Source organism: Serratia sp. FS14 (assembly GCF_000695995.1).
Taxonomy (GTDB): Bacteria; Pseudomonadota; Gammaproteobacteria; order Enterobacterales; family Enterobacteriaceae; genus Serratia; species Serratia nematodiphila.
In genome coordinates this window covers 513,949-1,436,694 of sequence record NZ_CP005927.1, presented here as the reverse complement: position 1 = coordinate 1,436,694, position 922,746 = coordinate 513,949, and the positions used below count along the sequence as shown (strand labels likewise).

Here is a 922,746-nt window from a genome sequence, read left to right as displayed (position 1 = left end):
CCGGCGCTCGGCAGTTGCCCTTCACGGTTAGAGAATCGATCGCCGCCAATCGCCTTGCCCGGCAATACTGCACAGAGGTTGCCTGAACGCGGGTCCCAGCCCTGCTCGCGCGCCTGCTTCTTGGTGACGTAATAGCCCGGAAGCCGCTGATGCTGCTGCAGGTAGCTCACCACCGTTTGCTGCTGCGTGAGCCGATCGATGCTCTGCTGTTGCCCCGCCGGCGCTTGCACCACCGTCGCATTGCCGCCGATCGCACGGTGCTCGTTGCCGCGCAGCGCGCTGAAGACGGCGATGACCACGGCGATGACAATCGCCAACAGAATCCGCTTGTTCATGACATTCCCTGAAATTATGCCGCCGAAGGCGCCGCAGCTCCCCCAGGCTAGTTAGGTATATAGCCGACCAGGATGAAACTAAGATGACCGGCACGTCACGTTTTCGCGGCGGTAAGCGTTTCATCCACTCATGACAATGATGCCACTTTCCAGCCGTTCTGGCACTCGGAGTCTCTCTGAAAACGGGCCGCCTCACATGAGACGGCTCGCCATGCCAGGCGCTGCTTTCAGTATAGTCAGGGAAGGCGCCGCACAACGCGGCGCAACAGGAGGGAACGCATCAATCGATCAAGGCGTGACGATAGCGATGCAGCATGTCGGCCAGGCGTTTCACCGGCCCGGTGACGCTGAGCGGCGCCTGATTGTCCACCAGCTTCTGCTGGTACTCGTTCATTTCACCCAGCAAGCGATCGTAGTAATAGGCGCGCTTGACGTCGTTCTTGGCGGAGACCACCCGATCGGCGGTGCTGCGGATCTGGCGGTGGAAGGCCGACAGCTCTTCGCTGACCGGAATCTCCGCCCGCTGCATGCGCTGGTGGGCAATGATCAGGTTCAACGCCAGACGATACTTGGCGATGTCGTTCGGGAACATCATCAGCAGCTGGTTAAGCTGCTGATACAGCGCAGGCAGGTGGTTTTGCCGACGACGCGCCGCCTTGGTGGTCAGCGCCGACACCGCGCTGCTGACGAACTGGTTGAGCAACGTGCGGCCGGTGCGTTCACGCGAATTGTCGCGGATCAACAGCAGCACCATCAGCCCAACGCAGCTGCCGAGGAACTGGCCCAGCGCCCCGTCGAGAAACTGGGTGACGTTGAACTCCATCGGGTTGCTCAGCACCAGAATGTTGATGGTCCCGGCCAGCAGCCCCAGCGAACCGAGCCGCCGCTTCTGCACCTCGATGCCGATGAAAAACGCCAGCAGGCCGAGGCTAAGACACAGCAGCAAAATGCTCTGCTGCGTCGCCGGCAGGATCACCATGAAGAACAGAGAGCCGACCGGGATCGCCGCCAGCATGCCCAGCACGAAATCCATCGCCACCATGCGCGGTGCCGGGGTGCGCATAGCCAGCGAGGTGATGACCGCGATGATCACCATAAAACCGCTGCCGGACGTCCAGCCGGTCCACAGCCACAGCAGGCTGCCGAAGGCCGTCGCCACAAAGGTGCGCAGGCCGTTGATCATCGCGTGATGCCCTTCCGCCGAAGTCGGCTTGACCACGGTTTCGTTGCTCAACACCCCCTCTTCCACCGCACTGATGCTGCAGTTGGCGTGCACGCCTTTCGACAGCAGCAGGTAGCGCGTCGCCGCGCCGACCCAGCCGGTGAGGGTCGGCAGCGTTTCCTCGGAACGATGCGTGGTCAGCACCTGGCGCAGCAGCTTCATGCGCTTGTGGATCTCCTGCGGGGTTTCCGCCGGGACCATCAGCTGCTCACGCAGGCTGTCTTTCAGCGCGTCCGGGTGATTCAACAAGATCAGATAGGTTTCGCAGGCCTGGGTGATCAGCGTCAGCGACAGCGTATGCAGCGCTTTTACCCGGCGGTTGACCTTCTGCCAGCGCGAGGACTCCATCATCAGGTTGTTGCGCATGCCGTCCAGCGCCGTGGTGCTCTTCACCAGATTGCTCCAGGCGCGGTCGATATCCTCTTTGTCGGCATTGCTGATGCACATCTGCATCAGGCGGTATTGCGCCACCAGCAGTTGATCCACCGCCCGATCGATGTCCTGTTTGATCGAACGCGGCGAGAACAGCAGATCCGCCAACACGGCGCTGACGATCCCCAGCACGATCTCGCTGCAACGCTCGATGGCGAACTGCGGCGCTTCCAGCAGATGAGACTCGCTGGTGGCGACCGTCACGATGATGATCAGCGCGGTATACCCGGCCAGCCCCCAGGCATAGGAGTTCTCCACCTTGATAAGCGAAGAGAGCCAGGTGCAGAAACCGGCCCAGATGCAGCACAGCAACAGCATCACCACCGGCGCACGGGCGGTGGTGATGATAATGATCAGGCCGACGAAGCAACCGATAAAGGTGCCGATAATGCGCAGCCAGCCGCGGTGGCGGATGGCGCCGGAGAAGGGTTCGCCGCCGGCGGCAAAGGCCGGGCCGGCGGCGACGATGGCGGCGGTCATCGCCGACCAGCGCGGGGTTTCCAGATTGAGATGGAAGCCGACGAACAGCGCAAACACAATCGCGAAGCTGAGTTTGAAGGCGAATCTCAGCCGGATAAAGGTTGGGCTGCTCATTAGCCGAACTCACGCAGCCGGTGCATCAGGCGCACAAAAGGCGAGCCGCTGTCGGCATTGCGATCGTTCTTGCCGACGATCACCACGGTGGCGGTGGTGCCGGCCGGGTACGGATGCTGTTGATCCTTGGCGTCCAGCAGGATCTTTACCGGCACGCGCTGCGCCAGGCGCACCCACTCCAGGTTGCTGTCGATCGACGCCAACCCTTTGTTGTTCACCGTGCTGCTGCTGTTGTTCACCGCCGCCGCCACGCTGTCGACGGTGCCGTGCATGATGCGGTTGCTGCCGAGCGGGGTGATCTCCGCACGGTCGCCCTTATTCAGGCCATTCAGCTTGGTTTCTTCCAGGTACGCCAGGATGTAGAAGGAATCTTTCTTCACCAGCGCCACCGCCACCGAGCCGCGGGTGATGTATTCGCCGGCATGGACGTTGAGGTTGGTGATCCAGCCATCGGCCGGCGCCCGCACCGTGGTGCGTTCCAGATCCAGCTGCGCCAGCTCGCGCGCCGCAATGGCCTTCGCCAGCTGGTGCTGCACGGTCTGCAGTGAGTTGTTCGACTGGTCAATCTCTTCCTGCGACATCGCCTGCACGCCCAGCTTCACGCGGCGGCCGGCCTCGCGCCGTTTTTCCGCCGCCAGCGTCTGATAGTAGGCGACGTCGGCGCCGGCTTCCGCCAGCGCCTGCTCATAACGCGGCCGATCGACCACGAACAGCACCTGGCCTTTCTTCACCAGTTGGTTATCCACCACCGGCACGTCGGTCAGCAGGCCGCTGACGTCCGGGGCGATCGCCACCACATCGGCGGTAAACTTGGCATCACGCGTCCACGGCGACTCGGTGTAGAACACCCAGGCCTTGAATATCGCGGCGATGCCCAACAGCACAAGAATCAAAGTGATCGCGATTCGGGTTATTTTTATCGAAAAATTTTTCACAGCGACCTCAAACAAAAAGACACGAAATCAGATAAAACAAGCAGCAATACAGCGCGGTGTTAAACAGCGCCGGATGCCAGACAAAATCGTAAATCCCCGTCGGCTGCAGCAGGCGGCGCAGGAGAAAAAACAGCGCCAGCGACACCAGCAGCTCGAAAAACACCGGCGGAAACGACAGCCCGAAGATGACCATAACCGGAAGCAAACTCATCACTTTTTCCTTATTGTTCACTACGCCGGGGAAAGACACATCTCGCCATTCACATTCTCTTTACATTTTAGCGTGCGCGCGCCACAAATCTTGACCGGACAGCTTGTCCAGGTCACGAACCCGAAAAAGGTTAAACTTGGGGGCAGACATCCACGACAGGGATTGCGAGGGTGCCGGAGGAGCGGCAGGATTGCGTTGCCGATCGCTCTCGCACGTTGGTAAGGTCTATTCACCCGACCACGTTATATTAGCCTGCTTACTATCAAGGCATCAACAATCTGTGATCTAAATCACTTTTAAGCCAGAGTGAATAATGGAAAGATTAAAACGGATGTCGGTATTCGCCAAAGTGGTTGAGTTCGGGTCGTTTACCGCGGCCGCACGCCAACTCGACATGAGCGTTTCATCGATCAGTCAAACCGTCTCGAAACTGGAAAATGAACTGCAGGTCAAGCTGTTGAACCGCAGCACGCGCAGCATCGGCCTGACCGAGGCCGGCAAAATCTACTATCAGGGCTGCCGACGCATGCTGCAGGAAGTCAGCGAGGTGCATGAGCAGCTGTACGCGTTTAACAATACGCCCGCCGGCACGCTGCGCATCGGCAGCTCATCCACCATGGCGCAAAACGTGCTGGCGAACATGACCGCCGAGATGATGAAAGAGTACCCAGGCCTGACGGTCAACCTGGTAACCGGCATTCCGGCGCCGGATCTGATCACCGACGGACTGGATCTGGTGATCCGCACCGGGGCGCTGCAGGACTCCAGCCTGTTCTCCCGCCGCCTGGGGCAGATGCCGATGGTGGTGTGCGCCGCCAAAAGCTACCTGATCCAGCACGGCACGCCGCAGAAGCCGAGCGACATGGTCAACTTTTCCTGGCTGGAGTACAGCGTGCGGCCCGACAGCGAATTCGAACTGATGTCGCCGGAAGGCATCACCACGCGTATTTCCCCGCAGGGGCGCTTCGTCACCAACGACTCCTCCACCATGATCCGTTGGCTGAAAAACGGCGCCGGCATCGCCTACGCCCCGCTGATGTGGGTGATCGAAGAGATCAAACGCGGCGAGATCGAGATCCTGTTCAAAAGCTACCACTCGGATCCGCGGCCGATCTACGCGCTCTATACCGAGAAGGACAAACTGCCGCTGAAGGTACAGGTGTGCATCAACTATTTAACCGACTATTTCGAACGCGTAGCGGCGGTCTATCAGGGCTATCGCTGAGCGGCGCTCAAATAGCGGCGCGCCAGCGCGGCCAGCAGCGTCAGCGCCACCATGCCGAAGCCCCACAGCAGCCAGACGGCGTAGCCCGCCCAGGCCAGCAGCACAGGAAAATAGCTCGCCAGCCCGCTGCCCAGCTGTTTCAGCCATGGCAGCCAGGCGTCCAGCGCCGCCTGCGGCACCAGGCTCAGCGCACCGTTCACCGGCAACGATGCCTTCCCGGCTGCCTCCGCCAACGCCGGGAGCCAGGCCAGCACCCCGGCTACGCCCCAGGCCAGCAGCGTCCATAGCGCCATGGCGCCCAGCAGCAGCGCGAGTGTCCAACCGCCCCGGTTCACGGCACACCGCCGCCGCACTGCGGACAAAAGCGGCTGCCCGGCGGCAACGGCGCGGCGCACTGGCCGCAGGTGGCGCTTAGCGCGGCAAACGGCTGACCGCAGCGGTGGCAATAACGGGCGCCCGATTTATTCACTGCCCGGCATTCCGGGCACTGCGGCCCCGGCTCGCCATGTTGATTATAGCGGTTGCCATGATGCCCGCCGCCGTGGCCCGCGCGCTGATGACCGCCGTGAATACCGCTTTGCCCCAACAACCGTTTCAGTAAGCTCATCCCGCCTCTCCTCTGTGCATTGACGCTGAACCTCACTGTAAACCCTGGAGTAAACTCCAGGGTAAAGCCCGGTGAGCAGGATTTACGTTTCATTACATCGTAAAAGTGGCAAGGCTTTGATGCCGTTAACAAAAGCACCATCGGCATTATCCCACGCCGCCGCGCTGCGTTATGCTGCGGAAACCTCTCCCTGCATCAGGAATAACCATGAAAAAAATCATACTGGACTGTGACCCGGGGCATGACGACGCCATCGCTCTGTTGCTGGCCTGGGGCAATCCGCAGATCGACCTGCTGGCGGTCACCACCGTGGTGGGTAACCAGACGCTGGACAAAGTGACGCGCAACGCCCTGGCGGTGGCCCGTATCGCCAATATCACCGGCGTCCCCTTCGCCGCCGGCTGCCCGCGTCCGCTGGTGCGCAATATCGAAGTGGCGCCCGACATTCACGGCGACTCAGGCCTCGATGGCCCGGTGCTGCCGGCACCCCACCTGCAGTTGGACTCACGCCACGCGGTAGACCTGATCATCGAGACCGTGATGGCCCACCCACCGGGCAGCGTGACGCTGGTGCCGACCGGCGGCCTGACCAATATCGCCATGGCGGTGCGTAAAGAGCCGCGCATTGCCGAACGGGTCAAGGAAGTGGTGCTGATGGGCGGCGGCTATCATGTGGGCAACTGGAGCGCGGTGGCGGAGTTCAATATCAAAATCGATCCCGAGGCGGCGCACATCGTGTTCAACGAAAAATGGCCGCTCACCATGGTCGGGCTGGATCTCACCCACCAGGCGCTGGCCACGCCGGCAGTCTGCGAACGCATCGCCGCCCTCGGCACCCGGCCGGCCGCCTTCGTCGGCGAGCTGCTGGCATTCTTTGGCCGTATGTACCAACAGGCGCAAGGCTTCAGCGCCCCGCCGGTGCACGATCCATGCGCGGTGGCCTATGTGATCGATCCGAGCGTCATGTCGGTGCGCAAAGCGCCGGTAAATATAGAGCTGACCGGCACCCTCACCTTAGGCATGACGGTCGCGGACTTCCGCGCGCCGCCGCCGCCGGATTGCCACACCCAGGTAGCGGTCAAACTGGATCAGGATAAATTCTGGGATCTGGTGGTGGATGCGCTGGAGCGGATCGGTGAGGGGGAGTAAGCGAATGAGAGACGAGATTAACGCGCTTTTACAGGCGCGTTAGTCCGTATTCTGCCGCGGCAACGGGAGGCTCAGGCCATAACCTCTTTTATTTCCAATACAGCAGAACAATCCTAACAATAAATCATTTTATAAAAATTAAAAAAACAGGTAAAGACAAGAAGAATCTTAATAAAAATAAAACCATAAAAACCACATTGAATTTAAAAACCAGCAATGGAAAACGATGAAGTAAATCTCCACCGTCACGCCGCCACTGACGGCATCAATTAAACAAGCAGATACCTCTTTTACTCTTCACATTGCCTGCCAATATAGGCCATCGCCGAGATGCTCCACGATATTCACACACGTCAAGACAACCCTCAATCAACTGATTTCAATGAATAAAAATAATATTCGATTAAAATTTGACTGAATCACAATAGATTTGAGAAAATAGCGCATCTGTTTTTGTAAACAACAAAAATGCCTTTTGCGGGTGAAAAATACGGCTTAACCTTTCTTTAGGCACACGGCCTCGCGCATTCTCAGGGTAAACATTATTTATCGCTTCACCATGAAGACGGATTAAATTTCCCATGAGACATTTTCGAATTGAACATTACACGCATTTCAACATCAGGATAAAGGATAGGGAATAATCAAAACATGCATTTCATAAACGCTATCAGGCCATGGCAGGTTAACCATGGCCGATAAATCTCCCGCTAACGCAGCGACCATCGCCGTGCTGCCCCTGCTGCTGATCTGGATGGCGGCGGTCCTGCCGGTTTATTACCCCAACATGGGCGGCGACGGTCTGGCGCTGCCGCAAAACATTCTGGCCTGGAGCGTCATGGCGCTCACTACGCTGATCGTGACGTTTACCGTTTGCCTGGGTCGCATCCGTTTTTCGCTGACCCCCACCGCCCGGCGGTTGCTGCTCGGCATCGCCGTACTGGCGTTGCCGCTGCTGTATACCCGCCTCGAGTGGCGCGAAGATGCCCTGTGGCGCTGCGCCGGTTTGCTCGGCGGCTGGCTGTTCTATGTCGCCTGCCTGCAGCTGCGCCTAACCGCCCGACAGCGCGAGCTGCTGCTGTACGGTCTGCTGTTCGCCATCGGCGTTCAGGCGTTGCTGGCGGCGCTGCAGCTGTTCGCCCCCACGCTGGCCTGGGTAGCCCCTAACGGCAGCCGGGTCTACGGCGTCTTTCAGCAACCGAACGTGCTGGGCAGCTTTATCGCCACCGGGCTGGCCTTGGCGCTCTGGCTGCTGCTTGCTCCCCTCTCAGCGCCAACGTGGCGGCGGCAAATCCCGCTGCTCGCGCTGCTGGCCGTTTTCTCCGCCCTGCTGGTACTGATCCAGTCGCGCGCCGCCTGGCTTGGCGGCGCCTTGGCGGCAGCTTTGCTGCTGTGCCGTTTTGCCCGCCGGCGCCCGGCCGCGAGCCGCTGGGCCGGCGGCGCGATGCTGCTGGGCGTGGCGATCGGCCTGGCGGTGCTATTCACCGGTTTCGGCCTGGATGGCCGCGCGGGTCTGATCGGTCGGGAGCTGTCCAATAGCGCTCGCCTCACCATGCTGCATGACGTCGGCGCCATGATCCTGGCCAAGCCGCTGCTGGGCTGGGGTTACGGCGGTTTTGAATACAGCTTCGCGCACTTTCGCCTGCAGGAAATGCCCTGGCGAGAAGTGTTGGAAGTCGCCGGGCATCCGCACAATGAAATCCTGCTGTGGTGGGTTGAGGGTGGCCTGCCGGCGCTGGCAGGTATCGCTATCGTCCTTGCCGCCGGCGCACGGCTGCTGAAAAGCGCCTGGCAACGGGATCGAGAACAGCCGAACGGTGCGCGCGTCGGCTTGTTCCTGGTGCTGCTGCCGATGCTGATACACACCCAGCTGGAATACCCTTTCTATCTGTCTGCGCCGCACTGGCTGGCGTTTCTGCTGCTGCTGGCGCTGCTGGACGGCCAAACCGGCGAGCCCCGCCCGCTGCCGTTCGCCAAAGCCCTGAGCCTGCCGGTGGCGTTTGCGGCGCTCGGCGTGCTGGTGATGGCGGTCTTCGCCTGGCAAGGGCGCATGGCGCTCACCCAGTCGGAGCGCACTATGCTGGCCAACATCGACAGCATCGAGCAGATGCCGTCGCCGGCCGCCTGGATCTACCGGGAGCGCAAAACCTTCGACGAGCAATCTCACGCGCTGCTGGTCTACAACCAGACGCGTGATGATGCCCTGTTGACCGGCTATCGGCAGTGGGCCAATGCCTATCTGCAGCACCGCATCGACGCCAACGTCTACGCCACGCTGATTATGATCTTGCGCTATCAGGGGGATCAGGCACAAGCCGACGCTCGCCTGCGGGAAGCCGCTTTCCTGTTTACGCGGGATGCGCGGTTTAGGTAGGGACAACAAGGTGAGAGCGATGCCTCGTCGCTCTCACCTCCGCCATTTATGTAGCAAAATCAACGTGGCAATATCGCGCACTCTTTATCCAGCAGCGACTCTACCGACGCGCGATTGCCGACGTCCCAGCCGCGCTTCGAGGCCAGCAAGATAAACCCTTGCCGGCCGGCAAACATCGTCGGAACGACGACCACGCCATATTCCGCCAGCTGCGGCGGCGACAGATGGAAATAATCTGCCAAATCCTTAATCGGGTAGATGCCCATCACGGCTGGCTGCATCACGCGGCGAGCATAATAGGTGTGGCGCAACAACTTATCCGGCAAAGGCCGCCATTGTTCCTGTATGTAGGGGCGTTCCGCCTGCAATTGGCGCCGCACGTCCTCGCGCAGACAGGTCAGGTGAATGTGCAACTGGTTTTGGCTGCGGCCGTAAGCGGAGTTGATCGCCATGCCCAACATATCATCCGGCACCGGCCCGCCATACTCGGCGGCCAGCCGGTAACGCATCAGCCAGGCATAGCCAAAATAGTCCGTCCGTTCTCCAACCAGCAGCTGCGGGCTTTCAATGCCGGAGAGCGGCGCCGTCGGCACCAGGATAAAGTGATAAGGGTAACGCGGGTTCTGCAGCACGCTAAAGCCCTGCGCTTTCCCCTGCGGCATATAAATCTGCTCGCACGGGGCCGGATTGCGTTTTTGCTGATAGTTGGCCATGCAGAGTTTATCGACCACGCCCCACAGCGCATCGGAACGGGCGCAGCCCGTCAGGGACAGAACGCCCAGCACCAGCAGCCAACGCCGAGCGGATAATGCCAGGCGCGTCATTCTTGTCGTGCTCTGTTTTTTCGCCACGTCAATTTCATTCCATTATGTCGTGCAGGCTACGGCGTCCTGCCGCGCTTAGCGTTACGAATGCGAGAAAGGCCGCGAAATGGAGCATGGTGAGGGGCCAACGCGTGGCCCCTTGAGGAAAGATTACGCCGTGCCGCCGACGGTGAGCGTATCCAGTTTCAGCGTCGGTTGGCCGACGCCTACCGGCACGCTCTGGCCTTCCTTGCCGCACACGCCCACGCCTTTATCGAGCGCCAGATCGTTGCCGACCATCGAGATCTGCTGCATCGCCTCGATGCCGGAGCCGATCAGCGTCGCCCCTTTCACCGGTTTGGTGATGCGTCCCTTCTCGATCAGGTAGGCTTCGGTGGTGGAGAATACAAACTTGCCGGAAGTGATGTCCACCTGGCCGCCGCCAAAGTTCGGCGCGTACAGGCCGTACTCGACGCTGGCGATGATCTCTTCCGGCGTCGATTGACCCGCCAGCATGTAGGTATTGGTCATGCGCGGCATCGGCAGATGCGCGTAGGACTCACGGCGGCCGTTGCCGGTCGGCGCGACGCCCATCAGCCGCGCGTTGAGCTTGTCCTGCATGTAGCCTTTCAGCACGCCGTTTTCGATCAGCACGTTGTACTGGCCCGGCACGCCTTCGTCGTCGATCGCCAGCGAACCGCGGCGCCCTTGCAGGGTGCCGTCGTCCACCACGCTACACAGCTCAGACGCCACCAGCTCGCCCATATGGCCGCTGAATACCGAGGTGCCACGCCGGTTGAAGTCGCCTTCCAGGCCGTGGCCCACCGCTTCGTGCAGCAGCACGCCCGGCCAGCCGGCGCCCAGCACGACCGGCATATTGCCAGCCGGCGCCGCTACCGCGCCGAGGTTGACCAGCGCCATGCGCACCGCTTCTTTGGCGTAGGCATCGGCGCGCACGTCGCCGTCGACGGTTTCCAGGAAGTAGTCATAGCCGAAACGGCCGCCGCCGCCGCTGGAGCCGCGCTCACGCTTGCCGTCCTGCTCCACCAGCACGCTGACGGAAAGACGCACCAGCGGGCGAACGTCCGCCGCCAGCGTGCCGTCGGTGGCGGCCACCAACACCTGCTCGTAAACGCCGGTGATGCTGGCGTTCACTTCCTGAACCCGCGCATCGGCGGCGCGCGCCACCTTGTCGACGCGGTGCAACAGGGCGATTTTCTCTTCGCGCGGCAGGCTTTGCAGCGGATCAAGCAGCGGATACAGCGCCCGGTAACCGATTTCGCCCAGGGTATGCGCCCGCCCGTCGCCCTGCTCGCGCACGATGCTGCGCGCCGCCTGGGCACTCTGCTGCAGCGCATTCAGGGTGATCTGATCGGCATAGGCGAAGCCGGTCTTCTCACCGCTGACGGCGCGCACGCCGACGCCCTGGTCGATATTGTAAGAGCCATCCTTGATGATGCCGTCCTCGATCACCCAGGCTTCGTGATAGCTGGACTGAAAATAGAGATCGGCGTAGTCGATACGGCGTTCTGCCAGTTGACCCAGTACCCTGTACAGGTCTTGATGACTCAGCTTGTTGGTAGCGAGTAACTGCTCACTGACAAACGTCAGGCTCATAATGGTTTCACTCTTGATTGGAGGATAGCTTGTCAGACGGCGCCGTCAGCGACGTCTGGAATCGGTTGTGCTGCAGCACCGGCATCTGCGCACGAATATTTTTCAGGCTTGCGGTGTCCACGCGCACCTTCAGCGCCGCCACGGCGTCCGCGTTCTCGGCCAGCACCTTGCCCCAGCCGTCAACAGCCAGCGTGTGGCCCCAGGTGCGACGAGTCGGTCCGTGGCGCCCCACCTGCGCCGGCGCCAGGATCATGCACTGGTTTTCGATCGCCCGGGCGCGCAGCAGGATTTCCCAATGCGCCTCACCGGTGACCCGGGTAAACGCCGCCGGCACCGAAATCAGTTCGGCGCCCTGTGCCCGCAGCGCCTGGAACAGCGCGGGGAAGCGCAGATCGTAGCATATGGTCATGCCCAAGCGCCCGACCGGCGTATCCACCACCGTCAGGTGCTGCCCGTGCTGGTAGGTATCCGACTCGCGGTAGTGGCCGTGCGCATCGTTGATATCCACATCGAACATGTGCAGTTTGTCATAGCGGGCGCGGATCTCGCCCTGCTCGTCGAACAACAGGCTGCTGGTGGTGATAAGTTCCGGGTTTTCGCGGCTGATCAAGGGCATCGAGCCCACCAGCAACCACACGCCATAGCGGCGCGCCAGCTCGCGCACCGCGTTCTGCAGCGGGCCATCGCCCTGTTTTTCCGCCTGTTGGCGGTAGGCCGCGGAGTTGGCGAACAGCAGCGCGTTCTCCGGCGTCATGACCAGTTTTACCCCGGCATTGAGCTGCTTGATCTGCTGTTCAATCTGGGCCAGGTTATCGCGCACCTGATCGCCACTGCACAACTGCAACAACGCAACGTTAGCATTCCTCATGACGCCTTATCCTCCTTTGCCTTACGAAGTACCTCATTGATCTTCGGCTGGTCGAGATCGCCGCCGATATGGTAGCGAATCAGCGAAATCTTGCTCCACAGCGGCCCCAGCACCTGCGAGGCGGCAAATACCGCCGCGCCGACGATCGGGTTGACGACAAACGCCGTGGCCACGCCGACGGTCGCCGAAATCGCCGGCGCCACCACCGCCTCCATATCGATACGGCGGCGCGCCAGATCGATCTGGCCGCTCATGGCGATGTCCGCCGCCAGGCCGTCGATTAATAGATTATCAGTATGCATTATGCCATCTTTCAGCCAGGCGGTGCTGCGGATGGAATCAAAGTAGAAACCTTTGCCGAAGGTATCGCTGAAATCGAACTGCAGCTTGCGCAGCAGGGCGTCGAAGCTGACCAGCCGCAGCAGCTGGCCGGCGCGGCCGCCGCCCATGCTGTCGATCTCGCCCTTGCCCATCTTGACCTGCAGCGCGCCGCTTAACGTATCGACCTGCGGCTGCCACGGCGCGCCGTGCCAGTACAGATCGAAGTCCACGTCGTAAGGCGCCCCCTTCAGCGGAATAGTGATGCCGAAGAAGGCGGCGGTTTCATCGATCTTGCCGCCGAGCAGTTTGCCTTTCAGCGAGCTGCGCTCTTCCTGCGCGTTTTGTTTCCACAGGCCGGTGGCGCTCATACGCCCTTTACCGGTATCGACCAGACCGTGATCCAGCGTCAGGGTATCCCCCCGATTAGTCAGATCCGCCTCGACCTTGCCGAGGTTCTGCCCCAGCACCCAGCACGACTTACAGCGCAGCATCAGCGAAGGCCAGTCGCGGAAGGAAACTTTCTCGGTCGACGGCGACGGTGCGCCCGCCGCGTTTTTCGTCTCGGCGAACTGTGGGTTGTAATACAGGTAGTTGATATCGGCGCGCCACGGCCCGCGATCGGCCACCCGCAGGCTACCGTCCACTTCGTCGCTCTTGGCGCTCACCAGGGTACCGCCAAGCTGTTTTTCGGCCGACAGCGTCAGCTTATGCCAGGCCTGGCCGCCCAACAGCAGCTGCGGCGTAGTCAGCGCCACGGTGGTAGGGAAGCTGAAACCGCCCACCTGACCGCTGCCGCCGCCCTGTTTCAGCGCCGGCGCCAGCAGCGCCAGCCACTGCTCGCCGTCCAGCGCCGGCAGGTTCAGCGTCATCGATTTGCCGGCCGGCAGCGGCGGGGTGCCGCCCCCGTTGGTTTGCCAGGCGGCACGCGCCAGATTCACCTGTTTTTTGTCGAAGTTCCATTCGCTGTTGAAGCGGTTCTGCTTGCCCGCGCTGCCGGTCAACATGAAACCGTTCAGACCGCCTTTGACCTTGACGTTCACCGGCAGTGCCTCGCCCGGTGCCTTGTCCAGCGGTGAAGGTAAGTGACTGCTCACTTTCTTCAAATCCGCGTCAATGCCGATATCATAGCTGGCCGAGCCCTGATGCGGCAGCGTGATGGCCACCTGGCTCTGCCAGGGCGCGCTGCCGCTGAGCGCATCAGCGGCCTCTTTTGGCAGGCCGGGGAACTTGCCCGGCTGCCAGTCGCCCTTCAGGCCGACATTGATCTTGTAATCGCGATCGCCTTCCTGCGTGGAAAAGTTGACCGCCACCGGCTGCCCGAACCAATTGGCCGACAGGGGGTCGCTCTGCAGGTTGCCGTTGTCGAAGCGGAACTTGCCGCTGAGTTTTTGCAGTTCGCTGTCCAGCGGCTTTATCAGCAACGAATTGTTGTTCAGCGCCACTTCGCCGGTGGCTCTGACCTGCTCGCCGTCCAGGGGAATATCAAGATGTAAGCGCCCACTGACATCACCGCCAATCTGCAGCTGCTCCAGCGCCGCCCCGAGCGAATCGTGCAACGGCGTCTGCATGAAGTAGTCATGCACGTCGCTGCCCGCACCCGCGACTTCGGCGTCGATCAGCAGCCGCTCTTTCAGGTAATCCGGGATCACCGCGCTGATATTTTTACCCGCCACCTTACCCAATCGGGTTTGCGGCGCATGCATCCACAATCCCTCGTTGGCGAAATCGAGATCGATCGCCAAATCGGTCAGCGCCGGCCAGCCCGGTTGGAACTGGAAGGTGGCGTGACGTAGCGGTACGAAAACTTCAAACTGCCCTTCGTTTTTACGATACGGGAAGTGCTGCGGATCGCCGGAATAAATCAGCGTGGCGTTATCCACCTGGCCGCCCTGAATGGCGCCGCTCAGGTAGTCCACCAGATGCTTGCCCATCAACGGTTCCGGGAAATAGCGCCAGGCGTCGGCGCCGTCATACAGGCGGATGCCCGCCAGGATGTTCAGCCACGGATCGCCCTTGGCCGGCTGCTGATAACGGAAATCACCGTTGACCCACAGCGACTTCGCCTTGACGTCCAGCCCCTGACTCGCCAGCTCCCAGCCCTGATCGTTGTAACGCCAGGTCAGCGCGCCGCGCGCGCTGCTGATTTCAAGCGGGGCGCGGAACATGTCGCCGTAAGGCAGGGTGCTGTCGGTGAGCCCCAGCGTCAGGCGGCCGTTCTCCACCCCGCCGCTCAACGCCCCGGAGAAGTGGTTAACGCCCGGCAGCAGTTCCCAACGCTGCCAGCTGACATCGCGCCACAGCGCCTGGAAACGGCTCTTTTCCTGCTGCTTGAGCGGAATGTCCAGCGCCAGCGCTTCCAATTGCCCCTGCGGCTGCAGATCGTTCCAGCGCTCGAGCACGTCCGGGCTGAGGAAGGAGAAGGTCGGCAACAGCGCCGACAGACGCTCCAGCTGAATATCAGTCGCGCGCACACGCAGTTCTTCATTCTGCGCCGGCCCCATGAATTCGGTGTTTTCCGGCAGCCACAGCGCGGAAAGCGCGCCCTGCGGCCAGGCCTGGCCGTCGGTGCTCAACCGCAGTTGCGGCACGTCGAGCTGCCAACCGGTGCCCTGGCGGCGCAGCGACAGCGCCAGATTATCCACGTCCAGCCGGTGCTGCGCGGCGCCGGTGTCCCAGTTGGCCGCCCCCTGCTTGAGCAACGCATGGCCGCCGGCGATCTGGCCGTTCTGCACCTGCAGCCAGGCAGCCAGGCTGAAGTCGGCGCTTTCCAGCCCGGTGTTGGCGCGCAGCCAGCGGGTAAACCAGGGTTTCATGTCGATGTTATCGGCCTGCAGGTAGACCGTGCCGGTATCCAGCAGGCCTTGATTGTCACGCAGGTCCATGCGCAGCTGCACCACGCCGTGCTGGCCATTCAGCGTCGACAGGCTGATCTGCCCCTCGGCGCGGTGGCGATCGCGGCCGTTGAGCCAGATCAGCTGGGGAATGTCGAATTCGGCGCGCGCGCCGGCGGGCGTCAGGAATGAAATACGACTGTCGCGCAGATCGAAATGGTCGAGCTGGCGCAGCATCAGATCGCTGATTTTACCGGGTTCAAGGCCATCGCCCTGCCGATCGCCGCCCAGCGTGGCGTTCAAATCAAGCCGGAATTGATAGAAGGTCAGATCGCGGAACTGCCAGCGCCAGTGCAACAGCGACTGCCACACATCCAGCGCCAGCGTCACGCGCTCGATATGCACATCGCTTTTGGGCAGCGTAACGCTCAGGTTACGCACTTCAAGCTGCGGGCCGAAGGTTTCCCAACTGCCCTGTAGGAAATCCATCTGCACGGGCACGCCGGACAGCTTCTCCACCTGCGCCAGCAGTTGGGGACGGTAGTCGTTCAGCTTCGGCAGCATCAGGCGCAGCCCGCTGATCAGCAGCGCCACAATCACGATTAGGGTGGCGCCTGTTGCTAACAGAATCCCAGGCAGTCGCCTCACGCAGTTCTCCTTGCTCCGCTGCCTGGCAACGGGAATATCTATGCACTGACGGGCCCGGCGTGCCGGGTCCCTACCGATGTCGGGCGGGCTACATCATGACGACGTCGAACTGCTCCTGGCTGTACAACGGTTCGATCTGCACCTTCACCTGTTTGCCGACGAAAATCTCCACTTCGGCCAGCGCATGCGACTCTTCGCTCTTCAGCGCTTCGCCGACCGCCGCAGAGGCGTACACCAGGAAGCGATCGGAATCGTAAGCGTGATGCACGCGCACAATCTCGCGCAGGATCTCGTAGCACACGGTTTCCACCGTTTTCACGGTGCCGCGCCCATTGCAAGTAGGACAATCGTGACAGAGCACATGTTCAATGCTTTCACGCGTTCGTTTACGCGTCATTTCAACTAAGCCTAGCTGAGAGAAGCCGTTGATCGTGGTTTTTACCCGATCTTTACTCAACGCCTGCTCCAGCGAGTGCAGCACCCGGCGGCGATGCTCTTCGTTGTTCATATCGATAAAGTCGATGATGATGATGCCGCCCAGGTTGCGCAGCCGCAGCTGGCGCGCAATGGCCTGTGTCGCCTCGATGTTGGTATTGAAGATGGTTTCGTCGAGGTTGCGGTGGCCGACGAAGGCGCCGGTGTTGATGTCGACCGTGGTCATCGCCTCGGTCTGATCGATGATCAGATAGCCGCCGGACTTCAGCTCCACCTTGCGCTCCAGCGCGCGCTGGATCTCGTTTTCCACATCGTACAGATCGAAAATCGGCTGGCTGCCGGTATAGAGCTCGAGCTTGTTGGTGATGTCCGGGATGTACTCACCGGTGAACTCCACCAGCAGATCGTGCGTCAGCCGCGAATCGACGCGGATGCGATCCAGCGCCGCGCCGGCGAAATCGCGCAAGATGCGCTGCGCCAACGCCAGCTCGCCGTACAGCTTGTATTTGGTCTGGTTGCGCTTCTTGCGCTCCATCACCTTGGTCCACAGCCGTTTGAGGAATGCGGCGTCCTGCGCCAGCTCTTCCTCGCCGATGCCCTCCGCCGCGGTGCGGATGATAAAGCCGCCCAGCTCGTCGCAGTGCGGCGCCACGATCGCCTTCAGGCGCTCGCGCTCGGCTTCGCTGTCGATGCGCTGCGACACGCCGACGTGCGCCGCACCCGGCATGAAGACCAGATAACGCGAAGGCAGCGTGATATCGGTGGTCAGACGCGCGCCCTTGGTGCCAAGCGGATCTTTCACCACCTGCACCATCAGGTCTTGCCCCTGGCGCACCAGCTCGGCGATGTCGCGCACGTGGAAGTTTTTCCGCTCATCGCCGGCGACGCATTCGGTATGCGGCATGATGTCAGAGGCGTGCAGGAAGGCGGCCTTATCGAGGCCGATGTCGACGAACGCCGCCTGCATGCCTGGCAGGACGCGGCTGACGCGCCCTTTATAGATATTGCCGACGATGCCGCGTTTGGATTCGCGTTCGATATGGATCTCTTGCAGAATGCCGCCATCGATATAGGCGACCCGCGTTTCAGACGGTGTGATATTAACCAGTAGCTCAGCTGTCATGCCTTCTCCTCAGAGCCGGTCGATAATGGCAGCGCCCATCAACCGGTTCTTACATCACGTAATGCGACAAAATTACTGAGCAGCTCATGTGTTTCGACCAGCGGCAGACCGACCACTGCGTGATAACTCCCGGTTATCGTTCTGACGAAACAACCACCCTTTCCTTGAATTCCATAGGCGCCCGCCTTATCCATCGGTTCGCCCGTAGCAATATAGTCGCGGATATCCTGTTGTGACAGGCTGCGGAACGTCACGTCGGTCACCACCAGCTGGCAACGCACGTCGTGGCGATCGGCGATCGCCACTGCCGTCATCACCTGATGCTGCTTGCCGGACAGGGCCGCCAGCATGTCCGCCGCATGGGCTTCGTCGCGCGGCTTCTCCAGCACCCGGCCGTTGAGCACCACGATGGTGTCGGCGCCCAGCACCGGCCGATCTTCCTGCGCCAGCGCCACGCCCGCCTTGGCCTTGTCCTGCGCCAGGCGGCGCACATAGGCTTCTGCGGCTTCGCCTTCCCGGCGCTGCTCTTCGGTATGCGTCAGCAGAATGTCGAACGACACGCCCAGCAGGATCAGCAGTTCACGTCGACGTGGGGAGCCGGAGGCCAGATAAAGCGAAGTCATTGATATACCCTTACTGTACGGCGAACTGACGGCGGATTTTACGCATCAACAGGAATAACCACGGCCACAAAATGCCGTTTACCACACTACTCCAGAACACCTCTGGGCGGAAAGAGACGTTGATCACTAAAAACTCAGCCCAGAACACCACCACATCCATCGACAGCGACAGCAACACGACAATAAGCGCCTGTTGCCACAGCGCCATATTGCGGAACAGTTGGAATTTGAACGCCACCAGATAGGCGATGATGCCCAGCGCCAGCGCGCGCACGCCCAGCGTGGAACCGAGGATCAGATCCATGATCAGCCCCAGCACGAAGCCGGTGCCGACGTTGACCCGATGTGGCAAAGCCATCACCCAGTAGATCAGGATCAGCACCAGCCAGGAAGGCCGGAACATGTAGATCTGCTCCGGCCACGGCATGATTTGCAGCACCAACGCCACCAGGAACGACAGCCAGATTATCCAGCGCCCGTGGCTGCGGTAGCTGTTCATTGCACCACCCCCGCCGCCGCGGGCTGAACCTGAGGCTGAGCAGAGGCCGGTGCCGTGGTTTGCGGCGCCACCCCGGTGGCCGGAGCCGGCAGCTGTGGCCCGACGGAACCGGCAGGCGGCAGCACCTGCGGCATCATCTGCATCAGGCGTTCATTGGCCACGCGGTGCACTTCGTCCGGCGGCAGCGGCATGTCGCCGTTGCGATCGGCGCCCCACAGCAACAACAGGTAACGCAAGCGCTGCAGACCGGCGGTCGGCCGCGCCTGAATCACAGTGTAAGCGCGTTGATTGTCGACCTTGACCGAAGAGACCACCGCCACCGGATACCCTTCCGGGAAGCGGCCGCCGAGGCCGGAGGTGACCAGCACGTCGCCAACGCGGATGTCGGTGTTGTTCGGCAGATGCTCCAGTTGCAGATCGTCGGCGCAGCCGCTGCCCGCAGCGATCACCCGAATATCGTTGCGCAGCACCTGGATCGGCAGCGCATGCGAGGCGTCGCAGATCAGCAGCACGCGGCTGGTGACTTTCGCCACCGCCACCACCTGACCGACCACGCCCTTGTCGCTGATCACCGGCTGGCCTTCATAGACGCCGTTGTCCGACCCTTTGTCGATCACCACCTGATCGCTATACGGATCGGAACCGGTGGAGATCACCTGGGTGACCATCTTGTGTTCGTCCTGACGCAGCGGAGAACCCAGCAGCTCGCGCAAGCGGGCGTTTTCCTGCTTGAATTGGCCAAGAAGAAGAATATCGCTGTTTTTCAGCAGCAGTTCCTGCCGCAGAGCGCGGTTTTCCAGCTCCAGCTGTTGGCGGGTGGCCAGCGTCTCTGACACGCTGTCCAAAACTTTACGCGGCCCGTTGGCCAGAAAATAGAAAGGGCTGACTGCGGTGTCCATGTAGTTGCGTATCTTCACGAACGTGCCGAGCCGGCTGTCGGCAACGATCAGGCCAATGGCCGCAATCACCGCCAAAAAAAGTCGCAGTTGCAGGGAAGGCCCCCTGCTAAAAATCGGCTTCATAAATTATGCGAGTTCCTCGACAACAGAAAGAGGAACCGTACCCGATTCTCGCTGTGCGCATTCATCCGATACGATTCCTCCTTCCAGGGGCTGACTATTCTTCGCTGAACAAATCGCCGCCGTGCATGTCGATCATTTCCAACGCCTTGCCGCCGCCGCGCGCCACGCAGGTCAGCGGATCTTCCGCCACTACGACCGGGATGCCGGTTTCTTCCATCAGCAGGCGATCGAGGTTGCGCAGCAGCGCGCCGCCGCCGGTCAATACCATGCCGCGTTCGGAAATGTCGGAGGCCAATTCTGGCGGGCACTGCTCCAGCGCCACCATCACCGCGCTGACGATGCCGGTCAGCGGCTCTTGCAGGGCTTCGAGGATTTCATTGGAGTTCAGGGTAAAGCCGCGCGGTACGCCTTCGGCCAGGTTACGGCCGCGGACTTCGATTTCACGCACTTCGTCACCCGGATAGGCAGAACCGATTTCGTGCTTGATGCGCTCGGCGGTGGCTTCGCCGATCAGCGAGCCGTAGTTGCGGCGCACATAATTGATGATGGCTTCATCGAAGCGGTCGCCGCCGATGCGCACGGAAGAGGAGTACACCACGCCGTTCAGCGAGATCACCGCCACTTCAGTGGTACCGCCACCGATATCCACCACCATGGAGCCTGTCGCTTCGGAGACCGGCAGACCTGCGCCAATCGCCGCCGCCATCGGCTCTTCAATCAGGAACACTTCGCGCGCGCCGGCCCCTTGGGCGGACTCGCGGATAGCGCGGCGTTCAACCTGGGTCGCGCCGACCGGCACACAGACCAGCACGCGCGGGCTTGGGCGCATGAAGCTGTTGCTGTGAACCTGTTTGATAAAGTGCTGCAGCATTTTTTCGGTCACGAAGAAGTCGGCGATCACGCCGTCTTTCATCGGGCGAATAGCCGCAATGTTGCCGGGGGTGCGGCCCAGCATCTGTTTGGCGTCATGACCGACGGCCGCAACGCTCTTTGGGGAGCCGGCACGATCCTGACGAATGGCAACCACCGAAGGTTCATTCAGTACGATGCCTTGCCCTTTAACATAAATCAGGGTATTGGCGGTACCCAAGTCGATGGACAAGTCGTTGGAAAACATGCCACGAAATTTCTTAAACATAACGAAAGGATAATCCTGCAAGCTGGGGGCGGAAAATAAAATCCGCCTACTTTACCAACCACACGAAGCAGCGACAAGGCGCAAAAACGTTCTACTTCGGTGAAAAATAGTCTGTATTGTTTCTGCTCGAATGCACGGAAATTGGATGAGGCCTGAATTCCCTGAACAAAGGCTCAGTTTACCACCCTGTCAACGCACGAAACGGCGTAACACAGCTCATAAAATCTAACATATTCCCTGATTGCCGCCGATGGTAAGTACCTACCAACGCCAACCAGATAAAAGCTGACAAGAGCCTATCTCAAATAGGCGTCGTTGTCGCAGGCAGATTGGAGAAAACTCCAAAATGACGGGTGACATGGCCCAGATGGATCCGGCGCTCATTCTACGTCAATTTTTGTCCGGCAATCAGCTTAAACGCGATAACGACGTGAATATTTTTTACGCCCCGCGTCGATCGGTTCCGGCGACGCGAAAAAGTCACCCTGCCCGCCGAGGATCCCACGCTCTTTCAGCGTCTGCCACTCGTTGCGCGTGCGTACGCTGGCGGCGAACACCTGCGCGCGCGTGCCCGCGCAGGCGCCGGTCAGGCTCTGCACGAACAGCTGGTTTTCGTCCCGCTTATCGATGCTCCGCACCAACCCCGGGTGGAGCTTGACGATCTCCACCTGCAGCGACTTGATATAAGACGTACTGACCACGGTTAAACCCGCTTTGGACACCGCAAGGCGGCAGCCCAGACCTGACAACAGCCTCAGCACCGGACGCAAACGGTCGATATGTTGACACACATCTGCCTCCGCAAGTTCAATCAGAATTCGCCGACGCTGACTTTTTTCGCACTGCAACAGCGTATCCCGCAGCCAGCGCTGGAAAGAGCGCTGCAAAATCGAGTCCACGCACAGTGGAAACGCCAGCGTTTCCTCGGGCCACTGCGCCAGCAAGGGAATGATGCGGCTCACCTGTTGGCGATCGTAGCTCTCCGCCAACCCCAGCTGCTGCACCAGCGGCATATATTCCGCCGGCAGCAATTCCTGGGTGCCGTCATAGATCCGGCTCATGATCTCGCGATGGTGCACCTCGCCTTCCACGGTCACCGCCGGTTTCTGATACAGCCGCGGGCCACCGCGCGCCAGCACCTGTTCCAGCAGCGTGCGCCACTTGACGCTGCCGCGCCCCTTTTCCGGCACCTGGCTGTCGTACACATACCACCCGTTTTCGCCCTGCAGCGTAGCGTGGCGCGTCGCCTGCTCCGCATAGTCGATCACCTGCTCGGTGGTTTGACCGCTGCGGTACGCCACGATGCCGATGTGCAGGAAGGCCTCGCGATCGATCAGCGCCGTGGAAGGCAAGGCATCGATGGCGTTGACCAGCTGTGAAGCGATGCCGTCGGCCTCCTTCAGGGTTCGATGCGGCAACAACACGGTAAAATCGCTGTGGAAGTAGCGCGCCAGCAGCGCCGACGGGTAGCGCATCACGAAGGTAGACAGCAGGTTGACCAGCGAATACATCAGCTCCTGCACCGCCACGCTGCCGTGCGTCTCGCGCAGGGTCTCGAAATCGGGCAGCCGCACCATCATCACGATGCCGTGCGAGCCTTCATCTTCCAGCTGAGTGGTCAATTGGTTATCGAAGAACAGGCGATTATTCAGCCCGGTTTTGGCGTCCTGCGCGGCGAAGGCGCGGATCAGCGTATCGACCCGGCTGCGCTCTTCCCGCGCTTCCGCCAGATCGGCCAGCAGGCGGTCGAGCGCGCCGCTGACGTTGGCCGGCCACTCACGCACGTCGCCCTGCATGACGTTTTCACGCTCGCCGTTCAGAATGCGCCGCGCGCGGCGTTCCAGACGATCTTCGCCGTCGGCCTGCTCACGCAGCCAGCGCAGGCTGAACAGCAAAATCACCACCATGACGACGATCGACAGCGTGACGGCGGCGGTGGATTGCAGCGTACGCACGTCGCTGGCGAAGGGATCGAGGTAGGTGATGTACAGCGTGCTGCCCGGGTGCTGCAACAGGGGGCGCGAGACCTGACGATAGCCGTTCAGCGCATCCCAGTGCTCTTTTTTGACCGTCGGCAATTTATAGTCGAGCAGTTGGCTGGTCCCGGCCTCTATGCGGATCGACACGATGCCGAGCGTGCGCATGACGATGGGCAACCATTTCTCCTGCTCCTGCGGCGGCTCGCTCAGCATGGCTTGATCGAGAGTGGTAACCAGCGAATCCAAGCGGCGCTCCTGGCGATCCTGGGTAACGTAAAAGAAGCTGTATGAGCATCCCATCAGCATCAAAAACATCGCCAGCGCGACCAACAGAGTGATCAATGCAGAGAGTTTGGTGGTAAATCGCATCCCTGTGCCTTGTCCGCTATGGTTAAGTGAGTGTTCACCCTTTAGCTAAAAGGGGCCGTCCAACCCTAACAAGCCTTGCTGAGGAATTAAACCTGCAAGCGCCGTTTTTGTCCTTTATCAGGACTTGGGCCGCTTATTATGCATATAGTCAAATAAATGTGATTCAGCCATTGATAGAAAAGTGTAAACGAGAGGAAGAGTGACATGCGTGCACTGTTATTGGAACAACAAGACGACCAAACTCTGGCCCATATCAAAGATATCGACAGCGATCGGTTGCCGGAAGGCGATGTTACCGTCGACATCAACTGGTCCAGCCTGAACTACAAGGATGCGCTGGCGATCACCGGCAAAGGCAAGATCGTGCGCAACTTCCCAATGGTGCCGGGCATCGATTTCGCCGGCACCGTGCGCCACAGCCGCGACGATCGCTTCAAAGAGGGGCAAAGCGTGGTGCTCACCGGCTGGGGCGTGGGCGAACACCACTGGGGCGGCCTGGCCGAGCAGGCGCGCGTCTCCGGTGAGTGGCTGGTGCCGCTGCCGAACGGGCTGGATGAGCGCAAGGCGATGATCATCGGCACCGCCGGCTTTACCGCCATGCTGTGCGTGATGGCGCTGGAGGAAGGCGGCGTGCACCCGGACGACGGCGATATCCTGGTCACCGGCGCCAGCGGCGGCGTGGGCAGCACCGCTATCGCCCTGCTGGCGGCGCTGGGTTACCGGGTGACCGCCATCAGCGGCCGCGACAGCAATACCGAGTACCTGAAAGCGCTCGGCGCCAAAGAGGTGATGTCGCGCGATGGCTATATCGACACGCCGCGTCCGCTGGAGAAACAGCTGTGGGCCGGCGCAGTGGACACCGTCGGCGACAAACTGCTGGCCCGGGTGCTGGCGCAGATGAACTATAACGGCACCGTCGCCGCCTGCGGCCTGGCGGGCGGTTATCAGTTGCCGACCACCGTGATGCCGTTCATTCTGCGCAACGTGCGCCTGCAGGGCGTGGATTCAGTGCATACGCCGCTGCATCGCCGCCAAACCGCCTGGGAACGGCTGTCCGGCATTCTGCCGGACAGCTTCTATCAGCAGGCCACACACGAAATCGCCCTCGAGCAGGCGCCGGCCACCGCCGCTGCGCTGCTGAACAACCAAATCACCGGCCGCACTCTGGTGAAAATCCGCTGACCTTCTCCCCTCGGCGACGGGGGGAGTTCCCGCTTCTGCGAAATTTCATATTTTCCCGCGCCCCCTCGCTTCCGGCCGGCTTTAGCGCCATGCTTATTTCATGGAGACCCGTTTGCCGCTTACAGGCGGCGGGAATCAGTCGCGGAGAACATAAGCATGAACAAACACCCGAAATTAACCGAGGCCGACGTCACGCCGGAGAGCGTGTTCCACCAGCGGCGCAAGGTGCTGCAGGCGCTCGGCATCAGCGCCGCTACGCTGGCGCTGCCTACCGGTGCGCGGGCGGACCTGCTGTCGTGGTTCAAGGGCAACGATCGCCCCAAGGCGCCGCCGGGCAAAGCGCTGGCATTCAGCAAACCGGCCGCCTGGCAGGCGCAGCTGGCGATGACGCCGGAAGACAAGGTGACCGGCTACAACAACTTCTATGAGTTCGGCCTCGACAAAGCCGATCCGGCCGCCAACGCCGGCGGGCTGAAAACCGAAGGCTGGAAAGTGCGCATCGACGGCGAAGTGGCGAAACCGATAACGCTGGATATCGACGATCTGATGAAGCGTTTCCCGCTGGAGCAGCGCATTTACCGCATGCGCTGCGTCGAGGCCTGGTCGATGGTGGTGCCGTGGATCGGTTTCGAGCTGGGCAAGCTTCTCAAGCTGGCCGAACCGAACAGCAACGCGCGCTACGTGGCCTTCCAGACGCTGTACGATCCGGAGCAGATGCCCGGCCAGAAAGATCGCTTTATCGGCGGTGGCCTGAAATATCCCTACGTCGAAGGGCTGCAGTTGGACGAGGCGATGCATCCGCTGGCGCTGTTGACCGTCGGCGTGTACGGCAAAACCCTGCCGCCGCAAAACGGCGCGCCGCTGCGACTGATCACGCCGTGGAAATACGGCTTCAAAGGCATCAAATCGATCGTGCATATCCGCTTGGTGCGCGATCAGCCGCCGACCACCTGGAACCAATCCGCGCCGAACGAGTACGGTTTTTACGCCAACGTGAATCCGCACGTCGATCATCCGCGCTGGTCGCAGGCCACCGAGCGCTTCATCGGCTCCGGCGGCATTCTCGACGTCAAACGCCAACCGACGCTGCTGTTTAACGGCTATGCCGATCAGGTGGCGTCGCTGTATCGCGGCATGGATCTGCGGGAGAATTTCTAAGTGCGCCTGACGCCTGTTCACATCAAATGGCTGAAAGCCGCCCTGCATCTGGCGGCGTTTTTGCCCTTTCTCTGGCTGGTACTGGCGGTGGATCAAGGCTGGTTCAGCGCCGATCCGTCCAAGGACATCCAGCATTTTACCGGCAGGATGACGCTGAAACTGCTGCTGGCCACGCTGATGATCGCCCCGCTGGCGCGCTACGCCCGCCAGCCGCTGCTGATCCGCTGCCGCCGCCTGGTCGGGCTGTGGTGTTTTGCCTGGGGCACGCTGCACCTGATAAGCTACTCCACGCTGGAGCTGGGGCTGAGCAATCTCGGCCTGCTGGGCAGCGAGCTGGTGAACCGCCCGTATCTGACGCTCGGTATCCTCACCTGGCTGATCCTGCTGGCGCTGGCGGCCACCTCGACGCTGTGGGCGATGCGCAAACTGGGCGCCAAATGGCAAACGTTGCACAACTTCGTCTATCTGGCGGCGATCCTCGCCCCCATCCACTATCTGTGGTCGGTCAAAACCTTTTCCCCCCAGCCGTTCATTTACGCGCTGCTGGCGGTGGCGCTGTTGGGCCTGCGCTACAAGAAATTCCGCGCCTGGTGGCGCTGAATCGCGCGGCGGCGCGCGTGATTGTCGTTGAAAAACGCACGCCGCCGGCGGGAACTTTTTCTGTGTTCCAGCGCTCATATTCCTGTCACGGAACCCCGAGTTGGTCGATTTGGGGTTGAATATCTTCGCTGATAAGACCAGTATTTAGCTGCGAATTGCTACGATATCGTTATAATGCCCGACCTTGTTTCTGTTCTCAGGGTGAATTTGCCCCTTAACAGGTGACAAATCGGTAACATCGGGTTATTTTCTACGATGATGGTTTTATTGCCGGAGATACCAGCACAATGGCGGATAAGTTTCACATTTTGCTTCTGAACGGCCCCAATCTCAATCTGCTGGGGACGCGTGAGCCGGAGAAGTACGGCAGCACGACGCTGACAGAGATTGTTAACGGATTGGAAAACCAGGCATCCGCATTGGATATTACCCTGAGCCATCTGCAGTCCAACGCCGAGCATCAGCTGATCGATCGCATCCATCAGGCGCGCGGCAACACCGATTTCATTCTGATAAACCCGGCGGCGTTCACGCACACCAGCGTGGCGTTGCGCGATGCGTTGCTGGCGGTGCAGATCCCGTTCATCGAGATCCACCTGTCCAACGTGCACGCCCGCGAACCTTTCCGCCATCACTCTTATCTCTCAGACGTAGCGGTAGGCGTGATTTGCGGCCTCGGCGCGGATGGCTACGCTTTCGCTTTACAGGCAGCGGTTAACCGTCTGTCGAAAACCCACTAATTGCTCCACAAAAAGAGTACGGAATCACACTCATGGATATTCGTAAAATCAAGAAACTGATCGAACTGGTTGAAGAATCAGGCATTTCTGAACTGGAAATCTCTGAAGGCGAAGAATCGGTTCGCATCAGCCGTGCCGCACCGGCGCAGGCTTATCCCGTCATGCAGCAGGCTTACGCGATGCCGGCACAGCAGCAGCCAGCCCTGGCTACCGCCGTTGCCACCGCGCCTGCGGCAGAAACCCCTGCAGCACCGGCGGCCGTGAGTGGCCACGTCGTTCGTTCCCCAATGGTAGGCACCTTCTACCGCACCCCAAGCCCGGACGCGAAAGCCTTCGTGGAAGTGGGTCAGAAAGTGAACGCCGGCGATACCCTGTGCATCGTTGAAGCCATGAAAATGATGAACCAGATCGAAGCGGACAAGTCCGGCGTCGTGAAAGCCATCCTGGTGGAAAACGGCCAGCCGGTCGAATATGACGAGCCGCTGGTCGTCATCGAATAACGAGGCGCCCCCATGCTTGATAAAATTGTTATCGCCAACCGCGGCGAGATCGCGCTTCGCATCCTGCGTGCCTGTAAAGAACTGGGCATCAAGACCGTTGCGGTTCACTCCGCGGCCGACCGCGATCTGAAACACGTGCTGCTGGCCGACGAGACCGTCTGCATCGGTCCTGCGCCATCGGTAAAAAGCTACCTGAACATCCCGGCCATCATCTCGGCGGCGGAAATCACCGGCGCGGTGGCGATCCACCCGGGCTACGGCTTCCTGTCCGAGAACGCCGACTTCGCCGAGCAGGTTGAACGCTCCGGTTTCATCTTCATCGGCCCGAAAGCCGAAACCATCCGCCTGATGGGCGACAAGGTTTCCGCGATCAACGCCATGAAAAAAGCCGGCGTGCCATGCGTGCCGGGCTCCGACGGCCCGCTGACCGACGACATGGATAAAAACCGTGCCTTCGCCAAGCGCATCGGTTATCCGGTGATCATCAAGGCCTCCGGCGGCGGCGGCGGTCGCGGCATGCGCGTGGTGCGCAGCGACAAAGACCTTGAGCAGTCCATCAACATGACGAAAGCGGAAGCCAAAGCGGCTTTCAACAACGACATGGTGTACATGGAAAAATACCTGGAGAATCCGCGTCACATCGAGATTCAGGTATTGGCCGACGGCCAGGGCAACGCCATCTATCTGGCCGAGCGCGACTGCTCCATGCAGCGCCGCCACCAGAAAGTGGTCGAAGAAGCGCCGGCGCCGGGCATCACCAGCGAAATGCGCCGCTACATCGGCGAGCGCTGCTCGAAAGCCTGCGTGGAAATCGGCTACCGCGGTGCGGGCACCTTCGAGTTCCTGTATGAAAACGGCGAGTTCTATTTCATCGAAATGAACACCCGTATTCAGGTAGAGCACCCGGTTACCGAAATGATCACCGGCGTGGATCTGATCAAAGAGCAGCTGCGCATCGCTGCCGGTCAGCCGCTGTCGATCAAACAGGAAGAAGTGAAGATCCACGGCCACGCGGTAGAATGCCGCATCAACGCCGAAGATCCGAACACCTTCCTGCCGAGCCCGGGCAAGATCACCCGCTTCCACGCGCCAGGCGGTTTCGGCGTGCGTTGGGAATCTCATATCTACGCCGGTTATACCGTACCGCCGTACTATGACTCCATGATCGGCAAACTGATCACCTTCGGCGAAAACCGTGACGTGGCGATCGCCCGCATGAAAAACGCCCTGGCTGAACTGATCATCGACGGCATCAAAACCAACGTTGAGCTGCAGCAGAAGATCATGAACGACGAAAACTTCCAGCACGGTGGCACCAACATCCACTATCTGGAGAAGAAGCTGGGTCTGCAGGAAACCTAAGGCAGCCACGCAGCATCGTCTGACGAAAGGCCGGTTAATCACCGGCCTTTTTCTTTTCTCGCGCCCGCCTGATTTTTTCGTTCAACCGCGCAAAATAGAATCAAATCTTCACAGATAACTTTCTCTTCACATTTATCCAGCTCTCCACCCACATCACCACTATAAATATAATAACCTGTTTTTAAACAAAAAATATTTAACTCATAGCTTACAAATAAATATTAGCAAGGGAAAAACTCAATCCATCGCATTTTCACACGCCATAAGCTTTAACAAAATTAACGTATTAATTACAAAGCTTGACCCCGATCACATCCGCTCGGTGATAGCCCGTGCTATTGTCGCCGTCGATCGAATGCAGCGCGCTCTTTTTCTCTTTTTATTTATCCTTTTTATTGACTTAGATGAGTAATGTCTTAATGAGCCATGTAACTGAATACGACCGTAAGCCCGTGTTTTCCCTGTACCACCGTGCTGACATGGAAACCATAAAAAGCATTAAGGAAAACGGGATTGAGAAGCTTTTGGGCGAAGTGAAGAATTTCCGCGCCAATGAGGAAATGAACCGCTTTATTCCCGAACAGGCACGCCTAGCAGTAAGCTGGGTGCGTCTGGCGAAAAACGAAAAGCTGGATGTGCATGTTCATCCAATATCTTCGCTGTATATCATTTGTGAAGGGGAAGCGATCCTGCTGGGAGACGGCGTTGACCGCCGGGCCGTTCCAGGCGATGTCATCTGCATTCCGCCAGGCGCGGATCACGGCTTCATCGGCGCGGGCGACAACGGCTACTGGGGGCTGTCAATCCAGTTTGAGGAGCGCGGGCTCTATGAAGATCCCAGCAAGCCGCTGGTGACTTTCGATCAAGATCCCTACGCTTACTACCATCAGCTTAAAGCGCATAACGCCCGCTACATCGAGCGCTACCAGGACAACCCGATCTTTACCGCATTCGCCAAGGATAAAACGTTCTCCGAGGCGAAAAAATCCTTGTTCCTGGACTACCTGCAGATCCTGTCCGATCAGTTCCAAAAAATGGTGCTGCTGCGTAGCGCACTGTGTGAAGACGTTCGCTTCTCGCGTTTCTTCAGTGAACATCTGAAAGAAGAATTCGGCCATGACGAGGTGCTGCGCAACAGCCGCGACAACCTCCAGGTTCGCGAAGACGCGATCTTTGAAGCACTGTGCATCTGGTTCAACCACCAGATGATCACGCTGGATAATCTGGAACAGGCTATCCTGGTGCACTTTGTCATCGAAGGTTCGGCTTTCGTGTTCTATAACAACATCAAACACGTGTTCGATCCGAGCAAACAGAACCATTTCGAGGATCACTCCGAATTCGATGGCGATCATCAGGAAGTGGATAAAGCGTTCTTCAAGGGGATGACCGAAGAACAATTCCAGCGTGTCAAAGCCGTACTCGATAAAGGGTGGAGTATGGTTGAGAAGCAGTATGCAAGACTGGCCGAACTGATCGAAGCATAAGCCGGGCAGGTCATCAGGAGCGGTCATGAAAATTGTTTTATTGGGATTCGGCGGCATTGGGCAAGAGACGCTAAACGCGCTGTTAAGTACGACCGAGCGACGTGGCAGCGTCAATGAAGTCGTGATCATCTGCCGAAATACCGAAAAGTATTCAGCCGTTTGCGAAGATATTCTTGATGGCCTGCTGGCGGAAGCGCTCTTCTCACGCCATAACCGAACGTCTTTACCCAAGATTGTTGTGACGGATGACTACCGCCACATCGACGGGGCTGACGTGATCCTCTGTTGCTATGGCGTGCCTTCAACCTTTCCGATGCATGACCGCCAGGCGTTGCTGGACGATCACGTACGGCTCAGCGAGGCCATTTTTAGCCGAGCCAAACCCTTCATTGCTCCCGGCTGTCACATCATCAATGCGGTCAATCCGGTGGATAGCATCAGCTATTACATCGATAAAATCCTGCTCGACTCTCGCTGCCGGGTGATAGGCATCGGCGCCGCGCACAACACCGCCAGGCTGCTGAAAAGCATCTGCCGCATTTCCGGGATCGACATGCAGCGCATCGACGCGCGTAGCCTGACAGTCTGCGGCGAGCACGGCGCCGGGTTAGTGCCCTTGCTCAGCCAGGTAACAACCGACGAGGGACCGCTGAACCAGCTACTTTCGGCGCAGGCGCTGGCGCAAATCGTCACCGATACCCGCAATCAAGGGTTGGACATATTTCACAAAATGCGGCGCCCTCCTAAATATGGCCCGGCCGCCTCCATTCTTATCTTGCTTGAGCGCATCATCCAACGGGACGAAACCCCCTGCTGCGGTTCGGTCTGGCTGCCGGAACTGGGCGTATTCATGTCCTGGCCGCTGGCTCTGCGCGACGGCGTCTTTACGCCGCTGTCGCTGATGCCCAATCAGGATGAGCAACAACAAATCCACCAGGCGGCGCTCAAGTTAAAAAACATCATCCAAGGTTTTAGCTGATGACGACCGATCAAACCAGACAGATTTTCCGCGATCTCTACATGCCGTTACGCCCTGAGTATCGTTTTCTTTCGCCACTGTACGGGGTGCTGTGGTGCAACAACGAACTCGCGGAAAAGTATTACCGTTTTCTTGGCGCCGAACACCCGATCGGCCAGGTGGCGCGCGCGTTGTTCTACCGTACTGACCTGGTCGAGTTTGACGTAAGCAAAGAGGTGAAGAATCCGTTCACCTGGTTTTCCCCCTCTACCCTTGCACGGCTGGTGGCTTTCATGAGCAGCCCGCGTTTCACCGACAATGATATCGCCTCGTTATATCAGCATGTACGAGATGAAACGGACTTTCACGCTGCCATTGAGCAGCAACATCGGCTTTCTGTGCAAATACGCCGGCTTTGCGACAGCGTACTGCAACAGTTCGAGGACACAAAAGCGCAGATCGCAGCCGCAGAACGCGAAGCGCTCTCCCTCGGCGCCCATTTGAAAGCGCAAGAAAAAGCGCTGAATCAGATCCTGCAACAGGCGGAAAACGCCGTTAAAGCGCAGCAGGTGCCGATCCAACAATGTCGAGCCGCGATCGCCGCGCTCAAAGCCGGCAAAAAAACGCTGGGCAAAAGCGCTGCTGAGAATAAAGAGGCGCAGCTGCTGGCGCTCAATGCCGAAATCACCGAGCTGGAAGCACGCCTGAATGCGGCGCAGCAAGAAGCCGTGCATCAAGCCGGCCTGTTCCCCGCCTGGCAAAACGCGCAGGCCGCCGTCGAACATGCCCGCCAGCAAAAAGATGAAGCCACCTTGCGCGCCAGCATGCTGGCGGAAAATTTTACCGAAAGCACCGTCGCACGGCTGCAAACCGAGGGATTCAGCGCTGACTTCATTGCATTGCATCTGCCTTTCAACAAGTATCACCGCTATCTGCCGCGACGTGTGCAGGATTACGTCGGTATCCACTGTGCCGATCGCGACAGCTTGCTGGCCGAGTTGCACAATTTATGTCGTTTACTGATCGCGGCCAGCCGCACCGCCGAGCACGACAGAGAGGTGTTTCATTTGCTCAACGCGGCGCTGTGGCTGAAATGCAAGGGTAACTTCGGCAAATTGACCGCCTACATGCAGCAACTGCGGGAACTGAGCGGGGAGCTGTTCGGCGAAACGGCGACGGGCGAGACGCACTTCCCCGATCGCTGCCATGACTATTACGATCGCGAAGTGTACGGCCGCTATTTTCCGCCGCTGTGCATCACCAAAACCTGCCGCCCCGCGCCGGATTCTGACGTCTCGTTCTCAGATTGCGGGGAGAGTTCGCTGCGCAACTTCATCAATGTCCTGGTGAAAAACCAAGCAAGCGCGCAACTTGACGCCGGAATACTCAAACGCAGCGGCCTGGCTGTCGATCCGCGCGTCATCGCGTTCTATGAAAAAAACCCTCGTTTGGAAACGATCAGAAGCCAGGAAGTACATAACCAGTGGGCTGAAATTGCCTCATCACTCAATGCGCGCGACAACCGAATCAAATACCTGACGCCAGGTAAAGACGCCTATTGCGAGTTGGCCGCCGGCGGCAACAACATGCAGCATATGCTGCAAGCGCTATTGGGCGAAGCTGATATCACCACCATTTGCCGCCGAATCGCCTCCTCTTCCGGCATCGATATTCGTTGCGATCTCAGCGACTTCCACCCGGAACGGCACGATCTGGAAGACTTCACCAACGTTGTTCGCCTTGAATTCGACGGCAAATATGTCTTTCACTGGTATTTCCTCAAACAGCATTTCCGCTGCGCTTCGGCAGATCTGTTCAACGAAGAGGAAAATTATGTACGCCAGGCACTCGCCATGCTGAATGACGAGATGAAACAGGGCCGTCTGAATCGCGACCAGTTCCGCGCACTGCTCAGTTTCCATCTGAAAGAGAAGCCCGTGGCGCAAGTCAAAATGATATTCGACAGCCTTGGCGCTACCCTCGTCGGAGATGAAATGACGTTCTTGATGCTGGGTAAATTGAACTCCGTCGATTCCATGTTCGAATACTGCATGAACGTTCTGGCGATTCCAACGCTGGCGCATAGCGCGCCAGTCGCGGCGACTGTCGCCGCGATTATTCAAGGCATCAGCCCGCATCCGGTTATCTTCGATCAGCGGAAAAATCTCATCGCGAGGATTAGAGAAACCGGAGTGACGCCGTTACTCACTCTGGCTAACCGATGGGAAAAGGAAAGTTTGGAAAAGGTGTAATACACTCGGTTCAACAGACGACGAGCAACATTTAAGGAGAAACCGCCTTGAGGTCAACATTCATCCCTTATTTCCCAAAAGAAATATGGGTTATCTTTATCGGGACGTTTTTGACGCGCGCCTGCTTTTTCATGATTTGGCCATTCATTACCATTCTCATGAGAAATAACTACGCGATGACTCCGGTGGAAATCGGCGTCATGATGAGCGTATCACTTATCGTGTCTATTTCTTTCGGCTATCTCTTCGGTGGCGCATCAGACAAATATGGCCGTCGCACGTTGATTATTCTTGGTGCAATTGCCGCTATCATTTCATTTAGCGTACTTGCGTTGGCCAACTCACCGGCGTGGTATTTTGTCGGTATTTTACTCAATGGCATTTCGCGCTCATTGATCGAACCCGCCAGCAAAGCGGTGATCGGCGATATTCTCCATGACAGGCAAGAGCGAGAACGCGCGTTGAACATCCGCTACTTCCTGATGAACGTGGGCGCAGCCGTAGGCCCATTAGTGGGTGTCGCTCTCGGGCTGACGGCGCAGAAGGCCACCTTCTTCGTTACCGCATTGTCGTTCCTTTGCTATTTGCTGCTGGTGCTCGCGGTATTCAAAGCGGGGCACGGTAAAGAAACGCGCAACGCCACCTTCTCATTCATTGGCTCTTTGCGGATTATCTGGAACGATCAGGCGTTCAAGGTGTTGGTAGTCGCCAACATTTTGGTGATGCTGGTCTACGGGCAGATCGACGTGACGCTGCCGCAATACCTCATGATCAGCCAGGTGTACAACCCCGAATACCTGCTCAGCGTGCTGATATTCATCAATGCAGCCACGGTGATAACGCTGCAGTATTTCACCGAGCGCTTTACCCGCCGCATGTCATTGGCACTGAAAACCAGCCTGGGCGTGTTCTTTCTCGCGCTTTCACAAATTGTCTTCCTGCTGGTTTCCAGTGAAAGCTGGCTGCTGTGGTTGGTCGCCATGTTCCTGCTCAGCCTCGGCGAAGTCATCCTGTTCCCTACGCTCAATATACAAATTGATCGTATGGCGCCGGCTAACCTAAAAGGGGCTTACTTCGGTGCCGCCACGTTTTACGAATTTGGCCTGGCGCTCGCCCCTTTTGTCGGCGGTTTGCTGTTAAAACAAGGTGGCGGTGGCGCCCTGTATGCCGTGATGTTCTTTTTATGCATCGGCGTCATCGTTCTTTATACTATTTCGGAAAGAATATCTGAGAAAAGAACGATAACCGCGTGACATTGTTAACCCGCTAATTAACGCCGCCCTTGTTTAAACGTATTAACGGGGCGGCTTTATCGTGATATTAATCACAGTAAATAAATAGCGAAGGATATGCAGGTCATTATTTAATCGAACGATTTATTTAATGCTAAAAAATAAAATAAATCTATTTACATGAATGATTAGGAGATGTTATAAATTTGTTTATTGCAGGCGTGTAGCTCAGTGGTAGAGCGCTGTGTCATACTTCACAGAGGTCACCTGGTTCGATTCCGGTTGCGCCAACCAATATAAAACCCATTCTTTTCCCATTCTCTTTAATTATTTTCCCATCGAAATAAACCGGTAAAATTTATATATTTACCCCCCTCTTTTCTTTCCATCGCCCCGTTGCGTTCACCGGAAAGGTGAATAATTTATTAGCCAAACGCCGCACATTCCGTACAATCCTGTTCCTTCATCTGTTCTTGTCACAAGCCATCATCGTAAACCTATGGGGGACACTGATGGACAAACGCTTTATTCAGGCGCACCGCGAAGCGCGCTGGGCGCTGGGGCTGACGCTGCTCTACCTGCTGGCCTGGGGGCTGGCGGCCTACCTGCCGGACAGCGCCATCGGCGTCACCGGCCTGCCGCACTGGTTCGAAATGGCCTGCCTGCTGGTGCCGCTGCTGTTCATCGGCCTGTGCTGGCTGATGGTGCGCACGGTGTTCCGCGACATTTCGCTGGAGGACCGCGATGCAAACTGAAGTGATCCTGCCGCTGGTCGCCTACCTGTTGCTGGTGTTCGGCCTGTCGGTGTACGCCTATCGACGCCGCCAGAACGGAAACTTCCTCAGCGAATATTTCCTCGGCAACCGCTCGATGGGCGGCTTTGTGCTGGCGATGACCCTGACCGCCACCTACATCAGCGCCAGTTCGTTTATCGGCGGGCCTGGAGCCGCCTACAAATACGGCCTGGGCTGGGTGCTGCTGGCGATGATCCAACTGCCGGCGGTGTGGCTGTCGCTCGGCGTGCTGGGCAAGAAATTCGCCATCCTGGCGCGGCGCTACAACGCCATTACTCTCAATGACATGCTGTATGGCCGCTACCAAAGCCGCCTGCTGGTGTGGCTGGCCAGCCTCAGCCTGCTGGTGGCGTTCCTCGGCGCCATGACGGTGCAGTTCATCGGCGGCGCACGCCTGCTGGAGACCGCCGCCGGCATTCCTTACGACACCGGCCTGTTGATCTTCGGCATCAGCATCGCGCTGTACACCGCCTTCGGCGGCTTCCGCGCCAGCGTGCTGAACGACGCCATGCAGGGGCTGGTGATGCTGCTCGGCACCGTGCTGCTGCTGGTGGCAGTGATCCATGCCGCCGGCGGACTGGACAGCGCAGTGAGCAAACTGCAGCAGATCGATCCGGCGCTGGTGTCGCCGCAGGGCGGCGATCAGATCCTCAGCCTGCCGTTTATGGCGTCATTCTGGATCCTGGTGTGCTTCGGGGTGATCGGCCTGCCGCACACCGCCGTGCGCTGCATCTCCTACAAGGACAGCAAGGCGGTGCATCGCGGCATTTTGCTCGGCACCGTGGTGGTGGCGGTGCTGATGTTCGGCATGCACCTGGCCGGCGCGCTCGGCCGCGCGGTGTTGCCGGATCTCAAGATCCCCGACCAGGTGATCCCGACGCTGATGATCACCGTGCTGCCGCCGTACGCCGCCGGGATCTTTTTGGCGGCGCCGATGGCGGCGATCATGTCGACCATCAACGCCCAGTTGCTGCAATCCTCCGCCACCATCATCAAGGATCTCTACCTTGGCGTGCGTCCGCAGCAGATCCACAACGAGCGGCTGATCAAGCGCTTCTCCAGCCTGACCACGCTGATCCTCGGCCTGCTGGTGCTGCTGGCGGCCTGGCGCCCGCCGGAGATGATCATCTGGCTCAACCTGCTGGCTTTCGGCGGGCTGGAGGCGGTCTTCCTGTGGCCGCTGGTGCTGGGCCTGTATTGGGAACGCGCCAATGCTCAGGGAGCGCTTAGCTCAATGGTGTCGGGTGCGGTATGCTATACGCTATTGGCCAGCTTCAACCTGCAACCGGCGGGGCTGCATCCTATCGTGCCTTCGCTGTTGCTCAGCCTGTTGGCGTTTTATCTCGGTAACGTCGTCGGCGAAAAGCGCCGGGCGGCGTCATCATTACCCTCTTGAAGAGAATTGCTATGCCTTGGATCCAACTCAAACTGAACGCCACCGGCAGCCAGGCGGAAGACCTGAGCGACGCGCTGGTGGAAAGCGGCGCCGTGTCGGTGACCTTCCAGGACACCCACGATAACCCGGTGTTCGAGCCGCTGCCGGGTGAAACCCTGCTGTGGGGCGATACCGATGTGATCGGCCTGTACGACGCGGAAACCGATATGACCGAGGTGGTGGCGATGCTGGAACAGCACCCGCTGCTGGGCGCCGGTTTCCGCCACAAGATAGAGCAGCTGGAAGACAAGGACTGGGAGCGCGAATGGATGGACAACTTCCACCCGATGCGCTTCGGCGAGCGCTTGTGGATCTGCCCGAGCTGGCGCGACGTGCCGGATCCCGACGCGGTCAACGTGATGCTCGATCCGGGCCTGGCGTTCGGCACCGGCACCCACCCGACCACCGCGCTGTGTCTGCAGTGGCTGGACGGCCTCGATCTGGCCGGCAAAACCGTCATCGATTTCGGCTGCGGTTCCGGCATCCTGGCGATCGCCGCGCTGAAGCTGGGTGCGGCGCGCGCTATCGGCATCGACATCGATCCCCAGGCCATTCAGGCCAGCCGCGACAACGCGCAGCGTAACGGCGTCTCAGAGCGTCTGGAGCTGTATCTGCCGAAAGACCAGCCGGCGGACCTGCTGGCGGACGTGGTGGTCGCCAACATCCTCGCCGGCCCGCTGCGCGAACTGGCGCCGCTGATCGGTTGCCTGCCGAAGGCCGGCGGTCATTTGGGGCTGTCCGGCGTGTTGGCCAGCCAGGCGAGCAGCGTTGCACAAGCCTACGAAGAGAAGTTCACGCTCGATCCGGTCGCCGAGCGTGAAGAGTGGTGCCGCATCACCGGCCGCCGTAAGTAAGCGTCACGGTATATTGCTCCCTCATCCACCGGCCCCGCGCCGGTGGATTTTTTTTGTCCGGCGATCGCCCCACGGGCAAGACAAAATTTTATGCAATTTTTTGCCTTTCAACGACGGATCGCCCTGACAATGCGCCTTCCAGGCAGGTTATCCCGGCAAAAATAGCGGGCGAATGCAGATAATATCCTGCGCAAAGGCGAATATTTTACCGCACACAAAATAAGCACTTTTCGTCAACTCATTGTAAAATATATACAATATTTTTATGAATCACTGCGCAGCGCATTTTTTGCCCTAATAGCGAGCCAATTGGTTAAAGTTTGGCCTTTCATCTCGGCGCAAAAATGCGTAATATACGCGCCCTTGCGGACACAGTATGGTCACTCTTTGTCTATGCGCATTGGACACCACCAGCTTACTAATTGCCTGATTGCGGCCCCGATGGCCGGTATTACAGATCGCCCGTTCAGAACCCTCTGTCATGCAATGGGTGCTGGGATGGCTGTATCCGAAATGCTCTCCTCCAACCCGGAGGTGTGGCGGACGGATAAGTCGCGTCTGCGTATGGTGCATAGCGATGAACCAGGGATCCGCTCCGTGCAGATTGCCGGATGCGATCCTGATGATATGGCCGCCGCCGCGCGTATCAACGTGGCCAGCGGCGCGCAGATCATCGACATCAATATGGGATGCCCGGCCAAAAAAGTGAACCGGAAGCTTGCCGGGTCCGCCTTGTTGCAGTACCCGGATCTGGTAAAACGGATCCTCCACGCGGTGGTTGACGCGGTGGATGTGCCGGTAACGCTGAAGATTCGCACCGGCTGGGCGCCAGAGCACCGTAACTGTGTAGAGATTGCCCAACTGGCCGAAGACTGTGGTATTCAGGCCCTGACGATTCACGGCCGAACCCGCGCCTGTCTGTTTAACGGCGACGCGGAATACGACAGCATTCGGGCAGTTAAGCAGAGTGTTTCCATTCCGATTATCGCGAATGGGGATATTACTGACCCGCATAAAGCCAGAGCAGTGCTCGACTACACCGGGGCCGATGCCCTGATGATAGGCCGCGCTGCTCAGGGGAGACCCTGGATCTTCCGGGAAATCCAGCATTATCTGGACACTGGGGAGTTGCTGCCGCCGCTGCCGCTTGGCGAGGTGAAGCGCTTGTTGATTGGGCACATTCGGGAATTGCACGGCTTCTATGGCCAAGGCAAGGGATTCCGGATTGCTCGTAAGCACGTGTCCTGGTATCTCCAGGAACACGCTCCGAATGACCAGTTTCGGCGCACATTCAACGCCATAGAGGATGCCAGCGAACAGCTGGAGGCGTTGGAGGCATATTTCGAAAATCTTAGCGTAAAAAAAGAGCTGACAGAACTATGTTCGAACAACGCGTAAATTCTGACGTACTGACCGTTTCTACCGTTAACTCACAAGATCAGGTGACTCAAAAGCCTCTGCGTGACTCGGTTAAACAAGCACTGAAGAACTATTTTGCTCAACTGAACGGTCAAGACGTAAATGACCTGTATGAGCTGGTACTGGCTGAAGTTGAACAGCCACTGTTGGACATGGTGATGCAATACACCCGTGGCAACCAGACCCGCGCAGCCCTGATGATGGGCATCAACCGCGGCACGCTGCGCAAGAAGCTGAAAAAATACGGCATGAACTGATACTAGTCAGTTAACGTGTTGATAAAAGGCGCTTTATCTCATTTGATAAGCGCCTTTTTCTTTGAAAAGACTACACCATCACGCGGATAAAAGTATTAACTCTTAACCAGCAACAAACAAAAAAGGCCGCATCAGCGACCTTATGATGTACCACAACAACGATTACTTCAGTGCTCGAAGCTCGGCCTTGATTTTATCTCCCAAGCTGCCTGGATATTTGATAACCCCTCAACCACCCACACCAATCCTATTGGCCAAATCTGCCCACTCCTTGGCATTACGCGGTTCCCATCCCTTAACTTTGCCCCACGCTAAAATTTCGCTATGCTCAAGCTCAACACCTTCTTGCAATCGAGCTATACCGGGTGATGAAACCGGTTGTATACGTTCGCTTTAAGTCGCTCATGAAAGGCTAAGTCCACATGCCTGGCTGGAGAGATTGGGTTGAGAGGATAAGTCGTTTCCGGCCTACATCGCGTCTTGAACCGCCTAAAGGAAGAGTGAAAAAGTTGCTGTAAAGCGATAGAGATTCACTTTATCCTCTGACGTGGAATGAACAGGTATTCACCGCAAGGGAAGCCGTTGTTCAGACGCTCGAATAGTCCAGGCAGCTCAGTCCAGCAAAAAGGCTATTGCAGGCTAAACAAGCTGGGGTTGTAACCTGATTACGCTGGCACGTGGCTCATCAGAATAATGGGCATATGAAACGCAGATTAAAGCAATTGATGAATTAATAAAAAGGCCACCTACAGGCAGCCTTATGGTATTACCTATGCGTGATTTTCACAGCCTGGCAGGCTTTTATCGATGATCAGGTTACCTTCAGCCCGGAGACCGATCTTACCAAATAAGAACGCGTGATTAAGCTGAGTAATAACCACATTGCTCAAACCGACAGCACATTTATCTTTCTCGATAGCTTTATCAATCGCCGTTTTCATGTTCGGAATACCTGTCGGGAAGATGATTACCGGGTAAGAATCTTCGGCGGTAACACGCTGTCCAGTGACGAACTTATTACCATTGATGTTGTAGTTCTTAGTGCTACCAACGGTCAAATCAGCAACACGAATGGAACATCCAGAGAGAAGAACGGCAGATGCCATTGCCAAGATAGTTATTTTTTTCATTTTAATTCCAATAATTTACTTTAGAAAGCATACCTAAAAATCAGGCAGTGGAATTTTAGCAAGCACCTTACGCAATTTATACATTCCAATACGTATTATTTTAGTGAATTTTCTACATAGGTTAGAGACAGCCAACTCAAACCTAGAGTAAACGGATACAAATCATTCAATCAGAAAAAAACTCGGGTTATGAACACGCGAGTAAACTCAATAAATTATCAGGATGCTCATCATCACCTTGATTTTTCTTTATTTATTCTCTTTCATGCGGAGGGTATATCACTTTAACTTTATGAACGCCTGTCTTTACAAAGAAACTCCATTTACCCGCTTCGGCTGCATCTCTCATTTCTTTCTTAGCGATTTTTCAACGTTTACTTGGTGAATAAAGCCGCCATTATGAGTAACTACCCGATGAAAGCTTTGCCTGTTAATTTTATTGATAGAAATAATATTGAATTAATAAACCCCAATTTATCCCACAAATAACAATCAAAAAAAATCATTACTAAACAATGTGTTATGACATAATAAATCTCACCACCCAATCTGGAGAAATTGCATTTCATCTCCATACGCGAGGAAATTGAGCGATAGTTAAACAAACCAGCGAACGTAAGCAAGCCATAAAAATGAATTTATGGAAAACATCATGAACGAGTCAGTGACGTGTTGAAAAGGCGCTTTATCTCATTTGATAAGCGCCTTTTTCTTTGGGGCACGCCCGATTTACAGGCAATAAAAAAGGCCGCAGCGCGGCCCTTGGGGTAAAGCGGAGACCTTACTCGGTCACTTTGTTCTTGAGGCTTTCCGCCCCTTGCTTGGTCTTGTCCCAAGCCTTCTCCGATCCCTGTTTGGTGGAGTGCCAGGCCTTTTGCGAACCTTCGCTCACTTTGCTGCCGACGCTGTCGCTCTTGCCTTCGGCGGCATGCTTGGCTTTCAGCTTCAGCTCTTCACCCTTGTCCTGAGACTGGTGCAGCTTTTCTTTGGCGGTATCCGCCCCTTTGTGCGCCTCGGCGACAACTTCGTTGCTGGAGTGAGCGGCGGTGTCGGTCGCGGTTTCAGCAGCGAACACCGGGGAAGCGAGCAGCAGTGCAGACAAGGCAATGATTGATTTTTTCATAAGTCCCTCTTTTCTCAGATACGTGCCATTCGTCATGAAACAAGATGGCATGAAACACCCCTTGAACGATTTAAGAATAGGACTAAAACCAAAAAATCGATATAAAATTTCATTACAAATCATTTTATTGATTTTTTATGCCAACAAGCAGCACGCGCAGGGAAAGCGCACGAAAAAGTTAAATTTTTCCTGTCATAAAACTATAATTTGTACGAATTTTTAACAAGCACCAACAGGGATGGATTCTATGGTTGCCGCGATCATTATCGGCATTTTTATCATCAGCTTCCTCTACGCACACTCCCGCGGCAAAGAGAAACAAAAGCTTACCCGTCAGCTGTTCGATCACTCCACGTTTATGGGGCCGATCAACATGTTTATGACCGGTTTCTCGCGTTTGCCCGCCAAACAGCCCTATTTCGACGAAAAAGGCTTCCCGGAGCTGCAAACGCTGACCGACAACTGGCAGGTGATCCGCGAGGAAGCCGTGCGTTTGCAGGATCACATCAAAAAGGCGCAGTCGCACAACGACGCCGGCTTCAACACCTTCTTCAAACGCGGCTGGAAACGTTTCTATCTGAAATGGTACAGCGACAGCCACCCTTCGGCGCAAACGCTGTGCCCGAAAACCGTCGAGCTGCTCAACCGCATCCCATCGGTCAAGGCGGCGATGTTCGCCGAGCTGCCGCCCGGCAGCCATTTGGGTAAACACCGCGATCCTTACGCCGGCTCGGTGCGCTACCACCTGGGGCTGATGACGCCTAACGACGATCGCTGCTTCATCGAAGTGGACGGCGAGCAGCACAGCTGGCGCGACGGCCAAGCGGTGATCTTCGACGAAACCTACGTGCACTGGGCGCAAAACGCCACCGACCAGACGCGCATCATTCTGTTTTGCGACGTCGAGCGGCCAATGAAATGGCGCTGGGCGCAGGCGGTCAACCACTGGGTCGGCGCTACGCTGATGTCGGCGGCCAGTTCGCCGAACGACGATCAGGACCGCACCGGCGGCATCAACCGCATCTTCAAATACGTCAACGCGGTGCGCGACGCCGGCCAGCGCCTGAAGGCGCGTAATCGCCGCGGTTACTACCTGCTGAAATGGCTGGTGATCGCCGCCATTTTCGCCGCCATCATCCTCCCCAGCCTGTAAACCGTCGCCAATCGTCAATCCAGAGGCAATGCGAATGAGAATATTCGCATGCCTCTCTTCCTCTGAACCCCGTATCCTGTGTTAACATACGCATTCCTAGAGCCGCCTCCGCTGGCCAACAGCTATCCCTCCGAAGCCTGATAGCAGCGCAAACCGCCCTTCGAATGTAAATGTTTAGTCAATTATGGAATTCTGACTAAACCCTGGCCGTCCCCGGGTGTCTGAGTCGTTGTATCGCTATCGAGTGGATCCTTTATGCGCTACAGGTTGCTACCCCCCTAACGCATAAACGAGCTGCTATGAAACGCCAAAAGAGATTTCAACTTTCCTTGCTGCACCCGCGCTACTGGCTGACCTGGTTCGGTCTGGCCCTGTTGTTCCTGCTGGTGCAACTCCCCTACCCGCTGCTTAACCGTCTTGGCGTATGGATGGGGCGCACCTCGATGCGCTTTCTTAAGCGTCGCGTCGCCATCACCCGTCGCAACCTAGAACTGTGCTTCCCCGAGATGGACGAAACACAGCGCGAGCGTAAAGTAGTGGGCAACTTTGAGTCCCTCGGCATGGGCCTGCTGGAAACCGGCATGGCCTGGTTCTGGTCGGATAAACGCGTTAAGCGCTGGTTTAACGTCTCCGGCATCAACCACCTCAAAATGGCGCAGCGTGACGACCGCGGCGTGCTGGTGATCGGCGTGCACTTTATGTCGCTTGAGCTGGGCGGCCGGGCAATGGGCCTGTGCCAACCGATGATGGCGATGTATCGCCCGCACAACAACAAGGCGATGGAGTGGGCGCAAACCAAGGGCCGCATGCGCTCCAACAAGGCGATGATCGATCGCAAGGATCTGCGCGGCATGGTGCACGCACTCAAGCGCGGTGAGGCGGTCTGGTTCGCGCCGGATCAAGATTACGGCCCGCGCGGCAGCGTATTCGCGCCGCTGTTCGCCGTCGATCAGGCCGCCACCACCAGCGGCACCTTCATGCTGGCGCGCATGGCCAACCCGGCGCTGGTGCCGGTGGTGCTGATCCGCCGTGAAGGCGGCCGCGGCTACGACCTGCTGATCCAGCCGGCCCTGGAAGACTACCCGCTCAGCGACGAACAGGCAGCGGCGGCTTATATGAACAAAGTGATCGAGAAAGAGATCATGCGGGCGCCGGAGCAATATCTGTGGCTGCATCGCCGCTTCAAAACCCGGCCGGTCGGCGCGCCGTCGCTGTACTGAGCCCCGTTTTCCAGCCCGGCCGACGCCGGGCTTTTTTGTGCGCCGCGTTTAAAAAATCTGCGGCTCAACATTTCGCTTTCCTGTAATCTCCTTCTTTACCCGCACAGGAAAGGAAATGATGAAAGCTCAAGTCCGCATTGCTCTGGTCGGTGATTACAACCCGCAAGCCGTGGCCCATCAGGCCATCCCCGTAGCGCTCCAGCTCACCGCCGCCCATCTCGACATCGACGTGCAGCCCCAGTGGCTACCGACCGAAACCCTGACCTCCCCCGATGTCCTGCAAGATTTCGATGCCATCTGGGTGGTGCCAGGCAGCCCATATTGTCACGACGACGGCGCCTTTATGGCGATCAGGCATGCGCGGGAAAACGACGTGCCGTTCCTCGGTTCCTGCGGCGGCTTTCAGTACGCCATCATCGAGTACGCCCGCAACGTGATGGGCTGGCACGATGCCGGCCATGCGGAAACCGACAGCGGTGGCCGGTTGGTGATCGCCCCGCTGAGCTGCTCGCTGGTGGAAAAAACCGGCGACATCGTTTTTCAGCCTGACACCCGCGTCGCGCAGGCCTACGGCAGCTTGAACACCCATGAAGGCTACCACTGCAACTTTGGCGTGGATCCGGACTTCGTCGCCGACCTTGAGCGCTTCCCGCTGATTATCAGCGGCCACGATGCCGAAGGCGACGTGCGCGCCATCGAACTGCCGGGGCGGCGTTTTTACGTCGCCACGCTGTTCCAATCAGAACGCGCTGCACTGCGCGGCGAGCTTTCGCCGCTGGTGGTGGAACTCATCAAAGCCGCCGTCTGCTAACCTGCTACCTCCCCGTAGGATCGAGCCGCAGCGAGACAGGGTTCTCGTTGCGTCTTTCATTTCGGGTATCACTCGGCATCAACGTTTCACATTTATTATCTCATTAAAGTTAATCCATTAATTGCCCAATAACGGATCATTCATCGCAGTTTAATTGAAACGTCATACTCCTATGAAAGTTAACAGCAGAATTACGAATAAAGAAATGCATGAAATCACAATAAGCTTTACTTCTTATTATTCATTATTATTTCTTTTATAATAATACAACATAAGAGATTCTTTATAATTTTTTATGATTCAGCCTGTTATCTCTTGCAGAGAAGCAACCGAACTTGCCCGCTGAGATACCACTCCGTTATCGCTTACGAAGCGCCTCAGCTCCGCCCTTTTTTGCCAAAAATAAAAATAACAAATAAAACAATAAATTACATTATTGCACTTACTAATATCACGCATAAAAGCCAGTCAATCGTGATTAACACGCCACAAAAGCAATGGCAAAAAAACCAGTTTAAAAATAAATAAAATACAAATCATTAACGCTAAAATCATTGCATTTATTATAATCAAATAAAACCATTAAAAATATTTAATGTGGAAACAGGCCAACTTAATAATCACCTTTTATAATGTTCGAGTGCTTGGCTGCGACTCACTTTATTTAATTCGATTCATTCCTTATTTGTGGAGGTGGTTCCGTGTCCGCTTATTCCCTGACGACCGTGCAACAAGCCGTGTGGCTAGACCAATCTTTAAACCCCGATATCCCCTTATATAACGTTGGGTGTTTATGGCGCGTAGAGCGCGAGATTTCGCTACCGCTTTTTCAAGAAGCCATACGGCAAATCCAGCAACAACATGATGCGTTGCAAACCACGCTGAAAGAAACGCCGCAAGGCATTACCCAGGAAACCTGCGACCGGGCCTATATCGACCTGCATTACCACGATTTTTCGCACAGACAAGATGCCATCAGCCTGGCGGAAACACACCTTCGTTCTCAATTCCTGCAGCCTTATTCACTGTATGACAGCCTGCTTTGGCGCTGCCACCTGGCCAAAGTCAGCGGCTCCAGCACGCTATGGCTGCTTGCTTCCCATCACCTGATTGCGGACGGCACCTCAATTTCCCTGCTGAGCAAAATGATCATGGAGCGCTATAAACAATTAAAAGCAGGGATAAAAAACGAAGCCCCCCGCTCGCGTTACCAAGACTTCGTCATCAGCGATCGCACCTACCAGCAGTCTCCACGCTACGAGCGCGATCGTGATTTCTGGTTGAAGCGTTTCATCGACGCGCCCCCCTCCATGCTGGAACGCCGCCAAAATCACTGTGAGCAACAAACCTACCCCAGCCATCAGATAATCAAGCGGTTGCCACGCGAGCGTTTCCTACAGTTGGAACAATACGCCACCGCGCAGGGCGGTTCTGCAATGCATTTTTTTAGCGCTTTGCTGGCCACCTGGTTCGCCCGGATTTGGCAAACCGATCAATTCACGCTGGGCGTGCCGGTACATAACCGCAGTACCGCTGAACATAAGCAGACATTGGGCATGTTTTCCTCGATGATCCCACTGCGCATCACGGTCGATTCACAGCAATCCTTCGGCCACTTACTGCGGCAAATCGGCAGCGAGCTGCGCCAGTGTTATCGTCACCAGCGTTTTCCTATTGCCGAACTCAACCGCCAGTTGAACCTGCATCAGCAGGAGCGGCGCCAGCTGTTCGACATCAGCTTTTCTCTGGAGGTTTTTCCGACCGACATCGAACTGGAAGGCAGCCAGTTCAAGGTGGAAAACCTGCACCACGGTCAGGAACAGCTGCCCCTCGGCGTCTACCTGCGCCATTACCATCCGGGCGACGACCCGCTGTTGGAGTTCAACTTCAATCAGGCCTGGTTCAGTCAGGAAGACGGTGAGCGCATCGCCGCCCGCATACTGCACCTGCTGAACACGCTACTGGACGGCGATCCGGCGCTGCCGCTGGGGCAGTTACCGCTGCTGTTGCCGCAGGAAAGACAGCAAATCTTCCATCAATGGAATGAAACCCGACAAACATGGGCAGACATGCCGCAAGGCGTACATCAATTCCTGGAACGGCAGGCCGCGCTGACGCCAGAAGCGCCGGCGCTGTGCTACGGGGACCACGAGATCAGTTATCAACAGCTGAATCAGCGGGCGAATCGATTGGCTGCCTTTCTCAGGCTGCAGGGATTACAGCCTGACGATCGCATCGCGGTATGCGTCAACCGCAGCCCGGATATGGTGATTGCCCTGTACGCCATCCTGAAGGCGGGCGCCGCCTATGTACCGCTCGATCCCGACTATCCACAAGACCGCCTGCGCCACATGCTGCAAGATTGCGGCGCCAGATTCGTTCTGATCGACGATGGCGGCGAACACGCGCTGCACCCGCTGCGCGATATCGCCGTGCCGCGATTGCATCTTCAGCGTGAGAGCCATCTATGGCGGCAAGCGCCGGATGGCAACCCGCCGCCGCTGGCCGCCGATCCACAACGCAGCCTGGCTTATGTGATTTACACCTCCGGCTCGACGGGGAAACCCAAAGGGGTGATGAACGAACACCGCGGGGTGATCAACCGACTCCTGTGGATGCAAAAGGCTTATACACTGACGTCGGATGATGTCGTGCTGCAGAAAACGCCGTTCAGCTTCGACGTCTCTGTCTGGGAGTTTTTCTGGCCGATGATGGTCGGCGCCCGGCTGGCCATCGCCAAACCGGGCGGTCACCAGGAACCGGATTATCTCAGTGCCTGCATCGCACAACATGGCGTCACCACACTGCATTTTGTCCCCTCTATGCTGCAACTGTTTCTGCGCCACGGCGATATGACGCAGTGCGCCTCCCTGAAACGCATCGTGTGCAGCGGCGAGGCGTTGCCGCTCGCTACGGTACAACGTTGCCTGCAGCAGTTACCGCAGGCGGAACTGCACAATCTCTACGGCCCGACGGAAGCCGCCGTAGACGTTTCCAGCTGGCAATGCCTGCCCGATGATCCTCGCCCACTGGTACCGATCGGTAAACCGATCGCCAATACCCAGCTCCATATTCTGGATGACCAACTGCAACCGTTACCGCCCGGCATCGCCGGCGAATTGCATATCGGTGGTATTCAGGTTGCCCGTGGTTATCTGAACCGCGCGGCGCTGAGCGCCGAGCGATTTATCGCCGATCCTTTCAGCGCCGAGCCGCAAGCTCGCCTGTATAAAACCGGCGATCTGGCCCGCTGGCTGCCGGATGGCAACATTGAGTATCTGGGCAGAAACGATTTCCAGGTCAAAATCCACGGCCTGCGCATTGAATTAGGCGAGATCGAGCAACAGCTCAGACAGTGTTCAGGGGTTGAAGACGCCGCCATTCTGGCACGGGAAGACGAAAGCGGCGGCAAGCGCCTGGTCGCCTATGTCATCGCCCCAGAGCAAACGGCCGACGCCGCCGAATGGCGTCGGAAATTGCAGCAACACCTGCCGGACTTTATGGTGCCGTCCTGTTTTATCCGGCTGGATGCTTTTCCGCTGTCGCCCAACGGCAAGCTGGATCGCAAAGCGTTACCAGCACCGGCCAACATGCAGGAAACCGCTGCTTATGAAGCCCCGCAAGGCGAGCAGGAACAGCAGTTGGCCGAACTGTGGAGCGAACTGCTGGGCACAACGCGCATTGGCCGCGACGATGATTTCTTCGCGCTGGGCGGCCATTCGCTGCACGCCATTCAACTGCTGGTTAAACTGAAGCGACACGGGCATTCGTTAGGCATTAAGACGCTGTTTGCTCACTCGACGCTGCGCGGCCAGGCCCGTATTCTCACCGACGGCGTGCCCGCAACGGCTCCAGCCACCTCCGCCCCCCTGCAGCAGCTGTTGACCCGTCTGAATCAAGCCAGTTTTACCTTTAAACAGGTAGAGCGCCTGAACCACGCCATCACCCCCGACAGCGTTTGGATGATCCATCCTGCCGTCACCGGTTGCGATGTTTATCGCGATCTGGCGAACTATTTAGAGAAAGATTTCAATGTGTTAGGCATCAACAATTACAACCTGTTCCAACAGCCGCACATCACTTCGCTACGCGAGCTGGCGGCGTATTATCTCGGCCATATGCGGCTGTCGCCGGCGCGCCCCGTCCGTCTGTTGGGTTGGTCGCTAGGGGGCCTGATCGCGCTGGAGATGGCCGCTCAACTGGAAAGCCAGGGCTATCGCGATATCCAACTGTTCCTGCTTGATACCTTCTACCGAACCCCATTCCAGATCCGCAGCGAGCCGGGCATGCTGGCGGCGATGCTGGCCATGTTGGGTATTGACGGCGAGGCCGCCGACCGGGCCTTAAAGGCAGAGCCGACGGAGCTGGCATTGGCGAAACAAACGCTCAGCGCACCGTTGCAACATGCACGCATCACGCTGTTCAAGGCGACCGAAGATGCAAATCTGAATATCACCGGCCTGGGCGATGAGCGTGAACTGCTGGCGATTGCCGACAATGGCCTGTCGGCAATCGGTCAACATCTGCAGGTGCATCCGTTGCCCTGCAATCATCACTCCATTATCTTCAGCCACGAGGAGATAGGACACGCCTTGCGGCAGTCATCGCGCACGCCGGCGATGCTCGGCAACCTTCCTTGACGCTCTACGGTCTGCGGCGCCGTTCGCCGCAGACCGCCTCCTCACCACATCAGCCGGCCGATCAGTGGCGCGGCCACCACCGTGATAATGCCGGCCAACATCATCACCAGGCTCGACACTACGCCCTCCTGCGGCCCCAGTTCATAGGCGCGGGCGGTGCCGGCGCCGTGCGACGATGCGCCAAATCCGGCCCCTTTCGCCAGGCGGCTGCGTACAGCCAGCCGCAAAAACAGAATGTCGCCCACCGCCATGCCGAACACCCCGGTGATCACCACGAACAGCGCCACCAGGTCCGGTTGGCCCCCCATCTGCTTGGCGGCCTCCAGCGCGAACGGCGTGGTGATCGACCGCACCGCCAGGCTGCGCTGCACCTCTTCCGGCAGCGTCAGCAGGCGCGCCAGCCACACCGAGCTGTACACCGCCACCAGCACTGCGGTCGTTACCCCGGCGGTCAGCGACAGCCAGTGGCGACGGATGATATGCAGGTTCTCGTACACCGGCACCGCGAAGGCGATGGTCGCCGGCCCCAGCAGCCACAGCAGCCAGTGGGTTTCACCGATGTAGTCCTGATAGGAGATGTGGGTGACCACCAGCAGCAACACCAGAATCATCGGCGTCAGCACCAGCGGCATCAGCAGCAACGTGCGGCGGCGGCGATAGAGTTTCTTGTTGGCGAAATAGAGCGCCAGCGTCGCCAGAAAACAGGCCAGGCTAAGGATGAAATCATTCATGGCGCTGCTTCCGCCGCTGCAGCCAAATCTCCAGCCGATACACCCTGTCCACCACCAGCCCGGTGGCGCCCAGCGTCAGCATGGTGCTGACCGCGATCACCAGAAAGATCTTCCAGCCTTCGACCATCAGCAGCTGGGCATAGTTGACCACCGCCACCACCGCCGGCACGAAAAACAGCAGCATTTCCGCCAGCAGCCAGCGGGAGCCGGCCTTGACCCAACTCAGCGGCAGAATGCGCAGCAGGATCAACGCCAGCAGCATCAGCATGCCGACGATATTGGCGGGGAGCGGCAGGTGGAATTGTTGCACCAGACGATCGGCGATCAGGAACAGCGCCGCATACAACGCCACCTGGATCGGCACCTGCAAACGGGTCAGCAGGGAGGGGGCAACGCGGCGTAACGCCAGAGACATGAAAGATGACCTCAAACAATAATTGACGGCCTACAGTATACGCAGCCGGGAAACCACGCCTGAAATGAATTAAAATTATCGACATCATGCCGTCCGGGAATAGTTTCCCGCCGGTAGCGTCCCCAAGGAGAACCCTAACGTGGATGTCCGCACCCTGCGCTACTTCGTTGAAGTGGTGCGCCAGCAAAGCTTCACCCGCGCGGCGGAAAAACTGTTCGTCACCCAGCCCACCATCAGCAAAATGCTGCGGCATCTGGAGGAAGAGCTGGAATGCACGCTGCTGATCCGCGAAGGCCGCAAGCTGCGCCTGACCGACAGCGGCCAGGCGGTGTACCAGCGCGGCCTGACGATCCTCGACGAGTTCCGCCAGTTGGAGGCGGAGCTGGAAGACATCAGCTCGGTGAAAAAGGGCGTGCTGCGGCTGGGCATTCCGCCGATGGTCGGCAGGCAGATCGCCGATCTGATCCGCCGCTTTCGCCAGACCTACCCCGGCATCGAATTGAAGATTTCCGAGCTGGGCGGGCTGTCGGTCGAACAGGCGGTGATGTCCGGCGAACTGGATCTGGCGATGACGGTGCTGCCCTTCGATTCAGCGCAGCCGCTGACCTTTCTGCCGCTGCTGGGCCATCCGATGTGCGTGGTGGCGCCGCGCACGCCGCAGTGGCTCAACCGCACCAGCATCAATATCGCCGAATTGGCCGACAGCCCGATCCTGATTTATAACGAAGACTTTGCGCTGTACAAGATGCTGATGAAGGCGTTTCGCCTGGCCGGCTTTGAACCGCAAATCGCGGTGCGCAGCGGCCAATGGGACTTTCTCGCCTCGATGGTGCAGGCCGGCGTGGGCATTGCCATGCTGCCGGAGCCGGTTTGTCGCTGGCTGGACAAGGAAAACCTGGTCTGGCTGCCGCTGGAGCCGCGCATGGAGTGGAAAATCGGCCTGATCTGGCGCCAGGGCAGCTACCTGTCGCACAGCGCGCAGGCCTGGATCGCCTGCTGCCGCGACTACTGGCCGCCGGTCAAGTAGCCAAAAAAAGGGCCGCACAGGCGGCCCTTCAGGATGGGGATAACGAGGAAAAACGTTTATTCCTCCCTCTGCATTTACCCCTCGCGCTCGATCAACAGCGCTTCGAGCAGGTCGAGATCGTGCAGCAGTTTTTGCAGCGTCTCGTTGCTGATTTTCTGCGTGGCGCGCAGGTGATACAGCTCGCCGCGCTCGGCGCGCAGCGCCGTCAGGCGGAAACGTCGCTCGAGGTTTTCCATCGCCAGCGCATTCTCGATATCGTCTTTCGACGCGATGCGCCGCCGCAGCATGCCCGTCACCCGCGAGCTGACCTCTTTCAACACCTGCGGATCGAGGTTTTCTTCGGTATCGGCAACCAGGCGCTCTTCCATTTTATTCACGCTCTCAATCGCCACTTCGGCCGCCATGGCGATCGCCATGCGCTCTTCCTGCTTGCTGGCGCTCTTGTCGGTGACCTGCACGCCGCGCAGCAGCAGCGGCAACGCCAGCACGCCGACGATCAACGACAGCAGGATCACCCCGGCGGCGATAAACACCAGCTGATAGCGCGCCGGGAAGGCGGTGCCGTCGCTCAGCAACAGCGGTATCGACAGCACACCGGCCAGGGTAATCGCCCCGCGCACCCCGGCGAACGACGCCACCCACAGCTCACGCGTGCTGTAATCGCCGAACTGCAGCGGACGCTTTTTCATAAAGCGGTTGCTGGCCTTCTTCATCACCCACAGCCAGGTGAAACGCAGCACCAACAGCGCGGCGTAGATGGTGGCCACGTCGGCGAACAGGTACCAGGTCTGGATGGTCGGATCCAGCTCCGCCTGCAGGATGGAGGTTTCAAGAATGCCCGGCAGCTGCAGGCCCAACATGATGAACACCATGCCGTTGAACACGAATTCCAGCATCGCCCACACGCTGTTGGCGCGCAGGCGCATCGCCAGCGGCGCGTTGCGGATCACGCCGGACTGGCTGATGGTCATCCCCGCCGCCACCGCCGCCAGGATGCCGGAAACGCCGATATGTTCGGCGATCAGGTAGGACGCGAACGGCAGCAGCAGCAGGAACACGATCTGGGTCGCCGGATCGTCGCCGCTCCAGCGGCTCATCACCCGCAGCGATTTACTGTAGGTCCAGGTGACCGCCACGCCGGCCAGCAGGCCGCCGATCGCCACTTTGAGGAATTCAAGGGTCGCGCCGCCCACGGTGAACACCATGGTGCCCATCGCCACCGCGATGGCGAACTTGAGCGACACCAGGCCGGAGGCATCGTTCATCAGCGCCTCGCCCTCGAGCACGCCCATGATCGGCTTGGGGATCCGCCCTTTGCCGACGATGCCGGACAGCGCCACGGCATCCGTCGGCGACAGCACCGCCGCCAGAGCGAAGGCCGCCACCAGCGGAATGCCCGGCACCATGGCGTAGATCAGATAACCGACGCCGACCACGGTGATCAGCACCAGCACCAGCGCCAGGCCGAGAATTTCACGCCCGTGATGCAGGAATTCGCGCGTCGGCGTTTTCCAGCCGTCGGCAAACAGCAGCGGCGGGATGAACAGCACCAGGAACAGTTCGGGATCAAAATCGACGTGCAGCCCGAAATGCGGCCAGGCCAGCAGGGCGCCGATGGCGATTTGCATCAGCGGCAGCGGCACCTGGAACGGCAACATGCGCGTCACCACCCCGGACAGGGAGACCACCAGGATCAAAATGAGGATTGTAAAAAAGATTTCCATGCTTTCCTTAGACTCTACGATTCAGACGACATCGGCTCAGGGCCTGCGTTGGTCACGATAGTAGATCACTTTTTTTACAGCCGTTAAAGCTTGTTGTGCCTTTCAAAACGCGGTGCAGAGCAGAAGAAGACTTATCTTAAGAAGGGAATTGCCGTAACAGGCTCCCCCGCCCGGCGGGCGAGGGAAACCCAAGCGGCTTAAATCGCCCAGCCGCCGGCGTAGAACGCCACCAGCGCCACGGCGATCAGCACGGTGCCAATGTTCAGCTTGCGCCATTCGCCGGAGAAGATGCGGCCGATGACCAGCGAGCTGAAGCCCAGCATGATGCCGGTGACGATGTTGCAGGTCAGCACGATGAACACGGCGCACAGCAGGCCGGCCATCGCGTCGACGAAGTCGTTGAAGTCCAGCTTGGTGACATTGCTCAGCATCAGCAGGCCGACGTACATCAGCGCCGGCGCGGTGGCGTAAACCGGCACCAGATAGGCCAGCGGCGACAGGAACAGGATCAGCAGGAACAGAATGCCGACCACGGTGGCGGTCAGGCCGGTCTTGCCGCCCGCGGCGGTGCCGGCGGCGGACTCGATGTAAACCGCAGCGGGCGCGGCGCCCACCAGGCCGGAGAAGATGCTGCTCAGGGAATCCGAGGTCAGCGCCTTGCCGCCGTTGATGATCTGCCCGTCTTTATCCAGCAGGTTGGCCTGCCCGGCCACCGCGCGGATGGTGCCGGTGGCATCGAACACCGCGGTCATCACCAGCGCCAGCACGCTCGGCAACACCACCGGCTGCAATGCGCCCATGATATCCAGGCTGAAGATCAACGATTTGCCGTCAGCGTCCGCCAGGCTCGGCATGGCGAACAGCCCCTGGTATTTCACCGCCGGGTCGAAGATCAGGCCGATGATGGAAATGGCGATGATCACCAGCAGAATGCCGCCGGGCACGCGCAGTTTCTCCAGGCCGAAGATCACCGCCAGGCCGACCAGCGTCATGACGACCGGGAAAGAGGTGAACGCGCCGAGCGCCACCGGCAAGCCATCCAGCGGGTTCTTCACCACCAGGCCGACGCCGTTGGCGGCGATCAGCAGCAGAAACAGCCCGATGCCGATGCCGGTGCCGTGCGCCACGCCCATCGGCAGGTTGCGCAGGATCCAGGCGCGGATGCCGGTGACCGAGATAATGGTAAACAGCACGCCCATCAGGAACACCGCGCCCAGCGCCACCGGAATGCTGATGTGCTGGCCCAGCACCAGGCTGAAGGCGGTAAAGGCGGTCAACGAGATCGCACAGCCGATGGCCATCGGCAGGTTAGCCCACAGCCCCATCAACAGCGACCCCAGACCGGCCACCAGGCAGGTGGAGACAAACACCGCCGCCGGCGGGAAACCCGCTTTGCCCAGCATGCTCGGCACCACGATCACCGAGTACACCATCGCCAGGAAGGTGGTCAGCCCCGCCACCACCTCCTGACGCACGCTGCTGCCGCGCGCGGAAATTTTAAAATAGCCATCAAGCCCGCCGGTTGGTTTTGCGGCGTGGTTCGCTTGAGAGTTCGACATAGGTTACTTCCCCTGTGTTTCATGAATCGGCCCGTCACAGTAGGCCTGTAATCTCGCCCGCGCCCGATCGCCACGTAATCGTTTACGTCACGTTCCGCATCCCTGCCCTTATGCCACACCGCCAACGGCGATGCGCACCCAGGCAAACGTTTAACTCGCAGCGCGCGGTACGGGTGATTTATGGTGGTTTATTCAAGGCAAACGATTATCCTGCCTTCCCTAGCGTCTAATCAACTAAAGATCGCGGCAATTTATGCAGAAAACGGCGGGAATAGCTTCTGCGCGAAAAGACGGGGCGATCCGGCGCCCCTGCCGACCTGCTTCACGGCGAGCTTATTGCGCCTGCACCGCCGCGGGATCCATATACATCAATTCCCAGATATGGCCGTCCAGGTCCTGAAATCCGTGGCCGTACATCACGCCATAGTCCCGCGGCGGATGATAGGTATTGCCGCCGCCGGCGATCGCCTTGCGCACCAGTTCATCCACCGCCGCCCGGCTGGGTTGCGACAGGCACACCAACACTTCGGTGGCCTGTTTGGCGTCGCCGATCGGGTTCGGGGTAAACATCCTGAATTTGTCGTGGGTCAGCAGCATCACGTAAATCGTGTCGCTGACCACCATGCAGGCGGCGGTATCGTCGGTAAATTGCGGGTTGAAGCTGAAGCCGAGCTGGGTGAAAAACGCCATTGAGGCGGGCAGATCGCGTACGGGCAGATTGACGAAGATTTGCGTAGCCATGGGCTACCTCCGATGAAGAATGACCCCATCGAGTATAGCCCATCCGCCTAACTCAGCAGGTCGTAAGGGCCGCCCTGCTCCAATGCCCGCTGGTAGGCGGGCCGGGCGTGAATGCGCTGCAGGAAGCCGCGCAGTTTCGGGCAATCATCCAACGCGCCGCGCGCCGCCATCGCCTCCAGCGGGAAGCTCATCTGAATATCCGCCGCGCTGAAGTCGTTGCCAACGAACCAACTGCCCTTATTCAGGTGCTGTTCGAGGAATTCGCAGTGCGGCGCGATCTGCTTGTCGAGGTATTCCCGCTGCACGCCTTTGCCGATCGCGCCGGCCACCGGCCGCAGCAGCCAGGGGATCGGCGGCTGGCCGAGACGGCTGAACACCAGCTTCATCACCAACAGCGGCATCAGCGATCCTTCGGCGTAGTGCAGCCAGTAGCGGTATTGCTGACGCGCGTGGAAGTCGGTTGGCATAAACATGCCCTGTGCGTCGTAGGCTTCCTGCAAGTATTCGATAATGGCGCCGGATTCCGCCAGCGTCAGATCGCCATCGACGATCACCGGCGATTTGCCCAACGGGTGGATCTTTTTCAGCGCCGGCGGCGCCAGCATGGTGTTGGGATCGCGCTCGTAGCGTTGCACCTGATAGGGCACGCCCAGCTCTTCCAGAAACCACAGAATGCGCTGCGACCGCGAGTGATTGAGATGATGAACGATGATCATGACGACGCTCCTGTCCGCTGCCACACCAGTTCGCCAACCTGCACGCCGTTGCCGAGCTGCAGCGGCACCGTGCGCAACGTCAGCCGATCGGCGTTAAAGGCGTAAAAACGCACCTGACGGCTGCCTATCCAATTGGGGAACGAGCAGCCTTCAACCTGATGCACCACCCGTTGCTCACTTTCTTCCACCTGATAACGGCCGAAGTAGCAAATCATATTGATGAAGGCGGCATGGATCTCCCGCTCGGATCCCTGCGTCAAATCGTCGGCGACAAAACGCGGCCGCACGGCGCTGTATAGCTGCGCCGCCATCGTGCCGTTGGCCTCATAGTGGATGCGCCCCAACACCTGCTCGCCCAGCGGGTAATTGAGCTCGCCGTTCTGGTTTTTGAACGCCGACGACACCAACGCCCAACTGCCGATAAACGCATTCATCGTCATGACGCTTCTCCGGTTAAGGATCGTCTGTAAAGGGTAGTGGCGATTGTTGCCCCGCGCCAGCGGATGAAAAATAATCAATTTATTTGACAGAGATACTCAAAACTCTCCGATTTTTTATTCACATCCGGTGCACTAGTATTTAACACATCGAGAGACAACGGGCTCTCACCAAACAAACACTCTGAGGAACGCATCATGAAAAACGTCAAAATTTTTGCTACCGCTGCGCTGCTGGCTACCGCTTCTTTCGCTACCTTCGCCGCTGACCTGCCTTCCAGCCAACCTGCTGCAGACGCGCAGAAGATCGGCGTCGTCACCGTGAGCGGCGCCGCTAACCTGAGCGCGCTGGAAAGCGAACTGGCCAGCAAAGCCGCCGCGTCGGGCGCCAGCGCCTACCACATCGTCGCCGCCGGTGGTCAGAACAAACTGTACGGCACCGCAGAAATCTTCAACTGATCGTCGGACAGCCAACCGACGGAAGAAAGAAGCCCCGCAAGGGGCTTTTCTCGTTTTAGCGGGCGTCAAAGCGCGCCGCCAACTTCTGCAGGCGGAACTGTTCGGTGATGAAATCGACGAACACCCGGGTTTTGGTCGGTAAGAATTTGGTGGTGGGAAAATAGAGATACACGCTGCCGCGATCGACATACCAGCCCGGCAGAACCCGCATCAGACGGCCGCTTTCCAGATAAGGCGCCGCATTCGGCATGCCGATCAGCGCGATGCCCAATCCCATTTCCGCCGCCCGCGCCGCCGCTTCCGGTTCATTGACCGTCATGCTGACCGTCATCCCCGGCGCACGCTGCTCATTCTGGGCATTTCGCAGCGGCTGGTGGCGAATGCGCCCGGTCTGCGGCGAACGGATGAAAATCCCGGCGTGTTGCGCCAGTTGCTCCGGCTCCGTCAACGGCGGCCGCTGTCGCAGATACTCCGGCGAGGCCACCAACACCCCATGAGCCGGCGCCAGCTCACGCGCGATGATGCCCTGCGCCAATTCGATGCCGCCGCCCAATGCAGCATCGAAGTGCTCACCGATCAGATCCACCTGGCGATTGTCGAAATGCCAGTCCGGCACGATTGCCGGATAACGCGCCAGAAAGTCCGGCAACATCGGCAATACGAAGTGCAGACCAAAGGCGGTACCCATACTGACCTTCAGCCCGCCGGCCGCCGCGCCGCCGCCGCTGCTCAGCCCTTTCAATGCGCACTGGATCGATTGCAATCCGCCGCTCACCTCGCCGAGAAAACGCTCCCCCGCCTCGGTGAGGATCAGCTTGCGGGTATTGCGCTGAAACAGCCGCACGCCAACCACCGCTTCCAGCCGGGTGACATTCTTGCTCACCGCCGCCGGGCTGATGCCCAGCTTGCGGCCGGCGGCGGAGAAACTGCCGTTTTCCGCGCTGCTGACGAAGCACTCCAGATGTCCCAGCATGCTTTTTCCTTATGGATTTTAAACTAATGGTTTTAACTGATTATAGCTCTTTGTGGCTAGTGGCCGTGCAAGCGATCTCCGATACTGAATGCCGACACTTTACCCTCATCCACTCTGGAGAAATAACATGACCACAGCACTCCCACTGCAAGGCAAAGTCGCATTCGTTCAGGGCGGTTCCCGCGGCATCGGCGCCGCCATCGTTAAACGCTTGGCGAGCGAGGGCGCCGCCGTCGCCTTTACCTACGCCGCCTCAGCCGATCGCGCCGAAGCGGTGGCGAGCGCCGTTACCGCCGCCGGCGGCAAAGCCCTCGCCATCAAGGCCGACAGCGCCGATGCTGCGGCGCTGCAGCAGGCGGTTCGCCAGGCGGTGAGTCACTTCGGCAACCTGGATATTCTGGTGAACAACGCCGGGGTATTTACGCTGGGCGGCACCGAGGAACTGGCGCTGGACGACCTGGATCGCATGCTGGCGGTCAACGTACGCAGCGTATTCGTCGCCAGCCAGGAGGCGGCGCGCCACATGAACGACGGCGGCCGTATCATCCACATCGGCAGCACCAACGCCGAGCGCGTGCCGTTCGGCGGCGCGGCGGTGTACGCGATGAGCAAATCGGCGCTGGTCGGGTTGACCAAGGGCATGGCGCGCGATCTCGGCCCACGCGGCATCACCGTCAATAACGTGCAGCCCGGCCCGGTGGACACCGAAATGAACCCGGACGCCGGCGAGTTCGCCGATCAGCTCAAGCAGCTGATGGCGATCGGCCGTTACGGCAAAGATGAAGAAATCGCCGGTTTCGTCGCCTACCTGGCGGGCCCGCAGGCGGGTTATATCACCGGCGCCAGTCTGAGCATCGACGGCGGCTTCTCGGCGTAGCGCTCAAAGCCCCGCAAGGGGCTTTTTTTTCATTCGCTCCCCGACGACCGCTTCTCACCTCGCACGGCATACTCGGCCTTGAAAGACAATAATAGAATTAGTTTATGCGCAAAAATGGAATAGTTTATTGACGATTCTGTTATTTATTCACCAGGCCGACGTCTTTATCCTTCGCTCCATCGTGTCATACCGGACACCCTTATTTTTCGAACCTTCGAACACAGGATAAAGATATGAAAATCATGACCACCGTTATTTCACTCGCTCTGTTTTCCATGCTGTCGTTTAACGCCGCGGCAGAAAGCGTGACCGCAACCGGCAGAACACTGGATTCCACCGAAGCCCTCATCGCTAAAAAAGCGCAAGAAGCCGGCGCAAGCGGCTACAAAATTACCAGCGCCTACATGGGCAATTTCGTCACCATGAGTGCAGAACTGAAAAAATAATGCGTTTAGCGATAACGCCGTGCATACGGCGTTATTCATTACCGCATGATTAAGGAAATCATCGCCGGGCGCCTTTTTTAAAATCACGCTGACGTACCCAGTACACAGAAAAAATGAGCCGTTCCCTCACCGGTTATTATTCGGCGGCCTCACGCCGCCAATTTCCGGAGGCTCACTTTCATTCGCCCTGCAATACTATGTTATAAGGATGAGTCACTGATGAAATCATTGTATCGCCTCTCCCTCTTGCTGCCCTTGCTGGCCGCAGTGCCCGCGCACGCTGCAGAATCCGCCGCGCAGTCGCCAGACTGGTATCCTTCCGTTTACGGCGCAAAAGACGAAATCGGCGCGGCCAACCTGCTCACGCCTGAGGTCGTATTACAGTCCGTGCAGTTGGTAAAACAAGGCAAGACATTGTCATTGGCGGTGCCCGTCGATAAAGATTTCCCGGCGTTCCGCCACCGCAGCTTCCGCTTATATAATATTCAGCCTGGTCAGCAGGACGGTAAAACGCTTGGCCCAAATAAATTCACCTTTAATGATGAATTGGTGAATGCCTGGACCGGCGTCGGCACTCAGTTGAATGGCATTGGCCATATCGGCATCGACAATGTTTATTATAACGGCAATAAGGCGGCGGATTTCGTCACCGTAGATGGCGTGAAAAAATTGGGCGTGGAAAAAGTGCCGCCCATGGTCACACGCGGCGTCGTACTCGATATGACGGCTTATTATAATAAAGCGATCGTTCCGGGCGGCACCGAATTTTCCGTTGCGGATATTCAAGCGGTGCTTAAAAAGCAGGGCATCAGTTTACGCAAAGGCGACGTTGTCTTGTTCAACACCGGCTGGCTGGAGCTGATTGGCAAAGACAATAAAAAGTTCCTGGAAGTTGAACCGGGCATCGGCATGGAAGCGGCGAAATGGTTGGCCGACCAAGGCATCGTGGCCTTCGGCGGTGATACCTGGGCCTCCGAAGTTTACCCTAACCCGAAAAATGACGAAGAGTTCCCGGTCAACCAGTACCTGCTGGCCAAACGCGGCGTCTATAACCTGGAGCTGATCGACAGCCGCCCGCTGGTACGCACGAAAACCTGGGAATTCCTGTTCGTACTGGGGCAACCGCTGTATGTCGGTTCAACCCAGGTCAATATCAACCCGGTAGCAATTTACTGACTGGCGACACCGCCGCAGAAAATCAGCGGCTAACGAACACAAAAAACCCCGCCTGAGCGGGGTTTTTTTAGCGCTGTCGCCAGGCTTAGAACGGAATATCGTCGTCGAAATCCATTGGTGGTTCGTTGCTGGTCGCCGGTGCGCTGTTCTGCGCCGGGCGAGACTGCTGCTGGCCGCCGCTGAACTGGTTGCCGCCCTGTGGCTGCTGAGGCTGGCCCCAACCGCCCTGGCCGCCGGCAGATTGACCGGCCGGTGCGCCGCCGCCCTGACGGCCGCCCAGCATCTGCATGGTGCCGCCGACGTTAACCACGATCTCGGTGGTGTAGCGATCCTGGCCGCTCTGATCCTGCCATTTACGGGTCTGCAGGGAGCCTTCGATGTAGACCTGAGAGCCTTTACGCAGGTATTCCCCCGCCACTTCGGCCAGTTTGCCGAACAGCACGACGCGGTGCCATTCGGTCTTCTCTTTCTGTTCGCCGGTCGCCTTGTCACGCCAGCTTTCGGAGGTCGCCAGGGTAATGTTGGCCACTGCGCCGCCGTTCGGCATGTAACGGACTTCTGGATCCTGACCCAGATTCCCGACCAGAATTACTTTGTTTACGCCTCTGCTGGCCATGAGCACTTCTCCCGATGATTGATTTCTACACAGTATAAACGCGTCAGTTTACCACGCTGAGTACGAAACCACACCCGTGTTGATAAGTGCGAATTGCATTCCAGAATTGTCTTTTCGATCGACCTTGTTGCATTCGCATACTGGATATTCATTCAGGTTTTTTTGTGTCATAATTATGCGTTTCGACCAGGCTGTGCCGGTTTTTTGCGAGATCCATCACAAAATCCCCCGCAAAAATCGCGACAGGCGCGGTGTATCATCAAGACGGGAAGTGTAAATGGACAATATCGAAGTTCGTGGTGCTCGAACCCATAATCTGAAAAACATTAACCTGATCATCCCGCGTGACAAACTGATCGTCGTCACCGGTCTGTCCGGTTCCGGCAAGTCTTCGCTGGCTTTCGATACGCTGTATGCCGAAGGGCAGCGGCGCTATGTCGAATCACTCTCTGCCTATGCGCGCCAGTTCCTGTCGCTGATGGAAAAACCGGACGTCGATCATATCGAAGGCCTGTCGCCGGCGATCTCCATCGAGCAGAAATCCACCTCGCACAACCCGCGCTCCACGGTCGGCACCATTACCGAGATCCACGACTACCTGCGCCTGCTGTTCGCCCGCGTCGGCGAGCCGCGCTGCCCGGATCACCATGTTCCGCTGGCGGCGCAGACCGTCAGCCAGATGGTCGACAACGTGCTGAGCCAGCCGGAAGGCAAGCGCCTGATGCTGCTGGCGCCGGTGGTGAAAGACCGCAAGGGCGAGCACACCAAAACGCTGGAAAACCTGGCCGCCCAGGGCTATATCCGCGCGCGCATCGACGGCGAAGTGTGCGATCTGTCCGATCCGCCGAAGCTGGAGCTGCAGAAGAAACACACTATCGAAGTGGTGGTCGACCGTTTCAAGGTGCGCGACGACATGGCGCAGCGCTTGGCCGAATCGTTCGAAACCGCGCTGGAACTGTCCGGCGGCACCGCGGTGGTGGCGGATATGGACGACGAAAAAGCGGACGAGCTGCTGTTTTCCGCCAACTTCGCCTGCCCGATCTGCGGCTACAGCATGCGCGAGCTGGAACCGCGCCTGTTTTCCTTCAACAACCCGGCCGGCGCCTGCCCGACCTGCGACGGCCTGGGCGTGCAGCAGTTCTTCGATCCGGATCGCGTGGTGCAAAACCCCGAGCTGTCGCTGGCCGGCGGCGCGATCCGCGGCTGGGATCGCCGCAACTTCTATTACTTCCAGATGCTGCGCTCGCTGGCGGAGCACTATGAGTTCGACGTCGAAGCGCCATTCAACACCCTGAGCGCCAACGTGCAGAAGGCGGTGCTGAGCGGCTCCGGCAAAGAGTCGATCGAGTTCAAATACATCAACGATCGCGGTGACACCACCGTGCGCCGCCATCCGTTTGAAGGCGTGCTGCACAACATGGAGCGCCGCTATAAAGAGACCGAGTCCAGCGCGGTGCGCGAAGAGCTGGCGAAGTTCATCAGCAACCGCCCTTGCGCCTCGTGCCACGGCACTCGCCTGCGTGAAGAAGCGCGCAACGTGTTTGTCGAAGACACCACGCTGCCGGAGATCTCCGATCTGAGCATCGGCCATGCGATGACGTTCTTCCAGAACATGAAGCTCAGCGGCCAGCGCGCCAAAATCGCCGAGAAAGTGCTGAAAGAGATCGGCGACCGCCTGAAATTCCTGGTGAACGTCGGCCTGAACTACCTGTCACTGTCTCGCTCGGCGGAAACGCTCTCCGGCGGCGAAGCGCAGCGTATCCGCCTCGCCAGCCAGATTGGCGCCGGCCTGGTGGGCGTGATGTACGTGCTGGATGAGCCGTCGATCGGCCTGCACCAGCGCGACAACGAGCGCCTGCTGGAAACGCTGATCCACCTGCGCAACCTCGGCAACACGGTGATCGTGGTGGAGCATGACGAAGACGCCATCCGCGCCGCCGATCACGTGATCGACATCGGCCCCGGCGCCGGCGTACACGGCGGCCAGGTGGTGGCGGAAGGCACCGTCGACGACATCATGGCGCAGCCGGAATCGCTGACCGGCCAGTTCCTCAGCGGCAAGCGCGAGATCGCCATCCCCGCGCAGCGCGTGCAGGCCGATCCGACCAAGGTGCTGAAGCTGAGCGGCGCGCGCGGCAACAACCTGAAAGACGTGACGCTGACGCTGCCGGTCGGTCTGTTTACCTGCATCACCGGCGTGTCCGGCTCCGGCAAATCGACGCTGATCAACGATACGCTGTTCCCGATCGCCCAGCGCCAGCTCAACGGCGCCACCATCGCCGAACCGGCGCCGTTCCGCGAAGTGACCGGCCTGGAACATTTCGACAAGGTGATCGACATCGATCAGAGCCCGATCGGCCGCACGCCGCGCTCCAACCCGGCCACCTACACCGGCATCTTCACCCCGGTGCGCGAGCTGTTCGCCGGCGTGCCGGAATCGCGCAGCCGCGGTTACACGCCGGGCCGCTTCAGCTTCAACGTCAAGGGCGGGCGCTGTGAAGCCTGCCAGGGCGACGGGGTGATCAAGGTCGAGATGCACTTCCTGCCGGACATCTACGTGCCGTGCGACCAGTGCAAGGGCAAGCGTTATAACCGCGAAACGCTGGAAGTGAAGTACAAGGGCAAGAGCATCCACGAAGTGCTGGAGATGACCATCGAAGAAGCGCGCGATTTCTTCGACGCGGTGCCGGCGCTGGCGCGCAAGCTGCAGACCCTGATGGATGTCGGCCTGTCCTACATCCGCCTCGGCCAGTCGGCCACCACGCTCTCCGGCGGTGAAGCGCAGCGCGTCAAGCTGGCGCGCGAACTGTCGAAGCGCGGCACCGGCCAAACGCTGTATATCCTCGACGAACCGACCACCGGTCTGCACTTCGCCGATATCCAACAGCTGTTGGCGGTGCTGCATCAGCTGCGCGATCAGGGCAACACCATCGTGGTCATCGAACATAACCTGGATGTGATCAAAACCGCCGACTGGATCGTCGATCTGGGGCCGGAAGGCGGCAGCGGCGGCGGCGAGATCCTGGTCGCCGGCACGCCGGAAACGGTCGCCGACTGCGAGAAATCGCACACCGCACGCTTCCTGAAACCGCTGTTGAACCAGTAATGTCGCCGGCGTGCAGGCCGTCGTTCAGGCGGTCCGCACGCTGCCCCGTTTCCCCGCAATCGAACAGAAACAGGCAAGATTTCGACATTTTCAGGCATTTCCCTCCACGCTCACCGCTTCTATCATCAATGTTCCCTCGGCGGCCGCCCTGTCTGATTCAGGCCGCGTCTCGCCGGCACTTCGCTGCCGGTCAAACGTTGTCCCCCCTACATTGATAACTGGAGCGACCATGAACATTACCCATGCCTATGCCGCGCATGACGCGAAGTCTGCGCTGGTGCCTTTCGATTACCAGCCGCGCGCCCTGCGCGACCACGATGTGCAAATTCAGGTGTTGTTCTGCGGCGTCTGCCACTCGGATCTGCACCAGGCGCGCAATGAATGGAGCAATACGATTTACCCGGTGGTGCCGGGCCACGAAATCGTCGGCCGCGTTAGCGCCGTCGGCGACCATGTCTCGCGTTACCGGATCGGCGATCTGGTCGGCGTCGGTTGCATGGTGGATTCCTGCCGCAGCTGCCCGAGCTGCGATGAGGGGCTGGAACAGTATTGCGAGAACGGTTTTACCGGCACCTATAACGGCCAGGATCGCCACACCGGCGCCGTGACCTACGGCGGCTACTCCACCAATCTGGTGGTGGATCAGGACTTCGTGCTGCGCGTGCCGGAAAACCTCGATCCGGCCGGCGTCGCGCCGCTGCTGTGCGCCGGCATCACCACCTATTCGCCGCTGCGCCAGTGGGGCGCGGGGCCAGGCAAAAAGGTCGGCATCGTCGGGCTCGGCGGGCTGGGGCACATGGGCGTCAAACTGGCGCGGGCGATGGGCGCGCATGTGGTGCTGTTCACCACCTCGCCGTCGAAAATCGAAGACGCCAAGCGCCTCGGCGCCCATGAAGTGGTGATTTCGCGCAACCCGGATGAGATGGCGCAGCACGTCAACAGCTTCGACTTCATCCTCAACACGGTAGCGGCTCAGCACGATCTGAACCCGTTCCTCAACTTGCTGCGCCGCGACGGCACCCTGACGCTGGTCGGCGCGCCGGAGCACGATCATCCGTCACCGCAGGTGTTCAACCTGATCATGAAGCGCCGCCGCATCGCCGGTTCGCTGATCGGCGGCATCGCGGAAACGCAAGAGATGCTGGACTTCTGCGGGCAGCACGGCATCACGTCGGATATCGAGCTGATCCCGATGCAGCAAATTAATGAGGCCTATGAACGCATGCTGAAAAGCGACGTGAAGTACCGCTTCGTGGTGGATATCGACTCGCTGCGCGCCTGATGACGGCGGGCGCCCGGCGGCGCCCATTTTTTTATAGCTGCTTGATGATCCTGGCCGGGTTGCCGCCCACCACGCAATTGGCCGGCACGTCTTTGGTCACCACCGCGCCGGAGGCCACGACCGCATTATCGCCGATGGTCACTCCCGGATTGATCACCGCGCGCCCGCCGATCCACACGTTGTCGCCAATCCTGACACTCTTACCGAACTCCGCCCCGCCGACGCGAGTCTCGGCGTCCAGCGGATGGGTGGCGGTATAGATATGCACGCCCGGCGCCAGCAGGCAGTTGTCGCCGATATGCACCTCGCATACGTCGAGGATCACGCAGTCGAAGTTGGCGTAGAAGTTCTTGCCGAGATAGATGTTATAGCCGTAGTCGCAGCGGAAGGTCGGCTCGATGGTGCCGCCCTGATAGCGGCCCAGCAACTCACCCAGCCATTGTTTGCGCAGCTCGCCCTCTTCCGGCGAAGAGTGGTTATAGCGATGCGTTAGCTGGCGTGCGCGCCGGCGTTCGCTGCGCAGCAGTTCATCGCCGGCGTCGTACAGTTCCCCGGCGATCATCTTGCGCTTTTCTTCGCTCATGGCCATGTCGGCCTCCTTCATCCGCGTGTCTTGAATGCCCAAGCGTAGCTGTTTTAGTGCCGCAATAAAAAGGGAACGTTCCCAAGCCCAGGTCGCGATCACACTTTAACATGAAAAAAACAGAAGAAAAACGGGCGGCGCCGCCGCCCGGCAATCAGGCGCGCAGTTCCTGGCGCACGTGTTCGGGCAGGCCGTCCACCACCAGCTGATAGGAGCTGTCGATCAGCGTGTAAAACTGCGAGTTCGGCAGGTTGCCGTCGAGAAACACCGTATTCCAGTGCGCCTTGTTCAGACCGTCGCAGGCGACGATCTCCGGATGGTGTTCACGCAGGCTTTCCGCCAGCTCCGGGCTGGACTTGACCGCCAGCGCCGGCCGCCCTTCGACCTCGCACACCATGGCGAACATCACGTCGCCCACCTTGATCTGGCTGGCCTGCCACTGGTTCTGGTCGCTCTGCTCCGCGCCCGGCTTCGCCATGCAGTACTCCAGCAATGCGCTGTTATTCATTGGGTTATTCCCCCTGTAACGTGGCCACAATACGGCGTGCTCCGCCGTGGATGCGGTGCTCTCCCAGCCAGATGCCCTGCCATGTGCCCAACATCAGCCGCCCGTGTCTGACGGGCAGCGTCAAGGAAGCGCCCAGCAGCGAGGATTTGATGTGCGCCGGCATGTCGTCCGGCCCTTCGTAGTCATGCTGATAGGGTGCGTTTTCCGGCACCTGACGCAGGAAATGCTGCTCCATATCGGCTCGCACCGTGGGATCGCAGTTCTCGTTGAGCGTCAGCGAGGCCGAGGTGTGCTGCAGCAACAGATGCAGCAGGCCGGTTTGCAGGCGGTGTAAGTGGGTTAACTGGTTGACTATCTCGTCGGTAACCAGATGAAAGCCACGCGCTTTTGCGCTGAGGATTAGCGTTTGCTGATGCCACATGAGTGAGCGCCCCTCAATCAGTATATTCTCTCTCCGGTTTGCGGCAACTTCGGCGGCGCGCCGGCAATAAAAAAGGAGCGATATCGCTATCGCTCCCGATCAACGTCCGTTCAGACTAACAGGCGTTACTGCACTGCGGCAAACGCCTCGGCCACCTGACGCACGTTGTTGTGGTTCAGGCCGGCCACGCACATGCGGCCGCTGTGGATCAGGTAGACACCGAACTCTTCACGCAAACGATCGACCTGCGCCGCGCTGAAGCCGGTGTAGCTGAACATGCCGCGCTGCGCCAACAGGTAATCAAAGTTGCGCTGCGGCAGCGCGCTCTTCAGGGTGTCCACCAGCGCGTGACGCATCTCGAGAATGCGGGTGCGCATGCTCTCCACCTCGTCCAGCCACTGGGTTTTGAGCTGGGCGTCGTTCAGCACCTTGGCCACCAGCTGCGCGCCGAAGTTCGGCGGGCTCGAGTAGTTGCGGCGCACGGTGGCCTTCAGCTGGCCCAGCACGCGTCCGGCCGCCTCTTCGCTTTCGCACACCACCGACAGGCCGCCGACGCGCTCGCCGTACAGCGAGAAGATCTTCGAGAACGAGTTGCTCACCAGGCACGGCAAACCGGCCGCCGCGATGGCGCGAATGGCGTAGGCGTCCTGCTCCATGCCGCCGCCGAAGCCCTGATAGGCGATGTCGAGGAACGGAATGATTTCACGTTCGGCGATCACCTTGACCACCTCATCCCACTGGGCGGGAGTCAGGTCGGAACCGGTCGGGTTGTGGCAGCACGGGTGCAGCAGCGCAATGCTGTGCTTCGGCAGCTGTTTCAGCGCAGCCAGCATGGCGTCGAACTTCACGCCCAGGCTTTCGCTGTCGAAATATGGATAGGTATTCACTTTGAAACCGGCGCCGCTGAAGATGGCGACGTGGTTTTCCCAGGTCGGATCGCTGACCCACACCTGCGAATCCGGGAAATAGCTTTTCAGGAAGTCGGCGCCCACTTTCAACGCGCCGGAACCGCCGACGGTCTGAATGGTGGCGATGCGCCCCTGCTGCAGCATCGGGTGCTGCGCGCCGAACAGCAACTGCTGGATGGCGGAACGGTAAGACTGCAGCCCTTCCATCGGCAGGTATACCGAGGCGCCATGCTCGACGCTGTTCAACTGCGCTTGCGCCGCGGCGACCGCCCGCATCTGCGGAATGATGCCCTGCGCATCGTAGTACAGGCCGATGCTCAGGTTCACCTTGTGCGCGCGCGGGTCTTGTTTGAATTTTTCCATCAGCGACAGAATGGGATCGCCGGCATAGGCGTCAACGTTCTGGAACACGGGGTTTTTCTCCTGGTTTATTGTGGTTTTGGGCACAGCGTTACGTTCCTAATATAGACGGAAAAGCGCATTCGGTTTTAGCTTTATCTCGCCACCGGCAATAAACCGTTTTCCTTGATGCGATTGAGCACCACCGCCGTTTTGATATGCGCCACGCTTTTGTGCGGCGACAGCGTCTGGCTGATGAATTCGCTCAGCGCCGGCAGGTCCGCCACCGCTACTTTGAGCAGGTAATCGGCGTCGCCGGTGGTCTTGTAAGCGTCCAGGATCGCGTCCACTTCCTCCAGCATCTGATGAAAGCTGTCGATCTGCTCCTGCGCGTGCGTGATCAGGCTGACTTCGATCAGCCCCACCAGCCCCAGGCCGACCGCCTCCGGCGCCAGCCGCGCGTGGTAACCGCGGATCAGCTGCGCCTGCTCCAGGCTGATGCGCCGCCGCGAACATTGGGAGGCGGAGAGCCCCACCAGCTCGCTCAGCTCCTGATTGGTCAGACGGCCGTTGGCCTGTAACAGCGTCAGGATTTTCATATCAAAATCGTCAATGTTGTACATAGCCACCTGTAAACTGTGTTAATAAATGTTGACGTTACAGCCTACCAGTTTTTTTACCGTTGCCGACGTCACACCCTGGCGCTTAAATCGCGTACAGCAGCAACGCCCGGCGTTTTCGCCGGTAAGCGGCATAAAAAACGGCTAACTCATGCAGGCAAACGACAATTAACGGCGAAGTAACGCATAAAACCACGAATGTATAAAAGGACGCCAGATGAAAAAGTTACTCCCTCTCGCGCTGCTGCTCGCCGCCGGCAGCGCCGGCGCGCAATCCCACCTGGACAAAGTGCTGCAGCAAAAGACCCTGGAGGTCTGCACCACCGGCGACTACAAGCCCTATACCTTCCTCAAGGAAGACGGCGGCTATGAAGGCATCGACATCGACATGGCGGAGTCGCTGGCGAAGAGCCTGGGCGCCAAAGTGAAGTGGGTGAAAACCAGCTGGAAAACCCTGACGCCGGACTTCGTCTCCGGCAAGTGCGACATCGCCATGGGCGGCATCTCCGTCACGCTGGAGCGGCAAAAACAGGTGTTCTTCGCCGACAAGCTGGATACCGACGGCAAAATCCCGCTGGTACGCTGCACCGACGTGAAGAAATACCGCACGATAGAACAGATCAACAAACCGTCGGTGCGTCTGCTGGAACCGGCGGGCGGCACCAATGAAGCCTTCGTGCACGCCTATTTGCCGAAGGCCAAACTGACGCTGACGCACGACAACATGAGCATTTTCCAGCAGTTGGTGGATCGCAAAGCGGACGTGATGATCACCGACGCCTCCGAGGCGCTGTATCAGCAGAAGCGTTATCCGAAGCTGTGCGCGGTGAATCCGACCAAGCCGATGCAGTACGGCGAGAAGGCTTACATGCTGCCGCGTGACGATCTGAGCTGGAAACTGTATGTGGATCAGTGGCTGCACCTGGCCAAGGCGACCGGCGAGTATCAGAAGATTATCGATAAGTGGTTGGCGGTAAAGAAGTAACGCGCTGAGAAACGGGGCCGACGCGCGTCGGCCCCTGCGGCGCATCAGTCGCCGATGTATTCCATCGCCACGCGCTGCGTGAGCTTGGTGATCAGTTCATAAGCGCTGATGCCGGTACAGGCGGCGATGCGCTCGACCGGCAACGCCGGCCCCCACAGCACCGCTTCATCCCCCACCTTATCGGCGGCGTCCGGCCCGAGATCGACCGAAATCATGTCCATCGACACCCGGCCGACGATCGGCACTTCGCGGCCGTTGATCAGGATCGGCGTGCCGGTCGGCGCGCTGCGCGGGTAGCCGTCGCCGTACCCCATCGCCACCACGCCAAGGCGAGTATCGCGCGGGCTGATCCAGGTGCCGCCGTAGCCCACCGCTTCACCAGCCTGGTGCTCGCGCACCGCGATCAGGCTGGATTTCAGCGTCATCGCCGGCTGCAGACCATGCTCGGCGCCGCTGCCGCTATCCAACGGCGACACGCCGTACAGAATGATGCCGGGGCGCACCCACTCGTTGTGGGCATCCGGCCACAGCAGCGTGCCGCCGGAAGCGGCGACCGAGCGCTGGCCCGGTTTACCGCGCGCGAACTGCTCAAAGCAGGCGATCTGTTTCAGCGTGGCGTCGGACTCCGGCTCATCGGCGCGGCTGAAGTGGCTCATGATATTGACCGGCTGCGCCACGTTGCGGCAGGCGCACAGACGCTGATAAAACGCCTCCGCCTGCTCGGGGCGCACCCCCAGCCGATGCATGCCGGTATCGAGCTTCATCCACACCGGCACCGGGCGCGCCAGTTCGGCCTGCTCAAGCGCTTCGAGCTGTTCGATGCAGTGCACTGCGGTTTCGATGTTGTTCGCCACCAGCACCGGCAGGTCTTCGGCACAGAAGAAGCCTTCCAGCAGCAGGATCGGCTTGACGATGCCGCCGGAGCGCAGCATCAGCGCCTCGCCGATGCGCGCTACGCCGTAGCAGTCGGCGTCTTGCAGGGTGTGTGCTGTTTCCAGCAGGCCATGTCCATAAGCGTTTGCTTTCACAACGGCAATCAGGCGGCTTTGCGGCGCCTGGCGGCGCACCTGTTGCAGATTATGTCGCAGAGCGCGGCGGTCGATTACAGCGGTTGCCGCTTTCATTTCAGTTCCTTAGCTGATTATTCGTCATCGTATTGTGGCCCCGCGTAGTTATCGAAACGCGACCACTGGCCGTTAAAGGTAAGGCGCACGGTGCCGATCGGGCCGTTACGCTGCTTACCGATAATAATTTCCGCGATCCCTTTCAGATCGCTGTTCTCGTGATACACCTCATCACGATAGATGAACATAATCAGGTCGGCATCCTGCTCGATAGAGCCGGATTCACGCAGGTCGGAGTTGACCGGGCGTTTGTCGGCGCGCTGCTCCAGGCTGCGGTTCAGCTGCGACAGCGCCACCACCGGCACCTGCAGCTCTTTCGCCAGCGCCTTCAGCGAGCGCGAAATCTCGGCGATCTCCAGCGTACGGTTGTCGGACAGGGCCGGCACGCGCATCAGCTGCAGGTAGTCGATCATGATCAGGCTAAGCCCGTCGTGCTCGCGGAAAATGCGCCGCGCGCGCGAGCGCACTTCGGTCGGCGTCAGGCCGGAGGAGTCGTCGATGTACATGTTGCGCTTCTCCAGCAGGATGCCCATGGTGCTGGAAATGCGCGCCCAATCCTCGTCGTCAAGCTGGCCGGTACGGATGCGCGTCTGATCCACGCGCGACAGCGACGCCAGCATACGCATCATGATCTGCTCGCCGGGCATCTCCAGGCTGAAGATCAGCACCGGTTTTTCCTGGGTCATCGCTGCGTTCTCGCACAGGTTCATGGCGAAGGTGGTTTTCCCCATCGAAGGACGGGCGGCGACGATGATCAGATCGGACTTTTGCATGCCCGCGGTTTTCTTGTTGAGGTCCTGATAGCCGGTATCGACCCCGGTCACGCCATCGTGCGGCTGCTGATACAGCTGTTCAATGCGCGAGACGGTGTCTTCCAGGATGCGTTCGATGCCCTTCGGGCCCTCGTCTTTGCTGGCGCGGTTCTCGGCGATTTGGAATACGCGGGATTCCGCCAGATCGAGCAGGTCTTCGCTGCTGCGCCCCTGCGGATCGTAGCCGGCGTCGGCGATCTCGTTAGCCACCGAGATCATCTCGCGCACCACCGCGCGCTCGCGCACGATGTCGGCGTAGGCGCCGATGTTGGCGGCGCTCGGGGTGTTTTTCGACAGCTCGGCCAGGTAGGCAAAGCCGCCGACCGAGTCCAGCTCGCCCTTCTGCTCCAGCGATTCGGACAGGGTGATGAGGTCGATAGGCTTGCTCATCTCCAGCAGACGCTGCATCTCGGTAAAGATCAGGCGATGCGGGCGGCTGAAGAAGTCGTTGGCGACCACGCGCTCCGCCACGTTGTCCCAACGCTCGTTATCCAGCATCAAACCGCCCAACACCGACTGCTCGGCCTCCAGCGAGTGCGGCGGCATCTTCAGCCCTTCCATCTGACGATCTCTGGAACGCTCTCTGGTTTCGTCCGCGTTTGTTTTGTTGGTTGGTTTTTTTCCTGCCATGAAACGTAGTCTTTATCCGGTTGCGAATGAAGGATCTTGACGCGAGAGTATACGTGATTTTTGCGTCATAACCGATGCAAAAAAGGTATTGAATCCCGCACGGGTGAACTGGATCTCCGATACTAAAAAGAATAGGGTGAAATCAGACACTCAAACGAGGTAACGATATGGCCAAGCGCATTCAGTTTTCCGCCACCGGCGGGCCGGAAGTCTTGCAATACGTTGATTTTACACCGCTCGACCCCGCCGCCGGCGAAGTGCAGATCGAGAACAAAGCGATCGGCATCAACTACATCGACACCTATGTGCGCAGTGGGCTGTACGCGCCGGCCAGCCTGCCGAGCGGCCTCGGCACCGAGGCAGCCGGCGTGGTGGTCAAGGTTGGCGCCGGGGTCAGCGCGATCAAACCGGGCGACCGGGTGGTGTATGCGCAGTCGTCGCTCGGCGCCTACAGCGAAGTCCACAATGTGCCGGAAGAAAAAGTGGCGCTGCTGCCGCACAACCTCAGCTTTGAGCAGGGCGCCGCTTCTTTCCTGAAAGGGCTGACGGTGCATTACCTGCTGCGCCAGACCCACGACGTGCAACCGGGTGAAGTGTTCCTGTTCCATGCCGCCGCCGGCGGCGTCGGGCTGATCGCCTGCCAATGGGCCAAAGCGCTGGGCGCGCGCCTGATCGGCAGCGTCGGCTCCGACGAGAAGGCCGCGCTGGCGAAACAGGCCGGCGCCTGGGCCACTATCAACTACCACAAAGAGGATATCGCCCAGCGGGTGGCCGAGCTGACGCACGGCGAGAAGGTTGGCGTGGTGTACGATTCGGTGGGGCAAAGCACCTGGCAGGCCTCGCTCAACAGCCTGAAGCGGCGCGGCCTGATGGTCAGCTTCGGCAACGCCTCCGGCCCGGTGACGGGAGTCGATCTGGCGCTGCTGAATCAGAAGGGCTCGCTGTACGTCACCCGCCCTTCCCTCAACGGTTACATCACCAACCGCGCCGAGCTGCAGTACGCCAGCAATGAGCTGTTCTCGCTGATCGGCAGCGGCGCCATTCGGGTGGAGGTGAGAGACGAGCAGAAATTCGCGCTGGCCGACGCCCAGCGTGCGCACCAGGTGCTGGAAAGCCGCAGCACCAGCGGTTCCAGCCTGCTGATCCCCTGATAGCAGCCAAAGAAAAGGGCTCCTTGCGGAGCCCTTTCTGTTACTGCGTTTTGTAGGGGTAGAGCAGAGTCCGCCAGAGACAGGGGTTGCTTTAGCAACACGAATTTTAGGTGTCTCTCACGGTGATGAAATGGGTCGCATCACTGCATCGACCAACATCCTAACAGCCCCGTCCGGCAAAAAACACGCTTTATGTGCCACATCACAGAGGAAAACTGCCAAGCTGTGATCGCTGCCGCATTAGCGTGGCAGGCAGTTATGCAAGTTTCATCGCGACTGACTGATTATTCAGCAAAAAATCAGTAACGCCTGACCTGGGGTTTCTGCATTGAACGGTAAATCCATACCCCAACCACCGCCAAAATCAGCCACGGCAGCAGCTTGATGACCACCGCGAATAACCCGCCCAACAACATGAACGCCGCCGCCGCCAACAGCGCAGCGAAGATCCCCAGCAGCGAGATGCCGGTCACCATCAGCATCACCACAAAGCCAATGAGAAAGAAGATTTCCAACATGATTGCTCCTTTGCAATGCAACGTATCTGCAGAGTGAATTACAAGAAGCGTGCCAGAATGGCGGAAGGGCTAACCTATTGAAAAAACGGGGAAGGCATCCGGCAGTGCGCCGAATGCCTGGTGAAAAAGACTAACTGTTGGTCAAATTTTTTCGGCTACGCCATTTCGACACGCGGCTGGCGCACCAACGCCAGCGCCTGCTCCACCACCCGCGCATCGGCGCCCGGCTTATGGGCGTTCTCGCTCAGATGGCGACGCCACTGGCGCGCGCCCGGCACGCCCTGGAACAGACCGAGGATGTGGCGGGTGATGTGGCCGAGATAGGTGCCGTTAGACAGCTCACGCTCAATATACGGATACAGCGCTTCGACGATCGCCACGCTGTCCGGCACTGCGGTCTGCACGCCGAACAGTTCGCTGTCGACCCGCGCCAGGATGCCCGGATTCTGGTACGCCTCGCGCCCCATCATCACGCCGTCCAGATGCTGCAAGTGCTGTTGCGCCTCTTCCAGCGTTTTCACCCCGCCGTTGATGGCGATGGTCAGCGCCGGGAAATCCCGCTTCAGCTGATAAACGCGCGGGTAGTCCAGCGGCGGCACTTCGCGGTTCTCTTTCGGGCTGAGGCCGGAGAGCCAGGCTTTGCGAGCGTGGATGGTGAACATGTCGCACTCGCCACGCCCGGCGACGGTCTGGATAAAGTCGCACAGGAAAGCGTAGCTGTCCTGATCGTCGATGCCGATGCGGGTCTTCACCGTCACCGGAATCGATACGACGTCGCGCATCGCCTTGATGCAGTCGGCGACCAGCGTCGCCTGCCCCATCAGGCAGGCGCCGAACATACCGTTTTGCACCCGATCGGACGGACAGCCGACGTTGAGGTTAATCTCGTCATAACCGCGCTGCTCCGCCAGTTTGGCGCAGTGCGCCAGCGCGGCCGGATCGCTGCCGCCCAGCTGCAGCGCCACCGGATGCTCTTCTTCGCTATAGGCCAGATAGTCGCCCTTGCCGTGGATGATCGCGCCGGTGGTCACCATTTCGGTGTACAACAGCGTTTCCTTGGTCAGCAGGCGGTGGAAGTAACGGCAATGACGATCGGTCCAGTCGAGCATTGGCGCGATGGAGAAGCGATTGGCGGCGTAGGTTGGGGCGTGGTTGTCTTTCGTCATGCTGAGTTACTGGCTACCTGAGTCTGTCTGGGTTCAACGAACGGCGCGCGGCCGCAAACGGCTATTATAACGACAATCGACGCCGTTGGGAAAACCGCCTTGCCGGTGGCGTAAATAAGCGGGAGTAAGGCGAATAAATTCACTCGTTCAGGTGTTATCTCATTACGGGCGCGCACGGCGCCTCTGCCTTGAGGACATAACCATGAACAGCTTCATTAAACGCCTGCTGGCATCGGCCATTGCCGGCTGCCTGCTGTTTTCCGGCGCGGCGCTGGCGATGGGCGGCGACGGCAGCGGCCAAACCCCGCCGATCTGTCCGAAAGGCCAGGTTTACGACAGTAAAACCCAGACCTGCACGGTGGATAAAGGCAGCAAAGTCGACGACGCCGACCGCACTAACTATGCCTATGCACTGGCGAAAAGCGGCCGCTATCAGGAAGCGATCGATATGCTCAACACGCTGCAAAATCCCAACACCGCCGTCGCACTGAATTATCGCGGCTACGCCACGCGCAAACTGGGCCGCACCGATGAGGGTATCGGCTATTATTTAAAATCAGTGGCCCTCGATCCGAAATACCCCAAAGTGCGCGAGTACCTTGGGGAAGCCTATATGCTGAAAGGGCGGCCCGACCTGGCGCGCCAACAGCTGCAGGTGATCCAGTCGCTGTGCGGCACCGGGTGCGAGGAGTACCGAGATTTGGCGGCAGCCATCGATCACCAACCGGAATCTTGATCCGACGCGCCTGCGGAGGTGACTATCAGCGGCGATGCGATACGCGATGAACTCGGCCACTATCTCTCCCGCCTGTGGCGCTATGCGCTGGTGCTTTCGCACCGGCGGGATGTCGCCGACGACCTGGTGCAGGCAACCTGCGTGCGTGCGCTGGAACGCGCCGCGCAATTCACCCCCGGTTCACACCTGGATCGCTGGTTGTTCTCCATCTTGCACTCTATTTGGCTCAATGAAGTTCGCGCCCAGCATCGTCGTCAGGGGCAAGGCTGCATGGCGGCGGAAGAGCTTGGCGATGCGGACAACGGTGAACAGCCGGTCTGGCTCAATGAAGTGATGCGGCGCGTAAGCCGGTTGCCGGCGGCCCAGCGCAACGCGCTGTTTCTGGTGTATGTCGAAGGGCTGTCCTACCGGGAAGCGGCGAAAGTGCTGGCGGTGCCAATCGGCACCGTCATGAGCCGCCTGGCGGCCGCACGCCTGGCCTTGGCCGATGACCGCCAGTTGCCAAACGACGATTCGCACCGTAAGAAGACCCCTCATCCGCCCTTGCCCCGCACTCGCCGATAAACCGCTGGCCGCCAATTCGTGTTAAGCGGCCTATTCCAACGCGCGAATAACCCGGTACGGCTGCCCCAGCGCCAGCACATTGGCCGGAATGTCGCCGGTGACGATGCTGCCCGCGCCGATGGTCGTGCCGTCGCCGATGGTCACTCCCGGCAGGATCACCACGTTGCCGCCGATCCACACGTTGCTGCCGATAGACACCGGCTGCGCCGAGGTGCGGAAAGGAAAAGCCGGGTCACCGGTAAAGCGTTCACCGGCCTTCAGCGGATGACTCGGCGTGTAGATTTGTACGTTGGGGCCGATCAGCGTGTTGTCGCCGATGGTGATGGTGTTGCAGTCGAGGAACACCGCATTGACGTTGATAAAACAGTTTTTACCGATGCGGACATGCTGCCCGTAGTCGCACCAGAATGGCGTTTCGATCCAGCTCGCCTCACCCCAGTTGCCGAACAGCTCGCCGAGCAGGCGATTTTTCTCGTCCGCCTGATGCGAGTCCAGCGCCCCCAGGCTTTTGGTCAACGCCCTCGCCCGATGGTACAGGGCGATCAGTTCTTCATCGCGGCTGTTGTATTCCAGGCCGCTTAACAGCTTCTCTCTTTCCGTCATCACACAGGGCTCCTGCTCATCACGCGGGTGAAAGGCGTTATACCGCTCTCGCCCGCTGCTCTCCAGCGCTAAAACCGGCAACGTTGATCTACCGCCCGGCGGAGGGGAAAAGTTGTGATGCATCTCTCTTTTAGCGCACTCAGCGCGCCTTTCTCTGCGCTATCCTCAGGGGAAAAGGGGGCAACTCTCGGCGATTCGCCGTAATCATGGTAAAATCGGCTTTTTTACGTACCGGGATATTTGCGATGAACTCAACCACCCAGGAAAAGCTGCTGGCGCAGGCGGAACGCCTCTGCCAGCAACGCAATGTGCGATTGACGCCGCAACGGCTGGAAGTGCTGCGTCTGATGACTCAGCAACCCGGTGCAATCAGCGCTTATGACCTGCTCGATCTGCTGCGCGTCGCCGAACCGCAGGCCAAGCCGCCGACGGTCTACCGCGCGCTGGATTTTCTGCTGGAGCAAGGGTTTATCCATAGGGTGGAGTCCGCCAACAGCTACGTGCTGTGCCACCACTTCGAACAGCCGATGCATACGTCCGCGCTGTTTATCTGCGATCGCTGCGGCCAGGTGACCGAACGCACCACCGAAGGCGTGGAGGAGACGCTGCAGAAGCTGGCGCAGGAAGCCGGATTTGCGCTGCGGCACAGCGTGGTGGAAGCGCACGGCCTGTGCGCCGGTTGCGTTGAAGTTGAAGCTTGTGACAGCAAGCATGACTGCGCCGAACACGATCACAGCATCGCCATCAAGAAGAAGTAAGACGAAGTCAGGTACTTCCCTGTACCTGCGGCCGGGGCGCCATAGGATGGAGCGACGCCGGCCTGCGCTGTTGCCGGCCGCCGTCAGTGGCGGCCCTGCGTGTTACCAGCGGTGTTTGGTGTGATCTTCCCAGGCCTTCACCTCTTTTTCGGCCGCCTCTTTCTGGTAACCGTAGCGCTCCTGAATTTTGCCGACCAGCTGTTCGCGTTTCCCTTCGATGACCGTCAGATCGTCATCGGTCAGCTTGCCCCATTTCTCTTTCACTTTGCCTTTCAGCTGCTTCCAGTTACCGTCGGCTTGATCTTTATTCATAGTCTCTCCGTTAACCTGTGGTGAATCAGTGATCCCTGTCGCCGGCCGGGGTTAACCAGAAGTTTTTCTGGCTGATGCTCCCTTCACCTTAAGAAGCACCGCTCCCCTTCATTTACCAGCCACATGATTCATTCTAGTTAAACATGGAAATAAAAAAGCCAAAACACAGGATAAAAAACCATTAACAAACAAGATAAAAACAAAAAACGCTAACAAACAACGAACTAACGCGAACAGACCAAGGCTGAAAACATGTAAGCAAACATGATCAAAACCATAAGAAAAACTAACCATTAACCCAACAAGACGTCCGGTTTAATGGGCAGTAAACCAGCTGCCGTGCACCTGGTGACGGTGCCAAATCCAGCCCAATGCCAGGCCGCGCAGCGCCAGAAACACCGCCAGCGCCAGCCAAAGCCCGTGGTTGCCAAGCAGCGGCACGCTGAACAGCGCAATACCATATCCCGCCGCGGCCACCGCCATGCTGTTGCGCATCTCGGCGCCGCGCGTGGCGCCGATAAACATGCCGTCCAGCAAATAGCACCACACCCCAACCAGCGGCAGAATGACCTGCCAGGGTAAATAATGGGCGGCCAACGCACGCAGTTCCGGCAAAGAGGTCAAGGCTGCCACGATCTGCTGGCCGGTAACGGCATACGCCAGGCCGAAGGCCAACGCGACCAGCCCTGCCTGCCTGCAGGCCGCGTGCCACACTTTGCGCAGTTGGCTGTCGTCCCGGGCGCCATAGGCGTGGCCCGAATGAGCCTCCACCGCATAAGCGAAACCGTCGAGCGCATAGGCGGTGAACGTCAGCAGATTCATCAATACCGCATTGACCGCCACCACCTCGCTTCCCAGGCGAGCGCCGAAAATGGTCAACGACGCAAAGCACAGTTGCAGCAACAGTGAACGCAGCATGATGTCGCGGTTGAGCGCCAGCAGGCGACGCAGATCGCCACGCCAGGCCTGGCGCAGCATCTGCAGGGTAATACCGCGCAGGCGCATCACCCGCCACGCCAACCACAGGCCGAGCAGCAGCGTAGCGTATTCGGCGATGGCGGTTGCCGCCGCCGCCCCCCGCACGTTCCAGCCCAGGCCCATCACCAGCCAGATATCCAGCACGATGTTCAGCAGGTTGCCGACGATCAGCAGGATCACCGGCGCCCGCACGTACTGTACGCCAAGCAGCCAGCCCAGCAGCACCAGGTTGGCCAGCGCCGCCGGGGCGCTTAACCAGCGGATCTCAAGAAAACGCCGCGCCTGTTCCAGCACGTCGGCATCGCCGCCGACGATCCGCAGCGCCAGTTCGATCAGCGGATAGCGCAGCAGGACGATCGCCACCCCGGCCAACAGCGCCAGCAGCAGCGGTTGCATAAAGGCGCGCGCCAGCGCCTGGGGGTTCTGCGCCCCCAGCGCTTGCGCCGCCAGGCCGGTAGTGCTCATGCGCAGGAACAGCAGCAGCATGAACAGGAAGCTGGTCGCCACCGCCCCGATCGCCACGCCCCCCAGATAAATGGGGCTGTCGAGGTGGCCGATCACCGCGGTGTCCACCAGCCCGAGCAGCGGCACGGTAATATTGGAGAAGATCATCGGCAGGGCGAGGCGCCACAGGGCTTTATCGGTGTCGCTGGTGAAAGCGGAAATCAGGCGCATGATGGGATGTTCCTGTGACTGAGTGACAAAGGGCGAAGTCAGAAACAAAAACGCCCCAAAACAGGGGCGATTGATACAGGGAGCGGCGGTGATGGCGCGGCGATTAAATCCAGTCGCCGTTGCGGATCACGCCGACCGCCAGCCCTTCGATAGTGAAATTCTGCTGACGCAGATCGACCACGATCGGTTGGAATTCGTTGTTCTCCGGCAGCAGTTCAACCACGTTGCCGTGCTTTTTCAAGCGCTTGACCGTCACTTCGTCTTCGATCCGCGCGACCACGACCTGGCCGTTGCGCACGTCTTGCGTTTTGTGCACCGCCAGCAGATCGCCGTCCAGAATGCCAATGTCGCGCATTGACATGCCGTTCACCCGCAGCAGGAAATCGGCGCTCGGTTTAAACAGGGAAGGATCCACCTGGTAGTGCCCTTCGATGTGCTGCTGCGCCAGCAGCGGCTCGCCGGCGGCGACGCGGCCGATCAGCGGCAGCCCTTCTTCTTCTTCCATCAGCAGACGGATACCGCGCGAGGCACCGGAGACGATTTCGATCACGCCTTTGCGTGCCAGCGCCTTCAGATGCTCTTCGGCGGCGTTAGGCGAACGGAACCCCAGACGCATCGCGATCTCGGCACGCGTTGGCGGCATGCCCGTTTGCGAAATGTGCTCGCGAATCAGATCGTAGACCTCTTGCTGTCTGGTAGTTAGTGCTTTCATTCCGCCCCCTGTTTGTTTATACAGTCTTGCTGTGAGTATATACAGGTAAGCGCGGATTGGGAACCGAAGAATAAATAAAAATCAGTCAGTAGGCGCTTTTCGTCAGCCGAAATGCTGCCATAAGACCGTGCCCCAAACGAACAGCGCCAGCACGATCGCCAGCGACACCGCCGCCGATCCCATGTCCTTGGCCCGCCCGGACAGCTCGTGATGTTCGCTGCCGATGCGATCCACCACCGCCTCGATCGCGCTGTTCAGGATCTCGACGATCATCACCAGCGCTACCGATCCGATCAATAAAATGCGCGCTATCGCACCCACATCCAGCCAGACAGCCAGTATGATAGCCAGAAGGGTGACCACCAGTTCCTGGCGGAAAGCCGCTTCGTGCTGCCAGGCGGCGGATAGCCCTTTATAAGAATAGCCGGCGGCCTTGATGATGCGGGTCAGTCCGGTTGCTTGGTTTGCCATGTTTTCGTGCCTTTCTCAGAGGTCGGTCATAATAAAAAGAGTCTAGAACAGTCCGCGCTGACGGCTCTCGGTTTTCGAACACCACAGATCTGCTACCCGGTTTCTGGTATGCTTGCGGCGCATTGCTAACAAGAGGCTTCACGTTGTTATGTCAGGTTGGCGTAAAATTTATTATAAAATATTGAATTTACCACTTAAATTGTTGGTAAGAAGTAAGGTCATCCCTTCAGATCCGGTTACCGAGCTAGGGTTGGATCCCTCACGGCCGATTTTGTATGTTTTACCTTACAATTCCAAGGCGGATTTGCTGACGCTGCGCACCCAGTGCCTGGCGCAGGATCTGCCCGATCCGCTCAACTCGCTGGAGATCGACGGCACCGTGCTGCCGAGCTACGTGTTCATTCACGACGGCCCGCGCGTATTCCGCTATTACACCCCAAAAGAAGAGTCGGTAAAGCTGTTCCACGACTATCTGGACCTGCATCGCAGCAACCCGGATCTCGACATTCAAATGCTGCCGGTTTCGGTGATGTTCGGCCGTTCGCCGGGCCGCGAAGGCCACGGCACGCCGCACCTGCGTCTGTTGAACGGCGTGCAGAAATTCTTCGCCGTGCTGTGGCTCGGCCGCGACAGCTTCGTGCGTTTCTCCAACACCGTGTCGCTGCGCCGCATGGCTACCGAACACGGCACGGATAAAACCATCGCGCAGAAACTGGCGCGCGTGGCGCGCATGCACTTCTCGCGTCAGCGCCTGGCCGCGGTGGGCCCGAGTCTGCCGGCCCGTCAGGATCTGTTCAACAAGCTGTTGGCGTCCAAAGCGATCGAAAAAGCGGTCGAGGACGAAGCGCGCAGCAAGAAGATCTCGCACGAGAAGGCCCAGCAGAACGCCATCGCGCTGATGGAAGAGATCGCCGCCGACTTCTCCTACGAAACCGTGCGCCTGTCCGACCGCGTGCTGAGCTGGACCTGGAACCGGCTGTATCAGGGCATCAACGTCACCAACGCCGAGCGCGTGCGCCAGCTGGCGCAGGACGGCCACGAGATCGTCTACGTGCCCTGCCACCGCAGCCACATGGACTATCTGCTGCTGTCGTACGTGCTGTATCACCAGGGCCTGGTGCCGCCGCACATCGCTGCGGGCATCAACCTCAACTTCTGGCCGGCGGGCCCGATCTTCCGTCGCCTGGGCGCGTTCTTCATCCGCCGCACCTTTAAAGGCAACAAGCTGTATTCGACGGTGTTCCGCGAATACCTCGGCGAGCTGTTCACCCGCGGTTACTCGGTGGAATATTTCGTGGAAGGCGGCCGTTCCCGCACCGGGCGCTTGCTGGAGCCGAAGACCGGCACCCTGTCGATGACCATCCAGGCGATGCTGCGCGGCGGCACCCGTCCGATCACGCTGGTGCCGATTTACATCGGTTACGAACACGTGATGGAAGTGGGTACCTACGCCAAAGAGCTGCGCGGCGCCACCAAGGAAAAAGAGAGCCTGCCGCAGATGCTGCGCGGCCTGCGCAAGCTGCGCAACCTGGGCCAGGGATACGTCAACTTCGGCGAACCGCTGCCATTGACGGCTTACCTCAACCAGAACGTGCCGCAGTGGCGCGAATCGATCGATCCGATCGAAGCTCAGCGTCCAAGCTGGCTGACGCCGACGGTCAACGATCTGGCCGGCCAGATCATGGTGCGCATCAACAATGCCGCCGCAGCCAACGCCATGAACCTGTGTTCCACCGCGCTGCTGGCCTCGCGTCAGCGTTCGCTGACCCGCGAGCAGCTGGTCGAGCAGCTTGAGTGCTACCTGCAGCTGATGCGCAACGCGCCTTACGCGCGTGACGTCACCGTGCCGACGCAAACGCCGGATGAGCTGCTGGATCACGCGCTGAACATGAACAAGTTCGAGGTGGAGAAGGACAGCATCGGCGACATCATCATCCTGCCGCGCGAGCAGGCGGTGCTGATGACCTATTACCGCAACAACATCCACCATCTGCTGGTGTTGCCGTCGCTGATCGCCAGCATCGTGATGCATCATCGCCGGGTGTCGCGCGCCGAGCTGCTGCGCCAGATCGGCATGATCTACCCGATGCTGAAAGCCGAGCTGTTCCTGCATAACGACAAGGAACAGCTGCCGGAGGTGCTGCGGCCGATGATCGACGAGCTGATCCGTCAACAGCTGATCTGCGACAAAGGCGACGATCTGGTGCTCAACCCGGCGCGCATTCGCCCGCTGCAGCTGCTGGCCGCCGGGGTGCGCGAAACCCTGCAACGCTACGCCATCACCATGTCGATCCTCAGCGCCAACCCGAGCATCAACCGCGGCGCGCTGGAGAAAGAGAGCCGCATCATGGCGCAGCGTCTGTCGGTGCTGCACGGCATCAATGCGCCGGAGTTCTTCGACAAGGCGGTGTTCTCCACCCTGGTGGCGACGCTGCGTGAAGAAGGCTACATCAACGACAGCGGCGATGCGATCCGCGAGCACACCCTCGAGGTGTACAGCATGCTGAGCGATCTGATCACGCCGGAAATCAAGCTGACCATCGAAAGCGTCAACATGCCGGAAGAGACCAACGCTCTGCCGCAAACCGATGCGGAAGAAGAGAAAGACGAGTGATTTCGCCCGGCGCGGAAACACAAAAGGCACCCCTTGGGGTGCCTTTTTTCTTGCTGCAGGAAACCGTTACGCCGGCAGATAGCTCAGCGCGATGCCGATAAACACCACCAGCCCGACATAGTTGTTCTGCAGAAAGGCCTTGAAGCAGGCGTCGCGCTCGCGCCCGGCGATCTGCTTCTGCTGGTGAATGAACAGCGCGCCCGCCAGCAGCAGCGACCAGTAAAACGCGCCGCCGAGCTGCGCCAGATAACCGACCCACACCAGCAGCAGCAACGTCGCGAACTGCAACAGCCCGACGATCAGCTTGTCATAACGCCCGAACAGGATAGCGGTGGACTTGATGCCGATTTTCAGATCATCGTCGCGATCGACCATCGCATACAGCGTGTCATAGGCCACCGTCCAGCAGATGTTCGCCAGCAGCAGCAGCCAGCAGCTGAGCGGCAGCGATTCGCTGACCGCCGCATACCCCATCGGAATGCCCCAGCCGAACGCGGCGCCCAGCACGAACTGCGGCAGGTTGGTCACCCGCTTCATAAACGGATACACCCAGGCCAGCGCCAGCGCCGCCAGCGACAGCCAGATGGTCATCGCATTCAGCGTCAACACCAGGCAGAACGAGATCAGCACCAGCACCACGAACAGCACCTTGGCCTCTTTCGCGCTCACCCGGCCGCTCGGCATCGGCCGCCCGGCGGTGCGTTTCACGTAGCCGTCCACCGCGCGATCGGCATAGTCATTCACCACGCAGCCGGCGGCGCGCATCAGGAACACGCCGAGCACGAACACCAGCAAAATCGACAGCGGCGGCACGCCTTTTCCGGCCAGCCACAGTGCCCACAGCGTCGGCCACAACAGCAACAGCGTGCCAATCGGTTTATCAATGCGCATCAAATGGCTGTAAGCCCGCCATTTACTTTGAGTCACGCTTCCCTCCAACGTCTTGCTCTCCTCTCTTATGCGGGGACCGCTGAATACAGCGGTGAAGCCGGTAAAAACAGTTCGGTCAGCAGCAGCGGCTTGCCCGCCAGCCGCAGCCGTGAACGACGCGCCCACAGCGCATCCTGTCGGCCGATATGGATATAGTCGCGGGTCAGATCGCCGCTGCTGAACAAATAGCGCCCCAGCGGCAGCGTCCCCAGATCCACCAGCGCCTGGTCGGGGCCGGTCAGCGTATGTTCCGGGATCACCGTGCGCCCCAGCAGCCAGGGCTGGCCGTCGCCCAGCAGCACCACTTCGCGCAGCCAGTAGCGCGGGCTGTCGGGTAGGTGGTTCGCCTCGTCGCCCAGCGCCTCGCGCGTGACGAAGCATTCGCGCTGCGGTTCAACACGCACCTGGCCGCAATGGCGTTCAAATCGGCGGGTCATGGAGCCTAACTCCATCAGCCAGTCGCTGACGGCGGCGGGCGCCGGAGGATCCTGTTCGGATAACCACTCCAGCGGCGGCAGGATGGAATCCCTGATGCCAGACATTGCTTTACTCCTCGCCTGAACCGCAGCCGGTACGGCGCGCCAGACGATACAAACTGTTAACAGGCCCCCATTGTAGCGCAGAAATGCGAAAGCGGCAGGCTGATTCGTGGCGAAAACGGCAGGTCTATCGGCCGGAAAAAGCGGGGTTCTGTCATCTTTTTGCCATCCGCATTCTCTATCTTCATTTCCCGGCGCGCTGACGATTCTGTGATCGCCCGCAAAGTTTCAGCTTCCTCGCGTTGTGTTATCTACGCGCGTAGATACCCTGATACGGCAGCGTTGAATCGCCATGCGTCCGACATGATTTGTCGGCACACCTTTGTTGCCGGCACCAGGGAAACCATCTTTAACCGCGCCCCTCCAGGCGCAGAACAAAAGAGGATAGCACTGCCATGAGCGAAACAACGCTTGCCCCTTCACAGACCGCCGACGCCGCGCTGGCGGCCGATGAACGCCTGGCAACCAAAGAGGGGCGCAGCCAATTTTGGCGCGCCACCTTCTCCTGCTGGCTCGGCACCGCCATGGAATACGTCGACTTCGCGCTGTACGGCCTGGCGGCCGGCATGGTGTTCGGCGACGTGTTCTTCCCCGAAGCCACGCCGCTGGTGGCGTTGCTGGCCAGCTTCGCCACCTACTCCGTCGGCTTCGTCGCGCGGCCGATCGGCGCGCTGGTGTTCGGCTGGATCGGCGATCGCAAAGGCCGCCGCGTGGTGCTGATCACCACCGTGGCGCTGATGGGCCTCTCCACCACATTGATCGGCCTGATCCCGCCCTATGCGCAAATCGGCGTCTGGGCGCCCGCCTGCCTGGTGATCCTGCGCTTCGCGCAGGGGTTCGGCGCCGGTGCGGAGCTGTCCGGCGGGGCGGTGATGCTGGCGGAATACGCGCCGGCCAAGCGGCGCGGGCTGGTGGCGTCTATCATCGCCATCGGCTCCAACAGTGGCACCCTGCTGGCGTCGCTGGTGTGGCTGCTGGTATTGCAGCTCGACAAGGAAGACCTGATGAGCTGGGGCTGGCGCATTCCGTTCCTCGCCAGCATCCTGATAGCCGGGGTGGCGCTGTATCTGCGCCGCCACGTGCGGGAAACGCCGGTGTTCGAACGCGAGCTGCAGCAAAACCACCAGCGCATGCTGGACGCCGCCCAGGCCGCGCCGGATACGCGCAGCTACCTGCAGCGCACCAAGGCGTTCTGGGTGATGCTCGGCCTGCGCATCGGCGAAAACGGCCCCTCCTACCTGTGCCAGGGCTTTATCGTCGGCTACGTCGCCAAGGTGCTGATGGTCGATAAATCGGTGCCGGCACTGGCGGTGCTGATCGCCTCACTGTGCGGTTTTCTGGTGATCCCGCTGGCCGGCTGGCTCTCCGATCGTTTCGGCCGCCGCATCACCTACCGGTGGTTCTGCCTGCTGCTGGTGCTGTACGCTTTCCCGGCGTTCTGGTTGCTCGACAGCCGTGAGCCGGCGATCGTCATCTCGGTGATCGTGGTCGGCATGTGCATCGCATCGCTGGGGATCTTCGGCGTGCAGGCGGCCTACGGCGTCGAACTGTTCGGCGTGAAGAACCGCTACTCCAAAATGGCGTTCGCCAAGGAGCTCGGGTCGATCCTCTCCGGCGGCACCGCGCCGCTGATCGCCACCGCGCTGCTGTCCGGTTTCGGTCACTGGTGGCCTGTCGCCTGCTATTTTGTTGTAATGGCGGCCATCGGCTTAATCACCACCTTCTTTGCTCCCGAAACCCGCGGCCGCGATCTCAACCTGCCGCAGGATGCCGCGTAGCGGGAAGGCGAACAGGACCTCAATTTGGATAATCACTCCGCGCGCCGCGTTACCCGCGCCGACGTGGCTCGCATAGCGGGCACCTCCGTCGCCGTGGTCAGCTATGTGATCAACAACGGTCCGCGCCCGGTGGCGGAAGCCACCCGGCTGCGCGTGCTGGCGGCAATCGAGCAGACCGGCTACCGGCCGAACGACATCGCGCGAGCGCTGGCCTCCGGCAGCACGCAAACCTACGGGCTGGTGGTGCCGGATATTTCCAACCCGTTCTTCGCCACGCTGGCGCGGGCGCTGCAGCAGGAGGCCTTCAGCCGCGGCCGCGTGCTGCTGCTGGGCGACGCCGGTGACGACCGGCAGCGCGAATATGAGCTGATCAACAACCTGCTGCGCCGCCAGGTCGACGGCCTGCTGTACACCAGCGTCGATCGCCATCCGTGGTTCGATCTGATCCGCGCCTCCGGCACGCCCTGCGTGATGATAGATACCATCGACAGCCAGGCCGGCGTCTGCGCCATTCGCGTCGACGAGCGGGACGCCGCCTGCCAGGCGACCCGCCATCTGCTGCAGCACGGCTATCGCGACATCGGCATTTTTATCGGCCCGCTGACCATGCTCAACGCGCAGGATCGCCTGAACGGCTGGCGCGATGCGCTGCTGGAAGCGGGCATCACGCCGCGCGACGAATGGATTTTCGAGGTGCCCTACACCCGCCAGGGCGGTTACCAGGCCACCCAGCGCCTGGTGCAAGGCCCGCGCCCGCGCGCCGTTTTCACCTCTAACGAGCAGCAGGCGCTCGGCTGCCTGTCGGCGCTGGCGGAACATGGGCTGCGCGCGCCGGGCGATCTGGCGCTGATCTGTTTTAACGGCACGCAGCAATCCGAATTCAGCGTGCCGCCGCTCAGCGCGGTCGAGCAGCCGATCGACGCCATGGCCAAGCGGGCCATCGCCATGCTGGCCGCCGGCGCCGCGCCCGCCGAGCTGCATGAATTCGCTTTTCAACTGCGCATCCGCCACTCGTGCGGCTGCTAGCGGTTTTTCAGGACACCTTACTATGCGTTTAATCATTGATTGCGATCCCGGCAACGGCGTTCCCGGCGCCAACGTCGATGACGGTCTGGCGCTGGCTCTGGCGCTGGCGGCCAAACCGCAGCTGCAACTGGAGCTGATCAGCATCGTGGCCGGCAATACCCCGCGTGAAGTGGGCTTCGCCGTCGCCTCCGATCTGCTGGCGCAGAGCGGCTACCGGGTACCGGTCGCCCTCGGCGCGGCGCGCGCCCTGAGCGAGCCGCCGGAGCCGTGGCGCGCCCATCTGGACCGCCCGATCGCCGATCCGCAGCTGGCGGCGCTGTGGCGCGACTTGCCCGCCCCCTCGCTGGCCAACGCGCCCGCACCGGACGCCGCCATCGCCATCGGCGAACTGATCTGCCGGCATCCCGGCGAGATCACGCTGGCGGCGATCGGCCCGCTGACCAACGTCGCGCACGCCATGCAGCTTTACCCGCAGATGGCGCAGGCGGTGAAAGAGATCGTGATCATGGGCGGCGTGTTCAACGTCGAAGGATACATCAAGGACACCAATTTTGGTTTGGATCCGGAAGCGGCGCGGCTGGTGTTGAACAGCGGTGCCAATATCACGCTGGCGCCGCTGGACGTCACCACCCAGACCATGCTGACCCAGGCGGATCTGGCCGCGCTGACCCAGCCGGATACCCCGCTGTGCCGTTATTTGCGCGCCACCACGCAGCCGTGGATCGACTATTCGCGCCATACGCGGCGCCTGCCGGGCTGCTGGATCCATGATGCGCTGGTGATCGCCTGGCTGCTGGAACCGCAGTTGGTCACGACCGAAATGTTCCATGTGGATGTGGCGCTGGAAGGGGCATTGACGCGCGGCAGCTCACGCCGTTGGCGGCCGGGCGGCCTGCGCCTGACGGTCGGTATGCCGCCGCCGCAGGGCAAGCCGGTGCGCATCATGCAGCAGGTGGACAACACCCGTCTGCTGGCGTTGATCGGCGCAACGCTGGCGCGCGGATGAAAAAAGGTGCGCCAAGGCGCACCAATCATCGAGCCAGCATCGGCAGCGCCGGGTGTTACCCCTTGCCTTTAACGCTGCTGATAAACGTTTTACGCGCAGTGGTAGAGCCCAACTTCTCGGCCTCATTCATCAGCTTCAGCGCCTTGTCGATATCGCCCGCCTTCACCGCCTGCTTGATGCCGTTATTGAAGTAGCTTTCGGTATCGTTGAGCATCGGCTCCGCCGGTTTCTCCGGCGTCGGCATCGGTGCCGCCGCCGCGGCCGGGGTGCTCGACCCCACCACCACCGGCGCCACGGTCGGCGCAGGCTGCAGCATGCCGATCATCACGTTGCCGGTGCCCTGTTCAGCGGTGACCTTAAGCTTCAGCGTGCCGGTCGTCGCGTGGCCGGCGATCGGATCCGGGATATCCGGCACCGCGTTGCCCACCCCCTGCGCATAGGCCTTGGCCGGGTTGGTCAGCTGCGTAGTTTTCACCAAATCCTGGCGAGTGGTGTACACCAGCAGGTAAATCTGTTTTTGACCGAGCGCCGGCGTCAGCTTCAGCGTGCCTTCGAGACGATCGGAGGACATCGCCCCCGGCGGCTGGTAAGGGAAATAGCTGCTCGGGTAATACGCCGCCGGGCGCAGATGCTCGTCCAGCACCAGCACGCTCGGCGCGTACAGCGAATTGTTTTTGGCGAGGCTGCTCAGCGTCACTTCCAGCGAACCGCGATCGGCCGGCAACGTATAGGCGGCGATCGCCCCCTGGATCTCGCCCTGATTGAGCTGCGGGCTGACGGCGTCGAGCTTCACCTCTTGCGACACCGGCGGCTGCAACGGCTGCCACGGCAGGCTTTGCAGCGTGGCGGCGCTGATGGCCGGCGCGACGGAAACGTTGGCCGGCGTATCGGCATTGGCCGCCAAAGGCGCGCCGACGGTCAGCGCCAGCGACAGGCAGAGTGACAGCAGATTCTTTTTCATCGTTATATCCTCTTTCAGCGCCGCGATGGATCAGGCAAGAGATCCGGCCGCGGCGAATGCGATTGGGGGAGAGCCTACGGCCCTCCCCGTCCTGTCGTTACCACCAAATTTCCATCTGGGCGCCGAAGGTGACTTCGTCATCCTTGCCGCGGCTGAAGGTATGCATGCTGGTGTCGTTGTAAGCGGTGCCGGCGTTATACCCGGTATCATCGCCGGTGGCGTAGCCCCACTTCTCATCCCACTTGGCGTAGGTGGCGAACAGGCGGATGGCCGGACGCGACCAGATGCTGTTGCCCGCCTGCCATTGCTGCGCCAGGGTCACTTTATACTGGCCGTTGCGATCGCCGGTGCGCTGGGATTTGACGTTGTCATAGCCGGCTTCCAGCAAGGTGCTCATGATCGGCGTCCATTTGTACATCGGGCGTACGCCCACGGTGTACCAGGTGGTGCCGTTGTTGTTGTCGCGGTCGATGTCCTGGAACATGGCGACGTACATCAGCGCCCATTGATCGTTGAAGTCGATGGCGCCGTGATCCAGCACGCGGATCATCTTGCCGTTGTTATCGATGGTGGCGCCTTCGTTGCGGCCGTTGTTCTGCGAGGTCATCGAGTCGGTGGCGTACTGCAGCACGAACTTGTTGTAACCGTTCAGGATGCTCTGCGTGTGTTCCGCGGTGAACATCCAGCCGTCTTTGCTGGCGCCGTCCGCCAGGCGGTAGTTATCCTGCGCATTGGCGCGGCCGTAGTCCACGCCCAGCTCCAGGGTGCCGCCCGGGTTCAGCTCCAGGCCGGCCAGACGCAGGTCGAAGGTATCGTTGACGGTCGGACGCTGTTTCCATTCGTTATCCAGATAGCCGTAAGAGCCGCCGGATTCGGAGTTGCGGGTCACGGCGGCGGACAGCTTGCCGAAGCCCAGATCGATGTTTTCCAGACCGGCGCCCGGGCCGGAGATATCCCAGTAGTAGAAGTCGATCATGTGAACGTCATGACGCTGATAGAAACGCTTACCGGCCCACAGCGTGGAGCCCGGCAGCCACTCGATCAGGTTTTTACCCTGCACGTTGACTTCGCGGAAGCCCGGGGTCACGTCTTCCCAGTCGGAACGCTGCGAGACCGAATAGGCCAGGTTGGTGTCGAAATAGAAGCTCTTGTCGCCTTCTTTCCACACTTCCTGCCCCAGTTTCAGTTCGGCGTAGGTTTCACATTCGTTGCCGAGACGGTATTTGCTCGCGGCGCCGGTGGCCTTGAAGCACTGTTGCTCACCGCCGCTGCCGGTCCAGCCGATGCCGGAACGGGCGTAACCGTGAAAATCCACGGCCAGCGCCTGAGTAGAGAGAACACCGGCGGCGACAGCCAGTGCCAGAGGAAGTTTGCGCAGAGTAGTCATCATTATTCTCCTGTTATACCGACTTTGATGCTTTAAACGCCCGGCTCCTGGTGCAGCCGTTTACATGCCGTACCGTCTTCACGGAACAGGTGGCAACGATGAGGCGGCAGGCCGATGGCGAATGTGGCACCTTCTTCTACCAGCACCACGTCGTTCTGGCGGTACACCAGGTTTTGACGGATGGCCGGGATTTGGATGTGGATTTGCGTCTCGTTGCCGAGCTGCTCCACCACCTGTACGTCGCCGGTAAGCCGCACTTCAGAGGCTTCGCCGGGCAGCAAATGTTCGGGGCGAATGCCCAGTGACAGATTGGCGCCGGGCTGAACGCCCGCGCCTTCCACCGGCAGCCAGACCAGTTGACGGTTGGGCAGTTCGACCTGCACCTGTTGCGGCTGCGCAGCGGTCACCTTGACCGGCAGGAAGTTCATCTTCGGCGAGCCGATAAACCCGGCGACGAAGCGGTTGGCCGGGTAGTGGTACAGTTCCAGCGGCTTGCCGACCTGCGCCACGCGACCGGCGTCGAGCACCACGATCTTGTCGGCCAGCGTCATCGCTTCAACCTGATCGTGAGTGACGTAAATCATGGTGCGCTGCAGGCGCTTGTGCAGACGGGAGATCTCGATGCGCATCTGCACCCGCAGCGCGGCATCGAGGTTGGACAGCGGTTCGTCGAGCAGAAACACGTCCGGCTCGGCCACCAGCGTGCGGCCGATCGCCACGCGCTGACGCTGACCGCCGGACAGCGCCTTCGGCCGCCGATCGAGCAGGTGCGCCAGCTGCAGCACCTCGGAGACCTGGTTCACCCGTTGATTGATTTCCGCTTTCCTGGCGCCGGCCAGCTTCAGGCCGAACGACATGTTGTCCGCCACCGACAGGTGCGGATACAGCGCGTAGGACTGGAACACCATGCCGATGCCGCGCTCGGAAGGCGGCACCTCATTCATCCGTTTCTCGCCGATCAGCAGGTCGCCGGAGGTGATGTCCTCCAGCCCGGCGATCATGCGCAGCAGCGTCGATTTGCCGCAGCCCGACGGCCCGACGAACACCACAAACTCGCCGTCTTCGATGGTCAGATTGACGTCTTTGGAAATCACGGCCTCACCGAAGGCCTTATAAACGCTGCGCAGTGTCACGCTAGCCATGCGTTACTCCCCTGCTTTCGCAGTTAACATGTCGTGTGAAAATGGCGGAGGCAAAGCCCGCCAAAACCCATTGATGACCCTCTTGCTGCGCGCCGTGCTGCCATGCCAACGGCAAGGTCGCCTCAGACGGCGCGGCCGCCTGAGTATAAGGCTGCAGGTTTATCAGCGCTTCAAGGCATTGATCCTGATGGGTAATAAGTAAGCGCACCACGCCGTCCCGCTGGCTGACCGCGTTCAGCTCGCCGCGCTGGATGAGCGGCGAACGGCGCAGAGCCAACAGCGCCTGGCAGTAACGTAAGGTGGAGTGGCTGTCGTGCTGTTGGCGGCTGATGGCCAATGCGCGGTGTTCGATCGCCACCTGCTGATACCAGCTGATCTCCCCGGCGGTGACCTGTTCGGGGGCTTCATGCCACGGCATCGGCGTTTGCGCGCCGCGCGGATCCTGCAGGCCGGCGGCATGCGGCAGCCCCAGCTCTTCGCCCTGATACAGGCAGATCGGCGCCGGCAACATCGCCAACAGCGTCAAAAAGGCGGCGGCGGAACGCAGATCGCCTTGCCCCCAGCGGCTGACCACTCTTGGCTGCTCGGCGTCCCCGGTGCTCCACAGGCTGTCCGCCAACGTGGCGCGGCGGGCGTGCAACACCGCCGCCAGCTTCTCCGCGCTGAACGGCATCACGTCCAGCGCCAGCGCGCCGTGGGCGAACCGCTGCGGCGCGACGGCATTGCGAACGCGGTTGGCTTCATCGCCGTACCACAGCGTCAGCCCTTCGCCCGTCACCGTCGCCTCGGCCTCCGGCGCCAGCGTCTGCGGCAGCAGCAGGCCGTCGATCGACAGCGCTTTCAGGTACGGCAGCGCCGCCAGCATGCCGTGCGCGTCGCCCACGCCGTCCCCGTTTCCGTCACGGAAACTGGCCGGATGGATCCGGTACAGGGTGGGCTGAGTGGCGATAGGCATTGACGACATAAATCCGGTATCCCTGCTGCGCGTGGCGTTAAAAATCGATGTGCCGATAGTGCGGGAGTCACCGGAAAGGGTAATCATCCGTAACAGGATTTTTCATGGGGGAGGAGGCGGGAGGATGAGAGAACGACCGCGGCGATGAGAAGTTCCGCGCTTAAGGCAAATCTGTGATCAAGCCGGCAAAAATCGCCCCCCTATTGTGTGCCTGACGCCACAGAATAGAGCACAACGTTAACTGGATCACACTCCTCATCTCAGGGGCGTAGAGGGGGGGAGGATGAGAATATGTCGCGTTGTGACCCACTATTACCGCGAAACGTCTCTCCTTGATTTATGTGCCCACAAAAAGAAGGACTGGATTATGACTCGCAGCATTACCCTCGCCCGAACGCTGGCGCTCTCGGCACTGGCCACCCTGGTGCTCTCTTCTTCCGCCTTCGCCAAGATTGAGGAAGGCAAACTGGTTATCTGGATCAACGGCGACAAGGGCTATAACGGCCTGGCCGAAGTCGGCAAGAAATTCGAAAAAGACACCGGCATCAAAGTCACCGTCGAGCACCCGGACAAACTGGAAGAAAAATACCCGCAGGTGGCCGCCACCGGCGACGGTCCTGACATCATTTTCTGGGCCCACGACCGCTTCGGCGGCTATGCGCAGTCCGGCCTGTTGGCCGAAATCCACCCGTCCAAAGCCTTCCAGGACAAGCTGTTCCCGTTCACCTGGGACGCCGTGCGCTATGACGGCAAGCTGATCGGCTATCCGATCGCCGTCGAAGCGCTGTCGCTGATTTACAACAAGGACTTGGTCAAACAGCCGCCGAAGACCTGGGAAGAGATCCCGGCGCTGGACAAACAGCTGCGCGCCGCCGGCAAGAGCGCCATCATGTGGAACCTGCAGGAACCCTACTTCACCTGGCCTATCATCGCCGCCGACGGCGGTTATGCCTTCAAGTATGAGAACGGCAAATACAACATCAAGGATGTCGGCGTCGCCAACGCCGGTTCGCAGGCCGGCCTGCAGTTCATCGTCGATCTGGTGAAAAACAAACACATCAACGCCGATACCGATTACTCGATCGCCGAGGCCGCGTTCAACAAAGGCCAGACCGCGATGACCATCAACGGCCCGTGGGCCTGGAACAACATCGAGCAGAGCAAAATCAACTACGGCGTGACGCTGCTGCCGACCTTCAAAGGCAAACCGTCCAAACCGTTCGTCGGCGTGCTGACCGCCGGTATCAACGCCGCCAGCCCGAATAAAGAACTGGCGACCGAGTTCCTCGAGAACTATCTGCTGACCAACGAAGGGCTGGCGGACGTCAACAAAGATAAACCGCTGGGCGCGGTGGCGCTGAAGTCCTACCAGGAAACGCTGGCCAAAGATCCGAAGATCGCCGCCACCATGCAGAACTCGCAAAACGGGGAGATTATGCCGAACATCCCGCAGATGAGCGCCTTCTGGTACGCCGAACGCAGTGCAGTGATCAACGCCGTCAGCGGCCGTCAGACGGTGAAAGCCGCGCTGGACGACGTGCAGACCCGCATCACCAAGTAACGACGTCGTGCGGGGTGCCGTGGCGCCCCGCCATTGCTTCACAGAAAGGAACGCCCTATGCAATTCGCTCACGCCGGGACGCCTGCGCGTAAAAAATCGAAGTGGTGGCAAAGCGACGCGCTGAAATGGCTGTTGGTCGGCCTGTTCAGCCTGGTGACCTGCTACCTGATTGTGTTGATGTATGCACAGGGTGAATACCTGTTCGCCATCCTGACGCTGATCCTGGTCAGCGCCGGACTTTACGTCTTCGCCAACCGCCGCGCCTACGCCTGGCGCTATGTGTATCCCGGCGTCGCCGGCATGGGACTGTTCGTCCTGTTCCCGCTGATCTGCACCATCGCCATCGCCTTTACCAACTACAGCAGCACCAACCAGCTGACCTTTGAGCGCGCGCAATCGGTGCTGATGCAACGCCAGTTCCAGAGCGGCAAAACCTTCACCTTCGGCCTCTACCCGGCGGAAAATCAGCAATGGCGCCTGCAATTAACCTCGCCGGACAGTGAACAGCCGTTGATTTCCGAGCCTTTCCACCTCGACGCCGCTGCGCCGCAAACCCTGACATTGACCACGCAGAGCGCCGCGCCGCAGGGCGAACGCGCCACGCTGCGGGTGATCACCCAGAACCGGCAAGCGCTGAGCCAGCTGGTGGCGCAACTGCCCGACGGCGGTGAATTGCGCATGAGCTCTCTTCGCCAATTCTCCGGCACCCGCCCGCTGTATGCGCTGGACAAAGACGGCAGCACGCTGACCAATAACCAGACCCAGGTGCGCTATCGGCCGAACGGCGACATAGGCTTCTATCAGGCGATCAACGCCGACGGCGGCTGGGCGCAGGAAACCCTGAGCCCCGGCTATACCGTCACCACCGGCTGGAAAAACTTCCTGCGGGTGCTGCAGGACGAGGGCATCAAGAAACCGTTCGTGTCGATCTTCATCTGGACCATCGTGTTCTCGGTAATGACGGTGATCCTCACCGTGGCGGTCGGCATGGTGTTGGCCTGCGTGGTGCAGTGGGAGGCGCTGAAAGGCAAGGCGATCTACCGCGTGCTGCTGATCCTGCCCTATGCGGTGCCGTCGTTCATCTCGATCCTGATCTTCAAAGGGTTGTTCAACCAGAGCTTCGGCGAAATCAACATGATGCTCAGCCATCTGTTCGGCATCAAACCCGCCTGGTTCAGCGATCCGCTCACCGCCAAGAGCATGATCCTGATCGTCAATACCTGGCTCGGCTATCCGTACATGATGATCCTGTGCATGGGGCTGCTGAAAGCGATCCCGGACGATCTGTACGAGGCCTCGGCGATGGATGGCGCCAACCCGTGGCAAAACTTCTTCCGCATCACCTTGCCGCTGCTGATCAAGCCGCTGACGCCGCTGATGATCGCCAGCTTCGCCTTCAACTTTAACAACTTCGTGCTGATCCAGCTGCTGACCAACGGCGGCCCGGACATGATCGGCACCACCACGCCGGCCGGCTATACCGATCTGCTGGTCAGCTACACCTACCGCATCGCCTTCGAAGGCGGCGGCGGGCAAGACTTCGGCCTGGCGGCCGCCATCGCCACGCTGATCTTCCTGCTGGTGGGCGCGCTGGCGATCCTGAATTTGAAAGCCAGCAAGATGAACTTCGATTAGGGAGAATAACGATGGCCATGGTTCAACCCAAATCCCAGCGCTTGCGCCTGTGGATCACCCATATCTTGATGCTGTGCTTTATCGCCCTGATCATGTTCCCGCTGCTGATGGTGGTGGCCATCTCGCTGCGCGCCGGCAACTTCGCCACCGGCAGCTTGATACCGGAAACCCTCTCTTGGGATCACTGGCGGCTGGCGCTCGGCTTCAGCGTCACCCACGCCGACGGCAGCGTGACGCCACCGCCGTTCCCGGTGCTGCTGTGGCTGTGGAACTCAGTCAAGATCGCGGCGATCACCGCCATCGGCATCGTGACGCTGTCCACCACCTGCGCCTACGCCTTCGCCCGCATGCGTTTTCGCGGCAAGAGCACGCTGTTGAAGAGCATGCTGATCTTCCAGATGTTCCCGGCGGTGCTGTCGCTGGTGGCGCTGTACGCCCTGTTCGACCGCCTGGGCCAGTACATTCCGTTTATCGGCCTGAACACCCACGGCGGCGTGATTTTCGCCTACATGGGCGGCATTGCGCTGCACGTCTGGACTATCAAAGGCTATTTCGAAACCATCGACAATTCGCTGGAAGAAGCGGCGGCGCTGGATGGCGCCACGCCGTGGCAGGCGTTCCGTCTGGTGCTGTTGCCGCTGTCGGTGCCAATTCTGGCGGTGGTGTTCATTCTGTCGTTTATTGCCGCCATCACCGAGGTGCCGGTGGCGTCGCTGCTGCTGCGCGATGTGAACAGCTACACGCTGGCGGTGGGGATGCAGCAATATCTCAACCCGCAGAACTACCTGTGGGGCGACTTCGCCGCTGCTGCGGTGCTGTCGGCGATACCGATTACCGCCGTGTTCCTGCTGGCGCAGCGCTGGCTGGTGGGCGGCCTGACGGCCGGCGGCGTGAAGGGGTAATTTGTGCCACTGCAGTGCGTTTGATGTTTTTCCGCGATAGCGGTAATCCTGTGTCTTTGGCGGCCTTTGGCCGCCATTTTTATCTCCGCTATTCCCGTTTCAGCCGGTCGGTGTTGGCCAGATAGAGCGTCACCACCAGCACCAATATCGCCGCCGCGTAGATCAGGGTGTCGATGGGATTTTTGTGATCCACGATAATCAAACGAATAATCGCGGTAATGCCGATATAAATAAAATAGCGCAGCGGGAAATGATAACCCGACTCAAAATACTTGACGATCAAGGCGATAAATTCAAAGTACAGAAAATAAATCACGATGCCTTCAATCAACAGGTAAGAGGACGACTCTTCGCTATTAATAAATAACACCTTCGCCAGATGGATGGTCTCCTTGACCAGAAACACCACCAGAATTGCCGCCAGCAGCAACAAGCCCACGTTCAGCACCCGCTGCAGCCCCTTCGCTATCATGATCGAACGCGACGTTTTTGCCATAAAACCTCTCCTGAATACCGCTTATATGATTCAACCGTGCCAATATAGGCATTGTCCTAAAAATTCCGCCCTTCGCGAAAGCACTTTAAACCCCATTTAATTCATCACGTTATAATAAGATGTTTCTGGCTTATAGATTTGTAGCAAATCGAAATGTCAACTATCATGGGTCACAGAGATCTTTACATAAAACCAATAACCTCGAATTAACAAGGGAATTCTTTATGCGCGCTAAACTTAACGGACTGGTCGCTGCAGGCCTGTTTACCTGTGCATTGTCCGGCCACGCCGCCGGCCTGGTAGCCCCTGACAACGATCTGCGTAACGATCTCGCCTGGTTGTCTGACCGCGGCGTCATCAATGTCAGCCTGTCCACCTGGCCGCTGAGTCAGGAAGAGATCAGTTCCGTTATCGCGCAGGCCAAACCGGTCACCAATACCGAGAAAAACGTCATCGACCGCGTGCAACGCCGCGTCGATGCCCTGAAAGCCAACATCCGCGTCAGCGGTTACGCGTCGACCGATAAACCCGGCACCCCGCAAGGCTTCGGCCAAAACGAGTACGCCGACGATCGCCTGACCATCGGCGCCGGCGCCAACGGCGAGTTCTGGGACGTGCGTCTGCAGGGCTCGGTGGAAGGCGATCAGCGCGTCAGCGACGGTTCCAAATTCAACATGAACGGCTCCTACGGCGCAGTGAAAATCTGGAACCAATGGCTCTCCTTCGGCGAGGTTTCCCAGTGGTGGGGCCCGGGTTACGACGGCAGCCTGATCCGCTCCGACGCCGCGCGCCCAGTGGCCGGCTTTATGCTGCAGCGCGCCGACCAATCGCCGTTTGAAACCCCGTGGCTGTCGTGGATCGGCCGCTGGCAATACCAGCTGTCAGCCGGCCAGCTGTCGCAGTACAGTTCTGTACCGCACACCAAACTGATCGGCGGCCGTTTCACCATGATGCCTACCGACTTCGTCGAGCTGGGCGCATCGCGCATCATGCAGTGGGGGGGGAAAGGCCGTCCGCAGTCATGGAGTTCATTCTGGGATGCCTTTAGCGGTAACGATAACGATGACTCAGGTCAGGGCAACGATCCGGGCAACCAGCTCGCCGGTTTCGACTTCAAGCTGAAAATGCAGCCGCTGATCGGCCTGCCGGTCAGCCTCTATGGCCAGTTGGTCGGCGAAGATGAAGCCGGCATGTTGCCGTCGAAAAACACCTATCTGCTCGGTCTGGAAGGTCACCCGGAATGGGGCCCGACCACCATCAACTGGTATATTGAAGGTTCCGATACCCGTTCGGATATGAGCCGTAAAAACTACGTGTACAACCACTACATCTACAAAGGCGGCTACTATCAGCAGGGCTACCCGCTGGGTCACGCGATGGGCGGCGACGGCCAGATGCTGTCCGGCCGCGTCGAGCTGGTGCTGGACGACAGCCAGCGCTGGAGCACCCGTCTGGTATACGCCAAGGTGAACCCGCTGAGCCAAAGCATCAACCAGGCGTTCCCGAAATCCGATACGCTGAAGGGCGTCCAGGTCGGTTGGGGTTACACCTTCCCGTCTCAGGTTAAGTTCGATACCAGCCTGTGGTACACCGACAACGATCACAGCACCGCCGATGACGTGGGCGCGGGCGTCAGCTTCGAAGTGCCGATCAATCTGTAATTTGTTACAGACGTAAAAAAACCCGCCGCGGCGGGTTTTTATTGGCTTCAGCTCAGGCGCTTAGCGCCATTCCTTGAAGCGGTTGATCAGCGCATTGGTCGAGCTGTCATGGCTGCTGATTTTCTCGCTGCCCGCCAGCTCCGGCAGGATGCGGTTAGCCAGCTGTTTGCCCAGCTCCACGCCCCACTGATCAAAGGTGAAGATGTTCAGGATCGCGCCCTGGGTGAAGATCTTGTGCTCGTACAGCGCGATCAGGCTACCCAGGCTGAACGGGGTGATTTCACGCAGCAGGATCGAGTTGGTCGGCCGGTTGCCTTCAAACACCTTGAACGGCGCCACGTGCTTGACCTGCTCAGGGGTTTTGCCCTGCTCCGCGAACTCGGCTTCCACCACTTCCAGCGACTTGCCAAACGCCAGCGCTTCGGTCTGAGCGAAGAAGTTGGACAGCAGTTTGGCGTGATGATCGCCCAGCGGGTTATGGCTGATGGCCGGCGCGATGAAATCGCACGGCACCAGCTTGGTGCCCTGGTGGATCAACTGATAGAAAGCATGCTGGCCGTTGGTGCCCGGCTCACCCCAAATGATGGGGCCAGTCTGGTAATCCACCGGGTTGCCATTGCGATCGACGTACTTGCCGTTGGATTCCATGTTGCCCTGCTGGAAGTAAGCGGCAAAACGGTGCATGTACTGATCGTACGGCAGAATGGCTTCGGTTTCGGCGCCGAAGAAGTTGTTGTACCAAATACCGATCAGCGCCAGCAGCACCGGCAGGTTTTTCTCCGCCGGCGTTTCGGCGAAGTGCTTGTCCATAGCGTGCGCGCCGCTCAGCAGCTGCTCGAAGTTGTCATAACCGATGGACAGCGCGATCGACAGGCCGATCGCCGACCACAGGGAGTAACGGCCACCGACCCAGTCCCAGAACTCGAACATGTTGTCAGTATCGATGCCGAACTCGGCTACCGCTTTGCCGTTGGTGGACAGCGCGGCGAAGTGCTTGGCCACGTGCTGTTGATCGGCGGCGCTGCTCAGGAACCAGTCACGCGCGCTGTGGGCGTTGGTCATGGTTTCCTGAGTGGTGAAGGTTTTGGAGGCCACCAGGAACAGCGTGGTTTCCGGATTCAGCGGCTGCAGCGTTTCGGCGATGTGGGTGCCGTCGACGTTGGAGACGAAGTGCATGTTCAGGTGGTTTTTATAAGGGCGCAGCGCTTCGGTCACCATGTAAGGGCCGAGATCCGAACCGCCGATGCCGATGTTCACCACGTCGGTGATCGGCTTGCCGGTGTAGCCTTTCCACTCGCCGCCGATGACGCGCGCGCAGAACTGTTTGATCTTGGCCAGCACCGCGTTCACTTCCGGCATCACGTCTTTGCCGTCGACCAGGATCGGGCTGTTGCTGCGGTTGCGCAGGGCAATGTGCAGCACCGCGCGATCTTCGGTGCGGTTGATCTTCTCACCGGCGAACATCGATTTGATGGCGCCTTGCAGATCGGTTTCTTTCGCCAACGCCTGCAGCTTCTCCAGGGTTTCCTGCGTGATGCGGTTCTTGGAATAGTCCACCAACATTTGATCGTTGAAGGTCGCGGAGAACCTGGAGAAACGATCGCTGTCCTGGGCGAACAGGTCGGCGATCCGTACGTCTTTCATCTGTGCATAATGTTGCTGCAGGGCTTGCCAAGCAGCGGTTTGACTAGGATTGATATTTTTCATAGCAACACTCTTAGGCTTGAGAATAAAAATGACGCGTTTGTCCGATTGTAGCCTGTTCGACTGTGATTATGATCGCTTTTCTTGCGATAGGCGCTAACTGTCAACGCATTGCCGCCTCGTTTCAGCTTTCACTCTATACTTTTGGCTAACGGCCTGTTATCGGGGTTGCCGAATTGTCATCAGGCTGTGTCATCGTCGTTTATTTCGTCATTTGAAAGGGATCTCGCTTATGGAATTATCCGCCCCGCTCATGTTGGTGCTTATCGGCCTGGCGTCGCTGCTGGCGCAGTGGCTGGCCTGGTTGCTGCGCCTGCCGGCCATCTTGCCGCTGCTGCTGTTCGGCATCGTGCTCGGCCCGACGGTGCATCTGGTACAGCCGGATCTGCTGTTCGGCGATCTGCTGTTTCCGCTGGTGTCGCTGTCGGTGGCGATCATCCTGTTCGAGGGGGCGCTGACGCTGCGTTTCGAGGAGATACGCGGCCTCGGCGGCGTGGTGCGCAACCTGGTCACCGTCGGCATGCTGGTCACCTTTCTGGTCATCAGCCTCGCCAGCTGGTGGCTGCTGGATTTCCCGCCGGAGCTGGCGGCGCTGATCGGCGCGGTGACGGTGGTGACCGGGCCGACGGTGATCGCCCCGCTGATGCGCGTGGTGCGGCCGAACGCCAACATTAACCAGGTGCTGCGCTGGGAAGGGATCGTCATCGATCCGGTCGGCGCCATCTTCACCCTGCTGGTGTTCGAGTTTATCGTGCTGAAGCAGAATGCGGAATCCTATACCCACCTGTTTTGGACGCTGGGCGTGACCGCCGCCGTCGGTCTTATCGCCGGCGCGCTGTTCGGTTACCTGCTCGGCCTGGCGCTGCGCCGCGTTTGGCTGCCGCGCTACCTGCAGAACCTGGCGGTGCTGGCTATTATGCTGACCGCCTTCGGCGTGTCCAACGCCATCGCCGACGAATCCGGCCTGCTGACCGTCACGGTGATGGGCATCTGGCTGGCCAACATGCGCGACGTGGACACCAGCGATATTCTGGCGTTCAAAGAGGAGCTGTCGGCGATCCTGATCTCGGCGCTGTTCATCATTCTGGCGGCGCGGCTCGACATCCAGGCGCTGTGGAACATGGGCTGGCCGCTGCTGCTGCTGCTGCTGGCGGTGCAGTTCATCGCCCGGCCGCTGTGCATCGCGGTGTCGACCTGGCGCTCTTCCCTGCACTGGCGCGATCGGCTGCTGCTGTGCTGGATCGCCCCGCGCGGCATCGTGGCCGCGGCGGTCAGCTCGCTGTTCGCGCTGACGCTGCAGCGCAGCGGCTATCAGGGCGCCGACCGGCTGGTGACCGTGGTGTTCGCCATCATCATCGGCACCGTGGTGTTGCAAAGCCTGACCAGCGGCATAATGGCGCGCTGGCTGCGGGTGCAGCAGCAGAAACCGCGCGGCGTGCTGATCGTCGGCGCCAACAGCGTGGCGCGCATGCTGGCGCAGGCGCTGATCAAGCTGAACGTGCCGGTGATCGTCACCGACAGCAGCTGGGAATACTACCGTCAGGCGCGCATGGACGGCATTCCGGCCTACTATGGCCACGCCTACTCCGAACACGCCGAGAACTACCTCGATCTGAGCAATATCGCCCAGGTGCTGGCGCTGTCGCCCAACCGCCACCAGAACGCGCTGGCGGTCTACCACTTCGGCCATCTCTTCGGCGAAGATCACGTGTTCGCCATCCGTTCGGGGGCGCCGTTGAAAGGACGCGGCGCCAGCGCGGAAAGTTCGCGTTTCCGCCGGCATGAAATTTTATTTAATCAGGAAGCCACCTACGGCCGCCTGAGCAGCCTGCTCGCCAGGGGGGCCACCATCAAAGCGACCAAATTGAACGAAAATTTCGGTTGGCTGGAGTATTTGGAGAAACATCAGGGCGTTATTCCGCTATTCAGCCAAAAGGAAGACGGTTCTCTGCAACCGATTGGCGCCGGTTCCACGCCCGCGATGCCCTGTACGCTTATCGCGCTGGTGCAAGATGAAAATCCCTCACCGTCTGTACGTTGACAGAATGGCGATAACCGGCTATTCCTAACAGCCTACTTGCGCACCCGGTGCGCAAGCCAGAAGAGGCGCGTCGCCCAGGTAGAGTGTCAGAGGAGCCGTTTCTCCGTTGACGGCACCCGAGGGGGAGCGACGCCGAGGTAGGGTAATGGCCGGCCATTATCGTATCGACTACAGGGGCTGAATCCCCTGGGTTGTCACCAGGGGATCGCCCGCAGGGCGATCGACAAGGTGGGGCGCTTCTGGGTGTATCGTAGCCTGACCTCTACGCCTGCCCCCTGTTTACCGCTCTCCCCTTGTGCCAAGGCTATGGAATTACAGTGCCCCAAACGGGCATCCCTGACACGAGGTTTCTAGATGAACCAAGCAGCACCCCAGAATTCCACCGTGGTAGCCAAGTTCGGCGGCACCAGCGTCGCCGACTTTGAAGCCATGAACCGCAGTGCCGACGTCGTGCTGGCCAACCCGCAGGTCCGCCTGGTGGTGTTGTCCGCTTCGGCGGGCGTCACCAACCTGTTGGTCGCCCTGGCCGAGGGTTGCGAGGCCGACAAGCGCAATTACCAGCTTGATGAAATCCGGCGTATCCAGTACGCCATCCTCGATCGCCTCGCGGCGCCGGCGGTGATCCGCGACGAAATAGACCGCCTGCTGGAAAACATCGCCATGCTGTCGGAAGCCGCGTCGCTGGCCACCTCGACGGCGTTGACCGACGAACTGGTCAGCCATGGGGAGCTGATGTCCACCCTGTTGTTCGTTGAAATCCTGCGCGCCCGCAACGTGCAGGCCGAATGGTTCGACGTGCGCAAAGTGATGCGCACCGACGATCACTTCGGCCGCGCCGTGCCGGACAGCGCCGCGCTCAGCGAACTGGCCCGGGCGCAGTTGCAGCCGCGCCTGCAGGAAGCGCTGGTGGTCACCCAGGGCTTTATCGGCAGCGAGCCGAAGGGCCGCACCACCACGCTCGGCCGCGGCGGCAGCGACTATACCGCCGCGCTGCTCGGCGAAGCGCTCGGCGTCGGCCGGGTGGATATCTGGACCGACGTGCCGGGCATCTACACCACCGATCCGCGCGTGGTGCCGGCGGCCAAGCGCATCGACAAAATCGGTTTCGAAGAGGCGGCGGAAATGGCCACCTTCGGCGCTAAAGTGCTGCATCCGGCCACCCTGTTGCCGGCGGTGCGCAGCGATATTCCGGTGTTCGTCGGCTCCAGCAAGGATCCGGCGGCCGGCGGCACGCTGGTGTGCAACACCACCGAGAACCCGCCGCTGTTCCGCGCGCTGGCGCTGCGCCGCAAGCAAACGCTGCTGACGCTGCACAGCCTGAACATGCTGCACGCGCGCGGTTTCCTGGCCGAGGTGTTCAACATCCTGGCGCGCCATAATGTCTCCGTCGATCTGATCACCACTTCGGAAGTCAGCATCGCGCTGACCATGGACACCACCGGCGCCACCTCCGTCGGCGGTAGCCTGCTGACCACCTCACTGCTGACCGAACTGTCGTCGCTGTGCCGGGTGGAAGTGGAAGAAAACCTGGCGCTGGTGGCGATCATCGGCAACCAGCTGTCGCGCGCCTGCGGCGTGGGCAAAGAGGTGTTCGGCGTGCTCGATCCGTTCAATATCCGCCTGATCTGCTACGGCGCCAGCAGCTATAACCTGTGCTTCCTGGTGCCGGGCGAAGAAGCCGAGCAGGTGGTGCGTACCCTGCATCACAACCTGTTCGAATAAGTCATTATCCCTGATTGCGGGCGCAGCATGCTGCGCCCCTGCGTCTAAAAAATCCGTTCAAAACCTGCAGGGGTTCAGCATGTTGAGCCCGCAATAAAAACACAACCACATCCACCGTTCTCAATCTGGCTAAGGAAAACCTGCATGCTGGCACTACTCACGCGCTTATTCCCCCTCTGGGCGATACTGCTGTCCGTCGCCGCGTATTACACGCCGACCACCTTTACCGGTATCGGCCCCTACGTCAGCCCGCTGCTGATGCTGATCATGTTCGCCATGGGCGTCACGCTGCGGCTCGACGACTTCAAACGCGTGCTGGCGCGCCCCGGCCCGGTGGCGGCAGGCATCTTCCTGCATTATCTGATCATGCCGCTGGCGGCCTGGATCCTGGCGATGCTGTTCCGCATGCCGCCGGATCTGTCCGCCGGCATGGTGCTGGTGGGCAGCGTGGCCAGCGGCACCGCCTCCAACGTGATGATCTATCTGGCCAAGGGTGACGTGGCGCTGTCGGTGACCATCTCGGCGGTCTCGACGCTGGTGGGGGTGTTCGCCACGCCGCTGCTGACCCGTCTGTACGTCGACGCCGAGATCAGCGTCGATATCATGGGCATGCTGTTGAGCATTCTGCAGATTGTGGTGATCCCGATCGGCCTGGGCCTGATCGTCCACCATACCCTGACCAAGGCAGTGAAACGCATCGAGCCACTGTTGCCGGCGTTGTCGATGGTGTGCATTCTGGCGATCATCAGCGCGGTGGTGGCGGGCAGCCAAAGCCATATCGCTTCGGTCGGCCTGGTCGTTATCATCGCGGTGATCCTGCACAACGGCATCGGTCTGCTGAGCGGCTACTGGGGCGGTAAACTGTTCGGTTTCGACGAGTCCACCTGCCGCACGCTGGCGATCGAAGTCGGTATGCAGAACTCCGGGTTGGCGGCCACACTGGGCAAAATCTACTTCTCGCCGCTGGCCGCGCTGCCAGGCGCGCTGTTCTCGGTCTGGCACAACCTCTCCGGTTCGCTGCTGGCGGGTTATTGGTCCGGCCGCCCTATCAAGAAGAAATAAACCGCCTGTAGGGACGCAAACAATTGCGTCCCTTTTCTTTCCTGCGAAATTTCGTATTTCCCACTGGTCGGATTGTCATAATTCCCCTCATCCCCTATCATCCGTGAAAAATAAAAATTCAGATTCTTCCTATCCATGCCGATAATGTTGGTAAGAGGAAGAGACGCTCCACTTTTTTTAATTAATTAAGTCACCAGGGTTGCCCGCCATAAAAGAAGCAGCCTAATTATTATTTAGATATATACCCACCGTCTTATTTGCTGCGGCAAATCAAGATACCTCGCAATGTGCATGTCGCTCATTATTTCGGGCCGGCCGTCGGCCGCCCGTGGTTAACCTCATGGATTGGGCTGGCTGCCCCGGCGGCCTCTCCGAATGGATTACAATGATAAAAAAACTCACCGCCTTGACACTGCTGGTCAGCACGGCCCTTTCCGCCGAAACCCTGCCGGACTCCCACATGATGATGGACATGTCGATGGGGGAATCACGGCGCGCGTTGCAAGACAGCACGCGTGAAGTCAACCAGTTGATTGAGCAACGCCGCTACCAGCAGCTGAAGCAACAGCGCCTGCTGGCGGAACCGGAACCGGCCGCGCCCGCACTGCCGCAGTCCGCGCAGTGCCTGCCGATCGCCGGCGTTTATCTGCAGGGAATCACCCTACTCTCACCGGGTGATTTATCTGCGCTGAGCGCGCTGCCGGAAAACTGCATCAGCAGCAACGATATCAATCGCTTGACCCGTGAATTAACGCGTCTTTATGTGCAAAAGGGCTATATCACCGCGCGCGTGCAAATTGTTCGCCCTAATTCACAAGGAGAATTGGGGTTAAGCGTGACGGAAGGATTTATCGAGAAAATAGAAGGCGGCGATAGCTGGGTCAACAGCCGTTTATTATTTCCGGGGCTGGAAGGCAAGCCGTTGAAATTAACCGAGCTCGATCAGGGATTGGATCAGGCCAACCGTTTGCAATCAAATACCACCAAGCTGGATATATTGCCCGGCCGCCAGGTTGGCGGTTCGGTTATTCGTTTGCGCAATCAGCATGCCAAGCCCTGGCTGATTACCGCCGGCACGGATAATTACGGCCAAAAAAGCACCGGCCGGTGGCTGGCGCGCGCCACTGCCACGTTGGACAGCCCGTTTGGCCTGTCGGACTTTGTCAGCCTGAACGCCAACAGCACGCTGGAAAACCCGGCTCACCGCTATAATCGCGCCTACACCCTGCTCTATTCGCTGCCGTACGGCGCGTTCACCTTCAGCGGGTTCGCCAGCTTCTCATCCTATGAAAACCACCAGCAGCTGCCGCACAACGTGGTCAAACTGCACGGCCAGACCCAACAGTACGGGCTGCGCAGCGACTACGTGTTTTATCGCGATCACGATCAGATAGACAGCCTGAGCGGCCAGCTGACCTACAAGCGCATCGACAACTACTTCGAAAGCGTGCGCCTTGAGGTCAGCAGCCCAACGCTGACCCTGGCCGAACTGAGCGCCAGCCACCTGCAAATTCTGCCCAATGGCGTGTTCAGCGCCAGCCTCAGCGTCGAGCAGGGGATGCCGTGGCTGGGGGCCGGCCGCCACCCGAGTTCGGTGCACCTCGACAGCCAGTTCACCAAAGGCAAGCTGTTCGCCAACCTCAGCCAGCGCCTCCAGCTGGGTGGCGCCACCTATCAGCTCAACAATCTGTTCTACGGCCAGTACAGCCGCGACCCGCTGCCCGGCGTGGAGTGGCTGAGCCTCACCGATCGCGGCGCCGTACGCGGCTTTAGCCGCAGCACCCAGTCCGGCGACAACGGCTGGTATCTGCAGAACACGCTGTCGCGCAGCTTCAATTTAGGCGCCGCCACGCTGACGCCGCGCCTTGGCGCCGACGTCGGCCGCATTCTGCCGCGTCAGGACAACTCGGGCTGGCGCAGCAGCGCCGGGGTGAGCAGCGGCGCCACGTTACGTTACCGCCAGGCGCTGGTCGATCTCGAGGTCAGCCGCGGCTGGATTTTGTCTAACCACGCTACGCCGGAAGATCCCGTTCAGGTGTTGGCCCGCTTTTCTTACACCTTTTAATCAACAGTTTTGCAGGACCCCACGGCAATATACGGAGATACATGGATGAAAAATAATAACTTCAGACTTTCGGCGGCAGGCAAACTGGCCGCCGCGCTGGCGATTATTCTCGCCGCTTCCGCCGGCGCCTACGCCGCAGAGATCGTTGCGGCCAACGGCGCCAACGGCCCCGGCGTCTCCACCGCCGCCACCGGCGCGCAGGTGGTCGATATCGTCGCGCCGAACGGCAACGGGCTGTCGCACAACCAATATCAGGACTTCAACGTCAACCAGCCCGGCGCGGTGCTGAACAACTCCCGCGAGGCGGGACTGTCGCAGCTGGCCGGCCAACTGGGCGCCAACCCCAATCTGGGCGGACGCGAAGCCAGCGTGATCCTCAATGAAGTGATCGGCCGCAATCCGTCGCTACTGCATGGCCAGCAAGAGATCTTCGGCATGGCGGCCGACTACGTGCTGGCCAACCCGAACGGCATCAGCTGTCAGGGCTGCGGGTTCATCAATACCAGCCATTCCTCACTGGTGGTCGGCAACCCGCTGGTGGAAAACGGCGTGCTGCAGGGTTACAGCACCTTCGGTAACCGCAACACCCTGAGCCTCAATGGCACCCTGAACGCCGGCGGCGTACTGGATCTGATCGCGCCGAAGATCGACAGCCGCGGCGAAGTGATCGTGCAAGATTTCAAACATTCGAATGGTAAAGTGACCTCGGCGACGATCAACGCCATCAGCGGCCTTAACCGGGTAGCGCGCGACGGCACGGTGCAGGCCAGCCAACAGACGCCGACCGCGCTGGACAGCTACTACCTCGGCAGCATGCAGGCCGGGCGCATCAACATCATCAACACCGCGCAGGGCAGCGGCGTGAAACTGGCCGGCTCGTTGAACGCCGGCGATGAACTCAAGGTGAAAGCCTATGATATCCGCAGCGAAAGCCGCGTCGACGACGCCAGCAGCAACAAAAACGGCGGTGATAACTATCAAAATTACCGTGGCGGCATCTACGTCAACGATCGCAGCAGCAGCCAGAAGCTGACCCGCACCGAGCTGAAAGGCAAGAACATCAGCCTGGTGGCGGATAATCATGCGCACCTCACCGCCACCGATATCCGCGGCGAAGACATTACGCTGCAGGGCGGTAAGCTGACGCTCGACGGCCAGCAGCTGAAGCAGACGCAAGGCCATACCGACGATCGCTGGTTCTACTCCTGGCAATATGACGTCACCCGCGAACGCGAGCAGCTGCAGCAGGCGGGCAGCACCGTCGCCGCCAACGGCAGCGCCAAACTCATCAGCACCCAGGAAGACGTGAAGCTGCTGGGCGCCAATGTCAGCGCCGACCGTGCGCTGAGCGTCAAAGCGGCGCGCGACGTACACCTTGCCGGGCTGGTGGAGAAGGATAAATCCAGCGAGCGCGGCTACCAGCGCAATCACACCTCCAGCCTGCGCACCGGCAGATGGAGCAGCAGCGACGAAAGCGAAAGCCTGAAGGCCAGCGAACTGCGCAGCCAGGGCGAACTGACGTTGAAAGCCGGTCGCAATGTCTCGACTCAGGGCGCCAAGATCCACGCCCAGCGCGATCTGACGATCGATGCAGATAGCCAGATCCAGGTCGGGGTGCAGAAAACCGCCAACGCCAAAGCGGTGCGCGATGACAAAACCTCCTGGGGCGGCATCGGCGGCGGCGACAACAAAAACAACAGCAATCGCCGCGAGATCAGCCACGCTTCCGAGCTGACCAGCGGCGGCACCCTGCGCCTGAACGGTCAGCAAGGCGTCACCATTACCGGCAGCAAGGCGCGCGGCCAGAAAGGCGGCGAAGTCACCGCCACCCACGGCGGCCTGCGCATCGACAACGCGCTGAGCACCACCGTGGACAAAATCGACGCGCGCACCGGCACCGCCTTCAACATCACCAGCAGTTCGCACAAGGCCGACAACAGCTACCAGAGCAGCACCGCCAGCGAGCTGAAGTCCGACACCAACCTGACGCTGGTCAGCCACAAGGATGCCGACGTGATCGGCAGCCAGGTCGCCAGCGGCGGTGAGCTGAGCGTCGAGTCGAAGACCGGCAACATCAACGTCAAGGCGGCCGAGCGGCAGCAGAACATCGACGAGCAAAAGACCGCGCTCACCGTTAACGGCTACGCCAAAGAAGCCGGTGACAAGCAGTACCGCGCCGGTTTGCGCATCGAGCACACCCGCGACAGCGAGAAAACCACCCGCACCGAGAATAGCGCCTCAAGCCTCAGCGGCGGCAGCGTGAAGCTCAAGGCGGAGAAGGACGTGACCTTCAGCGGTTCTCAATTGGTCGCCGACAAAGGCGACGCCAGCGTCAGCGGCAACAAGGTTTCGTTCCTGGCGGCCGACGACAAAACGGCCTCAAACACCGAGCAAACCAAGATCGGCGGCGGTTTCTATTACACCGGCGGCATCGACAAACTCGGCAGCGGCGTGGAAGCCGGCTACGAGAACAGCAAAACCCAGACGCAAAGCAGCAAGGCGATCACCTCCGGCAGCGACGTCAAAGGCAATCTGACGATCAACGCCCGCGACAAGCTGACCCAGCAAGGCGCGCAGCACAGCGTCGGCGGCGCCTATCAAGAAAACGCCGCCGGCGTCGATCACCTTGCCGCTGCCGACACCGCCAGCACCACCACCACCAAAACCGACGTCGGCGTGAACATCGGCGCCAACGTCGATTACAGCGCCGTGACCCGTCCGGTCGAGCGCGCGGTCGGCAAGGCAGCCAAGCTGGACGCTACCGGCGTTATCAACGACATCGGCGGCATCGGCGCGCCTAACGTCGGCCTGGATATCGGCGCACAGGGCGGCAGCAGCGAAAAACACAGCAGCAGCTCGCAGGCGGTGGTCAGCTCGGTGAAAGCCGGCAGCATCGACATCAATGCCAAAGGCGAAGTGCGCGATCAGGGCACGCAGTACCAGGCGAGCAAAGGCGCGGTCAACCTGACGGCGGACAGCCACCGCAGCGAAGCCGCGGCAAACCGTCAGGACGAGCAGAGCCGCGACACCCGCGGCAGTGCCGGCGTGCGCGTCTACACCACCACCGGCAGCGATCTGACCGTGGACGCCAAGGGCGAAGGCGGCACCCAGCGCAGCAACAGCAGCGCCAGCCAGGCGGTGGCCGGCTCGATCGACGCGGCCAATGGCATCAACGTCAACGTGAAAAAAGACGCGGTCTATCAGGGTACCGCGCTGAACGGCGGCAGCGGTAAAACCGCCGTCAACGCCGGCGGCGATATCCGCTTCGATCAGGCCAGCGACAAACAGAGCGAGAACCACAGCGGCTTTAACGTCAAAGCGTCCGCCAAAGGCGGTTTCACCGCCGACAGCAAAAACTTCGGCGCCGGTTTCGGCGGCGGCACCAACAACGGTGAAAGCAGCAGCAGCACCGCGCAAGTCGGCAACGTCAACGGCCAGGGTGTGGCGCTGAAGGCGGGCCGCGATCTGACGCTGCAGGGCACCAACGTCAAGAGCCAGGGCGACGTCAGCCTGAACGCGGGCAACAAGGTCGCGCTGCAGGCGGCGGAATCGACCCAAACGCGTAAGGAAAGCAAGCTGTCCGGCAATATCGATCTGGGCGCCGGCAGCAGCGACAGCAAGGAAAAAACCGGCGGCAGCCTCTCCGCCGGCGGCGCGTTCGACATCGCCAAGGCGAATGAGTCCGCGACAGAACGCCAGGGCGTCACTATCGCCTCAGACGGCAAGGTCACCCTGTCCGCCAACGGCAAAGGCGATGACGCGCTGCATCTGCAGGGGACAAAAGTCAGCGGCGGCAGCGCCGCGCTCGAAGCGAAAAACGGCGGCATCCTGCTGGAATCCGCCAAGAACGAGCAGCATAAGGACAACTGGAATCTGGGCATCAAAGCCAACGCCAGAGGCGGTCAAACCTTCAACAAGGACGCAGGCGGCAAGGTCGATCCGAACACCGGCAAAGACACCCACACGCTGGGCGCAGGTCTGAAAGTCGGCGTGGAGCAGCAGGATAAAACCACCCACGCCAACACCGGCATCACCGCGGGCGACGTGGCGCTCAACAGCGGCAAAGACACCCGCCTTGCCGGCGCGCGCGTCGACGCCAACAGCGTACAGGGCAAGGTGGGCGGCGATCTGCGCGTTGAAAGCCGCAAAGACGTCGAGACAGGCGTGAAGGTGGATGTGGATGCCGGTCTGAGCCACAGCAACGATCCGGGCAGCAGCATCACCTCCAAGCTGTCGAAGGTCGGCACGCCGCGCTACGCCGGTAAAGTGAAAGAGAAACTGGAAGCCGGGGTGAACAAAGTGGCCGACGCCACCACCGACAAGTACAACAGCGTGGCGCGTCGCCTCGATCCGCAGCAGGATACCACCGGTGCAGTCAGCTTCAGCAAGGCTGACGGCAAAGTCACGCTGCCGGAAACGCCGGCCGGCGAAAAACCGCAGGGCCCACTGTGGGATCGCGGCGCACGCACCGTCGGCGGCGCGGTGAAAGACAGCATCACCGGGCCGGCGGGTCGCCAGGGGCAGCTCAAGGTCAATGCCGACGTGGTGAACAACAATGCGGTCGGCGAGCAATCGGCGATTGCCGGTAAGCACGGCGTGGCGCTGCAGGTCGGCGGCCAAACCCAGCTGACCGGCGGCGAAATCCGCAGCCAGCAGGGCAAGGTGGAACTGGGCGGTAGCCAGGTCAGCCAGCAGGACGTCAGCGGCCAGCGCTATCAGGGCGGCGGCCGCGTCGATGCGGCCGCCACGGTAGGTGGACTGTTAGGCGGCGCGGCGAAGCAAAGCGTCAACGGCAACGTGCCGTTCGCCAGCGGCCATGCCTCAACTCAGCAGGCGGACGCCAAAGCCGGCGTGTTCAGCGGCAAATAACGCGCCTCCCCTACGCAACGCCCCCGGTTTTTCGGGGGCGTTTTTTTTACAGCGTGCTTGGGGTGTCTTCCCAGTCGCGATCGTCATCTTTCGCATCCTGATCCAACACGTTGTAGGCCACGGCGCAAAACAGCGAGTTCAGGCGCTTCATGTCCCCCAACAATCCCAAATGCAGCGAACTGGTCTCGATGCTCTGCACGTTTTGCTGATGCAAACGATCGACGTGCGCATGCGCATAGCGGCGATCCAGAATGCGGAAGCGGTGCTTGGAACGGCGCAGGCGTTTGGCGCTGGTGACGTCGCCGGACAGGAACACCGACAGCCCCAGACGCAGGTTGCCGATCAGCCGTTCGTGCAACCCGTCCAGTTCCGCCAATCCTTCCGCCGAGAAGGCGCGGCGCGCGGCGTGCGATTTGGCGCCCACGTCGCCGGCCATGCGCTCGATGATGTCGCCCGCCTGTTCCAGGTTGAGCGCCATTTCGATGATTTCCGCCCAGCGGCGCGAATCTTCCTCGCCCAGATCTTCCTTCTGGATCTGCGCCAGATACAGCTTGATGGCGGTGTACAGCACGTCGACGTCATCGTCGAGTCGCCGCACCTCTTTATCCACGCCTTGCTTACCGTGCAGCACTTCGCGCTGCAGGATCATCATGTGTTCCACCACGTCGCCCATGCGCAGCGTTTCGCGCGCCGCGTTGGCCAGCGCCAGCGTCGGCGTATCCAGCGCGCTGGCGTCCAGATGACGCGGCCGCATGCGCGGGTCGTCGGCCGCCACGTCGACGATCAGCCGTTCGCACAGCGTCGCCATCGGCCCGGCCAGCGGGATCATCACCAGACAACGGATCAGGTTGTAGAACACGTGGAAATAGATCACCAGCTCTTCGCTGCCGCCCGGCAGTTGAGCCATCACATCCGCCAGATAGGAGACGAACGGCAACACCAGGATGCAGCCCACCAATTTGAACAGCAGGCTGCCTAGCGCCACGCGCCGCCCGGCGGCGTTCTGGCCGCTGGCGTTGATCATCGCCAGCAGGCCGCTGCCGAGGTTGGCGCCGATCACCAGACAGAGCGCCACCTTCAGCGAAATCACGCCGGTGGCGGTCAGGGTGGCGGTCAGCAGCACCGCGGCCAGGCTGGAATAGCTGACGATGGCGAACAGCGCGCCGGTCAGGGCGTCCAGCATCACATCGCCGGTCAGCGACGAGAACAGCACTTTCACCCCTGCCGCCTGGGTGATCGGCGTGGCGGCGGCCACGATCAGTTCCAGCGCCAGCACGATCAGCCCCAGACCGATCAGAACGCGCCCGATCTGGCCGATCCGCATCTGTTTGCGGCTGAGGAACAGGAAGACGCCGACCAGGATCAGCAGCGGCGACAGCCAGGAAAGATCGAAGGTCAGCACGCGCGCCATCAGCGCGGTGCCGACGTCGGCGCCGAGCATGATCACCAGCGCAGGCGCCAGCCCCACCAGCCCCTGCGCGACGAAAGAGGTCACCAGCAGCGCGGTGGCGTTGCTGCTTTGCACCAGCGCGGTCACGCCGATGCCGGAAACGAACGCCAGCGGTTTTTTCTCAACGCTGTCGCTCAACACGCGCCGCAGATTGGCGCCGTAAACCCGCATGATCCCGGTGCGCACGATGTGGGTTCCCCACACCAACAGCGCCACGGACGAAAGCAGGTGAAGAAGGGTCAGCACGGAAGATACGCTCCATTAACGCCCGGCCAAAGGAGGCTGATACCCGATGCCTGTCACGCGAAGCAGAGAGGCGAGCCAAAGGATGACGGGTACAGCGCGCGGTCCCGCCTGCCGGGCGTGGGTCTGGCAGGACAGCGGGCGGGCGGCAGACCGCAGAAGAGAAGGGTTAAGGCGGCGGTGGGAGAGCCCCGGCGCCGCGCTGCGAAGTCATGCAACTTCCCGCAATACAACAGGTTCCAAGTGTAGCCCAATTTCCGCGCCGTCGGGCCGCAGATCGGCCACCGAACGGTTGAGCACGTCAACCAGCAACTCTACCTCGCGAACCTGAATCCGATAGCGTACCACATTCCCGAGCAAACTGTGGCCAAGGATCACCCCGCCGATCCCCTGTCCGGCCGGCAACAGCCCGATAGACTCGGGGCGGATCGCCACCTTGCCGGCATAGTTGCGCCCGGTCAGCCGGCCGGCCTGTTCGGCGCTCAGCAGGTTATAGTTGCCGATAAAACCGGCGGCGAAGGCGTCCGCCGGCTGGGTATACAGGGTTTCCGCATCACCGCTCTGCACGATCTGCCCCTTGTTCATCAGGACGATGCGATCCGACAGGGTCAGCGCCTCTTCCTGATCGTGGGTGACGAAGATCGCCGTCAGGTTCAGCTCGCGTTGAATGCGCCGGATCTGCTCGCGCAGATGTTTGCGGATGCGCGCGTCCAGCGCCGACAGCGGTTCGTCGAGCAGCAGCAGACGCGGGCGCGTGACCAGCGATCGCGCCAGCGCCACGCGCTGACACTGGCCGCCCGACAGCTGATGCGGATAGCGCTTCGCCAGATCGCTCAGCTCCACCAGCGCCAGCACCTCCTGCACCCGCTGGCCGATCTGCCCAGCCGCCAGCTTCTGCATTTTCAGGCCGAAGGCCACGTTGCCTTCCACCGTCATATTGGGAAACAGCGCATAGCTTTGGAACACCATGCCGATGCCGCGCTTTTGCGGCGCCAGCGGCACCAGATCCTGGCCCTGCAGCAAAATTTGCCCGCTGTCGACCGGGGTCAGGCCGGCCAGACAGCGCAACAGCGTCGACTTGCCGCAGCCGCTCGGCCCGAGCAGGGTGACAAACTCCCCCTCTTCGGCGGTGAAATCGATATCCTGAAACACCTGGGTCTGGCCATAGTGTTTGTTCAGGCGGGTGACGTTGAGATAAGCCATCGGGTTAACCCTTGTTTTTATTCAGCAGGTTCGCCAGCCAGGTGACGAGCAGCACCACGGCGAAATAGGAGATGACCAGCGCGCTGGTGAAATGCCCGCTGCCGTTGCGCATATTGAACAGATAGACCTGCAGCGTTTCATACTGGCTGCCCACCAGCAGGTTGGCGAACACGAACTCGCCGATCAGGAACGAAAACGACAGCAGCACGGCGATCGTTCCGCCCTTGCGCAGATTCGGCAGCACCACCCACAGCGCCGCCCGCCAGGTGCTGGCGCCGAGCAAGTGCGCGGCGTCCATCAGATCGCGCAGGTTGATCGCCTGCATGTTGTTGCTGATAGCCCGGTAGATAAACGGCAGCGCGATGGTGAAATAGCAGCCCACCAAAATCCAGGGGGTGCCGAGCAGCGGCAGCGGATCGGCGGCGAACAGTTGCATCAGCCCCACCGCCGACACCACCGGCGGCACGGCGAACGGCAGCAGGATCAGCACGTTCATCACCGCGTCAAGCCTAGGGAAGTAGTAAGCGATTACAAACATCGCCGGCAGGATCACCACCACCGACAGCAGCAACGTGCCAAAGCAGATCAGCAGCGAGTGCCACAGCGCCTGCAAAAAGCGCGGGTCGCTCCACAGCGCCGTCAGCCACTTCAGGGTAAAACCGTCCGGCAAAATGGTGGCGCCCCACTGGGTAGCCAGCGCGTAAATCAGCGTCGCCGCCAGCGGCAGCAGCAGGATCAACAGCAGCAGGCCGGTCACCGTGCGGTGGTACAAGCGTTCAACACGCGACATAAGCATTCTCCAGCCGGTTATGAGCGCGCATTGAGGTAGCTCCTGCGCAGCATCCATTGGTGGATCACCGTGATAAACGCCATCATCACCACCAGCAGCATCGCCAGCGCGCTGGCCAGGTTCGGATCGAGGGAGATGTCCCCCGCCACCAGTGCCGAGATGCGGATCGGGATCACGTTGAAGTTGCCGGTGGTCAGCGCATACACCGTGGCGTAGGCGCCCAGCGCGTTGGCCAGCAGGATGACGAAGGTGCCCATCAGCGCCGGCGCCAGCACCGGCAGGCCAATATGCCGCCAGTAGCGCCAGGGGCCGGCGCCGAGCAGCGCCGCCGATTCGCGCCAGTCGGCGCGCAGCGCGTCGAATGCCGGATACAGCAGCAGCACCCCGAGCGGGATCTGGAAGTAGGTATACAGCACGATCAGGCCGCTCTTCGAATAGAGGTTGAAGCTCTCCATCAGGCCGTATTTGCGCAGCAGCAACGTCAGGCAACCGTTCAGCCCCAGCAGAATGACGAAGGCGAACGCCAGCGGCACCCCGGCGAAGTTGCTGGTCATGTTGGTGAACGACATCACGAAGTCATGAAACCGGGTCTGGCCGAGCTGGCGCAGTGAGTAACTGCCAACTAATGCGATCAGCAAGCCGTAGACGCTCGACCATAACGAGATCTCCAGCGAGAACTGAAACGCCTGCAGGTAGAACGGCGAGGTGAGGATATCGACATAGTTGCCCCAGCCCCAGCCGCTGGTCTCGCTGAAAAAGCTGTGAATGGCGATCCACACCAGCGGGGCGATCTGAAACGCGCCGAACAGCACGATAAACGGCAGCAGGCACAGTGCGGCGATCCATTTGGTTTTGCTGTTCATCGCGCATCCTGCGCCAGCAACGCCCGGCAGCGCGGCTTGTCGTGCGGCGCCTGCAGCAGATCGCAGATCGTGCCGCACAGCTCGGTTTGCTGCGGATCGGCGTCGTCCAGGCTGAAGCCCGCGCCGAACACGAACAGCGGCACCTGGCGCTCTTCCGGCAACACCCCGCCGTGGCTGCGATCGTCGTTCATGCCGTGGTCGGCGGTGACCAGCACCTGATAACCGGCCGCCAGCCACTCGGGCAGATAGCGCGACAGCGAGCCGTCGGCGCGCCGCGCCGCGTTGCGGTACTGCGGCGAAGAGAGGCCGAAGCGGTGCCCGGCGTCGTCGATGTTCATCGGGTGGATCAGCAGAAAATCCGGCTGATGACGCTGGCGCAGGCTTTCGGCGTCGTCGAACAGATGGCTGTCGGGATAACCGTCGTCGTAATAGAAATGCCCGTGTTGAATCGGCAGCTCGGGGGCGTCGGTATGGCGGTCGCGCGCGGCGTCGAACGGCGTGCGGTTATACAATTCGCTGAACCAGTGGTAAGCGGCGGCGGCGGTGCTCAGCCCAGCGGCGCGCGCGTAATGAAACACACTTTGTTGATGAGAAAGGCGCGAGACGTGATTGTGCACCACGCCGCTCTCCACCGGCGTGACGCCGGTGAGAATGCATTCATACAGCGGCCGGGAGAGCGAGGGCAACTCGCTCTCCAGCAGGTACAACCGCCCGCGTCCCGCCGCGCATTCGGCCTGCAGATACCCCATAGCGTCGTGCGCCACCCGGTAGTTGAGGCCGTCCAGCAGCACGAGGATCGTTTTCATGGTGCGTTAACTCACTGCTGCATAAACATAATGACGTTTTCCTGCCACAGGCGCGGCAGCGCTTTGGCGCTCTGTTCCCAGGCCGCCGGATCGGCGATCGGATGCGCATTCTTGTACTGCTCGGCCGGCAGCAGCTTGGCCTTGACGTCGTCCGGCAGCGTCAGATGTTCGGCGCGGATCGGGCGGGCATAGCCGCGCGCCAGGTTGATCTGGCCGGCGTCGGAGAAGATGTATTCGCGCGCCAGCTTGGCGGCGTTCGGGTGCTTGGCGTATTTGTTGATGATGGTGGTGTAGCCGGAAGTGATCGAACCGTCCGACGGGATCAGCACTTCAAAACGGGTTTTGTCGATCTGATCGCGGTAGTTCAGGCCGTTGAAGTCCCACACCACGCCAACCTGCACTTCCCCTTTCTCCAGCGATGCGATCACCGGGTTACTCAGGCTCAGGCGGCCGGCCTTGGCCAGCTTGCCGAAGAATTCCAGGCCCGGCTTGAGGTTTTTCTCGTTGCCGCCCATGGCGTAGGTGGCCGCCAGCACGCCGCTGGCCGCCTGCGACGCGGTGCCGACGTCGCCGATGGTGACCTGATAGCTGCCCTTGAGCAGATCGGCCCAGCTGTGCGGGATGTCTTTCACCTGCTGCTTGTTGATGATGAAGGCGATGGTGCCGGTGTAAGCCAGCGCCCAGTGGCCGTCTTTGTCTTTCGCCCACTCCGGCACCTGATCCCAGGTAGACGGTTTGTACGGCTGCGTTACGCCCTTCTGCACCGCCACCGGGCCGAAGGCCGCGCCGACGTCACCGATGTCCGCCGTGGCGTTGTTCTTTTCCGCATCGAATTTGGCGATCTCTTGCGCAGAGCTCATGTCGGTATCGACATGCTTCAGGCCGTACTTGCTCAACAGATCTTGCCAGGTGCCTTTCCAGTTGGCCCAGCTGTCCGGCATGCCGACGCTGTTGACTTCGCCTTCTTTCTTCGCGGCCTGCTCCAGCGCCGCCAGATCGGTATCCGCGGCCCAGCTCATCTGGCTGGATAACACGATGGCACTGGTTAACACAGAAGCGCACAAACGTTTCATAACTGATGCTCCAGGTGGTAGTGTGGGGATAGCTGGACTAGTCCAGCAAGGACCAAACCAATCTAACGGACGAATGTGATAATTATATGTCAGCTTAAAAAAGCGACAGTTTTATCACCCATTGCAACGGCGAAAACGCGACGCTGGTCTACCTTAAGGAAGGCCAAACGCACTGAAACGGGACACCCGCTGTATGAGTGAAGCACCGACGACCGTCGCCACCATCTGCCAAACGCTGAGCGCCCGCATCACCGCCGGCGAGTTCGCCGCGGGCGGCAAGCTGCCCTCCGAGCGCGCCCTGAGCGAACAGTTCGCCACCACCCGCATTACCTTGCAGGAGGCGCTCGGCCAGCTGGAGGCGCAGGGCGTCATCTACCGCCAGGTGCGGCGCGGCTGGTTCATCTCGCCTCCACGTTTGATCTACAACCCGTTGCAGCGCAGCCATTTTCACGCCATGGCGCAGCAGCAGGGGCGCGCCGCCCATACCGAAGCGATCGACAGCGCGGTCGTCACGCTCGACGCGCCGCTGGCCGGCCGCCTGGCGCTGCCTCCCGGCGCGCAGGCCTATCGCATTCGCCGGCTGCGCTACATCGACGGGCGCGCGGTGCTGTACTGCGAGCACTACCTCAATCCGGCCTATTTCCCCGGTATTCTGGACGAAGATCTGACCCAGTCGCTGACCGCGCTGTACGCCGCACGCTACGGCATTCACTACGGCCGGGTACGTTTCGACATGCTGCCCACCCTGCTGCCGCAGCAGGCCGCCGCCATGCTGAAGGTGACCTACGGCAGCCCGGCGCTGTTCATTACGCGGGTGAATCGCGATCAACATGACCGGGTGATCGATTGCGACCTGGAGTATTGGCGGTACGACGCGCTGCACATCGATGTGGAAGCGCTGTAAATGACAAGGGCGCATCGCTGCGCCCTTAAAGAGGAAAGTCAGTCGGCGTCGTAGCCGAGGTTTGGCGCCAGCCAGCGTTCGACCTCGCTCACGCTCATCCCTTTACGCGCCGCATAGTCTTCCACCTGATCGCGCTGGATCTGCGCCACCGCGAAGTACTTGCTCTCAGGATGGCTGAAGTACCAGCCGGACACCGCCGCCCCCGGCCACATGGCGAAGGACTCCGTCAGTTCCATGCCGGTGTGGCGATTGACGTCCAGCAGCTGCCAAATGGTCGCTTTTTCGGTGTGCTCCGGGCAGGCCGGGTAGCCCGGCGCCGGCCGGATGCCCTGATAGTTTTCGCGGATCAGTTCTTCGTTGCTCAGATTCTCGTCGGCGGCATAACCCCAGTGCAACTTGCGCACCTGTTCGTGCAGGTATTCGGCGAAAGCCTCCGCCAGACGATCCGCCAGCGCCTTGACCATGATTTTGTTGTAATCGTCGTGCTGTGCGTCGTACGCCGCCGCCAGCGCGTCCTCCTCCAGCCCGCCGGTCACCGCGAAGGCACCGAAGTAGTCGGCCTTGCCGCTGCTTTTCGGCGCCACGAAGTCCGCCAGGCAGTAGTTCGGGAAGTCGGTTTTTTCCGTCTGCTGACGCAGATGGCAGCTCACCGCCAGCACCTCGCTGCGCTGTTCGTCGCGGTACACTTCCACGTCGTCGCCGACGCGGTTGGCCGGGAACAGGCCGTAAACGCCGCGCGGGTTGAGGCTGCGCTCGGCGGCCAGCCGATCCAGCATCTGATTGGCGTCGTGGAACAGGCGCTTGGCCTCTTCCCCCACCACCTCGTCTTCCAGGATGCGCGGGTATTTGCCCGCCAGCGACCAGGTCATGAAGAACGGCGTCCAGTCGATATAGTGGCGCAGCGTCTCGATGCCGGCCGACACCGGGAATACGCCAAGCTGCCGTGGCGCCGGCGGCTGATAGTCGGCCCAGTCCAGCGCCATGGCGTTGGCGCGCGCCTTGTGCAAATCGACCGGCGGCGTGCGCGGTTTTTTGCGCGCGTGCTGAATGCGCACCGTTTCATACTCTTTGCGGGTGCGCGCCACAAACTCATCGCGCTGGGTGGCGGACAGCAGCGCCGCCACCACGCCCACGGTGCGCGAGGCGTTTTGCACGTAGGTGGTCGGGCCGCTGTAGTTCTGCTCGATTTTCACCGCGGTGTGCGCCTTGGAGGTGGTGGCGCCGCCGATCAGCAGCGGCAGGGTAAAGCCCTGGCGCTCCATCTCTTTGGCCACGTTGACCATCTCGTCGAGCGACGGCGTGATCAGCCCCGACAGGCCGATGATATCGACGTTCTCCTCGCGCGCGGTGCGCAGGATTTTCTCCGTCGGCACCATCACGCCCAGATCGACGATTTCATAGTTGTTGCACTGCAGCACCACGCCGACGATGTTCTTGCCGATGTCGTGCACGTCGCCCTTCACCGTCGCCAGCAGGATTTTCCCCGCGGAGGTGCCCTGCTGCTTGCTGGCCTCGATGTACGGTTCCAGGTAGGCCACCGCCTGCTTCATCACGCGGGCGGATTTCACCACCTGCGGCAGGAACATCTTGCCCTCGCCGAACAGATCGCCGACCACGTTCATCCCCGCCATCAGCGGCCCTTCAATCACTTCGATCGGGCGTTCGGCCTGCTGCCGCGCCTCTTCGGTGTCCAACTCGATAAACTCGGTGATGCCCTTCACCAGCGAATACTCCAGCCGCTTTTCCACCGGCCAACCGCGCCACTCCGCCTGCTGCACCGCCGCTTCGCCGTCTTTGCTGCCGCGGTACTTTTCCGCCAGCTCCAGCAGGCGTTCGGTGCCGTCCTCACGACGGTTGAGGATCACGTCCTCTACCGCCTCGCGCAGCTCGCCAGGCAGATCGTCGTAAATCGCCAGCTGCCCGGCGTTGACGATGCCCATGTCCATGCCATTGCGAATGGCGTGATACAGGAACACCGCGTGGATCGCTTCACGCACCGGATCGTTGCCGCGGAACGAGAACGACACGTTGGACACGCCGCCGGAGATCATCGCGTGCGGCAGGTGGGTTTTGATGTCGGCGCAGGCTTCGATAAAGTCGACGGCGTAGTTGTTGTGCTCTTCGATGCCGGTGGCGACGGCGAAGATGTTCGGGTCGAAAATGATGTCTTCCGGCGGGAAGCCGACGCGTTCGGTCAAAATTTTATAGGCGCGGCGACAGATCTCGAACTTGCGCTCGCGGGTGTCCGCCTGGCCCACTTCGTCGAACGCCATCACCACCACCGCGGCGCCATAGCGGCGCACCAGCCGGGCGTGGTGGATAAAGGCCTCTTCGCCCTCCTTCATCGAGATCGAGTTGACGATGCCCTTGCCCTGAATGCATTTCAGGCCTTTCTCGATAACGGACCACTTGGAGGAGTCGATCATGATCGGCACCCGGGCGATATCCGGCTCGCCGGCGATCAGGTTGAGGAAACGCACCATCGCCGCTTCGGCATCGAGCATCCCCTCGTCCATGTTGATGTCGATGATCTGCGCGCCGCTTTCGACCTGCTGTCGCGCCACGTCGAGCGCCTCGTTGTATTTCTCTTCTTTGATCAGGCGCTTGAATCGCGCCGAACCGGTGACGTTGGTGCGCTCGCCGACGTTGACGAACAGGGTGTTGGCGTCGATGGTCAACGGTTCCAGACCGGCCAGGCGGCAGGCGACCGGTATATCCGGCAGCCGGCGCGGCGGCACGCCCTCGACCGCCTTGGCCATCGCGGCGATATGTTCCGGCGTGGTGCCGCAGCAACCGCCGATGATATTGAGGAAGCCGGCCTGCGCCCACTCCCCGACCTGGCGCGCCATCTCGGCCGCATCCAGATCGTATTCGCCGAAGGCGTTCGGCAAACCGGCGTTCGGGTGCGCGGTGACGTAGGTCTCCGAGATGCGCGCCAGCTCGGCGACGTACTGACGCAGCTCATCCGGCCCCAGAGCGCAGTTCAGGCCGAAGGTCAGCGGCTTGACGTGGCGCAGCGAATTGTAAAACGCTTCGGTGGTCTGGCCGGACAGGGTGCGGCCGGAGGCGTCGGTGATGGTGCCGGAAATCATGATCGGCAGTTCCACCCCCAGCGCTTCGAATTCGGTTTCCACCGCAAAAGCGGCGGCCTTGGCGTTGAGGGTGTCGAAGATGGTCTCGATCATGATCAGATCGACGCCGCCCTCCACCAGCGCGCGGGTCGATTCGCGGTAAGCCGCCACCAGTTCATCGAACGAGATGTTGCGGAACGCCGGATCGTTGACGTTCGGCGAGATGGACGCGGTGCGGTTGGTCGGCCCCAACACCCCGGCGACGTAGCGCGGTTTTTCCGGCGTGCGCGCCGTCCATTCGTCGGCGCAGGCGCGCGCCAGGCAGGCGGCCTGATAGTTAATCTCGGCGGACAGCGACTCCATATGGTAGTCGGCCATGGCGATGGAGGTGGCGTTGAAGGTATTGGTCTCAAGGATATCAGCGCCCGCCTCGAGATAGGCGTAATGAATGGCGGTGATCACTTCCGGCTTGGTCAGCACCAGCAGATCGTTATTGCCTTTCAGATCGCTGCGCCAGTCGGCGAAACGCTCACCGCGGAAATCGCGCTCATCCAGACGGTAGCTCTGGATCATGGTGCCCATGCCGCCGTCCAACACCAAAATGCGCTGCGCTAACTGGCGGCGCAGTTGTTCTACTCGATTCGTCACTGTAACCCCTTCCATTGCCATCCAGCCCATTGCTCAACTGCCGCAAACACCAACGAGTCATCCTAGCACAGCTTGTAAGGACAAAGGGCCAGGCAACAATTGAGAGTTTTTCAGGTTGTGCGCCAACACCTCCGATGAGCTGACGGCGGCTTGCAATTCATCGGCAAAAAACGAAAATGAATTCCATCATACGGAAAAAGGAATCTCACCCATGGCCACCCCTGCTCCCGCCAAGCGCGGCAAGAAGCCCCGCGCAGCAGCCCCCGCCGCCAGTGCGGCGACCGGTCAGGTACAATCGTTGACCCGTGGCCTGAAACTGTTGGAATATATTTCGGAAGCCCAGGGCAACGTGGCGCTGACCGATCTGGCCCAGCAGGCCGGCCTGCCGAACTCCACCACTCACCGCCTGCTCACCACCATGCAGCAGCAGGGATTCGTGCGCCAGGTCGGCGATCTCGGCCTGTGGACCATCGGCTCGCACGCCTTTGTGGTCGGCAGCAGCTTCCTGCAAAGCCGCAACCTGCTGGCGATGGTGCATCCGACGCTGCGCCGCCTGATGGAAGAGTCCGGCGAAACCGTCAACCTGGCGGTGCTGGATACCAGCGAGTACCAGGCGATCATCATCGATCAGGTGCAGTGCACGGCGCTGATGCGCATGTCGGCGCCGATCGGCGGCAAACTGCCGATGCACGCCTCCGGCGCCGGCAAAGCGTTCCTCGCCACCCTGCCGGACGATCAGGTGACCAAACTGCTGCATAAGAAAGGCATGCACACCTACACGCCGCATACCCTGACGCCGCACAACCTGAAAGAGGGGCTGGCGCAGATCCGCAAACAGGGCTTCTCCTTTGACGACGAAGAGCACGCGCTCGGCCTGCGCTGCGTGGCGGCCTGCATCTTCGACGAACACCGCGAAGCCTTCGCCGCCATTTCCATCTCCGGCCCGGTGTCGCGCATCACTGACGATCGCGTGATCGAGCTGGGCGCGCTGGTGATCCACGCGTCGAAAGAGATCAGCCTGGCCTACGGCGGCGTGCGCTAATCCTGTCCATCCGAGGGGCGCCGCAGCGCGCCCTTGTTCCCCCGCTCTGTTCTGTTGTCAGCATGTAACAGGCTGTCGGCATCCTGTTTAGCGCACAGGAAAAAAGCTTGAAGCCGATCACAGTTAACGATCCTCACGGCGAAAGCCCATTGCAACCGCTCAAACTTCCTTCGACAATGTTACCGATAACATGTTACCGGTAACAATCAAGCTGAACGAAGGTAACGTCACCCGGTGTTTTGGAGCCAAGCCATGACCAACAATCAAAATCGCATTTACGTCGTTATGGGCGTTTCCGGCAGCGGCAAGTCCGCCGTCGCCGCCGCCGCCGCCCGCCAACTCTCTGCCGGCTTCCTCGACGGCGACTTCCTGCACCCGCGCAGCAACATCCTGAAGATGGCCGCCGGCGAGGCGTTGAACGACGACGATCGCGCGCCGTGGCTGGCAGCGCTCAACGACGCCGCCTTCGCCATGCAGCGCACCAACAGCGTGTCGATCATCGTCTGTTCGGCGTTGAAAAAGCAGTATCGCGACCGCCTGCGCGCCGGCAACGGCAACCTGTCATTCATCTATCTGCACGGTGAGTTCCCGGTGATCGAATCCCGCCTGGCGGCGCGCAACGGCCACTTCTTCAAGCCGCAGATGCTGGTCACCCAGTTCGCCGCGCTGGAGCAACCGGGCGCCGACGAGAACGACGTGATGGCGATCGACATCAATCAGCCGCTGGACGCGGTGATCGCCGATACCGTGCGCCATATCCAGAGCTTCCTGCCGCAGGACGTGTGCGCGTGAGTACCGTAACGCTGGTCGGTACCGCAGTCGGCTCGGTTTTACTGCTGTTATTCCTGGTGATGAAGGCGCGCATGCACGCCTTCGTCGCGCTGATGCTGGTGTCCATCGCCGCCGGCATTTTCTCCGGCATGCCGCTGGAACACATCGCCGACACCATGCAAAAAGGCATGGGCGACACGCTGGGCTTCCTGGCGATCGTGGTGGCGCTCGGGGCGATGTTCGGCAAGATCCTGCATGAGGTCGGCGCGCTCGATCAAATTGCGGCGCAATTGCTGAAACGATTCGGACAAAGCAAGGCGCACTACGCGCTCGGCATCGCCGGGCTGATCTGCGCGCTGCCGCTGTTCTTCGACGTGGCGGTGGTGCTGCTGATCGGCATCGTGTTCGCCGTGGCGCGCCGCACCGACGGCAATATCGTCAAGCTGGCTATTCCGCTGTTCGCCGGCGTGGCCGCCGCCGCCTCCTTCCTGCTGCCGGGGCCGGTGCCGATGCTGCTGGCGTCGCAGATGAAGGCCGATTTCGGCTGGATGATCGCCATCGGCCTGGTAGCGGCGGTGATCGGCATGCTGATCGCCGGCCCGCTGTACGGCAGCTTTATCAGCCGTTTCGTCAACTGGCCGATGCCGCCGGAAGAGAATGAGCCGACGCTGACCAAGGGCAATCTGCCGTCGTTCGGCTTCAGCCTGGCGCTGGTGCTGTGCCCGCTGGTGCTGGTCGGCATGAAAACCATCGGCGCGCGGCTGGTCACCCCCGGCTCGCAGCTGCAGCAGTGGCTGGAGTTTATCGGCCACCCGTTCACCGCCATCCTGCTGGCCTGCCTGATCGTGATTTACGGTCTGGCGAAGCCGCGCGGCATGAGCAACGAACAGACGCTGGCCATCTGCTCCGCCGCGGTGCAGCCGGCCGGGATCATCCTGCTGATGACCGGCGCCGGCGGGGTGTTCAAGCAGATCCTGGTGGATTCCGGCGTCGGGCCGGCGCTGGGTGACGCCATGATCGGCGCCGGCCTGCCGATCGCCGTGGCCGCCTTTGCGCTCTCCGCCATGGTGCGGGTGATCCAGGGCTCGGCCACCGTCGCCTGCCTGACCACCGTCGGCCTGGTGCTGCCGGTCACCAGCCAGCTCGGGCTCAGCGGCGGGCAACTGGCCGCGCTGGCCATCTGCATCGCCGGCGGCTCCATCGTGCTGAGCCACGTCAACGACGCCGGCTTCTGGCTGTTCGGCAAATTCACCGGCGCCAACGAACTGCAAACGCTGAAAACCTGGACGGTGATGGAAACCATTCTGGGCAGCGTCGGCGGCGCCATCGGCATGATTGCATTCACGATGTTTTAAATCCTAAATCGCCCCCGGCCTTGCACACCAGGGCTGCAAATCACCCCCGGGGGCACCGCCACAGGCGGCGACTATAACAACAGCAATGTGAGGAAGGCATGATTAATCCAACCTTGTCCCGTGTCACACAGCGCATCATCGACCGTTCCCAGGCCAGCCGCGCCGCCTATCTGGCGCGTATCGAGGCGGCCCGCTCCCAAACCGTCCACCGCGCGCAGCTCGCCTGCGGCAACCTGGCCCACGGTTTCGCCGCCTGTCAGCCCGATGACAAGGCGTCGCTGAAAAACATGGTGCGCAGCGATATCGCCATCATCACCGCCTACAACGACATGCTGTCGGCCCACCAGCCGTACGAACATTACCCACAGCGGCTGAAACAGGCGCTGAAGGCGGTGGGCGCCGTGGGCCAGGTGGCCGGCGGCGTGCCGGCGATGTGCGACGGCGTGACGCAGGGGCAGGACGGCATGGAGCTGTCGCTGATGAGCCGTGACGTGATCGCCATGTCGGCCGCCGTCGGCCTGTCGCACAATATGTTCGACGGCGCGCTGTTCCTCGGCATCTGCGACAAGATCGTGCCGGGGCTGGTGATGGCCGCCCTCTCCTTCGGCCACCTGCCCGCGCTGTTCGTGCCGGCCGGCCCGATGAGCAGCGGCCTGCCGAACAAGGAAAAAGTGCGCGTGCGCCAGCTGTACGCCGAGGGCAAGGCCGACCGTTTGGCGCTGCTGGAGGCCGAGGCGGCCTCTTATCACGGCATCGGCACCTGCACCTTCTACGGCACCGCCAACACCAACCAGATGGTGATGGAAGTGATGGGTCTGCATCTGCCGGGCGCCTCCTTCGTCCATCCTGACACGCCGCTGCGCGACGCGCTGAACGACGCCGCCGCGCGCCAGGTGACCCGACTGACCGATACCGCCGGCAACTACCTGCCGATCGGCCGCCTGGTGGACGAGAAAGTGGTGGTGAACGGCATCGTCTCGCTGCTGGCGACCGGCGGCTCAACCAACCTGACCATGCATCTGGTGGCGATGGCGCGGGCGGCGGGCATCATCATTACCTGGGACGATTTCTCGGAGCTGTCGGAGGCGGTGCCGCTGCTGTGCCGTATCTATCCGAACGGCCCGGCCGACATCAACCAGTTCCAGGCCGCCGGCGGCGTGCCGCTGGTGGTGCGCGAGCTGCTGCAACACGGCCTGCTGCACGAAGACGTGCATACCGTGGCCGGTTTCGGCCTGCGCCGCTACACCCAGGAACCGTGGCTGGATAACGGCCAACTGGTGTGGCGCGAAGGCGTGGCCGGCTCGCTCGACGCCAGCGTGATCGCCAGCGTGGCCCAGCCGTTCGAACATCACGGCGGCACCAAAGTGATGGCCGGCAATCTGGGCCGCGCGGTGATGAAAACCTCGGCGGTGCCCGCTGATAACCAGATCATCGAAGCGCCGGCGGTGGTGTTCGACAGCCAGCACGATATCGTGCCGGCGTTCGAAGCCGGCAAGCTGGATCGCGATTGCGTGGTGGTGGTGCGCTTCCAGGGGCCGCAGGCCAACGGCATGCCGGAGCTGCACAAGCTGATGCCGCCGCTGGGCGTGCTGATGGATCGCGGCTTCAAAGTGGCGCTGGTGACCGACGGCCGCCTGTCCGGCGCCTCCGGCAAGGTGCCTTCCGCCATCCACATCACCCCGGAAGCCTATACCGGCGGCCTGCTGGCGAAAGTGCGCGACGGCGATCCGATCCGCGTCAACGGCCGCAGCGGCGAGCTGCAGGTGCTGGTCGACGCCGACGAACTGGCCCGGCGCACGCCATGCCAACCCGATCTGAGCGCGGAACACATCGGCTGCGGCCGCGAGCTGTTCGGCGCGCTGCGCAGCCAGCTGTCCGGCGCCGAGCAGGGCGCCTGCTGCATCAAATTTTAATCGATAGCCTGGCCGCATCGCCGCCTGGCGGCGGCCACAGAGGAGAACGTCAGCATGAACAAGTGGACAACAAGCGCCGAGCAGATCCTGACGGCGGGGCCGGTGGTGCCGGTCATCGTGATCAACAAGCTGGAACATGCGGTGCCGTTGGCGAAAGCGCTGGTCGCCGGCGGCGTGCGGGTGCTGGAGGTGACGCTGCGCACCGCCTGCGCCATGGACGCCATTCGCGCCATCGCCCAAGAGGTGCCGGAAGCGATCATCGGCGCCGGTACGGTGATCAATCCGCAGCAGCTGCGGGAAGTGACCGAAGCCGGTGCGCAGTTCGCCATCAGCCCAGGCCTGACCGACGAGCTGCTCAAAGCCGCCACCGCCGGTTCCATTCCCTTGATCCCGGGCATCAGCACCGTTTCCGAACTGATGCAGGGCATGGATTACGGCCTGCGCGAGTTTAAATTCTTCCCGGCGGAAGCCAACGGCGGCGTAAAAGCGCTGCAGGCGATCGGCGGCCCGTTCCCGCAGGTGCGCTTCTGCCCGACCGGCGGCATCTCACCGGACAACTACCGCAGCTATCTGGCGCTGAAAAGCGTGCTGTGCATCGGCGGCTCCTGGCTGGTGCCGGCGGACGCGCTCGAAAGCGGCGACTACGCGCGCATCACTGAACTGGCGCGCGCCGCCGTCGCGGGCGCCGAGGCCTGATTTACATCGCAGCGGTGGCGGCCGGCAGCGCCGCCCCGCTGCGCTGGCTGAACCGCTGCTTCTTGCGATAAGCAAATACGTCTTCCACATGCCCTTCGCGGATGCGCTGCTGCAACCCGCGCCAATACTCCGCGGTAAACAGATCGCTGTGCAGCTCTTCAAACACCTGCCGAATGCGCCGATCGCCGCACAGAAAGTGGCGGAACTCTTCCGGGAACACGTCGTTGGGCGCGATGCTGTACCACGGCTCGCTGGCCAACTCATCTTCCGGATAACGCGGCGGCGGGATATCGCGGAAGTTGACCTCAGTCATGTAGCAAATCTCGTCGTAGTCATAGAACACCACCCGCCCGTGGCGCGTCACGCCGAAGTTCTTGAACAGCATGTCGCCGGGGAAGATATTGGCGGCGGCTAACTGCTTGATCGCGTTGCCGTACTCTTCAATCGCATCGCGCATCTGCTGGTCGTTGGCCTGCTCCAGATACAGATTCAGCGGCGTCATGCGCCGTTCCATATACAGGTGCTTAATCACAATGCGATCGCCGAGATCTTCCAGTTTGCCCGGCACTTCGCGCCGCAGCTCCGCCAACAGTTCCGGGCTGAGGCGCGCCTTGTCGACGACGAAATTTTCGTACTCTTGGGTATCCGCCATACGCCCGACGCGATCGTGCTCTTTCACCAGCTGATAGCAGGCCATCACCTGCGCCTGCGTCACCTCTTTTTGCGGGGCGAATTCGTCCTTGATCACTTTAAACACCCGATCGAAGGACGGCAGGGTAAACACCAGCATCACCATGCCCTTCACCCCCGGCGCGATGATGAACTGCTCCTGCGACTGCGCCATAAAGGTCAGGTATTCGCGGTAGCATTCGGTTTTGCCGTGCTTCTGGCAGCCGATCGCCATGTACAGCTCGGCGGTGGTCTTGCCCGGCAGGATCTCGCGCAGCCACTCGACCATCGCCGCCGGCAGCGGCGCGTAGACCATGAAATAAGAACGGGCGAAGCCGAAGACGATGCTGGCCTCGGCCTTACCGGTCAGGCAGGCATCGATAAACAGCGCGCCCGACTCGCTGTGGTGGATCGGCAGCAAGAACGGATAAACGCCGTCAGCCAGGCGCAGCTTGCCGACCAGCCAGGCGGCCTTGTTGCGATAGAACAGTTCGTTGGCGATCTGAAAGGTGGCCCCCGCCAGTTGCTGCGGACTGAAGGCGCGCTGCAGCGCCTGAGTGATGTAGCGAATATCGCGCGTCAAATCTTCCCACGGCAACCGCAGCGGCAGATCGCTCAGCACGCTGCGCAGCATCGCCGGCAGATCGCCATTGGAGGTGAAATCGCGCGCCAGCGGACGCGGAATGTCGCGAAAGCGCCGTTCCGGCTGCGAACTGAACACGAACAGCTTGTCCGGCGTCAGATCGCGATGCTTGAACAGCCGGCAGTAGACCGAGTTAAAAAAGCTTTCGGCTATCTCGAAACGCGGGTAGTCCGGCAGCAGATCGATATAAACCGCTTTGACCCGGCTGGGGAAGTCGGCGTCGAAATATTTCTGCCCGGTGATGCATTTGAGCTGCTCCACCACCAGGCCGACGTGATGGTCATACAGATGGATGCGCTTTTTCATCGCCTGCTGCACCGCCGGCCAGTCCGCCTGCTCGAAGCGCTGCTGCGCGCCGGCGGTCACCTCCAAAAAGCGGCCGTACTGCGCATCGAAGCCCTGCAGGATCGTCTGTGCGATCAACAACTCCAGTTTTGCCGCCATCCTTACCCCCGCCAGAAAAAGAAGCCTGCGCATGCAGGCTCCGGGTGAAACGTCTTCAAGCTTGCCGCATCAGAACTGCTGTTCTTCCGTCGAACCGGTCAGCGCGGTGACCGAAGAGGCGCCGCCCTGAATGATGGTGGTGACCTTGTCGAAGTAGCCGGTGCCCACCTCCTGCTGGTGCGACGCAAAGGTGTAACCGCGATCCACCGCGGCGAACTCCGCCTGCTGCACCTTCTCGACGTAGTGTTTCATGCCCTCGCCCTGCGCATAGGCGTGCGCCAGGTCGAACATGTTGAACCACATGCTGTGGATGCCCGCCAGCGTGATGAACTGATACTTGTAGCCCATGTCCGACAGCGCCTGCTGGAAGCGAGCGATGGTCTGATCGTCGAGGTTCTTCTTCCAGTTGAACGACGGCGAGCAGTTGTAGGCCAGCAGCTTGCCCGGGTATTTGGCGTGAATGGCGTCGGCGAAGCGCTGAGCGGCATCCAGATCCGGCGTTGAGGTTTCGCACCACACCATATCGGCGTAAGGGGCATAGGCCAGGCCGCGGCTGATCGCCTGCTCGACGCCGGCATGGGTGCGGAAGAAGCCTTCCGCCGTACGCTCGCCGGTGACGAAGGCGCTGTCATACGGATCGCAGTCAGAGGTCAGCAGGTCGGCCGCATCGGCGTCGGTACGGGCGATCACCAGCGTCGGCACGCCGAGCACGTCGGCCGCCAGGCGCGCGGCGACCAGTTTCTGGATCGCTTCTTGCGTCGGCACCAGCACTTTGCCGCCCATATGGCCGCATTTCTTCACCGCCGCCAGCTGATCTTCGAAGTGCACCCCGGCGGCCCCGGCGGTAATCATCGCTTTCATCAGCTCGAAGGCGTTCAGCACGCCGCCGAAGCCGGCTTCCGCATCGGCGACAATCGGCAGGAAGTAATCGGTGTAGCCTTTGCTGCCCGGCTCAATCTGGTTCGCCCACTGGATCTGATCGGCGCGGCGGAAGGTGTTGTTGATGCGCTCGACCACCTTCGGCACCGAGTCCACCGGATACAACGACTGGTCAGGGTACATGGCCGCCGCGCTGTTGGCGTCGGCCGCCACCTGCCAGCCGGACAGGTAGATAGCCTCGACGCCGGCTTTAGCCTGCTGCAGCGCCTGGCCACCGGTCAGCGCGCCCAGGCAGTTCACGTAGCCTTTGCGCGCCTTGCCGTTCAGCAACGCCCACAGTTTGGCGGCGCCGTTTTGCGCCAGGGTACATTCCGGGTTGACCGAACCGCGCAGGTTGATCACGTCTTCGGCGCTGTAAGGGCGGGTGATGCCTTCCCAACGGGCCGATTTCCATTCCTGTTCCAGCTGCTGGATCTGTTGAGAGCGAGAGGTAGACATAATTTTTATCCTTTCAGTCATGTAGGGTTGATTGGGAAAGTTCAGGCCAGCAGCTCATAGCCGGGCAACGTCAGGAAATCGATTAATTCATCTTGCGTGGTGATGCGCTCCATCAGGCGCGCCGCCTCTTCGAACCGGCCGGCGTTAAAGCGCGCTTCCCCTACTTCTTCACGCACCACCAACATCTCTTCTTGCAACATCTGGCGGAACAGTGCCTTGGTGACCGGGCGCCCGTCGTTCAGGCTCTTCTCGTGGTGGATCCACTGCCAGATAGAGGTACGGGAGATCTCCGCCGTCGCGGCATCTTCCATCAACCCATAGATAGGCACGCAGCCATTGCCGGAGATCCAGGCTTCGATGTACTGCACCGCCACGCGGATATTGGCGCGCATCCCCGCTTCGGTGCGTTCGCCGTCGCATGGTTCCAACAGCTGCGCGGCGCTGATTGGCGAATCCTGCTCACGCATCACGTCCAGCTGATTCTGGCGATCGCCCAATGCCTTGCCGAACACCTCCATCACCGTGTCCGCCAGCCCCGGGTGCGCCACCCAGGTGCCATCGTGGCCATTGTTGGCCTCCAGCTCTTTATCCGCCCGCACCTTGTTCAGCACCCAGGCGTTTTTCTCAGCGTCTTTGCTCGGGATAAACGCCGCCATGCCGCCCATGGCGAAGGCGCCGCGCTTATGACAGGTTTTGATCAACAGACGTGAATAGGCGCTGAGGAAAGGTTTCTCCATGGTCACCGACTGACGATCAGGCAGCACACGATCGCCGTGGTTCTTCAGCGTTTTGATGTAGCTGAAGATGTAATCCCAGCGGCCGCAGTTCAGGCCGACGATGTGATCGCGCAGGTGATAGAGGATCTCGTCCATCTGGAACACCGCCGGCAGGGTTTCGATCAGCACGGTCGCCTTGATGGTGCCACGTGGCAGATCGAAACGATCCTCGGTAAAGCTGAAGACATCGCTCCACCAGGCCGCTTCCTCCCAGGACTGGGTTTTCGGCAGGTAGAAATACGGGCCGCTGCCCTTGGCCAACAGCTGACGATAGTTGTGGTAGAAGTACAGCGCGAAATCGAACAGGCCGCCGGGGATGGCTTCATCACGCCACAAGACGTGTTTCTCCGGCAGGTGCAAGCCGCGCACGCGAGCGATCAACACCGCCGGATTCGGTTTCAGCTGGTAGATCTTGCCGGCTTCATTGGTGTAGGAGATGGTGCCGTTAACCGCATCGTGCAGGTTGATTTGACCGTCGATGACTTTGTCCCAGCTTGGCGCCAGGGAGTCTTCGAAGTCCGCCATAAATACTTTTACGTTGGCGTTCAACGCATTGATCACCATCTTGCGTTCTACCGGCCCGGTGATCTCGACCCGGCGATCGCGCAGGTCTTGCGGGATGCCGCGGATCTGCCAGTCGTCTTCACGAATGGAATTAGTTTCCGAAATAAATCCAGGTAGCTCGCCGCGATCGATATTTTGCTGCCAGCGGGCACGCGCCGCCAGCAGCTCATTGCGCCGCGGCGTGAATTTCGCCACCAGTTCCGCCAGGAATTCAACCGCTTCATCCGTTAATACCTGGCGCTCCGCTGCGGCGAAACCCTGGGTAAACCTTAACTCCGTGCCTGCTATCTGTTGCGTCATGACCTTGCTCCTTCCCATCATTGCGCCCGAGCGACCGGCGCATTTTCATCAGAAATCACTGTGGATCAGGGCGGATGAAACGATCCTAAACTGGTCAGATCTCATCCCGATAGCTCTAAGAATACTCAACAAAAAACAAAAATCAAAAACCATTTCCATTTTATTGTTAAATATTTTATTAACACTTTATTATCAATTAGTTAGAACAAATAACATAACCAACAGGGAAGGAAACTGGTTCCAATAGAATCGCAAAGATAGGCTAACGCGTTGTTGGCCAATGGTTTTTTGGGGAAAGTGACCGGTAAAAAGGGGATCGTGCGGAGGATCAACAGCGCGGCGGCCTCGATTCAGCCGCCGGCAGGCAGAAAAGATCAGTCGAGAGTCGGATTCATATGGCGCAGATCGTAAGGCGTGATCTGGTAGACGTAATAGTTGAGCCAATTGGAAAACAGCAGGTGGCCATGGCTGCGCCAGGTGGCTTTCGGTGTCAGTGCGGGGTTGTCATCGGGGAAGTAGTTGAGCGGTACGGCAGGATCGAGGCCAGCTTCGTTGTCGCGACAATACTCCCCGGCCAGGGTCAGGGCATCATACTCAGGATGGCCGGTGACAAACGCCAGGCGCTTATCCCTGCTGGCGAACAGGTAGGCGCCGGCCTGCTCGGATTCGGCCAGAATATCCAGGTCGGTATATTGGCGAATCACCTCGGTCGGGAAATCGGCATAGCGTGAGTGCGGCGCCAGGAAGCTTTCGTCGAAGCCGCGCGTCAGCAACGCATGCTGCTGCAGCGTTTGGTGCGGATAAACGCCGGAGAGCTTCACTTCGCGCGTCATCTTGGGAATGCCGTACAGGATGTTCAACGCCGCTTGTACCGCCCAGCATACGAACAGCGTGGAGGTGACGTGGTTTTTGGCCCAGTCAATCACCCGTTCGATCTGCGGCCAATAGGCAACATCGCAGAAATCAACCAGCCCCAGCGGCGCGCCGGTGACGATCAAACCATCGAAGTTCTCATTCTGGATATCCTCGAAGTCACAATAGAAGTTATTCAGATGCTCGGCCGGCGTGTTCTTCGATTCGCGGCTGTCGATACGCAGCAGCTGGATATCAATCTGCAGCGGCGAGTTGGAAAGCAGGCGCAAAAACTGGTTTTCCGTTTCGATCTTCTTTGGCATCAGGTTGAGGATCAGCACTTTCAGCGGCCTGATTTCCTGTGTTTTTGCCCGCGAGGATGTCATCACGAAGACATTCTCACCGCGCAAGAAATTGACCGCAGGTAACTCATCAGGAACACGAATCGGCATTGCTTAACCCTCACACATCCATTTATACGTTTAGACTTCTAGATGCCCGAAGATAGCGTTTTTTTTCGTCGCTGTCGAGCATTCAGCGGAAAGGTGAAAATGTTTCATTGCGCAGCCTGCGCCGGGATATAAGCAGAGGGAGTAAAGCGGATGAAAAGCAAAAAGGCCATCCTTTCGGATGGCCTCTTGGCTTATTTGATGCTTGGCAGTGTCCTACAGTATTCGTCTCATCCTGAGACTCTCCCCTGCGGGGCCGCCGCAAGCGGCGTTAAGGCCCGTTCCCGACGGGCCTTTCGCATGCCCATGCTCGAGCAGAACACCAAATARCAKACAMWWCRWAWAGCCCCATRCWTTCGCATGAGGCTTGWWGTTTTATTTGATGCTTGGCAGTGTCCTACTCTCGCATGGGGAGACCCCACACTACCATCGGCGCTACGGCGTTTCACTTCTGAGTTCGGCATGGGGTCAGGTGGGACCACCGCGCTATTGCCGCCARGCAAATTCTKTTTYMTKCCGAACYKCTWMACYCWCKTGTCGMMATCAGAASYRRTCKCKGAACTWCSCWGAAARTCKMWCTRRRRACMYCWYCGSTGTWSYAAGGKTRMGCTCTCACSRATCATKAGTMCTGGWTAGCTCAATGCATCGCTKMACTTACACACCCAGCCTATCAACGTCTTAGTCTTAAACGTTCCTTCAGGGRCCTTAAAGGYCCAGGGAAGACTCATCTTGAGGCAAGTTTCGCGCTTAGATGCTTTCAGCGCTTATCTTTTCCGCACTTAGCTACCGGGCAATGCCATTGGCATGACAACCCGAACACCAGTGGTGCGTTCACTCCGGTCCTCTCGTACTAGGAGCAACCCCTCTCAATCTTCCAACGCCCACGGCAGATAGGGACCGAACTGTCTCACGACGTTCTAAACCCAGCTCGCGTACCACTTTAAATGGCGAACAGCCATACCCTTGGGACCTACTTCAGCCCCAGGATGTGATGAGCCGACATCGAGGTGCCAAACACCGCCGTCGATATGAACTCTTGGGCGGTATCAGCCTGTTATCCCCGGAGTACCTTTTATCCGTTGAGCGATGGCCCTTCCATTCAGAACCACCGGATCACTAAGACCTACTTTCGTACCTGCTCGAGCCGTCACTCTCGCAGTCAAGCTAGCTTATGCCTTTGCACTAACCTCACGATGTCCGACCGTGATTAGCTAACCTTCGTGCTCCTCCGTTACTCTTTGGGAGGAGACCGCCCCAGTCAAACTACCCACCAGACACTGTCCTCACCCCGGATCACGGGGCCGAGTTAGAACATCAAACATTAAAGGGTGGTATTTCAAGGATGGCTCCACGCAGACTGGCGTCCACGCTTCAAAGCCTCCCACCTATCCTACACATCAAGGCTCAATGTTCAGTGTCAAGCTATAGTAAAGGTTCACGGGGTCTTTCCGTCTTGCCGCGGGTACACTGCATCTTCACAGCGAGTTCAATTTCACTGAGTCTCGGGTGGAGACAGCCTGGCCATCATTACGCCATTCGTGCAGGTCGGAACTTACCCGACAAGGAATTTCGCTACCTTAGGACCGTTATAGTTACGGCCGCCGTTTACTGGGGCTTCGATCAAGAGCTTCGCCTTGCGGCTGACCCCATCAATTAACCTTCCAGCACCGGGCAGGCGTCACACCGTATACGTCCACTTTCGTGTTTGCACAGTGCTGTGTTTTTATTAAACAGTTGCAGCCAGCTGGTATCTTCGACTGGCTTCAGCTCCATCCGCAAGGGACTTCACCTACATGCCAGCGTGCCTTCTCCCGAAGTTACGGCACCATTTTGCCTAGTTCCTTCACCCGAGTTCTCTCAAGCGCCTTGGTATTCTCTACCTGACCACCTGTGTCGGTTTGGGGTACGATTTAATGTTACCTGGAGCTTAGAGGATTTTCCTGGAAGCAGGGCATCAACTACTTCTGCACCGTAGTGCATCGTCATCACGCCTCAGGGTTAGTATGCAACCGGATTTACCAGGTCACACCCCCTACACGCTTAAACCGGGACAACCGTCGCCCGGCCAGCCTAGCCTTCTCCGTCCCCCCTTCGCAGTAACACCAAGTACAGGAATATTAACCTGTTTCCCATCGACTACGCTTTTCAGCCTCGCCTTAGGGGTCGACTCACCCTGCCCCGATTAACGTTGGACAGGAACCCTTGGTCTTCCGGCGAGCGGGCTTTTCACCCGCTTTATCGTTACTTATGTCAGCATTCGCACTTCTGATACCTCCAGCAACCCTCACAGGCCACCTTCAACGGCTTACAGAACGCTCCCCTACCCAACAACGCTAAGCGTCGCTGCCGCAGCTTCGGTGCATGGTTTAGCCCCGTTACATCTTCCGCGCAGGCCGACTCGACCAGTGAGCTATTACGCTTTCTTTAAATGATGGCTGCTTCTAAGCCAACATCCTGGCTGTCTATGCCTTCCCACATCGTTTCCCACTTAACCATGACTTTGGGACCTTAGCTGGCGGTCTGGGTTGTTTCCCTCTTCACGACGGACGTTAGCACCCGCCGTGTGTCTCCCGTGATAACATTCTTCGGTATTCGGAGTTTGCATCGGTTTGGTAAGCCGGGATGGCCCCCTAGCCGAAACAGTGCTCTACCCCCGAAGATGAGTTCACGAGGCGCTACCTAAATAGCTTTCGGGGAGAACCAGCTATCTCCCGGTTTGATTGGCCTTTCACCCCCAGCCACAAGTCATCCGCTAATTTTTCAACATTAGTCGGTTCGGTCCTCCAGTTAGTGTTACCCAACCTTCAACCTGCCCATGGCTAGATCACCGGGTTTCGGGTCTATACCTTGCAACTAATCGCCCAGTTAAGACTCGGTTTCCCTACGGCTCCCCTATACGGTTAACCTTGCTACAAAATATAAGTCGCTGACCCATTATACAAAAGGTACGCAGTCACACCACGAAGGTGCTCCCACTGCTTGTACGTACACGGTTTCAGGTTCTATTTCACTCCCCTCGCCGGGGTTCTTTTCGCCTTTCCCTCACGGTACTGGTTCACTATCGGTCAGTCAGGAGTATTTAGCCTTGGAGGATGGTCCCCCCATATTCAGACAGGATGTCACGTGTCCCGCCCTACTCATCGAACTCACGACCTGTGCATTTTAGTGTACGGGGCTATCACCCTTTGCTGCGCGACTTTCCAGACGCTTCCACTAACACACAAGCCGATTCAGGTTCTGGGCTCTCCCCGTTCGCTCGCCGCTACTMGGGGGAATCTCGGTTGATTTCTTTTCCTCGGGGTACTTAGATGTTTCAGTTCCCCCGGTTCGCCTCATGCCACTATGTATTCATGACATGATAGTGTGTCGAAACACACTGGGTTTCCCCATTCGGGTATCGCCGGTTATAACGGTTCATATCACCTTACCGACGCTTTTCGCAGATTAGCACGCCCTTCATCGCCTCTGACTGCCTAGGCATCCACCGTGTACGCTTAGTCACTTAACCTCACAACCCGAAGATGTTTCCATCGTTCGYGCTGCAAACATTTGAGAGACTCTATGACAGGTTACTCTTTATCCCRRWACTTCTACGGAGGGATAAATTTCAGCCGTCATGTTTCAATTTTCAGCTTGTTCCAGATTGTTAAAGAGCAAAATACTTCGCAGCATACTGTCGCCAATATACTCTGAAGTATTGAAATACCGGACTATATGGTGGAGCTAAGCGGGATCGAACCGCTGACCTCCTGCGTGCAAGGCAGGCGCTCTCCCAGCTGAGCTATAGCCCCATACAGTCACGCGCAGTACCTTTTCCACTTCATGAGAAGTGGTAGGCCTGAGTGGACTTGAACCACCGACCTCACCCTTATCAGGGGTGCGCTCTAACCACCTGAGCTACAAGCCTATAAAGGTATTTCTGCTCGTTACTTTCTATCAGACAATCTGTGTGAGCACGCCACGCGAACTAATATCTTTAGGTAAGGAGGTGATCCAACCGCAGGTTCCCCTACGGTTACCTTGTTACGACTTCACCCCAGTCATGAATCACAAAGTGGTAAGCGCCCTCCCGAAGGTTAAGCTACCTACTTCTTTTGCAACCCACTCCCATGGTGTGACGGGCGGTGTGTACAAGGCCCGGGAACGTATTCACCGTAGCATTCTGATCTACGATTACTAGCGATTCCGACTTCATGGAGTCGAGTTGCAGACTCCAATCCGGACTACGACGTACTTTATGAGGTCCGCTTGCTCTCGCGAGGTCGCTTCTCTTTGTATACGCCATTGTAGCACGTGTGTAGCCCTACTCGTAAGGGCCATGATGACTTGACGTCATCCCCACCTTCCTCCAGTTTATCACTGGCAGTCTCCTTTGAGTTCCCGGCCGAACCGCTGGCAACAAAGGATAAGGGTTGCGCTCGTTGCGGGACTTAACCCAACATTTCACAACACGAGCTGACGACAGCCATGCAGCACCTGTCTCAGAGTTCCCGAAGGCACCAATCCATCTCTGGAAAGTTCTCTGGATGTCAAGAGTAGGTAAGGTTCTTCGCGTTGCATCGAATTAAACCACATGCTCCACCGCTTGTGCGGGCCCCCGTCAATTCATTTGAGTTTTAACCTTGCGGCCGTACTCCCCAGGCGGTCGATTTAACGCGTTAGCTCCGGAAGCCACGCCTCAAGGGCACAACCTCCAAATCGACATCGTTTACAGCGTGGACTACCAGGGTATCTAATCCTGTTTGCTCCCCACGCTTTCGCACCTGAGCGTCAGTCTTCGTCCAGGGGGCCGCCTTCGCCACCGGTATTCCTCCAGATCTCTACGCATTTCACCGCTACACCTGGAATTCTACCCCCCTCTACGAGACTCTAGCTTGCCAGTTTCAAATGCAGTTCCCAGGTTGAGCCCGGGGATTTCACATCTGACTTAACAAACCGCCTGCGTGCGCTTTACGCCCAGTAATTCCGATTAACGCTTGCACCCTCCGTATTACCGCGGCTGCTGGCACGGAGTTAGCCGGTGCTTCTTCTGCGAGTAACGTCAATTGATGAACGTATTAAGCTCACCACCTTCCTCCTCGCTGAAAGTGCTTTACAACCCGAAGGCCTTCTTCACACACGCGGCATGGCTGCATCAGGCTTGCGCCCATTGTGCAATATTCCCCACTGCTGCCTCCCGTAGGAGTCTGGACCGTGTCTCAGTTCCAGTGTGGCTGGTCATCCTCTCAGACCAGCTAGGGATCGTCGCCTAGGTGAGCCATTACCCCACCTACTAGCTAATCCCATCTGGGCACATCTGATGGCAAGAGGCCCGAAGGTCCCCCTCTTTGGTCTTGCGACGTTATGCGGTATTAGCTACCGTTTCCAGTAGTTATCCCCCTCCATCAGGCAGTTTCCCAGACATTACTCACCCGTCCGCCGCTCGTCACCCAGGGAGCAAGCTCCCCTGTGCTACCGCTCGACTTGCATGTGTTAAGCCTGCCGCCAGCGTTCAATCTGAGCCATGATCAAACTCTTCAATTAAAAGCTTGATTTGCTTCCACTCGAGAAGCGATGCTCAAAGATTTACTGCATGAATTTTACTTCAGTTAGTCACTCTTCAAGACTTGATATTTTTTTGCATCCGAAGATGCTGGATATCGTCTTGTGGAGTGCCCACACAGATTGTCTGATAAATTGTTAAAGAGCAGTGAGTTAGGCGCTTTCGCTTGCTAACTCGAGGTGGCGTATATTACGCTTTCCTCTTTCAGAGTCAACCCTAATTTTCAGGATTTTTTTCTCTGCGAACCCCCGGATACTCTGTGAAGTTGTTCACATGTTCCGTGTCGATGGAGGCGCATTATAGGGAGTTCCTCGCAGGCCGCAACAGGTATTTTCAGCAAAAACGATCGTTCGCTGCATTCCACAGCAAAACCCCGCCTTATACCCACTTGCGCACAGTGTTATCCACAGATGCGATTTGTACGGAAAATTTACGAGCGCCACGCAAACGTTTTCGCTACAATTCCCCGCGACGAAACGATCCCCCTTTTAATGGGGGCGTTACCTGAATATGTGCCTGACCCTCCCTTTATAAGGCAAAAAACCTTCCTTATAGAGAGAACGAGGTGGACATTCACGTAACGCTCTTTAATTGCGACTCAAAGCCAAGGGATAAAACCATGCAACAACCTCGTCCAATCCGCCGGGCCCTGCTCAGCGTGTCTGACAAAACCGGTATCGTTGAATTCGCCGAAGCGCTTTCCCAGCGCGGCGTTGAACTGCTGTCCACCGGCGGCACCGCCCGTCTGCTGGCAGACGCCGGTCTGCCCGTTACCGAAGTTTCCGACTACACCGGCTTCCCGGAAATGATGGACGGACGAGTTAAGACCCTGCACCCGAAAGTTCACGGCGGTATCCTCGGCCGCCGCGGCCGGGACGATACCGTCATGAATCAGCATGACATCCAGCCTATCGACATGGTGGTCGTCAATCTGTACCCATTCGCCCAAACCGTGGCGCGCCCGGATTGCTCGCTGGAAGACGCGGTCGAAAATATCGATATCGGCGGCCCTACCATGGTGCGCTCCGCCGCCAAGAACCATAAAGACGTCGCCATCGTGGTGAAGAGCAGCGACTACGCCGCCATCATTACCGAAATGGACAACAACGACGGTTCGCTGCGCTATGCCACCCGCTTCGATCTCGCCATCAAGGCCTTTGAACACACCGCCGCCTACGACAGCATGATCGCCAACTACTTCGGCGCGCTGGTGCCGGCGTACCACGGCGAGACCGAGCAGCCGTCCGGCCGCTTCCCGCGCACCCTGAACCTCAACTACATCAAGAAGCAGGATATGCGCTACGGTGAAAACAGCCACCAGCAGGCCGCCTTCTATATAGAGGAAGAAGTAAAGGAAGCTTCTGTCGCGACCGCCGAACAGCTGCAGGGCAAAGCGCTGTCCTATAACAACATCGCCGATACCGACGCCGCGCTGGAATGCGTGAAAGAGTTCGACGAACCGGCCTGCGTGATCGTCAAGCACGCCAACCCTTGCGGCGTGGCGATCGGCGACGACATTCTGGCCGCCTACGAGCGCGCTTACCAAACCGATCCGACCTCCGCCTTCGGCGGCATCATCGCCTTTAACCGCGAGCTGGACGCCGCCACCGCGCAGGCGATCATCAGCCGCCAGTTCGTGGAAGTGATCATCGCGCCAAACGTCACCCAGGAAGCGCGCTCCCTGCTGGCCGCCAAACAGAACGTGCGCGTGCTGGCCTGCGGCCAGTGGCAGCAACGCGTGGCGGGGCTGGACTTCAAACGCGTCAACGGCGGGCTGCTGGTGCAGGATCGCGATCTGGGCATGGTGACCGCCGGCGATCTGCGCGTGGTATCAGAGCGCCAGCCGACCGAACAGGAACTGCGTGACGCGCTGTTCTGCTGGAAAGTGGCCAAGTTCGTGAAATCCAACGCCATCGTTTATGCGCGTGACAACATGACCATCGGCATAGGTGCCGGCCAGATGAGCCGCGTTTACTCCGCCAAGATCGCCGGCATCAAAGCGGGCGACGAAGGGCTGGAAGTGAAAGGCTCCGCCATGGCCTCCGACGCCTTCTTCCCGTTCCGCGACGGCATCGACGCCGCAGCGGCGGTTGGCATCACCTGCGTGATCCAGCCGGGCGGTTCGATCCGCGACGACGAAGTGATCGCCGCCGCCAACGAACACGGCATTGCGATGATCTTCACCGACATGCGTCACTTCCGCCATTAATTCCTTTTGCCGCGTGCGCTCCGGCGCACGCCATTCGTGGAGCTTCTGATGAACATTTTGATTATCGGCAACGGCGGGCGCGAACACGCGCTGGCCTGGAAAGCCGCCCAGTCTCCGCTGGCGGATAAAATCTATGTTGCGCCGGGCAATGCCGGCACCGCGCTGGAAGCCAATCTGGAAAACGTGGCGATCGCCGCCACCGACATCCCCGCCCTGGTCGCTTTCGCCCAGAGCCATGACATCGGTCTGACCATCGTCGGGCCGGAAGCGCCGCTGGTGATTGGCGTGGTCGACGCCTTCCAGGCCGCCGGTCTGAAAATTTTCGGCCCGTCACAGGCCGCCGCACAGCTCGAAGGCTCCAAAGCCTTCACCAAGGATTTCCTGGCGCGCCACCGCATTCCGACCGCCGAATATGAAAACTTCACCGAGGTGGAGCCGGCGCTGGCCTACGTGCGCCGCAAAGGCGCGCCGATCGTCATCAAGGCCGATGGCCTGGCGGCCGGTAAAGGCGTGATCGTCGCGATGACGCTGCAGGAAGCGGAAGAGGCGGTGCGCGACATGTTGGCCGGCAACGCCTTCGGCGACGCCGGTCATCGCATCGTGGTGGAAGAGTTTCTCGACGGCGAAGAAGCCAGCTTCATCGTGATGGTCGACGGCGAGAACGTGGTGCCGATGGCTACCAGCCAGGACCACAAACGCGTCGGCGACGGTGACACCGGCCCGAACACCGGCGGCATGGGTGCCTATTCTCCGGCGCCGGTCGTGACCGACGAAATCCACCGGCGCGCCATGGATCAGGTGATCTGGCCGACGGTGCGCGGCATGGCGGCGGAAGGCAATACCTACGTCGGCTTCCTGTACGCCGGCCTGATGATCTCCGCCGACGGCCAGCCGAAGGTGATCGAATTCAACTGCCGTTTTGGCGATCCGGAAACTCAGCCGATCATGCTGCGCCTGCGCTCCGATCTGGTGGAGCTGTGTCTGGCGGGCGCCGAAGGCCGTCTGAACGAGAAGAGCTCTGATTGGGACGAACGCCCTGCCCTTGGCGTGGTGCTGGCAGCCGGCGGTTATCCGGGTGACTATCGCAACGGCGAGGTGATCCAGGGGCTACCGCAGCAGGAAAGCGCCGACGGTAAGGTCTTCCACGCCGGCACACGCTTGCAGGGCGATGACGTCGTCACCAGCGGCGGCCGCGTGCTGTGCGTGACGGCGCTGGGCGAAACCGTGGCGCAGGCGCAGCAACGCGCCTATCAGTTGGCGGAAGGCATTCAGTGGCCAGGCAGCTTCTGCCGCAAAGATATCGGTTATCGCGCGATTGCGCGCGGCAAATAATTTGACCTTTCATAATAATGACCAGAGGCTCCGCAGTGCGGGGCCTTTTTTATAGCTGGTCTTCTTTCGGTTCCCAGCTGCAGAAATCGTCGTTCGCCACCAGCAGCAGCTCGCTGCCTTCGGGCGCTTCCAGCCAGGCGACGCTCACCGGCCGGCTGCTGCTGCGGGCGCGTTTTTCGATCCAGGCGATGGCGGAGGCATCCAACCCGGGTTTTAAGCGCTGCCCGTCGCAGGTTTGCACCTCGCCCTGCATCCAACGCCCCTGCAGCAATTTGACCTTGCCGGCGCGCAGCGCATTGCTCACTTCGAGGATCCGTCGCGCCTGATATTGATACAGGGCGATTTCATCGCGGGTCAGCGGTTCGCGGCGTGTCGCCAGCTGGCGCTGCATAAAGCTCACCGTGCCATCGTCGGCAAAGCGCAGCTGAATGGAATCTCGATCGCCGTCGGCGTCGTTACGTTTGATTTGGCGCAGCACGTCGCCCTGATAGGTGTACAGCGTGGTAATGGTACCCGGGCCGCGGTAAGGGCTGTAAACGCTGACCAACACTTGCGGACGATGTTGCTCATCGTCTTTACGCCACAGACGTATCACGCCCTGATCGGCCACGAAGCCGCTGGCGGTAAAGCTGGGGATATCGGAATGGAAACTGCAGGCGCTCAGGCCGACGGCGATGCCAACGGCCATGAGCGCCCGACGAGTAAACAAAAGGGGCGCCATCGCCCCCCTGTTTAATCTTTTCACCGAGGCGCGGTCTTATTTAACGGCGTCTTTCAGTGCTTTGCCAGAAACGAACGCAGGCACGTTGGCTGCTGCGATTTTGATTTCTTTGCCAGTCTGTGGGTTGCGGCCAGTGCGCTCGCTACGATGGTTTACTTTGAAAGTACCGAAGCCAACCAATTGTACTGCATCACCTTCTTTCAGAGACTCAGTAATTGCAGCCAGGGTGGATTCCAGAGCCAGTTTAGCTTGTGCTTTGGAAAGGTCAGCCTTGTCCGCGATTACATCAATCAGTTGAGTCTTGTTCATAAGTTATCCTTACAGTGTGTTTATCGTTTGCAAAGCATCGAGTGCGACGGATATGCCGATTGACAGCACTCTCCTGCATACACGCACCGATAGCCACTTTTTTTACGCCCCCCAAATGTAGACCAGACAGGGTGCGGATGTGAAGCCTTAAGGCATGACAAATCAGGCGTTAAATCACGTTTTGTTGCCTTATTGCGCTAAATTTATCCCGATGTTGCTGACGCCCGCCTCTCGCAGGTCGGATCGCAGCCCCTTGATCAGGTCTATATCGCGCTCTTCACAGGCGTCCAACAGGCGGAAAATTTCCCATTGAATGTCCCATTCTTCCTCTACCGCAGGCAAACTTTCCAACTCTTCGTCGGTCATTTCCTTACCGGCTTGGGTCATTTCCAACATCGCCACGGTGCGAATCGATGTTTCACTGATGGCGATGGCGTGCTCCAGCGTCTCCCCGCCGAGCCGCGAATGGATCAGTTCCCCTAATGCGATACAGGCATCAATTGCCGGGTAAACGCCGTAAAGATCGTAATCTTCCGCCGACGGAATCGCCTCTTCCAACTTCTCGAGCTGGCTGTCGAAGTTGACCTTGGCGTCCTTCACCACCAGCGTTTCCCACACCAAATCCAGAATGCGGCGATAAACTGCCGGATCGCCGAACTCGGTCTGTTTGCAGAACATCTGGTAATTCGGGTACATACGCTCGCACAAACTGGCCATAAAGGTCAAATGTTGCCAGCCCTCGAGCCGTTCCAGACGTAAATGAATCGGGTTACGTAGCATGCTTTACTCTCTTACGCGTTATCTGCGGCGCAGTGTACCCGAAATCGCTCATGGCGACACCTCCGGATGCTGCTGCAACCACCGCTGAAACGCCGGACGGCGCGAAGCGATGGCGTCGGCCCAACGGGTCGGCTCCGGCAAACGGTAGCCCGCCATGCAGCGCTGCACCCACGCCAGCGCGCTGTCGGCGCCCACGCGGTGACCGGTAGAGATGAACAGCGGGTTGCAACGCGCCTTGCTACGCCATACCCAGCCCAGCTGTTCTCCCTTATCTTCCAACGGCGCCAGCGCGCCGACGGCGGCGTCCAGCGGCGCGAATTTGCCGCACAGGCGCTTCTTGGCCACGCCGATGGTCGGCACATCGACCAGCAGGCCGAAATGGCTGGCGACGCCGAGGCGCCGCGGATGTGAAACGCCGTGCCCATCGACGAAGATCAGCCCCGGTTTTTGCCGCAGCTGCCCCCAGGCGGCCAACAGCGCCGGGTATTCGCGAAACGACAGGAAACCCGGGATATAAGGCATGACGGTGGCGATGCGCGCCACCTGATACTCCACCAGCTCCAGCGACGGATAGCGCAGGATGGCGATGGCGGCGCGCGTCACCGCGCCCTCTTGCTCGAAGCCCACATCGGCGCCGGCGATGAACGCCGGCGGTTCGGCCGGCAGCTCGTCGTAGCGAATGACTTCAGCGGCGCGCCGCAGCTGTTCGGCGCGCAGAGCCGCCATATCGGTCACATCGGATCCTTAACGGTGGTATTTCGCCGACTGCGCGTGTACCGCCTCGACGAAGGCCCCGGCGTGCTCCGGCGGCACATCCTGATGGATGCCGTGGCCCAGGTTGAACACATGACCGTTGCCGTGGCCGAAACCGGCCAGAATGGTCTCCACTTCTTCCGCGATGCGCGCCGGAGAAGCATAAAGCATCGACGGATCCATATTGCCCTGCAGCGCCACTTTGTCGCCTACGCGACGGCGCGCATCGGCAATGTCGGTGGTCCAGTCCAGCCCCAGCGCATCGCAGCCGGTGGCGGCCATCGCCTCCAGCCACTGCCCGCCGCCTTTGGTGAACAGCGTTACCGGCACACGGCGGCCGTCGTTTTCACGCAGCAAGCCATCGACGATCTTGTGCATGTAGTGCAAAGAGAACTCACGGTAATCGCGCCCGGTCAGCACGCCGCCCCAGGTGTCGAACACCATCACCGACTGCGCGCCGGCCTTGATCTGGGCATTGAGATACAGGATCACGCTGTCCGCCAGCTTGTCCAGCAACAGGTGCAACGTGGCCGGTTCGGCATACATCATCTTCTTCAGCTTGGTGAAGGCCTTGCTGCTGCCGCCCTCAACCATATAGGTAGCCAGCGTCCACGGGCTGCCGGAAAAGCCGATCAACGGCACTTCGCCCTTCAGCTCGCGGCGGATGGTGCGCACCGCGTTCATCACATAACCCAGCTCCACTTCCGGATCGAACACCGGCAGTTTATCGACGTCGGCGCGGCAGGTGACGGGGGAGCTGAAACGCGGGCCTTCGCCGGCTTCAAAGTACAGGCCGAGCCCCATGGCGTCGGGAATGGTGAGAATGTCGGAGAACAGGATGGCGGCGTCCAGCGCGTAGCGGCGCAGCGGCTGCAGCGTAACCTCGCAGGCCAGCTCCGCGTTCTTGCACAGCGACATGAAATCACCGGCCTGGGCGCGGGTCGCCTTGTACTCCGGCAAATAACGACCGGCCTGGCGCATCATCCATACGGGGGTCACATCCACCGGCTGGCGCAACAGCGCGCGCAGGTAGCGATCGTTCTTCAACTCAGTCATTTATGGGGCTCCCTTAATAATCTGCCGGCCATTGTACATTATTCTGCCCGGCACAGCGCCACGGTGTCCTCAATCAACCGGCGCGCCACGGTGCCGGGCGGCGGCAACAGCGGCAGTTGGTCGTAACGATACCAGCCGGCATTGAGCAGCTCCTTGGGATCGTGACGAATCTCACCCTGGTGGTAATCGGCCATAAAGGCCATCATCAGCGAGTGCGGAAACGGCCAGGGTTGTGACGTGACGTAGCGCAGGTTCTTGATTTCAATATTGCTCTCTTCCATCACTTCGCGCGCCACCGCTTGCTCCAGCGTTTCGCCCACTTCAACGAAACCGGCCAGCACCGTGTGGATACCGCCGCGATGGCGCACGTGCTGCGCCAGCAGGATCTGATCCTCGCGCCGAATGGCGACGATCACGCAGGGCGCGATCTGCGGGTAGTAGCGCTCCTTGCAATGGCCGCACAGGCAGGCGCTTTCGGTGCGGCTGAGGTGCATCTCATGGCCGCAGTAGCCGCAATAGCGATGGGAGCGGTAGAAATCCGCCAGCTGCACGCCGCGCCCGGCAAGCTGGAACAGACCGCGATCCTGATCCAGCAGTTGGCGCACCGATCCCATCTCCCGCGGCATCGCCTGGCGCACCAGCCAGACCGGCGCGCCCTCCCACTCACCGATGGTGCGCGCCATATGGCCCTGCAGGCCGAAGGCGGCGGCGTTCCCCGACGGCAATTCACCGTTCGGTAACCAAAGTTTGCTTTCATGGCTGACGATCCACCAGCCGTTTTCATTGCCCGTTAATGCAAGTTCCATATCGTTGTTGCACAACCTCAGCTTCACTGGCACTCTACAAATCGGCTTTGTTACATTTTAATAACTTACCGGTTACTTTTGTTACTTACACGGAGTCAAACATGCTCAACCGTTTGGAAAGGCTGACTCAGCGCGTTGGCGGTAGTAATGAATTAGTTGATCAATGGCTTCAGGCCCGCAAGCAGTTGCTGGTCGCCTACTGCACGCTGGTAGGCCTCAAACCGAATAAAGAAAAGCATACGCCGCTGAATGAAAAAGCGCTGGAGAACTTTTGCCATAACCTGGTGGATTACCTCTCCGCAGGGCATTTTCATATCTATGACAGAATTATCAAACAAGTGGAAGGCGCAGCCAGTCCGAAAATGTCACTGGCGGTGAACATCTACCCCAAGCTGTGGGCCAATACAGAACAGATCATGGCGTTCCACGATCGCTATACCGAAGTGGATATCGATCAGGAGATTTGTCTGGAATTCCACCAGGCCTTGTCGGATATCGGCGAAACGCTGGCGGCGCGCTTTGCGCTGGAAGATAAGCTGATCCTGCTGGAAGCGGAAGCCACGCAGCAACCGCTGCCGGACCAGGCGCTGGATCCGGCGCGTTAAAATTTTATAGGTTTTTTTTCTTATCCCTCCTATACTGGGGGGCATCTTGTCGGAGTGCCTAGCGCCTGATTTGTTCATCGAATCAGCCAGGCTGAGACCGTTAATTCGGGATCCGCGGAACCTGATCGGGTTAATACCCGCGAAGGGAACAAGAGTAATCTATCGCCACAGACACGGCCTTCCCCTTGCGGGTGCCCTGCCTTATCGGCCACCATCATTACTCCCTCCGAGCTCCAGACAAGCAACTTTCCCAACCCAACACACTGGTAGGAACTTGCTATGTCTAACGTTAATCCACCGCGCGCCCGTAAGGCGCAACGCGAAGCCGCCCAGCAGTTTATCGACACCCTGCAAGGCATGGCTTTCCCAAACTCACGCCGCATCTACCTGCAGGGTTCGCGCCGCGATATCCAGGTGCCGATGCGCGAAATTCAGCTCAGCCCGACCCTGATCGGCGGCAGCAAAGATAGCCCGCAGTATGAACCCAACGAGGCGATCCCGGTGTATGACACCGCCGGCCCGTACGGCGATCCACAGGCCGAGCTCGACGTGCACGCGGGCCTGACCAAGCTGCGCGCAGGCTGGATCGACGCGCGCGGCGATACCGCCACCCTGAGCGGTGCCAGCTCCGGCTTCACCCAGCAGCGGCTGGCGGACGAAGGTCTCGATCACCTGCGTTTCGAACACCTGCCGCTGCCGCGCAAGGCGTTACCGGGCAAGTGCGTCACCCAGTTGCACTACGCCCGCGCCGGCATCGTCACCCCGGAGATGGAGTTCATCGCCATCCGCGAAAACATGGGGCGCGAGCGCATTCGCGGCGAGGTGCTGCGCCACCAGCATCCGGGCCAGGGCTGGGGCGCCAACCTGCCGGACAACATCACGCCGGAGTTCGTGCGCCAGGAAGTGGCTGCCGGCCGCGCTATCATTCCCGCCAACATCAATCACCCTGAGGCGGAGCCGATGATCATCGGCCGCAATTTCCTGGTGAAGGTGAACGCCAATATCGGCAACTCGGCGGTCACATCATCGATCGAAGAAGAGGTGGAGAAGCTGGTGTGGGCCACCCGCTGGGGCGCAGACACCGTGATGGATCTCTCCACCGGCCGCTACATTCACGAAACCCGCGAATGGATCCTGCGCAACAGCCCGGTGCCCATCGGCACCGTGCCGATCTACCAGGCGCTGGAGAAGGTCAACGGCGTGGCGGAAAACCTCACCTGGGAGATGTTCCGCGATACGCTGCTGGAACAGGCTGAACAAGGGGTCGACTACTTCACCATCCACGCCGGCGTGCTGCTGCGCTACGTGCCGATGACCGCCAAACGCCTGACCGGCATCGTGTCGCGCGGCGGCTCGATCATGGCCAAATGGTGTCTGTCGCACCATCAGGAAAACTTCCTCTATCAGCACTTCCGTGAAATCTGCGAGATCTGCGCCGCCTACGACGTTTCGCTGTCGCTCGGCGACGGCCTGCGCCCCGGCTCAATTCAGGACGCCAACGACGAAGCCCAGTTCGCCGAACTGCATACGCTGGGCGAACTGACCAAAATCGCCTGGGAATACGACGTGCAGGTGATGATCGAGGGCCCAGGCCACGTGCCGATGCAGATGATCCGCCGCAACATGACCGAAGAGCTGGAACACTGCCACGAAGCGCCGTTCTACACCCTCGGTCCGCTGACCACCGACATCGCCCCGGGCTATGACCATTTCACCTCCGGCATCGGCGCGGCGATGATCGGCTGGTTCGGCTGCGCCATGCTGTGTTACGTCACGCCGAAAGAGCACCTCGGCCTGCCGAACAAAGAGGACGTCAAACAGGGCCTGATCACCTACAAGATCGCCGCTCACGCCGCCGATCTGGCCAAAGGCCATCCGGGCGCGCAGATCCGCGATAACGCCATGTCCAAGGCGCGCTTCGAATTCCGTTGGGAAGATCAGTTCAATCTGGCGCTCGATCCGGCCACCGCGCGCGCCTATCACGACGAAACCCTGCCGCAGGAATCCGGCAAGATCGCCCACTTCTGCTCGATGTGCGGGCCGAAATTCTGCTCGATGAAGATTTCACAAGAGGTGCGCGACTACGCCGCCGCCCAAGAGGCCGCCAAACCGATCGAGGTGCAGCTGACCGGCATGGAGAAAATGTCCGCCGAGTTCCGCGCCCGCGGCAGCGAGCTGTATCACAGCGCCGGCAATTTGCAGGAGGAGACCAGCAATGACTGATATCACGACCCCCTTCCCGGCAACGCCTCACAAACTGGGGCTTTACCCGGTCGTCGACAGCGTGGAATGGATCGCTCGCCTGCTGGAGGCCGGCGTCACCACCATCCAGCTGCGCATCAAGGACCTGCCGGATGAGCAGGTCGAAGAGGATATCGCTGCCGCCATCGCGCTGGGCCGGCGTTATCAGGCGCGGCTGTTCATCAACGACTACTGGCGGCTGGCGATCAAGCACGGCGCCTACGGCGTACATCTGGGCCAGGAAGATCTCGATACCACCGATCTGGCGGCCATTCACCGCGCCGGGCTGCGGCTGGGCGTGTCCACCCATGACGACGCCGAACTGGCGCGCGCGCTGGCGGTGAAACCGTCCTACATTGCGTTGGGGCACATCTTCCCCACTCAGACCAAAGACATGCCTTCGGCGCCACAGGGGCTGGCGGAGTTGAAACGCCACATCGCCGGTTTGGCGGATTACCCGACGGTGGCGATCGGCGGGATCAGTATCGATCGCGTGCCGGCGGTGCTGGCGTGCGGCGTCGGCAGCGTGGCGGTGGTCAGCGCCATCACCCAGGCACCGGACTGGCGCGCGGCGACGACCGAGCTGCTGCGGCTGATCGAAGGCGAGGATCCGAACGATGCTTAACGATCAGGAATTCCTGCGCTACAGCCGCCAGCTGCTGCTGGAGGACGTCGGCCCGGAAGGCCAGGAGAGACTCAAGCGCGCCACGGTGCTGATCGTCGGTTTAGGTGGGCTCGGTTCCCCGGCTTCGCTGTATCTGGCCGCCGCCGGCGTCGGCACGCTGCTGCTGGCCGACGACGACCAGCTGCACGTCACCAACCTGCAGCGGCAAATCCTCTACCGCAGCGCCGATACCGCCACCGGCAAGGCGGCGCTGGCGCAACGCCACCTGCAGGCGCTGAACCCGTTGGTGGAATCCATCCCGCTGGCGCAGCGGCTGCAAGGGCAAGCGCTGCGCGACGCGGTCGCCCGCGCCGATCTGGTGCTGGACTGCTGCGACAATATGGCGACCCGCCATGAGGTCAATGCCGCCTGCATCGCCGCCGCCAAGCCGCTGATTAGCGGCAGCGCGGTCGGCTTCAGCGGCCAGCTGCTGGTGCTCGAGCCGCCCTATGCGCACGGCTGCTACGCCTGCCTGTACCCGGAGCAGGAAGAGCCGCAGCGCAACTGCCGCACCGCCGGGGTACTCGGCCCGGTGGTGGGCGTGATCGGCACTCTGCAAGCGCTGGAGGCCATCAAGATGCTGGCCGGCATGCCTTCTTCCCTCAGCGGTAAACTGCGGCTGTTCGACGGCAAGCAGCAGAGCTGGAGCACGCTGCAACTGAGCCAGGCCCGTGCCTGCCCGGTATGCGGAGGCGCGGCATGAAGATCCGTTTAAACGACCAACCGCTGGAGCTGGCGCAGCCGCTCAGCGTCGCCGCCCTGCTGGCTCAGCTGGAACGCCACCAGCCGGGTACCGCGCTGGCGATCAACCAAACCATCATCCCGCGCGCCGACTGGGCCGACCATCAGGTGCAGGACGGTGACGACATTTTGCTGTTTCAAGCGATCGCCGGAGGCTGACATGCTGAAAATCGCCGATACCACTTTTACCTCGCGCCTGTTCACCGGCACCGGCAAGTTCGCCACCCCTGCGCTGATGCTGGAGGCGCTGGCGGCCTCCGGTTCGCAGCTGGTGACCATGGCCATGAAGCGCGTCGATCTGCGCGGCGGCAACGACGCCATTTTGGCGCCGCTGCAGCAGCTGGGCGTCAGGCTGTTGCCCAATACCTCCGGCGCCAAAACGGCCGCCGAAGCGGTATTCGCCGCCCGTCTGGCGCGCGAAGCGCTCGGCACCCACTGGGTGAAGCTGGAGATCCACCCCGATGTGAAATACCTGCTGCCGGATCCGATAGAAACGCTGAAGGCGGCGGAAACGCTGGTGAAAGACGGTTTTGTGGTGCTGCCCTACTGCGGCGCCGATCCGGTGCTGTGCAAACGGCTGGAAGAGGCGGGCTGCGCGGCGGTGATGCCGCTCGGCGCCCCTATCGGTTCCAACCGCGGTCTGCGCACCCGCGACTTCCTCGAGATCATCATCGAACAGGCCAAGGTGCCGGTGGTAGTTGACGCCGGCATCGGCGCGCCGAGCCACGCGCTGGAAGCGATGGAGCTGGGCGCCGACGCGGTGCTGGTGAATACCGCCATCGCCGTGGCGCGCGACCCGGTGCAAATGGCGCGGGCGTTTCGCCTGGCGCTGGAGGCCGGCGAATTGGCGCGCAGCGCCGGATTGGGCGTCAGCCAGCGCGGCGCGGTCGCCTCGAGCCCGCTGACCGCCTTCCTCAGCCAGCCAGAGGAGGCACAGTGATGGCCGACGATTTCAGTAGCCGCTGGCAACAGCTGGATTGGGACGACATTACGCTGCGCATCAACGGCAAAACCGCGCGCGACGTGGAACGCGCGTTGAACGCCGACAAGCTGACGCGCGACGACTTTATGGCGCTGATCTCCCCCGCCGCCGCGCCGTATCTGGAACCGCTGGCGCAGCGCGCGCAGCAGCTGACCCGTCAGCGATTCGGCAACGTCGTCAGCTTCTATGTGCCGCTGTATCTGTCCAACCTGTGCGCCAACGACTGTACCTACTGCGGCTTTTCGATGAGCAACCGCATCAAGCGCAAAACGCTGGATGCGGCGGAGATCGCACGCGAGTGTGAAGCCATCCAGGCGCTGGGGTTCGAACATCTGTTGCTGGTCACCGGCGAGCATCAGACCAAGGTTGGCATGGACTATTTCCGCCGGCACATCCCGGCGATCCGCCGACACTTCAGTTCGCTGATGATGGAAGTGCAGCCGTTGGCGCAGGAGGAATACGCCGAACTGAAAACGCTGGGCCTGGACGGCGTGCTGGTGTACCAGGAAACCTACCATCCAGCCACCTACCTGCAGCATCACCTGCGCGGCCAGAAGCAGGATTTCCATTGGCGCCTGGCCACGCCGGATCGCCTGGGGCGCGCCGGGATCGACAAGATCGGTCTCGGTGCGTTGATCGGCCTGTCCAACAGTTGGCGCACCGACTGCTACCTGCTGGCGGAACATCTGTTTTACCTGCAGCAAACCTACTGGCAGAGCCGCTACTCGATCTCGTTCCCGCGCCTGCGCCCCTGCGCTGGCGGCATTGAACCGGCGTCGATCATGAGCGAGCCTCAGCTGGTGCAGCTGATCTGCGCCTTCCGGCTGTTCGCGCCGGACGTTGAGCTGTCGCTGTCTACGCGTGAGTCGCCGTACTTCCGCGATCATATGATCCCGGTGGCGATCAACAGCGTCAGCGCCGGATCCAAGACGCAGCCCGGCGGCTATGCCGATGACGTGCCGCCGGAGTTGGAACAGTTCGAACCGCACGACGGCCGCACGCCGCAGCAGGTCGCCGAGGCCATCAGCAACGCCGGGCTGCAGCCGGTGTGGAAAGACTGGGACGGTTATCTGGGACGCGGTGCGCAATAAGCGGCAACGTTTACCGCCGCGTGAAGAAAACGCTGGAGCGGCCGCGCAATGCCGAACGGTGGCGCTGGCGCCGGCAGGCCCGCCGATTATAGTGACCTTGCCGGCCGCCAAACCCGGCGCCGGCCGGGGCCGTCTCCCTCTCGATGGCCCCGCCTTATCCCATCCCGGATCGCGCCGGAGATTCTCTTGCGCGACTCCGGGCCCTCTCCGCAGCAACGCGCATATGGCGTATCGCGGCCTGTAAGGGGGTACGGGCAGGTGCCTTGTCGGCTAAAGGACTGTGGCACAACGGTGCTCGGCACTCACTCAGCGGTGAAACTCATAGGACGCTGTTGCGGCAGAAAAGTGGGGAAAGAGGAAAAAAGAAGGTACAGCGACGAAGAGAGGTTCGAGTAGCCATCCCCGGTGCTGCCAATGGCCCTGGTGTCGGCCGCGGATCTTTTTGCCGCCTGCTCCCTGCTTACGGACAAGAGCAGGCGGTTTATTTTGTGAGACTGGCACCCCCCCAGGACGCGAATCACACAGTATGTGCGCTAATTAACCACATAAACGGCTAAATGTGAATGTCTTTTGAGTGTTTTTTATTTGTCATCGAGTGTGTTTTGAGTTTGCCAAGGAAAATCAAACTGATATCACCGCAATAACCGAGGCTTCATCTATAATCCAGCACGGGTCCTCACGCAGGTTTTGCAACGCTCGCGGTTAACATCAAAAAAGCCAAGGTTGTCATGAAGAAAACGCCAAATTACATCGATGCAATCAGCGCGTTGCTCACTCTGAAAGGAGTTGGCGACAGAAAACATGCCTCCACGATGGCCAACATACTGAACCTTCAGTACAACAGCGCCAAACAAAAGCTGGATGGCAAAAGGGGCATCACCCTCGATGAAGTCAAAAAGGTTTTCCAGTATTTCAACGAGCCGTTTGCCGGCCAAAGGACACATAACGGCGTGTTTATCATGAACAGCATTCACAAGCGCTGTAACATTGAGGTCGACGAGCGCCCGGTCACTCAAGCGGACAACGACGAAACTTACGCCTACAAAAAGGACGATCTTTTCATCATCAACACCAATCGGGAATATGCAGCCGATGCCCCGCTGTATAAAGTCAACAAGATAGACTTTCTGCCGGCCCCGCGCATCGCGATCCTGGATAATGACGGCGATATTCTCGAACTGTTGAAGAAGATCGCCAGCCGCTACGGCATCGAGGCTGAGACCTTTCAGACGGCGGACGCCATGCTGGCCGCGCTGGAGCAGCAGTCCTTTGAGGCGTTTATTTTGGACTGGCTGTTGGACTTCGGCGAGACTTCCGAACGCGTGGTGAAGAAAATTAAAGACGCCCTCGATCCGCACGCCCGCATCATCATTCTGACCGGCCAGCTGAATCACTACGAGAAAAACATCGGCGATATGATCCTGCACTATGACGTGCACCTGGTGGAAAAACCGACCAAGCCGCTGATTATCTCTTCGCTATTGCTGTCGAACCTATTCTTTAATTAGTTTGACCGGAATGCGGATCAAAAACGATGAGCCACCCCCTTCGACGGATTTGACCTTGATGGTGCCTTTCATCGTCGTGACGTAATTTTTGATAATGGTCAGCCCCAGCCCTAATCCCTGCCGCGTCTCCCTTTCTACCCCCTGATTGAACGCCTTATATAACCGATCCAGATTATCGACGTTAAACCCGATGCCGGTGTCTTTTACCCGTAAATACAGATTGCCGTGACACACCTTCACATTGAGGGCGATCGCGCCGTGGTGGGTAAACTTATCCGCGTTGCTGAGCAGGTTGGCCAATATTCGGTAGAGCTTGTATTTATCAGAACCAATCAGGCCGGCATAAGACGAACGGTGGATCACGAGGCGATTGCCTCGCCCGGCGCCGATGCCGGTTACGGCATCGTCCACCACCTCATTCAGCCGGAAGGTGGAAATATTGATTTTAACTTCTCCCATCTCAAGCCGAGAATAATCCATCACCTCGCGCGTTTGTTCGGCGATCTTGTTACCGTGATAGGAGATCAGGCGGGCTTCTTTTTTCAACTCTTCCTGCGCCAGCTCATGTTCCATGATATCCGCGGCAATGACGATGGCCTGAGTCGAGCCGGCGATCTCGTGGTAGATGGAAGAGATAAAGATGTTCTTGTTCTTGATGATCTCTTTCAACGAGAAGGCGTTTCTCAGCACCAGGAACATCATCAGGAACACTAAAATCAGCGAAAAGAGGGCGAACATCTCGGCTTTACTCGAGTTGTCCTGGATGATGCCTTTCACTTCGGTAAAATTTTTAATCTGTATCCGATAAATAATTTCCTGGATATCGACCAGCGTACCCTCGATATCATCCATATAAGAGAGAATGTCCGCCTTGTTTTTCAGCCCCACCAGCAAGCCGGCAGAAAGATCGTCCAACGTGCGATACTGCTGCTTCAGCAGCGCAACATTTTTGATGAACTCGTCGTCGTAATAAAAAGAGTCGCTGAAGGTCGAACGGCTCTCCAGGATCTGAATCTTCGAGTAGAAGATTTTCTTTTTGATCTGGAAGGCGTCGTAGTCGTTGTTTTCACTGAGCAACAGCGCGATTTTGGTCCTTTCAAACGCCAGAAACAGGATCTCGGCCACCGAGTAGTTGTCCAGATTGGGCTCGATCTGCTTATAGCGCTCTTTTACGCCGCCGAAGTTAATGGCAATCAACAAAATCAATAAGGAGAAGATGGCAACCAACGCGATAAGAGTACCGATCAGTTTTTTGCTCATCTTATTTCAGCTCCAACCGTTTCACTTGCCAGACGGTTTTCGCATTCACATCCAGGTTATTCAGTTCGGCATAGCCATCGCGCGGATAAATAATGGCGAACGGCCCCAGCTCACCAACGTCGATCGGCTTGCCGCCGCGCTGGTAGGCGACGATCACACGGTATTTAATCATCTCGTCAATCGGCATCGAATAGGAGTAATCATCCCAGGCGAAAGCGCGCACCGACTGGCCTTTCAGGTGGTAGGCTTTCACTAACTCCGCAAACTCAACGCCGGTGAACGTATCTTCCGGGGTGAAATTGGTCGAGGTTTTAATCGTGTGCTGCGGCATCGCCTCCAGCATCTGCCGGGTTATCTTGATCTTCTCGCCGTCGAGCGGTTTCAGGTAAAAATAGTCAACGGCCGCATACAGCGGTGCACTGAACAGCGAAAGCAGCAGTAACGTCATCAATCCTTTGATTGTCATTATTCACCCTCTTTGCGTTTCACCAGTTCGGCCTGGCCGAACTCATCCTGCCCGACCACGGCCCAGCCGTGATGTTGATAAAAGCCTTCGGCTTTGGAGCCCGGATCGGTGGTTAAGTGGATCGCTTCGGCGCCGCGCTCAAACATCCAGGCGGTGACTCGCGCCAACAAGGCGGAGCCGATCCCCTTCGACTGGTATTCCGGCTTCACGAACAGGCCGCCGATCAGCGGTTCAGGGATGAATAACCCGAAGCCAACGCCGGCATAGTCGTCGCCATGCTTGCAGATCCAGCCGCCGCCCTGGTTGATGTCCTCCAGCGCCTGCCTGCGCTGCAGATACTGGATCTGATGCGGATGCAGCAAGTTTTCTTCAACGGAAAAGCGGATCTCATACAGGTAAGGCAGGTGTTGCGCCGTCAATTTTTCGAAGGTAATGAGGCTGTCCATGTTCGCACTGTCCTTGGTTGTCTGGTAAAAGCGCCGGTCAATTTCTGCTGTAACCATAGTAGCAAAGTTTGCTCTGCCCCGGCATGAGGCGAAAAAAAACCGCCCCCTAGGGAGCGGTTTATCTGGCAATGGGCCCGGCATGCCGGGCCCGCGGCGCGGATGACGATTACTCGTCGTCGCTGCCGCCCAGGCCTGCGTTGAGCAGCTCGGCCAGGTTCGCGGTCGCTTCTTCCGCGCTGACTTGCGGAACAACCGGCGCTTCACCCTGAGCACGGCGACGCATGCGATCCTGATGATAAGCGTAACCGGTACCGGCTGGGATCAGACGGCCCACGATGACGTTCTCTTTCAGGCCACGCAGTTCATCACGCTTGCCGGCTACGGCAGCTTCGGTCAGAACGCGCGTCGTTTCCTGGAACGATGCGGCGGAGATGAAGGACTCGGTCGCCAAGGATGCCTTGGTGATACCCAGCAGATCGCGCGAGAAGGTTGCCGCGATTTTACCTTCAGCTTCCAGCTGACGGTTGGCAATCTTGACGCGAGACACTTCAGCCTGCTCGCCTTCCAGGAACTCGGAGCCACCAGCGCTAACGATGGTGCCTTTACGCAGCATCTGACGAACGATAACTTCGATGTGCTTATCGTTAATCTTAACGCCTTGCAGACGGTAAACTTCCTGCACTTCGTTGGTGATGTAGCGGGTAACCGCATGCACGCCACGCAGACGCAGAATGTCGTGCGGAGACTCTGGGCCGTCGGAAACGACGTCGCCACGTTCCACCACTTCGCCTTCGAACACGTTGAGCTGACGCCATTTCGGAATCATCTCTTCGTAAGCGTCGCTGCCGTCCAGCGGAGAGATCACCAGGCGACGTTTGCCTTTGGTCTCTTTACCGAACGAGATAATCCCGCTGATTTCAGCCAGGATTGCCGGCTCTTTCGGACGACGCGCTTCGAACAGGTCGGCAACGCGCGGCAGACCACCGGTAATATCCTTGGTACCGCCGGATTCCTGAGGAATACGCGCCAGGGTATCACCCGCACCGATCTGAATGCCGTCTTCCAGCTGAACGATCGCTTTGCCCGGCAGGAAGTATTGGGCAGGCATATCAGTACCTGGGATCAATACGTCTTCGCCCTGTGCGTCAACGATTTTCAGTGCCGGACGCAGGTCTTTACCGCTACCGGTACGCTCTGCGCTGTCCAGAACAACCAGAGAAGACAAACCGGTCAGTTCGTCGGTCTGACGAGTAATCGTCTGGCCGTCGACCATGTCGGCGAAGCGAATGAAGCCGCTGACTTCACTGATGACCGGCATGGTGTGCGGATCCCAGTTAGCGACGGTTTCGCCGCCGTTAACTTCTTCACCGTCGCCTTTGCCCATCACGGCGCCGTAAGGCACCTTGTAGCTTTCTTTGGTACGGCCGAATTCGTCGATCAGTTTCAGTTCGGTGTTACGCGAGGTGATCACCAGCTTGCCTGCGGCGTTCATAACGAACTTCGCGTTGCTCAGCTTGATGCTACCCTTGTTTTTCACCTGAATGCTGGATTCAGCAGCCGCACGAGATGCCGCACCACCGATGTGGAACGTACGCATCGTCAGCTGTGTACCCGGCTCACCGATGGACTGTGCCGCGATAACGCCGATGGCTTCACCTTTGTTGATGATGTGGCCACGTGCCAGGTCGCGACCGTAGCAGTTTGCACACACACCGAAGTCGGTTTCACAGCTCACCACGGAACGGACTTTAACGCTGTCGACAGAGTTCTCTTCCAACAGGTCACACGCCTTCTCGTTCAGCAGGGTGTTGCGTGGCACCAGAATGTCCGCCGTACCCGGCTTGAGGACGTCTTCTGCCGTCACACGGCCCAGAACGCGTTCACGCAGCGGCTCTTTCACGTCGCCACCTTCGATAACCGGAGTCATCAGGATGCCGTCGTGGGTGCCACAGTCGTCTTCGGTCACCACCAGGTCCTGCGCCACGTCAACCAGACGACGAGTCAGATAACCGGAGTTCGCGGTTTTCAGTGCGGTATCCGCCAGACCCTTACGAGCACCGTGGGTGGAGATGAAGTACTGGAGTACGTTCAGACCTTCACGGAAGTTCGCGGTGATTGGCGTTTCGATGATGGAGCCGTCCGGCTTCGCCATCAGACCACGCATACCGGCCAGCTGACGAATCTGAGCGGCGGAACCACGCGCACCGGAGTCGGCCATCATAAAGATGCTGTTGAAGGAAACTTGCTGTTCCACTTCGCCGTCACGGTTAACCACGTCTTCTACCGACAGGTTTTCCATCATCGCTTTCGCAACGCGTTCGTTCGCTGCAGCCCAGATATCGATCACTTTGTTGTAGCGTTCGCCGGCGGTAACCAGACCAGACTGGAACTGCTCCTGGATCTCGGCAACTTCGGTTTCCGCTTCTTCGATGATCTCCGCCTTCTTGGCCGGGATAACCATGTCGTCGATACCTACGGAAGCGCCGGAACGGGCTGCGTAAGCAAAACCGGTGTACATGATCTGGTCAGCAAAGATTACGGTCGGCTTCAGGCCCAGGATGCGGTAACAGGTGTTCAGCATCTTGGAGATCGCTTTCTTGCCCAAAGGCTGGTTAACGATCGCGTACGGCAGACCTTTCGGTACGATCATCCACAGGATGGCGCGGCCGATGGTGGTGTCGATGATGCTGGTCTGAGAGGTCCACTCGCCTTCGGCGTTCTTGACGTCTTCGGTGATACGCACTTTAACGCGCGCATGCAGAGACGCCAGGCCGGCGCGGTATACGCGCTCAGCTTCTTTGGAACCGTTCAGCACCATGCCTTCGCCCTTGGCGTTAACACAGTCGCGGGTCATGTAGTACAGACCCAGTACAACGTCCTGAGAAGGAACGATGATTGGCTCGCCGTTCGCTGGGGACAGGATGTTGTTGGTGGACATCATCAGCGCACGCGCTTCCAGCTGGGCTTCCAGCGTCAGCGGTACGTGAACGGCCATCTGGTCACCATCGAAGTCGGCGTTATAGGCCGCACAAACCAGCGGGTGCAGCTGGATCGCTTTACCTTCGATCAGAACCGGTTCAAACGCCTGGATACCCAAACGGTGCAGGGTTGGTGCACGGTTCAGCAGTACCGGGTGTTCGCGGATCACTTCGTCCAGGATATCCCAAACAACGGCTTCTTCACGCTCAACCATTTTCTTGGCGGCTTTGATGGTGGTGGCCAGGCCACGCAGCTCCAACTTGCCGTAGATGAACGGTTTGAACAGCTCCAGCGCCATCTTTTTAGGCAGACCGCACTGATGCAGACGCAGGTATGGACCTACGGTGATTACGGAACGGCCGGAGTAGTCAACGCGTTTACCGAGCAGGTTCTGACGGAAACGACCCTGCTTACCTTTGATCATGTCGGCCAAAGATTTCAGAGGACGTTTGTTGGAACCGGTGATGGCACGACCGCGACGGCCGTTATCCAGCAGGGCGTCTACCGCTTCTTGCAGCATACGCTTCTCGTTGCGCACGATGATGTCAGGCGCAGCCAGATCCAGCAGGCGTTTCAGACGGTTGTTACGGTTGATCACGCGGCGATACAGATCGTTCAGATCCGACGTCGCGAAACGACCGCCATCCAGCGGAACCAGCGGGCGCAGATCCGGCGGCAGTACCGGCAGCACGGTCAGGATCATCCACTCCGGCTTGTTACCGGACTGTACGAACGCTTCCAGCAGCTTGATACGCTTGGTCAGCTTCTTGCGCTTGGTTTCGGAGTTGGTTTCGTTCAGCTCTTCACGCAGCTGCTCGCACTCGGCTTCCAGATCCATGTTTTTCAACAGGGCCTGAATGGCTTCCGCACCCATCTTGGCGTCGAATTCGTCACCGAACTCTTCCAGCGCGTCCAGATACTGCTCTTCAGTCAGGATCTGACGGCGCTCGAGGTTGGTCATACCGCCTTCGACCACCACATAGGATTCGAAGTACAGTACGCGTTCGATGTCACGCAGCGGCATATCCAGCAGCAAACCGATGCGGGATGGCAGCGATTTCAGGAACCAGATGTGCGCAGTCGGGGAAGCCAGCTCGATGTGGCCCATGCGCTCACGGCGCACTTTGGTCTGGGTCACTTCAACGCCGCACTTCTCACAGATCACGCCGCGGTGTTTCAAGCGCTTGTACTTACCGCACAGGCACTCGTAATCTTTTACCGGCCCGAAGATACGGGCGCAGAAAAGGCCGTCACGCTCAGGTTTGAACGTACGGTAGTTAATGGTTTCCGGCTTCTTAACTTCACCGAACGACCACGAACGGATCATGTCTGGCGAGGCCAGAGCAATCTTGATCGCATCAAACTCTTCGGTCTTAGTTTGCGCTTTCAGAAACTTCAATAAGTCTTTCACGGATTGGCTCCTGTCGGAGTTAAACCTGTTGGGTACCCACAACCGCAGTAGGTACCCGTGTGACCTGAACAACCACCCTCAGGCTCCCTTAGGCGGGGAGCCTGAGCCGGCATGACGATTACTCGTCTTCCAGTTCGATGTTGATGCCGAGCGAGCGGATTTCTTTCAACAGTACGTTGAAGGATTCCGGCATGCCTGGCTCCATCCGGTGGTCGCCATCCACGATGTTTTTGTACATCTTGGTACGGCCGTTAACGTCATCCGACTTAACGGTGAGCATTTCCTGCAGGGTATAAGCCGCGCCGTATGCTTCCAGTGCCCACACTTCCATCTCACCGAAGCGTTGACCACCGAACTGCGCTTTACCACCCAGAGGTTGCTGAGTAACCAAGCTGTAAGAACCGGTTGAACGGGCGTGCATTTTATCGTCAACCAAGTGGTTCAGTTTCAGCATGTACATATAGCCAACAGTAACCTGGCGCTCGAATTGCTCACCGGTACGGCCATCGAACAGCGTGATCTGACCGGAGGTCGGGATACCACCCATTTCCAGCAGCTTCTTGATTTCAGTCTCTTTCGCACCGTCAAACACCGGCGTTGCGATCGGCATACCTTTTTTCAGGTTCTCTGCCAGACGCAGTACTTCGTCGTCGCTGAAGGTGTTCAGGTCAACTTTCTGGCAAACGTCGTCGCCCAGATCGTAAGCCTTCTGGATGAACTCACGCAGCTTGGCCACTTCCTGCTGCTGCTTCAGCATCTGGTTGATCTTCTCACCGATGCCTTTCGCAGCCATACCCAGGTGGGTTTCCAGGATCTGACCGATGTTCATACGTGATGGTACGCCCAGCGGGTTCAGTACGATGTCTACCGGCGTGCCGTTTTCATCGTAAGGCATATCTTCGATCGGGTTGATCTTGGAGATAACACCCTTGTTACCGTGGCGGCCTGCCATCTTGTCACCCGGTTGGATCTGACGTTTAACGGCCAGATAAACCTTGACGATTTTCAGCACGCCCGGCGCCAGATCGTCGCCCTGAGTGATCTTACGACGCTTGGCTTCCAGCTTCTTCTCGAAGTCGGATTTCAGTTCGTCGTACTGCTCAGCCAGCTGCTCCAGCTGGTTTTGCTTCTCTTCGTCGGTCAGGCCCAGTTCCAGCCAGCGATCGCGCGGCAGCTTGCTCAGCTTGTCGGCTTCGATGCCACCGGCAACCAGCACCGCGTGGATACGTGCGAACAGACCAGCTTCCAGGATCTGCAGTTCTTCAGTCAGGTCTTTCTTCGCCTGCTTCAGCTGCATCTCTTCGATTTCCAACGCGCGCTTGTCTTTTTCCACGCCATCGCGGGTGAAGACCTGCACGTCGATAACCGTACCGGAAACGCCGTTCGGCACACGCAGAGAAGAGTCTTTAACGTCAGACGCCTTCTCACCGAAGATCGCACGCAGCAGTTTCTCTTCCGGCGTCAGCTGGGTTTCGCCTTTAGGCGTTACCTTACCGACCAGAATGTCGCCGCCGGTCACTTCAGCACCGATATACACGATACCGGATTCATCCAGTTTGGAGAGCGCAGCTTCACCCACGTTAGGGATGTCGGCGGTGATCTCTTCAGGCCCCAGTTTGGTGTCGCGAGATACGCACGCCAGTTCCTGAATGTGGATGGTGGTGAAGCGATCTTCCTGCACCACGCGCTCGGAGACCAAGATGGAGTCTTCGAAGTTGTAGCCGTTCCAAGGCATGAACGCTACGCGCATGTTCTGGCCCAGTGCCAGTTCGCCCAGGTCTGTCGATGGGCCATCCGCCAGCACGTCGCCGCGCTCGATTGGCTCACCCAGATTCACACACGGCATCTGGTTGATGCAGGTGTTCTGGTTAGAACGGGTGTACTTGGTCAGGTTGTAAATATCGATACCTGCTTCGCCCGGGTACATCTCGTCTTCGTTAACTTTGATAACGATACGGGAAGCATCCACGTACTGGATCACACCGCCGCGTTTGGCAACGGCGGTTACGCCGGAGTCAACCGCTACGGCGCGTTCCATACCGGTACCGACCAGCGGCTTGTCAGCGCGCAGGGTTGGTACGGCCTGACGTTGCATGTTCGCACCCATCAATGCACGGTTGGCGTCATCGTGTTCCAGGAATGGAATCAGTGAGGCACCAACGGAAACAACCTGTTGGGTGGATACGTCCATGTAGTCAACCTGGTCGCGGCTGAACAGGCTTGATTCGCCTTTGCTACGACAGGTGACCAGGTCTTCTACGAAGCGGCCTTCTTCATCCAGGTTGGAGTTCGCCTGGGCGATAACGAAGTTGCCTTCTTCAATAGCAGACAGGTAGTTGATTTCATCGGTCACCACGCCGTCGCGCACGCGGCGGTACGGGGTTTCCAGGAAGCCATACTCGTTAGTCTGTGCGTACACGGACAGGGAGTTGATCAGACCGATGTTTGGACCTTCCGGCGTTTCGATTGGACACACGCGGCCGTAGTGGGTCGGGTGTACGTCTCGAACTTCAAAGCCGGCGCGCTCACGGGTCAGACCGCCCGGGCCCAGTGCAGAGATACGACGCTTGTGCGTGATCTCGGACAGCGGGTTGTTCTGGTCCATGAACTGGGACAGCTGGCTGGAGCCGAAGAACTCTTTCACCGCCGCCGAAATCGGCTTGGCGTTGATCATGTCCTGAGGCATCAGGGTATCCAGATCGCCCAGAGACAGACGCTCTTTCACCGCACGCTCAACACGCACCAGACCTACGCGGAACTGGTTCTCGGCCATTTCGCCGACGGAGCGGATACGACGGTTGCCCAAGTGGTCGATATCGTCCACTTCGCCCTTGCCGTTACGGATATCGATGAGCTTCTTCATCACTTCGATGATGTCGTCTTTGCTCAGGATGCCCGAACCTTCGATCTCGTCGCGCAGCAGAGAACGGTTGAACTTCATACGGCCGACCGCGGACAGATCGTAGCGGTCTTCGGAGAAGAACAGGTTCTCGAACAGGCTTTCGGCAGCTTCGCGCGTTGGCGGCTCACCAGGACGCATCATGCGGTAGATTTCTACCAGCGAGCTCAGACGATCGTTGGTCGGATCGACACGCAGCGTTTCAGAGATATACGCGCCGTGGTCCAGATCGTTGGTGAACAGCGTTTCGATGCGCTTGTGGCCGGACTGGCTCAGCTTGGCCAGCAGATCCAGCGACAGCTCCATGTTGGCTGCGCAGATCAGTTCGCCGGTATTGGTATCGATATAGTCTTTCGCGACCACTTTGCCCGCGATGTACTCTACCGGTACTTCAATGCTCTGAATGTCGTCTTTTTCCAGCTGACGGATATGACGGGCGGTGATACGACGGCCTTTCTCTACGTAGATCTTGCCGTTGGCTTCGATATCGAACGAAGCGGTCTCACCACGCAGGCGCTCAGGCACCAGCTCCATCTGCAGCTTGTTGTCGCGGATTTCGAAGACGATCTTGTCAAAGAACAGGTCGAGGATCTGTTCAGTGGTGTAGTTCAGCGCGCGCAGAATGATGGTCGCAGGCAGTTTGCGGCGACGGTCAATACGCACGAACAGGTTGTCTTTCGGATCGAACTCGAAGTCCAACCATGAACCGCGGTAAGGGATGATGCGTGCGTTGTACAGCACTTTACCCGAGGAGTGGGTTTTACCCTTATCGCTGTCGAAGAATACGCCAGGACTACGGTGCAACTGAGATACGATAACCCTCTCAGTACCGTTGATCACAAAGGTGCCGTTTTCGGTCATGAGCGGAATTTCGCCCATGTAGACTTCTTGTTCCTTGATGTCTTTGACCGTACCTTCAGGCGCTTCGCGCTCATAGATAACCAGGCGCAGTTTTACGCGCAGCGGTGCAGAGAACGTCACACCACGGATCTGGCACTCTTTGACGTCGAAGACCGGCTCACCAAGACGGTAGCTAACGTATTGCAGCTCCGAATTGCCACTGTAGCTCTGGATAGGGAAAACAGAACGGAATGCGGCTTCAAGGCCGTACTGCCCTTCTGGATCTTGCTCGATAAACTTCTGGAACGAGTCAAGCTGGATAGAAAGGAGATATGGTATGTCCAGCACTTGTGGACGTTTACCAAAATCCTTACGAATACGTTTTTTCTCGGTATAGGAGTAAACCATAGGGTTCCTCAGCTCGCTGATCAGTGACCCAATCTGTCCGTCCGATTAGGGACAGTTCATGCAACACCGTTTTGTCGACCGGAAAGCGGGAACACTTTCCGCAATATCTCTTGCTATCACGCTTAAACCATTTCATCGCGCCTTCCCCCAGAACTCCTGGTAGTGCAAAGACCGCGGTATATTAAGTCGTCGATAGAAACAAACATTGGGAGGCGAAACCAGCAGCCAAACAGTGTGAAACGCTACTGGCGCCCTACAGCGCAAAAAGGCTGGTGACTAAAAAGTCACCAGCCATCAGCCTAAAAGACTAGGCTGCAACCGGAAGGGTTGGCTTATTTAACTTCAACTTCTGCGCCAGCTTCTTCCAGAGATTTTTTCAGAGCTTCTGCGTCATCTTTGCTCACGCCTTCTTTCAGAGCGGCTGGAGCAGATTCAACCAGGTCTTTAGCTTCTTTCAGACCCAGGCCGGTAGCGCCACGTACTGCTTTGATAACAGCAACTTTGTTAGCGCCTGCAGCTTTCAGGATAACGTCGAATTCAGTTTTCTCTTCAGCAGCTTCAGCTGGGCCAGCAGCTACAGCTACAGCAGCAGCAGCAGAAACGCCGAATTTTTCTTCCATAGCGGAAACCAGTTCAACAACGTCCATTACGGACATAGCGGCAACTGCTTCCAGGATTTGGTCTTTAGTGATAGACATAACAATTGTTCCTAAAATTCAGAAATAGTTTAAATACGTTAGCAAAGGCTAAGAAAGAGTGGCTTACGCCGCTTCTTTCTGATCGCGTACTGCAGCCAGAGTGCGAACCAGTTTGCCGGCAGCGGCTTCTTTCATGGTTGCCATCAGGCGTGCGATCGCTTCTTCGTAAGTTGGCAGCGTCGCCAGGCGGTCGATTTGCGCCGCTGGGATCAGCTCACCTTCAAAGGCCGCAGCTTTAACCTCGAATTTTGCATTCGCTTTCGCGAACTCTTTGAACAGACGAGCAGCAGCGCCCGGGTGTTCGTGAGAGAATGCAATCAAGGTTGGACCGACAAACGTGTCTTTCAGGCATTCGAATGGAGTGCCTTCAACTACGCGACGCATCAGAGTGTTGCGAACAACACGCATGTAAACGCCAGCTTCACGACCTGCTTTACGCAGTTCAGTCATTTTATCTACGGTAACGCCGCGGGAATCCGCAACAACCGCAGACAGCGCGCCTTTGGCTACTTCGCTGACTTCAGCAACAATCGCTTGTTTGTCTTGAAGATTTAATGCCATTAGCTTTTTGCTCCTGGATTAGCCGGGGAAAATCCCCCGGAACTCACTTCACTCGGCGCTTTGTAAAACGCCACGCCGAGCGGCTTAACACGGTGAGCAGAATCCAGCAAAGACATTCTTTTATAAAAAAGAAAAATTTTCTTAGGCTCTGTCACCGTCTACGCAGGAAGGATTAAGTATCTTGCGATACACCTGCGGTCTTGGACGGAGGCCTGGATAGGCCAGGCTCCAACCGAAAAATCTTTGTTTTGCCTACGGCATAGCCAATAGCAAAACCTTGGGGCATAAGATTCTAGACAAATCTCGGCCCCAAGTCAAAGCGATAATCGCAAGTGCGATTAGTTCGCTGCGGCAGACAGACCGCTTTGATCGATAGCAACGCCAGCACCCATGGTGGTGGAGAGGCTAACTTTCTTGATGTACATGCCTTTCGCCTGAGAAGGTTTTGCTTTTTTCAGCGCAACCAGCAGGGCTTCCAGGTTTTCTTTCAGTTTGTCTGCGTCGAAATCAACCTTACCGATAGTGGTATGGATGATGCCGTTTTTGTCGTTACGGTAGCGAACCTGACCTGCTTTAGCGTTTTTCACTGCTTCAGCAACGTTCGGAGTAACGGTACCCACTTTCGGGTTTGGCATCAGGCCGCGTGGACCCAGGATCTGGCCCAGTTGACCTACAACGCGCATTGCATCCGGGGAAGCAATAACAACGTCGAAGTTCATTTCGCCTTTCTTGATCTGCTCAGCCAGATCGTCCATACCTACCAGCTCTGCGCCGGCAGCTTTCGCTGCTTCAGCGTTAGCGCCTTGGGTAAATACGGCAACGCGAACGGAACGACCGGTGCCGTGTGGCAGAACGGTAGCGCCACGAACGTTTTGGTCAGATTTACGAGCGTCGATACCGAGGTTAACGGCAACGTCAACGCTTTCTACGAATTTAGCGGTGGCCAGCTCTTTCAACAGAGCAACAGCTTCAGTGATGTCATACTGTTTAGTAGCATCAACTTTGTCACGGATCACGCGCATGCGCTTGGTCAGCTTAGCCATCTCTTAATCCTCCACTACCAGGCCCATGGAACGAGCGGTACCTTCGATGGAGCGAGTCATCGCTTCAACGTCAGAACCAGTCATGTCCGCAGCTTTGGTTTCTGCGATTTCACGTACCTGAGCACGGGTCACTTTACCTACTTTGTCTTTGTTCGGCTTACCGGAACCAGACTTGATACCAGCCGCTTTTTTCAGCAGAACTGCTGCTGGCGGGGTTTTGGTAACGAAAGTGAAGGAGCGATCAGAATAAACGGTGATAACAACCGGAATCGGCAGACCTTTCTCAACGCTGTCAGTTTTAGCGTTGAATGCCTTACAGAATTCCATGATGTTAACGCCCTGCTGACCCAGAGCTGGACCCACTGGTGGGCTCGGGTTAGCCATACCAGCTGCAACTTGCAGCTTAACGTAGGCTTGTACTTTCTTAGCCATTTAAATTTCCTCGGTTTGGGTAGTATCGCCTCGTGAGAGGCTCCCCGTGTTTAACCTCGCCGGACAAACATCAGGCAAGGCATCTAAAAACAAAAGGCGCGAAATTGTAGTTCAATTTCGCGCCTTTGACAAGCGGCAACGGACCGCTTATTGCTGATTATTCGATCAGCCTTTTTCAACCTGGCTGAAGTCCAGTTCCACCGGCGTTGCACGGCCGAAGATGGAAACGGAAACTTTCAGGCGGCTCTTCTCGTAATCGACTTCTTCGACCACGCCGTTGAAATCGGCAAACGGGCCGTCGTTGACGCGCACCAGCTCGCCCGGCTCGAACAGCGTTTTCGGACGCGGCTTGTCACCGACCTGCTGCAGGCGGTTCATGATCGCATCAACTTCTTTATCGCTGATCGGCGCTGGACGGTCAGACGTACCGCCGATGAACCCCATGACGCGCGGTACGCTGCGCACCAGGTGCCAGCTGGCGTCATTCATCACCATCTGCACCAGCACATAGCCAGGGAAGAACTTACGCTCGCTCTTGCGACGCTGGCCGCCACGGATTTCAACCACTTCTTCCGTAGGCACCATCACTTCGCCGAACAGCTCTTCCATATCGTGCAGTTTGATGTGTTCACGCAGCGATTGCGCTACGCGACCTTCAAAACCGGAAAACGCCTGAACGACGTACCAACGTTTTTTTGGAGCTTCAGACATTTTAGAACCTCAGGCCAGTAATAAACGACACCAGACGGACCAGAATACCATCCAGTCCCCACAGAATCAGTGACATCACGGCGGTTACCGCGGCAACGATCAACGTGGTGTGTAGCGTTTCCTGACGAGTTGGCCAAATCACTTTACGTACTTCGGTACGCGCTTCACGGGCAAACGCAACGGTGGCTTTGCCTTTGGTGGTCATCAGAGCCACTGCACCTGCAACGGCGATGATCAGCACAACTGCCAGCGCGCGCAATGGCAGGCTTAAATCACGGTAGTAATAGTTACCGACAATAGCCACAACCAACAGAACGGCGACGATCAGCCACTTTGCCGCTTCCAGGCCGCGTCCGCTCCCTTGAGCCTCGGTATTCGCACTCATAAACCAACCTGTCACAATGATGATTCAGAACAAACAACTTTGCCTCGCATTGCGAGGCAAACCAAACCGATCGGATACCGCACTAGCGATATCCCGGTGTTTTACGCCATGACGTATTCAGTCAATACGGTTTAAGAGCCCATCTCACCAATGATTATGACTGCAAAATCGCTGATGAGATAGGTTCTAGTTCACAGCGTAGAAAAAGGGCATCAAATGATGCCCTTTTACCGCGTGTCGCGTCAAACTTTATCAGCGATTAAGCGATAACTTTAGCAACAACACCAGCGCCTACAGTACGGCCGCCTTCACGGATTGCGAAACGCAGACCGTCGTCCATCGCGATTGGGTGAATCAGGGTTACAACCATGTTCACGTTGTCGCCTGGCATTACCATCTCTACGCCTTCTGGCAGTTCGATGGTACCGGTCACGTCAGTAGTACGGAAGTAGAACTGTGGACGGTAGCCTTTGAAGAATGGCGTGTGACGACCACCTTCATCTTTGCTCAGGATGTACACTTCAGATTCGAACTGGGTGTGCGGCTTGATGGAGCCTGGCTTAGCCAGTACCTGACCACGTTCGATTTCTTCACGTTTGATACCACGCAGCAGAACACCTACGTTCTCACCAGCACGGCCTTCGTCCAGCAGTTTGCGGAACATTTCAACGCCAGTACAGGTAGACTTAACGGTGTCTTTGATACCAACGATTTCAACTTCTTCGCCAACTTTGATGATACCGCGCTCAACACGACCGGTAACAACGGTACCACGACCGGAGATGGAGAATACGTCTTCGATTGGCAGCAGGAACGGCTTGTCGATTGCACGCTCTGGCTCTGGGATGTAGCTGTCCAGGGCTTCGGCCAGTTCGATGATTTTCGCTTCCCACTCAGCTTCGCCTTCCAGCGCTTTCAGCGCGGAACCGCGGATTACTGGCAGGTCGTCGCCTGGGAAGTCGTAAGCGGACAGCAGTTCGCGAACTTCCATTTCTACCAGTTCCAGCAGCTCTTCATCATCAACCATGTCGCATTTGTTCATGAATACGATGATGAAAGGAACGCCAACCTGACGACCCAGCAGGATGTGCTCACGGGTCTGAGGCATTGGGCCGTCAGTCGCAGCTACTACCAGGATCGCGCCGTCCATCTGAGCAGCACCGGTGATCATGTTTTTCACGTAGTCGGCGTGCCCTGGGCAGTCAACGTGCGCGTAGTGACGAGTCGGGGTGTCATACTCAACGTGAGAGGTGTTGATGGTGATACCACGAGCTTTTTCTTCTGGCGCGTTATCGATCTGGTCGAAAGCACGTGCAGAACCGCCGTAGGTTTTAGCCAGAACGGTAGTGATCGCTGCAGTCAGGGTAGTTTTACCGTGGTCAACGTGGCCGATAGTACCGACGTTAACGTGCGGTTTTGTACGTTCAAACTTTTCTTTAGACATCGATTGTCCCTCTAAGACACGGATAAATCGGTGGTATCACCACATCAACCAAGCATTTGCTCGTTGAATCCAGAACAGAAAGAAAATCAGGGGGCGAGAAATTAAGAAGTGGTGCTGATAGGCAGATTCGAACTGCCGACCTCACCCTTACCAAGGGTGCGCTCTACCAACTGAGCTATATCAGCACATCTTGGAGCGGGCAGTGGGAATCGAACCCACATCATCAGCTTGGAAGGCTGAGGTAATAGCCATTATACGATGCCCGCATCCTGGAACTCGGCTACCTGATTTTTCTGTAGAATTTTGGGATGGAGCAGGATTGTTCATCACTCGGCTCGCATCCTTCGGGCCGGCTGCGCCTTGCGCTGCACAGCTCGAACCTTGCCGAAGGCTTTCGCCCTCTCCTCCCGCCATCAACCGTTGCGGTATTTATCGCATCTCAGTTAATCGCCGAAGGCAAGATTTGGTGGTGGGGGAAGGATTCGAACCTTCGAAGTCTGTGACGGCAGATTTACAGTCTGCTCCCTTTGGCCGCTCGGGAACCCCACCAGATTTTAACTACTTGTGACTTGAATGGTGCCGGCTACCGGAATCGAACTGGTGACCTACTGATTACAAGTCAGTTGCTCTACCTACTGAGCTAAGCCGGCATCAAGTGCAGCGCATTCTAGGTAGAGCGGGCGACCTATGCAACAAAAAAATTGCTTTACGCGCACTTTCGCTCATAAATCAGTCAATTTTGCATACTGTCATGCAATTTGCAGCCTGCGGCGTGCAAACATTCATCACTCGCGGCAATCATTCTCTACAATTTTATCCACTTTTTGCAAGCCTTGAGCGCCGCTTTCTCCGTGTCGGGCTTCTCAAAACACTTAACCCGCGCTGGTAAACTGTGAGCGGGATCGATGCACCAAAAAGGGGATACCTGCCCCGGACTGCGGCGTGGGCTACACTGATCCCTCGCCCTTTTGCCGTTGCTATGCCTTTCGCCGCTGTGGCTCAGTTATTGCTTCTCTTCATTACCCCCATCCCAGGAGGAATGACCGATGAAAATAGTGCCTATCAACGCCGCTACGCTCCCAATTTACCGCGATGAATTGGCCCGCCTGTTGACCGATGCCGTCACGCACGGCGCTTCTGTCGGTTACGACACCTTAATTCCTCACGAAGACGCCGAGAGCTACTTCCACAGTCTGCGACCGGCCCTGGCCAAAGGTGAGCTGCTGCTGTGGATTGCCCGTGACGATCGCGGCGTCGTTGGCACCGTGCAACTCGAACTTTGCCAGAAGCCGAACGGCCGTAATCGTGCGGAGGTGGTGAAGCTGTTGGTGCATAGCCGTGCTCGCCGCAACGGCGTAGGTCAGGCTCTGATGAAGACGCTGGAGTACGCGGCACTGCAGCAGCAACGCGGGCTATTGTATCTGGATACGCAGGCCGGTTCGGCGGCAGAAGCGCTTTATCGCAGCCTGGGTTATCGCTGTTTGGGTGAGCTGCCGGATTATGCAGCGGGTCCCGATGGGCATTACCATCCGACCGTCATTTATTACAAACGTCTGTTCACCGTAAATCAGCCTTCGCGCGCCATCGCCAGTTAGTCTTCAGGCGGTATCCGGCTCTGATGATACCGCCTTGCAACCCCGCTTTATCAACTGCGCGCCGCTTCGCACAATTGACATAAACTGCTGCCTATCGACAACTTTTGCGAAAAAAGTCTACGCCAAAAACGAAGCTGTCTATAATATGCAGCTTGTTTATTCTCTGGAGTTGGCGTCCGGCGCCTTTCCCAACCTGCGTTAACAGGCAGAATTTGGCTTATGATAAAAAGAGATCAATCTTTAGCAACGCCTTACCTACAGTTCGATCGTACCCAATGGGCTGCGTTGCGAGATTCGGTGCCGCTGACGTTGTCGGAAGAAGAGATCGTTAAACTGAAAGGGATTAACGAAGATCTCTCGTTGGAAGAAGTTGCGCAGATTTATCTGCCGCTGTCACGGCTGTTGAACTTCTATATCAGTTCCAACCTGCGTAGGCAGGCGGTGCTCGAGCAATTCCTCGGCACCGACGGGCAAAAGATTCCCTATGTCATCGGCATCGCCGGCAGCGTAGCCGTAGGTAAGAGCACAACCGCACGTCTGTTGCAGGCGTTGTTGAGCCGTTGGCCAGAACACCGCAGCGTTGAGTTGATCACGACCGACGGCTTCTTGCACCCTAATAAGGTGCTGAACGAACGCGGCCTGATGAAGAAAAAAGGCTTCCCGCAGTCTTACGATATGCATAGCCTGGTGAAATTCGTGTCGGAAGTGAAATCCGGCGCCAAACGCGTCACCGCCCCGGTTTATTCCCATTTGATCTATGACGTTGTACCCGAAGGTAATAAAGTCATCGAGCAACCGGATATTCTGATCCTGGAAGGGCTTAACGTGTTGCAAAGCGGTATGGATTATCCTCACGATCCGCATCGCGTATTCGTTTCCGACTTTGTCGACTTCTCTATATATGTCGATGCGCCGGAAACGCTATTACAAAGCTGGTATATCAATCGTTTTCTGAAATTCCGTCAGGGCGCATTTTCCAATCCCGATTCTTATTTCCATAATTATTCAAAATTGCCGGAACCGGAGGCGATTAATATCGCCACGCAATTATGGAATGAAATTAACGGATTGAATTTGCAGCAGAATATACTGCCCACCCGTGAACGCGCCAGCCTGATAATGACCAAAAGCGCTAACCACGCCGTTGAAAGCGTGCGTTTAAGAAAGTAAGCCTACCGATCGATTCAGGGGACGTTACTGTCCCCTTGTCTTTTCTCACTATTCCGCGCTGCGCAGCGATATCTCGCCACCGATGAAGGGCTTGATCTCCCCGTCCTGTTCCAGCAGCAGTGCGCCCTGTGAATCGATTCCTCGGGCGATACCCACAATCTGCCGCTCGCCAATCAGCAGCTTGACCGGCCTGTCGATAAAGTTATCCAGGGTACGCCAGCGACCGATAAAGGGCGCGAGTCCGTCTATCTCAAACTGTTTCAATGACTGACGCAGTTCATTAAGCAAGGTTGCAGCCAGTTCATTGCGATCGATCTGAATTCCCGCTTCCTGTAGGTTAATCCATCCCTGAGTAATGGCGCTGGCATTGGTATCACGCATCGCCAGGTTGATGCCGGCGCCGATGACCAGTTGAGCCGCATCGCCGGTTTTTCCCGTCAGTTCGACCAGGATCCCCGCTAATTTACGATCGTTCAGATAAAGATCGTTAGGCCACTTCACGCGCACATCAGCCGCACCGAGGCGCTGCAAGACCTCCGCCATCACCATCCCGATCACCAGGCTAAGCCCCATAGCCGCTGCCGGCCCCTGCTCCAGTCGCCAGAACATCGACAGATATAAATTAGCGCCGAATGGCGAGATCCACTGCCGCCCGCGGCGCCCTCGTCCAGCCTGTTGGTATTCAGCGACGCAGGCATCACCAGAGTGCAATTCGTCGATGCGGTCCAGCAAGTATTGGTTGGTGGAATCGACCACCGGCAACACGCTTACACGCTTGTCTTCCAGCAGGCTGAGGATTCGCTTGGCTTCCAACAGCTGGATGGCGCCAGGCAGGCTATAGCCTTTTCCGGGCACGGTAAAGACATCCAGTCCCCATTCGCGAATGGTCTGAATATGCTTATTGATCGCCGCGCGACTCATGCCCAGTGACTCACCGAGGTGTTCACCGGAATGGAATTCGCCGTCAGCCAGCAGCGCGATCAGTTTTAACGGAACCTTGGTATCTTTCATGACAGCACCGCCACGGCATTCAGTTCACCGGTCGCGCCAATAAAACGCACCTCAGGTTCCAGCCACACGCCGAATTTATCAGCCACCGTCTTGCGTACGTGGCGCGCCAACGCCACCACATCCTGACTGTGGGCGTTGGCGATGTTCACCAGCACCAGCGCTTGTTGGCGGTGTACCGCAGCGCCACCGATACGATATCCTTTCAGTTCGCATTGATCGATAAGCCATCCGGCGGCCAGCTTCACCTGGCCATCCTGCTGTGGATAATGCGGCATACCGGGATATTGAGCGATGAGTTCTGCGGCTTTCTCTGCGTTCACCAGCGGATTCTTGAAGAAGCTGCCGGCATTGCCGGTTTCACGCGGATCGGGCAGCTTGCTGCGGCGCATGGCGCATACGGATTCAAATACCTGAAGTGGCGTCACCGTGGCAGGATCCAGCTTGGCCAGATCGCCGTAGCTCAATTTGGGTTGCCACTGTTTGTTGAGACGCAGACCCAGCCCAACAATGACATGTCCGGTCTGGAAACGGTGTTTGAAAATACTTTCCCGGTAGCCAAAACCACACTCGGCAGCCGGAATACGATCGATAGCGCCGGTAGAGAAGTCCAGCAGATCGACATACTCGCAGACGTCTTTCAATTCGACGCCGTAGGCGCCGATGTTCTGGATAGGGGCGGAACCGGCCAATCCAGGAATCAACGCCAGGTTTTCCAGACCGCAGATCCCGGCCTGCAGCGTATATTGCACCAGGTCATGCCAATTTTCACCGGAGCTGACGTGGAGATACCAGGCATCGTTATCTTCCCGAACATCAATACCCTTCAACTGATTGACCATTACTGTGCCAGAAAAATCCTCCAGGAACAGCACGTTGCTACCTTCACCGAGAATCAGCAACGGCTCCTGACGCTTGCGCGTTTGTTGCCACACCTTGAGCATCAGCTCAATTCTATCGGCCATGATCAGGTGCGCTGCGTTGACCGGGAGCGCAAACGTATTGTGGTTTTTTAAAGACGCGCTTTCAGTAGACATAACGTTCAGTACCCATACGGAAATAATCTTCCGCCTAGTCTACTCGATTCGAGGCGTCTGGCTAATATTTGTTTTAATTAACGTGAAATTTATCGACTAATACACTGAAGAATTAAGACTTATCTTTGATATAACCGGATAATTCTCATCAGTCTGTTCATAGATAGATATTTTTATTATTTAAATAATAATCTGGAACTATCAATTATATATTTAGCTGGCTATTTCCCTAGCAAAGAAACATTATGCTTCCTTATAAGGATAAGCTACATATGCCCAAAAAGGCATTTTTCAAAGTAATAGATACTGTCAGGATATTWATTTTACGYATAGCAWAMAGCYSTAGWACGTCRKTATCMKGGCWTTCTSGCWTKRGGAGACCCCACACTACCATCGGCGCTACGGCGTTTCACTTCTGAGTTCGGCATGGGGTCAGGTGGGACCACCGCGCTATTGCCGCCAGGCAAATTCTGTTTCATTCCAACCGCTTCACTCTCGTGTCGCCATCAGAACCAATCTCGGAACTTCGCTGAAAATCTCTCTAAAAACACCTTCGGTGTTGTAAGGTTAAGCCTCACGGATCATTAGTACTGGTTAGCTCAATGCATCGCTGCACTTACACACCCAGCCTATCAACGTCTTAGTCTTAAACGTTCCTTCAGGGRCCTTAAAGGYCCAGGGAAGACTCATCTTGAGGCAAGTTTCGCGCTTAGATGCTTTCAGCGCTTATCTTTTCCGCACTTAGCTACCGGGCAATGCCATTGGCATGACAACCCGAACACCAGTGGTGCGTTCACTCCGGTCCTCTCGTACTAGGAGCAACCCCTCTCAATCTTCCAACGCCCACGGCAGATAGGGACCGAACTGTCTCACGACGTTCTAAACCCAGCTCGCGTACCACTTTAAATGGCGAACAGCCATACCCTTGGGACCTACTTCAGCCCCAGGATGTGATGAGCCGACATCGAGGTGCCAAACACCGCCGTCGATATGAACTCTTGGGCGGTATCAGCCTGTTATCCCCGGAGTACCTTTTATCCGTTGAGCGATGGCCCTTCCATTCAGAACCACCGGATCACTAAGACCTACTTTCGTACCTGCTCGAGCCGTCACTCTCGCAGTCAAGCTAGCTTATGCCTTTGCACTAACCTCACGATGTCCGACCGTGATTAGCTAACCTTCGTGCTCCTCCGTTACTCTTTGGGAGGAGACCGCCCCAGTCAAACTACCCACCAGACACTGTCCTCACCCCGGATCACGGGGCCGAGTTAGAACATCAAACATTAAAGGGTGGTATTTCAAGGATGGCTCCACGCAGACTGGCGTCCACGCTTCAAAGCCTCCCACCTATCCTACACATCAAGGCTCAATGTTCAGTGTCAAGCTATAGTAAAGGTTCACGGGGTCTTTCCGTCTTGCCGCGGGTACACTGCATCTTCACAGCGAGTTCAATTTCACTGAGTCTCGGGTGGAGACAGCCTGGCCATCATTACGCCATTCGTGCAGGTCGGAACTTACCCGACAAGGAATTTCGCTACCTTAGGACCGTTATAGTTACGGCCGCCGTTTACTGGGGCTTCGATCAAGAGCTTCGCCTTGCGGCTGACCCCATCAATTAACCTTCCAGCACCGGGCAGGCGTCACACCGTATACGTCCACTTTCGTGTTTGCACAGTGCTGTGTTTTTATTAAACAGTTGCAGCCAGCTGGTATCTTCGACTGGCTTCAGCTCCATCCGCAAGGGACTTCACCTACATGCCAGCGTGCCTTCTCCCGAAGTTACGGCACCATTTTGCCTAGTTCCTTCACCCGAGTTCTCTCAAGCGCCTTGGTATTCTCTACCTGACCACCTGTGTCGGTTTGGGGTACGATTTAATGTTACCTGGAGCTTAGAGGATTTTCCTGGAAGCAGGGCATCAACTACTTCTGCACCGTAGTGCATCGTCATCACGCCTCAGGGTTAGTATGCAACCGGATTTACCAGGTCACACCCCCTACACGCTTAAACCGGGACAACCGTCGCCCGGCCAGCCTAGCCTTCTCCGTCCCCCCTTCGCAGTAACACCAAGTACAGGAATATTAACCTGTTTCCCATCGACTACGCTTTTCAGCCTCGCCTTAGGGGTCGACTCACCCTGCCCCGATTAACGTTGGACAGGAACCCTTGGTCTTCCGGCGAGCGGGCTTTTCACCCGCTTTATCGTTACTTATGTCAGCATTCGCACTTCTGATACCTCCAGCAACCCTCACAGGCCACCTTCAACGGCTTACAGAACGCTCCCCTACCCAACAACGCTAAGCGTCGCTGCCGCAGCTTCGGTGCATGGTTTAGCCCCGTTACATCTTCCGCGCAGGCCGACTCGACCAGTGAGCTATTACGCTTTCTTTAAATGATGGCTGCTTCTAAGCCAACATCCTGGCTGTCTATGCCTTCCCACATCGTTTCCCACTTAACCATGACTTTGGGACCTTAGCTGGCGGTCTGGGTTGTTTCCCTCTTCACGACGGACGTTAGCACCCGCCGTGTGTCTCCCGTGATAACATTCTTCGGTATTCGGAGTTTGCATCGGTTTGGTAAGCCGGGATGGCCCCCTAGCCGAAACAGTGCTCTACCCCCGAAGATGAGTTCACGAGGCGCTACCTAAATAGCTTTCGGGGAGAACCAGCTATCTCCCGGTTTGATTGGCCTTTCACCCCCAGCCACAAGTCATCCGCTAATTTTTCAACATTAGTCGGTTCGGTCCTCCAGTTAGTGTTACCCAACCTTCAACCTGCCCATGGCTAGATCACCGGGTTTCGGGTCTATACCTTGCAACTAATCGCCCAGTTAAGACTCGGTTTCCCTACGGCTCCCCTATACGGTTAACCTTGCTACAAAATATAAGTCGCTGACCCATTATACAAAAGGTACGCAGTCACACCACGAAGGTGCTCCCACTGCTTGTACGTACACGGTTTCAGGTTCTATTTCACTCCCCTCGCCGGGGTTCTTTTCGCCTTTCCCTCACGGTACTGGTTCACTATCGGTCAGTCAGGAGTATTTAGCCTTGGAGGATGGTCCCCCCATATTCAGACAGGATGTCACGTGTCCCGCCCTACTCATCGAACTCACGACCTGTGCATTTTAGTGTACGGGGCTATCACCCTTTGCTGCGCGACTTTCCAGACGCTTCCACTAACACACAAGCCGATTCAGGTTCTGGGCTCCTCCCCGTTCGCTCGCCGCTACTGGGGGAATCTCGGTTGATTTCTTTTCCTCGGGGTACTTAGATGTTTCAGTTCCCCCGGTTCGCCTCATGCCACTATGTATTCATGACATGATAGTGTGTCGAAACACACTGGGTTTCCCCATTCGGGTATCGCCGGTTATAACGGTTCATATCACCTTACCGACGCTTTTCGCAGATTAGCACGCCCTTCATCGCCTCTGACTGCCTAGGCATCCACCGTGTACGCTTAGTCACTTAACCTCACAACCCGAAGATGTTTCCATCGTTCGYGCTGCAAACATTTGAGAGACTCTATGACAGGTTACTCTTTATCCCRRWACTTCTACGGAGGGATAAATTTCAGCCGTCATGTTTCAATTTTCAGCTTGTTCCAGATTGTTAAAGAGCAAAATACTTCGCAGCATACTGTCGCCAATATACTCTGAAGTATTGAAATACCGGACTATATGGTGGAGCTAAGCGGGATCGAACCGCTGACCTCCTGCGTGCAAGGCAGGCGCTCTCCCAGCTGAGCTATAGCCCCATACAGTCACGCGCAGTACCTTTTCCACTTCATGAGAAGTGGTAGGCCTGAGTGGACTTGAACCACCGACCTCACCCTTATCAGGGGTGCGCTCTAACCACCTGAGCTACAAGCCTATAAAGGTATTTCTGCTCGTTACTTTCTATCAGACAATCTGTGTGAGCACGCCACGCGAACTAATATCTTTAGGTAAGGAGGTGATCCAACCGCAGGTTCCCCTACGGTTACCTTGTTACGACTTCACCCCAGTCATGAATCACAAAGTGGTAAGCGCCCTCCCGAAGGTTAAGCTACCTACTTCTTTTGCAACCCACTCCCATGGTGTGACGGGCGGTGTGTACAAGGCCCGGGAACGTATTCACCGTAGCATTCTGATCTACGATTACTAGCGATTCCGACTTCATGGAGTCGAGTTGCAGACTCCAATCCGGACTACGACGTACTTTATGAGGTCCGCTTGCTCTCGCGAGGTCGCTTCTCTTTGTATACGCCATTGTAGCACGTGTGTAGCCCTACTCGTAAGGGCCATGATGACTTGACGTCATCCCCACCTTCCTCCAGTTTATCACTGGCAGTCTCCTTTGAGTTCCCGGCCGAACCGCTGGCAACAAAGGATAAGGGTTGCGCTCGTTGCGGGACTTAACCCAACATTTCACAACACGAGCTGACGACAGCCATGCAGCACCTGTCTCAGAGTTCCCGAAGGCACCAATCCATCTCTGGAAAGTTCTCTGGATGTCAAGAGTAGGTAAGGTTCTTCGCGTTGCATCGAATTAAACCACATGCTCCACCGCTTGTGCGGGCCCCCGTCAATTCATTTGAGTTTTAACCTTGCGGCCGTACTCCCCAGGCGGTCGATTTAACGCGTTAGCTCCGGAAGCCACGCCTCAAGGGCACAACCTCCAAATCGACATCGTTTACAGCGTGGACTACCAGGGTATCTAATCCTGTTTGCTCCCCACGCTTTCGCACCTGAGCGTCAGTCTTCGTCCAGGGGGCCGCCTTCGCCACCGGTATTCCTCCAGATCTCTACGCATTTCACCGCTACACCTGGAATTCTACCCCCCTCTACGAGACTCTAGCTTGCCAGTTTCAAATGCAGTTCCCAGGTTGAGCCCGGGGATTTCACATCTGACTTAACAAACCGCCTGCGTGCGCTTTACGCCCAGTAATTCCGATTAACGCTTGCACCCTCCGTATTACCGCGGCTGCTGGCACGGAGTTAGCCGGTGCTTCTTCTGCGAGTAACGTCAATTGATGAACGTATTAAGCTCACCACCTTCCTCCTCGCTGAAAGTGCTTTACAACCCGAAGGCCTTCTTCACACACGCGGCATGGCTGCATCAGGCTTGCGCCCATTGTGCAATATTCCCCACTGCTGCCTCCCGTAGGAGTCTGGACCGTGTCTCAGTTCCAGTGTGGCTGGTCATCCTCTCAGACCAGCTAGGGATCGTCGCCTAGGTGAGCCATTACCCCACCTACTAGCTAATCCCATCTGGGCACATCTGATGGCAAGAGGCCCGAAGGTCCCCCTCTTTGGTCTTGCGACGTTATGCGGTATTAGCTACCGTTTCCAGTAGTTATCCCCCTCCATCAGGCAGTTTCCCAGACATTACTCACCCGTCCGCCGCTCGTCACCCAGGGAGCAAGCTCCCCTGTGCTACCGCTCGACTTGYATARTGTTAWGCYWKMCGCMAGCGTTCAATCTGAGCCATGATCAAACTCTTCAATTAAAAGCTTGATTTGCTTCCACTCGAGAAGCGATGCTCAAAGATTTACTGCATGAATTTTACTTCAGTTAGTCACTCTTCAAGACTTGATATTTTTTTGCATCCGAAGATGCTGGATATCGTCTTGTGGAGTGCCCACACAGATTGTCTGATAAATTGTTAAAGAGCAGTGCCGAGAAACTCATCGGCGCGGGCTGCGTATACTACGCTTTTCGCCCGGAGAGTCAAGCGTTTATTTCGCTTTCTTCTCGCTGACCCGGCGGCTTGTCAGTCGTTGTTCCCGGTCAGTGGAGGCGCATTATAGGGAGTTCTCGGCAGGCCGCAACCCCTAATTGCAAAAAACTTTTCAAGCGCGGATTTTTTCGGCAAAACGCTGGCCAAACCCGCGTTTTTGTCACTTTTCGTACTGGATCTGGCTAAATTCCTGGGCGAAACGATCGACCTGCTGCCAATCTGTGTACTCCACTTCCTTACTGGTATCCGTTTCACCGCCCGTCATACGCATAATAAATTGAATCATGATGCGGTCGAACCAACGATAGCGCGGATACCGCAATGCGCCGGCAAACACCGCGCACTGTTTTGGCTGCCACGGCGAGGCCAGCAGGAACTTGCGGGTATAAGCGTTGGTTTGCGGTGAGCGCTTTTCCGGTTTACGCGCGGTCAGGTTCACGGCGAAGAAGGCGCTCGGCATCCTATTCAGCTGTTCGGCATGGCGCTTAACGAATTTATCCAGTACCGGATTAAAGTGCCCGTAACGGATAGAAGCACCGATCATCACCTGCTGGTACTGACTAAGGTCGACCTGTTCCGCCTGCAGCAGATCAATCACCTCACAACGCAGCGTGTCCTGCAACTTGCTTGCTATATAAGAAGCGATAGCACGTGTTTGCCCGTCACGGCTCGAATAAAGTATCAATGCCTTCATGGCGTACTCCTTATATCAGGCTCACTCACGCCAAAAAGTTGGCGTGAACAGCACCAGCAATGTAAACACTTCCAGGCGCCCGAACAGCATCGTCACCACCAGGATCCACTTGGCCGCCGCCGGCATCGTGGTGAAGTTATCTGCCACCACGCCCAGGCCGGGGCCAAGGTTATTGAGTGTTGCCGTCACTGCGGCGAACGCGGAAAAATCGTCAACGCCGGTGGCAATGATCGCCAACATGCTGACGATAAACACCAGCGCATAGGCGGAGAAGAATCCCCACACCGCTTCCAGAATACGTTCCGGCAGCGCGCGGTTGCCCAGTTTGATGGTATAGACCGCGTTGGGGTGCACCAGCCTCTTCAACTCGCGCGAGCCCTGCAGGTACAGAAGCAGAATACGGATCACCTTCAGGCCACCGCCGGTCGAGCCGGCGCAGCCGCCGATGAACGCTGAGCACAGCAACAACATCGGCAGGAACAGCGGCCACTTGGCGATGCTGTCGGTCGTAAAACCGGCAGTGGTCGCCATCGATACCACCTGGAAGAACGCCTGATTGAGCGTTTCCATACCGCTCTTATAGACGCCATGTCCCCAGAGCACCAACGTGCATACCACCACCAGCGTCAACTGAACGAAGATGAACATGCGGAATTCAGGATCGCGCCCGTACACCTTCAGACTACGGCCGCTTAGCAAAGCGAAGTGCAGGCCGTAGTTACAGCCGGAAATCAGCAGGAACACGGCGATGATGGTGTTGATAGTCGGACTGGCGTAATAACCGATACTGGCGTCGTGGGTAGAAAACCCGCCAATGGCGATGGTCGAGAAACTGTGGCCGATCGCGTCGAACACCGACATCCCGGCCCCCCAGAGCGCCAGCGCACAGGCGACGGTCAGCAACACATAGATTAGCCACAGGGTTTTGGCTGTTTCGGCGATGCGTGGACGCATCTTGTTATCTTTCAGCGGCCCGGGCATTTCCGCTCGATACAGCTGCATGCCGCCGACGCCAAGTATCGGCAGTATCGCCACCGCCAACACGATGATCCCCATGCCGCCCATCCATTGCAGCATTTGGCGATAGAACAGGATGGCCTTCGGCAGCGAGTCCAGCCCCACCAGCGTCGTTGCGCCGGTAGTCGTCAATCCCGAGAAGGATTCAAAGAAGGCGTCGGTCAGCGACAAATTAGGGCGCTCCGAAAACAGGAACGGCAATGCCCCCACGCTGCCCAGCACGGTCCAGAACAACACGACAATCAGGAAGCCTTCACGGGGCTTCAGCTCGTGTTTCTGTTTGCGGTTCGGCCACCACAGCATCAGCCCGATGGTCAACGCCACGAAGAAGGTTTGGCTGAACGCGCGCCCCGCCCCATCGCGGTAAATCAATGCCACCAGGCCGGGAATAAACATCGTCCCGGAGAACAGGATGACCAGCAGACCAACGATACGGGTTATGGCGCGAAAATGCATTTCAGCACGATCCTTAGCAATTCAATTGGGAGGAATTATTGCGAAATGGGGGTTAATTGCAAATTACCGCGACTGAGATCACGCAATTTATTCCCAAACAGTTCGACCTCGGTGGCCGGCAACGCCAGATGCAGCACGACGGCGGCACCGTATTCGCCCTGCAGGATCCGACCTGCGGTTTGCTGCAGCAAGTTCTCCACCAACGCCAACTGCGCATAGTCGCACTGCAAGATATATTCGGCTTCCGGCACCTTTTGTGCCAACGCCAACTGCTTCAACGCCTGTTGAACACCATTGCCATAGGCTTTCACCAGCCCGCCAGTGCCCAGCTTGACGCCGCCATAGTAACGAACGACCACGGCGGTCACTTCACCGATGCCGCTCCCCATCAGCTGCGCGAGGATCGGTTTGCCGGCGGTGCCCGACGGCTCTCCGTCGTCTGAGAACCCCAGTTGCTGCGAGTCATCGGGGCTGCCGGCGACGAAAGCCCAACAATGGTGTCGCGCCGCCGGATGCTCATCCCGCACCTGCTGAATAAACGCCTTTGCCGCTTCTACCCCGCTGGTCGGCGCCAGCAGGGTGATAAAACGGCTCTTCTTTATTTCTTCGGTAAAGCAGGTGGCTTCCGCCGGTATCGGGTAAGGCCGCATCAGGCCAGGTTCAGATCGCGCGTCATGTTCTCGATGCGCTTTTCGTGGATCACGATGTTGTCTTCGATACGGATGCCGCCATACGGCTTCAGCGCATCGATGCGATCCCAGGCGAAGTGCTGCTTGAATTCACCGCTGCGCCACGGCGCCAACAGAGATTCGATGAAGTACAGACCTGGCTCAATGGTCAACACCATGCCCGGTTGCAACACGCGGGTGCAACGCAGGAATGGATACTTGGACGGCGCCGGCAGATGGGTGCCTTGCTCGTCCTGCATAAAGCCGGCGGCGTCGTGCACCTGAAGGCCCAGCGGATGGCCCAGCCCGTGCGGCAGGAACGGCGTGGTAATACCCGTTTCAACCATCGCCTCTTCGCTGAGGCCGTTCACCAACTTGTGATTCTTGAGCAGCTTGGCGATGCGCTGATGCATTTGCACATGGTAGTCGGTATAGCGCACGCCGGGCTTGATGGTGTCGATCAGCGCCAGCTGTTCACCATTGAGATCTTTCACCAGGTGGGCGAACTCGCTGCCGCTTTGCGCCGCGTAGGTGCGGGTCAGATCGGCGGCATAGCCGTTATATTCCGCGCCGGCGTCGATAAGGAAACTCAGGGGTTCGGCCGGCGGCTGATGATCCAGCTTGGTGTAGTGCAGTACCGAAGCGTGTTCGTTCAGCGCTACGATGTTGTCGTAAGGCACGTCGGTATCGCGGTGGCCTGTCGCCGTCAGGTAGGCCAGATTGATGTCGAACTCGCTCATGCCGGAGAGGAACGCCTCATGCGCCGCACGATGGCCGGTTACCGCCGTCTTCTGCGCTTCGCGCATGCAGGCCAGCTCGTAGCCGGTTTTGATAGAACGGTGGAAATCCAGGTAGTTCAACACCGCTTTCGGGTTGATGTTTTCAGAAGAAATGCCGAGATCGCGTGCGCGCTGTTGCGCATAACCGATATAGCCCACGCGCTCACGCTGCGACGGCAGCTGCTGCGCGATCGCATCGGCGTTGGCCAGCGGCATCAATTCAAGGGACTTGGTCCAGAAACTGTCCGGCAGCGGCTCTACGCTGTGCCAGTAGTCGACCGGGGAGTAGAACCACAGCTTCGGCTTATTGACACCGTCGATCCACAACCAGCAGTTCGGCACCGACGTCACCGGCACCCAGGCTTTGAAATGCGCGTTCACTTTGAACGGATAGCTATGGTCGTCCAAAAATACCTTTTGCAGCTCACCGGAGTGAATCAGCAGCGCATCCAACTTGTTGCGCTCCAGCACTTCGCGCGCGCGTTTTTGCAGCTCTGCCAGGTGGTCGTTATACAAAGAAGCCAGCGTTTCCATCACAGTACCCTTATGCCTTAGCACGAAAGAAGTCATCTTAACACAGCGCTCCGGCGCACCAACCTTATCGCGTTGGGCATGCGGAGCAGCTCGCAATTCCCTGCAAATGCCGTTACATCCGCAGTTTAACCATTAGCCAGCCGGCCAGGCCGAGCAACGCTATCGCCAGCGCCCACAGGCCATGGTGCTCCAACAACACCGCGCCGGCCGCGGCAACGCCCGCCAGACACTGCTGTAGAAAGCCACACAGCGCCATCGCATAAGCGCCGTACTCTTTGGCATCGCTGACGGCCATCGCCATGCTGTTGGGAAACAGCACCGCCTGGCCAAAAATGGTCAGGCAATACAGCGCGATGAACAGCGCCATACCGGAAAGGCCGGCCAGGACGCCGCTCCACCACAACAGCAGGATCGCCGCCGCCGCCAGCGCCACGATGCCGCTGCCGGCCTGCATCAGTTTTTTCCCGCCGACACGCGCCACCGTGCGGTTCACCGTCAGCGCCCCGCTGAAGTAGGCGACGCCGATCACCAGCCCCAGCGCACCGAACGCCGTAACGTTGAGACCAAAACCCTGCTGCATGACGAACGGACTCACCTCCTGCAATGTCACCGTGGTGGCGAAGCCCAATCCGCCGACGCAGGCCGGCCAGAAGAACCCCGGCCGCCGCAGGATGGCGAAGTAGGTGGCCGCCATCGCCGGGCGTGGCCCACGTGCGCGCCCCGCCTCAAGCGGCAGCGTCGCCATCAGCGCCAGAATGGCCAAACCGGTGGCGCCCATCAGGACGAAGCCCATCTGCCAGTGCGAATATTGGCTGAGCAGGCCGCCGACAAACTGACCGCCGCCCAGCGCGGTGATGAAAGCGATGGAGAGCACCGACAGACGGCGCGCCAGCTCATCACCGCTCCAGTTATCCCGCACGATGATACGCGCAATGATCGCCGCACCACCGGCACCCACACCTTGCAGCGCACGCAGCGCCAGTAATTGGGTACCGTTGCTGCACAGCGCCAACAGTCCGCTGCAGCCAATGAAAAGCAGCAGGGAAAGCGTCAGCGGCGCTCGGCGGCCAAAGCGATCGGCAGCCGCGCCCCAGAACAGCACCGGTAAGGCAGCGCCGATGACGAAGATCGAAATGGACAGCTCGGTGGCACGCCGGCTCATCGCCAGCTCGCGCATCACCGTCGGCAGCGAAGGCAGATACACGGTCGTCGCCATCTGCGCCATAAACACCAACAGACACGCCAGCGTCATGGTTCTGGCGGGAATGCTCCATAAGCCGCTGCGTTTGACACAAGCCGCCTTAGTCATGCCTAACCTCGTCTGAATGATAAATCGCTGCAGGCAAGTGTATGAGGGCCGACAACCACCAGCAAATGCCGATAGCACATAAAATATAACTCCGTTTTAAATCAAAACACTAACTTGGTGAGATGTGATCAGACCAGCAAATATGCAATCTCTCATTTGCATATTTTTAACATAAAAACCACACTCCTCTTCATCTGGTCATACCAGATCATACGCTGATTCAGGAGATAGACATGCTCTACCAAGGCGAAACATTACAACTGCACTGGCTCGATAACGGCATTGCCGAGCTGGTGTTCAACGCATCAGGCTCGGTCAACAAGCTGGACACCCGCACCGTCGCCAGCCTGGGCGAAGCGCTCACCGTGCTGGAAAACCAGTCTGAGCTCAAGGGGCTGCTGCTGCGCTCCACCAAAGCCGCATTTATCGTCGGCGCCGATATCACCGAATTCCTTTCTCTGTTTGCCGCACCGGCTGAAAAGCTGCACGAGTGGCTGGTATTCGCCAACAACGTCTTTAACCGGCTGGAAGATTTGCCGGTACCGACCATTTCGGCCATTAACGGCTATGCGCTCGGCGGCGGTTGCGAATGCATTCTGGCGACCGATTTCCGCGTCGCCTCGCCGGACGCGCGCATCGGCCTGCCGGAAACCAAATTGGGCATCATGCCGGGCTTCGGCGGTTCCGTCCGTCTGCCACGCCTGCTGGGTAACGACAGCGCGCTGGAAATCATCGCCGCCGGCAAAGACGTCAGCGCCAAAGACGCGTTGAAAGTCGGCCTGGTCGATGCGTTAGTGGCGCCGGAAAAACTGGCCGAAGCGGCGCTCAACATGCTGCAACAGGCGATCGACGGCAAGCTGGACTGGCGCGCCGCGCGTCAACCTAAGCTGGAGCCGCTGAAACTCAGCCCGATTGAAGCGGCGATGAGCTTCACCACCGCCAAAGGCATGGTACTGCAGACCGCCGGTAAACATTACCCGGCGCCGATGACCGCGGTGAAGACCATTGAAGCCGCCGCCAAGCTGGGCCGCGATGAAGCGCTGAAACTGGAAACCGCCAGCTTCGTGCCGTTGGCCCGCTCCAACGAAGCGCGCGCGCTGGTCGGCATCTTCCTTAACGATCAGTTCGTGAAGGGCCAGGCGAAAAAGCTGGCCAAGAATGTGGATGCGCCAAAACAGGCGGCGGTGCTGGGCGCCGGCATCATGGGCGGCGGTATCGCTTACCAATCGGCGCTGAAAGGCGTACCGGTGATCATGAAGGACATCAGCGACAAGTCGCTGACGCTGGGCATGAGCGAAGCGGCCAAGCTGCTCAACAAGCAGCTGGAGCGCGGCAAGCTGGATGGCCTGAAAATGGCGCAGGTGCTGTCGACCATTCAGCCGACGCTGGACTATGCCGGCATCGAGCGCGCGCAGGTGATCGTTGAGGCGGTCGTCGAGAATCCGAAAGTCAAAGCCGCCGTGCTGTCGGAAGTGGAAGGCCTGATCGGTGAAGACACCGTTCTGGCGTCGAACACCTCGACCATTCCGATTAATCACCTGGCAAAATCGCTGAAGCGCCCGCAAAACTTCTGCGGCATGCACTTCTTTAACCCGGTGCACCGCATGCCGCTGGTTGAAATCATCCGCGGCGAACAGACCAGCGATGACACCATCGCCAAAGTGGTGGCCTACGCCAGCCGCATGGGCAAAACGCCGATCGTGGTGAACGATTGCCCGGGCTTCTTCGTCAACCGCGTGCTGTTCCCATACTTCGCCGGCTTCAGCCTGCTGCTGCGCGACGGCGCCGACTTCCGTCAAATCGATAAAGTGATGGAAAAACAGTTCGGCTGGCCGATGGGCCCGGCCTACCTGCTCGACGTCGTGGGCATCGACACCGCGCACCACGCGCAGGCCGTGATGGCCGCCGGTTTCCCGGATCGCATGAGCAAAGACTACCGCGACGCCATTGACGTGATGTTCGACAACCAGCGCTTCGGTCAGAAAAATCAACTGGGCTTCTACCGCTACAGCCAGGACAGCAAAGGCAAACCGCGCAAGGACAACGATGAGCAGACCGATGCGCTGCTGGCCGAAGTGAGCCAACCGCGCCAGACCATCAGCGACGAAGAAATCATCGCGCGCATGATGATCCCGATGATCAACGAAGTGGTGCGTTGCCTGGAAGAAAATATCGTCGCCAGCCCGGCCGAAGCCGATATGGCGTTGGTCTACGGCATCGGTTTCCCTCCGTTCCACGGCGGCGCGTTCCGCTACCTGGATACGCTCGGCACCGCCAACTACGTTGAGCTGGCCCAGCGTTACGCACACCTCGGCGCCCTGTATCAGGTGCCGGCCGGTCTGCGCGCCAAGGCCGAACGCAATGAAAGCTACTACCCGGTGGCGACACCGCTGTCCGACGTCGCAACCCGCCAACCGGCATGAGGTCATAAAGATGGAAAACGTAGTTATTGTTGATGCCGTACGCACGCCGATGGGCCGCTCCAAGGGCGGCGCCTTCCGCCAGGTGCGCGCCGAAGATCTCTCCGCTCATCTGATGCGTGAAGTGCTGAGCCGCAACCCGGCGCTGAACGCCGAGGAGATCGATGACATTTACTGGGGCTGCGTGCAGCAGACGCTGGAACAAGGCTTCAACATCGCCCGCAACGCCGCGCTGCTGGCCGAGATCCCGCACCGCGTGCCGGCGGTGACCGTCAACCGCCTGTGCGGCTCTTCGATGCAGGCGCTGCACGACGCGGCGCGCGCCATCATGGTTGGCGACGCGCACATCAGCCTGATCGGCGGCGTGGAACACATGGGCCATGTGCCGATGAACCACGGCGTGGATTTCCATCCGGGCCTGAGCCGCAGCGTGGCCAAGGCCGCCGGGATGATGGGGCTGACCGCTGAAATGCTGGCCAAGATGCACAACATCAGTCGCCAGATGCAGGATGAATTTGCCGCCCGCTCCCACCAGCGCGCGCATGCAGCAACGCTGGCCGGTTACTTTAAAAACGAGATCATACCGACCAACGGCCACGACGCCGACGGCGTGCTGACCCGTTACGATTTCGATGAAGTCATTCGCCCGGAGACCACCGTCGAAAGCCTGTCGGCCCTGCGCCCGGCGTTCGATCCGGTCAACGGCACCGTCACCGCCGGCAGCTCCTCCGCCCTGTCGGACGGTGCTTCCGCCATGCTGCTGATGAGCGAATCGCGCGCCAAAGCGCTCGGTTTGAAGGCCCGCGCCCGCATCCGCTCGATGGCGGTCGTCGGCTGCGATCCGTCCATCATGGGCTACGGCCCGGTGCCGGCCAGCAAGCTGGCGCTGAAACGCGCCGGTCTGAGCGTGCAGGACATCGATCTGTTCGAGCTGAACGAAGCGTTCGCCGCCCAGTCGCTGCCGTGCATCAAGGATCTGGGGCTGATGGACAGCATCGACGACAAGATTAACCTGAACGGCGGCGCCATCGCGCTCGGCCACCCGCTGGGGTGTTCCGGCTCCCGCATCTCGACCACCCTGTTGAACAACATGGAACGTCGCGACGCGCAGTTCGGCCTGGCGACCATGTGCATCGGCCTGGGCCAGGGTATCGCCACCGTGTTTGAACGCGTTTAGCTGTGTCTATCTTGGGATGACCGCGTCACCACTTCAAATCGCGGCATCCCGCCAAGTTTAGTTGCCGTTCTTCCCGCCTGTCAGGGGCGGGTTTTTTATGCCTGAAATTTGCCGACGCCCAAATAAAAACGGGGCGACCCTCGGCCACCCCGTTCACTGCGCATCGCCTCTGTCAGATAAACGAAAACGCGTCGCCAAACATATGCGCTTCCAGCGCGCCGCGCTCGGCGCAGAAACGCTCGCGGGCGATTTTCGCCATCTCGAAACGCCCGGCGATGTAAATGTCATGCTCCGCCAGCGTGCCGAAATCCTGCAGCACCGCGCTAAGCACGGTGCCGCTGCGGCCACGCCATTCAGCCTCCGGCTGCTCGACCACCGGGATCACCTTCAGATTCGGATGCTGCAACGACAGCGCTTCCAGCTCGCTCAAATCGTACAGGTGCTTCAGCTCACGCCCGCCCCAGTAGATTGAAATGTCGCGATCCGGCTGCTGCTCCAGCGCGGTCAACAGGATTGAACGCGCGTAAGAGAAACCGGTGCCGCCGGCGATCAGCACCAGCGGACGGCTGCCCTCTTCCCGTAGCCAGGCGTCGCCATGCGGCACGTCAACGGTGATCGCCTGCTCTTTCAGGATGCGATCCATCACCGCCATGGCGTACAGATTCAGCTCCGAAGCGCCGATATGCAGCTCGATGTAATCTTGCTGCGTCGGGGTTGATGCCAGTGAGAACGGGCGCTTGTCGCGCTCATCCATCACCACCATCAGATATTGCCCTGCCTTGAAAGAAAACGGCTGTTCGGGCACCAGACGTACCCGATAAACCGTATCGGTAATGGCCTCTACCGAGGTCACTTTACAGCTCAATATTGTCATGCGTTCCCTCTGTCGGGTCATCAATGCAAAGCTGAGAACAGGGCCTGACGCTATAACGTCGGTTCCCTGTCACTGAAGATTGCGAGCTCATCCCAGATTTCGTCGACGCGCGCACGTACCTTTTCATCCATCTGAATCGGACGGCCCCATTCGCGATCGGTTTCACCCGGCCATTTATTGGTGGCGTCCAGCCCCATCTTCGAACCCAGGCCGGAAACCGGCGAGGCGAAGTCCAGATAGTCGATCGGCGTATTCTCCACCAGAACAGTATCCCTTGCCGGATCCATTCGTGTGGTGATCGCCCAAATCACGTCGTTCCAGTCGCGCGCATTGACGTCATCGTCACAGACGATAACAAATTTGGTGTACATAAACTGCCGCAGGAACGACCAGACGCCCATCATCACGCGTTTCGCGTGGCCGGCGTACTGTTTTTTCATGGTCACTACCGCCAGGCGGTACGAGCACCCTTCCGGCGGCAGATAGAAATCGACGATTTCCGGGAACTGCTTTTGCAGGATCGGCACGAACACTTCATTCAGCGCCACGCCCAGGATCGCCGGCTCATCCGGCGGCCGGCCGGTGTAGGTCGAGTGGTAGATCGCGTTGCGGCGCTGGGTGATGTGGGTAACGGTGAACACCGGGAACTGGTCGATTTCATTGTAGTAACCGGTGTGGTCGCCGTAGGGGCCTTCCGGCGCCATTTCACCCGGCTCGATATAGCCTTCAAGCACGATTTCGGCGCTGGCGGGCACTTCCAGATCGTTGGAAAGGCACTTGACCACTTCGGTTTTATTGCCGCGCAGCAGCCCGGCAAAGGCATATTCAGACAGGGTATCCGGCACCGGCGTGACCGCACCGAGGATGGTAGCGGGATCGGCGCCCAGCGCCACCGCGACCGGGAAACGCTCGCCCGGGTGCGCCTGGCACCACTCCTGATAATCCAGCGCGCCACCGCGATGCGACAGCCAGCGCATGATCACTTTATTCTTGCCCAGCACCTGCTGGCGATAGATGCCGAGGTTTTGCCGTTCCTTATGCGGGCCGCGGGTCACCGTCAGCCCCCAGGTGATCAGCGGCGCAGCGTCTTCCGGCCAGCAGTGCATCACCGGAATACGGCTGAGATCGACATCGTCACCCTGCCATACCTGCTCCTGACAAGGCGCGGATCCCAGCACCTTGGTCGGCATGTTCAGCACCTGCTTGAACTTTGGCATTTTGTCGAACAGATCGCGGAAGCCTTTCGGCGGCTCCGGTTCTTTGAGGAACGCCAGCAGTTTGCCGACTTCGCGCAGCGCGCTGATGTCTTCCTGCCCCATGCCCATCGCCACGCGATTGGCGGTGCCGAACAGGTTACAGAGCACCGGCATGTCATACCCTTTCGGGTTTTCAAACAGCAGTGCCGGACCGCCCGCTCGCAGGGTGCGATCGGCAATCTCCGTCATTTCCAGGTAAGGATCGATCGGCTGGCTGATGCGTTTTAGTTCCCCTCTCTTCTCCAGCAACGAGAGGAAATCGCGTAAGTCACGGTATTTCATGCTGATCATTATAACGGCCAGTGGGGAGGGCATTATAAGCCCTCTTCACGGTTGTTGCTGCAATTTTGTTAACGCCGCCCGCCGCCGGGTGGCCCTCAGCCGCAGTTGAACGGCACCAGCGCAGCCAGCGCGCGCGTATCCTGATATTCACGCGTCTCCTCACCGTGGCGGAACACCTTGAAGCCCTGCCCGTTAGCGCTGAAGTAACGCAGCGCATTGCCTTCAACGTGCAGCAGGCTACCTTCACGCAGCGCCACCACCGATTCGCTTGGGTTGACCGCGCAGAACTCCGCCAGGCGCTCGTCACGGGTTTCGCCCATGTGGCCGCTGATATGCGCGTCGATGTAGTGCGGGTTGATCTGCACCGGGAACAGCCCCAGCGCCGGCAGCACCACGCTGCAGCGCACCGGCATGTCATTGGTGGTGCGAATGCTCGGTGTGGCCACGTTGCAACCGGCGCTCCAGCCGACGTAAGGCACTTCACGCTCGCGCACCGCGCGCTGGATGGGCACGATCAGGCCTTGTTCGTGCAGCATTTGGTTCAGCAACCAGGTATTGCCGCCGCTGACCAAAATGCACTCCGCCTGCGCGATCGCCGCCGCCGGCGAAGCGGCGTGGTGGATGCTGGTGACTTCGATGCCCAGCGTTTGCGCCAGTTCCTGCGCACGCTGGTCGTAGTCGTAACGGATCAGGGCGTAAGGGATAAAGACGGCGGATTTGATGCCGCGACGCGCAATCATCGCCAGCAGTTGGCTTTTGGCGTACCCCAGCAGCTCGGCTTCGCCAGACAGCTTGCCGTTGCTCAACAGAAACAGCTCCATTTCTTTCCCTCTCGGTCAAAACGATGAATAGCGTCACAGCCGGCGGCGCAGCGCCTGCCATACTGTGACGGTAACAAATTTTTAGCCCTCTGTTATACCAGCACCGTATCGATAAGTGTGTGACCCCTCGCTAATAGCCGCAGATTCATAGAGATAGGTGATGTTACACACTGAAACTTGCATCACTATGTATCCGGAATAGCTTTTGATATGCTTACCGGCTGGCAGAAAGGCATGTGAAATTATGGAATCCTGGTATCTACTTTATTGCAAACGCGGTCAGCTGTTGCGGGCGCAGGAACATCTGGAGCGGCAGCAGGTAAACTGCCTCAGCCCGATCATCACGCTGGAAAAGATCGTGCGTGGTAAGCGTATCGCGGTCAGCGAACCCCTGTTTCCCAACTATCTGTTTGTGGAGTTCGATCCGGAGCGCATTCACACCACCACCATCAGCGCCACCCGTGGCGTCAGCCACTTCGTGCGTTTCGGCGCGTTGCCGAGCGTCATCCCGAGCAAGGTGATCGATGAGCTGCGCACGCACGCCAGCGAAACCTATGTCGATCCGGAAACCCCACAGCCAGGGGATACCGTTCTGATCGTCGACGGCGTGTTCGAAGGGCTGCAGGCGATCTACACCGAACCGGACGGCGAGGCGCGTTCCATGTTGTTACTGAACCTGATCAACAAGCAGGTCAGTCAAAGCATCGACAACCGACAGTTCCAGAAGATGTAATGCAAAAGGCGCCCTCAGGCGCCTTTTTGTTGGCTCATTTTGCGCTTAGCGACGCATCGCATCGTCGTGCAGCCACTGCGCGACACGCTTGGCGAAGTAGGTCAGCACGCCGTCGGCGCCGGCGCGTTTGAAGCACATCAACGATTCCATCACCGCAGGTTGCTCCTGCAGCCAGCCGTTCTGAATCGCCGCCATATGCATGGCGTACTCGCCGGACACCTGATAAGCGAAGGTTGGCACACCGAAGGTATCCTTCACGCGGCGCACGACGTCGAGGTACGGCATGCCCGGTTTCACCATCACCATGTCCGCACCTTCCTGCAGATCCTGCGCAATCTCCTGCAGCGCTTCGTCGCTGTTGGCCGGATCCATCTGATAGGTCTTCTTGTTGCCGCCCTTCAGGTTGCCGCTGGAGCCCAACGCATCGCGGAACGGGCCGTAGTAGCAGGAAGCATACTTGGCGGAGTAGGCCATGATTTGGGTATTCACCAAGCCCTGCAATTCCAGACGATCGCGGATCGCCCCGATGCGGCCGTCCATCATGTCACTCGGCGCCACGATTTCCGCGCCCGCTTCGGCATGGGACAGCGCCTGACGCACCAGAATGTCTTTGGTCACGTCGTTAATCACATAACCCTGCTCATCGATCACCCCGTCCTGCCCATGCGTGGTGTAGGGATCGAGCGCCACGTCGGTCAGAATGCCCAGTTCAGGCACCGCGTCTTTCAGCGCGCGCACCGTGCGCTGTACCAACCCTTCCGGGTTATAGGCTTCTTCCGCATGCAGCGATTTCAGGCTCGGTTCGATCACCGGGAACAGGGAAATCACCGGCACGCCAAGTTTGGCGATGGTTTCCGCTTCCTTCACCAGCAGATCGATCGTCATGCGCGATACGCCCGGCATCGAGGCCACTTCTTCCTGGCGGTTGCTGCCTTCCATGACAAACACCGGATAAATCAGATCGTTGACCGTCAGTTGATTCTCGGCCACCAGGCGGCGGCTGAAGTCGTGACGGCGCACGCGGCGCATACGGCGACCAGGGAAGGTGCCCGGAAATGCATAGCTCATAGTTTTCTCCTAGCTCAAACCAGCCGGAATAGCCGGCGGGCGTTCTCATCGGTTTTTTGCCCCAGCCATTGCGGCTCTTCCTGTCGCCAGACGGCGACCTGCTGCACGATATGGGGCAGGAAACAGGGTTCGTTGCGGCGAGATGCGGGTTTAGGCTGTAAATCCCGGGGCAACAGATAAGGGGCGTCAGTTTCCAGCAGCAGACGCTCGGCCGGGATCTGCGGCAACAGGGTGCGCAATTCCAGGCCGCGCCGCTCGTCGCAGACCCAACCGGTAATCCCGATCGACAGACCCAGCGACAGGCAGCTTGTTAATTCTTCGGCGGTGCCGGTGAAGCAGTGCACCACGGCCGCGGGCAGTTTATCCAACCACGGCGTCAGTAGCTCGGCAAAACGTGCGTGTGCGTCGCGGCAATGAAGAAACACCGGCAGCGCCAACTCCGCCGCCAGCGCCAGCTGCGCGGTGAACGCCGCTTCCTGCTGTACGGGCGTCGAGAAGTTGCGATTAAAATCCAGGCCGCATTCGCCGATCGCCGCCACTTCAGGGCGTGCGGCTAACGCATAAATCTGCTCGGCAGTGTGTTCATCCCAACCGCTGGCGTAATGCGGATGCACACCGGCGGTAGACCAACCGTAGCCCGGATGTTGTTGCGCCAGTTCGGCGGCTTCGCGGCTCTCCGGCAGATCGGTGCCGGTAATCAACATCCCGGTCACCCCTGCGGTGCGGGCGCGCTCCACCACCGCCTGGCGGTCTTTGGCGAATTGGCTGCTGGTGAGATTAACGCCGATATCAAACATGATTTTTTCCAAAGCAAAAGCCGCCCAATGGGCGGCTTCGCAATTAAGATGGATCAGGGAGCTGGCGGTTCGTCACCCTCGTCTTCTTCTTCCGCCTGCGGACGACGTTTGCCGGTATAGAAGCGGGCGAAGAACACCCCCACTTCAAACAGCAGATACATCGGTATTGCCAACAGGGTTTGCGAGAACACGTCCGGCGGCGTCAACAGCATGCCGACCACAAACGCGCCAACCAACACATACGGCCGTTTCTTCTTCAGATCTTCCGGCGAGGTGACGCCACTCCAGCACAGCAGAATGATGGCGACCGGCACTTCGAAAGCGACGCCGAACGCCATAAACAGCGCCATGACGAAATCGAGGTAGTTTTTGATGTCGGTGGCAATGGTCACCCCCATCGGCGCGGTCTTGGCAAAGAAGCCGAAGGCCAGCGGGAACACGATGAAGTAGGCGAAAGCCATGCCGAGGTAGAACAGCAGGCTGCTGGACACCAGCAGCGGCATCATCAGGCGGCGTTCATGCTTGTACAGCGCCGGCGCGATGAATGCCCACACCTGATACAAAATCATCGGCGCGGAGACGAACACCGAGACGATCATGGTTAATTTGATCGGCGTAAAGAACGGTGACGCCACGTCGGTAGCGATCATGCTCGCCCCGGCCGGCAGCTGCTTGAGCAGCGGCGCAGAGACCAACTGGTAGATGTCGTTGGCGAAAAACACCAGCACCACGAACACCGCCAGCACGCAAATAATCGAGTTCAACAGCCGCTTGCGCAGCTCTATCAGATGACTGATAAGGGGTTGGGTATCTTCAACAGCCATGTATTAACGATCGCCACTAGGTTGGTGAGACGCTGGGGTTTTATCCGCAACAGGTTCGACAGGTGCCGGCGCGGTTTCCGCCGGCGCTTTAGCCGGTTGCGCCGCCACCGGCGGTGCTGGTGACACGGGCGCGACGGCTTCAGGTTCCGCTGCCGGTTTTGGCGCGGCGGCGGGCGCACTGGCGCGGGTTGCCGCTTCCGCCGGCGTCACGCCGTCGTGCAAGGCTTCCGGATCGGTGATCTGCGGGTTATGAATGGTGTTCGCCAGCTCTTCTTTCTCGCCCTGGTAGGTGCGTTTCAATGATTCCGCCGCGTCTTTCAGCTCATCCATCGACGCCTTCAGTTCCGGCGTCAGGTTCTGCAGGCCGGCCTGTTCCGCTTTTTTCAGGCTGTCCTGCAGCTCCTGCAGCTTCAGCTCCTGAGACAGTTCGTGCTGCACCGAGGCCGCCAGCGAGCGCAGCGCGCGGATCCAGCCCGATACCGTTCTGACCGCGACCGGCAAGCGTTCCGGCCCCAGAACAACCAGGCCGATCACCAGCACCAGCAGCAGCTCACTAAACCCAATGTCAAACACGGTTTATACCTGCTCTTTGTTCTTCGACTCTTCCGGTTTCACTTCCGGCTGCTTATCGGTAATAGGCTTGGCCGAGAAGTCAGCGTCATCCAGGCTGCTTTTCTCAGCCGTGTTGGGGGTCGACGGCGTATCGTCGCCGATCGCCTTCTTGAAGCCCTTGATCGAGGCGCCGAGATCGGAGCCCAGCGTGCGCAGTTTTTTGGTACCGAACAACAGCACCACGATCACTGCGATGATCAACAATTGCGTAATACTAATACCGCCCATTTTAATTACCTCTAATTTTAAAGGGTCTTTTAAAGCCAGCCCGCATTATAGAACCGACTTTACCAGAGTAACGAATTAAATCAGGTGGTTCGCTTCCAGCCAATCACCCAGCATACGATGCCGGCGGCCATCATCCAGGCGGGAAACACCTCGATTTGCCCCAGCAGCAACAGCGTGCCGCTTACCAACAGTGTAGCGCCAACGCCGAACAAATAACGTGACTGCCCCTGACGAACCCGCTGAGCCTGCATCTGGTTGGTCAGCTTATCAACGCTTTGTTGCAACAGTTTATGCTGCTGCAAGCTGTCGTAAAACAGCTCGGGCAGTTCCGGCAGCTTCTCCGCCCAGAACGGCGCTTTCTCTTTCAGCGCACGCACCACGGCGGGAATGCCGACCTGATCGCGCAGCCAGCTCTCGAGGAACGGCTTGGCGGTGGTCCACAGATCCAGCTGCGGATAGAGCTGACGCCCCAGTCCTTCAACATACAGCAAGGTCTTCTGCAATAACACCAGCTGGGGCTGCACTTCCATATTGAAGCGTCGCGCGGTGTTGAACAGGTTCAGCAGCACGTTGCCGAAGGAAATCTCCGCCAGCGGCTTCTCGAAAATCGGCTCGCACACGGTGCGGATGGCGAATTCGAAGTCTTCCACGTTGGTGTCGCGCGGCACCCACCCGGAGTCGACGTGCAGTTCCGCCACCTTGCGGTAATCGCGGTTGAAGAAGGCGATGAAGTTTTCCGCCAGGTAGCGTTTATCATCCTTGTTCAGCGAACCGACGATGCCGCAGTCGATGCCGATGTAGCAAGGATCTTCCGGATGTTCGTAGCTGACGAAAATATTACCGGGATGCATGTCCGCATGGAAGAAGCTGTCGCGGAAGACCTGGGTAAAGAACACCTGGACGCCGCGTTCCGCCAACAGTTTCATGTTGGTGCCCTGCTGTTCCAGCGTGGCGATGTCCGAGACCGGAATGCCGTAAATGCGCTCCATCACCAATACGCTTTCGCGGCAGTAGTCGGAATAAACTTCCGGTACGTACAGCATTGGGCTGCCGTCGAAATTGCGGCGCAGCTGAATGGCGTTAGCCGCTTCGCGCAGCAGGTTCAATTCGTCCAGTAGAGTTTTCTCATACTCGCGTACCACTTCGCGCGGGCGCAGACGGCGGCCGTCCGGCAACAGCTTCGGCACCCAGCCTGCCAACCGGTACATCAGACGCACGTCGGCCTTGATGATCGGCCCGATATCCGGCCGGATCACCTTCAGCACCACTTCCTGGCCGGTGGTTTTCAACCGCGCGGTATGCACCTGCGCGATCGAGGCAGAGGCCAGCGGCTGCTGATCGAAGTCATCGAACCAGGTCTCCAGCGGGCCGCCCATCGCCAGCTCGATATGCTTACGCGCCAACGCGCCATCGAAAGGCGCCACCCGATCCTGCAGCAGCGTCAGCTGATCGGCAATGTGCGGCGGAAACAGATCGCGACGGGTCGACATCATTTGGCCGAACTTGATCCAGACCGGCCCCAGTTCCTGCAGCGCCAGCCGCAGACGTTCACCCAGCGGTTTGTCCTTGTGCCGATTCGGCATCCAGAACAGCAGCCGGCGGCCAAAGCGCAGCGGCAGCGTCAACCGCATTTTAGGGATCAGCTCGTCCAGCCCGTAGCTGAGAAAAACGCGGACGATAAAATACAAACGGCGCAGTTCGCCTGGGGTCATCGCTTGCCCTCCAACTTGTCCATGCGGGCAATCAGCGCTTCCGCGCTGCGGGCGAGTGCGTCAACTTCTTCGTTGAACCACACCACTTCCAGCGGCCCCGGCGCCAGGCGCCACTCTTCTGTCAACGCCTCAGCCATGTCTTGCTGCCGGCGCATAAAGCCGGCTTTCAGCAGCGAGGCGCCTTTTCCCAGCGCCTGTGTAATGCCTTGGGCGGCGATATCGCCGATGTAGGGCGCCAGCCACTCCGCCGGATCCCACTCCGCCAGATCGAGCAGGCCAACCAGCTGTTGCACCACCTGAATATCGCCTTCCACCGTCAATTCGCCGCTGCGCATCAGCACCGGCAACTGCTGGCGATCGCGCAGCTTCAGCAAGGAGGGAATGCGGCTACGCACGGTGCAATCGGCGCTGTCTTCAGACTGCCCCAGCACATCCACGCGCAGTTCGCTGAACACCAGCACCAGCGGCGAAGCCAACTCTTCCAGTTCGATGCGCAGCACCTTGCCCGCCAGGCGTTGGCGGGCGGCTTTCATGCTGCGATCGCGAAACAGCAGGTTATTCAGCGAGGTTTCCAGCGCACCGGTCAGCAGAGGGGTAAACAGCATCGGCATCTCCCTCTCAGAACTTGAAGCCGCGATGCAGGGCGACAATACCACCGGTCAGGTTGAAATAGGTGACGTTTTCAAAACCGGCGTTGCCCATCATGCCCTTCAGGGTTTCCTGATCGGGGTGCATGCGGATCGATTCCGCCAGGTAGCGGTAGCTGTCCGGATCTTTCACCACCAGCTCGCCGATCTTCGGCAGCACGTGGAAAGAGTAGGCGTCATAGGCTTTGCTCAGCGGCGCCAGCAGCGGCTTGGAGAATTCCAGCACCAGCAGACGGCCGCCCGGCTTCAGCACGCGGAACATCGAGCGCAGCGCTTTGTCTTTGTCAGTGACGTTACGCAGGCCAAAGGAGATGGTGATGCAATCGAAGTAATTGTCCGGGAACGGCAGCGCTTCGGCGTTGGCCTGCACGTAATTGATGTTGCCGACGATGCCGCGATCGCGCAGCTTCTCGCGCCCCATCTTGAGCATCGAATCGTTGATGTCCGCCAGCACCACCTGCCCCTGCTCGCCCACCATGCGGGAGAACTTGGCGGCCAGGTCGCCGGTACCGCCGGCCAGATCCAGCACGCGCTGCCCGCGGCGCACGCCGCTGCAGTCAATGGTGAAACGCTTCCAGATACGGTGAATACCGAACGACATCAGGTCGTTCATCACGTCATACTTTGCCGCTACCGAATGGAAAACGTCCGCCACCATGGCCTGTTTTTCGTCTCTAGCGACGGTGCGAAAACCGAAATCGGTGGTTTCCTGCGATTGATCTGCCATTGTCCTGCCTGCTATTCAGTCAATTTTGTGTGGATGAGTGTACCAGAAGCCCGGTGAATACCCCACCTCGCCACGGCCTCAGCCGTGCGAAACGAAGCCCGGTTCCCCGGCGGTATCGTCATCGTCGTTCGTCTGCGGCAGCGCGGCGACATCATCGTCGTTCGCCTCTTCCGCTTCATCGTGTTGCGCGCCGGCTTGCTGCGCCAGCAGCGGGTTTATCGGCCGTTTGACCTCAACCCCCAACGCGCGGAAACCTTCAATTTGGCCGATAAGATTACCACGGCCTTCGCTCAGTTTGTTCATCGCCTGACGATAACTGCCCTGCGCCTTGTCCAGGCTCTGCCCCAGCGCGGACATATCGTCCACGAACAGCCGCATCTTGTCATACAGTTTCGCCGCGCGATCGGCGATGCGCTGGGCGTTCTGGCTCTGATGCTCATAGCGCCACAGGTTGGTGATGGTACGCAGCGCCACCAGCAACGTGGTCGGGCTGACCAGCATGATGTTGTGCTTAAGCGCTTCGCTGATCAGCTCCGGCTCGCGATCGATAGCCAGCAGGAAGGCGGGCTCGACCGGAATGAACATCAGCACATAATCCAGCGAACGCAGCCCCGGCAGCTGCTGATAGTCCTTGCGGCCCAGCATGCGGATATGGCCGCGCAGCGAGGCGATATGTTCGCTCAGCGCCGCTTCGCGCTCCGCCTCATCCTCGCCGTTGAAATAGCGCTCGTAGGCGATCAGCGACATCTTGGCGTCAATCACTACATCCTTACCCTGCGGCAGGCGCACGATCACATCGGGCTGCATGCGGCTCTGATGATCCACCCGCACGTTGACCTGCGTTTCATACTCATGTCCTTCGCGCAGGCCGGAAGCCTCCAGCACCCGGCTCAGCACCACCTCGCCCCAGTTGCCCTGCGTTTTGTTGTCGCCTTTCAGCGCCTTGGTGAGGTTGATCGCCTCGCGCGCCATCTGCGCGTTCAACTGCTGCAGATTGCGTATCTCGTGCGTCAGCGTATGGCGCTCACGCGCCTCCTGGCCAAAGCTGTCCTGCACCTGCCGGCGGAAACCGTCCAGCTGTTCGCGCAGCGGCAACAGTAAACGATCCAAACTTTGCTTATTTTGCTCGTCCACCTTGCGGCCGCTGTGTTCAAAAATGCGGTTGGCGAGATTTTCAAACTGGGTGGTGAGCCGCTGTTCGCTGTTGATAAGCAGGCGCTGCTTCTCCTCCGCTGCCATACGCGTCTCTTCCAGACGGATGGTGACTTCGCGCAGTTCGGCTTCCTGCGCGCTGTTAACCTCGCGCTGGGCGCGCAGCTCCTGATTGAGCAGTTCGCATTCGTTGCGCCAATGGTTGAGCTGTTGCAGCTTCTCATGTCCGGCCGCCAGTTGGCTGTGCAGATTGCGCAGCTCCAGCTCGCTCTGGCGCGACTGCTGCTCGTGGCGCTGCAGCGTTTCCTGCCGCGCCGCCGTTTCCTGCTGCGCCTGCTGCAACGCTTGCTCCAGCAACCGCAGCTCGGTTTCATGTTGCGCATGCGTCTGCTGCACCCGCAGACTGGCGATCAGCCACCCCAACAGCATGCCGATCGCTACGCCGCCAATCCCATAAATCAGACTGGTATCCACCCTGCCTCCTGTTGCACCTTGCCGTTGCGGCGTTTTGCACGCCCATTGCCCGTCACGTTAAGGGGAGGCTGTATGGATGTCCAGCCTGATTTTGCCGGCCGCGCACAATATTGCGCGGCGCTGCGCAATTTAGCGAGAAATCAACCCAGCCACTGGCTGAGCCACTTGATGCCGAACGCCCCCGGCGCCAGAATGCCGAACGCCCAGATCATCGCCGACGTGACGTTGGCCAGTTGGAAATAGCGCTGCGGCATGCCGCAAATGCCGCCCACCAACGGCACCACGGCGCGCAGCGGGCCGAAGAAGCGGCCGATGAAAATGCCCAGCACGCCCCAGCGTTCAAAGAAGGCGTGGCCGCGCGCCAGCAGCTGCGGATTGCGCGACAGCGGCCACATATGGGCCACGCGATCCTGATAGTGATAGCCGATCCAGTAAGAGAGCCAGTCGCCGAAAAACGCCCCGGCGGCGGCGGCGGCCCAAATCGGCCAAAAGGCGATGCCGCTTTCGCCGATCAGCGCGCCCAGCGCCAGCAGGATCACCGTGGCCGGCAGCAGCAGCGACAAAAACGCCAGCGACTCGCCGAACGCCAGGAAGAAGATGATGGGAATGGCCCAGCCTTCGTGCTGACGCACGACGTCGCTGACCCAGTTGATAACGTCATTGAGGCTCAATACGGGGCTCCTGATACGCGATGGTTCGCCGCCTAGGATAAGCCGGGGCGAGTTAAACCCCGGTTAAACACGCAGCGATTTACTCGAGGTAGAACGCCTGCAGCGCTTCGCGCTGGGCCGCGCCCAGACCGTATTCCGCTTCCAGCCAGCGGTCGGTGGAGCCGTATTGCTGACGGATGCAGCCCAGCGCCGTCATCAGGAACTCCTCGCGCGCGCTGAGCACGTAGGCGAATTGCTCCAGCGCCGCCACATTCAGCTTGATAGAGAGCTGATCCAGCATCTGCTCGCGGAAAGTGGCCAGCGTGGTTTCAGTCAGCAGATAGTCTTCCAGCACCGTCGCTTCGTCGGCCCCCAGCGCGAACAGCACCAGTGCCGAACCGACCCCGGTGCGATCCTTGCCGACTGCGCAGTGCTGCACGATCGCGCCGCCGCCGGGGTTGCTCAGCAGCTGCGCCAACCGCTGATAGGCCACATTGCCGAACGGCAGGCGGCGATACAGTTCCAGCATGAACGCGCGGGCGTCGAAAGCGGCCAGCGTTTCGTTGGTGAGCTTCTCCAGGTTGGCGTTGACTTCGCTGCTCAGCGGGTTGGCCGGCACGTGATGATAGTCGGCGCCATTCCACAGAATATCCGGTTTGGCCTGCACTTCGTCGGCATCGCGGTAGTCCAGCACCGAACGCACCGGCACGCCGGCGAGAAAGGCGCAGTCGTTTTCCGTCAGCCGCTCGAGGGAACCGGAACGAAACAGCAGGCCGCGCTTGATGCGGCGCCCGTCGGCCACGCCGTTGCCGCCGAAGTCACGGAAATTAATGCCGCCGTCGAGCGGCGCAAGCGAAGGATGAAGCAGGATCTGGGCGGTCATAAACGTCCTCGTTGTTTTTGTTATGACAACGCGCGGCGGCCATCGGCGCAGCGCTGAGGAGTATCACCGTAACAGATTAGTCGCGAATGGAAAAACGGGCCGCGGCGGCGGCCCGTTCAGGGGAGGCGATTACAGCAGACGGCGGGCGGCATCCACCACGATCTGCACCGCTTTGCTTTCGGTGTTTTTCATGGTCTCGGCGTTCGGGATCTCTTGCTGGGTGCGGTTAACGATCACCCCAGCCACCATGCCGGCACGCAGGCCCTGGCTGGCGCACATGGTCAGCAGCGTGGCGGACTCCATTTCATAGTTCATCACGCCCATCGCCTGCCACTCTTCCATCGAGCCTTTAAAACGGCTGACCACGCGGCCGGAGTAGGTGTCGTAACGTTCCTGGCCCGGGTAGAAGGTATCGGAAGAGGCGGTTACGCCAATGTGGGTGGTCGCGCCGCTGGCTTTGGCCGCTTCCACCAGCGCGGTGGTGCAGGCGAAGTCCGCAACCGCCGGGAACTCCATCGGCGCAAAGTGCAGGCTGGCGCCGTCGAGGCGTACCGCCGCCGTAGTCACCAGCACGTCACCGACGTTGATATTGGCCTGAATGGCGCCGGTGGTGCCGATGCGCAGGAAAGTGCGAATACCCAGCTGCGCCAGCTCTTCCACCGCGATAGAGGTAGAGGGGCCGCCAATACCGGTGGAGCAGACGATCACCGCCTTGCCGTCCAGCTCTGCGCGCCAGGTGGTGAATTCACGGTGGGAGGCCAGATGCACCGGATTTTCCATCAGCTTGGCAATCTTCTCTACGCGCTGCGGATCGCCCGGCACGATGGCAAGCTGGGCCCCTTGTAAATCGTTCTTGGTGAGGCCGAGATGAAAAACGTCAGACTGAGACATACGAGACTCCTCATGGATCATGTTTATTGGGAGGAACAAAAAAGCACTCTACTGAAAATCGCCGCTTAATTTCGTGACGACAGTCACTATGAAAAGAGAAACAAATTACATGCTACATATTTTTTGTGATTTTTATCACAAAAAATCACTATCACTATAAGGCATCCAGAATGCACCGCTAAACCTCAGTCTAGCCGACAAACCTTGCAGCTCCCTGCCCGTTGGTTGCCGACTGAAACTATTTAGCTCATCAATCCGAAATAACTCCATCTTATCGGTTGCTTAGGGGCAAAAAAGCCCTCTAACGCACCTTATGGCACTTACGCGGGCCAAAACGCGTAATAACATGATAAAAAGCGCTTAAAAATGCCGCAAAGCCAGATAATTAGCCGTTTTTTATCGACTTGTCCGAAAGTGCGCCACGCAGCGCCAATAATGGGTAATCTTTCCTATAGTTAATCTCAGCGCTTTTTTCTATTGCACGGAGACCGCAATGAAAACCGAACATGTGATGACATTAGAACAGGCTCAGGGGGGATTCGCCCCGGCCGCCGCGCCGTTGGCCGCCTCCGCGATTATCACCGACGAACAGGGCATTCATGCCGGGCAAACGACCATCCCTTCTCAGGGCGACGCGCTGCCGGCCTACGTCGCCAAACCCGCCGACCATAACGGCCCCTTTCCCATCGTGCTGGTGGTGCAGGAAATCTTCGGCGTCCATGAGCACATTCAGGATCTTTGCCGTCGCCTGGCCAAGCAGGGCTATCTGGCGATCGCGCCTGAGCTCTATTTCCGCCAGGGCGATGCCAACGACTACAGCGATATCGGCGAGCTGTTCCAGCAGTTGGTGACCAGGGTGCCGGATCGTCAGGTGCTGTCGGATCTGGATCACGCCGCGCACTGGGCTATCCGCCACGGCGGCGACGCCGGCAAGCTGGCGATCACCGGCTTCTGCTGGGGCGGCCGCATTACCTGGCTGTACGCGGCGCACAACCCGCAGTTGAAGGCCGCCGTCGCTTGGTACGGCAAACTGGTCGGTGAGAAAACGCTGAATTCACCGAAGCATCCGGTCGATGTCGCCACCCACCTGTCGGCGCCGGTACTGGGGCTGTATGGCGGGCAGGACAGCGGCATTCCGCTGGAGACGGTGGAAACCATGCGCCAGGCGATACGCGCCGCCAACGCCGAGGCCGAAATCGTGGTGTACCCCGAGGTCGGGCATGCGTTCAACGCCGATTATCGTCCCAGCTACAACGCCGAAGCGGCGCAAGACGGCTGGCAACGCATGCTGGCGTGGTTCGCCCAGCACGGCGTCAAGTAACCTCCCCCGCATAAAAAAGGGCGCCGAAGCGCCCAATCATCACACCAGTCAATCTGTAAGCGGCGGAGCTCATCCGCCGCACGCCATCACGCCTGCTCGCGCAGGCGCTGCGCCGCCAATACCATGTTGGCCAGCGACTGCCGGGTTTCCGGCCAGCCGCGGGTTTTCAGGCCGCAGTCCGGGTTAACCCACAGGCGTTCCGCCGGGATGTTCTGCGCCGCTTTACGCAGCAGCGCTTCGATCCATTCCACGCTCGGCACGTTCGGCGAGTGGATATCGTAGACGCCCGGCCCGATTTCGTTCGGGTATTCGAACTCTTTGAAGGCTTCCAGCAGATCCATATCGGAACGCGAGGTCTCGATGGTGATCACGTCGGCGTCCAGCGCGGCGATGGAGTCCATGATGTCGTTGAACTCGCAGTAACACATGTGGGTGTGGATCTGGGTGTCATCCTGCGCCACGGCGGCGTTCAGTTTGAAGGCGTCCACCGCCCAGTTCAGGTAGGCGGCCCAGTCGGATTGGCGCAGCGGCAGCCCCTCGCGCAGGGCGGGTTCGTCGATCTGAATGATGCCGATACCGGCTTTTTCCAGATCTTCCACCTCGTCGCGCAGCGCCAGCGCAATCTGCTTGGCAATCACTTCACGGGTCACGTCTTCACGCGGGAACGACCAGCACAGGATGGTCACCGGCCCGGTCAACATGCCTTTCACCGGCTTGTCGGTCAACGACTGGGCGAATTTGGCCCATTCGACGGTAATGGCTTCCGGGCGGCTGACGTCACCGATGATCACCGGCGGCTTCACGCAGCGGGAACCGTAGCTCTGCACCCAACCATTCTGGGTAAACACGAAGCCGTCGAGGTTCTCGCCGAAATATTCCACCATGTCGTTGCGCTCGGCTTCACCGTGCACCAATACGTCCAGCCCGAGGCGCTCCTGCTCGACGATCGCCTGTTTGATGTGCTCACCGATGCTGGTGCGGTAGTTGCTGCCGTCCAAACGGCCCTGTTTGAAGTCCAGACGCAGGCCGCGGATTTCGGTGGTCTGCGGGAACGAACCGATGGTCGTCGTCGGCCAGGCCGGCAGGTTGAAACGTTCGCGCTGCGCCCTGGCGCGCTCGGCGTACGCGCTGCGGCGTTCGCAGTCCTGCGCGGTGATCGCGGCCAGGCGGCGCTCAACCTGTGGGTTATGCACGCGGTTCGATTGGCGACGGGCGCGGATCGGCGCGCTGTAGGCGTCCAGTTCGGCTTGCTTCGCCGCGTCAGGCGCGTTCAGCGCCGAGCTCAACAGCGCCAGCTCGGCGCATTTTTGCAGGGCGAAGGCGAACCAGCTTTTCACTTCTTCGTCCAGACGGCTTTCCACGCTCAGATCGATCGGGCTGTGCAGCAGTGAACAGGAGGTGCCGATCCATAGCGGGCGCTGTCCCACCAGCGGCTGCAGACGTTCGAACCAGCGGCTCAGATCGGCGCGCCAAACGTTGCGGCCGTTGATCACGCCCAGCGACAGCAGCCAGTCTTGCGGCAATGCGGCGCTCAGCGCGGCGATATCGTCATGGCCGGCGACCAGATCGACGTGCAGCCCCTGCACCGGCAGCGTGCGAATGGTGTCGAGGTTGTGGCCGACGCTGTCGAAGTAGGTGGTCAACAGCAACTTAACCGGCCCCTGCAACGCGTCATACGCCGGTTTGAAGGCGTCCAGCCAGGCTTGCGGCAGCTCCAGCACCAGCGCAGGTTCGTCGATTTGCACCCACTCGACGCCGCGCTTCGCCAGCTCCGCCAGCACCTGCTGGTAAACCGGTAGAATGTCTTTCAGCAGCGACAGGCGGTCGAACGGCTCGCCCTTCACTTTACCCAGCCACAGATAGGTCACCGGGCCCAGCAGCACCGGCTTGATGTGATGCCCCAGCGCCAGCGCTTCGTCCACTTCGTCCAGCAGCTGGGTCCAGCCCAGCTTGAACTGCTGGCCTTGCTGGAATTCGGGCACCATGTAGTGATAGTTGGTGTTAAACCATTTGGTCATTTCCGCCGCGGCCGCCGGCTCGCCGGTCGGTGCGCGGCCACGGCCGATGCGGAACAGCGTGTCCAGATCAATAGAGCCATCCGCATTCTGATGGCGCGCCGGCACGTTGCCCAGCAGCAGGCTGGTGGTCAACACATGATCGTACCAGGCGAAATCGCCGACCGGCACCAAATCCACCCCGGCCTGCCGTTGCTGCTGCCAATGACGAGCGCGCAGCTCGCGGCCAACCGCCAACAGCTCTTCCTGCGTTGAGTTGCCGGCCCAGTAGCTTTCCTGAGCTTTTTTCAGCTCACGTCGTAGCCCAACGCGAGGAAAACCCAGTGTGTGATTCAAAATTGCCATCGTCATATTCCCCATTTAGCCGTCCAGATGTTTACACATCCATAATCAGCAGGTACTGTATTAACCACAAGCGCAATTTATTCACTGTCAATGTGAAGGACTCTCATGATCGAACTGAAACATTTACGGACGCTGCAGGCTCTGCGCAACAGCGGTTCGTTGGCGGGGGCGGCGGCCCAACTTCATCAGACGCAGTCTGCCCTGTCGCACCAGTTCAGCGATCTTGAGCAACGTCTGGGCTTCAAGCTGTTCGTGCGCAAGAGCCAGCCGCTGCGCTTCACCGCCCAGGGCGAAATCCTGCTGCAGCTGGCGGAACAGGTGCTGCCGCAGATCCAGCAGGCGCTGCAGGCCTGCCACGAGCCGCATCAAACCACGCTGCGCATCGCCATCGAATGCCACAGCTGCATTCAGTGGCTGACGCCGGCGCTGGACAACTTCCGCCAGCGTTTCCCGCAGGTGGTGATGGACTTCACCTCCGGCGTCACTTTCGACCCGCAGCCGGCCCTGCAACAGGGCGAGCTGGATCTGGTGATGACGTCGGATATCCTGCCGCGCAGCGGCCTGCACTATTCGCCGATGTTCGATTTTGAGGTGCGTCTGGTGCTGGCGCCGGATCATCCGCTCGCCGGCAAGCCGCACATCGAGCCGGCAGACTTGAGCGATGAAACGCTGTTGATTTACCCGGTGCAGCGCCAGCGGCTGGATATCTGGCGGCATTTCCTGCAGCCGGCGGGCGTCAACCCGGCGTTGAAGAACGTCGATAACACGCTGCTGCTGATCCAGATGGTCTCGGCGCGGATGGGGATTGCGGCGCTGCCGCATTGGGTGGTGGAAAGTTTCGAACGGCAGGGGCTGGTGGTGACCAAAACCCTGGGTGACGGCCTGTGGAGCCGCCTGTACGCCGCCGTGCGCGACGGCGAACAGCGCCAGGCGGTGACCGAAGCCTTTATCCGCTCGGCCCGCCAGCACGCCTGCGATCATCTGCCGTTCGTGCGCGACGCGGCACGCCCCGGCGCGACCGGCGCCAAAGCGTTGGCGGCCGGCGTATAAACTGTCGCCCTCCCGTTTAGCCGAGCTGTTTCGGCGCCACCCAGCGGCGGTGCACCCACAGCGAAGCGACGATCACCGCCCCGCCGATGATAAAGCTCGGCCAGTGCGGCTGTTGCTGCCAGATGGCAAGGTTGACCAACAAGCCGGCCGGCACATGCATGTTGTTCATGATGCCGAGCGTGCCGGCATCCACCTGCGTCGCGCCGTAGTTCCACATGAAATAGCCCAGCCCCGACGCCACCACGCCCAGCCAGATCAGCACGCCCCACTGCAGATTGGTCGTCGGCAGCTGCTGCGGATTGCCCCACAGGAACCAGGCCACCACCGCCACCACCGCCGCCCCCAGGTAGAACCAGGAAAAGGCGGTGTGCTGCGGCAAGGGGTGCACTTCCATCAGGCGCTTATAGCCGACCATGCCGATGGCGAAGCTGATGTTCGCCGCCTGCACCAACAGCAGCCCCCACCAGAAGTGTTCGCTCAGTTGGTGATAGCGAATGATCGCCGCGCCCAGCACCGCCAGCAGCGCGCTGAGCACATAGCCCCAGCGTAAACGTCGGCCGCTCAGTAAGTCGTAGATCAGCGTGATGTACAGCGGCGTCAACACGGTGAACAGCAGGAATTCGGGTACCGTCAGGTAGAGATAGGCGCGGAAGCTGAACAGATACATGATGCCCAGCTGGAAGGCGCCCACCAGCATATACAGCAGGATCACCCTAGGCTTGATATTGCGCCAACGCAGGAACGGCAGGAACACCAGCGCCGCCAGCCCGATGCGCACCAGCGCCGAAAACCCGCTGTCGACCTGGCCCGCCAAATATTCGCCGATCAGGCTGAAAGAAAACGCCCACAGAATGGTGGTTATAACCAAAAGCAGCACGATGGGTTCACCCTAAAAAGACCGAAAGGGCGATTGTAACGGAAGATGGACGCATAAGTGGATGAAAGGCGGTTTACATCTGAACAAAAGACAAACTACCAGCAAAATTTCACCGCTGGGTTAGGCTTAATAAAAAAGCGAGGTAACCATCATGAAAACGTCTCACATCCTGTTCGCTCTGCTGTTGCTGCCCGGCCTGGCTGCAGCGGCCAACGGCGTAACCGATCTGCGTTCACAGCAGCAGCTTCTCAACCAAAACAGCCAACAGGCGCAGCAACAGCGCTTGTTGAACAACCGGCAGATGGATCAACGCCGCCTGCAACAACAGCGCCAGTTCGACAATCAACGGCAACAGCTGTTGCAAACCGCGCCGAACGGCGGCCAGTTGCTGCCTAACGGCAACCAGCCGCGCGATCCGTTCAACCGTACCGCGCCGGCGGTGCCGCAGGCACCGCTGCCGGCTACGCCCGCACGCCCATAACGGTGAGGATCAGCGGCGTGGTGATCGCCGCCAGCACGGTGGACATCACCAGGCTGGTGGCGGCCGGGCCGGTGAGCGTATTGAACTGGCGCGACATCAGGTAGACATTCACACCCACCGCCATTGAGCCCAGCAGCACCACCACGCGGGTCTCCATCGGCGGCAGATCCATCATCCAGGCCAGCAGCCAAATCACCAACGGCTGCACCAGCAACTTCAGCACGCAGATGGCGCTGCTCAGTTGCCAGCCTTCGCTGATGCGGTACTCGGCGAGCCCCATGCCAAGCACCACCAGCGACAGCGGCGCCGCCACCTGGCCGAGCATGCTGACCGGCCGATCGACGAAGTCCGGCAGCGGCAGGCCGGTCAGGCTAAACAGCGTGCCGGACAAAATGCCGACGATCAGCGGGTTGGTCAGCACGCTGCGCGCGGTTTTAGCAAAGCCCCCCAGCGTCGGCGAGCCGTTGCGCGCCCATTCGATCGACACCGTGACCAGCGTCCACAGGATCAGGCCGTTGAACACCAGCACCAGCGCCACCGACGGGATCGCCGCCTCCCCCAGCATCACGCTGGCGATCGGTAAACCGAGCATCACGTTATTGGAGAAAATACCGCCCAGCGCAAACACCGACCCGGCGACGCCATCCAGCCGGAAAAGGTGCCGGGCAACCATGCGGCCGAGCACGAACACGATCAGGCAACTGCCGAAGAACGCGATCAACAGCCGGGCATCGACCGCCGGGCGCTGCGAGAAGTCGCACATCATGCGAAACAGCATGGCGGGCAAGGCGAGGGAAAACACAAAGCGCGTCAGGCCATCGGTGATGCTGGTGGGCCATTTCCCCCAGCGAATCAGCCCATAACCCAACGCGATCAGGACGAACAGCGGTAATGACAGCACCATCTGGTGCCACAGTGACAGGATAAAGCCAGGCATCGCATTCCTTCCGGTGGTGCGGCGGCAAGGCTTGTCGTCGCAGGATTCATCGGCGCCGGATTAGAACTCCGAGCCAATCAAATCTATCCGGTCGGTGCAAATGCAGTCAACGCCCCAGTCGAGCAGCAGGCGCGCGCGATCCGGCTGGTTAACGGTATACACCAGAATGCGCAGACCGGCGTCTTTCAACGCTTTCACCCGCTCGGCAGTCAACGCCTTGTGGTCGATATGCAGCGAGACGCAGTCCAGACGCTCCGTCAGCTCGCGCCAGTTGTCGTCCCAGTCCTCCAGCAGCAAACCGCGCGGCAAATCCGGCACGGTACGCTGCGCCGCCGCCAACGCTTCCACCGAGAAGGAGGAGAGCAGCGGGTCGGTCTGCCCTTGCCACAGCAACCGCGCGGCCAGCGCCACCACCCGCCCGGTTTCATCGTCGCTGCCAGTGGTCGGTTTGATCTCGATATTGGCCATCAGGCCGTGTTCCCGGCAGCGTTCCGCCACCTCCGACAGCAGCGGCAGCCGCTCGCCCTTGAAGGCCGAGCTGTACCAGTTGCCGGCGTCCAGCTGCACCAGTTTGTCCCACGGCAGCTCACCCGCCACGCCCCAACCGTTGCTGGTGCGATCCAGCGTGTCGTCGTGCAGCAGGAAAATTTGCCCGTCCTGCGCCAGCTTGGCGTCGAACTCGATCATCTTGTGGCCGTGGCGCGCGCCGACGTCGATCGCCGCCAGGGTGTTTTCCGGCGCCAGAGAACCGCCGCCGCGGTGGGCGACAATATGAGGGTAAGGCCAGGGTCTCGTCATCAATCCATCCGTAATCCGCTGTGGGTGTCAAAAAAGTGCAGCGCCTGAGCAGGCAGCTGCAAATATAGCGTACTGCCCGCCGTCGGCAAGGTTTCATGCGACAGCCGCGCTATCACTCCGTGGCCGCCCCACTGGCCGTGCGCCAGATTGTCGGCCCCCAGCAGTTCCAGCGTCTGCAGCTGCAGCGGCACGCCCTGGCCTTGCGCCACCAGTTGAATATGCTCCGGCCGAATGCCCAGCGTCAACGGCCGCCCCGCCCACTGCGGCTTGGCCGCAGGCAACGGCAGCGCCATGCCGTCCGCCAGCAGCAGCTGGCTACCGTCGGCGCTCAGGGTGCCGGGCAACAGGTTCATCGCCGGCGAGCCGATAAAGCCGGCGACGAACAGCGAAGCCGGCCGTTGGTACACTTCGCTCGGCGTGCCGATCTGCTCCGCCACGCCCTTATTCATCACGATCACCCGCTGCGCCAGCGTCATCGCCTCCACCTGGTCGTGAGTCACGTACAGGCTGGTGGTTTTCAGGCGTCGGTGCAGCTGTTGCAGCTCCAGGCGCATCTGCACCCGCAGCTTGGCATCCAGGTTGGACAGCGGCTCATCGAACAGGAACACCGCCGGTTCGCGCACGATGGCGCGCCCCATCGCCACCCGCTGGCGCTGGCCGCCGGAAAGTTCGCGCGGTTTGCGCTTGAGCAGCGGCTCCAGCTCCAGGATGCGCGCCGCTTCCTCCACCCGCTGGCGGATATGCTCCTTGCCGAAACCGCGGATCTTGAGGCCGTAAGCCATGTTGTCGTACACGCTCATGTGCGGATAGAGCGCGTAGTTCTGAAACACCATCGCGATGCCGCGATCCTTGGGCTCCAGATCGGTCACGCGCCGGGTATCGATATAAATATCGCCGCTGGTGGTGCGTTCCAGCCCGGCCACCATGCGCAGCAGCGTGGACTTGCCGCAGCCGGACGGGCCGACCATCACGATGAATTCGCCGTCCGCCACGTCGAGATCGATCTGTTTGATCACCGGCGTTTTACCGTCGTAAGACTTGGTGACCGCCTGTAGTTTTAATCCTGCCATCGTCGTTATTTCTCGCTATCAACCAGACCGCGCACAAACCAGCGCTGCATCAGAAGCACCACCGCCAACGGTGGCAATAAAGTCAGAATCATCGCCGCCATCACCTGGTTCCACTGGGTCGGCGCGCCGGAAGTGGAGATCATGCTCTTGATGCCCGCTACCGCGGTGCCCATCGAGGCGTCGCTGGTGATCAGGATCGGCCACAGGTATTGGTTCCAGCCGTAGATAAAGGTGATGACGAACAGCGCGGCCAGATTGGTTTTCGACAGCGGCAGCACGATGTCCCAGAAGAAACGCATCGGCCCGGCGCCGTCGATGCGCGCCGCCTCCAGCAGCTCATCCGGCAGCGTCATGAAGAACTGGCGCAGCAGGAAAGTGGCGGTGGCCGAGGCCATCAGCGGCAGCGTCAGGCCGGTATAGCTGTCCAGCAGGTTGAGGTTGGAGATCACCTCCACCGTCGGGAAAATACGCACTTCCACCGGCAGCATCAGGGTGAGGAAAATCAGCCAGAAGAACAGGCTGCGCAGCGGAAAGCGGAAGTACACGATGGCGTAAGCCGACAACACCGACACCGCGATCTTGCCGCAGGTGATCGCCAGCGCCATGATCACGCTGTTCAGCAGCAGCAACGAGAACGGCACTTTGAGATTGCCCACGCCGCCCTGCCAGATATTGCGGATGTTCTCCCACAGGTGGCCGCCGGGCACCAGCGTCATCGGCACCTGAAACACCTGTTTGTCGTCCAGCGTGGCGGCGACAAAGGCCACGTACAGCGGGAACAGCACCACCAGCACGCCGATAATCAGCATCACATGGCTGAAGATGTCCAGCCCGCGTCGATTCTCAATCATTGGTAGCGCACCTTACGTTCAACGAAGCGGAACTGGATCACCGTCAGGCCGATCACCAGCAGCATCAGGATCACCGACTGCGCGGCGGAACTGGAGAGATCCAATCCGGCGAAGCCTTCGCGGTAGATCTTGTAGATCAACGTGGTGGTGGACTGCACCGGCCCGCCGCCGGTGGCGGCGTCGATCACCGGGAAGGTATCGAAGAAGGCGTACACCAGATTGACCACCAGCAGGAAGAAGCTCACCGGCGCGATCAGCGGCAGCACCAGATGGAAGAAGCGGCGTACCGGGCCGGCGCCGTCGATGGCCGCCGCCTCCACCAGCGAACGCGGGATCGACTGCAGCGCCGCGAGGAAAAACAGGAAGTTATAGCTTATCTGCTGCCATACCGAGGCCAGCACCACCAGGCACATCGCCTGGCCGCTGTTTTGCGCATGGTTCCAGTTATAGCCCAGACCGTTGAGGAAATGGGTGATCAACCCGAGACCGGGGTTGAACAGAAAGATCCACAGCACCGCCGCCACCGCCGGCGCCACCGCGTAGGGCAGGATCATCAGCGTGCGGTAGAGGCGGCTGCCACGCAGCACGTAGTCCACCAGCGCAGCGAAGAACAGCGAAACCGCCAGCCCGATGCCCGCCACCAGGAAGCTGAAGATCAGCGTGGTGTAGAACGAGTCGAGGTAGTAAGGATCCTGAAACAGCTGTTTAAAGTTCTCCAGCCCGACAAACTGGCTGGACAGGCCGAACGGATCGAGGCTCTGCACCGAATACCACAGCGCCTCGCCGGCGGGCCATAAAAAGAAGACGGCGGTAATCAGCAGCTGCGGCAGCACCAGCGCATAGGGCAACCAGCTGCAGCCGAAACCGGGACGGGAAGATGACATAGCAGTTAAACCATTAATCGGGTACGGAAGGATCGGCGTGAAGACGCGAGCCCGATCAGACGGGCCCGCGACGCGGGGTTACTTAGTCGAAGCTTCGAAGCGGCGCAGCAGCACGTCACCGCGCTGCACGGCGGCGTCCAACGCCTGCTGCGGCGTTTTCTTGCCGGTCCACACGCCTTCCAGCTCCTCATCCACCACGCTGCGGATCTGCGGCATGTTGCCCAGGCGCAGGCCCTTGGTGAACGGCAACGGCGGCTTGTTCAGCATCTGGCGAGTGGCGACGTCGGCACCCGGGTTCTTGTCGTAGAAGCCCTGCTGCTTGGTCAGATCGTAAGCCGCGGTGGTGATCGGCAGATAGCCGGTCTTCTGGTGCCATTCGGCGGCGATTTCCGGCTGCGCCAGGTACTGCAGGAATTCGGCCACGCCCTTGTAGGTGGCGGCGTCTTTGCCGTTCATCACCCACAGGCTGGCCCCGCCGATGATGGCGTTTTGCGGCGCATTTTTCGCGTCAGCGTCGTACGGCATCATGCCGACGCCGTAGTTGAATTTGGCGTAGTGCTTGATGTCCGCCAGCGAACCGGAAGAGGCGGTGGTGATGGCGCAATCGCCGTTGTAGAACTTCTCGGTGGATTCGTCTTTGCGGCCGAAGTAGGTGAAGTCGCCCTTCTTGTTCATCGCTTCGAGCAGCGCAATATGTTTGACCTGCAGCGGTTGGTTGAACTCCAGCTTGGCACTGGTGCCGCCGAAGCCGTTGTTTTCACTGGCGAACGGCACGCCGTGCCAGGCGCTGAAGTTCTCCAGTTGGATCCAACCCTGCCAGCCGCTGGCGTAACCGCACTTCATGCCGGCTTCGCGCAGCTTGGCGGTATCCGCCGCCAGTTCCTGCCAGGTTTTCGGCGGCTGATCCGGGTTCAGGCCGGCCTTTTTGAAGGCGTCTTTGTTGTAGTACAGCACCGGCGTGGAGCTGTTGAACGGCTGCGACAGCAGATGGCCGCTCTTGTTGTCGGTGTAATAGCCGGCCACCGTCGGCACGAACACCGATTCGTCGAAGTTGATACCGGCCTCTTTAAACACTTCATAGACCGGCTTGATGGCTTTGCTGGCCATCATGGTGGCGGTGCCCACCTCGTAAACCTGCAGGATCGCCGGCGCCTTGCCGGAGCGGTAAGCGGCGATGCCCGCCGCCAGGCTCTGTTCGTAGTTGCCTTTATAAACCGGCACAATCTTGACGTCGCTGTGCGACTGGTTGAAGCGATCCGCCAGAGAGTCCACTTCTTTACCCAGTTCGCCTTCCATCGAATGCCAGAACGGGATTTCTGTCGCCGCCAGCGCCTGGGCGCTGACCGCCAGGGTCAATGCGACGCACAGCGTGGTTTTGCGAATAGCGTAGGTGAGCATGCCTAACTCCTGAAAAAGCTGGTGTAAAAGCGCGTGAGCGAAAAGAATCAGTTTTTTGTTCGGAAGCTAACATGCCATGCGCGGATGACAGAAAAATAACCGCTAGATGACAGCCACATGACGGCAAGGTGAAGTGAAGATGGCGGTTTGATGTCGGCGGCGGGCATCAGCTCCGCCGCCGCGAGGCTTACAGCGAACGGCGCAGGCGCGCCACCGCTTCTTGCATCTGCTGCTCGGTGGCGGTGGCGAACGACAGGCGGAAGGTCGAACGATCCGGGTTGTCGGAGAAGAAGTATTCCCCCGGCACGAACACCACGCCCTGCTGCAGCGTGGTGTTCAGCCATTCGGTGGCGTTGAACGGCTGGCGGAAACGCGCCCACAGGAACATGCCGCCCTTCGGTTTATCGAAGGTGATGTAGTCGCCCAGCTCCTGCTCCACCAAACCGGCCAGGATCTCGCCCTTCTGTTTGTAGGCCGCGCGGATCTTGTCGATCTGAGCCGGCAGGCGATCCAGGCCGAGATAGCATTCGACGATGCTCTGCGACAGGGCGCTGGCGTGCAGATCCGCCGCCTGTTTGATGATCGCCACTTTATGCAGCAGGAACGGCGGCAGGATCGCCCAGCCCAGGCGCAGGCCCGGCGCCAGGATCTTGGAAAAAGTCGAGGTATAGATGATGTGGTCGGTGTTGCCCAGCACCTGCTGCGACACCTGATGCAGCGTCGGGTGGCGCTCTTCGGTGAAACGCAGCTCGCCGTACGGATCGTCTTCGATGATCAGGAAGTTATGTTCGGCGGCCAGCTTCACCAGCAGTTCGCGGCGCGCGGCGCTGAGGGTGATGCCGCTGGGGTTGCCGAAGTTCGGCACCACGTACACGCCCTTGATGCGCTGGGTTTTCAGCAGCTCGGCCAGCTCTTCCACCACCATGCCGTCGCTGTCGGACGAGACCGACATGATGTTGGCCTCCGCCAGTTCCAGCGTTTGCAGCGCCGCCAGGTAGGTCGGGCGCTCCACCACGAACACGTCGCCCGGGTTGACGATGGCGCGCATCACCAAATCCAGGGCCTGCTGAGAGCCGGCGGTGACCATCACCTCTTCTGCGCGCGCGGTGACGCCGCGCTCGGCACACAGCGCGCAAATGCGCTCACGCAGCAGCGGGCTGCCCTCGGTCAGGCCATACTGGAATGCGCTTTTCGGCTGTTCGGTGATCGCCTGCCGGGTGGCGATGCTCAATCCTTCGAAATCGAACAGCGCATCAGAGGGGATGCCGCCCGCCAGCGAAATGACGTGTTCCATCTTGCTGTGCTTAAGCAATTCACGGATGGCCGAACTTTTTACGTTAACGATGCGCTGCGCGAGTAACCCTTCTGTCTTCATTTCTTCTTCTCGTACCTGATTATTTTAATTCGTAGGGGGGCGGATTAGCCGCCCAGATACGCCGACCTCACTGCTTCGTTGGCTAACAATGCAGCCCCCGTATCTTCCAACACCACGCGGCCGTTTTCCAGCACATAACCGCGGTCCGCCAATTTCAGCGCCTGATTGGCGTTTTGCTCCACCAGGAAGATGGTCATGCCCTCTTCCCGCAGCTGCTGAATGATGTCGAAAATCTGCTGGATGATGATGGGCGCCAGCCCAAGCGAAGGTTCGTCGAGCAGCAGCAGCTTCGGCTGGCTCATCAGCGCGCGGCCGATGGCCAACATCTGCTGCTCGCCGCCGGACATGGTGCCGGCGCGCTGGCTTCGGCGCTCCAGCAGGCGCGGGAACAGCGTGAACACCCGTTCGATGCGCTGCTGATATTGGTGACGATCGGCGAAGAAGCCGCCCATCGCCAGGTTTTCTTCCACCGTCATGCGCGAGAAAACGCGCCGCCCTTCCGGCACGATCGCCACCGCTTCGCGCATGATGCGCGAGGTTTGCCACTGGGTGATGTCCTGCCCCTGGAAGACGATGCTGCCTTCGCTGGCGCGCGGTTCGCCGCACAGGGTGCCGAGCAGCGTGGTTTTACCGGCGCCGTTGGCGCCGATTAACGTCACGATTTCGCCCTGACTAATCGTGAGACTGACCTGATGCAGCGCCTGAATTTTGCCGTAATGGGCGGATACCTGATTGAATGACAACATATTATTATTCGCCCAAATAAGCCCGGATCACGTCCGGATTGTTGCGGATCTCCGCCGGTGTGCCCTGCGCCAGCGGCGTGCCCTGATTCACCACGTAAATGCGATCGGAGATGCCCATCACCAGCTTCATGTCGTGCTCGATCAGCAACACCGAGACCTTATGCCGATCGCGCAGCTCGACGATCAGATGATCCAACTCGTCGGTCTCTTTCGGGTTCAGACCGGCGGCCGGTTCGTCCAGCATCAGCAGCTCCGGCCGGGTCACCATGCAGCGGGCGATCTCCAGCCGACGCTGCTGCCCGTAGGCCAGGTTGCCCGCCGAACGGTTGGCCATCGATAGCAGGCCGACGCGCTCCAGCCACTCCGCCGCGCGCGCCAGCGCCTCGGCTTCGGCGCGGCGGAAGGCCGGGGTTTTCAGCAACCCGGCGAACACGCCGCTTTTCAGGTGCTGATGCTGCGCCACCAGCAGGTTCTCAATCACCGTCATTTCACGGAACAGCCGCACATGCTGGAAGGTGCGTACCACGCCCATACGGGCAATGGCCTGCCCCGCCAGCCCTTCCAGATGGCGATCGCGCAATTTGATGGTGCCGCCGCTCGGGCGGTAAAAACCGGTCAGGCAGTTGAATACCGTGGTTTTACCGGCGCCGTTGGGGCCGATCAGCGACACGATTTCGCCTTCGTTCAGCGTCAACGCCACATTGTTGACCGCCAGCAGCCCGCCGAAACGCATCGACAGGCCTTCCACCTGAAGTAAAGGTTGAACGCTCATGCCTGTTCCCCCTTGCCCGCGTGAATGTCCGCCGCCTGCAGCTTCAGCTGCGGCCGTTTCATCGGCAACAGCCCCTGCGGCCGCCAAATCATCATCAGCACCATCAGCGCACCCAGCAGCAACATGCTGTATTCATTCAGATCGCGCATCAGCTCGCGCGACACCACCAGCAGGATCGCCGCCAGAATGACCGCGAACTGCGAGCCCATGCCCCCCAACACCACGATCGCCAATACGAAGGCCGACTCGACGAAGGTGAAGGATTCCGGGCTGACGAAACCCTGGCGCGCGGCGAACAGCGTGCCGGCAAAGCCGGCGAAGGCGGCGCTGATGGTAAAGGCGGTCAGCTTGATGCGCGTCGGGCTGAGGCCCAGCGAGCGGCAGGCGATCTCGTCTTCACGCAGCGCTTCCCAGGCGCGCCCGAGCGGCATGCGCAGCAGGCGGTTGATGACGAACAGCGTCAGCACCACCAGCAGCAGCGCCACCAGGTACAGGAACACGATGCGATCGCTCGGATCGTATTTCAGGCCGAAGAAGTTATGGAAGGTATCCCAACCGCCGTCGCGCACGCTGCGGTTAAATTCCAGGCCGAAAAAGGTCGGTTTCGGGATCTGGCTGATGCCGTTCGGCCCGCCGGTGATCTCGGTATTGTTCAGCAGCAGGATGCGCACGATCTCGCCGAAGCCGAGCGTCACGATCGCCAGGTAGTCGCCGCGCAGCCGCAGCACCGGGAAACCGAGCAGGAAGCCGAAGGCGGCGGTGACGATACCCGCCAGCGGCAGGCTCTCCCAAAATCCGAAACCGTAATAGTGATTCAGCAGCGCGTAGGTGTAGGCGCCGATGGCGTAGAAACCGCCGTAGCCCAGCACCAGCAGACCGGACAAACCCACCACCACGTTGAGGCCGAGGCCCAGCATCACGTAGATCAGCGTCAGGGTGGCGATATCCACCGTGCCGCGCGACACCAGGAACGGCCAGGCGACCGCCGCGACCAGCAGCAGAGCCGCCAGCAGCTTTTGCCGCGGCGTGGTGCCGTCGAAGCTCGGCAGCACGAACGCCGGGCCGGAGACCTTTTTCAGGCCCTGCTGCAGCAGCGGGCGCAACAGCTGGAAGAAAAAGACGATGACGCAGCCGATGCCGATCCACATCCAGCGCACTTCCGCCGCGCCGTGCACCACCAGTTTGGTGCCGTCCAGGCTGAGCTGCATGCCCATCAGGAACGAAGCCATCACGAACAGCACCGCCGTGGCGATCAGCGCATTAAGCAGATTGAGTTTCATACTTTCTCAACCTCCGGACGCCCAAGAATGCCGGTCGGCATGATCAGCAGCACCACGATCAGCAACGCGAACGACACCACGTCTTTGTATTCGGTGCTCAAATAAGCGGAGGTCAGCGCTTCCGCCACGCCCAGCACCAGGCCGCCGATCATCGCGCCGGGAATGCTGCCGATGCCGCCCAGGACCGCAGCGGTGAAGGCTTTCATACCGGCCATAAAGCCGATGTAAGGGTTGATGACGCCGTAGAACTGGCCGAGCAACACCCCGGCCACCGCCGCCATCACCGCACCGATGACGAAGGTCAGCGAGATCACCCGGTCGGTGTTGATGCCCAGCAGGCTGGCCATCTTCAGATCTTCCGCGCAGGCGCGGCAGGCGCGGCCCATGCGTGAATAGCGGATAAACAGCGTCAGCGCCAGCATCGCCAGGAAGGTCACGAGCCAGATGGTCAGCTGCATGGTGCTGATGGAGGCGGCGAAGCCGTTGCTTTCCCCCAGCACCCACTGGCCGGTGACCAGGCTGGGCAGCGCCAGATCGCGAGAGCCCTGCGTCAGGCTGACGTAGTTTTGCAGGAATATCGACATGCCGATGGCCGAGATCAGCGCAATCAGGCGCTTGGAGTTGCGCACCGGCTTGTAGGCCACCCGCTCGATGCTCCAGCCGTAGGCGCTGGCGATGACGATCGAGACCAGGAACGCGGCGCCGATCAGCAACCAGCCGACGTCGATGCCGAGCATCATCAGGGCGGCGATAACGATAAAGGAGACATAGCTGCCGATCATGTACACCTCGCCGTGGGCGAAGTTGATCATGCCGATGATGCCGTAAACCATGGTGTAACCGATGGCGATCAATGCATAGGTGCTGCCCAACGTTAAGCCGTTGAACATCTGCTGCAGAAAATAGAGGAGCTGCTCTGACATACTCTGAACCCTTGGCTGCGAAACCCGCCGGCGGAGAACCGGCGGGTAAAGGGAGACGGGGCCGGCAAGCCGACCCGCCGGGCGCAGCAAACTGCGCCCCACCCTAATCATTATGGCTTATTTGATCGGTGTGGACGTGCCGTTGGCATGCCACTCGAACACGCCGAACTCGAAGCCTTTCAGGTCGCCCTTGTCATCCCAGCTCAGCGGCCCCATCACGGTGTCCACCGGCTTGCCGGTTTTCAGATCCTTGACGATGTCCGCCGGCTCCTGGCTGCCGCTGCGCTCCATGCCGGTGGTCAGCGACTGCAGCGCGGCATAGGTAGTCCAGACGAACGGGCCGGTCGGATCCAGCTTCTTGGCTTTCAGCGCATCGACGATCGGCTGGTTGGCGGGCACCTGATCGTAGCGTTTAGGCAGCGTCACCAGCATGCCTTCCGAGGCGGCGCCGGCGATGTTGGACAGCGAGGAGTTACCCACGCCTTCCGGCCCCATGAAGCGGGTAGTCAACCCGGCCTGCTTGGCCTGACGCAGGATCTGGCCCATTTCCGGGTAGTAACCACCGAAGTACACGAAGTCGATATTCTCTTTCTTCAGGCGCGCCACCAGGGTGGAGAAGTCTTTGTCGCCGGCGGTGATGCCTTCGAACATCGCCACTTCGGTACCCTGTTTTTTCAGGCTGTCGCGCACCGAGCGCGCCAGGCCTTCGCCGTATTGCTGCTTATCGTGCACCACGGCGATGCGCTTCGGCTTGATGTCGCTGAGGATGTATTTGGCGGCGGTCGGGCCCTGATCCGAATCCAGACCGGTGGTGCGCAGGATCATCTTGTAGCCGCGAGTAGTCAGATCGGCGTTGGTGGCCGCCGGGGTAATCATGATCACGCCTTCGTCTTCATAGATATCGGACGCCGGCTGGGTGGAAGAGGAACACAGGTGGCCAATCACGTAGCGAATGCCGTCGTTGATCACCTTGTTGGCGACCGCAACCGCCTGTTTCGGATCGCAGGCGTCGTCGTATTCCACGCCGACCAGCTTGTCGCCCTTGATGCCGCCCTTGGCGTTGATGTCGGCAATCGCCTGGCGTGCGCCGGTAAACTCCATGTCGCCATACTGCGCGACCGGGCCGGACATCGCCCCGACGATCGCCACCTTGATGTCTTTCGCCATGGCCGCCTGGCTCATGGCCATCGCAATGCAACCCGCCAGCAGTGCCTTACCTGTTGTTAATTTCATCCGCAAATCCCCATCTGTCGTTGTGAACGTACCTGTTGTGTTTGCCTGCGCCCGATCGTTATTGACCGCTTTTGTTATAAGTAATAATGATTTAGGCGCTTTGTCGGCATTATTTTCTAATAAGACTTTATTTTTCATGCCATTAAACAGGAATTTTCTGCTGCAAATCAACTTCATCAGGCAGAAACAAGCGGTGTAAACAGGATAAAATTCGAATTAAATCTGCGCCGTTTACCTTGAGGCGTAGCGCGTTGTGCTGGTTAACAATCCATTTACTAACTATTTACTCGGAAAATGCCCCGTGCAAAAAACATATTGCACAGTAATCGTACAGAAAAACTTACACAACGCTCTGCACAAGATCTATTACACTGTCGGCATCATTTAGCTGCGCGGAAATTCTGCATGAAACTGACCATCGAGCGCCTGACCGCGCTGTCCCCGCAAGACCTTATCGATCTCGGTAAAATTTGGCCGCATCAGCAGCCGGAACAGTGGCAGAGCTGGTTGAGCGGCGGCAAGGCGCTGTTCGCCGCCCGCTTCAACGAGCGTCTGCTGGGCGCGGTGAAAATTGCGCTGCAGGATGACCGCGCCGAGCTGCAGGACTTGCTGGTGCGCGAAGTGACGCGCCGCCGCGGCGTCGGCCTTTACCTGGTGCAGGATGCGCAGCGTCAGCTGCCGCAGGTCGCTCACTGGCAGCTGTCGACCGCCGGCCTGGCACCGCGCGAACGCGGGGAAGTCGAGAACTTCATGCGCGCCTGCGGCTTCGCACCGCAGGGCGATCTCTGGCAAAAATGAAACGCCGGTTGGCGGCGCTGGTCTTGATTGCGCTGGGGCTGGCGGCCGCGTTCCTCGGGCGCCAGCAGGCGCTGCGCCTGGCCTCAGACTGGGATCAGCAGGTTTATGTCTGGCAGCGGGTCTGGACGCCGCAGCACGCCGATGCGCTGGCGCACAGCCGCGATCTGTTCGCCGGGCTGCGGGTGCTGGCGCTGCAGGTGCATCCACGCGAGGGCTGGCGGGAAATCCCGGCCGACCTGCGCTTATTGCAACAGGATGGCCGCCCGCTCTGGCTGGTGGCGCGCCTCGACGGCCAGCTGCCGCAGCTGGACCAGGAAGCCATTATCCAGCGGCTGCTGGCGCTCGCCCAACGCTGGCAGGCGGCCGGGCTGCCCGTCACCGGCGTCGAGATCGATCATGACGCCGCCACCGCCCGCCTGCCGGACTACCAACGCTTTCTGCAGCGGCTGCGCCAACGCCTGCCCGCCGCTTTGCAACTCGGCATCACCGCCCTGCCGGCCTGGATCGGTTCACCCGGCCTGCCCGGCGTACTGCAACAGGCCGACAGTTCCGTCCTGCAGGTGCATGCGGTGCTCTCGCCGCAGCAGGGGCTGTTTGACGGCTCCTTGGCGCTACGCTGGGTGCGGCAGTACGCCGCCGTCACACCGAAGCCGTTTCGCGTCGCGCTGCCGGCTTATGGCATGGCACTGCTGGGTTTTGATGCACAGGGCGCGCAGGTGGAGAGCGAATCCTCGCTGCGCGTGGCCGGCAACGGCCGCGAACTGACGGTCGCGCCGCAGCAGATCGCCGATTTTCTGCAAACGCTGGCGCAGCAAACGCCGCCCCGGCTGCGCGGCATTATCTGGTTCCGCTTGCCACTGGCGGACGATCGGCGCGCCTGGTCGCTCGCCACGCTGCGAGCGGTGATCGAACGGCGGCCGCTGAATGTCGACTGGCAGGTAAAATTTAGGCCTCAGCCACAGCAAAACGGGCTGTATGATCTGATAATTCATAACAACGGGCCGGTGGACGCCCCGCTGCCGCAAGAAGTCATCATCCGCGCCGACGACTGCCTGGCGGCGGACGCGGTCGGCAACTACCGGCTGGAATCCGCACCGCAACGGCAACGCTTTATTCGCATCAGCGGCGATCAGCTGCGCGCCGGGCAATCCCGGCCGCTGGGCTGGCTGCGCTGCCAACAACTGACGCCAGGAGGCACCCTTGTCACACCTTGATACGCGCGCGGCACGGAACACCCGCCGCCTTCTTCCGCTGGCCATGCTGATCGGCGCCGCGCTGGCGCTGCCGCTGAACGGCTATGCCTGCGGCCCGGATTTTCCTAACCGGCTGCTGATCGACCGCAACGGCACCCTGCTGTATATGCCGGAGGGCAATTTCGCCTTCGAAGCCGGCCGGCTGGTGCTGGCGGACAGTCAGTTGCCGCACTGGCAGGCCCCGCCGCCGCCGATGCCGCCGAAACCGATGCCGCAATCGCCGGAAACGATAGCGATCGGCAAAATGCGCGCCGCCAAAACGGTGGAAGAGGCTGACGCCGTCAATACGCAGGGGCTATCCAACGCCGCCCGCCTTTATCAACTGGGTGCCGTGGCTTTCGCCAGCCACGATCCGCGCGCCGCAGACTATTTCCAGCAGGTGCTGAAGCTACCGGCCGTCGAGCAGGGCGATTGGGGGCTGCGGGCGCAGTATTCGCTGGGGCGGGTACTGATGGCGGACCACGGGACGCCGGTGAACGAATCCGGTGAAGCGGCCCCCGCCGCCGAGCACCCGCCAAAAGCCGCGCTTGAACAGGCGCTGGCTGCATTCCAGCAGGTGATCGATCGGGTGAAAAACGGCGCCGCCGATCCCGATCAGCTGGCGCTGAGCAGCCTTGGGCAGCAGGCGCGCATCCACCTGTGGCTGGGTGAGGTCGCCCCCGCCGCCCACCTGTACGCACAGCAGGCGGCGCAGGGCGATCCGAGCGGCGGCCAGTCGCTGCAGTACGTCTCCAGCTTCCTGGTCAATCCCGACCATTTGGACACGCTGAAACAGATTATCGGCGATCCGTTGATCCAGCAGCTGGTGACCATTGAGCTGTTCGCTCGCAGCGGCAACCTGCAAATGGCGGATACCGACGGCAACAGCCGCTCCGCACAAATCATCAGCCAGATCCTGACGCTGCTGGACGGCTCAGTGAAAAGCGGCTTCGCCGGCAGCGATCGGCTGGCGGCGCTGGCTTACCGTTCGGGGCAGTACCCGATGGCGGCGAGCCTGCTGAAAAATGCCGGCGACAGCGGCCTGGCGTGGTGGCTGCGCGCCAAAATGGCGCTGCGCGACGGCGATGTGAAAGCCGCCACCGCTGCCTACGCCAAGGCGGCAAGCGCGTTCCCCGCCGACGAAAGCTGGGGCGAGCAACGCAACGCCGACTTTGTTGCGGAAACCATCGTGCCCGAATGCCGGGTGGCCGGCGAACAGGCCATCCTGGCGCTGAACCGCGGCGACTATCTGCAGGCGATGGACCTGCTGTATCGCGGCAAGGCGCTCTATTGGGCCGACGTGGCCGACGTGGCGGAGCGAGTGCTGACCGTCGATGAGTTGAAAGGCTTTGTCGATAAGCACGCCCCGGCGCCGACGACGCCGCTCAAGCCGGTTAACCCGGACGACTACGGCGGCCAGCAGATCACGCCGGAAGTGCAGCTGCGCGAACTGCTGGCGCGGCGGCTGATGCGCGTCGGAAGAGCCCCGGAGGCGCTGGCCTACTTCGATATCCCCAACTACCGGCAGGCGGCGCAGCAGTACGCCGACGAGCTGAAGGCCGCCAAGGACAAATCCGCCGCACCGCTGGCGCGTGCGCAGGCTTACTATCGCGCCGCCAACCTGCTGCGTGCCCAGGGGCTGGAATTTACCGGCTATGAGATGACGCCGGACTACGCCATCTATGGCGCCGGCTATTCCTATCTGGGGGATGCGTTCGATACCCGCGAGCTGAAGCACAAAAGTTGGATCGACAGCGCGGAAGCGGTACGCGCCAAGGCGGCGCTACCGGCGGAAGACAACCGTTTCCTGCACTATCGCTGGCAGGCGGTTGGGCTGGCGCAGCAGGCGGCCGATCTGCTGCCACCGAAGAGCCAGGCCTATGCCGCCGTGCTGTGTAACGCCGCCAGCTGGGTTATCAAGCGCGACGCCAAAACCGGCCGAGCGCTTTATCAGCGCTACATCAACACTGGCACCCGCTACCCGTGGGCGGCGAAATTCGGCTACGACTGCCCGGCGCCAGACTTTGCCGTCGTGGCGCCATAGCGCCGGATTTCAGGCACTAAAAAGCCCGGCTTGCCGGGCTTTTTTTATCGAATCTCGCATCGACTCAGGCTTCGATCGCCATTTTCAGTTTCTTCATGGCGTTCTTTTCCAGCTGGCGCACGCGTTCGGCGGAAACGCCGTACTGATCGGCCAGCTCCTGCAGCGTCGACTTGTTGTCGTCGTCCAGCCAACGGGCGCGGATGATATGCTGGCTGCGCTCGTCCAGACCTTCCAGCGCATAGGCCAGTTTGTCTGCGGCGTTGCTTTCCCAGTTATCTTCCTCGATGCCTTCGGCGAAGTCTGAGCTCTTGTCCTGCAGGTACAGCACCGGCGCCATCGACTGGCCGTCGCGGGCCTCGTCGTCCGGAGTCGGATCGAACGTCATGTCCTGCGCCGCCATGCGCGATTCCATCTCGCGCACGTCTTTGCTGGTTACGCCCAGCTCACGGGCCACCAGTTCCACTTCGTCCTGGTTGAACCAGCCCAAACGCTGTTTGGTTTTGCGCAGGTTAAAGAACAGCTTGCGCTGCGCTTTGGTGGTCGCCACTTTCACGATGCGCCAGTTGCGCAATACGTACTCGTGGATTTCCGCCTTAATCCAATGCACCGCAAAGGAAACCAGACGCACGCCGACTTCAGGGTTGAAGCGGCGAACGGCTTTCATCAGGCCGATATTGCCTTCCTGAATCAGATCCGCCTGCGGCAGACCATAGCCTGAATAGTTGCGGGCAATATGAGCGACAAAGCGCAGGTGAGACAGGATGAGCTGCTTAGCGGCATCCAGATCGCCCTGATAATGCAGCCGTTCAGCCAGCTCCCGCTCTTCCTCTGCCGTCAGCATCGGATAGGCGTTGGCTGCCCGGATATAGGCTTCCAAGCTACCTTGGGGTACTAAGGCTAAAGTTTGCATTTCTTTGGTCATTCAAACCCTCTCTATGAGAATACAAAATCATGCAGGTGATTATTACAGCGGGGAAATGATTGATTCTACGGCAGTTGCTGAAGCAAAAGCGGTTCCACACGCCGGACACCTTAACATTTGCTGCAATTTTTGACCGTACTCCGCCCCAGAAGTTCACCCTTTTTTGCAAGCATTGTTGCTGACAATACGTGACGAAGGTGCAGGCCGATAGGGAATTTGTGCGCTAAGAAGAGAGGGATGGTGCTGACTTCGCTTGAGGTCACTCTTCTCCCGCAACGCGATCAAAAGCAGCAGGAGAAGAGTATACCAAAAAAATCTTACTGTGGTGTAAATCGGCGTAAATGTTGCACCGTCGCCAGCCAGGCGGCGATCCAACCGATCATCGCGGAGATGATCAGCAGCAGCAGCGCCTCATCCCAGCCCAGCCCGTGCAGGGTGAAGGTGGTGCCGAATACCTTGGCCACGCCGGCGACCACCGACTCCAGCTGCCACACCAGCGCGCCGGACAACACCAGCGACAGCAGCGCGCCGGCAAAGCCCAGCATCGCCCCGCCGTTGAGGAACGGCCGCAGGATAAAACCGTCGGTGGCGCCGATCAGTTTCATCACGTTGATGGTGTCGCGGCGGCTGAAGATGCTCAGACGCACGCTGTTGCCGATCACCAGGAACACCGCCACAATCATCAGCACGCCGATGATCGCCGCAATCTGGCCCGCCAGCCCGGTCAGCGCCGCCAGGCGGGCAAACCAGCTGTCATCCATACGCACTTCTTCCACGCCCTGCACCGCCGCCACGCGATCGCGCAGGGTGTTGAGGGTATCCGAACTCTGGAAGCTCAGCTTCGGCGTGACGATCGCCACCGCCGGCAGCGGGTTCTCTTCCAGCATGTCCAGCGCGCCGCCAAAGCCCGACCAGTTGCGGAACTCGCCGCGCGCTTCTTCACGCGACAGATAGTTCACCTTCTCCACGCCGGCTTCCGCCTTGATGGCGTCGAGCACTTTCAGCGCGGCGTCGTCATCGAGCGATTTATCCAGATAGACGGTCAGCTGCGGCGTCGGATACCACTGGCTGGCCGCGGTGCTGACGTTTTTCCACACGATGTAGCATACGCTCGGCAGCGTCAGGGAAATGGCGATCACCATCACCGTCAGCAGCGTCGCCAACGGCTGACGCAGCATGTCTTTGATGGCGTTCATCCAGGCGTAACGCCACTGTTCGCGCCAGCCGCCGCGCAGCGCCTTGCTCTTGGCGGTTTTTGCGTTATTGGCCATGGTGAGCGCCTCCTTGCATGCGGCCCTGGCTCAGCGTCAGGATGCGGTAATTGCGGCGGGCGATAAGCCCGGTGTCGTGCGTCGCCATCAGAACGGTCACGCCGACGCGGTTGAATTCTTCAAACAGGCGCAAAATGCCTTCCGACAGCGCATCGTCCAGGTTACCGGTCGGTTCATCCGCCAGCAGCACCGCCGGCTTGTTCACCACCGCACGGGCGATGCCCACACGCTGCTGCTCACCGCCGGACAGCTGAATCGGGAAGTTCTTCGCTTTATCCAGCAAACCGACCTTGTCCAGCGCGGCGGAAACGCGGCGACGGATGTCTTCGGTGCTGGCGCCGGCGATGATCAGCGGCATCGCCACGTTGTCATACACCGTGCGATCCAGCAGCAGGTGGTGATCCTGGAAGATCATGCCGATCTGCCGACGCAGGAACGGCACCTCGCGGTTTTTCAAACGACTGATGTCGTGACCGCCAAACCAGATGTGGCCGGCGCTGGGCCGTTCGATACCGCAAATCAGTTTCAGCAGGGTACTTTTCCCCGCGCCGGAATGGCCGGTCAGAAACGCCATCTCCGCCGGGCGCAGATGGAAATCAACCCCCTGCAGCGCTTGCCGTCCGCCCAGATAAGCTTTACTGACCTGTTCAAAGCGAATCATCCGTATTAATCCTCTCGGGCAAAAAGTGCCTCAATAAAATCGTCAGCCTTAAACGGCCGCAAATCTTCGATGCCTTCCCCGACGCCGATATAGCGGATCGGGATACCGAACTGATCGGCGATGGCGAAGATCACCCCGCCCTTGGCGGTACCGTCCAGTTTAGTCAGCGTGATGCCGGTTAAGCCCACGGCCTCATTAAATAATTTCGCCTGACTGACCGCATTCTGGCCGGTGCTGGCATCGAGCGTCAGCATAACCTCATGGGGGGCCTGGTCGTCCAGTTTTTTCATGACGCGGACGATCTTCTTCAGCTCTTCCATCAGGTGCGATTTGTTCTGCAGACGGCCGGCGGTATCGGCGATCAACACATCGATGCCGCGCGCCTTGGCGGCCTGCACCGCATCGAAGATCACCGAAGCGGAATCCGCGCCGGTATGCTGCGCCACCACCGGAATGCGGTTGCGTTCACCCCACACCTGCAGCTGCTCCACCGCCGCGGCGCGGAAGGTGTCCCCCGCCGCCAGCATCACCGACTTGCCTTCCGCCTGGAACTGGCGCGCCAGCTTGCCGATGGTGGTGGTTTTACCCACGCCGTTCACGCCGACCATCAGGATGACATACGGGGTTTTCCCGCTGACATCCAGCGGCTGATCGACCTTGGCCAGAATTTCGGACATTTCCTCCTTCAGCTTGCCGTACAGCGCTTCGGCGTCTTTCAGCTGCTTGCGGCTGGCGTGCTGGGTCAGGGAGGTGATGATCTTGCGCGTGGTGTCCACGCCAACGTCGGCGATCAGCAGCTGTTCTTCCAGCTCGTCGAACAGGTCGTCGTCGATCTTTTTACCGCGGAACAGCCCCATAAAGCCGGAGCCGAGGTTCTGCTTGGTCTTCAGCAGGCTGCGCTTCAGGCGCGTGAAGAAGCCCTCTTTGGTCGGGCGCTCCTGCTCTTGCGCAGCGGCCGGCACGACGGGTTCCAGCGGCTCTTCTTCCGCTTCCGGCTCTGGCTCAACGGCCGGCTCAGATTCGACGACCAGCTCGGGCTCGATGACCGGCTCGGGTTCGACGACCGGCTCAGGCTCAACGACCGGCTCAGGCTCAACGACCGGCTCGGGTTCGACGACCGGCTCAGGCTCAACGACCGGCTCAGGCTCAATGACCGGCTCAGGCTCAACGACCGGCTCAGGCTCAACGACCGGCTCAGGTTCGATGACTGGCTCGGGTTCGACGACCGGCTCGGGTTCGGTAACAGGTTGCTGCTGCGCCGCCACCTGTTCGGTGACGCTGACGATCTCTTCGGCCAGCGCTTGCGCCGCCGGATGCTCGGCCGCTGCCGGCAGATTTTCCGCGATTTGCTCGCCGGCCTGACCGTTATCCCACTCTCCCGGGGTGTCGACGGAGGCGGCAGGTTCAGATTCCTGGGCGGGGAGCTTGTCGTCCAGCTTGGCGGTGACCGGTTCAGCCGGCGTCTCCGCGGCCTGAGGTTCCGCCTGCTCTACCGACGGCTCAGGTTGCTGTTGCTCTTCTTCCTTCTCCTTCTGGCCAAACCCCAGCCAGGAGAAAAACCCACGTTTCTTATCTTTTGCCATGTTATGACTCTACTCCGTACCGAAGGCTCGCTTACCCTCCATACCTGAAGGATATATGCTGACAATAATCCGCCGAGTCTATCACTTTCCCTCGCCCAGCAACACGCATCCGGCATGCTTTCCGGCGTGAAATCAGACAACAACGTTTTACCGTTCCCCCCGACGCCCGTCACCGGTAGAATAGGGACAACTTTTCGTTAACCTCGGCGGCCCCGCGCCGCGAAAGAAACCAAACAACGCTTATGACAAGACTCTCGCCACGGGCGGTGGCCAAAAAACCGCCCCAGGCCGCAGCCGGACAGATCCGCATCATCGGCGGCCAATGGCGCGGTCGCAAACTCCCGGTGCCGAACAGCCCGGGGCTGCGCCCCACCACCGATCGGGTACGCGAAACCCTGTTCAACTGGCTGGCGCCGGTGATTCAGGGCGCGCGCTGCCTCGACTGTTTCGCCGGCAGCGGCGCATTGGGGCTGGAAGCGCTGTCGCGCTATGCCGGCAGCGCCACGCTGCTCGAATTCGAACGGCCGGTGGCGCAGCAGCTGGAAAAAAATCTGGCGCTGCTGCAGGGCAAAGGGGTGGTTATCAACACCAACGCGCTGAGCTGGCTGGCGGGCGATGGCCAACCGTTCGACGTGGTGTTCCTCGATCCGCCGTTTCGCAAAGGCCTGCTGGCGGAGACCGCCCTGTTGCTGGAGCAACGCGGCTGGCTGGCCGACGAGGCCTGGATCTATGTAGAAGCCGAGGCGGAAAGCGCCGCGGCGGACGTGCCTGCCAGCTGGCAGCTGCACCGGGAGAAGGTCGCCGGCCAGGTGGCCTATCGCCTTTATATTCGTTCGCAAGAGAAAACCGACCATGTTGATTAATCTGGGCCGCCTGCTGATGCTGTGCGTGTGGGGCTTCCTGCTCTCTAACCTGTTCCATCCGTTTCCCAAGCCGCTGAAGTATTTCATCGACGTGGCGCTGTTCTTTATGGTGGTGATGCACGGCCTGCAGCTGGTGCTGTTGAAATCCACCCAGCCGAAGGATCAGCCGATCAGCTACTGGCAAGAGGCCAAGATCTTTATCTTTGGCGTGTTCGAGCTGCTGGCCTGGCAAAAGAAACAGCCGCCCATCAAGAAGAAGTGACCGCTACGGCTGAGCGGTGAACGAGACGAAGCGCGTGCCCTGCATGTTCAACGTGCCCTGCGCGCCCTTTTCTATCGGGTTGTACTGCCATTGCTTCAGCCGCAGCTGGATATCTTCACCTCCCTGTACCGGACTGAACACCACCTCGTAATTCATCGGTTCATTGACCAACGGCTCGCGCTGCGGCGCGCGGGTCTTGGTGACCGGCACCGCGCGTTTGTCGCTCACCGTCACCTGCAGACTGCGCATCGGCGCGCGATCGTTTTCCGCCTCCTGCTGCCGCTGCTTGAAGTAGCGTTGCGTGGCCAGCACGGCGATCAGCGCAATCACGGCGACAAAAAATAACGGTGGCTTACTCATCGGTTTCCCATTTCCTTCGCGGCTAAATCAGCGTAAACATAGCATTCTCAAGAAAGCATTGTCGATCGCCGGCAGGCTACCTACACTGAAATGAAGAAGTGACATTGGTGACAGTTTGGAGCCGGTTGTTGCGGCTCCCTCATACATAAGGAAGACATTAATGAGTTGGCCGTTCCTTGCCGTATTCTTTTCCGGTTGGCTGTTCGTCGACGCCTCTTACCGTGGGCCGCGCTGGCAGCGCTGGGTGTTCAAACCCGTCACGCTGCTGCTGCTGTTGCTGTTGGCCTGGCAGGCGCCGGTGCTCGGCGCTGCGGGTTATCTGATCGTACTCGGCCTGCTGGCGACGCTGATCGGCGACGCATTGCTCCTGTTGCCGCGCGAACGGGTGCTGTATGCCATCGGCGCCTTTTTCCTGTCCCACCTGCTGTACACCCTGAGTTTCGCCAGCCAGATGACGTTCAGCCTGTTCTGGCCGCTGCCGCTGGCGCTGCTGGCGATCGGCGCACTGCTGCTGGCCACCGTCTGGACCCGGCTGGAAGAGATGCGCTGGCCGATCGTTACCTACGTGGCGATGACGCTGCTGATGGTCTGGCTGGCGGGCGAACAATATTTCCTGCGCAGCACCGATTTCGGCTTCTCGCTGCTGACCGGCACCTCGCTGCTGCTGCTGGCCAACGTGGTTTGGCTGCTCAACCGCTACCGCTTCACCTTCCGCGCGGCGGACGCCATCGTGGCTTTCTGTTATTTCTCCGGCCACTTCCTGATCGTGCGTTCGCTCTACCTGTAGAGACCTACCGCGGGTTCGGCGCGCCGAACCCGTTTCTTCATCAAGCCAGCGCTTTCAACGTCAGAGCATCATCCGCACCCAGCTGATTGCGGTACAGATCGCCGTCGCGCGAGAAGAACGCCAGCGTGCTGCCATCCGCCCGCAGCAGGGCGATGCCGTCCGGAGCCGGGCGCCAGCCCACGACTTCCGCCGCAAACACGCTCTGCAAACACTGTTGCCGATCCACCAGCTGATAGCCGTTGGTCTCGCTTTGTTCATGCGCCAGAAACTCGATTTGGCATTGCCGTTCGCTGTCGGCCACCTGCCATTGCCCCGCCAGCGACTGCGCGGTCGGCAATGCCAAACTGCCGGCCATCACCGCACTCGTCACCATCATGCCACCCGCCGCCAAAGCGGTGCGCGCTAAAGTACCTTTCATACCGGGCTCCTGCATCACGCCCGGCCGAGACTGCGCCGGGCGTTCCGTTGCTGTGTTACACGATAAAGTCCGTGGCGACGTCTACCTGGCCGACGATTTTCACCAGGAAGTCCGGCGCCTGATGCCCGCCGATGTTCACCGACAAATCGGTCACGTTGCTGGACGCGTTGTAGCTCAGCAGCGCCTCACCGGCCGTGCCGCTGAAGTGATCGACGAAGTGGATGAAATCACTGCTATTCGCTTCTTTATTGAAGAACGACAGGTCGATCTTGTCGATCCCTTTCTGGAAGTCGCGGATCCAGTCGGAAGCACCCGGTGCGGAATCGCTGGCGGCAGAGAACACAAAGATGTCTTTGCCGGCACCGCCCCACAGTTCATCCGCCCCGCCGCCGCCGAACAGCACGTCGTTACCCGCGCCGCCTTTCAGCACGTTGTTGGCCGCGTTGCCGACGATCACGTCGTTGCCGGAACCGCCAATGGCGTTCTCAATGGTCACACCGGCGGCGATCGAGACGTTGCCCTTCAGGCCGCCCACGTCGGAGAACGATTTCTCATTCAGGTTGATGCGCTGGTTAGCGGTATAACCGGAGAAGTCGAAGGTATCGTTGCCACCCGCATCCCAGGCCGCAAAGATCACTTTCTGCGAATTGCTGGTGGTGCTGAGGAAGTCACGACCGGTATTGGAGTTAAAGCCGTACACGGTGTCGCCGGTGCGGGTCGACAGGTTGGCGCCATACAGATGCTGAATGGCGGCAATGTCATCCAGCAGCGGAGCCGCGGCATAGTGACCGCCGTTGTCGCCACCTGTGTTGGTTTCACTCCAGTAGCTCATCAGGCTGAACTGGCGGGTATCTTCCGCATAGGTGACGTCGTTATAGGTCGGGTTGCCCTCACCGGCGTTGTAGTCGCCCGGGTGGCTGAGGCCCAGCGCATGGCCAATCTCATGGGTGAATGTCTGGCGGCCGTAGTCTTCGGTCGCCGGATGCTTCACGTTGGATTGGTTGACGTTGTACCAGGTCTGGCCGCCCAAATCCTGGCCCTGCCAAATGGTGTTCGGCAGGAAGGCGTAGGCCTGGGTACCATAATCATAGTGGCCGGGACGATCCTGGCTGTAATTGCCGAAGGTGATATTGGCCTTTTGACCGGCCGCCACTTCGGTGAAGGTGATATTGGCGACGTCGGCCCAGGACTGCAGCGACAGCTTAGCCTGCTGCTGCTGTTCCGCGCTGAACTTGCTCAGCCCGGTATCGCCGGCGACGTTGGTGGAAGAGAACTTATAGTCCGGGAAGGAGAAGGTTAATTTGACCGGCTGGCCAAATACCTTGTAACCGTTCCAGGTTTGGTTCTCGCGGGTAATAAACAACCCAGCTTGCTCGTTAGAAAATGAATCCTTGCCATTAATCTGAATCCCGTTACCCCGCTCATGATAATGCAGCAGGTCATCTACAGCATCGTAGCCGGTTGCCGCGGCCGCAAGGCTGGATTCAGTAATTTCAATTGCCTTTTTAGTAGATTGCATTGGTTCGATTCCACTCATTACCTGATTGATATCATCAGACAGATAGACATAACCTCCCCGTAAGCCACGGTTAATAAACCTTAAGCTTGCTGGAAGGGGCTTATGCGCCGTTACCGGCAGTGTGTTAGGTAGAATTAATGCATATATATCAGCAAATAAGATCACCATTAAAAATGGTAATCGATTCCAATTATAGGCAGGGTCGCAAAACTGCACATAAAATAATCAACCATTTATTATCGCAACGAAAGTTTGTTATGCTGCTTTTTAGAGTTCTTTACAAAGCAAATGAAACTTGATGAGGATAAGTTGGCACCAAACTTCAATAGCAATGCGGCCTGCAGACTCAAGCGAATCATGCTGGCTTTACTCAGGGGAAAAGGTAAATTTCGCTAAAGCGTTATAGATTAATAACTCTTTATTATTAGGTCGGGCGATTTTTTAGTTTCTATAGGAATATTATTTTCTTATTTAAACTAACGGCAGCGAGCCTTTTCGCCCCAATAGGGGATAAGAAAAGCCGATATATTAAAATCCGCATTATTCATTATTGAATGAATACCCCCCTTTCTACGCTTGAACGCCGTTAGCAATAATTCTCATCCGGCTCTTGACTCTGGAGTGGACTCCAAGGTGTAGAGTCAGTTGAGCAAACCCGTTTAACAGCCCGCAGGGGGGCGTTATGCACAATCAGCAAAACCATAATCATCAGGAACATCACCACGCCGAAGGCGGATGCGGCTGCAACCACAGCCACAGCAAAACTCAGCACGGCTGCAGCAGCGAACCGAAAAACGCCACCGCACAGGCCGAACACGCCCACCATCATCACGATCATGGCGATAGCGGCTGCTGCACCGCCGCGCCCGACGATCCGGACGAGGAAAGCGACAGGCTGGCCGCCGCTCCCCCTTCCGGCAGCCAACGTTTCAGCTGGAAAGTCACCGGCATGGACTGCCCCAGCTGCGCCAAGAAAATCGAAAATGCCGTCACCGCACTCCCCGGCGTCGACAGCGCGCGCGTGTTGTTCGCCACCGAGAAACTGGTGGTCGACGCGCAGTCCGACATCAGCCTGCGGATCCAGGATGCGGTCGCCCAGGCCGGCTTTACCCTGCTCGGCGCTCAGACCGCCAAAGCCGCAGCGCCGAAAACCTCACGCTTCGGCGAATTCGCGCCGCTGCTGCTGTTAACCACCCTGATGGTGGTCAGTTGGGTGCTGGATCGGGTTAACCCGGAGCTGGGCCGCATCGCCTTTATCGCCACCACGCTGGTCGGGTTGGCGCCGGTCGCCGCCAAGGCGCTGCGTTTGATTCGTTCCGGCACGCCGTTTGCCATCGAAACGCTGATGAGCGTGGCGGCCATCGGCGCGCTGTTCATCGGCGCCACCGCCGAAGCGGCGATGGTGCTGCTGCTGTTTATGGTCGGCGAACTGCTGGAATCCTACGCCGCCAACCGCGCACGGCGCGGGGTGAAGGCGCTGATGGAGCTGGTGCCGGAAGATGCGCTGCTGCTGCAAGGCACGGAACGCAAACGCGTGCCGGTCGCCAGCCTGCGCCCCGGCGACGTGATTGAAATCGCGCCCGGTGGGCGCCTGCCGGCCGACGCCGAGCTGCTCAATCCGTTCGCCAGCTTCGATGAAAGCGCCCTGACCGGCGAATCGGTGCCGGTCGAGCGCCAACAGGGGGAGAAAGTGGCCGCCGGCAGCCTGTCCGTCGATCAGGCGGCGCAGATGAAAGTGATATCCGAGCCCGGCAAAAACGCCATCGACCGCATTCTGCAGCTGATTGAAGAGGCCGAGGAGCGCCGCGCGCCGATCGAACGCTTCCTCGATCGCTTCAGCCGCTATTACACCCCGGCCATTATGCTGCTGGCCGTCGCGGTGATCCTGGTGCCACCGCTGCTGTTCTCGCAGCCGTGGGATACCTGGATCTATCGCGGCCTGACGCTGCTGCTGATCGGCTGCCCATGTGCACTGGTGATCTCAACGCCGGCGGCCATCACATCCGGACTGGCGGCCGCCACGCGGCGCGGCGCGCTGATTAAAGGCGGCGCGGCGCTGGAGCAACTGGGCCAGATCCAAACCATCGCCTTCGATAAAACCGGCACCCTGACCGAAGGCAAGCCGACGGTGACCGACGTGCTGCCGATCGGCGCGCTCACCGAACAGCGGCTGCTGCAGCTTGCCGCCGCGGTGGAAGCCGGTTCACATCACCCGCTGGCGCAGGCGATCATCAACCGCGCCGCCGCAAGCGGGGCTGAGTTGCCGCTGGCGCAGGCGCGCCGCGCGCTGGCCGGCGTCGGCGTGGAAGGGATCGTGGACGGCAAGACCGTGCTGATCAGCGCGCCGGGCAAGCTGGCGCCGGGCCTGCTCGACGCCCAATGGCAGAGCCAGATAGACAAGCTGGAAAACGCCGGCAAAACGGCGGTGGTGGTGCTGGAAGACGGCGCGCCCATCGGCTTGCTGGCGCTGCGCGATACGCTGCGCGGCGACGCCAAGCAGGCGATAGCCGAACTGAACGCGCTGGGCATTCGCGGCGTGATGCTGACCGGCGACAACCCGCGCGCCGCCGCCGCGATCGCCGGCGAGCTGGGCCTCGACTATCGCGCCGGTCTGCTGCCGGAAGATAAGGTCAGCGCAGTCACCGAACTGAGCGAACTGCGCCCGACGGCGATGATCGGCGACGGCATCAACGACGCCCCGGCGATGAAAGCCTCCAGCATCGGCATCGCCATGGGCAGCGGCACCGACGTGGCGCTGGAAACCGCCGACGCCGCCCTGACCCACAATCGGCTGGTGGGCGTCGCGGAGATGATCCGCATCTCGCGCGCCACCCACGCCAATATCCGGCAAAACATCACCATCGCGCTGGGGTTGAAGGGGGTCTTCCTGATCACCAGCCTGCTGGGGCTGACCGGTTTGTGGCTGGCGGTGCTGGCTGACTCCGGCGCCACCGCGCTGGTCACCGCCAACGCGCTGCGGCTATTGAGAAAGCGCAGCTAAGCTCTGAAACAAACACGGGCGCGGCATACCGCGCCCGTTGTCATTTGGGGGAGGGAACTTTTAACTCGGCCGCGCCGCCGTTAGACGCCTTTACGTAACAGATAACGGTATGGCACCTGTTCGGTCTCCTGCGCCACCAGCGTGTGCTCCATAAAGCGGCAGAACCCCGGGATATCGCGGGTGGTGGCCGGATCGTCGGCGATAATCAGCAGCGTTTCGCCGTTGTCCATATGGCGCACGGTTTTGCGCACCATCATCACCGGTTCCGGGCAACGCAGCCCCAGCGCGTCGAGCGTCTGGTCTGCCTGGGCAAATAAGTCAGTCATGCAATTTTTCTCGTTCAAAAACGATCGGCGAACGCTCGCCGCATCTCATTAGCGCCTAGTTTACGCCGGTAGTTTTTCTGCGCAAGACGCGTTAACGTTTGCGTTAAATTTAACCATTGCATTGGTTGCGCAAACGCGTATCATGCCGCCGCGCAGCGTTTTTTTGCTGTTTTGACAAGACACACTGGGTTCCCTCACCCCACTGCTAAAAAGGCTACAACATGTATTCGTTTACCGCGCAGCAGCGCTTCACCGCGTTGGTCTGGCTTTCGCTGTTTCATATCGCCATCATTACCTCCAGCAACTACCTGGTGCAGCTGCCGATCAGCGTTTTCGGCTTCCATACCACCTGGGGCGCCTTTACCTTCCCGTTTATCTTCCTGGCGACCGATCTGACCGTGCGCATCTTCGGCGCGCCGCTGGCGCGGCGCATCATCCTGGCGGTGATGGTGCCGGCGCTGTTCATCTCTTATGTGATCTCCACCGTCACCTATCAGGGAGAATGGCAGGGCTTTGCGGCGCTGAACAGTTTTAACCTGTTCGTGGCGCGCATCGCCGTCGCCAGCTTTATGGCCTATGTGCTCGGCCAGATCCTCGACGTACACGTCTTCAACCGCCTGCGTCAACGCAGCGCCTGGTGGGTGGCGCCGGCGGCGGCGATGTTCCTCGGCAACATCAGCGATACGCTGGCGTTCTTCTTCATCGCCTTTTATAAGAGCAGCGATCCCTTCATGGCCAACAACTGGGTGGAGATCGCGCTGGTGGATTACAGCTTCAAGGTGATGATCTGCCTGCTGTTCTTCCTGCCGATGTACGGCGTATTGCTGAACATGCTGCTCAAACGCATCGCGGCGCGCAGCGGCGGCCTGCAACCGGGCTGAGTCGTGTTATTCTGGGCGGCCCTATCCTTTGGAGGCCGCTCATGACCCCAATCGTCCGCACCGCCACGCTTGAAGACATCCACCGCCTTTACCAACGCATCCCCGAATTCGGCGGCCTGCATAGCCTGGCCGATCTGCAGCGGCGCATCGGCGCCGCCCCCGCCAGCCTGTTGATCGCCGAGATAGCCGGGCAACCGGCCGGTTTCAAACTCGGTTATCAACGGCAGGAAACGGTGTTTTACAGCTGGCTGGGCGGCGTGTTGCCGGCATTTCGTCGCCACGGCGTGGCGCAGGCCTTGTTGGCCGAACAAGAGCGCTGGGCGCGGGCGCAGGGCTATCGCCAACTGACGGTCAAAACCCGTAACCGGTTCCGCGCCATGCTGACGATGCTGATCGCCCACCACTATCAGATTGTTCAGCTGGAAAAGAAAGGCGAAGTGGCTGATTATCGGCTATTACTGGAAAAAAACTTGTGACAACATCTGCCTTGCATTTCAACCTGGAATAGGTTGCGATACGACAGTGAATCCCTACCGGAAAGGAAGAAGGAAGCCCGATGCGTAAAGTAGCGAAATTGATGGGTATCAGCCTGCTGGCGCTTGGCCTCGCGGCCTGCGACGGCGAAACCAAAGACACCAAGGCGGCAACGGACGGCGCGGCGGCCAGCGCGCCGGCCGGGCAGCAGGTGAGCCTGCTGGACGGTAAACTGGCGTTCACCCTGCCTGTCGGCATGGCGGATCAGAGCGGCAAGCTGGGCAACCAGGCCAACAACATGCATGTTTACGCAGACAGCACCGGCCAGCGCGCGGTGATTGTGATCCTGGGTGACAAGACCGCCGACAGCCTGGAGACCCTGGCCAAGCGCCTGGAGAATACCCAACGCGCGCGTGACGCCAACCTGCAGGTGATCACCAACAAAGCGCTCGACGTCAACGGTGTGCCGCTGCGTCAGCTGGACAGCATCATCACCAGCGGCGGCGAGAAAGCCTATTCTTCCGTCCTGATCGGCTCGCTGAACAACAACATGCTGACCATTCAGGTAACGCTGCCGGCGGACAATCAGCAGCAGGCGCAGACCGAAGCCGAAGGCATCATCTCCACCCTGAAGCTGAAGCAGTAATCCCACAAAGGGCCGGCTTGCCGGCCCTTTCGCTTTATGCCAGCGCCTGCGCCAGCAGGGTGATCGGATGTTCGCAGCGTTTGCTGGTGGACATTTCTATCTGCCATTTGCAGGTCTCGCAGTCGGTCACCACCAGATCCACCCCGCTCTCTTCTATCTGCCGGAACAGCGGCGCGCCGATGCCCTGCGACGTGGCGTAGTTCTCCGATTTGAACCCGTAGGTGCCGGCGATGCCGCAGCACTGCGAATCCAGCACCACCAGCTCCAGCCCCGGTATCTGCCGCAGCAGCTCCAGGGTGTAGGCGGTCCAGCCCATCTTCTCCATATGGCAAGGCGTGTGATAAGCCACCCGCAGCGGCGTGCGCTTGAGCGGCAGGCTGCGCCCCTGATTGATCAGGCGATAGAGATAGCGCGTCGCCAGCTCCACCCGATCGCGCACCGCAGTGGTGTCTACGTCCAGCAGATGAGGGTATTCGTCACGCAGGGTGAAGGTGCAGCTCGATGAGGTCGCCACCACCGGAATGCCGCGATCCAGCACCGTTTCATGCAGCGATTCGGCATTGACCCTGGCCTGCTTTTTAGCCTGATCGATAAACCCGTTGGCGATCAGCGGCACGCCGCAGCATTTCTCACGTTTCAGCAGCTGCACGCCGATATCCAGCGCGTTGAACACCCGGACCAAATCCTTGCCCAGCTGCGGGTGGTTATAGTTGACGAAGCAACCGTGGAAGAACGCCACCTGCTCGGCGTAACGCTGCTGCGCCTGCGCCTGTTGCCGGTACCAGCGGCGGAAGGTGCCGAAGGAATATTTCGGCAGTTCGCGCCGGTGATCGATCTTCAGCGCCTTGTCCAGCAGCTTGCGCACCGGTTTCAGCCCGGTGGCGGCGTTGACGATCGGCGCGAACGGCGTCGACAGCGATCCCATGATATCGGTGTGGCTGAGGATGGCGTCACGCAGCGTCGGCTTGCTCTGGGCAAAGTCGGCGCGGGCGCGCTGAATGATGTCGCCGATTTTGACGTCGGACGGGCAGGCCACTTCACAACGCTTGCAGTTGGTGCAATATTTCAACGCCTCGTCGTACAGCGTCGGGTCTTTCAGCCGCAGCCGCTCGCCGTCCGGCCCCGCCTGTTTCGGCCCCGGGTAGAGCGGGTTCACTTTGGCGACCGGGCAGTAGGTGGTGCAGACGGTACATTTGATGCAGCTTTCAAAGCTGTGATCCTGATGCAGGCTCATGCGTTCTCCTCCGCGGCGATCTGCTGCGCAACGTGCAGCGCACCGATCAATGACACGCCGGCGCCGCAGCCCTGCTGCAGCGGATCGTAACCGCCGGCGACCGCACCGATGGCATACAGATTGTCGAACGGCATTCCCTGCTTCATCGCCCGCAGCCTGCCGTCGGTACGCACGCCAAACTGCAGATAAGGCTGTGGCGCGAACAGCTCGCGCCGGCTCCAGTCGGCGCGATCGGCGCGGCTGTGCACGTCCAGCCCGAAGATCGGCTCACGCACTTCATCGAAATCCGCCACCAGCCCGTTGCTGAAGAAGCTGCCGCTGGCCAGCACCACCTGCTGCGCCCGCAGCGGAATATCGCCGTGGTTGCGGGTATACAGGCCGGTGACGCGGCCGGCTTCACACTCGGCGCGCAGCACGCTGTCGCCCGGCATGAAAACGCCGCCCAGCTGTTGGAAACGCCGCCGCAACGCCTGGTGCAAGCGCATGCCGGGCACCGAAGGCGGCAACGTCGGCAGCAGTCGGATCGGCTTGCCGACCGCATCCTGCAACACCGCCAGCGACGCGTCGTCCTCCAGGCCCAGACAGGCCGGCAGGAAGAGCGCCTCGGCCTCGCCCGCCAGCCGCCGCAGCTCTTCAGCCAACGGCGGCAGGCTTTCCATCAAATCCAGTACCCGGGCGATGTTCACCGCGCGGAACTCGCTGGGGTTATTGCGCAATCTGTCCAGCGCCGGCATGTGCAGATAGGCCACGTACGTCTGCACGCCGAGCTCGCGGCTTAAGGCGTCGGCGGCCATCTGCGGTTGGAAGTCGAGGAACCCTTCGATGCCGATCACCGCAATGCGCCGCCAGGGCAGTTGGCCGGTCAGCGGCAGCGTCGGGATCGCCTGCGGGCTGAGCCAGGTGGCGCGGCGCGTGCCGAGCGGCGTGATGCGCAGATGGTTGTTCACCCCCTCGCCCTGCAGATTCAGCCCGCAGCGTTCCAGCAGCCGCTGCGCGGCGGCGGACAGCGCCGCCACCCGGCCGGGGCCAATCAGAGAATACGGATGCTGCGGCGCCTGTTGCGCCAGCTGCGGCAGCGCCGCCAGTGGCATCTCGACCGGCGTGCCGTCCGGCAATCTCGCCAGCAGATCGAGCGAGCCGGAGGAGAAGTAGAGCGCGCTCTGGCCGGAACTGACCACCGCACAGCGTTTGCCCTGTTCGGCCACGGCAATGGCGCAGCTCAGGCCCGCCAGGCCGCCGCCAATCACCACTACGTCAAATCGCATCATCCGCCTCCTGCTCTTTGTCTGCCTGGGCCTCAAGCCCGCATAATCCCTGGTAAACCCAACTGGTAAATTCACTCTCGCGCAGCGCATCGCCCCAGGCGATCGGCCGCACGCCTTTCCAGCGTTCGTTGAGGAACTGCGACAGCTGCGCGATGGATTGCTGCGGCGTGCTGACCTTGAAGCGCGTCAGCAGTCCGGCGGCGCGGCAGGCGCAGAGTTCGCCCTGGCAGGTGCCCATGCCGACGCGGGTGCGGCGGCGCAGATCCACCAGGTTATTGACGGTCAGCGAATTGACCGCATAGCGCACTTCCCCGGCGGTCACCGCCTCGCACTCGCACACCAGGCTGGTGTCGAGCCGATCGGCCGCCGGCACCTGGCTGGCGCGATCGCCGTGCCGGTAAATCGCCGAGCCGCGAATGCTGGCGGGCAGAGAAACCACGCTGCGCACCGTTTCCTCCGCCGACTGACGGGATCCGGGCAACGCGTCCTGCGCGGTGGTGCACGGGCGGTTTACCCCGAGCTTTTCGCACACCTTGTCGGTGGCCCACTCCGCCATCAGGCGGTAGGTCATCAGCTTGCCGCCGGTGATGGTGATAAACCCTTCCAGCCCGTCGCGGGCGGCGTGATCGAGCAGCACGATGCCGCGGCTGACATTGCGCCCGCTGGGATCGTCGTCGCTGGCCACCAGCGGCCGCACCCCGGCATAGGCGCGCAGAATGCGGGTCTGCGCCAGGGTGGGCGCCAGCAGCGCCCCCTCGCGGATCAGAATGTCCACCTCCTGCGGGGTCACCAGCATGTTGTCAATTTGGTCGTAGTCGATATGGGTCGAGGTGGTGCCGATCAGCGAGATGGTGTCGCCCGGCACCAGGATGTCGGCGTCCGCCGGTTTGCGGCAGCGGTTGATCACCATGTTGTTGATGCGGTGACCGAGGATCAGCAGCGCTCCCTTGGCCGGGAACATGCGGATACGCAAATCGGCGTATTCGGCGATCTGCTGGCCCCAGATGCCGGCAGCGTTGACCACCACCGGTGCGTGCAGCTCATAGCGCCGCTGATTCTGATGGTCGTAAACGCGCACGCCCGTCACCCGGTCGCCGCTGCGCAACAATCCGACCACCTGGTAGTAAGTCAGGATCTGCGCGCCGTGTTCGCGCGCATCCAGCATGTTGGCGGCGGTCAGCCGGAAAGGATCGACGGTGCCGTCCGGCACCCGCACCGCGCCAATCAGCGCCGGATTAGCCGCCGGCTCCAGCCGCAGCGCCAGCTGCGGGTCGATCGCTTCGGCGTCGATGTCGGCCTGGCGACAGGCGGCGATAAACTGTTGCTGATACTCCAGCGAGTCCTGCGGCAGGGTGATGAACAGCCCATCGGTGCGCTCGATACAGTGATGCGCGATGCGTTTCAGGATGCGGTTCTCTTCGATGCACTCGCGCGCCGACTCCCCGTCGGTCACCGCATAGCGCGCGCCGCTGTGCAGCAAGCCGTGGTTGCGGCCGGTGGCGCCGGTGGCGATGTCGTGACGCTCCAGCAAAATGCAGCGCAAGCCGCGCCGCGCACAATCGCGGGCAATGCCTGCGCCGGTGGCGCCGCCGCCGATGATGATCACATCCGTTTCGCCGCCGTCAAAATAGCTGCTCATGTCGCTCCCTCAGGATCGGTAGTTATGAGCCTATTGAGCCACGGTTATTAGGGTCTTTGTTTGATAAGGAACAAGAACGAACATAAAACGAAATAAAAATGTCCACAAAAAACCATCAATGTGATCATAATCACGATTTTTGGACGTTTTTCTATTTCATAACGTTAACGAATCGCTCAAAATCCGCCGTGGTTTCATGAAAGTGTAACAATTGCGCCATTCGTCACAGCGACACCAGGCGTATTTGTCGACAATGGCGCTCGTTATGGAACACAAAAACACCACATTCGATATCCGCTCAATCATCAAATGAACGTAAAAGGTCATATTGATGTGATAACAGATAAAGCCATCGGAGGCGCTCATGTTGAGTATTTTTAAGCCGGCCGCACACATCGCCCGTGTGCCGAGCGATAAGGTAGACCCGCTCTACCGTAAGCTGCGCTGGCAAATTTTCCTGGGGATCTTCTTCGGTTACGCCGCTTACTATCTGGTGCGTAAGAACTTCACCCTGGCCATGCCTTACCTGATCGAACAAGGCTTCAGCCGCGGCGACCTCGGCTTCGCGCTGTCGGGCATCTCCATCGCCTACGGCTTCTCCAAATTCATCATGGGTTCGGTCTCCGACCGTTCCAACCCGCGAGTGTTCCTGCCTGCCGGCCTGATCCTGGCGGCGGCGGTGATGTTGTTCATGGGCTTCGTGCCGTGGGCCACCTCCAGCATCGCGGTGATGTTCGTTCTGCTGTTCCTGTGCGGCTGGTTCCAGGGCATGGGTTGGCCGCCGTGCGGCCGTACCATGGTGCACTGGTGGTCGCAGAAAGAACGCGGCGGCATCGTTTCCATCTGGAACTGCGCCCACAACGTGGGTGGCGGCCTGCCGCCGCTGCTGTTCCTGCTGGGTATGGCCTGGTTCAACGACTGGCACGCGGCGCTGTACATGCCGGCCTTCGGCGCCATCCTGGTGGCCCTGATCGCCTTCGCCCTGATGCGCGACACCCCGCAATCCTGCGGCCTGCCGCCGATTGAAGAGTACAAAAACGACTATCCGGACGACTACAGCGAAAAAGACGAAGAAGAGCTGACCGCCAAGCAGATCTTCATGCAGTACATCCTGCCGAACAAGCTGCTGTGGTACATCGCGGTCGCCAACGTGTTCGTCTACCTGCTGCGTTACGGCATTCTGGACTGGTCGCCGACCTACCTGAAAGAAGTGAAGCACTTCGCGCTGGACAAGTCTTCCTGGGCCTACTTCCTGTATGAATACGCCGGTATCCCGGGCACTCTGCTGTGCGGCTGGATGTCGGACAAAGTGTTCAAAGGTAACCGCGGCGCCACCGGCGTGTTCTTCATGACGCTGGTGACCATCGCCACCGTGGTGTTCTGGATGAACCCGGCCGGCAACCCGACCGTGGACATGATCTGTATGCTGGTCATCGGCTTCCTGATCTACGGCCCGGTGATGCTGATCGGCCTGCACGCGCTGGAGCTGGCGCCGAAGAAAGCCGCCGGCACCGCCGCGGGCTTCACCGGCCTGTTCGGCTACCTGGGCGGCTCGGTCGCGGCCAGCGCCATCGTCGGTTACACCGTGGACTTCTTCGGTTGGGACGGCGGCTTCATGGTGATGATCGGCGGCAGCATCGCAGCGGTCATCCTGCTGCTGCTGACCATGCTGAACGAGAAGAAACACCACGCGGAAATCGCCGCCAAGCGCGGTTAAGCGTCACACGACTTTTGCATGATTTAAAGGCCGCCCTGCGGCCTTTTTACTACCCTGCCCCCAACAACACGGAGAAAACGGAATGCGGACTCAAGTCAAAGCCCTGCTGACAGGGATCATTCTCGCCACCTCGATGGTCAGCGCCGCGCAGGCGGCGGACAAAGTGGTCATCGCCCACCGCGGCGCCAGCGGCTACCTGCCGGAACACACCCTGCCGGCGAAGGCGATGGCCTACGCGCAGGGCGCCGATTATCTCGAACAAGATCTGGTGATGACCAAGGACAACGAGCTGGTGGTGCTGCACGACCATTACCTCGATCGCGTCACCGACGTCGCCGAACGCTTCCCGGACCGCGCGCGTAAAGACGGCCGTTATTACGCCATCGACTTTACGCTGGCGGAGATCAAATCGCTGAAGTTCACCGAAGGCTTTGAAATCGAAAACGGCAAGAAGGTGCAGGGCTACCCTGGCCGCTTCCCGATGGGCAAATCCGACTTCCGCGTGCACACCTTCCAGGAAGAGATCGAGTTCGTGCAGGGTCTGAACCATTCGACCGGCAAGAACATCGGCATCTACCCTGAAATCAAGGCGCCGTGGTTCCACAAACAGGAAGGCAAAGACATCTCCAGTAAAGTGCTGGCGGTGCTCAAGCAGTACGGCTACACCGGCAAAAACGACAACGTCTACCTGCAGTGCTTCGACGCCAACGAGCTCAAGCGCATCAAGAACGAGCTGGAGCCGAAGCTGGGCATGGATCTGAAGCTGGTGCAGCTGATCGCCTACAACGACTGGCAGGAAACCTACGAGCAGAAAGCCGATGGCAAGTGGGTGGAATACGACTACGACTGGATGTTCAAACCGGGCGCGATGAAGAAAATCGCTCAGTATGCCGACGGCATCGGGCCGGACTACCACATGCTGGTGGTGGCGGAAAAATCCAAGCCGGGCCACATCGTGCTGACCGACATGGTGAAAGAAGCGCACGCCAGCAAGCTGGCGGTGCATCCGTTCACCATCCGCGCCGATGCGCTGCCGAAGTACGTGACCGACGTGAACCAGCTGTATGACGTGATTTACAACCAGGCCGGCGTCGACGGCGTGTTCACCGACTTCCCGGACAAGGGCGTGCAGTTCCTGCAGAAGCAGGGCCAGCACAAGTAATGCCAAGGGCGCCGCGAGGCGCCCTTATTATTTAATGGTTATTTCAGAGGAACATCTTGCGCAGGTAGTGCGGCACCGCGTTATCGACGTTGGAGCCGATCACTTCCAGCTCCGGCAGCATGTCCTTCAGGCGCTGATGCGCGTCGCGCATGATGCAGCCCTTGCCGGCCATCGACAACATCTCCAGATCGTTCATGCCGTCGCCGAAGGCGATGCACTCTTGCAGCGTATAGCCGATGATCTTGGCCACTTCTTCCAGCGCATGCCCTTTCGACACGCCGCCCGCCATCACTTCCAGGCAGGTCGGGAACGAGAAGCTGACGTTGACCCGATCGCCCCAGCGCGCGTTGATGGCGTCTTCCACCTGCAGCAACCGCTCGTGATCTTCACAGGTGAAGTAAACCTTGCAGACGCCGTCGGTTTCCAGCAGGCCCGGCTCAAACAGCTGATATTTGAACACCGACTCCTGGAAGAACTCTTCCTGCTCCGGGCTTTCGCGGTTGGTAAACCAATCGTCGTTACGGTAGACGTTGGTGGTGATATCCGGATCGTCGTGCAGCATGCCGTACAGATCGCGGGCGATATCTCCGTCCAGGTTGTGGCTGAAAATCAATTCGCCGGCGGTGTTGTGCACCCGTGCGCCGTTGGAGGTGATCATAAAGGCGCTGATCTCCAGGCTGTCGCGGATCTGCGCCACGTCGATATGGTGGCGGCCGGTGGCGAACACGAAATGCACGCCGCGCTGAGTCAGCAACTTCAGCGTTTCTTTAGCGTACGGCGACAGGGTATGGTCGGGAGACAGCAGCGTGCCATCTAAATCGGAAGCGACGACGTGATACATAGCGTTATGTTCTAACCTCTGATGGAGTTGTCGGCGGCAGCGCGCCGCCTAAGTGTTGAGCAAAGAAGCGCAGAATTGCGTTCAGTGCTTCGGCGCGCAGCGCGTCCCGCTCGAACAGGATCTCATGGCGTGCGCCGTTGATAACCCACGGGAGCCCCCCTTCGCAAGGGCGCCCCGCGTCTGACAGAGCCTGACAAAAAGCCTGGTGCGAACGGTTGTCGACTACCCGTTCTTCACCGGCCTGCAAAAGCAACAGCGGCGTGGTGATCTTCCCGGCCTGCGCGATAATCTGCCGGCCGGCGCGGATGCTCTCCCGCACCCAATGGTAGGTCGGCCCGCCCACCTGCAGCTCGGGGTAATCGGCATAATAACGCAGGCTGCGCCGGTAACGCTCGCGGCTATGGGTCAACACGTTGACCACATAGGGCAACGGACGCCACTGGCCGGTGCCCACCGCGTAATAGTCGCGGATCGCCGGGCGGGTCTCCGCCCAGTCGAGAATGCGATCGGCCAGCCAACCCGGCATCGGCAACCGGATGCCGAACATCGGCGCGCAAAACGCCGCCGCGTCGAACGCCTGCGGCCGGCGCTGCAGGAACTGCGCCAGGATCGCGCCGCCCATCGAATGCGCCAGCGCGAAGCGCTGCCGATAACCGTGCGATTCGACCTCGCGCAGCCACAGCTGTTCGAAATCATCCACGTAGTCGGCGAAGTTTACCACATGACCGCGGTGCGTATCCGCCAGTAAACGCCCGGAGCGCCCCTGGCCGCGATGATCAACGATCACCACGTCGTAGCCGCAGTGGAACAGATCGTAGGCCACCTCGGGGTATTTCACGTAGCTTTCGATGCGGCCGGGGCTGACCACCACCACTCGCTGATGCCGCGCAGAACTGAAGCGCACAAAGCGGATCGGCACGCCGTCCACGCCGCTGAATTCGCCTTCTTCGCGCTGCCGCCAGAAATCCAACAGCGGCCCGGTGGCGAAGGCAGCGAACTGCGTTTCACGCGTTAACCAGTCATCGGAGCTGAGAGTGAACGAGGTCATCGAGAGCGTTTTCCCTTGGGGCCGGCGGAAAATGTGACCGCTGGCACAAGAAATCATACTAGCGTATTGTGATTCAATTCTGACAAAAACGGCGCCGCCTCGGCGCATTGTGGCACAAAACGACACTTTCAGGGAGCCGAAGCACCATGACCTTGGACTGGTGGTTAACCTATCTGCTGACCACGCTTATCCTGAGCCTTTCCCCCGGCTCAGGCGCCATCAATACCATGAGCACCGGCATCAGCCACGGCTATCGCGGCGCCGCCGCCTCGATAGCCGGGCTGCAGGTCGGGCTGAGCGCGCACATCGTGCTGGTGGGCATCGGTCTCGGCGCGCTGATATCGCAATCGCTGCTGGCGTTCGAACTGTTGAAATGGTTGGGCGCCGCCTACCTGGTGTGGCTCGGCATCCAGCAGTGGCGCGCCGCCGGCGCGCTGGATCTGCATGCGCTGGCGGGCAGCATGCCGCGCCGCCGTCTGTTCCGCCGCGCGGTGCTGGTCAACCTGACCAACCCGAAAAGCATCGTGTTTCTCGCCGCGCTGTTCCCGCAGTTCATCTTGCCCAATCAGCCGCAGGCCGAGCAGTATCTGGTGCTCGGCGTCACCACCGTGGTGGTGGATATTCTGGTGATGATCGGTTACGCCACTTTGGCGACGCGCATCGCCGGCTGGCTGAGAACGCCGCGCCAGATGCAGTTGCTCAACCGACTGTTCGGTTCGCTGTTCATTCTGGTGGCGGGGCTGCTGGCGACTGCCCGCAAAGCCTGACAAAAAAGGCCGGGCATCGCTGCTCGGCCTTGGGCATGTCACCGCCGATCAGCGGGTAAAGATCAGGTGTAACCCGAAGCCGGTGAACAGCACGCCCGCCACCCCGTCGGTCCACTTGGCCAACCGCTGATAACCGCGGCGCATCGCCGGCAGCGCGAACACCACCGCCACCAGGCTGAACCAGACAAAGGTCTCGGCGACGATCAGCAAGAACAGCCCCCAGCGCGCTCCGGCGCCGACGCTGTCGCCGACGAACAGCGAGAACACGCTGCCGAAATAGATCACCGCTTTCGGGTTGGACAGATTGGTCAGGAAGCCGCGAATAAAGCTGCGCCCGGCCTTGGGCAACGCCACCTGGGCCTCCGCTGCCGGCTGCGCCCGCGCGGAACGCAGCAGTTGCCACCCCATCCAGCACAGGTACATCCCGCCGCCGACCATGATGATCTGATGCAGCCAGGCCATCTTCTGCAGGATCAGGTGCAGCCCCATCAACGCCACGCCGGCCCACACCACGATGCCGAGCGAAATGCCGACCACGCCCATCATCGCCTCGCGGCGCGAACGGCTGGCGGCGGTTTGCGACACAAAAAAGAAGTCCGGCCCCGGGCTCATCAGCGCAATCAGATGCACCAGCGCCACGGTGAGAAACAGCATTAGCATGATTTATCGCCCTCAGTCTTCGTCATTGTCGAGATGGTCGCGGATCATCGCCATAAAGGGCGCGCCGAAACGCTCCAGTTTGCGCTGGCCGACGCCGTTGACGCTCAGCAGATCGCCGGCCTTGATCGGCATCTGTTCGGCCATTTCCAGCAGCGTGGCGTCGTTGAACACCACGTAGGGAGGAATGTTTTCTTCGTCGGCGATCGACTTGCGCAGTTTGCGCAGCTTGGCGAACAGCTTGCGATCGTAATTGCCGCCGTAGGATTTCTGGTTGGCGCTGCTGCGCGACTTCAGGCTCTGAATGCGCGGCACCGCCAGCTGCAGCGCCACCTCGCCGCGCAACACCGGGCGCGCCGCCTCGGTCAATTGCAGCGCCGAGTGCATGGCGATGTTCTGGGTGATAAAACCCAGGTGGATCAGCTGACGCAGCACGCTGGTCCAGTGTTCGGTGGTCTGATCGCGGCCGATGCCGTACACCGGCAGCTTGTCGTGGCCATATTCGCGGATACGCTGGTTGTTGGAGCCGCGCAGCACTTCCACGATGTACCCGAGGCCAAAGCGCTGGCCGACGCGATACACGCAGGACAGCGCCTTGCGCGCGTCCTCCAACCCGTCGTAACGCTTGGGCGGATCGAGGCAGATATCGCAGTTGCCGCAGTTCTCGTGCTTGCCTTCGCCAAAGTAGTTGAGCAGCACCAGGCGGCGGCAGGTTTGCGCCTCGGCGAACGCCCCCATGGCATTCAGCTTGTGGCGCTCGATGTCCAGCTGTTGCCCGGCGGTTTTCTCCTCCAGGCAGCGGCGCAGCCAGGCCATATCGGCCGGATCGTACAGCAGGATGGCTTCGGCCGGCAGGCCGTCGCGCCCGGCGCGGCCGGTCTCCTGATAATAGGATTCGATATTGCGCGGGATGTCGAAATGCACCACGAAACGCACGTTGGGTTTGTTGATGCCCATGCCGAAGGCGACGGTGGCCACCACCACCTGCAGATCGTCACGCTGGAACGCTTCCTGCACCTGGGCGCGGCGATCGTTGTCCAGCCCGGCGTGATAAGCGCCGACGCTCAGCCCGCGGCTTTGCAGGCGCGCGGCGGTGTCTTCCACCTTGGCGCGGCTGTTGCAATAGATAATGCCGCTCTTGCCGCGCTGATCCTGCACGAAGCGCCACAGCTGATCGAGCGGTTTGAATTTTTCCACCAGCGTGTAGCGGATGTTCGGCCGGTCGAAGCTGCTGACCTGCACCAGCGGGTCCTGCAGCGACAGCAGGCGCACGATATCGCCGCGGGTGGCCTCGTCGGCGGTGGCGGTCAGCGCGATCACCGGCATCGACGGGAAGCGCTGTTTCAGCTGACCCAGCGCGCGATATTCCGGCCGGAAGTCATGGCCCCACTGCGAAATACAGTGCGCCTCATCCACCGCCAGCATCGCCGGCGGACAGTGATCGAGCAGGCTGAGGAAGCTTTCCATCATCAGCCGCTCCGGCGCGATGTACAGCATCTTGATGGTACCGTTGCGGCAGCCGGCCATAACGTCCAGCTGCTCCTCGCGGGTTTGCGTCGAGTTGTAGCAGGCGGCGGAAACGCCGTAGGCCAACAGTTGGTCGACCTGGTCCTTCATCAGCGAGATCAACGGGGAAACGACCAGCGTCAGGCCGTCCATCACCAGCGCCGGGATTTGGTAACACAGCGACTTGCCGCCGCCGGTCGGCATCACCACCAGGCAATCCTGCCCGCCGATCGCGGCGTTGATAATCGTTTGTTGGCCCGGGCGGAATTGCTGGTAGCCAAAGGTATCGCGCAATACCTGCTCGGCCAGCAACTCTCTGTTAATCACTGCTGCGGTTGACACACACTTCCCCATTTTTTCATCGGTACACACCCATCGGGTATGATTACATAATATCGTTCAGCATGACACCAACGCCCACCCGTGTCTGCCGGAAGTTGTAGTCGATCAGCGATTCGCCGTAGCCGCTGAACACCTGGGTATAGAAACGCACGTTGCGGGTGATTGGGTAACTCCAGCCCAGTTCCGCGCCGCCGTAGCCGCTGTTCCAGTTGTAGTGGCTGTCGACGCTGAACACACTGTCGCCCCAGGCGTAACCGACCTTCAACCGGTAGTATCCCATGTATTTGGTGATGTCCGGGTTGTCGTCGTTGCTCGAGCTCTCCGAGAAGCGGAACCAGGGCTTGAGATCCACCTGCCAGTTGCCATTTTGCGCCATCAGCCGCGCATAGCCGCGATTCCAGCTGCGCGACGTCGGATCCGAGCGGCCGTTAGACTGATGGTTAACGCCGATTTCCACATCGCGCAGCGTCCAGCCGGCAAAGCGGTAATCGGTCGCCCACCCCACGAACAGCTGCGGCTCGTAGTTGGTCTCGCGGAACGGCGAAGACTCGCCGCGGTTGGACAATTGCCACCAGGAGCGCTGAGTATAAGACGCGCCGAGCACCGAGTTGTCACCGGCAATGCCCCGCCACAGCGGAAACGCCAGGCTAAGCTGGTATTTCACCTCGTCCTTGCGCGCCTTGTCGGCCCAGTTGTACGTCTTGATGGCTTCTTTGTTGATATCGCTGGTGTCGGTGTACAGCAGGTAATTGGGATCGTAAGGATACAGCGTGAATGGATTATCGTGCTCCTGCAGCAGGTTGGCGATAATGCTGCCGCGCACCGCCGGCTTATCGTGAATCTGCTGCTCTTTGGCTTCCTCAGCCAATGCCAGCGCCGGCATCAGCAGCGTGGCGGAAACGATCCCTGACAAAATGCGCATAACCTCTCCTTACTCCAACGAAAAAGGGCAAGCCCGGAAAAAATCAGGCCATTTTACACACAAAGGAGGATTTACCGCAGCGCGGTCCGGTTTTATTGGAATAGTCTGGAAAGCAACAAAGGTTAAGCATAAAATCAACATTCCATTAACCTGGACTGACCAGTTAGCTCCCTTAAAACGCAAAAGAAAAACGGAACCCCGCTATGTCGACCACTGCTCTGACCCTGGAAGCCGCCCGCCGCAAGATCGGCGAAATCTTTGTCTACCACATGCCGTTCAACCGCGAGCTTGGCCTGGAGCTGCGCCGCTTCGACGATGACTACGTCGAGCTGAGCTTCACCAACCAGCGCAAGCTGGTGGGCAACGCCGCGCAGGAAATTCTGCATGGCGGCGTGATCGCCGCGGTGCTCGACGTCGCCGCCGGGCTGGCCTGCGCCGGCGGCGTGCTGACGCGCATGGAACCGCTGATCGAAGAGGAGATCGCCGCCAAACTGTCGCGCATGGGCACCATCGATCTGCGCGTCGACTATCTGCGCCCCGGCCGCGGCGAACACTTCGTCGCCTCCGCCAGCGTGCTGCGCAGCGGCAACAAAGTCGCCGTCGCGCGCGTAGAACTGCATAACCACGACGGCCTGCATATCGCCACCGCTACCGCCACCTATCTGGTCGGCTGATGATTGTGTGCGGTGAGCGACTTCAGTACACTCACCGCATCTTACGTTCCCCACCAGAGTGACGTCATGGACGCAAAGCAAACGCGTCAGGGCATTTTCTTCGCCCTGGCCGCCTATTTTATGTGGGGCATCGCCCCGGCCTATTTCAAACTGATCCAGCAAGTATCCGCGGACGAGATCCTCACCCACCGGATCATCTGGTCGTTTTTCTTCATGCTGGCGCTGATCACGCTGGGCCGCAACTGGCCGAAAGTGCGCGCCGCCTGCCAAAACCGCAAACGGCTGCTGTTGCTGGCGGTCACCGCGCTGTTGATCGGCGGCAACTGGCTGCTGTTCATCTGGGCGGTGAACAATCACCATATGCTGGAAGCCAGCCTGGGCTACTTCATCAACCCGCTGGTTAACGTGCTGTTGGGGATGCTGTTTCTCGGCGAACGTTTCCGCCGCATGCAGTGGGTGGCGGTGGCGCTGGCGTTCACCGGGGTGCTGGTGCAGCTCTGGCAGTTCGGCTCATTGCCGATCATCGGTCTGGGCCTGGCGTTCAGCTTCGCCTTCTACGGCCTGCTGCGCAAGAAAATCGCCATCGACGCGCAGACCGGCATGCTGATTGAAACGCTGTGGCTGCTGCCGGTGGCGGCGGGCTACCTGTTCCTGTTCGCCGACAGCCCCACCAGCCACCTGAGCGCCAACCCGTGGTCGCTGAATCTGCTGCTGGTCGCCGCCGGTATCGTCACCACCGTGCCGCTGCTGTGCTTCACCGCGGCGGCTACCCGGCTGCGCCTGTCGACGCTCGGTTTCTTCCAGTATCTCGGCCCGACGCTGATGTTCCTGCTGGCGGTCACCTTCTACGGCGAGACCGTCGGCCAGGACAAGCTGGTGACCTTCGGCTTTATCTGGGCGGCGCTGATCCTGTTCACCCTCGACGCGCTCTATACCCAGCGCAAGCTGCGCTGAGCCCGGCGCCGCCGAGTTACAGCCAGTTCTTGCGCTTGAAGTACAGGTAAGGGGCCAGGCCCGCCAGGATCATCAAGGTGATGGCGCCCGGGTAGCCGAACGACCATTTCAGTTCCGGCATGAATTCAAAGTTCATGCCGTAGCTGGAGGCCACCAGCGTAGGCGGCAGGAACACCACCGACACCACCGAGAAGATCTTGATGATGCGGTTTTGTTCGATGTTGATGAAGCCCATCGCCGCCTGCATCAGGAAGTTCACCTTCTGGAACAGCGATTCGTTGTGCGGCAGCAGGGATTCGATATCGCGCAGCACTTCACGCGCCTGCTCCAGCTGGCCGGTCGGCAAACGCGCCTTGCGCACCAGGAAGTTGAGCGCGCGCTGGGTATCCATCAGACACAAACGCACCTTCCAGCCGATATCTTCCAGCTCCGCCAGCGTCGACAGCGCGGCGTCGTATTCGTCGCCCTGATGCCCTTCCATGATCACCCGGCTAAGCTGTTCCAGATCGCTGTAGATGTTCTCTATCTCATCCGCCAGCTGTTCAATCTTGGTTTCGAACAAATCCAGCAGCAGTTCGTAGGCGTTGCCTTCGAGCATGGTCTGGTTGCGGGCGCGCATGCGGTACAGGCGAAACGCCGGCAGTTCACGCTCACGCAGGGTATACAGGCGACCGTCGCGGATGGTGAAGGCCACCGTGGAGTTGCCGGCGTGATCTTCCGCATCTTCAAAGTAGAAGAAGGAGTGGATATGCAGACCGTCTTCGTCTTCGAAGAAACGGGCGGAGGCTTCGATGTCGTCCAGTTCGGGACGCGTCGCCAGGCTTTGTCCCAGCTCATTCTGCACGCGCTCACGCTCGCCCTCTTCCGGCTCGACCAGATCAACCCACAGCGATGACGTGAGATCATCCGAGTCGTCCAGTTCCAGACGGGACAAGCGGCGGTTATCTAATTTAAAAGCGCTCAGCATGTGCCAAAACTCCGTGAAGGTAACGGGTGCGGACAACGCGTTGAAGCACAGAAACAGAGGGGATGCGTATCACCGATTTGTTTCAGACCATGAAGAGATCTGACTCATAGCGACGCTTTGCGGGGTCGCCGACAACCACGAAGGCTATCAGCAAAAACGGAGAGCCTTAGAAGTTATACCTGCGGCGCAGGTCAGTGAGCCAGTATCTACTGGGTGTGTCCAAGGCGTCTGTCCTCAATGATAATAGTGCGCGCATGTTACGCCGAGAAGAAAAAGCCTGTCAACACGTTAGGCGGGATAATTGCGCAACAAATCATCACGATGATCAATGGCAGAAATGGCGCTTAAACCGTACTGAAAAAGTCGCGGCGATCGCTTACCACCTCCCAGAATGTTGCTAAGATGACATCACCCTAATGGTACGACAAGCATGCGGATTTAAACGATGAAACAGATTACCGCCCATGAACTGACCGCGATGAGCGAACAGGCCGCCAGCGTGGCCCGCCTGCGCGCGCACCGCACCTTACACGAAGAGCTGAGCGACCCGGTGCAACGCCTGGCGATCGCCATGGAACCCGGCACCTATATCCGCCCGCACCGCCACCCGCAAACCTGGGAGCTGCTGACGCCGCTGCGCGGCCGTTTCGTCGTGTTACAGTTCAACGATGACGGCGTCGTGACGCAGCGCACCCTGCTCGGCGAAGAAACCAAAGTGCTGGAGATGCCGGCCTTTACCTGGCATGCGGTGCTGTCGGTCGATGCCGGCGGCGTGGTGTTCGAAGTGAAGCAGGGACCGTATCAGGCGCTGACCGAAGAAGACTGCATGCCGTGGGCGCCGCAGGAAGGCGGCGAAGGTACCGAAGCAGTGATGCGCTGGTACGCCACCGCACAGGTCGGCGACCGCTACCCTCACTGATGATGAACGATTGCAGGGGCTTGCCCCTGCAACGCCTCTCTCGTTAGACCGTTTCCAAACGCGCGTAGGCCGCCACCAGCCATTTGATGCCTTCACCCGGGAAGGCGATCTGCAGCCGGCTGTGCTCGCCGCTGCCCTCCAGATTGACGATGGTGCCTTCGCCAAACTTGGGATGGCGCACGCGCTGGCCCAGCTTATAGCCGGTATCGTTCTCGCTGATCGGCGTGCCCATGCGGCGGTGATTGACCGGGCGCGATACACTGGCACGCAGGCGCACTTCTTCCACGCACTCCTCCGGCAGTTCGCCGATAAAGCGCGACGGCCGATGGTAAACCTCTTTGCCGTACAGACGGCGCGTTTCGGCATAGGTCAGCGTCAGCTTCTGCATGGCGCGCGTTACGCCCACATAGGCCAGACGGCGCTCCTCCTCCAGACGGCCGCCTTCATCCAGCGACATCTGGCTCGGGAACATGCCCTCTTCCATGCCGACGATAAACACCAGCGGGAACTCCAGCCCCTTGGCCGAGTGCAGAGTCATCAGCTGCACCGCGTCCTGATAGGCGTCGGCCTGGCCTTCGCCCGCTTCCAGCGCCGCATGCGACAGGAACGCCTGCAGCGGCATCAGATCCTGATCTTCGTCCTGATAGCTGAACTGGCGCGTCGCCGTCACCAGTTCCTCGAGGTTTTCGATACGCGCCTGCCCCTTCTCGCCCTTCTCCTGTTCATACATGATGAACAGCCCGGAGTCGCGGATCACCCGGTCGGTCTGCACATGCAGCGGCATGTCGGCGGTTTCATGCGCCAGCGATTCCACCAGTTCGATGAAACGCTGCAGCGCCGACGCGGCGCGGCCGGCCAACACCTTGTCCTGCATCAGCTCGCGCGTCGCCTGCCACAGCGTCAGCTGGCGATCGCGCGCCGCCTGGCGCACCACGTCGAGGGTGCGATCGCCGATGCCGCGCGTCGGGGTATTGACCACGCGCTCGAAGGCTGCGTCGTCGTTGCGGTTGGAAATGAGGCGCAGGTAAGCCAGCGCATCCTTGATTTCCTGGCGTTCGAAGAAGCGCTGGCCGCCGTAGATGCGGTACGGCATCGCCGTCTGCAACAGCGCCTCTTCCAGCACCCGCGACTGGGCGTTGCTGCGGTACAGGATGGCGCAGTCGTTCAGCGCGCCGCCGTTGTCTTGCCAGGTCTTGATGCGGTTGACCACGAAGCGCGCTTCGTCGAGTTCGTTGAAGGCGCAGTAGAGGGATATCGGCTCGCCTTCACCGCCTTCGGTCCACAGGTTTTTGCCCATGCGCCCGTCGTTGTTGGCGATCAGGGTGTTGGCCGCTTTCAGAATGTTGCTGGTGGAACGGTAGTTCTGCTCCAGACGGATGGTTTCCGCGCCGGGGAAATCCTTCAGGAAACGCTGGATGTTTTCCACCTGCGCGCCGCGCCAACCGTAGATTGACTGGTCATCGTCGCCGACGATCATCACGCTGCTGTTGCCGCCCGCCAGCAGGCGGATCCAGGCGTACTGGATGCTGTTGGTATCCTGGAATTCATCCACCAGCACGTTGGTGAAACGCTCGCGGTAGTGATTGAGGATATGCGGCTTGTTCAGCCACAGCTCGTGCGCGCGCAGCAGCAGCTCGGCGAAATCCACCAGCCCCGCGCGATCGCAGGCTTCCTGATAGGCCTGGTAAATGCGCAGCCAGGTGGCCTCCACCGGGTTGTTGTAGGTTTCGACGTGCTGCGGGCGCAGGCCCTCGTCTTTCTTGCCGTTGATGTACCACATCGCCTGACGCGGCGGCCACTGCTTCTCGTCGACGTTCAGCGCCTTGATGATGCGCTTGAGCAGCCGCAGCTGGTCGTCGCTGTCGAGGATCTGGAAATCCTGCGGCAGGTTGGCCTCCAGGTGATGGGCGCGCAACAGACGATGCGCCAGGCCGTGGAAGGTGCCGATCCACATGCCGCCCTGGCTGGTGCCGATCAGATGTTCGATTCGGTGACGCATTTCCGCCGCCGCCTTGTTGGTGAAGGTCACCGCCATGATCGAATACGGCGAGCAGTTCTCCACCGACAGCAGCCAGGCGATGCGATGCACCAGCACCCGCGTCTTGCCGCTGCCCGCTCCGGCCAGAACCAACAGGTTGCTGCGCGGCGCCGCCACGGCTTCACGTTGTTTTTCATTCAGGCTGTCGAGCAGATCGGAGACGTCCATAGGCACCACTAATGGTTAAGGGAAAACCCGCCGGTGACGGGTTTTTCACTGGAAATTTATACAGAGTTCTGGCAGGGATTATAACAATGCTGTCAGCGATGCCAACTGCGAAATCTCAATATGCGGCAGCAGGCGGCTGTCGGCGGCCTGCATCAGGCAGCGTTGCCGATCGTTGATCCAACAGGCCTGCAGCCCCGCGCGCAGCGCGCCGGCGACGTCGGTAGTCAGATCGTCGCCCACGTGCAGGATCTGCCCGGGCGCCACGCCCAGCCGTTCGACGGCCAGGTGATACATGTCCTGATACGGCTTGGCGCGCCCGTCCGGCCCGGATCGCAACACGAACTGGAAGTAACCGTCCAGGCCGCACTGCGCCGGATCGGCGTTGCCGTTGGTGATCGCCACCAGCGGGTAGCGCGCGGCCAGCGCCTTCAGCGTGGCGTGGGTCGCTTCCGGCACTTCGATGCGGCTGCGCCACAGCGCGAAGTTTTGCATCGCCGCATCGGCTCCGATCGCGGCTTCGGCGTCGCGCAGCCCCTGCCGGCTCAGCGCCAGATGAATGGCGCGCCAGCGCCACTGGGTGACGTCGTGGTAGATCTCCGGATCCTGCTCACGCAGCTCCTGGCGCAGACGGTGGAAATCCGCCGACTGGAAGCTGTTCAGGCCGGGATGGTAGCTCTGCAGGAAGGCCACCGACTGCTGCTCGGTTTGCCGGATCACCGGACGGTTGTCATACAGCGTGTCGTCCAGATCGAAAGTCAGCGCCGCCAGCGGGCGCAGCGGGCGATAAAAATGCATCAGGATTTCCCCCGTTTGGCGCGCGGATGCGCGGCATCGTACACGTTCGCCAGATGTTGAAAGTCGAGGTGGGTATAAATTTGCGTGGTGGTCAGGTTGGCGTGGCCGAGCAGTTCCTGCACCGCGCGCAGGTCGCCGCTGGACTCCAGCATGTGGGTAGCAAAGGAGTGACGCAGTTTGTGCGGGTGAATGTGGCTGTTGACGCCCTGTTTCACGCCCCATTCGGCGAAGCGCTTTTGCACGTTGCGCGTCGAGATGCGTCGCCCCTGATTGGACAGAAACATCGCATCATCCTGCGGCCCAAACAGATCGCGCATCGCCAGCCAGTGTTCCAGCCAGGTGACGGCGGTGCGTCCGATCGGCAGTTTACGCTCTTTGCTGCCTTTCCCCATCACCCACACCTCGCCGGCCGCCATATCGACATGGCGGCAATCCAGCCCCACCAGCTCGGAAAGACGCAGGCCGGCGCCGTACATCACCTCCAGCATGGCGCGATCGCGCACCGCCAGCGGATCGTTGAGATCGATCTCCAGCAGTTGGTTCATTTCATCGACGTCGATATTTTTCGGCAGATGGCGACCGCTGCGCGGCGTGCGGATGCCTTTGGCCGGGTTGGCGTGCAGCACGCCCTGGCTGACCAGCCAGTCGAGGAAACTGCGCAACGAAGAGAGCCGCAGCGCCAGGCTGGCGGACTGCAGGCCGGCGCGTTTGCTGCGCGCCGCCAGCATGCGCACCCGGGCGGCGTCCAGCGCCGCCCAGTCGGTGACGCCGATCTCCTGCGCCAGGCGCATCAGCGCCGCCAGCTGGCGCGAATAGCTGAGCTGCGTCAGCGGGCTGAGTTGCCGTTCTACCTTGAGATAACGCAGAAAAGCGTCCACCGGCTGCTGCAGGCTGGGCGCAATCGGCGTCATGCGCGTTCGATCCAGCGTTCCAGCAGTTCCGGCAGCATGCGCGCCAGTTGATTGAGCATTACCGTGCCCATGCCCTGCTGATAATGTTGCGTATCGCGGCTGCTGAAGATCACCATGCCCAGCTCGCCATCGTCGCCCAGCATCGACAGCGCTACCGAACCAATCTGGCCGATCTGTTTGGCCTGCGGCAACAGCAGCAGCAGTTCGGGGCCGTTCAGGCCGCCGAGGTAGTGTTGTTCGCTGCCCAGCCGCTGGATGCGGAACGGCTCGAACGCCGAACGCGTCAGCGCCAGATGGGTGAAATCGGAAGGCGCGCCGATATTCCAGCGCTCGGCGAACAGACGCACCGTGGCGCCGGCCAAACCGAAGCCGCGCGCCCAGCGCTGCAGCCGGTTGAGCATGTCCTGCAAGCTGTCGGCGGTGGCCAGATCGGCCTGCAGGTGCAGCAGCCTGGCGAACAACCCTTCGTTGGCGCTGGCCTGCTCCATCAGCAGCGTGATCTCTTCTTCCAGCCGTTCGATATGATTGCGCTGGCGGGCCAGATGCCATTCCACCAGCGAAACGGTGCCGCGCACCGGGTGAGGCACACGCATCTGCTCAACCTGGCGCGCGTTGCGAATAAAGAAATCCGGGTTCTGCAGCAGATACTGCATCACGGTGTCGTCATCCAGCGCCAGGCCGGCGACGCTCTGTTCTTCTACGCTTTTCATAGATGAATAAATCCGTCATAGACATGGGTTGCCGGACCGGTCATAAACAGCGGGTTGCCCGGCCCCTTCCAGCGAATATGCAGGCTGCCGCCCGGCAGCTCTACATGCACTTCTTCTGACAGCAATTCCTGTTGGATCCCCACCGCCACCGCCGCACAGGCGCCGCTGCCGCAGGCCTGCGTTTCACCGGCGCCGCGCTCATAAACGCGCAGCTTGATATGATCGCGGCTGACCACCTGCATAAAGCCGATGTTGGCCCGTTCCGGGAAGCGTTCATGCCCTTCCAGCACCGGCCCGAGCAGCTCCACCTTGGCGGTGTTTACGTCGTCCACCTGCAAAACACAATGCGGGTTGCCCATCGACACCACGCCGCACAACACGGTATGTTCCGCCGCGCGCATGATGTAGGTCTTTTCAGCCTTGGCGGCGCGGAACGGCACCGCCTGCGGGTCGAAATTCGGCTCACCCATGTTGACGCACACCAGATCGTCGTCGGTGACGCTGAGTACCATGCGCCCGGTTTGGGTGCTGACGCGGATGTCGCGTTTGTTGGTCAGCCCTTTCAGCCGTACGAAGCGCGCGAAGCAACGCGCGCCGTTGCCGCACTGCGCCACTTCGCTGCCGTCGGCGTTAAAAATTCGGTAGTGAAAATCCAGTTCGGGATCGTAAGGCGGTTCTACCACCAGCATCTGGTCAAAGCCGACGCCCAGGTGCCGATCGGCCAGCCGGCGGATCAGCTCAGGTGAAAAATAGACATTCTGTGTAACGGCATCGACCACCATAAAGTCGTTGCCCAGACCGTGCATTTTGGAGAACTGCATATCATACTCCGCTATCTGGACGCGCTATCCGTCTTGATTTTACGGCGGCGCTCGCCACCGCAAACAGGGTGTTACTGGTCAACCATCGACGGTTTTTGCTGAGAGCCAGACTGCTCCTGCTGGTTCTTTTGCACCTGATCGCCCGTTTGCACCGGCGGCTTGGCCGGTTTTTGGCTGGCGGGGTCGGCAGGCGGGAAGTAAAGCGGGCCTTTCAGACCACAGCCGGCGAGGCCGGTAACCAGAACTGCCATCAGCGCATAGCGTAGTTGTTTTTTCATTTGCATTAATGCCTGTAATTCATGCGTCCAAGGTCTCTATAATCGCAGGTGGATCATGAAAAGCAATAGGAATTGAATATGAACGACAGCGAGTTTCACCAGTTGGCCGACCAGCTGATGCTGAATATTGAAGAGACACTGGACGATTTTGACGGCGATGCGGACATCGATTACGAAACCAATGGCGGCGTGATGACGCTGAGCTTCGAAAACGGCACCAAAATTGTCATCAACCGCCAGGAGCCGCTGCACCAGGTGTGGCTCGCCACCAAGGCCGGCGGTTACCACTTCAACTACCGCGACGGCGTCTGGTTATGCGATCGCAGCGGGCAGCCGTTTTACCAACTGCTCAGCGAAGCGGCCAGCGCGCAGGCCGGTGAGGAACTGCGTTTTTCCTGAGGCAATGCGGGGCTCGGCCACCGAGCCCTTGCGGCGTCAATGCAGCTGGAACTGCTGCTTCAGCGGCTGAGCGGCGCCGTCGGCCACCGTCACGCACAGGCTGGACAGCACGTTGCTGCGGAACGGGATCACCTGCGTGCGCCCGTCGAGCTGCACGATTTGATAGAACTGCGGCAGGTTAAAGTTGATGAAGCTGGAGCCGTAGGTGAAACGATCGTGCGATGAAGAGTAGAAGCGGCTGACGTCGCGCACCAGCTCTTCTTTACTGCCCTCGCAGTGGTGATACACCTCCACCCGATTCGACTCGTCCAGAATATAGATGTTGAAACCCTTGTCATCCGAGGTGTCTTCGAAGAAGAACTGGATGATCCCTTCGCTGGCGAAGCCATCCACCACCGGCGGCAGATGCACCTGATCGGTTTCCACCTTGATAGACAGGCCGTGCAGCTTGTTGTTGGAGATGGCACCGTAAAACTCCACCGCATTCTCCAGTTTTTGCACCGACACGCTCAGGCGCTCGAAGAACAGCCCCCAGGTCTGCCCGGCGACGCGCACCGCCTTGAAGCGGCCGGGTTCCAGCCGGGTGCTGGACAGGCGCAGCTCGATGCATTCCGATACCAACTGCTGAATGCGGGTGCGGATCAGGCCGCGCAGGTGCTGGCTGTAGCAGAACACTTCCACCGACTCCGGCGGTGCGGCGTCCTGATGCATTTTGCCGAGAATGGTTTTCAGCGCTTCCAGCACCGACTGCTCGCCGCTGAAATGCAGAGTGCGCACCTCGTTCCAGGAGTTGCGGTACAGCAGATCGATGCTGCCCACCAGACACTGCTGCTGCTGGCCGAAGCTGAACACGTCCAGTTTGCGGAAATCGAAGTGCACCACCTGATTGCGGAACGCGGCGGTCGGATCGTTTTCCAGATTGACGATGATCGCCAGATGGCGAATCTCGCACGGGCTGTACAGCGCTTTCGGCGTCGGCGCCGGCAGGCGCAGCGGGAAGTGATGGGAAACGTCGGCCACCAGCTCCTGCAGCTTGGCGGTATCGCACAGGTTGCCGCTCTTGATGTGCAGGCGGGTCTGCGGCGTCAGCAGGCCGTTGAAATAGGCCCAGGCCACCAGCTTGTTCAGGTAGCGGTTATATTCCAGTGGCTGATGGCTGACGATCGAATCCATGGCCGGCGCCTGATTGTACAGGTACCAGCCGGTGCGGTTGGCGCGGCCAACCGGCACATGAATAAAGGTTAAATCGTTTTCCGACAGGTCCGGCGAAATCTGCGGGTTCACCAGCGTCACCTTGCCGGGCAGCGCTTCGAACGCCGCATACAGTTTGCGGGTCAGCACGCCGATATCCTGCGGGCTGGCGCTGACGCTGAGGTTATTGCGGCGGGCGAAACGGATCAGGTTGCGGTAGCTCTGCATCATCGCATCGAGCAACTCGTTATGCGCTTCGCGCACCCGCTCGATCTTCCAGTTGGCGCGGTTGTCCAGCATCGCCAGACGCTCGTCGCTCCAGCCCCACTCGCTGACCAGTTGGCTGAGGATCTCGCGCCGCCAGCCGACGCAGGCCTTGGCCAGCGACAGCTTTTCACACACTTTCAGGTAGAAACAGCGGCGGGCCAGATCGAGGCGGGTGGTGTCGTTGATGTCGGTCAGATAGCGGGTCACGCGCTCGAGCATCATGCAGTAGGCGTCGAGCCCGAAGCTGACGATCTCGCCCTGGTGCAGGCGATGTTTGATGTCCGTCGCCAGCAGCTGGGTATTGGGGTATTCCCAGGAATAGGCTTCCAGCAGCAGGGTCTTCAGCACCGCCTTGTAAGGCGAATCGATGCTCTTGTACAGCTGCCACAGGCTGGCGCCGAAGTACTCTTCCGCCGACAGCGAACTCAGGCCGCCGAGATCCAGCCACTCGTTCGGCGTCAGCGCGCCCTGCGCGTACAGCGACAGCACGTATTCATCGTAGTGCGCTTCTTCTTCGCCCGGCACCATGTTCCACAGGATGCGTTTGCCGGCCAGGCGCACCGCGGTGCGGTAGAACTCGTCCAGCAACAGGATGTGCTGCGTCGAGCCGCAGTCTTCGCCGCCCAGGCTGCCGCTTTCATTATGGCGGAAACGGTTTTCGTCGATCAGGAAGAAGCTGACTTCCACCCCCATCGAGGCGGCCCACTTCTCAAGCAGGCTGCATTTTTGCTGCAGGCGGGTGCGTTCTTCGTTGTCCAGCCAGGACTGGTGGCAGACCCAGATATCGAGATCCGAGCTGCAGCTTTGGCCGATAGACGAGGTGCTGCCCATCGAATAGACGCCGGTGATCGGCAGCTCGCCGCTGGCCGGTTTGTCAAACGGGCTGCCCCATTTGTCTTCTAAATCGTTCAGGTAATCTTGTTGAGTTTCATCAGGCGTGTAGAGGCAAATGCCGTGGGGAACGTTACCGTTCAGGTAACCCGGCATCAGCGGGTGGTGGTGGTGCAGTAAGGTGGGCAGCAGACTGTATACCCGTTGAAACGCGGGCTTCATAGCCGCCAGGGCGCGATCGACGCGTAGCTGATTGATCGCATCCAGTCTCTGCTTCAATGTCTCGATGTAGAGGTACAAGACGTCTCGCCTGATTATCCCGGTGTTTAGAAAAAAACCCGTATTCCATAAGCGCCGTTAGTGTAAGAAGAATATTTGGCGACTTATTGCTGGAAACGTGATCAATTTAACACCTTGCTGATTGACCGTAAAGGAGGTAACGCTTCACAATTATTGTAGCGCTTCCCTAAACGATTTACCCGCAGTGTTAACTGCCCCAAAGCACATCACACGTCCCTTTGATTCCGTTGTCCTTTTTCCGCCTCCGGCTTCTTGCACTGACAGTATTGGCTCTCAGTGGTAGGATGGATGGCGAAATATAAAAACGGTAACAAGCATGTTAGACAAAATTATTCGAATTGCCACCCGACAAAGCCCGCTTGCTCTTTGGCAAGCACATTATGTGCAGCAACGTCTGATGGCCTGCCATCCCGGCCTGCAGGTCGAGTTGGTGCCGATGGTCACCCGCGGCGACGTTATTCTGGATACGCCGTTGGCGAAAGTCGGCGGTAAAGGCCTGTTTGTTAAAGAACTCGAGCTGTCGCTGCTGGAAGGCCGCGCCGACATCGCCGTGCATTCGATGAAAGACGTGCCGGTCGATTTCCCTGCCGGGCTCGGTTTGACCACCATTTGCGAACGCGAAGATCCGCGCGACGCTTTTGTTTCCAATCGTTTCGCCTCGCTCGATCAGCTGCCGCAGGGCAGCGTGGTCGGCACCTCCAGCCTACGCCGCCAGTGCCAGCTGCGTGAACGCCGCCCGGATCTGATCGTGCGCGACCTGCGCGGCAACGTCGGCACTCGCCTGGCCAAGCTGGACAACGGCGACTACGACGCGATTATCCTGGCGGTGGCCGGCCTGAAGCGTTTAGGTCTGGAGCAACGCATCCGCAGCCCGCTGAGCGCCGAAGAGTGTCTGCCGGCGGTCGGCCAGGGTGCGGTCGGCATTGAATGCCGTCTCGACGACAGCGTCACCCGCGCGCTGCTGGCGCCGCTGAACCATGCGGCCACCGAAACCCGCGTGCGCGCCGAACGGGCGATGAACACCCGCCTGGAAGGCGGCTGCCAGGTACCGATCGGCAGCTATGCCGAACTGGATGGCGACAGCCTGTGGCTGCGCGCCCTGGTCGGCGCGCCGGACGGCAGCCAGATGGTGCGCGGCGAGCGCCGCGGCCCGGCCGCCGAGGCCGAACGGATGGGCGTTGAGCTGGCGGAAGAGCTGCTGGCGCGCGGCGCGCGCGAGATCCTGCGCGAAGTTTATCAGGGAAATCCGCCGGCATGACCATTCTGGTAACCCGCCCATCGCCTTCGGGGGAGCTGCTGGTGAGCCGGCTGCGCGCGCTCGGCCGGGTTGCCTATCATGCACCGCTGATCGACTTCGCCCCCGGCGGCGATCTGCCGAAGCTGCCGCAGGCGTTGCAGCAGCTTAGCGCCGGCGATCTGGTGTTCGTGCTGTCGCAGCATTCGGTGAGTTATGCCGATTCGGTTATCGGCCGCGCCGGGCTGAGCTGGCCCGCGCACCTGACTTATTACGCCATCGGCCGCACCACCGGCCTGGCGCTGCACCGCATCAGCAGTTTGCCGGTGGAGTACCCGCGCGAACGCGAGATCAGCGAAACGCTGCTGCTGCTGCCGGCGCTGCAAAAGCTGGCGGGCAAACGCGCGCTGATTTTGCGCGGCAACGGCGGCCGCGAACTGTTGGGGTCGACGCTGAGCGAGCGCGGCGCCGACGTCAGCTATTATGAATGCTATCAACGCAGCCCGGTGCACTATGACGGCAGCGAGCAAAGCGCCCACTGGCAGCGCGCCGGTGTGGATACGCTGGTGGTGACCAGCGGTGAAATGTTACAACAGCTCTATACTTTAGTTCCTGATTACTATCGTTCTTCATGGCTGCTGCGTTGCCGCCTGGTAGTAGTGAGCGAACGCCTGGCTACCCTCGCCCGGGACTTGGGCTGGCGTACGATTCGGGTAGCTGACAACGCCGATAATGACGCGCTGATCCGCGCGCTACAATAATCTGACTATGGGATGTGCCACTATGACGGAACAAAATACCCCATCCGCCCCGGTTGAAGAGCCAACCACCGCGGTTGAGAGCTCCCAGCAGCCAGCCGCTGCCAGCCGCAAAGGCAAGAACACCGGCCCGGTGCTCGGCGCGATCGCTATCGTGCTGGTCATCGCCCTCGGCGCGGGCGGCTATTACCACACGCACAAGCAGGCGCAACAGCTGATCGCCGCCAATCAGGCGCTGCAGCAGCAGCTTGAAGGCGTAAAGCAGAGCCAACAGCAGGAAAGAAATGCGCTGGAAGGCCTGCTGCAGCAGCAGGGTAAAACCCTGGACGCCGCCGATCGCGAGCAGGCGAATCTGGCGCGCCAACTGAGCGAGCTGCAGGAAAAAGTGGCGACCATCTCCGGCAGCGACGCCAAAACCTGGCTGCTGGCGCAGGCCGATTTCCTGGTGAAAATGGCCGGCCGCAAGCTGTGGAGCGATCAGGACGTGACCAGCGCCGCCGCGCTGCTGAAAAGCGCCGACGCCAGCCTGGCGGACATGAACGATCCGAGCCTGCTCGACGTGCGCCGCGCCATTACCGAAGACATCAGCACGCTTTCCACGCTGACCCAGGTCGATTACGACGGCATTATCCTCAAGGTCAATCAGCTGTCCAATCAGGTGGATAACCTGCGCCTGGCGGACAACGACACCGACGAAGCGCCGATGGATCAAAACAGCAGCGAGCTCTCCGGCTCGATCGGCGAATGGCGGCAGAACCTGGCCAAGAGCTGGCGCAATTTCATGGCCGACTTCATCACCATCCGCCGCCGCGACACCAGCGCCGAACCGCTGCTGGCGCCGAACCAGGACATCTACCTGCGCGAGAACATCCGTTCGCGCCTGCTGGTGGCCGCACAGGCCATCCCGCGCCATCAGAACGAGACCTACAAGCAGTCGCTGGAAACCGTCTCCACCTGGGTGCGCGCCTATTTCGACACCACCGACCCGGCGACCAAGGCCTTCCTGGAAGAACTGGACAACCTGAGCCAACAGTCGATCTCGATGGATGTGCCGGATCAGCTGAAGAGCCAGCCGCTGCTGGAAAAAGTGATGCAGACCCGGGTGCGCAACCTGATGACCCAGTCCCCTGCCGCTCACCAGGAGGGTTAAGCCATGTTACGCGTGCTATTTCTGTTCCTGGTGGTGATCGCCAGCGTGGTGCTCGGGCCGATGTTGGCCGGGCATCAGGGCTATGTGCTGATCCAGACCGATAACTACAATATTGAAACCAGTGTCACCGGCCTGGTGATCATGCTGGTGCTGCTGTTCGTGGTGCTGCTGGCGATCGAGTGGATCCTGCGCCGCATCTTCCGTACCGGCGCCCGCACGCGCGGCTGGTTTATCGGCCGCAAGCGCACCCGCGCGCGCCAGCAAACCAAAGCCGCGCTGATCAAACTGGCGGAAGGCGACTACAAGCAGGTTGAAAAGCTGATGACGCGCAACGCCGCCCACGCCGAACAGCCGGTGGTGAACTACCTGCTGGCCGCCGAGGCCGCACAACAACGCGGCGATGACTTCCGTACCAACCAATATCTGGAGCGCGCCGCTGAAGCCGCCGATACCGATCAGCTGCCGGTGGATATCACCCGGGTTCGCATCCAGCTGGCGCAGGGCGAGAACCATGCCGCGCGCCACGGCGTCGATCGCCTGCTGAACCAGGCGCCGCGCCATCCGGAAGTGTTGCGCCTGGCGGAACAAGCCTATCTGCGCACCGGCGCCTATGCGTCGCTGCTGGAAGTGCTGCCGTCGATGCGTAAAATCGAGCTGCACAGCGAAGAGCAGCTGCAGGCGTTGCAGCAACAGGCTTACATCGGGCTGATGAATCAGGCGATGGCGGACGAAGGCAGCGAAGGCCTGAAGCGCTGGTGGAAAGATCAGAGCCGCAAGACGCGTCACGAAGTGCCGCTGCAAATCGCGATGGTGGAGCACCTGATCGAATGCAACGACCACGAACTGGCGCAGGAGATTGTGCTCGATAGCCTGAAGCGCCAATATGACGAGCGCCTGGTGCTGTTGCTGCCGCGGCTGAAGTCCGGCAACCCCGAGCAGTTGGAAAAAGCGCTGCGTCAGCAGATGAAGCAACACGGCGCGACGCCGCTGCTGAACAGCACGCTGGGGCAACTGCTGATGAAGCACGGCGAGTGGCAGCAAGCGGCCGACGCCTTCCGCGAAGCGTTGAAACAGCGCCCGGATGCTTACGACTACGCCTGGTTGGCCGATACGCTGGAAAAACTGCATCGTTCGGATGAAGCGGCGCAGATGCGACGTGAGGGACTGATGTTGACGCTGAAACAGAACGGCGGCGAATAACGCCCTGCCCAAGTGAGAAAAGCGCGGCTCCGATGCCGCGCTTTTTTTTTGCCCAGGGTTTTCTGTGGCGCAAAAAAAAAACACTTGCCGTATGGCAAGTGTATAAAGAAGCAATCAGGTCTAGGACAACAGGGGCGGTGCCTCACTCAACGTTTTGCCCTGAGCGTGATGACGGGTTAGTCATCGTTCTCGTGGGCGATAGGCACCCTAAATCGGCTCTGCGTCATTCCCAGGGTTTATGAAGCCTAAGGCGAACATAAGAGGTGGAATGAGCATCTACGCTATAGGTATTGCATTTGACGTGCCAACTTTTAGATTGAGCCCATTTCCAATGGGAAATTTAATTCAATGCATTGAAATATAAATAATTTATACTTCCCCCCACCCTTCCTGCCTGATACCTCTCCCTGGCATTCCATGCCAGCGGCCGTTATAAGAATGTCGCTTCAAAACGACGGCTTAAGCCAAATCCGGTTTTATCTTTTAAAATCAATAAATTATTTGTCTCAACCTGACGACAGCGCTGGATGGTCATGTCGCTGAAAACCAACATGCTCACAGGCAGGCACAAGATGCCAGCCCTCATGGATGCAAAAAGCCCGCACATTGCTGCGCGGGCCTGCCTTCTCGTCTCGCTTCGCGAGGCTCCTCCTGCGGAGGTACTCATCCTCATAAACTGCAGACGAAAAAAAACCTGCTTTAAAAAGCAGGTTTTTCGAATGTGGTCGGCGAGAGAGGATTCGAACCTCCGACCCACTGGTCCCAAACCAGTTGCGCTACCAAGCTGCGCTACTCGCCGATTTGTGTTGCTCATACTACCCGATTTATCAGACCGTTGTCCATATAAATCTTATATTTATCAGATATTTTGCGTGGTGCGAAGAGAGGGACTTGAACCCTCACGTCCGTAAGAACACTAACACCTGAAGCTAGCGCGTCTACCAATTCCGCCACCTTCGCACTGTCACAAAATACTGCTAAATCTTCACTTCATCAGGAAGTGGGGTGGCTAATGGGACTCGAACCCACGACAACTGGAATCACAATCCAGGGCTCTACCAACTGAGCTATAGCCACCATTACTACTTCTTCTTACTCACGCGGTAATATTACCACCGCAGCTCCTGCGCACAAACTTAATGGCGCGCCCGACAGGATTCGAACCTGAGACCTCTGCCTCCGGAGGGCAGCGCTCTATCCAGCTGAGCTACGGGCGCGTAGCGCCGTTGCGGGAGGGGATACTACGGATTTACGCCAATCCTGTCTAGTGCTTTTTCGCAGAAATGTTGCGTTTGATTACGCTTTGCTCACTCCTGCGCGGGAAAGCGCACTCCGTAGCCCCTTTTCACCGTTTATTGCCGTGTTTCTACCCGATTTTCAGCCGGATGATGTTTCTTATGCATGCCGAAAGCGAAGTAGCACAGGCTGACGCCCGCTAAGAAAATCGCCCCGACCAGCAGGGAAATCCGCGTATCCGGGTTGATTCCCATGCCGACCAGCACGCAAACCAGAAAAGCGATGGTCAGATAGTTCACATACGGGAACATGATCGACTTAAAGCTGTGGTTTTTGATCGCTTCCTTATGGGCGCGGCGGAAATAGAGCTGGCTTATCAGCACCACGAACCACGGCACCATGCCCGGCAGCACGCTGGCGCTGTAGACATAGACGAACACCTGCTCCGGATTCGGGATAATGTAGTTCAGCGCAGATCCCACCAGCAGGCAGCCGATGGTGACGGCGATGCAATTCACCGGCACGCCGCTGGCGGAAAGCTTGGTCAACGCCGCCGGCAGTTGGCGATTCTTGGCCAGGGCGTACAGCATACGGCCGCCGCTGTACATGCCGCTGTTGCAGCCGGAGAGCGCGGCGGTCAACACCACGAAGTTGATGATGCCGGCGGCGGCAACGATGCCGATCTTGGCGAAGGTCAGCACGAACGGGCTGCCGGTAGTGCCGATGCCGTTCCAGGGGAAAATGGTGACGATGACGAAGATCGCGCCGACATAGAAGATCAGGATGCGCCACAGGATATTGTTGATCGCGCGTTTCAGCGTCACCTGCGGGTTCTTGGCTTCCCCGGCGGTGATGCCCACCAGCTCAACCCCCTGATAGGACGCTACCACGATGCACAGCGCAAACAGGAAGCCTTTCCAGCCGCCGGCAAAGAAACCGCCGTGCGCCGTCAAATTGGCGAAACCGATAGGTTCACCGCCGTTGCCGAAGCCGAAGAAGATCACCCCCAGCCCCACCAGAATCATCACGATGATAGTGGTGACCTTGATCATGGCGAACCAGAACTCCAGCTCCCCATACAGGCGCACCGCCGCCAGGTTGGCCAGCGCCACCATCGCCACGGCGATCAGCGCCGGCACCCACTGCGGTATTTCCGGGAACCAGAACTGCACATACACCCCGATGGCGGTGATCTCAGAAATGCCGACGGCAATCCACATAAACCAGTAGCCCCAGGCGGTCAGATAACCGAAGTAGGGATTCATGTATTTATGCGCGTAAACGGCGAACGACCCGGCGACCGGCTCAAGGAACAGCATCTCCCCCATCGAACGCATAATGAAGAACACGAACAGCCCGGCGATGATGTAAGCCAGCAGTACCGACGGCCCGGCCCACTTCAGCGTACTGGCCGATCCCATAAACAGGCCGACACCAATGGTGCCCCCGAGAGCGATAAGCTCGATGTGCCGGGCCTCAAGGCCTCGGTGTAGCCCTTGCGGTTTCTCTTTGTGTGCCATAAATCCTCAATAATTTTTCTCGGGTTGTGTTTGCCTGCCGGCCGCTGCCGGTCGTTATTGTCATTATTAAAAGAATAAATCATCCCCTGCCGTTCGGGTTGGCATCAACGGGTAGTCGGAGCGAAGTTACCGTGAGAAGAACATCGTTCAGCGCTGTCGCATCAGGCTTCAGCGGCCAGGGATAATTTCCGGGCGGTATCGTTTCGCATTTCGCCGCTATAAGCAAACCGCAATTTAAAACTTTATGGAATAAATGCGGCGACGTTTAGGGCTGGGGGTTATAGATATGCGGGAGAAATAGGCAAAAGCAGATTATTGGTACAGCAGTCCGGAGCGGAACAGCACTTTCCACCCCGGATGAGAGGTTACATCTTGCCGCTGTAGTAGTAGCCGACAAACTTCAACAGCTTCAACTGCCGGCCGATGCGGCTGGGTTGGCTGAGCAGGCGGTAGAGCCATTCCAGACCAAGGTTCTGCCACACCTTGGGCGCACGCTTCACATGGCCGGTAAACACGTCGTAGGTGCCGCCCACGCCCATATACAGCGCCTGCGGATGCACCTTGCGGCAGTCGCGCATCAGGATCTCCTGCTTCGGCGATCCCATCGCCACCGTCACGATGGCGGCGCCGCTGGCGCGAATACGCTCGAACAACGCCTCTCGCTGATCCGGTTTGAAATAGCCGTCCTGGCTGCCCACCAGGTTGACATTCCACTGGCTGCGCAGCTTCTGCTCGGTTTCCGCCAAGACTTCCGGCTTGCCGCCGACCAAGAAGACCGGCGTGCCTTCGCGGCCGGCGCGCTGCATCAACGCTTCCCACAGATCGGCGCCCGCGACGCGCGACACATCCGCCGCCGGGTATTTGCGGCGAATCGAGCGCACCATGCTGATGCCGTCGGCGTACTTGTACTCCGCTTCATCCAGCAACGCATGCAGCGCCGGGTCCTCTTCCGCCTTCAGGATCTTTTCCGCATTCATCGCCACCAGCGTGCCCTGTTTGACCCGGCCGCCGTCGAACAGAAAATCCATACAGTGCGCCATATCGCGAAAGCCCCACAGGCTGAAACCGCGCAGCTCATACTGCGGCACCGAAATCTTTGTTTCCATCGTCGTCATTACCCTTACAAAAGACCGTCCGCCCGTGGGGAAGAGGCCAGCGCGCGGGCGCGCGTCACTCTGGCCTTGATCAGCCCGGCGGTATCGAACAGCCAATACAGCAACTTCGCCAGCACCAGACAGGCGCCGAAAATAATGCAGAAGAACACCACGCGCGAAACGAATGAGTCCACCCCTTCGCGCGCCAATACAATCATGTTGAACACCGCGCCGAAGCAGAATCCTTGCAGGATAGCCGCCTTATAGCGGTTCGGCTCTGTTTTGCCCAGCTCATACAGCCAGTCGAACCACTTGATGATCATGCCCACCAGAATCGCGCCGAGCGGGATGAACAGCGCGCCGCCCATCACCACCAGCGAACCGATCAGCGTCGGGGATATCGCCAGCCCGGAGTGGTTGTTCAGCACTTCCCAGGTGAAATAGTTGGCCGAGTTCAGCACCACGTCCGGCCGGCCCGGCCATAGCCAGGTTGGGATAAAGACGTAGAAATCACGCAAGATCGGCGCCAGGCCCTGGAAATCGATCTTGTCGTAATTTTGCAGCAGCAGCGCCAGGTTTTCCCACGGCGAGAAGGTGTCTCGGGTCAGATAGAGGAAGGTATAAAACGCTTCCGCGCCGCTGACGTCCAGGCTATAGCGCTTCAACGCCAGCCAGAACATGCCGACCACGCCGAATATGCCCGCCGCCGCCAGCATCCACAGCGTGATCCAGCCGCGCACGATGCCGATAAACAGGAACAGCGCGAAAGCGATAATGATGTTGGCACGGGTGCCGCCGACGATCACGTAGGTCAGAATACCGAACGCCACCGTCGCCACCAGGAACAAAAACCAGGCGCGCAGATCCTGCCGCAGGAAATAGACCACCAGCATCGCCGGAATGAAGAAGTAGAAGAACCGCTTGAGCGCCACGCCGGACACGTCGCTGGAGAAAATCTGACTGTAGGAATTGAGCTTGAACAGCAGGAAGCCGTTCTGCATGAAGAAGATCCCAACGGTACCGATCGCCACCAGCGCCAGCAGCACCCAGGTCATATGAGTCTCTACCCGGTTCATGGTAAACAGCGCCGCGCGCGGCTGAGTGCGGCGCTTGCGCAGCCGGGTCTTGTAAGTGACGTAATAGATGGCGTAAAACGCCGTCGCCGACAGCAGGGCATACAGCAGAAACTCCACCGGCACCACCTCGACGTCAAACTGAAACACCAGCAGGCAGGTTAACGGGAAGCCGAAATAGAACGTCAGCAAATACAGCAGCGAGAAGAAGACGTTGAAGTTAAAGCGCACGCGCCGAAACTCCTGGTAGGTCAGCGTCAGGATAAACGTCAGGCTGACCAGATAGACGACAAACAGGCCGCCGAATTGCGCCAACGTCATGAGTGCTCTCCCGCCGCCAGCGCCAGGGCCTGCTGCCAGCCGTCAACATAGTTCGGATTGAAGAAGGCGATCGCCTGTTTATCCACCGCCGCCAGCTGACGCTGCGCTTCGCGCACCACCGCCTCGTCCAGCGAATCGCCGTAGAACAGCACCGGCAGGTGCTGTTCCGCCAAATCCTGCCAGAACGGGTTTTGCCGGCTGAGCACAAAAGGCACGCCGAACTGAATCAGCAGGCACAGGGTGCCAATCCCCTGCTGGCGATTGAAAATGAAATAGCCCAGATCGCAGGCGCGCAGAATATTGAGGTAGTCCTCGAATGCCACCTGCTGCGTGAGCAGCTGCAGGTTTTTCTCGCCGAACAGCGGCAACCCGGCGGCGCGCACCTGCTCGATGTAAGCATCGTTGTTGGCCGGATAACCCATCGGCAGGATCACGCGCATGTCGGCGCCGAACTGCTGATGAATCGCCTGCAGCGCTTCGATATGCCGATTGCTGCGATCGCCGGAGTTGCCCACCAGAATCGTCATCGGCCCGGCCAGGTTTTTCTCGACGTGAACGTCGGTCAGCGCCGGATCCATGCGGGTAGGGAAATACAGCAGCGAGGCCGGCACCCGCGCATGGCGCTGCTGGTAGTGAATCACGTCGCCGCGAGTGGCAAACACATTCCCTACCCGCCCCTGCGCAATGCGGCGCAGCAGATAGAACAACCGGAATTTCCAGCTGGTGGCGTCCTCATACAGATCGGCGCCCCAAATATGCCAACTGACCTGACGCGCCTTGATCTTGCCGCTCAGCAGCGCCAGCCACAGCCCCGGGTTGAACTGGCCGTGCAGGAAGAAACGCGTATCGCGATCGGCTTGGGCGCGCGCGATGACCGCCGCCGCCAGGCTTTTCTTGTCCGCGTAGGGCTCAATGTTCAGGGCGGGGAAATCTCCCAGTGCCGCCACATCCTTGGCCGCCACCATAAAATGCCGCGTCTGCTCAGCCGGCAGACGCGGCGCCAACACGTCGTTGAAGAAGCGCAGCACCGTCTGGTTATGATGCGGGATATCGGATCCCAGAACGTGAATCAGTATGGTCATACTCGTCTACGATAAATAAGAAACACGCAGCTACAGAGCGCGAAATACACGATGTAGGTTGCCATATAGGCCTGAGCCGCCCCCAGCGCGCCGCGCAGCGGGATCAGCCAGTGCGAGAACAGCGTCAGCAGCAGAAACTGGCTGACTTCCGTTAGGATATAAAAGCGCAGCGACGCTTTGGCGATCACCAAATAGCCGAACACATAGGCCCCGACTTTCAGCACGTCGCCCACCAGTTGCCAGGCAAACAGATCGCGCATGGCGACGAACTTGTCCGAGAACAACAGCCAGATGGCGAAATCACGCAGCAACCACACCGTAAAGCTCGCCGCCGCTACCGCCGGCAGCACGAATTTCAGCGAGCGCACGATCTCCCGCGAGATGGCGCCCTTGTCCGTCAACCGCGACAGCGTCGGCAGCAGATAGACGGTAAACGAGGCGGTGATAAACTGCAGATAGGCATCGGAAATGCTGCTGACGCCCTGCCAAATCCCCACCTCATCCCAACCGTAATGCGCGGCCAACAGGTTACGCATCATCACGTAAGCCACCGGCAGCGTCACCGAGGTGATCAACGCCATGAGGGTGAATTTGCCGAGGTTGCCGGCCACCCCTTTGTCCCAGCGCGGCGCCAGGTAGCGCAGCGGCAACGTTTTGCGCCGCCACAGCATCAGCCCGGCCGGCAGCACCACCAACGCCGGCACCAACGCCAGCCCTGCCAGCGCGCCTTCATAGCCGCCCAGCTTGAAGCACAGATAATAAGCCATCACGCCGATCAGGCTGCCGCCGATCACCGCCAGCGCGTTGCCCATCGCGTCGCGATAACCTTTCAGCACCGCCATGAACAGGTTGGCGTAGGCGATGCCCATCTGAATGAAGGCGACGGCGCGCACCACGCCGACGTAATCGGCATGCCCGAACAGCCCGATGCTGATCGGCTCGGCGGCGAACAAAAACACCAGCGCCAGCAAGGTCGAAAAGCCCAGCACGATGCTCGACGCGGTGCCGACCGCCAGACGCAGACGCTGCGAGTCCTGGTGGTACTCCGCCACGTATTTGGTGATGCCGTTAAAAATGCCCGCGCCGGACAGCACGCCCAGCACGGTGATCAACTGGCGAAAGTTACCCGCCTGCCCCACGCCGCTGGGGCCAAACGCCACCGCCAGCAGTTTCACCACCAACAGCCCCACGCCAATCTTGATCAGCGTGGAGCCGGCGGTCCATATCGACGCTTTTGCCAACGACATATCAGGCGAAGAAGCTCAGGATGGTATTGATTACCGTACGTTGATTAGCATCGGACATATTGTAGAACAGCGGCAAACGCACCAGGCGCGCGCTTTCCTGGCTGGTATAGCGATCTTCACCGGCAAAGCGGCCAAACTGTTCGCCGGCCGGGCACGCATGCAGCGGGATATAGTGAAACACCGTCATGATCTCAGCTTCCTTCAGGTAGTCGATAAAGGCGGTGCGATCGTCGATATCACGCAGCTTGATATAGAACATGTGCGCATTGTGCTCGCAGTCCGCCGGCACAGTCGGCAACTCGATACGGCCGGCCTGCGCCAACGGCAGGAAGCTGTCGTAGTAATTCTGCCACAGAGCCAAACGGCGCTGGTTGATGCGTTCCGCCACTTCCAGCTGGCCCCACAGGTAGGCGGCCTGCAGGTCAGACATCAGATAGCTGGAACCGATGTCGCGCCAGGTATATTTGTCGACCTGGCCACGGAAGAACTGACTGCGGTTGGTGCCCTTCTCGCGGATGACTTCAGCCCGATCGATCAGGGCAGGATCGTTCACCAGCGTCGCGCCGCCTTCGCCGCCGGCGGTGTAGTTTTTGGTTTCATGGAAGCTGAAGCAGCCGATATGGCCGATGGTGCCCAATGCCTTGCCTTTGTAGGTCGACATCACGCCCTGCGCGGCGTCTTCCACCACGAAGAGGTTATATTTCTTCGCCAGCGCCATGATGGTATCCATCTCACAGGCAACGCCGGCATAGTGCACCGGTACAATCGCGCGGGTTTTATCGGTGATCGCCGCTTCGATTTTGGTTTCGTCGATGTTCATGGTGTCCGGACGCAGGTCGACGAACACCACTTTGGCACCGCGCAGCACAAAGGCGTTGGCGGTGGAAACGAAGGTAAAGCTCGGCATGATCACTTCGTCACCCGGCTGGATATCCAGCAGGATGGCGGCCATTTCCAACGACGCGGTGCAGGAAGGCGTCAACAGCACTTTCGCGCTGCCGAAACGCTGTTCCATCCACTGCTGGCAGCGACGGGTAAAACCGCCGTCGCCGCACAACTTGCCGCTGCTCATCGCAGCCTGCATATATTCCAGTTCAGTGCCAACAACCGGTGGAGCGTTAAATGGAATCATGTCTACCTCTGTATAACCAGTACGCGGTGCTTTCAATCACGGCACCCTGTCGTTGATAGAGTCGTAATGCGGCGATATTGCCTACCTGGGTCGCAACCCGCAGGCGTTGCATCCCCTGCCGCCGACATTCGGCCAGCGCCGCCGCCATCAGTCTGGAACCAATGCCCCGGCCTGATGCGCCGGGGTAGGCCGCCAGCAAGCCGATACGCATTTCCTGGCCGCCAATGTCGCGCAGGCTGACAAAGCCTTCAGGTTGCCCCTGGTTACCCAATACCAGCAAGCATTGATGATCGAAGGTGCCCAGCACCGCTTTTTCGATCCAGGCCGCATAGAATCGCCCGCTATCGGTGCGCTCGTACCACGGTGCGCGAAATCGGCTGGCGGCGAACACGTCACCGGCGGCAGCCCGCAACGACGGGATGTCCTCGGGCACGGCCATGCGCACCCCGGCCGCAGCGGTATCGACCGTCTCGCGTCCAGTTGCAATGTTCACGGCCAGATCCACTTCGCCTTCGACCAGCCGGAAGCCCAGCGCCGACAGTGCATCGGCCCACTCCAATCGGTAAGCGGGGATTTTAGCCTGCACCAACGCATAAGCATCCAAATCAGCGTTGCTCACGGGGGCCGCAGAGTCGTCGAAATGCAACTTGGCGCTCTTCAATTGGAAGAAGTCGCTCTCCCAATTCAGCGGTTCAATACTGGCGTGGACGTGCATGCAATAAATCCAGTAAGTATTTGCCGTAACCTGTTTTGGCCAGCGTCTGAGCCGCGCGTTTCACGCCCTCATCATCCAGCCAGCCATTGCGCCAGGCGATCTCTTCAAGACAGGCGATTTTAAAGCCCTGACGTTTCTCTACCGTCTGCACGAAGCTACTGGCTTCCAGCAGGCTGTCGTGAGTCCCGGTGTCCAGCCAGGCAAAACCGCGCCCCAGCAGCTCGACGGTCAGCTCGCCACGCTCCAGATACATCTGGTTGATGCTGGTGATCTCCAATTCTCCCCGAGCTGACGGCTTGATCTGCTTGGCGAACTCCACCACCTGAGCATCATAAAAATATAATCCGGTCACCGCCCAATTGGACTTCGGTTTAACCGGCTTTTCTTCGATCGACAGCGCGCGGAAGTGGTCGTCAAACTCCACCACGCCGAAACGCTCGGGATCCATCACCTGATAGCCAAATACAGTGGCACCGGCGGTGCGCGCCGCAACGCTTCTCAGCTTGGGACTGAACCCCTGACCAAAGTAAATATTATCGCCCAACACCAGGCAGCTCGGCTCGCCGGCCAAGAATTCTTCGCCAATCAGAAATGCCTGAGCCAGGCCATCGGGGCTAGGCTGCTCGGCATAGCTGAGATTGATGCCAAACGCTTCGCCGCTGCCCAACAAACGCTTGAAAGAAGGCAGATCTTCCGGCGTGGAGATAATCAGAATGTCTTTGATCCCTGCCAACATCAGTACCGACAGCGGGTAATAGATCATCGGCTTGTCATAAATCGGCAGCAGTTGCTTGGACACGCCGCGCGTGATCGGATGCAGACGCGTACCGGAACCGCCAGCCAGCACAATACCTTTCATACTTACTCCAAAACCCGCCGCACCGCCGCAAAGCGACGCGGCGTTAAATTAATCTGACAACCCCAAACGCTCACCGGCATAAGAACCGTCTTGCACCCGGCGCCACCAGGTTTCGTTAGCCAAATACCAGGCGACCGTCTTGCGAATGCCGCTTTCAAACGTTTCCTGCGGCCGCCAGCCCAACTCGCGATCGATTTTGCCGGCGTCGATGGCGTAACGCATATCGTGGCCTGGGCGATCCTTCACGTAAGTGATCAGATCGCGGTAGTTCGTCACGCCCTGCGGTTTATTTGGCGCCAATTCTTCCAGCAGATCGCAAATGGTCTGCACCACTTCGATATTCTTGCGCTCGTTATGGCCACCAATATTGTAAGTTTCGCCTACCACGCCTTCGGTCACGACCTGATAGAGCGCGCGCGCGTGATCTTCAACATACAACCAGTCACGCACCTGCGCGCCGTTGCCGTATACCGGCAGCGGTTTGCCGGCTACCGCATTCAGGATCACCAACGGAATCAACTTCTCTGGGAAGTGATAAGGGCCGTAGTTGTTCGAACAGTTGGTCACGAGGGTCGGCAAACCGTAGGTGCGCAACCAGGCACGCACCAGATGATCGCTCGATGCCTTGGAGGCGGAATACGGACTGCTCGGCGCATACGGCGTGGTTTCGGTGAACAGATCGTCGGTGCCGTGCAGGTCGCCGTACACTTCGTCGGTGGAGATATGATGGAAGCGGAAAGACTGCTTCTTCTCCGCCGCCAACGGCTGCCAGTAATGGCGCGCCGCTTCCAGCATCGTGTAAGTGCCAACCACGTTGGTCTCGATAAACGCCGCCGGGCCGTCGATAGAACGATCGACGTGGCTTTCCGCCGCCAGGTGCATCACCACGTCCGGCTGATAGCGGGCAAATACCCGGTCCAGCTCGGCACGATCGCAGATGTCGACCTGCTCGAAAGCATAGCGCTCGTTGTCGGCCACCACCGCCAGCGACTCGAGGTTACCGGCATAGGTCAGCTTATCCACTACCACCACGCTGTCGCCGGTGGCTTCGATGATGTGCCGCACCACTGCGGAGCCAATGAAACCGGCACCGCCGGTGACTAAGATACGCTTCAACGCCAGACTCCCTTGGTATCCACCACCCAGCTTTGCTTGATCTCTTCCGGCCGGATGGCCTTGAACTGTTGGTGATCGACCAACATCACAATCACATCGGCCTGCTGCAACGCCTCAGCTATTGGCGTCAACGTCACATGGCCCGCCAGCGACTTCGGCAACTGTTCGACGTTCGGTTCCACCGCCAGCGTTTCGCCGACGTGCCATTCGGCGATCAGGTGCGCCACTTCCACCGCCGGACTTTCACGTAAATCGTCGATATTCGGTTTGAAGGCCAGGCCGAAGCAGGCGATTTTCACCTCGGACGCGCGCTTGTCGGTGGCGGCCAGGCAATCGGCCACCGCCGCTTTCACCCGGTCGACCACCCACAGCGGTTTGCCGTCGTTCACCAGGCGTGCGGTGTGAATCAAACGCGCCTGCTGCGGGTTTTGCGCCACGATAAACCACGGATCGACGGCGATGCAGTGACCGCCTACGCCCGGCCCCGGCTGCAGAATATTCACCCGCGGATGGCGGTTCGCCAGACGGATCAGTTCCCAGACGTTGATCCCCTGTTCGGCGCAAATCAACGACAGTTCGTTGGCAAAGGCGATATTCACGTCGCGGAAGCTGTTTTCCGTCAGCTTGCACATCTCGGCAGTGCGTGAGTTGGTGACTACGCATTCCCCCTCGAGGAAAATCTTGTACAGCGCGCTGGCTCGTTCCGAGCACTTCGGCGTCATGCCGCCGATCACTCGGTCGTTTTGAATCAGCTCTACCATCACCTGCCCCGGCAACACGCGCTCCGGACAGTAGGCGATATTCACGTCCGCCGCTTCGCCCGCTTGCTGCGGGAAGCTGAGATCGCTGCGCGCCTGCGCCAACCAGTCCGCCATTTGTTCAGTGGCGCCCACCGGCGAGGTGGACTCCAGGATCACCAGATCGCCTTTTTTCAGCACCGGCGCCAGCGATTTCGCCGCTGCTTCGACATAAGCCAGATCCGGCTCGTGATCGCCCTTGAACGGCGTAGGTACCGCGATCAGGAACGCATCGGCCGCCAGCGGTTTGGTCACCGCCCGCAGGAAACCGCCGTCGACGGCGTCCTTGACCACTTTGTCCAGATCCGGCTCGACGATATGGATCGCGCCGCGGTTAATGGTATCTACCGCATGTTGGTTAACATCTACGCCCACCACTTTTTTCTTGCGGGAAGCAAACGCCGCCGCCGTTGGCAAGCCGATATAACCCAGGCCGATAACCGAAATAGTGTCAAAACTCATAGTGTCACCTGATGATTCTTTAAAGCTTCGAGGATACGCTGACAGGCATGCCCGTCGCCGTATGGGTTATGCGCCCGGCTCATCGCGTGATATTCGCTTTCGTCCGTCAACAGCCGGGTCACCGCTTCAACAATTTTGGCCACATCGGTGCCGACCAGGCGCACCGTGCCCGCATCTACCGCTTCCGGGCGCTCGGTGGTGTCGCGCATCACCAGCACCGGCTTGCCTAACGAGGGCGCCTCTTCCTGAATGCCGCCGGAGTCGGTCAGGATCATGTAAGCGTGGGTCATCAAATAGACAAACGGCAAATAATCCTGCGGCTCGATCAGCATGACGTTGTCGATGCCTTTCAAAATGCGATTCACCGGCTCGCTGACATTCGGATTGAGATGCACCGGGTACACCACCTGCACTTCCGGGTGGCTGCGGGCGATCTCCGCCAGCGCACTGCAAATCCGCTCAAAACCGCCGCCAAAACTTTCCCGGCGATGGCCGGTGACCAGAATCAGTTTTTTGTCGGCATCGAGGAACGGGTAACGCTGCGCCAGGCTGGCGCGCAGCGCAGCATCGCTCATCACGCGATCGCGCACCCAGAACAGCGCGTCGATCACCGTATTGCCGGTCACAAAAATACGGTTGTCCGGCAGCAGCTCGCGCAGCAGGTTTTGGCGCGAGTTCTCGGTCGGCGCGAAGTGGTACATCGCCAGATGGCCGGTTAGTTTTCGGTTGGCCTCTTCCGGCCAGGGAGAATACAGATTGCCGGTACGCAGCCCGGCCTCGACATGCCCGACGGGGATGCGTTGATAGAACGCTGCCAGACTGGTCGCCAGCGTGGTGGTGGTATCGCCGTGCACCAGCACCACGTCCGGTTTGAAGTCTTCCAGCACCCCTTTCAGCCCTTCCAGGATGCGACAGGTGATTTCCGTTAGCCCCTGGCCGGGTTTCATGATGTTCAGGTCGTAATCCGGCGTGATCTCGAACAACCGCAATACCTGATCCAACATCTCACGATGCTGTGCCGTTACGCAGACTCTTGCTTCAAAGGCCTCATCCTGGGCCAGTGCATGTACCAGCGGTGCCATTTTAATGGCTTCAGGTCTGGTGCCGAAAACAGTCAACACTTTCACAGCGAATCTCTTTTGGTCGGTTAATCGCAGGCCCCGCCTGCGAATGGGGCGCTCACGCGCCCTGCATCAGATTATTATATTATTTTTTTAACTACGCGGCCGACGCGCCAAGGCAACACCCGCGCCAACCAAAGCGCCCATCGCGCCCCACAGAATCAGCCAGAATACCCGGCGCGGGCTGTCGCGTTTTACCGGCTCTTCCGGCGTGCGCAAATAACGATAGGTCTGGAACTTCTCATCCAACGTCGGGCCAACGTTCAGCGTCGCCAACATTGCGCGATTCTGATCGTAATCCAGATCGTAGGTCGGGCCGGAGGCCTGCAGGCCTTCCAGACGCGCCTGCAGCATTGGCCGGCCCAGCAGGAACAGATCCGAATCCGGCAACTGTTCTGCCGGGGTGTCGGTTTGCGTGCGGCTGATCCCCTGGCTTTCGGCGATTTTCAACGCCTGCTGCGTGGTGTTCAGCTCGCGCTTATAAACCGACTCCGCCACCGCTTCCTGGCGCTTGACCTGTGCCTTCATCGAAGTAGTGCGAGCGGCCCACGCCCCCTGAATCTCTTCGTTCAGATGCAGGGCAGCGCGGTGGCTGGCGAAGGCCACATATTGGCGCAGCAGGCGGTTGGCGTCTGCGGCGGTTTCCGCCGTCAGCTTCACGCCGTCGTTCGGGACTTTTTTGTCGTCGCGCGGCGTGAACAGGATGTTATTGATCAACTCGTCGAGCAATGCCGCATCGGCGCGGGCATCCCCTTCCTGACGCTGTTTGTAGTAATCGCTCTGCAGCCAGAAATCGCGACGCGTGTCGTAAGCCGCCAGCTGCATGATGAACTCATTGTACGCTTCATCCGCGATGCTCGGCTGATCGCCGGCCATCGCCGGCAGCGTGCGCACGTCCAGATTGCGCAGGAACTGCTGCTGGGAATAGTAACCACCCAGCGCATTCACCGTGGGTTTGTCGGTGATTGCGGTCGCGCTCCACTCTTGCTTAACCAGGTAAGAAACGATCAGCGCGACCGCCGCGAACAGCACCGCAATGCCGATAATCCACGGTTTGCCGCGCCACAGGGTGCAGCACAGGCCGCGGATATCGAGTTCGTTATCCACCGCCGGGGTATGCTTGTCAGACGTTGTTTCTGGATTCATCACAGCCAAAAAGCCTCTGGTTAAGATACTTGCTTGTTATCGCTCGAACGCCGCAGCCGGCGCTTGATACGCTTAATGTACCGCGCAACCCGCCAGGCGCGCTTGATGCAGTAACCGTACAGGAAGAAAGCAAGCAAAAATAATGCCAACATAACCCACTCAGGGATAAAAGTCAGGCGTTCGCCGATCACGCCCACCGCCGCCAGCAATGCGGCCGCCAGGGTGATCAACACGAAAGCCTGCCGCGGCGTAAAGCCGGCGCGCATGATCAGGTGGTGAATATGTTGACGATCGGGAGAGAAGGGGCTCATCCCCTTGCGTAAACGACGGTACATGATTGCTATCATGTCCATCAGCGGAATAGCGATGATCCACAGCGCGGTCACCGGGTTGATCGAGTGTGCCTTACCCTGCGAGCTTTGCAGCAGCAGCCAAATGGCGGTAAAGCCGATCAGGGTGCTGCCGGCGTCCCCCATAAACACCTTATAACGGCGGCCGAGGATGCCGAGGTTGAGCAAAATATAGGGAACGATGGTGGCGATCATCGCAAAGCACCAGAACGCCAGCTCATGATGGCCGCTCAGGTACAGCAGCAGGCCCAGCGCCCCGAAGGAAACGCACGACAGCCCACCCAGCAGGCCATCGATGCCGTCGACCATGTTGAAGGCGTTGATCGCCGCCCATACCGCGAACAGCGTCACCAGATAACCGAACGGCCCCAGCAGCATCTCCCAGTCACCCAGCACATGGCCGAAGCTGCGCAGATACAGACCGGCGAACACCATCATGGCGATGCCGACCAGCGCCTGCACCAGGGCGCGGATTTTAACGCTGATGTCGAAACGATCGTCGAGCGCGCCCACAAACACCAGAATGCCGGCGCAGGTGAGATAAAGCTTGGCGTGCGCGATAGGTTGTTCGGAAATCCAAAACGCGAAGCACAACCCGGCATAAACGGAAATACCGCCGACCAGCGGAATCAACCCCTGATGGCGTTTGCGATAATTGGGTTTATCTACCAGACCAATACGTTTTGCCGCCTTGCGGGCAACAAAGAGAAAAGCCAAAGAAAACAGGAAAACAAATAGAATTTCAGTACTCATAGTGAGTAAGTTCACAGTTAACAGATCTCTGTAGAAGATAAGGCAGCTTACCACGGGCAATAGCTTGTGCCATCGACCCCCGCCACCTTTCGGTCATTTCCTATGACAACGGTGATTCATGCCTATTTTCTTCGCATCGGCTGACAAAACGACAGCAGCAAAGCCGACCGGCACCGGGCCGACCGACAAACAAGATGAATTCTCAATAAGTCGAGGAAACAACTTACTTTTCCATTACTGCTACTTATCGTATCCGCCAAAAGCGAAAAACGCCACGACTAGGCGTGGCGTTCAGCGAATTTTTTAACGAATTATGAGCGTTTCATCATATCGAAGAATTCATCGTTGGTTTTGGTCATCGCCAACTTATTAATGAGGAACTCCATCGCGTCAATCTCACCCATCGGGTGAATGATTTTGCGCAGGATCCACATTTTCTGCAGCTCTTCGGAAGTGGTGAGCAGCTCTTCTTTACGGGTACCGGAGCGGTTGTAATCGATCGCAGGGAATACGCGTTTCTCGGCGATTTTACGCGCCAGATGCAATTCCATGTTGCCGGTACCTTTAAATTCTTCGTAGATCACTTCGTCCATCTTCGAACCGGTATCAACCAGCGCGGTCGCGATGATGGTCAGGCTGCCGCCCTCTTCCACGTTACGCGCCGCACCGAAGAAACGCTTCGGACGATGCAGGGCGTTGGCGTCCACACCACCGGTCAGCACCTTGCCAGAGGCCGGTACCACGGTGTTGTAGGCACGCGCCAGACGGGTGATGGAGTCGAGCAGAATGATCACGTCTTTCTTGTGCTCAACCAGGCGCTTGGCCTTCTCGATCACCATTTCGGCCACTTGCACGTGACGCGAAGCCGGCTCGTCGAAGGTCGAGGCGATCACTTCGCCTTTCACCAGGCGCTGCATCTCGGTCACTTCTTCCGGACGTTCGTCGATCAGCAGCACCATCAGCACGCAGTCTGGGTGGTTGTAGGCAATGCTCTGCGCAATATTCTGCAGCAGCATGGTTTTACCGGCTTTCGGCGGTGCCACGATCAGGCCACGCTGGCCGCGGCCAATAGGCGCCGCCAGATCCAGTACGCGCGCCGTCAGGTCTTCGGTCGAGCCGTTGCCGCGCTCCATCCGCAGACGGGAATTGGCGTGCAGCGGCGTCAAGTTCTCGAACAGGATCTTGCTGCGGGCGTTTTCCGGCTTGTCGTAGTTGACTTCGTTGACTTTCAACAGGGCAAAATAGCGCTCGCCTTCTTTTGGCGGACGAATCTTACCGGAAATGGTGTCACCAGTGCGGAGGTTGAAGCGGCGGATTTGGCTAGGGGATACGTAGATGTCGTCGGGACCGGCGAGGTAGGAACTGTCTCCAGAGCGGAGGAAACCGAATCCATCCTGCAATATCTCGAGCACGCCGTCGCCGAAGATATCTTCTCCGCTTTTCGCATGTTGCTTCAGAATGGAGAAGATAATGTCCTGCTTGCGCATACGGGCAAGGTTTTCCAGCCCCATATTTTCGCCGAGAGTAATCAGCTCAGAAACCGGCGTATTCTTTAATTCGGTAAGATTCATAGTGGTGGGTTCTTAAACTCGGGGTATGTCTCGAACTTGTATCGTGAATGGTATGGCAGCGAAATGCGTGCCTGTTTACTGGACGTTCGATCACCGGGCGCAGAGCCGTCGCGGTAAGAAATGGCTTACATCGGGCGCACGCATTGACGGTTGAAGATCGAAGGTACCTTAAAAATGATTTTTGCAAAACCGTTTGATTGCCAAAACACGGGCTGAGTTCAGTTTACTTTCAACGCCAGTGATTCGACACAGAGTATAGCTTTAGATTCAAACTCTTTAGATTTAAAACTTCGGGCAAGTTCTATATGCAGTGTGGTTAAACTTAACACGCTTCTTGGCAGGCGTCTAGCGGTGAATTGAACATCACCGCCAGGCGCCTGATACTGGGCTTCCCGCCCGATTACAGATTCGCGTTCAGGAAATCTTTGAGCTGACCTTTGGACAACGCGCCAACCTTGGTCGCGGCCACTTCGCCGTTCTTGAACAGCAACAGCGTAGGGATGCCACGGATACCGTACTTAGGCGCGGTAGCCGGGTTCTGATCGATATTCAGCTTGGTGATGGTCAGTTTGCCTTCGAACTCTTCGGCAATCTCATCCAGAATCGGAGCAATCATCTTGCACGGCCCACACCATTCAGCCCAGAAATCGACCAGGATCGGCCCTTCCGCTTTCAGCACGTCAGCTTCGAAGCTGCTGTCAGTCAGGTGAATAATTTTATCGCTCATGTTCTACTCCACAGGATTATGTCTACCTTGTTGGTGTAGCATTAACCAACTCAAGGTGATTTTATTGCACCGCGTTTATTTCAACGGATGTGCTTTCGTAAAGCAATAGTTAGCTGATATTCTACCACACTATGAGCAAAACACACTTGACCGAACAGAAGTTTTCCGACTTCGCCCTGCACCCGTTAGTCCTTGAAGCCCTTGAGAAAAAAGGGTTTCACAATTGCACGCCCATCCAGGCGTTAGCATTGCCGCTCACGCTCTCCGGGCGTGACGTTGCAGGTCAGGCGCAAACCGGTACCGGAAAGACGCTGGCGTTTTTGGCGTCTACTTTTCACTATTTGCTGACTCACCCGGCGAAACAGGATCGCCAGACCAATCAGCCGCGCGCCTTGATCATGGCGCCTACGCGTGAACTGGCGGTGCAAATCCACTCCGATGCGGAAGCGCTCTCCCAGAGCACCGGCCTGAAACTGGGCCTGGCCTACGGCGGCGACGGCTACGACAAACAGCTGAAAGTGCTGGAAAGCGGCGTGGACATTCTGATTGGCACCACCGGCCGTTTAATCGATTACACCAAACAGAACTATGTCGATCTCGGCGCGATGCAGGTCGTCGTGCTGGATGAAGCCGATCGCATGTACGATCTTGGCTTTATCAAAGACATCCGTTGGCTGTTCCGCCGCATGCCTGCGGCCGATCAACGCCTGAACATGCTGTTCTCCGCTACCCTGTCCTATCGCGTACGCGAACTGGCCTTCGAGCAGATGAACAACGCCGAATATGTTGAAGTGGAACCGGAACAGAAAACCGGCCACCGCATTAAAGAAGAGCTGTTCTACCCGTCCAACGAAGAAAAAATGCGTCTGCTGCAGACGCTGATCGAAGAAGAGTGGCCGGATCGCGCCATCATCTTTGCCAACACCAAGCACCGCTGCGAAGACATCTGGGGCCATCTGGCCGCCGACGGTCACCGCGTGGGCCTGCTGACCGGTGACGTGGCGCAGAAAAAACGCCTGCGCATCCTCGACGACTTCACCAAAGGCAATCTCGATATTCTGGTCGCCACCGACGTCGCCGCGCGCGGTCTGCACATCCCTTCCGTCACGCACGTCTTCAACTACGATCTGCCTGACGACTGCGAAGACTACGTGCACCGCATCGGCCGTACCGGCCGCGCAGGCGCCAGCGGCCACTCCATCAGCCTGGCGTGTGAAGAGTATGCGCTCAACCTGCCGGCGATCGAGACCTATATCGACCACAGCATTCCGGTGAGCAAGTACAACAGCGATGCGCTGCTGACCGATTTGCCGGCGCCGAAGCGCCTGTCGCGCCCGCGCGGCGGCAACGGCCCACGTCGCAACTCCGCGCCTCGTCGCGGCGGCGCGCCGCGCAACAACCGTAAACGTTCGAGCTGATCGCCATGCTCAGCTCCAGCACGCTTTATGCTGCCATCGATCTCGGCTCCAACAGCTTCCACATGTTGGTAGTGCGCGAGGTGGCCGGCAGCATTCAGACTCTGGCGCGGATCAAGCGCAAAGTGCGCCTGGCGGCCGGGCTGGATCAGAACAATCACCTGTCGCATGAGGCCATGCAACGCGGCTGGCAGTGCCTGCGGCTGTTCTCCGAACGCCTGCAGGACATCCCGCGCGAGCAGATCCGCGTCGTTGCCACCGCCACGCTGCGTCTGGCGTCCAACGCCGATGAGTTCCTGCAGGCAGCCGAGCAAATCCTCAGCTGCCCGGTACAGGTGATCAGCGGCGAAGAAGAGGCACGGCTGATCTATCACGGCGTCGCGCACACCACCGGCGGGCCGGATCGTCGGCTGGTCGTCGACATCGGCGGCGGCAGCACCGAACTGGTCACCGGCAGCGGCGCACAGGCAACGCAGCTGTATAGCCTGTCGATGGGCTGCGTCACCTGGCTGGAACGCTACTTCAGCGATCGCAACCTTGGGCAAGAAAACTTCGAGCGCGCCGAACAGGCCGCGCGCGAAATGGTGCGGCCGATCGCACCGCAATTGCGCCAGCAAGGTTGGCAGATCTGCGTCGGCGCTTCCGGCACCGTGCAAGCGCTGCAGGAGATCATGGTGGCGCAGGGCATGGATGAGCGCATCACCCTGCCCAAACTGCGCCAGCTGAAACAGCGCGCCATTCAGTGCGGCAAGCTGGAGGAGCTGGAGATCGAAGGGTTGACGCTGGAGCGTGCGCTGGTGTTCCCGAGCGGCCTGTCCATCCTGTTGGCCATCTTCCAGGAGCTGGGCATCGAGAGCATGATGCTGGCCGGCGGGGCGCTGCGTGAAGGTCTGGTTTACGGCATGCTGCATCTGCCGGTGGAGCAGGATATTCGCATCCGCACCATCCGCAACCTGCAGCGCCGCTACCTGATCGACACCGAGCAGGCCGAACGCGTCAGCCAGCTCGCCGCCAACTTCTCCCAGCAGGTCGCCAACGAGTGGCAGCTGGATGCGCGATGTCGCGAGCTGTTGCACAGCGCCAGCCTGATCCACGAACTCGGCCTCAGCGTCGATTTCAAGCAGGCGCCGCAACACGCCGCCTACCTGATCCGCCACCTGGACTTACCCGGCTTTACCCCGGCGCAGAAAAAACTGCTGGCCACCCTGCTGCAAAATCAGAGCAACACCCTCGACCTGTCGCTGTTGAACCAGCAAAACGCCCTGCCGCCGCGCACTGCGCAGCGCCTGTGCCGCATTTTGCGCCTGGCGATCATCTTCGCCAGCCGCCGCCGCGACGACACGCTGCCGGCGGTGCGGTTACGCGCCAATCAGGACGATGAACTGACGGTGATCTTGCCGCCGGGTTGGCTGGAACAGCATCCGCTGCGCGCCGAGGCGCTGGAGCAGGAAAGCCACTGGCAGAGCTACGTCCACTGGACGCTGCGGTTGGAAGAACAACGTTGACATGACCAGGGCGCGAACCGCGCCCTTTCTTTTTAATTCCCGCCTTTGGCCTTGGCCAGCTGGGCGCGGATATTGGCCAGATGGCTCTGCCCCTTCTGCATCCGTTCCTGCGGGCTCACCACTTTGCGTTCGGTTTCCCACGCCAAATCGTCCTGCGGCAGCTCCAGCAGGAACCGGCTCGGCTCCGGCCGCACCAGCTCGCCGTACTGACGGCGCTCGCGGCACAGGGTGAAGATCAGCTCTTTTTGCGCGCGGGTGATCCCTACATAGGCCAGACGCCGCTCTTCATCGACATTGTCTTCGTCGATGCTGCTCTGGTGCGGCAGCAGCCCCTCTTCCATGCCCACCAGGAACACGTAAGGGAACTCCAGTCCCTTTGAGGCGTGCAGCGTCATTAGCTGCACCTGATCCAGCTCCTCTTCACTTTCACCGCGTTCCATCATGTCACGCAGGGTGAAGCGCGTCACGACCTGGGTCAGCGTCATCGGCTCGTCCAGATCGTTGCCTTCCAGCATTTCCGTCATCCAACCGAACAGCGTGTTGACGTTTTTCATCCGCATTTCGGCGGCCTTCGGGCTGGTCGAGGTTTCAAACAGCCAGCTCTCATAATCCACGCCGCGGATCAGATCGCGCACCGCCGCCACCGGCTCACGTTCCGCCTGCTGGGCGATGCCGCCCAGCCAATGGGTGAAGCGCTGCAGCGATTCCAGCCCGCGTCCGGTCAAGTGCTGGCTCAGCCCCAGATCGAAGCTGGCATGGAACAAACTTTTGTTGCGCTGGTTGGCCCACTCGCCAAGCTTCTGCAGCGTTGCCGGGCCGATCTCGCGCTTGGGGGTATTGACGATGCGCAGAAAGGCGCTGTCGTCTTCCGGGTTGGTCAGCACGCGCAGGTAAGCCAGCAGATCCTTGATCTCGGGGCGCGAGAAGAACGAGGTGCCGCCGGAAATCTTGTACGGGATACGGTTCTGCATCAGCATCTTTTCAAACACCCGCGACTGGTGATTGCCGCGGTACAGGATCGCATAGTCGCCGTAATTGGTCTTTTTCACGAAGTGGTGGGCGATAAGCTCCCCTACCACCCGCTCGGCTTCGTGATCCTCATTGTTGGCGGTCACTACCTTCAGCTCTTCGCCATACCCCAGCTCAGAAAACAGCCGCTTTTCAAACACGTGTGGGTTATTGGCGATCAGAATGTTGGCCGCCTTCAAAATGCGCTCGCTGGAACGGTAGTTTTGCTCCAGCTTGATCACCTGCAGCGCCGGGAAATCTTCCTTCAGCAGCACCAGGTTCTGCGGCCGCGCGCCGCGCCAGGAGTAGATCGACTGGTCGTCGTCGCCCACCACGGTAAAGCGCGCGCGGTTGCCCACCAGCAGCTTCACCAGCTCGTATTGGCTGGTGTTGGTATCCTGATACTCATCCACCAGCAGATAGCGGATGCGCTGCTGCCAGCGTTCGCGCACCTCTTCGTTGCGTTGCAACAGCAGCGTCGGCAGCAGGATCAGGTCATCGAAGTCCAGCACATTGCACGCCCGCATATGGGCGTGGTAAAGACCGTAGCAGTGGGCGAACAGCTTGTCGCGTTCCGAGCGCGCCAACTCTGCCGCCCGCTGGGGATCGATCAGGTCGTTTTTCCAGTTGGAGATGGTCGAAATCAGCTGCGCCACCAGCGTTTTGTCGCTTTCCAGCCACTTTTCGGTCAGCTCTTTCAGTAGCGCCAGCTGATCCTGATCGTCGAACAGCGAGAAGTTGGACTTCATCCCCAACGCCACGTATTCCCGCTTGATGATCTCCAGCCCCAGGGTATGGAAGGTCGAAATCATCAGCCCGCGCGCCTCTTTGCGCCCCAGGGTTTGCGACACGCGCTCTTTCATCTCGCGTGCGGCCTTGTTGGTAAAGGTCACGGCGGCGATGTGCCGCGCCTGATAGCCGCAGTGGTGGATCAGGTGGGCTATCTTGTTGGTGATAACGCGCGTCTTGCCGGAACCGGCGCCGGCCAACACCAGGCAGGGCCCGGTAACGAATTCGACGGCTTGTTGTTGGCTGGGGTTTAATCGCATGGTGCTGGCTTGCTCAACTGTAAAACGTGGAAGGGAATTGTAGCAGAAAGCGCCGATGAGATTTAGCGGGTATAATCAGCGCAATTTTCGCATCGACAAAGGCAATACCATGGCAAAAACGGCGTGCGCCCTGCACATTCTGGTAGACAATGAAAAGCTGGCCAACGAGCTGCTGGCCAAGCTGAAGCGCGGCGTCAGCTTCGACACGCTGGCACGCAAATATTCGAGCTGCCCGTCAAAACGCAACGGCGGCTCGCTGGGCGAATTCAACAAGGGCGCGATGGTGCCGGCGTTCGATAAAGCGGTGTTCAGCATACCGCTGCTCAAACCTTACGGCCCGGTCAAAACCCAGTTCGGTTACCACATCATCAAGGTGCTGTACCGCAACTAGGGGGCCTGCGCCCCCTGCTGCGAATTACTGCGCGCCGGCGTCCGTCGCCGGCGCAGCCACCGCGGTGTCGGCCGGTTTGGCTTCTTCCGTCACCACCGCCGGCGCCGGCATCATGATGCCGTCATAGGTTTCCTGCAGCTGCTTCATGCTCATTTCCGGCTCGCCCTTCGGCTGCATCAGCACCAGGGTCGCCTCCTGAGACAGCTGCAGCTTCAGCGCCTGATTCAGCGTCTCCAGCGTCAGGCTGGCCAGGAATTCCTGGCGCAATTTCTGATACAGCTCCGGCGCGATATCCACCACCCCGCTCTGCTGCGAACGCAGGCGCTGGCTCATCAGCACATCGGTGTCGGTGCGGGCGTAGGTGGCGAACAGCTTGCTCAGCTGATCGTTTTTCTGCGCCAGCAGCGCATCGAATTCCTCTTTCGACAGACCGTTATCACGCACGTTGGCCAGCTCGCGGGCGATAAAGCCCAGGCTGCCGTTCAGATTGTTGTTCGGCGTATCCAGATGGATGGCGCACTGCCCACGCTGGTACTGCACGCGGCAGTCAAAGCCCAGATGCAGGCTCTTCTGGTCGCTTTTTTCCAGCGTCTGCTGAAGATGCCAGAACAGCGCCTCGCGGGCGAGATCGCCACGCCAGTAACGGAGCAGGCTCTGCGAATCGCGAATCGGGTGCCACGGCGAATCCCACATGATCGACAGCGTATCCTGCTTCACCTGCTCGCTGATCAGGCTCACCGGCTGCTGCGGCAGCGGCGTCAGGGTCGGCATCGGGGCCGGGGTTTCACGTTTGCCCTGCAGCGGCGAGAACGCCTTGTTGATCTGCTCGCCCAGGCTGCGGCTGTCGACCTTGCCGACCACGAACAGCGTCATGGCGTCCGGGGTATACCACTGTTGATAGAATTTCTTCAGTTGCTCGAGATTGACCGGCCGTTTCGCCGGCTGCGCCGGATCGTGCGCCAGCAGCGTCGAGCCTTTCAGGCGGTAACGCCACCAGGCATCTTGGGTATTGGGCGGGAAAGTGCCGACCGGATTGATGCTGGAATTCATCACCGCGTGCACCGTATGCTCGTCGATCGCCAGTTTGCCGGTGGTGTCCGCCAGCCAGGCCAGCGCTTCTTTCAGCAGGTCGGGCCGGTTGTTCGGCAGGCTGAGGTTATACATGGTGAAATCATACGAGATGATCGCCGGCGGCAGCGGCCGCTCGTTATCCACGCTCTGTTGCCACAGGGCGCGCAGCTGCGGCGCGGTAAAGCTTTCGCTGCGCGCCAACGCCAGCCGCGGCAGCAGATGGGCGAAACCGGTCTGCTGCGAAGACTCCACCAGAGAGCCGGTATTGACGATCAGCCGCAGTTCCACGCGGTCGCTTGGCCGCTGCGGCGTATCGAGAATCTGCCATGAAAACCCGTTGGCCAGCGCCCCCTGCTGCCAGGCAGGATCGGGTTGTAGTGCTTCAGCCTGCACGCTGCTACTGGCTGCCGCCAGTAGCAGCCCACCAACTATAAGATGAATTCTGGTGCCCTGCATGTGAACCCCTGCTTAATGACTATCCAATTTCTTATGCAAATGCGTGTATTCCATTCAATGGAATCATAAAAATACGCCCTGAGTTTCACAGTGGGGCGGAAAGCAGAAAGTGTACCATCGTGTTAGACCGCGCGCCTTTGCGGATGTCACTCATTAGAGTGAAAAATAATAGATTGCGGGGTTTTTAATGCAAAAAATCGTTACGAGGCAGGGGAAGATGCTCACCGGCCGCGGCTGCGGCCGGTGATTTACAGCCGAAATCAGGCGGAAGGCAGCGTTTTGTCCGCGCCGGTGTTTTTGTTGTTCAGGGTGTCTTTCAGCTGTTTCTCATCCAGCTGATTACACCATTTGGCCACGACCACGGTCGCCACGCCATTGCCCACCAGGTTGGTCAGCGCGCGGGCTTCCGACATAAAGCGGTCGATGCCGAGGATCAGCGCCAGGCCGGCCAGCGGCAGGTGGCCTACGGCGGAGATGGTGGCGGCCAACACGATAAAGCCGCTGCCGGTCACGCCCGCCGCCCCTTTGGAGGAGAGCAGCAACACCACCAGCAGGGTAATCTGATGCATGATATCCATGTGGGTGTTGGTCGCCTGAGCGATAAACACCGCAGCCATGGTCAGGTAGATAGAGGTGCCATCCAGGTTGAAGGAGTATCCGGTCGGGATCACCAGACCCACCACCGATTTCTTGCAGCCCAACTTCTCCATTTTATCCAGCATGCGCGGCAGCGCGGATTCGGACGACGAGGTTCCCAGCACGATCAGCAGCTCTTCTTTGATGTAGTTGACGAATTTGAAGATACTGAAGCCGTTGGCGCGGGCGATGCTGCCCAACACCACCACCACGAACAGGATGCAGGTGATATAGAAGCACACGATCAGCTGGCCGAGTTGCACCAGCGTGCCGACGCCGTATTTACCGATGGTAAACGCCATGGCGCCGAAGGCCCCCAGCGGCGCCAGGCGCATGATCATGTTGATGATGCCGAAAATCACCCGCGAGAAGCTGTCGATCACGTTGTAGATCAGCTGCCCTTTGTCGCCCAGACGATGCAGGGCGAAGCCGAACAGTACCGCGAACAGCAGCACCTGAAGAATGTTGCCGCTGGCGAACGCGCCGATCACGCTGCCGGGGATGATATCCAGCAGGAACGGAATGATGCCCTGCTGCTGCGCCTGCTCGGCGTAGATCGCCACCGCTTTGGCGTCCAGCGTGCCGGGATCGACGTTCATGCCGGCGCCCGGTTGCACCAGGTTGACGATCACCAGGCCGATAATCAGCGCAATGGTGCTGACGATTTCAAAATACAGCAGCGCGATGGCGCCGGTGCGCCCCACCGCCTTCATGCTTTCCATGCCGGCGATGCCGGTCACCACGGTGCAGAAGATCACCGGCGCGATGATCATCTTGATCAGTTTGACGAAGCCATCGCCCAGAGGTTTCATCTCGGCGCCAAGGTCAGGGTAGAAATGGCCAAGCAGGATACCCAGCGTGATCGCCGTCAGCACCTGAAAATAGAGGCTCTTAAAGATCGTTGTTTTCATATGAACATCCTATGGGGGGAAGACACGCACCAGGCAGCAGTCTAAAAATCCAGCCTGTTCATCGCTTGCGCGGAAAATAACACCCACTTAACAACATGGAAATAATTTGTTGCACCCACCGTGTGGGGTTGATGTGAATTTAAGAGCTGAAACGCGTCAGTCGGGGTGCAAAGCTGAAAATTGCGTAAGCCTTTGTTTGCACTAACGCAAAAGAGGTAGATAAAGAATGGCGATTTTCGGACGAGGAAAAGTACCGGAAAGGTATCGCGACGCTCACGGCGCCGCGCGGCAAAACTCGGCTTCGAACGCTTCGCGCGGCAGCGGCCGAGCGAACAGGAATCCTTGCCCACTGCGAATGCCGTGCTGCAGCAGCCAGTCGCGCTGTTCGGCGTTTTCCACGCCTTCGGCCATCACCGGCAACGCCAGCACTTCGGAGATCGAACTGACGATGCGCACCATCGCATCGTCGCCCGGCAGCCCCTGAATGAAACTGCGGTCGATCTTAATCAAATCGATCGGCAGGGATTTCAAGCGGTTGAGGTACTCCAGGCTGGAGTAGCCCATGCCGAAGTCGTCCAGCGCGATCGACAGCCCCAGGTCGTGCAACTCGCGCAGCAGCGCCAGGGCGCGATCGAGATCGTCGATGCGTACCGTCTCGGTGATCTCCAGCAGCAGCTTGCGCGGATCGATCCGATACTGCGCCAGCAGGTTTTTCAGATGCGGGACGAACGCTTCATCCTGCATCTGAATACCGGAAACGTTAACCGCCAGCGGCAGCGCAATGCCGCGTTGCTGCCAGTCCGCCAGGATACGGCAAGACTCTTCCAGCACCCAGTTGCCGAGAGGCACGATCACGCCCAGCTCTTCCGCGAGCGGGATAACGTCGGCCGGCAGGGTATAGCTGCCGTCATACTGCTGCCAACGCAGCAGCGCTTCGGCGCCGATCACCTCGTTGGACTGCATGTCGATCTGCGGCTGCAGGAACAGCGTGAAATGCCGCTGCTCGATGCCGTGCAGGATCTCGCTCTCCTGCGTCAGCCGCTTCTGCGTGCGTTCCGTCAGGCTGGGTTCGAAGAACAGGATCTGATTTTTTCCTTCGCGGTGCGCGGACATCATTGCCGAAGTGGCGCTGCGCAGCAGCTGTTCCGCGCTCTCCCCCTGATTGAGGTAGTGCGCGATGCCGATGCTGGCGTTGGGCCGCAGCGCCAGACCTTCCAGCGTCAACGGCGCATTGATCTCCGCCATGATGCGCCGCGCCAGCTGCATGGCGTGGAACGGCCGCTCAATGCCCTTGGCCAGAATGGCGAATTCGGTATTGCTCAGCTGTGCCAGCACGCCGTTTTCGTCGATGCAGCCGCGCAGCTTCTTCGCCAGCGCCAGCAGCAGCGCTTCACGCATCGCCGGGCTCATCACGCCAGACGCTTCATGCAGCGTCTCGATGCCGATCACCAGCAGGTTAAAACGCTCAGGGCGCAGACTGGAGGCGATATGTTGTTCCAGCAACGCGTTCAGCAATGCAGGATTCGGCAGTTCGGTCACCGGGTGGCGGGTGCTCAGGCGGCTCATATCGGCATGCGCCTTGGCCAGCGTCTGTTGATTGCGGTTGTAATTGCGCACCAGCAGGCCGAGCTCGTCGTCCTGGTGCAGCGCCGGCAGCATCAGCTGGTGATAGGGCGCTTCGTCCTGCGAGATGTTCTCCAGCTCTTTGGCCATCGCGCGCAGCGGATGCACCATCAGCCGGTTCATGCACCAGGTGATGGCCACCGACAGGATCAGCGCCAGCAGCAGGTAGGTCGACAGCATGGTCGACAAAATGCTGAGGATAAACTGGTACATGCGGAACGAATCGGCCTGCAGCACCAGATAGGCCAGCGGCTGCTGGTTGGCGGGCACCCGCTCCAGCGAATAGAGCGGCACGGAAATTTGGATAGGCAGTTCAAACAGCCGGGCGATCAGCGTCGGCACCGGCCGCTCCGGCGGGAAATTGGCGTGCAGCGCCTGAAACTCGTTCGGCAACACGATATCCGCCCGGCTGAGAATGCCGACCGGCAACAGCGTGTTCAGCACCTTTTTGGCTTCCGGCACGTCCATGCGCAGCACCGCTTCCGCCAGCGGCTGGCGCACGGAATGAGCGATATTCTCCAGTTGCTGGGCGTAGTCATCCCTGCGCTGCTGCACAAAGTGGAATAACTGGATCACGATAAAAATGCAGATCGTGACCAGCGCCACGCCGGACACTGTCGCCATCTGCTTAATCGTTAACGAACGCCTGACCCGCAAACCTGCTCTCCGTGAAATCGGGCTGAAACAAAAAGGGGGCTGACTCTCACCCGCCCCCTCGAACCGGGCTGAGTATACTCGATCATCGGCTGTTTTTATCTGGCTATGCCGCAGGCAAAACCAAGAAAATCGCGGGTTTCAGTCTTTTCCTAAAGCGGACAAACGCGACCCGGACACAGGGTAACAAAACTCCCCGGTGTCCGACACTCCGAATCTTCCCCTCCCGGCTACTTGAAGTCGGCGTATGGCGTCAGCGGCTGCGGCGGCAAATCGAGATCCCCTTGCCAGCCGGCCAGGGAATAACGCAGATAAATCAACGCGTGGCTCGGCGTATAGTCCTTCGCCTGTTGAATATCGATGCCGGCGCCGAGCGTCCAGTGCGAACTGAGACGGCGTTCGACGATCGCCCGCAGGGTATAACCGACGCCGCTCGAAGAGCTGCCGTCCTCGACGGCGAACTTATCGGGCAACGAATCCGGGATCAGCCCCTGCAGCGGATAGCGGCGCTGGCTGTCGGTCTTCGAATGGGACAGCGAAACCGAACCGCCCAGCTCCCACGACCAGTTCTCGGTGCGCTGGCGGTAGTTGACCGGTAGCGACAGCGACAGATATTGCTGCGGGCTGTAATAGCCGCCCTGCCCCAGCGAATAGCCGCTCAAATCCTTCTGGTAGTGCCACAGCATGGTATTGAGCCCGACGCTCAGGCGGCGATTGTCTTCGTTGATCAGCTTGTAGTAGTAACCGGCCATCAACCGCTGCCGCTGGTTGTCCGCCACGTTCTTGCCGGTAATCTGGTGCGCGCTGAGATCGGCCCAGACGCCGTTCGCCTCGCCGCGATCGTAGCTGGCGCTCAGGCTGACGCCGGTAGCGCGCACGCCGCCCCAGGTGATGCCGGTATTCGGGTCTTTGGCGCCGCCGAACGCCAGCAGCGAGCTGGAGATCGGCCGTCGCGAGGCCGCCAGCGTCCAACCAATGTGGTTCCAGTCGCCGCTGTAGGCCAGGCCGCCGGTCCAGTCGACCACCTCAAAGCCCATCGGCGTCGTGCCGATGTCGGCGGCCCAGCGATCGTTTTTCCAGCCGGCCGCCACGCTGGTGCCGGTGGTTTTCTGGTGTTCATCGCCGCGGCACCCTTGTGTGTGGCAGGTGCCGAAGGTTTCGTAGTATTTGCCGCTGCCGTCGGTCGAGAAACGGCCGGCATCCAGCTGCACGGTGTCGGTGCGCAAGAAGGCGCGCCCGTCATACAGCGGCATGTCCACCTGCAGCATGGTATCGTGCGCGTTGAAGTCGGAGATGCCGCCGGTGCCGCTCGAGCGCCAGTAATCGTGATCGAGCGTGACGTTCACGTCTTGCTGTCGATACAGATCCGCGGCGTCGGAGCGGATGCCGCGTTTCAGCCAGTCGTCGCTCGGATTATTGCGCGTCAAATAGGTGTAGCTGTCATTATCCTGCGGCAGCGTCGGCGTGATGCCGCTGGCCACCATCGCCTGGCGGTAATCCTGCTGCGCCCGTTCAGGCTGTTGCTGAGCCCGCTCCAGCCGGGCGGCATCACGGTAAACCAGCGCCTTGGTCTGTCCGACGGGCTCCGAAGCCGCCGCCGTTTTCAGTCGGTCGAAGATAGCTTCGGCCTGCTGCGTATCGCCGACCGCCCCCCAGGCGTTGGCGACTCGCCGCTGGCTGTTGAGCGAAGCGTCTTGTGGCTGCGGTTCGGTTTTAAGCCGTTGACGCGCCGCGTCCAGATCCCCCTGCGCCACATAGGCTTCGATCTCGCCCAGCTGCGCATCCGGGTTGTTCGGCTCACGCCGTTTCACCCGCTGATAGTCGTCCAGCGCCGCCGCATACTCCCCGCGCGCCAGTGCCCAGTCGGCCAGCAGCAAATCGATGCGCGTGTCCGCCGGCTGCCGGCGCAGATAGGCTTCCGCCGCCGGTTCGTCACCGGCCGCCCGCAGCCGTTCGGCATGCTCGATTACCGCCTGCATTTTCAGCCGCTGCGCCAGCTCGCGCATGTTGTCGTTCCACTGTGCCGCAGGCAGCGTATTGAGTTGTGCCAGCGCCTGCCTGTCGCGATCGCTGCCGGAAAGATAGAGCGCATAGGCGTAGGTCAGCTGCGGATTGGCATGTTGGCGCTGCGCCAGCTGCCGGAACAGAGCGTCTGCCTGCTGCGGCTGCCCGGCCTGACGCAGCGCCTGTGCATAGCGATAGGTCAGCCAGACGTCGTCGGGATCCATCGGCTGAGCGCGGCGATAGATTTCAGCCGCCTGCTGCCACTGCTGCTGTGCCGCCAGCGTCTCCGCCTGCTGCTTCAACATATCGAGCCGCAGTCCGTCGAGGGTGCTGCGCAGCTTGGCCTGTTGGCTGCGCGGCAGGCCGTTGAGGTAGGCCAGCGCTTTTTCCGGCGACTGGCGCTGATAGATATTCACCAGGCCGCGCAGCGCGCTGCCGTTGCCGGGATCGCGTCGCAACGCCTGCTGATAAAACCCTTCCGCCGCGGCGTCATCCTTGCTCGCCACCGCCACATCGCCCAGGCCGATGAACGCGTCGCCGTCGCCGTCGTCGAGCTGGCGCGCCTGCTGATATTTCTGCCGGGCCAGCGCGAGATTGCCGGCCTTCAGCGCTTTGTCGCCCTCGTCGATCGCCAGCCAGTAGCTGGTGCTTTTGATCAGGCTCTGCCACTTGCCGCTGTCGTAGCCGTTCTTGTCGGCCGCCAGCGCCTGGCGAAACAGCTTCAGCGCCTGCGGGCGGTTGCCGGCGCGCGAGTAGGCCTGGCCGAGCGCCCCCAGCACCTCGGCGTCGTTCGGCGCCGCCGCCAGCGCCTTTTGCAACTCAGGAATGGCTGCCCGGCTGCCGCCTTTATCCACCTGCGCCAGGCCGCGCACCCGCGCCTGATAGGTCGGATCGGCCAACAATTTCTGCTGTCTGGCCAGCTCTTCGCGGGCGCTGGTCGCCTGATCGCCAGTGTCGAACACGCCGAGGAAGCGGTTGAGCGCCGCCACGCTCTGCGCGCTGACCGGCATCGCTTTGACCTTGTCCAGCCACAGATCGGCGGCATCGCCGCGCCCGGCCGGATCGGCGGCGATCTTCTGCAGCAGTTCATAGGCCTGCGCGTCCTGGTTCTGACTGAACAGCATACGCGCCAGCGACATACGCAGCGCCACATTGCCTGAATATTGCTGATCCAGCGCCTGCAGCTGCTTTAACGCCTTCGCCTCCTGCCCCGGCAAACGCGCCACCAGCCGCCAGTATTCCACCGCCAGATCGAGCGTCGGCGGCTCGCCGTGAAACAGCGCATCGTACTGCGCCTTGGCTTCCGGCAACCGGCCGGCGGTCGCCATCAGGCGCGCCTGCTGCAGCTTTTGCCGGGTTTCCGGCTGGGTCAGCAGCATGTTCATTTGCGCCTGGCGATAGGCGCTGGACTGCGGCGCGAGGGTTTTCAGTTTGTCCAGCTGCTGCTGCGCCAGCGCCATGTTGCCCTGCCGCAGCGCCAAACGCATGCGCGCGGCGATCACGTCCGGGTTGTTCGGATCCATCAGCTCGAGCCGGTACAGCGACTGGCGCACCAGATCGTCCTTGTTGCCGGCCTCGCCAATGCGCACCTGTTCCAGCAGCCACTGTTCCGGGGCCACGGCCTCCGCAGCGCGCGCCTGCGGCAGCATCGCCAGGCTCAGCGGAATCAAATTCAGCCAGTTTATTTTGAAGTTGTGCATTGGCCGTCCCACGAGGGTTGCAATTCACCCTGACGATTAAAGCGATAACGTTGTTGATCCCACCCCTGACCGAACAGCGTCAGCGAAGCGCTGAAATAGGCGTCGTCACCCGGCGGGTGCTCGCTGATGCGCTGCCGCTGCACCGCCAGCGCTTCAGCCTGCGTCGCCAGCATCGGCAGCACAGAAGCGGAGAAACCGACCGGGCCGTCGCCGGTGGTTTTGCCGCTGGCGGTATCGGTTTTCTCCGGCGGAACGCCCTGTTTGGCAGTGAACTGCGCCATCGGCTGGAAGCGTTCAAGCAGTGCCGCCTTGTGTTCATCGTCGTCCGCCAGCATGCCGGCCCACAGATAAACCCGAATGGCGTCGTAGCTGCCGACGTTCGGCTTGACGGTGTCCGGCTGCCAACCGGCACCGACCCGCCACACCACCCAATCCGGTGAGAAACCGTGCGGCGCGGTGTCCAGCCACAGCCGTTGATTGACCTCGCGCATCGCGCGCCATGGGCCGTTCAGCGCCGCAAAACGCGCCAACAGCTGCGGCGGCAGGTAGCTGGGATTCAGCCGCCAGCGATCTTCCGCCACGAACCCGACTTTGCCCGGTAGCAGCATCAGGCCCAGGCCGGGAATGTCGGCCACTTCCTCGCGGCCGATGCGTTGCAGCAGCAGCGTCCCCAGGGTTTGATAACGCCGGCTTTTCCACAGGCGGCCGGCTTCGAGCAGGTTGTAGGCGATCCACAGATCGGCGTCCGACGCCGAGTTGGCGTCCAGCACCTTCCACTGCTTATCGTCGCTCTCGCCCCACAGCCAGGCGGGCAAACGGGCGCTGAGATCGCCCGCCGCCAGATTGTTCTCCGTCCAGGTCAACAGCTGGTCGAAGGTCGGCCGGTCATTGGCCACCAGGGCGAAGAACAGGCCGTAACTCTGGCCCTCAGAGGTGGTGATTTTGTTCGGGCTGCTCGGGTCGATCACCCGCCCCTGCGGGCTGATGTAGAACTGCTTGTACTGTTGCCAGCCCGGCCACTCGCAGGCCGCCGCCGCGCTGAAAGCGCACAGCAGCAGCATGCCGAGCGACAGGCGTTGCAGCATCGCGTTCACCGCCGTCAATCCCGATCTTCAGGCGCCAGACGCCGCCGGCTGAAGGCCTTCAGGCCGCGCCACAGCATCAGCCCCAGGATCACCACCAGCACCACCGCGAGCACCGCCAGCAGGACCGGATGGGTGGAGAGGGCATACCACAGCCGCTCCCACCAAGGCAGGTGGCCGACATAGTAAACATCGCCGACGCGCAGGCTGTTGACCCCCGATTCGCGGATCACCGCCACCGAGCCGAACACCACGGCGCGCTTGCCGCTGTCCAGCAGGGCATTGTTCAGCAACTCATAGCCGCGCGGGCTGTCCGCCAGCAGCGCCACGATGCTGCGCTGATCGTTGAACGGCGATTGCACGCCGATGATCGCCGACATTGCGCCCTCGGAGCTGACGGTGGTTTTGCTGTCCGGCTTGGCGTCCTCCGCCAGCAATTCCGCGCTCGGCAACGGCGGTTGGCGCGTCGGCTGCTTCACCCAGCTTTGAGTGGCGTCCACCAGCAGGCTGATTTTCTTGTCGTCGCGCAGCGCCGGCGGAATGGTGCCGATCATCAGGATATCGTCGTCACGATCCTTGGCCTGCGACCAGTCGTCGCTCAGCGTAAAGGCCAGCGCCGGGTAGCCGGTTTGCGCGCCGATCACGCCGAGCGCGTTCAGCAGCGCGCTGACCTGCGCCGGCTGCGGTTTCTGGTTCACCAACACCAGCGTTTGCGACAGATCCGCCAGGCGGCTGAACGGGAAGCCGGCGTTGGCGAAGGCGCGCAAATCCGGCATCGCCATAAAGTGGCGATAGCCGGAGAAATCGATGGTGGACGCGCCGTCGATCACCGCGTGGTTTTGCGTGAAGGAGTAGGTTTCGCAGCGCCCTTCCGCGCCGCTGGCCAGCAGCGTGGTGTAGTCAAAGTCAAAGCGCAGCTGGTTGGTGGCCCCCAGCCGCAACGCCGGGATGCTGACGTTCCTGTCGGAGTCGAGCAGCCCCTGCGTCAGCGGCAGTCGCAGCAGCTGCGCGCCCTGCTCGTGTTCCGGCACCAGCGAGTAAGCCTGCACGAACTGGTTGTTCAGGCTGACGCTCAGCCGCGAACCGTCCTGAATGCGCGGCGCGGTATAACGGTATTTCAGGTGCATGTCGATGCCGGTGCTGCGGATCAGGAACAGATCCGGCGGCAGGTTCATGGTCAGCGAAATCGGGCCGGGTTCGATGCCGCTGGTTTGCAGCTGTTCGGCATATTGCTGCAGCTCGGCGAAGGTCATCGGCCGATCGGTGCGCACCCAGTTCGGCGCGTCGTAAGGCTGGCGCGCCGCGAGCTGTTCCACCTTGTCCACCGTCACGTTCTGGCCGCGGAACAAGATGTTACCCTGCGCGATACCCTTCACCGCGGTGATCAAATCGTTGTCGTCACGCCCCTGAATCAACAGCAGTTTGACGTACGGATTGTCGGGGTGGCTGATCATCTCCACCGTCGGGCCGTTGACCGCCGGATAATCGCGCAGGAAATCCGGGCGCTGCGAGTTGGTGGCGAACACCACCGCGTGCTGCGCCGGCAGCGCATTGTACAGCGTCGGGAAGGATTGCCCGCGCCACTGCGCCTTGCTGCCGAACCAGGATGCCAGAATGCCCGCCGCGCGCTGCTGGGCGAGATCAGGCTGGCCGGCGAATACCATCGGCAGCGTCAGCGGCCGATTGTCGCGGCTGTCGAAGAACGGCTCAGGGAAGTGCGACAGCTCGTTTTTCACCGGCAGCGTCTGGAAGCGCAGCTTCAGCGCGCTGGATTGGCTGACGTCGAGCCACAGCGAGGTGCTGGCCGGGTTTTCGCAGATGTTCTGATAATGGCCGACAAACACCAGCCGGACGCGGTTAAAATCGGTGATATAGCGCGGATCGATCGCCATCTGGATGCGATTGGGCTTGCCCAGCTGCTCTTTGGCGAGGGTGGTCACGCCCATCAGTTCGTCGTTCAGATAGACTTTGACGTGCGACTCCACCGGGATCAGCGCCGGCGACGGCGTAAATTCCAGGTCGAGCATCGCCTGCGAGACCACCTCATCGCTGCGCACGCCGAATTCGATCTGCCCGTCCGGCCGGGTGCCGCGCAGAACAAAGGTGCCCGGCGGCGGCGCTATCTGCGCGAACGGCAGCGACACGTCGCGCACCGGCGCATTCGGATCCTGCGGCGCGGTCGCCGTATCGGCCGCCGCGGCGATCGGCGGCTGGGCCGCCACGGTCGGCGCGGTGGCGGTTTCGGCCTGCGACAGGGTACTGATGCCTAAGGCCAGAGCAGTTAACCAGGTTATTTTTCTCGTCATCGTATCATCATCAATGTTGGAGCCTGTTCACCGGGCGAGTGAGCGGGCGGTTGAACTCGCAGCTAACCCACGGTTTCTTGTTGACCCAAGGTCGGATCCCTGCCGACGCCGCGCGGAATAAACGACACTACCCAGGCGGTCAGCGAAGTGACCCCGACCAGCAGGCCGCGCACCAGCGGCGGCGCGTAGTCCGCCATGCGCACATAGCCGCGGAAGCCCAACGCCAGCACGTCGCGCAGGCTTTCGATCGGCCGGTCTTCAGGGAACCCGTCCTGCCACAGCGCCCAGGTATCGGCGCGGGCGAAGGTGCACTGAATGAAATCGATGTGTTCACGGGTGGAGAGACTGACCAGACGCACCCCCACCTTGTTGCCGAAGGCGCGCGTCACCACACAGGGGAAGCTGTATTCCTGCTGGCCACGTTTGAGCAACAGCGAAACCTTGTCGCCGTCTTTCAACGCATTCTCCACCCGCATCTCAATGCCCACGCCGCCATCGGAGTAATCGCGCAGCGTGCAGGGGTAGAGGTGGCCATCAGCACGCGCGATCGCCGCCGGCATGGCGATCTCCACGCGGTGCGCCTGGCGCACCTGCTTGGCCTCCACCGCCACCGCCACCGCGCCGCCGAGAATGGTCATGTTGTACAGCACCCACACCAGGCTGATGATCACCGTCATCACCTCGTCCGTCGGGCCATAGGCCAGCCGCCAGGCGCCGAACGCCAGCCCAGCCAGATTCAGCACGACCAGGAACATGTAAGGCCGGGTGATCACCCAGTCTACGTGCTCCTCTTCCACCAGGCCGCCTTTGGCGGTGACGTTGAATTTGCCCTTGTGCGGATTGAACAGCGCTACCGTCGTCGGCCGCGCGATATACCAGGCCAGCACCGTTTCATAGATCTCGCTCCAGAACGAATGGCGGTATTTCCCCTGGATGCGCGAGTTGGTCAGGCTGGCGTGGATCATGTGAGGCAGCACATACAGCGCGATCGCCAGCGCCGGCGCGAAGATGATGTAGGCATGCAGCAGTAAAAACGCCAACGGCGCGGTGAGGAAGATCAGCCGCGGAATGCCCGACAGGAAGTGCAGCATGGCGTTGGCGTAGCACAGACGCTGCGCCAGTTTCAGCCCTTTGCCCAGCAGCGGGTTGTCGAGCCGGAAGATCTGCACCATGCCGCGCGCCCAGCGAATGCGCTGGCCGATGTGCGCCGACAGGCTTTCGGTCGCCAGCCCGGCGGCCTGCGGAATGCGGATATAGGCCGAGGTGTGCCCGCGCCGGTGCAAACGCAGCGAGGTATGGGCATCTTCGGTGACGGTTTCCACCGCGATGCCGCCGATCTCGTCCAGCGCGCTGCGGCGCAGAATGGCGCAAGAGCCGCAGAAGAAGGTGGCGTCCCACATGTCGTTGCCGTCCTGCACCAGCCCGTAGAACAAAGTGCCTTCGTTGGGCGTCTGGCGGAAGCGGCCGAGGTTGCGCTCGAACGGATCCGGCGAGAAGAAGTGGTGCGGGGTCTGCAGCATCGCCAGCTTTTTGTCTTTGAAGAACCAGCCCATGGTCAGCTGCAGGAAGGAGCGCGTCGGCACGTGATCGCAGTCGAAAATCGCCACGAACTCGCCGGTGGCCTGCTTCAGCGCATTGTTGATGTTGCCGGCCTTGGCGTGTTCGTGGGTCGGCCTGGCGATGTATTTCACCCCCACTTCGGCGGCGAACGCCCGGAATTCGGGGCGATTGCCGTCGTCGAGGATATAGATGTTCACTTTCTCTTTCGGCCAGTCGATGCCCAACGCCGCATAGAGGGTGGGCTTCACCACCCCGAGGTCCTCGTTGTAGGTCGGCACCATCAGATCGATGGTCGGCCAGGTGGCGCTGTCTTCGGGCAACGGCACCGGCTGGCGGTTAAGCGGCCAGATGGTCTGGAAATAGCCCAGCACCAGCACCACCCAGGCGTAGGTTTCCGCCACCAGCAGCAACAGGCCGCACACCAGGCTGAGCGGATCGTCCCAGTTCAGCGTGGCGGTATAACGCCACCACAGGTAACGACAGGACACGGTCAGCGACAGCACGATCAGCATCAGCGCAGGCAAACGCCCCGGCACCCGGCGCACCACCATCGCGATCCCCCACAGCAGCACGACGAACACGAACTGCGCCGACAGATCGAACGGCTGCGAAATGCACAGTATGGCGAGGATCGCCGCCAGCACGCCGACCAGAATAAACAGCGCGCGTCGCATGCCGCGGTTCATGCGGCCGAGGCGCTCTACCGAACGCTGTTCCACGCCGGCGTTTTTCAGCCGTTGCGGCAGGCTCTGCAGCCAATCGGCGTAGCGCTGCTGCAGCCGCCGCCACCCGGCGAAATAGTCGCGCGGCACCGGCGCGCGACCGCTGCGAAACAGCAGCAGCCACAGGCCCTGCAGCAGATAGCGCAGCGCATCCGCCGGGCGCGGGCGTTCGGCGGACAGATGCGGGAACCAGTAAGCGCGGCCGACGCGCACGCGCTGCCAGGCCGGTGACTCGAAGCGCAGCAGCATCCACCCCAGCGCCACCAGCAGCGTGGCGAAAAAGGCGGTCAGCGCCGACGCGCCGTTGCGGCGATAGCCGCGGTAGCGCGCCTGCACCGCCTGACGCACCGGCGGTACCAGCAGCAGGCTCAGCACCCGGCTCATGGGGCAACGCCCCGTTTGAGGTTGATCAGGCACCAGTTGGCCAGCGTCAGCACTTCATCCGCCGCCAGGCTCTCGGGGCGATACTCGCCCAACGGCTGTTTGACCGCCAGCGCTTCCGCCAACGCTTCGTCGCGGTGGATCACCACCGGCAGCAGGCCGCTCAGGGTTTGCAGCCACAGCTGATGCAGATCCTGCTGCAGCTGGCTGGCGGAGGAGTAGTGATTGACCAGGAAACGGCAGTCATTCGGCAGCGTCTGTTGATGGAGCCGCACCTGACAGTTGGCGTCGGGGTTCAACAGCACGAACACGCTGTCGGCAAGCTGCAGCGCCTGCTGCGCCAGCACGCCGTCCCCGACCGGGACATCCAGCAGGATCCAGCGCTGCGGATCGCCGGCGATCAGTTGGCGCAGATTGTCGCGCCAACGCTCGGGCTGCTGCTGACATTGACGTTGTACTTCCAGCCGTTCCGCCCCATTCAGGCGGCCAAAAGGCAGAAAGTCGAGGTTTTCACAATAACGCAGCGCGCCTTCCTGCCAAACGCCGCCATCCCGCTCCGCGCGGGCCCAGCCGCGCGCCAGCTCGAACGGGGTGTTGAAATGCAAGCGCAGCAGATTATCCGGCGTGAAGTCGATCGCCAGCACCGGCTCGCCCAGCTGCTGCAACGCCCAGGCGAGCGCCGCCGTGACCGAGGTCGTCCCCATTCCACCCCGCAACCCTTGCAGCGCGAGCACCGGCATAGATCAGTGGCTCCCCGTGGTCTGCGCCAATTCGGCCAACAGTGGCCAGCGCGTCATCATTTGCGTTAACCGCTCCTGCCGCGAAATATCGACATAGCGTAATTTCGGCAATGAAAAAGCCTGGCTGAGCGCCTGCAGGTCATCCTGGCTCTCCCCAGGCGCCGCTGCACGAAAATGGGTGGGTGCGTTATTCATTCTTCCGCCTTGGCGAAAATAGGCTATGTTAATTAACTATAGCAACGATACAAAAAGAGAGAGGCAATAAGATGATTCTCAACAAATATTGTTGAAGAGCGTCGGAGATTTGTTATTGCCAGCGTAAAAATGGCTATCTTTAAATATAAACGCCTTTAGTCGGCTTTCAACGAAAGTAGAACACATCCTATGGCGCACTCTTTTTCTCTAGGCATTCGGCAGATTTGGGAAGAGCTGTCGGTGATGCAGGCCCCCGGGCTTTATTGGATCAATATCGACAGGCAAAGCGACGCCGCGCTGCTGTGTCGCCAGGTCATCGCCGCTCAACCGGCCACTCACAAAGTCGCCCTGATCTGCAGCGGCGACAAACCCGAGCGCCTGCTGGCCGAACTGGCTGCGCCCGCGTTGCAGAAGCTGCCGCTGTATCAATTACCGGAGAAAAAAGCCGCGCTGACACAGTTGAACGACGATCTGATGCGCGCCCTGCGGCCGCAAAATCGCTTACTTATCCTACTGGCCCACGCCAGCCTGTGGCAAACCTTCACCACCGAAGAGCTGCGCGAGTGGACGCGCACCCTCGCCGCCTGGCTGCGGCGGCAGGGCTGTACGCTGTTGATCCTTAGCCACGGCGGCGGCATCAATAAGCTCAAAGGGCAGCTCAGCGCACAGCACCGCATCCTGAACGGCCTGTCCAGCCTGCAATGGCAGCAGGACAGCGCGCAATACCTGGTGAACTGGTGGAGCACCGAAAACGGCATCAACGCCAACCAGCTGCTGACCTTGTATGCGGCGGAAGGCGGCTGGCAGGGCGAGGATGAAAATAGCCAACCCTCCCCCACCGCCTTACGCAGCGACGAAAGCCTGTATCTGGCCGAGCGCAGCATCCTGGAAGGCGCGCCGCCGCTGTCCGCCAACTGGCAACTGCTGGAGAGCAACGACGAACTGGCGCAGCACGGCATGCTGAGACTCTCGGCGACGTTGATTTTCGCGTTGTATCAAAGCGACCAAATCGATCATCTGGCGCACCAGATCCACACCCTGCGCCGCAGCCGCGGCAACGGCCTGAAAATTGCGGTGCGCGAGATGAGCGCCAGCCTGCGCTACAGCGACGAACGGCTGCTGCTGGCCTGCGGCGCCAACCTGATCGTGCCGCACGTCGCGCCGCTGTCGCGTTTTCTGACCATGCTCGAGGGCATCCAGGGGCAGCGCTTCTCACGGCATGTGCCCGCCGACATCGATGCGCTGTTGGCCGGGCTGCGTCCGCTGCAGCTCAAAGGCTACATGCGGCCGGAAGCGTTCAGCCAGGCGGTGCTTTCGCTGATGGCCAACACCTTGCTGCCCGAGGACGGCAAAGGCGTGATGGTGGCGTTGCGCCCGGCCACCGGCCTGCGCGCCGAACAGGCGATGACCCTGTGCCACCTGCGGCGGTTCGGCGACGTGATGACCGTGGTGCAGGGGCGGCTGGTGCTGTTCCTTTCCACCTGCCGCATCAACGATCTGGATACCGCGCTGAAGTTCATCTTCCGCCTGCCGGTGGATGAAGCCTTCAGCAACCGGGTGGTGTGGCACCAGGATGTCGATATCATTTCGGAAATAAAACGCATGGCCCAGGGGCGCTGGCAGATTTCGGCCACCGGCGCCGCCGGTGCCGCGCCGCGCCCCCGCGTGGCGGCAGCCGAGGTGCCCGCGGAACGGCGGCAGCCGGTCGCCTTCACGCTGCCGCTTGGCCCGCAGGAGGAACCGCATGCTGAACCTTAACGACATCGTGCAACTGATCCTGCTGTGCGCGCTGATCTTCATTCCGCTGGGCTACGCCTTTCACCGGCGTTTTCCGCATTTGCGTCAATACTGGCAAAACCTGTTGTTATCGCCGCGCTATTTGAAATCCGCCGGTTTATGGGTGCGCACAGGCTCCTCATCTCAGATTAAACGTAAGAAGCAGCCATGAATCCAAACTCGAAGACGCAATCCGATAACGCTCTGTGGCGCTACTGGCGCGGGCTGGGCGGCTGGAACCTCTACTTTCTGGCCAAATTCGCCCTGCTGTGGTTCGGCTACCTGAATTTCCACGCGCTACCGAACCTGGTGTTCATGGCGTTTCTGCTGATGCCGATCCCTTCGCAACGCCTGCATCGCTGGCGCCATTACCTCGCTATCCCGATCGGCATCGCGCTGTTCTACCACGACACCTGGCTGCCGGGCATCAACAGCATCCTCAGCCAGGGCTCGCAGCTGGCCGGTTTCAGCGCCCAGTATCTGCTGGAGCTGATCAACCGCTTTATCAACTGGCAGATGATCGGCGCGGCCTTCGTGCTGTTTATCGCCTACCTGTTCGTCGCACAGTGGGTGCGCGTCACGGTGTTCACCGTGGCGGCGCTGGCGTGGCTCAATATCGTCAACATCGCCGGGCCGGCGGTTTCACTGCTGCCCGCCACTTCCACGGCTGCCGCCGGCGGCGCCAATACCCCGGCCACATCAGCGCCGGCGGCGGGGGACGCTGCGCCGGCAGACAGCCTGCCGCCGACCAGCGCCAACCTGACGGCCTACCTGAACCAGTTCTACGAGCGGGAAAAAGGCCGCGCCACCGCGTTCCCGGCCACCTTGCCCGCCGACGCCCAACCGTTCGATCTGCTGGTGATCAACATCTGTTCGCTGGCCTGGGCCGATATGGAGGCGGTCAACCTGCAGAACCATCCGCTGTGGTCGAAGATGGACATCATGTTCGACAGCTTCAACTCGGCCACCGCCTACAGCGGCCCGGCCTCGATACGGTTGCTGCGCGCCAGCTGCGGCCAGCTTTCGCATCATGATTTGTACCAGCCGGTGAACCAGCAGTGTTACCTGTTCGACAACCTGGCGAAGCTCGGCTTCAAGCAACAGCTGATGCTCGATCACTCCGGTGTGTTCGGCAACTACCTGAAAGAGCTGCGTGAACAGGGCGACATGCAGGCGCCGTTAATGTCGCAGGCCGGCATCGGCAACGAGCTGACGTCGTTCGACGGTGAGCCGATTTATAACGATCTGGAATTGCTGACCCGCTGGCTCGATCAGCAGCAAAAAGCCGGAGACGCCCGCACCGCCACCTTCTTCAACGTCATCCCGCTGCACGACGGCAACCGCTTCGTCGGCTCCAACAAGAGCGCCGACTATCAGCCGCGCGCGCAGAAGCTGTTCGATCAGCTGAACACCTTCCTCGATCAGCTGGAAAAATCCGGCCGCAAAGTGGTGGTGGTGATCGTGCCGGAGCACGGCGCGGCGTTGGTGGGCGACAAGATGCAGATGTCCGGCCTGCGCGATATTCCCAGCCCGAACATCACCCATACGCCGGTCGGCATCAAACTGGTGGGCATGAAGGCGCCGCATCAGGGCAGCCCGCTGCAGATCAAAACGCCGAGCAGCTATCTGGCGCTGTCGGAGCTGGTCTCACGTCTGGTGGACGGCAAGGTCTTCAGCGAATCCAGCGTCGACTGGCAGGCGCTGACCCAGGGGCTGCCGCAGACCCCGGTCATCTCCGAAAACGACAACGCCATCGTGATGCAATATCAGGGGAAACCTTACATTCGCCTGAACGGCGGCGACTGGGTGCCTTATCCGCAATAAGCGCGGCCTCATCAACCTAAAGCGCGCCGCCGGCGCGTTTTTTTTGGCTTTTATAATAAAAATGGTGAAGCCGATAGGCCGATATAATGTTATTAACAACAACCCGTTGAATTCCATAATTAGATTATTATTCTCATGCGAAGATTCTTAGAAAAATAACTCTTATCAGAATTTAATTAGGGAGGTAATTAAAATGGCGGACTGTGGTAGTTTTCTACTTATTAACCCTTTGATTGAGTAATAAAAAACGCCGGCGTGATGCCGGCGTGAATTTAAGCGATGACGTTCGACGCTTTACGCCCCCGGATGTTCGTCCTGATCGACCGCAAAGCAGGCCACCATCTGCTCACCGTACTGTTTTAGCTGCGGCTGCAGCTGCACGCAGGTGCCGAAAGCGCGGCGGCAGCGGGCATTGAACGCACAGCCCGGCGGCGGATTCATCGGGCTGGGCAGTTCGCCGGTCAGCTTGATGCGCTCGCGGCGCATATCCGGGTTCAACCGTGGCGTCGCCGACAGCAGCGCCTGGGTGTACGGATGGCGCGGGTTGTTGAAGATCGCCTCTTTGCTGCCCTTTTCCACGCAGCGGCCGAGGTACATCACCATCACCTCGTCGGCGATGTGTTCCACCACCGACAGATCGTGCGAGATGAACACATAGGACAGCCCCAGCTCCTGCTGCAGATCCATCATCAGATTCAGCACCTGCGCGCGCACCGACACGTCCAATGCCGACACCGGTTCATCGGCGATCACCACGTCCGGATTCAACATCAACCCGCGGGCGATAGCGATACGCTGGCGCTGGCCGCCGGAGAACATGTGCGGGTAGCGGTCATAATGCTCGGTCTTCAGGCCGACCTTCGCCATCATCTCCAGCGCTTTTTCCCGCCGTTCGGCGGCGCTGAGCGACGTGTTGATCAACAGCGGCTCCTCGAGGATCTGCCCGACCTTCTTGCGCGGGTTGAGCGATCCGTAAGGATTCTGGAACACGATTTGGATCTTCTGGCGCCGCAGTTTCTCGGCCGAGACGTCCGGCTTCAGCAGATCCTGCCCCTGGTAATACAGCTCGCCGCCGGTCGGCACTTCAATCATCGTCAGCAGGCGGCCGAGCGTTGATTTGCCGCAGCCCGACTCACCGACCACCGCCAGCGTTTTGCCGCGCTCCAGGGTGAAGGACACGCCGTCGAGCGCCTTGACCAGCCGCTCCGGCGCGAACAGGCCCTTTTTCACCGGGTAATGCTTTTTCAGGTCAATCGCCTGCAGTAAAGGTTGATTCTGGCTCATACGGTCGGCCTCCCCGCATCATCCAGCGGTGTGTGACATTTAACCTGACGGCCGGGAATGCTGCGCAGTTCCGGCTCCTCGTTACGGCAGCGCTCGTTGGCGTACGGACAACGCGGGTTGAGCAGGCAACCGGTCGGGCGATCGTATTTGCCCGGCACCACACCCGGCAGCGAAGCCAGCCGCGCCTTGTCGGCGGCGAACTCCGGCAGCGCGCGCAGCAGCGCCTGGGTGTACGGGTGGCGCGGCGCGCGGAAAATCTCCGCCGCCTTGCCGGATTCCACCACCTGGCCGGCGTACATCACGATGATGTGATGCGCCGCTTCCGCCACCAGCGCCAGATCGTGAGTGATCAGCAGCAGCGCCATGTTTTCGCGCTGTTGCAGATCCAGCAGCAGTTCGATGATCTGCGCCTGGATAGTCACATCGAGCGCGGTCGTCGGCTCGTCGGCGATCAGCAGCTTCGGCCGACAGGCGATGGCCATGGCGATCATCACGCGCTGGCTCATGCCGCCGGAAAGCTGGTGCGGGTATACGTCCAGCCGCGAAGCCGGATCGGGAATGCCCACCTGCGTCAGCAGGTCGATAGCGCGCTGACGGCGGGTGCGGCGGTTGCCGCCCTGATGCACCTTCAGCGCCTCCATGATCTGGTAACCGACGGTATAGCACGGGTTCAGGCTGGTCATCGGATCCTGGAAGATCATCGCCACTTCGGAGCCCACCAGCTGGCGGCGCTCTTTTTCGGAGATCTTGCGCAGATCCTGGCCGTTGAACTCCAGCTTGTCGGCCATCACCTTGCCGGGGAAATCGATCAGGCCCATGATCGCCAGCGAGCTGACGGATTTGCCGGAGCCGGATTCACCGACGATGCCGACCACCTGACCTTGCTCCACGCTGTAACTGATGCGGTCTACCGCGCGGAACGGGGTGCCTTCGTCACCGAAGTGCACCGAAAGCTTGTCTACATTCAATAACGCCATCTCTCTCGTCCTCTGTTACTGCTTGAGTTTGGGGTCGAGAGCGTCACGCAAACCGTCCCCCATCAGGTTAAATGCCAGCACCGTCAGCAGGATCGCCAGGCCGGGGAAGGTCACCACCCACCAGGCGCTTTGCGCGAACTGCAGCACGTCGGAGAGCATGGTGCCCCACTCCGGCGTCGGCGGCTGCGCACCCATGCCCAGAAAGCCGAGAGCGGCCATGTCCAGAATGGCGTTCGAGAAACCGAGAGAAGCCTGCACGATCAAAGGCGCCAGGCAGTTAGGCAGAATATTGACGAACATCTGGCGCAGCGCGCCGGCGCCCGCCACCCGCGAAGCGGTGACGTAGTCGCGGTTGACCTCCACCAGCACCGCCGCGCGCGTCAGACGCACATAGTGCGGCAGGGCGACGAAGGTCAGCGCCAGCGAGGCGTTGACGATCGACGGCCCGAATACCGCCACCAGCACCAGCGCCAGCAACAGGCTCGGCAGAGCCAGCATGATGTCGACGATGCGCATGATAATCGCGTCCACCACGCCGCCGAAGTAACCGGCCAGCAGGCCGAATATCACGCCCATGATCAGCGACAGCACCACCACCAGACAGCCGACCAACAGCGACAGCCGTGCACCGTACATCAGGCGCGACAGCACGTCGCGGCCCACGTCGTCGGTGCCGAGGATATATTGCCAGCTGCCGCCTTCTTGCCACACCGGCGGCTTGAGCAGCGCGTCGCGGAACTGGTCCGCAGGCGCATGCGGCGCCAGCACGCCGGCGCCGAGCGCGATCACCAGCATCAGAACGATGTACACCAGGCCGACCACGGCCCCTTTATTGCGCTTGAAATAGTGCCAAAACTCCTGAAACGGGGTCATCGGCTTCGGCGCACCTTTAACTGCAGACTCAGTGATTTGAGACATGAGAGCGCCCCTTATTTCTTGTGGCGAATACGCGGGTTGACCACGCCGTAGAGCACGTCTACCAGCAGGTTAACCAGAATGATCATACAGGCGACCAGCAATACCCCGCCCTGCACCACCGGGTAATCGCGGCGCTGCAGCGCGTCGATCAGCCAGCGGCCCAGCCCCGGCCAGGAGAAGATGGTTTCCGTCAGAATAGCGCCGGCCAGCATGGTGCCAACCTGCAGCCCGATCACCGTCACCACCGGCAGCAGCGCGTTGCGCAGCGCGTGGACGACGATCACTCGCATGCGGCTCACGCCCTTGGCGCGCGCGGTGCGGATATAGTCTTCGCCCAACACTTCCAGCATCGAGGAACGGGTCATGCGCACGATCACCGCCAGCGGGATGGTGCCCAGTACGATGGCCGGCAGGATCATGTGCATCACCGCGTCGACGAAGTCGCCAGGCTCGCCCCAGATCAGGGTGTCTATCAGCATGAAGCCGGTCAGCGGGTGGCTGTCGTCGAGGAATACCGTGTCGCTGATGCGCCCCGACACCGGCGTCAGGTTAAGCTGCACCGACACCAGCATGATCAGCATCATGCCCCACCAGAAAATCGGCATCGAATAGCCGGTCAGCGAGATGCCCACCGCGGTGTGATCGAAGACCGAACCGCGTTTGACCGCCGCCAGCACCCCGACCGGGATGCCCACCAGCACCGCGAACAGCATCGCGCAGAAACCCAGCTCCAGCGTGGCCTGGAAGCGCGGAACGAACTCGCTCCAGACGGAGATGCGGCTTTTGAGTGAGGTGCCCAGATCGCCGTGCAGCACGTTGGACACGTAGGAGAAATATTGTTGATAGAGCGGCTTGTCCAGCCCCATTTCCGCCATCAGCTGCGCGTGGCGCTCGGCGGAGATACCGCGTTCCCCGGCCATGATGGTCACCGGGTCGCCGGGGATCATATGGACGAATGCAAAAGTCAGCAACGTAATGCCGATAAACGTTGGGATAACTAACCCCAAACGTCGGAGTATGAACTGCAACATATCCCGAACTCTCTGTATCAATGCCCGGCAGCTCATCGTCCGCCAGGCTTATTAACGCTCACATGCCTTTGAACGATTCGACGGCCATACGCCGGAGACTGGTCAGCAGAGGCGCAAACCTGTTGCGCCCCTGCAAGTCCATTCGTGCGTCTCCGGTAAAGCGGTCGAAATCAGTCTACAGAGACATTCTCGAAGTGATGCTTACCGAGCGGATCCACGACGTAGCCTTTCACTTCCTTACGCACAGGCTCATACACGGTGGAGTGTGCGACAATCAGCGCCGGAGCCTGATCGTGCATCACCACCTGCGCCTGTTTGTACAGTTCGATACGCTTGTCGTGGTTGGATTCGGCGCGCGCCGGTTGAATCAGATCTTCAAACGGCTTGTAGCACCAGCGGGAGTAGTTGGAGCCGTCTTTCGCCGCCGCGCAGCTGAACAGCGTGGCGAAGAAGTTGTCCGGATCCCCGTTGTCGCCGGTCCAGCCCATCATCACCGTCTGGTGCTCGCCCGCTTTGGCGCGCTTGAGGTATTCACCCCACTCGTAGGTCACGATTTTGGCTTTCACGCCGATCTTGGCCCAGTCGGCCTGGATCATTTCCGCCATGCGGCGCGCGTTCGGGTTGTAAGGACGCTGTACCGGCATCGCCCACAGATCGATGCTGAAACCGTCGGCCATGCCCGCTTCTTTCAGCAGCTCTTTCGCCTTGGCCGGATCGTAAGCGTAATCCTGCACCGCGTCGTTATAGCCCCACATGGTCGGCGGGATCAGGTTCTTGGCCGCCTGGCCCGCGCCCTGATAAACCGCGTCGATGATCGCCTGCTTGTTGACCGCCATGGTCAACGCCTGACGCACCTTCAGGTTATCCAGCGGCTTTTTCTCGACGTTGAACGACAGATAGCCCACGTTCAGGCCCGGCTGTTCCATCAGGTTGATGGACTTGTCCTGCTTCATGCGGGCGATATCGGCCGGGTTCGGATACGGCATCACCTGGCATTCGTTTTTCTGCAGTTTGGCGTAGCGCACGGAGGCGTCAGGCGTGATGGAAAACACCAGGCGATCGATCTTCGGCTTGGTGCCCCAGAAACCGTCGAACGCCTTGTACAGGATCTTGGAGTCTTTCTGGTATTGCAGCAGCTGGAATGGGCCGGTGCCGATCGGGTTCAGATCGACTTTCTCCGGCGTGCCGGCTTTCATCATCACGTCAGCGTATTCGGCGGACAGAATGGACGCGAAGTCCATGCCCAGGTCAGCCAGGAACGGCGCCTCCGGGCGGTTCAGCACGAAGCGCACGGTGTTGTCGTCCACTTTTTCGATCTTGGCGATCAGCTTCGGCATGTCCATGCCTTCAAAGTATTCGTAACTGCCGCCGGACACTTTGTGATAGGCGTTGTTCGCATCCAACTGGCGTTCAAAGGAGAACACCACGTCGTCGGCGTTGAAATCGCGCGTCGGTTTGAAGTCTTTGCTGCTCTGCCACTTCACGCCTTTGCGCAGGTGGAAGGTGTAGGTTTTGCCGTCTTCGCTGACGTCCCACTTCTCAGCCAGGCCCGGCTGCAGCTCGGTGGTGCCGGTCTTGAATTCGACCAGCCGGTTGTAGATTGGTACCGAGCTGGCGTCATAGGTGGTGCCGGAGGTAAACAGCTGCGGGTTGAACCCTTCCGGGGAACCTTCAGAACAGTAAACCAACGTCTTGGCCTGTACGCTGGCCGCCACGGTCAGCGCGATCAGCCCAATACCGAATTTCAGAATCCCCGATTTACCCAAGGAACGTGTCATCGTTAGTGCTCCATTGTGTGATGTGATGTGTGTAATTGCCGCCAGACCTGTATTTTTTATTGCGTGGCCTGTGCGATCGGCGCCCGAAGGCAGAAGGCGTACGAGGAGAGAATGCCGGATGGAACGCATCGCGGCGGGGACGTCTGAGCGCGTGGAATTCACTCAAACAACTCTCGCTCTTACCCCTGAGGCTATCAAGTTGCCAACTGTTTGGGGTGTCGTCAATATAACCAGTGGGGATTTACGCAGACTGTGAGAAACAGCAAACAAACATAAAAAAACCTTTTGTTAACAGTTCCAGCATGAAAATTTATGCTAAGCGGCCATTTTTAGCGCATTGGTCTGACCCTCACAAACTTACTGGTTTTTAACTCCGTTAAAAAACGCCAAAACTTTGTTGCTGAATGATGAATATCTGAACGGTTATTTTTGTGATCGCCGTTAAAGACAGGAGGAAATGCTGAAGGATTACCCAAAAGGGTGAGTCCGATGAGCGCGTTTTGCTCGGGGCAGAGCCACAATCTGTGCGGCGTAAAAAAACTTTCGGCGGCGAAAAAGCCGGGGGCGAAAGGATATCCCCCGGCAACGCACTGCAACCGATTATTGAACGCCGGCGCTGTTGCCCAGGCTGGCGTTCATGCTGTTGAGAATATCGCCGTTATCCGCATCGATCTCCCAGGAGAACAGGCCGCCCAGCTGCTTATCCAGCACGTACTTGCCTTTGGCCTGCACCGAGCGGGCATCGTCGAAGGTGATCAGATCGCCGGTGGAAGGTTTGAACACGTAAGGCGCTTCCGCCGTGGCGTCGTAGGTATACTGCCACTCGCCGCTCATGAACTGGCCGGCGATTTGGCGGTAGTCCACGATGCCGTTCTCCCAGGTGCCTTTAACCGGCCCGGTGGCGGTACCGGTGAACGGAATGTTGTTCTGGTAGCCGTTCACCCCGGTCCAGCCGCGGCCATACATGGCGGTGCCGACCACGATCTTGCCCGGCTTGACGCCCTGCGCCAGCAGCGCATTGACGCCGTTCACCGAGGTGTAAGCGGTGTCCGGCTTCCAGGCCGGCGCATTCAGCGCGGTCTGATGCCCAAGGTTCTTCAGATCGAAGGCGCCATAGAAGTCGTAGCTCATCAGGAAGATGTGATCCATCGAGTTCTGCGCAACGTTGTAAGCCACCTTATCGATCTTGTCCTTGCCGGCGCTGATGGCGGAGGTCAGTTCATATTTGCGGCCGGTTTCCGCCGACAGCTGATCCAGCATCGCCCGCAGCTCCTTCATCAGCAGCACATAGGTTTCCCCGTCCTGCGGGCTGCCCAGGTTCGGGTTGGCGCCTTTGCCGCCCGGGAACTCCCAGTCGATATCCACGCCGTCGAAGAACTTCCAGGTCTGCAGGAACTCTTTCACCGAACCGACGAAGCGATCGCGCTTCACCTTATCGCCCATGAAGAAGAACGGGTCGGACAGCGTCCAGCCGCCGATCGACGGCAGAATTTTCAGGTCAGGATGCGCCTGTTTCAGCGCCATCAGCTGGCCGAAGTTGCCCTTGTAGGGGTCATCCCAGGCGGTAACGCCCTTCTGCGCTTTTTGCAGCGCGGCGAACGGATCGTGGATCGAGACTTTGAAGTCCTCGCGGCCCTGGCAGGAGCGCTGCAGCGCCTGGAAGCTGCCTTCAATCTCTTTCAGGCTGTCGTTGATGCCGTTGCCGCCGCAGATCGGGATAAAGCCGTACAGCAGGTGGGTCAGATTCTGCGCCGGGATCTTGTCGACAGTGAAATTGCGCCCGTAAACGCCCCACTCGACGAAATAAGAACCGACCACTTTGCCGGAGTTCTGTTTATACGGTTTATTCTTTTCCAGCAGCGGCTCTTTCAACGGCGCCAAATGGCTGCCGTCGGTGTCGGCCACCACAATTTCGGTGGCATCGCTGGCGCTGCAGCCGTCGGCATTGCACAATGCCACCTGCATTTGATAACGGCCGCCTTTATTGACTTTAAAATTCGCCGTACCGGAAGAACCGGTTGACGGGCCGCTCCACGCCTCTTTGCCATTTAATAAAACTTTTGCCGTCGTACCGGTGTCGCCATTCCATAAATTCCAGGAGACCGAAACATCGGCGGCATTTTTTACCTTCACCAAATTATTATAAGCGGTAGCCGCCTGGTCAACTTCAACGATGGCGAACTTGGTGTTGCCCCAGGCGATGGTCGGCTTGCCCGGCGCGGCGGCCTGCGCCGCGGAACACAGCGTGCTGCCGATCAACAGCGCCAACAGCGGTTTATTAAATTTGCGCATAACTGATTCCTTTATTCCGAGAGGATAAACATAAAAGAGTTAATCGTCGCGATGCATTGCCGATGCGAAAAAATTCCGCAATAATCCACGAAGATTAACGTTAATAAATAATCACGATATTTTCCACGCAGCGGGAATAACATATCCCGCGTTGTCCATTCAGACTATAGGTAAAAAAAATGTGAAAACAAGAGCGCTATAAACCGGGTTTTATTCGGCAAGCATGAATTTATTTAAATATGAGAAAAAGAGCCCAATGGGAATAAGGAGTGTGAATAAATTAAGCGTAAAGGATAAATATATTTCACGAGGACGGTGGATTGACGCACGCCATAAAGCGAAGCCGACCGTATCGGAGGAGGTACTCATCCTCATAAACTGCAGGCGAAAAAAAACCTGCTTTAAAAGCAGGTTTTTCGAATGGTGGTCGGCGAGAGAGGATTACGCGCATCGTTGATGCGCGCCCTTGCGGGCCGTTGCTAAAGCAACGTTGTCTCGCTTCGCGAGGCTCGAACCTCCTGCGGAGGTACTCATCCTCATAAACCGCAGACGAAAAAAAACCTGCTTTAAAAGCAGGTTTTTCGAATGGTGGTCGGCGAGAGAGGATTTCGAACCTCCGACCCACTGGTCCCAAACCAGTTGCGCTACCAAGCTGCGCTACTCGCCGATGCGGGGCGCATCTTACTGCTGGCGGTTATAGGCGTCAATCACTTTTTTGTCCCTGCATTTCAAGTGGTGATAAAAGCGCCATAATACGCTGCGCCGGGGGTTGCGCAGCGTATTTTACTCAGGCGTTGGCCGGTTTCAGCGCCGGCGTCTGCGCGCGCAGGAATGGCAGCAGGAACAGCGCCGACAGGCAGGCGGCGATGGAAATCACCACGAAGAAGCCGTTCCGAGTGCCAGATCTCCATCACCCGCGCGATCGGGTAGCCGGACAGCGCCGCGCCCAGGTAGGCGAACAGGCCGACGAAACCGGTCGCGGCGCCCGCCGCATACCTTTGTGACGAGCACTCCGCCGCCGACCTATGCCGATCAGCATCTGCGGGCCGAAGATGAAGAAGCCGATGGCGAAGAAGCAGCAGGCCTGCAGCAGGTAGGTGACGCCCGGCATTAGCCACAGTGCCGCCACCGACAGGAAGATGCCGATGGCGAAGATCAGGTTCATCGGGCCGCGGTTGCCGCGGAACAGCTTGTCGGAACCCCAACCGGCCACCAGCGAACCGATAAAGCCGCCCACTTCAAACAGCGAAATGGCCGAGTTGGCGGTCATCAGCGAATAGCCCTTTTCCTGCGTCAGGTAGAGGTTGCCCCAGTCGTTGATCGCGGTGCGCACGATGTACACCAGCACATAAGAGACCGCCAGCAGCCAGATGTACTTGTTGGTCAGCACGTAGCGCTTGATGATCTCGCGGTTGCTCAGCCCCTGGCCTTCCGATTCCTGCACCAGCTCCATGGCGTCGTTGCGCCATTTGCCGACGCTCGGCAGCCCCAGGGTGGATGGCTTGTCACGCAAGCGCCAGCACATCAGCAGGCCGAGCACCACGCCGATGATGCCGGGAATGATCATGCCGTAACGCCAGCTGAAGTGCAGCGAGATAAAGCCGACCAGCAGCGGGATCAGCGCGCCGCCGACGTTGTGCGAGGTGTTCCAGATCGCCCACCAGCTGCCGCGCTCGGAGCGCGAATACCAGCTGGTGAGGATTTTGGAACACGGCGGCCAACCCCAGCCCTGGAAGAAGGCGTTGAGGATCCACAGCGTGCCCAGCATCAGCAGCGACGAGCTGAGACCGAAGAAGATATTCAGCACCCCGGTCATGATCAGGCCCAGCCCCATAAAGTAACGCGGGTTGGAGCGATCGCTGATCATGCCGGAAATGAATTTCGAGCAGCCGTAGGTGATGTAGAACAGCGTGCCGAGGATGCCGACGTCGGACATCGTCAGACCCAGATCGCTCAGCATCGCCGGCATGATGAAGTTGAAGCTTTTGCGCGTGAAGTAAAACGCGGCATAACCGATGTACATGGTGCACATCAGCTGAATGCGCCAGTATTTGTAGCTGGCGTCGATCTGCCGTTGATCGGTGACCTGCGGCGCATCCGGGCGGCTTTTAAGGAAAGACCACATGTGGAACCTCAGAGGATTGAATTAAAGTGCCGCTATGATGCTCCTCGCGCGCGCAGGGGGCTTACGCCGGATTCTCGAGGCGGTTAGGAGTTTTTCCTAGTTTTGCGTTTGCGCCGGTGAAACTGTGGGCAAGATCACACTCAAACAGGCGCCCCGCTCAGCGGTGAACCGCAGGCTGCCGCCGAGGGCGCTGATGCGCTCTTGCATGCCGCGCAGGCCGTACCCCGGCTGATGGTTTTCCGCATCGAAGCCCACGCCGTTGTCGCGGATGGTCAGGGCGATCTGCGGCGCGGCGCCTTTGCGCGGCTGCAGGCGCGCATCCAGCTCCAGGCGACTGGCGCCGGCGTGGCGGCACACATTGGTCACCCCTTCCTGACACACCCGATACAGCGTGATTTTCAGCGTTTCATCCAGCAGCTCGTCGGGCACCTGCCATTGCATGCGGCTCACCAGCGACGCGTCCTGCGGCAGCGACTCCCGCAGCATCGCCGCCACCGCCGCCGACAGCGGCAGGTTGTTCAGCGCCGCCGGCCACAGCTGGGTCAGCACATCGTGCACCCCGTCGTAGACCCGCAGCGCCAGCGCATCGATGGTGTCGGCGCAGCCGATCACCGCCGGTTCCGGCGCCAGACGCTTGACGATGCTGGCCTGAGTGCGGATCACGGTGATGGTCTGCCCCACTTCATCGTGCAGCTCGCGCGCCACCTCGCGCCGGGTTTGCTCCTCCGCCGTCACCAGCGCCCGCGCCAGCTGCCGATTCTCCGCCAGCCGCAGCCGCAGTTGCTGATTCAGTTCGCGCTGGCGCTGAATGCCGGCGCCCAGCAGCAGCCCGGTCAGGCTTTGGGCCAGCAGCGACAGCAACAGATCGCGGTGCGACTCCGGCTGCGGCGGCTCGTTGACCATCAGCGCCACGCCGTTGAGCAGCGTCGCCAACAGCGCGCCCTGCCAGCCATAGCGATAAGACATGAACACGATGGGGATCGCCAGGCAGAACGGCGCGAAACGGCGCAGCTCGGCGGCGTTAACCTGCTGCTGCAGCCAGATGCTGAACGCAAACAGCAACAGATAGCTGGCCAGGTGGCCCAGACGCAGCTCCACCGGCTTGTGGATCAGCCCCGGCTCCAGCGGCACCCAGATTTGGCGCGCCAGATAGTGCCACAACAGCAGGCAGGTTGGCGCGATGGTGAAACCACCGGTCAGGCCGAGCAGCAGCGCGCGGGCGCCTTCGCCGCTCACCAGCTGCCAGACCAACGCCTGCAGCAAGGCGGCGATGGCGACCACCGCGCCCTGCAACAGCGGCCAGCGCCATTCGCTGTCGCTCTGCTGATGGCGCAACAGCCACGGCGAGGCCAGCAGGCTGAGCAGCACCGTCAACACCAGCACCGCCACCGACGCCCACAGCGCCGGGCCGTAGCCGAACTGATCCGCCAGCAACGCCATCAGCAGCAGATCAGCCAGCAGGATCCCCGGCCAGAAACGGTACGGGCTCTGCAGCAAAATGCCCATGCGCAGGCCGAACGGAAACAGCAGCAGCGCCTGCCAGGGGGGGTCGATCAGCGCGGTGCCGATGCCCCACAGGCAAAACGCGCTGGCGGCGTAGATGAAAAACAGCGCCAGCTGGGTGATCAGGCGCTGCGTCACAGGTTCAGCATCCGTCTGGCCAGTTCGACGTTGTTGTTGATGCCCAGCTTGGCGAACAGGTTGGCGCGGTGCACATGCACCGTTTTCGGCGACAGCCCCAAGGCGGCGGCGATCTCACGCACCTCCTGGCCCTGCGCCAGCAATAGCGCGATCTCGCGCTCGCGGCGGGTCAACGGATCGACCCTCACCCGCGCCAGCTGCTGCGCGATTTCCGGCATCAGGTAGACGCCGCCGCCGGCGACGGTGCGCACCGCGGTGATCAGATCTTCCGGCTTGCAGCGCTTGGAGAGAAAGCCGCTGGCGCCGCGTTCCAGAGCCATTTCCACCAGCGCCGGGTTATCGTGCATCGACAGCATCACCACGCGGATGCCGGAAGGAATGTCCGCCAGCAGATCCAGCCCGCTGCCGTCCGGCATCGAAATGTCGCAAATGCAGATTTCCGCCTCCAGCCCCGGCAGGCCGGCGCGCGCCTGTGCCGCGCTGCTGAACTCGCCCACCACCTGAATATCGGCCTCCAGTGACAGCAGTTGCACAAAGCCCGAACGCACAATGTCATGATCGTCGATAAACGCCACGCGCAGGGTCATGGAAATCTCCGGTTAGCAGGGGAAGTGCGCAAGTATACCGTATGCGCACACCGGAATAATTGATGAAGAGAATGTATTGGGTGAAATTACCGGGTGCGCAAGGCAGGCACCCGGCGGGAGGGATCACAGGCGGGCAGGCGCCGTTTTATCCTGCGGCAGATGGCACCAGTTGTTTTTATCCACGATGCCGCCATCAGGAGAGGTGTAGCCGAGGCAGCCGAGGATGGTGTCAAACAGCTCGACGTGGCGATGCGTTTTGCCGATGCGCTGCTGCGCCTGCAGCTGCTCAAAAGCGCTGAGGTGCTGCGGGTTTTCGAGGAACTTGTCCGACGCCCACACGATCATCGGCACGCGGAACTGCTCCGGCGGCGCCATTTCGCGCGGCGTGCCATGCAGGTGCGTATTCTCGCCGATCGATTCGCCGTGATCGGCGGCATAGAACACGATGGCCTTCTTGTCCCGCACCTGGTCGATCACATTACTGATAAAGCTGTCGGTATACAGCACCGTATTGTCGAACGCATTGATCAGTTGCGCCTTGGTGCAGGAATCGTCCACCCCCATGCACTCCGGCTGATAACGCGCATAGCTGCGCGGATAACGCTGCGAGTACAGGTAGTGCGAGCCTTTGGTATGCAGGATCACCAGGTGCTTGCCCTTCGGATAGCGCGCCAGCGACTCCTTCATTTCGTCCACCAGCAGCATATCGTCGACCGCCTTGCCGTCGTTGCGCTTCTCGGACGCGATCATCTCGCGGAACGAATAGTTGTTCACCTCGGTGTTGTTGTAGAACCACACCTCGCTCTGCATGGCGAACAGCTCGGAAGAGAAGCCCAGATCCTTCAGCACCGCGAACACGTTCTGCTCTTTCAGCGTGCGCTGCGGATTGTCTTCGGTGCCGCCTTCACGCACGAACATGCAGCGCAGCGACAGCTTGGTGGCGGTATCGCACGACTCGCCGCGGAACGCCACCAGATTCTTCTCTTTAGACAGCCGCGGCGTGGTATCGCGCTCGTAGCCCAGCATGCCCATGTGATCCCAGCGCGTGGTCTCGCCGATGATGAACACCACGTAGGTGTCGTCGATGTCCGCCGGCGGTACGTAGGTGAAGTGTTTGCCCGGATCGAACATCGTGCTCTGATCCTGGCTTTCGTCATAGCGGGTGTAGGCAAACAGCCCCAGCGCCGACAGCCAGTTGGACGGCAGATACGAGTGCGCCACCACGCCGCCGTAGCTCGGCAAATCGACGTTGGAAAGCTTCTCTTGCACACTCTGCTCGTCATCCAGCATGCGCAGCGGCAGCCAGACCAGCGCCACCACCGCCAGCAATACCAGCAGCGGCTTGATGCGATGACCAGGGGTTTTCAGCTGTTCTATCAGGGTATAGCGCAGGTTGTTTTTCCAGATCAACAGCAGCGGTAAGGCGCTGAGCGCCACCATCCACAGCACGAAGTGCAGGCCAACCACCTCTTTCGACAGATCGATATCGGTGGTCATCACCGACACTACGATGCCGTAGCCGATCACCACATTGAAAAACGTCATGTAGTAGCTGGCGGCAACCGAAATCAACACCAGCAGCGAGGCGACGATGCGATAAAACAGCCGGCCGCCGAGCGATACCAGCCGCATAATGAAGAACGTAAACAGGACGATAGCGATGACTTCCGTCACCGCCGAAATAAGCTTAATTCCCTGAATGCCGTGCGCCAGCGAATCAAAACGGCGATAGAAAACGGACAGGTTTAGAAAGATGCCGATATAGATCGCTAACAATAACGATAAATTCTGCTGTGATAGCGATTTAACTTTGTTCATGTAACGCGGTGGCTCCGGGGACGGTGTAGCGGTTCTGACTCAGTCAGACACTGATTGCGGCTTCTGGTTCAGCCAACCGGCAATAAGCGTTATTTTGCGGGTAATAATCAAGAGAATTCTCACAAAACGGACAAAATTTACCGTTTTTTTGAGCGGTTTTCAGACAGGGCACGCAAGAAAATGGAGGGATAAACCCTCCATTTTTTCCAGATATCGGCAAAAATCTTACTTAACCTTCAGAGTTACATCGATATTTCCACGGGTGGCGTTGGAGTATGGGCACACCACATGCGCCTTTTTCACCAGATCTTCCGCCACGCTGCGCTCGATGCCCGGCAGCGAGATATCCAGCTGCACTTCGATGCCGAAGCCATTCGGGATTTCACCGATGCCGACGGTGCCGTCGATCTTGGCTTCGGCCGGAATTTTGACCTTTTCTTTCGCCGCGACAAACTTCAACGCGCCGAGGAAGCAGGCCGAGTAACCGGCGGCGAACAGCTGTTCGGGGTTGGTGACTTCGCCGCCGGCGCCGCCCATCTCTTTCGGCACGCCCAGTTTCACGTCCAACACGCCGTCGGAGGAGGTCGCACGGCCGTCGCGGCCGCCGGTTGCGGTGGCGTGAGCGCGGTAAACCACTTTCTCAATAGACATCGTTCATTCCTTCTTGCTGGTTGGCGAGATGACTACGGCTTCCACGAGGTAAAGCCGGTCACATATTTATCTTTTGCGATTAAATCGCGCACTACTTATTTTTGACGCTTATTAACCAGTGTAGACCACCCCTGCCGTTCTTGCGTCCGGCGCTGGAGGATCAAATCTGATCGATCAGGCTGCCGCGCAGCTTTTCCAACTGCTGTTTGAGCGAGACGATCTCGTCCAGGCTGCAGTCGGTGGCGCACATCACCGCCTCGGGCACCGATTGCGCCCGCTCACGCAGCGCGCGGCCGGCTTCGGTGAGGGCAATGATCACCTGCCGCTCGTCGGTGGTGGCGCGATAGCGCACCAGCAAACCGGCGGTTTCCAGCCGCTTCAGCAGCGGCGTCAGCGTGGCGGAATCGAGGAACAGCCGCTCGCCGATATCCGATACCGTCACCCGATCGCGCTCCCACAGCACCATCATCACCAGGTATTGCGGGTAGGTGAGTTCGAGCTGATTCAACAGCTTGCGGTAGACTTTGTGCAGCGCCAGGTTGGCGGAGTACAGCGCGAAACAGAGCTGCTGATCGAGCTGCAGCAGGTTCTTCGCGTTGGGTTGTGCGGTATCGGTGCTTTTCATGTTTGTGAATATAGATAGTGCACGATGTAATCGCAAGCTATTTCTTGTGAGGTATGCTACCTTTTTTTCATGCAGAGGATGCTCGGAGGGAAAGGAAATGACGAATACGCTTGCAGAACGCGCGCGCCGCTACGCCACCAAGGCGCATGCGGCCATCGATCAGCGCCGCAAATACACCGACGATCCGTACATCGTCCACCCACAGGCGGTGATGGAGCTGGTGCGCAGCGTGCCGCACACCGAAGAGATGCTGGCGGCCGCCTGGCTGCATGACACGGTGGAAGATACGCCCACCACCCTCGGCGATATCGAAAGCCACTTTGGGCCAAAAGTGGCGGAACTGGTGCGAATGTTGACCAACGTCAGCCGCGCCGAGGACGGCAACCGCTTCGAGCGTAAAAACCGCGATCGGCGCCACAGCGCCGGCGCGTCGCCGCAGGCCAAAACCATCAAGCTGGCGGATCTGATCGACAACACCCGCTCGCTGCTGGACTACGACAGCCACTTCGCCCAAACCTATCTGATCGAGAAACAGCGCCTGCTGGAAGTGCTGACCGAAGGCGACCCGACGCTGTGGCGCCAGGCCAGCCATATCGTCGAACAGGGGCTGCTCAGATTGCAGCAGCCGCCGCACAACGTGCCGGCCAGCTGGTTTGAGCACGCCCGCCGGCGCTACCGCGAGAGCGACGCGGCCTGATCAGAAGGTCACCACCGTTTTCAACGCCGTCACCCAGGCGTCCTGCGTCTCGCTGACGCCCGCCGGGTGATGCCAGTATTGCAGGCCCGGCTGCAGCTGCAGCCACGGCGTGACGTTAACGCGATAATAGAGTTCCGCCGTCACCGAGTGGCCCGGCACCGGCCGATAGTTCGGATCGTGATAATCGTTGATGCCGCTCATCTGGTTGAGATAACGCTGATTGTCTTTGTAGCGGTCGCTCAGCTTCACCACCGAGACGCCGAGCCCCAGCCAGTCGTCCGGCCGCGCATCGAACAGCCCGCGATAGCGGATGCCGGTCGAGGTGGACCAATGCAGGTAGTTGCTGCGCTGATCTCCCAGCCCCAGGCTGTAGAACACGCTCAGACCGCGGTTGACGTCGTCCGCATGGCGCGTCACCTGCTGGTTGAAACCGGTATACAGGAACCAGGTGCGATCGTGGCTGCGATAGCCCTGCGGATCGCTGGCGCCCGGCCCGCCGGACACCCCTTCATAAAGATCGCTCTGGCGCGCGTTGGTGAACAGCACGCCCAGGTTATACACCCCCGGCAGCTGGTTGACGGCGTGGGTTTTCAGCTCCAGCTCCATCGGCAGCAGAAAGCCTTTGCTGCCCTTGGTGGACCAGCTCCAGGCGTGGCTGCGGCTGGGGGCGCTCGGGTTCTGTTCCATCACGCCGCCCTTGAGCGTCAGGCCGTCGGTCAGTTTGTATTGCAGCGTGGTGCCCCAGTAATGCACGTTCCAGTTGTACCAGGTCAACGAGTTGGCGGACTTGCCGCCGCACAGCGTCAGCGTCTGAAAATCGCAGGGGATGATCTGATCGAAATCCTGCACCTTGTTCATCATGCCGATGCGCCACTGCAGCCGGCGATCGAGGAAGGAGCGGCTAAAGGTCAACCAACCCAGCCGGGTAATCGACTGCCCGCCAAAGCTCTCCTGCGACAGATCGGTCAGGCCGACGCGCGGATCCTGCAGGCGATCGCGGGTCAGGTTGTTGTCATGGTTGCGGTTGACGATATTGCCTTCGATCGCCGCGTCCGAAATGCCGGTCAGCGCCTGCAAATCCTGGCTGAAGGTCAGCGAAAACTGGTCGATATACGACGCCTGTTTATCGTGGTTGTAACCGCCACCGGCGTTATACGACAGCTGGCTGAGGTAGCCGAGATTATAGTGGAAGCCGTGATCCTCCAGGATCGGCCTGATCCCCAGCATATCCCCCAACAGCCCGGGCTGCGGCGGCTCAAAGCCGAGCGCCACCCCTTCCCATTTGGCGGTGGGGGCTTCGACGTCCTTGCCGGTTTGCAGCGTTTCCGCCTGCGCCTGGCTACAGAGCAGCGCCAGCGCCGCCAGAGTCATGGAACGAGGTAATAAGCTTTTCATCATTATTATATTTCTCCGCATAACGGCTGACTGCGGGCAACAGCATTCCCTGGGAGAGAATTTCCCATCATGAACAGCAGCGAATAACGTTAGGTTAACGCCCGGCGCTTGCCGCCGGGCTGAAGGGTTAGCGTCGGTCTTTCAGGCTGGCGCCGTTGCTGTGGATCACATCGCGGTACCAGTAGAAACTCTTCTTGCGGCGGCGCTCGAGGCTGCCGTTGCCGGCATCGTCCCTGTCGACGTGAATGAAGCCGTAGCGCTTCGACATTTCGGCCTTCGAAGCGCTGACCAGATCGATCGGCCCCCAGCTGGTGTAGCCCATCACCTCGACGCCGTCGTCGATCGCTTCCGCCACCTGCACCAGATGATCATTGAGGTAGTTGATGCGGTAATCGTCGTTGATGCTGCCGTCGGCCTCGACGCGGTCTTTGGCGCCCAGCCCATTTTCGACGATGAACAGCGGTTTCTGATAGCGGTCGTACAGCACGTTGAGCAGGTAGCGCAGCCCGATCGGGTCGATTTGCCATCCCCACTCCGAGCTGGCCAGATGCGGGTTCGGCACCATATCGAGAATGTTGCCGCGCGCCGTCTCATACTGCTCCGGGTCAGCGGTGACGCAGCCGCTCATGTAGTAGCTGAACGAGATGAAATCGATGGTTTCACGCAGCGTTCGCCGATCTTCCTCGGTGATCGCCACCTGAATGCCGTTTTCACGGAAGAAGCGCTGCATATAGGCCGGGTAATAGCCGCGCGCCTGCACGTCGCCGAAGAACAGCCAGTCGCGGTTTTGCCGCTGGGTTTCCAGCAGATCTTCCGGCTTGCAGCTCAGCGGATACAGAATGCCGCCCAACAGCATGTTGCCGATTTTGCCCTCCGGCACGATCTCGTGACAGGCCTTCACCGCTTTGGCGCTGGCCACCAGCTGATGGTGGATCGCCTGATAGATGGCGCTCTTGTCGCTCTCCGGCGGCAGACCGACGCCGGTGAAAGGCGCGTGCAGCGACATGTTGATCTCGTTGAAGGTCAGCCAGTATTTGACCTTGTGCTTGTAACGTTCGAACACCGTGCGCGCGTAGCGCTCGAAGAAGTCGATGGTGCGGCGATCGCCCCAGCCGCCGTAGTGCTTCACCAGGCCGTAAGGCATTTCATAGTGCGACAGCGTGATCAGCGGCTGAATGCCGTATTTCGCCATCTCATCGAACAGCCGATCGTAAAACGCCAGCCCGGCTTCGTTCGGGGTCTCTTCATCGCCCTGCGGGAAAATGCGCGTCCAGGCGATCGAGGTGCGCAGGCACTTGAAACCCATTTCGGCGAACAGCGCGATATCCTCTGGATAACGATGATAGAAATCGATCGCCACGTCCTTGATGCCGCTGTCGCCCGCCGTGCGCGGCGTGATGGCGCCGAAGATGCCCTGCGGCTGCAGATCGGAGGTCGACAGCCCCTTGCCGTCGGCCTGATACGCGCCTTCTACCTGGTTCGCCGCTACCGCGCCGCCCCACAGAAAATGTTGCGGAAACTTGCCGTTCATCGCTTGCTCCTCAATTAACGTAATAAAGTCAGCAGCGGCACCTGTTCCTGCACCGGAGACAGGCCGCTGGTCAATACGTCCACGTAATCATCGCTGTTGCTGATGATGATCGGCGTGGTGGTGTCATAGCCGGCGGCATGGATCGCCGCCTGGTCGAACTCGATCAGCAGATCGCCCGGGGCGACCCGCTCGCCTTCCCGCACGTGGGCGGTGAAATGCGCCCCGTCCAGCTTCACGGTATCGATGCCGACGTGAATAAGAATCTCCGCGCCGTCGTCCGATTCGATGCCGATGGCGTGTTTGGTTTTGAACAGCGACGCCACGCTGCCGCTCACCGGCGCCACCACGCGCCCCTGCTGCGGCGCAATCGCCACCCCTTTCCCCAGCAGGCCGCTGGCGAAAGTCGCGTCGTTCACCTGATCCAGCGGCACGATGTCGCCGGCGATCGGGCTGAGGATCGCCTGTTTGCGGTTGAGCGGCGCGGCGGCTTCAGGCTGCGCCGCGTCTTCCGCCGGCGCAACGCCGAACAGATAGCTGGCCAGCGCGGCGAACACGAACGACAGCAGGGTGCCGCCGATCGCGCCCCATACCGTGGCGTCGATGCCGCCGCCGGGGATGATCTGCGCGAAGGTGAACACGCTCACCAGGCCGAACGAGTAAACCGAAGTATGGAAGTAGCCGATCACCGCGCCGCCCAGCGCGCCGCCGATGCAGCCGAAGATGAATGGGCGTTTGTTCGGCAGCGTGACGCCATACACCGCCGGCTCGGTGATGCCGAAAATGCCGGCGCCGATGGCCGAAGCGGACAGCGCCCGCAGTTTGGCGTCGCGAGTGCGCAGCATCACGCCCAGCGTGGCGCCGACCTGCCCCATCACCGCCGGCAACAGCAGCGGCACCATGGTGTCGCGCCCCAGCACGCTCAGGTTGTTGATCATCAACGGCACCAATCCCCAATGCAGGCCGAAGATCACGCACACCTGCCACATCGCCCCCATAAAGGCGCCGGCGATGATCGGGTTAAAGGCGTAAATGCTCTGATAGCCGTTGGCCAGCAGGTGGCTGAGCCAGGTTGCCGCCGGGCCGATCAGCAGGAAGGTCAACGGCACAGTGATCGCCAGGCACAGCAGCGGCGTGATGAAATTGCGCAGCGCACTGTGGATCACCCGGTTAAACAGCGGCTCCAGGCGGCAGGACACCCAGGCCGCGAAGATGATCGGGATCACCGACGAGCTGTAGTTGATGAAGGTCAGCGGAATGCCGAAGAAATACTCGCGCACCGCGCCCGGCTGCTGCGCCGCCTCGAACGCCGCTATCATCAGCGGGTGCGTCAGCGCGCCGCCGATCGCCATGGTGACGAACGGGTTGCCGCCGAATTTTTTCCCGGCGGTGTAGCCGAGCATGATCGGGAAGAAGTAGAACAGCGCGTCGCTGGCGGCGAACAGCATTTTGAAGGTGCCGCCGCTCTCCAGCAGCCAGCCGCAGGCCAGGCTCAGCGCCAGGAAGCCTTTCAGGATCCCCGAAGCGGCCATCACCCCGAGCAGCGGGGTGAAAATGCCGGACACCAGATCGATAAAGCGGCTGAGCAGGTTGTCTTTTTTGCCGCCCGCGTCGTCGCTCGGCGCACCTTCGGCCAACCCGCCGACCCGATTGACCGCGTCGAACACCTCCGCCACGTGGTTGCCCACCACCACCTGGAACTGGCCGCCGCTTTCCACCACCATGATAACGCCCGGATTTTTCTTCAGCGCTGCCGCGTTGGCGCGATTGTCGTCGCGCAGCTTGAAACGCAGGCGGGTAGCGCAATGCACCAGGCTTTTCACATTGTCGCGGCCACCGACGCCGGCCAAAATCTCACTGGCTAATGTGTCATATTTCATACTGTTATCCTTAGACTTCGCGTTCTGCCGCTCCCCGCCCCGCGCTGGCCTGGCGCTGAGGCTAAATTCGGCGCAAAAAAAAACCTAAACCTCGCGGCCTCTGCCCCATCGGGGAACAGAAACGCGAGGTTTAGGTTTTGCCTGCCGTAGCAGTAACAACCCTAAATCGGTTGAGTTATGACGTTAACACCGCGGATTTTGCCGGGGCAAGCCTTTGCGTCGGCAAATTGCCGAACTGTGATCGGGCGGGCAAAACCGACCTGAGGTATCAAATAAGGCCTGTCGCCCTCTATCGGCTTCAGCACAGCAGTGATATATCGCGCAGGCGGAATAGAGAGGGGGCGGAATATCGCCCGCCTCAGGCAAAAACATAAGATTAACTAACCTAATAATTCACAGTCAGGCGAAAGCAAAGCGCTCGTCCATCCACTGTCAATCCCCGCTTTTTTGGTCGAAATCGGCAATCCATAAGGCAAATAGATCGCCAAACTTGATTGCGCATCGTTAACATTCCACGATATTCACCTGTGCAAAAATCACCATGCGCAATTGATAATGGTGAAAGAAACATCAGAATGACTAATTAAAACGACTGGACAAAAGTCACGCGGGCGATTATTACTGGTCAACGCGTAATCGATTGTAAGGATGACAGCGACCATGACGTTGCGGACTGAGTTGGGACGGATTCTGATCACCGGCGCCGGCGGCCGGGTGGCCACGGCGTTTCGCCAGGCGATGGGCGATCGCTACGCGCTGCGGCTGGCGGAAAGGGATGTCAGCCTGCTGCACGATCTGCAGCCCGGCGACGAAGTCATCAGCTTCAACATCGCCGATCTCGACGCCTGCCGCGCGGCCTGCGCCAATATCGACACCGTGTTGCATCTGGCCGCCGATCCCTCCCCCGATGCCGACTTTTGCGGTTCGTTGATGGACAACAACATTCTCGGCACCTTCAATATTTTCCGCGCGGCGAAAGACGCCGGCTGCCGCCGGGTGGTGTTCGCCAGCAGCGCACAGGCGGTGGAAGGCTATCCGCTCGATTACCAAATCCGCCCGGATGACGCGCCGAAACCGAAAAACCTGTACGGTGCCAGCAAGGCGTTCGGCGAAGGCATCGCCGCCTACTTCGCCCATCAGGAAGGGCTTTCCGCCCTGTCGGTGCGCATCGCCAACTTCACCACCCTCAGCCCGGGCGATCGGCTCAGCGCCCGCGACATGAGCGCGTTTCTCAGCCATCGCGACGCCGCCGATCTGCTGGAGCGCTGCATTCGTGTCGACGGGGTGCAATATGCGGTGGTGCACGGGGTTTCCAATAACCGCTACACGCGTTTATCGCTGGAAGAGACCCGTCGCCTGCTCGGCTACGCCCCGCAGGACGATGCGTTCAGCCTGCTCGGCTTTGAGTGAGCGCGGCGGGGAACCCCGCCGCACGCTGTCGTTTTAACCGTTGGCGTAGGCCACTTTTTCGGCCTGACGGTGGGTGAACAGCACCAGCAGCAGCGCCAATCCGGCAATAATCGCCCCCATCACCGGCACGAAGCTGTATCCCAGCCCGGCGGAGACTACCGCGCCACCGGCGGCGGCGCCCAGCGCATTGCCCAGGTTAAAGGCACCGATATTGACCGAAGACGACAGCCCCGGCGCTTCACTGGCGACACGCATCACGCGCATCTGCAGCGGCGGCACCACGGCAAAGGTCGCCGCGCCCCAAATCACCATGCTGACTGCGGCGCCGATTTCACTGCGCGCCAGGAACGGGATCACCAGCATAATGACCACCAGCAGCAACAGGAAGCCTTTCAGCGTCGCGCTTTCGGAGCGGTCGGCGAACTTGCCGCCGAGGTAGTTGCCGATGGAGAAACCGACGCCGATCAACACCAGCATAGACGTCACGAACAGCGGTGTCGCATCGGTGATGTGCTGCAACACCGGCGAGATATAGGTATAGAGCGTGAACATCGCGCCCGCGCCCAGCACGGTCGTCAGCAAGGCGGACAGCACCTGAGGGCGCACCAATACCGACAACTCGCGTTTTACATCCGGACGCGCGCCGGCGCTGCCTTGCGGCAACGAGAACCACAGCCCCAGCATGGCGATCACGCCCAGCCCGGCCGTCGCCAGGAACGACATGCGCCAGCCGATGGTTTCACCCAGCCAGGTCGCGGCGGGCACCCCGCCGATATTGGCGATGGTCAGGCCCATAAACATGGTCGCCACTGCGCTGGCCTGTTTCTCCTTCGGCACCACGCTGGCGGCCACCACCGATCCGAGGCCAAAGAACGCGCCGTGGTTCAGGCTGGTGATGATGCGCGACAGCATCAGGGTGGTGTAGTCAGGCGCAACGGCCGACAGCACGTTACCCAGAGTAAAGATCGCCATCAGGAAGATCAGCGCGCTTCTGCGTGCCCGGTGAGAAAGCAGCAACGTCATCAGCGGTGCGCCGACCATCACGCCGACGGCGTAGGCGCTGATCAACATGCCGGCCATCGGGATGGAGACGTCCACCCCTTTGGCGATGGTCGGCAGCAACCCCATCGGGGAAAACTCGGTCGTGCCGATGCCGAACGCCCCCACCGCCAGGGCTAATAAGGGAAAGTTAATTTTCATTCAACAACTCCGGTTAACCGCTGCCGAAGCGCGGGAAAGTTAAGATGCCAAAAGTATGACATTGATCACACCAAAGATAAGCAGGCGGGAGGCTAAAAGACTTTTGCGATTTTGTTAAAAATCGTGGGGAAAAACAGCAGCCGACTCTATCCCAACCACGCGCCGACAGGCAATAGCCGCCGTCGCCCGAGCGCACATCGGGTTCATTCCCGCCACCTGCGGCAAGCCGGCGGCCACCGCAACTATTGAACACAGAGCAAAAGTGTTTTGTTATTGTGCGCGTTTTTAGAATTAAACGACGAAATATAATGGCCTCAGTAAAACATCAATGCCCTACGGCCCCATTCACACAGAGGGAAGCGCCATGCTTTTTGACTCGTATTCTTTAAACGGTTTATCGCTGAACAATCGCATCGTCATGCCGCCCATGACCCGCTCTCGGGCCGGCGCCGGCGACGTCGCCACCGACATGATGGCTGAATATTATGCCCAGCGCGCCAGCGCCGGGCTGATCGTCAGCGAAGGCACGCAGATTAGCCAGCAAGGCCAGGGTTATGCCTGGACGCCCGGCATTTACACCCCGGAACACATCGCCGGTTGGAAAAAAGTCACCGACGCCGTACATCAGGCCGGCGGCAAGATCTTCGCGCAGCTTTGGCACGTCGGCCGCGTGTCGCATACCATTCTACAGCCTGGCCACGCCGCGCCGGTCTCCTCCTCCGCTATCCAGGCCGATGGGGTCAAGGTATTTGTGGATGTCGAAGGCCGCGGGCCGGAACATGGCGTGGGTGAAATGGTGCAACACTCCGCACCGCGCGCCTTAACGCGGGAAGAAATTCCGGCGATCGTCAATGACTACGCTCAGGCGGCCCGCAACGCCATCGCCGCCGGTTTCGATGGCGTAGAGCTGCACGGCGCGAATGGCTATCTGATCAATCAGTTTATCGACTCGCGGGAAAACCAGCGCGACGACGAATACGGCGGTTCACTGCAAAATCGCCTGCGTTTCCTGCGGGAAGTGGCGCAGGCGGTAGCGGACGCCATCGGCAAAGAGAAACTGGGCGTGCGCCTGGCGCCGCTGACCACCCTGATGGGCTCGCAGGACGACACCCCGGAAGCCACCTATCTGGCGGCGGCCAGCGTGCTGAACGATATCGGCGCCGCTTACATTCACATCGCCGAAGCGGACTGGGATGACGCCCCGGTGATGCCGGCGGCGTTCAAAGAATCACTGCGCCTGATTTTCCGCGGCACGCTGATTTACTCGGGCAAATACACGCGTGAACGCGCTGAAGAAGCGCTGGCCAAAGGCTGGGCGGATCTGATCGGCTTCGGCCGCCCGTTCATCGCCAACCCGGATCTGCCCCACCGCCTGCAACACGGGCTGGCGCTGAATGCGCCCATTAAAGAGAAATTTTTCGGCGGCAGCCGTGAAGGCTACACCGATTACCCGGCGATCGGGTAACGATCGCCGACAACGCCGGCTCAAGCCGGCGTTATTTTTTTCTGTGCTTCGATCCAGTCAAGAAATTGCATCATTCTGTCGCTAAAATCCGCGTCATTCGCCTCCCCTGCCGCGTGCGCTAACCAATAGTCCATTTCATCGCGCTGCTCTGCATAAAGCGCCAACAGCTGATCGGCATAGTCGGTTAGCGTTATCGGCCAGAACGGGCTCCCCTCGGCGCGCAACATATTGGTGGCGCGGATCAGCTTTCTGGCCGCTTCGCGCTTTAAGCGCCTCTCATCCGATACCGTCCTTGCCTGCAGCAGTTGCTCCCGATAACGCGCCAACGCGGGCCGTAAATCAGCATTGACCGCCAGCGCGATGCTCCGGCGCCAACGCTTCATCAACGCCACCTCATCCCCTCCCGCTGCGCACTTTGCCCGCGCGCAGTTCGATGTTCCGCTGCAGTTCGCGCAGCCCGCCGGCCAGGAAGCAGGCTTCCGCCAGCACGAACAGCGGGCCGATGATAAGGCCCGTCACGTCGTCCATAAACGCCGGTTTTCGCCCCTCCCAAAAGTGCCCGGCAAACTGAAACAGCCAGCCGATGACGAAGCCGCCGATGCCGACGCTCAACCACGCCGCCGTCGACAGCGACGCCACCCAGGCACCGAACCCGAGGCACAGCAGCAGCAACGCCAGCATCATGATGCCAAGGCGCAGGTTCAGCCGCAGGTAATAGAGCGCCGAGACGATAACCGCCGCGCAGGCCGGCGAAAACGGCAGCCCTCCCGCGCCCCACGCCGGCCGGGAGAGCAGCGCCAGCAGGCTGATGACGATCAGGGGGATACCGATAAAATGCGTGGCGATATTGCGCGTATCGCGGTGATAGGCGGCATAAGCGGCAAGGTGATCTTCCAGACTTCGCATGTTGACCTCCGGTATGTGCGGCCTTCGTCGCCGAACGCGCGCAGCCGCATGCGGCTGCCCTTACCCATAGCTTAGCGCGGGATCACCAATACCGGTTGACCGATCTCATCCAGCAGGCCACGCGTGACGGAAGCGTTCAGCCAGCGCCCCAACGAAGACAGGTGGCGGTGCGAGATGATCAACAGATCGCAGTTGAACAGCGCCATCTGTTCCGGGATCACCTCAATGGGCGAGCCCGCGGCCAGCAAGCCCTGGGCATTGAAGCCCTGTGTTTCAGCGCCCGCGTCACCTGCCCGACCTGCTTTTCCGCCAGCGCTTCTTCCCGTTGGGCGGCGGGATACTCCTCGCGCTCATCGCTGTCGAAACGCAGGCCGCTGCGGCTGAGCGTGAAGGCATTGTCCACCACCGTCAGCACAATCACGCCGCCGATGCTGCCTTGCAGGCGCGCCATAAATTCCAGGGCGTTGCCGCTGTGTTCAAAGCAGTCCACCGCCAATAACACTCTCTCAATCATAACCATCCTCACTCGCCCGAGTTAAATCGCGCCCTTGAAATTGGCTTCGCCCTTTTTCCAATAACCTTTGGCAAACAAGGCGGCGCGGGAAATGCCCATTTCGTTGATAAAACGCGCCTTCAGATAGGCGGCGACCTGGTGCTCGCAGGCCAACCACACCTGCCCTTCGCCGGCCGGCAGCTCGCAATGGCTGACGGCCTGCACCAGCGGGCTGTTCATCACGCTGTCGAAATGTCGGGTGCGGATTTGCCAGCTGTTCACCTGCAAAAAGGAGCAATCGACGTCCTGGATCTCCTGCGCATCGCCCACCTCGGCGAACCACAGCACCGGCAACGGTGCGGAGAGCGAGGCGATAATGGTGCGCATGGCGGGCAGCGCGGTCTCATCACCCAGCAACAGCAGCCAGCGAGTTTGCGGCAACAGCCGAAAGCCGCCGGAGCAAGGGCCGGCGAACCCCAGCTTGTCGCCCGGCATCGCGTCGCGCGCCCAGTTCGACGCCGGGCCTTCGCCGTGCAGCACCATGTCGATATCGAAGGTGCGGGCGAGTTTGTCGATGCCGCTCAGGGTGTAGGCCCGCCCGGCCAGCGTGTCGCGCCACGGGAAGAACACCTTGACCCAGCTGGCCGGCTCCTGCGCGCGCGGATCGGCGATAAACTTATCCACATCGTCGCCGCTCAACGTGATGCGCCTGATCCGAGCGGTGACTTGCCGCACGGCGCTCACCCGTGCCTCCCGTTTGCGGCGGGTGTCCCTTTCCAGCATCTCGTCAACAATCTTATTCAGCGTGTTGTGCATCAGCCTTCTCCTGTGGCGCCGCAGACGGGTAGGTGAGTTCCCAGCCGCCGCCCAGCGCTCGATAGATATTCACCACGGCGATCGCCGTCTCCTCCTCTGAAACAATTTGCGCGGACTGCAGATCCAGCAGCGCGCGCTGCGTGCTCAGGACGTGGATAAAATCGCTGGCGCCGTTCAGATAGCTGTCGCGCGCCAGCGCAAACGCGTGTCGGTTGGCGGCCAGCGCTTCGGCCAGGTGCGTCTGGCGGCGCTGTTGGGCGCGATAGCCGGAAAGCGCGTCGTCGATCTCATGCCAGGCGCGCAGCACCGTTTGCTGGTAGGCGATGGCCATTTCCTGCTGGCGATATTCGCTCAGGCGTACCCGCTGGGTGATTTTTCCCCCGTCGAACAACGGCAGATACAAAACGGGGCCGATGGCGAAGGTATGCGTGGACCAGCTGCCCATATCCGACAAGGCCAATGCCTGGTAGCCCGCGTTGCCGGTCAGCGTGATGCGCGGGTAGTAGTCGGCGGTGGCGACGCCGATCTCGGCGGTCGCCTGATGCAAACGCTCCGCCGCTTCGCGAATATCCGGCCTGCGCAGCGCCAGATCCGACGGCACCCCCATCGGCACCGCGCGCGCCAGCGTCGGCAGCGGCCCCGGCGGCGACAGCATCGCGTTCAGCGCGCCCGGCCGCTCGCCCAGCAACAGGCCGATGGCGTTAATCAGCCGTTCTTGCCGGTCGGCCAACGTCGGCAGCAGAGCATCCACCTGCGCCAATTGCACCTGCGCCTGATCGATATCCAGTTCGTTGCCCGCGCCGCTTTGATAGCGGCTTTGCGTCAACTGCAGCGTGCGCAGCGCCGTGGCGCGGTTTTCCTGCGCCACCGCCAGCTGCTGCTGCGTGGCGCGCAGGCGCAGATAGTTGCTCGCCACCTCCGCCGTCACCGACGTCAACAGCGCGCGTCGATTCTCCTGCGAAGCGGCAAAGCCGGCGCGCGCGCTTTCCGACGCGCGGCGCAGCTTGCCCCACATGTCCAGCTCCCAGGCGGCGCTGAAGCCGCCGCGCCAGAGGTTGTAATCCGCCTCTCCGCCGTTGCCGGACGGATCCATGCTGCCCACCGAGGTAGCTCGCTGGCGCTGATAGGCGCCATCCAGGCTCAGATCCGGCATCAGCGCCGCCTCCGTCACCCCCAGCAGGGCGCGGCTCTGTTGCAGGCGCGCCGTGGCGAGCTGCAGATCCAGGTTACCGGCCGCCACGCGCTGCACCAGCTGCGACAGCGGTACATCGTTGAATATCGACCACCAGGCCACCGGCAATGCCCCGCCGCCGGCCTGCTCACCCCAGCTCTCGGGCAGCGCGCTCTGCGGCCGAGCGTAGTCCGGCCCTACCGCCCGGCAGCCGCTCAGCGCCATCAACAGCAGCGGGATCACGGCTCTGTTCATTGCAGGCCTCCGTCCAGCGTATTGATGCTGACGTCCGCAGACATGCCGACGCGCAGGGCGCTCAACAAGGCGGCATGCTCTTTGTTGATATCAAATACAATTTTCACCGGGATGCGCTGCACGATCTTGGTGAAGTTGCCGGTGGCGTTCTCCGGCGCCACGGCCGCGAAGCTGACGCCGGAAGCCGGCGCGATGCTGTCCACCTGCCCTTTCAGCGTTTGGCCGGGAAAGGTATCGATATGGATGTCTACCGACTGCCCGTGCGCAATGTTTTCCAACTGGGTTTCCTGGTAGTTGGCGATGATGTACAGCTTGTCCTGCGGCACGATGGCCAGCAGCGCATCGCCCGGTTTGACGAACTCCCCGACCCGCAGACTTTTCTTGCCGATCACGCCGCCGATCGGCGCGGTGATGCGGGTGTAAGACAGGTTCAGTTCGGCCATCGCTTTCTTGGCCTGCGCCAGCATCAGCTCGGCATCGCTGTCCGCCAGCTTGGCCTGCAGCACCAGCTCCATGTTTCGCGCCGCTTTGAGCGTCGCCTCCGCCTGCGCCACATTGGCGGAAAGCGTGTGCACCCGCGTTGTCGCCTGCTGCGCCGCCTGCTGCGACCCCGCGCCGCTGCTGGCCATTCTCTGGTAGCGGTTCTGCTCCTGACGCGCAAACGCCAGCTCCGCCTGCGCCGCCTGCCGCTCCGCCTGCGCGGCGGCGATCAGCGCGCTCTGCCGGGTGAGGTTGGCCCTGGCGTCGTCCTGCCGGGCGCGGGCGGATTGCTCCTGCGCCGTCGCCTGCGCAAGGGCAACGTTGAATTCACGCGGATCGATCACCGCCAGCAACTCCCCCTGTTTAACCCACTGGTTGTCCCTGACCAACACCTGCGCAATTTCACCGGCAATCTGCGGAGAAATACGCGAGATATCGGCGCGAATATAGGCGTCGTTGGTATTCTGCTGTGTCTCTTTAATAAAAAACTTATTCATTAATAACCCCAGCGTAATGACGGTAACCGCCAATACGGCGACGGCGACTTTTTTGTTAGCCATAAAAGTGACTCCACTTAATATTTATTTCTGATGATAAAATGTCAGGCGGCGACCGAACGCGGCGGATAAATACGGGTCGGCATAACTAAAATCAGCGCGGTCAGTAATAACGCCAGGCCGGCAACCAACAGATAAAGATCGGCGCTGGCCAGCACGTGGCCCTGCCGGGCGGCAAGCTGCGCCAGCTGCTCCGCCGACCCCGATGCGCTGCTGTAGGCCGAGCCAAAACCGTCGGCGATCGTGCCGGCGTGATAGTCCCCGCGCTGTCGGCTGAGCAGCGCGATGGCGCCGCCGGCCGCGGTGGCGGCGAAGCCCTTCACCGCGTTAAACCAGGCCGCCGCAAACGGCCCGTCGGTCGGCAACAGCCCACCGGTCGCCTGCATCAGCAGGGGGATGATCGCCATCGGTTGCGCGACCGCCTGCAACAGCGCGATAACGCGAAACGTGTCGCCGTTCCATTCCGGCGTCAGCTGGGCGGCCAGTACGCAGGCGGTGGCCATCAACAGCAGGCTGATCGCCAGCACCCAGCGGCAATCCACCCGCGGCGTATTGCAAATTATGGCGACGATCGGCAGCGTAATTAATTGCGGCAACGCCACCCACAGCATTAAGTCGGAGGTTTGTTCCTGACGGTAACCCTGAATCGCGGATAAATATCCCGACGTGATATTGACCAGCGACACCATAATTAACAGCACGCCACCCAGCGTAATTAAGGAGAAGGACAAGTTCCTTTTGCTTAATAGCTGCAAATTGAAAAAAGGCAGCGGGTGATACCATTCGTTAATCAGAAATAATGCCAATAGCCCAATGCCGCCCAACAATAAAACGTAGATCAGCGGCGAGTTCAGCCAGTCGAGGCGCTCCCCCTGTGAGATGCCCATCGTCAGCATGCCGAGCGCCATGCCGCCGAGCAGCAGGCCGCGCCAGTTGAACTGCCGCAGGCGCTCCAGCCGCAACGGATCCTGCGGCAGGCCGTAACCGATGCACACGGCCGCGATCGCCATCAGCGGCAGGTTCCAGTAGAAATATCCGCTCCAGCCCCAGTGAAAGGCAAAGGCGGCGGCGGTGGCGCCCAGCGTAGCGCTCCAGGCCGAGACCCAGCCGTAGGCGCCCAGCCCCAGCACCTTGATCAGCGGCGGCATAAAACGCAGCACCACCGTCATCAGCATCGGCGGCAACGCGCCGCCGGCGAAGCCCTGCAGGCTGCGCACCGCCAGCAGCACGCCATATTGTTCTCTCAGCCAGGGCGTCAGCAGCCCGCTGGCCAGGTAAATGCCGCACATCGTCAGCGCCACCCGGCGCAGCGAAAAGGTCGGCCAAAAACAGGGCGTGAACCCGGAACCGATCACAAAACCGGTGACGTAGCACGTGGTCAGCCAGCTGCCGGCATCGAAACTCAGCAGCATGCCGCCCTGTATATCCGCCAGCGCGAACTTGCTGGCGTTTTCCCCCACGCCGCTGGCCATCACCGCCAAAAACACGCCGAACAACCCCAGCCAGGTACGGCCGTTGATTTCGCCGGCGCTGGCGAGCCATCTATTCTTGTGATGCGGCGTAACAGACACCTCAACCATTCCCCACTCCTGCTGTTTCAGCCTCAATCTTTGTTGTCGTGGGCAGTATCCGGGCTTATTTCGATTGTTTAAAATGAAATGATGTAATTAACTAGTTGCACAAAACGCAATCCATTGAGTGCACCACCACCGGAGAGGCCATGCCGCAAAAAATTGATTTCAACCTGATCTATGCGCTGAATCTGCTGCTGGAAGAAGGGAGCGTGAGCGGCGCCGCCGAGAAGATGAATCTGAGCGCGCCGGCAATGAGCCGCATTCTTGGGCGCATCCGCCGGCAGTTCGACGACCCGATCATGGTCAGAGCCGGTAAGCATCTGGTGCCGACGCCGCGTGCGCTGGAGTTGAAACGCCAGCTCGGCGACATCATCGAACAGGCTGCCGCGCTGATCGCACCGAATGATGCATTCGAACCCGGCAAGCTGACCCGAACCTTCACCATTCGCGCCAACGACATTTTTATCGGCGCGCTGGCGGGCGGCCTGCTGGAAACGCTGCGGGACATGGCGCCGTTAAGCGGCCTGAAGTTTACCGCAGAAAGCGACGGCGAGGATGATGCGCTGCGCAGCGGCAAGGTGGATCTGGTGATCGGCTCCTCGCGCGACTGGCATCCGGAAATCAAAACGCAGAGCCTGTTCACCAGCACCTTTCAGGCGCTGGTGCGCCCTGGGCACCCGATCATCGGCCGGGTAACGCCCGAAACCCTGACCCATTACCCGCATATCAGCGTTTCTCGCCGCGGGCGAACGCAGGGGCCGATCGACGACGCGCTGCGCGATCTCGGCCTGCAGCGCAACGTCGCCCTGACCCTGCCGGGCTTTCATTCGGCGATGATGCTGACCATGAAGTCGGACTTTATCCTGCCGCTGCCGCGCCACGTGCTGCAGGGGGTGAGCAATATCCACCTGCCGTTGGCGGAGATCGAGCTGCCGCTTGAGCTGGAATCGGTGTTTATCGTCCAGGCCTGGCACCCGCACCTGGATCGCGATCCGGCGCACCGCTGGCTGCGGCAGACCATCAAGCAGTTCTTTTTGCAGCGGGAGTGAGGGGGCTATGTGTTGGGGAGAGGGACGCTCGCTGCAGAACCCAAATACGCCTGCCAGATAAGCCGGTAATATGGCATTTTGCCGAAGCCCTGCGCATACTCAGACGTCTTGGGTAAACCGCGCAACGCGGGCAATGGCATCGATATTCCATTTCGCCAAGCACGAAAACAGAAAGGAACTCATGCCCAGGGAGGCGCAAATGACCAAAGCGTATTATTGGAAAAGTCAGGTGTGGGGCGTGACTTACTTTTTTATCGCGCTTTATTACATCTATTCTTTCCAGGACATGGTGAATATCGCACTTTCGTTGATCCTCTCCATCCTGAGCTTTTTACTGTATCCCTGTGCTAAAAAAGGCACTGAAACGGCCGCCCTGCAGTTCACGAGTGAAGAATTTTGGCACCGCGGACTGTTCGCCGATACCATAGGCAAAAATGGCGTGCTGATCCTGTATTATGCATTCTGTTATGTCATGGCCCTGCCGCTGGGCGCCCTGTATCTGCTTGCCCTGTTTCTCAGAAATAAAAAGGCCGCGTAAGCGGTTTTTACGTCAACGGCTTACTGCCTCATAGTCCTTCTTCATGAACGTTTCTTCTACCCACGCAAGCTGCACTAACACAAAGCGAAAGAAGCAAACTCACTCTACCGGAGCCGACAATCACAGAGGAGGTTGGGAGATATTGATTGGCGATCACAGGAGTCGCATAAGAACGTCAATATCATGATACTAAAAGGATTATTTAGTATGGATAATTAAGTAACCCCCATAAGCACCCCCAAATGCTTTTGCTTGCTCCTTTTTGTATAAAAAGCAGGCAACGAATGACTCGTGGATCTTGCGGATTTTACTCCATTTTTGATGCGGTAAACAGGCTCACTTATCGCTTCAAAATGAATAGAGAGCACGCTCTTCTCGAGCTAACATCCCTGGATAGTGCTTCGCCACGATATCATTCATTTTCTCCACCAGATCCAAGCGTTTGAAAATTACATGCGCGGTACCTTTTTGAAAATAGCGGATACCAAACAGATCATCCTCGTAGCTCTGTTGACGAGGGTTATCCCGGATATACTCCATTAACCGCACAGAGATATCCCCACGATTGTCAGGAACGGGCTTACCATCCAACAGATACAACATTCGCTCCAAATCAACTAACTGGTCCCGCCGCCAGCCCCAACTTAAGCTGAATCCCCAACGGTTATGCGTGACCAGATTGTTAACAATGATTTTTTTGCCGAACATACAGGGACTGTTTGTTTTATATTCCCATGATAGTCCCCTGAAAACATTGATAACACCGCGCTCAAATACATCCTGTTTATTCAGATGTAGCTGTTCAAAAGTGCTGAGGATATTGTCTTCATTGATAGCTGGTAGGTCGCCCCCGTCCAAATTTTTATACCACTGCTCGCGAGCTTCAGCATCCATGAGAGCCAGCATGCCAGATTTCATCATCAGATCACGCCAAATACTGCGATCGATATTTTGGGTGATCAACTTTATAGCTTTGTCTGGCATTTCCATTAACCAGCAGTCATAGCGACTTCCTTGACTCATCGCCCACTCGCCAGCAGTCCCCCCACCAATTGAAGAAGTGAGTGAAGAAATTTCACTAAGCTGATAGATCAGCTGTTCTATCTGTTTCAGAGCGCTATCACGGCCAGCAACGATTCGCGCTACGCTGGTCGAGCAAATCACCTCGCTATGTTCAACTATTACTTCGGTTTCAGTTTGCATCATCGTAATCCTTACATAAAAGTAAACACGCCTACCAAATCAGTTAGGCGTATTATGCAACAGATAAAAAGGGGATAAAGCTCAGGAAAGATAGTGTGGAAAGCGTTTCGCAAAACCTAGATGGCTAATAGCTTTATTGCCTATCGAATGCGAACTTGCCCTCAAAAAAACAAAATCTGCCAATCTGGGTGGACAGGTAATCAGCATGCCAGCGGTAATCCGGACAGGCTCATGTCTGCTTTTCGCCCCGGATAACTGAGGTGATGGTCTGGTAACCCAGACGGGTCATCAGGCCGGTGGCTCGACGGGCACGGAGAATATCGATAGCCGTGATGAAGGGAGATTGTTCCTGGCAGGAGAACCCCCGGCGATCGATGCGAACCAGGTCGAACTTTTCCACCGTGAAATTCAACGCATCAGCCAGAGAGATACCGGCATCAATATGTTCGTGGATCACCGCGTCATCACTGAACTCGGTATCGTTAAGCGCCAATCCGTAATGCTGTTCCAGCAGATACGTGAGCATGGATTGCCAGACAATAACGGGTGATGGGCAAGCGTAAGCCGCCTGTTTCGGAGTGACAGGTAAGATTTGCATGTGGGTTATCTCGTTGTTAGTCAGATGAAAAAAGGGAAAGTGATAGAGATAAAAAACGAAGATTTATGCCGTTGATGAAGGCGTAGGATAAATGGAGAGATACACATAGCCGTGTGATCCCAGGCTATCGGCTTCACAGGTTAGTCCATTGCGGTAAAGCGTGACGCAGTGCTGATAGCGGGGATTGAGTTCACCAGAAAGCAGCATCAGTTCCAGGTGGTTGATGAACTGCGGGAAAGTGTTATCTACATCTCGTAGCTGCGCGTCGCTGAAGGTCCCGCTGATATCGGCACGGTCGATCAGAAAATGCAGCCGGTCACCTTCCTGTACCAGGCGGGCACCCAACTGCGGAGTGACGTTGCGTTTGAGTCCCCAGGCCGGGGCAATGATTGGTGGCATCGTATCGCCCTATAACAAGCCGTGTTCAGCAAACGAATACACCGACATGCCGCCGACAATACAATGATCCAGTACTCTGACCTCAACCAGTGCCAGCGCATCTTTAATCCTGCCGGTGATTTGACGATCGGCAACACTGGGCTCAGCGTGGCCGGAAGGATGGCAATGCGCCAGAAGCACCGCAGCAGCATTGTGCTTCAGTGCCGCCTTCACGATTTCGCGGGGGTGGACCTCGGTACTATTGATACTGCCGGTGAACAACGTTTCGTGGGCCAACAGCCGGTGTTGATTGTCCAGCCAGAGCACCATAAACACTTCACGCTCCAGCTTAGCCATGCGCAATCGAAGCCAATCGCTGACGGTACCAGGTGAAGTGAATGAGGCTCCCGGCTCACGCAAATGGGCCTCCAGCAAGAACAGGGCGCGTTTGATAGTACGTTGTGTACTTAATGGCAGTTCAGTGACTGCCGGGGATAAGGTTAAGTTCATGAGGTTATTCCCGTTGTTTTCAGTCGTTCATAAGCATGATGTCACTGCATTCAGGGTTCATTGAGCGGTAGCGCAGGAGACGGCTTGAAATAGGTCATCTCAGCGCCTAAAAACCAAAAACCCCGTCGCGATCGGCGACAGGGCTCTAAGTCAGTAGCAAACTGATAGCGGTAATCAATCAGCTAGAGATGATCAACAAGACGCTTGAGTGGAGATAGTTGACTATTGCCTGATTTGATGTCGCATGATGTGGTCTTGGCATTAACCAATGCCTTGCCCAGAGCGGGTGTCAACAATTTCGCCGGGTATTGGAAGCTGTACGCCAGAGGGACATGATCGAAGCTGCTGTCGTTGTGGTAGAAGTGAAAAACAAAGGTCCCTTCCTTACGCTTCTGCATGGCAGAAACCGCCTGTGCCAAATTAGCCGTCAGAAGGCTGTCCATCAACGTATCGGGATGATCGATACTGATGTTCATTTGATGGGCCCCGGCCGGGTAATACTGCAGAGTCATTCCCGTTGCCCCCTCGGCCTTATCGCCATAGATATCTTTCAGGTAATACATGATGCCCAGACGTGCTTCATCGGCGTTGCAGGTGAGCCTGAATTTCTCAGTAACCTTTCCCTTCTTCCCCGTGATGATAAATTCATCAACGCCATCCATAATACGGTCATGCTCAACCTGTACGCTGTCAGCCACCACATTCCGGTATTCTATCGGCTTGAGATCATAAGCCGCTGCGCATGCGGCCTGGCTCAACAGAGCGCTGACCAGCAGGGTAAACATCATTATCATTTTTTTCATGTTCATCATCTCCTTGATAAAAATCACTTATTCCGAATCCGTTAGCGTGACGTAAATATTACCGCCTGAACGCACTTCTATCGTCAGCGGCTCTTTTGAGCCGGTATTCAACAAAGCCTGAGCCTGATAAAAACGCCCTGCCACCTCCTCTTTAATATCTGTGATACGGATACAGTGCTCCTCTATGCCCTGACGCTGCAGGATTTTAGTGACCACCGGGCAAGCACTTTGCGCCAGCCGTTCGGTACCTGATTGCGTTTTAAAATGATTACCGGCCACGGCTGACAATACGGTACAAATCAGCCATACCTGTAACAAGCGCCAGGGCTTCCCCTGACGCTCGTCACGTTGACGGAGATAAACCATCGGAAGCAAGAACCATCCCATTGAAGGGGGCGTGATCTCCTGCTTCATCAGGTTAAGTCGGTCGAGCAGCACCCAAATAAGCGAGAGCACCATATACAAGCCAAGAGCAATCTCTTTAGGAAAGAAAATGGCGAAGGGTATCCAGATAACCGGAAGGCCAATGGATAAACACCAGGCATAGGTGTCTTGCTTAAGAAACGGATAAGGTTTCAACATAGAGAAATATTCCTTTATTAATAATTAATTAGAAAACAGTGGGATTAAACGACCTCCCCAGCGAGGGGATCGTATCGGGATGTAAAGAGGAGGGATAATCGTTAGTGAAGATCAATAAACCGAAACCGATCGTTGAAATCTATCGATATAAACGATCGTTAATTGCCATTTAATAGTCAGAAGCTATAATAAATCTATATTCGATCGGCGAAACAGATCGAACACAAGGCAGGTTTCTCGGCATACGTTAAAAGAAGCGATGCCAGAGCAATTTGGCCAAAGAGAGCAATCGAGAGCGCACCTGTTTTAACCACGTTCTTAATGTATGTGACTCCAGTAGGGATTCCACGCTTGCGTCAAAGATGTCACCTACAACGCGGCCAAAGCCCTCCTGCGCCGTGGTGGTCACCTTCTCTGTCCGATACTCAGGCTCAAGCTGACGGGCAACCGCACTGCTGGCTTTGTCGGGTAAAACGGTGATGAGGATTTCGACCCACCCAGGAATATTGAAACCTTCAGAGGCGGAAACCGCCAAGACAGGATGTACGGGAGAAAATACGGTATTCACCTGGGTCACTTTCTCCTGAAGGTTCTGCTGTTGCCGCAGAGAAGGTTGGCGAGTTGCAATATCCCATTCCCGGCAAGGCTCAATTTTATCGGCCTGGTTGAGGACGAACAGACACCGGGCGGGATCTGCCCCCTGAGAAACCAACTGTCTGTAACACCGGATATCATCATTCCAGGCGCGGTCGTCGGCTTTGAGTACCCAGACAATCAGGTCCAGTTTATTCAGCCAGTGTTGGTACAAATGGGCATACATCTTATCAAGCGTGGGTGTTTCACCGATCCCTGGGAAATCAATAATGTTGAGAGCATTCAGACCACCAGAGGTTTTGTACTGTTGAGCAAAACGGGTACACCCCTTCACCGCATCCACGTTGGCAGGAGGAGACGTAAAAAGCGTATTGCACAGGCTGGATTTCCCTACGCCAGTTTTGCCCATCAGTCCGATTGTCGGTTCATAGGCGATCACTTCATCGAGTCGATGAAACACTCTTTGAGATATTTCTCGGGGAAGAGTCTGTAACAAAGAAGACAGAGGCTCATAACTTTTCTGTTTTTTATTCATTGCGTTACCTAAGATAATTAAGTTAAATACCACTTCAATGATATTTAACTAAGAAATTATCCAAATAAAAAACAAGAAAAATCTAGATATTTAACAGCCCCCGCCCTTTTAAATTAAATCTTTCTTTGTTGTTAATGTTTTTAACTCCAGAGAAAAAACCATTATCTCCAATGAAAGTGTTTTTTACCTCGCTCACTCTATCTGAAAAAAACTTAGGCTCCTTAAAAACCGGAATAAAGAAACCACTATTATCCCTGTGTTCCCTTCTCCTCTCAAAAACAGGTACAACTCCGGAGTACTTACTTGAGAAATTCCTGCGCCACCCTTTATTAATAAGATCTGACTGCCTCAAATATCTAATATTGAAGAAATCATAATGCCCACTATATTTATTCCACTCTGTAGAAGTAATTATCATAGGCTGATACATAACGCGATATTTAAGCTCCACACTTGAAACATTTGAGTTCTTCTTTAGACTCCCGGAAAACTGTAGTCTGAGAAACACAAAAATCGCACTGTCATCATCCACCTTATGAACATTTTCCCCATACACCTCCTTATAAAAATCAGCAAGAATCCCTGTATTGGCCGCTTGGGTTATCTGTTCAGAATAAAACAACTTCCTCTCACTAGGCGTAGAAGCCAATGCCTCTTCAAGAACGAGTGCCCCATGAGAAGGGAAAATATCCTGTCTGGGATAGTAGTGATCATAAATCTCTAACTCAGGCCTGACTTTCCGCACATCGTTAGCATGCGGCCTTTCTTGCATGAGAAGCGACTCGACGTATTTTGACTGCGTCATCCCTGCTTTCTTGGCTGAGTTAATGACCCGTTCATAGAGCGCCTTATCGGAAAGATAGGTCGTTATCTTGTACTTGCTTGCCATCTCTTGCTTTCCCCCACAGCCTTGACTTTAAAAAGTAACTTACTTTACAACAAAATCATATATATCATGAGATTATTTTAAATAGAAACAAAAGATCAAGATTTTCAAAGGATCTCTTTGGGAGCAAGTAAAGCGCATTGGGTACGCCAATACATAGGGGTATGTAAAAAAATACTGCGCATCCCATTGATTGATCCATGAACACCCTCCCTACAAAACAGCGGTGGCGTTGCCGGTACTGGTTCAGTCTCTCCCATGCCACTCGAGGGAAGAGATAGCAAATGTGCCAACCAGAACAGGTTGCCCTGCGCAACAGCCCTTCCCTGCAAACAAGCATGTAAATATAGCGTTTTAAAAAAGCATAACTCCAGAGTAAATTATCCAAAAAGTAATCAATAGAATCGTAGGCTGACACCTCGCCCAGTCTGAAAATCGCCATGAAATTTGCTTATTGCAAACTAAAATAAAATCTCGGATTGTTTAATATATATATACAAAGAACACAATGGATTAATTATATACAAATAAAATTGAAGATATGAAAGATGATTTTAATAATTAAATACAGGGTATGGGATGAGATGAAGACAATTAAACCCTGAGGGCATACATTATGAAAGCAAGCACAACATCACATAACAATCACTACCTAAATAGGTTTGAGCAAGTCATAAGTCTCGCTTTGGCTAAACACCCCAGAACCTTAGCTGCACGTATTGACCTGCACTTGCCTAATGAAGTATCTCGTAATGACAAAAATGTCATATCACGTTTTACAGATGCCGTTAAAGCGAAAGTAAAAGCAGATAGGAAAAGAAGTAAAAAACCAATCCCAAGGCACATGACTCTGAAGTCCATTACATATGGGTGAAGGAAAGTAACCAAACAGGAAACAAAGTCCACTACCACGTTCTCCTAATGTTCAATAAGGATGCTTACTGGACACTGGGCAGCTATTCGGCGAGAGATAATCTTTCGGACATAATTATCCAGGCATGGTGTAGCGCACTTAGTGTCGATAAAGAAAAGGACCGTTCTCTTGTCTATTTCCCCAGGAACCCTTGCTATCACATCAATAAGAATGCCCTGACGAAAACAAATGACTACCAAGCTCTTTTAGACCGTATCAACTACATGGCAAAACACCGGACAAAGCAATATAGCAATCAAGCACGCTCCTTTGGATGCTCAGTGAACTCTGGCGTTCTGATGGGGAAACGAACAAACAAGTACATGCCTACATAGCTACCAAGGGTGGCGTCAAGGTTCTCCCATCATCTGATGGGGAGCCTGCGCTCTGCCCCAACTGCGAATTATTTATTTCTTACTCGGTAACCCATCCCTTGAGGGAGGCCAAGTAGAAAACCCAAACGGCATTCCTCCTTTAACCATTTGACTTAAAGGAGATTTTAACCATGAATACCAACACACCATCTCTGCTAAACGATCAGCTTGTCGACATGGCGTTTATCACTCAGTTCACTGCATTAAGCGACAAATGGTTTTACAAACTGATCCAGCAGGGTGAGTTCCCAAAACCTATCAAACTGGGGCGCAGCTCCCGTTGGCTACAGAGCGAAGTTGAAGCCTGGGTGCAGCATCGAATAGACCTTTCTCGTCAATAACACCCTGTTTTTCATACACGTTAGACCCCTTCATCTTTTTCCTAAAGAAGGTAAACCACCGGAAACAACGATTCGCCTGCCACCAATGTATTGGTCCATGATGTCCCCAGAACGAGCACGCCCTGTTTTTTTACGCTTAGCAGGTACTTTCTTGTTTTTACTCGCCTTGTTTTTTGCTTCAATTCTTTTCTTAGCATGCGAAAGTATAATCAGTCGACCTGACATCAAACTCTGCCGCGACAAATCTGCTGCATCATAGCCATTCACTATAAGCGTTATTTCCTTTTCAATTTCTAACAACGTTTTTTCGGCTACAAATTTATCTACCACACTGGTATATTTTTTATCCAATTTCTTAGTGAGCGCCCAATGGTAAGAAATCGTGGATACACTTTGTTTTTTAGCGGTGTGGCGGAGGGATTGAGAAGAAATGCCTGCTTTGGCATGAGCCTTGTCGAGATGTTTTTTTAATCGTCTGGCGTCTTTAAGAGAAACATTACATATTGGACATTTGCAGGCTTCTGGGGTAACTGATGGCGCTTCCACTGTAGGCTTAGATACCATCTTCCAACCATGCTTACTAAGCAGATGGTTAGATAACATATTTAACCCGACCTCCGCATTGCACAGTCCACATACAATTTTTTCCATTTTCTTCACCTTAATGTAAGCGAGATAGCCCTCAAAAAAGCAGTATCACATCCATATTTTTAACCTACCATAATCATCCCTGCCATCCCATCCAGCCGTTCTTTTGTCATTTCCCACTTCGGCATAACCTGCCCCATAAGCCGATAGAAGCGTTCACTATGGTTGTGCTCGGCCAGATGACAGAGCTCATGCAAGATAACGTAGTCGATGCATTCCCGGGGAGCTTTGACCAGGTTTGGGTTTAGGGTGAGCCGGCCGTTAGGGGAACAACTCCCCCACTGCGTTTGCATGGTGAGAATGTGCAATGGGGGCGGAGCATTGACCCACAGAGCCTGCTCGAGCATGGCTTCGAGCCGTTTGGCGAAAACATCCTTGGCACGAGTCTTATACCAATCGATAAGAAGCTGCCGGACCTTTTCAGGGCTCTTCTGACGCAAGGTAACCTCCAGCTTTCCACGCAACATTTTTACGCGTTGTAACCCTGCAGGTTCTTCAATCACCTTCAGCAAGTATTGTTTGCCAAGATAATAATGGCTCTCACCGCTGATATACTTACGTGGCGTAATGTACTCAAGCTGTTTACGGAAATCACGGAGCTGCCGGTAAATCCAGCGTCCTCGTTTTTTTACTGCCATCAAAACGGCCAGGTCATCAGCCTCTTCAGGTGCAGAGACAACCACCCGGCAATCAGGATGCACCTTAATCAACACACGGCTTGTTGCATGAGGACGAGACTCACGGTCAAAGTTGATCCACTCATCTCCGTAGATAAAGCTCATAGCCTGTACTTGCGTGTGAATGGGCACAGCTTATACTCCACTCAATCCGACACGGGTAATTTGTACAATCATCTCGACGATCTTCTTCGCCTGGTCCATTCCGCCGCCAATGGCTTTGCACTCTTTGAACATCAATGGCAGCAGCTTTTTCCTGATATCTGCTTCAATGTTCTGCGGGTTTATTGAGTTTTCAGCCACCGAGGTTTCGACTGAACGGTCCACATCAAACGCCAGTTTTATCCATTTATCCTGAACTTGCGAATCGGTAATCGAGAAAACCTCAGGCAGAATTTTTTTGAATACGCCAAAGTAAGCCTGAGCATGGTGGTTGCCGGCGAATGCATCTGGAATATCATTCAAGCGGCGTTCCTGCACCTGTTCTTCAAACTCACGGAAGAGCATGTATTGCTTGAGCGGATGTTCGAATAACTTCTCGGCTTCTTCAATAGCTTGCCGTAATAGCTTAGAGAACGCCTCCTGCGCATAGGGATCATCACGCAGTTCTTGCTCGATCATACGAGTAACACGCGTTTTTATGATGTCGGTTTCGTTGCGGGTTTTATCTTCGCTCCACTCTTCTGGCTGCGCTTGCCCCATCTTGTTTACTTCGTAAACACCATCAGGTTCCCGAACCTCCACGCCAACAACATGCTTATCGAGTAACTTTTTGACCTGCTCGGCATACTCATCATAGTCGATACGCTCACCGGCATCTTGCTGCACTAACTGGCGCAAACTGGAGAATTGCTTCACCGTCTCTTTGTAATGACGGCGGTCATCTTCACTGAAGCTCTTGTCTTCAAAGAAAGTGGCTGATTGCAATGCAACTTTCAAACAGCTGGCAAACTCAGTCAGTGCCTCGTAGAAGTCTTCACGCACTTTCAGGTGCACATCAACCAGTTCGCCATTTTTTTCTTCAATGCGTGGTACCAGTACCTGGCGCAGTTGCTCGGTATCTTGTCTGTTCCTTACACCGTCAAAAATTGCCCACAGATTTTTATAGAGCTGCGGTAGACGTTTGTATTCGGTGCTCATCTGATTATAAAGCCCGGCGAGATCGTCAATCTCATAGCCACCCTGGGTGCGGGATGCGAGTTTCTGGTACTTCTCTATGGTAGTATCCAACTCTTTAAGAATGCCACGATAGTCTATGAGCAGACCGAATTTCTTCTTAGGGTGCAAACGGTTAACTCGTGCTATCGCCTGGATAAGGTTGTGCCCTTTAAGCTGCTTATCTATGTAAAGCACGGCGTTCTTGGGCTCATCAAAGCCGGTTAGCAGCTTATCTACCACGATCAGCAATTTCAGCGAGTCGTCTTTATCAAAGCGGTCTATCACATTTCTGGTGTAGGATTGTTCATCCTGCTGTCCAACATTCTCTTTCCACCATTTAACCACTTCAGGTGCGGTAGATTCATCAACGTCGGTGTTGCCTTCACGTGTGTCAGGGGCGCTGATCACCACCGCGGATTCAAACAGCCCGGCCTCATCCAGGTATTTCTTGTACTTGATGGCAGCAGCTTTGCTGTCGCAAGCAAGCTGACCTTTTAAACCATCGTCGATATTTTTCACAAAGTGGTTCGCAACATCTAATGCAATCAGGCGAATACGATCGTCTGCAGTGTAGATCTGGCCCTTACTGGCATACTTGCGCTTAAGATCGGTTTTTTGCTTGTCACTCAACCCTTCAGTGATCCTCTCAAACCAGCTATCAAGTGCACGTTCGTTCACTTCCAAATCAGGAATGCGCTCTTCGTAGAGCAATGGGGTAACAGCTTTATCATCCGTTGCCCGCTGCATCGTATAAGCATGGATAATAGAACCAAATTTTTTGGTCGTTTTATCTTCTTTCAATAATGGAGTACCCGTAAAGGCTACGAATGCGGCTCTCGGTAACGCCTGCGTCATCCGGATATGGTTTTCACCACCTTGGCTACGATGACCTTCATCAATCAACACGATAATATCTGCGCTGGTGTTGATGCATTCAGGCTGCCTGATCGCGGTATTAAATTTCTGTATCAACGAGAAAATAATGCGCTCAGTGCCCTTACCTATTTGCTCTGCCAAACGCCTGCCAGATGTCGCGATCGCCGCTGACTTGTCTCTCTTCCCGGAGAGCTCTCCACTGGAGATAAAGGTGCGGCTAAGCTGGTTTTCCAAATCGACGCGGTCGGTAACCACCACAATGCGGCATTGCTTTAAGCTTTCATGCAAGATTAGCGCTTTGCTCAGAAATACCATCGTCAATGACTTACCCGAACCGGTGGTATGCCAAATAACGCCACCTTCACGGCTACCATCAGGTCTTTTGGTATTGATACGCTCAATCAAGCGTTTGATGCCAAACACTTGCTGATAGCGAGCAACAACCTTGCCGACTTTTTTATCAAACAGCGTATAAAAGCGAACCATATCCAGCAGACGTTCAGGCAACAATAGGCTGATTAACAGCTTATCTTGCCCGGTAACGGCCAACTCACCCGCAGCTACCAAACCTTGGTACCAGTCTCTGGCCGCTACTGGCCGATGATCAAATAACTTATCTAGCTGTTCAGGCAGAAGTTTTTGGTTCTTGATGACATACATTTCAGCATCAGAGAGGTCCTCTTCACGCCAGGCGGCCCAGAATTTAGCCGATGTTCCACAGGTACCATACCGACCATCATGGCCATTAATCGACAACAGCAACTGGCTGTAGACAAAAAGGCGTGGAATTTCATCGTGCCGCTGATTGCGGAGAGTTTGTGATATCCCTTCACCAATGGTTGGCACCTTTTTAGCTTTACCATCCGGACGTTTGGCCTCAATGACCACCAGTGGAATACCGTTCACAAAGCAGACGATATCTGGTCTACGTGATTCAACACCGTTAGCCCGCGTTACCGTGAACTCCTCGGTAAAGACAAAGCTGTTATTCGTTGGATGATGCCAATCGATTAAGGAAATGGTTGGGTTCGCCTTTTTACCATCAATAAACTCGGTAACGGAAATCCCATACATCAAGTGGTTATAAAGACGCTCATTGGCAGTGAGTAAGCCCTGATTCAGGGCCGGGCTGTTGACTTCAGCAATCAGATTATCAATAGCCTTGTCAGAAAGGGAATATTCCTGCCCACCAAACGTAAAAGTACGCTTTGCCAGTTGCTCCCTGAGCAGGTGCGTCAACACAACCTGATCGGGTTTACCTGCTCGGGTAGCCAGAGCCTCTTCAGGAGAAAGATAAGACCAGCCAAGGTTATTCAGCAGCGCCAAAGCCGGAAGCTTAGCACTGTATTCTTCCTGAAATTTTGGGGCATGTTGAGTGCTCATTATACTCCCTTGTAGTGCTCTATCTCTTTGGAAAAATGACGTTTTCCTTCCTGACGAACTATACGGATTATTCGCATGATTGAATTTTGAACAAGTTCACCTTCTGCAAAGATATTGATTAGATGTTCATTGATAGCACTAACATTTTTGTCGTCTAGCTCGGCCATGGATGCCTGACTGAACCAGAGCGTGTCTGACTGGAAGGGGCATTCAATGCGGGCACGGCCATCATCGCACTGAAACAACGGGAACACACTCACCAGGACTTGAGGTAGATGTTTATCCGTCATGCGGCCTCCGCTTTTACCCGTCGCTTACCGGTGAGCAGTTGCTGCATGAGGGCTTTTTTTTCTTGTTTAAGGTAAAAGAGTTTTTGTTGTAAGGTTTCATTTTGTTGATCAAAAACAGAGAGTACAGATGCTATTTTAATTTGCTCAGAAATTGATGGCATATTGAGCTTTATTTTCTTTATCGCCTTTCCGACAATTTGAGGTTGAGCAGAACCAGAAATCACATCTTTAAACCCTCTAAACTTCAAGAGTTGATATAAAAAAAGATATGAATTTTCATTCTCATCAATACTATCTAAACACATTGAATTCCCCGTAATATAACTTCTCCCTGGAATTAATGAAACTTCACCACATGTTGACCCCCGGCAGGTAACCGCTACAGTTTCGCACTCATGGTTATATGTTGAATAATAACCTATGAAACCGTTAGCACCATATACAGGATATCCAGAATCAACTAAATCAGATGATGATATCGTTACCCATTGCTGCGGTTGGCATATATCACCAAGATATACTTCTTTCCATTCCCCACTAAATTCCGGAAAACGCTTCTTACCGGTTAAAAGCTGTTGCATCAGTTTTTTTTTCTGCTGCTGGATATTGGTAAGCAGTTGTTCAGTAGTAGTGATAGCCTTATCCCAGGTGCAAAGGATTTGGGCGATTTTTTTTTGCTCAAAAATAGGGGGGACTGGAACCTGAATTGATTTTACTATTCCAGCACTTAGATTTTCTTGACCGCCACTATTAGACATTTCTCGGATATTTTCATACTGGTGTATCAGAAATTGATAGTAATAATCGATGTCATATCCTTCCTTCAGAAGGATTGCTGCACACGCTTGATTAGTTGTTGCCTCTATCCCTAACTTTGCAACTTGTCCTCGGGTTTTCCCTTGTCCATACATTGCCATGAGAATAGTGTCTTTGGGAAATAGCTTTGCTGATGAATTAGTTAATCCATCTACCGTTATCTTCTCAGCAGTATCAATAATTGTTTTAAATTGAACTTCAGCTGTTGTAACCCAAGGGATATTACCATTCCAATAGGACGCATTTTTACGACTTGGCGTTCCCCCTGAGGAGACTGTAGCAATTTTTTCTATTGTACTTAATTGCCATCCTTCAGGCATCATAACCCAACTCCTCTAGGTACTGCGCCATTTTTACTTCCAGCTCAGCCATCCGTGTTAACAATTGCTGACGCTCGGCACGGACTATCATCAGATCAATTTCCTTTTCCTCTTCAAAAGTATCGACATAACGTGGAATGTTCAGATTGTAATCGTTGTCACAGATCTCCTGCAGACTAGCAAGATGAGCATATTTCTCGACGTTATCACCATCACGGTAAGTTTTAACGATTTTGGCAATATTTTCCTGACTTAATCGATTCTGATTCTTACCCGGTTCAAACTCACGGCTAGCATCGATAAACAACACATTATTGTCTACCTTTTGCTTTGTAAAGATCAGAATTGCAGCTGGAATACCCGTGCCATAAAACAGTTTTTCGGGTAACCCAATCACCGCATCCAGCAGGTTTTCTTCAATCAGCTTCTGACGGATTTTGCCTTCACTAGAACCTCGGAACAGCACGCCATGGGGAACGACCACCCCCATACGTCCAGTTTTCGGCTTCATGGTTTCGATCATATGCAAAATAAAGGCGTAATCACCCTTAGTTTTTGGCGGCAAACCACGGCGGAAACGACCAAATTTATCGTTTTCCACGTCATCATGCCCCCACTTATCCAGCGAGAACGGAGGGTTAGCGGTAACCACATCAAACAGCATCAAATCGCCGTTTTTATCCAGCAATTTGGGGTTACGGATGGTGTCGCCCCATTCGATTTTGTGGTTATCCTCACCATGCAGAAACATATTCATTTTCGCCAGCGACCAGGTTGAACCTATCGCTTCCTGACCATAGAGCTCATACTGTTTAGAGCTATGATGCTGTACTACCTTGCGACCACATTTCATCAACAAAGACGCGGAACCACAGGCTGGATCGCAAATAGTGTCGCCAGGTTGAGGATCTAACAGTTCCGCAATCAGTTCTGACACTTCCGGCGGGGTATAGTACTCACCCGCCTTCTGACCACTGTTTGCAGCAAACTTTCCTATCAGGTATTCATACGCATTACCGATTATGTCCAGCCCGCCCACGCGGCTAGGCTTAAGGTTCAGCTCTGGATTAGCGAACTCCACTAACAGGTCTTTGAGGATCCCGTTCTTTTGCTTCTCTTCACCTAGTTTATCGGTGTTGAAAGTAATGTCCTGGAAAACACTTTTCCCTGCATCTTTCAGCTTAGTACCGTTAGCTTCTTCAATCGCGTGAAGGGCTTCATCAATACGCTCGCCGTTACCAGGTTCATTACGACGTTCGTAAAGCGCATAAAAACTGGCCTCTTTTGGCAGAACGAATCGTTCGTTCCTCATCATTTCTTCGATCAGTTCCGGCTCGTCACCATACTCTTTTTTGTATCCATCATAGTGATCCTGCCACACATCAGAAATGTACTTCAGGAACAACATGGTAAGGATAAAGTCTTTATAGGTATCCGGACTGATAGTGCCGCGGAAGATATCGCATACGCCCCATAGCACCCTGTTAATACGGTCTTGATCGATTTTGTTGCTCATAACCTATTTATCCTTAAGTAATTTTTGCAAAATACCAAGCTCAAGCTGGCGGCGGTTTTTTTGTAACTTACTGATAAGTTTATCTTCTTCCTGCCAGACTCGTTGGAGCTCAATAAGTTGTCGTTGCGTATGCGCAGGTGGAACAGGAATCTCCACATCCAACAATGCCGCTTTAGTAATAAGCTGGATGTTTGTACCACTACGATTAAACATCTGTTGTGTCATCGGGTGGTTAAGTACCCAACACAGGTATTCAGGAGCTATCTCGCGCGCTTCCCTTCGAAGGGTAACGATCAGAAACTGGCTGGTAGCTACCACTGGGATTTCACTGCTATAGACAACCGCGACGTTCCGGTTACCTCTAGCGGCAACGACGATTTCGCCTTGCCTGAGAAAAGGTGGTTCAACACGCTGCTCCCAGCTTATCGCAGGTAAAGCCTCATAATCTTCCTGCCAACCCAGCTCGAGGTCCTTAATTTGTAATATGCGTACATCTCCGTCAGGCACTGGCTCTATTGCCCCTCGAAAGGTATAGCCAGACCGGACAGTAGCAATATCACCTAGCTTTCTTAATGTTGTTGGCATAAAGGCCTCGGTTAGGTGCACCATTCCAGGTGCACTTGTCGTCAAGTGGGGATTCAAGGGCCGGAGTTTTGAACCCATTAATGGCCCTTCTCTTGATATTCCATGCCCACTTCTACCGCTTTGCTCTCATTACGAAGGTATCATCACCATAACCAGAACACCCTCACGAACTTTCGCATCAATTTAGTTAGCGACAATGATCCATGCAAAGTCATAGCGTTAACATTGGGCTCTGCTGGGTTTGACGCGGTTGTCACGCGAAATGTAATAATCATATTTTGCACATCAAGAGAAATTTGATAATCTGTCATGGATTCGATCTCCTATCCGAGTTTAGACGCTTTGGGTTTGAGTCAACGCGACAGGTTGCCCCCTGTCGCACCACTCACATCACTGTCTGTACGACTGATACTGCAGTAAAAATGAGTTGGTAGAAGCATCATGAAATAAAAAAAGTGTATCGTCAACATCATTTTATCTACAGTACCATCTCTACAGACGGATGGCGTTTCACACTAAGCTACCAAAAAGAGCAATAAAGCAAGAAAGAAGTATCCATAAGAGACTGTTTTATCAAAAAAATTATTTTCCTCATTGAACTTCACAAATAAAAGAATCTCCTTTCCCAGCACCTAGCTGAAGTCAAAAAAAATTTTATGCCGTTTTGCTAAACGAACCAGCAAGTACGTTTCCAGCACTCGCAAGCCCATCAATATAGTCCCCATACCACTGCATCATCTCCCGTCTTCCCTCCAGGTAATGCGCATGGTTGTACGTGCCGCGAATCGCATTCTTATCCACATGAGCAAGCTGCGTCTCTATCCACGCCGAGTTGAACCCCTGCTCGTGCAAGATCGTGCTCATCGTGTGGCGGAAGCCGTGTCCTGTCAGCCTCCCTTTATAACCCAGTAACTCAATAACCTGATTAACGCTTTCCTTTGAGATCGGCTTTGTCCGGTCATTTCTTCCAACAAATACCAACGGATACATGCCGGTAATCGGCTTCAGCGACTGAAACAGCTCCACAACCTGCTCTGACAGCGGAACGATATGGGGCCGTTTCATCTTCATCACTTCAGGGGGGATCTCCCAGAGACGCTTCTCAAAGTCGATATCCTGCCAACGCGCAAAGCGTAGTTCCTGGGTACGAACCCCCGTCAGCATGATGATTTGCGTCGCCGTTTTAGTAATCACACTGCCAGTATACCCGGCCAGATCCTTGATGAAATAAGGAAGTTCTTCTGCGGTAAGGAAGGGAAAATGAGTTTTCTTTGGCGTTGCCAAGGCTGTCGCCAGATCGGGGGCCGGATTGTATTCCGCGCGCCCGGTCACAATGGCATAGCGAAACACTTCGCCGCAGCGCTGGCGTACTTTGCGCATCTTCTCCAATGCACCACGCTTCTCCAAACGCCGGAGCGTTTCAAGCAGCTCCATTGGCTTGACCTCAGCTATCGGGCGTCGGCCAAGGTAAGGGAATATGTCTTTCTCAAAGGTATCAATTATTTCATCACGATAGCGTAACGACCAGCGATCGGCCTTTTGCTTGTGCCACTCACGGGCAATAGCTTCAAACGTGTTCTCAGTAGAGAGCTTTTGTGCCAGCTTATCCGCCTTCTTTACCTCACCAGGATCACCTCCTGCAGCCAGAATTTTGCGCGCATCATCTCTCTTTTGGCGTGCGTCGGCTAAAGAGACATCCGGATAAACGCCGATCGACAGCATCTTTTCCTTGCCGACAAAACGGTACTTCAGCCGCCAGTATTTTGAGCCATTCGGTTTGACCAGCAGATACATACCGCCACCGTCAGTAAGCTTGTAAGCCTTTTCCGTCGGCTTGGCCGATTTCACCTTGATATCCGTAAGAGGCATAGCATCTCCATTGAAAATATAAATAGCGACTTGATGTATTGGCACTGCCAAATCAGAGGGAAAGGGGGGTACAGCATGTTCTGGGGGTGCCAAAAAAGAGCATACAATTTTACACCCCCTAAAGCACCCCCAAATATTTATTGATGTAGATAGAACCCGGTTGAGCTCCAGAGATAGTAATGAGCATTTAATCCAGTGATTACAGGGGGTTTGTTGAGTTCAGGAGAGTGTGGGAGATATTGATTGGCGGAAGATCACAGGAGTCGAACCTGCCCAGGACCGCTGGCGGCCCCAACCGGATTTGAAGTCCGGCCGCCCCACCGGGGACGAGGATCTTCCTTGGAGAAGAGAAGAAGCAAGGCGCTGATTATAGCGCAGTTTGTTCGCTGCGCTAAGCGGGAAATGGCGGCCGCCGGCGATTCGGCGGCCGGGGAGAGCTACTTCAGGAAATCCTTCACGTCCAACAGGATGAACTCGTTGTCATCCGCCATATTGGGCTGGCGGCTGGAGGAGAAAGGGAAGTTGTTGTCGTTGCCGACGATGATGTGGTTGGCGTCCACCACGTCCACGTTCTCGATGGTGAAGAACGGGAAGGTCAGCACGCCGTCGTTCAGCGGCTTGCGCGCCAGCTTGTTCGGATCCTGAATGTTCATCAGGTCGATATAACCCAGTTTCTCGACCGGTTTGCCGACGTTGGCGTCCGAGAAAGCGATTTTATACACTCGCTTGAACTTGGCTACCTGGCTGAAGCAGTTGTCGGTTGGCGCACCGGCGGCGCAGGCTTTGTCCGGCGTGCCTTCGCCGTTGTCGCGCTCGATCACCAGCCCGTGGGTGGCGTCGATCATGTTGAAATCGCCGATGGCGTTTTGGTTTTCTTCTAGCACGTACTGCCAGCTGCGGCCGGTCCAGGCCTGCCGTTTGACGTCGAACTCCAGCACCCGCAGGTAGCGTTTGCCGCCGACGTTCTCGAACTGCTCGCCGTCCCACAACGCCCCTTCCAGCAGCGGGTACAGCTTGCTGCCGTCCGGCGAGGCGGCCATGCCTTCAAAGCCCTTGGAACGCGCCACCTGGAAGTTTTGCTTGCCGTCCGGCGCGCCCGGCAGGGTCAGCGTCGGGTTGTCCGGCGATTTCACTACTTTGCCATCCACCTGGGTGTCGAACACCGCCAGCACTTTGCCGTTCAGGTCGGCCTTGATCAGGTAAGGCCCAAATTCTTCTCCGATCCATAAGGCATCGTCGGCAAACTGGAAGCTTTCCGGATCGAAATCGCTGCCGGTCAGATAGCGCTGCTCGGTGCTCTCGTTGATGATGTGGAACGGCACCTTTTTATCCGGATCGTGCAGGAACACTGTCTTCAGCGGCGCAACCGTGCCGTCTTTGAAATCGATCTTGTAGTGGTTGAGGTACAGCATAGCGTCCGGGGAGTTGGCCTTGCTGCCGAAACCGTTGTCGGTCAGCACCCAGTAGGTGCCGTCGGGCATGTGTTTGATGCCGGAGTGGCCCTGCAGCGGCTGGCCGTTGATCGGCAGGCCGATCCCGGTCAGGCGGTCGGCCGATTTGCCCGCCACGCTGCCCAGCTCGGTGACGCGTTTGCCGCTGGTGTATTTGCCGCTCTGTTGCAGATCGCTCGGTGCATCTTTCGGCGTGGAAACGGCGGATTTTACCGGCAGCAGCGCATGCCCGGCCAGCGTCGCCTGCACCGGCTGCGCCTCGGCCCACAGGTTGGCGCTCAGCGCCATGCAGCCGACCAGCAGCGCCAGCCGGGTTTTGGTGTTGTGCATGTCATTGTCCCTTTTCGTTGTTATCGCCCAGAAGTAAAAGCAACGTCACTATAGGGAGCGGCAATGACAGAAATATTATTCGGCGAACGCCCGCCGGTAGCTGTGCGGGTGGAAGCGCCAGGTAATGGCGATCAGCACTACCACCAGCAGCGCGTGGATCTGCCAGTCCAGCACGAAGCCGCCGCTGTAGTCGCGCAGCAGGCCGGAGAGGTAGGGCGTCACGCCCGCCAGCAGGAAGCCGACGCCCTGCATAAAGGCCACCAGCCGCCCTGCCGCCGCCGGCTGGTGCAGGTGATCGAGCGCCAGCACCAGGCACAGCGGGAACGCGCCGCCCAGCCCCAGCCCGGAAACCAACACCCACAGCCACGGCAGCGTTTGCGGCAGGTAAATCAGGCCGATAAAGCCGATCAGTTGCATCATCAAGGCCAGCAGCAGCAGCGGCCGCCGGTCATGATTGCGCGCCAGCGCCGGCAGCAGCAGCGCGCCCATCACCTGGCCGAAGGTCATCAGCGCCAGCAGCGAACCGCTGGCCTGCGGCTGCCAGCCGAGCTGCATGTAATACGGCGGCAGCCAGGCGATCAGGCTGGTATAGCCGCCGTTGATCAGGCCGAAATAGGCGCCGAGCAGCCAGGCGCGCCGGTTGCGCAGCAGGCTTGGGCCGCGGTGTTCTCCCGCCGCGCCCAGGCGAGACAGCCCGCGGCTGACCGGCCACCAGGCCAGCAGCGCCACCAGGGCCGGCAACGCCCACCAGGCCAGCGCGCTGTGCCAGTCATGCCCCGCGCTCATCAGCCATGGGGTGATCGCCGCACCCAGCCCGCCGCCGCCCATCAGCGCCGCCGACCACAGCCCGGCCACCAGCGCCATGCTTTTAAGGAAGTGATGCTTGATGATGCCGGGCATCACCGCCTGGATCACCCCGATGCCGAGCCCGCCCAGCACCGCGCTCATCAGCAGTTGCACGCTGCCGGGGGCCAGTTCGCGCCAAAGCGCGCCCAGCCCGATCGCCAGCAGGCTCAACACCACGGCGCTGCGTTCGCTGAACAGTCGGTTGATGGCGCCGCCCGCCAGCGCCATCAGCCCCATCATCAGCACCGGCAGCGTGGTCAGCAGCGCCGCGCCGCCAAAACTCAGCCCGGTGGCCTGGCGCAACGTCGGCAGTAACGGGCCGATCGAAGTCAACAGCGGCCTCATGTTCAGGCCGATCAACACCAGCGCCAGCAACAGAGGATTGAGCCAGCGACGTGGAGAAGGTGAATTAACAGAATGATTTAACACGGTATATTCCTGGTACTGCGAAATGAAGAGTGCGGCGTCACAGTGCGATCGCCGCAGCGTTGCGTTACTGTAGGTAACGCCGCTAGTATTGGGAAATTAAATAATAAAATAGCCAACAGTGGGAAAATGAATCGTTACCCGATGTTCAATCCGCAGCTGCTGCTCAGCTTCGTCGCCGTGTGCGACAGCAACAGCTTCACCCGCGCCGCAGAGCGGGTGTTTTTGTCGCAGTCCACCGTCAGCCAGCAGGTGCGCCGGCTGGAAGAGATGCTGGGCAAGCCGCTGTTTGAACGCTCCTCGCATCAGGTGCTGCTGACCGAAGAAGGCGTCAAGTTGTTGAGCTACGCGCGCCGCATCATCGCGCTGAATGAAGAAGCCCATGACGCGCTGACCGGCATCTGGCGCGACGGCGTGCTGCGGATCGGCATGCCGGAAGATTTCGCCGTGCCCACCACCGAGCTGCTGGCGGAATTCAGCCGCGAGCACCCGCACCTGCGGCTGGACGTCGCCAGTGGCCTGAGTGCCGATCTGCACAGCGCCTACGCGCGTGAAGAGCTGGATCTGATCCTGGTGAAGCAGCGCCGCCGGCAACCGCCGCGCGCCGCGCGGCCGGAACCGTTGCTGTGGCTGGACAGCCTGGCCTTCCCGGCCATCGAGCAATCGCCGGTGCCGCTGGCGGTGTTTCCACTGAACGGCCTGTACCGCGACGAGCTGTGCCAGGCGCTCGACAACCTCGGCAAACGCTGGCGCATCGGCTACAGCAGCGCCAGCCTGGCGGCGTTAACCGCCGCCTCCGCCGCCGGGCTGGGCGTCACCCTGCTGCCGGCCGGCTGCCGTCTGCCCGCGCATCGGGTGCTGGGCGAAGCCGAAGGATTGCCGCCGATAGACAGCTTCGAACTGGCGCTCTACTACCGCGACGGCGCCCCCGCCGCCACGCTGGCGCTGGCCCAGCGGCTGACGGTGTTTTGCGGGTTGAAGTGAGATCGCTTACGCCACTATCTGCGGGTATTCACGCTGCAGCCAGTCGATAATCCGTACCCACAGCGCTTCGGTCTGCTCAAGGCAAGCCTGTACCGCCGCGTCCGTCACCAAATCGCCGGAGTAATCCGCCACATGGCGCTGCTTTCGCAATGCATCCAGGCAGATCATTGCCCCGCGCGGCAACCCTACGGTGAGCGGCAACGTTTGGATCATGGTCTGGTGATGACCGGGTTTGCTGGTCAGCGTACGGTACCCCTTGGCTTGTAAAGCGGCATTAGCCATTTGCATGATCGCCTTATATGCCGTGTCGAAACGGCTCTCATTGCTGAGCTGAGTGATACCCGCATCGCATCGGTTGCGCGGCGGCGGCCAGCAATTTTTTAATCGCCCCTGCGTCAGGCGTTATCACCTCCAGTCCCAGCCCGACCAGATTGTCCAGCGTCATCCTTGTCTCCCGCAATCCAAAGTTGGGGTTTCTGCATAATGTCCTGTATAAACGCGGAGTTCTCGGCCAAAGCCGCCCGCCACTCTTCCGGCGAGTACAGTTTGGGGTTAATTTCCCGACCCAGCGTTTCCTGCAGCGGGTAAACCGCCTGAACCACATCCGCAAAAGACAGTTTACCGACGATCAACACATCGATATCACTGGCCGCCGTCGCTTTGCCACTGGCGACGGAACCAAAAATAAAGGCCCGTTCAATAGCTGCGCCAAACTCTGCCAATGCCTGCCTTAAGCGCTCCGCAGGCCCGCAAGCCTTGCGGAAAATAGCCGCCAGCTCTGGGAAAATCAGGCAATCAGCGTTGGCCTGATAGCAAATTTGGTTGCCCTGCCGCTGCCTGAGCAAAATGCCCCCTCAGCCAGCCTGCTCAACTCTTTATGTAAAGTACCGGCCTGAGTTGCGGTACGCCGCGCAATTTCCCGCACGTGAAACGCTCGCCCGGGCTCAATAAACAGCAGGCTTAGCACTTTTCTACGGTATTCGCTGAACAGCAGTTCGAGCATCGGATCGTGCATCACGCTAACCTCAATGTAGCTTTAATGACTACGAATGTAGCTATTAAAGCTACGAAAGGGCAAGCCAGGAAAGCCATTCAACCGGCGCACGCCGGTCATTACCAAATCGAATAGTCACCAGTGGCAAATGTCGCTGCCAACCGGCAGCTTCCTCTCCTAAATTGGGGGATGTTTTCACTCCCTCACCTCTGGATTAAGGAACCGAACGTGGAAAACCCTCAACAACCGGGCCGCAGAGCCTTCCTCAGCCAAACCGGCAAACTCACCACCGCCTGCGCGGTGATCGGCCTGACCGGTGGCGTGGCACAGGCCGCGTCTCCTGGCGGCGAGCAGTGTGCGCCAACGCCGATGACCCTGACCGATCGCCACTACTGCCTGAGCGAGGTGCGGCTGGAAGACGGCTTTGAATACGACGGCGACACGGTGATCGGCACCCGCACCGCGCTATACACGCTTGAGATCAAAGACGGCAAGATCGCCGCCATTCACGCCGCCAACGCCGCGTTGCCCGCCGGCGTGCCCCGCTATCAGGCGCAGGGCCGGCTGCTGCTGCCGGCGTTTCGCGATATGCACATCCACCTGGACAAAACCTTCTACAGCGGCCCGTGGCAAGCGCCGCGCCCGCGCCAGGGCAAAACCATCATGGACATGATCGCGCTGGAGCAGACGCTGATCCCGAAACTGCTGCCCACCTCGCAGCAGCGGGCGGAAAATCTGATCGCCTTGCTGCAGTCCAAAGGCAGCACCGTGGCGCGCAGCCACTGCAATATCGATCCGGTCAGCGGCCTGAAAAGCCTGGAGCACCTGCAGCGCGCGCTGGAAAACCACCGGGCGGACTTCAGCTGTGAAATCGTCGCCTTCCCGCAGCACGGCCTGCTGCACTCCAGGGTCGATGCGCTGATGCGCGAAGCGATGCAGATGGGCGTGCAGTACGTCGGCGGGCTCGATCCGACCAACGTCGACGGCGCGATGGAGAAATCGCTGGACGCCATGTTCCAGATCGCCCTCGATACCGGCAAAGGCGTGGATATCCACCTGCATGAAACCAGCCCGGCCGGGGTCGCCGCCATCAACTACATGATCGCCACCGTGGAGAAAAACCCGGCGCTGCGCGGCAAGGTCACCATCAGCCACGCTTTCGCCCTGACCACGCTGACGCCGGGCGAACTGGCGGAAACCGCCACCCGACTGGCGGCGCAGCAGATCACCATCGCCTCCACGGTGCCGATCGGCGGCCTGATGATGCCTCTGCCGCAGCTCAGCGAGAAAGGGGTGTTCGTGATGACCGGCACCGACAGCGTGATCGACCACTGGTCGCCGTTCGGCACCGGCGACATCCTGGAAAAGGCCAACCTGTACGCCCAGCTGTACCGCGGATCCGACGAGTATCACCTGTCGCGCGCCATGGCCATCGCCACCGGCGGCGTGCTGCCGCTGGACGAGAAGGGCCAGCGCGCCTGGCCGAAAGCCGGCGATGCCGCCGAGTTCGTGCTGGTCAACGCCAGCTGTTCCGCCGAGGCGGTCGCCCGCCTGCCGGCGCGCAGCGCCACCTTCCATCAGGGGCGCCTGGTGGCTGGCCAGGTGAGCAAAGCCTAAGGTCGGTCCGCTGTTGTCATCATGATGGCCGTTTTTGGCCTTCTGCCAGAGTAATGAGCGGCGCAATATGGTCGCTACACACACTGGCGGAGGGCCGAAAATGTCACAGAGCGCGTTATTGATCATCGATGTCCAGCAATCATTCCAGCACCGTCCATTCTGGCAGGAGGACGATCTGCCGGCGTTTCAACAGGCGCTGACCCGTCTGATCGCGGGCTGTCAGCAACGCGGCGCGGCGCTGGTCGACGTGCTGCACGTCTCGCCGCAGGGGCCGTTCTCGCTGGCTTCAGGCCACGTGCAGCGCCTGCCGTTCCTCACCCACCAGGCGGATATCACCGTGCATAAGCATGTACACAATGCGCTGACCGAATCCGGCCTCGACGCCTGGCTGCGCGAGCGGGATATCAACCACCTGATCATCTCCGGCATCCGCACCGAACAGTGCTGTGAAACCACCACCCGGGTGGCGTCCGATCTCGGTTATCGGGTGACCTTCGTCACCGAGGCGACGCTGACCTTCCCGATGCGCCATCCCGACGGTGAAGTCTTTACCCCCGCGCAGCTGAAGCGGCATACTGAAACCGTACTGGTCGATCGTTTCGCCCGCATCGCCAGCGTGGATGAGGCGCTGGCGCAACTCGCACAGGAGTAACCATGCCGCAGGCCGTCTATTTTCTGCTGTTGCCCAACGTACTGTCGCTCGACTTCAGCGGCCCGGCGGAAACCCTGCGCCTCGCCGGGTCGTTCAGCCTGCGTTACCTCAGCCCGGCGCCGCAGGTCGTCTGCTCCATCGGCATGACGCTGAGCGGCCTGCAGCCGTTGCCCGAACGCCTGGAAGACGGCGCCATTCTGGTGCTGCCGGGCGTCGGCGATTCGCAGCGCTATTTCGCCGGTGAAGAGGCCGAGCAGGCCCGCCGCTGGCTGGCGACGCTGCGGCCCGATCTGCAGCAGCAGCGCATCACCCTGGTGTGCATCTGTTCCGGCGCGCTGCTGGCGGCGCAGGCCGGGCTGCTCGACGGCTATCAGTGCACCACCCACCACGACGTCATCGAACGCATCCGCCTGCAGGCGCCAGCGGCGCAGGTGAAAGAGAACCGCATCTTCGTCGAAGACCGCGGCGTCTACACCAGCGCGGGCATCACCACCGGCATCGATTTGGCGCTGCATCTGGTTCACCGTCACTGCGGCTCCGGCCGGGCGCGCGACGTCGCACGCGACATGGTGGTTTATTTCCGCCGCGCCGGCGACGATCCGCAACTGTCGCCCTGGCTGCGTTACCGCAACCACCTGCACCCGGCGGTGCACCGCGCGCAGGACGTGATGGCCGCCGAGCCGGAAGCCGACTGGTCGGTGCCGCAGGTGGCGGAGAAGGCGCACGTCAGCAGCCGCCATCTGGCGCGGCTGTTTCGCAGCCACGTCGGCATCAGCGTACGGGAATATCATGAGCAGCTGCGGTTGGCGGTGGCGCAACAGCGCCTGCAGCAAGGGTATAGGTTGGAGAAGGCCGCGCTGGCGGCCGGTTTTTCTTCCGGGCGGCAGCTGCGCCGCGCCCAGCAGCGCCAGCGCTCGCCGCTATGACACCAGCCGGCGGGTATCCAGCCGCTGCAGGCCGACAGACAGCAGCAGGCTGAGCCCCAGCGCCACGCCGAACACCCAGAAGATATCCAGCAGCGGGTGGCCGGTGAAATCCAGGTGCCGATTGCGCATCACGTTAACGATAAGGGCGTGAAAACCGTAAATCGCCAGCGAATGGCGGGAAAACGCGCTCAGCCAGCCGATCGGCTGCGGCAGACAGTGTTTCACCCACACCAGCAGCGCCACCGCCGCCATAAACACCAGCGGGCCGCTGTAGATGTAGTAGGTATCGGCGAAGTTGCCGTTGATGAACAGCTGATGTTTGGTGCCGCGCGCGATCAGCGCCACGCACAGCGCAAATCCCAACGCCGCCAGCCAACCCACGGCGCGCCCGCGCGTCTCCATCATGCCAATCGCCCGCCCGGCCAACGCATACAGTAGGTAGTAGAAGGTATCGCCGTAGATATACAGGTTAACCGGCAGCAGGTGCGCGTTGCCGAAGGCCAGCTTGTCGGTATTCGGGTTGGCGATCGCCGCTAACACCACCAGCGCGGCGGCCAGGTAGCGACGCGACACCGGTTTAACGCTGATCAGCGGCGACAGCAAGTAAATCACCGCGATGGCGTAGAAAAACCACAGGTGGTAAAACACCGGCTTTTGCAGGATGCCGCGCAGCGACGGCCAGAAACCGATCTTGGTGAAGGCCGCGATATAGATCAGCGCGATGGCGCTGTAGAACAGAATGCAGCAGATGATGCGGGTGAAATGCCGCCGGCCGGCGCTCTTTTCGCCGAAGAACAGGTAGCCGGAAATCATAAAGAACAGCGGCACCGACACGCGCGACAGCGAGTTCAGTACGTTGGCGATGTCCCAGTTGTGCAACCCTATCGCCGCGCCGTTGGTGACGTAATAGGTGGTGGCGTGGATCATCACCACCATCATGCACGCCATCGCCCGCAGGTTGTCTATCCAGCCGATTTTCTCGCTCAAACGCTCGCCCGATCTTATGTCATATTGATATGTTAAGAAGAGGTTATCGGGCACGGCGTTCGGCGACAACCCAAAAGCGAAATATCAGAATGCACTTAAACAACACCTTATGATTGCGAAGGTGAACAATTGGCGGCAAAATAGCCGCCACAACTCGCTCAGTTTGCGCTTCCCGCCCTGGCAGTTCCTTTTTCTCTTTTACTATCAGTACAATAATATGAAAACGACATTACCACCTGCGGCACGTTTGGGCCGGCAGGCGCTTTTATTCCCTCTTTGTCTGGTGCTGTTCGAGTTCGCCACCTATATCGGCAACGATATGATTCAGCCGGGCATGCTGGCCGTCGTGGCGGATTTCAACGCCGGCGAAGAGTGGGTGCCCACCTCAATGACCGCCTATCTGGCCGGCGGCATTTTCCTGCAGTGGCTGCTCGGGCCGCTGTCGGATCGTCGCGGCCGTCGCCCGGTGATGCTGGCCGGGGTGGCGTTCTTCATCGTCTCCTGCCTGGCTATCCTGCTGGTCACCACCATCGAGCAGTTTATCGCCATGCGTTTCCTGCAGGGCATCGGCCTGTGCTTTATCGGCGCGGTCGGCTACGCCACCATCCAGGAGTCGTTCGAGGAGGCGGTGTGCATCAAAATCACCGCCCTGATGGCTAACGTGGCGCTGATCGCCCCGCTGCTCGGGCCGCTGGCCGGTGCGGCGTTGATCCACGTCGCGCCGTGGCAGAGCATGTTTGTGCTGTTTGCGGCGCTGGCGGCCATCGCCTTCTACGGCCTGTGGAAAGCGATGCCGGAAACCGCCACGCTGCAGGGCGAGGCGTTTTCCGCCGCCAACCTGTGGCGCGACTACCGCCAGGTGCTGGGCAACCGCCGCTTCCTGTGCGGCGCCCTGGCGATCGGTTTCGCCAGCCTGCCGCTGCTGGCCTGGATCGCCCAGTCGCCGGTGATCCTGATCAGCGGCGAGTCGCTGTCGACGTTGGACTACGGCCTGCTGCAGATCCCGGTGTTCGGCGCGCTGATCCTCGGCAACCTGACGCTGGCGCGCCTGACCGGCAAGAACAGCGTGGAGCGCCTGATCAAGCTGGGCGCGGGCCCGATGCTGCTGGGGCTGCTGATCGCCGCGCTGGCGACCCAGTTCTCCAGCCACGCCTACCTGTGGATGACCGCCGGCCTGAGTCTGTACGCCTTCGGCATTGGCCTGGCCAACGCCGGGCTGTACCGCCTGACGCTGTTCTCCAGCAACGTCAGCAAGGGCACAGTGTCGGCCACTATGGGCATGCTGAGCATGATGGTGTTCACCGTCGGCATCGAGCTGGCCAAGGTCGCCTACGTCTGGGGCGGCAGCGGGCTGTTCAACCTGTTCAACCTCATCAGCGGCCTGTGCTGGCTGACGCTGGTGGCGCTGTTCCTCGGCAAACGCCGCAACGGCGACCCCACGCCGCAGCCGAACGGCGCGGCGTAAACGCGACGATAAAACGCCGGTCCGGTTTCCCGACCGGCGTTTTTTATGCGGCTTCAGCCGAGCAACCCCCACAGTGCATACCCCGTTCCCACCACCGCCACCGCCAACAACAGCAACGCCGACAGGACAGAGATCGCCCGCCGCGTGCGCTGCAGCGCCGTTCCCGACAGCAGGGTGATATAGGTCAGCAAAATGGCGAAGTCCGCCAGCACCCACAGCGCGGTCAGCAGCGTCAGGCTGGCGCCGATCGAGGGGGTGACGGCGATGAACTGCGGGAAAAAGGCGACGAAGAAGATAATGTCTTTGGGGCTGGCGATGCCCACCAGAAAACCGTTCAGGATCGCCGAGCGTTTTTGCGGCGGCGCAACGGGCTGCACATCGGGGGCTCGCGCGGATAAATCCTCATACAGCGAGACGATCGCCATACGGCCGATAAACAGGCAACCCAGCAGGCCTATCCACTGCAGCAAGCGCATATCCACGGTGAACAGCCCGGTGATAATCAGCGCGGCGACGCCGATCAGCAACAAGGAGGCTCCGTTGCTGCCCAGCGCGGTCAACAGCGCGCGCCGGGCGCCAAAGCGCGCCGCGGTGTTGGCCACCATCGCCACCACCGGCCCCGGCGTGGCGATCAGCAACAAAATGGCGGCGAAATACGCCGCCAGCAACGACAGGTTCATCTTTATTTCACTCACATTCAGTCAGTTGGCGTCGCGCCATTATCATGCCGCCGCCCCCGCCTTGAAAAAGGAGTAATCCTGTCGTTTACTGTGAATCAGACTCATTATTAGAGACGCCGCGATGGCCAGTTCCCTTCCGCCGCTTTACGCCCTGCGCGCCTTCGAAAGCGCCGCCCGCACCGGCTCGTTCACGCTGGCCGCCGAGGAGCTGCATCTCACCCCGAGCGCGGTCAGCAAGCACATCAAAACGCTGGAGCAGCACTTTGGCTGCCGGCTGTTCCAGCGCAACGGCCCGCGTATCGAGGTCACGCCGCAGGGGAAAATCTTCGCCGCCGAGCTGCAGCAAGGGTTTGGCCGCATCGAGCAAGCCTGCGAGCTGTTCAGAAGCCACCGCGATCTGCTGCGGCTGAAGGCGCCCTCCACCCTGACCCTGCACTGGCTGCTGGACTGCCTGAGCCGGTTCCGGCAAACGGCGCAGGCGTTCGAGGTGCAGGCAGCCAGCGTCTGGATGGACATCGACAGCGTGGATTTTTTCAGCGAACCCTACGACTGCGCCATCCTGCTCGGCAACGGCCATTTTGGCGCCAATACCGCCGCCGCCAAGCTGTTCGACGAATGGCTGATCCCGATTTGCGCCCCCGCGCTGCTCGCCGACGGGCAGCGGGATCTCGCCGCCTGCCCGCTGATCCACCCGTCGCCCGATCGGCGCGACTGGCGGCGCTGGCTGCAGAAAAGCGGCATCGCGGCCCCGATCGATCTCACGCGCGGCCAGGTATTTGATTCGCTGGAACAGGGCAACGCGGCGGCCATCGCCGGGCACGGCGTCTCGATCGGCGATCTGGCGCTGAGCCTGCGGACGATTGAGGAGGGATTATTGGTGTTGCCTTGTGACGTCGCCGTGCGCACCGGCGACGGTTACTATCTGGTTTGGCCGGAAGAATCGGCAAAACGGCCGCTGATCGAACGCTTACAGGCATTTCTCGCCGCCCAAACGCCCGACGTCAGCCGGGCCGCCGTCAGATTTATCGGGTAGGGGACTCGCTACCGAACAGCCCGCCGTCGCGCAGCAGATGCTCGTTGCCCTTGCGGCGGGTAAAGCCGCTACGATCGAAGAACTCCAGCACCTGGATCGCCAGCTTGCGCCCGACGCCGAGCCGATCGCGGAAATCGGCGGCGTTGGCGCCCCCGCGCTCCGCATCCAGCTCGCGGATCAGCGCCGCGAACTGATCGATGCGTCGGCTGAGGTAATAGCGATCCACCACCACCGCCGTCACATGGCCCAACTGAGCCGCCTTGCGCAGCAGCGCGCGCACCCGGCTCTCTTCCTCGCCCAATTCGCTCGCCAGATCGCGCACCCACCACGGTTCGTCGCCGAACAGCGGTTCGATGCGCGCCCACAGCGGCGCCTCTTCGGCGCTGAACGCCAGGCCGTGTTCCGGCAGGTGCAGCCAGCCGCGCGTATTGCGCAGCGCGCCGGCCCGCAGCAGCCGATCGATCATCATAAACACCAATGCTTCAGGCTGCTGCGGCAGCGCCATGCGCCGCAGGCGGGCGCGCCCTAAGCCCAGCTGATCGGCGTGCTGTTGGTGATACTCCGCCAGCACCTGCAGCAGGCGGCTTTCCGCCTGTTGCACCTGATCCTGCGCCAGCGCTCGGTCACCGACGATCAGCAGATCGCGGTTCGCCAGCAGCTCGTCCAAGCCATCGTCCGTCAATTGACGCGCCCAGGCGAACGCCGCCAGTGACAGCGCGCCGTGCGGCAATTCAAGCGCCAGCGCCTGCGCATCGTCCTGCGCCAGCGCCAGGGCCTGCAGCCATGCCAGATAGTCCGGCTGACGCTTGCCGCGCTTGGGCGCATTCAGCCTGAGCACCCGAGCCGCGCCCAGCGTTTGCCGCGCGCCGATATCGCGCAGCACCAGCCGATCGTTCTGCGCCAACCACAGCGGACGATCGAGGATCAGTTCCGCCAGCCCGTCGTTCAGCAACGAAATGCGCCCGGTGATGTGGCTGGCGGCATGGTGCAGATGCAGCGGCTGCCAATGGCGGATCGGCCGATCCGTCTCCAGCGCCACCAGAATGCGTTCCGCCGCTTCGTGCGGACGCTGCGCCAGCAGCCAATCGCCGCGCGCGACCCGCTCTTTATCGACATCGCCGCTGATGTTAAGCGCAATGCGCTGCCCGGCCTGCGCCTGCTCCACGGTCTGGTTCTGGGCATGCAGGCCGCGCACCCGCACCGGCGCGTCGGCGCCGGTCAGCCACAGCGTATCCCCCACCTTCACCCGGCCGCCGAGCGCGGTGCCGGTCACCACCAGCCCCGCCCCTTTGACGCTGAACGCGCGGTCTACCGCCAGGCGAAAACGGCGCGTCAGCGCATGTTCAGCGGGCGACAACGCCAGCAAATGCGCGCGCAGCGCCTCGATGCCCTCGCCCGTCACCGCCGCGGTCACGAACAACGGCGCATCGGGCCAGCCCTGGCCCGCCAGCTCGTCGCGCACCTGACCGCGCACCTCATCGATACGCGCCGCGTCCACCCGGTCGGCCTTGGTCAGCGCCACCGTCAGCGCCGGGCGCCCGCTCAGGCGCAGGATCGCCAGATGCTCGCGGGTTTGCGCCATCACGCCGTCGTCGCAGGCCACCACCAGCAGCGCATGGTCAATGCCGCCGACGCCCGCCAGCATATTGGCGAGGAATTTCTCGTGGCCGGGCACGTCGATAAAGCCCAGCACCCGGCCGTCCGGCTGCGGCCAGTAGGCGTAACCCAGATCGATGGTCATGCCGCGGCGCTTTTCTTCCGGCAGGCGATCCGCGTTGATCCCGGAGATCGCCTGCAGCAGGGTGGTTTTGCCATGATCGACATGGCCGGCGGTGGCGATGATCATGATGCGCTCAGCGCTGCGATCAGCGCCCCTTCCTGTTCCAGGCAGCGCAGATCCAGCCACAGCCGGCCGTCGCCGAGGCGGCCGATCACCGGCTGCGGCAGACAGCGCCAGCGTTCGGCCAGCGCTTCCAGCGTGGCGCCGCGGCCGTCGCGCGGCGTGAAGGTCAGGGCATAGCTGGGCAGGCGATCCACCGGCAGCGAACCGCTGCCGATCTGCGACCAGCACGGTTCGGCGCGCAGGTCGAAATCGGTGGTGAACCGTGGCGTCAGCGCCGCCAGCAGCCGCTCGGCCGCCTGTTGCATCTCCTGCTGCGGGCGGGTCAGCAGCCGCAGCGTCGGCAGCTGCTCAGCCAGTTTTTCCGGCTGCAGATAGAGCCGCAGCGTGGCCTCCAGAGCCGCCAGCGTCAGCTTGCCGACGCGCAGCGCGCGCTTGAGCGGATGCTGCTGCAGGCGCGCGATCAGCGCCTTTTTGCCGACGATGATGCCGGCCTGCGGGCCGCCCAGCAGCTTATCGCCGGAGAACGTCACCAGATCGACGCCGGCGGCCAGCAGCCGCTGCGGCATCGGTTCGGCGGGCAGGCCGTACTGCGCCATATCGATCAGCGAGCCGCTGCCCAGATCGGTGGCGGTCGGCACGCCCTGTTCGGCCCCGAGCTGCGCCAGTTCGGCCTCGTCGACCGCCGCGGTAAAGCCCTGAATGCTGTAGTTGCTGGTGTGCACTTTCATTAACAAGCCAGTCTGCTCGTTGATGGCCTGGCGGTAATCCTTCAGATGGGTGCGGTTGGTGGTGCCGACCTCGACCAATTGACAGCCGGCCTGGCGCATCACGTCGGGAATGCGGAACGCGCCGCCGATTTCCACCAGCTCGCCGCGCGACACCACCACCTCTTTGCCGGGGGCGATCGCCGCCAGCATCAGCAGCACCGCCGCCGCGTTGTTATTGACGATGCAGGCGTCTTCCGCGCCGGTCAGCCGGCACAGCAGATCCGCCACCGCCCGATCGCGATGGCCACGCCCGGCGCCGTCCAGATCGTACTCCAGCGTCACCGCCTCCCCCATCACCGCGTTCACCGCATCCTTCACCGGCTGCGCCAGCAGGGCGCGCCCGAGGTTGGTGTGCAGCACGGTGCCGCTGAGGTTGAACACCGGCAATAACGCCGGGCGTTGCTGCCGGGCCAGCTCGGCCCGCAGCGCCTGCGGCCAGTCGCCGCACCAGGCCGGCAAGCGTTGCCGTTGTTTGATCGCGTCGCGCGCCTGGGCCTGCAGCCGGCGCAGCAGTTCGCCGATCAGCGTCTGGCCATGCTGCGCCACCAGCGGTTCAATCGCGGGTTCACGCAGCAGGCGGTCGATGGCGGGCAGTTGGCTGTAAAGAAGGTGGGATTCAGTGCTCATGGTCGCTCGGTTTTCAGTTTAGACGTATCGGCATAGCAAAACCCCGCCGCGGCGGGGAGAAAAAACTCAGGGCGGCGCCGTGCGGGCGAAGCTTTCGCGGGCGAACAGGCGTTCGGCCAGTTTGACCAGCGCCGGGCGCTCGACGCACCAGTTGGGCAGGATGCGGCGAAAATTGAGGTAGCCCAGCGCGCAGCCGGTGGCGATATCCGCCAGCGTCAGCCGCTCGGCATTGAGCCACGTTTTTTCCCGCGCCAGCGCCTCCAGGGCGTCCAGGCCCTGCGTCAGCTTGTCACGCTGGCGCAGCATCCAGTTTTCGTCCTGTTTTTCCGGCGCGCGCCGGCTTTCACGGAACAGCGTCGCCGCCGCTTCGGTCACGCCGTCCGCCAACGCCGCCACCTGCCGGACGCGCAACGCGGCGGCGCGTTCGGCCGGCAAAAACGCCGGCTCCACCGCCAGCAGCTCGAGGTATTCGGCCACCACCGGCGAGTCGTAAAACACCTCGCCGTCATCGGCGATCAGCACCGGCACCTTGGCGAGCGGGTTCAACTCCTTCACCCGGCTGCCGGGCTCATACGGCGGATCGTTGACGAACTCGAACGCAATCCCCTTCTCCAGCAGCATCACGGAAATCTTGCGCACAAAGGGGCTGGTGTAACTGCCGATAAGCTTCATCCGGTCTCCTCCGCTTCGCCCTGGCTGCGGCGTCCTTACTTCACCGCCAGGGTATCGATAATCCGCTGCACCAGCGCCTGATGCACTTCCGGCGTTTTGGCCGGCGACAGCATTTGCAACGTCACCACCCGCTTGTTGAACACCGTCAATACCAGGGTGGAGACCACCTTTTGCCCGTTGACGGTCTGTTCGGTATCCACCCGGCGAAACTTCTGTTTGCCGACGCTGAAGTTCTCTTCTTTGGTGGTCTGGATATTCTGATAGCGTTCGGCCAGCACCGTGATGGCGCTCTGCGTCAGCTCTTTCAGCATTTTGTCGCTGGTGTTGAGCTTCATGCCGTCCGGCGGGATCACTTCGGACGAGACCGCGCTCTGGCGCGACTTGCCGTCAAGGAAGCGCTGAATGGTGGAGGTGCTGTCGTTGATGATGCCGCTGTTCAGCGTTTGATCGCTAAAGCCCGGCGGCAGCTCGAAGGTGATCTTGCCCTTCTGCAGCGACACGTTCAGCCCCGGCGGCGCGGGCGGGGTTTCTACCGGCGCAGGCGGCAGCGGTGGCGCGGGCTGCGTCACGGTCGGCTTGGTGTCCGGCGGCGGCACCGCCGGTTTGGTGTCGTCTTTGTTGTCGCAGGCCGCCAGTCCAACCGCCAACACGGCGACCGCGGTCAGTTTTGCCAGGGTGTTTAACATCGTGGTTCCTTTCGCTTGGCGCGTTATGGCCTAAACGTAGCAACTCGCCCGGGCGATTGCCAGAAGCCCGTTCTGAAATTGCTCATCCGGCCCCGCGCGAACGGGGCCGGGCGGTTACTCCGCCGGGAACAGGAACGGATTGATGCTGCTGCGGCCGAAGCCTTCTTCTTCCATACGGGCATCCAGCACCAGCGAAGCCAGATCGTCGGCCACCGCTTCGACCTGCGGGTCTTTTTCCTGATAGAGGATCTTCAGGTAAGTGCCGCAGTCGCCGCAGCTCTCCGCCTTCACCGCCGCCTGCTCGCTGTCCAGCGACCAGTAGTTGAGATCGCGAGTCTGCTCGCAGTTGCTGCACTTCACCCGCACCACGTGCCATTCGCTTTCGCACAGGTTGCAGTGCAGGTAGCGCAGGCCGTTGACGGTGCCGATGTGCACCATGCTGGAGACCGGGATGCTGCCGCACACCGGGCAGAACTGGCGCTGCTCGCCGTATTCGGCGCGCGCCTTGCCGGGGATCAGGCTGGCCATCTGCGCCCAATAGAGCGACAGCGCGGCCCAGAGGAACGGCGCCTTCTCGCTGCCCACCTTGCCAAACTCGCGGTTGAGCAAGGCGTCGGCCATCAGCTCCAGCTCGTGCGCCGAGGCCTTCTCCAGGTTGTCCAGCACCGCCAGAATGTGTTCCGGCGCCTGCGGGCGCAGCTCGGCGATCAGCGACGTCAACAGCTTGCGCCAGTGCTCGCTGCGCGGGAACACGCTCAGATCGAGCGGCGGTTTGCCGCTGGCGGCGCCCTGCGCCAACGCTTCGCTAAGATCGAGCGCCAGCGGGTTATCGTGCAGCGCATGCTGCTGCGCCTGCGCCAGCTCGGCGGCAAAGTTCAGGTAGTCACCCAGCGGGTTGTCGACAGCCAGCTGACGCAGACGTTCGGCGCGGCGGCTGTACAGGCTTTTCAGGTTGGCGAAAAGTAACGGCGGGATGTTCTCCGCCGTTGTGGACTTCTCACGCTGTGCCCCTAACTGCTCTTTAGGAACGATGCGGATACTCATCAGGGTTTATCTTCCTGTCGTTTCTCGCGGACCTCACGGTACCAGCGCGGATGATGTTTCTTGGCCCAGGCCGCCGGCACCCAGCCTTCCACCATCGCGGTAATGGTGCCTTTTACCCACAATGCGGCGTAAATGTGCACCATAATCACGATGATAAGGCCGACCGCGGCCAGCGAATGCACCAGCAGCGCGATGCGGATCAGCGGGATGGAGAACGACGGCGCAAAATACGGCCGCCAGATCACCACGCCGCTGGCCAGCAGCAGCACCAGGCTGATAATCGCCGCCCAGAACACGCACTTCTGGCCGAAATTATAGCGCCCGGTGTCACCCACTTCCTCGTTCATGGCGATTTTGTGGATGTTCTTGGCCCAGACGATATCTTCCCGGTTGATCAGGTTATGCTTCCAGTAGCGCAGGAACATCAGCAGAAACGCGGCGAACATGATGACCCCGACAAACGGGTGCAGAATGCGCGCCAGCTGCGGCGTCCCGAAGATGTTCATCAGCCAGTTGAAGGAGGGGAAGAAGAACCCCAGCCCGCTGATGGCGGCGAACACGAAGCAGAACGCCACGATCCAGTGGTTGATGCGCTCCGGCGCGCTGTAACGCTGAATGGGCTTTTCCTTTCTCATTTGCGCGTCTCCTCGTCGTGCGACTCGTCGTGCTCGTCCTCATCCTCGACGCGGTTAGGCCCGACGCCGACATAGTGGAACACGCTGGCCGCGAAGGTGGCGGCAAAGCCGATGGCCGCCAGGGGTTTCCACACGCCCTTCCAGAAGGTCACCGCCGGGCTGATGCTCGGGTTGTCCGGCAAACCGTGGTACAGCTGCGGTTTGTCGGCGTGGTGCAACACGTACATCACGTGCGTGCCGCCCACCCCCGCCGGATCGTACAGACCGGCGTTCTGGTAGCCGCGGGTATTCAGCTCGCTGACGCGATCCGCCGCCACCTGCTTCATCGCTTCCTTGGTGCCGAAGTGAATCGCGCCGGTCGGGCAGGTTTTCACGCAGGCCGGTTCCTGGCCGACGTCCACGCGGTCGACGCACAGGGTGCACTTGTACACCCGGTTGTCGTCCTTGTTCATGCGCGGCACGTCGAACGGGCAGCCGGCGATGCAGTAGCCGCAGCCGATGCAGTGCTCGGACTGGAAGTCGACGATGCCGTTGGCGTACTGAATGATCGCGCCTTCCGACGGGCAGGCCTTCAGGCAGCCCGGATCGGCGCAGTGCATGCAGCCATCCTTGCGGATCAGCCATTCCAGCTTGCCGTTTTCCTCCACCTCGGAGAAGCGCATCACCGTCCACGACTTGGCGGTCAGATCGGCGGGGTTATCGTACACCCCGACGTTGTGCCCCACTTCGTCGCGGATGTCGTTCCATTCGGAACAGGCCACCTGACAGGCTTTACAGCCGATACAGGTGGTGACATCGATCAGTTTGGCCACTTCTTCCTGGTGGTCACGGGCGCGCGGCGCCGGCGTGAAGCCATTGGTGGCGGATTTACGAATGATGTCTTGAGATTGCATGGCCATAATTCGTCTCCGTTACACCTTTTCCACGTTGACCAGGAACGCCTTGAACTCCGGCGTTTGCGTATTGGCATCGCCGACGAACGGCGTCAGCGTGTTGGCGATAAAGCCTTTCTTCGCCACCCCTTCGTAACCCCAGTGAATCGGGATGCCGATGGTGTCGACTTCCTGGCCGTGCACCTGCAGCGTGCGAATACGCTTGGTCACCACCGCCTTGGCCTTGATGTAGCCGCGGTTGGAACTGACCTTCACGGTATCGCCCTGCTTGATGCCCTTCTTCTCCGCCAGCTTTTCGCCGATTTCCACAAACTGCTCCGGCTGCGCGATGGCGTTCAACCGCGCGTGCTTGGTCCAGTAGTGGAAGTGCTCGGTCAGACGATAGGTGGTGCCGACGTACGGGAACTTGTCGGATTTGCCCATCGCCGCCAGATCGTCCTTGAACACGCGCGCCGCCGGGTTGGACACCACGTTCGGGTGCAGCGGGTTGGTGCCGAGCGGCGTTTCGAACGGCTCGTAGTGTTCAGGGAACGGCCCTTCCGCCATTTTGTCGGTGGCGAACAGGCGGCCCATGCCTTCCGGCTGCATGATGAACGGCCCGACGTCGCTGCCCGGCGCGGCGGTGCTGTAGTCCGGGATATCGGCCCCGACCCACTTGGCGCCGTCCCACTCCAGCAGCTGGCGTTTCGGATCCCACGGTTTACCCTGCGGATCCGCCGAGGCGCGGTTGTACAGAATGCGACGGTTGAGCGGCCATGCCCAGGCCCAGCCCAGCGTGTTGCCGAGGCCGGACGGATCGGCGTTGTCGCGCCGCGCCATCTGGTTGCCGGCCGGCGTCCAGCTGCCGGCGAAGATCCAGCAACCGCTGGCGGTGGTGCCGTCGTCGCGCAGCTGCGCGAACGAGCTGAGCAGCTCGCCTTTTTTCACCACCACTTTGCCGTCGGCATCCAGCAGATCCGCCAGCGCCTTGCCGTTGTTCTCCTGCGCCACCTCTTCCGGGGCCGGGTTGTCCGGCGTCAGGTAGTCCCAGCGCATGTTCAGCACCTGTTCCGGCACCGCGCCGCCGTCGCGCGCATACATCTCGCGCAGGCGGCTGAAGATGCCCGCCAGGATCTCGCCGTCGTTCAGCGCTTCACCCGGGGCGTCCGCGCCTTTCCAGTGCCACTGCAGCCAGCGGCCTGAGTTGACGATCGAGCCGTTCTCTTCGGCGAAGCAAGTGGACGGCAGGCGGAACACTTCGGTCTGGATCTGCGACGGATCCACTTCGTTGAACTCGCCGTGGTTCTGCCAGAAGTTGGAGGTCTCGGTGTTCAACGGATCGATGGTCACCAGGAACTTCAGCTTGGACAGTGAAGCCACCACCTTGTTTTTGTTCGGGAACGACGCTACCGGGTTAAAGCCCTGGCAGAAGTAGCCGTTGACCTTGCCCTGCGCCATCATCTCGAAGTACTGCAGCACGTCGTAGCCTTTGTCCCACTTCGGCAACCAGTCAAAGCCCCAGCTGTTGTCCTTCTGCGCCTTGTCGCCGTAGAAGGTCTTCATCATGCTGACGAAGAATTTCGGGTAGTTGCCCCAGTAGTTCACCTGGCCCGGCAGCAGCGCCTTCGGCGTGTTAGCCTTCAGGTAGGTCTCGAGATCGGTCTGTTTCTCCGACGGCAGCGTCAGGTAGCCCGGCAGGCTCTGCGACAGCAGGCCGAGATCGGTCAGACCCTGGATGTTGGAGTGGCCACGCAGCGCGTTGACGCCGCCGCCCGCCATGCCCATGTTGCCGAGCAGCAGCTGGATCATCGCCATGGTGCGGATGTTCTGTGCGCCGACCGAGTGCTGAGTCCAGCCCAGGGCGTACAGGAACGAAGCGGTCTTATCCGCCACGCAGGTTTCGGCGATGTATTCGCACACCTTGAGGAAATCGTCCTTCGGCGTGCCGCAGATGTTGCTCACCACGTCAGGGGTGTAGCGGCTCACGTGCTGCTTCAGCAGGTTCCACACGCAGCGCGGATCCTGCAGCGTGACGTCGCGCTTGGCGAAGCCGTTCTCGTCGAACTGGTAGTTCCAGGTGGTTTTGTCGTACTTACGGTTTTCCGCGTCGTAGCCGCTGAACAAGCCGTCTTCGAAGGCAAAGTCTTCCCGCACCAGCAGGCTGGCGTTGGTGTAGGCCTCGACGTATTCGCGGTTGAACTTGTTGTTGGTCATCAGATACAGCAACACGCCCGACAGGAAAGCGATGTCGGTCCCGGAGCGGATCGGCGTGTAGAAGTCCGCCACCGATGCGGTTCGGGTAAAGCGCGGATCGATCACGATCAGCTTGGCATTGTTGTGTATTTTGGCTTCCATCGCCCAGCGGAACCCCACCGGATGCGCTTCCGCCGCATTACCGCCCATGACGATAATCAAATTCGCGTTCTTGATATCAACCCAGTGGTTGGTCATCGCACCGCGACCAAATGTTGGAGCAAGACTTGCTACCGTTGGTCCGTGTCAGACACGCGCCTGGTTGTCTACGGCAAGCATGCCGAGAGCGCGACTAAATTTTTGCGACAGAAAACCGGTTTCGTTGCTGGCGGCCGAGGCGCACAGCATGCCGGTGGTCAGCCAGCGGTTGACGGTAACGCCCTGGTCGTTGGTTTTGATGAAGTTGGCGTCACGGTCTTCCTTCACCAGCTTGGCGATGCGGGTAAAGGCGTCGTCCCAGCTGATGCGCTGCCATTTGTCCGACCCCGGCGCCCGGTATTCCGGATACTTGAGGCGGCTTTCGCTGTGGATGAAGTCAACCAGGCCGGCGCCTTTCGGGCAAAGCGCGCCGCGGTTTACCGGGTGATCCGGATCCCCTTCGATATGGAAAATGCTTTCTTTGGCGTTTTTGGCGCCATCACCAAGGCTGTACATCAACAGCCCACAGCCGACGGAACAATACGTACAGGTATTACGGGTCTCGCGGGCGCGCAGCAGTTTGTACTGCCGGGTTTCCGCCAACGCCACTTCGGGGGCAAAGCCCAGCGCGGCCACCGTCGTTCCTGCCATACCGCCAGCGCAGATCTTAAAGAACTGCCTTCTGCTGACCTGCATGGGGGTCTCCTTTACTCTCGATTGTCACATTGTTCAAATGCGCCTGCCCGCTAGCGCGGCAAACGCGAATGTCACTGTTGTTATGCTTGCTACGAACGCCGGCCATATTACCACAGCGTGCTTGTGGTTGTTACACACTCGTGCTCATTCAGTGAACGCATTGGCACATTTCGATACATTTCGGCGTTGGCGCTCCCTACAGTATAGAGAGTAACCAAGGCGCCGGGGCGGCGGTTCGACGCGGCTCCCCAGCGCCCTCTTCTATCAGCATGTTAACGCAACGATTTGTTCATTAACCACACAGTTCACAGGGCATTGATAATCATTTTCAATATCATTTAATTAACTATAATGATCCGACTGCTTACGCGGTGCTCGCCCTTTGCGCCGCCCATACACCACTGGAGATGATGATTATGAGTTATTCACTGCCATCCCTGCCGTACGCTTACGACGCACTGGAACCGCATTTCGACAAGCAGACGATGGAAATCCATCACACCAAACACCACCAGACCTACGTCAACAACGCCAACACCGTGCTGGAAGCCTACCCTGAGCTGGCCAAATACAGCGTTGAAGAGCTGATCCAGGATCTGGATAAAGTGCCTGCCGACAAACGCACCTTCATGCGCAACAACGCCGGCGGCCACGCCAACCACAGCTTCTTCTGGAAAAACCTGAAAACCGGCACCACGCTGGGCGGCGATCTGAAAGCGGCCATCGAGCGCGATTTCGGCAGCGTTGAGAAATTCCAGGAAGAGTTCGAGAAAGCCGCAGCCACCCGCTTCGGTTCCGGTTGGGCCTGGCTGGTGCTGAAAGACGGCAAACTGGCCGTGGTGTCTACCGCTAACCAGGACAGCCCGCTGATGGGCGAAGCCGTCGCCGGCGCTTCCGGTTTCCCAATCATCGGTCTGGACGTGTGGGAACACGCTTACTACCTGAAATATCAGAACAAACGCCCTGACTACATCAAGGCGTTCTGGAACGTGGTCAACTGGGACGAAGCGGCCGCACGCTTCGCTGCGAAGAAGTAATTCGCCCCCGTTGATGAAGATGCCCGCCACCGGCGGGTATTTTTTTGCCTGAAATACGCTAAAGTTTGACCACCTCTTGCCGATGGTTTGTTCAATTGACGTTCGCCCGGAGAAGGAAAAACGCTATGGCGGCATTGCAAGCATTGGCAGGAAAGTTCACCCATCTCACCGTAGGTAAAAAGCTCGGCCTCGGCTTCGCGCTGTTGCTGCTGTTGGCGGTCGTCATCGCCGGCACCGGGGCGCAATATCTGCATATCATCGAATCCCGCGCCGATCGCATCGACTTCAGCAACCGGCTGAACGAGGAGATCAACCAGGCCAAATACAACCGCGCCATGTACGGCCAGACCTACCAGCCGGAGTATCTGCAGAACAACCGCGCCAATATCGATAACGCCGTCAAACTGATAGACCAGGGCCAGGCGTTGGATTGGGACGCCCAAAGCCGCAAGGATCTGCAGCGTCTGGTGACGCTGATTGGGGAATATCAGCAACAGCAAAAGGTCTTTGAGCAAGCGGTCTCGGCGAAAGACGCCGTGCGCCAGAGCTGGAACATGTCGGAAGTGCAGGCCAGCCTGAGCCAGGTGGAGCGCCAGCTGACCAACGGCGATCTGCAACTGGCCTTCATCCAACTGAACCAGAAGCTGACCCAGGTGCGCTACGGCGCGCGCGGTCTGCTGCTGAGCCTGAACAAGGAAACCGAAGCGCCGCTGATGGCGGCCATCGATGACGCGCGCGACGCGGCCAACGCCCTGAGCCGCCGGGTCAGCGACGCGCAGCGCCCGCAGCTGCAGCCGCTGCTGGCCGCTTTGGACGATTACAAAAACCGCATTGCGGCCTACCTGCCGGCCTATGAGCACGAGCAGCAAATCAGCCGGCAGCTCGGCGAACGCGCGCAGGCGATCGGCACGCTGGTGAACGCCTTTATGCAGGACGAGCTGGTGCAGACGCGCAACAACATCAACCTGGCGCAGCTGCAGATGGGCGTCACCACCCTGATCGCCATCATCGCCGGGGTGCTTATCGCCTGGCGCATCACGCTGCAGATCACCCGTCCGCTGCACAGCACGCTGGCGATGGCGGAACGCATCGCCGGCGGCGACCTGCGTCAGGCGCAGACCAGCACCCGCCGCGACGAGCTGGGGCAGCTGCTGAACGCGGTGGCGGCCATGAGCCAAAACCTGCGCACCATGATTGAGAAGATCCAGATGGGGGTCAGCCAGGTCTCCACCGCCTCGGCGGAAATCGCCGCCGGCAACACCGATCTCTCTTCCCGCACCGAGCAGCAGGCGGCGGCGGTCGAGGAAACCGCCGCCAGCATGGAGCAGCTGACCGCCACGGTGAAACAGAACGCCGACAACGCCCATCACGCCAATCAGCTGGCCACCGACGCCTCGCAGACCGCGCAGCAGGGCGGCAAGCTGGTGGAAAACGTGGTCAGCACCATGCGCGATATTTCCAGCAGTTCGCAGCGTATCGCCGAAATTACCACCCTGATCAACGGCATTGCCTTCCAGACCAACATCCTGGCGCTCAACGCCGCGGTGGAAGCGGCGCGCGCCGGCGAACAGGGCCGCGGCTTCTCGGTGGTCGCCAGCGAAGTGCGCAGCCTGGCGAGCCGCAGCGCCCAGGCGGCGAAGGAGATCGAAGGGCTGATCGCCGAATCGGTCAGCCGGGTGAAAACCGGCACCGAACTGGTGGAAAGCACCGGCAATACCATGGAGCAGATCGTCCGCTCGGTCACCCACGTGCGCGACATCATGGCCGAGATCGCCGCCGCCTCCGATGAACAGACGCGCGGCATCGCCCAGATTGGCCAGGCGATCGTCGAGATGGACCACACCACCCAGCAGAACGCCGCGCTGGTGGAAGAGTCCGCCGCCGCCGCCGATTCGCTGGAAGAGCAGGCGGAGATGCTGCTGCAGAGCGTTTCGGTGTTCCGTTTGGCGGAGCAGACCGAACCCGCCGCCGTGAAAGCCGCCGCGCCGAAAGCGCCGGCCGTCAAACCCGCGGCCGCCAACGCCGCAGCGGAAGAGAACTGGACCACCTTCTGACGCCATCAGGCGAGGAATATCCGTTCCTCGCCCTATCTTTGTGGCAACAGGTGGGTCGCAACTCCCCAATTCAACAAATTAAAACCAGAGGCGGTCGCATCAAGCATTGCGTAGCCGCAATTGCGATGACCGTATCTGCGGAGGTCCTCCTGCGGGTCAGCCCCTTTAAGCCACCAAATCAGTGCCTGCAGAGCATGGCCGTGCGTAACCACACCAAGCGTTTGATTTTGTCCATCGACAGCCAGATCGGACAGACAAGCCATCAGGCGCCAGGCAACCTCATAAGCATTCTCCCCTCCCGGAGCCGACGCCTCTGCCTTACCGGCAAAGAGGCACTGCGTCGCTTCAGGATAATCGCGCATGGCCTGCGCATAAGATAATCCTTCCAGTCGGCCAAAATCTTGCTCCTGCAAACGCTTATCCATTTGCACAGTGCAGCCACATCTCTCAGCCAACGTCTCCGCTGTCGTAAAAGCCCGGCCAGCCGGTGAACTGATCAACAAAGTGACCGATAACATTTGCAAGCGAGCGCCAAGCCCAGCGATTTGACGTCGCCCCTCTTCTGTCAGCGGACTGTCACTTCGCCCCTGAATAATCCCCGAGCGGTTCCATTCTGACTCCGCATGCCTCAATACAATGAAACGCATGGTTTTTTCTCGACGATAAAAGCCTAAATATAGACAGGAAAAACACATCCTTCCGTACAGGTAAACGCCGGGTAGTGTACGGGAACAACTCAGGCTATGCTGAGCCCTCGACGCGAGACACGGAGGCGCACATGCATCACCCAGACGTTTACATCGGCAGCATCCAACCCTATGAAGGCGGGCGCCCCAGCGCCATCGCCAAACGCCAAGTGGATGGCGCCATCCGGCTCACGCAGCTCGGGCTGGAAGGCGACGAACAGGCCGAAAAAAGCTACCACGGCGGGCCGGACCGCGCGCTGTGCCACTACCCGCGCGAGCATTATGCCCACTGGCGCGAGCAGTTTCCGGCGCAGGCCGAGCAGTTTTGCGCCCCGGCCTTCGGCGAGAACATCTCCACCGAAGGGCTGACCGAGCACAACGTATTTATGGGCGACATCTTCCGCTGGGGCGAGGCGCTGATCCAGGTCACCCAACCGCGCTCGCCGTGCTTCAAGCTCAATTATCACTTCGCCATCGAGGACATTTCGGTGCTGATGCAGCAAAGCGGCCGCTGCGGCTGGCTGTATCGGGTGGTGTCGCCGGGCGCGGTCAGCGGCGATCGTCCGCTGGCGCTGGCGGCGCGCAACAGCGATGTGTCGGTGGCCGAAGCCATCGCCATCGCCTGGCATATGCCGTTCGACGCGGAACAGTATCGCCGCCTGTTGGCGGTGGCCGGCCTCTCCGCCAGTTGGAGCAAGACCATGCTCACGCGGCTCGCCGAAGGGCGCCTTGAGGATTTCAACCGCCGCCTGCTCGGCCATTGAAAGCGCGGGCGGAAAAATGAAAAACGTGCGCCGAATGCCGCGTTAACTCTTTTCTTCCGCCTATACTGTAGCCGCACGTTTTTTCAGCCAGGAGCCAGGTTATGACCACCCCGACCCATTCGATTCATCACGCCGCCGCCGAAGGCTATCAGGCCAATGCCGATCGCTATGTGAAAGGCCGGCCGGATTACCCGCCGGAAATCGCCGTCTGGCTGCGTGACGTCATCGGCCTGCACGCCGGCATGACGGTCATCGATCTCGGCGCCGGCACCGGCAAGTTCACCCCGCGCCTGCTGGAAACCGGCGCGCAGGTGATCGCCGTCGAACCGGTGCCGCAAATGCTGGAAAAACTGTCGGCGGCGCTGCCGCAGGTGAAAACGCTGGCGGGCACCGCCGACGCGATCCCGCTACCGGACGAGTCGGTGGATGCGGTGGTGTGCGCCCAGTCCTTCCACTGGTTCGCCACGCCGCAGGCGCTGGCGGAAATCCAGCGCATTCTCAAGCCCGGCGGCAAACTCGGCCTGGTGTGGAACATGCGCGATGCGCGCGTCGGCTGGGTGCGTAAACTGAATCAGATCGTCGATAGCCACGAAGGCGATGCGCCGCGTTTCTATACCGGCGAATGGCGCAAGTTCTTCCCGTTCAAAGGCTTTGAACCGCTGCAGGAGCAGGTGTTTATGCTGGGCCACCGGGGCGCAGTGGAGGACGTGATCTACAACCGCGTGCGTTCAACCAGCTTTATCGCCGCGCTGCCGCAGCCGCAACAGGAGCAGGTTATCGATCAATTGCGCCAACTGGTGGCGGAAGAAGAGGAGCTGCAGGGCCAGGACACGGTCACCGTGCCCTATCAGACCAAGGCGTATTTCACCACCAAGGTCTGACGCCCGGGGTTCAGAACGCTTTCTTGGCGTAGCCGGTGACCGCTTTCAGGCCCATCTCGCGGCCCAGCGCGGTCATCGGGTGCACCACGATCAGCCCGCGCGCGCTTTTCTTCAGCGCGCCCATATCGGCCTGCTCTTTCTTGGTGATCTCGCGGCTGAACGGCAGCTTGCTCAGCTTCTGCGCTTCGGCGCTCAGCTTCTCGCCGCGCACGTTTTTCAGGCGCTCGATCTCCGTCGCCAGCTTCTCTTTCTCTTTGGTGTGCTGCGCGATCAACTCAGGGTTGCCCTGTTGGATCACGGTGGCGTCTTTGTGGTTCAAGGCGTCCAGCAGGTCGCTCAGGCGCTTGATCTCTGCCTTTTCTTTCTCTTTCATGGTCTCTGGCCCGTTGTGCCCAAAATGGCACGCTAATCAATGATACCGGCATTGTAGCAAAAGGCGCGCGCCGTTACCCGTCCTGCGCAATGCCGGGCGGCAGGCCGCTCATCTCGCAGGCTTTGGCGCCCAGCCGGGCCAGCGCCTGGGTGTAGCGCGCGTTGAACGGGTAGCAGCAGGAGAGCCGCAGCGCGTTGCGGTAACGCCCGCTGGGCGAATACAGGGTGCCCGGCGTCAAACAGATCTGCTCCTCCAGCAGCTGATGGAACAGCGCCACGCTGTCCACGCCGGGAGGGAATTCGACCCAGAACACGAAGCCGCCCGCCGGCTGGGTGGCCAGCGTGCCGCGCGGGAAATGCCGGGCGATCAGCGCCCGTGCCTCGTCCACCTGAGCGGCATAGCGCTTACGCAGGTTGCGCAAATGGTGATCGTAGCCGCCGCTCTCCAGGAAGGTCGCCAGCGTTTCCGACAGCAGCTGCGACTCGGACATCGACGACACCGCCTTCAGCTTGCGCAACGCCTCGTGAAAACGGCCGCCGCAGATCCAGCCGACGCGAAAATCCGGAGCCAGCGTTTTGGTGAAGCTGGAGCAAAACAGCACCCAGCCGTCGCGATCGAACGCCTTCACCGCCGGTGACAGCGCGCCGCCGAACTGGATCTCGGCATACAGCCCGTCTTCAATCAACGGCACCTGATGATCGTTCATCAGCCGCGCCAGCCGCTTTTTCGCCGCCAGCGGCATGGTGCAACCCAGCGGGTTTTGCACCGTCGGCATGGCGATCACCGCATTCAGCCGCTTCTCGTTCAATAGCAGCTCCAGCGCGTCCAACGACAGCCCCAGCTGCGGATCGGTAGGGATTTCCAGCGCTTTCAGCCCCAGGCTGGCCAGCAGCGGCAGCAGGTAAAAGTAGGTCGGCGACTCCAGCCCGACGCAGTCGCCCGGTTGGGTGGTGACGCGCAGCGCCAGCTGCAGCGCTTCCATGCAGCCGTGGGTCAGCACCACGTCGCCCGGCTCCAACAGCATGCCCAGCGTCATCGAGCGGCGGGCGATCTGCTGACGCAGCCGCAGGCTGCCGGGCGGCAACGGATACTGCCCGATCAGATCCGGCTGGCGGCGCAGCTGAGAGGACAACATGCGCCCCAACTTGCCGCCGGGATAAAAGTCGCTGGTCTGCGGGCAAGCCAACGCAATGTTGGTGAAGGCCGGGTTTTGCTGGGCGGCGAACACGGTGTCGATCAGCGCCAGCACGTCGTCCGCCGGCGGTTCGATGCGCCCGCTGGGCGCCGAGGCCATCTTCAGCGCCGGCAGCGTGCTGCGGACATAAAACCCCGACTGCGGCCGCGCTTCAATCAGCCCGCGATCCTCCAGCGTGCGGTAAGCCGACACTACGGTATTGATGCTGACGCGATGGGTTTGCGCACAGCGCCGCACCGAAGGCAAGCGGTCGCCGGGCCGCAGCGTGCCGCGGCGAATGGCCTCGGCCAGCGTATCCGCCAGCTGCAGGTAACGGGTATCCGGGGTTTCATCGAGCAGGGTCACAGTTTCTCTCCAGGGAATGGGTACAGTTTACATTTTGCACAACTGTAACCATGACAATAGCCGATTTGTGGTTCTGTCACCATCCCATTGCAGCGATTATGCTGATCCTCTCGTTATCACCGTCATTTTCAAGGAACCTGCCATGCTGGACTCCGCCTTTGTCAGCTACGTCACCGTCATGTCGATCACTCCCGGCCCCAACAACCTGCTGCTGGCCTCGTCGGGCGTTAACTTCGGCCTGCGCCGCACCCTGCCGATGCTGTTCGGCATCTGCGTCGGTTGTGCAGTACAGCTGGCGATCATTATCCCGCTGCTGGCGCTGGCGCTGAGCTGGGCCGGCGTCATCCGCTTCCCGCTGGCGGTGATCGGCTGCGCCTACCTGCTGTGGCTGTCGTGGAAACTGTTTCAGGCGGCCTCGCCGGACGCCAAAGAGCAGGCGCAGCCGATGAGCCTGCTCAACGGCGCGCTGTTTCAGGCGGTCAACCCCAAGGCCTGGCTGATGGTGATCAACGTGGCGATCCTGTTCACCCCGCGCGAAGGCGCCACCTTTGTCCATACGCTGTCGGTCATCGCCGGTTTCGCGCTGCTGAACTTGCCTTGCGTGCTGCTGTGGGCGGTGCTGGGCGATCGGTTGCGCAACGCGCTGCGGGTCACCTGGAAGCTGCGGGTGTTCAACGGCGCGATGGCCGGGCTGATGGCCGCCACCGCGCTGTGGTTGTTGTTCGACGAGTGGCGCGCGGCCTTTGCCTAGCCGCGGCCGAGAGGAGAAAGCCGAGAGGGTTGCTTGGCGCCGATGCCGGCGATCAGATCGGTAATGGACAACACCATGGTGGAGCGCACCATCTGCTGATAGCGCTGGCGCTGCATGGCGATCAGCGCTTCATCCGCCTCGCCCGGCTGCAGGAAAGTCGGCACCGGCGGCAGCGCGGCCACGCAGTGCAGCTCGCCGAACGGCCCGAGTATTTCGTCGTCGACGAAGCGGTATTCCGATCCGTCGTGGTTCAGCTCTTCGCGCATCGCCATCAGCAGTTCGGCGTCTTCATATTCGTGGCGGGAGATCACCCCCAGCCCGTACATCAGCTTCAGGCGCACCGACAGCTCCCCCAGCGGGCCGCTGCCGGACAATAGCGGTTCGACGGCATATTTCACCGCATAGTCGTCCTTGCGGAATACCTGCACCACCAGCACGTTGAGCGCTTCCGCCAGCAGCTCTACCGCCGCGATCAGGAAGCTGCGCACCGTTTTGCCCGCGTTCAGCTTTTCCAGAACCTGGTTTTCAAATGCCTGTGCTTCTTCCATCGTCGCTTTTCGAAAGGCGTGGGGAGGGCCGTCGATGCCGAACTCGGGTTCCAGGAGCGCAGCAAGCTGCGCTCGGGTGTTCATCATCACGATTCTACTTGTGCATGGCGTTATACACAGCAACGGCCTCTTCTACAACCTCGCTTTCCGCCGGCAGGCCGGAAATTTGCGCCAGCGCGGCTTTCGGCCCGAGCGTGTTCAGCAATTCCGCCAACTCCAGCGCCTGCGGATCCTGTTCGCTGCGGTAACTCATGGCGGCGGCGATGCCCTGGATCAGGTTGGCATGCGGCAGGCCGTATTCCAGCGTGCCCAGCAGCGGTTTGATCAGGCGATCGCCGGCGCTCAGTTTGCGCAGCGGCTGGCGCCCCACGCGCTCGACGTCATCGTGCAGATACGGGTTTTCGAAGCGGCCGAGAATTTTGTTGATGTAGGCGGCGTGCTTGTCGGCGTCGAAGCCGTAACGCTTGATCAGCACCGCGCCGCTCTCTTCCATCGCCCCTTTCACCACGCGGCGGATCGCCGGGTCGAGAATGGCGTCGCGAATGGTTTGCAGCCCGGCCCGTTGGCCGAGGTAGGCGGTGATGGCATGGCCGGTGTTGAGGGTGAACAGCTTGCGCTCGACGAAGGCCATCAGGTTATCGGTCAGCTCCATGCCGGCGATCGCCGGAGGCTGGCCTTTAAACTGCGTCTGATCGACGATCCATTCGCTGAAGGTTTCCACCGTCACTTCCAGCGGATCGTTGCTGTCCGCCGGCGGCACAATGCGGTCGACCGCCGAATCGACGAAGCCGACGTGCTGCTCAACCCATGCCTGCTCGTCCTGCGGCAGCGCGGCAAACACGTGCTGCTTCAGCTGGCTGGTGCCGCGCACCATGTTCTCGCAGGCGATGATGTTCAGCGGCTGCACATTGCCCTGCTGATGGCGCAGCACCAGCCCTTTGGCGATCGTGCCGGCGATTTTGGCGAGAATTTGCGGGCCAACGGCGGTGGTCACCAGATCCGCCTCGGCGATCAGCGCCACCGCGGCTTCGCTGCCGCTGTTGACGGCGCTGACGTTGTTGACGCTCTCTACGCGCTCTTGCTCGCCCACCACGTGCACCTGGTAGCTTTTACGGCTGTTCAGCAGATCCAGCACCGTTTGATTGACGTCGGCGAAGGTCAGCTCAACCCCGGCGTCCGCCAGCAGCTTGCCGATAAAACCGCGGCCGATGTTCCCTGCGCCAAAATGTAATGCTTTCATAACTCTACCTTCTTAATGTCGAAGGGTGCAGCACGCTGCACCCTTGAAAATGATTCTGTTATCCGGCTTTTTTGCCGCCGAGCAGGTCCAGCACTTCCTGAACGCTGGTGGTATTCGCCAGCCGCTCGATCACGCTCTCGTCATCCAGCGCGTTGGTCAGGCTGGTGATCACCTGGATATGCTCGTTGTTGCGCGCGGCGATGCCGATCACCAGACGGGCCACTTCATCCTCTTCATCGCCGAAGCGCACGCCCTGCGGGTATTGGCAGAACACCACGCCGGTACGCAGCACCCGGTCTTTGGCCTCGATGGTGCCGTGCGGCACGGCGATCGATTCGCCCAGGTAGGTGGAGGTGAGCTTTTCGCGCTCCAGCATCGCCGGCACGTATTCCGGCTCAACGTAGCCGCCCTTCACCAGTTGCTCGCCGGCGAAGCGGATCGCCTGCTCTTTGTCGCTGGCCTGCAGGTTGAGGAACACGTTGCTCTCGCTTAGCTTGAACAGCCCCGGTTCGCCGGCCTCTGCAGCCGCGTGCGCGCCGCTCTGCGGGGCCGCTGCGGCAGCGGTGTTCACCGCCAGCAAACGCTCGACCAGATCGCCATACAGCTTGCTGTCGAGGAAGTTAGTCAGCGAAATGTGCTGGGCCTGCGGCGCATGGCGCATCGCGCGCTCGGTCAGATCGCGGTGGGTGATCACCAGATCCACATCGTCCGGCAGGCTGTTGATGGCGCTGTTGGTCACCGAGATGTTCTTCAGCCCGGCGTCGGCCACTTTCTTGCGCAGTACCCCGGCGCCCATGGCGCTGGAGCCCATGCCCGCATCGCAGGCGACGATAATTTTGCGCACGGTGCTCAGATCGCCATCGACCGCCGCCGGCGCGGCCGCGCCGCCCTTGGACTGCGATTTCATCTCTTGCACGCGGCGGGTCGCGGCTTCCAGATCGTCATCCTCTTTCACCTTGGAGGTTTTCAACAGGAAAGCGGACACCACGAAGGAGACGGCAAAGGCTGCGCACACCGCCGCAATGTTGGCGAAGTAGGCGCCTTTCGGAGTCATCGCCAGCACCGCCAAAATCGACCCCGGGGAAGCCGGAGACACCAGGCCGCCGTTCAGCATCGTCAGGGTGAATACGCCGGTCATGCCGCCCAGGATCACCGCCAGCAGCAGACGCGGGTTCATCAGCACGTACGGGAAGTAGATTTCGTGGATGCCGCCCAGGAAGTGAATGATCGCCGCACCGCCGGCGGATTGCTTGGCGCTGCCGCGGCCGAAGAACATGTAGGCCATCAGCACGCCCATGCCCGGGCCTGGGTTGGCTTCGATCAGGAAGAACACCGATTTGCCGGCTTCCGTCGCCTGCTGGATGCCCAGCGGCGAGAAGATGCCGTGGTTGATGGCGTTGTTCAGGAACAGGATTTTCGCCGGTTCAACGAAGATGGACGCCAATGGCAGCAGGTTGTTCGTCACCATCACGTGCACGCCCGCCGCCAGCAGCTTGGAAAGCACCTCCACCAGCGGCCCGATGCCCAGGAAGGCCAGGATCGCCAACAGCATGCCGATGATGCCGGCGGAGAAGTTGTTCACCAGCATTTCAAAGCCGCTTTTGATCTTGCCGTCCACCCAGCGGTCGAAGTGCTTGATGGCCCAGCCGCCCAGCGGACCGGCGATCATCGCGCCGAGGAACATCGGCATGTCGGCGCCGACGATGACGCCCATGGTGGTGATGGCGCCGACCACGCCGCCGCGATCGCCGCCCACCAGCCGCCCGCCGGTATAACCGATCAGCAGCGGCAGCAGGTAGGTGATCATCGGGCCGACCAGCTTGGCTAAGGTCTCATTCGGCAGCCAGCCGGTTGGAATGAATAGCGCGGTGATAATCCCCCAGGCGATAAAGGCGCCGATGTTGGGCATCACCATGTTGCTCAGGAAGCGGCCAAAGTTTTGCACTTTAACCTTGATGTCTGGTGAAAACATAAAACACACCCCTATTGTTACGCGCTGACAATAGAGCGCGTGATTATTGTTGTGACGATCCAGCCGTGTTGCCGCTGTATGCGAAACGGACTCTATCACGCTGTTTTTGTCACGCGAACTTCACGAATTTTTTGTGACACAAGTCACACGCAACGCCCCAACAACCCCTCATTTATGGTGATAAAGATCACATTTATGGCGTGTAAAAAAAGCACAGTGAGAAAAAAACCGCCCAAAAACCGACAATAAAGTGATTAATGTCACATTTTTAACTTGGTTGTTTGTTTTTAAATTGTGATAAACATCACAATTTATTTTTAGCTGCAGCGCCCGAACGCGACGCTCTGTTTGATCTTCCCTGTGAGCACTCATCCCGCCGGGAACTAGCGAAGTGATGAATGAAAGAAAACTACAATGCCGAATGAATGGATTAATTGAAGTGTAGTACAGAAGCCTGCGTAATAAACCAGCAAGCTATTGGAAACGCTGAGGGGAAATAAAACAGGCCGGCCAATGCCGGCCTGTAGATCGTCGTAGGCGCGTTATTGCGTCACGCTTTGAATGGCTTTCTGCGCATTCACCAGGTTCTGCTGTTTGGCCACCAGATTCGACATCATGGTGTTGTACTGCGCCACCTGCTGCGCGGTGCGGAACTGCACGCCGTTGTTGTTGAAGCTGACCTGATTGCCCTGGCTCTGCAGGAAATCGCCAACCTGCACCAGATCCTGCACAAAGCTGGCGGTGGTCGGGATTGCCGGCATCAGGGCGTTGGCCGGCGCAGTGACGATTTTGTCATAGGCCTGGTTATACACCGCCTTCAGATCGTCGGGCTGTTTCAGCGCCGCGCGGGCGGTATCCGCCTGCGACTTGGCGGACTGGATCTGCTGGCCCAGCAGGTTCAACGCCCCGACCGATTGCTGCAGCGCATCGCGTTTGTTCAGATAGTCCTGTGCGGTGCGGATCTGGTTAATCTGATCCAGCGCTGGCGTCAGGCTGGCGCCGACCGACTTGGACAGCTGCTGTGAAAAGCCGACCAAAATCGCGTAATCGCCGGCATAGTTGCCGAACTTCTGCTTCTGGTCTTCGCTCAGCGTGGGGATGTTCGCCCCGCTGCGCATCACGGTATTCTGTAAGTAATCAATGAATGCTTTGCGCTGTTCCGGCTCTTTATCGCCGCAGGCGGTCAATTGCATGACCACCAACAATGCCAATACCGGTGCCAACCAACGCGCGAAACCTCTGCTCTGGATCCCTACCGCCATGTGACATAACTCCTGTTATAAACCTGCTTTTTCATTGGACTCCGCCCCTTTTTCCGCACTCCGTGCGCCTATAAGAATAGATCAACTGGCGGCGTTCCGATACGCGATTCCGTTTGCGGTGAACATTGTCTCGGCCGGAGGCGGTTGAACATCGTGCGCAAAACGCACTGAGGTTCATTGCCGTCGGCGACCGGATGCTTCAATTTCCCCAAGTCTCCCCCAAGTCTCCCCCAAGTCTCCCCCAAGTCGCCCCCAAGTCGCCCCCCAAGTCGCCCCCCAAGTCGCCAGGCGACCTTGCCTTCGCACCCAGGAAACGGAAATAAAAAAGGCGCCCGCAGGCGCCTTTTCACAGCACAGAGCCGTTTACTGCAGTACGGAGATATCCGCCACCTGCAGGAACAGTTCACGCAGTTTGCTCAGCAGCGTCAGACGATTCACGCGCACTTCCGCATCGTCCGCCATTACCATCACGTTGTCGAAGAACGCATCCACCGGTTCACGCAGCGCAGCCAGTTCCACCAGCGCTTCCTGGTAATTGCCCGCCGCGAAGTACGGCTGCAGCTTGTCGCGCAGCACCACCAGGTGGGTCGCCAACTGGATCTCCGCCGCGTCCTTCAGCACCGAGGCGCGCACGCTGTCGTTCAGCGTTTCGGTAGATTTGGCCAGGATATTGGAGACGCGTTTGTTGGCCGCAGCCAACGCCGCCGCTTCGTCCAGCGTGCGGAAGTGGGATACCGCCTTGACGCGTGCGTCAAAGTCGGCCGGCTTGGTCGGACGGCGCGCCAGCACCGCCTGAATGGTATCGACCGCGTGGCCTTCTTCCTGATACCAGGCGCGGAAGCGGCCCAGCATGAATTCCACCACCTCATCGACCACTTTGGCATTGGTCAGCTTGCTGCCGTACAGGCGCACGGCCTCTTCGGTCAGGGTCTGCAGATCCAGCGGCAGGTTTTTCTCGACGATGATGCGCAGCACGCCCAGCGCGGCGCGGCGCAGCGCGAACGGGTCTTTATCGCCTTTCGGATGCTGCCCGATGCCGAAAATGCCGGCCAGGGTGTCCATCTTGTCGGCGATCGCCAGGGAACAGGCCACCAGCGACTGCGGCAGCGCATCGCCGGCGTAGCGCGGCTGATACTGCTCGTTCAGCGCAACGGCGACGTCTTCCGCCTCACCGTCGTGGCGCGCATAGTGCATGCCCATCACGCCCTGGGTGTCGGTGAATTCGAACACCATGTTGGTCATCAGGTCGCACTTCGACAGCAGGCCCGCGCGGGTGGCGTGGTTGACGTCGGCGCCGATCTGGCCGGCAACCCAGCCCGCCAGCGCCTGAATGCGATCGGTTTTGTCGCGCAGGGTACCCAGCTGCTGTTGGAACAGCACGGTTTCCAGGCGCGGCAGGTTGTCTTCCAGACGTTTCTTGCGATCGGTGTTGAAGAAGAACTCGGCATCGGCCAGGCGCGGACGCACCACCTTCTCGTTACCGGAAATGATCTGCTGCGGGTCTTTCGACTCGATATTGGCCACAAAGATAAAGTTCGGCAGCAGTTTGCCCGCGGCGTCATACACCGGGAAATACTTCTGGTCGCCCTTCATGGTGTACACCAGCGCTTCCGCCGGCACCGCCAGGAATTTCTCTTCGAATTTGGCGGTCAGCACCACCGGCCATTCCACCAGCGAGGCCACTTCTTCCAGCAGGCTGTCGCTCAGATCGGCCTTGCCGCCAATCTTCTGCGCCGCCAGTTCGGCGTCGCGTTTGATGAGGGCTTTACGCGCTTCGTAGTCGGCGACCACTTTGCCGCGCTCCAGCAGGATCTGCGGGTATTGGTCGGCGTTATCGAGGGTGAACTCGGCTTCGCCCATGAAGCGGTGGCCACGCACGGTGCGCGCGGATTCGATGCCCAGCACGGTGCCCGGGATCAGATCGGCGCCCAGCAGCATCGTAACGGTGTGCACCGGACGCACGAACTGCACGTCGGAGTCGCCCCAACGCATCAGTTTCGGGATCGGCAGTTTAGCCAGCGCGGTGCTGACCATGCCGGCCAGCAGTTGCTGCGCCGACTGGCCTTTGACGTGGGCGCGGTACATCAACCACTCGCCCTTGTCAGTCACCAGGCGTTCAGCCTGATCGACGGTGATGCCGCAGCCGCGCGCCCAGCCTTCGGCCGCTTTGCTCGGTTTGCCTTCGGCGTCGAACGCCTGGGCGATCGCCGGGCCGCGTTTTTCAATTTCGCGATCGGCCTGCGCCGCGCTCAGGTTAGCCACTTTCAGCGCCAGGCGGCGCGGTGCGGCGAACCAGCTCACTTCACCGTGTTCGAGGCCGGCGTTGTCCAGCTCGGCGGTGAAGTTGGCGGCGAAAGATTCCGCCAGGGAACGAAGAGCCTTCGGCGGCAGCTCTTCCGTGCCGATTTCCACCAGGAAAGTCTGTTGAGTCATGGCTGCCTCTTAGTTCTCGTTCTTCTTGTTGCACATCGGGAAGCCCAGCGCTTCGCGGGAAGCGTAGTAGGCTTCGGCAACGGCTTTGGTCAGCGTGCGGATACGCAGAATGTAGCGTTGGCGCTCGGTCACCGAAATCGCCTTGCGTGCGTCCAGCAGGTTGAAGGTATGGCCCGCCTTCAGGATGCGTTCGTAGGCCGGCAGCGGCAGCGGTTTTTCCAGCGCCAGCAGCGATTGGGCTTCTTTCTCGTACTGCTCGAAGCAGGAGAACAGGAAGTCGACGTCGGCGTATTCGAAGTTGTAGGTGGACTGCTCCACTTCATTCTGATGGAACACGTCGCCGTAGGTGGTGACGCCCAGCGGGCCGTTGCTCCACACCAGATCGTACACGCTGTCCACGCCCTGGATGTACATCGCCAGACGCTCCAGACCGTAGGTGATCTCGCCGGTCACCGGCTTGCACTCCAGGCCGCCGACCTGCTGGAAGTAAGTGAACTGCGTCACTTCCATGCCGTTCAGCCACACTTCCCAACCCAGGCCCCAGGCGCCGAGCGTCGGGTTTTCCCAGTTGTCTTCCACGAAGCGAATGTCGTGGATGGTCGGATCCAGACCCAGCTCTTTCAACGAGCCCAGGTAGAGTTCCTGAATGTTGTCCGGCGATGGCTTAATCACCACCTGGAACTGGTAGTAGTGCTGCAGACGGTTCGGGTTTTCGCCGTAGCGGCCGTCGGTCGGGCGGCGAGATGGCTGCACATAGGCGGCGGCCATCGGCTCCGGCCCCAGTGCGCGCAGGCACGTCATCGGGTGTGAGGTTCCCGCGCCGACTTCCATGTCCAATGGTTGAACGATGGTGCAGCCCTGGCGCGCCCAATAATCCTGCAGTGTCAGGATCAGGCCCTGGAAGGTCTTGGTATCAAACTTTTGCATGTTGAATTCGCACGCGATACAAGTGGATTTAGATGGAATGAGCCAGTATACCCGTTGACCGTAAGATATACAGCCAGAATCCGGCAACAAGTGCGAATCGGGGCGAGAAACGCTGGATTTTCGCGCGCGGCGCGCGCAGGACAGGGCGCCGGTTAGCCGGCTAATTTCACCGGCGACGAACGGGGCGAAAATACGACCCGCCAAAAACATTAGAATAACTTAACAAAAAACGAGACTAATCGTTGCTTAAATCGTCACTTATTCGCCCGCAGCTCCTGTTCTCACCAACCCTATTTACGCAGATTGAAATGCACACATGCTTATATTTGCCACAGGGCAAAGTTACGTCAATGTTATTTTTGTTAATTTTATCAACTAAAAAACTCGCCTCACCGGCAGATAATGTGACTAACCGCCAAATTATTTCTTATATCGTGAAAAATAAGGAGAGATCACGCGATGGGCCGCTGCAGCGACTCGAGGAGAAACAAGCGGATATGTAATACGCCAACAATGAGCCACATAAACCCATTGACAGTTAATCTTTGGTTATACAATAATAATTAAAATTTTCCCTGGTGTTGGCCAAGTGGCTACCTGATCCTTTCATAGGATCAGTTTTTTTTGTATTTCCGTCAGCATCATGACGGCCCGCATAATTAATTCCCGTCCGCTTCCTCTTAATTAGCTTCCCTTATAAGAACGTATCGCTTACGCAATGCCATTTAGCGCGCCTTTGGCAAACGCGCTCTGCAGGCACCCCATTCAAAAACGCGCGCTGACGCCGACGTTATACATAAACTGCTCGCCGCTGCTCAGGCCGCCGGTTTGCGAGACGGTGGCGAAGGCCGACACCCTGTCCGTCAACGGCATGTTGGCCCCGAGCGTGACATCCACCCAGTTTTTGTCCTGGCCCGCACTGTCGCGAGTAAATGAGGTTTGCGTCGATTTCAGGCCGCCGCCGGCGCGGTAGACGTCATCGCCGAACTGATGCTGATAACTCACTTCCGCATAAGGGTTAAACACGCCGAATTGCGTATCCAGCCGCCAACCCAACGCACCGATCTGCGAGTGGTAGGTTTGATCGTTGAAGCGCATGGCGGTGCTGTCATCGCCGTCTTCGCTGTAACCGGAAACGCGGCTGTAATCCCAGGCGAACTGCGCCACCGGCCCGGTGGTCAGGTAAGAAGCGATCGGGAAGTCATAGCCGGCGGTCACGCGCGCCCCCCACTGCCTGCCGGAGGTCGAACCGGTTTCGGTGCGCGTCAGCGGCCCCAGCCGCATGCTGCGGCGGATGTCGTCATAATCCATCGTCGCATAGTGCAGATCGGCGTTGACCCAACCGTGCTCGAATATCGCCAGTGAACTGAAAGCCGAGAGCAGCAGCCCGCGCGCCTTGTAATCAAAGCGGCTGGAAGGATGCTGATCGTCGTTGGAACCGGCGATCAACGCGCCGATCAACCAGCTGTCGGTCAGCTGATAGTCCACGCCGACGGTCAGGTTGTGGGTGGTAGCGTTGCCGTCCCCCGCGGCCCGGTTATCGGCATAGTCGTAGTGCTGGCCGGCGTAACCGCCGAACACGCCCAGCGAACCCTGCGGGTTGTCGCCGTTGCGCAGCTGCTGGAAGCGGCTGTCGAGCGTGGCGCGGCTGTCGCGCGCCATCGCCGCCGTCGCCTGATTCAGCGCCACCACCTGCGCCGGGCCATCCAATACCGCCTGGATATAATCCGCAATCAGCAGGTGCGCCTGTGGGCTGGGGTGGAAATGGTCGGAGAACAGATAGGACTGGCCGGCGTCGAAGCCGGGCATGTCGGAACGGCAAACCGCCGAGGAAACGCCCGGCGGGCAAGCCATGCCGGCGGTGTTGGCGAAGCCGAACTGCGCCGGATTGGCGATCGCTTCGGCGAACAGCTTGTTGACGTCCACCCGCACGATATTGCCGCTTCCCTGCGCCAGCAAACGGTCTTCGCTTTGATTATAGAAATCGGTCAGCTGAGCGGCCTGCGCGCTCAGGCCGTCATACGCCGCGATAAGCTGCGCGGCGATCGCCTGCTGCACCTGAGGAATGGCGCTGCCCTGCTTCGCCGCAGCGGCCAACGCTGCGTGGATCGCCTGCGTGCGTGAAGCGTTGTCCGGCGTCGCCACCGAATTAAGCGTGGCGTAGGCCGCCTGGATCGCCGCCCCCTGCACCGGAGACAGCGCCTGTTGAATGATCAATTCCATCAGCTGCGGCGTGGAGCCGATGTTCGGCACCGTCGGCACGATCACCGTGCCGGCGCCGGCGTTCAGCAGCGAATGCACCTGCGCGGCCGCCGCGGCGGCGCTGTTATAGGCCACGCCGGGCGCGGTAGCGGCATTCAGCGCCGCCGCCGCCAGATCGTTGCCGCCGATCCAATGAATATACAAACCGTCGCCGTCGGCCTGGCCATTGACCCGGTTCAGATAGCGCTGCACCTGCTCCTGGGTGTTGTCGGCCGGGTTCAGGCCCGGCACCGCCACGGCGCCGCCGGCGGCGTAGTTCTCACCGCCGTTGTCCGAAGCCACCAGCGCCGCCCCGATGCGTTGCGCCAATGCTTCGTCGTACAGCAGGTGCTGGCTGCCGTCATAGGTGAACCGGCCGTTGTTGCCGGTATCGCTCAGGCTGTCGCCAAAGACGTAGAGTTGATCGTACGCCTGAGCCGGAAGGGTCACACTGCAAAGTAACGCCACTGCAAGCGCCGCCGGGCGGGGCATGCACGTTATTTTTAGAGGCATGAATCGACTCCTGAGAGCCTGCAAATGAAGGCCATGTCGTTTTTATCGTTGGTCAGTTTTCCACCGGCCATGTAGTAACTATTGTCGGCTTTTTCGTCACGTCAAGCGGGCTGATGACAAAACAATCAGAGACTTGCCAAGTTCGGCGCTTCGAGCGATGATTACTGTTCATAAACACAGCATAAGGACATTCAGGATGGCAGACGAACGTTGCGGTTGGGTGACGGCCGATCCGTTGTATCTCGAATATCACGACAAGGAATGGGGCGCGCCCACCACCGACGCGCGCGAGCTGTTTGAAATGTTGTGCCTCGAGGGGCAGCAAGCCGGCCTTTCCTGGATCACCGTCCTGAAAAAGCGCGAGAACTACCGCCGCGCTTTCCACGGTTTCGATCCGCAGCGGGTCGCCGCCATGACCGAACAAGACGTGGAAAACCTGCTGCAGGACAGCGGCATCATCCGCCATCGCGGCAAGATAGAAGCCATCATCACCAACGCCAAGGCCTATCTGGCGATGGAGGCGGCCGGAGAGAATTTCGTTACCTTCATTTGGGACTTCGTCGGCGGCCGGCCGCAGCTCAACCGCTGGCAAGCGCTGAACCAGGTGCCGGCCAAAACCGAGCAGTCCGACGCCATGTCCAAGGCGCTGAAAAAACGCGGCTTCAAGTTTATCGGCTCCACCATCTGTTACGCCTTCATGCAGGCCAGCGGGCTGGTGAACGATCATCTCACGGGGTGCATGTGTTACCCAAAGCCACGGTGATCCGCCCCTGTGGCCCGGAGGATATCGAACGGCTGATGGCGCTGTGGCTGCCCAGCACCATCGCCGCCCATCCGTTCGTGGCGGAAAAATACTGGCGTGAGAGCGCCGCGCTGGTGCGGGAAAACTACCTGCCGCGCGCGCAAAGCTGGGCCTGCTGGCACGAAGGCGAGATCGTCGGCTTTATCAGCGTGCTGGACGAGCAGTTCATCGGCGCGCTGTTTGTCGATCGGGCGTTTCACGGCCGCGGCGTCGCCCAGGCGCTGATGACGCACGTGCAGCAGCGCTACCGCCGACTCAGTCTGGAGGTGTACCAACAGAACCTGCGCGCCTGCGCGTTCTACCACAAGCACGGCTTTCAGATAACGCAGCGCCTGTTCAATGATGAAACCCAGGCCTATACGCTGATCATGAACTGGCCGGCAGTCGAAAACTCAACCGGTTACGCTTAAAAAAGGCGCATCCGCACCCCGGATGCGCACAATTAGGAATCCGCTGCATGGCGCCGCCCGGCGTTTTGCCGCATAACTCCCCCAGCACTTACCCGCGCTCATCATTTGTCACGTTTTTCTCCGGAACTGCCGGCGAAAGCGCGCGTCATAGGTAGCGCGGCGATGCGGGCTCCCTGCGTCACCCACTTTTTTGCGTCCCCGTTTTGGGCCGGCGCGTACAGATTCTGATGCCATTAAGGACAAGAACATGAAAAAACGCATTGCAATTATTGCCGGCGCCGTGAGCCTTACGCTCGCGCTGTCGGCCTGTACCACCAACCCTTACACCGGTGAATCCGAAGCCGGCAAATCCGGCATCGGCGCAGGCCTCGGCGCCGCACTGGGCGCCGGCGTCGGCGTGCTGTCCTCTTCCAAGAAAGATCGCGGCAAGGGTGCGCTGATCGGCGCAGCGGCCGGTGCAGCCCTCGGCGGCGGCGTAGGCTATTACATGGACGTGCAGGAAGCCAAACTGCGCGACAAGATGAAAGGCACCGGCGTCAGCGTCACCCGTCAGGGCGACAACATCGTGCTGAACATGCCGAACAACGTGACCTTCGACAGCAGCAGCGCCACGCTGAAACCGGCGGGCGCCAACACCCTGACCGGCGTCGCCATGGTGCTAAAAGAGTATCCGAAAACCGCGGTCAACGTGGTCGGCTACACCGACAGCACCGGTTCCCGCTCGCTCAACATGAACCTGTCGCAGCAGCGCGCCGACGGCGTAGCCAGCGCGCTGATCACCCAGGGAGTGGCGGCGAACCGTATCCGCACCACCGGCGCCGGCCCGGACAACCCGATCGCCTCCAACAGCACCGCGGAAGGCAAGGCGCAAAACCGCCGCGTCGAGATCACGCTCAGCCCGCTGCAGTAATCCCGTGCGGGGCGCCACCTGCGCCCCGCCGCCTCCCTGCGATTTTCTCCTTACCCTTCAACATTCCCGCCCGCACATCGGGTATGGTAGTCTCCTTGGCAATTAACCGCAGGAGGGATCGGCTGTGAGCACTGTCAAGGCAACGCGCGCATCGGGACGCGCCACCATCAGCGATGTGGCCAGCATCGCCAAAACCGGCAAGACCAGCGTGTCGCGCTATCTGAATGGTGAACAACACCTGCTTTCCGACGATCTCAAACAGCGCATCGAACAGGCGATCCAGCAGCTCGACTACCGGCCAAGCCAGATGGCGCGCAGCCTGAAGGGCGGCCAGACCCGCCTGATCGGCCTGATCCTCGCCGATATCACCAACCCCTACTCGGTGGACGTGATGCGCGGCATCGAGGCCGCCTGCCGCCAGCACGGCTTTACCCTGCTGGTGTGTAATACCAACAACGAAGTCAATCAGGAACAGCACTACCTGCAGTTGCTCAGCAGTTACCGGGTGGAAGGTATCGTGGTCAACGCGGTCGGCATGCGCGAGGAAGCGTTATCCACGCTGCAACAGTCGATGCTGCCGATGGTGCTGATCGACCGCAAAATCCCCGATTTCGCCTGCGACGTGGTGGGCCTGAACAACCGCGAAGCCGCTACCGTCGCCACCGAACACCTGCTGCAACAAGGTTTCGAAGCGATCCTGTTCCTCAGCGAGCCGCTCGGTACGGTCAATACCCGCCTGGAACGCCTGCACGCCTTCAGGCATACCATGGCGCAGCACCCCGCGCTGTTGGCGGAGCAGGCCGAAACGCCGCTCAACGATCGGCAGAAGCTGGAGCAGGTGCTGAGCGATTTCAGCGGCCGCCACCGCGGCATGCGCAAGGCGGTGATCTCCGCCAACGGCGCCCTGACGCTGCAGGTGGCGCGCGCCATGCGTCGGCTCGGCATCCAGTGGGGCAACGACATCGGCCTGCTGGGCTTTGACGAACTGGAGTGGGCGGAACTGGCGGGCGTCGGCATCACCACGCTGAAACAGCCCACCTACCAAATGGGGCACGCGGCGCTGGAGCGGCTGGTGCAGCGCATTCAGGGCCTGGCCGCCCCCAGCGGCGAGCAGATGTTCTCCGGCGAGCTGATCGTCCGCGGCTCCACCACCCGCTAACCCGCCTTTTCCGGGGCGTTAACCGTCCCGCCCTCACCGGCTGTTTTTTGCTCAGCTTCGTGATTGCGATCATATTTTTACACTCTGCCGCTTCTCGCTGGAACCGGTTCCATTTAACGTACCGGTAACAGCAGCGGCGGCGACAATGCCGCCTCAGGAGTCAAAATGAAAACAGAAATCATCGTGGTCACCGGCGCCTACGGCACCGATACCGTCAAACAACACGGCGGCCAGCGCGCGCTGTTGCCCCTCATCGCCGGCGCTGGCGCCGACGGGGTGGAGATCCGCCGCGAACTGTTCGCCGCCGGCGAGCTGGACAGCCTGCCGGCGCTGGCGCAAGAGATCGATCGCCAGCAGCTGTTCGCCGTCTACTCCGCCCCTGAGGCGCTGTTCACCCCGCAACATACGCTGAACCCCAACCTACCGGCGCTGCTGGCGGAAGCGCAGGCGCTGAACGCGCGCCAGCTGAAGCTGTCCCTCGGTCATTTCCGCCCCGGCTTCGATTTTACCGAGCTGAAAGTGGCGCTGGAGCAACACCCGGTCAAGCTGGTGGTCGAGAACGACCAAACGCCGGACTGCGGCATTTTGTCGATGCTGAACGCCTTTTTCCACGCCGCGGAAGATAGCCACCTGCCGGTCAGCATGACCTTCGATATGGCCAACTGGCTGTGGGTGGGGCAAGACGCCTTCGCCGCCGCCGAGCGCCTGGCCCGCCACGTCGGTTACGTGCACGTCAAAGCCGCCACCCAAGGCCCGCGCGGCTGGCGCGCCGTCGCGCTGGACGATACCGACGGCAGCTGGCGCGATCTGCTGGCCCGCCTGCCGCACGATGCGCCGCGCGGTATCGAATTCCCGTTGCAGGGCGATGACCTGGAGGCCGTCACCCGTCATTACGTCAATATTTTGCGTGCGGAGTAACCCCATGATGACAACGTTAACGGCAACGACGGCGCAGCAGACGCCCCTGGATGTGGTCACGCTGGGCGAAGCCATGGCGATGTTCGTGGCGGCGCAAACCGGCGACCTGGCGGAGGTGGAAACCTTCACCAAACGCATCGCCGGCGCCGAACTGAACGTGGCGATCGGCCTGGCGCGTCTGGGCATGAACGTCGGCTGGGTCAGCCGCGTCGGCAATGACTCGTTCGGCCGCTTCGCCCTGCAGCAGCTGAAAAAAGAAGGCATCAACTACCGGCAGGTGACGGTCGATGGCCACTATCCGACCGGTTTTCAGGTGAAATCCAAAACCACCGATGGTACCGATCCCAGCGTGGAATACTTCCGCAAGGGCTCGGCGGCCAGCCACCTGTCGATTGCCGATTTTAACCGCGAGTATTTCGGTTCCGCGCGCCACCTGCACCTGAGCGGCGTGGCGGCGGCGCTGTCCGGCGAATCGCTGGCGCTGTGCCACCATGCGGCGCGCGAGATGCGCGCCATGGGCAAAACCATTTCGTTCGACCCCAATCTGCGCCCGGTGCTGTGGCCCAGCCGCGAGGTGATGATCGAGCAGCTGAACCAGCTGGCGTTCGCCGCCGACTGGGTGCTGCCGGGGCTGAAAGAGGGGCAGATCCTCACCGGCCAATCGACGCCGGAAGGCATCGCCGATTTCTATCTGGAACGCGGCGTGCAGGCGGTGATCATCAAAACCGGCCCGGACGGCGCCTGGTTTAAAACCGCCGCCGGCGATAAGGCGGCGGTGGCCGCAGTCAAGGTCGACAACGTGGTGGATACCGTGGGGGCGGGTGATGGCTTTGCCGTCGGCACCCTCAGTGCCCTGCTGGAAGGCAAAACGCTGGTACAGGCGGTGCAGCGCGGCAACAAAATCGGTTCTCTGGCGATCCAGGCCATCGGCGACAGCGAAGGCCTGCCGACCCGCGCGGCGCTGGCCGAATAACAATAAAAAAACGACTTCTCCGCATGACGTCAGCCTCTGGCCCTACAACCGGGACGCGTCGGGAGAGCATCTGCCCCTTCTTCTGGCATGCCGGGCGAAGGGGATGCAACACCACTGAAGGATACTGAACATGAACAAAGCGACTGTCGCGGCCAAACGCTGGTGGTACATCATGCCCATCGTGTTTATCACCTACAGCCTGGCCTATCTCGATCGCGCCAACTTCAGCTTCGCCTCCGCCGCCGGCATCAATGAGGATCTCGGCATCACCAAGGGCATGGCCTCGCTGCTGGGCGCGCTGTTTTTCCTCGGTTATTTCTTCTTCCAAATTCCCGGCGCCATCTACGCCGAACGCCGCAGCGTCAAAAAATTGATCTTCTGGTGCCTGATCCTGTGGGGCGGTTGCGCCTCGCTGACCGGCGTGGTGAGCAATATCCCGATGTTGGCCGCCATCCGCTTTATCCTCGGCGTGGTGGAAGCGGCGGTGATGCCGGCGATGCTGATCTACATCAGCAACTGGTTCACCAAATCGGAGCGGTCACGCGCCAATACCTTCCTGATCCTCGGCAACCCGGTGACGGTGCTGTGGATGTCTGTGGTGTCCGGTTACCTGATCCACGCCTTCGGCTGGCGCGAAATGTTCATCATCGAGGGCATTCCGGCGGTTATCTGGGCGTTCTGCTGGTGGGTGCTGGCGAAAGACAAACCGGCGCAGGCCGGCTGGTTGAGCGCCGATGAGAAACAGGCGCTGCAACAGCAGCTGGACGAAGAACAGAAAGGCATCAAGGCCGTGCGCAACTACGGCGAAGCCTTCCGCTCACGCAACGTGATCCTGTTGTGCGTGCAGTACTTCGCCTGGAGCATCGGCGTGTACGGCTTCGTGCTGTGGCTGCCTTCCATCCTGCGCAGCGGCATGCAGATGGGCATGGTGGAAGCCGGCTGGCTGTCGGCGGTGCCTTACCTGGCGGCAACCATCGCCATGATCGTCGTCTCCTGGGCGTCGGACAAAATGCAAAACCGCAAGCTGTTCGTCTGGCCGCTGCTGCTGATCGGCGCGCTGGCGTTCTTCGGCTCTTACGCCGTCGGCGCCAACCATTTCTGGATCTCCTACGGCCTGCTGGTGGTCGCCGGCGCCGCGATGTACGCCCCTTATGGGCCGTTCTTCGCCATCATTCCGGAAATGCTGCCGAAAAACGTCGCCGGGGGCGCCATGGCGCTGATCAACAGCATGGGCGCGCTGGGTTCGTTCTTCGGTTCGTGGTTCGTCGGCTATCTGAATGGCGCCACCGGCAGCCCGGCGGCCTCTTACATGTTTATGGCCATCGCACTGGTGGTGGCGGTGGTGCTGACGCTGATCGTCAAGCCCGCCCGCAACGAGATCCAGCCACAATTGGCTTGATCCGGTTATACTTTTTCTCTGTTAACCCAACCGGGGGGGCGCCATGCCCCCTTTGGCCCAGCTGGAGTTCGTGATGAAGCCTTCTATCGTATTGTACAAAAGCCTGCCCGCCGATCTGCGTGAACGTCTGGAACAGCACTTCACCGTGCACGCCTTCAACGGCCTGCAGCCGGAGAACCGCGACGAACTGCGCCAGGCGCTGCAGCAGGCCGAAGGGATCATCGGTTCCGGCGGTAAAATTGACGAAGCTTTCCTGCAGCAGGCGCCCAAACTGCGCGCGGCCTCGACCGTTTCCGTCGGCTACGACAACTTCGACGTCGAGGCGCTCAACGCCCATAACGTGCTGCTGATGCATACCCCGACGGTGCTGACCGAAACCGTCGCCGACACCATCATGAGCCTGGTGCTGGCGACCGCGCGCCGGGTGGTGGAAGTGGCGGAGCGGGTGAAGGCCGGCGAATGGCGCGGCAGCATCGGGCCGGACTGGTTCGGCGTCGACGTGCACCACAAAACCATCGGCATCCTCGGCATGGGGCGCATCGGCCTGGCGCTGGCGCAGCGCGCGCACTTCGGCTTCGGCATGCCGGTGCTGTACAACGCCCGCCGCACGCACGAAGAGGCGGAGCAACGCTTCAACGCCCGTCGCTGCGATCTGGATACCCTGCTGGCCGAATCGGATTTCGTTTGCATCACGTTGCCGCTGACCGAACAAACTTTCCATCTGATCGGCCGCGATCAGCTGGCGAAAATGAAGAAAAGCGGCATTCTGATCAACGCCGGCCGCGGGCCGGTGGTGGATGAGCAGGCGTTGATCGAAGCGCTGCAAAACGGCGTGATCCACGCCGCCGGGTTGGACGTGTTCGAGAAAGAGCCGCTGCCGGCCAATTCGCCGCTGCTCAGCATGCCGAACGTGGTGGCGTTGCCGCACATCGGCTCCGCCACCCATGAAACGCGCTACGGCATGGCCGCCTGCGCGGTGGATAACTTGATCGCCGCGTTGACCGGCACGGTGAAAGAAAACTGCGTCAATCCGCAGCTGTTGCGGAAATAACTCAGCGCGGCCGGTGGTCTGCGGATAACCGGCCGTGTTGCTCTTCCTGCTGCGGCGCGAACAGCGCCTGCAGCTGATGTTCTTCGGCGAAGTGCTGCAATTCGGCATCCTGAATTGCCCGAACGATCTCTTCTCGCCAGTTTTTGTCCGTCATCGCTAACCTCCTTTGATGTTCATCGTTTAATCTGCCGCAGCGCGCGCGCAAAGCCAAGCCGAATCAATCCGAAAACGCTCCGCCCTTCTCCTCCTCCCCGAAAAACCCTCGCAGGGAGGAGGCCATTTTTCCGCCGTTTGCCACACTGGCGCTACCCAGCGGAAAAAACGCTTCCTGCCACGCGTAAGGAGAGCCATGAAACTGTTACCCCTGCCCTTGTTGATACTGCTGTCGCCTTCGGCACTGGCCGGCTGGACGTTGGCGGGTTTCCCGGCCTTCGACGAAACTGCCGCCGGGCTGTTCGCCAGCCAGGCCGCGCTGCCCAAAGGCCAACTGCCGCTGCGGCTGTATCAGGATAACCACTGCTGGCAGCCCGCCGAGGCGGTGAAGCTTAACCAAACGCTGTCGCTGCAGCCCTGCGGCGCCCATCCGCCGGCCAGCTGGCGGCAGTTCCGCGCCGGCGATTATCAGGTGCGCATCGACACCCGCAGCGGCACGCCGACGCTGCAGCTCAGCCTGAGCAGCGCGCCGGAAAGCGCCGCCGTTGCCGTGCGCAGCTGCCCACGCTGGGACGGCAAGCCGGTCACGGTCGACGTCGCCTCCACCTTCACCGAAGGCGAAACGCTGCGCGATTTCTATTCCGGCCAAACGGCGCAGGTGAGCCAGGGGAAAATCACACTGCAGCCCGCCGCCGCCAGCGGCGGCCTGTTGCTGCTGGAATCCGCCGCCACGGCGAAACCGACGGCGTTCAGTTGGCATAACGCCACGGTCTACTTCGTGCTGACCGATCGCTTTGAGAACGGTAATCCGGCCAATGACCACAGCTACGGGCGCCGCAGCGACGGCCTGCAGGAAATAGGCACCTTTCACGGCGGCGATCTGGCCGGCCTGACGCAGAAGCTGGATTATCTGCAGCAGCTCGGCGTCAACGCCTTGTGGATCAGCTCACCGCTGGAGCAGATCCACGGCTGGGTCGGCGGCGGCACCCAAGGCGATTTCCCGCATTACGCCTATCACGGCTATTACGCGCTGGACTGGACGCGCCTCGACGCCAACATGGGCACCGAACAGGAGCTGCGCACGCTGGTCGAGCAGGCCCATCAGCGCGGCATTCGCATTCTGTTCGACGTGGTGGTGAACCATGTCGGCTACGCCACGCTGGCGGATATGCAAACGTTCCACTTCGGCTCGCTGTATCTGCAGGGTGCAGAGGTGGAGAAAACCCTGGGGAAAAACTGGAGCGACTGGCGCCCCGGGCCAGGGCAAAACTGGCACAGCTTCAACGACTACATCAATTTCAGCGACAAGGCGGGCTGGCGCCCATGGTGGGGGAAAAACTGGATCCGCACCGACATCGGCGACTATGACGCGCCGGGCTATGACGACCTGACGATGTCGCTGGCCTTCCTGCCGGACATCAAAACCGAAGCGCCCGGCGCCAGCGGCCTGCCGCTGTTCTATCGCCACAAACCCGACACCGCCGCTCGCGACATGCCCGGCGCCACCACCCGCGATTACCTGACCGTCTGGCTCAGCCAGTGGGTGCGCGATTACGGCATCGACGGTTTTCGCGTCGACACCGCCAAGCACGTGGAAAAACCGACGCTGGCGCTGTTGAAGCGGCGCGCCACGGCGGCATTGGCGGCGTGGAAAGCGGAGCATCCGCAGCAGGCGCTGGATGACGCGCCGTTTTGGATGACCGGCGAGGCCTGGGGCCACGGGGTGATGAAAAGCGACTATTACCAAAACGGCTTCGACGCGATGATCAACTTCGATTTCCAGGACCAGGCGTCGCAGGCGCTGGGCTGCTTTGCCGACATCGATGCCACCTACCGGCAGATGGCCGAGCGGCTGCAGGATTTCAACGTGTTGAGCTACCTCTCTTCACATGACACCCGGCTGTTCTTCGCCAGCGACGCCAAAGGCTCGCAGGTGCGCCAACAGCGGGCGGCGAACCTGCTGTTGCTGGCGCCGGGGGCGGTGCAGATTTACTACGGCGATGAAAGCGGCCGCCCGCTCGGCCCAACCGGTTCCGATCCGCTGCAGGGCACCCGCTCCGACATGAACTGGCCTGAGTTGCAGGGGGAAAAAGCCTCGCTGCTGGCCCACTGGCAACGGTTGGGGCAGTTCCGCGCTCGCCACCCGGCGATCGGTGGCGGCGTGCAAACCCCGCAGCCGCGCGCCGCCTACTATGCCTTCAGCCGTCGACTCGGCGACGATAAGGTGATGGTGGTATGGGCCGGCGAACGGTCACAATAATCCAGCGTAATATGCTGACAATCGGCTAATGAGCGAAGCTTTTGCCCATTGGTCGATTTGTCGGCCGCATTGCAGAGGAATTTGTCTGGCGGTATGGTGGGGGATTACCTGCTAAAAAACAGTACTGCTGCACCTATGACTTTCTCACTTTTCGGCGAAAAATTTACCCGTTATGCGGGCATTACCCGTTTGATGGACGACCTGAACGAAGGCCTGCGCACCCCCGGTGCCATCATGCTCGGCGGCGGCAACCCGGCGCAGATCCCAGAGATGGAAGCCTACTTCAAACAGCTGTGCCAGGAGATGCTCGACCAGGGCAAACTGACCGAAGCGTTGTGCAACTACGACGGCCCGCAAGGCAAGGACGCGCTGCTGAAAGCGCTGGCCAATCTGCTGCGCGACGAGCTCGGCTGGGAGATTTCACCACAGAATATTGCACTGACGAACGGCAGCCAAAGCGCGTTTTTCTACTTGTTCAACCTGTTCGCCGGCCGCTACGCTGACGGTTCGCGCCGCCGCGTGCTGTTCCCATTGGCGCCGGAATATATCGGCTATGCCGATGCCGGGCTGGACGAAGGGCTGTTCGTCTCCGCCAAACCGAACATCGAGCTGCTGCCGGACGGCCAGTTCAAATATCACGTTGATTTCGAACACCTTACCATCGGCGACGACATCGGCATGATCTGCGTTTCACGGCCGACCAACCCGACCGGCAACGTGATCACCGACGAAGAGCTGATGAAGCTCGACCTGCTGGCGCAGCAGCGCGATATTCCGCTGGTGATCGACAACGCCTACGGCGTGCCGTTCCCCGGCATTATCTTCAGCGACGCCACGCCGCTGTGGAACCCGAACACCATCCTGTGCATGAGCCTGTCCAAACTCGGCCTGCCGGGCTCGCGCTGCGGCATCGTGATCGCCGACGAGAAGGTGATCACCGCGCTGACCAACATGAACGGCATCATCAGCCTGTCGCCGGGCAGCATGGGGCCGGCGATGGCGACGGAAATGATCGCGCGCGGCGATCTGCTGCGCCTGTCGAACGAGGTGATTCGCCCGTTTTACAAACAGCGCGTCGAACACACCATCGAGATTATCCGCCGCTACTTGTCGCCGGAGCGCTGCCTGATCCACAAACCGGAAGGGGCCATCTTCCTCTGGCTGTGGTTCAAGGATCTGCCGATCACTACCGAGGTGCTGTATCAGCGCCTGAAAAAGCGCGGCGTGCTGATGGTGCCGGGCCACTACTTCTTCCCGGGGCTGGAGCACGACTGGCCGCACACCCACCAGTGCATGCGCATGAACTACGTGCCCGACCCGGAGAAAATCGAGCGCGGCGTGGCGATCCTGGCAGAAGAGATCGAACGCGCGCATCAGGAAGCGAACTAAGCTCAATCCATTGGGGCGCCACCACGGCGCCCTGATGGATTACAGCGTCCAGAACAGCACCGCCAGCAGCTGCGGCGACATGATGCGCAGGAACATCGCCAGCGGATAAACGGTGGCGTAAGACAGCGCCGCGGCACCGCTGGTGGGATGCAGACCGTTGGCGAACGCCAGCGCCGGCGGATCGGTCATCGATCCCGCCAGCATGCCGGACAGCGTCAGGTAGTTCATCTTGCCCACCGTGCGCGCCAGAATACCGACGCTCAGCAGCGGAATCGCGGTGATCAAGGCGCCGTACCCGACCCACGTCAGCCCCTCGCCGTGCAGCAACGTATCGATGAAGTTACCGCCCGATTTCAAACCAACCACCGCCAGAAACAGCACGATGCCCAGTTCGCGCAGCGCCAGGTTGGCGCTCGGCGGCATAAACCAGTACAGCTTGCCGATGCTGCCGATGCGCCCCAGGATCAGCGCCGCCACCAGCGGCCCGCCGGCCAGCCCCAGCCGCAATGCCGCCGGGAAGCCGGGCACGAACAGCGGAATGGAACCGAGCAACACCCCGAGGCCGATACCGATAAAGACCGGCAGCATCTGCACCTGCTGCAGTTTTTGTTGGGCGTTGCCGACAATCGCCGTCACCGCGTCGATGGCCTCCGGCCGGCCGACCAGGTTGAGAATGTCGCCAAACTGCAGCGTCACGTTGCTGCCGGCCACCAGCTCCACGCCGGCGCGGTTGAGGCGTGAAATCACCACGTCATACTTTTGCTTCAGATTCAGATCGCGGATTTTCTTGCCCAGCACCTGCTCGTTGGTCACCACCGCCCTCACCACCTGCAGCGCAGTGCCGCGCGTCGACAGCGAGGCATCCACCTCTTCGCCGATCACCAACCGGGCGTTCTCCAGATCTTCGCGTTTGCCCACCAGGTGCAGGTAGTCGCCAAGCTCCAGCCGCTCGTGCGGCGCCGGCACCATCAACAGCTCCCCGCGCTTGAGGCGCGAACAGACGATCGCTTCACCGTTGAGCAGCGGCACGCTTTTGATCGCCATGCCCTGCAGATTGGGATTGCGCACCGCCACGTTGATGGCGTGCAGCAACTCGCGCTGATTGCCCAGGCTGCTTTCAAACGCCTGAGCCTCACGCTCGATGTTGATGCGGAAAATCAGCCGGATCAGCCACATCACCAGCAGGATGCCGCATATGCCAAACGGATAGGCCATGGCGTAACCCATCCCCATGCCGTCCACCAGCGCCGGATCGGAACCGAGATCGGTCAGGATTTGCTGACCGGCGCCCAGCGCCGGGGTGTTGGTGACCGCGCCGGAGAACACGCCGAGGATGATCGGCAGCGGCACGTCGAACAGCTTGTGTACCGCCGCCGCCACGATGCCGCCGGTCAGCACCAGCAGCACCGCGAAGGCGTTGAGCCGCAGACCGGAGACGCGCAGCGAAGAGAAGAAACCGGGGCCGACCTGGATGCCGATGGTGTAGACGAACAGGATCAGGCCAAACTCCTGGATAAAGTGCAGCATGTCCCCATTCAGGCTGATTTGCCCGCTCTGGGCAAAGTGGCCGACCAGGATACCGCCGAACAGCACGCCGCCAATGCCCAACCCGACGCCATACAGCTTCCAGTTCCCCATCCACAGCCCAATGACGGCCGCCAACGCCAACATGCTGACGGTCAGGGCGATATCGCTCATAGGTCACATCCTTGCCAAAGTTGAACATGGGATTTGCGGCCAAAGACACACAATTAACAAGGATTATGGCATCGGGCAGACGGGGGGACTGTGGCGTGCGCCACATAACGCAACGGGGGAGATCCGTTTGGATCTCCCCCGCATGATGATGACCGTTTTTCAGCCGGTTATTTCGCTTCCAGCTCCGGCGTCGCGCCGATGGCGATGCGCTGAGGCTGCAAGGCTTCCGGCACCTGACGCACCAGATCGATGTGCAACAGGCCATTTTCAAATTTGGCCTCGGACACCTGCAGGTGTTCCGCCAGGGTGAAGGTCAACTGGAACTCTTTGCACACCAGCCCCTGATGCAGGTACTCGACCTGTTTTTCCGGCGGCGTGGGTTTACCGCTGACGGTCAACCGCGGCCCTTCCACTTCAATATTCAGTTCGCTCTGCCGGAAACCGGCCAGCGCCAGAGAAATGCGGTAGTGATTGTCGTCACTTTTCTCGATGTTATACGGCGGGAACCCCTGGGGTTCCTGGCCGCCCATTGAACTGGCCAATTTATCAAAACCAATCCACTGACGCAGAAGCGGGGATAAATCGTAATTACGCATAGGAACAACTCCTTTCATTAAGCGAGATGTGTTTATTCAGCCCCCTGACGGCAGGCTAATCATGACTTCATATTTACCGGCAGCGTACCTGCCGGCGAAACGGAAATTTATTTAATTTCGATGCGGCGCGGTTTTAATGTTTCCGGAACGATGCGTTGCATGTCGATATACAACAGGCCATTCTCCAGTTTGGCGCCTTTAATTTGAATATGTTCGGCCAGCTGGAATTTACGCTCGAAATTACGCTCGGCGATGCCCTGGTATAAATAGGTTTTTTCTGCCGGTTCATTGTTGTGCGCCCCGCGCACGATCAGCAGATTGTCCTGCGTGGTGATCTCCAGCTCCTGCTCGGCAAACCCGGCTACCGCGATGGCGATCCGATAATGATTTTCATCCACCAGCTCGACATTATAAGGGGGATAACCGCCATTGCCCTGACTCTGGCCAGCCTCCAGCGCGTTGAACAGGCGATCGAAACCAATGGCGGAACGGTATAGCGGGGAAAGATCAAAATTACGCATAAAACAGCCTCCTAAGGCACTTCAGCGAGGTTGAAATAAATACGCCTTCCACTCTGGACAGGCTAATTAAGCCAGAATTCCCTTACGGCGAATTCTCAATTCGGCTCTGATGATAAAATGGGGGTTGCTTTCATCAATTCAACAGGCGAGGATCAAAAAAATTTGCACCAATAAGGTAAAAGTTTTTTTTACCACTTACACTAAAGTGAGAGAGCCGCCACAGAGCGGGATTTTGCTTCTTTTAAAGCAGCAACAGGATGTTATAAATCAGCTTAATTTAGGGGCACAGCAACCCTGCAGGATGGATTAATGACGATGATGAAAGCGATAGCGACGGGCTGCATGTTGTTGGCGACCAGCGGTTGCTCCAGCGTGATGAGCCATACCGGCCCGAATCAGGGTTACTATCCCGGCACCCGCGCCAGCGTGGACATGCTGAAGGACGACAACACCAGCTGGGCGATGATGCCGCTGGTGGCGCTGGATCTGCCGTTCTCCGCGGTGATGGATACCGTGCTGCTGCCTTACGACTATCTGCGATCCGGCAACGACGCCACCGCAGACTCGCCAAAAGCGCGTATCCTGCGCAGCGAGCAGCAGAATTTGGCGGCGACCGGCAATCCCGGCCAGGGCGACGACAGCACCGCCACGCACTAATCGCGCACGCAGCGGGTCATCAGGCCCGCCTTACGCCTCAACCACGAAGATCTGGTTGAACCCCGCTATCTCGCGCATAAACGCCACTTTCTTGCCATCCGGCGAGAACACCACGGCATCCCCCGACGGCGGCTGCACGCTGCGCTGCGTCAAACGCTGCAGGCGACCGCTGGCCACCTCGCACAGCATCACGCTGTTGTCGCACACCAGGGCTATCGTCCCGCCCTGCGGGTGCCAGCTGAACGCCGACTGGATGTCATGCTCGCTTCGGCTCACCTGGCACGGCTCGCCACCGTTAGGCGACACCGTCCACAGCTGCACCACGCCGCCGTCGTCCTTCATCAGAAAAGCTATCTGGCTGCCGTCCGGCGAACTGCGCAACCAGTGGCGCGGCGCACCAGCCACGCCAGGAAAACGGCGATCCCCGGTAAAGGTTACCCGCCGCTGCCTGACGCCAAGCGGCGGCGCCGGCAGCTCGCTTTCCGTCCCCTGCAGCGGCAAAGCGCCCGCCCGGGCGTAGTCGACGTCGTTCTCCGGCAGATCGACGATAAACACCTCAGACAGCTTCTCTCCGGCAGCGGACAACGTATCGCCGATAAATGCCAGCGCCCAGCGCTGCCGGCTGCCGTCGGCCTTACGGTAGCCTTCGCGGCCGATCCAGCCTTCTTCGTAAGCGCGATTGATCTGATCGCTACCCGGCTGCGGCTGCGGTACCGTCTCGCTGACCAACACGCAATAGTGGCTGCCGTCGTACTCGCGCGGGTGCTGTTTTGGCGGATTAACCCCGTGCAGCGGCACGGCCACGCCGACGTTGCGCAGATCGCGCGCCGGATCGCGTTCATGCATCACGTGATCGTTGTAGGTAAAGCTGAGGCGGCTGCCGTCCGGACTGAAAACGTGCACGTGGCTGCCGCCGCGCAGCGCGCCGGGGGTATAGGGCGCGGTGATATCCAGCGCGTCGAGGGTGATGGCCAACTCGCGATCCGGTTCGCTGACGATCACCCCGCGGCGGTGGTGAAAATCATACTGCCAGGCGCTGTCCGGGTGCTCAGGTCCGTGAATAAAGGCATAGCGCGCCGGCGCATCGGGGCTGACCGTGACCACGCCAACGTGGGCGCCGTGCTGGGCGCGATAAATCACCTCCACCGCGCCGCTGGCGACGTTGACACGCTCGATGCTGAGGCCGGTGAAAGAGGCGCCGCGCGGGCGCACGTCATAAGCCAGCCATTGACTGTCCGGCGTCCAGACGTTGATATTGGTTAACTGATGCCCACGAGGGTCGAAAGTCAGTTGTTTTTCCCGATGGCTCATGGCGGCTCTCCTGCACATGCTGGCACTGAGCCGTCATCTTACCGGATCGGCGGCAGCGTTTCATATCGCCGCCGCCGTTTGCAGGCAAGGTTACTTTTTCAGGGCGTTGAACTCCGTTTTGGCCCGTTGCAACTGCGCAGCGAAAGTGGGCTCCGCATGCAGCCGAGCAACGATGGCCGAAGCGACCAAGCGCGCGGCGGTCACGTCGCTCTGCCAGTGATAGCCGCAGATCACTCGGCTTTGGCCCATCTCATAACCACGCTGCAGTATCGCCCCCTGATTGGCGGGATTGATCTCCGCCAGCACCAAAGCGGTCGCCCAGCCGATGGTGGTATGCCCTGAAGGATAGGAGCCGTTCTTCGATAACGTGCCTTCATCATCCGGGCGACAGGTAGGTTCCTGGTAGAAAGCGAATGGCCGAATGCGCATATAGTGATTCTTGGCGCTGCGGGTAGCCAGATCGCCTGCATCTTCACGCATTTTCATCACCAGCTTGAACAGCTCCGGCGTTTTATCCTGCGCAATTTCCGTACCGAATGCGCCGGAAAAAGCGGCGGCGACGCCATCTCCGGTAACCTGAGCGTCGTTATAAGCCTGTTTGCCTCGTTCAGTATTACGCAATAATTTTCCTGCATCATATTGTGCCTTGTCATTCATAAAATCGATGCTGTCCATCGCGGGCGGCGGCGGTAATAACGCCAGGCTATCTATCGACTGCGATTCTTGCAGAAAATAAACCTCTGGCTGGGTGGTCACATCCTTGGCGGCGAAACAAAACGGCGTCAGCGCGGCATAGGTTAATGAAGCGAGAAATATTTTTTTCATTATCGTTCCCTAATTAAAAATAAATGAGAGACTGCGACTTCCTTAACGCAAATAAATAAAAAATCGTGCCGTTAAACTATAATTTAACGATTATTTTTAGCCGTAAGCGCGATCACACAATGCCATGACCGGTTTTGACCAACGGTTGTGGGTAGGGTTTACAATCAATACAAAAAAGTACAAACTGGATTTTTAAGTCCAAGTAAATCTTCTGGAGCCGGTATGAACACCATCTTCGATGCCATTGTTTCCGCTCATCAGCAACTGCGCCCTCAGGTGCGGGTCACGCCGCTGGAGCGCAGCGTGCTGCTTTCTCAGCAATTGGGTTGCGAGCTGTATCTGAAATGCGATCACCTGCAGCACACCGGTTCCTTTAAATTTCGCGGCGCCAGCAACAAGCTGCGGCTGTTGGATAACGAGCAACGCCGGCGCGGCGTGATCGCCGCCTCAACCGGCAACCACGGCCAGGCTGTCGCCCTGGCGGGGCAACGGATGGGCGTTGGCGTCACGGTTTATGCGCCGGAGACGGCGGCGAGCATCAAGCTCGACACCATCCGGGCGCTGGGCGGCACCGTGGAATTGGTGCCGGGCGACGCGCTGAACGCCGAACTGGCGGGGGAACAAGCCGCACGCGAACAGGGGAAAACCTACATCTCGCCGTATAACGACGAGCAGGTCATTGCCGGCCAGGGCACCTGCGGCATGGAGCTGGTTGAACAACTCGCCGATCTTGACGCGGTGTTCGTGGCGGTCGGCGGCGGTGGCTATATCGCCGGCATCGGCACCGTTTTGCGGCAACTGTCGCCGAACACGCAGCTTATCGCCTGCTGGCCGGAAAACGCCACCAGCCTGTACAGCGCGCTGGAAGCCGGCCATATCTTCCCGGTGGAAGAACAAGAAACCCTGTCCGACGGCACCGCCGGCGGCGTCGAGCCGGGCGCCGTGACCTTCCCGCTGTGCCAGCAGCTGATTGACCGTAAAGTGCTGGTCAGCGAGGCGGAGATCAAACACGCGATGCGCCGGATCGCCGCCAGCGATCGCTGGATTATCGAAGGCGCGGCCGGCGTGGCGCTGGCGGCGGCGATCAAACTGGCGCCGGAATACCGAGGTGAAAAGGTGGCGGTGGTGCTGTGCGGCAAGAACATCGTGCTGGAGAAATACCTCAAGGCCATCGCCGATGCGCATCCTTAATCAGCAGCAAATCCTCGCCGCGTTCGACGCCGAGGCCATTACGCCGCTGCTGAAGCAGGGTTTTATCGCCTACTCGCAACAGCGGGTGCAACAGCCGCCGGTACAGCATTTCCTGTTCGAGCAGGCCGCCGGCGACTGCTGCATCAAGTCCGCCTGGTTGGAAGGCGACGAACTGTTCGTGGTCAAGATCTCTACCGGTTTCTATCGCAATGCCGAACACGGCCTGCCGAGCAATCAGGGGCTGATGATGGCGTTCTCCACCCAGACCGGCGAGCCGCAGGCGCTGCTGCAAGATGAAGGTTGGCTGACCGCGCTGCGCACCGCCCTGGCCGGCCGCATCGTCGCCGAGCTGTGCGCGCCGCCGCATATTCAGGCGATCGGCATGGTCGGCACCGGCCTGCAGGCGCGGCTGCAGCTGCAATGTCTGAAACCGGTGACCGATTGCCGCGAGGTATGGGTGTGGGGCCGCAACGAACAGGCGCTGGCGTCGTATCGGCGCGATGCCGAGGCTGAGGGTTTTCGGGTGCGGGTCACGCAGGATGCGGCGGAGCTGGCGGCGCACTGTCAGCTGATCGTCACCACCACGCCCAGCCGCGAACCGATTTTGCAGGCGGCGGATATTCGGCCCGGCACGCACATTACCGCGGTGGGTGCCGACGCGCCCGGTAAGCAGGAGCTGGCGACCGAGCTGGTGGCCCGCGCGGACGCGCTGTTGGTCGATGCGCTGGCTCAGTGCACAGACTATGGCGAGATCGCGACGGCTTATCGGCAGAACAAGCTGACTTCAACGCCGATCGTCGAAGTGGGCGCCGCATTGGCGCAGGGCGGGCGGGTACGACGCGAGCCGCAGCACATCACCATCGCCGATCTCACCGGCTTGGCGATTCAGGATCTGCAGATCGCCAAAGGGGTGTTGGCGAAAGTATAAAGGGGCGCCGCAGCGCCCCGTTTTCTCAGGAGTTGAGCACGAACTTCTCGATAGCGCGCGCCACGCCGTCTTCGGTATTGGCGCTGGTGACAAACTGCGCCACCGCTTTCAGCTCGGGAATGGCGTTGCCCATCGCCACGCCGACGCCGGCATATTCGATCATCGCCGTATCGTTAGCCTGATCCCCCAGCGTCATGATGTTTTCCCGCGCCACGCCGAGGTGCTCGGCCAGCATTTTCACCCCGGCGCCCTTATCGACGTTTTTATGTAAGATCTCGAGGTAGTAAGGCGCACTTTTCAAGATAGTGTAACGCGCGCGCGTTTCCTCCGGGATGCGCGCGATAGCGCGGTCCAGCAGCTCCGGCTCGTCGATCATCATCACTTTAGGGAAACGCATCTGGCGATCCATCTCTTCCACGCTGCGGTATTTCAGCGGAATGCCGGTCATTTCCGCCTCGTGTATGGTGTACTTGCCGATGTCCTTGTTCGGGGTATACAAGGTATCGAAATCAAACGCCTGGAAGTGAACGCCTAACTCGCGCGCCATCTGCTCGAAGTGCAGATAATCCTCGAAGCCCAGGGTTTCCTGCAGGATGCAGGCGCCGTCGACCGCGCGCAACACCAGCGCGCCGTTATAGGTGATACAGAAATCGCCGGGGCCCTGAATGTCCAACTGGCGCAGATAGTCCTGCACGCCGACATAAGGCCGCCCGGTGGCCAGCACCACGTGCACCCCTTTGCGCCGCGCCGCCGCGATAGCCTGCTTTACCGCCGGCGTGATTTGATGCTGCGGATCCAGCAACGTGCCGTCCATGTCGATCGCAATCAGTTCAATAGCCATTCAACGCTTCTCCCAGTGGTTTTTATTCATGCTAACGCGTTTCAGCCTCGGCTGTCAGCGCCAAAAAAGGCCAAAAAAAATCCGCGCGGGTCGCCCGGCGCGGATTTTCACAGCCATTAACGCATCAGATATCGATGTTCGCCGCTTTCAGGGCGTTTTCTTCGATAAAGGCGCGACGCGGTTCAACCGCATCGCCCATCAGCGTGGTGAACAGCTGATCGGCAGCGATGGCGTCCTTGACGGTCACGCGCAGCATGCGGCGGCTTTCCGGGTCCATGGTGGTTTCCCACAGCTGCTCCGGGTTCATCTCGCCCAGACCTTTATAACGCTGCACCGACAGGCCGCGGCGCGACTCTTTCACCAGCCACTCCAGCGCCTGCTCGAAGCTGTCTACCGGCTGACGGCGTTCGCCGCGCTCGATGAACGCGCCCTCTTCGATCAGCCCGCGCAGCTGCTCGCCCAGCTGGCAGATCTTGCGGTATTCACCGCCGTGGATGAAGTCGAAGTCCAGCTTGTAGTCGGTATCCACGCCGTGGGTGCGGATGCGCAGCGCCGGCTCGAACATCTGGCGTTCGCGGTTCTCGAAGATCACGAAGTCATAGCTGCTGCCGTGCTGCTCTTTGTCGTTCAGCGCCTGCACCAGCGACGCGATCCAGGTCTTCACCTTGGCTTCATCGCTGAGATCGCCTTCGTTCAGCGTCGGCTGATAGATCAGGCTGTTCAGCAGCGCGCGCGGGTAGCGGCGCTCCATGCGGCCGATCAGCTTCTGCACGCCGTAGTGCTCGGCCACCAGTTTTTCCAACTGCTCGCCGCCGAGCGCCGGTGCGCTGGCGTTGGTGTGCAGCGTAGCGCCGTCCATCGCGATGGCGATCTGGTACTGATCCATCGCCTCGTCATCTTTGATGTACTGCTCCTGCTTGCCTTTCTTCACCTTGTACAGCGGCGGCTGTGCGATGAATACGTGGCCACGCTCGATGATTTCCGGCATCTGGCGGTAGAAGAAGGTCAACAGCAGCGTACGGATGTGCGAACCGTCGACGTCGGCATCGGTCATGATGATGATGCTGTGGTAACGCAGCTTGTCCGGGCTGTACTCGTCGCGGCCGATGCCGCAACCCAGCGCGGTGATCAGCGTCGCCACTTCCTGCGAAGAGAGCATTTTGTCGAAACGCGCTTTCTCGACGTTGAGGATTTTCCCCTTCAGCGGCAAGATAGCCTGATTCTTGCGGTTGCGCCCCTGCTTGGCAGAGCCGCCCGCGGAGTCCCCTTCCACCAGGTACAGTTCGGACAGCGCCGGATCGCGTTCCTGGCAGTCCGCCAGCTTGCCCGGCAGGCCGGCCAGATCCAGCGCGCCTTTGCGGCGGGTCATCTCACGCGCTTTACGCGCCGCTTCGCGCGCGCGCGCCGCGTCGATGATTTTGCCGACCACGATTTTCGCGTCGCCCGGATTCTCCATCAGGTAATCCACCAGCTTCTCGTTCATCAGCGTTTCAACCGCGGTTTTCACCTCGGAAGAGACCAGCTTGTCCTTGGTCTGAGAGGAGAACTTCGGATCCGGCACCTTCACCGACACCACGGCGATCAGGCCTTCACGCGCGTCATCGCCGGTGGCGCTGACCTTGGCCTTCTTGCTGTAGCCTTCCTTCTCCATGTAGCTGTTCAGCGTACGGGTCATCGCTGTACGGAAACCGACCAGGTGCGTGCCGCCGTCGCGCTGCGGAATGTTGTTGGTGAAGCAGTAGATGTTTTCCTGGAAACCGTCGTTCCACTGCAGCGCCACTTCCACGCCGATGTCGTCTTTCACGGTGGAGAAGTAGAACACGTTCGGGTGGATCGGGGTTTTGTTCTTGTTCAGGTACTCGACAAACGCCTTGATGCCGCCTTCGTAATGGAAGTGGTCTTCACGGTCGGTGCGCTTGTCCTTCAGGCGAATAGACACGCCGGAGTTGAGGAAGGACAGCTCGCGCAGACGCTTGGCCAGAATGTCGTACTCGAATTCGGTCACATTGGTGAAAGTCTGGTGACTCGGCCAGAAGCGCACCATGGTGCCGGTCTGCTCGGTTTCGCCCACCACGTTCAGCGGCGCCTGCGGCTCGCCGTGGCTGTAAGTTTGTTCGTGCACTTTGCCTTCGCGGCGGATCACCAGCTCCAGTTTCTCCGACAGGGCGTTAACCACCGAGACGCCCACGCCGTGCAGGCCGCCGGAAACTTTATAGGAGTTGTCGTCGAATTTACCGCCGGCGTGCAGCACGGTCATGATGACCTCTGCGGCTGAAACCCCTTCTTCCGGGTGAATGCCGGTCGGAATGCCGCGGCCGTCATCCTGTACCGATACCGAGTTGTCGGCATGGATGGTGACCTGAATGTCACTACAGTGGCCCGCGAGCGCTTCGTCGATAGCGTTGTCCACAACCTCGAATACCATGTGGTGCAGACCGGTGCCGTCATCGGTATCGCCGATATACATGCCCGGGCGCTTGCGCACCGCATCCAGCCCTTTTAATACCTTGATACTTGAGGAGTCATAAGAATTCGACATCAACGTTTCTCGCTCATTTTAGTCCTGTGGTTGAACCTCTATTTTACCCTGTTCCACGCGGAACATCTTGCCCTTTTCACCGGCCATGTCGGTCACTTGTTCAGCGCTGACCGCGCTGACAAAAACCTGGGCCTGGGTGGCTTTCAGGCGATCGGCCAGCAACCGGCGACGGCCGGTGTCCAGCTCGGAGGCAAAATCATCAATCAGATACAGGCAACGCCGCCCGCTCTGCCGGGTGAGAAACTCACCCTGCGCCAAGCGCAACGCGCACATCAGCAGCTTAAGCTGACCGCGCGATAACAAATCCTCTACCGGCGTGCCGTCGGCACGAATGCGAAAGTCCGCTTTATGCGGCCCCACCGCGGTATAGGTCAACGCCCTGTCGCGCTCGAACTGGCGCTCCAGCAGCTCGCCGTAGTCGCTCTCTTTGTCCCAGCCGCGCTGGAAGGAGAAGCTCAGGGCAAATTCAGGCAGAAACTGCGCGCAGGTCGCGGTGATATCCGCGGCGATCGCGTCGCTGTATTCCGCCCGCCATTCGCTGATGCGCTCCGCGAGCGGGATCAGTTCCTGATCCCAGGCGCGGATCTGCGCATAGCGACTCACCTGGCGCAGCGCGGCATTGCGCTGCTTCAGTAACCGTTTCAGGTTGCTCCAGGCGGTGAAAAAACCGGGTTCGTTATGAAAACAGCCCCAGTCCAGGAAAGCGCGCCGGAATTTCGGCCCGCCGTTCAGCAGGGTAAAACCTTCGGGGGTGATCAGCTGCATGGGCAGCAGCTGCGCCAGCTCGGCCACCTTGTGGCCGTCGCTGCCATCGATGCGTACTTTGCTGTCACCCTGACGGCTCTTGCTCAATCCTACCGACAGCTCGCGCTCCGCGCCTTCGATGCGGCCGTGCAGCACGAACTCCGGTTGGTCGTGGCGAATAACCCGACCGGCCTGCAGGCTGCGAAAGGCGCGGCCATGGCCGAGCGTATACACCGCCTCCAGCACGCTAGTCTTGCCGCTGCCGTTGGCGCCGACCAGGAAGTTGAATCCCGGCGCCAGCGCCAAATCCGCCGCCTCGATATTGCGGAAGTCTTTAATCAATAAACGCGTCAGAGCCATGCAATCTCTTTACCGATGACGGTGCTGTAATTCAAGGTAACGAGACTACAACCGCATTGGCATGACAACGTAGGCCGCCGCCTGGCTGGCGCCGTCTTCGATCTGCACGCTGGAGACCGAGTCGGTCAACAGCAGGCGCACGTCTTCACACTTGAGCGCGTTCAACACGTCCAGCACGTAGCTGACGTTGAAGCCGATCTCCATCTCCGCGCCGTCGTAGCTGACGTCGAGGATCTCTTCCGCCTCTTCCTGCTCCGGGTTGTTGGCGGTGATCTTCAGTTGGTTCTGGCTGACGTACAGCCGCACGCCGCGGAATTTCTCGTTCGAGAGAATGGCCGCGCGGGCAAACGCCTGCTTGAGCAGATCGCAGCCGGCTTCCAGCGTTTTGTCCGGATTCTTCGGCAAGACGCGGCGATAGTCCGGGAAACGGCCGTCAACCAGCTTGGACGTGAAGATGAAATCGCCAACGTGGGCGCGGATGTTGTTGCTGCCGATCTGCAGCTGCAGCAGCGAGTCGCCGCCGTCCAGCAGACGCACCAGTTCCATCACCCCTTTACGCGGCACGATCACCGAATGCGACGGCAGCTGCTGGCCTATCAGCATCGAGCACACCGCCAGGCGGTGGCCGTCGGTCGCGACGGTGCGCAGCTCTTCGCCTTCGGTTTCAAACAACATGCCGTTCAGGTAGTAACGCACGTCCTGATGGGCCATCGAGAACTGGGTGGCTTCTATCAGGCGCTTCAGCGTCGCCTGCGGCAAGGTGAACTCCACCTCGCTCTGCCAGTCGTCCAGGTTCGGGAAGTCCGCCGCGGGCAGCGTGGACAGCGAGAAGCGGCTGCGGCCGGACCGCACCAGCATGCGCTCGCTCTCCAGCGTGACGGCGATCTCCGCCCCTTCCGGCAGGCCACGGCAGATATCAAAGAATTTGCGCGCGGGCACAGTCGTCGCGCCCGGCTCGTGCGGCTGGGACAGGGCGACGCGCGCCACCATCTCCATCTCCAGATCGGTGCCGGTCAGCAGCAGGGAGCCTTCCGTCACCTGCAGCAGCAGGTTGCCCAGGATCGGCAAGGTCGGGCGGCCGCCCAGCGGGCTGCTCACCTGTTGCAGCGGTTTTAGCAGATGCTCACGTTCAACGATAAATTTCATAGCGCTATGAAGATAATGTTCTGATTAAATTGGAGAAATCTTCTTTGATGTCGTGACTTTCCTCACGCAACTGCTCGATCTTCCGGCAGGCGTGCAACACCGTGGTATGGTCGCGGCCACCAAACGCATCGCCGATTTCCGGCAGGCTGTGGTTGGTGAGTTCCTTCGCCAGCGCCATCGCCATCTGGCGCGGGCGGGCAACGGATCGCGAACGCCGCTTGGACAGCAAATCCGCGACTTTAATCTTGTAATACTCCGCCACCGTCTTTTGGATATTGTCGATGGTGACCAGCTTTTCCTGCAGCGCCAGCAGATCGCGCAGCGCTTCGCGCACGAAATCGATGGTGATGGCCCGGCCGGTAAAGTTGGCGTTGGCGATCACGCGGTTCAGCGCCCCTTCGAGCTCACGCACGTTGGAACGCAGGCGCTTGGCGATGAAGAACGCCACTTCACCCGGCAGGCGAATGTCGTTTTCGTCGGCCTTTTTCATCAGGATCGCCACGCGGGTTTCCAGCTCCGGCGGCTCGATCGCCACCGTCAGCCCCCAGCCGAAGCGGGACTTCAGACGATCTTCCACCCCGTTGATCTCTTTAGGGTAGCGATCCGAAGTCAGGATGATCTGCTGATTGCCTTCCAACAGGGCGTTAAAGGTATGGAAGAACTCTTCCTGCGAACGCTCCTTGTTGGCAAAGAATTGGATGTCATCGATCAGCAACGCGTCGACCGAACGGTAGTAGCGCTTAAACTCTTCGATGGCATTGTTCTGCAACGCTTTGACCATGTCCTGCACAAAGCGTTCCGAGTGCATGTAGACCACTTTGGCGTTGGCCTTGCGCGCCATGATGCCGTTGCCGACCGCGTGCAGCAGGTGAGTTTTACCCAGGCCGGTGCCGCCATACAGGAACAAAGGGTTGTAGGCGCCGCCCGGATTGTCCGCCACCTGGCGAGCCGCCGCGCGCGCCAGTTGGTTGGACTTACCCTCGACGAAGTTGTCGAAGGTGTGTTTAGGGTTGACGTTGGAGCGGTAAGAGAGCTCGGGTTGCGCCGCAGCGTTGTCCCAGCTCGGGCGCGAAGGCGCAGCCGTGCGCGCCGCCGGAGCCGCAGGGGCGCTGCTGACGCTGGCGGTCACGGTCTGGCTGATCACCTGCGTGATCGGCTTGCTGCCGACTTCAAAACGCAGCAAAGGCGCATCCGTGCCGCAGAAATCATTCAGCAGACCATTGATGTTGTTTAAGTACTTATCGCGAACCCAATCCAGCACAAAACGGTTAGGCGCGTACAGCGCCAGGGTGTTGTCACTCAGTTCCGCCTGCAATGGGCGAATCCACATACTAAATTCTGTGGCAGGTAACTCATCCTGCAATCGGGCAAGACACTGCTGCCAAAGCGAAAGTGACACGGCGGACTCCACTCGAACAAGATCAATAAAGAAAAGAAACGGGCAACTTTTTTATAACTCATGATTTTTGACACATACCCGGCATCGGCTGTTTGCCTGTGGGGGATGCGAACCGCCTTTCACGGTTTGTGTCCCTCACGATCCCGGCATGAGGGATCGCGATCGGAATGACGGATCATAGCGCAATCCGCGCAAGAGATCCTCCCCTTCCTCACAGATTAGATCCATTTTATCCACAGGCCGCGGCCGGCGGCGATCTTTTCGCCGCCGGCGCCGAATGACCGCGCAGATCCCGGCCGCTGCGCCGCATTTTTTACATTGTCAACCGGTTATACCCTGTTATCCACGTCGGATCCTGCGATCGCGCGCAAAGGATCTCACGGGGATCCTTGCGATTTCACCCCGAGTCCGTATAATCTTCGCCCTACGTGTGATACCTGGTTCCTTATGGTGCGTCATTAGCCAGACAGGATTCTGCGGTGACCACGGGCCAAGAGCGGATTTTGTTCCGTTACTGGCAGACAACCAGGTAGGCTGGCGCGATGCGAATTGACTCAGGACTGTACAATTATTACAATCCCGCTTCTTTATGTATTGCGATTGAGGCGTCGGTCATCTTCACGCCGAGTAGCCAAACGCGTTTACTGATCAGTAATTATTTTAAGTTTAGGTAGAAATCGCTATGAAACGCACTTTCCAACCGTCCGTATTGAAGCGCAACCGTAGCCACGGTTTCCGTGCTCGTATGGCCACCAAAAATGGTCGTCAAGTTCTGGCCCGCCGTCGTGCGAAAGGCCGTGCTCGTCTGACTGTTTCTAAGTAATAAAGCTAACCCGCTGAGTGGTTAAGCTCGCTTTTCCCAGGGAGTTACGTTTGTTAACTCCCACTCATTTCACTTTCGTCTTCCAGCAGCCACAACGGGCTGGCACGCCGCAAATCACCATCCTCGGCCGCCTGAACCAGCTGGGGCATCCCCGCATCGGTCTTACCGTCGCCAAAAAACACGTCAAACGCGCGCACGAGCGTAATCGGATCAAACGCCTAACCCGCGAAAGCTTCCGCCTGCGCCAGCACGAATTACCGGCGATGGATTTTGTCGTGGTGGCCAAAAAGGGGATAGCGGATTTGGATAACCGCGCGCTGACGGAAGCTTTGGATAAATTATGGCGTCGCCACTGTCGCCAGGCTCCCGCATCCTGATCGGGCTGGTGCGGGCCTATCAGCTCGTCATCAGCCCGCTGCTAGGGCCTCGTTGTCGCTTCCAGCCGACATGCTCTCATTACGCAATTGAGGCATTAAGCAGGTTTGGCATGATAAAAGGCAGTTGGTTAGCATTGAAACGCGTATTAAAATGCCACCCTTTGAACCCAGGTGGCGATGATCCGGTGCCGCCAAAAACCGACGATAACAGAGAACACTAACGATGGATTCGCAACGCAATCTTCTTCTCATCGCTCTGCTGTTCGTGTCTTTCATGATCTGGCAGGCATGGCAAACGGACAACGCTCCGCAGCCGGCCGCACAGACCACGCAACAGACTTCGAACGCAGTAGCCGGTGATGCCGCCAGCCAGGCCGTGCCAGCCAGTGGTCAGGGTAAGCTGATTACCGTGAACACCGACGTGCTGTCACTGACCATCAACACCCGTGGTGGCGATATCGAGCAGGCTAAACTGTTGGCCTACCCGGATACTCTGGGTTCATCGACTCCGTTCCAACTGCTGGAAACCACCCCGTCGTTCGTCTATCAGGCGCAAAGCGGCCTGACCGGTAAAAACGGCCCGGACAACCCGGCCAACGGCGAACGCCCGCTGTATCAGGCGGCGCAAGACAGCTACACCCTGCCGGAAGGCCAGGACGAGCTGCGCATCCCGCTGACCTACACCGGTAAAGACGGCGCGATCTACACCAAGACCTTCGTGCTCAAACGCAACCACTATGCGGTCGGCGTGGATTACAGCATCGACAACAAAGGCGCGACGCCGCTGGAGCTGACCCTGTTCGGCCAGCTGAAGCAGACCACCGAATTGCCTAAGCACCGTGACACCGGCAGCAGCAACTTCGCGCTGCACACCTTCCGCGGCGCGGCGTACTCGTCCAGCGAGGACAAGTACCAGAAATACGCGTTCGACAAAGACGAAAACCTGAGCGTCACCACCAAAGACGGTTGGGTTGCGATGCTGCAGCAGTACTTCGCCACCGCGTGGGTGCCGGCGACCAAGGGTGACAACACCTTCTACACCGCCAAACCGGGTGACAACCTGTCCACCATCGGCTTCAAATCTACACCGGTCGTGGTGCAGCCGGGCGCTCAGCAACAGCTGAACGCGATCCTGTGGGTCGGCCCGGAGCTGCAGGACCAGATGGCTCAGCTGGCGCCACACCTGGATCTGACCGTGGATTACGGTTGGCTCTGGTTCATCTCCCAGCCGCTGTTCAAACTGCTGAAGTTCATCCACGGCTTTATCGGTAACTGGGGCTTCTCCATCATCATCATCACCTTCATCGTGCGCGGCATCATGTACCCGCTGACCAAGGCGCAGTACACCTCGATGGCGAAAATGCGCATGCTGCAGCCGAAGCTGCAGGCGATGCGCGAGCGCATCGGCGATGACAAACAGCGCATGAGCCAAGAGATGATGGCGCTGTACAAGGCGGAGAAAGTGAACCCGCTCGGCGGCTGTCTGCCGCTGATCATTCAGATGCCGATCTTCCTGGCGCTGTACTACATGCTGATGGGTTCGGTCGAGCTGCGCCACGCGCCGTTCGCCCTGTGGATCCATGACCTGTCGGCGCAAGACCCGTACTACATCCTGCCAATCCTGATGGGCGTGACGATGTTCTTCATTCAGAAGATGTCGCCGACCACCGTGACTGACCCGATGCAGCAGAAAATCATGACCTTCATGCCGGTGATCTTCACAGTGTTCTTCCTGTGGTTCCCGTCCGGTCTGGTGCTGTACTACATCGTCAGCAACCTGGTGACCATCCTGCAGCAGCAGCTGATTTACCGTGGTCTGGAAAAACGCGGTCTGCACAGCCGCGACAAGAAAAAAAGCTAAGCGTAGTGTAGGGGTTCGGCGCGCCGACCCTTGCAGTCACACCAAAGGCGGTCATTAGACCGCCTTTTTGCATCTTAATCGTCAGAGAGAACCGTTATGAGCACCACCGATACCATCGTAGCCCAAGCCACCCCGCCGGGACGCGGCGGCGTCGGCATTCTGCGCATTTCCGGAAGCAAGGCCAAAGACGTCGCCCAGGCGTTGCTCGGCAAGCTGCCGAAGCCGCGCTACGCTGACTATCTGCCGTTCCGCGACGCCGCCGGCGCCACCCTCGATCAGGGCATCGCGCTGTGGTTTCCGGGGCCAAATTCCTTTACCGGCGAAGACGTGCTGGAGCTGCAGGGCCACGGCGGGCCGGTGATCCTCGATCTGCTGCTCAAGCGCGTGCTGGCGCTGCCCGACGTGCGCATTGCGCGGCCCGGCGAGTTCTCCGAGCGCGCGTTTCTCAACGACAAACTCGATCTGGCGCAGGCCGAAGCGATCGCCGATCTGATCGACGCCAGCTCCGAGCAGGCGGCGCGTTCGGCGATGAACTCGCTGCAGGGCGCATTTTCCACCCGCATCCACCAGCTCGTGGAAGCGCTCACTCACCTGCGAATCTACGTGGAAGCGGCGATCGACTTCCCGGACGAGGAAATCGACTTCCTGTCCGACGGTAAAATCGAGGCGCAGCTCAACGACGTCATGGCGGATCTGGACAACGTGCGCGGCGAAGCGCGCCAGGGCAGCCTGCTGCGCGAAGGGATGAAGGTGGTGATCGCCGGGCGTCCTAACGCCGGTAAATCCAGCCTGCTCAATGCGTTGGCCGGGCGCGAGGCGGCGATCGTCACCGATATCGCCGGCACCACCCGCGACGTCTTGCGCGAACATATCCATATCGACGGCATGCCGCTGCACATCATCGACACCGCCGGCCTGCGCGACGCCAGCGACGAAGTGGAGCGTATCGGCATCGAACGTGCCTGGAACGAGATCGAACAAGCTGACAGGGTGCTGTTTATGGTGGACGGCACCACCACCGCCGCCACCGAGCCGGCGGAGATCTGGCCGGAGTTTATGGCGCGCCTGCCGGGCACGCTGCCGATCACCGTGGTGCGCAACAAGGCCGACATCACCGGTGAAACGCTGGGCCTGACGGAAGTGAATAACCACTCACTTATTCGCCTGTCGGCCCGCACCGGCGAAGGCGTCGATGTGCTGCGCGATCATCTGAAACAGAGCATGGGCTTCACCAGCAACATGGAAGGCGGCTTCCTGGCGCGCCGTCGCCACCTGCAGGCGCTGGAACTGGCGGCGCAGCATCTGGTGCAGGGCAAAGAACAGTTAGTGAGCGCTTACGCGGGCGAGCTGCTGGCCGAGGAACTGCGTCAGGCGCAGCTGGCCTTGAGCGAAATCACCGGCGAATTCACCTCCGACGACCTGCTGGGCCGCATTTTCTCCAGCTTCTGTATCGGTAAATAACGCGCTGCCAGAGGCCTTCACGGCCGGGATAAGCCCTTGTTCCGGCCGTTTTTCTTTCCCGCTCTCGCTCTGCGCGCTGGCTCACAGCGCCGCCGCAACTGCCCGCGATATACTGGACGGTCAGGTGTCTTTCTCAGGAACGAGTCAACATGGCGTTAACCCTCAAGGTATTGCTGGAAAACCGCCGCGCCGCCGGCGCCAACCCGCTATTGCAGGCCAAGGCCGGGTTAAGCCTGCTGATTGAAGACGAGACGACCTCCATACTGTTCGACACCGGCCCCGACGACAGCTTCCTGCACAATGCGGCGCTGATGGGCGTCGATCTCTCCCGCATCACCGCGGCGGTGCTCTCCCACGGCCACTATGACCACTGCGGCGGCGTCGCCTGGCTGCCGGACAACAGTCGCATCATCTGCCATCCCCAAATCGGTGATGAACGCTATGCGGCGCTGAAGGTGCTGGGCCACACCCACAAAATCAAAAAGCTCTCTTTGGACATCGACTACTCGCGCCATAACATGCACTACAGTCGCGAACCGCTGGCGATCGGCGATCGCTTTATGTGGTCAGGTGAAATCGCCGTGCCCGCACCGCGCGCCTACGGGGTGATTACCGGGGAAAATGCGGCGGTGGATTACGTTATCGACGAAGGGGTGCTGATTTACAAATCGGATCGCGGTCTGGTGATCGTGACCGGCTGCGGGCATCGCGGGATCGTGAATATCGTGCGCCACTGCCAGAAAATCACCGGTATCGATCGGATCCACGCCTTGATTGGCGGTTTTCATCTGCGTTGCGCTTCCCCGCGCACGCTCTGGCGCGTCCGCCGTTTTTTACGGCAGCACCAGCCGGAAAAGATCATGGGTTGCCACTGTACCGGCGCGTGGGGTCGGCTATGGCTGCCGGAAGGGATCGCGCCGGCCACCGGCGATACGCTGATTCTGGCTTAGACGTACCGCTTTACACGAATAGCGTCGCTATCACCGCGATGCCGCAGCACAGCACCGCTATTCCTACCATCTTTTGCTGGCCGTCGCCCCGCTGTAAAAAATACAGTGATGGGATGAAAAAGACGGTCATCACGATAACGGGTATCGACCAGCTTGAGATGATCTTGATGATGCTCGGATTAATCGTGCCGATAAGCGTACAGACAACAATGTTCCCCGCGATGATGCCCTTTTTTCCCGCCATGCCGAAGGACGTAATACCGTCGATGACCCCGGTCAAGGTGCCGATATAAGCGCCGCCGGTGAGCAAGCACAGCAGCAGGGCTGCGCCTAACCACGCCATCGAGTTACCGGTCAAACCTGCGGTATAAAACAGCGAATCCACATTGCGGCCGTTAATGATCGAGATATCATCCAACGTCAGCAAGCGACTGATAGCGATAACGATCATGGCGATAAACGCCAGGATCAGTATCTTGCCGAACAGAATACTGCGCGCCTGCGGCCGCACGGCACTTTGCGCAAACCGCTGGATACACGGGGTAAAGTTAAACGTAAAAGAAAAATAGGCAGCAGCACCAACGTTTGCAATGAAATGCTCGGCGGCGCAGGCGTCCGCTGAGCCCCTGCAGGTTGTAACAGGAAAAACAGCGTAAGGATCGCCACCAGAACGATAGAAACCAGTGCCATTCTGGAGATCAAGTGCTCGATTCTCTGGCTAAATGCCAGCCATGCGGCCGACAGCGCCGCACTCAGCAACAGCGAAACACCGCCCCGAACCCAAAATCCATCGTGGAGAAAAGACGCGACCACGTTAACCAGGGTGATGAAATTTATCAGCACGATAATGATCATCGACAGAATAAACAGCACACAGACGATTGCCGCCGCCCGCTCACCGATAAACGTCGACGATGCCGCCAGGAAATCTTTCTGCGGGTGCGAGATGATGAATTTGAAAAAAAGATAGTGCGCCATCATCGATACCGACATGGCGATGACGATAAACAGCATGAACGCCTTCATCCCCAGCACGCCCGGCCCCACCGCCTGAGGCAAAAAGAAAATCCCGGCGCCGAATGCCGTGGAGAAGAAAGTGACTGGCCAATACAGGTGTGAAATTTTCATGATAATGCTCGACCATCATGGCTATGCAGCGACACATAGCCAGCTGGCACAAAAAATGTCATTCAAAACAGGATCTGCCGAAGAATACCAGTAAGGAAGGCAAGGAAAAGTTATCGTAAAAAGTCGCGGCCGCGCGATAGCCGTTAAGTACGTTAACGCGTGAACACAGCGGAAAAACGCCAATATGCGACGTGTAATTATCGAAGACTTTATTAGAGGAAATGCGATACCGAATAGCCCTGAACGTCGCGGCATTGCCCGCCGCACAGGTCGGTTTATTTTCCTTGATGATATCGAACTCGTGCTCTCCCACCGCCATCTTCACATTACCGTCTTGGCGCTGAAAATACGCCTCTTTATCCATACGGTTTTTAATGTGGCGTTTAAAGCGATCCGCCATGTTTTTCTCACTGACATAAAATGCATTGATATCAATGTCATGACGTTGATTCGACGCCAGAATGTAGTCGTTTATTTTTTCTGGAATAATATACGGCGATGTCGCCATCCTCCTGAATTCGTTAGCGCCGTCTATCTCGCTGCCATCGTTTTTTTCCATATAGAAATCATTTATTTCCATCAAGAAGTCAGGCTGAACGTTGAGCTGTCGGATGGATTCGGCTATGTAGTCAATGCAGAATCGCGCGGACTTTTCCACTTCACTGCTGACAGAAAAACGATCGTCCAAATTAACCACGGTATGCCCGCCGGAAATCACCACCTTATCCGTCAAAAAAGACGATGCCAGCGCGATGAGCTCTTCGAGGTTATTATTTGAAACCTCATTGTTGACGACCTCAATGATTCCATTCTGATCGGCCTTGTAGACGATAAAGCGATCTTCGCCCTTCCAACCTTTTTTGCAGTTGCATTTATATTCTTTAAAAACAACACGTTCAGCTGTCTTATAAAATTCGGCGCTTTGCAGCGGCATTAACTCGAGATCTGGCATGCCCTTCTTCCCTATTCGTAGCCAATGACGCCAACTTTTTATAACAATAGCTAATGTAAATTTAGTGATCTGACTCCGATAATTAACAAACACACATATAAAATAGGGCTTTTGTGGCTTTAGTCACATTTCCAAGTTTAGGTTATTTTAACCATTTTTATTTTATGGTTTTATGTTTCCAACAAACGAATGCGGAGAGGTGGGCGAGTGGTTTAAGCCAGATTTAAGAAACTAACCGTTTCTTAAATCCACACGAGTTATCGTGTCGTAGGTTCGAATCCTGCTCTCTCCGCCAACTCTTTCTTGTCTGATAGCTACTTTTATAGGCTCATTGGACGCCGTCGATTCGGATGTGGTTGGTTTCGGAACTGATTAATTTTGTGCACGCACCTATTCAGGTCCGTACGATCTTCTCCCCCCGCCTATACAGCGCAAAGCCAACAAATCGGATAAAACGCATAGTGTTTTTTGATGATAAATCCTCAACTTAGTCTTAATCTAACACCCCTGCGTTCTTAGCGACTCTCTGTCATGGAGTGAACAATGGCGTGTCATTTTGCCCGATGGACCCCGGCCTCCGCTGTCCTGGATACCCAGAGACTCGCCGACGAAGTGATAGCCGCCACCCGCACCTTTTCCGTTAAGCGCCGCACGCGCTACCTGCAAGGGCGCATTCTGCTCGCCGAAATGATGTTCTACCTGTACGGCCTGCCGACGCTTCCCCCTATAGCCACCACGCCCACCGGCCGCCCCTGCTTCGCCGATCATCAGCTGCCCGATTTTAGCCTCGCCTATGCCAGCAACACCGTGGGCGTGCTGCTCAGCGACGAAGGCAAAGTCGGACTGGATATCGAAGTGATGCGGGCGCGCGGCAGCCGGCAAAGCGCGCTGCAGAACGCGCACCAGACGCCGGCGGAAAGCGCCTGGATCGGCGCGCAGGACGATCGGCTGGAGGCGGAAACTCAGCTGTGGAGCATTCGGCAAAGCGTGCTGAAAATTTCCGGCCTCGGCAACAGCGGCCAGTCTACGCTGCGTCTGCATCCCTTCTCCGGCCACCTGCGCTCCAGCGCCACGCCGGACGTTCAGGTGATGAGCGACGCCGACGAATATCTGAGCTGGGCCTGCGCCGGCAGCCCCGGGCTGGATCGCCTGCTGTGCTGGCGCTACGAAGAGCGCGGCGGCCTGCACAAAGACGGGGAAATCTCGCCGCGCAGCCCGGCGGCATCCTCACGCTTCGTTAAACTGACGGGCCTGAAGACGCCAGGTTGACGCGGCGCAAAGCGGATAACGCGGTCTTTACCGCACCAGTTACTGGATTAAATTGTAAAGACAGCTAAATGTTGAGCAATCGCCTATTCTCGACCCGCGCTTTAGCCTACTATTCGCCCATGTTGTACGCTGAATCTGCTCATTCGAAAGGGAGAATCACCATGTCAGACCAAGCCTTAAAAATCGTCACTCTACTCGGCAGCCTGCGCAAAGGCTCCTACAACGCCATGGTGGCCCGCGCCCTGCCTGGCCTGGCCCCACAGGGCGTCACCATTGAAGCGCTGCCCTCCATCCGCGATATCCCGCTGTACGACGCCGACATGCAACAGGGTGAAGGCTTCCCTGCCGCGGTCGAGGCGATCGCCGAGCAGATCCGCCAGGCCGACGGCGTGATCATCGTCACCCCTGAATATAACTATTCCGTACCAGGCGGGTTGAAGAACGCCATCGACTGGCTGTCTCGCGTACCGAATCAGCCGCTGGCCGGCAAGCCGGTCGCCATTCAAACCAGCTCAATGGGGCCGATCGGCGGCGCGCGCTGCCAATACCATCTGCGCCAGATCCTGGTGTTCCTCGATGCGATGGTAATGAACAAGCCTGAGTTTATGGGCGGCGTGATCCAGAGCAAGGTCGATGAACAGGCTGGTGAACTGAGCGATCAGGGAACGCTGGATTTCCTGACCGGCCAGCTGTCCGCGTTCAGCGAGTTTATTCGCCGCGTGGAGTGAAGGTCTCGCGGCGCCCGCTGGGCGCCGCAACAGGACATGACGTCCGTCAATTTATTGAAATTAAAGCCATAGCATCATGTATTTTTTCATTTTAGCGTTATTTTTCGTTTCCATCACCAGTCCCGCTTTCGCCGCAGACATGCGTTATCCCGCCGGTGAAGAGCCGCTGGAGCTGCCGGCGCACAGCGCGCTCAACGCCCAACTGTCGCGTTCCGCGCAAACCCAGGAAGACAAAAAGCTCGGCGCCATGTCGCTGTACCTGACGCTGATGCGCGAAGACGGCCGCAACGTCTGGGCGCCCTACCAGCTGGCGGTGTCGTCGGCGGAGAAAGGGCAAACCGAACTGGCGGAGCGTTACCTGCAGCTGAGCGCCGACCGCGGCCTGTGGTACTACTACAACCTGCTGGAGGACGACGCCTTCAACAGCATCCAACACTCCGCCACTTACCAATCCATTTTGGCCGTCACCAAAGCGCGCTATCTGCAGCACGCCCGTCAGTATGAAGGCAAAGCCAGCTACGCGGTGCCGGACGGCGAAGCGCCGCCCGCAGGCTGGCCAACGGTGATCTTCCTGCATACCTACGGCAAAGCCGCCGCCATCAGCCCCGAGGAGCGGCTGCTGTTCGGCGAAATGGGAGTGGCCTACATCGAGATCAACGGCACGCAGATGCTGTCGGAAAACAGCTTCCGCTGGTCAAATTACAGCGACGAGAGCACCCAAACCGCCCTGCAGCGCACGGTGCAACAGCTGGCTCCGCAGCTAAAGCTGGATCCCCAGCGGATTTACCTCAGCGCCCGCGGCCAGGGCGCGCTGCATGCCGCTAACCTGCTCGCGAAGTACCCACAGTTTTACGCCGGCGCGCTCCTGATCGCCCCCCACGGCGAGATCAAGCCGGCCCAGCAGTCGCTGGCGGCGAAAAAGAAAATCGTGATGGCGTATTACGATCGGCAGACCTTCAGCGAGCAGGCGCTGGCGTTGCACTTCGCCAATCTGTTCGGGGAGGATAATCAGGTGCAGACGCTGCACTTCGCCCAGGGAGAGGATGCCGCCGGCAGCTGGCAGGCGCGCTTCAGACGGCCGTTGCAGTGGGTGTTGGATCAGGCGCCGGATGCGACGCCGGGCGTCTAGGGATTCAGGGCCGACAGCCGTCGGCCCTTTGGCTGTCAATGGCCGTCGACGAAGACGATCTTAAGCACGAACAGCAGCGCCACCACCACCACGCACGGGCTGATTTCACGCCAGCGGCCGGTGCCGAGCTTCATCACGCAGTAGGAGATAAAGCCGAGCGCGATGCCTTCGGTGATCGAGAAGCTGAACGGCATCATCACCGCGGTGACAAACGCCGGCACCGCTTCGGTCAGATCGTCCCACTTCACCCGCGCCAGGCTGGAGGTCATCAGCACGCCGACGTAGATCAGCGCGCCGGCGGCGGCATACGCCGGCACCATGCCCGCCAGCGGCGACAGGAAGATCACCAGCAGGAACAACAGGCCGGTGACCACCGCCGTCAAACCGGTGCGGCCGCCGACGGCGACGCCGGATGAGCTTTCGATATAAGCGGTCACGGAAGAGGTGCCCGCCAGCGAACCGGCCACCGAGCTGATGCTGTCAACGTACAGCGCCTGCTTCATGCGTGGGAACTTACCCTGGTTGTCGGTCAGGCCGGCTTTATCGGTGACGCCGATCAGGGTGCCGGAGGAGTCGAACAGGTTCACCAGCATAAACGAGAAGATGATCCCGGCCAGCCCGATGTTCAGCGCGCCGGCCACGTCGACCTGGCCCACCACCGAGGTAATGCTCGGCGGCAGCGAGAACAGACCGCCGTATTTCACGTCGCCCAGCATCCAGCCGATCAGGGTAGTGACCACGATCGACACCAGCACCGCCGCGTGGAAGTTACGCGAAGAGAGCACGGCGATGATGAAGAAGCCGAGCGCCCCCAGCAGCACGTTGTGCGAGGTCAGGCTGCCGATGGTCACCAGGGTGTCCGGGTTGGCCACCACGATGCCGGCGTTTTTCAGCCCCATCATGCCGATGAACAGGCCGATGCCGCTGGTGATGCCGACGCGCAGGCTGACCGGAATGTTGGCGATCATCCAGTAGCGAATGCGGAAAATGGTCAGCAGCAGCAGGCCGACCGCGCCCCAGAAGATGGCGCCCATGCCCACCTGCCAGGAGATGCCCATCGCCCCGACCACCACGAAGGCGAAGAAAGCGTTCAGCCCCATCGCCGGCGCCAACGCCACCGGCAGGTTCGCCAGCAGGCCCATAAAGATGCTGCCGAAGGCGGCGATCAAACAGGTGGTGACAAATACCGCCTGGGTATCCATGCCCGCCGCGCCTAAAATTTGCGGGTTAACGAACACGATATACACCATGGTGAGGAAGGTGGTGATACCGGCAATCGTTTCCGTACGCGCCGTCGTGCCATGTTGCTTGAGTTTAAACACGCGCCCAAGCAAGCCTTGCTCAGCGTCAAGGCCAGATACTGGTTTGGTCATTATCAGAATTCCGAAAATGGGAATGGACAGTCGCCGGCTATCCTATAACAAAAAGTGGGGCTTTTGACGCCGGTCACAGGTTTTTTTCGCCGTCTTTACGGCTAAATGCGTCAACGGCTTGTATTTACAGACATTCATCCCCCGACCGCCCATTGCGTTGCCGTTTGCCGGCACGGCCGATAAAATGGCCTATCGCCCTCTCTTTCCCTATCCGTTAACAAACAGGAACCCGCATGTCTTCGACCTTTATCGATAAGCTGGCGTTGATCGCGCTGAAAGATGACAAAGTGGCGCTGGTGCGCTCACACAACAAGACGCTGTTTTATATGCCTGGCGGAAAGCGCGAAGCGGGTGAAACCGACGAACAGGCGCTGTGCCGCGAAATCGACGAAGAGCTGACCGTCGCGCTGCAGCCGAACTCCATCGCGTTTTACGGCGAGTTCTCCGGCCCGGCAGACGGCAAGCAGGACGGCACCCAGGTACGCATTCGCTGCTACCAGGCCGGTTTTACCGGGCAGTTGCAGCCGGCCGCCGAAATCGCCGAGCTGAAGTGGTGCGACAGCCGCGATCTGCCGCAGTGCTCACACGTCGCCGCGCTGATTTTGCACGATCTCAAGGCGCGTAACCTGATCAAGTGATCGCTGAGTCGCCTCAGCGGCGTTAACCCGAAGGAACCTGTCCCGCATGAATCAGATTGACTGCATTTTGTTCGACTGCGACGGCACGCTGGTGGACAGCGAAGTGCTGTGCAGCAAAGCCTATGTGCACATGTTCGCCCGCTACGGCATTCATCTGTCGCTGGAAGAGGTGTTCAAGAAATACAAAGGGGTGAAGCTGTACGAGATCATCGATCGGGTCAACGCCGAGCAGGGCACTGACCTGGCAAAAGAGACGCTGGAGCCGCTGTATCGGCAGGAAGTGGCGCGGTTGTTCGACAGCGAGCTGCAGCAGATTGCCGGCGCCCGCGAGCTGCTGGCGCAGGTGACGGTGCCAGTCTGCACCGTCTCCAACGGGCCGGTCAGCAAGATGCAGCACTCACTCGGCCTGACCGGCATGCTGCCTTATTTTGATGACCGGTTGTTCAGCGGCTATGACATTCAGCGCTGGAAGCCGGATCCGGCGATCGTGTTTCACGCCGCCGAACAGATGCGGGTGCCGGTGACGCGCTGCATCCTGGTGGACGACTCGCCCGCCGGCGCGCAGGCCGGCATCAATGCCGGTATCCCGGTCTTTTACTTCTGCGCCGATCCGCATAACCCGCCGATCGATCACCCGCTGGTGACAACGTTTGACGACCTGGCTCAATTGCCCGCGCTGTGGCGCGAACGCGGCTGGCGGCTGACGGCCGATTAACTGGCCGGCAACGGCGGCTTGTTGCGCCACCAGCGCCAGGACCGTTTCAGCGCGCGGGTTTGCGCGCCGAAGCGGCGGTTGACCGCGTTGGCCAGCAGATCGAGCGCCAGGCAGAACACAAAATAGACCAGCGCCACGAACAGGAACACTTCCATCGGGTAGACCATGCTGCGGTTGTTGACCTGGGTCGCCAGGAAGGTCAGTTCGCCAACGCCGACGATATAAGCCAGCGAAGTGTCTTTGATCAGGGAAATCCACTGGTTGATGAACGACGGCACCATCATGCGCAGCGCCTGCGGCAGCACGATCATGCGCAGCGTCTGCCAGCGGGTCAGCCCCAGAGAAAGCCCGGCCTGCCACTGGCCGGGGCCGATGGCGGCGATGCCGGCTTTCACCGCATGGGCCAGATAGGCCGAGGCGATCAGCGCCAGCGCGCACACGACGGTGGTGATTTCCGGGATCTCTACGCCAAACACCATCGGCAGCAGGAAATAGGTCCAGAAGATCAGCATGATGACCGGAATGGCGCGGAAAAAGCCCAACACCGCCGCCAGCAGCCCGGCGGCGATGCCGCGCGACATCGCCAGCGCCACGCCGAGCAGGGTGCCGAGCACCGCCGAGGCGACCCCGGCCATCAGACTGATCGCCAACGTCAGCGCCGCGCCGCCCAGCGGCCCATCCGGCCAGGTGCCCCACAGCAGGTAGCCCAGGTTGTCGTGAATCACGCTGAAATCCATCTCAATGCCCTCCCAGCGGTTTACGCTGTTGTCGCCACATGCCCCAGCCTTCCAGCAGCGCGATGATGGCGATGTACAGTACCGTCGCCACGCCGAACGCCTGGAAGGTGCGCAGGGTTTCGGTTTCGACCTGACGCGAGGCGTAAGAGAGTTCGGCCACGCCGATCGCCATGGTCAGCGACGAGTTCTTGATCACGTTCATGTATTGCCCCAGCAGCGGCGGCAGCGCGATTTTCAGCGCCTGCGGCAACACCACGTAGCGCATCGCCTGCCAGCCGGTCAGCCCCAGCGCCTGAGCGGCATATTTCTGCCCGCCGGCGACGCCGCGAATGCCGGAACGGATCTCTTCGGCGATAAAGGCGGTGGAGTAGAGCGTCAGGCCGAAGAAACCGGCGAGAAACTCGAACGACGGCCACTCAAGCGGGCCGATCTGATGGGCGCTGTTCAGCCACTGCATGGCGGCGGACGGCAAGATCTGCCCGGCGGCGAAGTACCAGAAGAACAGCTGCACCAGCAGCGGCGTATTGCGAAACAGCGAGCTGTAGCCCATCGCCAGCCAGCGCAATGGCCGCAGGCTGCTGTCGCGCATCGCCGCCAGCACGAAGCCCAGCAGCGTGGCCGCCAGGCCCGCGCAGGCGGAAAGCCACAGCGTCAGCAGAAAGCCGTGCCACAGCCAGCTCAGGTATTGCGGCGCCAGCAGCCAGTCCAGATTCATGTTCAATCCTTGTCTTGCAGAATGCATCAGGGGCGCAGCAAGCTGCGCCCCTCCGTACCGATCTCACCGCGCGCGGTTAAATCAGGCTTTCGGTTGCTGATCCAAAGGCGCGATTTTGAAATCGCCGCGCGGCTGGGCGGATTGGGTTTCCGGCCCGAACCAGCGATCGTAAATCTTAACCGCTTCACCGTCTTTTTCCAGCTTGATCAGCGTCTCGTTCACCGCGGCGGTCAGGCGATCTTCGCCCTTGGGAATGCCGACGCCCTGATACTCTTTGGTCAGGCTGAACGGCGAAATTTCAAACTCCGCCTTTTGCGCCGCCGGCAGGTTGCCGAGCAGGCCGACCAGCTTGGCGTCGTCCTGAGTGATCGCCTGCACGTTGCCGTTACGCAGCGCCACGAACGCCAGCGGGGTATCATCGTAGGAGATCACTTTCGCCGTCGGGAAACGCTCGCGCAGGGTGATTTCCTGCACCGTGCCCTTGTCCGCGCCGATGCGCAGCTTCTTGATGTCTTCCGGGGTTTTCAATACGCCTTTGCGGGCGATGAATTTCTGGCCGGTGGCGAAATACGGCACGCTGAAGTTCACTTCCTTGGCGCGCTCGTCGGTAATGGTGAAGTTGGCGGCAATCAGGTCAACCTTCTTCGACACCAGCAGCGGAATGCGGTTGGCCGGGTTGGTGGCGCGCAGCTCCACTTTCACTCCCAGCGCTTTGCCGATCGCGTCGGCGACATCCACATCGTAGCCCACCAGCTTCTTGCTCTGCGGATCGATGTAACCGAACGGCGGATTGCTGTCGAACACCGCGATGCGCACCACGCCGGCTTGCTTGATATCGTCAAGTTTGTCCGCGTGCGCGGCGCCGGCGGCGAAACCGGTCAGACTGGCTAACAACGTTAAGGCCAAAGCGCGATGTTTCATAGAAAGCTCCTAAGTGGTTGATGTCCTGCTGGCGGATAAGCTAGCAAGCGCCACATAGGTCAGGAAATAATATAAAAAGCTATATTTATAACCTTTTTATCTTTACGCGCTTAAGATGGAATAAAGGCGCGGGAAACCGCGCCTTGGAAGGATATTACCCGGAAAGGGTTAGTCGTCTTTTTCGTCTTTACCGCCCGGAGACAGCAGCTTTTCCAGGGCGTCGCCGCCCAAATGACGGAAATCCTGTCCTTTGACGAAATAGAAGATAAATTCGCAGATGTTCTGGCAGCGATCGCCGATACGCTCGATAGAACGGGCGCAGAACAGCGCGGTCAGCACGCTCGGAATGGTGCGCGAATCTTCCATCATGTAGGTCATCAGCTGACGCACGATGCCTTCGTATTCCTGGTCGACCTTTTTATCTTCCCGGTAAATACGGATCGCTTCGTCCAGATCCATGCGCGCGAATGCGTCCAGCACGTCGTGCAGCATCTGCACGGTGTGGCGCCCCAGCGACTCCAAGCTAACCAGCAGCGGCTGGTGCTGGTGCGAGAACTTCTCCAGCGCGGTGCGGCAGATCTTGTCCGCCACGTCGCCGATGCGTTCCAGTTCGGAAATGGTTTTGATGATCGCCATCACCAGACGCAGATCGCTGGCGGTCGGCTGGCGCTTGGCGATAATGCGCACGCAGGCTTCGTCGATCGCCACTTCCATCATGTTGACCTTGGCGTCGCCTTCGATCACGCGCTTGGCCAGCTCGCCATCCTGATTGTGCATCGCGGTGATGGCATCGGTCAGCTGCTGCTCCACCAGCCCGCCCATGGTCAGCACCTGGGTGCGGATATGCTCGAGCTCTGCGTTGAACTGGCCGGAAATGTGTTTGTTTAAATTCAGGTTATCCATGATGCTTCCTATCAACCATAACGGCCAGTGATGTAGTCTTCAGTCTGCTTTTTCTGCGGCGCAGTGAACAGGTTATCAGTATCACTGAACTCGATCAGCTCGCCCAGATACATAAATGCGGTAGAGTCGGAGCAGCGCGCCGCCTGCTGCATGTTGTGCGTCACAATCACCACGGTGTAATCGGCCTTCAGTTCGCTGATCAGCTCTTCAATCTTGCCGGTGGAGATCGGATCCAGCGCCGAGCAAGGCTCATCCAGCAACAGCACTTCCGGACGAATGGCGATGCCGCGGGCGATGCACAGACGCTGCTGCTGGCCGCCGGAGAGGCTGTAGCCGCTCTGGTGCAGCTTGTCCTTGGTTTCGTTCCACAGCGCCGCCTTGGTCAGCGCCCACTGCACGCGCTCGTCCATATCGGCGCGCGACAGCTTTTCAAACAGGCGAACGCCGAAGGCGATGTTGTCGTAAATCGACATCGGGAACGGCGTCGGCTTTTGGAACACCATGCCGACCTTGGCGCGCAGCAGCGCGATATCCGAGTTGTCGGTCAGGATGTTCTGGCCGTCCAGCAGGATGCCGCCTTCCGCACGCTGTTCCGGGTACAGCTGGTACATCTTGTTGAAGGTGCGCAGCAGGGTGGATTTGCCGCAGCCGGAGGGGCCGATAAACGCGGTGACCTTGTTCTTGGCGATATCCAGCGTGATGTTCTTCAGCGCATGGAATTTGCCGTAGTAGAAGTTCAGATCGCGTACCTGAATTTTGCTGCTGGAAGCGTCAGTAACCATACTCATCAAGACTTCTCTCTTTTCATCAGCGCCGCCAAAGCGGCGCTCAAAATTTTATGAATGCTTTTTCTTGGCGAAAATTACGCGCGCCAGGATATTCAGTAACAGTACGCACAGGGTGATCAACAGCACCCCGGCCCAGGCCAGCTGCTGCCATTCGGCGAACGGGCTCATGGCGAATTTGAAGATGGTCACCGGCAGGTTGGCGATCGGCTGCATCAGGTCGGTGCTCCAGAACTGGTTCGACAGCGAGGTGAACAGCAGCGGCGCCGTTTCCCCCGCGATACGCGCAATCGCCAGCAGCACGCCGGTGATGATGCCGGACACCGACGCCTTCAGCGTGATAGCGGAAATCATGCGCCATTTCGGCGTGCCCAGCGCATAAGCGGCCTCGCGCAGCGTATCCGGCACCAGCTTCAGCATGTTCTCGGTGGTGCGAATGACGATCGGCACCTGCAGCAGCGCCAGCGCCACGATGCCGGCCCAACCGGAGAAGTGTTCCATCTTCGCCACCACGATGGTGTAAACGAACAGACCCACCACGATCGACGGTGCGGAGAGCAGAATGTCGTTGATAAAGCGGATCACTTCCGCCAGCCAGGATTTACGGCCGTATTCCGCCAGGTAGATGCCGGCCATGATGCCCAGCGGCGTACCGAAGAGGGTCGCCCACAGGATCAACAGACCGCTGCCGGCGATGGCGTTGGCCAGGCCGCCACCCGCGGTATTCGGCGGCGGGGTCATCTCGGTGAACAGCGCCAGCGACATGCCGTCGAAGCCTTTGGTGACGGTGGCGATCAGGATCCAGATCAGCCAGAACAGCCCGAACGCCATGGTCGCCATCGACAGGAACAGCGCGAGGCGGTTTTTCTGCCGGCGCCAGGCCTGCATTTTGCGGCGGCTTTCCGCCAGAACGACTGCGTTTTGCATATCCATCGTCGCCATGTTAACGCCCCTCATTCTTGGCCAGACGCATGATCATCAGTTTCGACAGCGCCAGCACGATAAAGGTGATAACAAACAGAATCAGGCCCAGCTCCATCAACGCGGCGGTGTGCACGCCGGACTCGGCTTCAGCGAATTCGTTGGCCAGCGCCGAGGTGATGCTGTTGCCCGGCATGTACAGCGAAGCGCTGTCGAGCTGGTAGGTGTTGCCGATGATAAAGGTCACCGCCATGGTTTCCCCCAGCGCGCGGCCCAGGCCCAACATCACGCCGCCGATGACGCCGTTTTTGGTGAACGGCAGCACGATGCGCCAGATGACCTCCCAGGTGGTGCAGCCGATACCGTAGGCCGACTCTTTCATCATTACCGGGGTCTGTTCGAACACGTCGCGCATCACCGCAGCAATGTAAGGAATGATCATGATCGCCAGGATCACCCCGGCGGCCAGGATGCCGATGCCGAAGGCCGGGCCGGAGAACAGCTCGCCGACGATTGGAATGCCCGACAGTACTTCGCCCACCGGCGTCTGGAAGTATTCGGCGAACAGCGGGGCGAACACGAACAGGCCCCACATGCCGTAGACGATGCTCGGAATGGCCGCCAGCAGCTCAATGGCGATGCCCAGCGGCCGCTTCAGCCAGTTCGGCGCCAGTTCGGTCAGGAACAGCGCGATGCCGAAGCTCACCGGCACGGCGATGATCAGCGCGATAAGCGAGGTGACCACGGTGCCGTAGATCGGCACCAGCGCGCCGAACTGCTCCGCCGGCGCGTCCCACTCTTTGGTCCACAGGAACGCAAAGCCGAATTTCTGCATGCTTGGCCAGGAGGCGAAGATCAGCGAAACGATGATGCCACCCAGCAACAATAGGGTAATCAGCGCAGCCAGTCTCACCAGCGCGCTGAAAATGATGTCACCGTTTTTGCCCGGTGCTTTGATGGTCGGCTTGTACTCAGCCATAGATTACTCTCTGTTTGAACCCTGGCAGCCCCAACCGGGATCGGAGCCTGAAGAACTGTGTGGGGCGCGGCGAACCCGCGCCCCTGCGTTGTTAGTACAGCGCTTTACCTGAACTGTCTTTTACGTTGGTTTTCCAGGCCGCACGCACCTGCTCAACCACTTCTGCCGGCAGGGTGGCGTAATCCAGCTCGTTAGCTTGTTTTGCACCGGTTTTATACGCCCAGTCGAAGAACTTCAGCACTTCGGCGCCCTGAGCAGGGTTTTTCTGCTCTTTGTGCACCAGGATGAAGGTGGTGGAGGTGATTGGCCACACGTTGTCGCCTTTCTGGTCAGTCAGATCCTGAGCGAAAGTTTTGCTCCAATCCGCGCCTTTGGCGGCGTTGCTGAAGCTCTCTTCGGTCGGGCTGACCGGTTTGCCGTCGGCGGACACCAGCTTGGTGTAAGCCAGGTTGTTCTGCTTGGCGTAAGCGTATTCTACGTAGCCGATAGAGCCTGGCAGGCGCTGAACGAAGGCGGCGATGCCGTCGTTGCCTTTACCGCCCAGACCGGTCGGCCAGTTAACGGTAGAACCGGCGCCAATCTTTTCTTTCCACTGCGCATTGGCCTTGGACAGGTAGCTGGTGAACACGAACGAGGTGCCGGAACCGTCGGCGCGGCGCACTACGGCGATGTTCTGGTCAGGCAGTTTCACGCCTGGGTTCAGCTTGGTGATAGCCGGATCGTTCCACTTTTTGACGTTGCCCAGGTAGATATCGCCCAGGGTTTTGCCGTCCAGCGTCAGTTCGCCGGATTTGATGCCCGGGATATTCACCGCCAGCACCACGCCGCCAATCACGGTCGGGAACTGGAACAGGCCGTCGGCCGCCAGCTTGTCGTCAGACAGCGGGGCGTCGGAGGCGCCAAAGTCAACGGTGTTGGCCACGATTTGCTTTACGCCGCCAGAGGAGCCGATGCCCTGATAGTTAACTTTATTGCCGGTTTCTTTCTGATAAGAATCTGCCCACTTGGCGTAAACCGGAGCGGGGAATGTCGCACCTGCACCGGTCAGGCTGGCAGCAGCGAACGCGGACACGGCGGTCAGGGAGAAGGTCGCTGCCACAATACTGGCGACGGTGGTACGCATCAGTTTCATAATCCCTCCTAATGGGATATTTAAAATCGACTTCGAGTCGTTTTAATCAGAGTAAGTATTGCTGCAGGAGGGAAAATAGGACAGTTTGGTGACAGAAAAATGTACGCAATATGACAGTTATATTACAGTGCATTTGAGGGGTGATGATTTATATAAAAATCAAATTGTTAAATCAAAAACAGCGCAATTGCCAAGCAATAAAAAAACCGTTTGGCCACGCCCTATCCGCTTGAATATGACAACGTTTATCCCTGAATCGGCGCCGCTGTCATCTTTCGCGTTACTCATGAAAAAAGCCGGCGCTAAGGCCGGCTTTTGCAGTTTACCTGTGACAAATTACTCTACGGTGACAGACTTCGCCAGGTTGCGCGGCTGGTCAACGTCGGTGCCCTTGATCAGCGCCACGTGGTAAGACAGCAACTGCAACGGCACGGTGTAGAAGATCGGCGCGACGATTTCCTCGACGTGCGGCAGAGGAATGATGGTCATGCCTTCGCTGCTGACGAAGCCGGCGTCCTGATCGGCGAACACGTACAGCTGACCGCCGCGCGCGCGCACTTCTTCAATGTTGGACTTCAGCTTTTCCAGCAGTTCGTTGTTCGGTGCCACCACAATCACCGGCATATCAGCGTCGATCAGCGCCAGCGGGCCGTGTTTCAACTCACCCGCCGCATAAGCTTCAGCGTGAATATAGGAGATCTCTTTCAGCTTCAGCGCCCCTTCCATGGCGATCGGGTACTGATCGCCGCGGCCGAGGAACAGCGCATGATGTTTGTCCGAGAAACCTTCCGCCAGCGCTTCGATCTCTTTATCCATCGACAGCATCTGCTCGATACGCGCCGGCAGCGCCTGCAGGCCGTGCACAATCTCCTGCTCCACGCTTTCCGCCATGCCTTTCAGGCGGCCCAGGCGCGCCACCAGCATCAGCAGCACGGTGAGCTGCGTGGTAAAGGCTTTGGTCGAAGCAACACCGATTTCCGTGCCCGCTTTGGTCATCAACGCCAAATCGGATTCGCGCACCAGCGACGAACCCGCAACGTTACAAACGGCCAGCGAACCGAGATAACCCAGCTCTTTGGACAGACGCAGCGCCGCCAGGGTGTCGGCGGTTTCGCCGGACTGCGACAGAGTGATGATCAGGCTGCCCGGACGCACCGCCGATTTGCGGTAACGGAATTCGGACGCGATCTCTACATCGCACGGCACGCCGGCCAGCGCTTCGAACCAGTAACGCGCCACCATACCGGAGTGGTAAGAAGTCCCACAGGCGATAATCTGCACGTGCTGCACCTTGGCGAGCAGCTCGTCGGCGTGCGGCCCCAGCTCACTCAGGTTGATTTGGCCATGACTGAAACGCCCTTCCAGGGTGTTTTTCAGCGCCAGCGGCTGTTCGTAAATCTCTTTTTGCATGTAGTGGCGATAAGCGCCCTTGTCGCCGGCGTCATACTGCACCTGGGATTCGATCTCAGGACGCTCGATGGCGTTGCCCTGTTTGTCGAAGATGTTGACGGTGCGGCGAGTCACTTCCACCACGTCGCCCTCTTCCAGGAAGATGAAGCGGCGGGTGACCGGCAGCAGCGCCAGCTGATCGGAAGCGATGAAGTTTTCCCCGACGCCGCGGCCGATAACCAGCGGGCTGCCGGAACGCGCCGCGACCAGCACGCTCGGATCGCGGCTGTCCATCACCACGGTGCCATAAGCGCCGCGCAGCTGCGGGATCACGCGCTGAACCACTTCCAGCAGCGTACCGCCTTGCAGTTGTTCCCAGTGCACCAGGTGCGCAATCACTTCGGTGTCGGTTTCAGAGCTGAAACGGTAACCGCGTTCAATCAGCAGTTCGCGCAGCGGCTCGTGGTTTTCGATGATGCCGTTATGCACCACGGTAATGTAGTCGGAAACATGCGGGTGCGCGTTCGCTTCGGTCGGTTCACCGTGCGTAGCCCAACGGGTGTGAGCGATGCCGGTACCGCCGTGCAGATCGGTTTGTTCCGCCGCTTCGGCCAGCTTTTGTACCTTGCCAACGCGACGCAGGCGACTGACGTTGCCTTTTTCATCGACCACCGCCAGACCAGCGGAGTCGTAACCGCGGTACTCGAGACGACGTAAACCTTCCAACAGGATTTCTGCGATATCACGTTGCGCTACTGCGCCTACAATTCCACACATCAGTTATATTCCTAATGAACGCCCTTCATGGGCGCTTTCGATGCCTTGACCTGATTTTTGCCGGTTTTTACCGTGCGTCCCCCGAGCCTGTAGATGGTGGGGGTTATTATGTTTTGTATTGGGCTCTGAACGGAGCCCAACGCAAAACACACTATGACTTCTTCTTCACCGGACGTTGCCAACCCTGAATGTGCACCTGCTTGACGCGGCTCAGCACCAGTTCGTTCTCGGCGATATCGCGCGTCACCGTGGTGCCGGCGGCGATGGTGGATCCTTTGCCGACCGACACCGGCGCCACCAGCTGAGTATCGGAACCGACGAATACGCCATCGCCGATCAGCGTTTTGTGCTTGTTGGCGCCATCGTAGTTACAGGTGATGGTGCCGGCGCCGATATTCACGTCATCACCGATTTCGGCATCGCCCAGGTAGCTGAGGTGGCCGGCCTTGGAGCCTTTGCCCAGACGCGCCTTTTTCATTTCCACGAAGTTGCCGACGTGAGCCCCTGCCGCCAGCTGCGCGCCTGGGCGCAGGCGGGCGAACGGCCCCACCGTGCAGTCTGCTTCCAGCACGCTGTCTTCCAGCACGCTGTAAGGGCTGATCTCGCAGTTATCGCCAATCACGCAGTTTTTCAGCACGCAGCCGGCGCCGACTTTCACCCGGTCGCCCAGCTTGACGTGACCTTCGATAATCACATTCGCATCAATAGTGATGTCACGGCCGTGAACAAGTTCCCCGCGCAGATCGAAACGCGCCGGATCCAACAGCATCACGCCGGCCAACAGCAGCTTTTCAGACTGTTCCGACTGGAATACGCGCTCCAGAGTCGCCAGCTGCAGACGGTTGTTCACGCCTTCCACTTCACTTAAACGCGACGGGTGCACGGCTTCGATTTTCTTGCCGTCGGCATGGGCCAACGCAATGATATCGGTGATGTAAAACTCGCCCTGTGCGTTGTCGTTATTCAACATTCCCAGCCAGCGCTTCAGATCGCGCCCGTTCGCCACCAGGATGCCGGTATTGATCTCGTTGATCTGGCGCTGTGCCTCACTGGCGTCCTTGTGTTCGACGATGCCCACCACGTTGCCCTGCTCACGCACGATGCGGCCGTAACCGCTCGGATCGTCCAGCTTGACCGTCAGCAGGCCGATGCCGCCCTGCGGCTTGGCCGCCAGCAGGCGTTGCAGCGTATCCACGGAGATTAACGGCACATCGCCGTACAGCATCAGCACGTCTTCATCGTCGGCAAAGTGCGGCGCGGCCTGCTGCATCGCATGGCCGGTACCCAGTTGCTCGGCCTGCAGCACCCAGTTCAGCGCGCCTTCGGTCAACGTGCTTTTCAACAGATCGCCGCCGTGGCCGTATACCAGATGAACCTGTTGCGCGCCCAGTTTCATCGCGGCATCAATGACGTGTTGCACCATCGGCTTGCCGGCCAACGGATGTAAAACCTTGGGAAGATCGGAATACATGCGTGTTCCCTTGCCCGCGGCGAGGATGACCACGCTCATTGCGCTGTTCGACATAAGCAACCTGATAACTCCATTTTGATAGACGAAAGTAAAACCGTTTAGCGACGATATTACTACATATTTCTCTGCACGAACCCGGCGCAGGCCGCGTGGGCCTTGGTCTGCCGCTATCACGGCCAATTCGCCGTCGGAGCGAAAAAACTGTCGGCGATCGGCGACGTTTATTTCCCGATATCAGCGGTTATACACCACACCGCCCGCCGGGCTGAAATGCTTATTTTAAAGTAAAAAAAAGCGACCCTATAGGCCGCTTTCTTAAAGTTGGGTGCCGGGCACCCAAACATTACATCGCTTTTCTGGTGAGCTCGATAACGCGCAGTTTTGCGATCGCTTTCGCCAGTTCAGCGGATGCCTGAGCATAGTCGACATCGCCATGAGAGCTGCGAATGTGTTCTTCAGCTTTACGCTTAGCTTCCAACGCTCTCGCTTCGTCGAGGTCAGTACCACGGATAGCAGTGTCCGCCAGCACGGTAACCACGCTCGGCTGCACCTCGAGGATGCCGCCGGACAGGTAGATGAACTCTTCTTCACCGTGCTGCTTAACAATACGCACCATGCCAGGCTTGATGGCAGTCAGCAGCGGCGCATGGCCAGGGAAGATCCCCAGTTCACCTTCGCTGCCTGTCACCTGGATCTTCTGCACCAGGCCGGAAAACATCTGTTTTTCCGCGCTGACTACATCCAGATGGTAAGTCATAGCCATATCACCCTCCTCTCAAGGCGTTACAGTTTCTTGGCTTTTTCCACTGCTTCTTCAATGGTGCCAACCATGTAGAACGCCTGCTCCGGCAGGTGGTCATAGTCGCCGTCCATAATGCCTTTGAAACCACGGATGGTGTCTTTCAGCGATACGAACTTGCCCGGAGAACCGGTGAAGACTTCTGCCACGAAGAACGGCTGAGACAGGAAGCGTTGGATCTTACGCGCACGGGATACGACCAGTTTGTCTTCTTCAGACAGCTCGTCCATACCCAGGATCGCGATGATATCTTTCAGTTCCTGGTAACGTTGCAGAATGGACTGCACGCCACGCGCTACGTCGTAGTGCTCCTGGCCAACAACCAGCGGATCCAGCTGACGGCTGGTGGAATCCAGCGGGTCAACGGCCGGGTAGATACCCAGAGAAGCGATGTTACGGCTCAGTACCACGGTTGCGTCCAAGTGCGCAAAGGTGGTGGCTGGAGACGGGTCAGTCAAGTCATCCGCAGGAACGTAAACGGCCTGTACGGAAGTGATGGAACCGGTCTTGGTCGAGGTGATACGTTCTTGCAGAACGCCCATCTCTTCCGCCAGCGTTGGCTGATAACCTACCGCGGATGGCATACGGCCCAGAAGTGCGGACACTTCGGTACCGGCCAGGGTGTAACGGTAGATGTTGTCAACGAACAGCAGAACGTCACGGCCTTCGTCACGGAATTTCTCCGCCATGGTCAGACCGGTCAGCGCAACGCGCAGACGGTTACCTGGTGGCTCGTTCATCTGGCCGTAAACCAGGGATACTTTGTCCAGAACGTTGGAGTCGGTCATTTCGTGGTAGAAGTCGTTACCCTCACGAGTACGCTCGCCCACGCCCGCGAACACGGAATAACCGGAGTGCTCGATCGCGATGTTACGGATCAGCTCCATCATGTTTACGGTTTTACCTACGCCCGCACCGCCGAACAGACCAACTTTACCGCCCTTGGCGAATGGACAAATCAGGTCCATTACCTTGATACCGGTTTCCAGCAGTTCCTGGGAGTTGGACAGCTCTTCGTAGCTTGGCGCCGCGCGGTGAATCGCCCAACGCTCTTCTTCGCCGATGTCGCCTTTCATGTCGATCGGTTGACCCAATACGTTCATGATACGGCCTAGGGTAGCTTTACCCACCGGCACTTCAATCGGGTGGTCCAGGTTGTTCACTTTCAGACCGCGACGCAGACCGTCGGAGGTCCCCATTGCGATACAGCGAACCACGCCACCGCCCAGCTGTTGCTGAACTTCCAACACCAGTTTTTCGGTGCCGTTTTCTACCTCAAGGGCGTCGTACACTTTCGGTACGGCATCCTGAGGGAACTCGACGTCCACCACGGCGCCGATTACCTGGATAATCTTTCCAGTAGCCATCTTGAATCCTCTACGTAATTCGTAAACCTAGCTTAAACCGCGGAGGCTCCCGAAACGATCTCGGTGAGTTCCTGAGTGATGCTGGCCTGACGCGCCTTGTTGTATACCAACTGCAGCTCTTTGATCAGGCTACCGCCGTTATCGGTTGCGGCTTTCATCGCGACCATTCGTGCGGCCTGCTCGCTGGCCAGGTTTTCCACGACGCCCTGATAAACCTGCGACTCCACATAGCGGCGCAGCAAGGTATCAAGCAGCACTTTTGGATCCGGTTCATACAGGTAATCCCAAGGCGTTTTCTTCAGCTCTTCGTCATCGGCTGGCGGTAACGGCAGCAGCTGAAGCACCTGCGGCTCTTGGGACATCGTATTAACAAATTTGTTGCTGACAATGTACAGCTTGTCCAAACGACCTTCGTCGTAGGCCTGCAGCATCACTTTCACCGGCCCGATCAGATCCGACAGGGAAGGTTTATCCCCCATGCCGGTCACCTGGGCAACCACGTTGCCGCCCACGGAACCAAAGAAAGAGGCCGCTTTAGAGCCAATCAGCGCCAAATCGGTTTCGACGCCTTTTTCGGACCAGGCTTTCATCTCCGCCAGCAGCTTTTTGAACAGGTTGATGTTCAAGCCGCCGCAGAGACCACGGTCAGTAGACACCACCAGATACCCAACGCGCTTAACGTCACGCTCATCCAGGTACGGGTGCTTGTACTCCAGATTCCCTAACGCAAGGTGACCAATCACTTTGCGCATGGTCTCTGCATAAGGACGGCTGGCCGCCATGCGATCCTGCGATTTACGCATTTTGGAGGCGGCGACCATTTCCATCGCTTTAGTGATCTTTTGCGTGTTTTGCACGCTAGCGATCTTACTACGTATCTCTTTTGCGCCGGCCATCTCTGCTTCTCCTCAGTGCCAGACGGCCTGCTGTCTTTCAACAGCAGGACCGTTCGGCGTTACCAGGACTGGGTTTTCTTGAAGGTCTCGAGGACGTCTTTCAACTTGCCCTCGATCTCATCATTGAAGTTGCCAGTTTGGTTGATGTGGTTCAGCAGTTCGGCGTGCTCGCGGTCCGCATAGGCCACCAGCGCGGCTTCGAAGCTCACCACTTTGGCGACTTCGACGTCGTTCAGGTAACCGCGTTCTGCGGCAAACAGCACCAGAGACTGTTGTGCAACCGACATCGGCGCATACTGTTTCTGTTTCAGCAGCTCGGTCACTTTCTGACCGTGGCTCAGCTGTTTGCGGGTCGCGTCGTCCAGATCGGAGGCGAACTGGGAGAACGCAGCCAGTTCACGATACTGCGCCAGCGCGGTACGGATACCACCGGACAGTTTCTTCATGATCTTGGTCTGCGCGGCGCCACCAACACGGGATACGGAGATACCCGGGTTAACTGCCGGACGAATACCGGAGTTGAACAGGTTGGATTCCAGGAAGATCTGACCATCGGTAATCGAGATTACGTTGGTCGGAACGAACGCGGAAACGTCACCCGCTTGGGTTTCAATGATCGGCAGAGCGGTCAGTGAACCGGTTTGGCCTTTAACTTCACCTTTGGTGAAGGCTTCAACGTATTCGGCGTTGACGCGCGCTGCGCGCTCCAGCAAGCGGGAGTGCAGGTAGAATACGTCGCCTGGGTAAGCTTCACGACCTGGCGGACGACGAAGCAGCAGGGAAATCTGGCGGTAAGCAACGGCCTGTTTGGACAGGTCATCGTACACGATCAGCGCATCTTCACCGCGGTCACGGAAGTATTCGCCCATTGCGCAACCGGCATATGGCGCCAGGTATTGCAGTGCAGCGGATTCGGAAGCGGTCGCCACCACCACGATGGTGTTGGCCAGTGCGCCGTGCTCTTCCAGTTTGCGCACCACGTTAGCGATGGTGGACGCTTTCTGGCCGATAGCCACGTAAACGCATTTGATGCCGGAGTCGCGTTGGTTGATGATCGCATCGATCGCCAGCGCGGTTTTACCGGTCTGACGGTCACCGATCACCAGCTCACGCTGGCCACGGCCAATTGGAATCATGGCGTCAACGGATTTGTAGCCAGTCTGAACCGGCTGATCAACGGACTGACGCTCGATAACGCCTGGCGCGATAGCTTCTACCGGAGAGAAACCGTCGTTCTCAATCGGGCCTTTGCCGTCGATTGGTGCGCCCAGGGTGTTAACTACGCGGCCCAGCAGACCACGACCGACTGGAACTTCCAGGATACGGCCGGTGCATTTCACCTTCATGCCTTCGGCCAGATCCGCGTACGGACCCATGACCACGGCACCAACGGAGTCGCGCTCCAGGTTCAATGCGATTGCGTAACGGTTGCCAGGCAGCGCGATCATTTCGCCCTGCATAACTTCGGCCAGGCCGTGTACGCGGATGATCCCGTCGCTGACGGAAACGATAGTACCTTCATTGTGAGCTTCGCTCACTACATTGAACTGAGCAATGCGCTGCTTGATCAGTTCGCTGATTTCGGTGGAATTCAGTTGCATGCTCCAGTCCCCTTAAGACTGCAAGACGTCTGTCAGGCGTTCAAGACGACCGCGAACGCTGCCATCAATCACCATATCGCCGGCGCGAACAACGATGCCGGCCAGTACAGACTTGTCAATTTTGCAATTCAGCTTAACTTTGCGTGACAGACGTTTTTCCATCGCAGCGGCGATTTTCGCCTGCTGTTCGTCGTTCAGCGCGCTCGCAGAGAGCACTTCGACTTCGACGGTGGATTCCAGCGAGGCGCGCAGTTCGATGAACTGCTGCAGCACGGCAGGAAGAACCAGTAAACGTCCATTTTCGGCCATTACACGGATAAAGTTCTGGCCATGTTCGTCGAGCCGATCGCCACAAACCGCGATGAACGTCTTGGACAGCGTTTCTGGCGCAACCGCGCCAGACAGCAGTTCAGAAATCTGTTCATTGCGAGTGACTTCAGCCGCAAACGCCAGCATGTCCTGCCAGCGCTCTACGCTTTGGTGCTCAACGGCAAAGTCAAAAGCTGCTTTGGCGTAGGGGCGAGCTACAGTTACAAATTCAGACATCAGCCCCTCCCTCCTTACAGTTCAGCGACCAGTTTATCAACGATGTCGCTGTTAGCAGCTTCATCCACGGAACGTTCGATGATCTTCTCGGCGCCGGCAATTGCCAGCATCGCGACTTGCTTACGCAACTCTTCACGAGCGCGCTTACGTTCGGCTTCGATCTCAGCCTGAGCCTGCGCCACGATTTTGTTACGTTCCTGCTCGGCTTCGGCTTTCGCTTCATCCATGATCTGAGCTTTGCGTTTGTTCGCTTGCTCGATGATCACTTGAGCTTCTGCTTTGGCAGTTTTCAGCTGGTCGGTCGCATTGGCTTGCGCTAAGTCCAGATCTTTTTTGGCACGCTCTGCAGAAGCGAGGCCGTCAGCGATTTCTTTCTGACGCTTCTCGATGGCAGCCATGATCGGCGGCCATACGTACTTCATGCAGAACCAGACAAACAGAACGAACGCGATGGCCTGGCCGAGGATTGTTGCGTTAAGATTCACAGCACAATGCCTCTTTAAAAGTTAATAGTTTGGTTACGTCGTAGAGGGTTGCTCTACTTACGCGACGGCGAACATCACGTACAGACCCAGACCTACAGCGATCATCGGGATGGCGTCGACCAGACCCATAACGATAAAGAACTGTGTACGCAGCAGAGGAATCAGGTCAGGCTGACGAGCAGCGCCTTCCAAGAATTTACCACCCAGGATGCCGATACCGATCGCAGCACCGATTGCCGCTAAACCCATCATCACAGCGGCAGCCATGTACAGCAGATCCATACTCAGGTTTTCCATGACAGTCTCCAGTTTGTTTCAGTTTAAAAGTGCAAGTGTTTTAAGAAAATCAGTGCTCTTCAGACGCCATCGACAGATAGACAATCGTCAGAACCATGAAAATAAAGGCTTGAAGCGTAATGATCAGGATGTGGAAGATAGCCCAAGGCAAGCTCAGGACCCACTGTGACCACCACGGCAACAGGCCGGCAATCAGGATGAAGATCAACTCACCCGCATACATGTTGCCGAACAGTCGCAGACCCAGTGAAACAGGTTTGGACAGCAGGCTGACACCTTCAAGAATCAGGTTGATAGGAATGAATACAGGGTGGTTGAACGGCTGCATGGTCAACTCTTTAACGAACCCGCCAACGCCTTTCATTTTGATGCTATAGAACAGAATCAGGATAAACACGCCCAGCGCCATCGACAGCGTGACGTTTACATCGGCGGTAGGCACTACGCGCAGCGCAGGCAGGCCGAGGATGTGTTCGCCAACGTAAGGCAGGAAGTCGATGGGCAGCAAATCCATCAGGTTCATCAGGAACACCCAGACGAACACGGTCAGCGCCAGCGGCGCAATCACCTTGCTCTTGCCGTGGTACATGTCGCGCACGCTGCTGTCGACGAAACCGACCACCAGCTCCACGGCGGTTTGCAGTTTACCCGGCACGCCGCTGGTGGCGTTTTTGGCCACTTTGCGGAAGATCACCAGGAAAAGCGCCCCGAGGACGACGGAGAAAAACATCGAGTCGATGTTGATCGACCAGAACCCAGTCCCGACCTGAAGCTGCGTCAGGTGGTGACCGATATACTCCTGTGGAGTCAAGACTTCTCCTGCAGACATGATGCCTCTTACCCTTATTTAGTTAAGTTCGGTAACTGTTAATCACGGCCGGTGCCACTATCTGCACCACTAACACCGCTAAATAGGTCAGGCCAAGCGGTATAAACTCCGCCTTGAACACCCCCAGCGCCACGATCAGCAAAACGATGGTGATCACGACCTTTAGCCCCTCGCCGATGGCGAACGACCAGGCAACCCTACCGGGCGCCGGCGTTTGCGCCTGATGGCGCAAGGCAAACAGCATAAACATTGCACTCGGCAACCAGGCGGCGAGACCGCCTGCCAACGCCGAAGCGCTCCATTCCGGGCTTTTCAGCCAGAAAGCAACGCTGATCAGAACAAAAGTCATTAACTGCAAAAACAGCAGTTTGCGTGCGACTTTCCCGCTGTAAAGGGACACAGACATGACGTTTGTTCTCTCCGTACCCCAGAGGGGGTATGCTGAGTGACGTATACAACTGTTTTTGCTGTCCTGAGTCAAGCAGCAAAAAACGAGCAAATTATACGGGGCATACCAACGAATTCAATCGATAAGTAGCGAAAAGGTGAACAATTATTTAAATTTCCCTATTCCAGCCTATTTTCACAAGAAAACGGTCGGAATAATAGGGCGCATTTAATTGTCTGATTATTCCAGCGTTGCGTTTAGAAACGCGAAGCTGATCACAGTAATGTCCCTTCCTGATTTATAGCCGATGGTCAACCAAACCGTCTTTAGCAATTTGAGCGATCAAAAAATTATATAAATCAAAACATTACTAGTTAACTGTTCAAAAACAATCCGTATACCCGATGAAAACCTTTTATTGACAAGCAGCGGGGCAATATTCCAACAGCCAATTAACATTAGCAGCAAACGCCAATCTTTCGCACATGATTGCTAACGTGACTATTTCTAAATGCAATTACTCTATTGTCGCTAATTAGCCGCGTTTTTTGTGTTAATAGAAAGTAAATTAACTAAAAAAAGCGACCAACTAATTAGCCTGCTTACCTTTCTGCTGGGTACGACCTTTAATTCACGCTTGTTTGATCAAAAGCAAACTCAGTTTGCCTTAAGAATCACCAGATGACGTTCGCCTTCCAGTTCAGGCACCTGCAGCCGCACGATAGACTCCAGGCTAACGCCAGCCGGCAGCTGCGTCAGTTCTTCATCCGGGCGCACGCCTTTCAACGCGTAAAAACGCCCCTGCCCTTTCGCCGGCAGGTGATAGCACCAGGACAGCATATCCTGCAGCGAAGCGAATGCCCGGCTGATCACGCCATCGAACGGTGGCTCGGCCAGAAACGCTTCGACGCGGCTCTGCACCGGCTCGATATTGTTCAGGCCCAGCTCATGCTGCACCTGGCGCAGGAAACGCACGCGCTTGCCCAGGCTGTCGAGCAGCGTGAAATGCGCGTCCGGGCGCACAATCGCCAGCGGAATGCCCGGCAAGCCGGGGCCGGTGCCGACATCGATAAAACGCGAGCCCTGCAGATGCGGATTGACCACAATACTGTCGAGGATGTGGCGCACCAGCATTTGCTGCGGATCGCGCACCGACGTGAGGTTATAAGCCTTGTTCCACTTATCCAGCATGCCGACATAGCCCAGCAGCTGCTGTTTCTGCTGATCGGGCAGCTCAATGCCTGCTGCCGCGAGCAGCGAGTCTAATTTTTTTGCACAACGGATCCTCTGGCAGGCGCTGAACGACCAGCGGATGGTTAGCTGGCGCAATGAGGCGACTATGATAATTCAGGGCGCAAGTGATGTCAGCGGCCGTTTGGCTACGGGTTGAGCAAACGGCCGCCTGGATGCGGGATTTATGCGCTGCGGCGCAGCAGTCCCTGCTTTTTCAGCCAGATCAGCAAAATCGAGATTGCCGCCGGTGTAATGCCGGAGATGCGCGAAGCCTGGCCGATGGAGTTCGGTTTGTGATCGTTCAGCTTGGCGATCACCTCGTTCGACAGCCCCGAAACCTGACGGTAGTCAAGATCCAGCGGCAGCACGGTGTTCTCGTTGCGCTGCTGTTTTTCGATCTCTTCCTGCTGGCGAGCGATATAGCCTTCGTATTTGACCTGGATCTCGACCTGCTCGGCGGCTTGTACGTCGTCCAACGGCGGTGCGAAGGCGTCGATGCCGGTCAACTGCGCGTAATCCATCTCAGGACGGCGCAGCAACTCTTCGCCGTTCGCTTCACGCGACAGCGGCGCTTTCAGCAATGCATTGACCTGTTCGACGTTCTCGGCGTGCGGATGCATCCAGATGTCGCGCAGGCGCTGACGTTCACGTTCGATTCGCTCCAGCTTCTCGCTGTAACGTGCCCAGCGCACGTCGTCCACCAGACCGAGTTCACGGCCTTTTTCCGTCAGGCGGAGATCGGCGTTGTCTTCGCGCAGCATCAGACGATACTCGGCGCGTGAGGTAAACATGCGGTACGGTTCTTTGGTGCCGAGGGTGCTGAGATCGTCCACCAGCACGCCGAGGTAGGCCTGATCGCGACGTGGCGCCCAGCCCTCTTGTTCATCGGCGAAGCGCCCGGCGTTCAGACCGGCAAGTAACCCCTGTGCGGCGGCTTCTTCATAGCCGGTGGTGCCGTTGATCTGGCCGGCGAAGAACAGGCCCTGAATAAATTTGCTTTCCAGCGTCGGTTTCAGATCGCGTGGATCGAAGAAATCGTACTCGATGGCATAACCAGGGCGAATAATACGCGCGTTCTGCATCCCTTCCATTGAACGGACGATCTGCATCTGCACGTCGAACGGCAGGCTGGTGGAGATCCCGTTAGGGTAAATCTCGTTGCTGGTCAGGCCTTCCGGCTCAAGGAAGATCTGGTGCGCGTTGCGATCGGCAAAACGCATGACCTTGTCTTCGATCGACGGACAGTAACGTGGGCCGATCCCTTCGATGATCCCGGCATACATCGGGCTGCGATCGAGGTTATTGCGGATCACGTCATGGGTTTTTTCATTGGTGTGGGTGATGTAGCACGCCATTTGTTCCGGGTGCTGGCTGGCATCGCCCAAGAACGAGAATACCGGCACCGGCGTATCGCCGTGTTGAGGTGCCAATACGCTGAAATCGATAGTGCGGGCGTCGATGCGCGGCGGCGTACCGGTTTTCAAGCGGTTAACGCGCAGCGGCAGTTCACGCAAACGCTGCGACAGCGAGATCGAAGGAGGATCCCCGGCGCGGCCGCCGCTGTAATTCTCCAGGCCGATATGGATCTTGCCGTCCAGGAAGGTGCCTACGGTCAATACCACCGCCTTGGCGCGGAATTTCAGACCCATTTGGGTGACGGCACCCACGACGCGATCGTTTTCGACGATCAGATCCTCAACCGGCTGTTGGAAGATCATCAGGTTGGGCTGGTTCTCCAACGCGGTACGGATCGCCTGCCGATACAGGACGCGATCCGCCTGAGCGCGAGTGGCGCGAACGGCTGGGCCTTTGCTGGCGTTTAGTATCCTAAACTGGATGCCGGCATGGTCGATCGCCGTTGCCATCAGGCCGCCGAGCGCATCAATTTCCTTAACCAGATGCCCTTTACCAATACCGCCAATCGCCGGGTTACAGGACATCTGTCCCAGCGTATCGATATTGTGTGTCAATAATAAAGTCTGACGTCCCATGCGTGCCGCGGCCATGGCGGCCTCGGTACCTGCATGGCCACCACCGATGATGATGACGTCAAATTGATCTGGATAAAACATGGAACTGCACCTCGCCGTATTGCGAACGATCGTATTTGCCCTGGGGTCGGGGATTCTACTCAAGTTTAGACGATCGACCAAGTGGTCAGGATCGTCGGTAATTAAAAGAAGATCTTCTTTATTTAAAGATCTCTTTATTAGATCTCTTATTAGGATCGCGATCCTCTGTGGATAAGTGACTATTCACGATGAAGATCAGCAGATTAAGGAGGATCGTTTGCTGTGAATGATCGGTGATCCCGACGCAGATAAGCTGGGATCTAAAAGGCTTGTTATACACAGGACAAAAAGCGCGCTACGGTTGTTATTGGGATAACTACGGCTTTTACCCTGCTTTTAAGTATAGTTATCCACAATCGTTCGCGCGATCTTTAGACGAATTAGAGTAAATTAATCCAGTTTTTTACCCATTCCTCGGCCGGATCCTCGGGAATTTCATGCTCGGTCACGTCGATCTCGAGACGATCGCCGATCCTTTTAGCGCCTCTGGCGATCAAGAGATCGTCGATCTGTTTGATTGCGCCGCAGAAGGTGTCGTATTCCGAACTGCCCAAACCGACTGCGCCGAACTGTACCTCGGAAAGATCCGGCAGCTGCTCAGCGATCTGTTCCAACAGCGGTTGAAGGTTATCTGGTAGTTCGCCGGCGCCGTGCGTGGAAGAGACCACCAGCCAGCGGCCGGTCAACGGCAGTTCATCCAGTTCAGGGCCGTGCAGCATCTCGGTAGAGAAACCCGCGTCTTCCAGCTTTTCAGCCAAATGTTCAGCCACGTATTCGGCGCTGCCAAGCGTACTGCCACTGATCAGAGTAATGTCTGCCATGAACCAACGATCCCAACCTTCTCACTCAAAGTGGCTGCATTGTACGCTGTGAATCGGCTGGGATCTACCTGTGGATAATGTGGGTATGCAATTTGGCGGGTTACGGCACGATGGTGCGCATAATGGGGTTCTGCAGCGAGATCAGCGTTTCGGTGGACTGGATCTCGTCGATGGTCTGGATCTTGTTGATAAGTACCTGTTGCAACGCGTCGATCGATCGGCACATTACCTTAATAAAGACGCTGTAGTGGCCGGTGGTGTAATAGGCTTCCACCACTTCTTCCAGGCTTTCCAGCTTCTTCAGCGCCGAAGGGTAATCCTTGGCGCTCTTTAATATGATGCCGATAAAGCAGCACACGTCGTAGCCCAGCTGTTTGGGGCTGACGTCGATGCGCGCGCCGGTGATGATCCCGGCCTGCTTCATCTTCTCCACCCGCACATGAATGGTGCCGGGGCTGACGGCGAAGTTTTTCGCCAGTTCGGCGTACGGTGTGCGCGCATTGTCCATCAGGGCGTTGAGAATGCCGCGATCGAGATTATCGATCTGATAAATTTCCGCCATTTAATCCCCCATTAATTAACGATTGTTGAATTCTGTCCGGGTAAAAATGAACGATTAAAAGTGAAAAGGCAATATTGATTAATGGATATTGAATTGTCGTGTCATTTTGTTGCTTAATCGATGGCAACAGAGACAGGTTTACAAGAGATACGGCAATGAAAAAACAGTTTATCCAAAAACAACAACAAATCAGCCAGGTCAAAGCCTTCTTCTCCCGCCAGCTGGAGCAACAGCTCGGTCTGATCGAAGTGCAAGCCCCGATCCTTAGCCGCCTGGGCGACGGCACGCAGGATAACCTTTCCGGCAGCGAGAAAGCGGTGCAGGTCAAAGTCAAAACCTTGCCGGACGCCACCTTCGAAGTGGTGCATTCGCTGGCGAAATGGAAACGCAAAACCCTGGGCAGCTACGATTTCGGTGCCGGCGAAGGCCTGTATACCCATATGAAGGCGCTGCGCCCGGATGAAGACCGCCTGACGCCTATCCACTCGGTGTACGTCGATCAGTGGGACTGGGAACGGGTGATGGGCGACGGTGAGCGCAGCCTGGACTACCTGAAAAACACCGTGCGCAGCATTTACGCTGCGATCAAGGCGACGGAGGCGGAAGTCAGCCGCGAGCATGGCCTGACTCCGTTCCTGCCGGAACAGATCCACTTCGTGCACAGCGAAACCCTGCTGCAGCGCTACCCTGATCTGGACGCCAAGGGGCGCGAGCGGGCGATTGCCAAAGAATTGGGCGCAGTGTTCCTGATTGGCATCGGCGGCAAGCTGTCACACGGTAAATCGCACGATGTGCGGGCGCCGGATTATGATGACTGGACCACGCCGACGGCGGATGGCCTGGCGGGCCTGAACGGCGATATCGTGGTGTGGAACCCGGTGCTGCAGGACGCTTTCGAGCTGTCCTCCATGGGGATCCGCGTTGACGCCGCCGCGCTGAAACACCAGTTGGCGCTGACCGGCGATGAAGAGCGCATGAAGCTGGAATGGCACCAGTCCTTACTGCGCGGCGATATGCCGCAGACCATCGGCGGCGGCATCGGTCAGTCGCGTCTGGTGATGTTGTTGCTGCAACTGTCGCATATCGGCCAAGTGCAATGCGGCGTGTGGTCGCCGGAAGTGCGCGGCGCGGTCGAAGGCCTGCTCTAATCCCGCCTAGCGCCGCCAGCGGCGCATCAAACGGCTTTTCAGCCCGGTATCAAAGCGCCAGATATGATCGAAGATGCGCATGATGCCGGGTTTGCCGTAGGCGGACATCGCCACCGCGTGGAAACGTTGCTGGTGGCTTTGCTGCTGCTGTTTCACCTTCTTTATTACCTCCTCCGGCAACCGCTGGGCAATAAAATCGGAAATGATCACCGCATCGGCGTCGAACCAGCCGCTCTCCGCCATTTTGGTGACGGTGGCGTTCAGGCAGGCCGCCAGATCGGTGCCGCCACGAAACTGCTGGCCGAGAAAGCGCACTGCCTGCTCGATGCCGCTGGCGGCGGTGAGTTCGTAATGCACGATCTGGTTGGCGAACAGCATGATATAGCAGCGGCGGTTGTCCGCCAGCGCAATGCGCAGCAGCGCCAGACAGAACGCCTTGGCGCACTGTTCGTTGAAACCGCCCATCGATCCGGAGGTGTCCACGCAGACGATAAACGGCCCGCGCGGCTGTTGATCCTGCTGCTGGTGAGTGACCTGGCGGATCAGGATCTGTTCCTGCCAGACGTCGCCCTGCAGACGGTAGCTCAGCAGCCGCTTTTCCAACAGGCGGCGATAAAACTCGAATTCCAGCTCTTCAATCCCCAGCGTCGCCAGCTCCGGCGGCAGCAGGCGCAGGATGTCGTCGCTCTGATGAATGCCGCTCACTTCTTCCGGCAGCGTGGCCGGCACCTGCACCATGACCCTGAACGGCTCCGGCTGCGCGTCCTGTTGCTGCACCGCCTTGGCCTGATAGCTGCGGCCCAGCTGTTGCGCCAGTTTTTTCAGCTCCGGCTGCTGCTGCAAAAAGTTACCGTACTCCACCAGCCGCTGATAATCGCCACGCTGCAGCTGGCCTTTGCTCATGTCCCACAGCCTGCCGGCGGCGGTGTCGTTTTCCGACAGCAGCGGTTCCAGCGCGCCGCTCAGCGCCAACCGCTCCTGCAGTTCCGCCATCAGCTGCTCGCGCTCTTGTTCCAGCAGTTGGTGGTGCAGCATGGTGGCCTGCAGCGTCAGGCTGATGCGCCAGCGCTGCAGAAACAGCGTTTGAAAGCTGTCGTCCAGCGGATGATTGGGCAGATCGGCGGCGTCCACCAGCGCGCGCGCCTGTTCATAAAACGGTGAGACCAGCTGGCGCAGCAGCTCCATGGTGTCGTTGAGGTTGTGATAGAACTGGGTGTTGTTCTCCAGCTGGCACTGCTGGTAGCGATAGAATTCCTGCGCCAGCGCCGGCGGCACCATCGCCTCCTGCAGACGCTCCTTGAGCTGCAGCTTCCAATGCGGCAGATCGCGATCCAGCGCTCGGCGAAGGGCCGGAAACTTTTTAAAGAATACCGACAGCTGCGGCGCCGCCAGCATGCCGACGATCATCTCCTCGATCATCTCGCCTTCGGTGATCGCCAGCAGCAGATCGAGCGTCTCCAGACTGAGCATGGTTACTGGCCGCGCATTTGCTGCAGTTGCTGTTTAACCTGTTCCGCGACCTGCAGCAGACTGGCTTCGATCTTGGCCAGGCCGGCGGCGGGGGTGAACAGACAGGGCTGATGTTGGCTGAAGGCGCGGCGCTGCTCCGCCAGGCGCTGGGCCAATGCGTCCATTTCATCCAGCAGCGCCTGCGGCGTGGCGGTGGCCTGTTTGCCCGGCAGCGCCAGTAATGACGGCTGGCGGCTGACGTCCAACACCGTCAGGTGCAGTTGGTCATCCACTTCCAGGTCGATCGGCTGCGCAAAGCCGATGCCGTTCAGCTTGGCGCGCACGTCGCCGCCTTTTTGCAGCCAGTTGTCCAGCGCGCTGCTTTCGATGCTCAGATGGTTGACCTGAATGTCATGCAACTGCAGCGGCTTTTGCAACAGCAGAGTGAGGGTGCCGCCGGCGAACGGCGTGGCCGGCGCGTATTGCGGTTTGCGGCTGAACATGCCGCCTTTTTTCACCAGGCTGATGGCCTGCCGGTCGCTTTGTTGCTGCTGGTCCTGCAACCAGCGGGTGTGGATCTGTTGCAACTGGATCAGCATCGACTGCTGCTGATAGGCCGACTCGGTCAGCAGCTGATCTATCTGCTGTTGCAGCAGCTTCAGCGAGGTGAGATCGTGCCACAGGCAGTCTTTCAACAGCATCAGATCGAGCGGGGCGATGGCGTCGCGCCCGCTGAAGAAGGCGCAGGCCTGCAGCAGGCGCAGGGCTTTTTTCCAGCGTCGATCGGAGACGTACGGCGCCTGCTCCAGTGCGTCCAGCCGCTGGCGCAGTTGGAAAATCAGCTCAAAGCAGGCTTCCGGCAGCGTGACTTTGTCGATCAGCGGCTGCCACTGCAGAAACTCTTCGTCGCTGATGCTCAGCGCCGCCGGCACCGGGTTTTGGCTTTCGCTCTGGCGGTTGACCAGCAGCGAGCGGAAATTCTGTTTATCCTGCACCTTGTCCAGCCACAGGCGGATCAGCATGCGGTCATATAAGGCTTCGAGGCTGTTGTCCGCTTCGGGCAGTTCGTTGGAGGCGGTGACCAGCAGGCGCAGCGGGATCGGTTCTTCGCTGTTGCCGTTGCGAAAGCGTCGTTCGTTGATCGCCGTCAGCAGGGTGTTGAGGATCGCCGGGCCAGCCTTCCAGATCTCGTCCAGAAACACGATCTCCGCTTCCGGCAGATAGCCGGCGGTCAGACGCTGATAGCGCCCCTCATCTTTCAGCGCCTGGATAGAGAGCGGGCCGAAGACCTCTTCCGGCGTGGAAAAACGCGTCATCAGGTATTCAAAGGAGCGGGCGTTGCGGAAGGCAAACTTCAGCCGGCGCGCGATCAGGCTCTTGGCGATGCCGGGCGGGCCGAGCAGGAATACGCTTTCGCCGCTCAGCGCCGCCAGCAGGCACAGACGGATTGCCTCTTGCCGCTCATAAAGACCGCTCTCCAGCGCGCTGCTGAGGCGGGAAATTCGTTCTGCCAGAAGGGATGATGGCGTCATATAATTGTCGCATTGTCCGAGAGTTAGCCAATCTTGGTCGATAATCCGATGATAAACCACCATTATTTTTAGTGGTATAGCCCGTTGATTAGTAATATTTTTCTACGTTAAGCCGGATATTCGGTTCACATTTTGTTTATTTTTCGGCTCTGATATAAGGGTAGGCAAGCGGTATAAATGGTGCATACTGTGCGGCTTTCTGGTGGGCGTGACGGATCTTTGAGCCCGTATTTTGCCTGATGCGGATGCATCGCTAACGGATGTTCTGATAAAGAAACGAATTATGAGCGCAGAGCATAAGCAGTCCTTATCGGCGGTAACCCTGGCTGCCATCGGCGTGGTCTACGGTGATATCGGTACCAGCCCTCTCTATACGCTGAGAGAGTGTTTCTCCGGCCATTACGGCTTCGATGTTCGTCCAGACGTGGTTTTCGGCTTCCTGTCGCTGATTTTCTGGATGCTGATCGTGATCGTTTCCCTCAAATATCTCACCTACGTGATGCGCGCGGACAACGCCGGCGAGGGCGGTATTCTGACGCTGATGTCGCTGGCCGGGCGCAATACCTCGGCGCGCACCACGGCGGTGCTGGTGATACTGGGTCTGATCGGCGGCAGCTTCTTCTATGGCGAGGTGGTGATCACCCCGGCGATATCGGTGATGTCGGCGATAGAAGGGTTGGAAATCGCCGCCCCTGCGCTCGATGCCTATATCGTGCCGCTCTCCATTCTGGTGTTGACGCTGCTGTTCGTCATTCAAAAGCACGGCACCGGCAGCGTCGGCAAGCTGTTCGCCCCGGTGATGCTGCTGTGGTTCATCGTGTTGGCGGTGCTGGGCGCGCGCAGCATCATATCGAACCCGGAAGTGCTGCAGGCGCTGAACCCCAAATGGGCGCTCAACTTCTTTATGGAATATAAGAAGGTATCGTTCTTTGCGTTAGGTGCGGTGGTGCTGTCGATCACCGGCGTTGAGGCGCTGTATGCCGACATGGGGCACTTCGGCAAGTTCCCGATCCGCCTGGCCTGGTTCACCGTGGTGCTGCCTTCGCTGGTGCTCAACTACTTCGGCCAGGGCGCGCTGCTGCTGAAAAATCCGGAGGCGATCAAAAACCCGTTCTTCCTGTTGGCGCCTGACTGGGCGCTGATCCCGCTGCTGATTCTGGCGACCCTGGCGACGGTGATCGCTTCGCAGGCGGTGATTTCCGGCGTCTTCTCGCTGACTCGCCAGGCGGTGCGCCTGGGCTATCTGTCGCCGATGCGCATCATTCACACCTCGGAAATGGAATCCGGCCAGATCTACATTCCGGTGATCAACTGGACGCTGTACATCTCGGTGGTGCTGGTGATCATCGGCTTCGAGCACTCCAGCAACCTGGCGGCGGCGTACGGCATCGCCGTCACCGGCACCATGGTGCTGACCAGCATTCTGGTCACTTCGGTGGCGATTAATAACTGGCACTGGAACCGCTTCCTGGCGATCGGCATCGTAACCATCTTGCTGATCATCGACGTGCCGATGTTCTCTGCCAACGCCCTGAAGCTGTTCTCCGGCGGCTGGTTACCGCTGACCCTGGCGCTGGTGATGTTCATCATTATGACTACCTGGAAGAGCGAGCGCTTCCGCCTGCTGCGCCGCCTGCATGAACACGGCAACTCGCTGGAGGCGATGATTGCCTCGCTGGAGAAATCGCCGCCGGTACGGGTGCCGGGCACCGCGGTCTTCTTGTCGCGCGCCACCAACGTCATTCCTTTTGCGCTGTTGCACAACCTGAAGCACAACAAGGTGCTGCACGAGCGCGTGGTGCTGCTGACGCTGCGCACCGAGGATGCGCCTTACGTGCACAACGTGCGCCGGGTGACCATCGAGCAGCTGTCGCCGACCTTCTGGCGGGTGGTGGCCAGCTACGGCTGGCGCGAAACGCCGAACGTCGAGGAGGTGTTCCACCGCTGCGGGCTGGAAGGGTTGCCGTGCCGCATGTCGGAGACGTCGTTCTTCATGTCCCATGAATCGCTGATCCTCACCAAGCGGCCGTGGTACCTCTACCTGCGCGGCAAACTGTTCGTCGCCCTGAGCCGCAATGCCCTGCGCGCGCCGGATCAGTTCGAAATCCCGCCGAACCGGGTCATCGAACTCGGTACGCAGGTCGAGATCTAATCCGCCTGACAGGGGCTCAGCATGGCTGAGCCCCTTTTGTTTGCGCTTTCTCCGTGCGCGAACGAAACGTTTCGATGACGATCACACTTCTGCATTGTCCGGGTTGCCTTCCCCTGCCGTTTTTTTACACTCCTCCAGAGAGCGAAACGTTTCGCTAGCGGAGTGAGAAGATGAAAAAAGGCGTATTACTGAATTCCGACGTGTCTGCCGTGATTGCCCGGCTGGGGCATACCGATCAGCTCACCTTGTGCGATGCGGGTTTGCCGATACCGGCGGCGACGCAGCGCATCGATCTGGCGCTGACGCAGGGCGTGCCGACCTTCATGCAGGTGTTCGCGGCGGTCACGCAAGAGATGCAGGTAGAAAGCGCCATCCTGGCGGAAGAAATCGTGAAACAAAATCCGTCGCTCCACGAGGCATTGTTGGCTGAACTGACCGCACTGGGCCAACGCCAGGGCAATACCATCGGCGTGCGTTATATCAGCCATCAGGCGTTTAAAGCGCAAACCGAGCACAGCCGGGCGGTGATCCGCAGCGGGGAGTGTTCGCCTTACGCGAACGTGATCCTGTGCGCCGGCGTAACTTTCTGAGGCGTTTATGCAACCTTTACTGCAACTGAAAGGGATTGATAAAGCCTTTCCCGGCGTGAAGGCGCTTTCCGGCGCCGCTCTCAGCGTTTATCCCGGCAAGGTGATGGCGCTGGTGGGGGAAAACGGCGCCGGGAAGTCCACCATGATGAAAGTGCTGACCGGCATCTACCAGAAAGACGCCGGCAGCCAGTATTTTCTCGGTAAAGAGGTGGCGTTCAACGGGCCTAAAGATTCGCAGGAAGCGGGCATCGGCATTATTCATCAGGAACTGAACCTGATCCCGCAGCTGACGATTGCGGAAAACATCTTCCTCGGCCGCGAGTTCGTCAACCGTTTCGGCCGCATTGACTGGAAGCGCATGTACGCCGAGGCCGATCGCTTGCTGGCGCGCCTCAACCTGCGCTACAGCAGCCACCGGCTGGTGGGCGAGCTGTCGATTGGCGATCAGCAGATGGTAGAGATTGCCAAGGTGCTGAGCTTCGAATCGAAAGTGATCATCATGGACGAACCGACCGATGCGCTGACCGACACCGAAACCGCCTCGCTGTTCAAGGTGATCAACGAGCTGAAGGCCGAAGGGCGCGGCATCGTCTATATCTCACACCGTCTGAAAGAGATCTTTGAAATCTGCGACGACGTGACGGTATTTCGTGACGGGCAGTTCATCGCCGAGCGGCCGGTGAGCGAGCTGCAGGAAGATTCGCTGATTGAAATGATGGTCGGTCGCAAGCTGGAAGAACAATACCCGCGCCTTGATTTACCGCGCGGGGAAAAGCGGCTGGAAGTCAGTCATCTTTCCGGACCCGGCGTTGAAGACGTCAGCTTTACGCTGTATCGCGGTGAGATCCTCGGCGTGGCCGGCTTGATGGGCGCCGGGCGCACCGAATTGATGAAGATTCTGTACGGCGCCGCGCCGCGCAAGGCCGGCACCGTCAACCTCGACGGCCGCGAGGTAGTCACCTATTCGCCGCAGGATGGATTGGCGAACGGCATCGTCTATATCTCGGAAGACCGTAAGCGCGACGGCCTGGTGCTGGGCATGTCGGTAAAGGAAAACATGTCTCTGACCGCGCTGCGCTACTTCAGCCGCGCCGACGGCAGCCTGAAACAGGCCGACGAGCGGCAGGCGGTGGGGGACTTCATCCGCCTGTTCAATATCAAAACGCCGTCGATGGAGCAGCCGATAGGTCTGCTTTCCGGCGGTAATCAGCAGAAAGTGGCGATCGCCCGCGGCCTGATGACCCGGCCGAAGGTGCTGATCCTCGATGAGCCGACGCGCGGCGTCGATGTCGGGGCGAAAAAAGAGATCTATCAGTTAATCAACCAGTTCAAGCAGGAAGGGCTGAGCATCATTCTGGTGTCTTCGGAAATGCCGGAGGTGATGGGCATGAGCGATCGCATTCTGGTGATGCACGAAGGGCATCTCAGCGGCGAGTTCCCGATTGAACAGGCCACCCAGGAAGCGTTGATGGCGGCAGCCGTCGGCAAGCAATACGGCGTAAAGCAGGAGTAATCAGATATGAGTTCCCAGACTATCGCAGCTAAGCGCTGGTTCAGTAAAGAATGGCTGTTAGAGCAGAAGTCGTTGATTGCGCTGCTGGTGCTGATCGCCGTGGTCTCTTCCATGAGCCCGAACTTCTTCACCCTGAACAACCTGTTCAATATTCTGCAGCAGACCTCGGTCAACGCCATCATGGCGGTGGGGATGACGCTGGTGATCCTCACTTCCGGCATCGATCTATCGGTGGGATCGCTGCTGGCCCTGACCGGCGCGGTGGCGGCGTCGATCGTCGGCTTTGAAGTCAACGCGCTGGTGGCGGTGGCGGCGGCCTTGGCGCTGGGCGCCGCGATTGGCGCCTGCACCGGGGTGATCGTCGCCAAAGGCAAGGTACAAGCCTTTATCGCTACGCTGGTGATGATGCTGCTGCTGCGCGGCGTCACTATGGTGTACACCAACGGCAGCCCGATCAATACCGGTTTCACCGACGTGGCCGACACCTTTGGTTGGTTCGGCATCGGCCGTCCGCTGGGTGTGCCTACACCGATCTGGATCATGGCGATCGTGTTCATCGCCGCCTGGTATATGCTGCACCATACGCGCCTGGGCCGCTATATTTATGCCCTGGGCGGCAATGAAGCGGCGACCCGCTTGTCCGGCATCAGCGTCGATAAAGTGAAAATTATCGTCTATTCGCTGTGCGGCCTGCTGGCGGCGCTGGCGGGGGTGATCGAAGTGGCGCGCCTCTCGTCGGCGCAGCCGACCGCCGGCACCGGCTATGAGCTGGACGCCATCGCCGCCGTGGTGCTGGGCGGCACCAGCCTGGCCGGCGGCAAGGGACGCATCGTCGGCACGCTGATCGGGGCGCTGATCCTCGGTTTTCTGAATAATGGCCTGAATTTACTGGGTGTTTCTTCCTACTACCAAATGATCGTGAAGGCAGTGGTGATACTGCTGGCGGTTCTGGTAGATAACAAAAGCAACAAGTAACCTCCCCCTACAGGAATCACGATGATGAAAATGAAAAAACTGGCAACCTTAGCTTCCGCCATCGCGTTGAGCGCCACTCTGAGCGCCAATGCCATGGCCAAAGACACCATCGCGCTGGTGGTGTCCACCCTCAACAACCCGTTCTTCGTCTCGATGAAGGATGGGGCGCAGCAAGAGGCCAACAAGCTGGGCTATAACCTGGTGGTGCTGGATTCCCAAAACAACCCGGCGAAAGAGCTGGCCAACGTGCAGGATCTGATGGTGCGGGCGCCCAAGCTGCTGTTGATCAACCCGACCGACTCCGATGCGGTGGGCAACGCCATCAAGATGGCCAACCAGGCTAAGATCCCGGTCATCACGCTGGACCGCGTGGCGAGCAAGGGTGAAGTGGTGAGCCATATCGCTTCGGATAACCGCGTGGGCGGCAAAATGGCCGGCGACTTCATCGCCAAGAAAGCGGGCGCCGACGCCAAGGTGATTCAGCTGGAAGGCATTGCCGGCACCTCCGCCGCGCGTGAACGCGGCGAAGGCTTCAAACAGTCGCTGGATCAGAATAAATTCAAACTGTTGGCCAGCCAGCCGGCCGATTTCGACCGCACCAAGGGCCTGAACGTGATGCAGAACCTGCTGACCGCTCACCCGGATGTGCAGGCGGTATTTGCCCAGAACGATGAAATGGCGCTGGGCGCGCTGCGTGCGCTGCAAACCGCCGGTAAAACCGACGTGATCGTGGTAGGCTTCGACGGCACCGCCGACGGCGTGAAAGCGGTTGAAGGCGGCAAGCTGGCGGCGACCGTGGCGCAGCGTCCCGATCAGATCGGCGTGATAGGCGTGGAAACCGCCGATAAAGTGCTGAAAGGCGAAAAAGTGCCGGCGACCATTCCGGTCGATTTGAAACTGGTCACTCAGTAAGTCATACCAGCGCCATCGGGACGGGGCGTTTACGATGGCGCGCAATTCAGGAATCAATGCGATGGAAACAGGTAAGCTGGTGGTTCTGGGCAGCATCAATGCCGACCATATCCTCAATATTGAACAATTCCCCCACCCGGGCGAAACGGTGATCGGGAAGCAGTATAAGGTGGCGTTTGGCGGCAAGGGCGCGAATCAGGCGGTGGCGGCCGGGCGCAGTGGGGCGGAGATCGCCTTTATCGCCTGCGTGGGCGCCGACGATATCGGCGAGCGTGCCCGCCGGCAGCTGGCGAGCGATCGCATTGATACCCAACCGATTGAAGCCATCGCCGACAGCACCACCGGCGTGGCGCTGATCTTCGTCAACGCCGAAGGCGAGAACGTGATCGGCATCAATGCCGGCGCCAACGCCGCGGTGACGCCGGACTACCTGGCGCGCTACCGGCAAAAAGTCATCGACGCCGACGCCCTGCTGATGCAGCTGGAGTCGCCGCTGGAGACGGTGATCGCCGCCGCCCGCCTGGCCAAGCAACATCAAACGCAGGTGATCCTCAACCCGGCCCCGGCGCGCGAGCTGCCGGACGAGCTGCTGGGGATGATTGATATGATCACCCCGAATGAAACCGAAGCGCAGCGCCTGACCGGCATCGCCGTGGACAGCGACGCCGATGCGGCGCGCGCGGCGCAGGCGCTGCACGACAAAGGCATCGCGACGGTGATCATCACCCTCGGCAGCCGCGGCGTGTGGCTGAGCGAAAACGGCAACGGCAAACGGGTGCCCGGCTTCAAAGTGCAGGCGGTGGACACTATCGCCGCCGGCGATACCTTTAACGGCGCGCTGGTGACCGCCCTGCTGGAAGGTAGAATCATGGCCGACGCGGTGCGTTTCGCCCATGCGGCGGCGGCGATCGCCGTCACCCGCCCCGGCGCGCAGCCTTCAGTGCCCTGGCGTGAAGAGATCGACGCCTTCTTGCAGCAACAGGGGTGATCCTTTGGCCACCATGAAAGATGTCGCCCGCCTGGCGGGCGTTTCAACCTCTACCGTTTCGCATGTGGTCAACAACAATCGCTTTGTCAGCGACAGTGTGCGCGACAAGGTCATGGCGGCCGTAGAACAGCTGAACTATGCGCCTTCTGCGCTGGCGCGCAGCTTGAAGCTCAATCAGACGCGTACCATCGGCATGTTGGTGACCGCCAGCAACAACCCGTTTTATGCCGAAGTGGTACGCGGCGTGGAGCGCAGCTGCTATGAGCGCGGCTACAGCCTGATTCTGTGCAATACCGAAGAAGACGCCGCGCGCATGAACCGCAGCATGGAGACGCTGCTGCAAAAGCGCGTCGACGGTTTGCTGCTGATGTGCACGGAAAACCATCGGCCATCGCAGGACGCCCTGAGCCGCTACCCGTCATTGCCGATCGTGATGATGGACTGGGCGCCGTTCGAGGGCGCCAACGACATTATTCAGGATAACTCGCTGCTGGGCGGCGAGATGGCGACCGATCATCTGATCGCCCGCGGCTACCGCAAGATCGCCTGCATCGCCGGCCCGCAGGACAAAACCACCGCCCGTCACCGGCTGGAAGGCTATCGCAATGCGATGCGGCGCGCCGGATTGCCGATCCCGCCAGGGTATGAAGTGCATTGCGACTTTGAGTTTGAAGGCGGCGTGAACGCCATGCGCCAACTACTGGCGCTGGACGAGCCGCCGCATGCAGTGTTTGCCGGCAACGACGCGGTGGCGGTAGGCGTTTATCAGGCGCTGTATCAGGCCGGGCTTTCCGTGCCGCAGGATATGGCGGTGATGGGGTATGATGACATTGAACTGGCGCGTTATCTGGCACCGCCGCTGAGCACCATTCATCAACCGAAGGATTCGCTGGGCGAGCTGGCGATCGATGCGCTGATCAACCGCCTGCAAAACCCGGAGCGCGCTCCCCAGGTGCTGGTGCTGACGCCCGAGCTGGTGGAACGCGCCTCGGTGGGCCGCCGTTAACTGGCCGCCTTCGCTTCTTTCTTGCTTTCCTGGCCGCTGATCAAGTTGCGGCCATCTTTCCTTCTCAGCAACATAAATACCAGCGCCGACGCCACGGTGACGATCCCCATGGTGATAAAGGTGTAATGGAAGTGGTCGATCATAGTGCCTAACGACAGGGATTCGTAAAAACGCAGCACCGCCGCGCTGATCGCTACGCCGAAACTGATGGACAGCTGTTGGGTGACCGCCAGGACGCTGTTGCCGGCGCTGGCGTTGGCGTCGTTCAAATCCGCCAGGCTGATGGTATTCATGGCGGTGAACTGGGTGGACATCGCCATGCCCAGTACGAACAGCGGCAGGATCATCAGCCACAGCGGCATGCCTGGGCTCTGCAGGGCGAACTGCGCGATCAGCGCTCCGATGATAACGGTGATGCCGACCAGCGTTTTACGGTAGCCGAACCAGCGAAGCACCTGAGTGACGGTGGATTTCGCCATCAGCGAGCCGATGGCGGTCGGCGCCATCATGCAGCCGGCGACGATCGCCGTGTAGCCGAATCCCACCTGCAGCATGAGCGGCATCAAAAACGGCACGCAGCCGGTGCCCAACCTGGATGCGACGTTGCCGGCGATGCCGACAGAGAAGGTGCGGGTTTTGAACAGGTCGAGGCCGATCAGCGGCTGAGGATGACGGCGTGCGTGCGCGATGTAGCCGAACAGCATCACGAAGCCGCTGAGCAGAATGCCCAGCGAAACGTAGCTCGCCAGCACCCGCTCGCCAAACAGTTCCAGCCCGGTAGAGATCAGCACCAGACTCAGGCCGAACAGCATAAAACCAAGGAAATCGAAGCGGCGTTTGGGCGTGGTGAAGTCCGGCATGTATTTGCGCGCATAGAAGATGCCGAGCAGACCGATAGGGATATTGATCAGGAAAATCCAGTGCCAGGTGGCGTAGGTTACCAGCCAGCCGCCCAGCAGCGGCCCGAGAATCGGCCCGACCAGGCCGGGCATGGTGACGAAGTTCAGCACCGGCAGCAGTTCGCTGCGCGGGTAGGCGCGCAGCAGCGCCAACCGCGCGACCGGCATCATCATCGCGCCGCCGATGCCCTGCAGCACGCGAGAGGCGACCAGCACGCTCAACGTGGGGGAGAGGGCGCACAATAGCGAACCGAGGGTGAATAACGTGACGGCGAAGATGAATATCCGTCGAGTGCCGAAGCGATCCGCCAGCCAGCCGCTGACCGGGATCAGCATCGCCACCGTCAGCGTGTAGCTGATGACGGCCGATTGCATCGCCAGCGGCGAGTGCCCGAGGCTGTGGGCGATCGCCGGCAGCGCGGTGTTGAGGATAGTGGCGTCCAGCGCCTGCATAAAGAACGCCATTGCGGCGATCCACGGGAGTCCTGCCATACTGCGCGCGGATTGGGTCATGGTCGGTCCTGGTTAAATGGTCGTCTGTCCCTCGTCTCTTTCTTCTATATATAAGCGGGGGAGCGTGTCTAGTCTTTCTCTTTCAGCAGCACCTGGCAGGCGACGAGTGCGCCTGCGCTGTCTCCGGCGAGTATCGCATCGACGATAGCCTGATGATGGCGCAGCTTGATCACTTCATTGCCGGTGATGGCGCGGAAGTAGCTTTGGTACACCGAACTGAACAGGTTGGCGAACGAGGTCAGGAACGGGTTGCCGCTGGCCTCGTAGATAAGCTGGTGGAATTGGGTATCGACCTGGATCCAACGCTCGCGATCAAACTGGGTATGCAGCGCGCGCATTTCCGCCATCAGCCCCGCCAGCAACTTGGTTTGTTGCGGGCTGGCGTGGTTTGCCGCCAACGCGCAGGCCTGCGGCTCCAGCGAGGTGCGCAAGATAAGGAAGTGTTGCATCACCTGATCGAAGTTTTCCCGCGTCATCCACCAGGTCAGTAAATCTTGATCGAGGAAATTCCATTGGCTTTGCGGCATCACGCGGGTGCCAATGCGCGGGCGCGGCAACAACATGCCTTTGGCGGCTAACATCTTTACCGCTTCGCGCACCGCGGTGCGGCTGACGCCGAATTGCTCGCCCAGTTCCATTTCGCCAGGTAGGATGCTGCCGGCCTGATAATCGCCTGCCAGAATTTGTTGGCCGAGTTTTTCTGCAAGCAGATAAGAAAGATTGCGTTGGGCGGCCTGTTGTTGTGCATTTAACGGCATGGCTGCGGATCCTTACTGACATCGTTATTTCTATTTTACTCCAGTGATCGCCAGCTTTTATGGCTGTTTACCTGAAAAAGTGACATTAATTCGCCGCTTTTTCGCCCTTTTGTTGAAAAAAATCCGCGCTTGAAAARGTTTTTTTGCAATTAGGGGGTTGCGGCCTGCCGAGAACTCCCTATAATGCGCCTCCACTGACCGGGAACAACGACTGACAAGCCGCCGGGTTAGCGAGAAGAAAGCGAAATAAACGCTTGACTCTCCGGGCGAAAAGCGTAGTCGCATAACTTCGTATAGCATACATTATACGAAGTTATACGAATAAACGCTTGACTCTCCGGGCGAAAAGCGTAGTATACGCAGCCCGCGCCGATGAGTTTCTCGGCACTGCTCTTTAACAATTTATCAGACAATCTGTGTGGGCACTCCACAAGACGATATCCAGCATCTTCGGATGCAAAAAAATATCAAGTCTTGAAGAGTGACTAACTGAAGTAAAATTCATGCAGTAAATCTTTGAGCATCGCTTCTCGAGTGGAAGCAAATCAAGCTTTTAATTGAAGAGTTTGATCATGGCTCAGATTGAACGCTGGCGGCAGGCTTAACACATGCAAGTCGAGCGGTAGCACAGGGGAGCTTGCTCCCTGGGTGACGAGCGGCGGACGGGTGAGTAATGTCTGGGAAACTGCCTGATGGAGGGGGATAACTACTGGAAACGGTAGCTAATACCGCATAACGTCGCAAGACCAAAGAGGGGGACCTTCGGGCCTCTTGCCATCAGATGTGCCCAGATGGGATTAGCTAGTAGGTGGGGTAATGGCTCACCTAGGCGACGATCCCTAGCTGGTCTGAGAGGATGACCAGCCACACTGGAACTGAGACACGGTCCAGACTCCTACGGGAGGCAGCAGTGGGGAATATTGCACAATGGGCGCAAGCCTGATGCAGCCATGCCGCGTGTGTGAAGAAGGCCTTCGGGTTGTAAAGCACTTTCAGCGAGGAGGAAGGTGGTGAGCTTAATACGTTCATCAATTGACGTTACTCGCAGAAGAAGCACCGGCTAACTCCGTGCCAGCAGCCGCGGTAATACGGAGGGTGCAAGCGTTAATCGGAATTACTGGGCGTAAAGCGCACGCAGGCGGTTTGTTAAGTCAGATGTGAAATCCCCGGGCTCAACCTGGGAACTGCATTTGAAACTGGCAAGCTAGAGTCTCGTAGAGGGGGGTAGAATTCCAGGTGTAGCGGTGAAATGCGTAGAGATCTGGAGGAATACCGGTGGCGAAGGCGGCCCCCTGGACGAAGACTGACGCTCAGGTGCGAAAGCGTGGGGAGCAAACAGGATTAGATACCCTGGTAGTCCACGCTGTAAACGATGTCGATTTGGAGGTTGTGCCCTTGAGGCGTGGCTTCCGGAGCTAACGCGTTAAATCGACCGCCTGGGGAGTACGGCCGCAAGGTTAAAACTCAAATGAATTGACGGGGGCCCGCACAAGCGGTGGAGCATGTGGTTTAATTCGATGCAACGCGAAGAACCTTACCTACTCTTGACATCCAGAGAACTTTCCAGAGATGGATTGGTGCCTTCGGGAACTCTGAGACAGGTGCTGCATGGCTGTCGTCAGCTCGTGTTGTGAAATGTTGGGTTAAGTCCCGCAACGAGCGCAACCCTTATCCTTTGTTGCCAGCGGTTCGGCCGGGAACTCAAAGGAGACTGCCAGTGATAAACTGGAGGAAGGTGGGGATGACGTCAAGTCATCATGGCCCTTACGAGTAGGGCTACACACGTGCTACAATGGCGTATACAAAGAGAAGCGACCTCGCGAGAGCAAGCGGACCTCATAAAGTACGTCGTAGTCCGGATTGGAGTCTGCAACTCGACTCCATGAAGTCGGAATCGCTAGTAATCGTAGATCAGAATGCTACGGTGAATACGTTCCCGGGCCTTGTACACACCGCCCGTCACACCATGGGAGTGGGTTGCAAAAGAAGTAGGTAGCTTAACCTTCGGGAGGGCGCTTACCACTTTGTGATTCATGACTGGGGTGAAGTCGTAACAAGGTAACCGTAGGGGAACCTGCGGTTGGATCACCTCCTTACCTAAAGATATTAGTTCGCGTGGCGTGCTCACACAGATTGTCTGATAGAAAGTAACGAGCAGAAATACCTTTATAGGCTTGTAGCTCAGGTGGTTAGAGCGCACCCCTGATAAGGGTGAGGTCGGTGGTTCAAGTCCACTCAGGCCTACCACTTCTCATGAAGTGGAAAAGGTACTGCGCGTGACTGTATGGGGCTATAGCTCAGCTGGGAGAGCGCCTGCCTTGCACGCAGGAGGTCAGCGGTTCGATCCCGCTTAGCTCCACCATATAGTCCGGTATTTCAATACTTCAGAGTATATTGGCGACAGTATGCTGCGAAGTATTTTGCTCTTTAACAATCTGGAACAAGCTGAAAATTGAAACATGACGGCTGAAATTTATCCCTCCGTAGAAGYWYYGGGATAAAGAGTAACCTGTCATAGAGTCTCTCAAATGTTTGCAGCRCGAACGATGGAAACATCTTCGGGTTGTGAGGTTAAGTGACTAAGCGTACACGGTGGATGCCTAGGCAGTCAGAGGCGATGAAGGGCGTGCTAATCTGCGAAAAGCGTCGGTAAGGTGATATGAACCGTTATAACCGGCGATACCCGAATGGGGAAACCCAGTGTGTTTCGACACACTATCATGTCATGAATACATAGTGGCATGAGGCGAACCGGGGGAACTGAAACATCTAAGTACCCCGAGGAAAAGAAATCAACCGAGATTCCCCCRAGTAGCGGCGAGCGAACGGGGAKGAGCCCAGAACCTGAATCGGCTTGTGTGTTAGTGGAAGCGTCTGGAAAGTCGCGCAGCAAAGGGTGATAGCCCCGTACACTAAAATGCACAGGTCGTGAGTTCGATGAGTAGGGCGGGACACGTGACATCCTGTCTGAATATGGGGGGACCATCCTCCAAGGCTAAATACTCCTGACTGACCGATAGTGAACCAGTACCGTGAGGGAAAGGCGAAAAGAACCCCGGCGAGGGGAGTGAAATAGAACCTGAAACCGTGTACGTACAAGCAGTGGGAGCACCTTCGTGGTGTGACTGCGTACCTTTTGTATAATGGGTCAGCGACTTATATTTTGTAGCAAGGTTAACCGTATAGGGGAGCCGTAGGGAAACCGAGTCTTAACTGGGCGATTAGTTGCAAGGTATAGACCCGAAACCCGGTGATCTAGCCATGGGCAGGTTGAAGGTTGGGTAACACTAACTGGAGGACCGAACCGACTAATGTTGAAAAATTAGCGGATGACTTGTGGCTGGGGGTGAAAGGCCAATCAAACCGGGAGATAGCTGGTTCTCCCCGAAAGCTATTTAGGTAGCGCCTCGTGAACTCATCTTCGGGGGTAGAGCACTGTTTCGGCTAGGGGGCCATCCCGGCTTACCAAACCGATGCAAACTCCGAATACCGAAGAATGTTATCACGGGAGACACACGGCGGGTGCTAACGTCCGTCGTGAAGAGGGAAACAACCCAGACCGCCAGCTAAGGTCCCAAAGTCATGGTTAAGTGGGAAACGATGTGGGAAGGCATAGACAGCCAGGATGTTGGCTTAGAAGCAGCCATCATTTAAAGAAAGCGTAATAGCTCACTGGTCGAGTCGGCCTGCGCGGAAGATGTAACGGGGCTAAACCATGCACCGAAGCTGCGGCAGCGACGCTTAGCGTTGTTGGGTAGGGGAGCGTTCTGTAAGCCGTTGAAGGTGGCCTGTGAGGGTTGCTGGAGGTATCAGAAGTGCGAATGCTGACATAAGTAACGATAAAGCGGGTGAAAAGCCCGCTCGCCGGAAGACCAAGGGTTCCTGTCCAACGTTAATCGGGGCAGGGTGAGTCGACCCCTAAGGCGAGGCTGAAAAGCGTAGTCGATGGGAAACAGGTTAATATTCCTGTACTTGGTGTTACTGCGAAGGGGGGACGGAGAAGGCTAGGCTGGCCGGGCGACGGTTGTCCCGGTTTAAGCGTGTAGGGGGTGTGACCTGGTAAATCCGGTTGCATACTAACCCTGAGGCGTGATGACGATGCACTACGGTGCAGAAGTAGTTGATGCCCTGCTTCCAGGAAAATCCTCTAAGCTCCAGGTAACATTAAATCGTACCCCAAACCGACACAGGTGGTCAGGTAGAGAATACCAAGGCGCTTGAGAGAACTCGGGTGAAGGAACTAGGCAAAATGGTGCCGTAACTTCGGGAGAAGGCACGCTGGCATGTAGGTGAAGTCCCTTGCGGATGGAGCTGAAGCCAGTCGAAGATACCAGCTGGCTGCAACTGTTTAATAAAAACACAGCACTGTGCAAACACGAAAGTGGACGTATACGGTGTGACGCCTGCCCGGTGCTGGAAGGTTAATTGATGGGGTCAGCCGCAAGGCGAAGCTCTTGATCGAAGCCCCAGTAAACGGCGGCCGTAACTATAACGGTCCTAAGGTAGCGAAATTCCTTGTCGGGTAAGTTCCGACCTGCACGAATGGCGTAATGATGGCCAGGCTGTCTCCACCCGAGACTCAGTGAAATTGAACTCGCTGTGAAGATGCAGTGTACCCGCGGCAAGACGGAAAGACCCCGTGAACCTTTACTATAGCTTGACACTGAACATTGAGCCTTGATGTGTAGGATAGGTGGGAGGCTTTGAAGCGTGGACGCCAGTCTGCGTGGAGCCATCCTTGAAATACCACCCTTTAATGTTTGATGTTCTAACTCGGCCCCGTGATCCGGGGTGAGGACAGTGTCTGGTGGGTAGTTTGACTGGGGCGGTCTCCTCCCAAAGAGTAACGGAGGAGCACGAAGGTTAGCTAATCACGGTCGGACATCGTGAGGTTAGTGCAAAGGCATAAGCTAGCTTGACTGCGAGAGTGACGGCTCGAGCAGGTACGAAAGTAGGTCTTAGTGATCCGGTGGTTCTGAATGGAAGGGCCATCGCTCAACGGATAAAAGGTACTCCGGGGATAACAGGCTGATACCGCCCAAGAGTTCATATCGACGGCGGTGTTTGGCACCTCGATGTCGGCTCATCACATCCTGGGGCTGAAGTAGGTCCCAAGGGTATGGCTGTTCGCCATTTAAAGTGGTACGCGAGCTGGGTTTAGAACGTCGTGAGACAGTTCGGTCCCTATCTGCCGTGGGCGTTGGAAGATTGAGAGGGGTTGCTCCTAGTACGAGAGGACCGGAGTGAACGCACCACTGGTGTTCGGGTTGTCATGCCAATGGCATTGCCCGGTAGCTAAGTGCGGAAAAGATAAGCGCTGAAAGCATCTAAGCGCGAAACTTGCCTCAAGATGAGTCTTCCCTGGRCCTTTAAGGYCCCTGAAGGAACGTTTAAGACTAAGACGTTGATAGGCTGGGTGTGTAAGTGCAGCGATGCATTGAGCTAACCAGTACTAATGATCCGTGAGGCTTAACCTTACAACACCGAAGGTGTTTTTAGAGAGATTTTCAGCGAAGTTCCGAGATTGGTTCTGATGGCGACACGAGAGTGAAGCGGTTGGAATGAAACAGAATTTGCCTGGCGGCAATAGCGCGGTGGTCCCACCTGACCCCATGCCGAACTCAGAAGTGAAACGCCGTAGCGCCGATGGTAGTGTGGGGTCTCCCCATGCGAGAGTAGGACACTGCCAGGCATCAWATAAACAATAAGCCCTGAACTGACGTTCAGGGCTTTTTGCTATGCGTAAAACGTAAAAAAGCGCAGCTACGCTGCGCCTTTCAACCACTCGACAATAAAGTCGGCGATGTTTTCCGGTTGATTGAGATCCAGCTGCTTAGCTGAGATGGATAGTGGTCGGTCGCTGGCTACCGCCACGACAAACTGATCCAACATGTCTTCCAACGGTTTGCCGATCTTGGCCCGATAAAGCAGGATTTTGCTGACCGGCTCATGTTTAAACCCTTCAACAAGAATCAAATCGATCTTATCGGCATCAAAACGCTCTGCCAGGTAGCGTAGATCCAAAGGTTGTTGCTCCGGCGTTTCGGTCATTAATGCCCAGCGGCGATCGCTGGCGACCAGCGTTTGCTCGGCGCCCGCTTTACGCAGCTCATAGCTGTCCTTACCTGGCGTATCCACATCCATGTCGTGATGCGTATGTTTGATCAGTCCAATCCTTACCTGGCGTTGTTTCAGCAACGGGATCAGCTGTTTGAGCAGGGTGGTTTTCCCCGTTCCGCTGTAGGCGCCGATGGCCAGCAAGGGGGGCAATGAACGATTCATTTCTTTAGCTCTCGTGTTTGCTGCCAATGTAGGCAGTCTTCCGGCGTATTCAGGTTATGAAATGCCGCTTGTTGTCCGCTGAACACCACGCGTTGTGCGTTAATCTGATGCAAGAACAGCATCAGCTTGCGTTCACCGCGCGCCAGATAGTCGGCCAGCTGCGGCGCTAGTTGGGTATGCAGTAACGCCAGCGTAGGGTGATCACGTTCGCCATCGCTGGCAAAGGCAGCCGGCGCTGCGCCTTTTTGCCGCCAGAGTTGTGCCACTAAGTCAGCGGGAAAGTCGGGGACATCACAAGGGACGAAGGCCACCCATTCGCTGGAAGATTGCTTGAGTCCGGCCAGCATACCGGCCAACGGCCCGGCGAAATCGGGCGTCAGATCGCCAATCACCGGCAAACCGCTCGCCTGGTAACATGCCTGATTGCGATTGGCGCTGATGACGATGGAAGCCACCTGCGGCCGTAACCGAGCCAATATGTGTTGATAGAGTGCGATACCACCAATCGACACCAGGCCTTTGTCTTCACCGCCCATACGCGTGGCCCGTCCACCGGCCAAAATGACGCCGCTGATTTCTTTATGCATCTCGTTTATCCCGCCTTGTCGATGGGCTGATTGTAGCGCTAAAGCCGGCGTGACATCAGGATTTACCTTTATTGACAAGCCGGTTCTTTCACTGTGTGGGTAAGCCTGTTACTTTGTGAGTTTATTCATGCTATTGGACGATATTGAGATGAAAACGCATCGCGTAAACGAGTTGATCGAGCTGTTGCACCCGGCCTGGCAGGAAGATCCCGATCTCAATTTGATGCAGTTTTTGCAAAAGCTGGCGAAGGAAGCGGGCTTCCAGGGCGAGTTGTCCGAACTGAGCGACGACATTCTCATTTATCACCTGAAAATGCGCGGCAGCGCCGGCACGGATCAGATCCCGGGTCTGAAGAAAGATTACGAAGAAGATTTTAAAACGGCGCTGCTGCGCGCTCGCGGCGTTATCAAGGGCTGATCCTCGTGCGGTGCGAGAAAGCATAGCGCGTGAAATGCGCCATTAATGCTACTATTTCTCATTCCCGGCACCGTGCTGTCAGCGATCAAACGAACGTTATGAATAACTCTGCTTTTAATTTCGAAACCCTGTCGCCCGATTTGATTATGGACGCGCTAGAAGGAGTTGGCCTGCGCGTCGATTCCGGCCTGACGGCGCTGAACAGCTACGAGAACCGCGTCTATCAGTTTATGGACGAAGATCGCCGGCGCTACGTGGTGAAGTTTTACCGCCCGGAGCGCTGGAGCGCCGCACAGATCGGTGAGGAACATCAGTTCGCTCTGGATCTGGCCGGCGCGGAGATCCCGGCGGTGGCGCCGTTGGCGGTGCAAGGCGCTACGCTGCATACGCACGGCGGCTTTTTCTTTGCCCTGTTCCCCAGCGTAGGGGGCCGGCAATACGAGATAGACAATCTGGATCAGTTGGAATGGGTGGGCCGTTTTCTGGGGCGTATCCACCAGGTCGGCGGTGAGCGTTTGTTCGCTGAGCGGCCAACGATGGGGATTGAAGAGTACCTCACCGCCCCGCGTCAGGTGCTCGCCGATTGCGAGCTGCTACCGGCAACGCAGCGTGACGCGTTCCTGCAGGCGACGGATAATCTGATTGCGGCGATCAAGTCGCACTGGCATCTGAACTGGCAACCGCGCCGTTTGCACGGTGATTGCCATCCGGGCAATATTCTGTGGCGCGATGGCCCGCTGTTCGTCGATCTTGATGACGCGCGCAACGGCCCGGCAGTGCAGGATCTGTGGATGTTGCTGCATGGCGAACGTCGCGATCAACTGATGCAGCTGGATGTCTTGCTGGAGGCGTATAGCGAATTTGCCGAGTTCGATCAGCGCGAGCTGGCGTTGATTGAACCACTGCGGGCGATGCGCATGGTGTATTACCTGGCCTGGGTCGCTCGCCGCTGGCAGGATCCGGCCTTCCCTAAGAGTTTTCCGTGGATGGCGGAGTCTGATTTCTGGTTGTCTCAGACTGCGGCCTTCACCGAACAGGTTAAGCTGTTGCAGGAGCCCCCTCTGCAGCTGACGCCAATGTATTGAAGCTTTAACACAATGGAGAGTTTAGTCTTATGAAAAAAATATGGTTGGCGCTCGTTGGCATGGTGATGGCATTCAGTGCCTCGGCGGCACAGTTTAGCGATGGCGCTCAGTATGTGACTCTGGACAAACCGGTGACCGGCGAGCCGCAGGTGTTGGAGTTCTTCTCCTTCTACTGCCCGCACTGCTACCAGTTCGAGCAGGTCTATCATGTGTCTGAGAACGTAAAGAAAGCGCTGCCTGCCGGCACCAAAATGACCAAGTACCACGTGGAGTTCCTGGGGCCGTTGGGCAAACAGCTGACTCAGGCGTGGGCGGTGGCGATGGCGCTGGGCGTGGAAGACAAGGTGAGCCCGCTGATGTTTGAAGCGGTGCAGAAAACCCAGACCGTGCAAACGCCGGACGATATCCGCAACGTCTTCGTGAAAGCGGGCGTGACCGCCGCAGATTATGACGCGGCCTGGAACAGCTTCGTGGTGAAATCTCTGGTGGTTCAACAGGAGAAAGCCGCAGAAGATCTGCAGCTGCGCGGCGTGCCGGCGGTATTCGTCAACGGCAAATACATGGTTAAAAACGATGGCCTGGACACCAGCTCGATGGACGCTTACGTGAAGCAGTTCGCCGATGTGGTTAAATTCCTCAGCCAGCAGAAATAAGCCTGATTCAACATGAAAAACGCCGGCATCGCCGGCGTTTTTTTATCCGTATTGCCGCTTCAATTTATCCAGCAACCGGTCTTTTTCCTGCCACAGCGTATTCAGCCACAGCTGGAAGCGCCGCTTGAACTGTTTGTCGTTGAAGTAGTCGCCGTGCAGGGTTTCATCGATCGGCAGCGTCTCTATTCTCACCACGATACGCGTCAGCCGCCCACACAGCATATCCATAAAAGGCCGCTGGTTATTTTCCGGATAGAGCAGAGTAACGTTCAACACTTTGTCGAACTGATTACCCAGCGCGCTGAGCGTAAACGCGATGCCGGCGGCTTTAGGCGCCAGCAAATTGCGATACGGCGAATTGCTTTTAATTTTCTTGGCTTCGGTGAAGCGTGAACCCTCGACGAAATTGACGATGGTGGTTGGACGCTGGCGGAATTTTTCGCAGGAACGGCGCGTCGTTTCGATATCCTTGCCGCGCTTTTCCGGATGCTTGAGCAAATAGGCGCGGGAATAACGCTTCATGAATGGCATATCCAGCGCCCAGCAGGCCAGACCGACAAAAGGCACCCAGGCGAGCTGTTGCTTGAGGAAATACTTATTCATTGGAATATGATTTCTGAACAGCACGCATAACACGACAATGTCCGACCAGCTTTCGTGGTTGCTGATCAGTAGATACCAGTTTTTGCGATCCAACCCTTCCAGCCCTTCAATATCCCAACGCAATTGCCCGTTAATGCGCAATAACAGCGCCAGCCCTTGGCACCAACACCACATCATGAAATCGGCGAAAGCCGAGATATATCGCCAAACGGCGGGAATGGGCACCAGGAGTTTCACGATGCCGGCCAGCGTGATGGGGATGGAGCACAACACCGTCACCAGAATGGTAAGTATGACGGAAATGATAAAGATAACAGGCGTTAACAATCTTGGCATGATTATGGGCTGACGGTTGGTGGGAACATCGTTGCATGCCAAAGCGCATGAACAAAAATGCATTTTAACAGAAATCGCCGGGGTAAAGCGCCGCTTAAAATCACTGTTTTTCGTCTCATCGGATAACCATTTGCTGAGTTTTCGTGCAACTTGTCCAGCTTGTGCTATGGTAATTGAGGCGCCGAATTTGATTAATAGTGCGATTAAAATCCGGCGAAAGTTATATCCACAAATTCAATAAATGCCAGTAATAAAGCGTCGCCGGAATTCGTTCTTTTAACGCGGTGATTTAAATAGGAATTTTATTCGCCGTTATAACGATAATCGCAGCGTTATAATTCGGTCTCTTTTCTATGCACAAAGTTATCCACAGGTAAGATCTTGCGGATCCTCGCACACAATCACATCATTTTCGTCCGCAATGCACGCTAAGGTTCGTCTCCGGCGGCCAGCTATGGCATGCTTACCCCTATGTCCGATCACGATAAAGAAACGCTATGGCCCAGATTGCAGAAAACCCACTAATCCTGGTTGACGGTTCCTCCTACCTCTACCGCGCTTATCACGCCTTCCCGCCGCTGACCAACTCGGCGGGCGAGCCGACCGGCGCGATGTACGGCGTGCTGAATATGCTGCGCAGCCTGCTGCTGCAGTATCAACCGAGCCACGTTGCCGTGGTGTTTGATGCCAAAGGGAAGACCTTCCGCGATGAGCTGTTCGCTGAATACAAGTCGCACCGGCCGCCGATGCCGGACGATCTGCGCGCGCAGATCGAGCCGCTGCACAACATGGTCAAGGCGATGGGTCTGCCGCTGCTGGTGACACCCGGCGTTGAGGCGGACGACGTTATCGGTACGCTGGCGCTGGAGGCCGAAAAGGCCGGCCATGCGGTGCTGATCAGCACCGGCGACAAAGACATGGCGCAGCTGGTGACGCCGAACGTCACCCTGATCAACACCATGAACAACACGATCCTCGGCCCGCAGGAAGTGTGCGACAAGTACGGCATTCCGCCGGAGTTGATCATCGACTTCCTGGCGCTGATGGGCGATTCATCGGACAACATTCCCGGCGTACCGGGCGTGGGCGAGAAAACCGCCCAGGCGTTGCTGCAGGGGATCGGCGGGCTGGATGCGCTGTACGGCAATCTGGAGAACATCGCCACGCTGAGCTTCCGCGGCGCCAAAACCATGGCGGCCAAGCTGGAGCAGAACAAAGAGGTCGCGTACCTCTCCTATAAGCTGGCGACGATCAAAACCGACGTCGAACTGGATCTGACCTGCGCGGACCTGACGGTATCTGAGCCGGATGTCGATACGCTGCAACAGCTGTTCAAACAGTACGAGTTCAAACGCTGGCTGGCGGACGTGGAAGCTGGCGTCTGGCTGGAAAACAAGAAAGGCGCGGGCGCGAAAGCTGCCGGCGCCGCCAAACCGGCAGCCGCCGTGGAAGCGCCGAAAGCCTTGGCGGAAGCCAAGCTGTCCCAGGACGGATATGTCACTATCCTGGATGAAGCGACCTTTACCGACTGGCTGACGCGGCTGAAAAAGGCCGACGTGTTTGCCTTCGATACCGAAACCGACGGTCTGGATACCCTGACCGCCAACCTGATCGGCCTGTCCTTCGCGATCGCGCCGGGCGAAGCGGCTTATTTGCCGGTGGCGCACGATTACCTGGATGCGCCGGCGCAGCTGGATCGCGCTTATGTGCTGGAGGCGCTCAAGCCGCTGCTGGAAGACGAGAAGGCGCTCAAGGTCGGGCAAAACCTGAAGTTCGATATGAGCCTGCTGGCGCGTTACGGCATCGAGATGCGCGGCATCGCCTACGACACCATGCTGGAGTCCTATGTGCTGGACAGCGTCGGCGGCCGTCATGATATGGACAGCCTTGCCGATCGTTATCTGGGCCACAAAACCATCACCTTCGAAGAGATTGCCGGCAAGGGCAAAAACCAGCTGACGTTCAACCAGATCGCGCTGGAGCAGGCGGCGCCTTACGCCGCCGAAGACGCCGATGTCACGCTGCAGCTGCACCTGGCGATGTGGCCGCAGCTGAAACAGAGCGCGGAACTGCTGACGGTATTCAATGAGATTGAAATGCCGCTGCTGCCGGTGCTGTCGCATATCGAACGCACCGGGGTGCTGATCGATCCTGCCATTTTGTCGGCCCACTCCCAGGAGTTGGCCAAGCGTCTGGCAGAGTTGGAGGCGCAGGCCCACGAGCTGGCGGAAGAGCCGCTCAACCTGGCGTCGACCAAGCAGCTGCAGGCGATCCTGTACGAAAAACAAAAGCTGCCGGTGCTGAAGAAAACCCCGGGCGGGGCGCCGTCCACCAACGAAGAGGTGCTGGCCGAGCTGGCGCTGGACTACCCGCTGCCGAAGGTGATCCTGGAATACCGCGGCCTGGCGAAGCTGAAGACCACCTATACCGACAAGCTGCCGTTGATGATCAATCCGGTCAGCGGCCGGGTGCATACCTCGTACCATCAGGCGGTGACTGCCACCGGCCGCCTCTCCTCGAGCGATCCGAACCTGCAGAATATCCCGGTGCGCAACGAAGAAGGGCGGCGCATTCGCCAGGCCTTTATTGCGCCGGAAGGCTACCGCATCGTTGCGGCCGACTACTCGCAGATCGAGCTGCGCATCATGGCGCATCTGTCACAGGATGAGGGGCTGCTGAAGGCCTTTGCCGAAGGGAAAGACATTCACCGCGCCACGGCGTCGGAAGTTTTCGGCGTGCCGTTAGATAAAGTGACCGGCGAGCAGCGCCGCAGCGCCAAGGCGATTAACTTCGGTTTGATTTACGGCATGAGCGCCTTCGGCCTGGCGCGTCAGTTGGGGATCCCGCGTGGGGAAGCCCAGCGCTATATGGATCTCTACTTTGAGCGTTACCCGGGCGTGCTGGATTACATGGAGCGCACCCGTCAGCAGGCTTCCGAGCAGGGCTATGTCAGCACGCTGGACGGCCGCCGTCTGTATCTGCCGGACGTCCGCTCCAGCAACGCCATGCGCCGCAAGGCGGCCGAGCGCGCCGCCATCAACGCCCCGATGCAGGGCACGGCAGCCGATATCATCAAGCGTGCGATGATCGAGGTCGACGCCTGGCTGCAAGGGCAGGAGAAGCCGTTGGTGCGCGCGATCATGCAGGTGCACGATGAATTGGTGTTCGAGGTGCATGAATCGGTGATCGAAGAAGCCAGCCAGCGCATCCGCCAACTGATGGAAGGCAGCATGGCCCTGGCGGTGCCGCTGAAGGTCGATGTGGGCGTCGGCATGAACTGGGATGAAGCGCACTGATCGCCGGGTTATCGCCGTATGCGCTAACTGGCGAGAAGCTAAGCACTTTTCGTAATTAAGCTACAAGATGCGGCGATAGTTTCCCCAACTTCGCCGTTCTTGCGCCGCAAATTGTGTAAGTAAACTACAAAAAATTCTTTTTCCCTGCGAAAAAATGATGTAGAGTTACAGGCGTAGGGTACAGAGGTAAGATGTTCTATCTTTCAGACCTTTTACTTCACGTAATCGGATTTGGCTGAATATTTAGCCGCCCCAGTCAGTATTGACTGGGGCGTTTTTTATTGTAAAAACAGCAGCAAACCATACGTTTTTCCTATCGCTCTGCCCCGCTTTTCATTTCAGCTTTCGCTCCCTTAATCCGCGTAATTCGGCGAGACAAGCCCGTTTTGGCAATAAGTCTTTATGATGGCTTTATTTCAAAAGTGTAATTAGATAACAAAAAATCCCGCCTGCGGCCGATCTGCGGGCATAAAAAAGCCGATGCGGCGAGGCATCGGCTCAAACGTGCGATCAGGGCTTATTCGCCGATGTCCTCTTCCGGCAGCACTTCCGGCGGGATCTCGTTAAACCAGGTGTCCAGCTTCTGGCGCAGCTTGTCGACGCCGATCTTTTTCAGCGATGAGAAGGCTTCGACCTGGATATCCCCCATAAACGGCAGCACCGCTTCACGCACCATGTTGAGCTGTGCCTTGCGTGCGCCGGAGGCCAGCTTGTCGGCCTTGGTCAGCAACACCAGCACCGGCGTGCCGACGTCGACCGCCCACTGGATCATCTGCTGGTCGAGATCTTTCAGCGGATGGCGGATATCCATCAGCACCACCAGCCCTTTCAGGCTGTTGCGCATCTGCAGGTATTCGCCCAGCGCGCGTTGCCATTTGCGCTTCATTTCTTCCGGCACTTCGGCGTAGCCATAACCCGGCAGGTCGACCAGACGAATGCCGTCTTCCACTTCGAACAGGTTGATCAGCTGGGTGCGCCCCGGCGTCTTACTGGTGCGCGCCAGGCTTTTTTGGTTGGTCAGCGTATTCAGCGCGCTGGATTTACCGGCGTTGGAACGGCCGGCAAAGGCGACTTCAATTCCTGCATCCCCCGGAAGATGGCGAATATCGGGTGCGCTGGTGACGAAATGGGTCACATGATAGTTGTAGTTCTTGCTGGTCAAAATTTTTCGTCTCCGTGAGGATGGCTAACTGGTTGGCGATTATAACTGCATCAGCGGTAAAAATGGCGTGTTTCTCCGTTTTTAAGCGGCGGGGCGCGATAAAACAACAGTTAAGCCGACCGTACGTTGTGAGACATTTGCCATTCGAATCGCGGGTAATGTCGCTTTATTCGAAAGTCATATTTATGTTTTTATTTTAAAAACAACATGTTATTTTTTCGTTGTGTGAAAATGTCAGTCAAATCGGCGTCAGGTGCCTTGAGCCTTCGCAACAATAACGTAAAGTACTCGTTAACGCAGGGTTGCGCAGGATTAGGGAACATCCGGGAAGGATGACAAATCTCAGGGAATGCACAGGGCGTGCAATGAGTGCCAGGATGAACGCAAAAGGAAGTGACCCTTTCGCACCGGAATAGGCGGCAGGCACATCGGATGGTGAAGTATCGGCAGTTTGGATGCCCGCAGGAAGCGCGCTCGAGAAGAGCGGATGCGAATGGATTGCGCCATGGACGATTTTCCTTTCAGGATGAAGGACGTAGTGGCAGGGAATGCGGTTATAGCAGAAGGAAAAACCGGGATGTTGCATGTACGCAAGGAGCGCGTAACAGGAATACCCTTCGCAAGAAGGTGCGAAATAGGCGGCAGGTTTAACCTGCCGCCTTTTTTCTTTGTCCGCTTTCTGCTAGATTCCGCCGCAATTCTATACTGAATCTACATACCTAAGAGCACACGCTATGAACCAGCCATCAAAAGCACCTCGCGGCAGCGCGGCGAAGTCAAAAACGAAAAGAAAAGCCGTATGGAGCTCGATCAGGAAGCGCGCGAGCGCAAACGCCTGAAAAAACGCCGCGGCCACGCTTCCGGTTCACGCACTCAGGTCGAGTCCGGCAGCCAGAAAAACAAATCGGCGGCGGAAGCCAAAGATCCGCGTATCGGCAGTAAAGTGCCGGTTGCGCTGGTGGTCGATGAAACCAAAGTGAAGGCTAAACCGCAACCGAAGCCAAAGGCCGAAGCGAAACCGCGCCTGTCGCCGGAAGAAGAGCTGGCGAAGCTGGAAAATGACGAACGCCTGAACGCGCTGCTGGATCGCATCGACGATGGCGAAACGCTGAACGCGCAAGAGCAGGCGTATGTCGACAAGACGTTGGATCGCATCGATGTGCTGATGGACGTGCTGGGCATCGAGCTGGGCGATGAAGACGATGAGGAAGAAGAAGAGAAGCAGGAAGATATTCTGAAGCTGCTGAAAGGCGGCAACCCGAAGGACGCTTTTTTAACGCGCCATGTGGCTGATCCCGACAATAGCCCTACTCTTGATGTGTTATCTGCTGTGGTTATTCGGTAAACTATGGCGGCTGTCTAAGCGCAAAGCGCGTTTTCGCAGCGCTTCCGTGGCCAGACAGCGCAGACAACCGCCCCTCTCCCGGCCCGGTAGAAAAAGATATCGGAAGGAGTGAGCATGTCAGAGCAGACGATTGTCTGGGATTTGGCCCTGATCCAAAAATATAACTACTCAGGGCCGCGTTATACCTCATACCCCACGGCGCTGGAATTTAACCAGCGCTACGACGAAGCGGCGTTTCAACGCGCCGCGGCGCGCTACCCTGAGCGCCCGCTGTCGCTGTACGTGCATATCCCTTTCTGCCATAAGCTGTGCTACTTCTGCGGCTGCAACAAACTGGTGACGCGTCAGACGCACAAGGCCGATGAATACCTGAATGTCCTGGCGCAAGAGATCGCCAGCCGTGCGCCGCTGTTCGCCGGCCGCAAGGTCGGTCAGATGCACTGGGGCGGCGGTACGCCAACCTACCTGGACAAAGCGCAAATCAGCCGGCTGGTGGCGCTGCTGCGCGAACATTTTGATTTTCTGCCCGATGCGGAGATGTCGATCGAAGTCGATCCGCGCGAGATAGCGCTGGATGTGCTCGATCATTTACGCGCCGAAGGCTTTAACCGCCTGAGCATGGGGGTGCAGGATTTCAACAAGCAGGTGCAGCAGTTGGTCAATCGCGAGCAGGATGAAGCCTTCATTTTCGCCCTGATCGAGCGGGCCAAAGCGCTGGGCTTCCGCTCGACCAATATCGATCTGATCTACGGCCTGCCGAAACAGACGCCGGAAAGTTTCGCCTTCACCCTGCAGCGGGTAGCTGAACTGAATCCCGATCGCCTCAGCGTGTTCAACTACGCGCATATGCCGAATTTATTCGCCGCCCAGCGCAAAATCAAAGACGCCGATCTGCCCAGCGCGCAGCAGAAGCTGGATATCCTGCAGCAGAGCATCGCGTTCCTGACTGACGCCGGCTATCAGTTCATCGGCATGGATCACTTTGCACGCCCGGACGATGAGCTGGCGATTGCGCAACGCGAAGGCAAGCTGCACCGCAATTTCCAGGGGTATACCACCCAGGGCGACAGCGATCTGCTGGGGTTGGGCGTGTCGGCCATCAGCATGCTCGGCGACAGCTATGCGCAGAATCAGAAAGAGCTGAAGCATTACTATGAGAGCATACCGGCGCAGGGCAACGCCCTGTGGCGCGGGCTGGCGCTGACGGACGACGATTGTCTGCGGCGCGATCTGATCAAAACCCTGATCTGCAACTTCCGGTTGGCGTATCAGCCGCTCGAACGGCAATACGGCATCGATTTCACCGCTTACTTCGCCGAAGACCTGCAGCTGCTGGCGCCGTTTGAACGCGATGGGCTGGTGGAGCGCGACGAGCAGGGCATTCGCGTCACGCCGCGCGGGCGCTTGCTGATCCGCAATATTTGCATGTGCTTCGACCGCTATCTGCGGCAACAGGCGCGCAGCCAGCAGTTCTCTCGGGTGATCTGAGGATGAAAAAACAGCCGCTGATGCGGCTGTTTTTTTAACTGAAGAAGTTAATCAGCGCGGCGCACAACACCGCGGCGACCGCCGCCTGCGGGGAGTGGCTGGCGGCGGAGCCCAGCTCCGCGCCCTGAGAAATGAATACGATGAATGAGTCCAGCATCGTCAACCTCCAGAGTGTGCGACACGATCATACTGCGCCCGCGCCGGCTGTAAAGTCTGTGGTTGGCGTTTTTTTGTGCGCCGGACTGCGTTTTTCATCATCCACCCCGTTCCTATTCCATGCCCAGCTCTTTAAGCTTGCGGGTGAGGGTATTGCGCCCCCAGCCCAGCAGGCGCGCGGCTTCCTGTTTGTGCCCTTGGGTGTGGCGCAGGGCGGTGGTGAGCAGCGTGCGCTCCATTTCCGGCTGCGCTTCCGACAGCAGATTTTGATGACCGGAACGCAGCGCGCGATCGGCCCACTGCGCCAGCAGCGTGGCCCAGCTGTCCGGCAGACTGTGGCTGGGGCTTTCCGGCGCGGCGGTTTCGAACAGTTCGCCCGGCAGATCCTGAATCAGCACCTCTTGCCCGGCGGCCATCACCGTCAGCCAGCGGCAGGTGTTCTCCAGCTGGCGCACGTTGCCCGGCCAGGGCAGGCGGGTCAGCGCGGTTTCGGTTTCCGGATGCAGGTTCTTGGCCTCGACGCCCAGCTCCTTGGCGGCGATCTGCAGGAAGTGGCGCGCCAGCCGCGGGATGTCTTCACGGCGTTCGCGCAGCGGCGGCAGGTGTACGCGGATCACGTTCAGGCGGTGGAACAGATCCTCGCGGAACTTGCCTTCCTGTACCCGCAGCTCCAGGTTCTGGTGCGTGGCGGCGATGATGCGTACGTCGACCTTCACCGGCGCATAGCCGCCGACCCGGTAGAACTGGCCGTCCGCCAGCACCCGCAGCAGGCGCGTTTGCACGTCGAGCGGCATATCGCCGATCTCGTCGAGGAACAGCGTGCCGCCGTCGGCCTGTTCAAAGCGCCCCTGACGGATTTGGTTAGCGCCGGTGAAGGCGCCTTTCTCGTGGCCGAACAGCTCGGACTCGATCAGATCCTTGGGAATAGCGGCCATATTCAGGGCGATGAACGGTGATTTGGCGCGCGGGCTGTGGCGGTGCAGCGCATGTGCCACCAGCTCTTTACCGGTGCCGGATTCGCCGTTGATCAGCACGCTGATCGACGAACGCGAGAGCCGGCCGATGATGCGAAACACGTCCTGCATCGCCGGCGCTTCGCCGATGATGTCCGCCGCCGGATCGCTGGCCGGCTGGCTGCGCACCGGCTGCTGCTGCTCCTGATAATGGCTGATGGCGCGCTCGACCAGCGCCACCGCTTCGTCGATGTCGAACGGTTTCGGCAGGTAGTCGAAGGCCCCTTGCTGATAGGCGCTGACGGCCGCGTCCAAATCCGAATGCGCGGTCATGATGATCACCGGCAGCATCGGGTGGCGCTGTTTGATCTGCTTGAGCAGCGCCAGACCATCGATGCCCGGCATGCGGATATCGGACAGCAGCACGTCGGGGGTTTGCGTGGCCAAGGCTTCCAGCACGTCATTGCCGCCTTCGAAGGTGGCGCAGCTCAGGCCCGCGCCGGTGAGCGCGCGCTCAAGCACCCAGCGGATGGAGCTATCGTCATCGACGATCCAGACTATCCCTCGTTGCATTGCAAACCTCACTGGCGAATGGGCAGGTAGACCGAGAATTCGGTATGACCTGGCCAACTGTTGAACTCAATTTTTCCGCAATGCTGATCGATCAGATTGCGGGCGATGGATAATCCCAGGCCGGTACCGCCTTCACGGCCGCTGACCATCGGGTAGAACAGCGTGTCCTGCAGCTGAGCCGGCACGCCGGGGCCGTCGTCTTCGACGTCGATGCGCGCCGCCAGGCGGTAGCGGGTGCCGTGCAACGTAATCTGAAACGCGGTGCGGGTGCGCAGCGTGATGGTGCCGCCCGCCTCGCCCAAGGCCTGCAGCGCATTGCGGGTGATGTTCAGCAGCACCTGTTCTATCTGATCCGGGTCGTGGGCCATTTCCGGCAGGCTGGGATCGTAGTCGCGCACCAGCGTGACGTTATCCGGCATTTCCAGCGACACCAGCTGGCAGACGCGCTCCGCGACCTGATGGATGCTCTGGGTGATGTGCTGGCCGGGCCGCTGCGGCCCGAGCAGACGATCCACCAGATTGCGCAGCCGATCGGCCTGCTCAATGATCACCTTGGTGTATTCGGTCAGCGCCGGATCGGGCAGCGCCTTGGCCAGCAGCTGCGCCGCGCCGCGCAGGCCGCCCAGCGGGTTTTTAATTTCGTGCGCCAAACCGCGCACCAGATCGCGGGCCGCCACCTGTTGGGCATGCTGCAGCTGTTCCTGGCTCAGGCGGCGCTGATTGTCCATCGGCGCCAGTTCGACCAGGATATAGCCTTCCGGCAGCGCTTGAGCGGTCAGGGAAAGGATATGCGCGCGGCCGTCGACCACCAGAGTCACTTCGTTGTCGGTGAAGCCCTGCCCGGCGCGCAGGCTTTCGCGCATCAAAGAGACGTTCAGCGAAAAATAACCGAGCAAATCGGGCAGCGGCGTGCCGAACAGCTTGCGGGAGCTTTGCGCCAGCAGCTGCTGTGCCGCCGGGTTGGCGTAGTGAACCGCCAGTGAGTCATCCAACAGCAGGATGCTGTTGATGAGTGAATTGAGGATCTGCCCAGCATCGGGCAGCTTGCCAGTTGCCATACAGCAGACTCCTGCACCTTTTTAGTGCATCTATCCTACTCCATCCGGGATAGGCGCGGTATGGAATAGTTTTGCAGAAAATACGGTGGAGAAAAAACCCATCCGAAGATGGGCTGAAAGTTTCCACGGCAACAAAAAAGCGATAACAAAAATTGTGGGCGCCGTCCGCCTTTGCAGACGGCGCGGGTAGGGCTTAGACGCTGTAGTACAGTTCGAACTCGACCGGGTGTGGCGTCATGCGAACGCGGTCCATCTCTTCTTTGCGCAGTTCGATGTAGGCATCGATCGCATCGTCGGTGAACACGCCGCCGCGGGTCAGGAACTCGCGGTCTTCGTTCAGTGCGGCCATCGCCTCGTCCAGCGAGCCGGCCACTTTTGGGATCTCGGCTTCTTCTTCCGGCGGCAGGTCGTACAGGTTCTTGTCCATGGCATCGCCAGGGTGGATCTTGTTGATGATGCCGTCCAGGCCGGCCATCAGCAGCGCGGCGAAGCACAGGTATGGGTTAGCCGCCGGATCCGGGAAGCGGGCTTCGATGCGGCGCGCTTTCGGGCTGGCGACCACCGGGATACGGATGGACGCGGAGCGGTTACGGGCGGAGTAAGCCAGCATCACCGGCGCTTCGTAGCCTGGCACCAGACGTTTGTACGAGTTGGTGGTCGGGTTGGCCAGCGCGTTGATCGCCTTGGCGTGCTTGATGATGCCGCCGATGTAGAACAGTGCGGTTTCAGACAGGCCGCCGTATTTGTCGCCGGCGAACAGGTTGGTGCCGTTCTTGGACAGCGACATGTGGCAGTGCATGCCGGAACCGTTGTCGCCGAACATGGGCTTCGGCATGAAGGTCGCGGTTTTACCGAAGGCGTGCGCCACGTTGTGCACCACGTACTTGTAGATCTGAATTTCGTCGGCTTTCTTGGTCATGGTGTTGAAGCGGGTTGCCACTTCGTTCTGACCAGCGGTCGCCACTTCGTGGTGGTGCGCTTCAACCACCAGGCCCATCTCTTCCATGGTCAGACACATGGTGGAACGCAGATCCTGCGAAGAGTCGACCGGTGGAACCGGGAAGTAACCGCCTTTCACCGCCGGACGGTGGCCTTTGTTGCCGCCGTCGTATTTTGTGCCGGAGTTCCAGGCGCCTTCGATATCGTCGATCGCCACGTGGGAACCGCGGATGCTGCTGCCGAAGCGGATGTCGTCGAACAGGAAGAACTCAGGCTCTGGCCCGAACAGCACGGTGTCCGCGATGCCGGAGGAGCGCAGGAAGTCTTCGGCGCGTTTGGAGATGGAGCGCGGGTCGCGATCGTAGCCTTGCATGGTGCCCGGCTCGAGAATGTCACAGCGAATGATCAGCGTAGGTTCTTCGAAGAACGGATCCAGAACCGCCGTGCTGGCGTCCGGCATCAGCACCATGTCAGATTCGTTGATGCCCTTCCAACCACCGATAGAGGAGCCGTCAAACATTTTACCTTCTTCGAAGAAGTCGGCGTTTACCTGGTGAGCCGGGATAGTCACGTGCTGTTCCTTACCCTTGGTGTCAGTGAAACGCAGGTCTACGAATTTCACTTCATGCTCATTCAGCATCGTCAAAACGTGTTCAGCGGACATACTTAACTCTCCCGGTTTATCATTGTCGTCGTCGTGGAACGAATCTGTGGAACTGGCTTTTTTTCGCCTTGAAAAGACTAAAGCGAAAAGCGTGCCAACTTTTAAAAAAGGCTTTCATCGCCTTTCTGCGCGGGTTTTACCCAACAACAGTATGCACCATCAGTGATAAATTGCACCGAAATGGTGCAGTTGGGGTGGGCTTGGGCACTGAAATGGTGCAAAAGTGCAACGATTGCGGCTTTTTGCACCGTGAAAGGGATCACAAACTGACCGGTACGCGGTTGTTTATAAGAGATGGTTGTGATCTTGTTTAGTCCCTCGCTTAATACGTGTACAATAGCGCGCTATTTCTAATGCCCGAGGCAAAGCTGTGATCGAAAATTTGCGTAACATCGCCATTATTGCCCACGTTGACCATGGTAAAACCACCCTGGTTGATAAGCTGCTGCAACAATCCGGTACTTTCGGAGAGCGTGCGGAAGCCACCGAACGCGTAATGGACTCCAACGATTTGGAGAAAGAGCGTGGGATTACCATCCTCGCAAAAAACACCGCCATTAATTGGAACGGTTACCGTATCAACATCGTGGATACCCCGGGACACGCCGACTTCGGCGGCGAGGTAGAGCGCGTGATGTCGATGGTTGACTCGGTGCTGCTGGTTGTGGATGCAATGGATGGCCCTATGCCGCAAACCCGCTTCGTGACCAAGAAGGCCTTCGCCAACGGTCTGAAGCCGATCGTGGTCATCAACAAGGTTGACCGTCCTGGCGCGCGTCCTGACTGGGTTGTGGATCAGGTGTTCGACCTGTTCGTGAACCTCGACGCGACCGACGAGCAGCTCGACTTCCCGATCATCTACGCTTCTGCGCTGAACGGCATCGCCGGCGTCGACCACACCGACATGGCGGAAGACATGACCCCGCTGTATCAGGCGATCGTCGACCACGTGTCTGCGCCGCAGGTTGAGCTGGAAGCGCCATTCCAGATGCAGATCTCCCAGTTGGACTACAACAACTACCTGGGCGTTATCGGCATCGGCCGCATCAAGCGCGGTAAAGTGAAGCCGAACCAGCAGGTCACCATCATCGACAGCGAAGGTAAAACTCGCAACGGTAAAGTGGGTAAAGTGCTGGGTCACCTGGGTCTGGAGCGTATCGACAGCACCCTGGCGGAAGCGGGCGACATCATCGCCATCACCGGTCTGGGCGAGCTGAACATCTCCGACACCATCTGCGACACCAACGCCGTAGAAGCGCTGCCGGCGCTGTCCGTCGACGAACCGACCGTAACCATGTTCTTCAACGTCAACACCTCGCCGTTCTGCGGTAAAGAAGGCAAGTACGTGACGTCGCGTCAGATCCTTGACCGTCTGAACAAAGAGCTGGTGCACAACGTGGCGCTGCGCGTCGAAGAAACCGACGATGCGGACGCCTTCCGCGTATCCGGTCGTGGCGAGCTGCACCTGTCGGTGCTGATCGAAAACATGCGTCGCGAAGGTTTCGAGCTGGCGGTTTCCCGTCCGAAAGTTATCTTCCGCGAAATCGATGGCCGCAAGCAGGAGCCATTCGAGAACGTAACGCTGGATATCGAAGAGCAGCATCAGGGTTCCGTGATGCAGGCGATGGGTGAGCGTAAAGCCGACCTGAAAAACATGGATCCGGACGGTAAGGGCCGCGTGCGTCTCGACTACGTGATCCCAAGCCGCGGTCTGATCGGCTTCCGTAACGAATTCATGACCATGACTTCGGGTACCGGTCTGCTGTACTCCACCTTCAGCCACTACGACGACGTGCGTCCGGGCGAAGTGGGCCAGCGTCAGAACGGCGTGCTGATCTCCAACGGCCAGGGCAAAGCGGTTGCGTTCGCGCTGTTCGGCCTGCAGGATCGCGGCAAGCTGTTCCTGGGCCACGGTGCGGAAGTGTATGAAGGCCAGATCATCGGTATTCACTCACGTTCCAACGACCTGACCGTAAACTGCCTGACCGGTAAGAAGCTGACCAACATGCGTGCTTCCGGTACTGACGAAGCGACTACCCTGGTTCCGGCCATCAAAATGACCCTGGAGCAAGCTCTGGAGTTCATCGATGACGACGAACTGGTAGAAGTGACGCCGACCTCGATCCGTATCCGTAAGCGTCACCTGACGGAAAACGATCGTAAGCGTGCCAGCCGCGGTCCAAAAGACGCTTAATCGCTGATTGAGTGTCTCATGCTTAGGGCGCGGCTCTCGCGCCCTGAGTTTTTTCCTCTGTTGTTCCCCGTTTGTGCGGCGCGCTATGCGCTTTTCCGTTCGCTCCCTGTTCAGCTGTTCCTTTTCCCGCTACAGTGAAATCTCACCGGCCCATCAGGAGAGGACTATGCTGTATATCTTTGATTTAGGTAATGTGATCGTCGATATCGATTTCAAGCGTGTGCTGGGCGTGTGGAGCAATTTGAGCGGCACGCCGTTGGCGGTGCTGTCCGATCGTTTCGCCATGGGTGAGGTGTTCCAGCAACATGAGCGTGGTGAAATCAGCGATGAAGACTTCGCCGGCAAGCTGTGCGATGAAATGGGCATTGCGCTCAGCTTCGAACAATTCGCCACCGGCTGGCAGGCGGTATTTGTCGCGCTGCGCCCGGAAGTGATCGACATCATGCAGCGCCTGCGCAACGAAGGCCACCGGGTGGTGGTGCTGTCGAACACCAACCGTCTGCACTGCAACTACTGGCCGCAGCACTATCCTGAAGTGGCCGCCGCTGCCGATCATCTCTATTTGTCGCAAGATCTCGGCATGCGCAAGCCGGAGGCCGATATCTATCAACATGTGCTGGCCGCGGAAAACACCGCCGCCGCCGACGCGGTGTTCTTCGACGATCACCCGGCGAACGTCCTCGCCGCGCAGGCGCTGGGGATCAAGACGGTGCACGTCACCGATCGCGACGTGGTGCCGGCCTATTTTGCTCAATGAGCGCAGGGCGCGTTAAGCTTAAGGCGTATCAACGGACATCAAGGAGTGACCATGTCGTTTTTCCGCCGCAAGAAGCTGCCCTCTGCGATTAAGCCCGGCGTCACCTTCGGACGGCTGCTGTACCAGCGTATCGATCATGATGGCCTGACGATGTTGGCGGGCCATCTCGCCTATGTTTCCCTGCTGTCGCTGGTGCCGCTGGTCACCGTGGTGTTCGCGCTGTTCGCGGCTTTCCCGATGTTTTCCGACATCAGCGAGCAGCTGAAGAGCTTTATCTTTTCCAATTTCGTGCCGGCCGCCGGCAACGTGATCCAGAACTACCTGGAACAGTTCGTCGCCAATTCCAACAAGATGACCGCCGTCGGCACCTGCGGGCTGATCGTCACTGCGCTGTTGCTGATTTCCTCGGTGGACAGCGTGCTGAACACCATCTGGCGCAGCAAGAACAAACGGCCGATCGTCTTCTCCTTCGCCGTGTACTGGATGGTGCTGACGCTGGGGCCGCTGCTGGTGGGTGCCAGCATGGCCATCAGTTCTTACCTGCTGTCGCTCAACTGGCTGGCGCAGACCGGCGTCAATGGCCTGGTGGATCAGGTGCTGCGCATCTTCCCGTTGATTTTGTCGTGCATCTCCTTCTGGCTGCTGTATTGCATCGTGCCGACGGTGCGCGTGCCGCCCAAAGACGCGCTGATTGGCGCGGTGGTGGCCGGATTGCTGTTCGAGCTGGGCAAGAAGGGATTCGCGCTGTACGTCACCATGTTCCCTTCCTATCAGCTGATTTACGGCGTGCTGGCGGTGATCCCGATTTTATTCCTGTGGGTCTACTGGAGCTGGTGTATCGTGTTACTTGGCGCGGAAATCACCGTGACCATCGGCGAATATCGCGACTACCGCCGGCAGAAGGCGGAGCAACAGGAACCAAAACCAGAAGGGCAGCAGGAATGATTGCGTTGATTCAACGGGTGTTAAACGCCAGCGTCACGGTGGGTGGCGAGACGGTAGGCAAAATTGGCCCCGGTTTGTTAGTGTTATTGGGCGTGGAGCAGGGCGATAACGAGCAAAAAGCGCAGCGCCTGTGCGAACGCGTGTTGGGATACCGCATTTTCGGCGACGAGAACGACAAGATGAACCTCAACGTCCAGCAGGCCGGGGGCAGCGTGCTGGTCGTTTCGCAGTTCACCCTGGCGGCGGACACCCAGAAAGGCATGCGGCCCAGCTTCTCGCGCGGCGCCGCGCCGCAAGAAGCCGATCGGTTGTATCAATATTTTGTTGGCCAGTGCCGCGAACGCGGCGTAGAGACCCAGACCGGCGAGTTCGCCGCCGACATGCAGGTGGCGCTGGTCAACGATGGTCCGGTGACATTCTGGCTACAGGTCTAAGCATTCGGAGAACAGGCGTCTATGTATCACCTACGAGTACCCGTAACAGAGCAAGAACTGAAAGAGTATTACCAGTTTCGCTGGGAAATGCTGCGCAAGCCGCTGCACCAGCCGGTGGGTTCGGAAAAGGATGCCTATGACGCCATGGCCCATCACCAAATGGTGGTGGACGAGGCCGGTAAAATCGTCGCCATCGGGCGGCTGTACATCAATGCCGACAACGAGGCGGCGATCCGTTTTCTGGCGGTAGACCCGACGCTGCAGGATAAAGGGCTGGGGACGCTGGTGGCGATGACGCTGGAGTCCGTCGCGCGGCAGGAAGGTGTGAAGCGGGTGGTGTGCAGCGCCCGTGAAGATGCGGTGGATTTCTTTGCCAAGCTGGGGTTCGTCAATCAGGGCGAGATCACTGCGCCGCAGACCACCCCGATCCGCCACTTTTTGATGATCAAACCGGTAGCGACGCTGGACGATATCCTGCATCGTCCCGACTGGTGCGGCCAATTGCAGCAGGCCTGGTATGAACACATCCCGCTGAGCGAAAAGATGGGGGTGCGCATCAGCCAATACACCGGCCAGCGCTTCGTCACCACCATGCCGGAGATCGGCAACCAGAACCCGCACCATACGCTGTTTGCCGGCAGCCTGTTCTCGCTGGCGACGCTGACCGCCTGGGGGCTGATTTGGCTGCTGCTGCGCGAGCGCCATCTCGGTGGCACTATCATTCTGGCGGACGCGCACATTCGCTACAGCAAACCGATCACCGGCAGGCCGCGGGCGGTGGCGGATCTCGGTTCGCTAAGCGGTGATTTGGCGCGTCTGGCGCGGGGCCGCCGCGCGCGCGTGCACGCCGAAGTGCATCTGTTCGGCGATGAGGATAAGGGCGCGGTGTTCGAAGGCACTTACATGGTGTTGCCGGCCGAGCCGGATGTGCCGCTGGATCAGGGCGGTTCCGAAGCGCTGGAAGAGTAAAACGGCGGCCCTGCCTGGCGGTGGGCCGCGCGATAGATTACGGCAGCTGTTGGTTCACCGTCTGGCCGTCGCCGGCTGTGGCTTGCAGAGTCCCCTTCAATGAAGCTTTGAACGGCCCGTCGCTGTTCAACAGCCCTTTCAACTGCAGCTCAAGGTTGCCGTCGCCCGTCAGCGGCACCGGCTGCCATCCCCATTGCTGCAAGGTATTGAGCGGTACCGAACGGCCGTGCAGCGTCAGCTGGAACGGCTTGCCCGGCAGCTGATCGACGGTCGCGTTGGCCTCAAGCAGCCCATTGGGCATAAAGGCGCTGAGTTCGGTGACGGCGATCTGGTTGGCGTCGGCGTTCAGCGCCAGCGAAGGGCGCCGCACGTCGATTTTGTTGAAGGTGGCCTCGCTGCCGTTCAGGTTTAACGAACCGGACCAAATGCCCCACTGGTGGTCGCGCGCCAGCAGCAGGTTGCTGCCGTAACCGTCCAGCGCGGTGATCTGGAACGGAAACGCCGGGTTGATGTCGATAATCAGATTGCGGTTGGTGGTCAGCTTGGTCACGTACACCTCCGCCAGCCAGTCCGGCAGCGGTTTCAGCCACAGCTCGCGCCAGTCGATTGGCAGGGTGTACTCCAGCGCCGCCATGGCCACTTCATCCAGCTGCAGGCGTTTGCCGGCGCGCAGCCAATTGCCGGAGGTGCGCAGCAGCCCGCCTTCCCAGCGGGTGGTGAACTGCTGAATGGCGATGCCGGCGGAGGAGAGGCGCAGGGTGGCGATCGGGTCGATCAGGTGGAAACCGCCGTTGATCACATCGCTGGCATTGACGTTGAGCGAGCCGTCTTCGCTGCGCCAGTCGCCTTTTTCGATGCTGACGTTTTGCAGCGACAGATCGAGATCGTTAAACGCCCACGCCTTGCCTTCCAGGCGCGCATCGATCAGATCGAAACGCTTGAGGGTGACCGGCGGCAGGGTGGTAAAGCGCTGCATGAATTCCGCCAGCGTCAACGGGGTCTGCATGCGCACGCCGCTCAGCCGCAGGCGATCCACTTGCCAACTGCCGTCGGCGGCGCGGCTGGCCACGCCGGTCAGGTCGCCCTGCGCCAGATCGGCGCCGAAATTGTTCAACAGCAGCTGGCCCTGTTTTTGCTCCCCCTGCACCAACACCTTCGAAGCGGGAATGCCGTTCAGCGTCATCGAACCGGCGCTGAACTGGAACTGATTGTTGTCCCCCAGCAGATGGCCGGCCAGCGGGCGCCACGGCGTGATGCCGGCATTGACCCGCTGCGCGTTGAGCTGCCACTCGTTATCGTTGGATTGCAGCGCCATGTTGCTCAGCTGCAGCACGTCGGCCTGTACAGGCAGCGCAGCAGTCTGCGGCTGCACGTTCAGCGTGCCGTCACGCAGCGTGACGCTGTGGAAATAGCGCGGTTCGGTGATTTGGCGCAGGCTGAGGCCGAGATCGACGCGTTTGGCGGCCAGCGCCTGCGGCTGGCCATTGCGCGCCAGCTGCACCTCTTCCAGACCGATCTGGCCCGGCTGATTCCACGAGTGGGTGATTTTTCCTATCGACAGGCGGTATTCGCTGTTGTCGCTGATCCAGGCGCTCAGGCGGCCTGCCGCCCAGCGGGTTTGCCCCACCAGATACAGCACCACCGCCGCCAGCACGGTCAGCAGCAGCAACGTCAGCAACAGCTTTCCGATAAATTTCATCGTCTACATCCGCATCGGTCAAAAAAGATACCCTGTTTATGCCGCAATTGGCCGGGCATCTCAAGGGCAATGGTCTGATAGACAATAAAAAACGGCCGCAAGCGGCCGTTTGAACGTCAATGGGCGGGTTACTTTTTCTCGTGTTCCTGCGGGAACACCAGGTTCAGCACGATGGCGGTAATGCCGCCGGCGGCGATGCCGGAAGAGAGCAGGGTTTTCAGCCAGTCCGGCGCGAACTGCAGGATCAGCGGCTGCTGAGAGACGCCCATGCCGACGGCCAGCGACAGCGCCATGATCATGATGGCGCGCCGGTTCAGGCGCTCGCGCGACACGATGCGCACGCCGGAGGCGGCGATGGTGCCGAACATCACGATGGTCGCGCCGCCCAGTACCGGCTCGGGAATGTGCTGCACGAAGCCGGCCACCGCCGGGAACAGCCCCAGCGCGATCAGCATCAGCGCCACCACGAAGCCGACGTAACGGCTGGCGACGCCGGTCAGCTGGATCACGCCGTTGTTCTGGCCGAAGCAGGAGTTGGGGAAGGTGTTGAACACCGCCGACAGCATCGAGTTCAGGCCGTTGGCCAGTACGCCGCCCTTCAGGCGCTTCATGTACAGCGGCCCGCTGACCGGCTGTTCGGAGACGTCGGAAGTGGCGGTGATGTCGCCGATGGTTTCCAGCGAGGTGACCATAAAGATCAGCATCAGCGGCAGCAGCAGGTTCCAGTCGAAGCCCAGGCCGTAATAGAGCGGCGTGGGAATGGTGATCGCCGCCGTTGGGGCTGCCGATGCGCCGGCGGGCAGCATGTCCATCGCCCAGGCCAACAGATAGCCGACCGCCATGGCGATCACCAGCGAAGCGACGCGCAGGTAAGGGTTGCGCTGGCGGTTCAGCAGGATGATGACCGCCAGCACCGCGCCGGCCAGCAGCAGGTTTTTCGGTGAGCCGAAGCTGTGATCGTTCATCGCGGCGTAGCCGCCGCCGATCGAGGTCAGACCGACCTGAATCAGCGACAGGCCAATGATCATCACCACGATGCCGGAAACCAGCGGGGTGATAATGCGGCGCGCCAGATGCAGCACGCGCGACAGTAAAATTTCGGTGCAGGAAGCGACCATCAGGGTGCCGAACAGCGCGGCCATCATGGTCGGCACGTCGGCGCCGCCGTTTTTCAGCGCCAGACCGCCCATGATCAGCGGCGAAACGAAATTGAAGCTGGTGCCCTGAATCGACAACAGCCCGGAACCCACCGGCCCCCAGGTTTTGATTTGCAAAATGGAAGCCAGACCGGAGGCGAACAGCGACATGCTGATGATGTGCTGGGTATCCTGTGCCGGCAGGCCCAGCGCCTGGCAGATCAGCAGCGCCGGTGTGATCACTGCGACGAACATCGCCAGCAGATGCTGGCCGGCGGCAAACAGCGTTTGCGGCAGCGGCGGGCGATCTTCCAGGCGATAAATCAGTTCACTGGCGCGGGGTTCTGAGGCGGCTTGGCGCGCGGCATCAAGCTCGGAGGATGACATGCTCATGGTGTGGCGTTTCCAGATACGGCAAAGCAGGCATTTTAATGCCCCGCCCCGCAAAAGCAAACGGTTGCGCGTAAATATTATGTTGCCGACTTTCCCGTTTATGTCGCATTTTCATTCATTTTTTCTTGTCATCTCAGCGTTTTTTACTTCTAATCCTGCACTCATCAAGTTTAAAAACTAAGTGGTTTTCTATAACTTATTATTTTTATTTGGATCTTTTCCCTTACATGGAGTACCTGGATGTTTCATCTTGATACTTATGGCACGTTAGTCGCGGCGACGCTGGTTTTGCTCCTCGGGGGCAAGTGCGTCAGAACCATTCCCCTGCTGCGAAAATATACCATTCCCGCTCCCGTCGCCGGTGGTTTGCTGGTGGCCCTTCTGCTGTTAGCCCTGAAAAAGCTCGTCAACTGGGAAGTCAGTTTTGACATGTCGCTGAAGGATCCGCTGATGCTGGCCTTCTTCGCCACCATCGGCCTGAACGCCAACCTGGCGCGTTTGCGCGCCGGCGGCAAAGTGCTGGTAGTGTTCCTGTTCGTGGTGCTGGGGCTGCTTATCGTGCAGAACGCCATCGGCATCGGCATGGCGAAAATGCTGGGGCTGGATCCGCTGATGGGCCTGATTGCCGGATCGATCACCCTGTCGGGTGGCCACGGCACCGGGGCGGCCTGGAGCAAGCTGTTCATCGAGCGCTACGGTTTTGAAAACGCCACGGAAGTCGCCATGGCCTGTGCCACCTTCGGCCTGGTACTGGGCGGTCTGATCGGCGGCCCGGTGGCGCGCTATCTGGTCAAGCACTCCTCCACGCCGGAAGGCACCCCGGATGACAGCGTGCAGCCGAGCGGTTTTGAGAAGCCGGAAAGCGGCCGTCTCATCACCTCGCTGGTGATGATCGAAACCATCGCCATGATCGCCATCTGTCTGAGCCTGGGGCAATTGATTGCCGGCCTGCTGAGCGGCACGGTGTTTGAACTGCCGAACTTCGTTTGCGTGCTGTTCGTCGGGGTGATCCTCAGCAACACGCTGGCCTTCACCGGCTTCTATACCGTGTTTGAGCGGGCGGTGTCGGTGTTGGGTAACGTCAGCCTGTCGCTGTTCCTGGCGATGGCGTTGATGAGCCTGCGCCTGTGGGAGCTGGCCTCGCTGGCGCTGCCGATGCTGGCGATCCTGGCGGTGCAGACGCTGGTGATGGCGCTGTACGCGATATTCGTCACCTACCGGGTGATGGGCAAGAACTACGACGCGGCGGTGCTGGCCGCCGGCCACTGCGGCTTCGGCATGGGTGCCACGCCGACGGCGATCGCCAACATGCAGGCGATCACCGATCGTTTCGGCCCGTCGCACGTGGCGTTTTTGGTGGTGCCGATGGTGGGGGCGTTCTTTATCGATATCGCCAATGCCATCGTCATCAAGCTGTATCTGCTGCTGCCGGTGTTCCCGGCGGTGGGGTGATATCGCGAGCCAGAAAAAAAGAAGAGGGCGCCGTCGGCGCCCTTTTTTATGCGTTGGAGTAGCGCGCCTTCTCCGGCAGCCAACGTTCAATCAGCGCCTGGGCGTGTTCCGGGTAGTGCTGGTGGAGGTGGCGAGCGACGCGCTGCACTTCGGGGATCATCGCCTGGTCGCGCAGCAGGTCCGCCACTTTGAATTCGGCGCTGCCGGTCTGGCGGGTGCCGAGCAGCTCGCCCGGGCCGCGGATCTCCAGATCGCGCTGGGCGATGACGAAGCCGTCATTGCTGTCGCGCAGCACCTGCAGGCGCGTTTGCGCGGTTTTGCTCAGCGGCGTTTTGTACAGCAGCACACAGTGTGAGGCCACCGCGCCGCGCCCTACGCGGCCGCGCAGCTGGTGCAGCTGCGCCAGGCCAAGCCGTTCCGGGTTTTCGATGATCATCAGGCTGGCGTTCGGTACGTCGACGCCGACTTCGATCACCGTGGTGGCGACCAGTAGCTGCAGCTCGCCCTGTTTAAACGCCTGCATCACCGCCTGCTTCTCCTGCGCTTTCATGCGGCCGTGCACCAGCGCCACCTTCAGCTCCGGCAATGCGGCTTTCAATTCCTCCCAGGTGGCTTCTGCCGCCTGCGCTTCCAGCAGCTCAGATTCCTCGATCAGCGTACACACCCAGTAAGCCTGCCGCCCCTCTTCCAGGCAGGCGCTTTTCACCCGTTGAATGATGTCGGCGCGGCGGGTATCGGGAATGGCGACGGTGGTCACCGGCGTGCGGCCCGGCGGCAGCTCGTCGATGACCGAGGTGTCGAGATCGGCATAGGCGGTCATCGCCAGCGTGCGCGGGATCGGCGTGGCGGTCATGATCAGCTGATGGGCGTGGAAGCCTTGTTCTTCGCCTTTCTCCCACAGCGCCAGCCGCTGATGCACCCCGAAGCGGTGCTGCTCATCGATGATCACCAGCGCCAGGCCGTTGAACTGTACCTGCTCTTGGAAGATGGCGTGGGTGCCGACCACCATTGACACCTGGCCGCTGGCGATGGCTTCCTGCTGCGCGATGCGCGCCTTGCCTTTCTGTTTGCCGGCCAGCCAGCCGACCTCCAGCCCCAGCGGTTCAAACCACTGGCGGAAATTGTTGGCGTGCTGCTCGGCCAGCAGCTCGGTCGGCGCCATCAGCGCCACCTGTTTGCCGTGCGCGATAGCGCGCAGCGCCGCCAGCGCCGCCACCAGCGTTTTGCCGGAGCCGACGTCGCCTTGCACCAGCCGCATCATCGGGAAGTCTTTTTGCATGTCGGCTTCGATGTCGGCCACCACGCGCGTTTGCGCGCCGGTCGGCGAGAACGGTAGCTGGGCGAGAAAACGTTTTTTCAGCCGATCGTCCGGCAGCAGCGGCTGCGCCTGATAACTCTGGGCGCCGGCGCGCACCGCCAGCATGCTGAGGTTATGCGCCAACAGCTCTTCGAGGATCAGGCGTTTTTGCGCCGGGTGTTTGCCCAGCTCCAGATCCGCCAGCTGGATGTCCGGCGGCGGGCGGTGCAGGGTGTGCAGCGCCTGCGGCAGGCTCATCAGGCCGCCGCTCAGCTCCGGCGGCAGCAGCTCGGCGATGGCGCAGGTATCCAGCAGCGCCAGCGCCTGATCGGTCAGCTTGCGCAGCGTGGCCTGCCGCACCCCTTCGGTGGTGGGGTAAACCGGCGTCAGCGACTCCTGCAGCTCAACCTCGCTGGCTTCGCCCTGAATGCGGTATTCCGGATGGATGATCTCCGCGCCGTGGTTGCCGCGTTTGATCTCGCCGTAGGCGGTCACGCGGCGGCCGGTGGCCAGGCTGTTTTTCATCGCGGCGTTGAAGTTGAAGAACCGCATGGTGAGGATGCCGGTGCCGTCGCTGATCTGGCAGGTCAGCATGCGGCGGCGGCCGAAACTGATGTCGCTGCGCAGCACTTCCCCCTCTACCGTGGCGTAGATGCCAGGCAGCAGATCGTTGATCGGATAGAGGCGGGTGCGATCTTCGTAGCGCAGCGGCAGGTGCAGCAGCAGATCCTGAATGGTGTCGAGGCCGAGTTTGGCCAATTTGCCCGCCTGGCTGGCGCCAACCCCGGAAAGCGTGGTGAGTGGGACAGCATCCAGCAGGCGGCCTTTCATTTGCGCACCGTCGCCTGCATGGCCGCCCACCATTCGGCGCTGGCGATCACCTGGCCCTGTTCATCGATCTGCGGGCGCGGCAGCCCTTTGCGCTTGGCCACGTTGGCGAGCACCGGGTAACCGCCTTCGAACAGCAGACGCTGCTGCTCTTCTTCGTCCAGCATACTGTTGTCGCGACGGTACAGGCCGGCGTTCTGCCGCTGGCGCTGCGCCTCATACAGGATCAGCGCCGAAGCCACGGAGACGTTGAGCGATTGCACCATGCCGATCATCGGAATGACGATGTCCTGATCGGCCAGCGCCAGCGCTTCTTCGGTGATGCCGGTTTTTTCCTGGCCGAGCAGCACGCAGGTTGGTCGGGTGTAGTCCACCTCGCGGAAATCGACCGCGCGCGCAGACAGGTTGGTAGCCAGAATTTGCATGCCCTGCGCTTTCAGGTGCCCGACCGCGTCGCCGATGGTGCGGTGGGTTTTAACGCTGACCCAGCTGTTGCTGCCGGCGGCGGAGGAGACCAGGGTGCGCATGCGGGTGGTGGGCCACACGGCGTGGACCTGATGCACGCCGACGGCGTCGGCGGTACGGATAATGGCGGAGACGTTATGCGGCTTGTGTACCTGCTCCAGGCAGACCGTCAGATCCGGCTGCCGGGTCGCGAGCATTTCACAAATCCGCGCATAGCGTTCAGGACTCATAAGCGCTAGTTTCGGTTGCGGTTAACTTTGATCACATCCGGCATGATACGGATTTTACGCATAATGTTTGCCAAATGGATGCGATCGCGGGTGGTCAAGCGGATAAAGGCGCTATAAACCCGACCGTCTTTCTCTTCGGTGTTCAGGCTCTGAATATTGGACTCGGCCGCGTTGATCGCCGCCGTCAGGTTGGCCAGCGCACCCTGGTGGTTAAACATATCCACCTTGATCTCGGCGATGAACTCCTGCTCGGTCTCTTTATCCCACTCGACCGCCATGAACTTCTCAGGCTCTTTCTGATAGCCGCGAATATTGCGGCAGGATTCATGGTGGATCACCAGCCCTTTGCCCGGGCTGACGTGAGCGATAATCGGGTCGCCCGGAATCGGACGGCAGCACTTGGCGAAGGTGATCAACACGCCGTCGGCGCCCTTGATGGCCAGGTTGCGCACGCCGGAGGTGGTGCCCAGGCTGGACTGATCGCCCTGCAGGTTCTTCGCCACTACCACGCTCATGGCGTTGCCGAGGCCGATTTCCGCCAGCAGATCGTCCAGCGTCGCCAGCTTCATGCGGTCCAGCTCGTGCTGAATGTTTTCCTGCGGGATTTCGGCCAGTTTGCGGCTGCCGCCCAACGCATGGTTGAGCAGACGGCGGCCGAGGCCGACGGAGTCGTCGCGCTTGAGGTTCTTCAACATCTGGCGAATCTTGGCGCGCGCTTTCGAGCTGACCACGAAGTTCAGCCAGGCGGCGTTGGGCCGTGCGCCCGGCGCGGTGATGATCTCGACGGTCTGGCCGCTGGTCAGCGACTGCGACAGCGGGTACGGCTGACGATCGACGCGCGCGCCGACGCAGGCATGGCCGATATCGGTATGCACCGCATAGGCGAAGTCGACCGGCGTGGCGCCGGCGGGCAGCTCGACGATGCGGCCTTCCGGGGTGAAAACGTAAATCTCATCCGGGAATAGATCGGATTTGACGCTCTCGATAAATTCAAACGAACTGCCGGCGCTTTGCTGCAGCTCCAGCAGGCTTTGCATCCAGCGTTGGGCGCGGATCTGCGCCGTGGTGCCGGTTTCGCCCTGTTCTCTTTCCTTGTAAGCCCAGTGCGCGGCCACCCCCATCTCAGCCATCTGATCCATATCTTCGGTGCGGATCTGCACTTCGACCGGCACGCCGTGCGGGCCGATCAGCGAGGTATGCAGCGATTGATAGCCGTTGGCCTTGGGAATGGCGATGTAATCTTTCACCCGCCCCGGACGCGGTTTATACAGGCTGTGCACCTGGCCGAGCACGCGGTAGCAGGTATCGACCTCTTTGACGATCACCCGGAACGCGTAGATATCCATGATGGAATGGAAACGCTGTTCTTTCAGGTGCATCTTGAGGTAGATGGAGTAAAGGTGTTTTTCCCTTCCGCTGACGCGGCAGGCGATGCCGGCCTCGGTCAGCCGCCCTTCGATCTCGGAGAGGATTTTTTGAATCATCTCTTTGCGGTTGCCGCGCGCGGCTTTCACCACTTCCTTGATCACGCGATAACGGTTTGGGTACAGCGCCTCGAAGCCCAGCTCTTCCAGCTCGGTTTTCAGGTGATGAATACCCAGGCGGTGGGCGAGGGGGCTGTAGATTTCCAGGGTTTCACGCGCGATGCGCCGGCGTTTGTCGGGGCGCAGCGAACCGAGGGTGCGCATGTTGTGCGTACGGTCGGCCAGCTTGATCAGCACGACGCGGATATCCTGCACCATCGCCATGATCATCTTGCGGAAGTTTTCCGCCTGCGCTTCTTTCTTGTCCTGGAACTTCAGCTTGTCGAGCTTGGAGACGCCCTCAACCAGTTCGGCGACGCTCTTGCCGAACAGCTGTTCCATATCTTGATAGGTGGCCGGGGTGTCTTCGATGACGTCGTGCAGCAACGCCGCCATCAGCGTCTCGTGGTCGAGACGCATTTCCGCCAGGATGCAGGCCACGGCGACCGGGTGAGTAATGTAGGGCTCACCGCTGGAGCGTGTCTGGCCCTCGTGCGCGTCGCGCGCGACGAGGTATGCCTGTTTGAGGCGCTTAATCTGCTCCTCGGGCAGGTAACGTTGAATCAGCAGATTCAGGCTTTCAAACAGGTACAAGGCGGACTCGCTGTCTAATTAACGACGACCTTCAGCAATCGCGGTAACCGCTTGAATCTCTGCGGCTTCCTGCTCTTGCTGTTCCTGGCGCTCACGCACGTCGAGGATCTGGCTGGTGATCAGGCCTTCTTCGATTTCGCGCAGGGCGATAACGGTGTACTTGTCGTTCTCTTCCGGAACCAGTGCATCTTTGCCGCCGGTCTGGATCTGACGCGCCCGACGAGCAGCGACCAACACCAGGTCAAAACGGTTACCAATTTTCTCTACAGCGTCTTGAACAGTTACGCGTGCCATATTTGTGCTACTCCACAGGTGACGAAAAGACTGGGCATGATACTGAAACTGCCTTCAGTCTGCCAATAGTTTGCTGATTAAAGCGTCATGCCGCAGCAACTGGCGGCCCAAACGCAGGCGTTCGGCGCGAATGATGGTCTTCAGATCGGACAGCGCCAGATCGAAATCATCGTTCACGATCAGGTAATCGTACTCCGCGTAATGCGTCATTTCCGCCACGGCCTGGGCCATGCGTTTGGCGATCACCTCTTCGGAATCCTGCCCGCGCCCGCGCAGGCGGCGGCCCAGTTCTTCCTTCGACGGCGGCAGAATGAAGATGCTGCGCGCCTGCGGCATTTTGGCGCGGATTTGCTGCGCGCCCTGCCAGTCGATATCCAGAAACACGTCTACGCCGGTCGCCAACACTTGTTCGATGGCGGCGCGTGAGGTGCCGTAATAGTTGCCGAACACTTCGGCGTGCTCAAGAAACGCATCCTGCTCGATCATCCGGCGGAATTCGTCTTTCGAGACGAAGAAATAGTGCTCGCCGTGATTTTCACCCGGGCGGCTGTCGCGCGTGGTGTGCGAAACCGAAACCTGCGTGTCGTACAGCGGTTGCGTCTTTAACAAAGCCTGAATCAGACTTGATTTACCTGCGCCACTGGGAGCAGAGACAATATAAAGCGTGCCTTGAGCCATGATGATGTTCGTTGATAACGGTTGATATGCCAAAAACAGCGGATGTGTATTTTCTCCGCACAGTATACACGGCTAACGCGCCGGGTGCAGCGTTAGCTCGCATTTTGCCCGCGGCTTTGCGTGGAAAAAGCGTCGAAAGGGCGAATTTGCGCGTCGAAGGGCGACATTTTTGCAGTTTTGGCCTCGGCGGCGGCGCGTTGCCGCCCCGAGATCAGTGATCCGGATGCTGGTAGTTGAACACCGGCAGGCCGAGGCGGAAGCGCAGGGCGATAAGACGCGCGCTCAGGCCGGCGACCAAGGTGAGGATCACGACCAGATTGTGCGGCAGGCTGAGGTGCTGCAGGCCGATATACAGCCAGGCGGCGCTGAAGGAGATGCCGGCGTAGATCTCTTTCTGGAAAACCAGCGGGATACGGTTGCAGAACATGTCGCGCAGCACCCCGCCGAAGACGCCGGTGATCACTGCGGCGATGGCGGCGATAATCGCGCTGTGCCCCATATCCAGCGCCACCTGCGCGCCGATGATCGAGAAAACGATCAGGCCGACGGCGTCGAGCACCAGGAACAGGCGGCGCAGATGGCGCATCAGAGGAGCCACCCAGGTGGTGACGATCGCCGCTATTGCGACGATGACGATGTATTCCGGGTGTTTGACCCAGCCCAATGGAAAATGCCCGAGCAACATATCGCGCACCGACCCGCCGCCGATCGCGGTGACCGAGGCGATGATGATCACGCCGAACATGTCCATTTGGCGGCGGCCGGCCGCCAAGGCGCCGGTCATGGCTTCGGCGGTGATGCCGATGATATAAAGGATGCTCAGTAACATAAGGGATTCACAGCGTACTTGCGTCAGAATGATGTCCGGCAGGGTAATCGCCGCCGAGGACGCGCGCCACTGAGTTTTTTTCACCGATGGCATTTCGGATTAATATAGCTAATCCAAACTCCGTTTTTATTGCCGATAACCAGCCTTTTTTAACATCTGGCTGTTAATGAAAACATTAGAAATTTCGCGCTAATTTCCATCGCTGACTATGATTTTTGCAGCGAATCCTTCAACCGAGAAACCGAGACTGCAGATGAAAAACTCTCCGAGACTGGCCGCCGGCGCCGTGGTGGCTGCCGCCCTGCTGCTAAGCGGCTGCGTGGCGCCAGGCCACCAGACAACGTCACCCGCTCCGGCTTGCCGCACCGGCGATCCGCTGGTGCAGACAACGCTCTACTTCGGCCTGAATCGGCCGGCGGGGCCGGCGATCACCGCCGCCGAGTGGCAAACCTTCGTCGATAGCCAGGTGACACCACGTTTTAAAGACGGGCTGACGGTGTTTGATGCCAAAGGGCAGTGGCTGGGCCACGACGGCAAACTGGCGCGCGAGAACAGCAAGGCGCTGCTGCTGATCCATGCGCCGGGCAAAGAGAGCGAGGCGAATATCGAGGCGCTGCGCAGCGGCTATAAGCAGCAGTTTGCGCAGGATTCGGTGATGCGGGTGGATGCGTCGGTGTGCGTGGCGTTTTAAAGCGAACTCCCGGCCTTATGGCCGGGAGTGGGGATTACAGCACCAGGCCGGCGATGGCCGCCGACAGCAGGCTCACCAGCGTCGAGCCGTAAACCAGCTTCAGGCCAAAACGGGAAACCACGTTGCCTTGCTGCTCGTTCAGCCCTTTGATGGCGCCGGCGACGATGCCGATGGAGGCGAAGTTGGCGAACGACACCAGGAACACCGACAAAATGCCCAGCCCGCGCGGCGACAGCTCCGCCGCGATCTTCTTCAGTTCAATCATCGCCACGAATTCGTTGGCCACCAGTTTGGTCGCCATGATGCTGCCCGCCTTCAGGGCCTCCTCCGCCGGGATGCCGATCAGCCAGGCCAGCGGATAGAACACGTAGCCGAGGATCTGCTGGAAGCTGATGCCGAGCACCGCCGAGAACAGCGCGTTGACGGCGGAGATCAGCGCGATAAAGCCGATCAGCATCGCCGCGATGATCATCGCAATCTTGAAGCCGGCCAGAATGTACTCGCCCAACATTTCGAAGAAGCTCTGATCTTCGTGCAGCTTGTTCAGCTTCAGCTCCGGCTCGTCTTCAACCTGATACGGGTTGATGATCGACAGGATGATGAAGGTGCTGAACATATTAAGGATCAAGGCCGCCACCACGTACTGCGCGTCGATCATCGACATGTAGGCGCCGACGATGGAGAGCGATACCGTCGACATGGCGGTCGCGGCCATGGTGTACATGCGGCGCGGCGAGATGTCGCCGATGATGCCCTTGTAGGCGATGAAGTTCTCCGACTGCCCCAGCACCAGCGTGCTGACGGCGTTGAACGATTCCAGCTTGCCCATGCCGTTGACCTTGGACAGCAGGGTGCCCACCAGGCGGATGATCAGCGGCAGGATGCGGAAATGCTGCAAAATGCCGATCAGGGCGGAAATAAAGATGATAGGGCACAAAACGCCGAGGAAGATAAACGCCAGGCCATCCTTACTCATGCCGCCGAATACGAACTCCGATCCTTGGGCGGCGTAGGCGAGCAGGGTGTCGAAGAAGCCGGCGACGTGTTTGATCACGCTGAGCCCGCTGGCGGAGTGCAGGAAGAAGTAGGCCAGCGCGCCTTCGATCACCAACAGCTGGATGATATAGCGCAGGCGGATTTTCTTGCGATTATTGCTGACCAGCAGCGCCAGGGCGATGATCACCACCAGGGCCATAATAAATTGCAGAATTTGTGGCATAAACGGTCCGTACGGTTCACGGGCAGGAAAAAAACACATTTAGCCACAGCATCGCCGTCCTTTCATTACCTTGCGTGATAATTAGAACAAAATACTTATGGCGTGCGGGATATCTTGCTGAATGTCATCCACACGCGCTGCTCGGCAGTTTTTCATAAGCCCCCGAAGTGCCTTAGTGAGCCGTCTTCCATGATGCCTGCCGGCTCGCAGCCTGATGCAACCACCGTCCCGCACGTTCAGGCGCCTGGAATCTGGCTCGCAATGGGCGATTTTTCATGGCGCAAAGCGTGGCTTTCTTGGCTGAGGAAGAGAAACATGTTTGGACAAGGCGCCGGTCGCGATCGGCACGCATTTTCTCGGACAAGGAGGCGAACGATGAATACCGGCACGTTGCTCAGGGCGCTGGCCAACGGCGTTAATCCCGACACCGGCGAGCTGTTGAGACCGGCTTCAGCGGCCTGCGCGCCGGAGGCTATCCGCCTGCTGTTTGCATTGGCCAACGAGTTCGACGGTGAAGCCGAACTGCAGAAAAAAGCCAGGCTGACGCCGGAAGAAAAGCAGCAGAAGAATCTGGCCGAGGGCCGGCCGGCCAATGCCTACTTCCCTTGGCCGGAAGAAGAAAAACTGTGGCTGCGCGAGAGCCATGCGGCCGGGGCGACGCTGGAGGCGCTGAGCGATGAGTTCGAGCGCTCAACCTGGAGCATTGCGGTGCAGCTGCAGAAAATGGGGTTGATCGGTGAGGAGCAGGCGGCCGCCTATCGCTGATCTGCAGCCATAAAAAAGCCCGCGTGGCGCGGGCTTGATGGCGTGCGGAGCGGGATCACTCAATGTTCTGGATCTGCTCGCGCATCTGTTCGATCAGCACCTTCAGCTCGATGGCGGAGGCGGTGACGTCGGCATTGATCGACTTGGAGGCCAGGGTGTTCGATTCGCGGTTGAACTCCTGCATCATGAAGTCGAGGCGGCGGCCGACGGCTTCTTTCTTCTTCAGGATGTTGTGCGTCTCTTTCACGTGCGCTTCCAGGCGGTCCAGCTCTTCGGCGACGTCGATGCGCTGCGCCATCAGCACCAGCTCCTGCTCCAGGCGGGTGTTTTCCAGCTGCACCTGCGCCTCTTCCAGCTTGCTGACCAGGCGTTCGCGCTGCCATTGCAGGATGTTCGGCATCTGGGCGCGCACTTTGACCACTTCGGCGCTGACGCCGTCGAGGCGCTGTTCGATCAGCGTTTTCAGCGCGGCGCCTTCGCTTTCGCGTGCGACGATGAAGTCATCCAGCGCGCCGTCCAGCGCCTGCATCAGCTCGGCGCTGATGGCGTCCAGATCCTGCTCCTGCGCGGACATCACGCCCGGCCAGCGCAGCACGTCTATCGGGTTGATTTCCCCTTCGTCGCTTTGCATTTTCACCCAGTTGGCGGCTTCGACCAGCTGTTTGGCCAGCTTTTCGTTCAGGATCAACGAGCTTTGCGCGCTTGGATCCAGTTCGAAACGCAGGTTGCATTCGACTTTGCCGCGGGTCAGGCGGCCACGGATACGTTCACGGATCACCGGCTCCAGGCTGCGGAATTGTTCCGGCAGGCGGATGTAGGTTTCTAAGTAGCGCTGGTTAACGGAACGCAGCTCCCAGGCTGCGCTGCCCCATTCACCCTTGATTTCACGCCGGGCGTAGGCGGTCATGCTGCGGATCATTGATGCGTACCCGTAATAGGAAAAGATGGGGCGATTATAGCGTCGCGGCTGCGGGCAGGATAGGCATTACGTCACGAAGCCCGTATAATGCGCAGCCAATAGTTGATTTGAAGCCGGAGAGAGCCCATGCGTCCTGCAGGCAGAGCACCACAGCAAGTTCGCCCCCTGACACTGACCCGTCACTATACCAAACACGCTGAAGGTTCAGTGCTGGTTGAGTTTGGCGATACCAAAGTCTTGTGCACCGCCACGGTAGAAGAGGGCGTTCCGCGCTTCCTGAAAGGCCAGGGGCAAGGTTGGATCACCGCCGAGTACGGTATGCTGCCGCGCTCCACCCACAGCCGCAACGCCCGTGAAGCCGCCAAAGGCAAGCAGGGCGGCCGCACGCTGGAAATCCAGCGTCTGATCGCCCGCTCGCTGCGTGCCGCGGTGGATCTGAAAAAGCTCGGTGAATTCACCATCACCCTCGACTGCGACGTACTGCAGGCCGACGGCGGTACCCGCACCGCCTCCATCTCCGGCGCCTGCGTGGCGCTGGCCGACGCGCTGAACACCCTGGTGGCCAACGGCAAGCTGAAAGCCAACCCGATGAAGGGCATGGTGGCGGCGGTTTCCGTCGGCATCGTCAATGGCGAAGCGCTGTGCGATCTGGAGTATGTGGAAGATTCCGCCGCGGAAACCGATATGAACGTGGTGATGATGGAAGACGGCCGCATGATTGAAGTGCAGGGCACCGCCGAAGGCGAGCCGTTCAGCCATGATGAGCTGTTGGCGCTGTTGGCGCTGGCCCGAGGGGGCATCGAAACCATCTTCCAGGCGCAGAAAGCGGCGCTGGTGGACTGATTTTTCAAGGCGACTGAGAAGTCGCCTTTTTTATGCCCGGCGATCGGGCGGTAGTAATGACAAGACCCAAGCAGATTCAGACGAGGAGAAGCAGTAATGAAAGCCTATCAGCGCCAGTTTATCGAGTTCGCGCTTAACAAGCAGGTATTGAAGTTCGGCGAGTTCACCCTGAAATCCGGCCGCACCAGCCCGTATTTCTTCAACGCCGGCCTGTTTAATACCGGGCGCGATCTTGCGCTGTTGGGGCGCTTCTACGCCGAAGCCCTGATGGATTCCGGCATCGATTTCGATCTGCTGTTTGGCCCGGCCTATAAAGGCATTCCTATCGCCACCACCACGGCGGTGGCGCTGGCGGAACACCATGAGCGCGACGTGCCTTACTGCTTTAACCGCAAGGAAGCCAAAACCCATGGCGAAGGCGGTTCGCTGGTGGGCAGCCCGCTGCAGGGGCGCGTGATGCTGGTGGACGATGTGATCACCGCCGGCACCGCGATCCGCGAGTCGATGGAAATCATCGGCGCCAGCGGCGCTTCGCTGGCGGGTGTGCTGATCTCCCTCGACCGTCAGGAACGCGGCCGCGCGGATATCTCCGCCATTCAGGAAGTGGAACGCGACTATCACTGCAAGGTGATTTCGATCGTGACGCTGAAAGACCTGATTGCCTACCTGGAAGAGAAACCGGAGATGGCGGACCACCTGGCGGCGGTGCGCGCTTACCGCGAGCAGTACGGGGTATAAATAACAACGCCGGGCATGCCCGGCGTTTTCGTTATTGCAGCTGTGCCGCTAATAGCGGCCAGCGGGCGTCGAATTCCTGCGTGGGGCGATAGCGGAATTCCGAACGCACATAGCGCGACAACATGCCTTCGCAGAAGGCCAGCAGTTGGCTGGCCAGCAGCGTTTCATCGACGATAAAGCCTTTGCCTTCGCGCAATTTGCGCTCTTTCAGCACCTGACGCAGCTGCGCCTCGATGCGCTCGAACAGCTGGTTGATGCGGCCCTGCAGGCGATCCTGTTCAAACATCAGCGCGTGGCCGGTCATGATGCGCGTCAGCCCTGGGTTGCGCTCCGCAAAGCCCAGAATCAGCAGCAAAATCAGGCGCAGACGATTAAACGTCTCTTTCTCGTCCTGCAAGATCAGGTTGATGCGGGTGATCAGGCTGTCTTCAATAAACTCGATCAGACTGTCGAACATCCGTGTCTTGCTGGGGAAATGCCGGTACAGCGCAGCTTCAGAAACACCCACGTTCGCGGCGAGCTTGGCGGTGGTGATGCGTTGGCTGCCGTCGCTGGATTCCAGCATCTGGGCTAACGCCTGCAATATTTCCTCGCGCCGATTCCTTTTCGTCTTTTCTTTTTCTGCCATGTCTGATTAGACCCTTGCTAAAACTTAACTGACGGAAACCCGCGCACCGGCCGCTGCAGAGCAGGCTCTGTGCGGCTTATGTGATAGCTTTTTTACGATGCTGGGGTCAGCGGCCTTAACGGCCTTTTTCCGCGCTGCCTGGTGTGCGCTGCAATTGTCGCGGTAAAACCTTGCCGCAGAGGCATCCTTCTCCCCGGAAAGGCAAGGTTCAGGCGACGTTTCCCTGCCGGCCATCGTGCATTGGGTGGCGCTTAGTGGCGCCCCGAGTGGCCGAAGCCGCCTTCGCCGCGTTCGCTGCTGTCGAATTCTTCCACCAGGTTGAATTCGGCCTGCACCACCGGCACGAAGACCATCTGCGCGATACGTTCGCCCGGCTCGATGGTGAAGTGCTTCTGGCCGCGGTTCCACACGGACACCATCAGCTGGCCCTGGTAATCGGAGTCGATCAGGCCGACCAGATTGCCCAGCACGACGCCGTGCTTATGGCCCAGGCCTGAGCGCGGCAGGATCACCGCCGCCAGGCTGGCGTCGGCGATGTGGATCGCGAGGCCGGTAGGCAGCAGCGTGGTTTCACCCGGCGCCAGCTCTACCGCGCTGTCCAGACAGGCGCGCAGGTCGAGACCGGCAGAGCCCGGCGTAGCGTAGGTCGGTAGCGGGAAATCCTGACCGATGCGTGGGTCGAGGATCTTAACGTCGATTTTTTTCATCATAACGGCTGACTATCTCGTCTATTAAACGTTGGCCAAGGAGTGCCTTGTCGCTCAGCGCCAGGCGCTTTTCTCCATCCTGCCAAAAAAGGTGCAGGGCATTGGTGTCGCTGTTGAACCCGTGCTCTGCAAGCGATACATCGTTAGCGCAAATCAAATCCAGCTTCTTACGCGCCAGTTTTTGCCGCGCGTATTCTTCCACATTCTGGGTTTCGGCGGCAAACCCCACGACAAACGGTCGATTTTTGGTCATCGCCGCCACGCCGGCGACGATATCGGGGTTTTTTACCATCTTGAGGACGATTTCATCACCCTGTTTTTTTATTTTTTCATCGGCGATCCGCTCGGGGCGATAGTCGGCCACGGCGGCGCAGGAGATGAAAATCTGCTGCTGCGCGGCGCGTTGCTGCACCGCCTGCTCCATCTCCAGTGCGCTGGTAACGTCGACTCGGGTGACTGATGGCGGCGTCGGCAAATTGACCGGCCCGGCGATCAGCGTCACCTGCGCGCCGCGAGCGGCGGCTGCGCGGGCAATGGCGAAGCCCATTTTGCCGGAGCTGTGATTGCTGATGAAACGTACCGGATCCAGCGCTTCACGCGTCGGGCCGGCGGTGATCATAACCTGCAAATGTTGCAGATCCTGCGTGACAGAGAAATGGCCGTTCGCCAGCTCGACGATGTCCAGCGGATCCAGCATGCGGCCCGGGCCGACGTCGCCGCAGGCCTGGCTGCCGCTGTCCGGCCCCCAGAGCAGCATGCCGCGCGCCTGCAGCGTTTGCAGGTTGGCCTGCGTGGCGGCGGCGCGATACATCTGCTGGTTCATGGCGGGCGCGGCGGCGATAGGGGCGTCGGTCGCCAGGCAGACGGTGGTCAGCAGATCGTTGGCCATGCCGGCGGCGACGCGCGCCAGCAGATCGGCGGTCGCCGGCGCCAGAATCACCAGATCCGCCCATTTGCCGAGCTCGATGTGGCCCATGGCGGCTTCGGCGGCGGGATCCAACAGATCGTCGGACACCGGATAGCCGGAAACGGCCTGCAGCGTCAGCGGCGTAATGAACGCCTTGGCGGCGTGGGTCATCACCACGCGCACTTCCGCGCCCCTGTCGCGCAGGCGGCGCACCAGCTCTGGGCATTTGTAGGCGGCGATGCCGCCGCTGATGCCAAGCACAATATGTTTGCCGGAAAGTCCCGTCATCATCATTGTCCGATTGAAAGCCGAAAGATGCGCCATTTTAGCATATCCGCCGTTCAGGTGAGCGATTCCGCAATGGCTGCATGGCGTTACATTGTGCTTTGCGAAACACTTCGCAATGTTATCAAACACCTGTCGAACGCGTCGGGTGGCGCATGGCATGCTGTAGCCCTTTCAGGGAGGAACACGATGAGCAACCCGATTGTGGCGTGCTGGCCGGGCGCGTTGGCGCCGCGTGAAAAGCTGTTGATGCAAGGGGCGGCGTCGTTGTCCGACGCAGAGCTGTTGGCCATTTTCTTGCGCACCGGATTGCCCGGCGTGCACGTGATGCAGCTGGCGGAGCAACTGCTGCGCCGATTCGGCTCGCTTTATCACCTGATGTCGGCCGATCATCAGGCTTTTTGCAGCCAAAAAGGCCTGGGCGACGCCAGCTATACCCAACTGCAGGCGATTGCCGAGCTGGCGCTGCGCTTCTTTTCCAGCCACTTGTCGCAGGAAAATGCCATGCTCAACCCGCGCGTTACCCAGCATTATCTGCAAAGCCTGCTGGCGCATCGCGAGCGAGAGGTCTTTTTGGTATTGTTTTTAGACAATCAGCATCGGGTTATTCGCCATCAGGAGATGTTTGCTGGTACCATCAGCAGCGTCGTCGTCTACCCGAGAGAAATTGTGCGCGAAGCGTTGAAGGCTAATGCTGCCGCGCTGATTCTCGCGCATAATCACCCTTCGGGTAAGGCTGAACCCAGTCATGCCGACCGTTTAATAACGGAACAGGTGGTGAAAGCCTGTCAGTTATTGGAGATCCGAGTGCTTGATCATTTGGTGATCGGTCGGGGTGAATGCGTCTCTTTTGCCGAGCGCGGATGGCTTTAAGCGATTTTTTCGCGATCCTTGTGGGATCTTTAGCTGTTCGGGACTTGAGCACTTACGCTTCAGAGCGTATACTACGCCACCTTTGAGAATCTTGGGTTTGGCGCAAGAGCCTATCTCAGCAGGTTTCTGACCTGATGTGTGGTTTCTACCTGATGACGAGAGTCTCCTCAGTATGAAGTTTGCTGAGATGGGCTCTAAAAGCCTGACGAGGCGGCCATACCCTATACGAAGCTCGAGCTGATTTGATTTTTGGAGAATAGACATGTCCCGAGTCTGCCAAGTTACTGGCAAGCGCCCGGTGAGCGGTAACAACCGTTCCCACGCAATGAACGCGACCAAACGCCGTTTTCTGCCTAACCTGCACTCACACCGTTTTTGGGTTGAGGCTGAGAAGCGCTTTGTAACTCTGCGTGTATCTGCTAAAGGTATGCGTGTTATCGATAAGAAGGGTATTGAGACGGTTCTGGCCGATCTGCGTGCCCGTGGTGAGAAGTATTAAGGAACTGAATCATGGCTAAAGGTGTTCGCGAGAAGATCAAGCTGGTTTCTTCTGCTGGTACTGGTCACTTCTATACCACCACGAAGAACAAGCGTACTAAGCCGGAAAAATTGGAACTGAAGAAATTCGATCCAGTTGTCCGTCAGCACGTAGTATACAAAGAAGCTAAAATTAAATAATTTTAGTGGATTAATGAAAAACCCGGCCTTGGCCGGGTTTTTTGTTTTATAAAGGGTAGAAAACGTCGGAGGGGAAGCCAGATGCCTGAATTACCGGAAGTTGAGACGAGCAGACGCGGTATAGAGCCTTATCTTGTCGGCCACAGCATTCAGTATGCGGTGGTGCGCAATGCGCGCCTGCGCTGGCCGGTTTCCGAGCAGATCCTGACGCTGAGCGATCGGCCGGTGCTCAGCGTGCAGCGCCGGGCCAAATACCTGCTGATCGAGCTGGAGAACGGTTGGATTATCGTGCACCTGGGCATGTCGGGCAGCCTGCGCATGCTGCGCGAGGAAAACGAAGACGAAGCCGGCAAACACGACCACGTCGATCTGGTGATCAGCAACGGCATGATCCTGCGCTATACCGATCCGCGCCGTTTCGGCGCCTGGCTGTGGTGCGAAGACCTGGCGACCAGCAGCGTGTTGGCGCATCTGGGGCCGGAACCGCTGAGCGAAGCGTTCAACGGCGACTACCTGTATGAAAAATCACGCAATAAGCGCACGCTGATCAAACCGTGGCTGATGGATAACAAGTTGGTGGTCGGCGTTGGTAACATTTACGCCAGCGAATCGCTGTTCAGCGCCGGGATCCTGCCCGATCGTCCGGCGGGATCGTTGAGCAAAGCCGAAGCGGAACTGCTGACGAAGACCATCAAGGCGGTGTTGCAGCGCTCTATCGAGCAGGGCGGCACGACATTGCGCGACTTTTTGCAGTCGGACGGCAAACCGGGGTATTTCGCGCAGGAGCTGCAGGTTTACGGCCGGGCGGGAGAACCGTGCCGCGCATGCGGCACGCCGATTGAATCCGCCAAGCACGGGCAGCGCAGCACCTTCTTTTGCCGCCGCTGCCAGCGCTGAGCATCACTCGGCGGCGAGTTTCGCCATCAGCGCCTGGGTGACCACATCGGGCAGGAAAGGCGCGATATCGCCGCCGTGGCGGGCGACCTCCTTCACCAGTGAGGAGGAGATGAACGACCACTCTTCGGAAGGCATCAGAAATACGCTTTCCAGCGTTGGCATCAAGTGACGGTTCATGTTCGCCAGCTGCAGTTCGTATTCAAAGTCAGACACCGCACGCAGCCCGCGCACCAGGATATTGGCGTTCTGGTGGGCGGCGAAGTGCGCCATCAGCTCACTGAAGCCCAGCACTTCCACATTGTCCAGATGCGAGGTGACCTGCGTCGCCAACGCCACGCGCTCATCCAGGCTGAACAGCGGTTTTTTGCTCGGGCTGGCGGCGATGGCCAGAATCACGTGATCGAACATCAGTGATGCGCGCGTCACTAAATCCAGGTGGCCGTTGGTCATGGGATCGAAGGTCCCGGGATAGATGGCTTTGCTGGTCATGATTCACTTCTCTGAGTAGTTGCGGCCCAATGCCCATAATGCGGCATATTTATTGAAGGTATATTGCGCGTTGACCACCGCTAACAGCAACCCCTGTTTACCGTCCAGGAAGCCGGCGCGCAGCAGCCAGGTTTTGACGAAGGCGCCGAGCGTGTGGGTCAGGATGGACAGGTAGCCGCAGCGCTTGCCGGCCCGGTGGCGCTGGGTGGCCCACTCTTCGGCATAGCGCAGCTGTTTACGCTGGAAGGCGAAGAAATCGCGGCAGGTCAGGTGCAGCATATCGCCGCTGAGAGGGATGACTTTGGCGCCGCCGATGTTCAGCGATTCGTGCACCAGATCGTCGTTATAGCGATAGCGTTGGTTGGCGTACAGGCGGTTGACGCGGTCGGGATACCAGCCGCTGTGGCGCATGAAGCGGCCAAGGAACAGGTTGCGGCGCGCGCAGCTGTAGACGGCGCCGTCGTCCGGCGCGTTCAACACCTGTTCGATAGATTGCCGCAGCTCGGGCGTGACGCGTTCGTCGGCGTCGATCATCAAAACGTAGTCATGGCTGGCGTAGCTTTGCGCCAGCTGACGCTGCTTGCCAAACCCTTGCCAGTCGGTGTGGGTGAAGACTTTGGCGCCCAGGCTTTCGGCGACGGCGACGCTGTCGTCTTCGCTGCCGGAGTCCAGCACGATGATTTCATCGGCCCACTCGACCGAGCGCAGGCAGTCCGGCAACAGCCCGGCTTCGTTTTTGGCGATCATCACCACCGACAGGCTTTTGCGGCTGCTCATTCAGTGACTCCGGGGCGGCAGGTGCGGTTCCAGCAGCTGCAGCAGGCGCTGCAACGCTCCCTGATTCTGATACAGCACTTCCACCGCATGACGGCCGTAGTAACGGCGGTAGTCTTCGTCGGTCAGCAGGGTTGCCACTTCCTTCACCAGCGAATCCACGTCGGTCACGGTGATCAGGCCTTCGGCCTGCGAAAGCTTGGCGCAGATGTCTTTAAAGTTGAAAGTATGCGGGCCCATCAACACCGGGATGGCGTGCGCGGCGGCTTCCAGCGGGTTGTGCCCGCCGCGTTCCACCAGGCTGCCGCCGACAAAGGCCAGATCGGCGATGCCGTACAGCAGCATCAGTTCGCCCATGGTATCGCCGATCACCACCTGGGTGCTGCCGGACGGGATTTCGCCACTGCTGCGCAGGGTGTAACTGAAGCCGGCCTTCTGCACCAGCTCTTTGGCGGTCGGGAAGCGTTCCGGGTGACGCGGCACCAGGATCAGCAGCAGGTCAGGGTGTTTTTCCAGCAGTTTGCGGTGCGCTTCCAGCAGGATGGTCTCTTCACCGTCGTGGGTGCTGGTGGCGATCCACACCGGGCGGCGCGGCGCCCATTGGCGGCGCAATGTAACGGCGCGGGCGGCCAGCTCCGGGGTGACGGAGATATCGAATTTCAGGCTGCCGGTGACGGCCAGCTGAGAGCGTTTCAGGCCCAGTTCGATAAACCGATCGCCATCTTCCTGGTTCTGTGCGGCGATCAGCGTGATGCGGCGCAGCATATCGCGCATGAATCCGCCAATTTTCTTATAGCCGGCGGCGGAGCGGGCCGACAGGCGTGCATTGGCGATCACCAGGGGGATTTGCCGCTGATGCAGCGCGTTGATCAGGTTAGGCCATAGCTCGGTTTCCATGATGATCACCAGCTTGGGATTCACCTGGTCGAGGAAGCGGTTCATGGCGCCGGGCAGATCGTAGGGCAGATAGACATGATGCACGTCTTTGCCGAAAGCGGACTGGACGCGTTCTGAACCTGTCGGGGTCATTGTGGTCACAGTTATCGGCAAAGCGGGGTAACGATGGCGCAGCGCCCGCACCAGCGGGATGGCCGCCAGCGTTTCGCCGACGGAGACGGAATGCAGCATGATGCCGCCTGGCACGACTTTCCCGGCGCAGAAGCCATAGCGTTCCGCCCAGCGTTTACGGTAGGCTGGAGCTTTGCGGCTGCGCAGCAGTAAGCGGAGCCAGATCAGGGGTTGGATGAGGTAGAGTAGTACCTGATATAAACGCAGCAACATTCTATCAATTTCATTTATATGGGTTATTCGGAATAGTACCATAACTGGAAGGGAAAGGCGCTAATTTGGTAACCTTGGGTGTCAGTTTCAGACAACCGGCGAGCGATTTCGCCGACAGGCTCGGAATGAAGAATATTTTAATTATTCGCCGCGATAACATCGGCGATCTTGTTTGCACCACGCCCTTGATTGAGGGGGTGAAAATTGCCTATCCGGACGCAAAAGTTTATCTGCTGATCAATAAAGTCAGCCAGGATGTTGTTAAAAACAATCCTCATCTCGAGAAAGTCTTTGTCTATAAAAAGGCCAAGCACAAGGCGAAAAATGAAACGACGTTGGGCGTTTATTTCGAACGCATGATGATCTTCCTGAAGCTGCGCAAAATAAAGTTCGATGCGGTTATTCTGGCCAACCCGGTGCCTTGCAAATACAGCCTGCGTCTAGCGAAAATGGCCGGCGCCACCCATATCATCGGCGCCGATCTGGGCACGAGAGATATTCATCGCCCGTTCCGCAAGGACGATTTCCGCGGCCTCCATCAGGTCGAACACACCTACAGCTATTTATCGGCGATAACCGATCAATCCATTCCGATCCCGCCGGTGCGGGTGTTTCTGGCGCCTGAAGAGCGGCAATTGGCGGCACAGCGGCGGCAGGAACGTCTGCCGCCGGTCGAACGAGTCTGCGCCGTGCATATCAGCAGCCGCAGCCCGAAAAGGCGCTGGCCGGTTGAGCGCTATGCCGAAATCATCAACCGTCTGGTTGCCGATCCCCACACCGGCGTGCTGATCTTTTGGTCGCCTCAGGGCACGTTGGCACCGGACGACATCGGCGATCAGCAGCGCGCCGAACAGCTGCTGGCGCTGTGTCAAAACGAACGCGTCGCGCTTTATCCGACGGCGTCGGTGCGTGAGCTGTTGGGCGGGTTTGATTTATGCGACCGGGTGCTGTGCAGCGACGGTGGGCAGATGCATCTTGCTGCTGCGTTGAATAAGGACATGGTGGTGTTCTTTGGCGATACCGATAAAGTGTCCTGGCATCCATGGACTGGCCGCCATCATATTTTGCAAAGTGAATCGGGGCACTGTGAAGATGTTTCTGTCGATGAGGTTTGGCAGAAAATGCAGGCGCTCAACTAACGAAGAAAATAAGGCAGGCATCCCCTGCCTTATTTATTTTTTTATTGTTCTTCTTTCAGCTCAATATATTGATGGCAAATAGGCTCAAGCCCATAGCTCAGCAATTGCTGTTGATTTATCTGCGGCGGGTTGGCGTAAACCTCCGCCATTTTTTCTGCCAGCGACGCTTCGTTTAATTCCGCCAGCGCGTTAGCCATGCCGGCTTTTTCCAGAATTTCCGCAGGGCCGCCCGGGCAGCGAGTGCTGACCACCGGTGTGCCGCACAGCAGCGATTCTACCAGTACGTTGCCAAACCCTTCGCTGTCGGAGCTGAGCACCAGCAGCGAGGCATGGCGAATAAACGGGTAGGGATTGCTCTGGAAACCGAGGAACAACACGCGCTCTGCGATGCCCAAGTCTGTCGCCAGACGTTTGACCTCGTCGACTTTGGCGTCGTCACCGGACCCGATCAAGGCCAGCGGTGCCTGAATGCCGGAGAGCGCATAGGCTTTCAGCAGGCGGTCATGCCGCTTGGTGGTGTGAAAGCGGCCGACGTGCACCAGATAGCCCTGGCCGGCCAGTTCGCAAGGCGCCGCCGCCTGTTGCTGAATGGCGTCGATGTCGAACGGGTTGTTGATGACCGCCAACCGGCGCGGGCGGATCGGCAAATTCTGCTGCAGATCGCTGCCGACCGCCTGTGAAACGGCGACGATATTTCTTCCCTGGTAAACGTTGGCGATTTTGCGTTGCTTCAGCCAGCGGTCCAGACCCTTGCGGTGGCCGAGGTAGGACGTGGAGAGAATGCCGTGAATGCAGAACCACAGGCGATCCGCGGCCAACCGCTTGCTGCGGCTGACGATGCGATCGGTTTTATGCAGGTTGGAGAACACCAGATCGAACGCGCCGTGTTGGCGCTCGTGTTCGGCTATCGCGCGATCCAGCGCGGCGGCGCGGCGCGACAGCTCGGTCAGCTTGCGCCAGGGGGCACGGCTGCGATCGGCCACCACCTGATAATCAATGCCCGGTGGAATAGGGTAATTGCAGACGTCGCGCAGCGAGATCAGACTGACGTCGTGCCCCTGTTGCTGCATGCCCTGACACAGGGTCAGCACCACTTTTTCCGCGCCGCCTCCCGGCAGGCCATCGATGATCATCAGAATATGCATAGCTAATCCAGTAACCGGTTATAGAGGGAAATCAGCTGTTCGGACAGATGCGCCGGTGTAGCCGTCATAATGCGCAATCTTGCCGCTTCGCCCATGGATGATCCCAGCGCCTGGCGCGGCAGTGCCCGAATAGCCTCCGTGATGGCCGGTACGTCGAGCGCGTCGGTCACGAAGCCGTTCTGGCCTGGGGTGATAAACTCGGCGCCGCCGCAGGTGGTGCTGGTGATAACCGGCAGGCCGCACGACATCGCTTCCAGAATCACATTCGGGAACGGATCGTACAGCGTCGGCAGCAGCAGCGCGTCCGCGGCCTGATAGAACGGCAGGGTCTGCTTCTGCACGCCCATAAAGTGAATGCGATCGCCGCAGCCCAGCGACTGCGCCAGCGCCCGGTAGCGTTTTTCGGCTTTGTCTTTACCGATCACCAGGAGGTGGCTGTCGGTCGCCGCCACGGCGCGGATGGCGGCGGCCAGCCCTTTGCGCTCGAAACCGGAGCCGACGAAGATCAGGCAGTGCGCCTGTTGCGGGATCTGATATTGCTCGCGCAGACGTTGACGCAGGGCCTCGTCGGCGGGCGGGAACTTTTGATTGTCGATGGCGTTATAGATCACCGTGATCTTGTCGGCGGGCACGCCAAAGTCGGCGATGATTTCCTGCTTGATCATCTCGGCGTTGCAGATGACGGCTTTCAGCTCGGGCGCGGCGTACATGGCGCGTTCGGCGCACATCACATAGCGGTGATAGCGATTGGAGAACAGCCACTTGCGGCGCCATTCCGGCAGCAGACGCGCGCGTTGCAGCAGCCAGCGGCGGTGTACGCCGTCGCCGGCGCGATAGATGTCGCAGCCGGGAATGCGCTCGTGGCTTTGCACCAGATCGAAGCGCTCTTTCTGCCACAGCGCCCTGGCTGCCACGGCGAAGCCTCGCTCGCGGCTGATGCGGCCGAGCTTTAACGGGTTACACAGGTGGATATGCCAGTTGGGATTGGCGTCGCCCTGCCATTCGCGAGTGATGACGTTCAGATCGAGATCCTGTTGCTCCAGCGCTTCCAGGGCGCGGGAAACGAAACGTTCGGCTCCGCCGTCCGGGCGATATTTTTGGCGAACGATCGCCAAACGAAATGCTTTCATGCCAGCGTGCTCCGCGCGGCTGCAATCACCGCGTCTGTAGGAATAAGGTCGAGATACCGTTCGTCGGTGCCGGTATCGATGGCGTCCGGATCGGGCAGTTCGCCGAAGTCGCCGGCCCAGATCACGGCGCCGGTAGCTTGCCACGGCCGCCAGAAAGTCAGCTTGGAAGGGCCGAACAGCGCCACGCACGGCGTTTGCAGCGCGGCGGCCATGTGCATCGGCACCGAATCCACGCCGATAAACAGCTTGGCGTGGTCGATCAGGGCGGCCAGTTGGCGCAGCGTCAGCTGGCCGGCCAACGAGATCACGCCCTGTGGCGGGCAGAGCGCCAAAATGCGTTCTACCATGGCTTGTTCTCTGGCGTCGGGGCCGGAGGTGATCACCAGCTGGTGGCCGTCGGCCTGCAAGGCGGTGAGGGTGGCGGCCATTTTCTCTTCGCTCCAGCATTTGAAGAACCAGCGCGAGGTGGGTTGCACCACAATATAACTGCCGAAGACGCCCTGCTTCTGCAACCGTTGCTCACAAGCCTGCCAATCCTGCGGATCGTAACTCATGGTCACATGTTCATTGAGCGCGGGCAGGTTCAGCGGCGCCAGCAGCGAAAGATTCTGTTCGACGGTATGCAGGTGGGCGTGATTGTCGACCGGCACCAGCTGGGTGTGGCAATGGCGCCACAGCAAGCCGCGGCGTTTGGGGAAATCGAAGCCCAGACGGATACGCGCACCGGTCAGGCGCGTGAGGATGGCGCTGCGCCACTGATCGGCCAGGTTGACCACCAGATCGTAGCGTTGCGCCTTCAGGCGACGCAGCAGCGCCAGTTCGTGCCCCAGGTGCGCGCGGGCGCCCTGTTTTTTCCATTGACGGTCGATGGCGAACAGCGTCGACAGTTCCGGATTACTGGCCAGCATCTCCTGCGTTTCCTGATACAGCAGCACATCGATCTGCGCCTGCGGGTAGTTTTGCCGCAGGCTGCTGATGACCGGCGTGACCAGCAGCATATCGCCGTGATGGCGCAGTTTTATGATCAGAATACGCTGTACGGATGGGGCGGAAGTTGGGGCTGGCGCGTCGTTCATCATGAGTCGCTTTCTGGGAAACCAATCTTTGATTCTAAATGACACGATCGCATGTGGCTACTGTTGCAAGGTTTTCTTGCCTGGCCGTAAAAAAATCGCCGAGCCGGGGACGAATACGCTTCAACGTTGTCCAAACCAGGCAGCAAAGTCGTTTGCCCTGGCGAAACGGCCTGCGTAACATAGTGCATTCTGTTGATATCAGGCTCGATATTCATGACTAAACCGGCGTTTCTCATCACCATTGATACCGAAGGCGATAATCTGTGGCAAAACCACGATCGCATCGCGACCGAAAACACGCGTTTCTTGCCGCGCTTTCAGGCATTGTGCGAAAAATACGCCTTCAAACCGGTTTATCTCACCAACTATGAAATGGCGGTGGACCCGGCTTATGTCGAGTTCGCGCGCGACGTGATCGCTCGCGGCACGGGTGAAGTGGGCATGCACCTGCATGCCTGGAACAGCCCGCCGCTGACGCCGCTCACCGACGACGACTGGCGCCACAAGCCTTATTTGATCGAGTATCCCGCCGATCAGATCCGCGCCAAGGTCGATCACATGACCAAGCTGCTGGAAGATGCCTTCCAGACCAAAATGCTCAGCCATCGCGCCGGCCGTTGGGCGTTCAACGAATATTATGCCTCGCTGCTGCTGGAATACGGCTATCAGGTGGATTGTTCGGTGACGCCGCGGGTCAACTGGCAGTTTTCGCCGGGCAATCCACAGGGCAACGGCGGCACAGATTACAGCCGGTTCCCGTCGCAGGCCTATTTCATCGATCCGCAGAACATCGCCAAACCGGGCGCTTCGTCGCTGCTGGAAGTGCCGATGAGCATCCAGTACAAGCATTCGGCGCTGATGAATGCGTTCAAGCAGGGCTATGATCGGCTGCGCGGCAAGCGGCGTTCGCCGTCCGTCAACTGGCTGCGGCCGAGTGGCGGCAACGTGGCCAAGATGATAAGCGTGGCCGAGACGTCGTTGGCGCAGGGGCATGACTACGTCGAGTTTATGCTGCACTCCTCCGAGTTTATGCCGGGCGGCAGCCCGACGTTCAAAACCGAGCAGGATATCGAAGGGCTGTACCGCGATCTGGAGCAGCTGTTTGACTGGCTGCAGCAGCGCACGGTGGGCATGACGCTGGCCGAGTATTATCAACTTAAAGCGAACTAAGCACGCACATGTCGAAGAAATGGAAAATCAAGGTTGCCGACTGGTTCTTGCGGCGCTATACGGCGAAGTACGGCCGTTTTCAGGACAAGGCGACGTTCGACGGCGCCCAGCAGTTTGACAATATCGTCATCTATTCCACCACGGCGTTGGGCGACTTCATGTTCAACACGCCGGCACTGCGGGCGATGCGGGAACGTTACCCCAACGCGCACATCACGCTGGTGGTGCACAAGAAAAACCGCGAGCTGGTGGAAAACGGCCGCTATTATGATCGCGTGGTGTATTGGGACAGCAAGATCAAGACGATGCGCCCGTTGCTGAAATCGCTGCGCGAACATCAGCCGGATTTGGCGCTGATCCTGCATTCCCATCTGCCTTATGACATCATCAGCGCCGTACTGGCCGGGGCGAAGTACATTATCAGGGATAACTACAGTTCAGGCATTTGCGGGCTGGAGCCTTGGCTAACCAACTACGTCTTCCATTATTACGGCCACTTCGTGCGCCGCAAGCTGGAGCTGATTTCCATTTTGGGCTGCCGCAGCGACGATCCGACGATGGAAATTCCCGTGGATTATCAGCGCGGCGTCAAAAGCAGCGAGCATCCCACCATCGGTTTTCAGCTGGGGGCGTCAACGGAGTCGCGTTGCTGGCCGGTTGCGCACTATGCGCGGCTGGCCGATGAGCTGGTGGCGAAGCACCCAAATGTACGCATCGTGCTGATTGGCGCACCGTTTGACGACGGCAAGGCCAAACAGTTTTTGAGTCTGATCGGCCCGCAAACGCAGGCCTGCGTGGATAACCAGATCGGTAAAACGGGGCTGCAAGGTTTGCTGACGTTGCTCGACAGTTTCCATGTTCTGGTTACCGGCGATACCGGGCCGCTGCATCTGGCAGTGGCATTGAAGGTGAAAACCATCAGCCTGTTCGTGACCGCCGACTCACGCTCCACCGGGCCGATTCAGGATCCTGAACTGCATCGCATCATTCAGGTGTCTCGTACCGGTTATACAATGCCGCTGGAGGCGGAAAGCCCGATGGGGGTTATCCAGCCGCAGCGGATTTATGACGAGCTGGTCGCGCACGTGCCTTTAGCGCGCTAAAGGCGAGACGACGCATCGGCCGCCCGGCCGATGCGATTAGTGCGGCCTGCGCCCGCGCAGCTTCGAAAGAAAGGTATCTACTCGCGCATAGCGCATCTGGCGGACTTTTTTGCCCGGCACGTCGCTGTTGCGGCAGACAGCGGCGGCGCGGCGCAGGATATGCAGCGTTGCCGGTGCGTAATGGTAATAGCCGTATACCGCCTTCGACATGCTTTTCACCTCGGAAAAGCAGTTGGCCAGCATCAGGGCGGCTAACCGGCGCAGCGGCTCATCCCCGGGATGCTGCGCCACAAAACGCAGCATCTTCTCCATGGCGAACAGCAGATCTTCAATATCTTTGGGTTTGATATTGCGGGTGATGCCCTGGCTGTTGTCCCGATAGAAGTAGAGTTCGCAGTCAAGATGGGCGATGTGGCGAGTTTTGAAATACTGAAAAGGCGTGAAAATCACGTCTTCGTAGCGCCTGCCGTCTTCGAACGCCTCCCCTTCCAGCAGCGTGCGTTTATATACCCGGCTCCAGAGATGCCACATCGAACGTGCAAACAGCGGTTGCAGGCAGCCGAGCCCCAACTGTGAAAAGTCGTAGGCTACGGGCTGCATTGCGCGTTTATCCGCTGTCGGCGGATGCCCGGTGAACTTCTGATAATTAAAATCGATCAGGTCATATTCACCGGCGATCAGCAGGGGGCGCAGGATCGCCAGATAGTCATCGCTCAGCAGATCGTCTCCGTCGAGAAAGGTGATATAGCGCCCGGTGGCCTGCTGTAGGCCGACGTTGCGGGCGTGCGCAATGCCGCCGTTGGCCTGCGAAGTAAGGATCGCGCGCGGGTGCCGCCGCTGCGCCAGATAGTGGCTGACCAGCGCCCCTGACGCATCGGTAGAGCCATCGTCGATGATCACCACTTCGATATCGTCGCTAATCTGTACAAATAACGAATCCAGCGCAGCGATGACGAACGCTTCGTTATTGTAAAACGGCACGATAACGCTGAGCAGCGGTGGCTGTGTCTTCACGCGGTTTGCTCCTGCGCGGAAGGCTGTTTCGCCACGGAGAGCACGGCGGCGATCAGCGCCAGACAGAACATGACGGTGCCTTCCGTGCTGAAGAAGATGACGTCGCTAAGACCGTAAACGAACAGGCTGGCGCTGACGCTCAGCAACAGCGCGTTGCGCTGCGGCCGGAATGAAGAGCAGAACAGGCCGATATACAGCGCCAGCAACAGCAACGTCCCCCAGACGCCCTTGAGCGAGTAGGTTTCCAGCAGTTCGTTGTGCAGGTGGACGTTGATGTAGGGCATGACGCCGTACAGATGTGGCTGCTGCGCGACGATGGCGCGGATCTCTTCACCGCGTTGTTCGGCGGATTGGCCCCAAGGGGCTTGTGAACCGGTACGCCATGCCAGCGTTTGCATCGACAGCCGGGAAATGATCGAGTTATCTATCTCAGGTTTATCGATCAGTTGCATGTTGGTTTTGAAGTCGGCAATGCGTTGTTCAATCTGCGCTTTAAAGACGAATCCGCAGATGAGCAGCAATAATGGCACCGAGGAGACCAGCAAAAACTTGTGTTTTCTGGATACCAGATGCTTGGTCGCCAGCAGCGACAGACAAACCGCCACCGGGTAAACCAACATGGCCGCGCGCGTGCCGGTGAGCACCAGCGCAGAGAAGGACAGCAGGAACGCCGCAATGTACAACACCAGACGGTAGCGGGTGCGCAGCATCAGGATGGCTTGCATCATCACCAGATCGATGGCGGTCATCAGGTAGGCAACGACCGTGGCGCGATCGAAGTTGAGCTCCACGCGCGGAATATCCAGCCGCAGCCCCTGATAGAGTGAATAACCGTTGACCGCCAGACCGGTAATGAGGGCCACGACAACGAGCAGGCGCTGCACGCACAACCGCTCATTAAGCGCAATCAGCAGGATGAAGGCGGTTGCCAGTTGGAGTTTACCGGTCGACATATAAGAGCGGTAAATGTTGATGTATTCACCCGGCTGTTTGAAGTGGTGCATCCAGAGGATGGTCCCCATGCCGACGCTGAACATCAGCGCCGGCAACAGCAGATTTTTAACGTTGCTGAGGTAATAGCGCGGATACAGGCAAACGGCGATAAAGGCGATGTAGCTGGAAACATAAAACAGATTGCGTCCGGTCGCGGAACCGAAAGGAATGGTGCAAAAAGCGATGGCGCACCCCAGATAGATCAGATAGCTGAAGGCAGGGTGCGGTGTTCTGTGTTTTAACATTGGGCGTGTTTTCCGGCTCACGTTTTAATTAAGCGATGAAGGAGCGCAGCGTGTCGTCGAACTCAACTTTGAACTGAGCATAGTTGAAATGCTCCGCAGGATAGCGCTGCGCATTTCGGCTCAGAGTCTGGTAGGTTTCTCGCTCCAGCAATTTCTCAATGGCATCCGCACAGTCGATATGCGACAGCAGCTTGGGCGCCACCAGGCTGTCGGTCTGCGGATCGTAGACCTCATGCGGGAAGTCGACCTCGATATCGGTGAGCTGCCGGTGTTGTTCGATGGTGACCGACGGTGTCAGGCCAAGGCCGCAGACCCCGTCCCTGACCGCTTCCGGCTGGCCGTCGACCCGCGGGAAGATGACCGGCACGCCGAAATAGAGCGATTCCATGCAGGACAAGCCGAACGGCTCGGTGATCGGCGTGCTCATGTAGATGTGCGTGCGATTGAAGAAGCCGGCGACGTCATCCTGATAACCGCTGAAGGTGACGCGATCGCCGAGCTGCAGCCGTGCCGCCAGCGCCTCGAACGCCGCGCGATCCGGCCCTTTGCCGGCCACTTCCAGCGTGACGTCATGCCCGCGCCGCAGCAGTTCCTGCATCATCAATAATGAAACGCTGATGCCTTTCAGGCTGACCAGGCGTGAGGCAGTGCCGATCCTGACCGGCTGCGACAGCGTTTTCGGCGCAGCGTCGATCCCCGCCGGCGTCTTGATGCGGTTGATCACCACGTGATTTGGGCAAGGCAGATTAAAGCGCAGCTCCATCACCCGCTTCGATGCGTGTGAGGCGGAAATCACGCCGTCCAGCATGGCGAAGAAACGCAGCGTCTTTTTATTCTTGGGGTAACGCCAGGAGCAGCCGTGATCGTAGTAAACCAGCTTGCCACGCTTGGGTTTGGCCGCCAGCCCCGGCACCAGGTCCCAGACGATCACCACGTCGGCGTTCGCCCGTTCAATTTTCCATTTCAGCAAAAATTTGCGCAGGAACTGCGGGCAACGCAACGGCAACGCATTGATCAGGCGGTTGGCGAAGGTGACGGGCTGATGCGCCGGCAACTGGCGGCGGATCTCTTCGCCAATGTCGCCGCTGATGCACAGGACCTGGTTGCTGCCGTCGGTGGTATCGTTGATGTACTGCAGGAACAGGCGCTCGACGCCGCCCATTTTACCCAGGTTGATAATGTGCAGTTTTTTCATGCTATAACCTTTTGCAGCGCCTGCCATGCCGTATCGGCGTCGATTGTCGCCATGCTTTTTTCCGGCGAAATCAGCGAGTGCTGATTTTGCCCGTAACCGCCGATCAGGCCGGGATCGGTCGGCCCGAACAGCGTGATGTTCGGTTTGTCGAGCGCGGCGGCCAAATGGCTGAGCCCGGTGTCGACCGAGATCACACCCCTGGCGCCGGCCAGCACCTCGGCCACCTGCTGCAGGCTGAGTTTCGGCAGCACCTCGACATGTGGAAAACCTTCCGCCAAGCGCAGCGCGCGCTGATGTTCATGCTCTGCGCCCCACGGCAGTTTTATCTTCAGCCCGCTGTCCGCCGCCAGCGCGATCAGCTCACGCCAGTTTTGCTCCGGCCAATGCTTATCGTCACGGGTCGTCGCGTGCAGAAACACCAAATACTGCCCGGCATCGGCCGGCGGGCGGCTGAGAAAGCGTGCGGCGATGGCGTAATCGCCGTAGCTGCCCGGTTTATCGTAGCCGAGGCTTTTGGCGAACAGTTCGCGCGTGCGTTCCACCGCGTGCTGCTGTTTGTCTACCTCATGGCGCACATTGTAGAACCAGCTGGCGAACGGCTCGCGCGCGCTCTTGCAGTCCGGGCCATGTTTGTTGCCTTTAGCGATGCGCGTGATCAGCGCGGCGCTTTTGATCAGGCCCTGCGCGTCGATCACCACGTCGTAACGGCGTTCTTGCAGCGCGCGCTTGAAGTCGCAGCGCTGTTGCCGAGTATCGTTGCCGAACCAGTTTTTTCGCCAGCGGCGAATGGCCACCGGGATCACGCGATCTACCGCCGGGTGCCAGGTGGGGATTTGGCTGAAGCCTTCTTCCACCACCCAGTCGAAGCGGATATCGGGAATGGCCTGCAGCGCGTCGGTCAGGGCGGGCAGCGTATGCAGCACGTCCCCCATCGAGGAGGTTTTTACAATTAACACCTGCATGACTATTCCTCGCTGGCGACAAGTAACGGCGTCAGCGCATCCAACACTTGCTGCGGCTGAATATCGATCAAACTTTGGTGGTATCCCTGCTCGGCATCGCCCTTACGCACCTTGTGGTAGCCGCTGATCAGGCGAATGACCCGCGCCTTGTCGGAAAGCGGCGGTGTGAAGTCGGGGCTGCTTGGGCCGTACAAGGCTATCAGCGGTTTGTTCAACGCTGCGGCAACGTGCATTAAACCGGAGTCGTTGCTGACCACCGCCCGGCAGGCTGCGATCAGGATAACTGCTTGCTCCAGCTGGGTTTTCCCGGCCAGATTAAGGCAGAAATCGCGCGCGTCTTCCTGCAATGCGGCGCGGATCTGTTCGCCGGCCTCATGGTCTTTCGCCGAACCGAACAGCGCGATTTGATAGCCGCTCTCGATCAGCCGCTGAGCCAGCGCCGCGTAGTGATAGTGCGGCCAGCGCTTGGCGGGGCCGAACTCCGCGCCTGGGCAGAAGCCGACGATCGGGCGGCTGTCGGTCAGGTTGAAGGCCGCGGTGGTGTCGGCGATCTCTTCGTCGCTCACCCGCAGCTGCGGCCACAGCAGCGGCTGCGGCAGATCGTCGGCGCGCTGAACGCGGCCTTTGTCATAGGTCAGCGCCACATAGCGCTGCACCATCAGCGGGAAAGCGGCCTTGTCGAGCACGCGGACGTCGTTCAGCAGGCCGTAGCGCATTTCGCCCCGCCAGCCGGTGCGCTGCGGGATATCGGCGAAGAAAGGCACCAGCGCGGATTTGAACGAGTTGGGCAGAACGTAAGCGCGATCGTAACGGTTGGCGCGCAGAGCGCGTCCCAGGCGGCGGCGCTCGCCGAGCCCCAGCGCGCCGTGGCCCAGCGGCATCGCCAGCGCCTGATTGACTTCCGGCATGCGCGCCAGCAACGGGCGACACCAGGCCGGCGCCATCACATCGATCTCCGCCGACGGGTATTCGGCCTTCAGGGTGCGATAGAGACTTTGCGACATCATCATGTCGCCAACCCAAGAAGGGCCGATAACCAGTATTTTCATACCCAGCGTTAATTCCTTCAGCTTATGCGGTGCGGTTCAACCAGGCCATGTACTCTTTCACGCCTTCGGCGACCGTTTTGAACGGTGCGTTGTAGCCGGCGGCGCGCAGCTTGGTCAGATCGGCCTGGGTGTACGCCTGATAGCGGCCTTTCAGCTTCTCCGGGAACTCGATGTATTCCACAGCGCCTTTCTGGTGGAAGTCCACCACCGCGTCGGCTACCGCCTGGAAGGTTTCCGCTCGGCCGGTGCCGCAGTTGAAGATGCCGGATTTGCCGGTTTCCCAGAACCACAGGTTAACCGCCGCCACGTCGCCGACGTAGATGAAGTCACGCTTGAAGTTTTCGCTGCCGGCGAACAGTTTCGGGTTTTCGCCGCGGTTGATCTGGGTATTCAGGTGGAAGGCGACGCTGGCCATGCTGCCTTTGTGGCCTTCGCGCGGGCCATAAACGTTGAAGTAGCGGAAGCCGCAGATCTGCGAGTCCGCTTCCGGCAGGATCTCGCGCACGTACTGATCGAACAGGAATTTGGAGTAGCCGTAAACGTTGAGCGGCGCTTCATACTCACGCTCTTCGATGAACTCTTCGCGGCCGCCGTAAGTGGCGGCGGAGGAGGCATACAAGAACGGGATTTCGCGATCCAGGCAGTAGTGCAGCAGGTCTTTGGAGTACTGATAGTTATTGTCCATCATGTACTTGCCGTCCCACTCGGTGGTCGCGGAGCAGGCGCCTTCGTGGAACACCGCTTCGATCTCGCCCAGATCGTCGCCGGCCACGATGCTGGCGATAAAGTCTTCTTTATCGATATAGTCGGCGATATCCAGATCGACCAGGTTGACGAACTTGGTGCCGTCTTTCAGGTTATCCACCACCAGGATATCGCGATATCCCTTGTCGTTCAGTGCCTTAATGATGTTGCTGCCGATCATGCCGGCGCCGCCTGTGACGATAATCATTGGGTTACCCCTGCTAAGCTGCCTGGCGGGGCACAATGCCCCACGCTCAATGGCGGTTATAATAGCATTTCATGCCGCGGCAAACAGCGGAAGGGCTCCGAATATCCCGCATTGCCATTGAAGTCCGCCGTTTGCCGTGATATCTGCTGCAATTTTAATATTCTCTCCCGCGCATTCTCGTCAGTTTGGTTACAAATCAGTAAAATATGCCGCAAATAGCCCAATCCTGGAGATAACCGAATGTCAGCGTCTTTTTATCAGCAGTTGGAACAACAGCTTGCCGCCACGCGCAGTGAAGGGCTGTTCAAGGAAGAACGCATCATCACCTCCGCGCAACAGGCGGATATCGCCGTCGCCGACGGCAGCCATGTGATCAACTTCTGCGCCAATAACTACCTGGGCCTGGCCAACCACCCGGCGCTGATCGCCGCCGCCAAGTCGGGCATGGACAGCTACGGTTTCGGCATGGCGTCGGTGCGCTTCATCTGCGGCACCCAGGACAGCCACAAGCAGCTGGAACAGAAACTGGCGGCCTTTTTGGGCATGGAAGACGCGATCCTGTACTCCTCTTGCTTCGACGCCAACGGCGGGCTGTTCGAAACCCTGCTCGGCCCGGAAGACGCCATTATCTCCGATGCGCTGAACCACGCGTCGATCATCGACGGCGTGCGCCTGTGCAAGGCCAAGCGTTATCGCTATGCCAATAACGACATGACCGAGCTGGCCGCGCAGCTCAAGCAGGCCAAAGCCGACGGCGCGCGTCACATCCTGATCGCCACCGACGGCGTCTTCTCGATGGACGGCGTGATCGCCAACCTGAAAGGGGTTTGCGATCTGGCGGACGAATACCAGGCGTTGGTGATGGTGGATGACTCTCACGCGGTGGGCTTTGTCGGCGCCAACGGGCGCGGCACCCATGAATACTGCGAAGTGATGGGCCGCGTCGATATCATCACCGGTACGTTAGGCAAAGCGCTGGGCGGCGCGTCCGGCGGCTACACCGCCGCCAAGAAAGAAGTGGTGGAGTGGCTGCGCCAGCGTTCGCGCCCGTACCTGTTCTCCAACTCGCTGGCGCCGGCGATCGTCGCCGCGTCGATCAAAGTGCTGGAACTGCTGGAAGAGGGCGATGCCCTGCGCGATCGCCTGTGGGCCAATGCGCGTCTGTTCCGCGAAAAAATGACCGCCGCCGGCTTCACGTTGGCCGGCGCCGATCACGCCATCATCCCGGTGATGCTGGGTGAGGCGAAGTTGGCGCAGGAATTCGCCAATGCGTTGCTCAAGGAAGGCATCTATGTGACCGGTTTCTTCTATCCGGTGGTGCCGAAAGGCCAGGCGCGCATCCGCACCCAGATGTCCGCCGACCACACCCCGGAGCAAATCGAACGCGCAGTGGCGGCGTTTACACGTATCGGTAAGGATCTTGGCGTTATTGCATAAGGTAAAACCATGAAAGCACTGTCAAAACTGAAAGCGGAAGAAGGGATTTGGATGACCGACGTGCCTCAGCCGGAGCTGGGCCACAACGACATCATGATCAAAATCCGCAAAACCGCGATCTGCGGCACTGATGTGCATATCTACAACTGGGACGAGTGGTCGCAAAAAACCATTCCGGTTCCGATGGTGGTCGGCCATGAATACGTGGGCGAAGTGGTGGCGATCGGTCAGGAAGTCAAAGGCTTCAACATCGGCGATCGCGTGTCCGGCGAAGGCCACATCACCTGCGGCCACTGCCGCAACTGCCGCGGCGGCCGCACGCACCTGTGCCGCAACACCGTCGGCGTGGGCGTGAACCGCCCGGGCAGCTTCGCGGAATACCTGGTGATCCCGGCGTTCAACGCCTTCAAGATCCCGGATAACATCTCCGATGAACTGGCTTCGATCTTCGATCCGTTCGGTAACGCGGTGCATACCGCGCTGTCGTTCGATCTGGTCGGGGAAGACGTGCTGGTGTCCGGCGCCGGCCCGATCGGCATTATGGCGGCGGCGGTGTGCAAACACGTCGGCGCCCGCCATGTGGTGATCACCGACGTTAACGAATACCGCCTGGAACTGGCGCGCAAAATGGGCGTGACCCGTGCGGTGAACGTCAGCAAGGAAAACCTCAGCGACGTGATGGCCGAACTGGGCATGACCGAAGGGTTCGACGTCGGCCTGGAAATGTCCGGCGCGCCGCCGGCGTTCCGCACGCTGCTCAATGCGATGAACCACGGCGGGCGCATCGCCATGCTGGGCATTCCGCCTTCGGATATGTCGATCGACTGGAACCAGGTGATTTTCAAGGGGCTGTTTATCAAAGGGATTTACGGCCGCGAAATGTTTGAGACCTGGTACAAGATGGCGGCGCTGATCCAGTCCGGTCTGGATTTGACCCCGATCATCACCCACCGTTTCTCGATCGACGAGTTCCAGCAGGGCTTCGACGCCATGCGCTCCGGCAAGTCGGGCAAAGTGGTGCTGAGCTGGGATTGATCTCGGCAGGCGTGAAAAGGGCCGGAATTCCGGCCCTTTTTTTATGCTTGCGGTTTGGTTTGCGTCCAGTGCTGCCAATGACGCTTGATGAAGGTCACCGGCGGCGAGGTGGCAATGCTGTCGGCGATAACGCCCAGCGCGGTGCCGGCGTTGGCTTTTTCCTTCGGCGGTTTGACCTTGCACTGCTTGATGCCGCCGCTGAACGGGTTCTTCGGCTGCGGTTTTTGCGGTTTGACCGGCGGCGGAACGTAGCTGCCACCGCCGTTGCCCTGCGGTTCGTTCAGCAGCGCGCTCGGTTTGACCAGCACGATATCGGCGGGCAGCGACGGCAGCATCTGCTGCAGCACTTTCACCGTCGCCGGGCGCGGGTGGCCGATGGCGATGGCGGAACCGTTGCGCCGCGCCAATTCGACCGCGCGGTTGAACTGGCGGCGGATATCGGCTTCGTTCGCGGTATCGTCGAGGAACACCCTGCGTTTGATCACTTTCACGCCGGTGCCGGCCGCGGCGCGGGTCGCCTGGCTGCTGCCGATGGTCATGCTGTCGAGGAAATACAGACGATAGCTTTCGAGCGCCTGCATCACGTTCTGCATGCCCGGCAGGCTGGAGGTCATGGCGCTGCCCATGTGGTTGTTCATGCCGACCGCGTAGGGCACGTTGTTCACCGCGTTGCGGATGATGCGCTGGATCTCGTCGCTGCTCATGGAAGGCTGCAGGGTATCGCGTTCCAGCGGCTGCTTGCTGAGCGGCGCCATCGGCATGTGGATCAAGACTTCGCGGCCCTGGCTGTGGGCGCGGGTGGCCATCAGGCGGGCATGCGGCGCGTTGGGCAAGACTGCGACCGAGATCGCCGTCGGCATTTGCAGCACCGCGTTTTCTTCGTGAGGGCGGTAGCCCACGTCATCGATGACGATGGAGAGTTTTCCTGCCTGCGCAGCGTAAACCTGCAGCAGACAGCCGATTAACAAAGCTGTACGGGTTTTGACATAACGCAAATCTATCTTCCCAACCACGGCAGTGGGTTAACCGCCTGTCCCTGACGACGGATTTCGAAATAGAGCGACGGCGTTCCCTGGCCGCCGCTGGTGCCGACCAGAGCGATCGGCTGGCCGGCGCGCACCTGCGCCCCGACGTTGACCAACGCGCTTTGGTTGTAGCCGTACACGCTCATGTCGCCTTTACCGTGTTCGACCACCACCATCAGGCCATAGCCTTGCAGCCAGTCGGCCAGCAGCACGCGGCCATCGGCGACGGCTTTCACTTCGCTGCCTTCGCGGGCTTCGATCACCATGCCTTTCCAGCGTAGCTCGCCCTGCTGCTGCTCGCCAAAGCCGTGCAGCGTGCGGCCGCGCACCGGCCACATCAGCTGGCCGGCCGGACGACCGAGGCCGCCGGTTCGCGCCATCAGCGAGCGATCGGCTTCGCTAGGTTTGTAGGTGGTGCCGGTTTTCTTCGCCTGCTGTTCCTTGATGCGCACCTGTTCGCGCACCTTGGCCGCTTCACGCGCTTCGCGTTCGGCGCGCGCACGGGCTTCGCGCTCCGCTCGGGCGATCTTGTCGCGCATGCGGGCTTCGTTTTGGCGCAGTTCCACCAGGCGTTGTTGGTCTTTTTCCAGCGAGGCTTCCAGCGCGGTCAGCGTTTTCTTGCGGGCGCCGCGCGCCTGCTCCAGCTTCTGCTGCTGCGTCTGTTGTTCGCTCAGTAAGGATTTTTGCTGGCCCTGTTTGGCCACCAGCGTGGTTTTTTGCTTCGCCAGCTCGGCGCGGGTCTGTTTCAGCTCTTCGATGGTTTTCTGGCGCGCTTCGTTCAGATAACCGAAATAGGCCAGAATACGTTCGCTGCGCTGGCTTTCTTCACCGCTGAGGATCAGCTGCACGGCGCTGTGCTGCCCTTGCCGGAAGGCGGCGTCGAGCTGTTTGGCGAGGAGGTTTTGCTGGGTCGATTGCTGTTTTTGCAGTTTGGCTATCGAGGCGTTCAGGCCGGAAATGTCCTTGCCCAACTGGGTGAGCGTGCCCTGGGTGTCGCGCAACTGGCGGCTGGCCTGGGCGATGGTTTTTTCCTGCTGCCGCAGCTGATCCTGCAGCGAGCTGCGCTGCTGTTGCTGCTGCTTCACCGCCTTTTCTTTCTCGGCGATGCTCTGCTGGATGTCTTTCAGCTGGGATTTATTGTCTTCCGCCGCCTGGCCGGCGAGCGGCAACAGCAAGACGCCAGCGCAAAATACGCTGGCGCACATGGCGGTGAACGTCCTTGGCGCGGTGCGTTCAGGCAGCGGCCGGCTGCCTGCGTTTGCGCTTCGGGTTACCCTTGATAGTGCAAAAAACGCCTTCTCCCTCATGGAGAAGGATTATTCCACGATGAACAGCGGCTTACCAGTCATCTCTTGCGGGATTTCCATTCCCATCAGCGTTAACAGGGTTGGCGCGATGTCCGAAAGCTTGCCGCCTTCGACCGCGCGCGCCGGTTTGCCGACGTAAATCAGCGGCACCGGCAGGCTGGTGTGGGCGGTGTGCGCCTGGCCGGTGGCCGGATCGCGCATCTGCTCGGCGTTGCCGTGATCGGCGGTGATCAGCAGTTGGCCGTCGACGTCGCGCACCGCGTCAACCACCTGAGCGATGCAGGCGTCCAGCGTTTCCACCGCTTTGACCGCCGCTTCATACACGCCGGTATGCCCCACCATGTCACCGTTCGGGTAGTTGCAGATGATGGCGTCGTATTTGCCGCTGCGGATGGCGCTCAGCAGCTTGTCGGTCAGCTCGGCGGCGCTCATCTCCGGCTGCAGATCATAGGTGGCGACCTGTGGCGAGTTGACCAGCACGCGGTCTTCGCCCTTGAACGGCGCTTCCACGCCGCCGTTATAGAAGAAGGTGACGTGGGCGTATTTTTCGGTTTCCGAGATGCGCAACTGGGTTTTGTCGTGCTTCATCAACCATTCGCCGAAGGTGTTGGCCAGCGGCGCCGGCGGATAGGCGCAGGCGGTCGCGATGTCGGCGGCGTATTCGGTCAGCATCACGAAATCGCCGAACTGCACCTGCTTGGCGCGCGGGAAACCGTCGAAGTCGGCGTTCACGAAAGCGCGGGTGATCTGGCGCGCGCGATCGGCGCGGAAGTTCATGAAGATCAACGCGTCGCCGTCCTGCATTGCGGCATCGGCCTCACCGGCGGCGCGGATCACGGTCGGTCTGACGAACTCGTCGTTTTCACCGCGCTGATAAGCAGCCTGCAGGCCGGCGATCGCATCCTCGGCCACGGAATCGCCTTTGGCTGCGGTCAGCAGGTCATAGGCCAGCTGCACGCGATCCCAGCGGTTGTCGCGGTCCATCGCGTAGTAGCGGCCGATCAGCGAGGCGATGCGCCCGACGCCCAATGCGGCGAAGGCGTCGCGGCAGCGTTGCAGCAGGGCTTCGGCGCTGCGCGGCGGCGTGTCGCGCCCATCAAGGAAGGCATGCAGATAAATGGCTTTGGCGCCGCGTTGGGCGGCCAGCTTGATCATGGCCAGGATGTGCTCGTCATGGCTGTGCACGCCGCCCGGCGACAGCAGACCCATGATATGCACCGCCTTGCCGGCCGCTATGGCCTTATCGACGGCGGCGGTCAGCACCGGGTTGGTGAAGAAGTCGCCGTCGGCGATCGCTTTGTCCAGCCGGGTCAGATCCTGGTACACGATGCGCCCGGCGCCCAGATTGACGTGGCCGACTTCGGAGTTGCCCATTTGCCCATCGGGCAGGCCGACATCCAGCCCGGAGGCGGCGATCAGCGTATGCGGCTGCTCCCGCCACAGACGATCCATCACCGGGGTGCCGGCGTTCAGGATCGCGTTGTCCTGTCGCTCTTCACGGTGGCCGTAACCGTCCAGGATCACCAGGACCATCGGTTTTTTGTTGTTCGACATTGCATTGACCTCTTATGAACTTTTTAAGCTGCGAATAGCCATGCGCCCCCGCAAGCATGGCTATTCGCCCTCGAAAAACCGGCTGATTTTACACCGCCGCCGGCGATAAATAGCCCCAAGAGATCAAGGTTGCGGCGAATCGCGCGGGCTTTTATGCTCTGACCTCGGGAATTTCTCAGCGCAGCCCGCAGTTTCTACAATCGCGCTTGCTTATTGGCTGTATTTGCCGCACTCGGCAGGTATACTCTGGAACCTTGACTTATTTATCCCTTAACTGACGGGAGTTGTTACACCCCATGCTGCAAGAAATTATGCCATTCGTAAGCAGACACCCTATTCTGAGCCTGGCTTGGATCGCTCTGCTGGTCGCCGTGATCGTCATGACCTTCAAAAGCCGTTTCTCCAAGGTCAAAGAGATCGCCCGCGGTGAAGCCATTCGCCTGATCAACAAAGAAGAAGCCGTGGTGGTCGACACCCGCAGCCGCGACGATTTCCGCCGTGGTCACCTGGCCAACGCCATCAACCTGACCGCCAGCGAAATCAAAAACGGCAGCCTGGGCGAGCTGGAAAAACACAAAGCGCAGCCGATCATCGTCGTGTGCGCCAACGGCACCGCCTCCCGCGAGCCGGCGGAGAACCTGAGCAAGGCCGGTTTTGAAAAGGTGACTATGCTGAAAGACGGCATTGCCGGCTGGAGCGGAGAAAACCTGCCGCTGGTGCGCGGTAAGTAACCGTTTAACCTATTTGAGGTGGCAATCCATGGCTAACATTGATATCTACACCAAAGCGACCTGCCCGTTCTGCCATCGCGCCAAGGCGCTGTTGAACAGCAAGGGCGCGGCGTTTAACGAGATCGCCATCGACGGCGATAACGCCAAGCGCGAAGTGATGATCGAGCGCAGCGGGCGCACCACCGTGCCGCAGATTTTCATCGACGGCCGGCATATCGGCGGCTGCGATGATTTATATGAACTCGATGCTCGCGGCGGCCTGGATCCGCTGCTTTAAGCAGCTTGCCGGTTCACCGAGTGTCAATAAGGACGTTTAACCAAGGGTATTACTCACATGTCAGAACAAAACAGCACCGAAATGGCTTTCCAGATCCAACGTATCTATACCAAGGATATCTCCTTCGAAGCGCCGAACGCGCCGCAGGTTTTCCAGCAGGAATGGCAGCCGGAAGTTAAACTTGATCTGGATACCGCGTCCAGCCAGCTGGCTGACGAAGTGTATGAAGTGGTACTGCGCGTAACCGTGACGGCGACCCTGGGCGAAGAGACTGCGTTCCTGTGCGAAGTGCAGCAGGCTGGCATCTTCTCGGTAGCAGGCATCGAAGGCACGCAGCTGGCGCATTGCCTGGGTGCATACTGCCCGAACATCCTGTTCCCGTATGCGCGCGAGTGCATCACCAGCCTGGTTTCCCGCGGCACCTTCCCGCAGCTGAACCTGGCACCGGTCAACTTTGACGCGCTGTTCATGAACTATCTGCAGCAGCAGGCGGAAGGCGAAGGTGCCGCACCACATCAGGATGCCTGATGAACACCGTCAATGCTTCAATGACTGTTATCGGTGCCGGCTCGTACGGCACCGCATTGGCCATTACGCTGGCGCGTAACGGCCATCCCGTGGTGTTGTGGGGACATAACCCCGCGCAAATTCAAACGTTGCAGCACGATCGCTGCAATCAGGCGTTTCTGCCTGACGTTCCCTTCCCCGATACCCTGCTGCTCGAAGCCGATTTGGCGCGTGCGCTGGCCGCCAGCCGCGACGTGCTGGTGGTGGTGCCGAGCCACGTGTTCGGCGACGTGCTGCGCCAGCTGAAGCCGCATCTGCGCCCGGATGCCCGCATCGTGTGGGCCACCAAAGGGTTGGAAGCGGAAACCGGCCGCTTGCTGCAGGACGTGGCGCGTGAGGCGTTGGGCGAGGCGATCCCGCTGGCGGTGCTCTCCGGGCCGACGTTCGCCAAAGAGCTGGCCGCCGGCCTGCCGACGGCGATCGCGCTGGCGGCGACCGATGCGCAGTTCGCCGACGATCTGCAACAGCTGCTGCACTGCGGCAAGAGTTTCCGCGTCTACAGCAATCCCGACTTCATCGGTGTGCAGCTTGGCGGCGCAGTGAAGAACGTGATCGCCATCGGCGCCGGCATGTCCGACGGCATCGGTTTCGGCGCCAATGCCCGTACCGCGTTGATTACGCGCGGGCTGGCGGAAATGAGCCGTCTGGGTTCTGCGCTGGGCGCCGATCCCTCGACGTTCATGGGCATGGCGGGGCTGGGGGATCTGGTGCTAACCTGCACGGACAACCAGTCGCGCAACCGTCGCTTCGGCATTATGCTGGGGCAGGGTAAAGGCGTGCAGGAAGCGCAGGACAGTATCGGTCAGGTGGTCGAGGGCTATCGCAATACCAAAGAGGTGTTGGCGTTGGCGCAGCGGCACGGTGTGGAAATGCCGATCACCGAACAGATTTATCAGGTGCTTTACTGCCACAAGGACGCCCGCGAAGCGGCGCTGAGCCTGCTGGGGCGAGCCCGAAAGGACGAAAAACCCAGCGCGTGACATAAAACGATATGTCGGGGCAGCGGAATGCTGACCCCGCAAATGACCTGGGCCGCTTCGCGCTACCGTGTGAAGCGGCCCGTTTGGCAAGGTAAAGGGGTATGTGATGTCGTCAGAAGAGTTGGAACAGGTCTGGAACAGCATTAAATCAGAAGCGCGAGCACTGGCTGATTGTGAACCGATGCTGGCCAGCTTTTTCCATGCGACGTTGCTCAAGCACGAGAACCTGGGCAGCGCGCTCAGCTATATGCTGGCCAACAAGCTGGCCACGCCGATCATGCCCGCCATCGCGGTGCGTGAGGTGGTGGAAGAGGCCTACAAGTCTGACAACCAGATGATCGTTTCGGCGGCGCGCGATATCCTCGCGGTGCGCCTGCGCGACCCGGCGGTCGATAAATACTCCACGCCGCTGCTTTACCTGAAAGGGTTCCACGCGCTGCAGGCTTACCGCATCGGCCACTGGCTGTGGCAGCAAGGGCGGCAGGCGCTGGCTATCTACCTGCAAAATCAAATTTCCGTCGCCTTCGGCGTAGACATCCACCCGGCGGCGACCATCGGTTGCGGCATCATGCTCGACCACGCCACCGGCATCGTGATCGGTGAAACGGCGGTGGTGGAGAACAACGTCTCTATCCTGCAATCGGTCACCCTGGGCGGTACCGGTAAAACCAGCGGCGACCGTCACCCGAAAATCCGTGAAGGGGTGATGATTGGCGCAGGCGCCAAAATTCTCGGCAATATCGAAGTGGGCAAGGGCGCGAAGATCGGTGCGGGCTCGGTGGTCTTGCAGGCGATACCGCCGCACACCACCGCCGCCGGCGTGCCGGCGCGCATCGTCGGGCGGCCGGAGAGCGATACGCCGTCGATGGATATGGACCAATACTTCAACGGCACCAACCACGGCTTCGAGTACGGCGACGGCATCTAAGCCGCGCCTGCGGGTCCATTCAGGGGGAGCTTCGGCTCCCCCTGTGTTTTTCAGGCGGCGGTCAGCCCTGTTTCGGGAACGTGACGATATCGTTGACCATGTCATCGATCGCCGCTTTGACTTCTTGTTCCGTGACTGGCGCGCTGTCGTTGTTGACGGTTTTGCCGTAACTCTTGCGCACCACTTCCAGCACCGTTTTACCGCTATCCTGATCGATCAACTGCGCTTCCAGGAACAGCGTGGTGTTTTGCGTCCGGTGGCCAGTGGCGGCCATGGTGCTGGCCACCACGGCCGCTACCGGCACCACTTCATAGAATTTCATATCCTCATCTTCGGCAGACACGGCGGTAATCGCGACTTTGGCCAACAGCACGCGGGAACCTGTCGGGTTATTCAAAACGGTAGTGCGCTCGGCCACCGCTTTTCTCACGCTTTGGTCGGTATAGTTTCTAATTTTGTCCAGCGTTTGTTGGCTGACGCGGGCGGTGGGTTTAGCCGCCGGGTAATAAACCACGGGAGCGACATACACGCCGCGATAATTCGACTCTTTAAAGGTGGGATCGATCCAACGCAGCGTTTTATGGCCGCTTGGCGAGCTGGTTTCCTGCAGCTTGCTGTAGTCCGGTAGGAACCCCGAATATTGATTCGTTTGGGTGACTTTGGACGAGCAGCCCGCCAGCAACAGGCCCGCCGCCAGAACCGCCATGGCAACGCTCAAACGTTGTTTCTTCATATGGTTTCCTATGATGAGTGGTGATTACCCTTACAAAACATAGCGCATTATCTGCGCCTCATCGGGCTTTTTCGGGGCCGGGCGTGCCCTGCTGCGGCCTTTTTTCAGGATCGTGATGCGCCGCCGGTTTTCGCCGCCAGTGCCGGTGATAAGGCGGCGAGCAAGGCGTCCGCGCTGACCAGCGCCTGGCGTTGCTCAGCTTGCCACCGGGGCAACAAGGGCCAGAGATCCGCCTGATGTTCGGCTTGCAGGCACCAAACCTCCCGGTCGTGCCAATCACCGAGGGCGTTCTGCGCCGCTTTCAGGCTCGCCATCGCGGCGGGGGAGAGAGGAAGGCGCTGCGGATAGGCTTCAGCCGCGTAACGCAGGCGTTTTATCAGCAGCCGCAGGCGGTGGCGATCGTAGCCGGTATCGGCCAATGCCCGGCACAATTGCCGTTGTTGGCGCTGCAGGCGTCGGTTCACACGGTGTTTGGCAGCGCGTTGCGCGCTGCGGCGAAAGCGGCGCGGCCAGGCGTGCAAAAGCGAGGGAAAGCCGATGAGCTGCGGATGGGTGAGCAGTTGACGGTAGCGGGCCTGAAATTCGCTCTGGCGCACGTTAGCCTGCCAATCGAGGCGATGTAGCGCCAGTTCGGCGATCAGCACCTCGAGATCGCGCAGCGGCGTCGTGAGCCTGCCCAATTCGGCGGCGGCCCGATCGAGCCGGGTTGCGCCGGGGCAGCCGCGTAACGGGCGCAGCAGGCTGCGAATGCGGCGCAGACAGACGCGCAAATCGTGCAGCGCTTCGCTGTCTTGCGCCTGTTGCAGCCGCAACAGCGCCTCGTTCAGCGCCGGTTCGAGCCGGCGAAGCTGAGTGACAATCTCTGCGATGAAAGCCATGTGCCGTGCCTGGAGAGGATGACTCTTCCAGTATGGCGCGACGTCGCGGATTACGCCTTGATCAGCGCACCGGCATAGTCCAGCTGCCGCCAGGCTTCATACACCACCACCGATACGGCATTCGACAGGTTCATGCTGCGGCTTTGCGCCTGCATCGGGATGCGGATTTTTTGCTGCGCGGGCAGCGCATCGAGGATGTCGGCAGGCAACCCGCGCGTTTCCGGGCCGAACAGCAGGTAGTCGCCGGCCTGGTAGCTGACGGCGCTGTGCGCCGGCGTGCCCTTGGTGGTGAGGGCAAACAGCCGCTGCGGGTTTTCAGCGGCGAGAAAGGCGGCGTAATCGGCATGGCGGCTGACGCGGGTGAACTCATGATAGTCCAGCCCGGCGCGGCGCAGGCGTTTGTCGTCCCACGGGAAACCCAGCGGTTCGATCAGGTGCAGATTAAAGCCGGTATTGGCGCACAGGCGGATGATATTGCCGGTATTGGGTGGAATTTCGGGTTCAAATAAAACGATGTTCAGCATGTTGCAGGCCCCTCGTGAACGAGGGGCGCAGGATAGCAAACTCTTACTGTTCTGTCTTAGAGGATAGGCGTTGATGATGCAGCGGCAGCCACAGCACCAGCCGCAGACCGCCAAGCGGGCTGTCTTCGGCCTTCACCCAGCCGCGATGCTGATTGACCGCCGCCTCGACGATAGCCAGGCCAAGGCCGGTGCCGCCGGACTCACGGTCGCGCGCCTCATCGGTGCGGTAGAACGGACGGAAGATCTGCTCGCGGTCTTCGGCGCTGACGCCGGGGCCGTCGTCGTCAACCTGGATAGTCACGCCCTGATTGTCGGCGCTGAACGCCACGGCGATGCGGGTGTGCGAATAACGCAGGGCGTTGCGCACGATGTTTTCCAACGCGCTGTCCAGCGCGCTCGCGTTGCCGAACAGCGTCCACGGACCGGGCGGCGCAGCGATCTCCAGCTGCTTGCCCATCTGTTCGGCTTCGAAACGGGCGTTATCCAGCACGTCGGCCCACAGTTCGTTGGCCTTCAACTGCTCGCGCGCCAGCTCGCCCTTCTGCTGCCCGCGCGACAGCGCCAGCAGATCGTTGATCATCGAATCCAGCCGTTGCGCTTCGGTTTCGATGCGCGCCAGCTCGTGGCCTTCGCCGTGGCGGCGGCGCATCAGCGCGGTGGCCAGCTGCAGGCGAGTCAGCGGCGTGCGCAGCTCGTGCGAGATGTCCGAGATCAAGCGTTGCTGGGCGTTCATCATGCGTTCCAGCGCGCTGACCATCTGGTTGAAGCTGGCGCCGGTGGCCAGAAATTCCTGCGGGCCGGCCTCCAGTTCCGGATGCTGCTTCAGGTTGCCGCGCGCCACGTCATCGGCGGCGTTCTTCAGCTTGCGCGCCGGTTTCGCCAGGCTCCAGGCCAGCCACAGCAGCAGCGGGGCGCTGATCAGCATGGTGACGATCAGCAGCAGCAGCGGCCGGTCGAACATCAGGTTGATGAAATCGGATTGCGGGCTGTTGGCGGGGCGGATCAGGTACAGCTGGTAGTTGTCTTCGCCGTCGCGCACCGCGAACGGCCCGACCAGTTCGACGCGGCCGTATTTTTTCTTCTTCGGATGATCCGAATTGTCGGATTGGCCGATGAAGTTGCGGACGATCTGCATTTCATTGCGCTGCGCGCCGATCACCCGGCCTTCGCTGGTGACCAGTAGCAGGCGTTGGCCCGGCGGCGCCCATTTGTCGATGGCGCGGAACAGGCGGCGCCACCACATTAGATCGTTGGCCGGATCGTTTTGCAACTCGGCCTCGACGTGCTGTTCCAGCATCAACCCCTGCCGCTGCTCGCTGTCGAGCAGCGAGGTCATTTGGCGGGAGTCGAGCTTGGGCACCATCAGCACCAGCATTAGCACCAGGGCTAACGTGAACCAGAAAATGGCGAAGATGCGTGCCGTCAAACTGTTGATCATGTTGCAGATACCATCAAATAACCACGCCCGCGCAGGGTTTTGAACCACGGATGCCCGTCTTTGCGATCCGGCAGCTTACGCCGCAGGTTGGAGATATGCATGTCGATGGCGCGATCGAACGGAGTCAGGCGTTTGCCCAGCACTTCCTGGCTCAGCAGTTCGCGCGACACCACTTGGCCGAGATGTTGCGCCAGCAGATACAGCAAGGTGAACTCGGTGCCGGTCAGATCCAGCACCTGGCCGTCGAAGCTGGCCTCCTGGCGGCCGGGGTTCAGCTGCAGGCCATCGACATCCAGCGTCGGGGCGCCGCTGTCGACCTGCTGCTGCTGTTCGCTCCAGTTGGAACGGCGCAGAATGGCGCGAATGCGCGCGACCAGTTCGCGATCGTTGAAGGGTTTCGGCAGGTAATCATCGGCGCCCAGCTCCAGGCCCAACACGCGGTCCAGTTCGCTGCCGCGCGCGGTCAACATGATGACCGGCGTCTGGTGATGTTGGCGCAGTTCTTTCAGCGTATCGATGCCGTTTTTCTTCGGCATCATGATGTCGAGCAGCAGCAGATCGACGGAGCTGTCCAGCAGCGACAACGCCTGCTCGCCATCGTGCGCGACGACGATATTAAAACCTTCCATTTCAAGCAGTTCTTTTAACAGCGAGGTCAACTCGCGGTCGTCGTCAACTAACAGAATCTTGTTCATTATGATTTACCTCCAGACGCAAAATACGTCATCAACTGTTGCCATTCCATGACTTTACGTAGTTTTACATGCACTGACGCAGGTTTTCAGGTGTGGCGGTACACTGCTCCTCGTTGATTCGCAAAGTGAGAAAGCTTGAGGAGTTGAAATGCGTAAGGTGACCGCATTAGTTATGGCATCACTGCTGGCAATTGGTTCGACCGCTGCCTTCGCTGCCGACACTATACCGGACACAGCCCAACCTCCCGGCAACGACGCGATGACCCGAATACCCGGCCAGCACCATATGTTCGACGGTGTCAGCCTCAGCGAACAGCAGCGCCAGCAAATGCGCGATTTGATGCGCCAGGCCCGGCACGATCTGCCTGGTGTCAATGTAGCTGAAATGGAAGCCATGCATAAACTGGTGACCGCAGAGAAATTTGACGAAGCCGCCGTGTATGCCCAGGCGGAAAAGATGGCCCAACAGCAGGTCAAGCGCCAGGTCGAAATGGCCCGGGTGCGCAACCAAATGTATAACCTGCTGACGCCAGAGCAAAAAAGTGTTTTAGACCAGAAACATCAGCAGCGCATGCAGCAGATGGAGCAACAAATTTCTGGTTTGCAGCAAGCTTCTGCCCAGAAGTGAAGTACGACTGAGTAGTCCCCTGTTTTTCCTTGCCATAGACACCATCCCTGTCTTCCCCGCCATGATGGCGGGGTTTTTTTATCCGACATTTCGCTATATTGAGCGCCATACCTTTTGACCGGGATCCCTCAATGGAACAGCGCTATGCACGCCTGGTAAAGTCCGCTGCGTTGGCCGCTACCGCGCTGGCGTCGTCGCTGTTGCTGATCAAAATCGTCGCCTGGTACCAGACCGGTTCTGTCAGCCTGCTGGCGGCGCTGGTGGATTCGCTGGTCGATATCGCCGCCTCGCTGACCAACCTGCTGGTGGTGCGCTATTCGCTGCAGCCTGCCGATGCCGAGCACACCTTTGGCCACGGCAAAGCGGAGTCGCTGGCGGCGCTGGCGCAAAGCATGTTTATTTCCGGTTCCGCCCTGTTTCTGTTTCTCACCGGCTTCCAGCATCTGTATGCACCGCAAACGCTGCGCGATCCCGGCGTTGGGGTCGTCGTGACGGTGATCGCGTTAGTCAGCACCCTGATGCTGGTCACCTATCAACGCTGGGTGGTCAGAAAAACGCGCAGCCAGGCCGTGCGCGCAGATATGCTGCATTATCAGTCAGATGTCATGATGAATGGTGCTATTCTTATCGCTCTTGGGCTAAGCTGGTACGGCTTCCAACGGGCGGATGCGCTGTTTGCGCTGGGCATCGGCGTTTACATTCTGTATAGCGCGCTGCGCATGGGTTATGAAGCGGTGCAGTCGCTGTTGGATCGGGCGTTGCCGGATGACGAGCGCCAGGCGATTATCGCCGTGGTTTCCTCCTGGCCCGGGGTGAAAGGCGCACACGATCTGCGCACGCGGCAGTCGGGGCCGACGCGTTTCATCCAGCTGCATCTGGAGATGGACGACACGCTGCCGCTGCGCGAGGCGCACCGGTTAGCCGATCAGGTGGAACAGGCGTTGCGGCACCGTTTTGCGGGGGCGGATGTCATCATTCACCTGGATCCGTGCTCCGTGGTGCCGCCGGGTAGGCAGGGGCATTGGGAGCTATAATCATATAGAGGCATAGCGCAAAGTATTATCATGAATATCTGAGTTAGCTCAGCGTGCCATGCGGTGTTTTAACCGTTATATTGCGTGACTTGAATCAATTCAGCTGGGTGTTTTTGATATAATATCCAGCAATAAGCCATAAAGCTGGTTTTCTGCAGCCGGAGAGGTTTCAAGACGATCGGCGGAGACAGAATTCTTAAGAAATTGCATCTACACAGTTCAGAGGTAGTCATGATCAAGAAAATCGGTGTACTGACGAGCGGCGGTGATTCGCCGGGTATGAACGCTGCAATCCGCGGCGTTGTGCGTTCTGCGCTTTCAGAAGGTCTGGAAGTTTTTGGTATTTACGATGGCTACCTTGGCTTGTACGAAGATCGCATGGAGCAGCTGGATCGCTATAGCGTATCCGACATGATCAACCGTGGCGGCACCTTCCTTGGTTCGGCCCGCTTCCCGGAGTTCAGGGATGAAAACGTGCGTGCCAAGGCGATTGAAAACCTGAAGAATCGCGGCATCGACGCGCTGGTGGTGATCGGCGGCGACGGTTCCTACATGGGCGCCAAACGCCTGACGGAAGAAGGCTTCCCGTGCATCGGTCTGCCGGGCACCATCGATAACGATGTCGCCGGCACCGACTACACCATCGGTTACTTTACCGCGCTGGAAACCGTGGTGGAAGCGATCGACCGCCTGCGCGATACCTCCTCGTCGCACCAGCGTATCTCCATCGTGGAAGTGATGGGCCGTTACTGCGGCGATCTGACGCTGGCGGCGGCGATTGCCGGCGGCTGCGAATTCATCGTGCTGCCTGAAATCGAATTCAACCGCGAAGATTTGGTGTGCGAAATCAAGGCCGGTATCGCCAAAGGCAAAAAACACGCCATCGTGGCGATCACCGAGCACATCTGCGATATCGATGAGCTGGCGCGCCACATTGAGCAGGAAACCAAGCGTGAAACCCGCGCCACCGTGCTGGGCCACATTCAGCGCGGCGGTTCGCCGGTCGCCTATGACCGCATCCTGGCCTCGCGCATGGGCGCCTACGCCATCGAACTGCTGCTGCAGGGATACGGCGGCCGCTGCGTCGGTATCCAGAACGAAAAAATGGTGCACCACGACATCATCGACGCGATCGAAAACATGAAGCGTCCGTTCAAGGGCGACTGGCTGGAAACGGCGAAAAAGCTGTACTGATACGCCACTCACCGCACGACAAAAAAGCCTCCGCTCCCGGGGGCTTTTTATGCTCGCCGGTGACATATTCCAGAATCATCTATCCCAAAATTTTTTATTCTTTAGTTGCCGGGAAAGTTTCTGGCAGGCTCTGATGCTAAATCAACCGATTGAGGTTGCGCTTAATTTTCTGGGAGAGCCTGTCGATGCGTAAATGGGGTGTAGGTCTGACATTGGTGCTGTTGGCGTCCGGCGCCATGGCGAAGGATATTCAGTTGCTGAACGTGTCATACGATCCGACGCGTGAGTTCTATCAGGCTTATAACACGGCATTCAGCAAGCACTACCAGGCGGAAACCGGCGACAAGGTGACGGTGCGCCAGTCGCACGGCGGCTCCGGCAAGCAGGCGACGTCGGTGATCAACGGCATCGAGGCCGATGTGGTGACGCTGGCGTTAGCCTATGACGTCGACGCTATCGCCGAACGCGGGCGCATCGAGAAAGACTGGATCAAACGCCTGCCGGACAATTCGGCGCCTTACACCTCGACCATCGTCTTCCTGGTGCGCAAAGGCAACCCGAAACAGATTCATGACTGGCCTGATTTGATCAAGCCGGGCGTGTCGGTGATCACACCAAACCCGAAAACTTCCGGCGGCGCCCGCTGGAACTACCTGGCCGCCTGGGGCTACGCGTTGCATCACAACAACAACGATAAGGCCAAGGCGCAGGACTTCGTCAAAAACCTGTACAAGAACGTCGAAGTGCTGGATTCCGGCGCGCGCGGCTCGACCAACACCTTCGTTGAGCGCGGCATCGGCGACGTGCTGATCGCCTGGGAAAACGAAGCGTTGCTGGCGGAGAAAGAGCTGGGCAAAGACAAGTTCGAGATTATCACCCCGAGTGAATCGATCCTGGCCGAACCGACGGTGTCGGTGGTGGATAAGGTGGTCGACAAACGCGGTACCCGCGAGGTGGCGACCGCCTACCTGAAATATCTGTATTCGCCGGAAGGGCAGACTATCGCGGCACAGCACTATTACCGCCCGCGCGATGCGGCGGTGGCGGCCAAGTTCGCCGGGCAGTTCCCGCAGTTGAAGCTGTTCACCGTGGATGACACCTTCGGCGGCTGGACCGAAGCGCAGAAGGTGCACTTCGCCACCGGCGGCGTATTCGACGAAATCAGCAAACGCTGATGCCGTTTAAACGGCAATAAAAAACCCCGGCAAGCCGGGGTTTTTTTATGGCAAGCCTAAGGCAATCAGGCTTTTTTCGCTGCGGCAGCGGCTTTGACGATCACGGCGAAAGCGTCGGCTTTCAGCGAGGCGCCGCCAACCAGCGCGCCATCGATGTCCGGCTGGGAGAACAGCTCTGCGGCGTTCTTGTCGTTCACCGAACCGCCGTACTGGATGATGATTTCAGCGGCAACCGCGGCATCGTGCTTGGCGATGTGATCGCGGATAAATTTGTGCACGGCCTGCGCCTGTGCAGGGGTGGCGGATTTGCCGGTACCGATGGCCCAGACCGGCTCATAGGCGATCACGGTGCCTTTCATCGCCGGTGCGCCCAGCGTTTTCAGCACGGCGTCGATCTGGCGCGCGCATACTTCTTCGGTTTTGCCCGCGGCGTTTTCCGCTTCGGTTTCACCGATGCACAGCACCGGGATCAGGCCGGCTTCTTTCAGCACGGCGAATTTCTCGGCGATCACTTCGTCGCTTTCTTTGTGGTAGGTGCGACGCTCGGAGTGGCCGATGATGATGTACTGAGCGCCGACGTCTTTCAGCATGTTGGCGGAAACTTCACCGGTGAAGGCGCCGGACAGGTTAACGTCCACGTTCTGCGCGCCCAGCGCGATGCGGCTGCCGGCCAGCGCGTGCTTGGCCTGATCCAGATACATCACCGGCGGGGCGATGGCGACGCCACAGCCGTCAACGCTGCTCAGCTCATGGCGCAGACCGGCGATCAGTTCGTTGACCATGTGAGTGCTGCCGTTAAGCTTCCAGTTACCCATAACTAATGGATGACGCATGTTTTTTCCTCCAACTAGGGAACGCGAGAGTCGAAATGACAACTGCCGGACCGGCAGTTTACCTGCCCAACAGTATAGAGATCATTAAGCGCGAAGGCTTTGCTTTTCGTCATTAAATGCCGCGCCGTTACGGCTCGGAAAGCGCCAGCTTAATCGGTTCAACCGCGAAGGTGACGCCTTTATCGCCGTTGTCCGAGACGACATAGCGAATGGCGCCGACCTGCTGTTGGTAAAAGCGCGATCCTTTGCCTTTTTCCAGCAGGCTGTTCACCTTGTTCTGGCTCTGTTCCACCGTCAATGCCGGTTCGAACTGGCGCATCAGCGCCGCCATGTAGTTGATGGCGATGGCGCGCGCGGCTTTTTCTTCATTGGCCTGCTGCAGCGGCAGATGCGTGATCTGCAACGTTTTGATTTTGCCGGTGCCTTTCTCCAGTGCGGTGGAGGCGTACAGGTTTTCGTTGAGTTTACTGGCGGCGCGCGTCAGCAGCGGCGAATCGTCTTCGGCGGCGGGAATGGCGCGGAATTCGCCAATCGGCAGCTTGGGGTTGTCGCGATTGTATTTCTCGCGGAACTTGACCACCGTCAGATCGAAGGTCGGCGCCCCGGCCAGCAGGTAAGGCGCGGTCGGTTTCGCTTCGGCGGCGGGCGGTTCGGCCCAGGCGCTGGCGGCGGCCTGCAGCAGGCAGGCGATGGCGAGGGTTTTTCTCAGCATGGCGTATGGCATCAAGGACAAAGATGGCTCCGATTAAAGCGATAACCCGCAGGCCTTGTCAAAGATCCCACGCCATTATCGGTTCGCTGACGAGAAAGCTGTGCGGCGCGCCGCGTTATGCAAGGCGGAAAACTCGGCCCGGCAGCGCCTATGTTACACTGCGGCGCAGAATATGGGCAGGCTTAGAGCGCAGGAATCGATGACGTTACAACAGTGGTGTTTTTCTTTTAAGGGCCGCATCGGGCGGCGCGACTTCTGGATCTGGATGGGGCTGTGGTTGGTGCTGATGGCGGCGGCGTTTACGCTGGCCAATTATCAATTGATCGCCATCCAATCCATCGCCTTCTTTATCGTGGCGCTGCTGTGGCCGACGGCGGCGGTGCTGGTCAAACGTCTGCACGATCGCAACAAGGCCGGCTGGTGGGCGTTGCTGCTGATCCTGGCGTGGATGCTGGCGGCGGGCAACTGGCAAATGCTGGCGCCGATCTGGCAATGGGGCGTCGGGCGTTTCATCCCGACGCTGATTATCGTGATGATGACTATCGATCTGGGCGCCTTCGTCGGCACGCCGGGAGACAATCGGTTCGGCCCGGAAGCCGAACCGGTGAAGTTCCGCTGATCCTCGGGTTACCAGTAGTGCTCGCTGGTGATGTGGCCCGGTTTGCGGCGCAGGTGCTTGCGCATTTGGCGGTGGTCTTTCAGCGTTTGCTGGGTGTCCCGCACCATCTGCGGGTTGCCGCACAGCATCACGTGGCTGGTTTCGGCGTCGATGGTCAAGCCGATCGCCGCTTCCAGCCGGCCGTCCTCGATCAGCGCCGGCACGCGGCCGGTCAGTGAACCGGGCGTCTCTTCACGGCTGACGACGGTCTGGATGCGCAGCTTGCCGTTGTAGCGTTGCTGCAGTTGCTGCATCAGCGGCAGGTAGCTCAGATCGCGCGCAAAACGCGCGGCGTGCACCAGCACCAGGTTGTTAAAGCGTTCCAGGCCGACACCTTGCTGCAGAATCGATAAATAGGGGCCGATGGCGGTGCCGGTCGCCAGCATCCACAGCGTGTCGCAGTCGGGCACCTCATCCAGCACGAAGAAGCCGGCGGCTTCTTTGGTCACCATGACATCCGACCCTGGCCGCAGCTGATTGAGGCGCGGGCTCAGTTTGCCTTCCGGCACCGTCACCAGATAGAACTCCAGGTTGGCGTCATCGGGGGCATTGACGTAGGAGTAGGCGCGTTGCACTCGTTCGCCGTCGATCTCCAGCGCCAGTTTGGCGAATTGCCCGGCGGTGAAAGGATCGATGGGGGCATTGACCACCAGGCTGAACAGCCCGTCGGTCCATTGTTTTACCTGCGTAACCTTGCCGTTTACCCATTCAGCCATACTCTAAAGCTCCCGTGGTCGAATCAAATAAGCACAATGTCGTGAGCCGGAAATGGCGTGCGTGGTGCGCTCTATCCGATAGTCGTTGCCGAACAGGCGGTGAAACAGCTGCAGCTCGGAATTGCACAGGCTGCTGCAGTTGGAACCGGCCACGCCGATCGGACAGTGGTTTTCCACCAACAGCGCACCGTGCGGATGATCGAGCAATTCAGCCATGTAACCATCATGTTGCCGCAGACGCACCAATCGGGCTAACCGCTCTTGGTGGCTGCGCTCGGCAGACAGCTCTTCGGCATAACGCAGATAAAGCTGCTCTTCACGCGCGTTCAGCAACGGTTCCACGCCGGCGCCGCCAAACAGCCGCAGCGCGGATGCCCGCAGCCGTTCCTGATCGGCGGCCGCAAAAGCGTGCCCTCGCGCTGTCAGCGACCAGTAGCGCGTCGGGCGGCCGACCTTGCTGCGCGCTTCTTCGTAACAAACCAACTCACGTTTTTCCAGGGATTGCAGATGTTGTCGGATGCCCATCGGCGTGATGTCCAGACGCTCCGCCAGCATTTTGGCCGAGTGCGGGCCGAGAGCCTTTAACTGCAATAAAATCAGCTCAGGTGTTTTCATGAACCAAATCCCTATGGTGTTATTTTATTTCAAGTTGATGAAAATAATTATCGATTAAATGCTAAAGCGCGGCTACTGCAAGGGCGCTATTTTTAACTCCAAAGCGTTAGACGTACAGTTTAATTTACGAGCCTGGTCGGGTTTGCTGCCAGTGTGACCTGGATCAATATCTGCCTGAAACTCGCTAAAAAAATCAGATTTGATTAGTTTATGCCGCCATAGAGGGCTGCTCGCCGTTCTGGCTGCTGCAACGGCCATACCGGGACGCTGTGACGAGTTGAAACGTTAACGAAGATAATGAGAAAACTAGAGAATTTTCACCTGCTGGTGATGCTTATCCTGTTGGTCGCCGTCGGCCAGATGGCGCAAACTATTTATGTTCCCGTTATTGCTGATATCGCCCACGATCTGTCGGTTCGCACCGGCGCCGTGCAACGGGTGATGGCGGCGTATCTGCTGACCTACGGTTTCTCCCAGCTGATTTACGGGCCGATATCGGATCGTATCGGGCGCCGCCCGGTGATCCTGACCGGCATGATGATCTTCCTGGTCGGTGCGCTGGGCGCGCTGCTGTCCACCAACCTGACGATGCTGGTTGCCGCCAGCGCGATTCAGGGCATGGGCACCGGCGTGGCGGGCGTGATGGCGCGCACCATGCCGCGCGATCTGTATGCCGGCACCGCCCTGCGCTACGCCAACAGCCTGTTGAACATGGGGATTTTGGTTAGCCCGCTGCTGGCGCCGGTGATCGGCGGCGCATTGGCGATGGTGTTCGGCTGGCGCGCCTGCTACGCCTTCCTGCTGGCGCTGTGCGCCTGCGTCGCCTTCGCCATGTTCCGCTGGCTGCCGGAAACTCGCCCGGTGCAAACGGAAAACGTCGCATGCTGGCCAGTTTCCGCCAGCTGCTGGGTGACAGCACCTTCAGCTGCTATCTGGTGATGCTGATCGGCGCGCTGGCGGGGATTGCGGTATTCGAGGCCAGCTGTGGCGTGTTGATGGGCGGCGTGTTGGGGCTGAGTGGGCTGACCGTCAGCATCCTGTTCATTCTGCCGATCCCGGCGGCGTTTTTCGGCGCCTGGTACGCCGGGCGCGACGGCAAGACTTTCCACACGCTGATGTGGCATTCGGTGATTAGCTGCCTGCTGGCGGGGGCGATGATGTGGATCCCGGGCTGGTTCGGCGTGATGAACATCTGGACGCTGATCGTGCCGGCCGCGCTGTTCTTCTTCGGCGCCGGCATGCTGTTCCCGCTGGCGACCACCGGGGCGATGGAGCCGTTCCCTTACCTGGCAGGCGCGGCGGGCGCACTGGTGGGCGGGATGCAGAACATGGGGTCCGGTCTGGCGACCTGGCTGTCCGCCATGTTGCCGCAAACCGGGCAGTTCAGCCTCGGCTTGCTGATGTTCGCAATGGCGCTGCTGATCCTGCTGTGCTGGTGGCCGCTGTCCAATCGTATGCAGCATCAGGGGCATACCGCATAACGACAGGGCGCCATTCGGCGCCCTCATACCGTTGACAAAGGGGAGAAAAAGCGGGGTTTTTCTCCCCTTTGTGGTTATCAGCCGAAAATCAATAAATTGATTTTCCTTGTTTTTTATTCGCTGTTCTCTGCCAACACGGCAAGGGCATGAGGTTTGTCATCAATCATCAGGGCGCCATTCGGCGCCCTGTTTCGTTACAGCAGAAACTCGTGCAGCGCCGGGTCTTTGCGATCCAGATAGTGGGTCGAACGAATACGGCGGATGGTGCGCGACTTGCCGCGGATCAGCAACGTTTCGGTGGTGGCCATGTTGCCCTGGCGGCTGATGCCTTCCAGCAGATCGCCCTTGGTGATGCCGGTGGCGGAGAAGATCACGTTGTCGTTGCGCGCCATCTGATCCAGACGCAGCGCCTGGCCGGCTTCGATACCCATCTCCCGGCAGCGGGCCAACTCCTGTTCGCCGATGCGGCGGTTTTCGGCGCTGTCGCCTTTCACCTCATGACGCGGCAGCAAACGCGCCTGCATGTCACCGTCCAGCGCGCGGATCACCGCGGCTGAGATCACCCCTTCCGGCGCGCCGCCGATGCCGTACATCACATCGACCTCGCTTTCCGGCATGCAGGTGAGAATGGAGGCCGCTACGTCGCCGTCAGGAATGGCGAATACTCGCACGCCCAATTGCTGCATCTGCGCGATGACGCCGTCGTGGCGCGGTTTGGCCAATACAATCACCGTCAGCTGCGACAGCGGTTTGCCCAGTCGTTCGGCGACGTTCTGCAGGTTCTCGGCCAATGGCCGGTTGAGATCGATGGCGCCGCGCGCTGCCGGGCCGACCACCAGCTTCTCCATGTACATGTCCGGCGCGTGCAGGAAGGTGCCGCGATCGCCCACCGCCAATACCGCCAGCGCATTGGACTGGCCCATGGCGGTCATGCGGGTGCCTTCGATCGGATCGACCGCGATGTCGACCGCGTCGCCCTGACCGGTACCGACCTGCTCGCCGATATACAACATCGGCGCTTCGTCGATCTCGCCTTCGCCGATCACGATGCGCCCATCGATATCCACTTTGTTGAGCATGATGCGCATGGCGTGGACCGCCGCGCCGTCGGCGGCGTTCTTGTCGCCGCGTCCCAGCCATTTGTAGCCCGCCAGCGCGGCGGCTTCGGTAACGCGGGAGAATTCGATGGCTAATTCACGTTTCATGGCAAACCTGTCTGTGAGAAAGGGAGGAAAATATCGGCAAAGTCTATCACAGCGCGGTGGCGGCAGGGCGGGGCAAAAAAAAGCGCCGCCCGCAGGCAGCGCTTGTTGGCGAAACGGCAGCTTCGGGATTACTCGTGATCTTCCCATGCCTGAGCGCGAGCCACCGCTTTTTTCCAGCCGCTGTAGCGGTAGTTGCGTTCGGTGGTTTCGATGCTTGGGCGGAATTCACGCTCAACCACCGCTTTGCTCTTCACTTCATCCAGATCGTTCCAGTAGCCGATGGCCAGGCCCGCCAGGAACGCCGCGCCCAGCGCCGTCGATTCACGCACTTCAGGGCGTTCTACGCGGGTGCCGAGAATATCGGACTGGAACTGCATCAGGAAGTTGTTGGCGACCGCGCCGCCGTCCACGCGCAGCGATTGCAGGCGGGTGTTGGCGTCGGCCTGCATAGCGTCCAGCACGTCACGGGTCTGGAAGGCGATGGATTCCAGCGTGGCGCGGATGATGTGGTTGCTGTTGGCACCACGGGTCAGGCCGAAGATGGCGCCGCGGGCATACGGATCCCAGTAGGGCGCGCCCAGGCCGGTGAAGGCCGGCACCACATAGACGCCGTTGCTGTCTTTCACCTTGGTGGCGAAATATTCGGAGTCGGCGGCGTCGCTGATCAGTTTCAGCTCGTCGCGCAGCCACTGGATAGACGCACCGCCGATGAACACCGCGCCTTCCAGCGCATAGTTCACTTCGCCGCGTGGGCCGCAGGCGATGGTGGTCAGCAGACCGTTTTTCGAGCGCACCGCTTCTTTGCCGGTGTTCATCAGCAGGAAGCAGCCGGTGCCGTAGGTGTTCTTCGCCATGCCCGGTTGAACGCACAGCTGGCCGTACAGTGCCGCCTGCTGGTCACCGGCGATACCGGCGATAGGAATACGCGTGCCGCCCTTACCGCCGATGTTGGTCTGGCCGTACACTTCGGAGGACGGGCGGACTTTCGGCAGCATGGCGCGCGGAATGTCCAGCACTTCCAGCATGCGTTCGTCCCAGTCCAGCTCGTGGATGTTGAACATCATGGTGCGTGAGGCGTTGGTGTAATCGGTGACGTGTACGCGCCCCTGGGTCATCTTCCACACCAGCCAGGTATCCACGGTGCCGAACAGCAGTTCGCCGCGTTTGGCGCGCTCGCGGGCGCCTTCGACGTTGTCCAGGATCCACTTCACCTTGGTGCCGGAGAAGTACGGGTCAACCACCAGGCCGGTGTTGTGACGGATGTACTCTTCCAGGCCGTCGCGCTTGAGCTTCTCGCAGATGTCGGCGGTGCGGCGGCACTGCCAAACGATGGCGTTGTAAATCGGCTTGCCGGTCTCTTTTTCCCAGACGATGGTGGTTTCGCGCTGGTTGGTGATGCCGATGCCGGCGATCTGATCGGAATTGATGTCGGCTTTCGCCAGCACTTCTACCAACGTCGAACTTTGCGACGCCCAGATCTCCATTGGGTCGTGCTCAACCCAGCCGGCCTTTGGATAGATCTGCGGGAATTCGCGCTGCGATACTGCAACGATGTTGGCGTCGTGATCGAGCACGACGGCACGTGAGCTGGTGGTCCCTTGGTCGAGTGCGACAATGTATTTTTTTCTACAGTCATGGTAATTATCCTGCTGTTGTTAACCGTGTAAAACTGCACCCATCACGCTTTACGCTGCTGGGTCTTGGCGTCAGGCTCTTCTTCCGTCACGCAGACGTCGCACGGCAGGTGGCGGCCAATCAGCGCGCGGTAACCGAAAGCGCCCAGGCCACAGCCGACGATAGGGGCGAAGATCGGCACCAGGAAGTACGGGATGTCGCGTGCGCCGGTGAAGGCGACTTTGCCCCAGCCGGCCAGGTAGGCGAACAGTTTCGGCCCGAAGTCACGCGCCGGGTTCAACGCAAAGCCGGTCAATGGTCCCATGGAGGCGCCGATCACGGCAATCAGAATACCGATCAGCAGCGGCGCCAGCGGGCCGCGCGGAATGCCGTTGCCGTCGTCGGTCAGCGCCAGGATCAGGCACATCAGGATTGCAGCGATCACCATTTCTACCAGGAAGGCCTGGCCGACGGAGATGTGCGCGTTAGGGTAAGTCGAGAAGATGCCTGCCAGTTCGAGGCTTTCGTTGCTGCCGCGCACCATGTGGTGGGCCGCTTCGAAGTCGAAGAACAGGTTGTAGTACAGTCCGTAGACCAAGGCCGCGGCGCAGAAGGCGCCGGCGACCTGCGCAATGATGTAAGGCACCACTTTGCGCCCGTCGAAGCAGGCGAACAGCCACAGGGCGAGGGTGACCGCCGGGTTGAGATGCGCACCGGAAATGGCGGCGGTCAGATAGATGGCCATGGCGACGCCCAGGCCCCAAATGATGCTGATTTCCCACTGGCCGAAGCTGGCGCCCGCCAGTTTCAGCGCGGCAACGCAGCCTACGCCAAAGAAGATCAGCAGCGCCGTGCCGAGGAACTCGGCGATGCACTGGCCTTTTAATGTCGGACTGGTGGTTTGGCTCATAATGTTGGTGTCCTGCAAAACGGCGGTTGTTGGTTTATAGGCTCAGCCAGGTATACATCTGACCTATGGGCACAGTTTTTTCATCTCGTCCAATTATTGAATGAGGACGTGATGTAAATTTATCGTTAACGAACATAAACGAGAAATAGCGAAATCAAAATGTGTGTGGCGCGTCATAAAATTGAGCGATTTCGCGTCGTTTAGTGTTCTTTCTGAGCCATAAAAGTGTGATCTGACCAGTGGTTTAGCGAGGGGCGTTAACAACTCGCGGCGGCGGCGATGGGGATTTTCAGTTTTTGCTGATGGCGGGGGCAGGAAAATTGCAACAGACTGCGCGATGATCCGGTATGTTGCTAGACAGGCGGAGACTGGCTACTTACAATCGTTTTTAACGAATCGAGACCGGCGCGCCTTTCGTAACGGCGCGCGTCACTGAGCGCGATGCAATATTCGCAGTAGCTGCAGCCGACGTTGCGGCCGCTACTTATAGATGTACGCCTTGCTATCATGAGGGGACTGAAGCATGTCATTTGAAGTATTTGAGAAACTGGAAGCAAAAGTACAGCAGGCGATTGATACCATCACCTTGTTGCAGATGGAAATTGAAGAGCTGAAAGACAAAAACAACTCTCTGTCGCAGGAAGTTCAGGCTGCCTCCGGCAACCACGAAGCGCTGGTGCGTGAAAACCAACAGCTGAAAGAAGAACAGCACGTATGGCAAGATCGCCTGCGCGCGCTGCTGGGCAAAATGGAAGAGGTTTGATTCCTTACGCCATGCAGCAACGAAAAGGGCGCCTGAGGCGCCCTTTTTCATGTCCGAAAATCACTCGATGTCGAGCGGGTCTTCGGAGAGGATGATGCCGGTGTTGTCGGCATACAGGTGGTCGCCTGAGAAGAAGGTGACGCCACCGAAGTTGACGCGGATATCGCTTTCGCCCACGCCTTCGCTTACGGCACCCGCCGGGATCGCCGCCATCGCCTGAATGCCGATGTCGAGCTCTTCCAGATCGTCCACCTGGCGCACCGCGCCGTACACCACGATGCCTTCCCATTCGTTCTGGGCGGCCAGGCGCGCCAGTTCGGCGTTGATCAGCGCCCGGCGTACCGAACCGCCGCCGTCGACCAACAGCACGCGGCCGCGGCCGTTTTCTTCAAGCAGATCGAATAACAGGCCGTTATCCTCAAAGCATTTCACCGTGGTGATCTGCCCGCCAAATGAAGTACGCCCGCCAAAATTGGAGAACAGAGGTTCAACAACGTTCACCTCTTCATGATAGATGTCGCAAAGTTCGGAAGTATCGTATTTCATAGGATTTTACGTCTGTTTGCCGCAGGAATGTTCAGTATATCCCTTTATTCGCCCTGTTGGCAAAATCATCAGTTTTTAACTGAGCGCCACGCCGATGGCGAACAGCAGGTTGGCCAGCAACGCCGCCTTGACCATATGCTCCAGCATCGGCCGCATGCCGACCGGCGTCGGATCGCGCAGCACGCGCAGGCCGTGGCGCACCAGCAGCGGGATCGCCAGCACGAACAGCCAACCCCACGGGCTGTGGAGGTTGAACAGCGTGAACAGCGCGAAACACAGCACCGCGCCGCCGAGCAGCAGGGCGTGGTAAATGCGCGCCTTGTGCGGGCCGAGACGCACTGCCAGCGTATTCTTGCCGTTTTCGCGATCGCTTTCGATATCGCGCAGATTGTTGATGTTGAGCACCGCCGTCGCCAGCAGGCCGCAGGCGGTGGCCGGCAGCATCACGACGCTGTCGAAGGTGTGCGTCTGCAGATAGTAGGTGCCGGCCACGCTCAGCCAGCCGAAGAACACCAGCACCGAGATATCGCCCAGCCCCAAATATCCGTAGGGCTTGTTGCCGACGGTGTAGGTGATGGCCGCCACGATGGACAGCCCGCCCAGCACCAGGAAACCCACCACGTCGCTGGGTTGCTCACAGGCGACGGCGATCAGCGAACAGCCGGCGAGGGCGATCAGCACCACCGTCACCACCAGCGCCCGTTTCATCTGCGCCTGGGTGATCATGCCTTTCTGCATGCCGCGCAATGGCCCGATGCGATCTTCTTTGTCGCTGCCTTTGACCGCATCGCCGTAGTCGTTCGCCAGGTTGGAGAGGATCTGCAGCAGGCCGGCGGTCAACAGCGCCAGGAGCGCTACTTCCGGTTTCAGGCTACCGTGCCAGGCGGCGATTGCCGAGCCGACCACGATGGAGGCAAAGGCCAGCGGCAGGGTGCGGGGGCGTAGACTTTCCAGCCAGGCGGAAATCGGGGTGGTGGAGGTTGATGAGCTCATGTTTCGCTTCTGTGTCCGTTAGAAATAATTGTGGGAGGCAATGCCTCCCACACAGATGACTGACAAGACAATGATTGAGCGATTATAGGATAAAACGACTCAAATCTTCATCCGCCACCAGTTCATCCAGATGACTGCGCACGTAATCCGCATCAATTGTAATGGATTGGCCATTAATTTCACTCGCATCGTAGGAAATATCTTCCATCAGACGCTCCAGCACGGTGTGCAGACGACGCGCGCCGATGTTCTCGGTGCTTTCGTTGACCTGCCACGCGGCTTCGGCGATGCGGCGGATGCCGTCGGCGGTGAACTCGATGTTGACGCCTTCGGTGCCCATCAGCGCTTTGTACTGCTCGGTCAGCGACGCGCTCGGCTCGGTCAGGATGCGCTCGAAGTCTTCGGTGGTCAGCGCCTGCAGCTCAACGCGGATCGGCAGACGGCCCTGCAGTTCCGGGATCAGATCCGACGGATTGGCGGTCTGGAACGCGCCGGAAGCGATGAACAGGATGTGGTCGGTCTTCACCATGCCGTGCTTGGTGGACACGGTGCAGCCTTCCACCAGCGGCAGCAGATCGCGCTGCACGCCTTCGCGCGAGACATCCGGGCCGGAGCTTTGGCCGCCGCGCTTACAGATTTTGTCGATCTCATCGATAAACACGATGCCGTGCTGCTCAACCGCTTCGATCGCCTGCTCTTTCAGCTCTTCCGGATTCACCAGCTTGGCGGCTTCTTCTTCCACCAGCAGCTTGAAGGCTTCTTTGATCTTCAGCTTGCGCGGTTTTTGCTTCTGGCCGCCGAGGTTCTGGAACATCGATTGCAGCTGGTTGGTCATCTCTTCCATGCCAGGAGGCGCCATGATTTCCACGCCCATCGGCGCGGCGGCCAGATCGATTTCGATCTCTTTGTCATCCAGCTGGCCTTCGCGCAGTTTCTTACGGAATGCCTGGCGGGCGGCGGACGGTTCCTGATTTTCTTCCGGCTGGCCCCAGTTGTTTTTGGCCGGCGGGATCAGCACGTCGAGAATGCGCTCTTCGGCCAACTCTTCGGCGCGAGTGCGGTTTTTCTCGATCGACTGCATGCGCACCATTTTGATGGCGGCATCGGTCAGATCGCGGATGATGGAGTCCACTTCTTTGCCCACATAGCCCACTTCGGTGAACTTGGTGGCTTCAACCTTGATGAACGGCGCGTTGGCCAGCTTCGCCAGACGGCGGGCGATTTCGGTTTTACCGACGCCGGTCGGGCCGATCATCAGAATGTTTTTCGGGGTCACTTCGTGACGCAGCATCTCGTTGAGCTGCATCCGGCGCCAGCGGTTGCGCAGGGCAATGGCGACAGCGCGTTTGGCCTTGTTTTGGCCAATGATATAGCTGTCCAGTTCGCTGACGATCTCGCGCGGGGTCATTTCAGACATGGTATTCGATCCTTACGCTTTGGAAGGCAATTCTTCAATGGTGTGGAAATGGTTGGTGTAAATACAGATGTCGCCGGCGATGTTGAGGGATTTCTCAACGATGTCGCGGGCGCTCAGTTCGGTATTTTCCAACATGGCGCGGGCGGCGGCCTGGGCGTACGGGCCGCCGGAGCCGATGGCGATCAGATCGTTTTCCGGCTGCACCACATCGCCGTTGCCGGTGATGATCAGCGAGGCGGTTTCATCGGCGACCGCCAGCAGCGCTTCGAGCTTGCGCAGCATGCGGTCGGTGCGCCAGTCTTTCGCCAGCTCGACGGCGGCTTTCACCAGGTGGCCCTGATGCATTTCCAGTTTGCGTTCAAACAGTTCAAACAGCGTGAAGGCGTCAGCGGTGCCACCGGCGAAACCGGCGATCACTTTGTCGTTATACAGGCGACGCACTTTCTTGACGTTACCCTTCATCACCGTATTACCCAGGGTTGCCTGGCCATCACCACCGATGACGACCTGGCCGTTGCGGCGTACGCTTACAATTGTTGTCACGAGCAGACCCTCGTTAAAGACGGAAAGAAGTCCCCGCAGCGCCTGCTTTCGCAGACGCTACGAGGCATATTGAGAGTATAGATGGGGGGGGATTGACGCTTTTCAACCCCCAACGGAGAGGGGAATGCAACTCGACATGCCGACGCCCTTCAGGCGCGAAAGGGTTTTGTCCGCTGCGGCGCGGCTGCTGTAGGGGCCGAGCACTACGCGATTCCAGCCGCCGCCGGCGGTGATGCGGCTCTCGATGCCCTCGAACGCCAGGCGCGCACGCACGGATTCAGCCTGATCGGTGGCGCGGAACGAACCGCATTGCACCATCCACTTCTGTTTCGATTCCGGTTTGGTGTCCTGCTTGGCCGTTTCCTGTTTCACTTCCGGTTTGGGCTCCGGCTTCGGTTGCGGCTTCGGCTCAGGCTGTTTCACCTGCACCGGTTGCTGGGTGGCCGGCTTCGGCTGCTGGTGCTGCTGCACCGGCGCGGTGGTGGCCCCGTTGTTGAACGGGTTGCGCGGCGGCTGAGTGACCTGCTGCGGTTGCTGTACCGGCTGCTGCTGCATTTGCTGTTGTTGCATCTGCTGCTGCTGGCGATTGCTGCGCGCGTTGGCCTGGCCCGGATCGTTATACGGCACTTCGTTCAACTGCGTCGGGCGCTGCTGCATGTCGGCCTGCATCTGCTCCAGCAGTTGCCGTTGTTCGGCGGTCAGCTGAGTTTTGGAATTGAGCTCGCCGCCTGCCGTCGGTTCGGTCGGGGTTTGTACGCCGATCTGGCGGTTTTCCAGCTCTTTGATATAGCGCCAGCGCTCTTCGGGCTTCGGCGGCAGGCCGTTGCCTGGGCGAGTGGTGTGCGCAGGCAACAACGGCGCGTCTTCCGGCTTGTTGTGCGTAATGAAATAGAGGCCACCGACAAAGACAACCAGCAACGCGACGGCTAACGCCAGCACGGTTTTGGAAACCTTCGGAGAACTGCGTTTTTTACGGCTGGGGGTTTTGCGCTTAGCTCCTGCTGCGCGCCCACGGCTTACATAGTCTTTTTGTGCCACTATTATTCCGCTGTGTCCTGATGAGAGGATAAGTCCGTCATGTTACTGAACCCTAAAATATTTGACTAGCGTTTCGGAGCAGCGGTGCTGCCCCTGATAATCAATTCACTGTCCAATAGCCGGGAGCCGCTGGCCACCGTCTGGCCGTTCAACTGCTCCAACAGCAACAACATCGCCTGCTGGCCGATCTGGAAGCGCGGTTGCGCCACCGTGGTCAGCGGCGGATCGCAATACTGCGCCAGCTTGAGGTCGTCAAAGCCGACGATCGACAGATCCTGCGGCACCCGCAGCCCCATTTTTTTCGCCTGGGACAGCACGCCGATCGCCATGACGTCACTGTGGCAGAACACCGCCGTCGGCGGTTTCGGTTGAGCCATCAGCGCCGTCAGCGCTTGCGCGCCGGCTTCGTAGGTAAAATCACCCCGGGTAATATAGCTGCTTTCGACGGTAATGCCATTACGGCGTAGCGCTTGAACATAACCTTGCAGCCGATAATGGCTCAGCGGCATCTGTTCCGGCCCGGCGACGCAGGCGATCTGCCGGTGACCCAGTTGATGCAAATAATGCACGGCTTCAAAGGCGGCGGTCAGGTTGTCGATATGCACCGTCGGCAGTTCCAGCTCGGGCGCGAACTCATTGGCCATCACCATCGGCGGCAGGTTGCGCTGTTCTTCCTTGCTGGCGTCGAACGGTAGATTAGAGCCCAGCAGCAGCATGCCGTCGATCTGTTTGGTGATGATCAGATTGACGAAGGTGCGTTCTTGCTGGTTCTGCTGCGCGCAGTCGCCGATCAGCACCAGATAACCTTGTTGGGCGGCGGTCTGTTCGATCCCCTGGATCACATCCGCGAAAAACGGATCGCAGATGTCGGGCACGATCACCAGGATGGTGCGAGATTCGTTGCGTTTGATATTGCGTGACAGAGCATGAGGAGAATAACCCACGGCCAGCACGGCCTGTTCCACTTTCTGACGCGTTGGCGTTGACACCTTTTCCGGATTCATCAGCGCACGCGATACGGTAGCCGTTGAAACGCCCGCCATTTCGGCGACGTCTTTCATGGTCGCCATGGATAACTCTTTCTTGTGTTCCAACGCCTTTCTCCTTGCGTCAGCCCCATGCCGACGCCACTACTGCTGTTTGCTCACAATGTCCGGCATGCGGTGGCGGGATTGTTGTCATTGGCGCCACTCGCGTTCGAGCACTCCGTCGCGCTGCGATGTGGCGACAAAATTTGCCCTCGCAGACATTCTAAACAGAATACGCCCCGCCTTTGTTACCTAATTTGCATAAAAAATGTGACCTGAGAAGGTTTTTTAGCGTTCGCTCGCAATTTAAAGGGTAAACGTTTGCATGACGGCAGCTAAATCGGACTTTTCCGGGATCAGCTGTCGATCGGATCGACATCCAGCGTCCATTTCACTTTGCGCGTTTGCGGCAGGGTGCCGATCAGCGGCAGCGAGCTCTTCATCAGCTGTTGCAGGACGCGCCGCGTCGGGTGCTGCAGCAGCAGCTGCCAGCGGAAACGGCCGCCGCGTTTGGATTGCAGCGCCGGCACCGGGCCCATCACCCACAGCGAATCGTCCTTCAGCGGGCTGGCTTCCAGCAGGTTGCGCAGCTGCTGCAGGAACAGCGGGGCCTGTTGGTTATCGTGATCTTCGGCGCGCACGATGATGTGGCTGGTGTAGGGCGGCAGAAACACGCTGCTGCGCTCCGCCAGCGTCTGTTTGGCGAAGGCGTCGTAACCTTGTTGCAGCAGCACCTGCAATAACGGGTGCTCCGGGTGGTGGGTTTGCAGCAGCACTTCACCCTGTTTGCCCGCTCGGCCCGCGCGCCCGGAGACCTGGGTATAGAGCTGAGCGAAACGCTCGGCGGAGCGGAAGTCGGCGGAGAACAACGCGCCGTCCACGTCCAGCAACGCCACCAGCGTGACGTCGGGAAAATGGTGGCCCTTGGCCAGCATCTGCGTGCCGATCAGAATGCGCGCTTCGCCGCGATGAATATCCGCCAGGTGCTGCTCCAGCGCCCCTTTACGGCTGGTGGTGTCGCGATCGATGCGGGTGATCGGCGTGTCGGGGAACAGCGGCGCCAGCTCCTGCTCCAGCTGCTCGGTGCCGACGCCGACTGATACCAGGTGGGTGGAGCCGCACTGCGGGCATTGGTGCGGCACCGGCCGCTGGCTGTCGCAGTGGTGGCAGCGCAGCTGGCGCTGATGCTGGTGGAAGGTGTAATAGTGATCGCAGCGCTGGCACTCGGCGATCCAGCCGCATTCGTGGCACAACAGCGCCGGGGCATAGCCGCGGCGGTTGAGGAACAGCATCACCTGATTGCCGGCTTTTAAATGGTGCTGCATGCTTTTCAAAAGCGGCTGCGACAGGCCGACCTTCAGCGGCAAACCTTTCAGATCGATCAGATGCTGCGCCGCCGGTTTGGCGTTGCCCGCGCGCTGGGTGAGCTTTAACTGGCGATATTTGCCCAGCTGCACGTTGTGCAGCGTTTCCAGTGCCGGCGTGGCGGAGCCCATCACCATCGGGATGTCCTCTTCCCGGGCGCGAAACACCGCCAGATCGCGGGCATGGTAGCGCCAGCCTTCCTGCTGTTTATAAGAGCTGTCGTGCTCTTCGTCGATGATGATAACGCCCAGTTGCCGGAACGGCGTGAACAGCGCCGAGCGGGTGCCGATGACGATCGCGGCTTCGCCGCTGCGCGCGCGCAGCCAAACCGCCAGCCGTTCGCTGTCGTTCAGCCCGGAGTGCAGCACGTCCACCGGCGCGTTGAAGCGCTCGCGAAAGCGGGCGATGGTTTGTGGCGTCAGGCCGATTTCCGGCACCAGCACCAGCGCCTGCCGGCCTTTGGCCAACACGTTCTCCAGCACGCTGAGATACACCTCGGTCTTGCCGGAGCCGGTGACCCCGGCCAGCAGCCAGGCGGCAAACTGCTCATCCTCGCTTCTGATCGCCCCGACGGCGGTGGCCTGTTCGGTATTCAGCCGCAGCCGCTCGCCAAGCACCGCGAAATTGGGGCGCCAGTCCTGCGTGGCCGCGACCTGAGCACGCAGGTCGATCAGCCCTTTGGCGCGCAGCGCCTGTAGAGCGCTTTCCGTCAGCTCAAGCTGGCTGACCTGATGGCGATAGACCGGGCGTTGCAACAGCGCCGCCAGCGCCTGCTGCTGTTTCGGCGCGCGTTTCAGGCTTTCGGGCGGCGTGGCGCGCCCCTCTTCGGTGGCGAACCACTGCCACAGCGGCGCGGCCTCGGCCGGTTTGCCTTGGCGCAGCAGGATCGGCAGCGCATGGAACAGCACTTCACCGATGGGATAGTGATAGTAATCGCTGGCCCAGCGCAGGATGCGCCACAGGCTGGGAGAGAACAGCGACTCGGTGTCGATCACGCTGTCGATCGGTTTGAGCTTGTCCAGCGGCAGTTCGCTGGTGTCGCTGCAGCCGGTGACGATGCCGATTGCATGCTGCCTGCCCCAGGGCACGCCCACGCGCGCGCCGGCCACCGGCTGCATGCCGGGCGGCAGCAGATAGTCGAAGGTGCGGGCGAGGGGGACCGGCAAAGCAACGTGTACGACGGGCATGATCTCATCCAAATTGAAAAAAAGTGGGCATCAGTTTACACGGCGCATCGGCAAATGTACGGTTCCGATTGCGCGCCCCGACTAATGCTGTATAATTTGCCGCCTTTGGTATAATTCGATACCAAAATTCTATTATCAACCACGTGTGGTGTCTGGCGAAACAGGGCTGGATAGCGACACGGCCTTAACTGAGGTTTCCCATGAAACAAGGTATCCACCCAAAATACGAAGAAGTTACTGCTAACTGCTCTTGCGGTAACGTGATGAAGATCCGCTCCACCGTGGGCCACGATCTGAACCTGGACGTTTGTGGCGCATGCCACCCGTTCTACACTGGCAAGCAGCGTGACGTTGCTACCGGTGGCCGCGTTGACCGCTTCAACAAGCGTTTCAGCGTACCAGGCGCTAAGAAATAAGATTTCTTATCGACCGATGAAAAAGGCGCCCTGGGCGCCTTTTTTCTTTTCTGCCGCCGGCGTTCGCCGGGCGGTTCTCAATATTCCCAGGTATCGGGATCGACACCCAGTTCGCGCATCAACGCTTTTGCGGCTTCCGGGATTTCATCGCTGCGCTCTTTGCGCAGGTCTTCATCGTTCGGCAGCGGCTGGCCGGTAAAGGCATGCAGAAACGCTTCGCACAGCAGTTCGCTGTTGGTGGCGTGGCGCAGGTTGTTCACCTGGCGACGGGTCCGTTCGTCGGTAAGGATCTTCAGGACCTTCAGCGGAATGGATACCGTGATCTTTTTGACTTGCTCGCTTTTTTTACCGTGTTCAGCGTAAGGGCTGACATACTCGCCGTTCCACTCAGCCATGGGACACCTTAACTTTGTCAGAAAAATTACAAAATTCTAAAAACCGGCCAATTATGCCCGATCTTCACTGTTCTCACTAAATAAATGTCAATTTTACGCGACCAGGGTCACTGAATGCCCCGCTTCGGCCAGGCATTGCCGCTTAACATCTTATCGTCATGTCATATCGGCATAATTTTAGCGGGTATTGTGTCATTGCTCAATCTATACGCAAAGAAGTTTAGATGTCCAGATGTATTGACGTCTATCAATCCTGCGATTACTCTTTAGGCCTCATCCACCGAACCGAGAGCCGAGCGAGCCCATGACGCGTAAACCAGCCACGATTGCCGTACGCAGCGGCCTGAACGACGACGAACAGTACGGCTGCGTTGTCCCGCCGATTCATTTGTCCAGCACCTATAACTTTACCGACTTCAACCAACCCCGAGCCCATGACTACTCGCGACGCGGCAACCCGACGCGCGACGTAGTGCAGCGCGCGTTGGCGGAGCTGGAAGGCGGCGCCGGCGCGGTGATGACCGGCAGCGGGATGTCGGCGATCCATCTGGTGACCACCGTGTTGTTGAAGCCCGGCGATCTGCTGGTGGCGCCGCACGACTGCTACGGCGGCAGCTATCGGCTGTTCGACAGCCTGAGCAAGCGCGGCGCCTATCGCGTGCTGTTCGTCGATCAGGGTAATGAAGAAGCCCTGCAGCAGGCGCTGGCGCAAAAGCCGAAGTTGGTGCTGATAGAAAGCCCCAGCAATCCGCTGCTGCGGGTGGTGGACATCGCGGCGATCTGCGCTGCCGCGCATGCGGCGGGCGCGTTGACGGTGGTGGACAACACCTTCCTCAGCCCGGCCCTGCAACAGCCGATCGAACTCGGTGCCGATCTGGTGGTCCATTCTTGCACCAAATACCTGAACGGGCATTCGGACGTGGTGGCCGGCGCGGTGATCGCCAAAGATCCCGAGCTGGCGGTCGAGCTGGCCTGGTGGGCGAACAACATTGGCGTGACCGGCGGCGCGTTCGACAGCTATCTGTTGCTGCGCGGCATGCGCACGTTGTCGCCGCGCATCAAGGCGGCGCAACAAAACGCTGAAGCGATTGTTGACTATTTACAGCAGCAACCGCTGGTGAAAAAGCTGTATCATCCCTCCCTGCCGGAGAATCCGGGGCATGAGATCGCCCGCCGTCAGCAGCGCGGTTTCGGCGCGATGCTGAGTTTTGAACTGGACGGCGATGAAGCGGTGCTGCGCCGTTTTCTCTCTGCCCTTGAGCTGTTTACTCTGGCAGAATCGTTGGGCGGCGTAGAAAGCCTGATCTCGCATGCAGCGACCATGACTCACGCCGGCATGGCGGCGGAGGCGCGGGCAGCGGCCGGCATCTCCGAGAGCCTGCTGCGCATTTCCGTGGGTATTGAAGACAGTGAAGATTTGATTGCCGATCTGGAACGCGCTTTCCAGGCGGCGGCAACGAGGTAAGCATGAATGCAATTGCTGTAGCAGGGCCGGTGAGCGGGCGTCAACTGCACAAGTTTGGCGGCAGCAGTCTGGCGGATGTGAAGTGTTATCTGCGTGTGGCCGGGATTATGGCGGAATACAGCCAGCCGGGCGACATGATGGTGGTATCGGCCGCCGGCAGTACCACCAACCAGTTGATCAACTGGCTGAAGCTCAGCCAGAGCGATCGCCTGTCTGCGCACCAGGTGCAGCAGACGTTGCGTCGTTATCACAGCGATCTTATCAGCGGCCTGTTGCCGCCGGAAAGCGCAGAGCCGCTGATCGCCGAGTTCATTCAGGATCTGGAACGTCTGGCGGCGCTGCTGGACGGCAACGTCGACGAGGTGTGCTACGCCGAAGTGGTCGGGCACGGCGAGATTTGGTCGGCGCGCCTGATGGCGGCGGTGCTCAACCACCTGGACATGCAGGCGGCCTGGCTGGATGCGCGTGACTTCCTGCGCGCCGAGCGCGCCGCGCAGCCGCAGGTGGATGAAGGCCGTTCTTACCCGCTGTTGCAACAATTGATGGCCCAACACCCGGGTAAACGCCTGGTGGTGACCGGGTTCATTTCGCGCAACGACGCCGGGGAAACCGTGCTGTTGGGGCGTAACGGCAGCGACTACTCCGCCACTCAGGTCGGCGCGCTGGCCGGCGCTGCGCGCGTCACCATCTGGAGCGACGTGGCCGGGGTTTACAGCGCCGATCCGCGCAAGGTGAAAGATGCCTGCCTGCTGCCGCTGCTGCGTCTGGACGAAGCCAGCGAGCTGGCGCGTCTGGCTGCGCCGGTGTTGCACACCCGCACCCTGCAGCCGGTCTCCGGCAGCGATATCGATCTTCAGCTGCGCTGCAGCTATCAGCCGGAGCAGGGCTCGACGCGCATTGAGCGCGTATTGGCGTCCGGCACCGGCGCCAAGATTGTCACCAGCCACGACGATGTGTGCCTGATTGAACTGCACGTTGCCGCTCAGCATGACTTCAAACTGGCGCAGAAAGAGTTGGATCTGGTGCTCAAGCGCGCGCAGATCAAACCGCTGGCGGTGGGCATCCACCCTGACCGCAACCTGGTGCAGCTGTGCTACACCTCCGAGGTGGTCAACAGCGCGCTGGCGACGCTGCAGGCCGCGGCGCTGCCAGGCGAGCTGCGCCTGCGCGAAGGGTTGGCGCTGGTGGCGATGGTCGGCGCCGGGGTGTGCAAGAACCCGCTGCACAGCCACCGTTTCTATCAACAGTTGAAAGATCAGCCGGTCGAGTTTATCTGGCAGGCGGAAGATGGCATCAGCCTGGTGGCGGTATTGCGCCAGGGGCCGACCGCGCTGCTGATCCAGGGGCTGCACCAAAGCCTGTTCCGCGCCGAGAAGCGCATCGGTCTGGTGCTGTTCGGCAAGGGCAATATCGGCTCGCGCTGGCTGGAGCTGTTCGCCCGTGAGCAGACCAATATCTCCGCGCGCAGCGGCTTCGAATTTATCCTGGCGGGGGTGGTGGACAGCCGCCGCAGCCTGCTGAACTATGACGGGCTGGACGCCAGCCGCGCGCTGGCATTCTTTGAGGATGAGGCGCAGGAGCTGGATGAAGAATCGCTGTTCCTGTGGATGCGCGCGCACCCGTTCGACGATCTGGTGGTGCTCGACGTGACCGCCAGCGAAGAGCTGGCCGGGCAGTATCTGGACTTCGCCAGCTACGGTTTCCACGTGATCAGCGCCAACAAGTTGGCGGGGGCCTCGTGCAGCGACAGCTATCGCCAAATTCGCGACGCCTTCGCCAAAACCGGCCGCCACTGGCTGTACAACGCCACCGTCGGCGCCGGCCTGCCGGTCAACCACACGGTGCGCGATCTGCGCGACAGCGGCGACAGCATTTTGGCGATCAGCGGCATCTTCTCCGGCACGCTCTCCTGGCTGTTCCTGCAGTATGACGGCACGGTGCCGTTTACCGAGCTGGTGGATCAGGCCTGGCAGCAGGGGCTGACCGAACCGGATCCGCGGGTCGATCTCTCCGGCCAGGACGTGATGCGCAAGCTGGTGATCCTGGCGCGCGAAGCGGGTTACGACATCGAGCCGAATCAGGTGCGGGTCGAGTCGCTGGTGCCGGCGGGCTGCGAGCTGGGCTCCGTCGATCAGTTCTTCGAGAACGGTGAGGCGCTGAACCAGCAGATGCAGCAGCGCTTTGAGGCCGCCAGCGAAATGGGCCTGGTGTTGCGCCACGTGGCGCGTTTCGACGCCAACGGCAAGGCGCGGGTCGGCGTGGAGGCGGTGCGCCCTGAGCATCCTCTGGCCTCGCTGCTGCCGTGCGACAACGTGTTCGCCATCGAAAGCCGCTGGTATCGCGATAATCCGCTGGTGATCCGCGGGCCGGGCGCCGGCCGCGACGTCACCGCCGGCGCGATCCAGTCAGACCTTAACCGATTGGCGCAGCTGCTTTAATCCTCTGCGGGCGCGGGTTCACCGCGCCCTTTTGCTTTTCCTGCCATACTTATCCTTGTCGCGATCATGAAATTCCCTCGTTGAGCGGGTGAGGATTAATCATCTTATTCCCCTCATTTTCCTGTTGACTCTTTAGCCAACATGCGGCATTTTCTATCTAGACGTCTAAACGTATAGACGCTCATCAAGATGAAATAAAAACAGTGATCGATAAGAGGTGAGCAGGGTATGAGTTTTTTCCACGCAAACCAGCGGGAAGCGCTGAATCAGAGTCTGGCGGAGTTGAACGGCCAGATTAACGTATCATTCGAGTTCTTCCCGCCACGCACCAGCGAGATGGAAGAGACCCTGTGGCAGTCGATCGATCGTCTGAGCATCCTCAAGCCTAAATTCGTTTCCGTCACCTACGGCGCCAACTCCGGCGAGCGCGATCGCACCCACAGCATCATCAAAGGGATCAAGGAACGCACCGGCCTGGAGGCGGCACCGCACCTGACCTGCATCGACGCCAGCCCGGCGCAGTTGCGCGACATCGCGACCGATTACTGGAACAGCGGCATCCGCCATATCGTGGCGCTGCGTGGCGATCTGCCGCCGGGCGGCGGCAAGCCGGACATGTACGCGACCGATCTGGTGGCGCTGCTGAAAGACGTGGGCGACTTCGATATTTCCGTCGCCGCTTACCCGGAAGTGCACCCGGAGGCGAAGAGCGCCCAGGCCGATTTGATTAACCTGAAACGCAAGATCGATGCCGGCGCCAGTCGCGCGATTACCCAGTTCTTCTTCGACGTTGAGAGCTACCTGCGCTTTCGCGACCGCTGCGTCGCCGCCGGTATCGACGTGGAAATCGTGCCGGGCATTTTGCCGGTGTCCAACTTCAAGCAGCTGCAGCGCTTCGCCACCATGACCAACGTGCGGGTGCCGAGCTGGATGACCAGCATGTTCGAAGGGCTGGACGACGATGCGGAGACCCGCAAAATGGTCGGCGCCAACATCGCCATGGACATGGTGAAGATCCTCAGCCGCGAAGGGGTGAAAGATTTCCACTTCTATACCCTGAACCGCGCCGAGATGAGCTACGCCATCTGCCACACGCTGGGCGTGCGCCCGGTGGCCGCCGCCTGACGGGCTTGCTCCATTGAAAAGGGCGTCGCTTTACCGCGGCGCCCTTTTTTTGTGGGGGAAGGCATAAAAAACGGCCCCGATAAACGGGGCCGCGATGAGGCTCACTAGCCGGTGTTGCGCATCCCGGCGGCGACGCCGGCGATGGTGACCATCAGCGCCTGCTCCACGCGGGCGTCCGGCTGCTCCTGCTGACGCGAACGGTGCAGCAGCTCGGCCTGCAAGACGTTCAGCGGGTCGGTATAGACGTTGCGCAGCGCGATGGATTCGGCGATCCACGGCAGGTCTTCCATCAGGTGCGCATCGTTGGCGATGGTCAGCACTACCTTGATGTCGCTTTCCAGCTGATCGCGCAGCTGTTGGCCCAGCGGCCACAGCGATTTATCCACCAGGCGCTGATCGTAGTATTCCGCCAGCCACAGGTCGGCTTTGGCGAACACCATTTCCAGCATGGCGATGCGGGTGGAGAAGAACGGCCAATCGCGACACATCGCCTCCAGCTCCGCCTGTTTGCCGGCCTTCACCGCTTCCTGCAATCCGGCGCCGGCGCCGAGCCAGGCCGGCAGCATCAGGCGGTTCTGCGTCCAGGCGAAGATCCACGGAATGGCGCGCAGGCTCTCTACGCCGCCGTTCGGCTTGCGCTTGGCCGGGCGCGAGCCCAGCGGCAGTTTGCCCAGCTCCAGCTCCGGCGTGGCCGCGCGGAAGTAAGGCACGAAGTCCGGGTTTTCACGCACGTAGCCGCGGTACATCCGGCAGGAGGTGTCGGACAGGTCGTCCATCAACGCCCGCCATTCTTTCTTCGGTTCCGGCGGCGGCAGCAGGTTGGCCTCGAGGATCGCGCCGGCATACAGCGCCAGGCTGCTTATGGTGACTTCCGGCAGGCCGAACTTGAAGCGGATCATCTCACCCTGTTCGGTGACGCGCAGGCCGCCCTTCAGGCTGCCCGGCGGCTGCGACAGCAGCGCCGCATGCGCCGGTGCGCCGCCGCGGCCGATGGAGCCGCCGCGGCCGTGGAACAGCGTCAGCGCCACGCCGGCCTTTTCACAGGTTTTGATCAGCGCGTCCTGCGCGCGGTACTGCGCCCAGGAAGCGGCCATCACGCCGGCGTCTTTCGCCGAGTCGGAATAGCCGATCATCACCATCTGTTTGCCCTGGATGAAGCCGCGATACCAGTCGATATTCAGCAACTGGGTCATTACGTCGTCGGCGTTGTTCAGGTCGTCGAGGGTTTCGAACAGCGGGGCGACCGGCAGAGCGAACGGGCAGCCGGCCTCTTTCAGCAGCAGGTGCACCGCCAGCACGTCGGAAGGCGTGCGCGCCATCGAAATCACGTAGGCGGCGATCGAGCCCTGCGGCGCTTCGGCGATCACCCGGCAGGTTTCCAGCACTTCCTGCGTGTCGGCGCTCGGTTGCCACTTCAGCGGCACCAGCGGGCGTTTGGAGTTCAGTTCGCGGATCAGGAACGCCTGTTTATCGGCTTCCGACCAGCTTTCATAGTCGCCCAGCCCCAGATAGCGGGTCAGCTCGGCGATGGCTTCGGTATGGCGGGTGCTTTCCTGGCGCACGTCGATGCGCACCAGCGGCACGCCGAAGCAGCGCACGCGGCGCAGGGTATCCAGCAACTGGCCGTTGGCGATGATGCCCATACCGCAGGCCTGCAGCGACTGGTAGCAGGCATACAGCGGCTCCCACAGCTGCTCGTTGTTCACCAGCAGGTCGTGCGGCTTCAGCACGCGTTCGCCCTTCAGGCGGCCTTCCAGATAGGCCTGGGAGCTCATCAGCTGGCTGCGCAGCTGCTTCATGATTTCGCGGTACGGTTCCTGCACCTCATCGCCGCCGGCGCGGGCGCGCAGCTCCGGGGTACATTCGGTCATCGACAGCTCAGAGACCAGCACCTGGATGTCGCGGGTGAACAGGTCGCAGGCTTTCCAGCGGCTGAGCAGCAGCACATGGCGGGTAATTTCGGCGGTCACGTTCGGGTTGCCGTCGCGGTCGCCGCCCATCCAGGAGGTGAAGCGCACCGGCACCGCTTCCACCGGCAGGCTGTAATCGATGGAGTTTTCCAGCTGTTCGTTGAATTCGCGCAGGAACGCCGGCACGCCTTCCCACAGGCTGTTTTCCACCACCGCAAAGCCCCATTTGGCTTCGTCGATCGGGGAAGGGCGGTGTTTGCGAATTTCATCGGTGTGCCACGACTGGGCCACCAGCTGGCGCAGGCGGCGCATGATCTTGTTGCGCTCGTAGTCGGCCAGATCGTTGTGATCGAGCTGGCTGAGGCAGGTGTTGACCTCCACCAGCTTGTGGATCAGGGTGCGACGGGTGATCTCCGTCGGGTGCGCCGTCAGCACCAGCTCGATGGAGAGTTGCGATACCGCGTGCTGCAGCTCTTTGTCGCTGAGCTTTTTGTCTTTGAGACGGCTGAACAGTTGAGCCAGCGCTTCCGGGTTGCTGGCGGCCTCGCCGTTGGGCGAAATGCTGTGGTACTGTTCGGCGACGTTGGTCAGGTTGAGGAACTGGCTGAAGGCGCGCGCCACCGGCAGCAGCTCGTCGTTGGACAGGTTCTGCAGGGTGGAGAGCAGCTCCTGGCGATGCGCTTCGTTGCCGGCGCGTGAGGATTTGGAAAGCTTACGGATGGTCTCAACGCGATCGAGAATATGCTCACCCAGCGCTTCTTTGATGGTATCGCCGAGCAATTTGCCGAGCATACTGACATTACTGCGCATTGCCGAATATTGTTCGTTCATATAACCCCTGACCCAGTTCTGTATGATTTTTATCTTGTAAATAAATTTCACGCGTCAGGCGCAGACCGCTTGCCTGATCACATCGCGTTCCTGTCCAATCGTCAATTGACACTATTTTTAGCAAAAAAACATCAAAATCGGCGCATTTTCTGAAATTTAATTACGGCGCGTCGGTTATCAGCACGGCTTATTTCGCCGTTTTCTACTTATTTTGAGTTAGGGGAAGCATAAAGCATTTCCCCTGTTAAATGTCGGGTTTATTGCCGGCAAAAGTGATTGACCAGCTGACCCAACAGTTTGCGCGTCGGTTCGATAAACGCGGTGTCGATGTATTCGTCCGGCTGGTGGGCCTGATCGATGGAGCCGGGGCCGAGCACCAGGGTCGGGCATACCTGTTGCACGAACGGCGCTTCGGTGCAGTAGTTGACCACCTGCGTGCGGGTGCCCAGCAGCTCCTCGATCACCGCCACCATGTGGTGGTCGGTCGGGCACTCGTAGCCCGGCACCGACGCGTGCAGCTCTTCGATGGTCAGGCGGCCCGGCCAGCGTTGGCTTACCGGCTCCAGCGCCTGATGCATCAGTTCGTTGATGTTGTCGAGCGTCATGCCGGGCAGCGGGCGGATATCCAGGTGCAGTTCGCAGCAGGCGCAGATGCGGTTGGCCGCGTCACCGCCGCTGATATGGCCGAAGTTCATGGTGGGATAAGGCACGGCGAACGCCGGGTTGTTGTAGCGCTCCTGCAGGGTCTTGCGCAGCTCCATCAGGCGGCCGATGGACTCGTGCATCAGATCGATGGCGTTGACGCCGCGCGCCGGATCGCTGGAGTGGCCGGACTGGCCGACGATGCGAATGGCGTTGGCCATGTGGCCCTTGTGCGCGCGCACCGGCTGCAGCGAGGTCGGCTCGCCGATGATGGCGAAATCCGGCCGAATGGCGGTGGAGGCGGCGAAATAACGCGCGCCGGCCATCGTCGTTTCTTCATCTGCGGTGGCTAAAATGTACAGCGGCTTGGTCAGCTTGCTCGCGTCGATATCGCGCACCGCATCCAGAATAAAGGCGAAGAAGCCTTTCATGTCGGCGGTGCCCAGCCCGTAGAGCTTGTTGTCGTGCTCGGTCAGGGTGAAGGGATCGCGCGTCCAGCGGCCTTCGTCGTAAGGCACCGTATCGGTGTGGCCGGCCAGCAGCAGGCCGCCGCTGCCTTCGCCGATGCTGGCCAGCAGGTTGAATTTGTGGCGCGACTCCGGCACCGGCTGTACGTCGACGCGAAAGCCCAGGTCGGCAAACCATCCGGCCAACAAGTTGATTAACGCCTCATTGCTCTGATCGAGGCCGGCATCGGTGGCGCTGATTGACGGAGTGGCGATCAACGCCCGGTACAGCTCAATAAATGGAGGTAATTTCATCTTCACTGTTGACAGCCTTTGGTTAGGATAGTATCAATATTCATGCATTTATTTTGAATAAAAATACAGTAAGCCGAAGCGTAAGGGAACCCGATGCCCGGATGTTTATAAAAGCATCAACGCCTGGCTCCGTGGGTGAACGGCGCAACAACGCTGGCTAGCCCTGTTACCTGGGTCGCAAGCGACCGCACGTCAGTTTAGAAGGTGAAAGGCCACATGTTGAATACGCTGATCGTTGGTGCCAGTGGTTACGCCGGAGCGGAGCTCACGGCTTACCTGAATCGCCACCCACACATGAACATAACCGCTTTAGCGGTTTCAGCGCAAAGTGCAGATGCAGGAAAGTTGCTTTCCGATCTCCATCCCCAGTTGAAAGGCATCGTCGATCTGCCGCTGCAACCGTTGACCGACGTTGCCAAGGCGGCGCAGGGCATCGACGTGGTGTTCCTCGCCACCGCCCATGAGGTCAGCCACGATATCGCACCGGCCTTCCTGGCGGCGGGCTGCGTGGTGTTCGATCTGTCCGGCGCCTTTCGCGTGCAGGACGCCGGTTTTTATACCCAGTACTACGGTTTCGAGCATCGGCATGGCGCCCTGCTGGAGCAGGCGGTGTACGGCCTGGCGGAGTGGCAGAGTGACAAGATCAAACAGGCGCAGCTGATCGCCGTGCCGGGCTGCTACCCGACGGCGGCGCAGCTGGCGCTGAAACCGTTGATCGAAAAACAGCTGCTGAATCTGGATCAGTGGCCGGTGATCAACGCTACCAGCGGCGTCAGCGGCGCCGGGCGCAAGGCCAGCATGACCACCAGTTTCTGCGAAGTGAGCCTGCAGCCGTACGGTATTTTCACTCACCGGCACCAGCCGGAGATCGCCGCGCACCTTGGCGTGCCGGTCATCTTTACGCCGCACCTGGGCAATTTCCCGCGCGGCATCCTTGAAACCATCACCTGCCGTCTGAAAGCCGGGGTGACCACGCAGGACGTCGCGGCCGCCTATCATGCCGCCTATGACGACAAGCCGCTGGTGCGGCTGTACGACCAGGGCGTGCCGGCGCTGAAAGCGGTGGTGGGGCTGCCGTTCTGCGACATCGGTTTTGCGGTGCAGGGCGAGCATCTGATCGCCGTGGCGGCGGAAGATAACCTGCTGAAAGGCGCGGCGGCGCAGGCGGTGCAATGCCTGAATATCCGTTTCGGCTTCCCGGAAACCCAATCACTCCTTTAAACCAGCGTGAGTAAACAGCAATGAACCCGTTAATTATCAAGTTAGGTGGCGTGTTATTAGACAGTGAAGAAGCGCTGGAGCGTCTGTTTACCGCGTTGGACCGCTACCGGCAGCAGCATCAGCGTCCGCTGGTGATCGTGCACGGCGGCGGCTGCGTGGTGGACGAGCTGATGAAGCAGCTCGCTTTACCGGTGGTGAAAAAGAACGGCCTGCGCGTCACGCCGGCCGATCAGATCGACATCATCACCGGCGCGCTGGCCGGCACCGCCAACAAAACGCTGCTGGCGTGGGCGATTAAACACCAAATCAACGCCGTTGGCCTGAGCCTGGCGGACGGCGGCAGCGCAGTCGTGACCCAGCTCGATCCGGCATTGGGCCACGTCGGCAACGCGCAGCCCGGTTCGCCCGCGCTGCTCAATACCCTGCTGGGTGCCGGCTACCTGCCGGTTATCAGCTCCATCGGCATCACCGCCGAAGGGCAGTTAATGAACGTGAACGCCGATCAGGCGGCGACGGCGCTGGCGGCGACGCTGGGGGCGGATCTGATCCTGCTGTCGGACGTCAGCGGCATCCTCGACGGCAAGGGCCAACGCATTGCGGAAATGACGGCGCAAAAAGCGGAACAACTGATCGCGCAAGGCATCATCACCGATGGTATGGTGGTGAAGGTGAATGCGGCGCTCGACGCCGCCCGCACCCTCGGCCGCCCGGTGGATATCGCCAGCTGGCGCCATGCCGATCAGCTTCCTGCTTTGTTTAACGGCGTGTCGATTGGCACCCGGATCCTCGCTTAATTTTAGAATTAGAAAGGAATAGATCATGCAAAACCAAGGCATCAAAAAAATCGTTCTGGCGTACTCCGGCGGCCTGGATACCTCGGCCATCATTCCATGGCTGAAAGAGAACTACGGCGGCTGTGAAGTGGTGGCGTTCGTGGCGGACATCGGCCAGGAGCGCAGCGATCTGGAAGGCGTGGAGCAAAAAGCCCTGCAGTCCGGTGCCTCTGAATGTCACGTGGTCGATCTGCGTGAAGAATTTATCCGCGATTACGTTTATCCGGTGCTGCAGACCGGCGCCCTGTACGAGGGCAGCTACCTGCTGGGCACCTCAATGGCGCGGCCGATCATCGCCAAGGCGCAGGTCGAGCTGGCGTTGAAAGTGGGCGCGGACGCGCTGTGCCACGGCGCGACCGGCAAAGGCAACGATCAGGTGCGTTTCGAAACCACCTACACCGCGCTGGCGCCGCAGCTGAAAGTGGTGGCGCCTTGGCGTGAGTGGAACCTGCGTTCCCGTGAAGCGCTGCTGGATTACCTGAAAGAGCGCAACATCCCGACTACCGCGTCGCTGGAGAAGATCTACAGCCGCGATGAGAACGCCTGGCACATCTCCACCGAAGGCGGCGTGCTGGAAAGCCCGTGGAATGCGCCGAACAAGGATTGCTGGGTATGGACCGTCGATCCGCAGGAAGCGCCGGATCAGCCTGAGCAGGTGACCGTCACCGTTGAGAAAGGCCGCGTTGTGGCGGTTAACGGTAAAGCGCTGTCGCCGTACCAGTGCCTGGAAACCCTGAACGCGCTGGGCGCCAAGCACGGCGTCGGCCGTATCGACATCGTGGAAAACCGTCTGGTGGGCATCAAATCCCGCGGCTGCTATGAGACCCCCGGGGGGGCACCATCATGGTGGCGGCGCTGCGCGCCGTCGAGCAGCTGGTGCTGGACCGCGACAGCTTCAAATGGCGCGAGCAGCTGGGCCTGGAGATGTCCTATGTGGTGTACGACGGCCGTTGGTTCGCGCCGCTGCGCCGCTCGCTGCAGGCCTCTGCCGAAGCATTGGCTGAAGAGGTGAACGGTGAAGTGGTGCTGCAGCTGTACAAAGGCCAGGTGACGGCGATCCAGAAAAAATCCGCCAACAGCCTGTACTCCGAAGAGTTCGCCACCTTCGGCGAAGACGAAGTTTACGATCACAGCCACGCGGGCGGCTTTATCCGCCTGTTCTCTCTGTCTTCACGCATTCGCGCGTTGAACGAGAAAAAGAATAAATAACCGATTGGCGTGACTCTGCAAGGGCGCAGCATGCTGCGCCCTTTCGCATAAAAATTCAGGAGTAAAGGTATGGCACTTTGGGGCGGACGGTTCACTCAGGCGGCGGATCAGCGGTTCAAACAACTCAACGATTCGCTGCGGTTCGATTATCGCCTGGCGGAGCAAGATATCGTGGGCTCGGTGGCCTGGTCGAAGGCGCTGGTGACCGTTAACGTGTTGACGGCAACGGAGCAACAGCAGCTGGAGCAGGCGCTGAATGCCTTGCTGACGGAAGTCCAGGCCGATCCTTTGGCGATCGTCCAAAGCGATGCCGAAGACATCCACAGCTGGGTGGAGCAGAAGCTGATCGAGAAGGTCGGCGATTTGGGCAAGAAGCTGCACACCGGCCGCAGCCGCAACGATCAGGTTGCGACCGATCTGAAGCTGTGGTGCAAACAGCAGATCGGCGATCTGCATCAGGCGATCGTCCAGCTGCAGCAGGCGCTGGTGGAGACCGCCGAAGCCAACCAGGATGCGGTGATGCCGGGGTATACCCACCTGCAACGTGCGCAGCCGGTGACTTTCGCGCACTGGTGCCTGGCCTATGTCGAGATGCTGGCGCGCGATGAAAGCCGTCTGCAGGACACCCTGAAACGGCTGGACGTCAGCCCGCTGGGCAGCGGCGCGCTGGCCGGCACCGCGTATCCTATCGATCGCGAGCAGCTGGCCGGCTGGCTGGGCTTCGCCTCGGCGACCCGCAACAGCCTGGACAGCGTATCCGATCGCGACCACGTGTTGGAACTGCTGTCCAACGCCGCCATCAGCATGGTGCACCTGTCGCGCTTCGCCGAAGATCTGATCTTCTTCAACAGCGGCGAGGCGGCGTTTGTCGAGCTGTCCGATCGCGTGACCTCCGGCTCTTCGTTGATGCCGCAGAAGAAAAACCCGGACGCGCTGGAGCTGATCCGCGGCAAGTGCGGCCGCGTACAGGGCGCGCTGACCGGCATGATGATGACGCTGAAAGGCCTGCCGCTGGCGTACAACAAAGACATGCAGGAAGACAAAGAAGGGTTGTTCGACGCGCTCGACACCTGGATGGACTGCCTGCAGATGGCGGCGCTGGTGCTGGACGGCATTCAGGTGAAGCGCCCGCGCTGCCAGGAAGCGGCGGAGCAGGGCTATGCCAACGCCACCGAGCTGGCGGATTACCTGGTCGCCAAGGGCGTGCCATTCCGCGAAGCGCACCATATCGTCGGTGAGGCAGTGGTAGAAGCGATTCGCCAGGGCAAACCGCTGGAAGCGCTGCCGCTGGCGGATTTGCAGCAGTTCAGCGCGACGATCGCTGACGATGTCTACCCGATCCTGGCGTTGCAATCCTGCCTGGACAAACGTGCGGCCAAAGGCGGCGTCGCGCCGCAGCAGGTCGCCGCGGCAATCGCCGCAGCGAAACAGCGTTTGGCTTGACGACGACAAGGGCGGCCTGGCGCCGCCCTTGAACCTCTACCCCGCCAGGCGGGCGCACAGATAACGGTTCAGGCTCACGCCTTCCTCCATCGCGCCAATCGCCAGCCGGCGATGCTGTTCCGGCGTCATGCGCAACACCAGTTTTCCGCTGAAGCTCTTTTCCGCCAGCGCCTGCGGCGGCGTTTCGCCTTGCGCCAGCATATCGGCGATCGTTTCGCTCACCACTCTTTCGATGCCCTCCAGTGCGCCAGTACGCGTGGCGGCCAGCCAGGACAGCGAGGGGAATTCGGCGCACAGCCCGACATATTCACGATCTTCCGCTGACCAGGTGATGCGATAGGTATAGTGTTCATGCTTTTCCATGCTCTTCCTACATTCTGGTTCTGCTCTCCATTTTAGTATCATTATTGATATCACTTCAATGCCAAAGCATAAAAAATGCGTGCAGGAGGGCCGTGAGGCAAGAGGAGGGAGGCAAATGTGGAAAGTGCTGCGCAAAAAAACCGGGCCTGAAGGCCCGGTGGGTATGAACGGAGAATGGGAGGTTATTCGCCCGGGCAGCGCTGGCAGCGCTCGATTTCGGCCGCGCCGAGTTTGAGCTTCGCCTGCAGGTCGCGCAGCGCGGTGCGCAAGCCTTCTTCGATCACCGGATGATAGAACGGCATGTCCAGCATCTGATCGACGGTCATCTGCTGCTGGTGCGCCCAGGCCAACAGATGCGCAATGTGTTCGGCGTCCGGGCCGATCATTTCCGCACCGAGGAAACGGCCGGTGCCCTGTTCGCCGTAAACGTGCAGAACGCCCTTGTTGCGCAGCATCACCCGAGAGCGGCCCTGATTCTCAAACGAGACCTTGCCCACTTCAAAACATCCGCAGGCGCTGAACTTCTCGCTCAGCTCGCGGAAGGTCGAGCCGACCATGGCGATCTGCGGATCGGAGAACACCACCGAAATCGCGCTGCGGCGCAGACCCGGATTGATCTCCGGGAAGCTGCCGGCATTGGCGCCGGCGATGCGCGCCTGATCGCTGGCCTCATGCAACAGCGGCAGCTGGTTGCTGGCGTCGCCGGCGATAAAGATATGCGGCACGCTGGTTTGCATCGTCAGGCGGTCGGCCAGCGGCACGCCTCGAGCGTCGAGCTGCAGGCCGGTATTTTCGAGGCCAAGCCGATCGACGTTGGGGCGGCGGCCGGTGGCGGCCAGCACGTAGTCCACCAGGATCTCCTGCGACTGGCCCTGCAGATCCTGATAGCGGATAAATACGCGGTCGCCTTCGCGCTGCATCATCTCCACTTTCACGTCGGCGTCGAGGTAGAACTCTTCCCCCAGCGCCTTCGCAGCGTAATCGCGCACGGCGCTGTCGGTGAGCGGCCCGACGGCGCCGCCGATGCCGAAGACTTTGGTGTCGACGCCGAGGCGGTGCAGCGCTTGCCCCAGCTCCAGCCCGATCACGCCGGGGCCGAATACCGCCACGGACTGCGGCAAGCCATCCCAGTTGAACAGATCGTCGTTGACGATCAGGCGATCGCCCAGTTCATTCCACGGCGCCGGCCAGCTGGGGCGAGAGCCGGTGGCGATCACGATGCGCTGCGCCACGATGCGCGTATGGTCATCGACCTGCAGCGTGTTGTCGTCGATAAAGCGGGCATAGCCCTGAATTTTGTCGGCGGCCGGGATCTCGTCCACGCCTTCCAGCACGAAGCCGACGAAACGATCGCGTTCGCGTTTGACGCGCGCCATCACCTCGCGTCCGTCGATACGCGTTTTGCCGGTTGGGTGCACGCCAAAGCCCGGCGCACGTTCGATTTGATGCACCGCTTCGGCGGCGGCGATCAATAATTTGGATGGCATGCAGCCAACGCGCGCACAGGTGGTGCCATAAGGCCCACCTTCGATCATCACCACGCTGGGGGTAGACAGTTTGGCCGCGCGATAGGCGCCGAGCCCTGCGGTGCCGCCGCCGATGACCGCGACATCAACGTTCAACAGTTTCATATCCGCTCCTGAAAGGTAAAAAAAGGGCGGGCCGTAGCCCGCCAAAGTTCACGTTGGCTTTGTTATTACTTATTAAGCTGACAGGAATGTTTCCAGATCGTCGCTGCCGCCGATGTGACGGCCGCCGATGAATACCTGCGGCACCGTGGCGCGGCCGCTGACGGCGCGCAGGCTGACGGTGGTGGCGTCTTTGCCCAGCACGATCTCTTCATACTGAATGCCGCGCTCTTGCAGCATCTGCTTGGCTTTGGCGCAGAATGGGCAGCCCGGTTTGGTGAACAGGGAGACCGATTCCTGCACTTTGAATTCCGGCGCCAGGTATTTCAGCATAGTATCGGCGTCGGACACTTCAAACGGATCGCCCGGCTTGTTCGGCTCGACAAACATTTTCTCGACCACGCCGTTGCGTACCAGCATCGAGTAGCGCCATGAGCGAGGGCCAAAGCCCAGATCCGCTTTCTCGACCAGCATGTTCATGCCTTTGGTGAATTCACCGTTGCCGTCCGGCACGAAGGTGATGTTTTCCGCATGCTGATCGGCTTTCCAGGCGTTCATGACGAAGGTGTCGTTCACCGAGACGCAAAGAATGCTGTCGACGCCGTGCTGCTTGAATACGCTGGACAGTTCGTTGTAGCGCGGCAGGTGGCTCGAAGAACAGGTCGGCGTGAACGCGCCCGGCAGCGAGAAAACAATGACGGTTTTGTTTTTGAACAGGTCATCAGTGGTCACATCAATCCATTGGTCGCCCTGACGGGTGTGGAAAGTAACCTGAGGAACTTTCTTGCCTTCTTGACTGGTAAACATTGATTAACCCCTTAATTAGGAAAAGTAATTTTTAGCATTTAGCGCGATATCGCTTCGTTGGGACACATTATTGTCGCTGGGGCTTGATAGATCTAATCGCTCATTGCTATCTTATCTATCGCCATGAGCTATCATGGAATGGAGGGAAACAATGAATATTCGTGATTTAGAGTATCTGGTCGCCTTGGCTGAGCACCGGCACTTCCGCCGTGCGGCCGATTCATGCCATGTGAGCCAGCCCACGCTGAGCGGGCAGATCCGCAAGCTGGAAGACGAGTTGGGCGTCATGCTGCTCGAGCGCACCAGCCGCAAGGTGCTGTTCACCCAGGCGGGTCTGTTGCTGGTGGAGCAGGCGCGTACCGTGCTGCGCGAAGTGAAAGTGTTGAAGGAGATGGCCAGCCAGCAGGGCGAAGCCATGTCCGGGCCGCTGCACATCGGCCTGATCCCGACCGTGGGGCCTTATCTGCTGCCGCAGATCATCCCGACGCTGCACAAAACCTTCCCGAAACTGGAAATGTACCTGCATGAAGCGCAAACCCACCAACTGCTGGCGCAACTCGACAGCGGCAAACTGGACTGCGCCATTCTGGCGTTGGTGAAGGAAACCGAGGCGTTTATCGAAGTGCCTCTGTTCGATGAACCGATGAAGCTGGCGGTGTATTCCGATCACCCGTGGGCGCAGCGCGAGCGCGTGGCGATGCCGGATTTAGCGGGAGAGAAGCTGCTGATGCTGGAAGATGGCCACTGCCTGCGCGATCAGGCGATGGGCTTCTGCTTCCAGGCGGGCGCGGACGAAGATACTCATTTCCGCGCCACCAGTCTGGAAACGTTGCGCAATATGGTCGCTGCCGGCAGCGGCATTACCCTGCTGCCGTCACTGGCGGTGCCGCCGCAGCGCGAACGCGACGGCGTGTGCTATCTGGATTGCTACAAGCCGGAACCGAAGCGCACCATCGCGTTGGTGTATCGCCCCGGTTCCCCACTGCGCAGCCGTTATGAGCAGTTGGCCGAAGCGATCCGCGAGCACATGCAGGGCTACATCGACAGCGCGTTAAAACAGGCGGTTTAAGCCGTTAAGCGCCGCCACCCGGTAGGCTTCGGCCATGGTCGGATAGTTGAAGGTCGTATTAACGAAATACTCGATAGTATTGCCTTCACCTTTCTGTTCCATGATCGCCTGGCCGATGTGGATGATCTCCGCCGCACGCTCGCCGAAGCAGTGGATCCCAAGGATCTGCAGGGTGTCACGATGGAACAGGATTTTCAGGCTGCCGACGTTCATCCCGGCTATCTGCGCGCGCGCCAGATGCTTGAACTGGGCGCGGCCCACTTCATACGGCACCTTCATCGCGGTCAGTTCCTGCTCGGTTTTGCCGACGGAGCTGATTTCCGGAATGGTGTAGATGCCGGTCGGGATATCTTCGATTAAGTGACCGCTGGCTTCGCCGGAGGCGATCGCTTGCGCGGCGATGCGGCCCTGATCGTAGGCGGCGGAAGCCAGGCTCGGATAGCCGATCACGTCACCGACCGCATAAATGTGCGACAGCGCGGTTTGATACATGCTGTTCACTTTCAGCAGCCCGCGGCTGTCCGACTCCAGACCAACGTTCTCCAACCCCAACGAATCGGTGTTGCCGGTACGGCCGTTGGCGTACAGCAGGCAGTCCGCTTTCACCTTCTTGCCGGACTTCAGGTGCACGATCACGCCGTCTTCGGTGCCTTCGATCTTCTCGAATTCTTCGTTGTGGCGGATCACCACGCCGTTGTTCCAGAAGTGATAAGAGAGCGAATCCGACATCTCCTGATCGAGGAACGCCAGCAGCCGATCGCGGGTGTTGATCAGATCCACCTTGACGTTCAGGCCGCGGAAGATAGACGCATATTCGCAGCCGATCACCCCGGCGCCGTAAATGATCACGTGGCGCGGCTCATGGCTCAGCTCGAGAATGGAGTCGCTGTCGTAGATGCGCGGGTGATTGAAATCGACGCTGGCCGGATGGTAAGGGCGCGAGCCGCAGGCGATCACGATGTGGTCGGCGCGGATGGTGTCCTGGGTGCCGTCCATGTAGCTGACGCTGACGGTGTTGGCGTCGATGAAGCGCGCGTCGCCGGCGAACAGCTTGCACTGGTTCCGCTCATAGAACCCTTGGCGCATGCGGGTCTGCTGGCTGATGACGTTATCGGCGTGGCGTAAAATGTCAGGGAAGGTCGCGCTAAGCGTGCGCGAATTGTTGTAAAGCGGGTTCTGGTTGAATTCGATAATGCGGCTGACGGCGTGGCGGAGGGCTTTGGAAGGGATGGTGCCCCAATGGGTGCATCCGCCGCCTACGTTGTTGTACCGTTCGATAACGGCCACACGGGCGCCCTGTTTCACCAGCCCCATGGCGGCACCTTCACCACCAGGGCCCGAGCCAATCACTATGGCATCAAATTGATAGTGCTGTTGCATGTAGGAGAGACCTGTTTTTTTATACAAGATTACAACGGTATCTTAACATCATAGCGCTGCTCACCCAATCACCATTAGGCTTTTTGAGTCAAAGCACAATCGGCTCAGGGCGGAAGTGTGATAGAGCGCGTTAGTATAAATGCTGTTGCAATAAAATTTGCTATATTGCCGAGTCTAGGGCGTTAGACTGAGAGAATGGAACCTATCCGGATATGCATATGGGCGTCAGAGCACAACAAAAAGAACGGACTCGTCGTTCCCTGATCGAAGCCGCATTCAGCCAGCTGAGCGCCGAACGCAGCTTCGCCAGCCTGAGCCTGCGGGAAGTTTCACGCGAGGCGGGCATCGCGCCCACGTCGTTTTATCGCCATTTCCGCGATGTGGACGAGCTGGGGCTGACCATGGTGGACGAAAGCGGCCTGATGCTGCGTCAGTTGATGCGCCAGGCGCGCCAACGCATCGCCAAGGGCGGCAGCGTGATCCGCACCTCGGTGTCCACCTTTATGGAATTTATCGGCAACAACCCGAACGCCTTCCGCCTGCTGCTGCGCGAGCGCTCCGGCACGTCGGCGGCATTCCGTGCGGCGGTGGCGCGCGAGATCCAGCATTTCATCGCCGAACTGGCGGACTACCTCGAGTTGGAAAATCACATGCCGCGCAGCTTTACCGAAGCGCAGGCGGAAGCGATGGTCACCATCGTGTTCAGCGCCGGCGCGGAAGCGCTGGATATCGACGTCGAGCAGCGGCAGCAGCTGGAAGAACGGCTGGTGCTGCAGCTGCGGATGATCTCCAAAGGGGCGTATTACTGGTATCGTCGCGAACAAGAAAAAGCTTCTGTGTCCCACGTATAAAAAAGGTAAAAAATGATGGAAAAACCAGGCCGTGAAAATGGCACCTTACTGCTGGCGTTGATTGCCGGCCTTTCGATCAACGGTTCCTTTGCCGCGCTGTTCAGCTCGGTGGTGCCGTTTTCGATCTTCCCGCTGATTGCGTTGGTGCTGGCGGTGTACTGTCTGCATCAGCGTTACCTGAACCGCGCCATGCCGGACGGCATGCCGAAGCTGGCGGCGGCCTGCTTCCTGCTGGGGCTGTTGATGTACAGCGCCATCGTGCGCGCCGAATACCCGCAGATCGGCTCCAACTTCCTGCCGTCGGTGATCTGTGTGGCGCTGGTGCTGTGGATCGGGGTCAAGCTAAAGGCGCGCAAGGCGCTGGATGCGCCGACTCAAGAGCCGTAATGAAACGGGGCGCCATCATGGCGCCCCTGTCGTATCAGCGGTGTTTTTCCAGCAACACGCCGCATTCCATGTGATGGGTATACGGGAACTGGTCGAACAGCGCCAGGCGGCTGACCCGGTGCGTGGCCTGCAGCGTTTCCAGGTTGGCGCACAGCGTTTCCGGATTGCATGAAATATACAGAATGCGCGGGTAAGCCTGCACCATCTTCACCGTTTCCGCGTCCAGCCCGCTGCGCGGCGGATCGACGAAAATCGTCTCGCAGTTGTAGCCGCTCAGATCGATGCCTTTCAACCGGTTGAATTCGCGTACTCCGTTCATCGCCTGGGTGAAGTCTTCCGCCGCCATGCGGATGATCTGCACGTTGTCGATATGGTTGGCGGCGATGTTGTACTGCGCCGCCGCCACCGACGGCTTGGCGATCTCGGTCGCCAGCACGCGCTCGAAATTGCGCGCCAACGCCAGCGAGAAGTTGCCGTTGCCGCAGTACAGCTCCAGTAAATCGCCTTTGGAACCGGCGGTGACCGCCAGCGCCCATTCCAGCATCTGCACGTTCATGGCCGCGTTGGGTTGAGTAAAGCTGTTTTCCACCTGGCGGTAGATCATATCGCGGCCGGCGACCGGCAGCACTTCGTCAACATAATCCTGGTCGAGCATGATCTTGGTCTTCGACGCTCGGCCGATCAGCTGCAGGTCAAAACCCTGCGCCCGCAGCTCGTCGCGCAGTTGCTCGGCGCGCTGCTGCCAAGCGTCATCCAGCTTGCGGTGGTACAGCAGCGAGGCGATGATTTTACCGCTTTGCGTCGACAGATAATCGATCTGGAACAGCTTGTGACGCAGGATCGGCTCCGGTTTCAGCGCGGCGATCAGGGCGCTCATCAGGCGGTTGATCAGTTCGCTGGCGGCCGGGAATTGATCGACGCGAATACGCTGCTTGGTCTGCTGATCGAACATGATGTGATACATGTCGTCCGCGTCGTGCCAGATGCGGAACTCGGCGCGCATGCGGTAGTGGTCGACTGGCGAGCGGAACACTTCCGGCTCGGGCGCCGCGAACGGTGACATCAACGTCTTCAGGCGGGCGACTTTCTCCGCCAGTTGGTCATCGTAACGTTCAATAGGCAAATTCTCGGGCGTCATGTGTTTCTTCTCGTCAGGCAAATTTGATCAGCGGGGATTGTAGGGAATCAGCCCGTGAAGTCCAGTTTTGTCGCGTTTATTATTTGTAACATTAGTAGCAGTCTAGACATCTATTTACATTGATCGTAGCATTGCCGTCCGGCCTCAAGCAGCGAGTGAAAAGGGAATCCGGTGTGAATCCGGAGCTGACGCGCAGCGGTAAGGGGAAGTCACGGCGATAGCGTTTCGACGCAGACACTGTCCACTGCAGGATGGGAAGTCATCGCCCGTTGCCGGTCGCGCCCTGCGGCCTGCAAATCCCAAGCCCGAAGACCTGCCGGTGTTACGTCGCAATGTCCGTGGCCGTCGCGAACTACCGGCCATGATCCTGCGGCATCCGCCAATTAAGTTTGGATGCTTTTCTCATGACAATTACAAAAAATACGCTGCTGGCGGTGGTCTCTTCCGTCACGGCTTTTTCTGGATGGGCGCAAGACAACACTACAGCCACGAATGGCGATAACCTGGTGGTGACCGCCAACCGCTTCCCGCAGCCGGTTTCTTCCGTGTTGGCGCCGACCTCCGTCGTCACCCGTAACGATATCGATCGCTGGCAGGCCAAGAGCCTGACCGACGTGATGCGCCGTTTGCCAGGCGTGGACATTGCGCAGAATGGCGGCCTGGGGCAGCAAAGTTCGTTGTTTATTCGCGGCACCAATTCCAGCCATGTGCTGGTGTTAATTGACGGTATTCGCCTTAATCAGGCGGGCGTCAGCGGCTCTTCCGATCTCAGCCAAATCCCGATTTCGTTGGTGCAGAAAGTCGAATACATCCGCGGCCCGCGCTCGGCGGTATACGGTTCCGACGCCATCGGCGGCGTGGTCAACATTATTACCACGCGTGAAAAGAACGGCACCACGCTGGCTGCCGGCGTCGGCTCCAACGGCTATCAATCCTATGACGCGTCGACTCAACAGCAACTGGGCGACAGCACCGTGGCGACGGTGGCGGGGAACTACACCTATACCAAAGGGTATAATGTTGTCGCGAACTTGCCGGACAGCTTCGGCAATCCTGCACAGCCTGACCGCGACGGCTTTATGAGCAAATCTCTGTATGGCGGCATTGAGCACAAGTTCAATGAGGCGTTCAGCGGCTTTGTTCGCGGTTATGGTTATGACAATCGCACTGCCTATGACGGTAATTACAGTTATTCGGATCCGGCGCACTTAGATGCGTTGCCTGACACTCGCCAACTCTATAGCCAAAGCTGGGATAGCGGTCTGCGTTATCAGGACGGCATCTATGCTACGCAGTTGATCGCGAGCTATAGCCATACCAAAGACTATAACTACGATCCCAAATACGGCCCTTATTCTGCGTCTGCAACCCTGGATGACTCCACGCAATACAATGTGCAGTGGGGCAATACGTTCCAGGTTGCTCAAGGCCATATCAGTACGGGTGTCGATTGGCAGAATCAGAAAATCGAGCCGGGTACGGCTTACATCACTGATAGCAAGAGCCAACGTAATACCGGGCTTTATCTGACGGCGCAGCAACAAGTGGATGCCTTTACTTTGGAAGGTGCGGTGCGCGGTGACGATAACTCGCAGTTTGGTTGGCATGGCACTTGGCAAACCAGCGTGGCCTGGGAATTTGTTGAGGGCTATCGTGCCATCGCGTCTTATGGTACTGCGTTTAAAGCGCCAAATTTGGGGCAGCAGTACGGCAGCTTTGGCGGCAACCCGGATTTGAAACCGGAAGAAAGCAAACAGTGGGAAGGGGGCTTTGAGGGGCTGACCGGCCCGGTCACCTGGCGCGTTACCGGTTATCGCAATGATATAGATAATCTGATCAGCTATGCATCAAGCGGTTCAGGTTCAGCCTATTACAATGTTAATCAGGCCAGGATTAAAGGTGTTGAAGCGACGGCGTCTTTTGATACCGGCCCGCTGACGCATCAGATTGGTTACGATTATGTCGACCCGCGCAACGCAAAAACTAACGAAGTGCTGTTGCGCCGCGCCAAACAGCAGGTGAGATATGAGCTGGACTGGCAGCTGTATGACTTTGATTGGGCGGTAACCTACCAGTATCTGGGAGAGCGCTACGACGGTGATTACAGCGGCTACACTACGCGTACGGTTAAACTTGGCGGCGTGAGTCTGTGGGATCTCGCAGTTTCGTATCCGGTCACATCTCATCTGACAGTTCGTGGTAGAATTGCCAACCTGTTTGATAAAGATTATGAGACGGCCTATGGCTACGCTACTCCAGGAAGAGAATACTACCTCACTGGAAGCTATACCTTCTAACAGCACCGCCACACCTCGCCCGACGGTGCTGGTTTTCGATTCCGGCGTCGGCGGGCTGTCGGTGTATCAGGAGATTCGGCAGTTGCTGCCGGATCTCCACTATATATACGCGTTCGACAACGTGGCGTTCCCCTACGGCGAGAAGTCCGAAGAGTTTATCGTTGAGCGCGTGCTGGAGATTGTCGGCGCGGTGCAGCAGCGTCATCCTCTGGCGATTGTCGTCATCGCCTGCAACACCGCCAGCACGGTCTCCTTGCCGGCCCTGCGCGAGCGTTTCAGTTTCCCTGTCGTGGGCGTGGTGCCCGCCATCAAACCGGCGGCCCGTCTTACCGTTAACGGCATTGTCGGCCTGTTGGCGACCCGCGGCACCGTACAGCGCAGCTACACCCACGAACTGATTTCCCGTTTCGCCACCGACTGCAAGATTGAACTGCTGGGCTCTTCAGAACTGGTGGAGCTGGCGGAAGCCAAGCTGCATGGCGAAGCCGTGCCGCTACCGGTGCTGAAGAAGATCCTGCATCCATGGCTGAGCATGCGCGAGCCGCCGGATACGGTCGTTCTGGGCTGCACCCATTTCCCTCTTTTAGCTGAAGAGCTGATGCAGGTGTTGCCGGAAGGCACCCGATTGGTGGATTCCGGCGCGGCGATTGCCCGTCGCACCGCCTGGCTCATCTCTACGCAGGAAAACCTGGTCTCGAGCCAGGAAGAGAATCTGGCGTATTGCATGGCGTTAAATGAAGATACTGACGCTTTATTGCCCGTTTTGCAGGGCTATGGCTTTAAATCGTTGAAAAAACTGCCGCTTTAACGGTGTTTTGGTTAAACATTCAACGGTCGGAAAAAATATTGAAAATAGGGGTTGCGGCTCGCCGAGAACTCCCTATAATGCGCCTCCACTGACCGGGCATAACTTCGTATAGCATACATTATACGARRWKAWACGAATAAACGCTTGACTCTCCGGGCGAAAAGCGTAGTATACGCAGCCCGCGCCGATGAGTTTCTCGGCACTGCTCTTTAACAATTTATCAGACAATCTGTGTGGGCACTCCACAAGACGATATCCAGCATCTTCGGATGCAAAAAAATATCAAGTCTTGAAGAGTGACTAACTGAAGTAAAATTCATGCAGTAAATCTTTGAGCATCGCTTCTCGAGTGGAAGCAAATCAAGCTTTTAATTGAAGAGTTTGATCATGGCTCAGATTGAACGCTGGCGGCAGGCTTAACACATGCAAGTCGAGCGGTAGCACAGGGGAGCTTGCTCCCTGGGTGACGAGCGGCGGACGGGTGAGTAATGTCTGGGAAACTGCCTGATGGAGGGGGATAACTACTGGAAACGGTAGCTAATACCGCATAACGTCGCAAGACCAAAGAGGGGGACCTTCGGGCCTCTTGCCATCAGATGTGCCCAGATGGGATTAGCTAGTAGGTGGGGTAATGGCTCACCTAGGCGACGATCCCTAGCTGGTCTGAGAGGATGACCAGCCACACTGGAACTGAGACACGGTCCAGACTCCTACGGGAGGCAGCAGTGGGGAATATTGCACAATGGGCGCAAGCCTGATGCAGCCATGCCGCGTGTGTGAAGAAGGCCTTCGGGTTGTAAAGCACTTTCAGCGAGGAGGAAGGTGGTGAGCTTAATACGTTCATCAATTGACGTTACTCGCAGAAGAAGCACCGGCTAACTCCGTGCCAGCAGCCGCGGTAATACGGAGGGTGCAAGCGTTAATCGGAATTACTGGGCGTAAAGCGCACGCAGGCGGTTTGTTAAGTCAGATGTGAAATCCCCGGGCTCAACCTGGGAACTGCATTTGAAACTGGCAAGCTAGAGTCTCGTAGAGGGGGGTAGAATTCCAGGTGTAGCGGTGAAATGCGTAGAGATCTGGAGGAATACCGGTGGCGAAGGCGGCCCCCTGGACGAAGACTGACGCTCAGGTGCGAAAGCGTGGGGAGCAAACAGGATTAGATACCCTGGTAGTCCACGCTGTAAACGATGTCGATTTGGAGGTTGTGCCCTTGAGGCGTGGCTTCCGGAGCTAACGCGTTAAATCGACCGCCTGGGGAGTACGGCCGCAAGGTTAAAACTCAAATGAATTGACGGGGGCCCGCACAAGCGGTGGAGCATGTGGTTTAATTCGATGCAACGCGAAGAACCTTACCTACTCTTGACATCCAGAGAACTTTCCAGAGATGGATTGGTGCCTTCGGGAACTCTGAGACAGGTGCTGCATGGCTGTCGTCAGCTCGTGTTGTGAAATGTTGGGTTAAGTCCCGCAACGAGCGCAACCCTTATCCTTTGTTGCCAGCGGTTCGGCCGGGAACTCAAAGGAGACTGCCAGTGATAAACTGGAGGAAGGTGGGGATGACGTCAAGTCATCATGGCCCTTACGAGTAGGGCTACACACGTGCTACAATGGCGTATACAAAGAGAAGCGACCTCGCGAGAGCAAGCGGACCTCATAAAGTACGTCGTAGTCCGGATTGGAGTCTGCAACTCGACTCCATGAAGTCGGAATCGCTAGTAATCGTAGATCAGAATGCTACGGTGAATACGTTCCCGGGCCTTGTACACACCGCCCGTCACACCATGGGAGTGGGTTGCAAAAGAAGTAGGTAGCTTAACCTTCGGGAGGGCGCTTACCACTTTGTGATTCATGACTGGGGTGAAGTCGTAACAAGGTAACCGTAGGGGAACCTGCGGTTGGATCACCTCCTTACCTAAAGATATTAGTTCGCGTGGCGTGCTCACACAGATTGTCTGATAGAAAGTAACGAGCAGAAATACCTTTATAGGCTTGTAGCTCAGGTGGTTAGAGCGCACCCCTGATAAGGGTGAGGTCGGTGGTTCAAGTCCACTCAGGCCTACCACTTCTCATGAAGTGGAAAAGGTACTGCGCGTGACTGTATGGGGCTATAGCTCAGCTGGGAGAGCGCCTGCCTTGCACGCAGGAGGTCAGCGGTTCGATCCCGCTTAGCTCCACCATATAGTCCGGTATTTCAATACTTCAGAGTATATTGGCGACAGTATGCTGCGAAGTATTTTGCTCTTTAACAATCTGGAACAAGCTGAAAATTGAAACATGACGGCTGAAATTTATCCCTCCGTAGAAGYWYYGGGATAAAGAGTAACCTGTCATAGAGTCTCTCAAATGTTTGCAGCRCGAACGATGGAAACATCTTCGGGTTGTGAGGTTAAGTGACTAAGCGTACACGGTGGATGCCTAGGCAGTCAGAGGCGATGAAGGGCGTGCTAATCTGCGAAAAGCGTCGGTAAGGTGATATGAACCGTTATAACCGGCGATACCCGAATGGGGAAACCCAGTGTGTTTCGACACACTATCATGTCATGAATACATAGTGGCATGAGGCGAACCGGGGGAACTGAAACATCTAAGTACCCCGAGGAAAAGAAATCAACCGAGATTCCCCCRAGTAGCGGCGAGCGAACGGGGAKGAGCCCAGAACCTGAATCGGCTTGTGTGTTAGTGGAAGCGTCTGGAAAGTCGCGCAGCAAAGGGTGATAGCCCCGTACACTAAAATGCACAGGTCGTGAGTTCGATGAGTAGGGCGGGACACGTGACATCCTGTCTGAATATGGGGGGACCATCCTCCAAGGCTAAATACTCCTGACTGACCGATAGTGAACCAGTACCGTGAGGGAAAGGCGAAAAGAACCCCGGCGAGGGGAGTGAAATAGAACCTGAAACCGTGTACGTACAAGCAGTGGGAGCACCTTCGTGGTGTGACTGCGTACCTTTTGTATAATGGGTCAGCGACTTATATTTTGTAGCAAGGTTAACCGTATAGGGGAGCCGTAGGGAAACCGAGTCTTAACTGGGCGATTAGTTGCAAGGTATAGACCCGAAACCCGGTGATCTAGCCATGGGCAGGTTGAAGGTTGGGTAACACTAACTGGAGGACCGAACCGACTAATGTTGAAAAATTAGCGGATGACTTGTGGCTGGGGGTGAAAGGCCAATCAAACCGGGAGATAGCTGGTTCTCCCCGAAAGCTATTTAGGTAGCGCCTCGTGAACTCATCTTCGGGGGTAGAGCACTGTTTCGGCTAGGGGGCCATCCCGGCTTACCAAACCGATGCAAACTCCGAATACCGAAGAATGTTATCACGGGAGACACACGGCGGGTGCTAACGTCCGTCGTGAAGAGGGAAACAACCCAGACCGCCAGCTAAGGTCCCAAAGTCATGGTTAAGTGGGAAACGATGTGGGAAGGCATAGACAGCCAGGATGTTGGCTTAGAAGCAGCCATCATTTAAAGAAAGCGTAATAGCTCACTGGTCGAGTCGGCCTGCGCGGAAGATGTAACGGGGCTAAACCATGCACCGAAGCTGCGGCAGCGACGCTTAGCGTTGTTGGGTAGGGGAGCGTTCTGTAAGCCGTTGAAGGTGGCCTGTGAGGGTTGCTGGAGGTATCAGAAGTGCGAATGCTGACATAAGTAACGATAAAGCGGGTGAAAAGCCCGCTCGCCGGAAGACCAAGGGTTCCTGTCCAACGTTAATCGGGGCAGGGTGAGTCGACCCCTAAGGCGAGGCTGAAAAGCGTAGTCGATGGGAAACAGGTTAATATTCCTGTACTTGGTGTTACTGCGAAGGGGGGACGGAGAAGGCTAGGCTGGCCGGGCGACGGTTGTCCCGGTTTAAGCGTGTAGGGGGTGTGACCTGGTAAATCCGGTTGCATACTAACCCTGAGGCGTGATGACGATGCACTACGGTGCAGAAGTAGTTGATGCCCTGCTTCCAGGAAAATCCTCTAAGCTCCAGGTAACATTAAATCGTACCCCAAACCGACACAGGTGGTCAGGTAGAGAATACCAAGGCGCTTGAGAGAACTCGGGTGAAGGAACTAGGCAAAATGGTGCCGTAACTTCGGGAGAAGGCACGCTGGCATGTAGGTGAAGTCCCTTGCGGATGGAGCTGAAGCCAGTCGAAGATACCAGCTGGCTGCAACTGTTTAATAAAAACACAGCACTGTGCAAACACGAAAGTGGACGTATACGGTGTGACGCCTGCCCGGTGCTGGAAGGTTAATTGATGGGGTCAGCCGCAAGGCGAAGCTCTTGATCGAAGCCCCAGTAAACGGCGGCCGTAACTATAACGGTCCTAAGGTAGCGAAATTCCTTGTCGGGTAAGTTCCGACCTGCACGAATGGCGTAATGATGGCCAGGCTGTCTCCACCCGAGACTCAGTGAAATTGAACTCGCTGTGAAGATGCAGTGTACCCGCGGCAAGACGGAAAGACCCCGTGAACCTTTACTATAGCTTGACACTGAACATTGAGCCTTGATGTGTAGGATAGGTGGGAGGCTTTGAAGCGTGGACGCCAGTCTGCGTGGAGCCATCCTTGAAATACCACCCTTTAATGTTTGATGTTCTAACTCGGCCCCGTGATCCGGGGTGAGGACAGTGTCTGGTGGGTAGTTTGACTGGGGCGGTCTCCTCCCAAAGAGTAACGGAGGAGCACGAAGGTTAGCTAATCACGGTCGGACATCGTGAGGTTAGTGCAAAGGCATAAGCTAGCTTGACTGCGAGAGTGACGGCTCGAGCAGGTACGAAAGTAGGTCTTAGTGATCCGGTGGTTCTGAATGGAAGGGCCATCGCTCAACGGATAAAAGGTACTCCGGGGATAACAGGCTGATACCGCCCAAGAGTTCATATCGACGGCGGTGTTTGGCACCTCGATGTCGGCTCATCACATCCTGGGGCTGAAGTAGGTCCCAAGGGTATGGCTGTTCGCCATTTAAAGTGGTACGCGAGCTGGGTTTAGAACGTCGTGAGACAGTTCGGTCCCTATCTGCCGTGGGCGTTGGAAGATTGAGAGGGGTTGCTCCTAGTACGAGAGGACCGGAGTGAACGCACCACTGGTGTTCGGGTTGTCATGCCAATGGCATTGCCCGGTAGCTAAGTGCGGAAAAGATAAGCGCTGAAAGCATCTAAGCGCGAAACTTGCCTCAAGATGAGTCTTCCCTGGRCCTTTAAGGYCCCTGAAGGAACGTTTAAGACTAAGACGTTGATAGGCTGGGTGTGTAAGTGCAGCGATGCATTGAGCTAACCAGTACTAATGATCCGTGAGGCTTAACCTTACAACACCGAAGGTGTTTTTAGAGAGATTTTCAGCGAAGTTCCGAGATTGGTTCTGATGGCGACACGAGAGTGAAGCGGTTGGAATGAAACAGAATTTGCCTGGCGGCAATAGCGCGGTGGTCCCACCTGACCCCATGCCGAACTCAGAAGTGAAACGCCGTAGCGCCGATGGTAGTGTGGGGTCTCCCCATGCGAGAGTAGGACACTGCCAGGCATCAAATAAACGTTATCAGTGTGACGACTGGTAATGCGCAAGTCGCAGAGCGCGATATTGCCGGTATCGAAAGATACAACGTAAAAGAATCGGTGGAGCGGTAGTTCAGTTGGTTAGAATACCTGCCTGTCACGCAGGGGGTCGCGGGTTCGAGCCCCGTCCGTTCCGCCACTTATTTAATTATGCCTGCTTTATTAGCAGGCATAATGTTAAGCGAGATTTAGGGGCGTAGCTCAGTTGGTAGAGCACCGGTCTCCAAAACCGGGTGTCGCGAGTTCGAGTCTCTCCGCCCCTGCCATATTAAGAACCCTTTGCGAAAGCAAAGGGTTTTTTTTTACCTATTATCCCTTTCCTTAGCGCGTTTATCGTTTTGGAAAAGAGCGCATCGGCTGTTCTATGCTGATGTTTATCTGATCCGAATTGCTCCATAACCTTTCGATCTTTACCTCCGCAGAGCTCCTGATTCTCCCGACATTTTGCATTTTCTTCTCTCAGAAGGCGATGGGCGGCTTTTGGCATGATAGACAGCCAAGACCACGGTGGCGGCTTTTAAGGCCGCCATAGCGCTTTAGGCTGCGGTATTTAAAGGTATTTTAAGTAATTGTCGAATCAAAGGCTGTTGATCGCTGTTTTGCAACCAGACGGCATACAGTGGGCGGATAATCGGCGGGATCTCGCTGGCGGCCACCAGCTGTGGGTACTCTTTTTCCCAATGGCTGGGTAGGAAAGCGCATCCGCCCGTGGTTTCCAACAGCTGACGCGTCAGGTGAGCGGAGGTGGTGGTAAGCACCGGTACGTTATCACCTTCCAACATGCGGTTTTCCTGTTGGTGGAAGTCGGCTCCCCATTCCAGCTTGATGTAGGGCATTGGGGCCTGTTTGTCACGATAAGCGGATGAGAACAGGCGTAATGAGAAATTGCTCAGCTGCTGGCTGGCCAATTCATCCATCTTCGGCGGTTCAGTGGTGATCAGTAAATCGAGCTGCCTTTCATGCAGTTGTTTTACCAAAGAGTGCCTTAATGCCACCCTGGCTTCTAGCTGCAGCGCCTCGCGTTGTTGATAGAGTGCTTGCAACCAGGGAGTCAGATAGGCCTCCCACAACGAAGCGGTAGCGCCGATCGATAACTCGGTGTGTTGCAGCGAACGCACGACTTCCTTCTTCGCCAACTGCCAGGTGTTCATCAGGCTCTCGGCATAGGGCAGAAGCCGCTCGCCGGCAGGCGTCAGGCGGATGTTATTGCGATGACGGGTAAATAAATTTGCGCCCAACTGGTTTTCTAACTGACGGATGCGGAAACTGACCGCGGACTGCGTTAAGTACAAAGATTCTGCGGCTCTGCCAAAGTGACGCGTTCTACTGACCTCCAAAAAGGTTTTCAGTAATTCGGTATCCACACCTATCTCCAAAAAAATTTGTCGTTAAGATTTAAATGTTTTGTTTTACACGCTGTCAAGCCTATCTAATACTCCGCGCCATAAACAGCACGGCCATAAGAGAATTAGGAGCGTGTCAGATGGCGGATAGCTTCACCACGACCAATCGTTTTTTTGATAATAAACATTACCCTCGCGGGTTCTCCCGTCACGGCGATTTCACCATTAAAGAGGCGCAATTGCTAGAGCGCTTCGGCTACGCGTTTAACGAGTTGGACTCGGGTAAACGCCAGCCGGCCACTGAAGAAGAACAGCTGTTCGTCGCAGTGTGCCGCGGTGAGCGCGAAGCGGCTACCGAGCAGGAAAAAGTATGGGCTAAATATCTGGCGCGCACACGTCGCCCGAAGAAATTCCATACTCTGTCCGGCGGTAAACCGCAGGCTGACGCAGTAGAAGATTACAGCGACAGCGAAGACTAAAGACGATGGGGCCTGCGGGCCCCATTTTCATTCCAGACTGCGATGCAGTTGTAACAGCAGGCGGTCCATACTGCGATAGCCCAGCGCTTCGCTGAGGTGGTGCCTGTCGAGTTCAGCATCTCCCGCCAAATCCGCCAGCGTGCGCGCCACTTTCAAGATGCGCTGCCAGGCGCGAACCGATAACCCCAGCGTGTTTAATGTTGCTTCCAAAAACTCGGCGTCAGCCGCCTGCAAAACGCAATCTCGTTCCACTTCGCGGTTGCTCAACAGCGCGTTGACTTTACCGGCGCGTTCGAGCTGCCGGGCGCGTGCCTGCTGCACCCTTTTCCGTACTTGTTCGCTGCTTTCTCCCTGGGTTTTCCGATGACTGAGCGTACCCGGCGGCAACAGCGGTACTTCGATAGACAGATCGAAACGGTCGAGAAAAGGCCCTGACAGCCGGGCCAGATAGCGCAACACCTGCTGCGGTGAGGCGCGATTGTGCAATCCCTGATAATGCCCTGTCGGGCTGGGGTTCATTGCCGCGATCAGTTGCACCCTGGCGGGGAAACAGACCTTGGCGTTGGCACGTGAAATCACGATCTCGCCGGATTCCAACGGCTCACGCAGCGCATCCAGTACCTTACGCTCGAATTCCGGCAGTTCATCCAGAAACAGCACGCCGTTATGCGCCATCGAGATCTCGCCCGGTCGCGGCAGTGAGCCGCCGCCGACCAATGCCGCCATCGAGGCGCTGTGGTGCGGTGCGCGGAACGGCCTCTGACGCCATGGTAGAGCGGCGGGAATATGATGCTGCAAGCTGGCGACCGCCAGGCTTTCCAGCGCCTCAGTCTCCGTCAGCGGCGGCAGTAAGCCCGTGAGACGGCTGGCCAGCATGGTTTTACCGGTGCCCGGTGGCCCAATCAACAGTAGGTTATGCCCGCCGGCGGCGGCGATCTCTAATGCCCGCTTGGCCTGTTCCTGGCCGATGATGTCGCGCAGGTCGGCGTTTTCGCACGCGTTGTCTGCATCGGGGGGCGCGGCCGCCACCGGCAGTTCGCCTTGGCCGAGCAGAAAAGCGCAGACTTCCAGCAGGTGTTGGGCAGTATGGGAGTGCGACTGCGCGATCAGGCCGACTTCGGCGGCGTTGTCCGTCGAGAGGATCAGTTGCCGCCCGGCATCAGCCGCCGCCAGCGCCGCCGGGATCGCTCCCCTGACCGCGCGCAGTGAGCCGGACAGCGCGAGCTCGCCAAGAAACTCGTAGCGTGCCAACGGTGCGAGGGGTAACTGCTCGGATGCGGCGAGGATCGCCAGCGCTATCGGCAGATCGTAACGCCCGCCTTCTTTCGGCAGATCGGCGGGGGCCAAATTGACGGTGATGCGCCGGGCGGGAAAGGTGAAACCGTTGTTGATCAGGGCGCTGCGCACCCGATCGCGCGCCTCTTTTACCGTGGTTTCCGGCAGGCCGACCAGCGTCAGGCCGGGCAGGCCATTGCTGATATGCACCTCCACCGTCACGGAAGGGGCCTGAACGCCGATGATGGCGCGGCTATAGATTAACGCCAGTGACATATCGCTCTCCTTGCTGAGGACGACATGATGCGTGATTCATCCTGGCATTGCGCGGCGTTATTGGTGGTTTTTCTAGGGGTTTCGCAGCGTAATTGCTCATTTTCATCGAAGTAAATGAGATTGTGCGAGCCGCCTCGCATCCTGCGGCAATACCCATTAACAATTCGCTGAAGGCTGCAACACATTAGCGGCCCATACACATTGCAATCATAGGGTTAAAGGGTGTATTTAACAATTGATTAAAAGAAAAATCACTTCTTTAACAAGCCCCGACCGCCGCCGCATTCTGCCCGGCAGCCGCTAAACCTCCTGACTTCGTACTCTACGGTAGGGATAACACTATGTTTGGTTGGACCCCGCTGCAACGCAACGCGGCAATCGCCAGCTTTTCAAGCTGGACGCTCGACGCTTTCGATTTTTTCGTGCTGGTATTCTTACTCAGCGACATCGCGCAGTCCTTTCACGTCGGTCTGGAACAGGTCACGCTGGCGATTCTGCTCACGCTGGCGGTGCGCCCGATTGGCGCGCTGATCTTCGGGCGTGCGGCGGAAAAATATGGCCGCAAGCCGATTCTGATGTTGAATATCGTCTTCTTCTCGGTGTTTGAGCTGCTCTCTGCCGCCGCGCCCTCGCTGACGGTCTTCTTGCTGTTGCGGGTGTTGTACGGTGTTGCGATGGGCGGCATTTGGGGCGTGGCGTCATCGTTGGCGATGGAAACCATACCGGACCGCTCACGCGGCCTGATGTCGGGTATTTTCCAGGCCGGCTATCCGTTTGGTTATCTGCTGGCGGCGGTGGTGTACGGCCTGCTGTTCGAAACGGTCGGCTGGCGCGGCATGTTCGTCATCGGCGCGGCGCCGATCCTGCTGCTGCCGTTTATTTATTATTACGTGCAGGAGTCACCGGTATGGCTGGCGGCGCGTGAACGCAAAGAGAGCACCGCCTTGCTGCCGGTGTTGAAGAGCCACTGGAAGCTGTGCTGCTATCTGGTGCTGCTGATGGCGGCGTTCAATTTCTTCTCCCACGGTACGCAGGATCTGTATCCGGTGTTTCTGAAAGTTCAGCACGGTTTCGACCCTAAAACCGTCAGTATTATCGCCATTAGCTACAATATCGCGTCAATTATCGGCGGTGTTTTCTTCGGTTCGTTGTCAGAAAAGATCGGCCGCAAAAAAGCGATCATCATTGCCGCGCTGTTGGCGCTGCCGGTGATCCCGCTGTGGGCGTTTTCCAGCGGTTCGCTGATGTTGGGGATCGGCGCTTTCCTGATGCAGTTCATGGTGCAGGGCGCCTGGGGCGTGGTGCCGACCTATCTGACCGAGCTGGTGCCGGCCAACACCCGTGCGGTGCTGCCGGGGTTCGTGTACCAGCTGGGTAACCTGATCGCCTCGGTCAACGCCACGCTGCAAGCCACCATCGCCGAGCATCATGGGCATAATTACGGTCTGGCGATGGCGATCGTCGCCGGTACGGTGGCGGTGGCGATCGCCCTGTTGGTGTTCTTCGGCAAGGATACGCGCGGCAAGGCGATCACCGACGCGGTAGAAAATCCGGGTATGCGCGCCAACGTGTGAAAGAGGGGCGATTCGCGTGAGGTATGACCAGATTGCGCCGAATAATAACGCAAAAAAAAGTGTTGTCATGTCGCGCGCGGCTGTGGTACCTCTGTAAGCATTAGTTCTGAATGAGCACAGTGAACAAACCCATTATGAAAGCCTTTGCCCAAGTGATTAGCCTAGTCGTGATTAGCGTGGTGGTGATTATTATCCCACCGTGCGGGGCTGCACTTGGACGAAGAAAGGCTTAGCAAACAAGCCGGAATCGCAAGAGAACCCCCGCACCGTCAGGTCCGGGGGTTTTTTATTGGCAAGAGAAAAGTGGAGCAAGGGGCAGAGCATGAAAAACAGAACAAAATCCTGCAGTTGTCGAAGAAAGGCGGGGAAATAACCATGAATGGCGCTCAGTGGGTAGTTCAAGCGTTGCGTGCGCAGGGTGTGGATACCGTATTCGGCTATCCGGGCGGGGCAATCATGCCGGTGTACGATGCGTTGTATGACGGCGGCGTGGAACACCTGCTGTGCCGCCATGAACAGGGCGCCGCCATGGCCGCCATCGGCTACGCCCGCGCCACCGGCAAAGTCGGCGTTTGCATCGCCACTTCCGGCCCCGGCGCCACCAACCTGATCACTGGCCTGGCTGATGCGCTGCTCGATTCTGTTCCCGTTGTCGCCATCACCGGCCAGGTGGGTTCCGCGCTGATCGGCACCGATGCCTTTCAGGAGATCGATGTTCTCGGCCTGTCTCTGGCCTGCACCAAGCACAGCTTCCTGGTGGAGTCGCTGGACGCCTTGCCGGGCATCATGGCGGAAGCGTTCGCCATCGCCGCAGGCGGCCGCCCCGGCCCGGTGCTGATCGATATCCCGAAAGACATCCAGCTGGCGCAGGGGGACTTGCACCCGCATCTGATGCCGGTTGACGAAGCGCCGGCGTTCCCGGCGGCGGCGTTGGCAGAGGCGGCCGCGCTGCTGGCGCAGGCGCACAAACCGATGTTGTACGTCGGCGGCGGCGTGGGCATGGCGCAGGCGGTGCCGGCGCTGCGTGAATTTATCGCGGTGACCCGCATGCCGAACGTCGCCACCCTGAAGGGGCTGGGCGCGCCGGACGCGCAAGACCCGCTGTATCTCGGCATGTTGGGCATGCATGGCGCCAAGGCTGCCAACCTGGCGGTGCAGGAGTGCGATCTGCTGATCGCCGTCGGCGCGCGTTTCGATGATCGCGTGACCGGCAAACTGAACGCCTTCGCGCCGCACGCCAAAGTGATCCACATGGATATCGACCCGGCGGAAATGAGCAAGCTGCGCCAGGCGCATGTGGCCCTGCAGGGTGATTTGAAAACGTTGCTGCCGGCGTTGCAGCGCCCGCTGGACATCGCCGCCTGGCAGCAGCAGGTGACGGCGCTGAAAGCCGAGCACGCCTGCCGCTATGATCACCCTGGCCAGCCGATCTACGCGCCGCTGTTCTTGCGCCAGCTGTCTGACCGCAAGCCTGCCAACAGCGTGGTGACCACCGACGTCGGTCAGCACCAGATGTGGAGCGCGCAGCACATGACGTTCGAGCGTCCGGAGAATTTCATCACCTCCAGCGGCCTCGGCACCATGGGATTCGGCGTGCCGGCGGCGGTAGGCGCTCAGATTGCCCGCCCGCAAGATACGGTGATCTGCGTCTCGGGCGATGGCTCCTTCATGATGAACGTGCAGGAACTGGGCACCATCAAGCGCAAGCAGCTGCCGCTCAAAATCGTTCTGCTGGACAACCAGCGCCTCGGGATGGTGCGTCAATGGCAGCAGCTGTTCTTCGACGGCCGCTACAGCGAAACCAACCTGTCCGATAACCCCGACTTCCTGATGTTGGCCGCCGCCTTCGGCATTCCCGGCCAGCGCATCAGCAGCAAGGATCAGGTGGAGGGCGCCCTCGAGGCGCTGTTCAACACCGAAGGCCCGTATCTGCTGCAGGTCTCTATCGACGAACTCGAAAACGTCTGGCCGCTGGTGCCGCCGGGCGCCGGCAACGAAACCATGTTGGAGGAAATATCATGATGCAGCATCAACTCTCGATCCAGGCGCGTTTTCGCCCCGAAATGTTAGAGCGTGTATTGCGGGTCGTGCGTCATCGCGGCTTTCAGGTTTGTGCTATGAATATGGTTTCCCCGGCCAACGCCGACAGCATCAATATCGAATTGACCGTTGCCAGCCCGCGCCCGGTTGCCCTGTTGTCATCTCAATTAAGTAAACTGATGGACGTCTCCTGCGTCGAGATCCAGCAGCCAACATCACAACAAATACGCGCCTGAGGCGCCGAGAAGGATAAATAACAATGACTAAGAAAGCCGATTACATTTGGTTCAATGGTGAGATGGTTCCTTGGGCCGAGGCCAAAGTGCACGTGATGTCGCACGCGTTGCATTACGGCACGTCGGTATTTGAAGGGGTGCGCTGCTACGACTCGCACTTGGGGCCGGTGGTGTTCCGCCATCGCGAGCATATGCAGCGCCTGCATGACTCGGCGAAAATCTACCGCATGCCGGTTTCGCAAAGCGTCGACGAACTGATGGAAGCCTGCCGCGCCACGCTGCGCAAGAACAATCTGGTCAGCGCCTACATTCGCCCGCTGGTGTTCGTCGGTGATGTCGGCATGGGCGTCAACCCGCCGGCCGGTTATAAAACGGACGTGATTATCGCGGCGTTTCCTTGGGGCGCTTACCTGGGTGAAGAGGCGCTGGAGCAAGGTATCGATGCGATGGTCTCCTCTTGGCACCGCGCGGCGCCGAACACTATCCCGACCGCGGCCAAAGCCGGCGGCAACTATCTTTCCTCCCTGCTGGTGGGCAGCGAAGCGCGCCGCCACGGCTATCAGGAAGGCATCGCGCTCGACGTGCACGGCTACATTTCCGAAGGGGCGGGCGAAAACCTGTTCCAGGTGAAAGACGGCGTGATCTACACCCCGCCGTTCACCTCGTCGGCGCTGCCGGGCATCACCCGCGATGCGATCATCAAGCTGGCGAAAGACATGGGCTTCGAGGTGCGCGAGCAGGTGCTGTCGCGCGAATCGCTGTACCTGGCCGATGAAGTGTTCATGTCCGGCACCGCGGCGGAGATCACGCCGGTACGCAGCGTGGACGGCATTCAGGTCGGTATCGGTAAACGTGGCCCGGTGACCAAACAGATTCAGGAGGCGTTCTTCGGCCTGTTCACCGGCAAGACCGAAGACAAGTACGGTTGGCTGGATCCGGTAAACCCGTAACGACAAGACAGACAGATAAGAATATCCAGGCGGTTCGTTCGCCGCCTGTCATAAATACATTTGGAGTGAAAAGAGCATGCCTAAGTACCGTTCCGCCACCACCACCCACGGCCGCAATATGGCGGGTGCCCGCGCATTGTGGCGCGCGACCGGGATGACCGACGCCGATTTCGGCAAGCCGATCATTGCCGTGGTCAACTCCTTTACCCAGTTCGTGCCTGGCCACGTGCATCTGCGCGATCTGGGCAAACTGGTCGCCGAACAGATTGAAGCCTCCGGCGGCGTGGCCAAAGAGTTCAACACCATCGCGGTGGATGACGGCATCGCCATGGGCCACGGCGGCATGCTCTATTCCCTGCCGTCGCGCGAGCTGATCGCCGACTCGGTCGAATACATGGTGAACGCCCACTGCGCCGACGCGATGGTGTGCATCTCCAACTGCGACAAGATCACCCCGGGTATGCTGATGGCGGCGTTGCGCCTGAACATTCCGGTGATCTTCGTTTCCGGCGGCCCGATGGAAGCCGGCAAGACCAAACTCTCCAACCAGATCATCAAGCTGGATCTGGTGGACGCGATGATCCAGGGCGCGAACCCGAACGTCAGCGACGCCGACAGCGAGCAGATCGAACGTTCCGCCTGCCCGACCTGCGGCTCTTGCTCCGGCATGTTCACCGCCAACTCGATGAACTGCCTGACCGAAGCGCTGGGCCTGTCGCAGCCGGGCAACGGTTCGCTGCTGGCCACCCACGCCGATCGTAAGGAACTGTTCCTCAACGCCGGCAAGCGCATCGTCGAGCTGACCAAACGCTATTACGAGCAGGACGACGAGAGCGCGCTGCCGCGCAATATCGCCAACAAGGCGGCATTTGAAAATGCCATGACGCTGGACATCGCCATGGGCGGCTCGACCAACACCGTGCTGCACCTGCTGGCTTCGGCGCAGGAAGGCGAGGTGGACTTCACCATGGAGGACATCGATCGCCTGTCGCGCAAAGTGCCGCACCTGTGCAAGGTGGCGCCGAGCACGCAGAAATATCACATGGAAGACGTGCACCGCGCCGGTGGCGTGATCGGCATCCTCGGCGAGCTGGATCGCGCCGGCTTGCTGAACCGCGAGGTGAACAACGTGTTGGGGCTGACCTTGCCGCAGACGCTGGAAGCCTACGACGTGATGCTGACCCGCGACGAAAGCGTCAAGAAAATGTACTCCGCCGGGCCGGCCGGCATCCGCACCACGCAGGCATTCTCTCAGGACTGCCGCTGGGATTCGCTGGACACCGACCGCAAGGAAGGCTGCATCCGCACCCGTGAACACGCCTACAGTCAGGACGGCGGGTTGGCGGTGCTGTACGGCAACCTGGCGGAAAACGGCTGCATCGTCAAAACCGCCGGCGTCGACAAGGAAATCCTCACCTTCCGCGGCCCGGCCAAAGTGTATGAAAGCCAGGACGACGCGGTAGACGCCATCCTCGGCGGCAAAGTGGTGGCGGGCGACGTAGTGGTGATTCGCTACGAAGGGCCGAAAGGCGGCCCGGGCATGCAGGAAATGCTTTACCCAACCACCTACCTGAAATCGATGGGGCTGGGCAAGGCGTGCGCGCTGATCACCGACGGGCGTTTCTCCGGCGGCACCTCCGGGTTGTCCATCGGCCACGCTTCGCCGGAAGCGGCCAACGGCGGCCTGATCGCCCTGGTGCAGGACGGCGACATGATCGCGATCGATATTCCTCATCGCGGCATCCAGCTTGACGTCAGCGAGCAGGAGCTGGCGGCGCGGCATGAGGCGGAACTGGCGCGCGGTGACGCGGCCTGGACGCCGAAAAATCGTGAACGTCAGGTGTCCTTCGCGCTGCGCGCCTACGCCTCGTTGGCCACCAGCGCCGACAAAGGCGCGGTGCGCGACAAGAGCAAACTGGGGGGATAAGCAGCATGGCGGTCTCTCAACCCCTACCCAGCGCCCCCTGCGGCGCGGAATATCTGCGAGCGGTACTGCGCTCGCCGGTTTACGAGGTGGCGCAAGTCACCCCGTTGCAGGCCATGAGCAAAATCTCTTCGCGCCTCGGCAACACCATTTTGGTGAAGCGCGAAGATCGCCAGCCGGTGCACAGCTTCAAGCTGCGCGGGGCCTATGCGATGATCGCCGGGCTGGACGAAGAGCAGAAGGCGCGCGGCGTCGTGACGGCTTCGGCCGGCAACCACGCGCAGGGCGTCGCCTTCTCCGGTAAACGGCTGGGGATCAAAACGCTGATCGTGATGCCGGTGTCCACCGCGGACATCAAGGTGGATGCGGTGCGCGGCTTCGGCGGTGAAGTGCTGCTGCACGGCGCCAATTTCGACGAGGCCAAAGCGAAGGCGATCGAGCTTTCCCAACAGCAGGGCATGACTTTTGTGCCGCCGTTCGATCACCCGACGGTGATCGCCGGGCAGGGCACGCTGGCGATGGAGCTGCTGCAGCAAGACGCGCATCTGGATCGGGTTTTCGTGCCGGTCGGCGGCGGTGGCCTGGCCGCCGGGGTGGCGGTGCTGATCAAACAGCTGATGCCGCAGATCAAAGTGATCGGCGTCGAAGCGGAAGACTCCGCCTGTCTGCGCGCGGCGCTGGATGCCGGCCATCCGGTGGATCTGGCGCGCGTCGGGCTGTTCGCCGAAGGCGTGGCGGTGAAGCGCATCGGCGACGAAACTTTCCGCCTGTGCCGTGAATATCTGGACGACGTGATCACCGTGGACAGCGACGCTATCTGCGCGGCGGTCAAAGATCTGTTCGAGGACGTGCGCGCCATTGCCGAACCTTCCGGCGCGTTGGCGCTGGCGGGGCTGAAAAAGTACGTCCAGCAGCACAACATTCAGGGCGAGCGTCTCGCGCACGTGCTCTCGGGCGCCAACCTCAACTTCCACGGGCTGCGCTATGTTTCCGAGCGTTGCGAACTGGGCGAACAGCGCGAAGCGCTGCTGGCGGTAACCATTCCGGAACAGCAGGGCAGCTTCCTCAAGTTCTGCCAGCTGCTGGGCGGCCGCTCGGTGACCGAATTCAACTACCGCTACGCCGATGCCGACAACGCCTGCATTTTCGTCGGCGTGCGGCTGACGCGCGGTCACGCCGAACGGCGGGAGATCATCGACGAACTCAACGCCGGCGGTTATCAGGTGGTGGATCTGTCGGACGATGAGATGGCCAAGCTGCACGTGCGCTACATGGTGGGCGGGCGTCCGTCGAAGCCGTTGCGCGAACGGCTGTTCAGCTTTGAGTTTCCGGAATCGCCGGGCGCGCTGCTGAAGTTCCTGCAGACGCTGGGCACGCACTGGAACATCTCGCTGTTCCACTATCGCAGCCACGGCACCGACTTCGGCCGGGTGCTGGCGGCCTTCGAGCTGGCGCAAAGCGAGCCGGAATTCGAGCGGCACCTGCAGGCGCTGGGCTACGATTGCCACGACGAAACCGACAACCCGGCGTTCCGCTTCTTTTTGCAGGGATGAGCCGGATTGATAAGCAACCGTGACGCGTTAGTCAGTTTATGGGTTGCATGGTTGTGATTTTGTCGTGCATTTTTATACTGCCAAGACTTCTGACGTATAGGGATGCACGACAATGAAAACCGCTTTTTCTACGCCGTTCGGTTCTCCCGAAGACGATTTGACCAACGCCGAATTTGCCCGCCTGTTGGGCAATGCCGGGGTACAAGAATTCTATCGCGATATTAATCTGCAAGCCTTGCAGGACTCGCTGGACTGCAGCCTCGCTTTTCATGGCGTGGGAATTATTTTTTCCGACGGGCAAAACTCATTTTTAGTCCGCCCGACGCAGCACACCGGTTATTCGAACGCTTCGCAGGTCACGCACGTGGTCATCAGCAAAACGGTGGCTCATACCTCGCGCGTTGCCGCGACCAATACGCTGTCGGAAGCGTTGAGCAAACCCAGCGTCAGCAAAGAGTTGGCCTCGGCCGCGCTGTCGTGCGGAACGCTGCTGGTATCGGTATTTTTACTGGCGTCGGGCAGCGTCGCCGTGCCGTTCACCGGCGGCACCAGCTCTGCGGTGGCTTATCTGGGCTATGCCGGCATGGCCGCCAGCGCGCTGCAGTGCGGCAATGGGCTATACCGCGTCAACAAGCTTTATGACGGGAAAGGCGATGAATTGGCGCAGCTCGACTCTGAGCAGTGGTATATCGCCACCAGCACCGTACTCGATGTGATCTCGCTGGCCAGCGCGGGAGCCGCCCTGAAGGAAGCGACGATGACCTACCGCGCCATGCGCCGCATTTCGGCGCGCAAGGCGACGGAATGGCTGAAAAGCATGCCCCGCAGCGAAAGGAAGCGGCTGACCGAAAACATCATTCGAGCGGAAAATCCGGGGATTTCCAATAACGTCTTGAAAGAAATGGTGAAGAACGGCTTATACCCGAAGCGCTATCCGACGGAAGCGATCCAAAACGGGTTGCGTCAGCAACTGCATTCGGCGCTCAATAACTCATTGACGTTCGTGGGCAGCGGCATCAGCGGCACCCTGTCGGCGCCGGTGAATGTGAAAACCACCGGACAGTATTTTGTGGGCATTATGCAGAAATTGCCGCAGATGGTGAGGTAATGGCGGAGTGGATGATTAAACGCCTGATCGCGCAGGGCCGGGAGATGGAAAGCCAAATCGCGGCGCGCGATCGCGCGCTTTTCGCCGGCGTGGATGCGCAGCTTGAGCAGCATTTCCTGACGCCGGGCCAGCGGCTGTCACCGCCGGGCGTCGGCAATGTCATGTTGCTGATGGTATGCCTGACGCTGGGGCTGGCGGGCGTGATGGGCCTGGCCACGGACGTGGCGGCCGCCTGGAGCGGCAGGACTTCCGCCGCCGTTCTCATGGGCAGCGGCGCGATCGTGGCGGTGTGGATGACGCTGATCCTGTTCCAACTGGTGCAGGGGAAAAACAGCGGGGTGGTATTGCTGCAATACTATCTTGGCATGCTCGGTCTGTGTTGCCTTGGCGCTGCAGTAGCGTGGGCGACGGGCGTGACCGGCATCGCCACCGTTGCCATGTTGCTGGGGGGCGCGGTGGGTGGTGCGCTATTCAGCAACCGGGCGGCGTTCTACCTGTATGTCGCTTATTTTCGCACGCGTCGGCGCGTGTTTATCAAACGCCGTTGGCAGAGGGAAGATCTGCGCAACACCCGATAAATCGTCAGAACGGAAAAGCTTATGACGCAACCTTTCTCCGGCTTTAGTCAGCAGGGCCTGAATTTCCTGCAGCAGGTGCGGATTGAGAATGATAAGGCGTGGTTCGACGGCAACCGCGACATCTACGATCGCGAGCTGCTGGCGCCGTTTCGCGCGCTGGTGGAGCAGCTGGCTCCCGGCATGCTGGCGATCGATCCGCAGTTCGAGACTCGCCCGGCGATCGGCAAAACGCTGTCGCGCATTCATCGCGATACGCGCTTTTCTCATGATAAATCGCGCTACCGCAGCCGCATGTGGCTGACGTTCAAGCGCCCGAGTAAAGACTGGAAAGATGCGCCGGTGTATTTTTTTGAACTGGGGCCAGACATGTTGCGCTATGGGCTCGGCTACTACAGCGCCAACAAGCCGACCATGGATCTGTTCCGCCATACGCTGAGGCAGCGGCCGCAGCCTTTCCTTGAGGTGGCCGCCTGCTGCCGGCCGCCGTTCGAGCTGGTGGGCGAGAGCTACAAGCGCCCGCTGGTGAAGGAGCAGGCGGCGGAGATCGCCACCTGGTACAACCGCAAGTCGTTTGCGGTGATGGTGACCGACAGCGAAGTGGAAAAGCTGTTCAGCGCCGATCTGGCGCCGCGGCTGGCCGGGGCATTTTTGCAGCTTGAGCCGCTCTACCACTGGCTGATGCAGGTAGAGACGATGAAGCAGATCGATCCGGCGGATCTGTAAACCTCGCGTCAGCGGGGATGCAGCAACCGCCAAAAGGCGTCGATCAGCGGATCGCTGAGGCGCTTCTTCTGGACGCAGACCCCCAGCTCGAAGGGTTCGACCATCGAGATGTTATCCAGCTGCGAGATGCGGTTGCGCACCGGCTCCGGGCTGTTATCCACCACCACGCTCGGGATCAGCGCGATGCCGCAGCCCAAAGCGACCATCGACACGATCGCTTCGTGGCCGCCGACGGTGGCGTAAATCAGCGGATTGCTGATGCGGTGGCGGCGGAACCACAGCTCGATGCGTTTTCGCGAAGGGCCGTGTTCCGGCAGGATGAACGGGATCTCGGCCCAGTCGGGCTTGTCGGCAAACGCCTGGCTGCGTACCGCGCAGGGCAGCGCCGGTGCGATCAGCACCAGCGGGATTTCACCGATTTTGGTGAACGCCACGCTGGCGGGCAGCGTTTCCGGCCGGCCGGCGATGCCGAGATCGGCCTCGTTGGACTGCACCTTGTCGACCGCGTCGGCGGCGTCGCCGGTGGTCAGCTTAATTTCTACCAGCGGGTGCTGCGCGCGGAAGCGATCGAGGATCGGCGGCAGGTGGCTGTACGCCGCGGTCACCGAGCAGAACAGCCGGAGTTCGCCGCTCAGCGAAGGGCCGTGCTGGCCGAGCGAGTGCTTCAGCTGCTGATATTGCAGCAGCGTTTGCTGGGCGAATTCTTTCAGCTGTTCGCCGGCGTCGGTGAGCTGCACGGTGCGGTTATCGCGTAGGAACAGCGGCTGCCCGAGGATCTCTTCCAGCCGCTGGATCTGGCGGGAGAGCGTCGACGGGCTGACGTGCATCGCCTTGGCGGTGCGCCCGAAGTGATGGCTTTCGGCCAGATGCAGGAACAGCTTTAAATCACGTAAATCCATATCGATACGCTCGCAGTGAGAGTGTTGCAAAAATTGCAATATCACGTTCTCAATATATCAATTTAAGCAACGCATTTCCTGTTATACATTGAGTTTAACGAATCTCCGCACAGACAGGGCGGGGAATGAAAATAACAATGCAAGACAACATCAAACCGGAGTACCACCATGGCTAACTATTTCAACACATTGAACCTGCGTCAGCAGCTGGCGCAATTGGGCAAATGCCGCTTTATGGCGCGCGACGAATTTGCTGACGAAGCCGGCTACCTGAAAGGTAAAAAAGTGGTGATTGTCGGCTGTGGCGCCCAGGGCCTGAACCAGGGGCTGAACATGCGTGACTCCGGCCTGGATGTCGCCTATGCCCTGCGCAAAGAAGCGATCGACGAAAAGCGCGCTTCCTGGCGCAAGGCGACCGAAAACGGCTTTAAGGTCGGCACCTACGAAGATTTGATCCCGCAGGCGGATCTGGTGGTTAACCTGACCCCGGACAAGCAGCACTCTTCCGTGGTGCGTGCGGTGCAGCCGCTGATGAAAGACGGCGCGGCGCTGGGGTATTCCCACGGCTTCAACATCGTTGAAGTGGGCGAGCAGGTGCGCAAAGACATCACCGTGGTGATGGTCGCGCCGAAGTGCCCGGGCACCGAAGTGCGCGAAGAGTACAAGCGCGGCTTCGGCGTGCCGACCCTGATTGCGGTTCACCCGGAAAACGATCCGAAAGGCGAAGGCATGGCGATCGCCAAAGCCTGGGCGGCGGCGACCGGCGGCCACCGCGCCGGCGTGCTGGAATCCTCCTTCGTCGCTGAAGTGAAATCTGACCTGATGGGTGAGCAGACCATTCTGTGCGGCATGCTGCAGGCGGGGTCTCTGCTGTGCTTCGACAAGCTGGTTGCTGAAGGCGCCGATCCGGCTTACGCCGAGAAACTGATTCAGTTCGGCTGGGAAACCATCACTGAAGCGCTGAAGCAGGGCGGCATCACCCTGATGATGGATCGCCTGTCCAACCCGGCCAAGCTGCGCGCCTATGCGCTGTCCGAACAGCTGAAAACCATCATGGCGCCGCTGTTCCAGAAGCACATGGACGACATCATCTCCGGCGCGTTCTCCAGCGGCATGATGGCCGACTGGGCGGAAGACGACGTGAAACTGCTGACCTGGCGCGAAGAGACCGGCAAAACCGCATTCGAGAATGCGCCGCAGTTTGAAGGCAAAATCAGCGAGCAAGAGTACTTCGATCACGGCGTGCTGATGGTGGCGATGGTGAAAGCGGGCGTTGAGCTGGCGTTCGAAACCATGGTCGATGCCGGCATCATTGAAGAGTCGGCTTACTACGAGTCGCTGCACGAGCTGCCGTTGATCGCCAACACCATTGCGCGTAAGCGTCTGTATGAAATGAACGTGGTCATCTCCGATACCGCGGAGTACGGCAACTACCTGTTCGCCAACGCAGCGGTGCCGTTGCTGAAGGACTTCATGACCACCCTGCAGGCGGGCGATTTGGGCAAAGCCGTGGCGGGTACGGCGGTGGACAACGCGCAGCTGCGCGACGTGAACGAAGCGGTGCGCAGCCACCCAATCGAAACCGTCGGCCGCAAACTGCGTGGCTACATGACCGACATGAAACGTATCGCCGTTGCGGGCTGATTTTCCGCAAGATAAAAAAAAAAGCCGGCTGCAATGCCGGCTTTTTTATGCCTGCGGCGGCGCGATCAGTTGCCGTTCAAGGCCGCGCCGGATCGCGTGTTTGGCGTTGGCGACCCCCAGCTTACGCACCGCATTGCCGATGTGAAACTTCACCGTGCCGGTTTTGATCCCCAGGATCAGCGCGATCTCGTTATAGGTTTTGCCCTGGCTGGCCCAATAGAGAATTTCCCCTTCGCGCGGCGAGAGCCGATCCTTTCGGCCAGCCTCGGCGCTGGCCAACGCAAACGCGTGCTGGTGGGTATCGACCAAGACCATCTGCAGGCTGGCCCTTTCTTCCGCCATTAGCTGCCGCAGTTCGGCGTCATCGGCCGCCGTCGCGCTGATTGACAAGATCGCCAGGTTGTTGTCGTGATCGTGCAAAACAAAGCTGCAACCGTGCACGATGTCGTACTCCCGCGCCTGGCTGAAGATCTTCCGGTAATGCCGATCCTCGGTGGTGAGGGCGGTGTCGTGCCACATAAAGGGCGCACAGCGGCTATGGGCGGCGCGCACGACGGGATCGATGTGCTGATAGCGATTGGTACTGTAGATGTCCAGCCATTCTTGCGGGTAGTTCGATACCAGCAGATGGCGATCGGGATGGTGTTTGTTGAAGGTCAAGTAAGCGTATTTGAATTGGCTAAAGGCCTGTAGCCGGCCGTCAAGATGCAGTCTTGCGGCGACGGCGTTGGCGAATGTGGCGGCCATCGGTAACCTCCCTGTCGTTCGGCGGCTCAGCCCGACCTGCACCAAAGTCCAGCTAGTCAGTGCGGCGGATTGAAATTTATACTCGGCTAATAAATTCAAAAAGACGGCAATGCCAAGACCCGAGCTTAGCAGCTCTGGGCGGAAATAAGCCAACGCCAGGGAAATTCTTTCAATCATCCTCTGATCAATGCTTCTGGGATCCATTGCGTGGGCGGCGGGGGTGACTTCGCCGCCGCCTTATTGATTATGCGGGCATCGCCGCTGCGGGAATGATGGCGCCGCGATGTTGGATCACCGTTGCAGCAAGCTGGTGGCCGCGCTGCGTCGCCTGCTGGGCGCCGCCGCCGTTCAGGCGCACCGCCAGGTAGCCGGCGCTGAAAGAGTCGCCCGCCGCGGTGGTATCCACCACGCGCTCCGGCGGCAGCGCGATCGCCGGCACCTCAAGCCGCTCCCCCTCCACATTGAACACCAGACAGGCATCCGCGCCGCGTTTGATAACGATCTCGCCGACGCCGAGCGCCTGCGTGCGCGTCACTATCTGTTCAACCGGCTGCGCTCCCCACAGCAATTCTTCGTCATCCAGCGTCAAAAAGGCGATGTCGGTGCAGGCCAGCACCTCGCGGTAGGCCTGCTGCGTTTCCTCACGGCTTGGCCACAGGCGCGGGCGGTAGTTGTTGTCGAAGATCACCTTGCCGCCGTTGGCGCGACAGCGGCGCAGCAACGCCAGCAGCTTCGTGCGGTCGGCAGGCGCGAGGATCGCCAGGCTAATGCCGCTGAGGTACAGGTAATCGAACTGCGCCAGCCGCGCGCACAGTGCGTCGGCCTGCGGTCCAGCAAGCCAATAGCGGGCGGCGGCGTCATTGCGCCAATAGTAGAAAGTGCGTTCGCCGGCGGCGTCGGTTTCGATCACGTACAGGCCCGGCAGCTTGTTGTCGAATTGTTGAATCAACCCGGTCTCGATCTTCTCCTGCCGCCAGGCCTGCAGCATCTCGCCGCTGAAGCTGTCGGTGCCGAGCGCAGTGACGTAATGCACCTGCAACGTCTGTTTCGGCATTTGGCGGGCGAGGTAGACGGCGGTGTTGAGGGTATCGCCGCCAAAGCCGCGCGTCAGCTGTGCGCCCTGCTGCGACAGCTCGATCATGCATTCGCCGATCACGGCGAGGTTTCGGATAGTCATCGTCAATAAGCCCTGGCTAAAGAAGAAGCAACAGCCACCAGTCTCCACGCAAGGCGGTAAGAGAGTCAATAAATTAAAACAGTGTTTTAATTTTTTATGATCGCGATCGGCCAACGCCAACAGGGTGAAGAGGAAAGCGTGCGGCAATTCGTGCTTAAAGTTTTACGCGGCGTGGCCGATAAGTTGGGTAAAGAAACAGCGGCAGCGCTCTCACTTCCCCGCCACGGCGATAGTACCGATGATAACCAATCTGATCTCGGGTCTGCTGGCGCCCTGTTTTGCCCTCTATGCCTGCGCCAAATCGCGGCGCTACTGGCGGCAATGCCGGCGCTTGTATACCTTCCAGCCGATTTATCGCACCAGCGGCGCGCTGTTGGCGGTGGAACTGCTGACGGCGGTATATCACCCGAATGAGCCGGACAAGCGGCAATCCCCGGAACACTATTTTGCCTCGCTCGGCGTCGCCCAGCGTTTGCGGGTGGTTCAGGAACAGCTGGCGCTGTTGCAGCGCTGGCAGGCGTTGTTCACCCGCCATGCGGTGATGGTGTCGGTCAATATCGACGGCATCGCGCTGCAAGCATTACAGCGTCATAGCGCCTTGCAACGGCAGATCGCCGAGATGCCCTATCTGCGCTTCGAGCTGGTGGAGCACGCCGCAACGGCGTCAAACCGCCCGCTGCAGCAGATCGTCGGCGGCGAGCGGCTGTGGCTGGACGATTTCGGCAGCGGGCTGGCCAACTTCTCCGCCGTCGGCGCCTGGCGCTATCAATACATCAAGGTGGCGCGTGAATTGTTTACCTTGCTCAAACAGTCGGAAGAGGGCGTCCAGCTGCTCGGCACCCTGATCAAGATGATGAACCAGCACAGCGACGGGGTGATCGTCGAGGGTGTGGAAACCGAACAAGAGTGGCGGCTGGTGCAGCGTTCCGGCGCGTTGGCCGCCCAGGGCTACTACCTTTCCCGTCCGGCGTGCTTTGAAACGCTGCACAGCGTGCCGACGCTGTTCGCCGCACCCGGCGCGCCGGCGTGAACTCCGGCCCATCCTCAGCTAGGCTTAAACGGGGCTGCTAACTCCTTTCCTTTCATTCGGCAGCCCGATTTATGCGCTGAGGGAGCCGCTATGACAAGAACAGGAAAGGTTTTCAGCTGGCTGGGCGGCATTTTGCTGCTGCTGATCGTCGCGCTGACGATCTTCATTGCTACCTTCGACTGGAATCGACTCAAGCCTACCATCAACGACAAAGTGTCGGCCGAACTGCGGCGACCGTTCGCCATTCGCGGCGATCTGGGCGTTGACTGGTCGCGCAATCCGGATGAGGGCGGCTGGCGCGCCTGGGTGCCCTGGCCGCATATTCACGCCGAAGACGTGTGGCTGGGTAACCCGAAAAACGTGCCCGGCGACAGCATGGTGACGCTGCAGCGCGTCGACGCCAGCATTGCGCCGCTGGCGCTGCTGGGTAAAGAGCTGCTGATCCCGCGCATCTGGCTGAAGCGGCCGAATGCTTCGTTGCAACGCCTGGCCAACGGCGACAACAACTGGACGTTTGACCTGGCCGCCGGCCAGGATCCCAAGCAGCCGCCTTCCGATTGGTCGTTCACCGTTCACGACATCGTATTCGACAAGGGGCAGATCGCCTTTAGAGACGCCACGCTGAAGGCGGATTTCCGCGCCGTCATCGATCCGCTCGGCAAGCCGTTGCCGTTCAGTGAAGTGACCGGCAAACAGGGCGGCGACAAGGCCGCCACCCCCGATTACGTTTTCGGCTGGCAGGTGAAAGGCAAATATAGCGGCGAGCCGTTGAGCGGCAGCGGCAAGATTGGCGGCATGCTGTCGCTGCAGAGCGCCGATTTGCCCTTCCCGCTGCAGGCCGATGTGCGCTCCGGCAGCACCCGGGTGGTGGTCGCGGGCACCTTGTCCGATCCGCTGAACCTCGGCGGCCTGGATGTACAGCTGAAATTTTCCGGTGAAAGCCTGAGCAACCTCTATGGCCTGACCGGCGTGTTGTTGCCGAATACCCCGCCGTATGCGACCGATGGCCATCTGACCGCCCGCCTGCATCAGCCGGGCGGCGCGGTGTTTGAGTACCAGAAATTCGACGGAAAAATCGGCGACAGCGACATTCACGGCAGCTTGAAGTACGTTGCCGGTAAACCGCGGCCCACGTTGAGCGGCGCGGTGAACTCCCGGCAGCTGAGATTGGCGGATCTGGCGCCGCTGATCGGCGCGGACTCCAACGCCGCCAAAGCCGGGCGCGGCGAGAAAAGCCGTCAGCCGGCGGATAAGGTGCTGCCGGTCGAACAGTTCGATACGCAAAGCTGGAGCAAGATGGATGCCGACGTGAAGTTTGCCGCCGCGCGCATTGAACGCGGCAGCGATTTGCCGCTGAGCGATCTGGCCACGCACCTGAAGCTGAACAATGGCGAACTGCGCCTGGATCCGCTGCGCTTCGGCATGGCGGGCGGCAGCCTGAACGCCGTCGTGCGCCTCGACGGCGGCAAAAAGCCGATGCGCGGGCAGGTGGATATGCATGCACGCAAACTTCAGCTTAAACAGCTGTTGCCGAACGTGGAGGCGATGAAGCGCAGCCTCGGGCAGATGAACGGCGACGCCAGGCTGACGGGCAGCGGTAATTCGGTGGCCGAACTGCTGGCGACCAGCAATGGCGACCTGCGCCTGCTGATCAATAATGGGGTGATCAGCCGTAGCCTGATGGAGATCCTCGGTCTGAACGTCGGTAACTATCTGGTGGCGCAGCTGTTCGGTGACGACGTGGTGGGCATCAACTGCGCGGCGGCGGACGTCGGCATCCGCAGCGGCGTCGCCGCGCCGCGACTGTTTGTGTTCGACACCGAAAACGCGGTGATCAACATCACCGGCAACACCAACCTCGCCACCGAACGGCTGGATTTGTCCATCGATCCGGAAAGCAAGGGCATGCGCGTGCTGACCCTGCGTTCGCCGCTGTACGTGAAAGGCACCTTCAAGCACCCGGACGCCGGGGTCAAAGCCGGGCCGCTGATCGCGCGCGGCGCGGCGGCGGTGGCGTTAGGGGCAGTGCTGACGCCTGCGGCGGCGCTGCTGGCGCTGGTCTCGCCCAGTGAAGGCGGCGAGGAGAACCCGTGCGGGCAGATCCTGCGGGAGATGAAAGGCAAAAAATAATCAGGCGCGCGGCGGCGGCGTGAGCAGCCGGCAGTCGTGATCCTGGATCTCTTCCGCCGAGGCCAGGGTGAACGGCAGCAGGCTGCGCTCGGTTGCCAGCAGCAGGAAATCCCCGTCCGGCAGCGCGGTCATCGCCAGGCCGAAGCTGCCCATGCGCCCGTCGGCGCGCGGCAGGCCGGAGGCCAACAGGCGGAAGGCGCCCTGTTGTTCCAGTTCAGCGGCGGTCACCCGCCGCCCCAGATAGTCATGCCCCAACAGGCCGCCGGGCAGCGGTTGCCATTGCTTGATGAAATGGGGGCCGATTTGCGCCAGCCGCTGTTTTACCGCCGGCAGCAGGCAGGAGATATGGATGTGCAGCTGGTTTTGCGTGCGGCCATATTCCGAATTGATCGCCAGGGAAATATCGCCGTCGTCGATCGGTTTGCCATAGCGTTCCGCCATCACGTGGCGCGCGCGCCAGGCCTGGGCGAAGAAATTCGGCGTGGCGGCGTCCAGCACCGCCGGGCTTTCGATACCGGTGATTTTGGCGCTGGGCATCAGCAGGTATTGCAACGGCCCGTTGCGATCTTTAAACACCACGAAACCGGCCTGCACATCCACCTGCGCGCAGGGCGCCGGGTTGTCGTGCGCCTGCTGATTGGGCAGACATTGCTGGCTGACGATGCGCCACAGCGCATCGGGATGGTCGGGTTTCAACCCGTAAAAGAGCGCGATGGCGATAGCCGCCAGCAGCGCCACGCAGACAAATACCCCACGACGCAGAGACATCGGCCGATCCTGTTACCGAGAGAAACATTCAGCATAGCCCGGTTTTATGACAGGAAACGAACACCGCGTGCGGCCCCCGCAGTGAGGGGGCCGTAGGGGATCACAGCGACTGATGGCGGGTTTCTTTCATCAGCAGCAGGGCCAGCAGCGTCAGCCCGGCCATCGCCGCCAGGTACATACCGACGTAGAACAGTCCGTAGTGGGCCGCCAGCCAGGTGGCGATATAAGGCGCCACGGACGCGCCGAGGATCGACGCGACGTTGTAGGAGAACGATGCGCCGGTATAGCGCACTTCGGTAGGGAACAGCTCCGGCAGCAGCGCGCCCATCGGGCCAAAGGTCAGCCCCATGATGCTCAGGCCGCACAGCAGGAAGCCCATCACCAGCGCCTGGTTGCCGGAGCCCAGCAGGGTCGGGAACAGGAACGCGAAGCCGATCATCAGCAGGGTAATGGCGATCATGGTCTTGCGGCGGCCGAACGCGTCCGCCAGCAGACCGGCGATCGGCACCATCACGCCGAAACCGATCACCGCCACCATCAGCATCCACAGGAAGCTGTTGCGGGAGTAACCGAGCCCGAGCGGCTGCGGCGCGGTGCCGTAGGTCATCGAATACACCGTCATCAGATAAAACAGCGTGTAGGTTGCCAGCATGATGAAGGTGCCGAGGATGGTGGCTTTCAGATGCTTGCTCAGCAGCGTGCCGAGCGGCACTTTCACCTGTTTGCCGGCCTTGGCCACTTTGGCGAACACCGGCGTTTCATGCAATGACACCCGGACGTACAGGCCAATCAGCACCAATGCGGCGGAGAGGATGAACGGCACGCGCCAGCCCCATTCCATAAATTGCTGGTCGCTCAGCAGCCACGAGAGCAGCAGGAAGGTGCCGTTGGCGAAGAAGAAACCGATAGGCGCCCCTAACTGGGGGAAGGAGCCATACAGCGCGCGCTTTTTGGCCGGCGCGTTCTCCGTCGCCAGCAGGGCTGCGCCTCCCCATTCGCCGCCCAGCCCCAGCCCCTGCCCAAAGCGCGCCAGCGCCAGCAGGATCGGGGCGAAGATGCCGATGGTTTCATAGCTCGGCAGCAGGCCGATCAGCACGGTGGAAATCCCCATGGTCAGCAGCGAGGCGACCAGCGTCACCTTGCGCCCCACGCGATCGCCGAAGTGGCCGAACAGCGCAGAGCCGATAGGGCGCGCGACAAAGGCGACGGCGAAGGTGGCCAGCGACTGCAGCGTCGCGGTGGTCGGGTCGCCCTGCGGGAAGAAGATGTGCGGGAACACGATCACCGCGGCGGTGGCGTAGATGTAGAAGTCGAAAAACTCGATGGCGGTGCCGACCAGCGAGGCGACGATGACTTTCCCGCGGGAGTTCACCGGTGTGGACGCGTCGTCGGCGTCGAGTGGGGGTGCGATGGTGGCTTGCATATCTATTTCTTATTGTTGGAGGGGGTAAAAATCCATCTTAGTGACAGCATTCGGCCTTTTCAACGCGGGAACTTTGGGCAATGACCCGGCTAACCGGTTAAAAAGACTAATGTTTTATCTGGCTTGTTTTCTGCAGCGTTAAACGTTGAGAAAGGGCTTTCGTACAGAGGGAATGGCTGTAAAAGCGGCAAAGAAAAGTGATTGGGTAGTCTGTTATGCTGGTTTTTCGGATCGCGTGCCGCGTTATTTAGACGTATTGACTGGTTTTCTGGCTGATATCCAGAGGAAAGTGCCGGTGTGTGCGATAACACCGGCACGATCGCATGGCTTCAGCGCGCCGGCGGCTCGCGTTCCGGCACGGCTTTGTCGCCTTTGTAGTCGGCGGTGGCGATCCAGGCGGCGCAAAACAGCGTCAGGCGGGCGAAGAAGTAGAAGAACGCCATCAGCCCGATCACCGAGCCGAAGGCCGCGCCGGAAGGCGATTTCGCCACCTGCGGCAGCGTCATCGTCATCACGAACTTGATCACCTCAAAGCCGATAGCCGCAAGCAAGGTGCCGCGCAGCAGCGCTTTTTTCTTCGGTTTGTGGCGCGGCAGCATCCAGAAAATCCACAGGAACAGCAGATAGTTGGCGAAGATCGAGATCGACAGTGCGATCGTCGTCAGCGCCGGCCGCAGCCATTCGATGCCGTCCAGCCCCAGCGCGTTGACGATCGCCGCCTGCGCCGACCCGGCGACCGAGGTCAGCGACAGCGTGATGATCAGCGCGACCACCAGGCCGGTCAGCGAGATGAAGTCGCGGGTGTACTTGAAATAGATTTTCTCCTGATCCTGCGGATTGCGCTCCCAGACGTCACGCGACTGCGCGCGGATCGCTTCGCGCAGGTTGCCCATCCAACTGATGCCGGAATAGAGCGCCAGCGCCAGGCCGGTCAACCCCACGGTGGTGCGCTGCTGAATGGCGGTATTGACGGTGTTCTTCAGCGTGCTGGCCAGCGTCGGATCGCTGATGCTGCCGACGATCCGGTTGATCAAGCGGGCCAGCAGATCCGGGTTGGAAGCCAGCACGAAACCGGCGGCGGCGAACGACACCATCAGGATCGGGATCAGCGAGAGGAATGAAAAATAGGTGATGGCGGCGCCGAACTGGCTGCCCAGCCGATCGTTAAAGCGTTCGGCGGCGCGCAGCAGGTGCGCCACGCTCGGCCAGGCTTTGATGCGTTCAATCAGACGTGAAAAACCGCTAATGCGGCGGTCGAGCGTCTCATGGCCGGTCTTGATGGCGATAAGCGGCTTCGGCGGCGTGTCTTGTGCGGGCTGGCGGCGTTCCTGGTCTGGTCCTGTAGGCATTACTTCACGATTTCCTTAACGTTAAACGGCATGTATCAGCGTTGATTATAGCCAAAGCCCTGCGGCGTTTTGAGCGCCGGGGCGGCAAACGGTCAATTTCCGAGCTTAACGCGTTAGCGCCCGGCATGAAATGCCGGGGATGGCGCGATAGGTAAAATTCCTATGAAAACCCCGTGGCGCCTCGGTTTTTTTCACTTCTCTACCTCCAATTTTTATCTGTTTCGTCGGCGAGAAAGCGTTTACTCATGATGTGGCGTCGCGCTTTGCCGCTCGCCGCTCCGCTGCAGCCGTAGGGGCTGGAACGGTCTCATCCGTCATCAACAGAAAAACTGGAAGGTCTTATGAAATTGCTTAATCACCCCACCTGTCGTCCGTTTACCGAAGCGGGCAATCTGTCGCAGATCTCCGCCTACTATGAAGAGGGGCGGCACATCATGTGGATGCTGCTGCGCGCTGCGCCACGCCCCTGCTTCAACCAGGCATTGATTGAAGACATCATGACGCTGGCGCAGGCGGCGAAGGAGTCTTCGCTGCGGTTCGACTTCTGGGTCACCGGCTCGCTGGTGCCGAACATGTTCAACGTCGGCGGCGATCTGCAGTTCTTCGCCGAAGCGATCAAAAACCGCAAGCGCGAGGCGATGATGGCCTACGCGCGCGCCTGCATCGACTGCGTGCATGCGGCGGCGCGCGGTTTCGACACCGGCGCGGTCAGCATTGCGATGGTTGAAGGCAGTGCGCTGGGGGGCGGTTTTGAAGCGGCGCTGGCGCACCATTTCGTATTGGCGCAAAACAATGCGCGCATGGGGTTCCCGGAGATTGCGTTCAACCTGTTTCCCGGCATGGGGGGGTACTCGCTGGTGGCGCGCAAGGCGGGCATGCGCTTGGCTGAGGAGCTGATTTGGGGCGGCGAGTCGCACACCGCAGAGTGGTTCGAGAGCCGCGGGCTGGTAGACCAGCTGTTCCAGCCCGGCGACGCTTACCTGGCGACGCGCACCTTTATCGATACCATCCGGCCGAAGCTCAACGGCATGCGCGCCATGCTGCGGGCGCGTCAGCGCGTGTTGCAGCTGACGCGTTCCGAGCTGATGGACATTACCGAAGATTGGGTGCACTCGGCCTTTACCATTGAGGAAAAAGACCGTGCCTACATCGAGCGACTGGTGATGTTGCAGGATCGCCATACCCTGAACCTGCGTCGTGCCGGCTAACGTTAACGCGCCCGCCTCATGCGGAGGGTGAGCGCGGGCGATAGGACTGCAGCCAATGCTCCAGTTGTTCCGGGAGCATTGGCCGCGCGAACAGAAAGCCCTGTTTTTCGTCCACGCCGACTTCGTCGAGGAAGTGGTTTTCGCTCTCGGTCTCCACCCCTTCGGCGATCACGCGGAAGGCTAACGCCTCCGCCGCCGCGACGATCGCGCGTACCAGCGATTGCGATACCGGATTGAAATTCACCCCGCGCACGAAGCTTTTATCCAGCTTGATGGCGTCCAGAGGAATGCGTGCCAGCTGCGCCAACGACGAATAGCCGGTGCCAAAGTCGTCAAGATGCACCTGCGCGCCCAGTTCGCGCAGCCGGGTGATCAGCGCGCGCGCGCGATTCTCGTCTTCAATCAGGCTGCTTTCGGTCAACTCGAAGTCCAGCAGACAGGGAGCCATGCGGTGACGGTGCAGCACCCCGAGCAGGTCGTTGACGATGCTGTCATCTGCCAGCTGACGGGCAGAGAGGTTGACCGCCACCCGCAGATTCAATCCCCGCTCTTGCCACTGCGCCGCCTGCCCGGCGGCGGTTTGCAGCACCCATTGGCCCAACGGGCCGATCAGGCCGGACTCCTCGGCATAGGAGATGAACTGCAGCGGCGGGATCAGGCCGCGCTCCGGCGAATCCCAGCGCACCAACGCTTCCACGCTGTGCACTTCACCGCTGTGCGCGTCGATTTTAGGCTGGTAATACAGCACCAGCTGATTTTGCTCCAACCCTTTGCGCAGATTGGTGTCCAGCCACATGTACTCGGCGACGCGTTTGTTCATCTCCGGCGAGAAGACGGTATAGGTGCGTTTTCCGTGCTCCTTGGCGACGTACATGGCGGTATCGGCGCTGCGGATCAGGCTGTCGAGATCGTTGCCGTGCTCAGGGCACAGCGCGATGCCGATCGAACAACCGGTATACACCTCAATCAGGCCGATGCGAAAAGGGGTCTTCAGCCTGTCGATAATGCGCTGCGCCAGCGTTTGCAGGCGCTCGCGATCGCTTTGTGGCGCCAGCACCAAGAATTCGTCGCCGCCGAGGCGGGCGAGCACTTGATCCGGGCTCAGGCAGCCGAGGATCGCCAGAGCGACCTCGACCAGGAGCCGATCGCCGAACATATGGCCGTAGGCGTCGTTGACCTTTTTGAAGTTGTCGAGATCGAGGTACACCAGGCCGAAACTCTCTTCACCGCGCGTGGCGATGGCGTGATTGATCTTGTCCTGTATGGCGTTACGGTTCGGCAGGCCGGTGATGAGATCGGTGTTGGCCAGCACCCGTAGCCGCTCTTGCGCGCGGCGTTCTTCGGTGATGTCGGTACCGGAGCAGATCAGAAAGACTTCGTTTTTTCCGCTGCCGCTGTGCACGAATTTGTTGCGAAACAGGAACAGCCGTTCACCCTTGACCGTCTTTACCCAGCGTTCCACCTCATAGGACGAACCGTTGCGGAAGAAGCCGGCGATGTTGCGCCGCGAAGCGGCGGCTTCTTCCGGGCTCATAAACAGTTGGAAAACGTTTTTGCCGATCACCTCGTGTTCGTGCAGCCCGGTGTACTCCTCGCTCAGCCGGTTGAAGCGCTGGATGCGGCCGTGCTGATCGACGATCACGATCACCGAGTTGGCTTCGGACACCACCTGCTCGGCGAAGGAGAGGCCGTGCACCAGGTCGCGCGCCACGGATTGGGTGTCGCTGAAGGCGGAAGCGGTGCCCGCCCATTCGAGGTTGTTGACGCGGCGCCCGACCAGATGCAGATGCAGCGGTTCACCGGCTAGCGTAATGGTCAGCTCAAGGCTGGCAGTCACGCCGGTCAGACGGCGGATTTTCGCCGCTTCCATAGCGCTGAGCGCCACCGCGACATGAGCTTTGCCCTTAATAGCGGACAGTTCCAGGGCATTGCTGTCAAACGCCAGCCGCCAGTGGGGGCTTTGGGTGCCGAAGTGAGCGCTAAGAAGCTCAGGGCCTTGGTCTGCGGGCATGACGATTCCTCAAAAGAGCACGGGCGGGCGGCCGGCACAGCGCCGGGCAGCCTGTTGGCCCGAAAGCGATCGCCGTACGCATCTGTGCATCATATAACAGGTTTTCACAGGCGGGGCGGGTGATGGAAACTATTATATAAGCAATGATTAGTTTTGCGGTGTAAACGTCGCCCGGCGGCCGCTTGCCTTAAAGTGTAGGAGAACATCGGATCGTGTGATGCTTAGTGATTTTCCCTGCTATCGGAAAACGGTTGATACAAGGTTGCCGTGCAGGTGAGTAAATTATAGCGGTGAGGGGAAAGCGGAAAAATAACTCCACCGGGGGGATTTTTGCCGAGAAATTAAAATTTCCATCAAATAAACGCCATCTTCATAGTTTTCTCATAATTGGTGAATAAATCCGAGACGGGTTTTAAAAAGTTTACACACCCTCGCATTACTTGAAATTTATCAGCCTATTATTATCTCCGACAACGAATGAGCCTGTTAACGTACAGCGCTCCTGATGAAGAAAATTTTTAAGGAAATGATTATGCGTAAATTGACGGCTTTATTTATTGCTTCCACGCTGGCTCTGGGTTCTGCTTCCGCGGCGTTCGCCGCCGATACGGCGACGGCCCCGGCGGCGGATGCGGCGCCGATGAAAATGATGCATCACAAGGGTGAAGGCAAAGGCGGCCCGTTCGCCGGGCTGAACCTGACCGAGCAGCAGCGCCAGCAGATGCGCGATATCATGAAAGAGTCGCACCAGAAGCGCGGGCCGGGCATGAAAGAGGAGCGCCAGGCGTTGCACAATCTGGTCGCTTCCGACAGCTTTGACGAAGCGAAGGCGAAGGCGCAAATTGACGCGATCGGCAAAGCGCAATCCGAACGCATGCTGGCACGCGCCAAAGCGGAAAATAAAATGTATAACCTGCTGACGCCTGAGCAGAAAAAACAATACAATGAGAATTATCAGAAACGCGAGCAAAAGATGATGGACCACATGAATAAAATGAAGGAGCAGATGCCCTCCGGTCAGTAATATCCGCTCGCGGTGAATAAAAAAGGGCCAGACTATTTGTCTGGCCCTTTTTATTTGGCGTTATCACCGGCAGGTTCTGCAGTGAGTGATAATCATTCCCCGCCGACAATGCGCCGGAACTGTTCGGCAACGGCCTGTGCAAAGCGCGGGTCGTTAATATGATAAGGCGTTTTTATCAGCCGGCGTTTGTCGGTGGCGTATACCGTCTCCTCCAGCGCTTGCGTAAAGGCGGCCAGCGCCGCCGGATCCCAGAACGGTTGGCCGGGCGCATCCAAAGCCGATACGCCGCCCGCCGGGATAACGAAACGCACTTCGCCCGCGCAGGCGTTGATCTTTTCGCCCATCCAACGCCCCATTAACGCATTCTCCCGCGCGCTGGTGCGCACCAGCGTCACTTGCGGGTTGTGATGGTGACGCAGACGGTTGGCATAGCGAGCCGGCACCGTATTCGGCGCGCCGAAGTTGATCATGTCTATCGCGCCGCAGGAGAGCACGCACGGGATGCCGGTACGCGCAATGGCACCAAAACGATCCGTATTGCAGGGCAGCACACCGCCAAACAGGTAATCGGCCACTTCGGTAGTGGTTAAATCGATGGCGCCGTGCAGTTGGCGGTTATCGATCAGTTTTTCCAACGATCTGCCGCCGCTGCCGGTCGCATGAAACGTCAGACAATCCCATTGTGTTCCCAGTTCGGCAACCAACGCCTGAACGCAGGGCGTGGTGACGCCAAACGTCGTCAGGCCGATCGCGGGTTTGTTATCGTGATAGTCGACGGCGGCGAAGTGCACTGCGCCGGCTATCTGGCGCGCTGCGTTGCTCAGCACCCGTCGCGAGATGCGGTTCAGGCCGGCGAGATCGGTGACCGAATACAGCATGTTGATATCGCTGGCGCCGACATAGGCGGAAACGTCTCCCGCCGCCATGCTCGAGACCATCACTTTCGGCAGGCCGATCGGCAGCTGCTGCATGGCCGGCGTGATGATGGCGGTGCCGCCGGAGCCGCCCAGGCCAAGCAAGGCGGCGATATCGCGGCGCGTCAGGATAAAACGTTCGAAAGCGGTCGCCATGGCGGCGATCGCCTGGCCGCGACTGGCGCAGAAGACCGCGTCGGCGCCCGCCGGATGGTGGCGTGCGACGTCCTCTGGACCGATATCGGCCGGGGAGTCAAACGGCAAGCGACGAGTGGAAAGATCGACGGTTCGCGTGGGTAAATTCAGGGCAGCGATCAGCCGGCGTACATACTCCAGCTCTTGTCCTTTCGTATCTGCTGTGGTAGCAATATAGACAAAATTTGAAGTGTCTTTCATGTATCTTCCTGGGGTGTTTCTAATTTTTATTTAAAAATCATTTTGTTATATTTTTTAGGGTGCCCTGGTGTTGGCGTTTAAATTAAATTGATTAATGTATTTATATAATGAGACGGCAGTATCATTTTTGCAAGGGCAGCTCAGTGCAAAATGGGACTCCTGTCTCATTTTTGAGCTTTTCAACGTGGCCGGCGCTTTGCCGGCAGCCAGTCGACAGAGGCGCATCCTCTGTTGCGCAAGCGTGTGCAGATGCATGAGGTTTATGTGCAGATAGATGCTTTTCCCACCCCGTTTGATCCTTCACTGACTTCCACCCGGGCAAAAACCTACCGTTTGTTGCTGGCCAGCGCGATGACGCTGTATGACGAAGGGGCGTTTCCTTCGATCACTGAACTGGCGGCGCATGCGCAGGTATCGCGTGCGACGGCCTACCGCTATTTTCCGACCCAGAGTGCGCTGATTAGCGCCGTGGTGGCGGAAAGCCTGGGGCCTATTCTGGAATGGCGCCCGCAAGACGATGACGCCCTGAAACGCATCCAGCAGTTGCTGACTTTCGCCTATCCTCAGATGGAGCGGCACGAGGGAGCATTGCGCGCGGCGCTGCAGCTCTCTTTGCAACAGTGGGCGCACGCGACGCCGGGCGAGAAATTCGTGCGCGGCAACCGCAAGCGTCTGTTGGCGCTGGCGGTGGAACCGCTACAGGGCAAACTGCCGCCGGACTCTCTGCAGAGAGTGATTCATGCTTTCTCGCTGATTTACGGCTCGGAGGTGTTTCTGGTGCTGAAAGATATCTGGGGGCTGGAGCTTGAGAGCATTCAGGACGTCACGCAATGGATGGCCAAAGCCATTCTGCGTCAGGCGGAAGAGGACGCGACGAACTGCAAAAAAACATCAGCAGGATAATCCAATTTTTGCCGATGGTCGAGTGAAAAACCAGCATAATTCACTGAGTGAATATTGGCAAAATTTATAATTAAAAGTGATAAAAGACGCCTGTTAAGCACTTTTCAGGCGGCCGCACTCTTCATGTATCCCTGGGTTATATTTTTATTTATCAGTAAATTATAATTTATCCCTTCACTTGTTATCGCCGTTTTGATACCGGTAAACGTCATTGTCATTTCTTATCGGCACTGGCCTGATTCATCCCTGAAACATTCTCTCCTCCCGTCGAACTGCCGGATGACACATTAAGCGCACTTGAGATTGTTGTGCTTTATTTATTTGGTGTTACCAAACTGTTACACAAAAAATCTTATAAAACATTTGCAAACAACAACGGACGGTATCTGGGATGGAGAAGAAACGTAGAGGAGTCAAATCCGCTCGGGCGGCCTTCGGCTGGCCTGAAATCGGAGTTCATCGCGCACAATGGAGCGCGATGCTGATCTGCCTGACGGCGATTGGCGGGGCGCAGGCCTCCAGCTATATAGAGAACGGCCAGGCGGGCGATCCAGCCAGCTGGCGCAGCAGTGAGTTCAATGCAGAATGGGGGCTGGGGGCGATCCACGCCGACCAGGCCTACGCCGCCGGTTATACCGGAAAAGGCATCAAACTTGGCATTTTCGATCAGCCGGTTTACGCCAAGCACCCGGAGTTCGCTGGTGAGAATAAGGTGATCAATCTGGTTACCAAAGGCATCCGTGAATACACCGATCCCTATATTCCGGTGAAAAAAGGCGATGATTTCCGCTATGACGGCACGCCGAGCGTGGATTCCGATGGCACGCTCGGTTCGCACGGCACCCACGTGGGCGGCATCGCCGCCGGCAGCCGCGACGGCGGCGCCATGCACGGCGTGGCGTTCAATGCGCAGATCATCAGCGCCGAAAACGGCGATCCCGGCCCGGAGGACGGCATCATCCTCGGCAACGACGGCGCAGTGTACCAGGCCGGCTGGGATGCGCTGGTGGCCAGCGGCGCGCGCATCATCAACAACAGCTGGGGTATCGGCATTACCGATAAATTCGCCAAGGGGGGCAAGAATCCCGCTTACCCTCATTTCACCGTCGACGATGCGCAAAAGCAGTTCGATCAGATCAAACAGATCCTGGGCACCAAGCCCGGCGGCGCCTATCAGGGCGCGATCGACGCGGCGCGCAGCGGCGTGGTCACCATCTTCGCTGCCGGTAACGATTACAACCTCAACAACCCGGACGCCATGGCCGGCCTGGCTTATTTTGTGCCGGAGATTGCACCGAACTGGCTGTCGGTCGCCAGCCTGCAGGATCCGACCAATACCGGCGATTACAGCATCAGCACCTTCTCCTCTCGCTGCGGTTATACCGCCAGCTTCTGCGTCTCGGCGCCGGGCACCCGGGTATACAGCTCGGTAATCGAAGGCACCAGCCTAGAGAATCTGACAACCGGCTACGCCAAATACAGCGGCACCTCGATGGCGGCGCCGCACGTGGCCGGCAGCGTCGCGGTGCTGATGGAGCGTTTCCCGTATCTGAGTGGTGCGCAGGTGGCGGAAGTGCTGAAAACCACTGCCACCGACATGGGCGCGCCGGGCATCGACGCGCTCTACGGTTGGGGGATGATCAACCTGGGCAAAGCCATCAACGGCCCGGGCATGTTGGTGACTGCCGAAGATATTCCTGCGGAGTTCCGTATTCCGGATCCGACGGGCGTGGCCTACGGCCCGACCCAGTTTGTGGTGGATCTGCCGGGCGTCGGCGCGGTGCTGGACAAGGGTAAACCGACCGAGCGCGTCTGCAGCGATGTGCTGTGCGGCCTGGATTTCTGGAGCAACGACATCTCCGGCCATGGCGGCCTGACCAAACAGGGTATCGGCACGTTGGTACTGACCGGTAACAACACCTATGCCGGCCCGACGCTGGTTAATCAGGGGCGGCTGGCGATCAACGGCTCGGTCACCTCGGATGTCAGCGTGCAGAACGGCGGCATCGTCGGCGGCAGCGGCACGGTCGGTTCGCTGACCGCCCGCCGTGGCGGCACCGTGGCGCCGGGCAACTCGATCGGCACCCTGAACGTGGCCGGCAACGTCAGCTTCGAGCCGGGTTCGCGCTATGCGGTGGAAGTGGGCCCGAACGGCCAGAGCGATCGGATCCAGAGCAGCGGAGCGGCGACGATCGGCGGCGGCGAGGTGGCGGTCACGCTGGAGAACAGCAGCAACCTGCTGACGCAAAGCGAGGTGCGCAGCCTGCTGGGCCAGCAGTACACCATCCTGAGTGCGCAGCAGGGGGTGAGCGGGCAGTTTGACGCGGTGGTGCCGAACTACCTGTTCCTCGGCACCGGGCTGAGCTACCAGCCGAATGGGGTGACGCTGAGCGTCGGGCGCAACGGCACAAGCTTCGCCAGCGTGGCGCAGACGCCGAACGAGCGGGCGGTGGCGGCGGCGGCGGATGCGCTGGCGGCGGGCAACCCGGTGTACGAGAGCCTGCTCAACAGCGGCTCGGCGGGCGAGGCGCGGCAGGCGTTCCGCCAGCTGTCGGGGCAAATCCATGCGGACATCGCGTCGGCGCTGGTGAACGACAGCCGCTACCTGCGTGAGGCGCTGAACGGGCGCCTGCGTCAGGCGGAAGGGCTGGCGAGCTCGTCGGCCATCAAGGCGGACGAGGACGGCGCCTGGGCGCAGCTGCTGGGGGCGTGGGACCATGCGTCGGGCGACGCCAACGCCACGGGCTATCAGGCCTCGACCTACGGGGTGCTGGTGGGGCTGGACTCGGCGGCGGCGGCCGACTGGCGGCTGGGGGTGGCGACCGGCTACACCCGCACCTCGCTGCACGGCGGGTACGGGTCGAAGGCGGACAGCGACAACTACCACCTGGCGGCGTACGGCGACAAGCAGTTCGGCGCGCTGGCGCTGCGCGGCGGGGCGGGCTACACCTGGCACCGTATCGACACCAAACGGTCGGTGAACTACGGGATGCAGTCGGACCGCGACACGGCGAAGTACAGCGCGCGCACCGAGCAGCTGTTCGCGGAAGCGGGTTACAGCGTGAAGGGCGAGTGGCTGAACCTGGAGCCGTTCGTCAACCTGGCGTACGTGAACTTTGAAAACAACGGCATCGCGGAAAGCGGCGGCGCAGCGGCGCTGCGCGGCGACAAGCAGCACACCGACGCGACGGTGTCGACGCTGGGGCTGCGTGCGGACACTGAGTGGCAGGTGAGCCCGGGCACGACGGTGGCGCTGCGCAGCGAGCTGGGGTGGCAACACCAGTACGGCGGGCTGGAGCGTGGCACCGGGCTGCGGTTCAACGGCGGCAACGCGCCGTTCGTGGTGGACAGCGTGCCGGTGTCGCGTGACGGCATGGTGCTGAAGGCGGGAGCGGAAGTGGCGATGAACGAGAACGCCTCGCTGTCGCTGGGCTACGGCGGGCTGCTGTCGCAGAACCATCAGGACAACAGCGTCAACGCCGGTTTCACCTGGCGCTTCTAAGCAACATCGACTCAATCCTTGTACGGGAACCGTCTGCGGGCGGTTCCTTTTTCACATCCTGCTAATGATAACCCGGCGCACCTGGGGCGTCGGCCAATAACAAGCAAAAGGTAAGGAAATGACAACAACAATGGGTTTTGATAGCAAAGGAAACGCTCGTCGCTCGTCGTGGCGGCTGAACGCGCTGGTCTGCTGCATGGCGCTGGCAGGGTATGCGCAGGCGGCGCCGCACGAGGTGAACGGCCAAGCCGGCGATCCGGCCAGCTGGCGCAGCGCCGAATTCAACGCCAACTGGGGGCTGGGGGCGATCCACGCCGATGAGGCCTACGCCGCCGGCTACACCGGCAAAGGGCAAAAGGTGGGCATTTTCGACACCCCGGTTAACCGCCATCCCGAATTCGCCGGCGACGGCAAACTGATCAACGTCGTCACCGAAGGCTACCGCGCCTATACCGATCCGCACCGGCCGGGAATTAACGCCGGCGATCGCTTTTACTTCGACGGCACCTTCCACTTCTACAGCGGCTCGCAGGGCATGCTGAGCAATCACGGGGTGCACGTCGCGGGGATCAGCGCGGCGAACCGCGACGGCGTCGGCATGCACGGCGTGGCCTTCGATTCGCAGGTGATCAGCGTCGATAACGACAACGACGGCCCGGCGTACGGCGAATTCCTCGGCCTGGACGGCGCCGTCACCAATGCCGGCTGGCAGGCGATGATCAAGAGCGGCGTGCGGGTGATCAACAACAGCTGGGGCGTCAGTATTCCCGATTTCCTGTCCGACGGCGGCCGCGATCCCAACGCGCTGCACTTCGAGCTGAAGGATGCGCAGGAACAGTTCGATCAGGTCAAGCCGCTGCTCGGCAGCCTGGCCGGCGCAGGCTATCAGGGCGCCATCGACGCGGCGCGCAAAAATATTCTGGTGTTGTTCGCCGCGGGTAACGACGGCAACTACAACCAGCCGGATGTGATCAGCGGGCTGGCCTATTTCGTGCCGGACATCGCGCCGAACTGGCTGTCGGTCGCCAGCGTGGCGCAGGATGCGGCATCGACCAACAGCGTGCCTTACACCATCAGCAGCTTCTCTTCCCGTTGCGGCTATACCGCCAGCTTCTGCGTCTCGTCGCCGGGCAGCAAAATCTACAGCACTGTGGCCAACGGCTCCGATCCGGCCAACCTGGTGTCGGACTACGGCAATAAAAACGGCACCTCGATGGCGACCCCGCACGTCACCGGCGCGGTGGCGGTGTTGCTGCAGCGCTTCCCGTACATGAGCTCGGCGCAGATTGCCGACGTGCTGAAAACCACCGCCACCGACATGGGCGCGCCGGGCATCGACGCGCTCTACGGCTGGGGGATGATCAACCTGGGCAAGGCCATCAACGGCCCGGGCATGTTCTATACCGTTGAAGATATTCCTGCGGAGTTCCGCATTCCGGATCCGACGGGCGTGGCCTACGGCCCGACCCAGTTTGTCGCCAATATTCCGGGTCTGGGCGCCGAGGTGGATGCCGGCACGCTGCACGCCAGAAAGTGTGACGACATCAGTTGCGAGCTGGAAGTCTACTCCAACAACATCTCCGGCCATGGCGGCCTGACCAAAGAAGGGATGGGCACGCTGGTCATGACCGGCGCCAACACCTATGCCGGCCCGACGCTGGTCAATCAGGGGCGGCTGGCGATCAACGGCTCGGTCACCTCGGCCGTCAGCGTGCAGAACGGCGGCATCGTCGGCGGCAGCGGCACGGTCGGTTCGCTGACCGCCCGCCGTGGCGGCACCGTGGCACCGGGCAACTCGATCGGCACCCTGAACGTGGCCGGCAACGTTAGCTTCGAGCCGGGTTCGCGCTATGCGGTGGAAGTGGGCCCTAACGGCCAGAGCGATCGGATCCAGAGCAGCGGAGCGGCGACGATCGGCGGCGGCGAGGTGGCGGTCACGCTGGAGAACAGCAGCAACCTGCTGACGCAAAGCGAGGTGCGCAGCCTGCTGGGCCAGCAGTACACCATCCTGAGTGCGCAGCAGGGGGTGAGCGGGCAGTTTGACGCGGTGGCGCCGAACTACCTGTTCCTCGGCACCGGGCTGAGCTACCAGCCGAATGGGGTGACGCTGAGCGTCGGGCGCAACGGCACAAGCTTCGCCAGCGTGGCGCAGACGCCGAACGAGCGGGCGGTGGCGGCGGCGGCGGATGCGCTGGCGGCGGGCAACCCGGTGTACGAGAGCCTGCTCAACAGCGGCTCGGCGGGCGAGGCGCGGCAGGCGTTCCGCCAGCTGTCGGGGCAAATCCATGCGGACATCGCGTCGGCGCTGGTGAACGACAGCCGCTACCTGCGTGAGGCGCTGAACGGGCGCCTGCGTCAGGCGGAAGGGCTGGCGAGCTCGTCGGCCATCAAGGCGGACGAGGACGGCGCCTGGGCGCAGCTGCTGGGGGCGTGGGACCATGCGTCGGGCGACGCCAACGCCACGGGCTATCAGGCCTCGACCTACGGGGTGCTGGTGGGGCTGGACTCGGCGGCGGCGGCCGACTGGCGGCTGGGGGTGGCGACCGGCTACACCCGCACCTCGCTGCACGGCGGGTACGGGTCGAAGGCGGACAGCGACAACTACCACCTGGCGGCGTACGGCGACAAGCAGTTCGGCGCGCTGGCGCTGCGCGGCGGGGCGGGCTACACCTGGCACCGTATCGACACCAAACGGTCGGTGAACTACGGGATGCAGTCGGACCGCGACACGGCGAAGTACAGCGCGCGCACCGAGCAGCTGTTCGCGGAAGCGGGTTACAGCGTGAAGGGCGAGTGGCTGAACCTGGAGCCGTTCGTCAACCTGGCGTACGTGAACTTTGAAAACAACGGCATCGCGGAAAGCGGCGGCGCAGCGGCGCTGCGCGGCGACAAGCAGCACACCGACGCGACGGTGTCGACGCTGGGGCTGCGTGCGGACACTGAGTGGCAGGTGAGCCCGGGCACGACGGTGGCGCTGCGCAGCGAGCTGGGGTGGCAACACCAGTACGGCGGGCTGGAGCGTGGCACCGGGCTGCGGTTCAACGGCGGCAACGCGCCGTTCGTGGTGGACAGCGTGCCGGTGTCGCGTGACGGCATGGTGCTGAAGGCGGGAGCGGAAGTGGCGATGAACGAGAACGCCTCGCTGTCGCTGGGCTACGGCGGGCTGCTGTCGCAGAACCATCAGGACAACAGCGTCAACGCCGGTTTCACCTGGCGCTTCTAAGCCAAGCGGTCATTACAGGGTCAACGGAGCCGGCATGCCGGCTCCGTTTTTATTTGCGGCTGCGGGGTGAGTCCGTATGATGGCGCGGCGCCAGGGCAATAAAAAACCGGGACCCTGACGGATCCCGGCTTAAAAGTGGGTAAAACAGATTAGCGCTAAAGGCTCAAGCCCCGTTTTGCTTATGCAGTCCAAGCGATGTGAGCATCGTCTCAGTAGCGGCAACGGAACAAATTTTCCCTGGTGTTACTATGGTTATTATTAAAAATCGTGCTGGTGTTATTTTTTATAGTGTATTGCTGTATGTCTCTTTTGATACCATGTTTGACGATACAACATGGTATGTCAAGCAACGTTTTTAACGCATAATTGCATGGGATGCTAGTTTTAGGTGTGGCTTTTTCAGCAGAAATAATCAAAACGACTGATAAATCAGTAAAAAAAMTCGAAGGAACAAATGGATAACAATCATCAAAAATTCGATTCACAGTCGATTGCCAATCGGGTCAGGGAGCTGTTTTTACATTACGGGATTGGAAAACGTCAGCATGCCCGCGAACTCAGCCGCATCTTGGATCTGAGTTTTTCACATGCGCACCGCAAATTGAAAGGGCAAAGCCCCTGGACGCTGGAACAGATCAACAGCGTCGCGGCCGCGTTGGGAGAAACGCCGGCGGCGATCGCCGATTTGAGCGCCGAACACGAGACGACCGAGCCAAACATGGCGCGTGATGCCATCTTTTTCGTGGCGGGGGTGGCGATGCCTTGCGTCGGGCACATTGGCGACGAACTTTCTGCCGGGCGGCCGGCGGAATTTGTGGCGCTGCGTGTGGAGGGGCAATGGCATATCTATCGCGCCGATGAGGCGCCGGCAGGTCTGCGTTACGGCGTCGAACTGATAGAAATCCGGCCCGGCTACGGTGACGACGAGCGGTTGAGCATCGCGGTATTGGACGATTCGCATCAGGCGGCCGATGAGCTGGCCAAGTACCTCGGCGGCTGCGGTTTCAACGCAGTGGCGTTTTACGATGTCGACAGCTTCTGCCAGGCGTTGCAGCAAAGCCTGTTCGACGGTTACGTGGTGGACTGGCTGATCGGTGAGGAAACGGCGGATCGCTGTATCGCCACCATCCGCGCCTCCGACAACCCGGACGCGCCGGTACTGGTGCTGACCGGCGAACTGGGCACCGACCGACGCGAGTCGGAGATCGCTCAGGCGATGCGCGAGTACGATGTGCTCGGTCCTTATGAAAAACCGGTGCGGCTCCATGTGATCGAAGCCGCACTGCAACGCTGTTTTAATCTTTAGCGGGGAACACCTCGGCCAGTGCGCTCGACAGCGCATCCAGCCGAACCGGTTTCATCAGGTAGTTATCGAACAGGGCGCGCTGATCCGCCGTCAGCTGCTCCGGCGTATAGGCGCTGATGCCGATGATTGGCACATGGCGGTTGGGGCCGCGACGATTGCGCAGCTGCCTGGCCAGGGCGGCGCCGTCGATGCCCGGCATCTGCAGATCCAGCAACAGCGCGTCGTAAGGGCGTCTGAGCAGCTTCTGCAACGCGCGCTCCGGCGAGTCGCACAGTTCGTGCTGGTAACCCAGCTTATCCAGCAACGCCGCAAAGGCGTCACCCACCGACTTGTTGTCATCCACCACCAGCACCTGCTGCGGTTTCTGCTGCAGAGAGGTATTGGCGGTGGCGGGCTCGTCGGCGCGTTCTTCTTCACTGATCTGCACCGGAATGCTGACGATAAAGGTGCTGCCCTTCTTGATTTCGCTGTACACCGTGATGGTGCCGTCGAGCAGCGTCACCAGGCCGTGTACGATCGCCAACCCCATCCCCACGCCGGCATATTGCTTGGTATGCGACTGATCCAACTGGGTAAAGGGTTTGAAGATCTGATCGAGCTGGTCTTTTTCGATACCGATGCCGGTGTCGGTCACTTCGATAATCAGCGAACTGCCGCCGGGTTGACGGCGCAGGCAGCTGTGCAGCGTAATGCTGCCGCTTTCGGTGTATTTGTAGGCGTTGGTCAGCAGGTTAACGATAATCTGCCGGATGCGCAGCGGATCGGAGTGCACCAACAGGTGGCTGCACTCCACTTCGCAGCTCAGTTTGACCTGCTCTTTGCGGGTCAGGGTGGCGATTTCATTAGCGGTTTCCGCGATCAGCTTCTGCGCGTCGAACGGCACGATGCGCAATTCCATCATGCCGCTGTCGAGGTGCGCGTAGTCGGTCAGATCCTTCATCTGGCTTTCGATTTGCTGCGCGGCGGTCTCCAGCCGCTGGAAAGTGTCCGCATGCTCCGCCGACACCCGGGTGTTCACCAGCACGTCGATGGCCGACATCACGCTCTGCAATGAGGTACGCAGCTCGTGGCCGATGGCGCCGAGGAAGGCGTTTTTGGTGCGTGTCGCTTTCTCCGCCTCAATGGCCTTGGCCTGCTGGCGAATGGTCAGCCGCTGCTGGCGGAACACGATCAGGGTGATGGCGATCAGCGCGATCACCGAGAACATGACGATCACCAGCCCATAGAAAATGATGTGCCGTTTCTCGATGTAGTCCTCATAGGCGGCGGTGCGCTGCTTCACCTCGGCGTGGTCGGTCAGGTTGGCCATTTCGATGGCGTAAGGCTTGATGGCCTTCATGGCCGCGAAAACCTGGCTGAAGTCGATTTTCGGGTTATCCAGCAGTTTATCGATGCGATCCATCTGCAGGCGCATCTGCTTGACCACTTCCGGGTAGCCCGGCTCGGCGTACAGCGGTTGCGTGGATTCGGAGACGGTTTCCAGCACGTAAAAGCGCGAATAGAGGATTTCGAACCGCAGCCGCAGGTTGTCGCTGTCCACCTGCGCGGCATGGCTTTGCTGCTCGACGAACGTGTCGAATTCCGCCAGCTTGATGGAGAACTTGGCGATCGACCAGGAGTAGTTCTCCTGCGTGCCGGCGATGGCATACAGCCCTTTCTTCGACAGGGTGGCGCTGTAGTAATAGAGCGTGACGGTCGAAGCCACTAAAAACAGCGCGGCAAAGATGGCCGGGATCGCCAGCCTGCTGCCGTTCTTAAAGGTCGTCAGCTTCATTTGATCACGATCCTGTCGACTTGCCAGATAAAGCGTGAATTGTACAACGGCGAGTTCAGTTCAGGCCCGGCGGCGTCGCGCGGGTAAACCAGGAACAGCGGGCCGAAGTTTCTGAGCTTCAGCATTTCCCCGTCCATCCTGTAGGCCAGGATCATGTTGTACTTCTTGACGTCGGACAGCGGCACGTCGATGTAATAATCGTTCAGCGCGTAGAAAGTCAGCGTCTCGCCCTTGGCGCCGACGCGCTCCAGGATATCGGCCACCGAAATCCCTTCAAATTTTCTCTGCGGCGTCCAGGAGGTGGAGGTGGTGATGCTGCGCACCGGCATCGCCAACAGCTGCTTATCGGTGAACAGATAGCTTTTTTTGACCGGGTCGGTCACGTTGTCGATCTTGCCCGCCACTTCCAGAGTAAAGCTGAGCGCGCTGCTCTGGGCGATAATCAGGGCCACGCAGGCCATCGCAAGGGTTTTGCATAGTTTGAACAGCATCGGCGTTCTCCAGAGGCGCGGGGAGGTTTGTATCAGTCCCGCTAATTTATCAGGCAGAATAATGGCAGAAAAAGCAGGCGGGTGCGAAGGGAATAGTAAACCGCACAAAAAGAACAGTCCTGGGCCGGTCGGCCTGTACGCGTAACCTTTCTCTTCCGTTTGTCAGCCGTTTCGATGCGCTTTCAACAGCTGCGCCAGCTGCGTCAGGCCTGCCGTTAGCTCGTCCGGCGAGGGGGAACCCAGGCACAGGCGAATGCCCGTCGCACGTTCGTCGCGGTCTACCATCACGGTGTCCGGCGGCGTCACCTTTACGTTGGCCAATGCGGCGGCGGCGGCCACAGACTCGGCGGTTTCGCGCGGCATCGGCAGCCAGACATGATAAGCGTCGGGATGCGATACGCATTCGTCGGCATCGAATATCGAGGTGGCCAGATGTACTCTTCGCTGAGCCTCATGGCGCAACGCTTGCGGTATCGTCTCGATCGCGCTGCTGGCCAGCCACTCCTCCACCACAGCGCAAGACAGTGGCGAAGGCGCGAAAGGAAGATCTTGCAAGGCTTCTTCCGCCGTAGTTTGCATGCCGGGCGGCAGAGTCAGCATGCCGATCCGCAATCCCGGGCCGAGCGTTTTCGACAGGCCATTGACATGGAACACCCGCTCGGGCGCCAGAGCCGCGAGCGCAGGCGCCGCTGAATGCCCCAGCGCATACACGCCATCCTCGATGATCCAGACATTCGCCCGCCGGCATATCTCGACGATAGCCTGCCTGCGCTCGGCGCTCATGGTGGCGGTTGTCGGATTATGCAGCGTCGGCGTCAGATAGACCGCGGTATGGCCGGAGGAGACACGCTCGAGCGCGCTCGCCAGCGCCTGCGGCACTATGCCTTGCGCATCGATCTCCACGCCGATCAGGCGATGGCCTTTACGTCGGGCCAGCGCGATCGCGCCGGGGTAGGTGAGTCTCTCGGTCAGTATCGTGCCGCGTGGCCCGCAGGCCAGGTCAAACGCCAGCGAAATCGCCTGACGGGCATTGCTGGTCAGTGCCAGGTGCGACGGATCGATCGTGACGCCGGCGTTTTCCAGCCAGCGGGCCAACAAACGCCGGTGCTCTAGATGCCCGGTCGGAGGGGAATAGAAGTTCAGATGGTCCGCATCCATTTTCCGCGCAATGCCGGCCAGCGTGCGCGCCAGCAAACGATCGGTAAGCATCGCCGGCGGCGCATTGGATGAAAGATCGATTTCGCGTTTTTCACGGGCGCGGCGGATCGCCACGAACATCCCGCGGCCTTTCACGCTGCGCACCAACCCACGCCGCTCCAGGATGGCATAGGCTTTGGTCACCGTGCCCAGACCGATCGCCAATTGCCAGGCGAGCGTACGGTGGGCCGGCAAACGATCGCCCCCTTGCAGCTTGCCCTCGATAATGTCGTCAGCCAACGCCAACACCAGCCGTTCGACGGTAGTGGCTTCCACATTGGCCAGGCGGGGCTGCCAGGGGGATTGAAGCCGCATATTCGCTCTCCGGAGAAAGAATATAGTGTCACGTGACACTATTTAAATAGGCGAAAAGTGTAACACATACTATGTTGGTGAGGAGTCCCGGCGTTTTCAACTACGGCTCGGCCGTAAGGCGGGTCAGCGGAGTTTTTCCATGATGGTCAGTCAGCTTGCGTTGGTTTACGGCGCCTATCTCCTCGCAACTGCCAGCCCCGGCCCCAGCAACATGGCGATCATGGGCGTGGCGATGCGTGACGGCCGCAGGCCCGCGTTGGTGCTGGCCGCCGGGGTGGTGACCGGATCGCTGTGCTGGGCGATGTTGGCCGCGACCGGCCTTTCCGCCGTGTTGGCCACGTATGCGCAGGCGCTGTGGACCATCAAGATCGTTGGCGGCGTGTATATGCTGTATCTGGCGCTGCGCGCCGGCCGATCCGCATTACGGGCGTCTCCCGTTACGACAGGCATAGCGGCAGGGGATAGCGCGCGATCTTATCAGAGGTTGTATCGGCAGGGCGTGCTGATGCATCTCGGCAATCCCAAGGCCATCATGTCCTGGATGGCGATCATGTCGCTGGGATTGCGGCAAGGCGCGCCTGAGCAGGTTTTACCGGCAATTATTGGCGGTTGCGCGCTGCTCGGCGTGACGATTTTCGGGGGGTATGCCCTGCTGTTCTCAACGTCGCCGATGATCGCGTTTTACACCCGGGTGAGGCGCTGGATTGAAGGAACGCTTGCGCTGCTGTTCGCTTTGGCGGGCCTGGAGCTGTTGATATCGCGGGGGTAATGAACGCCCGGCGTTAACCTGAGGAGAGAAGCGATGGTTTTTGGCATGCAGGTGGTGGATGTCTTTGGCGCCGGGCCACTCGCCGGCAATCCGTTGGCGGTGATTACGGGTGCCGGAGCGTTGTCTACGGAGGACATGCAGCGCTTGACGCGTTGGTTCAACCTGTCGGAAACGGCCTTTTTACTGCCGCCTATGCACTCACAGGCGGATTACCGGGTGCGAATATTCACGCTGGATCGTGAAATGCCGTTTGCCGGGCACCCGACGCTCGGCAGTTGCCATGCCTGGCTCACTGCGGGCGGTACGCCGCGTAATGACGCGGAGATCATCCAGGAGTGCGGGGCGGGCTTGGTGAGCATTCGCCGCGAGGCCGGACGGCTGTGTTTTGCCGCGCCGCCGTTGATTCGCTCCGGGGCGCCGTCAGAAGCGGCGTTGGCCGACGCGCTGCGGTTTTTGGGGATCGCGCCTGAGGAGGCGCTCGATGCCGCCTGGATCGATAACGGTCCGGGGTGGCTGGGGATCCGGCTGGCCAGCGCCGAGCGGGTGCTTTCCCTGACGCCGGCGAGAAGCTGGCCGCGCAGAGTGGACATTGGCGTCGTCGGCCCACATGCCGATGGTGACGCAGCCTTCGAGGTGCGCGCTTTTTTGAGCGATCACCTTGGCGCTATCGTCGAAGATCCGGTCACCGGCAGCCTCAATGCCTCGCTGGCTCAGTGGCTGTTTGCAAGCGGCGTGGTCAGCGGCGGCTATATCGCCGCTCAGGGCCGCTGCCGTGGGCGCAACGGGCGCGTGCATGTCACCCGCGACGAGAGCGGCCGGATTTGGGTGGGGGGCAATACGCGCACTCAGGTCGAAGGTCGGCTGCATGGGATTGGCACGGCGTAGAACGCGCCGCCGCACCCGCGTGCGGCTGAACGGAATATCGATTTTCATCCGATAAGGAGTGAACAGTATGTCTGCAACGGCCATCGATACCTTGAAAATGCTGGTGCGTTACAAAGCCTGGGCGAATGCCTTGACCTTTGACTGCGTGGCGGCCTTGCCGGAGGGCGAAGCGCTGCGGCCGCGCCCGACCCGTTTCGGCAATATGGTGCACACTCTGAATCACGTGTACGTGGTGGACGATATCTTCAGGCACCATCTGCAAGGCCGTAAGCATGGCTACCTCGCGCGAAACACCGAGCAAACGCCTGCGCTTGACGACTTGCGGTGCGCGGTGGAGGAAATGGACCGCTGGTATATCGAACAGGTGGACAGCTGGTCGCCGGAGGCGCTGGCGCAGGTGGTGCATTTCGAGTTCGTCGGCGGGGGGGAAGGTCGCATGACGCGCCAGGAAATCGTGCTGCATGTCGTCAACCACGCGACCTATCATCGCGGTTTTGTCGGCGATATGCTCTATCAGGTGCCCTTTGCTTCACCGGCGAACGATTTGCCGGTGTTTCTTCGCGATCATTACCGCCGGGCGCCGTGAGGCGAGCGGGATAAATAAAAAAGCCAGACGCTTTCGCGCCTGGCCTGTTACGCGCCGGAACCGGCGAAGTTGCGCCTCAGCGCATGGTGACGAACTCTTCCGCCGCGGTCGGGTGGATCGCCACGGTGTTGTCGAAGTCCTTCTTGGTGGCGCCCATCTTCACCGCCACCGCGAAGCCCTGCAGGATTTCATCCATGCCGAAGCCGATGCCGTGCAGGCCGACGATTTTCTCTTCTTTACCCGCGCACACCAGCTTCATGCGGCACGGCTGGCGGTGCTGTGTCACGGCGCTGTACATGGCGGTGAAGGAGGATTTGTACACCTTCACGTTGTCTGCACCGAACTTCTCGATGGCTTCCGGCTCAGTCAGGCCGACGGTACCGATCGGTGGGTGGCTGAACACCACGGTGGCGATGTTGCTGTAGTCCAGGTGTTCGTCCGGCTTGTTGTTGAACAGGCGCTCGGACAGACGGCGGCCGGCGGCGACGGCGACCGGGGTCAGCTCTACCGCGCCGGTGTTGTCACCCACCGCGTAGATGCCTTTGACGTTGGTGTTCTGGAACTTATCGACGTCGATGTAGCCTTTCTCATTGGTTTTCACCCCGGTAACGCCGAGGTTCAGGTTGTCGGTCGCCGGTTCGCGGCCGATGGCCCAGATCAGGCAGTCGACGGTGAATGCTTTGCCGTTTTCCAGCTGCAGCGTCAGGCTGCCGTCGGCGTTCTTGACGATCGCTTTCGGCACCGATTCGGTGTGCAGGCTCGGCCCTTCGGTGTTCATCACTTCCACCAGGGTTTCGACGATCATCGGATCGAAGGTGCGCAGCGGCGCGTGCTTGCGCACGAACAGGTGCGTTTCGGCGCCCAGCGCGTTCAGCACGCCGGCGATTTCCACGGCGATATAGCCGGCGCCGACTACGGCGACGCGTTTCGGCATGGCGTCCAGCTCAAAGAAGCCGTCGGAGTCGATGCCGTATTCAGCACCTGGAATAGCCGGATGGCTCGGGCGGCCACCGGTGGCGATCAGGATGTGGTCGGCGGTGATGGTCTCGCCGTTCACTTCCACGGTGTGCGCATCCACGAAGCGCGCGAAGCCTTTGATCACGTCGACCTTGTTCTTGCCCAGCACGTTATCGTAGGAATTGTGGATGCGGTCGATATAGGCGGTGCGGTTGGCGACCAGCTTTTTCCAGTCGAAGGCGTTGACGGTGGTGTCGAAGCCGTAGTCCGGGCCGTACTGATGGATGGCCTCGGCGATCTGCGCCGCGTGCCACATGACTTTTTTCGGTACACAACCCACGTTTACACAGGTGCCGCCCAGCTCTTTGGCTTCAATCAGCGCACACTTTTGGCCGTACATGGCTGCCCGGTTGATCGATGCGATACCGCCGCTGCCGCCGCCAATTGCTAGATAATCGTAATGTTTCGTCATCTGGGATTTCCATGAGTTGTGAATTTGAAGAGGGTAAGAGTTTAACGCCTGACCGGGGTTTGTCGCAAAGATTGCGTCGATGGCTGCGATAGGTGGACGCAGGGCGCGGCAAACCGCGCCCTGATGGGGATTATTCCGGTACCACCCAGTTCACCAGATGGTGACCGATGCCCGACGGCACCAGCACCTTGTGCAGCCACGGCAGCACGTTCTTCATCTGCTGTTCCAGCTTCCACGGCGGGTTGATGACGATCATGCCGGAGGCGGTCATGCCGCGCTGATCGCTGTCGGGTTTCACCGCCAGTTCGATCTGCAGAATGCGGCGAATGCCGGTGGCTTCCAAATCGCGCAGCATGCGTTTGATCTGCTGGCGCATCACCACCGGGTACCACAGCGCGTAAGTGCCGGTGGCGAAACGCTTGTAGCCTTCCTGAATGCCTTTGACCACGTCCTGGTAATCGGTCTTCATTTCATACGGCGGGTCCATCAGGATCAGGCCGCGGCGCGACAGGGGCGGCAGCTGGGATTTCAGCTGCTGATAGCCGTCGGCGCGCTGCACTTTGGCGCGTTCGTCTTTCTGGAATTCGCTGCGCAGCAGCGGGTAATCGCTCGGGTGCAGCTCGGTCAGGTGAATTTTATCCTGCGGGCGCAGAAGCTGGCGGGCGATCAGCGGCGAGCCGGGATAGTAGCGCAGCGTGCCGGAACGGTTGAAGTTGTGCACCACGCTCATATAGGCCGCCAGCTCTTCCGGCAGATCGTCGCGTTGCCACAGCAAGCCGATGCCTTCCAGGTATTCGCCGGTGCGCTCGGCGTGTTCGCCGCTGAGCTGATAACGGCCCGCGCCCGAGTGGGTATCCAGATACAGGAACGGCTTCTCTTTTTCCTTCAGCGACTCGATGATCAGGCTCTGAACGGTGTGTTTGAGCACGTCGGCGTGGTTGCCGGCGTGGAAACTGTGGCGATAACTTAACATGACGGGTGGCGGTTCCTTGTGCTCCGCAGACGGAGCATTCAATGCAATAAGGCTTATAATCTGCACAGTATAAACTGTCTGGCCGGGAAAAACCGGACTCCGTTGCCGCAGACGTTAACAGAAAGGGACAGGACGATGAGCAAACAGGCGATTTTGGCGAATTACCCCGACGCGGCGCGCTGGGCATTCGGCGACGGCCCCGCGTTAGCCGACGAACTGCTGGGATTGGTGCTGAGCGGGGATAAAACCGCCACCTGCAGTTCCTATGCGAGCTATCGTCGGGAACAAACCCCGCGGATCGGCGATTACAGCATCGTTCTCGATGGCCGCGGTGAACCGGCCTGCGTGATCAGAACCCTGGCGCTGCGCCTGGTGCGCTACGACCAGGTGACCGCCGAGATGGCGGCCAAAGAGGGCGAAGGCGACAAAAGCCTGGCGTTTTGGCGCCAGGGGCATCAAGAGTTCTTTACCCGCGAGGGCACTTTTGCGCCGGACATGTGGCTGGTGTTCGAAGAGTTCGAATGGGTTGAAACGCTGTGAATCACAAGGAGAAAGGATGAGCTGCATTTTTTGCGACATCGTGGCGGGCAAGGCGCCGTGCCATAAAATCTGGGAAGACGACGACCATCTGGCGTTCCTGTCCATCTTTCCCAACACCGACGGTTTCAGCGTGGTGATCCCCAAGGCGCACCACCCGAGCTACGCGTTTGATCTGCCGGACGAGGTGCTGAGCGCGTTGATGCTGGCGACCAAGCGGGTGGCGAAGCAGCTGGATCGCGCGTTCGACGACGTCGGCCGCTGCGGCATGGTGTTCGAGGGCTACGGCGTCGACCACGTGCACGCCAAACTGATCCCGCTGCACGGCACCGCATCGCTGGAACAGTGGCGGCCGATCGAATCGACCTCACCGAAGTTTTTCGAACGTTATGAGGGCTATATCTCCTCCCACGACGCCGCGCGCGCCGACGACGAACAGCTGGCGGCGCTGGCCGCCCGCATCCGCCAAAGCGCCGTTTAAGGCACGAACGATCAACGCCGGGCATTGATTTTCCTGTTGTCTGGCTCCATGTTAGAGATTCATACGCATTTTAAGGCTCGCCCGTGCGGCGGGCCCAACGCTAATCAGGACTGCCCTATGACAAATCCGTTGCTGACCCCGTTTTCCCTGCCGCCGTTTTCGGCGATCCGCCCTGAAGATATCGTGCCTGCGGTGCAATCCGCGCTGGCGGACTGCCGCGCCGCGGTAGAGCGCGTGGTCGCGCAGCCGGGGCCGTTCACCTGGGACAATCTGTGTCAGCCGTTGGCGGAGTCGGACGATCGCCTGTCGCGCATCTGGTCGCCGATCGGGCACCTGAACTCGGTGAAAAACAGCCCGGAGCTGCGCGCCGCCTATGAGCAGGCGCTGCCGCTGCTGTCCGAGTACGGCACCTGGGTCGGCCAGCACGAAGGGCTGTACCAGGCCTACCGCAGCCTGAAAGAGGGCGCGGCGTTCGAGACGCTGAGCGTGCCGCAGCGCAAGGCGGTGGACAACGCGCTGCGCGACTTCGAGCTGTCGGGCATAGGCCTGTCGGCGGACAAACAGCAGCGCTACGGCGAGATCGTCGCGCGCCTGTCCGAGCTGGGCTCTACCTACAGCAACAACGTGCTCGACGCCACCATGGGCTGGAGCAAACTGATTACCGACGAAGCCGAGCTGAGCGGCCTGCCGGAAAGCGCCCTGGCGCAGGCGCGGGCGATGGCGCAGGCCAAAGAGCAAGACGGCTGGTTGCTGACGCTGGACATGCCGAGCTACCTGCCGGTGCTGACCTACGCCGACAACCGCGCGCTGCGTGAAGAGATGTACCGCGCCTTCGCCACCCGCGCCTCCGATCAGGGGCCGAACGCCGGCAAATGGGACAACAGCGAAGTGATGGCGGAAACGCTGGCGCTGCGCCATGAGCTGGCTCAACTGCTGGGCTTTGCCACCTACGCCGACAAGTCGCTGGCGACCAAGATGGCGGAAAGCCCGGAGCAGGTGATCGGCTTCCTGAGCGATCTGGCCAAACGCGCCCGCCCGCAGGCCGAGCAGGAGCTGGCGCAGCTGCGCGCCTTCGCCAAACAGCACTATGGCGTGGACGAGCTCGAAGCCTGGGACATCACCTATTACGGCGAAAAACAGAAACAGCACCTGTTCTCCATCAGCGACGAGCAGCTGCGCCCGTACTTCCCGGAACAGCGGGTGGTGGAAGGGCTGTTCGAAGTGGTGAAACGCATCTACGGCATCACCGCCAAAGAACGTAAAGACGTGGAAACCTGGCATCCGGACGTGCGCTTCTTCGATCTGTTCGACGCTAACGGCGAGCTGCGCGGCAGTTTCTACCTCGATCTGTACGCCCGCGAAAACAAACGCGGCGGCGCCTGGATGGACGACTGTGTCGGCAGCCTGCGCAAGGTCGACGGCACGTTGCAAAAACCGGTCGCTTACCTGACCTGCAACTTCAACCGCCCGCTGGGCGATCAGCCGGCGCTGTTCACCCATAACGAAGTGACCACGCTGTTCCACGAATTCGGCCACGGTCTGCATCACATGCTGACGCAGATCGATACCGCCGGCGTCTCCGGCATCAACGGGGTGCCGTGGGATGCGGTCGAGCTGCCGAGCCAGTTTATGGAAAACTGGTGCTGGGAGCCGGAAGCGCTGGCGTTTATCTCCGGCCACTATCAGAGCGGCGAGCCGCTGCCGAAGGAAATGCTCGACAAGCTGCTGGCGGCCAAGAATTACCAGGCGGCGCTGTTTATCCTGCGCCAGCTGGAGTTCGGCCTGTTCGATTTCCGCATGCACTTCGAATACAGCCCGGAAAAAGGGGCGCAGATCCTGCCGACGCTGGCGGAAGTGAAGAAAATGGTGGCGGTTGTGCCTTCGCCGAGCTGGGGCCGCTTCCCGCACGCCTTTAGCCACATCTTTGCCGGCGGCTACGCGGCGGGTTACTACAGCTACCTGTGGGCGGAAGTGCTGTCGGCCGACGCCTACTCGCGCTTCGAAGAAGAGGGGATTTTCAACGCCGAGACCGGCAAATCCTTCCTCGACAACATCCTGTCGCGCGGCGGTTCGGAAGAGCCGATGGCGCTGTTCAAACGCTTCCGTGGCCGCGAGCCGCAGCTGGATGCTATGCTGCGCCATTACGGCATTAAAGGATAACCCGACACGTGAGCGTGTGTTTATTGTGTGAAGCAGGCGCCGATCCCGGCGCCTTGTCTGTTTTGGCGCAGCGCTGGCGGCTGACGTCCGACGACGACGCGCCGATGGCGCTGGTACTGACCCCGCAGCGGCTGGAGCTGCGCAAGCGCGACGAGCCGAAGCTCGGCGGGATCTACGTCGATTTCGTCTCCGGCGCCATGGCGCACCGGCGCCGCTTCGGCGGCGGCCGCGGCGAGGCGGTGGCCAAGGCGGTCGGCATCAAGGGCGGCTACCTGCCGGACGTGGTGGATGCCACCGCCGGGCTGGGGCGCGACGCCTTCGTGCTGGCGGCGTTGGGCTGCCGGGTACGGATGCTGGAACGCAATCCGGTGGTGGCGGCATTGCTGGACGACGGCCTGCAGCGCGGCTATCAGGATGCGGAAATCGGCCCGTGGCTGCGCGAGCGCCTGACGCTGCTGCACGCCTCCAGCCTGACGGCGCTGGCGGATCTCAGCCCGCGCCCGGAGGTGGTGTATCTCGATCCGATGTTCCCGCACAAGCAGAAAAGCGCGCTGGTGAAGAAAGAGATGCGGGTGTTCCAATCGCTGGTGGGCAGCGACGATGACGCCGACGGCCTGCTGGAACCGGCGCGCCGTTTGGCGACCAAGCGTGTGGTGGTGAAACGCCCGGACTACGCGCCGCCGCTGGCCGACGTGCCGGCGCACGCCGCCACGCTGACCAAAAGCCACCGTTTCGATATCTACATGCCGCTGTAATGTCTGCCGGGCCCGCCGTGTCGGGCCCTCAGTTTTCCTCTCGCAAACTTTTCCCCACGCCGCCGCCCGGATGCACCGCCAGCAAGGCGCTCTTGTCGTAACCGCTGCGCGCCATCAGGCAGGCGCAGGCGGCGTCGAAGATCGCCAACACCAGCACAATTGAGGTGGTGGCCAGCATGTTCAGCGGATCTATCTCCTTCTGCACCCCGGTAGCGATCGTCAGCTGCGCCGCCTGCGCGATGGCGGAATGCGGGTTTTCCGTCACCGCGATCAGCGTCACCCCCTTGGCCTGCAGCGTCGGCAGCAGGCGGGTCAGCTCGTCGGAATTGCCGCCGCGCGAGATCAGGATCAGCAGATCGTCGGCGCGCAGGAAGCCCAGATCGCCGTGCGCCGCGCCGGTGGCGTCGAGATAGACCGCCGGCCGCTCCACGCAGGCCAGCATATGGGCTATCTTGCGCGCCGCAATCCCCGAGGTGCCGACGCCGGTGACGGAGATTTTACCGCGGCAGTCGGCCAGCAGCGCCAGCAGCCGCTGCCAGGTGTGCGCGTCGAGGCGTTCGCCCAGCTGCGCCAGCTCCTGGCTGTAGGTTTGCCAGCCCTGTACGGCCTGCCGCCACTCCTGCTGCATCACGCCTCCTCCTGCATCAACCGGCGGTATTTCATGTGGTCGTTGTACAGCTCGTGGAACACCCGGTATTTACGGTCGTAATAGTTTTTTATCTGGTTGGTCTGCGGCGTGACCGTCTTGCCGATGCGGCTCATGGCGCTCATCGCCTCCGGCAAGGTGTCGAACACGCCGGCCGCCACGGTGCCCATCATCGCGCCGCCCAGCAGCATCGCTTCGCTCTCCTCCGGCAGCAGCATGGCGCAGCCGGTGGCGTTGGCGTGCTCCTGCACGAAGATCGGGTTCTTGGTGCCGCCGCCGCTGGCCATGATGGTGTCGATGCTGTAGCCGCTGTGGTTCATGGTTTCGATGATGTGGCGAGTGCCGAGCGCGATGGCCTGAATGGTGGCCAGGTAGTGCAGCGCCATGTCTTCCGGCGTGCGCGACAGCTTCAGCCCGGTCAGGATGCCGGTCAGCGTCGGGTTGGCGCGCGGCGAGCGGTTGCCGTGGAAATACGGCAGCATGTGAATGTCCTGCGTCAGGAAGGCGATGTTCTCCGGCTCGCCGGCCATGCGGCGCAGAATGGCGTTCAGCACCTCATAGATGGTCTGGCCCTGAGTTTTCGCCTGCGCCAGCAGCTCCTGATAGCACGGGTGCGACTGGATGACGTGGTCGATCAGCGCGCCGGTGGCGGACTGGCCGCCTTCGTTCAACCAGTATTCCGGCAGGATCGCCGAATAATACGGCCCCCAGACGCCGCCGATAAAGCGCGCGGTGCGCGACATCGCCATATGGCCGGTGGAGGTGCCGCCGATCAGCGCGACGCGGCGATTGAAGTCGGCCACCTCGCCGGAGACGCCGGTGGCGCCCAGCGTGCCGAGGGTGCCGGCGTGCGCGTCGATGATCGATACGCTCACTGCCGTGCCGGCGATCAGCCCCATCTCGCTGGCGGCACGCTGGGTCAGACCGTGGCCCAGCGGCTCACCCATCATTTTAACATCGCTGCCGATCTTGGCCGCGTCATGTTCCAGCACGTCTTCCAGCCCGATCTGCTGGAAGTAGCTCTTGTCCCAACGCTGCTCGTGGCCGAGATAGGTCCACTTGCACACCGTCGAGCACAGCGAGCGGGTGGCATCCTGGGTGGCGCGCCAGGTGAGGAAGTCCGGCAGATCGAACAGGTAGCCGGCGTTGGCCCAGGTGGTGGGCATGTGCTGTTTCAACCACAGCAGTTTCGGCGTCTGCATCTCCGGCGAAATGATGCCGCCGACGAAGTCCAGCACCCGGTGTTTGGTGGCGTTGATGCGCTCGGCCTGGGCGATCGCCCGGTGATCCATCCACACGATGATGTTCTGCTCGGTGCGGCCGGAGGGGCTGACGGTCAGCGGTTTGCCCTCTTTATCCAGCACCACCAGCGAACAGGTGGCGTCGAAGCCCAACCCCTTGACCTGGATCGGGTTGATGTCGGCCTGGTTGACCGCGTCGCGCACCGCATTGCACACCGCCTGCCAGATGTTATCCGACGACTGCTCGACGAAATCCGCCTTTGGCCGGTACAGATCGATGGCCCGGCTGGCCTGGCCGACCATGCGCCCATTGAGATCGAATACGCCTGCGCGTGCGCTTCCGGTGCCCACATCTACGCCAATAAAATAGCTCGCCATTATCTGTTTTCTCCTAAGCTTTTCGATTCTGTAACGCGATAAACAGGATCAGCACGCCGCCCCACAGGGCCATGGTCAGATAGCTGCTGACCCCCAGCAAATTGAGGCCGCTTTCCAACATTTGCAGCACGATCAGCGCCAGCACCAGCCCCAGAATGCGGCCGAAACCGCCGTCCGGGTTGATGCCGCCCAGCACCGAGGCCAGAATGGTCACCAGCAGATAAGATTCGCCGTAGCCGGCCTTGGCCGAGTTGAACTTGGCCATCATCAGCAGCGCGGCGCCCCAGCCGAGCAGCGCCGACAGGATGTACACCGCGATCTGCACCCGCGCGGTGTTCACGCCGCTGAAGCGGGTGGCCTGCTCGTTGGAGCCGATCAGGTACAGGCTGCGGCCCAGCGTGGTGTGCTCCAGCAGCAGCCACAGACCGACCGCCACCAGCAGGAACAGGATCAGCGCCACCGGTACGCCGAGCACGGCGCCGTTGCCGAGAAATTGAATCGCCGCCGGGAAGCCGGAGATCACCGCGCCGTTGGACAGCAGGATGTTCAGGCCGGTGATCAGCGTCATGGTGCCGAGCGAGGCGAGGATCGGCGAAACGCCTATCCAGGCCACCAGCGCGCCGTTCAGCGCGCCGATCGCCACCGCCACCAACAGGCCGGCCAACAGCGCCAGCGCCAGGAACAGCGGCTGGTCGGGATGGCTGACGATGATCGCCGCCATCACCAGCGAACAGGCGTTGGCGCCGGCGATGATCGACAGGTTGATGCCGCCGGTCAGCATGGTGATGCCCATGCCGAGCGCCAGCAGGCCGAGGATCGGCAGCTGCGAGGCGATCGACTGGAAGTTGCCGAGGCTGAAGAAGCGCGATCCGAGCAGCCCGGCGAACAGCAGCGCCACCGCGATGATGATCGCGCCCTGCAGGCGAATGATCCGATCGTTTGGGATCAACCGAGTTAACTGCGTCATGTCAGATCTCCTTGAGCAGCTTGCGTTTTTCGTTCCAGGCGGTGGTGCTGATGCTGATCAAAATGATCGCGCCGCTGAATACCTGGTGCCAATAGGCCGAAACGCTGAGCAGCGTCAGCCCGTTTTGCAGGAAGGCCAGCAGCACCACGCCGAGCAGGGTGCCGGTCAACGATCCGCGGCCGCCGCTCATGCTGGTGCCGCCCAGCACCACCGCCGCCAATACCGTCAACTCGAAGCCGAGCAGCGAGTTGGGCGCCACCGACTGGGTGATCTGCGCCTGCACCACCGCCGCGACGCCGGCCAGAATGCCCATATAGCCGTAGACGCAGAAGTGCAGCCGCAGCAGGTTCAACCCCAGGCGCGACGCCGCGTCGCGGTTGCCGCCCATGGCGTAGATCTGGCGCCCCAGCCGGGTGCGGTTCATCAGCACGCCGGTGACGACGATGGTCGCCAGCAGGCACAGCAGCGGCAGCGTCAGGCCGTAGTCGTAACCGTCGGCGCCCTGGAACGAGAACCAGTTGATGCCGTTCATGAACCAGTCCGGGAAGCCGTACAGCCAGGTACCGTTGGTGGCGTACACCAGCAGGCCGTAGAACAGGTTAAGGGTAGCGATGGTGATGATGATCGCCGGCACCTTGAGCCAATACACCAGGAAACCGTTCACCAACCCGAGCAGCAGGCCGACGCCAATCGCCAGGGCGAACGCCAGCGGGAAGCTGCCGCCGTGCTGGATCACCCAACTGGCCATCACGTATTGGGCGATGGCGGTGACCGCCGGGAACGAAATGTCGATGCCGCCGGCGATCAGCACCACGAACAGCCCGCAGGCCAGGATGCCGAGAATGGCGTAGCTGGTGGCGACGTCGGTCAGGTTGCCGAGCGTCAGAAACTCATCGGTGCCGGCGCTCAGGCCGATCGCCAGCAGCAGCACCAGCAGGCCGAGATAAAACTCGTGCCGCCCGGCCAGGCGGGCCAATAATGACTTATCCATTCACCACCTCGGCGATCTGTTGTTCGGTACTCTGGTGCGGCGCGAATTCGGCGATCAGCTCGCCCTTGCGCATCACCATCACCCGATGGCTGTTGTAATAGGCTTCCGGGATCTCGTCGCAGATCATCAGCACCGCCATGCCCAGCTGCGCCAGATCGCGGGCGATCTGGTAGATCCCCTCTTTGTTGGCGATGTCGACGCCGACGGTGGGTGAGTCGAGGATCAGGATCTTCGGCTGGGTTGCGACCCATTTGGCGATGGCGATGCGCTGGGCGTTGCCGCCGGACAGGGTTTTCACCGGCAATGCGCTGTCGGACACCTTGATGTTCAGATCGCGGATCAGCCGGTTGACCAGCTCGGTCGCCTTGGCGTGATCCAGCAATCCAAGCGAGGTATGCAGCCGATCGAAGACGGTGACGATGGTGTTGTCGTAGATCGATTGCTCCATGATCAATCCCTGCGTCAGACGATCCTCCGACACATAACCGATGCCGTGGCGCACCGCTTCGCGGTTGTTGTGCAGCTGCACCGCTTGGCCCTCGATGCGGATCTCGCCGCTGTCCGGCCGCGTCATGCCGAATAGGCTGAGGCACAGTTCGGTGCGGCCGGCGCCGAGCAGGCCGACGATCGAGACGATCTCGCCGCCGCGCAGCGCCAGATTGACATTGCGGTATTTCTCGCCGCGGCTGAGGTTGCGCACCTCGAGCAGCGGTGCCTGTTCGGCCGGCGGCAGCGGCGGCAGCGGGCTGTAATGAAAGCGTTGGCCGGTCATCAGGAACGCCAGTTCATGACTGTCCAGTTCGCTGGCCGGCCAGGTGCCCACCAGCTTGCCGTCGCGCATCACGCTGATGCGATCGGCGACTTCCATCACTTCATCCAATCGGTGGCTGACGAACACCACGCAGATGCCGGCTGCTTTCAATTCGTTGACCACCCGCAGCAGGCCATCGACCTCCTGGCGGGTCAGCGAGGCGGTCGGTTCGTCCATGATAACCAACCGCGCTTCGGCGGCGATGGCGCGGCAAATCGCCACCAGCTGCCGATCGGCGATCGACAGTTTTTCTACTTTTTTATCGGGATCGATGCGTACGCCGACCCGCGCCATGGCGTCCAGCGCCGTCTGGCGCATCACCCGCTTGCGCACCCAGAAGTGGCCGCCGGGCAGGTAACGGTGGATGGCGATGTTTTCCGCCACCGTCAGGTTAGGGAACAGCGACAGGTCCTGGTAGATCACCTGTATGCCGTAATAACCGGACAGCTGCGGCGTCAGGGAGTGGAAGAGTTTGCCTTCCAGCGAAATATTGGCGCCTTTTTCCGGCTGATAGACGCCGGAGATGATTTTAATAATGGTGCTTTTGCCGCAGCCGTTTTGCCCGGCCAGGCAGTGCACTTCGCCTTTATTCAGCGTCAGGTTGATCTGGTCTAATGCCAGCACGCCTGGGAATCGCTTGCTGATATTCTCCAGGGTGATAAATGCGGGGGAGGCTGTCATAACGTTAACCTGTGCTTGCGTAGCGGCCGAAGCCCTGGGCGCAGCAACGCTGCGCCCCTACGAGGGTTTAACTACTTTCCCGGTGTGGCGAAATTACGCGAAAAATCAGAATCCGAGCGATTGGGCGTTGTCTTTGGTCACTTCCAAAATCTTATTAAACCGAATCACTTTGTGTTCCATATCGACGTCGGCTTTGCCGAGGCCCTCGATCGACAGGTCCTTATTCACTTCTTTGCCCTGCAGCAACTGGTCGGCCACCGTCACCAGCGCATAACCGGCGTCTTTCGGATCCCACAGCAGCGCTTTCTTGATGTCGCCGCGCATCAGGTAAGGGGCGGCCTGCGCCGGCATGGCGATGCCCACCACCGCGATTTTGTCCTTGGCGCGCTTCTTGGCCACCGCCTGGCCGGCGCCGATCGGGCCGAGCGAACCAAAGCCGATAATGCCCTTCATCTGCGGATAGGTTTTCATCAGATCCAGCGTGGTGGCGTAGGATTTGTCGATGCTTTCCGCCACCGGCAAGCGCGAGGTGACTTCAAACATGTCCGGGTATTTTTCTTTCTGGTACTTGATGGCGGAATCGGCCCAGGCGTTGTGCAGCGGCACGGTCAGCGAGCCGACGTAGATCGCGTAGCCGCCTTTGCCGCCCATGTCTTTCGCCAGTTCATCGACGTTGGCCTGCGCGTATTTCTCGCTGTCGATGGTCTCGATGTCCCACTGGCCGATCTGCTGATCCGGGGATTCATGGGTCAGCACCACGATGCCTTTGTCGCGCGCTTTTTTCAGCACCGGCTCCAGCACCTTGGCGTCGTTCGGCACCACGATGATGGCGTTGACGTTCTTGGCGATCAGATCCTCAATCACCTTGACCTGCGCGGCCGGATCCGGCGTAGACGGGCCGGTCTGGTAAGCGTTGACGTCGAGTTTTTTCGCCGCTTCGTTGACGCCCACTTCCATGCGGTTGAACCACGGAATGCCGGTCACTTTGGCAACCACGGCAATCTCATATTTATCAGCGGCGAACACAGGTGTTGTCGATAACATGCACGCAGAAACCACACATGCATTTAATAATGCGAGGTTAAATTTCATTAGCTGTACCTTTTTTTATCTGTAGGGGTGGCGGTTTTTCCACCGCTGCAGATTACAAAGGAATGGAAGAGGGGGCGTAGCCGAAGTTAACGAAATGTGATCTGCGCACATTTAAGTAAAATAATGGCGCATTTTATGTTAAATAAATGTTTAATTATTTGGCGGTGGTAAATTTACTACCAATTAAACGGCAATAAATAACCTTTTATTAACTTTTAATTAACGTGTTCGCATCATTTTGATGGCTTGGACGCGGAAAAAAATGCCGGCGCAGAGGCCGGCATTGAAGCATTTAATCGATGTGTGAACAAGATCACCTTTGCGCCCGATTACAGCACGCCCTGGGCCAGCATCGCCTCTGCAACCTTGACGAAACCGGCGATATTCGCGCCGTGCACATAGTGGGTTTGCTTGCCCTCGCCGCCGTATTCCACGCAGGCGTGGTGAATATCCGCCATGATATGTTGTAAACGTACATCCACTTTTTCCGCCCGCCAGCCTATGCGCGCGGCGTTTTGCGCCATCTCCAGTCCCGAGGTGGCGACGCCGCCGGCGTTGGCTGCCTTGCCGGGCGCGAACAGCACCCCGGCGTCGAGGAAGGCGTCGGTGGCCTGGATGGTGGTCGGCATGTTGGCGCCTTCCGCCACCGCTTTCACCCCGTTGCGGATCAGCGTCTGCGCCGCATCGAGATCCAGTTCGTTCTGGGTGGCGCACGGCAGGGCGATATCCACCGGCACGCTCCACGGCTGCTGGCCCGCCAGGTAGGTCAGGCCGCGTTCGCGGGCATAGTCCGCCACCCGGCCGTAACGCTGGTTTTTGATCTCCGCCAGGTGCGCCAGCTTCTCGGTGGTGAAGCCGTCTTCATCCACCAGAGTGCCGCCGGAATCCGACACGGTGATCACGCGCGCGTCCAGCTCCAACGCTTTCTCGATGGTGTACTGCGCCACGTTGCCGGAGCCGGACACCGCCACCCGCATCCCCTCAAAGCCCAGGCCGTGGCGCTGAAGCATGGCGTCGGTAAAGTACACCAGGCCGTAGCCGGTCGCCTCGGGGCGGATCAGGCTGCCGCCGAAGGAGAGCCCTTTGCCGGTAAACACGCAGGCGGTGTTGTTGGACAGTTTCTTCATCATGCCGGCCATAAAGCCGACTTCACGGCCGCCGACGCCGATGTCGCCGGCCGGCACGTCGGTGTCCGGGCCCAAGTGGCGATACAGCTCGGTCATCAGCGCCTGGCAGAAACGCATGATCTCGCCCTGGCTTTTGCCCTTCGGATCGAAATCGGAGCCGCCTTTGCCGCCGCCCATCGGCAGGGTGGTCAGCGCATTCTTGAAGGTCTGCTCAAAGCCGAGGAACTTCAGGATCGACAGGTTTACCGACGGGTGGAAGCGCATGCCGCCCTTGTAGGGGCCGATGGCCGAGTTGAACTGCACGCGGAAGGCGCGGTTGACCTGCACCTGGCCGCGATCGTCCACCCAGCTGACGCGGAACTGAATGATACGCTCGGGCTCCACCAGGCGCTCCAGCAGCGCCTGTTCGCGATAGCGCGGGTTGCGTTCGATAAACGGCCACAGCGAGGTGAACACTTCGCGCACCGCCTGCAGATATTCCGGCTGGTGGGGGTTATGGCGTTGTAACGAGGACAGGAAAGACTCTACCGATACGGCATATTCCATGGATAACTCCTTTTCGCATTAAATTTCCCCCGCTATTTCTTATAGATTTGGGTATAGGTGATGCTCGGGGGAGGATGTTGTGTCTTTAGCGACTATATCATCGGAGGGCGGTTGATTATCAAGCGATTAATCGGCGTGGCGACATGAAAAACGCCCGCAGGGCGCGGGCGTTGGTCAGTTAAGTTAGCAAGCGCTTACTTTATTCGTCTTCTTCATCGCGCAGCGGCACGATCAGCATATCGATGTGCACGGTATTGATCAGCTGGCGCGCGGAAGACATCAGCTTGCTCCAGAAGTCCTGATGGTGGCCGCACAGCACCAGGTCCATATCGTATTTCTTGATGGCGTCCACCAGCACCTGCGCCAGATCGCCACTGCCGCTCAGGGTCTCGGTGATCGGGTAGCCGGCGTTTTGCGACAGCTCGGTCAGCGCCTGATGGGTTTCTTCAGAGATGCGTTTTTGCATGTCGCCGAGATTGACGTCGATAAGGCCGGTATAGAGGTCGGAATAGTTGACATCGACGTGGATCAGAGAAACTTTGGCGTTATACGGCCGCGCCATAGAGACGGCTTTTTCTACCAGGATCTTGCTTTCCGGGGATAGGTCTACCGCGATCAATATGTGTTTGTAAGCCATAAGAATACTCCTTCCATAAACATGCCGATTAAAAAGGGTTAGCAGGCGTTCCGTGTACCCGCCTGGCGCTGTTGGTTCCATAGTATCATTCGGATAACGCAATGATATGTTGGGGCGATCACACTGCGCCGCATCGAAAATCTCTGCGCACGATACCTTTCGTTGTACACCCGCGCGGCGTAAAAGCCTATGGGTTATGCGGGTTTTAACGGTCTGACCGCTTGAATTATAAGCGTTATTAAACAAAGTATAGCGCTAAATGTGCAATCAGCGCTCCAGATGCGGCTGCAGCAGGCTTTCAAACCACTCATGAAACACCGCCAGGCGCCTTGAGCGCTGGCGGCGATGGGGGTAGATCAGGGCGATCGGCATGGAGGCGGCGCGGTAACCGGGCAGGACTTCCACCAGTTCACCGGCGTCGAGCAGGTGTTGCACGTCGTAGCGCGGGATTTGCATCAATCCCAGCCCGGCGCGGCAGCAGGCGATATAGCTTTCGGCGTTGTTGACCACCACCCGGCTGGGCAGTTCGAGCCGTTGCGTAGGGCCGTCGCCGCTCAGGTATTCCCAGGGGGATTCGCGGCCGGTCCTGGGCGAGGCGTAGCCGATGCTCCAGTGCCCCTCGGCAAGATCGCCGGGGTGGAGCGGATGACCGAATTCGCTCAGGTAGGCGGGGCTGGCGCAGTTGATCAGCGCGATATGGCCGAGCGGGCGCATCACCAGGCTGCTGTCGTGCAGATCGCCGACGCGCACCGCGCAGTCGACCCCCTCCTGTACCAGATCGATGGCGCGATCGGCGGAGCCGAGCACTAGCTGCAGGTGAGGATGGCGCCGCAGCAAGCCGGGCAGCGCCGGAGCGATCAGCCGGCGGGCGATGCGGCTCGGCACGTCGACGCTGAGCCGTCCGGAGGCCTGCCGTTGGCTGGCCTGAAATGACTGATCGATATCCTCCACCTCGGCCAGCAGCGGGCGCAGCCGTTCGAGCAGCTGTTCGCCGTCGGCGGTCAGCCGCACTTGCCGTGTGGTGCGGTGCAGCAGGCGCACGCCCAGCTGCGTTTCCAGTTGCTGAACGGCGGCGGACACCGAGGCGCGCGGCACCTCCAGCGCATGGGCCGCCCGGATAAAGCTGCCCATCTCCGCCACCTGCACGAATACGCGATATTGATTGAATCTGTCCATCTCGTTGACCTGCTGTTCCTTGGCGCCGTTCCCGACAGAGAGTGTAGCCGCATGGCGCGGTTGCGCGCGAGCAGGTGCGGGGGCGATAGGTGCCCCCGCCGGGTTTATTTGGTGGTGTAGCCGCCGTTGATCAGGATGGTTTGGCCGGTTATCCACCAGCCGTCGCTGACCAGATGGCGGATGAACGGCACCACGTCTTCGATATCGGTCAGACCGGTTTGGCTGAATGGCGACAGCGCCGCCGCCGTCTTGTGGTAGGCCACGGCGTCCGCGCCTTCCGCCGGGTAGAAGAACGGGGTATCCATCGGGCCGGGGCCGACCGCCGTCACGGAGATGCCGCGCTCGCCGAACTCCTTGGCGGCGGCGCGGGTGAAGTGCTCCACCGGCGCTTTGGTGCCGGCGTAAGCGGCGTAGAACGGCGTGAAGGCGCCGAGCAGCGAGGTGACCAGCGTGCAGATTTTGCCGTTGTCGTTAAGGTGCTTACCCGCCTCTTTCAGGAAGAAGAACGCGGTTTTGGCGTTGACCGCGGTCATCTCGTCGTACTCGGCTTCGCTGATGTCGATCAGCGGCTTTTTCAGCACCTTGCCGACGGTATTGATGGCGATATCCGGCTTGCCGACGGCGGCGACCGCATCGGCGAACAGCTTCTCGACCGCGCCCGCCGTGGTCAGATCGGCCTGCAGCGCGACGCCTTGCGCCCCGGCGGCCTGAATGGCGGCGACGGTTTTTTCCGCTTCGGCTTTGGAAGCGGCGCTGTTGTAGTGGATCACCACCGCTTTGGCGCCTTGTTCAGCCAAATCGCGCGCGATCAGCCCGCCGAGGTTTTTGGCGCCGCCGGCGATGAGGACGGTTTTTCCCTTGATTGAATGGTTTGCCATAACAGTTTCCTTGGATGAGCGTAACGGAAACCTGAGTCTAGCCAGCGTGGGGGGAAAGATCAGCGGCGTGGCGCGGGATAGACTATCCAGAAAAGCGACATAATCGAAACGGACGGTTATCGCTTATAACGCCCCGGCAGGTGACTTTTCGCTACAGGGCGGTAAATTTTATCCACTGCTCAGGCCAGTTTGCGTTTCATTAACCTACAATGATGGATATGGGCCTCATCATTTCTCCTCTGAGTAGAACCATGCCGTGCAAATCTCATCGTGCGGTGCGGCAACGTCTTCGGAGGCGGTGGGTTATGGGCGTGGCCCGTGCAGGCAAAAAAAGGGGATGAGAGCGGTAAGCTCCAGCAGAGTATCGGGTAATGAGGTAGGGCGGTTGGACCCGGCGGATGGCCGCGGATAACAACGCCTTGAGGGGGCAATCATGATCAGTACCGTCGCGCTGTTTTGGGCCTTATGTGTGGTGTGTGTGGTAAACATGGTGCGGTATTACTCTTCTCTGCGCGCGCTGCTGGTGGTATTGCGCGGCTGTGACCCGCTGCTGTACCAATACGTCGACGGCGGCGGCTTCTTCACCGCCCACGGCCAACCCAGCAAGCAGCTGAGGCTGGTGCGCTATATCTTTGCGCAGCGCTATGTCGAACACCACGATCCGGAGTTTATTCGCCGCTGTGAGCGGGTGCGCGGGCAGTTTATGCTGACCTCGGCTCTGTGCGGCCTGGTGGTCATCTGTCTGATAGCGATGATGATTTGGTATTAATGCCTTTCTGTTTCCCTTGATGCAGGCAAAAAAAAGGCGGCCCTGCGGCCGCCTTCCTCATGATGCTTATCGCTTAGATCAGCTTCAACGCAATCCAATACAGCGCACCGGAAAGCAGAATCGAGATTGGCAGGGTCAGTACCCAGGCCAACAGGATGTTCTTCACGGTTTTGCTCTGCACGCCGCCGCCGTCCACGATCATCGTCCCGGCAACCGCCGAAGAGAGGACGTGGGTGGTGGAGACCGGCATGCCGGTATAGCTCGCCACGCCGATCGACAGCGCCGCGGTCATCTGGGCCGATACGCCCTGGGCGTAGGTCATGCCTTTCTTGCCGATCTTCTCGCCGATGGTGGTGGCCACGCGTTTCCAGCCCACCATGGTACCGAGCGACAGCGCCAGCGCGACGGCGACGATGATCCACATCGGCGCGTACTCGACGGTCTGCAGCAGATCCTGACGCAGGTTCTTCAGGAAGCGCTGGTCGGCGGATGAGGTTTCCGGCAGCTTGGCGACTTTATCCGCCGTGTCGGTCACGCACATCAGCAGGCGGCGCAGGTGGCTGCGCTGGTCAACCGTCAGCTGATCGTAGCTTTGCAGGTTGGTCAGCATGCCCTGAGCCAGCTCGATCGCCGGCATGGCGCGCGAACTGTCGCAGTGGAACTCGGCCGGTTTGCCAGACGCAGCTTCGTCATCCGGGCTTGGCACCAGCGGCGTCAGCGACACCGCATGCGACAGCGCGTCGCCGTGCTGCTGGTAATATTGCTGCAGGTGGGTCACGGCGTCACGCGTACGGGTGATGTCATAACCGGTTGCATTCATATTGACCACGAAGCCGGCCGGCGCAACGCCGATCAACACCAGCATGATAAGGCCGATGCCTTTCTGGCCGTCGTTGGCGCCGTGCGAGAAGCTGACGCCAATCGCCGACAGGATCAGCGCGATACGGGTCCAGAACGGCGGCTTGCGTTTGCCGTCGACCTTTTCACGTTCCGCAGGGGTCATGTGGATACGCTGGCGTTTCTTGGTGCCACTCCAATAGCGGCGCAAGGCGAACACCATCACTCCCGCCACCATCATGCCGACCAGCGGCGAGAACAGCAGAGAAAGGAAAATGCCAATCATTTTCGGGACGTTAAGCGCATCCACCACCGAAGTGTGGGTCATCAGGGCGTTGGTTAAACCGACACCGATGATTGCGCCTATCAGCGTATGGGAACTGGAGGCCGGCAGACCGAAATACCAGGTGCCGAGGTTCCAGATGATTGCCGCCAACAGCATGGAGAAGACCATGGCTAATCCGTGTGCTGAACTGACGTTCAACAACAGATCGGTAGGCAGCAAGTGGACGATGGCGTAAGCAACACTCAAACCGCCGAGCATTACGCCAAGAAAGTTGAACAAACCTGCCATCACGACCGCAAGTTGCGAGCGCATGGCGCGGGTATAAATAACTGTAGCGACCGCATTGGCCGTATCATGAAAACCGTTGATGGCTTCATAAAACAACACGAACAACAATGCGAGAATTAACATCAGGCCGGTATGGAAATCCAGGCCAGCGAACAAATGCAGCATAAGCGTTACGCCAGTTTGTGGACATGAACGCCGCGCATTATCAGTGACAACCGGGGCCGGGGAAAAGGAAAATATGACGTTTTTTTGATTTGGACATGACGAAACGATGACGCGCCTATAACAAAAATATTGAATATCAACGCGTTATTCTCCTCTGACCTCTGTAATATTTTCTTACTGTGGCGTTGGCGGCGCCGGGGCTTTACAATCTGCCGCCGTGAATTTGGCGGTGACCGGCGGCGAAACGGCGTAATATGGCGCTCTTTTGTCGCGATTGTGGTTTTGATAAGTGAGGCTCAGGTGGAACAGTTTGATGTCGTAGTGATTGGGGCGGGTGCCGCTGGCATGTTTTGCGCCGCGCAGGCGGGGCAACTCGGTTGCCGCGTGTTGCTGCTCGACAACGGCAAAAAACCGGGCCGCAAGATCCTGATGTCCGGCGGCGGGCGCTGCAACTTTACCAACATGTACGCCGAACCGGCGGCCTATCTGTCGAACAACCCGCACTTCTGCAAGTCGGCGCTGGCGCGCTACACCCAGTGGGACTTCATCGATCTGATCAACCGCTACGGCATCGCCTACCATGAAAAAACGCTGGGGCAGCTGTTCTGCGACGACTCGGCGCAGCAGGTGGTGGATCTGCTGGTCAAAGAGTGCGAGCTGGGTCAGGTGACGATGCGCCTGCGCAGCGAAGTGCTGGGCGTGGAGAAAACCGAGAACGGCTACCAGCTGGCGCTCAATGGCGAAAAAGTAAGTGCTCGCTCACTTGTGGTGGCCAGCGGCGGATTATCCATGCCGGGGTTGGGCGCCTCGCCGTTCGGTTACAAACTGGCGGAGCAGTTCGGCCTCAGGGTGCTGCCGACGCGCGCCGGGCTGGTGCCTTTTACCCTGCATAAGCCGCTGCTGGAGCATGTGCAAACGCTGTCCGGCGTGTCGGTGCCGGCGGTGATCACCGCCGAGAACGGCGTCAGCTTCCGTGAAAGCATCCTGTTCACCCATCGCGGTCTCTCCGGCCCGGCGGTATTGCAGCTGTCCAGCTACTGGCAGCCGGGTGAGTATGTGAGCGTTAACTTACTTCCTGAGCTGGATCTGGCGGGCTTCCTGGATAACCAACGCCAAGAACACCCGAACCAAAGCCTGAAAAACACTCTGGCGCTGCATTTGCCGAAGCGACTGGTGGAGTGCTTGCAGACCCTGGGACAACTGCCGGAGGCGACGCTGAAGCAGCTGAATGCGCCGCAACAAGCGGCGCTGGTTGATCTGTTGCAGAACTGGCGCGTGCAGCCGAACGGCACCGAAGGCTACCGCACGGCGGAAGTGACGCTCGGCGGCGTCGACACCAACGAACTTTCTTCCAAGACGATGGAGGCCCACAAGGTGCCGGGGCTCTATTTCATCGGCGAAGTGGTGGACGTGACCGGGTGGCTGGGTGGCTACAACTTCCAGTGGGCCTGGAGTTCGGCCTGGGCCTGCGCCCAGGCGCTGGCGGCGCAGGGGCGTTAAAACCCGCTCAGCCTTAACACGTGCCGGGTCACATTGGCCCGGCCTTGAGCTGATTCATTAATTTCATTTTAGTGTTGCCGTCGAGAAAACTCGCCTCCAGCGCCTGTCGGTTGCTGCGGTTAAAATCGTCATCCTGCCAGCCGAAGGCGTCATGCAACAGCTGATACTCCTTGTTCAGCGTGGTGTCGGCGACGGTGCGCGCATCGGTATTCACGTTCAGCCGCACTCCCATCCTTTTCAGCCGATCTATCGGATGATCGTCGATGCTGTCGAACAGATTGCAGACGAGATTGCAGCTGGGGCAGATCTCGAGCAGGACGCCGGTGGCTATCAGACGCTCGATAAGGGCAGCATCCTCGATGCTCCTGACGCCGTGGCCGATGCGCGACACCTGTAGCTGCTCCAGCGTTTCCCGTACGCTGTCGGCGCCCTTCGCCTCGCCGGCGTGGGCGATGACGTTGCCGCCGGCTTCGCGCACCGCCCGAAAGGCCGCTACGTGATTGGCCAGCGGGTAACGCGCTTCATCGGCGGCCAAATCCAGCGCCACCACGCCGCTTCCCTGATAATCGATAACCAGTTTCGCCGTTTGCAGGCTGGCGGCCGCGTCGAAATGTCGCAGCGTACACAGGATCAGCCCGGCGGCGATGCCGTAAGCCCGTGATGCGTGATGCATGGCCGCCAGCACCGTCTCGACCACCGCTTCGCCGGTTAATCCCAGCCGGGTATGCAGCAGCGGCGCGAAGCGCAGCTCGGCATAGATGACATTATCCGCCGCCAACTGCGCGAATAAGTCCCCGACGGCCAGCGTTATCGCCTGGCGTGTCTGTAATAGATCTATTTGCGGCGCTATCTTGCTTAAAAAGTTCCCCAGATCGGCGCATCGCTTCGGCGCGATAAATTGCCGATTAAATGCCGCTCTGGTTATTTGCGGGTCGACCTTTTTGACATAGTGGTAGCTTAAACAGGTATCCAAATGGACGTGTAATTCCACTTTCTTCAATTTTCTTGGATCGAATTTCATACGGGCCACTTATTTCATTAACGGCTGAGATAACAACGAGAACAGCTTTTCTTTAAACAGGCCGGGTTTGATGCGGGTGATCACGCGCGCATTGGCCGGTTCGCCGGTCAGGTGGGTGGAATCGATGACGTAATGGCCGTAAGACCTTTCACTTTTATATTCAACCCAGGAATACGCCTCCAGACTGGTTTCGACGATGTCCGGGTAGAGCGCCACCGCCATGGTGGTCGGATCGGGCAAATCAAAGCCTTTACGTTCGGTGCGCATGGCGTTGAACGCCATCAGCGTGCGATTGCAGCGCACGGCAAAGCGCCCCAGTTCGCCGAGATTATTCAATCGCTCTATATCGCGTTCGTTGATAAATGCTTCCCCCATGCCGATCTCCCAGCCAACGAGGGTGAGCGGCAGCCCGGCAGTGAGCACCAGATGCGCGGCCTCGGCATCGGCGTAAAAATTAAATTCGGCCAGCGGGGTGATATTGCCGGGCATCAGCCCGGAACCGCCCATCACATAAACCCTCTTCACTTTTTCGGCCAGCGTGGGCGCTTTCAGTACCGCCATCGCGAGATTGGTCAACGGCCCGAGGGTGACGATTTCCAGCTCGCCATTGAGCCGTGCGGCGCAGTCGATGATGGCGTCCACGGCATGAACGGGTTCGGCGCTCTGGCGCGGATCGGGCAAGGCCATGTCGCCCATGCCGTCTTCGCCGTGAATATGGTGCGAATGATAACGCGTTCGCAAAAGCGGTTTCGCCATGCCGGCATAAACCGGGGGCGCATAGGCTCCCGCTTTTTCCACGCAGATAAGTGCATTTTTGACGCACTGTTCAAGCGGGCAGTTTCCCGCGACGGTGGTGATCGCTTCCACCTTTACGTCGGGTGCGCGCAACGCCATCAGCAGCGCGACGGCATCGTCGGAAGCAGTATCGGTATCTATCAAAATATGTCGCATGGCCATCTCCTCGGGTGGGCTATGCGGAGAAAGTACCCAGAGGACCTAAGGCAAAAAAGGTCAGATGTCCTTTTTCGTTCTGAAGCGCGTCGGCTATGCTGAACGCAGTCGAAAGCGAGGATGTAAGACGTTTAAGGATGAGCCCTGGGAGTGAATCGCCTTGAAAACGGTCGGTGACAGCAAGCTAAAAGAAGCTTTTATTGACGCTCACGATCTGCGAACGGCGCTTTCGCCCACGCTGCTCGCCGCACTGCGCCTGGTCAGCGTCGAAGCCGGCGAATACCTGGTGACGCAAAGCGATCGTTTGACCCACCTGTTTTTTCTCGTGCAGGGAAAATTGCAGGTTGAGAATTTTGATGTGAATGGCGCGCACATTGTCTTTTCCTTCGAAACGGATTTCTCGGTGATTGGCGATCTGGAGCTGTTCTCCCAGGCGCAGCGCACGCTGTTCAGCACCGTGCAGGCGGTGACCGACGCGCTGCTCCTCGCGGCACCGATAGAGGCCATCAACAATCACGCCCTGAGCGACCCGGCGTTCCTCACCTTTATCTGCCGGCAATTGAGCAATAAGCTGCTGAATGCCTCTTTGCTGCATGCGAACGGCGTTTTTACGGCGGAGTATAAACTGCGAAAATTTTTATTATTCAAGATAAAGAACGAAGGGGAATTGATTGAGCTGGAAAACCGGGAGGCGCTGGCGGCGAGATTGGGCATCTCCGTCAGACAGCTGAGCCGCGCGCTGGCGCAGCTCGCGGCGGACGGCATCATTCAATTTAAAAACAAATCACTGCGGGTGACGGATCGCCAACGGCTGTCCGACATCAACGGGAGCGCCAGGATCTAGCCGATCGCCGGCCCCTTCAATTCCACGCGATTGCCGTCCGGATCGCTGAAATAAATGGACGGGCCGTCGCCTTCAGCGCCATAGCGCGATTCGGCGGGATCAACGCCGATCCCCTGCGATCGCAGATAGGCCAACAGCTCGTCCTCGTTGAAAGGATCGATGCGCAGGCAGATGTGATCGACATTTTGCCGGTGAGGATCGGGCGCCGTGCCGCCTTTTTTCCCCAACACGCCGTTAATATCCACCAGATCGATCATGGCCGCTCCGGCGCGCAGGTGCATCAGCCCCAAATCCGGCCGCTGTTTGGCGATATCACAGCCGACGATCCGGGTATAAAAATGCAGGCTTTTCTGCATATCGCGCACGCGCAGCACCACATGGTCGATAGTCTTCAGGCTGAAAGGGCGCACGGCCATCTCCTCAAACGGAAGTCTCCTTTACAGCATAAACGGCGCTGGCGGATTTATCCTGCTCCAGAGCTAAAGCAAAAAAATGGCCGATGGTTTTCACCATCGGCCGTAAGCGTGAGGAGTGTTCACGCATTAACGCGGGAAGTTGCCGCTCAGCGCATCCAGGCCATCCTGGTAGATGCCATGGAACAGGGCGACGGCTTCGTCGTCGCTGATATTGACCGGCGTGAAGCTGCCCGACCATTCCACGCGCGCCACGTTGGCGTCGTCGGTGGCGTGTACCGACAGGGTGGACAGGTAATTCACCACCGGGAACGGCGCCTGCATGATGGAGTAGCTGTAGCTGCGTTGACGGTTGTCGAACGCTTCCAGCCGCTCGATAACGGTACCGCCGTCAGAGGTCGTCAAAGTGCGCACGCGGCCGCCTTCAGAAACGACGCTTTTCGGAATGAACGGCAGCCAGTCAGGCAGGGCGTCGAAGCCGCCGATCAGTTGCCATACGGTGTCGGCGGATGCCGGGATGTTCATAGATACGGATGTAGTAGCCATTTTCTTTCTCTCTTGATATCGGTTTAGGGTACGGAATTACATTGCCAGGGTGTCGACGACGCCGCCGTCGACGCGCAGCGCCGCGCCGGTAGTGGCCGAAGACAGCGGAGACGCAAGGTAAACGGCCAGGTTGGCCACTTCATCGACGTCCGCCGCGCGTTGAATGATGGAGCTTGGGCGTTCGGTTTTAACGAACTCGTCGGCCTGATCGCGCGCGCTGCGCCCGGATTTGGCCGCCGCTTCCGCCAGCATCTCCTGCAGGCCTTCGGTAAAGGTTGGCCCTGGCAGGATGGCGTTGACCGTCACGCCGGTGCCGGCGAGGCGCTTCGCCAGGCCGTGAGATACCGCCAGGTTGGCGCTTTTGGTCACGCCGTAGTTGATCATATCCGCCGGGATGGCGACGCCGGATTCGGACGACACGAAAATAATGCGTCCCCAGCCCTGTTCGGTCATGCTCTGCGCGTAGTGGCGCGCCAGACGCACGCCCGAGAGGACGTTGACGTTATAGAAGTGCATCCACTCGCTGTCGGGCACGGTAAAGAAGTCTTTATCGTTGAAAATACCGAGGTTGTTGACCAGCACGTCGGCTTTAGGCTCCGCGGCGAACAGGGTTGCAGCCCCTTGTTCGGTGCCGAGATCGGCGACCACGCCGCGTACCTGCGCGCCGGGCACGTTGGCGCTGATGTCGGCGATGGCGTTATCGACCCCGGCTTTCTGACGGCCGACGATCACCACGGTGGCGCCCGTTTTGGCAAGCCCGCGCGCGATGCCGAGACCGATGCCGGAGGTGGAGCCGCTGACGACGGCGACTTTGCCTGAAAGATCCAGTTTCATCATGTATATCACTCTGTCATGTGGGTAATGGGGCCGGGGTGCGGCCCCATAAAACTTAACGAATCGGCAGCGGCGCGTTGTCGGCCACCAGTTTCTGACGGCGCATCTCCGCCCAGAACTCAGCCGGGATCACTGCATCCAGCGCAGCCAGATCTTCGGCCATGCGGCCAGGACGGCTCGAACCGGGGATCACGGCGGCGACGGCCGGGTTAGCCAGCGCGAATTGCAGCGCAGCGGCTTTGACGTCTACCTGGAAGCGAGCGGCGATCTCTTTGATTTTCGCGACTTGCTGGCGAATAGCCGGGGACGCTTTCTGATATTCGAAATGTTCGCCGCCGGCCAGCACACCGGAGCTGTATGGGCCGCCGACGACGATATCGACATTCTGTTCCAGCGCTTCCGGCATCAGGCGTTGCAGGGCGCGTTCGTGATCCAGCAGGCTGTAGCGGCCGGCCAGCAGGAAGGCATCCGGTTTCGGCTCATCAAGCGCCAGCGTCAGTTCGCAAGGCTCGACGCGGTTGACCCCGAGGCCCCAGGCTTTGATCACGCCTTCGTCACGCAGGCGGGACAGTGCGCGGAAGGCGCCGGTACGGGCGATATTGAACTGTTCCAGCCAGCTGTCGCCGTAGAAATCCTGAGCGACGTCGTGGATCCAGACGATATCCAGACGGTCGGTTTTAAGACGCTTCAGGCTGTGTTCAATGGAGCGAAGCGTGCCGTCTTCCGAGTAGTCGTTCAGGATCTTGTTTTTCAAACCGTGTTCGAACAGGCCGCCTTTCTCACCCAGATCGCGAGCGGCGGGATCTTCCATTTCGTCCAGCATGATGCGGCCCACTTTGGTGCTCAGCACGAACTCATCGCGTGGATACTGAGAGAGCGCTTCGCCCATGCGAATTTCCGACAGGCCGGAACCGTAAAGCGGTGCGGTGTCGAAGTAGCGGATGCCCAAGTCCCAGGCGCTGGTTACGGTAGCCAGCGCTTCTTCTTCTGGAATGGCGCGGAACATATTGCCGAGCGGCGCGCCGCCCAAACCGATCTTGCCGGGTAAAATATTTTTGATGCTCATGGTGAATCCTCAATTCGTTATCTTTTCAGGGAAACTAGTGGGGCTCATACAGCGTCTGCCCCGTCACGAGGCTAAAGATAACTTGGCAAGTTGTGACTTGATAGGACATAATTTGTCTAAGTTAAGTCCTTTGAGGTCTCACATGATCGATTTACGTCAGTTGAAATACTTTGTGGCGGTGGCGGAAGAAGAGCACGTCGGCCGCGCCGCCGAACGGCTGCACATTTCCCAGTCACCGCTGAGCCGGCAGATTTCCCAGCTTGAGGAGCGCCTCGGATTGATGCTGTTCGAACGCAATCAGCAGCGCATCCGCCTGACCGCCGACGGCCAGACGTTTCTGGCAGAAACCCGCGCGCTGTTGACGCACGCCACCCGGCTCGAGTCGCTTGGGCGCCGTCTGGGGCGCGGGGAAGACGGCGGGCTGTGCATTGGCTATATCGAAAATGCGATGCACTCCGGCGTCTTGTCGAACGCCTTGCGGTCGCTGCGGGTGTCCCGGCCGGATGTGCACATCGTGCTTTACAGCCAGCCTTCTTCCATGCAGCTGGAAGGGCTGCGGCAGCGCAGCCTGGACGTGGCGCTGGTCAATACGGCGCCGGATCGCGACGATCAGGATTTGGACTATACGCAGGTGTTGGACGATCGCATGTTGCTGGCCCTGCCGCAGACACATCCGCTGGCGGACAGGGAAACGCTGCAGCCGGCGGATCTCACCGATCAGGCCTGGATCTCGGTGATCCACAAAGAGGATGCCCATTCGCGCGACGACTTCGTGGCGGCCTGCGTGAAGGCCGGGTTCGATCCGGATATTCGGCTGGAAGCGGGCGAGCCGCTGACTGCGTTGGGGCTGGTCGCCGCCGGGTTGGGGATGACGCTGATCCAGCACAGCCTGCGGCATAACGCGCCGCAAGGCGTAGTGCTGCGCGAACTGCCCTGGATGCAATACACCACGCAGCTGTGGGCCGTGTGGCACAAGGCCAACCTGCGCCCGCTGGTCACCCATTTCCGCGAAGTGATGTCGGCCGGTCCGGCCTGCCACTGACTGCGCGGCGGTGTCCGGCCCGGCTTGCGCCCGCTACGGCACAGCGCGTAGGGCGGCGACGATCGCCGCCAGTGCGGCGCGCTGCTCGTCTGCCAGCGCGGGCTGCGCCTGCGCGGCATTTTCCGCCAGCAGGGTCTGCAGGCCGATCAGCCAGTCATAGATATAAAACGCGGTATTTTTGGTTGGCGTCGGCGCCAGCCGGGTGAGCCGCTGCTGGCCGCTCCAGTCCACCGCCGGCTGCGGCGGCGGGGTAAAGATCGGCTGGCCGGGATTGACGCGGCTCTCGGGGCGCGTTGCCACATCGCGCCGCTGGAAGCCGAGCCAGGCGACGAAGTCGCCCAGTAGCGCCAGCGCCTGGCTGATCTGCCGATCTTCTCCCTGTTCCGGCAGGCCGCCGGCGCACAGCGCGCGCTCCAGTTCGTCGTCGAGCCGCTGGCGGCAGGCGGCGCCGATCAACGCATCGACCAGCAGTTCGAGATGCGGTTTGTCGACACCGAGCAGATCCAGCAACCGGCGGTTGTCCGGCAGGCTGCGCAGATGGTTGATCCAATCCGCGAATACCCGCGCGGCAAAGGGTGACGCGGGGGGCTCGCCGGAGGCCGGCGTTTCCGGTGCGCCGAACAGATCGATGTCGAGCCCGAACGGCGCAGGCGTCGCCGGGGTCGGCGCGGCGTGCTGCTGTTGCTGGTAAAGCTGGCGCAGCGTATCGCGCTGGGGCAACAGTCGTTCCAGCAGTTCGCCGTGGCGGCCGGCCTGCGCCTGCAGCGCGCGCAGCAGCTGTTGGGCGCGTTGCTGGGTCGCGTACGGATCGGCGGCGGTGAGCCAGTTGCCGAGCAGGCTGTCCGTCAGCTCGCGCTGCAACTCTTCGCGCAGCTCGAGCAGGCGCGCTTGCTTGTGGGCCGGGCGCGCCTGTACGGCCAGGTAGTTCACCATGCGGCGGCAATCCTGCTCATCCAGCGCCAGCAGCGTGGCCCAGCTGTCACCGGGTTCGCCGACCTGACGCTGAACGGCGTCGTCAGGGCGCGGTTTGCCTTCCTGGCGTGAGTCGAACGGCGTGATTGCCCAAATTAAACCGGGTTTGCGGCGTTGGCGCAGCGCCGGGGTTTCCCCCTGGGTGTGGTCGACCCAACCGGCGAGCGCCTGGCCGATGCGCGCGGCGTCCTGCGGCGCGGCGGCGGCATCGGTCACCAGCAGCAGGTTGGCGTGCAGGCCGTCCGCGCAGCGGGTCAGCAAATGGGCGCGTTTCGCCTGTTGCAGCCGCTGCGCCGGCTCCGCCTGCGGGCGGGCGCGGCTGCCGGGCAGGTCGATCAGCGCCACGTCGGCGGGCAGGCCCGCCTGCGCCGTCTGCGGCAGACCGGTGATCACTTCGGCGGTCAGCCAGGCCAGATCGCTCAGCGCGATCTCCCGTTCACCGCCGTGTTCGGCCATCACGACGATTGCCGTGTTTTCCGGTGCGGCGCTCGCGGTCAGCAGCGTCAAGGCGCGGCGCGGGGCATGAACCCGCCGGCTGTCACCGAGGGCATGCAGCGTATGTGCCAGCTGGCGATAATGCGTCGTCAGCGTCGCTTCTTCTCCCCACAGCGGTGCAAACAGGCGCGCGCGATCGTCGATGCTCAGCTGCGGCGCCAGCGCCACGGCCTGCGGCCAGAAATGCCTGTCCAGCGTCTGTTGCCCCTTGTCGCCGTGGCGGCGTTGGCTATCCCACAGCGCCAGCACATCGCTGTCGCTGAGGCCGTCGGGGGCGACTGCTTGGCGGTGACGTGCCAACGTTTGCAGATGGCCGGCGATCGCGCGGGCGTCCCAGTCCAGCCGGAAGCCGCCCATCGCGGCGGCATCGAGCGTGATGGCCAGCCACTGCGCTTCATTGAGCAGGGCGAGGGCGATCGGATACTCGGCGGGCCCCGCCTCGGCCGCCGTGCAGTAGCGCACCGCGAGCGAAAGGTCCGCGCTGAAGCGCTTTGCGCCAGGGGCCAGCGCCGCCAGCAGGTGGGCCTTGGCGGCGGCGTTGTGGCCATACAAACCGATGGCGACCTGCGCAGGCTGGGTGTTTTCCAACTGGACGGCGCGATTATGGCAACGGCGCAGGCGCAGCGTCAGGCGATCCGCCTCCTGTTCCAAACGGGCGGACTGCCGGCGCGCGGCGTCCACCCAGTCGATCGCCTGCAGAATGCCGGCGCTGAGCGCGTTATTTGGGGCTGATTGGACGGTGGTAGTCGCTTTCATCGTGGGTAAATGCTCCCGCTGTCTATCCAGTAGTGGGTCGCGCCGGAGGCGCTGGCAGCCAGGGTATTGAGTTTCAGTTGCAGATGGTGCGCCGGGACGGCACTGCCGTCGGCCAGCACCGCCTGCGCGATCTTGACGCTTTCGGCGCCCTGTTCGGCGCTGGCTGTGATGGCCAGCCGCAGGCCGATCACCGCGTCACCGGCCAGCTTACGCGCCAACTGGGCGTCATTGATGGTCAGCGTATAGAGCGGCGAGGCCGGCCAACGTTCGTTGTCCAACTGGCGGAAGCCCAGGCGCAGCGGGCCGCGCAGCTGGAAGCTGCCGGCGGGATCGAGCGCGAAATCGGCGCGATCCAGATCGATGTCGCGGTAATAGACGTTATCGTCCGCCAGCATGTTGTTGCCGTCCAGCATGCCCAGATAGCGAATGGTGGAGTAGGGCTGGAAATCACCGACGTTGAAGTAAAAGCTCTCCAGCCGCAGATCGATCGCCAGCAGGCACAGCATGGCGCCCACCGCAGCGGTGGATTTCGGGTTGTCGATGCGGCCGCGTTTGTTGAACGGGTACCAGCTGCGGGTGTGATACCCCTCGAGCGGCAGAATGCGGCTGGCGGGCAGCGGCTGCAGATGGCGCAGCAGCGCCTGCACGCCGGGGAAGCGCGCCGGGCGGCCGGTCAGCAGCAGTACGTCGCAGGTATACAGCGCCACCACTTCGGCCAGCAGGCGCAGACAGCGGCCGATGCCGATGCGATCGGACAAGAAAGCGGCGTGCAGATCGGCCAGGCGGATCACCAGCGGGGTGTGCAGGATATCGAAGGCGTTGCTGTCGGCTTCGCGCTGCACTTCGCCGTTGATAAACGCCAGCACCTGCGGCGTCGGCGGCTGCGGCAGCAGATCGCCCAGGCTGGCGGCGATTTCCGCCCGGTTGTCCAGCGGGTCGTATTCTTCATAGGCGCCGAGCAGCGCGCGTCCGGCGGGCATGAAGATCTGCAGCGCGGCCTGCTGACGCAGGGTGGAAAGCCCGTCCATGCGCCCTTCGTTGCCGAACAGCCTGTCCATCAGCGCCGGGGCGGCGCTCACGCCGGCGGTTTCGAATGCCTGCTGCACGGCGGGCAGGATAAACTGCTGGATGGCGTCCAGCAGGATATCGTCGCCGGCGACTTTAAAGCCCTCGCGGAACAGCAGGCGCGGGTTGATTTTGATGTTGTTGCCCACGCCGTCGTCGAGCGAGTAGTGCGTGATCGCCAGATCCGTGGTGCCGCCGCCGATGTCGATGGAGGCGATACGCAGCGTTTTTCCCGCCTGCTCACCTGGCGCCAACGGCCGGTCGGGCCGGGCCATGGCGGCGAAAAAGGCGTCGGTGCGGCCGGCGAAGTTCACCTGGGTTTCGTTGTACAGATAGACCATTTGACCGCAGGTGGCCTCGTCCCACTCCATCTGCACCTGCGGCGCTGGGAAGCGGGCGTGCGCGCCGTCGAACGGCGCATCCTGCGGGTGCCAGCCGAGGGCCTTCCACACCAGCCCGATCGCCTCCTGCATGCGGCGGCGGAAAATCTCGCGCTCCGGTTTCGGCATCGCCGAAGGCAGCGTCAGAATGATGGCGCGCAAACGGCGCGGGGCGGCGGCGTTCGGCATGCGGCTGCGCTGGGCGATGCTGTTGATCTGCATCAGCGCCTGCGCCAACAGCTCGCTCAGCATCAGGCTCATCACCGCGCTGCGGCTGTAATGGGCGGCGAACACCGGCAGCCGTTGCGCCGTCGGCAGGGCGGACAGCGGCACGCCTTCGTCGTTGATCAGGGTGGTCAACGGCGCGGCGGCGGCCATCGGCTCGTGCCGCTCGTTGAAGCGCCAGCCGGGCGCATAGCGCTCCTCGTCCCACAGGTAGCGGCGCGGGCTGGAAATGCCGGTGGTGCCTTCATGGCCCGTTCGCCGCTGCGCCAGCTGCGCGGCTTCACGGCCGACGCGGGTGATGGACGGCCACTGGAAGGCGTCGTCGCGCCCGCTCTGGAACGACAGATGCGGCTTGCCGAAGCTGGCCTGAGAAAACTCCACCCGGCTCTCGAACAGTTCGTTGTAGACGCGGTGCGGTTCGGACAGCGAACGCAGCTGCAGCTCGTAGGTTTGCTTCAGGCCGTTGCTCTCTTCCGGGTGGTCTTCGACCAGCACGCCACAGGTGTGCGAGTTACCGACGTCCAGCACCAGATCGACGCCGATCGCCGGTTGCTGCAGCGTCGCCGCCGCCATTTTTATCTGCGGCACCGCCAGCTGGTGGCCGAGCATGTGCAGCAGGTTGAGGTAGTGCGCCTGATACTCGAAGGTTTTCAGCCCGGCGTTGATCTCCACTTCGGCGCGCTGCTCCCGCTCGGCGGCGCGCTGGCTGAACGCCTCGCGCAGCCAGCCGTCCACCCAGGTCAGATCGAGAAATTCGCCCAGCTCGTGGTTGCGGTGCGCCAGCGCGAAGCTCAGATCGGCGCCGAGATCGCTTTCGCCCGGCACCAGCGCCTCCTGGCCGGGCGCGGCGGCGCGAGTGTCGAAGGCCAGCACCACGCGCAGCAGGTTGCCGTCCTGATCCGGTTCATCCAGCTGCACCACCTGCAGGCGCGCCCAGTTGTCCGGGCCCGACAAAAACAGGCCCGCCGGGGTGTGGCGCAAGAAGGGCAGCGGCAGCCAGAGCTTATCCAGCAGGCGCAGTGACTGCTGCAGCGGGTAGCTGAACTCCGGCCGCACCACTTCGGCGGCTTGCCCACCCTCGGCCGGCAGCTGATATTTGCCGCTCTCGGCCTCCCATTGCAGGCGCAGCAGCGGGCCGCTGGCGGTCTTGCGCACGAATTTGCCGGGAAACTCGGCGTCCAGCCGCGGCGTCAGGGCAAAGTCCATAAACTGAATGCCGCTGTCCTGAATCAGCGTAATGCCGTGTTTGTAGTCCGTAAGGGGTGCCAGCATCATTTACTCTCGCGCTTGAACGTCATGGGATAGGTGGTGTCCGCATCGTAGCGGCCGGTGCATTCCGCGGCCCCGGTCTCGCCCTGGCGGCAGACGATTTCCGGGATCTGGTAGCGGCTGCCGTCGCTGCAGCGCGCCTTGGTGCGGCTGTTGATCACCAGATTGCCGGACTGCATCAGCCCGGCTTCGACCGCCACCCGGCAGCTGACGCCGTCGCCGTAGGCGATGACAGCGCTGCCCTTGCCACCGTTCAGACGGTATTGCAGACCGGGGCGCTTGCCGGTAATCGGGTCTTTCAGCGCCACCGTGGCGCGCCATTTGCCGTTAAGGAAACGGGTGGAACCGGCCTTCACCGCCTCGGGCGGCAGCACCAGCGCATTTTTGTCCAGCGGTTGCGGGATGGCCGGTGCCGGGGGCGGCGGCATCAGCGTGGCGTGCGCCAGCGGCAAGCGCAGCTTGGGCAACGGCGCGGCGGTTTTTTTCGGCGGCGCCGGATGCCGTACCTCAGCCGGCATCGCCGGTTGCGGCGGCGGTAAGCGGTGCAGCCAGGCGGCCAGCGCCGCGCTGCCTAGCAGCAGTACCGGCAACAGCCACAGCGCGTGGCGCCGATGTGGGCGAACAACGGCGGGGGATTCGACGGGCGCCGCCGGAGCGGGCACCGGTTCAGGCTCGGCGGCCGGGGCCGGCTTTACCTGTTCGACAACGGCCGGTTTACGCGGAGCGGCGGCGATCGGCGCCGGTTTTTCCACTTCCGATTCGATCGGACGCAGGCAGGCCAACGGATCGTCCGGGCTCTGCGCCTGCGGCTTGATAAAGCCCCAGAAGGTCAGCACCGGCCGATCGTCCACCAGGTAAACGTGGTTGGGGTCGGGTATGTGCATCGTTTTGGCTAACAGCGCGCCGAACAGGCGATGGCTGGGGTGATCGGTCTCCAGAGCCTGCTCCGTCAGGCTGCGGAAGGTCGTCAGGCAGTGTTCCAGGTGCCGTACCGCCTGCGCGCGCTGGGCATCGCTTGCCGCCAGCCAGGAGGTCACCTTGCCCGGAAAGGGTGCATACCAGTCGATGCGCGTGCCGCTTTCGTTCGGCTGGGGGATCGCCAGACAGTCGGCGGCCTGCTGCTGTCGGCGAAGACGCAGGGTTTCCCGCAGCTGTTGCGCGCAGGCGTAGATCGGTTGCCCGTTTTCGCCTAAAGCCAGCACATCATCCAAACTGCCACTGCGTAAGAAGGGTTTCACCACGGCGCCGCACCTTGTCCTGTTCTGCAAAAACGCATAAAAGTCCATGATACCCTGCAGGCAGAGCCGCCAAACGGCCAAGGACAGCCCGAAAAACGCCCTTCTTTGGCGTTAGCGGCGCACTTTGGCAACCGGCACAGTGAAAATCTCGCTATCTGGACCTGTCTGTGAACCGCTTTATCTGAAAAATAGAACGCAGCCCCGGCAAGCGACGCCGGGGAACGATGTTCTCTTTTACTATGACCTCGCCTCGCGGGTTGCCGATTTCGGCATGCCTCAGGCGTGCGGAGCATTCGCATGATGGACAGTCAGTCTGAAAAAACGCTTGTTGTTACCCCTGCTCATCCCGCCGTCGGGCATTCGGCTCAGGGCTGGATGAACGGTTTCCTCGGCATGATTATCTTCAGCGGCTCGTTGCCCGCCACCCGGGTGGCGGTGCTGGAGCTCGATCCGCTGTTTCTGACGGCGATCAGGGCGGCGATCGCCGCTTTGCTGGCCCTGTGCGCGCTGCGGATCACTCGCCAGGCGCGGCCGACGCGGGCCGATTTGCCGCCGCTGCTGTTTGTGGCGCTTGGCGTGGTCATCGGTTTTCCGCTGCTGACGGCGTTGGCGCTGCAGCACACCACCTCGGCGCATTCGCTGGTGTATATCGGCCTGCTGCCGCTGGCGACCGCCGGTTTTGGCGTTTTGCGCGGCGGAGAGCGGCCCAAGCCCGCTTTTTGGGCTTTTTCAGGCGTCGGCGCCGTGCTGGTGGGCGCTTTCGCGTTGAGCCAGGGGAGCGGCGGCGCCTGGCAAGGGGATGCGCTGATGGTCGGGGCGGTGTTGCTGTGCGGCCTGGGTTATGCCGAAGGGGCGGTGCTGTCGCGCCGGATCGGCGGCTGGCAGGCGATCTCCTGGGCGCTGGTGGTCGCCTTGCCGTTGACGCTGGCGGCCACCTGGTTGGCGGCACCGGCCGCCTGGCCCGTGGTCAGCGGCGCTGCCTGGCTGTCGCTGGTTTACGTCTCGGTGTTCAGCATGTGGATTGGGTTTATTTTCTGGTATCGCGGCCTGGCGCAGGGCGGCATCGCCGCCGTCGGGCAGTTGCAGCTGCTGCAGCCGTTCTTCGGCCTGGCGCTGGCGGGCTGGCTGCTGCAGGAAACCGTCCAGCCGATGATGATCGCCGTGATGGCCGGCGTGGTGGTTTGCGTGTTCGGCGCCAAACGTTTTTCCCGCTAGGCGCCGCTGCCGGCGCAGGCCAGGATCACCTGTCCGAGCCGTTCCACCGCCTGTTGCACCTGGCGGTCGGCGTAACCGCCCAACCCCAGCACCAGGCCCGGCTCACCGTGGTCGGGCGCATACATCGGCGACACCGCCCGCAGCGCCAACCCGGCTTCGTTGGCCTGCAGGGCGACCCGCACGTCGTCGAGATCTTTTCTCAACCACAGCACCATGTGCATGCCCTGATCGCAGGGCTGCACCACCGCCAGCTCGGCCGGGATGTAAGCGTTGATCGCCTCGATCAGCACCCGACGCTTCTCGGCGTAGACGCCGCGCATTTTGCGGATATGCCGGTCGAGATACCCTTCGGCGATAAAGGCGGCCAGCACGTATTGATCCGCGCTGGGTGGATGGCGATCCATCAGGATCCTGGCGCCGCAAAAGGCGTCGACCAGCGGCGGCGGCACGATGGCGTAACCCAGCCGCAGCGAAGGGAACAGCACCTTGCTGAAGGTGCCGAGATAGAGCGTCCGCTCGGGCGCCAGCCCCTGCAGCGAAGGGAACGGGTGGCCGGCGTAGCGCATCTCGCTGTCGTAATCGTCTTCCACGATCCAGGCTTGTCGCTCTCTGGCCCAGGCCAGCAGGGCGCTTCTTTTCGCCATGCTCATCGGCATGCCCAGCGGATACTGATGCGACGGCGTGACAAAGGCGGCGCGGGCATTGGCGGCCAGGCGCACGCCGGCGGCGACGTCGATGCCGTCGTCGGCGACGGGCACCCTAATCATGCGCCGATCGCGGAACAGGCTATCGAAAATGGCGGTAATGCCGGCGTAGGCAGGATCTTCGACCCAGGCGCTGTCGCCGGCGTCCAACAGGATCTGCGCGGCCAGATACAGCCCCTGTTGGGTGCCGGAGGTAATGAGGATTTGCTGCGGCGTACAGTTTACCGAGCGGGAACGGCGCACATAGTCGCAGATGGCTTCGCGCAGCGGCAGTGCGCCCAGCGGATCGCCGTAGCCCGACGGCGCGCCGGGGCCGCGGGCGCGGATGCGGTTGCCGAGCCGCCGCCAGATATCGTCGGGCGCGGTATCGCCGATTGGCACTGACACAGTGAACGGTACCGGCGGCAGCGCCCGCGCCTGCGTGGCAAAGCGCGCCAGATGCTGCGCCTGTGAAGAAAGCGGAACCGCTACCGCCGAACTCGCCTGTGCCGTGGCGTGCGGCGTGCGGCGCGGCGCCTGATAGTGGGCGACCCGGGTGCCGGAGCCGGGCTGCGGTTCGAGAAAGCCTTCCGCCGTCAGCTGAGCAAAGGCTTCCAACACCGTGCCGCGCGCCAGATCCAGCGCCGCCGACAGCCGGCGCGTCGAGGGCAGCAGATCGCCCGCTTTCAGATCGCCGCGGTGAATGGCCTGACGCAGAGCCTGCGCCAGCTGGTGGCTAAGCTGACCCGCCTGGCGATCGAGCTCGCCGAGGGCGGGAACGTCAACGACTTTGGCTGTTCTGGGCATGGATTCCGGCTCGCTTTGCAGTGCGAAAATGAGTATTCAGAGTAAACCACTCTTTCGGCACTCGCGAGTCCGTTGTCAGTCAACTCAGCCCGCGCTGATTCAGCAGCACCTTATTCAGCTCGCTGTTTTTTCGCACGTTCAGCTTGCGCATCGCCGAGCGTTTATGGGCGCTGATGGTTTTCTGGCTGCGCTGCAGCAGGCCGGCGATGCTGCAGGCGGACATGCCGCTGCTCATCAACCCCAACACTTTTTTTTCGCAGTGGCTGAGCGCGGCGATGCGGCAGGCCTGGCATTTCCACTGGCCGGCGGCGTGCAGCGCCACCCACGGATGCAGGATGAACTTTTCCAACGCCATCTGCAGCTTGAGGCGGATGGCGTAGGCCGAATCGCGCCGATGGATGCTGAACAGCGGCGGCAGGTTTTTCACCTGTTGCTGGGGCGTGTCGTCGAGGATCAGCAGAGTCAGCTGCCGCTGACGCGGGATGCCGTAGGGGCTCTGGTAACAGCAGGCGCAGCCCCAGCGCTCTTCCGGCGTGCGGAACACGATTTCGATGTTATCCAACGCCTGCAGCGCCAGCGGCGAGAACTGCGGGTACAGGCGCTGGCATTCGTTCAGGGAGTGCAGATAATCCTGCAGCAGCAGACGCAGCCCCTGCTGGTAGAAGTTATCGCTGTCGAACAGCGTGAAGCGAATATCTGGCATGGGTGCCTCCTTAAAAGGCCGCGCCGGAGCGAACGGTGACGGCCAATCGCCGGCGATTGCGCGCCGGGCGTTTTCCTGATTTCCCTGGGGCGGTGCGGGGCTTATTGGTACGCCAGCACAAAATTGGCGACGGACGTGAATTCGCCTTCGGTAATGCTTTGGTTCTGAATCGCGCTCGGCCGCCCTTGTACGTAGGCGGTGAAGTTCAGGTTGTTGGGGCCGTTTTGCAACGCGACGGCGCTGGTGGCCTTATTCAGAGAGATGTCCGCACCCTGATGATCAAACAGGGCGATGGCGGCGCCGTTCGCGCCGTTGTTGATCGCCAGCTTGCCCGGCAGCTCTCCGTCTTCGGCGCCGCTGAAGGTCACGCTGACGGATTTGAACACCGTGGTCTTGCAGTCGGTCAGCTTGATGCTGAACGGCACCGGCGTGGTATGGCCGTAGCGGTACAGGGTTTTGACGATCACCGTGCCCATCTCCACCAGCTGATCGGCGGACTGCGGTTCGATATTGCACGGGCGGCTCACCACGGTGCCGTGGAACTGCACCGGCGCGCCGATAAGCTCGGTGTTCGCCGCCGCCGGCATGGCGGCAAACCACCAGGGCGCGCAGCTCAGCAGCGCTAAAGCGCGTAGACGCATTTTCCGTTCCTCCCTCGGTTACTGGAATGCCGCCACGATGGTGGCCGATGCGTTGAATTCCCCTTCGCCGATCTCTGCGCCGCCGTTGGCGAACGGCGCCGCCACCAGGTTCCAGGAGCCGCCGTTGCCGATGTTCGGCACCGGGTAAAACTCATTCGGGATGACCAGCTGGCCGTTGTGCGTCAGCCGGATGCCGAGATCGTTCTTGTCGGTTTTGAATACCTCGTTGCTGAAGGAGGCCGCCGTGCCCGACACCGCCAGCTTGATGTTCAGCGTGCCGTCCTCGAAGCTGCCGCCCTCGCACTGGAAGCGCACCGGAATGCTTTGCGGGTAGTTTGAGCCGTTGAGATCGCTGCCGCCGATCTCGCCGAACTCCACGTTGATCAACTGGCCTTCGTTCACCACGCATTTATCGGGCACGTAGAGGATTGCGGACTGGATAAACACCTGCGCCATCGGGTTGGGGCCGAAACCGCCGTCGGTCGAGCCGAGGCGGCCGTACATCTCGATGATCTGCCGATCGTTAATCTCAACGCCGTTAATGATTTTTTTGCGCACCCGGAAGGTGATCTTGCCTTTGGAGCCGCTGCCGTAGTTGTTGACCTGCAAGTACGGCGGCTGGCAGCGGTGTTGGCTCAGCAAATTCGATTCGTTGTAAAAAGGCACGGTGACGTAGGCGTTCTTGTTGCCGGCAATCCACACCTCGGCTTTTAAATCCAAAAAGTCATTCAGCTTTAAATAGCCGTTGCCGTAGTCGGAGGGGGGCAACGCCGAATCCGACTTGTAAAAGTGCGGGCTGGTGGGGATAGGGGTATCGCAATACACCTTGCCGGTATAGGTGCCGCCCAGATCATAGGGAAACAGTTTGGTGAACCCCACCTGGTTGGTGATGTTGCTTTCATTCAGATCGATATAGAACTGTTTCGGCCCGCCGTCCGGCGTGACATAGCCGTTGGCCCAGGCGGCGGGGGCCGCCAGCGCAATCGCCAGCGGCAGGCAGAGTTTGGTCAGTTGAGTTTTCATTGCGTTCTCGAGCCTCACAGGTAAATCACCTGAATGTGCGCCACGGCGGCGAACCCGGCCGCCATCACCGCCCGCTGGGTGGATTCCACGCTGGCGCTGAACCACAGGGTGTTGCTGCCGGGCTGCAGAATGTAGGGGCGGCTGCGCTGATTCAGCTCCAGCGCCTGGCCCTGCTGGTCTTGCAGCCGCAGGCCGATGCCCTGTACGCCGCCGTTCAGCTTCAGCAGCGACGGGTTGTCGACGTCGCTTTCGCCGAGAAACACCAGCGTGGCGGCCTGCTCACCCTGCAGGTAGAGGCGGCCGGCATCGCCGTTGCGCGGGCCGGCCGGATTATCCGCCAGCGCGCGCGCGCCCAGCAGGCAATTGCGGAACGAGAGACGAAAACGCACCGGCGCGCTGCGATCGCCGGCGTTACGGAAGTCGCGTGCGCTGACGTCGCCCAGATCGACGGACTGATCCCGACTGTCCGGCGTCAGGCTGCAGGGAGAGCTGAGCAGACCGCCGTGAAAGCTGACGGTGCCGGTGGTGCCTTCGATCACGCCCAGCGGCGTTGCCGCCAGCGCGCCGCCGCCGCACAGCAGTGCGCCGAGCAGCAGAGGGCGCAGTCGATCGGTGAATTCAGCCATGCTGGACCTCCTTATTTTTTCTCGGGCACGGCGGTGCAAACGCCGCCATTGCAGACGAAGCGCAGCTCCGGATGGCCGCCGTAGTCGTTGATGTAGGTGATGACGAAGCTGTTCATGCCGGTGTCGTGCAGCTTGAGGCTTTCGCTGGATTTCGGCTTCAGCATCAGCGGCTGAAAACCGCCGATCGCGCCGCCGCCCTGTTTTTGCGTTTGCCGCGTCATGCCGGTCAGGGTGATGTAAAACGGCGTCGGGTTATCGACGGTGATGGCGCCGCCGCTTTTACGGAACACCAGCTTTTCCTGCCACACTTCACCCTTGGGCGCGACAATCGCCTTCGGCCGGTAAAACAGCTTGATCTGCGTCTGCAGCGCCAGCTGCATCACGTTGGTTTTGGTGCTTTTCGGCGGGATCTCGCGCAGGTTGAAGTAGAACACCGACTCGCGATCCTGCGGCAGGCGATCCGCTTCCGGCGTCTTGGTGATGCGCACCACGCTGCGCTCGCTCGGCTCCACGCGCTGCAACGGCGGCAGCACCACCAGCGGCGAGGTGATTTTCTGATGCTGCTCGTTCTCCAGCCAGGACTGCGCCAGGAAAGGCAGCTCTTTGTTTTCGTTGACGATATTCAGGCTGATCGATTTGGCGTCGCTCACATAAACGGCGCGCGTGCGATCCAGCGATATCGCCGCGTCGGCGGTGGGCAGTACGGCGCTCAGGGCCAGGCCGGCGGCGGTCAGTAGCGTTATCGGGTGTTTGTTCATGTCATTATTTCTCAGCGTTACGGATTACAGGGTGGCGCACGGCAGCAGCAGCTGGTCCAGCGGCTTGGCGGCGCCCGGGATCACGATGCGGCAGCGGCGTTGGCCTTCCCAGGCGACATCCAGTTTTTCCTCCGGCTGTACGCCGGTCAGATAGACCGAGCCGCCGTCGTTGACCACCGCGACCTCGCGGCCTTTCTCGCTCAGCACCGCGGCGCCGAACGGCGGTTCGCTGCCGTCCGCGAGGCGAATGGTGGCCAGCAGCTTGCTGCCTTTCACCACCTCGAAGTGGCGGTAGCCGATGGCGCCTTCGGTCAGCGTGCCTTGCACCACGGCGCGAGTGGCCTCGACGTCGTCCGCCAGCTTGTTGACGTCGATGCGGGTGTCGGTGTCGTAGTAGCTGGTGATGTCGGAAATCACCGCCAGCCCGAAACGGTTGCTGTAGGCGCGGCCGTTATTGATCGGCACGCCGGCGATGCCGTCGGTGTCGAGCATCATGCGGCTGCCGCCGTTGCTCGAGTTCTGATGCGCCGCGATGCCGTGCCGGGTCGCGGTGAGACCGCCGCGGAACGAGCCGCCGATCGACGAGTAGCTGTCCTGCTGGTAAGAGGCGCTGGCGTTCAGCGAGCCGAACGAGGCGTTGTGGGTGTAGTACCCGCGCGCCAGCGATTTGCCGGACTGGTTAAAGCCGCCGCTGACCTGCCAGGTATTGTCCGGATCGCTGTAGTCGTTGTACGACGCGGTCTGCGTGACGTCGCCGTTGTTGGTTTGCAGCGCATAGCCGACGCGCCGACGATCGCCGATCGGTACGGTGAAGTTGAGCATCACGCTGTCGTCGGTGCGGCCCTGGTAATAGGTGCGGTAAGCCGACAGCGAGGCGGTGATGTTGCTGATATCGCCGATGCTGAACAACTTGCTGGTCGACAGCCCGTAACGATCCTGGGTTCGCGCGTCCCAATAGGTCTGGTGCGAGTAAGTCAGATAGGTGGTGATCGCCCTGGCGCTGTCTTCCGCCATAAAGGTTTTACTGGCGGTGATGGTATACAGCTCTTTCTGACGGCCGTTGTAATTCTTGTCGTAATCGCCGTAGCGCTCCTGCAGATACTGCGACATGTTCATGAATTTGCGTTGCGAGAAGCGGTAGCCGGCGAAGGTGATCTGGCTGTTCAGCTCGTCGAAGCGTTTGGCGTAGTTGAGCTTGAACGACATGCCGCTGGCGGTCGGCTCGCCGGGCAGGCGAGCGATCGACTGGGTGACGTCCAGCGACATGGCGCCGAACACGTTCAGATCGCGGCCGAGGCCGAGCGCCCAAGCGTTATAGTCGCCGCCGAGCAGCGCGCCACCATACAGCGACCAGGCGTTGCTCAGCCCCCAGGAGAAGTCGCTGGCGGAAAACAGCGGCCCCTGGGTGCGGTGGTCGTAGGCCGAGGTTTTGCCGAGCGCCACGTTGTAGCGCACGTAGCCCGGGCGGGTCAGGTACGGAATGGTGGCGGTATCCACCTGGAAGGTCGAAACGGTGCCGTCCTGCTCTTCCACCTTGACGTCCAGCTTGCCGCGCACCGAGCTGTTGAGATCCTGGATGGCGAACGGCCCGGCGGGCACGGTGGTTTCGTACAGCGTGCGGCCTTCCTGTGAGACGGTGATCTTGGCGTTGCTCTTGGCGATGCCGCGCACTTCCGGCGCGTAGCCCTGCAGGTTCGGCGGCAGCATGCGCTCGTCGCTGGCCAGATTGAGGCCGGTGAAGCGATAGGCGTCGAACACCCCGGAGTCGAGATAGATCTCGCCCAGCGTCAGCTTGGCGGCCTGCATCGGCAGCGCGCGGTAGGCGTAGATCTGGTTCCAGTCGAAACCGGTGCTGCGATCGCCGGCCTGCTGATTGTAATTGGCCTGGTAGTCCGCGCGCAGGCGCCAGGGGCCCAGGTTGGCGCCCAGCGTGCCGTAGCTGCTCAGGTTCTGGGCGGTGTTGTTGTTGTGGCTCTGTTTGCCTAACTGGCCGCTCAGATTGTAGTCCAGCAGCAGGCCGGGAATGCCGTCGTCCCACTGCTCGGGCGGCGTCCAGTCGGGATCGGAGTATTTCATCCACGCCTGCGGGATGGTGATCGCCAGCACGCCGCCGCCGATGCGATCGGAGACGGTCGCGCCTTTGATGCCGCGAATGTCGGCGCACTGGTTGTCGTGCCACAGGGTGATTTTTTTGGCCGCTTCTTCTTTTAACGCCATTTTTTCCACCAGATCAGGCGGCAGGCACACCTGGCTGCCGCTCTTGTTATCCGGCGACGGGAAATACTGAATGCTGCGCTGGGGCAGCGTTTTCTGGTTGATCTTGATGTCCAGCAAATAAGCGCCGGGCATGACGTAGTCGGCGTCGGAGAAACGCGAAAGATCCACTTTGCTGCGCTCGCCGATATCCAGGACGTCGGTATTGAATTCCGTGGCGGAAAATGCCGGACGCACCCAGAGGAAAGATAGAATGACGAGGAGAGGTAGGTGTTTCCGTGTCAGTAATGACGTCATAGCATAATCACTCATGGCAAGTCCGCGCCCAATAGCAGGTCATCCGTACGACCTGAATACGTAATGCTGTGCAGCGCCCGCCGGCGCTAGAGATAAGACAGGGTGAATTTGGCCAGAGAGCTGAAGCCGCCCGCCCGCGCCTTGTCGGGATGCAGGCGCAACTGCGCGCCAAAGCGCAGCGTGTTGTCGCCGGCGACGATCTGGTAATCCGCCGTCGTGCTGCCGAGCGGGATCGGCGTGCCGGCATCGTTCAACAGCTCGATAGCCACGCCCTTCGCCTCGCCGTAAACGCCGAGCAGGGAAGGATCCCCGCTGTCGGCGGTGCCGTCGAACGTGACGTTGGCCGCGCGATAGATGAAGTCAGGCTTCACCTGGCTGGCCAGCTCGCAGTTCACCAGTTTGATCGTGAAATGGCGGCGGCTGCCGATCAGCACCGACTGCCCATCCTGCGAGGCGTCGGTCATGGAAATCAGACCAAAATCGACGGTTTGATCCAGGCTGTCGCTGGCGATGCCGCACGGCGTTTCAACGATGGTGCCGCCCAGGCTGACTTTGCCGTGGCCCTGATTTTTCGCTGCCGCCGCCGCGCTGCCGACGCTGAGCGCGATGAGCAACAGGCCGCAAAGGCGGATAGTCATGCTGGCGTCTCCCTGTCTTTCCCTGTTCCCTTGCCGGTATCCTCGGCATGCAATAAAGCGGGGGATGCCCTGAGACATCCCCTGTGGGGTATTACAGGTAAGCCAGGGTGAAGTTCGCCACGCTGGTGAAGTCGCCCGGCACCACGGCGCTTGAGGCGCTGCTGCCCTGCAGATAAGCGGCGAATTTCAGCGAGTTGTCGCCGTCGTTCAGGCCCTGACCGTCGGTCGCGGTGCCCAGTTCCACCTCTTTGGAGTGCAGGTTGTCGTAGATCACGATGCCGGCGCCGGTTGCCGTGCCGCTCAGGGCCAGCAGTTTGTTGTTAACCGGATCAGGCGTGCCGGTAAAGGTCACTTTGACGTTTTTCATGGTGGAGATGGAGCAATCTTTCAGTTCGATGTTGAAAGGCTGCATGCTGGATTTACCCTGGTTGGCCAGGATGCGGCTGCTGATCTGGCCCATCGGCACGGTTTGGTCAACGGATTCCGGCGCGACGCTGCATGGCGCATCGATAATTTCGCCGGTAAAGGTGACTTTACCGCTGCCCTGATTAGATGCGGCATGAGCAACAGATGCGGAAGCGAAAGCAATCATGGTTGCCAGCATTAATTTATTCAGTTTCATTTCTCAGGTTCCTGTAGAGAGTTTTTAAATAAAAAGAACAGCACATCTAAATCCCCCGCGGCGGTGGCAACGCCATGTCGCCGCCCGTGCGGTTGGAGCCAGATCCTTTTGCTCTGGGCAATACGCCGACATCCGTTATTTATGAGAAATAACGAGATTTGGAAAATCGATAATGGATTTTCTGGTAAATAAAATACGTTTTTTACGTGTGGCGTGTTGCTGGGAATATTCTTGCAAATAATAGTATTGCTTGGAAATAGATTTTATTAAATTAAGTCAAATTCAGAATATAAAACCAAAAGGAAAAAGAAATATATTTGCTTTAAAATCAATAGATCGTATACAAATATTATCCAGTATAAATCACTATATAAATAACGATATGCGAGATATTAGATCGGGGGAAATAGGGTGACACCTACAATTCACAATATTGTTTTGCTAATATCGCTCTGAGGCAGCAGATGATGCATTTCCCTTTAGAAACAAAATATAAAGCATAATTTATTGTTTTTATTGTTATTTCATGGTTGTTTGTTCATGAGGGAATGGGGTTTCTTATTCGCGTTTAGCCAGCGTTTAGACCTAATTGGTTAACAATTAAATAACAATTGCACCGGTAGTGAATTATTCTATCGCATTGCGTGATAGGGATTTTTTGCTACCTAACCCATTTTGATTAATCAAATTAAGGCATGTGCTGCTGCCGTTCGCCACATAATGATGACCTAAGTGACAATTAAAGGATTATAAACGGAATGATAACGATGATTAATGCTTGCGGCGGGCGCCGTTGGGCGGGTTTGACCCTATTTCTGCTGTCTTTTATGGCGCTTTCTGGCTGTGCGGGCGGGAGCAAGACAAAACTGAATTCCGTGAAAAAAATCTCACAGAATAATCCTAATGATAAATCCGATGAGCAACGCATCGCGCTTTGTCAGCAGCGGGTTAATTCATTAAAGAATATTAATCCGCAAAGTTACCAAAAACGCATCGCCTATTTTAATGGCCTGCTTTCCAACGCTTCGGGATATGCCGGGGTGCGCGGCAACGTGGATGAGAGTACCCGTAAAGCGATTGATGCTCTTTATCAATATAAAACCGAGAAATTCTGCGCTGACGTCGAGCATGAGCTGATGTCCGATCTGTCCAGCCGGGTTGAGAATCTGTAGCCATGAAGCGATGCGCGCAAGGATGGGCGATGGCTCTTTTGCTGTTGGCGGCGAGCGGGGCCGCTTGCGCCGCCGATGACGGCATTCCCGCGCTGTTGAAGTTTGCCGAACAGCGGCGGGCGCCACCGGCCGCGCCCAGGGAAGACACCGCGCGTAAATCGGCGTCAGCACCAGCCGCCAAACCGGCCGCAGACAGCGCTCGTTTAACGTCGTTGCAGCACTCTGTGCAACAGCAGGCGGAGAAAATCCGTCAGCTGGAGCGGCAGTTGGCGGCGGCTCAGGCCGCCGCGGCGCCGAAACGGGAACCGGCCGTCGTCGATATTCGGCCGCTGGCCGATGCCCTGAAGGGATTGCGGCAGGCCGTTGCGCCGGTGCCTGAAGTGAGCGTGCTGGCCGCTTCGTTAACGCGGGCCGAACAGCGCAGCGCAAGTTTGGCGGCGCAGCTGGCGCAGCAGCAGCGGCGGGTGGAGACCTTGCTGGCCGAACGGCAGCAGGCGGCCGAGCCGCCTGCGCTGGCCAGCGAGGCGGACAAGCAGGCGTATGCCGCCGGCGTATCGCTCGGACGCGACATTCTGCATCTGCAGCAGGAGAACCGGCGCGCGGGGCTGGAAGCGGATACCCAGCTGTTGCTGGCGGGCATCGCCGATACCCTGGCCGGGCGGTTGCGGCTCGATGAAGCCGCCATCGACGGCGCGCTGCACACGGCGCAGCAGCGGTTGCAGCAGGCGCAACAGACGCAGGCGCCGCCTCGGGATGACAACGCCTACCTGGCCAATTTCGTTCGCCAGGAGGGGGTCAAGCAGGATGCGCTCGGTTTCTATTACCGGGTGGACTATGCCGGCAGCGGGGCGATCGGCGCCGACGATCGGGTGGATATCGTGGTGCGCGAAAGCCTGACCGACGGCCGGGTAGTCAAAGACATGGAGCTGGCGGGGACGGTGATCTCGCAGCCGTTGACGCGCTACCCGCCGCTGTTTCGCGCGGCTATCGAGAAGCTGCAGCAACACGGTGCGATCACGCTGGTGGTGCCGCCGGCGCTGGCGTACGGCAAACAGGGCAACCCGCCGGCGATCCCCCCGAATGCCACCATGATTTACACCCTGCGCATCGCTGACGTGCAGCCGTGAGCGGGGTGCTCAGCAGTAACCACTCAGGAGGAATGCTATGGCCAAGGCGCCGAAAACGTTTGAAAGCAGAAAATCGCTGATGCTGAATGTGTTGCAAGGATTGTGCAGGGAGCGTGTGGAAGGATCTGGGGGCCATCATCCCCCGCCGGAGCAGTGGCCGAAGACGCGCGAGCTGGCGGATAAATGCGGCGAAAATATTTATACCACCCGCACCCTGCTGCTGGCGCTGGAAAAGGAGGGTAAGGTTCACTGCACCCACCGCAGCATCAACAATTCTCTCCGCTGGTACAGCTGCGACGAACAGGCAGCGATAAAAAAAGAGTGATTCGACCCTGGCGGTCGCTTTTGACTATTCCTACAGCTAATCATTAATTAAATTTATCATTTGGCGGGGCGTTTCGCTCCGTCAATCCTTCCCCTTCGTTCGCTGCCATCCGCACAGCCATTGCTAAGATGTTTTTGGCAGCCATATACTTATCGCTCAGACGGGAACAGGTATAGGGAGCCGGCATCGTAATGAAGGAAAAGAAAGACATACTGAGATTGGATGATATTCATTATCAAATAGACAACCAGGTGATCCTGGATTCCGTCTCTTTCACGCTGGGTGAAGGCGAGTTCAAACTGATCACCGGACCTTCCGGCTGCGGGAAAAGCACCCTGCTGAAAATCATCTCTTCCTTAATGGATCCGACCAGCGGAAAGCTCTATTTCGACGGCCAGGCGATCGACGAGATGTCGCCGGAGGCGTATCGCAAGCAGGTCTCTTACTGCTTCCAGACGCCGTCACTGTTCGGCAATACGGTTTACGACAATCTGGCGCTGCCCTACCAGATCCGCCAGGAACCGCCGGCCGAGCGAAAAATGAAGGCCGATCTGGCGCGTTTCGGGCTGCCGGAGGCGATGCTGACCAAAAGCATCAATGAACTGTCCGGCGGGGAGAAGCAGCGGGTGTCCCTGATCCGCAACCTGCAGTTTATGCCCCGGGTGCTGTTGCTCGATGAGATCACCAGCGCGCTGGACGAGGAAAACAAACGCAACGTCAATGAGATAGTGCATCAGCTGGTGGCGGAACACCGGCTGGCGGTGCTGTGGGTGACGCACGATACCGAAGAGATAGCGCATGCGGACGAGGTGATCACCCTGCGCGCGCACGGCGCCGAGCAACAGGAGCAACAGCATGAATCAGCATAACATCACCAACGAATCCTTGGGCTTGTCGATGGTGCTGGTGGTGGTCGCCATCCTGATCAGCCACCGGGAAAAGCTGGCGCTGGAAAAGGACATTATCTGGAGCATCTGCCGCGCGGTGGTGCAGTTGATCATCGTCGGCTACGTGCTGAAGTATATTTTCGACCTGGATAACGCCGTTCTCACCGTGTTGATGGTGCTGTTCATCTGCTTTAACGCGGCTTACAACGCCAAGAAACGCAGCAAGTACGTCGAACACGCGTTCGTGACGTCGTTTATCGCCATCACCACCGGCGCGGTGCTGACGTTGGCGGTGCTGGTATTGACCGGCTCCATCGAATTTACGCCGATGCAGGTGATCCCCATCTCCGGGATGATCGCCGGCAACGCCATGGTGGCGGTGGGGCTGTGCTACACCAACCTCGGCCAGCGTTTCAAAGGCGAGCAGCAGAAGATTCAGGAGATGCTCAGCCTGGGGGCGACGCCCAAGTTCGCCTCGGCGGCGCTGATCCGCGACAGCATCCGCGCTTCGCTGATCCCGACCGTGGACTCGGCGAAAACCGTTGGGCTGGTCAGCCTGCCGGGCATGATGTCCGGGCTGATCTTTGCCGGCATCGACCCGGTGAAAGCGATCAAATACCAGATTATGGTGACCTTTATGCTGCTTTCCACCGCCAGCCTGTCGACCATCATCGCCTGCTATCTGGCTTACCGTAAGTTTTACAATGCGCGCCACCAGTTGGTGGTCGGCAACCTGAAGTAACGCCATGAAAAACGGCCTCCGCGGAGGCCGTTTTTTTTACCCTTGCAGCAGGGCGATGCTCTGGCGGATTTCCCGTTCGATATCCGCCTCGCTCCAGCCGTCCAACTGCGAAGAGAAGGGCTCGAAGGCATAGACGCCGGTGTAGCCCAGGCGTTCCAGGTTCTGTACCTGGCGGCGGCTTTCCAGCCGATCGCCCGTGCTCAGCATGATGCGCTCTTCATCGCTCAGCGCGCCTTTATCCCGCCCATCCTCCACGCCGGACAGATGCACCAGGCCGATCTGCGCCACCTGGATCTGCGCGTCGAAGTCGGCTTGCGCCACACCGCTCAAATAGTGGTGGAACGTATCGAGCACGATGCGATACGGCGCGCCCGAGTTGCGGATGAGCGCCTGGGTCAGCAGCGACGATCGCAGCGAGCTGATGCCGAAGCCCAGCGGTTCGACGTATCCCTGTACGCCATAGCGGGCAAACAGCGGCGCCAGCAGACGCAACGCGGCGAGGGAATCGTCCCGTTTTTGCTGCTCGCTGCGCGTGTCGTCGGCGCTGCAGTGTGGGCACAGCACCAGCGCCCGGCTGTGGATGGCCTGCGCCTGCGCCAGCAACGCTTCGGCGCGCTGCTGCAGCGCCGCCGGGTCATCCACCCGATTGAACATGCCGAGGGCGTTGATCGTGACGATTTCAATGCCGTATTGCGCGGCGAGCGCGTTGAGCTGCGCGTCGCTCAGATCGTCGGTCACCTTGCCGCTGGGCATGTCGTTGCGCAGCTCAACTTTGCTGAGCCCGCAGCGTTTCACCAGGCGGAAAAAATTGTCCAGATCGAGATTCGGCGCGATCTTGCGGTTAATGCAGAAGCGGTCCAGCGCAATGTTCATGGGGCATGACTCCAGCGGTCAGGGTTGAGAGATCAGGATTTGCCGTTTTCCAGCGGCAGCGGCTTGCCGTCGGGCAGGGATTGGCGGAGGCGTTTGGCCAGCACCACCTGTTCCATTTTTTCCAGCGAGACGCCTTTGGTTTCAGGAATATAGCGGCCGATAAACCAGTAGCTGAACAGGCAGCAGGCGGCAAAGATCCACATCGGGAAGGCGCCGTGGAAATGCGAGAACAGGTAAGGGTGGTCGTTGATCATCGGGAACGACTGCGACACCGCGAAGTTGGCGACCCACATGCAGCCGACGGCGATGCTCATCCCCTGCGCGCGCATGCGGTTCGGGAAGATTTCCGACACCAGCACCCAGGCGCCGACGCCCCAGGACAGCGCATAAAACACCATGAAGAACAGCATGCCGAACAGCGCGAAATAGCCGGTGGCCTGGGTGTAGAGCGCGTACGAGGTGAGCAGCAGGCCGGCGATGGCGCCCAGCGTGCCGTAACGCATCAGCGGAATGCGGCCCATGCGATCCATCAGCATGGCGCCGATGACCGAACCGACCAGCTGCAGCACGCCGATCCAGATGGTCTGGAACAGCGCTTCCTGCGCGTTTTCGGTGACGGTTTTCAGCACCACCGGCGCGTAGTACATCATCACGTTGACGCCGGTGACCTGCTGCAACATGGCGATCATACAGCCGACGAACAGGATGAAACGCACCCGCACATCGCCGTAGTTCAGCTTTCGGTGCTGCTGCTGTTGATCCTGCTGCAGCGAGTCTTTGATTTCTTTCAGCAGATTCTGCGCGTGGGCGGCGTTGGAGACTTTGGTCAACATCGCCAGCGCCTGATCGTCGCGGCCCATCATCACGTTCCAGCGCGGCGATTCAGGAATGACGAACACCAGGATGCAGAACAAAATGCAGGGGATCACGCCCGAGGCGAACATCCAGCGCCAGCCCATTTCCACCAGCCAGGCTTCACTGGCGAGGCTGGCGATTTTGAAGTTGACGTAGAAAATCACGATCTGGCCGAAGACGATGGCGAATTGCTGCATGCTGAGCGCCCGCCCGCGCATGTCTTTCGGTGACACCTCCGACATGTACATCGGCGACACGGTGGCGGCAATGCCGACCGCCAGCCCGCCGATGATGCGGTAAATGACGAACCAGGTGAAGGTCGGAGCCAATGCGGCGCCGATGGCGGACACGGTGAACAGCAGCGCTGCCAGCATCAGCGCCTTTTTACGGCCCCAGCGCGCCGCCAGCGGCCCGGCGGCGAAGGCGCCGACCACGCAGCCGATCACCACGTTGGAGACTGCCCAGCCGGTTTCGGCCGGGCTGAGATCGAAATAGGCTTTCAACGCTTCGATCGCGCCGGAGATCACGGCGGTATCGTAGCCGAACAGAATGCCGCCCAGGGCGGCGATGCCGCAAATTCGCAATATGTAGCCGGTATTGTGCTTACGCTGATATGACATGTGTTGCTCCGATTTTTATCCTGGCTTCCGTCCGCACGGTTGGGTTGTCGGGAAGAGGGCGAGCGGAAGGGTGTGAACCGTGCCTGTCATCAAGGCGATGTCGTCGATAAATGCTGGAACAAACAAGAACATTTATTTCATAATTAGTGAATAATGGAATATTGATTTTTAGATCCAGTTCAAAAAAAACCGTCGCGAGCGATCCGGGCGCCTTGGGCGCTCGGAGGGCGGCGGTAACGGCGGCAGGTCAGGCGCAGTGCGGATTTTATGTAGCAAAGTCAGTGTGCATTAGCGATGGACTCTCCTGCGAAATCGCGCCTTGACTGGCGCGGTAATGAAAGCGCCAACCCGATCGACACCGCAAAATTGCGACCTCACGCACTAAAAACAAATTTTTCAAAACAATTTATTTGAAACTTTTTTTTCAATGAAATAGAGTTTGCTGCATCCGGTCAGGATGTAGCCGGCTTGCCGACGGGGTTTGGCGAGCGGGACGATTAACGCCGCGCCGCCTGGGTGTGGCCAGGCGACAGCGGACTTGAAAAGAGGGCGTGACATGAAAACCGTGGGTAACTTTATTGACGGGCAGGTGTGCCTGAGCAGCAGCAATCAAACCGTTGACGTGCACAACCCGGCCAGCGGGCAGGTTGAGCGGCGCGTCACGCAGAGCACCGCCGCCGAAGTCAAGCAGGCCATCGACGTGGCCCATCGGGCGTTCGCCGACTGGTCGCGCACCACGCCGCTGCGCCGCGCGCGCATCATGTTCAATTTCAAGGCGCTGCTGGAACAGCACCGCGACGAGCTGGCCGAGCTTATCGTCAGCGAGCACGGCAAAGTGTATTCGGATGCGCTGGGCGAACTGACGCGCGGCATGGAAGTGGTCGAATTCGCCTGCGGCATCCCGCATCTGATCAAGGGCGAGTACTCGCCGGACGTCGGCAGCGGCGTCGACAGTTTCTCGCTGATGCAGCCGCTGGGCGTGGTGGCGGGCATTACCCCGTTCAACTTCCCGGCGATGGTGCCGATGTGGATGTTCCCCATCGCACTGGCCTGCGGCAACACCTTCGTCCTCAAGCCGCCGGCGCTGGTGCCTTCGGCCTCGGTGCGCCTGGCGGAGCTGCTGAAAGAAGCCGGCCTGCCGGACGGCGTGTTCAACGTGGTGCACTGCGCCAATGAAGATGCGGCGCAGCTGTGTACCGATCCGCGCATTCAGGCGGTGAGCTTCGTCGGCTCCTCCACCGTGGCGGAACATATTTATACCACCGCCAGCGCGCACGGCAAGCGGGTGCAGGCCTTCGGCGCGGCGAAGAACCAGGCGATCGTCATGCCGGACGCCGATCTGGACGCCACGGTCAATGCGCTGATGGGCGGCGCGTTCGGCTCTGCCGGCGAGCGCTGCATGGCGTTGCCGATCGCCGTGGTGGTTGGTGACGACACCGCCGATAAACTGATCGCCAAACTGAAGCCGCTGATCGCGCAGCTGCGCGTCGGGCCGGGCTTGCAGCAGGGCGGCGAAGAGAATGAAATGGGGCCGCTGGTATCGTCCGCTCACCAGAAAAAGGTGCTGGGCTACATCGATCTGGGCGTGGAAGAAGGTGCCACCCTGGTGGCCGACGGCCGCAATTATCAGGTGCCGGGCTACCCTGAAGGCTACTACGTCGGCGGCACGCTGTTCGACCATGTGAAGCCGAACATGCGCATCTACCGCGAAGAGATCTTTGGGCCGGTGCTGGGCATCGTGCGGGTGCCGGACTATCGCACCGCCATCGACACGGTTAACGGCCACGAGTTTGGCAACGGCAGCGCCATCTTTACCGGCAGCGGCCACTACGCGCGCCAGTTCGTGCAGGAAGTGCAGGCCGGGATGGTCGGCGTCAACGTGCCGGTGCCGGTGCCGATGGCGTTCCACAGCTTCGGCGGCTGGAAGCGCTCGGTGTTCGGCGCGCTGAACGTGCACGGCACCGACGGCGTGCGTTTCTACACGCGCATGAAGACCGCCACCGCGCGCTGGCCGGCCGGGCAGCAGACGGTGTCTGAATTCAGCATGCCGACGCTGGGTTAAGCGATCGCAGAGTATGAGCGGGCCGTTGCTCCATGGGGGCAGCGGCCTTTGCACGGGGAGTTAACAGGAGAATCGAAATGTCTTCACTGCTTGCCAAATGTCAGGCGCCGAACGCCGAGGGGCGTATCCAGCACGTGACGCCGGAAAATGCCGGTTGGGGCTATGTCGGCTTTGACGTTTACCGCCTGGCCGCCGGGCAGTCGCTGCAGCTGGAGTGCGGTGACAAGGAACTGTGTCTGGTACTGGTGGCCGGTATCGCCTCCGTCGCCACGCTGCGCGCCGAATACCCGCATATCGGCAAACGCATGAGCCCGTTCGAGCGCACGCCGCCTTACGCGGTGTACGTGCCGCACCACGATCGCATCGACGTGCGGGCAGAAACCGATCTGGAGTTGGCTGTGTGCAGCGCGCCCGGCAGCGGCCATCTGCCTTCACGCCTGATCACGCCGGCGGAAATCGGCGTGGAGCGGCGCGGCAAGGGGCGCAACCAGCGGTTGGTGCATAACATTCTGCCGGACAGCGAGCCGGCCGACAGTCTGCTGGTGGTGGAGGTTTACACCGACGAGGGCAACACCAGCTCCTACCCGAGCCACAAGCACGATCAAGAAGATTCGCCGGACGAGACCTATCTCGAAGAGACGTACTATCACCGTATTCAGCCGGAGCAAGGGTTCTGCATGCAGCGCGTCTATACCGACGATCGCACGCTCGACGAATGCATGCCGGTCTACAATCGCGACGTGGTGAAAGTGCCGCGCGGTTATCATCCGGTGGCGACCCTGGCGGGCTACGACAACTATTATCTCAACGTGATGGCCGGGCCGGTGCGGCAGTGGAAATTCACCTGGGAAAAAGACCACGCCTGGATTAACGGCGAAGGTTACCCCGCCGCGCAATAGGCGCTTGAGGCCCGGCTTGCCGGGCTTTCTCTTTATCAGGGTATAAATTTGACCTAAATTTGCCCTCTATCTTGCTCAAATGATAACCTGTCCGCACGCGATTGCTCCCTGGCTGAGTGAATCTAACGAACCGCTGTTATGCAGTGAGAATGCCGGTACACAGGAGGAAAAACTATGACAACCACCATGTCTCAAAAAGCGGCGCGCGAAGGATTAGGTTCGCCCGATCTGTTTGAAGGCGGGGTTTACGTCACAAAAAATGGTGTTGCCGAGCTGTTTGTACAAACGGCGGCTGAGAGAGAGGCCGAAATACGGGAACGCAATCTCGAGCGCCAGTCCAACGCGTTGTTGAAACTGACTATGATGGCGAAGCAAGAGATTAAAAATCAGCGCGGTCTGTCGCCCGAAGAAACCTTGCAGCGGCTGCGTGACGCGCGGAAATAGACCCGAGGTGCAGGATGCCCCAGGAAATACGTTTTACCGTCGCGCCGGCGGCGGAATGGAGCCTGAAAGACATCGAGTCTTATAAGAGCGGAACGATAGGGGCCGTCGCAGCCGGGATGTTCGTGGACAATCTGTTGTTATCGTCCCTCGCGGCAATCGCCGACGATCCCGTCCGCTATCGCTTCAACGCCGTGCTGGCGGGCATGGGAGTGCGGTTGCACGAACGATTGGATCCCGACAGCGAATACCGCGCCATCTATGACTACGACGGCCAAACGGTGGAGATTCTGCTTTTCATCAGCATGAAGCAGGATCTGGAAAGCGCGCTCTACCGCTATTTGTTGCTGCAATAATCCCGCCGCGCCCGAGCCTGTCGGGCGCGTTCACATCCGCCTTACTCGTCCCGGGCGTTATTCAGCGCCAGCGAGACCGCCAGCGTCTGCGCCAGGCACATCGAGGCCACCTGCGAACGGAACCCGTCCACCTGCGCTTCACGCACCACGAAACAGACGTCGCTGAACGCGGCCAGCGGGCTGACCTGGCTGTCGGTGATGGCGATCTGCTGCGCGCCGCGCTTGGCGCCCAATTCCACCAGTTCCACCGCCTCGCGGGCGTACGGCGAATAGCTTATGGCGATCACCACGTCTTTCGGTTTCACCATGCTCAGCTGTTCGGTGAACATGCCGCCCAGGCCGTCGATCAGAAATGCGCGGCGCTCCAGATGGCGCAGCGCATAGGTGAGGTAGGAGGCGACGCTGAACGAGCGGCGCAGGCCGATCACGTAGATGTTTTCGGCGTTGTTGAGCAGTTCGACGGCGCGATCCAATTGCTCGGGGGCAATCTGCATCGCCAGCTGCTGCAGCGCCTGCGCATTGACCATGGTGAATACGTTGAGAATCTCCGCCGGCTTCTCCGGCGCGACGTTGTCGTCGGTAGAGGTTTGGCGGAACAGGCGCGCGCGCTCGGTATAGTTCACCGTTTCTTCCATCAGATGCTGACGGAACACCTGCTTCATTTCGTTGAAGCCGCTGAAGCCGAAGGCGTTGGCGAAACGGATCAGGGTGGAAGGCGGCACGCTGGCCTGTGCGGCGATGGAGGCAACGGTATCGAAAGCGATGCTGTTACTGTTATCCAAAATATAGCGCGCCACCTGCTTCAAACGCTTGCTCAGCGTTTCATAACGGTGGCGGATCTCGTCCTGTAACAGCGAAAGTTGAGTTGGGTTGTTCATCCATTCGGCTCGCAGTGGGGTGAAGGCGCATTGGCCTGATGCCTGAAATATTGACAGGGTATTTTAACAGACGGAGCGGAAATTTCATTTCCTCAAAAAGCGATTTATTCGATCGCACATTGCGCGACTTCACAGAAAAGGGGCAAAAAAATCCCCTTAAAGCGGCGAAATGGCCTCAAGGGGACGTGAACCTGCTGTTGCTGTCAGTGCGTGCCGCCCGCCTGCGGACGGTACTGGCGCCAGAAACCGATCAGCGTCAGGTATTTTTGTTTCACCTGCTCGATCAGGGCCGCGTCGTCGATTTCCCCCTGCAGCCAGCGGCGCGAAGGTTGGCCGAAAATGGTGCGGCCGACGGCGAAACCTTTCACCCAGCGCGCATCCGCGGCGGCGGCGAAGCCCGCCTTCAGCACCGCCTCCGGGGAGTCGAGCCCCAGGATCAGCACGCCGCGGCAGAAGGGATCGTAGGTGTCGATCAGGGCACCGACCTGCCGCCAGTTTTCTGCGCTCAGCGGTGGCAGTTTCCACCAGTCGGGCTGAATGCCCAACTGGTAGAAATGCTCAATCATCTCCAGGTAATAACGTTCGTCTTTGTCGGCGTTGCTGTCCGGCAGGATCACCTCCAGCAGCAGCTCGTGGCCGGATTTACAGCAGCCGCGGTAGACGTCGGCGATCAGCTCATCCTGTTCGCGGCGCAGTTCCTCCGCATCGTGCGGGTGATAAAACACCAGGCACTTCACCACGTGCTCCTGCGGCCAGTCGATCAATTGTGAACCGATATTGCCGTGCTCCAGGCGCAGCGGGCGCGAGCTGGGCAGCTCCACCGGCCGGCCGATCCACCATCCCTGGCCAGTGATCTCGTTCAGCGCCGCCTGCCCGTAGGTGGTGTCGGCCAGAATGCCGCTGTTGCCGTTGAGGCCGGCCTGCGCGGCAGCCTGTTGCGCCGCGGTGAGCAGCAGGGTCTTCAGGTGCGGAATGCGTTCCTCGCCGACGCCGGCTTCGCGCGCCATGTCCGCCAGCTGCTTGCGGTGATCGAAGGCGAACACGCACAGTTCCGGCCACTGTTGCTTGCGGGTGGTGACCCGGTGCAGGTGGTTCAGGCGTGCGTCGCAGTCCGGGCGCGTGACCTGCTGTTCACGCTGCAGGTAGTCGTCCAGCTCCCGTTTGGTCGGCATCGCCGGCGCGCAGCCGTGGCGCGAAACCACCAATGCGCCGCAGGCGTTGGCGTAGCGGCAGGCCTGCTCCCAGCCCTCATCGTTCAGGTAGCCGCGCAGCAGCCCGGACATAAAGGCGTCGCCGGCTCCCAGCACGTTCAGCACTTCAACCCGCACACCGGCGTGCAGCTTCACCTGCGCCCAGTCGTCGGCGATTTCACCTTCGAACACCGAGCAGCCCTGCGCGCCGCGCTTGCACACCAGCGTGGCCGCGGTAGTCCGGCGCACGTTTTTCAGCGCCGTCAGCGTGTCGGTGCTGCCGCCGGCGATATGAAATTCCTCTTCGGTGCCGACGATCAGATCGAAATGGTGCAGCACCTCCTGCAGTTCGCGGGTTACCTGGTCTGATTCCACAAAGCGGGTTTCGCCGTCGCCCAGCGACGTCAGCCCCCACAGTACCGGGCGGTAATCGATGTCGAGCGCGGTGCGCAGGCCGTGGCGGCGCGCATACTCCAGCGCCTTCAGCACCGCGGCGCGGGTGTTCGGGTGCGACAGGTGCGTGCCGGTGATGGCCAGCGCGCGGGAGGAGGCGATGTAGGCCTCGTCGATGTCGTCCGGCGTCAGCGCCATGTCCGCGCAGTTTTCGCGGTAGAAGATCAGCGGGAAGGTTTCCTGATCCTTGATGCCGAGGATCACCAGGCCGGTTAATCGTTGCTTGTCGGTGATCAGACAGCGGGTATCGGCTCCGACGCGCTGCAGCTCTTCACGCAGAAAGCGGCCCATGTGTTCATCGCCGACGCGGGCCAGCATGCCGGATTTCAACCCCTGAATGGCGGTGCCGTAGGCCACGTTGCCGGAAGAGCCGCCGAGGTATTTGGCGAATGTGCCGGCGTCTTCCAGACGCGCGCCGATCTGCTGAGCATAGAAATCGACGGCGATGCGCCCGAGACAAATGACATCAAGCTGTTTTTGTTGTGTAGCCATACCCGTTTCCTTCTGTTAAGCAAAACTCCGGCGGCGGCCCGAGCGTGGCGCCCTGCAGGAAGCATGGGGACAGTATGGGGAATGAAAATTTCAATTTCAATATGAAATGAAATTTACACCCCAAAAATGTGATGCGTTTAAAACATCGACAGAGGCGTGGGAAAAGGCGATGAATCGGCTGCGCAAGGGCCGCCGGGGCGGAACATAAAAGGGAGGTGAGGGCAGAGGAAAAGGCTGTCAGCCCATGTGCCAACGACTTTTATCGGCCGGTGCGCGGCACGAAGCCCATGAAGGCTTAACCACGAGATGAAACGGGCTTTTCATGCAATATGCGATCTTTATCGCAAAATGAAATGTTTCTTCTGTAATGTGATTTTATGAAAAATATATTTGTTTATAATCGCTTCACGTTTCAGGTTGTCGACTTCGTGAGCAGCGCGGGCATCGCCTGCTCAAGATAATAGCTGCCGCCGCGTAACACAAACACGGGATTGTCGGCTCGGCATGAGCGCTTTCCGGGGCGGCCCTTAATCTAAAGGGTGGGTAAATGGGCAAGATCAGGTTAACCATGGCGCAGGCGCTCGTCAGATTTCTCGATAACCAGTATCTGCTGGCCGACGGCGTGGAAACCAAATTCGTCGCGGGCATTTTCGCGATTTTCGGCCACGGCAATGTGCTGGGGCTGGGGCAGGCGCTGGAACAGGATAGCGGCGATCTGCGGGTGCACCAGGGCCGCAACGAGCAGGGGATGGCCCATGCGGCGATCGGCTTCGCCAAACAGAAGCTGCGCCGGCAAATTTACGCCTGCACCTCATCGGTCGGCCCCGGCGCCGCCAATATGATCACCGCCGCGGCCACCGCCACCGCTAACCGCATTCCTTTATTGCTGCTGCCGGGCGACGTTTACGCTTCCCGCCAGCCGGACCCGGTGTTGCAGCAAATCGAACAGTCTTACGATCTCAGCATCAGCACCAACGACGCGTTCCGTGCGGTGAGCAAATACTGGGATCGCATCGTGCGGCCGGAACAGCTGATGAGCGCCTGCATCAATGCGATGCGCGTGTTGACCGATCCGGCGGAAACCGGCGCGGTGACGCTGTGTCTGCCGCAGGACGTGCAGGGGGAAGCCTACGACTACCCCGACTATTTCTTCCAAAAGCGCGTGCATCGGCTCGATCGCCGCCCGGCGACAGACGGCATGTTGGCGGACGCCTTGGCGCTGCTGACGGCCAAACGCAAACCGCTGCTGGTGTGCGGCGGCGGCGTGAAGTACTCACAGGCCGGGCGGGTGCTGCGCGAATTCGCCGAGCGCTTCGGCATTCCGTTCGCCGAGACCCAGGCCGGTAAAGGCACGGTATCGAGCGACCATGAATTCAACCTCGGTGGCATCGGCGAAACCGGCTGCCTGGCGGCCAACACGCTGGCCCGGCAGGCCGATCTGGTGATTGGCGTCGGCACCCGTTACACCGATTTCACCACCTCGTCCAAATGGCTGTTCCAACACCCGGACGTCAGCTTCCTCAATATCAACGTCAGCGCCTTCGACGCCGGCAAGCTCGACGGCGTGCAGGTGCTGGCGGACGCCCGCGAGGCCCTGAACGCACTGGGCGCGCTGCTGGCGCAGGCCGATTATCGCGCCGGCTGGGGCGACGCCATCGCCGCGGCGCGCGGTGCCCAGCGTGAAGAGACCGAGCGCGTTTACGCGGTGGAATACAGCGGCGCAGACTTTGTGCCGGAGATAGACGATCACCTCGACCGCGAGCAGGTGTTCGACGAATTTATCGCCCAGACCGGCTCGGCGATGACGCAAAGCCGGGTGCTGGGGGTGCTGAACCGCGAGCTGCCGCCGGACAGCGTGATCGTCGCCGCCGCCGGCAGCCTGCCGGGCGATCTGCAGCGGGTGTGGCACAACCGCGGCGAGCACGGTTACCACGTGGAATACGGCTACTCCTGCATGGGGTACGAGGTGAACGCCGCGCTGGGGGTCAAGCTGGCCGAGCCCCAGCGCGAGGTGTACGCGATGGTGGGCGACGGCGCCTTCATGATGCTGCATTCCGAACTGGTCACCTCGATTCAGGAAGGCTGCAAGATCAACGTGGTGCTGTTCGACAACATGACCAACGGCTGCATCAACAACCTGCAGATGGAACACGGCATGGACAGCTACACCACCGAATTCCGCTTCCGCAATCCACAGGGCAGCAAGCTCGACGGCAAACTGGTGCCGGTCGATTTCGCCATGCTGGCGGCGGCTTACGGCTGTAAAACCTATCGCGTCACTACCGAGCAGCAGCTGCTCGACGCGCTGGCCGACGCCCGCAGGCAAACCGTGTCCACGCTGCTGGACATCAAGGTGCTGCCGAAGACCATGGTGCACAAGTATCTCAGCTGGTGGCGCGTGGGCGGCGCTCAGGTGGCCGACAGCGAAAAAATCGTCGCAGTGGCGCGCAAGCTGCAGGAAAACATCGATAAGGCGCGCGATTACTGATTCGTTTTCATACATTAATCTCGAGGGTAGCGAAAATGACATTGAACATTGGGGTTATCGGCACCGGCGCTATCGGCCGCGATCATATCCGTCGCTGCAGCAAAGTGTTGCAGGGCGCCCGCGTGGTGGCGGTCAACGACATCAACCGCGACAACGCCGCCAAAGCGGTGAGCGATCTGCAGCTGGATGCGCGGGTGTATGACAACGGCCACGATCTGATCAAGGCCGCCGACGTGCAGGCGGTGCTGGTCACCTCCTGGGGGCCGAGTCATGAAGAGTTCGTGCTGGCGGCCATCGCCGCCGGCAAACCGGTATTCTGCGAGAAGCCGCTGGCGGTGACCGCGCAGGGCTGCAAAAACATTGTCGACGCCGAAGCGAAGCACGGCAAACGGCTGGTGCAGGTCGGCTTCATGCGCCCCTATGATCAGGGCTATCGCGCGCTGAAACAGGTACTGACCAGCGGCCAGATCGGCGAGCCGCTGATGCTGCACTGCGCGCACCGCAACCCGACGGTCGGCGAGGCCTACACCACCGATATGGCGATCACCGACACCCTGATCCACGAAATCGACGTGCTGCGCTGGCTGCTCGACGACGACTATGTGTCGGTGCAGGTGGTGTTCCCACGCAAGAGCCCGAAGGCATTCCCGCACCTGAAAGATCCGCAAATTGTGCTGTTTGAAACCGCCAAGGGGACGCGCATCGACGTCGAAATCTTCGTCAACTGCCAGTACGGCTACGACATTCAGTGCGAAGTGGTGGGGGAAACCGGCATCGCCAAACTGCCGGAACCGTTCTCGGTGCAGATGCGCAGCGGCGCCCGCCTGTCGACCGAAATCCTGACCGACTGGAAGGATCGCTTTATCGATGCCTATGACGTCGAGCTGCAGGGCTTCATCAACGACGTAGCCGCAGGCAAGTTGACCGGGCCTTCCGCCTGGGACGGCTACGCCGCCGCAGTAACCGCCGACGCCTGCGTGGCGGCCCAGCTCAGTGGCGAGATCGTGCCGGTGACCCTGCCGGCGCGCCCGGCGTTTTACGGTAAATAACCGCTCGCAGCGCGTAACCACGATTGCAGAGGAGTGACCATGAAGATCGCTTTTGATGTCGACGTTATCCGGGATTTGGGCGTCACCAAAATGGTTCAGCAGGTGGCGGACTGGGGCTACAAATACATCGAGCAGTCGCCGCACCCGCAGATCAACCCGTTTTACAAACATCCGAAGGCCAGCCGCGAAATCATGGCGGAGTATAAAAACGCCCTAAAAGCGACCGGCGTGGAGATCTCCTCATTTATCGTGGTGTATCGCTGGTCCGGTCCGGGGGAAGATCGCCGCCAGGCGGCGGTCAAAAACTGGCGGCGGATGATCGAAATCGCGGTGGAAATGGGCGTGCAGGTGATCAACACCGAGCTGGCCGGCAACCCCAACGAACCGGAGATCTGCGAGGAGCTGTGGTATCGCTCGATGGAGGAGCTGCTGCCGATCGTTGAGCGCGAGGGTATTCGTATGGAGATCCAGTCGCACCCGTGGGACTTCTGCGAGCTGAGCAACGAAACCGCCGATCTGGTGAAGTCGCTGCGCAGCGACCACGTCAAATATCTCTACAGCGTGCCGCACACCTTCTACTACGACAAGGGGCAGGGTGACGTAGCCGGGATGCTGCAGTACGCCGGGGACGATCTGTCCCACGTGCTGATCGCCGACACCATGAACCACACCAAGCACTGCCGCTATATCGTCAACCCGCCGGGCGTTGACGCCGCGGTGCACCAGCACGTCGGCATCGGCGAAGGCGAGGTGAATTTCGACGCCCTGTTCCAGACGCTGCGCGACATGGAATTTGCCAACCGCAGCTTCAAGGTCGGCGGCGAATCGATCATCTGCACCTCGCTGTTCGGTTACCCGGAAAAGATGCCGAGCCAGGCGGTGGCGACCAGAGAACGCATCGAAAGAGAGCTGTTGGGCAAATAATCTGATTCGGCTCGCCGGTGGCGTTTGTACCGGCGGCCCTGCAAGGACCGAGGCAAACCATGAATAAAGACAACGTGAAATTGGCCATTGCGCCGATCGGCTGGACCAACGACGACATGCCCGATCTGGGCAAGGAGAACACCTTCCAGCAATGCGTCAGTGAAATGGCGCTGGCCGGTTTCACCGGCAGCGAAGTGGGCAGCAAATACCCGCGCGATCCGGCGGTGCTGAAACCGATGCTGGATATTCGCGGCATCCAGATCTGCAACGCCTGGTTCAGCACCTTTTTCGCCGACGGCCAGAAAGACAAAACCATTGATGAATTTATCAACCACATGAATTTCCTGCATGCCATGGGCGCCAGGGTGATTGGCTGCTCAGAGCAGAGCAAGAGCATTCAGGGCACCACCAAAGGCGTGTTCGAAGAGAAGCCGTACTTCAGCGATGAAGAGTGGCAGCGCGTGGCCGACGGTTACAACGAGTTGGCGAAGATCGCCGCCGATAAAGGCATGCAGGTGTGCCTGCACCACCACATGGGCACCGGCATTCAGACCACGGCCGAAATCGATCGCTACATGAGCATGGTCAACGACGACGTTTACCTGCTGTTCGATACCGGCCACGCCTACTATTCGGAAGGCAGCCAACAGGCGATGATGGCGATCCTGGAGAAGTATCTGCCGCGGATCAACCATGTCCACCTGAAGGACGTGCGCGATGAGGTGGTGGCGGAAGTGAAGGCCAACAAGCTGAGCTTCCTCGACGGCGTGAAGAAGGGCACCTTCACCGTGCCGGGTGATGGCGTGATCGACTTCAGGCCGGTGTTCAAGCTGCTGGACGAGCGCGGTTACAAAGGGTGGATGGTGGTGGAGGCCGAGCAGGATCCGGCGCTGGCCAACCCGTTCGAGTATGCGGTGAAGGCGCGCCGTTATATTCGGGAAACTGCCGGTATTTAGGCGGTGGGGGGCAATAAAGATCGAGGGGCGCCACCGGCCCCCTTTTTTGATGGCGGCGCGTTAGCCGCCGAGCGTTTGCCAGGTTGTGACCTGGCTGCCCGGCCACGGCGTGGCGGCGTATACGCCCCGGGCGATCGCCCGAGCGAGGGTGTCCGCCGCCAGCGCGCCGATCTGCAGCACCGCCAGTTCGCGGCTGCCCTGTACCTCGCGCTGCCCGGTGGACAGGGCGAACACCACGTCGCCGTCAAACGGGCTGTGCAGCGGGCGAATAGCGCGCGCCATGCCGTCTTGCGCCATGATGGCCACCCGTTTCAACTCCACACGCGTCAGCGCCAGATCGGTGGCGATGCAGGCCAGGGTGGTGTTCTTTCTGCCGCCCTGCGGCTTTTGCACCATCCAGTCTTCGCCTTGCGCGCGCAGTTGCGCCAGCGCCGTCGCGCCGCCGTTGCCGAATTCACCGTCAATTTCATAGGGCGTCGCCCAGAAGGCGCGGGTGCCGGGCGCTACCACCGCTCCCAGGCTGTTGACCGCCACCAGTGCACCGACGGTAGCGCCGCTGGCGGCAACGATCGATGCCGAACCGAGCCCGCCTTTCAGCTTGCCCATGCCGGTCATGGCGCCGTAGCCGGCGCCGACGGTGCCCAGTGGAAAGTCCAATCCAGCCTTGCCGACCGCGTCGATGCCCAGCTGGCGATACGGCGGCGTGAGCTGCCAGTTTTTATCGCCGCCGTTGGCAAGGTCGTACAGGCAGGCGGTGGGCACGATAGGTGAGACCGGCACGCCGGGAGCCGGCCGCAGCGCATAGCCTCTGCCTTGTAGCCCGAGCCAGGCCGCGACGCCGTCCGCCGCCGCCAGGCCGTATACCGAACCGCCGCTGAACGTCAACGCATCGACGGTCTGTACCAAATTGTCTTCACCCAGCGCGTCGGTTTCCCGGGTGGCGGGGCCGCCGCCGCGCACGTCCACGGCGGCAATCGCCGGGCTGTCCGGCAGTATCACCGTCGCGCCGGTGCGCACCCGGCTGTCCTGCGCCACGCCGACCTTCAGGCCGGGCACATCGGTAATCAGGTTGCGGGCGCCAGGGCGCCCGGCGGCGGAAGTTGGCATAGCGGCACCTAATGGGGTGAAGGGGGAGAACATGCCGGCGGCGGTCAGGCCGGCCAGCGCGTGTAAAAAGGTTCGGCGGTTGATATTCAGGGGCCGGCGCAGCGGCCCCTGCGGGGGGATGAGATCACGCATCGCCGCGCGGCTGCCCGGAGCGAAAACGCGCCATATGGTAGGCATCGACCAGCACGCCGTCGCGAATGGCGAAAGCGCGGCTGGTGCCTTCAATCTCAAAACCGAACTTGCGATACAGCGCGATGGCCGCCGGGTTGTCGGTAAACACCGTCAGTTCGATGCGCTCGATGGCCGCCCAGTTGTCGCACAGGTCGATCATCGCCTGCATCAGGCGGCTGCCGACGCCTTTACCGTGGTAGCGCGGATCGACGCCGATGCCGAAGGTGGCCACGTGGCGGCGGCGAACGCGCTGATTCAGCATCACGGCTAACTGACCGACAAGCTGCCCGTCAACGAAGGCCGCCAGGTTATGCGTGCCCGGTTCGGGGTTGGCGAGGCGTTTCTGCCAGGACTCGACGGACGGTAGCGGGAGCTGCAGCGTATCGCGGTAGACGGGCGTCTGAGAATAAAGATGATGCAGAGCCTGAGCATCCGATGTTTCCACGTGGCGTATCACGATCTCGCTCATCTCGCTGCTCCTTTTGCTTACCGGTTGAATAACCTCTGAATTTATCCGTTTACTGCCTTGAGTCAATATTATTTCAACGGGTCAAAAAAAACGCTTTACAGGTGCGAATGATAATGATTATTATTGCGATGCGTTCCGGGGAGGGCATCAATCCTTGATACTCTCGCTGCGAAGGCACGACATTGCTCACATTGCTTCCAGTGTTTACTTAGCCAGCTCGGGTGCTGGCTTTTTTTTGCCCTTTTTCAGCCGGTTCCGCTTTCAACAAATCCGCTGCCCATCCGCTGTTTCATTTCATCGAAATTTTTGAACAGAGGCATGAGTTTTTTACGCTTTCTTATTCTGCTGGCAGGACTAGACTGTAAAAAAACATTGAGGAGAGTTGAAAATGATTTATGTACGTAAAGCGGAAGACCGCGGCCACGCCAATCATGGCTGGCTGGATAGCTGGCACACCTTCTCATTTGCCGATTACTACGATCCGAACTTTATGGGGTTCTCGGCGCTGCGAGTGATCAACGAAGATGTGATCGACGCAGGGCAGGGTTTCGGTACTCACCCGCATAAAGACATGGAAATCCTGACCTACGTGCTGAGCGGCACGGTGGAACATCAGGACAGCATGGGCAACAAGGAGCAGATCCAGGCCGGTGAATTCCAGATCATGAGTGCGGGCACCGGGGTGCGTCACTCTGAGTACAACGCTAATCAGGATCGTCCGTTGCACCTGTACCAGATTTGGATCATCCCGGATCAGGTCGGGCTGGAGCCGCGCTATGAGCAGCGCATGTTCGACGCGCCGCAGGGCCGTCAGCTGGTGCTGTCGCCGGATGCGCGCGACGGTTCGCTGAAGGTGTTCCAGGATATGACGCTGTCGCGTTGGGCGCTGAATAAGGGCGAGCAGGGGGAATGCCCGATCGCCGCCGGCCGTCGCGTTTGGATCCAGGTGGTGCGCGGCAAGGTCTCGGTCAACGGCCAGACCGCTGGCATCAGCGACGCGTTCGCGGTGTGGGATGAATCGGCGCTGACGATCCAGGCCGACGGAGAGAGCGAAATCCTGCTGTTCGATCTGCCGCCGGTGTGATTAAGCGGTAAATTTCAAGGGCTCACGGTGTGAGCCCTTGAGGTTAATGACACGTCTGACGATGTTGCCTGACTTGACGCCGCCAGCATATAAAAACAAGGAAAATCAATTTATTGATTTTCGGCTAATCATCATAAAGGGGGAAAAAACACGCTTTTTCCCCCTTTGTCAGCGTATGAAGGGCTCACTGTGTGAGCCCTTTTTGCGTTGGCCGTCGCATAACCGACAATATCGGCCCGCCGTTTTTTTTGCTAAAATGGCTGCCCATTCACGGTTAGTCAGTTCATTGATAATGAAGAAAAAACGGCCGGTACTCCAGGATGTGGCGGACAAGGTGGGCGTGACCAAGATGACGGTGAGCCGTTATCTGCGCAATCCCGACCAGGTTTCCGCCGCCCTGCAGCAAAAAATCGCCGTCGCGCTGGATGAGCTGGGCTACATCCCCAACCGCGCGCCGGACATTCTCTCCAACGCCACCAGCCGGGCGATTGGCGTGCTGTTGCCGTCGCTGACCAACCAGGTGTTCGCCGAAGTGCTGCGCGGCATCGAAAGCGTAACCGACGCGCACAACTACCAAACCATGCTGGCGCACTATGGCTACCTGCCGGAGCGTGAAGAAGAGCGTCTGACCTCGCTGCTGTCTTACAATATCGACGGCCTGATCCTGTCTGAGCGCCATCACACGCCGCGCACCCTGAAAATGATCGAGGTGGCGGGCATTCCGGTGGTGGAGCTGATGGACTGCGTCTCGCCGTGCATCGATCTGGCGGTGGGCTTCAACAACTTCGAGGCGGCGCGCCAGATGACCCAGCAGATCATCGCGCACGGCCACCGTCACGTGGTCTATTTCGGCGCCCGTCAGGATGAACGTACCATCATCAAACAACAGGGGTATGAGCAGGCGATGCGTGAATCCGGCCTGGAGCCGTACAGCATCATGACCGCGCGTTCTTCCTCTTATTCCGCCGGCGGCGAGCTGTTGCGCCAGGCGCAGCGTGACTACCCGCAGATCGACAGTATCTTCTGCACCAACGATGACCTGGCGATCGGGGCGGCCTTCGAATGCCAGCGGCAAGGGCTGTCGATCCCGCAGGACATGGCGATCGCCGGTTTCCACGGCCATGACATCGGTCAGGTGATGGTGCCGAAGCTGGCCAGCGTGCTGACGCCGCGCGAGCGCATGGGGCAGATCGGCGCCGAGCGCCTGCTGGCCCGGCTGCGCGGCGAAACGGTGTGCCCGCGCATGGTGGACGTCGGTTTCACCGTGATCCCCGGCGGCAGCATCTGAGCTATTTTAACGTTCTGTTTTAACACTCTTTCTTTTTACAGCGCGCCCTGAGGCGCGCTGGTTACCCCGCCTGTAAGCCCGCCGCTCGTTGCCGGCATAAGTTTGATCTCTGTCCCAGAACGCGAATTTTAGCCGGTTACCCGGTTCCGGCGCACTCGTTGTTACCGGTATCATGATACCGGTAACAACGAGTGCGCGGTCATCTTGCTGCAAGACTGAACCTCTGACTCAACAACACCTACAGCTCTTCTTAAACACCGGGAAAGAGCCTAAAAATAAAACAACCGCACGCTTTACGCATATTGTAAAGAGAGTCGCGATAAAAGGTTGGAGAAAAACTATGCCATTAGTGATTGTTGCAGGCGGCGTAGCGCTGCTGCTGCTGCTGATGATCCGCTTCAAGCTGAACGGCTTTATCTCTCTGGTTCTGGTTGCTTTGGCGGTCGGGATCGCGCAGGGTATGCCGGTCGATAAGGTCATCGGCTCCATCAAGGCCGGCGTGGGCGGCACGTTGGGCAGCCTGGCGCTGATCATGGGCTTCGGCGCCATGCTCGGCAAACTGCTGGCGGACTGCGGCGGCGCACAGCGCATCGCCACCACGCTGATCGACAAGTTCGGCAGAAAACACATTCAATGGGCGGTGGTGCTGACCGGCTTCACCGTCGGCTTCGCGCTGTTCTACGAAGTGGGCTTCGTGCTGTTGCTGCCGCTGGTGTTCACCATCGCCGCCTCCGCGCGTATCCCGCTGCTGTACGTCGGCGTGCCGATGGCCGCCGCGCTGTCGGTGACCCACGGCTTCCTGCCGCCGCACCCGGGCCCGACCGCCATCGCCACCATCTTCCATGCCGACATGGGTAAAACCCTGCTGTACGGCACGTTGCTGGCGATCCCGACGGTGATCCTGGCCGGCCCGGTCTATGCCCGCTTCCTGAAAGGCATCGACAAGCCGGTGCCGGAAGGCCTGTACAACCCGAAAACCTTTACCGACGCGGAGATGCCGAGCTTTGGCGTCAGCGTCGCCACGTCGCTGGTGCCGGTGATCCTGATGGCGCTGCGCGCGGTCGCTGAAATGGTGCTGCCGAAGGGCCACAGCCTGCTGCGCTTCGCCGAGTTCTTCGGCGACCCGGTGATGGCCACCCTGATCGCCGTGCTGATCGCCATCTTCACCTTCGGCCTGAACCGTGGCCGTACCATGGATGAAGTGATGGGCACCATCACCGACTCGATTAAAATCATCGCCATGATGCTGTTGATCATTGGCGGCGGCGGCGCCTTCAAGCAGGTGCTGGTGGACAGCGGCGTTGAGAAGTACATCGCCGGCCTGATGGAAGGCAGCAACGTTTCGCCGATCCTGATGGCCTGGTCGATCGCCGCTGCGCTGCGTCTGGCGCTGGGTTCCGCCACCGTGGCGGCGATCACCGCGGGTGGCATCGTGGCGCCGCTGATCGCCACCACCGGCGTCAGCCCTGAGCTGATGGTGATTGCGGTCGGTTCCGGCAGCGTCATCTTCTCGCACGTCAACGATCCGGGCTTCTGGCTGTTCAAGGAGTACTTCAACCTGAGCATCATGGAAACCATCAAATCCTGGTCGGTGCTGGAAACCATTATCTCGGTGTGCGGCCTGGTGGGCTGTCTGCTGCTGGCGACGGTCGTATAATCTTTATCCGGCGCCCTGCGGGGCGTCGGCGTTCCAGAGTATCTTTATCAGTTGGGACGCATTTGGCGCGCTCGCGCCAGTTCCCATAAGGGCATGACACAATGAGCAATCCGCAGAATCACGTATTTGTTTTGATGGGCGTTTCCGGCAGCGGCAAATCCGCCGTGGCCAGCGCTGTCGCTCACCAGGCCAACGCCGCCATGCTGGACGGCGATTACCTGCACCCGCGCGCCAACATCATCAAAATGTCCTCCGGGCATGCGTTGGACGACAACGATCGCGCGCCGTGGCTGGCGGCCCTGAACGACGCCATCTTCGCCATGCAGCGCACCAACGACGTGTCGCTGCTGGTGTGCTCGGCGCTGAAGAAAAGCTATCGCGATCGCCTGCGCGACGGCAATCTCAACCTGCATTTCCTGTATCTGAAAGGCGACCAGTCGGTGATCGAGGAGCGTCTGAAGCAACGCAAGGGCCACTTCTTCAAGCCGCAGATGTTGATTTCCCAGTTCGCCACGCTGGAAGAGCCGGGCGAGCAGGAGCCGGATGTGCAAGCGATCGACATCAACCAGCCGCTGGACGGCGTGGTTGCCGATACGCTCGCCTATATTCGCCGCGTTACCGCCCGCTAAACGCGGACCGTTGTCGGCGCCGCCAGGCGCCTACAGCTTCATGTAAGCCCGCACGCCGTCCAGGAACATCTGGGTCGACAGCATCACCAGAATCAGCCCCATCAACCGCTCCAGCGCGCTGACGCCTTTGCTGCCCAGCAGGCGCAGGAACAGGTTCGACATCAGCAAAATGGCCGCAGAGAGGCCCCAGGCGATCAGCAGCGCCGCCACCAAATGCGGCAGCTGATGTGGATACTGGTGCGACAGCAGCATCAGCGCCGCCAGAATCGATGGCCCGGCCACCAGCGGGATCGCCAGCGGCACCAGGAACGGTTCCTCGCCGGCGGACAGCCCGGAGCTGTTCCCCTCCTGCGTGGGGAAAATCATCTTGATGGCGATCAGAAACAGGATGATGCCGCCGGAAATGGAGACGGTTTCGGTGCGCAGGTTGAGGAACGCCAGAATTTTCTCGCCGGCGAACAGAAAGATCAGCATCAGCAGCAGGGCGATCAGCAGCTCGCGAATCAACACTACGCGGCGGCGGCGCGGCTCCAGGTGCTTGAGCACCGACATGAAAATCGGCAGGTTGCCCAGCGGATCCATAATTAAAAACAGCAATACCGTAGCGGAAATCATCTCTGTCATGGTGACCTCGTGATCGGGAAAACGCCTCGGCCTTTACGGCCGCGTCCTTGCCTATAAGAAGGATTGCTGAGAAATCCCCAGCCATCGAATAAATTCACTTTGCGCCCGCGCCGACATTTTGTAAGGTGAGGAGATATTGCACACAACTCGTTATCACCTAATAAGCCCTTATCCGGGCGGGACACAGATATTATGAAAAACGTTGGTTTCATCGGTTGGCGCGGAATGGTCGGCTCGGTTCTCATGCAACGCATGACGGAAGAGCGCGATTTCGACGCCATTCGCCCGGTCTTTTTCTCCACCTCGCAGCACGGTTCCGCCGCGCCGGCCTTTGGCGGCCAGCAGGGCACGCTGCAGGATGCGTATGACATCGACGCGCTGAGCGCGCTCGATATCATTATTACCTGTCAGGGCGGCGATTATACCAACGAAGTTTATCCTAAGCTGCGCGCCAGCGGTTGGCAGGGTTACTGGATCGACGCGGCCTCGTCGCTGCGCATGCAGGACGACGCCATCATCATCCTGGATCCGGTCAACCACGCGGTGATCCAGCAGGGCCTGGACAAAGGCATCAAAACCTTCGTCGGCGGCAACTGCACCGTCAGCCTGATGCTGATGTCGCTCGGCGGCCTGTTCGCCAACGATCTGGTGGAGTGGGCATCGGTCGCCACCTACCAGGCGGCCTCCGGCGGCGGCGCGCGCCACATGCGCGAACTGCTGACCCAAATGGGCATGCTGCATGCCGACGTGGCGAAAGAGCTGCAGAACCCGGCCTCCGCCATTCTGGATATCGAACGCAAGGTGACCGAGGCCACCCGCAGCGGCAAACTGCCGACCGATAACTTCGGCGTGCCGCTGGCCGGCAGCCTGATCCCGTGGATCGACAAGCAGCTCGACAACGGCCAGAGCCGCGAAGAGTGGAAAGGCCAGGCTGAAACCAACAAGATCCTGAACACCGCCAGCGTGATCCCGGTCGACGGTCTGTGCGTGCGCGTCGGCGCGCTGCGCTGCCACAGCCAGGCGTTCACGCTGAAGCTGAAAAAAGACGTGTCGCTGCCGGAAATCGAGCAGATGCTGGCGACGCACAACGACTGGGTGCGCGTGATCCCGAACGACCGCGAACTGACCATGCGCGAACTGACGCCGGCGGCGGTGACCGGTACGCTGAATACGCCGGTCGGCCGTCTGCGCAAGCTGAATATGGGGCCGGAGTACCTGTCGGCGTTCACCGTGGGCGACCAACTGCTGTGGGGCGCGGCCGAGCCGCTGCGCCGCATGCTGCGCATCCTGCTGTAAACCCGCACTTCCAGGGGGCTGGCTGCTTTCAGCCCCCTAATGCCTTATTTTCCGCTTTTTTGTTCGCCGCGCATCGCGTCGGGCAGCGTCATCGCCAGCCTCGTTTCAATGGGCGGGATCCCGCCTATCTCCTCGTCAGCCGCCGCATGCAAACGCCGCCAGGCTGGCAGTTTTCTTAATGAAGAATTTTCCTGAGCAATGCTGAGCAGTTTTTAACAGACATTGGCTATGCTTAACGCATGGGTGGACAATTTTTCACCATGACTGAAATATTTCAAAAAATAAGCATAAAGAGCGAAATTCAGGTCGGCAGAGTAAAGATTGGTCAATAACCGACCGCAATCACGCTTTAGAGTCCGAATGCATTGCATGATGACCAAAACGGCCAAGGAATAATCAACAAGCCGTGCTTAGATCATGCTGTTAATCTAAGGAAGAAGACTATGCCTGTACTTCCCGATCGTGACGTGATTGATCAGATCATCGCCGGCCATTACGCCGATCCCTTCGCTCTGCTTGGCATGCATGCGACCGATAACGGTCTGCAGGTGCGCGCGCTGCTGCCGGACGCCGGCGCAGTCTGGCTGGTGGAACAGCAAACCGGCCGGCGGCTGGTGCAGCTGAACTGCGACGATCCGCGCGGTTTCTTCAGCGCGGTAGTGCCGCGGCGCAAAAATCCTTTCCGCTATCAGCTGCAGGTCAGCTGGCGCGATCATCAACAGATCGTCGACGATCCCTACCGGTTCGGCCCACTGCTGCAGGATATCGACAGTTGGCTATTGGCTGAGGGTACGCATTTGCGCCCCTACGAACGGCTGGGCGCCCACCTCGTCACGCTGGATGGCATCGACGGCGTCAGCTTTGCGGTCTGGGCGCCCAACGCCCAGCGTGTTTCGGTGGTGGGGGAATTCAACTTCTGGGACGGCCGCCGCCACCCGATGCGTCTGCGGCGTGAAAACGGCATCTGGGAGCTGTTCTTGCCCGGCGTGCAGGCCGGCCAGCTGTACAAATATGAAATCGTCGATTGCTACGGCAATACTCAGTTGAAAGCCGATCCTTACGCCTTCGAGGCGCAGATGCGCCCGGATACCGCCTCGTTGGTGGCGCCGCTGCCGGAGGTGGTGCCGTCGACGCCGGCGCGCCGCCGCGCCAACGATTTTGACCAGCCGATCGCCATCTACGAGGTGCATCTCGGCTCATGGCGCCGCCACACTGACAACCACTTCTGGCTCAGCTACGGCGAGCTGGCGGTGCAGCTGATCGATTATGTGAAGGACATGGGATTCACCCATATCGAGCTGCTGCCGATCAACGAGCACCCGTTCGACGGCAGCTGGGGCTATCAGCCGCTGGGGCTGTATGCGCCGACCCGGCGCTTCGGCACGCCGGCCGACTTCAGGGCGTTTGTGGCGGCGGCGCATGAGGCGGGCATCAACGTGATCCTCGACTGGGTGCCGGGGCACTTCCCGAGCGACGCCTACGGCCTGGCGAATTTCGACGGCACTGCGCTGTACGAGTACGCCGATCCGCGCGAGGGCTACCATCAGGACTGGAATACCCTGATCTACAACTACGGTCGTCACGAGGTACGCAACTACCTGGCGGGCAACGCGCTGTATTGGCTGGAGCGTTTCGGCATCGACGCGCTGCGGGTCGATGCGGTGGCGTCGATGATCTATCGCGATTACAGCCGCGCCGACGGCGAGTGGGTGCCGAATTACTACGGCGGCAACGAGAATCTGGAGGCCATCGCCTTCCTGCGTTATACCAACCAGACTATCGGCCAGGCGCAGCCGGGCGCGGTGACGCTGGCGGAGGAGTCCACCGACTATCCCGGCGTCACCCTGCCGCCGGATGCCAACGGCCTGGGGTTCCATTACAAATGGAACCTCGGCTGGATGCACGACACGCTCAATTATATGAAGTGCGATCCGGTGCACCGCAAGTATCACCACAACCAGATGACCTTCGGCATGCTGTACGCCTATACCGAGAACTTCGTATTGCCTATCTCGCACGATGAAGTGGTGCACGGCAAAAAATCGATCCTCGACCGTATGCCGGGCGATGCCTGGCAAAAGTTCGCCAACCTGCGCGCCTATTACGGCTTTATGTGGGCGCATCCGGGCAAAAAGCTGCTGTTTATGGGCTGCGAGTTCGCGCAAGGGCGCGAGTGGAATTTCGATACCAGCCTCGACTGGCATTTATTGGAAGGGCTGGATAACTGGCATAACGGCGTGCAGCGGCTGGTGCGCGATCTGAACCACTGCTACCGGCAGCAGGCGCCGCTGTATGAGCGCGACTACTTCCCGGATGGCTTCGAGTGGCTGGTGGTCGACGATCACGATAACTCGGTGTTCGCCTTCGCGCGCTACGATTCGCAGGGCAATGAGCTGATCGCCATCAGCAATTTTACCCCGGTGCCGCGCTACCGCTACCGCATCGGCCTCTCGCGCGCCGGTGACTACCGCGAGATCCTCAATACCGATTCGCACCACTATCACGGCAGCAACGCCGGTAATCAGGGGCGGGTCTCTTCCGAAGCGGTCGGCAGCCATGGCCGCGATTTCTCTATCAGCGTGACGTTGCCGCCATTGTCGACCATTTATCTGCTGCGGGAGGCGCCATGACCGAGCTGACGGCCGGCCTCGCCGCGCCGCTGGGCGCGCAGTATGACGGCGAAGGCATCAATTTTACCCTGTATTCGGCGCATGCCGAGCGGGTGGAGCTGTGCCTGTTCGACGGCCAGCAGCGCGAAGTGCGCCTGCCGCTGCCGGCGCGCAGCGGCGATATCTGGCATGGCTATTTGCCGGGCGGCAGGCCGGGGCAACGTTACGGCTATCGGGTCTACGGCCCGTTTGATCCGGCGAACGGGCAGCGCTTCAACCCCAACAAGCTGGCGCTCGATCCGGCCGCGCGCGCGGTGGAAGGGCCGGTGGCGGACCACCCGCACCTGCACGGCGGTTACGAGCAGCCGGATCCGCACGACAGCGCCGAGCTGATGCCGAAGTGCGTGGTGGTGGACGAACAGTATGACTGGCAGGACGATCGCCCGCCCGCCACGCCCTGGGGGCAGACGGTGATTTACGAAGCCCACGTGCGCGGCCTGACGCTGCTGCACCCGCTAATCCCGCCGGCGCTGCGCGGCAGTTTCGCCGCGCTGGGGCACCCGGCGATGATCGCCCACTTCAAACGCCTTGGCATCACCGCGCTGGAACTGCTGCCGGTGCAACAGCATACCTCCGAGCCGCGCTTGCAGCGGCTGGGGCTGATCAACTACTGGGGCTATAACGTGCTGGCGCCCTATGCGCCGGACAACCGCTACGCCAGCCTGAGCACCGATGCCACGCCGCTCAACGAATTTCGCGATGCGGTTAAGGCGCTGCACCAAGCCGGCATTGAGGTGATCCTTGACGTGGTGTTCAACCACAGCGCCGAGCTGGACAGGGATGGGCCGATGCTGTCGCTGAGCGGCATCGATAATCTGAGTTACTACTGGCTGACGCCCGAAGGGGATTACGTCAACGACACCGGCTGCGGCAACACCCTGCGGTTGGATCAGCCGCAGGGCGTAGCCTGGGTGATGGATTGCCTGCATTTTTGGGTGCGGGAGTGCCACGTCGACGGCTTCCGCTTCGATCTGGGCAGCGTGCTGGGCCGCACGCCGGGGTTCGATCGCGATGCGCCGCTGTTCCAGGCGATGCTGGCGGACGATCTGCTGTCGCGTTGCAAGCTGATCGCCGAACCCTGGGACATTGGTCCCGGCGGCTATCAGGTGGGGGCATTTCCCGGCCGCTTCGCCGAATGGAACGATCATTACCGCGACGACATGCGCCGTTTCTGGCTGCAGAGCGGCGTGTCGCTTGGCCAGTTCGCCCGGCGTTTTGCCGCTTCCAGCGATCTGTACAACCAGCGCGGGCGGGCGCCTTACGCCACCGTCAACATGCTGACCGCCCATGACGGTTTTACCCTGCAGGACGTGGTCAGCTTCAACGAGAAACACAATCAGCCGAACGGTGAGGGCAACCGCGACGGCAGCGATCGCAATTTCAGCAACAACCACGGCGTGGAAGGCCTGGTCGCCGACGACGCCATTGTGCAACGCCGCAGGGCCAGCCAGCGGGCGATGCTCGCCACGCTATTGCTGTCCCAGGGCACGCCGATGCTGCTGGCCGGCGATGAACAGGGACACAGCCAGCAGGGGAACAACAATGCCTATTGTCAGGACAACGCCACCACCTGGCTCGATTGGGCCACGGCGGATGACGCGCTGACCGATTACGTCGCGGCGCTGATCGCGCTGCGCCGCCAGATCCCCGCGCTGCAGCAGGACCGCTGGTGGCAGCAGGACGACGGCAGCGTGCAGTGGCTGAACGCGCAAGGCCTGCCGCTCGACGCGCAGCAGTGGGAGCGGGGCGAGCTGCTCATGCAGATCCTGCTGTCGCAGCGCTGGCTGTTGCTGGTCAACGCCACGCCGCAAACGACGGAGATGAGGTTGCCGGAAGGCGATTGGCAGGTTGTCGCCCCGTTCACTCAGGAAGACTCACGGGCGGTATTGCCCGCCTGGCACCAGGCCGCGCGCTCGCTTTGCGTTCTGGTACGGAAATAATAAAAGGAGTCCGCTATGGTTAGGTTTGAAAATAAAGACCCCCTGATGTTGGCGCGCCAGTTGCCGATTAAATCCGTAGCGCTGATCCTGGCCGGCGGCCGCGGCTCACGTTTGAAAGATTTGACCTCCACCCGCGCCAAGCCCGCCGTCCACTTTGGCGGCAAATTCCGCATCATCGATTTCGCCTTGTCGAACTGCCTGAACTCCGGCATCCGCCGCATCGGCGTGATCACCCAATACCAGTCGCACACGCTGGTGCAGCACATTCAGCGCGGCTGGTCGTTCCTCAACGAGGAGATGAACGAGTTCGTCGATCTGCTGCCGGCCCAGCAGCGCCTCAGCACCGAGCATTGGTACAAGGGCACCGCCGACGCGGTGTACCAGAACCTGGATATCATCCGCCGCTACGAGGCCGAATACGTGGTGATCCTGGCGGGCGATCACATCTACAAGATGGATTATTCGCGCATGCTGATCGATCACGTCGAGAAAGGCGCTCAGTGCACCGTGGCCTGCCTGCCGGTGCCGCGCAGCGAAGCCGGCGAATTCGGCGTGATGAAGGTGGATGAAAGCGACCGTATCATCGAGTTTCTGGAAAAGCCCGCCGATCCGCCGGCGATGCCGGGCAACCCGGATATGTCGCTGGCCAGCATGGGCATCTATATTTTTAATGCCGCCTACCTGTTCCAGCTGCTGGAAGAGGATATGTCGACCCCCGGCTCCAGCCACGATTTCGGCAAGGATCTGATCCCGAAAATCACCGCGCAGCAGGCGGCGTGGGCGCATCCGTTTACCTTGTCCTGCGTGACGTCCAACCCCGATCTGCCGCCGTACTGGCGCGACGTGGGCACGCTGGACGCCTACTGGCGCGCCAATCTCGATCTGGCGTCGGTGACGCCGGAGCTGGACATGTACGACCGCGCCTGGCCGATCCGCACCCACATGGAACCGCTGCCGCCGGCCAAGTTTGTGCAGGATCGCTCCGGCAGCCACGGCATGACCATGAACTCGCTGGTGTCCGGCGGTTGCATCGTGTCCGGATCGGTGGTGGTGCATTCGGTGCTGTTCCCGCGCGTGCGAGTGAACTCGTTTTGCACCATCGACTCTACCGTATTGTTGCCGGACGTGAACGTCGGCCGTTCCTGCCGCCTGCGGCGCTGCATCATCGACCGCGCCTGCCACATTCCGGAGGGCATGGTGATCGGGGAAAACGCCGATGAGGACAGCAAGCGTTTCTATCGCTCGGAAGGCGGCATCGTGCTGGTGACGCGCGAAATGTTGTCAAAATTGTGAGTTAACGTGGGGGCAGAACGATAGCCTGCCGCCCGATGAACGGTTCGATGGCTTGCGCAACGCGGCACACATAACAGCGGCAAGCCTGCTTTATTTCTTATCCAGAGGCCTTCGGCCGACTTTCAGGAGTGATAATGCAGGTCTTACACGTATGTTCTGAAATGTTCCCCCTGCTGAAAACGGGCGGACTCGCAGACGTGGTTGGCGCGCTGCCGGCGGCGCAAATCGCCGAAGGCGCCGATGTTCGGGTGCTATTGCCCGCTTTTCCTGACGTACGCAACGGCATACCTGACACCGTGCTGGTGGCGGAAATCGACTCGTTCGCCGGCCGGGTTGGCCTGCGTTACGGCACCTACCATGGTGTGGGCATCTATCTCATCGATGCGCCCTGGCTGTATGACCGGCCGGGCAGCCCGTACCACGATCAGTCCATGTATGCCTACCCCGACAACCACCGCCGCTTTGCGCTGCTGGGCTGGATGGCCTGCGAGCTGGCCAAGGGGCTGGATCGCTACTGGCGCCCGCAGCTGGTGCATGCCCACGACTGGCACGCCGGTCTTAGCTGCGCCTATCTGGCCGCCAACGGCCACCCGGCGCGTTCGGTGTTCACGGTGCATAACCTGGCCTATCAAGGGCTGTTCTCCGCCCATCACGTGACCGAGCTGTGGCTGCCGGCGTCGTTCTACAACGTCTATGGCCTGGAGTTCTACGGCCAGATGTCGTTCCTCAAGGCCGGGCTGTTTTATGCCGACCACGTGACCGCCGTCAGCCCGACCTATGCGCGTGAGATCACCCGGCCGGAGTTCGGCTACGGCATGGAGGGGCTGCTGCAGGAGCGGCAGCGGCAGGGCAGGCTGAGCGGCATCCTCAACGGGGTGGACGACAAGATTTGGGATCCGGCCCACGACCCGCGGCTGAGCGCCCGCTATGACGCCGACGATCTGAAAAGCAAGGTCAAAAACAAGCTGCATCTGCAAAAGGCCATGGGGCTGAAGGTGGACGAATCACTGCCGGTGTTCGCGGTAGTGAGCCGATTGACCAGCCAGAAAGGCCTCGATCTGGTGCTGCAGGCGTTGCCTGAACTGCTGGCGCAGGGCGGGCAGCTGGCGCTGCTGGGCGCCGGCGATGCGGTGCTGCAACAGGCGTTTCTGGCCGCCGCCGCCGACTACCCTGAACAGGTCGGCGTGCAGATCGGTTATCACGAATCCTTCTCCCACCGCATCATCGGCGGCGCCGACGTCATTTTGGTGCCGAGCCGCTTCGAGCCCTGCGGCCTGACCCAGCTCTACGGCCTGAAATACGGCACGCTGCCGCTGGTGCGCCGTACCGGCGGGCTGGCGGACACGGTGGTGGACTGCGCGCTGGAGAACCTGGCCGACGGCACCGCCAGCGGATTCGTGTTCGACGATTGCGACGCCATCGCGCTGGGCAACGCCATCCGCCGCGCCATGGTGCTGTGGAGCCGGCCGAAACACTGGCGCCACGTTCAGCGCCACGCCATGAGCGTGGACTTCGGCTGGCCGGTGGCGGCGAAAGAGTATTTATCGCTTTATCAACGCTTGTAGCCCGCGTTTCGCGTTTCGGGTTGACGCGCGGCGGGCAGCCGTAAGGGTAGATTGTCGGGGCGCGGCGTGCCGCGTCCATGTTCAGCGGAGCCCGCTATTCCGCGGCGAATGGCGGGGCTCCCTACAAGGGATTAAAAAGCCATGACTTCACCGTTTAGTTACACCTCACCTACGGTCAGTGTGGAAGCGCTGAAACACTCCATCGCCTATAAGCTGATGTTTATCGTCGGCAAGGATCCGGCCATCGCCAACCGGCACGATTGGCTGAACGCCGTGCTGTTCGCGGTACGCGATCGCATGGTGGAGCGCTGGCTGCGTTCCAACCGCGCCCAGCTGTCTCAAGACGTGCGGCAGGTGTATTACCTGTCGATGGAGTTTCTGATCGGCCGCACGTTGTCGAACGCGCTGCTGTCGATGGGCATTTATCAGGACATCGACAACGCGTTGAACGAGATGGGGCTGAACCTGGCGGAGCTGCTGGAGGAAGAGAACGACCCCGGGCTCGGCAACGGCGGTCTGGGCCGGCTGGCGGCCTGCTTCCTTGACTCGCTGGCGACGCTGGCGCTGCCGGGGCGCGGCTACGGCATTCGCTATGAGTACGGCATGTTCAAGCAGAACATCGTCAACGGCCAACAGATGGAATCGCCGGACTACTGGCTGGAGTACGGCAATCCGTGGGAGTTTCCGCGCCATAACACCCGCTACAAGGTGCGCTTCGGCGGCCGCGTGCAGCAGGAGGGGGCCAAGGCCCGCTGGCTGGAGACCGAAGAAATCGTGGCCATCGCCTACGATCAGGTGATCCCCGGTTTCGACACCGACGCCACCAACACGCTGCGGTTGTGGGGCGCGCAGGCCAGTAACGAGATCAACCTCGGCAAGTTCAACCAGGGCGATTACTTCGCGGCGGTGGAAGATAAAAACCATTCGGAGAACGTGTCGCGCGTGCTTTATCCGGACGATTCGACCTCGTCCGGGCGCGAGCTGCGGCTGCGGCAGGAGTATTTCCTGGTGTCGGCCACGGTGCAGGATATTCTCAATCGCCATTGGCTGATGCACAAAACCTTCGACAACCTGTCGGACAAGATCGCCATTCACCTCAACGACACTCACCCGGTGTTGTCGATTCCGGAGCTGATGCACCGGCTGATCGACGAGCACAAGTTCAAGTGGCTCGACGCCTGGGAAGTGGTGGAGCAGGTATTCTCCTACACTAACCACACGCTGATGAGCGAGGCGCTGGAGACCTGGCCGGTGGACATGCTCGGCCGCATCTTGCCGCGCCATCTGCAGCTGATTTTCGAAATCAACGATCACTTCCTCAAGATGGTGCAGGAAGTGGCGCCGGGCGACAACGATCTGCTGGCGCGGGTCTCGATCATCGACGAAACCAACGGCCGCCGGGTGCGCATGGCTTGGCTGGCGGTGGTGGCCAGCCACAAGGTCAACGGCGTTTCCGCCCTGCATTCCGAACTGATGGTGCAGTCGCTGTTCGCCGACTTCGCCCGGCTGTTCCCGACCCGTTTCTGCAACAAAACCAACGGGGTGACGCCGCGCCGTTGGCTGGCGCTGGCCAATCCGCCGCTGGCGGCGGTGCTGGACGACTGCATCGGTCAAACCTGGCGCACCGATCTCAGCCAACTGAGCGAGATCAAAGCCAACGTCGATTACCCGAGCTTCCTGCAGGCGGTGCAGCGCGCCAAGCGGCAGAACAAGGAGCGGCTGGCGCTGTACATTGCCAAAACGCTCAACGTGGTGGTCAACCCGGATGCGTTGTTCGATGTGCAAATCAAGCGCATCCACGAGTACAAACGGCAGCTGCTCAACGTGCTGCACGTTATCACGCTGTATAACCGTTTGCTGGCTGACCCGGACATCGAGCGCGTGCCGCGGGTGGTGATCTTCGCCGGCAAGGCGGCCTCAGCCTACTATGCCGCCAAGCAGATCATCCGTCTGATCAACGACGTGGCCAAAGTGATCAACAACGATCCGCGCGTGCATACCCAACTGAAGGTGGTGTTCATTCCGAACTATGGCGTCAGCCTGGCGCAGATCATTATCCCGGCGGCGGATCTGTCGGAACAGATCTCGCTGGCGGGCACCGAGGCCTCGGGCACCAGCAACATGAAGTTCGCGCTGAACGGCGCGCTGACCATCGGCACGCTGGACGGCGCCAACGTCGAGATGCGTGAGCACGTGGGGGAGGAGAATATCTTTATTTTCGGCAATACCGCCGAGCAGGTTGAGGAACTGCGCCGCAACGGTTACAACCCGCGCCAGTACTATGAGCAGGATCCGGAGCTGCATCAGGCGCTGACGCAGATCGCCACCGGGGTGTTCAGCCCGGAAGAGCCGAAACGCTATGGCAATTTGTTCGACTCGCTGGTCAACCTCGGCGATCACTATCAGCTGTTGGCGGATTACCGCAGCTATGTGGACACGCAGGACAAGGTGGACGAGGTCTATCTCAATCAGGACGAGTGGACGCGGCGCGCGGTGCTGAATATCGCCAATATGGGCTACTTCTCATCCGATCGCACCATTCAGGAATACGCGGATGAAATTTGGCACATTAAGCCGGTGAAACTGTAAAGCGAGAGAGGAAAAAAGCAAAGGGCCGGATAACCGGCCCTTTTTCGTTACGCTGCAGCTCAGGAAGCCAGAGACAGCGCTTTCGTTTTCGCGTGTTCCGCCAGCCAGGCTTTCACTCGCGCCTGCTGCGCTTCGTCCAGCCACATGCCCAGCTTGGTGCGGCGCCAGATAGCGTCGTCCAGCTCCACGACCCACTCTTTCTCGGTCAGGTAGCGCAGCTCGGCTTCATACAGACCGTGGCCGAAATCTTCGCCCAGATCGGCGAGGCCGTTGGCGCCGGCCAGGATCAGCTCGCTCTGGCTGCCGTAGGTGCGGGCATAACGGCGCGCCAGGGCTTCCGGCAGCCAGCCGTGCGCACGGCGCAGTTTGGCCGCGTAACCGTCGCGGTCGCCGTCGATGTCACCGCCCGGCAGCGTGGCGTTTTTGGTCCACGCCGGGCCGCAGCCTGGGTAGTAGTGGGCCAGTTTTTCCATCGCATGTTCGGCCAGCTTGCGGTAGGTGGTCAGCTTGCCGCCGAACACCGACAGCAGCGGCGCTTTGCCCTGCTCGTCGTGCACGTCCAGCGTGTAATCGCGGGTGATCGCCTGCGGTGAATCGGATTCGTCGTCACACAGCGGACGCACGCCGGAGTAAGTCCAGACGATGTCGTCGCGGCCCAGCTGCTTCTTGAAGTGATCGTTGTACACTTTCAGCAGATAAGCGATTTCGTTCTCGTCGATCTTCACGTCTTTCGGATCGCCTTTGTACTCCACGTCGGTGGTGCCGATGATGGAGAATTCGTCATTCCACGGGATCACGAACACGATGCGGTGGTCTTCGTTCTGCAGAATGTAAGACTGCGGCTGATCGTGCACGCGCGGCACCACGATGTGGCTGCCTTTGATCAGGCGGATGCCGTAAGGCGATTTCAGCTTCAGGCCGTCGTCGAAGAAGTTTTTCACCCACGGGCCGGTGGCGTTCACCAGGCCTTTGGCGCGCCAGGTGAAGGTTTTGCCGCTGTCGATATCGACCGCTTCCACCATCCACAGGCCGTTTTCACGCCATGCGCGGGTCACTTTGGTGCGGGTGCGCACTTCGCCGCCGCGTTTTTCCACTTCCTGCGCGTTCAGCACCACCAGGCGAGCATCGTCGACCCAGCAGTCGGAATATTCGAAACCGCGCTTCAGTTCAGGCTTCAGCACCGACTCTGGTCCAAAGCGCAAACCCTTGCTGCCCGGCAGGCTGGTGCGTTTGCCCAGGTGATCGTACAGGAACAGGCCGATGCGGATCATCCAGGCCGGACGCAGGTGCGGCTGGTGCGGCAGGCGGAAACGCATCGGGAACGCGATGTGCGGCGCCAGTTTCAGCAGCACTTCACGTTCGGCCAGCGCTTCGCTCACCAGACGGAATTCGTAGTGTTCCAGGTAGCGCAGGCCACCGTGGATCAGTTTGGAACTGGCGGAAGACGTAGCACAGGCCAAGTCTTGCGCTTCCAGTAGCAGTACCGACAGCCCGCGCCCGGCAGCATCCGCCGCGATGCCGGCACCGTTGATGCCGCCACCGATAACGATCAAGTCTTTGGTTTCCACGTCATCTTCCTCCAGATGTTCGAAATAGCTCTTTCATGTTCGTTTTCGCTCATGATTGTAATCAAAAACCAACAAGCAAGCCAAGACTTAACCAAACAAAAACATTTAGGCGTGATAGAGGTAACAGTTTGGTGATGATAGTCACATAAATAATATGGATATGGCGCGGGCGCGCAAACGGCTATCGGTGAGGAGGGCTAAAGGGATGAAACGGGGCGGCGGCGCGCCCCGCGGGTTAAGGCCGGATCAGCACAGCTCCAGCTGAACGTCGTACTGTTCGATGATTTTCATCACGCTCGGCGGCGGCAGCTGGTCGGTAAACAGGTAGTCGATCAGGTTCATGTTGCCCAGGTTGACCATGGCGTTGCGGCCGAATTTGGAATGGTCGGTCACCAGCATCACACAGCGGGAATTTTCGATAATCGCGCGTTTGGTGCGCACTTCGTGATAGTCGAATTCGAGCAGCGAGCCGTCCATATCGATGCCGCTGATACCGAGAATGCCGTAATCGAGGCGGAATTGGGAGATGAAGTCCAGCGTGGCTTCACCCATGATGCCGCCGTCGCGGGTGCGCACTTCGCCGCCGGCCAGGATCAGGCGGAAGTCTTCTTTGGCGGTCAACAGGGTGGCGACGTTGAGGTTGTTGGTGACCACGCGCAGGTTCTTGTGGTTCATCAGCGCATGGGCCACCGCCTCCGGCGTGGTGCCGATATCGATGAACAGCGTGGCGCCGTCCGGGATCTGGCTGGCGACGCGCTGCGCGATGCGGGCTTTCTCTTCCGACCACATCACCTTGCGATCGTTATAGGCAGCGTTGACCGAGCTGGAAGGCAGCGCCGCGCCGCCGTGGTGACGCTGGATCTTGTTCTGGTCGGCCAGGTCATTCAAATCGCGGCGAATCGTTTGCGGGCTGACGTCAAAATGTTCGACCAGCTCTTCCGTGCTGACGTAACCCTGCAGGCGCACCAGCTCGATAATTGCGTCATGACGCTGTGTTTGCTTCACGATAATCCCCTAAAACGCCCGCTATGCCCATTGGGGCATAGCTCCCGGCTGTTATTGTTCGTTGTGTGCGCGATGACGCGTATCCCAAAATGCCATCAATAACCCTAACACTAAACCGGCTATGTGTGCCGCGTTGGCGATCGACATTCCTAAAATATCGAAATATCCGGCCACCAGCCACAGCACCGAGAACACCATCAGGCCGCGCGGCAGCATCAGGCCGCGCTCCGGCGCCCGTTCGCCCGACAGCCAGACATAGCCCATCAGCGCATAGACCACGCCCGACAGCCCGCCGAACAGCGCGCCGCTGAACAGCGATTGCGCCCAGCCGCTGAAGAACGCCGACACCACCGCCAGCACGAACAGCTTGCCGGCGCCGAGGCGTTTTTCCATCTGGCCGCCGAGATACCACCACCACATCAGGTTAAACAGGATATGCAGCAGGGAGAAATGCAGGAACGCATGGCTGACCCAGCGCCACAGCTGGGTGTATTGGCTGCTGTCCTGCGGCCAGGAGAGCCAGTACATCACGGTATCGTCGCCCAGCGCCTGCATCAGAATATAGACCGCGATGCACAGCACCATCACGCCGAGCGTCAGCGGCCCGGCCTTGCTGCGCAGGGTGTGCAGGTAGGATTCGCTCTGATAATGCAGGCCGGCGTCGGTATGGCCGGTCTGCCAGCTGGCGGCCTGATAACGGCGGTTGAGCGGATCGGCCAGAAACTGCTGCAGCTCGTGTTGCACCTGCTCGAGGTGACCGTCGTCGGCCAGCCAGATTTCCGCCGCCTCGCCGCTGTTGCGCAGCTCAAGCCGGATGCCCTGGGTCGCCATATAGTCGACAAAGGCCAGCGCCAGGCGCGGGTTGGATATGGCGATTACTCTAACCATTGCTCTTCCGTCGTAAGTGAATGATTTTGGCCGCGGCTTGCTCGCCGGCGACCCTGACGGCCGATTATAACGTCGAAATCCTGAGCGCTGGCAAACGGATCTGCGAAAAACCCGCGAAAACGCGCATAAAAACGAAGGGGAAGCCCGCCGACGCACGGCGGGCGGCGGGGATCAGGCAGAGGTTTCCACGTCTTGCGGATACTGGCGGGCCCAGGCTTCGAAGCCGCCGTCGATACTGTAGACCGCGTCGAACCCCTGGTGCAGCAGGTACTGCGCCGCGCTGCGGCTGCTGTTGCCGTGGTAGCACATCACCATCACCGGCCGCTCGAAGTCGTTTTGTTGCATAAAGGCCGACAGGGTGGCGTTGGTGAGGTGAAAGGCGCCCGGCGTATGCCCGGCTTCAAAACTTTGCGGATCGCGGATGTCGACCAGGGCGGCGCTGCCCTCTTTCCAGCGGGTGTACGCCTGCTCAACGTTGATCGCTTCGAACTGTTCCATACTGCTGACTGCCTCGTAATAGGGGGACGCCGCTATTGTAACCAACTCTGCGGCGTTTAAGACCAGAGGGATATCAGGGTTTTTACGCGCCGTACCCCATCATTTTCAGCAGTTGCTGCGCCTGCTGCACCGCCTCCTGGCGATGAGCCACGCCCAGTTTCTGATACAGGTTGCGGATGTGCGTCTTGATGGTGGTGGCCGCCACATCCAGCTCACCGGCGATCTGGTCGTTGCTGTAACCGGAATAGATCAGCCCCAGCACCTGCCATTCGCGTTGGGTCAGCGGGCTGGTGCGGATCAGTTCCGGCACCTGCGGGTGGGTCAGCAGCTTATCGACGAAGTTCTCGTCAAAATGCGCGAACTTGTGCCGATGATGCTGGTTGATGTCGCGCAAGATACGCTGGGCGCGATGCTGTTCCAGCTCCGGCAGCGTGTTGAGCTGGATCAGCTGGCGCAGCTGCTGCGCCATCGCTTCGCCCTCGATGACGAAGTGGCTGATAAAGCCGGTGCGGTTGGCCAGCGACAGCGCTTCGATCAGCGCCTGCTGCGCTTCGCCCTTGCGCTCTTGCAGCCAGTAGAGCTGGTTGCTGAGCAGCAGATTGCGGTTGAGATCGCTCACCAGCCGCAGGCGACGGGCATTTTCGTTCAGTTCATCCAGCACCACGCCGGCCTCTTCATACTGGCCGAGCAGGATCTGCACTCGCGCGATGTTGCGCCATTGGCCCTGCGTGAAGTGGTTGTCCGCCATGCCGGGCTTTTCGGTGTGGCGCAGCCACTGGGCGGCGGCGGCGGTGTCGCCGGTCATCTGCCAGTGGATCACCCGCGACTTGTCGGTGTTGGTCAGCCAGTCGCGATGATAGTGGGCGCCGTGCAGCAGGGTTTCGCAGCGCTGCAGATGGGTATTGGCGTTGTCCAGATCGCCGCGCGCCAGCGAGCATTTGGCCAACATGGCGATGCACTGCAGCTGCTGCTGCGGTTGGTAGTTGGCCAGAATTTTCAGCCCGGCGCGCGCCGCGTCTTCCGCTTCGTCCAACCGCGACCACGACCACAGGATCTGGGCGCGGATGCGCAGCAGAAATTCGTGCATCGGCAGCTGTTCCAGGTGCTGCTCGCGGATCAGTTCGAACGCCTTATCCTGGGTTTCGTAAGCGGCCTGCAGGAAGCCTTGGGCGATAAGGATTTCGCTTTGCTGCAGCAGCGCCCAGAGCGCGTAATGGTTCGCCTGATGGCGACGCGCCATCTGCTCGGTTTGCTGCATCATCGGCAGCGCGCGCGCCAGTTCGCCCTTGCAGTGGTGCACTTCGCCGGTCACCGAGGTGGCGACGATGCGGCTGTAGTAGCTGGACAGCGGCAGGAATTTCAACGCTTCGGTCGCCAGCCGCTCGGCTTCTTCCGGTTTGCCGGCGTTGATCGCCACCTGGGCGCGCAAGGCGTCGAACTCGGCGTGCAGCGTTTGGTCTATCTCGATTTTCTGTTCGCGCATGGTGCGCTCGGCGCGCTCCAGCAGGGTGTTGACCTCGCTGTAGCGGTGCTGGCTCTGCGCCAGCCAGGCCTGCAGCAGCGCCAGCTTGGGGTTTTGGATCAGGCGCTCATACGGCAGCGCGTTGAGGCACTCCTCCAGCAAGGCCAGTTCGCTGTGGTGGAACAGCGACCAGGCGTGTTGCAGCAGGATATCGCGCAGCATGCTGACGTCGCTGGCCGCCAGCGCGTGGTGAATGGCCTCCGCCGGATACCCCAGCGCCAGCCAGCCTTCGGCGGCGGCGCGGTGCAACCCCGGCAGCTCCAGCGCCAGTTCCCACTGGCAACGCTGGCGCAGGAAAGAGGCGAACAGCGGGTGGAAGTTGAACCATTCGCCGGTGTCGTCCATGCGGTGGATAAACAGCCCCTGGCGCTCCAGCTCCTCCAGCCGTTGCTGGCCGTTGTCTTCGCCGGTCAGCCGCACGATCAGCGCGTCGTTCATCGAGCGCAACACCGAACAGCGCAGCAGGAAGGCGCGCGCATCGCCATCGACGTGGTCCAGCACTTCGTCCACCAGATAGTCGGACAGGTGACTGGCGTTCAGCCCCGCCAGCCGCTTGGCCGACAGCTGAGCCGATGAGGCGGATTGGCGGGCCGACAGCGCGATCAGCTGCAGCGCGGTGGCCCAGCCTTCGACTTCGTCGCACAGGCGGCTGCTGTCCTGCTGTTCCATCGGCGCCGCCAGGCGGCAATCGAAGAACTGTTTGGCTTCCTGATGGGTGAACGCCAGCTGCTGCGTGCCCATTTCCAGCAGCTGATCGCGCACCCGCAGGTTGGCGATGCCGAGCGGCGGCAGAGTGCGCGAGAGCAGGATCAGCGTCAGGTTTTCCGGCTGATGGCGCAGGAAAAAGCGCATGGCTTCATGGATGGCGTCGTTGGTGATCAGGTGGTAGTCGTCGATCACCAGGTACAGCGGCTGATGCCAGTCGGCCAGCTCGATAAACAGTTGGGCGAACAGCGCCGACAGGCTGGCGTACTGGTGTTTCTGGCTCAGCGCCTCGCTCTTGACGCAGCGGCCGCCGCTGGCCTGCTGCAGCGCGGCGATCAGGTAGCTGGCGAAGCGCTCCGGCTGGTTGTCGCTCTCATCCAGGGAATACCAGCCCAGATCGGCCTTGCCGGCCGCCCATTGGGCGATCAGCGTGGTTTTCCCGTATCCCGCCGGGCAATTGACCAGTGTCAGACGATAGTTGCCCGCGCTGGCCAGTTTGGCCAGCAGGCGATCGCGGATCACGGTATTTTGCAGCCGTACCGGGCGGCTCAGTTTTGATGGGATCAGCATAGTATTCCAGGGTATAAATCGCGGTTCCCGCCGGGATTGGAGTGGCGCTAATTATTTTATGGTTCGTAATTAATAGCTCCCCCTAACTTCTGCCAACCCTAAACGTATTGCAACAAGCTTCCGCATCGGCTTGGAGTTAAGTTGCTATCGATCACACTTTTTTACGTTTGGCGTCGGAGTATGGCGATACGGTTGCGGATCGCATTTCCGGCCATGGACAAAACTTCAGCAGCGCGAATACTTGTGCTAACGTCAGGGTTAACGTTCTCAGTGCTCGCCGCACGCGTTGGCGGGCTTTTTTGCATCGTTGCAAGGGAGTCAAAAAGTGCCTGAGATCACAATTCCAGCTACGCCCCAATCCTCCTCCCCAGCTAATCCCCAGGCGGGATGATGCCGTCAGGCTTTCTCACCGGCACGATAGCGGCAATTTGACCCACTTACTGGATAGAGAGTTTTCCTTATGTCACAGCCTACGCTCAAGAAGGATGCTTTTCTGGCGGCGCTCGCCCGTCAGTGGCAACGGTTCGGCCTCAGTTCCGCGCAGCAAATGACGCAACATCAATGGTGGGAAGCCGTCAGTGCGGCGCTGGCCGAGCAACTGGCCGCACAGCCGGCGCCGCGCAAAAGCGCCAAACCGCTGCGTCACGTGAACTACATCTCGATGGAGTTTCTGATCGGTCGGCTGACGGCGAACAACCTGATCAACCTGGGCTGGTACGACACCGTCGAGCAGGCGCTGGCCGAGCAGAACATCAAGCTGGCGGACCTGCTGGAACAGGAAACCGATCCGGCGCTGGGCAACGGCGGGTTGGGGCGGCTGGCGGCCTGTTTCCTCGACTCGATGGCGACGGTGGAACAACCGGCCACCGGCTATGGGCTGAATTATCAGTATGGGCTGTTCCGCCAGTCGTTCCGCGATGGGCAGCAGCAAGAGGCGCCGGATAACTGGCAGCGCAAGAGCTACCCGTGGTTCCGCCACAACGCCGCGCTGGCGGTGGACGTGGGCATCGGCGGCAAGCTGGAAAAGCAGGCCGACGGCCGCGAACTGTGGCGCCCGGCCTTCACCCTGCGCGGCGAAGCCTGGGATCTGCCGGTTCTGGGGTATCGCAACGGCGTGGCGCAGCCGCTGCGTCTGTGGCAGGCGACTCATCAGCATCCGTTCAACCTGAGCGATTTCAACGACGGCAAGTTCCTGCAGGCTGAGAAGCAGGGCGTAGAAGCCGACAAGCTGACCAAGGTGCTCTACCCGAACGACAACCATCAAGCCGGCAAACGCCTGCGCCTGATGCAGCAGTATTTCCAGTGCGCCTGCTCGGTGGCGGATATTTTACGCAAGCACCATCAGGCCGGCCGCAAGATTGAAGAACTGCCGAAGTATGAAGTGATCCAGCTGAACGACACCCACCCGACCATCGCGATTCCGGAAATGCTGCGCATTCTGCTGGACGAGCACCAGTTGGAGTGGGAGGCGGCCTGGGCGATCACCAGCAACACCTTCGCCTATACCAACCACACCCTGATGCCGGAAGCGCTGGAATGCTGGGATGAAAAATTGGTGCGCAACCTGCTGCCGCGCCATTTCTCCATCATCAAACAGATCAACGCCAGGTTCAAAAAGCTGGTGGATAAGCACTGGCCGGGCGACGAGGCGGTGTGGGCCAAACTGGCTGTACACCATGACAAGCAGGTGCGCATGGCCAACCTGTGCGTGGTCAGCGGCTTTGCGGTCAACGGCGTGGCGCAGCTGCATTCGGATCTGGTGGTGAAAGATCTGTTCCCGGAATACCACCAGCTGTGGCCGAATAAATTCCATAACGTCACCAACGGCATCACGCCGCGCCGCTGGCTGAAACAGTGCAACCCGGCGCTGTCGGGCCTGATCGATGAGACGCTGAAGGTGGAGTGGGCGAACGATCTCGACGCGCTGCGCGGGCTGGAGAAATTCGCTGACGACGCGGCGTTCCGCCAGCGTTATCAGCAGATCAAACGCGACAACAAGGTGGCGCTGGCCCAGTACGTGCACGGCGTGATGGGGTTGAAGCTCGACCCGGACGCGATCTTCGACGTGCAGATCAAACGCCTGCACGAGTACAAACGCCAGCACCTGAACCTGCTGCATATCCTGTCGCTGTATCGCCAGCTGCGCGACAACCCGAACCTGGACATCGTGCCGCGCGTGTTCCTGTTCGGCGCCAAGGCGGCGCCGGGTTACTACCTGGCGAAGAACATCATCTACGCCATTAACCAGGCGGCCGAGAAGATCAACAACGATCCGCTGGTGAAGGATCGCCTGAAAGTGGCGTTCATCCCTGACTACCGTGTGTCGGTGGCCGAATTGATGATCCCGGCGGCGGATATCTCCGAACAGATCTCCACCGCCGGCAAAGAGGCCTCCGGCACCGGCAACATGAAGCTGGCGTTGAACGGCGCGCTGACGGTCGGCACGCTGGACGGCGCCAACGTCGAAATCGCCGAGCAGGTGGGCGAAGACAATATCTTTATCTTCGGCAATACCGTGGAGCAGGTGAAGGCGATAGTGGCGAAAGGTTACGATCCGCTCAGCTACCGCAAGAAAGACAAGCACCTGAAGGCGATTCTGGACGAGCTGGCGAGCGGTGCCTTCAGCCACGGCGACAAGCACGCGTTCGACATGATGCTGCACAGCCTGCTGGAAGGCGGCGATCCCTACCTGGTGCTGGCGGACTTTGCCTCGTACTGCCAGGCGCAGCGCCGGGTCGACGAGCTGTATCGCGATCGGGACGAATGGACGCGGCGGACTATCCTTAACACCGCGCGCGTCGGCATGTTCAGCTCGGATCGCTCGATCCGCGATTATCAGCAGCGTATCTGGCAAGCCAAACGTTAAGGAGAGCGAATGGATCGCAAGCGTATCGATCAGGCGGCAGCGCAGGCGGGGATCGCTGCCGATTTTATCAATGCCCACGGCAAGCGGCAGGCGATTGAACCGGAGACCAAGCGCAAGCTGTTGGCAGCCATGAATCGGGCCGATGGCGCGCAGGAAGGCGCGGCGTCGCCGTTACCGGCGGTAAAGGTGTTCTATCAGGGCGCGCCGCTGGCGTTGACCCCGGCGGGTGAAGGCGAGTACCTGTGGGCGCTGCGGCGTGAAGACGGCGAATGCCTGCAGGGGCGCGTCGGCGCGCGCAAGACCCTGACGCTGCCCGGCGATCTGCCGATGGGGTACCACCAATTGACGCTGAGCCAGGGCGAGCAGCAGTGGCCATGCCGAGTGATCGTCGCGCCGAGACGCTGCTTCGAGCCGGACGCCTTGCTGACCGGCAAGAAGCTGTGGGGCGCCTGCGTTCAGCTGTATACGCTGCGTTCCGATCGCAACTGGGGCATCGGCGATTTCGGCGATCTGCGCCTGATGGTGGAGCAGGTGGGGGAACGCGGCGGTGCCTTCGTCGGCCTCAATCCGATCCATGCGCTGTATCCGGCCAACCCGGAGAGCGCCAGCCCCTACAGCCCCTCATCGCGCCGCTGGCTGAATCTGGCGTATATCGACGTCAATGCGGTGGAGGATTTCCAGCGCAGCGACGCGGCGCAGCGCTGGTGGCAGAAGCCGGCGACGCAGAAGCAGCTGGCCAAGGCGCGCGCCGCGGAGTGGGTGGACTACACCGCCGTGATGCAGCTGAAGCTGGCGGCGCTGAAGCTGGCGTTCCCGCTGTTTCAGGCGCGCCAGCCGAACGACGCGCAGCGTCAGGCGTTCGAGCAGTTCGTGGCTGAGGGGGGCGACAGCCTGTATCAGCAGGCGGCGTTTGATGCGCTGCATGCCTATCTGGCGGCCAAAGACGCCAGCCAGTGGGGCTGGCCGGCCTGGCCCGAGCGCTATCGGCAGGGGCAGAGCGACGCGGTGCGGCAGTTCTGCGCCGAACATCAGGACGCGGTCCGCTTTTACCTGTGGCTGCAATGGCTGGCGGCCACGCAGTTCGCACAGTGTTTTGACCAGAGCAGGCAGCAGCAGATGCCGATTGGCCTGTATCGCGATCTGGCGGTCGGGGTGGCGGAAGGCGGGGCGGAAACCTGGTGTGACCGTGAGCTGTACTGCCTGAGAGCGTCGGTCGGGGCACCGCCGGATATTCTGGGGCCGCTGGGGCAAAACTGGGGCCTGCCGCCGATGGATCCGCACGTGATGGCGGCGCGCGGGTATCAGCCGTTCATCGATCTTTTGCGCGCCAACATGACCAGCTGCGGCGCGCTGCGCATCGATCACGTCATGGCGCTGCTGCGGCTGTGGTGGATCCCGTATGGCGAAACCGCCGATCGCGGCGCCTATGTCAAATACCCGGTGGACGATCTGCTGGCGGTGCTGGCGCTGGAAAGCCAGCGCCACCGTTGCATGGTGATCGGCGAGGATCTCGGCACGGTGCCGGTGGAGATCGTCGGCAAGCTGCGCGACAGCGGCGTCTATTCCTACAAAGTGCTCTATTTCGAAAGCGACGGCGAGCACCATTTCCGTGCGCCGCAGGCCTATCCGGTGCAGGCGATGGCGACCATCACCACCCACGATCTGCCGACGCTGCGCGGCTATTGGCAAAGCGACGATCTGACGCTCGGCAATCGGCTGGGCCTTTACCCGGACGCGGAGATCCTGCGGGCGCTGTTCGCCGATCGGGAACGCGCCAAACAGGGGTTGCTGGACGGATTGCATCGTTATGGCTGCGTGCCGCAGAAGGTGGGCAAGAAGGCGGCGCTGCTCGGCATGAGCCCGCTGCTCAACCGCGGCCTGCAGCGCTATGTCGCCGACAGCGCCAGCGCCTTGCTCGGCCTGCAGCCGGAAGACTGGCTGGATATGGCGGATCCGGTCAATATTCCCGGTACCAGCGATCAGTACCCTAACTGGCGGCGCAAGCTGACCCAGACGCTGGAGGAGATGTTCGCCGACCCGCACATAAACCGGCTGCTGAAGGATTTGGACAAGCGGCGCCGCAAGGTGTCGGTGGGCTGAAAACGACAATGCCGGAACGGGTTCCCCCTTCCGGCATTGTGTTATCTACCGTGGCGCGAACGCCGGGTATCAGTAGTAAGAGTGCTCGCCGCGCTGGTGCTCGGTCAAATCACGTACGCCTTTCAGCTCCGGGAATTTCTGCAGCAGCTCTTTCTCAATGCCTTCTTTCAGCGTGACGTCCACCATCGAACAGCCGTTGCAACCGCCGCCGAACTGCAGAATAGCCATGTTGTCGTCGGTGATCTCCATCAGCGTTACGCGGCCGCCGTGGCCCGCCAGCTGCGGGTTGATCTGCGACTGCAGCACGTATTCCACGCGCTCCATCAGCGGTGCGTCGTCATCGACCTTGCGCATCTTGGCGTTCGGCGCCTTCAGCGTCAGCTGAGAACCCAGCTGGTCTGTCACGAAGTCGATTTCGGCGTCTTCCAGATACGGCGCGCTCAGCTCATCGACATAGGCGGACAGTTTGTCGAACTTCAGTTCGGTATCCGTCGCTTCTACCGCGTCCGGCGGGCAATAAGAGACACCGCATTCGGCCGTCGGCGTGCCCGGGTTGATCACGAATACGCGGATTTGGGTGCCTTCTTCTTGATTTGCCAGCAGTTTGGCAAAGTGTTCCTGTGCAGCATCTGTTATACGGATCATAGCATTAGCTCAATAGTTGACTTCTATAGTCGGTTATAATACGCCCATTGCCGTGGCACTACAACGTGCGGCAAACGCACCATATCTGCACCGAAGCGGCGCCTTGCCGCCGCAGCAGCGCCGCGATCGCCGCGACGGTGCTGCCGGTGGTCACCACGTCATCCACCAGGGCGATATGCCGGCCGGCGACCGGCACGGTACAGGCGAACGCGCGCTGCAGATTGCGTCTGCGGGCAGAGGCGCTCAGCCGCTGTTGCAGGGCGGTTTTGCGCACCCGGCGCAAGGCGGCGGGCCGATAGGCGCAGCCCAGCCAGCGCGCCAGCGGCCGGGCCAGCAGATCGCTCTGATTATAGCCACGGCGCCAGCAGCGTGATGCATGCAAGGGTACCGCTAAAATCAGGTCGGGTCTGTTCAGATACTGCTCTCTTCGCGCCTGCTGCCACCGCAGCAGCATCAGGCGCGCCAGCGTCGGCGCCAGCTCGGGCGCGCGGTGGAACTTGAATCTTTTTACCAGTTGGCTGAGCGGCGCAACGTAGTCGCCGACGAACACCAGCCGCTGCCAGGGCGGCGGCCGTTGCAGGCAGCGGCCGCAGGGCATTTGCGTCTCGCCGGTGGGCAATCCGCAGCGCGGGCAACACGGAGGGTTGACCGGCAGATGGCGCAGGCAGCAACTGCAGATGCCATGACGCACCAGGCTCAACGGCTGTCGGCATAGCCAACAGCGGCTGCGGATTGATAGCATAGGGCCTCCGACACGGATAAGCATGAAAGGACAGTAACCAATGACAGCGCTGTACTGGCAAACAATAGGCGAAGGCGAACGCGATCTTGTGCTGCTGCACGGCTGGGGATTGAACGCCGAAGTGTGGAGTTGCATCCAGGCTCGACTGACGCCGCATTTTCGCCTGCATCTGGTCGATCTGCCGGGATACGGCCGCAGCCAGGGGTTCGGCGCCCTGTCGCTGGAGCAGATGACGGATATCGTGCTGGCGGCCGCCCCGCCGCAGGCCTGGTGGCTTGGCTGGTCGCTCGGCGGGCTGGTGGCCAGCCAGGCGGCGCTGATGCAGCCCGGGCGGGTCAAGGGGCTTATCACCGTGGCCTCCTCGCCGTGTTTTGCCGCTCGCGATGCGTGGCCGGGGATCCGCCCGGACGTGCTGAGCGGTTTCCAGCATCAGCTGAGCCTGGATTTCCAGCGCACCGTCGAGCGTTTTCTGGCGCTGCAGACGCTGGGCACCGAGAGCGCGCGTCAGGATGCGCGCCAGCTGAAAGCGGTGGTGCTCAACCAGCCGACGCCGAGCGTCGAAGTATTGAACGGTGGGCTGGAGATCCTGCGCACTGCCGATCTGCGCGCGCCGCTGGCGGAGCTGGATCTGCCGCTGCTGCGGATTTACGGCTATCTGGACGGGCTGGTGCCGCGCAAGGTCGCCGAGCTGCTCGATGCCGCCTGGCCGAACTCCACGTCGCAGATCGTGGCCAAAGCCGCCCATGCGCCGTTTATCTCTCATCCCGATGAATTTGTGACGATGATCGAAGCGTTTATTGCAGCACATTGAATGCAGCGGGAAAACGCACGATAGAGCGCGAAAAAAAACGCTGCCGGGTGGATAAAAGACAAAGCTGTTCAATACTTAGTGAGTCAATGCGTTGGCTGCAAAATGAAAAGACCGCGTGCGGCGCTTTTCATTTTGGCGTTTCGTCTCTGGGAAACGGGCCCCGTCAGGGAAAGCAACGAGGCCTGAGGATGTCGCGGCAGCCTGCGGTACTACGCATGGATTTTTGACGGCTTTCATAACAGATAAATTATCCATTGAGAGGTTAGTGTCATGAAATCATTGAAGATGATTATTGCAGCGGCAGTGCTGGGTTCGGTGTCTTTCGGCTCCATGGCGGCAACCCTGCTGACCAAGGAAGATCTGGATAAGAACCCGGGTAAATACGAGAAGATCGGCACCGTCACCACGACGGCGGAAACCACGTCACCGATGGACGCCAAGGAAGAGCTGTCCAAACTGGCTGACGAAAAGGGCGGTCAATACTACGTGATCCTGGCAGGCCGCGAACACGGTAAATTCAGCGCCATCGCCGAAGTTTACAAAGACAAACAATAAGCCTTGAACGGTAATGGGGCGCCCGTCATTGGCGCCCCTTATCTTCAGGCTTTCAGTCGGTAGAACACCGTGCTGCACCCCTGGCCCTGCGGGCAGCTTTTGCAGCCGCCGCTCAAACAGGCGCCGTCATCCTGTTCGATGCGCTCCACTTTCCCCATCGCCGTCAAACGATCCAGCATCGCCTGCACCAGCGGCAGCGGCGTCGCCAGCGATTGGCTGAGCTGCTGCGCCTGGGCGCTGCCGCGCAGCGCCAGCGCATCGCGCACCTGCAGCAGCCCGGCCATCAGTGACAGTTCCCTTTGGCGCCCTGACAACAGGCCGCCGGCGTGGCGTTGCCCAGGCGCACCGTGACGCGGCTGCGCGCCCGGCGAAGGCCGAACAGCACCAGCAGATTCACCAGCAGCACCGCCAGGATCGCCGTCAGGCTGTACTGCGGATGTTGGTTGAAGGTCGCCGCTTGGTAGAACAGCGTCGCCAGCGAGTAGGCCACGTTCAGCCCCCACAGGATGGAGAATGTCATCCAGCCGCGGCTCGATTCGCGGGCGATGGCGCCCATCACCGAGACGCAGGGCACATACAGCAGCACGAAGATCAGATAGCTGTAGGCGGAGATGCCGGAGCCGAATTTGCTGCTCATCACGCCCATCGAGCCGACGCCCATCTCGCCGTCGCCCTTGCTGGCTTCGATCGGGTTGGACAGCACGCTCAGGCTGAAGGTGTTTTTCAGGCCGTCCCAGGTTTCCTGCAGCGCGCCGCCCAGCTCATCGAGCAGGTTGAAGTTGGCGGCGTCGAACGCCTCTTTGTTGATGTGCTCGGCGGTATACAGCGTATTCAGCGTGCCGACCACCACTTCTTTCGCCATCGCGCCGGTCACCAGGCCGACGGTGGCCTGCCAGTTATCGCGGTGGACGCCCATCGGCTGCAGCAACGGCGTCAGCACCTTGGAAACCGTGGCCAGCGCGGAGTCGTTGATGTTGTCGACCGTTTTGCCGCTGAACGAGAAGCTGTTCAGGCCGCCGATGAATATGCTGGCCACCACGATCACCTTACCGGCGCGCAACACGAAGCCTTTCAACCGCTGCCAGGTTTGCAGCAGCAGGCTTTTCAGGTGCGGCACGTGGTAAACCGGCAGCTCCATCACGAACGGCGAGGCTTCGCCGCGCATGAGGGTGTATTTGAGTACCAGGCCGGTGAGGATCGCCACCGCGATGCCGAGCATGTACAGCGAGAACACCACCCCTGCGCCGTCCTGGCCAAAGAAGGCGGCGGCGAATACCGCGAAGATCGCCAGCCGGGCGCCGCAGGACATGAACGGCGCCATCATGATGGTGATCAGGCGCTCGCGTTGGGCGTCCAGCGTGCGGGCGCCCATGATGGACGGCACGTTGCAGCCGAAACCGACGATCAGCGGCACAAAGGATTTGCCCGGCAGCCCGAGCGCCTGCATCAGGCGATCCATCACGAACGCCGCACGCGCCATGTAGCCGGAGTCTTCCAGGAACGACAGGAACAGGTACATCATGCCGATCTGCGGCACCAGCGGCAGCACGGTGTTGATGCCGCCGCCGACGCCCTGCGCCAGGAAAACGGTCAGCCAGTCGGGGAAGTGCAGGGTGTAGCCGAGCCACTGAATGCCCTGAATGAAGATCGCCGCCGAGCCGATATCGAAGATCGGCTGCAGCGCGCCGCCGATGTTGATCGCCAGCAGGAACATCAGGTACATCACCAACAGGAAGATCGGTACGCCCAGCCAGCGGTTGAGGATCACTTTATCCAGCATGTCGGTCAGGCGGTTGGGCATCGCCTGCTGCGAGTTGCTGACCGCGTCGCTCAGGGTGGCGATAGACTGGTAGCGCGCGTCGGCGATCACCAGCGCCGGGTCTTCTTGCTGCTGCTGTTGCAACGCCTGAATGGCCGCAGGCAGCAGCGCGACGGCGGGACCGGCCAGCCGGTGGCTGTAGATGTCGCCTTCCAGCATCTGCAATGCCAGCCAGCGGCGTTGCACCGCCGGCAGCGTTTGCGGCATGGCATCGCTCAGCGTGGCGACCGCTTTCAACAGCAACGGCGGGTAGTTCACCAGCGCCTGCTGTTCGTTGATGCGATGATTGTCGATCATCTGTTTCAGCACGCCGATACCGTCGGCGCGGGTGGAGATCATCGGCACTACCGGGCAGCCGAGGCGCGCCGACAGCGCGGCGACGTCGATATCGATATGCTGGCTTTTGGCGATGTCGAGCATGTTCAGCGCCACGATGCAGGGAATGCCCAGCTCCAGCAGCTGCAGCGTCAGGTAGAGATTGCGCTCCAGGTTGGAGGCATCGACCACGTTGATCAGCAGATCGGCGTCGCCGCTCAAAATGTAGTGGCAGGCGATCTGCTCATCGAGCGAGGTTTGCTCTGAAATGGTGGTCAGGGAGTAGGTGCCGGGCAAATCGACCAGCCGCACGTCGGACTGCGGGGTAGTGAAATGGCCTTCTTTGCGTTCGACCGTCACGCCCGCCCAGTTGCCGACCCGTTGACGTGCGCCGGTCAGCTGGTTGAACAGCGTGGTTTTGCCGGAGTTCGGGTTACCGATTAAGCCGATGGTGAGTTTTTTCATAGTTCTGCGTGTCGTCTTCAAGGAGAGCAGCGCCGGCGCAAGGGCGCGTCGGCAAATGGAGGCGCGCCGGTTCAGGACTGGCCGTCGAGCTGCAGCAGCGCCAGATCCTTCCTGCGCAGCACCAGGCTGACTCGGCGGGTTTTAATTTCTATCGGATCGCCCAGCGGCGCGACGCGCACCACGTCGAACGAAGAGCCGGGCAGCATGCCGAGCGATAACAGTTTCTGGCGGTAGGCCGGTGCAATTTCACCGGAAAAGCCGACAATCTTATATGTGTGTTTAGGTTGAAGCTGCATGTGATTAACCTTCCGGGTGCCGATGAACATCGGGCTGATGATAATTGGACGTTGCCGGCGAAAATGCCACGCCGTCGGCGGTATTCATCCATAAGGTCATGCAATAAAGTGAGCGCAAATAATAGTAATTATCATTATCGCATTCAACACAAAAGATAGGGGTATTGTAACCAATTATTATGGCGTCGACAGTTTTTGGTTGTGTCGTCTTGATAAGCCCCGTTTTACCACTGCTTTTACTCGGCGACAAATGAGAATGGTGAGTTAAATCAGTTGCGTATTTGTAGCCAAGTTTTCTCGTTTGCAAATATTGATGGCGTTTTTCCCTTATTTATTTCTGATGAAAGGCAATTCAATAACATTATTCCGCCGTAATGCGAGCGGTAACCATTTGTGTTTCGCTCACAATTCGCAAAATGAAAAATGCGTGTTAACGACGTTGTTAATAAACGGCTGCAGAAGGGATGTTTGCCACTTTAACAATGGGAGGGCGGTCACGCAGCAACGGGAAATAAAAAGATAACGGTTTATTGAGACGGGTCAAAAAAATGCCGCAAGTTTTCTTTCTCGGAAAGGGCGGAGCAGGCTCCGCCCTGTCGGTTCCGACTTAGCGTTTCTTGCCGAATGCCGCCGCCAGCGCGTCGCCCATGGCGCTGTTGCCGGCCGGCGCCGCGTTGCGCGGTTTGGCCTTGTTGCCGCCTGCCGAACGGTTGGCGTTGTCGCGCGTCTGGGCAGGCGCGTTGCCGCCGCGACGCGGTGAACCCTCGCCCGGTTGCTCATCCAGGCGCATGCTCAGCGCAATGCGTTTACGCTGCAGATCGACTTCCATCACCTTCACTTTGACGATGTCGCCGGCTTTCACCACGGTGTGCGGATCTTCGACGAACTTATCCGCCAGCGAGGAGATATGCACCAGGCCGTCCTGATGCACGCCGATATCCACGAAGGCGCCGAAGTTGGTGACGTTGGTCACCGAGCCTTCCAGGATCATGCCCGGCTGCAGATCGTTGAGGGTTTCCACGCCTTCGGCGAAGGTGGCGGTTTTGAATTCCGGACGCGGGTCACGGCCCGGCTTCTCCAGCTCTTTCAGAATGTCGGTGACCGTCGGCACGCCGAACTTGTCGTCGGTGAAATCAACCGCTTTCAGGCTGCGCACCGCGGAGGCGTTGCCCATCAGGTCCTGCAGCGCCTGCTCGGTGGCGGCCAGGATGCGTTGCACCACCGGATAGGCTTCCGGGTGAACGGTGGAAGCATCCAGCGGGTTGTCGCCGTGGTTGATGCGCAGGAAGCCGGCGCACTGTTCGAAGGCCTTCGGCCCCAGACGGCTGACCTTCAGCAGCTGTTCACGGTTGCTGAAGCGGCCGTTCTCGTCGCGCCAATTGACGATGTTCTGCGCCATCATGCGCGTCAGGCCGGCCACGCGGGTCAGCAACGGCACAGACGCGGTGTTCAGATCGACGCCGACGGCGTTTACGCAGTCTTCCACCACCGAGTCCAGTTTCTTCGCCAGCTGGCTCTGGCTGACGTCGTGCTGATACTGGCCGACGCCGATGGATTTCGGGTCGATCTTCACCAGCTCCGCCAGCGGATCCTGCAGGCGGCGAGCGATGGACACCGCACCGCGCAGCGATACGTCGAGATCCGGGAACTCCTGCGCCGCCAGTTCGGACGCGGAATACACCGACGCGCCCGCTTCGCTGACGATCACTTTCTGCGCCCGGACTTCGCCGAACTGCTTTTGCAGGTCGAGATAAAAGCGCTCGGTTTCACGTGAAGCGGTGCCGTTGCCTATGGCCACCAGCTCCACGTTGTGTTTGATGCACAGCGCCGCGACGATGGCGGCGGCTTTCGCCGCTTGCCCGGTGTGCGGGTAGACGGTGTCGGTGGCGACCAGCTTGCCGGTCGCGTCGACCACGGCGACTTTCACCCCGGTGCGCAGGCCCGGATCGAGGCCCATGGTGGCGCGCATGCCGGCCGGTGCGGCCATCAGCAGATCATGCATATTGCGGGCGAAAACGTTGATTGCTTCATCTTCCGCGCGCTCGCGCACCGTGCCCATCAGCTCGGTTTCCAGATGCAGCAACACCTTGATGCGCCAGGTCCAGTTGACCACCGCCTTGCGCCAGGCGTCGGCCGGGGCGTTGTTCAGGCGCAGGTTGAGGTGATTGATGATGATCAGCTCCGCCTGGCTTTCGCGCGGGGCTTCCTCAAACTGCGGATCGGCGTTCAGCGCCAGCTGCAGCACGCCTTCGTTGCGGCCGCGGAACATCGCCAGCGCGCGGTGTGAAGGCACCTGAGAAATCGGTTCGTGGTGATCAAAATAGTCGCGGAACTTGGCGCCTTCTTCTTCCTTGCCTTCGACCACTTTGGACACCAGATGGGCGTTTTTCCACAGGTAGTCGCGCACCTTGGCCAGCAGCGCGGCGTCTTCGGCGAAGCGCTCCATCAGGATATAGCGCGCGCCGTCGAGGGCGGCTTTCACGTCCGCCACGCCCTTGTCGGCGTCGACGTAGCGTTCAGCCAGTTGTTCCGGCTGCTGTTGCGGATCCTGCCACAGCGTATCCGCCAGCGGTTCCAGGCCGGCTTCGATGGCGATCTGGCCACGGGTGCGGCGCTTCGGTTTGTACGGCAGGTAGAGGTCTTCGAGTTCGGTCTTGCTCAGCGTGGCGTTGATCGCCCCCGCCAATTGTTCAGTCAGTTTGCCCTGTTCATCGATCGACTTCAGGATGGTCTGGCGACGATCTTCCAGTTCACGCAGATAACCCAGGCGGGTTTCCAGCTGGCGCAGTTGGGTGTCGTCCAGGCCCCCGGTGACTTCCTTACGATAGCGTGCAATAAAGGGCACGGTATTACCTTCATCCAGCAGACGGATGGCGGAGTCGACTTGCTCCGGCCGGGCCTGCAGTTCTGTTGCAATAATGCGGCTCAGTGGGTCATTCATAGGTCTGGTATCTGTATTGAGATCGGTGAATAAACAGGGGACAGTTATACGGATTGATCGGGGAAAATGCCAGCGAAGCGGGCCGCCGCCGCGCGGCCGCGGCATGGAGAACAGCGCAGACGGCGGCGTTGGCGGCGGTTAGGAAAAAGCTGAAAGCTTACTTCGGGTAGTTTATCTCGTTAACGTACCACTGCGCCTCGCCCAGCGGGGTATTGACGGTGGCGACGTCCCCGACCTCTTTTTTCAGCAGGGCGCGCGCCATCGGCGCATCGATGGAGATGTAATCCTTGCGGCCGAAAATCTCGTCGTAACCGACGATGCGAAAGCGTTTGGTTTCGCCGTCTTCGTTCTCCACCTCTACCCAGGCGCCGAAGAACACTTTGCCTTCCTGCTGCGGTGAATAATCGACGATCTTCAACTGCTCCAGGCATTTGGTCAGATAGCGGACGCGGCGATCGATCTCGCGCAGCCGCTTCTTGTTGTATTGGTAGTCGGCGTTTTCGCTTCTGTCGCCCAGGCTGGCGGCCCAGGTCACTTTCTTGGTCACCTCGGGGCGTTCTTCGCGCCAGAGGTAATCCAGCTCTTGTTTGAGCTTGTCATACCCTTCACGGGTTATCAGTTGAGTTCTCATCGTGATTTATCTTTATGGGGCCACCGCCACAGTGTACGTGAATGCGGGGGGCTTTAGAAATGGCGCGCGGGCCTGTGCCTTGTCGCACGGTTTTTATTCAGTTTGCGCAGCTTTTAACGATCGGGAGTATGCTTAGCGTAGCGGAAAAGGAATGTGACGAAAGGAGGATATCTGGCGAGAGAGACAAGGAATTTTGGCGCACAACCCAACACATTGAAGGTATTACCGCATGGAATTTAAAGATTACTACGCCACGATGGGCGTTGAGCCCAACGCCGATCTGAAAACCATCAAAACGGCCTACCGTCGGCTGGCGCGTAAATATCACCCTGACGTGAGCACTGAAGACGATGCCGAAAGCAAGTTCAAGGAAGTGGCCGAAGCCTATGAGGTGCTGAAGGACGAGGAGCGCCGCGCCGAGTACGATCAGATCCGGCTGCACCGCAACGATCCGAACTTTGGCCGCCAGGCGCGCGGCGATCGCGGCGGCTATCAGCAGAGCGCTTCATGGCACGGCGGCGGCGCCGACGCGCAAGACTTCTCCGATTTCTTCGAAAGCATGTTCGGCGGGCGGGCGGCGGGCGGGCATCGCTCTGCTTCGCACTCGCACGGCGGGCATGGCTTCCGCGGCCAGGATCTGGAGATGGAGGTGCCGCTGTTCCTCGAGGAAACGCTGCATGGCCAAAGCCGCGAGATTTCCTACAAGTTGCCGGTGTACGACGAACTGGGGCGGCAGGTAAGCGAGGCCAGCAAGACGCTGAACGTGAAAATTCCGGCCGGCGTGGGCGACGGCGAGCGCATTCGCCTCAAGGGGCAGGGCGTTGCCGGCGTGGGCGGCGGCCAGAACGGCGACCTGTATCTGGTCATCCGCCTTGCGCCGCATCCGCTGTTCGAGATCGACGGCCACAACCTGAGCATCGTGGCGCCGCTCGCTCCGTGGGAAGCGGCGCTCGGCGCCAGCATTGAGGTGCCGACGCTGACCGGCAAAATCGCGCTGACCGTGCCGGCCGGCAGCCAGAGCGGCAAACGGCTGCGGGTCAAAGGCAAAGGGTTGGCGGGCAAGAAAGAGCCCGGTGACCTGTACGTTATTCTCAAGGTGGTGATGCCGCCGAAGCCGAACGAGAAGGCCAGCGCCCTGTGGCGAGAGCTGGCTGAACAGGCGGCGTTCAACCCGCGCGCGGAATGGGAGTAAAGCAGATGATGAAAAAAGAGATCACTTTCACCGTGGTGGAACTGTGCCAGCGGGTGGAGATTTCAGAGGACGAGCTGGTCGAGATCGTCGGCCTGGGCGTTATCGTGCCGCTGGAGCCGGCGCAGCCGCGCTGGGAGTTCGATTATCCGGCGCTGAGCCATCTGCAGCGCGCGCGCAGGCTGCGTGCCGAGCTGGATCTGGACTGGCCGGGGATCGCCATGGCGCTAACGCTGCTCGACCGGGTTGATGCGCTACAGCAAGAGAACCGGCAGCTGCGCAGGCAGCTGGCGCGTTTCCTGCAAACTTCCTGACCCGACAGCTGAACGCCACCGGGCGCTTCCCGGTGGCGAAATTGCACAAAATTGGGCCGTCGCCCCACATTGCGCCGATAAAGGGCGAAATTTTGACGAACCCCCGTCGACATTCACTGAAAATTGTTGATAAATGGGGAAAAGAATAAGCTTTGTAACAATTTCGTCTAGAATACATACCATTAAACGCTGTCTCAAATGGCAAGGTTTTCTAACAATATTCGAGTCAGGCAATAAAGCCTTTGGGAGTAATACCATGCAAGAGAATCATAAGATCCTGGTTGTCGATGATGACATGCGCCTGCGCGCGCTTTTAGAACGTTATTTAACCGAGCAGGGCTTCCAGGTTCGCAGCGTTGCCAACGCTGAGCAAATGGATCGCTTGCTGACTCGTGAATCCTTCCATTTGATGGTGCTCGATCTGATGTTGCCGGGCGAAGACGGCCTGTCCATCTGCCGCCGCCTGCGCAGCCAGAGCAACCCGATGCCAATCATTATGGTCACCGCCAAAGGCGAAGAGGTCGATCGCATCGTGGGGCTGGAAATCGGCGCCGACGACTACATTCCTAAACCGTTCAACCCGCGTGAGCTGTTGGCTCGTATCCGTGCGGTGCTGCGCCGTCAGGCGAACGAACTGCCGGGCGCGCCTTCGCAGGAAGAAGCGGTGATCGCGTTCGGCAAATTCAAACTGAACCTCGGCACCCGTGAGATGTTCCGCGAAGACGAGCCGATGCCGTTGACCAGCGGCGAGTTCGCGGTACTGAAGGCGCTGGTCAGCCACCCGCGTGAACCGCTGTCGCGCGATAAGCTGATGAACCTGGCGCGTGGCCGCGAATACAGCGCCATGGAGCGTTCCATCGACGTGCAGATCTCTCGCCTGCGCCGCATGGTTGAAGAAGATCCGGCGCATCCGCGTTATATCCAGACCGTGTGGGGTCTCGGCTACGTCTTCGTCCCGGACGGCAGTAAGGCATGAGGCGATTGCGCTTTTCACCGCGTAGCTCGTTTGCCCGAACCCTGTTGTTGATCGTCACCTTGCTGTTTGTCAGCCTGGTGACGACCTATCTGGTGGTGCTGAACTTCGCCATCCTGCCCAGCCTGCAGCAGTTCAACAAGGTATTGGCCTACGAAGTGCGTATGCTGATGACCGATCGGCTGCAGCTGGAGGACGGCACGTTGCTGGAAGTGCCGCCGGCGTTCCGCCGTGAGATCTACCGCGAACTGGGCATCTCTCTCTACACCAACTCGGCGGCGGAGGAGAGCGGCCTGCGCTGGGCGCAGCACTACCAGTTCCTCAGCCAGCAGATGGCGCAGCAGCTCGGCGGGCCAACCGATGTGCGGGTGGAGGTGAACAAGAACTCCCCGGTGGTGTGGCTGAAAACCTGGCTGCAGCCCGATATCTGGGTGCGCGTGCCGCTGACGGAAATCCACCAGGGCGACTTCTCGCCGCTGTTCCGCTATACGCTGGCGATCATGCTGCTGGCGATCGGCGGCGCCTGGCTGTTTATTCGTATTCAAAACCGCCCGCTGGTGGAGCTGGAACATGCGGCGCTGCAGGTGGGCAAGGGCATTATTCCGCCGCCGCTGCGCGAGTATGGCGCTTCCGAAGTGCGGTCGGTGACTCGCGCATTCAATCAGATGGCGTCGGGCGTCAAACAGCTGGCGGATGACCGCACGTTGCTGATGGCCGGGGTCAGCCACGACCTGCGCACGCCGTTGACGCGCATCCGGCTGGCGACGGAGATGATGAGCGCCGAAGACGGCTATCTGGCCGAGTCGATCAATAAAGACATCGAAGAGTGCAACGCCATCATCGAGCAGTTCATCGATTATCTGCGCACCGGGCAGGAAATGCCGACCGAAAGCAGCGATCTGAACGCCATTTTAGGCGAAGTGGTCGCGGCCGAGAGCGGCTATGAGCGGGTGATTGAAACCGCGCTGTCGCCGGGCGAGCTGATGATGAATGTGCATCCGCTGTCGATTAAGCGGGCGGCGGTGAATATGGTGGTGAACGCGGCGCGTTACGGCAACGGCTGGATCAAGGTCAGCAGCGGCCGTGAGCTGCAGCGCGGTTGGTTCCAGGTGGAAGATGACGGGCCGGGCATCAAGCCGGACGAGTTGAAGCACCTGTTGCAGCCGTTCGTACGCGGAGACAGCGCGCGCAGCACCAGCGGCACCGGTCTGGGGCTGGCGATCGTGCAGCGCATTATCGACGCGCATGACGGCGAACTGGATATCGGCACCAGCGAGCGCGGCGGGCTGTTGATCCGCGCGTATATTCCGTTGCCGATGGAGAAAAAAGAGTCGACCAACGGTCATCAAACGGCCAGGGAAAACGCCTGACCTCTGGTGTGGGCCGCGCCGCTGCGGCCCCGTCAGGACTTTCTGCTCATCACGTAGTATTCCGCCGCATCTTCATGCAACCGACGGCCGGTCGGCGCCTGCCACGGATCGATTAACTCGATGCCGCAGTGGAGGAAGTTTTTGGTATTGCGGGTGGCCAGGGCGGCGCCGTAATGCAGGCAGGTGGCGGCGATTTGGGTATCGGGCATGCTGACGCCAATACCTCGGCGGCGATTGGCGCCCATTAATTCCGCATGCTGCATCGCACAGCCGACGTCAAAGGGTAAGATTCTGTCTGAAAACTCTTCCTGCAGCATGTCGCCGAGGTTAGTTTGCAGTTCGAGCTGTTTCTTGCCGTGAGGCATGCAGGCGATGCCCGTATACAACTCCGCAACCACGATGGCGCTCAAATAGAACCGATACGTATCCTGCTCATCTAACCAGCGCAATACATTGTAGTGAGGCGCCGGCCGCAGCAATTCCGAAACGACGTTGGTATCCAGCACAATCATTTTTCATCATCTTCATCAAAGTTGACGATACGATGAGGGGCTTCATCACGTGGGGGGATCTCCAACTCAACGCCGCCGAATTCGGCGAAGTACTGATGCATGCGTGTTCCTAACCCATAGCGCGGCGGCTTTTTCACCAGCGCCTGCTTCAGGATCATGCGCGCTTCCTCTTCCATGGAGTGGCCGTTTTTCGCCGCTGAAATGCGCAGCAGTTCTTTGATTTCGTCGTCCAGATTTCTGACGGTGATAGTCGCCATTTAAACCTCCTTTGCTATCAATGATTGCATTGACTTATTTTCTCGTCTCGTTGGTCAAAAAGCAATCACGAAAAATAAAAAAGGCGCGGGATCCGCGCCTTAGCTGAAGAGGTAATGCTACCGAATTACAGCTTCGGGCCAGCGCTGACCAGCGCGGCGCCTGCAGGCGTGTCGGTGTATTTGTCGAAGTTGGTGATGAAGCGCTCGGCCAGATCCTGCGCTTTTTCCTGCCACTGCTCGAGGCTGGCGTAGGTATTGCGCGGATCGAGGATCTCCGGATTCACGCCCGGCAGCGCGGTCGGCATCGCCAGATCGAAGATCGGCAGAGTGACGGTTTCCGCCTTGTCGATCTCACCGCTCAGGATGGCGTCGATGATGCCGCGCGTATCTTTGATCGAGATGCGTTTGCCGGTGCCGTTCCAGCCGGTGTTGACCAGGTAAGCCTGGGCACCGGCGGCCTGCATGCGTTTCACCAGCACTTCGGCGTACTGCGTCGGGTGCAGCGACAGGAACGCGGCACCGAAGCAGGCGGAGAAGGTTGGCGTCGGTTCGGTTACGCCGCGCTCGGTGCCGGCCAGTTTGGCGGTGAAGCCGGACAGGAAGTGGTACTGAGTCTGGTTGGCGGTCAGACGCGATACCGGCGGCAGCACGCCGAAAGCGTCGGCGGTCAGGAAGATCACCTTGGTGGCGTGACCCGCCTTGGACACCGGCTTGACGATGTTCTGGATATGATAGATCGGGTAAGAAACGCGGGTGTTTTCGGTTTTCGAACCGTCATTGAAGTCGATGCTGCCGTCGGCCAGCACGGTGACGTTTTCCAGCAGCGCATCGCGTTTGATGGCGTGGTAGATGTCCGGCTCGGCTTCTTCAGACAGCTTGATGGTCTTGGCGTAGCAGCCGCCTTCGAAGTTGAACACGCCGTCGTCGTCCCAGCCGTGCTCGTCATCGCCGATCAGCTGACGCTTAGGATCGGTGGAGAGGGTGGTCTTGCCGGTGCCGGACAGGCCGAAGAATACCGCCACGTCGCCTTTCTCGCCCACGTTGGCCGAGCAGTGCATCGAGGCGATGCCTTTCAGCGGCAGCAGGTAGTTCATCATCGAGAACATGCCTTTCTTCATTTCGCCGCCGTACCAGGTGCCGCCGATCAGCTGCATGCGCTCGGTCAGGTTGAAGGCGACGAAGTTCTCCGAGTTCAGGCCTTGCTGCTGCCAGTTCGGGTTGGTGCATTTGGCGCCGTTCATCACCACGAAGTCCGGTTCGAAGTCAGCCAGCTCTTCGTCGCTTGGGCGGATGAACATGTTTTTCACGAAGTGCGCCTGCCAGGCCACCTCGGTGATGAAACGCACTTTCAGGCGCGAGTCGGCGTTGGCGCCGCAGAAGGTATCCACCACGAACAGGCGTTTGCCGGACAGTTGCTCGGTGACCAGGTGTTTCAGATCGACCCAGACTTCCGGGCTGAGAGGTTTGTTGTCGTTTTTGCCTTTGCCCTGATCGGCCCACCACACGGTATCGCGGGTGATGTCGTCGCGGACGATGTATTTGTCTTTCGGCGAACGGCCGGTGAAGATGCCGGTATCGACGGAGACGGCACCCAGCTTGGTGACTACCCCACGCTCAAAACCTTCCAGAGATGGGTCTGTTTCTTCCTTAAACAGCAGTTCATAGCTCGGGTTGTGAACGATTTCGCTAACGTCGTGAATGCCGTAAGCGGCCAGATCCTGAGGGGTTATACCTTTAACGCGCATGTTACTACTCCTTGGTCACAGAATTTCTGGCGGCAATTGTAGGGATCTAACGGTGCGTAACCGCGATGGGTATCAAATATTTAACGTTTTAGGCGGTATTTCGTTACGATCTGAGAGATAGCACACGGAAAAAAGCAAACGTGCAAACGGCGGGCGTTGGCGGGCGCCGGGCGCGCCCGCCGAAAGGGTGTAACTTAGTGCAACTGGTCGCTTTCGCCGGTGTTACCCGCATACAGCGCGGCAACATCAACCGGGTCAAAGACATAGTGGCTGCCACAGTAGTCGCAGTGCATGTCGATATTGCCGTCCTGCTCCAGCATGTCCGCCACTTCGTCGGTCGGCAGGGTCAGCAGCGCGTCGGCGCAACGCTGGCGAGAACAGGTGCAGCGGAACTGCACGTCCTGCGGTTCGTACAAGGTGACCTCTTCCTGATGGTACAGGCGGTACAACACTTCGTTGGCCGGCAGGCCGAACAGCTCTTCGCTTTTGACCGTGTTGGTCAGTTGCACCAGATGATCGAAATCATCGAGGTTGCCGTCCTGCGCCGGCAGCACCTGCAGCAGCATACCGGCCGCCGCGGCGTTGCCTTCCGCTTCGCCGGTGCGGATGAACAGGCGGGTTGGCAGCTGTTCGGACTGGCGGAAGTAGGCTTCCAGGCATTCGGCCAGGGTTTCACCTTCCAGGCCGACGACGCCCTGATAGCGCTCGCCTTCCGTCGGGGAAATGGTGATGACCATGACGCCGTTGCCGATCATCTGATGCAAGGTGCTGTCGTCGGCGATAGGCGCCTGGGTGCGCGCAACGCCGCGCATCTCCTGGCGGTTGTTGCCGTTGATCACCGCCAGCTTCAGCGGGCCGTCGCCTTGCAGCTGAACGGTGATGTCGCCGTCGAACTTCAGGGTCGCGGTCAGCAGACTGGTGGCGACCAGCAGCTCGCCCAGCAGTTTTTGTACCGGCGCCGGGTAGTCGTGGTTATTCAGGATCTGCTGATAGGTTTCGCTGACGGTAACCAGCTCGCCGCGCACCGCGTAGTTTTCAAACAGGTAACGGTGCAATTGGTCATGGTTGGACATAATCTTCTCTCATTGCGGTGAGGGGTTATTCCGGCTCACCAAATTTAAATTTCATCAGGTCGCGCCGCTCCTTTTTGTCCGGACGACGGTCCGGATGCGGCATGGTCAACGCGTTCATCTTGCGCGCCAGCGCCATTTTTTCGCGGTTGGCGATGCTGGCTTCGGTTTCCTGATACATTTGCTGCGCCTCGCCGGCGCCGCGGCGTTGGCTGGTCAGCGCCAGCACGATCACCGTACGTTCTTCGTTGCCCTGCCGCAGCTTGAGCTCGGCGTTAAGTTCGACAATCTTGCTCGGCTTGCCACGCTGGCCGTTGTAATGCACCTTGCCGCCGTCGATCATTTCGCGCGCCAGCGCACGGGTCTTGTAGAAGCGTGCGGCCCACAGCCACTTATCCAGCCGGACCGCGTCGTCGCGCGTCGCTTTTTCCTTCATGCTTCCCCCTTGGCCAGCGCCGGTATCAGCAGGCGATAGTCGCGCATCGACGGATGGCGCTGGAAGCTTTTCTCCGCCGTGCTGGAGTCCGGGTTTTGCACGCCCAGGCAGTAACGAATGCCGAAAGTGCGCGCCGCGTCGAGGATCGGCTCGCCGTCGTCGACGAACAGCGTGCGCTGCGGGTTGAACCCGGTGTGCTGTTGCACTGCCTGCCACAGACGCTGATCTTCTTTCGGATAACCAAATGTGTGGGTGGAAAACAATAAATCAAGGTGCCGATCCAGACCGGTATGCTCGATTTTCACCGCCAGGCTGTGCGGATGGGCGTTGGTCAGCAAAATGGTTTGCAGGCCGGCGCCGCGCAGCGCCCGTAAAAATGGCTCGGTGTCCTCGCGCAGCCGGGCGCGGCTGCCCACTTCGCTGGTCATGCGGTAGATATCCAGATCCAACCGCTCGCTCCAGTAATCGAAGCAATACCAATTCATGGTGTGCTGCACCGCCTGATATTCCCGCTCAATAATATTGCGGGCTTCGTCAAACGGAATGGCGCGCCTTTCGCTCAGCGCTTGCGGCACCAGGCTGAGCCAAAAGTGGCTGTCGAACTCCAGATCCAGCAAGGTGCCGTCCATATCCAGCAGCACGGTATCGATCTGCGGCCAATCAAACTCGGGAACCATAAAAACTCCACGGGCGAACCGACGGGCGGTCCGCAGATGAGAATAATAGCGTTAGCGTAGCATAAGCAGATGACAGGGCGGAGGCCCCGGCGTCAGGTTCAGGGCATCGGCCGCATCGACATCGGATTGAGCTGCGGGTTGAAGCAGCTGTCGTAGTAACGCTGGATATCGGCGACGCGGTGTTGATTTATGCGCCGACGCTGCACCAGCCGCCAGGCGTTATAGCCCAGGCTGACGACCACCGCCAGCAACAGCAGGCTGGTGCCGAGGTAACGCCACAGGGTGATCATGTCCGGTTCGCTGTGCAGCGCCACGTGGCGGGTGCCGTTGGCATCGACGCTGAGGCTGGTGATCACCCCCTGGGCCTGGAACGGGGTATGCAACAGCAGAGTGGAAAGGCGCTGCAGCTCATTCCACTGGTCGAGGGCGTTGTATTCGCTTTGCGGCACCGAGGATTGCGGGTGGCTGACCAGTTGGCGGCCTTCGTCGCTGCGGATCAGGAAACCGCCCGGTGGCGGGCTGTTGAGCGCCGCGGCGGCCAGGCGCGTTTCATTGAAGATGAACGATGACGTGGCCACTTTGGTCAGGCTTTCCAGCGACTCGGCGCTCACCGGGCGCAGTAGAACGTTGACGCCTTGCAGCGCGCCGGACCTGGCGCGTTTCATCAGGCCGCTCCAGTTTTTGGCGTTGCCCAGGTTGACCAAGGCGTTTTTTAACCGCACGCAGTCGTTTTCTGCCTGACATAAATCCTGAGTTTTCAAAACGATATCAGAGAAGTCATCCAACAGGATCATGCCGGATTTCTCGATGGCGCTGGCCAGCTGCGGGTTGACCTTCTGATCGGCGCCGCTCGGATGCAGCTGGCTGTTGACCGTGGCCAGCAGGGCCGTCGCTTTGTCTATGACTTCCGATTCCGGCTGCGGCAGCGGGGCGGCGTTGTTCCAATAGATGCCGGAGCAGTCGAACGGCGCAAAATTGACGGTGCCGCCACCGTTGGCCGGCGGCGGCACATAGCACATGCCGCTGCCGCGCACTTTCAGCGTGTCGCCGATGCGCAGCGGCGTGGCTTCCAGGGCCTGCACGCTGGTCACTTCCACTTTTTGCGCACCCTGCAGCCAGGCCATGCTGAGGGTCAGCGGCAGGTTGAGCGGGATATAGATCAACAGCAACAGCAGTACCAGCGCCGAGCTGGCGACCAGCACCGCGTTGCGGCCCCACTGCTGCAGCGGGAAATTCTTCACTTCGTCATGCAGCGAGAGGAAGCGCCCCTGGCGCACTACCTGCCGATTGAGGTAGACGTCCACATCAGTGGTCTTGCCCAGATCCTGAGTCAGGTACGGCTGCCAATGCGGTGGGTAGATAAGATCGATGATGCCGAGCGAAATGTTGCTGATCTGCCCCTGATCGGACTCGCCGAACAGGCCCCAGCGCTTCGGCGTGCCGCGCAGGCAGTGGATCTCTTTCAGCTCACGCGACGCCGGACGGCGGAACAGGTTCCAGCATCCCCAGGCGATCATCAGCACCGCCACAAAAATCATCCAGGGGATAACCAGCACCGGGCTGATCAGGCTGAAGAACAGCAGCAGCAGTGCGGCGGAGATGATGACGGCTTCGCGGATGCCGTTCGGCCGGTTCAGCGCATGCTCTTCCGGCGTTTCCTTGCGAATATTGACCAGCTCGACATGCTCGCTCTCTTCCTTGCGGATGGACGCGTTTTTGGTCGGCGTGGCGGCCACCACCGGCGGCTGCGGCCGATCGTGAATGTGATCTTTCAGCGAGTGCCCGTTGAGCGAAATCACCAGCGGCAGCGTCTGGGTTCTGATCACTTCCACATGGTTGTCGGCGGTGATATAGGGTTCCCAAAACGGCGGCAGATGCACCTCTTCCGCGTCGAGGTAATAGCGCCATTTATTGGGATCGTCGCTGGCCAGCCCGTAGCGGGTGATGGCGTGCGTGACCGGATATACGTTATCGCTTTGCGGGGTGAGCGCCAGCTTGGCCGCGGGCAGCGTAGCGCCGCCGCCGGGCAACAGTTTGTTGCTCAGTTTGTTTTGCTGACTGAGATAGAACTCGACCGCGGCGCGCTCTTCGTCGGTCAGCTTGCGGTGGGCAGGCTTGATAAACGGCAATGCGTGCGCCAGCGCCGACGGGTTGCGGGCCTTGAACCACAGGTACAGGCCGGCGGCAATCAGGCAGACAAGCACTAAGGCCAATATCAACACTATTGTGCTCATGCAATCCCCATCTCACACCCGTGAATTTCGCCAACCTGATGAAAAGCTGAATATTATACGGAGTAAACCGCCAGGAGGCACCCAGAACTAATGAGGGAACAAACAGATTCTCGCTCTGGATCTCATTCCTTCATGACGCAAGGCCATTTTATCACTGATTCTTGCCTGCGTGATACTAGCAACCGGTCTCTGCCGTCGATATCGGTATTATCCTATTTTCTTGCGCGCTGTTTGCTGAATCAGTACGGAAAATCGCCGGCCGCTGGCTACGCTTGTTAAAAGAAAGTAAATTACTGTTCATGCGCGTTGCGGCGGAGCTTGCCCTTAACGCACAATGTGATCAGGATCGAATTTGGTCAGCGTTTGAGCGCCAACGAGCCGTGCGTTACGCCAATCATTTTTTCGGTTGCCCCGTCCGCGCCTGGGTAACCTCTTTGAGGCAATCATGGATAAACACCTGCAAAAACCTAAAATTCTGAAAGTGGAAACGGTCGCGCGTTCGCGTTTGTTTAACGTCGAGTCGGTCGATTTGGAATTCAGCAACGGTGTTCGGCGGGTGTATGAGCGCATGCGGCCTTCGGATCGCGAAGCGGTGATGATCGTGCCGGTGATTGGCGATGACCTGCTGTTGATCCGCGAATATGCGGTGGGCACCGAATCCTATGAGCTGGGGTTCCCGAAAGGGTTGATCGATCCCGGCGAGGGGGTGCTGGAGGCGGCCAACCGCGAGCTGATGGAAGAGGTGGGGTACGGCGCCAGACGCTTTGATTTCCTCAGCAAGCTGACGATGGCGCCGTCCTACTTTTCCAGCAAAATGAATATCGTGCTGGCGCACGATCTCTATCCGCAGAGCCTGGAAGGGGACGAACCGGAACCCCTGCCGCAGGTGCGCTGGCCGATCGCCAACATGATGGCGCTGCTGGCGGAACCGGATTTCCGTGAGGCGCGCAACGTCAGCGCGCTGTTCCTTTCCGAGGCATTTTTGCGCGCGTCGCGCTGATACGCTTCACGCCGAATAAAAAAGGGCCAGATTTCTCTGGCCCTTTTCGATCAGAACAGCTCGTGGCTTTCGCCGCCCGGATCGGTCAGCGTGGTGCCGGTATCGCGCGATGGGTAGTCCGTCGGCTGCGTTCCTTCGATAAAGTACTCGGAACGGCTGCCGCCGCCACCGCCAGAGAGCTTGCCGCTGCTCTTGTCGATGGTGACGCTGATGATGCCCGGCGGCGGCGTGACTTTCTGCTCTGGGATGCCTTCCAGCGCGGTTTTCATAAAGTCGTCCCACGCCGGCTGGGCGCTCTTGGCACCGCCTTCACCGCCGGAAATCTGATCCGGGATAGCGCCGGATACCGTCGAACGGCCCAGGTCGCGGCGGTGATCGTCGAAACCGATCCACACCGAGGTCACGGTATCCGGGCCATAGCCGGAGAACCAGGCGTCCTTAGAACTGTTGGTGGTACCGGTTTTGCCGCCGATATCATGACGCTTCAGATCGCGGCCGGCTCGCCAGGCGGTGCCCATCCAACCCGGTTCACCGAAGATATTGCTGTTCAGTGCGTCGTGGATCAGGAAGGCCAGCGGCGTGCTGATCACGTGCGGCGCATACTGTTGGTCGCCGTCCTGCTGTACCTGAGCCGGGGTGACTTGCTCCAGCTGAGGCATCGGCACCGTGCTGTTGTTGCCTTCCTGCGAGGTGGCGACATTTTCGATGTTGTCGTCGGACAGCACCGCCGAACGGTGGGTATCGCCGTAGATCACCGGCAGGTTACAGCTGCCGCACACCACTTTCGGTTTGGCTTCGAACACCGTATTGCCGTTATCGTCTTCAATTTTGGTGATGAAGTACGGATCGACCAGGTAACCGCCGTTCGCCAGCACCGCGTAGCCGCGCACCAGCTGCATCGGGGTGAAGGAGGCGGAGCCCAGCGCCAGCGATTCGGTATGCACGATATTCTGCGCCGGGAAGCCGAAGCGCTGCAGATATTCCGCCGCGTAATCGACGCCCATCGCGCGCATCGCGCGCACCATCACCACGTTCTTCGATTGCCCCAGCCCCTGTCGCAGGCGAATCGGGCCGTCGTAGGTCGGCGGCGAGTTCTTCGGCCGCCAGTCGGTGCCGGCGCCGGCATCCCAACGGGTAATCGGCAAGTCATTCAGAATGGTGGCCAGCGTCAGGCCTTTATCCATCGCGGCGGTGTACAGGAACGGTTTGATGTTCGAGCCCACCTGACGCAGGGCCTGCGTGACGCGGTTGAACTTGCTCTGGTTGAAATCGAAGCCGCCAACCAGCGCTTTCACCGCGCCGTCGTTCGGGTTGATAGAGACCAGCGCCGAGTTGACGTCCGGCACCTGCGACAGCCACCAGGCTTCGTTCACTTTACGCACCCACACTTGCTGGCCGGCCTGCACTACGTCGGTGACGCGTTTCGGCGTTGGGCCTTGCTGAGTGTCCGAACGGTATGGGCGTGCCCAGCGCATGGTCGCCATCGGCAGGGCAATGCTGCTGCCGTCGGCCAGCATCGCCGTCGCTTCCTGCGGGTTGGCGGCGGTGATCACCGCCGGCGCCAGCGGGCCGTAGTTCGGCAGGTTTTTCAGCGAGTCGACAATCTGTTTGCGATCCCAGGCCGCTTCGCCGACTTTCCACAGCACGTTTGACGGGCCGCGATAGCCGTGGCGCATGTCATAGGCCAACACGTTATTGCGCACCGATTCCTGCGCCGCCAGCTGCAGCCGTTTGGTCACGGTGGTGTAAACCTTATAACCGTCGGTATAGGCGTTTTCACCGTAGCGCTTGATCATCTCCTGACGCACCATCTCGGAGAGATACGGGGCGGAGAAGCTGATTTCCGGTGCATGGTAGTTGGCGACCAGGTCTTCGGAGCGCGCCTGATCGTACTGCGCCTGCGTGATGTAGTGTTCGTCCAGCATGCGCGACAGCACCACGTTGCGACGGGCAACGGCGCGATCGTGCGAATAGAGCGGGTTGAAGGTGGATGGCGCTTTCGGCAGGCCGGCGATGGTCGCCATTTCGCTCAGGGTCAGCTGGCTGACGTCTTTGCCGAAATAGACCTGCGCGGCGGCGCCCACGCCGTAGGCGCGGTAACCCAGATAGATCTTGTTCAGATACAGCTCAAGGATTTCATCCTTGGTGAGCATCTGCTCGATGCGCACCGCCAGGAAGGCTTCCTTGATTTTACGCATCAGGGTGCGTTCCGGGCTTAAGAAGAAGTTACGCGCCAGCTGTTGGGTAATGGTACTGGCCCCCTGCGAAGCGTGGCCGGAGACCAACGCGATGGAGGCGGCGCGGAAGATGCCGACCGGATCGACGCCATGGTGATCATAGAAGCGGCTGTCTTCGGTGGCGATGAATGCGTGCACCATCACCGGCGGAATTTGATCCAGTTTCAGCGGAATGCGGCGTTTCTCGCCATATTGGGCGATCAGTTCGCCATCGGCGCTGTAGACCTGCATCGGTATCTGCAGCCGCACATCTTTCAGCGTTGCGACGTCGGGCAGCTGCGGCTCGACATATTTGTACAAGCCGAAAATCGAGGCTGCTCCCAGCACGATGCAACATACTGCAAGGATTAGTAAATACTTTACGAACTTCACCTGAGATTTCCCATTTCTAAGTCATTTGGGCAGTTTATAAACAACCGCGCGGTAGTATAAAGGCAAGCCTGCGACATGGATATGTTCTTTTATCATCTGATGTTATGGAGGCTTGCGAAACATGTTCCCTCAAGCATGGCAGGTGGGGCTGGATATACAAATCGACTGCGTGCGGGCGGTGGCGGCCCAACGGCGCCGCAACGGCTGGCAGTTGCGCCACTGGTGGCAGCAGGCGCTGCCGCAGGCGGTTTTACGCGATGGCTGTCTGGAACCTTCCGAATTTCTTATCCGGGCGCTGCGGCAATGGCGCGTCCAACTGCCGCGACATATTTCCTTACGCATTGCCCTGCCGGCGCAGCGCGTGTTGCAGCAACGCATGGCGCAGCCGGACGCGCGGCTGCGCGAGCCGGAACGCAGCGACTATATCGGCGGCCACGGTGTGAAGCAGTTTCCGCTCGACGGCCAGACGCTGGCGCTCGACTATCGCACCGCGCCGGCGGATGAGGCGGCGCTGTTGCTGACCGCCGCGCGGCGGCAGGAGCTGCAGCAGTGGCTGCATTGTCTGCGTCAGGCTGGCCTGCATCCGCAAGCGGTCGATATCACACCCTGCGCGCTGCGGATGATGGCGACGGCGGCAGGCGTGCCGCCCGCTGCGGGGCTGATGCACCGTCTCGAACGAGAATGGCTGTGGGTGGCGCCGGCCGACGGCGCGTTCGCCTTTGGTCTGGCGCCGGGCGACGATGACGCGCAGGCGCTGCGGGTGCTGCAAGCCCAGATGCCGGCGGGCGACGATCGGCCGGTCTATGCCGGCAGCGTGCTGGCAGGTGCCTTGCCCGCCGGTTGCCTTGCCTGGTCGCCGCTCAGCGCCTTCACGCAGCTGCGTCCGCCGTTGCCTGCGCATCCTTCGGCGTTCGCGTTGGCCGGTGGCCTGGCGCTGCGCGAGGAGGAGCGCTGATGTATCAGGTCAACTTTCTGCCCTGGCGACAACGCCGCGAGCGGCGACGCGGCTATTTCTGGTTGGGCGTGCTGCTGTTGCAGCTAACGGCACTGCTGCTGGCGCTGTTCCTGGTCGCCGGCCAGTTGCGTCACCAACAGGCGCAGCGGCAGGCGCGGCTGGCGATGCTGGGTGAAGAGCTGGCGGCACTGACGTTGCTCGCCCGTCAGCAACAGCAAGAGCGGGCACAGCGGGCGCTGCAGCGCGCCCGCGCCGAACGGCAGGCGAGCAACGCCCAACATAACCGGCGTTATTTTCAGCTGCTGCAGCAATTGTCCTCCAGCATTCCTCCACCGCTGTGGCTCACGGCGATGGAGAGTGATGAGGTGAACGGCCTGCGGCTGCGTGGATTGAGCCGCTCTCCTGCGGCCATCACGCAGTTCGAACGGCGGCTGGCGGGGATGCCTGCGTTGCCGCGGTTGCGTTTGGCTGAGGTGGCGCAACGCGACGACGGCCTGTACACCTTTCATCTGGCGGCGCAGTGGGGGCGTGATGGATAACCGTTTGTCCTCCGGGCTGCGCCTCTGGCTGAGCTTGCCGGGCTGGCTATTACTGCTGTCGCAAGGGTTGGGTATCGGCACGTTGGCGCTGTTGGGCGGCGGCTGGATGCTGCAAGACGAATGGCGTCAGCGGGAAAGCGCGGCGGAGCGGCAACAGCGTCTGTTGCAACAGATCGCCATGGTGCAACGCCAACTGGACGAGGTGCCGGAAACCGCTATCCCGGCGGCGGCGCTACCTCCGTCCACCACCGGCGATCTGGCGAGCGTGCTGCAACGGGCGGGAGGCGCGTTGTTGCGCTGGCAGCGGCAGGAAAAACCGCCGCGGCAAACGCTGAGCTTGCGCATTGACTACGCCGGTTTGCTGGCGCTGCTGGAGACGCTGCCCACCGATTTACGCCTTGAGCAGCTGAGCGTGGAGACGCCGTCCCTTGGCATGACGGCGCGGTTGGTTTTGCAGGATGCCACCGAGGATCAACCCAATGAGTAAAAGGCCCGGCCGTTGGTGGTGGTTGCTATGGCCATGGGCATTGTGCGCTGAGCCGCGCGACCCGTTTGCGCCGCTGCCGATGCCTGCTTGTGCCCAAACGGAGGCGTCGCCGGCGGGCTGGCGACTGAAAGGCGTCATCGGGCAACCGACGCTGCGCTATGGCTGGGTGGTGACGCCGGCGGGGCAATGGTTGCGCCTGCGGCCGCAGCAACGGGTGCTGGCCGAGCGCTGGCAGGTGACGCAGGTGCAGGCGCGTAGCCTGACGTTAACGGCGCTGACGGCCGAACCAGATTGCCCGGCGAGCCAGGGCGACGTCTCGCTCATGATGGACAACAAGGATGGCAAACCATGAAAGGATGTGCTGGATTGGGCTTGGCGCTGTGGTGCCTGGCGCTCGGCACCGCGCAGGCGCAGGATAAACAGCGGGTTTCCCTGGAATTTCAGGATGCGCCGGTCACGGTCATCCTGCAGGCGTTGGCGGATTATCGGCAGATGAACCTGATCGCCGCGCCCGGCGTGAGCGGCAACCTGACGCTGCGGCTGGAGAATGTGCCCTGGCCGCAGGCGCTGGCGTTGACCCTGCGCATGGGCAAACTGGCGATGACGCGGGAAGGCAACGTGATACTGATCTCGCCGGAGCCGGACGCACAGGAAAAAAGGCAGCAGCGAGAGGCGTTGGCGCAGCGGCAACCGCTGCACAGCCTGACCTTGACGTTACAGAACGGCGATGCGGCGGAAATTGCCGAAAGCCTCAACGCCCAACGTGGCGCGTTGCTGAGCGAGCGTGGCAGCGTGTTGGCGGATAAACGCACCAATACGCTGCTGCTGCGCGACACCGCGCCAATCCTGACGCAGTTGAAAAAGCGGGTAACGGAAATGGACGCGCCGCTGGCGCAGGTGCAACTGGCGGCGCATATCGTGACCATCAACCGCGAAAGCCTGCGTGAGCTTGGCGTGCGTTGGGGGTTGGCGCCCGACGACAGGCCGGCGCGGCCGTTGCGGCCGGGCAATGTCGGTGTCAACCTGCCGCTGGAGCGCAGCGCGGTGAACGCCGGTTTCCATCTGGCGCGCATCAGCGGGCGTTTGCTGAGCCTGGAGCTGACGGCGCTGGAGCAGGAGAATCAGGTGGAGATCATCGCCAGTCCACGCCTGCTGACGGCGCACCTGCAAACCGCCAGTATCAAGCAGGGAACCGAGATCCCTTACGAAGTGTCAAGCGGCGCCAGCGGTGCGACTGCCATCGAGTTCAAAGAGGCGGTGCTGGGCATGGAGGTGACACCGAAAGTGTTGCCGGACGGGCGCATCACGCTGACGCTGCACATCAGCCAAAATATGCCGGGGCGCGCTATCAGCCGCGGGACGGGTGAGGCACTGACCATCGATAAACAGGAGATTAAGACGCAGATCACGGTGAAAAACGGTGAAACCCTGGTGCTCGGCGGTATTTTTCAACGGCATAGCGGCAAGACGGCGGACAAGGTGCCGGGGTTGGGGGATGTGCCGTTATTGGGAGGCTTGTTCCGACAAAGCGGCGCACAACAGAAAAAACGCGAGCTGGTGATCTTCATTACGCCGACTCTGATTAAGGGATAAGCGGCGGCCTGTCGCCCGGGCGGCAAATCTCCTAAAGTTGATGAGCAGATACACTTTTTTATCTCCTTGGGGGGATCTGCGTTTGACGCTGCGGCCGATTTAGCTTACAAGGGTTACCGAATTGAGCACCGAGGTTTTTTGTTAGCGTCAAGACGCCGTTAAAAACATATGGTTTCCCTCCCGCGGCGTGGATTGCGATTTATTCGGTTGCCAAACTACCAAGAGTGTTGAGATAATTTTTCGTCTGATCTCGCACTATCGCTCATGAGGTTTCAGTTTAGGTCCCGCCGCTGATTTGATTGGCGGGGCGGGTTAACATTAACGAATTGTCTTAGTAATACCGAAAAACATGGCAGAGAAACGCAATATCTTTCTGGTTGGGCCTATGGGTGCCGGCAAAAGCACTATTGGCCGTCAGTTAGCTCAGCAACTCAATATGGAGTTCTTCGACTCCGATCAAGAAATTGAGCGACGTACCGGAGCTGACGTGGGCTGGGTATTCGACGTGGAAGGGGAAGAAGGTTTCCGCGATCGTGAAGAAAAAGTCATTAATGAACTGACGGAAAAACAAGGGATTGTGTTGGCGACCGGCGGCGGTTCGGTGAAGTCGCGCGAAACGCGCAACCGTCTGTCCGCGCGCGGTGTGGTGGTCTATCTGGAAACCACGATCGAGAAGCAGCTTGCTCGTACCCAGCGTGATAAAAAACGCCCGCTGCTGCAGGTCGATTCTCCGCCGCGTGAAGTGCTGGAAGCCTTGGCGAAAGAGCGCAATCCGTTGTATGAAGAGATTGCCGATGTCACCATCCGCACCGACGATCAGAGCGCTAAAGTGGTTGCCAACCAGATCATCAACATGCTGGAAAGCAACTGATTGCCGCTTTCCGCGTTCGCCGTCGGCCAATGCGGAAAACTGATTTGTGTTCCCCGCCGCAGCGGGGATCAACCACCGCCGCACCATACAGAGAACTGAGCGCGACATGGAGAGAATTACTGTAACGCTTGGGGAGCGCAGCTACCCGATTACCATCGCCGCCGGATTGTTTAACGATCCGGCTTCTTTTATGCCGTTGAAGGCGGGTGAGCAAGCGATGTTGGTCACCAACCAGACCCTGGCGCCGCTTTATCTTGAGCGTGTCCGGCAGGTGTTGGAGCAGGGCGGCGTCGTGGTGGATCAGGTGATCCTTCCCGATGGTGAGCAGTACAAATCTCTGGCGGTGTTGGAGCAGGTGTTTTCGGCGCTGCTGGAAAAACCGCACGGGCGTGATACCACGCTGATCGCCCTCGGCGGCGGCGTTGTCGGCGATCTGACCGGCTTTGCCGCCGCGTGCTACCAACGCGGCGTGCGCTTTATTCAGGTTCCCACCACGCTGTTGTCGCAGGTGGACTCTTCCGTGGGCGGCAAGACCGCCGTCAACCACCCGCTCGGCAAAAACATGATTGGCGCTTTCTATCAACCCGCTTCGGTGGTGGTTGATCTGGATTGCCTGAAAACCTTGCCGGCGCGTGAACTCTCTTCCGGCCTGGCAGAAGTCATCAAATACGGGATCATCCTCGATCGCGAGTTCTTCGTCTGGTTGGAAAACAACATCGATGCGCTGATGGCGCTGGATATGCAGGCGTTAGCCTACTGTATCCGCCGCTGCTGTGAGCTCAAGGCCGAGGTGGTGGCCGCCGACGAACGCGAAAGCGGCCTGCGCGCCTTGCTGAATCTGGGCCATACTTACGGCCACGCCATCGAAGCCGAAATGGGCTACGGCGTATGGCTGCACGGCGAAGCGGTGGCTGCGGGCATGGTGATGGCGGCGGAAACCGCGCACCGTCTCGGCCAGTTCTCCGTTGAAGATATCGAACGCATCAAAACGCTGCTGCTGCGCGCCGGCTTGCCGGTCTGCGGGCCGCAGGAAATGACGCCGGAATCCTATCTGCCGCACATGCTGCGCGACAAGAAAGTGCTGGCGGGTGAACTGCGCCTGGTGCTGCCGACCGCGATCGGTGCGGCGGAAGTGCGCGGAGGCGTAGGGCATGAGCTGGTGTTGGCGTCGATCGCCGCCTGCCTGCCTGAGCAGACGCGTAATTAAATCGGACTAAGTAACAGTGGCTTAGCCGCCATTTGCATCTATATTAATACAGTGAGCAGAGCACGACGGGTGTCGCTTTGCCATCATCGGGTTAATCTGCCCGTGCCACGGTAGGTCTACGGTGGTGGGCTTTTGCCTCTAGTTGGAGGGTTTCAGATGGACGAGTTTAAACCGGAAGACGATCTCAGACCTGATAGCAGCGATCGTCGCCCTACGCGCTCGCGCAAGCCGGCCGCCGCGCCGCGCTTCGCCGTTTCACGCCAACATTTGATGATTGGCATCGGCATTTTGGTGCTGCTGCTGCTGATTATCGGCATCGGTTCCGCCCTGAAGGCGCCGACCAAACATGAAGCGGCTCAGGAGAACGGCGCGCAAAACGGCGGAGCCCGCGATATCAACCTGTCCGGTTCTTCGTCACTGACTACCGCCAACAACGGCGTGCCGGGCGGTACCACGGATACCCACGATAACAACGGCGTGAGCGCGACTCAGCCGCAGCAACCGCAGAACGTCAGCGTTCCGCCGATCTCCGGCACGCCGACCGAAGCGCAAACGCAGCCTCAGCAGGGCGGTGCGCAGCAGCGCGTCGATTTGCCGGGCAACATGGCGGATGCGTTGTCGCAGCAACAGGGGCAGGTGGATGCGGCGACCCAAGGCATGACCGGCGCAGCGTCGACGTTGCCGACCGCACCGGCGACGGTGATGAGCGGTGCCGCAGCGCGCGAAGCGACGCGTCCTGTGCAGGGAACCGCGCCGCAACAGCATAAAACGCCGGCGAAAACTGCCGCCGCCAAACCGACCGCAACGCAGCATAAATCACCGACCACGGTGTATACGCCGCCGGCCAAGCCGTCTTCCACCGCGAAAGCGGGAGCGGTCGCCAGCAGCGGCAGCTCTGTGCAGTCTGCGCCGGGCAGCCACTATACCTTGCAGCTGAGCAGCGCTTCGCGTTCCGATACGCTGAACGCCTACGCCAAACAGCAGAAGCTGCAGAATTACCTGGTGTACGCCACCAAGCGTGACGGCAAGCCGTGGTACGTGCTGGTGAGCGGCAACTATGCTTCTTCCGCAGAAGCGAAGCGCGCCATTGCTTCGTTGCCGGCGGATGTGCAGGCGAAAAAACCGTGGGTCCGACCTGTACACCAAGTGCAGCAAGATCTTAAAAAATAAATCATTTAAATTTGTGCGCTGATGTGCTGTCTGAAACAGAGTACAATCCGCCGCTCTGAATTGTATAAGTAGCTAATTGACGGCATGAAGAAAAACCGCGCTTTTTTAAAATGGGCTGGTGGAAAATACCCGCTGGTAGATGAGATTCGTCGCCATCTGCCGGCGGGAGACTGCTTAATCGAGCCCTTCGTGGGTGCGGGATCCGTCTTTCTGAATACGGATTACGACGCCTACATTCTCGCCGACATCAATAGCGATCTTATCAACCTGTATAACATCGTTAAGCTGCGCACGGATGACTTCGTGCGCGATGCCCGCACGCTTTTCGCCGATGAATTCAATAACTCGGATCAGTTTTACCTGCTGCGAGAAGAGTTCAATACTAGCACCGAGCCTTACCGCCGGGCGCTGCTGTTCCTGTACCTGAACCGTCACTGCTATAACGGCCTGTGCCGCTATAACCTGCGCGGCGAGTTTAACGTGCCGTTCGGCCGGTACAAGAAACCGTACTTCCCGGAAGAAGAGCTCTACTGGTTTGCCGAAAAATCGCGCAATGCCACTTTTGTCTGCGAGCATTACCGCGATACCATGGCGAAGGCCGTGGCCGGTGCCGTGGTGTATTGCGATCCGCCTTACGCGCCGCTGTCGGCGACGGCGAATTTCACCGCTTACCACACCAACAGCTTCAGCATCGCCGATCAGCAGAGTTTGGCGCATCTGGCGCACCAGCTCTCGGTAGAGAGCCAGGTACCGGTATTGATCTCCAATCACGATACCGAGCTGACGCGCGACTGGTACCAGCATGCTGCGCTGTATGTGGTGAAAGCGCGCCGCACGATCAGCCGCAATATTCTCGGCCGCAGCAAAGTGAACGAGCTTTTGGCGCTGTATCGCTAAGCCGGGGGCACCCCGGCGCATAACAACTCGACCCTACGTTTGGAGAAGCGGATGAAAAAGTTTTTGATTGCCCCGTCCATTCTGTCGGCAGATTTTGCCCGGTTAGGTGAAGATACCGCTAACGTGCTGGCCGCAGGCGGCGACGTGGTGCACTTCGACGTCATGGACAACCACTATGTGCCCAATCTGACCATCGGTCCGATGGTGTGCGAAGCGCTGCGCAACTACGGCATTACCGCGCCGATTGACGTGCATCTGATGGTCAAGCCGGTAGATCGCATCGTGCCAGATTTCGCCAAGGCCGGCGCGTCTTATATCTCTTTCCACCCCGAAGCTTCCGAACATGTCGATCGCACCATTCAGCTGATCAAAGAGCACGGTTGTAAGGCCGGCCTGGTGTTCAACCCGGCGACGCCGCTAAGCTACCTCGATTACGTGATGGATAAAATTGACGTGATCCTGCTGATGTCGGTCAACCCGGGCTTCGGCGGCCAGTCGTTTATCCACGGCACTCTGGACAAGCTGCGCCAGGTGCGCAAACTGATCGACGACAGCGGCCGCGATATCCGCCTGGAAGTCGACGGCGGGGTGAAAGTGGATAACATCGCCGAAATCGCCGCCGCAGGCGCCGATATGTTCGTCGCCGGTTCCGCCATCTTTGGCCAGCCGGACTACCGCAAGGTGATTGACGAAATGCGCAGCGAGCTGGCGAAGGTTACCCATGGCTGATTTTGGCGCGATCCGCGCATTGGCCTTCGATCTGGACGGCACGCTGGTCGACAGCGCGCCGGGTCTGGCGGCCGCCATCGATATGGCGCTGGAAGAGACGGGCCTGCCGCAAGCGGGTGAGGAGCGGGTTGGCACCTGGATCGGCAACGGTGCCGACGTGCTGGTGCAGCGCGCGCTGCGTTGGGCGGAGACGGAAGGCACGCCGGAGCAGTGCAGCCGGCTGCGTGAACGCTTCGACCATTTCTACGCGCAGACCGTCGACAGCGGCAGCCGTCTGTTCCCACAGGTGCAAGAGACGCTGGCCCGCCTGGCCGCGCACGGTTACCCGATGGCGCTGGTGACCAACAAGCCGACGCCGTTCGTGGCGCCGCTGCTGGCATCGTTGGGCATTGGCGACTATTTCTCGCTGGTGATCGGTGGCGACGACGTGACGGAAAAGAAACCGCACCCGGCGCCGTTGTACCTGGTGCTCGGCAAGCTTGGCCTGCGCGCGCATGAACTGCTGTTCGTCGGCGACTCACGCAACGATATTCAAGCCGCGCAGGGCGCCGGTTGCCCGAGCGTCGGCTTTACCTACGGTTATAACTACGGCGAATCGATCGCCCTGAGCCACCCCGATCGGGTGTTGGAGCGCTTCGCCGATTTGTTGCCCGCTCTTGGGCTGTCATCTTTAGAGAATCAGGAAATTTAAACATGAGTAAGCCCATCGTATTTAGCGGCGCGCAGCCGTCCGGCGAACTGACCATCGGCAACTACATGGGTGCGCTGCGTCAGTGGGTGCAGATGCAGGACGACTACGACTGCATCTACTGCATCGTCGATCTGCATGCCATCACCGTGCGCCAGGACGCCGAGAAGCTGCGCAAGGCCACGCTGGATACGCTGGCGCTGTATCTGGCCTGCGGCATCGATCCGGAAAAAAGCACCATCTTCGTGCAGTCGCACGTGCCTGAGCACACGCAGCTGAGCTGGGTGCTGAACTGTTACACCTATTTCGGCGAACTGAGCCGCATGACGCAGTTCAAGGACAAATCCGCACGCTACGCGGAGAACATCAACGCCGGGCTGTTCAGCTATCCGGTGCTGATGGCGGCGGACATCCTGCTGTATCAAACCAATCAGGTGCCGGTGGGCGAAGATCAGAAACAGCACCTGGAGCTGAGCCGCGACGTGGGCCAGCGTTTCAACGCGCTGTACGGCGACGTGTTCAAAGTGCCGGAGCCGTTTATTCCTAAATCCGGCGCGCGTGTGATGTCGCTGCAGGAGCCGACCAAGAAGATGTCCAAGTCGGACGACAACCGCAACAACGTGATCGGCCTGCTGGAAGATCCGAAAGCGGTGACCAAGAAGATCAAACGCGCAATGACCGACTCGGAAGAGCCGCCTGTCGTGCGTTACGACGTGGTCAACAAGGCGGGCGTCTCCAACCTGCTGGATATCCTCGCCGGCGTGACCGGCAAGAGCATTGCGCAGTTGGAAGCCGAGTTTGAAGGCCAGATGTACGGCCACCTGAAAGGCGCGGTGGCGGAAGCCGTCTCCGGCATGCTGGCTGAGCTGCAGGAGCGCTACCACCGCTTCCGCAACGACGAAGCCTATCTGCAGCAGGTGATGCGCGACGGCGCCGCCAAGGCCCGTGCACGCGCGCAGGAAACCCTGGCGAAGGTCTACCAGGCCGTCGGTTTCGTACCGCCGCAGGCGTAACGCCGGCGCAAATAAAAAAAGCGGCCTAAGGCCGCTTTTTTTACGTCGGTATTACGCCATTTGCGCCAGGCTGGCGGGCGATTCCTCGCTGGCGAACCAATTGAGCTTGCTGCGCAGGCTGACCACGCTGCCGACGATGATCAGGCTGGGGCTGGCGGCCTGCAGGGACAAGGCGCCCAGTTGGTGGAGCTCGCCTTCGATCACCCGCTGGCGGCAAGAGGTGCCGTTTTCCACCAGCGCCACCGGCGTGGCGGCCGGCAGTCCGTTCGCGATCAGCCGGCGCTGGATTTCCGCCGCTTGCGACAGCCCCATATAGAACACCAGCGTCTGTTGCCCGGCGGCCAGCGTCGCCCAGTCCAATCCACCGTCGGCCTTGGCGTGGCCGGTCACCAGGCGGACGCTCTGCGCATGGTCGCGGTGGGTGAGCGGGATGCCGCTGTAGGCGGAACAGCCGGAGGCGGCGGTAATGCCCGGCACCACCGAGAACGGCACGTTGGCGTCCGCCAGCGTCTCCAGCTCTTCGCCGCCGCGGCCGAAGATAAAGGGATCGCCGCCCTTCAGCCGTACCACGCGTTTGCCTTGCAGCGCCTGCTGCAGCAGAATTTGGTTGATCTGTTCCTGCGGCACGCAGTGGTGCCCGGCGCGTTTGCCGACGAAGATGCGCTCGGCGTCGCGGCGCGCCAGCGCCATGATCTCTTCGGAGACCAGCCGGTCGTAAACCACCACGTCGGCCTGCTGGATCTGTTGCAGCCCTTTCAGCGTCAGCAAACCGGCATCGCCCGGCCCGGCGCCCACCAGCACCACTTCACCGCGATCTGCCGGCTGTTCGCTGAACAGCTGTTCGAGCTGGCGTTCGGCCAGCGCGGCGTCGCCGTTGGCCAGCGATTGCGCCAGCCGATCGTGAGCGAACAACCGTTCCCAGAAGCGACGGCGTGCGCCGAGGCCGCTGAAGCGTTGTTTTACCCGCTGCCGCAGCGAGCCGCCCAGCTGGGCCAGCTTGCCGAGGTGCTGCGGCAGCATCGCTTCCAGCTTCTCGCGCAGCAGCCGCGCCAACACCGGCGCTTTGCCGCCGGAGGACACCGCCACCATGATCGGCGAACGGTCGATAATCGACGGCATGATAAAGCTGGCGCGTTTCGGGTCGTCGACCACGTTGCAGAATACCCGCTGCTGGTTGGCGCATTGGTACACCCGCGCGTTGACCTCCAGCCGGTCAGTGGCGGCGATCACCAGCCATTTTTCCGCCAACAGGCTCGGGCTGAATTCGCCCTCGGCCAGCGTCACCAGGCCTTCTTCCGCCCATTGGCGGAACTGCGGGGTGAAGTCCAGGGCGTTGACGGTCAGCGCCGCGCCGGCGTCCAGCAGCAGGCGCGCTTTGCGTTCGGCGATTTCGCCGCCGCCGACCAGCAGGCAGGCTTTGTGTTGCAGTTGGCAGAAAATCGGCAGGTAATCCATCGGCACTCCTCGGGGTCATCAGGGTGGGGGCGAAAGGCGCCCCCGAAAACTCAGGCGGTCTGACGTGCGGCGGCTTTCGCCGCCTGCGGGCGTTCGGCGCGCGGCGTGGCGTACCAATACCCCAGGCCCATCAGCACCGAGCCGGACAGGATGTTGCCCAGCGTCACCCACAGCAGGTTGTGGCGGATGCCGGCGAGGGTGTAGGCCTCGCTGTGGTTGCCGAACCAGGAGAGGGCGAACAGCGTCATGTTGGCGACGGAGTGTTCGTAACCCGAGGCGATAAAGGCCAGCAGGCACCACCAAATGGCGATGAACCTGGCGGCGCCTTCAACGCGGATCGCCATCCAAATAGCCAGACAAACCAGCCAGTTGCATAGCACGCCCTTGAAGAACAGCACTTCGGCCGGCGCGGTGGTTTTCGCCAGCGCGGCGCTGTGCACCAGGCTGGTATCCACCGGCAGCAGGCTGCCGCCGCCGTAGTAATACATCAGCGCCACCAGCACCGAGCCGAGCAGGTTGCCGAGCCAGGTTTGCGGCAGCACCGCCCACATCTGGCTCTGGCGGATGGTGCCGGCTTTGACGCCGAGCGTCAGGAACATCGTATGGCCGGTGAACAGCTCGGAACCGGCGATGATCACCAGCGTCAGCGCGATGCCGAAGGTGGCGCCCATCACCAGCGGCCGTATGCTTGGGTCGACCAGGTTGCCGAGGGTGAAGATCAGGATGATGCCGAGGCCGACGTAGGCGCCCGCCATCGCCGAACTGATCCAAAAGCCGAGCGGGCTCTCCTTCGCCAGGCGGACGATGCGCGCCGCGTTGGCGGCGCATTTGTTGATCGTATCGGTAAACATGTTGCCTCCCGAAAGGTTATGCCGCGACTTGCACGATGCCGTCGACCACCCGGCTGGTGAAGCTGGCGACGGAACGACTGTCATCTTCCAGACAGTGACCGTCGTACAGGCGGAAACGCTGTTTCTTCAGCGGGCTGGCGACCCACAATTCGCCCTGATGCTCGGCGATGAGGCCGCGCGACAGCACGCTGGCCTGGGCGAACGGGTCGATATTGCTGATGGCGAACACCTGTTCGTCGGCATAGGGGCGGAACACCGCCACCTGCCGATCGCCGATCAGGGCGCACACGCCGGTGCCGGGCAGAATGTCGGTGACGGGACAAACGGTAATCCACTGGCTCATGCGTGACTCTCCTCGGTATCGATCAGGGTGACGGGAATGCGCTCGTCCGGGCGCGCCGGGCGGTGCTGGTCGCGTTCGGCCACCACCTGCACGTTCGGATCGCGCAGCGGGCTGTTGATGAAGTGGGCGAAGCGCAGCTGCGTTTCCGGGTGCTCGACGGTCTCTTTCCATTCGCAGACCACCGCGTCGCGCAGGCGGGCGATCTCGGCTTCCAACTGCGCGTTGATGCCGAGCTTGTCGTCGACGATCACCTTGCGCAGGTAATCGATGCCGCCTTCCAGGCTCTCCAGCCACACCGAGGTGCGCTGCAGCTTATCGGCGGTGCGGATATAGAACATCATGAAGCGGTCTAGGTAACGCACCAGGGTCTCGCGATCGAGATCGGCGGCCAGCAGATCGGCGTGGCGCGGTTTCATGCCGCCGTTGCCGCAGACATACAGGTTCCAGCCGTTCTCGGTGGCGATGATGCCGACGTCCTTACCCTGTGCTTCAGCGCATTCACGGGTGCAGCCCGAGACGCCGAACTTCATTTTGTGCGGGGTGCGGATGCCTTTGTAACGGTGCTCCAGCGTGACGCCGAAGCCGACGCTGTCGCCGACGCCATAGCGGCACCAGGTGCTGCCGACGCAGGTTTTCGCCATGCGCAGCGCCTTGGCGTATGCGTGGCCGGTTTCAAAGCCGGCGGCGAGCAGCTTGCTCCAGATGGCCGGCAGGTCGTCTTTCTGCGCGCCGAACATGCCGATGCGCTGCGAACCGGTCATTTTGGTGTAGAGGTTGTACTCCTTGGCGATTTGGCCGATGGCCAGCAGGCCGTCCGGGGTGATTTCGCCGCCGGCGGAGCGCGGGATCACCGAGTAGGTGCCGTCTTTCTGGATATTGCCGAGGAAGTTGTCGTTGGTATCCTGCAGCGGCGTATGCTGCGGCTTGAGGATGTACTCGTTCCAGCAAGAAGCCAGCAACGAGCCGACGGTTGGCTTACAGACTTCGCAACCGTAGCCTTTGCCGTATTTGGTCAGCAGCGCCTCGAACGACTTGATGCCTTCGACGCGGATCAGGTGGAACAGCTCCTGGCGCGAATAGGCGAAGTGTTCGCACAGGTGATGGTTGACCTCGATGCCTTGCTTGCTCAGCTCGGCGTTCAGTACCTGGGTGAGCAGCGGGATGCAGCCGCCGCAGCCGGTGCCGGCCTTGGTTTCGGCCTTCAGCGCCGCCACGGTGTGGCAGCCTTTGTTGACCGCCTGGATGATGTCGCCTTTGCTGACGTCGAAGCAGGAGCAGATCTGCGCGCTTTCCGGCAGCGAATCCACGCCGATGGCCGGTTTGCTGCCTGCATGGGCCGGCAGGATCAGGCCGTCCGGGTTTTCCGGCAGCGCGATGCCGTTCAGCGCCAGCTGCAGCAGGTTGCCATAATCGCTGGTGTCGCCCACCAGCACCGCGCCGAGCAGGGTTTTGTTGTCGGCGCTGACGATGAGGCGTTTGTAGACTTCTTTGCTTTCATCCAGATAGACGTAGCTGCGGGCGCCCTCGGTGCGGCCGTGGGCATCGCCGATGCCGCCGACGTCTACGCCCAGCAGCTTCAGCTTGGCGCTCATGTCGGCGCCCAGGAAGCCGTTTTCGCGGCCCAGCAGGTGATCGGCGGCCACCTGCGCCATTTTGTAACCCGGCGCCACCAGGCCGAAGGTGCGATCGCGCCAGGCGGCGCACTCCCCGATGGCGTACACGTTCGGATCAGACGTCTGGCAGCTGTCGTTGATGGCGATGCCGCCGCGGCGGCCAATCTCCAGCCCGCATTGGCGCGCCAGCTTGTCCTGGGCGCGGATGCCGGTGGAGAACACGATGAAATCCACTTCCAGCAGGCTGCCGTCGGCGAAATGCAGGGTTTTGCGCGCCGTGCCGCCGCCGTTGACGATCTCCTGGGTGTTTTTGCCGGTGTGTACCTTGACGCCCATGCGCTCGATCTTGCGGCGCAGCTGGTCACCGCCCATCGGGTCGAGCTGTTCGGCCATCAGCACCGGAGCGAACTCGATCACGTGCGTTTCCACCCCCAGGCTTTTCAGCGCGCCGGCGGCTTCCAGCCCCAGCAGCCCGCCGCCGACTACCGCGCCGCGCTTGCTGCGGCGCGCGCAGGCTTCGATGGCGTTCAGGTCTTCGATGGTGCGGTAAACGAAGCAGTCCTGGCTATCCGAGCCTTTAATCGGCGGGATCCACGGGTAAGAGCCGGTGGCCATGATCAGCTTGTCGTAATAAACGGTGCGGCCGGTGTTGGAGTGGATGACCTTCTCGTCGCGATTGATGGTGATAGCGCGCTCGCCGATCAGCACCTTCACGCCGTGTTTTTCGTAAAAGCCTTCGCGCACCAGCGACAGCTCTTCGGCGGTGTGGTGCGAGAAGTAGGAGGAAAGGTGCACGCGATCGTAAGCGATGCGCGGCTCTTCGCAAAATACGGTGATGTCGAATTGGTCTTTGTCTGCTTTATCCAACAGATCTTCGATGAACCGGTGGCCGACCATGCCATTGCCGACGACGGCAAGTTTGACTCTGCTCATTATTGCCTCAAAATTCGGGTTTCCTAGGCTTACCTTATCTCTCCCGAGGGGCAATTTATTGATGCAAATCAATCACACTCTTATATACCTCTAACGTGGTATATAGATGATTTTTCACGTTTTTTGATAAGTTGCGGATTTTCTTCACCTTTAGCTGAAGCGAGTCAGTTTGCATGCAAATTACCCCGCAGGGAGTAAACGCAGGGGGTAGGCATGAAACGGTGACTTTGTCAGCGCGATCCGCTGCCAGTATGATGAAGAAAACCAGCGCAACGGCAGAGGTGAAGGGTGGCGAAACGTCCATTGAAGTTTATCGATAACCTGCGTTTAAGCGGGCATGAAGGGTTGTGGCAACTGGCGATCGAGCAAGGGCGCATCGCGCATCTGGTGCCGCAACCGGAAGGGCTGGAGTGGCGCAGCGACGTGTTGGATGCGCAGGGCGGACTGGCGCTGCCGGCGTTCGTCGAACCGCATATTCACCTGGATACCACGCAAACCGCCGGTCAGCCGGCCTGGAACCAGTCCGGCACGCTGTTCGAGGGCATTGAGCGCTGGGCCGAACGCAAGGCGCTGTTGACCCATGAAGACGTCAAACAGCGCGCCTGGCAAACGCTCAAGTGGCAGATCGCCAACGGCGTGCAGTATGTGCGCACCCACGTCGACGTTTCCGATCCCACGCTGACCGCTCTGCGCGCTATGCTGGAGGTGAAACGGGAGGTGGCATCCTGGGTAACGCTGCAGATCGTCGCCTTCCCGCAGGAGGGGATCCTCTCTTATCCCAACGGCGAAGCGCTGCTTGAAGAGGCGCTGCGGCTGGGGGCCGACGTGGTGGGCGCCATTCCGCACTTCGAATTCACCCGCGAATACGGCGTGGAGTCGCTGCATAAGGCGTTCGCACTGGCGCAAAAATACGATCGGCTGGTGGACGTGCACTGCGACGAGATAGACGACGAGCAATCGCGCTTCGTCGAAACCGTGGCGGCGCTGGCGCTGAAGCTGGATATGGGGGCGAAAGTCACCGCCAGCCACACCACGGCGATGCACTCTTACAACGGCGCTTACGCCTCGCGGCTGTTCCGCCTGCTGAAAATGTCCGGCATCAACTTTGTCGCCAATCCGCTGGTGAACATTCACCTGCAGGGGCGTTTCGACAGCTATCCGAAACGGCGCGGCGTGACGCGGGTGAAGGAGATGCTGGAGGCGGAGATCAACGTCTGCTTTGGCCACGACGACGTGTTCGATCCCTGGTATCCGCTCGGCACCGCCAACATGCTGCAGGTGCTGCATATGGGGCTGCACGTGTGCCAGCTGATGGGCTATGGCCAAATCGACGACGGGCTGAAGCTGATCACCAGCCACAGTGCGCGCACCCTTAACCTCAGCGACTATGGCCTGGCGGCCGGCAACAGCGCCAACCTGGTGATCCTGCCGGCGGAAAGCGGTTTCGACGCGGTGCGCCGCCAGACGCCGGTGCGTTATTCGATTCGCCAGGGGGCGGTGATCGCCGAAACGCGGCCGGCGGAAACCACGCTGCATTTGCAGCGGGATGAGACGGTAGATTTTCGGCGCTAAGGCGCAAAAAAAGGGCGCCTTGCGGGCGCCCTTGATGTATTTGATGCGAAGAAATCAGTGCGTCACGTGACCGTGGCTGCGGTGCTTGGTCACGAAGCCCAGCAGCAGACACATCACGAATACCGCCAGGTACAGGCCGTTGGCGGTGGTCAGCGCCGCGTGCGCGCCGCCTTTCGCCACGATCGGGCCGGTGACCACGAAGGTCAGCATGGTGCCGATGGTGCCGCAGGTCAGGATAAAGTTGACCAGCTTCGGCGAGGAGACCTTGGTCTGCAGCGAGCCGAGGGTGATCAGCGTGGTGTAGATGGCGCTGGAAACGAAGCCCAGAGCCATGATGTAGTAGCCCAGGTGTTCCGGATTGTCGGTGCTGACGAACAGGTACATCGCGCCGGTAGCCAGCGCGGCCAGTACGGTAACGATGCGCTGCAGATCGAAGAAGCGCAGGATGAAGCTGAACACCCACATGCCGACCATGTAAGAGGTCCAGAAGTCGCTCACCAGCTTACCGGCCTGGCCGATGTCCATGTTGAACGACTTGGTGGCGTACTCAGGCACCCACTGAATGAAGCCCAGCTGGCCGAGGATGTAGCACAGCGCGGCGATCGACAGGAACAGCACGCCGATGCCCCATTTTTCTTTCTCGACCGGTTGACCGGCATCGGCGCCTTTCTTGCCCAGCACCGGGAATTCGGAGCACAGGGTCAGCACGAAGATCGCCACGTACAGCAGACCGATGCAGGCGTAAACCCAGTACCAGCCGATATGGCGAGCCAGCAGCATCGCGGCGACGATCGGGAAAATCATCCCGGCCATGCTGAAGAAGGAATCGGTGAACAACAGGCGCGAACCGCGCTGGCGGCCGGCATACATGTGGGTGATCAGGAAGGTGCCGATCGACATGGTGATACCGCTAACCACGCCAAGGATAAACATGCACAGCGAGAACATGGTCAGGCTCTTGCCGAGCATCAGCCCTGCGACCGCCAGCACCATCAGGACAAAGCCGAAGATCAGCTGACGCTTCAGCGGGATGATTTCCATCAGCCAGGCATTGAGGAAGATCGAAATCAAAATACCGGCGTTGAGGAAAGTAAAGGTGTTACTCATGCTGGAAACCGGCAGATTAAAGTACTCTGCAATGTTTCCCATCACCATCCCTGTGACGATCACTAAAGCACCGGTCAGCGCGTACGAAAAGAAGCTGATCCAGGTAAGCCGTATGCGGTTACTGTCATTCATTGTATAGGCCTGAATATGTCTGTTAGAGGTTTTAACGCTGGCATAAGGCCGCTGGCTTTTCCTGGCAAACGCAGAAAAAAGTCCCGATCAGGCCACCAGGGGGCGGATCCTAGCACAGACAACGGGATTTTTTGTGATGGTTGTCGATTTTTTGATGCAACCTATGAAGGGAGGGTACGCATTATTGTGATCTATTTGCGTACCGTCACAATGGAATCACGGTTGACGATCGTCGGCTCAAATGGGTGCGCCGGGGTGGTGGGGTCGATCAGCCTGCGCGCCGCGTATTGGGCCATCTCGCTGATGGGAAAATGTACGCTGCTCAACGCCGGGCGGACGAAGGGCGCGCGTTCGCCGCTGTCGTAACAGATCAAGGAGATATCCTGCGGCACCCGCAGGCGGTGCTCGTTGATCGCCAGCAGCGCGCCGATCGCCATCTCTTCGTTGCAGCAGTAGATGGCGCTGGGCCGTGCGGCTTGCCGCAGCAGGCGATCGGCGCAGCGGTAACCGCTTTCCAGATCGTAAACGCCCTCCAGACAGGCCACCGGCTCGAAATTCGCCGCCTGCATCGCCTCTTCAAACCCTTGCAACCGCAGGCGGCTCGACGGGCGCTCGCGCGGCCCGCTGATGCAGGCGATGCGCCGGTGCCCGGCATCGAGCAGTTGCTGGGTCGCCATGCGGCTGGCGAGCGGATGATCGAAGGTGACGCAGCGATCTTCCAGCCCCGGCACCAGCCGATCGAGCAACACGAAATGACGTTGCTCCGCCGCCAGCTGGCGCAGCCGATCGTCGCTGAGAAAACGCACGTGCAGGATCACGCCGTCGCAGCGCAGGCTGAACAGCCGCTGCACCGCCTGCCATTCGTTTTCGGCGCTGTTGCGGCCCTGGGTCACCAGCAGCTGCTTGCCGTGGGATTCGGCCTCGGTTTGCACGAAGTCCATCAGCGCGCCGAAGAAGCCGCCGCGATACGACGTGGTCACCAGCCCGAGGGTATTGCTGTGGCTGGAGGCGAGCGCGCGGGCCGCCGGGTTGGGGGTGTAACCGAGCTGGGCGACAGCGCGTTCAACCTTCTCGCGGGTCGGCGCTTTGACGTTGCTGTCGCCGTTCACTACCCGCGATACGGTGGCGCGCGATACGCCCGCTAGCGCCGCGACATCTTCCAGTGTCACCATCGTCCAACTCCTGATTACGGCTAAAAAAATGGGTTCGGCGCGCCGAACCCCTGTCATACCGCGCGCAGGCGCTTACCTGAACTGCGGCAAATACGGCGCGTTTATCGTCAACACCTCGTCCAGCAACGGCTGCGCCAGATTGGCGTTGCCCACCAGCGGGTTGGCGGTCAGCGCCAGCAAGCCGCTGCGGCGATCGCCGTGCACCGCGGCCTCGATGGTCAGGCGTTCGTAGGCTTTCACCTGCTGCGTCAGCGCCTGCATCGGTTCCGACAGCGGGCCGAAAGTCAGCGGATGCGCGCCCTGAGCATCGACGATACAGTTGATTTCTATCACAGCATCGTCCGGCAGGCCATGGATTGCGCCGCGGTTTGCGGTGTTGACCACTAATTGCGTGCCGAGATTATTATGGATAGCACGGATCAGCTCCAGCGCAACTTCGGAATAGAAAGAACCGCCGCGGAAGCTGAGCTGCTCCGGCTTACTGTTCAACTGCGGATCGGCATACAGCTCGAACAGCTCTTTCTCCACCTGCATCACCTGCTCGGCGCGGGTGCCGCGCTCGCCGGCGGCGGCCATCTCTTCCGCCAGCATCTCACGGGTCTGGTAAAAATAGCGGTGGTACGGGCAGGGGATCGCGCCGAGCGCGCGCAGGAAGTCCGGCTGCCAGGGCTCTTCCTTGATGTTGTTCATGGTAAGCGCCGCGCCGTCGCACAGCATGTCGATCACCTTGGCGGTGACGTCGCGCCCCTGCTGCGTGACCTGATGCACCCAGACCATGTGGTTCAGGCCGGCGAACCGCAGCTGCACGTCGGCGTAAGGCGCCTGCAGCATGTTGGCGATCATGTGATGCATGCTGATCGGCACGTTGCACAGGCCGATGATCTTCGCTTTGGTAAAGCGAGACACCGCCTCGGTGACGATACCGGCCGGGTTGGTGAAGTTGATGATCCAGGCGTCCGGCGCCAGCTTTTCCACCCGACGGGCGATATCCAACATCACCGGAATGGTACGCAGCGCCTTGGCGAAGCCGCCGACGCCGGTGGTCTCCTGGCCGAGCAGCTGGTATTTGAGGCCCAGCCGTTCGTCGGCGGCGCGCGCCGGCAGTTGCCCGACGCGGAACTGGGTCAGCACGAAAGCGGCGCCGCGAATCGCTTCGTCCAGCGTGAAGTGCACGCTGACCTTCACCTGTTCCAGCCCATGGCGCGCCAGCATGCGGCGCGTCAGGGAGGCGATGGTTTCCACTTTTTGGCGGCCTGGCTCGACGTCCACCAGCGCCAGTTCGGTGACCGGCAGCTCCTCGATGCGCTGGATCAGCCCATCGACCAGCTCGGGAGTGTAGCTGCTGCCGCCGCCGATCACGGCGATTTTGAGCGTGCTCATGGGCGGCCCTCCGTCAGCGACTGACGGCGATAGAGCTCGATCATGTCGTCGGCCAGATCCTGGATCACCATGGCGTTCATCAGATGATCCTGCGCATGCACGGTGATCAGATTGATCGCCAGCTTGCCGCAGCCTTCGTCCAGGCCGATCAGCTCGGTCTGGATCAGGTGCGCTTTCTTCACCCACTCTTTGGATTCGGCCATGTGTTTGGCCGCGGCGGCGAAGTCGCCGGCGCGCGCTTGTCGCAACGCCATCAACGCATTGCTGCGCGCGCTGCCGGAGAACACCAGCAGTTCCATGATGGTGCTTTCAAACTCGGGGCTGACTTCAGTCATCAATTCACTCACGTCATTTCTCCAGGGGTTGCGCGGCGATGCCGCCGTGGGATGCTTCAATATCCGTTCTTTTTATAATGAGAGCGCTCTCATTTATATAGAGTAACGACAATGCGTGTGCAAACTGGGAGGCAGATCGCAAAAACCGCCCCAGGGCGGCACGGGGCAAAAAATGCGTGATGCGGTTGGCAAAAAAGCCTTCTGCGCCCATACTTTCCGCAGCAAAATTCAGGGCCGCCTAGGATATGTCCCGTAATTGGGTAAATATAGGTAAATGGCTGGCACTTGCCGATACAGCTCTTTAGAATCAAAGCGCTTTTCCGTTGTTTGTCTCTCAGAGAAAGGACCCGTTAATGTTCAAACGTACTTTAGTGACCTTCGTCGCGCTGTGTTCCCTGTCCGCAGTGGCACCAGCCGCACTCGCCGCCGGTGAGACCCATGTCATGCTGACGACCTCGGCGGGGAATATCGAATTGGCGCTCGACAGCCAGAAGGCACCGGTTTCCACCCAGAACTTCGTCGATTACGTGAACAGCGGGTACTACAACAACACCATTTTCCACCGCGTGATCCCGGGCTTCATGATCCAGGGCGGCGGTTTCACCGCTGACATGCAGCAAAAATCCACCAAGGCGCCGATCAAGAACGAAGCCGACAACGGCCTGCGCAACCTGCGCGGCACCATCTCGATGGCGCGCACCGCCGACAAGGACAGCGCCACCAGCCAGTTCTTCCTGAACGTGGCGGATAACGCCTTCCTGGATCACGGCCAGCGCGACTTCGGCTACGCCGTGTTTGGCAAAGTGGTGAAAGGCATGGACGTCGTGGACAAGATCGCTCAGGTGCCGACCGGCAACGTCGGCCCTTACCAGAATGTGCCGACCAAGCCGGTGGTGATTCTGTCGGCCAAGGTGCTGCCGTAAATTTTTTGGCCGATCCCGCCGGGGTCGGCCGTCCTTCCTCCCGAAGCCTTGCCTTCATCACTGTTTTCTCCCGCGCCCCATGCTCTAATCGGCAGACAATAACCAGACCGGAAATCCGGCGTTCGCCCTTTGTTGTCTCTGGATGAGTTGCTGCCATGTATGAATTTAACCAGGTGCTGTTGCTGTTGCAGCAGATGTGCGTCTATCTCGTTATCGCCTATCTGCTGAGCAAAACCCCGCTGTTCATTCCGCTGATGCAGGTGACCATTCGCTTGCCGCACAAGCTGCTGTGCTACGTGATCTTCTCGGTGTTCTGCATCATGGGCACCTATTTCGGGCTGCATATTCAGGATTCGATCGCCAACACCCGAGCGATAGGCGCGGTTCTGGGCGGGCTGCTGGGCGGGCCGTCGGTAGGCTTTCTGGTCGGGCTGACCGGCGGCCTGCACCGGTATACGCTCGGCGGCATGACCGACGTGGCTTGCGCGATCTCCACGGTGTCCGAAGGGCTGGTCGGCGGCATCGTACACAGCATCGCCATGCGCCGGGGGCGCATCGAGCTGCTGTTCAATCCGCTGTTCGTCGGCGGCGTGGCGCTGGTGGCGGAAGTGCTGCAGATGGCGATCATTCTGGCGGTGGCGCGCCCTTATAACGAGGCGTTGCAGCTGGTGGAACACATCGCGCTGCCGATGATGATCGCCAATACCGTCGGCGCGGCGATGTTTATGCAAATCCTGCTGGACAGGCGCGCCATGTTCGAGAAATACACCAGCGCTTTCTCTTCCAAGGCGCTGAAAATCGCCGAGCGCACCGAGGGCATCCTGCGGCAGGGCTTCGATCAGGAAAACAGCATGAAGGTCGCCCGGGTGATTTATCAGGAACTGGGTATCGGCGCGGTAGCGATCACCGATCGCGACAAGCTGCTGGCGTTTATCGGCATCGGCGACGATCACCACCTGCCGGGCACGCCGATCGCCTCGGTGCATTCGCATCGCGCCATCGACAACAACGAGGTGGTCTATGCCGACGGCAATCAGCTCTCTTACTGCTGCTCGATCAATCCGGCCTGCAAACTGGGATCGACGCTGGTGATCCCGCTGCGCGGCGAAAACCAGCGGGTCATCGGTACCATCAAGTTGTATGAACCGAAAAGCCAGCTGTTCAGCACCATCAACCGGACGCTGGGCGAAGGCATCGCCAGCCTGCTGTCGGCGCAGATCATGGCCGGGCAGTACGAGCGCCACAAACAGCTGCTGGCGCAGTCGGAGATCAAGCTGTTGCATGCGCAGGTCAATCCGCATTTCCTGTTCAATGCCTTGAATACCCTGGTGGCGGTGATCCGTCGCGACGGCGAGCGCGCCTGCGAGCTGGTGCAGTCCCTCTCGACCTTCTTTCGCAAAAACCTCAAACGCTCGGATGACGAAGTCAGCCTGGCGGACGAAATTGAACATGTGAACGCCTACCTGCAGATAGAGAAAGCGCGCTTCGCCGATCGGCTGGAGATTGCGGTATCGCTGCCCGAGGCGCTGCTGGCGGCGCGGCTGCCGGCGTTTTCGCTGCAGCCGATCGTCGAGAATGCCATCAAGCACGGCACCTCGCATCTGTTGGGCGTGGGCCGCATCGAAATCGGCGCCTGCTGCGAAGGCGAGCATCTGCTGCTGCAGGTGACGGACAACGCCGGGCTGTTCCAGCCGAAACCGAACTGCAGCGGGCTGGGTATGAATCTGGTGGATAAACGCATTCGCGTGCGCTACGGCGAAGGCTATGGCGTGCAGGTGGATTGCCGGCCGGACGCCTACACCCGCATTACGCTTAATGTCCCTATGGAGAGGGCAGCCTGATGTTAAACGCACTGATTGTTGACGATGAACCTTCCGCGCGCGACAACCTGCGCCACCTGCTGGAAGCTGAAGCGGGGATCTCGATTATCGGCGAGTGCGCCAACGCCATCGAAGCCATCAGCCAGATCCATCGGCTGCAGCCGGACGTGGTGTTTCTCGATATCCAGATGCCACGCATCAGCGGGCTGGAAATGGTCGGCATGCTGGATCCCAACCGTATGCCGCACATCGTGTTTCTGACCGCCTACGACGAATACGCGGTGCAGGCATTTGAGGAGCACGCCTTCGACTATCTGCTGAAGCCGGCGGAGCCGACGCGGCTGAGCAAGACGCTGCAACGCCTGCGGCAGCGCAGTGCGCCGCAAGACGTGACGGCGCTGGATGAGAGCGCCGGCTACCTGAAATACATTCCCTGCACCGGCCACAGCCGCATTTATCTGCTGCGGTTCGATGAAGTGCTGGCGATCCGTTCCAAGCTGAGCGGGGTATTCGTGGTGCGCAGCGACGGCATGGAGTGTTTCACCGAATTGACGCTGCGCACGCTGGAAAGCCGTACGCCGCTGGTGCGCTGCCATCGGCAGTATCTGGTCAACCTGGAGCAGGTGCGCGAGATCCGCTTCGAAGAGGGCGGTGCGGCAGAGATGATCATGTCGGCCGGCGATCCGGTGCCGGTCAGCCGGCGCTATTTGAAGGCGCTGAAGGAGCAACTGGGGCTGCGGGGGTGACTATGCCGGCGGCCACCGGCGGCGAGTATGCACGATGGCCAATATGATGACGCGTTGAGCCGCCAATTCATAGACCAACAGATAGGACGGGGAGATGACCAGCTCGCGCGTGCCGGCTATCCGACCCGTTTTCCCGCTGGTGGGATGATGCACGAGGCGTGCCGCCGCGTCAGCGATTTTTGCATCATTTTCTGCGGCGGCGGCCGGATTTTTAAGTTCCAACCATTCATAAATCGCCAGACGATCGGCGAGGGCGGGTACCGTCCATGTCAGTTTCACAAAAGTCCTTTTGTGTTTTATTGCGTTGATTTAGCTCTGCGTTCGGCGAAATAAGCAGCCACCTCTTCATCGTCGGCGAACTTGCCTTCACGCAACGCCTTGCGGCTCACCTCGACCTTTTCCTTTAACCACTGGTCGTACTCTTCCTGCTGCGCCTGGCGGCTGACAAACTCGCGCATGAAATCGCGCAGCAGTTGCGAAGCCGTGCGATCGGCGGCTTTTGCCGCGCTGGCGAAAGCGGTTTTTAACTCGTCATCCACGCGGATTACCACGGTAGATTCAGACATGGTATTTACCTCGTATATACAGCGTAATGCTCACTATAACACTGGTGCTTTATTGTTCAAGCAAAGACGCTCTGACGCTAAGCGCAATCTGAATTCATCAGGCCCCGACGGCGCTCTTTTTGTTTGTCCTTGACGGGGTTACGCGGCGCTTATAGCTTTATTGCATCAACAGGCGCGTTTCGCGCCGCGGTCAGCGTCAAAGGAACAGAAAATGAGTGAACCACGGATTATCGCCAAGGCGATGAAAGACGGAAAACCGGAACAGGATCTGGTGATTTTGCCGGCGTTGGCCAACCGCCACGGCTTGATCACCGGGGCAACCGGCACCGGCAAGACGGTGACGCTGCAGAAAATGGCCGAACAGTTCTCACGCATCGGCGTGCCGGTGTTCCTGTCGGATGTGAAGGGCGATCTGTCCGGCATCGGCGCCGAGGGCGTGCCTTCCGAAAAACTGCAGGCGCGCCTGGCGGCGATCGGCGTCACCGACTGGCAGCCGCAGGCCTGTACCATTATCCCGTGGGATATTTACGGCGAAAAGGGCCACCCGATCCGCGCCACGATTTCCGATCTCGGGCCGTTGCTGCTGGGGCGCCTGTTGGATCTGAACGAGGTGCAAAGCGGCGTGCTGCAGCTGGTGTTCAAAATCGCCGATGACAATGCGCTGCTGCTGCTGGACATGAAAGACCTGCGCGCCATGGTGCAGTTCGTCGGCGACAACGCCAAACAATTCCAAACCCAGTACGGCAATATCTCTGCCGCCTCTATCGGCGCCATCCAGCGTGGATTGCTGACGCTGGAAGAGCAGGGGGCCAACCAGTTCTTCGGCGAGCCGATGCTGGACATCAACGATCTGATGAAAACCGACGCCAACGGCCACGGCGTGATCAATCTGCTGGCGGCGGACAAGCTGATCAATCAGCCGAAGCTGTATTCGGTGTTCCTGCTGTGGCTGCTGGCCGAGCTGTTTGAGCACCTGCCGGAAGTGGGCGACCCTGAACAGCCGAAGCTGGTGTTCTTCTTCGATGAGGCGCACCTGCTGTTCAACGATGCGCCGGCGGCGCTGCTGACCAAGATTGAACAGGTGGTGCGTCTGATCCGCTCCAAAGGCGTCGGCATTTACTTCGTCACCCAGAACCCGCTGGACATCCCGGACAGCGTGCTGGGCCAGTTGGGCAACCGCGTGCAGCATGCGCTGCGCGCCTTTACCCCGCGCGATCAGAAGGCGGTGAAGACGGCGGCGCAAACCCTGCGCGCCAACCCGGCCTTCGATGCCGAAACGGCGATCACCGAGCTGGGCGTGGGCGAAGCGCTGGTGTCGTTCCTCGACGAAAAGGGCCGGCCGAACGTGGTGGAGCGGGCGATGGTCATCGCGCCGGAATCCAGGATGGGCATGCTCGGCGCGGAAGGGCTGAACAGCGCGATTAACAAGTCGCCGCTGTATGGCCGCTATGAAGACATGATTGACCGCGAGTCCGCCTACGAGAAGCTGTCGTCGGGTGGCTTCGCCACCGTCGGCACTGCGCAGCAGGAGCAGCAACCGCAGGCGCAAGCGCAGCAACAGACGGGCGGCGGCCTGATGGACGGATTGAACGAGCTGCTGTTCGGTTCTACCGGCCCGCGCGGCGGCAAACGCGACGGCATCGTCCAGACCGCCGCCAAGAGCATGGCGCGCGATCTCGGCCGGCAGATCCTGCGCGGCGTACTGGGCTCGATCACCGGCGGCCGTAAAAAGTAAGCGGAAATTATCGTCGGCAGCGGCGGGTTAAATCAGTAAACTATGGCGGCGTTTTTCTCTGCCGGACCTGACATGCTGCTGCTGATCGATAACTACGACTCCTTTACCTATAACCTTTACCAGTACTTCTGCGAGTTGGGCGCCGAGGTGGTGGTGAAGCGCAACGATGAGCTGCAGCTGGCCGATATCGAGCGGCTGGCGCCGCAGCATCTGGTGATTTCCCCCGGCCCCTGCACCCCGAACGAAGCGGGTATCTCGCTGGCCGCCATTCGTCATTTCGCCGGCAAACTGCCGATCCTTGGCGTGTGCCTGGGGCACCAGGCGCTGGGGCAGGCGTTCGGCGCCGAGGTGGTGCGCGCCCGCGCGGTGATGCACGGCAAAACGTCGGCCATTCGCCATCTGGGCGTCGGCGTGTTTCGCGGCCTGAGCGATCCCCTGACCGTGACGCGTTACCATTCGCTGGTGCTGAAAGCCGATACGCTGCCGGACTGCTTTGAAGTGACCGCCTGGAGCGAACGCGACGGCGTGCGCGACGAGATCATGGGCATCCGCCACCGCGCTTTGGCGTTGGAAGGCGTGCAGTTCCATCCGGAAAGCGTGCTCAGCGAGCAGGGCCATCAGCTGCTGGATAATTTCCTCAATCGTTAATCCCGATGCGTTTTTTTCGCTCGTTAGGCGTTTTGCGTTTGCGCTTGATTGGTTTTTTATGCATATTTCGTGATTATGTTTTCAATCTGACATTACGATAGCGCTGAAAAACCTTCGGGGTGGAGCCGAAAAATGACTGAAAAATCCGCAGTGAGCCGCAGCACCTTTGACCAGGTTATCCTGCCTGTTTATGCACCCGCCCAGTTTGTGCCGGTGCGCGGCAAAGGCAGTCGGGTCTGGGATCAGCAGGGAAAAGAGTACATCGATTTTTCCGGCGGCATCGCGGTAACGGCGCTGGGGCACTGCCATCCGGCGCTGGTCGAGGCGCTCAAACGTCAGGGTGAGACTCTGTGGCATACCAGCAACGTCTTTACCAATGAACCGGCGCTGCGCCTGGCGAGCAAACTGATCGACGCCACCTTCGCCGATCGGGTGTTCTTCGCCAACTCCGGCGCAGAGGCCAACGAAGCGGCGTTCAAACTGGCGCGTCATTACGCCATCACCCGCCACAGCCCCTATAAAACCAAAATCATCGCCTTCTATAACGCGTTTCACGGCCGCACGCTGTTCACCGTGTCGGTGGGCGGGCAGGCCAAATACTCCGACGGGTTCGGGCCAAAGCCGGCCGACATCGTGCACGTGCCGTTCAACGATCTGGCGGCGGTGAAAGCGGTGATGGACGACCACACCTGCGCGGTGGTGATGGAGCCGATCCAGGGCGAGGGCGGCATTACGCCGGTCGACGCCGACTTCCTTAAAGGCGTGCGCAAACTGTGCGACCAACATCAGGCGCTGCTGGTGTTCGACGAAGTGCAAAGCGGCATGGGGCGCAGCGGCAAGCTGTTCGCCTATATGCATTATGGCGTGACGCCGGACATTCTCACCACCGCCAAGGCGCTGGGCGGCGGTTTCCCGGTGAGCGCCATGCTGACTACCGAAGAGATTGCGTCGGTGATGCAGGTGGGCACTCATGGCACCACCTACGGCGGCAACCCGCTGGCCTGCGCGGTGGCGGAGGCGGCGTTGGATGTGATCAATACGCCGGAAGTGCTGAGCGGCATCGAACAGCGCCACGCGCTGTATGTGCAGGCTTTGCAGGATATCGGCGATAAATACGGTATTTTCACCGCCATTCGCGGCATGGGGTTACTGATCGGCGCCGAACTGACGCCACATTATCACGGCAGAGCGCGCGATTTCCTCACCGCCGCCGCCGCGCGTGGGCTGATGATCCTCAACGCCGGGCCGAACGTGATCCGTTTCGCGCCGTCGCTGGTGGTGGAGCTGCAGGACATCGAGGCCGGCATGGCGCTGTTCGAGCTGGCGGTGCAGGATGTGATCAACGCCTGAAGCCCGTGCGGCGAATAACGGGGCGCGGCATGCCGCGCCCTTATTGATCGCGCAGTTTGCGCTTGAGCCAGATGCCGTGGTGCGGGCGCTGGCGCCAGGCCAGCGACGAAATGGTATGCATCACGTTCAGGTGCGACAAAATGCGCCGCAAATGACGTTCCATCTCGGTGACGGGCATGTCCGGATGCAGATCCGGCGGCTGCATGATGCCGCTGTTGTCACTGCTCGGGCCGTCGTATTCCAACCGCTGCTGGCAGCTTTGCAGCGCAATTTCACAGGTTTGCAGATAGGCTTCCGCCAGTTTCGGCGTCAGCATGTAGTGCTCGCGCGCCAGAATGGTCATGGCGTTCAGGTGTTCGACGATGAACTGGCTGTGAGTGACCCACAGCCGCATGTCCGCCAGATAATTCGACGCGAACCCCGGCTCCTGCATCGCCTGATTGAGCGAGGTGAACAGCGCGTTGTGCGCCTGGTTGACCTGCATGCGAGTATAGGCCAACGCGGTGGCGTCCGGTTCCGGCTGCTTCAGCATCAGCCGCAGCGCGGCTTGATCGTTCTCCAGCGCCTGATGGGCATTCTTGCGCAGCAGCCCGCTTTGCCACTGCGGCCACAGCCAAATGGTGCCGCCGAACGCCAGCACGCAGCCTATCAGCGTGTCGATCAGACGCGGTACCAGAAAATGCGAGCCGTTCAGCGCCAGCAGCTGCAGGGTGTAAACCGCCGTGACCGTAAAGCCAATCACCGACAGCCCGTAGTTCTTGCGCGAAACCAGGTAGGCCAGCAGCGTGATCACCAGCATGATGCTCAGCGTTTCTCCTTCCGGCAGCTGCAGCTGCAACAGCCCGGCCGCCAGCAATAGCCCGGCAATCGTGCCCAGCGCACGGTGCTGAATACGCACCCGGGTGGCGTTATACCCGTTTTGGCTCACCAGCATGATGGTGAGCAGGATCCAGTAAGGCTTCGGCAGGTTGAAGACCGCACCCAGGCTGCTGCCGACCGCCAGCGTCACCCCCAGCCGCGCGGCGTTGCGCAGGGCGGTGGATTTGAACGACAGGTAGCTGGCCAGCGCCGGCCAAAACGGCAGGCGGTGCTGGCCGGGCATCAGGTCGCGGCGATACAGCGGATGCTGGGTGCGCAGCAGGCGGGCGATGCGGCTGAAGTGGTAATAACAAAACTGGCCGACCGGGTTATCGGGATGCTGCGCCGCCATTTTTTCCAGCGCCGCCAGTTCGTGGCTCATGGAGAAGCGCTTCGAATGTTGATGGTAGAGAATATCGTGCGCCACCACGCGCAGCCGGCCGGCGATCACCTGAGCGTTGCGGCGAATGATCGCTTCGGCCTGGCTCTGCTCCACCAGTTTTTGCACCTCCTCCGGCAGATGCAGGCTGACGGTGATGTGCTCCTGCAGATCCATCGCCACCTGAAAGGCGCGCTGCAGGCGCTTTTGTTCGAGGTTGTTGGCGTGCGGCAGGAAATTGAGCTGTTGGTATAAAAGGCTGATCAGATCCATCACCTTTTGTTGGCGTACCAGCAGCGGGGGCAGCGCGGTTTGCGGATCGGTGTGCTGAGTCAGCAACGAGTATTTGGCTTCGAAATAGTCCGCCAGCTCCAGATAGAGCTGGCTGAGCGTCTCGCGCATTGGCTGTTCTTTCCACAGCTTGAACCAGAACCAGGTGAATAAGCCGTACCAGACGGTGCCGATCGCGTACAGCAGCGGCGCCTGCCAGAGGGGTACCGTGCCGGCCGTGCTGAGGGCGAAAATGGCGGCCACCAGCGCCGCCGGCAACAGCCGGGCGTGCAGCGGGCTGATTTCGCCGGTGACGCCGAGCAGCAGCGCCAGGCCCAGCATCAGCGCCGGCAGCGGCACGTGCCACAGCAGTGCCTGTTGCAGCAGCACGCTGCTGAAGGCGAACAGCGAGCCGCCGACGATCAGCCGTTTAAAGAAGCGCTTATGCGGCGTGTCCAGACCGGCGATATTGCAGCAGGCGGGCACCAGGGAGAACATCAGGCCGAGCTGCAGCTGGCCTATCAACAAGCCGAACAGCACCGGCAGGCACAACACCAGCGTTTGTCGCAGTGCGTAGTTGATTTCCGGGTGGTAGATCAGGCGGCGCCACATGGCAGGGAGCAGATAAAAAAACGGCGCAGACTGCGCCGTTTCTTCGGGGATTAACGGGTGCCGTAGACGACAATGGTTTTGCCGTGGGCGGAAATCAGGTTTTGATCTTCCAGCATTTTCAGAATACGGCCAACGGTTTCACGCGAGCAGCCGACGATCTGGCCGATCTCCTGACGGGTGATCTTGATCTGCATGCCGTCCGGGTGAGTCATGGCGTCAGGTTGCTTCGCCAGATTCAGCAGGGTTTGCGCGATGCGGCCGGTCACGTCCAGGAAGGCGAGGTTGCCCACTTTTTCGGAGGTGACCTGCAGGCGGCTCGCCATTTGGGCGGACAGACGCATCAGGATGTCCGGGTTCACCTGGATCAGCTGGCGGAATTTCTTGTAGGAAATTTCGGCCACTTCACAGGCGGTTTTCGCGCGAACCCAGGCGCTGCGCTCCTGGCCTTCTTCGAACAATCCGAGCTCGCCGATGAAATCCCCCTGGTTGAGGTAGGACAGGATCATCTCTTTACCTTCTTCATCCTTGATCAGCACCGCGACGGAGCCTTTCACGATGTAGTAAAGCGTTTCGGCCTTTTCACCTTGGTGAATCAGCGTACTCTTCGATGGATATTTGTGGATATGGCAATGAGACAGGAACCATTCGAGAGTAGGGTCTGTTTGCGGTTTGCCGAGAACCATTCGCTGTTATCCTCTGTTGTTATCGCTGCCTTGTGTCACAGGGGTCAGAGTTCCCTGTAAAACCCGCCTGTAGCCGCAGTCATGAGCGAGGGCTACCGGCAAGTTTTGAGGCGTGTCATAAAAATACGCTGTCGCTCTAGCATATTAACTTGCCGTAAGCGCTGCAAGCTACATTCTGTTAACATACCGGTAAAGGAGCCTTTCTCTGGGCGTTTCCCTGAAATTCAGTGTCCCGGAAAGATTTATTGCGGCTCTGTTTGTAGCACAGAGTAAGGCGGGTGTCTCGTGTTGTCTCGCTTCAGCATGATTAGCATCAGGTTACGTTGCCTGTTTCTATGCGAAAGCGTACTCTGATTTTAAGAAATCAACCGGAGTGACCAGAATGCAGGCAAGAGTTAAGTGGGTGGAAGGGTTAACGTTTTTGGGTGAATCGGCCTCCGGCCACCAGGTGCTGATGGACGGCAACGCCGGTGATAAAGCGCCCAGCCCGATGGAGATGGTGCTGATGTCGGTGGGCGGCTGCAGCGCGATCGACGTGGTGTCCATCCTGCAAAAAGGGCGCAACGACGTGCGCGACTGCGAGGTGAAGCTGACCTCAGAGCGCCGTGCAGAAGCCCCGCGGTTGTTCACCCATATCAACCTGCACTTCATCGTCACCGGCCAGGATCTGACCGACAAAATCGTAGAGCGAGCGGTGAACCTGTCGGCGGAGAAGTACTGCTCGGTGGCGCTGATGCTCAACAAGGCCGCCACGGTGACCCACAGCTTCGAGATCCGCCAGCCGGTGTAATCGAGACGGAGCGCGGCCCGCCGCCGCGCTCAACGCGCTTATTCGATCTTCTTGCCTTCCAGCAGCCGCTGCACCAGCGGCGCCATGATCAGCTCCATCGCCAGCCCCATCTTGCCGCCCGGCACCACTAACGTATTGATGTGCGAGATAAACGAGCCCTGCAGCATCGCCAGCAAATAGGGGAAGTCAATCTGATCCAGCCCGCGGAAGTGGATCACCACGAAGCTTTCATCCAATGAGGGAATGGCTTTGGCGGCGAACGGGTTGGAGGTGTCCACCGTCGGCACGCGCTGGAAGTTGATATGGGTGCGCGAGAACTGCGGCGTGATGTAGTTGATGTAGTCTTCCATCGAACGCACCACCGAATCCATCACCGCCTCGCGGGAGTGGCCACGTTCGCCGGTATCGCGGATCAGCTTCTGTATCCACTCCAGGTTGACGATCGGCACCACGCCGACCAGCAGATCGACGTGGTTGGCCACGTCATGGTGCTCAGTAACCACGCCACCGTGCAACCCCTCGTAGAACAGCACGTCGGTCGGTGCCGGCAGCGGCTCCCACGGGGTGAAGGTGCCCGGCACCTGATTATAGGGCACCGCTTCGTCGTAGGTGTGCAGGTACTTGCGCGAACGGCCGGTGCCGTTTTTGCCGTAGTCGATAAAGCTCTGCTGCAGCAGGCCGAAGTCGTTGGCCTCGGGGCCGAAATAGCTGATGTGTCTGCCCAGATCGCGCGCCTTGCGGATCGCCGCGTCCATTTCCGGCCGGGTATAGCGGTGGAAGCTGTCGCCCTCCAGTTCGGCGGCGCGGATATTGAGCTGCTGGAAGATTTTACGGAACGCCACGCTGGTGGTGGTGGTGCCGGCGCCGCTGGAACCGGTCACCGCGATAACGGGATGTTTGGCAGACATGATGGTTGTCACTCCGTGTTGAATGCGCCGGCGTCAGGGGATTATTGTGGCTCTTGTTGACGCTCTCTATGTCAGGAAAAATGGCGCGCGCTGGTTTGCAATGCCCCATTGTTACCTGATTTTTTCCGTCAGTCATAGAACCGGGCGCCACTAAATTTCTTCCTGCCCGGCGCGGAATTGGCCGCGCGGCATGATGTTGACGCTCTCATGCAGTTCCGACCACACCAGCACCACTTCGCCGTTTTTCAGCTGGCGGCGCACGTCCTCCACCTTCTGCTCCAGCGAGCGCTCGTGTTCGCCGTAATCGGTGCCTTCGCGCAGCACAAAGGATTCGATCAGGCTGTTCAGGGTGTCGGTTGCCAGTTCTTGCCAGGGAATAATCACGTCGGAATGTCCAGATAAGGGGAAAGCCAGGCCGGAATGCGATGCTCCAGCCACATGTGCGGTTTTTTCAGCGTGCCGCCGACAAAGCCGACGTGGCCGCCGAACTCGGTCAGCTGATATTCGATATTGCGCGGCAGGCCGGCGACGTCGGGGATCACCTCATGGGTCATGAAGGGATCGTCCTTCGCATGGATGATCAGCAGCGGCGTTTGGATCGCCGGCAACAGCGGCAGGGCGCTGCAGCGGCGATAATAGTCGGTGGCGTCGCTGAAGCCGTGAATGCGCGAGGTGATGGCGTCGTCGAATTCGCGGATGCGTCGCAACCCGTTCAGCTGTGACAGTTTGAGCGGCAGAGTATCCGGGTAGTGCAACAGCTTGCGGGTGGCGTTTTGTTTCAGCTGCCCCAGCAGGTAGCGCTGATAAACGCGGGAGAAGCCTTGCTCCATGCGGTAGGCGCAGGGTTCCAGCATCAGCGGCGCCGAGACCACCACCGCCGCCTGCAGCAGGCTGTCGGCGCCTTGTTGCGCCAAATAGCAGGCCAGCATGTTGCCGCCGAGCGAAACGCCTACCGCCGCGGTTGGCACCTCGCCGTAGCTATCGCGCAGCCAGCGCAGAAAGAAGCGCGCGTCTTCGGTTTCACCGGAGTGGTAGATACGCTGCTTGCGGTTGGGCACGCCGCTGCAGCCGCGAAAGTGCATCACCACGCCGAGCCAGCCGCGCTCGCGCCAGGCGTTGAGCAGGCCGTGCGCGTAGGGGCTGTAGAAGCTGCCTTCCAGGCCATGAAACAGCACCGCGCGCGGCTTGTCGCGCGCCTGCGCCGGATCCTCGCTCCAGGCGAGATCGACGAAATCGCCGTCGGGCAATTCCAGCCGTTGCCAATGCGGTTTCAATAACACGCGGCGGCGCACCAGCCGCGGCAACAGCGTTTGCAGGTGCGGGTTACTGGCCCCGGTCAGGGGGCGAAAGACGTCATGCATAGGCGGAGTAAAAATGTTGTTGGCGACTATTGTGAGATCCCAGGCGCACTGTTAGCTTCAATACCAATAACTGACAATGATACTGCAAAAAAGCGCCTTGGGTGAGGAGCACCCGTGCCATGGAACCGAGTTTATTCCTTTCGATGCTGGGCTTCCTGTGGGTCGCCGCCATCACGCCTGGCCCCAATAACCTGCTGCTGACCACCTCCGGCGCGAACTTTGGCTTTATGCGTTCGCTGGGGCTGATGATCGGCATCATGCTCGGCATGCAAAGCATTTTGCTGCTGGTGGCCTTCGGCGTCGGCAGCCTGATCCTGGTCTACCCGTCGCTGCACCTGATCCTGAAAATCCTCGGCAGCCTGTACCTGCTGTGGCTGGCGTGGAAAGTCGCCACCGCCGCCTATGAAAAGCTGGAAACCGACGTGGCGCCACCGCAGCCGGTGCGGCTGTATCAGGGCTGGCTGTTGCAGTTCCTCAACCCGAAAGCCTGGCTGATGGCGCTGGGCGCGGTGGCGAGCTTCAGTCTGGCGGGCGATAAGTACAACGGTTCCATTGCGGCGATCGCGCTGGGCATTGTGGTGGTGAACATCGTCGCCGGCATTATCTGGCTGGCGTTCGGCACCCTAATCGGTCGCCTGCTGCGCAGTAAAAAGGCCTGGGTTATCTTCAACGTTTCCATGGGGTTGTTGACTGCAGCCTGTGTGTTACTGATCTGGCATTAAGGAGTGAACGATGGCGGAAAACTATTATCACGTGGTCGCCTTTACTGGTGAGGGGTTGCGCGGCAACCCGGCCGGGGTCTGCCTGTTGACGCAGCCGCTGCCGACGGAGCGGCTGCAGGCGATCGCCAACGAGATTGGCCTACCGGAAACCAGCTTTGTCTGGGATGACGGCGACATGACCGCCATCCGCTGGTTTACCCCGGAACGCGAGGTCGATCTTTGCGGCCACGGCACGCTGGCGGCGGCGCATGTGATGTTCAGCGCGGTTAACCCGGCGCTGAAGGATATTCGCTTCAGATCGGCCGGCGGCGAGCTGTTCGTCAAGCGCGATGAGCGGGACGGGGAGCGGCTGGTGCTTGATTTCCCCGCCAGGCCGCCGCAGAAAGTCGCCGAACCGGCGGGCCTCGCGGCGCTGCTGGGCGTGCAGCCACAGGAAGTGTGGCAGGCGAAAGCGCTGCTGGTGGTGCTTGAAAACGAGGCGCAGGTGCGCGCGCTGCGGCCGGACATCCCGGCGCTGATCGCATTGGCCGGCCGCGCGGTGATCGTCACCGCGCCGGGTGACACCGTGGACTTCGTTTCGCGCTATTTCACGCTCGACGGCGGTGAAGATCCGGTCACCGGCTCCGCGCACTGCACGCTGATGCCTTACTGGGCGGCGCGTCTCGGCCGCCATCGGTTGCACGCCCGGCAGATTTCGGCGCGCGGCGGCGAGCTGTTCTGCGAACTGCAAGGGGACCGCACGCTGCTGGGCGGCTACGCTCACGTGTTCTTGCACGGGACGATCGCGCTGTGATCCGCTTTAATATTACCTAAGGTAATAAAGAAGATTTTTTTATTCTTTTATCACCCGTCATCGCTCAGATAAAACTGTCAGCAACTGAACAGATTTTTATCAACGGAGCGGAACATGGCGGGCAAACTCTTTTCTTTACGCAACGCGGCGCTGCTGGCGTTGTCGCTCAGCGCGGCCAGCGCCTACGCGGTGGACGTGACCGTGGCGTACCAGACGTCGGCGGAGCCGGCCAAGGTGGCGCAGGCGGAAAACAGCTTCGCCAAACAGTCCGGCGCGACCGTGGACTGGCGTAAGTTCGACAGCGGCTCCAGCGTGTTGCGCGCGCTGGCCTCCGGCGACGTGCAGATCGGCAATATCGGCTCCAGTCCGCTGGCGGTGGCCGCCAGCCAAAAACTCCCCATCGAAGTATTCCTCATCGCCTCGCAGCTCGGCAGTTCCGAAGCGCTGGTGGTGAAAAATGACATCAAAAGCCCGCAGGATCTGATCGGCAAGCGCATCGCGGTGCCGTTTATCTCCACCACGCATTACAGCCTGCTGGCCTCGCTCAAACATTGGGGCATCAAGCCTGAACAGGTGAAGATCCTCAATCTGCAGCCGCCGGCCATCGCCGCCGCCTGGCAGCGCGGCGACATCGACGGCGCTTACGTCTGGGCGCCGGTGGTCAACGAACTGGCCAAACAGGGCAAGGTGCTGACCGACTCCGCGCAGGTGGGCGAATGGGGTTCACCGACGCTGGACGTGTGGGTGGTGCGCAAAGACTTCGCAGAGAAACATCCCGACGTAGTAACCGCCTTTGCCGCCAGCGCCCTGCAGGCGCAAAAGGCCTACCTGGCGGCACCGGAACAGTGGCTGAAAGATCCGAGCCATCTCAGCACACTGGCGCGCCTGAGCGGCGTGCCGGAAGCGCAGGTGCCGGAACTGGTGAAGGGGAACCGTTATCTGCCGGTGGCCGATCAGGTCGCCCAGCTCGGCCAGCCGGTGGACAAGGCAATCCGCGATACCGCCGAATTCCTCAAGCAGCAAGGCAAGATCCCGCAGGTCGACAGCGACTACAGCGCTTACGTCACCGACCGTTTTGTGAAACAGGTGCAGGCTGCGCCGCAGTCGTAAGGAAGCAGGATGCTAAACGTCAATCATCTTTCAGCAGAGTATCAGGGGCGGCCCGCGCTGCGTGACGTGTCGTTCCAGATCGCCGCCGGGCAACTGGTGGTGGTGCTCGGCCCATCGGGCTGCGGCAAGACCACGCTGCTGAATTTGATCGCCGGGTTTATCGAGCCTTCAGCTGGCAGCATCACGCTGGATGGAACGCCCGTTCACGGCACGGGCGCCGAACGGGGCGTGGTGTTCCAGCATGAGGGCTTACTGCCGTGGCGTAACGTGGTGGACAACGTTGAGTTCGGCCTGCAGCTGGCCGGCATCGGCAAGGCGCAGCGCCGCCAGGTGGCGGAGCAGATGCTGCAGCGCGTGGGGCTGGCAGGCTATGAACAGCATTTCATCTGGCAGCTTTCCGGCGGCATGCGCCAACGCGTCGGCATCGCCCGCGCTCTGGCCGCCGATCCGCGTCTGCTGTTGCTGGATGAACCGTTCGGTGCGCTGGACGCGTTCACTCGCGAGCAGATGCAGGAGCTGCTGCTGACCATCTGGCGCGATACCGGCAAGCAGGTGCTGCTGATCACTCACGATATCGAAGAGGCGGTGTTCCTCGCCAGTGAACTGTTACTGCTGTCGCCGGGGCCGGGGCAGGTGGTGGAGCGGCTATCGCTGAACTTCGGCCAGCGCTATGCCGACGGCGAAGCCTGCCGCGCCATCAAGTCCGATCCTGAATTTATCGCTCAGCGCGAATACGTGCTGGGCAAAGTTTTCCAACAGCGCGAGGCCTTGTTATGAGCCTGCATTCCACGTTAAAGGCCGCAGCCCAGCCGCAGGGCAAAGCGGCGCGCCGTTTCAGCGTGCCGCGCAACGTTTGGTTGAGCGGCGCCACGCTGTTGACGGTGTTGATCGTCTGGTGGGGCGTGACGGCGCTGCAGCTGATCAGCCCGCTGTTTTTGCCGGCGCCGCAGCAGGTGCTGCACCAGTTGATCACCATCGCCAGCCCGCAAGGCTTTATGGACGCCACGCTATGGCAGCATCTGGCGGCCAGCCTGGGGCGCATTTTGGTGGCGCTGCTGGCGGCGGTGATCGTCGGCATTCCGGTGGGCATCGCCATGGGGTTGAACGACACGGTGCGCGGCATCCTCGATCCGCTGATTGAGATCTATCGTCCGGTGCCGCCGCTGGCCTATCTGCCGCTGATGGTGATTTGGTTCGGCATCGGCGAGACCTCGAAAATCTTGCTGATTTATCTGGCGATCTTCGCGCCGGTGACGCTCTCCGCCGTGGCCGGCGTGCGCAGCGTGGCACAGGTACGAGTGCGCGCCGCCCGCGCGTTGGGCGCCACGCGTTGGCAGGTGCTGCGTTTCGTGGTACTGCCGAGCGCGCTGCCGGAGATCCTGACCGGCATTCGCATCGGGCTGGGCGTCGGCTGGTCGACGCTGGTGGCCGCCGAACTGATCGCCGCCACGCGCGGCCTGGGATTTATGGTGCAATCCGCCGGTGAGTTTTTGGCGACCGACGTGGTGTTGGCCGGCATCGGCGTGATTGCGGTGATTGCATTTGGGTTGGAGCTGGGGCTGCGCGCCCTGCAGCGCCGATTGACCCCGTGGCATGGAGTACAGCAATGAACGAACGTCTGAATATCACCCCGCTGGGGCCTTACATCGGGGCGCTGGTGGAAAACGTCGAGTTGGCCCGGCCGTTGGGCGACGGCCAGTTTGAACAGCTTTATCATGCGTTGCTCAAGCATCAGGTGCTGTTCTTCCGCAACCAGCCGATCACGCCGTTGCAGCAGCGCGATCTGGCCGGGCGCTTCGGCGATCTGCATATCCATCCGGTCTATCCGCATGCCACCGACGTGGAAGAGATCATCGTGCTCGATACCCACGACGACAATCCGCCGGACAACGACAACTGGCACACCGACGTGACCTTTATCGAGAACCCGCCGCTGGGCGCGATCCTGGCGGCCAAGACCTTGCCTGCCACCGGCGGCGATACGCTGTGGGCCAGCGGCATCGCGGCCTACGAAGCGCTGTCGGCGCCGTTCAGAACGCTGCTCGCGGGGTTGCGCGCAGAGCATGACTTCACCAAGTCGTTCCCGGAGCACAAGCATCGCGGTAGCGAAGAAGAACACCAGCGTTGGCAACTGGCGGTGCAGAAAAACCCGCCGCTGCTGCATCCGGTGGTGCGCACTCACCCGGTCAGCGGCCGACAGGCGCTGTTCGTCAATGAAGGGTTCACCACGCGGATCGTGGATGTGGCGCCGAAGGAGAGCGATGCTTTACTGAATTTCCTGTTTGCTCACATCACTAAGCCGGAGTTTCAGGTGCGCTGGCGCTGGCAGGAAAATGACGTGGCGATCTGGGATAACCGCGTGACGCAGCACTACGCCAACGCGGATTATCTGCCGCAGCGGCGCATCATGCACCGCGCGACCATTCTGGGGGATAAACCTTTTTACAAGGCCTGAGGCTTAGGCTTCGAACGCCTGCGTTAACTGCTCCAGCTGTTCCTGCGCATCCAGCCAGGTCATTTCCGTCTCTTCCAGCGCGGATTTGGCCTGGCTTTGCTTTTGCAGGCAGTCGGTCAACTCGGCCTTGCGGCTGATGTCGTACAGCGCGGGATCCGCCAGCTGTTCCTCCACCGCCGCCAGTTCGGCGCCCAGTTTTTCCATCTGCTGTTCCAGCTTGGCGATCTGCTTGCGCAGCGGTTGGGTTTGCGTACGGAACTCCGCCTCGCGGCGTTTTTGATCCTTGCGCGCCTGCGCGCTGTTGCCGCCGCTCTCTTTTTCCGGCGCGTCCTGTTGGCTTTCCTGGCGCTGCAGGTCGACAAGCCACTGCTGATAATCGTCGAGATCGCCTTCGAAAGGCTCGACCTGGCCATCGTGCACCAGGTACAGATCGTCGGTGGTGGAGCGCAGCAGGTGACGGTCGTGCGATACCACCACCAACGCGCCTTCGAAATCGATCAGCGCCTCGGTCAGCGCCTGACGCATGTCGAGATCCAGATGGTTGGTCGGTTCATCGAGCAGCAGCAGGTTCGGGCGCTGCCAGACGATCAGCGCTAGCACCAGCCGCGCCTTCTCGCCGCCGGAGAAACGCTCGGTCATTTCGCTGACCTTGTCGCCCTGGAAGCCGAAACCGCCCAGATAGTCGCGCAGCTGCTGCTCCAGCACCCTTGGGGCGATGCGGCTCAGGTGCTGCAGCGGCGATTCGTCGGCGCGCAAAAATTCCAGCTGATGCTGGGCGAAGTAACCCAGCTTGATGCCTTTCGCCAGGCCGATCTCGCCGCTCAGCGGCTCCAGGGTGCCGGCCAGCAGTTTGATCAGCGTCGATTTCCCGGCGCCGTTGCGGCCGAGCAGGCCAATGCGCGAGCCGGGCACCAGGTTCAGCTTGATGGACTTCAGGATCACTTTCTCGCCATAGCCGGCGCTGACCTTTTCCATGCGCAGCAGCGGGTTCGGCAGGCTTTCCGGCGGGCGGAAGCTGAAGGTGAACGGGTTGTCGACGTGCGCCGGGGCTATCAGCTCCATGCGCTCCAGCATCTTAATGCGGCTCTGCGCCTGTTTGGCCTTGGTGGCCTGCGCGCGGAAACGGTCGATATAGCTTTGCAGGTGCGCCACTTTCTCTTGCTGGTGCTGATACAGCGACTGCTGCTGCGCCAGCTTGGTGGCGCGCTGGCGTTCGAACGACGAGTAGTTGCCGGTGTACTCGTTCATCGTCTGCTGTTCGATATGCAGGATCTTGTCGACGATCGGATCGAGGAAGTCGCGGTCGTGCGAGATCAGCACCAGCGTGCCGGGATAGCTTTTCAGCCAGCGCTCCAGCCAGATCACCGCATCGAGATCCAGGTGGTTGGTCGGTTCGTCGAGCAGCAGCAGATCGGAACGGCACACCAGCGCCTGCGCCAGGTTGAGGCGCATGCGCCAGCCGCCGGAAAAGTCGCGCACCGGGCTTTGCAGCTGTTCGTTGGAGAAGCCGAGGCCGTGCAGCAGGCTGGCGGCGCGGGAACGGATGGTCCAGGCGTCGATGGCGTCCAGCTTGCCGTGCAGGGTGGCGATGGCGTGGCCGTCGTTGCGATCGTTGGCCGCCTGCAACTCGGCTTCAAGCTGGCGAAACTCGCGGTCGCCGTCGATAACATACTCGATCGCCGGCACGTCCAGCGCTGGCGTCTCCTGGTTGACCCAGGCCAGCGCCCAGTTGCCGGGGAAGGTGAAACTGCCGCCGTCCGCCGCGATCTCGCCCTTCAGCAGCGACAGCAGCGTGGATTTGCCGCAGCCGTTTTTGCCCACCAGGCCGACCTTCTGACCGGGATTAACCGTCGCCGTGGCGTTGTCCAGCAGGACGCGAATGCCGCGTCGGATTTGTAGCGAGGAGAATACAATCATAAAGCGCCGTATGTTCAGAGTATGTTAAATTATCATTAAGGTAACAGAACGCGCACCGCGCGCTGTTTTTGTCTTTGCGATGCATGGTAACGGAAAACCGCTACCCTGACGACGCTTTGGAGGGGAATGATGTCGCAGCCGCCCAAGGTCTTGCTGCTGTATGCCCATCCGGAATCCCATGACTCGGTGGCGAACCGGGTTTTGCTTCGACCGGCGCAGCAGTTGGAACATGTCACCGTGCACGATCTCTACGCGCACTATCCTGATTTTTTTATCGATATCCATCACGAACAACAGCTGCTGCGTGAGCATCAGGTCATCGTGTTTCAGCATCCTCTCTATACCTACAGCTGCCCGGCGCTGCTGAAGGAGTGGCTGGATCGCGTGCTGGCGCGCGGCTTCGCCAGCGGCGTGGGCGGCAATGCGCTGGCGGGCAAGTACTGGCGCTCGGTGATCACCACCGGCGAGCCGGAAGGCGCCTACCGTACCGGCGGTTATAACCACTATCCGATGGAAGATATCCTGCGGCCGTTCGAGCTGACCGCCGGGATGTGCCATATGCACTGGTTGACGCCGTTCGTGGTGTATTGGGCGCGGCGGCAAAAGCCGGAGGTGCTGCGCAGCCATGCGGACGCCTACGGCGAGTGGCTGAGCCACCCGCTGCCGCACGGAGGACGATGATCATGGAAGGATCGACCTTACTGACCGCCATTTTGCTGTTCCTGTTTGCCGCGGTGGTGACGGTGCCGATCGCCCGTCGTCTGGGGATTGGCGCGGTGCTGGGCTATCTGATCGCCGGTATCGCCATCGGCCCGTGGGGATTGGGCTTCATTCGCGACGTTGACGAGATCCTGCACTTCTCCGAACTGGGCGTGGTGTTCCTGATGTTCATCATCGGCCTGGAGCTGAATCCCAGCAAGCTGTGGGAGCTGCGGCGCTCGATCTTCGGCGCCGGCGCCGGCCAGGTGCTGATCACCGCGGCGGTGCTGGGCGCATTGTTGTATCTGACGCACTTCGCCTGGCAGGCGGCGGTGATAGGCGGTATCGGCCTGGCGATGTCTTCCACCGCCATGGCGCTGCAGCTGATGCGCGAAAAGGGCATGAATCGCAACGAAGGCGGGCAGCTGGGTTTCTCGGTGCTGCTGTTCCAGGATATGGCGGTGATCCCGGCGCTGGCGTTGATCCCCATTCTGGCCGGCGCCGGCGGCACCAGCGATGACTGGGCGAAGATCGCGCTCAAGGTGGCGGCGTTCGGCGGCATGCTGATCGGCGGCCGCTTCCTGCTGCGGCCGCTGTTCCGCTATATCGCCGCTTCCGGCGTGCGCGAGATCTTCACTGCCGCGGCGCTGTTGCTGGTGCTCGGCTCGGCGCTGTTTATGGAGACGCTTGGCCTGTCGATGGCGCTCGGCACCTTCATTGCCGGCGTGCTGCTGGCGGAGAGCGAATACCGCCACGAACTGGAGATCTCCATCGAGCCGTTTAAAGGGCTGCTGCTGGGGCTGTTCTTTATCTCGGTGGGCATGGTGTTGAATATCGGCGTGCTCTACACCCATTTGGCCGAGGTGTTGATCGGCGTGTTGGCGCTGGTGGCGGTGAAATCCGGCGTGCTCTACGGCGTGTCGCGCCTGTTCGGCCTGCGCAGTTCGGTGCGCCTGCAGTTCGCCGGCGTGCTCAGCCAAGGCGGCGAGTTTGCCTTCGTGCTGTTTTCTGCGGCGGGCGCGCAAAAGGTGCTGCAGCCGGATCAACTCTCTTTGCTGCTGGTGGTAGTGACGCTGTCGATGATGACCACACCGTTACTCATGCAGGCCATCGACCGCATTTTGGCGCGCCGCTATAACGCCAAAGGCGAAGACGAGGAGACGCCGTACGTAGAGGACGACGATCCGCAGGTGATCATCGTTGGCTTCGGGCGTTTCGGCCAGGTGATCGGCCGCCTGTTGATGGCCAACAAAATGCGCATTACCGTACTGGAACGCGACGTCAGCGCCGTCGGCGTGCTGCGGCGTTACGGTTACAAGGTCTATTACGGCGACGCCACCGAGCTGGAGCTGCTGCGCGCGGCGGGCGCCGAAAAGGCCAAGTCGATCGTGATCACCTGCAATGAGCCGGAAGACACCATGGAGATCGTGCGGCTGTGCCAGCAGCACTTCCCGAATCTGAGTATTCTGGCGCGGGCACGCGGCCGCGTGGAGGCGCATGAGTTGCTGCAGGCGGGCGTGAAACAGTTCAGCCGCGAAACCTTCTCCAGCGCGCTGGAACTGGGGCGCAAGGCGTTGATGGAGTTGGGCATGCACCCGCATCAGGCCTTCCGCGCCCAGCAGCATTTCCGCCGCCTGGATATGCGCATGCTGCGTGAACTGATGCCGCCGCATCAGGGCGACGTGGCGCAAATTTCCCGCGTGAAAGAAGCGCGGCGCGAGCTGGAAGAGCTGTTCCATCGCGAAATGCAAAAAGAAAGTCGCCAGTTTGACGGCTGGGATGAATACGAATAAGCGGGAGCATAACGATGTCTGCAACACGTAAGAGATTTATCGCCGGGGCGGTGTGCCCAAGCTGTAGCGCCATGGATACGCTGGCGGTGTGGCGGGAGGATCAGGTGGAAGTGGTGGAGTGCGTCAAGTGCGGCCATCACCAGCGCCAGACCGAGCAACAGGTGGAAAAACACGTTCGCCCGCAAGAGCAGGTGATCGGCATTTTTCAGCCGAAGTAGCGTTTTTTTATCCCGGAGGGTACAGCGAGGCAGATTTCCGTTACAATCTGTCCGGAAAAGGCGCGCATCCCGATAACGGTGCGCGTCCTAGTAGCCAACGGTAGGAGATATCATGAAAGTAGCAAAAGACTTGGTGGTCAGCCTGGCTTACCAAGTACGTACAGAAGACGGTGTTTTGGTTGATGAGTCTCCGGTGAGCGCACCGCTGGACTATCTGCACGGGCATGGTTCTCTGATCGCAGGTCTGGAAAAAGCGCTCGAAGGCCACGACGTTGGCGATCGTTTTGACGTTCACGTCGGCGCGAACGACGCGTACGGCAACTACGACGAAAACCTGGTGCAGCGCGTACCGAAAGACGTCTTCATGGGCGTTGACGAACTGCAGGTCGGCATGCGTTTCCTGGCTGACACCGATCAGGGCCCGGTACCGGTTGAAATCACCGAAGTTGACGGCGACCACGTTGTGGTTGACGGCAACCACATGCTGGCCGGCCAAAACCTGAACTTCAACGTGGAAGTTGTCGCGATCCGCGAAGCGACTGCAGAAGAACTGGCACACGGTCACGTACACGGCGAGCACGACCATCACCACGAACACGGTGAAGGCTGCTGCGGCGGTCACGGCCACAGCCACGATCACGACCATGGTCACGACCACGGTAAAGGCGGTTGCGGTAACGGCGGTTGCGGCTGCCACTAAGCAGAACGCGATCACGAGACAAGAGGGCGGCCATCGGCTGCCCTTTTTTATGCGCGGCGCACCGGGCGCCGAACGGCACAACAGGACATGCCATGGCCACCATGAAAGACGTTGCGCGGCGCGCCGGCGTTTCCACGGCCACCGTCAGCCGGGTGATCAATAATACCGCCTACGTTGAACCGGTGACCCGCGAACGCGTCGAGAAGGCGATGCGCGAGTTTAACTACCACCGCAACGCCGCCGCGCTGGCGCTGGCGAAAAGAAGCGGCAATATGCTGGGGTTGCTGACCGGCAACCTCGACGATCCGTTTTTTTCACGCCTGGCGCGGGGCGTGGAAGACATCACGCGACAGGCCGGCGTGCGTTTGATGTTGTGCAGCGGCGGTCATCAGGCCGAACTGGAAAAAAGCGGCCTCGACTTTCTCATCAATCAGGGATGCGAAGCCATCGTGGCGCACGTCACGCGCATGGGGGAGGAGGAGCTGCTGCGCTACGCCGCCCACACGCCCGCGCTGGTGCTGATCAACCGTTACCTGCCCGCCATCGCCAACCGTTGCATCTGGCTCGACAACGCCAATGCGGCGCAGACGGCGACCAAGCTGCTCATTCGTCAGGGGCATCGGAGAATCGCCTGCGTGACGACGGATCTGCCGATCGACGACCGCGCGCAGCGGTTAGCGGGTTACCGCCAGGCCATGGCCGCCGGCGGCATTGAGGTGCCCGGCAGCTGGATCATCAGTGTGCCCTTCAATGAAAGAGGGGGCGAACTGGCGGCCGAGCGCGTTCTGGCCAGCGACCAACGCTTCACCGCCGCAGTGACGTTCAACGACGTGATGGCCGCCGGCATGATGCGCACCTGCCACCAACGGCAAGTTCAGTTGCCTGAAGCGCTGTCGATCGTCGGTTTTGACGACATTGCCCTGGCGAAATATCTCCACCCCGCGTTGACCACCGTGCATTACCCCATCGAGAAAATGGCCCGCCGCGCCGCGCGTCTGGCGCTACAAATCCACAGCGGCAGCGACGTCGCGCCGCAGAACAACCGCTTTTCGGCCGAACTTATCCTGCGAGACTCCGTTGCCGATGGTGAGAGGACTGAGCAAAGCAAGCGCGGCGAATGAGAGGCGGCTCACATAACGCCATCTCATGAAACCGATTACATGGCCAGTGGCCTGCGCTCACATCCTCCGATTACCGAAGCCATTACGCTGTTGCAGTACCCCCTCTTCAACAGGAGCCGTATATGGATAATAAGAAAACGCTCAACCTTGGGCTGGCGACGCTGCCGATTGTGGCCATGCTGTTGCTGCTCATCATCGGCTATGGCCAGTTTGGCCTGCGCATTGAACCGCTGCTGCTGGTTTCCGCCGCCATCGCCGCCGCGTTGGCCTGGTGGCAAGGCTACCGCTGGGATGACATCATCGGGGCCATCGTGGCCAAGCTGGCTAAGGCAATGCCGGTGATCATGATCCTGATCTGCGTGGGCGGGCTGATCGGCACCTGGATGATCAGCGGAACAATCCCTTACATGGTGTATTGGGGGCTGAAGCTGATTAGCCCGCAATACATTCTGATCGCCGCGTTCTTTATCACCAGCGTGATCTCGGTGTGCACCGGTACCTCGTGGGGGGCGGCCGGCACCGTGGGCGTGGCGCTGATGGGCGTGGCCGCTGGTCTGGACGTGCCGCTGGCCGCCGCGGCCGGGGCGGTGGTGTCCGGCGCCTACTTCGGCGACAAAATTTCCCCGTTGTCCGATTCGACGAACTTCGCGGCTATCGTCGCGGATACCGATCTCTACAGCCATATCCAGCATCTGATGTACACGACGCTGCCGAGCTTCATCCTGGCCGCCGTGGTGTACCTGATCGCCGGCCACACCGGCGCGGTGGGCAGCGTGGCAACGCCGGAAAAAGTGACCGAAATCGTCAGCGCGCTTGAGGGGTTGTACCATTTCAATCTGCTGTTGATCCTGCCGCCGGTGCTGGTGCTGTGGGGCGCGGTGACCAAACGGCCGGTGATCCCCGTCATGCTGGCCGCCTGCGCGCTGGCGATCGCCATCGGCGTCGCGCTGCAGGGTTTTAGCCTGCAACAGGGGCTGAATGCGTTGATGGACGGTTTCAATCTGTCGATGTTCGCCAGCCAGGGCCATAACGTTGAAGGGATCGTCGCCGATGTGCCGCGCCTGCTGAACCGCGGCGGCATGTTCTCGATGATGAGTACGATCCTGCTGGTGTTCTGCGCCTTTTCCTTCGCCGGCGCCTTGACGCTGACCGGCGCGCTGACGGTGATCATCAGCCGGCTGCTGAAAGTGGTGCACACCACCGGCCAGCTGATCGCCGCTACCGTTGCCACCACCATCCTGGTGACCGGCGCGACCAGCGACGGCAAGCTGGCGCTGCTGATCCCGGCTGAGCTGTTCAAAGGGGCCTATCGACGCATGGGGCTGGACAACAAAAACCTGTCGCGCACCGTCGAAGATGCGGGCACCGTCATCGAGCCGCTGATCCCGTGGACGGCCGCCGGTATTTACATGGCGACCACGCTGGGAGTGAGCACGCTCGATCTGCTGCCGTGGGCGATCCAATGTTATGTCGCAGTGGTGTTCGCCCTGATTTATGGCTTCACCGGCTTCGGTATCGCCAAACTCCAACCTCAGAACGACTTGCAGCGTAAGGAAGCCTGACATGACGAGTCATTTCAACGCCATCATCGATCGCCACAATACCGGCTCCGTGAAGTGGGACTTCATCGACCGCTATCTGCAACTGGACGGCAGCGAATTGTTGCCGATGTGGGTGTCCGATTTCGACTTTCCATGCCCGCCGGAGGTGCAACAGGCGCTGCATCAGCGGGTGGACCACGGCGTCTTTGGCTACAGCGAACGCGACGACGCCTACTACCAGGCGGCGCTCGACTGGTTTGCCAAGCGGCACGACCTGCCGCTGCGGCGCGAGTGGTTCACGTCGATTGAAGGGGTGGTGCCGGGGTTGGCGATGCTGATCCAACTGCTCAGCAAGCCGGGGGACGGCGTGGTGGTGCAGGGGCCGTACTATGGCTCGTTCGCCAAGATAGTCACCATGAACGGCAGAGAGGTGATTGAAAATCCGCTGCTGGAAACCCCGCAGGGATACCGGATCGATTTCGACCGGCTGGCCGCCTGCCTGGCGCAGCGCAAACCGCCGCTGTTGTTGCTGTGCAATCCGCACAATCCGACCGGCCGTTGCTGGCGCCGCGAGGAACTGGAGCAGCTCATGGCGATCTGCCACGCCCACGATGTCACGGTGATCTCCGATGAAATTTGGGCCGATCTGCTGCTGCCCGGCGAGACGTTTACATCGGTGTTGCATCTGGACGAGGAATATCGCGAGCGGGTGATTGCGGCGACGTCCGCCAGCAAAACCTTCGGACTCTCTTCGCTGCGCATTTCGAATTTTCTGATCCCCAATGCCCGGCTGCGGCAGGCGTTTGTCGATCGGCTGAACGCCCACGGGCTGGATGTATTCAACGCGCTGTCGATGACGGCGGCGACCGCGGCCTATCAACGGGGCGCTGCCTGGCTTGATGAGCTGCTCGACTACCTGGCGGAGAATCGGCGCTGGTTTGAGCAGGCGCTGGCGGCCGCCGCGCCCTGGTGCACGATGACCCAGGCTGAAGGGACTTATCTCGCCTGGCTGGATTGCCGTGCACTGGGTTTGAACGATGCTGACTTACAGCAGGCGCTGGTGGCGGTGGCGAAGCTGGCGCCGTCGATGGGCAGCGGTTTCGGCCCGCAGGGGAGCGGTTTTATCCGCATCAACCTGGGGTGCCCGCGCCGCTATCTCGAGCGTGCCGTCGAAGGGCTGGCACGCCTGAAATAACCGCGCAGCGGGCCCTCAATAGTGCGGCGGAGGGGTTTCTTCCGATTGCGAGGCGATCATTGAGGTTTGGGTCGAGCGCAGCTTGTCGGTCAACATGCGCAGGTGTTCGCGCATCTTCAGCATTTCCATTTGATGCTGGATGACGGTCTGGTTGAGCTCTTCGATGGTGAGCTCTTGGAAGGCCTGGCGGCTCTCCAGTTCTTCAAGCCGCTGTAGCAGGCGTTGAATGTCGGCGTTGTGCATGAGGCTACCTCTGACGCGATAAAATCCTGATTCGGCGTTATGGTAACAGCTGACGCCGGGTTTGCTCGCGCTATTTCTCCAGGCGGCGCGCAACGTTGCGATCGGCAGTGTAAAGTGCTGAAAAGTTGCACGCCCGATACGCCGTTTTTTGCTAACCTCGCCGAATATTCTGCAAGAAAAATCTGATTTATCATGCGAGTAGCACGCAGGGGGAAACTTCTTGGCAAAGCGGGAGTCACACTTTGACTCGATTGGTTACCTGTGCGACTGTTTTGTTTTGTTTCAGGCAGCTATAGTAGCCCGGTTATCTTACCTAATGATTGTTTGGGGCATTGCTTCAGACACTGGAGAAATGGATGAAATCTTTGTTTAAAGTCACGCTTCTGGCAACCACCATGGCTTTTGCTCTGAATGCGACCCAGGTCATGGCAGCCGATGCCGCCAAACCGGCAGAAGCCGCTAAACCAGCGGACGCGGCGGCAGCACCGAGCACCGGCAAGTTCAAAAACGACGACGAGCAAGCCGCTTACGCACTGGGCGCCTCTCTCGGCCGTTACATGGACAACTCTCTGAAAGAGCAAGAGAAGCTGGGCATCAAGCTGGACAAAGATCAGCTGATCGCCGGCGTTCAGGACGCGTTCGCCAACAAGAGCAAGCTGAACGACGCCGACATCGAGAAGACCCTTCAGGGCTTCGAAGCGCGCGTGAAGGCTTCCGCTCAGGCGAAGATGGAACAGGACGCCAAGGACAACGAAACCAAAGGCGCTAAGTACCGCGACAGCTTCGCGAAAGAAAAAGGCGTGAAGAAAACCGAATCCGGCCTGCTGTACCAGGTAGAGAAACCGGGCGCGGGTGAAGCACCGAAAGACAGCGACACCGTGGTAGTAAACTACAAAGGCACCCTGACCGACGGTACTGAGTTCGATAACTCCTACACCCGCGGCGAGCCGCTGTCGTTCCGTCTGGATGGCGTGATCCCGGGCTGGACCGAAGGCCTGAAGCACATCAAGAAAGGCGGCAAAATCAAGCTGGTGATCCCGCCGGCATTGGCCTACGGCAAAACCGGCGTTCCGGGCATCCCGGCTAACTCCACGCTGGTGTTCGACGTTGAGCTGCTGGACGTGAAAGCGGCGCCGAAAGCCGACGCTAAAGCCGAAAAATCGGCTGACGCGAAAGCAGACGCTAAAGCGAAATAATCTCGTCGCTCTGTTTGCCACCGCCGCGGATGCCCTCCGCGGCGGTTTTCATTTCGACCGCCGCCGCTTCTCTCTCCATTGAACGCTTGACGCCTGCCGGGCATCGGGCTTAACGTCAATACCACGCGCAAACGCAAGGACTTTGCTCCGGCCGCTTTGCTAGACTAATAATTCTGACTTATCAGTCATGCGTCTGCCCCTTAGGGCGTGTACCTAAAATTGTTCCCGGCCGCCTCGCCCGCGGATGTCATCGTGCCGTTTATGCTGCTCTCAGCCAGCCGCGCTGCGGCGTGCCGACGACGGCAGCGATCCGGTCCGAGCGGTTTTAGCTGCGCCCCCTGGCACAGGCGATCTATGAGGGTGGTATCTTCGATGTCGAATTCGCTTTTATCCAGCGAAGCCAGCGAACTTGATTTGCTGAATGAACGTCCGTTTACTCAAACGGATCATGAAATCCTGAAATCCTATGAAGCGGTGGTCGATGGGCTGGCGATGTTGATCGGCGGCCACTGCGAGATCGTATTGCACGCGCTGGAAGACCTGAACAGTTCGGCGGTGCGCATCGCCAACGGGGAACATACCGGGCGTAAAATCGGTTCGCCGATCACCGACCTGGCGCTGCGCATGCTGCACGACATGGCCGGCGACGACAGCAGCGTGTCGAAAGCCTACTTCACCCGCGCCAAGAGCGGCGTGCTGATGAAGTCGGTGACCATCGCCATTCGCAATCGCGAACAGCGGGTAATCGGCCTGCTGTGCATCAACATGAACCTCGATGTGCCGTTCTCGCAGATTATGCAGACCTTTATGCCGCCGGCCACGCAGGACGTGCCGTCGTCGGTGAATTTCGCCTCTTCAGTCGACGATCTGGTGGCGCAGACGCTGGAGTTCACCATCGAAGAGGTGAATGCCGATCGCTCGGTATCCAATAACGCCAAGAACCGCCAGGTAGTGCTAAACCTCTATGAGAAAGGCATCTTCGACATCAAGGATGCGATCAATCAGGTGGCGGATCGCCTGAATATCTCCAAACACACCGTGTATTTGTACATCCGCCAGTTCAAGAGCGGCGATCTGTTGGGAAGCGACCGTTGATGCTCGATTATTGTCTGTTGGTCACCGGTCCGGCTTACGGCACGCAGCAGGCCAGCAGCGCCTATCAGTTCGCTCAGGCCCTGCTGGCGAAAGGACACCGGCTTTCCAGCGTCTTTTTCTACCGTGAAGGGGTGTTGAACGCCAACCAGCTGACCGCGCCCGCCAGCGATGAGTTCGACCTGGTGCGCGGTTGGGCGCAGCTGGCTCAGCAACACGGCGTGGCGCTCAACGTCTGCGTGGCCGCCGCGTTGCGCCGCGGCGTCACCGACGAGCAGGAGGCGGCGCAGCAGGGGCTGGCAAGCGCCAACCTGCAGCCCGGTTTTACCCTGAGCGGGTTGGGTTCCCTGGCCGAAGCGTCGCTAAGTTGCGACCGTCTGGTGCAGTTCTGAGGATAGGATGAAACGAGTCGCTTTTGTTTTCACCCATGGGCCGCACGGCGGCGCCAGCGGCAGGGAAGGGCTGGATGCGCTGCTCGCCACGTCGGCGCTCAGTGAAGATGTGGGGGTGTTTTTTGTCGGCGATGGCGTATTGCAGCTGTTGCCGGGCCAACAGCCGGAAAAGATTTTGGCGCGCAATTACATTGCCACCTTTGGCGTGCTGCCGCTGTATGACGTGGAGCGGTGCTATCTGTGCCAGGCTTCACTGCAGGAACGCGGACTGAGCCAGGTGACCGATTGGGTGCTGGACGCCGAGGTGCTGGCGCCGGACGAGCTGCGCCGCGAACTGGACGGCTACGACGCCGTGATGACGTTTTAGGATCCTCTGATGCTGTATACCCTGAGCCATTCGCCAAACCAATGTGACCTGCCTGCGCTGCTGCGCCTGACGGCGCAGGGCGACGCGCTGTTGCTGCTGCAGGACGGCGTGCTGGCAGGCCTTGCCGGCAGCGCTCATCTTGAATTGCTGCTCGCCGCCCCCATATCCCTTTATGCGCTGCAGGACGACCTGGAAGCCCGGGGATTGGTTGGTCATTTTTCGCACAAAATCACTGTCGTCGGCTATAATCACTTCGTTGAATTAACCGAACAACACCGCAGCCAAATGGCCTGGTGATGAGAGTGATGTTGTATATTTCTTGACACCCATACTGGTCAGCCATAAAATTCTGCGTCCTCGTACTTTGCCAGTAGTGCATACGAGGGGATTTATCACATGTTTACGAAGCTAGTACGAAGCAAAAACCAGGAGCTTTTTTAATGGCAACAATTAACCAGCTGGTTCGCAAACCACGCTCTGTGAAGGCTGCTAAAAGCAACGTTCCAGCGCTGGAAGCCTGCCCGCAGAAACGTGGCGTATGCACCCGCGTATATACCACTACCCCGAAAAAACCAAACTCCGCACTGCGTAAAGTTTGCCGTGTGCGTTTGACCAACGGTTTCGAAGTGACTTCCTACATCGGTGGCGAAGGCCACAACCTGCAGGAACACTCCGTAATCCTGATCCGTGGCGGTCGTGTAAAAGACTTGCCAGGTGTGCGTTACCACACCGTCCGTGGTGCACTTGACTGCTCCGGTGTTAAAGACCGTAAGCAAGCTCGTTCCAAGTACGGCGTGAAGAAGCCAAAGGCTTAATGGTTCTCCGTTAAGTAAGGCCAAACGTTTTAACTTTAATGTCAAAATAAACTCGTAGAGTTTTGGACAATCCTGAATTAACAACGGAGTATTTCCATGCCACGTCGTCGCGTAATCGGCCAACGTAAAATCCTGCCAGATCCTAAGTTCGGATCTGAGCTGCTGGCCAAATTTGTAAATATCCTGATGGTAGACGGTAAAAAATCTACTGCAGAAGCAATCGTCTATACCGCGCTGGAGACCCTGGCTCAGCGTTCTGGTAAAGATCACCTGGAAGCTTTCGAAGTCGCTCTCGACAACGTTCGCCCGACTGTAGAAGTTAAGTCGCGTCGCGTTGGCGGTTCTACTTATCAGGTACCAGTTGAAGTCCGCCCGGTTCGTCGTAATGCTCTGGCAATGCGTTGGATCGTTGATGCTGCACGTAAACGCGGTGATAAATCCATGGCTCTGCGCCTGGCGAACGAGCTGTCTGACGCAGCAGAGAACAAAGGTTCTGCTGTTAAGAAGCGTGAAGACGTTCACCGTATGGCCGAAGCCAACAAGGCGTTCGCCCACTACCGCTGGTAATCATCCGGCTGTAGTCATGCTAACCAAGCGGGCGCGTCAAATCGGCCCGCTTGGGTTAACTGAACTTGAACGCCCTAGGAATAGAGGAATCAAATGGCTCGTACAACACCCATTGCACGCTACCGTAACATCGGTATCAGTGCTCACATCGACGCCGGTAAAACCACCACTACCGAACGTATTCTGTTCTACACCGGTGTAAACCACAAAATCGGTGAAGTTCATGACGGCGCTGCCACCATGGACTGGATGGAACAGGAGCAGGAGCGTGGTATTACCATCACTTCTGCAGCGACTACTGCCTTCTGGTCTGGTATGGCCAAGCAGTTCGAACCGCATCGCGTAAACATCATCGACACCCCAGGGCACGTTGACTTCACCATCGAAGTAGAACGTTCCATGCGTGTGCTGGATGGCGCGGTAATGGTTTACTGTGCTGTTGGTGGTGTTCAGCCACAGTCTGAAACCGTATGGCGTCAGGCTAACAAATACAAAGTGCCACGTATCGCGTTCGTTAACAAAATGGACCGTATGGGCGCTAACTTCCTGAAAGTTGTAGGCCAGATCAAAACTCGTCTGGGCGCCAACCCTGTTCCTCTGCAGCTGGCTATCGGCGCAGAAGACAAATTCACCGGCGTTATCGACCTGGTGAAGATGAAGGCGATCAACTGGAACGAAGAAGACGCAGGCGTAACCTTCGAATACGAAGACGTGCCGGCTGACATGATGGATCTGGCTGAAGAATGGCGCCAGAACCTGATCGAGTCCGCTGCGGAAGCTTCCGAAGAGCTGATGGAAAAATACCTGGGCGGCGAAGAGCTGACCGAGGAAGAAATCAAATCCGCTCTGCGTCAGCGCGTGCTGAACAACGAAATCATCCTGGTTACCTGTGGTTCTGCGTTCAAGAACAAAGGCGTACAGGCGATGCTGGATGCGGTAATCGAATACCTGCCGGCACCAACTGACGTTCCTGCGATCAACGGTATCCTGGACGATGGCAAAGATACTCCGGCTGAGCGTCACGCAAGTGATGACGAGCCGTTCTCTGCGCTGGCGTTCAAAATCGCTACCGACCCGTTCGTGGGTAACCTGACCTTCTTCCGCGTGTACTCCGGCGTTGTTAACTCCGGCGACACCGTGCTGAACTCCGTTAAGGCTGCGCGCGAGCGTTTCGGCCGTATCGTTCAGATGCACGCCAACAAGCGTGAAGAGATCAAAGAAGTTCGCGCAGGCGACATCGCCGCTGCGATCGGTCTGAAAGACGTGACCACCGGGGACACCCTGTGTGATCCAGACTCTCCAATCATCCTGGAGCGTATGGAATTCCCTGAGCCGGTAATCTCTATCGCCGTTGAACCAAAAACCAAAGCTGACCAAGAAAAAATGGGTCTGGCTCTGGGCCGTCTGGCTAAAGAAGACCCGTCATTCCGCGTATGGACTGACGAAGAGTCTAACCAGACCATCATCGCCGGTATGGGTGAACTGCACCTCGACATCATCGTTGACCGCATGAAGCGTGAATTCAACGTTGAAGCTAACGTGGGCAAACCTCAGGTAGCTTACCGCGAAGCGATTCGCGCGAAGATTACCGATGTTGAAGGTAAGCACGCCAAGCAGTCTGGTGGTCGCGGTCAGTACGGTCACGTTGTGATCGACATGTACCCACTGGAGCCAGGCTCTAACCCGAAAGGTTACGAGTTCATCAACGACATCAAAGGTGGTGTAATTCCTGGCGAATACATCCCTGCCGTTGATAAAGGCATCCAGGAGCAGCTGAAGTCTGGTCCGTTGGCTGGTTACCCGGTAGTAGACATGGGTATTCGTCTGCACTTCGGTTCTTACCACGACGTTGACTCCTCTGAACTGGCGTTTAAACTGGCCGCGTCTATCGCCTTTAAAGAAGGCTTTAAGAAAGCGAAACCAGTTCTGCTTGAGCCTATCATGAAGGTTGAAGTTGAGACTCCAGAAGAGAACACCGGTGACGTTATCGGTGACTTGAGCCGTCGTCGCGGCATGCTGCGCGGTCAGGAATCTGAAGTGACTGGCGTTAAGATCCACGCTGAAGTACCGTTGTCCGAAATGTTCGGCTACGCAACTCAGCTGCGTTCTCTGACTAAAGGTCGCGCATCATACACCATGGAATTCCTGAAGTATGATGATGCACCGAACAACGTCGCTCAGGCCGTAATCGAAGCCCGTGGCAAATAAGCCGCAGGGTTAAAACCAAAGTCCCGTGCTCTCTCCAGAAGGGGAGAGCGCTATAGTAAGGAATATAGCCGTGTCTAAAGAAAAATTTGAACGTACAAAACCGCACGTTAACGTTGGTACTATCGGCCACGTTGACCACGGTAAAACTACCCTGACTGCAGCGATCACCACCGTTCTGGCTAAAACCTACGGCGGTTCTGCACGTGCTTTCGACCAGATCGATAACGCGCCAGAAGAAAAAGCTCGTGGTATCACCATCAACACCTCCCACGTTGAGTATGACACCCCGACTCGTCACTACGCGCACGTTGACTGCCCAGGGCACGCCGACTACGTGAAAAACATGATCACCGGTGCTGCTCAGATGGACGGCGCGATCCTGGTAGTAGCTGCGACTGACGGCCCAATGCCTCAGACTCGTGAGCACATCCTGCTGGGTCGTCAGGTTGGCGTTCCTTTCATCATCGTATTCATGAACAAATGCGACATGGTTGATGATGAAGAGCTGCTGGAACTGGTAGAAATGGAAGTTCGCGAACTGCTGTCCGCTTACGACTTCCCAGGCGACGACCTGCCGGTAATCCGCGGTTCCGCGCTGAAAGCGCTGGAAGGCGAAGCTGAGTGGGAAGCGAAAATCATCGAACTGGCCGAAGCCCTGGACAGCTACATCCCAGAGCCAGAGCGTGCAATCGACAAGCCGTTCCTGCTGCCAATCGAAGACGTATTCTCCATCTCCGGTCGTGGTACCGTTGTTACCGGTCGTGTTGAGCGCGGTATCATCAAAGTTGGCGAAGAAGTTGAAATCGTTGGTATCAAAGACACCGTTAAGTCTACCTGTACTGGCGTTGAAATGTTCCGCAAACTGCTGGACGAAGGCCGTGCTGGTGAGAACGTAGGTGTTCTGCTGCGTGGTATCAAACGTGAAGAAATCGAACGTGGTCAGGTACTGGCTAAGCCAGGCTCTATCAAGCCGCACACCCAGTTCGAATCTGAAGTGTACATCCTGAGCAAAGATGAAGGTGGTCGTCACACGCCATTCTTCAAAGGCTACCGTCCACAGTTCTACTTCCGTACTACTGACGTGACCGGTACCATCGAACTGCCAGAAGGCGTAGAGATGGTAATGCCAGGCGACAACGTGAACATGGTTGTAACCCTGATTCACCCAATCGCGATGGACGACGGTCTGCGTTTCGCAATCCGTGAAGGCGGCCGTACTGTAGGCGCTGGTGTTGTTGCTAAAGTTATCGCTTAATCGCGAATAATTTTTCGACACAAAAAAGGGCACTTCGGTGCCCTTTTTTTATGCAATTTGTATAAATCTTAATTGAAATAAAAACCATTCCTATTTAGACTCAATGCATTGGTTAAGAAGTGAGTCTCTCTATGTATGTATGTCTGTGTAATGCGGTGACTGACAAAGCGATCCGTAATGCGGTGCGTCAGCACAACCCCCATACCATGAAGCAGCTGCGTGAACTTGTGCCGATTGGTACCGATTGTGGAAAGTGCATTCGTCAGGCAAGACAGATTATGGTGGAGGAACGCGGAACTATCATCCCAATGCATGAAGTTGCCTAACAAAGGGTAAGGTTATTTTTGACTCTTGGCTTACAGGTTCTACACTTTTAGAACTGGCCAGGAGGAGTTACCTATGAAAGGCGATAAAAAGATCATTGCTCACCTCAACAAGCTGCTCGGCAACGAGCTGGTTGCCATCAATCAATATTTCCTGCACGCCCGCATGTTCAAGAATTGGGGGTTAATGCGCCTCAACGACAAGGAATACCACGAGTCGATCGACGAAATGAAACATGCCGATCGCTACATCGAGCGCATCCTGTTCCTGGAAGGAATACCTAATCTGCAAGACCTCGGTAAGCTGAACATCGGCGAAGACATTGAAGAGATGCTGCGTTCCGATCTGGCGCTGGAGCTGGCGGGCGCCAAGAACCTGCGCGAAGGTATCGCCTACGCCGACTCGATTCACGATTATGTCAGCCGTGATTTGATGATCGACATTCTGGCCGATGAAGAAGAGCATATCGACTGGCTGGAAACCGAGCTGGATCTGATCGCTCGCCTCGGCATTCAAAACTATGCCCAGGCCCAGATTTTAGAACGCAAAGAGTAAGCCTGCCTTCCGTTCGTCATCGCCTCTCCTGCCGGCGACCGTTTTTACGGCGGGGCAGGGGAGCTGCCCGCTAAGCATAATTTATACCTTGATCGCCACCTTCATCCCGTGATCGTCGCTGAACGCGCAAAAATGACGATTTCCTGAGCATATTTCCAACTGCGGCTTGCTTCCTGGGCCATTTTGCGTATAATGCGCGGGCTTACCTAATCTTGGTAAGCCTGATTTTAGCGAATCAGTCGATTGGCAGGTCTTTTTTGCCTTTCGAACAATACTCCCGATATGGGGGTTATATGTTGACGATTACACTCCCCCATCAATCGAAATGGGTGTGAGGAGTAATTATTTACGTTTATAAATAATTGGAGCTCTGGTCTCATGCAGAACCAAAGAATCCGTATCCGCCTGAAAGCGTTTGATCATCGTCTGATCGATCAATCAACCGCGGAAATCGTCGAGACTGCAAAGCGCACTGGTGCGCAAGTCCGTGGTCCGATCCCGCTGCCAACTCGCAAAGAGCGCTTTACCGTTCTGATCTCTCCGCACGTCAACAAAGACGCGCGCGATCAGTACGAGATTCGCACTCACAAGCGTCTGGTTGACATCGTTGAGCCAACCGAGAAAACCGTTGATGCTCTGATGCGTCTGGATCTGGCTGCCGGTGTAGACGTGCAGATCAGCCTGGGTTAATCAGGTCATTGAGCGATTGAGAGGTTGAAACAATGATTGGTTTAGTCGGTAAAAAAGTGGGTATGACCCGTATCTTCACTGAAGATGGCGTTTCTATCCCAGTAACCGTAATTGAAATTGAAGCGAACCGCGTGACTCAGGTTAAAAGCCTGGACACCGACGGTTACCGTGCCGTTCAGGTTACCACTGGTAGCAAAAAAGCTAACCGTGTAACCAAGCCGGAAGCGGGCCATTTCGCTAAAGCTGGCGTTGAAGCTGGCCGTGGTCTGTGGGAATTCCGCCTGGAAGAAGGTCAAGAATTCGCTGCAGGTCAGGAAATTAGCGTAGAAATCTTCGCTGACGTTAAAAAAGTCGATGTTACCGGTACTTCTAAAGGTAAAGGTTTTGCTGGCACTGTTAAGCGCTGGAACTTCCGTACCCAAGACGCTACCCACGGTAACTCCTTGTCTCACCGCGTTCCGGGTTCTATCGGTCAGAACCAGACTCCGGGCAAAGTGTTCAAAGGCAAGAAAATGGCTGGCCACCTGGGTGATGAGCGCGTAACCGTTCAAAGCCTGGACGTAGTACGTGTTGACGCTGAGCGCAACCTGCTGCTGGTTAAGGGTGCTGTACCGGGCGCAACCGGTGGCAACCTGATCGTTAAACCAGCTGTGAAGGCGTAAGGGGATAGCAATGGAATTAGTATTGAAAGACGCGCAAAGCGCGCTGACTGTTTCCGAAACTACCTTCGGTCGTGATTTCAACGAAGCGCTGGTACACCAGGTTGTTGTTGCTTATGCAGCAGGTGCCCGTCAAGGTACCCGTGCTCAGAAGACCCGTGCTGAAGTAACTGGTTCCGGCAAAAAGCCATGGCGTCAGAAAGGCACCGGCCGTGCGCGTTCAGGTTCTGTAAAGAGCCCGATCTGGCGTTCAGGCGGCGTGACCTTTGCTGCTAAGCCACAGGACCACAGTCAGAAAGTAAACAAAAAGATGTACCGCGGCGCGCTGAAAAGCATCCTGTCCGAGCTGGTACGTCAAGATCGTCTGATCGTTGTCGAGAAGTTCTCTGTAGAAGCGCCTAAAACTAAGCTGCTGGCACAGAAACTGAAAGATATGGCTCTGGAAGACGTGCTGATCGTGACCGGTGAACTGGATGAGAATCTGTTCCTGGCAGCTCGCAACCTGTACAAGGTTGACGTGCGCGATGTAGCAGGTATCGATCCGGTTAGCCTGATCGCCTTCGACAAAGTGGTTATGACTGCTGATGCTGTGAAGCAAGTTGAGGAGATGCTGGCATGATCCGTGAAGAACGTTTGCTGAAAGTGCTGCGTGCACCGCACGTATCTGAAAAAGCATCCGCTGCGATGGAAAAAAGCAACACCATCGTTCTCAAAGTTGCCAAAGACGCGACCAAAGCAGAAATCAAAGCTGCAGTGCAGAAACTGTTTGAAGTCGAAGTCAAAGACGTGAACACCCTGGTAGTTAAAGGGAAAGTGAAGCGTCACGGTCAGCGTGTTGGTCGTCGTAGCGACTGGAAAAAAGCTTACGTCACCCTGAAAGAAGGCCAGAATCTGGACTTCATCGGCGGCGCAGAGTAAGTCGGAGGAGTAAGAACAATGGCAATTGTTAAATGTAAACCTACATCTCCGGGTCGTCGCCACGTTGTTAAAGTGGTTAACCCTGAGCTGCACAAGGGTAAACCTTATGCCCCGCTGCTGGAAAAACTGAGCAAAAGCGGTGGTCGTAACAACAATGGCCGTATCACCACCCGTCATATCGGTGGTGGCCACAAGCAACATTATCGTCTGGTTGACTTCAAGCGCAACAAAGACGGTATCCCTGCTGTGGTTGAGCGTCTGGAGTACGATCCGAACCGTTCCGCGAACATCGCGCTGGTTCTGTACAAAGACGGCGAACGCCGTTACATCCTGGCGCCGAAGGGCCTGAAAGCTGGTGACCAGATTCAATCTGGCGTTGATGCTGCAATCAAAGCGGGTAACACCCTGCCGATGCGCAACATTCCAGTTGGTTCAACGGTTCACAACGTAGAAATGAAACCAGGTAAAGGCGGCCAGATGGCTCGCTCCGCTGGCGCCTACGTTCAGATCGTTGCTCGTGATGGTTCCTACGTAACTCTGCGTCTGCGCTCCGGCGAAATGCGTAAAGTTCCAGCTGATTGCCGCGCCACCCTGGGTGAAGTCGGTAACGCTGAACACATGCTTCGCGTTCTGGGTAAAGCAGGTGCTGCACGTTGGCGTGGTGTTCGTCCTACCGTTCGCGGTACGGCGATGAACCCGGTAGATCACCCGCACGGTGGTGGTGAAGGTCGTAACTTTGGTAAGCACCCGGTAACTCCGTGGGGCGTTCAGACCAAAGGTAAGAAGACCCGTAGCAACAAGCGTACTGATAAGTTCATCGTACGTCGCCGTAGCAAAAAATAATTAGAGGATAAGCCATGCCACGTTCTCTCAAGAAAGGTCCTTTTATTGACCTGCACTTGCTGAAGAAGGTAGAGAAAGCGGTGGAAAGCGGTGACAAGAAGCCTTTGCGCACTTGGTCCCGTCGTTCAACGATCTTTCCTAACATGATCGGTTTGACCATCGCTGTCCATAATGGTCGTCAGCACGTACCAGTGTTCGTTTCCGATGAAATGGTCGGTCACAAACTGGGTGAATTCGCGCCGACTCGTACTTATCGCGGCCATGCGGCTGATAAAAAAGCTAAAAAGCGCTAAGGTAGGAGGAAGAGATGGAAACTATCGCTAAACATCGCCACGCTCGTTCTTCTGCTCAGAAGGTTCGCCTTGTTGCTGACCTGATTCGCGGTAAGAAAGTGTCGCAAGCTCTGGAAACTCTGACCTACACCAACAAGAAAGCTGCTGGTCTGGTTAAGAAAGTGCTGGAGTCTGCCATTGCTAACGCAGAACACAACGATGGCGCTGACATCGATGATCTGAAAGTTACGAAAATCTTCGTAGACGAAGGCCCAAGCATGAAGCGCATTATGCCGCGTGCAAAAGGTCGTGCAGATCGCATCCTGAAGCGCACCAGCCACATTACTGTGGTTGTGTCCGATCGCTGAGACTCTGGAGACTAGCAATGGGTCAGAAAGTACATCCTAATGGTATTCGCCTGGGTATTGTCAAACCTTGGAACTCTACTTGGTATGCGAATACCAAAGAATTCGCTGACAACCTGGACAGCGACTTTAAAGTTCGTCAATTCCTGACTAAGGAACTGTCGAAAGCTTCCGTTTCTCGCATCGTTATCGAGCGTCCTGCGAAGAGCATCCGTGTGACCATTCACACTGCTCGCCCAGGCATCGTTATCGGCAAGAAAGGTGAAGACGTCGAAAAACTGCGCAAGGTCGTAGCGGACATCGCTGGCGTTCCTGCACAGATCAACATCGCCGAAGTCCGTAAACCGGAACTCGACGCTAAATTGGTTGCTGACAGCATCACTTCTCAGCTGGAACGTCGCGTTATGTTCCGTCGTGCTATGAAGCGTGCAGTACAGAACGCAATGCGTCTTGGCGCTAAAGGTATCAAAGTTGAAGTAAGCGGCCGTCTTGGCGGCGCCGAAATCGCACGTACCGAATGGTACCGCGAAGGTCGTGTTCCATTGCACACTCTGCGTGCGGACATCGACTACAACACATCTGAAGCGCACACCACTTATGGTGTAATCGGCGTTAAGGTATGGATCTTCAAAGGTGAGATCCTGGGTGGTATGGCTGCAGTTGAACAACCGGAACCGGCTGCTCAACCTAAAAAGCAGCAGCGTAAAGGCCGCAAGTAAGGAGAGTCGCTGATGTTACAACCAAAGCGTACAAAATTCCGTAAGGTGCACAAGGGCCGCAACCGTGGTCTGGCGCAAGGTACGGATGTTAGCTTCGGCACTTTCGGTCTGAAAGCTGTTGGCCGTGGCCGTCTGACTGCTCGTCAAATCGAAGCAGCTCGTCGTGCAATGACTCGTGCAGTTAAGCGTCAAGGCAAGATCTGGATCCGTGTATTCCCGGACAAACCGATCACCGAGAAGCCGCTGGAAGTGCGTATGGGTAAAGGTAAGGGTAACGTGGAGTATTGGGTTGCCCTGATCCAGCCTGGTAAGGTCCTGTACGAAATGGACGGCGTGCCAGAAGAGGTTGCCCGCGAGGCATTCAAACTGGCAGCAGCGAAACTGCCGATCAAAACCACCTTTGTAACTAAGACGGTGATGTAATGAAAGCACAAGAGCTGCGTGAAAAAAGCGTTGAAGAGCTGAATGCCGAGCTGCTCAACCTGCTGCGTGAGCAATTCAACTTGCGCATGCAGGCGGCCAGTGGCCAGCTGCAACAAACTCACCTGTTGAAACAAGTGCGTCGTGACGTCGCACGCGTTAAGACTTTACTGACTCAAAAGGCGGGTGTGTAAATGACTGAAGTTATCCGTACCCTGCAGGGTCGTGTTGTTAGCGATAAAATGGAGAAATCCATCGTTGTTGCTATCGAGCGTACTGTGAAGCACCCGATCTACGGGAAATTCATCAAACGTACGACCAAGCTGCACGTACATGACGAGAACAACGAATGTGGTACCGGCGACGTGGTGGAAATCCGCGAATGCCGCCCACTGTCCAAGACCAAGTCCTGGACGTTGGTTCGCGTTGTAGAGAAAGCGATTCTGTAATAGAGTAGCTGGCTCTCACTTAATAAACGGCTCAGAAAATGAGCCGTTTATTTTTTCTACCCATACCAAGTAAGCGGTGTTATAATGCTGCGCCCTCGGTTATGGGGCTTTTCAACGGCCTAATTTTTACTTGGGTCTTTAAAGTAGTAGTTGACATTAGCGGAGCACTAAAATGATCCAAGAACAGACTATGCTGAACGTCGCCGACAACTCCGGTGCACGTCGCGTAATGTGTATCAAGGTTCTAGGTGGCTCGCACCGTCGCTACGCAGGCGTCGGCGACATCATCAAAATTACCATCAAGGAAGCAATTCCTCGCGGTAAGGTGAAGAAAGGCGATGTTCTGAAGGCGGTAGTGGTGCGCACCAAGAAGGGTGTACGTCGCCCGGACGGTTCTGTCATTCGCTTCGATGGCAATGCATGCGTTATTTTGAACAATAACAGCGAGCAGCCAATCGGTACGCGTATTTTTGGGCCGGTAACTCGTGAACTGCGTAATGAGAAGTTCATGAAAATTATCTCTCTGGCACCAGAAGTACTCTAAGGAGCGAACATGGCAGCGAAGATCCGTCGTGATGACGAAGTTATCGTGATTACCGGGAAAGACAAAGGTAAGCGCGGTAAAGTAAAAAATGTCCTGTCTGCTGGCAAGGTCATTGTTGAAGGCATCAACCTGGTTAAGAAACACCAGAAGCCGGTTCCGGCTCTGAACCAACCAGGCGGCATTGTTGAGAAAGAAGCTGCAATTCAGGTTTCTAACATTGCTATCTTCAACGCGGCTACCGGCAAGGCTGACCGTGTAGGCTTTAGATTCGAAGACGGCAAAAAAGTCCGTTTCTTCAAGTCTAACAGCGAAACTATCAAGTAATTTGGAGTAATACGATGGCGAAACTGCATGATTACTACAAAGACGAGGTAGTCAAACAACTGATGTCTCAGTTTGATTACAACTCTGTCATGCAAGTCCCTCGGGTCGAGAAGATCACCCTGAACATGGGTGTTGGTGAAGCGATTGCTGACAAGAAACTGCTGGATAACGCCGCAGCGGACCTGGCAGCCATCTCCGGTCAAAAACCGTTGATCACCAAAGCCCGCAAATCTGTTGCAGGCTTCAAAATCCGTCAGGGCTATCCGATCGGCTGTAAAGTAACTCTGCGTGGCGAACGCATGTGGGAGTTCTTTGAGCGTCTGATCTCCATTGCTGTTCCACGTATCCGTGACTTCCGTGGCCTGTCCGCCAAGTCATTCGATGGCCGTGGCAACTACAGCATGGGCGTGCGTGAGCAAATCATCTTCCCAGAAATCGACTACGACAAAGTCGATCGCGTTCGTGGTTTGGATATTACCATTACCACTACTGCGAAATCTGATGATGAAGGCCGCGCGCTGCTGGCTGCTTTTAACTTCCCGTTCCGCAAGTAAGGCAGGGTTACTGATGGCTAAGCAATCAATGAAAGCACGCGAAGTCAAGCGCGTGAAATTAGCTGACAAGTTCTTTGCAAAACGCGCTGAACTGAAAGCTATTATCTCTGATGTGAACGCATCCGATGAAGATCGTTGGAATGCCGTTCTCAAGCTGCAAACTCTGCCGCGTGATTCCAGCCCGTCTCGTCAGCGTAAACGCTGCCGCCAAACTGGCCGTCCACATGGTTATGTGGGCAAATTCGGGTTGAGCCGTATTAAGCTTCGTGAAGCCGCTATGCGCGGTGAAGTACCAGGCTTGAAAAAGGCTAGCTGGTAATTACCAATTGAATCACGGGAGTAAAGACAGATGAGCATGCAAGATCCGATCGCGGATATGCTGACCCGTATCCGTAACGGTCAAGCCGCGAACAAAGTTGCGGTCACCATGCCTTCCTCCAAGCTGAAAGTGGCAATTGCCAACGTGCTGAAGGAAGAAGGTTTTATTGAAGATTTCAAAATCGAAGGCGACGCCAAGCCTGTTCTGGAACTGGTACTGAAGTACTTCCAGGGCAAAGCTGTGGTAGAAAGCATTCAACGTATCAGCCGTCCAGGTCTGCGCATCTACAAGAAAAAAGATGAGCTGCCAAAAGTTATGGCCGGTTTGGGTATCGCTGTTGTTTCTACCTCTAAAGGTGTTATGACCGATCGTGCAGCTCGCCAGGCTGGTCTTGGTGGCGAGATTATCTGCTACGTAGCTTAATTCGGGAGGAAAGAATGTCTCGTGTTGCAAAAGCACCCGTCGTCATTCCTGCCGGCGTAGAGGTAAAACTCAACGGTCAGGTTATTTCGATTAAGGGTAAAAACGGCGAGTTGACTCGTACTATCCACGACGCCGTTGAAGTGAAGCAAGAAGCTAACGCACTGACTTTCGCTCCGCGCGAAGGTTTTGCTAACGCATGGGCCCAAGCGGGTACCACGCGCGCTCTGCTGAACGCAATGGTTGTTGGTGTTACCGAAGGCTTCACCAAGAAGCTTCAACTGGTAGGTGTTGGTTATCGTGCTGCCGTTAAAGGCAACGTGGTGAATTTGGCCCTGGGCTTCTCTCACCCTATCGATCACCAGCTGCCGGCAGGTATCACTGCTGAATGCCCAAGCCAAACTGAAATCGTGCTGAAAGGCGCTGATAAGCAGGTAATTGGCCAGGTAGCAGCAGATCTGCGCGCTTACCGTCGTCCTGAGCCTTACAAAGGCAAGGGTGTTCGTTACGCCGACGAAGTCGTGCGTACCAAAGAGGCTAAGAAGAAGTAAGGTAACACTATGGATAAGAAATCTGCTCGTATCCGTCGTGCGACCCGCGCACGCCGCAAGCTCCAAGAGCTGGGTGCAACCCGCCTGGTGGTACATCGTACCCCGCGTCACATTTACGCACAGGTGATTGCTCCAAACGGTTCTGAAGTACTGGTAGCCGCTTCTACTTTAGAAAAAGCTATCGCGGAGCAACTGAAGTATTCCGGTAACAAAGACGCAGCAGCAGCCGTAGGTAAAGCTCTGGCTGAGCGCGCGTTGGAAAAAGGGATTGCGAAAGTATCCTTTGACCGTTCCGGTTTCCAATATCATGGTCGAGTCCAGGCACTGGCAGATGCTGCCCGTGAAGCTGGCCTTCAGTTCTAAGGAAGAGGTTTAAGATGGCTCACATCGAAAAACAAGCTGGCGAACTGCAGGAAAAGCTGATCGCGGTAAACCGCGTATCTAAAACCGTAAAAGGTGGCCGTATTTTCAGCTTTACCGCACTGACTGTAGTTGGTGATGGTAACGGTCGCGTTGGTTTTGGCTACGGCAAAGCACGCGAAGTTCCAGCAGCGATCCAGAAAGCGATGGAAAAAGCCCGTCGCAACATGATGAACGTCGCGCTGAACAGCGGCACCCTGCAGCACCCTGTTAAGGGCGCTCACACGGGTTCTCGCGTGTTCATGCAGCCTGCTCATGAAGGTACCGGTATCATCGCGGGCGGTGCAATGCGCGCCGTTCTCGAAGTTGCTGGGGTGCACAACGTATTGGCTAAAGCTTATGGTTCCACCAACCCGATCAACGTGGTTCGTGCAACTATCGACGCTCTGGCGAATATGAAGTCTCCTGAAATGGTCGCTGCTAAGCGTGGTAAATCCGTTGCCGACATTCTGGGGTAATTGACCATGGCTAAGACTATTAAAGTTACACAAACTCGCAGCTCAATTGGCCGTCTGCCGAAGCATAAAGCTACTCTGCTCGGTCTGGGTCTGCGTCGTATTGGTCACACCGTAGAGCGCGAGGATACTCCTGCTGTTCGCGGTATGGTCAACCTGGTTTCCTACATGGTTAAAGTTGAGGAGTAACAGATGCGTTTAAATACTCTGTCTCCGGCTGAAGGTGCCAAGCATGCGCCTAAGCGTGTAGGTCGTGGTATTGGTTCTGGCCTGGGTAAAACCGGCGGCCGTGGTCACAAAGGTCAGAAGTCTCGTTCTGGCGGTGGCGTACGTCGTGGTTTCGAAGGTGGTCAGATGCCTCTGTACCGTCGTCTGCCGAAATTCGGCTTCACTTCACGCAAAGCGATGATCACGGCAGAAGTTCGTCTGTCTGAACTGGCTCTGGTTGAAGGCGATGTTATCGACCTGAACGCGCTGAAAGCCGCTAACGTAGTTGGTGTCCAGATCGAATTCGCGAAAGTTGTACTTTCTGGCGAAGTCGCTCGTCCGGTAACCCTGCGTGGTCTGCGTGTCACCAAAGGCGCTCGTGCTGCTATCGAGGCTGCTGGCGGTAAAATTGAGGAATAAGTAGCAGATGGCTAAGCAACCAGGATTAGATTTTCAAAGTGCTAAAGGCGGGCTCGGCGAGCTGAAGCGCAGACTTTTGTTTGTCATCGGCGCGCTGATTGTCTTCCGCATCGGCTCTTTCATTCCGATTCCTGGTATCGATGCCACTGTGCTTGCCAAATTGCTTGAGCAGCAGAGAGGCACTATCATTGAAATGTTTAACATGTTCTCTGGTGGTGCCCTCAGCCGTGCTTCTATCTTTGCTCTGGGGATCATGCCGTATATCTCGGCGTCGATCATTATCCAGCTGCTGACGGTGGTTCATCCAGCGTTGGCGGAAATCAAGAAAGAAGGGGAGGCTGGCCGTCGCAAGATTAGCCAGTACACCCGCTACGGTACGCTGGTATTGGCCATATTCCAGTCGATCGGTATTGCTACCGGTCTGCCGAATATGCCTGGTATGCAGGGCCTGGTGTTAAACCCAGGCTTTGCATTCTACTTTACTGCGGTTGTGAGCCTGGTAACCGGGACAATGTTCCTGATGTGGCTGGGTGAGCAGATTACTGAGCGCGGTATCGGCAACGGTATCTCGATCATTATCTTCGCGGGTATTGTAGCGGGGCTCCCGCCGGCAGTGGCCCATACTATTGAGCAAGCGCGGCAAGGCGACCTGCACTTCCTCCTGCTGCTGTTGGTTGCAGTATTGGTGTTTGCAGTAACCTTCTTCGTTGTTTTCATCGAGCGTGGTCAACGTCGTATTGTCGTTAACTATGCGAAGCGTCAACAAGGTCGTCGTGTTTATGCAGCACAGAGTACACACTTACCGTTGAAAGTGAACATGGCGGGTGTTATCCCGGCGATTTTCGCTTCCAGCATTATTCTGTTCCCGGCCACGATTGCATCATGGTTTGGGGGCGGTACCGGTTGGAACTGGCTGACTACGATTTCGCTGTATTTGCAGCCAGGGCAACCGCTTTATGTGTTACTCTATGCGTCTGCAATCATCTTCTTCTGTTTCTTCTACACGGCGTTGGTTTTCAACCCGCGTGAGACAGCAGATAACCTGAAGAAGTCCGGTGCCTTCGTACCAGGAATTCGTCCGGGAGAGCAAACGGCGAAGTATATCGATAAAGTAATGACGCGTTTAACCCTGGTGGGCGCGATGTACATTACTTTCATCTGCCTGATCCCGGAGTTCATGCGTGATGCAATGAAAGTACCATTCTACTTTGGTGGTACCTCGCTACTGATCGTGGTTGTCGTCATCATGGACTTTATGGCTCAAGTGCAAACTCTGATGATGTCAAGTCAGTACGAGTCTGCATTGAAGAAAGCAAATCTGAAAGGCTATAACCGCTAGTCAGATTCGTTTGAGAAGTTACGGAGAGTAAAAATGAAAGTTCGTGCTTCCGTCAAGAAATTATGTCGTAACTGCAAAATCGTTAAGCGTAACGGTGTCGTTCGTGTGATTTGCAGCGCCGAGCCGAAGCATAAACAGCGTCAAGGCTGATTATCTCGCATATTTTTCTTGCAAAGTTGGGTTGAGCTGGCTAGATTAGCCAGCCAATCTTTTGTATGTCGCACTGCAACATTATTTGAGTATCCTGAAAACGGGCTTTTCAGAATGGTGTTGCTGTATAAAATAGTAGGAGTGCATAGTGGCCCGTATAGCAGGCATTAACATTCCTGATCATAAACATACCGTTATCGCCTTAACGTCGATCTTCGGTATCGGTAAAACCCGTTCACAGGCTATCTGTGCATCTACGGGTATTGCTGAAAATGTTAAGATCAGTGAGCTGTCTGAAGAGCAAATCGAAAAGCTTCGTGATGCAGTTGCCAAATACACCGTTGAGGGTGATTTGCGTCGTGAAATTACCCTGAGCATCAAGCGTCTTATGGACCTTGGTTGCTATCGTGGTTTGCGTCATCGTCGTGGTCTGCCGGTACGCGGTCAGCGCACCAAGACCAACGCTCGTACCCGTAAGGGTCCGCGCAAGCCGATCAAGAAATAATCGGGGTTATTGAATAATGGCAAAGGCACCTGTTCGTACACGTAAGCGTGTAAGAAAGCAAGTCTCTGACGGCGTGGCTCATATCCATGCTTCTTTCAACAACACCATCGTTACCATCACTGATCGTCAGGGTAATGCTTTGGGTTGGGCAACAGCCGGTGGTTCCGGTTTCCGTGGTTCTCGTAAGTCCACTCCGTTCGCAGCACAGGTTGCAGCAGAACGTTGTGCTGACGCAGTGAAAGAATACGGTATCAAGAACCTGGAAGTTATGGTTAAAGGACCTGGTCCTGGTCGTGAGTCTACTATCCGCGCTCTGAACGCGGCTGGTTTCCGCATCACTAACATTACTGATGTGACTCCGATCCCTCATAACGGTTGTCGTCCGCCGAAAAAGCGCCGCGTGTAACGCAGCTTTTAGGATTGTTGGAGAAAGAAAATGGCAAGATATTTGGGTCCTAAGCTCAAGCTGAGCCGTCGTGAGGGCACAGACCTGTTCCTTAAGTCTGGCGTTCGCGCGATCGATTCCAAGTGTAAAATTGAACAAGCACCTGGTCAGCACGGTGCGCGTAAACCGCGTCTGTCTGATTACGGTGTTCAGTTGCGTGAGAAGCAGAAAGTTCGTCGTATGTACGGCATTCTGGAGCGTCAATTCCGCAACTATTACAAAGAAGCAACCCGCCTGAAGGGCAACACCGGTGAAAACCTGTTGCAGCTGCTGGAAGGTCGTCTGGACAACGTTGTTTACCGTATGGGCTTCGGCGCTACTCGTGCAGAGTCACGTCAGCTGGTTAGCCACAAAGCAGTTATGGTAAACGGTCGCGTTGTTAACATCGCTTCTTATCAGGTATCTCCGAATGACGTAGTCAGCATCCGCGAGAAAGCTAAAAAGCAGTCTCGTGTTAAAGCTTCTCTGGAGCTGGCTGAGCAGCGTGAAAAGCCGACTTGGCTGGAAGTTGATGCTGCTAAGATGGAAGGCGTGTTCAAGCGTATGCCTGAACGTACCGATCTGTCTGCGGACATTAACGAACACCTGATCGTCGAGCTTTACTCCAAGTAAAGCTTAGTACCAAAGAGAGGACACAATGCAGGGTTCTGTGACAGAGTTTCTAAAACCGCGCCTGGTAGATATCGAGCAAGTCAGTTCGACGCACGCCAAGGTGACCCTTGAGCCTTTAGAGCGTGGCTTTGGCCATACTCTTGGCAACGCACTGCGCCGTATTCTGCTTTCATCTATGCCGGGTTGCGCGGTGACCGAGGTTGAGATTGATGGTGTACTGCATGAGTACAGCACCAAAGAAGGCGTACAGGAAGATATCCTGGAGATCCTGCTCAACCTGAAAGGGCTGGCGGTGAGAGTTCAAGGCAAAGACGAAGTTATTCTTACCCTGAATAAATCTGGCATTGGCCCTGTGACCGCTGCCGACATCACCCATGATGGTGATGTCGAAATCGTCAAGCCTCAGCACGTGATTTGCCACCTGACTGATGAGAACGCGGCTATCAGCATGCGTATCAAAGTTCAGCGCGGTCGCGGTTATGTGCCGGCTTCTGCCCGAATTCATTCGGAAGAAGATGAGCGCCCAATCGGTCGTCTGTTGGTTGACGCCTGCTACAGCCCTGTAGAGCGTATCGCCTACAATGTTGAAGCTGCGCGTGTAGAACAGCGTACTGACTTGGATAAGCTGGTCATCGAAATGGAGACCAATGGCACGATCGATCCTGAAGAGGCGATCCGCCGTGCGGCCACCATTCTGGCTGAACAACTTGAAGCTTTCGTTGACCTGCGTGATGTGCGTCAGCCGGAAGTTAAAGAAGAGAAACCGGAATTCGATCCGATCTTGCTGCGCCCTGTTGACGATCTGGAATTGACTGTCCGCTCTGCTAACTGCCTCAAGGCAGAAGCTATCCACTACATCGGTGATCTGGTACAGCGTACCGAGGTTGAGTTGCTGAAAACGCCAAACCTGGGTAAAAAATCTCTTACCGAGATTAAAGACGTGCTGGCCTCACGTGGTCTGTCTCTGGGCATGCGCCTGGAAAACTGGCCGCCGGCAAGCATTGCTGACGAGTAACCGGATCACAGGTTAAGGTTTTACTGAGAAGGATAAGGTCATGCGCCATCGTAAGAGTGGTCGTCAACTGAACCGTAACAGCAGCCATCGCCAGGCTATGTTCCGTAACATGGCCGGCTCTTTGGTTCGTCATGAGATCATCAAGACGACCCTGCCAAAAGCAAAAGAGCTGCGTCGCGTTGTTGAGCCGCTGATTACTCTTGCCAAGACCGACAGCGTAGCTAATCGTCGTCTGGCATTCGCCCGTACTCGTGATAACGAGATCGTGGCAAAACTGTTTAACGAGCTGGGCCCGCGTTTCGCGAGCCGTGCCGGTGGTTACACTCGCATTCTGAAGTGTGGCTTCCGCGCAGGCGACAACGCGCCGATGGCATACATCGAGCTGGTTGATCGTGCTGAGTCTCAAGCAGAAGTAGCAACTGCAGAGTAATCTGTAGACGCGTAAAAAAACCGGGCTTGCCCGGTTTTTTTACGTCCAAATCCAGCCAAATGTGCGCAATTCCCCTGCAGTGCTTAAGATCCCCGCCCCTATCCGCTATGCTAAGGCTTATTCATTAGGCTAACCGAGGCTGTCTGTCATGGGGTTGCTTGATCAATGGGCGGAGCGTCATATCCTTGATGCTCAGGATAAAGGCGAGTTCGACAACCTGCCTGGCCAGGGGCAGCCGCTGGCGCTGGAAGATGACAGCGCGGTGCCGCCCGAGCTACGCGCCGGTTACCGTTTGCTGAAAAATGCCGGTTACCTGCCGCCGGCGCTGGAAGATCGTAAAGAGGCGTTGACCGTTGCTCGCTTGCTGCAAGAGATTAATAGCGAACATCCGGACTATGTCGATCTCAGCAAGCGCATGGCACTGCTGGAGCACCGGCTGCGTCAGGCTGGGATGAGCACCGATTTCTTGCATGGCGAATATCAGCGCGCGCTTGATGGCAAGTTCACCCGAGAGGAGCGGTAATGTTCAAGATAGGTCAGTTGGCCAAGCTCGCCGAAGTGACGCCGGATACCGTGCGTTACTATGAAAAGCAGGGCATGATGGATCACAATGTCCGCACCGAAGGCGGTTATCGGCTGTATACGGAGCAGGACCTGCAGCGGCTGCGTTTTATTCGCTATGCCAAACAGTTGGGCTTTACTCTGGAAACGATCGCCGAACTGCTGTCGATCCGGGTTGATCCTGAACATCATACCTGCCAGGAATCGAAGTCGATCGTCGATGCTCGCCTGAGCGAAGTGGAAAGCAAGTTGGCGGAGCTGACTCGCATGCGCGAATCGTTGAAACGCCTGAGTGACGCCTGCTGCGGCACTGCCCATACCAGCAACTATTGTTCTATTCTGGAAGCCTTGGAACAGGGTGCCAGCGATGATAAAGGCAAAAAAGATTGCTGACGGCACTTTAATTTTTATATTGCCGGCAGTATTATCGGCTCGTTTTATTACCCTACCTTTTACAGGAGCATTATCATGACGAAATATCGTCACACTAAAGGCCAGATTCAAGATAACGCCATTGAGGCGCTGCTGCATGACCCGCTATTCCGCCAACGAGTGGAAAAGAATGTGAAAGGCAAAGGCAGCTATCGGCGTAAAGAAAAACACAACAAAGGCGGTAACTGGGAGGCCAGTGGCAAACTATCAAACGATAATTTACCACTGGCCTTCTGGTTTTAAGGCATTAAAAAAGCCACCTTCATCGGTGGCTTTTTATTGGCATAACTTAATGCTGTTTTACAGTTTTGGCTGCTGTTGCTGGCTCAGCAAATCACGGATTTCCGTCAGCAGTTTCTCTTCTGCGGTTGGTTCTGGCGGCGCTGCTGGCGCTTCTTCCTGCTTGCGACGCACCTTGTTCATCAGTTTAATCGCCAGGAAGATAGCGAAGGCGACAATCACAAAGTCAAATACGGTCTGGATGAATGAACCATAGTTCATTACCACCGCCGGTACGGCGCCCTGAGCTTCACGTAACACCAGATGGAACTGTTTAAAATCGACGCCGCCAATCAGTAAGCCCAACGGTGGCATGATGATATCGGCCACGAAGGACGAAACAATCTTGCCGAATGCAGCACCGATAATCACACCGACGGCCAGATCGACCACGTTGCCGCGCATGGCAAATTCGCGAAACTCTTTCAACATACTCATAGAACGCACCCCTTGCAGAATTAATAACTCAAGTTTAACAAAGCAATTTCCCTTTGCCACAAATGGAGAAAAGTTTTATCTCCTCCCAAGGCAGAGAACAACTACGCAATTATAGACCATCGCCTAATAAATTCGTTCTACAAGAAGAACGGGCTCGGTTGGAACAAGCGTTCAACGTCCGGCACGAATTTCTTGTCGGTAATAAACATGATGACGTGATCGCCCTGTTCGATTTTGCTGTTGCCGTTGGCGATGATCACGTCGTCGCCACGCACGATCGCACCGATGGTGGTACCCGGTGGCAGCTTGATGTCTTCCACGATGCGGCCGACCACTTTAGATGTGCTTTCATCGCCGTGGGCAATCGCTTCGATCGCTTCTGCCACGCCGCGGCGCAGTGACGAGACGCTGACGATATCCGCTTTGCGCACATGCCCAAGCAGCGCGGAGATGGTTGCCTGCTGCGGGGAAATGGCAATATCGATCACGCTGCCTTGCACCAGATCGACATAGGCGCGGCGCTGGATCAATACCATCACCTTCTTGGCGCCCATGCGCTTGGCCAGCATGGCAGACATGATGTTGGCCTCATCGTCGTTGGTAATGGCGATGAAAACATCCACCTGCTCGACGTGCTCTTCGGCCAGCAGCTCCTGATCGGAGGCATCGCCGTAGAATACAATGGTGTCGTGCAGCTGTTCGGCCAGTTCGGCGGCGCGTTGTTGATTCCGCTCGATCAGTTTGACGTTGTAGTCTTTTTCCAGCTTGGCGGCCAGGCCGGCGCCGACGTTACCGCCGCCGACGATCATGATGCGCTTATAGGGTTTTTCCAGCCGCTGCAGTTCGCTCATCACCGCGCGGATATGCTGTGAGGCGGCGACGAAGAACACTTCATCGCCGGCTTCGATGATGGTCGAGCCCTGCGGACGGATCGGACGATCCTGGCGGAATATGGCGGCGACGCGGGTATCGATATGCGGCATGTGCTCGCGCATTGAAGAGAGAGCATTGCCGACCAGCGGGCCGCCGTAATAGGCTTTAACCGCGGCGATGCTGACCTTGCCTTCGGCAAAGTTGACCACCTGCAGCGCGCCAGGGTATTCAATCAGCTTGTAGATATAGTCGATGACCAGCTGTTCCGGCGAAATCAGATGGTCGATTGGCACCGCTTCCGGCAGGAACAGTTTCTCCGACTCGCGGATGTATTCCGGCGCGCGGATACGGGCGATACGGTTAGGGGTATTAAACAGAGAATAGGCGATCTGGCAGGCGATCATGTTGGTTTCGTCGGAGTTGGTGACGGCGACCAGCATGTCGGCGTCTTCTGCGCCGGCTTCGCGCAGCACCCGAGGGTGGGAACCATGCCCCTGAACCACCCGCAAATCGAATTTATCCTGCAGCTGACGCAAGCGGCCGGAATCGGTATCGACGACGGTGATATCGTTGTTTTCACCCACCAGGTTTTCCGCCAGCGTCCCGCCAACCTGACCGGCACCAAGAATAATTATTTTCATCGTGTTCTCTGCTTCACACTGAAAGACTTAGGGCGCGCACGCACGCCCTGAAGCATTACATTTTAATCAGCTTAGCGTAAAAGAAGCCATCACCGTCCTCGGGATGCGGGATATTCTGTCGCCCTGGCCGCTGCGCATCACCGGTTTCAACCAGCTTGGCATCGGCGTGGCGTTGCAAGAACGCGGCGATCTGGTTGCTGTTTTCATCCGGCAGGATAGAACAGGTGGCGTAAACCATCACTCCGCCTGATTTTAGATGCGGCCAGACGGCTTCCAGAATTTCTGCCTGCAGTGCGGCGAGTTCGGCGATGTCGCGATCGCGGCGCAGCCATTTGATGTCGGGATGACGGCGGATCACACCGGTGGCGGAACAAGGCGCGTCCAGCAGGATGCGGTCGAACTGCTTGTCCCCGCACCACTGCTGCGGAGTGCGGCCATCGCCCAGTTTAACCTCTGCGTGCAAACGCAGACGCTGCAGGTTCTCTTTGACTCGCGCCAGGCGCTGTTCGTCGATATCGACCGCCATGACGTGTGCTTTCGGCGCCGCTTCCAAAATATGCGTGGTTTTGCCGCCGGGTGCGGCGCACAGATCGAGGATCTGTTCGCCGTCTTGCGGATCCAACAGATCGACACACCCCTGGGCTGAGGCATCTTGCACGGTGACCCAGCCTTCGGCGAACCCTGGCAGATCGGTCACGGCGCAAGGCGCCAGCAAACGCACTGCATCGGCATAGTCTGCATGAGTTTCCGCGGCGATGCCGGCGTCGTTCAGCAGCTGCAGATAAGCGTCACGGGTGTGATGCAGGCGGTTGACGCGCAGCCACATCGGCGGCTTCTGGTTATTCGCGTCGACGATCTGTTCCCAGTTGGCGGGATAAGCCTGTTGAATGCGTTTCAGTAACCAGCTGGGATGCAGATAGCGGCTGTCATTGTTGGCGGCGCGTTGCAACAGCTCTTCCTGCTGGCGTTGAAATTGGCGCAAGACGCCGTTAATCAGGCCTTTTAACTGCGGGCGTTTCAGCGCTACCGCACCTTCCACGGTTTCCGCCAGCACGGCGTGCGCCGGGATGCGGGTATACAGCAACTGATACAGGCCAACCATCAGCAAGTAGTGCAGCGTACGCTGCTTACCGGTCAGCGGCTTGGCCATCAATTGCTGAATGCACCATTCGAGCTGCGGCAGCACGCGTAACGTGCCGAAACACAGCTCCTGCAGCAACCCGCGATCTTTGTCGCTGATGGAGGTTTGCAGCGCCGGCAGGACAGTGCTGAGCGACTGCCCCTGATCCAGCACCTGGCCGATGGCTTTGGCAGCGATGCTGCGGAGATTGTAATTATTTTTCATAGGCTGAAGCTGATAACGATCGGCATTAAGAAAATAACGGCCCGGCGATGAACGGCCGGGCAGTGGGGTGACTTACAGCCGGTTACCCGGGGTAAACCATTCACGACGTGAATTTAACAGGTCCTGCGCCGACATCGGTTTCTTGCCGGCGGGCTGCAGCTGGATCAGATTGAGGATGCCGTCGGCGGTCGCCACCTGAATGCCTTGCTTGTCGGCATGGACAACGGTGCCCGGCTCCGCGTTGGCGCTTTGCGCCAGCACGCTGGCCTGCCAGACTTTTACCGGTTGATCGTCGATGGTGAAGTAGCTGATCGGCCAAGGGTTGAAGGCGCGGATGCAGCGCTCCAGTTGTGCAGCGGACAGGTTCCAGTCCAGGCGAGCTTCTTCTTTGCTCAGCTTCTCGGCGTAAGTGACCAACGCTTCGTCCTGTACTTCGCGGGTGGCGCTGCCGTCGGCCATTTGGCGCAGCGTCGTCAGCATGCCCTGCGGGCCGAGCTGGGCCAGTTTGCCGTAGAGACTGGCGCTGGTGTCGCTGCTCTCAATCGGGCAGGCGATCTTGTGCATCATGTCGCCGGTATCGAGGCCGGCGTCCATCTGCATGATGGTCACGCCGGTTTCGCTGTCGCCGGCCCAGAGCGAACGCTGGATCGGTGCCGCGCCGCGCCAGCGAGGCAGCAGCGAGCCATGTACGTTGATGCAACCGAGACGCGGCATCTCCAGCACCGCTTGCGGCAGGATCAACCCGTAGGCAACAACTACCATCACGTCGGCGTTAAGATCGGCCACCAGGCGCTGGTTCTCTTCTGGGCGCAGCGATTTGGGCTGAAATACCGGCAGTTGGTGTTGTTCAGCCAGCACTTTTACCGGGCTTGGCGTCAACTTGTTGCCGCGGCCTGCCGGGCGGTCGGGCTGGGTAAAAACGCCGACAATCTGGTGCTCAGATGACAACAGCGCGTCAAGATGACGCGCTGCGAAGTCTGGTGTTCCGGCGAAAATAATCCGTAAAGAGTCAGACACGTTGATTTCCTGATCGGTTAGGCGCGGGCTTGGAGCTTGGCCATTTTTTCCAGTTTCTGACGAATGCGCTGGCGCTTGAGCGGCGACAGGTAATCGACGAACAGTTTACCCATCAGGTGATCCATCTCGTGCTGGATGCAGATCGCCAGCAGATCGTCCGCTTCCAGCTCGAAAGATTTGCCTTCGCGATCCAGCGCGCGGATCTTCACCTGCGCGGCGCGTGGTACCAATGCACGCTGCTCGGGAATGGAAAGACAGCCTTCCTCGATGCCGGTTTCGCCGCTTTTTTCCAGCAGCTCCGGATTGATCAGCACCAGGCGCTGATCGCGATTCTCGGAGACGTCGATCACGATAATGCGCTGATGGATATCCACCTGAGTCGCAGCAAGGCCGATGCCTTCCTCTGCGTACATGGTTTCAAACATATCATCCACGATGCGCTGGATATCTGCATTGACTTCTTTTACCGGCACTGCGACTTTGCGCAGACGCTCGTCTGGGAAATGTAATACCTGCAAGACTGACATATATCTTTAGATCTGTATCCGAGTAATGAACGAGGTTTAACCTCTATTCTAGACATTTCCCGGCCTGATTGACAGCATTGCGCACCAATTGCTCAGATTGGTAATACCACCGTTTTTGCTGAGGGAACAGAGGATGCGGCCGGAAGAGATCGCTTTACGGATGCGGGGGGTTACGGGGCTGCAGACCGTCGTGGCCAGCCGGATCGTGCGGCAGTTATCGCAAATGGGTGGCGAGCCTCGCCGCGCGTTGCGTGAACTTGGATTGAATGAACGGCAGCGAGCACAGTTCAACCAGACGGATCCCGGTTATCTGGCGGCCACCTTGCGTTGGCTGGAAGTGCCGGCGCACCGTATGCTGAACTATGCAGCGGCCGGCTATCCCGAATACCTGGCCCAGATCGACGATGCGCCGCTGTTCCTGCTGATCGATGGAGATCCTCAGGCGCTGTTGCGCCCGCAACTTGCCATGGTTGGCAGCCGGCAGTTCAGCCACTACGGCGAGCGCTGGGCTAACCATTTCGCCGAGGAATTGGCGCGTTGCGGTTTCACCATCACCAGCGGTTTGGCGATCGGCATCGACGGCATTTGCCATCGCGCAGCGCTGGCGGCCGGGGGTTGCACGATAGCGGTGTTGGGTAGCGGGCTGGCCAATATCTATCCGCGCCGGCACCGCCAGCTCGCGGAACAGATAGTCGAACAGGGCGGTGCGGTGATTTCAGATCATTTGGTCACCGATTTGCCCCTGGCCGACCATTTTCCGCGCCGCAACCGCATTATCAGCGGACTGAGCCAGGGCGTTCTGGTCATAGAAGCCTCGTTGCGCAGCGGTACCCTGGTGACGGCTCGCTATGCGCTGGAGCAAGGGCGTGAGGTATTCGCCTTGCCGGGGCCGTTAGGGAACCCGATGAGCGAAGGCACGCACTGGCTGATCCAACAGGGTGCGCATCTGGTGACCGGGCCGAAAGATATCGCCGAATTGCTGGGAAGCGGCCTTCAATGGTTGCCACTGAACGAAAATACAACTATTTGTGCGTCGCAGGCTGAAGTTGAATTGCCATTTGCCGATGTGTTGGCTAACGTAGGAGATGAGGTGACACCTGTTGACGTCGTCGCTGAACGTGCCGGCCAACCTGTGCCAGTGGTGGTAATCAAGTTACTCGAGCTGGAGTTAGCAGGGTGGATCGCAGCTGTACCCGGCGGCTATGTCCGAATAAGGAGGGCAAGCCATGTTCGACGTACTCATGTACTTGTTTGAAACTTATATCCACAATGAACCAGAGATGCGCGTCGATCAGGATCAACTGACCGATGATCTCGCCCAGGCGGGGTTTCATCAGGATGATATCTACAACGCGTTGAATTGGCTTGAGAAGTTGGCCGACCTGCAAGAAGGTCAAAACGCGCCTTACTTTATGGATGCCGATCCGCTGGCGATGCGGATCTATACCGAAGAGGAAAGCGCGCGTTTGGACGCCGGCTGCCGTGGTTTTCTCCTGTTCCTGGAACAGATTCAGGTATTGAACCTCGAAACCCGTGAAATGGTTATCGACCGCGTTATGGCTTTGGATAATGCGGAATTCGATCTCGAAGATCTGAAATGGGTCGTGTTGATGGTGCTGTTTAATATCCCCGGATATGAAAGCGCCTATCAGCAAATGGAAGAACTGTTGTTTGAAGTGAACGAAGGTTATCTGCATTGAGCCGATAACGCGCATAGAAGACGTTATGACAAAAAACGCGATTTTTGCCGCCAGGCAAAATGAACCCTGTCCGGAATGCGGGGCCGAGCTGGTGATCCGTAGCGGTCGCCACGGCCCTTTTCTCGGCTGTTCCCAGTACCCTGAATGCCAATATATTCGGCCGCTGAAAGCGCAGGCCGATGGGCATATCGTTAAGGTGTTGGATGGGCAACAGTGCCCGAAGTGTCAGGCGACGTTGGTGCTGCGCCAGGGGCGCTACGGCATGTTTATCGGCTGCAGCGATTATCCGCAGTGCGATCACACAGAAGTGATCGACAAGCCTGATGAAACCGCCATTACCTGTCCGCAGTGCGGCCAAGGCAAACTGCTGCAGCGCAAGTCGCGTTACGGCAAGGTTTTTCACTCCTGCGATCGTTACCCGGAATGCCAGTTCGCTCTCAACGTTAAACCCGTCGCCGGTGAATGCACCTACTGCCATTACCCGCTGCTGATGGAAAAGCGCACGGCAAAAGGCCCCGTCCTGTGCTGTGCCAGCAAGCTGTGCGGAAAACCCGTCGCGACTACAGAATAATCACATCATGAATTCAGAATTAAGCCCGAACCTTTTATCTATCATCGATGCTTTGCATCAACAGCAGGTGATTGCGTATCCCACCGAAGCCGTATTCGGCCTGGGTTGCGATCCCGACAGCGAGCAGGCGGTCAATGCATTGCTGGCGCTGAAACAGCGGCCGTGGGAAAAGGGGCTGATTTTGATCGCCGCCGACTATGCGCAGCTTAAGCCTTATATTGACGACAGTACGCTCAGCGAACAGCAGCGCGCGACGATGTTTGCCAGCTGGCCTGGGCCGGTAACCTGGGTGTTGCCTGCTCGCCCGGAGACGCCGCGTTTGTTGACCGGGCGTTTCAGTTCACTGGCGGTGCGCGTCAGCGATCATCCGCTGGTGCAGTTGCTGTGCCGGCAGTATGGCAAGCCGCTGGTGTCGACCAGCGCCAATCTCAGTGGGCTGGAACCGTGCCGCAGTGCGGATGAGGTCACGCGGCAGTTCGGCGAAGCTTTCCCGGTATTGCGCGGCAAGGTGGGTGGCCGTCTTAATCCTTCCGAAATCAGAGACGTTCTGACCGGCGAACAGATCCGTCAGGGCTAGAGGTAATGGGCATGGAGAAGTTTGCGGTATTTGGCAACCCTATCGGCCACAGCAAGTCGCCGCGAATTCATGCGCTGTTTGCTGCCCAGACCGGCATTGAGCATCCTTATGGGACGGTGTTGGCGCCGCTGGACGGTTTTGAAACCAGCCTGCAGGCGTTTATCCGCGCCGGAGGGTTGGGGGCGAACGTCACGGTGCCTTTCAAGGAGCGAGCTTATTCGGCAGCCTCTGAACTGAGTGAGCGCGCGGCGATGGCTGGTGCGGTTAACACCCTGAAGGTATTGCCGAATGGCGGTCTATTGGGGGACAACACCGACGGCATCGGTTTGCTGACCGATCTGCAGCGTCAGCAATTGATCCGGCCGCAGGATCGCATTCTGCTGGTGGGCGCCGGCGGCGCGGCGCGCGGCGTGATCCTGCCGCTGCTGTCTTTCGGCTGCTGGCTCACGATCACCAACCGCACTTTCAGCCGGGCCCAAGAGTTGGCCGACGCTTTCCGGCATCTGGGGGAGATCTCGGCGGTGCCGATGGATCAATTGGGTCAACAAGCTTTTGATCTGGTGATCAATGCGACGGCGTCCGGCATCAGCGGGGAGATCCCGGCGTTGCCTGCAGGCGTGGTGAATGCGCAAACCCGTTGCTATGACATGTTCTATCAGCAAGGCGTTACGCCATTTCTGGCCTGGGCGCAGCAGCAGGGCGCAACGGAATACGCCGATGGGCTGGGTATGCTGGTGGGGCAGGCGGCACATGCTTTCCTGCTGTGGCACGGAGTAATGCCAGAGATAGAACCAGTCTTACGCCAGCTGCGCAGCGAACTGGTGGCATAAATTCTACCCCGTTCTCTTTATAGGGAACGGGGCGCCCATCAGATATCTTCCGACAGGTATTCGTCTTTCCAGCGTACATAGTTGTTAGAAGAATAAAGCAATCCCTCCAACTCGGCGGCGGTCAAAGGCCGAACCTGGCGTGCCGGGCTACCCATATAAAGATAGCCGCTGGCCAGGCGTTTGCCCGGCGCCACCAAACTGCCGGCGCCAATCATCACGTCATCTTCTACAACTACGCCGTCCAACAGGATTGATCCCATCCCGACCAGCACCCGGTTGCCGATGGCGCAGCCGTGCAGCATCGCTTTATGGCCCACGGTAACGTCTTCGCCAATTAACAGGGGATAACCGTCGGGGTTATGTTCGGAGCGGTGAGTCACATGCAGCACGCTGCCATCCTGAATATTGCTGCGTGCGCCGATCTTTACCGCATTGACGTCGCCGCGAATGGCGACCAGCGGCCAGATGCTGACGTCATCCGCCAGATCGACGTCGCCGATCACGACGCTGGAAGGATCGATCAAGACGCGCTGACCGAGTTTGGGGGTGTATTGAAGATAAGAACGTACTGCATCGGACATGGTGCTTGCCTCACGTCGGGATCATATTTACCGGCAATACTAGACCCTGGCGATGGAATTACAACCAACGCCAGCGCCGGATCCTGCGGAAAATGGCCCTGATCGCACAAGATCCACCCGGAAGGGCTGAAAAGTGTGCAAACAGAAAGAAAAGATCAAAAAAGGGGTTGTGCAAAAAACTCGGATCCCTATAATGCGCCTCCATCGACACGGCGCAAGTAACTTCGTATAGCATCCGGGATTATACGAAGTCCTGAAAATTAGGGTTGACTCTGAAAGAGGAAAGCGTAATATACGCCACCTCGAGTTAGCAAGCGAAAGCGCCTAACTCACTGCTCTTTAACAATTTATCAGACAATCTGTGTGGGCACTCCACAAGACGATATCCAGCATCTTCGGATGCAAAAAATATCAAGTCTTGAAGAGTGACTAACTGAAGTAAAATTCATGCAGTAAATCTTTGAGCATCGCTTCTCGAGTGGAAGCAAATCAAGCTTTTAATTGAAGAGTTTGATCATGGCTCAGATTGAACGCTGGCGGCAGGCTTAACACATGCAAGTCGAGCGGTAGCACAGGGGAGCTTGCTCCCTGGGTGACGAGCGGCGGACGGGTGAGTAATGTCTGGGAAACTGCCTGATGGAGGGGGATAACTACTGGAAACGGTAGCTAATACCGCATAACGTCGCAAGACCAAAGAGGGGGACCTTCGGGCCTCTTGCCATCAGATGTGCCCAGATGGGATTAGCTAGTAGGTGGGGTAATGGCTCACCTAGGCGACGATCCCTAGCTGGTCTGAGAGGATGACCAGCCACACTGGAACTGAGACACGGTCCAGACTCCTACGGGAGGCAGCAGTGGGGAATATTGCACAATGGGCGCAAGCCTGATGCAGCCATGCCGCGTGTGTGAAGAAGGCCTTCGGGTTGTAAAGCACTTTCAGCGAGGAGGAAGGTGGTGAGCTTAATACGTTCATCAATTGACGTTACTCGCAGAAGAAGCACCGGCTAACTCCGTGCCAGCAGCCGCGGTAATACGGAGGGTGCAAGCGTTAATCGGAATTACTGGGCGTAAAGCGCACGCAGGCGGTTTGTTAAGTCAGATGTGAAATCCCCGGGCTCAACCTGGGAACTGCATTTGAAACTGGCAAGCTAGAGTCTCGTAGAGGGGGGTAGAATTCCAGGTGTAGCGGTGAAATGCGTAGAGATCTGGAGGAATACCGGTGGCGAAGGCGGCCCCCTGGACGAAGACTGACGCTCAGGTGCGAAAGCGTGGGGAGCAAACAGGATTAGATACCCTGGTAGTCCACGCTGTAAACGATGTCGATTTGGAGGTTGTGCCCTTGAGGCGTGGCTTCCGGAGCTAACGCGTTAAATCGACCGCCTGGGGAGTACGGCCGCAAGGTTAAAACTCAAATGAATTGACGGGGGCCCGCACAAGCGGTGGAGCATGTGGTTTAATTCGATGCAACGCGAAGAACCTTACCTACTCTTGACATCCAGAGAACTTTCCAGAGATGGATTGGTGCCTTCGGGAACTCTGAGACAGGTGCTGCATGGCTGTCGTCAGCTCGTGTTGTGAAATGTTGGGTTAAGTCCCGCAACGAGCGCAACCCTTATCCTTTGTTGCCAGCGGTTCGGCCGGGAACTCAAAGGAGACTGCCAGTGATAAACTGGAGGAAGGTGGGGATGACGTCAAGTCATCATGGCCCTTACGAGTAGGGCTACACACGTGCTACAATGGCGTATACAAAGAGAAGCGACCTCGCGAGAGCAAGCGGACCTCATAAAGTACGTCGTAGTCCGGATTGGAGTCTGCAACTCGACTCCATGAAGTCGGAATCGCTAGTAATCGTAGATCAGAATGCTACGGTGAATACGTTCCCGGGCCTTGTACACACCGCCCGTCACACCATGGGAGTGGGTTGCAAAAGAAGTAGGTAGCTTAACCTTCGGGAGGGCGCTTACCACTTTGTGATTCATGACTGGGGTGAAGTCGTAACAAGGTAACCGTAGGGGAACCTGCGGTTGGATCACCTCCTTACCTAAAGATATTAGTTCGCGTGGCGTGCTCACACAGATTGTCTGATAGAAAGTAACGAGCAGAAATACCTTTATAGGCTTGTAGCTCAGGTGGTTAGAGCGCACCCCTGATAAGGGTGAGGTCGGTGGTTCAAGTCCACTCAGGCCTACCACTTCTCATGAAGTGGAAAAGGTACTGCGCGTGACTGTATGGGGCTATAGCTCAGCTGGGAGAGCGCCTGCCTTGCACGCAGGAGGTCAGCGGTTCGATCCCGCTTAGCTCCACCATATAGTCCGGTATTTCAATACTTCAGAGTATATTGGCGACAGTATGCTGCGAAGTATTTTGCTCTTTAACAATCTGGAACAAGCTGAAAATTGAAACATGACGGCTGAAATTTATCCCTCCGTAGAAGTWYYGGGATAAAGAGTAACCTGTCATAGAGTCTCTCAAATGTTTGCAGCRCGAACGATGGAAACATCTTCGGGTTGTGAGGTTAAGTGACTAAGCGTACACGGTGGATGCCTAGGCAGTCAGAGGCGATGAAGGGCGTGCTAATCTGCGAAAAGCGTCGGTAAGGTGATATGAACCGTTATAACCGGCGATACCCGAATGGGGAAACCCAGTGTGTTTCGACACACTATCATGTCATGAATACATAGTGGCATGAGGCGAACCGGGGGAACTGAAACATCTAAGTACCCCGAGGAAAAGAAATCAACCGAGATTCCCCCAGTAGCGGCGAGCGAACGGGGAKGAGCCCAGAACCTGAATCGGCTTGTGTGTTAGTGGAAGCGTCTGGAAAGTCGCGCAGCAAAGGGTGATAGCCCCGTACACTAAAATGCACAGGTCGTGAGTTCGATGAGTAGGGCGGGACACGTGACATCCTGTCTGAATATGGGGGGACCATCCTCCAAGGCTAAATACTCCTGACTGACCGATAGTGAACCAGTACCGTGAGGGAAAGGCGAAAAGAACCCCGGCGAGGGGAGTGAAATAGAACCTGAAACCGTGTACGTACAAGCAGTGGGAGCACCTTCGTGGTGTGACTGCGTACCTTTTGTATAATGGGTCAGCGACTTATATTTTGTAGCAAGGTTAACCGTATAGGGGAGCCGTAGGGAAACCGAGTCTTAACTGGGCGATTAGTTGCAAGGTATAGACCCGAAACCCGGTGATCTAGCCATGGGCAGGTTGAAGGTTGGGTAACACTAACTGGAGGACCGAACCGACTAATGTTGAAAAATTAGCGGATGACTTGTGGCTGGGGGTGAAAGGCCAATCAAACCGGGAGATAGCTGGTTCTCCCCGAAAGCTATTTAGGTAGCGCCTCGTGAACTCATCTTCGGGGGTAGAGCACTGTTTCGGCTAGGGGGCCATCCCGGCTTACCAAACCGATGCAAACTCCGAATACCGAAGAATGTTATCACGGGAGACACACGGCGGGTGCTAACGTCCGTCGTGAAGAGGGAAACAACCCAGACCGCCAGCTAAGGTCCCAAAGTCATGGTTAAGTGGGAAACGATGTGGGAAGGCATAGACAGCCAGGATGTTGGCTTAGAAGCAGCCATCATTTAAAGAAAGCGTAATAGCTCACTGGTCGAGTCGGCCTGCGCGGAAGATGTAACGGGGCTAAACCATGCACCGAAGCTGCGGCAGCGACGCTTAGCGTTGTTGGGTAGGGGAGCGTTCTGTAAGCCGTTGAAGGTGGCCTGTGAGGGTTGCTGGAGGTATCAGAAGTGCGAATGCTGACATAAGTAACGATAAAGCGGGTGAAAAGCCCGCTCGCCGGAAGACCAAGGGTTCCTGTCCAACGTTAATCGGGGCAGGGTGAGTCGACCCCTAAGGCGAGGCTGAAAAGCGTAGTCGATGGGAAACAGGTTAATATTCCTGTACTTGGTGTTACTGCGAAGGGGGGACGGAGAAGGCTAGGCTGGCCGGGCGACGGTTGTCCCGGTTTAAGCGTGTAGGGGGTGTGACCTGGTAAATCCGGTTGCATACTAACCCTGAGGCGTGATGACGATGCACTACGGTGCAGAAGTAGTTGATGCCCTGCTTCCAGGAAAATCCTCTAAGCTCCAGGTAACATTAAATCGTACCCCAAACCGACACAGGTGGTCAGGTAGAGAATACCAAGGCGCTTGAGAGAACTCGGGTGAAGGAACTAGGCAAAATGGTGCCGTAACTTCGGGAGAAGGCACGCTGGCATGTAGGTGAAGTCCCTTGCGGATGGAGCTGAAGCCAGTCGAAGATACCAGCTGGCTGCAACTGTTTAATAAAAACACAGCACTGTGCAAACACGAAAGTGGACGTATACGGTGTGACGCCTGCCCGGTGCTGGAAGGTTAATTGATGGGGTCAGCCGCAAGGCGAAGCTCTTGATCGAAGCCCCAGTAAACGGCGGCCGTAACTATAACGGTCCTAAGGTAGCGAAATTCCTTGTCGGGTAAGTTCCGACCTGCACGAATGGCGTAATGATGGCCAGGCTGTCTCCACCCGAGACTCAGTGAAATTGAACTCGCTGTGAAGATGCAGTGTACCCGCGGCAAGACGGAAAGACCCCGTGAACCTTTACTATAGCTTGACACTGAACATTGAGCCTTGATGTGTAGGATAGGTGGGAGGCTTTGAAGCGTGGACGCCAGTCTGCGTGGAGCCATCCTTGAAATACCACCCTTTAATGTTTGATGTTCTAACTCGGCCCCGTGATCCGGGGTGAGGACAGTGTCTGGTGGGTAGTTTGACTGGGGCGGTCTCCTCCCAAAGAGTAACGGAGGAGCACGAAGGTTAGCTAATCACGGTCGGACATCGTGAGGTTAGTGCAAAGGCATAAGCTAGCTTGACTGCGAGAGTGACGGCTCGAGCAGGTACGAAAGTAGGTCTTAGTGATCCGGTGGTTCTGAATGGAAGGGCCATCGCTCAACGGATAAAAGGTACTCCGGGGATAACAGGCTGATACCGCCCAAGAGTTCATATCGACGGCGGTGTTTGGCACCTCGATGTCGGCTCATCACATCCTGGGGCTGAAGTAGGTCCCAAGGGTATGGCTGTTCGCCATTTAAAGTGGTACGCGAGCTGGGTTTAGAACGTCGTGAGACAGTTCGGTCCCTATCTGCCGTGGGCGTTGGAAGATTGAGAGGGGTTGCTCCTAGTACGAGAGGACCGGAGTGAACGCACCACTGGTGTTCGGGTTGTCATGCCAATGGCATTGCCCGGTAGCTAAGTGCGGAAAAGATAAGCGCTGAAAGCATCTAAGCGCGAAACTTGCCTCAAGATGAGTCTTCCCTGGRCCTTTAAGGYCCCTGAAGGAACGTTTAAGACTAAGACGTTGATAGGCTGGGTGTGTAAGTGCAGCGATGCATTGAGCTAACCAGTACTAATGATCCGTGAGGCTTAACCTTACAACACCGAAGGTGTTTTTAGAGAGATTTTCAGCGAAGTTCCGAGATTGGTTCTGATGGCGACACGAGAGTGAAGCGGTTGGAATGAAACAGAATTTGCCTGGCGGCAATAGCGCGGTGGTCCCACCTGACCCCATGCCGAACTCAGAAGTGAAACGCCGTAGCGCCGATGGTAGTGTGGGGTCTCCCCATGCGAGAGTAGGACACTGCCAGGCATCAAATAAAACAATAAGCCTCATGCGAAAGCATGGGGCTTTTTGTTTTGTCTGTTATCTGGCGTTCTGCCCGAGCATGGGCATCCTGAGACGAATGGTGTAGGACAAATCCGCCGGGAGCGGATTTGAACGTTGCGAAGCAACGGCCCGAAGGGGGGCGGGCAGGACGCCCGCCATAAACTGCCAGGCATCAAATAAAGCTGAAAGCCCTGAACTGACGTTCAGGGCTTTTTGCTATGTGCAATACGTAAAAAAGCGCAGCTACGCTGCGCGGTTTTCCCCCTCCACCTTATTTTCCGCCAGCGAGCCAGAGAAAAGGCCCCGAAGGGCCTTTGATTAGGGTGTGTTTGCTTTTTTCACTTATTATTCGATCAATGCGAGCTGCCCTGAGAGATGCCCAGCCCGGTTTGAGAACGGACAAACTGGGCCCGGAAGCGTTCCCGCTCCTGCTGCCCGGCCAGCGAGCTGTCGGTGATCGAGAACAGCCAGGTGCCGACAAAGGCCACGATCATCGAGAACAACGCCGGGTATTCATACGGATAAATCGGTTTCTCATGGCCGAGGATCTGCACCCAGATCGTCGGGCCGAGGATCATCAGAATCACCGCCGTTAACAGACCCAGCCAGCCGCCAATCATCGCGCCGCGAGTCGTCAAACGCGACCAGTACATCGACAGGATAATGATAGGGAAGTTACAGCTGGCGGCGATGGAGAACGCCAGCCCCACCATAAAGGCGATATTCTGCTTCTCGAACAAAATCCCCAGGGCAATGGCGACCAGCCCCAATACCACGACAGTGATCTTGGAGACCTTCAGCTCATCGCGCTCGGTCGCCTTGCCATTTTTAATCACGCTGGCGTACAGGTCATGGGACACGGCCGAGGCGCCGGCCAGCGTCAGGCCTGCAACCACTGCCAGAATGGTGGCGAACGCCACCGCCGAGATAAAGCCGAGGAAGAAGTTGCCGCCAACGGCATTGGCCAGGTGCACCGCCGCCATGTTGGTGCCGCCCAGCAGCGCGCCGGTGGCGTCTTTGAACGCCGGATTGGCGCTAACCAGCAAGATGGCGCCGAAGCCGATGATAAAGGTCAGGATATAGAAGTAACCGATAAAGCCCGTGGCGTAGAACACGCTCTTGCGCGCTTCCTTGGCGTCACTCACGGTGAAGAAACGCATCAGGATGTGCGGCAGGCCGGCGGTGCCGAACATCAGCGCCAGGCCAAGCGACAGCGCGGAAATCGGATCGGACACCAGCCCGCCGGGGCTCATGATGGCGATGCCTTTCGGGTGCACCTTCACCGCTTCGGCGAACAGGGTATTGAAGTCGAAGTTAACCGACTTCATCACCATCAGCGCCATAAAGCTGGCGCCGGCCAGCAGCAGCACCGCTTTGATGATCTGCACCCAGGTGGTGGCCAGCATGCCGCCGAACAGCACGTACAGCACCATCAGAATGCCGACCAGGATCACCGCCACGTGGTAGTTGAGCCCGAACAGCAGCTGGATCAGTTTGCCGGCGCCGACCATCTGCGCGATCAGATATAGCGCCACCACCACCAACGAGCCGCAGGCCGAGAGGGTGCGGATCGGTTTCTGCTGCAGACGGTAAGAGGCGACATCGGCGAAGGTATAGCGGCCGAGATTGCGCAGGCGTTCCGCGATCAGGAACAGAATGATCGGCCAGCCGATGAGGAAGCCGATGGAGTAGATCAGCCCGTCATAGCCCGAGGTGTAGACCAATGCGGAGATCCCGAGGAACGAGGCAGCGGACATGAAGTCACCGGCGATCGCCAGGCCGTTTTGCAGGCCGGTAATGCGCCCGCCCGCGGTGTAGTAGTCCTGACGGGAACGGGTGCGTTTGGACGCCCAGTAGGTGATGTACAGGGTGGCACCGACAAACAGGATAAACATCACGATCGCCTGGATGTTCAGCGGCTGGCGATGCACCTCGCCGCCAATGGCGTCGGCGCAGGCCAGGCCCGGCAGTAACAGCAGCGCGGCGGCGGACAATAAGCGCTTCATTGTTTCACCTCGCGCAGGATCTCTGCGGTGAGGCGATCGAACTCGCCGTTAGCGCGAAACACGTAGATCCCGGTCAAGACGAAAGAGATCACGATCAACCCGACGCCGACCGGGATCCCGCGGGTGATGGTCGATCCGGCGGCGATCGGCGTACCGAGCCATTGTGGATCGAAGGCGATCAACAAAATAAAGCCGACGTACAGCGCCAGCGTAATCAGCGAAAGCAGCCAGGCGAACCGGCCGCGTTTTCTCACCAGCTCTTTAAAGCGCGGGTTTTCTTCAATCCCTTGATAAATGGTGTCATTCATCAGAGTGTCTCCAGTCGGTATTGAGAGAGTACGCCGCGCCAGGGCCGCTCAACGGCGCGTTATCCGAATGAGCGGCCTGAAGCGGCGTAAATTATGACGGCACTTTCATTGATTGTTTTTCTTCCAACAGCTTGTCGACTACGGCCGGATCCGCCAGCGTGGAGGTATCCCCCAGGTTGCTGGTGTCGCCGGCGGCAATTTTGCGCAGGATGCGCCGCATGATCTTGCCGGAGCGCGTTTTGGGCAGCGAGTCTGTCCAGTGCAGCACATCCGGTGTAGCGATCGGCCCTATCTCTTTGCGCACCCAGTTGCGCACTTCGGTATAGAGCTCCGGCGTCGGTTCTTCGCCGTGGTTCAGCGTGATGTAGGCGTAGATCGCCTGGCCTTTGATGTTGTGAGGAATGCCGACCACCGCCGCTTCGGCGATTTTCGGGTGCGATACCAGCGCGGACTCGATCTCGGCGGTGCCCAGACGGTGGCCGGAGACGTTCAGCACGTCGTCGACGCGGCCGGTGATCCAGTAGTAACCGTCCTCGTCGCGGCGGGCGCCGTCGCCGCTGAAGTACATGCCTTTGAAGGTCGAGAAGTAAGTTTGCTCGAAGCGATCATGGTCACCGAACAGGGTGCGCGCCTGGCCCGGCCAGGAATCGACGATCACCAGGTTGCCTTCGCAGGCGCCTTCCTGCGGCGTGCCGACGTTATCGACCAGCGCCGGCTGTACGCCAAAGAACGGCCGCGTGGCGGAACCGGCTTTCAGCTCAGTGGCGCCCGGCAGCGGGGTAATCATGAAGCCGCCGGTTTCGGTTTGCCACCAGGTGTCGACGATCGGGCATCTCGCGTTGCCGATCTTGTTGTAATACCACTCCCAGGCTTCCGGGTTGATCGGTTCGCCGACCGAGCCCATGATGCGCAGCGAATCGCGTCGGGTGCCTTCGATCGCCTTGTCGCCTTCGGCCATCAACGCGCGAATGGCGGTCGGCGCGGTATACAGAATGTTGACCTGGTGTTTGTCGATCACCTGCGACAGGCGATTGACGCCCGGATAGTTAGGCACGCCTTCGAACATCAGCGTGGTGGCACCGCAGGCCAGCGGGCCGTACAGCAGATAGCTGTGGCCTGTGACCCAGCCCACGTCGGCGGTGCACCAGTAAATGTCGCCGTCGTGGTAGTCGAACACATACTTAAAGGTCATCGCAGCGTAGACCAGGTAGCCGCCGGTGGTGTGCAGCACGCCTTTCGGCTTGCCGGTCGAACCGGAGGTGTACAGGATGAACAGCGGATCTTCGGCGTTCACTTCTTCCGGCGGGCAGTCTGCGGAGACGCCCTGGGTCAGCTCATGCCACCACAGATCGCGCCCTTCCTGCCAGTAGCCCGGTTTACCGGTGCGTTTGAATACCACCACGTTGGCCACGGTGACCACGCCGGGATTTTTCAGCGCATCGTCGACGTTCTTTTTCAGCGGCACGGCGCGGCCGGCGCGCAGGCCTTCATCGGCGGTGATCACCAGTTTGGCGTTGGAGTCGATAATGCGCCCGGCGACGGCTTCCGGCGAGAAGCCGCCGAAGATCACCGAATGTACGGCGCCGATGCGCGCGCAGGCCAGCATGGCGACCGCCGCTTCCGGCACCATCGGCATATAGATGGCCACCACGTCGCCTTTTTTAACGCCGAGCTGTTTCAGCACGTTGGCGAATTGGCAGACATCGTGGTGCAGCTGCTTGTAAGTCACCTTTTTGGATTGGGTCGGGTCATCGCCTTCCCAGATAATGGCGGTTTGGTCACCGCGCTCGGCCAGATGGCGGTCCAGGCAGTTGGCCGCCAGGTTCAAGGTGCCGTCTTCAAACCAGCGAATGCTGACGTGGCCCGGATCGAACGAGGTATTTTTAACTTTGGTATAGGGTTTGATCCAATCCAGGATTTTGCCATGCTCACCCCAGAAAGCCTCTGGGTCTTGAACCGACTGTTGATAATACTGTTGGTATTGTGCCGGATTAATCAGGGCGCGTTCTGCAATTGCAGAAGGAATAGCGTGTTTATGCAGTTGGCTCATAGCTTTTCTCCTTGAAGTTGTTAATGATATGTCAACTGAAGGTTAAGTATAGTTTGCTACGATTCTTTGTTTCTTTTTTGCGCGGCAGATCACGCAACAAAGATATTGATTTGTAATCGTTCTGTCGCATTTGCAGGGCGTATCTATCTCTTTGGCGCTTAAATCCTCATAAACCCACGTTTTTAACCAAAAACACTTATATAAAGAATAAAAAAGAATAAACCAAAACGGACTCAACTGCCGCGAAATTAATAGATACGATCAGGGCCGCCATTATTTCTCGCTATAAATCTTTTTGGGTTGTTTTTCGCTATTAATATTCTAAGTTGGCATTAGCACGATATAACGATGGACTGCACCGCGTGAAATAACGTTTTATTAACGCTTAATTCCTGATGAAAACTCGGGAAATACCCTGTGGCATTCATCCTGCGGTATCGTTCGATTTTTAATCGAAATATAAAGTGGCGCTGCATTTATGGACGAAAGTGTCACTCGGCCAATTCTCATTTGTTTGACTTTTGAGTAACAAAATATAAACATACGATGCGGATTAAATATGCAGAATGAGCGAAAAATAACGCATTTTAATCGCGTTCAAAAAACCGTCGTCGGCGCGGTTATGTACTTCATTATATGAAAAATTATGTTTTTAATAACAAGCAATTATGCCATTTGAAATAGTAACGCGAAATTTTTGTGATTCGATTCAGCGCTCAAGCCTGACAAATCAAGGCTTGCAGAGCATGCCGCCCGGATGATACAGATTTATACTGCGTCGCACCCAGGGCAGGTGAACGCTTCCACTGAATTAACATAAGCCTGTAATAAATGATTAAGTATTCTTTTCGCCGTGTTGCGACTTTGTACGGCGCAAAGAGTCTTTGAGGACTTTTTGGGTATGAAAAGTGTAAAAATTAGCCTGGCTTGGCAAATCCTGATCGCGTTGGTACTGGGTATTATTGTTGGCGCGGTATTGCACAACCAGACCGAATCTCGTGAGTGGCTGGTGAGCAATATTCTCAGCCCGGCGGGTGATATCTTTATTCGTCTGATCAAGATGATTGTGGTGCCGATCGTTATTTCCACGCTGATCGTCGGTATTGCCGGCGTGGGGGATGCGAAAAAGCTGGGCCGCATCGGATTGAAAACCATTATCTACTTCGAAGTGATCACCACCGTCGCCATCGTGGTGGGGCTCACCTTGGCCAACGTCTTCCAACCCGGCCACGGCATCGATATGTCGACGCTGACCACGGTGGACATTTCGCAGTACGAGAAAACCACCGAACAGGTGCAAAGCGGTTCGCACAGTCTGGTGGCGACCATTCTGTCGTTGATTCCGTCGAACGTCTTCTCGTCGATGGCCAAGGGCGACATGTTGCCGATTATCTTCTTCTCGGTGCTGTTCGGTCTGGGGCTGTCGTCGTTGCCGAAAGAGACCAAAGAGCCGCTGCTGAAGGTGTTCAAGGCGGTGTCCGAGAGCATGTTCAAAGTCACCCACATGATTATGCGCTATGCGCCGATCGGGGTGTTTGGCCTGATTGCGGTCACGGTAGCCAACTTCGGTTTCGCTTCGCTGCTGCCGCTGGCCAAGCTGGTGGTGCTGGTGTACTTCGCCATTGCGTTCTTCGCCCTGGTGGTGCTGGGGGCGGTCGCCCGGCTGTGCAACCTGCGCATCTGGACGCTGATCCGCATCCTGAAAGACGAACTGATCCTGGCTTATTCCACCGCCAGTTCGGAAACGGTGCTGCCGCGCATCATCGAAAAGATGGAGGCTTATGGCGCTCCCAAGTCGATCACCAGCTTCGTGGTGCCGACGGGTTACTCCTTTAACCTGGATGGCTCGACGCTGTACCAGAGCATCGCCGCCATCTTTATTGCCCAGTTGTACGGCATCGAGCTGTCGTTGGGGCAGGAGATCGTGCTGGTGCTGACGCTGATGGTGACCTCGAAAGGGATCGCCGGCGTGCCGGGCGTCTCGTTCGTGGTGCTGCTGGCCACCCTGGGCAGCGTCGGCATTCCGTTGGAAGGCCTGGCGTTCATCGCCGGCGTGGACCGTATCCTGGATATGGCGCGCACTGCGCTGAATGTGGTGGGTAACGCGCTGGCGGTATTGGTGATCGCCAAATGGGAGCACCAGTTTGATCGCAAGAAGGCGCTGGCCTACGAAACGGAGTTCCTGGCGCAGAAGGTGAAGCCGGCCAACCAGGCCTAATTACCGAGTATCGCCGACGTTGAAAACGCCCCAGGCAGTTGTGCCGGGGCGTTTTGTTTTTATGGCTCTTCAACCGGCCACTTTCTTTTCTCTGTCCTACTGCGCGACTTGCATCCCCGCTTAACAGAATCTAAAGTGTTACCAAATTAATAGAAATGATAATAGATGTTATTATTATTTTCATTTGATGATGTATGGAGACACGCAAAGCCGTTGAACGGTGGGGTTACGCCCGTTCGGCGTCTTTATTCAGGCTTATCAAAGGTAGGTAACATGTCGGACACCGCTTTGGCCTCTGAATGGTTGCCGCTGGCGCCAGCGCAGCTTGATTTCTGGGAAGAACACACCTTGCACCCTGGGCAGACTCTGTCCACCGTCGCACATTGCACCGAACTGTGTGGCGCGGTAGAGGAAGAGGCGCTCTGCCGGGCGATCGCCACCACTCTCGCCGAGACGCAGGCGTTTGCCTTGCGCTTTGGTGAGCGGCATGGCGACGCTCCCCCGCCGTTACGTTACGATCCACAGTGCACACCGCCATTGCAACGCATCGATCTGCAAACGCACGGCGATCCCTGGCAGGCGGCGCAAAGCCTGATGCGCGAAGATATCGCGCAGCGCCGGGCGCTACATAGCGAGCCGCTAGCCGCAGCCTGGCTGCTCAAATTGGGGCCGGAGCGCTACCTCTGGTACGTGCGTGCGCACCATATTCTGATTGATGGCTTCGGTATGGCCCTGATCGAACACCGCTGTGCCGCGTTATATGCGCACTATCTGGGTGAGGGTAGCGCGGGTATGCCCCTGGGTGCCTTTAATGTCTTTCAACAGGCCGAGCTGGCCTACGCTGATTCTGAGCGATGCGAGCGCGATCGGCGCTTTTGGCAGAGCTATCTGCCGCCGTCGCAGGCGTTGCCGACGGTGCGCAAGGGCGGCAGGGAGTATGGCGTGCGACGCCTGAGCGTCAACCGTCGGTTGCCGACAGAAGTCGCGCAACGTCTGGCGCAGCAGTCGGAACGCAGTGGCATCAATTGGCCCGACTTGCTGGTGGCGCTGTCGGCGGCCTGGCTGTTTCAGGTGATGCCGCGCTGTACCCGGCAGGGCGATACGCTGCCGATGTGGATGCCGGCGCTGAATCGCCGTGGGCAGGCCGCCACCAACGTGCCTTCGCTGGCGGTCAATACCCTGCCGCTGCTGGTGTCACCGCCGCAAGCGGAGACGCTGGGGAGCTTTCTCACCACGCTGACGCAGCAGCTGCGGGAGCTGCGCAGCCACGCCGGCTACCGCCTGCGCCAACTGGCCGCCGATCGCGGCGTGGATCCGGACTCGCGCTTCTTTATTTCCCCTTTCATCAACGTGCAACCCTTCGATACGCCCCGTTTTACCGGCTGCAGCGGTACGCGCAGCGTATTGGCCGGCGGCTCGGGCGACGGTTTCAACCTGACTTATCGCGGCCGCACCGACGCCCGCGATCTGCAGGTGGATATCGATATCTATCTGGAGCAGTTTCCGACGGAGGATGCGCTGGACTATGGCGAGGCGCTGCAAGAATTTCTGTTGCGTGCGCTGCAGCGGGAAGCCTGGGAGCAACCGCTGGCGGCCCTGACGGCGTTGCCCGCCTGAGAAAGTGCGGGCGGGAGGGTGCTCCCGCCCGAGTGGCAGGACTTCAGCTGGCCAGCAACGCCGCCACTTCGCGCGCGTTCTTGCACGGCAAGAGCGAACTGCTTACCAGACGGGTGCCGAAAGCGTCATTGAGGCGTGAGGCCACCTGTTTGATATGCGGCAGCTTCAGCCCCATGGCGATAAACGCCGTCTCTTCCCCCCATTCCGGGCGCGGGGTCACGCCGATCGCCTGCCAGTAAATGGTCAGGATCTCGGCGCTGCGCGCCAGCGGCGCGTTCGGCGGCGGGGCCGCGCAGGCGTTCAACGCCGGCGCGGTTTGCTGGTGGCTCAGGTCGGCGCGGATGCGATGGCGGTCGGTTTTACCGTTGGCAGACAGCGGCAGCGCCTCGGCATGGATAAAGCGCGTGGGAATATGGGTACAGGGCAGATAGCCGGTGGCGAAGGCGCGGATCTCGGACAGCGGCAGCGGTTTGCCGTCACGGGTCAGATACAGGGCGCCGAGCGCCGCCTCGTTGTTCTCTCCGCTGGGATAATCCACCACTACCATATCCAGGATCGCCGGATGGCGGCGCAGCACGTCTTCGATTTCCGGCAGCGAGACGCGCACGCCGCGGATCTTCACATAGCCGTTCACTCGGGTGGCGAACATGATGTTGCCGTCCGCACGGTAGTAGCCCTGATCGCCAGTGCGGAAAGCGCGCAGCGGTTGTCCGTCCGGCCCTTCGAGGGTGATGAAATCGTGCTGCCTCAGCTCACCCTGTTCCAGGTAGCCCAACGCCAGGTTGACCCCGGCGGTATGGATGCGGCCGACCACGCCGGCCGGGCAATGGCTGCCGTCGTCATGGCAGATGAAATAACGGTTGGCGGGCAGCGGGCGGCCGTAAGGCACAGTGCCGCTCTCCTGCGGGGCGATCGGGTGCCAGATGCTCCAGATGGTGGTTTCGGTCGGCCCGCCGAGCGAGAACAGCGCGAGATCCGGGCGTAGGGTTCGCAGGGTTTGCACCGTCGCCGGCTTGATGTAGTCGCCGCCTTGCGCCACCAGACGCAGCGAACGCAGGCTGCCGGCCGTTTTGCAGGTGAGCAGCATCTCCAGAATGGCCGGCACCGAACACCACAGGCTGACCCGATGTTTTTCCACCAGATGGTTCCAGCTGATGGCGTCTTTTTCCTGATGCGGCGCCGGTAGCACCAGCGTAGCGCCGGCGCACAGCGAACCGAACAGATCGAACATCGACATATCATGGTGCGGCGGCGTGACGGAAATGAACACGTCGTCGGCGGTGACCGCCCAGCGTTGCTGGGTCTGGTGGATAACGTTGGCGGTGGCGCGGTTGTTGAGCACCACGCATTTGGGCTTGCCGGTGGTACCGGAGGTATACAGGTAGTAGCTTGCGGCCAGGCTGGCGCTGCGTTCCACCAACGTCTGTTCATCCGGCAGCGCAGGCGCGCGATCCGTCGGCGCCAGCAGGATCGCCGGCGTCACGCCGATCGGCGTCTCCAGATCGCCGCCGTGCACCACCAGCGTTGGCCGGCAGTTCTCCAGCAGGTAGGCGGTGCGTTCCGGCGGTGAGTTGATATCGATAGGCACCCAGATCACGCCCTGCAGGGCGCAGGCGAGGCTGAAGATGATCTGTTCTGGGCTGCGCGGCAGATACAACGCCACCACGTTGCCCGGCTGCACGCCGCGGCTTTGCAGGTTGGCGATCGCCGTGGCGATCCGCTGGCCCAGTTCGCGGTAGGTCAGCGTCTGTTCGCCGCAGATCAGCGCGTTGCCGCCGTTTTGTGCGCCAAACAGCCGCTTGGCCAGCTGCGCCAGATAAGGATAAGGCGCGTAATTCGCTTCGCTGTCGTTGTGGCGATAATGCGCCAGATCGATGAAATCTCGCGGCGCGATCGCCAGGTCGGCGCGTTGGCAACTGCGCAGGATGCGTCGCTGCAACGCCGCCAGCATGGCTTCTACCTGCTCGCCGTGCAGCGCCTGTTCGGCGTAGTCCACGCACAGCTGCAGGTTTTTTTCGCTGTCCAGCGTCAGGCGAATATCGATGGCGACCTGCGGCGTTTGGGTCAGGCCGTAGTGAAAGCGCACCGGCGCCTCGGCCGGCAGCGTTTCCCAACCCAGACAGTTGGTCAGGATCACCGGCAGCGCCGGGCCGCCCTGGCTTTGGCCGAGCAACTGCCGCGCCAGATCGACGCCGGAAAACGCCAGGTGGTCGAGCGCGCCGAGCACGTCGTCCTGCAGGGCTTGCGCGCGCTGGATAAAATCTTCGCCGTGACGGGAATAGCGCACCGCCACGAAGCTGGAGGCGTTGCCCAAGGCACCAGTCGGCGGCGGGGAACGCTACCGGCACCCGACGCACAGCTCACCGTCGGTGGTCCAGTGGGCCAGCGTATCGAGGACCAGCGCCGAGAGCAGGCTGTTGCGCAGCAGCGCATGCGGCGATCCCAGGCGGCCAAGCTGTTTTACCGTATCGCGCGGTAGCGTCAAGGTGGCGCGGCGATAGCGTGATGAGGTGAGATTGGCGAGCGGGGCGCGCCACGGCAGTGCCGACGGGGTGGTGACATCTTGCAGCTTTTCACGCCAGTAGGCGGCATCGGCCTGGCGCTGCGCCGCCGATGCGGCGGGGGGCGGCAGTGCGGCGGCGGTCGACGTCAGAGGGCGATCGTCGAACAGGCGCGCGATCACGGTGGAGATCCCCTGGCCGTCGAGGATCAAGGCATCAAAGCTGGTAAAGATCAGCATATCGTACGGCGATCCCGTCGGATCCTGCTGTTCGGCAAGTTGGATCACGGCGATGCGCCACAGCGGTTGGCTCGGATCGTGGCGCTGGTGGGAGTAGCGCTCGCGCAGCTGTTCGACCTGGCGCTGCGCCGTTTCGCCATCAAGGGCGCGCAGATCGTGGCGATCCAGATGCAGCGTGGTTTCCGGGCGTACGTGCTGCGTGCCGCGCTGCACATCGATGCAGGTGCGCAACGCCGGGTAGTGCTGTACCAGCTCGGTCAGACGCGCTTCAAGGCGCGGTACATCCTGCTGCCGGGCGCGGTATTCGCGAAAGTCGTGCATCGCTACGCCGCCGAGCGGCCATCGATCGCTGCGGCCCAGAAGGTAGGCCTGCTGAAGTGCGGTTAATGGTGTCTCCATGGTACTTCCCTATAGTCGCTAACCGATTAAAACGAGCCGGGCACCGTGCGCCCGGAAACCGATCTCAGTGCTGCGGCGCCAGCGCGGCGAGCAGCGTTTTCGCATGCCTTCCTGCCTCGGGCGACCGTTGGCAGATCAACGCCGCCAGCGCCGCCGGGGAGGGATGCGCCGTCAGATCCTGCGCCGTCAGCGCCGCCGCCAGATACTTGTTGAGCACCGTCAGCAGCGCGTTCACCCCGGCATCCGGCAAGGCCAACCGGCGGATATCGTCGTGGTCGCGCACATTGGCCTCGGGAGCCACCCGCGCCAGCAGCCGGTGCAGCACCTGGCGCACCGGCGCCTGCTGCGCCAGCGCGTCGGGCGTGCATTGCGCCAGCAGCTGCGACAGCGGGCGATCGAACGCCCCCGCTTGCCGCGCGGCCAGGTGCAGCAGCGCCCGGTAACAGGCCAGCAGGCGCGGCAGCACGTGCTCGGGGAACGCGTCCAGCCGCACGTCCCAGTTGATCAGAATGCCGTCGTCGACGTGGGCGACCTGCGCATCCAGCGCCACCTGCGGCCCCTGAGAGATCACCCAACCGAGACGGCCAAAGGTGTTGGTGACCCGTTCGGAAAACAGCGTTTTGCCGCGGATGCCGAAACCGGCGGTAAACACCACCGGCGAAGGCTGCAGGCTGCCGTGCAGGCGCGACAGATCGCGCATCACGCTGACGCCGGGGTAATCCGCATGCTCGATCAGCTCCGCCAGCTGCGTCATCAGGCGCCGGCAGAAGGCGTTCAGGTTTTCCGTCGGGTTCAGTTCCACGCCGAGCAGCACCAGGTTAGAGAAATCGCCGATGAGGCGATGTGCGTCCTCCCGTTCGCTCTCGCGGTGGAACAGCGGCACGTTGAGCCGGAAGCGCGTCATGTTCCAACCCTGGCCGACGGCCAGCGCGAACAGCGCCAGAAACAGCGTCGAGAGGGAGGTGTGGTGCCGCTTGGCCACACTCTCCAGCGCGCGGCTTTCTTCTGCATTCAGCTGTACGGCCAGGCGATCGCTGCGGCAGCGGTCCGGCGTGCGCAGCAGGCGCGGCGCCGGCGGCACCTGCGCCAGGCGTTCACGCCACCAACGTTGGCCGCGTTCGCGCCGCTGGCGCAGCGCCACGTCGGCGTCGCGTCGTTCGAGGTGATCGAAGTAGGCCGGCGGCGCGTCATGGGCTGGGGCCGCCGGACACTGGTGATAAAACGCCGTCAGATCTTCCATCAACAGGCGAAAGCTCATGGCATCGCCGGCGATCATGTCGAGATCGACATGCAGGCGGCTGCGTCCTTCCGGCAACAGGCTCAGGCTGATATCGCAGGGAACGCCCTGTTCCAGCGGCAGCAACTGGGTGCTTTTCGCCTGGCGTTTGGCGGCGAGCGCGGCCGCCTGCGTTGCTTCATCGGCGTGTCGCCAGTCGTCGAGATGCAAGGTATGTCGGGGGCCGGGAGACGCGATCGTCTGCCGGCCATCGTCGGTAATGCGCAGGCGCAACAGCGGATGACGCAGGTACAACGCCTCGACGGCCTGGCGCAGCCGAGCGATATCCAGCTCGCCGCCGTCGAACTCCGCATACAGATGGGCGGCCATGCCGCCCAGAGGGGGAGCGGACTGTCGGCCAACCCAATAGGCGGCCTGCATCGTGGTCAAAGCTTTCATCGGGTATCCATTTTGATTCAGCCAACGAGACTGCAAGAATATATCCAAATGTTAATAGGAATGAAAATTATTATTATTTGATCCATTTGACGCGAGGGTGCTATCTATAAGGGGTTTTAGCTGTAACGGGCAGGCATGGGGTTGGGTGTGAATAATTTATTCATATTATTCTTAGCATTGTAATTATTGCCTGTTGTTTCAGCGCTTGTTTTACCTGCGAAAGTATAAGGTTTTCTGGCGGTTATCGTGGCCGCTCTCACACCTTTATTGATAATGATTTGCATTAGAAAATGCAAAATATTATCATTCTTAACATTATTTTACGTTTTTATACAAGCCGTCGGCCGCTCCGCCGGCGGCTTGGCCGTGGACGGGCCGCGCCCGTTCGGCCGCGCAAGGCATAGGTTTGCCGCAGGGATAAGCAACAGCAAGGTCGGGAAGGCCGCAGCGTCATGGTCTGTGTGAGTGTCGATGTAGGTTGTGTAAAAAAAATCAAATTTTGTGCACCTCTGGGATGAAAGGAGAAGACATCTATGGGCAAGCATTTTGCGGCTCAACGGCATGAAAGCGTAGGAAACGGGGAAAAGGCGGGGTTAAGAGCCATTGGGGCATTTTCCTCGGTATTTTTAGGCGTGTGTTCACTGGCGATCGGTAACGTCAACGCGGCGGAAACGAAGAGCAACGAAACCTACCAGGACGCGGAAACGCTGCTGGTCACCGGTGAGAAGATCAAACGTTCCATTTTCGACACCGGCTCCAGCGTGCAGGTGTTCGACAGCAACCGCATCGCCTCGATGCCCGACGCGGTGCAGATCCCCGATCTGCTGCGCATGACCCCCAACGTGGTGGATCTGGGCATCGGCAACGAACTGCCGACCGTGCGCGGTATCGACGGTTCCGGCCCGAACGTCGGGGCCAATGCTTTCCTCAGCGGCACCCGCCCGCGCCTCAATCTGTCGTTGGACGGCCGTTCGCTGACCTATAACGAACAGGCGTTCGGCCCGCAGTCGCTGTGGGATCTGGATCGCGTCGAAGTGTTCCTCGGCCCGCAAAGCTACATCCAGGGGCGCAACGCCATCGCCGGCGCCATCGTCATGGCCAGTAAAGACCCGACCTTCGAATGGGAAAGCGCCTTCAAGGGCGGAGCCGGCAACCAGCACTCGTCACAGTTGGCCGCCATGGCGTCTGGCCCGCTGGTGGAGGAGCAGCTGGCGTTCCGCGTCAGCGTCGATCGCCAGCGCCGCCGCAGCGAGGCTGACCTGCCGGCCTATGCGCCAGTGGGCGATCCGCGTGAAGTGGAAGCCACCACCGCCCGCGCCAAGCTGTTGTTCAATCCGGCCGGCCTGCGCGATCTGACCACCAAGCTGACCTTTAACCACTTCGGCAGCACCGCACCGCAAAACGAAAGCCTCAACCCGCAGCCGCATCCGACCAATCCGCGTCACGATCCGCGCCGCGCCGTGTTCAAAAGCAACATGAACAGCACTATCTGGGATCTGGCCTGGGAGGCCTCCGATGCGCTGACGTTTGAAAACCGCGTTATCTACACCGATTTCAACATCAACCGTCCTACCGCTTACAACATCCAATACGCCGAGATCGACGGCCAGGAAGTTCACGTGGAGCCGGTGGTGCGCTTCGGCGGCGCGGACAGCCGCCTGCACGGGCTGGCGGGGCTGCGTTATTTCCACGGCACGCAGGATGAGTTCGTCAACATTTTCGGCGGCTCGACCTTCAAGGATAAAACCGATACCCATTCGGCGTTCGCCGAGCTGACCTATGCGCTGACGCCGCAGGTGGACGTGACCGCCGCCAGCCGTCTGGAACGCGAACACCGTCGCCGCGACGGCGGCAGCCAGGCGGTGCGCATCGACTTCGATGAAACCTACACCGTGTTCCTGCCGAAGCTGGACGTGGCCTGGAAACCGACGGATACCCAAACCTACGGCGCCAAGATCGCACGCGGCTATAACGCCGGCGGTGGCGGCATCACGATCGGCACGCCGGTGGTCAGTTACACCTACGGTTCCGAGTATGTCTGGAACTACGAGCTGTACACCCGTCATCACCTGAAAGACGCCAACGTGGTGCTGACGGGTAACATCTTCTACAACGATTACAAAGACATGCAGCTGCCGTACTCGCTGGGTGAGAACTCCAGCGTGATCCGCAACGCCGACAAGGTGGAAACCTACGGGGCGGAAATCGGCGCCACCTGGCAGCCGCGCTGGGACTTCGAGCTGTTCGGCAACCTCGGCCTGCTGAAAACCGACATCAAAAAGTTCTCGGGCAGCGGCGTGGAAGGGCATGAACTGGCGCGCGCGCCGGCTTACACCGCCAACATGGGGGCCAAGTATCAGTTCCTGAAAGGGTGGGAGCTGAGCAGCAACGTGGCGTTCACCGACTCCTACTATTCGCAATACGACAACGACTCGCGCGGGCGCATCGGCTCCTATTGGACGGCCAACGCCCAGCTGGCTTACACCTTCGACTACGGCCGCGCCACGCTGTATGCGAAGAACCTGTTTGACTCCGACCGCCGCGAGATGGTCAGAAGCAATGACATTTACACGGCGACTCTCCAGCGAGGCCGCCTGGTCGGTGCAGCGGTTGAGCTGACTTTCTAACGCTATCGCGGTGACGGGGGACGAATGTCCCCCGTTTTATGCGCTATCCCGGCACGGCCGGGCAAAGGAGATAACGCAGTGATCGGTGATTTTGACAGCATTCTGAGCGATGAAGAGGCCCAGCGGCTGGAGAGCGCGTTTCAGGCGCTGGGCGCGGCGTCGGCCAACGGCGAGCGGCCGGTAAGCGAAGCCGAAGAGCGGGCATGGTTCGCCCATCTGCAGCAGGGTGACGCACGCGGGCAGCGGGCGCTGGCCTGGCGCCTGACGGGGGAAGTGGATATCGCCCGGCTGGCGGCGGCGCTGCAGGCGCTGGTGCGGGAGACGCCGGGCGTGGACGTGCGCTATGTTTTTGATGACGAAAACGGGCTGGTTAAACGCCCCGCCGGCTCGGCACCGTTGCCGGTGAGCCTTCGTCAGGTGGCGGACGAACAACACGCCATGGGTTGCCTGCTGCAGGCGCAGGCAACGCCGTTTGAACTGGAAAACGAAGCGCCGCTGCGCGGCTTGCTGTTGCTCACGCCGGGCGATGCCGTGATTTTGGGCGTGGTCTTGCATGACATCCTGGCGGAAACGCTGCCTTGGCGCCACCTGCCGGCGATGCTGTCCGCCCGTTACAACGGGGATGTGATGTCTCTGCCTTTCGCGGCGGAGCCGGTCGAGCTGGCGGAAACCCCGGAGCCGCAACTGCCCTGGGCGCGCCAGGCGGTCTCGCTGCAGGATTACCGCAGCCCGGCGCCGCGTGCTGAAGCGTTGCCGCCGGTGGGCGCGCGCGTGGTCACGCGCATTGATCGCTCGCTGTTGCCCGCCAACGACACGCCGCGGGCCTTGCTGGCGGCGGTGGCGGCGCGGTTTGCCGAGTTCGTCGCCGCGCAGGCCGGCGGCCAAGCGGTGCAGCTGTGTGTGCCGGCCGCGGAAACGGCGGAGTTCGTCGGCCTGGAGCTTGGCCTGACGGCGCCGCCGCTGATGCGCCTGACCGTGCAGCATGGCGAGAGCGACGTCGGGCAGCGGCTGCTGGTGCAGGCCGTGGCTGAACAGCCGGACCCGCAACGGGCGCAGCTGCTGGTGGCCTGGCGCGACGATCTGGCCGCAGAGTGGCGGCTGGAAGGCGTTCACGCCGAGCGCATGTTGCTGCCGCCGCTGCATACGCCGTTTGAACTGGCGCTGCTGTTGGGCTTGCCAGAGGCGGAAGCGCTGACGCTCGAGCTGGTCACCGATCCGCGCCTGTCTCCCCATGTGGCGCCTTTCCTGCTGGAGCAGTTCAGCGCGTTCCTGGCCGGGCAGCGGATTGCCGTCGCCTTGCCGGCGGCTGAGGCCGCTTCCCCGGCGATGGCCGCGCCGGCGGCGAACGGCGAGGCGGACGAAAGCGTTGCACCGCTGATTTTGCAGGAGTTCCGTGAGGCGCTGGTGGCGCCGGAAATGACCCTGGATGAAGACTTCTTCGATCGCGGCGGCCATTCGCTGGTCGCCACCCGGGTGATCGGCCGCTTGTTGAGCCTGCATCAGATCGAAATCAACATTAACGATCTGTTCAGCCATCCGACGGCGCGCGGGTTGGCGGGCTACGCCAAACGCCTGAACGTCGCGCAGCCGAATGCCCCGGTGGCCGCCGCCGACGATCATGATCGCGCGCAGGCGCCGCTGTCGCTGGCGCAGGAATCGCTGTGGAAGGTGTATGAAGCCTTCGGCCATGACGAGATTTTCAACCTGCCGTTCTCTCTGCGCTTCTTCGATGCGGTGGATGAAACGGCGCTGCATCAGGCGTTTATCGACGTCATGACTCGCCATACCGTGCTGCGTTCACGCTTTGTCGAGCAGCAGGGCGAGGTGGTGCAGGTGGTGGTGCCGGCTGCTGAACTCGCGGACTACTCGTGGTTCCGCTTCTCGCACGAGACGCCGGCGGGCAACGCCGCCGCCCTGTTGGCCGATGCCGGCCAGCACCGGTTCGATCTGGCCGCCGAGCTGCCGCTGCGCGTCACGCTGCTGCGCGATGCGGACAACGGCCAACAGCTGCTGTCGCTGCTGTTCCACCATGTGGTGCTGGATGAATGGTCGCTCAACCTGATGATGGATGAGCTGGGCATCGCCTACCGCCATCGCGTCGTCGGCCAGGCGCCGCAGTGGAGCGGGCAACCGCCGCAGTTCCACACCTTCGCCCGGCAGCAGCGGGCCTCCGGGGTGCAGCAGCAACATCTGGACTACTGGCTCGATGCGCTGCGCGGCGCGCCGGTCGGCCAGCCGATCTTCCTGCAAGAACCCTCTACCCACCCGGCAGTGCCGGCGCCGGCGGACGTCAACGGCGGCTGGCTGGAGTTCGAGGTCGATCCCGCCGTGGCGGAAGGCCTGTATCAGCTCGCTCGCCGCAACAACTCTTCGCTGTTCAACGTAGTGTATGCCGGGATTACCTCGGCGCTGCGCCTGCTGGGCGGCCCGGCGGATCTGCTGGTGGGCACTTCGACCTCCGGCCGTAACGACGCCGAGTTCTTCGATACCGTCGGCTACTTCACCACCGTGGTGGTGCACCGCGTGCGCTTTGACGAAGGGCTGACGGTGGCCGGCTTGGTCAGCCAGGTGAAAAACACCATCAACGGCTCGCTGCCATACACCGACATTCCGATTGATCTGGTGGAGGAAGGGCTGTTCGGCGTGGACGCCGACCGCAAGAACCACATGTTCGAAGTGTTCATCCAGATCCACAGCCGCATCAAGCTGAACGGCGAGTTCCAGCTGCAGGACGGCAGCGCGATCGCCTACCGGCAGGTGGAGCCGGAAAAAGCCGAATCGTTGCTCGGCCTGCAGTTTGAGGTGATGGAAGACGATCTGGCGGGGGCGAAATCCCTGCGGGTGATGATGACCTACCGCCAGGATCACTACAGCCGGGAGCAGGCCAATCTGATCGCCGACGGCGTTCAGCACGTCTTTACCCAGTTTGCGCAGCACATCGCTGGCGATATCGCTCTGGCGGCGCTGCCGCCCGGGCCGCAGGCATGACGTTGTTTCACTCTAACCGAAAGCATGATTTTCAAGGAGATAAAAGGATGTCTGGAACCCTAGCAACCCCGCGCGCGTTACTGTCGCTGCTGGTGGCGGCCTCTCTGGTGGTCGCCGGCGCCGCGCAGGCCGACGATGCCGGCATCAAACCGCAGGACATCAAGCGCCAGGCGCTGTCGTCGACGGTGGTGGAGATGGCCTACAGCACCTCGCAACAGGCGCTGTTCGTCAGTGCGCCGGACTGGAAGGAAGAGGCGCGCTCCCGCGTGCTGCGGCTGGATCCCAACACCCTGGCGATCAAGGCGGAGATCCCGCTGCAGGTGAAAGGCTTCGGCGTGGCGCTGAACGACGCGGGCAATCGCCTGTACCTGACGCAGGCCTTCAACGGCGAAGTCGGGGTGGTGGACACCACCACCAACCACGCGCTGGGCAGCATCAAGTTGCTGGACAAAGCGGTGCTGGAGCAGGCTTACAAGCAGGCGGGCATCAGCGGCAAGCGTCTGGATTTCCTGTTGGCGGAGCTGAAGAAGTTTAAAATCACCGAGGACTACCTGTACCGCCTCCGCGAGCTCAAGTATGACGCGCAAAGCGGCCGTCTGTTCCTGCCGGGGCTGGGCTTCGGCGTCGACAGCGTGCTGTATGTGGTCGATACCAAGGCCGGCAAGCTGGAGAAAGTGATCCCGGGCTTCGGCTACAACGCGGTGGGCATCACGCTGGATGAGAAGGGCCGCCGGGTGTTCGTCTCCAACATGCAGGGGCAGGTGATCACCCTGAACGCCGACACGCTGGCGATCACCGCCACGCACGAAGTGCAGGCCGATCAGCTGCTGAACCTGGTGTATGACCCGGCGAGCAATCGCCTGCTGGGCGTCGATCAGGGCATCGACCGCGACGACTACCGCAATCATCATCTGGGGCACGACTATGTGAAGCGCAGTAGCGGCCACCGGGTATTCGCGCTGGATGCGGACAGCGGAAAAGTGCTGGCCAGTGAGCTGACGGATGAGGTGCCGATCGGCCTGCTGCTCGATGAGCGTAGCCAGCGGCTGTATGTCGCCAACCGCAAAGGCGTGCGCGTGGATCACGGCGCCGGCACGCTGACGGTGTTTGACGCCAAGACCCTCAAGCGCCTGCAAACCGTAGACCTGCCGCCGCACCCTAACAGCTTGGCGTTGGATCCGAAAGGCGACGCGCTGTTCGTGACGGTGAAAAACGACGGCGCTGCCACCAAGGCCGGCAAGCCGGAAAGCGTGGTGCGCATTCAGCTGCACACCAGGTAACTGAATTGCAAAGGTAAAAAAGGGGTGCTGAGCACCCCTTTGTCGTTGGGTTATGTCATCAGAAGTGGGTGTTGATGCTCATGTAGTAGGTGCGGCCCGGTTCGTTGTAGGTGGCCGCGCCCGCGCCGGCGATGTTGATCACGCCGGTGTTTGGGTCACCCACGTTCTGCGCGTTGCCGGCGCGGAACTGGCGTTTGTCGAACAGGTTGTCGATGCCGGCGGTGAGGCTGACGTTTTTAGTCAGGTCATAGGTCGCGCTGGCGCCGACGATGGCGTAAGGGCTGACCTCGCGGGTTTCGCCGCCGGTGGCCGGTTTACCCTGATAGTTGTACTTCTTCGGCTTCTGCCGGCCGTACCAGGTTAAAGTGGACTGCATCGACAGATCCTGCGTGGCCTGCCAGCTGAGGGTCGAGTTGACGGTGAACTTCGGGATCACCGACAGGTAATCGCCGGTAGTCTTGTTCTTGTTCTCGATCATGTAGGTGGCGTTGTTGCTCCAGGTGACGGTCTCGCTGACCGGCACGTTCAATGAGCCCTCTAGCCCCTGCACCACCGCCTTCGGCACGTTTTCCCACTGGTAGACCGCTGTATTTTTGCTGCTGGTGGCGATGCGCGAGTTACCCGCCTCAATCTTGTTGTGGTAATCGTTGCGGAAGTAGGTCACGCCGGCCAGCCAGCCCTCGTTATGGAATTCCAGCCCGATCTCTTTGTTAACGCTGGTTTCCGCTTTAAGATCGTCGTTGCCGAGCAGGTAGCAGCCGTTTTTGGTATCGCTGCCGGCACATCCCTGGCCTTTGCTGTACAGCAGGTAGTTGCCGTTGGTTTGGAACAGCGTCGGGGCTTTATAGGAACGCGCGATGCCCATCTTCAGCGTGAAGTAATCACCTAGTTCCTGCGACAGGTTCAGCGCCGGGCTCCAGTTGTTGCCGGATTCCGAATGCAGATCGTAGCGCAGACCCGGCGTCAGCATGGTGGTGTCGGTCAGCTCAATGTTGTCTTCGGCGAACAGCGAGAAGATATGCGCGGAAGCGTAAGGGCTGCGCGTGCCGGTGGTCATGCCGGGAATGGTGCCGCCCATCAGCGTTTGGCTGGTGGAGGTGCCGTCTTTCATCCGCTGCTGGGTCCATTCGGTGCCCAGCGTGGCGGTTTGCGCGACGCCCAGCTCAAACGGCACGCTGACTTCGCTGTGCGCCAGGAAGTCGTCCAGCTTGGTGGTGCCGAAACCGGTGTTCTTGGTGTCGAAGATGCCTTCGGTGCCGCCGGCCAAGCCCTCGTTCAGGCGGGTGTTGCGGGTGCGTTCAAACTGAACGTAGTTGTTGGTGCTCACGCCGTTGTCCCAGGCGCCGCGATGGGTCAGACCGAAGGTTTCACGGTAGATGCGGTTGGTCTCTTTGCCGTAGTTGCTCTGCACCAGGTCGTTGCTGTTGGTGTTCTGGGTATCGCCGGCGTACAGGTTGCCCTGGCGGCCGTAGGCGTACTCGAACTCCAGCGACTGCAGATGGGCGAAATCCCAGTGCAGCAGGGCGTCGATGTTTTTATCGATAACCCCTTCGCGGCCAGCGGGAACGCTATTTTCATAACTAGGAGTGGTTGCTGTGGCTGCAGCGCGGTACGACTTATGCGATTCGTTAATGTCCCAGGCGTCGGCCTGCGTTTTGCTGTAGCCGCCGAACAGGCGGAAGCTCAGGGAATCGCTCAGCGGGCCGGACAGGCTGAAGTCAGTGCGCTTGGTGGCGCCTTCCTGCTTGTGCTGCGGCACGTTGAAGTAGCCGTTCAGCGAGCCGTGCAGCGCATCGCCGGCTTTCTTGGTGATGATGTTGACCACGCCGCCCGCGGCGCCGTTGCCGTAGCGTGCAGCAGCGGGGCCGCGCAGCACTTCGATGCGTTCGATCATTTCCGGCGGCACCCAGGCGGTATCGCCGCGGGAGTCGCGTTCGCCGCGCCAGCCCTGACGCACCGAGTTGCGGCTGGAGGCCGGTTTGCCGTCGATCAGAATTAGGGTGTTTTCCGGGCCCATGCCGCGGATATCGATCTGGCGATTGTTGCCGCGCTGGCCGCTGGTGGAGTTGCCGGTCAGGTTAACCCCGGGCATGGTGCGGATCAGTTCGCTGATGTCGCGCGCCGGCGGGCGTTTTTTGATCTCGTCGGCGGTGATGGTGGACACCCCTGGCGCCTGCAGGTTCTGCCGGGCGGCGGTCACGACGATGGTGTCTTCGCCGCGCGGCTTTTTATCCGTGGTGCCGCTGTTTTCTTCCGTGGTGGGGGTGTCGGTCTGCTGCGCGGCGCTGGCGAACGCGGACGCGCCCAATCCCAAGCCGATAAGAGTGGCTAAAGAATAACGTGATAGCTTGCTTTTCATCTGAGTGTCCTACCTTGCTGCCCTCCCTCGCCGAATGGGGGAAAGGCGGTTGTAGTTTTTGTGTAGTCGGAATAGAAAATCGGCTGCGGCAAGGGATGCCATTGATGTATCCCCGATCCCTGTCCGTTGCGCGCAATACCAGCACGATCTCCAAGCCTTACACACTATTGCAAATGCAAATTATTATCAATAGTATTTGGCCTACAGTGTGTTCGGGCGGTGGCCGGCGATAGGGAAAAGTCGACGTTCCCGGTGCCGCCAACTACAAAATGGGTAGGCGTTGTGAATACAGAACTAGAGTCAGAAAGCAGCAGATTATTAGCCAGCAGCAATGCGGGCAGTCCAGGGTGGTGGTTGACGGTGGCACGACGCGGTACGCCATGGGTAGAACCGGCGGGTAACGGCCGGTGGCGAACCACCTTTTTCTGGCGCGATCCGCAGGGATGCGAATTGACTTCCGCCTACCGCCGGGTGTGGATCAACATCAACTGCCTGACCGACCATCACCAGCCGAATCCGCCGCAAAGCCTGCAGCGTTTGGCCGGCACCGACGTATGGTACTGGCAGACCGAGCTGAACGGCGCCTGGCGCGGCAGCTACTGCTTTATTCCTTGTTTTGACGAGCGGCCGCCGGCGTTCAGCGACGACGATGCGCACGCCAACATGCACAACCTGCGTCACTGGTGGCACCAGGTGTTCGCCTGCGCCACTCCCGATCTGCTCAACCCCTATCGCTCCTGGCAAAGCGCCAGCGGCCACAGCGTTTCCGGTCTGCACATGCCGGATGCGCCGCCGCAGCCGGTGTGGCGTTCGTTCGATGAGTATGAGATCGCCAGCGGGCGCTGCACGCCGCCGCTGCCGGCGCGTTTGCAGCGCCATACCTGGCAGAGCGAGCGTCTGGGCAACAGCCGCGATGTCTGGATCTACACCACCGGCGACAGCAAGCCCGCCGAACGCCCGCTCGCGATCCTGCTCGACGGCCAGTTCTGGGCGAAGCAAATGCCAGTCTGGGCGCCGTTGATGCAACTGACCCGCGAGGGGGCGTTGCCGGAAGCGGTGTATGTGCTGATCGACATCATCGATCTGCCGCACCGGGCGCGTGAGCTGACCTGCAAGGACGATTTCTGGCTGGCGGTGCAGGAAGAACTGATGCCGCAACTGGCCGAATGGGCGCCGCACAGCGACAATCCGGCCGAGACGGTGGTGGCGGGGCAAAGCTTTGGCGGTCTGGCCTCTCTGTACGCCGGGCTGCGCTGGCCGCAGCGCTTCGGCGCGGTGATCACCCAGTCCGGCTCCTATTGGTGGCCGCGGCGCGACATGCTGCAGCTGCCGAGCATTCCCGACGACGCCTGCTGGCTGATGCAACAGGTCGAACGCCACGGCCTGGGCAACCACGGCGCGCTAAAGGTCTTTATGGAAGCCGGTTCGCAGGAAAAGCTGGTGCATCAGGTCAGCGGGCAAATGGCGGCGCGCCTGAGCGAAGCCGGCCATCGGGTGCACTACCGGGTGGTGGAAGGCGGGCACGACGCGCTGTGCTGGCGCAGCGGCCTGACCGACGGGCTGCAGGCGGTGTGGGCTTCCGCTTTCGCCACCGCTTATCCGGCATCGGTAACGACGGCGGCACAAGGAACGCAGGATGGAAAGCCTGAATCCGTTCGATGATCAACAGCAGCGCAGCCTGGTGCTGCGCAACGTACAACAACAATACAGTTTGTGGCCGGATTTCCGCGCCATTCCGTCCGAGTGGACGATCGTCTTTGGCCCGGCGGCGCGCCCCGAGTGCGCCGCGTGGCTGGAACAGCATTGGCAAGATATTCTGCCGGTCGCAGCACGCGAGGCGTGACCGGCGCCAGGTAATCACGGGAGCAATAAGCAGTGTCACACACCCCTAACTCTCTCAGCGGCCCGGCGCTTGCGGGCGAATGGCCGCTGGTCGCGGCGCAACCCGGCATCTGGGTCGCCGATCAAATCTCCCCGCATCGCAACGCCTACGCGGTCGCACATGCCATCGAACTCAACGGCCCCGTTGCCGTGGAGCCCCTGTTGCAGGCCATCACTCAGGGTCTCGGCGAGGTTGACATGCTGCGGCTGCGTTTTGCGGAACGCGACGGCGTGCCGGTGCAATGGCTGGATGACTCGCTGGCGGTGCACGAGCCGGAACTGATCGATCTGACGACGTCGCCGGAGCCCGAAGCCGCCGCGCGCGCGCTGATGGACATCGATCTGGCGAGCGATCTGCGCGCCGGCAGCGGTGCACCGCTGTATCGCCATGTGGTGATGCGCCTGGCGGATGATCGCTGGTTCTGGTATCAGCGCTATCACCATCTGCTGGTGGACGGTTTCAGCTTCACCGCCATCGCTCGCCGCGTGGCGGCGATTTATACCCACCTTTGCCGCGGCGACGCGCTGGAGCCGACGCCATTTACGGCGTTCAGCGACGTGGTGGCGGAATACCAGGCTTACCGGGAGGCGCCGGCCTGGCAACGCGACGCCGATTTCTGGCGCGAAAAAGCGCGGCAGCTGCCGCCGCCGGCCACGATCTGCCCGCAGCCGCTGGCCGGGCAAACGCCCACGCCGCGCATCCACCGGCTGGAACAGCGCTGCGATCCGCAGGCTTTTGCCGAACTGGTGCAATGCGGCGCACAGCAGAAGCTGAACGCCGCCGATATGGCGGTGGCGCTGCTGGCGCTGTGGGTGTCGCGCCTGAGCGGCCAACCGAGCTTCAGCGCCGGTTTTATCTTCATGCGCCGTACCGGCTCGGCCGCCCTGTGCGCCGCCGGCCCGGTGATCAACGTGCTGCCGATGGAGATGCATCTCGAGCCGCAGGCCACGCTGTATGAGGCCGCCGCCCGCATCAGCCGCGAGCTGAAAACGGTGCGCCGCCATCAGCGCTACGACGCCGAACAGGTGCAGCGCGATCTGGGGCGCGTCGGCGACGGCGAACCGCTGTACGGCACGGTCTTCAACTTCAAAATGTTCGATTACCAGCTGGATTTCGCCGGCATCGAGGGCATTACCCACGATCTGGCCTCCGGGCCGGTGCGCGATCTGGAGATTGCGCTGTTTATCGATGAACACCATCAGCTGAAGGTTGAGCTGCTGGCCAACGCCGAACGTTACAGCCGCCAGGAGCTGCAGGCGCACCTGCAGCGGTTGCCGCTGCTGCTGGCGCAGTTCGCCGCGCAGGCAACGTTGCCGATCGGCGAGGCCGACATGCTGACCGCCGACGATCGCGCGCTGCTGGCGCGGGTCAACGACACGGCGCATCCGGTGCCGGCGACCACGCTGAGCCAATTGCTGGCGCAGCAGGCGCAAGCCACGCCGGACGCGCCGGCGTTGGCGGATGCGCATTTCAGCTTCACCTACCGCGAAACGCGCGAGCAGGTCACGGCGCTGGCGCGCCAGCTGGTGGCGCAGGGCGTGCGGCCGGGCGACATCGTGGCGGTGGCGCTGCCGCGCTCGGTGTTCCTGTCGCTGGCGTTGATGGCGATCGTCGAAGCGGGCGCCGCCTACCTGCCGCTGGACACCGGTTATCCGGACGAGCGGCTGGCGATGATGCTGGAAGACGCCGCGCCCCGCTTGATCATCACTAACCCGGCGCAGCAGGCGCGTTTCGCCGACAAGGGCGACATGTTGCTGTATGACGCGCCGCTGGCGGCCGATCACGCCGCCGGGGTGGCGATCGCGGGCCCGACGCCGGACCATGCGGCCTATATCATCTTTACCTCCGGCTCCACCGGGCGCCCGAAAGGCGTGCTGGTCGGCCATCAGGCGATCGTCAACCGCCTGCTGTGGATGCAACACCAGTATCCGCTGGGGGCGGACGACGCGGTGCTGCAGAAAACGCCGTGCAGTTTCGACGTCTCGGTGTGGGAATTCTTCTGGCCATTGATGGTCGGCGCCCGGCTGGTGATGGCGCCGCCGGAGGCGCACCGCGATCCGCAGCAGCTGCAACAGCTGATCGCCCAACACCGCATTACCACGATGCACTTCGTACCGTCGATGCTGGCGGCTTTCGTGGCCGCCCTGGACGACGACGCGGCGGTGGCGAGCTGCGCCGCGCTGCGCCAGGTGTTCTGCAGCGGCGAAGCGCTGCCGGCGGAGCTGTGCCGCCTGTGGCAAAGCCGCAGGGCGGTGCCGTTGCACAACCTCTACGGCCCGACCGAAGCGGCGGTGGACGTGACCTGGCATCCGGCCTACGGCGAGGCGCTGGCGAGGGTGACCGGCGCCAACGTACCGATCGGCCTGCCGGTGTGGAACACCGGGCTGCGCATTCTGGACGCGCGTCTGCGGCCGGTGCCGCCGGGCGTAGCGGGCGATCTGTATCTGACCGGCGTGCAGTTGGCGCACGGCTACCTTGGCCGGCCGGATCTGACCGCCAGCCGCTTTGTCGCCGACCCGTTCGGCGAGGGCGGGCGCATGTACCGCACCGGCGACGTGGCGCGCTGGCTGCCGGACGGCGCGGTGGAATATTTGGGCCGCAGCGACGATCAGCTGAAGATCCGCGGGCAGCGTATCGAGCTGAGTGAAATCGACCACGCCCTGCTGTCGCTGCCGGGCGTGCGCCAGGCGGTGACGCATGCGCTGGTGTTGCAGGGCACGCCGGTGGACGCCGGCGGCGATACGCGTCAGCTGGTGGGCTATCTGGTGATGCAGCCCGGCGCGAGCTGGGATGCGGAAGCCCTGCGCGCGGCGCTGGCCGATCGCCTGCCGCCGCACATGGTGCCGGTGGCGTTGGTGGAAATGAGCGATTTGCCGCTGAGCGCCAACGGCAAGCTGGATCGCAAGGCCCTGCCGCAGCCGCAGGGCGGCGAGCGCAAGGCGGGGCGGCCGCCGCAGGCCGGGTTGGAAAGCGAGATCGCCGCGGTATTCGCCCGCCTGCTGCAGCGCGAGCAGGTGTTCGCCGACGACGATTTCTTCGCGCTGGGCGGCCATTCGCTGTTGGCGATGCGTCTGGCGGCAGAGCTGCGCCGCGATTTGGGCAAGGCGGTGTCCGTCGGCCAGGTGATGGTGGCGTCGCGCGTCGAGCAACTGGCCACCTTGCTGGCGGAAGATCGCACGCAGGAAGAGGCCGATCGCAGCGGCTTCGACAGCGTATTGCCGCTGCGCGTCACCGAGGGGCCGACGCTGTTCTGTCTGCATCCGGCGTCCGGTTTCTCCTGGCAGTTCAGCGTATTGCCGCGCTATCTCGACCAGCACTGGTCGCTGGTCGGCATCCAGTCGCCGCGGCCGGACGGCCCGCTGGCGCTGAGCGAAGACATGGACCAGGTGGTGGATGCGCACCTGCAGACGGTGCTGCAGGTGCAGCCGCACGGGCCGTACCACTTCATCGGTTATTCGCTCGGCGGCACGCTGGCGCAGGGCATCGCCGCCCGGCTGCAGGCGCGCGGCGAGCAGGTGGCGTTCCTCGGCCTGCTGGATACCTATCCGCCGGAGACCCAAAACTGGGACGTGATGCTGGACGACAACGTGTTGAAGGAAGTGCAGCGCGAGCGCGAACAGTTCCTGGCGGTGTCGCAGGATACGCTCGATCCGGCGCTGGGCGAGACGCGCACCATGATGTTCGACAACATCGAGGCCAACTACGCCGATTCGGTGCGGTTGCTGTCGCACACGCGGACCGCCCGCTTCCACGGCCAGGCGACGCTGTTCGTCGCCAAACGCACGCTGCAGGCAGGGATGGACGTGCAGCAAACCTGGTCGCAGTACGTCGATGCGCTGCAGGCGCACGAGCTGGACTGCGCGCATGTCGATATCGTTTCGCCGGCGTCGTTCAAAGTGCTGGGGCCGCTGCTGAACCGGATCTTGCGCACGCTGTAATGACGCCCTCATCCCGCCGCCAGGCACGGGGATTGCCCCGCGTTTGGCGGCGTTTCTTGCGGTCGCTCACAATTGAATATCAATGATTTTTATTATCATTATTGATTTCGCCATCTGTGCTAGCATAGCGCCCCGCAACTGCAGAATCCCCGTTTAAAGATGTGGTGAACAACCGATGAGTAGCAAACCCTCCATCCTGCTTGATTTCAGCCTGCTGAAAACCAATCGGGCTTTCCGCGCGGTGTTCTGCGCGCGCTTTATCTCCATTGTGGCGCTGGGGTTGATGGCGATCGCCATCCCGGTGCAGATCCAGGCGTTGACCGGTTCCACCCTGCAGGTCGGGCTGGCGGTGACGCTGGCCGGCGGCGGCATGTTCGCCGGGCTGCTGATGGGGGGCGTATTGGCCGATCGCTATGAGCGACGCCGGCTGATTCTGTTTGCGCGTTCCACCTGCGGCGTCGGATTTGTCGGCCTGTGTCTCAATGCCCTGTTGCCGTCGCCTTCGCTGGCGGCCATTTATCTGCTGGCGGTGTGGGACGGCTTCTTTGGCGCGGTGGGGGTGACGGCGCTGCTGGCGGCCACGCCGGCGCTGGTGGGCCGCGAAAACATCGTACAGGCGGGCGCCATCAGCATGCTGACGGTGCGCTTCGGCTCGATTCTTTCTCCGGCGATCGGCGGCCTGGTGATCGCCCATATGGGCATCGCCTGGAACTACGGCCTGGCGGCGTTCGGCACCCTGCTGACGTTGCTGCCGCTGCTGAGCCTGCCGCAGCTGATGCCGCCGCCGCAGCCGCGTGAACATCCGCTGCGCGCGCTGGCGGGCGGTTTCGCCTTCCTGTTCCAGAACAAGGTGATCGGCATGGTGGCGCTGATCGGCGCGTTGCTGACCATGGCCAGCGCGGTGCGCGTGCTGTACCCGGCGATGGCGGAAAGCTGGCGCATCGACGCAGCCCACCTCGGTTATATGTACGCCGCCGTGCCGTTCGGCGCGACTATTGGTGCGTTCACCAGCGGGCGCGTGGCGCATGTGGCGCGCCCCGGTTGGGTGATGCTGCTGACGGCGATCGCGGCTTTCGCCTCTATTGGCCTGTTCGGCCTGATGCCGTGGTACAGCCTGGCGTTGCTGTGCCTGGTGGCGTTCGGCTACCTGAGCGCGCTGAACTCGCTGCTGCAATACGGCCTGATCCAGGGCCTGACGCCGGACAATTTCCTTGGCCGCATCAACGGCCTGTGGACGGCGCAGAACGTGGTGGGTGATGCGCTGGGTGCGTTGCTGCTGGGGGCGATGGGCGCCTTTATGCTGCCGGCGATGAGCGCCAGCGGTTTCGGCTTCGGCGCGGCGCTGCTCGGCATCCTGTTGCTGTTTGCCATGACCGGTTTGCGCCAGGTTACGCTGCACAAACCGGAGCCGCAGCCCGCCACAGAAAAGTAGTCGAACGCGTTAAAACAACGCTGTGGGATCAAATAGCAATGCTTATCATCGGCATGCGTAAAACCCACAGCGTTTATGTCATGATTTCGAAATGAAAGAAGTGCTTACGTTTATTGACATAGCAAATATCGGCGAGTAATTTAGCGCGGAATCAACTCAAATGATAATCATTATTATATTGGTTATCACTTCAAATTATTGAGGGCGAAGCGATGGTTACTGCCGTGAACGACATCAATCGAAAGGAAATGCAGGAGCGCGAAGAACACCGGTTCGCCGCTGATTTTTCTCCGGCGTCGGGCTTCTTCTTTACCTCCCCTTACCGCAGCTTGACCACCACCGGTTGTTTCAGCCGCATTCGCCTGCCGGCCGCGGACGGCGCCGATCTGAACGGCGAGTTCCAACGCCGCGTGCGGCAGGCGTTTGCCGAGGCCCGTCAGGCCGGCATCAAAAAGCCGCTGCTGTGCGGCGCCATTCCGTTCGATACCCGGCAACCTTCGGCGCTGTTTGTTCCCCAGCAGAGCCGCTGGTTCGACCGCGCCGCCTTTATGGCCGGCGTTCGGCCTTCGGCGAACGGCCCTGAATTGGCCGGGGTGACGGAGCTGCCGCCGCAGCAGACGTTCATGAACATGGTCAGCGACGCCGTTGACGCGATGAAGGCCGGTGAGCTGGATAAAGTGGTTTTGTCGCGCCTGCTGGAGATCGAAACGCGCCAGCCGGTGGATCGCCATGCGCTGATGGCGCGCGTGATCGCCCAGAACCCGCACGGTTTCCACTTCCATGTGCCGCTGGAGCAGGGCGCGCTGTTGGGCGCCAGCCCAGAGCTGCTGCTGCGCCAGGACGGCGGCCGTTTCTATTCCAACCCGCTGGCCGGTTCCGCCCGGCGCGAGGCCGATCCGCAGCGCGATCGCGAAGTGGGGGAGCGGCTGATGGCCTCGGCGAAAGATCGCCACGAGCACCGCATCGTCACCGAAAGCATGCGCGACGTGCTGGCCGGCCGCTGCCGCTACCTGAACGTGCCGCACACCCCTGAATTGCTGACCACCACCACGCTCTGGCATCTCTCCACGCCGATCGACGGCGAGGCGGCATCTCCCGACGAAAACGCCCTGTCGCTGGCCTGCCTGTTGCACCCGACGCCGGCGCTATGCGGCATGCCGGCGGCCCAGGCGCACGCCCTGATCGGCAAGCTGGAGCCGTTCGATCGCGGCCTGTTCGGCGGCATCGTCGGCTGGTGCGACGACGAAGGCAACGGCGAGTGGGTTGTGACTATCCGCTGCGGCACCGTTGACGGCAACCGGGTACGGCTGTTCGCCGGCGCCGGCATCGTGGAAGACTCTTCACCCGAATCTGAATGGCATGAAACAGGTACCAAACTCAGCACCATTCTGCGTGCCTTTGGTATGAATCAAGGATAACGACAAGATGAGCATTGCCTTTACCCCCTGGCCGGCGGAGTTCGCCAGCCGCTATCGCGAGCGCGGCTACTGGATTGACAAGCCGCTGACCGAGATCCTCGATCGCCAGGCCAACAACGACGCTCCGGCGATTATCGATGCCCAGGGCAGCCTGACCTACCGCGAGCTGCAGCAGCGCTCCGATCGCCTGGCGGCCGCTTTGCTGCGCCGCGGCGTAAAATCCGGCGACACCGCGCTGGTGCAGCAGGGCAACGTGGCGGAGTTCTATATCGTGTTCTTCGCGCTGCTGAAAATTGGCGTGGCGCCAGTCAACGCGCTGTTCAGCCATCAGCGCAGCGAGCTGAACGCCTATGCCGAGCAGATCAAACCGGCGCTGCTGATCGCCGATCGCCAGCACGCGCTGTTTGCCGACGATCAATTCCTGAACGCCTTCCGCGATGCGCATCCTTCGCTGCGCGTCGTGGCGCTGCGCAGCCAGGCCGAGGGCGAGCTGGCGCTGGCCGCCTGGCTGGACGAAGCGAGCGACGGTTTCGTCGCGCAGCCTTCCGCGGCCGATCAGGTGGCGTTCTTCCAGCTTTCCGGCGGCAGCACCGGTACGCCGAAGCTGATCCCGCGCACCCACAACGACTACTACTACAGCATTCGCCGCAGTGTGGAGATCTGCCGTTTCGACGCGCAGACCCGCTATCTGTGCGCGCTGCCGGTGGCGCACAACTACCCGATGAGTTCGCCGGGCGTGCTGGGCGTGTTTTATGGCGCCGGGCTGGTGGTGTTCGCCGCCGATCCGGACGCCGGGCAATGTTTCCGCCTGATCGAACAGCACCAAATCAATGTGACGGCGCTGGTGCCGCCGGCGGTCACGCTGTGGCTGCAGGCGATCGAAGAGTGGGGCGGCAATGCCCAGCTCGCCAGCCTGAAACTACTGCAGGTGGGCGGCGCCAAGCTGGGAGAAACGCTGGCGGCGCGCATTCAGAGCGAAATCGGCTGCCAACTGCAGCAGGTGTTCGGCATGGCGGAAGGGCTGGTGAACTACACCCGACTGGACGACGACGAGCGCCACATCCTGGCGACGCAAGGGCGGCCGATGTCGCCGGACGACGAGGTGTGGGTGGCGGATGACAACGGCAATCCGTTGCCGGCGGGCGAGGTCGGGCGGTTGATGACGCGCGGGCCTTACACCTTCCGCGGTTACTACCAGAGCCCGGCGCACAACGCCGACGCCTTCGACGCCGACGGTTTCTACTGCTCCGGCGATCTGATCAGCATCAGCGAAGACGGCTACATCACCGTGCAGGGGCGGCAGAAAGACCAGATCAACCGCGGCGGAGAGAAGATCGCCGCCGAGGAGATCGAGAACCTGCTGCTGCGTCATCCTGACGTGATCAACGCCGCGCTGGTATCGATGCCGGATGCGCTGATGGGGGAGAAGAGCTGCGCCTATATCATCGCCAACGCGCCGCTGAAGCCGGTAGTGCTGCGTCGCCACCTGCGCGAACAGGGCGTGGCGGACTTCAAACTGCCGGATCGCTTTATTCAGGTGGACAGCCTGCCGCTGACTCCGGTCGGCAAAGTGGACAAAAAACGGCTGCGCCAGCAGCTCGACGCGCAACTACAGACTCAGGCTCAGGGAGATTAATGGATGGCCATTCCAAAACTTAATGATTACGCGCTGCCGACGGCGGACGAACTGCCGCAAAATAAAGTCACCTGGCAGGTAGAACCGCAGCGCGCCGCGCTGCTGATCCACGACATGCAGCAGTATTTCCTCAATTTCTGGGGCGAAGACAGCGCGCTGATTAAACAGGTGGTGGAGAACATCGCCAACCTGCGTCGCTATTGCAAACAGCAGGGCATTCCGGTGTTCTATACCGCGCAGCCGAACCAGCAGAGCGATGAAGATCGCGCGCTGTTGAACGACATGTGGGGGCCGGGCCTGAACAAGCACCCTGAGCAGCAGGCGGTGACCGCCGCGCTGGCGCCGGATGAAGACGACACGGTGCTGGTGAAATGGCGTTACAGCGCCTTCCACCGTTCGCCGCTGCAGGAAATCCTGCAGGAGTCCGGCCGCGATCAGCTGATCATCTGCGGCGTGTATGCGCACATCGGCTGCCTGACCACCGCCATCGACGCCTTCATGCGCAACATCCAGCCGTTCATGGTGGCCGACGGTCTGGCGGACTTCTCGCGCGACGAACACCTGATGGCGCTGCGCTACACCGCCGGCCGCTGCGGCCGGGTGGTGACCACCGCGTCTCTGCTGCCGGCGGCCGGCATCGCCAGCATCGACGCGCTGCGTCAGCAGATCCTGCCGCTGCTGGATGAAGACAGCGAGGACATGGGCAACGATGAAAACCTGATCGATTACGGTCTGGATTCGGTGCGCATCATGGAGCTGGCGACCCGCTGGCGCAAGATCCGCGGCGATATCGACTTTATCGCGCTGGCGCGCAACCCGACCATCGACAGCTGGTGGGCGCTGCTTTCCGAAGAGAAAGCCTGATTTTAATAATGAAAAGAGGGCGGCCGCGCGGTCGCCCCGTTAGCTCTATAAGGAAATCTCGATGAATGCTTTGATCACCAAGGGAAAACGCGCGGCATTTCCGCTGATGCTGCTGTCCACGCTGCTGTTCTCCAACACCTTGCAGGCGCAGACCGCGCCGGACGTGCTGCGCAAACCGGTCGGCAAAGGCGCTTATGAAATGGCCTACAGCCCGAGCGAAAACGCGCTCTACCTGGCGACCTCGCAGAGCCGCAAGCTGGATAAGGGCGGCATCGTCTACCGCCTGGATCCGACCACGCTGGACGTGACCCAGATTATTCATAACGACATCAAGCCGTTTGGCGCCGCCATCAACGCCAAGAGCGGTACGCTGTTCTTCGGCAACACCGTCAATAACTCGGTGACCGCCATCGACGCCAAGACCGGTGACGTGAAAGGCCGCCTGGTGCTGGACGCGCGCCAGCGCTCCGAAACCGTCAAGCCGCTGGCGCCGCGCGAGCTGGTGGCGGATGCCGACAGCGATACCCTGTATATCACCGGGCTGGGGGATTCCAGCGTGGTGTGGGTGGTGGACGGCAAGGATCTGACCCTGCGCGCCACCGTGGCCGACACCGGCAAATACGGCACCGGTCTGGCGCTGGATGCCGCCGCCAAACGCCTGTACGTCACCAACGCCGACGGCGAGCTGGTGACCATCGATACCCAGAACAACAAGGTGCTGTCGCGCAAGAAGCTGGATGAGTCTAAAGAGCACTTCTTCCTGAACATCAGCCTGGATACCGCCACTCACCGCGCCTTCATCACCGATTCCAAGCAGCCGCAGGTGCTGGTGGTGGATACCCGCAACGGCAACATCCTGAGCAAGATCGACGTGCCGGAATCGCTGGCGGTGCTGTTCAACCCGGCGCGCAATGAAGTTTACGTCACCCACCGCCAGGCGGGCGAAGTGAGCGTGATCGACGCCAAGAGCTACAAAGTGCTGAACACCATCAAGACGCCGACCCATCCGAACAGCCTGGCGCTGTCGCCTGATGGCCAAACGCTGTATGTCAGCGTCAAGCAGGCTTCCAGCCGCGAGAAAGAAGCGACCGCGCCGGACGACGTGATCCGCGTCGCGCTGAAATAATCCCACCCAGGTAAGCACACCGAACAGGCGAAGCGGCGACGCTCCGCCTGTTTTTTTCGCCGTGCGATCTGCGGTATAACGTGTGGATTGCCTTATTGACCCGAAGGAACGTTGGTTATGCCTGCCTCACGCGCACCGCTGTTATTGTCCGCTATCACTCTGCTGCTGCTGGCCGCGCTGATCCACAGCGGCATCAGCCCTTACGATCGCACCACCTGGTTGATGGAGGTGGCGCCGGTATTGATCGTTTTGCCGCTGCTGTGGCTGACCTATCGCCGCTATCCGCTGACGCCGCTGCTCTACACGCTGATTTTCTTCCACGCGCTGATCCTGATTTTCGGCGGCATGTACAGCTACGCCCGCGTGCCGCTGGGATTTGAGGTGCAGCAGTGGCTGGGTCTTGATCGCAATCCGTACGACAAACTGGGGCACTTCTTTCAGGGGCTGGTGCCGGCGCTGGCGGCGCGCGAGATCCTGCTGCGCGGCGGCTATGTGCAGGGAGGCAAGATGCTGGGCTTCGTGGTGTGCTGTATCGCGCTCGCCATCAGCGCCCTGTATGAGCTGATCGAATGGTGGGCGGCGCTGGCACTGGGCCAGGGCGCCGACGAGTTTCTCGGCACCCAGGGCGACCCGTGGGACACCCAGTCCGATATGTTCTGCGCGCTGCTCGGGGCGATCTGCGGCCTGCTGTTGTTCTCCGGCTGGCAGGATCGGCAAATAGGCCGCTTATGCCGATAAATCTTGAGTGAACAAGCATTGATGACCCGCCGTATGGCGGGTTTTCTTTATGTATTTTGCGATGAAAGCGCCGGTTCAGGGCGATCGTCGGGACATAATACACATTGGTAATCCGGCTTTTTATTTTACATAAAAATAATTATCTTATTGATTTTATTTGATTTATAGTTGTTTTGTAAGAATTTTCTTATATGTGGCGCTGTGCTAATATCGCCATGTTTGGTAGGGGCTAATTAAGGCTAATTAGTTTATAGCGCAGGGAATTATGAGATATATTATTAATAATAATATTAAATATCATGAAGATAGATCCGAGCTGGTCTCGTTGCATGACGATATCCCCCCGGTTGCGCTGACGGCCACGCTGAACCGCCTGCTCTCCGCATTGGTCAGAAACAACAATCTGGTGCTTTCCAGAGAAACCTTGCTGACGCAGGTGTGGGAGGCGCACGGCCAGGTCGCTTCCGGCAACAACCTCAATAATACCATCTCAATCCTGCGCAAGATGTTCGCTTCGCTCGGCGAAGAGGAGATTATCGTCACCTTACCGCGGCAGGGTTTTATGTTTACCGCCGCCGCGCTGGAAACGGCGGACAGCCAGGCGCCCGCAGAACAAGGTCTGGCAGTGGAGGCGGGCCAGGATATGAGCTATCCCCCTCTCGGGAGTGAGGCAGGCTCCGCCGCTGTACGCAGCTATGCGCGTTTCAAGGTAGCCGGACTGGCGGCGTTGCTGGTTCTGGCGCTGGGCAGCAGTATTTGGGCGTGGTGCGATGCGGGTTATCGGCCGGCCAGCACGGTCAATGTGGGGCGTATCGACAGCTGCAGCGTGCGTCTTATCACCACTTATCACAACCCGGCAATCAGCAAGGTCGATTTGGCGCATCTGCAAGACATGCTCAAGCAGCGGCCGCAGATCCAATGCAATGAGCCTGCTACGCTGCTCTACTACGATACGCAAACATTGATACCAAATGGCTCCGGGAAGACACGTACTTCTTATTTCTATTACTGCCCGCTGTCGCAAATGGTGGATAACAAGGCGCAGTGCGAGAGTTTCTATGAAAGCTGGGGGACAGTAAGCGGATGAAACGATATGGCTATACCCTGGTGGCATTGCTGGCTGTCGGCTGCGGCGCCATGGCCGCTTATTCGCTGTTTTTTAAACCGCAGGTTCCGGAATGCCGGGCGGTGCAACATAAGACCGACAACGTTGCCGGCCGCAGCGTTGAGCGCATCATTCTGATCAACGTGGTTCCCGATGGCCCGCGGCGCATCAACATATTGTTGAATGGCAGAGTCTATGATGGCGCGAATCGGTATGTTATCTCGCGTATCCTGGTGATGGACTACCGGCGGCAGGGAAATAACTATACGCTGTGGGTGAGGGAAAATATCAAGAAACCGCAAGATTCATTCAAGATTGAGGGTTTTAATCGGCGGCTGCCGGTGAAGGGAATGCAGCTGCACTGGCGGATTGAACGGCTAGACAGCCGGCACTTCTTGTTCGCGGATAATCATGCGCCGCTGTTTGTGTGTACCACCTCTTAAGAAAACCCCCCTTGGCTAAACCAAGGGGGCTGAGTATTACCTGGCCTGGTGGGATAATGCTTACAATATCAACGCTAGTTTTTATCGATATAATTATAAATGCACGGGCTGTCGCCTTCCCGTGGGCAGAAGGTCAGCAACTCGGTGTCTTTCTGCGAGGCTTCGTCGCGGATGTTGTCGTAGTAATACACGTCTGCTTTACTTCGGCAGTTAAAACCGGCGTTCTGAATAAACTGCCTGATTTGGGTCAGGTTGCCGCTGCCGGAACTCATGCTGTAAATCTGGCAGCGCTGGTAATCGCCTAACGGATACATGCTGATACGAGTGGCATTCTGATAAAGCACGATAGCGGCAAACGGCACCAGGCAGGCAAAGAACGCCATAGCCAGATGCCTGAATGAGCGCGTGGCGCTATTATGCTTCTCTGTCACCCTTATCGATTTTTCCAATTCAATATCCCCCGCAGGGTTATTTCTACTGCTATCTTCTCCTTCGTTACTATTTATTTCATGAATGATATCAGCGGTAAATTTAAAGCCCTGACGCGGATAGGTGACAATCAGCGTTTCTTCACCGAACTGCGCCAGTGATTTACGTAAACCTGAGACATAGTTATTCAGGTTGTTGTTAGAGGCTTTAAGACCGTGTTCAACCCAAACATCATTCAGCAGCCTGTCACGCATTAACAGAACATTATTGTTCCGGATAAATAATGATAGCAGCCTGGCGCTGGGTCTAAGTAAGACTATTTTTGTCGCCGCATTATCAATATGCGACAGCGTATTCTCTACTTCATCGTAGAGAACGTTGTTATTTATATAGAAAATCATTTATTCAACCTGTCAACTTACCTGTCGAGAGATTATTCTGAGACCTGTCTGTCTTTTTTTCAATCCTTGCTAATATTGGTCAATAGGATTTTTCCCTGTCTTTGTATAATTATCGTAATGAGACCTTAAGTTTACAAGTATTAAAAATAATTAGCCTTATTTAATTTCTATTTTTTAGAATTTAAATCTATTTAATGGCTATTTTTTATTTTTAAATCCTGTGTTTTTATCTTTTCACGATATAACGTTTTATTTTTGATCTGGAAGGGGTAAATTTGTTGCCACTGATACGGAACGCTGAAAAGCAGGTATCAGCGAGAGAACAGATGCTCGGCAATAATAAAGCAGGGCGTTAATCATCAAGAGTGAATTGTCGATTTAATTGACGTCAATGAGTACCTCTTTCTTACTAAGGAATGTAAGGGATTTAATATGAAACTGAATAAAATCATGATGGCAGCAGTACTGGCTTTCGGCGTATCTTCTGTTGCTCACGCAGCGGATCAGGGCCACGGCACCGTGACTTTTAAAGGCGCAATTATTGATGCTCCTTGTTCAATCACCCCAGAAACCGTAGACCAGACCGTTAACCTGGGCCAGGTTTCTAACGTAGCGCTGAAAGACGGCGGCCAGTCCACGCCGAAGAACTTCGTGATCAAACTGGAAAACTGCGAGCTTAATGATAAAACGCCTGGCAAAAACAATGCCGTTTCCATCAAATTTACCGGTGCTTCTTCAGCAGATGACGAAGAGCTGCTGGGCATTACCGGTACCGCTAAAGGCGCCGGCATTGCCATCACCGACGGTTCCGGTAAGTTGGTAGAACTGGGTAAAGCGACAGCGGCGCAAACTTTGCAGAACGGCAACAACACCCTGAACTTCTCTGCTTACCTGCAGGGCAGCAAGGCTTCTAACGCCGTAGTTACCCCGGGCGACTTCCAGTCCGTGGCTGACTTCACCCTGGCTTACCAGTAAGTCCGGCTGTTTGTCCTTATATTCAGCATGCGGGCTTGCCCGCATGCTTTTTCCGGAAACCCGATAGTTGGAATAGTTTGTGAATAGGGAATATTCGATGAAGCGTTTTCCTGAAAAATTAATGATCCCTTGCATATTGGCCCCGTTGTTATTTATCAACGGCGCTCAGGCCGCCCATTCCTCTCAGGGATGGGGACGGGTCAATATGCAAGGGGCCATTATCGACACCGCCTGCGCTATTGCCGCCGGCAGTCGGGAACAGGCAATAGATATGGATACGGTACCGGTGGCGGATATTATTCGCGATGGGCGGGGAGTATCCAGAAACTTTTCTATTGAGCTGGTTAACTGCGTATTATCCCGTACTGATAATAAACTTAGAGATTGGCAGCATTTTCAGGTGACATTTGACGGCAATGCCGATGAAGAGTTATTCAGCGTTGACGGTGAGGCTAAAGGGGTTGGGCTGCAAATTGCCGATGTCAATGGAAATATAGCTCTACCAGGCCACCCCTTGCCGAATAGGGATGTATCACCGGGGAATATGCGTCTTAATTATGAAATGCGACTGGTTGCCAATAAGCAACCGCTGCGGGCAGGAGCATACTATTCTGCAGTGCGTTTTAAGATGGATTATTACTGAGGCTTATCTCTACCGATAAATATTATTAAATGACAGGGTCGTGGATATGGTTTTTTCTCCTGCATGGAAGCTGTTTCGTCCTAATGCGTTAGGCGTTTGTATTTTTCTGGCTTTAGCTCACCTCGCACAGACGGCTGAGGCAGAGGATGGCATTCAGTTTAATACCGACATATTGGACGTTAACGATCGGCAGAATATCGACCTGAGCCAGTTCTCGCGCAGCGGCTATATTATGCCTGGCGCCTACGGCATGGTGATTCACCTTAATAACAATGAGCTGCTGGAGCAAAGCGTTAACTTTTATCCCTCGGATAGCGATCCTAAAAGCAGCCTGGCCTGTATTTCGCCGGTGCTGGTGGAACAGCTGGGGCTGAAGCCGGATGCGTTGAAAACGCTGAGCTGGTGGCATCAGGACGAGTGCCTGGATATCGCCAGCCTGAAGGGTATGGAAGCGCGCGGCGATTTAGCCACGGCGGCGCTGTATCTGAGCATCCCGCAGGCCTATCTGGAATACACCGCGGAGAACTGGGACCCGCCGTCGCGCTGGGACGAAGGCATTCCGGGGCTGCTGTTTGACTATAACGTCAACGGCCAGACTCAGCGCCAGCAACGCAGCGGCGGCCAGAGCAACAGCCTGAGCGGCAACGGCACCGCCGGCGCCAACCTTGGGGCCTGGCGGCTGCGCGCCGACTGGCAGGGGCAGGTCAACCGGGGGCAGCAGGCCGATCAGCGGCTGGACTGGAGCCGGTACTATGCCTACCGCGCGCTGCCGGCGCTGCGCTCGCGGCTGACGTTGGGGGAGGATTACCTCAACTCCGGCCTGTTCGACAGCTTCCGCTTTACCGGCGTGAGCCTGGTGTCGGACGACAACATGCTGCCGCCGAACCTGCGCGGCTATGCGCCGGAAGTGGTTGGGGTGGCGAAGACCAACGCCAAGGTCACCATCAGCCAGCAGGGGCGGGTGATTTACGAGACCCAGGTGGCCGCAGGGCCGTTCCGCATCCAGGACATCAGCGAGGCGGTGTCCGGCGAGCTGGACGTGCGGGTGGAAGAGCAGGACGGCAGCGTACAGGCGTTCAAGATGAACACCGCCAGCATCCCGTACCTGACGCGCCCCGGCTCCTGGCGCTTCAAAATGGCGGCCGGCAAGCCTTCGGACTGGCAGCACCGTTCCAACGGCCCACTGTTCGGCACCGGGGAATTTTCCTGGGGGGTGAGCAACGGCTGGTCGCTGTACGGCGGCGGCCTGTTCGGCGGTGATTACAACGCGGCTTCGCTGGGTATCGGCCGCGACCTGATGGCGCTGGGCGCGCTGTCTCTCGATGCCATCCAATCGCGGGCGCGGCTGCCGCAGCAGAACGGCACGCTGAGCGGCGGTTCGTACCGCCTGAGCTATTCGAAGACCTTCGACGAGACCGACAGCCAGGTGACCTTTGCCGGCTACCGCTTCTCGGAGCAGGACTTTATGAGCATGAGCGAGTATCTGGACGCGCGCTATTACGGCGGCCGGGTGGGCAACAACAAGGAGATGTACACCATCACCTTCAACCAGCAGTTCCGGGATATCGGCCTGAGCCTGTACCTGAACTATGACCACCAGACCTACTGGGATCGGCCGGCCAACGATCGCTACAACCTGACGCTGTCGCGCTACTTTGATATCGGCCGCTTCCGCAACCTGAGCCTGTCGTTGACCGGTTACCGTAACAAGTATGAAAACACTAACGATGACGGTATGTACCTGTCGCTGTCTCTGCCATGGGGCCAGGGCGCCAACCTTAGCTACAGTGCGGCGGTAAACCGCAACAACAGCAGCCAGCGGGTAGGGTATTACGATCGGCTGGACGAGCACAGTAACTATCAGCTGAGCGTCGGCAGCGCCAGAAACGGCGCCAATTTGAGCGGCTATTACAACCGCCAGGGTGACATGGCCCAGCTGAGCGCCAACGTCAGCTACCAGGAAGGCAGCTACAGCGCGCTGGGCTTCAGCGCGCAGGGTGGCGCAACCTTGACGACCGAAGGCGGAGCGCTGCACCGCGTCGGCATGCCGGGCGGCACTCGGTTGCTGCTGGATACCGGTGGCGTGGCCGGGGTGCCGGTGCGCGGCTACGGCAGCACCGTAGACACCAACCATTGGGGCAAGGCGGTGGTGACGGACGTCAACAGCTACTACCGCAACAAGGCCAGCATCGATCTTGACCGGTTGAGGGACAACGCCGAGGCCACCAAATCGGTGGTGCAGGCCACGTTGACCGAAGGCGCGATCGGCTACCGCAAGTTTGACGTGATCGCCGGGGAGAAGGCGATGGCGGTTATCCGGCTGGCGGACGGCAGCACGCCGCCGTTCGGCGCCACCGTGATGAACAGCAACAAGCAGGATACAGGGATTGTGAACGACGGCGGCAGCGTTTACCTGAGCGGTATCCAACCAGGTGAAAGCATGACCGTGCACTGGAACGGCGCGGCGCAGTGCGCCATCAGCCTGCCCAAAATGTTGCCGGCCGACATGATGAGCAACCTGCTGCTGCCGTGCCGGGCGCTGCCGACGGGCAAGCCAGAGGCGCAATGAGCGCCAGACCCTATTTAAATCTGTAAGAGTGATAAACGTATGAAAAAGAACTTTACCATCAAAAAATCGTATATGACGACCGCCGCGCTGCTGGGCGCACTGCTGGCGCCGCAGGCACAGGCGGCGATAGCGCTGGACCGCACCCGGGTGATTTTCGACGGTAGCGAGAAGTCGGTCAGCCTGAACATCAGCAACCAGAACAAGCAGCTGCCGTACCTGGCGCAGGGGTGGCTGGAAGACGAACAGGGCAACAAGATTCAGAGCCCGCTGGCGGTGCTGCCGCCGGTGCAGCGCGTGGAGCCGGGTAAGCCGAGCCAGGTGAAGATCCAGGCGTTGCCGGTGGCCAAACAGCTGCCGCAGGACCGCGAGACGTTGTACTACTTCAACCTGCGCGAGATCCCGCCGAAGAGCGACAAGCCGAACACCCTGCAGATTGCGTTGCAGACGCGCATCAAGCTGTTCTACCGCCCGGCGGCCATAGCGCCGCAGCAGAATGCCGCGCCCTGGCAGGAGCAGCTGACGCTGGCGAAGCAGGGCGATAAGTACGTGGTGAATAACCCGACACCGTATTACGTCACTCTGGTGGATGCGGGCGCCAAAAAAGGCGTGGCGGGCGTGAAAGGCTTCGAGCCGCTGATGGTGCCGCCGAAGGGCAGCGCGCCGCTGGGCGTCAGCGCCGCCGCGTTGGGTGCCGGCCCGGTGCTGACTTACATCAACGACTACGGCGGCCGACCGCAGCTGACGTTTAACTGCAGCGGCAGCGCCTGCCAGGTGGCGCCGGAAAAGAGCAAGTCGTAACGCCGGCAACTGCGGCGGGTCATCGGGAGGAATAAAGATGCAATGGATGAGCGACAGACTGAGGAAACACCTGCCGGAGCGCCATGATTGGCATTATTACGGCGCTCTGGGCGGGTTGGCGCTGATGGTGCCGATCACTTTAGGTACCATGTTGTGGCTGCTGCCGGCGGCTCAGGGGCAAACGGCGGATAACTGGTACACCGACGGCGCCAACGGCGTATTGCAGGTGCGCGGCGCGTTGACGGAAAGCGCCTGCCGGCTGGAGATGGAAAGCGCCTGGCAGGACATCAGCCTGGGGGAGATCGGCACCGGGCGCCTGCAAAACGTCGGTGACCGCGGCATGCCGGTGGCGTTTGAACTGCTGCTACGGGACTGCCTGCGCAGCCCGGTCGGCAGCCGCGACTCGCGCACCGGCGCCTTAACCTGGGCTGACAACCAACCGGCGGTGACGGTGACCTTCCGCGCCGTGCAGGATGCGGACAATCCGCAGCTGATAAAAGCGCAGGGCGTTGCCGGGTTGGGCCTGCGTCTTGCAGGCGGCCGCGGTCAGGACGTGCGGCTGGGCAGCCGCGGTGAGCCGCTGCTGCTGACGCCGGGGCAGAATGCCCTGAGCTATAGCGTGGCGCCGGAACGCACGGAGGCCCATCTGGTAGCCGGAGCCTATCGCGCCACGGTGGATTTTAGCCTGAGCTATGATTGAGGAATCGAGGAACATGACGCACAAATTTAAGGCTGGTTGTTTCACCTCTTGGCGTAATGCGGCGATGTTTCTCCTTTGTGTGGGGATGTCGACACTGACCGACGCGGCCACCGTGACGGTCAGCGTTACGGTGCAGGTACCGCCGCCTTGTGTGATCAACGGCAATCGCACCATCGAAGTAGACTTCGGCGAGATCCTGACGGTTAGCGTGAATGGCAGCAATTATAAGAAAAGAGTGGATTATACACTGGAGTGTTCAGGCCGTAAGTCCAATGCCTTGCAGATGAAGATCCAGGGCAATGTGACCTCCTTTGATCCTACTGCGTTGCGGACTAACATCAACGACTTCGGCGTGGCGTTACACGCCAATGGACAGCCGCTTAATATTAATAGTTGGCTGAAGTTCACCTATTCGGATAATCAAACGCCGTTATTAGAGGCGGTGCCGGTTAAAAAAGCGGGCAAGACGCTGCCCGGCGGCGCCTTTACTGCCGGCGCTACCCTGCTGGTGGCTTATCAATGAGGAAGGCGGCGATGAAAAAGCTTGGCATGGTTTACCTTTTCCTGTTGGGTATCATGGCTCGAGGGGCGATGGCGGAAAACATGAGTTTTAAGGGAATACTGAGAGAGGATGTGCCCTGCGAGTTCAACGGCGGGCAGCCGATAAACGTCGATTTCGAGACGGTTGGCGTCAATAAAATAGATGGCGAGCGCTACAAAAAGTCATTTGCCGTTGATATAACTTGCCCCTCTGGTTTTGACGTTCCCTTTAAAATCAGCTACGTCGGTAAGCCGAGTGATTTCGATACCTCAGCGCTGGCGACCAATATCAACGGGCTGGGGATTAAGGCCCTGCAGCAAATCAATGGTGGTTTTTCCGATCTTGCCGTCGGTGGTTATATGGGGGGGGTTGGCAGCATTAAGCGTCATGTGACAGTGGTGCCGGTTAAGAGTCTCAATACAGTTCTAACTCCGGGTATGTTTAATGCGAATGCCTCACTCCGTCTTGAATATTATTAAATCGAATTCACGGTGAATAATAAAAACCATTCATACTATTAACCAGGAGATGGAGATGAAGAAGACTTTGCTGCCGCTGGCATTATTTTACATTAGCCATGCCTGTTGGAGCGCGGCGCCCACGGTAGCTGTCAACTATAGCGGCGTACTGGTGGCGGAGCCTTGCGTTATTGCCCCCGGGGAAGAAAATATTGAGCTGGATTTTGGCACGGTGATTGATAAATATCTGTATCTCAACCAACGCACGCCAGGGAAAGAGTTTTTTCTGCAACTAATGGAATGCGACTTAAGCCTTGGAGAAACGGTAAGCGTCTCTTTCAGCGGCACGGAAAGTGCTGTGCTGCCGGGGCTGCTGGCCATCAATAGCGGTGGAGCGAACGGGATCGCCATTGGTCTGGAAAATACCGTCGGGGAGTTACTACCCCTGAACCAGTCCAGCAGCAAATATCGGCTGCAGGCGGGCAGCAATATAATCATGTTTAGGGCCTATGTGCGTGGTGAGCCGGATGCTATAAAAAATAGAAGTATCGGTAGAGGAGTGTTTAGCAGCTCGGCGACATTTTTGTTGGACTATGAGTGAGTTTGACGATGAAATATGGCATGCAACAGCTGTTGGTTAATTATGTTAATGGAATTTTACAGATAGGGGTAATGTGAGGGTGATTATATTATTCAGTAAGCTATTTCTGATTTATCTTCTTCCGTTTTTAGCGAAAATGAGCAGGAGCGAGCGTTAGTATGCTGGCGACGTTCAGCCTGGTTTATGATTAGAGCCTATTTATGATTGAGTTTTATACAAATAATGCAAGAAGGTTCGTGATGGAATGGAAAACGATAAGATATTTAATATTTTTCGCTCTTGTTATGTCATTTTCTAGCATAGCCAGGGCTGCAGATGTGGAGTATCAAATCACTGAAGTAAAGGAGCAGATAATGATAGTGGCGAAAATAAAATCCCTGACGCTCCGTGATTTTAAGATACCCTACACGGAGGGGGATTCACGCTGCGGGAACGGTGACATGAGTAACCAGTGTATGATAATTCCTGAAGTTTCGTCTGAATCGGGTTCTTATCAGGTTCGTTCGATTATGTCGAAACCAAATGTTAATGTCTCTCAGGCAGTGGATGAATTTTCTAAACTAGGTTCTGTAACCATTTATATGCCTCTTGAGCGGTGGAGAAAGTATATTTCCAATCCTCCAGTATGCTTCAGTTTGAGGCTGTGGATAGCTAGTAGTGGAAGGGAAGGTGCTAGCTCTTGTAACGGGGGGTTGCCACCACTTCCAGTACCAGATCCAATATCATGTACCATGAATGATATTGAAATTCAACATGGCACAATTAACCTTTCGGATATCAATGGTCATCAGACGTCGAAATCTGCATTTATCAGTTGCAATGGTAATGGAACTGGACGTGTGACAGTCAATGTTAGTGCGATAAATAATGGGGTGATAATTCTTGATAATAATGGACATCTTAAATCACAAATCTATGTAAATGGAAAGGCAGGGGGGCAAAGTATGACAATACCTAACAATGGTTCGTCGATAAATATCATGTCCAAACTAACAGCGGACACCGAATTTGAATTTAATGGCCAGTTCAAAAAAAGCTCGACAATCGTTCTTAATATACTATAACGCTAGTAATCTAAGACTGGTTTCTATTTTAATGTTTTTTTAAATAAAATTAATTTTATACCGAAGCTTGGCGATCGAGGGTGCGCGGATACCAATATTCCCGTCTTGATATTGGGGTAGATAGTTGTCTTTTCTTCTCGGAGTTTTCAGTGGGTGTAACATTCAGCTTTAGGATTTTCAGAGTCTCTGCGATAACGCCAAAAGATGCATTTTAAATTTTTAAATCAAGCACGTAGATATGACTCGATTGCCTTATCCACTAGGAGTTATCAGGATGAATACCTTCAATATTGTAATCGATGACGAAAATTGCTATTTCGCAGAAGGCTTGCGGTTGGGTATTGAAATGCACGCGCAAAAAAACAGTAAAACTGTTTGCTTCTTAACCCCAGACGATGCGGATCAGCCCGATGTAGTGTTCACTTCTTCACTGCGGCGTGCTCAGCGCTGGCATAGGACAAACCATGCTGGCGCACCGCAGGTGATCGCAGTGAAAGAAAAGCCTGCTCTTGCCGCGAACGACGCGGCCGACGTGTTGTACCGAACGGACGATCGGAGCAAGCTGTTTGAGCTGTTGAACGAAGTGTTATCTGGCGGCGAGCCAATGCTCTACAGGCGTCAGCCCCTGACCCGCCGTGAACGGCAGGTCGTGGGCTATCTCCGCAGCGGGCTCGATCAATCGCAAACCGCCAGGCTGCTGGGGTTAAGCGTCAAGACGATTCATAGCCATAAACGCTCGGTAATGAGCAAGCTGATGTTAAACCGGCATCATGATTTTATTTATTGGCTGTTGTCTCAGGAGGAAGAATATTCTTAACATTAAAGAGGGATATCCTGTACGCCGTTTTTTGTTATTCTAGTGCCTCTGTCAGGCTGAAATTAGAATAAAAATCGCCAGGTAATCATTCAATCATTGATGATGTGGATTTTTATGTCGGCATAATAGCGTTGAAAATCGTTAAATCAATGCCGCAAGGCCTAATAATCGTTTTGTTAATGAGCAGGGATTAGTCCTGCTTTTTTCGGGCCATAAACTGAAGTGGCTTATGGGTTTTAAATAACAATTAATATTATGAATGTGATCTTTTGGGCACTGCACGGTGCCGAACCAAAGGAAGGTACAGTGGGTCTTTTTTATCTGGCGGTATTCCTGTTTTTTCTGAGCGTTTATTCGTTTTTTAAACACGAAAAGCGCATGAAGAAAAGGCGGTTAACGATAGGTAAGAAAGAACATTAGCGGCCGTAACGCCACGGGAAGCTGCCCGGCCGCATTATAGGGAAAATAAACCCATGTTGGGTTATTCAAATAAGGTGCAAGGAGAGGGATATGATGAAAAGAAACACCAAGTTACTTGGTTGCGCGTTGCTGATGTGTTCTCAGCTGTCTTATGCCGGCCTGGTGATCGAGGGCGGCATTAATGGCAACACCGGCAGCGGCGGCAGTTCTTCCGTTGATGTGAGCATTAACGGCAGCACCAATGGCAACAACGGCACCGGCGTGAACATTGGCGGCCAGAATGGCGGTTCGCAAAAGCCTGACTCTTCCGCCAGCCAGCTGCAAAAAGACATTTATGCGTCCATCTGCGCCAGCCCGTTTATGAAGAAATACGCCTCTATTTGCCAGTAAAGGCTGAATGTGAGCAAGCCCGCCATTATGGCGGGCTTGCTCTTCGCTTTGCCTACGGTAGGTATCTCAATCTCGCTGCTAAGGTTTGATATAGGCAATGCCCTTCTCGTCGTATAACGCGTAGATCATCCGCAACAGCGTACTGATATCCTCTGACTCATCCAGCAGCCGGGTGCTCATGATGATCGGGGAAACCAGGCGCTGCTCGTCCAATGCGTTGTAGACCACGTCCGGGCGCTTCAGGCTGTGCAGGCAGTGGGGCACCAGCGCGATGCCTTCGCCGGCGGCGACCAGCCCCAATGCGACCTGCAGCTCCCGCACCTCCATGATTTTTTTTGGGGCCAACGCCCGATCGTGAAATGTCGCCAGCACCAGATCGGCAAAGCTTGGGCGCGGCGCTTGCGGGTAAACGATCAGCGTTTCCGCCTGTAGGGCGCGCAGCGTTAATCCCTCCGAACGCGCCAGCGGGTGATCGGCCGCCAGGGCCGCCATCAGAGGCTCTTCGCGCAGGATAATGCGGCGTATATGAATATCCTCATGGCGAATGCGGCCGAATCCCACATCGATTTTCCCTTCCTTGAGCGCCCGGATCTGCTCCAGAGTAGTCATTTCATGCAGGCTCAGATCCACTTCGAGGTGGGTGGTTCGGAAACGGCGAATCAGCTGCGGCAGAATGTCATAGAGCGTTGAGGCGACAAAACCGAGCGACAGCGGGCGCTCGACTAGCCCCACGCGCTGGGTCATGGTCTTCAATTCGAGACTTTGCGGCAGGAATTGCAGCGCGTGCCCATAGAGAAAGCGCCCGGCCTCGGTCAGCACCAGCGGGCGGGATCCGCGTTCAAACAGCATCACCCCCAGGCCCGCCTCCAACTGCTGAATTTGCCGGCTGAGCGGCGGTTGGCTGATATGCAGCCGCTCAGCCGCTCAGCCGCTCGGCTGAAATTCCGCTCTTCCGCGACGGCGATAAAATAGCGTAAATGACGCAGTTCCACGATTATGCCTTTAAGGTATCAATACGATGCAAAATGGGTGTTAGACGAGCGGCGCCCACAGGCGATACCGTCGTGAAGGCAACTGAAAATATGCATTGGCAGCTCATCATAGGTGGTTTTTTCTTTTTACTAAAGAATAAGCTTCCCCAGCCAAATTTAACCCGTAGATATATAAATAGAACATATAAGTTCAACCTGTCATTGGGGCCTTATGCTGATATTTATGGTTGGCGCTAATTTCAAGACTAGGGGGGGGTATGTCGCAGAGTGATATTTACGCCGTGGATATCAACCAAATAATTGATAATGCAAAGCTGAATAATACGCACCGATTAACGGTTTTCTGGTGCGCTTTTATCATTGTTTTTGACGGTTTCGACCTTGCCGTGCTGGGGGGTGTGCTGCCCAGGCTAATGGCCGAATGGGGCATCACCGCCGCACAGGCCGGCCTGCTGGGCAGCTATACTCTGGTTGGCATGATGCTCGGTGCGATTTTTTTAGGCCCGCTCTCAGATAAAATAGGCAGAAAGAAGACCATTAGTTTGTGCATTATCACCTTCAGCTTATTTACTTTCCTTTGCGGCTTTAGCGCTAATGCCGGCCAATTCGGCTGGTGTCGTTTTATCGCCGGTATCGGGCTGGGGGGCGTTATGCCCAGCGTCACCGCCCTCACCAGCGAATATTCGCCGAAAAATAAACGGAGTCTGATGGTCGGGTTAATGTTTAGCGGTTATTCCATCGGCGGAATGCTCGCGGCGCTGTCAGGCATTTATTTGATTCCGCTCACGGGGTGGCAATCTATATTTTATATTGCCGTCGTGCCTCTCATTTTCTTGCCGTGGATGCTAAGCCACCTGCCTGAATCCGCTGCATTTCTGGTTAAAACCAGGCAGCATGACCGTTTAAAATATCTGCTGGAAAAGATAGCTCCAGACTACATCCATCAGCCGGGTACGGAGTTTATCAATCCGTCGGTGGCAGGAATAAAGCCGAGAAAGGCGACCCTGAAGGATCTGTTCGCCGAGCGCCGGGGCTTAAGCACCCTGATGTTTTGGCTGGTTTTTTTCATGTCGTTGTTTGTCATTTACGGCATGACCTCCTGGCTGCCCAAGCTGATGCTGCAGGCGGGTTACCCATTAGGCTCCAGCCTGTCGTTTCTGTTTACCCTGCACCTGGGGACCATTGCCGGAGCGCTGAGCAGTTGCTGGTTGATGGATAGGGTGAACGGAAGGCGTATTCTCATCGGCTATTTTTTGCTGGGGGCCGCCACTCTGCTGCTGCTGGGTATTCAGACGCCGATCCACCTGCTGTATTCGCTGTTGATTGTCGCAGGTGCAAGCACCATTGGTACGCAAATAGCGATGAGCTCTTATGTCGCCCGTTTTTATCCCGGAACCATGACTTCGACGGGCCTTGGCTGGGGCCTGGGCATTGGCCGCATCGGCGCGATCCTGGGGCCGTTCATTGGCGGTCTGCTGATCGATATGGATCTGACGCTGCAGCAAAACTTTATGGCTTTCGCGCTGCCGTCGCTGCTGGCGGCCGTCTGCCTGCTTTTCGTCAATCCGCGTCTGGCGGCATCCTGAAAATGCCATGGGGGATGGAGAGTCCGTACCTCAGAAAGCAAAAAACCCGCCATAGGCGGGTTCTTCTAAATAGGGCGACCGGACTCGGACAACCGGCCTTGCGCCGTGTTGAACAGCGCTTTAGCGCTGGCCCGCAGGGTGAGGTCTTCAGACCGAATAATCGAACGCAGTTCGATGAAGAGTCCGTACCTCAGAAAGCAAAAAACCCGCCATAGGCGGGTTCTTCTAAATAGGGCGACCGGACTCGGACAACCGGCCTTGCGCCGTGTTGAACAGCGCTTTAGCGCTGGCCCGCAGGGTGAGGTCTTCAGACCGAATAATCGAACGCAGTTCGATGAAGAGTCTGTACCCCAGAAAGCGAAAAACCCGCCATAGGCGGGTTCTTCTAAATATGGTGCCCGGACTCGGAATCGAACCAAGGACACGGGGATTTTCAATCCCCTGCTCTACCGACTGAGCTATCCGGGCAACGGGCAGCATTAAACCGTATTGGCCGGGGGGCGTCAACGGCTTTATGCATGAAATACCTGAAAACACGTTCGGTTGCTGGCTTTTCAGTCAAAGGGCATAAAAATACGCCCGCTCAGGCTGCTGCGGCATCCTGGCTGCGCCGCGCCAGGCCGTTGTTCAGCTTAACGCGCCGTTTCTGCGGCACTGCGCCACCTGCAAGATGTCCTCGGCCAGCCGTTTGGCGACCGATACGTCCTGGAGTTGGCGTTTTACCAGCAGTTTGCTCAGGCAGCCTTCCTGAATCAGTTCCATTTGCTGCGCCACCATGTCGGCGTCGTCGGCGTCCATGTCACGCAGCAGTTCGCGGGTCAGCTCGAGTGAGGTCAGCTTCTGTTGTTCCGCCAGTTGGTGAATCGGGTGATCCGTTTCCGGAAAGAAGCTGCAGGCGGCGATAAACAGGCAGCCGGGATAGCGGTCGTGCCGCACGTATTCCGCCAGCACGTCATAGCGCGCCAGCAGCTTTTGCTGTGGGCTCAGGTTTTCGTCCAGCAGCAGTTGGCGGCGCCAGGTGTCGATCTGTTGGCCGTGGTAGCGCAGGCAGTCGTACAGCAGCGCTTCGCGATCCGGCCAGAACCGTTTAAGATCGCCGGGCTGAACGTCGAGTTTTTCCGCCAGCATCTCTAATGTGGCGGTCGCCAGGCCCTGTTGTTCCAATAGGCCCAGCGCGGTATCAAGGACGTGTTCACGTTGCACTTGTGCTTCCTCCCATTCGCTTCCGATCTTCAGTGTCAGTTATCGCATCACTTTCTGCAAATGCGTGTTGAAAGCTTCTGCCTTCATAAAACCGGTGACCCGCTGTGCCGTCAGTTCCTGGCCTGCCGGATCGAAGAACAGGATGGTCGGCAGCCCCAGCACTTGCAGGTGCTTCAACAGCGCCGCCTGTTCCGCACCGTTGGCGGTCACATCCGCCTGCAGCAGCACCGCGTTGGCCAGGCTTGCCTGCACCGCGGCGTCGCTGAAGGTGTATTTCTCGAACTCTTTACAGGCCACGCACCAGTCGGCGTACAGATCCAGCATCACCGGCTTGCCCCGCGCCTGTTGCAGCGCGAGATCGAGCTGTTCGACGTTGTTGATGCGGGTAAAGGCCAGGTGCGGCTGAGCCGCTTGCTGCGCCTGGTCGGCGCCGAAAGCCCAGTCCTGCAGCGGCCGCGCGGCGATCACCGCCGCCGCCAGCAACAGCAGTTGTAGGGCGCGCGCCCAGCCGCGCGCGCTTCTCAGGCTCAGGGCGAAGGCCCAGCCGAAGAACGCCAGGCCGAGCAGGCTCCACAGGCGCAGGCCCCACAGATCGCCGATCACCCGCTCCAGCAGGAACACCGGCAGCGCCAGAATGACGAAGCCGAAGGCCTCTTTCACGTACTGCATCCACGGGCCGCTGCGCGGCAGCAGGCGGTTGCCGAACAGGGTGACGATCACCAGCGGAATGCCCATCCCCAGCGCGTACAGGTACAGCGTGCCGCCGCCGGCCCACAGATTGCCGCTCTGGGCGATATACAGCAGGATGGCGCTGAGCGGCGCTGTGGTGCAGGGGGAACAAATCAGCCCGGCCAGCGCGCCCATCAGGAATACGCCGGTCAGTGAGCCGCCGCGCTGGGTGTTGCTCCAGTTCGCCAGCCGGGTTTGCAGCGCCGAGGGCAGCTGCAGGGAATAGAGGCCGAACATCGACAGCGCCAGCGCGATGAACGGCGCCGACAGGCCGATCAGCACGTAAGGGTGCTGCAGCGCCGCCTGGAACTGCAGGCCGGCGGCGGCCACCACCAACCCGAGCAGGGTGTAGGTGAGCGCCATGCCCTGCACGTAAACCACCGCCAGCGCCAGAATGCGGCCGCTGCTTTGCGGCCGGTCGCGGCCGAGAATGATGCCGGAGATCAGCGGGTACATCGGCAGCACGCACGGCGTGAAGGCGATGCCGATGCCGATCAGCAGCGCCCACAGCGGCGAAAACGGCAGGCTGGCCGGTGCGGCGGGCGCTTCAGCCGGTACAGCCGCCGGGAGCGGCGCGGCTGCGGTGGCGCTGACCGCGTCCAGCGGGATAGTTCGGGTTTCCGGCGGATAGCAGAAGCCGGCCTCGGCGCAGCCCTGATAGGTGACGCTGAGGCTGGCGTTGGCCGCCGCCTGTTGCAGCGGCACCTGCAGATTAAGCTGCTGCTTGAAGATGGCGACTTCGCCGAAGAACTCGTCCTTGTGGCTCAATCCTTCCGGCAGGGTAAAGGCGCCGAGCGTAGCCTGCTGCGGCACCAGTTTGATCTGCTGACGATACAGGTAATAGCCGGGGCGGATCTGCCAGTTCAGCGTCACCTGGCTGCCTTGCTGTTTGAAATCGAAGGCGAAGGCCCGATCGACGGGCACGAACTGGCTGCCGCCCGTCGGTGCGAACAGCGAAGCCTGCGCCGCCTGCGGCAGGAAGCACAGGCTGCACAGCAGCAAAATCAGTTTAATGAAGCGTTGATCCATAACAGGTAGTCTTTATCTCCGGCCATCACCGGCAATACCAGCAGCTCAGGCGTCTGGTAAGGGTGATGTTGTTTCAGGGTGTCGAGCAGGGCCTGCTGACGGCGGCGATCGCTTTTGAACAGCATCTGCACTTCGTATTCCTGTTCCAGTTTCCCTTCCCAGTAATACAGCGAGGTGGCGCCGGGCAGCAGCGTGGCGCAGGCCGCCAGCTTATCGCCCAAGACTCGCGCCGCCAGTTCCTGGGCGCTGGCTTCATCGGGTGCGGTACAGAGTATGACGACAGCTTCGCAATCAGACATCTTCAGCCCTCTCATCGGTTCGAATGGGCACTATACCCTGAAGGCGGATTGGCTAGAAGGCGAGTTTATCGCCAGAAAGAAAACCGGGGCCGCAGCCCCGGTCGAAGCGTTACAGCATGACGCTGCCGAGCAGGAAGCCGAAGAACACCGCGAAAATCACGCCCATGGTGCCGGGAATGAAGAACGGATGGTTGAACACGAAGCGGCCGATGCGGGTGGTGCCGGTATCGTCCATCTGCACTGCGGCGACCAGCGTCGGGTAGGTCGGCAGGATGAACAGGCCGGAAACGGCGGCGAAGGAGGCGACGGCGGTCAGCGGCGACACGTTCAGCGCCAGCGCCATCGGCATCAGCGCCTTGGCGGTGGCGGCCTGCGAGTACAGCAGCGCCGAGCAGAAGAAGAAGATCACCGCCAGCAGCCACGGGTGCGCCTGAATGACGCTGCCGGCCATCTCTTTGATCCAATCGATGTTGGCCTGGACGA

The 922,746-nt window shown here is 59.6% G+C and carries 804 protein-coding genes, 24 tRNA genes, 15 rRNA genes, 2 other RNA genes, 6 pseudogenes and 3 riboswitches (2 of these 854 cut by a window edge); of the genes and pseudogenes, 389 read left to right on the top strand and 462 right to left on the bottom strand.

Going from position 1 to position 922,746, the window contains the following annotated elements; all coding sequences use genetic code 11:
• From L085_RS06555 to aaeX, 4 genes are all read right to left on the bottom strand, one after another.
• Positions 1-335: the 5' portion of a ribonuclease gene (locus tag L085_RS06555; protein ID WP_004936959.1), read on the bottom strand. 133 nt of this gene lie to the left of the window's left edge; only the first 335 of its 468 coding nucleotides appear in the window; its start codon is at positions 333-335; its stop codon lies beyond the left edge, outside the window.
• A gap of 280 nt (positions 336-615) precedes the next feature.
• Entirely contained in the window at positions 616-2,583 is a 1,968-nt protein-coding gene (gene aaeB, locus L085_RS06550) for a p-hydroxybenzoic acid efflux pump subunit AaeB (RefSeq protein ID WP_015379187.1), read from the bottom strand.
• Positions 2,583-3,518, bottom strand: a complete 936-nt coding sequence (aaeA, locus tag L085_RS06545) for a p-hydroxybenzoic acid efflux pump subunit AaeA (protein ID WP_004936954.1) — start codon at positions 3,516-3,518, stop codon at positions 2,583-2,585. The genes aaeB and aaeA overlap by 1 nt, the downstream gene beginning before the upstream one ends.
• Positions 3,519-3,525: 7 nt before the next feature.
• Positions 3,526-3,729 (bottom strand): p-hydroxybenzoic acid efflux pump operon protein AaeX, encoded by a 204-nt coding sequence (gene aaeX / locus L085_RS06540; RefSeq protein ID WP_004936952.1) that lies wholly within the window; start codon positions 3,727-3,729, stop codon positions 3,526-3,528.
• Positions 3,730-4,042: 313 nt separating this feature from the next.
• Between aaeX and aaeR the strand changes: the two genes are divergently transcribed.
• A complete protein-coding gene (gene aaeR / locus L085_RS06535) occupies positions 4,043-4,954 on the top strand; it encodes an HTH-type transcriptional activator AaeR (protein ID WP_015379188.1) in 912 nt (303 codons plus the stop codon).
• Here aaeR and L085_RS06530 read toward each other — a convergent pair.
• Together L085_RS06530 and L085_RS06525 are read right to left on the bottom strand one after the other, a co-directional pair.
• Positions 4,945-5,289, bottom strand: a complete 345-nt coding sequence (locus L085_RS06530; protein WP_044030368.1) for a hypothetical protein — start codon at positions 5,287-5,289, stop codon at positions 4,945-4,947. The genes aaeR and L085_RS06530 overlap by 10 nt on opposite strands.
• Complete coding sequence (locus L085_RS06525; protein ID WP_021505118.1) at positions 5,286-5,561, bottom strand: zinc ribbon domain-containing protein; 276 nt, start codon at positions 5,559-5,561, stop codon at positions 5,286-5,288. Before L085_RS06525 ends, L085_RS06530 begins: the two co-directional genes overlap by 4 nt.
• Before the next feature lie 207 nt (positions 5,562-5,768).
• On the opposite strand from L085_RS06525, the gene L085_RS06520 reads away from it, so the two are divergent.
• Both L085_RS06520 and L085_RS06515 read left to right on the top strand, forming a co-directional pair.
• Positions 5,769-6,710, top strand: a complete 942-nt coding sequence (locus tag L085_RS06520; RefSeq protein ID WP_044030366.1) for a nucleoside hydrolase — start codon at positions 5,769-5,771, stop codon at positions 6,708-6,710.
• Between the two features lie 691 nt (positions 6,711-7,401).
• Positions 7,402-9,084: a Wzy polymerase domain-containing protein gene (locus L085_RS06515; protein WP_044030364.1), complete on the top strand. Its 1,683-nt coding sequence runs from the start codon at positions 7,402-7,404 to the stop codon at positions 9,082-9,084.
• A gap of 59 nt (positions 9,085-9,143) precedes the next feature.
• Here the strand turns inward: L085_RS06515 and L085_RS06510 are convergent, their stop codons facing one another.
• The 10 genes from L085_RS06510 to csrD form a co-directional block, all read right to left on the bottom strand.
• Entirely contained in the window at positions 9,144-9,908 is a 765-nt protein-coding gene (locus tag L085_RS06510; protein ID WP_044030362.1) for a CDP-diacylglycerol diphosphatase, read from the bottom strand.
• Positions 9,909-10,058: 150 nt separating this feature from the next.
• The gene (gene tldD / locus L085_RS06505; RefSeq protein ID WP_044030360.1) at positions 10,059-11,504 is read right to left on the bottom strand and encodes a metalloprotease TldD; all 1,446 of its coding nucleotides are present in this window, start codon (positions 11,502-11,504) and stop codon (positions 10,059-10,061) included.
• A 7-nt stretch (positions 11,505-11,511) separates the two neighbouring features.
• The gene (gene nit1, locus L085_RS06500; RefSeq protein WP_004936930.1) at positions 11,512-12,372 is read right to left on the bottom strand and encodes a deaminated glutathione amidase; all 861 of its coding nucleotides are present in this window, start codon (positions 12,370-12,372) and stop codon (positions 11,512-11,514) included.
• Positions 12,369-16,172 (bottom strand): AsmA2 domain-containing protein YhdP, encoded by a 3,804-nt coding sequence (yhdP, locus tag L085_RS06495; RefSeq protein ID WP_044030358.1) that lies wholly within the window; start codon positions 16,170-16,172, stop codon positions 12,369-12,371. Before yhdP ends, nit1 begins: the two co-directional genes overlap by 4 nt.
• A gap of 88 nt (positions 16,173-16,260) precedes the next feature.
• On the bottom strand, positions 16,261-17,730 hold the full coding sequence (gene rng, locus L085_RS06490) for a ribonuclease G (protein WP_004936922.1): 1,470 nt from the start codon (positions 17,728-17,730) through the stop codon (positions 16,261-16,263).
• A gap of 38 nt (positions 17,731-17,768) precedes the next feature.
• On the bottom strand, positions 17,769-18,353 hold the full coding sequence (locus tag L085_RS06485) for a Maf family protein (protein ID WP_044030357.1): 585 nt from the start codon (positions 18,351-18,353) through the stop codon (positions 17,769-17,771).
• A 10-nt stretch (positions 18,354-18,363) separates the two neighbouring features.
• Positions 18,364-18,852, bottom strand: coding sequence for a rod shape-determining protein MreD (gene mreD / locus L085_RS06480; protein ID WP_004936918.1), 489 nt, complete (start codon positions 18,850-18,852; stop codon positions 18,364-18,366).
• The gene (mreC, locus tag L085_RS06475) at positions 18,849-19,874 is read right to left on the bottom strand and encodes a rod shape-determining protein MreC (protein ID WP_028127540.1); all 1,026 of its coding nucleotides are present in this window, start codon (positions 19,872-19,874) and stop codon (positions 18,849-18,851) included. The genes mreD and mreC overlap by 4 nt, the downstream gene beginning before the upstream one ends.
• Before the next feature lie 94 nt (positions 19,875-19,968).
• Positions 19,969-21,012 carry a rod shape-determining protein MreB gene (gene mreB, locus L085_RS06470; RefSeq protein WP_003855260.1) on the bottom strand — a complete coding sequence of 348 codons (1,044 nt, stop codon included), beginning with the start codon at positions 21,010-21,012 and terminating at the stop codon, positions 19,969-19,971.
• A 413-nt stretch (positions 21,013-21,425) separates the two neighbouring features.
• Positions 21,426-23,360: an RNase E specificity factor CsrD gene (csrD, locus tag L085_RS06465; RefSeq protein ID WP_044030355.1), complete on the bottom strand. Its 1,935-nt coding sequence runs from the start codon at positions 23,358-23,360 to the stop codon at positions 21,426-21,428.
• A 204-nt stretch (positions 23,361-23,564) separates the two neighbouring features.
• On the opposite strand from csrD, the gene L085_RS06460 reads away from it, so the two are divergent.
• The 16 genes from L085_RS06460 (at position 23,565) to fis (ending at position 39,590) form a co-directional block, all read left to right on the top strand.
• The gene (locus tag L085_RS06460; RefSeq protein ID WP_044030354.1) at positions 23,565-24,542 is read left to right on the top strand and encodes an MDR family oxidoreductase; all 978 of its coding nucleotides are present in this window, start codon (positions 23,565-23,567) and stop codon (positions 24,540-24,542) included.
• 156 nt (positions 24,543-24,698) lie between these two features.
• The gene (gene msrP, locus L085_RS06455; RefSeq protein WP_044030353.1) at positions 24,699-25,700 is read left to right on the top strand and encodes a protein-methionine-sulfoxide reductase catalytic subunit MsrP; all 1,002 of its coding nucleotides are present in this window, start codon (positions 24,699-24,701) and stop codon (positions 25,698-25,700) included.
• A complete protein-coding gene (msrQ, locus tag L085_RS06450; RefSeq protein ID WP_004936895.1) occupies positions 25,701-26,300 on the top strand; it encodes a protein-methionine-sulfoxide reductase heme-binding subunit MsrQ in 600 nt (199 codons plus the stop codon).
• Positions 26,301-26,587: 287 nt separating this feature from the next.
• On the top strand, positions 26,588-27,040 hold the full coding sequence (gene aroQ / locus L085_RS06445) for a type II 3-dehydroquinate dehydratase (protein WP_004936891.1): 453 nt from the start codon (positions 26,588-26,590) through the stop codon (positions 27,038-27,040).
• Positions 27,041-27,072: 32 nt separating this feature from the next.
• Positions 27,073-27,540, top strand: a complete 468-nt coding sequence (accB, locus tag L085_RS06440) for an acetyl-CoA carboxylase biotin carboxyl carrier protein (protein WP_004936889.1) — start codon at positions 27,073-27,075, stop codon at positions 27,538-27,540.
• A gap of 12 nt (positions 27,541-27,552) precedes the next feature.
• On the top strand, positions 27,553-28,902 hold the full coding sequence (gene accC, locus L085_RS06435) for an acetyl-CoA carboxylase biotin carboxylase subunit (RefSeq protein ID WP_004936886.1): 1,350 nt from the start codon (positions 27,553-27,555) through the stop codon (positions 28,900-28,902).
• 419 nt (positions 28,903-29,321) lie between these two features.
• The gene (locus L085_RS06430) at positions 29,322-30,389 is read left to right on the top strand and encodes a cupin domain-containing protein (protein WP_004936880.1); all 1,068 of its coding nucleotides are present in this window, start codon (positions 29,322-29,324) and stop codon (positions 30,387-30,389) included.
• Between the two features lie 25 nt (positions 30,390-30,414).
• A complete protein-coding gene (locus L085_RS06425; protein ID WP_015379200.1) occupies positions 30,415-31,368 on the top strand; it encodes a hypothetical protein in 954 nt (317 codons plus the stop codon).
• Positions 31,368-33,599, top strand: coding sequence for a hypothetical protein (locus L085_RS06420; protein ID WP_044030352.1), 2,232 nt, complete (start codon positions 31,368-31,370; stop codon positions 33,597-33,599). Before L085_RS06425 ends, L085_RS06420 begins: the two co-directional genes overlap by 1 nt.
• Before the next feature lie 47 nt (positions 33,600-33,646).
• A complete protein-coding gene (locus tag L085_RS06415) occupies positions 33,647-34,852 on the top strand; it encodes an MFS transporter (protein WP_004936868.1) in 1,206 nt (401 codons plus the stop codon).
• 196 nt (positions 34,853-35,048) lie between these two features.
• Positions 35,049-35,125: transfer RNA gene (locus tag L085_RS06410), tRNA-OTHER, on the top strand.
• A 218-nt stretch (positions 35,126-35,343) separates the two neighbouring features.
• Positions 35,344-35,586 (top strand): YhdT family protein, encoded by a 243-nt coding sequence (locus L085_RS06405; RefSeq protein ID WP_004936865.1) that lies wholly within the window; start codon positions 35,344-35,346, stop codon positions 35,584-35,586.
• Positions 35,576-37,021: a sodium/pantothenate symporter gene (gene panF / locus L085_RS06400; RefSeq protein ID WP_004936863.1), complete on the top strand. Its 1,446-nt coding sequence runs from the start codon at positions 35,576-35,578 to the stop codon at positions 37,019-37,021. Before L085_RS06405 ends, panF begins: the two co-directional genes overlap by 11 nt.
• A gap of 11 nt (positions 37,022-37,032) precedes the next feature.
• Positions 37,033-37,914, top strand: coding sequence for a 50S ribosomal protein L11 methyltransferase (gene prmA, locus L085_RS06395; RefSeq protein WP_044030350.1), 882 nt, complete (start codon positions 37,033-37,035; stop codon positions 37,912-37,914).
• A 393-nt stretch (positions 37,915-38,307) separates the two neighbouring features.
• Entirely contained in the window at positions 38,308-39,312 is a 1,005-nt protein-coding gene (gene dusB / locus L085_RS06390) for a tRNA dihydrouridine synthase DusB (protein WP_004936856.1), read from the top strand.
• Positions 39,294-39,590, top strand: coding sequence for a DNA-binding transcriptional regulator Fis (gene fis / locus L085_RS06385; RefSeq protein WP_000462905.1), 297 nt, complete (start codon positions 39,294-39,296; stop codon positions 39,588-39,590). The genes dusB and fis overlap by 19 nt, the downstream gene beginning before the upstream one ends.
• A 770-nt stretch (positions 39,591-40,360) precedes the next feature.
• On the opposite strand, the gene L085_RS06380 is transcribed toward fis, so the two are convergent.
• On the bottom strand, positions 40,361-40,720 hold the full coding sequence (locus L085_RS06380) for a hypothetical protein (RefSeq protein ID WP_044030349.1): 360 nt from the start codon (positions 40,718-40,720) through the stop codon (positions 40,361-40,363).
• A gap of 781 nt (positions 40,721-41,501) precedes the next feature.
• Entirely contained in the window at positions 41,502-41,843 is a 342-nt protein-coding gene (locus tag L085_RS06375; RefSeq protein WP_044030348.1) for a hypothetical protein, read from the bottom strand.
• A gap of 247 nt (positions 41,844-42,090) precedes the next feature.
• Here L085_RS06375 and lpxO point away from each other — a divergent pair, with 247 nt between their 5' ends.
• The 4 genes from lpxO (at position 42,091) to L085_RS06355 (ending at position 49,667) form a co-directional block, all read left to right on the top strand.
• Positions 42,091-42,996 (top strand): lipid A hydroxylase LpxO, encoded by a 906-nt coding sequence (gene lpxO, locus L085_RS06370; RefSeq protein WP_004936848.1) that lies wholly within the window; start codon positions 42,091-42,093, stop codon positions 42,994-42,996.
• A gap of 299 nt (positions 42,997-43,295) precedes the next feature.
• On the top strand, positions 43,296-44,216 hold the full coding sequence (gene lpxP / locus L085_RS06365) for a kdo(2)-lipid IV(A) palmitoleoyltransferase (protein ID WP_044030347.1): 921 nt from the start codon (positions 43,296-43,298) through the stop codon (positions 44,214-44,216).
• A gap of 115 nt (positions 44,217-44,331) precedes the next feature.
• Complete coding sequence (locus tag L085_RS06360; RefSeq protein ID WP_226988574.1) at positions 44,332-45,027, top strand: CTP synthase; 696 nt, start codon at positions 44,332-44,334, stop codon at positions 45,025-45,027.
• Positions 45,028-45,728: 701 nt separating this feature from the next.
• Entirely contained in the window at positions 45,729-49,667 is a 3,939-nt protein-coding gene (locus L085_RS06355; RefSeq protein ID WP_044030345.1) for a non-ribosomal peptide synthetase, read from the top strand.
• Positions 49,668-49,708: 41 nt separating this feature from the next.
• Here L085_RS06355 and L085_RS06350 read toward each other — a convergent pair whose 3' ends face one another.
• Positions 49,709-50,398 carry an LrgB family protein gene (locus L085_RS06350; protein WP_004936833.1) on the bottom strand — a complete coding sequence of 230 codons (690 nt, stop codon included), beginning with the start codon at positions 50,396-50,398 and terminating at the stop codon, positions 49,709-49,711.
• Positions 50,391-50,813 carry a CidA/LrgA family protein gene (locus L085_RS06345; RefSeq protein ID WP_004936830.1) on the bottom strand — a complete coding sequence of 141 codons (423 nt, stop codon included), beginning with the start codon at positions 50,811-50,813 and terminating at the stop codon, positions 50,391-50,393. Before L085_RS06345 ends, L085_RS06350 begins: the two co-directional genes overlap by 8 nt.
• Before the next feature lie 139 nt (positions 50,814-50,952).
• On the opposite strand from L085_RS06345, the gene L085_RS06340 reads away from it, so the two are divergent.
• Entirely contained in the window at positions 50,953-51,840 is an 888-nt protein-coding gene (locus L085_RS06340) for a LysR family transcriptional regulator (RefSeq protein ID WP_044030344.1), read from the top strand.
• A gap of 74 nt (positions 51,841-51,914) precedes the next feature.
• On the opposite strand, the gene L085_RS06335 is transcribed toward L085_RS06340, so the two are convergent.
• From L085_RS06335 to L085_RS06315, 5 genes are all read right to left on the bottom strand, one after another.
• Positions 51,915-53,564, bottom strand: a complete 1,650-nt coding sequence (locus tag L085_RS06335; protein ID WP_004936822.1) for a Na+/H+ antiporter — start codon at positions 53,562-53,564, stop codon at positions 51,915-51,917.
• A 197-nt stretch (positions 53,565-53,761) separates the two neighbouring features.
• A complete protein-coding gene (locus tag L085_RS06330) occupies positions 53,762-55,123 on the bottom strand; it encodes an NCS2 family permease (RefSeq protein ID WP_004936819.1) in 1,362 nt (453 codons plus the stop codon).
• 333 nt (positions 55,124-55,456) lie between these two features.
• Positions 55,457-55,864 (bottom strand): glyoxalase/bleomycin resistance/extradiol dioxygenase family protein, encoded by a 408-nt coding sequence (locus L085_RS06325; protein ID WP_015379207.1) that lies wholly within the window; start codon positions 55,862-55,864, stop codon positions 55,457-55,459.
• Between the two features lie 47 nt (positions 55,865-55,911).
• Positions 55,912-56,580, bottom strand: a complete 669-nt coding sequence (locus L085_RS06320; protein WP_004936814.1) for a glutathione S-transferase — start codon at positions 56,578-56,580, stop codon at positions 55,912-55,914.
• Positions 56,577-57,020: a lipocalin-like domain-containing protein gene (locus tag L085_RS06315; protein WP_015379208.1), complete on the bottom strand. Its 444-nt coding sequence runs from the start codon at positions 57,018-57,020 to the stop codon at positions 56,577-56,579. The genes L085_RS06320 and L085_RS06315 overlap by 4 nt, the downstream gene beginning before the upstream one ends.
• A 195-nt stretch (positions 57,021-57,215) precedes the next feature.
• Here L085_RS06315 and L085_RS06310 point away from each other — a divergent pair, with 195 nt between their 5' ends.
• Positions 57,216-57,476: a YdgH/BhsA/McbA-like domain containing protein gene (locus L085_RS06310; RefSeq protein ID WP_044030343.1), complete on the top strand. Its 261-nt coding sequence runs from the start codon at positions 57,216-57,218 to the stop codon at positions 57,474-57,476.
• Positions 57,477-57,531: 55 nt separating this feature from the next.
• Here the strand turns inward: L085_RS06310 and L085_RS06305 are convergent, their stop codons facing one another.
• Positions 57,532-58,449, bottom strand: coding sequence for a LysR family transcriptional regulator (locus L085_RS06305; protein WP_044030342.1), 918 nt, complete (start codon positions 58,447-58,449; stop codon positions 57,532-57,534).
• Between the two features lie 127 nt (positions 58,450-58,576).
• Between L085_RS06305 and L085_RS06300 the strand changes: the two genes are divergently transcribed.
• The 3 genes from L085_RS06300 (at position 58,577) to L085_RS06290 (ending at position 60,948) form a co-directional block, all read left to right on the top strand.
• Complete coding sequence (locus tag L085_RS06300; RefSeq protein WP_004936803.1) at positions 58,577-59,326, top strand: 3-oxoacyl-ACP reductase family protein; 750 nt, start codon at positions 58,577-58,579, stop codon at positions 59,324-59,326.
• Between the two features lie 233 nt (positions 59,327-59,559).
• Positions 59,560-59,772, top strand: coding sequence for a YdgH/BhsA/McbA-like domain containing protein (locus tag L085_RS06295; RefSeq protein WP_044030341.1), 213 nt, complete (start codon positions 59,560-59,562; stop codon positions 59,770-59,772).
• Positions 59,773-59,991: 219 nt separating this feature from the next.
• On the top strand, positions 59,992-60,948 hold the full coding sequence (locus tag L085_RS06290) for a cyclase family protein (RefSeq protein WP_044030340.1): 957 nt from the start codon (positions 59,992-59,994) through the stop codon (positions 60,946-60,948).
• 85 nt (positions 60,949-61,033) lie between these two features.
• Here L085_RS06290 and ssb1 read toward each other — a convergent pair whose 3' ends face one another.
• Positions 61,034-61,564, bottom strand: a complete 531-nt coding sequence (ssb1, locus tag L085_RS06285; RefSeq protein WP_004936793.1) for a single-stranded DNA-binding protein SSB1 — start codon at positions 61,562-61,564, stop codon at positions 61,034-61,036.
• Between the two features lie 277 nt (positions 61,565-61,841).
• Between ssb1 and uvrA the strand changes: the two genes are divergently transcribed.
• Together uvrA and L085_RS06275 are read left to right on the top strand one after the other, a co-directional pair.
• Positions 61,842-64,670 carry an excinuclease ABC subunit UvrA gene (gene uvrA, locus L085_RS06280; RefSeq protein WP_015379213.1) on the top strand — a complete coding sequence of 943 codons (2,829 nt, stop codon included), beginning with the start codon at positions 61,842-61,844 and terminating at the stop codon, positions 64,668-64,670.
• Positions 64,671-64,899: 229 nt separating this feature from the next.
• Positions 64,900-65,952: an NAD(P)-dependent alcohol dehydrogenase gene (locus L085_RS06275; protein WP_004936787.1), complete on the top strand. Its 1,053-nt coding sequence runs from the start codon at positions 64,900-64,902 to the stop codon at positions 65,950-65,952.
• A gap of 31 nt (positions 65,953-65,983) precedes the next feature.
• Here the strand turns inward: L085_RS06275 and maa are convergent, their stop codons facing one another.
• The 5 genes from maa to L085_RS06250 all read right to left on the bottom strand — a co-directional run bounded on the left by maa (position 65,984) and on the right by L085_RS06250 (position 69,334).
• Positions 65,984-66,541 carry a maltose O-acetyltransferase gene (gene maa / locus L085_RS06270; RefSeq protein ID WP_044030338.1) on the bottom strand — a complete coding sequence of 186 codons (558 nt, stop codon included), beginning with the start codon at positions 66,539-66,541 and terminating at the stop codon, positions 65,984-65,986.
• 148 nt (positions 66,542-66,689) lie between these two features.
• On the bottom strand, positions 66,690-67,043 hold the full coding sequence (locus L085_RS06265; RefSeq protein ID WP_004936783.1) for an MmcQ/YjbR family DNA-binding protein: 354 nt from the start codon (positions 67,041-67,043) through the stop codon (positions 66,690-66,692).
• Positions 67,044-67,047: 4 nt separating this feature from the next.
• Positions 67,048-67,464, bottom strand: coding sequence for a secondary thiamine-phosphate synthase enzyme YjbQ (locus L085_RS06260; RefSeq protein WP_004936779.1), 417 nt, complete (start codon positions 67,462-67,464; stop codon positions 67,048-67,050).
• A 125-nt stretch (positions 67,465-67,589) separates the two neighbouring features.
• Positions 67,590-68,783 (bottom strand): amino acid aminotransferase, encoded by a 1,194-nt coding sequence (locus L085_RS06255; RefSeq protein ID WP_041922290.1) that lies wholly within the window; start codon positions 68,781-68,783, stop codon positions 67,590-67,592.
• Between the two features lie 83 nt (positions 68,784-68,866).
• The gene (locus tag L085_RS06250; protein ID WP_004936775.1) at positions 68,867-69,334 is read right to left on the bottom strand and encodes an Lrp/AsnC family transcriptional regulator; all 468 of its coding nucleotides are present in this window, start codon (positions 69,332-69,334) and stop codon (positions 68,867-68,869) included.
• 214 nt (positions 69,335-69,548) lie between these two features.
• On the opposite strand from L085_RS06250, the gene L085_RS06245 reads away from it, so the two are divergent.
• The gene (locus L085_RS06245; RefSeq protein ID WP_015379217.1) at positions 69,549-70,316 is read left to right on the top strand and encodes a transporter substrate-binding domain-containing protein; all 768 of its coding nucleotides are present in this window, start codon (positions 69,549-69,551) and stop codon (positions 70,314-70,316) included.
• A gap of 44 nt (positions 70,317-70,360) precedes the next feature.
• Here L085_RS06245 and alr read toward each other — a convergent pair whose 3' ends face one another.
• A complete protein-coding gene (gene alr, locus L085_RS06240) occupies positions 70,361-71,440 on the bottom strand; it encodes an alanine racemase (protein WP_044030337.1) in 1,080 nt (359 codons plus the stop codon).
• Positions 71,441-71,457: 17 nt separating this feature from the next.
• Positions 71,458-72,882 (bottom strand): replicative DNA helicase, encoded by a 1,425-nt coding sequence (gene dnaB, locus L085_RS06235; protein WP_025160134.1) that lies wholly within the window; start codon positions 72,880-72,882, stop codon positions 71,458-71,460.
• 167 nt (positions 72,883-73,049) lie between these two features.
• Here dnaB and L085_RS06230 point away from each other — a divergent pair, with 167 nt between their 5' ends.
• Positions 73,050-74,033 carry a quinone oxidoreductase gene (locus L085_RS06230; RefSeq protein ID WP_015379219.1) on the top strand — a complete coding sequence of 328 codons (984 nt, stop codon included), beginning with the start codon at positions 73,050-73,052 and terminating at the stop codon, positions 74,031-74,033.
• Between the two features lie 299 nt (positions 74,034-74,332).
• On the opposite strand, the gene pspG is transcribed toward L085_RS06230, so the two are convergent.
• Both pspG and dusA read right to left on the bottom strand, forming a co-directional pair.
• Positions 74,333-74,551 (bottom strand): envelope stress response protein PspG, encoded by a 219-nt coding sequence (gene pspG / locus L085_RS06225; RefSeq protein WP_004936761.1) that lies wholly within the window; start codon positions 74,549-74,551, stop codon positions 74,333-74,335.
• A gap of 155 nt (positions 74,552-74,706) precedes the next feature.
• Entirely contained in the window at positions 74,707-75,717 is a 1,011-nt protein-coding gene (gene dusA / locus L085_RS06220; protein ID WP_044030335.1) for a tRNA dihydrouridine(20/20a) synthase DusA, read from the bottom strand.
• A 202-nt stretch (positions 75,718-75,919) separates the two neighbouring features.
• Here dusA and L085_RS06215 point away from each other — a divergent pair, with 202 nt between their 5' ends.
• On the top strand, positions 75,920-76,453 hold the full coding sequence (locus L085_RS06215) for a tetratricopeptide repeat protein (protein ID WP_044030334.1): 534 nt from the start codon (positions 75,920-75,922) through the stop codon (positions 76,451-76,453).
• Between the two features lie 18 nt (positions 76,454-76,471).
• The gene (locus L085_RS06210; protein ID WP_044030333.1) at positions 76,472-77,017 is read left to right on the top strand and encodes an RNA polymerase sigma factor; all 546 of its coding nucleotides are present in this window, start codon (positions 76,472-76,474) and stop codon (positions 77,015-77,017) included.
• Positions 77,018-77,047: 30 nt separating this feature from the next.
• Here the strand turns inward: L085_RS06210 and L085_RS06205 are convergent, their stop codons facing one another.
• Entirely contained in the window at positions 77,048-77,620 is a 573-nt protein-coding gene (locus L085_RS06205) for a sugar O-acetyltransferase (RefSeq protein WP_044030331.1), read from the bottom strand.
• A 245-nt stretch (positions 77,621-77,865) separates the two neighbouring features.
• Between L085_RS06205 and zur the strand changes: the two genes are divergently transcribed.
• Positions 77,866-78,378, top strand: a complete 513-nt coding sequence (zur, locus tag L085_RS06200; RefSeq protein WP_015379223.1) for a zinc uptake transcriptional repressor Zur — start codon at positions 77,866-77,868, stop codon at positions 78,376-78,378.
• 102 nt (positions 78,379-78,480) lie between these two features.
• Here zur and L085_RS06195 read toward each other — a convergent pair whose 3' ends face one another.
• The 4 genes from L085_RS06195 to L085_RS06180 all read right to left on the bottom strand — a co-directional run bounded on the left by L085_RS06195 (position 78,481) and on the right by L085_RS06180 (position 81,526).
• A complete protein-coding gene (locus L085_RS06195) occupies positions 78,481-78,690 on the bottom strand; it encodes a CsbD family protein (RefSeq protein WP_004936743.1) in 210 nt (69 codons plus the stop codon).
• A 315-nt stretch (positions 78,691-79,005) separates the two neighbouring features.
• On the bottom strand, positions 79,006-80,343 hold the full coding sequence (gene dinF / locus L085_RS06190; protein WP_044030329.1) for an MATE family efflux transporter DinF: 1,338 nt from the start codon (positions 80,341-80,343) through the stop codon (positions 79,006-79,008).
• A 103-nt stretch (positions 80,344-80,446) separates the two neighbouring features.
• Positions 80,447-81,055, bottom strand: a complete 609-nt coding sequence (lexA, locus tag L085_RS06185) for a transcriptional repressor LexA (protein WP_004936736.1) — start codon at positions 81,053-81,055, stop codon at positions 80,447-80,449.
• A 102-nt stretch (positions 81,056-81,157) separates the two neighbouring features.
• Positions 81,158-81,526, bottom strand: a complete 369-nt coding sequence (locus L085_RS06180; protein ID WP_015379225.1) for a diacylglycerol kinase — start codon at positions 81,524-81,526, stop codon at positions 81,158-81,160.
• 148 nt (positions 81,527-81,674) lie between these two features.
• On the opposite strand from L085_RS06180, the gene plsB reads away from it, so the two are divergent.
• The gene (gene plsB, locus L085_RS06175; protein ID WP_031300261.1) at positions 81,675-84,140 is read left to right on the top strand and encodes a glycerol-3-phosphate 1-O-acyltransferase PlsB; all 2,466 of its coding nucleotides are present in this window, start codon (positions 81,675-81,677) and stop codon (positions 84,138-84,140) included.
• Positions 84,141-84,206: 66 nt separating this feature from the next.
• On the opposite strand, the gene ubiA is transcribed toward plsB, so the two are convergent.
• Complete coding sequence (gene ubiA / locus L085_RS06170; protein ID WP_004936728.1) at positions 84,207-85,079, bottom strand: 4-hydroxybenzoate octaprenyltransferase; 873 nt, start codon at positions 85,077-85,079, stop codon at positions 84,207-84,209.
• 17 nt (positions 85,080-85,096) lie between these two features.
• Entirely contained in the window at positions 85,097-85,612 is a 516-nt protein-coding gene (gene ubiC, locus L085_RS06165; protein WP_044030326.1) for a chorismate lyase, read from the bottom strand.
• Positions 85,613-86,004: 392 nt separating this feature from the next.
• Between ubiC and L085_RS06160 the strand changes: the two genes are divergently transcribed.
• The 3 genes from L085_RS06160 to L085_RS06150 are packed head-to-tail and all read left to right on the top strand — an operon-like array spanning position 86,005 to position 89,419.
• Entirely contained in the window at positions 86,005-87,387 is a 1,383-nt protein-coding gene (locus tag L085_RS06160; protein ID WP_015379229.1) for an MFS transporter, read from the top strand.
• Positions 87,388-87,411: 24 nt separating this feature from the next.
• Complete coding sequence (locus L085_RS06155; RefSeq protein ID WP_044030325.1) at positions 87,412-88,413, top strand: LacI family DNA-binding transcriptional regulator; 1,002 nt, start codon at positions 87,412-87,414, stop codon at positions 88,411-88,413.
• A 22-nt stretch (positions 88,414-88,435) separates the two neighbouring features.
• Positions 88,436-89,419, top strand: a complete 984-nt coding sequence (locus tag L085_RS06150; RefSeq protein WP_021505143.1) for a nucleoside hydrolase — start codon at positions 88,436-88,438, stop codon at positions 89,417-89,419.
• Positions 89,420-89,474: 55 nt separating this feature from the next.
• Here L085_RS06150 and malM read toward each other — a convergent pair whose 3' ends face one another.
• The 4 genes from malM to L085_RS25935 form a co-directional block, all read right to left on the bottom strand.
• Entirely contained in the window at positions 89,475-90,380 is a 906-nt protein-coding gene (malM, locus tag L085_RS06145; protein WP_021505144.1) for a maltose operon protein MalM, read from the bottom strand.
• Between the two features lie 97 nt (positions 90,381-90,477).
• Positions 90,478-91,767, bottom strand: a complete 1,290-nt coding sequence (locus L085_RS06140; RefSeq protein ID WP_028127550.1) for a maltoporin — start codon at positions 91,765-91,767, stop codon at positions 90,478-90,480.
• Positions 91,768-91,799: 32 nt separating this feature from the next.
• The gene (gene malK, locus L085_RS06135; protein ID WP_004936708.1) at positions 91,800-92,909 is read right to left on the bottom strand and encodes a maltose/maltodextrin ABC transporter ATP-binding protein MalK; all 1,110 of its coding nucleotides are present in this window, start codon (positions 92,907-92,909) and stop codon (positions 91,800-91,802) included.
• On the bottom strand, positions 92,902-93,873 hold the full coding sequence (locus tag L085_RS25935; protein ID WP_015379234.1) for a hypothetical protein: 972 nt from the start codon (positions 93,871-93,873) through the stop codon (positions 92,902-92,904). Before L085_RS25935 ends, malK begins: the two co-directional genes overlap by 8 nt.
• Positions 93,874-94,231: 358 nt before the next feature.
• Here L085_RS25935 and malE point away from each other — a divergent pair, with 358 nt between their 5' ends.
• The 3 genes from malE to malG are packed head-to-tail and all read left to right on the top strand — an operon-like array spanning position 94,232 to position 97,962.
• On the top strand, positions 94,232-95,425 hold the full coding sequence (gene malE, locus L085_RS06125; protein ID WP_004936701.1) for a maltose/maltodextrin ABC transporter substrate-binding protein MalE: 1,194 nt from the start codon (positions 94,232-94,234) through the stop codon (positions 95,423-95,425).
• 57 nt (positions 95,426-95,482) lie between these two features.
• Positions 95,483-97,060 carry a maltose ABC transporter permease MalF gene (gene malF, locus L085_RS06120; RefSeq protein WP_044030322.1) on the top strand — a complete coding sequence of 526 codons (1,578 nt, stop codon included), beginning with the start codon at positions 95,483-95,485 and terminating at the stop codon, positions 97,058-97,060.
• An 11-nt stretch (positions 97,061-97,071) separates the two neighbouring features.
• A complete protein-coding gene (malG, locus tag L085_RS06115) occupies positions 97,072-97,962 on the top strand; it encodes a maltose ABC transporter permease MalG (RefSeq protein WP_015379237.1) in 891 nt (296 codons plus the stop codon).
• An 88-nt stretch (positions 97,963-98,050) separates the two neighbouring features.
• Here the strand turns inward: malG and psiE are convergent, their stop codons facing one another.
• Positions 98,051-98,458 carry a phosphate-starvation-inducible protein PsiE gene (psiE, locus tag L085_RS06110; RefSeq protein ID WP_015379238.1) on the bottom strand — a complete coding sequence of 136 codons (408 nt, stop codon included), beginning with the start codon at positions 98,456-98,458 and terminating at the stop codon, positions 98,051-98,053.
• A gap of 224 nt (positions 98,459-98,682) precedes the next feature.
• Here psiE and L085_RS06105 point away from each other — a divergent pair, with 224 nt between their 5' ends.
• Positions 98,683-100,119 carry a capsule assembly Wzi family protein gene (locus L085_RS06105; RefSeq protein WP_033631963.1) on the top strand — a complete coding sequence of 479 codons (1,437 nt, stop codon included), beginning with the start codon at positions 98,683-98,685 and terminating at the stop codon, positions 100,117-100,119.
• A gap of 60 nt (positions 100,120-100,179) precedes the next feature.
• Here L085_RS06105 and pgi read toward each other — a convergent pair whose 3' ends face one another.
• Complete coding sequence (pgi, locus tag L085_RS06100; protein ID WP_044030320.1) at positions 100,180-101,826, bottom strand: glucose-6-phosphate isomerase; 1,647 nt, start codon at positions 101,824-101,826, stop codon at positions 100,180-100,182.
• A 229-nt stretch (positions 101,827-102,055) separates the two neighbouring features.
• On the opposite strand from pgi, the gene L085_RS06095 reads away from it, so the two are divergent.
• The 5 genes from L085_RS06095 to L085_RS06075 all read left to right on the top strand — a co-directional run bounded on the left by L085_RS06095 (position 102,056) and on the right by L085_RS06075 (position 113,582).
• Entirely contained in the window at positions 102,056-103,864 is a 1,809-nt protein-coding gene (locus L085_RS06095) for a sodium:proton antiporter (protein WP_015379241.1), read from the top strand.
• Between the two features lie 52 nt (positions 103,865-103,916).
• Positions 103,917-104,111, top strand: a riboswitch (Lysine riboswitch).
• 107 nt (positions 104,112-104,218) lie between these two features.
• Positions 104,219-105,586, top strand: coding sequence for a lysine-sensitive aspartokinase 3 (gene lysC, locus L085_RS06090; RefSeq protein WP_004936686.1), 1,368 nt, complete (start codon positions 104,219-104,221; stop codon positions 105,584-105,586).
• A gap of 144 nt (positions 105,587-105,730) precedes the next feature.
• The gene (panS, locus tag L085_RS06085; RefSeq protein ID WP_044030318.1) at positions 105,731-106,648 is read left to right on the top strand and encodes a ketopantoate/pantoate/pantothenate transporter PanS; all 918 of its coding nucleotides are present in this window, start codon (positions 105,731-105,733) and stop codon (positions 106,646-106,648) included.
• A 385-nt stretch (positions 106,649-107,033) separates the two neighbouring features.
• Entirely contained in the window at positions 107,034-108,713 is a 1,680-nt protein-coding gene (locus L085_RS06080; protein WP_044030317.1) for a ShlB/FhaC/HecB family hemolysin secretion/activation protein, read from the top strand.
• Between the two features lie 45 nt (positions 108,714-108,758).
• Positions 108,759-113,582: a hemagglutinin repeat-containing protein gene (locus tag L085_RS06075; protein WP_044030316.1), complete on the top strand. Its 4,824-nt coding sequence runs from the start codon at positions 108,759-108,761 to the stop codon at positions 113,580-113,582.
• 46 nt (positions 113,583-113,628) lie between these two features.
• On the opposite strand, the gene L085_RS06070 is transcribed toward L085_RS06075, so the two are convergent.
• The 6 genes from L085_RS06070 to L085_RS06045 all read right to left on the bottom strand — a co-directional run bounded on the left by L085_RS06070 (position 113,629) and on the right by L085_RS06045 (position 120,010).
• Positions 113,629-115,278 carry a Na/Pi cotransporter family protein gene (locus L085_RS06070; protein WP_004936675.1) on the bottom strand — a complete coding sequence of 550 codons (1,650 nt, stop codon included), beginning with the start codon at positions 115,276-115,278 and terminating at the stop codon, positions 113,629-113,631.
• A 207-nt stretch (positions 115,279-115,485) separates the two neighbouring features.
• Positions 115,486-116,478: an ABC transporter ATP-binding protein gene (locus L085_RS06065; RefSeq protein WP_044030315.1), complete on the bottom strand. Its 993-nt coding sequence runs from the start codon at positions 116,476-116,478 to the stop codon at positions 115,486-115,488.
• 4 nt (positions 116,479-116,482) lie between these two features.
• Complete coding sequence (locus L085_RS06060; protein WP_044030314.1) at positions 116,483-117,268, bottom strand: ABC transporter permease; 786 nt, start codon at positions 117,266-117,268, stop codon at positions 116,483-116,485.
• Between the two features lie 17 nt (positions 117,269-117,285).
• Positions 117,286-118,131: an ABC transporter permease subunit gene (locus tag L085_RS06055; protein ID WP_004936665.1), complete on the bottom strand. Its 846-nt coding sequence runs from the start codon at positions 118,129-118,131 to the stop codon at positions 117,286-117,288.
• Positions 118,128-118,937, bottom strand: a complete 810-nt coding sequence (locus L085_RS06050) for an alkaline phosphatase family protein (protein WP_044030312.1) — start codon at positions 118,935-118,937, stop codon at positions 118,128-118,130. The genes L085_RS06055 and L085_RS06050 overlap by 4 nt, the downstream gene beginning before the upstream one ends.
• Before the next feature lie 11 nt (positions 118,938-118,948).
• Positions 118,949-120,010, bottom strand: a complete 1,062-nt coding sequence (locus L085_RS06045; RefSeq protein WP_033631954.1) for an ABC transporter substrate-binding protein — start codon at positions 120,008-120,010, stop codon at positions 118,949-118,951.
• 193 nt (positions 120,011-120,203) lie between these two features.
• Here L085_RS06045 and L085_RS06040 point away from each other — a divergent pair, with 193 nt between their 5' ends.
• Positions 120,204-120,914 (top strand): UTRA domain-containing protein, encoded by a 711-nt coding sequence (locus L085_RS06040; RefSeq protein ID WP_015379250.1) that lies wholly within the window; start codon positions 120,204-120,206, stop codon positions 120,912-120,914.
• Between the two features lie 38 nt (positions 120,915-120,952).
• Here L085_RS06040 and metH read toward each other — a convergent pair whose 3' ends face one another.
• Positions 120,953-124,648 carry a methionine synthase gene (metH, locus tag L085_RS06035; protein WP_144240651.1) on the bottom strand — a complete coding sequence of 1,232 codons (3,696 nt, stop codon included), beginning with the start codon at positions 124,646-124,648 and terminating at the stop codon, positions 120,953-120,955.
• Between the two features lie 196 nt (positions 124,649-124,844).
• Here metH and iclR point away from each other — a divergent pair, with 196 nt between their 5' ends.
• From iclR to L085_RS06010, 5 genes are all read left to right on the top strand, one after another.
• Positions 124,845-125,675, top strand: a complete 831-nt coding sequence (iclR, locus tag L085_RS06030; protein WP_021505158.1) for a glyoxylate bypass operon transcriptional repressor IclR — start codon at positions 124,845-124,847, stop codon at positions 125,673-125,675.
• A gap of 252 nt (positions 125,676-125,927) precedes the next feature.
• Positions 125,928-126,467, top strand: a complete 540-nt coding sequence (gntK, locus tag L085_RS06025; RefSeq protein WP_015379252.1) for a gluconokinase — start codon at positions 125,928-125,930, stop codon at positions 126,465-126,467.
• Positions 126,464-127,801, top strand: a complete 1,338-nt coding sequence (gntU, locus tag L085_RS06020) for a gluconate transporter (RefSeq protein ID WP_015379253.1) — start codon at positions 126,464-126,466, stop codon at positions 127,799-127,801. Before gntK (L085_RS06025) ends, gntU begins: the two co-directional genes overlap by 4 nt.
• 98 nt (positions 127,802-127,899) lie before the next feature.
• Positions 127,900-129,714: a phosphogluconate dehydratase gene (gene edd / locus L085_RS06015; RefSeq protein WP_044030309.1), complete on the top strand. Its 1,815-nt coding sequence runs from the start codon at positions 127,900-127,902 to the stop codon at positions 129,712-129,714.
• A 54-nt stretch (positions 129,715-129,768) separates the two neighbouring features.
• Positions 129,769-130,410, top strand: coding sequence for a bifunctional 4-hydroxy-2-oxoglutarate aldolase/2-dehydro-3-deoxy-phosphogluconate aldolase (locus L085_RS06010; protein ID WP_004936635.1), 642 nt, complete (start codon positions 129,769-129,771; stop codon positions 130,408-130,410).
• A gap of 1 nt (position 130,411) precedes the next feature.
• Here L085_RS06010 and aceK read toward each other — a convergent pair whose 3' ends face one another.
• The 9 genes from aceK to L085_RS05965 form a co-directional block, all read right to left on the bottom strand.
• On the bottom strand, positions 130,412-132,166 hold the full coding sequence (aceK, locus tag L085_RS06005; RefSeq protein WP_033631950.1) for a bifunctional isocitrate dehydrogenase kinase/phosphatase: 1,755 nt from the start codon (positions 132,164-132,166) through the stop codon (positions 130,412-130,414).
• 69 nt (positions 132,167-132,235) lie between these two features.
• Positions 132,236-133,543, bottom strand: coding sequence for an isocitrate lyase (aceA, locus tag L085_RS06000; protein ID WP_004936630.1), 1,308 nt, complete (start codon positions 133,541-133,543; stop codon positions 132,236-132,238).
• 41 nt (positions 133,544-133,584) lie between these two features.
• The gene (gene aceB, locus L085_RS05995) at positions 133,585-135,183 is read right to left on the bottom strand and encodes a malate synthase A (RefSeq protein WP_044030307.1); all 1,599 of its coding nucleotides are present in this window, start codon (positions 135,181-135,183) and stop codon (positions 133,585-133,587) included.
• A gap of 374 nt (positions 135,184-135,557) precedes the next feature.
• Positions 135,558-136,487, bottom strand: coding sequence for a homoserine O-succinyltransferase (gene metA, locus L085_RS05990; protein ID WP_004936623.1), 930 nt, complete (start codon positions 136,485-136,487; stop codon positions 135,558-135,560).
• A 381-nt stretch (positions 136,488-136,868) separates the two neighbouring features.
• Positions 136,869-136,984 (bottom strand): 5S ribosomal RNA (rrf, locus tag L085_RS05985).
• A 100-nt stretch (positions 136,985-137,084) separates the two neighbouring features.
• Positions 137,085-139,992, bottom strand: a 23S ribosomal RNA gene (locus L085_RS05980).
• Positions 139,993-140,199: 207 nt separating this feature from the next.
• Positions 140,200-140,275 (bottom strand) — tRNA-Ala (locus tag L085_RS05975).
• 39 nt (positions 140,276-140,314) lie between these two features.
• Positions 140,315-140,391: transfer RNA gene (locus L085_RS05970), tRNA-Ile, on the bottom strand.
• A 74-nt stretch (positions 140,392-140,465) separates the two neighbouring features.
• Positions 140,466-142,007 (bottom strand): 16S ribosomal RNA (locus L085_RS05965).
• A 638-nt stretch (positions 142,008-142,645) separates the two neighbouring features.
• Between L085_RS05965 and purH the strand changes: the two genes are divergently transcribed.
• Both purH and purD read left to right on the top strand, forming a co-directional pair.
• Positions 142,646-144,235 carry a bifunctional phosphoribosylaminoimidazolecarboxamide formyltransferase/IMP cyclohydrolase gene (gene purH, locus L085_RS05960; protein ID WP_144240650.1) on the top strand — a complete coding sequence of 530 codons (1,590 nt, stop codon included), beginning with the start codon at positions 142,646-142,648 and terminating at the stop codon, positions 144,233-144,235.
• Positions 144,236-144,283: 48 nt separating this feature from the next.
• Positions 144,284-145,567 carry a phosphoribosylamine--glycine ligase gene (gene purD / locus L085_RS05955; RefSeq protein ID WP_044030305.1) on the top strand — a complete coding sequence of 428 codons (1,284 nt, stop codon included), beginning with the start codon at positions 144,284-144,286 and terminating at the stop codon, positions 145,565-145,567.
• A gap of 49 nt (positions 145,568-145,616) precedes the next feature.
• Here the strand turns inward: purD and L085_RS05950 are convergent, their stop codons facing one another.
• From L085_RS05950 to nudC, 6 genes are all read right to left on the bottom strand, one after another.
• On the bottom strand, positions 145,617-146,288 hold the full coding sequence (locus tag L085_RS05950) for a DUF1481 domain-containing protein (RefSeq protein WP_015376330.1): 672 nt from the start codon (positions 146,286-146,288) through the stop codon (positions 145,617-145,619).
• A gap of 36 nt (positions 146,289-146,324) precedes the next feature.
• Entirely contained in the window at positions 146,325-146,597 is a 273-nt protein-coding gene (gene hupA / locus L085_RS05945) for a nucleoid-associated protein HU-alpha (RefSeq protein WP_004929874.1), read from the bottom strand.
• Positions 146,598-146,786: 189 nt separating this feature from the next.
• Positions 146,787-147,377, bottom strand: coding sequence for a YjaG family protein (locus tag L085_RS05940; RefSeq protein ID WP_004929875.1), 591 nt, complete (start codon positions 147,375-147,377; stop codon positions 146,787-146,789).
• A 48-nt stretch (positions 147,378-147,425) separates the two neighbouring features.
• On the bottom strand, positions 147,426-148,112 hold the full coding sequence (gene nfi / locus L085_RS05935) for a deoxyribonuclease V (protein WP_044030304.1): 687 nt from the start codon (positions 148,110-148,112) through the stop codon (positions 147,426-147,428).
• Positions 148,113-148,121: 9 nt separating this feature from the next.
• Entirely contained in the window at positions 148,122-149,186 is a 1,065-nt protein-coding gene (gene hemE, locus L085_RS05930) for a uroporphyrinogen decarboxylase (protein ID WP_004929877.1), read from the bottom strand.
• Between the two features lie 38 nt (positions 149,187-149,224).
• Positions 149,225-149,992 carry an NAD(+) diphosphatase gene (nudC, locus tag L085_RS05925; RefSeq protein ID WP_044030303.1) on the bottom strand — a complete coding sequence of 256 codons (768 nt, stop codon included), beginning with the start codon at positions 149,990-149,992 and terminating at the stop codon, positions 149,225-149,227.
• Between the two features lie 101 nt (positions 149,993-150,093).
• Between nudC and L085_RS05920 the strand changes: the two genes are divergently transcribed.
• From L085_RS05920 to L085_RS05885, 8 genes are all read left to right on the top strand, one after another.
• Positions 150,094-150,597: an Rsd/AlgQ family anti-sigma factor gene (locus tag L085_RS05920; RefSeq protein ID WP_044030301.1), complete on the top strand. Its 504-nt coding sequence runs from the start codon at positions 150,094-150,096 to the stop codon at positions 150,595-150,597.
• A 40-nt stretch (positions 150,598-150,637) separates the two neighbouring features.
• Positions 150,638-150,762: riboswitch (TPP riboswitch) on the top strand.
• Positions 150,763-150,876: 114 nt separating this feature from the next.
• Positions 150,877-152,820, top strand: a complete 1,944-nt coding sequence (gene thiC / locus L085_RS05915; RefSeq protein ID WP_044030299.1) for a phosphomethylpyrimidine synthase ThiC — start codon at positions 150,877-150,879, stop codon at positions 152,818-152,820.
• Positions 152,813-153,463, top strand: a complete 651-nt coding sequence (gene thiE, locus L085_RS05910; RefSeq protein WP_021505238.1) for a thiamine phosphate synthase — start codon at positions 152,813-152,815, stop codon at positions 153,461-153,463. Before thiC ends, thiE begins: the two co-directional genes overlap by 8 nt.
• Entirely contained in the window at positions 153,456-154,205 is a 750-nt protein-coding gene (locus L085_RS05905) for a HesA/MoeB/ThiF family protein (protein ID WP_015376324.1), read from the top strand. Before thiE ends, L085_RS05905 begins: the two co-directional genes overlap by 8 nt.
• A complete protein-coding gene (gene thiS / locus L085_RS05900) occupies positions 154,202-154,402 on the top strand; it encodes a sulfur carrier protein ThiS (protein WP_004929884.1) in 201 nt (66 codons plus the stop codon). Before L085_RS05905 ends, thiS begins: the two co-directional genes overlap by 4 nt.
• Position 154,403: 1 nt before the next feature.
• Positions 154,404-155,183 (top strand): thiazole synthase, encoded by a 780-nt coding sequence (locus L085_RS05895; RefSeq protein WP_015376322.1) that lies wholly within the window; start codon positions 154,404-154,406, stop codon positions 155,181-155,183.
• On the top strand, positions 155,183-156,316 hold the full coding sequence (thiH, locus tag L085_RS05890; protein ID WP_044030298.1) for a 2-iminoacetate synthase ThiH: 1,134 nt from the start codon (positions 155,183-155,185) through the stop codon (positions 156,314-156,316). Before L085_RS05895 ends, thiH begins: the two co-directional genes overlap by 1 nt.
• A gap of 728 nt (positions 156,317-157,044) precedes the next feature.
• Positions 157,045-157,824, top strand: a complete 780-nt coding sequence (locus L085_RS05885) for a helix-turn-helix domain-containing protein (protein WP_033631531.1) — start codon at positions 157,045-157,047, stop codon at positions 157,822-157,824.
• Here the strand turns inward: L085_RS05885 and L085_RS05880 are convergent.
• The 17 genes from L085_RS05880 to L085_RS05805 form a co-directional block, all read right to left on the bottom strand.
• A complete protein-coding gene (locus L085_RS05880) occupies positions 157,810-159,084 on the bottom strand; it encodes a HAMP domain-containing sensor histidine kinase (RefSeq protein WP_044030296.1) in 1,275 nt (424 codons plus the stop codon). The genes L085_RS05885 and L085_RS05880 overlap by 15 nt on opposite strands.
• A gap of 1 nt (position 159,085) precedes the next feature.
• Positions 159,086-159,550, bottom strand: coding sequence for a hypothetical protein (locus L085_RS05875; protein ID WP_004929895.1), 465 nt, complete (start codon positions 159,548-159,550; stop codon positions 159,086-159,088).
• Entirely contained in the window at positions 159,550-159,996 is a 447-nt protein-coding gene (locus L085_RS05870; RefSeq protein ID WP_016929429.1) for a GNAT family N-acetyltransferase, read from the bottom strand. Before L085_RS05870 ends, L085_RS05875 begins: the two co-directional genes overlap by 1 nt.
• Positions 159,997-160,162: 166 nt before the next feature.
• On the bottom strand, positions 160,163-164,386 hold the full coding sequence (rpoC, locus tag L085_RS05865) for a DNA-directed RNA polymerase subunit beta' (RefSeq protein ID WP_004929899.1): 4,224 nt from the start codon (positions 164,384-164,386) through the stop codon (positions 160,163-160,165).
• A gap of 118 nt (positions 164,387-164,504) precedes the next feature.
• Entirely contained in the window at positions 164,505-168,533 is a 4,029-nt protein-coding gene (gene rpoB / locus L085_RS05860) for a DNA-directed RNA polymerase subunit beta (RefSeq protein ID WP_004929900.1), read from the bottom strand.
• Between the two features lie 332 nt (positions 168,534-168,865).
• Positions 168,866-169,231, bottom strand: a complete 366-nt coding sequence (rplL, locus tag L085_RS05855; protein WP_004929903.1) for a 50S ribosomal protein L7/L12 — start codon at positions 169,229-169,231, stop codon at positions 168,866-168,868.
• A 63-nt stretch (positions 169,232-169,294) separates the two neighbouring features.
• Positions 169,295-169,792 carry a 50S ribosomal protein L10 gene (gene rplJ / locus L085_RS05850; protein ID WP_004929905.1) on the bottom strand — a complete coding sequence of 166 codons (498 nt, stop codon included), beginning with the start codon at positions 169,790-169,792 and terminating at the stop codon, positions 169,295-169,297.
• 338 nt (positions 169,793-170,130) lie between these two features.
• Positions 170,131-170,835 carry a 50S ribosomal protein L1 gene (rplA, locus tag L085_RS05845; protein ID WP_004929908.1) on the bottom strand — a complete coding sequence of 235 codons (705 nt, stop codon included), beginning with the start codon at positions 170,833-170,835 and terminating at the stop codon, positions 170,131-170,133.
• A gap of 3 nt (positions 170,836-170,838) precedes the next feature.
• Positions 170,839-171,267 carry a 50S ribosomal protein L11 gene (gene rplK, locus L085_RS05840; RefSeq protein ID WP_015376316.1) on the bottom strand — a complete coding sequence of 143 codons (429 nt, stop codon included), beginning with the start codon at positions 171,265-171,267 and terminating at the stop codon, positions 170,839-170,841.
• 165 nt (positions 171,268-171,432) lie between these two features.
• Complete coding sequence (gene nusG / locus L085_RS05835; RefSeq protein WP_004929914.1) at positions 171,433-171,978, bottom strand: transcription termination/antitermination protein NusG; 546 nt, start codon at positions 171,976-171,978, stop codon at positions 171,433-171,435.
• A 1-nt stretch (position 171,979) separates the two neighbouring features.
• Complete coding sequence (secE, locus tag L085_RS05830) at positions 171,980-172,363, bottom strand: preprotein translocase subunit SecE (RefSeq protein WP_004929916.1); 384 nt, start codon at positions 172,361-172,363, stop codon at positions 171,980-171,982.
• Positions 172,364-172,622: 259 nt separating this feature from the next.
• A complete protein-coding gene (gene tuf, locus L085_RS05825; RefSeq protein ID WP_015376315.1) occupies positions 172,623-173,807 on the bottom strand; it encodes an elongation factor Tu in 1,185 nt (394 codons plus the stop codon).
• A gap of 109 nt (positions 173,808-173,916) precedes the next feature.
• Positions 173,917-173,992 (bottom strand) — tRNA-Thr (locus tag L085_RS05820).
• A gap of 6 nt (positions 173,993-173,998) precedes the next feature.
• Positions 173,999-174,073: transfer RNA gene (locus tag L085_RS05815), tRNA-Gly, on the bottom strand.
• A 36-nt stretch (positions 174,074-174,109) separates the two neighbouring features.
• A non-coding RNA gene (locus tag L085_RS24395) (RtT sRNA) lies at positions 174,110-174,225 on the bottom strand.
• A gap of 46 nt (positions 174,226-174,271) precedes the next feature.
• A tRNA-Tyr gene (locus L085_RS05810) sits at positions 174,272-174,356 on the bottom strand.
• A gap of 25 nt (positions 174,357-174,381) precedes the next feature.
• Positions 174,382-174,457 (bottom strand) — tRNA-Thr (locus L085_RS05805).
• Between the two features lie 396 nt (positions 174,458-174,853).
• Between L085_RS05805 and L085_RS05800 the strand changes: the two genes are divergently transcribed.
• The gene (locus L085_RS05800) at positions 174,854-175,402 is read left to right on the top strand and encodes a GNAT family N-acetyltransferase (protein WP_004929422.1); all 549 of its coding nucleotides are present in this window, start codon (positions 174,854-174,856) and stop codon (positions 175,400-175,402) included.
• A gap of 219 nt (positions 175,403-175,621) precedes the next feature.
• A complete protein-coding gene (gene coaA / locus L085_RS05795) occupies positions 175,622-176,572 on the top strand; it encodes a type I pantothenate kinase (RefSeq protein WP_025304936.1) in 951 nt (316 codons plus the stop codon).
• A gap of 48 nt (positions 176,573-176,620) precedes the next feature.
• Here the strand turns inward: coaA and birA are convergent, their stop codons facing one another.
• The 12 genes from birA to L085_RS05735 all read right to left on the bottom strand — a co-directional run bounded on the left by birA (position 176,621) and on the right by L085_RS05735 (position 189,791).
• Positions 176,621-177,583 (bottom strand): bifunctional biotin--[acetyl-CoA-carboxylase] ligase/biotin operon repressor BirA, encoded by a 963-nt coding sequence (gene birA / locus L085_RS05790; RefSeq protein WP_004929427.1) that lies wholly within the window; start codon positions 177,581-177,583, stop codon positions 176,621-176,623.
• Complete coding sequence (gene murB / locus L085_RS05785) at positions 177,580-178,617, bottom strand: UDP-N-acetylmuramate dehydrogenase (protein WP_004929433.1); 1,038 nt, start codon at positions 178,615-178,617, stop codon at positions 177,580-177,582. Before murB ends, birA begins: the two co-directional genes overlap by 4 nt.
• 345 nt (positions 178,618-178,962) lie before the next feature.
• Positions 178,963-179,081 (bottom strand): 5S ribosomal RNA (gene rrf / locus L085_RS05780).
• A 99-nt stretch (positions 179,082-179,180) separates the two neighbouring features.
• A 23S ribosomal RNA gene (locus L085_RS05775) occupies positions 179,181-182,087 on the bottom strand.
• Between the two features lie 207 nt (positions 182,088-182,294).
• Positions 182,295-182,370, bottom strand: a tRNA-Ala gene (locus L085_RS05770).
• A gap of 39 nt (positions 182,371-182,409) precedes the next feature.
• Positions 182,410-182,486, bottom strand: a tRNA-Ile gene (locus L085_RS05765).
• A gap of 74 nt (positions 182,487-182,560) precedes the next feature.
• Positions 182,561-184,103: ribosomal RNA gene (locus tag L085_RS05760) — 16S ribosomal RNA — on the bottom strand.
• A gap of 391 nt (positions 184,104-184,494) precedes the next feature.
• A complete protein-coding gene (gene hemG, locus L085_RS05755) occupies positions 184,495-185,028 on the bottom strand; it encodes a menaquinone-dependent protoporphyrinogen IX dehydrogenase (protein WP_004934493.1) in 534 nt (177 codons plus the stop codon).
• A 21-nt stretch (positions 185,029-185,049) separates the two neighbouring features.
• Complete coding sequence (gene trkH, locus L085_RS05750) at positions 185,050-186,501, bottom strand: Trk system potassium transporter TrkH (protein WP_004934492.1); 1,452 nt, start codon at positions 186,499-186,501, stop codon at positions 185,050-185,052.
• A 35-nt stretch (positions 186,502-186,536) separates the two neighbouring features.
• On the bottom strand, positions 186,537-187,151 hold the full coding sequence (locus L085_RS05745) for an IMPACT family protein (protein WP_004934489.1): 615 nt from the start codon (positions 187,149-187,151) through the stop codon (positions 186,537-186,539).
• Positions 187,151-188,482, bottom strand: a complete 1,332-nt coding sequence (pepQ, locus tag L085_RS05740; protein ID WP_044030293.1) for a Xaa-Pro dipeptidase — start codon at positions 188,480-188,482, stop codon at positions 187,151-187,153. Before pepQ ends, L085_RS05745 begins: the two co-directional genes overlap by 1 nt.
• Positions 188,483-188,594: 112 nt before the next feature.
• Positions 188,595-189,791, bottom strand: a complete 1,197-nt coding sequence (locus L085_RS05735; RefSeq protein ID WP_044030292.1) for an MFS transporter — start codon at positions 189,789-189,791, stop codon at positions 188,595-188,597.
• Between the two features lie 233 nt (positions 189,792-190,024).
• On the opposite strand from L085_RS05735, the gene fadB reads away from it, so the two are divergent.
• Positions 190,025-192,214 (top strand): fatty acid oxidation complex subunit alpha FadB, encoded by a 2,190-nt coding sequence (gene fadB / locus L085_RS05730; protein ID WP_044030291.1) that lies wholly within the window; start codon positions 190,025-190,027, stop codon positions 192,212-192,214.
• A gap of 10 nt (positions 192,215-192,224) precedes the next feature.
• Entirely contained in the window at positions 192,225-193,388 is a 1,164-nt protein-coding gene (gene fadA / locus L085_RS05725; RefSeq protein WP_044030289.1) for an acetyl-CoA C-acyltransferase FadA, read from the top strand.
• A gap of 172 nt (positions 193,389-193,560) precedes the next feature.
• Here fadA and fre read toward each other — a convergent pair whose 3' ends face one another.
• From fre to pepE, 3 genes are all read right to left on the bottom strand, one after another.
• On the bottom strand, positions 193,561-194,262 hold the full coding sequence (fre, locus tag L085_RS05720; RefSeq protein ID WP_004934474.1) for an NAD(P)H-flavin reductase: 702 nt from the start codon (positions 194,260-194,262) through the stop codon (positions 193,561-193,563).
• A 50-nt stretch (positions 194,263-194,312) separates the two neighbouring features.
• The gene (ubiD, locus tag L085_RS05715) at positions 194,313-195,833 is read right to left on the bottom strand and encodes a 4-hydroxy-3-polyprenylbenzoate decarboxylase (protein WP_015376309.1); all 1,521 of its coding nucleotides are present in this window, start codon (positions 195,831-195,833) and stop codon (positions 194,313-194,315) included.
• Between the two features lie 62 nt (positions 195,834-195,895).
• Positions 195,896-196,621: a dipeptidase PepE gene (pepE, locus tag L085_RS05710; RefSeq protein WP_033631520.1), complete on the bottom strand. Its 726-nt coding sequence runs from the start codon at positions 196,619-196,621 to the stop codon at positions 195,896-195,898.
• Positions 196,622-196,865: 244 nt separating this feature from the next.
• Here pepE and rfaH point away from each other — a divergent pair, with 244 nt between their 5' ends.
• Positions 196,866-197,354, top strand: coding sequence for a transcription/translation regulatory transformer protein RfaH (gene rfaH, locus L085_RS05705; protein ID WP_004934466.1), 489 nt, complete (start codon positions 196,866-196,868; stop codon positions 197,352-197,354).
• A 45-nt stretch (positions 197,355-197,399) separates the two neighbouring features.
• Here rfaH and hemB read toward each other — a convergent pair whose 3' ends face one another.
• From hemB to udp, 12 genes are all read right to left on the bottom strand, one after another.
• Positions 197,400-198,422: a porphobilinogen synthase gene (gene hemB / locus L085_RS05700; protein WP_004934463.1), complete on the bottom strand. Its 1,023-nt coding sequence runs from the start codon at positions 198,420-198,422 to the stop codon at positions 197,400-197,402.
• A gap of 14 nt (positions 198,423-198,436) precedes the next feature.
• On the bottom strand, positions 198,437-199,219 hold the full coding sequence (tatD, locus tag L085_RS05695; protein ID WP_044031938.1) for a 3'-5' ssDNA/RNA exonuclease TatD: 783 nt from the start codon (positions 199,217-199,219) through the stop codon (positions 198,437-198,439).
• A gap of 53 nt (positions 199,220-199,272) precedes the next feature.
• Positions 199,273-200,043 (bottom strand): Sec-independent protein translocase subunit TatC, encoded by a 771-nt coding sequence (tatC, locus tag L085_RS05690; protein ID WP_004934456.1) that lies wholly within the window; start codon positions 200,041-200,043, stop codon positions 199,273-199,275.
• A gap of 3 nt (positions 200,044-200,046) precedes the next feature.
• Positions 200,047-200,616, bottom strand: coding sequence for a Sec-independent protein translocase protein TatB (gene tatB / locus L085_RS05685; RefSeq protein ID WP_004934455.1), 570 nt, complete (start codon positions 200,614-200,616; stop codon positions 200,047-200,049).
• A gap of 3 nt (positions 200,617-200,619) precedes the next feature.
• Entirely contained in the window at positions 200,620-200,883 is a 264-nt protein-coding gene (gene tatA, locus L085_RS05680) for a Sec-independent protein translocase subunit TatA (RefSeq protein WP_004934452.1), read from the bottom strand.
• Between the two features lie 80 nt (positions 200,884-200,963).
• Positions 200,964-202,595 carry a ubiquinone biosynthesis regulatory protein kinase UbiB gene (gene ubiB, locus L085_RS05675; RefSeq protein WP_004934451.1) on the bottom strand — a complete coding sequence of 544 codons (1,632 nt, stop codon included), beginning with the start codon at positions 202,593-202,595 and terminating at the stop codon, positions 200,964-200,966.
• The gene (locus L085_RS05670; protein ID WP_015376304.1) at positions 202,592-203,200 is read right to left on the bottom strand and encodes an SCP2 domain-containing protein; all 609 of its coding nucleotides are present in this window, start codon (positions 203,198-203,200) and stop codon (positions 202,592-202,594) included. The genes ubiB and L085_RS05670 overlap by 4 nt, the downstream gene beginning before the upstream one ends.
• Positions 203,201-203,213: 13 nt before the next feature.
• Entirely contained in the window at positions 203,214-203,969 is a 756-nt protein-coding gene (ubiE, locus tag L085_RS05665; protein ID WP_004934443.1) for a bifunctional demethylmenaquinone methyltransferase/2-methoxy-6-polyprenyl-1,4-benzoquinol methylase UbiE, read from the bottom strand.
• A 78-nt stretch (positions 203,970-204,047) separates the two neighbouring features.
• On the bottom strand, positions 204,048-205,595 hold the full coding sequence (rmuC, locus tag L085_RS05660) for a DNA recombination protein RmuC (protein WP_015376303.1): 1,548 nt from the start codon (positions 205,593-205,595) through the stop codon (positions 204,048-204,050).
• A 140-nt stretch (positions 205,596-205,735) separates the two neighbouring features.
• Positions 205,736-206,266 carry a DedA family protein gene (locus L085_RS05655; protein ID WP_004934438.1) on the bottom strand — a complete coding sequence of 177 codons (531 nt, stop codon included), beginning with the start codon at positions 206,264-206,266 and terminating at the stop codon, positions 205,736-205,738.
• A 79-nt stretch (positions 206,267-206,345) separates the two neighbouring features.
• A complete protein-coding gene (locus L085_RS05650; RefSeq protein ID WP_044030286.1) occupies positions 206,346-207,128 on the bottom strand; it encodes a tyrosine-protein phosphatase in 783 nt (260 codons plus the stop codon).
• Between the two features lie 129 nt (positions 207,129-207,257).
• On the bottom strand, positions 207,258-208,019 hold the full coding sequence (udp, locus tag L085_RS05645; RefSeq protein ID WP_004934432.1) for a uridine phosphorylase: 762 nt from the start codon (positions 208,017-208,019) through the stop codon (positions 207,258-207,260).
• Between the two features lie 493 nt (positions 208,020-208,512).
• Between udp and L085_RS05640 the strand changes: the two genes are divergently transcribed.
• Positions 208,513-209,340: a dienelactone hydrolase family protein gene (locus L085_RS05640; protein WP_015376301.1), complete on the top strand. Its 828-nt coding sequence runs from the start codon at positions 208,513-208,515 to the stop codon at positions 209,338-209,340.
• Positions 209,341-209,426: 86 nt separating this feature from the next.
• Here the strand turns inward: L085_RS05640 and metE are convergent, their stop codons facing one another.
• Entirely contained in the window at positions 209,427-211,715 is a 2,289-nt protein-coding gene (metE, locus tag L085_RS05635) for a 5-methyltetrahydropteroyltriglutamate--homocysteine S-methyltransferase (RefSeq protein WP_071841600.1), read from the bottom strand.
• A gap of 90 nt (positions 211,716-211,805) precedes the next feature.
• Between metE and metR the strand changes: the two genes are divergently transcribed.
• Positions 211,806-212,750, top strand: coding sequence for an HTH-type transcriptional regulator MetR (metR, locus tag L085_RS05630; protein ID WP_044030284.1), 945 nt, complete (start codon positions 211,806-211,808; stop codon positions 212,748-212,750).
• Between the two features lie 16 nt (positions 212,751-212,766).
• Here metR and L085_RS05625 read toward each other — a convergent pair whose 3' ends face one another.
• On the bottom strand, positions 212,767-213,627 hold the full coding sequence (locus L085_RS05625; protein WP_044030283.1) for a carboxylate/amino acid/amine transporter: 861 nt from the start codon (positions 213,625-213,627) through the stop codon (positions 212,767-212,769).
• A gap of 151 nt (positions 213,628-213,778) precedes the next feature.
• Between L085_RS05625 and L085_RS05620 the strand changes: the two genes are divergently transcribed.
• The gene (locus tag L085_RS05620) at positions 213,779-214,108 is read left to right on the top strand and encodes a hypothetical protein (protein WP_044030281.1); all 330 of its coding nucleotides are present in this window, start codon (positions 213,779-213,781) and stop codon (positions 214,106-214,108) included.
• Here L085_RS05620 and L085_RS05615 read toward each other — a convergent pair.
• The 12 genes from L085_RS05615 to L085_RS05560 form a co-directional block, all read right to left on the bottom strand.
• A complete protein-coding gene (locus L085_RS05615) occupies positions 214,089-215,045 on the bottom strand; it encodes an AEC family transporter (protein WP_044030280.1) in 957 nt (318 codons plus the stop codon). The genes L085_RS05620 and L085_RS05615 overlap by 20 nt on opposite strands.
• A gap of 60 nt (positions 215,046-215,105) precedes the next feature.
• Complete coding sequence (ugpQ, locus tag L085_RS05610) at positions 215,106-215,843, bottom strand: glycerophosphodiester phosphodiesterase (RefSeq protein ID WP_004934408.1); 738 nt, start codon at positions 215,841-215,843, stop codon at positions 215,106-215,108.
• The gene (locus tag L085_RS05605) at positions 215,843-216,913 is read right to left on the bottom strand and encodes a sn-glycerol-3-phosphate import ATP-binding protein UgpC (RefSeq protein WP_015376294.1); all 1,071 of its coding nucleotides are present in this window, start codon (positions 216,911-216,913) and stop codon (positions 215,843-215,845) included. The genes ugpQ and L085_RS05605 overlap by 1 nt, the downstream gene beginning before the upstream one ends.
• A gap of 5 nt (positions 216,914-216,918) precedes the next feature.
• Positions 216,919-217,764, bottom strand: a complete 846-nt coding sequence (gene ugpE / locus L085_RS05600) for a sn-glycerol-3-phosphate ABC transporter permease UgpE (protein ID WP_004934403.1) — start codon at positions 217,762-217,764, stop codon at positions 216,919-216,921.
• Complete coding sequence (ugpA, locus tag L085_RS05595; protein ID WP_044030278.1) at positions 217,761-218,648, bottom strand: sn-glycerol-3-phosphate ABC transporter permease UgpA; 888 nt, start codon at positions 218,646-218,648, stop codon at positions 217,761-217,763. The genes ugpE and ugpA overlap by 4 nt, the downstream gene beginning before the upstream one ends.
• Positions 218,649-218,726: 78 nt before the next feature.
• Positions 218,727-220,046, bottom strand: a complete 1,320-nt coding sequence (ugpB, locus tag L085_RS05590) for a sn-glycerol-3-phosphate ABC transporter substrate-binding protein UgpB (RefSeq protein ID WP_004934396.1) — start codon at positions 220,044-220,046, stop codon at positions 218,727-218,729.
• 187 nt (positions 220,047-220,233) lie between these two features.
• Positions 220,234-221,421, bottom strand: coding sequence for a PLP-dependent aminotransferase family protein (locus L085_RS05585; protein ID WP_044030277.1), 1,188 nt, complete (start codon positions 221,419-221,421; stop codon positions 220,234-220,236).
• A gap of 44 nt (positions 221,422-221,465) precedes the next feature.
• Entirely contained in the window at positions 221,466-222,167 is a 702-nt protein-coding gene (gene livF / locus L085_RS05580; RefSeq protein WP_015376292.1) for a high-affinity branched-chain amino acid ABC transporter ATP-binding protein LivF, read from the bottom strand.
• Positions 222,168-222,171: 4 nt separating this feature from the next.
• Positions 222,172-222,939 (bottom strand): high-affinity branched-chain amino acid ABC transporter ATP-binding protein LivG, encoded by a 768-nt coding sequence (gene livG / locus L085_RS05575; RefSeq protein WP_004934389.1) that lies wholly within the window; start codon positions 222,937-222,939, stop codon positions 222,172-222,174.
• Entirely contained in the window at positions 222,936-224,219 is a 1,284-nt protein-coding gene (locus L085_RS05570; RefSeq protein WP_044030275.1) for a high-affinity branched-chain amino acid ABC transporter permease LivM, read from the bottom strand. The genes livG and L085_RS05570 overlap by 4 nt, the downstream gene beginning before the upstream one ends.
• Positions 224,216-225,142 carry a high-affinity branched-chain amino acid ABC transporter permease LivH gene (gene livH / locus L085_RS05565; protein WP_044030274.1) on the bottom strand — a complete coding sequence of 309 codons (927 nt, stop codon included), beginning with the start codon at positions 225,140-225,142 and terminating at the stop codon, positions 224,216-224,218. Before livH ends, L085_RS05570 begins: the two co-directional genes overlap by 4 nt.
• A 117-nt stretch (positions 225,143-225,259) precedes the next feature.
• Positions 225,260-226,375 carry a branched-chain amino acid ABC transporter substrate-binding protein gene (locus tag L085_RS05560; RefSeq protein WP_015376289.1) on the bottom strand — a complete coding sequence of 372 codons (1,116 nt, stop codon included), beginning with the start codon at positions 226,373-226,375 and terminating at the stop codon, positions 225,260-225,262.
• Positions 226,376-226,780: 405 nt separating this feature from the next.
• Between L085_RS05560 and panM the strand changes: the two genes are divergently transcribed.
• The 3 genes from panM to L085_RS05545 are packed head-to-tail and all read left to right on the top strand — an operon-like array spanning position 226,781 to position 230,449.
• Positions 226,781-227,173: an aspartate 1-decarboxylase autocleavage activator PanM gene (gene panM, locus L085_RS05555; protein WP_015376288.1), complete on the top strand. Its 393-nt coding sequence runs from the start codon at positions 226,781-226,783 to the stop codon at positions 227,171-227,173.
• Positions 227,170-228,387 (top strand): DUF3142 domain-containing protein, encoded by a 1,218-nt coding sequence (locus tag L085_RS05550; protein WP_044030272.1) that lies wholly within the window; start codon positions 227,170-227,172, stop codon positions 228,385-228,387. Before panM ends, L085_RS05550 begins: the two co-directional genes overlap by 4 nt.
• Positions 228,388-228,430: 43 nt before the next feature.
• Positions 228,431-230,449: a hypothetical protein gene (locus tag L085_RS05545; protein WP_144240715.1), complete on the top strand. Its 2,019-nt coding sequence runs from the start codon at positions 228,431-228,433 to the stop codon at positions 230,447-230,449.
• Between the two features lie 64 nt (positions 230,450-230,513).
• On the opposite strand, the gene rpoH is transcribed toward L085_RS05545, so the two are convergent.
• From rpoH to ftsY, 4 genes are all read right to left on the bottom strand, one after another.
• The gene (gene rpoH, locus L085_RS05540) at positions 230,514-231,371 is read right to left on the bottom strand and encodes an RNA polymerase sigma factor RpoH (protein WP_004934345.1); all 858 of its coding nucleotides are present in this window, start codon (positions 231,369-231,371) and stop codon (positions 230,514-230,516) included.
• A 317-nt stretch (positions 231,372-231,688) separates the two neighbouring features.
• Positions 231,689-232,642, bottom strand: coding sequence for a permease-like cell division protein FtsX (gene ftsX, locus L085_RS05535; protein WP_004934340.1), 954 nt, complete (start codon positions 232,640-232,642; stop codon positions 231,689-231,691).
• Positions 232,632-233,303: a cell division ATP-binding protein FtsE gene (gene ftsE / locus L085_RS05530; RefSeq protein WP_004934337.1), complete on the bottom strand. Its 672-nt coding sequence runs from the start codon at positions 233,301-233,303 to the stop codon at positions 232,632-232,634. Before ftsE ends, ftsX begins: the two co-directional genes overlap by 11 nt.
• 5 nt (positions 233,304-233,308) lie before the next feature.
• Positions 233,309-234,886 (bottom strand): signal recognition particle-docking protein FtsY, encoded by a 1,578-nt coding sequence (gene ftsY, locus L085_RS05525; RefSeq protein ID WP_044030269.1) that lies wholly within the window; start codon positions 234,884-234,886, stop codon positions 233,309-233,311.
• 242 nt (positions 234,887-235,128) lie between these two features.
• Here ftsY and rsmD point away from each other — a divergent pair, with 242 nt between their 5' ends.
• Complete coding sequence (gene rsmD / locus L085_RS05520) at positions 235,129-235,749, top strand: 16S rRNA (guanine(966)-N(2))-methyltransferase (protein WP_044030267.1); 621 nt, start codon at positions 235,129-235,131, stop codon at positions 235,747-235,749.
• Entirely contained in the window at positions 235,739-236,011 is a 273-nt protein-coding gene (locus L085_RS05515) for a DUF1145 family protein (RefSeq protein ID WP_004934327.1), read from the top strand. Before rsmD ends, L085_RS05515 begins: the two co-directional genes overlap by 11 nt.
• Positions 236,012-236,014: 3 nt before the next feature.
• Here L085_RS05515 and L085_RS05510 read toward each other — a convergent pair whose 3' ends face one another.
• Positions 236,015-236,371, bottom strand: coding sequence for a DUF2500 domain-containing protein (locus L085_RS05510; RefSeq protein ID WP_015376283.1), 357 nt, complete (start codon positions 236,369-236,371; stop codon positions 236,015-236,017).
• Between the two features lie 160 nt (positions 236,372-236,531).
• On the opposite strand from L085_RS05510, the gene L085_RS05505 reads away from it, so the two are divergent.
• Positions 236,532-237,158 carry a lysoplasmalogenase gene (locus L085_RS05505; protein WP_004934322.1) on the top strand — a complete coding sequence of 209 codons (627 nt, stop codon included), beginning with the start codon at positions 236,532-236,534 and terminating at the stop codon, positions 237,156-237,158.
• Positions 237,159-237,198: 40 nt separating this feature from the next.
• Here the strand turns inward: L085_RS05505 and L085_RS05500 are convergent, their stop codons facing one another.
• A complete protein-coding gene (locus tag L085_RS05500) occupies positions 237,199-237,576 on the bottom strand; it encodes an AprI/Inh family metalloprotease inhibitor (protein WP_004934320.1) in 378 nt (125 codons plus the stop codon).
• Positions 237,577-237,631: 55 nt separating this feature from the next.
• On the bottom strand, positions 237,632-239,095 hold the full coding sequence (locus L085_RS05495; RefSeq protein ID WP_021504810.1) for a serralysin family metalloprotease: 1,464 nt from the start codon (positions 239,093-239,095) through the stop codon (positions 237,632-237,634).
• Positions 239,096-239,777: 682 nt separating this feature from the next.
• Here L085_RS05495 and L085_RS05490 point away from each other — a divergent pair.
• Positions 239,778-242,096 carry a zinc/cadmium/mercury/lead-transporting ATPase gene (locus tag L085_RS05490; RefSeq protein ID WP_044030265.1) on the top strand — a complete coding sequence of 773 codons (2,319 nt, stop codon included), beginning with the start codon at positions 239,778-239,780 and terminating at the stop codon, positions 242,094-242,096.
• An 80-nt stretch (positions 242,097-242,176) separates the two neighbouring features.
• Here the strand turns inward: L085_RS05490 and tusA are convergent, their stop codons facing one another.
• Positions 242,177-242,422: a sulfurtransferase TusA gene (gene tusA, locus L085_RS05485; protein ID WP_004934314.1), complete on the bottom strand. Its 246-nt coding sequence runs from the start codon at positions 242,420-242,422 to the stop codon at positions 242,177-242,179.
• Between the two features lie 221 nt (positions 242,423-242,643).
• Between tusA and L085_RS05480 the strand changes: the two genes are divergently transcribed.
• The 3 genes from L085_RS05480 to L085_RS05470 all read left to right on the top strand — a co-directional run bounded on the left by L085_RS05480 (position 242,644) and on the right by L085_RS05470 (position 244,423).
• Entirely contained in the window at positions 242,644-243,303 is a 660-nt protein-coding gene (locus tag L085_RS05480) for a 7-cyano-7-deazaguanine/7-aminomethyl-7-deazaguanine transporter (protein WP_044030263.1), read from the top strand.
• A 41-nt stretch (positions 243,304-243,344) separates the two neighbouring features.
• On the top strand, positions 243,345-243,779 hold the full coding sequence (locus L085_RS05475) for a GNAT family N-acetyltransferase (RefSeq protein WP_004934307.1): 435 nt from the start codon (positions 243,345-243,347) through the stop codon (positions 243,777-243,779).
• An 80-nt stretch (positions 243,780-243,859) separates the two neighbouring features.
• Positions 243,860-244,423 carry a DcrB family lipoprotein gene (locus tag L085_RS05470; RefSeq protein WP_015376277.1) on the top strand — a complete coding sequence of 188 codons (564 nt, stop codon included), beginning with the start codon at positions 243,860-243,862 and terminating at the stop codon, positions 244,421-244,423.
• A 34-nt stretch (positions 244,424-244,457) separates the two neighbouring features.
• Here L085_RS05470 and glpC read toward each other — a convergent pair whose 3' ends face one another.
• From glpC to glpA, 3 genes are read right to left on the bottom strand one after another with little or no spacing between them, the layout of a single operon-like run.
• Positions 244,458-245,657, bottom strand: coding sequence for an anaerobic glycerol-3-phosphate dehydrogenase subunit GlpC (glpC, locus tag L085_RS05465; protein WP_044030261.1), 1,200 nt, complete (start codon positions 245,655-245,657; stop codon positions 244,458-244,460).
• Complete coding sequence (gene glpB / locus L085_RS05460) at positions 245,654-246,922, bottom strand: glycerol-3-phosphate dehydrogenase subunit GlpB (protein WP_044030260.1); 1,269 nt, start codon at positions 246,920-246,922, stop codon at positions 245,654-245,656. Before glpB ends, glpC begins: the two co-directional genes overlap by 4 nt.
• A complete protein-coding gene (gene glpA, locus L085_RS05455; RefSeq protein ID WP_044030259.1) occupies positions 246,912-248,561 on the bottom strand; it encodes an anaerobic glycerol-3-phosphate dehydrogenase subunit A in 1,650 nt (549 codons plus the stop codon). The genes glpB and glpA overlap by 11 nt, the downstream gene beginning before the upstream one ends.
• Before the next feature lie 364 nt (positions 248,562-248,925).
• Between glpA and glpT the strand changes: the two genes are divergently transcribed.
• Positions 248,926-250,278 (top strand): glycerol-3-phosphate transporter, encoded by a 1,353-nt coding sequence (gene glpT, locus L085_RS05450; RefSeq protein WP_015376273.1) that lies wholly within the window; start codon positions 248,926-248,928, stop codon positions 250,276-250,278.
• An 82-nt stretch (positions 250,279-250,360) separates the two neighbouring features.
• Entirely contained in the window at positions 250,361-251,440 is a 1,080-nt protein-coding gene (gene glpQ / locus L085_RS05445) for a glycerophosphodiester phosphodiesterase (RefSeq protein ID WP_004934292.1), read from the top strand.
• Positions 251,441-251,483: 43 nt separating this feature from the next.
• Here glpQ and yigL read toward each other — a convergent pair whose 3' ends face one another.
• Positions 251,484-252,281 carry a sugar/pyridoxal phosphate phosphatase YigL gene (gene yigL / locus L085_RS05440; RefSeq protein WP_004934290.1) on the bottom strand — a complete coding sequence of 266 codons (798 nt, stop codon included), beginning with the start codon at positions 252,279-252,281 and terminating at the stop codon, positions 251,484-251,486.
• 4 nt (positions 252,282-252,285) lie between these two features.
• Complete coding sequence (gene pldB / locus L085_RS05435) at positions 252,286-253,329, bottom strand: lysophospholipase L2 (RefSeq protein ID WP_015376271.1); 1,044 nt, start codon at positions 253,327-253,329, stop codon at positions 252,286-252,288.
• Between the two features lie 146 nt (positions 253,330-253,475).
• Between pldB and rhtB the strand changes: the two genes are divergently transcribed.
• Positions 253,476-254,096 carry a homoserine/homoserine lactone efflux protein gene (gene rhtB / locus L085_RS05430; protein WP_004934282.1) on the top strand — a complete coding sequence of 207 codons (621 nt, stop codon included), beginning with the start codon at positions 253,476-253,478 and terminating at the stop codon, positions 254,094-254,096.
• Positions 254,097-254,144: 48 nt separating this feature from the next.
• Here the strand turns inward: rhtB and rhtC are convergent, their stop codons facing one another.
• Genes rhtC through pldA form a run of 3 tightly spaced genes read right to left on the bottom strand, consistent with a single transcriptional unit; the run spans position 254,145 to position 257,523 of the window.
• Positions 254,145-254,756 (bottom strand): threonine export protein RhtC, encoded by a 612-nt coding sequence (rhtC, locus tag L085_RS05425; protein WP_044030257.1) that lies wholly within the window; start codon positions 254,754-254,756, stop codon positions 254,145-254,147.
• A gap of 12 nt (positions 254,757-254,768) precedes the next feature.
• Complete coding sequence (recQ, locus tag L085_RS05420; protein ID WP_044030255.1) at positions 254,769-256,601, bottom strand: ATP-dependent DNA helicase RecQ; 1,833 nt, start codon at positions 256,599-256,601, stop codon at positions 254,769-254,771.
• A 43-nt stretch (positions 256,602-256,644) separates the two neighbouring features.
• Positions 256,645-257,523 (bottom strand): phospholipase A, encoded by an 879-nt coding sequence (gene pldA / locus L085_RS05415; protein ID WP_004934270.1) that lies wholly within the window; start codon positions 257,521-257,523, stop codon positions 256,645-256,647.
• A 203-nt stretch (positions 257,524-257,726) separates the two neighbouring features.
• On the opposite strand from pldA, the gene L085_RS05410 reads away from it, so the two are divergent.
• Positions 257,727-258,197 carry a thioesterase family protein gene (locus L085_RS05410; protein ID WP_004934267.1) on the top strand — a complete coding sequence of 157 codons (471 nt, stop codon included), beginning with the start codon at positions 257,727-257,729 and terminating at the stop codon, positions 258,195-258,197.
• A gap of 66 nt (positions 258,198-258,263) precedes the next feature.
• Entirely contained in the window at positions 258,264-259,151 is an 888-nt protein-coding gene (rarD, locus tag L085_RS05405; protein ID WP_004934265.1) for an EamA family transporter RarD, read from the top strand.
• A gap of 16 nt (positions 259,152-259,167) precedes the next feature.
• Here rarD and corA read toward each other — a convergent pair whose 3' ends face one another.
• On the bottom strand, positions 259,168-260,118 hold the full coding sequence (corA, locus tag L085_RS05400) for a magnesium/cobalt transporter CorA (RefSeq protein WP_004934262.1): 951 nt from the start codon (positions 260,116-260,118) through the stop codon (positions 259,168-259,170).
• A 445-nt stretch (positions 260,119-260,563) separates the two neighbouring features.
• On the opposite strand from corA, the gene L085_RS05395 reads away from it, so the two are divergent.
• Positions 260,564-261,037, top strand: a complete 474-nt coding sequence (locus L085_RS05395) for a WbuC family cupin fold metalloprotein (RefSeq protein WP_004934257.1) — start codon at positions 260,564-260,566, stop codon at positions 261,035-261,037.
• A 43-nt stretch (positions 261,038-261,080) separates the two neighbouring features.
• On the opposite strand, the gene uvrD is transcribed toward L085_RS05395, so the two are convergent.
• From uvrD to L085_RS05365, 6 genes are all read right to left on the bottom strand, one after another.
• Entirely contained in the window at positions 261,081-263,243 is a 2,163-nt protein-coding gene (uvrD, locus tag L085_RS05390) for a DNA helicase II (protein ID WP_015376268.1), read from the bottom strand.
• A 78-nt stretch (positions 263,244-263,321) separates the two neighbouring features.
• The gene (gene yigB, locus L085_RS05385; protein ID WP_015376267.1) at positions 263,322-264,038 is read right to left on the bottom strand and encodes a 5-amino-6-(5-phospho-D-ribitylamino)uracil phosphatase YigB; all 717 of its coding nucleotides are present in this window, start codon (positions 264,036-264,038) and stop codon (positions 263,322-263,324) included.
• A complete protein-coding gene (gene xerC, locus L085_RS05380; RefSeq protein WP_021504817.1) occupies positions 264,038-264,949 on the bottom strand; it encodes a tyrosine recombinase XerC in 912 nt (303 codons plus the stop codon). Before xerC ends, yigB begins: the two co-directional genes overlap by 1 nt.
• Positions 264,946-265,659: a DUF484 domain-containing protein gene (locus L085_RS05375; protein WP_004934247.1), complete on the bottom strand. Its 714-nt coding sequence runs from the start codon at positions 265,657-265,659 to the stop codon at positions 264,946-264,948. The genes xerC and L085_RS05375 overlap by 4 nt, the downstream gene beginning before the upstream one ends.
• Positions 265,656-266,480 carry a diaminopimelate epimerase gene (dapF, locus tag L085_RS05370; protein ID WP_015376265.1) on the bottom strand — a complete coding sequence of 275 codons (825 nt, stop codon included), beginning with the start codon at positions 266,478-266,480 and terminating at the stop codon, positions 265,656-265,658. Before dapF ends, L085_RS05375 begins: the two co-directional genes overlap by 4 nt.
• Before the next feature lie 71 nt (positions 266,481-266,551).
• Positions 266,552-266,758 (bottom strand): lipoprotein, encoded by a 207-nt coding sequence (locus tag L085_RS05365; RefSeq protein ID WP_004934241.1) that lies wholly within the window; start codon positions 266,756-266,758, stop codon positions 266,552-266,554.
• A 78-nt stretch (positions 266,759-266,836) separates the two neighbouring features.
• Here L085_RS05365 and cyaY point away from each other — a divergent pair, with 78 nt between their 5' ends.
• On the top strand, positions 266,837-267,157 hold the full coding sequence (gene cyaY / locus L085_RS05360) for an iron donor protein CyaY (RefSeq protein WP_015376263.1): 321 nt from the start codon (positions 266,837-266,839) through the stop codon (positions 267,155-267,157).
• Between the two features lie 36 nt (positions 267,158-267,193).
• Here the strand turns inward: cyaY and L085_RS05355 are convergent, their stop codons facing one another.
• Positions 267,194-269,746 (bottom strand): class I adenylate cyclase, encoded by a 2,553-nt coding sequence (locus L085_RS05355; protein ID WP_015376262.1) that lies wholly within the window; start codon positions 269,744-269,746, stop codon positions 267,194-267,196.
• A 316-nt stretch (positions 269,747-270,062) separates the two neighbouring features.
• On the opposite strand from L085_RS05355, the gene hemC reads away from it, so the two are divergent.
• From hemC to hemY, 4 genes are read left to right on the top strand one after another with little or no spacing between them, the layout of a single operon-like run.
• The gene (gene hemC / locus L085_RS05350) at positions 270,063-271,004 is read left to right on the top strand and encodes a hydroxymethylbilane synthase (RefSeq protein ID WP_044030253.1); all 942 of its coding nucleotides are present in this window, start codon (positions 270,063-270,065) and stop codon (positions 271,002-271,004) included.
• A complete protein-coding gene (hemD, locus tag L085_RS05345) occupies positions 271,001-271,741 on the top strand; it encodes a uroporphyrinogen-III synthase (protein ID WP_015376261.1) in 741 nt (246 codons plus the stop codon). Before hemC ends, hemD begins: the two co-directional genes overlap by 4 nt.
• A gap of 22 nt (positions 271,742-271,763) precedes the next feature.
• On the top strand, positions 271,764-272,888 hold the full coding sequence (hemX, locus tag L085_RS05340; RefSeq protein ID WP_015376260.1) for a uroporphyrinogen-III C-methyltransferase: 1,125 nt from the start codon (positions 271,764-271,766) through the stop codon (positions 272,886-272,888).
• A gap of 3 nt (positions 272,889-272,891) precedes the next feature.
• Entirely contained in the window at positions 272,892-274,088 is a 1,197-nt protein-coding gene (hemY, locus tag L085_RS05335) for a protoheme IX biogenesis protein HemY (RefSeq protein WP_033631483.1), read from the top strand.
• A gap of 722 nt (positions 274,089-274,810) precedes the next feature.
• Here the strand turns inward: hemY and L085_RS05325 are convergent.
• The 19 genes from L085_RS05325 to trxA all read right to left on the bottom strand — a co-directional run bounded on the left by L085_RS05325 (position 274,811) and on the right by trxA (position 292,410).
• A tRNA-Pro gene (locus tag L085_RS05325) sits at positions 274,811-274,887 on the bottom strand.
• Between the two features lie 74 nt (positions 274,888-274,961).
• Positions 274,962-275,048: transfer RNA gene (locus L085_RS05320), tRNA-Leu, on the bottom strand.
• A 41-nt stretch (positions 275,049-275,089) separates the two neighbouring features.
• Positions 275,090-275,165 (bottom strand) — tRNA-His (locus L085_RS05315).
• Positions 275,166-275,228: 63 nt separating this feature from the next.
• A tRNA-Arg gene (locus L085_RS05310) sits at positions 275,229-275,305 on the bottom strand.
• A gap of 135 nt (positions 275,306-275,440) precedes the next feature.
• The gene (locus L085_RS05305) at positions 275,441-276,844 is read right to left on the bottom strand and encodes an amino acid permease (RefSeq protein WP_004934226.1); all 1,404 of its coding nucleotides are present in this window, start codon (positions 276,842-276,844) and stop codon (positions 275,441-275,443) included.
• A gap of 365 nt (positions 276,845-277,209) precedes the next feature.
• The gene (wecG, locus tag L085_RS05300) at positions 277,210-277,950 is read right to left on the bottom strand and encodes a lipopolysaccharide N-acetylmannosaminouronosyltransferase (RefSeq protein ID WP_004934224.1); all 741 of its coding nucleotides are present in this window, start codon (positions 277,948-277,950) and stop codon (positions 277,210-277,212) included.
• 14 nt (positions 277,951-277,964) lie between these two features.
• Positions 277,965-279,332: an ECA oligosaccharide polymerase gene (gene wzyE / locus L085_RS05295; RefSeq protein WP_015376259.1), complete on the bottom strand. Its 1,368-nt coding sequence runs from the start codon at positions 279,330-279,332 to the stop codon at positions 277,965-277,967.
• A complete protein-coding gene (locus tag L085_RS05290; protein ID WP_044030250.1) occupies positions 279,329-280,414 on the bottom strand; it encodes a TDP-N-acetylfucosamine:lipid II N-acetylfucosaminyltransferase in 1,086 nt (361 codons plus the stop codon). Before L085_RS05290 ends, wzyE begins: the two co-directional genes overlap by 4 nt.
• Positions 280,411-281,661, bottom strand: coding sequence for a lipid III flippase WzxE (gene wzxE / locus L085_RS05285; protein ID WP_015376257.1), 1,251 nt, complete (start codon positions 281,659-281,661; stop codon positions 280,411-280,413). Before wzxE ends, L085_RS05290 begins: the two co-directional genes overlap by 4 nt.
• 1 nt (position 281,662) lies before the next feature.
• A complete protein-coding gene (gene rffA / locus L085_RS05280; protein WP_015376256.1) occupies positions 281,663-282,793 on the bottom strand; it encodes a dTDP-4-amino-4,6-dideoxygalactose transaminase in 1,131 nt (376 codons plus the stop codon).
• Positions 282,780-283,508, bottom strand: a complete 729-nt coding sequence (gene rffC / locus L085_RS05275) for a dTDP-4-amino-4,6-dideoxy-D-galactose acyltransferase (protein WP_021505186.1) — start codon at positions 283,506-283,508, stop codon at positions 282,780-282,782. The genes rffA and rffC overlap by 14 nt, the downstream gene beginning before the upstream one ends.
• Positions 283,486-284,367, bottom strand: coding sequence for a glucose-1-phosphate thymidylyltransferase RfbA (gene rfbA / locus L085_RS05270; protein WP_015376254.1), 882 nt, complete (start codon positions 284,365-284,367; stop codon positions 283,486-283,488). The genes rffC and rfbA overlap by 23 nt, the downstream gene beginning before the upstream one ends.
• A 48-nt stretch (positions 284,368-284,415) precedes the next feature.
• Entirely contained in the window at positions 284,416-285,483 is a 1,068-nt protein-coding gene (rffG, locus tag L085_RS05265; protein WP_044030248.1) for a dTDP-glucose 4,6-dehydratase, read from the bottom strand.
• Positions 285,480-286,742, bottom strand: coding sequence for a UDP-N-acetyl-D-mannosamine dehydrogenase (gene wecC / locus L085_RS05260; protein WP_015376252.1), 1,263 nt, complete (start codon positions 286,740-286,742; stop codon positions 285,480-285,482). Before wecC ends, rffG begins: the two co-directional genes overlap by 4 nt.
• Entirely contained in the window at positions 286,739-287,869 is a 1,131-nt protein-coding gene (gene wecB, locus L085_RS05255; RefSeq protein ID WP_004934198.1) for a UDP-N-acetylglucosamine 2-epimerase (non-hydrolyzing), read from the bottom strand. The genes wecC and wecB overlap by 4 nt, the downstream gene beginning before the upstream one ends.
• 87 nt (positions 287,870-287,956) lie before the next feature.
• Positions 287,957-289,009, bottom strand: a complete 1,053-nt coding sequence (wzzE, locus tag L085_RS05250; RefSeq protein ID WP_021505188.1) for an ECA polysaccharide chain length modulation protein — start codon at positions 289,007-289,009, stop codon at positions 287,957-287,959.
• A 20-nt stretch (positions 289,010-289,029) separates the two neighbouring features.
• Entirely contained in the window at positions 289,030-290,127 is a 1,098-nt protein-coding gene (wecA, locus tag L085_RS05245; RefSeq protein WP_004934192.1) for a UDP-N-acetylglucosamine--undecaprenyl-phosphate N-acetylglucosaminephosphotransferase, read from the bottom strand.
• A 296-nt stretch (positions 290,128-290,423) separates the two neighbouring features.
• The gene (gene rho / locus L085_RS05240; RefSeq protein WP_004934188.1) at positions 290,424-291,683 is read right to left on the bottom strand and encodes a transcription termination factor Rho; all 1,260 of its coding nucleotides are present in this window, start codon (positions 291,681-291,683) and stop codon (positions 290,424-290,426) included.
• A 400-nt stretch (positions 291,684-292,083) separates the two neighbouring features.
• Positions 292,084-292,410 carry a thioredoxin TrxA gene (trxA, locus tag L085_RS05235; protein WP_004934187.1) on the bottom strand — a complete coding sequence of 109 codons (327 nt, stop codon included), beginning with the start codon at positions 292,408-292,410 and terminating at the stop codon, positions 292,084-292,086.
• A gap of 131 nt (positions 292,411-292,541) precedes the next feature.
• Between trxA and rhlB the strand changes: the two genes are divergently transcribed.
• Both rhlB and ppx read left to right on the top strand, forming a co-directional pair.
• The gene (gene rhlB / locus L085_RS05230) at positions 292,542-293,828 is read left to right on the top strand and encodes an ATP-dependent RNA helicase RhlB (RefSeq protein ID WP_015376249.1); all 1,287 of its coding nucleotides are present in this window, start codon (positions 292,542-292,544) and stop codon (positions 293,826-293,828) included.
• Positions 293,829-293,833: 5 nt separating this feature from the next.
• A complete protein-coding gene (gene ppx, locus L085_RS05225; RefSeq protein ID WP_044030246.1) occupies positions 293,834-295,330 on the top strand; it encodes an exopolyphosphatase in 1,497 nt (498 codons plus the stop codon).
• Positions 295,331-295,362: 32 nt separating this feature from the next.
• On the opposite strand, the gene rep is transcribed toward ppx, so the two are convergent.
• The gene (gene rep / locus L085_RS05220; RefSeq protein ID WP_004934177.1) at positions 295,363-297,387 is read right to left on the bottom strand and encodes a DNA helicase Rep; all 2,025 of its coding nucleotides are present in this window, start codon (positions 297,385-297,387) and stop codon (positions 295,363-295,365) included.
• A 109-nt stretch (positions 297,388-297,496) separates the two neighbouring features.
• On the opposite strand from rep, the gene ppiC reads away from it, so the two are divergent.
• The gene (ppiC, locus tag L085_RS05215) at positions 297,497-297,778 is read left to right on the top strand and encodes a peptidylprolyl isomerase PpiC (RefSeq protein WP_004934175.1); all 282 of its coding nucleotides are present in this window, start codon (positions 297,497-297,499) and stop codon (positions 297,776-297,778) included.
• A gap of 24 nt (positions 297,779-297,802) precedes the next feature.
• On the opposite strand, the gene L085_RS05210 is transcribed toward ppiC, so the two are convergent.
• The 9 genes from L085_RS05210 to bcsR all read right to left on the bottom strand — a co-directional run bounded on the left by L085_RS05210 (position 297,803) and on the right by bcsR (position 313,819).
• On the bottom strand, positions 297,803-299,305 hold the full coding sequence (locus tag L085_RS05210; protein ID WP_031300297.1) for a pitrilysin family protein: 1,503 nt from the start codon (positions 299,303-299,305) through the stop codon (positions 297,803-297,805).
• A gap of 260 nt (positions 299,306-299,565) precedes the next feature.
• Positions 299,566-300,852 carry a dicarboxylate/amino acid:cation symporter gene (locus L085_RS05205; protein ID WP_015376246.1) on the bottom strand — a complete coding sequence of 429 codons (1,287 nt, stop codon included), beginning with the start codon at positions 300,850-300,852 and terminating at the stop codon, positions 299,566-299,568.
• Between the two features lie 273 nt (positions 300,853-301,125).
• Positions 301,126-303,132, bottom strand: a complete 2,007-nt coding sequence (gene hmsP, locus L085_RS05200; RefSeq protein WP_015376245.1) for a biofilm formation regulator HmsP — start codon at positions 303,130-303,132, stop codon at positions 301,126-301,128.
• 227 nt (positions 303,133-303,359) lie between these two features.
• Positions 303,360-306,833 carry a cellulose synthase complex outer membrane protein BcsC gene (gene bcsC, locus L085_RS05195; RefSeq protein WP_044030244.1) on the bottom strand — a complete coding sequence of 1,158 codons (3,474 nt, stop codon included), beginning with the start codon at positions 306,831-306,833 and terminating at the stop codon, positions 303,360-303,362.
• On the bottom strand, positions 306,815-307,927 hold the full coding sequence (gene bcsZ, locus L085_RS05190; RefSeq protein WP_080062489.1) for a cellulose synthase complex periplasmic endoglucanase BcsZ: 1,113 nt from the start codon (positions 307,925-307,927) through the stop codon (positions 306,815-306,817). The genes bcsC and bcsZ overlap by 19 nt, the downstream gene beginning before the upstream one ends.
• Positions 307,928-307,932: 5 nt before the next feature.
• Positions 307,933-310,221, bottom strand: coding sequence for a cellulose biosynthesis cyclic di-GMP-binding regulatory protein BcsB (bcsB, locus tag L085_RS05185; RefSeq protein WP_044030242.1), 2,289 nt, complete (start codon positions 310,219-310,221; stop codon positions 307,933-307,935).
• A gap of 62 nt (positions 310,222-310,283) precedes the next feature.
• A complete protein-coding gene (gene bcsA, locus L085_RS05180; protein ID WP_044030241.1) occupies positions 310,284-312,887 on the bottom strand; it encodes a UDP-forming cellulose synthase catalytic subunit in 2,604 nt (867 codons plus the stop codon).
• Positions 312,884-313,624 carry a cellulose biosynthesis protein BcsQ gene (bcsQ, locus tag L085_RS05175; RefSeq protein WP_044030239.1) on the bottom strand — a complete coding sequence of 247 codons (741 nt, stop codon included), beginning with the start codon at positions 313,622-313,624 and terminating at the stop codon, positions 312,884-312,886. Before bcsQ ends, bcsA begins: the two co-directional genes overlap by 4 nt.
• A gap of 3 nt (positions 313,625-313,627) precedes the next feature.
• Positions 313,628-313,819 (bottom strand): cellulose biosynthesis protein BcsR, encoded by a 192-nt coding sequence (gene bcsR, locus L085_RS05170; RefSeq protein WP_004934148.1) that lies wholly within the window; start codon positions 313,817-313,819, stop codon positions 313,628-313,630.
• Between the two features lie 189 nt (positions 313,820-314,008).
• On the opposite strand from bcsR, the gene bcsE reads away from it, so the two are divergent.
• Genes bcsE through bcsG form a run of 3 tightly spaced genes read left to right on the top strand, consistent with a single transcriptional unit; the run spans position 314,009 to position 317,419 of the window.
• On the top strand, positions 314,009-315,577 hold the full coding sequence (gene bcsE, locus L085_RS05165) for a cellulose biosynthesis protein BcsE (protein WP_044030238.1): 1,569 nt from the start codon (positions 314,009-314,011) through the stop codon (positions 315,575-315,577).
• On the top strand, positions 315,564-315,767 hold the full coding sequence (gene bcsF / locus L085_RS05160) for a cellulose biosynthesis protein BcsF (RefSeq protein WP_004934139.1): 204 nt from the start codon (positions 315,564-315,566) through the stop codon (positions 315,765-315,767). The genes bcsE and bcsF overlap by 14 nt, the downstream gene beginning before the upstream one ends.
• Positions 315,764-317,419: a cellulose biosynthesis protein BcsG gene (bcsG, locus tag L085_RS05155; protein WP_044030236.1), complete on the top strand. Its 1,656-nt coding sequence runs from the start codon at positions 315,764-315,766 to the stop codon at positions 317,417-317,419. The genes bcsF and bcsG overlap by 4 nt, the downstream gene beginning before the upstream one ends.
• A 294-nt stretch (positions 317,420-317,713) precedes the next feature.
• Here bcsG and dppF read toward each other — a convergent pair whose 3' ends face one another.
• From dppF to L085_RS05090, 14 genes are all read right to left on the bottom strand, one after another.
• The gene (gene dppF / locus L085_RS05150) at positions 317,714-318,703 is read right to left on the bottom strand and encodes a dipeptide ABC transporter ATP-binding subunit DppF (protein ID WP_015376237.1); all 990 of its coding nucleotides are present in this window, start codon (positions 318,701-318,703) and stop codon (positions 317,714-317,716) included.
• Positions 318,700-319,680: a dipeptide ABC transporter ATP-binding protein gene (dppD, locus tag L085_RS05145; protein WP_004934132.1), complete on the bottom strand. Its 981-nt coding sequence runs from the start codon at positions 319,678-319,680 to the stop codon at positions 318,700-318,702. Before dppD ends, dppF begins: the two co-directional genes overlap by 4 nt.
• 15 nt (positions 319,681-319,695) lie before the next feature.
• Positions 319,696-320,598 carry a dipeptide ABC transporter permease DppC gene (dppC, locus tag L085_RS05140; protein WP_004934130.1) on the bottom strand — a complete coding sequence of 301 codons (903 nt, stop codon included), beginning with the start codon at positions 320,596-320,598 and terminating at the stop codon, positions 319,696-319,698.
• An 11-nt stretch (positions 320,599-320,609) separates the two neighbouring features.
• Positions 320,610-321,629, bottom strand: a complete 1,020-nt coding sequence (gene dppB, locus L085_RS05135; RefSeq protein WP_015376236.1) for a dipeptide ABC transporter permease DppB — start codon at positions 321,627-321,629, stop codon at positions 320,610-320,612.
• Positions 321,630-321,799: 170 nt separating this feature from the next.
• The gene (gene dppA, locus L085_RS05130; protein ID WP_004934126.1) at positions 321,800-323,407 is read right to left on the bottom strand and encodes a dipeptide ABC transporter periplasmic-binding protein DppA; all 1,608 of its coding nucleotides are present in this window, start codon (positions 323,405-323,407) and stop codon (positions 321,800-321,802) included.
• A 600-nt stretch (positions 323,408-324,007) separates the two neighbouring features.
• Positions 324,008-325,699, bottom strand: a complete 1,692-nt coding sequence (locus L085_RS05125; protein WP_044030235.1) for a glycosyl hydrolase family 18 protein — start codon at positions 325,697-325,699, stop codon at positions 324,008-324,010.
• Positions 325,700-326,123: 424 nt separating this feature from the next.
• Positions 326,124-326,253, bottom strand: a non-coding RNA gene (locus L085_RS24380) — RtT sRNA.
• Positions 326,254-326,288: 35 nt separating this feature from the next.
• Positions 326,289-326,366: transfer RNA gene (locus tag L085_RS05120), tRNA-Pro, on the bottom strand.
• Between the two features lie 243 nt (positions 326,367-326,609).
• Positions 326,610-327,824: an MFS transporter family glucose-6-phosphate receptor UhpC gene (gene uhpC, locus L085_RS05115; RefSeq protein ID WP_255347244.1), complete on the bottom strand. Its 1,215-nt coding sequence runs from the start codon at positions 327,822-327,824 to the stop codon at positions 326,610-326,612.
• 96 nt (positions 327,825-327,920) lie between these two features.
• Positions 327,921-329,465 (bottom strand): signal transduction histidine-protein kinase/phosphatase UhpB, encoded by a 1,545-nt coding sequence (gene uhpB, locus L085_RS05110; protein ID WP_044030234.1) that lies wholly within the window; start codon positions 329,463-329,465, stop codon positions 327,921-327,923.
• Positions 329,462-330,052, bottom strand: a complete 591-nt coding sequence (gene uhpA / locus L085_RS05105; RefSeq protein ID WP_004934117.1) for a transcriptional regulator UhpA — start codon at positions 330,050-330,052, stop codon at positions 329,462-329,464. Before uhpA ends, uhpB begins: the two co-directional genes overlap by 4 nt.
• Before the next feature lie 123 nt (positions 330,053-330,175).
• The gene (eptB, locus tag L085_RS05100) at positions 330,176-331,870 is read right to left on the bottom strand and encodes a kdo(2)-lipid A phosphoethanolamine 7''-transferase (RefSeq protein ID WP_015376231.1); all 1,695 of its coding nucleotides are present in this window, start codon (positions 331,868-331,870) and stop codon (positions 330,176-330,178) included.
• 225 nt (positions 331,871-332,095) lie between these two features.
• Complete coding sequence (locus tag L085_RS05095; RefSeq protein WP_044030233.1) at positions 332,096-332,521, bottom strand: organic hydroperoxide resistance protein; 426 nt, start codon at positions 332,519-332,521, stop codon at positions 332,096-332,098.
• A gap of 160 nt (positions 332,522-332,681) precedes the next feature.
• Positions 332,682-333,146, bottom strand: a complete 465-nt coding sequence (locus L085_RS05090; protein ID WP_004934111.1) for a MarR family transcriptional regulator — start codon at positions 333,144-333,146, stop codon at positions 332,682-332,684.
• Positions 333,147-333,243: 97 nt separating this feature from the next.
• On the opposite strand from L085_RS05090, the gene L085_RS05085 reads away from it, so the two are divergent.
• Entirely contained in the window at positions 333,244-333,843 is a 600-nt protein-coding gene (locus L085_RS05085) for an HD domain-containing protein (protein ID WP_015376230.1), read from the top strand.
• On the opposite strand, the gene L085_RS05080 is transcribed toward L085_RS05085, so the two are convergent.
• From L085_RS05080 to bglF, 3 genes are all read right to left on the bottom strand, one after another.
• On the bottom strand, positions 333,844-335,238 hold the full coding sequence (locus L085_RS05080) for a carbohydrate porin (RefSeq protein ID WP_044031934.1): 1,395 nt from the start codon (positions 335,236-335,238) through the stop codon (positions 333,844-333,846).
• A 127-nt stretch (positions 335,239-335,365) separates the two neighbouring features.
• Positions 335,366-336,769 carry a 6-phospho-beta-glucosidase gene (ascB, locus tag L085_RS05075; protein WP_044030231.1) on the bottom strand — a complete coding sequence of 468 codons (1,404 nt, stop codon included), beginning with the start codon at positions 336,767-336,769 and terminating at the stop codon, positions 335,366-335,368.
• 14 nt (positions 336,770-336,783) lie between these two features.
• On the bottom strand, positions 336,784-338,646 hold the full coding sequence (gene bglF / locus L085_RS05070) for a PTS beta-glucoside transporter subunit IIABC (protein WP_044030229.1): 1,863 nt from the start codon (positions 338,644-338,646) through the stop codon (positions 336,784-336,786).
• Between the two features lie 660 nt (positions 338,647-339,306).
• On the opposite strand from bglF, the gene L085_RS05065 reads away from it, so the two are divergent.
• Complete coding sequence (locus L085_RS05065; protein ID WP_015376227.1) at positions 339,307-340,056, top strand: NAD(P)-dependent oxidoreductase; 750 nt, start codon at positions 339,307-339,309, stop codon at positions 340,054-340,056.
• A 33-nt stretch (positions 340,057-340,089) separates the two neighbouring features.
• On the opposite strand, the gene L085_RS05060 is transcribed toward L085_RS05065, so the two are convergent.
• The gene (locus L085_RS05060) at positions 340,090-341,256 is read right to left on the bottom strand and encodes an MFS transporter (protein ID WP_004934092.1); all 1,167 of its coding nucleotides are present in this window, start codon (positions 341,254-341,256) and stop codon (positions 340,090-340,092) included.
• Positions 341,257-341,620: 364 nt separating this feature from the next.
• Between L085_RS05060 and L085_RS05055 the strand changes: the two genes are divergently transcribed.
• A complete protein-coding gene (locus L085_RS05055; RefSeq protein ID WP_004934091.1) occupies positions 341,621-342,721 on the top strand; it encodes an alkene reductase in 1,101 nt (366 codons plus the stop codon).
• Positions 342,722-342,741: 20 nt separating this feature from the next.
• Here L085_RS05055 and L085_RS05050 read toward each other — a convergent pair whose 3' ends face one another.
• The 8 genes and pseudogenes from L085_RS05050 to L085_RS05020 form a co-directional block, all read right to left on the bottom strand.
• Positions 342,742-343,104 (bottom strand): hypothetical protein, encoded by a 363-nt coding sequence (locus L085_RS05050; protein ID WP_226988573.1) that lies wholly within the window; start codon positions 343,102-343,104, stop codon positions 342,742-342,744.
• Between the two features lie 10 nt (positions 343,105-343,114).
• On the bottom strand, positions 343,115-343,627 hold the full coding sequence (locus L085_RS05045) for an Mpo1-like protein (protein ID WP_044030228.1): 513 nt from the start codon (positions 343,625-343,627) through the stop codon (positions 343,115-343,117).
• 71 nt (positions 343,628-343,698) lie between these two features.
• Positions 343,699-343,854: pseudogene (locus L085_RS25860) on the bottom strand (universal stress protein); the annotation flags it as partial.
• Positions 343,845-344,141, bottom strand: coding sequence for a universal stress protein (locus tag L085_RS05040; protein ID WP_255347242.1), 297 nt, complete (start codon positions 344,139-344,141; stop codon positions 343,845-343,847). The pseudogene L085_RS25860 and the gene L085_RS05040, both read right to left, overlap by 10 nt.
• A 21-nt stretch (positions 344,142-344,162) precedes the next feature.
• Positions 344,163-344,936, bottom strand: coding sequence for a siderophore-interacting protein (locus L085_RS05035; protein WP_015376223.1), 774 nt, complete (start codon positions 344,934-344,936; stop codon positions 344,163-344,165).
• Positions 344,917-346,362 carry an efflux transporter outer membrane subunit gene (locus L085_RS05030; RefSeq protein WP_044030227.1) on the bottom strand — a complete coding sequence of 482 codons (1,446 nt, stop codon included), beginning with the start codon at positions 346,360-346,362 and terminating at the stop codon, positions 344,917-344,919. The genes L085_RS05035 and L085_RS05030 overlap by 20 nt, the downstream gene beginning before the upstream one ends.
• On the bottom strand, positions 346,359-347,402 hold the full coding sequence (locus L085_RS05025; RefSeq protein ID WP_044030225.1) for an HlyD family secretion protein: 1,044 nt from the start codon (positions 347,400-347,402) through the stop codon (positions 346,359-346,361). Before L085_RS05025 ends, L085_RS05030 begins: the two co-directional genes overlap by 4 nt.
• A 41-nt stretch (positions 347,403-347,443) precedes the next feature.
• A complete protein-coding gene (locus L085_RS05020; protein WP_044030224.1) occupies positions 347,444-348,979 on the bottom strand; it encodes an MFS transporter in 1,536 nt (511 codons plus the stop codon).
• Positions 348,980-349,119: 140 nt separating this feature from the next.
• Here L085_RS05020 and L085_RS05015 point away from each other — a divergent pair, with 140 nt between their 5' ends.
• Together L085_RS05015 and L085_RS05010 are read left to right on the top strand one after the other, a co-directional pair.
• A complete protein-coding gene (locus L085_RS05015; protein ID WP_044030222.1) occupies positions 349,120-350,022 on the top strand; it encodes a LysR family transcriptional regulator in 903 nt (300 codons plus the stop codon).
• Between the two features lie 199 nt (positions 350,023-350,221).
• On the top strand, positions 350,222-350,560 hold the full coding sequence (locus L085_RS05010) for a colicin E1 family microcin immunity protein (RefSeq protein WP_044030221.1): 339 nt from the start codon (positions 350,222-350,224) through the stop codon (positions 350,558-350,560).
• Between the two features lie 348 nt (positions 350,561-350,908).
• Here the strand turns inward: L085_RS05010 and L085_RS05005 are convergent, their stop codons facing one another.
• The 8 genes from L085_RS05005 to L085_RS04970 all read right to left on the bottom strand — a co-directional run bounded on the left by L085_RS05005 (position 350,909) and on the right by L085_RS04970 (position 356,652).
• The gene (locus L085_RS05005) at positions 350,909-351,763 is read right to left on the bottom strand and encodes a DUF4942 domain-containing protein (RefSeq protein ID WP_044031932.1); all 855 of its coding nucleotides are present in this window, start codon (positions 351,761-351,763) and stop codon (positions 350,909-350,911) included.
• 229 nt (positions 351,764-351,992) lie between these two features.
• Positions 351,993-352,361, bottom strand: coding sequence for a TA system toxin CbtA family protein (locus L085_RS05000; RefSeq protein WP_025160422.1), 369 nt, complete (start codon positions 352,359-352,361; stop codon positions 351,993-351,995).
• Positions 352,362-352,424: 63 nt separating this feature from the next.
• Complete coding sequence (locus L085_RS04995) at positions 352,425-352,760, bottom strand: type IV toxin-antitoxin system YeeU family antitoxin (protein ID WP_044030218.1); 336 nt, start codon at positions 352,758-352,760, stop codon at positions 352,425-352,427.
• Between the two features lie 9 nt (positions 352,761-352,769).
• Entirely contained in the window at positions 352,770-353,249 is a 480-nt protein-coding gene (radC, locus tag L085_RS24375) for a DNA repair protein RadC (RefSeq protein ID WP_071841599.1), read from the bottom strand.
• Between the two features lie 182 nt (positions 353,250-353,431).
• Positions 353,432-354,052: a hypothetical protein gene (locus L085_RS04985; RefSeq protein ID WP_044031931.1), complete on the bottom strand. Its 621-nt coding sequence runs from the start codon at positions 354,050-354,052 to the stop codon at positions 353,432-353,434.
• Between the two features lie 27 nt (positions 354,053-354,079).
• Complete coding sequence (locus L085_RS04980; RefSeq protein ID WP_044030216.1) at positions 354,080-354,634, bottom strand: hypothetical protein; 555 nt, start codon at positions 354,632-354,634, stop codon at positions 354,080-354,082.
• Between the two features lie 247 nt (positions 354,635-354,881).
• Positions 354,882-355,763 carry a GTPase gene (locus L085_RS04975; protein ID WP_226988572.1) on the bottom strand — a complete coding sequence of 294 codons (882 nt, stop codon included), beginning with the start codon at positions 355,761-355,763 and terminating at the stop codon, positions 354,882-354,884.
• An 82-nt stretch (positions 355,764-355,845) separates the two neighbouring features.
• Positions 355,846-356,652, bottom strand: coding sequence for a hypothetical protein (locus L085_RS04970; RefSeq protein WP_044030214.1), 807 nt, complete (start codon positions 356,650-356,652; stop codon positions 355,846-355,848).
• A 613-nt stretch (positions 356,653-357,265) separates the two neighbouring features.
• On the opposite strand from L085_RS04970, the pseudogene L085_RS25930 reads away from it, so the two are divergent.
• Positions 357,266-357,897: pseudogene (locus L085_RS25930) on the top strand (inovirus Gp2 family protein).
• Between the two features lie 170 nt (positions 357,898-358,067).
• Entirely contained in the window at positions 358,068-358,277 is a 210-nt protein-coding gene (locus L085_RS04960) for an AlpA family transcriptional regulator (RefSeq protein WP_044030213.1), read from the top strand.
• A gap of 30 nt (positions 358,278-358,307) precedes the next feature.
• Here the strand turns inward: L085_RS04960 and L085_RS25170 are convergent, their stop codons facing one another.
• The 11 genes from L085_RS25170 to L085_RS04915 form a co-directional block, all read right to left on the bottom strand.
• A complete protein-coding gene (locus tag L085_RS25170; protein WP_144240649.1) occupies positions 358,308-358,928 on the bottom strand; it encodes a hypothetical protein in 621 nt (206 codons plus the stop codon).
• Positions 358,929-358,987: 59 nt separating this feature from the next.
• The gene (locus L085_RS04955; protein WP_044030211.1) at positions 358,988-359,707 is read right to left on the bottom strand and encodes a SprT family zinc-dependent metalloprotease; all 720 of its coding nucleotides are present in this window, start codon (positions 359,705-359,707) and stop codon (positions 358,988-358,990) included.
• Positions 359,708-359,737: 30 nt separating this feature from the next.
• Positions 359,738-363,019, bottom strand: a complete 3,282-nt coding sequence (locus L085_RS04950) for a type I restriction endonuclease subunit R (RefSeq protein ID WP_044030209.1) — start codon at positions 363,017-363,019, stop codon at positions 359,738-359,740.
• Positions 363,019-363,309, bottom strand: coding sequence for a hypothetical protein (locus tag L085_RS04945; protein ID WP_044030208.1), 291 nt, complete (start codon positions 363,307-363,309; stop codon positions 363,019-363,021). The genes L085_RS04950 and L085_RS04945 overlap by 1 nt, the downstream gene beginning before the upstream one ends.
• A complete protein-coding gene (locus L085_RS24365) occupies positions 363,306-364,448 on the bottom strand; it encodes a restriction endonuclease subunit S (protein WP_071841598.1) in 1,143 nt (380 codons plus the stop codon). Before L085_RS24365 ends, L085_RS04945 begins: the two co-directional genes overlap by 4 nt.
• Positions 364,438-365,961 carry a type I restriction-modification system subunit M gene (locus L085_RS04935; RefSeq protein ID WP_044030206.1) on the bottom strand — a complete coding sequence of 508 codons (1,524 nt, stop codon included), beginning with the start codon at positions 365,959-365,961 and terminating at the stop codon, positions 364,438-364,440. Before L085_RS04935 ends, L085_RS24365 begins: the two co-directional genes overlap by 11 nt.
• A gap of 3 nt (positions 365,962-365,964) precedes the next feature.
• On the bottom strand, positions 365,965-366,546 hold the full coding sequence (locus L085_RS04930; RefSeq protein ID WP_044031928.1) for a restriction endonuclease subunit S: 582 nt from the start codon (positions 366,544-366,546) through the stop codon (positions 365,965-365,967).
• A gap of 654 nt (positions 366,547-367,200) precedes the next feature.
• Positions 367,201-368,415, bottom strand: coding sequence for an integrase arm-type DNA-binding domain-containing protein (locus L085_RS04925; RefSeq protein WP_044030204.1), 1,215 nt, complete (start codon positions 368,413-368,415; stop codon positions 367,201-367,203).
• Between the two features lie 244 nt (positions 368,416-368,659).
• Positions 368,660-368,754, bottom strand: a tRNA-Sec gene (locus L085_RS25485).
• Positions 368,755-368,852: 98 nt separating this feature from the next.
• Positions 368,853-370,196 (bottom strand): esterase-like activity of phytase family protein, encoded by a 1,344-nt coding sequence (locus tag L085_RS04920; protein WP_044030203.1) that lies wholly within the window; start codon positions 370,194-370,196, stop codon positions 368,853-368,855.
• Between the two features lie 75 nt (positions 370,197-370,271).
• Positions 370,272-371,387, bottom strand: coding sequence for a cyanate transporter (locus L085_RS04915; RefSeq protein WP_343309677.1), 1,116 nt, complete (start codon positions 371,385-371,387; stop codon positions 370,272-370,274).
• 210 nt (positions 371,388-371,597) lie between these two features.
• On the opposite strand from L085_RS04915, the gene L085_RS04910 reads away from it, so the two are divergent.
• Positions 371,598-372,452, top strand: coding sequence for a LysR family transcriptional regulator (locus L085_RS04910; protein ID WP_044030200.1), 855 nt, complete (start codon positions 371,598-371,600; stop codon positions 372,450-372,452).
• A 6-nt stretch (positions 372,453-372,458) separates the two neighbouring features.
• Here L085_RS04910 and L085_RS25680 read toward each other — a convergent pair whose 3' ends face one another.
• On the bottom strand, positions 372,459-372,740 hold the full coding sequence (locus tag L085_RS25680; RefSeq protein ID WP_226988571.1) for a hypothetical protein: 282 nt from the start codon (positions 372,738-372,740) through the stop codon (positions 372,459-372,461).
• A 107-nt stretch (positions 372,741-372,847) separates the two neighbouring features.
• Positions 372,848-373,297, bottom strand: coding sequence for a nucleotidyltransferase domain-containing protein (locus L085_RS04900; RefSeq protein WP_226988570.1), 450 nt, complete (start codon positions 373,295-373,297; stop codon positions 372,848-372,850).
• A 377-nt stretch (positions 373,298-373,674) separates the two neighbouring features.
• Between L085_RS04900 and L085_RS04895 the strand changes: the two genes are divergently transcribed.
• From L085_RS04895 to L085_RS04885, 3 genes are all read left to right on the top strand, one after another.
• Positions 373,675-375,063, top strand: coding sequence for an amidohydrolase family protein (locus L085_RS04895; protein WP_044030198.1), 1,389 nt, complete (start codon positions 373,675-373,677; stop codon positions 375,061-375,063).
• Between the two features lie 100 nt (positions 375,064-375,163).
• Positions 375,164-375,715 carry an isochorismatase family protein gene (locus tag L085_RS04890; RefSeq protein ID WP_004934049.1) on the top strand — a complete coding sequence of 184 codons (552 nt, stop codon included), beginning with the start codon at positions 375,164-375,166 and terminating at the stop codon, positions 375,713-375,715.
• A gap of 2 nt (positions 375,716-375,717) precedes the next feature.
• Positions 375,718-376,641, top strand: coding sequence for a helix-turn-helix domain-containing protein (locus L085_RS04885; RefSeq protein WP_044030197.1), 924 nt, complete (start codon positions 375,718-375,720; stop codon positions 376,639-376,641).
• Here L085_RS04885 and L085_RS04880 read toward each other — a convergent pair.
• Positions 376,636-377,628 carry an acyltransferase gene (locus L085_RS04880; RefSeq protein ID WP_044030196.1) on the bottom strand — a complete coding sequence of 331 codons (993 nt, stop codon included), beginning with the start codon at positions 377,626-377,628 and terminating at the stop codon, positions 376,636-376,638. The genes L085_RS04885 and L085_RS04880 overlap by 6 nt on opposite strands.
• A 217-nt stretch (positions 377,629-377,845) precedes the next feature.
• Between L085_RS04880 and L085_RS04875 the strand changes: the two genes are divergently transcribed.
• On the top strand, positions 377,846-379,093 hold the full coding sequence (locus L085_RS04875; protein ID WP_004934040.1) for an MFS transporter: 1,248 nt from the start codon (positions 377,846-377,848) through the stop codon (positions 379,091-379,093).
• 53 nt (positions 379,094-379,146) lie between these two features.
• On the opposite strand, the gene L085_RS04870 is transcribed toward L085_RS04875, so the two are convergent.
• Positions 379,147-379,773 (bottom strand): LysE family translocator, encoded by a 627-nt coding sequence (locus L085_RS04870; protein WP_044030195.1) that lies wholly within the window; start codon positions 379,771-379,773, stop codon positions 379,147-379,149.
• 121 nt (positions 379,774-379,894) lie between these two features.
• Between L085_RS04870 and L085_RS04865 the strand changes: the two genes are divergently transcribed.
• On the top strand, positions 379,895-380,806 hold the full coding sequence (locus L085_RS04865) for a LysR family transcriptional regulator (RefSeq protein WP_044030194.1): 912 nt from the start codon (positions 379,895-379,897) through the stop codon (positions 380,804-380,806).
• Here L085_RS04865 and selB read toward each other — a convergent pair.
• From selB to fdnG, 8 genes are all read right to left on the bottom strand, one after another.
• Positions 380,796-382,652 carry a selenocysteine-specific translation elongation factor gene (selB, locus tag L085_RS04860; protein ID WP_044030193.1) on the bottom strand — a complete coding sequence of 619 codons (1,857 nt, stop codon included), beginning with the start codon at positions 382,650-382,652 and terminating at the stop codon, positions 380,796-380,798. The two genes, L085_RS04865 and selB, sit on opposite strands and share 11 nt — an antisense overlap.
• Positions 382,649-384,043, bottom strand: coding sequence for an L-seryl-tRNA(Sec) selenium transferase (gene selA / locus L085_RS04855; RefSeq protein WP_044030192.1), 1,395 nt, complete (start codon positions 384,041-384,043; stop codon positions 382,649-382,651). The genes selB and selA overlap by 4 nt, the downstream gene beginning before the upstream one ends.
• Before the next feature lie 66 nt (positions 384,044-384,109).
• Positions 384,110-384,715, bottom strand: a complete 606-nt coding sequence (locus L085_RS04850; protein WP_044030191.1) for a glutathione S-transferase — start codon at positions 384,713-384,715, stop codon at positions 384,110-384,112.
• Between the two features lie 35 nt (positions 384,716-384,750).
• Positions 384,751-385,401 carry a DcrB-related protein gene (locus tag L085_RS04845; RefSeq protein WP_044030190.1) on the bottom strand — a complete coding sequence of 217 codons (651 nt, stop codon included), beginning with the start codon at positions 385,399-385,401 and terminating at the stop codon, positions 384,751-384,753.
• A gap of 114 nt (positions 385,402-385,515) precedes the next feature.
• Complete coding sequence (gene fdhE, locus L085_RS04840) at positions 385,516-386,445, bottom strand: formate dehydrogenase accessory protein FdhE (RefSeq protein WP_004934019.1); 930 nt, start codon at positions 386,443-386,445, stop codon at positions 385,516-385,518.
• Positions 386,445-387,080 (bottom strand): formate dehydrogenase cytochrome b556 subunit, encoded by a 636-nt coding sequence (gene fdoI, locus L085_RS04835; protein WP_004934017.1) that lies wholly within the window; start codon positions 387,078-387,080, stop codon positions 386,445-386,447. The genes fdhE and fdoI overlap by 1 nt, the downstream gene beginning before the upstream one ends.
• Complete coding sequence (gene fdxH, locus L085_RS04830; RefSeq protein ID WP_004934014.1) at positions 387,077-387,979, bottom strand: formate dehydrogenase subunit beta; 903 nt, start codon at positions 387,977-387,979, stop codon at positions 387,077-387,079. The genes fdoI and fdxH overlap by 4 nt, the downstream gene beginning before the upstream one ends.
• Positions 387,980-387,991: 12 nt before the next feature.
• Positions 387,992-391,039, bottom strand: coding sequence for a formate dehydrogenase-N subunit alpha (gene fdnG, locus L085_RS04825; RefSeq protein ID WP_144240648.1), 3,048 nt, complete (start codon positions 391,037-391,039; stop codon positions 387,992-387,994).
• Between the two features lie 416 nt (positions 391,040-391,455).
• Between fdnG and sodA the strand changes: the two genes are divergently transcribed.
• Both sodA and L085_RS04810 read left to right on the top strand, forming a co-directional pair.
• Entirely contained in the window at positions 391,456-392,076 is a 621-nt protein-coding gene (gene sodA / locus L085_RS04815; protein ID WP_004934003.1) for a superoxide dismutase [Mn], read from the top strand.
• Positions 392,077-392,201: 125 nt separating this feature from the next.
• A complete protein-coding gene (locus tag L085_RS04810; protein ID WP_044030187.1) occupies positions 392,202-394,130 on the top strand; it encodes a methyl-accepting chemotaxis protein in 1,929 nt (642 codons plus the stop codon).
• 32 nt (positions 394,131-394,162) lie between these two features.
• On the opposite strand, the gene L085_RS04805 is transcribed toward L085_RS04810, so the two are convergent.
• Entirely contained in the window at positions 394,163-394,777 is a 615-nt protein-coding gene (locus tag L085_RS04805) for a histidine phosphatase family protein (protein ID WP_015376170.1), read from the bottom strand.
• A 131-nt stretch (positions 394,778-394,908) separates the two neighbouring features.
• On the opposite strand from L085_RS04805, the gene yiiM reads away from it, so the two are divergent.
• The gene (gene yiiM / locus L085_RS04800; RefSeq protein WP_044030186.1) at positions 394,909-395,580 is read left to right on the top strand and encodes a 6-hydroxyaminopurine reductase; all 672 of its coding nucleotides are present in this window, start codon (positions 394,909-394,911) and stop codon (positions 395,578-395,580) included.
• A gap of 101 nt (positions 395,581-395,681) precedes the next feature.
• Complete coding sequence (locus tag L085_RS04795; protein ID WP_044030185.1) at positions 395,682-396,461, top strand: class I SAM-dependent methyltransferase; 780 nt, start codon at positions 395,682-395,684, stop codon at positions 396,459-396,461.
• Positions 396,462-396,471: 10 nt separating this feature from the next.
• On the opposite strand, the gene L085_RS04790 is transcribed toward L085_RS04795, so the two are convergent.
• Together L085_RS04790 and L085_RS04785 are read right to left on the bottom strand one after the other, a co-directional pair.
• Positions 396,472-396,834, bottom strand: coding sequence for a YibL family ribosome-associated protein (locus tag L085_RS04790; protein WP_004933989.1), 363 nt, complete (start codon positions 396,832-396,834; stop codon positions 396,472-396,474).
• 73 nt (positions 396,835-396,907) lie between these two features.
• Positions 396,908-398,374, bottom strand: coding sequence for a PLP-dependent aminotransferase family protein (locus tag L085_RS04785; RefSeq protein ID WP_004933986.1), 1,467 nt, complete (start codon positions 398,372-398,374; stop codon positions 396,908-396,910).
• A gap of 142 nt (positions 398,375-398,516) precedes the next feature.
• On the opposite strand from L085_RS04785, the gene L085_RS04780 reads away from it, so the two are divergent.
• Complete coding sequence (locus L085_RS04780; protein ID WP_044030184.1) at positions 398,517-399,125, top strand: LysE family translocator; 609 nt, start codon at positions 398,517-398,519, stop codon at positions 399,123-399,125.
• Here the strand turns inward: L085_RS04780 and L085_RS04775 are convergent.
• From L085_RS04775 to L085_RS04745, 7 genes are all read right to left on the bottom strand, one after another.
• Positions 399,122-399,673, bottom strand: a complete 552-nt coding sequence (locus L085_RS04775; RefSeq protein WP_016929575.1) for an MltR family transcriptional regulator — start codon at positions 399,671-399,673, stop codon at positions 399,122-399,124. The two genes, L085_RS04780 and L085_RS04775, sit on opposite strands and share 4 nt — an antisense overlap.
• Positions 399,674-399,767: 94 nt before the next feature.
• Positions 399,768-400,913 (bottom strand): mannitol-1-phosphate 5-dehydrogenase, encoded by a 1,146-nt coding sequence (locus L085_RS04770; protein WP_044030182.1) that lies wholly within the window; start codon positions 400,911-400,913, stop codon positions 399,768-399,770.
• A gap of 58 nt (positions 400,914-400,971) precedes the next feature.
• The gene (locus tag L085_RS04765; RefSeq protein ID WP_044030181.1) at positions 400,972-402,885 is read right to left on the bottom strand and encodes a PTS mannitol transporter subunit IICBA; all 1,914 of its coding nucleotides are present in this window, start codon (positions 402,883-402,885) and stop codon (positions 400,972-400,974) included.
• Between the two features lie 542 nt (positions 402,886-403,427).
• The gene (locus L085_RS04760; RefSeq protein ID WP_016929578.1) at positions 403,428-404,147 is read right to left on the bottom strand and encodes a DUF3053 domain-containing protein; all 720 of its coding nucleotides are present in this window, start codon (positions 404,145-404,147) and stop codon (positions 403,428-403,430) included.
• 363 nt (positions 404,148-404,510) lie between these two features.
• A complete protein-coding gene (gene glyS / locus L085_RS04755) occupies positions 404,511-406,580 on the bottom strand; it encodes a glycine--tRNA ligase subunit beta (protein ID WP_004933969.1) in 2,070 nt (689 codons plus the stop codon).
• A 9-nt stretch (positions 406,581-406,589) separates the two neighbouring features.
• Positions 406,590-407,507: a glycine--tRNA ligase subunit alpha gene (glyQ, locus tag L085_RS04750; RefSeq protein WP_004933966.1), complete on the bottom strand. Its 918-nt coding sequence runs from the start codon at positions 407,505-407,507 to the stop codon at positions 406,590-406,592.
• Between the two features lie 765 nt (positions 407,508-408,272).
• Positions 408,273-410,261 carry an autotransporter domain-containing esterase gene (locus L085_RS04745; protein WP_044030180.1) on the bottom strand — a complete coding sequence of 663 codons (1,989 nt, stop codon included), beginning with the start codon at positions 410,259-410,261 and terminating at the stop codon, positions 408,273-408,275.
• 196 nt (positions 410,262-410,457) lie between these two features.
• On the opposite strand from L085_RS04745, the gene L085_RS04740 reads away from it, so the two are divergent.
• The 8 genes from L085_RS04740 to ghrB all read left to right on the top strand — a co-directional run bounded on the left by L085_RS04740 (position 410,458) and on the right by ghrB (position 417,883).
• Positions 410,458-411,024 carry a DNA-3-methyladenine glycosylase I gene (locus L085_RS04740; RefSeq protein WP_004933960.1) on the top strand — a complete coding sequence of 189 codons (567 nt, stop codon included), beginning with the start codon at positions 410,458-410,460 and terminating at the stop codon, positions 411,022-411,024.
• Positions 411,021-411,473, top strand: coding sequence for an N-acetyltransferase (locus tag L085_RS04735; protein ID WP_015376160.1), 453 nt, complete (start codon positions 411,021-411,023; stop codon positions 411,471-411,473). Before L085_RS04740 ends, L085_RS04735 begins: the two co-directional genes overlap by 4 nt.
• Before the next feature lie 247 nt (positions 411,474-411,720).
• A complete protein-coding gene (locus tag L085_RS04730; RefSeq protein WP_004933954.1) occupies positions 411,721-412,383 on the top strand; it encodes an OmpA family lipoprotein in 663 nt (220 codons plus the stop codon).
• A 124-nt stretch (positions 412,384-412,507) separates the two neighbouring features.
• On the top strand, positions 412,508-413,542 hold the full coding sequence (locus tag L085_RS04725) for a LacI family DNA-binding transcriptional regulator (protein WP_004933951.1): 1,035 nt from the start codon (positions 412,508-412,510) through the stop codon (positions 413,540-413,542).
• A 165-nt stretch (positions 413,543-413,707) separates the two neighbouring features.
• Positions 413,708-414,460 carry a hypothetical protein gene (locus tag L085_RS04720; RefSeq protein ID WP_021504157.1) on the top strand — a complete coding sequence of 251 codons (753 nt, stop codon included), beginning with the start codon at positions 413,708-413,710 and terminating at the stop codon, positions 414,458-414,460.
• A gap of 7 nt (positions 414,461-414,467) precedes the next feature.
• Positions 414,468-415,433: a sugar kinase gene (locus L085_RS04715; RefSeq protein ID WP_033645233.1), complete on the top strand. Its 966-nt coding sequence runs from the start codon at positions 414,468-414,470 to the stop codon at positions 415,431-415,433.
• Between the two features lie 130 nt (positions 415,434-415,563).
• Positions 415,564-416,832, top strand: a complete 1,269-nt coding sequence (locus L085_RS04710; protein WP_033639091.1) for an MFS transporter — start codon at positions 415,564-415,566, stop codon at positions 416,830-416,832.
• A gap of 73 nt (positions 416,833-416,905) precedes the next feature.
• On the top strand, positions 416,906-417,883 hold the full coding sequence (gene ghrB, locus L085_RS04705; RefSeq protein ID WP_033631399.1) for a glyoxylate/hydroxypyruvate reductase GhrB: 978 nt from the start codon (positions 416,906-416,908) through the stop codon (positions 417,881-417,883).
• Position 417,884: 1 nt separating this feature from the next.
• On the opposite strand, the gene L085_RS25575 is transcribed toward ghrB, so the two are convergent.
• Positions 417,885-418,037, bottom strand: coding sequence for a hypothetical protein (locus tag L085_RS25575; protein ID WP_015376155.1), 153 nt, complete (start codon positions 418,035-418,037; stop codon positions 417,885-417,887).
• A gap of 195 nt (positions 418,038-418,232) precedes the next feature.
• Between L085_RS25575 and L085_RS04700 the strand changes: the two genes are divergently transcribed.
• Together L085_RS04700 and L085_RS04695 are read left to right on the top strand one after the other, a co-directional pair.
• Positions 418,233-420,296, top strand: a complete 2,064-nt coding sequence (locus L085_RS04700) for an alpha-amylase (protein WP_044030178.1) — start codon at positions 418,233-418,235, stop codon at positions 420,294-420,296.
• A gap of 135 nt (positions 420,297-420,431) precedes the next feature.
• Positions 420,432-421,685 (top strand): valine--pyruvate transaminase, encoded by a 1,254-nt coding sequence (locus tag L085_RS04695; protein ID WP_015376153.1) that lies wholly within the window; start codon positions 420,432-420,434, stop codon positions 421,683-421,685.
• Positions 421,686-421,724: 39 nt separating this feature from the next.
• On the opposite strand, the gene L085_RS04690 is transcribed toward L085_RS04695, so the two are convergent.
• The 3 genes from L085_RS04690 to ibpA all read right to left on the bottom strand — a co-directional run bounded on the left by L085_RS04690 (position 421,725) and on the right by ibpA (position 424,500).
• The gene (locus L085_RS04690) at positions 421,725-423,383 is read right to left on the bottom strand and encodes a putative transporter (protein ID WP_015376152.1); all 1,659 of its coding nucleotides are present in this window, start codon (positions 423,381-423,383) and stop codon (positions 421,725-421,727) included.
• Between the two features lie 167 nt (positions 423,384-423,550).
• A complete protein-coding gene (gene ibpB / locus L085_RS04685) occupies positions 423,551-423,979 on the bottom strand; it encodes a small heat shock chaperone IbpB (RefSeq protein WP_004933922.1) in 429 nt (142 codons plus the stop codon).
• Positions 423,980-424,086: 107 nt separating this feature from the next.
• Entirely contained in the window at positions 424,087-424,500 is a 414-nt protein-coding gene (ibpA, locus tag L085_RS04680) for a small heat shock chaperone IbpA (protein ID WP_004933919.1), read from the bottom strand.
• Positions 424,501-424,809: 309 nt separating this feature from the next.
• Here ibpA and L085_RS04670 point away from each other — a divergent pair, with 309 nt between their 5' ends.
• Entirely contained in the window at positions 424,810-425,157 is a 348-nt protein-coding gene (locus tag L085_RS04670; protein WP_004933911.1) for a YceK/YidQ family lipoprotein, read from the top strand.
• 30 nt (positions 425,158-425,187) lie between these two features.
• On the opposite strand, the gene L085_RS04665 is transcribed toward L085_RS04670, so the two are convergent.
• Positions 425,188-426,468 (bottom strand): DUF3748 domain-containing protein, encoded by a 1,281-nt coding sequence (locus L085_RS04665; RefSeq protein WP_044030176.1) that lies wholly within the window; start codon positions 426,466-426,468, stop codon positions 425,188-425,190.
• A gap of 90 nt (positions 426,469-426,558) precedes the next feature.
• Positions 426,559-427,293, bottom strand: a complete 735-nt coding sequence (locus L085_RS04660) for a phosphatase PAP2 family protein (protein ID WP_044030174.1) — start codon at positions 427,291-427,293, stop codon at positions 426,559-426,561.
• Positions 427,294-427,515: 222 nt separating this feature from the next.
• Here L085_RS04660 and L085_RS04655 point away from each other — a divergent pair, with 222 nt between their 5' ends.
• Both L085_RS04655 and L085_RS04650 read left to right on the top strand, forming a co-directional pair.
• Complete coding sequence (locus tag L085_RS04655) at positions 427,516-428,484, top strand: threonine/serine dehydratase (RefSeq protein WP_044030173.1); 969 nt, start codon at positions 427,516-427,518, stop codon at positions 428,482-428,484.
• Positions 428,471-429,412, top strand: a complete 942-nt coding sequence (locus L085_RS04650) for an ornithine cyclodeaminase family protein (protein ID WP_044030171.1) — start codon at positions 428,471-428,473, stop codon at positions 429,410-429,412. The genes L085_RS04655 and L085_RS04650 overlap by 14 nt, the downstream gene beginning before the upstream one ends.
• A gap of 25 nt (positions 429,413-429,437) precedes the next feature.
• Here the strand turns inward: L085_RS04650 and yidA are convergent, their stop codons facing one another.
• The 5 genes from yidA to dnaA all read right to left on the bottom strand — a co-directional run bounded on the left by yidA (position 429,438) and on the right by dnaA (position 436,441).
• Positions 429,438-430,253 (bottom strand): sugar-phosphatase, encoded by an 816-nt coding sequence (gene yidA / locus L085_RS04645; RefSeq protein WP_044030170.1) that lies wholly within the window; start codon positions 430,251-430,253, stop codon positions 429,438-429,440.
• Positions 430,254-430,377: 124 nt separating this feature from the next.
• Complete coding sequence (gyrB, locus tag L085_RS04640) at positions 430,378-432,792, bottom strand: DNA topoisomerase (ATP-hydrolyzing) subunit B (protein WP_004933898.1); 2,415 nt, start codon at positions 432,790-432,792, stop codon at positions 430,378-430,380.
• Between the two features lie 18 nt (positions 432,793-432,810).
• Entirely contained in the window at positions 432,811-433,896 is a 1,086-nt protein-coding gene (gene recF, locus L085_RS04635) for a DNA replication/repair protein RecF (RefSeq protein WP_004933895.1), read from the bottom strand.
• Positions 433,897-433,941: 45 nt separating this feature from the next.
• Positions 433,942-435,042 carry a DNA polymerase III subunit beta gene (dnaN, locus tag L085_RS04630; protein WP_044030169.1) on the bottom strand — a complete coding sequence of 367 codons (1,101 nt, stop codon included), beginning with the start codon at positions 435,040-435,042 and terminating at the stop codon, positions 433,942-433,944.
• A 4-nt stretch (positions 435,043-435,046) separates the two neighbouring features.
• Complete coding sequence (gene dnaA, locus L085_RS04625) at positions 435,047-436,441, bottom strand: chromosomal replication initiator protein DnaA (protein ID WP_004933889.1); 1,395 nt, start codon at positions 436,439-436,441, stop codon at positions 435,047-435,049.
• A 682-nt stretch (positions 436,442-437,123) separates the two neighbouring features.
• On the opposite strand from dnaA, the gene rpmH reads away from it, so the two are divergent.
• The 6 genes from rpmH (at position 437,124) to L085_RS04605 (ending at position 441,913) form a co-directional block, all read left to right on the top strand.
• Entirely contained in the window at positions 437,124-437,264 is a 141-nt protein-coding gene (rpmH, locus tag L085_RS24355) for a 50S ribosomal protein L34 (protein WP_000831330.1), read from the top strand.
• A 17-nt stretch (positions 437,265-437,281) separates the two neighbouring features.
• The gene (rnpA, locus tag L085_RS04620; RefSeq protein ID WP_004933883.1) at positions 437,282-437,641 is read left to right on the top strand and encodes a ribonuclease P protein component; all 360 of its coding nucleotides are present in this window, start codon (positions 437,282-437,284) and stop codon (positions 437,639-437,641) included.
• Positions 437,605-437,862, top strand: a complete 258-nt coding sequence (yidD, locus tag L085_RS24350; protein ID WP_004933881.1) for a membrane protein insertion efficiency factor YidD — start codon at positions 437,605-437,607, stop codon at positions 437,860-437,862. Before rnpA ends, yidD begins: the two co-directional genes overlap by 37 nt.
• A 2-nt stretch (positions 437,863-437,864) precedes the next feature.
• On the top strand, positions 437,865-439,502 hold the full coding sequence (gene yidC / locus L085_RS04615) for a membrane protein insertase YidC (RefSeq protein WP_044030167.1): 1,638 nt from the start codon (positions 437,865-437,867) through the stop codon (positions 439,500-439,502).
• Positions 439,503-439,598: 96 nt separating this feature from the next.
• Complete coding sequence (gene mnmE / locus L085_RS04610; protein ID WP_015376145.1) at positions 439,599-440,963, top strand: tRNA uridine-5-carboxymethylaminomethyl(34) synthesis GTPase MnmE; 1,365 nt, start codon at positions 439,599-439,601, stop codon at positions 440,961-440,963.
• A 149-nt stretch (positions 440,964-441,112) separates the two neighbouring features.
• Positions 441,113-441,913, top strand: coding sequence for an MBL fold metallo-hydrolase (locus L085_RS04605; RefSeq protein ID WP_044030166.1), 801 nt, complete (start codon positions 441,113-441,115; stop codon positions 441,911-441,913).
• A 10-nt stretch (positions 441,914-441,923) separates the two neighbouring features.
• On the opposite strand, the gene L085_RS25675 is transcribed toward L085_RS04605, so the two are convergent.
• Genes L085_RS25675 through L085_RS04595 form a run of 3 tightly spaced genes read right to left on the bottom strand, consistent with a single transcriptional unit; the run spans position 441,924 to position 443,993 of the window.
• Entirely contained in the window at positions 441,924-442,364 is a 441-nt protein-coding gene (locus tag L085_RS25675) for a hypothetical protein (RefSeq protein WP_226988569.1), read from the bottom strand.
• A 17-nt stretch (positions 442,365-442,381) separates the two neighbouring features.
• On the bottom strand, positions 442,382-443,041 hold the full coding sequence (locus L085_RS25670; RefSeq protein ID WP_226988568.1) for a hypothetical protein: 660 nt from the start codon (positions 443,039-443,041) through the stop codon (positions 442,382-442,384).
• Between the two features lie 58 nt (positions 443,042-443,099).
• Positions 443,100-443,993, bottom strand: coding sequence for a hypothetical protein (locus tag L085_RS04595; protein WP_044030165.1), 894 nt, complete (start codon positions 443,991-443,993; stop codon positions 443,100-443,102).
• A gap of 193 nt (positions 443,994-444,186) precedes the next feature.
• Between L085_RS04595 and L085_RS25480 the strand changes: the two are divergent.
• From L085_RS25480 to L085_RS04580, 4 genes and pseudogenes are all read left to right on the top strand, one after another.
• Positions 444,187-444,288 (top strand): annotated as a pseudogene (locus L085_RS25480).
• Positions 444,289-444,536: 248 nt separating this feature from the next.
• Positions 444,537-445,262 carry a 4'-phosphopantetheinyl transferase superfamily protein gene (locus L085_RS04590; RefSeq protein ID WP_004933861.1) on the top strand — a complete coding sequence of 242 codons (726 nt, stop codon included), beginning with the start codon at positions 444,537-444,539 and terminating at the stop codon, positions 445,260-445,262.
• Between the two features lie 161 nt (positions 445,263-445,423).
• Positions 445,424-445,990, top strand: a complete 567-nt coding sequence (locus tag L085_RS04585; protein WP_044030164.1) for an NADPH-dependent FMN reductase — start codon at positions 445,424-445,426, stop codon at positions 445,988-445,990.
• A 76-nt stretch (positions 445,991-446,066) separates the two neighbouring features.
• Entirely contained in the window at positions 446,067-447,119 is a 1,053-nt protein-coding gene (locus L085_RS04580) for a hypothetical protein (protein WP_044030163.1), read from the top strand.
• Between the two features lie 35 nt (positions 447,120-447,154).
• Here L085_RS04580 and L085_RS04575 read toward each other — a convergent pair whose 3' ends face one another.
• Positions 447,155-448,492, bottom strand: a complete 1,338-nt coding sequence (locus L085_RS04575; protein WP_033636524.1) for an NCS2 family permease — start codon at positions 448,490-448,492, stop codon at positions 447,155-447,157.
• 233 nt (positions 448,493-448,725) lie between these two features.
• On the opposite strand from L085_RS04575, the gene L085_RS04570 reads away from it, so the two are divergent.
• Together L085_RS04570 and yieH are read left to right on the top strand one after the other, a co-directional pair.
• Positions 448,726-449,130, top strand: coding sequence for an NUDIX domain-containing protein (locus L085_RS04570; RefSeq protein ID WP_015376140.1), 405 nt, complete (start codon positions 448,726-448,728; stop codon positions 449,128-449,130).
• A gap of 46 nt (positions 449,131-449,176) precedes the next feature.
• The gene (gene yieH, locus L085_RS04565; RefSeq protein ID WP_044030161.1) at positions 449,177-449,845 is read left to right on the top strand and encodes a 6-phosphogluconate phosphatase; all 669 of its coding nucleotides are present in this window, start codon (positions 449,177-449,179) and stop codon (positions 449,843-449,845) included.
• On the opposite strand, the gene L085_RS04560 is transcribed toward yieH, so the two are convergent.
• The 23 genes from L085_RS04560 to asnC form a co-directional block, all read right to left on the bottom strand.
• Positions 449,842-450,582 carry an amino acid ABC transporter permease gene (locus L085_RS04560; RefSeq protein WP_015376138.1) on the bottom strand — a complete coding sequence of 247 codons (741 nt, stop codon included), beginning with the start codon at positions 450,580-450,582 and terminating at the stop codon, positions 449,842-449,844. The two genes, yieH and L085_RS04560, sit on opposite strands and share 4 nt — an antisense overlap.
• 1 nt (position 450,583) lies before the next feature.
• A complete protein-coding gene (locus tag L085_RS04555) occupies positions 450,584-451,297 on the bottom strand; it encodes an amino acid ABC transporter permease (protein WP_015376137.1) in 714 nt (237 codons plus the stop codon).
• A gap of 81 nt (positions 451,298-451,378) precedes the next feature.
• Positions 451,379-452,218, bottom strand: a complete 840-nt coding sequence (locus L085_RS04550; RefSeq protein ID WP_015376136.1) for an ABC transporter substrate-binding protein — start codon at positions 452,216-452,218, stop codon at positions 451,379-451,381.
• A gap of 168 nt (positions 452,219-452,386) precedes the next feature.
• Positions 452,387-453,121, bottom strand: coding sequence for a phosphate signaling complex protein PhoU (gene phoU, locus L085_RS04545; RefSeq protein WP_004933833.1), 735 nt, complete (start codon positions 453,119-453,121; stop codon positions 452,387-452,389).
• Positions 453,122-453,132: 11 nt separating this feature from the next.
• Positions 453,133-453,909, bottom strand: a complete 777-nt coding sequence (gene pstB, locus L085_RS04540) for a phosphate ABC transporter ATP-binding protein PstB (RefSeq protein ID WP_004933831.1) — start codon at positions 453,907-453,909, stop codon at positions 453,133-453,135.
• A 48-nt stretch (positions 453,910-453,957) separates the two neighbouring features.
• Positions 453,958-454,848 (bottom strand): phosphate ABC transporter permease PstA, encoded by an 891-nt coding sequence (gene pstA, locus L085_RS04535; RefSeq protein ID WP_004933824.1) that lies wholly within the window; start codon positions 454,846-454,848, stop codon positions 453,958-453,960.
• Position 454,849: 1 nt separating this feature from the next.
• Positions 454,850-455,806, bottom strand: coding sequence for a phosphate ABC transporter permease PstC (gene pstC / locus L085_RS04530; RefSeq protein WP_004933822.1), 957 nt, complete (start codon positions 455,804-455,806; stop codon positions 454,850-454,852).
• 91 nt (positions 455,807-455,897) lie between these two features.
• Positions 455,898-456,938, bottom strand: coding sequence for a phosphate ABC transporter substrate-binding protein PstS (pstS, locus tag L085_RS04525; protein ID WP_004933819.1), 1,041 nt, complete (start codon positions 456,936-456,938; stop codon positions 455,898-455,900).
• A gap of 336 nt (positions 456,939-457,274) precedes the next feature.
• Positions 457,275-459,104: a glutamine--fructose-6-phosphate transaminase (isomerizing) gene (gene glmS / locus L085_RS04520; protein WP_043140722.1), complete on the bottom strand. Its 1,830-nt coding sequence runs from the start codon at positions 459,102-459,104 to the stop codon at positions 457,275-457,277.
• Positions 459,105-459,255: 151 nt separating this feature from the next.
• The gene (glmU, locus tag L085_RS04515; protein WP_044030159.1) at positions 459,256-460,629 is read right to left on the bottom strand and encodes a bifunctional UDP-N-acetylglucosamine diphosphorylase/glucosamine-1-phosphate N-acetyltransferase GlmU; all 1,374 of its coding nucleotides are present in this window, start codon (positions 460,627-460,629) and stop codon (positions 459,256-459,258) included.
• Between the two features lie 289 nt (positions 460,630-460,918).
• On the bottom strand, positions 460,919-461,338 hold the full coding sequence (locus L085_RS04510) for a F0F1 ATP synthase subunit epsilon (protein WP_004933814.1): 420 nt from the start codon (positions 461,336-461,338) through the stop codon (positions 460,919-460,921).
• A gap of 20 nt (positions 461,339-461,358) precedes the next feature.
• A complete protein-coding gene (atpD, locus tag L085_RS04505; RefSeq protein WP_033631385.1) occupies positions 461,359-462,741 on the bottom strand; it encodes a F0F1 ATP synthase subunit beta in 1,383 nt (460 codons plus the stop codon).
• Positions 462,742-462,773: 32 nt separating this feature from the next.
• Positions 462,774-463,637, bottom strand: coding sequence for a F0F1 ATP synthase subunit gamma (gene atpG, locus L085_RS04500; RefSeq protein WP_004933811.1), 864 nt, complete (start codon positions 463,635-463,637; stop codon positions 462,774-462,776).
• A gap of 59 nt (positions 463,638-463,696) precedes the next feature.
• Positions 463,697-465,238 carry a F0F1 ATP synthase subunit alpha gene (gene atpA / locus L085_RS04495; protein WP_016929618.1) on the bottom strand — a complete coding sequence of 514 codons (1,542 nt, stop codon included), beginning with the start codon at positions 465,236-465,238 and terminating at the stop codon, positions 463,697-463,699.
• A gap of 12 nt (positions 465,239-465,250) precedes the next feature.
• Positions 465,251-465,784, bottom strand: coding sequence for a F0F1 ATP synthase subunit delta (atpH, locus tag L085_RS04490; protein WP_015376133.1), 534 nt, complete (start codon positions 465,782-465,784; stop codon positions 465,251-465,253).
• A gap of 14 nt (positions 465,785-465,798) precedes the next feature.
• Positions 465,799-466,269, bottom strand: a complete 471-nt coding sequence (gene atpF, locus L085_RS04485) for a F0F1 ATP synthase subunit B (protein ID WP_004933804.1) — start codon at positions 466,267-466,269, stop codon at positions 465,799-465,801.
• A gap of 57 nt (positions 466,270-466,326) precedes the next feature.
• Positions 466,327-466,566 carry a F0F1 ATP synthase subunit C gene (atpE, locus tag L085_RS04480; protein ID WP_004093904.1) on the bottom strand — a complete coding sequence of 80 codons (240 nt, stop codon included), beginning with the start codon at positions 466,564-466,566 and terminating at the stop codon, positions 466,327-466,329.
• A gap of 49 nt (positions 466,567-466,615) precedes the next feature.
• Positions 466,616-467,395 carry a F0F1 ATP synthase subunit A gene (gene atpB / locus L085_RS04475; protein WP_015376132.1) on the bottom strand — a complete coding sequence of 260 codons (780 nt, stop codon included), beginning with the start codon at positions 467,393-467,395 and terminating at the stop codon, positions 466,616-466,618.
• Between the two features lie 22 nt (positions 467,396-467,417).
• Positions 467,418-467,801, bottom strand: a complete 384-nt coding sequence (atpI, locus tag L085_RS04470; RefSeq protein ID WP_004933796.1) for a F0F1 ATP synthase subunit I — start codon at positions 467,799-467,801, stop codon at positions 467,418-467,420.
• Positions 467,802-468,440: 639 nt separating this feature from the next.
• A complete protein-coding gene (gene rsmG / locus L085_RS04465; protein ID WP_044031927.1) occupies positions 468,441-469,067 on the bottom strand; it encodes a 16S rRNA (guanine(527)-N(7))-methyltransferase RsmG in 627 nt (208 codons plus the stop codon).
• Positions 469,068-469,198: 131 nt separating this feature from the next.
• Positions 469,199-471,088, bottom strand: coding sequence for a tRNA uridine-5-carboxymethylaminomethyl(34) synthesis enzyme MnmG (mnmG, locus tag L085_RS04460; protein WP_044030154.1), 1,890 nt, complete (start codon positions 471,086-471,088; stop codon positions 469,199-469,201).
• 380 nt (positions 471,089-471,468) lie between these two features.
• Complete coding sequence (mioC, locus tag L085_RS04455; RefSeq protein WP_004933789.1) at positions 471,469-471,909, bottom strand: FMN-binding protein MioC; 441 nt, start codon at positions 471,907-471,909, stop codon at positions 471,469-471,471.
• A gap of 100 nt (positions 471,910-472,009) precedes the next feature.
• On the bottom strand, positions 472,010-472,471 hold the full coding sequence (gene asnC, locus L085_RS04450) for a transcriptional regulator AsnC (protein ID WP_004933786.1): 462 nt from the start codon (positions 472,469-472,471) through the stop codon (positions 472,010-472,012).
• Between the two features lie 155 nt (positions 472,472-472,626).
• Here asnC and asnA point away from each other — a divergent pair, with 155 nt between their 5' ends.
• Positions 472,627-473,619 carry an aspartate--ammonia ligase gene (asnA, locus tag L085_RS04445; protein WP_044030153.1) on the top strand — a complete coding sequence of 331 codons (993 nt, stop codon included), beginning with the start codon at positions 472,627-472,629 and terminating at the stop codon, positions 473,617-473,619.
• 6 nt (positions 473,620-473,625) lie between these two features.
• On the opposite strand, the gene viaA is transcribed toward asnA, so the two are convergent.
• Positions 473,626-475,089: an ATPase RavA stimulator ViaA gene (gene viaA / locus L085_RS04440; RefSeq protein ID WP_044030152.1), complete on the bottom strand. Its 1,464-nt coding sequence runs from the start codon at positions 475,087-475,089 to the stop codon at positions 473,626-473,628.
• Positions 475,090-475,091: 2 nt separating this feature from the next.
• Complete coding sequence (ravA, locus tag L085_RS04435) at positions 475,092-476,600, bottom strand: ATPase RavA (protein ID WP_144240647.1); 1,509 nt, start codon at positions 476,598-476,600, stop codon at positions 475,092-475,094.
• A gap of 283 nt (positions 476,601-476,883) precedes the next feature.
• Between ravA and kup the strand changes: the two genes are divergently transcribed.
• The 7 genes from kup to rbsR all read left to right on the top strand — a co-directional run bounded on the left by kup (position 476,884) and on the right by rbsR (position 484,736).
• Complete coding sequence (gene kup, locus L085_RS04430; protein WP_015379467.1) at positions 476,884-478,752, top strand: low affinity potassium transporter Kup; 1,869 nt, start codon at positions 476,884-476,886, stop codon at positions 478,750-478,752.
• Between the two features lie 170 nt (positions 478,753-478,922).
• On the top strand, positions 478,923-479,342 hold the full coding sequence (gene rbsD / locus L085_RS04425) for a D-ribose pyranase (RefSeq protein ID WP_033645162.1): 420 nt from the start codon (positions 478,923-478,925) through the stop codon (positions 479,340-479,342).
• Positions 479,343-479,349: 7 nt separating this feature from the next.
• Entirely contained in the window at positions 479,350-480,855 is a 1,506-nt protein-coding gene (gene rbsA / locus L085_RS04420; RefSeq protein WP_044030149.1) for a ribose ABC transporter ATP-binding protein RbsA, read from the top strand.
• Positions 480,856-480,861: 6 nt separating this feature from the next.
• Positions 480,862-481,830: a ribose ABC transporter permease gene (rbsC, locus tag L085_RS04415; RefSeq protein WP_033652333.1), complete on the top strand. Its 969-nt coding sequence runs from the start codon at positions 480,862-480,864 to the stop codon at positions 481,828-481,830.
• Between the two features lie 24 nt (positions 481,831-481,854).
• Entirely contained in the window at positions 481,855-482,742 is an 888-nt protein-coding gene (gene rbsB, locus L085_RS04410; protein WP_028128068.1) for a ribose ABC transporter substrate-binding protein RbsB, read from the top strand.
• Positions 482,743-482,803: 61 nt separating this feature from the next.
• Positions 482,804-483,730: a ribokinase gene (rbsK, locus tag L085_RS04405; RefSeq protein WP_044030147.1), complete on the top strand. Its 927-nt coding sequence runs from the start codon at positions 482,804-482,806 to the stop codon at positions 483,728-483,730.
• Between the two features lie 4 nt (positions 483,731-483,734).
• Positions 483,735-484,736, top strand: a complete 1,002-nt coding sequence (gene rbsR, locus L085_RS04400) for a ribose operon transcriptional repressor RbsR (protein WP_044030146.1) — start codon at positions 483,735-483,737, stop codon at positions 484,734-484,736.
• On the opposite strand, the gene mdtD is transcribed toward rbsR, so the two are convergent.
• Positions 484,733-486,148 (bottom strand): multidrug transporter subunit MdtD, encoded by a 1,416-nt coding sequence (gene mdtD, locus L085_RS04395; protein WP_044030145.1) that lies wholly within the window; start codon positions 486,146-486,148, stop codon positions 484,733-484,735. The genes rbsR and mdtD overlap by 4 nt on opposite strands.
• Before the next feature lie 68 nt (positions 486,149-486,216).
• Positions 486,217-486,906, bottom strand: coding sequence for a FadR/GntR family transcriptional regulator (locus L085_RS04390; protein WP_004933751.1), 690 nt, complete (start codon positions 486,904-486,906; stop codon positions 486,217-486,219).
• Positions 486,907-487,460: 554 nt separating this feature from the next.
• Between L085_RS04390 and L085_RS04385 the strand changes: the two genes are divergently transcribed.
• From L085_RS04385 to rrf (L085_RS04365), 5 genes are all read left to right on the top strand, one after another.
• Positions 487,461-489,002 (top strand): 16S ribosomal RNA (locus tag L085_RS04385).
• A 74-nt stretch (positions 489,003-489,076) separates the two neighbouring features.
• Positions 489,077-489,153, top strand: a tRNA-Ile gene (locus L085_RS04380).
• 39 nt (positions 489,154-489,192) lie between these two features.
• A tRNA-Ala gene (locus L085_RS04375) sits at positions 489,193-489,268 on the top strand.
• Positions 489,269-489,475: 207 nt separating this feature from the next.
• Positions 489,476-492,383 (top strand): 23S ribosomal RNA (locus L085_RS04370).
• A gap of 99 nt (positions 492,384-492,482) precedes the next feature.
• Positions 492,483-492,598, top strand: a 5S ribosomal RNA gene (gene rrf, locus L085_RS04365).
• Between the two features lie 71 nt (positions 492,599-492,669).
• Here rrf (L085_RS04365) and mobB read toward each other — a convergent pair.
• Together mobB and mobA are read right to left on the bottom strand one after the other, a co-directional pair.
• Positions 492,670-493,188 carry a molybdopterin-guanine dinucleotide biosynthesis protein MobB gene (gene mobB, locus L085_RS04360; protein WP_044030144.1) on the bottom strand — a complete coding sequence of 173 codons (519 nt, stop codon included), beginning with the start codon at positions 493,186-493,188 and terminating at the stop codon, positions 492,670-492,672.
• Positions 493,185-493,775, bottom strand: a complete 591-nt coding sequence (gene mobA / locus L085_RS04355; protein WP_044030142.1) for a molybdenum cofactor guanylyltransferase MobA — start codon at positions 493,773-493,775, stop codon at positions 493,185-493,187. The genes mobB and mobA overlap by 4 nt, the downstream gene beginning before the upstream one ends.
• A gap of 148 nt (positions 493,776-493,923) precedes the next feature.
• On the opposite strand from mobA, the gene L085_RS04350 reads away from it, so the two are divergent.
• The 3 genes from L085_RS04350 (at position 493,924) to dsbA (ending at position 495,931) form a co-directional block, all read left to right on the top strand.
• Positions 493,924-494,193, top strand: coding sequence for a YihD family protein (locus tag L085_RS04350; RefSeq protein WP_044030141.1), 270 nt, complete (start codon positions 493,924-493,926; stop codon positions 494,191-494,193).
• Positions 494,194-494,291: 98 nt separating this feature from the next.
• Positions 494,292-495,278, top strand: coding sequence for a serine/threonine protein kinase (locus tag L085_RS04345; protein ID WP_021504489.1), 987 nt, complete (start codon positions 494,292-494,294; stop codon positions 495,276-495,278).
• A 29-nt stretch (positions 495,279-495,307) separates the two neighbouring features.
• On the top strand, positions 495,308-495,931 hold the full coding sequence (dsbA, locus tag L085_RS04340) for a thiol:disulfide interchange protein DsbA (protein WP_004931264.1): 624 nt from the start codon (positions 495,308-495,310) through the stop codon (positions 495,929-495,931).
• Positions 495,932-495,973: 42 nt separating this feature from the next.
• Here the strand turns inward: dsbA and L085_RS04335 are convergent, their stop codons facing one another.
• Positions 495,974-496,870: an acyltransferase gene (locus tag L085_RS04335; RefSeq protein WP_015379457.1), complete on the bottom strand. Its 897-nt coding sequence runs from the start codon at positions 496,868-496,870 to the stop codon at positions 495,974-495,976.
• Positions 496,871-497,367: 497 nt separating this feature from the next.
• Between L085_RS04335 and polA the strand changes: the two genes are divergently transcribed.
• Positions 497,368-500,166: a DNA polymerase I gene (gene polA / locus L085_RS04330; protein ID WP_044030140.1), complete on the top strand. Its 2,799-nt coding sequence runs from the start codon at positions 497,368-497,370 to the stop codon at positions 500,164-500,166.
• Positions 500,167-500,683: 517 nt separating this feature from the next.
• Here the strand turns inward: polA and yihA are convergent.
• Positions 500,684-501,328, bottom strand: a complete 645-nt coding sequence (gene yihA / locus L085_RS04325; RefSeq protein ID WP_004931258.1) for a ribosome biogenesis GTP-binding protein YihA/YsxC — start codon at positions 501,326-501,328, stop codon at positions 500,684-500,686.
• Between the two features lie 734 nt (positions 501,329-502,062).
• On the opposite strand from yihA, the pseudogene yihI reads away from it, so the two are divergent.
• Positions 502,063-502,601 (top strand): annotated as a pseudogene (gene yihI, locus L085_RS04315) (Der GTPase-activating protein YihI); the annotation flags it as partial.
• Between the two features lie 186 nt (positions 502,602-502,787).
• Positions 502,788-504,161 (top strand): oxygen-independent coproporphyrinogen III oxidase, encoded by a 1,374-nt coding sequence (gene hemN / locus L085_RS04310; RefSeq protein ID WP_044030138.1) that lies wholly within the window; start codon positions 502,788-502,790, stop codon positions 504,159-504,161.
• Positions 504,162-504,195: 34 nt separating this feature from the next.
• On the opposite strand, the gene L085_RS25160 is transcribed toward hemN, so the two are convergent.
• The 4 genes from L085_RS25160 to glnA all read right to left on the bottom strand — a co-directional run bounded on the left by L085_RS25160 (position 504,196) and on the right by glnA (position 508,504).
• Positions 504,196-504,318, bottom strand: coding sequence for a YshB family small membrane protein (locus tag L085_RS25160; RefSeq protein ID WP_144240646.1), 123 nt, complete (start codon positions 504,316-504,318; stop codon positions 504,196-504,198).
• A 112-nt stretch (positions 504,319-504,430) separates the two neighbouring features.
• Positions 504,431-505,843, bottom strand: a complete 1,413-nt coding sequence (gene glnG, locus L085_RS04305) for a nitrogen regulation protein NR(I) (RefSeq protein ID WP_015379452.1) — start codon at positions 505,841-505,843, stop codon at positions 504,431-504,433.
• Between the two features lie 8 nt (positions 505,844-505,851).
• Positions 505,852-506,901 (bottom strand): nitrogen regulation protein NR(II), encoded by a 1,050-nt coding sequence (glnL, locus tag L085_RS04300; RefSeq protein ID WP_004931246.1) that lies wholly within the window; start codon positions 506,899-506,901, stop codon positions 505,852-505,854.
• Between the two features lie 193 nt (positions 506,902-507,094).
• The gene (glnA, locus tag L085_RS04295) at positions 507,095-508,504 is read right to left on the bottom strand and encodes a glutamate--ammonia ligase (protein ID WP_025304715.1); all 1,410 of its coding nucleotides are present in this window, start codon (positions 508,502-508,504) and stop codon (positions 507,095-507,097) included.
• A gap of 370 nt (positions 508,505-508,874) precedes the next feature.
• Between glnA and typA the strand changes: the two genes are divergently transcribed.
• The 5 genes from typA (at position 508,875) to fabY (ending at position 513,803) form a co-directional block, all read left to right on the top strand.
• Positions 508,875-510,698 carry a ribosome-dependent GTPase TypA gene (gene typA, locus L085_RS04290; protein WP_004931243.1) on the top strand — a complete coding sequence of 608 codons (1,824 nt, stop codon included), beginning with the start codon at positions 508,875-508,877 and terminating at the stop codon, positions 510,696-510,698.
• A gap of 166 nt (positions 510,699-510,864) precedes the next feature.
• Complete coding sequence (yihX, locus tag L085_RS04285; RefSeq protein ID WP_004931242.1) at positions 510,865-511,455, top strand: glucose-1-phosphatase; 591 nt, start codon at positions 510,865-510,867, stop codon at positions 511,453-511,455.
• Positions 511,456-511,506: 51 nt separating this feature from the next.
• Complete coding sequence (locus L085_RS04280) at positions 511,507-512,400, top strand: virulence factor BrkB family protein (protein WP_004931239.1); 894 nt, start codon at positions 511,507-511,509, stop codon at positions 512,398-512,400.
• Complete coding sequence (gene dtd / locus L085_RS04275) at positions 512,397-512,834, top strand: D-aminoacyl-tRNA deacylase (protein ID WP_025304712.1); 438 nt, start codon at positions 512,397-512,399, stop codon at positions 512,832-512,834. Before L085_RS04280 ends, dtd begins: the two co-directional genes overlap by 4 nt.
• A gap of 21 nt (positions 512,835-512,855) precedes the next feature.
• A complete protein-coding gene (fabY, locus tag L085_RS04270; RefSeq protein ID WP_004931235.1) occupies positions 512,856-513,803 on the top strand; it encodes a fatty acid biosynthesis protein FabY in 948 nt (315 codons plus the stop codon).
• A 37-nt stretch (positions 513,804-513,840) separates the two neighbouring features.
• Here the strand turns inward: fabY and L085_RS04265 are convergent, their stop codons facing one another.
• Positions 513,841-515,502 (bottom strand): AsmA family protein, encoded by a 1,662-nt coding sequence (locus L085_RS04265; protein WP_015379449.1) that lies wholly within the window; start codon positions 515,500-515,502, stop codon positions 513,841-513,843.
• Between the two features lie 128 nt (positions 515,503-515,630).
• The gene (locus tag L085_RS04260) at positions 515,631-517,031 is read right to left on the bottom strand and encodes a uracil-xanthine permease family protein (RefSeq protein WP_021504483.1); all 1,401 of its coding nucleotides are present in this window, start codon (positions 517,029-517,031) and stop codon (positions 515,631-515,633) included.
• A 240-nt stretch (positions 517,032-517,271) separates the two neighbouring features.
• Between L085_RS04260 and gltS the strand changes: the two genes are divergently transcribed.
• Positions 517,272-518,483, top strand: a complete 1,212-nt coding sequence (gene gltS, locus L085_RS04255; protein WP_004931230.1) for a sodium/glutamate symporter — start codon at positions 517,272-517,274, stop codon at positions 518,481-518,483.
• A 46-nt stretch (positions 518,484-518,529) separates the two neighbouring features.
• Here gltS and recG read toward each other — a convergent pair whose 3' ends face one another.
• The 6 genes from recG to L085_RS04225 form a co-directional block, all read right to left on the bottom strand.
• Positions 518,530-520,611, bottom strand: a complete 2,082-nt coding sequence (recG, locus tag L085_RS04250) for an ATP-dependent DNA helicase RecG (protein ID WP_021504482.1) — start codon at positions 520,609-520,611, stop codon at positions 518,530-518,532.
• Entirely contained in the window at positions 520,608-521,303 is a 696-nt protein-coding gene (gene trmH, locus L085_RS04245) for a tRNA (guanosine(18)-2'-O)-methyltransferase TrmH (protein WP_044030134.1), read from the bottom strand. Before trmH ends, recG begins: the two co-directional genes overlap by 4 nt.
• Positions 521,304-521,308: 5 nt before the next feature.
• Positions 521,309-523,420: a bifunctional GTP diphosphokinase/guanosine-3',5'-bis pyrophosphate 3'-pyrophosphohydrolase gene (gene spoT, locus L085_RS04240; RefSeq protein WP_015379445.1), complete on the bottom strand. Its 2,112-nt coding sequence runs from the start codon at positions 523,418-523,420 to the stop codon at positions 521,309-521,311.
• 18 nt (positions 523,421-523,438) lie between these two features.
• Positions 523,439-523,714, bottom strand: coding sequence for a DNA-directed RNA polymerase subunit omega (gene rpoZ, locus L085_RS04235; RefSeq protein WP_004931221.1), 276 nt, complete (start codon positions 523,712-523,714; stop codon positions 523,439-523,441).
• A gap of 54 nt (positions 523,715-523,768) precedes the next feature.
• The gene (gmk, locus tag L085_RS04230; protein WP_004931218.1) at positions 523,769-524,392 is read right to left on the bottom strand and encodes a guanylate kinase; all 624 of its coding nucleotides are present in this window, start codon (positions 524,390-524,392) and stop codon (positions 523,769-523,771) included.
• A 211-nt stretch (positions 524,393-524,603) separates the two neighbouring features.
• Complete coding sequence (locus tag L085_RS04225) at positions 524,604-525,221, bottom strand: trimeric intracellular cation channel family protein (protein WP_025304704.1); 618 nt, start codon at positions 525,219-525,221, stop codon at positions 524,604-524,606.
• Positions 525,222-525,474: 253 nt separating this feature from the next.
• Here L085_RS04225 and L085_RS04220 point away from each other — a divergent pair, with 253 nt between their 5' ends.
• Positions 525,475-525,912 carry a DUF3574 domain-containing protein gene (locus tag L085_RS04220; RefSeq protein WP_044030132.1) on the top strand — a complete coding sequence of 146 codons (438 nt, stop codon included), beginning with the start codon at positions 525,475-525,477 and terminating at the stop codon, positions 525,910-525,912.
• A 34-nt stretch (positions 525,913-525,946) separates the two neighbouring features.
• On the opposite strand, the gene L085_RS04215 is transcribed toward L085_RS04220, so the two are convergent.
• A complete protein-coding gene (locus L085_RS04215) occupies positions 525,947-527,131 on the bottom strand; it encodes a nucleoside transporter C-terminal domain-containing protein (RefSeq protein ID WP_004931212.1) in 1,185 nt (394 codons plus the stop codon).
• Positions 527,132-527,506: 375 nt separating this feature from the next.
• Here L085_RS04215 and L085_RS04210 point away from each other — a divergent pair, with 375 nt between their 5' ends.
• The gene (locus L085_RS04210; protein WP_044030131.1) at positions 527,507-527,896 is read left to right on the top strand and encodes a hypothetical protein; all 390 of its coding nucleotides are present in this window, start codon (positions 527,507-527,509) and stop codon (positions 527,894-527,896) included.
• A gap of 55 nt (positions 527,897-527,951) precedes the next feature.
• Here L085_RS04210 and L085_RS04205 read toward each other — a convergent pair whose 3' ends face one another.
• Complete coding sequence (locus tag L085_RS04205; protein WP_015379441.1) at positions 527,952-528,815, bottom strand: YicC/YloC family endoribonuclease; 864 nt, start codon at positions 528,813-528,815, stop codon at positions 527,952-527,954.
• Positions 528,816-528,941: 126 nt separating this feature from the next.
• On the opposite strand from L085_RS04205, the gene rph reads away from it, so the two are divergent.
• Both rph and pyrE read left to right on the top strand, forming a co-directional pair.
• A complete protein-coding gene (rph, locus tag L085_RS04200) occupies positions 528,942-529,658 on the top strand; it encodes a ribonuclease PH (RefSeq protein ID WP_004931205.1) in 717 nt (238 codons plus the stop codon).
• Between the two features lie 96 nt (positions 529,659-529,754).
• A complete protein-coding gene (gene pyrE / locus L085_RS04195; protein ID WP_004931204.1) occupies positions 529,755-530,396 on the top strand; it encodes an orotate phosphoribosyltransferase in 642 nt (213 codons plus the stop codon).
• A 31-nt stretch (positions 530,397-530,427) separates the two neighbouring features.
• Here the strand turns inward: pyrE and slmA are convergent, their stop codons facing one another.
• The 3 genes from slmA to coaBC all read right to left on the bottom strand — a co-directional run bounded on the left by slmA (position 530,428) and on the right by coaBC (position 532,929).
• The gene (slmA, locus tag L085_RS04190) at positions 530,428-531,024 is read right to left on the bottom strand and encodes a nucleoid occlusion factor SlmA (protein ID WP_004931203.1); all 597 of its coding nucleotides are present in this window, start codon (positions 531,022-531,024) and stop codon (positions 530,428-530,430) included.
• Between the two features lie 251 nt (positions 531,025-531,275).
• Positions 531,276-531,734: a dUTP diphosphatase gene (dut, locus tag L085_RS04185; RefSeq protein ID WP_015379440.1), complete on the bottom strand. Its 459-nt coding sequence runs from the start codon at positions 531,732-531,734 to the stop codon at positions 531,276-531,278.
• Positions 531,712-532,929 carry a bifunctional phosphopantothenoylcysteine decarboxylase/phosphopantothenate--cysteine ligase CoaBC gene (coaBC, locus tag L085_RS04180; protein WP_043129414.1) on the bottom strand — a complete coding sequence of 406 codons (1,218 nt, stop codon included), beginning with the start codon at positions 532,927-532,929 and terminating at the stop codon, positions 531,712-531,714. Before coaBC ends, dut begins: the two co-directional genes overlap by 23 nt.
• A 183-nt stretch (positions 532,930-533,112) precedes the next feature.
• On the opposite strand from coaBC, the gene radC (L085_RS04175) reads away from it, so the two are divergent.
• The 4 genes from radC (L085_RS04175) (at position 533,113) to mutM (ending at position 535,371) form a co-directional block, all read left to right on the top strand.
• Positions 533,113-533,796: a DNA repair protein RadC gene (gene radC, locus L085_RS04175; protein ID WP_004931197.1), complete on the top strand. Its 684-nt coding sequence runs from the start codon at positions 533,113-533,115 to the stop codon at positions 533,794-533,796.
• A gap of 262 nt (positions 533,797-534,058) precedes the next feature.
• A complete protein-coding gene (gene rpmB / locus L085_RS24335) occupies positions 534,059-534,295 on the top strand; it encodes a 50S ribosomal protein L28 (RefSeq protein WP_004931195.1) in 237 nt (78 codons plus the stop codon).
• An 11-nt stretch (positions 534,296-534,306) separates the two neighbouring features.
• A complete protein-coding gene (gene rpmG / locus L085_RS04170) occupies positions 534,307-534,474 on the top strand; it encodes a 50S ribosomal protein L33 (RefSeq protein ID WP_002442576.1) in 168 nt (55 codons plus the stop codon).
• 81 nt (positions 534,475-534,555) lie between these two features.
• Positions 534,556-535,371, top strand: a complete 816-nt coding sequence (mutM, locus tag L085_RS04165) for a bifunctional DNA-formamidopyrimidine glycosylase/DNA-(apurinic or apyrimidinic site) lyase (RefSeq protein WP_015379438.1) — start codon at positions 534,556-534,558, stop codon at positions 535,369-535,371.
• Between the two features lie 3 nt (positions 535,372-535,374).
• Here the strand turns inward: mutM and coaD are convergent, their stop codons facing one another.
• Genes coaD through waaA form a run of 3 tightly spaced genes read right to left on the bottom strand, consistent with a single transcriptional unit; the run spans position 535,375 to position 537,915 of the window.
• Positions 535,375-535,860 carry a pantetheine-phosphate adenylyltransferase gene (gene coaD / locus L085_RS04160; protein WP_004931181.1) on the bottom strand — a complete coding sequence of 162 codons (486 nt, stop codon included), beginning with the start codon at positions 535,858-535,860 and terminating at the stop codon, positions 535,375-535,377.
• Between the two features lie 3 nt (positions 535,861-535,863).
• A complete protein-coding gene (locus L085_RS04155) occupies positions 535,864-536,637 on the bottom strand; it encodes a glycosyltransferase family 2 protein (RefSeq protein WP_015379437.1) in 774 nt (257 codons plus the stop codon).
• On the bottom strand, positions 536,638-537,915 hold the full coding sequence (waaA, locus tag L085_RS04150; protein ID WP_015379436.1) for a lipid IV(A) 3-deoxy-D-manno-octulosonic acid transferase: 1,278 nt from the start codon (positions 537,913-537,915) through the stop codon (positions 536,638-536,640).
• A gap of 125 nt (positions 537,916-538,040) precedes the next feature.
• On the opposite strand from waaA, the gene L085_RS04145 reads away from it, so the two are divergent.
• Entirely contained in the window at positions 538,041-539,054 is a 1,014-nt protein-coding gene (locus L085_RS04145; RefSeq protein WP_044030128.1) for a glycosyltransferase family 9 protein, read from the top strand.
• A gap of 41 nt (positions 539,055-539,095) precedes the next feature.
• Here L085_RS04145 and L085_RS04140 read toward each other — a convergent pair whose 3' ends face one another.
• From L085_RS04140 to rfaQ, 3 genes are read right to left on the bottom strand one after another with little or no spacing between them, the layout of a single operon-like run.
• Positions 539,096-540,199 (bottom strand): glycosyltransferase, encoded by a 1,104-nt coding sequence (locus tag L085_RS04140; RefSeq protein WP_044030127.1) that lies wholly within the window; start codon positions 540,197-540,199, stop codon positions 539,096-539,098.
• A 2-nt stretch (positions 540,200-540,201) separates the two neighbouring features.
• Positions 540,202-541,329, bottom strand: coding sequence for a glycosyltransferase family 4 protein (locus L085_RS04135; protein WP_004931172.1), 1,128 nt, complete (start codon positions 541,327-541,329; stop codon positions 540,202-540,204).
• The gene (gene rfaQ, locus L085_RS04130) at positions 541,326-542,408 is read right to left on the bottom strand and encodes a putative lipopolysaccharide heptosyltransferase III (protein ID WP_041922294.1); all 1,083 of its coding nucleotides are present in this window, start codon (positions 542,406-542,408) and stop codon (positions 541,326-541,328) included. Before rfaQ ends, L085_RS04135 begins: the two co-directional genes overlap by 4 nt.
• 210 nt (positions 542,409-542,618) lie before the next feature.
• Here rfaQ and L085_RS04125 point away from each other — a divergent pair, with 210 nt between their 5' ends.
• Positions 542,619-543,575, top strand: a complete 957-nt coding sequence (locus L085_RS04125; protein WP_004931169.1) for a polysaccharide deacetylase family protein — start codon at positions 542,619-542,621, stop codon at positions 543,573-543,575.
• A gap of 8 nt (positions 543,576-543,583) precedes the next feature.
• Positions 543,584-544,678: a glycosyltransferase family 9 protein gene (locus L085_RS04120; protein WP_004931167.1), complete on the top strand. Its 1,095-nt coding sequence runs from the start codon at positions 543,584-543,586 to the stop codon at positions 544,676-544,678.
• A 36-nt stretch (positions 544,679-544,714) separates the two neighbouring features.
• Here the strand turns inward: L085_RS04120 and L085_RS04115 are convergent, their stop codons facing one another.
• Genes L085_RS04115 through rfaD form a run of 6 tightly spaced genes read right to left on the bottom strand, consistent with a single transcriptional unit; the run spans position 544,715 to position 551,088 of the window.
• Positions 544,715-545,692: a glycosyltransferase gene (locus tag L085_RS04115; protein ID WP_044030123.1), complete on the bottom strand. Its 978-nt coding sequence runs from the start codon at positions 545,690-545,692 to the stop codon at positions 544,715-544,717.
• Positions 545,689-546,930: an O-antigen ligase family protein gene (locus tag L085_RS04110; RefSeq protein ID WP_044030121.1), complete on the bottom strand. Its 1,242-nt coding sequence runs from the start codon at positions 546,928-546,930 to the stop codon at positions 545,689-545,691. Before L085_RS04110 ends, L085_RS04115 begins: the two co-directional genes overlap by 4 nt.
• Before the next feature lie 28 nt (positions 546,931-546,958).
• Positions 546,959-548,125: a glycosyltransferase gene (locus tag L085_RS04105; protein ID WP_044030119.1), complete on the bottom strand. Its 1,167-nt coding sequence runs from the start codon at positions 548,123-548,125 to the stop codon at positions 546,959-546,961.
• Positions 548,122-549,087, bottom strand: a complete 966-nt coding sequence (rfaC, locus tag L085_RS04100) for a lipopolysaccharide heptosyltransferase RfaC (protein ID WP_044030118.1) — start codon at positions 549,085-549,087, stop codon at positions 548,122-548,124. Before rfaC ends, L085_RS04105 begins: the two co-directional genes overlap by 4 nt.
• 2 nt (positions 549,088-549,089) lie before the next feature.
• Entirely contained in the window at positions 549,090-550,136 is a 1,047-nt protein-coding gene (gene rfaF / locus L085_RS04095; protein WP_044030116.1) for an ADP-heptose--LPS heptosyltransferase RfaF, read from the bottom strand.
• A gap of 22 nt (positions 550,137-550,158) precedes the next feature.
• Positions 550,159-551,088 carry an ADP-glyceromanno-heptose 6-epimerase gene (gene rfaD, locus L085_RS04090; RefSeq protein ID WP_044030115.1) on the bottom strand — a complete coding sequence of 310 codons (930 nt, stop codon included), beginning with the start codon at positions 551,086-551,088 and terminating at the stop codon, positions 550,159-550,161.
• A 240-nt stretch (positions 551,089-551,328) separates the two neighbouring features.
• Here rfaD and kbl point away from each other — a divergent pair, with 240 nt between their 5' ends.
• Together kbl and tdh are read left to right on the top strand one after the other, a co-directional pair.
• The gene (kbl, locus tag L085_RS04085; protein WP_044030113.1) at positions 551,329-552,525 is read left to right on the top strand and encodes a glycine C-acetyltransferase; all 1,197 of its coding nucleotides are present in this window, start codon (positions 551,329-551,331) and stop codon (positions 552,523-552,525) included.
• A 9-nt stretch (positions 552,526-552,534) separates the two neighbouring features.
• A complete protein-coding gene (gene tdh / locus L085_RS04080; RefSeq protein ID WP_004931152.1) occupies positions 552,535-553,560 on the top strand; it encodes an L-threonine 3-dehydrogenase in 1,026 nt (341 codons plus the stop codon).
• A gap of 41 nt (positions 553,561-553,601) precedes the next feature.
• On the opposite strand, the gene L085_RS04075 is transcribed toward tdh, so the two are convergent.
• The 3 genes from L085_RS04075 to gpmM are packed head-to-tail and all read right to left on the bottom strand — an operon-like array spanning position 553,602 to position 557,446.
• Positions 553,602-554,555 carry a divergent polysaccharide deacetylase family protein gene (locus L085_RS04075; RefSeq protein ID WP_044030112.1) on the bottom strand — a complete coding sequence of 318 codons (954 nt, stop codon included), beginning with the start codon at positions 554,553-554,555 and terminating at the stop codon, positions 553,602-553,604.
• Between the two features lie 2 nt (positions 554,556-554,557).
• Positions 554,558-555,892, bottom strand: coding sequence for a murein hydrolase activator EnvC (gene envC, locus L085_RS04070; RefSeq protein ID WP_028128084.1), 1,335 nt, complete (start codon positions 555,890-555,892; stop codon positions 554,558-554,560).
• 9 nt (positions 555,893-555,901) lie between these two features.
• Positions 555,902-557,446 (bottom strand): 2,3-bisphosphoglycerate-independent phosphoglycerate mutase, encoded by a 1,545-nt coding sequence (gene gpmM / locus L085_RS04065; RefSeq protein WP_044030110.1) that lies wholly within the window; start codon positions 557,444-557,446, stop codon positions 555,902-555,904.
• Positions 557,447-557,742: 296 nt separating this feature from the next.
• Between gpmM and L085_RS04060 the strand changes: the two genes are divergently transcribed.
• The 5 genes from L085_RS04060 to cysE all read left to right on the top strand — a co-directional run bounded on the left by L085_RS04060 (position 557,743) and on the right by cysE (position 560,929).
• Complete coding sequence (locus L085_RS04060) at positions 557,743-558,177, top strand: rhodanese-like domain-containing protein (protein WP_015379424.1); 435 nt, start codon at positions 557,743-557,745, stop codon at positions 558,175-558,177.
• Positions 558,178-558,205: 28 nt separating this feature from the next.
• Positions 558,206-558,454 (top strand): glutaredoxin 3, encoded by a 249-nt coding sequence (gene grxC, locus L085_RS04055; RefSeq protein ID WP_004931142.1) that lies wholly within the window; start codon positions 558,206-558,208, stop codon positions 558,452-558,454.
• 57 nt (positions 558,455-558,511) lie between these two features.
• Positions 558,512-558,982 carry a protein-export chaperone SecB gene (gene secB / locus L085_RS04050; protein ID WP_004931139.1) on the top strand — a complete coding sequence of 157 codons (471 nt, stop codon included), beginning with the start codon at positions 558,512-558,514 and terminating at the stop codon, positions 558,980-558,982.
• Positions 558,982-560,001 (top strand): NAD(P)H-dependent glycerol-3-phosphate dehydrogenase, encoded by a 1,020-nt coding sequence (gene gpsA, locus L085_RS04045; protein ID WP_004931136.1) that lies wholly within the window; start codon positions 558,982-558,984, stop codon positions 559,999-560,001. Before secB ends, gpsA begins: the two co-directional genes overlap by 1 nt.
• Before the next feature lie 106 nt (positions 560,002-560,107).
• The gene (gene cysE, locus L085_RS04040; RefSeq protein WP_004931135.1) at positions 560,108-560,929 is read left to right on the top strand and encodes a serine O-acetyltransferase; all 822 of its coding nucleotides are present in this window, start codon (positions 560,108-560,110) and stop codon (positions 560,927-560,929) included.
• A gap of 61 nt (positions 560,930-560,990) precedes the next feature.
• Here the strand turns inward: cysE and L085_RS04035 are convergent, their stop codons facing one another.
• From L085_RS04035 to cpxR, 5 genes are all read right to left on the bottom strand, one after another.
• Positions 560,991-561,662 (bottom strand): DUF3313 domain-containing protein, encoded by a 672-nt coding sequence (locus tag L085_RS04035; RefSeq protein WP_004931134.1) that lies wholly within the window; start codon positions 561,660-561,662, stop codon positions 560,991-560,993.
• 104 nt (positions 561,663-561,766) lie between these two features.
• Positions 561,767-562,540, bottom strand: a complete 774-nt coding sequence (locus L085_RS04030) for a CHAD domain-containing protein (protein ID WP_044030108.1) — start codon at positions 562,538-562,540, stop codon at positions 561,767-561,769.
• A 50-nt stretch (positions 562,541-562,590) separates the two neighbouring features.
• Entirely contained in the window at positions 562,591-563,064 is a 474-nt protein-coding gene (gene trmL / locus L085_RS04025; RefSeq protein WP_004931130.1) for a tRNA (uridine(34)/cytosine(34)/5-carboxymethylaminomethyluridine(34)-2'-O)-methyltransferase TrmL, read from the bottom strand.
• A 43-nt stretch (positions 563,065-563,107) separates the two neighbouring features.
• Complete coding sequence (gene cpxA, locus L085_RS04020; protein WP_015379421.1) at positions 563,108-564,502, bottom strand: envelope stress sensor histidine kinase CpxA; 1,395 nt, start codon at positions 564,500-564,502, stop codon at positions 563,108-563,110.
• Positions 564,499-565,197 (bottom strand): envelope stress response regulator transcription factor CpxR, encoded by a 699-nt coding sequence (gene cpxR, locus L085_RS04015; protein WP_004931124.1) that lies wholly within the window; start codon positions 565,195-565,197, stop codon positions 564,499-564,501. The genes cpxA and cpxR overlap by 4 nt, the downstream gene beginning before the upstream one ends.
• Before the next feature lie 148 nt (positions 565,198-565,345).
• On the opposite strand from cpxR, the gene cpxP reads away from it, so the two are divergent.
• The 4 genes from cpxP (at position 565,346) to L085_RS03995 (ending at position 569,228) form a co-directional block, all read left to right on the top strand.
• Positions 565,346-565,825 carry a cell-envelope stress modulator CpxP gene (gene cpxP / locus L085_RS04010; RefSeq protein WP_004931122.1) on the top strand — a complete coding sequence of 160 codons (480 nt, stop codon included), beginning with the start codon at positions 565,346-565,348 and terminating at the stop codon, positions 565,823-565,825.
• A 131-nt stretch (positions 565,826-565,956) separates the two neighbouring features.
• A complete protein-coding gene (gene fieF / locus L085_RS04005; RefSeq protein WP_004931119.1) occupies positions 565,957-566,859 on the top strand; it encodes a CDF family cation-efflux transporter FieF in 903 nt (300 codons plus the stop codon).
• Positions 566,860-567,090: 231 nt separating this feature from the next.
• Positions 567,091-568,053 carry a 6-phosphofructokinase gene (pfkA, locus tag L085_RS04000; RefSeq protein ID WP_004931116.1) on the top strand — a complete coding sequence of 321 codons (963 nt, stop codon included), beginning with the start codon at positions 567,091-567,093 and terminating at the stop codon, positions 568,051-568,053.
• A 185-nt stretch (positions 568,054-568,238) separates the two neighbouring features.
• Positions 568,239-569,228 (top strand): sulfate ABC transporter substrate-binding protein, encoded by a 990-nt coding sequence (locus L085_RS03995; protein WP_015379419.1) that lies wholly within the window; start codon positions 568,239-568,241, stop codon positions 569,226-569,228.
• 65 nt (positions 569,229-569,293) lie between these two features.
• On the opposite strand, the gene tpiA is transcribed toward L085_RS03995, so the two are convergent.
• Positions 569,294-570,061: a triose-phosphate isomerase gene (tpiA, locus tag L085_RS03990; protein WP_025160373.1), complete on the bottom strand. Its 768-nt coding sequence runs from the start codon at positions 570,059-570,061 to the stop codon at positions 569,294-569,296.
• Positions 570,062-570,188: 127 nt separating this feature from the next.
• Positions 570,189-570,773, bottom strand: coding sequence for a DUF1454 family protein (locus L085_RS03985; RefSeq protein ID WP_021504458.1), 585 nt, complete (start codon positions 570,771-570,773; stop codon positions 570,189-570,191).
• A 199-nt stretch (positions 570,774-570,972) separates the two neighbouring features.
• On the opposite strand from L085_RS03985, the gene L085_RS03980 reads away from it, so the two are divergent.
• Positions 570,973-571,392 (top strand): DUF805 domain-containing protein, encoded by a 420-nt coding sequence (locus L085_RS03980; RefSeq protein WP_004931108.1) that lies wholly within the window; start codon positions 570,973-570,975, stop codon positions 571,390-571,392.
• Positions 571,393-571,400: 8 nt separating this feature from the next.
• Here L085_RS03980 and fpr read toward each other — a convergent pair whose 3' ends face one another.
• Positions 571,401-572,147, bottom strand: coding sequence for a ferredoxin--NADP(+) reductase (fpr, locus tag L085_RS03975; protein WP_004931107.1), 747 nt, complete (start codon positions 572,145-572,147; stop codon positions 571,401-571,403).
• Between the two features lie 3 nt (positions 572,148-572,150).
• Complete coding sequence (locus L085_RS03970) at positions 572,151-572,762, bottom strand: HTH domain-containing protein (RefSeq protein WP_004931104.1); 612 nt, start codon at positions 572,760-572,762, stop codon at positions 572,151-572,153.
• Positions 572,763-573,059: 297 nt separating this feature from the next.
• Between L085_RS03970 and emrD the strand changes: the two are divergent.
• A pseudogene (gene emrD, locus L085_RS03965) lies at positions 573,060-574,243 on the top strand (multidrug efflux MFS transporter EmrD).
• Between the two features lie 194 nt (positions 574,244-574,437).
• On the opposite strand, the gene glpX reads toward emrD, so the two are convergent.
• The 3 genes from glpX to L085_RS03950 all read right to left on the bottom strand — a co-directional run bounded on the left by glpX (position 574,438) and on the right by L085_RS03950 (position 577,972).
• Entirely contained in the window at positions 574,438-575,448 is a 1,011-nt protein-coding gene (gene glpX / locus L085_RS03960; RefSeq protein ID WP_016929713.1) for a class II fructose-bisphosphatase, read from the bottom strand.
• 128 nt (positions 575,449-575,576) lie between these two features.
• Positions 575,577-577,064: a glycerol kinase GlpK gene (gene glpK, locus L085_RS03955; protein WP_044030106.1), complete on the bottom strand. Its 1,488-nt coding sequence runs from the start codon at positions 577,062-577,064 to the stop codon at positions 575,577-575,579.
• A gap of 62 nt (positions 577,065-577,126) precedes the next feature.
• Positions 577,127-577,972, bottom strand: a complete 846-nt coding sequence (locus tag L085_RS03950) for an MIP/aquaporin family protein (RefSeq protein WP_015379417.1) — start codon at positions 577,970-577,972, stop codon at positions 577,127-577,129.
• Between the two features lie 523 nt (positions 577,973-578,495).
• Here L085_RS03950 and zapB point away from each other — a divergent pair.
• Positions 578,496-578,735, top strand: coding sequence for a septal ring assembly protein ZapB (gene zapB / locus L085_RS03945; protein ID WP_004931092.1), 240 nt, complete (start codon positions 578,496-578,498; stop codon positions 578,733-578,735).
• 60 nt (positions 578,736-578,795) lie between these two features.
• Here zapB and rraA read toward each other — a convergent pair whose 3' ends face one another.
• The 7 genes from rraA to priA form a co-directional block, all read right to left on the bottom strand.
• Entirely contained in the window at positions 578,796-579,281 is a 486-nt protein-coding gene (gene rraA, locus L085_RS03940) for a ribonuclease E activity regulator RraA (RefSeq protein WP_004931090.1), read from the bottom strand.
• Positions 579,282-579,356: 75 nt separating this feature from the next.
• Positions 579,357-580,274 (bottom strand): 1,4-dihydroxy-2-naphthoate polyprenyltransferase, encoded by a 918-nt coding sequence (locus L085_RS03935; protein WP_015379416.1) that lies wholly within the window; start codon positions 580,272-580,274, stop codon positions 579,357-579,359.
• An 82-nt stretch (positions 580,275-580,356) separates the two neighbouring features.
• Entirely contained in the window at positions 580,357-581,691 is a 1,335-nt protein-coding gene (gene hslU, locus L085_RS03930) for an HslU--HslV peptidase ATPase subunit (RefSeq protein ID WP_004931086.1), read from the bottom strand.
• 12 nt (positions 581,692-581,703) lie between these two features.
• Positions 581,704-582,234 carry an ATP-dependent protease subunit HslV gene (hslV, locus tag L085_RS03925; protein WP_004931085.1) on the bottom strand — a complete coding sequence of 177 codons (531 nt, stop codon included), beginning with the start codon at positions 582,232-582,234 and terminating at the stop codon, positions 581,704-581,706.
• A 102-nt stretch (positions 582,235-582,336) separates the two neighbouring features.
• Positions 582,337-583,272, bottom strand: a complete 936-nt coding sequence (gene ftsN / locus L085_RS03920) for a cell division protein FtsN (protein ID WP_044030104.1) — start codon at positions 583,270-583,272, stop codon at positions 582,337-582,339.
• 65 nt (positions 583,273-583,337) lie between these two features.
• Entirely contained in the window at positions 583,338-584,366 is a 1,029-nt protein-coding gene (gene cytR / locus L085_RS03915) for a DNA-binding transcriptional regulator CytR (RefSeq protein ID WP_004931082.1), read from the bottom strand.
• 290 nt (positions 584,367-584,656) lie between these two features.
• Positions 584,657-586,852 (bottom strand): primosomal protein N', encoded by a 2,196-nt coding sequence (gene priA / locus L085_RS03910; RefSeq protein WP_044030102.1) that lies wholly within the window; start codon positions 586,850-586,852, stop codon positions 584,657-584,659.
• 200 nt (positions 586,853-587,052) lie between these two features.
• Between priA and rpmE the strand changes: the two genes are divergently transcribed.
• Positions 587,053-587,268: a 50S ribosomal protein L31 gene (gene rpmE / locus L085_RS24330; RefSeq protein ID WP_004931078.1), complete on the top strand. Its 216-nt coding sequence runs from the start codon at positions 587,053-587,055 to the stop codon at positions 587,266-587,268.
• Positions 587,269-587,345: 77 nt separating this feature from the next.
• Here the strand turns inward: rpmE and metJ are convergent, their stop codons facing one another.
• Positions 587,346-587,663, bottom strand: a complete 318-nt coding sequence (metJ, locus tag L085_RS03905) for a met regulon transcriptional regulator MetJ (protein WP_004931076.1) — start codon at positions 587,661-587,663, stop codon at positions 587,346-587,348.
• A 304-nt stretch (positions 587,664-587,967) separates the two neighbouring features.
• Between metJ and metB the strand changes: the two genes are divergently transcribed.
• The 3 genes from metB to metF all read left to right on the top strand — a co-directional run bounded on the left by metB (position 587,968) and on the right by metF (position 592,691).
• A complete protein-coding gene (gene metB, locus L085_RS03900; RefSeq protein WP_015379413.1) occupies positions 587,968-589,128 on the top strand; it encodes a cystathionine gamma-synthase in 1,161 nt (386 codons plus the stop codon).
• A gap of 2 nt (positions 589,129-589,130) precedes the next feature.
• Positions 589,131-591,566, top strand: coding sequence for a bifunctional aspartate kinase/homoserine dehydrogenase II (locus L085_RS03895; RefSeq protein ID WP_044030101.1), 2,436 nt, complete (start codon positions 589,131-589,133; stop codon positions 591,564-591,566).
• A gap of 228 nt (positions 591,567-591,794) precedes the next feature.
• Positions 591,795-592,691 (top strand): methylenetetrahydrofolate reductase, encoded by an 897-nt coding sequence (gene metF, locus L085_RS03890; protein WP_004931071.1) that lies wholly within the window; start codon positions 591,795-591,797, stop codon positions 592,689-592,691.
• Between the two features lie 104 nt (positions 592,692-592,795).
• Here metF and ppc read toward each other — a convergent pair whose 3' ends face one another.
• Entirely contained in the window at positions 592,796-595,432 is a 2,637-nt protein-coding gene (gene ppc / locus L085_RS03885) for a phosphoenolpyruvate carboxylase (RefSeq protein WP_015379411.1), read from the bottom strand.
• Between the two features lie 257 nt (positions 595,433-595,689).
• On the bottom strand, positions 595,690-596,835 hold the full coding sequence (gene argE, locus L085_RS03880; RefSeq protein ID WP_044030100.1) for an acetylornithine deacetylase: 1,146 nt from the start codon (positions 596,833-596,835) through the stop codon (positions 595,690-595,692).
• Positions 596,836-597,051: 216 nt separating this feature from the next.
• Here argE and argC point away from each other — a divergent pair, with 216 nt between their 5' ends.
• The 4 genes and pseudogenes from argC to argH all read left to right on the top strand — a co-directional run bounded on the left by argC (position 597,052) and on the right by argH (position 601,541).
• Positions 597,052-598,056 (top strand): N-acetyl-gamma-glutamyl-phosphate reductase, encoded by a 1,005-nt coding sequence (gene argC / locus L085_RS03875; protein ID WP_044030098.1) that lies wholly within the window; start codon positions 597,052-597,054, stop codon positions 598,054-598,056.
• 20 nt (positions 598,057-598,076) lie between these two features.
• The gene (gene argB, locus L085_RS03870; RefSeq protein WP_044030096.1) at positions 598,077-598,850 is read left to right on the top strand and encodes an acetylglutamate kinase; all 774 of its coding nucleotides are present in this window, start codon (positions 598,077-598,079) and stop codon (positions 598,848-598,850) included.
• Between the two features lie 25 nt (positions 598,851-598,875).
• Positions 598,876-600,098 (top strand): annotated as a pseudogene (locus L085_RS03865) (argininosuccinate synthase).
• 69 nt (positions 600,099-600,167) lie between these two features.
• The gene (gene argH, locus L085_RS03860; RefSeq protein ID WP_015379406.1) at positions 600,168-601,541 is read left to right on the top strand and encodes an argininosuccinate lyase; all 1,374 of its coding nucleotides are present in this window, start codon (positions 600,168-600,170) and stop codon (positions 601,539-601,541) included.
• A 36-nt stretch (positions 601,542-601,577) separates the two neighbouring features.
• On the opposite strand, the gene L085_RS03855 is transcribed toward argH, so the two are convergent.
• The 3 genes from L085_RS03855 to L085_RS03845 form a co-directional block, all read right to left on the bottom strand.
• Complete coding sequence (locus L085_RS03855; protein WP_044030094.1) at positions 601,578-601,904, bottom strand: toxin-antitoxin system HicB family antitoxin; 327 nt, start codon at positions 601,902-601,904, stop codon at positions 601,578-601,580.
• Between the two features lie 182 nt (positions 601,905-602,086).
• A complete protein-coding gene (locus L085_RS03850; protein WP_044030093.1) occupies positions 602,087-603,535 on the bottom strand; it encodes a dihydrolipoyl dehydrogenase in 1,449 nt (482 codons plus the stop codon).
• A gap of 72 nt (positions 603,536-603,607) precedes the next feature.
• Positions 603,608-604,339, bottom strand: a complete 732-nt coding sequence (locus L085_RS03845; protein ID WP_015379403.1) for a glutathione peroxidase — start codon at positions 604,337-604,339, stop codon at positions 603,608-603,610.
• A gap of 151 nt (positions 604,340-604,490) precedes the next feature.
• Here L085_RS03845 and oxyR point away from each other — a divergent pair, with 151 nt between their 5' ends.
• Positions 604,491-605,408 carry a DNA-binding transcriptional regulator OxyR gene (oxyR, locus tag L085_RS03840; protein ID WP_015379402.1) on the top strand — a complete coding sequence of 306 codons (918 nt, stop codon included), beginning with the start codon at positions 604,491-604,493 and terminating at the stop codon, positions 605,406-605,408.
• Here the strand turns inward: oxyR and sthA are convergent.
• Complete coding sequence (gene sthA / locus L085_RS03835) at positions 605,391-606,788, bottom strand: Si-specific NAD(P)(+) transhydrogenase (protein ID WP_004931047.1); 1,398 nt, start codon at positions 606,786-606,788, stop codon at positions 605,391-605,393. The genes oxyR and sthA overlap by 18 nt on opposite strands.
• 218 nt (positions 606,789-607,006) lie before the next feature.
• On the opposite strand from sthA, the gene fabR reads away from it, so the two are divergent.
• Positions 607,007-607,639 (top strand): HTH-type transcriptional repressor FabR, encoded by a 633-nt coding sequence (gene fabR, locus L085_RS03830; RefSeq protein WP_004931044.1) that lies wholly within the window; start codon positions 607,007-607,009, stop codon positions 607,637-607,639.
• A 15-nt stretch (positions 607,640-607,654) separates the two neighbouring features.
• Positions 607,655-608,026 carry a YijD family membrane protein gene (locus L085_RS03825; RefSeq protein ID WP_004931042.1) on the top strand — a complete coding sequence of 124 codons (372 nt, stop codon included), beginning with the start codon at positions 607,655-607,657 and terminating at the stop codon, positions 608,024-608,026.
• 34 nt (positions 608,027-608,060) lie between these two features.
• Here L085_RS03825 and trmA read toward each other — a convergent pair whose 3' ends face one another.
• Positions 608,061-609,164, bottom strand: a complete 1,104-nt coding sequence (gene trmA, locus L085_RS03820) for a tRNA (uridine(54)-C5)-methyltransferase TrmA (protein ID WP_044030092.1) — start codon at positions 609,162-609,164, stop codon at positions 608,061-608,063.
• Between the two features lie 122 nt (positions 609,165-609,286).
• Positions 609,287-609,500: riboswitch (cobalamin riboswitch) on the top strand.
• 68 nt (positions 609,501-609,568) lie between these two features.
• On the opposite strand from trmA, the gene btuB reads away from it, so the two are divergent.
• From btuB to L085_RS03775, 9 genes are all read left to right on the top strand, one after another.
• Entirely contained in the window at positions 609,569-611,461 is a 1,893-nt protein-coding gene (btuB, locus tag L085_RS03815) for a TonB-dependent vitamin B12 receptor BtuB (protein ID WP_044030090.1), read from the top strand.
• Positions 611,406-612,269 carry a glutamate racemase gene (gene murI, locus L085_RS03810; protein WP_025921004.1) on the top strand — a complete coding sequence of 288 codons (864 nt, stop codon included), beginning with the start codon at positions 611,406-611,408 and terminating at the stop codon, positions 612,267-612,269. Before btuB ends, murI begins: the two co-directional genes overlap by 56 nt.
• 369 nt (positions 612,270-612,638) lie before the next feature.
• Positions 612,639-614,180, top strand: a 16S ribosomal RNA gene (locus L085_RS03805).
• A gap of 74 nt (positions 614,181-614,254) precedes the next feature.
• Positions 614,255-614,331: transfer RNA gene (locus tag L085_RS03800), tRNA-Ile, on the top strand.
• A gap of 39 nt (positions 614,332-614,370) precedes the next feature.
• Positions 614,371-614,446, top strand: a tRNA-Ala gene (locus L085_RS03795).
• 207 nt (positions 614,447-614,653) lie between these two features.
• Positions 614,654-617,561 (top strand): 23S ribosomal RNA (locus L085_RS03790).
• 99 nt (positions 617,562-617,660) lie between these two features.
• Positions 617,661-617,776: ribosomal RNA gene (gene rrf / locus L085_RS03785) — 5S ribosomal RNA — on the top strand.
• Between the two features lie 94 nt (positions 617,777-617,870).
• Positions 617,871-617,947: transfer RNA gene (locus L085_RS03780), tRNA-Asp, on the top strand.
• Positions 617,948-617,998: 51 nt separating this feature from the next.
• A tRNA-Trp gene (locus tag L085_RS03775) sits at positions 617,999-618,074 on the top strand.
• Between the two features lie 270 nt (positions 618,075-618,344).
• On the opposite strand, the gene hdfR is transcribed toward L085_RS03775, so the two are convergent.
• Positions 618,345-619,172 (bottom strand): HTH-type transcriptional regulator HdfR, encoded by an 828-nt coding sequence (hdfR, locus tag L085_RS03770; RefSeq protein WP_004929945.1) that lies wholly within the window; start codon positions 619,170-619,172, stop codon positions 618,345-618,347.
• A 119-nt stretch (positions 619,173-619,291) separates the two neighbouring features.
• Here hdfR and L085_RS03765 point away from each other — a divergent pair, with 119 nt between their 5' ends.
• Positions 619,292-619,630 carry a DUF413 domain-containing protein gene (locus L085_RS03765; RefSeq protein WP_004929946.1) on the top strand — a complete coding sequence of 113 codons (339 nt, stop codon included), beginning with the start codon at positions 619,292-619,294 and terminating at the stop codon, positions 619,628-619,630.
• A 27-nt stretch (positions 619,631-619,657) separates the two neighbouring features.
• Here the strand turns inward: L085_RS03765 and L085_RS03760 are convergent, their stop codons facing one another.
• Positions 619,658-621,181 (bottom strand): YifB family Mg chelatase-like AAA ATPase, encoded by a 1,524-nt coding sequence (locus tag L085_RS03760; RefSeq protein WP_044030088.1) that lies wholly within the window; start codon positions 621,179-621,181, stop codon positions 619,658-619,660.
• A 341-nt stretch (positions 621,182-621,522) separates the two neighbouring features.
• Here L085_RS03760 and L085_RS03755 point away from each other — a divergent pair, with 341 nt between their 5' ends.
• The 10 genes from L085_RS03755 to L085_RS03715 all read left to right on the top strand — a co-directional run bounded on the left by L085_RS03755 (position 621,523) and on the right by L085_RS03715 (position 631,867).
• Positions 621,523-622,755 carry an MFS transporter gene (locus L085_RS03755; RefSeq protein ID WP_044030086.1) on the top strand — a complete coding sequence of 411 codons (1,233 nt, stop codon included), beginning with the start codon at positions 621,523-621,525 and terminating at the stop codon, positions 622,753-622,755.
• A 134-nt stretch (positions 622,756-622,889) separates the two neighbouring features.
• The gene (ilvL, locus tag L085_RS24325; RefSeq protein ID WP_013814970.1) at positions 622,890-622,988 is read left to right on the top strand and encodes an ilv operon leader peptide; all 99 of its coding nucleotides are present in this window, start codon (positions 622,890-622,892) and stop codon (positions 622,986-622,988) included.
• A 142-nt stretch (positions 622,989-623,130) separates the two neighbouring features.
• Entirely contained in the window at positions 623,131-624,777 is a 1,647-nt protein-coding gene (ilvG, locus tag L085_RS03750) for an acetolactate synthase 2 catalytic subunit (protein ID WP_044031926.1), read from the top strand.
• The gene (gene ilvM / locus L085_RS03745; RefSeq protein WP_004929955.1) at positions 624,774-625,031 is read left to right on the top strand and encodes an acetolactate synthase 2 small subunit; all 258 of its coding nucleotides are present in this window, start codon (positions 624,774-624,776) and stop codon (positions 625,029-625,031) included. Before ilvG ends, ilvM begins: the two co-directional genes overlap by 4 nt.
• Before the next feature lie 23 nt (positions 625,032-625,054).
• Positions 625,055-625,981: a branched-chain amino acid transaminase gene (locus L085_RS03740; protein ID WP_019455268.1), complete on the top strand. Its 927-nt coding sequence runs from the start codon at positions 625,055-625,057 to the stop codon at positions 625,979-625,981.
• A 76-nt stretch (positions 625,982-626,057) separates the two neighbouring features.
• Positions 626,058-627,908: a dihydroxy-acid dehydratase gene (gene ilvD / locus L085_RS03735; RefSeq protein WP_044030084.1), complete on the top strand. Its 1,851-nt coding sequence runs from the start codon at positions 626,058-626,060 to the stop codon at positions 627,906-627,908.
• A gap of 5 nt (positions 627,909-627,913) precedes the next feature.
• The gene (gene ilvA / locus L085_RS03730) at positions 627,914-629,458 is read left to right on the top strand and encodes a threonine ammonia-lyase, biosynthetic (RefSeq protein ID WP_004929963.1); all 1,545 of its coding nucleotides are present in this window, start codon (positions 627,914-627,916) and stop codon (positions 629,456-629,458) included.
• 112 nt (positions 629,459-629,570) lie between these two features.
• Positions 629,571-630,566: a hypothetical protein gene (locus L085_RS03725; RefSeq protein ID WP_016930472.1), complete on the top strand. Its 996-nt coding sequence runs from the start codon at positions 629,571-629,573 to the stop codon at positions 630,564-630,566.
• Positions 630,566-631,144: a hypothetical protein gene (locus L085_RS03720; protein WP_044030083.1), complete on the top strand. Its 579-nt coding sequence runs from the start codon at positions 630,566-630,568 to the stop codon at positions 631,142-631,144. The genes L085_RS03725 and L085_RS03720 overlap by 1 nt, the downstream gene beginning before the upstream one ends.
• A 21-nt stretch (positions 631,145-631,165) precedes the next feature.
• Entirely contained in the window at positions 631,166-631,867 is a 702-nt protein-coding gene (locus tag L085_RS03715) for a DUF2461 domain-containing protein (RefSeq protein WP_004929969.1), read from the top strand.
• An 8-nt stretch (positions 631,868-631,875) separates the two neighbouring features.
• On the opposite strand, the gene ilvY is transcribed toward L085_RS03715, so the two are convergent.
• Positions 631,876-632,766, bottom strand: a complete 891-nt coding sequence (ilvY, locus tag L085_RS03710) for an HTH-type transcriptional activator IlvY (protein ID WP_004929971.1) — start codon at positions 632,764-632,766, stop codon at positions 631,876-631,878.
• A 168-nt stretch (positions 632,767-632,934) separates the two neighbouring features.
• Here ilvY and ilvC point away from each other — a divergent pair, with 168 nt between their 5' ends.
• Complete coding sequence (gene ilvC / locus L085_RS03705; RefSeq protein ID WP_004929973.1) at positions 632,935-634,410, top strand: ketol-acid reductoisomerase; 1,476 nt, start codon at positions 632,935-632,937, stop codon at positions 634,408-634,410.
• 45 nt (positions 634,411-634,455) lie between these two features.
• Here ilvC and L085_RS03700 read toward each other — a convergent pair whose 3' ends face one another.
• Together L085_RS03700 and L085_RS03695 are read right to left on the bottom strand one after the other, a co-directional pair.
• Positions 634,456-635,157 carry a LuxR family transcriptional regulator gene (locus L085_RS03700; protein ID WP_044030082.1) on the bottom strand — a complete coding sequence of 234 codons (702 nt, stop codon included), beginning with the start codon at positions 635,155-635,157 and terminating at the stop codon, positions 634,456-634,458.
• 244 nt (positions 635,158-635,401) lie between these two features.
• A complete protein-coding gene (locus L085_RS03695; protein ID WP_044030080.1) occupies positions 635,402-636,334 on the bottom strand; it encodes a sugar kinase in 933 nt (310 codons plus the stop codon).
• 238 nt (positions 636,335-636,572) lie between these two features.
• On the opposite strand from L085_RS03695, the gene pdeH reads away from it, so the two are divergent.
• Complete coding sequence (gene pdeH, locus L085_RS03690; protein ID WP_015379389.1) at positions 636,573-637,364, top strand: cyclic-guanylate-specific phosphodiesterase; 792 nt, start codon at positions 636,573-636,575, stop codon at positions 637,362-637,364.
• A gap of 90 nt (positions 637,365-637,454) precedes the next feature.
• Positions 637,455-639,494 carry an AsmA family protein gene (locus L085_RS03685; RefSeq protein ID WP_044030079.1) on the top strand — a complete coding sequence of 680 codons (2,040 nt, stop codon included), beginning with the start codon at positions 637,455-637,457 and terminating at the stop codon, positions 639,492-639,494.
• Here L085_RS03685 and L085_RS03680 read toward each other — a convergent pair whose 3' ends face one another.
• From L085_RS03680 to yhjD, 3 genes are all read right to left on the bottom strand, one after another.
• Positions 639,495-640,262, bottom strand: a complete 768-nt coding sequence (locus L085_RS03680; protein WP_015379387.1) for a CDP-diacylglycerol diphosphatase — start codon at positions 640,260-640,262, stop codon at positions 639,495-639,497.
• Positions 640,263-640,362: 100 nt separating this feature from the next.
• The gene (locus L085_RS03675; protein ID WP_004929985.1) at positions 640,363-641,685 is read right to left on the bottom strand and encodes an MFS transporter; all 1,323 of its coding nucleotides are present in this window, start codon (positions 641,683-641,685) and stop codon (positions 640,363-640,365) included.
• Between the two features lie 329 nt (positions 641,686-642,014).
• A complete protein-coding gene (gene yhjD / locus L085_RS03670; RefSeq protein WP_015379386.1) occupies positions 642,015-643,034 on the bottom strand; it encodes an inner membrane protein YhjD in 1,020 nt (339 codons plus the stop codon).
• 341 nt (positions 643,035-643,375) lie between these two features.
• Between yhjD and L085_RS03665 the strand changes: the two genes are divergently transcribed.
• Entirely contained in the window at positions 643,376-644,242 is an 867-nt protein-coding gene (locus L085_RS03665) for a crotonase/enoyl-CoA hydratase family protein (protein WP_004929989.1), read from the top strand.
• Between the two features lie 16 nt (positions 644,243-644,258).
• Here L085_RS03665 and pdeR read toward each other — a convergent pair whose 3' ends face one another.
• Positions 644,259-646,253 (bottom strand): cyclic di-GMP phosphodiesterase, encoded by a 1,995-nt coding sequence (pdeR, locus tag L085_RS03660; protein WP_021505223.1) that lies wholly within the window; start codon positions 646,251-646,253, stop codon positions 644,259-644,261.
• A gap of 532 nt (positions 646,254-646,785) precedes the next feature.
• Between pdeR and spy the strand changes: the two genes are divergently transcribed.
• Positions 646,786-647,277, top strand: coding sequence for an ATP-independent periplasmic protein-refolding chaperone Spy (spy, locus tag L085_RS03655; protein ID WP_044031925.1), 492 nt, complete (start codon positions 646,786-646,788; stop codon positions 647,275-647,277).
• 92 nt (positions 647,278-647,369) lie between these two features.
• On the opposite strand, the gene L085_RS03650 is transcribed toward spy, so the two are convergent.
• Complete coding sequence (locus L085_RS03650) at positions 647,370-648,587, bottom strand: Tm-1-like ATP-binding domain-containing protein (RefSeq protein WP_044030077.1); 1,218 nt, start codon at positions 648,585-648,587, stop codon at positions 647,370-647,372.
• A 249-nt stretch (positions 648,588-648,836) separates the two neighbouring features.
• Between L085_RS03650 and L085_RS03645 the strand changes: the two genes are divergently transcribed.
• From L085_RS03645 to L085_RS03630, 4 genes are all read left to right on the top strand, one after another.
• Positions 648,837-649,490 (top strand): TetR/AcrR family transcriptional regulator, encoded by a 654-nt coding sequence (locus tag L085_RS03645; protein WP_049870704.1) that lies wholly within the window; start codon positions 648,837-648,839, stop codon positions 649,488-649,490.
• A 478-nt stretch (positions 649,491-649,968) separates the two neighbouring features.
• The gene (locus L085_RS03640) at positions 649,969-652,992 is read left to right on the top strand and encodes an autotransporter serine protease (protein WP_044030075.1); all 3,024 of its coding nucleotides are present in this window, start codon (positions 649,969-649,971) and stop codon (positions 652,990-652,992) included.
• Between the two features lie 130 nt (positions 652,993-653,122).
• The gene (locus tag L085_RS03635; protein ID WP_049870633.1) at positions 653,123-656,215 is read left to right on the top strand and encodes an autotransporter serine protease; all 3,093 of its coding nucleotides are present in this window, start codon (positions 653,123-653,125) and stop codon (positions 656,213-656,215) included.
• A 454-nt stretch (positions 656,216-656,669) separates the two neighbouring features.
• A complete protein-coding gene (locus L085_RS03630) occupies positions 656,670-657,521 on the top strand; it encodes a helix-turn-helix domain-containing protein (RefSeq protein WP_044030074.1) in 852 nt (283 codons plus the stop codon).
• On the opposite strand, the gene L085_RS03625 is transcribed toward L085_RS03630, so the two are convergent.
• The 3 genes from L085_RS03625 to L085_RS03615 all read right to left on the bottom strand — a co-directional run bounded on the left by L085_RS03625 (position 657,511) and on the right by L085_RS03615 (position 661,298).
• On the bottom strand, positions 657,511-659,295 hold the full coding sequence (locus L085_RS03625; protein WP_044030072.1) for an ATP-binding protein: 1,785 nt from the start codon (positions 659,293-659,295) through the stop codon (positions 657,511-657,513). The genes L085_RS03630 and L085_RS03625 overlap by 11 nt on opposite strands.
• On the bottom strand, positions 659,292-659,786 hold the full coding sequence (locus L085_RS03620) for a molybdopterin-dependent oxidoreductase (protein ID WP_004931017.1): 495 nt from the start codon (positions 659,784-659,786) through the stop codon (positions 659,292-659,294). The genes L085_RS03625 and L085_RS03620 overlap by 4 nt, the downstream gene beginning before the upstream one ends.
• 162 nt (positions 659,787-659,948) lie before the next feature.
• Entirely contained in the window at positions 659,949-661,298 is a 1,350-nt protein-coding gene (locus tag L085_RS03615; RefSeq protein WP_044030071.1) for a PLP-dependent aminotransferase family protein, read from the bottom strand.
• Between the two features lie 139 nt (positions 661,299-661,437).
• Here L085_RS03615 and L085_RS03610 point away from each other — a divergent pair, with 139 nt between their 5' ends.
• From L085_RS03610 to L085_RS03600, 3 genes are all read left to right on the top strand, one after another.
• A complete protein-coding gene (locus L085_RS03610; protein WP_044030069.1) occupies positions 661,438-662,067 on the top strand; it encodes a LysE family translocator in 630 nt (209 codons plus the stop codon).
• Positions 662,068-662,100: 33 nt separating this feature from the next.
• Positions 662,101-662,952 carry a PhzF family phenazine biosynthesis protein gene (locus L085_RS03605; RefSeq protein ID WP_044030068.1) on the top strand — a complete coding sequence of 284 codons (852 nt, stop codon included), beginning with the start codon at positions 662,101-662,103 and terminating at the stop codon, positions 662,950-662,952.
• Positions 662,953-663,019: 67 nt separating this feature from the next.
• Positions 663,020-663,538 carry a DinB family protein gene (locus tag L085_RS03600; RefSeq protein ID WP_044030067.1) on the top strand — a complete coding sequence of 173 codons (519 nt, stop codon included), beginning with the start codon at positions 663,020-663,022 and terminating at the stop codon, positions 663,536-663,538.
• A gap of 76 nt (positions 663,539-663,614) precedes the next feature.
• On the opposite strand, the gene gorA is transcribed toward L085_RS03600, so the two are convergent.
• Entirely contained in the window at positions 663,615-664,967 is a 1,353-nt protein-coding gene (gene gorA / locus L085_RS03595) for a glutathione-disulfide reductase (RefSeq protein ID WP_004931014.1), read from the bottom strand.
• A gap of 130 nt (positions 664,968-665,097) precedes the next feature.
• A complete protein-coding gene (locus tag L085_RS03590; protein ID WP_004931012.1) occupies positions 665,098-665,940 on the bottom strand; it encodes a 23S rRNA (adenine(2030)-N(6))-methyltransferase RlmJ in 843 nt (280 codons plus the stop codon).
• A gap of 135 nt (positions 665,941-666,075) precedes the next feature.
• Between L085_RS03590 and L085_RS03585 the strand changes: the two genes are divergently transcribed.
• The 4 genes from L085_RS03585 (at position 666,076) to rsmJ (ending at position 669,873) form a co-directional block, all read left to right on the top strand.
• Positions 666,076-666,480, top strand: coding sequence for an ASCH domain-containing protein (locus tag L085_RS03585; protein ID WP_004931010.1), 405 nt, complete (start codon positions 666,076-666,078; stop codon positions 666,478-666,480).
• 16 nt (positions 666,481-666,496) lie between these two features.
• Positions 666,497-666,958: an HIT family protein gene (locus L085_RS03580; RefSeq protein WP_015379372.1), complete on the top strand. Its 462-nt coding sequence runs from the start codon at positions 666,497-666,499 to the stop codon at positions 666,956-666,958.
• 117 nt (positions 666,959-667,075) lie between these two features.
• On the top strand, positions 667,076-669,118 hold the full coding sequence (prlC, locus tag L085_RS03575) for an oligopeptidase A (protein WP_044030065.1): 2,043 nt from the start codon (positions 667,076-667,078) through the stop codon (positions 669,116-669,118).
• 8 nt (positions 669,119-669,126) lie between these two features.
• Positions 669,127-669,873, top strand: a complete 747-nt coding sequence (gene rsmJ, locus L085_RS03570) for a 16S rRNA (guanine(1516)-N(2))-methyltransferase RsmJ (RefSeq protein ID WP_044030064.1) — start codon at positions 669,127-669,129, stop codon at positions 669,871-669,873.
• 28 nt (positions 669,874-669,901) lie between these two features.
• Here the strand turns inward: rsmJ and L085_RS03565 are convergent, their stop codons facing one another.
• The 10 genes from L085_RS03565 to L085_RS03520 form a co-directional block, all read right to left on the bottom strand.
• The gene (locus tag L085_RS03565; protein ID WP_044030063.1) at positions 669,902-670,501 is read right to left on the bottom strand and encodes an SIS domain-containing protein; all 600 of its coding nucleotides are present in this window, start codon (positions 670,499-670,501) and stop codon (positions 669,902-669,904) included.
• Positions 670,501-672,138, bottom strand: a complete 1,638-nt coding sequence (locus L085_RS03560) for an FGGY-family carbohydrate kinase (RefSeq protein WP_044030062.1) — start codon at positions 672,136-672,138, stop codon at positions 670,501-670,503. The genes L085_RS03565 and L085_RS03560 overlap by 1 nt, the downstream gene beginning before the upstream one ends.
• A 13-nt stretch (positions 672,139-672,151) precedes the next feature.
• Positions 672,152-673,105 carry an ABC transporter permease gene (locus L085_RS03555; RefSeq protein WP_016930441.1) on the bottom strand — a complete coding sequence of 318 codons (954 nt, stop codon included), beginning with the start codon at positions 673,103-673,105 and terminating at the stop codon, positions 672,152-672,154.
• 1 nt (position 673,106) lies between these two features.
• Positions 673,107-674,096, bottom strand: a complete 990-nt coding sequence (locus L085_RS03550; RefSeq protein WP_015379367.1) for an ABC transporter permease — start codon at positions 674,094-674,096, stop codon at positions 673,107-673,109.
• Positions 674,089-675,588: a sugar ABC transporter ATP-binding protein gene (locus L085_RS03545; protein WP_044030060.1), complete on the bottom strand. Its 1,500-nt coding sequence runs from the start codon at positions 675,586-675,588 to the stop codon at positions 674,089-674,091. Before L085_RS03545 ends, L085_RS03550 begins: the two co-directional genes overlap by 8 nt.
• A gap of 105 nt (positions 675,589-675,693) precedes the next feature.
• On the bottom strand, positions 675,694-676,680 hold the full coding sequence (locus L085_RS03540; RefSeq protein ID WP_033636379.1) for an autoinducer 2 ABC transporter substrate-binding protein: 987 nt from the start codon (positions 676,678-676,680) through the stop codon (positions 675,694-675,696).
• 329 nt (positions 676,681-677,009) lie between these two features.
• On the bottom strand, positions 677,010-678,353 hold the full coding sequence (gdhA, locus tag L085_RS03535) for an NADP-specific glutamate dehydrogenase (RefSeq protein WP_044030059.1): 1,344 nt from the start codon (positions 678,351-678,353) through the stop codon (positions 677,010-677,012).
• A gap of 199 nt (positions 678,354-678,552) precedes the next feature.
• Entirely contained in the window at positions 678,553-678,990 is a 438-nt protein-coding gene (gene uspA, locus L085_RS03530) for a universal stress protein UspA (RefSeq protein ID WP_004930988.1), read from the bottom strand.
• Between the two features lie 267 nt (positions 678,991-679,257).
• Positions 679,258-680,166: a LysR family transcriptional regulator gene (locus L085_RS03525; protein WP_044030058.1), complete on the bottom strand. Its 909-nt coding sequence runs from the start codon at positions 680,164-680,166 to the stop codon at positions 679,258-679,260.
• Between the two features lie 104 nt (positions 680,167-680,270).
• Positions 680,271-681,044 carry an SDR family oxidoreductase gene (locus L085_RS03520; protein WP_044030056.1) on the bottom strand — a complete coding sequence of 258 codons (774 nt, stop codon included), beginning with the start codon at positions 681,042-681,044 and terminating at the stop codon, positions 680,271-680,273.
• 433 nt (positions 681,045-681,477) lie between these two features.
• On the opposite strand from L085_RS03520, the gene uspB reads away from it, so the two are divergent.
• Positions 681,478-681,813: a universal stress protein UspB gene (uspB, locus tag L085_RS03515; RefSeq protein WP_004930978.1), complete on the top strand. Its 336-nt coding sequence runs from the start codon at positions 681,478-681,480 to the stop codon at positions 681,811-681,813.
• Positions 681,814-681,886: 73 nt separating this feature from the next.
• Here uspB and pitA read toward each other — a convergent pair whose 3' ends face one another.
• Positions 681,887-683,389, bottom strand: a complete 1,503-nt coding sequence (gene pitA / locus L085_RS03510; protein ID WP_015379362.1) for an inorganic phosphate transporter PitA — start codon at positions 683,387-683,389, stop codon at positions 681,887-681,889.
• 300 nt (positions 683,390-683,689) lie between these two features.
• Between pitA and L085_RS03505 the strand changes: the two genes are divergently transcribed.
• The gene (locus tag L085_RS03505) at positions 683,690-684,889 is read left to right on the top strand and encodes an NAD(P)/FAD-dependent oxidoreductase (protein WP_044030054.1); all 1,200 of its coding nucleotides are present in this window, start codon (positions 683,690-683,692) and stop codon (positions 684,887-684,889) included.
• Between the two features lie 28 nt (positions 684,890-684,917).
• On the opposite strand, the gene add is transcribed toward L085_RS03505, so the two are convergent.
• A complete protein-coding gene (add, locus tag L085_RS03500; RefSeq protein ID WP_044030053.1) occupies positions 684,918-685,910 on the bottom strand; it encodes an adenosine deaminase in 993 nt (330 codons plus the stop codon).
• A gap of 9 nt (positions 685,911-685,919) precedes the next feature.
• Positions 685,920-686,861: a nucleoside hydrolase gene (locus L085_RS03495; protein WP_044030052.1), complete on the bottom strand. Its 942-nt coding sequence runs from the start codon at positions 686,859-686,861 to the stop codon at positions 685,920-685,922.
• Between the two features lie 160 nt (positions 686,862-687,021).
• On the opposite strand from L085_RS03495, the gene L085_RS03490 reads away from it, so the two are divergent.
• Entirely contained in the window at positions 687,022-687,705 is a 684-nt protein-coding gene (locus L085_RS03490) for a cyclic nucleotide-binding domain-containing protein (RefSeq protein WP_021505201.1), read from the top strand.
• Here the strand turns inward: L085_RS03490 and L085_RS03485 are convergent.
• The 4 genes from L085_RS03485 to L085_RS03470 form a co-directional block, all read right to left on the bottom strand.
• Positions 687,702-688,121 carry a VOC family protein gene (locus L085_RS03485; RefSeq protein ID WP_004930960.1) on the bottom strand — a complete coding sequence of 140 codons (420 nt, stop codon included), beginning with the start codon at positions 688,119-688,121 and terminating at the stop codon, positions 687,702-687,704. The genes L085_RS03490 and L085_RS03485 overlap by 4 nt on opposite strands.
• Before the next feature lie 126 nt (positions 688,122-688,247).
• Positions 688,248-688,664: an SRPBCC family protein gene (locus L085_RS03480; RefSeq protein ID WP_031300306.1), complete on the bottom strand. Its 417-nt coding sequence runs from the start codon at positions 688,662-688,664 to the stop codon at positions 688,248-688,250.
• Positions 688,665-688,700: 36 nt separating this feature from the next.
• A complete protein-coding gene (locus L085_RS03475; RefSeq protein WP_004930955.1) occupies positions 688,701-689,498 on the bottom strand; it encodes an SDR family oxidoreductase in 798 nt (265 codons plus the stop codon).
• Positions 689,499-689,553: 55 nt separating this feature from the next.
• Positions 689,554-690,564 carry an aldo/keto reductase gene (locus L085_RS03470; RefSeq protein ID WP_015379355.1) on the bottom strand — a complete coding sequence of 337 codons (1,011 nt, stop codon included), beginning with the start codon at positions 690,562-690,564 and terminating at the stop codon, positions 689,554-689,556.
• 142 nt (positions 690,565-690,706) lie between these two features.
• On the opposite strand from L085_RS03470, the gene L085_RS03465 reads away from it, so the two are divergent.
• Positions 690,707-691,606 (top strand): LysR substrate-binding domain-containing protein, encoded by a 900-nt coding sequence (locus L085_RS03465; protein ID WP_015379354.1) that lies wholly within the window; start codon positions 690,707-690,709, stop codon positions 691,604-691,606.
• 33 nt (positions 691,607-691,639) lie between these two features.
• Here L085_RS03465 and L085_RS03460 read toward each other — a convergent pair whose 3' ends face one another.
• The 3 genes from L085_RS03460 to L085_RS03450 are packed head-to-tail and all read right to left on the bottom strand — an operon-like array spanning position 691,640 to position 698,009.
• Positions 691,640-693,829 (bottom strand): virulence factor SrfC family protein, encoded by a 2,190-nt coding sequence (locus L085_RS03460; protein WP_044030049.1) that lies wholly within the window; start codon positions 693,827-693,829, stop codon positions 691,640-691,642.
• On the bottom strand, positions 693,826-696,771 hold the full coding sequence (locus L085_RS03455) for a virulence factor SrfB (RefSeq protein WP_044031923.1): 2,946 nt from the start codon (positions 696,769-696,771) through the stop codon (positions 693,826-693,828). Before L085_RS03455 ends, L085_RS03460 begins: the two co-directional genes overlap by 4 nt.
• Entirely contained in the window at positions 696,771-698,009 is a 1,239-nt protein-coding gene (locus L085_RS03450) for an SrfA family protein (RefSeq protein WP_044031922.1), read from the bottom strand. Before L085_RS03450 ends, L085_RS03455 begins: the two co-directional genes overlap by 1 nt.
• A gap of 297 nt (positions 698,010-698,306) precedes the next feature.
• On the opposite strand from L085_RS03450, the gene L085_RS03445 reads away from it, so the two are divergent.
• Complete coding sequence (locus tag L085_RS03445; protein ID WP_044031921.1) at positions 698,307-699,221, top strand: DMT family transporter; 915 nt, start codon at positions 698,307-698,309, stop codon at positions 699,219-699,221.
• Here the strand turns inward: L085_RS03445 and L085_RS03440 are convergent.
• The 9 genes from L085_RS03440 to L085_RS03400 all read right to left on the bottom strand — a co-directional run bounded on the left by L085_RS03440 (position 699,218) and on the right by L085_RS03400 (position 708,233).
• Positions 699,218-700,711 (bottom strand): PLP-dependent aminotransferase family protein, encoded by a 1,494-nt coding sequence (locus tag L085_RS03440; RefSeq protein ID WP_044030048.1) that lies wholly within the window; start codon positions 700,709-700,711, stop codon positions 699,218-699,220. The two genes, L085_RS03445 and L085_RS03440, sit on opposite strands and share 4 nt — an antisense overlap.
• Before the next feature lie 79 nt (positions 700,712-700,790).
• Positions 700,791-701,414, bottom strand: a complete 624-nt coding sequence (locus tag L085_RS03435) for a LuxR C-terminal-related transcriptional regulator (protein ID WP_044030047.1) — start codon at positions 701,412-701,414, stop codon at positions 700,791-700,793.
• A gap of 101 nt (positions 701,415-701,515) precedes the next feature.
• Entirely contained in the window at positions 701,516-702,055 is a 540-nt protein-coding gene (locus tag L085_RS03430) for a fimbrial protein (protein ID WP_015379347.1), read from the bottom strand.
• Positions 702,056-702,073: 18 nt separating this feature from the next.
• Positions 702,074-703,078 carry a fimbrial protein gene (locus L085_RS03425; protein ID WP_004930911.1) on the bottom strand — a complete coding sequence of 335 codons (1,005 nt, stop codon included), beginning with the start codon at positions 703,076-703,078 and terminating at the stop codon, positions 702,074-702,076.
• A gap of 14 nt (positions 703,079-703,092) precedes the next feature.
• Positions 703,093-703,704, bottom strand: a complete 612-nt coding sequence (locus L085_RS03420) for a fimbrial protein (RefSeq protein ID WP_004930909.1) — start codon at positions 703,702-703,704, stop codon at positions 703,093-703,095.
• Between the two features lie 11 nt (positions 703,705-703,715).
• Complete coding sequence (locus L085_RS03415) at positions 703,716-704,462, bottom strand: molecular chaperone (protein ID WP_021505171.1); 747 nt, start codon at positions 704,460-704,462, stop codon at positions 703,716-703,718.
• A gap of 24 nt (positions 704,463-704,486) precedes the next feature.
• Positions 704,487-706,973 (bottom strand): fimbria/pilus outer membrane usher protein, encoded by a 2,487-nt coding sequence (locus tag L085_RS03410; protein WP_049870632.1) that lies wholly within the window; start codon positions 706,971-706,973, stop codon positions 704,487-704,489.
• Positions 706,974-707,059: 86 nt separating this feature from the next.
• The gene (locus tag L085_RS03405) at positions 707,060-707,611 is read right to left on the bottom strand and encodes a fimbrial protein (RefSeq protein WP_004930899.1); all 552 of its coding nucleotides are present in this window, start codon (positions 707,609-707,611) and stop codon (positions 707,060-707,062) included.
• 91 nt (positions 707,612-707,702) lie between these two features.
• Positions 707,703-708,233, bottom strand: a complete 531-nt coding sequence (locus L085_RS03400; RefSeq protein WP_004930897.1) for a fimbrial protein — start codon at positions 708,231-708,233, stop codon at positions 707,703-707,705.
• A gap of 758 nt (positions 708,234-708,991) precedes the next feature.
• Between L085_RS03400 and L085_RS03395 the strand changes: the two genes are divergently transcribed.
• From L085_RS03395 to fetB, 5 genes are all read left to right on the top strand, one after another.
• Entirely contained in the window at positions 708,992-709,405 is a 414-nt protein-coding gene (locus tag L085_RS03395) for a hypothetical protein (RefSeq protein WP_028127385.1), read from the top strand.
• 29 nt (positions 709,406-709,434) lie between these two features.
• Entirely contained in the window at positions 709,435-710,532 is a 1,098-nt protein-coding gene (locus L085_RS03390) for an FKBP-type peptidyl-prolyl cis-trans isomerase N-terminal domain-containing protein (protein ID WP_081835499.1), read from the top strand.
• Between the two features lie 37 nt (positions 710,533-710,569).
• Positions 710,570-710,857, top strand: coding sequence for a FaeA/PapI family transcriptional regulator (locus L085_RS03385; RefSeq protein ID WP_004930885.1), 288 nt, complete (start codon positions 710,570-710,572; stop codon positions 710,855-710,857).
• A 191-nt stretch (positions 710,858-711,048) separates the two neighbouring features.
• Positions 711,049-711,726 carry an iron ABC transporter ATP-binding protein FetA gene (gene fetA, locus L085_RS03380; RefSeq protein ID WP_044030043.1) on the top strand — a complete coding sequence of 226 codons (678 nt, stop codon included), beginning with the start codon at positions 711,049-711,051 and terminating at the stop codon, positions 711,724-711,726.
• The gene (gene fetB, locus L085_RS03375) at positions 711,713-712,486 is read left to right on the top strand and encodes an iron export ABC transporter permease subunit FetB (RefSeq protein WP_033631883.1); all 774 of its coding nucleotides are present in this window, start codon (positions 711,713-711,715) and stop codon (positions 712,484-712,486) included. Before fetA ends, fetB begins: the two co-directional genes overlap by 14 nt.
• 36 nt (positions 712,487-712,522) lie before the next feature.
• Here fetB and L085_RS03370 read toward each other — a convergent pair whose 3' ends face one another.
• Together L085_RS03370 and L085_RS03365 are read right to left on the bottom strand one after the other, a co-directional pair.
• The gene (locus L085_RS03370; RefSeq protein WP_044030041.1) at positions 712,523-713,359 is read right to left on the bottom strand and encodes a TIM barrel protein; all 837 of its coding nucleotides are present in this window, start codon (positions 713,357-713,359) and stop codon (positions 712,523-712,525) included.
• Between the two features lie 32 nt (positions 713,360-713,391).
• Entirely contained in the window at positions 713,392-714,834 is a 1,443-nt protein-coding gene (locus L085_RS03365; protein ID WP_044030040.1) for a sugar porter family MFS transporter, read from the bottom strand.
• A 556-nt stretch (positions 714,835-715,390) separates the two neighbouring features.
• Here L085_RS03365 and L085_RS03360 point away from each other — a divergent pair.
• The 4 genes from L085_RS03360 to L085_RS03345 all read left to right on the top strand — a co-directional run bounded on the left by L085_RS03360 (position 715,391) and on the right by L085_RS03345 (position 718,592).
• Positions 715,391-716,896, top strand: a complete 1,506-nt coding sequence (locus tag L085_RS03360) for a CoA-acylating methylmalonate-semialdehyde dehydrogenase (RefSeq protein WP_044030038.1) — start codon at positions 715,391-715,393, stop codon at positions 716,894-716,896.
• A gap of 77 nt (positions 716,897-716,973) precedes the next feature.
• Entirely contained in the window at positions 716,974-717,795 is an 822-nt protein-coding gene (iolB, locus tag L085_RS03355) for a 5-deoxy-glucuronate isomerase (RefSeq protein ID WP_044030037.1), read from the top strand.
• 174 nt (positions 717,796-717,969) lie between these two features.
• Positions 717,970-718,239 (top strand): hypothetical protein, encoded by a 270-nt coding sequence (locus L085_RS03350; RefSeq protein WP_004930864.1) that lies wholly within the window; start codon positions 717,970-717,972, stop codon positions 718,237-718,239.
• A 14-nt stretch (positions 718,240-718,253) separates the two neighbouring features.
• Positions 718,254-718,592 carry a hypothetical protein gene (locus tag L085_RS03345; RefSeq protein WP_044030035.1) on the top strand — a complete coding sequence of 113 codons (339 nt, stop codon included), beginning with the start codon at positions 718,254-718,256 and terminating at the stop codon, positions 718,590-718,592.
• 41 nt (positions 718,593-718,633) lie between these two features.
• Here L085_RS03345 and L085_RS03340 read toward each other — a convergent pair whose 3' ends face one another.
• On the bottom strand, positions 718,634-719,470 hold the full coding sequence (locus L085_RS03340) for a MurR/RpiR family transcriptional regulator (protein WP_004930856.1): 837 nt from the start codon (positions 719,468-719,470) through the stop codon (positions 718,634-718,636).
• 203 nt (positions 719,471-719,673) lie between these two features.
• The gene (iolC, locus tag L085_RS03335; protein ID WP_044030034.1) at positions 719,674-721,605 is read right to left on the bottom strand and encodes a 5-dehydro-2-deoxygluconokinase; all 1,932 of its coding nucleotides are present in this window, start codon (positions 721,603-721,605) and stop codon (positions 719,674-719,676) included.
• A 547-nt stretch (positions 721,606-722,152) separates the two neighbouring features.
• Between iolC and iolD the strand changes: the two genes are divergently transcribed.
• Genes iolD through iolE form a run of 4 tightly spaced genes read left to right on the top strand, consistent with a single transcriptional unit; the run spans position 722,153 to position 727,022 of the window.
• A complete protein-coding gene (gene iolD, locus L085_RS03330; RefSeq protein ID WP_044030033.1) occupies positions 722,153-724,093 on the top strand; it encodes a 3D-(3,5/4)-trihydroxycyclohexane-1,2-dione acylhydrolase (decyclizing) in 1,941 nt (646 codons plus the stop codon).
• 35 nt (positions 724,094-724,128) lie between these two features.
• Positions 724,129-725,142 (top strand): Gfo/Idh/MocA family oxidoreductase, encoded by a 1,014-nt coding sequence (locus L085_RS03325; protein WP_044030032.1) that lies wholly within the window; start codon positions 724,129-724,131, stop codon positions 725,140-725,142.
• A 39-nt stretch (positions 725,143-725,181) separates the two neighbouring features.
• Positions 725,182-726,066: a sugar phosphate isomerase/epimerase gene (locus tag L085_RS03320; protein WP_004930845.1), complete on the top strand. Its 885-nt coding sequence runs from the start codon at positions 725,182-725,184 to the stop codon at positions 726,064-726,066.
• Between the two features lie 59 nt (positions 726,067-726,125).
• On the top strand, positions 726,126-727,022 hold the full coding sequence (gene iolE / locus L085_RS03315) for a myo-inosose-2 dehydratase (RefSeq protein ID WP_015379329.1): 897 nt from the start codon (positions 726,126-726,128) through the stop codon (positions 727,020-727,022).
• Between the two features lie 60 nt (positions 727,023-727,082).
• On the opposite strand, the gene L085_RS03310 is transcribed toward iolE, so the two are convergent.
• Together L085_RS03310 and L085_RS03305 are read right to left on the bottom strand one after the other, a co-directional pair.
• On the bottom strand, positions 727,083-728,261 hold the full coding sequence (locus L085_RS03310) for a P1 family peptidase (RefSeq protein ID WP_044030031.1): 1,179 nt from the start codon (positions 728,259-728,261) through the stop codon (positions 727,083-727,085).
• Positions 728,254-728,769 (bottom strand): GNAT family N-acetyltransferase, encoded by a 516-nt coding sequence (locus L085_RS03305; RefSeq protein WP_015379327.1) that lies wholly within the window; start codon positions 728,767-728,769, stop codon positions 728,254-728,256. The genes L085_RS03310 and L085_RS03305 overlap by 8 nt, the downstream gene beginning before the upstream one ends.
• Before the next feature lie 388 nt (positions 728,770-729,157).
• Between L085_RS03305 and L085_RS03300 the strand changes: the two genes are divergently transcribed.
• The 4 genes from L085_RS03300 to gntK (L085_RS03285) all read left to right on the top strand — a co-directional run bounded on the left by L085_RS03300 (position 729,158) and on the right by gntK (L085_RS03285) (position 733,427).
• Positions 729,158-729,853 carry a pirin family protein gene (locus L085_RS03300; RefSeq protein WP_044030030.1) on the top strand — a complete coding sequence of 232 codons (696 nt, stop codon included), beginning with the start codon at positions 729,158-729,160 and terminating at the stop codon, positions 729,851-729,853.
• A 292-nt stretch (positions 729,854-730,145) separates the two neighbouring features.
• Positions 730,146-731,141, top strand: a complete 996-nt coding sequence (gene gntR / locus L085_RS03295; RefSeq protein ID WP_004930833.1) for a gluconate operon transcriptional repressor GntR — start codon at positions 730,146-730,148, stop codon at positions 731,139-731,141.
• A gap of 340 nt (positions 731,142-731,481) precedes the next feature.
• A complete protein-coding gene (gene gntT / locus L085_RS03290) occupies positions 731,482-732,798 on the top strand; it encodes a gluconate transporter (protein WP_004930830.1) in 1,317 nt (438 codons plus the stop codon).
• 101 nt (positions 732,799-732,899) lie between these two features.
• Positions 732,900-733,427 carry a gluconokinase gene (gntK, locus tag L085_RS03285; protein WP_015379326.1) on the top strand — a complete coding sequence of 176 codons (528 nt, stop codon included), beginning with the start codon at positions 732,900-732,902 and terminating at the stop codon, positions 733,425-733,427.
• Positions 733,428-733,457: 30 nt separating this feature from the next.
• Here the strand turns inward: gntK (L085_RS03285) and L085_RS03280 are convergent, their stop codons facing one another.
• On the bottom strand, positions 733,458-734,051 hold the full coding sequence (locus L085_RS03280; RefSeq protein WP_004930825.1) for a YhgN family NAAT transporter: 594 nt from the start codon (positions 734,049-734,051) through the stop codon (positions 733,458-733,460).
• 192 nt (positions 734,052-734,243) lie between these two features.
• Between L085_RS03280 and asd the strand changes: the two genes are divergently transcribed.
• The 6 genes from asd to glgP all read left to right on the top strand — a co-directional run bounded on the left by asd (position 734,244) and on the right by glgP (position 745,403).
• The gene (asd, locus tag L085_RS03275) at positions 734,244-735,347 is read left to right on the top strand and encodes an aspartate-semialdehyde dehydrogenase (protein ID WP_004930820.1); all 1,104 of its coding nucleotides are present in this window, start codon (positions 734,244-734,246) and stop codon (positions 735,345-735,347) included.
• A 443-nt stretch (positions 735,348-735,790) separates the two neighbouring features.
• Positions 735,791-737,977, top strand: a complete 2,187-nt coding sequence (glgB, locus tag L085_RS03270) for a 1,4-alpha-glucan branching enzyme (protein ID WP_044030027.1) — start codon at positions 735,791-735,793, stop codon at positions 737,975-737,977.
• Positions 737,974-739,956 (top strand): glycogen debranching protein GlgX, encoded by a 1,983-nt coding sequence (gene glgX / locus L085_RS03265; RefSeq protein ID WP_044030026.1) that lies wholly within the window; start codon positions 737,974-737,976, stop codon positions 739,954-739,956. The genes glgB and glgX overlap by 4 nt, the downstream gene beginning before the upstream one ends.
• A 15-nt stretch (positions 739,957-739,971) precedes the next feature.
• The gene (glgC, locus tag L085_RS03260) at positions 739,972-741,249 is read left to right on the top strand and encodes a glucose-1-phosphate adenylyltransferase (protein ID WP_004930810.1); all 1,278 of its coding nucleotides are present in this window, start codon (positions 739,972-739,974) and stop codon (positions 741,247-741,249) included.
• Between the two features lie 134 nt (positions 741,250-741,383).
• Complete coding sequence (gene glgA, locus L085_RS03255; RefSeq protein ID WP_044030024.1) at positions 741,384-742,814, top strand: glycogen synthase GlgA; 1,431 nt, start codon at positions 741,384-741,386, stop codon at positions 742,812-742,814.
• A 141-nt stretch (positions 742,815-742,955) separates the two neighbouring features.
• Positions 742,956-745,403: a glycogen phosphorylase gene (gene glgP / locus L085_RS03250; RefSeq protein WP_044030023.1), complete on the top strand. Its 2,448-nt coding sequence runs from the start codon at positions 742,956-742,958 to the stop codon at positions 745,401-745,403.
• 59 nt (positions 745,404-745,462) lie between these two features.
• On the opposite strand, the gene glpD is transcribed toward glgP, so the two are convergent.
• The 5 genes from glpD to malT form a co-directional block, all read right to left on the bottom strand.
• Positions 745,463-746,971, bottom strand: a complete 1,509-nt coding sequence (gene glpD, locus L085_RS03245; RefSeq protein ID WP_004930801.1) for a glycerol-3-phosphate dehydrogenase — start codon at positions 746,969-746,971, stop codon at positions 745,463-745,465.
• Positions 746,972-747,217: 246 nt separating this feature from the next.
• Positions 747,218-747,976: a DeoR/GlpR family transcriptional regulator gene (locus L085_RS03240; protein ID WP_004930797.1), complete on the bottom strand. Its 759-nt coding sequence runs from the start codon at positions 747,974-747,976 to the stop codon at positions 747,218-747,220.
• A 51-nt stretch (positions 747,977-748,027) separates the two neighbouring features.
• Positions 748,028-748,864 carry a rhomboid family intramembrane serine protease GlpG gene (gene glpG / locus L085_RS03235; protein ID WP_015379321.1) on the bottom strand — a complete coding sequence of 279 codons (837 nt, stop codon included), beginning with the start codon at positions 748,862-748,864 and terminating at the stop codon, positions 748,028-748,030.
• 171 nt (positions 748,865-749,035) lie between these two features.
• On the bottom strand, positions 749,036-749,362 hold the full coding sequence (glpE, locus tag L085_RS03230) for a thiosulfate sulfurtransferase GlpE (protein ID WP_004930790.1): 327 nt from the start codon (positions 749,360-749,362) through the stop codon (positions 749,036-749,038).
• An 82-nt stretch (positions 749,363-749,444) separates the two neighbouring features.
• Positions 749,445-752,159, bottom strand: a complete 2,715-nt coding sequence (gene malT, locus L085_RS03225) for an HTH-type transcriptional regulator MalT (protein ID WP_044030020.1) — start codon at positions 752,157-752,159, stop codon at positions 749,445-749,447.
• 460 nt (positions 752,160-752,619) lie between these two features.
• Here malT and malP point away from each other — a divergent pair, with 460 nt between their 5' ends.
• Positions 752,620-755,025: a maltodextrin phosphorylase gene (gene malP / locus L085_RS03220; RefSeq protein WP_044030019.1), complete on the top strand. Its 2,406-nt coding sequence runs from the start codon at positions 752,620-752,622 to the stop codon at positions 755,023-755,025.
• Positions 755,026-755,034: 9 nt separating this feature from the next.
• Positions 755,035-757,125 carry a 4-alpha-glucanotransferase gene (gene malQ, locus L085_RS03215; protein ID WP_044030017.1) on the top strand — a complete coding sequence of 697 codons (2,091 nt, stop codon included), beginning with the start codon at positions 755,035-755,037 and terminating at the stop codon, positions 757,123-757,125.
• Between the two features lie 69 nt (positions 757,126-757,194).
• Here malQ and nfuA read toward each other — a convergent pair whose 3' ends face one another.
• A complete protein-coding gene (gene nfuA, locus L085_RS03210; protein WP_004930777.1) occupies positions 757,195-757,770 on the bottom strand; it encodes a Fe-S biogenesis protein NfuA in 576 nt (191 codons plus the stop codon).
• Positions 757,771-757,828: 58 nt separating this feature from the next.
• On the bottom strand, positions 757,829-758,512 hold the full coding sequence (gene gntX, locus L085_RS03205) for a DNA utilization protein GntX (protein ID WP_044030015.1): 684 nt from the start codon (positions 758,510-758,512) through the stop codon (positions 757,829-757,831).
• A 40-nt stretch (positions 758,513-758,552) separates the two neighbouring features.
• On the opposite strand from gntX, the gene bioH reads away from it, so the two are divergent.
• Positions 758,553-759,323 (top strand): pimeloyl-ACP methyl ester esterase BioH, encoded by a 771-nt coding sequence (bioH, locus tag L085_RS03200; RefSeq protein ID WP_044030014.1) that lies wholly within the window; start codon positions 758,553-758,555, stop codon positions 759,321-759,323.
• A 270-nt stretch (positions 759,324-759,593) separates the two neighbouring features.
• Positions 759,594-759,878 carry a YdgH/BhsA/McbA-like domain containing protein gene (locus tag L085_RS03195; protein ID WP_004930765.1) on the top strand — a complete coding sequence of 95 codons (285 nt, stop codon included), beginning with the start codon at positions 759,594-759,596 and terminating at the stop codon, positions 759,876-759,878.
• A gap of 44 nt (positions 759,879-759,922) precedes the next feature.
• Here L085_RS03195 and L085_RS03190 read toward each other — a convergent pair whose 3' ends face one another.
• The 5 genes from L085_RS03190 to greB all read right to left on the bottom strand — a co-directional run bounded on the left by L085_RS03190 (position 759,923) and on the right by greB (position 766,345).
• Positions 759,923-760,162, bottom strand: a complete 240-nt coding sequence (locus tag L085_RS03190) for a FeoC-like transcriptional regulator (protein WP_004930758.1) — start codon at positions 760,160-760,162, stop codon at positions 759,923-759,925.
• Entirely contained in the window at positions 760,162-762,477 is a 2,316-nt protein-coding gene (gene feoB / locus L085_RS03185; RefSeq protein WP_044030013.1) for a Fe(2+) transporter permease subunit FeoB, read from the bottom strand. Before feoB ends, L085_RS03190 begins: the two co-directional genes overlap by 1 nt.
• Positions 762,478-762,548: 71 nt before the next feature.
• Complete coding sequence (feoA, locus tag L085_RS03180) at positions 762,549-762,773, bottom strand: ferrous iron transporter A (RefSeq protein WP_004930752.1); 225 nt, start codon at positions 762,771-762,773, stop codon at positions 762,549-762,551.
• 607 nt (positions 762,774-763,380) lie between these two features.
• A complete protein-coding gene (locus L085_RS03175) occupies positions 763,381-765,714 on the bottom strand; it encodes a Tex family protein (protein WP_021504764.1) in 2,334 nt (777 codons plus the stop codon).
• 157 nt (positions 765,715-765,871) lie between these two features.
• A complete protein-coding gene (gene greB, locus L085_RS03170; protein ID WP_004930745.1) occupies positions 765,872-766,345 on the bottom strand; it encodes a transcription elongation factor GreB in 474 nt (157 codons plus the stop codon).
• Between the two features lie 229 nt (positions 766,346-766,574).
• Between greB and cbpA the strand changes: the two genes are divergently transcribed.
• From cbpA to envZ, 4 genes are all read left to right on the top strand, one after another.
• Entirely contained in the window at positions 766,575-767,537 is a 963-nt protein-coding gene (gene cbpA / locus L085_RS03165) for a curved DNA-binding protein (RefSeq protein WP_004930742.1), read from the top strand.
• A 5-nt stretch (positions 767,538-767,542) separates the two neighbouring features.
• Positions 767,543-767,848: a chaperone modulator CbpM gene (locus L085_RS03160; RefSeq protein ID WP_004930739.1), complete on the top strand. Its 306-nt coding sequence runs from the start codon at positions 767,543-767,545 to the stop codon at positions 767,846-767,848.
• 256 nt (positions 767,849-768,104) lie between these two features.
• Complete coding sequence (gene ompR / locus L085_RS03155; RefSeq protein WP_004709363.1) at positions 768,105-768,824, top strand: two-component system response regulator OmpR; 720 nt, start codon at positions 768,105-768,107, stop codon at positions 768,822-768,824.
• Positions 768,821-770,191 carry a two-component system sensor histidine kinase EnvZ gene (gene envZ, locus L085_RS03150; RefSeq protein WP_031300055.1) on the top strand — a complete coding sequence of 457 codons (1,371 nt, stop codon included), beginning with the start codon at positions 768,821-768,823 and terminating at the stop codon, positions 770,189-770,191. Before ompR ends, envZ begins: the two co-directional genes overlap by 4 nt.
• Positions 770,192-770,223: 32 nt before the next feature.
• Here envZ and L085_RS03145 read toward each other — a convergent pair whose 3' ends face one another.
• The 7 genes from L085_RS03145 to L085_RS03115 form a co-directional block, all read right to left on the bottom strand.
• Positions 770,224-770,703, bottom strand: coding sequence for a type II toxin-antitoxin system VapC family toxin (locus L085_RS03145; RefSeq protein WP_044030011.1), 480 nt, complete (start codon positions 770,701-770,703; stop codon positions 770,224-770,226).
• Complete coding sequence (locus tag L085_RS03140) at positions 770,700-770,960, bottom strand: plasmid stability-like protein (RefSeq protein WP_015379309.1); 261 nt, start codon at positions 770,958-770,960, stop codon at positions 770,700-770,702. Before L085_RS03140 ends, L085_RS03145 begins: the two co-directional genes overlap by 4 nt.
• A 125-nt stretch (positions 770,961-771,085) precedes the next feature.
• Positions 771,086-772,705 carry a phosphoenolpyruvate carboxykinase (ATP) gene (pckA, locus tag L085_RS03135; RefSeq protein ID WP_044030010.1) on the bottom strand — a complete coding sequence of 540 codons (1,620 nt, stop codon included), beginning with the start codon at positions 772,703-772,705 and terminating at the stop codon, positions 771,086-771,088.
• 194 nt (positions 772,706-772,899) lie between these two features.
• Positions 772,900-773,778, bottom strand: coding sequence for an Hsp33 family molecular chaperone HslO (gene hslO / locus L085_RS03130; protein WP_015379307.1), 879 nt, complete (start codon positions 773,776-773,778; stop codon positions 772,900-772,902).
• A gap of 25 nt (positions 773,779-773,803) precedes the next feature.
• Complete coding sequence (hslR, locus tag L085_RS03125; protein WP_015379306.1) at positions 773,804-774,211, bottom strand: ribosome-associated heat shock protein Hsp15; 408 nt, start codon at positions 774,209-774,211, stop codon at positions 773,804-773,806.
• Positions 774,208-774,888 carry a GMP/IMP nucleotidase gene (gene yrfG / locus L085_RS03120; protein ID WP_004930298.1) on the bottom strand — a complete coding sequence of 227 codons (681 nt, stop codon included), beginning with the start codon at positions 774,886-774,888 and terminating at the stop codon, positions 774,208-774,210. Before yrfG ends, hslR begins: the two co-directional genes overlap by 4 nt.
• 98 nt (positions 774,889-774,986) lie before the next feature.
• Positions 774,987-777,122: an intracellular growth attenuator family protein gene (locus tag L085_RS03115; protein WP_015379305.1), complete on the bottom strand. Its 2,136-nt coding sequence runs from the start codon at positions 777,120-777,122 to the stop codon at positions 774,987-774,989.
• 445 nt (positions 777,123-777,567) lie between these two features.
• Between L085_RS03115 and nudE the strand changes: the two genes are divergently transcribed.
• Positions 777,568-778,122: an ADP compounds hydrolase NudE gene (nudE, locus tag L085_RS03110; RefSeq protein WP_044030008.1), complete on the top strand. Its 555-nt coding sequence runs from the start codon at positions 777,568-777,570 to the stop codon at positions 778,120-778,122.
• Positions 778,123-778,172: 50 nt separating this feature from the next.
• Here nudE and mrcA read toward each other — a convergent pair whose 3' ends face one another.
• Positions 778,173-780,731: a peptidoglycan glycosyltransferase/peptidoglycan DD-transpeptidase MrcA gene (gene mrcA / locus L085_RS03105; RefSeq protein ID WP_015379303.1), complete on the bottom strand. Its 2,559-nt coding sequence runs from the start codon at positions 780,729-780,731 to the stop codon at positions 778,173-778,175.
• Positions 780,732-780,852: 121 nt separating this feature from the next.
• On the opposite strand from mrcA, the gene pilM reads away from it, so the two are divergent.
• The 12 genes from pilM to trpS all read left to right on the top strand — a co-directional run bounded on the left by pilM (position 780,853) and on the right by trpS (position 790,880).
• Positions 780,853-781,686: a pilus assembly protein PilM gene (gene pilM / locus L085_RS03100; RefSeq protein WP_044030006.1), complete on the top strand. Its 834-nt coding sequence runs from the start codon at positions 780,853-780,855 to the stop codon at positions 781,684-781,686.
• Positions 781,686-782,225, top strand: a complete 540-nt coding sequence (locus tag L085_RS03095; RefSeq protein ID WP_044030004.1) for a PilN domain-containing protein — start codon at positions 781,686-781,688, stop codon at positions 782,223-782,225. Before pilM ends, L085_RS03095 begins: the two co-directional genes overlap by 1 nt.
• Positions 782,218-782,712 (top strand): hypothetical protein, encoded by a 495-nt coding sequence (locus tag L085_RS03090; protein WP_044030003.1) that lies wholly within the window; start codon positions 782,218-782,220, stop codon positions 782,710-782,712. The genes L085_RS03095 and L085_RS03090 overlap by 8 nt, the downstream gene beginning before the upstream one ends.
• Entirely contained in the window at positions 782,705-783,064 is a 360-nt protein-coding gene (locus tag L085_RS03085) for a HofP DNA utilization family protein (protein ID WP_033645613.1), read from the top strand. The genes L085_RS03090 and L085_RS03085 overlap by 8 nt, the downstream gene beginning before the upstream one ends.
• Positions 783,061-784,305, top strand: coding sequence for a DNA uptake porin HofQ (gene hofQ, locus L085_RS03080; RefSeq protein ID WP_081835498.1), 1,245 nt, complete (start codon positions 783,061-783,063; stop codon positions 784,303-784,305). The genes L085_RS03085 and hofQ overlap by 4 nt, the downstream gene beginning before the upstream one ends.
• Positions 784,306-784,654: 349 nt before the next feature.
• Entirely contained in the window at positions 784,655-785,176 is a 522-nt protein-coding gene (gene aroK / locus L085_RS03075) for a shikimate kinase AroK (protein WP_004391482.1), read from the top strand.
• A gap of 106 nt (positions 785,177-785,282) precedes the next feature.
• Positions 785,283-786,383, top strand: a complete 1,101-nt coding sequence (aroB, locus tag L085_RS03070) for a 3-dehydroquinate synthase (protein ID WP_044030000.1) — start codon at positions 785,283-785,285, stop codon at positions 786,381-786,383.
• A gap of 156 nt (positions 786,384-786,539) precedes the next feature.
• On the top strand, positions 786,540-787,553 hold the full coding sequence (locus L085_RS03065) for an SPOR domain-containing protein (protein WP_021504768.1): 1,014 nt from the start codon (positions 786,540-786,542) through the stop codon (positions 787,551-787,553).
• Between the two features lie 84 nt (positions 787,554-787,637).
• Positions 787,638-788,450 (top strand): adenine-specific DNA-methyltransferase, encoded by an 813-nt coding sequence (dam, locus tag L085_RS03060; RefSeq protein WP_004930319.1) that lies wholly within the window; start codon positions 787,638-787,640, stop codon positions 788,448-788,450.
• 51 nt (positions 788,451-788,501) lie between these two features.
• Positions 788,502-789,179, top strand: coding sequence for a ribulose-phosphate 3-epimerase (gene rpe / locus L085_RS03055; RefSeq protein WP_004930320.1), 678 nt, complete (start codon positions 788,502-788,504; stop codon positions 789,177-789,179).
• Positions 789,172-789,870 carry a phosphoglycolate phosphatase gene (locus tag L085_RS03050; protein ID WP_044029998.1) on the top strand — a complete coding sequence of 233 codons (699 nt, stop codon included), beginning with the start codon at positions 789,172-789,174 and terminating at the stop codon, positions 789,868-789,870. Before rpe ends, L085_RS03050 begins: the two co-directional genes overlap by 8 nt.
• Before the next feature lie 2 nt (positions 789,871-789,872).
• Positions 789,873-790,880, top strand: a complete 1,008-nt coding sequence (gene trpS / locus L085_RS03045) for a tryptophan--tRNA ligase (protein WP_004930324.1) — start codon at positions 789,873-789,875, stop codon at positions 790,878-790,880.
• Between the two features lie 51 nt (positions 790,881-790,931).
• Here trpS and cysG read toward each other — a convergent pair whose 3' ends face one another.
• From cysG to nirB, 4 genes are read right to left on the bottom strand one after another with little or no spacing between them, the layout of a single operon-like run.
• Positions 790,932-792,335, bottom strand: coding sequence for a siroheme synthase CysG (cysG, locus tag L085_RS03040; RefSeq protein WP_021504770.1), 1,404 nt, complete (start codon positions 792,333-792,335; stop codon positions 790,932-790,934).
• A 50-nt stretch (positions 792,336-792,385) separates the two neighbouring features.
• Positions 792,386-793,186, bottom strand: coding sequence for a nitrite transporter NirC (gene nirC, locus L085_RS03035; RefSeq protein ID WP_044029996.1), 801 nt, complete (start codon positions 793,184-793,186; stop codon positions 792,386-792,388).
• Positions 793,187-793,202: 16 nt separating this feature from the next.
• Positions 793,203-793,529 (bottom strand): nitrite reductase small subunit NirD, encoded by a 327-nt coding sequence (gene nirD, locus L085_RS03030; RefSeq protein ID WP_044029995.1) that lies wholly within the window; start codon positions 793,527-793,529, stop codon positions 793,203-793,205.
• Positions 793,526-796,075: a nitrite reductase large subunit NirB gene (nirB, locus tag L085_RS03025; protein WP_044029993.1), complete on the bottom strand. Its 2,550-nt coding sequence runs from the start codon at positions 796,073-796,075 to the stop codon at positions 793,526-793,528. Before nirB ends, nirD begins: the two co-directional genes overlap by 4 nt.
• 303 nt (positions 796,076-796,378) lie before the next feature.
• On the opposite strand from nirB, the gene L085_RS03015 reads away from it, so the two are divergent.
• Entirely contained in the window at positions 796,379-797,647 is a 1,269-nt protein-coding gene (locus tag L085_RS03015) for a cytosine deaminase (RefSeq protein WP_044029989.1), read from the top strand.
• 54 nt (positions 797,648-797,701) lie between these two features.
• Here the strand turns inward: L085_RS03015 and tsgA are convergent, their stop codons facing one another.
• The 4 genes from tsgA to L085_RS02995 all read right to left on the bottom strand — a co-directional run bounded on the left by tsgA (position 797,702) and on the right by L085_RS02995 (position 801,773).
• A complete protein-coding gene (tsgA, locus tag L085_RS03010; RefSeq protein WP_004930336.1) occupies positions 797,702-798,886 on the bottom strand; it encodes an MFS transporter TsgA in 1,185 nt (394 codons plus the stop codon).
• Between the two features lie 191 nt (positions 798,887-799,077).
• Positions 799,078-800,058, bottom strand: coding sequence for a LacI family DNA-binding transcriptional regulator (locus tag L085_RS03005; RefSeq protein ID WP_044029988.1), 981 nt, complete (start codon positions 800,056-800,058; stop codon positions 799,078-799,080).
• 72 nt (positions 800,059-800,130) lie between these two features.
• On the bottom strand, positions 800,131-801,438 hold the full coding sequence (locus tag L085_RS03000; RefSeq protein ID WP_044029986.1) for a 6-phospho-beta-glucosidase: 1,308 nt from the start codon (positions 801,436-801,438) through the stop codon (positions 800,131-800,133).
• Positions 801,435-801,773, bottom strand: coding sequence for a PTS lactose/cellobiose transporter subunit IIA (locus tag L085_RS02995; protein WP_004930342.1), 339 nt, complete (start codon positions 801,771-801,773; stop codon positions 801,435-801,437). The genes L085_RS03000 and L085_RS02995 overlap by 4 nt, the downstream gene beginning before the upstream one ends.
• 353 nt (positions 801,774-802,126) lie before the next feature.
• Between L085_RS02995 and ppiA the strand changes: the two genes are divergently transcribed.
• From ppiA to btsR, 3 genes are all read left to right on the top strand, one after another.
• Complete coding sequence (gene ppiA, locus L085_RS02985) at positions 802,127-802,696, top strand: peptidylprolyl isomerase A (protein ID WP_015379288.1); 570 nt, start codon at positions 802,127-802,129, stop codon at positions 802,694-802,696.
• A gap of 155 nt (positions 802,697-802,851) precedes the next feature.
• Positions 802,852-804,537 (top strand): sensor histidine kinase, encoded by a 1,686-nt coding sequence (locus L085_RS02980; protein WP_044029984.1) that lies wholly within the window; start codon positions 802,852-802,854, stop codon positions 804,535-804,537.
• Positions 804,537-805,262, top strand: a complete 726-nt coding sequence (btsR, locus tag L085_RS02975; protein ID WP_004930351.1) for a two-component system response regulator BtsR — start codon at positions 804,537-804,539, stop codon at positions 805,260-805,262. The genes L085_RS02980 and btsR overlap by 1 nt, the downstream gene beginning before the upstream one ends.
• Here btsR and L085_RS02970 read toward each other — a convergent pair whose 3' ends face one another.
• Both L085_RS02970 and L085_RS02965 read right to left on the bottom strand, forming a co-directional pair.
• A complete protein-coding gene (locus L085_RS02970; protein ID WP_044029983.1) occupies positions 805,263-805,541 on the bottom strand; it encodes a type II toxin-antitoxin system RelE/ParE family toxin in 279 nt (92 codons plus the stop codon).
• Between the two features lie 17 nt (positions 805,542-805,558).
• On the bottom strand, positions 805,559-805,828 hold the full coding sequence (locus L085_RS02965; protein ID WP_004930356.1) for a hypothetical protein: 270 nt from the start codon (positions 805,826-805,828) through the stop codon (positions 805,559-805,561).
• Between the two features lie 211 nt (positions 805,829-806,039).
• On the opposite strand from L085_RS02965, the gene L085_RS02960 reads away from it, so the two are divergent.
• The 3 genes from L085_RS02960 to L085_RS02950 all read left to right on the top strand — a co-directional run bounded on the left by L085_RS02960 (position 806,040) and on the right by L085_RS02950 (position 809,561).
• Positions 806,040-807,563 (top strand): helicase HerA-like domain-containing protein, encoded by a 1,524-nt coding sequence (locus tag L085_RS02960; protein ID WP_044029981.1) that lies wholly within the window; start codon positions 806,040-806,042, stop codon positions 807,561-807,563.
• A gap of 72 nt (positions 807,564-807,635) precedes the next feature.
• Positions 807,636-808,211 (top strand): aminodeoxychorismate synthase component II, encoded by a 576-nt coding sequence (locus L085_RS02955; RefSeq protein ID WP_015379285.1) that lies wholly within the window; start codon positions 807,636-807,638, stop codon positions 808,209-808,211.
• Positions 808,212-808,343: 132 nt separating this feature from the next.
• Entirely contained in the window at positions 808,344-809,561 is a 1,218-nt protein-coding gene (locus L085_RS02950) for an aspartate aminotransferase family protein (RefSeq protein WP_044029978.1), read from the top strand.
• Positions 809,562-809,601: 40 nt separating this feature from the next.
• Here the strand turns inward: L085_RS02950 and L085_RS02945 are convergent, their stop codons facing one another.
• A complete protein-coding gene (locus L085_RS02945; protein ID WP_044029976.1) occupies positions 809,602-811,680 on the bottom strand; it encodes a YccS/YhfK family putative transporter in 2,079 nt (692 codons plus the stop codon).
• Between the two features lie 50 nt (positions 811,681-811,730).
• Complete coding sequence (gene crp, locus L085_RS02940) at positions 811,731-812,363, bottom strand: cAMP-activated global transcriptional regulator CRP (protein WP_004090925.1); 633 nt, start codon at positions 812,361-812,363, stop codon at positions 811,731-811,733.
• 382 nt (positions 812,364-812,745) lie between these two features.
• Here crp and L085_RS02935 point away from each other — a divergent pair, with 382 nt between their 5' ends.
• Positions 812,746-813,153, top strand: coding sequence for an OsmC family protein (locus tag L085_RS02935; protein ID WP_044029974.1), 408 nt, complete (start codon positions 812,746-812,748; stop codon positions 813,151-813,153).
• A gap of 38 nt (positions 813,154-813,191) precedes the next feature.
• On the opposite strand, the gene L085_RS02930 is transcribed toward L085_RS02935, so the two are convergent.
• The 3 genes from L085_RS02930 to L085_RS02920 form a co-directional block, all read right to left on the bottom strand.
• Positions 813,192-814,061, bottom strand: a complete 870-nt coding sequence (locus L085_RS02930) for a phosphoribulokinase (RefSeq protein ID WP_033636275.1) — start codon at positions 814,059-814,061, stop codon at positions 813,192-813,194.
• A gap of 150 nt (positions 814,062-814,211) precedes the next feature.
• Entirely contained in the window at positions 814,212-814,445 is a 234-nt protein-coding gene (locus L085_RS02925; protein WP_004930376.1) for a YheU family protein, read from the bottom strand.
• On the bottom strand, positions 814,442-815,422 hold the full coding sequence (locus tag L085_RS02920; protein ID WP_033645258.1) for a hydrolase: 981 nt from the start codon (positions 815,420-815,422) through the stop codon (positions 814,442-814,444). Before L085_RS02920 ends, L085_RS02925 begins: the two co-directional genes overlap by 4 nt.
• A 119-nt stretch (positions 815,423-815,541) precedes the next feature.
• Between L085_RS02920 and L085_RS02915 the strand changes: the two genes are divergently transcribed.
• The 6 genes from L085_RS02915 (at position 815,542) to tauD (ending at position 820,502) form a co-directional block, all read left to right on the top strand.
• The gene (locus L085_RS02915; protein WP_044029970.1) at positions 815,542-816,144 is read left to right on the top strand and encodes a LysE family translocator; all 603 of its coding nucleotides are present in this window, start codon (positions 815,542-815,544) and stop codon (positions 816,142-816,144) included.
• Between the two features lie 10 nt (positions 816,145-816,154).
• Positions 816,155-816,937, top strand: coding sequence for a PhzF family phenazine biosynthesis protein (locus L085_RS02910; RefSeq protein ID WP_044029968.1), 783 nt, complete (start codon positions 816,155-816,157; stop codon positions 816,935-816,937).
• A 114-nt stretch (positions 816,938-817,051) separates the two neighbouring features.
• Entirely contained in the window at positions 817,052-818,047 is a 996-nt protein-coding gene (gene tauA / locus L085_RS02905; RefSeq protein ID WP_004930383.1) for a taurine ABC transporter substrate-binding protein, read from the top strand.
• 9 nt (positions 818,048-818,056) lie between these two features.
• Complete coding sequence (gene tauB, locus L085_RS02900) at positions 818,057-818,824, top strand: taurine ABC transporter ATP-binding subunit (RefSeq protein ID WP_044029967.1); 768 nt, start codon at positions 818,057-818,059, stop codon at positions 818,822-818,824.
• Complete coding sequence (tauC, locus tag L085_RS02895; RefSeq protein WP_033631937.1) at positions 818,821-819,657, top strand: taurine ABC transporter permease TauC; 837 nt, start codon at positions 818,821-818,823, stop codon at positions 819,655-819,657. Before tauB ends, tauC begins: the two co-directional genes overlap by 4 nt.
• A complete protein-coding gene (gene tauD / locus L085_RS02890; protein WP_004930389.1) occupies positions 819,654-820,502 on the top strand; it encodes a taurine dioxygenase in 849 nt (282 codons plus the stop codon). Before tauC ends, tauD begins: the two co-directional genes overlap by 4 nt.
• A 3-nt stretch (positions 820,503-820,505) precedes the next feature.
• Here tauD and L085_RS02885 read toward each other — a convergent pair whose 3' ends face one another.
• The gene (locus L085_RS02885; RefSeq protein ID WP_044029966.1) at positions 820,506-822,419 is read right to left on the bottom strand and encodes an ABC transporter ATP-binding protein; all 1,914 of its coding nucleotides are present in this window, start codon (positions 822,417-822,419) and stop codon (positions 820,506-820,508) included.
• 129 nt (positions 822,420-822,548) lie between these two features.
• On the opposite strand from L085_RS02885, the gene kefG reads away from it, so the two are divergent.
• The 7 genes from kefG (at position 822,549) to L085_RS02850 (ending at position 829,686) form a co-directional block, all read left to right on the top strand.
• On the top strand, positions 822,549-823,100 hold the full coding sequence (kefG, locus tag L085_RS02880) for a glutathione-regulated potassium-efflux system ancillary protein KefG (RefSeq protein ID WP_028127618.1): 552 nt from the start codon (positions 822,549-822,551) through the stop codon (positions 823,098-823,100).
• Between the two features lie 2 nt (positions 823,101-823,102).
• Positions 823,103-824,911, top strand: coding sequence for a glutathione-regulated potassium-efflux system protein KefB (gene kefB, locus L085_RS02875; RefSeq protein ID WP_044031918.1), 1,809 nt, complete (start codon positions 823,103-823,105; stop codon positions 824,909-824,911).
• Between the two features lie 14 nt (positions 824,912-824,925).
• Positions 824,926-825,129: a YheV family putative zinc ribbon protein gene (locus L085_RS02870; RefSeq protein WP_015379274.1), complete on the top strand. Its 204-nt coding sequence runs from the start codon at positions 824,926-824,928 to the stop codon at positions 825,127-825,129.
• A 112-nt stretch (positions 825,130-825,241) separates the two neighbouring features.
• Positions 825,242-825,829 (top strand): peptidylprolyl isomerase, encoded by a 588-nt coding sequence (gene slyD, locus L085_RS02865; RefSeq protein ID WP_004930407.1) that lies wholly within the window; start codon positions 825,242-825,244, stop codon positions 825,827-825,829.
• A 92-nt stretch (positions 825,830-825,921) separates the two neighbouring features.
• The gene (locus tag L085_RS02860; protein ID WP_015379273.1) at positions 825,922-826,950 is read left to right on the top strand and encodes a LacI family DNA-binding transcriptional regulator; all 1,029 of its coding nucleotides are present in this window, start codon (positions 825,922-825,924) and stop codon (positions 826,948-826,950) included.
• A gap of 122 nt (positions 826,951-827,072) precedes the next feature.
• On the top strand, positions 827,073-828,512 hold the full coding sequence (gene nhaC / locus L085_RS02855; protein ID WP_044029964.1) for a Na+/H+ antiporter NhaC: 1,440 nt from the start codon (positions 827,073-827,075) through the stop codon (positions 828,510-828,512).
• Between the two features lies 1 nt (position 828,513).
• Positions 828,514-829,686 (top strand): MalY/PatB family protein, encoded by a 1,173-nt coding sequence (locus L085_RS02850; RefSeq protein ID WP_044029962.1) that lies wholly within the window; start codon positions 828,514-828,516, stop codon positions 829,684-829,686.
• Between the two features lie 15 nt (positions 829,687-829,701).
• Here L085_RS02850 and L085_RS02845 read toward each other — a convergent pair whose 3' ends face one another.
• Entirely contained in the window at positions 829,702-829,929 is a 228-nt protein-coding gene (locus L085_RS02845; protein ID WP_004930414.1) for a SlyX family protein, read from the bottom strand.
• Positions 829,930-830,285: 356 nt separating this feature from the next.
• Between L085_RS02845 and fkpA the strand changes: the two genes are divergently transcribed.
• The 42 genes from fkpA (at position 830,286) to L085_RS02655 (ending at position 853,981) form a co-directional block, all read left to right on the top strand.
• Positions 830,286-831,125 (top strand): FKBP-type peptidyl-prolyl cis-trans isomerase, encoded by an 840-nt coding sequence (fkpA, locus tag L085_RS02840; RefSeq protein ID WP_015379270.1) that lies wholly within the window; start codon positions 830,286-830,288, stop codon positions 831,123-831,125.
• A 372-nt stretch (positions 831,126-831,497) separates the two neighbouring features.
• Entirely contained in the window at positions 831,498-832,220 is a 723-nt protein-coding gene (locus tag L085_RS02835; RefSeq protein ID WP_004930418.1) for a transcriptional regulator, read from the top strand.
• Entirely contained in the window at positions 832,220-832,609 is a 390-nt protein-coding gene (gene tusD / locus L085_RS02830) for a sulfurtransferase complex subunit TusD (protein WP_015379269.1), read from the top strand. The genes L085_RS02835 and tusD overlap by 1 nt, the downstream gene beginning before the upstream one ends.
• Before the next feature lie 7 nt (positions 832,610-832,616).
• Positions 832,617-832,976 (top strand): sulfurtransferase complex subunit TusC, encoded by a 360-nt coding sequence (gene tusC, locus L085_RS02825; protein WP_044029960.1) that lies wholly within the window; start codon positions 832,617-832,619, stop codon positions 832,974-832,976.
• A 9-nt stretch (positions 832,977-832,985) separates the two neighbouring features.
• Positions 832,986-833,273 carry a sulfurtransferase complex subunit TusB gene (tusB, locus tag L085_RS02820; RefSeq protein WP_004930424.1) on the top strand — a complete coding sequence of 96 codons (288 nt, stop codon included), beginning with the start codon at positions 832,986-832,988 and terminating at the stop codon, positions 833,271-833,273.
• 143 nt (positions 833,274-833,416) lie between these two features.
• Positions 833,417-833,791 carry a 30S ribosomal protein S12 gene (rpsL, locus tag L085_RS24315; RefSeq protein WP_004930426.1) on the top strand — a complete coding sequence of 125 codons (375 nt, stop codon included), beginning with the start codon at positions 833,417-833,419 and terminating at the stop codon, positions 833,789-833,791.
• 96 nt (positions 833,792-833,887) lie between these two features.
• Complete coding sequence (gene rpsG, locus L085_RS02810; RefSeq protein WP_004956203.1) at positions 833,888-834,358, top strand: 30S ribosomal protein S7; 471 nt, start codon at positions 833,888-833,890, stop codon at positions 834,356-834,358.
• A gap of 93 nt (positions 834,359-834,451) precedes the next feature.
• Complete coding sequence (gene fusA, locus L085_RS02805; protein WP_004930429.1) at positions 834,452-836,566, top strand: elongation factor G; 2,115 nt, start codon at positions 834,452-834,454, stop codon at positions 836,564-836,566.
• 70 nt (positions 836,567-836,636) lie between these two features.
• The gene (gene tuf / locus L085_RS02800) at positions 836,637-837,821 is read left to right on the top strand and encodes an elongation factor Tu (protein ID WP_015376315.1); all 1,185 of its coding nucleotides are present in this window, start codon (positions 836,637-836,639) and stop codon (positions 837,819-837,821) included.
• A gap of 131 nt (positions 837,822-837,952) precedes the next feature.
• Positions 837,953-838,147 (top strand): bacterioferritin-associated ferredoxin, encoded by a 195-nt coding sequence (bfd, locus tag L085_RS24310; RefSeq protein WP_015379266.1) that lies wholly within the window; start codon positions 837,953-837,955, stop codon positions 838,145-838,147.
• A gap of 73 nt (positions 838,148-838,220) precedes the next feature.
• Positions 838,221-838,700 carry a bacterioferritin gene (gene bfr / locus L085_RS02795; RefSeq protein ID WP_004929784.1) on the top strand — a complete coding sequence of 160 codons (480 nt, stop codon included), beginning with the start codon at positions 838,221-838,223 and terminating at the stop codon, positions 838,698-838,700.
• Between the two features lie 378 nt (positions 838,701-839,078).
• The gene (rpsJ, locus tag L085_RS02790) at positions 839,079-839,390 is read left to right on the top strand and encodes a 30S ribosomal protein S10 (protein ID WP_001181005.1); all 312 of its coding nucleotides are present in this window, start codon (positions 839,079-839,081) and stop codon (positions 839,388-839,390) included.
• A 32-nt stretch (positions 839,391-839,422) separates the two neighbouring features.
• Complete coding sequence (gene rplC, locus L085_RS02785) at positions 839,423-840,052, top strand: 50S ribosomal protein L3 (RefSeq protein WP_015379265.1); 630 nt, start codon at positions 839,423-839,425, stop codon at positions 840,050-840,052.
• Between the two features lie 10 nt (positions 840,053-840,062).
• The gene (rplD, locus tag L085_RS02780) at positions 840,063-840,668 is read left to right on the top strand and encodes a 50S ribosomal protein L4 (RefSeq protein WP_004929779.1); all 606 of its coding nucleotides are present in this window, start codon (positions 840,063-840,065) and stop codon (positions 840,666-840,668) included.
• Positions 840,665-840,967, top strand: coding sequence for a 50S ribosomal protein L23 (gene rplW, locus L085_RS02775; RefSeq protein WP_004929776.1), 303 nt, complete (start codon positions 840,665-840,667; stop codon positions 840,965-840,967). Before rplD ends, rplW begins: the two co-directional genes overlap by 4 nt.
• Before the next feature lie 18 nt (positions 840,968-840,985).
• Positions 840,986-841,810, top strand: coding sequence for a 50S ribosomal protein L2 (rplB, locus tag L085_RS02770; protein ID WP_004929775.1), 825 nt, complete (start codon positions 840,986-840,988; stop codon positions 841,808-841,810).
• Between the two features lie 14 nt (positions 841,811-841,824).
• On the top strand, positions 841,825-842,103 hold the full coding sequence (gene rpsS / locus L085_RS02765; RefSeq protein ID WP_004929772.1) for a 30S ribosomal protein S19: 279 nt from the start codon (positions 841,825-841,827) through the stop codon (positions 842,101-842,103).
• A gap of 14 nt (positions 842,104-842,117) precedes the next feature.
• Positions 842,118-842,450, top strand: a complete 333-nt coding sequence (gene rplV, locus L085_RS02760) for a 50S ribosomal protein L22 (RefSeq protein WP_002223844.1) — start codon at positions 842,118-842,120, stop codon at positions 842,448-842,450.
• Between the two features lie 17 nt (positions 842,451-842,467).
• Entirely contained in the window at positions 842,468-843,166 is a 699-nt protein-coding gene (rpsC, locus tag L085_RS02755; RefSeq protein ID WP_004929766.1) for a 30S ribosomal protein S3, read from the top strand.
• A gap of 12 nt (positions 843,167-843,178) precedes the next feature.
• On the top strand, positions 843,179-843,589 hold the full coding sequence (gene rplP, locus L085_RS02750) for a 50S ribosomal protein L16 (protein ID WP_004929764.1): 411 nt from the start codon (positions 843,179-843,181) through the stop codon (positions 843,587-843,589).
• Entirely contained in the window at positions 843,589-843,780 is a 192-nt protein-coding gene (gene rpmC / locus L085_RS02745) for a 50S ribosomal protein L29 (RefSeq protein ID WP_004929762.1), read from the top strand. The genes rplP and rpmC overlap by 1 nt, the downstream gene beginning before the upstream one ends.
• Positions 843,781-844,035, top strand: coding sequence for a 30S ribosomal protein S17 (gene rpsQ, locus L085_RS02740; RefSeq protein ID WP_004929760.1), 255 nt, complete (start codon positions 843,781-843,783; stop codon positions 844,033-844,035).
• 172 nt (positions 844,036-844,207) lie between these two features.
• Positions 844,208-844,579, top strand: a complete 372-nt coding sequence (rplN, locus tag L085_RS02735) for a 50S ribosomal protein L14 (protein WP_000613954.1) — start codon at positions 844,208-844,210, stop codon at positions 844,577-844,579.
• A 9-nt stretch (positions 844,580-844,588) separates the two neighbouring features.
• Complete coding sequence (gene rplX / locus L085_RS02730) at positions 844,589-844,903, top strand: 50S ribosomal protein L24 (protein ID WP_004929758.1); 315 nt, start codon at positions 844,589-844,591, stop codon at positions 844,901-844,903.
• A gap of 14 nt (positions 844,904-844,917) precedes the next feature.
• Positions 844,918-845,457 (top strand): 50S ribosomal protein L5, encoded by a 540-nt coding sequence (rplE, locus tag L085_RS02725; RefSeq protein WP_004929756.1) that lies wholly within the window; start codon positions 844,918-844,920, stop codon positions 845,455-845,457.
• Between the two features lie 13 nt (positions 845,458-845,470).
• Positions 845,471-845,776 carry a 30S ribosomal protein S14 gene (rpsN, locus tag L085_RS24305; protein WP_004929754.1) on the top strand — a complete coding sequence of 102 codons (306 nt, stop codon included), beginning with the start codon at positions 845,471-845,473 and terminating at the stop codon, positions 845,774-845,776.
• Between the two features lie 30 nt (positions 845,777-845,806).
• On the top strand, positions 845,807-846,199 hold the full coding sequence (gene rpsH, locus L085_RS02720) for a 30S ribosomal protein S8 (RefSeq protein ID WP_004929753.1): 393 nt from the start codon (positions 845,807-845,809) through the stop codon (positions 846,197-846,199).
• A 14-nt stretch (positions 846,200-846,213) separates the two neighbouring features.
• Positions 846,214-846,747: a 50S ribosomal protein L6 gene (gene rplF / locus L085_RS02715; protein WP_004929751.1), complete on the top strand. Its 534-nt coding sequence runs from the start codon at positions 846,214-846,216 to the stop codon at positions 846,745-846,747.
• Between the two features lie 9 nt (positions 846,748-846,756).
• On the top strand, positions 846,757-847,110 hold the full coding sequence (gene rplR / locus L085_RS02710) for a 50S ribosomal protein L18 (RefSeq protein WP_004929748.1): 354 nt from the start codon (positions 846,757-846,759) through the stop codon (positions 847,108-847,110).
• Between the two features lie 14 nt (positions 847,111-847,124).
• Positions 847,125-847,625, top strand: a complete 501-nt coding sequence (gene rpsE / locus L085_RS02705) for a 30S ribosomal protein S5 (RefSeq protein WP_004929747.1) — start codon at positions 847,125-847,127, stop codon at positions 847,623-847,625.
• 6 nt (positions 847,626-847,631) lie between these two features.
• Complete coding sequence (gene rpmD, locus L085_RS24300; protein ID WP_048232028.1) at positions 847,632-847,811, top strand: 50S ribosomal protein L30; 180 nt, start codon at positions 847,632-847,634, stop codon at positions 847,809-847,811.
• A gap of 3 nt (positions 847,812-847,814) precedes the next feature.
• Positions 847,815-848,249: a 50S ribosomal protein L15 gene (gene rplO, locus L085_RS02700; RefSeq protein ID WP_004929742.1), complete on the top strand. Its 435-nt coding sequence runs from the start codon at positions 847,815-847,817 to the stop codon at positions 848,247-848,249.
• Between the two features lie 7 nt (positions 848,250-848,256).
• Positions 848,257-849,588: a preprotein translocase subunit SecY gene (secY, locus tag L085_RS02695; RefSeq protein WP_004929740.1), complete on the top strand. Its 1,332-nt coding sequence runs from the start codon at positions 848,257-848,259 to the stop codon at positions 849,586-849,588.
• 33 nt (positions 849,589-849,621) lie between these two features.
• Positions 849,622-849,738, top strand: coding sequence for a 50S ribosomal protein L36 (gene rpmJ, locus L085_RS24295; RefSeq protein ID WP_002227352.1), 117 nt, complete (start codon positions 849,622-849,624; stop codon positions 849,736-849,738).
• A gap of 148 nt (positions 849,739-849,886) precedes the next feature.
• Positions 849,887-850,243, top strand: coding sequence for a 30S ribosomal protein S13 (gene rpsM / locus L085_RS02690; protein WP_004929734.1), 357 nt, complete (start codon positions 849,887-849,889; stop codon positions 850,241-850,243).
• Positions 850,244-850,259: 16 nt separating this feature from the next.
• Positions 850,260-850,649 (top strand): 30S ribosomal protein S11, encoded by a 390-nt coding sequence (gene rpsK / locus L085_RS02685; protein WP_004929731.1) that lies wholly within the window; start codon positions 850,260-850,262, stop codon positions 850,647-850,649.
• A 30-nt stretch (positions 850,650-850,679) separates the two neighbouring features.
• The gene (gene rpsD, locus L085_RS02680) at positions 850,680-851,300 is read left to right on the top strand and encodes a 30S ribosomal protein S4 (protein WP_004929729.1); all 621 of its coding nucleotides are present in this window, start codon (positions 850,680-850,682) and stop codon (positions 851,298-851,300) included.
• Positions 851,301-851,325: 25 nt separating this feature from the next.
• A complete protein-coding gene (rpoA, locus tag L085_RS02675; protein WP_002919219.1) occupies positions 851,326-852,315 on the top strand; it encodes a DNA-directed RNA polymerase subunit alpha in 990 nt (329 codons plus the stop codon).
• Between the two features lie 40 nt (positions 852,316-852,355).
• Positions 852,356-852,745: a 50S ribosomal protein L17 gene (rplQ, locus tag L085_RS02670; RefSeq protein WP_004929726.1), complete on the top strand. Its 390-nt coding sequence runs from the start codon at positions 852,356-852,358 to the stop codon at positions 852,743-852,745.
• A gap of 148 nt (positions 852,746-852,893) precedes the next feature.
• Complete coding sequence (locus L085_RS02665; RefSeq protein WP_004929724.1) at positions 852,894-853,268, top strand: DUF1992 domain-containing protein; 375 nt, start codon at positions 852,894-852,896, stop codon at positions 853,266-853,268.
• Positions 853,268-853,699, top strand: a complete 432-nt coding sequence (gene zntR / locus L085_RS02660; RefSeq protein ID WP_004929722.1) for a Zn(2+)-responsive transcriptional regulator — start codon at positions 853,268-853,270, stop codon at positions 853,697-853,699. The genes L085_RS02665 and zntR overlap by 1 nt, the downstream gene beginning before the upstream one ends.
• A gap of 75 nt (positions 853,700-853,774) precedes the next feature.
• Positions 853,775-853,981, top strand: a complete 207-nt coding sequence (locus L085_RS02655; protein ID WP_004929720.1) for an alternative ribosome-rescue factor A — start codon at positions 853,775-853,777, stop codon at positions 853,979-853,981.
• Between the two features lie 57 nt (positions 853,982-854,038).
• Here L085_RS02655 and mscL read toward each other — a convergent pair whose 3' ends face one another.
• The 5 genes from mscL to def all read right to left on the bottom strand — a co-directional run bounded on the left by mscL (position 854,039) and on the right by def (position 858,858).
• Positions 854,039-854,455, bottom strand: a complete 417-nt coding sequence (gene mscL, locus L085_RS02650) for a large-conductance mechanosensitive channel protein MscL (RefSeq protein ID WP_004929718.1) — start codon at positions 854,453-854,455, stop codon at positions 854,039-854,041.
• A 137-nt stretch (positions 854,456-854,592) separates the two neighbouring features.
• Positions 854,593-855,969, bottom strand: a complete 1,377-nt coding sequence (gene trkA, locus L085_RS02645) for a Trk system potassium transporter TrkA (RefSeq protein ID WP_004929716.1) — start codon at positions 855,967-855,969, stop codon at positions 854,593-854,595.
• Positions 855,970-856,024: 55 nt separating this feature from the next.
• A complete protein-coding gene (rsmB, locus tag L085_RS02640) occupies positions 856,025-857,314 on the bottom strand; it encodes a 16S rRNA (cytosine(967)-C(5))-methyltransferase RsmB (RefSeq protein WP_015379262.1) in 1,290 nt (429 codons plus the stop codon).
• Between the two features lie 72 nt (positions 857,315-857,386).
• Positions 857,387-858,331: a methionyl-tRNA formyltransferase gene (gene fmt, locus L085_RS02635; protein WP_031300343.1), complete on the bottom strand. Its 945-nt coding sequence runs from the start codon at positions 858,329-858,331 to the stop codon at positions 857,387-857,389.
• Between the two features lie 17 nt (positions 858,332-858,348).
• Positions 858,349-858,858: a peptide deformylase gene (gene def, locus L085_RS02630; RefSeq protein WP_044029953.1), complete on the bottom strand. Its 510-nt coding sequence runs from the start codon at positions 858,856-858,858 to the stop codon at positions 858,349-858,351.
• 133 nt (positions 858,859-858,991) lie between these two features.
• Between def and dprA the strand changes: the two genes are divergently transcribed.
• The 5 genes from dprA to aroE are packed head-to-tail and all read left to right on the top strand — an operon-like array spanning position 858,992 to position 862,536.
• Positions 858,992-860,113 (top strand): DNA-protecting protein DprA, encoded by a 1,122-nt coding sequence (gene dprA, locus L085_RS02625; protein ID WP_044029952.1) that lies wholly within the window; start codon positions 858,992-858,994, stop codon positions 860,111-860,113.
• On the top strand, positions 860,085-860,558 hold the full coding sequence (gene smg, locus L085_RS02620) for a DUF494 family protein Smg (RefSeq protein WP_004929707.1): 474 nt from the start codon (positions 860,085-860,087) through the stop codon (positions 860,556-860,558). The genes dprA and smg overlap by 29 nt, the downstream gene beginning before the upstream one ends.
• Positions 860,559-860,583: 25 nt before the next feature.
• Positions 860,584-861,129, top strand: coding sequence for a type I DNA topoisomerase (locus L085_RS02615; protein ID WP_044029950.1), 546 nt, complete (start codon positions 860,584-860,586; stop codon positions 861,127-861,129).
• Between the two features lie 7 nt (positions 861,130-861,136).
• On the top strand, positions 861,137-861,706 hold the full coding sequence (gene tsaC, locus L085_RS02610) for an L-threonylcarbamoyladenylate synthase type 1 TsaC (protein WP_015379258.1): 570 nt from the start codon (positions 861,137-861,139) through the stop codon (positions 861,704-861,706).
• Between the two features lie 11 nt (positions 861,707-861,717).
• The gene (aroE, locus tag L085_RS02605) at positions 861,718-862,536 is read left to right on the top strand and encodes a shikimate dehydrogenase (RefSeq protein ID WP_044031917.1); all 819 of its coding nucleotides are present in this window, start codon (positions 861,718-861,720) and stop codon (positions 862,534-862,536) included.
• A 38-nt stretch (positions 862,537-862,574) separates the two neighbouring features.
• Here the strand turns inward: aroE and L085_RS02600 are convergent, their stop codons facing one another.
• Complete coding sequence (locus tag L085_RS02600; RefSeq protein ID WP_004929699.1) at positions 862,575-863,117, bottom strand: gamma carbonic anhydrase family protein; 543 nt, start codon at positions 863,115-863,117, stop codon at positions 862,575-862,577.
• A gap of 498 nt (positions 863,118-863,615) precedes the next feature.
• Here L085_RS02600 and L085_RS02595 point away from each other — a divergent pair.
• The 5 genes from L085_RS02595 (at position 863,616) to rrf (L085_RS02575) (ending at position 868,752) form a co-directional block, all read left to right on the top strand.
• Positions 863,616-865,157, top strand: a 16S ribosomal RNA gene (locus L085_RS02595).
• 74 nt (positions 865,158-865,231) lie between these two features.
• Positions 865,232-865,308, top strand: a tRNA-Ile gene (locus L085_RS02590).
• A gap of 39 nt (positions 865,309-865,347) precedes the next feature.
• Positions 865,348-865,423: transfer RNA gene (locus L085_RS02585), tRNA-Ala, on the top strand.
• Positions 865,424-865,630: 207 nt separating this feature from the next.
• A 23S ribosomal RNA gene (locus tag L085_RS02580) occupies positions 865,631-868,537 on the top strand.
• A gap of 99 nt (positions 868,538-868,636) precedes the next feature.
• A 5S ribosomal RNA gene (gene rrf / locus L085_RS02575) occupies positions 868,637-868,752 on the top strand.
• Positions 868,753-869,123: 371 nt separating this feature from the next.
• Here the strand turns inward: rrf (L085_RS02575) and actP are convergent.
• The 3 genes from actP to acs all read right to left on the bottom strand — a co-directional run bounded on the left by actP (position 869,124) and on the right by acs (position 873,134).
• Positions 869,124-870,776: a cation/acetate symporter ActP gene (gene actP / locus L085_RS02570; RefSeq protein WP_004930048.1), complete on the bottom strand. Its 1,653-nt coding sequence runs from the start codon at positions 870,774-870,776 to the stop codon at positions 869,124-869,126.
• Entirely contained in the window at positions 870,773-871,084 is a 312-nt protein-coding gene (locus tag L085_RS02565; protein ID WP_004930047.1) for a DUF485 domain-containing protein, read from the bottom strand. The genes actP and L085_RS02565 overlap by 4 nt, the downstream gene beginning before the upstream one ends.
• A 91-nt stretch (positions 871,085-871,175) precedes the next feature.
• The gene (gene acs, locus L085_RS02560) at positions 871,176-873,134 is read right to left on the bottom strand and encodes an acetate--CoA ligase (RefSeq protein ID WP_044029944.1); all 1,959 of its coding nucleotides are present in this window, start codon (positions 873,132-873,134) and stop codon (positions 871,176-871,178) included.
• A gap of 901 nt (positions 873,135-874,035) precedes the next feature.
• Here acs and gltP point away from each other — a divergent pair.
• Together gltP and L085_RS02550 are read left to right on the top strand one after the other, a co-directional pair.
• The gene (gene gltP, locus L085_RS02555; RefSeq protein WP_015376334.1) at positions 874,036-875,352 is read left to right on the top strand and encodes a glutamate/aspartate:proton symporter GltP; all 1,317 of its coding nucleotides are present in this window, start codon (positions 874,036-874,038) and stop codon (positions 875,350-875,352) included.
• Positions 875,353-875,625: 273 nt separating this feature from the next.
• Positions 875,626-876,969 (top strand): condensation domain-containing protein, encoded by a 1,344-nt coding sequence (locus tag L085_RS02550; protein WP_044029943.1) that lies wholly within the window; start codon positions 875,626-875,628, stop codon positions 876,967-876,969.
• Positions 876,970-877,012: 43 nt separating this feature from the next.
• On the opposite strand, the gene L085_RS02545 is transcribed toward L085_RS02550, so the two are convergent.
• From L085_RS02545 to L085_RS02540, 3 genes are all read right to left on the bottom strand, one after another.
• Positions 877,013-879,283, bottom strand: coding sequence for an amino acid adenylation domain-containing protein (locus tag L085_RS02545; RefSeq protein ID WP_226988566.1), 2,271 nt, complete (start codon positions 879,281-879,283; stop codon positions 877,013-877,015).
• Between the two features lie 24 nt (positions 879,284-879,307).
• On the bottom strand, positions 879,308-880,108 hold the full coding sequence (locus L085_RS25665; RefSeq protein WP_226988565.1) for a condensation domain-containing protein: 801 nt from the start codon (positions 880,106-880,108) through the stop codon (positions 879,308-879,310).
• 64 nt (positions 880,109-880,172) lie between these two features.
• Positions 880,173-881,783 (bottom strand): condensation domain-containing protein, encoded by a 1,611-nt coding sequence (locus L085_RS02540; protein WP_044029942.1) that lies wholly within the window; start codon positions 881,781-881,783, stop codon positions 880,173-880,175.
• A gap of 533 nt (positions 881,784-882,316) precedes the next feature.
• Between L085_RS02540 and L085_RS02535 the strand changes: the two genes are divergently transcribed.
• The 3 genes from L085_RS02535 to L085_RS02525 all read left to right on the top strand — a co-directional run bounded on the left by L085_RS02535 (position 882,317) and on the right by L085_RS02525 (position 888,678).
• The gene (locus L085_RS02535; protein ID WP_044029941.1) at positions 882,317-884,410 is read left to right on the top strand and encodes a TonB-dependent receptor; all 2,094 of its coding nucleotides are present in this window, start codon (positions 882,317-882,319) and stop codon (positions 884,408-884,410) included.
• Positions 884,411-884,488: 78 nt separating this feature from the next.
• Positions 884,489-887,398, top strand: coding sequence for a condensation domain-containing protein (locus tag L085_RS02530; protein WP_044029940.1), 2,910 nt, complete (start codon positions 884,489-884,491; stop codon positions 887,396-887,398).
• 47 nt (positions 887,399-887,445) lie between these two features.
• The gene (locus L085_RS02525; RefSeq protein WP_015376340.1) at positions 887,446-888,678 is read left to right on the top strand and encodes a hypothetical protein; all 1,233 of its coding nucleotides are present in this window, start codon (positions 887,446-887,448) and stop codon (positions 888,676-888,678) included.
• A gap of 58 nt (positions 888,679-888,736) precedes the next feature.
• Here L085_RS02525 and L085_RS02520 read toward each other — a convergent pair whose 3' ends face one another.
• Positions 888,737-891,037, bottom strand: a complete 2,301-nt coding sequence (locus L085_RS02520; RefSeq protein WP_044029939.1) for a TonB-dependent siderophore receptor — start codon at positions 891,035-891,037, stop codon at positions 888,737-888,739.
• A gap of 282 nt (positions 891,038-891,319) precedes the next feature.
• Between L085_RS02520 and fes the strand changes: the two genes are divergently transcribed.
• From fes to L085_RS02465, 11 genes are all read left to right on the top strand, one after another.
• A complete protein-coding gene (fes, locus tag L085_RS02515; protein WP_071841595.1) occupies positions 891,320-892,699 on the top strand; it encodes an enterochelin esterase in 1,380 nt (459 codons plus the stop codon).
• A complete protein-coding gene (locus tag L085_RS02510; protein WP_044029938.1) occupies positions 892,674-892,880 on the top strand; it encodes an MbtH family protein in 207 nt (68 codons plus the stop codon). The genes fes and L085_RS02510 overlap by 26 nt, the downstream gene beginning before the upstream one ends.
• A gap of 32 nt (positions 892,881-892,912) precedes the next feature.
• Positions 892,913-896,857, top strand: a complete 3,945-nt coding sequence (locus tag L085_RS02505; protein ID WP_044029937.1) for an enterobactin synthase subunit F — start codon at positions 892,913-892,915, stop codon at positions 896,855-896,857.
• 175 nt (positions 896,858-897,032) lie between these two features.
• On the top strand, positions 897,033-898,289 hold the full coding sequence (gene entS / locus L085_RS02500) for an enterobactin transporter EntS (RefSeq protein WP_044029936.1): 1,257 nt from the start codon (positions 897,033-897,035) through the stop codon (positions 898,287-898,289).
• A 212-nt stretch (positions 898,290-898,501) separates the two neighbouring features.
• Entirely contained in the window at positions 898,502-899,707 is a 1,206-nt protein-coding gene (locus L085_RS02495) for an isochorismate synthase (RefSeq protein WP_044029935.1), read from the top strand.
• A 7-nt stretch (positions 899,708-899,714) separates the two neighbouring features.
• Positions 899,715-901,343, top strand: a complete 1,629-nt coding sequence (locus L085_RS02490) for a (2,3-dihydroxybenzoyl)adenylate synthase (RefSeq protein ID WP_044029934.1) — start codon at positions 899,715-899,717, stop codon at positions 901,341-901,343.
• A 3-nt stretch (positions 901,344-901,346) separates the two neighbouring features.
• Complete coding sequence (locus L085_RS02485) at positions 901,347-902,207, top strand: isochorismatase (protein ID WP_004930014.1); 861 nt, start codon at positions 901,347-901,349, stop codon at positions 902,205-902,207.
• A 61-nt stretch (positions 902,208-902,268) separates the two neighbouring features.
• Entirely contained in the window at positions 902,269-903,333 is a 1,065-nt protein-coding gene (locus L085_RS02480; RefSeq protein ID WP_044029933.1) for a YncE family protein, read from the top strand.
• 117 nt (positions 903,334-903,450) lie between these two features.
• On the top strand, positions 903,451-904,071 hold the full coding sequence (locus tag L085_RS02475; RefSeq protein ID WP_081835497.1) for a DUF2238 domain-containing protein: 621 nt from the start codon (positions 903,451-903,453) through the stop codon (positions 904,069-904,071).
• Between the two features lie 265 nt (positions 904,072-904,336).
• A complete protein-coding gene (locus L085_RS02470) occupies positions 904,337-905,158 on the top strand; it encodes a winged helix-turn-helix domain-containing protein (RefSeq protein WP_044029931.1) in 822 nt (273 codons plus the stop codon).
• Between the two features lie 20 nt (positions 905,159-905,178).
• Positions 905,179-905,619, top strand: a complete 441-nt coding sequence (locus L085_RS02465; RefSeq protein WP_158499081.1) for a hypothetical protein — start codon at positions 905,179-905,181, stop codon at positions 905,617-905,619.
• A 74-nt stretch (positions 905,620-905,693) separates the two neighbouring features.
• Here L085_RS02465 and L085_RS02460 read toward each other — a convergent pair whose 3' ends face one another.
• Positions 905,694-906,449: a winged helix-turn-helix domain-containing protein gene (locus L085_RS02460; RefSeq protein WP_044029928.1), complete on the bottom strand. Its 756-nt coding sequence runs from the start codon at positions 906,447-906,449 to the stop codon at positions 905,694-905,696.
• 432 nt (positions 906,450-906,881) lie between these two features.
• Between L085_RS02460 and L085_RS02455 the strand changes: the two genes are divergently transcribed.
• The 11 genes from L085_RS02455 to L085_RS02410 all read left to right on the top strand — a co-directional run bounded on the left by L085_RS02455 (position 906,882) and on the right by L085_RS02410 (position 916,425).
• Positions 906,882-907,424, top strand: coding sequence for a fimbrial protein (locus L085_RS02455; protein ID WP_044029927.1), 543 nt, complete (start codon positions 906,882-906,884; stop codon positions 907,422-907,424).
• A gap of 121 nt (positions 907,425-907,545) precedes the next feature.
• Positions 907,546-908,067: a fimbrial protein gene (locus L085_RS02450; RefSeq protein ID WP_158499091.1), complete on the top strand. Its 522-nt coding sequence runs from the start codon at positions 907,546-907,548 to the stop codon at positions 908,065-908,067.
• 46 nt (positions 908,068-908,113) lie between these two features.
• The gene (locus tag L085_RS02445; RefSeq protein ID WP_044029923.1) at positions 908,114-910,636 is read left to right on the top strand and encodes an outer membrane usher protein; all 2,523 of its coding nucleotides are present in this window, start codon (positions 908,114-908,116) and stop codon (positions 910,634-910,636) included.
• A gap of 39 nt (positions 910,637-910,675) precedes the next feature.
• Entirely contained in the window at positions 910,676-911,434 is a 759-nt protein-coding gene (locus L085_RS02440; RefSeq protein ID WP_044029921.1) for a fimbria/pilus periplasmic chaperone, read from the top strand.
• Between the two features lie 37 nt (positions 911,435-911,471).
• Positions 911,472-912,134: a fimbrial protein gene (locus L085_RS02435; protein WP_044029920.1), complete on the top strand. Its 663-nt coding sequence runs from the start codon at positions 911,472-911,474 to the stop codon at positions 912,132-912,134.
• A 13-nt stretch (positions 912,135-912,147) separates the two neighbouring features.
• Positions 912,148-912,657: a fimbrial protein gene (locus tag L085_RS02430; RefSeq protein WP_044029919.1), complete on the top strand. Its 510-nt coding sequence runs from the start codon at positions 912,148-912,150 to the stop codon at positions 912,655-912,657.
• 11 nt (positions 912,658-912,668) lie between these two features.
• Positions 912,669-913,154, top strand: coding sequence for a fimbrial protein (locus tag L085_RS24100; RefSeq protein WP_158499080.1), 486 nt, complete (start codon positions 912,669-912,671; stop codon positions 913,152-913,154).
• 55 nt (positions 913,155-913,209) lie between these two features.
• Positions 913,210-913,734: a fimbrial protein gene (locus L085_RS02420; RefSeq protein ID WP_044029918.1), complete on the top strand. Its 525-nt coding sequence runs from the start codon at positions 913,210-913,212 to the stop codon at positions 913,732-913,734.
• 239 nt (positions 913,735-913,973) lie between these two features.
• Positions 913,974-914,798: a hypothetical protein gene (locus L085_RS25155; protein WP_144240644.1), complete on the top strand. Its 825-nt coding sequence runs from the start codon at positions 913,974-913,976 to the stop codon at positions 914,796-914,798.
• Between the two features lie 274 nt (positions 914,799-915,072).
• Positions 915,073-915,615, top strand: a complete 543-nt coding sequence (locus tag L085_RS02415; protein WP_044029916.1) for a LuxR C-terminal-related transcriptional regulator — start codon at positions 915,073-915,075, stop codon at positions 915,613-915,615.
• Between the two features lie 510 nt (positions 915,616-916,125).
• Complete coding sequence (locus L085_RS02410) at positions 916,126-916,425, top strand: hypothetical protein (protein WP_044029915.1); 300 nt, start codon at positions 916,126-916,128, stop codon at positions 916,423-916,425.
• A 78-nt stretch (positions 916,426-916,503) separates the two neighbouring features.
• On the opposite strand, the gene L085_RS02405 is transcribed toward L085_RS02410, so the two are convergent.
• On the bottom strand, positions 916,504-917,274 hold the full coding sequence (locus L085_RS02405) for a LysR substrate-binding domain-containing protein (RefSeq protein ID WP_255347253.1): 771 nt from the start codon (positions 917,272-917,274) through the stop codon (positions 916,504-916,506).
• Positions 917,275-917,674: 400 nt separating this feature from the next.
• Between L085_RS02405 and L085_RS02400 the strand changes: the two genes are divergently transcribed.
• A complete protein-coding gene (locus tag L085_RS02400) occupies positions 917,675-919,003 on the top strand; it encodes an MFS transporter (RefSeq protein WP_044029913.1) in 1,329 nt (442 codons plus the stop codon).
• A gap of 392 nt (positions 919,004-919,395) precedes the next feature.
• Here L085_RS02400 and L085_RS02395 read toward each other — a convergent pair.
• From L085_RS02395 to L085_RS02375, 5 genes are all read right to left on the bottom strand, one after another.
• Positions 919,396-919,471, bottom strand: a tRNA-Phe gene (locus L085_RS02395).
• Between the two features lie 159 nt (positions 919,472-919,630).
• On the bottom strand, positions 919,631-920,206 hold the full coding sequence (locus L085_RS02390; RefSeq protein WP_044029911.1) for a transcriptional regulator: 576 nt from the start codon (positions 920,204-920,206) through the stop codon (positions 919,631-919,633).
• A 39-nt stretch (positions 920,207-920,245) separates the two neighbouring features.
• On the bottom strand, positions 920,246-921,964 hold the full coding sequence (locus tag L085_RS02385) for a protein-disulfide reductase DsbD (RefSeq protein WP_044029910.1): 1,719 nt from the start codon (positions 921,962-921,964) through the stop codon (positions 920,246-920,248).
• Positions 921,940-922,263 carry a divalent cation tolerance protein CutA gene (cutA, locus tag L085_RS02380; protein WP_004929657.1) on the bottom strand — a complete coding sequence of 108 codons (324 nt, stop codon included), beginning with the start codon at positions 922,261-922,263 and terminating at the stop codon, positions 921,940-921,942. The genes L085_RS02385 and cutA overlap by 25 nt, the downstream gene beginning before the upstream one ends.
• 109 nt (positions 922,264-922,372) lie before the next feature.
• Positions 922,373-922,746, bottom strand: partial view of an anaerobic C4-dicarboxylate transporter gene (locus L085_RS02375; RefSeq protein WP_044029908.1) — the 3' end only. 928 nt of this gene lie beyond the right edge of the window; the window shows 374 of its 1,302 coding nt (coding positions 929-1,302); its start codon lies off the right edge, out of view; its stop codon occupies positions 922,373-922,375.

Coding starts and splice junctions, on each gene's coding strand:
- aaeB (WP_015379187.1), bottom strand. CDS start 2,583: ATGAGCAGCCCAACCTTTATCCGGCTGAGATTCGCCTTCAAACTCAGC.
- aaeX (WP_004936952.1), bottom strand. CDS start 3,729: ATGAGTTTGCTTCCGGTTATGGTCATCTTCGGGCTGTCGTTTCCGCCG.
- aaeR (WP_015379188.1), top strand. CDS start 4,043: ATGGAAAGATTAAAACGGATGTCGGTATTCGCCAAAGTGGTTGAGTTC.
- L085_RS06525 (WP_021505118.1), bottom strand. CDS start 5,561: ATGAGCTTACTGAAACGGTTGTTGGGGCAAAGCGGTATTCACGGCGGT.
- L085_RS06520 (WP_044030366.1), top strand. CDS start 5,769: ATGAAAAAAATCATACTGGACTGTGACCCGGGGCATGACGACGCCATC.
- L085_RS06515 (WP_044030364.1), top strand. CDS start 7,402: ATGGCCGATAAATCTCCCGCTAACGCAGCGACCATCGCCGTGCTGCCC.
- L085_RS06510 (WP_044030362.1), bottom strand. CDS start 9,908: ATGACGCGCCTGGCATTATCCGCTCGGCGTTGGCTGCTGGTGCTGGGC.
- tldD (WP_044030360.1), bottom strand. CDS start 11,504: ATGAGCCTGACGTTTGTCAGTGAGCAGTTACTCGCTACCAACAAGCTG.
- nit1 (WP_004936930.1), bottom strand. CDS start 12,372: ATGAGGAATGCTAACGTTGCGTTGTTGCAGTTGTGCAGTGGCGATCAG.
- rng (WP_004936922.1), bottom strand. CDS start 17,730: ATGACAGCTGAGCTACTGGTTAATATCACACCGTCTGAAACGCGGGTC.
- L085_RS06485 (WP_044030357.1), bottom strand. CDS start 18,353: ATGACTTCGCTTTATCTGGCCTCCGGCTCCCCACGTCGACGTGAACTG.
- mreD (WP_004936918.1), bottom strand. CDS start 18,852: ATGAACAGCTACCGCAGCCACGGGCGCTGGATAATCTGGCTGTCGTTC.
- mreC (WP_028127540.1), bottom strand. CDS start 19,874: ATGAAGCCGATTTTTAGCAGGGGGCCTTCCCTGCAACTGCGACTTTTT.
- mreB (WP_003855260.1), bottom strand. CDS start 21,012: ATGTTTAAGAAATTTCGTGGCATGTTTTCCAACGACTTGTCCATCGAC.
- csrD (WP_044030355.1), bottom strand. CDS start 23,360: ATGCGATTTACCACCAAACTCTCTGCATTGATCACTCTGTTGGTCGCG.
- L085_RS06460 (WP_044030354.1), top strand. CDS start 23,565: ATGCGTGCACTGTTATTGGAACAACAAGACGACCAAACTCTGGCCCAT.
- msrP (WP_044030353.1), top strand. CDS start 24,699: ATGAACAAACACCCGAAATTAACCGAGGCCGACGTCACGCCGGAGAGC.
- aroQ (WP_004936891.1), top strand. CDS start 26,588: ATGGCGGATAAGTTTCACATTTTGCTTCTGAACGGCCCCAATCTCAAT.
- accB (WP_004936889.1), top strand. CDS start 27,073: ATGGATATTCGTAAAATCAAGAAACTGATCGAACTGGTTGAAGAATCA.
- accC (WP_004936886.1), top strand. CDS start 27,553: ATGCTTGATAAAATTGTTATCGCCAACCGCGGCGAGATCGCGCTTCGC.
- L085_RS06430 (WP_004936880.1), top strand. CDS start 29,322: ATGAGCCATGTAACTGAATACGACCGTAAGCCCGTGTTTTCCCTGTAC.
- L085_RS06425 (WP_015379200.1), top strand. CDS start 30,415: ATGAAAATTGTTTTATTGGGATTCGGCGGCATTGGGCAAGAGACGCTA.
- L085_RS06420 (WP_044030352.1), top strand. CDS start 31,368: ATGACGACCGATCAAACCAGACAGATTTTCCGCGATCTCTACATGCCG.
- L085_RS06405 (WP_004936865.1), top strand. CDS start 35,344: ATGGACAAACGCTTTATTCAGGCGCACCGCGAAGCGCGCTGGGCGCTG.
- panF (WP_004936863.1), top strand. CDS start 35,576: ATGCAAACTGAAGTGATCCTGCCGCTGGTCGCCTACCTGTTGCTGGTG.
- prmA (WP_044030350.1), top strand. CDS start 37,033: ATGCCTTGGATCCAACTCAAACTGAACGCCACCGGCAGCCAGGCGGAA.
- dusB (WP_004936856.1), top strand. CDS start 38,308: ATGCGCATTGGACACCACCAGCTTACTAATTGCCTGATTGCGGCCCCG.
- fis (WP_000462905.1), top strand. CDS start 39,294: ATGTTCGAACAACGCGTAAATTCTGACGTACTGACCGTTTCTACCGTT.
- L085_RS06380 (WP_044030349.1), bottom strand. CDS start 40,720: ATGAAAAAAATAACTATCTTGGCAATGGCATCTGCCGTTCTTCTCTCT.
- L085_RS06375 (WP_044030348.1), bottom strand. CDS start 41,843: ATGAAAAAATCAATCATTGCCTTGTCTGCACTGCTGCTCGCTTCCCCG.
- lpxO (WP_004936848.1), top strand. CDS start 42,091: ATGGTTGCCGCGATCATTATCGGCATTTTTATCATCAGCTTCCTCTAC.
- lpxP (WP_044030347.1), top strand. CDS start 43,296: ATGAAACGCCAAAAGAGATTTCAACTTTCCTTGCTGCACCCGCGCTAC.
- L085_RS06360 (WP_226988574.1), top strand. CDS start 44,332: ATGATGAAAGCTCAAGTCCGCATTGCTCTGGTCGGTGATTACAACCCG.
- L085_RS06350 (WP_004936833.1), bottom strand. CDS start 50,398: ATGAATGATTTCATCCTTAGCCTGGCCTGTTTTCTGGCGACGCTGGCG.
- L085_RS06345 (WP_004936830.1), bottom strand. CDS start 50,813: ATGTCTCTGGCGTTACGCCGCGTTGCCCCCTCCCTGCTGACCCGTTTG.
- L085_RS06335 (WP_004936822.1), bottom strand. CDS start 53,564: ATGGAAATCTTTTTTACAATCCTCATTTTGATCCTGGTGGTCTCCCTG.
- L085_RS06330 (WP_004936819.1), bottom strand. CDS start 55,123: ATGTCGAACTCTCAAGCGAACCACGCCGCAAAACCAACCGGCGGGCTT.
- L085_RS06325 (WP_015379207.1), bottom strand. CDS start 55,864: ATGGCTACGCAAATCTTCGTCAATCTGCCCGTACGCGATCTGCCCGCC.
- L085_RS06320 (WP_004936814.1), bottom strand. CDS start 56,580: ATGATCATCGTTCATCATCTCAATCACTCGCGGTCGCAGCGCATTCTG.
- L085_RS06315 (WP_015379208.1), bottom strand. CDS start 57,020: ATGACGATGAATGCGTTTATCGGCAGTTGGGCGTTGGTGTCGTCGGCG.
- L085_RS06310 (WP_044030343.1), top strand. CDS start 57,216: ATGAAAAACGTCAAAATTTTTGCTACCGCTGCGCTGCTGGCTACCGCT.
- L085_RS06305 (WP_044030342.1), bottom strand. CDS start 58,449: ATGCTGGGACATCTGGAGTGCTTCGTCAGCAGCGCGGAAAACGGCAGT.
- L085_RS06300 (WP_004936803.1), top strand. CDS start 58,577: ATGACCACAGCACTCCCACTGCAAGGCAAAGTCGCATTCGTTCAGGGC.
- L085_RS06295 (WP_044030341.1), top strand. CDS start 59,560: ATGAAAATCATGACCACCGTTATTTCACTCGCTCTGTTTTCCATGCTG.
- L085_RS06290 (WP_044030340.1), top strand. CDS start 59,992: ATGAAATCATTGTATCGCCTCTCCCTCTTGCTGCCCTTGCTGGCCGCA.
- ssb1 (WP_004936793.1), bottom strand. CDS start 61,564: ATGGCCAGCAGAGGCGTAAACAAAGTAATTCTGGTCGGGAATCTGGGT.
- uvrA (WP_015379213.1), top strand. CDS start 61,842: ATGGACAATATCGAAGTTCGTGGTGCTCGAACCCATAATCTGAAAAAC.
- L085_RS06275 (WP_004936787.1), top strand. CDS start 64,900: ATGAACATTACCCATGCCTATGCCGCGCATGACGCGAAGTCTGCGCTG.
- maa (WP_044030338.1), bottom strand. CDS start 66,541: ATGGCCATGAGCGAAGAAAAGCGCAAGATGATCGCCGGGGAACTGTAC.
- L085_RS06265 (WP_004936783.1), bottom strand. CDS start 67,043: ATGAATAACAGCGCATTGCTGGAGTACTGCATGGCGAAGCCGGGCGCG.
- L085_RS06260 (WP_004936779.1), bottom strand. CDS start 67,464: ATGTGGCATCAGCAAACGCTAATCCTCAGCGCAAAAGCGCGTGGCTTT.
- L085_RS06250 (WP_004936775.1), bottom strand. CDS start 69,334: ATGTACAACATTGACGATTTTGATATGAAAATCCTGACGCTGTTACAG.
- L085_RS06245 (WP_015379217.1), top strand. CDS start 69,549: ATGAAAAAGTTACTCCCTCTCGCGCTGCTGCTCGCCGCCGGCAGCGCC.
- alr (WP_044030337.1), bottom strand. CDS start 71,440: ATGAAAGCGGCAACCGCTGTAATCGACCGCCGCGCTCTGCGACATAAT.
- dnaB (WP_025160134.1), bottom strand. CDS start 72,882: ATGGCAGGAAAAAAACCAACCAACAAAACAAACGCGGACGAAACCAGA.
- L085_RS06230 (WP_015379219.1), top strand. CDS start 73,050: ATGGCCAAGCGCATTCAGTTTTCCGCCACCGGCGGGCCGGAAGTCTTG.
- pspG (WP_004936761.1), bottom strand. CDS start 74,551: ATGTTGGAAATCTTCTTTCTCATTGGCTTTGTGGTGATGCTGATGGTG.
- dusA (WP_044030335.1), bottom strand. CDS start 75,717: ATGACGAAAGACAACCACGCCCCAACCTACGCCGCCAATCGCTTCTCC.
- L085_RS06215 (WP_044030334.1), top strand. CDS start 75,920: ATGAACAGCTTCATTAAACGCCTGCTGGCATCGGCCATTGCCGGCTGC.
- L085_RS06205 (WP_044030331.1), bottom strand. CDS start 77,620: ATGACGGAAAGAGAGAAGCTGTTAAGCGGCCTGGAATACAACAGCCGC.
- zur (WP_015379223.1), top strand. CDS start 77,866: ATGAACTCAACCACCCAGGAAAAGCTGCTGGCGCAGGCGGAACGCCTC.
- L085_RS06195 (WP_004936743.1), bottom strand. CDS start 78,690: ATGAATAAAGATCAAGCCGACGGTAACTGGAAGCAGCTGAAAGGCAAA.
- dinF (WP_044030329.1), bottom strand. CDS start 80,343: ATGCGCCTGATTTCCGCTTTCACCAGCGACACCGATAAAGCCCTGTGG.
- lexA (WP_004936736.1), bottom strand. CDS start 81,055: ATGAAAGCACTAACTACCAGACAGCAAGAGGTCTACGATCTGATTCGC.
- L085_RS06180 (WP_015379225.1), bottom strand. CDS start 81,526: ATGGCAAACCAAGCAACCGGACTGACCCGCATCATCAAGGCCGCCGGC.
- plsB (WP_031300261.1), top strand. CDS start 81,675: ATGTCAGGTTGGCGTAAAATTTATTATAAAATATTGAATTTACCACTT.
- ubiC (WP_044030326.1), bottom strand. CDS start 85,612: ATGTCTGGCATCAGGGATTCCATCCTGCCGCCGCTGGAGTGGTTATCC.
- L085_RS06160 (WP_015379229.1), top strand. CDS start 86,005: ATGAGCGAAACAACGCTTGCCCCTTCACAGACCGCCGACGCCGCGCTG.
- L085_RS06150 (WP_021505143.1), top strand. CDS start 88,436: ATGCGTTTAATCATTGATTGCGATCCCGGCAACGGCGTTCCCGGCGCC.
- malM (WP_021505144.1), bottom strand. CDS start 90,380: ATGAAAAAGAATCTGCTGTCACTCTGCCTGTCGCTGGCGCTGACCGTC.
- L085_RS06140 (WP_028127550.1), bottom strand. CDS start 91,767: ATGACTACTCTGCGCAAACTTCCTCTGGCACTGGCTGTCGCCGCCGGT.
- malK (WP_004936708.1), bottom strand. CDS start 92,909: ATGGCTAGCGTGACACTGCGCAGCGTTTATAAGGCCTTCGGTGAGGCC.
- L085_RS25935 (WP_015379234.1), bottom strand. CDS start 93,873: ATGTCGTCAATGCCTATCGCCACTCAGCCCACCCTGTACCGGATCCAT.
- malE (WP_004936701.1), top strand. CDS start 94,232: ATGACTCGCAGCATTACCCTCGCCCGAACGCTGGCGCTCTCGGCACTG.
- malF (WP_044030322.1), top strand. CDS start 95,483: ATGCAATTCGCTCACGCCGGGACGCCTGCGCGTAAAAAATCGAAGTGG.
- malG (WP_015379237.1), top strand. CDS start 97,072: ATGGCCATGGTTCAACCCAAATCCCAGCGCTTGCGCCTGTGGATCACC.
- psiE (WP_015379238.1), bottom strand. CDS start 98,458: ATGGCAAAAACGTCGCGTTCGATCATGATAGCGAAGGGGCTGCAGCGG.
- L085_RS06105 (WP_033631963.1), top strand. CDS start 98,683: ATGCGCGCTAAACTTAACGGACTGGTCGCTGCAGGCCTGTTTACCTGT.
- pgi (WP_044030320.1), bottom strand. CDS start 101,826: ATGAAAAATATCAATCCTAGTCAAACCGCTGCTTGGCAAGCCCTGCAG.
- L085_RS06095 (WP_015379241.1), top strand. CDS start 102,056: ATGGAATTATCCGCCCCGCTCATGTTGGTGCTTATCGGCCTGGCGTCG.
- lysC (WP_004936686.1), top strand. CDS start 104,219: ATGAACCAAGCAGCACCCCAGAATTCCACCGTGGTAGCCAAGTTCGGC.
- panS (WP_044030318.1), top strand. CDS start 105,731: ATGCTGGCACTACTCACGCGCTTATTCCCCCTCTGGGCGATACTGCTG.
- L085_RS06080 (WP_044030317.1), top strand. CDS start 107,034: ATGATAAAAAAACTCACCGCCTTGACACTGCTGGTCAGCACGGCCCTT.
- L085_RS06075 (WP_044030316.1), top strand. CDS start 108,759: ATGAAAAATAATAACTTCAGACTTTCGGCGGCAGGCAAACTGGCCGCC.
- L085_RS06065 (WP_044030315.1), bottom strand. CDS start 116,478: ATGGCTTATCTCAACGTCACCCGCCTGAACAAACACTATGGCCAGACC.
- L085_RS06060 (WP_044030314.1), bottom strand. CDS start 117,268: ATGTCGCGTGTTGAACGCTTGTACCACCGCACGGTGACCGGCCTGCTG.
- L085_RS06055 (WP_004936665.1), bottom strand. CDS start 118,131: ATGAACAGCAAAACCAAATGGATCGCCGCACTGTGCCTGCTGCCGTTT.
- L085_RS06050 (WP_044030312.1), bottom strand. CDS start 118,937: ATGAAAACGATCCTCGTGCTGCTGGACGGCCTCAACTACCGGGTGGCG.
- L085_RS06045 (WP_033631954.1), bottom strand. CDS start 120,010: ATGAAACGTTTGTGCGCTTCTGTGTTAACCAGTGCCATCGTGTTATCC.
- L085_RS06040 (WP_015379250.1), top strand. CDS start 120,204: ATGAGTGAAGCACCGACGACCGTCGCCACCATCTGCCAAACGCTGAGC.
- metH (WP_144240651.1), bottom strand. CDS start 124,648: ATGGAAGGGGTTACAGTGACGAATCGAGTAGAACAACTGCGCCGCCAG.
- iclR (WP_021505158.1), top strand. CDS start 124,845: ATGGCCACCCCTGCTCCCGCCAAGCGCGGCAAGAAGCCCCGCGCAGCA.
- gntK (WP_015379252.1), top strand. CDS start 125,928: ATGACCAACAATCAAAATCGCATTTACGTCGTTATGGGCGTTTCCGGC.
- edd (WP_044030309.1), top strand. CDS start 127,900: ATGATTAATCCAACCTTGTCCCGTGTCACACAGCGCATCATCGACCGT.
- L085_RS06010 (WP_004936635.1), top strand. CDS start 129,769: ATGAACAAGTGGACAACAAGCGCCGAGCAGATCCTGACGGCGGGGCCG.
- aceK (WP_033631950.1), bottom strand. CDS start 132,166: ATGGCGGCAAAACTGGAGTTGTTGATCGCACAGACGATCCTGCAGGGC.
- aceA (WP_004936630.1), bottom strand. CDS start 133,543: ATGTCTACCTCTCGCTCTCAACAGATCCAGCAGCTGGAACAGGAATGG.
- aceB (WP_044030307.1), bottom strand. CDS start 135,183: ATGACGCAACAGATAGCAGGCACGGAGTTAAGGTTTACCCAGGGTTTC.
- metA (WP_004936623.1), bottom strand. CDS start 136,487: ATGCCGATTCGTGTTCCTGATGAGTTACCTGCGGTCAATTTCTTGCGC.
- purH (WP_144240650.1), top strand. CDS start 142,646: ATGCAACAACCTCGTCCAATCCGCCGGGCCCTGCTCAGCGTGTCTGAC.
- purD (WP_044030305.1), top strand. CDS start 144,284: ATGAACATTTTGATTATCGGCAACGGCGGGCGCGAACACGCGCTGGCC.
- L085_RS05950 (WP_015376330.1), bottom strand. CDS start 146,288: ATGGCGCCCCTTTTGTTTACTCGTCGGGCGCTCATGGCCGTTGGCATC.
- hupA (WP_004929874.1), bottom strand. CDS start 146,597: ATGAACAAGACTCAACTGATTGATGTAATCGCGGACAAGGCTGACCTT.
- L085_RS05940 (WP_004929875.1), bottom strand. CDS start 147,377: ATGCTACGTAACCCGATTCATTTACGTCTGGAACGGCTCGAGGGCTGG.
- hemE (WP_004929877.1), bottom strand. CDS start 149,186: ATGACTGAGTTGAAGAACGATCGCTACCTGCGCGCGCTGTTGCGCCAG.
- nudC (WP_044030303.1), bottom strand. CDS start 149,992: ATGGAACTTGCATTAACGGGCAATGAAAACGGCTGGTGGATCGTCAGC.
- L085_RS05920 (WP_044030301.1), top strand. CDS start 150,094: ATGCTCAACCGTTTGGAAAGGCTGACTCAGCGCGTTGGCGGTAGTAAT.
- thiC (WP_044030299.1), top strand. CDS start 150,877: ATGTCTAACGTTAATCCACCGCGCGCCCGTAAGGCGCAACGCGAAGCC.
- thiE (WP_021505238.1), top strand. CDS start 152,813: ATGACTGATATCACGACCCCCTTCCCGGCAACGCCTCACAAACTGGGG.
- L085_RS05905 (WP_015376324.1), top strand. CDS start 153,456: ATGCTTAACGATCAGGAATTCCTGCGCTACAGCCGCCAGCTGCTGCTG.
- thiS (WP_004929884.1), top strand. CDS start 154,202: ATGAAGATCCGTTTAAACGACCAACCGCTGGAGCTGGCGCAGCCGCTC.
- L085_RS05895 (WP_015376322.1), top strand. CDS start 154,404: ATGCTGAAAATCGCCGATACCACTTTTACCTCGCGCCTGTTCACCGGC.
- thiH (WP_044030298.1), top strand. CDS start 155,183: ATGGCCGACGATTTCAGTAGCCGCTGGCAACAGCTGGATTGGGACGAC.
- L085_RS05885 (WP_033631531.1), top strand. CDS start 157,045: ATGAAGAAAACGCCAAATTACATCGATGCAATCAGCGCGTTGCTCACT.
- L085_RS05880 (WP_044030296.1), bottom strand. CDS start 159,084: ATGAGCAAAAAACTGATCGGTACTCTTATCGCGTTGGTTGCCATCTTC.
- L085_RS05875 (WP_004929895.1), bottom strand. CDS start 159,550: ATGACAATCAAAGGATTGATGACGTTACTGCTGCTTTCGCTGTTCAGT.
- L085_RS05870 (WP_016929429.1), bottom strand. CDS start 159,996: ATGGACAGCCTCATTACCTTCGAAAAATTGACGGCGCAACACCTGCCT.
- rpoB (WP_004929900.1), bottom strand. CDS start 168,533: ATGGTTTACTCCTATACCGAGAAAAAACGTATTCGTAAGGATTTTGGT.
- rplL (WP_004929903.1), bottom strand. CDS start 169,231: ATGTCTATCACTAAAGACCAAATCCTGGAAGCAGTTGCCGCTATGTCC.
- rplJ (WP_004929905.1), bottom strand. CDS start 169,792: ATGGCATTAAATCTTCAAGACAAACAAGCGATTGTTGCTGAAGTCAGC.
- rplA (WP_004929908.1), bottom strand. CDS start 170,835: ATGGCTAAGCTGACCAAGCGCATGCGCGTGATCCGTGACAAAGTTGAT.
- rplK (WP_015376316.1), bottom strand. CDS start 171,267: ATGGCTAAGAAAGTACAAGCCTACGTTAAGCTGCAAGTTGCAGCTGGT.
- nusG (WP_004929914.1), bottom strand. CDS start 171,978: ATGTCTGAAGCTCCAAAAAAACGTTGGTACGTCGTTCAGGCGTTTTCC.
- secE (WP_004929916.1), bottom strand. CDS start 172,363: ATGAGTGCGAATACCGAGGCTCAAGGGAGCGGACGCGGCCTGGAAGCG.
- tuf (WP_015376315.1), bottom strand. CDS start 173,807: ATGTCTAAAGAAAAGTTTGAACGTACAAAACCGCACGTTAACGTCGGT.
- L085_RS05800 (WP_004929422.1), top strand. CDS start 174,854: ATGAAAATAGTGCCTATCAACGCCGCTACGCTCCCAATTTACCGCGAT.
- coaA (WP_025304936.1), top strand. CDS start 175,622: ATGATAAAAAGAGATCAATCTTTAGCAACGCCTTACCTACAGTTCGAT.
- birA (WP_004929427.1), bottom strand. CDS start 177,583: ATGAAAGATACCAAGGTTCCGTTAAAACTGATCGCGCTGCTGGCTGAC.
- murB (WP_004929433.1), bottom strand. CDS start 178,617: ATGTCTACTGAAAGCGCGTCTTTAAAAAACCACAATACGTTTGCGCTC.
- hemG (WP_004934493.1), bottom strand. CDS start 185,028: ATGAAGGCATTGATACTTTATTCGAGCCGTGACGGGCAAACACGTGCT.
- trkH (WP_004934492.1), bottom strand. CDS start 186,501: ATGCATTTTCGCGCCATAACCCGTATCGTTGGTCTGCTGGTCATCCTG.
- L085_RS05745 (WP_004934489.1), bottom strand. CDS start 187,151: ATGCGGCCTTACCCGATACCGGCGGAAGCCACCTGCTTTACCGAAGAA.
- pepQ (WP_044030293.1), bottom strand. CDS start 188,482: ATGGAAACGCTGGCTTCTTTGTATAACGACCACCTGGCAGAGCTGCAA.
- L085_RS05735 (WP_044030292.1), bottom strand. CDS start 189,791: ATGACTAAGGCGGCTTGTGTCAAACGCAGCGGCTTATGGAGCATTCCC.
- fadB (WP_044030291.1), top strand. CDS start 190,025: ATGCTCTACCAAGGCGAAACATTACAACTGCACTGGCTCGATAACGGC.
- fadA (WP_044030289.1), top strand. CDS start 192,225: ATGGAAAACGTAGTTATTGTTGATGCCGTACGCACGCCGATGGGCCGC.
- fre (WP_004934474.1), bottom strand. CDS start 194,262: ATGACAATATTGAGCTGTAAAGTGACCTCGGTAGAGGCCATTACCGAT.
- ubiD (WP_015376309.1), bottom strand. CDS start 195,833: ATGCCCTCCCCACTGGCCGTTATAATGATCAGCATGAAATACCGTGAC.
- pepE (WP_033631520.1), bottom strand. CDS start 196,621: ATGGAGCTGTTTCTGTTGAGCAACGGCAAGCTGTCTGGCGAAGCCGAG.
- rfaH (WP_004934466.1), top strand. CDS start 196,866: ATGGAATCCTGGTATCTACTTTATTGCAAACGCGGTCAGCTGTTGCGG.
- hemB (WP_004934463.1), bottom strand. CDS start 198,422: ATGAGCTATGCATTTCCGGGCACCTTCCCTGGTCGCCGTATGCGCCGC.
- tatD (WP_044031938.1), bottom strand. CDS start 199,219: ATGTTTGATATCGGCGTTAATCTCACCAGCAGCCAATTCGCCAAAGAC.
- tatC (WP_004934456.1), bottom strand. CDS start 200,043: ATGGCTGTTGAAGATACCCAACCCCTTATCAGTCATCTGATAGAGCTG.
- tatA (WP_004934452.1), bottom strand. CDS start 200,883: ATGGGCGGTATTAGTATTACGCAATTGTTGATCATCGCAGTGATCGTG.
- ubiB (WP_004934451.1), bottom strand. CDS start 202,595: ATGACCCCAGGCGAACTGCGCCGTTTGTATTTTATCGTCCGCGTTTTT.
- L085_RS05670 (WP_015376304.1), bottom strand. CDS start 203,200: ATGCTGTTTACCCCTCTGCTGACCGGTGCGCTGGAAACCTCGCTGAAT.
- ubiE (WP_004934443.1), bottom strand. CDS start 203,969: ATGGCAGATCAATCGCAGGAAACCACCGATTTCGGTTTTCGCACCGTC.
- L085_RS05650 (WP_044030286.1), bottom strand. CDS start 207,128: ATGACCGCCCAGATCCTGCTTCATCCTTCGCTTGCGCCGCTCGACGGC.
- udp (WP_004934432.1), bottom strand. CDS start 208,019: ATGTCTCAGTCTGACGTTTTTCATCTCGGCCTCACCAAGAACGATTTA.
- L085_RS05640 (WP_015376301.1), top strand. CDS start 208,513: ATGAAAACCGAACATGTGATGACATTAGAACAGGCTCAGGGGGGATTC.
- metE (WP_071841600.1), bottom strand. CDS start 211,715: ATGGGGAATATGACGATGGCAATTTTGAATCACACACTGGGTTTTCCT.
- metR (WP_044030284.1), top strand. CDS start 211,806: ATGATCGAACTGAAACATTTACGGACGCTGCAGGCTCTGCGCAACAGC.
- L085_RS05620 (WP_044030281.1), top strand. CDS start 213,779: ATGAAAACGTCTCACATCCTGTTCGCTCTGCTGTTGCTGCCCGGCCTG.
- L085_RS05615 (WP_044030280.1), bottom strand. CDS start 215,045: ATGCCTGGCTTTATCCTGTCACTGTGGCACCAGATGGTGCTGTCATTA.
- ugpQ (WP_004934408.1), bottom strand. CDS start 215,843: ATGACGAGACCCTGGCCTTACCCTCATATTGTCGCCCACCGCGGCGGC.
- L085_RS05605 (WP_015376294.1), bottom strand. CDS start 216,913: ATGGCAGGATTAAAACTACAGGCGGTCACCAAGTCTTACGACGGTAAA.
- ugpE (WP_004934403.1), bottom strand. CDS start 217,764: ATGATTGAGAATCGACGCGGGCTGGACATCTTCAGCCATGTGATGCTG.
- ugpA (WP_044030278.1), bottom strand. CDS start 218,648: ATGTCATCTTCCCGTCCCGGTTTCGGCTGCAGCTGGTTGCCCTATGCG.
- ugpB (WP_004934396.1), bottom strand. CDS start 220,046: ATGCTCACCTACGCTATTCGCAAAACCACGCTGTGCGTCGCATTGACC.
- L085_RS05585 (WP_044030277.1), bottom strand. CDS start 221,421: ATGAAGACAGAAGGGTTACTCGCGCAGCGCATCGTTAACGTAAAAAGT.
- livF (WP_015376292.1), bottom strand. CDS start 222,167: ATGTTGTCATTCAATCAGGTATCCGCCCATTACGGCAAAATTCAGGCG.
- livG (WP_004934389.1), bottom strand. CDS start 222,939: ATGAGCGTTCAACCTTTACTTCAGGTGGAAGGCCTGTCGATGCGTTTC.
- L085_RS05570 (WP_044030275.1), bottom strand. CDS start 224,219: ATGAAACTCAATCTGCTTAATGCGCTGATCGCCACGGCGGTGCTGTTC.
- livH (WP_044030274.1), bottom strand. CDS start 225,142: ATGTCAGAGCAGCTCCTCTATTTTCTGCAGCAGATGTTCAACGGCTTA.
- L085_RS05560 (WP_015376289.1), bottom strand. CDS start 226,375: ATGAAATTAACAACAGGTAAGGCACTGCTGGCGGGTTGCATTGCGATG.
- panM (WP_015376288.1), top strand. CDS start 226,781: ATGAAACTGACCATCGAGCGCCTGACCGCGCTGTCCCCGCAAGACCTT.
- L085_RS05550 (WP_044030272.1), top strand. CDS start 227,170: ATGAAACGCCGGTTGGCGGCGCTGGTCTTGATTGCGCTGGGGCTGGCG.
- L085_RS05545 (WP_144240715.1), top strand. CDS start 228,431: ATGCTGATCGGCGCCGCGCTGGCGCTGCCGCTGAACGGCTATGCCTGC.
- rpoH (WP_004934345.1), bottom strand. CDS start 231,371: ATGACCAAAGAAATGCAAACTTTAGCCTTAGTACCCCAAGGTAGCTTG.
- ftsX (WP_004934340.1), bottom strand. CDS start 232,642: ATGGCCAATAACGCAAAAACCGCCAAGAGCAAGGCGCTGCGCGGCGGC.
- ftsE (WP_004934337.1), bottom strand. CDS start 233,303: ATGATTCGCTTTGAACAGGTCAGTAAAGCTTATCTGGGCGGACGGCAA.
- ftsY (WP_044030269.1), bottom strand. CDS start 234,886: ATGGCAAAAGATAAGAAACGTGGGTTTTTCTCCTGGCTGGGGTTTGGC.
- rsmD (WP_044030267.1), top strand. CDS start 235,129: ATGACAAGACTCTCGCCACGGGCGGTGGCCAAAAAACCGCCCCAGGCC.
- L085_RS05515 (WP_004934327.1), top strand. CDS start 235,739: ATGTTGATTAATCTGGGCCGCCTGCTGATGCTGTGCGTGTGGGGCTTC.
- L085_RS05510 (WP_015376283.1), bottom strand. CDS start 236,371: ATGAGTAAGCCACCGTTATTTTTTGTCGCCGTGATTGCGCTGATCGCC.
- L085_RS05505 (WP_004934322.1), top strand. CDS start 236,532: ATGAGTTGGCCGTTCCTTGCCGTATTCTTTTCCGGTTGGCTGTTCGTC.
- L085_RS05500 (WP_004934320.1), bottom strand. CDS start 237,576: ATGAAAGGTACTTTAGCGCGCACCGCTTTGGCGGCGGGTGGCATGATG.
- L085_RS05495 (WP_021504810.1), bottom strand. CDS start 239,095: ATGCAATCTACTAAAAAGGCAATTGAAATTACTGAATCCAGCCTTGCG.
- L085_RS05490 (WP_044030265.1), top strand. CDS start 239,778: ATGCACAATCAGCAAAACCATAATCATCAGGAACATCACCACGCCGAA.
- tusA (WP_004934314.1), bottom strand. CDS start 242,422: ATGACTGACTTATTTGCCCAGGCAGACCAGACGCTCGACGCGCTGGGG.
- L085_RS05480 (WP_044030263.1), top strand. CDS start 242,644: ATGTATTCGTTTACCGCGCAGCAGCGCTTCACCGCGTTGGTCTGGCTT.
- L085_RS05475 (WP_004934307.1), top strand. CDS start 243,345: ATGACCCCAATCGTCCGCACCGCCACGCTTGAAGACATCCACCGCCTT.
- L085_RS05470 (WP_015376277.1), top strand. CDS start 243,860: ATGCGTAAAGTAGCGAAATTGATGGGTATCAGCCTGCTGGCGCTTGGC.
- glpC (WP_044030261.1), bottom strand. CDS start 245,657: ATGAGCCTGCATCAGGATCACAGCTTTGAAAGCTGCATCAAATGTACC.
- glpB (WP_044030260.1), bottom strand. CDS start 246,922: ATGCGATTTGACGTAGTGGTGATTGGCGGCGGCCTGGCGGGCCTGAGC.
- glpA (WP_044030259.1), bottom strand. CDS start 248,561: ATGAGCAGCTATTTTGACGGCGGCGAAACGGATGTGATCATCATCGGC.
- glpT (WP_015376273.1), top strand. CDS start 248,926: ATGTTGAGTATTTTTAAGCCGGCCGCACACATCGCCCGTGTGCCGAGC.
- glpQ (WP_004934292.1), top strand. CDS start 250,361: ATGCGGACTCAAGTCAAAGCCCTGCTGACAGGGATCATTCTCGCCACC.
- yigL (WP_004934290.1), bottom strand. CDS start 252,281: ATGTATCACGTCGTCGCTTCCGATTTAGATGGCACGCTGCTGTCTCCC.
- pldB (WP_015376271.1), bottom strand. CDS start 253,329: ATGACCTCGTTCACTCTCAGCTCCGATGACTGGTTAACGCGTGAAACG.
- rhtB (WP_004934282.1), top strand. CDS start 253,476: ATGACCTTGGACTGGTGGTTAACCTATCTGCTGACCACGCTTATCCTG.
- rhtC (WP_044030257.1), bottom strand. CDS start 254,756: ATGCTAATGCTGTTTCTCACCGTGGCGCTGGTGCATCTGATTGCGCTG.
- pldA (WP_004934270.1), bottom strand. CDS start 257,523: ATGCGCATTTTGTCAGGGATCGTTTCCGCCACGCTGCTGATGCCGGCG.
- L085_RS05410 (WP_004934267.1), top strand. CDS start 257,727: ATGTCGACCACTGCTCTGACCCTGGAAGCCGCCCGCCGCAAGATCGGC.
- rarD (WP_004934265.1), top strand. CDS start 258,264: ATGGACGCAAAGCAAACGCGTCAGGGCATTTTCTTCGCCCTGGCCGCC.
- corA (WP_004934262.1), bottom strand. CDS start 260,118: ATGCTGAGCGCTTTTAAATTAGATAACCGCCGCTTGTCCCGTCTGGAA.
- L085_RS05395 (WP_004934257.1), top strand. CDS start 260,564: ATGAAACAGATTACCGCCCATGAACTGACCGCGATGAGCGAACAGGCC.
- uvrD (WP_015376268.1), bottom strand. CDS start 263,243: ATGGACGTCTCCGATCTGCTCGACAGCCTGAATGAAAAACAACGTGAA.
- yigB (WP_015376267.1), bottom strand. CDS start 264,038: ATGCATTTTTATCGCCCGCTGCGCCCGCTGGCGGCGCTGACTTTCGAT.
- xerC (WP_021504817.1), bottom strand. CDS start 264,949: ATGACGCCGATTGCGCCCAGCCTGCAGCAGCCGGTGGACGCTTTTCTG.
- L085_RS05375 (WP_004934247.1), bottom strand. CDS start 265,659: ATGAAAAGCGTAGAAGAACAGAGCGTCGCCGGCCTGGCGCTGGATGAC.
- dapF (WP_015376265.1), bottom strand. CDS start 266,480: ATGCAGTTCTCCAAAATGCACGGTCTGGGCAACGACTTTATGGTGGTC.
- L085_RS05365 (WP_004934241.1), bottom strand. CDS start 266,758: ATGAAAAAACAACTACGCTATGCGCTGATGGCAGTTCTGGTTACCGGC.
- cyaY (WP_015376263.1), top strand. CDS start 266,837: ATGAACGACAGCGAGTTTCACCAGTTGGCCGACCAGCTGATGCTGAAT.
- hemC (WP_044030253.1), top strand. CDS start 270,063: ATGTTAGACAAAATTATTCGAATTGCCACCCGACAAAGCCCGCTTGCT.
- hemD (WP_015376261.1), top strand. CDS start 271,001: ATGACCATTCTGGTAACCCGCCCATCGCCTTCGGGGGAGCTGCTGGTG.
- hemX (WP_015376260.1), top strand. CDS start 271,764: ATGACGGAACAAAATACCCCATCCGCCCCGGTTGAAGAGCCAACCACC.
- hemY (WP_033631483.1), top strand. CDS start 272,892: ATGTTACGCGTGCTATTTCTGTTCCTGGTGGTGATCGCCAGCGTGGTG.
- L085_RS05305 (WP_004934226.1), bottom strand. CDS start 276,844: ATGGCACACAAAGAGAAACCGCAAGGGCTACACCGAGGCCTTGAGGCC.
- wecG (WP_004934224.1), bottom strand. CDS start 277,950: ATGGAAACAAAGATTTCGGTGCCGCAGTATGAGCTGCGCGGTTTCAGC.
- wzyE (WP_015376259.1), bottom strand. CDS start 279,332: ATGACGTTGGCGCAATTCGGCGGCCTGTTTGTCGTCTATCTGGTCAGC.
- L085_RS05290 (WP_044030250.1), bottom strand. CDS start 280,414: ATGACCATACTGATTCACGTTCTGGGATCCGATATCCCGCATCATAAC.
- wzxE (WP_015376257.1), bottom strand. CDS start 281,661: ATGTCGTTGGCAAAAGCGTCGATATGGACCGCCGGCTCCACGCTGATC.
- rffA (WP_015376256.1), bottom strand. CDS start 282,793: ATGATTCCATTTAACGCTCCACCGGTTGTTGGCACTGAACTGGAATAT.
- rffC (WP_021505186.1), bottom strand. CDS start 283,508: ATGCACGTCCACGCCAGTATTGAACCGCTGAATTGGGAGAGCGACTTC.
- rfbA (WP_015376254.1), bottom strand. CDS start 284,367: ATGAAAGGTATTGTGCTGGCTGGCGGTTCCGGTACGCGTCTGCATCCG.
- wecC (WP_015376252.1), bottom strand. CDS start 286,742: ATGAGTTTTGACACTATTTCGGTTATCGGCCTGGGTTATATCGGCTTG.
- wzzE (WP_021505188.1), bottom strand. CDS start 289,009: ATGAATCCAGAAACAACGTCTGACAAGCATACCCCGGCGGTGGATAAC.
- rho (WP_004934188.1), bottom strand. CDS start 291,683: ATGAATCTTACCGAATTAAAGAATACGCCGGTTTCTGAGCTGATTACT.
- trxA (WP_004934187.1), bottom strand. CDS start 292,410: ATGAGCGATAAAATTATTCACCTGACTGACAGCAGCTTCGAAGCTGAC.
- rhlB (WP_015376249.1), top strand. CDS start 292,542: ATGAGCAAAACACACTTGACCGAACAGAAGTTTTCCGACTTCGCCCTG.
- ppx (WP_044030246.1), top strand. CDS start 293,834: ATGCTCAGCTCCAGCACGCTTTATGCTGCCATCGATCTCGGCTCCAAC.
- rep (WP_004934177.1), bottom strand. CDS start 297,387: ATGCGATTAAACCCCAGCCAACAACAAGCCGTCGAATTCGTTACCGGG.
- ppiC (WP_004934175.1), top strand. CDS start 297,497: ATGGCAAAAACGGCGTGCGCCCTGCACATTCTGGTAGACAATGAAAAG.
- L085_RS05210 (WP_031300297.1), bottom strand. CDS start 299,305: ATGCAGGGCACCAGAATTCATCTTATAGTTGGTGGGCTGCTACTGGCG.
- L085_RS05205 (WP_015376246.1), bottom strand. CDS start 300,852: ATGAAAACAACGATCTTTAAGAGCCTCTATTTTCAGGTGCTGACGGCG.
- bcsC (WP_044030244.1), bottom strand. CDS start 306,833: ATGCACAACTTCAAAATAAACTGGCTGAATTTGATTCCGCTGAGCCTG.
- bcsB (WP_044030242.1), bottom strand. CDS start 310,221: ATGACGAGAAAAATAACCTGGTTAACTGCTCTGGCCTTAGGCATCAGT.
- bcsA (WP_044030241.1), bottom strand. CDS start 312,887: ATGAGCCGGGTGCTGAGCCTGCTGCTGGTACCGCCGGTGCGTCAGGCG.
- bcsQ (WP_044030239.1), bottom strand. CDS start 313,624: ATGCCGGTGCTCGCGCTGCAAGGGTTGCGGGGTGGAATGGGGACGACC.
- bcsR (WP_004934148.1), bottom strand. CDS start 313,819: ATGAATAACGCACCCACCCATTTTCGTGCAGCGGCGCCTGGGGAGAGC.
- bcsE (WP_044030238.1), top strand. CDS start 314,009: ATGGCGCACTCTTTTTCTCTAGGCATTCGGCAGATTTGGGAAGAGCTG.
- bcsF (WP_004934139.1), top strand. CDS start 315,564: ATGCTGAACCTTAACGACATCGTGCAACTGATCCTGCTGTGCGCGCTG.
- bcsG (WP_044030236.1), top strand. CDS start 315,764: ATGAATCCAAACTCGAAGACGCAATCCGATAACGCTCTGTGGCGCTAC.
- dppF (WP_015376237.1), bottom strand. CDS start 318,703: ATGAGCCAGAATCAACCTTTACTGCAGGCGATTGACCTGAAAAAGCAT.
- dppD (WP_004934132.1), bottom strand. CDS start 319,680: ATGGCGTTATTGAATGTAGACAAGCTTTCGGTGCACTTCGGTGACGAA.
- dppC (WP_004934130.1), bottom strand. CDS start 320,598: ATGTCTCAAATCACTGAGTCTGCAGTTAAAGGTGCGCCGAAGCCGATG.
- dppB (WP_015376236.1), bottom strand. CDS start 321,629: ATGTTGCAGTTCATACTCCGACGTTTGGGGTTAGTTATCCCAACGTTT.
- dppA (WP_004934126.1), bottom strand. CDS start 323,407: ATGACACGTTCCTTGGGTAAATCGGGGATTCTGAAATTCGGTATTGGG.
- L085_RS05125 (WP_044030235.1), bottom strand. CDS start 325,699: ATGCGCAAATTTAATAAACCGCTGTTGGCGCTGTTGATCGGCAGCACG.
- uhpC (WP_255347244.1), bottom strand. CDS start 327,824: ATGTGGTCTTTCCTTAAAAGCCGCCCGGATGCGCCGCAGGTCACCGAT.
- uhpA (WP_004934117.1), bottom strand. CDS start 330,052: ATGACCCTGCGCGTGGCGTTTATCGACGATCATGACATTGTGCGTTCG.
- eptB (WP_015376231.1), bottom strand. CDS start 331,870: ATGAACAAAGTTAAATCGCTATCACAGCAGAATTTATCGTTATTGTTA.
- L085_RS05095 (WP_044030233.1), bottom strand. CDS start 332,521: ATGTCTATTGAGAAAGTGGTTTACCGCGCTCACGCCACCGCAACCGGC.
- L085_RS05090 (WP_004934111.1), bottom strand. CDS start 333,146: ATGAAAAGCACCGATACCGCACAACCCAACGCGAAGAACCTGCTGCAG.
- L085_RS05085 (WP_015376230.1), top strand. CDS start 333,244: ATGACGAATACGCTTGCAGAACGCGCGCGCCGCTACGCCACCAAGGCG.
- L085_RS05080 (WP_044031934.1), bottom strand. CDS start 335,238: ATGAAAAGCTTATTACCTCGTTCCATGACTCTGGCGGCGCTGGCGCTG.
- ascB (WP_044030231.1), bottom strand. CDS start 336,769: ATGAACGGCAAGTTTCCGCAACATTTTCTGTGGGGCGGCGCGGTAGCG.
- bglF (WP_044030229.1), bottom strand. CDS start 338,646: ATGAAATATGACACATTAGCCAGTGAGATTTTGGCCGGCGTCGGTGGC.
- L085_RS05065 (WP_015376227.1), top strand. CDS start 339,307: ATGACGTTGCGGACTGAGTTGGGACGGATTCTGATCACCGGCGCCGGC.
- L085_RS05060 (WP_004934092.1), bottom strand. CDS start 341,256: ATGAAAATTAACTTTCCCTTATTAGCCCTGGCGGTGGGGGCGTTCGGC.
- L085_RS05055 (WP_004934091.1), top strand. CDS start 341,621: ATGCTTTTTGACTCGTATTCTTTAAACGGTTTATCGCTGAACAATCGC.
- L085_RS05050 (WP_226988573.1), bottom strand. CDS start 343,104: ATGAAGCGTTGGCGCCGGAGCATCGCGCTGGCGGTCAATGCTGATTTA.
- L085_RS05045 (WP_044030228.1), bottom strand. CDS start 343,627: ATGCGAAGTCTGGAAGATCACCTTGCCGCTTATGCCGCCTATCACCGC.
- L085_RS05040 (WP_255347242.1), bottom strand. CDS start 344,141: ATGATTGAGAGAGTGTTATTGGCGGTGGACTGCTTTGAACACAGCGGC.
- L085_RS05035 (WP_015376223.1), bottom strand. CDS start 344,936: ATGCACAACACGCTGAATAAGATTGTTGACGAGATGCTGGAAAGGGAC.
- L085_RS05030 (WP_044030227.1), bottom strand. CDS start 346,362: ATGAACAGAGCCGTGATCCCGCTGCTGTTGATGGCGCTGAGCGGCTGC.
- L085_RS05025 (WP_044030225.1), bottom strand. CDS start 347,402: ATGGCTAACAAAAAAGTCGCCGTCGCCGTATTGGCGGTTACCGTCATT.
- L085_RS05020 (WP_044030224.1), bottom strand. CDS start 348,979: ATGGTTGAGGTGTCTGTTACGCCGCATCACAAGAATAGATGGCTCGCC.
- L085_RS05015 (WP_044030222.1), top strand. CDS start 349,120: ATGCCGCAAAAAATTGATTTCAACCTGATCTATGCGCTGAATCTGCTG.
- L085_RS05010 (WP_044030221.1), top strand. CDS start 350,222: ATGACCAAAGCGTATTATTGGAAAAGTCAGGTGTGGGGCGTGACTTAC.
- L085_RS05005 (WP_044031932.1), bottom strand. CDS start 351,763: ATGCAAACTGAAACCGAAGTAATAGTTGAACATAGCGAGGTGATTTGC.
- L085_RS05000 (WP_025160422.1), bottom strand. CDS start 352,361: ATGCAAATCTTACCTGTCACTCCGAAACAGGCGGCTTACGCTTGCCCA.
- L085_RS04995 (WP_044030218.1), bottom strand. CDS start 352,760: ATGCCACCAATCATTGCCCCGGCCTGGGGACTCAAACGCAACGTCACT.
- radC (WP_071841599.1), bottom strand. CDS start 353,249: ATGAACTTAACCTTATCCCCGGCAGTCACTGAACTGCCATTAAGTACA.
- L085_RS04985 (WP_044031931.1), bottom strand. CDS start 354,052: ATGAAAAAAATGATAATGATGTTTACCCTGCTGGTCAGCGCTCTGTTG.
- L085_RS04980 (WP_044030216.1), bottom strand. CDS start 354,634: ATGTTGAAACCTTATCCGTTTCTTAAGCAAGACACCTATGCCTGGTGT.
- L085_RS04975 (WP_226988572.1), bottom strand. CDS start 355,763: ATGAATAAAAAACAGAAAAGTTATGAGCCTCTGTCTTCTTTGTTACAG.
- L085_RS04970 (WP_044030214.1), bottom strand. CDS start 356,652: ATGGCAAGCAAGTACAAGATAACGACCTATCTTTCCGATAAGGCGCTC.
- L085_RS04960 (WP_044030213.1), top strand. CDS start 358,068: ATGAATACCAACACACCATCTCTGCTAAACGATCAGCTTGTCGACATG.
- L085_RS25170 (WP_144240649.1), bottom strand. CDS start 358,928: ATGGAAAAAATTGTATGTGGACTGTGCAATGCGGAGGTCGGGTTAAAT.
- L085_RS04955 (WP_044030211.1), bottom strand. CDS start 359,707: ATGAGCTTTATCTACGGAGATGAGTGGATCAACTTTGACCGTGAGTCT.
- L085_RS04950 (WP_044030209.1), bottom strand. CDS start 363,019: ATGAGCACTCAACATGCCCCAAAATTTCAGGAAGAATACAGTGCTAAG.
- L085_RS04945 (WP_044030208.1), bottom strand. CDS start 363,309: ATGACGGATAAACATCTACCTCAAGTCCTGGTGAGTGTGTTCCCGTTG.
- L085_RS24365 (WP_071841598.1), bottom strand. CDS start 364,448: ATGATGCCTGAAGGATGGCAATTAAGTACAATAGAAAAAATTGCTACA.
- L085_RS04935 (WP_044030206.1), bottom strand. CDS start 365,961: ATGAGCAACAAAATCGATCAAGACCGTATTAACAGGGTGCTATGGGGC.
- L085_RS04930 (WP_044031928.1), bottom strand. CDS start 366,546: ATGCCAACAACATTAAGAAAGCTAGGTGATATTGCTACTGTCCGGTCT.
- L085_RS04925 (WP_044030204.1), bottom strand. CDS start 368,415: ATGCCTCTTACGGATATCAAGGTGAAATCGGCCAAGCCGACGGAAAAG.
- L085_RS04920 (WP_044030203.1), bottom strand. CDS start 370,196: ATGCACAACACCAAAACCCGGCTGGCGCTGCTGGTCGGCTGCATGGCG.
- L085_RS04915 (WP_343309677.1), bottom strand. CDS start 371,387: ATGAGGCCGCTGTTGACTTCGATCGGCCCGTTACTGCCGACGTTGCGC.
- L085_RS04910 (WP_044030200.1), top strand. CDS start 371,598: ATGAATCGTTACCCGATGTTCAATCCGCAGCTGCTGCTCAGCTTCGTC.
- L085_RS25680 (WP_226988571.1), bottom strand. CDS start 372,740: ATGCAAATGGCTAATGCCGCTTTACAAGCCAAGGGGTACCGTACGCTG.
- L085_RS04890 (WP_004934049.1), top strand. CDS start 375,164: ATGTCACAGAGCGCGTTATTGATCATCGATGTCCAGCAATCATTCCAG.
- L085_RS04885 (WP_044030197.1), top strand. CDS start 375,718: ATGCCGCAGGCCGTCTATTTTCTGCTGTTGCCCAACGTACTGTCGCTC.
- L085_RS04875 (WP_004934040.1), top strand. CDS start 377,846: ATGAAAACGACATTACCACCTGCGGCACGTTTGGGCCGGCAGGCGCTT.
- L085_RS04870 (WP_044030195.1), bottom strand. CDS start 379,773: ATGAACCTGTCGTTGCTGGCGGCGTATTTCGCCGCCATTTTGTTGCTG.
- L085_RS04865 (WP_044030194.1), top strand. CDS start 379,895: ATGGCCAGTTCCCTTCCGCCGCTTTACGCCCTGCGCGCCTTCGAAAGC.
- selB (WP_044030193.1), bottom strand. CDS start 382,652: ATGATCATCGCCACCGCCGGCCATGTCGATCATGGCAAAACCACCCTG.
- selA (WP_044030192.1), bottom strand. CDS start 384,043: ATGAGCACTGAATCCCACCTTCTTTACAGCCAACTGCCCGCCATCGAC.
- L085_RS04850 (WP_044030191.1), bottom strand. CDS start 384,715: ATGAAGCTTATCGGCAGTTACACCAGCCCCTTTGTGCGCAAGATTTCC.
- L085_RS04845 (WP_044030190.1), bottom strand. CDS start 385,401: ATGTTAAACACCCTGGCAAAACTGACCGCGGTCGCCGTGTTGGCGGTT.
- fdhE (WP_004934019.1), bottom strand. CDS start 386,445: ATGAGTATCCGCATCGTTCCTAAAGAGCAGTTAGGGGCACAGCGTGAG.
- fdoI (WP_004934017.1), bottom strand. CDS start 387,080: ATGAGAAAGGAAAAGCCCATTCAGCGTTACAGCGCGCCGGAGCGCATC.
- fdxH (WP_004934014.1), bottom strand. CDS start 387,979: ATGGCCATGCAATCTCAAGACATCATTCGTAAATCCGCCACCAATGGC.
- sodA (WP_004934003.1), top strand. CDS start 391,456: ATGAGTTATTCACTGCCATCCCTGCCGTACGCTTACGACGCACTGGAA.
- L085_RS04810 (WP_044030187.1), top strand. CDS start 392,202: ATGGCGGCATTGCAAGCATTGGCAGGAAAGTTCACCCATCTCACCGTA.
- L085_RS04805 (WP_015376170.1), bottom strand. CDS start 394,777: ATGCGTTTCATTGTATTGAGGCATGCGGAGTCAGAATGGAACCGCTCG.
- yiiM (WP_044030186.1), top strand. CDS start 394,909: ATGCATCACCCAGACGTTTACATCGGCAGCATCCAACCCTATGAAGGC.
- L085_RS04795 (WP_044030185.1), top strand. CDS start 395,682: ATGACCACCCCGACCCATTCGATTCATCACGCCGCCGCCGAAGGCTAT.
- L085_RS04790 (WP_004933989.1), bottom strand. CDS start 396,834: ATGAAAGAGAAAGAAAAGGCAGAGATCAAGCGCCTGAGCGACCTGCTG.
- L085_RS04780 (WP_044030184.1), top strand. CDS start 398,517: ATGCTGGACTCCGCCTTTGTCAGCTACGTCACCGTCATGTCGATCACT.
- L085_RS04775 (WP_016929575.1), bottom strand. CDS start 399,673: ATGGAAGAAGCACAGGCATTTGAAAACCAGGTTCTGGAAAAGCTGAAC.
- L085_RS04770 (WP_044030182.1), bottom strand. CDS start 400,913: ATGAAAGCATTACATTTTGGCGCAGGGAACATCGGCCGCGGTTTTATC.
- L085_RS04765 (WP_044030181.1), bottom strand. CDS start 402,885: ATGTTTTCACCAGACATCAAGGTTAAAGTGCAAAACTTTGGCCGCTTC.
- L085_RS04760 (WP_016929578.1), bottom strand. CDS start 404,147: ATGGCGGTAGGGATCCAGAGCAGAGGTTTCGCGCGTTGGTTGGCACCG.
- glyS (WP_004933969.1), bottom strand. CDS start 406,580: ATGACTCAACAGACTTTCCTGGTGGAAATCGGCACGGAAGAGCTGCCG.
- glyQ (WP_004933966.1), bottom strand. CDS start 407,507: ATGCAAAAGTTTGATACCAAGACCTTCCAGGGCCTGATCCTGACACTG.
- L085_RS04745 (WP_044030180.1), bottom strand. CDS start 410,261: ATGCCTCTAAAAATAACGTGCATGCCCCGCCCGGCGGCGCTTGCAGTG.
- L085_RS04740 (WP_004933960.1), top strand. CDS start 410,458: ATGGCAGACGAACGTTGCGGTTGGGTGACGGCCGATCCGTTGTATCTC.
- L085_RS04730 (WP_004933954.1), top strand. CDS start 411,721: ATGAAAAAACGCATTGCAATTATTGCCGGCGCCGTGAGCCTTACGCTC.
- L085_RS04720 (WP_021504157.1), top strand. CDS start 413,708: ATGAAAACAGAAATCATCGTGGTCACCGGCGCCTACGGCACCGATACC.
- L085_RS04715 (WP_033645233.1), top strand. CDS start 414,468: ATGACAACGTTAACGGCAACGACGGCGCAGCAGACGCCCCTGGATGTG.
- L085_RS04710 (WP_033639091.1), top strand. CDS start 415,564: ATGAACAAAGCGACTGTCGCGGCCAAACGCTGGTGGTACATCATGCCC.
- ghrB (WP_033631399.1), top strand. CDS start 416,906: ATGAAGCCTTCTATCGTATTGTACAAAAGCCTGCCCGCCGATCTGCGT.
- L085_RS25575 (WP_015376155.1), bottom strand. CDS start 418,037: ATGACGGACAAAAACTGGCGAGAAGAGATCGTTCGGGCAATTCAGGAT.
- L085_RS04700 (WP_044030178.1), top strand. CDS start 418,233: ATGAAACTGTTACCCCTGCCCTTGTTGATACTGCTGTCGCCTTCGGCA.
- L085_RS04695 (WP_015376153.1), top strand. CDS start 420,432: ATGACTTTCTCACTTTTCGGCGAAAAATTTACCCGTTATGCGGGCATT.
- L085_RS04690 (WP_015376152.1), bottom strand. CDS start 423,383: ATGAGCGATATCGCCCTGACCGTCAGCATGTTGGCGTTGGCGGCCGTC.
- ibpB (WP_004933922.1), bottom strand. CDS start 423,979: ATGCGTAATTACGATTTATCCCCGCTTCTGCGTCAGTGGATTGGTTTT.
- ibpA (WP_004933919.1), bottom strand. CDS start 424,500: ATGCGTAATTTTGATCTTTCCCCGCTATACCGTTCCGCCATTGGTTTC.
- L085_RS04670 (WP_004933911.1), top strand. CDS start 424,810: ATGACGATGATGAAAGCGATAGCGACGGGCTGCATGTTGTTGGCGACC.
- L085_RS04665 (WP_044030176.1), bottom strand. CDS start 426,468: ATGAGCCATCGGGAAAAACAACTGACTTTCGACCCTCGTGGGCATCAG.
- L085_RS04660 (WP_044030174.1), bottom strand. CDS start 427,293: ATGAAAAAAATATTTCTCGCTTCATTAACCTATGCCGCGCTGACGCCG.
- L085_RS04655 (WP_044030173.1), top strand. CDS start 427,516: ATGAACACCATCTTCGATGCCATTGTTTCCGCTCATCAGCAACTGCGC.
- L085_RS04650 (WP_044030171.1), top strand. CDS start 428,471: ATGCGCATCCTTAATCAGCAGCAAATCCTCGCCGCGTTCGACGCCGAG.
- yidA (WP_044030170.1), bottom strand. CDS start 430,253: ATGGCTATTGAACTGATTGCGATCGACATGGACGGCACGTTGCTGGAT.
- gyrB (WP_004933898.1), bottom strand. CDS start 432,792: ATGTCGAATTCTTATGACTCCTCAAGTATCAAGGTATTAAAAGGGCTG.
- recF (WP_004933895.1), bottom strand. CDS start 433,896: ATGGCTCTGACGCGTTTATTGATTAAAGACTTCCGCAATATCGAGGCG.
- dnaN (WP_044030169.1), bottom strand. CDS start 435,042: ATGAAATTTATCGTTGAACGTGAGCATCTGCTAAAACCGCTGCAACAG.
- rpmH (WP_000831330.1), top strand. CDS start 437,124: ATGAAACGCACTTTCCAACCGTCCGTATTGAAGCGCAACCGTAGCCAC.
- yidD (WP_004933881.1), top strand. CDS start 437,605: ATGGCGTCGCCACTGTCGCCAGGCTCCCGCATCCTGATCGGGCTGGTG.
- yidC (WP_044030167.1), top strand. CDS start 437,865: ATGGATTCGCAACGCAATCTTCTTCTCATCGCTCTGCTGTTCGTGTCT.
- mnmE (WP_015376145.1), top strand. CDS start 439,599: ATGAGCACCACCGATACCATCGTAGCCCAAGCCACCCCGCCGGGACGC.
- L085_RS04605 (WP_044030166.1), top strand. CDS start 441,113: ATGGCGTTAACCCTCAAGGTATTGCTGGAAAACCGCCGCGCCGCCGGC.
- L085_RS25675 (WP_226988569.1), bottom strand. CDS start 442,364: ATGATCGTTATCGCTATCAGTCGCTTGCTGACGTTGGATGATATCTCG.
- L085_RS25670 (WP_226988568.1), bottom strand. CDS start 443,041: ATGAAAATTTCACACCTGTATTGGCCAGTCACTTTCTTCTCCACGGCA.
- L085_RS04595 (WP_044030165.1), bottom strand. CDS start 443,993: ATGCCAGATCTCGAGTTAATGCCGCTGCAAAGCGCCGAATTTTATAAG.
- L085_RS04590 (WP_004933861.1), top strand. CDS start 444,537: ATGGCGTGTCATTTTGCCCGATGGACCCCGGCCTCCGCTGTCCTGGAT.
- L085_RS04585 (WP_044030164.1), top strand. CDS start 445,424: ATGTCAGACCAAGCCTTAAAAATCGTCACTCTACTCGGCAGCCTGCGC.
- L085_RS04580 (WP_044030163.1), top strand. CDS start 446,067: ATGTATTTTTTCATTTTAGCGTTATTTTTCGTTTCCATCACCAGTCCC.
- L085_RS04575 (WP_033636524.1), bottom strand. CDS start 448,492: ATGACCAAACCAGTATCTGGCCTTGACGCTGAGCAAGGCTTGCTTGGG.
- L085_RS04570 (WP_015376140.1), top strand. CDS start 448,726: ATGTCTTCGACCTTTATCGATAAGCTGGCGTTGATCGCGCTGAAAGAT.
- yieH (WP_044030161.1), top strand. CDS start 449,177: ATGAATCAGATTGACTGCATTTTGTTCGACTGCGACGGCACGCTGGTG.
- L085_RS04560 (WP_015376138.1), bottom strand. CDS start 450,582: ATGGATTTCAGCGTGATTCACGACAACCTGGGCTACCTGCTGTGGGGC.
- L085_RS04555 (WP_015376137.1), bottom strand. CDS start 451,297: ATGAATCTGGACTGGCTGCTGGCGCCGCAATACCTGAGCTGGCTGTGG.
- L085_RS04550 (WP_015376136.1), bottom strand. CDS start 452,218: ATGAAACATCGCGCTTTGGCCTTAACGTTGTTAGCCAGTCTGACCGGT.
- phoU (WP_004933833.1), bottom strand. CDS start 453,121: ATGGATAACCTGAATTTAAACAAACACATTTCCGGCCAGTTCAACGCA.
- pstB (WP_004933831.1), bottom strand. CDS start 453,909: ATGAGTATGGTTACTGACGCTTCCAGCAGCAAAATTCAGGTACGCGAT.
- pstA (WP_004933824.1), bottom strand. CDS start 454,848: ATGGCGACGATGGATATGCAAAACGCAGTCGTTCTGGCGGAAAGCCGC.
- pstC (WP_004933822.1), bottom strand. CDS start 455,806: ATGGCTGAGTACAAGCCGACCATCAAAGCACCGGGCAAAAACGGTGAC.
- pstS (WP_004933819.1), bottom strand. CDS start 456,938: ATGAAACTGATGCGTACCACCGTCGCCAGTATTGTGGCAGCGACCTTC.
- glmS (WP_043140722.1), bottom strand. CDS start 459,104: ATGTGTGGAATTGTAGGCGCAGTAGCGCAACGTGATATCGCAGAAATC.
- glmU (WP_044030159.1), bottom strand. CDS start 460,629: ATGTCGAACAGCGCAATGAGCGTGGTCATCCTCGCCGCGGGCAAGGGA.
- L085_RS04510 (WP_004933814.1), bottom strand. CDS start 461,338: ATGGCTATGACTTACCATCTGGATGTAGTCAGCGCGGAAAAACAGATG.
- atpD (WP_033631385.1), bottom strand. CDS start 462,741: ATGGCTACTGGAAAGATTATCCAGGTAATCGGCGCCGTGGTGGACGTC.
- atpG (WP_004933811.1), bottom strand. CDS start 463,637: ATGGCCGGCGCAAAAGAGATACGTAGTAAGATCGCTAGCGTGCAAAAC.
- atpA (WP_016929618.1), bottom strand. CDS start 465,238: ATGCAACTGAATTCCACCGAAATCAGCGAACTGATCAAGCAGCGCATT.
- atpH (WP_015376133.1), bottom strand. CDS start 465,784: ATGTCTGAATTTGTAACTGTAGCTCGCCCCTACGCCAAAGCAGCTTTT.
- atpE (WP_004093904.1), bottom strand. CDS start 466,566: ATGGAAAACCTGAGTATGGATCTGCTGTACATGGCTGCCGCTGTGATG.
- atpB (WP_015376132.1), bottom strand. CDS start 467,395: ATGTCTGCAGGAGAAGTCTTGACTCCACAGGAGTATATCGGTCACCAC.
- atpI (WP_004933796.1), bottom strand. CDS start 467,801: ATGTCTGTGTCCCTTTACAGCGGGAAAGTCGCACGCAAACTGCTGTTT.
- mnmG (WP_044030154.1), bottom strand. CDS start 471,088: ATGTTTTATCCAGATCAATTTGACGTCATCATCATCGGTGGTGGCCAT.
- mioC (WP_004933789.1), bottom strand. CDS start 471,909: ATGGCAGACATTACTCTGATCAGTGGCAGTACGCTTGGCAGCGCCGAA.
- asnC (WP_004933786.1), bottom strand. CDS start 472,471: ATGGCGGAAATTTATCAGATCGATAATCTCGATCGCGGCATTCTCAAC.
- asnA (WP_044030153.1), top strand. CDS start 472,627: ATGAAAAAACAGTTTATCCAAAAACAACAACAAATCAGCCAGGTCAAA.
- viaA (WP_044030152.1), bottom strand. CDS start 475,089: ATGCTCAGTCTGGAGACGCTCGATCTGCTGCTGGCGATCACCGAAGGC.
- ravA (WP_144240647.1), bottom strand. CDS start 476,600: ATGACGCCATCATCCCTTCTGGCAGAACGAATTTCCCGCCTCAGCAGC.
- kup (WP_015379467.1), top strand. CDS start 476,884: ATGAGCGCAGAGCATAAGCAGTCCTTATCGGCGGTAACCCTGGCTGCC.
- rbsD (WP_033645162.1), top strand. CDS start 478,923: ATGAAAAAAGGCGTATTACTGAATTCCGACGTGTCTGCCGTGATTGCC.
- rbsA (WP_044030149.1), top strand. CDS start 479,350: ATGCAACCTTTACTGCAACTGAAAGGGATTGATAAAGCCTTTCCCGGC.
- rbsC (WP_033652333.1), top strand. CDS start 480,862: ATGAGTTCCCAGACTATCGCAGCTAAGCGCTGGTTCAGTAAAGAATGG.
- rbsB (WP_028128068.1), top strand. CDS start 481,855: ATGAAAATGAAAAAACTGGCAACCTTAGCTTCCGCCATCGCGTTGAGC.
- rbsK (WP_044030147.1), top strand. CDS start 482,804: ATGGAAACAGGTAAGCTGGTGGTTCTGGGCAGCATCAATGCCGACCAT.
- mdtD (WP_044030145.1), bottom strand. CDS start 486,148: ATGACCCAATCCGCGCGCAGTATGGCAGGACTCCCGTGGATCGCCGCA.
- L085_RS04390 (WP_004933751.1), bottom strand. CDS start 486,906: ATGCCGTTAAATGCACAACAACAGGCCGCCCAACGCAATCTTTCTTAT.
- mobB (WP_044030144.1), bottom strand. CDS start 493,188: ATGAATCGTTCATTGCCCCCCTTGCTGGCCATCGGCGCCTACAGCGGA.
- mobA (WP_044030142.1), bottom strand. CDS start 493,775: ATGCATAAAGAAATCAGCGGCGTCATTTTGGCCGGTGGACGGGCCACG.
- L085_RS04350 (WP_044030141.1), top strand. CDS start 493,924: ATGAAAACGCATCGCGTAAACGAGTTGATCGAGCTGTTGCACCCGGCC.
- L085_RS04345 (WP_021504489.1), top strand. CDS start 494,292: ATGAATAACTCTGCTTTTAATTTCGAAACCCTGTCGCCCGATTTGATT.
- dsbA (WP_004931264.1), top strand. CDS start 495,308: ATGAAAAAAATATGGTTGGCGCTCGTTGGCATGGTGATGGCATTCAGT.
- L085_RS04335 (WP_015379457.1), bottom strand. CDS start 496,870: ATGCCAAGATTGTTAACGCCTGTTATCTTTATCATTTCCGTCATACTT.
- polA (WP_044030140.1), top strand. CDS start 497,368: ATGGCCCAGATTGCAGAAAACCCACTAATCCTGGTTGACGGTTCCTCC.
- hemN (WP_044030138.1), top strand. CDS start 502,788: ATGTCAGAGCAGACGATTGTCTGGGATTTGGCCCTGATCCAAAAATAT.
- L085_RS25160 (WP_144240646.1), bottom strand. CDS start 504,318: ATGCTGGACTCATTCATCGTATTCATTTCTCAGGGCGCGGAGCTGGGC.
- glnG (WP_015379452.1), bottom strand. CDS start 505,843: ATGCAACGAGGGATAGTCTGGATCGTCGATGACGATAGCTCCATCCGC.
- glnL (WP_004931246.1), bottom strand. CDS start 506,901: ATGGCAACTGGCAAGCTGCCCGATGCTGGGCAGATCCTCAATTCACTC.
- glnA (WP_025304715.1), bottom strand. CDS start 508,504: ATGTCCGCTGAACACGTTTTGACGATGCTGAATGAGCATGAAGTGAAA.
- yihX (WP_004931242.1), top strand. CDS start 510,865: ATGCTGTATATCTTTGATTTAGGTAATGTGATCGTCGATATCGATTTC.
- L085_RS04280 (WP_004931239.1), top strand. CDS start 511,507: ATGTCGTTTTTCCGCCGCAAGAAGCTGCCCTCTGCGATTAAGCCCGGC.
- dtd (WP_025304712.1), top strand. CDS start 512,397: ATGATTGCGTTGATTCAACGGGTGTTAAACGCCAGCGTCACGGTGGGT.
- fabY (WP_004931235.1), top strand. CDS start 512,856: ATGTATCACCTACGAGTACCCGTAACAGAGCAAGAACTGAAAGAGTAT.
- L085_RS04265 (WP_015379449.1), bottom strand. CDS start 515,502: ATGAAATTTATCGGAAAGCTGTTGCTGACGTTGCTGCTGCTGACCGTG.
- L085_RS04260 (WP_021504483.1), bottom strand. CDS start 517,031: ATGAGCATGTCATCCTCCGAGCTTGATGCCGCGCGCCAAGCCGCCTCA.
- gltS (WP_004931230.1), top strand. CDS start 517,272: ATGTTTCATCTTGATACTTATGGCACGTTAGTCGCGGCGACGCTGGTT.
- recG (WP_021504482.1), bottom strand. CDS start 520,611: ATGAAAGGCCGCCTGCTGGATGCTGTCCCACTCACCACGCTTTCCGGG.
- trmH (WP_044030134.1), bottom strand. CDS start 521,303: ATGAGTCCTGAACGCTATGCGCGGATTTGTGAAATGCTCGCGACCCGG.
- rpoZ (WP_004931221.1), bottom strand. CDS start 523,714: ATGGCACGCGTAACTGTTCAAGACGCTGTAGAGAAAATTGGTAACCGT.
- gmk (WP_004931218.1), bottom strand. CDS start 524,392: ATGGCTCAAGGCACGCTTTATATTGTCTCTGCTCCCAGTGGCGCAGGT.
- L085_RS04225 (WP_025304704.1), bottom strand. CDS start 525,221: ATGTTACTGAGCATCCTTTATATCATCGGCATCACCGCCGAAGCCATG.
- L085_RS04220 (WP_044030132.1), top strand. CDS start 525,475: ATGAAAAACTCTCCGAGACTGGCCGCCGGCGCCGTGGTGGCTGCCGCC.
- L085_RS04215 (WP_004931212.1), bottom strand. CDS start 527,131: ATGCCACAAATTCTGCAATTTATTATGGCCCTGGTGGTGATCATCGCC.
- L085_RS04210 (WP_044030131.1), top strand. CDS start 527,507: ATGAATACCGGCACGTTGCTCAGGGCGCTGGCCAACGGCGTTAATCCC.
- L085_RS04205 (WP_015379441.1), bottom strand. CDS start 528,815: ATGATCCGCAGCATGACCGCCTACGCCCGGCGTGAAATCAAGGGTGAA.
- rph (WP_004931205.1), top strand. CDS start 528,942: ATGCGTCCTGCAGGCAGAGCACCACAGCAAGTTCGCCCCCTGACACTG.
- pyrE (WP_004931204.1), top strand. CDS start 529,755: ATGAAAGCCTATCAGCGCCAGTTTATCGAGTTCGCGCTTAACAAGCAG.
- slmA (WP_004931203.1), bottom strand. CDS start 531,024: ATGGCAGAAAAAGAAAAGACGAAAAGGAATCGGCGCGAGGAAATATTG.
- dut (WP_015379440.1), bottom strand. CDS start 531,734: ATGATGAAAAAAATCGACGTTAAGATCCTCGACCCACGCATCGGTCAG.
- coaBC (WP_043129414.1), bottom strand. CDS start 532,929: ATGATGACGGGACTTTCCGGCAAACATATTGTGCTTGGCATCAGCGGC.
- radC (WP_004931197.1), top strand. CDS start 533,113: ATGAGCAACCCGATTGTGGCGTGCTGGCCGGGCGCGTTGGCGCCGCGT.
- rpmB (WP_004931195.1), top strand. CDS start 534,059: ATGTCCCGAGTCTGCCAAGTTACTGGCAAGCGCCCGGTGAGCGGTAAC.
- rpmG (WP_002442576.1), top strand. CDS start 534,307: ATGGCTAAAGGTGTTCGCGAGAAGATCAAGCTGGTTTCTTCTGCTGGT.
- mutM (WP_015379438.1), top strand. CDS start 534,556: ATGCCTGAATTACCGGAAGTTGAGACGAGCAGACGCGGTATAGAGCCT.
- coaD (WP_004931181.1), bottom strand. CDS start 535,860: ATGACCAGCAAAGCCATCTATCCCGGGACCTTCGATCCCATGACCAAC.
- L085_RS04155 (WP_015379437.1), bottom strand. CDS start 536,637: ATGAGCAGCCGCAAAAGCCTGTCGGTGGTGATGATCGCCAAAAACGAA.
- waaA (WP_015379436.1), bottom strand. CDS start 537,915: ATGTTGCTGCGTTTATATCAGGTACTACTCTACCTCATCCAACCCCTG.
- L085_RS04145 (WP_044030128.1), top strand. CDS start 538,041: ATGAAGAATATTTTAATTATTCGCCGCGATAACATCGGCGATCTTGTT.
- L085_RS04140 (WP_044030127.1), bottom strand. CDS start 540,199: ATGCATATTCTGATGATCATCGATGGCCTGCCGGGAGGCGGCGCGGAA.
- L085_RS04135 (WP_004931172.1), bottom strand. CDS start 541,329: ATGAAAGCATTTCGTTTGGCGATCGTTCGCCAAAAATATCGCCCGGAC.
- rfaQ (WP_041922294.1), bottom strand. CDS start 542,408: ATGATGAACGACGCGCCAGCCCCAACTTCCGCCCCATCCGTACAGCGT.
- L085_RS04125 (WP_004931169.1), top strand. CDS start 542,619: ATGACTAAACCGGCGTTTCTCATCACCATTGATACCGAAGGCGATAAT.
- L085_RS04120 (WP_004931167.1), top strand. CDS start 543,584: ATGTCGAAGAAATGGAAAATCAAGGTTGCCGACTGGTTCTTGCGGCGC.
- L085_RS04110 (WP_044030121.1), bottom strand. CDS start 546,930: ATGTTAAAACACAGAACACCGCACCCTGCCTTCAGCTATCTGATCTAT.
- L085_RS04105 (WP_044030119.1), bottom strand. CDS start 548,125: ATGAAAAAACTGCACATTATCAACCTGGGTAAAATGGGCGGCGTCGAG.
- rfaC (WP_044030118.1), bottom strand. CDS start 549,087: ATGCAGGTGTTAATTGTAAAAACCTCCTCGATGGGGGACGTGCTGCAT.
- rfaF (WP_044030116.1), bottom strand. CDS start 550,136: ATGAAAATACTGGTTATCGGCCCTTCTTGGGTTGGCGACATGATGATG.
- rfaD (WP_044030115.1), bottom strand. CDS start 551,088: ATGATTATCGTCACAGGCGGCGCCGGCATGATCGGCAGCAACATCATT.
- kbl (WP_044030113.1), top strand. CDS start 551,329: ATGTCAGCGTCTTTTTATCAGCAGTTGGAACAACAGCTTGCCGCCACG.
- tdh (WP_004931152.1), top strand. CDS start 552,535: ATGAAAGCACTGTCAAAACTGAAAGCGGAAGAAGGGATTTGGATGACC.
- envC (WP_028128084.1), bottom strand. CDS start 555,892: ATGAGGGAGAAGGCGTTTTTTGCACTATCAAGGGTAACCCGAAGCGCA.
- gpmM (WP_044030110.1), bottom strand. CDS start 557,446: ATGTCGAACAACAAAAAACCGATGGTCCTGGTGATCCTGGACGGTTAC.
- L085_RS04060 (WP_015379424.1), top strand. CDS start 557,743: ATGCTGCAAGAAATTATGCCATTCGTAAGCAGACACCCTATTCTGAGC.
- grxC (WP_004931142.1), top strand. CDS start 558,206: ATGGCTAACATTGATATCTACACCAAAGCGACCTGCCCGTTCTGCCAT.
- secB (WP_004931139.1), top strand. CDS start 558,512: ATGTCAGAACAAAACAGCACCGAAATGGCTTTCCAGATCCAACGTATC.
- gpsA (WP_004931136.1), top strand. CDS start 558,982: ATGAACACCGTCAATGCTTCAATGACTGTTATCGGTGCCGGCTCGTAC.
- cysE (WP_004931135.1), top strand. CDS start 560,108: ATGTCGTCAGAAGAGTTGGAACAGGTCTGGAACAGCATTAAATCAGAA.
- L085_RS04035 (WP_004931134.1), bottom strand. CDS start 561,662: ATGAAGAAACAACGTTTGAGCGTTGCCATGGCGGTTCTGGCGGCGGGC.
- L085_RS04030 (WP_044030108.1), bottom strand. CDS start 562,540: ATGGCTTTCATCGCAGAGATTGTCACTCAGCTTCGCCGGCTCGAACCG.
- trmL (WP_004931130.1), bottom strand. CDS start 563,064: ATGCTGAACATCGTTTTATTTGAACCCGAAATTCCACCCAATACCGGC.
- cpxA (WP_015379421.1), bottom strand. CDS start 564,502: ATGATCAACAGTTTGACGGCACGCATCTTCGCCATTTTCTGGTTCACG.
- cpxR (WP_004931124.1), bottom strand. CDS start 565,197: ATGAACAAGATTCTGTTAGTTGACGACGACCGCGAGTTGACCTCGCTG.
- cpxP (WP_004931122.1), top strand. CDS start 565,346: ATGCGTAAGGTGACCGCATTAGTTATGGCATCACTGCTGGCAATTGGT.
- fieF (WP_004931119.1), top strand. CDS start 565,957: ATGGAACAGCGCTATGCACGCCTGGTAAAGTCCGCTGCGTTGGCCGCT.
- pfkA (WP_004931116.1), top strand. CDS start 567,091: ATGATCAAGAAAATCGGTGTACTGACGAGCGGCGGTGATTCGCCGGGT.
- L085_RS03995 (WP_015379419.1), top strand. CDS start 568,239: ATGCGTAAATGGGGTGTAGGTCTGACATTGGTGCTGTTGGCGTCCGGC.
- tpiA (WP_025160373.1), bottom strand. CDS start 570,061: ATGCGTCATCCATTAGTTATGGGTAACTGGAAGCTTAACGGCAGCACT.
- L085_RS03985 (WP_021504458.1), bottom strand. CDS start 570,773: ATGCTGAGAAAAACCCTCGCCATCGCCTGCCTGCTGCAGGCCGCCGCC.
- L085_RS03980 (WP_004931108.1), top strand. CDS start 570,973: ATGACGTTACAACAGTGGTGTTTTTCTTTTAAGGGCCGCATCGGGCGG.
- fpr (WP_004931107.1), bottom strand. CDS start 572,147: ATGGCTGAATGGGTAAACGGCAAGGTTACGCAGGTAAAACAATGGACC.
- L085_RS03970 (WP_004931104.1), bottom strand. CDS start 572,762: ATGAAAACACCTGAGCTGATTTTATTGCAGTTAAAGGCTCTCGGCCCG.
- glpX (WP_016929713.1), bottom strand. CDS start 575,448: ATGAAACGTGAATTAGCCATCGAATTCTCCCGCGTTACCGAAGCCGCC.
- L085_RS03950 (WP_015379417.1), bottom strand. CDS start 577,972: ATGAGCCAAACCACCAGTCCGACATTAAAAGGCCAGTGCATCGCCGAG.
- zapB (WP_004931092.1), top strand. CDS start 578,496: ATGTCATTTGAAGTATTTGAGAAACTGGAAGCAAAAGTACAGCAGGCG.
- rraA (WP_004931090.1), bottom strand. CDS start 579,281: ATGAAATACGATACTTCCGAACTTTGCGACATCTATCATGAAGAGGTG.
- L085_RS03935 (WP_015379416.1), bottom strand. CDS start 580,274: ATGAGCTCATCAACCTCCACCACCCCGATTTCCGCCTGGCTGGAAAGT.
- hslU (WP_004931086.1), bottom strand. CDS start 581,691: ATGTCTGAAATGACCCCGCGCGAGATCGTCAGCGAACTGGACAGCTAT.
- priA (WP_044030102.1), bottom strand. CDS start 586,852: ATGCCCGTCGTACACGTTGCTTTGCCGGTCCCCCTCGCCCGCACCTTC.
- rpmE (WP_004931078.1), top strand. CDS start 587,053: ATGAAACAAGGTATCCACCCAAAATACGAAGAAGTTACTGCTAACTGC.
- metJ (WP_004931076.1), bottom strand. CDS start 587,663: ATGGCTGAGTGGAACGGCGAGTATGTCAGCCCTTACGCTGAACACGGT.
- metB (WP_015379413.1), top strand. CDS start 587,968: ATGACGCGTAAACCAGCCACGATTGCCGTACGCAGCGGCCTGAACGAC.
- L085_RS03895 (WP_044030101.1), top strand. CDS start 589,131: ATGAATGCAATTGCTGTAGCAGGGCCGGTGAGCGGGCGTCAACTGCAC.
- metF (WP_004931071.1), top strand. CDS start 591,795: ATGAGTTTTTTCCACGCAAACCAGCGGGAAGCGCTGAATCAGAGTCTG.
- ppc (WP_015379411.1), bottom strand. CDS start 595,432: ATGAACGAACAATATTCGGCAATGCGCAGTAATGTCAGTATGCTCGGC.
- argE (WP_044030100.1), bottom strand. CDS start 596,835: ATGAAATTACCTCCATTTATTGAGCTGTACCGGGCGTTGATCGCCACT.
- argC (WP_044030098.1), top strand. CDS start 597,052: ATGTTGAATACGCTGATCGTTGGTGCCAGTGGTTACGCCGGAGCGGAG.
- argB (WP_044030096.1), top strand. CDS start 598,077: ATGAACCCGTTAATTATCAAGTTAGGTGGCGTGTTATTAGACAGTGAA.
- argH (WP_015379406.1), top strand. CDS start 600,168: ATGGCACTTTGGGGCGGACGGTTCACTCAGGCGGCGGATCAGCGGTTC.
- L085_RS03855 (WP_044030094.1), bottom strand. CDS start 601,904: ATGGAAAAGCATGAACACTATACCTATCGCATCACCTGGTCAGCGGAA.
- L085_RS03850 (WP_044030093.1), bottom strand. CDS start 603,535: ATGAAACTGTTGAACGTTGATGTCGCGGTCATCGGCGGCGGCACCGCA.
- L085_RS03845 (WP_015379403.1), bottom strand. CDS start 604,339: ATGTTTACCAGTCAAGAAGGCAAGAAAGTTCCTCAGGTTACTTTCCAC.
- oxyR (WP_015379402.1), top strand. CDS start 604,491: ATGAATATTCGTGATTTAGAGTATCTGGTCGCCTTGGCTGAGCACCGG.
- sthA (WP_004931047.1), bottom strand. CDS start 606,788: ATGCAACAGCACTATCAATTTGATGCCATAGTGATTGGCTCGGGCCCT.
- fabR (WP_004931044.1), top strand. CDS start 607,007: ATGGGCGTCAGAGCACAACAAAAAGAACGGACTCGTCGTTCCCTGATC.
- L085_RS03825 (WP_004931042.1), top strand. CDS start 607,655: ATGGAAAAACCAGGCCGTGAAAATGGCACCTTACTGCTGGCGTTGATT.
- trmA (WP_044030092.1), bottom strand. CDS start 609,164: ATGACGCCCGAGAATTTGCCTATTGAACGTTACGATGACCAACTGGCG.
- btuB (WP_044030090.1), top strand. CDS start 609,569: ATGACAATTACAAAAAATACGCTGCTGGCGGTGGTCTCTTCCGTCACG.
- murI (WP_025921004.1), top strand. CDS start 611,406: ATGGCTACGCTACTCCAGGAAGAGAATACTACCTCACTGGAAGCTATA.
- L085_RS03765 (WP_004929946.1), top strand. CDS start 619,292: ATGGCGGATAGCTTCACCACGACCAATCGTTTTTTTGATAATAAACAT.
- L085_RS03760 (WP_044030088.1), bottom strand. CDS start 621,181: ATGTCACTGGCGTTAATCTATAGCCGCGCCATCATCGGCGTTCAGGCC.
- L085_RS03755 (WP_044030086.1), top strand. CDS start 621,523: ATGTTTGGTTGGACCCCGCTGCAACGCAACGCGGCAATCGCCAGCTTT.
- ilvL (WP_013814970.1), top strand. CDS start 622,890: ATGAAAGCCTTTGCCCAAGTGATTAGCCTAGTCGTGATTAGCGTGGTG.
- ilvG (WP_044031926.1), top strand. CDS start 623,131: ATGAATGGCGCTCAGTGGGTAGTTCAAGCGTTGCGTGCGCAGGGTGTG.
- ilvM (WP_004929955.1), top strand. CDS start 624,774: ATGATGCAGCATCAACTCTCGATCCAGGCGCGTTTTCGCCCCGAAATG.
- L085_RS03740 (WP_019455268.1), top strand. CDS start 625,055: ATGACTAAGAAAGCCGATTACATTTGGTTCAATGGTGAGATGGTTCCT.
- ilvD (WP_044030084.1), top strand. CDS start 626,058: ATGCCTAAGTACCGTTCCGCCACCACCACCCACGGCCGCAATATGGCG.
- ilvA (WP_004929963.1), top strand. CDS start 627,914: ATGGCGGTCTCTCAACCCCTACCCAGCGCCCCCTGCGGCGCGGAATAT.
- L085_RS03725 (WP_016930472.1), top strand. CDS start 629,571: ATGAAAACCGCTTTTTCTACGCCGTTCGGTTCTCCCGAAGACGATTTG.
- L085_RS03720 (WP_044030083.1), top strand. CDS start 630,566: ATGGCGGAGTGGATGATTAAACGCCTGATCGCGCAGGGCCGGGAGATG.
- L085_RS03715 (WP_004929969.1), top strand. CDS start 631,166: ATGACGCAACCTTTCTCCGGCTTTAGTCAGCAGGGCCTGAATTTCCTG.
- ilvY (WP_004929971.1), bottom strand. CDS start 632,766: ATGGATTTACGTGATTTAAAGCTGTTCCTGCATCTGGCCGAAAGCCAT.
- ilvC (WP_004929973.1), top strand. CDS start 632,935: ATGGCTAACTATTTCAACACATTGAACCTGCGTCAGCAGCTGGCGCAA.
- L085_RS03700 (WP_044030082.1), bottom strand. CDS start 635,157: ATGGCCGCCACATTCGCCAACGCCGTCGCCGCAAGACTGCATCTTGAC.
- L085_RS03695 (WP_044030080.1), bottom strand. CDS start 636,334: ATGACTATCCGAAACCTCGCCGTGATCGGCGAATGCATGATCGAGCTG.
- pdeH (WP_015379389.1), top strand. CDS start 636,573: ATGATAACCAATCTGATCTCGGGTCTGCTGGCGCCCTGTTTTGCCCTC.
- L085_RS03685 (WP_044030079.1), top strand. CDS start 637,455: ATGACAAGAACAGGAAAGGTTTTCAGCTGGCTGGGCGGCATTTTGCTG.
- L085_RS03680 (WP_015379387.1), bottom strand. CDS start 640,262: ATGTCTCTGCGTCGTGGGGTATTTGTCTGCGTGGCGCTGCTGGCGGCT.
- L085_RS03675 (WP_004929985.1), bottom strand. CDS start 641,685: ATGCAAGCCACCATCGCACCCCCACTCGACGCCGACGACGCGTCCACA.
- yhjD (WP_015379386.1), bottom strand. CDS start 643,034: ATGCCTACAGGACCAGACCAGGAACGCCGCCAGCCCGCACAAGACACG.
- L085_RS03665 (WP_004929989.1), top strand. CDS start 643,376: ATGAAATTGCTTAATCACCCCACCTGTCGTCCGTTTACCGAAGCGGGC.
- pdeR (WP_021505223.1), bottom strand. CDS start 646,253: ATGCCCGCAGACCAAGGCCCTGAGCTTCTTAGCGCTCACTTCGGCACC.
- spy (WP_044031925.1), top strand. CDS start 646,786: ATGCGTAAATTGACGGCTTTATTTATTGCTTCCACGCTGGCTCTGGGT.
- L085_RS03650 (WP_044030077.1), bottom strand. CDS start 648,587: ATGAAAGACACTTCAAATTTTGTCTATATTGCTACCACAGCAGATACG.
- L085_RS03645 (WP_049870704.1), top strand. CDS start 648,837: ATGCATGAGGTTTATGTGCAGATAGATGCTTTTCCCACCCCGTTTGAT.
- L085_RS03640 (WP_044030075.1), top strand. CDS start 649,969: ATGCTGATCTGCCTGACGGCGATTGGCGGGGCGCAGGCCTCCAGCTAT.
- L085_RS03635 (WP_049870633.1), top strand. CDS start 653,123: ATGGGTTTTGATAGCAAAGGAAACGCTCGTCGCTCGTCGTGGCGGCTG.
- L085_RS03630 (WP_044030074.1), top strand. CDS start 656,670: ATGGATAACAATCATCAAAAATTCGATTCACAGTCGATTGCCAATCGG.
- L085_RS03625 (WP_044030072.1), bottom strand. CDS start 659,295: ATGAAGCTGACGACCTTTAAGAACGGCAGCAGGCTGGCGATCCCGGCC.
- L085_RS03620 (WP_004931017.1), bottom strand. CDS start 659,786: ATGCTGTTCAAACTATGCAAAACCCTTGCGATGGCCTGCGTGGCCCTG.
- L085_RS03615 (WP_044030071.1), bottom strand. CDS start 661,298: ATGCGGCTTCAATCCCCCTGGCAGCCCCGCCTGGCCAATGTGGAAGCC.
- L085_RS03610 (WP_044030069.1), top strand. CDS start 661,438: ATGATGGTCAGTCAGCTTGCGTTGGTTTACGGCGCCTATCTCCTCGCA.
- L085_RS03605 (WP_044030068.1), top strand. CDS start 662,101: ATGGTTTTTGGCATGCAGGTGGTGGATGTCTTTGGCGCCGGGCCACTC.
- L085_RS03600 (WP_044030067.1), top strand. CDS start 663,020: ATGTCTGCAACGGCCATCGATACCTTGAAAATGCTGGTGCGTTACAAA.
- gorA (WP_004931014.1), bottom strand. CDS start 664,967: ATGACGAAACATTACGATTATCTAGCAATTGGCGGCGGCAGCGGCGGT.
- L085_RS03590 (WP_004931012.1), bottom strand. CDS start 665,940: ATGTTAAGTTATCGCCACAGTTTCCACGCCGGCAACCACGCCGACGTG.
- L085_RS03585 (WP_004931010.1), top strand. CDS start 666,076: ATGAGCAAACAGGCGATTTTGGCGAATTACCCCGACGCGGCGCGCTGG.
- L085_RS03580 (WP_015379372.1), top strand. CDS start 666,497: ATGAGCTGCATTTTTTGCGACATCGTGGCGGGCAAGGCGCCGTGCCAT.
- prlC (WP_044030065.1), top strand. CDS start 667,076: ATGACAAATCCGTTGCTGACCCCGTTTTCCCTGCCGCCGTTTTCGGCG.
- L085_RS03565 (WP_044030063.1), bottom strand. CDS start 670,501: ATGCAGCAGGAGTGGCGGCAGGCCGTACAGGGCTGGCAAACCTACAGC.
- L085_RS03560 (WP_044030062.1), bottom strand. CDS start 672,138: ATGGCGAGCTATTTTATTGGCGTAGATGTGGGCACCGGAAGCGCACGC.
- L085_RS03555 (WP_016930441.1), bottom strand. CDS start 673,105: ATGACGCAGTTAACTCGGTTGATCCCAAACGATCGGATCATTCGCCTG.
- L085_RS03550 (WP_015379367.1), bottom strand. CDS start 674,096: ATGGATAAGTCATTATTGGCCCGCCTGGCCGGGCGGCACGAGTTTTAT.
- L085_RS03545 (WP_044030060.1), bottom strand. CDS start 675,588: ATGACAGCCTCCCCCGCATTTATCACCCTGGAGAATATCAGCAAGCGA.
- L085_RS03540 (WP_033636379.1), bottom strand. CDS start 676,680: ATGAAATTTAACCTCGCATTATTAAATGCATGTGTGGTTTCTGCGTGC.
- gdhA (WP_044030059.1), bottom strand. CDS start 678,353: ATGGAATATGCCGTATCGGTAGAGTCTTTCCTGTCCTCGTTACAACGC.
- uspA (WP_004930988.1), bottom strand. CDS start 678,990: ATGGCTTACAAACACATATTGATCGCGGTAGACCTATCCCCGGAAAGC.
- L085_RS03525 (WP_044030058.1), bottom strand. CDS start 680,166: ATGGACAGATTCAATCAATATCGCGTATTCGTGCAGGTGGCGGAGATG.
- L085_RS03520 (WP_044030056.1), bottom strand. CDS start 681,044: ATGGCAAACCATTCAATCAAGGGAAAAACCGTCCTCATCGCCGGCGGC.
- uspB (WP_004930978.1), top strand. CDS start 681,478: ATGATCAGTACCGTCGCGCTGTTTTGGGCCTTATGTGTGGTGTGTGTG.
- pitA (WP_015379362.1), bottom strand. CDS start 683,389: ATGCTGCATTTGTTCGCTGGCCTGGATTTCCATACCGGCCTGATGTTA.
- add (WP_044030053.1), bottom strand. CDS start 685,910: ATGAAATTCGATCCAAGAAAATTGAAGAAAGTGGAATTACACGTCCAT.
- L085_RS03495 (WP_044030052.1), bottom strand. CDS start 686,861: ATGCGACATATTTTGATAGATACCGATACTGCTTCCGACGATGCCGTC.
- L085_RS03485 (WP_004930960.1), bottom strand. CDS start 688,121: ATGGCCGTGCGCCCTTTCAGCCTGAAGACTATCGACCATGTGGTGCTG.
- L085_RS03480 (WP_031300306.1), bottom strand. CDS start 688,664: ATGGCTACTACATCCGTATCTATGAACATCCCGGCATCCGCCGACACC.
- L085_RS03475 (WP_004930955.1), bottom strand. CDS start 689,498: ATGAAACTGGATCTTTCAGGCAAAGTCGCCGTCGTCAGCGGCTCCACC.
- L085_RS03470 (WP_015379355.1), bottom strand. CDS start 690,564: ATGAGCATCAAAAATATTTTACCCGGCAAGATCGGTTTGGGCGGCGCG.
- L085_RS03465 (WP_015379354.1), top strand. CDS start 690,707: ATGATCGATTTACGTCAGTTGAAATACTTTGTGGCGGTGGCGGAAGAA.
- L085_RS03460 (WP_044030049.1), bottom strand. CDS start 693,829: ATGAAAGCGACTACCACCGTCCAATCAGCCCCAAATAACGCGCTCAGC.
- L085_RS03455 (WP_044031923.1), bottom strand. CDS start 696,771: ATGCTGGCACCCCTTACGGACTACAAACACGGCATTACGCTGATTCAG.
- L085_RS03445 (WP_044031921.1), top strand. CDS start 698,307: ATGGACAGTCAGTCTGAAAAAACGCTTGTTGTTACCCCTGCTCATCCC.
- L085_RS03440 (WP_044030048.1), bottom strand. CDS start 700,711: ATGCCCAGAACAGCCAAAGTCGTTGACGTTCCCGCCCTCGGCGAGCTC.
- L085_RS03435 (WP_044030047.1), bottom strand. CDS start 701,414: ATGCCAGATATTCGCTTCACGCTGTTCGACAGCGATAACTTCTACCAG.
- L085_RS03430 (WP_015379347.1), bottom strand. CDS start 702,055: ATGCGTCTACGCGCTTTAGCGCTGCTGAGCTGCGCGCCCTGGTGGTTT.
- L085_RS03425 (WP_004930911.1), bottom strand. CDS start 703,078: ATGAAAACTCAACTGACCAAACTCTGCCTGCCGCTGGCGATTGCGCTG.
- L085_RS03420 (WP_004930909.1), bottom strand. CDS start 703,704: ATGGCTGAATTCACCGATCGACTGCGCCCTCTGCTGCTCGGCGCACTG.
- L085_RS03415 (WP_021505171.1), bottom strand. CDS start 704,462: ATGAACAAACACCCGATAACGCTACTGACCGCCGCCGGCCTGGCCCTG.
- L085_RS03410 (WP_049870632.1), bottom strand. CDS start 706,973: ATGACGTCATTACTGACACGGAAACACCTACCTCTCCTCGTCATTCTA.
- L085_RS03405 (WP_004930899.1), bottom strand. CDS start 707,611: ATGACTATCCGCCTTTGCGGCCTGTTGCTCATCGCGCTCAGCGTCGGC.
- L085_RS03400 (WP_004930897.1), bottom strand. CDS start 708,233: ATGAAACTGAATAAATTAATGCTGGCAACCATGATTGCTTTCGCTTCC.
- L085_RS03395 (WP_028127385.1), top strand. CDS start 708,992: ATGATAACGATGATTAATGCTTGCGGCGGGCGCCGTTGGGCGGGTTTG.
- L085_RS03390 (WP_081835499.1), top strand. CDS start 709,435: ATGGCTCTTTTGCTGTTGGCGGCGAGCGGGGCCGCTTGCGCCGCCGAT.
- L085_RS03385 (WP_004930885.1), top strand. CDS start 710,570: ATGGCCAAGGCGCCGAAAACGTTTGAAAGCAGAAAATCGCTGATGCTG.
- fetA (WP_044030043.1), top strand. CDS start 711,049: ATGAAGGAAAAGAAAGACATACTGAGATTGGATGATATTCATTATCAA.
- fetB (WP_033631883.1), top strand. CDS start 711,713: ATGAATCAGCATAACATCACCAACGAATCCTTGGGCTTGTCGATGGTG.
- L085_RS03370 (WP_044030041.1), bottom strand. CDS start 713,359: ATGAACATTGCGCTGGACCGCTTCTGCATTAACCGCAAGATCGCGCCG.
- L085_RS03365 (WP_044030040.1), bottom strand. CDS start 714,834: ATGTCATATCAGCGTAAGCACAATACCGGCTACATATTGCGAATTTGC.
- L085_RS03360 (WP_044030038.1), top strand. CDS start 715,391: ATGAAAACCGTGGGTAACTTTATTGACGGGCAGGTGTGCCTGAGCAGC.
- iolB (WP_044030037.1), top strand. CDS start 716,974: ATGTCTTCACTGCTTGCCAAATGTCAGGCGCCGAACGCCGAGGGGCGT.
- L085_RS03350 (WP_004930864.1), top strand. CDS start 717,970: ATGACAACCACCATGTCTCAAAAAGCGGCGCGCGAAGGATTAGGTTCG.
- L085_RS03345 (WP_044030035.1), top strand. CDS start 718,254: ATGCCCCAGGAAATACGTTTTACCGTCGCGCCGGCGGCGGAATGGAGC.
- L085_RS03340 (WP_004930856.1), bottom strand. CDS start 719,470: ATGAACAACCCAACTCAACTTTCGCTGTTACAGGACGAGATCCGCCAC.
- iolC (WP_044030034.1), bottom strand. CDS start 721,605: ATGGCTACACAACAAAAACAGCTTGATGTCATTTGTCTCGGGCGCATC.
- iolD (WP_044030033.1), top strand. CDS start 722,153: ATGGGCAAGATCAGGTTAACCATGGCGCAGGCGCTCGTCAGATTTCTC.
- L085_RS03325 (WP_044030032.1), top strand. CDS start 724,129: ATGACATTGAACATTGGGGTTATCGGCACCGGCGCTATCGGCCGCGAT.
- L085_RS03320 (WP_004930845.1), top strand. CDS start 725,182: ATGAAGATCGCTTTTGATGTCGACGTTATCCGGGATTTGGGCGTCACC.
- iolE (WP_015379329.1), top strand. CDS start 726,126: ATGAATAAAGACAACGTGAAATTGGCCATTGCGCCGATCGGCTGGACC.
- L085_RS03310 (WP_044030031.1), bottom strand. CDS start 728,261: ATGCGTGATCTCATCCCCCCGCAGGGGCCGCTGCGCCGGCCCCTGAAT.
- L085_RS03305 (WP_015379327.1), bottom strand. CDS start 728,769: ATGAGCGAGATCGTGATACGCCACGTGGAAACATCGGATGCTCAGGCT.
- L085_RS03300 (WP_044030030.1), top strand. CDS start 729,158: ATGATTTATGTACGTAAAGCGGAAGACCGCGGCCACGCCAATCATGGC.
- gntR (WP_004930833.1), top strand. CDS start 730,146: ATGAAGAAAAAACGGCCGGTACTCCAGGATGTGGCGGACAAGGTGGGC.
- gntT (WP_004930830.1), top strand. CDS start 731,482: ATGCCATTAGTGATTGTTGCAGGCGGCGTAGCGCTGCTGCTGCTGCTG.
- gntK (WP_015379326.1), top strand. CDS start 732,900: ATGAGCAATCCGCAGAATCACGTATTTGTTTTGATGGGCGTTTCCGGC.
- L085_RS03280 (WP_004930825.1), bottom strand. CDS start 734,051: ATGACAGAGATGATTTCCGCTACGGTATTGCTGTTTTTAATTATGGAT.
- asd (WP_004930820.1), top strand. CDS start 734,244: ATGAAAAACGTTGGTTTCATCGGTTGGCGCGGAATGGTCGGCTCGGTT.
- glgB (WP_044030027.1), top strand. CDS start 735,791: ATGCCTGTACTTCCCGATCGTGACGTGATTGATCAGATCATCGCCGGC.
- glgX (WP_044030026.1), top strand. CDS start 737,974: ATGACCGAGCTGACGGCCGGCCTCGCCGCGCCGCTGGGCGCGCAGTAT.
- glgC (WP_004930810.1), top strand. CDS start 739,972: ATGGTTAGGTTTGAAAATAAAGACCCCCTGATGTTGGCGCGCCAGTTG.
- glgA (WP_044030024.1), top strand. CDS start 741,384: ATGCAGGTCTTACACGTATGTTCTGAAATGTTCCCCCTGCTGAAAACG.
- glgP (WP_044030023.1), top strand. CDS start 742,956: ATGACTTCACCGTTTAGTTACACCTCACCTACGGTCAGTGTGGAAGCG.
- glpG (WP_015379321.1), bottom strand. CDS start 748,864: ATGGTTAGAGTAATCGCCATATCCAACCCGCGCCTGGCGCTGGCCTTT.
- glpE (WP_004930790.1), bottom strand. CDS start 749,362: ATGGAACAGTTCGAAGCGATCAACGTTGAGCAGGCGTACACCCGCTGG.
- malT (WP_044030020.1), bottom strand. CDS start 752,159: ATGCTGATCCCATCAAAACTGAGCCGCCCGGTACGGCTGCAAAATACC.
- malP (WP_044030019.1), top strand. CDS start 752,620: ATGTCACAGCCTACGCTCAAGAAGGATGCTTTTCTGGCGGCGCTCGCC.
- malQ (WP_044030017.1), top strand. CDS start 755,035: ATGGATCGCAAGCGTATCGATCAGGCGGCAGCGCAGGCGGGGATCGCT.
- nfuA (WP_004930777.1), bottom strand. CDS start 757,770: ATGATCCGTATAACAGATGCTGCACAGGAACACTTTGCCAAACTGCTG.
- gntX (WP_044030015.1), bottom strand. CDS start 758,512: ATGCTATCAATCCGCAGCCGCTGTTGGCTATGCCGACAGCCGTTGAGC.
- bioH (WP_044030014.1), top strand. CDS start 758,553: ATGACAGCGCTGTACTGGCAAACAATAGGCGAAGGCGAACGCGATCTT.
- L085_RS03195 (WP_004930765.1), top strand. CDS start 759,594: ATGAAATCATTGAAGATGATTATTGCAGCGGCAGTGCTGGGTTCGGTG.
- L085_RS03190 (WP_004930758.1), bottom strand. CDS start 760,162: ATGGCCGGGCTGCTGCAGGTGCGCGATGCGCTGGCGCTGCGCGGCAGC.
- feoB (WP_044030013.1), bottom strand. CDS start 762,477: ATGAAAAAACTCACCATCGGCTTAATCGGTAACCCGAACTCCGGCAAA.
- feoA (WP_004930752.1), bottom strand. CDS start 762,773: ATGCAGCTTCAACCTAAACACACATATAAGATTGTCGGCTTTTCCGGT.
- L085_RS03175 (WP_021504764.1), bottom strand. CDS start 765,714: ATGAATGACCCACTGAGCCGCATTATTGCAACAGAACTGCAGGCCCGG.
- greB (WP_004930745.1), bottom strand. CDS start 766,345: ATGAGAACTCAACTGATAACCCGTGAAGGGTATGACAAGCTCAAACAA.
- cbpA (WP_004930742.1), top strand. CDS start 766,575: ATGGAATTTAAAGATTACTACGCCACGATGGGCGTTGAGCCCAACGCC.
- L085_RS03160 (WP_004930739.1), top strand. CDS start 767,543: ATGATGAAAAAAGAGATCACTTTCACCGTGGTGGAACTGTGCCAGCGG.
- ompR (WP_004709363.1), top strand. CDS start 768,105: ATGCAAGAGAATCATAAGATCCTGGTTGTCGATGATGACATGCGCCTG.
- envZ (WP_031300055.1), top strand. CDS start 768,821: ATGAGGCGATTGCGCTTTTCACCGCGTAGCTCGTTTGCCCGAACCCTG.
- L085_RS03145 (WP_044030011.1), bottom strand. CDS start 770,703: ATGATTGTGCTGGATACCAACGTCGTTTCGGAATTGCTGCGGCCGGCG.
- L085_RS03140 (WP_015379309.1), bottom strand. CDS start 770,960: ATGGCGACTATCACCGTCAGAAATCTGGACGACGAAATCAAAGAACTG.
- pckA (WP_044030010.1), bottom strand. CDS start 772,705: ATGCGCGTTAAAGGTATAACCCCTCAGGATCTGGCCGCTTACGGCATT.
- hslO (WP_015379307.1), bottom strand. CDS start 773,778: ATGTCCAACCATGACCAATTGCACCGTTACCTGTTTGAAAACTACGCG.
- hslR (WP_015379306.1), bottom strand. CDS start 774,211: ATGAAGGAAAAAGCGACGCGCGACGACGCGGTCCGGCTGGATAAGTGG.
- yrfG (WP_004930298.1), bottom strand. CDS start 774,888: ATGGTTCCCGAGTTTGATTGGCCGCAGATCGATACCGTGCTGCTGGAT.
- L085_RS03115 (WP_015379305.1), bottom strand. CDS start 777,122: ATGAGCACAATAGTGTTGATATTGGCCTTAGTGCTTGTCTGCCTGATT.
- nudE (WP_044030008.1), top strand. CDS start 777,568: ATGGATAAACACCTGCAAAAACCTAAAATTCTGAAAGTGGAAACGGTC.
- pilM (WP_044030006.1), top strand. CDS start 780,853: ATGTTCCCTCAAGCATGGCAGGTGGGGCTGGATATACAAATCGACTGC.
- L085_RS03095 (WP_044030004.1), top strand. CDS start 781,686: ATGTATCAGGTCAACTTTCTGCCCTGGCGACAACGCCGCGAGCGGCGA.
- L085_RS03090 (WP_044030003.1), top strand. CDS start 782,218: ATGGATAACCGTTTGTCCTCCGGGCTGCGCCTCTGGCTGAGCTTGCCG.
- L085_RS03085 (WP_033645613.1), top strand. CDS start 782,705: ATGAGTAAAAGGCCCGGCCGTTGGTGGTGGTTGCTATGGCCATGGGCA.
- hofQ (WP_081835498.1), top strand. CDS start 783,061: ATGAAAGGATGTGCTGGATTGGGCTTGGCGCTGTGGTGCCTGGCGCTC.
- aroK (WP_004391482.1), top strand. CDS start 784,655: ATGGCAGAGAAACGCAATATCTTTCTGGTTGGGCCTATGGGTGCCGGC.
- aroB (WP_044030000.1), top strand. CDS start 785,283: ATGGAGAGAATTACTGTAACGCTTGGGGAGCGCAGCTACCCGATTACC.
- L085_RS03065 (WP_021504768.1), top strand. CDS start 786,540: ATGGACGAGTTTAAACCGGAAGACGATCTCAGACCTGATAGCAGCGAT.
- dam (WP_004930319.1), top strand. CDS start 787,638: ATGAAGAAAAACCGCGCTTTTTTAAAATGGGCTGGTGGAAAATACCCG.
- rpe (WP_004930320.1), top strand. CDS start 788,502: ATGAAAAAGTTTTTGATTGCCCCGTCCATTCTGTCGGCAGATTTTGCC.
- L085_RS03050 (WP_044029998.1), top strand. CDS start 789,172: ATGGCTGATTTTGGCGCGATCCGCGCATTGGCCTTCGATCTGGACGGC.
- trpS (WP_004930324.1), top strand. CDS start 789,873: ATGAGTAAGCCCATCGTATTTAGCGGCGCGCAGCCGTCCGGCGAACTG.
- cysG (WP_021504770.1), bottom strand. CDS start 792,335: ATGGATTACCTGCCGATTTTCTGCCAACTGCAACACAAAGCCTGCCTG.
- nirC (WP_044029996.1), bottom strand. CDS start 793,186: ATGTTTACCGATACGATCAACAAATGCGCCGCCAACGCGGCGCGCATC.
- nirD (WP_044029995.1), bottom strand. CDS start 793,529: ATGAGCCAGTGGATTACCGTTTGTCCCGTCACCGACATTCTGCCCGGC.
- nirB (WP_044029993.1), bottom strand. CDS start 796,075: ATGAGCAGAGTCAAACTTGCCGTCGTCGGCAATGGCATGGTCGGCCAC.
- tsgA (WP_004930336.1), bottom strand. CDS start 798,886: ATGAATGACAGTAACCGCATACGGCTTACCTGGATCAGCTTCTTTTCG.
- L085_RS03005 (WP_044029988.1), bottom strand. CDS start 800,058: ATGGTGACACTGGAAGATGTCGCGGCGCTAGCGGGCGTATCGCGCGCC.
- L085_RS03000 (WP_044029986.1), bottom strand. CDS start 801,438: ATGAGCACGCTCAAAATCGCCGTGATCGGCGGCGGCAGCAGCTACACT.
- L085_RS02995 (WP_004930342.1), bottom strand. CDS start 801,773: ATGACTGAAGTCAGCCCCGAGTTTGAAAGCACCATCATGGAACTGCTG.
- ppiA (WP_015379288.1), top strand. CDS start 802,127: ATGTTCAAACGTACTTTAGTGACCTTCGTCGCGCTGTGTTCCCTGTCC.
- L085_RS02980 (WP_044029984.1), top strand. CDS start 802,852: ATGTATGAATTTAACCAGGTGCTGTTGCTGTTGCAGCAGATGTGCGTC.
- btsR (WP_004930351.1), top strand. CDS start 804,537: ATGTTAAACGCACTGATTGTTGACGATGAACCTTCCGCGCGCGACAAC.
- L085_RS02965 (WP_004930356.1), bottom strand. CDS start 805,828: ATGTCTGAATCTACCGTGGTAATCCGCGTGGATGACGAGTTAAAAACC.
- L085_RS02960 (WP_044029981.1), top strand. CDS start 806,040: ATGAGTGAACCACGGATTATCGCCAAGGCGATGAAAGACGGAAAACCG.
- L085_RS02955 (WP_015379285.1), top strand. CDS start 807,636: ATGCTGCTGCTGATCGATAACTACGACTCCTTTACCTATAACCTTTAC.
- L085_RS02950 (WP_044029978.1), top strand. CDS start 808,344: ATGACTGAAAAATCCGCAGTGAGCCGCAGCACCTTTGACCAGGTTATC.
- L085_RS02945 (WP_044029976.1), bottom strand. CDS start 811,680: ATGTGGCGCCGCCTGATCTACCACCCGGAAATCAACTACGCACTGCGA.
- crp (WP_004090925.1), bottom strand. CDS start 812,363: ATGGTTCTCGGCAAACCGCAAACAGACCCTACTCTCGAATGGTTCCTG.
- L085_RS02935 (WP_044029974.1), top strand. CDS start 812,746: ATGCAGGCAAGAGTTAAGTGGGTGGAAGGGTTAACGTTTTTGGGTGAA.
- L085_RS02930 (WP_033636275.1), bottom strand. CDS start 814,061: ATGTCTGCCAAACATCCCGTTATCGCGGTGACCGGTTCCAGCGGCGCC.
- L085_RS02920 (WP_033645258.1), bottom strand. CDS start 815,422: ATGCATGACGTCTTTCGCCCCCTGACCGGGGCCAGTAACCCGCACCTG.
- L085_RS02915 (WP_044029970.1), top strand. CDS start 815,542: ATGGAACCGAGTTTATTCCTTTCGATGCTGGGCTTCCTGTGGGTCGCC.
- L085_RS02910 (WP_044029968.1), top strand. CDS start 816,155: ATGGCGGAAAACTATTATCACGTGGTCGCCTTTACTGGTGAGGGGTTG.
- tauA (WP_004930383.1), top strand. CDS start 817,052: ATGGCGGGCAAACTCTTTTCTTTACGCAACGCGGCGCTGCTGGCGTTG.
- tauB (WP_044029967.1), top strand. CDS start 818,057: ATGCTAAACGTCAATCATCTTTCAGCAGAGTATCAGGGGCGGCCCGCG.
- tauC (WP_033631937.1), top strand. CDS start 818,821: ATGAGCCTGCATTCCACGTTAAAGGCCGCAGCCCAGCCGCAGGGCAAA.
- tauD (WP_004930389.1), top strand. CDS start 819,654: ATGAACGAACGTCTGAATATCACCCCGCTGGGGCCTTACATCGGGGCG.
- L085_RS02885 (WP_044029966.1), bottom strand. CDS start 822,419: ATGATTGTATTCTCCTCGCTACAAATCCGACGCGGCATTCGCGTCCTG.
- kefG (WP_028127618.1), top strand. CDS start 822,549: ATGTCGCAGCCGCCCAAGGTCTTGCTGCTGTATGCCCATCCGGAATCC.
- kefB (WP_044031918.1), top strand. CDS start 823,103: ATGGAAGGATCGACCTTACTGACCGCCATTTTGCTGTTCCTGTTTGCC.
- L085_RS02870 (WP_015379274.1), top strand. CDS start 824,926: ATGTCTGCAACACGTAAGAGATTTATCGCCGGGGCGGTGTGCCCAAGC.
- slyD (WP_004930407.1), top strand. CDS start 825,242: ATGAAAGTAGCAAAAGACTTGGTGGTCAGCCTGGCTTACCAAGTACGT.
- L085_RS02860 (WP_015379273.1), top strand. CDS start 825,922: ATGGCCACCATGAAAGACGTTGCGCGGCGCGCCGGCGTTTCCACGGCC.
- nhaC (WP_044029964.1), top strand. CDS start 827,073: ATGGATAATAAGAAAACGCTCAACCTTGGGCTGGCGACGCTGCCGATT.
- L085_RS02850 (WP_044029962.1), top strand. CDS start 828,514: ATGACGAGTCATTTCAACGCCATCATCGATCGCCACAATACCGGCTCC.
- L085_RS02845 (WP_004930414.1), bottom strand. CDS start 829,929: ATGCACAACGCCGACATTCAACGCCTGCTACAGCGGCTTGAAGAACTG.
- fkpA (WP_015379270.1), top strand. CDS start 830,286: ATGAAATCTTTGTTTAAAGTCACGCTTCTGGCAACCACCATGGCTTTT.
- L085_RS02835 (WP_004930418.1), top strand. CDS start 831,498: ATGTCGAATTCGCTTTTATCCAGCGAAGCCAGCGAACTTGATTTGCTG.
- tusD (WP_015379269.1), top strand. CDS start 832,220: ATGCTCGATTATTGTCTGTTGGTCACCGGTCCGGCTTACGGCACGCAG.
- tusC (WP_044029960.1), top strand. CDS start 832,617: ATGAAACGAGTCGCTTTTGTTTTCACCCATGGGCCGCACGGCGGCGCC.
- tusB (WP_004930424.1), top strand. CDS start 832,986: ATGCTGTATACCCTGAGCCATTCGCCAAACCAATGTGACCTGCCTGCG.
- rpsL (WP_004930426.1), top strand. CDS start 833,417: ATGGCAACAATTAACCAGCTGGTTCGCAAACCACGCTCTGTGAAGGCT.
- rpsG (WP_004956203.1), top strand. CDS start 833,888: ATGCCACGTCGTCGCGTAATCGGCCAACGTAAAATCCTGCCAGATCCT.
- fusA (WP_004930429.1), top strand. CDS start 834,452: ATGGCTCGTACAACACCCATTGCACGCTACCGTAACATCGGTATCAGT.
- bfd (WP_015379266.1), top strand. CDS start 837,953: ATGTATGTATGTCTGTGTAATGCGGTGACTGACAAAGCGATCCGTAAT.
- bfr (WP_004929784.1), top strand. CDS start 838,221: ATGAAAGGCGATAAAAAGATCATTGCTCACCTCAACAAGCTGCTCGGC.
- rpsJ (WP_001181005.1), top strand. CDS start 839,079: ATGCAGAACCAAAGAATCCGTATCCGCCTGAAAGCGTTTGATCATCGT.
- rplC (WP_015379265.1), top strand. CDS start 839,423: ATGATTGGTTTAGTCGGTAAAAAAGTGGGTATGACCCGTATCTTCACT.
- rplD (WP_004929779.1), top strand. CDS start 840,063: ATGGAATTAGTATTGAAAGACGCGCAAAGCGCGCTGACTGTTTCCGAA.
- rplW (WP_004929776.1), top strand. CDS start 840,665: ATGATCCGTGAAGAACGTTTGCTGAAAGTGCTGCGTGCACCGCACGTA.
- rplB (WP_004929775.1), top strand. CDS start 840,986: ATGGCAATTGTTAAATGTAAACCTACATCTCCGGGTCGTCGCCACGTT.
- rpsS (WP_004929772.1), top strand. CDS start 841,825: ATGCCACGTTCTCTCAAGAAAGGTCCTTTTATTGACCTGCACTTGCTG.
- rplV (WP_002223844.1), top strand. CDS start 842,118: ATGGAAACTATCGCTAAACATCGCCACGCTCGTTCTTCTGCTCAGAAG.
- rpsC (WP_004929766.1), top strand. CDS start 842,468: ATGGGTCAGAAAGTACATCCTAATGGTATTCGCCTGGGTATTGTCAAA.
- rplP (WP_004929764.1), top strand. CDS start 843,179: ATGTTACAACCAAAGCGTACAAAATTCCGTAAGGTGCACAAGGGCCGC.
- rpmC (WP_004929762.1), top strand. CDS start 843,589: ATGAAAGCACAAGAGCTGCGTGAAAAAAGCGTTGAAGAGCTGAATGCC.
- rpsQ (WP_004929760.1), top strand. CDS start 843,781: ATGACTGAAGTTATCCGTACCCTGCAGGGTCGTGTTGTTAGCGATAAA.
- rplN (WP_000613954.1), top strand. CDS start 844,208: ATGATCCAAGAACAGACTATGCTGAACGTCGCCGACAACTCCGGTGCA.
- rplX (WP_004929758.1), top strand. CDS start 844,589: ATGGCAGCGAAGATCCGTCGTGATGACGAAGTTATCGTGATTACCGGG.
- rplE (WP_004929756.1), top strand. CDS start 844,918: ATGGCGAAACTGCATGATTACTACAAAGACGAGGTAGTCAAACAACTG.
- rpsN (WP_004929754.1), top strand. CDS start 845,471: ATGGCTAAGCAATCAATGAAAGCACGCGAAGTCAAGCGCGTGAAATTA.
- rpsH (WP_004929753.1), top strand. CDS start 845,807: ATGAGCATGCAAGATCCGATCGCGGATATGCTGACCCGTATCCGTAAC.
- rplF (WP_004929751.1), top strand. CDS start 846,214: ATGTCTCGTGTTGCAAAAGCACCCGTCGTCATTCCTGCCGGCGTAGAG.
- rplR (WP_004929748.1), top strand. CDS start 846,757: ATGGATAAGAAATCTGCTCGTATCCGTCGTGCGACCCGCGCACGCCGC.
- rpsE (WP_004929747.1), top strand. CDS start 847,125: ATGGCTCACATCGAAAAACAAGCTGGCGAACTGCAGGAAAAGCTGATC.
- rpmD (WP_048232028.1), top strand. CDS start 847,632: ATGGCTAAGACTATTAAAGTTACACAAACTCGCAGCTCAATTGGCCGT.
- rplO (WP_004929742.1), top strand. CDS start 847,815: ATGCGTTTAAATACTCTGTCTCCGGCTGAAGGTGCCAAGCATGCGCCT.
- secY (WP_004929740.1), top strand. CDS start 848,257: ATGGCTAAGCAACCAGGATTAGATTTTCAAAGTGCTAAAGGCGGGCTC.
- rpmJ (WP_002227352.1), top strand. CDS start 849,622: ATGAAAGTTCGTGCTTCCGTCAAGAAATTATGTCGTAACTGCAAAATC.
- rpsK (WP_004929731.1), top strand. CDS start 850,260: ATGGCAAAGGCACCTGTTCGTACACGTAAGCGTGTAAGAAAGCAAGTC.
- rpsD (WP_004929729.1), top strand. CDS start 850,680: ATGGCAAGATATTTGGGTCCTAAGCTCAAGCTGAGCCGTCGTGAGGGC.
- rpoA (WP_002919219.1), top strand. CDS start 851,326: ATGCAGGGTTCTGTGACAGAGTTTCTAAAACCGCGCCTGGTAGATATC.
- rplQ (WP_004929726.1), top strand. CDS start 852,356: ATGCGCCATCGTAAGAGTGGTCGTCAACTGAACCGTAACAGCAGCCAT.
- L085_RS02665 (WP_004929724.1), top strand. CDS start 852,894: ATGGGGTTGCTTGATCAATGGGCGGAGCGTCATATCCTTGATGCTCAG.
- zntR (WP_004929722.1), top strand. CDS start 853,268: ATGTTCAAGATAGGTCAGTTGGCCAAGCTCGCCGAAGTGACGCCGGAT.
- L085_RS02655 (WP_004929720.1), top strand. CDS start 853,775: ATGACGAAATATCGTCACACTAAAGGCCAGATTCAAGATAACGCCATT.
- mscL (WP_004929718.1), bottom strand. CDS start 854,455: ATGAGTATGTTGAAAGAGTTTCGCGAATTTGCCATGCGCGGCAACGTG.
- trkA (WP_004929716.1), bottom strand. CDS start 855,969: ATGAAAATAATTATTCTTGGTGCCGGTCAGGTTGGCGGGACGCTGGCG.
- rsmB (WP_015379262.1), bottom strand. CDS start 857,314: ATGAAAAATAATTACAATCTCCGCAGCATCGCTGCCAAAGCCATCGGC.
- def (WP_044029953.1), bottom strand. CDS start 858,858: ATGTCAGTCTTGCAGGTATTACATTTCCCAGACGAGCGTCTGCGCAAA.
- dprA (WP_044029952.1), top strand. CDS start 858,992: ATGCGGCCGGAAGAGATCGCTTTACGGATGCGGGGGGTTACGGGGCTG.
- smg (WP_004929707.1), top strand. CDS start 860,085: ATGTTCGACGTACTCATGTACTTGTTTGAAACTTATATCCACAATGAA.
- L085_RS02615 (WP_044029950.1), top strand. CDS start 860,584: ATGACAAAAAACGCGATTTTTGCCGCCAGGCAAAATGAACCCTGTCCG.
- tsaC (WP_015379258.1), top strand. CDS start 861,137: ATGAATTCAGAATTAAGCCCGAACCTTTTATCTATCATCGATGCTTTG.
- aroE (WP_044031917.1), top strand. CDS start 861,718: ATGGAGAAGTTTGCGGTATTTGGCAACCCTATCGGCCACAGCAAGTCG.
- L085_RS02600 (WP_004929699.1), bottom strand. CDS start 863,117: ATGTCCGATGCAGTACGTTCTTATCTTCAATACACCCCCAAACTCGGT.
- actP (WP_004930048.1), bottom strand. CDS start 870,776: ATGAAGCGCTTATTGTCCGCCGCCGCGCTGCTGTTACTGCCGGGCCTG.
- L085_RS02565 (WP_004930047.1), bottom strand. CDS start 871,084: ATGAATGACACCATTTATCAAGGGATTGAAGAAAACCCGCGCTTTAAA.
- acs (WP_044029944.1), bottom strand. CDS start 873,134: ATGAGCCAACTGCATAAACACGCTATTCCTTCTGCAATTGCAGAACGC.
- gltP (WP_015376334.1), top strand. CDS start 874,036: ATGAAAAGTGTAAAAATTAGCCTGGCTTGGCAAATCCTGATCGCGTTG.
- L085_RS02550 (WP_044029943.1), top strand. CDS start 875,626: ATGTCGGACACCGCTTTGGCCTCTGAATGGTTGCCGCTGGCGCCAGCG.
- L085_RS25665 (WP_226988565.1), bottom strand. CDS start 880,108: ATGGAGACACCATTAACCGCACTTCAGCAGGCCTACCTTCTGGGCCGC.
- L085_RS02540 (WP_044029942.1), bottom strand. CDS start 881,783: ATGAAAGCTTTGACCACGATGCAGGCCGCCTATTGGGTTGGCCGACAG.
- L085_RS02535 (WP_044029941.1), top strand. CDS start 882,317: ATGGGCAAGCATTTTGCGGCTCAACGGCATGAAAGCGTAGGAAACGGG.
- L085_RS02525 (WP_015376340.1), top strand. CDS start 887,446: ATGTCTGGAACCCTAGCAACCCCGCGCGCGTTACTGTCGCTGCTGGTG.
- L085_RS02520 (WP_044029939.1), bottom strand. CDS start 891,037: ATGAAAAGCAAGCTATCACGTTATTCTTTAGCCACTCTTATCGGCTTG.
- L085_RS02510 (WP_044029938.1), top strand. CDS start 892,674: ATGGAAAGCCTGAATCCGTTCGATGATCAACAGCAGCGCAGCCTGGTG.
- entS (WP_044029936.1), top strand. CDS start 897,033: ATGAGTAGCAAACCCTCCATCCTGCTTGATTTCAGCCTGCTGAAAACC.
- L085_RS02495 (WP_044029935.1), top strand. CDS start 898,502: ATGGTTACTGCCGTGAACGACATCAATCGAAAGGAAATGCAGGAGCGC.
- L085_RS02490 (WP_044029934.1), top strand. CDS start 899,715: ATGAGCATTGCCTTTACCCCCTGGCCGGCGGAGTTCGCCAGCCGCTAT.
- L085_RS02485 (WP_004930014.1), top strand. CDS start 901,347: ATGGCCATTCCAAAACTTAATGATTACGCGCTGCCGACGGCGGACGAA.
- L085_RS02480 (WP_044029933.1), top strand. CDS start 902,269: ATGAATGCTTTGATCACCAAGGGAAAACGCGCGGCATTTCCGCTGATG.
- L085_RS02475 (WP_081835497.1), top strand. CDS start 903,451: ATGCCTGCCTCACGCGCACCGCTGTTATTGTCCGCTATCACTCTGCTG.
- L085_RS02470 (WP_044029931.1), top strand. CDS start 904,337: ATGAGATATATTATTAATAATAATATTAAATATCATGAAGATAGATCC.
- L085_RS02460 (WP_044029928.1), bottom strand. CDS start 906,449: ATGATTTTCTATATAAATAACAACGTTCTCTACGATGAAGTAGAGAAT.
- L085_RS02455 (WP_044029927.1), top strand. CDS start 906,882: ATGAAACTGAATAAAATCATGATGGCAGCAGTACTGGCTTTCGGCGTA.
- L085_RS02450 (WP_158499091.1), top strand. CDS start 907,546: ATGATCCCTTGCATATTGGCCCCGTTGTTATTTATCAACGGCGCTCAG.
- L085_RS02445 (WP_044029923.1), top strand. CDS start 908,114: ATGGTTTTTTCTCCTGCATGGAAGCTGTTTCGTCCTAATGCGTTAGGC.
- L085_RS02440 (WP_044029921.1), top strand. CDS start 910,676: ATGAAAAAGAACTTTACCATCAAAAAATCGTATATGACGACCGCCGCG.
- L085_RS02435 (WP_044029920.1), top strand. CDS start 911,472: ATGCAATGGATGAGCGACAGACTGAGGAAACACCTGCCGGAGCGCCAT.
- L085_RS02430 (WP_044029919.1), top strand. CDS start 912,148: ATGACGCACAAATTTAAGGCTGGTTGTTTCACCTCTTGGCGTAATGCG.
- L085_RS24100 (WP_158499080.1), top strand. CDS start 912,669: ATGAAAAAGCTTGGCATGGTTTACCTTTTCCTGTTGGGTATCATGGCT.
- L085_RS02420 (WP_044029918.1), top strand. CDS start 913,210: ATGAAGAAGACTTTGCTGCCGCTGGCATTATTTTACATTAGCCATGCC.
- L085_RS25155 (WP_144240644.1), top strand. CDS start 913,974: ATGGAATGGAAAACGATAAGATATTTAATATTTTTCGCTCTTGTTATG.
- L085_RS02415 (WP_044029916.1), top strand. CDS start 915,073: ATGAATACCTTCAATATTGTAATCGATGACGAAAATTGCTATTTCGCA.
- L085_RS02410 (WP_044029915.1), top strand. CDS start 916,126: ATGATGAAAAGAAACACCAAGTTACTTGGTTGCGCGTTGCTGATGTGT.
- L085_RS02405 (WP_255347253.1), bottom strand. CDS start 917,274: ATGCTGTTTGAACGCGGATCCCGCCCGCTGGTGCTGACCGAGGCCGGG.
- L085_RS02400 (WP_044029913.1), top strand. CDS start 917,675: ATGTCGCAGAGTGATATTTACGCCGTGGATATCAACCAAATAATTGAT.
- L085_RS02385 (WP_044029910.1), bottom strand. CDS start 921,964: ATGGATCAACGCTTCATTAAACTGATTTTGCTGCTGTGCAGCCTGTGC.
- cutA (WP_004929657.1), bottom strand. CDS start 922,263: ATGTCTGATTGCGAAGCTGTCGTCATACTCTGTACCGCACCCGATGAA.